Source organism: Paraburkholderia sp. FW306-02-B, assembly GCF_058782725.1.
In genome coordinates this window covers 1546363-2469108 of record NZ_JBYSXZ010000001.1, presented here as the reverse complement: position 1 = coordinate 2469108, position 922746 = coordinate 1546363, and the positions used below count along the sequence as shown (strand labels likewise).

800 protein-coding genes, 6 tRNA genes and 21 pseudogenes (1 of these 827 only partly in view) are annotated in these 922746 nt (G+C 62.2%); 337 read left to right on the top strand and 490 right to left on the bottom strand.

The window, feature by feature from the left end; all coding sequences use genetic code 11:
* Positions 1-99: 99 nt before the first annotated feature.
* From AC3WOG_RS10920 to AC3WOG_RS10910, 3 genes are all read right to left on the bottom strand, one after another.
* A complete protein-coding gene (locus tag AC3WOG_RS10920; RefSeq protein WP_492578004.1) occupies positions 100-474 on the bottom strand; it encodes a copper resistance CopC family protein in 375 nt (124 codons plus the stop codon).
* A gap of 2 nt (positions 475-476) precedes the next feature.
* On the bottom strand, positions 477-1382 hold the full coding sequence (locus AC3WOG_RS10915; protein ID WP_492578003.1) for a hypothetical protein: 906 nt from the start codon (positions 1380-1382) through the stop codon (positions 477-479).
* A gap of 134 nt (positions 1383-1516) precedes the next feature.
* Positions 1517-1885 (bottom strand): DUF2946 domain-containing protein, encoded by a 369-nt coding sequence (locus AC3WOG_RS10910; protein ID WP_492578002.1) that lies wholly within the window; start codon positions 1883-1885, stop codon positions 1517-1519.
* 241 nt (positions 1886-2126) lie between these two features.
* On the opposite strand from AC3WOG_RS10910, the gene AC3WOG_RS10905 reads away from it, so the two are divergent.
* Positions 2127-2672 (top strand): hypothetical protein, encoded by a 546-nt coding sequence (locus tag AC3WOG_RS10905; RefSeq protein ID WP_492578001.1) that lies wholly within the window; start codon positions 2127-2129, stop codon positions 2670-2672.
* Between the two features lie 194 nt (positions 2673-2866).
* Here the strand turns inward: AC3WOG_RS10905 and AC3WOG_RS10900 are convergent, their stop codons facing one another.
* Positions 2867-3757, bottom strand: a complete 891-nt coding sequence (locus AC3WOG_RS10900; protein WP_492578000.1) for a LysR family transcriptional regulator — start codon at positions 3755-3757, stop codon at positions 2867-2869.
* 121 nt (positions 3758-3878) lie between these two features.
* Here AC3WOG_RS10900 and styA point away from each other — a divergent pair, with 121 nt between their 5' ends.
* From styA to AC3WOG_RS10875, 5 genes are all read left to right on the top strand, one after another.
* A complete protein-coding gene (gene styA, locus AC3WOG_RS10895; protein ID WP_492577999.1) occupies positions 3879-5147 on the top strand; it encodes a styrene monooxygenase subunit StyA in 1269 nt (422 codons plus the stop codon).
* A gap of 95 nt (positions 5148-5242) precedes the next feature.
* Positions 5243-5752, top strand: coding sequence for a styrene monooxygenase NADH-dependent flavin reductase subunit StyB (gene styB / locus AC3WOG_RS10890; RefSeq protein ID WP_492577998.1), 510 nt, complete (start codon positions 5243-5245; stop codon positions 5750-5752).
* A 56-nt stretch (positions 5753-5808) separates the two neighbouring features.
* On the top strand, positions 5809-6315 hold the full coding sequence (gene styC / locus AC3WOG_RS10885; RefSeq protein ID WP_492577997.1) for a styrene-oxide isomerase StyC: 507 nt from the start codon (positions 5809-5811) through the stop codon (positions 6313-6315).
* Positions 6316-6503: 188 nt separating this feature from the next.
* On the top strand, positions 6504-8000 hold the full coding sequence (styD, locus tag AC3WOG_RS10880; protein WP_492577996.1) for a phenylacetaldehyde dehydrogenase StyD: 1497 nt from the start codon (positions 6504-6506) through the stop codon (positions 7998-8000).
* 114 nt (positions 8001-8114) lie between these two features.
* The gene (locus AC3WOG_RS10875; protein ID WP_492577995.1) at positions 8115-8804 is read left to right on the top strand and encodes an OmpW/AlkL family protein; all 690 of its coding nucleotides are present in this window, start codon (positions 8115-8117) and stop codon (positions 8802-8804) included.
* A 15-nt stretch (positions 8805-8819) separates the two neighbouring features.
* Here the strand turns inward: AC3WOG_RS10875 and AC3WOG_RS10870 are convergent, their stop codons facing one another.
* The gene (locus tag AC3WOG_RS10870; RefSeq protein ID WP_492577994.1) at positions 8820-9401 is read right to left on the bottom strand and encodes a TetR/AcrR family transcriptional regulator; all 582 of its coding nucleotides are present in this window, start codon (positions 9399-9401) and stop codon (positions 8820-8822) included.
* 203 nt (positions 9402-9604) lie between these two features.
* On the opposite strand from AC3WOG_RS10870, the gene AC3WOG_RS10865 reads away from it, so the two are divergent.
* The 14 genes from AC3WOG_RS10865 (at position 9605) to AC3WOG_RS10800 (ending at position 22902) form a co-directional block, all read left to right on the top strand.
* Complete coding sequence (locus AC3WOG_RS10865) at positions 9605-10426, top strand: alpha/beta fold hydrolase (protein ID WP_492577993.1); 822 nt, start codon at positions 9605-9607, stop codon at positions 10424-10426.
* A gap of 4 nt (positions 10427-10430) precedes the next feature.
* A complete protein-coding gene (locus AC3WOG_RS10860) occupies positions 10431-10727 on the top strand; it encodes a hypothetical protein (RefSeq protein WP_492577992.1) in 297 nt (98 codons plus the stop codon).
* 20 nt (positions 10728-10747) lie between these two features.
* Entirely contained in the window at positions 10748-11590 is an 843-nt protein-coding gene (locus AC3WOG_RS10855) for a DODA-type extradiol aromatic ring-opening family dioxygenase (protein WP_492577990.1), read from the top strand.
* Between the two features lie 7 nt (positions 11591-11597).
* Positions 11598-11942 (top strand): non-heme iron oxygenase ferredoxin subunit, encoded by a 345-nt coding sequence (locus AC3WOG_RS10850; RefSeq protein WP_492577989.1) that lies wholly within the window; start codon positions 11598-11600, stop codon positions 11940-11942.
* 9 nt (positions 11943-11951) lie between these two features.
* Positions 11952-13355 (top strand): aromatic ring-hydroxylating dioxygenase subunit alpha, encoded by a 1404-nt coding sequence (locus tag AC3WOG_RS10845; RefSeq protein ID WP_492577988.1) that lies wholly within the window; start codon positions 11952-11954, stop codon positions 13353-13355.
* A complete protein-coding gene (locus AC3WOG_RS10840; protein WP_492577986.1) occupies positions 13352-13906 on the top strand; it encodes a 3-phenylpropionate/cinnamic acid dioxygenase subunit beta in 555 nt (184 codons plus the stop codon). Before AC3WOG_RS10845 ends, AC3WOG_RS10840 begins: the two co-directional genes overlap by 4 nt.
* 2 nt (positions 13907-13908) lie before the next feature.
* Positions 13909-14715, top strand: a complete 807-nt coding sequence (gene hcaB, locus AC3WOG_RS10835; RefSeq protein WP_492577985.1) for a 3-(cis-5,6-dihydroxycyclohexa-1,3-dien-1-yl)propanoate dehydrogenase — start codon at positions 13909-13911, stop codon at positions 14713-14715.
* A gap of 26 nt (positions 14716-14741) precedes the next feature.
* Positions 14742-15758 carry an NAD(P)H-dependent flavin oxidoreductase gene (locus tag AC3WOG_RS10830; protein ID WP_492577984.1) on the top strand — a complete coding sequence of 339 codons (1017 nt, stop codon included), beginning with the start codon at positions 14742-14744 and terminating at the stop codon, positions 15756-15758.
* A gap of 39 nt (positions 15759-15797) precedes the next feature.
* Positions 15798-16580, top strand: a complete 783-nt coding sequence (locus AC3WOG_RS10825) for a 2-keto-4-pentenoate hydratase (RefSeq protein WP_492577983.1) — start codon at positions 15798-15800, stop codon at positions 16578-16580.
* A 107-nt stretch (positions 16581-16687) separates the two neighbouring features.
* Positions 16688-18538, top strand: a complete 1851-nt coding sequence (locus AC3WOG_RS10820) for a feruloyl-CoA synthase (protein WP_492577982.1) — start codon at positions 16688-16690, stop codon at positions 18536-18538.
* Between the two features lie 24 nt (positions 18539-18562).
* Positions 18563-19519 carry an acetaldehyde dehydrogenase (acetylating) gene (locus AC3WOG_RS10815; protein ID WP_492577981.1) on the top strand — a complete coding sequence of 319 codons (957 nt, stop codon included), beginning with the start codon at positions 18563-18565 and terminating at the stop codon, positions 19517-19519.
* Between the two features lie 31 nt (positions 19520-19550).
* The gene (gene dmpG, locus AC3WOG_RS10810; protein WP_492577980.1) at positions 19551-20567 is read left to right on the top strand and encodes a 4-hydroxy-2-oxovalerate aldolase; all 1017 of its coding nucleotides are present in this window, start codon (positions 19551-19553) and stop codon (positions 20565-20567) included.
* 55 nt (positions 20568-20622) lie between these two features.
* Positions 20623-21639 carry an FAD-binding oxidoreductase gene (locus AC3WOG_RS10805; RefSeq protein ID WP_492577979.1) on the top strand — a complete coding sequence of 339 codons (1017 nt, stop codon included), beginning with the start codon at positions 20623-20625 and terminating at the stop codon, positions 21637-21639.
* A gap of 117 nt (positions 21640-21756) precedes the next feature.
* Positions 21757-22902, top strand: a complete 1146-nt coding sequence (locus AC3WOG_RS10800; protein WP_492577978.1) for a porin — start codon at positions 21757-21759, stop codon at positions 22900-22902.
* Positions 22903-23022: 120 nt separating this feature from the next.
* Here the strand turns inward: AC3WOG_RS10800 and AC3WOG_RS10795 are convergent, their stop codons facing one another.
* The 3 genes from AC3WOG_RS10795 to AC3WOG_RS10785 form a co-directional block, all read right to left on the bottom strand.
* Entirely contained in the window at positions 23023-24270 is a 1248-nt protein-coding gene (locus AC3WOG_RS10795) for a multidrug effflux MFS transporter (RefSeq protein ID WP_492579774.1), read from the bottom strand.
* Positions 24271-24364: 94 nt separating this feature from the next.
* Entirely contained in the window at positions 24365-25369 is a 1005-nt protein-coding gene (locus tag AC3WOG_RS10790; RefSeq protein WP_492577976.1) for an aldo/keto reductase, read from the bottom strand.
* Between the two features lie 176 nt (positions 25370-25545).
* The gene (locus AC3WOG_RS10785; protein WP_492577975.1) at positions 25546-26439 is read right to left on the bottom strand and encodes a LysR family transcriptional regulator; all 894 of its coding nucleotides are present in this window, start codon (positions 26437-26439) and stop codon (positions 25546-25548) included.
* Positions 26440-26631: 192 nt separating this feature from the next.
* Here AC3WOG_RS10785 and AC3WOG_RS10780 point away from each other — a divergent pair, with 192 nt between their 5' ends.
* From AC3WOG_RS10780 to AC3WOG_RS10770, 3 genes are all read left to right on the top strand, one after another.
* Positions 26632-27351: a carboxymuconolactone decarboxylase family protein gene (locus AC3WOG_RS10780; protein WP_492577974.1), complete on the top strand. Its 720-nt coding sequence runs from the start codon at positions 26632-26634 to the stop codon at positions 27349-27351.
* A 289-nt stretch (positions 27352-27640) separates the two neighbouring features.
* Positions 27641-28567, top strand: coding sequence for a LysR family transcriptional regulator (locus AC3WOG_RS10775; protein WP_492577973.1), 927 nt, complete (start codon positions 27641-27643; stop codon positions 28565-28567).
* Between the two features lie 254 nt (positions 28568-28821).
* A complete protein-coding gene (locus AC3WOG_RS10770) occupies positions 28822-30075 on the top strand; it encodes an MFS transporter (protein WP_492577972.1) in 1254 nt (417 codons plus the stop codon).
* An 11-nt stretch (positions 30076-30086) separates the two neighbouring features.
* Here the strand turns inward: AC3WOG_RS10770 and AC3WOG_RS10765 are convergent, their stop codons facing one another.
* Positions 30087-30998 (bottom strand): LysR family transcriptional regulator, encoded by a 912-nt coding sequence (locus AC3WOG_RS10765; RefSeq protein WP_492577970.1) that lies wholly within the window; start codon positions 30996-30998, stop codon positions 30087-30089.
* A gap of 110 nt (positions 30999-31108) precedes the next feature.
* Between AC3WOG_RS10765 and AC3WOG_RS10760 the strand changes: the two genes are divergently transcribed.
* Complete coding sequence (locus AC3WOG_RS10760; protein WP_492577969.1) at positions 31109-32209, top strand: NAD(P)H-dependent flavin oxidoreductase; 1101 nt, start codon at positions 31109-31111, stop codon at positions 32207-32209.
* Between the two features lie 324 nt (positions 32210-32533).
* On the opposite strand, the gene AC3WOG_RS10755 is transcribed toward AC3WOG_RS10760, so the two are convergent.
* From AC3WOG_RS10755 to AC3WOG_RS10745, 3 genes are all read right to left on the bottom strand, one after another.
* Positions 32534-32698: a hypothetical protein gene (locus tag AC3WOG_RS10755; RefSeq protein WP_410832036.1), complete on the bottom strand. Its 165-nt coding sequence runs from the start codon at positions 32696-32698 to the stop codon at positions 32534-32536.
* Between the two features lie 171 nt (positions 32699-32869).
* Positions 32870-33106: a tautomerase family protein gene (locus AC3WOG_RS10750; protein ID WP_492577968.1), complete on the bottom strand. Its 237-nt coding sequence runs from the start codon at positions 33104-33106 to the stop codon at positions 32870-32872.
* Between the two features lie 60 nt (positions 33107-33166).
* Complete coding sequence (locus AC3WOG_RS10745) at positions 33167-33877, bottom strand: SDR family NAD(P)-dependent oxidoreductase (RefSeq protein WP_492577967.1); 711 nt, start codon at positions 33875-33877, stop codon at positions 33167-33169.
* Between the two features lie 426 nt (positions 33878-34303).
* Here AC3WOG_RS10745 and AC3WOG_RS10740 point away from each other — a divergent pair, with 426 nt between their 5' ends.
* A complete protein-coding gene (locus tag AC3WOG_RS10740; RefSeq protein WP_492577966.1) occupies positions 34304-34618 on the top strand; it encodes a DUF4148 domain-containing protein in 315 nt (104 codons plus the stop codon).
* A gap of 207 nt (positions 34619-34825) precedes the next feature.
* Entirely contained in the window at positions 34826-35287 is a 462-nt protein-coding gene (locus AC3WOG_RS10735) for a MarR family winged helix-turn-helix transcriptional regulator (RefSeq protein WP_492577965.1), read from the top strand.
* Positions 35288-35440: 153 nt separating this feature from the next.
* Here AC3WOG_RS10735 and AC3WOG_RS10730 read toward each other — a convergent pair whose 3' ends face one another.
* Together AC3WOG_RS10730 and AC3WOG_RS10725 are read right to left on the bottom strand one after the other, a co-directional pair.
* On the bottom strand, positions 35441-35974 hold the full coding sequence (locus AC3WOG_RS10730) for a thioredoxin family protein (RefSeq protein WP_492577964.1): 534 nt from the start codon (positions 35972-35974) through the stop codon (positions 35441-35443).
* A gap of 1 nt (position 35975) precedes the next feature.
* Complete coding sequence (locus tag AC3WOG_RS10725; RefSeq protein ID WP_492579773.1) at positions 35976-36689, bottom strand: cytochrome c biogenesis CcdA family protein; 714 nt, start codon at positions 36687-36689, stop codon at positions 35976-35978.
* A gap of 178 nt (positions 36690-36867) precedes the next feature.
* On the opposite strand from AC3WOG_RS10725, the gene AC3WOG_RS10720 reads away from it, so the two are divergent.
* The 4 genes from AC3WOG_RS10720 to AC3WOG_RS10705 are packed head-to-tail and all read left to right on the top strand — an operon-like array spanning position 36868 to position 39437.
* Positions 36868-37239, top strand: a complete 372-nt coding sequence (locus tag AC3WOG_RS10720) for a GFA family protein (protein ID WP_492577963.1) — start codon at positions 36868-36870, stop codon at positions 37237-37239.
* Positions 37236-37358: a hypothetical protein gene (locus AC3WOG_RS10715; RefSeq protein WP_492577962.1), complete on the top strand. Its 123-nt coding sequence runs from the start codon at positions 37236-37238 to the stop codon at positions 37356-37358. Before AC3WOG_RS10720 ends, AC3WOG_RS10715 begins: the two co-directional genes overlap by 4 nt.
* 4 nt (positions 37359-37362) lie before the next feature.
* Positions 37363-38106, top strand: coding sequence for a response regulator (locus AC3WOG_RS10710; RefSeq protein WP_492577961.1), 744 nt, complete (start codon positions 37363-37365; stop codon positions 38104-38106).
* Positions 38103-39437, top strand: coding sequence for a sensor histidine kinase (locus AC3WOG_RS10705; protein WP_492577960.1), 1335 nt, complete (start codon positions 38103-38105; stop codon positions 39435-39437). Before AC3WOG_RS10710 ends, AC3WOG_RS10705 begins: the two co-directional genes overlap by 4 nt.
* Here AC3WOG_RS10705 and AC3WOG_RS10700 read toward each other — a convergent pair.
* From AC3WOG_RS10700 to AC3WOG_RS10690, 3 genes are all read right to left on the bottom strand, one after another.
* Positions 39434-39631: a hypothetical protein gene (locus AC3WOG_RS10700; protein ID WP_492577958.1), complete on the bottom strand. Its 198-nt coding sequence runs from the start codon at positions 39629-39631 to the stop codon at positions 39434-39436. The genes AC3WOG_RS10705 and AC3WOG_RS10700 overlap by 4 nt on opposite strands.
* 287 nt (positions 39632-39918) lie before the next feature.
* Entirely contained in the window at positions 39919-41502 is a 1584-nt protein-coding gene (locus tag AC3WOG_RS10695; RefSeq protein WP_492577957.1) for a sensor domain-containing diguanylate cyclase, read from the bottom strand.
* A gap of 29 nt (positions 41503-41531) precedes the next feature.
* Positions 41532-42719 (bottom strand): chromate transporter, encoded by a 1188-nt coding sequence (locus AC3WOG_RS10690; protein WP_492579772.1) that lies wholly within the window; start codon positions 42717-42719, stop codon positions 41532-41534.
* 1546 nt (positions 42720-44265) lie between these two features.
* On the opposite strand from AC3WOG_RS10690, the gene AC3WOG_RS10685 reads away from it, so the two are divergent.
* The 4 genes from AC3WOG_RS10685 to AC3WOG_RS10670 all read left to right on the top strand — a co-directional run bounded on the left by AC3WOG_RS10685 (position 44266) and on the right by AC3WOG_RS10670 (position 50103).
* Entirely contained in the window at positions 44266-45993 is a 1728-nt protein-coding gene (locus AC3WOG_RS10685) for a methyl-accepting chemotaxis protein (protein WP_492577956.1), read from the top strand.
* 209 nt (positions 45994-46202) lie between these two features.
* Entirely contained in the window at positions 46203-47582 is a 1380-nt protein-coding gene (locus AC3WOG_RS10680) for a sigma-54 dependent transcriptional regulator (protein ID WP_492577955.1), read from the top strand.
* Between the two features lie 145 nt (positions 47583-47727).
* Positions 47728-48516, top strand: coding sequence for a 5-oxoprolinase subunit PxpA (pxpA, locus tag AC3WOG_RS10675; protein WP_492577954.1), 789 nt, complete (start codon positions 47728-47730; stop codon positions 48514-48516).
* 60 nt (positions 48517-48576) lie between these two features.
* Positions 48577-50103, top strand: coding sequence for a sensor domain-containing diguanylate cyclase (locus AC3WOG_RS10670; RefSeq protein WP_492577953.1), 1527 nt, complete (start codon positions 48577-48579; stop codon positions 50101-50103).
* A 247-nt stretch (positions 50104-50350) separates the two neighbouring features.
* On the opposite strand, the gene AC3WOG_RS10665 is transcribed toward AC3WOG_RS10670, so the two are convergent.
* Genes AC3WOG_RS10665 through AC3WOG_RS10655 form a run of 3 tightly spaced genes read right to left on the bottom strand, consistent with a single transcriptional unit; the run spans position 50351 to position 52935 of the window.
* Entirely contained in the window at positions 50351-51106 is a 756-nt protein-coding gene (locus AC3WOG_RS10665; RefSeq protein WP_492577952.1) for a PP2C family protein-serine/threonine phosphatase, read from the bottom strand.
* A 12-nt stretch (positions 51107-51118) separates the two neighbouring features.
* On the bottom strand, positions 51119-52489 hold the full coding sequence (gene tagH / locus AC3WOG_RS10660) for a type VI secretion system-associated FHA domain protein TagH (protein WP_492577951.1): 1371 nt from the start codon (positions 52487-52489) through the stop codon (positions 51119-51121).
* Between the two features lie 50 nt (positions 52490-52539).
* A complete protein-coding gene (locus tag AC3WOG_RS10655; protein ID WP_492577950.1) occupies positions 52540-52935 on the bottom strand; it encodes a TssQ family T6SS-associated lipoprotein in 396 nt (131 codons plus the stop codon).
* A 544-nt stretch (positions 52936-53479) separates the two neighbouring features.
* Here AC3WOG_RS10655 and tssJ point away from each other — a divergent pair.
* The 26 genes and pseudogenes from tssJ (at position 53480) to AC3WOG_RS10525 (ending at position 89363) form a co-directional block, all read left to right on the top strand.
* Complete coding sequence (gene tssJ, locus AC3WOG_RS10650; RefSeq protein WP_492579771.1) at positions 53480-53977, top strand: type VI secretion system lipoprotein TssJ; 498 nt, start codon at positions 53480-53482, stop codon at positions 53975-53977.
* Positions 53974-55344: a type VI secretion system baseplate subunit TssK gene (tssK, locus tag AC3WOG_RS10645; protein WP_492577949.1), complete on the top strand. Its 1371-nt coding sequence runs from the start codon at positions 53974-53976 to the stop codon at positions 55342-55344. Before tssJ ends, tssK (AC3WOG_RS10645) begins: the two co-directional genes overlap by 4 nt.
* A 34-nt stretch (positions 55345-55378) precedes the next feature.
* Positions 55379-56704, top strand: a complete 1326-nt coding sequence (locus tag AC3WOG_RS10640; protein WP_492577948.1) for a DotU family type VI secretion system protein — start codon at positions 55379-55381, stop codon at positions 56702-56704.
* The gene (tssM, locus tag AC3WOG_RS10635) at positions 56701-60339 is read left to right on the top strand and encodes a type VI secretion system membrane subunit TssM (RefSeq protein WP_492577947.1); all 3639 of its coding nucleotides are present in this window, start codon (positions 56701-56703) and stop codon (positions 60337-60339) included. The genes AC3WOG_RS10640 and tssM overlap by 4 nt, the downstream gene beginning before the upstream one ends.
* Positions 60336-61034: a type VI secretion system-associated protein TagF gene (tagF, locus tag AC3WOG_RS10630; RefSeq protein ID WP_492577946.1), complete on the top strand. Its 699-nt coding sequence runs from the start codon at positions 60336-60338 to the stop codon at positions 61032-61034. Before tssM ends, tagF begins: the two co-directional genes overlap by 4 nt.
* A 69-nt stretch (positions 61035-61103) precedes the next feature.
* Complete coding sequence (locus AC3WOG_RS10625) at positions 61104-63086, top strand: serine/threonine protein kinase (protein WP_492579770.1); 1983 nt, start codon at positions 61104-61106, stop codon at positions 63084-63086.
* A gap of 40 nt (positions 63087-63126) precedes the next feature.
* Positions 63127-64197 carry a type VI secretion system protein TssA gene (gene tssA, locus AC3WOG_RS10620; RefSeq protein WP_492579769.1) on the top strand — a complete coding sequence of 357 codons (1071 nt, stop codon included), beginning with the start codon at positions 63127-63129 and terminating at the stop codon, positions 64195-64197.
* A 90-nt stretch (positions 64198-64287) separates the two neighbouring features.
* Positions 64288-64848, top strand: coding sequence for a type VI secretion system contractile sheath small subunit (gene tssB, locus AC3WOG_RS10615; RefSeq protein WP_492577945.1), 561 nt, complete (start codon positions 64288-64290; stop codon positions 64846-64848).
* The gene (gene tssC / locus AC3WOG_RS10610) at positions 64841-66340 is read left to right on the top strand and encodes a type VI secretion system contractile sheath large subunit (protein WP_492577944.1); all 1500 of its coding nucleotides are present in this window, start codon (positions 64841-64843) and stop codon (positions 66338-66340) included. Before tssB (AC3WOG_RS10615) ends, tssC (AC3WOG_RS10610) begins: the two co-directional genes overlap by 8 nt.
* 31 nt (positions 66341-66371) lie before the next feature.
* Positions 66372-66863 (top strand): Hcp family type VI secretion system effector, encoded by a 492-nt coding sequence (locus tag AC3WOG_RS10605; RefSeq protein WP_492577943.1) that lies wholly within the window; start codon positions 66372-66374, stop codon positions 66861-66863.
* A 16-nt stretch (positions 66864-66879) separates the two neighbouring features.
* A complete protein-coding gene (gene tssE / locus AC3WOG_RS10600) occupies positions 66880-67431 on the top strand; it encodes a type VI secretion system baseplate subunit TssE (protein ID WP_492577942.1) in 552 nt (183 codons plus the stop codon).
* 3 nt (positions 67432-67434) lie between these two features.
* Positions 67435-69300: a type VI secretion system baseplate subunit TssF gene (gene tssF / locus AC3WOG_RS10595; RefSeq protein ID WP_492577941.1), complete on the top strand. Its 1866-nt coding sequence runs from the start codon at positions 67435-67437 to the stop codon at positions 69298-69300.
* Positions 69297-70367 (top strand): type VI secretion system baseplate subunit TssG, encoded by a 1071-nt coding sequence (gene tssG / locus AC3WOG_RS10590; RefSeq protein WP_492577940.1) that lies wholly within the window; start codon positions 69297-69299, stop codon positions 70365-70367. The genes tssF (AC3WOG_RS10595) and tssG (AC3WOG_RS10590) overlap by 4 nt, the downstream gene beginning before the upstream one ends.
* A 29-nt stretch (positions 70368-70396) precedes the next feature.
* Positions 70397-72667, top strand: a complete 2271-nt coding sequence (locus AC3WOG_RS10585) for a type VI secretion system Vgr family protein (protein ID WP_492577939.1) — start codon at positions 70397-70399, stop codon at positions 72665-72667.
* A 74-nt stretch (positions 72668-72741) separates the two neighbouring features.
* Positions 72742-73365, top strand: coding sequence for a hypothetical protein (locus AC3WOG_RS10580; protein ID WP_492577938.1), 624 nt, complete (start codon positions 72742-72744; stop codon positions 73363-73365).
* A 17-nt stretch (positions 73366-73382) separates the two neighbouring features.
* Positions 73383-74660, top strand: coding sequence for a hypothetical protein (locus AC3WOG_RS10575; protein ID WP_492577937.1), 1278 nt, complete (start codon positions 73383-73385; stop codon positions 74658-74660).
* A 12-nt stretch (positions 74661-74672) separates the two neighbouring features.
* Positions 74673-75146, top strand: a pseudogene (locus AC3WOG_RS10570) (PAAR domain-containing protein); the annotation flags it as partial.
* 300 nt (positions 75147-75446) lie between these two features.
* Positions 75447-79268, top strand: a complete 3822-nt coding sequence (locus tag AC3WOG_RS10565; RefSeq protein WP_492579768.1) for an RHS repeat-associated core domain-containing protein — start codon at positions 75447-75449, stop codon at positions 79266-79268.
* Positions 79262-79903 carry an Imm5 family immunity protein gene (locus tag AC3WOG_RS10560; protein ID WP_492577936.1) on the top strand — a complete coding sequence of 214 codons (642 nt, stop codon included), beginning with the start codon at positions 79262-79264 and terminating at the stop codon, positions 79901-79903. The genes AC3WOG_RS10565 and AC3WOG_RS10560 overlap by 7 nt, the downstream gene beginning before the upstream one ends.
* Before the next feature lie 684 nt (positions 79904-80587).
* The gene (locus AC3WOG_RS10555; protein ID WP_492577935.1) at positions 80588-81385 is read left to right on the top strand and encodes a hypothetical protein; all 798 of its coding nucleotides are present in this window, start codon (positions 80588-80590) and stop codon (positions 81383-81385) included.
* A gap of 97 nt (positions 81386-81482) precedes the next feature.
* On the top strand, positions 81483-81854 hold the full coding sequence (locus tag AC3WOG_RS10550) for a hypothetical protein (protein ID WP_492577934.1): 372 nt from the start codon (positions 81483-81485) through the stop codon (positions 81852-81854).
* Positions 81855-81997: 143 nt separating this feature from the next.
* Complete coding sequence (locus AC3WOG_RS10545) at positions 81998-82126, top strand: hypothetical protein (RefSeq protein WP_492577932.1); 129 nt, start codon at positions 81998-82000, stop codon at positions 82124-82126.
* Positions 82127-82305: 179 nt separating this feature from the next.
* Positions 82306-83424, top strand: coding sequence for a patatin-like phospholipase family protein (locus AC3WOG_RS10540; protein ID WP_492577931.1), 1119 nt, complete (start codon positions 82306-82308; stop codon positions 83422-83424).
* An 856-nt stretch (positions 83425-84280) separates the two neighbouring features.
* Positions 84281-87070 carry a cyanophycin synthetase gene (cphA, locus tag AC3WOG_RS10535; RefSeq protein WP_492577930.1) on the top strand — a complete coding sequence of 930 codons (2790 nt, stop codon included), beginning with the start codon at positions 84281-84283 and terminating at the stop codon, positions 87068-87070.
* Between the two features lie 126 nt (positions 87071-87196).
* Positions 87197-87505 (top strand): hypothetical protein, encoded by a 309-nt coding sequence (locus tag AC3WOG_RS10530; protein WP_492577929.1) that lies wholly within the window; start codon positions 87197-87199, stop codon positions 87503-87505.
* A gap of 148 nt (positions 87506-87653) precedes the next feature.
* A complete protein-coding gene (locus AC3WOG_RS10525; protein WP_492577928.1) occupies positions 87654-89363 on the top strand; it encodes a transglutaminase-like domain-containing protein in 1710 nt (569 codons plus the stop codon).
* Positions 89364-89490: 127 nt separating this feature from the next.
* Here AC3WOG_RS10525 and AC3WOG_RS10520 read toward each other — a convergent pair whose 3' ends face one another.
* The 8 genes and pseudogenes from AC3WOG_RS10520 to AC3WOG_RS10485 form a co-directional block, all read right to left on the bottom strand.
* Positions 89491-90315, bottom strand: coding sequence for a cyanophycinase (locus AC3WOG_RS10520; RefSeq protein ID WP_492577927.1), 825 nt, complete (start codon positions 90313-90315; stop codon positions 89491-89493).
* Between the two features lie 231 nt (positions 90316-90546).
* Entirely contained in the window at positions 90547-91425 is an 879-nt protein-coding gene (locus AC3WOG_RS10515) for a cyanophycinase (RefSeq protein WP_492577926.1), read from the bottom strand.
* A 1209-nt stretch (positions 91426-92634) separates the two neighbouring features.
* Positions 92635-93171, bottom strand: a pseudogene (locus AC3WOG_RS10510) (DUF2242 domain-containing protein); the annotation flags it as partial.
* Between the two features lie 187 nt (positions 93172-93358).
* Positions 93359-93625 (bottom strand): hypothetical protein, encoded by a 267-nt coding sequence (locus AC3WOG_RS10505; protein WP_492577924.1) that lies wholly within the window; start codon positions 93623-93625, stop codon positions 93359-93361.
* Between the two features lie 109 nt (positions 93626-93734).
* Positions 93735-94721 (bottom strand): cytochrome d ubiquinol oxidase subunit II, encoded by a 987-nt coding sequence (locus tag AC3WOG_RS10500; protein ID WP_492577923.1) that lies wholly within the window; start codon positions 94719-94721, stop codon positions 93735-93737.
* Positions 94722-94737: 16 nt separating this feature from the next.
* Positions 94738-96129 (bottom strand): cytochrome ubiquinol oxidase subunit I, encoded by a 1392-nt coding sequence (locus tag AC3WOG_RS10495; RefSeq protein WP_492577922.1) that lies wholly within the window; start codon positions 96127-96129, stop codon positions 94738-94740.
* Positions 96130-96328: 199 nt separating this feature from the next.
* Positions 96329-96535, bottom strand: coding sequence for a hypothetical protein (locus tag AC3WOG_RS10490; protein ID WP_492577920.1), 207 nt, complete (start codon positions 96533-96535; stop codon positions 96329-96331).
* 333 nt (positions 96536-96868) lie between these two features.
* A complete protein-coding gene (locus tag AC3WOG_RS10485; RefSeq protein WP_492577919.1) occupies positions 96869-97123 on the bottom strand; it encodes an H-NS family nucleoid-associated regulatory protein in 255 nt (84 codons plus the stop codon).
* Between the two features lie 586 nt (positions 97124-97709).
* On the opposite strand from AC3WOG_RS10485, the gene AC3WOG_RS10480 reads away from it, so the two are divergent.
* From AC3WOG_RS10480 to AC3WOG_RS10455, 6 genes are all read left to right on the top strand, one after another.
* On the top strand, positions 97710-98093 hold the full coding sequence (locus AC3WOG_RS10480; RefSeq protein WP_492577918.1) for a response regulator transcription factor: 384 nt from the start codon (positions 97710-97712) through the stop codon (positions 98091-98093).
* A gap of 223 nt (positions 98094-98316) precedes the next feature.
* Positions 98317-100518 (top strand): PAS domain-containing sensor histidine kinase, encoded by a 2202-nt coding sequence (locus AC3WOG_RS10475; RefSeq protein WP_492577917.1) that lies wholly within the window; start codon positions 98317-98319, stop codon positions 100516-100518.
* On the top strand, positions 100508-101182 hold the full coding sequence (locus AC3WOG_RS10470; protein ID WP_429342255.1) for a response regulator transcription factor: 675 nt from the start codon (positions 100508-100510) through the stop codon (positions 101180-101182). Before AC3WOG_RS10475 ends, AC3WOG_RS10470 begins: the two co-directional genes overlap by 11 nt.
* 288 nt (positions 101183-101470) lie before the next feature.
* On the top strand, positions 101471-102430 hold the full coding sequence (locus AC3WOG_RS10465; protein ID WP_492577916.1) for a helix-turn-helix domain-containing protein: 960 nt from the start codon (positions 101471-101473) through the stop codon (positions 102428-102430).
* Complete coding sequence (locus AC3WOG_RS10460; protein WP_492577915.1) at positions 102417-102584, top strand: hypothetical protein; 168 nt, start codon at positions 102417-102419, stop codon at positions 102582-102584. The genes AC3WOG_RS10465 and AC3WOG_RS10460 overlap by 14 nt, the downstream gene beginning before the upstream one ends.
* A 50-nt stretch (positions 102585-102634) precedes the next feature.
* Complete coding sequence (locus AC3WOG_RS10455) at positions 102635-103030, top strand: DUF3331 domain-containing protein (RefSeq protein WP_492577914.1); 396 nt, start codon at positions 102635-102637, stop codon at positions 103028-103030.
* 339 nt (positions 103031-103369) lie between these two features.
* Here the strand turns inward: AC3WOG_RS10455 and AC3WOG_RS10450 are convergent, their stop codons facing one another.
* Positions 103370-103720 carry a hypothetical protein gene (locus AC3WOG_RS10450; RefSeq protein ID WP_492577913.1) on the bottom strand — a complete coding sequence of 117 codons (351 nt, stop codon included), beginning with the start codon at positions 103718-103720 and terminating at the stop codon, positions 103370-103372.
* A gap of 439 nt (positions 103721-104159) precedes the next feature.
* Here AC3WOG_RS10450 and poxB (AC3WOG_RS10445) point away from each other — a divergent pair, with 439 nt between their 5' ends.
* From poxB (AC3WOG_RS10445) to AC3WOG_RS10425, 5 genes are all read left to right on the top strand, one after another.
* Positions 104160-105881, top strand: coding sequence for a ubiquinone-dependent pyruvate dehydrogenase (poxB, locus tag AC3WOG_RS10445; RefSeq protein ID WP_429342260.1), 1722 nt, complete (start codon positions 104160-104162; stop codon positions 105879-105881).
* Positions 105882-106001: 120 nt separating this feature from the next.
* Entirely contained in the window at positions 106002-106304 is a 303-nt protein-coding gene (locus AC3WOG_RS10440; protein WP_429342261.1) for a YtcA family lipoprotein, read from the top strand.
* A gap of 22 nt (positions 106305-106326) precedes the next feature.
* Entirely contained in the window at positions 106327-107382 is a 1056-nt protein-coding gene (gene mdtN, locus AC3WOG_RS10435) for a multidrug transporter subunit MdtN (RefSeq protein WP_492577911.1), read from the top strand.
* A gap of 3 nt (positions 107383-107385) precedes the next feature.
* Entirely contained in the window at positions 107386-109425 is a 2040-nt protein-coding gene (locus AC3WOG_RS10430; protein ID WP_492577910.1) for an FUSC family protein, read from the top strand.
* A complete protein-coding gene (locus tag AC3WOG_RS10425) occupies positions 109418-110911 on the top strand; it encodes an efflux transporter outer membrane subunit (protein ID WP_492577909.1) in 1494 nt (497 codons plus the stop codon). Before AC3WOG_RS10430 ends, AC3WOG_RS10425 begins: the two co-directional genes overlap by 8 nt.
* Before the next feature lie 661 nt (positions 110912-111572).
* Here the strand turns inward: AC3WOG_RS10425 and tolA are convergent.
* The 9 genes from tolA to AC3WOG_RS10380 all read right to left on the bottom strand — a co-directional run bounded on the left by tolA (position 111573) and on the right by AC3WOG_RS10380 (position 127517).
* Positions 111573-112514 carry a cell envelope integrity protein TolA gene (gene tolA / locus AC3WOG_RS10420; protein ID WP_492577908.1) on the bottom strand — a complete coding sequence of 314 codons (942 nt, stop codon included), beginning with the start codon at positions 112512-112514 and terminating at the stop codon, positions 111573-111575.
* Positions 112515-113501, bottom strand: a complete 987-nt coding sequence (locus tag AC3WOG_RS10415) for a serine hydrolase (RefSeq protein WP_492577906.1) — start codon at positions 113499-113501, stop codon at positions 112515-112517. It lies immediately after the preceding gene.
* Between the two features lie 185 nt (positions 113502-113686).
* Positions 113687-115255: an efflux transporter outer membrane subunit gene (locus tag AC3WOG_RS10410; RefSeq protein ID WP_492577905.1), complete on the bottom strand. Its 1569-nt coding sequence runs from the start codon at positions 115253-115255 to the stop codon at positions 113687-113689.
* Positions 115252-118410, bottom strand: coding sequence for an efflux RND transporter permease subunit (locus AC3WOG_RS10405; protein WP_492577903.1), 3159 nt, complete (start codon positions 118408-118410; stop codon positions 115252-115254). The genes AC3WOG_RS10410 and AC3WOG_RS10405 overlap by 4 nt, the downstream gene beginning before the upstream one ends.
* Positions 118411-118444: 34 nt before the next feature.
* Positions 118445-121522: an efflux RND transporter permease subunit gene (locus AC3WOG_RS10400; RefSeq protein ID WP_492577902.1), complete on the bottom strand. Its 3078-nt coding sequence runs from the start codon at positions 121520-121522 to the stop codon at positions 118445-118447.
* 18 nt (positions 121523-121540) lie between these two features.
* Positions 121541-122674, bottom strand: coding sequence for an efflux RND transporter periplasmic adaptor subunit (locus tag AC3WOG_RS10395; protein WP_492577901.1), 1134 nt, complete (start codon positions 122672-122674; stop codon positions 121541-121543).
* A 190-nt stretch (positions 122675-122864) separates the two neighbouring features.
* A complete protein-coding gene (locus AC3WOG_RS10390; RefSeq protein WP_492577900.1) occupies positions 122865-124406 on the bottom strand; it encodes a methyl-accepting chemotaxis protein in 1542 nt (513 codons plus the stop codon).
* A 190-nt stretch (positions 124407-124596) separates the two neighbouring features.
* On the bottom strand, positions 124597-126408 hold the full coding sequence (locus tag AC3WOG_RS10385) for a histidine kinase (RefSeq protein ID WP_492577899.1): 1812 nt from the start codon (positions 126406-126408) through the stop codon (positions 124597-124599).
* Positions 126408-127517 carry an ABC transporter substrate-binding protein gene (locus AC3WOG_RS10380; RefSeq protein WP_492577898.1) on the bottom strand — a complete coding sequence of 370 codons (1110 nt, stop codon included), beginning with the start codon at positions 127515-127517 and terminating at the stop codon, positions 126408-126410. The genes AC3WOG_RS10385 and AC3WOG_RS10380 overlap by 1 nt, the downstream gene beginning before the upstream one ends.
* Positions 127518-127791: 274 nt before the next feature.
* On the opposite strand from AC3WOG_RS10380, the gene AC3WOG_RS10375 reads away from it, so the two are divergent.
* From AC3WOG_RS10375 to AC3WOG_RS10340, 8 genes are all read left to right on the top strand, one after another.
* Positions 127792-129042 carry an ROK family transcriptional regulator gene (locus AC3WOG_RS10375; RefSeq protein WP_492577897.1) on the top strand — a complete coding sequence of 417 codons (1251 nt, stop codon included), beginning with the start codon at positions 127792-127794 and terminating at the stop codon, positions 129040-129042.
* The gene (locus AC3WOG_RS10370) at positions 129029-130582 is read left to right on the top strand and encodes a sugar ABC transporter ATP-binding protein (protein ID WP_492577896.1); all 1554 of its coding nucleotides are present in this window, start codon (positions 129029-129031) and stop codon (positions 130580-130582) included. Before AC3WOG_RS10375 ends, AC3WOG_RS10370 begins: the two co-directional genes overlap by 14 nt.
* Before the next feature lie 60 nt (positions 130583-130642).
* Entirely contained in the window at positions 130643-131677 is a 1035-nt protein-coding gene (locus AC3WOG_RS10365; protein WP_492577895.1) for an ABC transporter permease subunit, read from the top strand.
* 145 nt (positions 131678-131822) lie between these two features.
* Positions 131823-132767: an ABC transporter substrate-binding protein gene (locus AC3WOG_RS10360; protein ID WP_492577894.1), complete on the top strand. Its 945-nt coding sequence runs from the start codon at positions 131823-131825 to the stop codon at positions 132765-132767.
* A 30-nt stretch (positions 132768-132797) separates the two neighbouring features.
* Positions 132798-134408 carry a glucose-6-phosphate isomerase gene (gene pgi / locus AC3WOG_RS10355; protein ID WP_492577893.1) on the top strand — a complete coding sequence of 537 codons (1611 nt, stop codon included), beginning with the start codon at positions 132798-132800 and terminating at the stop codon, positions 134406-134408.
* Between the two features lie 16 nt (positions 134409-134424).
* A complete protein-coding gene (gene zwf, locus AC3WOG_RS10350; RefSeq protein ID WP_492579767.1) occupies positions 134425-135903 on the top strand; it encodes a glucose-6-phosphate dehydrogenase in 1479 nt (492 codons plus the stop codon).
* A gap of 17 nt (positions 135904-135920) precedes the next feature.
* On the top strand, positions 135921-136988 hold the full coding sequence (locus tag AC3WOG_RS10345) for a hypothetical protein (RefSeq protein ID WP_492577892.1): 1068 nt from the start codon (positions 135921-135923) through the stop codon (positions 136986-136988).
* Between the two features lie 356 nt (positions 136989-137344).
* The gene (locus AC3WOG_RS10340) at positions 137345-138418 is read left to right on the top strand and encodes a porin (protein WP_492577891.1); all 1074 of its coding nucleotides are present in this window, start codon (positions 137345-137347) and stop codon (positions 138416-138418) included.
* Between the two features lie 263 nt (positions 138419-138681).
* Here the strand turns inward: AC3WOG_RS10340 and AC3WOG_RS10335 are convergent, their stop codons facing one another.
* Entirely contained in the window at positions 138682-139065 is a 384-nt protein-coding gene (locus AC3WOG_RS10335; RefSeq protein ID WP_492577890.1) for a Fis family transcriptional regulator, read from the bottom strand.
* A 263-nt stretch (positions 139066-139328) separates the two neighbouring features.
* A pseudogene (locus tag AC3WOG_RS10330) lies at positions 139329-139598 on the bottom strand (SDR family oxidoreductase); the annotation flags it as partial.
* A gap of 285 nt (positions 139599-139883) precedes the next feature.
* Between AC3WOG_RS10330 and AC3WOG_RS10325 the strand changes: the two are divergent.
* The 3 genes from AC3WOG_RS10325 (at position 139884) to AC3WOG_RS10315 (ending at position 144293) form a co-directional block, all read left to right on the top strand.
* Positions 139884-141101, top strand: coding sequence for a polyhydroxyalkanoate depolymerase (locus AC3WOG_RS10325; RefSeq protein WP_492577889.1), 1218 nt, complete (start codon positions 139884-139886; stop codon positions 141099-141101).
* Positions 141102-141627: 526 nt separating this feature from the next.
* Entirely contained in the window at positions 141628-142965 is a 1338-nt protein-coding gene (locus tag AC3WOG_RS10320) for an MFS transporter (protein ID WP_492577888.1), read from the top strand.
* A 101-nt stretch (positions 142966-143066) separates the two neighbouring features.
* The gene (locus AC3WOG_RS10315; protein ID WP_492577887.1) at positions 143067-144293 is read left to right on the top strand and encodes a porin; all 1227 of its coding nucleotides are present in this window, start codon (positions 143067-143069) and stop codon (positions 144291-144293) included.
* Between the two features lie 202 nt (positions 144294-144495).
* Here the strand turns inward: AC3WOG_RS10315 and maiA (AC3WOG_RS10310) are convergent, their stop codons facing one another.
* From maiA (AC3WOG_RS10310) to AC3WOG_RS10280, 7 genes are all read right to left on the bottom strand, one after another.
* Positions 144496-145164, bottom strand: coding sequence for a maleylacetoacetate isomerase (gene maiA, locus AC3WOG_RS10310; RefSeq protein ID WP_492579766.1), 669 nt, complete (start codon positions 145162-145164; stop codon positions 144496-144498).
* 22 nt (positions 145165-145186) lie between these two features.
* A complete protein-coding gene (locus tag AC3WOG_RS10305) occupies positions 145187-145885 on the bottom strand; it encodes a fumarylacetoacetate hydrolase family protein (protein ID WP_492577886.1) in 699 nt (232 codons plus the stop codon).
* Between the two features lie 33 nt (positions 145886-145918).
* Positions 145919-146965, bottom strand: a complete 1047-nt coding sequence (gene gtdA / locus AC3WOG_RS10300; RefSeq protein ID WP_492577885.1) for a gentisate 1,2-dioxygenase — start codon at positions 146963-146965, stop codon at positions 145919-145921.
* Positions 146966-147080: 115 nt separating this feature from the next.
* Positions 147081-147392, bottom strand: a complete 312-nt coding sequence (locus AC3WOG_RS10295) for a non-heme iron oxygenase ferredoxin subunit (RefSeq protein WP_492577884.1) — start codon at positions 147390-147392, stop codon at positions 147081-147083.
* 8 nt (positions 147393-147400) lie between these two features.
* Complete coding sequence (locus tag AC3WOG_RS10290) at positions 147401-147874, bottom strand: aromatic-ring-hydroxylating dioxygenase subunit beta (protein ID WP_492577882.1); 474 nt, start codon at positions 147872-147874, stop codon at positions 147401-147403.
* Position 147875: 1 nt separating this feature from the next.
* The gene (locus tag AC3WOG_RS10285) at positions 147876-149132 is read right to left on the bottom strand and encodes an aromatic ring-hydroxylating dioxygenase subunit alpha (RefSeq protein ID WP_492577881.1); all 1257 of its coding nucleotides are present in this window, start codon (positions 149130-149132) and stop codon (positions 147876-147878) included.
* 42 nt (positions 149133-149174) lie between these two features.
* Positions 149175-150161: a 2Fe-2S iron-sulfur cluster-binding protein gene (locus AC3WOG_RS10280; protein ID WP_492579765.1), complete on the bottom strand. Its 987-nt coding sequence runs from the start codon at positions 150159-150161 to the stop codon at positions 149175-149177.
* Positions 150162-150291: 130 nt separating this feature from the next.
* On the opposite strand from AC3WOG_RS10280, the gene AC3WOG_RS10275 reads away from it, so the two are divergent.
* The gene (locus AC3WOG_RS10275) at positions 150292-151194 is read left to right on the top strand and encodes a LysR family transcriptional regulator (RefSeq protein WP_492577880.1); all 903 of its coding nucleotides are present in this window, start codon (positions 150292-150294) and stop codon (positions 151192-151194) included.
* Positions 151195-151329: 135 nt separating this feature from the next.
* Here AC3WOG_RS10275 and AC3WOG_RS10270 read toward each other — a convergent pair whose 3' ends face one another.
* The 5 genes from AC3WOG_RS10270 to AC3WOG_RS10250 all read right to left on the bottom strand — a co-directional run bounded on the left by AC3WOG_RS10270 (position 151330) and on the right by AC3WOG_RS10250 (position 154441).
* Positions 151330-151455 carry a hypothetical protein gene (locus tag AC3WOG_RS10270; RefSeq protein ID WP_492579863.1) on the bottom strand — a complete coding sequence of 42 codons (126 nt, stop codon included), beginning with the start codon at positions 151453-151455 and terminating at the stop codon, positions 151330-151332.
* A 230-nt stretch (positions 151456-151685) separates the two neighbouring features.
* Positions 151686-152105, bottom strand: coding sequence for a hypothetical protein (locus AC3WOG_RS10265; protein ID WP_492577879.1), 420 nt, complete (start codon positions 152103-152105; stop codon positions 151686-151688).
* Positions 152092-153306 (bottom strand): MFS transporter, encoded by a 1215-nt coding sequence (locus AC3WOG_RS10260; protein WP_492577878.1) that lies wholly within the window; start codon positions 153304-153306, stop codon positions 152092-152094. Before AC3WOG_RS10260 ends, AC3WOG_RS10265 begins: the two co-directional genes overlap by 14 nt.
* An 86-nt stretch (positions 153307-153392) precedes the next feature.
* Entirely contained in the window at positions 153393-154043 is a 651-nt protein-coding gene (gene maiA, locus AC3WOG_RS10255) for a maleylacetoacetate isomerase (RefSeq protein WP_492577877.1), read from the bottom strand.
* Positions 154040-154441, bottom strand: a complete 402-nt coding sequence (locus AC3WOG_RS10250; RefSeq protein ID WP_492577876.1) for a hypothetical protein — start codon at positions 154439-154441, stop codon at positions 154040-154042. Before AC3WOG_RS10250 ends, maiA (AC3WOG_RS10255) begins: the two co-directional genes overlap by 4 nt.
* Before the next feature lie 337 nt (positions 154442-154778).
* On the opposite strand from AC3WOG_RS10250, the gene AC3WOG_RS10245 reads away from it, so the two are divergent.
* Complete coding sequence (locus AC3WOG_RS10245) at positions 154779-155081, top strand: DUF4148 domain-containing protein (RefSeq protein WP_492577874.1); 303 nt, start codon at positions 154779-154781, stop codon at positions 155079-155081.
* A gap of 59 nt (positions 155082-155140) precedes the next feature.
* On the opposite strand, the gene AC3WOG_RS10240 is transcribed toward AC3WOG_RS10245, so the two are convergent.
* The 11 genes from AC3WOG_RS10240 to AC3WOG_RS10190 form a co-directional block, all read right to left on the bottom strand.
* Positions 155141-155506 carry a BON domain-containing protein gene (locus tag AC3WOG_RS10240; protein WP_492577873.1) on the bottom strand — a complete coding sequence of 122 codons (366 nt, stop codon included), beginning with the start codon at positions 155504-155506 and terminating at the stop codon, positions 155141-155143.
* Between the two features lie 162 nt (positions 155507-155668).
* Positions 155669-156751 carry a porin gene (locus AC3WOG_RS10235; protein ID WP_492577872.1) on the bottom strand — a complete coding sequence of 361 codons (1083 nt, stop codon included), beginning with the start codon at positions 156749-156751 and terminating at the stop codon, positions 155669-155671.
* Positions 156752-157396: 645 nt separating this feature from the next.
* Entirely contained in the window at positions 157397-158305 is a 909-nt protein-coding gene (locus AC3WOG_RS10230; RefSeq protein WP_492577871.1) for a LysR family transcriptional regulator, read from the bottom strand.
* A gap of 146 nt (positions 158306-158451) precedes the next feature.
* Entirely contained in the window at positions 158452-159378 is a 927-nt protein-coding gene (locus AC3WOG_RS10225) for an NADP-dependent oxidoreductase (protein ID WP_492577870.1), read from the bottom strand.
* 48 nt (positions 159379-159426) lie between these two features.
* Positions 159427-160197 carry an SDR family NAD(P)-dependent oxidoreductase gene (locus AC3WOG_RS10220; protein ID WP_492577869.1) on the bottom strand — a complete coding sequence of 257 codons (771 nt, stop codon included), beginning with the start codon at positions 160195-160197 and terminating at the stop codon, positions 159427-159429.
* 105 nt (positions 160198-160302) lie between these two features.
* Complete coding sequence (locus tag AC3WOG_RS10215; protein WP_492577868.1) at positions 160303-160746, bottom strand: ester cyclase; 444 nt, start codon at positions 160744-160746, stop codon at positions 160303-160305.
* A 57-nt stretch (positions 160747-160803) separates the two neighbouring features.
* A complete protein-coding gene (locus AC3WOG_RS10210; RefSeq protein ID WP_492577867.1) occupies positions 160804-161577 on the bottom strand; it encodes an SDR family NAD(P)-dependent oxidoreductase in 774 nt (257 codons plus the stop codon).
* A 112-nt stretch (positions 161578-161689) separates the two neighbouring features.
* On the bottom strand, positions 161690-162289 hold the full coding sequence (gene wrbA, locus AC3WOG_RS10205; protein ID WP_175053135.1) for an NAD(P)H:quinone oxidoreductase: 600 nt from the start codon (positions 162287-162289) through the stop codon (positions 161690-161692).
* A 96-nt stretch (positions 162290-162385) separates the two neighbouring features.
* Positions 162386-162811 carry a DoxX family protein gene (locus tag AC3WOG_RS10200; protein WP_492577866.1) on the bottom strand — a complete coding sequence of 142 codons (426 nt, stop codon included), beginning with the start codon at positions 162809-162811 and terminating at the stop codon, positions 162386-162388.
* Positions 162812-162868: 57 nt separating this feature from the next.
* Positions 162869-163741, bottom strand: a complete 873-nt coding sequence (locus AC3WOG_RS10195; RefSeq protein WP_492577865.1) for a pirin family protein — start codon at positions 163739-163741, stop codon at positions 162869-162871.
* A 256-nt stretch (positions 163742-163997) separates the two neighbouring features.
* Positions 163998-164900, bottom strand: a complete 903-nt coding sequence (locus AC3WOG_RS10190) for a LysR family transcriptional regulator (protein ID WP_492577864.1) — start codon at positions 164898-164900, stop codon at positions 163998-164000.
* 428 nt (positions 164901-165328) lie between these two features.
* Here AC3WOG_RS10190 and AC3WOG_RS10185 point away from each other — a divergent pair, with 428 nt between their 5' ends.
* Both AC3WOG_RS10185 and AC3WOG_RS10180 read left to right on the top strand, forming a co-directional pair.
* Entirely contained in the window at positions 165329-166024 is a 696-nt protein-coding gene (locus tag AC3WOG_RS10185; protein ID WP_492577863.1) for a fumarylacetoacetate hydrolase family protein, read from the top strand.
* 112 nt (positions 166025-166136) lie between these two features.
* Positions 166137-166796: a hypothetical protein gene (locus tag AC3WOG_RS10180; protein WP_492577862.1), complete on the top strand. Its 660-nt coding sequence runs from the start codon at positions 166137-166139 to the stop codon at positions 166794-166796.
* A 1647-nt stretch (positions 166797-168443) separates the two neighbouring features.
* On the opposite strand, the gene AC3WOG_RS10175 is transcribed toward AC3WOG_RS10180, so the two are convergent.
* Together AC3WOG_RS10175 and AC3WOG_RS10170 are read right to left on the bottom strand one after the other, a co-directional pair.
* Positions 168444-168743: a hypothetical protein gene (locus tag AC3WOG_RS10175; RefSeq protein WP_492577861.1), complete on the bottom strand. Its 300-nt coding sequence runs from the start codon at positions 168741-168743 to the stop codon at positions 168444-168446.
* A gap of 444 nt (positions 168744-169187) precedes the next feature.
* The gene (locus AC3WOG_RS10170; RefSeq protein WP_492577860.1) at positions 169188-169613 is read right to left on the bottom strand and encodes a VOC family protein; all 426 of its coding nucleotides are present in this window, start codon (positions 169611-169613) and stop codon (positions 169188-169190) included.
* A gap of 276 nt (positions 169614-169889) precedes the next feature.
* On the opposite strand from AC3WOG_RS10170, the pseudogene AC3WOG_RS10165 reads away from it, so the two are divergent.
* A pseudogene (locus tag AC3WOG_RS10165) lies at positions 169890-170021 on the top strand (TIGR00366 family protein); the annotation flags it as partial.
* Between the two features lie 28 nt (positions 170022-170049).
* The gene (locus tag AC3WOG_RS10160) at positions 170050-170742 is read left to right on the top strand and encodes a cytochrome b/b6 domain-containing protein (protein WP_492577859.1); all 693 of its coding nucleotides are present in this window, start codon (positions 170050-170052) and stop codon (positions 170740-170742) included.
* A 44-nt stretch (positions 170743-170786) separates the two neighbouring features.
* Here the strand turns inward: AC3WOG_RS10160 and AC3WOG_RS10155 are convergent.
* Together AC3WOG_RS10155 and AC3WOG_RS10150 are read right to left on the bottom strand one after the other, a co-directional pair.
* Positions 170787-170887, bottom strand: a pseudogene (locus AC3WOG_RS10155) (CHRD domain-containing protein); the annotation flags it as partial.
* Positions 170888-170950: 63 nt separating this feature from the next.
* Positions 170951-171532, bottom strand: coding sequence for a hypothetical protein (locus AC3WOG_RS10150; protein ID WP_492577858.1), 582 nt, complete (start codon positions 171530-171532; stop codon positions 170951-170953).
* A gap of 630 nt (positions 171533-172162) precedes the next feature.
* Between AC3WOG_RS10150 and AC3WOG_RS10145 the strand changes: the two genes are divergently transcribed.
* Complete coding sequence (locus tag AC3WOG_RS10145; RefSeq protein WP_492577857.1) at positions 172163-172309, top strand: DUF3096 domain-containing protein; 147 nt, start codon at positions 172163-172165, stop codon at positions 172307-172309.
* Positions 172310-172433: 124 nt separating this feature from the next.
* On the opposite strand, the pseudogene AC3WOG_RS10140 reads toward AC3WOG_RS10145, so the two are convergent.
* Positions 172434-172967 (bottom strand): annotated as a pseudogene (locus AC3WOG_RS10140) (alpha-amylase family glycosyl hydrolase); the annotation flags it as partial.
* A gap of 153 nt (positions 172968-173120) precedes the next feature.
* Here AC3WOG_RS10140 and AC3WOG_RS10135 point away from each other — a divergent pair.
* A complete protein-coding gene (locus AC3WOG_RS10135; protein WP_492577856.1) occupies positions 173121-174023 on the top strand; it encodes a YihY/virulence factor BrkB family protein in 903 nt (300 codons plus the stop codon).
* 161 nt (positions 174024-174184) lie between these two features.
* Here AC3WOG_RS10135 and AC3WOG_RS10130 read toward each other — a convergent pair whose 3' ends face one another.
* Together AC3WOG_RS10130 and AC3WOG_RS10125 are read right to left on the bottom strand one after the other, a co-directional pair.
* The gene (locus AC3WOG_RS10130) at positions 174185-174427 is read right to left on the bottom strand and encodes a hypothetical protein (protein WP_492577855.1); all 243 of its coding nucleotides are present in this window, start codon (positions 174425-174427) and stop codon (positions 174185-174187) included.
* Positions 174428-174553: 126 nt separating this feature from the next.
* Positions 174554-174751 (bottom strand): annotated as a pseudogene (locus tag AC3WOG_RS10125) (AsmA family protein); the annotation flags it as partial.
* Between the two features lie 457 nt (positions 174752-175208).
* Between AC3WOG_RS10125 and AC3WOG_RS10120 the strand changes: the two are divergent.
* Entirely contained in the window at positions 175209-175547 is a 339-nt protein-coding gene (locus AC3WOG_RS10120; protein WP_492577854.1) for a BON domain-containing protein, read from the top strand.
* 166 nt (positions 175548-175713) lie between these two features.
* Here AC3WOG_RS10120 and AC3WOG_RS10115 read toward each other — a convergent pair whose 3' ends face one another.
* The 6 genes from AC3WOG_RS10115 to AC3WOG_RS10090 form a co-directional block, all read right to left on the bottom strand.
* Positions 175714-176166, bottom strand: a complete 453-nt coding sequence (locus tag AC3WOG_RS10115) for a PA2169 family four-helix-bundle protein (protein ID WP_492577853.1) — start codon at positions 176164-176166, stop codon at positions 175714-175716.
* Positions 176167-176352: 186 nt separating this feature from the next.
* Positions 176353-176934: a hypothetical protein gene (locus tag AC3WOG_RS10110; RefSeq protein WP_492579764.1), complete on the bottom strand. Its 582-nt coding sequence runs from the start codon at positions 176932-176934 to the stop codon at positions 176353-176355.
* 89 nt (positions 176935-177023) lie between these two features.
* Entirely contained in the window at positions 177024-177326 is a 303-nt protein-coding gene (locus AC3WOG_RS10105; RefSeq protein ID WP_492577852.1) for a DUF1488 family protein, read from the bottom strand.
* 38 nt (positions 177327-177364) lie between these two features.
* Positions 177365-177913, bottom strand: a complete 549-nt coding sequence (locus AC3WOG_RS10100; protein ID WP_492577851.1) for a DUF4142 domain-containing protein — start codon at positions 177911-177913, stop codon at positions 177365-177367.
* 167 nt (positions 177914-178080) lie between these two features.
* A complete protein-coding gene (locus AC3WOG_RS10095) occupies positions 178081-178377 on the bottom strand; it encodes a hypothetical protein (RefSeq protein WP_492577849.1) in 297 nt (98 codons plus the stop codon).
* Between the two features lie 209 nt (positions 178378-178586).
* Positions 178587-178805, bottom strand: coding sequence for a hypothetical protein (locus AC3WOG_RS10090; protein WP_492577847.1), 219 nt, complete (start codon positions 178803-178805; stop codon positions 178587-178589).
* Positions 178806-179008: 203 nt separating this feature from the next.
* Here AC3WOG_RS10090 and AC3WOG_RS10085 point away from each other — a divergent pair, with 203 nt between their 5' ends.
* The 5 genes from AC3WOG_RS10085 (at position 179009) to AC3WOG_RS10065 (ending at position 182459) form a co-directional block, all read left to right on the top strand.
* Positions 179009-179146 carry a hypothetical protein gene (locus tag AC3WOG_RS10085; protein ID WP_492577846.1) on the top strand — a complete coding sequence of 46 codons (138 nt, stop codon included), beginning with the start codon at positions 179009-179011 and terminating at the stop codon, positions 179144-179146.
* Between the two features lie 233 nt (positions 179147-179379).
* Positions 179380-179925, top strand: a complete 546-nt coding sequence (locus AC3WOG_RS10080; RefSeq protein ID WP_492577845.1) for a PRC-barrel domain-containing protein — start codon at positions 179380-179382, stop codon at positions 179923-179925.
* Complete coding sequence (locus AC3WOG_RS10075; protein WP_492577844.1) at positions 179925-180173, top strand: DUF3175 domain-containing protein; 249 nt, start codon at positions 179925-179927, stop codon at positions 180171-180173. Before AC3WOG_RS10080 ends, AC3WOG_RS10075 begins: the two co-directional genes overlap by 1 nt.
* Positions 180174-180315: 142 nt before the next feature.
* Positions 180316-181638: a cation:proton antiporter gene (locus AC3WOG_RS10070; RefSeq protein ID WP_492577843.1), complete on the top strand. Its 1323-nt coding sequence runs from the start codon at positions 180316-180318 to the stop codon at positions 181636-181638.
* Between the two features lie 239 nt (positions 181639-181877).
* Positions 181878-182459, top strand: a complete 582-nt coding sequence (locus AC3WOG_RS10065) for a BPSL1445 family SYLF domain-containing lipoprotein (RefSeq protein ID WP_492577842.1) — start codon at positions 181878-181880, stop codon at positions 182457-182459.
* Between the two features lie 289 nt (positions 182460-182748).
* Here AC3WOG_RS10065 and ligD read toward each other — a convergent pair whose 3' ends face one another.
* The 6 genes from ligD to AC3WOG_RS10035 form a co-directional block, all read right to left on the bottom strand.
* Complete coding sequence (ligD, locus tag AC3WOG_RS10060) at positions 182749-185472, bottom strand: DNA ligase D (protein WP_492577841.1); 2724 nt, start codon at positions 185470-185472, stop codon at positions 182749-182751.
* A gap of 447 nt (positions 185473-185919) precedes the next feature.
* Positions 185920-186081 (bottom strand): DUF1328 family protein, encoded by a 162-nt coding sequence (locus tag AC3WOG_RS10055; RefSeq protein WP_492579763.1) that lies wholly within the window; start codon positions 186079-186081, stop codon positions 185920-185922.
* A gap of 225 nt (positions 186082-186306) precedes the next feature.
* Entirely contained in the window at positions 186307-186447 is a 141-nt protein-coding gene (locus AC3WOG_RS10050) for a hypothetical protein (protein WP_492577840.1), read from the bottom strand.
* A gap of 189 nt (positions 186448-186636) precedes the next feature.
* Positions 186637-187095 (bottom strand): class I SAM-dependent methyltransferase, encoded by a 459-nt coding sequence (locus tag AC3WOG_RS10045; RefSeq protein ID WP_492577839.1) that lies wholly within the window; start codon positions 187093-187095, stop codon positions 186637-186639.
* A 1038-nt stretch (positions 187096-188133) separates the two neighbouring features.
* Complete coding sequence (locus AC3WOG_RS10040; protein ID WP_492577838.1) at positions 188134-189336, bottom strand: response regulator receiver protein; 1203 nt, start codon at positions 189334-189336, stop codon at positions 188134-188136.
* 178 nt (positions 189337-189514) lie between these two features.
* The gene (locus tag AC3WOG_RS10035; RefSeq protein ID WP_492577837.1) at positions 189515-190294 is read right to left on the bottom strand and encodes an SH3 domain-containing protein; all 780 of its coding nucleotides are present in this window, start codon (positions 190292-190294) and stop codon (positions 189515-189517) included.
* Between the two features lie 619 nt (positions 190295-190913).
* Between AC3WOG_RS10035 and AC3WOG_RS10030 the strand changes: the two are divergent.
* Positions 190914-192715 (top strand): annotated as a pseudogene (locus tag AC3WOG_RS10030) (alkaline phosphatase D family protein).
* A 437-nt stretch (positions 192716-193152) separates the two neighbouring features.
* Here the strand turns inward: AC3WOG_RS10030 and tssA (AC3WOG_RS10025) are convergent.
* The 5 genes from tssA (AC3WOG_RS10025) to AC3WOG_RS10005 form a co-directional block, all read right to left on the bottom strand.
* Positions 193153-194241: a type VI secretion system protein TssA gene (tssA, locus tag AC3WOG_RS10025; RefSeq protein ID WP_492577836.1), complete on the bottom strand. Its 1089-nt coding sequence runs from the start codon at positions 194239-194241 to the stop codon at positions 193153-193155.
* Positions 194238-198125, bottom strand: a complete 3888-nt coding sequence (locus AC3WOG_RS10020) for a type VI secretion protein IcmF/TssM N-terminal domain-containing protein (protein WP_492577835.1) — start codon at positions 198123-198125, stop codon at positions 194238-194240. Before AC3WOG_RS10020 ends, tssA (AC3WOG_RS10025) begins: the two co-directional genes overlap by 4 nt.
* Positions 198122-199096, bottom strand: coding sequence for a DotU family type IV/VI secretion system protein (locus AC3WOG_RS10015; RefSeq protein WP_492577834.1), 975 nt, complete (start codon positions 199094-199096; stop codon positions 198122-198124). Before AC3WOG_RS10015 ends, AC3WOG_RS10020 begins: the two co-directional genes overlap by 4 nt.
* On the bottom strand, positions 199089-200459 hold the full coding sequence (tssK, locus tag AC3WOG_RS10010) for a type VI secretion system baseplate subunit TssK (RefSeq protein WP_492577833.1): 1371 nt from the start codon (positions 200457-200459) through the stop codon (positions 199089-199091). The genes AC3WOG_RS10015 and tssK (AC3WOG_RS10010) overlap by 8 nt, the downstream gene beginning before the upstream one ends.
* 131 nt (positions 200460-200590) lie before the next feature.
* Positions 200591-201220: a hypothetical protein gene (locus AC3WOG_RS10005; RefSeq protein WP_492577832.1), complete on the bottom strand. Its 630-nt coding sequence runs from the start codon at positions 201218-201220 to the stop codon at positions 200591-200593.
* A 485-nt stretch (positions 201221-201705) separates the two neighbouring features.
* Here AC3WOG_RS10005 and tssB (AC3WOG_RS10000) point away from each other — a divergent pair, with 485 nt between their 5' ends.
* The 9 genes from tssB (AC3WOG_RS10000) (at position 201706) to AC3WOG_RS09960 (ending at position 212997) form a co-directional block, all read left to right on the top strand.
* On the top strand, positions 201706-202272 hold the full coding sequence (gene tssB, locus AC3WOG_RS10000; protein ID WP_492577831.1) for a type VI secretion system contractile sheath small subunit: 567 nt from the start codon (positions 201706-201708) through the stop codon (positions 202270-202272).
* Positions 202273-202298: 26 nt separating this feature from the next.
* Complete coding sequence (tssC, locus tag AC3WOG_RS09995; RefSeq protein WP_492577830.1) at positions 202299-203777, top strand: type VI secretion system contractile sheath large subunit; 1479 nt, start codon at positions 202299-202301, stop codon at positions 203775-203777.
* A gap of 91 nt (positions 203778-203868) precedes the next feature.
* The gene (locus AC3WOG_RS09990; RefSeq protein WP_492577829.1) at positions 203869-204372 is read left to right on the top strand and encodes an Hcp family type VI secretion system effector; all 504 of its coding nucleotides are present in this window, start codon (positions 203869-203871) and stop codon (positions 204370-204372) included.
* Positions 204373-204425: 53 nt separating this feature from the next.
* Positions 204426-204899, top strand: coding sequence for a type VI secretion system baseplate subunit TssE (tssE, locus tag AC3WOG_RS09985; protein WP_492577828.1), 474 nt, complete (start codon positions 204426-204428; stop codon positions 204897-204899).
* On the top strand, positions 204883-206670 hold the full coding sequence (gene tssF, locus AC3WOG_RS09980) for a type VI secretion system baseplate subunit TssF (protein WP_492577827.1): 1788 nt from the start codon (positions 204883-204885) through the stop codon (positions 206668-206670). Before tssE (AC3WOG_RS09985) ends, tssF (AC3WOG_RS09980) begins: the two co-directional genes overlap by 17 nt.
* Positions 206634-207731 (top strand): type VI secretion system baseplate subunit TssG, encoded by a 1098-nt coding sequence (tssG, locus tag AC3WOG_RS09975; RefSeq protein ID WP_492577826.1) that lies wholly within the window; start codon positions 206634-206636, stop codon positions 207729-207731. The genes tssF (AC3WOG_RS09980) and tssG (AC3WOG_RS09975) overlap by 37 nt, the downstream gene beginning before the upstream one ends.
* Entirely contained in the window at positions 207728-210310 is a 2583-nt protein-coding gene (tssH, locus tag AC3WOG_RS09970; RefSeq protein ID WP_492577825.1) for a type VI secretion system ATPase TssH, read from the top strand. The genes tssG (AC3WOG_RS09975) and tssH overlap by 4 nt, the downstream gene beginning before the upstream one ends.
* Positions 210311-210452: 142 nt before the next feature.
* Entirely contained in the window at positions 210453-212441 is a 1989-nt protein-coding gene (locus tag AC3WOG_RS09965; protein WP_492577824.1) for a type VI secretion system Vgr family protein, read from the top strand.
* A 7-nt stretch (positions 212442-212448) separates the two neighbouring features.
* Entirely contained in the window at positions 212449-212997 is a 549-nt protein-coding gene (locus AC3WOG_RS09960) for a toxin-antitoxin system YwqK family antitoxin (protein WP_492577823.1), read from the top strand.
* A 4-nt stretch (positions 212998-213001) separates the two neighbouring features.
* Here the strand turns inward: AC3WOG_RS09960 and AC3WOG_RS09955 are convergent, their stop codons facing one another.
* Both AC3WOG_RS09955 and AC3WOG_RS09950 read right to left on the bottom strand, forming a co-directional pair.
* Entirely contained in the window at positions 213002-213397 is a 396-nt protein-coding gene (locus AC3WOG_RS09955; protein WP_492577822.1) for a DUF4280 domain-containing protein, read from the bottom strand.
* A gap of 58 nt (positions 213398-213455) precedes the next feature.
* Entirely contained in the window at positions 213456-214379 is a 924-nt protein-coding gene (locus AC3WOG_RS09950) for an SAM-dependent methyltransferase (protein ID WP_492577821.1), read from the bottom strand.
* A 336-nt stretch (positions 214380-214715) separates the two neighbouring features.
* On the opposite strand from AC3WOG_RS09950, the gene AC3WOG_RS09945 reads away from it, so the two are divergent.
* Positions 214716-215405 carry a response regulator transcription factor gene (locus tag AC3WOG_RS09945; protein ID WP_492577820.1) on the top strand — a complete coding sequence of 230 codons (690 nt, stop codon included), beginning with the start codon at positions 214716-214718 and terminating at the stop codon, positions 215403-215405.
* Positions 215389-216669, top strand: coding sequence for a sensor histidine kinase (locus tag AC3WOG_RS09940; RefSeq protein ID WP_492577819.1), 1281 nt, complete (start codon positions 215389-215391; stop codon positions 216667-216669). The genes AC3WOG_RS09945 and AC3WOG_RS09940 overlap by 17 nt, the downstream gene beginning before the upstream one ends.
* A gap of 92 nt (positions 216670-216761) precedes the next feature.
* Here the strand turns inward: AC3WOG_RS09940 and AC3WOG_RS09935 are convergent.
* The 5 genes and pseudogenes from AC3WOG_RS09935 to AC3WOG_RS09915 all read right to left on the bottom strand — a co-directional run.
* Positions 216762-216899: pseudogene (locus AC3WOG_RS09935) on the bottom strand (OmpA family protein); the annotation flags it as partial.
* Between the two features lie 78 nt (positions 216900-216977).
* Positions 216978-217253, bottom strand: a complete 276-nt coding sequence (gene merP / locus AC3WOG_RS09930) for a mercury resistance system periplasmic binding protein MerP (RefSeq protein WP_492577818.1) — start codon at positions 217251-217253, stop codon at positions 216978-216980.
* Between the two features lie 12 nt (positions 217254-217265).
* Complete coding sequence (locus AC3WOG_RS09925; RefSeq protein WP_492577817.1) at positions 217266-217613, bottom strand: mercuric transporter MerT family protein; 348 nt, start codon at positions 217611-217613, stop codon at positions 217266-217268.
* A 112-nt stretch (positions 217614-217725) separates the two neighbouring features.
* Positions 217726-218382 (bottom strand): NrsF family protein, encoded by a 657-nt coding sequence (locus AC3WOG_RS09920; RefSeq protein ID WP_492577816.1) that lies wholly within the window; start codon positions 218380-218382, stop codon positions 217726-217728.
* Positions 218379-219038, bottom strand: a complete 660-nt coding sequence (locus AC3WOG_RS09915; RefSeq protein WP_492577815.1) for a sigma-70 family RNA polymerase sigma factor — start codon at positions 219036-219038, stop codon at positions 218379-218381. The genes AC3WOG_RS09920 and AC3WOG_RS09915 overlap by 4 nt, the downstream gene beginning before the upstream one ends.
* A 132-nt stretch (positions 219039-219170) precedes the next feature.
* Here AC3WOG_RS09915 and bufA1 point away from each other — a divergent pair, with 132 nt between their 5' ends.
* The 12 genes from bufA1 to AC3WOG_RS09855 all read left to right on the top strand — a co-directional run bounded on the left by bufA1 (position 219171) and on the right by AC3WOG_RS09855 (position 234448).
* Positions 219171-219503: a BufA1 family periplasmic bufferin-type metallophore gene (bufA1, locus tag AC3WOG_RS09910; protein ID WP_492577814.1), complete on the top strand. Its 333-nt coding sequence runs from the start codon at positions 219171-219173 to the stop codon at positions 219501-219503.
* A 13-nt stretch (positions 219504-219516) separates the two neighbouring features.
* Complete coding sequence (gene bufB, locus AC3WOG_RS09905) at positions 219517-220407, top strand: MNIO family bufferin maturase (protein WP_492577813.1); 891 nt, start codon at positions 219517-219519, stop codon at positions 220405-220407.
* Positions 220379-221194 (top strand): HvfC/BufC N-terminal domain-containing protein, encoded by an 816-nt coding sequence (locus AC3WOG_RS09900; protein WP_492577812.1) that lies wholly within the window; start codon positions 220379-220381, stop codon positions 221192-221194. Before bufB ends, AC3WOG_RS09900 begins: the two co-directional genes overlap by 29 nt.
* Before the next feature lie 50 nt (positions 221195-221244).
* Positions 221245-221655, top strand: a complete 411-nt coding sequence (locus tag AC3WOG_RS09895; protein ID WP_492579762.1) for a DoxX family protein — start codon at positions 221245-221247, stop codon at positions 221653-221655.
* A 126-nt stretch (positions 221656-221781) separates the two neighbouring features.
* Positions 221782-223185, top strand: coding sequence for a TolC family protein (locus AC3WOG_RS09890; protein WP_492577811.1), 1404 nt, complete (start codon positions 221782-221784; stop codon positions 223183-223185).
* Positions 223182-224246: an efflux RND transporter periplasmic adaptor subunit gene (locus AC3WOG_RS09885; RefSeq protein WP_492577810.1), complete on the top strand. Its 1065-nt coding sequence runs from the start codon at positions 223182-223184 to the stop codon at positions 224244-224246. Before AC3WOG_RS09890 ends, AC3WOG_RS09885 begins: the two co-directional genes overlap by 4 nt.
* 66 nt (positions 224247-224312) lie before the next feature.
* The gene (locus AC3WOG_RS09880) at positions 224313-227411 is read left to right on the top strand and encodes an efflux RND transporter permease subunit (RefSeq protein ID WP_492577809.1); all 3099 of its coding nucleotides are present in this window, start codon (positions 224313-224315) and stop codon (positions 227409-227411) included.
* Positions 227412-227484: 73 nt separating this feature from the next.
* On the top strand, positions 227485-229518 hold the full coding sequence (locus AC3WOG_RS09875) for a bifunctional DedA family/phosphatase PAP2 family protein (RefSeq protein ID WP_492577808.1): 2034 nt from the start codon (positions 227485-227487) through the stop codon (positions 229516-229518).
* Positions 229519-229583: 65 nt separating this feature from the next.
* Entirely contained in the window at positions 229584-230789 is a 1206-nt protein-coding gene (locus AC3WOG_RS09870; protein ID WP_492577807.1) for an MFS transporter, read from the top strand.
* Between the two features lie 27 nt (positions 230790-230816).
* Positions 230817-231419, top strand: a complete 603-nt coding sequence (locus tag AC3WOG_RS09865; protein WP_492577806.1) for a phosphatase PAP2 family protein — start codon at positions 230817-230819, stop codon at positions 231417-231419.
* Complete coding sequence (locus AC3WOG_RS09860; protein WP_492577805.1) at positions 231419-232075, top strand: HAD-IB family hydrolase; 657 nt, start codon at positions 231419-231421, stop codon at positions 232073-232075. The genes AC3WOG_RS09865 and AC3WOG_RS09860 overlap by 1 nt, the downstream gene beginning before the upstream one ends.
* A gap of 459 nt (positions 232076-232534) precedes the next feature.
* Positions 232535-234448, top strand: a complete 1914-nt coding sequence (locus tag AC3WOG_RS09855) for an SMP-30/gluconolactonase/LRE family protein (RefSeq protein WP_492577804.1) — start codon at positions 232535-232537, stop codon at positions 234446-234448.
* A 132-nt stretch (positions 234449-234580) separates the two neighbouring features.
* Here AC3WOG_RS09855 and AC3WOG_RS09850 read toward each other — a convergent pair whose 3' ends face one another.
* Positions 234581-236020, bottom strand: a complete 1440-nt coding sequence (locus AC3WOG_RS09850; RefSeq protein WP_492579761.1) for a sialidase family protein — start codon at positions 236018-236020, stop codon at positions 234581-234583.
* Between the two features lie 468 nt (positions 236021-236488).
* Between AC3WOG_RS09850 and AC3WOG_RS09845 the strand changes: the two genes are divergently transcribed.
* Together AC3WOG_RS09845 and AC3WOG_RS09840 are read left to right on the top strand one after the other, a co-directional pair.
* A complete protein-coding gene (locus AC3WOG_RS09845; RefSeq protein WP_492577803.1) occupies positions 236489-237124 on the top strand; it encodes a DUF4382 domain-containing protein in 636 nt (211 codons plus the stop codon).
* A gap of 20 nt (positions 237125-237144) precedes the next feature.
* Positions 237145-237474: a transposase gene (locus AC3WOG_RS09840; RefSeq protein ID WP_492577802.1), complete on the top strand. Its 330-nt coding sequence runs from the start codon at positions 237145-237147 to the stop codon at positions 237472-237474.
* Positions 237475-237745: 271 nt separating this feature from the next.
* Here the strand turns inward: AC3WOG_RS09840 and AC3WOG_RS09835 are convergent.
* Positions 237746-237827 (bottom strand): annotated as a pseudogene (locus AC3WOG_RS09835) (ACT domain-containing protein); the annotation flags it as partial.
* A gap of 765 nt (positions 237828-238592) precedes the next feature.
* Here AC3WOG_RS09835 and acs point away from each other — a divergent pair.
* From acs to AC3WOG_RS09820, 3 genes are all read left to right on the top strand, one after another.
* A complete protein-coding gene (acs, locus tag AC3WOG_RS09830) occupies positions 238593-240650 on the top strand; it encodes an acetate--CoA ligase (RefSeq protein ID WP_492577801.1) in 2058 nt (685 codons plus the stop codon).
* Positions 240651-240914: 264 nt separating this feature from the next.
* The gene (locus AC3WOG_RS09825; protein ID WP_492577800.1) at positions 240915-242966 is read left to right on the top strand and encodes a carbon starvation CstA family protein; all 2052 of its coding nucleotides are present in this window, start codon (positions 240915-240917) and stop codon (positions 242964-242966) included.
* Between the two features lie 12 nt (positions 242967-242978).
* On the top strand, positions 242979-243248 hold the full coding sequence (locus tag AC3WOG_RS09820) for a YbdD/YjiX family protein (RefSeq protein ID WP_492577799.1): 270 nt from the start codon (positions 242979-242981) through the stop codon (positions 243246-243248).
* Between the two features lie 91 nt (positions 243249-243339).
* Here AC3WOG_RS09820 and fabZ (AC3WOG_RS09815) read toward each other — a convergent pair whose 3' ends face one another.
* The 7 genes from fabZ (AC3WOG_RS09815) to AC3WOG_RS09785 form a co-directional block, all read right to left on the bottom strand.
* The gene (gene fabZ, locus AC3WOG_RS09815; protein ID WP_492577798.1) at positions 243340-243825 is read right to left on the bottom strand and encodes a 3-hydroxyacyl-ACP dehydratase FabZ; all 486 of its coding nucleotides are present in this window, start codon (positions 243823-243825) and stop codon (positions 243340-243342) included.
* A gap of 939 nt (positions 243826-244764) precedes the next feature.
* Positions 244765-244962, bottom strand: coding sequence for a ribbon-helix-helix protein, CopG family (locus tag AC3WOG_RS09810; RefSeq protein ID WP_492577797.1), 198 nt, complete (start codon positions 244960-244962; stop codon positions 244765-244767).
* A 171-nt stretch (positions 244963-245133) separates the two neighbouring features.
* Positions 245134-245361 (bottom strand): hypothetical protein, encoded by a 228-nt coding sequence (locus AC3WOG_RS09805; protein ID WP_492577796.1) that lies wholly within the window; start codon positions 245359-245361, stop codon positions 245134-245136.
* Between the two features lie 81 nt (positions 245362-245442).
* The gene (locus tag AC3WOG_RS09800; protein ID WP_492577795.1) at positions 245443-246210 is read right to left on the bottom strand and encodes a fused MFS/spermidine synthase; all 768 of its coding nucleotides are present in this window, start codon (positions 246208-246210) and stop codon (positions 245443-245445) included.
* Between the two features lie 56 nt (positions 246211-246266).
* Positions 246267-246530: an HPr family phosphocarrier protein gene (locus AC3WOG_RS09795; RefSeq protein WP_492577794.1), complete on the bottom strand. Its 264-nt coding sequence runs from the start codon at positions 246528-246530 to the stop codon at positions 246267-246269.
* Between the two features lie 59 nt (positions 246531-246589).
* The gene (locus AC3WOG_RS09790; protein ID WP_492579760.1) at positions 246590-247036 is read right to left on the bottom strand and encodes a hypothetical protein; all 447 of its coding nucleotides are present in this window, start codon (positions 247034-247036) and stop codon (positions 246590-246592) included.
* A 193-nt stretch (positions 247037-247229) separates the two neighbouring features.
* Complete coding sequence (locus tag AC3WOG_RS09785; RefSeq protein ID WP_492579759.1) at positions 247230-247991, bottom strand: YoaK family protein; 762 nt, start codon at positions 247989-247991, stop codon at positions 247230-247232.
* Between the two features lie 489 nt (positions 247992-248480).
* Here AC3WOG_RS09785 and AC3WOG_RS09780 point away from each other — a divergent pair, with 489 nt between their 5' ends.
* From AC3WOG_RS09780 to AC3WOG_RS09750, 7 genes are read left to right on the top strand one after another with little or no spacing between them, the layout of a single operon-like run.
* Positions 248481-249176 carry a fused MFS/spermidine synthase gene (locus AC3WOG_RS09780; RefSeq protein ID WP_492577793.1) on the top strand — a complete coding sequence of 232 codons (696 nt, stop codon included), beginning with the start codon at positions 248481-248483 and terminating at the stop codon, positions 249174-249176.
* Positions 249177-249196: 20 nt separating this feature from the next.
* The gene (hyfB, locus tag AC3WOG_RS09775) at positions 249197-251206 is read left to right on the top strand and encodes a hydrogenase 4 subunit B (RefSeq protein WP_492577792.1); all 2010 of its coding nucleotides are present in this window, start codon (positions 249197-249199) and stop codon (positions 251204-251206) included.
* Complete coding sequence (locus tag AC3WOG_RS09770) at positions 251203-252153, top strand: respiratory chain complex I subunit 1 family protein (protein WP_492577791.1); 951 nt, start codon at positions 251203-251205, stop codon at positions 252151-252153. Before hyfB ends, AC3WOG_RS09770 begins: the two co-directional genes overlap by 4 nt.
* A complete protein-coding gene (locus AC3WOG_RS09765) occupies positions 252154-252813 on the top strand; it encodes a formate hydrogenlyase (protein WP_492577790.1) in 660 nt (219 codons plus the stop codon).
* On the top strand, positions 252806-254266 hold the full coding sequence (locus AC3WOG_RS09760; RefSeq protein WP_492577789.1) for a hydrogenase 4 subunit F: 1461 nt from the start codon (positions 252806-252808) through the stop codon (positions 254264-254266). Before AC3WOG_RS09765 ends, AC3WOG_RS09760 begins: the two co-directional genes overlap by 8 nt.
* 3 nt (positions 254267-254269) lie before the next feature.
* On the top strand, positions 254270-255826 hold the full coding sequence (locus AC3WOG_RS09755; protein ID WP_492577788.1) for a hydrogenase large subunit: 1557 nt from the start codon (positions 254270-254272) through the stop codon (positions 255824-255826).
* Positions 255826-256353 (top strand): NADH-quinone oxidoreductase subunit B family protein, encoded by a 528-nt coding sequence (locus AC3WOG_RS09750; protein WP_492577787.1) that lies wholly within the window; start codon positions 255826-255828, stop codon positions 256351-256353. Before AC3WOG_RS09755 ends, AC3WOG_RS09750 begins: the two co-directional genes overlap by 1 nt.
* 199 nt (positions 256354-256552) lie before the next feature.
* On the opposite strand, the gene AC3WOG_RS09745 is transcribed toward AC3WOG_RS09750, so the two are convergent.
* Positions 256553-257155 (bottom strand): universal stress protein, encoded by a 603-nt coding sequence (locus tag AC3WOG_RS09745; protein ID WP_492577786.1) that lies wholly within the window; start codon positions 257153-257155, stop codon positions 256553-256555.
* A 348-nt stretch (positions 257156-257503) separates the two neighbouring features.
* Here AC3WOG_RS09745 and AC3WOG_RS09740 point away from each other — a divergent pair, with 348 nt between their 5' ends.
* Positions 257504-257836 (top strand): hypothetical protein, encoded by a 333-nt coding sequence (locus tag AC3WOG_RS09740; protein ID WP_492577785.1) that lies wholly within the window; start codon positions 257504-257506, stop codon positions 257834-257836.
* Between the two features lie 356 nt (positions 257837-258192).
* Positions 258193-258270, top strand: a pseudogene (locus AC3WOG_RS09735) (IS6 family transposase); the annotation flags it as partial.
* A gap of 7 nt (positions 258271-258277) precedes the next feature.
* On the opposite strand, the gene AC3WOG_RS09730 reads toward AC3WOG_RS09735, so the two are convergent.
* The 3 genes and pseudogenes from AC3WOG_RS09730 to AC3WOG_RS09720 all read right to left on the bottom strand — a co-directional run.
* Complete coding sequence (locus tag AC3WOG_RS09730) at positions 258278-261388, bottom strand: bifunctional diguanylate cyclase/phosphodiesterase (RefSeq protein ID WP_492577784.1); 3111 nt, start codon at positions 261386-261388, stop codon at positions 258278-258280.
* Positions 261385-262179: a substrate-binding periplasmic protein gene (locus AC3WOG_RS09725; RefSeq protein WP_492579758.1), complete on the bottom strand. Its 795-nt coding sequence runs from the start codon at positions 262177-262179 to the stop codon at positions 261385-261387. Before AC3WOG_RS09725 ends, AC3WOG_RS09730 begins: the two co-directional genes overlap by 4 nt.
* 179 nt (positions 262180-262358) lie before the next feature.
* Positions 262359-262463, bottom strand: a pseudogene (locus AC3WOG_RS09720) (IS5/IS1182 family transposase); the annotation flags it as partial.
* A gap of 335 nt (positions 262464-262798) precedes the next feature.
* Here AC3WOG_RS09720 and AC3WOG_RS09715 point away from each other — a divergent pair.
* Both AC3WOG_RS09715 and AC3WOG_RS09710 read left to right on the top strand, forming a co-directional pair.
* Positions 262799-263239: pseudogene (locus AC3WOG_RS09715) on the top strand (hypothetical protein); the annotation flags it as partial.
* 216 nt (positions 263240-263455) lie between these two features.
* A complete protein-coding gene (locus tag AC3WOG_RS09710) occupies positions 263456-264340 on the top strand; it encodes an N-acetylmuramic acid 6-phosphate etherase (protein WP_492577783.1) in 885 nt (294 codons plus the stop codon).
* 58 nt (positions 264341-264398) lie between these two features.
* On the opposite strand, the gene AC3WOG_RS09705 is transcribed toward AC3WOG_RS09710, so the two are convergent.
* Positions 264399-264575: a hypothetical protein gene (locus AC3WOG_RS09705; RefSeq protein ID WP_492577782.1), complete on the bottom strand. Its 177-nt coding sequence runs from the start codon at positions 264573-264575 to the stop codon at positions 264399-264401.
* On the opposite strand from AC3WOG_RS09705, the gene AC3WOG_RS09700 reads away from it, so the two are divergent.
* Complete coding sequence (locus AC3WOG_RS09700; RefSeq protein WP_492577781.1) at positions 264575-264784, top strand: hypothetical protein; 210 nt, start codon at positions 264575-264577, stop codon at positions 264782-264784. The genes AC3WOG_RS09705 and AC3WOG_RS09700 overlap by 1 nt on opposite strands.
* 115 nt (positions 264785-264899) lie before the next feature.
* Here AC3WOG_RS09700 and AC3WOG_RS09695 read toward each other — a convergent pair whose 3' ends face one another.
* Positions 264900-265742 carry an AraC family transcriptional regulator gene (locus AC3WOG_RS09695; protein ID WP_492577780.1) on the bottom strand — a complete coding sequence of 281 codons (843 nt, stop codon included), beginning with the start codon at positions 265740-265742 and terminating at the stop codon, positions 264900-264902.
* Positions 265743-265757: 15 nt separating this feature from the next.
* Between AC3WOG_RS09695 and AC3WOG_RS09690 the strand changes: the two genes are divergently transcribed.
* Positions 265758-266294, top strand: coding sequence for a peroxiredoxin-like family protein (locus AC3WOG_RS09690; protein WP_492577779.1), 537 nt, complete (start codon positions 265758-265760; stop codon positions 266292-266294).
* Between the two features lie 183 nt (positions 266295-266477).
* On the opposite strand, the gene bfr is transcribed toward AC3WOG_RS09690, so the two are convergent.
* A complete protein-coding gene (bfr, locus tag AC3WOG_RS09685; RefSeq protein ID WP_492579757.1) occupies positions 266478-266957 on the bottom strand; it encodes a bacterioferritin in 480 nt (159 codons plus the stop codon).
* A 1023-nt stretch (positions 266958-267980) separates the two neighbouring features.
* On the opposite strand from bfr, the gene AC3WOG_RS09680 reads away from it, so the two are divergent.
* The 4 genes from AC3WOG_RS09680 to AC3WOG_RS09665 all read left to right on the top strand — a co-directional run bounded on the left by AC3WOG_RS09680 (position 267981) and on the right by AC3WOG_RS09665 (position 271371).
* Entirely contained in the window at positions 267981-269429 is a 1449-nt protein-coding gene (locus tag AC3WOG_RS09680) for a porin (protein WP_492577778.1), read from the top strand.
* Between the two features lie 2 nt (positions 269430-269431).
* Positions 269432-269986: an FMN-binding protein gene (locus AC3WOG_RS09675; protein ID WP_492577777.1), complete on the top strand. Its 555-nt coding sequence runs from the start codon at positions 269432-269434 to the stop codon at positions 269984-269986.
* 17 nt (positions 269987-270003) lie between these two features.
* Complete coding sequence (locus AC3WOG_RS09670) at positions 270004-270870, top strand: FAD:protein FMN transferase (protein ID WP_492577776.1); 867 nt, start codon at positions 270004-270006, stop codon at positions 270868-270870.
* A 90-nt stretch (positions 270871-270960) separates the two neighbouring features.
* Positions 270961-271371, top strand: a complete 411-nt coding sequence (locus tag AC3WOG_RS09665) for a DUF4405 domain-containing protein (protein WP_492577775.1) — start codon at positions 270961-270963, stop codon at positions 271369-271371.
* Between the two features lie 260 nt (positions 271372-271631).
* Here AC3WOG_RS09665 and AC3WOG_RS09660 read toward each other — a convergent pair whose 3' ends face one another.
* Positions 271632-272048 carry a cupredoxin domain-containing protein gene (locus AC3WOG_RS09660; RefSeq protein WP_492577774.1) on the bottom strand — a complete coding sequence of 139 codons (417 nt, stop codon included), beginning with the start codon at positions 272046-272048 and terminating at the stop codon, positions 271632-271634.
* A 381-nt stretch (positions 272049-272429) separates the two neighbouring features.
* Here AC3WOG_RS09660 and AC3WOG_RS09655 point away from each other — a divergent pair, with 381 nt between their 5' ends.
* Positions 272430-273641 carry an MFS transporter gene (locus AC3WOG_RS09655; protein ID WP_492577773.1) on the top strand — a complete coding sequence of 404 codons (1212 nt, stop codon included), beginning with the start codon at positions 272430-272432 and terminating at the stop codon, positions 273639-273641.
* Positions 273642-273735: 94 nt separating this feature from the next.
* Here AC3WOG_RS09655 and AC3WOG_RS09650 read toward each other — a convergent pair whose 3' ends face one another.
* Positions 273736-274014, bottom strand: coding sequence for a hypothetical protein (locus AC3WOG_RS09650; protein ID WP_492577772.1), 279 nt, complete (start codon positions 274012-274014; stop codon positions 273736-273738).
* 356 nt (positions 274015-274370) lie between these two features.
* On the opposite strand from AC3WOG_RS09650, the gene AC3WOG_RS09645 reads away from it, so the two are divergent.
* Positions 274371-274940, top strand: a complete 570-nt coding sequence (locus AC3WOG_RS09645) for a hypothetical protein (protein ID WP_492577771.1) — start codon at positions 274371-274373, stop codon at positions 274938-274940.
* Positions 274941-275333: 393 nt separating this feature from the next.
* Here AC3WOG_RS09645 and AC3WOG_RS09640 read toward each other — a convergent pair whose 3' ends face one another.
* From AC3WOG_RS09640 to AC3WOG_RS09625, 4 genes are all read right to left on the bottom strand, one after another.
* The gene (locus tag AC3WOG_RS09640) at positions 275334-276896 is read right to left on the bottom strand and encodes a UxaA family hydrolase (RefSeq protein ID WP_492579756.1); all 1563 of its coding nucleotides are present in this window, start codon (positions 276894-276896) and stop codon (positions 275334-275336) included.
* Positions 276896-278503: an aldehyde dehydrogenase (NADP(+)) gene (locus AC3WOG_RS09635; protein ID WP_492577770.1), complete on the bottom strand. Its 1608-nt coding sequence runs from the start codon at positions 278501-278503 to the stop codon at positions 276896-276898. Before AC3WOG_RS09635 ends, AC3WOG_RS09640 begins: the two co-directional genes overlap by 1 nt.
* A gap of 41 nt (positions 278504-278544) precedes the next feature.
* A complete protein-coding gene (locus tag AC3WOG_RS09630; protein WP_492577769.1) occupies positions 278545-279882 on the bottom strand; it encodes an MFS transporter in 1338 nt (445 codons plus the stop codon).
* A 70-nt stretch (positions 279883-279952) separates the two neighbouring features.
* Entirely contained in the window at positions 279953-281173 is a 1221-nt protein-coding gene (locus AC3WOG_RS09625) for a fumarylacetoacetate hydrolase family protein (protein ID WP_492577768.1), read from the bottom strand.
* A 159-nt stretch (positions 281174-281332) separates the two neighbouring features.
* Here AC3WOG_RS09625 and AC3WOG_RS09620 point away from each other — a divergent pair, with 159 nt between their 5' ends.
* Positions 281333-282307 (top strand): LysR family transcriptional regulator, encoded by a 975-nt coding sequence (locus AC3WOG_RS09620; RefSeq protein WP_492577767.1) that lies wholly within the window; start codon positions 281333-281335, stop codon positions 282305-282307.
* A 33-nt stretch (positions 282308-282340) separates the two neighbouring features.
* Here the strand turns inward: AC3WOG_RS09620 and AC3WOG_RS09615 are convergent, their stop codons facing one another.
* Positions 282341-282499, bottom strand: a complete 159-nt coding sequence (locus AC3WOG_RS09615; protein WP_492577766.1) for a hypothetical protein — start codon at positions 282497-282499, stop codon at positions 282341-282343.
* Positions 282500-282683: 184 nt separating this feature from the next.
* On the bottom strand, positions 282684-284585 hold the full coding sequence (locus AC3WOG_RS09610; protein ID WP_492577765.1) for a putative Ig domain-containing protein: 1902 nt from the start codon (positions 284583-284585) through the stop codon (positions 282684-282686).
* A gap of 226 nt (positions 284586-284811) precedes the next feature.
* Between AC3WOG_RS09610 and AC3WOG_RS09605 the strand changes: the two are divergent.
* Both AC3WOG_RS09605 and treA read left to right on the top strand, forming a co-directional pair.
* Positions 284812-285969 (top strand): annotated as a pseudogene (locus AC3WOG_RS09605) (MFS transporter); the annotation flags it as partial.
* Positions 285970-286218: 249 nt separating this feature from the next.
* Positions 286219-287892 (top strand): alpha,alpha-trehalase TreA, encoded by a 1674-nt coding sequence (treA, locus tag AC3WOG_RS09600; protein WP_492577764.1) that lies wholly within the window; start codon positions 286219-286221, stop codon positions 287890-287892.
* A gap of 103 nt (positions 287893-287995) precedes the next feature.
* Here the strand turns inward: treA and AC3WOG_RS09595 are convergent, their stop codons facing one another.
* Positions 287996-290482, bottom strand: a complete 2487-nt coding sequence (locus AC3WOG_RS09595; RefSeq protein ID WP_492577762.1) for a penicillin-binding protein 1A — start codon at positions 290480-290482, stop codon at positions 287996-287998.
* A gap of 1134 nt (positions 290483-291616) precedes the next feature.
* On the opposite strand from AC3WOG_RS09595, the gene fabV reads away from it, so the two are divergent.
* Complete coding sequence (gene fabV / locus AC3WOG_RS09590; RefSeq protein WP_492577761.1) at positions 291617-292813, top strand: enoyl-ACP reductase FabV; 1197 nt, start codon at positions 291617-291619, stop codon at positions 292811-292813.
* Positions 292814-292847: 34 nt separating this feature from the next.
* On the opposite strand, the gene AC3WOG_RS09585 is transcribed toward fabV, so the two are convergent.
* Both AC3WOG_RS09585 and AC3WOG_RS09580 read right to left on the bottom strand, forming a co-directional pair.
* Positions 292848-293192, bottom strand: coding sequence for a hypothetical protein (locus tag AC3WOG_RS09585; RefSeq protein WP_492577760.1), 345 nt, complete (start codon positions 293190-293192; stop codon positions 292848-292850).
* A 220-nt stretch (positions 293193-293412) separates the two neighbouring features.
* Positions 293413-294360 (bottom strand): AraC family transcriptional regulator, encoded by a 948-nt coding sequence (locus AC3WOG_RS09580; protein WP_492577759.1) that lies wholly within the window; start codon positions 294358-294360, stop codon positions 293413-293415.
* A 207-nt stretch (positions 294361-294567) separates the two neighbouring features.
* Between AC3WOG_RS09580 and AC3WOG_RS09575 the strand changes: the two genes are divergently transcribed.
* The gene (locus AC3WOG_RS09575) at positions 294568-295410 is read left to right on the top strand and encodes an oxidoreductase (RefSeq protein ID WP_492577758.1); all 843 of its coding nucleotides are present in this window, start codon (positions 294568-294570) and stop codon (positions 295408-295410) included.
* Positions 295411-295453: 43 nt separating this feature from the next.
* Here the strand turns inward: AC3WOG_RS09575 and AC3WOG_RS09570 are convergent, their stop codons facing one another.
* Complete coding sequence (locus AC3WOG_RS09570; RefSeq protein ID WP_492577757.1) at positions 295454-296371, bottom strand: LysR family transcriptional regulator; 918 nt, start codon at positions 296369-296371, stop codon at positions 295454-295456.
* A gap of 220 nt (positions 296372-296591) precedes the next feature.
* Between AC3WOG_RS09570 and catA the strand changes: the two genes are divergently transcribed.
* The 8 genes from catA (at position 296592) to AC3WOG_RS09530 (ending at position 304856) form a co-directional block, all read left to right on the top strand.
* On the top strand, positions 296592-297512 hold the full coding sequence (catA, locus tag AC3WOG_RS09565) for a catechol 1,2-dioxygenase (RefSeq protein WP_492577756.1): 921 nt from the start codon (positions 296592-296594) through the stop codon (positions 297510-297512).
* A gap of 83 nt (positions 297513-297595) precedes the next feature.
* Positions 297596-299005 (top strand): benzoate 1,2-dioxygenase large subunit, encoded by a 1410-nt coding sequence (gene benA / locus AC3WOG_RS09560; protein ID WP_492577755.1) that lies wholly within the window; start codon positions 297596-297598, stop codon positions 299003-299005.
* Positions 299002-299493 (top strand): benzoate 1,2-dioxygenase small subunit, encoded by a 492-nt coding sequence (benB, locus tag AC3WOG_RS09555; protein WP_492577754.1) that lies wholly within the window; start codon positions 299002-299004, stop codon positions 299491-299493. Before benA ends, benB begins: the two co-directional genes overlap by 4 nt.
* Before the next feature lie 36 nt (positions 299494-299529).
* Entirely contained in the window at positions 299530-300549 is a 1020-nt protein-coding gene (benC, locus tag AC3WOG_RS09550; RefSeq protein WP_492577753.1) for a benzoate 1,2-dioxygenase electron transfer component BenC, read from the top strand.
* A 5-nt stretch (positions 300550-300554) separates the two neighbouring features.
* Positions 300555-301343: a 1,6-dihydroxycyclohexa-2,4-diene-1-carboxylate dehydrogenase gene (locus AC3WOG_RS09545; protein ID WP_492579755.1), complete on the top strand. Its 789-nt coding sequence runs from the start codon at positions 300555-300557 to the stop codon at positions 301341-301343.
* Between the two features lie 147 nt (positions 301344-301490).
* Positions 301491-302645, top strand: a complete 1155-nt coding sequence (locus AC3WOG_RS09540; RefSeq protein ID WP_492577752.1) for an epoxide hydrolase family protein — start codon at positions 301491-301493, stop codon at positions 302643-302645.
* A 60-nt stretch (positions 302646-302705) separates the two neighbouring features.
* Positions 302706-304151 carry an AlkA N-terminal domain-containing protein gene (locus tag AC3WOG_RS09535; protein WP_492577751.1) on the top strand — a complete coding sequence of 482 codons (1446 nt, stop codon included), beginning with the start codon at positions 302706-302708 and terminating at the stop codon, positions 304149-304151.
* Between the two features lie 51 nt (positions 304152-304202).
* The gene (locus AC3WOG_RS09530; RefSeq protein ID WP_492577750.1) at positions 304203-304856 is read left to right on the top strand and encodes a DMT family transporter; all 654 of its coding nucleotides are present in this window, start codon (positions 304203-304205) and stop codon (positions 304854-304856) included.
* A 179-nt stretch (positions 304857-305035) separates the two neighbouring features.
* On the opposite strand, the gene AC3WOG_RS09525 is transcribed toward AC3WOG_RS09530, so the two are convergent.
* The 3 genes from AC3WOG_RS09525 to AC3WOG_RS09515 form a co-directional block, all read right to left on the bottom strand.
* Complete coding sequence (locus tag AC3WOG_RS09525; protein ID WP_492577749.1) at positions 305036-305401, bottom strand: nuclear transport factor 2 family protein; 366 nt, start codon at positions 305399-305401, stop codon at positions 305036-305038.
* 54 nt (positions 305402-305455) lie between these two features.
* Positions 305456-306085, bottom strand: a complete 630-nt coding sequence (locus AC3WOG_RS09520) for a glutathione S-transferase family protein (RefSeq protein WP_492577748.1) — start codon at positions 306083-306085, stop codon at positions 305456-305458.
* A gap of 134 nt (positions 306086-306219) precedes the next feature.
* Positions 306220-306975: an SDR family NAD(P)-dependent oxidoreductase gene (locus tag AC3WOG_RS09515; protein ID WP_492577747.1), complete on the bottom strand. Its 756-nt coding sequence runs from the start codon at positions 306973-306975 to the stop codon at positions 306220-306222.
* 90 nt (positions 306976-307065) lie between these two features.
* Here AC3WOG_RS09515 and AC3WOG_RS09510 point away from each other — a divergent pair, with 90 nt between their 5' ends.
* From AC3WOG_RS09510 to AC3WOG_RS09485, 6 genes are all read left to right on the top strand, one after another.
* Positions 307066-308019 carry a LysR family transcriptional regulator gene (locus AC3WOG_RS09510; protein WP_492579754.1) on the top strand — a complete coding sequence of 318 codons (954 nt, stop codon included), beginning with the start codon at positions 307066-307068 and terminating at the stop codon, positions 308017-308019.
* Positions 308020-308349: 330 nt separating this feature from the next.
* Positions 308350-309699, top strand: coding sequence for a glutamine synthetase family protein (locus AC3WOG_RS09505; RefSeq protein ID WP_492577746.1), 1350 nt, complete (start codon positions 308350-308352; stop codon positions 309697-309699).
* Between the two features lie 52 nt (positions 309700-309751).
* Positions 309752-311110 (top strand): aspartate aminotransferase family protein, encoded by a 1359-nt coding sequence (locus AC3WOG_RS09500; RefSeq protein ID WP_492577745.1) that lies wholly within the window; start codon positions 309752-309754, stop codon positions 311108-311110.
* Between the two features lie 62 nt (positions 311111-311172).
* On the top strand, positions 311173-311820 hold the full coding sequence (locus AC3WOG_RS09495; protein ID WP_492577744.1) for a GntR family transcriptional regulator: 648 nt from the start codon (positions 311173-311175) through the stop codon (positions 311818-311820).
* A 133-nt stretch (positions 311821-311953) separates the two neighbouring features.
* A complete protein-coding gene (locus tag AC3WOG_RS09490; RefSeq protein WP_341315595.1) occupies positions 311954-312319 on the top strand; it encodes a hypothetical protein in 366 nt (121 codons plus the stop codon).
* A 911-nt stretch (positions 312320-313230) separates the two neighbouring features.
* Positions 313231-314574, top strand: a complete 1344-nt coding sequence (locus AC3WOG_RS09485) for a TAXI family TRAP transporter solute-binding subunit (protein ID WP_492577743.1) — start codon at positions 313231-313233, stop codon at positions 314572-314574.
* Positions 314575-314589: 15 nt separating this feature from the next.
* On the opposite strand, the gene AC3WOG_RS09480 is transcribed toward AC3WOG_RS09485, so the two are convergent.
* The 3 genes from AC3WOG_RS09480 to AC3WOG_RS09470 all read right to left on the bottom strand — a co-directional run bounded on the left by AC3WOG_RS09480 (position 314590) and on the right by AC3WOG_RS09470 (position 318036).
* Positions 314590-315204: a ProQ/FinO family protein gene (locus AC3WOG_RS09480; protein WP_492579753.1), complete on the bottom strand. Its 615-nt coding sequence runs from the start codon at positions 315202-315204 to the stop codon at positions 314590-314592.
* Between the two features lie 808 nt (positions 315205-316012).
* Positions 316013-317377, bottom strand: a complete 1365-nt coding sequence (locus AC3WOG_RS09475) for an ATP-binding protein (RefSeq protein WP_492577742.1) — start codon at positions 317375-317377, stop codon at positions 316013-316015.
* On the bottom strand, positions 317374-318036 hold the full coding sequence (locus tag AC3WOG_RS09470; protein WP_341315591.1) for a response regulator: 663 nt from the start codon (positions 318034-318036) through the stop codon (positions 317374-317376). The genes AC3WOG_RS09475 and AC3WOG_RS09470 overlap by 4 nt, the downstream gene beginning before the upstream one ends.
* A gap of 241 nt (positions 318037-318277) precedes the next feature.
* Here AC3WOG_RS09470 and AC3WOG_RS09465 point away from each other — a divergent pair, with 241 nt between their 5' ends.
* Genes AC3WOG_RS09465 through AC3WOG_RS09455 form a run of 3 tightly spaced genes read left to right on the top strand, consistent with a single transcriptional unit; the run spans position 318278 to position 323881 of the window.
* Positions 318278-319705, top strand: coding sequence for a TolC family protein (locus AC3WOG_RS09465; RefSeq protein ID WP_492577741.1), 1428 nt, complete (start codon positions 318278-318280; stop codon positions 319703-319705).
* Complete coding sequence (locus AC3WOG_RS09460; RefSeq protein WP_492577740.1) at positions 319695-320834, top strand: efflux RND transporter periplasmic adaptor subunit; 1140 nt, start codon at positions 319695-319697, stop codon at positions 320832-320834. Before AC3WOG_RS09465 ends, AC3WOG_RS09460 begins: the two co-directional genes overlap by 11 nt.
* Complete coding sequence (locus tag AC3WOG_RS09455) at positions 320831-323881, top strand: efflux RND transporter permease subunit (protein ID WP_492577739.1); 3051 nt, start codon at positions 320831-320833, stop codon at positions 323879-323881. Before AC3WOG_RS09460 ends, AC3WOG_RS09455 begins: the two co-directional genes overlap by 4 nt.
* A 924-nt stretch (positions 323882-324805) precedes the next feature.
* Here AC3WOG_RS09455 and hpnI (AC3WOG_RS09450) read toward each other — a convergent pair.
* Together hpnI (AC3WOG_RS09450) and AC3WOG_RS09445 are read right to left on the bottom strand one after the other, a co-directional pair.
* Positions 324806-326044 (bottom strand): bacteriohopanetetrol glucosamine biosynthesis glycosyltransferase HpnI, encoded by a 1239-nt coding sequence (hpnI, locus tag AC3WOG_RS09450; RefSeq protein ID WP_492577738.1) that lies wholly within the window; start codon positions 326042-326044, stop codon positions 324806-324808.
* A gap of 12 nt (positions 326045-326056) precedes the next feature.
* Positions 326057-326407, bottom strand: a complete 351-nt coding sequence (locus AC3WOG_RS09445; RefSeq protein ID WP_492577737.1) for a hypothetical protein — start codon at positions 326405-326407, stop codon at positions 326057-326059.
* Between the two features lie 322 nt (positions 326408-326729).
* Here AC3WOG_RS09445 and AC3WOG_RS09440 point away from each other — a divergent pair, with 322 nt between their 5' ends.
* Together AC3WOG_RS09440 and AC3WOG_RS09435 are read left to right on the top strand one after the other, a co-directional pair.
* Positions 326730-327389, top strand: a complete 660-nt coding sequence (locus AC3WOG_RS09440) for a response regulator (RefSeq protein ID WP_341315584.1) — start codon at positions 326730-326732, stop codon at positions 327387-327389.
* Positions 327389-328783 (top strand): ATP-binding protein, encoded by a 1395-nt coding sequence (locus tag AC3WOG_RS09435; protein ID WP_492577736.1) that lies wholly within the window; start codon positions 327389-327391, stop codon positions 328781-328783. Before AC3WOG_RS09440 ends, AC3WOG_RS09435 begins: the two co-directional genes overlap by 1 nt.
* 25 nt (positions 328784-328808) lie before the next feature.
* Here AC3WOG_RS09435 and AC3WOG_RS09430 read toward each other — a convergent pair whose 3' ends face one another.
* From AC3WOG_RS09430 to AC3WOG_RS09415, 4 genes are all read right to left on the bottom strand, one after another.
* Positions 328809-329849, bottom strand: coding sequence for a flippase-like domain-containing protein (locus tag AC3WOG_RS09430; protein ID WP_492579752.1), 1041 nt, complete (start codon positions 329847-329849; stop codon positions 328809-328811).
* A gap of 108 nt (positions 329850-329957) precedes the next feature.
* Entirely contained in the window at positions 329958-331118 is a 1161-nt protein-coding gene (hpnI, locus tag AC3WOG_RS09425; RefSeq protein ID WP_492577735.1) for a bacteriohopanetetrol glucosamine biosynthesis glycosyltransferase HpnI, read from the bottom strand.
* Positions 331115-332536, bottom strand: a complete 1422-nt coding sequence (hpnJ, locus tag AC3WOG_RS09420; RefSeq protein ID WP_492577734.1) for a hopanoid biosynthesis associated radical SAM protein HpnJ — start codon at positions 332534-332536, stop codon at positions 331115-331117. The genes hpnI (AC3WOG_RS09425) and hpnJ overlap by 4 nt, the downstream gene beginning before the upstream one ends.
* 537 nt (positions 332537-333073) lie before the next feature.
* Positions 333074-333277, bottom strand: coding sequence for a cold-shock protein (locus AC3WOG_RS09415; RefSeq protein WP_492577733.1), 204 nt, complete (start codon positions 333275-333277; stop codon positions 333074-333076).
* A 323-nt stretch (positions 333278-333600) separates the two neighbouring features.
* Between AC3WOG_RS09415 and AC3WOG_RS09410 the strand changes: the two genes are divergently transcribed.
* Positions 333601-335046 carry an NAD-dependent succinate-semialdehyde dehydrogenase gene (locus AC3WOG_RS09410; protein ID WP_492577731.1) on the top strand — a complete coding sequence of 482 codons (1446 nt, stop codon included), beginning with the start codon at positions 333601-333603 and terminating at the stop codon, positions 335044-335046.
* A 73-nt stretch (positions 335047-335119) separates the two neighbouring features.
* Positions 335120-335719, top strand: a complete 600-nt coding sequence (locus AC3WOG_RS09405; RefSeq protein WP_492577730.1) for a GNAT family N-acetyltransferase — start codon at positions 335120-335122, stop codon at positions 335717-335719.
* Between the two features lie 447 nt (positions 335720-336166).
* Here AC3WOG_RS09405 and AC3WOG_RS09400 read toward each other — a convergent pair whose 3' ends face one another.
* A complete protein-coding gene (locus AC3WOG_RS09400) occupies positions 336167-336718 on the bottom strand; it encodes a cytochrome b (RefSeq protein ID WP_492577729.1) in 552 nt (183 codons plus the stop codon).
* Between the two features lie 187 nt (positions 336719-336905).
* Here AC3WOG_RS09400 and AC3WOG_RS09395 point away from each other — a divergent pair, with 187 nt between their 5' ends.
* The 4 genes from AC3WOG_RS09395 to AC3WOG_RS09380 all read left to right on the top strand — a co-directional run bounded on the left by AC3WOG_RS09395 (position 336906) and on the right by AC3WOG_RS09380 (position 338167).
* Positions 336906-337217, top strand: a complete 312-nt coding sequence (locus AC3WOG_RS09395; RefSeq protein WP_492577728.1) for a hypothetical protein — start codon at positions 336906-336908, stop codon at positions 337215-337217.
* A 33-nt stretch (positions 337218-337250) separates the two neighbouring features.
* Positions 337251-337388, top strand: a complete 138-nt coding sequence (locus AC3WOG_RS09390; protein WP_492577727.1) for a hypothetical protein — start codon at positions 337251-337253, stop codon at positions 337386-337388.
* A 53-nt stretch (positions 337389-337441) separates the two neighbouring features.
* Entirely contained in the window at positions 337442-337840 is a 399-nt protein-coding gene (locus AC3WOG_RS09385; protein ID WP_492577726.1) for a hypothetical protein, read from the top strand.
* Between the two features lie 78 nt (positions 337841-337918).
* Positions 337919-338167: a hypothetical protein gene (locus tag AC3WOG_RS09380; RefSeq protein WP_492577725.1), complete on the top strand. Its 249-nt coding sequence runs from the start codon at positions 337919-337921 to the stop codon at positions 338165-338167.
* Between the two features lie 198 nt (positions 338168-338365).
* Here AC3WOG_RS09380 and AC3WOG_RS09375 read toward each other — a convergent pair whose 3' ends face one another.
* The 7 genes from AC3WOG_RS09375 to mprF form a co-directional block, all read right to left on the bottom strand.
* A complete protein-coding gene (locus AC3WOG_RS09375) occupies positions 338366-338620 on the bottom strand; it encodes a hypothetical protein (RefSeq protein WP_492577724.1) in 255 nt (84 codons plus the stop codon).
* Between the two features lie 223 nt (positions 338621-338843).
* On the bottom strand, positions 338844-340016 hold the full coding sequence (locus AC3WOG_RS09370) for a 4-hydroxybenzoate 3-monooxygenase (RefSeq protein WP_492577723.1): 1173 nt from the start codon (positions 340014-340016) through the stop codon (positions 338844-338846).
* Positions 340017-340269: 253 nt separating this feature from the next.
* Positions 340270-341841, bottom strand: a complete 1572-nt coding sequence (ilvA, locus tag AC3WOG_RS09365) for a threonine ammonia-lyase, biosynthetic (RefSeq protein ID WP_492577722.1) — start codon at positions 341839-341841, stop codon at positions 340270-340272.
* A gap of 325 nt (positions 341842-342166) precedes the next feature.
* On the bottom strand, positions 342167-342421 hold the full coding sequence (locus tag AC3WOG_RS09360) for a hypothetical protein (protein ID WP_492577721.1): 255 nt from the start codon (positions 342419-342421) through the stop codon (positions 342167-342169).
* A complete protein-coding gene (locus AC3WOG_RS09355) occupies positions 342390-342608 on the bottom strand; it encodes a hypothetical protein (protein WP_492577720.1) in 219 nt (72 codons plus the stop codon). Before AC3WOG_RS09355 ends, AC3WOG_RS09360 begins: the two co-directional genes overlap by 32 nt.
* 457 nt (positions 342609-343065) lie before the next feature.
* Positions 343066-344328 (bottom strand): virulence factor family protein, encoded by a 1263-nt coding sequence (locus tag AC3WOG_RS09350; RefSeq protein ID WP_492577719.1) that lies wholly within the window; start codon positions 344326-344328, stop codon positions 343066-343068.
* Positions 344325-346877, bottom strand: a complete 2553-nt coding sequence (gene mprF, locus AC3WOG_RS09345) for a bifunctional lysylphosphatidylglycerol flippase/synthetase MprF (protein WP_492577718.1) — start codon at positions 346875-346877, stop codon at positions 344325-344327. Before mprF ends, AC3WOG_RS09350 begins: the two co-directional genes overlap by 4 nt.
* Positions 346878-347426: 549 nt before the next feature.
* Between mprF and AC3WOG_RS09340 the strand changes: the two genes are divergently transcribed.
* Positions 347427-348008, top strand: coding sequence for a PaaI family thioesterase (locus AC3WOG_RS09340; protein WP_492577717.1), 582 nt, complete (start codon positions 347427-347429; stop codon positions 348006-348008).
* Between the two features lie 115 nt (positions 348009-348123).
* Here the strand turns inward: AC3WOG_RS09340 and AC3WOG_RS09335 are convergent, their stop codons facing one another.
* Entirely contained in the window at positions 348124-348279 is a 156-nt protein-coding gene (locus tag AC3WOG_RS09335; RefSeq protein WP_492577716.1) for a hypothetical protein, read from the bottom strand.
* Between the two features lie 233 nt (positions 348280-348512).
* Between AC3WOG_RS09335 and AC3WOG_RS09330 the strand changes: the two genes are divergently transcribed.
* Positions 348513-349910, top strand: coding sequence for an MFS transporter (locus AC3WOG_RS09330; RefSeq protein ID WP_492577715.1), 1398 nt, complete (start codon positions 348513-348515; stop codon positions 349908-349910).
* 909 nt (positions 349911-350819) lie between these two features.
* Here the strand turns inward: AC3WOG_RS09330 and AC3WOG_RS09325 are convergent.
* Positions 350820-351257 carry a MarR family winged helix-turn-helix transcriptional regulator gene (locus AC3WOG_RS09325; RefSeq protein WP_341315562.1) on the bottom strand — a complete coding sequence of 146 codons (438 nt, stop codon included), beginning with the start codon at positions 351255-351257 and terminating at the stop codon, positions 350820-350822.
* Between the two features lie 204 nt (positions 351258-351461).
* Positions 351462-352511 (bottom strand): NAD(P)/FAD-dependent oxidoreductase, encoded by a 1050-nt coding sequence (locus AC3WOG_RS09320; RefSeq protein ID WP_492577714.1) that lies wholly within the window; start codon positions 352509-352511, stop codon positions 351462-351464.
* A 253-nt stretch (positions 352512-352764) separates the two neighbouring features.
* Here AC3WOG_RS09320 and AC3WOG_RS09315 point away from each other — a divergent pair, with 253 nt between their 5' ends.
* The 3 genes from AC3WOG_RS09315 (at position 352765) to AC3WOG_RS09305 (ending at position 355654) form a co-directional block, all read left to right on the top strand.
* Complete coding sequence (locus AC3WOG_RS09315; protein WP_341315560.1) at positions 352765-353202, top strand: carboxymuconolactone decarboxylase family protein; 438 nt, start codon at positions 352765-352767, stop codon at positions 353200-353202.
* A 206-nt stretch (positions 353203-353408) separates the two neighbouring features.
* Positions 353409-354518: a porin gene (locus AC3WOG_RS09310; RefSeq protein WP_492577713.1), complete on the top strand. Its 1110-nt coding sequence runs from the start codon at positions 353409-353411 to the stop codon at positions 354516-354518.
* Between the two features lie 2 nt (positions 354519-354520).
* On the top strand, positions 354521-355654 hold the full coding sequence (locus tag AC3WOG_RS09305; protein WP_492577712.1) for a nucleoside hydrolase: 1134 nt from the start codon (positions 354521-354523) through the stop codon (positions 355652-355654).
* A gap of 26 nt (positions 355655-355680) precedes the next feature.
* Here the strand turns inward: AC3WOG_RS09305 and AC3WOG_RS09300 are convergent, their stop codons facing one another.
* Positions 355681-356601: a LysR family transcriptional regulator gene (locus AC3WOG_RS09300; protein WP_492577711.1), complete on the bottom strand. Its 921-nt coding sequence runs from the start codon at positions 356599-356601 to the stop codon at positions 355681-355683.
* Between the two features lie 53 nt (positions 356602-356654).
* On the opposite strand from AC3WOG_RS09300, the gene AC3WOG_RS09295 reads away from it, so the two are divergent.
* Together AC3WOG_RS09295 and add are read left to right on the top strand one after the other, a co-directional pair.
* Entirely contained in the window at positions 356655-358031 is a 1377-nt protein-coding gene (locus AC3WOG_RS09295; protein WP_492577710.1) for an NCS2 family permease, read from the top strand.
* A 76-nt stretch (positions 358032-358107) separates the two neighbouring features.
* Positions 358108-359226, top strand: a complete 1119-nt coding sequence (gene add / locus AC3WOG_RS09290; RefSeq protein ID WP_492577709.1) for an adenosine deaminase — start codon at positions 358108-358110, stop codon at positions 359224-359226.
* Between the two features lie 33 nt (positions 359227-359259).
* Here add and AC3WOG_RS09285 read toward each other — a convergent pair whose 3' ends face one another.
* Positions 359260-360120: a LysR family transcriptional regulator gene (locus tag AC3WOG_RS09285; RefSeq protein ID WP_492577708.1), complete on the bottom strand. Its 861-nt coding sequence runs from the start codon at positions 360118-360120 to the stop codon at positions 359260-359262.
* A gap of 146 nt (positions 360121-360266) precedes the next feature.
* Here AC3WOG_RS09285 and AC3WOG_RS09280 point away from each other — a divergent pair, with 146 nt between their 5' ends.
* On the top strand, positions 360267-361670 hold the full coding sequence (locus AC3WOG_RS09280; protein ID WP_492577707.1) for a DHA2 family efflux MFS transporter permease subunit: 1404 nt from the start codon (positions 360267-360269) through the stop codon (positions 361668-361670).
* 20 nt (positions 361671-361690) lie between these two features.
* On the opposite strand, the gene AC3WOG_RS09275 is transcribed toward AC3WOG_RS09280, so the two are convergent.
* Positions 361691-362464, bottom strand: coding sequence for an SDR family NAD(P)-dependent oxidoreductase (locus AC3WOG_RS09275; protein ID WP_492577706.1), 774 nt, complete (start codon positions 362462-362464; stop codon positions 361691-361693).
* A 254-nt stretch (positions 362465-362718) separates the two neighbouring features.
* Here AC3WOG_RS09275 and AC3WOG_RS09270 point away from each other — a divergent pair, with 254 nt between their 5' ends.
* Positions 362719-363648 carry a LysR family transcriptional regulator gene (locus AC3WOG_RS09270; protein WP_492577705.1) on the top strand — a complete coding sequence of 310 codons (930 nt, stop codon included), beginning with the start codon at positions 362719-362721 and terminating at the stop codon, positions 363646-363648.
* Between the two features lie 106 nt (positions 363649-363754).
* Here AC3WOG_RS09270 and AC3WOG_RS09265 read toward each other — a convergent pair whose 3' ends face one another.
* The 3 genes from AC3WOG_RS09265 to AC3WOG_RS09255 all read right to left on the bottom strand — a co-directional run bounded on the left by AC3WOG_RS09265 (position 363755) and on the right by AC3WOG_RS09255 (position 366422).
* Positions 363755-364000 (bottom strand): hypothetical protein, encoded by a 246-nt coding sequence (locus AC3WOG_RS09265; protein WP_492577704.1) that lies wholly within the window; start codon positions 363998-364000, stop codon positions 363755-363757.
* Between the two features lie 112 nt (positions 364001-364112).
* Positions 364113-364364 carry a DUF1488 family protein gene (locus tag AC3WOG_RS09260; RefSeq protein WP_492579751.1) on the bottom strand — a complete coding sequence of 84 codons (252 nt, stop codon included), beginning with the start codon at positions 364362-364364 and terminating at the stop codon, positions 364113-364115.
* 1068 nt (positions 364365-365432) lie between these two features.
* Complete coding sequence (locus AC3WOG_RS09255) at positions 365433-366422, bottom strand: zinc-dependent alcohol dehydrogenase family protein (RefSeq protein WP_492577703.1); 990 nt, start codon at positions 366420-366422, stop codon at positions 365433-365435.
* Between the two features lie 102 nt (positions 366423-366524).
* Between AC3WOG_RS09255 and AC3WOG_RS09250 the strand changes: the two genes are divergently transcribed.
* The gene (locus tag AC3WOG_RS09250) at positions 366525-367412 is read left to right on the top strand and encodes a LysR family transcriptional regulator (protein ID WP_492577702.1); all 888 of its coding nucleotides are present in this window, start codon (positions 366525-366527) and stop codon (positions 367410-367412) included.
* Between the two features lie 28 nt (positions 367413-367440).
* On the opposite strand, the gene AC3WOG_RS09245 is transcribed toward AC3WOG_RS09250, so the two are convergent.
* The 5 genes from AC3WOG_RS09245 to AC3WOG_RS09225 all read right to left on the bottom strand — a co-directional run bounded on the left by AC3WOG_RS09245 (position 367441) and on the right by AC3WOG_RS09225 (position 372668).
* Positions 367441-368889, bottom strand: a complete 1449-nt coding sequence (locus AC3WOG_RS09245; RefSeq protein WP_492577700.1) for an isoxanthopterin deaminase — start codon at positions 368887-368889, stop codon at positions 367441-367443.
* 10 nt (positions 368890-368899) lie between these two features.
* Positions 368900-369661, bottom strand: coding sequence for an ABC transporter permease (locus AC3WOG_RS09240; RefSeq protein ID WP_492579750.1), 762 nt, complete (start codon positions 369659-369661; stop codon positions 368900-368902).
* Positions 369662-369753: 92 nt separating this feature from the next.
* Positions 369754-370587 (bottom strand): ABC transporter ATP-binding protein, encoded by an 834-nt coding sequence (locus AC3WOG_RS09235; protein ID WP_492577699.1) that lies wholly within the window; start codon positions 370585-370587, stop codon positions 369754-369756.
* 2 nt (positions 370588-370589) lie between these two features.
* Complete coding sequence (locus AC3WOG_RS09230; protein WP_492577698.1) at positions 370590-371636, bottom strand: Rieske 2Fe-2S domain-containing protein; 1047 nt, start codon at positions 371634-371636, stop codon at positions 370590-370592.
* A gap of 69 nt (positions 371637-371705) precedes the next feature.
* A complete protein-coding gene (locus AC3WOG_RS09225) occupies positions 371706-372668 on the bottom strand; it encodes an ABC transporter substrate-binding protein (protein ID WP_492579749.1) in 963 nt (320 codons plus the stop codon).
* Positions 372669-373645: 977 nt separating this feature from the next.
* Here AC3WOG_RS09225 and AC3WOG_RS09220 point away from each other — a divergent pair.
* Positions 373646-374692, top strand: coding sequence for a glycosyltransferase family 2 protein (locus tag AC3WOG_RS09220; RefSeq protein ID WP_492577697.1), 1047 nt, complete (start codon positions 373646-373648; stop codon positions 374690-374692).
* 20 nt (positions 374693-374712) lie between these two features.
* Here the strand turns inward: AC3WOG_RS09220 and AC3WOG_RS09215 are convergent, their stop codons facing one another.
* The 3 genes from AC3WOG_RS09215 to AC3WOG_RS09205 form a co-directional block, all read right to left on the bottom strand.
* Positions 374713-375438 (bottom strand): amino acid ABC transporter permease, encoded by a 726-nt coding sequence (locus AC3WOG_RS09215; RefSeq protein WP_492577696.1) that lies wholly within the window; start codon positions 375436-375438, stop codon positions 374713-374715.
* 2 nt (positions 375439-375440) lie between these two features.
* Positions 375441-376166 carry an amino acid ABC transporter permease gene (locus AC3WOG_RS09210; protein ID WP_492577695.1) on the bottom strand — a complete coding sequence of 242 codons (726 nt, stop codon included), beginning with the start codon at positions 376164-376166 and terminating at the stop codon, positions 375441-375443.
* A gap of 80 nt (positions 376167-376246) precedes the next feature.
* Positions 376247-377059 (bottom strand): ABC transporter substrate-binding protein, encoded by an 813-nt coding sequence (locus AC3WOG_RS09205; RefSeq protein ID WP_492577694.1) that lies wholly within the window; start codon positions 377057-377059, stop codon positions 376247-376249.
* A 327-nt stretch (positions 377060-377386) separates the two neighbouring features.
* Here AC3WOG_RS09205 and AC3WOG_RS09200 point away from each other — a divergent pair, with 327 nt between their 5' ends.
* A complete protein-coding gene (locus tag AC3WOG_RS09200) occupies positions 377387-377608 on the top strand; it encodes a hypothetical protein (RefSeq protein WP_492577693.1) in 222 nt (73 codons plus the stop codon).
* A gap of 117 nt (positions 377609-377725) precedes the next feature.
* On the opposite strand, the gene AC3WOG_RS09195 is transcribed toward AC3WOG_RS09200, so the two are convergent.
* The 13 genes from AC3WOG_RS09195 to AC3WOG_RS09135 form a co-directional block, all read right to left on the bottom strand.
* Positions 377726-379030 carry an MFS family transporter gene (locus AC3WOG_RS09195; RefSeq protein ID WP_492577692.1) on the bottom strand — a complete coding sequence of 435 codons (1305 nt, stop codon included), beginning with the start codon at positions 379028-379030 and terminating at the stop codon, positions 377726-377728.
* A gap of 1014 nt (positions 379031-380044) precedes the next feature.
* On the bottom strand, positions 380045-381760 hold the full coding sequence (locus AC3WOG_RS09190) for a SpoVR family protein (protein ID WP_492577691.1): 1716 nt from the start codon (positions 381758-381760) through the stop codon (positions 380045-380047).
* The gene (locus AC3WOG_RS09185; protein ID WP_492577690.1) at positions 381757-383028 is read right to left on the bottom strand and encodes a YeaH/YhbH family protein; all 1272 of its coding nucleotides are present in this window, start codon (positions 383026-383028) and stop codon (positions 381757-381759) included. Before AC3WOG_RS09185 ends, AC3WOG_RS09190 begins: the two co-directional genes overlap by 4 nt.
* A gap of 140 nt (positions 383029-383168) precedes the next feature.
* A complete protein-coding gene (locus tag AC3WOG_RS09180) occupies positions 383169-385091 on the bottom strand; it encodes a PrkA family serine protein kinase (protein ID WP_492577689.1) in 1923 nt (640 codons plus the stop codon).
* Positions 385092-385845: 754 nt separating this feature from the next.
* Complete coding sequence (locus AC3WOG_RS09175; RefSeq protein WP_492577688.1) at positions 385846-386607, bottom strand: 2-keto-4-pentenoate hydratase; 762 nt, start codon at positions 386605-386607, stop codon at positions 385846-385848.
* Between the two features lie 444 nt (positions 386608-387051).
* Positions 387052-388809 (bottom strand): methyl-accepting chemotaxis protein, encoded by a 1758-nt coding sequence (locus AC3WOG_RS09170; protein ID WP_492577687.1) that lies wholly within the window; start codon positions 388807-388809, stop codon positions 387052-387054.
* 419 nt (positions 388810-389228) lie between these two features.
* Positions 389229-390158, bottom strand: a complete 930-nt coding sequence (gene rbsK, locus AC3WOG_RS09165; protein WP_492577686.1) for a ribokinase — start codon at positions 390156-390158, stop codon at positions 389229-389231.
* Between the two features lie 20 nt (positions 390159-390178).
* A complete protein-coding gene (locus AC3WOG_RS09160; protein ID WP_492577685.1) occupies positions 390179-391219 on the bottom strand; it encodes a LacI family DNA-binding transcriptional regulator in 1041 nt (346 codons plus the stop codon).
* A gap of 149 nt (positions 391220-391368) precedes the next feature.
* Entirely contained in the window at positions 391369-392409 is a 1041-nt protein-coding gene (locus AC3WOG_RS09155) for an ABC transporter permease (protein ID WP_492577684.1), read from the bottom strand.
* Entirely contained in the window at positions 392406-394001 is a 1596-nt protein-coding gene (locus tag AC3WOG_RS09150) for a sugar ABC transporter ATP-binding protein (RefSeq protein ID WP_492577683.1), read from the bottom strand. The genes AC3WOG_RS09155 and AC3WOG_RS09150 overlap by 4 nt, the downstream gene beginning before the upstream one ends.
* A 300-nt stretch (positions 394002-394301) precedes the next feature.
* Entirely contained in the window at positions 394302-395264 is a 963-nt protein-coding gene (locus tag AC3WOG_RS09145) for a sugar ABC transporter substrate-binding protein (protein ID WP_492577682.1), read from the bottom strand.
* A 411-nt stretch (positions 395265-395675) separates the two neighbouring features.
* Positions 395676-396653 carry a magnesium/cobalt transporter CorA gene (corA, locus tag AC3WOG_RS09140; protein ID WP_492577681.1) on the bottom strand — a complete coding sequence of 326 codons (978 nt, stop codon included), beginning with the start codon at positions 396651-396653 and terminating at the stop codon, positions 395676-395678.
* A 184-nt stretch (positions 396654-396837) separates the two neighbouring features.
* Positions 396838-397278, bottom strand: a complete 441-nt coding sequence (locus tag AC3WOG_RS09135; protein ID WP_492577680.1) for a hypothetical protein — start codon at positions 397276-397278, stop codon at positions 396838-396840.
* A gap of 362 nt (positions 397279-397640) precedes the next feature.
* Here AC3WOG_RS09135 and cydX point away from each other — a divergent pair, with 362 nt between their 5' ends.
* Positions 397641-397799 carry a cytochrome bd-I oxidase subunit CydX gene (gene cydX, locus AC3WOG_RS09130; protein ID WP_492577679.1) on the top strand — a complete coding sequence of 53 codons (159 nt, stop codon included), beginning with the start codon at positions 397641-397643 and terminating at the stop codon, positions 397797-397799.
* Complete coding sequence (locus tag AC3WOG_RS09125; protein WP_492577678.1) at positions 397796-398416, top strand: P-loop nucleotide/nucleoside kinase family protein; 621 nt, start codon at positions 397796-397798, stop codon at positions 398414-398416. Before cydX ends, AC3WOG_RS09125 begins: the two co-directional genes overlap by 4 nt.
* A gap of 140 nt (positions 398417-398556) precedes the next feature.
* Here AC3WOG_RS09125 and AC3WOG_RS09120 read toward each other — a convergent pair whose 3' ends face one another.
* The 3 genes from AC3WOG_RS09120 to AC3WOG_RS09110 form a co-directional block, all read right to left on the bottom strand.
* A complete protein-coding gene (locus tag AC3WOG_RS09120) occupies positions 398557-399654 on the bottom strand; it encodes a saccharopine dehydrogenase family protein (RefSeq protein ID WP_492577677.1) in 1098 nt (365 codons plus the stop codon).
* 224 nt (positions 399655-399878) lie between these two features.
* Complete coding sequence (locus AC3WOG_RS09115) at positions 399879-400337, bottom strand: Lrp/AsnC family transcriptional regulator (RefSeq protein WP_410837778.1); 459 nt, start codon at positions 400335-400337, stop codon at positions 399879-399881.
* Positions 400338-400454: 117 nt separating this feature from the next.
* Positions 400455-401339: a LysR family transcriptional regulator gene (locus tag AC3WOG_RS09110; protein ID WP_492577676.1), complete on the bottom strand. Its 885-nt coding sequence runs from the start codon at positions 401337-401339 to the stop codon at positions 400455-400457.
* Positions 401340-401530: 191 nt separating this feature from the next.
* Between AC3WOG_RS09110 and AC3WOG_RS09105 the strand changes: the two genes are divergently transcribed.
* Positions 401531-402034: a Spy/CpxP family protein refolding chaperone gene (locus tag AC3WOG_RS09105; RefSeq protein WP_492579748.1), complete on the top strand. Its 504-nt coding sequence runs from the start codon at positions 401531-401533 to the stop codon at positions 402032-402034.
* 939 nt (positions 402035-402973) lie between these two features.
* Entirely contained in the window at positions 402974-403411 is a 438-nt protein-coding gene (locus AC3WOG_RS09100) for a PGDYG domain-containing protein (RefSeq protein ID WP_492577675.1), read from the top strand.
* A gap of 125 nt (positions 403412-403536) precedes the next feature.
* On the opposite strand, the gene AC3WOG_RS09095 is transcribed toward AC3WOG_RS09100, so the two are convergent.
* From AC3WOG_RS09095 to AC3WOG_RS09060, 8 genes are all read right to left on the bottom strand, one after another.
* The gene (locus AC3WOG_RS09095; RefSeq protein ID WP_492577674.1) at positions 403537-403902 is read right to left on the bottom strand and encodes a DUF3022 domain-containing protein; all 366 of its coding nucleotides are present in this window, start codon (positions 403900-403902) and stop codon (positions 403537-403539) included.
* A 60-nt stretch (positions 403903-403962) separates the two neighbouring features.
* Positions 403963-404775, bottom strand: coding sequence for a YhfC family intramembrane metalloprotease (locus AC3WOG_RS09090; protein WP_492577673.1), 813 nt, complete (start codon positions 404773-404775; stop codon positions 403963-403965).
* Positions 404776-404835: 60 nt separating this feature from the next.
* Entirely contained in the window at positions 404836-405915 is a 1080-nt protein-coding gene (locus tag AC3WOG_RS09085; protein ID WP_492577672.1) for a LacI family DNA-binding transcriptional regulator, read from the bottom strand.
* Entirely contained in the window at positions 405912-406877 is a 966-nt protein-coding gene (locus AC3WOG_RS09080; protein ID WP_492577671.1) for a 2-hydroxyacid dehydrogenase, read from the bottom strand. Before AC3WOG_RS09080 ends, AC3WOG_RS09085 begins: the two co-directional genes overlap by 4 nt.
* A 4-nt stretch (positions 406878-406881) precedes the next feature.
* Positions 406882-408171: an MFS transporter gene (locus tag AC3WOG_RS09075; RefSeq protein ID WP_492577670.1), complete on the bottom strand. Its 1290-nt coding sequence runs from the start codon at positions 408169-408171 to the stop codon at positions 406882-406884.
* Positions 408172-408287: 116 nt separating this feature from the next.
* Positions 408288-409280, bottom strand: a complete 993-nt coding sequence (locus AC3WOG_RS09070; RefSeq protein ID WP_492577669.1) for a sugar kinase — start codon at positions 409278-409280, stop codon at positions 408288-408290.
* A gap of 119 nt (positions 409281-409399) precedes the next feature.
* Positions 409400-410164 (bottom strand): sugar phosphate isomerase/epimerase family protein, encoded by a 765-nt coding sequence (locus tag AC3WOG_RS09065; protein ID WP_492577668.1) that lies wholly within the window; start codon positions 410162-410164, stop codon positions 409400-409402.
* A 162-nt stretch (positions 410165-410326) separates the two neighbouring features.
* Positions 410327-411235 (bottom strand): LysR family transcriptional regulator, encoded by a 909-nt coding sequence (locus AC3WOG_RS09060; protein WP_492577667.1) that lies wholly within the window; start codon positions 411233-411235, stop codon positions 410327-410329.
* Positions 411236-411354: 119 nt separating this feature from the next.
* On the opposite strand from AC3WOG_RS09060, the gene AC3WOG_RS09055 reads away from it, so the two are divergent.
* The 8 genes from AC3WOG_RS09055 (at position 411355) to AC3WOG_RS09020 (ending at position 419033) form a co-directional block, all read left to right on the top strand.
* Positions 411355-412446, top strand: coding sequence for a YeiH family protein (locus AC3WOG_RS09055; RefSeq protein ID WP_492577666.1), 1092 nt, complete (start codon positions 411355-411357; stop codon positions 412444-412446).
* A gap of 145 nt (positions 412447-412591) precedes the next feature.
* Positions 412592-413329 (top strand): glutathione S-transferase, encoded by a 738-nt coding sequence (locus AC3WOG_RS09050; RefSeq protein WP_492577665.1) that lies wholly within the window; start codon positions 412592-412594, stop codon positions 413327-413329.
* A gap of 112 nt (positions 413330-413441) precedes the next feature.
* On the top strand, positions 413442-415175 hold the full coding sequence (locus tag AC3WOG_RS09045) for a ClcB-like voltage-gated chloride channel protein (protein ID WP_492577664.1): 1734 nt from the start codon (positions 413442-413444) through the stop codon (positions 415173-415175).
* 188 nt (positions 415176-415363) lie between these two features.
* The gene (locus tag AC3WOG_RS09040; protein WP_492577663.1) at positions 415364-416701 is read left to right on the top strand and encodes a C45 family autoproteolytic acyltransferase/hydrolase; all 1338 of its coding nucleotides are present in this window, start codon (positions 415364-415366) and stop codon (positions 416699-416701) included.
* A gap of 295 nt (positions 416702-416996) precedes the next feature.
* Entirely contained in the window at positions 416997-417251 is a 255-nt protein-coding gene (locus AC3WOG_RS09035; RefSeq protein ID WP_492577662.1) for a hypothetical protein, read from the top strand.
* A 144-nt stretch (positions 417252-417395) separates the two neighbouring features.
* Positions 417396-417626 carry a DUF2795 domain-containing protein gene (locus tag AC3WOG_RS09030; RefSeq protein ID WP_492577660.1) on the top strand — a complete coding sequence of 77 codons (231 nt, stop codon included), beginning with the start codon at positions 417396-417398 and terminating at the stop codon, positions 417624-417626.
* Positions 417623-418492, top strand: a complete 870-nt coding sequence (locus AC3WOG_RS09025; protein ID WP_492577659.1) for an AraC family transcriptional regulator — start codon at positions 417623-417625, stop codon at positions 418490-418492. The genes AC3WOG_RS09030 and AC3WOG_RS09025 overlap by 4 nt, the downstream gene beginning before the upstream one ends.
* Before the next feature lie 151 nt (positions 418493-418643).
* Complete coding sequence (locus tag AC3WOG_RS09020; protein ID WP_492577658.1) at positions 418644-419033, top strand: cupin domain-containing protein; 390 nt, start codon at positions 418644-418646, stop codon at positions 419031-419033.
* Between the two features lie 9 nt (positions 419034-419042).
* Here AC3WOG_RS09020 and AC3WOG_RS09015 read toward each other — a convergent pair whose 3' ends face one another.
* Positions 419043-420095 (bottom strand): LysR family transcriptional regulator, encoded by a 1053-nt coding sequence (locus AC3WOG_RS09015; protein WP_492577657.1) that lies wholly within the window; start codon positions 420093-420095, stop codon positions 419043-419045.
* 255 nt (positions 420096-420350) lie between these two features.
* On the opposite strand from AC3WOG_RS09015, the gene AC3WOG_RS09010 reads away from it, so the two are divergent.
* A complete protein-coding gene (locus tag AC3WOG_RS09010; protein ID WP_492577656.1) occupies positions 420351-420563 on the top strand; it encodes a hypothetical protein in 213 nt (70 codons plus the stop codon).
* Positions 420564-420647: 84 nt separating this feature from the next.
* Here the strand turns inward: AC3WOG_RS09010 and AC3WOG_RS09005 are convergent, their stop codons facing one another.
* On the bottom strand, positions 420648-421265 hold the full coding sequence (locus tag AC3WOG_RS09005; protein WP_492577655.1) for a TetR/AcrR family transcriptional regulator: 618 nt from the start codon (positions 421263-421265) through the stop codon (positions 420648-420650).
* A gap of 220 nt (positions 421266-421485) precedes the next feature.
* Between AC3WOG_RS09005 and AC3WOG_RS09000 the strand changes: the two genes are divergently transcribed.
* From AC3WOG_RS09000 to AC3WOG_RS08990, 3 genes are read left to right on the top strand one after another with little or no spacing between them, the layout of a single operon-like run.
* Complete coding sequence (locus AC3WOG_RS09000; protein ID WP_492577654.1) at positions 421486-422631, top strand: efflux RND transporter periplasmic adaptor subunit; 1146 nt, start codon at positions 421486-421488, stop codon at positions 422629-422631.
* Positions 422628-425759, top strand: coding sequence for an efflux RND transporter permease subunit (locus AC3WOG_RS08995; protein WP_492577653.1), 3132 nt, complete (start codon positions 422628-422630; stop codon positions 425757-425759). Before AC3WOG_RS09000 ends, AC3WOG_RS08995 begins: the two co-directional genes overlap by 4 nt.
* A 2-nt stretch (positions 425760-425761) precedes the next feature.
* Positions 425762-427255, top strand: a complete 1494-nt coding sequence (locus AC3WOG_RS08990) for an efflux transporter outer membrane subunit (RefSeq protein ID WP_492577652.1) — start codon at positions 425762-425764, stop codon at positions 427253-427255.
* A 1453-nt stretch (positions 427256-428708) separates the two neighbouring features.
* Here AC3WOG_RS08990 and AC3WOG_RS08985 read toward each other — a convergent pair.
* Entirely contained in the window at positions 428709-429530 is an 822-nt protein-coding gene (locus tag AC3WOG_RS08985; protein ID WP_492579747.1) for a lipid A biosynthesis lauroyl acyltransferase, read from the bottom strand.
* On the opposite strand from AC3WOG_RS08985, the gene AC3WOG_RS08980 reads away from it, so the two are divergent.
* On the top strand, positions 429444-429650 hold the full coding sequence (locus AC3WOG_RS08980; RefSeq protein ID WP_492579862.1) for a hypothetical protein: 207 nt from the start codon (positions 429444-429446) through the stop codon (positions 429648-429650). The two genes, AC3WOG_RS08985 and AC3WOG_RS08980, sit on opposite strands and share 87 nt — an antisense overlap.
* 290 nt (positions 429651-429940) lie before the next feature.
* Here the strand turns inward: AC3WOG_RS08980 and AC3WOG_RS08975 are convergent, their stop codons facing one another.
* A complete protein-coding gene (locus AC3WOG_RS08975) occupies positions 429941-432442 on the bottom strand; it encodes a penicillin-binding protein 1A (protein ID WP_492579746.1) in 2502 nt (833 codons plus the stop codon).
* Between the two features lie 592 nt (positions 432443-433034).
* Here AC3WOG_RS08975 and AC3WOG_RS08970 point away from each other — a divergent pair.
* From AC3WOG_RS08970 to AC3WOG_RS08960, 3 genes are all read left to right on the top strand, one after another.
* A complete protein-coding gene (locus AC3WOG_RS08970) occupies positions 433035-433658 on the top strand; it encodes a hypothetical protein (RefSeq protein WP_492577651.1) in 624 nt (207 codons plus the stop codon).
* Between the two features lie 575 nt (positions 433659-434233).
* A complete protein-coding gene (locus tag AC3WOG_RS08965; RefSeq protein WP_492577650.1) occupies positions 434234-434914 on the top strand; it encodes a PspA/IM30 family protein in 681 nt (226 codons plus the stop codon).
* A gap of 231 nt (positions 434915-435145) precedes the next feature.
* A complete protein-coding gene (locus tag AC3WOG_RS08960) occupies positions 435146-436333 on the top strand; it encodes a tetratricopeptide repeat protein (RefSeq protein WP_492577649.1) in 1188 nt (395 codons plus the stop codon).
* 68 nt (positions 436334-436401) lie between these two features.
* Here the strand turns inward: AC3WOG_RS08960 and AC3WOG_RS08955 are convergent, their stop codons facing one another.
* Entirely contained in the window at positions 436402-437073 is a 672-nt protein-coding gene (locus AC3WOG_RS08955) for a TetR family transcriptional regulator (protein WP_492577648.1), read from the bottom strand.
* Positions 437074-437263: 190 nt separating this feature from the next.
* On the opposite strand from AC3WOG_RS08955, the gene AC3WOG_RS08950 reads away from it, so the two are divergent.
* Entirely contained in the window at positions 437264-438724 is a 1461-nt protein-coding gene (locus tag AC3WOG_RS08950) for a flavin-containing monooxygenase (protein ID WP_492579745.1), read from the top strand.
* Between the two features lie 86 nt (positions 438725-438810).
* Entirely contained in the window at positions 438811-439827 is a 1017-nt protein-coding gene (locus tag AC3WOG_RS08945; protein WP_492577647.1) for an alpha/beta fold hydrolase, read from the top strand.
* Positions 439828-439901: 74 nt separating this feature from the next.
* Here AC3WOG_RS08945 and AC3WOG_RS08940 read toward each other — a convergent pair whose 3' ends face one another.
* On the bottom strand, positions 439902-440672 hold the full coding sequence (locus AC3WOG_RS08940) for a class I SAM-dependent methyltransferase (RefSeq protein ID WP_492577646.1): 771 nt from the start codon (positions 440670-440672) through the stop codon (positions 439902-439904).
* A 469-nt stretch (positions 440673-441141) separates the two neighbouring features.
* Between AC3WOG_RS08940 and AC3WOG_RS08935 the strand changes: the two genes are divergently transcribed.
* Positions 441142-442545 carry a methyl-accepting chemotaxis protein gene (locus AC3WOG_RS08935; protein WP_492577645.1) on the top strand — a complete coding sequence of 468 codons (1404 nt, stop codon included), beginning with the start codon at positions 441142-441144 and terminating at the stop codon, positions 442543-442545.
* A gap of 1024 nt (positions 442546-443569) precedes the next feature.
* Here AC3WOG_RS08935 and AC3WOG_RS08930 read toward each other — a convergent pair.
* The 4 genes from AC3WOG_RS08930 to AC3WOG_RS08915 all read right to left on the bottom strand — a co-directional run bounded on the left by AC3WOG_RS08930 (position 443570) and on the right by AC3WOG_RS08915 (position 447677).
* A complete protein-coding gene (locus AC3WOG_RS08930) occupies positions 443570-444388 on the bottom strand; it encodes an ABC transporter permease subunit (RefSeq protein ID WP_492577644.1) in 819 nt (272 codons plus the stop codon).
* The gene (locus AC3WOG_RS08925; RefSeq protein WP_492577643.1) at positions 444388-445317 is read right to left on the bottom strand and encodes an ABC transporter permease subunit; all 930 of its coding nucleotides are present in this window, start codon (positions 445315-445317) and stop codon (positions 444388-444390) included. Before AC3WOG_RS08925 ends, AC3WOG_RS08930 begins: the two co-directional genes overlap by 1 nt.
* Positions 445314-446480, bottom strand: coding sequence for an ABC transporter ATP-binding protein (locus AC3WOG_RS08920; RefSeq protein WP_492579744.1), 1167 nt, complete (start codon positions 446478-446480; stop codon positions 445314-445316). Before AC3WOG_RS08920 ends, AC3WOG_RS08925 begins: the two co-directional genes overlap by 4 nt.
* 96 nt (positions 446481-446576) lie before the next feature.
* Complete coding sequence (locus tag AC3WOG_RS08915; protein WP_492577642.1) at positions 446577-447677, bottom strand: polyamine ABC transporter substrate-binding protein; 1101 nt, start codon at positions 447675-447677, stop codon at positions 446577-446579.
* A 385-nt stretch (positions 447678-448062) separates the two neighbouring features.
* On the opposite strand from AC3WOG_RS08915, the gene AC3WOG_RS08910 reads away from it, so the two are divergent.
* Both AC3WOG_RS08910 and AC3WOG_RS08905 read left to right on the top strand, forming a co-directional pair.
* A complete protein-coding gene (locus tag AC3WOG_RS08910) occupies positions 448063-448248 on the top strand; it encodes a hypothetical protein (RefSeq protein WP_492577641.1) in 186 nt (61 codons plus the stop codon).
* A 208-nt stretch (positions 448249-448456) separates the two neighbouring features.
* Complete coding sequence (locus tag AC3WOG_RS08905) at positions 448457-448660, top strand: DUF1289 domain-containing protein (RefSeq protein WP_341315486.1); 204 nt, start codon at positions 448457-448459, stop codon at positions 448658-448660.
* Between the two features lie 107 nt (positions 448661-448767).
* Here the strand turns inward: AC3WOG_RS08905 and AC3WOG_RS08900 are convergent, their stop codons facing one another.
* Both AC3WOG_RS08900 and AC3WOG_RS08895 read right to left on the bottom strand, forming a co-directional pair.
* On the bottom strand, positions 448768-449424 hold the full coding sequence (locus tag AC3WOG_RS08900; RefSeq protein WP_492577640.1) for an OmpW/AlkL family protein: 657 nt from the start codon (positions 449422-449424) through the stop codon (positions 448768-448770).
* A 70-nt stretch (positions 449425-449494) separates the two neighbouring features.
* Positions 449495-450685 carry an NAD(P)H-dependent flavin oxidoreductase gene (locus AC3WOG_RS08895; protein WP_492577639.1) on the bottom strand — a complete coding sequence of 397 codons (1191 nt, stop codon included), beginning with the start codon at positions 450683-450685 and terminating at the stop codon, positions 449495-449497.
* Between AC3WOG_RS08895 and AC3WOG_RS08890 the strand changes: the two genes are divergently transcribed.
* Positions 450684-450908: a hypothetical protein gene (locus AC3WOG_RS08890; protein WP_492577638.1), complete on the top strand. Its 225-nt coding sequence runs from the start codon at positions 450684-450686 to the stop codon at positions 450906-450908. The two genes, AC3WOG_RS08895 and AC3WOG_RS08890, sit on opposite strands and share 2 nt — an antisense overlap.
* Before the next feature lie 854 nt (positions 450909-451762).
* Here AC3WOG_RS08890 and AC3WOG_RS08885 read toward each other — a convergent pair.
* Together AC3WOG_RS08885 and AC3WOG_RS08880 are read right to left on the bottom strand one after the other, a co-directional pair.
* Complete coding sequence (locus AC3WOG_RS08885) at positions 451763-453355, bottom strand: ABC-F family ATPase (protein ID WP_492577637.1); 1593 nt, start codon at positions 453353-453355, stop codon at positions 451763-451765.
* 102 nt (positions 453356-453457) lie between these two features.
* Entirely contained in the window at positions 453458-454351 is an 894-nt protein-coding gene (locus AC3WOG_RS08880) for an NAD(P)-dependent oxidoreductase (RefSeq protein WP_492577636.1), read from the bottom strand.
* A gap of 182 nt (positions 454352-454533) precedes the next feature.
* Here AC3WOG_RS08880 and AC3WOG_RS08875 point away from each other — a divergent pair, with 182 nt between their 5' ends.
* On the top strand, positions 454534-454740 hold the full coding sequence (locus AC3WOG_RS08875; protein ID WP_492577635.1) for a dodecin: 207 nt from the start codon (positions 454534-454536) through the stop codon (positions 454738-454740).
* 180 nt (positions 454741-454920) lie between these two features.
* Here the strand turns inward: AC3WOG_RS08875 and AC3WOG_RS08870 are convergent, their stop codons facing one another.
* The 4 genes from AC3WOG_RS08870 to AC3WOG_RS08855 form a co-directional block, all read right to left on the bottom strand.
* Positions 454921-456015, bottom strand: a complete 1095-nt coding sequence (locus AC3WOG_RS08870) for a BMP family ABC transporter substrate-binding protein (protein WP_492577634.1) — start codon at positions 456013-456015, stop codon at positions 454921-454923.
* Between the two features lie 95 nt (positions 456016-456110).
* Positions 456111-457040 (bottom strand): ABC transporter permease, encoded by a 930-nt coding sequence (locus tag AC3WOG_RS08865; protein WP_492577633.1) that lies wholly within the window; start codon positions 457038-457040, stop codon positions 456111-456113.
* 19 nt (positions 457041-457059) lie between these two features.
* On the bottom strand, positions 457060-458166 hold the full coding sequence (locus tag AC3WOG_RS08860; protein WP_492577631.1) for an ABC transporter permease: 1107 nt from the start codon (positions 458164-458166) through the stop codon (positions 457060-457062).
* Between the two features lie 65 nt (positions 458167-458231).
* The gene (locus AC3WOG_RS08855; RefSeq protein ID WP_492577630.1) at positions 458232-459833 is read right to left on the bottom strand and encodes an ABC transporter ATP-binding protein; all 1602 of its coding nucleotides are present in this window, start codon (positions 459831-459833) and stop codon (positions 458232-458234) included.
* 251 nt (positions 459834-460084) lie between these two features.
* Between AC3WOG_RS08855 and AC3WOG_RS08850 the strand changes: the two genes are divergently transcribed.
* Positions 460085-461017, top strand: coding sequence for a LysR substrate-binding domain-containing protein (locus tag AC3WOG_RS08850; protein WP_007181594.1), 933 nt, complete (start codon positions 460085-460087; stop codon positions 461015-461017).
* A 75-nt stretch (positions 461018-461092) separates the two neighbouring features.
* Here AC3WOG_RS08850 and AC3WOG_RS08845 read toward each other — a convergent pair whose 3' ends face one another.
* A complete protein-coding gene (locus AC3WOG_RS08845) occupies positions 461093-462490 on the bottom strand; it encodes an 8-oxoguanine deaminase (RefSeq protein ID WP_492577629.1) in 1398 nt (465 codons plus the stop codon).
* 539 nt (positions 462491-463029) lie between these two features.
* Between AC3WOG_RS08845 and uraH the strand changes: the two genes are divergently transcribed.
* The 4 genes from uraH to AC3WOG_RS08825 all read left to right on the top strand — a co-directional run bounded on the left by uraH (position 463030) and on the right by AC3WOG_RS08825 (position 466760).
* Positions 463030-463383 (top strand): hydroxyisourate hydrolase, encoded by a 354-nt coding sequence (uraH, locus tag AC3WOG_RS08840; RefSeq protein ID WP_341315475.1) that lies wholly within the window; start codon positions 463030-463032, stop codon positions 463381-463383.
* Positions 463384-463689: 306 nt separating this feature from the next.
* Positions 463690-464883, top strand: a complete 1194-nt coding sequence (locus AC3WOG_RS08835; protein ID WP_492577628.1) for a urate hydroxylase PuuD — start codon at positions 463690-463692, stop codon at positions 464881-464883.
* 261 nt (positions 464884-465144) lie between these two features.
* On the top strand, positions 465145-465411 hold the full coding sequence (locus tag AC3WOG_RS08830; protein WP_492577627.1) for a helix-turn-helix domain-containing protein: 267 nt from the start codon (positions 465145-465147) through the stop codon (positions 465409-465411).
* Positions 465408-466760 (top strand): type II toxin-antitoxin system HipA family toxin, encoded by a 1353-nt coding sequence (locus AC3WOG_RS08825; RefSeq protein ID WP_492577626.1) that lies wholly within the window; start codon positions 465408-465410, stop codon positions 466758-466760. Before AC3WOG_RS08830 ends, AC3WOG_RS08825 begins: the two co-directional genes overlap by 4 nt.
* Before the next feature lie 108 nt (positions 466761-466868).
* On the opposite strand, the gene AC3WOG_RS08820 is transcribed toward AC3WOG_RS08825, so the two are convergent.
* The 19 genes from AC3WOG_RS08820 to AC3WOG_RS08730 all read right to left on the bottom strand — a co-directional run bounded on the left by AC3WOG_RS08820 (position 466869) and on the right by AC3WOG_RS08730 (position 491042).
* Complete coding sequence (locus tag AC3WOG_RS08820; RefSeq protein ID WP_492577625.1) at positions 466869-467381, bottom strand: ureidoglycolate lyase; 513 nt, start codon at positions 467379-467381, stop codon at positions 466869-466871.
* On the bottom strand, positions 467378-468391 hold the full coding sequence (gene alc, locus AC3WOG_RS08815) for an allantoicase (RefSeq protein ID WP_492577624.1): 1014 nt from the start codon (positions 468389-468391) through the stop codon (positions 467378-467380). Before alc ends, AC3WOG_RS08820 begins: the two co-directional genes overlap by 4 nt.
* Before the next feature lie 106 nt (positions 468392-468497).
* Positions 468498-469019, bottom strand: coding sequence for a 2-oxo-4-hydroxy-4-carboxy-5-ureidoimidazoline decarboxylase (uraD, locus tag AC3WOG_RS08810; protein ID WP_492577623.1), 522 nt, complete (start codon positions 469017-469019; stop codon positions 468498-468500).
* A complete protein-coding gene (gene puuE, locus AC3WOG_RS08805; RefSeq protein WP_492577622.1) occupies positions 469016-469966 on the bottom strand; it encodes an allantoinase PuuE in 951 nt (316 codons plus the stop codon). The genes uraD and puuE overlap by 4 nt, the downstream gene beginning before the upstream one ends.
* A gap of 231 nt (positions 469967-470197) precedes the next feature.
* Positions 470198-471052, bottom strand: coding sequence for an aspartate/glutamate racemase family protein (locus AC3WOG_RS08800; protein ID WP_492577621.1), 855 nt, complete (start codon positions 471050-471052; stop codon positions 470198-470200).
* Between the two features lie 24 nt (positions 471053-471076).
* The gene (locus AC3WOG_RS08795) at positions 471077-472558 is read right to left on the bottom strand and encodes an NCS1 family nucleobase:cation symporter-1 (RefSeq protein WP_492577620.1); all 1482 of its coding nucleotides are present in this window, start codon (positions 472556-472558) and stop codon (positions 471077-471079) included.
* 336 nt (positions 472559-472894) lie between these two features.
* The gene (locus tag AC3WOG_RS08790) at positions 472895-473623 is read right to left on the bottom strand and encodes a GntR family transcriptional regulator (RefSeq protein ID WP_492577619.1); all 729 of its coding nucleotides are present in this window, start codon (positions 473621-473623) and stop codon (positions 472895-472897) included.
* 314 nt (positions 473624-473937) lie between these two features.
* Entirely contained in the window at positions 473938-474864 is a 927-nt protein-coding gene (ldcA, locus tag AC3WOG_RS08785; RefSeq protein ID WP_492577618.1) for a muramoyltetrapeptide carboxypeptidase, read from the bottom strand.
* A 28-nt stretch (positions 474865-474892) separates the two neighbouring features.
* On the bottom strand, positions 474893-475591 hold the full coding sequence (tadA, locus tag AC3WOG_RS08780) for a tRNA adenosine(34) deaminase TadA (RefSeq protein ID WP_492577617.1): 699 nt from the start codon (positions 475589-475591) through the stop codon (positions 474893-474895).
* Entirely contained in the window at positions 475588-475989 is a 402-nt protein-coding gene (locus AC3WOG_RS08775) for a DnaJ family domain-containing protein (RefSeq protein ID WP_492577616.1), read from the bottom strand. Before AC3WOG_RS08775 ends, tadA begins: the two co-directional genes overlap by 4 nt.
* 543 nt (positions 475990-476532) lie before the next feature.
* Complete coding sequence (locus AC3WOG_RS08770; protein ID WP_492577615.1) at positions 476533-477135, bottom strand: 2'-5' RNA ligase family protein; 603 nt, start codon at positions 477133-477135, stop codon at positions 476533-476535.
* Positions 477136-477605: 470 nt separating this feature from the next.
* Positions 477606-477917, bottom strand: a complete 312-nt coding sequence (locus AC3WOG_RS08765) for a DUF4148 domain-containing protein (protein WP_492577614.1) — start codon at positions 477915-477917, stop codon at positions 477606-477608.
* A gap of 100 nt (positions 477918-478017) precedes the next feature.
* The gene (locus tag AC3WOG_RS08760) at positions 478018-478230 is read right to left on the bottom strand and encodes a hypothetical protein (protein WP_492577613.1); all 213 of its coding nucleotides are present in this window, start codon (positions 478228-478230) and stop codon (positions 478018-478020) included.
* A 1522-nt stretch (positions 478231-479752) separates the two neighbouring features.
* A complete protein-coding gene (locus AC3WOG_RS08755; RefSeq protein WP_492577612.1) occupies positions 479753-480475 on the bottom strand; it encodes a hypothetical protein in 723 nt (240 codons plus the stop codon).
* A 700-nt stretch (positions 480476-481175) separates the two neighbouring features.
* Positions 481176-483197, bottom strand: coding sequence for a sigma-54-dependent Fis family transcriptional regulator (locus AC3WOG_RS08750; RefSeq protein ID WP_492577611.1), 2022 nt, complete (start codon positions 483195-483197; stop codon positions 481176-481178).
* A gap of 368 nt (positions 483198-483565) precedes the next feature.
* Positions 483566-484072, bottom strand: coding sequence for an acetone carboxylase subunit gamma (locus AC3WOG_RS08745; protein WP_492577610.1), 507 nt, complete (start codon positions 484070-484072; stop codon positions 483566-483568).
* A 43-nt stretch (positions 484073-484115) separates the two neighbouring features.
* Positions 484116-486440: a hydantoinase B/oxoprolinase family protein gene (locus AC3WOG_RS08740; RefSeq protein ID WP_492577609.1), complete on the bottom strand. Its 2325-nt coding sequence runs from the start codon at positions 486438-486440 to the stop codon at positions 484116-484118.
* A gap of 10 nt (positions 486441-486450) precedes the next feature.
* Positions 486451-488598 (bottom strand): hydantoinase/oxoprolinase family protein, encoded by a 2148-nt coding sequence (locus AC3WOG_RS08735; RefSeq protein ID WP_492577608.1) that lies wholly within the window; start codon positions 488596-488598, stop codon positions 486451-486453.
* A 413-nt stretch (positions 488599-489011) separates the two neighbouring features.
* Positions 489012-491042: a sigma-54-dependent Fis family transcriptional regulator gene (locus AC3WOG_RS08730; protein ID WP_492577607.1), complete on the bottom strand. Its 2031-nt coding sequence runs from the start codon at positions 491040-491042 to the stop codon at positions 489012-489014.
* A gap of 552 nt (positions 491043-491594) precedes the next feature.
* On the opposite strand from AC3WOG_RS08730, the gene AC3WOG_RS08725 reads away from it, so the two are divergent.
* The 3 genes from AC3WOG_RS08725 to AC3WOG_RS08715 all read left to right on the top strand — a co-directional run bounded on the left by AC3WOG_RS08725 (position 491595) and on the right by AC3WOG_RS08715 (position 493197).
* On the top strand, positions 491595-491837 hold the full coding sequence (locus AC3WOG_RS08725) for a hypothetical protein (protein ID WP_492577606.1): 243 nt from the start codon (positions 491595-491597) through the stop codon (positions 491835-491837).
* A 298-nt stretch (positions 491838-492135) separates the two neighbouring features.
* On the top strand, positions 492136-492465 hold the full coding sequence (locus AC3WOG_RS08720) for a class II aldolase/adducin family protein (RefSeq protein WP_492577605.1): 330 nt from the start codon (positions 492136-492138) through the stop codon (positions 492463-492465).
* Positions 492466-492747: 282 nt separating this feature from the next.
* Entirely contained in the window at positions 492748-493197 is a 450-nt protein-coding gene (locus tag AC3WOG_RS08715; protein ID WP_492577604.1) for a hypothetical protein, read from the top strand.
* A 97-nt stretch (positions 493198-493294) separates the two neighbouring features.
* Here AC3WOG_RS08715 and AC3WOG_RS08710 read toward each other — a convergent pair whose 3' ends face one another.
* The 8 genes from AC3WOG_RS08710 to AC3WOG_RS08675 all read right to left on the bottom strand — a co-directional run bounded on the left by AC3WOG_RS08710 (position 493295) and on the right by AC3WOG_RS08675 (position 503098).
* Entirely contained in the window at positions 493295-493996 is a 702-nt protein-coding gene (locus AC3WOG_RS08710; RefSeq protein WP_492577603.1) for an OmpW/AlkL family protein, read from the bottom strand.
* Between the two features lie 127 nt (positions 493997-494123).
* Positions 494124-495914: an acyl-CoA dehydrogenase C-terminal domain-containing protein gene (locus AC3WOG_RS08705; protein WP_492579743.1), complete on the bottom strand. Its 1791-nt coding sequence runs from the start codon at positions 495912-495914 to the stop codon at positions 494124-494126.
* Positions 495915-495928: 14 nt separating this feature from the next.
* Positions 495929-496876 carry an electron transfer flavoprotein subunit alpha/FixB family protein gene (locus tag AC3WOG_RS08700; RefSeq protein ID WP_492577602.1) on the bottom strand — a complete coding sequence of 316 codons (948 nt, stop codon included), beginning with the start codon at positions 496874-496876 and terminating at the stop codon, positions 495929-495931.
* A gap of 17 nt (positions 496877-496893) precedes the next feature.
* Positions 496894-497643: an electron transfer flavoprotein subunit beta/FixA family protein gene (locus AC3WOG_RS08695; RefSeq protein WP_492577601.1), complete on the bottom strand. Its 750-nt coding sequence runs from the start codon at positions 497641-497643 to the stop codon at positions 496894-496896.
* A gap of 43 nt (positions 497644-497686) precedes the next feature.
* Entirely contained in the window at positions 497687-499291 is a 1605-nt protein-coding gene (locus tag AC3WOG_RS08690; RefSeq protein ID WP_492577600.1) for an AMP-binding protein, read from the bottom strand.
* A gap of 80 nt (positions 499292-499371) precedes the next feature.
* The gene (locus AC3WOG_RS08685; protein WP_492577599.1) at positions 499372-500613 is read right to left on the bottom strand and encodes a thiolase family protein; all 1242 of its coding nucleotides are present in this window, start codon (positions 500611-500613) and stop codon (positions 499372-499374) included.
* A gap of 64 nt (positions 500614-500677) precedes the next feature.
* On the bottom strand, positions 500678-501793 hold the full coding sequence (locus AC3WOG_RS08680) for a saccharopine dehydrogenase family protein (protein WP_492577598.1): 1116 nt from the start codon (positions 501791-501793) through the stop codon (positions 500678-500680).
* Between the two features lie 48 nt (positions 501794-501841).
* Positions 501842-503098, bottom strand: coding sequence for an acyl-CoA dehydrogenase family protein (locus tag AC3WOG_RS08675; RefSeq protein ID WP_492577597.1), 1257 nt, complete (start codon positions 503096-503098; stop codon positions 501842-501844).
* A gap of 248 nt (positions 503099-503346) precedes the next feature.
* Between AC3WOG_RS08675 and AC3WOG_RS08670 the strand changes: the two genes are divergently transcribed.
* Positions 503347-506085: a winged helix-turn-helix domain-containing protein gene (locus AC3WOG_RS08670; protein WP_492577596.1), complete on the top strand. Its 2739-nt coding sequence runs from the start codon at positions 503347-503349 to the stop codon at positions 506083-506085.
* Here the strand turns inward: AC3WOG_RS08670 and AC3WOG_RS08665 are convergent.
* The 9 genes from AC3WOG_RS08665 to AC3WOG_RS08625 form a co-directional block, all read right to left on the bottom strand.
* Positions 506082-507374: a DUF445 domain-containing protein gene (locus tag AC3WOG_RS08665; RefSeq protein ID WP_492577595.1), complete on the bottom strand. Its 1293-nt coding sequence runs from the start codon at positions 507372-507374 to the stop codon at positions 506082-506084. The two genes, AC3WOG_RS08670 and AC3WOG_RS08665, sit on opposite strands and share 4 nt — an antisense overlap.
* Complete coding sequence (phaZ, locus tag AC3WOG_RS08660; RefSeq protein WP_492577594.1) at positions 507371-508204, bottom strand: poly(3-hydroxyalkanoate) depolymerase; 834 nt, start codon at positions 508202-508204, stop codon at positions 507371-507373. Before phaZ ends, AC3WOG_RS08665 begins: the two co-directional genes overlap by 4 nt.
* A gap of 86 nt (positions 508205-508290) precedes the next feature.
* A complete protein-coding gene (locus tag AC3WOG_RS08655; protein WP_492577593.1) occupies positions 508291-508713 on the bottom strand; it encodes a phasin family protein in 423 nt (140 codons plus the stop codon).
* A 71-nt stretch (positions 508714-508784) separates the two neighbouring features.
* A complete protein-coding gene (locus AC3WOG_RS08650; protein ID WP_492577591.1) occupies positions 508785-510491 on the bottom strand; it encodes an alpha/beta fold hydrolase in 1707 nt (568 codons plus the stop codon).
* Positions 510492-510538: 47 nt separating this feature from the next.
* Positions 510539-511003 carry a MaoC family dehydratase gene (locus AC3WOG_RS08645; protein ID WP_492577590.1) on the bottom strand — a complete coding sequence of 155 codons (465 nt, stop codon included), beginning with the start codon at positions 511001-511003 and terminating at the stop codon, positions 510539-510541.
* 22 nt (positions 511004-511025) lie between these two features.
* Entirely contained in the window at positions 511026-512669 is a 1644-nt protein-coding gene (locus tag AC3WOG_RS08640) for a fatty acid--CoA ligase (protein ID WP_492577589.1), read from the bottom strand.
* A 315-nt stretch (positions 512670-512984) separates the two neighbouring features.
* Entirely contained in the window at positions 512985-513200 is a 216-nt protein-coding gene (locus AC3WOG_RS08635; protein ID WP_492579742.1) for a hypothetical protein, read from the bottom strand.
* Positions 513187-514077, bottom strand: a complete 891-nt coding sequence (locus AC3WOG_RS08630; RefSeq protein WP_492577588.1) for a pirin family protein — start codon at positions 514075-514077, stop codon at positions 513187-513189. Before AC3WOG_RS08630 ends, AC3WOG_RS08635 begins: the two co-directional genes overlap by 14 nt.
* A 120-nt stretch (positions 514078-514197) precedes the next feature.
* Positions 514198-514926, bottom strand: coding sequence for an isochorismatase family protein (locus tag AC3WOG_RS08625; protein WP_492577587.1), 729 nt, complete (start codon positions 514924-514926; stop codon positions 514198-514200).
* Between the two features lie 193 nt (positions 514927-515119).
* Between AC3WOG_RS08625 and AC3WOG_RS08620 the strand changes: the two genes are divergently transcribed.
* Positions 515120-516037 (top strand): LysR substrate-binding domain-containing protein, encoded by a 918-nt coding sequence (locus AC3WOG_RS08620; protein WP_492577586.1) that lies wholly within the window; start codon positions 515120-515122, stop codon positions 516035-516037.
* Between the two features lie 10 nt (positions 516038-516047).
* Here AC3WOG_RS08620 and AC3WOG_RS08615 read toward each other — a convergent pair whose 3' ends face one another.
* Positions 516048-517103 carry a LacI family DNA-binding transcriptional regulator gene (locus AC3WOG_RS08615; RefSeq protein ID WP_492577585.1) on the bottom strand — a complete coding sequence of 352 codons (1056 nt, stop codon included), beginning with the start codon at positions 517101-517103 and terminating at the stop codon, positions 516048-516050.
* A gap of 504 nt (positions 517104-517607) precedes the next feature.
* Here AC3WOG_RS08615 and AC3WOG_RS08610 point away from each other — a divergent pair.
* The 4 genes from AC3WOG_RS08610 (at position 517608) to AC3WOG_RS08595 (ending at position 521838) form a co-directional block, all read left to right on the top strand.
* Entirely contained in the window at positions 517608-519116 is a 1509-nt protein-coding gene (locus AC3WOG_RS08610; RefSeq protein ID WP_492577584.1) for an aldehyde dehydrogenase family protein, read from the top strand.
* Positions 519117-519221: 105 nt separating this feature from the next.
* Entirely contained in the window at positions 519222-520667 is a 1446-nt protein-coding gene (locus tag AC3WOG_RS08605) for an amidohydrolase family protein (protein ID WP_492577583.1), read from the top strand.
* A gap of 31 nt (positions 520668-520698) precedes the next feature.
* Positions 520699-521040 carry a DoxX family protein gene (locus AC3WOG_RS08600; RefSeq protein ID WP_492577582.1) on the top strand — a complete coding sequence of 114 codons (342 nt, stop codon included), beginning with the start codon at positions 520699-520701 and terminating at the stop codon, positions 521038-521040.
* Positions 521041-521562: 522 nt separating this feature from the next.
* Positions 521563-521838 carry a hypothetical protein gene (locus AC3WOG_RS08595; RefSeq protein WP_492577581.1) on the top strand — a complete coding sequence of 92 codons (276 nt, stop codon included), beginning with the start codon at positions 521563-521565 and terminating at the stop codon, positions 521836-521838.
* A gap of 151 nt (positions 521839-521989) precedes the next feature.
* On the opposite strand, the gene AC3WOG_RS08590 is transcribed toward AC3WOG_RS08595, so the two are convergent.
* The 3 genes from AC3WOG_RS08590 to AC3WOG_RS08580 form a co-directional block, all read right to left on the bottom strand.
* Complete coding sequence (locus tag AC3WOG_RS08590; RefSeq protein ID WP_492577580.1) at positions 521990-523339, bottom strand: MFS transporter; 1350 nt, start codon at positions 523337-523339, stop codon at positions 521990-521992.
* Positions 523340-523510: 171 nt separating this feature from the next.
* Positions 523511-524026 (bottom strand): porin, encoded by a 516-nt coding sequence (locus tag AC3WOG_RS08585; protein WP_492577579.1) that lies wholly within the window; start codon positions 524024-524026, stop codon positions 523511-523513.
* A 28-nt stretch (positions 524027-524054) separates the two neighbouring features.
* Positions 524055-524603, bottom strand: a complete 549-nt coding sequence (locus AC3WOG_RS08580) for a porin (protein WP_492577578.1) — start codon at positions 524601-524603, stop codon at positions 524055-524057.
* Between the two features lie 596 nt (positions 524604-525199).
* On the opposite strand from AC3WOG_RS08580, the gene AC3WOG_RS08575 reads away from it, so the two are divergent.
* Positions 525200-525484, top strand: coding sequence for a RidA family protein (locus AC3WOG_RS08575; protein WP_492577577.1), 285 nt, complete (start codon positions 525200-525202; stop codon positions 525482-525484).
* A gap of 64 nt (positions 525485-525548) precedes the next feature.
* Here AC3WOG_RS08575 and AC3WOG_RS08570 read toward each other — a convergent pair whose 3' ends face one another.
* On the bottom strand, positions 525549-526496 hold the full coding sequence (locus AC3WOG_RS08570) for an ABC transporter substrate-binding protein (protein ID WP_492577576.1): 948 nt from the start codon (positions 526494-526496) through the stop codon (positions 525549-525551).
* A 266-nt stretch (positions 526497-526762) separates the two neighbouring features.
* Here AC3WOG_RS08570 and AC3WOG_RS08565 point away from each other — a divergent pair, with 266 nt between their 5' ends.
* From AC3WOG_RS08565 to AC3WOG_RS08535, 7 genes are all read left to right on the top strand, one after another.
* Complete coding sequence (locus AC3WOG_RS08565; RefSeq protein WP_492577575.1) at positions 526763-527785, top strand: LacI family DNA-binding transcriptional regulator; 1023 nt, start codon at positions 526763-526765, stop codon at positions 527783-527785.
* Between the two features lie 249 nt (positions 527786-528034).
* Complete coding sequence (locus AC3WOG_RS08560) at positions 528035-528949, top strand: dioxygenase family protein (RefSeq protein ID WP_492577574.1); 915 nt, start codon at positions 528035-528037, stop codon at positions 528947-528949.
* A gap of 12 nt (positions 528950-528961) precedes the next feature.
* Positions 528962-529711 carry an SDR family NAD(P)-dependent oxidoreductase gene (locus AC3WOG_RS08555; RefSeq protein WP_492577573.1) on the top strand — a complete coding sequence of 250 codons (750 nt, stop codon included), beginning with the start codon at positions 528962-528964 and terminating at the stop codon, positions 529709-529711.
* 24 nt (positions 529712-529735) lie between these two features.
* Positions 529736-530617, top strand: a complete 882-nt coding sequence (locus tag AC3WOG_RS08550) for a beta-keto acid cleavage family enzyme (RefSeq protein WP_492577572.1) — start codon at positions 529736-529738, stop codon at positions 530615-530617.
* Between the two features lie 53 nt (positions 530618-530670).
* Positions 530671-531150, top strand: coding sequence for a gamma carbonic anhydrase family protein (locus tag AC3WOG_RS08545; protein WP_492577571.1), 480 nt, complete (start codon positions 530671-530673; stop codon positions 531148-531150).
* 11 nt (positions 531151-531161) lie between these two features.
* The gene (locus AC3WOG_RS08540) at positions 531162-532139 is read left to right on the top strand and encodes a quinone oxidoreductase family protein (protein WP_492577570.1); all 978 of its coding nucleotides are present in this window, start codon (positions 531162-531164) and stop codon (positions 532137-532139) included.
* Entirely contained in the window at positions 532136-532471 is a 336-nt protein-coding gene (locus tag AC3WOG_RS08535; protein ID WP_492577569.1) for a cupin domain-containing protein, read from the top strand. Before AC3WOG_RS08540 ends, AC3WOG_RS08535 begins: the two co-directional genes overlap by 4 nt.
* A 194-nt stretch (positions 532472-532665) precedes the next feature.
* Here AC3WOG_RS08535 and AC3WOG_RS08530 read toward each other — a convergent pair whose 3' ends face one another.
* The gene (locus tag AC3WOG_RS08530) at positions 532666-533589 is read right to left on the bottom strand and encodes a LysR family transcriptional regulator (protein ID WP_492577568.1); all 924 of its coding nucleotides are present in this window, start codon (positions 533587-533589) and stop codon (positions 532666-532668) included.
* A 109-nt stretch (positions 533590-533698) separates the two neighbouring features.
* Here AC3WOG_RS08530 and AC3WOG_RS08525 point away from each other — a divergent pair, with 109 nt between their 5' ends.
* The 8 genes and pseudogenes from AC3WOG_RS08525 (at position 533699) to AC3WOG_RS08490 (ending at position 539845) form a co-directional block, all read left to right on the top strand.
* Complete coding sequence (locus tag AC3WOG_RS08525; RefSeq protein ID WP_492579741.1) at positions 533699-534367, top strand: RraA family protein; 669 nt, start codon at positions 533699-533701, stop codon at positions 534365-534367.
* Entirely contained in the window at positions 534364-535029 is a 666-nt protein-coding gene (locus AC3WOG_RS08520) for an RraA family protein (RefSeq protein WP_492577567.1), read from the top strand. The genes AC3WOG_RS08525 and AC3WOG_RS08520 overlap by 4 nt, the downstream gene beginning before the upstream one ends.
* Positions 535026-535676: an RraA family protein gene (locus AC3WOG_RS08515; RefSeq protein ID WP_492577566.1), complete on the top strand. Its 651-nt coding sequence runs from the start codon at positions 535026-535028 to the stop codon at positions 535674-535676. The genes AC3WOG_RS08520 and AC3WOG_RS08515 overlap by 4 nt, the downstream gene beginning before the upstream one ends.
* On the top strand, positions 535673-536911 hold the full coding sequence (locus AC3WOG_RS08510) for a pyridoxal phosphate-dependent aminotransferase (protein ID WP_492577565.1): 1239 nt from the start codon (positions 535673-535675) through the stop codon (positions 536909-536911). The genes AC3WOG_RS08515 and AC3WOG_RS08510 overlap by 4 nt, the downstream gene beginning before the upstream one ends.
* Positions 536895-537713 (top strand): alpha/beta fold hydrolase, encoded by an 819-nt coding sequence (locus tag AC3WOG_RS08505; RefSeq protein ID WP_492577564.1) that lies wholly within the window; start codon positions 536895-536897, stop codon positions 537711-537713. Before AC3WOG_RS08510 ends, AC3WOG_RS08505 begins: the two co-directional genes overlap by 17 nt.
* Positions 537714-538122: 409 nt before the next feature.
* Positions 538123-538887 carry a ParA family protein gene (locus AC3WOG_RS08500; RefSeq protein WP_492577563.1) on the top strand — a complete coding sequence of 255 codons (765 nt, stop codon included), beginning with the start codon at positions 538123-538125 and terminating at the stop codon, positions 538885-538887.
* Between the two features lie 182 nt (positions 538888-539069).
* Positions 539070-539213: pseudogene (locus tag AC3WOG_RS08495) on the top strand (DDE-type integrase/transposase/recombinase); the annotation flags it as partial.
* Between the two features lie 365 nt (positions 539214-539578).
* The gene (locus AC3WOG_RS08490) at positions 539579-539845 is read left to right on the top strand and encodes a hypothetical protein (protein ID WP_492577562.1); all 267 of its coding nucleotides are present in this window, start codon (positions 539579-539581) and stop codon (positions 539843-539845) included.
* Between the two features lie 95 nt (positions 539846-539940).
* Here AC3WOG_RS08490 and AC3WOG_RS08485 read toward each other — a convergent pair whose 3' ends face one another.
* The 5 genes from AC3WOG_RS08485 to AC3WOG_RS08465 all read right to left on the bottom strand — a co-directional run bounded on the left by AC3WOG_RS08485 (position 539941) and on the right by AC3WOG_RS08465 (position 547574).
* Positions 539941-542184, bottom strand: coding sequence for a S8 family serine peptidase (locus AC3WOG_RS08485; RefSeq protein WP_492577561.1), 2244 nt, complete (start codon positions 542182-542184; stop codon positions 539941-539943).
* A 42-nt stretch (positions 542185-542226) separates the two neighbouring features.
* On the bottom strand, positions 542227-543465 hold the full coding sequence (locus tag AC3WOG_RS08480) for a phosphatase PAP2 family protein (RefSeq protein ID WP_492577560.1): 1239 nt from the start codon (positions 543463-543465) through the stop codon (positions 542227-542229).
* A 51-nt stretch (positions 543466-543516) separates the two neighbouring features.
* Positions 543517-545298 carry an adenylate/guanylate cyclase domain-containing protein gene (locus AC3WOG_RS08475; RefSeq protein WP_492577559.1) on the bottom strand — a complete coding sequence of 594 codons (1782 nt, stop codon included), beginning with the start codon at positions 545296-545298 and terminating at the stop codon, positions 543517-543519.
* Positions 545299-545644: 346 nt separating this feature from the next.
* Positions 545645-546676 carry a LuxR C-terminal-related transcriptional regulator gene (locus tag AC3WOG_RS08470; RefSeq protein ID WP_492577558.1) on the bottom strand — a complete coding sequence of 344 codons (1032 nt, stop codon included), beginning with the start codon at positions 546674-546676 and terminating at the stop codon, positions 545645-545647.
* A 409-nt stretch (positions 546677-547085) separates the two neighbouring features.
* Positions 547086-547574: a glycosyl hydrolase family 8 gene (locus AC3WOG_RS08465; RefSeq protein WP_492577557.1), complete on the bottom strand. Its 489-nt coding sequence runs from the start codon at positions 547572-547574 to the stop codon at positions 547086-547088.
* A gap of 162 nt (positions 547575-547736) precedes the next feature.
* Between AC3WOG_RS08465 and bcsA the strand changes: the two genes are divergently transcribed.
* The 3 genes from bcsA to AC3WOG_RS08450 are packed head-to-tail and all read left to right on the top strand — an operon-like array spanning position 547737 to position 553598.
* The gene (gene bcsA / locus AC3WOG_RS08460; RefSeq protein ID WP_492577556.1) at positions 547737-549848 is read left to right on the top strand and encodes a UDP-forming cellulose synthase catalytic subunit; all 2112 of its coding nucleotides are present in this window, start codon (positions 547737-547739) and stop codon (positions 549846-549848) included.
* The gene (locus AC3WOG_RS08455) at positions 549811-551379 is read left to right on the top strand and encodes a hypothetical protein (RefSeq protein ID WP_492577555.1); all 1569 of its coding nucleotides are present in this window, start codon (positions 549811-549813) and stop codon (positions 551377-551379) included. Before bcsA ends, AC3WOG_RS08455 begins: the two co-directional genes overlap by 38 nt.
* Positions 551380-551381: 2 nt before the next feature.
* On the top strand, positions 551382-553598 hold the full coding sequence (locus AC3WOG_RS08450) for a tetratricopeptide repeat protein (RefSeq protein ID WP_492577554.1): 2217 nt from the start codon (positions 551382-551384) through the stop codon (positions 553596-553598).
* A 388-nt stretch (positions 553599-553986) separates the two neighbouring features.
* Here the strand turns inward: AC3WOG_RS08450 and AC3WOG_RS08445 are convergent, their stop codons facing one another.
* The 3 genes from AC3WOG_RS08445 to AC3WOG_RS08435 all read right to left on the bottom strand — a co-directional run bounded on the left by AC3WOG_RS08445 (position 553987) and on the right by AC3WOG_RS08435 (position 559529).
* On the bottom strand, positions 553987-555069 hold the full coding sequence (locus tag AC3WOG_RS08445) for a porin (protein WP_492577553.1): 1083 nt from the start codon (positions 555067-555069) through the stop codon (positions 553987-553989).
* 481 nt (positions 555070-555550) lie between these two features.
* Positions 555551-557227, bottom strand: coding sequence for a long-chain-fatty-acid--CoA ligase (locus AC3WOG_RS08440; protein WP_492577552.1), 1677 nt, complete (start codon positions 557225-557227; stop codon positions 555551-555553).
* A gap of 172 nt (positions 557228-557399) precedes the next feature.
* Complete coding sequence (locus AC3WOG_RS08435; protein WP_492577551.1) at positions 557400-559529, bottom strand: alpha/beta hydrolase fold domain-containing protein; 2130 nt, start codon at positions 559527-559529, stop codon at positions 557400-557402.
* 63 nt (positions 559530-559592) lie between these two features.
* On the opposite strand from AC3WOG_RS08435, the gene AC3WOG_RS08430 reads away from it, so the two are divergent.
* Positions 559593-560270: a TetR/AcrR family transcriptional regulator gene (locus tag AC3WOG_RS08430; RefSeq protein ID WP_492577550.1), complete on the top strand. Its 678-nt coding sequence runs from the start codon at positions 559593-559595 to the stop codon at positions 560268-560270.
* 181 nt (positions 560271-560451) lie between these two features.
* Here AC3WOG_RS08430 and AC3WOG_RS08425 read toward each other — a convergent pair whose 3' ends face one another.
* From AC3WOG_RS08425 to AC3WOG_RS08395, 7 genes and pseudogenes are all read right to left on the bottom strand, one after another.
* Positions 560452-561696 (bottom strand): acyl-CoA dehydrogenase family protein, encoded by a 1245-nt coding sequence (locus AC3WOG_RS08425; RefSeq protein WP_492577549.1) that lies wholly within the window; start codon positions 561694-561696, stop codon positions 560452-560454.
* Positions 561697-561765: 69 nt separating this feature from the next.
* Positions 561766-562530, bottom strand: coding sequence for an SDR family oxidoreductase (locus AC3WOG_RS08420; RefSeq protein WP_492577548.1), 765 nt, complete (start codon positions 562528-562530; stop codon positions 561766-561768).
* 42 nt (positions 562531-562572) lie between these two features.
* Positions 562573-563592 (bottom strand): phosphotransferase, encoded by a 1020-nt coding sequence (locus AC3WOG_RS08415; RefSeq protein WP_492579740.1) that lies wholly within the window; start codon positions 563590-563592, stop codon positions 562573-562575.
* Between the two features lie 25 nt (positions 563593-563617).
* Positions 563618-564304: a histidine phosphatase family protein gene (locus AC3WOG_RS08410; protein ID WP_492577547.1), complete on the bottom strand. Its 687-nt coding sequence runs from the start codon at positions 564302-564304 to the stop codon at positions 563618-563620.
* Between the two features lie 123 nt (positions 564305-564427).
* Positions 564428-565327, bottom strand: coding sequence for a LysR family transcriptional regulator (locus AC3WOG_RS08405; protein WP_492577546.1), 900 nt, complete (start codon positions 565325-565327; stop codon positions 564428-564430).
* A gap of 79 nt (positions 565328-565406) precedes the next feature.
* A pseudogene (locus AC3WOG_RS08400) lies at positions 565407-565774 on the bottom strand (alpha-hydroxy acid oxidase); the annotation flags it as partial.
* Between the two features lie 26 nt (positions 565775-565800).
* A complete protein-coding gene (locus AC3WOG_RS08395; protein WP_492577545.1) occupies positions 565801-566715 on the bottom strand; it encodes a LysR family transcriptional regulator in 915 nt (304 codons plus the stop codon).
* 101 nt (positions 566716-566816) lie between these two features.
* On the opposite strand from AC3WOG_RS08395, the gene AC3WOG_RS08390 reads away from it, so the two are divergent.
* Positions 566817-567638 carry an SDR family oxidoreductase gene (locus AC3WOG_RS08390; RefSeq protein ID WP_492577544.1) on the top strand — a complete coding sequence of 274 codons (822 nt, stop codon included), beginning with the start codon at positions 566817-566819 and terminating at the stop codon, positions 567636-567638.
* Between the two features lie 192 nt (positions 567639-567830).
* Here AC3WOG_RS08390 and AC3WOG_RS08385 read toward each other — a convergent pair whose 3' ends face one another.
* The 6 genes from AC3WOG_RS08385 to AC3WOG_RS08360 all read right to left on the bottom strand — a co-directional run bounded on the left by AC3WOG_RS08385 (position 567831) and on the right by AC3WOG_RS08360 (position 574334).
* Positions 567831-569318 (bottom strand): MdtP family multidrug efflux transporter outer membrane subunit, encoded by a 1488-nt coding sequence (locus AC3WOG_RS08385; protein ID WP_492577543.1) that lies wholly within the window; start codon positions 569316-569318, stop codon positions 567831-567833.
* A gap of 79 nt (positions 569319-569397) precedes the next feature.
* Positions 569398-571509, bottom strand: coding sequence for an FUSC family protein (locus tag AC3WOG_RS08380; RefSeq protein WP_492577542.1), 2112 nt, complete (start codon positions 571507-571509; stop codon positions 569398-569400).
* 9 nt (positions 571510-571518) lie between these two features.
* Complete coding sequence (mdtN, locus tag AC3WOG_RS08375; protein WP_492577541.1) at positions 571519-572577, bottom strand: multidrug transporter subunit MdtN; 1059 nt, start codon at positions 572575-572577, stop codon at positions 571519-571521.
* Positions 572578-572596: 19 nt separating this feature from the next.
* On the bottom strand, positions 572597-572839 hold the full coding sequence (locus AC3WOG_RS08370; RefSeq protein ID WP_492577540.1) for a YtcA family lipoprotein: 243 nt from the start codon (positions 572837-572839) through the stop codon (positions 572597-572599).
* Positions 572840-573284: 445 nt separating this feature from the next.
* Complete coding sequence (locus AC3WOG_RS08365) at positions 573285-573650, bottom strand: response regulator (RefSeq protein WP_492577539.1); 366 nt, start codon at positions 573648-573650, stop codon at positions 573285-573287.
* Positions 573651-573695: 45 nt separating this feature from the next.
* Entirely contained in the window at positions 573696-574334 is a 639-nt protein-coding gene (locus AC3WOG_RS08360; protein ID WP_492577538.1) for a response regulator transcription factor, read from the bottom strand.
* Positions 574335-574949: 615 nt separating this feature from the next.
* On the opposite strand from AC3WOG_RS08360, the gene AC3WOG_RS08355 reads away from it, so the two are divergent.
* A complete protein-coding gene (locus tag AC3WOG_RS08355) occupies positions 574950-578312 on the top strand; it encodes a PAS domain-containing sensor histidine kinase (RefSeq protein WP_492577537.1) in 3363 nt (1120 codons plus the stop codon).
* Between the two features lie 199 nt (positions 578313-578511).
* On the opposite strand, the gene AC3WOG_RS08350 is transcribed toward AC3WOG_RS08355, so the two are convergent.
* The 7 genes from AC3WOG_RS08350 to AC3WOG_RS08320 all read right to left on the bottom strand — a co-directional run bounded on the left by AC3WOG_RS08350 (position 578512) and on the right by AC3WOG_RS08320 (position 584970).
* Entirely contained in the window at positions 578512-579957 is a 1446-nt protein-coding gene (locus tag AC3WOG_RS08350) for an alginate export family protein (protein WP_492577536.1), read from the bottom strand.
* 14 nt (positions 579958-579971) lie between these two features.
* Positions 579972-580907, bottom strand: coding sequence for a VOC family protein (locus AC3WOG_RS08345; RefSeq protein ID WP_492577535.1), 936 nt, complete (start codon positions 580905-580907; stop codon positions 579972-579974).
* A gap of 45 nt (positions 580908-580952) precedes the next feature.
* The gene (locus tag AC3WOG_RS08340) at positions 580953-581696 is read right to left on the bottom strand and encodes a YoaK family protein (protein WP_492577534.1); all 744 of its coding nucleotides are present in this window, start codon (positions 581694-581696) and stop codon (positions 580953-580955) included.
* The gene (locus AC3WOG_RS08335; RefSeq protein WP_492577533.1) at positions 581681-581914 is read right to left on the bottom strand and encodes a DUF1427 family protein; all 234 of its coding nucleotides are present in this window, start codon (positions 581912-581914) and stop codon (positions 581681-581683) included. Before AC3WOG_RS08335 ends, AC3WOG_RS08340 begins: the two co-directional genes overlap by 16 nt.
* A 21-nt stretch (positions 581915-581935) precedes the next feature.
* Positions 581936-582343, bottom strand: coding sequence for a DoxX family protein (locus AC3WOG_RS08330; protein ID WP_492577532.1), 408 nt, complete (start codon positions 582341-582343; stop codon positions 581936-581938).
* A gap of 13 nt (positions 582344-582356) precedes the next feature.
* The gene (locus AC3WOG_RS08325) at positions 582357-584234 is read right to left on the bottom strand and encodes an amidohydrolase (RefSeq protein ID WP_492577531.1); all 1878 of its coding nucleotides are present in this window, start codon (positions 584232-584234) and stop codon (positions 582357-582359) included.
* A 100-nt stretch (positions 584235-584334) separates the two neighbouring features.
* The gene (locus AC3WOG_RS08320) at positions 584335-584970 is read right to left on the bottom strand and encodes a hydrolase (protein ID WP_492577530.1); all 636 of its coding nucleotides are present in this window, start codon (positions 584968-584970) and stop codon (positions 584335-584337) included.
* A gap of 415 nt (positions 584971-585385) precedes the next feature.
* Between AC3WOG_RS08320 and AC3WOG_RS08315 the strand changes: the two are divergent.
* The 7 genes and pseudogenes from AC3WOG_RS08315 to AC3WOG_RS08285 form a co-directional block, all read left to right on the top strand.
* A pseudogene (locus AC3WOG_RS08315) lies at positions 585386-585541 on the top strand (class II fumarate hydratase); the annotation flags it as partial.
* Positions 585542-585571: 30 nt separating this feature from the next.
* A complete protein-coding gene (locus AC3WOG_RS08310) occupies positions 585572-585772 on the top strand; it encodes a hypothetical protein (protein WP_492577529.1) in 201 nt (66 codons plus the stop codon).
* Positions 585773-585846: 74 nt separating this feature from the next.
* Entirely contained in the window at positions 585847-588192 is a 2346-nt protein-coding gene (locus AC3WOG_RS08305) for an FdhF/YdeP family oxidoreductase (protein ID WP_492577528.1), read from the top strand.
* Positions 588185-589597, top strand: a complete 1413-nt coding sequence (locus AC3WOG_RS08300; protein WP_492577527.1) for a cytochrome ubiquinol oxidase subunit I — start codon at positions 588185-588187, stop codon at positions 589595-589597. The genes AC3WOG_RS08305 and AC3WOG_RS08300 overlap by 8 nt, the downstream gene beginning before the upstream one ends.
* Before the next feature lie 30 nt (positions 589598-589627).
* On the top strand, positions 589628-590617 hold the full coding sequence (locus tag AC3WOG_RS08295) for a cytochrome d ubiquinol oxidase subunit II (RefSeq protein ID WP_492577526.1): 990 nt from the start codon (positions 589628-589630) through the stop codon (positions 590615-590617).
* 311 nt (positions 590618-590928) lie between these two features.
* Positions 590929-592335, top strand: coding sequence for a class II fumarate hydratase (gene fumC / locus AC3WOG_RS08290; RefSeq protein ID WP_492577525.1), 1407 nt, complete (start codon positions 590929-590931; stop codon positions 592333-592335).
* A gap of 86 nt (positions 592336-592421) precedes the next feature.
* Entirely contained in the window at positions 592422-594119 is a 1698-nt protein-coding gene (locus AC3WOG_RS08285) for an NAD-dependent malic enzyme (protein WP_492577524.1), read from the top strand.
* Between the two features lie 127 nt (positions 594120-594246).
* Here AC3WOG_RS08285 and AC3WOG_RS08280 read toward each other — a convergent pair whose 3' ends face one another.
* Genes AC3WOG_RS08280 through sdhC form a run of 5 tightly spaced genes read right to left on the bottom strand, consistent with a single transcriptional unit; the run spans position 594247 to position 597816 of the window.
* Positions 594247-594519 carry a succinate dehydrogenase assembly factor 2 gene (locus AC3WOG_RS08280; RefSeq protein ID WP_492577523.1) on the bottom strand — a complete coding sequence of 91 codons (273 nt, stop codon included), beginning with the start codon at positions 594517-594519 and terminating at the stop codon, positions 594247-594249.
* A 1-nt stretch (position 594520) separates the two neighbouring features.
* The gene (locus AC3WOG_RS08275) at positions 594521-595225 is read right to left on the bottom strand and encodes a succinate dehydrogenase iron-sulfur subunit (RefSeq protein WP_492577522.1); all 705 of its coding nucleotides are present in this window, start codon (positions 595223-595225) and stop codon (positions 594521-594523) included.
* Between the two features lie 24 nt (positions 595226-595249).
* Positions 595250-597025, bottom strand: coding sequence for a succinate dehydrogenase flavoprotein subunit (gene sdhA / locus AC3WOG_RS08270; RefSeq protein ID WP_492577521.1), 1776 nt, complete (start codon positions 597023-597025; stop codon positions 595250-595252).
* Between the two features lie 3 nt (positions 597026-597028).
* Positions 597029-597397 (bottom strand): succinate dehydrogenase, hydrophobic membrane anchor protein, encoded by a 369-nt coding sequence (gene sdhD / locus AC3WOG_RS08265; RefSeq protein WP_492577520.1) that lies wholly within the window; start codon positions 597395-597397, stop codon positions 597029-597031.
* Positions 597398-597399: 2 nt separating this feature from the next.
* Positions 597400-597816 carry a succinate dehydrogenase, cytochrome b556 subunit gene (gene sdhC / locus AC3WOG_RS08260; RefSeq protein WP_492579739.1) on the bottom strand — a complete coding sequence of 139 codons (417 nt, stop codon included), beginning with the start codon at positions 597814-597816 and terminating at the stop codon, positions 597400-597402.
* Positions 597817-598254: 438 nt separating this feature from the next.
* On the opposite strand from sdhC, the gene poxB (AC3WOG_RS08255) reads away from it, so the two are divergent.
* A complete protein-coding gene (poxB, locus tag AC3WOG_RS08255) occupies positions 598255-599976 on the top strand; it encodes a ubiquinone-dependent pyruvate dehydrogenase (RefSeq protein WP_492577519.1) in 1722 nt (573 codons plus the stop codon).
* Complete coding sequence (locus AC3WOG_RS08250) at positions 599912-600235, top strand: cytochrome ubiquinol oxidase subunit I (protein ID WP_492577518.1); 324 nt, start codon at positions 599912-599914, stop codon at positions 600233-600235. Before poxB (AC3WOG_RS08255) ends, AC3WOG_RS08250 begins: the two co-directional genes overlap by 65 nt.
* 11 nt (positions 600236-600246) lie before the next feature.
* Here AC3WOG_RS08250 and AC3WOG_RS08245 read toward each other — a convergent pair whose 3' ends face one another.
* The 3 genes from AC3WOG_RS08245 to AC3WOG_RS08235 all read right to left on the bottom strand — a co-directional run bounded on the left by AC3WOG_RS08245 (position 600247) and on the right by AC3WOG_RS08235 (position 606063).
* Positions 600247-601956 carry a thiamine pyrophosphate-dependent enzyme gene (locus tag AC3WOG_RS08245; protein WP_492577517.1) on the bottom strand — a complete coding sequence of 570 codons (1710 nt, stop codon included), beginning with the start codon at positions 601954-601956 and terminating at the stop codon, positions 600247-600249.
* Positions 601957-602160: 204 nt separating this feature from the next.
* Entirely contained in the window at positions 602161-605253 is a 3093-nt protein-coding gene (locus tag AC3WOG_RS08240) for an ATP-binding protein (protein ID WP_492577516.1), read from the bottom strand.
* 519 nt (positions 605254-605772) lie between these two features.
* On the bottom strand, positions 605773-606063 hold the full coding sequence (locus AC3WOG_RS08235) for a hypothetical protein (RefSeq protein WP_492577515.1): 291 nt from the start codon (positions 606061-606063) through the stop codon (positions 605773-605775).
* Here AC3WOG_RS08235 and AC3WOG_RS08230 point away from each other — a divergent pair.
* Complete coding sequence (locus AC3WOG_RS08230; protein WP_492577514.1) at positions 606062-608902, top strand: ATP-binding protein; 2841 nt, start codon at positions 606062-606064, stop codon at positions 608900-608902. The genes AC3WOG_RS08235 and AC3WOG_RS08230 overlap by 2 nt on opposite strands.
* Positions 608903-608927: 25 nt before the next feature.
* On the opposite strand, the gene AC3WOG_RS08225 is transcribed toward AC3WOG_RS08230, so the two are convergent.
* The 12 genes and pseudogenes from AC3WOG_RS08225 to AC3WOG_RS08170 form a co-directional block, all read right to left on the bottom strand.
* Entirely contained in the window at positions 608928-610643 is a 1716-nt protein-coding gene (locus tag AC3WOG_RS08225) for a LuxR C-terminal-related transcriptional regulator (RefSeq protein WP_492577513.1), read from the bottom strand.
* Positions 610644-610835: 192 nt separating this feature from the next.
* Complete coding sequence (locus AC3WOG_RS08220) at positions 610836-611234, bottom strand: DUF3331 domain-containing protein (protein ID WP_492577512.1); 399 nt, start codon at positions 611232-611234, stop codon at positions 610836-610838.
* A 2-nt stretch (positions 611235-611236) separates the two neighbouring features.
* Positions 611237-611833, bottom strand: coding sequence for a helix-turn-helix domain-containing protein (locus tag AC3WOG_RS08215; protein ID WP_492577511.1), 597 nt, complete (start codon positions 611831-611833; stop codon positions 611237-611239).
* Positions 611834-612048: 215 nt separating this feature from the next.
* Complete coding sequence (locus AC3WOG_RS08210) at positions 612049-612453, bottom strand: Ros/MucR family transcriptional regulator (protein WP_492577510.1); 405 nt, start codon at positions 612451-612453, stop codon at positions 612049-612051.
* A 219-nt stretch (positions 612454-612672) separates the two neighbouring features.
* Positions 612673-614202 carry an MdtP family multidrug efflux transporter outer membrane subunit gene (locus tag AC3WOG_RS08205; protein ID WP_492577509.1) on the bottom strand — a complete coding sequence of 510 codons (1530 nt, stop codon included), beginning with the start codon at positions 614200-614202 and terminating at the stop codon, positions 612673-612675.
* Between the two features lie 6 nt (positions 614203-614208).
* A complete protein-coding gene (locus tag AC3WOG_RS08200; RefSeq protein WP_492577508.1) occupies positions 614209-616383 on the bottom strand; it encodes an FUSC family protein in 2175 nt (724 codons plus the stop codon).
* Entirely contained in the window at positions 616380-617471 is a 1092-nt protein-coding gene (gene mdtN / locus AC3WOG_RS08195; protein WP_492577507.1) for a multidrug transporter subunit MdtN, read from the bottom strand. The genes AC3WOG_RS08200 and mdtN (AC3WOG_RS08195) overlap by 4 nt, the downstream gene beginning before the upstream one ends.
* Before the next feature lie 42 nt (positions 617472-617513).
* A complete protein-coding gene (locus AC3WOG_RS08190) occupies positions 617514-617792 on the bottom strand; it encodes a YtcA family lipoprotein (RefSeq protein WP_492577506.1) in 279 nt (92 codons plus the stop codon).
* Between the two features lie 40 nt (positions 617793-617832).
* Positions 617833-618645: a thiamine pyrophosphate-dependent enzyme gene (locus AC3WOG_RS08185; RefSeq protein ID WP_492577505.1), complete on the bottom strand. Its 813-nt coding sequence runs from the start codon at positions 618643-618645 to the stop codon at positions 617833-617835.
* A gap of 40 nt (positions 618646-618685) precedes the next feature.
* Positions 618686-618787, bottom strand: a pseudogene (locus tag AC3WOG_RS08180) (hypothetical protein); the annotation flags it as partial.
* A 78-nt stretch (positions 618788-618865) separates the two neighbouring features.
* Positions 618866-619678, bottom strand: a complete 813-nt coding sequence (locus AC3WOG_RS08175) for an acetoacetate decarboxylase family protein (protein WP_492577504.1) — start codon at positions 619676-619678, stop codon at positions 618866-618868.
* 141 nt (positions 619679-619819) lie between these two features.
* Positions 619820-619972, bottom strand: a pseudogene (locus AC3WOG_RS08170) (tyrosine-type recombinase/integrase); the annotation flags it as partial.
* 526 nt (positions 619973-620498) lie between these two features.
* Here AC3WOG_RS08170 and AC3WOG_RS08165 point away from each other — a divergent pair.
* The gene (locus tag AC3WOG_RS08165) at positions 620499-620972 is read left to right on the top strand and encodes a ferritin-like domain-containing protein (RefSeq protein ID WP_492577503.1); all 474 of its coding nucleotides are present in this window, start codon (positions 620499-620501) and stop codon (positions 620970-620972) included.
* A gap of 60 nt (positions 620973-621032) precedes the next feature.
* On the opposite strand, the gene AC3WOG_RS08160 is transcribed toward AC3WOG_RS08165, so the two are convergent.
* The 10 genes from AC3WOG_RS08160 to AC3WOG_RS08115 form a co-directional block, all read right to left on the bottom strand.
* Positions 621033-621863: a 3-oxoadipate:acetyl-CoA acetyltransferase gene (locus tag AC3WOG_RS08160; RefSeq protein WP_492577502.1), complete on the bottom strand. Its 831-nt coding sequence runs from the start codon at positions 621861-621863 to the stop codon at positions 621033-621035.
* A 288-nt stretch (positions 621864-622151) separates the two neighbouring features.
* Positions 622152-622964, bottom strand: coding sequence for a sugar phosphate isomerase/epimerase family protein (locus AC3WOG_RS08155; RefSeq protein WP_492577501.1), 813 nt, complete (start codon positions 622962-622964; stop codon positions 622152-622154).
* Between the two features lie 15 nt (positions 622965-622979).
* Positions 622980-624044, bottom strand: a complete 1065-nt coding sequence (dmpG, locus tag AC3WOG_RS08150; RefSeq protein WP_492577500.1) for a 4-hydroxy-2-oxovalerate aldolase — start codon at positions 624042-624044, stop codon at positions 622980-622982.
* Positions 624044-625003 (bottom strand): acetaldehyde dehydrogenase (acetylating), encoded by a 960-nt coding sequence (locus AC3WOG_RS08145; protein WP_492577499.1) that lies wholly within the window; start codon positions 625001-625003, stop codon positions 624044-624046. The genes dmpG (AC3WOG_RS08150) and AC3WOG_RS08145 overlap by 1 nt, the downstream gene beginning before the upstream one ends.
* A 20-nt stretch (positions 625004-625023) precedes the next feature.
* The gene (locus AC3WOG_RS08140; protein WP_492577498.1) at positions 625024-625242 is read right to left on the bottom strand and encodes a 2-hydroxymuconate tautomerase family protein; all 219 of its coding nucleotides are present in this window, start codon (positions 625240-625242) and stop codon (positions 625024-625026) included.
* Positions 625243-625246: 4 nt separating this feature from the next.
* Positions 625247-626014, bottom strand: coding sequence for a 2-keto-4-pentenoate hydratase (locus AC3WOG_RS08135; protein ID WP_492577497.1), 768 nt, complete (start codon positions 626012-626014; stop codon positions 625247-625249).
* Positions 626014-626829 carry a 2-keto-4-pentenoate hydratase gene (gene mhpD, locus AC3WOG_RS08130; protein WP_492577496.1) on the bottom strand — a complete coding sequence of 272 codons (816 nt, stop codon included), beginning with the start codon at positions 626827-626829 and terminating at the stop codon, positions 626014-626016. The genes AC3WOG_RS08135 and mhpD overlap by 1 nt, the downstream gene beginning before the upstream one ends.
* A complete protein-coding gene (locus AC3WOG_RS08125; protein WP_492577495.1) occupies positions 626826-627038 on the bottom strand; it encodes a tautomerase family protein in 213 nt (70 codons plus the stop codon). The genes mhpD and AC3WOG_RS08125 overlap by 4 nt, the downstream gene beginning before the upstream one ends.
* A gap of 36 nt (positions 627039-627074) precedes the next feature.
* Positions 627075-627830 carry a transporter substrate-binding domain-containing protein gene (locus AC3WOG_RS08120; protein WP_492577494.1) on the bottom strand — a complete coding sequence of 252 codons (756 nt, stop codon included), beginning with the start codon at positions 627828-627830 and terminating at the stop codon, positions 627075-627077.
* Positions 627827-628771 (bottom strand): dioxygenase family protein, encoded by a 945-nt coding sequence (locus AC3WOG_RS08115; protein ID WP_492577493.1) that lies wholly within the window; start codon positions 628769-628771, stop codon positions 627827-627829. The genes AC3WOG_RS08120 and AC3WOG_RS08115 overlap by 4 nt, the downstream gene beginning before the upstream one ends.
* Positions 628772-628982: 211 nt before the next feature.
* On the opposite strand from AC3WOG_RS08115, the gene AC3WOG_RS08110 reads away from it, so the two are divergent.
* Both AC3WOG_RS08110 and AC3WOG_RS08105 read left to right on the top strand, forming a co-directional pair.
* A complete protein-coding gene (locus AC3WOG_RS08110; RefSeq protein WP_492577492.1) occupies positions 628983-629888 on the top strand; it encodes a LysR family transcriptional regulator in 906 nt (301 codons plus the stop codon).
* A 29-nt stretch (positions 629889-629917) separates the two neighbouring features.
* Complete coding sequence (locus AC3WOG_RS08105) at positions 629918-630526, top strand: hypothetical protein (RefSeq protein WP_492577491.1); 609 nt, start codon at positions 629918-629920, stop codon at positions 630524-630526.
* Here AC3WOG_RS08105 and iolG read toward each other — a convergent pair.
* The 15 genes from iolG to AC3WOG_RS08030 all read right to left on the bottom strand — a co-directional run bounded on the left by iolG (position 630498) and on the right by AC3WOG_RS08030 (position 648662).
* The gene (iolG, locus tag AC3WOG_RS08100; RefSeq protein ID WP_492577490.1) at positions 630498-631562 is read right to left on the bottom strand and encodes an inositol 2-dehydrogenase; all 1065 of its coding nucleotides are present in this window, start codon (positions 631560-631562) and stop codon (positions 630498-630500) included. The two genes, AC3WOG_RS08105 and iolG, sit on opposite strands and share 29 nt — an antisense overlap.
* Positions 631563-631651: 89 nt before the next feature.
* Entirely contained in the window at positions 631652-632773 is a 1122-nt protein-coding gene (locus tag AC3WOG_RS08095; protein ID WP_492577489.1) for a porin, read from the bottom strand.
* Positions 632774-632870: 97 nt separating this feature from the next.
* Positions 632871-634400 carry a CoA-acylating methylmalonate-semialdehyde dehydrogenase gene (locus AC3WOG_RS08090; RefSeq protein WP_492577488.1) on the bottom strand — a complete coding sequence of 510 codons (1530 nt, stop codon included), beginning with the start codon at positions 634398-634400 and terminating at the stop codon, positions 632871-632873.
* 55 nt (positions 634401-634455) lie between these two features.
* Positions 634456-635250 (bottom strand): 5-deoxy-glucuronate isomerase, encoded by a 795-nt coding sequence (gene iolB, locus AC3WOG_RS08085; RefSeq protein WP_492577487.1) that lies wholly within the window; start codon positions 635248-635250, stop codon positions 634456-634458.
* Positions 635247-636185, bottom strand: coding sequence for a myo-inosose-2 dehydratase (iolE, locus tag AC3WOG_RS08080; protein ID WP_492577486.1), 939 nt, complete (start codon positions 636183-636185; stop codon positions 635247-635249). The genes iolB and iolE overlap by 4 nt, the downstream gene beginning before the upstream one ends.
* On the bottom strand, positions 636182-638083 hold the full coding sequence (iolD, locus tag AC3WOG_RS08075; RefSeq protein WP_492577485.1) for a 3D-(3,5/4)-trihydroxycyclohexane-1,2-dione acylhydrolase (decyclizing): 1902 nt from the start codon (positions 638081-638083) through the stop codon (positions 636182-636184). The genes iolE and iolD overlap by 4 nt, the downstream gene beginning before the upstream one ends.
* Positions 638080-640044: a bifunctional 5-dehydro-2-deoxygluconokinase/5-dehydro-2-deoxyphosphogluconate aldolase gene (locus AC3WOG_RS08070; RefSeq protein ID WP_492577484.1), complete on the bottom strand. Its 1965-nt coding sequence runs from the start codon at positions 640042-640044 to the stop codon at positions 638080-638082. The genes iolD and AC3WOG_RS08070 overlap by 4 nt, the downstream gene beginning before the upstream one ends.
* A gap of 41 nt (positions 640045-640085) precedes the next feature.
* On the bottom strand, positions 640086-641105 hold the full coding sequence (locus AC3WOG_RS08065) for an ABC transporter permease (RefSeq protein WP_492577483.1): 1020 nt from the start codon (positions 641103-641105) through the stop codon (positions 640086-640088).
* A 179-nt stretch (positions 641106-641284) separates the two neighbouring features.
* The gene (locus AC3WOG_RS08060; RefSeq protein WP_492577482.1) at positions 641285-642937 is read right to left on the bottom strand and encodes a sugar ABC transporter ATP-binding protein; all 1653 of its coding nucleotides are present in this window, start codon (positions 642935-642937) and stop codon (positions 641285-641287) included.
* Positions 642938-642998: 61 nt separating this feature from the next.
* Positions 642999-643928 (bottom strand): sugar ABC transporter substrate-binding protein, encoded by a 930-nt coding sequence (locus AC3WOG_RS08055; RefSeq protein ID WP_492577481.1) that lies wholly within the window; start codon positions 643926-643928, stop codon positions 642999-643001.
* Positions 643929-644055: 127 nt separating this feature from the next.
* A complete protein-coding gene (locus tag AC3WOG_RS08050) occupies positions 644056-644913 on the bottom strand; it encodes a TIM barrel protein (RefSeq protein ID WP_492577480.1) in 858 nt (285 codons plus the stop codon).
* 43 nt (positions 644914-644956) lie between these two features.
* Complete coding sequence (locus AC3WOG_RS08045) at positions 644957-645967, bottom strand: xylose isomerase (RefSeq protein ID WP_492577479.1); 1011 nt, start codon at positions 645965-645967, stop codon at positions 644957-644959.
* A gap of 31 nt (positions 645968-645998) precedes the next feature.
* Complete coding sequence (locus tag AC3WOG_RS08040) at positions 645999-647237, bottom strand: NAD(P)/FAD-dependent oxidoreductase (protein ID WP_492577478.1); 1239 nt, start codon at positions 647235-647237, stop codon at positions 645999-646001.
* A 2-nt stretch (positions 647238-647239) separates the two neighbouring features.
* Positions 647240-647569: a non-heme iron oxygenase ferredoxin subunit gene (locus AC3WOG_RS08035; protein WP_154559627.1), complete on the bottom strand. Its 330-nt coding sequence runs from the start codon at positions 647567-647569 to the stop codon at positions 647240-647242.
* Between the two features lie 28 nt (positions 647570-647597).
* Positions 647598-648662: a fatty acid desaturase gene (locus AC3WOG_RS08030; RefSeq protein WP_492577477.1), complete on the bottom strand. Its 1065-nt coding sequence runs from the start codon at positions 648660-648662 to the stop codon at positions 647598-647600.
* Between the two features lie 233 nt (positions 648663-648895).
* Between AC3WOG_RS08030 and AC3WOG_RS08025 the strand changes: the two genes are divergently transcribed.
* The 5 genes and pseudogenes from AC3WOG_RS08025 to AC3WOG_RS08005 all read left to right on the top strand — a co-directional run.
* Positions 648896-649966: a LacI family DNA-binding transcriptional regulator gene (locus AC3WOG_RS08025; protein ID WP_492577476.1), complete on the top strand. Its 1071-nt coding sequence runs from the start codon at positions 648896-648898 to the stop codon at positions 649964-649966.
* A 4-nt stretch (positions 649967-649970) separates the two neighbouring features.
* A pseudogene (locus AC3WOG_RS08020) lies at positions 649971-650213 on the top strand (DDE-type integrase/transposase/recombinase); the annotation flags it as partial.
* A 291-nt stretch (positions 650214-650504) separates the two neighbouring features.
* A complete protein-coding gene (locus tag AC3WOG_RS08015) occupies positions 650505-650771 on the top strand; it encodes a BrnT family toxin (RefSeq protein ID WP_492577475.1) in 267 nt (88 codons plus the stop codon).
* Positions 650755-651054: a BrnA antitoxin family protein gene (locus AC3WOG_RS08010; protein ID WP_492577474.1), complete on the top strand. Its 300-nt coding sequence runs from the start codon at positions 650755-650757 to the stop codon at positions 651052-651054. The genes AC3WOG_RS08015 and AC3WOG_RS08010 overlap by 17 nt, the downstream gene beginning before the upstream one ends.
* A 147-nt stretch (positions 651055-651201) precedes the next feature.
* Positions 651202-651632, top strand: a pseudogene (locus AC3WOG_RS08005) (tyrosine-type recombinase/integrase); the annotation flags it as partial.
* 49 nt (positions 651633-651681) lie between these two features.
* On the opposite strand, the gene AC3WOG_RS08000 reads toward AC3WOG_RS08005, so the two are convergent.
* From AC3WOG_RS08000 to guaB, 8 genes are all read right to left on the bottom strand, one after another.
* A complete protein-coding gene (locus AC3WOG_RS08000; RefSeq protein WP_492577473.1) occupies positions 651682-652929 on the bottom strand; it encodes a Wadjet anti-phage system protein JetD domain-containing protein in 1248 nt (415 codons plus the stop codon).
* Complete coding sequence (locus AC3WOG_RS07995; RefSeq protein ID WP_492577472.1) at positions 652926-656309, bottom strand: ATP-binding protein; 3384 nt, start codon at positions 656307-656309, stop codon at positions 652926-652928. The genes AC3WOG_RS08000 and AC3WOG_RS07995 overlap by 4 nt, the downstream gene beginning before the upstream one ends.
* Entirely contained in the window at positions 656296-656937 is a 642-nt protein-coding gene (locus AC3WOG_RS07990; RefSeq protein WP_492577471.1) for a DUF4194 domain-containing protein, read from the bottom strand. The genes AC3WOG_RS07995 and AC3WOG_RS07990 overlap by 14 nt, the downstream gene beginning before the upstream one ends.
* Positions 656938-656939: 2 nt before the next feature.
* Positions 656940-658394 (bottom strand): DUF3375 domain-containing protein, encoded by a 1455-nt coding sequence (locus tag AC3WOG_RS07985; RefSeq protein WP_492577470.1) that lies wholly within the window; start codon positions 658392-658394, stop codon positions 656940-656942.
* 140 nt (positions 658395-658534) lie between these two features.
* Positions 658535-660367: a DEAD/DEAH box helicase gene (locus AC3WOG_RS07980; protein ID WP_492577469.1), complete on the bottom strand. Its 1833-nt coding sequence runs from the start codon at positions 660365-660367 to the stop codon at positions 658535-658537.
* Positions 660368-661806: 1439 nt separating this feature from the next.
* Positions 661807-663390: a glutamine-hydrolyzing GMP synthase gene (gene guaA, locus AC3WOG_RS07975; RefSeq protein WP_492577468.1), complete on the bottom strand. Its 1584-nt coding sequence runs from the start codon at positions 663388-663390 to the stop codon at positions 661807-661809.
* 204 nt (positions 663391-663594) lie between these two features.
* The gene (locus AC3WOG_RS07970; protein WP_492577467.1) at positions 663595-664314 is read right to left on the bottom strand and encodes a hypothetical protein; all 720 of its coding nucleotides are present in this window, start codon (positions 664312-664314) and stop codon (positions 663595-663597) included.
* Positions 664315-664320: 6 nt separating this feature from the next.
* Positions 664321-665781 (bottom strand): IMP dehydrogenase, encoded by a 1461-nt coding sequence (gene guaB, locus AC3WOG_RS07965; protein ID WP_492577466.1) that lies wholly within the window; start codon positions 665779-665781, stop codon positions 664321-664323.
* 366 nt (positions 665782-666147) lie between these two features.
* Between guaB and AC3WOG_RS07960 the strand changes: the two genes are divergently transcribed.
* The gene (locus AC3WOG_RS07960; RefSeq protein WP_492577465.1) at positions 666148-667125 is read left to right on the top strand and encodes a DMT family transporter; all 978 of its coding nucleotides are present in this window, start codon (positions 666148-666150) and stop codon (positions 667123-667125) included.
* A 106-nt stretch (positions 667126-667231) separates the two neighbouring features.
* On the opposite strand, the gene AC3WOG_RS07955 is transcribed toward AC3WOG_RS07960, so the two are convergent.
* Both AC3WOG_RS07955 and AC3WOG_RS07950 read right to left on the bottom strand, forming a co-directional pair.
* Positions 667232-667564: an RnfH family protein gene (locus tag AC3WOG_RS07955; RefSeq protein WP_492577464.1), complete on the bottom strand. Its 333-nt coding sequence runs from the start codon at positions 667562-667564 to the stop codon at positions 667232-667234.
* The gene (locus AC3WOG_RS07950) at positions 667561-667998 is read right to left on the bottom strand and encodes a type II toxin-antitoxin system RatA family toxin (protein ID WP_063496516.1); all 438 of its coding nucleotides are present in this window, start codon (positions 667996-667998) and stop codon (positions 667561-667563) included. The genes AC3WOG_RS07955 and AC3WOG_RS07950 overlap by 4 nt, the downstream gene beginning before the upstream one ends.
* Before the next feature lie 100 nt (positions 667999-668098).
* On the opposite strand from AC3WOG_RS07950, the gene smpB reads away from it, so the two are divergent.
* Positions 668099-668545, top strand: coding sequence for an SsrA-binding protein SmpB (smpB, locus tag AC3WOG_RS07945; protein WP_341315223.1), 447 nt, complete (start codon positions 668099-668101; stop codon positions 668543-668545).
* Positions 668546-668688: 143 nt separating this feature from the next.
* Here smpB and AC3WOG_RS07940 read toward each other — a convergent pair whose 3' ends face one another.
* The 3 genes from AC3WOG_RS07940 to ppsA form a co-directional block, all read right to left on the bottom strand.
* The gene (locus AC3WOG_RS07940; RefSeq protein WP_492577463.1) at positions 668689-669621 is read right to left on the bottom strand and encodes an SPFH domain-containing protein; all 933 of its coding nucleotides are present in this window, start codon (positions 669619-669621) and stop codon (positions 668689-668691) included.
* 70 nt (positions 669622-669691) lie between these two features.
* The gene (locus AC3WOG_RS07935; protein ID WP_492577462.1) at positions 669692-670135 is read right to left on the bottom strand and encodes an NfeD family protein; all 444 of its coding nucleotides are present in this window, start codon (positions 670133-670135) and stop codon (positions 669692-669694) included.
* A gap of 144 nt (positions 670136-670279) precedes the next feature.
* Entirely contained in the window at positions 670280-672685 is a 2406-nt protein-coding gene (gene ppsA, locus AC3WOG_RS07930) for a phosphoenolpyruvate synthase (RefSeq protein WP_492577461.1), read from the bottom strand.
* 510 nt (positions 672686-673195) lie between these two features.
* On the opposite strand from ppsA, the gene ppsR reads away from it, so the two are divergent.
* On the top strand, positions 673196-674011 hold the full coding sequence (gene ppsR / locus AC3WOG_RS07925) for a posphoenolpyruvate synthetase regulatory kinase/phosphorylase PpsR (RefSeq protein ID WP_492577460.1): 816 nt from the start codon (positions 673196-673198) through the stop codon (positions 674009-674011).
* 48 nt (positions 674012-674059) lie between these two features.
* Here the strand turns inward: ppsR and AC3WOG_RS07920 are convergent, their stop codons facing one another.
* The 16 genes from AC3WOG_RS07920 to rpsB all read right to left on the bottom strand — a co-directional run bounded on the left by AC3WOG_RS07920 (position 674060) and on the right by rpsB (position 690187).
* Positions 674060-674842 (bottom strand): TrmH family RNA methyltransferase, encoded by a 783-nt coding sequence (locus tag AC3WOG_RS07920; protein WP_492577459.1) that lies wholly within the window; start codon positions 674840-674842, stop codon positions 674060-674062.
* Between the two features lie 57 nt (positions 674843-674899).
* Complete coding sequence (gene rnhB, locus AC3WOG_RS07915) at positions 674900-675658, bottom strand: ribonuclease HII (protein WP_492577458.1); 759 nt, start codon at positions 675656-675658, stop codon at positions 674900-674902.
* The gene (lpxB, locus tag AC3WOG_RS07910) at positions 675655-676824 is read right to left on the bottom strand and encodes a lipid-A-disaccharide synthase (protein WP_492577457.1); all 1170 of its coding nucleotides are present in this window, start codon (positions 676822-676824) and stop codon (positions 675655-675657) included. Before lpxB ends, rnhB begins: the two co-directional genes overlap by 4 nt.
* Before the next feature lie 3 nt (positions 676825-676827).
* Complete coding sequence (gene lpxA / locus AC3WOG_RS07905; RefSeq protein ID WP_492577456.1) at positions 676828-677616, bottom strand: acyl-ACP--UDP-N-acetylglucosamine O-acyltransferase; 789 nt, start codon at positions 677614-677616, stop codon at positions 676828-676830.
* Positions 677617-677707: 91 nt separating this feature from the next.
* Entirely contained in the window at positions 677708-678172 is a 465-nt protein-coding gene (gene fabZ / locus AC3WOG_RS07900; protein ID WP_341315214.1) for a 3-hydroxyacyl-ACP dehydratase FabZ, read from the bottom strand.
* A gap of 206 nt (positions 678173-678378) precedes the next feature.
* Complete coding sequence (gene lpxD / locus AC3WOG_RS07895; protein ID WP_492577455.1) at positions 678379-679497, bottom strand: UDP-3-O-(3-hydroxymyristoyl)glucosamine N-acyltransferase; 1119 nt, start codon at positions 679495-679497, stop codon at positions 678379-678381.
* A gap of 73 nt (positions 679498-679570) precedes the next feature.
* Positions 679571-680098 (bottom strand): OmpH/Skp family outer membrane protein, encoded by a 528-nt coding sequence (locus AC3WOG_RS07890; protein WP_410831303.1) that lies wholly within the window; start codon positions 680096-680098, stop codon positions 679571-679573.
* A 40-nt stretch (positions 680099-680138) separates the two neighbouring features.
* Positions 680139-682442, bottom strand: a complete 2304-nt coding sequence (gene bamA, locus AC3WOG_RS07885) for an outer membrane protein assembly factor BamA (RefSeq protein WP_492577454.1) — start codon at positions 682440-682442, stop codon at positions 680139-680141.
* Positions 682443-682509: 67 nt separating this feature from the next.
* Positions 682510-683892, bottom strand: coding sequence for an RIP metalloprotease RseP (rseP, locus tag AC3WOG_RS07880; RefSeq protein ID WP_492577453.1), 1383 nt, complete (start codon positions 683890-683892; stop codon positions 682510-682512).
* 7 nt (positions 683893-683899) lie between these two features.
* On the bottom strand, positions 683900-685105 hold the full coding sequence (locus AC3WOG_RS07875) for a 1-deoxy-D-xylulose-5-phosphate reductoisomerase (protein ID WP_492577452.1): 1206 nt from the start codon (positions 685103-685105) through the stop codon (positions 683900-683902).
* 10 nt (positions 685106-685115) lie between these two features.
* Complete coding sequence (locus tag AC3WOG_RS07870) at positions 685116-685937, bottom strand: phosphatidate cytidylyltransferase (protein WP_492577451.1); 822 nt, start codon at positions 685935-685937, stop codon at positions 685116-685118.
* A complete protein-coding gene (gene uppS, locus AC3WOG_RS07865) occupies positions 685931-686713 on the bottom strand; it encodes a polyprenyl diphosphate synthase (protein WP_492577450.1) in 783 nt (260 codons plus the stop codon). The genes AC3WOG_RS07870 and uppS overlap by 7 nt, the downstream gene beginning before the upstream one ends.
* 64 nt (positions 686714-686777) lie before the next feature.
* Positions 686778-687338, bottom strand: coding sequence for a ribosome recycling factor (frr, locus tag AC3WOG_RS07860; RefSeq protein ID WP_012433445.1), 561 nt, complete (start codon positions 687336-687338; stop codon positions 686778-686780).
* Between the two features lie 101 nt (positions 687339-687439).
* The gene (gene pyrH / locus AC3WOG_RS07855; RefSeq protein ID WP_054926390.1) at positions 687440-688153 is read right to left on the bottom strand and encodes a UMP kinase; all 714 of its coding nucleotides are present in this window, start codon (positions 688151-688153) and stop codon (positions 687440-687442) included.
* Between the two features lie 206 nt (positions 688154-688359).
* Complete coding sequence (gene tsf / locus AC3WOG_RS07850; RefSeq protein ID WP_341315207.1) at positions 688360-689241, bottom strand: translation elongation factor Ts; 882 nt, start codon at positions 689239-689241, stop codon at positions 688360-688362.
* 193 nt (positions 689242-689434) lie between these two features.
* On the bottom strand, positions 689435-690187 hold the full coding sequence (rpsB, locus tag AC3WOG_RS07845; protein WP_341315206.1) for a 30S ribosomal protein S2: 753 nt from the start codon (positions 690185-690187) through the stop codon (positions 689435-689437).
* Between the two features lie 518 nt (positions 690188-690705).
* Here rpsB and map point away from each other — a divergent pair.
* From map to AC3WOG_RS07830, 3 genes are read left to right on the top strand one after another with little or no spacing between them, the layout of a single operon-like run.
* Positions 690706-691515: a type I methionyl aminopeptidase gene (map, locus tag AC3WOG_RS07840; protein ID WP_492577449.1), complete on the top strand. Its 810-nt coding sequence runs from the start codon at positions 690706-690708 to the stop codon at positions 691513-691515.
* 31 nt (positions 691516-691546) lie between these two features.
* Positions 691547-694126, top strand: coding sequence for a [protein-PII] uridylyltransferase (locus AC3WOG_RS07835; RefSeq protein WP_492577448.1), 2580 nt, complete (start codon positions 691547-691549; stop codon positions 694124-694126).
* Between the two features lie 6 nt (positions 694127-694132).
* The gene (locus AC3WOG_RS07830; RefSeq protein ID WP_492577447.1) at positions 694133-696064 is read left to right on the top strand and encodes a pseudouridine synthase; all 1932 of its coding nucleotides are present in this window, start codon (positions 694133-694135) and stop codon (positions 696062-696064) included.
* A gap of 105 nt (positions 696065-696169) precedes the next feature.
* Here AC3WOG_RS07830 and def read toward each other — a convergent pair whose 3' ends face one another.
* From def to AC3WOG_RS07805, 5 genes are all read right to left on the bottom strand, one after another.
* Positions 696170-696703 (bottom strand): peptide deformylase, encoded by a 534-nt coding sequence (gene def, locus AC3WOG_RS07825; protein ID WP_492577446.1) that lies wholly within the window; start codon positions 696701-696703, stop codon positions 696170-696172.
* Positions 696700-698766 (bottom strand): NAD-dependent DNA ligase LigA, encoded by a 2067-nt coding sequence (gene ligA / locus AC3WOG_RS07820; protein WP_492577445.1) that lies wholly within the window; start codon positions 698764-698766, stop codon positions 696700-696702. The genes def and ligA overlap by 4 nt, the downstream gene beginning before the upstream one ends.
* A 189-nt stretch (positions 698767-698955) precedes the next feature.
* The gene (locus tag AC3WOG_RS07815) at positions 698956-700227 is read right to left on the bottom strand and encodes a cell division protein ZipA C-terminal FtsZ-binding domain-containing protein (RefSeq protein WP_492577444.1); all 1272 of its coding nucleotides are present in this window, start codon (positions 700225-700227) and stop codon (positions 698956-698958) included.
* A gap of 117 nt (positions 700228-700344) precedes the next feature.
* On the bottom strand, positions 700345-703863 hold the full coding sequence (gene smc / locus AC3WOG_RS07810; protein ID WP_492577443.1) for a chromosome segregation protein SMC: 3519 nt from the start codon (positions 703861-703863) through the stop codon (positions 700345-700347).
* Positions 703864-704011: 148 nt separating this feature from the next.
* On the bottom strand, positions 704012-705010 hold the full coding sequence (locus tag AC3WOG_RS07805) for a DMT family transporter (protein ID WP_492577442.1): 999 nt from the start codon (positions 705008-705010) through the stop codon (positions 704012-704014).
* Positions 705011-705460: 450 nt separating this feature from the next.
* Between AC3WOG_RS07805 and dapC the strand changes: the two genes are divergently transcribed.
* From dapC to cls, 6 genes are all read left to right on the top strand, one after another.
* A complete protein-coding gene (gene dapC / locus AC3WOG_RS07800; RefSeq protein WP_492577441.1) occupies positions 705461-706678 on the top strand; it encodes a succinyldiaminopimelate transaminase in 1218 nt (405 codons plus the stop codon).
* A gap of 72 nt (positions 706679-706750) precedes the next feature.
* Positions 706751-707578, top strand: coding sequence for a 2,3,4,5-tetrahydropyridine-2,6-dicarboxylate N-succinyltransferase (gene dapD, locus AC3WOG_RS07795; protein WP_097389616.1), 828 nt, complete (start codon positions 706751-706753; stop codon positions 707576-707578).
* Positions 707578-707943, top strand: a complete 366-nt coding sequence (locus AC3WOG_RS07790) for an ArsC family reductase (RefSeq protein WP_492577440.1) — start codon at positions 707578-707580, stop codon at positions 707941-707943. The genes dapD and AC3WOG_RS07790 overlap by 1 nt, the downstream gene beginning before the upstream one ends.
* Positions 707944-708074: 131 nt before the next feature.
* The gene (gene dapE / locus AC3WOG_RS07785; protein ID WP_492577439.1) at positions 708075-709214 is read left to right on the top strand and encodes a succinyl-diaminopimelate desuccinylase; all 1140 of its coding nucleotides are present in this window, start codon (positions 708075-708077) and stop codon (positions 709212-709214) included.
* A gap of 16 nt (positions 709215-709230) precedes the next feature.
* Positions 709231-710115: a 50S ribosomal protein L3 N(5)-glutamine methyltransferase gene (gene prmB, locus AC3WOG_RS07780; protein WP_492577438.1), complete on the top strand. Its 885-nt coding sequence runs from the start codon at positions 709231-709233 to the stop codon at positions 710113-710115.
* Positions 710116-710331: 216 nt separating this feature from the next.
* Positions 710332-711771 (top strand): cardiolipin synthase, encoded by a 1440-nt coding sequence (cls, locus tag AC3WOG_RS07775; RefSeq protein ID WP_492577437.1) that lies wholly within the window; start codon positions 710332-710334, stop codon positions 711769-711771.
* Positions 711772-711799: 28 nt separating this feature from the next.
* On the opposite strand, the gene AC3WOG_RS07770 is transcribed toward cls, so the two are convergent.
* Positions 711800-712279, bottom strand: coding sequence for a glutathione peroxidase (locus AC3WOG_RS07770; RefSeq protein ID WP_492577436.1), 480 nt, complete (start codon positions 712277-712279; stop codon positions 711800-711802).
* A 135-nt stretch (positions 712280-712414) separates the two neighbouring features.
* Here AC3WOG_RS07770 and AC3WOG_RS07765 point away from each other — a divergent pair, with 135 nt between their 5' ends.
* A complete protein-coding gene (locus AC3WOG_RS07765) occupies positions 712415-714349 on the top strand; it encodes an ATP-binding cassette domain-containing protein (protein WP_492577435.1) in 1935 nt (644 codons plus the stop codon).
* A gap of 117 nt (positions 714350-714466) precedes the next feature.
* On the top strand, positions 714467-715534 hold the full coding sequence (locus tag AC3WOG_RS07760; protein ID WP_492579738.1) for a CaiB/BaiF CoA transferase family protein: 1068 nt from the start codon (positions 714467-714469) through the stop codon (positions 715532-715534).
* 24 nt (positions 715535-715558) lie between these two features.
* Here the strand turns inward: AC3WOG_RS07760 and AC3WOG_RS07755 are convergent, their stop codons facing one another.
* The 3 genes from AC3WOG_RS07755 to alr all read right to left on the bottom strand — a co-directional run bounded on the left by AC3WOG_RS07755 (position 715559) and on the right by alr (position 718490).
* Complete coding sequence (locus tag AC3WOG_RS07755) at positions 715559-715837, bottom strand: DUF2866 domain-containing protein (RefSeq protein WP_492577434.1); 279 nt, start codon at positions 715835-715837, stop codon at positions 715559-715561.
* Positions 715838-715981: 144 nt separating this feature from the next.
* Positions 715982-717358 (bottom strand): DNA repair protein RadA, encoded by a 1377-nt coding sequence (gene radA, locus AC3WOG_RS07750; protein WP_492577433.1) that lies wholly within the window; start codon positions 717356-717358, stop codon positions 715982-715984.
* Between the two features lie 61 nt (positions 717359-717419).
* Positions 717420-718490: an alanine racemase gene (gene alr, locus AC3WOG_RS07745; RefSeq protein ID WP_492577432.1), complete on the bottom strand. Its 1071-nt coding sequence runs from the start codon at positions 718488-718490 to the stop codon at positions 717420-717422.
* A 218-nt stretch (positions 718491-718708) separates the two neighbouring features.
* Here alr and lplT (AC3WOG_RS07740) point away from each other — a divergent pair, with 218 nt between their 5' ends.
* A complete protein-coding gene (lplT, locus tag AC3WOG_RS07740; RefSeq protein ID WP_492577431.1) occupies positions 718709-720016 on the top strand; it encodes a lysophospholipid transporter LplT in 1308 nt (435 codons plus the stop codon).
* A 58-nt stretch (positions 720017-720074) separates the two neighbouring features.
* Entirely contained in the window at positions 720075-720881 is an 807-nt protein-coding gene (thiD, locus tag AC3WOG_RS07735) for a bifunctional hydroxymethylpyrimidine kinase/phosphomethylpyrimidine kinase (protein WP_492577430.1), read from the top strand.
* A 67-nt stretch (positions 720882-720948) separates the two neighbouring features.
* Here thiD and AC3WOG_RS07730 read toward each other — a convergent pair whose 3' ends face one another.
* Genes AC3WOG_RS07730 through tsaB form a run of 4 tightly spaced genes read right to left on the bottom strand, consistent with a single transcriptional unit; the run spans position 720949 to position 724397 of the window.
* Positions 720949-721947 (bottom strand): DUF1853 family protein, encoded by a 999-nt coding sequence (locus AC3WOG_RS07730; RefSeq protein WP_492579737.1) that lies wholly within the window; start codon positions 721945-721947, stop codon positions 720949-720951.
* Complete coding sequence (locus AC3WOG_RS07725; RefSeq protein ID WP_492577428.1) at positions 721947-723119, bottom strand: uracil-DNA glycosylase; 1173 nt, start codon at positions 723117-723119, stop codon at positions 721947-721949. Before AC3WOG_RS07725 ends, AC3WOG_RS07730 begins: the two co-directional genes overlap by 1 nt.
* The gene (rimI, locus tag AC3WOG_RS07720; protein ID WP_492577427.1) at positions 723106-723600 is read right to left on the bottom strand and encodes a ribosomal protein S18-alanine N-acetyltransferase; all 495 of its coding nucleotides are present in this window, start codon (positions 723598-723600) and stop codon (positions 723106-723108) included. Before rimI ends, AC3WOG_RS07725 begins: the two co-directional genes overlap by 14 nt.
* Positions 723597-724397, bottom strand: coding sequence for a tRNA (adenosine(37)-N6)-threonylcarbamoyltransferase complex dimerization subunit type 1 TsaB (gene tsaB, locus AC3WOG_RS07715; protein ID WP_492577426.1), 801 nt, complete (start codon positions 724395-724397; stop codon positions 723597-723599). Before tsaB ends, rimI begins: the two co-directional genes overlap by 4 nt.
* 1088 nt (positions 724398-725485) lie before the next feature.
* On the opposite strand from tsaB, the gene AC3WOG_RS07710 reads away from it, so the two are divergent.
* From AC3WOG_RS07710 to aceA, 3 genes are all read left to right on the top strand, one after another.
* On the top strand, positions 725486-725755 hold the full coding sequence (locus tag AC3WOG_RS07710) for an acyl-CoA-binding protein (protein ID WP_492577424.1): 270 nt from the start codon (positions 725486-725488) through the stop codon (positions 725753-725755).
* 408 nt (positions 725756-726163) lie between these two features.
* Complete coding sequence (locus AC3WOG_RS07705; protein ID WP_492577423.1) at positions 726164-727777, top strand: DEAD/DEAH box helicase; 1614 nt, start codon at positions 726164-726166, stop codon at positions 727775-727777.
* Positions 727778-728216: 439 nt separating this feature from the next.
* A complete protein-coding gene (gene aceA / locus AC3WOG_RS07700; protein WP_492577422.1) occupies positions 728217-729521 on the top strand; it encodes an isocitrate lyase in 1305 nt (434 codons plus the stop codon).
* Positions 729522-729763: 242 nt separating this feature from the next.
* Here aceA and AC3WOG_RS07695 read toward each other — a convergent pair whose 3' ends face one another.
* Positions 729764-730198 (bottom strand): universal stress protein, encoded by a 435-nt coding sequence (locus tag AC3WOG_RS07695; RefSeq protein ID WP_115101262.1) that lies wholly within the window; start codon positions 730196-730198, stop codon positions 729764-729766.
* A gap of 169 nt (positions 730199-730367) precedes the next feature.
* Positions 730368-731270 (bottom strand): LysR family transcriptional regulator, encoded by a 903-nt coding sequence (locus AC3WOG_RS07690; RefSeq protein WP_492577420.1) that lies wholly within the window; start codon positions 731268-731270, stop codon positions 730368-730370.
* 151 nt (positions 731271-731421) lie between these two features.
* On the opposite strand from AC3WOG_RS07690, the gene AC3WOG_RS07685 reads away from it, so the two are divergent.
* On the top strand, positions 731422-732207 hold the full coding sequence (locus AC3WOG_RS07685) for a haloacid dehalogenase type II (RefSeq protein ID WP_492577419.1): 786 nt from the start codon (positions 731422-731424) through the stop codon (positions 732205-732207).
* A gap of 87 nt (positions 732208-732294) precedes the next feature.
* On the top strand, positions 732295-733896 hold the full coding sequence (gene aceB, locus AC3WOG_RS07680; RefSeq protein ID WP_492577418.1) for a malate synthase A: 1602 nt from the start codon (positions 732295-732297) through the stop codon (positions 733894-733896).
* Positions 733897-734051: 155 nt separating this feature from the next.
* On the opposite strand, the gene AC3WOG_RS07675 is transcribed toward aceB, so the two are convergent.
* Positions 734052-734453, bottom strand: coding sequence for a gamma-glutamylcyclotransferase family protein (locus AC3WOG_RS07675; protein WP_492577416.1), 402 nt, complete (start codon positions 734451-734453; stop codon positions 734052-734054).
* Positions 734454-734505: 52 nt separating this feature from the next.
* Complete coding sequence (gene rraA / locus AC3WOG_RS07670) at positions 734506-735000, bottom strand: ribonuclease E activity regulator RraA (protein ID WP_492577415.1); 495 nt, start codon at positions 734998-735000, stop codon at positions 734506-734508.
* Positions 735001-735132: 132 nt separating this feature from the next.
* Between rraA and AC3WOG_RS07665 the strand changes: the two genes are divergently transcribed.
* Complete coding sequence (locus AC3WOG_RS07665) at positions 735133-736014, top strand: AraC family transcriptional regulator (RefSeq protein ID WP_492577413.1); 882 nt, start codon at positions 735133-735135, stop codon at positions 736012-736014.
* Positions 736015-736036: 22 nt separating this feature from the next.
* On the opposite strand, the gene AC3WOG_RS07660 is transcribed toward AC3WOG_RS07665, so the two are convergent.
* From AC3WOG_RS07660 to AC3WOG_RS07620, 9 genes are all read right to left on the bottom strand, one after another.
* Positions 736037-736501 carry a GNAT family N-acetyltransferase gene (locus AC3WOG_RS07660; RefSeq protein WP_492577412.1) on the bottom strand — a complete coding sequence of 155 codons (465 nt, stop codon included), beginning with the start codon at positions 736499-736501 and terminating at the stop codon, positions 736037-736039.
* A gap of 153 nt (positions 736502-736654) precedes the next feature.
* Positions 736655-736731: transfer RNA gene (locus tag AC3WOG_RS07655), tRNA-Asp, on the bottom strand.
* Positions 736732-736813: 82 nt separating this feature from the next.
* Positions 736814-736889 (bottom strand) — tRNA-Glu (locus AC3WOG_RS07650).
* A gap of 60 nt (positions 736890-736949) precedes the next feature.
* Positions 736950-737026 (bottom strand) — tRNA-Asp (locus AC3WOG_RS07645).
* An 83-nt stretch (positions 737027-737109) separates the two neighbouring features.
* Positions 737110-737185 (bottom strand) — tRNA-Glu (locus AC3WOG_RS07640).
* Positions 737186-737416: 231 nt separating this feature from the next.
* Positions 737417-737599, bottom strand: coding sequence for a hypothetical protein (locus AC3WOG_RS07635; RefSeq protein ID WP_492577411.1), 183 nt, complete (start codon positions 737597-737599; stop codon positions 737417-737419).
* A 198-nt stretch (positions 737600-737797) separates the two neighbouring features.
* On the bottom strand, positions 737798-738007 hold the full coding sequence (locus AC3WOG_RS07630; RefSeq protein WP_492577410.1) for a hypothetical protein: 210 nt from the start codon (positions 738005-738007) through the stop codon (positions 737798-737800).
* Between the two features lie 2 nt (positions 738008-738009).
* Positions 738010-738282 carry a hypothetical protein gene (locus AC3WOG_RS07625; RefSeq protein WP_492579736.1) on the bottom strand — a complete coding sequence of 91 codons (273 nt, stop codon included), beginning with the start codon at positions 738280-738282 and terminating at the stop codon, positions 738010-738012.
* Between the two features lie 180 nt (positions 738283-738462).
* On the bottom strand, positions 738463-738672 hold the full coding sequence (locus AC3WOG_RS07620) for a hypothetical protein (RefSeq protein WP_492577409.1): 210 nt from the start codon (positions 738670-738672) through the stop codon (positions 738463-738465).
* Between the two features lie 680 nt (positions 738673-739352).
* Between AC3WOG_RS07620 and AC3WOG_RS07615 the strand changes: the two genes are divergently transcribed.
* On the top strand, positions 739353-739652 hold the full coding sequence (locus tag AC3WOG_RS07615; RefSeq protein ID WP_492577408.1) for a hypothetical protein: 300 nt from the start codon (positions 739353-739355) through the stop codon (positions 739650-739652).
* A 184-nt stretch (positions 739653-739836) separates the two neighbouring features.
* Here the strand turns inward: AC3WOG_RS07615 and AC3WOG_RS07610 are convergent.
* Positions 739837-739912 (bottom strand) — tRNA-Ala (locus tag AC3WOG_RS07610).
* Between the two features lie 114 nt (positions 739913-740026).
* Positions 740027-741436: a glutamate--tRNA ligase gene (gene gltX / locus AC3WOG_RS07605; protein WP_492577407.1), complete on the bottom strand. Its 1410-nt coding sequence runs from the start codon at positions 741434-741436 to the stop codon at positions 740027-740029.
* Between the two features lie 413 nt (positions 741437-741849).
* Here gltX and AC3WOG_RS07600 point away from each other — a divergent pair, with 413 nt between their 5' ends.
* Positions 741850-742797 carry a patatin-like phospholipase family protein gene (locus AC3WOG_RS07600; protein WP_492577406.1) on the top strand — a complete coding sequence of 316 codons (948 nt, stop codon included), beginning with the start codon at positions 741850-741852 and terminating at the stop codon, positions 742795-742797.
* 137 nt (positions 742798-742934) lie between these two features.
* On the opposite strand, the gene AC3WOG_RS07595 is transcribed toward AC3WOG_RS07600, so the two are convergent.
* The 5 genes from AC3WOG_RS07595 to AC3WOG_RS07575 all read right to left on the bottom strand — a co-directional run bounded on the left by AC3WOG_RS07595 (position 742935) and on the right by AC3WOG_RS07575 (position 749481).
* Positions 742935-743600, bottom strand: a complete 666-nt coding sequence (locus tag AC3WOG_RS07595) for a C40 family peptidase (protein ID WP_492577405.1) — start codon at positions 743598-743600, stop codon at positions 742935-742937.
* A gap of 138 nt (positions 743601-743738) precedes the next feature.
* A complete protein-coding gene (locus AC3WOG_RS07590; protein ID WP_492577404.1) occupies positions 743739-745373 on the bottom strand; it encodes an ABC transporter ATP-binding protein in 1635 nt (544 codons plus the stop codon).
* The gene (locus AC3WOG_RS07585) at positions 745370-746476 is read right to left on the bottom strand and encodes an ABC transporter permease (RefSeq protein WP_492577403.1); all 1107 of its coding nucleotides are present in this window, start codon (positions 746474-746476) and stop codon (positions 745370-745372) included. The genes AC3WOG_RS07590 and AC3WOG_RS07585 overlap by 4 nt, the downstream gene beginning before the upstream one ends.
* The gene (locus AC3WOG_RS07580) at positions 746476-747513 is read right to left on the bottom strand and encodes a microcin C ABC transporter permease YejB (protein ID WP_492577402.1); all 1038 of its coding nucleotides are present in this window, start codon (positions 747511-747513) and stop codon (positions 746476-746478) included. The genes AC3WOG_RS07585 and AC3WOG_RS07580 overlap by 1 nt, the downstream gene beginning before the upstream one ends.
* A gap of 42 nt (positions 747514-747555) precedes the next feature.
* Positions 747556-749481 (bottom strand): extracellular solute-binding protein, encoded by a 1926-nt coding sequence (locus tag AC3WOG_RS07575; RefSeq protein WP_492577401.1) that lies wholly within the window; start codon positions 749479-749481, stop codon positions 747556-747558.
* A gap of 120 nt (positions 749482-749601) precedes the next feature.
* Between AC3WOG_RS07575 and fabI the strand changes: the two genes are divergently transcribed.
* A complete protein-coding gene (gene fabI / locus AC3WOG_RS07570; protein ID WP_492577400.1) occupies positions 749602-750393 on the top strand; it encodes an enoyl-ACP reductase FabI in 792 nt (263 codons plus the stop codon).
* Between the two features lie 121 nt (positions 750394-750514).
* Here the strand turns inward: fabI and AC3WOG_RS07565 are convergent, their stop codons facing one another.
* Positions 750515-750862, bottom strand: coding sequence for a hypothetical protein (locus AC3WOG_RS07565; RefSeq protein ID WP_410831618.1), 348 nt, complete (start codon positions 750860-750862; stop codon positions 750515-750517).
* A gap of 768 nt (positions 750863-751630) precedes the next feature.
* Between AC3WOG_RS07565 and AC3WOG_RS07560 the strand changes: the two genes are divergently transcribed.
* The 3 genes from AC3WOG_RS07560 (at position 751631) to AC3WOG_RS07550 (ending at position 756611) form a co-directional block, all read left to right on the top strand.
* A complete protein-coding gene (locus tag AC3WOG_RS07560; RefSeq protein ID WP_492577399.1) occupies positions 751631-752917 on the top strand; it encodes an MFS transporter in 1287 nt (428 codons plus the stop codon).
* 19 nt (positions 752918-752936) lie between these two features.
* Positions 752937-755360 (top strand): glycoside hydrolase family 31 protein, encoded by a 2424-nt coding sequence (locus tag AC3WOG_RS07555; RefSeq protein WP_492577398.1) that lies wholly within the window; start codon positions 752937-752939, stop codon positions 755358-755360.
* Positions 755361-755423: 63 nt separating this feature from the next.
* Positions 755424-756611: a porin gene (locus tag AC3WOG_RS07550; protein ID WP_492577397.1), complete on the top strand. Its 1188-nt coding sequence runs from the start codon at positions 755424-755426 to the stop codon at positions 756609-756611.
* A 1099-nt stretch (positions 756612-757710) separates the two neighbouring features.
* Here AC3WOG_RS07550 and AC3WOG_RS07545 read toward each other — a convergent pair.
* The 4 genes from AC3WOG_RS07545 to AC3WOG_RS07530 form a co-directional block, all read right to left on the bottom strand.
* The gene (locus AC3WOG_RS07545) at positions 757711-763311 is read right to left on the bottom strand and encodes an ATP-binding sensor histidine kinase (protein WP_492577396.1); all 5601 of its coding nucleotides are present in this window, start codon (positions 763309-763311) and stop codon (positions 757711-757713) included.
* Complete coding sequence (locus AC3WOG_RS07540) at positions 763308-763682, bottom strand: response regulator transcription factor (protein WP_492577395.1); 375 nt, start codon at positions 763680-763682, stop codon at positions 763308-763310. Before AC3WOG_RS07540 ends, AC3WOG_RS07545 begins: the two co-directional genes overlap by 4 nt.
* Before the next feature lie 69 nt (positions 763683-763751).
* Positions 763752-764387 carry a response regulator transcription factor gene (locus tag AC3WOG_RS07535; protein WP_492577394.1) on the bottom strand — a complete coding sequence of 212 codons (636 nt, stop codon included), beginning with the start codon at positions 764385-764387 and terminating at the stop codon, positions 763752-763754.
* An 89-nt stretch (positions 764388-764476) separates the two neighbouring features.
* Positions 764477-765982: an ATP-binding protein gene (locus tag AC3WOG_RS07530; protein WP_492577393.1), complete on the bottom strand. Its 1506-nt coding sequence runs from the start codon at positions 765980-765982 to the stop codon at positions 764477-764479.
* Between the two features lie 352 nt (positions 765983-766334).
* Here AC3WOG_RS07530 and AC3WOG_RS07525 point away from each other — a divergent pair, with 352 nt between their 5' ends.
* Positions 766335-767255 carry a LysR family transcriptional regulator gene (locus AC3WOG_RS07525; RefSeq protein ID WP_492577392.1) on the top strand — a complete coding sequence of 307 codons (921 nt, stop codon included), beginning with the start codon at positions 766335-766337 and terminating at the stop codon, positions 767253-767255.
* Between the two features lie 7 nt (positions 767256-767262).
* Here AC3WOG_RS07525 and AC3WOG_RS07520 read toward each other — a convergent pair whose 3' ends face one another.
* Positions 767263-770253 (bottom strand): ATP-binding protein, encoded by a 2991-nt coding sequence (locus AC3WOG_RS07520; RefSeq protein WP_492577391.1) that lies wholly within the window; start codon positions 770251-770253, stop codon positions 767263-767265.
* 312 nt (positions 770254-770565) lie between these two features.
* On the opposite strand from AC3WOG_RS07520, the gene AC3WOG_RS07515 reads away from it, so the two are divergent.
* On the top strand, positions 770566-770757 hold the full coding sequence (locus AC3WOG_RS07515) for a hypothetical protein (RefSeq protein WP_492577390.1): 192 nt from the start codon (positions 770566-770568) through the stop codon (positions 770755-770757).
* A 13-nt stretch (positions 770758-770770) separates the two neighbouring features.
* On the opposite strand, the gene AC3WOG_RS07510 is transcribed toward AC3WOG_RS07515, so the two are convergent.
* The 13 genes from AC3WOG_RS07510 to AC3WOG_RS07450 all read right to left on the bottom strand — a co-directional run bounded on the left by AC3WOG_RS07510 (position 770771) and on the right by AC3WOG_RS07450 (position 784615).
* A complete protein-coding gene (locus tag AC3WOG_RS07510; protein ID WP_492577389.1) occupies positions 770771-771268 on the bottom strand; it encodes a DUF3331 domain-containing protein in 498 nt (165 codons plus the stop codon).
* A gap of 91 nt (positions 771269-771359) precedes the next feature.
* Positions 771360-772238 carry an alpha/beta fold hydrolase gene (locus AC3WOG_RS07505; RefSeq protein ID WP_492577388.1) on the bottom strand — a complete coding sequence of 293 codons (879 nt, stop codon included), beginning with the start codon at positions 772236-772238 and terminating at the stop codon, positions 771360-771362.
* 44 nt (positions 772239-772282) lie between these two features.
* The gene (locus AC3WOG_RS07500) at positions 772283-773275 is read right to left on the bottom strand and encodes an MBL fold metallo-hydrolase (protein ID WP_492577387.1); all 993 of its coding nucleotides are present in this window, start codon (positions 773273-773275) and stop codon (positions 772283-772285) included.
* A 74-nt stretch (positions 773276-773349) separates the two neighbouring features.
* Positions 773350-775080 carry an FAD-dependent oxidoreductase gene (locus tag AC3WOG_RS07495; RefSeq protein WP_492577386.1) on the bottom strand — a complete coding sequence of 577 codons (1731 nt, stop codon included), beginning with the start codon at positions 775078-775080 and terminating at the stop codon, positions 773350-773352.
* 53 nt (positions 775081-775133) lie between these two features.
* Entirely contained in the window at positions 775134-776645 is a 1512-nt protein-coding gene (locus tag AC3WOG_RS07490) for an alginate export family protein (protein WP_492577385.1), read from the bottom strand.
* A 10-nt stretch (positions 776646-776655) separates the two neighbouring features.
* On the bottom strand, positions 776656-777606 hold the full coding sequence (locus tag AC3WOG_RS07485) for a VOC family protein (protein WP_492577384.1): 951 nt from the start codon (positions 777604-777606) through the stop codon (positions 776656-776658).
* Positions 777607-777708: 102 nt separating this feature from the next.
* Positions 777709-778395, bottom strand: a complete 687-nt coding sequence (locus tag AC3WOG_RS07480) for a YoaK family protein (protein WP_492577383.1) — start codon at positions 778393-778395, stop codon at positions 777709-777711.
* A 40-nt stretch (positions 778396-778435) separates the two neighbouring features.
* Positions 778436-778687 carry a DUF1427 family protein gene (locus tag AC3WOG_RS07475; protein ID WP_492577382.1) on the bottom strand — a complete coding sequence of 84 codons (252 nt, stop codon included), beginning with the start codon at positions 778685-778687 and terminating at the stop codon, positions 778436-778438.
* 104 nt (positions 778688-778791) lie between these two features.
* Positions 778792-779433: an HD domain-containing protein gene (locus AC3WOG_RS07470; RefSeq protein ID WP_492577381.1), complete on the bottom strand. Its 642-nt coding sequence runs from the start codon at positions 779431-779433 to the stop codon at positions 778792-778794.
* A 75-nt stretch (positions 779434-779508) separates the two neighbouring features.
* Positions 779509-780330, bottom strand: a complete 822-nt coding sequence (locus AC3WOG_RS07465; protein WP_492577380.1) for an alpha/beta fold hydrolase — start codon at positions 780328-780330, stop codon at positions 779509-779511.
* 142 nt (positions 780331-780472) lie between these two features.
* Entirely contained in the window at positions 780473-781942 is a 1470-nt protein-coding gene (locus AC3WOG_RS07460; protein ID WP_492577379.1) for a mechanosensitive ion channel domain-containing protein, read from the bottom strand.
* Positions 781943-781981: 39 nt separating this feature from the next.
* Positions 781982-783850 carry an amidohydrolase gene (locus tag AC3WOG_RS07455; protein WP_492577378.1) on the bottom strand — a complete coding sequence of 623 codons (1869 nt, stop codon included), beginning with the start codon at positions 783848-783850 and terminating at the stop codon, positions 781982-781984.
* Positions 783851-783925: 75 nt separating this feature from the next.
* Positions 783926-784615 carry a hydrolase gene (locus AC3WOG_RS07450; RefSeq protein WP_429258632.1) on the bottom strand — a complete coding sequence of 230 codons (690 nt, stop codon included), beginning with the start codon at positions 784613-784615 and terminating at the stop codon, positions 783926-783928.
* Positions 784616-784920: 305 nt separating this feature from the next.
* On the opposite strand from AC3WOG_RS07450, the gene AC3WOG_RS07445 reads away from it, so the two are divergent.
* Complete coding sequence (locus tag AC3WOG_RS07445; RefSeq protein WP_492577377.1) at positions 784921-785439, top strand: Dps family protein; 519 nt, start codon at positions 784921-784923, stop codon at positions 785437-785439.
* Positions 785440-785485: 46 nt separating this feature from the next.
* On the opposite strand, the gene AC3WOG_RS07440 is transcribed toward AC3WOG_RS07445, so the two are convergent.
* Positions 785486-786418 carry a LysR family transcriptional regulator gene (locus AC3WOG_RS07440; protein WP_492577376.1) on the bottom strand — a complete coding sequence of 311 codons (933 nt, stop codon included), beginning with the start codon at positions 786416-786418 and terminating at the stop codon, positions 785486-785488.
* 118 nt (positions 786419-786536) lie between these two features.
* On the opposite strand from AC3WOG_RS07440, the gene AC3WOG_RS07435 reads away from it, so the two are divergent.
* From AC3WOG_RS07435 to AC3WOG_RS07400, 8 genes are all read left to right on the top strand, one after another.
* Complete coding sequence (locus tag AC3WOG_RS07435; protein ID WP_492577375.1) at positions 786537-787190, top strand: DsbA family oxidoreductase; 654 nt, start codon at positions 786537-786539, stop codon at positions 787188-787190.
* On the top strand, positions 787187-788335 hold the full coding sequence (locus AC3WOG_RS07430) for an FAD binding domain-containing protein (protein WP_492577374.1): 1149 nt from the start codon (positions 787187-787189) through the stop codon (positions 788333-788335). The genes AC3WOG_RS07435 and AC3WOG_RS07430 overlap by 4 nt, the downstream gene beginning before the upstream one ends.
* 62 nt (positions 788336-788397) lie before the next feature.
* Positions 788398-789612 (top strand): MFS transporter, encoded by a 1215-nt coding sequence (locus AC3WOG_RS07425; protein ID WP_492577373.1) that lies wholly within the window; start codon positions 788398-788400, stop codon positions 789610-789612.
* A 151-nt stretch (positions 789613-789763) separates the two neighbouring features.
* Entirely contained in the window at positions 789764-790873 is a 1110-nt protein-coding gene (locus AC3WOG_RS07420) for an alkene reductase (RefSeq protein ID WP_492577372.1), read from the top strand.
* Between the two features lie 74 nt (positions 790874-790947).
* Positions 790948-792237, top strand: coding sequence for a c-type cytochrome (locus AC3WOG_RS07415; RefSeq protein ID WP_492577371.1), 1290 nt, complete (start codon positions 790948-790950; stop codon positions 792235-792237).
* Positions 792234-792746, top strand: a complete 513-nt coding sequence (locus tag AC3WOG_RS07410; RefSeq protein ID WP_492577370.1) for a (2Fe-2S)-binding protein — start codon at positions 792234-792236, stop codon at positions 792744-792746. Before AC3WOG_RS07415 ends, AC3WOG_RS07410 begins: the two co-directional genes overlap by 4 nt.
* A complete protein-coding gene (locus AC3WOG_RS07405) occupies positions 792743-795007 on the top strand; it encodes a xanthine dehydrogenase family protein molybdopterin-binding subunit (RefSeq protein WP_492577369.1) in 2265 nt (754 codons plus the stop codon). The genes AC3WOG_RS07410 and AC3WOG_RS07405 overlap by 4 nt, the downstream gene beginning before the upstream one ends.
* A gap of 26 nt (positions 795008-795033) precedes the next feature.
* Positions 795034-796167: an FAD binding domain-containing protein gene (locus AC3WOG_RS07400; RefSeq protein ID WP_492577368.1), complete on the top strand. Its 1134-nt coding sequence runs from the start codon at positions 795034-795036 to the stop codon at positions 796165-796167.
* A 38-nt stretch (positions 796168-796205) separates the two neighbouring features.
* Here AC3WOG_RS07400 and AC3WOG_RS07395 read toward each other — a convergent pair whose 3' ends face one another.
* Positions 796206-796565, bottom strand: coding sequence for a BON domain-containing protein (locus AC3WOG_RS07395; RefSeq protein WP_492577367.1), 360 nt, complete (start codon positions 796563-796565; stop codon positions 796206-796208).
* Positions 796566-797047: 482 nt separating this feature from the next.
* Between AC3WOG_RS07395 and AC3WOG_RS07390 the strand changes: the two genes are divergently transcribed.
* The 4 genes from AC3WOG_RS07390 to AC3WOG_RS07375 all read left to right on the top strand — a co-directional run bounded on the left by AC3WOG_RS07390 (position 797048) and on the right by AC3WOG_RS07375 (position 803075).
* Complete coding sequence (locus AC3WOG_RS07390) at positions 797048-797869, top strand: alpha/beta fold hydrolase (protein WP_492579735.1); 822 nt, start codon at positions 797048-797050, stop codon at positions 797867-797869.
* Between the two features lie 430 nt (positions 797870-798299).
* Entirely contained in the window at positions 798300-799214 is a 915-nt protein-coding gene (locus tag AC3WOG_RS07385) for a helix-turn-helix domain-containing protein (RefSeq protein WP_492577366.1), read from the top strand.
* A 445-nt stretch (positions 799215-799659) separates the two neighbouring features.
* Positions 799660-801399, top strand: coding sequence for an ATP-binding protein (locus AC3WOG_RS07380; protein ID WP_492577365.1), 1740 nt, complete (start codon positions 799660-799662; stop codon positions 801397-801399).
* 389 nt (positions 801400-801788) lie between these two features.
* Positions 801789-803075, top strand: coding sequence for an MFS transporter (locus tag AC3WOG_RS07375; RefSeq protein WP_492579734.1), 1287 nt, complete (start codon positions 801789-801791; stop codon positions 803073-803075).
* A 25-nt stretch (positions 803076-803100) separates the two neighbouring features.
* Here AC3WOG_RS07375 and AC3WOG_RS07370 read toward each other — a convergent pair whose 3' ends face one another.
* Both AC3WOG_RS07370 and AC3WOG_RS07365 read right to left on the bottom strand, forming a co-directional pair.
* Positions 803101-805956, bottom strand: a complete 2856-nt coding sequence (locus tag AC3WOG_RS07370; RefSeq protein WP_492577364.1) for an ATP-binding protein — start codon at positions 805954-805956, stop codon at positions 803101-803103.
* Between the two features lie 286 nt (positions 805957-806242).
* Entirely contained in the window at positions 806243-806455 is a 213-nt protein-coding gene (locus tag AC3WOG_RS07365) for a hypothetical protein (RefSeq protein WP_492579861.1), read from the bottom strand.
* A gap of 131 nt (positions 806456-806586) precedes the next feature.
* Here AC3WOG_RS07365 and AC3WOG_RS07360 point away from each other — a divergent pair, with 131 nt between their 5' ends.
* Positions 806587-806718, top strand: coding sequence for a hypothetical protein (locus AC3WOG_RS07360; RefSeq protein WP_492577363.1), 132 nt, complete (start codon positions 806587-806589; stop codon positions 806716-806718).
* Positions 806719-806969: 251 nt separating this feature from the next.
* Entirely contained in the window at positions 806970-807293 is a 324-nt protein-coding gene (locus AC3WOG_RS07355) for a hypothetical protein (RefSeq protein ID WP_492577362.1), read from the top strand.
* A 747-nt stretch (positions 807294-808040) separates the two neighbouring features.
* Here AC3WOG_RS07355 and AC3WOG_RS07350 read toward each other — a convergent pair.
* The 8 genes from AC3WOG_RS07350 to cysS form a co-directional block, all read right to left on the bottom strand.
* The gene (locus AC3WOG_RS07350; RefSeq protein ID WP_492579733.1) at positions 808041-808610 is read right to left on the bottom strand and encodes a YdeI/OmpD-associated family protein; all 570 of its coding nucleotides are present in this window, start codon (positions 808608-808610) and stop codon (positions 808041-808043) included.
* 294 nt (positions 808611-808904) lie between these two features.
* Positions 808905-810320, bottom strand: a complete 1416-nt coding sequence (locus AC3WOG_RS07345; protein ID WP_492576091.1) for an IS1182 family transposase — start codon at positions 810318-810320, stop codon at positions 808905-808907.
* A 430-nt stretch (positions 810321-810750) separates the two neighbouring features.
* Positions 810751-810844: transfer RNA gene (locus AC3WOG_RS07340), tRNA-Ser, on the bottom strand.
* 181 nt (positions 810845-811025) lie between these two features.
* On the bottom strand, positions 811026-812276 hold the full coding sequence (locus tag AC3WOG_RS07335; protein ID WP_492577361.1) for an aspartate kinase: 1251 nt from the start codon (positions 812274-812276) through the stop codon (positions 811026-811028).
* 365 nt (positions 812277-812641) lie between these two features.
* Positions 812642-814078, bottom strand: coding sequence for a tRNA lysidine(34) synthetase TilS (gene tilS / locus AC3WOG_RS07330; RefSeq protein ID WP_492577360.1), 1437 nt, complete (start codon positions 814076-814078; stop codon positions 812642-812644).
* 48 nt (positions 814079-814126) lie between these two features.
* Entirely contained in the window at positions 814127-815098 is a 972-nt protein-coding gene (locus tag AC3WOG_RS07325) for an acetyl-CoA carboxylase carboxyltransferase subunit alpha (RefSeq protein ID WP_007181378.1), read from the bottom strand.
* 123 nt (positions 815099-815221) lie between these two features.
* A complete protein-coding gene (locus AC3WOG_RS07320; RefSeq protein ID WP_492577359.1) occupies positions 815222-816283 on the bottom strand; it encodes a DNA-3-methyladenine glycosylase family protein in 1062 nt (353 codons plus the stop codon).
* Between the two features lie 47 nt (positions 816284-816330).
* Positions 816331-817728 (bottom strand): cysteine--tRNA ligase, encoded by a 1398-nt coding sequence (gene cysS / locus AC3WOG_RS07315; RefSeq protein WP_492577358.1) that lies wholly within the window; start codon positions 817726-817728, stop codon positions 816331-816333.
* 232 nt (positions 817729-817960) lie between these two features.
* Between cysS and AC3WOG_RS07310 the strand changes: the two genes are divergently transcribed.
* The 4 genes from AC3WOG_RS07310 to AC3WOG_RS07295 all read left to right on the top strand — a co-directional run bounded on the left by AC3WOG_RS07310 (position 817961) and on the right by AC3WOG_RS07295 (position 820764).
* The gene (locus tag AC3WOG_RS07310) at positions 817961-818695 is read left to right on the top strand and encodes a tetratricopeptide repeat protein (protein ID WP_492577357.1); all 735 of its coding nucleotides are present in this window, start codon (positions 817961-817963) and stop codon (positions 818693-818695) included.
* Positions 818696-818744: 49 nt separating this feature from the next.
* Entirely contained in the window at positions 818745-819326 is a 582-nt protein-coding gene (locus AC3WOG_RS07305; protein ID WP_492577356.1) for a peptidylprolyl isomerase, read from the top strand.
* A 110-nt stretch (positions 819327-819436) separates the two neighbouring features.
* On the top strand, positions 819437-819931 hold the full coding sequence (locus AC3WOG_RS07300; protein ID WP_341315086.1) for a peptidylprolyl isomerase: 495 nt from the start codon (positions 819437-819439) through the stop codon (positions 819929-819931).
* A 35-nt stretch (positions 819932-819966) separates the two neighbouring features.
* Positions 819967-820764, top strand: a complete 798-nt coding sequence (locus tag AC3WOG_RS07295) for a UDP-2,3-diacylglucosamine diphosphatase (RefSeq protein WP_492577355.1) — start codon at positions 819967-819969, stop codon at positions 820762-820764.
* 21 nt (positions 820765-820785) lie between these two features.
* On the opposite strand, the gene cysE is transcribed toward AC3WOG_RS07295, so the two are convergent.
* Together cysE and AC3WOG_RS07285 are read right to left on the bottom strand one after the other, a co-directional pair.
* Positions 820786-821622 carry a serine O-acetyltransferase gene (cysE, locus tag AC3WOG_RS07290; RefSeq protein WP_492577354.1) on the bottom strand — a complete coding sequence of 279 codons (837 nt, stop codon included), beginning with the start codon at positions 821620-821622 and terminating at the stop codon, positions 820786-820788.
* Between the two features lie 246 nt (positions 821623-821868).
* On the bottom strand, positions 821869-822696 hold the full coding sequence (locus AC3WOG_RS07285) for an RNA methyltransferase (RefSeq protein WP_492577353.1): 828 nt from the start codon (positions 822694-822696) through the stop codon (positions 821869-821871).
* Positions 822697-823023: 327 nt separating this feature from the next.
* Here AC3WOG_RS07285 and AC3WOG_RS07280 point away from each other — a divergent pair, with 327 nt between their 5' ends.
* The 4 genes from AC3WOG_RS07280 (at position 823024) to AC3WOG_RS07265 (ending at position 829367) form a co-directional block, all read left to right on the top strand.
* Positions 823024-823827: an inositol monophosphatase family protein gene (locus AC3WOG_RS07280; protein ID WP_341315082.1), complete on the top strand. Its 804-nt coding sequence runs from the start codon at positions 823024-823026 to the stop codon at positions 823825-823827.
* A 122-nt stretch (positions 823828-823949) separates the two neighbouring features.
* A complete protein-coding gene (lplT, locus tag AC3WOG_RS07275; protein ID WP_492577352.1) occupies positions 823950-825248 on the top strand; it encodes a lysophospholipid transporter LplT in 1299 nt (432 codons plus the stop codon).
* 125 nt (positions 825249-825373) lie between these two features.
* Entirely contained in the window at positions 825374-828061 is a 2688-nt protein-coding gene (mutS, locus tag AC3WOG_RS07270; protein ID WP_492577351.1) for a DNA mismatch repair protein MutS, read from the top strand.
* A complete protein-coding gene (locus AC3WOG_RS07265; RefSeq protein WP_492577350.1) occupies positions 828048-829367 on the top strand; it encodes a hypothetical protein in 1320 nt (439 codons plus the stop codon). The genes mutS and AC3WOG_RS07265 overlap by 14 nt, the downstream gene beginning before the upstream one ends.
* Here the strand turns inward: AC3WOG_RS07265 and AC3WOG_RS07260 are convergent.
* Positions 829347-829889 carry an FKBP-type peptidyl-prolyl cis-trans isomerase gene (locus AC3WOG_RS07260; RefSeq protein ID WP_492577349.1) on the bottom strand — a complete coding sequence of 181 codons (543 nt, stop codon included), beginning with the start codon at positions 829887-829889 and terminating at the stop codon, positions 829347-829349. The two genes, AC3WOG_RS07265 and AC3WOG_RS07260, sit on opposite strands and share 21 nt — an antisense overlap.
* Positions 829890-829921: 32 nt before the next feature.
* On the opposite strand from AC3WOG_RS07260, the gene AC3WOG_RS07255 reads away from it, so the two are divergent.
* Together AC3WOG_RS07255 and AC3WOG_RS07250 are read left to right on the top strand one after the other, a co-directional pair.
* Complete coding sequence (locus AC3WOG_RS07255; RefSeq protein ID WP_492577348.1) at positions 829922-831163, top strand: JmjC domain-containing protein; 1242 nt, start codon at positions 829922-829924, stop codon at positions 831161-831163.
* A 233-nt stretch (positions 831164-831396) separates the two neighbouring features.
* On the top strand, positions 831397-831669 hold the full coding sequence (locus AC3WOG_RS07250) for a hypothetical protein (protein ID WP_492577347.1): 273 nt from the start codon (positions 831397-831399) through the stop codon (positions 831667-831669).
* A gap of 148 nt (positions 831670-831817) precedes the next feature.
* On the opposite strand, the gene yoaA is transcribed toward AC3WOG_RS07250, so the two are convergent.
* From yoaA to AC3WOG_RS07235, 3 genes are all read right to left on the bottom strand, one after another.
* Positions 831818-834094 (bottom strand): DNA repair helicase YoaA, encoded by a 2277-nt coding sequence (gene yoaA / locus AC3WOG_RS07245; protein WP_492577346.1) that lies wholly within the window; start codon positions 834092-834094, stop codon positions 831818-831820.
* Between the two features lie 63 nt (positions 834095-834157).
* Positions 834158-834376: a DUF465 domain-containing protein gene (locus AC3WOG_RS07240; RefSeq protein WP_492577345.1), complete on the bottom strand. Its 219-nt coding sequence runs from the start codon at positions 834374-834376 to the stop codon at positions 834158-834160.
* A gap of 126 nt (positions 834377-834502) precedes the next feature.
* Positions 834503-835447 carry a hypothetical protein gene (locus tag AC3WOG_RS07235; protein WP_492577344.1) on the bottom strand — a complete coding sequence of 315 codons (945 nt, stop codon included), beginning with the start codon at positions 835445-835447 and terminating at the stop codon, positions 834503-834505.
* 312 nt (positions 835448-835759) lie between these two features.
* On the opposite strand from AC3WOG_RS07235, the gene AC3WOG_RS07230 reads away from it, so the two are divergent.
* Positions 835760-838111, top strand: a complete 2352-nt coding sequence (locus AC3WOG_RS07230) for a Tex family protein (RefSeq protein ID WP_492577343.1) — start codon at positions 835760-835762, stop codon at positions 838109-838111.
* Positions 838112-838243: 132 nt separating this feature from the next.
* On the opposite strand, the gene AC3WOG_RS07225 is transcribed toward AC3WOG_RS07230, so the two are convergent.
* The 17 genes from AC3WOG_RS07225 to ndk all read right to left on the bottom strand — a co-directional run bounded on the left by AC3WOG_RS07225 (position 838244) and on the right by ndk (position 857639).
* The gene (locus AC3WOG_RS07225) at positions 838244-840130 is read right to left on the bottom strand and encodes a potassium transporter Kup (RefSeq protein ID WP_341315071.1); all 1887 of its coding nucleotides are present in this window, start codon (positions 840128-840130) and stop codon (positions 838244-838246) included.
* A gap of 275 nt (positions 840131-840405) precedes the next feature.
* Complete coding sequence (locus tag AC3WOG_RS07220) at positions 840406-840996, bottom strand: phosphoribosyltransferase (RefSeq protein ID WP_341315070.1); 591 nt, start codon at positions 840994-840996, stop codon at positions 840406-840408.
* A gap of 3 nt (positions 840997-840999) precedes the next feature.
* Positions 841000-842346, bottom strand: coding sequence for an adenylosuccinate synthase (locus AC3WOG_RS07215; RefSeq protein ID WP_492577342.1), 1347 nt, complete (start codon positions 842344-842346; stop codon positions 841000-841002).
* Between the two features lie 202 nt (positions 842347-842548).
* Positions 842549-843700 (bottom strand): ATP phosphoribosyltransferase regulatory subunit, encoded by a 1152-nt coding sequence (locus tag AC3WOG_RS07210; protein ID WP_492577341.1) that lies wholly within the window; start codon positions 843698-843700, stop codon positions 842549-842551.
* A gap of 206 nt (positions 843701-843906) precedes the next feature.
* Positions 843907-844098 carry a DUF2065 domain-containing protein gene (locus tag AC3WOG_RS07205; protein ID WP_341315067.1) on the bottom strand — a complete coding sequence of 64 codons (192 nt, stop codon included), beginning with the start codon at positions 844096-844098 and terminating at the stop codon, positions 843907-843909.
* Positions 844099-844142: 44 nt separating this feature from the next.
* Positions 844143-845048, bottom strand: coding sequence for a protease modulator HflC (hflC, locus tag AC3WOG_RS07200; RefSeq protein WP_492577340.1), 906 nt, complete (start codon positions 845046-845048; stop codon positions 844143-844145).
* Positions 845049-845060: 12 nt separating this feature from the next.
* On the bottom strand, positions 845061-846470 hold the full coding sequence (hflK, locus tag AC3WOG_RS07195) for an FtsH protease activity modulator HflK (protein WP_492577339.1): 1410 nt from the start codon (positions 846468-846470) through the stop codon (positions 845061-845063).
* Between the two features lie 47 nt (positions 846471-846517).
* Positions 846518-847705, bottom strand: a complete 1188-nt coding sequence (gene hflX, locus AC3WOG_RS07190; protein ID WP_492577338.1) for a GTPase HflX — start codon at positions 847703-847705, stop codon at positions 846518-846520.
* Between the two features lie 57 nt (positions 847706-847762).
* Positions 847763-847999 (bottom strand): RNA chaperone Hfq, encoded by a 237-nt coding sequence (gene hfq, locus AC3WOG_RS07185; protein ID WP_006051315.1) that lies wholly within the window; start codon positions 847997-847999, stop codon positions 847763-847765.
* A gap of 143 nt (positions 848000-848142) precedes the next feature.
* Positions 848143-849480 carry a ribosome biogenesis GTPase Der gene (gene der / locus AC3WOG_RS07180; RefSeq protein WP_341315063.1) on the bottom strand — a complete coding sequence of 446 codons (1338 nt, stop codon included), beginning with the start codon at positions 849478-849480 and terminating at the stop codon, positions 848143-848145.
* A gap of 411 nt (positions 849481-849891) precedes the next feature.
* The gene (gene bamB / locus AC3WOG_RS07175; RefSeq protein ID WP_492577337.1) at positions 849892-851037 is read right to left on the bottom strand and encodes an outer membrane protein assembly factor BamB; all 1146 of its coding nucleotides are present in this window, start codon (positions 851035-851037) and stop codon (positions 849892-849894) included.
* Positions 851038-851112: 75 nt separating this feature from the next.
* Positions 851113-851742, bottom strand: coding sequence for a YfgM family protein (locus tag AC3WOG_RS07170; RefSeq protein WP_492577336.1), 630 nt, complete (start codon positions 851740-851742; stop codon positions 851113-851115).
* A 66-nt stretch (positions 851743-851808) separates the two neighbouring features.
* Entirely contained in the window at positions 851809-853149 is a 1341-nt protein-coding gene (gene hisS / locus AC3WOG_RS07165; protein ID WP_492577335.1) for a histidine--tRNA ligase, read from the bottom strand.
* 20 nt (positions 853150-853169) lie between these two features.
* Positions 853170-854486: a flavodoxin-dependent (E)-4-hydroxy-3-methylbut-2-enyl-diphosphate synthase gene (ispG, locus tag AC3WOG_RS07160; protein WP_341315059.1), complete on the bottom strand. Its 1317-nt coding sequence runs from the start codon at positions 854484-854486 to the stop codon at positions 853170-853172.
* Between the two features lie 86 nt (positions 854487-854572).
* Positions 854573-855682 carry a helix-turn-helix domain-containing protein gene (locus tag AC3WOG_RS07155; RefSeq protein WP_492577334.1) on the bottom strand — a complete coding sequence of 370 codons (1110 nt, stop codon included), beginning with the start codon at positions 855680-855682 and terminating at the stop codon, positions 854573-854575.
* A gap of 218 nt (positions 855683-855900) precedes the next feature.
* Positions 855901-857052: a dual-specificity RNA methyltransferase RlmN gene (gene rlmN, locus AC3WOG_RS07150; protein ID WP_492577333.1), complete on the bottom strand. Its 1152-nt coding sequence runs from the start codon at positions 857050-857052 to the stop codon at positions 855901-855903.
* A gap of 161 nt (positions 857053-857213) precedes the next feature.
* Entirely contained in the window at positions 857214-857639 is a 426-nt protein-coding gene (gene ndk, locus AC3WOG_RS07145) for a nucleoside-diphosphate kinase (protein WP_492577332.1), read from the bottom strand.
* 279 nt (positions 857640-857918) lie between these two features.
* Between ndk and AC3WOG_RS07140 the strand changes: the two genes are divergently transcribed.
* On the top strand, positions 857919-858617 hold the full coding sequence (locus tag AC3WOG_RS07140) for a Bax inhibitor-1/YccA family protein (protein ID WP_492577331.1): 699 nt from the start codon (positions 857919-857921) through the stop codon (positions 858615-858617).
* A gap of 135 nt (positions 858618-858752) precedes the next feature.
* On the opposite strand, the gene AC3WOG_RS07135 is transcribed toward AC3WOG_RS07140, so the two are convergent.
* The 10 genes from AC3WOG_RS07135 to AC3WOG_RS07090 all read right to left on the bottom strand — a co-directional run bounded on the left by AC3WOG_RS07135 (position 858753) and on the right by AC3WOG_RS07090 (position 867817).
* Positions 858753-859526, bottom strand: a complete 774-nt coding sequence (locus tag AC3WOG_RS07135) for an MBL fold metallo-hydrolase (protein WP_492577330.1) — start codon at positions 859524-859526, stop codon at positions 858753-858755.
* Positions 859527-859533: 7 nt separating this feature from the next.
* On the bottom strand, positions 859534-860673 hold the full coding sequence (gene bamC / locus AC3WOG_RS07130; RefSeq protein WP_492577329.1) for an NlpB/DapX family lipoprotein: 1140 nt from the start codon (positions 860671-860673) through the stop codon (positions 859534-859536).
* Between the two features lie 130 nt (positions 860674-860803).
* Complete coding sequence (dapA, locus tag AC3WOG_RS07125) at positions 860804-861730, bottom strand: 4-hydroxy-tetrahydrodipicolinate synthase (protein ID WP_492577328.1); 927 nt, start codon at positions 861728-861730, stop codon at positions 860804-860806.
* A 43-nt stretch (positions 861731-861773) separates the two neighbouring features.
* Positions 861774-862373 (bottom strand): class I SAM-dependent methyltransferase, encoded by a 600-nt coding sequence (locus AC3WOG_RS07120; RefSeq protein WP_492577327.1) that lies wholly within the window; start codon positions 862371-862373, stop codon positions 861774-861776.
* A gap of 16 nt (positions 862374-862389) precedes the next feature.
* Positions 862390-863592: a tryptophan--tRNA ligase gene (locus AC3WOG_RS07115; RefSeq protein ID WP_492577326.1), complete on the bottom strand. Its 1203-nt coding sequence runs from the start codon at positions 863590-863592 to the stop codon at positions 862390-862392.
* 6 nt (positions 863593-863598) lie between these two features.
* Entirely contained in the window at positions 863599-864261 is a 663-nt protein-coding gene (locus tag AC3WOG_RS07110; protein WP_492577325.1) for a site-2 protease family protein, read from the bottom strand.
* Positions 864262-864308: 47 nt separating this feature from the next.
* The gene (locus AC3WOG_RS07105) at positions 864309-864944 is read right to left on the bottom strand and encodes an L-threonylcarbamoyladenylate synthase (protein ID WP_341315048.1); all 636 of its coding nucleotides are present in this window, start codon (positions 864942-864944) and stop codon (positions 864309-864311) included.
* A 97-nt stretch (positions 864945-865041) separates the two neighbouring features.
* Positions 865042-865872 (bottom strand): 3',5'-nucleoside bisphosphate phosphatase, encoded by an 831-nt coding sequence (locus tag AC3WOG_RS07100; RefSeq protein ID WP_492577324.1) that lies wholly within the window; start codon positions 865870-865872, stop codon positions 865042-865044.
* 103 nt (positions 865873-865975) lie between these two features.
* Positions 865976-866860 (bottom strand): alpha/beta fold hydrolase, encoded by an 885-nt coding sequence (locus tag AC3WOG_RS07095; protein ID WP_492577323.1) that lies wholly within the window; start codon positions 866858-866860, stop codon positions 865976-865978.
* Positions 866861-866944: 84 nt separating this feature from the next.
* On the bottom strand, positions 866945-867817 hold the full coding sequence (locus AC3WOG_RS07090; protein WP_492577322.1) for a ferritin-like domain-containing protein: 873 nt from the start codon (positions 867815-867817) through the stop codon (positions 866945-866947).
* A 263-nt stretch (positions 867818-868080) separates the two neighbouring features.
* Here AC3WOG_RS07090 and AC3WOG_RS07085 point away from each other — a divergent pair, with 263 nt between their 5' ends.
* From AC3WOG_RS07085 to AC3WOG_RS07075, 3 genes are all read left to right on the top strand, one after another.
* The gene (locus AC3WOG_RS07085) at positions 868081-868605 is read left to right on the top strand and encodes a gamma carbonic anhydrase family protein (RefSeq protein ID WP_492577321.1); all 525 of its coding nucleotides are present in this window, start codon (positions 868081-868083) and stop codon (positions 868603-868605) included.
* A gap of 64 nt (positions 868606-868669) precedes the next feature.
* Entirely contained in the window at positions 868670-869620 is a 951-nt protein-coding gene (gene hslO, locus AC3WOG_RS07080) for an Hsp33 family molecular chaperone HslO (protein WP_492577320.1), read from the top strand.
* A gap of 170 nt (positions 869621-869790) precedes the next feature.
* Positions 869791-870171, top strand: a complete 381-nt coding sequence (locus AC3WOG_RS07075) for a hypothetical protein (RefSeq protein ID WP_492577319.1) — start codon at positions 869791-869793, stop codon at positions 870169-870171.
* Between the two features lie 151 nt (positions 870172-870322).
* Here AC3WOG_RS07075 and ftsB read toward each other — a convergent pair whose 3' ends face one another.
* The 10 genes from ftsB to AC3WOG_RS07025 form a co-directional block, all read right to left on the bottom strand.
* Positions 870323-870754 (bottom strand): cell division protein FtsB, encoded by a 432-nt coding sequence (ftsB, locus tag AC3WOG_RS07070; RefSeq protein ID WP_492577318.1) that lies wholly within the window; start codon positions 870752-870754, stop codon positions 870323-870325.
* A gap of 108 nt (positions 870755-870862) precedes the next feature.
* Complete coding sequence (gene eno / locus AC3WOG_RS07065; protein WP_012433549.1) at positions 870863-872146, bottom strand: phosphopyruvate hydratase; 1284 nt, start codon at positions 872144-872146, stop codon at positions 870863-870865.
* Between the two features lie 198 nt (positions 872147-872344).
* Complete coding sequence (gene kdsA, locus AC3WOG_RS07060; RefSeq protein WP_492577317.1) at positions 872345-873199, bottom strand: 3-deoxy-8-phosphooctulonate synthase; 855 nt, start codon at positions 873197-873199, stop codon at positions 872345-872347.
* Positions 873196-874857 carry a CTP synthase gene (gene pyrG / locus AC3WOG_RS07055; protein WP_492577316.1) on the bottom strand — a complete coding sequence of 554 codons (1662 nt, stop codon included), beginning with the start codon at positions 874855-874857 and terminating at the stop codon, positions 873196-873198. Before pyrG ends, kdsA begins: the two co-directional genes overlap by 4 nt.
* Before the next feature lie 221 nt (positions 874858-875078).
* Complete coding sequence (locus AC3WOG_RS07050; RefSeq protein WP_492577315.1) at positions 875079-875882, bottom strand: alpha/beta fold hydrolase; 804 nt, start codon at positions 875880-875882, stop codon at positions 875079-875081.
* A gap of 121 nt (positions 875883-876003) precedes the next feature.
* Positions 876004-878622, bottom strand: coding sequence for a DNA internalization-related competence protein ComEC/Rec2 (locus AC3WOG_RS07045; protein ID WP_492577314.1), 2619 nt, complete (start codon positions 878620-878622; stop codon positions 876004-876006).
* Between the two features lie 112 nt (positions 878623-878734).
* Positions 878735-879523 carry a TatD family hydrolase gene (locus tag AC3WOG_RS07040; RefSeq protein WP_492577313.1) on the bottom strand — a complete coding sequence of 263 codons (789 nt, stop codon included), beginning with the start codon at positions 879521-879523 and terminating at the stop codon, positions 878735-878737.
* A gap of 59 nt (positions 879524-879582) precedes the next feature.
* The gene (gene lolD / locus AC3WOG_RS07035) at positions 879583-880323 is read right to left on the bottom strand and encodes a lipoprotein-releasing ABC transporter ATP-binding protein LolD (protein ID WP_492577312.1); all 741 of its coding nucleotides are present in this window, start codon (positions 880321-880323) and stop codon (positions 879583-879585) included.
* Entirely contained in the window at positions 880316-881569 is a 1254-nt protein-coding gene (locus AC3WOG_RS07030; RefSeq protein ID WP_492577311.1) for a lipoprotein-releasing ABC transporter permease subunit, read from the bottom strand. Before AC3WOG_RS07030 ends, lolD begins: the two co-directional genes overlap by 8 nt.
* A gap of 307 nt (positions 881570-881876) precedes the next feature.
* Positions 881877-882143 carry a hypothetical protein gene (locus tag AC3WOG_RS07025; protein ID WP_492577310.1) on the bottom strand — a complete coding sequence of 89 codons (267 nt, stop codon included), beginning with the start codon at positions 882141-882143 and terminating at the stop codon, positions 881877-881879.
* 104 nt (positions 882144-882247) lie between these two features.
* Between AC3WOG_RS07025 and AC3WOG_RS07020 the strand changes: the two genes are divergently transcribed.
* From AC3WOG_RS07020 to AC3WOG_RS07000, 5 genes are all read left to right on the top strand, one after another.
* On the top strand, positions 882248-883369 hold the full coding sequence (locus AC3WOG_RS07020) for a regulator (RefSeq protein ID WP_492577309.1): 1122 nt from the start codon (positions 882248-882250) through the stop codon (positions 883367-883369).
* 28 nt (positions 883370-883397) lie between these two features.
* Positions 883398-885104: a single-stranded-DNA-specific exonuclease RecJ gene (recJ, locus tag AC3WOG_RS07015; protein WP_492577308.1), complete on the top strand. Its 1707-nt coding sequence runs from the start codon at positions 883398-883400 to the stop codon at positions 885102-885104.
* Between the two features lie 139 nt (positions 885105-885243).
* A protein-coding gene (prfB, locus tag AC3WOG_RS07010) for a peptide chain release factor 2 (RefSeq protein ID WP_492577307.1) occupies positions 885244-886348 on the top strand; the annotation gives its coding sequence in 2 pieces (ribosomal slippage) (positions 885244-885324 and positions 885326-886348; 1104 coding nt in all).
* Between the two features lie 133 nt (positions 886349-886481).
* Positions 886482-888008 carry a lysine--tRNA ligase gene (gene lysS / locus AC3WOG_RS07005; protein ID WP_492577306.1) on the top strand — a complete coding sequence of 509 codons (1527 nt, stop codon included), beginning with the start codon at positions 886482-886484 and terminating at the stop codon, positions 888006-888008.
* Positions 888009-888335: 327 nt separating this feature from the next.
* Entirely contained in the window at positions 888336-889088 is a 753-nt protein-coding gene (locus AC3WOG_RS07000) for a glycine zipper 2TM domain-containing protein (protein ID WP_492577305.1), read from the top strand.
* A 106-nt stretch (positions 889089-889194) separates the two neighbouring features.
* Here AC3WOG_RS07000 and iscX read toward each other — a convergent pair whose 3' ends face one another.
* The 10 genes from iscX to AC3WOG_RS06950 form a co-directional block, all read right to left on the bottom strand.
* The gene (gene iscX, locus AC3WOG_RS06995; RefSeq protein WP_007181290.1) at positions 889195-889392 is read right to left on the bottom strand and encodes a Fe-S cluster assembly protein IscX; all 198 of its coding nucleotides are present in this window, start codon (positions 889390-889392) and stop codon (positions 889195-889197) included.
* Between the two features lie 15 nt (positions 889393-889407).
* Complete coding sequence (gene fdx / locus AC3WOG_RS06990; protein WP_492577304.1) at positions 889408-889749, bottom strand: ISC system 2Fe-2S type ferredoxin; 342 nt, start codon at positions 889747-889749, stop codon at positions 889408-889410.
* A gap of 146 nt (positions 889750-889895) precedes the next feature.
* Positions 889896-891767: a Fe-S protein assembly chaperone HscA gene (gene hscA, locus AC3WOG_RS06985; protein WP_492577303.1), complete on the bottom strand. Its 1872-nt coding sequence runs from the start codon at positions 891765-891767 to the stop codon at positions 889896-889898.
* Between the two features lie 110 nt (positions 891768-891877).
* Entirely contained in the window at positions 891878-892405 is a 528-nt protein-coding gene (gene hscB / locus AC3WOG_RS06980; RefSeq protein WP_492577302.1) for a Fe-S protein assembly co-chaperone HscB, read from the bottom strand.
* Positions 892406-892544: 139 nt separating this feature from the next.
* Positions 892545-892868, bottom strand: a complete 324-nt coding sequence (gene iscA, locus AC3WOG_RS06975) for an iron-sulfur cluster assembly protein IscA (RefSeq protein WP_492577301.1) — start codon at positions 892866-892868, stop codon at positions 892545-892547.
* A gap of 157 nt (positions 892869-893025) precedes the next feature.
* Positions 893026-893439, bottom strand: a complete 414-nt coding sequence (gene iscU / locus AC3WOG_RS06970; RefSeq protein ID WP_492577300.1) for a Fe-S cluster assembly scaffold IscU — start codon at positions 893437-893439, stop codon at positions 893026-893028.
* Between the two features lie 63 nt (positions 893440-893502).
* Positions 893503-894726 (bottom strand): IscS subfamily cysteine desulfurase, encoded by a 1224-nt coding sequence (locus AC3WOG_RS06965; RefSeq protein ID WP_492577299.1) that lies wholly within the window; start codon positions 894724-894726, stop codon positions 893503-893505.
* A gap of 86 nt (positions 894727-894812) precedes the next feature.
* On the bottom strand, positions 894813-895343 hold the full coding sequence (iscR, locus tag AC3WOG_RS06960) for a Fe-S cluster assembly transcriptional regulator IscR (RefSeq protein ID WP_492577298.1): 531 nt from the start codon (positions 895341-895343) through the stop codon (positions 894813-894815).
* Between the two features lie 133 nt (positions 895344-895476).
* Positions 895477-895974 carry a low molecular weight protein-tyrosine-phosphatase gene (locus tag AC3WOG_RS06955; RefSeq protein WP_492577297.1) on the bottom strand — a complete coding sequence of 166 codons (498 nt, stop codon included), beginning with the start codon at positions 895972-895974 and terminating at the stop codon, positions 895477-895479.
* A gap of 157 nt (positions 895975-896131) precedes the next feature.
* Positions 896132-896371, bottom strand: coding sequence for a hypothetical protein (locus tag AC3WOG_RS06950; RefSeq protein WP_492577296.1), 240 nt, complete (start codon positions 896369-896371; stop codon positions 896132-896134).
* Between the two features lie 269 nt (positions 896372-896640).
* Between AC3WOG_RS06950 and AC3WOG_RS06945 the strand changes: the two genes are divergently transcribed.
* Positions 896641-897189, top strand: a complete 549-nt coding sequence (locus AC3WOG_RS06945; RefSeq protein ID WP_492577295.1) for a hypothetical protein — start codon at positions 896641-896643, stop codon at positions 897187-897189.
* Between the two features lie 70 nt (positions 897190-897259).
* Here AC3WOG_RS06945 and AC3WOG_RS06940 read toward each other — a convergent pair whose 3' ends face one another.
* The gene (locus AC3WOG_RS06940; protein ID WP_492577294.1) at positions 897260-897550 is read right to left on the bottom strand and encodes a hypothetical protein; all 291 of its coding nucleotides are present in this window, start codon (positions 897548-897550) and stop codon (positions 897260-897262) included.
* A gap of 280 nt (positions 897551-897830) precedes the next feature.
* On the opposite strand from AC3WOG_RS06940, the gene AC3WOG_RS06935 reads away from it, so the two are divergent.
* A complete protein-coding gene (locus AC3WOG_RS06935; protein WP_492577293.1) occupies positions 897831-898304 on the top strand; it encodes a hypothetical protein in 474 nt (157 codons plus the stop codon).
* On the opposite strand, the gene AC3WOG_RS06930 is transcribed toward AC3WOG_RS06935, so the two are convergent.
* From AC3WOG_RS06930 to AC3WOG_RS06825, 22 genes are all read right to left on the bottom strand, one after another.
* Positions 898305-898478, bottom strand: a complete 174-nt coding sequence (locus AC3WOG_RS06930) for a hypothetical protein (RefSeq protein ID WP_492577292.1) — start codon at positions 898476-898478, stop codon at positions 898305-898307.
* 89 nt (positions 898479-898567) lie between these two features.
* Positions 898568-898792: a hypothetical protein gene (locus tag AC3WOG_RS06925; RefSeq protein ID WP_492577291.1), complete on the bottom strand. Its 225-nt coding sequence runs from the start codon at positions 898790-898792 to the stop codon at positions 898568-898570.
* Positions 898789-899106, bottom strand: a complete 318-nt coding sequence (locus tag AC3WOG_RS06920) for a hypothetical protein (RefSeq protein WP_492577290.1) — start codon at positions 899104-899106, stop codon at positions 898789-898791. The genes AC3WOG_RS06925 and AC3WOG_RS06920 overlap by 4 nt, the downstream gene beginning before the upstream one ends.
* Before the next feature lie 4 nt (positions 899107-899110).
* Positions 899111-899392 carry a hypothetical protein gene (locus AC3WOG_RS06915; RefSeq protein ID WP_492577289.1) on the bottom strand — a complete coding sequence of 94 codons (282 nt, stop codon included), beginning with the start codon at positions 899390-899392 and terminating at the stop codon, positions 899111-899113.
* A complete protein-coding gene (locus AC3WOG_RS06910; protein WP_492577288.1) occupies positions 899392-900120 on the bottom strand; it encodes a hypothetical protein in 729 nt (242 codons plus the stop codon). Before AC3WOG_RS06910 ends, AC3WOG_RS06915 begins: the two co-directional genes overlap by 1 nt.
* Positions 900120-900305, bottom strand: coding sequence for a hypothetical protein (locus tag AC3WOG_RS06905; RefSeq protein WP_492577287.1), 186 nt, complete (start codon positions 900303-900305; stop codon positions 900120-900122). Before AC3WOG_RS06905 ends, AC3WOG_RS06910 begins: the two co-directional genes overlap by 1 nt.
* Positions 900302-900961 (bottom strand): hypothetical protein, encoded by a 660-nt coding sequence (locus AC3WOG_RS06900; RefSeq protein ID WP_492577286.1) that lies wholly within the window; start codon positions 900959-900961, stop codon positions 900302-900304. The genes AC3WOG_RS06905 and AC3WOG_RS06900 overlap by 4 nt, the downstream gene beginning before the upstream one ends.
* Before the next feature lie 5 nt (positions 900962-900966).
* Positions 900967-901509, bottom strand: a complete 543-nt coding sequence (locus AC3WOG_RS06895) for a hypothetical protein (RefSeq protein WP_492577285.1) — start codon at positions 901507-901509, stop codon at positions 900967-900969.
* On the bottom strand, positions 901509-901784 hold the full coding sequence (locus tag AC3WOG_RS06890; RefSeq protein ID WP_492577284.1) for a hypothetical protein: 276 nt from the start codon (positions 901782-901784) through the stop codon (positions 901509-901511). The genes AC3WOG_RS06895 and AC3WOG_RS06890 overlap by 1 nt, the downstream gene beginning before the upstream one ends.
* The gene (locus AC3WOG_RS06885; protein WP_492577283.1) at positions 901781-902119 is read right to left on the bottom strand and encodes a hypothetical protein; all 339 of its coding nucleotides are present in this window, start codon (positions 902117-902119) and stop codon (positions 901781-901783) included. The genes AC3WOG_RS06890 and AC3WOG_RS06885 overlap by 4 nt, the downstream gene beginning before the upstream one ends.
* Positions 902116-902472 (bottom strand): hypothetical protein, encoded by a 357-nt coding sequence (locus tag AC3WOG_RS06880; protein WP_492577282.1) that lies wholly within the window; start codon positions 902470-902472, stop codon positions 902116-902118. Before AC3WOG_RS06880 ends, AC3WOG_RS06885 begins: the two co-directional genes overlap by 4 nt.
* Before the next feature lie 395 nt (positions 902473-902867).
* On the bottom strand, positions 902868-903047 hold the full coding sequence (locus tag AC3WOG_RS06875) for a hypothetical protein (RefSeq protein ID WP_492577281.1): 180 nt from the start codon (positions 903045-903047) through the stop codon (positions 902868-902870).
* A gap of 1 nt (position 903048) precedes the next feature.
* Entirely contained in the window at positions 903049-903276 is a 228-nt protein-coding gene (locus AC3WOG_RS06870) for a hypothetical protein (RefSeq protein WP_492577280.1), read from the bottom strand.
* Positions 903273-903482: a hypothetical protein gene (locus tag AC3WOG_RS06865; protein ID WP_492577279.1), complete on the bottom strand. Its 210-nt coding sequence runs from the start codon at positions 903480-903482 to the stop codon at positions 903273-903275. The genes AC3WOG_RS06870 and AC3WOG_RS06865 overlap by 4 nt, the downstream gene beginning before the upstream one ends.
* Before the next feature lie 236 nt (positions 903483-903718).
* Positions 903719-905173: a VapE domain-containing protein gene (locus AC3WOG_RS06860; protein WP_492577278.1), complete on the bottom strand. Its 1455-nt coding sequence runs from the start codon at positions 905171-905173 to the stop codon at positions 903719-903721.
* Positions 905170-905424, bottom strand: coding sequence for a hypothetical protein (locus AC3WOG_RS06855; protein WP_492577277.1), 255 nt, complete (start codon positions 905422-905424; stop codon positions 905170-905172). The genes AC3WOG_RS06860 and AC3WOG_RS06855 overlap by 4 nt, the downstream gene beginning before the upstream one ends.
* Positions 905421-905612 carry a hypothetical protein gene (locus AC3WOG_RS06850; protein WP_492577276.1) on the bottom strand — a complete coding sequence of 64 codons (192 nt, stop codon included), beginning with the start codon at positions 905610-905612 and terminating at the stop codon, positions 905421-905423. The genes AC3WOG_RS06855 and AC3WOG_RS06850 overlap by 4 nt, the downstream gene beginning before the upstream one ends.
* A 241-nt stretch (positions 905613-905853) precedes the next feature.
* Positions 905854-906066 carry a helix-turn-helix transcriptional regulator gene (locus AC3WOG_RS06845; protein WP_492577275.1) on the bottom strand — a complete coding sequence of 71 codons (213 nt, stop codon included), beginning with the start codon at positions 906064-906066 and terminating at the stop codon, positions 905854-905856.
* Complete coding sequence (locus tag AC3WOG_RS06840; RefSeq protein ID WP_492577274.1) at positions 906063-906191, bottom strand: hypothetical protein; 129 nt, start codon at positions 906189-906191, stop codon at positions 906063-906065. Before AC3WOG_RS06840 ends, AC3WOG_RS06845 begins: the two co-directional genes overlap by 4 nt.
* A 297-nt stretch (positions 906192-906488) precedes the next feature.
* Positions 906489-907766, bottom strand: coding sequence for a tyrosine-type recombinase/integrase (locus AC3WOG_RS06835; RefSeq protein WP_492577273.1), 1278 nt, complete (start codon positions 907764-907766; stop codon positions 906489-906491).
* 305 nt (positions 907767-908071) lie between these two features.
* Positions 908072-909487 carry a lactate utilization protein B gene (locus tag AC3WOG_RS06830; protein WP_492577272.1) on the bottom strand — a complete coding sequence of 472 codons (1416 nt, stop codon included), beginning with the start codon at positions 909485-909487 and terminating at the stop codon, positions 908072-908074.
* Between the two features lie 68 nt (positions 909488-909555).
* Positions 909556-910278 carry a (Fe-S)-binding protein gene (locus AC3WOG_RS06825; protein WP_492577271.1) on the bottom strand — a complete coding sequence of 241 codons (723 nt, stop codon included), beginning with the start codon at positions 910276-910278 and terminating at the stop codon, positions 909556-909558.
* 179 nt (positions 910279-910457) lie between these two features.
* Between AC3WOG_RS06825 and AC3WOG_RS06820 the strand changes: the two genes are divergently transcribed.
* Complete coding sequence (locus AC3WOG_RS06820; RefSeq protein ID WP_492577270.1) at positions 910458-911264, top strand: IclR family transcriptional regulator; 807 nt, start codon at positions 910458-910460, stop codon at positions 911262-911264.
* 103 nt (positions 911265-911367) lie between these two features.
* Here AC3WOG_RS06820 and pbpG read toward each other — a convergent pair whose 3' ends face one another.
* Positions 911368-912513 carry a D-alanyl-D-alanine endopeptidase gene (gene pbpG / locus AC3WOG_RS06815; protein ID WP_492577269.1) on the bottom strand — a complete coding sequence of 382 codons (1146 nt, stop codon included), beginning with the start codon at positions 912511-912513 and terminating at the stop codon, positions 911368-911370.
* Between the two features lie 795 nt (positions 912514-913308).
* On the opposite strand from pbpG, the gene AC3WOG_RS06810 reads away from it, so the two are divergent.
* Positions 913309-913881, top strand: a complete 573-nt coding sequence (locus AC3WOG_RS06810) for a phasin family protein (protein ID WP_492577268.1) — start codon at positions 913309-913311, stop codon at positions 913879-913881.
* 318 nt (positions 913882-914199) lie between these two features.
* Here AC3WOG_RS06810 and lpdA read toward each other — a convergent pair whose 3' ends face one another.
* The 3 genes from lpdA to aceE all read right to left on the bottom strand — a co-directional run bounded on the left by lpdA (position 914200) and on the right by aceE (position 920683).
* On the bottom strand, positions 914200-915972 hold the full coding sequence (lpdA, locus tag AC3WOG_RS06805) for a dihydrolipoyl dehydrogenase (protein WP_492577267.1): 1773 nt from the start codon (positions 915970-915972) through the stop codon (positions 914200-914202).
* A gap of 278 nt (positions 915973-916250) precedes the next feature.
* A complete protein-coding gene (gene aceF, locus AC3WOG_RS06800; protein WP_492577266.1) occupies positions 916251-917900 on the bottom strand; it encodes a dihydrolipoyllysine-residue acetyltransferase in 1650 nt (549 codons plus the stop codon).
* An 86-nt stretch (positions 917901-917986) separates the two neighbouring features.
* Positions 917987-920683, bottom strand: a complete 2697-nt coding sequence (gene aceE / locus AC3WOG_RS06795; protein ID WP_492577265.1) for a pyruvate dehydrogenase (acetyl-transferring), homodimeric type — start codon at positions 920681-920683, stop codon at positions 917987-917989.
* Between the two features lie 276 nt (positions 920684-920959).
* Between aceE and fixL the strand changes: the two genes are divergently transcribed.
* Positions 920960-922746, top strand: the 5' portion of a protein-coding gene (gene fixL / locus AC3WOG_RS06790) for an oxygen sensor histidine kinase FixL (RefSeq protein WP_492577264.1). It continues 730 nt past the right edge of the window; the window shows 1787 of its 2517 coding nt (coding positions 1-1787); it begins with the start codon at positions 920960-920962; its stop codon lies beyond the right edge, outside the window.

Sequence of the window (922746 nt, the reverse complement as noted above, 5' to 3'; positions counted from 1 at the left end):
TCAGTTTAGCGCCGTGACGCCGGGCTGGCGTCCGAATCCTCGCGGCGGCGCCGACAAGAGCGGCCACGATGACCGAACCGGATATCGCCGCGCGGTCCCTTACTTCACCCTGAACGAATAGTCGCCGTGCGTGCGGTGCCCGTCGGAAGCGACGGCCACCCAATGCACGGTGTACTTGTCGGGTGGCAACGGGGGCAGCGCGACATGGATCGACGTCTTGTCGTTCGGATCGATTTGCGCTTTCTCGGTATTGACCTGCTTACCCGTCGAATTGCTTACTGTAAGGGCGCTGAAGGCAGGTTCGAGCGGGCCATCGAACACGACCGTCACGTTCTCCGGCGCGGATACCTCGGCACCCGCCGACGGGGATTGCGTCTGCGGGAACACGTGCGCGAAGGCGGCGGACGGGATCAGGATGCCGGTCGCGATGGCCGCTATGCCGCAGCGTCGACGAAGATCATCGAACACAGTCATGGCTAATCTCCCTTGCCGAACAGCGGTTTGCCGACGGAGTTGGGCAGCACGTCATCCAGGTAAAGATGGGCTTGCAACAGGACACCCACACCTTTGCCGCTTGCATGATTGACCGGTATCACCGCCTCGGCGCCCAACTGGCCCCAACGGTTGAGCCAGATTATGCCTGGATTGATGCTCCCGGTCGTATGCCCCGAACAGGGGCCGCCGGTACAGGTATTCATCGGGAATTCGACGACCGGAATCAGGTTGCTGAAGGGCGCCTTGAGTCCCACGTCCTGTACGAAATTCTGCAGATACGGCAGGCTGTATTGCACCGTCACGCCCCAGTTCAGGGAGTCGGGGTCGGAAGCGTTCATCGTCAAACGCGGGCCGACAACGCCGGTGATCGCAAACGGTCGCAGATATTTCAGGCCGTCCGGCAGGTCGCCGAATCCCTTGCCGACATAAAGCGTCGGCGTGATCGCAGAATGAGGATTGGCGATCGCGGTCGAGCCTGTGCCGCCCAGCTCGGCAACAACACCGGCGGACGCCATGAACTCATGTGCTTCGTTGACGTAGAAGCGATATTTGGCGCCGACCGCGAAGTTGTCGAAACCGCGGGCCGAGCCGCCATTCGGCGCGTTCACGTTCACATAGGTCCCCGTCACAGACAGCGCGAAACTGGGCGTGATCAGCTTGTCCCATTCGAGCGTCGTCGTATTGGTGTTCTGGGTGTCTCCGTCGCCCGTGTCAGATTTGACGTGCCCGAATCCCAGATTGATTTCGTCTCCAACGCCGGGGTCGTCGACCGCCATCGTCGCCGGGAAAACGCGGTTGCCTGCAATAGCGTGCGCAGTTGCAGGTGGGGGAAAAAGAAGCGTTGCTGCTGCAGTTGCAGGAACAACTAAAGCCACGAGCGTCGGCATACCGGCGCGTGCTCGAGTAGGGCGCATGGTTCATCCTTCGTGAATGGTCGCGATTGTGCGATCGCGGGTCTGTCAGAAGACGCGCGACGGCGCGGCGATGCAATAACACGTGCATCGCCGCCTTGCTGACTCAGTCAGGATGAAAATGGGGGCGCTCGCGGCTGCGCAGCGGTGAAGGGGAAAACGCGGCGGATCGACTGAAACAGGGGAGCTGCCGTGGGCTGAACGGCCCAATCGGTCTGCGCAAACTCCACGGTCCCGCTCGGTAGCACGGGCAAGTGAGCAAGCAGCCCGCAATACGCGCACGCCTGCGAATGGGCCGCCTTTTCGGGGGACGACGACTCGTCGGAACCAGCATTTTGCGCGGAGCACAAAGCGCCCGGGAACGCCTCAAAACGTTCGTCGGCCGCGAGGGTATGCGAAACCGTTGGCGCGAGCGTTGCCATCAGGATTGCAAGCAATCCTAGAATGCTGCCGATCTTGCGGTGGAAAAGGCTACGCATGGCAGTGACGGAGTGACGGACGGGCTCGAGCTTGTGGCGAATTATGTCACGCGTCTTTGACGAATCCGATGGGGAGATGCCCTACGAAAGGGTAGGAGCAGCAGGGCATTTCTTTTCGTTGAGGCGAATAGCGAAGTCGAGGAAGAACTGGATACGCTGCCTGATTGCAGCGCTCGTACGCGAATCTTGTTCCGCGTCCGGTGTCGAAACTTTCATGCAGTCGTGATGCACGGAGCCCGATATGACATCCCGTCGATCGAAAACAATCAACCCCGCGTCGCGTCGGGCCGGTGGCACATGCACCGCGCTGGTATGCGCGGCACTCATGCTGGGTGCCTGCATGCAACCGTGGCAGGGTTTCCATGCGGGCGAACCGCAAGCCAGTGTCATCGCCAGGCTCGGGCCGCCGCGCGAGGTCTACAACTTGCCGGATGGTTCGAAGCGGCTGATGTGGCCGACGCAGCCCATGGGTGAAGTCACCACGGCTGCGGACATCGATGCGACGGGCAAGGTGATCAGCGTGCGGCAAGTCCTGCAGCCGAGCGAGTTCTACCGCGCGGAGCCTGGCAAGTGGACGAACCAGGACGTGCTCGTCAACTTTGGCCGGCCGGAGGAAACCGCTTACTTTCCGTTGATGAAGCGCGAAGTGTGGAGTTATCGTTACCTGGAAGACAACGTGTGGTACCTGCTGTTCCACTTCTATTTCGACGACGCCGGCGTGCTGCGCTCAACCCAGAAGAGTCCTGACCCGCTCCACGAACACAGTGACAACGACCGGCCGTTCTGACTGTTCTGATGAATGTGTCAGCAGTGACAGATCGGTGCGACACAACTGGGCCCGCGTCGGCGCGGACTACACAAAAGGATCTGCACAAAGCGCCTGAAACGTTTGAAGCGTTTGAAGCGTGAAAATACGTAAAGCTATCCTCGATATGTGCGACGCAAGCAAATTAAGAATCAGGTCGACCTATCGCTTGAGTCTCAAATGCGTTGAATGTTTTCCACGACAAAGTCGATGAACGTTCTCGCGCGCTGTGATAGGAAGCGTGTTTGCGGATAGACGACGTTCACTGGCAGAGGAATAGGAAAATACTCTGGTAGTAGCGATTCAAGCCTGCCGTCCTGTATATCTTCGCTTGCCTTCCACTCCGGGACGAGCGATACCCCCATATGTGCGAGCGTCGCATCGTAGATGGCATCCAGATCATTGACGCGGATCGCACCAGAGATATCGACCGCCTGACGACCGTGTTCAGATTCGAATTCCCAACGGCTCCAGCGCTGGGTACCTGCGTACGCGATGCAACTGTGGTCGACGAGATCGATTGGTAATTCCGGCCGACCGCGATTGGCGAGGTAGTCAGGCGTGGCAACCAGTCGCTGCTGGGCCATCCCGAGTGGCCGTGTGACCAGAGTACTCGACGGAAGCTCGCCGATGCGGATCGCCAACTCCATCCCTTCCTCTACGAGATCCAGCATGTTGTCGGCGAAGACCATTTCGAGCACCAGCCGTGGATGACGTTTAAGCAACTGCGGTAACAGCGGCATGATTACCTTGCGTCCAAATGAACCGGGCATCGTCAAGCGCAGCGTTCCGCCGATGCCATCGGCGGGCATTCCATGGACGTCGGATTTCACTACGTCCACAGCATCCAGAAGTTGCCGTACATGCGGGTACAACTGCAACGCCTCGCCTGTCGGGCTTAACTTGCGCGTCGTGCGCCGGAACAACTGGATGCCCAGCGTCGCCTCCAGCGCGGCTATCTGCTTGCTCACTGCGGACTGGGAGATACCCTGATCGCGACCCACGGCTGAGAAGCTGCCCATTTCGATAGTGCGCAGGAAAGCCTGCAGATTCTGGAGGTTATCCATCAAGCCACCTCAATTCAGTCCATTCCGGAATTTATCTTATACCACTTACCCTGGTTTTCGAGTGAATAGGGAGGGTCTATATTGAATTCCAATACAACCGTGACACAACAGGAGACAAACCGTGGCAGAGAAGAAAATCGGCATCATCGGCGCCGGCACCGCAGGCTTGCATTTGGGTCTTTATCTTCGGCAGCATGACGTGGACGTAACCATCTTCACGGACCGGAAGCCCGAAGAGTACGCCGGGATGCGACTTCTCAATACAGTTGCTCACCATGCAGTAACGGTCCAGCGCGAGACGGCCCTCGGAGTCAATCACTGGCCCGATGACGGTTACTTCGGGCACTACTACTACATTGGCGGTCCCCAGCCGTTGCGCTTCTATGGCGATCTCAAGGCGCCCAGCCGTGCGGTGGACTATCGCATCTATCAGCCGACGCTGATGGAAGACTTCCTCGAACGAGGAGGCAAGATCGAATACCGCACGCTTGACGCAGCGGATGTACCCAAGCTTGCCGCCGCCTTCGATCTGCTGGTCGTTTGCACAGGAAAAGGACCACTGGGACAGATGTACCAGCATCGACCGGAGCTGTCGCCGTTCGATCGGCCGCAGCGGATGCTCTGCGCTGGCATCTTCAAAGGCATTGCCGAATCGCCTGTCCGTGCGGTGACCATGTCCTTCTCGCCCGGTCACGGAGAAATGATCGAGATTCCGACGGTGTCGTTTGGCGGGATGGCAACAGCGTTGGTGATTGAGAACATTCCCGGTGGCGATATGGAGATCGTTGCCAAGCAGAAATACGACGAAGATCCACGTGCGTTCATCGGGATGCTTCTCCAGAAGCTCCGCATCCACCACCCGAGCGTCGCCGAGCGGATCGACGAAAAGGAATTCGATCTGGCGAGCAGCCCGCTCGATATCCTGCAGGGCGGCGTTACGCCGACTGTGAGAACCACGCACATGGCGCTAGGTGACGGCAAGATGGCTCTCGCGCTGGGTGACGTTCATGCCACTGTCGACCCAGTGCTTGGCCAAGGTGCCAACATGGCTTCGCACGCGGCATGGATCGTCGCTGAAGAGATCGTTCGCCAGGACGTGTTTGACGAGCGTTTCTGCGAGCACGTCAACATGCGACGCCAGGATCGCGTGTTGTGCGCGACCCGGTGGACCAACTTCATGCTCACAAACCTCCGTCTCCTCCCGGCGGAGTTGCAGCAATTCATCTTCAACCTGTACCAGCATCGCGAGCTCGCAGACGAATTCACCGACAATTTCAACTACCCAGAACGCCAGTGGGACTGTTTTTCCAGTCCGCAGCGGATGGCCGCGTGGTGCGAAAGGTTGAAATCCGCAGCTCGGGAAACGCACTCAGCCGCCGTCGCAGCATAGGGACGCCTTCTACGGCAGAGGCATAGGCACACCCGCCATCCGCCCAGTGGCGATTCTGTTCGTCAGAATGGGATCTATGACATGTAGGAATGCAAATGAATATAGTGGAAGATAAAGTTGCACCGGCGGACCTTGAGGCGAGAACGCGATTCCGCAAGGCGGTGTCCCTGTTCGCCACCGGCATCGCCGTGGTGACTGTTGAGGACAAGCAGGTGGGCAGCGTTCATGGGATGACGATCAACAGCTTTACGTCTATAAGCCTTGATCCGCCGACGGTGATGATCTCGCTAAAGCCGGGGCGCACTCACCGCCTTATATCCGAGCACGGACGTTTTGGCGTGAGCATTCTTCACGCCGACCAGGAAACCTGCTCGGCGCGGTTCAGCGGCCGTCCGGGCGCGGATCTTACGCCGGAATATGCGGTCCACGTTCAAGTGCCGGTTCTTCGTTCAAGTCTCGCCTGGTTCGACTGTGAAGTGATTGAGCGGGTCGAGGTGCATGACCATACGCTGTTTATCGCGAGCGTGGTTGCTTGCGAGGGAGTGGACGGCTCACCGCTCGTGTTCTTTGCGAGTCGATATCACAAGCAGAAGTTCTGGATATAGCGCTCAGCACGGTGCACCTTACCGATTCACTAAAAATTAAGTATACGGAGACAGGCATGGACAAGTCGCGGCAGCAGAAAATGGCAGGGCATGGTGTGCTGATGATCTTCTGCACGCTTCTATTTGGCTTGGGGCTTTGGATGCGGTTGCTGGGCGGCTTCGAGCTCTTTCCGGGGTACATCCTGCATTTCAACGTACCGGGCACCCCGGAAGGGTGGGCCCGCGCACACATCGGCCCCGCACTGAACGGGATGATGGTCATTGCGGTCGCATTCGTCTTGCCGGCTCTCGAGTTTTCCGAGAAGGCCAGTGCCCTGCTCGGATGGATCATCGTCGGCGATGGATGGTCTAACGTCGTCTTTTATTTCTTTGCAAATCTGGCGTCGAACCGTGGACTGTCGTTTGGAGGTAACCGCTTCGGGCCCGGTGACATCTTCGGCGTGATCGCTCTCGCTCCAGCGTATCTTTTCGGCGTACTAGCAATGGCGGCATTGTTCATCATTGGTTGGCGTGCCGTTCGCCCTTCGCGGACGATTAAACAGATTAAGGACGCTCACGCCTGATCGCGCGGCCGCCGATTCCTCGCCGGAGCGAGTTGCTTCTTCGTCGCGGAACAAAGCTCGTCCGCAAGGCACGCTGTCGTCCTGCCTCGATCAGGTCGCCTTTACAAGTTAAGTCTTCTCATGCGCGGCATCGCTCGCGGCGTGCCGGTGCGCTTATTTGTCGCCATCTTTACTCATAGGACATTTCGATGGATATCTCAGTCACCCTCGCGCCACAAGAACAAAATGCGAACCTGCGCACGCATATGCTGATCGCCGGTGAGTGGCAAGAAGCGCAGTCGGGGAAAACGATCGCAGTGTTCGATCCGGCGACGGGCCGTGAAATCGCGTCTGTTCCTGATGCCGACGCGGCTGACGTCGACCGCGCGGTCCTGTGCGCGGCCGCGACATTCCGATCGACCGCGTGGCGGACGATGTTGCCGGCCGCACGCGAGCGAATTCTGCTGCGACTTGCAGACCTTATCGAGGCTAACGGCGAGGAACTCGCGCATCTTGAAACGCGCAACAACGGGAAACTGCTCGCTTACTCGCGAATGTTCGAAGTGGGTGGAAGTGCGCAATGGCTTCGCTACATGGCGGGTTGGGCGACGAAGATTGCCGGTTCGACACTTGACCTCTCGTTACCTCTTCCGCCGGGTGTTCGCTCCTCCGCTTCGACCCGGCGAATTCCCGTGGGCGTCGTCGGGGCGATCATCCCATGGAATTTTCCGTTGCTGATGGCGATCTGGAAGATTGCGCCCGCTCTCGCTTGCGGCAATACCGTGGTGCTCAAACCTGCCGAAGAGACTCCGCTTACCGCCTTGCGGCTCGCAGAACTTGCCCTTGAAGCCGGGTTGCCGCCGGGCGCGCTCAATGTAGTGACGGGCCGCGGCGAGACGGCGGGTGCGGCTCTGGTTGCGCATCCGGCCGTGAACAAGATCGCCTTCACGGGTTCGACGGAGGTCGGCCGGCTGATTGGTTCAACGTGCGGGAAAAACCTCAAACCCGTTTCTCTCGAGCTCGGCGGCAAGAGTCCTGTCGTCGTCCTTGAAGATTGCGATCCGGCCGTAGCCGCGCGGGGTGCCGCAAGTGCGATCTTCTTCAACCACGGCCAGGTCTGCACCTCCGGGTCGCGTCTCTACGTTCATCAGCACATTTATGACGAGGTGTTGGGGCAACTCTCGGCGATCGCCGACAACATTGTGATCGGCGGCGGTCTGGACGAGTGCGCGCAGATGGGGCCCATGGTCTCCCGACACCATCAGCGGCGCGTGAAGTCCCTGATCGAGTCGGGGATCGCGGACGGCGCCGAGCTGCTTTGCGGCAACGGACCAACGCCTTCGGATGGCTACTTCGTTAGGCCGACTGTCTTCGCCAACCATGACAATCTCCCGATTCGACTCCTCAAGGAAGAGGTGTTCGGCCCTGTCCTGGTGGCGATGCCTTTCTCTGATCTTGCCGAAGTAGTAGCACACGCCAACGACTCGGCGTACGGGCTCGGCGCAAGTGTCTGGACAACTGATCTATCGGCAGCCCTTTCGATGACCGACTCGATCGAGGCCGGAACCGTCTGGGTCAACACGCACAACATGGTCGATCCGAATCTGCCGTTCGGCGGGTTCAAGAGTTCGGGCATTGGTCGCGAACATGGCGCTGCCGCCATCGACGCTTACACAAGCACAAAGTCAGTCTGCATTGCCTACTAAGGTAGGGAGGGGCGGACTGATGATAACTGGCCGACTGGGGCGGCTTCGCATGATTTTCCTGCACTGATTTCCCCGTAGCGGTACGAGAAATTTCAAAAAACCAGGAGACGGAAGGTGAGTACTACGAAATTGAAGTTGGCAGGACGAAAATCGGTCTGTAGTTTAGCGGCGTTCGGGTTGTTCTCGGCCGTTGCCCACGCGCAAAATATGCCGACGATGGAGGATGGCGGCCGCTGGTGGGTTCGAGCAGGTGCCGCATGGATCGCTTTTAATGCGAACGCGGATTTGACAGCCGGTGGACAGCCGGTACCAGGTGGAAACGCGGATGTAAAGAACAACGCGGCCTTTCTGGCGGAATTCGGTTATCGATTCACGCCAGGCCTTTCCTTAGGTCTTACCGTCGGCGTTCCGCCGACAACCACGTTGACGGGTACGGGATCCGTTGCAAGTGTCGGGACGATCGGGAAAGTGAAGTACGCGCCCGCCGCACTGACGCTTCAGTACCAGTTCCAGGCTCTGGCCCGTTACAACGTCTATCCGTACATTGGCGCTGGTGTAACGTTTATGAAAATCTTCGATACAACGGACGGTTCCGTTACCCACTTCCAGGCACGGAATGCCTGGGGCGGGTTGGCGCAGATCGGGTTGGAGTACCGCATAACGAAACACTTTGGCGTCTTTGTGGACGTCAAAAAATTCATCGTGCGTACGAGTGCGACCGGGAATCTGGGCCCTGCGCCTGTTCATGCCGCGGTACGTCTTGATCCGCTCGTTACGACAGCCGGCATAGCGTTTCGCTTCTAGAGGTCGAAGCGGCACCTAGCCAAGCAGCAGGCGCTCTACGAACGCCCGACGCTCAGCCTTCTGCGCCTGCGTGCCCTGATCCTCCAGGATGGATTCTGCCAGTTCGTAACTATAAAGCGCAAAGGCCCGCGAGCGGGCTTCCGCGATCCCGAATCCAAGTGCGCTGAAGCATTGTGCAATGTACGAGAGGCGCTTTGCGTCGACCTCGTTTACGATGCTGCGCGCCATTTCATCCCGTCGTCCCCACGCACGAATCGCGAGTTCGATCGACGCGGCTTCCTTCGCAGCGTCACCCCGGAATGGCAGTGTGAGCAGATCCCGGATCAGTTCGCGCGCCGACAGGTTCCGGCTCTCGAACCGGAGAATGATCTGCTCGGTCGCGGCATCACGCCACGACGTCAAGATGCGGCGCAGCAGATCTTCCCGATCCTTGAAGTGCCAATAGAAGCTGCCTTTCGTCACTCCCATTTCCTTCGCAAGCGATTCGACACCCACGGCGTCGATGCTGCGATTGACCAGCACTTTCGTGGCGGCGGCAATCCAGTCCTCAGGTCCAAATTGGGTTCGCCCGGTTTTCTCAACACGCGCTCGCGGCATCTCTGGCATCCCTGCCTATAGGTAGGCTTGCATTTTACCTCGTGATGACATACGAGTGCGTATCTATGACGCGAATCTATATTCACCCGATGATTTAAGTCAAAAATTTGCGTATTAATGCAGCGTAAACCCCAACAACTTTCGAATTGACGACCTGCATAAGTCTTCTTAACATACGCATACGTATGGAACAGGAGGTGGTGATGACGGATCAGGCAGGCGTTGGCAAACAGTTGGTCGCTGCGGACCACAAAACCAACTATTTCGATCAAGGGAAAGGCCAGCCGGTCTTTCTTCTTCACGGCTCAGGCCCGGGTGTGTCGGGCTGGTCAAACTGGAAGGGAGTGATGGGCGACCTCGCGGAGTCGTTCCGTGTCGTCGTGCCGGACATCGCCGGCTTCGGATTTACCGAGTTCAAGGACGGTAACCAGTACGACATCAAGCTGTGGGTCCGGCACTTGACCGGCATCATGGACGCGCTCGGCATCGAGAAAGCGTCGTTCGTCGGCAATTCGTTCGGTGGCGCGATCTCCTTGGGTCTCGCTGTTTTCGATCCGTCGCGGGTTGAGCGGCTCGTACTGCTCGGCACGCCCGCCGGTGAATTCGAGCAGACAGAAGGGCTGCGCTCAGCATGGGAGTACGAGCCGTCGCTCGAGAACATGGAAAAAACGATGCGTCTGTTTCCGTACGACCAGTCGATCATCACCGGGCAGATGATCCGGGACCGGTACGAGGCGAGCGCGCGTCCGGGCGCCCAGGATGCGCTGCGCAAGCTCATTCCGCGGCCAAATCCAGATGGGCCGACGATCGTGAAGGGCTTTCCGGAGCATGTCGTCACGAAGGTACAAGCTCCGACGCTCGTGCTGCATGGCCGCGAGGATCGGGTCGTGCCGCCCGCGTGTGGCCAGCTCCTCGCCCGCGCCATCCCGCGTGCAGATCTGCATCTGTTCGGTCGATGCGGTCACTGGGTCCAGACGGAACGTCGCGCGGACTTCCTTCATCTCGTCCGCCATTTCCTGGCTTGACACCATGAGTCGACATGTTCTTGAGCGTGTTCTGCATCAGCTCAGCGTCGATCGCTCAGCGAAGCAGCGCTTCAGCGACGACGCGGCGTCGTATCTGGCTCGGTTCGCCCTAACCGATGTCGAATGCGACATGGTTTTGACGTTCGATGTTGCGGGTTTGCAGAAGGCAGGAGTGAATCCGATGCTGACTATGGGCTTCTGGCAGGAACTGTCGCCTTCGCGGGATATGCGGGCCTACATGGAACAGCTTCGCCCAGTTGTAGACGGGGAAGCAGTGCACGTGGCAGCTCTCAAGCAATAGAAATCAGAGTGAAACCGAAAATGGGAAAAGTAGTTGGAGGGTTTCTCGTCCCTCACGATCCGGTCATGTTCGTCGCGCCGGACGCGCCGCCCCCTGCGGTCCGGCAACGCATGTGGGGTGCCTTCCACTCCTGCGCGGAGCGGCTCGCGGCGTTGCGGCCGACCAGTGTCGTCATCGTCGGTGCCGACCACTACATGCTGTTCGGCACGCACTGCCTGCCGAGCTTCCTGATCGGCACCGGCGATGTCGACGGCCCTCTCGATGCGCTGCCGGGTCTTAAGCGCGCTGTCATCCCGGATAGTGCGGACCTTGCTGCGCACATTGCCGCACATGGCCTCGAGAACGGTTTCGACTGGGCCGTGGCGCGCGCGCTGACTGTCGATCACTCCGTGGGTATCCCGAACCAGCTGATCGTGCAACCGCTTCGCGACTCTGGGGCTGAGGTCGGCACCATCCCCGTGTACCTGGCGGCCGGCGTCGATCCGTATATCCGGATTCCGCGGGCGGTCGCGCTCGGCCGCCAGATTCGCGATGCCGTCGAAGCGTACGAAGGCGATGCGCGGGTGGTCGTAATCGGCAGCGGTGGCATCAGCCACTGGGTCGGCACGGCGGAGATGGGCAAGGTAAACGAATCGTTCGATCGCGAAATCCTCGGCTATGCCGAACGGGGAGACATCGCCGCCATCAGCGGCTTATCAGATGCCTACATCCTCGACAACGGGGGGAACGGCGGCATGGAAATCCGCAACTGGGCCTGCGCGATGGGGACGCTCGAGGGCGCTCGCGGCGAGGTGATCGATTACGAGCCCGTGCCGGAGTGGGTGACGGGTCTCGGTTTTGTACAACTGCATATTGAGTCGTGAGGCGGGCGTGAACAACAAGGTATTTCTTCTCAAGCGCGAGAGCCTCGAGCCGGGTTCGGTAAGAAAGGTGGCGACGCCGACCTGCCCGCTCGCGGTCTACAACATTGAAGGCCGCTTCTATGCGACGAGCGACGTTTGCACACACGCGACCGCATCGTTGTCGGAAGGCGAAATCGTCGACGGCGACATGATCGTGTGCCCCGTGCACGACGGAATGTTCCATATCCCGACGGGACAGGCGGTGGCGTTCCCGTGCGAGGTCGATCTGCGCACCTATCGCGTAATTGAAGAGGGCGAGGACGTGTTCGCCGATCTGGATGCGGAGTCTGTGGACGCCGAGTCAGCTATCTGAGGAGTTGAAATGTCAAAGCACGAGTGTTCCGGGCAATGCGAGCGGACGCGGCGCGCGCCTGTCAGCGAACCGTTACCCTTTCTCGACCAACTGGTCGACCTCGAGAAAGGAAGCCTTTCGCGGCGCGTTTATTGGGACCAGCGCATCTACGAGCAGGAGTTGGAGAAGATTTTCGCCCGCAGCTGGCTGTTCCTTGCTCATGAATCCCAGCTTCCGAAGGCGGGCGATTATTTGACGACATACATGGCGGAAGACAATGTGATCGTCGTGCGTCAGAAGGATGGAACGATCAAGGCGTTCCTGAATACTTGTCCGCACCGAGGCAACAAGCTGAACTTCACGGATGCGGGTAACGCTCGCAGCTTCGTGTGCAATTATCACGGGTGGAGCTTCGGAATCGACGGCGCGCTCAAAGGTATGGCGGGACAGGAGCTCTTCGAGGCGAGCGGTATGGACAAATCCGAGCACGGCCTGCATCCGGTTGCGCAGGTGGCCAGCTACAAGGGGCTTGTGTTCGGCAATATGGACCCCGATGCACCATCGCTTGCCGAGTGGTTGGGCGACTTTCGTTATTACCTCGATGTCATGCTCGACATGGATGGAGAGGGCACCGAGTTCATTGGTGGGTGCGTCAAGTCTGTCATCAACTGCAACTGGAAGGTTCCCGTCGAGAATTTCATCGGGGACATCTACCACGCGCTGTGGACGCACGATTCGGCTGCGCGGGCGATGCTCGGAGGACCGGTCGCCCACGTCTACAGCGACCCCGACTCCTATCACGTGAACTTCAACGGCCATGGCTGGGAATTCAATTTAGACACCGTCGGCAATGCGGCGACCTTGGGCGACAAGGAGATCAGGAAATATCTTTACGGCATTCAGCCGAAGGTCGCTGAACGACTCGGCGTGTTCCGCTCGAAGATGATCGGCTCGATCTCGTCGGTCAGCGTGTTCCCGAATCTGTCGTTTCTGCCTGGGCAGAACACTTTCCGTGTCTGGCATCCACGCGGACCGGGAAAGATCGAGCTGCACACATGGACCATCGTCAACCGGAGCGCGCCGCAGGACATCAAGGACCGCTGGCTTAAGGGAGCAATGATGACCTTCTCGCCGTCAGGCGTGTTCGAGATGGACGACGGCGAGAACTTCGAGTTTTCGACGCGCACGAACGCGGGGTTCGTCACGCGCCAGCAGGAACTCTATATGGGACTCGGGCAGCGCTCGCGAATCGAGGACACCGAACTGCCGGGCAACGTGTACCGCAATCAGGTCAATGAAGCGAACCACAGAGCGTTCTATCAGCGCTGGCGCGACCTGTTAAGCGCCCGCAACTGGGACGAGATTGCTCAACGGGATACCCGAACCCTGCCGGAATCCAGTTTCGACTATTCAGTGTCGGAGGAGTCGGCATGAGCATGAAGATACTCGAAAAGGAAGCTGCTGAGCCAACGGGCAAGACCGTCGATCGCGACACAGCTTACAGGATCGAACAGTTTCTGTTCCAGGAAGCACGGCTGCTCGACAACGAGGCTTGGGAAGCGTGGCTCGCATTGATGGCAGACGATATTCACTACTGGATGCCGGCCATCGAAAACCGCCGTCGAGCCGATCGCCTCGGCGCCTACGCACCGGGCCGAGGTGCATATTTCGACGACAACCACCAGGACTTGTCGCGACGGGTCGCGAGATTCATGCAGCCGTCCGCCTGGGCTGAAGACCCGCCGACGCGGCATGTCCACGTGATCAGCAATGTGGAAGCGTACGTGGGCGAACAACCCGGCGAGTACCGCGTGCATTCGGCGTTCGTCAATTACCGCAGTCGCGGGGAGTCCGATAACGACCTTCTTCTCGGCCGACGCGAGGACGTGTTGCGCGAGCGTGCGGGCGGCTTCTGCATCGCACGGCGCAAGATCGTCATCACGCAGTCGCTCCTGATGTCGAAAAACCTGAATACCTTCTTCTGATCATGGGCTGGCTCAACGACGACGTAGCACTCATTACCGGCGCGAATTCGGGCATCGGTCTGGCTGTCCTTCGCCGCTTCCTCCAGGAAGGCATGCGCGGCGCCGGTGTCCTCATCCGCGACGGAAAACGCGCCGATGCGTTGCGCGAGGAGTTCGGCGAGAGGATTGTCATCACGGTAGGCGATGTCCGTTCGCCCGAAGCGAATCACCAGGCCGTCGAAGCAACGCTGAAAGCTTTCGGCAAACTCGACACGCTCGTCGGCAATGCGGGAGTGTGGGACCACTTTGCCTCCCTGCGCAAGCTGGACGGCGCCACGGCGAAATCGACCTTCGAAGAGGTTTTCGGCGTCAACGTGCTCGGCTATCTGCTGGCGGCGCAAGCCGCCGCACCGGCCTTGCGGGAGACGCGGGGCAGCATGATCTTCACGCTCTCCAATGCCAGCTTCTATGCCGGCGGTGGCGGCCCCGTCTATGTCGCCTCCAAGCACGCATGCGTCGGACTGATTCGGCAGCTTGCGTACGAACTTGCGCCCGACGTTCGTGTGAACGGGGTGGCGCCAGGCGGCACCGTGACGCCGCTCAAAGGCCCGGCGTCGCTTGGCAAACAGTCAGAGCGGCTTTCGGACATTCCCGGCTTCGCTGAAGCGGTGGCAGACGCCGTTCCTCTCGGGTTTATCGCGCAACCCGAGGACCACACGGGCCATTACGTGCTGCTCGCTTCGCGGACCAACTCGCCAGCCACCACCGCAGCTGTCCTGCAAAGCGACGGTGGTTGGGAGGTGCGCGGGCGCCCGCGGCGCAAAGCCTGACAACAACGTTCCACATGACTGAAACGATGAACTTACGAGATACACCGGACGCGTTGCGTTCGCTCTTTCAAAGCATCCGGCTACCGGTGATGGCCGCGCCGATGTTCCTTGTGTCCAGCCCCGCGCTGGTCAATGCCACGTCGCGGGCCGGCCTTCTCGGCACGTACGCCGCGCCGAACGCACGAAACATCGACGCACTCGACGATGCGCTCAGGGCGATCGCGCTGACCGCGGAGGCGGACGGCGGTGTGCCATGGGCACTCAACATGATCGTTCACAGCAGCTACGACCGTTTCGACGCAGAACTGACACTGGTGAGGAAATACCAGCCGACGGTGGTGTCGACCGCGTTGGGCAGCCCGCGGCGCGTGCTCGAGGCGGTGCATGGCTACGGTGGCTTCGTGTTGGCCGACGTCATCAACGTCGAGCTGGCGCGCAAGGCGGTAGAAGCGGGCGTGGACGGGCTCATCCTCGTGACGTCCGGCGCGGGCGGCCACACAGGGACCTACCATCCCTTCGCGTTCGTGAAGGAAGTGCGCAAATTCTGGCGTGGCCCGCTCGGTCTGGCAGGCGCGATCATGAGTGGTCCCGATATCCGTGCCGCGCAGCTCATCGGTGCCGACTTCGTGGTGATGGGCACGCGCTTCATCGCAACGCCCGAGAGCGCTGCGCAGCCTGAATATCGCGCGCTGCTGGTGGAAGGCTCCATGGAAGACCTCGTTCTTTCGAAAGCAGTGTCGGGCGTGCAGGCCAACTGGCTGCGTTCGACGCTGGACAGGGCTGGTCTATCCGAGGCGCAGTTGAAGGAGGACAAGAAGATTGATTTCTCCGGCGATATCAGCACGGCTCCCAAGGCATGGAAAGACGTCTGGTCAGCTGGGCACGGGATCGGCGCGATCGAGTCGATCGAACCGGTCGCCTGCGTGGTCGACGCGCTGGTCGAGGAATATCGCTCGTGCCTCGCAGAGGAGCGCGCGTCGCTGGATGTGCTCGAAGTGCAATACAGAGCACAGACGAGACCGACGGTCCTCACCGACATCTGAGTACGCAACGCAAAACAGACTAAGCAATTGGAGACTGCTATGACACGGGCAAACATATTGAAGGCGGCAGAGGCGCTGCGAAACGCGCGCGCCGAGCGTCGCACAATCGCGCGGGTTTCGCAAACCTACGGCATTGAAGGTTTGGAGGCCGCGTACGCCGTTGCGGAGGTCAACACGGAACAGGCCGTCGCCGCGGGACGGCGGATTTCCGGCAAGAAGATCGGCCTTACGTCGAAGGCGGTTCAGCAGCAACTGGGCGTCGACCAGCCCGACTTCGGTGTGCTGTTCAGCGATATGGAGTTTCTTACCGGCGACGTCGTGGCCGGCGAGAATCTCGTGCAACCCAAAGCGGAGGGCGAGGTTGCGTTTGTGATGGGACGGGACCTCGATTGCGAGGACATCACATGGGGGCGCTTTCTTAACGGAGTCGAATACGCATTGCCGGCCATTGAAATTGTCGATAGCGTCATCACCGACTGGAAGATTACGCTCGTCGACACCGTGGCCGACAACGCCTCCTGCGGGCTCTACGTACTTGGGAACACACCTCGCCGGATCACGGATGTCGATCTTGTTGCGTGCCAGATGGAATTCCAGCGCAACGAAAGCGCTGCATCCGAAGGAAGTGGTGCGGCCTGCCTGGGCAATCCTCTGTACGCCGCCTTGTGGCTCGCCAGAACACTGGCAAAAGTGGGGCAGCCTCTGCGTGCGGGGGACGTCGTGCTGTCCGGCGCGCTTGGACCCATGGTGCAGATCCGTGCCGGCGACAGTCTTGACCTGCAGATAGCGGGCCTGGGATGCGTCACCTGCCATATCGGATGACATTCCCGCGAAACAATAAAGGAGACAACGGATGAACGGTTTTTATGGTGGGTCTACGTCGCCAGCAGGCGTTAAGTTATGCGAACTGTCAGATGATTGAGCGGACCATGAACGAAATCTCATTCCGCTCGCCACTCACGTTGCCCGGCGCACTGGCAAGACCCTCGATTGTTCGTGAGCAACGCGAGGATGACAGCTTTGTGCTGCGCTCTGCTGTCGAACTTCGTCCTTACGATCGTTGCATCGGAGAATGGCTGCTCCACTGGGCGAGTCGCACGCCCGACGCCGTGCTATTCGCAGAATGTGTCGCGTCGCGAGATCCTTGCGAATGGCACACTGTTACCTATGCCGAGGCGCTCGAGCAGGTGAGGCGTATCGGGCAGGCCCTGATCAATCTGCAGTTGGATCGCAACCAGCCGGTCGTTGCCCTGTCGGATAACAGCGTGAATCTCGCGCTGCTCAGTCTCGGTGTGATGCACATCGGCGGCGCGATGACAGTCGTGTCGTCCGCCTACTCGCGCGCTGCGAACGATCGTAGCAAGCTCTACGCGATGCTCGACCAGATCGCTCCATCCTTGATCTATGCGGAGGATGCTGCGCTCTACGCCGGCGTCATCGACGGTTACGCACGGCGGGTGCCTGTCGTGTACAGCGCTAACGCGCCGCGCAACGGCATCCGCTTCGACGATCTGACCGCCGCACCAGCGACACCGGAGGTCGATGCCGCGTTTACTTCGATTACACGCGACACGCCTGCCCGGATGTTGCTGACGTCCGGCTCGACAGGCTCGCCGAAGCTGGTCGTGAATACACACGGCATGCTCTGCGCTAACCAGCAAATGATTGCCCAATGCTGGCCGTTCGTCGATCGCCACCGTCCCGTGATACTCGACTGGCTTCCCTGGAGCCACACGTTCGGCACGAGTCACAATTTCAACCTTGTACTTCGGAACGGCGGGGCGCTCTACATCGACGATGGGCGACCCATGCCCGGGAAAATCGAACGGACCGTGGAAAACATCAAAGCCGTTCGTCCCACGATGTATTTCAACGTGCCGAAAGGGTATGACGCGCTGCTTCCGGTTCTCGAAGCCGACGTGAGCGCGGCGCGTTCGCTCTTCGGCCGGCTCGAGATTCTGTTCTTTGCGGGCGCCGCACTTGCGCAGAAAACTTCGGACCGGTTGAAGGCCGCTGCCGCCGTGGTCCGGGACGAGCCGCTTTTCCTGACCACTGAATGGGGTTCAACGGAAACATCGCCGGTTGTCACAAGTGCTCACTTCGAGACGGAAGACGCAAAAAATATCGGCGTGCCAGCGCCCGGCATTGAGCTCAAGTTTGTACCGACACATGGAAAGTTCGAAATGCGCGTGCGCGGTCCGTCGGTGTTCCGTGAGTACCGAGGCGATCCGGAAAAGACCCACGCGGCGTTCGACGAAGAAGGGTTCTATCTGATCGGCGACGCTGGACGCCTTGTGAATCCGGACGATCCTGATCAGGGAATCATTTTCGATGGCCGGGTGGCGGAGGACTTCAAGCTGACGACTGGCACCTGGGTTTCGGTGGGGCCACTCCGACTACGGGTGTTGTCAGGCCTCGCACCGTACGCGCTCGATGTCGTCGTGGCCGGTCACGACCGCGATGAAGTCGGCATTCTGGTGTTCCCGTCGCCAGCGTTACGAGCACTGGCGAAAGACGTGGACAACGCATTCACGGGCGATGAACTGGTTCGTTGCGCAAGCGTTCGGGCGACGCTTCAGGCACTGCTGGTCGAACTGTGTGCCGGAGTCGGCTCGTCCCAGAGACCCAACCGTGCATTGATCCTGTCCTCGCCACCTTCGATCGAACTCGGTGAAATCACCGACAAGGGTTACATCAATCAGCGAACAGTGCTTGCGCTTCGGGCATCCGAAGTGCAGCGGCTTTTCAGTAACGACGACGCGGTCATTTACGCGCGCTGACACTCCGAACTCCAGAGGAAATCGATGAGCAAAAAACTCAAGGCGGCCATTGTCGGTTCCGGCAACATCGGGACCGACCTGATGATCAAGGTCCTGCGGCACGGCGTGCATATCGAAATGGGGGCGATGGTCGGAATCGACCCGGCGTCCGACGGACTCGCGCGCGCACAGCGTTTGGGCGTTCCAGTCTGCTCGTCGGGCGTGGCCGGACTTGTCGACCAGCCCGAGTTCGCTGATATCGACATCGTCTTCGACGCGACGTCGGCCAACGCGCATATCGCCAATGATCGTCTGCTTCGCGAACGAAAGCCCGACATCCTGACGGTCGATCTGACGCCGGCCGCCATCGGGCCGTACTGCGTCCCGGTGGTCAATCTCGAGCAGAACCTCGCCGCGCGCAACGTCAACATGGTGACGTGTGGGGGGCAGGCGACGATTCCTATCGTGGCCGCCATCGCATCGACTACCGAGGTGGCCTATGCGGAAATCGTCGCATCGATCTCCAGCCGCTCCGCGGGCCCGGGTACGCGGGCCAATATCGATGAGTTCACCGAGACGACGACAAGGGCGCTGGAAGTGGTTGGCGGCGCGCACAAGGGCAAGGCGATCATCATCCTGAACCCGGCCGAGCCGCCTCTGCTGATGCGCGACACCGTCTACACGTTTTCAGCCGAGGGCGACGAGGCGCAAATCGAAGGCGCGATCGAGGACATGGTTGAGCGGGTCAAGCGCTACGTCCCGGGATACCGCCTGAAGCAGCGAGTGCAGTTCGAACGCTTCCCTGCGGAACATGCCCTCAACGTTCCAGGGATCGGCGCAATGGCTGGGTTAAAGACCACGGTATTTCTCGAAGTGGAGGGCGCCGCGCACTATCTGCCTGCTTACGCAGGCAACCTGGACATCATGACTTCGGCTGCGCTGGCGACCGGGGAGCGGCTCGCTGAGCGCCGCCTTGCCGCCACGCATGCCGCTCTCGCCTGACCCCCGTGAAGCCCACCAGACAGTCAACACCATGAAAGACAAACTCTACATCTCCGATGTCACGCTGCGTGACGGCTCGCACGCGATTCGCCATCAATACAGCATCGCTGACGTCAAGCGAATCGCAGTCGCCCTTGACGCTGCGCGCGTCGACTCGATCGAAGTGGCACACGGCGACGGCCTGCAGGGATCGTCGTTCAACTATGGATTCGGCGCGCACACCGACGTGGAATGGATCTCCGCGGTGGCGGAGACGGTGACGCATGCGAAAGTTGCGACGCTGCTGATCCCCGGCATAGGCACGATTCATGACCTTCGGCAAGCCTACGATGCCGGCGCGCGCGTCGTGCGCGTTGCCACGCACTGCACGGAAGCCGACATTTCGCGGCAGCACATCGAAGCCGCCCGCGAGCTTGGCATGGATACGGTCGGCTTCCTGATGATGAGCCATATGACTACGCCATCAGAACTCGCCCGGCAGGCCAGGCTGATGGAGAGTTACGGCGCGACGTGTGTGTACGTTGTCGATTCGGGCGGCGCACTGACGATGAACGACGTGCGCGACCGGTTCCGGGCTTTCAAGGACACGCTCGACGCCTCGACCGAAACGGGTATGCATGCGCATCACAACCTCAGTCTGGGCGTGGCGAACTCAATCGTCGCCGTTGAAGAGGGTTGCGATCGCGTCGATGCAAGCCTTGCCGGCATGGGCGCCGGTGCGGGGAACGCGCCGCTCGAAGTCTTCATCGGTGCAGCCGAGCGCATGGGCTGGAAGCACGGATGCGACCTGTACACGCTGATGGATGCTGCAGACGATATCGTCCGCCCGCTTCAGGATCGGCCGGTCCGGGTCGATCGCGAGACGCTGGCGCTGGGTTACGCCGGTGTTTATTCGAGCTTCCTTCGTCACGCGGAGAAAGCCGCGGAGCAGTACGGCCTCAAGACTGTGGACATTCTGGTCGAGTTGGGCCGCCGCCGCATGGTCGGTGGCCAGGAAGACATGATCGTCGACGTGGCGCTCGACCTGAGGGAGCGTATGTCCGCATGACGGTCTATACCGCCTTCGCAACCTCACATCGTCCTCTTTTGCAAACAACGGATTCATGGTCACGCACACGATTACTTTCGCGCCCGCAGGTGTCAAGCTGGCGTGCAATGACGAAACGACACTCCTCGACGCTGCCATGGCGGCCGGTTTCTTTCCGAGGCACAGTTGCCGACGAGGCGAGTGCGGTGCGTGCGAGGCAAAGCTCGTTGCAGGTCGTGTGCGCTATCCGGAGCACATTGAGACGGCCAGAGTTGCGGAGCAGCGCTGTCTCACCTGCGTTGCATTGCCCTTGAGCGATGTCACGCTCGAAGCCGCTGAGATATCGGCTACGCCGGGACGGCCTGTCGTCAAGACCGGTGCCCGAGTCACGTCGGTGGAGCGAGCCAGCAAGGACGTTTCCGTCGTCCGGTTGCAGTTGCCTCCCGCCGCCGGCTTTCTCTTCGAGCCGGGTCAGTACCTCGATGTGGTATTGCGCGACGGCACACGGCGCAGCTATTCGATGGCCAACAAGCCGGACGCGGAAGGGAACGTAGAACTGCACATTCGCGCCATGCCTGGGGGACGGTTCTCGCAGCACGTCTACCAGAACCTGAAACCGCGAGATTTGCTGCGCGTCGAGGGGCCATTCGGAACTTTTACGTTGAGCGATTCAACCGCGCCTGTCGTACTACTGGCGTCAGGAACCGGCTATGCGCCGATCGCATCGATGATGAGATCCCATCAGTCGACGTTGGCATCACGCTGCGCCGTGCTCTATTGGGGAGGTCAGAGGCAAGAGGATCTTTATGCGTTTGCCGAAGCGCAGCGTTGGGCCGGACAATCTAGCCGCCTCAGGTTCGTGCCCGTGCTGTCCGATTCATCCGCGGACTGGGACGGACGCCGAGGTTTCGTCCATCAAGCGGTGCAGCAAGACTTCCCCGACCTGTCGGCGTGTGAAGTGTACGCCTGCGGTAAACCGCTAATGGTCGATGCCGCACGTCATTCGTTCATCGGCGAGAACGGACTCTCGCCCTCCTGTTTCTTTAGCGACGCATTTATCGCAGCACCTGCGGCGACATCGCCCGTGACGTGAAGCCGCGCGTGGCGACGCGCCAAGTGCGTCAGGTCGCCCGGGCATGTATTGCCCGCTGGCAGGTCGGCGTTCGGCCGGGCCACGACCCGCACCGGACTATGGCGAGCAAATACAACAATGGAGACAACAATGAAAGCGAGATATTTATTCTGTGGCGGACTTTGCGCGTTTGCCGTGGGAGCCCATGCGCAAAGCAGTGTGACCTTGTACGGGATTATCGATACAGGTGTCGAATACGTGTCGCATGCGAATACGGCAGGAGACAGCGTGGTGCGCATGCCAGCCATTACCGGGGAACTGCCGTCGAGGTGGGGACTGCGCGGCACGGAAGATCTCGGCGGCGGATACAAGGCGGTGTTCACGCTCGAGAGCGGATTCAACGTCGGCAAGGGCGATAGCGGTCAGGGCGGGCGCTTCTTCGGACGTCAGAGCTGGATTGGCATTGACGGGCCGTTCGGAACAATATCGTTTGGCCGGCAATACACGATGACTTACCTTGCCGTCATCGATGCCGATGTCATCGGACCGAACATCTACGGTATGGGCTCGCTGGACGCGTATATCCCGAACGCGCGCAGCGACAACACCATTGCTTATAAGGGGAAGTTTTCGGGTCTGACGATCGGCGGAAGCTACTCGTTTGGGCGGGATTCCACGGGGACAGGCAACTCACCGGGGCAGGGCACATGCGCGGGTCAGGTTGCAGGTCATCAGACGGAGTGCCGCTCATGGTCCGCGATGATCAAATACGACGCGCCGTGGTTCGGCGCCGCAAGCTCATATGAGGAGCAGCGCGGGGGGGGCGGAGCTGCCGCCAACTTCTTTGATGGCGTCAAGCCGCTGGCGCTGACGGCGGACGGCGACAAGGACGATCGCGCCCAGCTGAATGGATACGTGAAGTTCTACGGGGCGAAGGTGGCGGGAGGCTGGGTCGGTCGTTGGGTCAGCACCGACGCCTCCGGTGGCCCGAATGTCCACTCTAACCTTTTTTATGTGAGTGCGAGCTACCTCGTCACGCCGAGCGTGATTGTTGACGGCGGCGTTTATCGGGTTGTTATAAGTGGTCAGGACGCACGCGCAACGCTCGGTGTTCTAAGAGGCACATATCTGCTCTCGAAGCGAACCGCAGTCTATCTGCAAGGCGCATACCTCGGTAACAGCAGACACGCGAGTTATTCCGTGAGCGCAGGGGGAGGTGGAACGACGCCAGCGGCGGGGCAGGGCCAGTTCGGTGCCATGGCGGGCATTCGCCAACTCTTCTGAATACGGTGGGGGCGGGTGTTAGCCGTAGTAGGTAGGCCGACGCCCGCCCGACCTCGACGACGTTCCTTTTTTAATTCTGCCGGCGTCTGTCCGCGAATGAGGGAAATCCAATGCTGCCGATCAGCCAGCAGCTTTTGCCGCGCCCGGAGTGAACGCGGCCGTTGGCACGAGCAACATCGCGCAAAGTACGCTACCGACGCCCATTAGCGCGATGACGCAACCCATCGGCCACGGTGTGCCGTCCGCGAAGAGACCGACCAGCGCCGATCCCGCAATGCCTGTGCCGTACTGGATTGCGCCGATCAGCGCCGACACGGCTCCAGCGCGCTCGGGGAAGGTGGCGAGCGCACCCGCAATCGAATTGGCCACCACCAAACCGGTTGCCGAGGCGAACGCGAAGAGTGGAATCGCGAGGCCCAGCAGCCCGCCCCAGCCAGTCCATGAGTCGAGCGCGAGCAGCAGGCCGGCGACTGCGGCGCCGAGGGTGCCCGTGCGCATCAGGTGATCGCTGCCCAGCCGCGCCACCAGCCTGGCGTTGATCTGATTCATGAGCATGATGCCGACGATCCCCGCGCCCAACAGCACGCCGTAGAACTGCGGCGATACGCGGTAGTACGTGATGTACGCGAACGGCGAACCGGCGATATAAGCAAAGGTGCCGCCATAGAAGAAGCCGCCGGCGCCTGCGTAGCCGAGCACACGGCGATGCCGGAGGAGTTCGGCGTAGGCGGCCAGCGCACGCCGCAGCGGCTCACGATTGCGGCGCTCTAGTGGCAATGTCTCGGGCAGCGCGTAGAGCGCCGCGAGCGTCGCGAATCCGAGCGCCACCAGCGTCCAGAAAATGGCGCGCCACGACGCGACATGGAGGATCAGGCCGCCTACGCTCGGCCCGAGCAGGGGCGCGATCGCCATCACCGTCATCAACGTCGACATCATCTGCGCTGCGCGATGGCCGGTGTAGAGATCACGCACCATCGCGCGGGCCAGCACGACGCTGGCGCAGGCGCCCACGGCCTGGAGGGCGCGCCAGCCGACCAGCATCGGCGCATTCGTCGATAGCGCGCAGCCGGCCGAACCGGCGACGAACAACACCAATCCGATCGCGACGGGCAGGCGGCGGCCGTAGCGATCACCGATGGGGCCCCACAGAAGCTGGCCGAGACTGAAACCGATCAGGTAACCCGAAATCGTCAGCTCGACGGCGCCGGTATTGGCGTGAAGCGCCACGGCCATCGTGGGAAGCGCGGGCAGGTACAGGTCCGTCGAAATCGACGCGAACGCCATCAGCAGGCTCAGGGTCGCCAGAATCTGCAGATTGTGTGTTTTCGCGGCTTGACGAACGGCAGAGGATCGATCGTTCATCGACATGATTCGGGAAATTTTGTTTTGCGCGCACAGCAACACGCCGGTGCCACGAGAGCCGCGCACCGGCGTGTTGCTCGCACAAGTTCTGCACCTTGCTTCAGATGGTTCGACGACCTTCGATCGGATATCCGGGATCCGTATAGCCTGGCGTTGACGCGTGGCCCGGCGGAACCAGACTGTCGACGAATTTTTCGTCGTCGGGTCCGAGTTGCAGCTTCAGCGCTTCGACGTAGCTGTCCCAATGCGCTTCCGTACGCGGACCCGCAATCGTGGCGCTGACGAACGGGTTCTTGAGTACCCAGGCCAATGCAAAGGCGATCGAAGTCGTACCGCGTGCCGCAGCGTGGACAGCAACCTTTTGCGCGATCGCCAGCGATTCCGGCCGCCATTCGGTCTGCTGGATCCGCTTGTCGCCGCGGCCTGTACGCGAGTCGGCCGGCGGCGGGGCATCCACCGGATACTTGCCGCTGAGCACGCCCCGCGCGAGCGGGCTATACGGAACGACGCCGATGCCATAGTGTGCTGCGGCGGGCAATTGCTCGACCTCCGCGGTACGGTCAACCATGTTGTACAGCGGTTCGCTGGCGACCGGCCGATCGATGCCGAGTTGATCGGCAAGACGCACGATTTCAGCGATGCGCCATCCGCGGAAGTTCGACACGCCGAAATAGCGGATCTTGCCCTGGCGGATCAGATCGCCGATGGCGCGCACGCCTTCTTCCAGCGGAGCGTCGATCAAGGCGCGATGGAAGTAGAGGATATCGATGTAGTCGGTGCCGAGACGCTTCAGGCTCGCTTCGACCGACTGAACGATCCACTTGCGCGACTGCCCCTGTTCATTCGGGCCCTGCGACGTCGGAAAGCCGAACTTCGTCGCGACGACCCAGCTGTCACGCCGATCCGCAATGGCGCGACCCACGATCTCTTCCGAACGCCCTGCGTGATAGACGTCGGCCGTATCGATGAAATTAACGCCCTGATCGAACGCCTTGTCGATGATGCGTTTCGAGGTCGCCTCGTCGGTCTCTGCGCCGAACATCATTGCACCCAGACACAACGGCGAAACCTTGAGGGCGCTACGACCCAGATATCGATAATCCATTACTTTTCTCCGTGCAGGCTGTGCCTGCGGTTCATCATTCGCGAAGCTGCCGCGCTGAATGTTGAGTCAGGTGAGATGATAGGCAGGCACTGTCTATTGATAAAGCCCACGAAACCGCATGCTGCTATGAGCCATATTCATGAATGCGCACAGGCTGGTTGGTCGCTTCGCGCCGCTCACGCACGGTGACGCAGCGCGTCGATGACGAGGACCATCGCTCGTGAAGACTCGCGACGGCTGGCGTAATAAGCGTGCAAACCCGGAAAAGTAGGGCACCAGTCTTCAAGTACCAAGACGAGGCGGCCTGCCGCAACGTGCGTCTGCACCAGATCCGCGGGGACGTACGCAAGACCGTACCCCGATAACGCCGCATCCAGCATCTGATAGGTTCCGTTGAAAGCGAGCTGACCGTCTACCCGCGCCTGCACTTCACGATTGCCTTTTTTGAGCTCCCACGCGTAGAACGCACCCAGCGTCGGCAGACGCAGATTAATGCAATTGTGCGTCGTCAGGTCATGCGGAGTCTTTGGCCGTGCCCGCTTTTCCAGATAGGCAGGCGAGCCGACGATTGCCATACGCATATCCGGCGCGATGCGGACCGCGATCATGTCTTTTGCGACCTGATCGCCGTTGCGAACACCGATGTCATAGCGGTCCGCAACGATATCGGAGAGACCATAGTCCGTGATGATTTCAACCTTGATTTCCGGATACTTGCGAAGGACCTTGGACAATCTGGGCCAAAGGATTGTCCTGGTCGCGTAGTCGGTTGCGGTGATGCGAATGGTGCCGGCGGGTTTATCCCGCAGCTCGGTCACGGCTGTCAGCTCCGCTTCGATCTCCTCGAAGCGGGGCGCGACCGTCTGGAGAAGACGTTCGCCTGCCTCGGTGGGGGAGACGCTGCGTGTGGTGCGAGTCAGAAGCCGAAGGCCGAGTCGGGTTTCGAGCGCGCGGATCGTATGGCTCAACGCGGATTGGGACACGCCCAACTGCGCGGCCGCACGGGTGAAGCTGCGCTCGCGCGCAACGGCAATGAAGGCAAGCAGATCGTTAAAGTTTTCGCGCGGCATTGATGAACCCATCTCATAGGTGTTTGCTGATTTTAGCGTCTAGTCACACGTGATCGCGATGGTTAAATTCATCTCTTGCGCGCTCTTTGACCCGTTGCTGAAAGGATCCGGTAGATGAAAATTGTCGTTGTAGCAGCGGCAGCGCTTTGCCTGGTCCTTTCTGCCTGTTCGCAAATGGAAAGGACAACAAACATGGCAAATCCGGATTCTCTTCCCGTGGCATCCACGCTTGAGGATATGCGTACGGTCTCACCTGCACTTGAACGATACTCGACAGGTGTTCTCCTGGGCGACGTTTGGAAGCGTCCTCAACTGTCCGCGCGAGACCGCAGCATCGTGACGCTCTCGGTCCTGATTGCGCGCAATCAGACGGTCGAGATGCCGTATTACCTGAAGCTGGCACTCGACAGTGGCCTCAAGCCTAGTGAGATTTCGGAGATCATGACGCATCTTGCGTTTTACTCCGGCTGGGGTAATGCCGCATCGGCTGTCGTAGCCGCGAAAGCGGTGTTCGAGAAGCGCGGAATCAAGCCTGATCAGCTTCCGTCCGCCTCGGGCGCGCTTCTTCCTGTCGACGAGGTTGCGGAGGCTCAACGCGCGGCCGCTGTCGAGCAAAACTTCGGCGCCGTGGCGCCGGGCGTCGTGCACTACACCACGGAAGTGCTCTTCCACGATCTCTGGCTGCGCCCGGGTCTCGCGCCCCGGGATCGAAGCCTGGTCACGGTCGGCGCGCTCGTCGCCACGGGGCAGGTCGCGCAATTGACCTATCACCTGAACAGGGCGATGGACAACGGCCTGACGAAGACGCAAGCCTCTGAAGCGATGACGCAGTTGGCCTTCTACGCCGGTTGGCCAAACGTCTTTTCCGCGCTGCCGGTCGTTAAGGATGTGCTGGAGAAGCGTCCCAATTAGCGAGCGCATGACGCGGCCCGATCGCCGCTATGGTGGCAACCTAACCACGTCGAAGATCAACCCCGGCACGGTCCTTTCCTCGACCATTGCATTCGACGTGGTTTCCTGGGCATTGATTGATCGTGCCTGGAGTCGACGGGCACTCAAGGCGCTCTCAAGCGGTACGTGGCGTGCGCGGAGGCTCGCAGTCCAGACCGGCTGTTCACGTTCCGCTTCAACGGCGCCGTGCGCCGGTCCGTCGCGCGGTAGACTTCCGGGAACAATCTCGCTACCGGCTATTTGAGGCGATATGGACCGAATCGACGCAATGAAAGTGTTCGTTGCAACGCTGGACGAAGGCAGTCTGGCTGGCGCGGGGCGCCGGCTTGGCCGCTCACCCGCGGCCGTGAGCCGGGCGATCGCCTTCCTCGAAGAGCATACCGGTACGGCCTTGCTCCATCGCACGACAAGGACCATCAAGCTGAGCGAAGCGGGCGAACGCTACGCGTCTGCCTGCCGACGCATCCTGACCGACCTCGAAGAAGCCGATATGCTGGTCGCGCATGAGCGCTCGGCGCCGCGCGGTCTGCTGACGATAACGGCACCGGTTGCCGCCGGCGAGGATCTGCTGCGGCCGATACTCGATGAGTTTGTCGAGCGCTTTCCAGCCGTCTCGGTACGCCTGCAACTGCTCGACCGGCCAGTCAGCCTGATCGATGAGGGAATCGACGTGGCGCTGCGCATTGCCCACCTGGCGGATTCGACGCTGATCGCGATACCTGTGGGAGAAGTTCGACGTGTCGTTGCCGCTTCCCCCCAATACCTGGCCAAACATCCCCGCATCGACGAGCCGGCCGATCTCGCTCACCATCCAATCATTTCGATGACGCATTTCGGGCTGGACTCATGGACCTTCCCGACATCGAGCGGCTCACCGATTCCTCAGGTCGTGCAGTTCACGCCGCGTTTCATCGTCAACACGATCCGGGCGGCTGTCGCCTCGACGGTTGCCGGCCACGGCGTCACGCGAATGTTCTCCTATCACATCGCCGATGAGGTGAAGGAAGGATCGCTGAAGATCGTCCTGCGCGATAGCGAGCAGGCGCCGCTGCCGGTCCATCTGCTGACGCCGCATGGACGCCTTTCGGTTCCGAAGGTGCGCGCCTTTGTGGATTTCGCCGCGCCCCGTCTGCGCCGGCACTTCAAGCAACTAGCGCTCGTTACCGATGCCGATTGAATCGCACAGCGGAAGAATGTCTTCCAGGCGGCGGCGATTCTCCCTCAGATCGATTCAATCTAGACTGGGTCCATCAAAGACGAGGTACCGACAGGTACACAGTCCAGTGGAGGCAGTATGCGATCCGCAGTCTTGAGTGAATCAGAACGGTCGACGTTCAATGTCTGGCGCGGCCCCCTTGCCGGCGCCTGCGCAAGCCTCGTAGAAATCGGGCTCGCGCTGGCTGTCGATCTGTTTGCTGCGTCGAGGACGAAATGAATCAAACCGCTCACTCTCCATTCCCGTCGGCGCTCCAGCCGGCACTGCCCGGTTATGCAGAACGCAACGAGAACTACTGGCGACGCAATCTGGCTGTCTGCGTGTTCGGTTCGTTCACCACGCTGGTCAGCCTGAGCATGCTGTTGCCGTTCCTGCCGCTCTACGTCCGCCAACTCGGTGTCGAATCCCAGTCGGCGGTCATCGAATGGTCGGGGGTCGCGTTCGGCGCGACGTTTCTCGGGACGGCCGTCACCGCGCCGCTCTGGGGACGTCTTGCCGATCGCTACGGTCGCAAGCCCATGCTCGTTCGGGCAGCGGTGGGCATGGCCGTGGTGATGTCGTTGATCGGCGTCGCCCATACGGTTCATCAACTGGTTGCGCTGCGCTTGATCGCTGGGCTGGTGGGTGGCTACGCGTCTGCCTCCACCGTCATGGTCGGTACTCAGGTGCCCCGCGACCGGGCCGGCTGGGCGTTGGGGATCCTCTCGACCGGCGCTCTCGCGGGCAATCTGATTGGGCCGTTGGTCGGCGGCCTGTTGCCGGGGTGGGTCGGGATTCGCGGCACCTTCTTCGCCGGCGGAGCGATGATCGCAGTGGCGGCCCTGCTCACGATCTTCGTCGTGAAGGAGGATTTCCATCCGGCCGACGCCAGCGATCGTGCAGCCAACGGGACCGCAGCGGCGGCTCGTCGCACGAATTATGCAGTCGTTGCGGCGCTGCTCGCGACGGCGATGATGGTGCTGCTCGCGAATATGTCGATCGAGCCGATCATCACCGTCTATATCGGGAGCATGGGCGTTCGAGCCGATCACGTGACGCGCATTGCGGGCGTGGTGATGGCGTGTTCCGCGTTAGGCAGCATGTTGACGGCGGCCCGGCTTGGAGCGCTGGCCGACCGCATCGGTAGCTGGAACGTCATCATCGGCTGTCTGGTGCTGACGGGTCTCGCGATGATTCCGCAGGCCTTCGTCGCTCAATGGTGGCAGCTGGGCGGATTGCGGATGCTGATGGGCATGACGCTCGCGGGGCTTCTCCCTGCCATCTCCAAGCTGGCCAGACATTCTGTAGATGAAAGCAGGACTGGCCAAATGCTCGGCTATCTGCAATCCGCCCAGTTCAGCGGTCAGGTCATCGGTCCTGTGATTGGTGGCCAGATCGGTGTGTATCTTGGACTGCACTCGGTGTTTTTCGTCACGGGCACCTTGCTGATCGCCTGCGCGGGCCTCGCCCAATGGGCGCGGATGCGCTAACCGGCGACGCGCTACGCTCTCAGTCTTTCCACCAGGAAGTCGACAAAGCTGCGTACGCGCGACGACAGATGACGGCCATGCGGATAGAGCAGCACGAAGGGTCGTGAACAACCGCCATACGGCGTGAGCAGCTCCTTGAGCGTGCCTTGTGCAAGGTCTTTCTCGACGACGAACCGATAGGTCTGGAAAATGCCGGCGCCATGGCGCGCCAGCGTCACCCCGGCTAGCACGTCGCCCGATGAACCGTAAGCGCCACGCGTGACGATCTCGACCGGCTCGCCATCACGCTTGAACAGCCAGGGGATGTTGCGGCCGCTACTCGGCAACTCGTACTGGATGCAGTCGTGATGGACCAGATCCTCCGGCGTTTTGAGTTTTGCGGCTTTGCGCAGATACGAGGGCGACGCCACCACTACCAGCTCCGCATCTTCGAGCGTGCGCGCGATCAGACCGGAGTCCTGCGGCGCACGACCCCGAATCGCGAGGTCGAAGCCTTCGTCCGCAAAGTCGACGTTGCGGTTGCTCAGATGCGCGTCGACAGTGACAGCGGGGTAACGTTCGCGGAAGTCTGCAAGCAGCGGTAGAACGCGGTAGTGACCATACGGCGTAGGCATGCTGATCCGCAGCACGCCAGCCGGCGTCGTCTGCTGGCCGGTCGCTTCGCGCTCTGCATCGGCAAGCTGAGTCAGCGCCAGCCGGCATTGTTCGAAGTATCGCCTGCCTTCGTCCGTCAGCCTGATCTGTCGGGTTGTCCGAACAAACAGCCGGATACCGAGGCGTTTCTCGAGACGCGCGACCGCACGGCTGACGGCGGCAGGCGTGACGCTTGCGGCAGTTGCGGCGACAGTGAAGCTTTCCGAGTCGGCCGCGAGACAGAACAGCTCGATACTGCCTAGAACGAGATCTTCAAATTGACGCTGCATAGCGGTCAAATCCTTTCCATGGAGTAGCGACTGTTTTGCTTGTCCGTCGGTTGACCGGTCACGCTCTCGAGACGAACATTGCCACAAACCTTATTTGGAGGGGAATAGATATGACGAACGAGACAGACAATCAAACGTTGCTGCGTTTGCTGGGCATCGAAAAGCCGATCATTCAGGCGCCCATGGCCGGCGTCAGTACGCCCGCACTGGCTGCCGCCGTATCCAATGCGGGTGGTCTGGGTTCATTGGGCGTTGGAGCGATGAATGCTGAAGGCGCGTGTAAGGTCATCAAGGAAACACGCGCGCTGACCGGGAAGCCCTTCAACATCAACGTTTTCTGTCATCGACCGGCGGCGGCAGACGAAGCGCTCGAGCGGCAATGGCTGAACTGGCTTGGACCGCAGTTCGAAAAATACGGGGCTACGCCGCCTGCGTCGTTGTCGGAGATCTACACCAGCTTTGTGGCGGACCCGGCGATGCTCGAGGTTTTCCTCGACGAGAAGCCGGCGATCGTCAGCTTTCATTTCGGCTTGCCGCCTGCCGAAGTTATCGCTGATCTGAAGAAGGCTGGAATCAGGTTGCTGGCCTCTGCAACCAATCTGAACGAAGCTGCGCAGGTCGCGGCGGCGGGTGTCGACGCGATCGTTGCGCAAGGTATCGAGGCCGGCGGACATCGCGGTGTGTTCGACCCGGACGCTCCCGACGATCGCCTGGGCACGTTCGCCTTGACGCGCCTGCTCGTGAAGGAATTCGATCTGCCGGTGATCGCTTCCGGCGGCATCATGGACGGCGCCGGGATCGCTGCGGCACTGGCGCTCGGCGCCCAGGCTGCTCAGCTCGGCACGGCCTTTGTCGCCTGCCCGGAAACATCGATCGACGAAGGTTACCGCCGTGCGATTCTTGGGGATTCTGCTCGGCACACCACGTTTACTGCGGCAATCTCGGGACGGATTGCGAGAAGCATGGTGAACAGGTTCACGGAACTCGGCGGCGACGTGACGGCACCGAAGCCGCCCGCTTATCCGATTGCATACGATGCCGGAAAAGCGCTTCACGCCGCAGCCAAAGCCAAGGGGGAATTTGGCTACGGCGCGCAGTGGGCAGGGCAGGCTGCTGCTCTCGCGAGGTCGTTGCCTGCGGCTGACCTGTTAGTCGAGCTGGAGAACGAGATGAAGGAGCGCATCGGGCAACTGCAGCAGTTTGGCGGCTGAGGACTTGCTTGCGCGCGTGTGTTTGGGGCGGCGGCGGAGCGCCCGGGCCATGAATGCCGGCTTCAGCCCGACAAATCTGACGGAGGAAACGGACTGTGCGAGTCCATCCAGTCATACGAATCGGTGCTGTGCGCCCACGCCCAGTTAGGGGCTGGCGCTCGCTTGCTGTCGTGCGCCTGCGAGGTCCGGTTCGACGGCCAACGCGCGTCGCCTTCAATACTCACACGGCCTTTGTCACTGTTTCCGTGGAAGCTCAAGGATTCGTACTTCATTGCGTATTCCTTTGTGTGGTGAATTGCAACGAACTGGCTACCGGGTAGGGCATCAGTCCTGGTGCAGTGACTCGCATTCCAACGACGCCGCAACCAGCTCTGCAAAAGACTCCAACGCTTTAACCGAGCCGTACACCGTCTGGTATTCCTGACGTCCGATTTTTGCGTCGAGAACAATCGTCATACCTGCTTTTCGAGCCATATCGAGGATGTCCATCTGATGCTCCACGCCGAAGAACTGTGTGACTGACCGGGCGCGTTGAAGTCAGCGGCCCTTGATTCCCAGTCTAAGCATTCTGCGGTGGACATCAATGAGGCGCGCCGGAATTCACAGTTCGCGGTTCGGCAACAATCAATCCCGCGCTTCGCGCCGGCACCGCCTCAGTGATCAGCCCGGTTTGAGTCCGCGCTGCTTGCGATACTCGAGTGCCGGCAGTCCGCCCCAGCCCCAGTTTTCCGTTTCGACTTCCTGGATGACGACAAAGGTGGCTTCGAGGGGCTTGTTCAGCACGTCGAGCAGCAGGTGACTCACGCCCTTGATCAGTTGGGCCTTTTCCTCGGCTGTGACCGACGTTGCGCCGGGGCTGGTGCCCTCGCGGGTCACCTGAATCGTGACGATAGGCATGTCGCTCTCCTTGATCGTGATCGATGAAAAGGAGCGCCGGCCAGCGGCGCTCGAAGGTGCTTAGTGGCCAGCGCTCTGGCCGCCGTCGACGTGAAGGATCTCGCCTGTCACGAAGGGCGCCGAGTCCAGATACAGCACGGCGTTCACGATATCGCTCATCTCGCCCATGTGACCGACCGGATGGAGCGCGCCGAGCGCCTCGTGCGTTTCCGGCGCGTGCATCGGCGACTTGATGATGCCGGGCGCAACCGCGTTCGCGCGGATGCCGCGCCTGGCGTATTCGATCGCGAGGGATTTCGTGGCTGCGTTCAGACCGCCCTTGGTCAGCGAGGCCAGGACCGAAGGCACGCCGTCGATCGCGTGGTCGGCCAGGCTGGTCGTGATGCTGACCACGTGGCCGCTCGACTGCTTCTCCATTTCAGCAATTGCGAGCTGCGTGATGTGGAAGAAACCGGCGAGGTTCACGGCCGTCACTGCTGCATAGTCTTCAGCCGTGTAGCTCGTAAAAGGCCTGGCGACGAAAATGCCGGCGTTGTTGATCAGCGTGTCGATGCGGCCGAAGCGTGCCACGCCTTCGGAGATCACGCGGCGGGCGGTGGACGGGTCGGCGATATCGCCCGCCACCGCGAGAATGTGGGGGTCTTCTGACGGCTTGATGGTTCGTGCCGTTGCGACAACGCGGTGACCGCGTTCGCGGAAGGCCTTGACCAGCTCCGCGCCGATGCCTTGCGATGCGCCAGTAACGACAACGACTTTTTGCGACGTGCTCATGGTGAACCTCCAGATGAATTGATTCGGCTTCCTTGCCGTTTGGAGCGGTGCGCCGATGGAGGTCAATCTAAACGCATTGATGCCGGGTTCGAATACCCGGCATGGACAAACAGTAATGCGTGGTGAGAACAAATCAGGCGCGCGCTCGGTGCGATAGTGGGTGGGCGCTGCTGGACCGGCGCGAGAGCGTCAGCCTCGATACGTGACGATCCGATTCTTTGTGTCGCAATGTATCCGCGAGGCGTGTGGATACACAGCGGTGCACCTGCGGCTCTTTCCAGACACAAGCCAGATACGTCCAGTGGGTCTAATGCATCAACGCCAGACATTTTGTTAGCTGTGCGTTTATCAGCTTCATTTGCCGGCTTCAACCACTGGAACGCAAGCACGCGTTTGCGCCCAACTCACGCTCTGAAGGTAGAAACCATGAAACTCGTTCAATCGCTCATCCTTGCCGCTATCGTTGCTGCGCCCGCCGTCTCGTTCGCCCAGTCGAACGAGCCGCTTACCCGTGCCGACGTGCGCGCGCAGCTGGTTCAACTGGAACGGGCCGGCTACAACCCGGCCAGCGATAACGCGCAATATCCGAAGAACATCGAAGCGGCCCAGGCGCGGGTCAATGCTGAAAACAGCCAGGCGGCGACGTCGTACGGTGCGGCGACCAGCGGCACTTCGGCTTCGGGTTCACGCGCAACGGAGTCGGCAGTCGTCGGGCTCGGCCCGATTTACGCGCACCCCTGATCGGCGCGGGTGTGCGCCTCGACGTGCCGTGCCTCCGCGCGGGTTCGCGTCGACGCAGCTGTTGGGACCTTCTCCATCGAGGCTCGCGCCTCGATGGATTTTTCTCGTTGCGGAAACCGCGCGAATGTCTCGCACTTCCGATTAAATCGCGTCCGATGTATAATGCGTTATTCACGAGACATCCGTCTTGTGCGGACGAGGACGCCGATGAAAGCTACCATCAAGGAAGACCCCACGAACCCGAAACTGGCCGACTTTCTGTGCTTTGCCGTCTATTCGGCGAATCTGGCTTTCGGCAAGGCGTACAAGCCGATTCTCGAGGAGCTTGGGCTTACCTATACGCAATACATCACGATCATTGCGCTATGGGAGGAAGACGATCAGACCGTCAGCAGCCTGGGCGAGAAGCTGTTTCTCGAGTCGAACACGCTCACGCCGATCCTCAAGAAGCTCGAAGCGATGGGTTATCTGCAACGGCAACGCGACCCTGCCGACGAGCGTCAGGTGCGGGTCAGCTTGACGAAAAGCGGCCGGCGGCTGCGTGAGAAAGCGTTGGACATGAACCTGTTTGAAGCCTGCGGGCTGACATCCGATGAGTTCGCTAAAGTGCAGAAGGCGATCGTCACGCTTCGCAACAATCTCGTCAGGGCCGTGCACGAGCAGGAATGATTGTCTGTGCACGAGCCGCGCGGGCCGGCATTGTCTGAAGACAATGCCGGCCGCGTTGCTCCGAAATCGCACGAATAAACGTCGAGCGTCCACGCGTGCGGCGAACGTCGAACGGATAGCCGAACGGTTTGATACCCTGTCCGGCCGCAGATGTCATTCCTTCTGCGCGAGCAGCTTCTGGATTGCCGCTTCGGTCTGTGTGTAATCGCCTTCGCCGAAGTGGCTGTAGACCACCTGTCCTTTCTTGTCGATCAGATAGAACGCCGGCCAGTACTGGTTCGTGTAGGCGTTCCACGTCGCGTACTGATTGTCCTGCGCCACCGGAAAACGTATGTCGAAACGCTTGATGGCAGTCCTGACGTTGTCGGTGTTGCGTTCGAACGGGTACTCCGGCGTGTGCACGCCGACCACCGCTAGACCTTGGTCCTTGTATTTCTGATACCAGCTTTTGACGTAGGGCAGGGTATGAATGCAGTTGATACACGTGTAGGTCCAAAAATCGACCAGTACCACTTTGCCCCGCAATTGCTGCATGGTCAGCGGGTCGCTGTTGAGCCACTTCTCGATGCCGGTGAATTCCGGAGCGATATTGCTGCCGCCCGGCGTACCGGCGATTGCGGCACTGCTCGTGGCCGCGATGGCGAGAAACATTGCTGAGGCAGCGAGGGGCTTGATTCGCGAGAGCATGTCAAAGTCCTTTCAGGGAAGGGAAGAAAGTGGAAATCCAGGCGTAGGCGAGGACGTCGTACTGCAGGTAAATCGCAAGCGCGGTCAGCATCACCAGTACGCCGAACAGTTGCTGCAGACGTTGCGCGTGGCGCGCCACCAGCCGGATGTGACGAGTCATGTACTGTCCGCCGTAGATGATGGCGAGCATCGGAATGGCCGCGCCGACGGCATATAACGTCAACAGCAGGGCGGACCATTTGAGATCCTGCGCCTTGACCACAAGGACCAGGATCGATGCGAGCACCGGCCCCGCGCAGGGCGTCCATACCGCGCCCAGCGACATGCCGAGCACGAAGCCACCCGCATTACCGCCAGGGGGGTGAATGCCGGTTGCGTTGACCAGCTTTTCGTACACGGGCTGCATGATGCGCGACACCAGCCACTCGTAGGGACGAGACCACAGGCGCAGCAGGCCAAACAGTGCCAACAACGCGAGGGCGGTGTCGCGTAGCGCCTGCTGCGCCACGTGAACCGCGCCGGAGACGGCGCCCAGCATCATCGCGAAGGACGCGAACGTGAGGATGAAGCCGGCCATGATGAAAAGAGGCCGCGTACGGTCGGGACGGTCGACGGAGGTGCCGAGCAGAATCGGCATCACCGGCAGGATGCAGGGCGAAGCAATGGTGAGCAGCCCGGCCAGCAACGAGAGCAGCGTTTCGAGGAGGTTGTGCACGATAGGCGTTCCTGTGATTGGCATGGCTGCATTGGAACGTCCGGACGTATCCGGCTTGTGTCCGTCATGCCGGGTGTGTGCAATGTTTTGTATCTGCACAGCGTTCAGATACATTGCGACACAAACCGACGCAGGCGTTGCGCTATAAAGCGGACGTCACCTCAACGCGGAGAGCCATATGAGCGCCGATGCATTGCATGGGTCCTGTCACTGCGGGGCCGTCAAATTCGAAGTCCGCACCGCCGTTGTCCCCGCGACGCGTTGCAATTGCAGTCTTTGCCGCCGTAAGGGCGCATCGATGAGTCCCACGTTCGCCGCACACGAACTGAAGATTCTGAGTGGCGAAGGCGCGCTCACGCTGTATCAGTTCAATACCCGCGTGGCAAAACACTACTTCTGCAAACATTGCGGGATCTATCCGTTCCATCAGACACGCAAGGACCCGAAGCTGTGGCGTGTCAATATCGGTTGCCTGGAAGGTGTCGATCCTTATGCGCTCGAAGCGACCCTGGCCGACGGCGCGAGTCTCTCTGTCGTGGAAGACGCATGAAACGTCTGCTGGCAATTGTCGCGTTCCTCGCGGGCGGGCTTGCGGCGGAAATTGCGCATCCGGTGTACTGTTCGCTCATATCGGCGAGCCGCGTGCAGGCGAAGCGCCGCAAGGAATGAACCCATGTCCGAAAAGACCGACCACATCCTGATCGTGGACGACGACCGCGGCATCCGCGAGCTGGTTGCCGCCTACCTGGAGAAAAACGGGATGCGCGTCTCGCTGGCTGCCAACGGCCGCGAGATGCGCAACGCTCTCGAGTACGGGGTGCCCGATCTGATCGTGCTGGACCTGATGCTCCCGGGCGAGGACGGACTCGTGCTCTGCCGCGAGCTGCGCGCAGGCAAATTCCGCTCGGTGCCGGTGTTGATGCTGACCGCGCGCAGCGAGGAGGCGGACCGCATCGTCGGCCTGGAAATGGGCGCCGACGATTACCTCGCCAAGCCCTTTGCGGTGCGTGAACTGTTCGCGCGCATTCGGGCCGTGCTGCGCCGCGCGCGCATGCTGCCGCCCGGCATGCAGGTCGCGGAGGCGGCTCATATGCTGGCTTTCGGGGACTGGCGGCTCGATACCACGGCGCGCCATCTGCTCGATACGGACGGCACGATGGTCGCGCTAAGCGGGGCAGAGTACCGTCTGCTGCGCGTATTCCTCGACCATCCGCAGCGGGTATTGACGCGGGATCAACTGCTCAATCTGACCCAGGGCCGGCAAGCCGACGCGTTCGACCGCTCGATCGACTTGCTGGTCAGCCGGCTGCGTCAGCGGCTGCAGGACGTTGCACGAGAGCCGCGTTACATCAAGACGCTGCGCAACGAAGGCTATGTGTTCTCGGCGGCGGTGACCGCCATCGAGGCGCCGCAATGAAGCTGCTTCGGGGATGGCACTGGCCCCGCACGCTGTTCGCGCGCCTCGCGCTGATACTCTGCATCGGCCTGGCGCTCGCGCAGACGCTGTCGTTCTGGCTCACGATGACCGAACGCGATCAGGCCACCACGAACATGATGATGGGTTACATCGAACGCGAGGTGGGCAGCTCGGTGGCGCTGCTCGATCATCTGCCCGCCGGCGAGCGCGCCGAATGGCTGCCGCGGCTCGCACGGCGCAGCTGCCGGTTCATCCTTGGGCCCGGCATTGCCGGCACCCCGGTCGATGCGCAGCTCTCCGAGCGCGTCGCGCAATCGATCGCGGATGGCGTCGGCAAAGCGTATCCCGTGACGGCGAACACCATTCCCGGCGAACCGGAGCATCTGCAGGCGCATTTGAAACTAAGCGACGGCATGCCGTTGACCATCGACATTCACCCGATGTCCGGTGTGCCGTTGTCGGGTTGGCTACCGCTCGTGCTCGCGTTGCAGTTAGCGGTGCTCGCCACGTGCTGCTGGCTCGCGGTGCGGCTCGCAACGCGGCCGCTGCATCAGCTCGCGCAGGCGGCGGATACGCTCGGGCCCGACCTGAAGGCTGCGCGCCTGCCCGAAGACGGCCCGTCCGAAGTCGCGCGCGCGGCGAGGGCGTTCAACGCGATGCAGGACCGCATCGCCATGTACACGGCCGAACGCATGCAGATTCTCGCGGCCATTTCTCACGATCTGCAGACGCCGATCACGCGTATGCGGCTGCGCGTCGACGTGATGGACGACAGCGCGCAAAGCGCGAAGCTGCGCCAGGATCTGCTGGAAATGGAAGAGCTGGTGAAGGAGGGCGTCGCTTACGCGCGAACACTGCACGGCACCGCGGAGGCGCCGTGCCGTATCGATCTCGACGCGTTGCTCGATAGCCTCGTTTGCGACTATGTCGATGCCGGCAAGGACGTCGCCTTCCAGGCCCGCCTGCCGATCGCCGTGGTCACGCGGCCGCAGGCATTGCGCCGGGTCGTCGGCAACCTGATCGACAACGCGTTGAAGTTCGGCGGATCGGCAGCAATCGAAGTCGCAGGGTTGCCGGACGGCGGCGTCAGCATCGCCGTGCTCGACCATGGCCCCGGCATACCGGCGCAATCGCTCGAAGCGGTATTCGAACCGTTCTACCGGTTGGAAACGTCGCGCAATCGCCATACCGGTGGCACCGGGTTGGGGCTGGCGATCGCGCGCCAGCTGACCCAGGCGATGGACGCGACGCTATCGCTGCATAACCGCGCAGGAGGCGGCCTCGCGGCGACGCTGATACTGAAGGGTGCGCTGAAGGCGCCGGTTGCCTAACCGTCCAGGATGCCGGCGCCGTCAGCGAACATCGGCATGCCGCGCAGGATCCACTCAAGCAACTCGTGCGCGGCGGCCACCAGCGGGCGGCCCGATTTCACGAGCAATCTCGCCTTGGCGCCCGGAACAAATTGTTCAAACTGCTCACGGCTCAAATTCGTTGGAATCGCTTGCCTGTATCGCATTCCGGTCATCCGTGACACCCGCAAATCTGGACTTTAACCGATCTGCCTACGCAAACCTCCAAAGCCAATCCCCATGCGGCCGGCAGACAAATTTAGCCCCATCGGAAAACGCGCAACCAGTTGGGCGAGTGATGCGCACGACGGCCCGACGGCTGCGGACGCGTCATGCTGGTGGATGACTTGACGCAGGCGCGGACAGATGCGCAAGACACTACCGGAGAAAATCCCGTAATGGTCGCAGCTGCGGATCGTCAACTGAGTCTCAGTGCGGATCGGGCGCGAACTCGTCTCGGCAATCACGCCATACTTCCGTGGCAATCCATCAGCTCAGGCGACGGTATGGCCTTGTAACCCGCAGGCGCGAGGTCTTCAGCGGAAGGCCGGGGCGCGGGTCGATGCGTCACCTGGTTTCGCCCTCTACCCTTTGCTCCGTACAATGCGGCGTCTGCTGCGTCGACCATTGCCCTGAACTGGCGATAGTCTCCCTGTTCGGAGCTCGCGAGGCCGACGCTCACCGTCAGCACGCCGTCTGCGCTGCCGGCATGCTGTAGCGCCAGTTGCTGGACCGACGCGCGAATCCTTTCGGCGACGTGTGCGGCACCTTGCAGGTCGGTGTCGGGGAGCAGTACGGCGAATTCCTCTCCACCGTAGCGCATCGCCGCATCCCCTGGGCGTTGAAGGCTCGCGTGGATGCATCGGGCGACCGCGGACAGCGCAGCGTCACCGGCGCCATGGCCGTAGCGATCGTTAAACCCCTTGAAATGGTCGACATCGATGATGAGCACCGACAGCCGCTGCCCCTTGCGCCTTGCGCGATCCCACTCGGTTTGAGCCGTGTCGTCGAACGCGCGCCGGTTACCCAGGCCCGTCAGGCTATCGGTGCGCGCGAGCACCAGGAGGTCATCTTCGAGCGCGAGTCTGCGTTTCAGGTGCCGCGACAATGCCATCGCCATGAGTACGATGGCCGCGCCGAGGATGCTAGCCAGTGAGCCGAAAACCCGCGCGCGCTGGCGCCACTCCGCGTAGACCTCTTGCCGCGCGAGCACCACATCTACCACCAACGGCAGGCCGGTGGCGTGCCGGACCACATGCCAGGACCGGATGCCGTCGACGGACGCGGCGCCTGCGACCGTTCCCGCGGCAGACCGGCTACTCCGGGTAGTCTTCGCTTGCGGGTCCGTCCCGATGATCTTCTCGCCAAACGGGCGCTGTGCCAGCGTCGTGCCATCGGCCAGCATCAGTGCGATCGAGTTGCCCGCGCCAGGATTCACGCTGGCGAGTCGGTGCCGGAAAGCGTCAAGCCGCATGATGCCGACCACGACCCCGACAGGACTGCCATCCTGGCGCGGAATCGGGCGGCTCACTGCGATGGTGTCGATATCGCCCGACGGGTCAGACCGGTACGGGTGACTCAGGTAGAGTCCAGCATTCGCGGACTGCCGGGGCGAGCCGAAGTCGCCGCGCCCCGCGAGGTTCGCGATTTGCGCCAGACCGTTTCCAGCGTCTGCGGTGACTGCGCCCGTTGCGTCCAGAATGACAAGCCCGTCCATTCCCGTCGAGGCACCGACGCAATCGAACAACACGCGCTGACGCAGTTCGGGTGGCAACTTGCTCACAGCCGGGTCATTGAGTCTCACGATGACCGCCTGCAGGCACAGGTCGTCGGTTTCGACCAGTTGTGATGCGTCGTGCTCGGCGATAAGCGCGAGCTCGGCGGCCCGCGCAAGCGCATGTCTCGCCGCATCCTCGCGTGACTCGATGAGCATCGCCGCGCACAGCACGCAAATGGCGCACGCCAGGCCCACGCCGATCGCGAGAAGACCGCGAGGCCCGCATACCGACATGGTCGGCGCCCGCTTCATGAGAGTCCGTTGCATCATGCACCTCTTTTTATGCTGGAGAACCGGGGCTAGAGCAGGACGGATCCGCCGACGCATGCGACGAACACAATGCCGTACACCAGATAGACGGGCAGCTTCAGTTTGCCGAAGGCAAGCAGCGCAAAGCCTGCGCTCAGCAGATAGACCGGCTGAAGCGGGATGCGCATGGCGATGTGGAGCACCGCGATGGCGAGAAACGCCGTTGTCACCGCACGCAACACACGCATCCCATGTTCGAAGCGCGCGTGTGCCTTCAGGCGCCGCAGATGGCGCTGTGCCAGCACGACGAGGCAACCGGACGGCACAAACAGCGCGAGCGTTGCCACGATGGCGCCGGTCCACCCCTGAATCATGTAGCCGAGGAACGGGATGACGTTCAGGAGCGGACCGGGGGAGATGGGGGATAGCGCGAACGCGAGGTGGAAGTCGCTTTCGGTCACGCCGACAGCCGGCGTGACGAAGAGGCTCTTTAACACCGGCAGTGCGGAGAACCCACCGCCGAACAGTGTCATGCCGGCGCCGGCCAGGCGCGGCCAGAGCAGCGCTCTTTCCCACGGGCCCGGAATCTGGACCGCGAAGAGGGCGAGCATCGCCACGAGCGCCGCTACAAGCGGCCATTCTGCGCGCGACATCTTCAGTTTCAGAGGGTTGCCGCTGGCGGCGCTTTTCCACCAGCCGAGCAGGAACGCGCTGCCAAGCAGCGCGACGTAGGCCGCCGGATGGTGCGAGAGCGCAAGCACGGCGGTCGCGGCGATGGTCGCGCTGCGTTCAAGGCGGCCCTTCACGAGGGTTCGCGTCTGCTTCCACCACGTCACCCCGATCAATGCCGCAAGGACGACGCTGAAATGCGTGAGCAGCGTGGGCGACGCGACTGCGCGAATTGATGGCGACCGGTAGAAGATCGCGAAGAGTGTCATCACGATGAAGAATGGCAGCACGCTTGCCGCGCCGGCTACCCATGCGCCACACCGGCCCCGCAACGCGTTGCCGAGTTGCACGGCCACGTTGCAGCCGACTGGGCCCGGCGTCATCCACGCCAGCGCAATGAGGTCGGCATACTCCTGCCGCGAGAGCAGTCCGCGCCGCTCAACATACTGATTTTCAAGTTGCGCCATGAGCGCGAGACCGCCCCACGACACTGACGACAACCCGATTACGATCCAGAAAAGACTCCACAGAGACTCGCCGGCAGGACGAGCCGCTACCTCATCCCTCATCGCTGTCGTTGCTTCGAACGCCGGCGTCTGTTCAATGAGCCGGTTCGAGCGCAGAAGCCGAATGCTCTCGAGAATTCTTGTCATCTTGTTATCATCCTTTAAATTTGCATCACTAAATATATGCATAACGGAAGAGGCACACATGTGCGACTACGGTTGGTGCGGCATCCAACAGACCGGCCACAAAAAATGCGGTAGCCCCTGCCGGCCAGCGTGAACGACACCCCTCTGCCGCGGCGCGTCTGGACCAGCTGTGCATCCGGCTGCAGTGCTGCCGGTCGAAGCGTGCTGTTCATCGGACACTGCGGCACACCGGAAACGCCTTGACTACCGCGCGCTTCCTCTCCTATGCGACAACTGTGCCAGTACCACCTTCTGTGTGGCCGCCGGGGCGCCTGCAACGAAAGGATGAACAGCAACTGGGGAAATCCGTGCGCGGTGTATCAGACGTGAAACCTGAAAGCGGCCGCATAACACGGTTAGGCGCGTTGTGTATGTCGGAATGCTAACTAAATGTGATGTTTTAATATGCCGTCGACGTAACGGCACGGTCGGTCGTTTTAACACTGTCGAGTCATGCTCCGTCGTGTGCCACGAGCGAGGGTAAAGCCATCCGCCAGGACGATCACATGACGGAAGCGGTCGTTGTGGTTCGACGAGAAGGGCTTTGTCCGCGATGTTGCAAATTTGTATCTCGAACGCCGATGAAACGGCCTCTATCTGCGAGGCGGCTTCGCGCGCTTGCCCGATCCCCTGGCGTTTTTGCGACAAGGGCCTCGAGGGTGTGACGCGGCCCAGATCGCACACTGGAAGCCCAGGCACGCGCGAATCATGTGGTGTCGCGTTCCCCAATGGGCTCGCCTCAGTGACTTCAAGCAACGCGCGGGGGTGATGTCTCAGGCGTGAGACTCACCAGGGCGGGATGTTCCAGCGCCTTTCATTTCCCGACAGGGTAGCGTCCGCACGTGTGCATTCGGCGAGATGCGCGCAAAGCCAACCTCGCGGGTGCACGGCTGCTTCGATATGCGCGAGGCCGGTGATGCCGAATCGGAGATCGGGGAAGGAGGCGTATGTGCCGGTCATTCGACATCGGGTCTACCCGGATCTTGTGCGCGAACACTGCGTGTGGGCGTTTGTGCGGCGAATGAGAACACGTCCTGCTGCGGCACCTGATGTGGGTGGCAGTTACGTTTCCAATACCACCAACCCGTTGTCGATGTCGGCCCGAAGGTTTGACCGCTCGCCTTTTCGGGCCATCCGGAAAGCACCCGGAGAGGGTATACACGCGGTCAACGCGATTCAACGAAGGCCCGTTTTTCGCAGCCGGCGAGATTTTTCGGAATGACCCTGCTGCGTGTTTCGCCTCTTTGCGTCAACCGCCCGTCTATGGCGAATTCCACCGAAATTTCCTCATCGACGCTGCTGCCAGTAAAGGTCGTCTGCGTGCAGCCGTTATTACACACAGGCAAGTTCGCTTGGAACACGATTGCTAAAGAGTGCGTAGTTTTTTCCGGGACTGGATACAGGTCCGTCGACCTGGCCGGGTATGGCTGGCATCCGTCGTCGTGACGCCGACGGAGCAACGCCTGAAGCCAGCAGTGGCCTGATCGGCCTGCCGTCGGGGAATAAAGGTGATGCCGTGATGCTTCTTGCATACATGAAAATCGGAACCAGATTAACCGTGGGCTTCGGGCTCGTCCTGATGCTTCTGGCCGCGCTACTCGTCGTGGGGCTGACGCGCCTCGCCAGTATCGCCGACAACAACCAGCAGATCGACGAGCACTGGGTCAAGGCGGATGCGGCGCAGATCATCAATGCGCGCACGCGCTGGAACGCAAGGAACACCCTTGAACTTTTCATTGCCAGTGATCCGGCGCACACGGCCAGAATCCAGGCGTCGATCGACGCTAACAGGAAGGCGATCGATGAGGCGATGGAGACGTTGCGTCAACGCGTATCGTCGGCGCAAGGCATGGTGCTGCTGAACAAAGTGGAGGACACCCGCGCCCGCTATGTGATGTCCTTCACGCAGGTGGGAAAGCTGCTCGCGCAAGGGCGACGCGACGAGGCGACCGAGATGGTGCGCAAGGAGACGCTTCCGGCACTGGATGCCTTGCAGGACGAGGTCAGGGCGATGGTCGTGTTCCAGAGGCAGCAGATGGAGGTGGCCGGCGCTCAGGCGCGCCTTGACATTGCCTCCGCGCGCAGGCTCATCGTCGGGTTGGGGACCTTGGCAGTGATGCTCGGCCTTGGCCTCGCTTGGTGGATCACCCGCAGCATTACACGGCCATTGGGCGAAGCGGTGCAGGTCGCTCAGGCGGTGGCCTCGGGAGACCTGACCGGTGCGATTGATTTCAGGTCAAGGGACGAAACCGGCTTGCTGATGCAGGCACTCAACGACATGAAAGACAGCCTGGCCCGAACCGTGGGCAAGGTACGGGAGGCGGCTGACTCGGTGGTCACGTCAACCAGCCAGATTTCGGCCGGCAATATCGACCTGTCCCAGCGCACCGAGCAACAGGCCGCCTCGCTCGAAGAGACCGCCGCGATCATGGACGAGTTGACCGCTACCGCGAAGCAGAATGCCGGGCACGCGCGCGAGGCGGGTCAACTCGCCGGCAACACAGCGGCAATCGCGGTGTGTGGCGGCGACGTCATGAGCGAGGTCGTGCAGACCATGCGCGGTATCACCGACCGCTCGAAGCAGATCAAAGACGTCATTCGCGTGATCGATGAGATCGCCTTCCAGACCAATATCCTGGCACTAAACGCTGCAGTCGAAGCTGCGCGGGCAGGCGAACAGGGACGCGGCTTTGCCGTGGTGGCGGCCGAAGTGCGCCGGCTGGCGCAGCGCAGCGCGACCGCGGCGCGGGGCAGCAGGGAGTTGATCGAGGATTCCACACGCCAGGTGGAGCGCGGGTCCCAACTGGTGGAGCAGGCCGGCCGTACGATGGACGAGATTGTCCAGGCGGTTGGCGGCATGAGCGTCAGGATGGGTGAGATCGCGGCGGCTTCCGCCGAGCAGAGCAGCGGAGTCGAGCAGGTCAATCGCGCGGTTTCGCAGATGGACGAAGTCACACAACAGAATGCGGCACTGGTCGAGGAGGCCGCCGCTGCAGCCGGGTCGCTCGAAGATCAGACGCGGCACCTGAAGGCGGCGGTGTCGGTATTCCGACTGCCGGAAGCGATCGAGGTGAAGGACGGCATCGTGTCACACCCGCGCCGTGAGACGCTGTCGCCCGGGCAACGCACGCCGCTCGCGCTGCCCGGCTAAGCGAAGCCGGTCGCCGCGGCCGACCGGTAGGCGCGGGTTGTCGAGCGGGCCTGGGCGAGCGGTCGCGCTGAGGCGACGCACGGTGCGAGCGCCTTCCCGTCGCGTCATGGCTACCGTTATTCGAGTGAGCCAAAGAATAATCATGGGGCGCGCAGGGCGTCGCATGGCTGGACCGAACAAACAGGCAGGCAGGCAACATCGAGGGTCATATGGGCACACATGCCGATCGTTCGTTACTGTACATTTCGCGGCGTCACGACATGGCGCTCTGCGAGTTCCTGGCGGGAGAACATTGGCGCATCATCTTCGCCTCGACATCGCGGGATGTGGAGCGTCTGACGCTCCCGGGCGGGCCTCTCGCAGGTCTCTTTGACGTCCACAGTGGATATTCGGATCGGGATCTCGATCGCCTCGAGCCGTTCTTCACCTTGCCCACCGTCGGATGGGTTGCATCGACCCAGCCCGGTGAAACATTGGCGGAGAAGCGTCGTCAGTTGCTGGGACTGTATTTTCTCGACTACTTCACCCTGCCGCGCGAGCCGGCATTCATCGCGCAGTCGCTGGGCCATGCGGTCGGCATGGCGTCGCTGCGTCAGACGAGTGCGCCGGCGAGCTCGCAGGTCACGATGCTCAAAGGCATGGTGGGCAGTTGCGACGCCATGCAGGGACTCTTTCGAACGATCAGCAAGATCGCGAAATCCGATGCGCCGGTGCTGATCACGGGCGAATCCGGAACGGGCAAGGAACTGGCCGCGTTGGCGATCCACCAGGGGTCCGCGCGCGCGGCTCAACCGTTCGTGGCGGTCAATTGTGCCGCCATTCCGCCTACGCTGCTGTTGTCCGAGCTGTTCGGTTATGAGAAAGGCGCGTTTACCGGCGCGCTCCAACGCAGGACCGGCCGCGTCGAATCGGCTCACAGCGGCACGCTCTTTCTCGACGAGATCGGTGACATGCCGGTTGAGTGCCAGGCGGCGCTGCTGCGCTTCCTGCAGGAAGGCACCATAGAACGTCTGGGCGGCGCCGGGTCGATTCCGGTCGACGTGCGCATTCTGTCAGCCACGCATGTCGACCTGAACGAAGCGATTGCCGCAGGACGTTTTCGCAGTGACCTTTTTCATCGTCTCTGCGTGCTGCGCGTGGAGCAGCCCCCGTTACGCGCGCGCGGCGAGGATATCGACGTGCTGGCGAGGCACCTGCTGGGCCAGCTCAGGAAGACATCCGGTCACAGGATCAAAGGCTTCTCGCCTGCGGCGATGCGCGCGATAGCTTCGTACGACTGGCCCGGCAACGTGCGCGAACTCATCAACCGCATCCGGCGCGCAGTCGTGATGGCTGAGGGCAGCGTGATCACCCCGGATGACCTCGATCTGCTGCCATCGGGAGAAAACCCGGCATTGACGCTCGCCCAGGTGCGTGACTCGGCGATACGCCATGCGATCGAGCAGGCGCTGCAGCGCCATCACGAGCGCCTCGTCGACGTGGCAGACGAGTTGGGCGTCTCGCGGGCGACGCTATATCGATTGATGCGCGACTACAACCTGGAGATGCCGAAGGACCAGCTCCACGCGGTAGACGAGAGTGCGGCTTGACGGGAGAGGGTGGGCAGGGGACGCAATCGCGGTATCGCTCGCGCCGGGCTAAGGCTCGGAACGTCGCGCCGTTTCGCGCTTTCCTGGATTGAAGACCCGACGCGCCGGCGAATACGGTGCAGTCGACCATGTACGCAGGAGACAGATGATGCAGCAAACAATTGATTTGAACGTCGATATTGGCGAGGGATTCGAGCACGATACGGCACTGCTGGCTTTCGCCAGTTCGGTCAATATCGCGTGTGGGTGGCATGCCGGTGACGCAACGACGATGCGCCGCGTGACGGATGAAGCGCTGCAGCGCGGCGTCGCGATCGGCGCTCACCCGAGCTTTCCCGACCGCGAGCATTTCGGGCGGGTCGTCATGGATCTGCGTCCCGAAGAGATCTATGCCGGCGTGCAATATCAGGTCGGGGCGCTTGCGGCGATTGTCCATGGCCTTGGCGGCCGCCTGACTCATGTCAAACCTCATGGAGCCCTGTATAACCAGGCTGAGCGGGATCTCAACCTGGCACTGGCGGTCGTGCATGCCGTCCGGGACACCAACGCCCGCCTGGCGGTCTTTGGGCTCGCAGGTGGCCAACTGATCGACGTGGCGCGCGCCATGGGTCTGGCTGCCGTCGAAGAGGGGTTTGCCGACCGGGGATACACGGCGGATGGCAAACTCGTGCCGCGCACGGAGTCGGGGGCGCTGCTGGAAAGTGACGCCGAGGCCTGCGAGCAGGCGCTCGCCATGATCCGGGACCAGCGCGTGCGCACGCGCGACGGTACGTGGGTGCGAGTGCGTGCGCAGACCCTCTGTCTGCACGGAGACGGGGCGCACGCAGTGACGTTTGCCAGACAGATTCGTGCAGTACTGGCAGCAGCGGAAATATCGGTTCGCCCATCAACCTGCGCAACGCAAGTGATTCCGGAGGTTGAGCTGAGTGATTGAGTTGTTCTGGCGTATCGGCTTGCCTTTGAAGCGGGTTTAGTGAAGGTCATTGGGGGCAGGATGGAGACCGTGACGAAAAAGAAGAGGGCGCTTCCGTCCCTGGCTGGACGCCTGTGGCGCGGCCGCCTCGCGCCCCAGGCCATTATCTGGGGCGGGATTTTCATCGCGCTTGTCATGGTCTCCCTATGCGCGACGGTGCTGTACGAGGGGCGCCTCGACGCGATGGACCGCGCCCGCGAGACGTCACGCAACCTTGCCCTGATCGCCGAGCGCGACATCGAACGGAATTTCGAGCTGTACGCGCTATCCCTGCAGGAGGTCGTCGACGGCATGCGCGACCCCGACGTGCTGGCACTGCCGCCCAATCTGCGGCGACAGGTGCTGTTCGATCGTGCGGCGACTGCCAGATACCTTGGATCGATGCTGGTGCTGGATGCCTCGGGCAACATCGTCATTGATTCGGGGAGCGACGTTCCGCGCAAGGGCAATTTTGCCGACCGCCGATATTTCACGATCCAGCGCGACCATCCGGATGTCGGCCTCTACATCAGCGATCCCTTTCACTCGCGACTGCGTAACGGCTCGCCGAGCATCGCGCTGACCCGGCGGCTTTCGCATCCGGACGGCTCGTTTGCCGGCATCGTGCTGATCGCCGTCGATCTCGAGTATTTCCACACGTTGTTCGCCGGACTGTCCCTCGGGCCGCACGGATCCGTGGCCCTGATCGGCCGGGACGGCATCATGGTCATGCGCCAGCCGTATGACGTGCGCACCATCGGACGCGATATCAGCAAGGCCAGCACGTTCCGGCATTTCAGGTCGGCAGCAGAAGGCAGCTTCTCGGACACTGCGTCGATTGACGGTGTGCACCGGCTGTACCTCTTCAGGAATTTTCCGGATCTGCCGCTGATCATCATGGTGGCCGAGGCGGAGCAGGACATCTACGCAGCGTGGCGGCAGCGCGCGATGACGATCGGCTCGTTGATGGTGGCCTTCGGTCTGGGGTTCGTCGCGCTGTCGTTCCTGCTGGGCGCCCAGCTGCGGCGCCGGATGCGTGCCGAATCGGAGTTGCAGATGCTCGCGAGGACCGATGGCCTCACCGGTCTGAACAATCGCCGGACGCTGGGCGAGATTCTCGACCAGGAGTGGCGCCGGGCTCGCCGCACGCGCAGCATGTTTTCGCTGCTGTTCGTCGATATCGACCGGTTCAAGGCCTACAACGACACCTACGGACATCAGGCCGGCGACGACACGCTGGCCGCCGTCGCGCGGTGCATCGGCGAGAACATCCGGCGGCCCGCGGACAGTGCGGCGCGCTACGGCGGGGAGGAGTTCGTCGTGGTGCTGCCTGACACCCCACCTGCAGGCGCCGCGCGGATCGCCGAGCAGATCCGCGAGGCGATCAGCGAACTGGCGATCGAGCACGCGGGCAGCGAATACGGGCGCGTCACCGCCAGCATCGGCACGGCCAGCTGGGCGCCAGAGCAGGACGGTGATGTGACCGCGGTGATCAAGGCTGCCGACGAGGCGCTGTACACCGCCAAGGCTACTGGACGGAACAAGGTTTCGCCGTTCGTACCGGCATGAGCACCCGGTTCCGGACGCCCCGACAGGGTGTTGGCCGGTAACACCGGCACAAACGGTTCGGTGGCGATGAGAGCGTCCTGTCACCATCGCCGGGCGCAGCGGCTCATGCGGATCGCGCAGTTTTACCTGAGCCGCGACTGATCAGCAACGCCCCCTCGCGAACAAAGCCGCGCGAACTCCGATATAGACGTCCTTCGGTGCTGGCTCATCGAATCCGCGGACCCGCCGCACACTCTGCATGCTCAATCTATTCCTTGATCCGCTGTAAGGTGACGTCTTCAGGGCGGCCGGCCCACACTGCGAGCGCTGAATAGTTATCCGTTGGCGTACCGCGCGTATGCTGATGTGAAACAGCGTGCCGGAGCAGGGACAACCAGTCGTCTGCCTTGTTGACGATTCGCAGATGTTGCTCGATGCTTGTGTCGGACACTGCGTGCCACAGACCATCGGTGCACAGCAGAAAGGCATCGCCGTCGTGTAGCGGCTGAATCGGGCTGACGCAAGGTGTGATGTCGCCGCGTACGCCGAGTGCGCGATCGAGAAGATTCGGGCTGATTCCATCGAATGGCAAGCCCGCGTCGGCCATGCGTTGCAACAGACTGTGGTCGCGCGTGCGATGGGTCAGCAAGCCACGTCGGAAGTGATAGAGCCGGCTGTCGCCGAGGTGTGCCCATTGCGCGGTGCGCGCCATGCGATCGATGAACAGCGCGACGACAGTGGCCCCCATCTTCCGGTTGCGCGGATCGCGCGCCTGTTCGGCAAGAATCGCATCGTTCGCGTCCTTGATGCAAGCCTCGATTGCTGCATAAGTCATCGGGCGTGCGCTGCCGTGCGCGAGGATATGATTCACCGCGCATTGCGCGGCAACTTCGCCGCCCGCTTCTCCGGCGATGCCGTCGCTAACCACGAAGCATGCGTGTCCCTCTGCTACCACGTGACCGATGACGTCCTGGTTGCCCGAGCGGTCTCCCGTGCATGAGAAATAGGCATACGAAATTTCCATGCGCCCGCCGCTTCAGCCGCGGCAGCTATTGCGGTACTGTGTGACCTCCGCGTCGTAGGCCGCAAGAAACGCACTGCCGAACACAGCGCTGAAATCATCCTCGACGGCGAGCAGCGTGTCGCGGTGGAGCTTCATATACTCATCCCATAGTCGGGCCTTGCGTCGCATCGGCACATAACGATCCAGCCACTGCTGCATCGGAGTGCGCTGTTCCAGCCGCTCCGGAGCAAAACGCCGGAGCAGTTCGGTGAGCGCCGCGCGCATGCCGGCCACCATGCCGATCTGATGGGCGTGCAGATCGTTGAAGGCGTCGCTGACTGCACCTTGTGGCGACATGAACCCGGGAAAAGGCAGGCCGAACATTTGCCTGAGCACCGCGCCACCGTCCGGAAGCAGCTTGAGCGGATTGTTCTCACGGTCGAGCAGCATCGTCATATCGGCTTTCACTTCGCGCTTGAGAATGCTGCGCGACGAAAGCAGCTTCACGGTGCCGTTGGCGAACAGCGCAAGCAACTGCCCTGCGGTGTAGAGTTGGTCGGTTGTCCACTGGTCACTCGCGGGGTCGAGACCCGCGCCTCGCATAAATGCCATCAGCAGGGGCTGAGCCGATGCGTCAAGGTGAGTCGCGGCAGGTCCGTCGGCGCTCCTGCCGGGTTGCTCGACGGCTCGCACGGTGTCCGGCGTGTCCGGTACAAGCGGGCGGGCGCGTATCGTCTGCGTCCATTCGCCGGCATGATCCGATGCCGTGCTCCGCATGCCAGATGAGCGGTCAAGGCTGCCAGGCGCCGCCGGTTGCGCGAAGTTGCCCGGAGACGGCTCAAAGAAGTCGTCGCCTGTACTGTCGGCCGCACCAAACAATTCAAGCGGATCGGAAGGAACGTTGCGCAGTTCGTCGAATGCGACGGCGCGCTGAACCGCATCGCTGCCGCCGCGCGATGCAGAAGGGGAGGTTCGTTCGCGTGCACCGGGCCGAGCGCCTGGGTGCGTGCCGCCGCCGAAGCGCGATTCGAGCGTATGCCAGAAATCGTCGCGGCTCTGCGATACCGGCGCCTCGTCAGTACCCGCATCCACATTGTCACGCTCGGCGCGCAATAGATACGTTCCGATGCGAATCGCATCGCCGGCTTTCAGCGAGTGTTCGTCCGCGCACGACAACGGTGTGCTGTTGACCTCGACCACCAACACGCTGCTGAGATTCTTGAGCACGCAGCGATCGCCCTCGATCTGCAGCAGCGCCTGCAGCCGCGAAATCTGCCGCGTTTCGTCGGGCAACACGAGATGATTGTCTACGTTGCGGCCAATGGTGCCGCCGGGCGGCCTGAATATCGCAGAGGTTCCGCGTTGAATGGGTCGACCGGCATGTTCAATAACAGTCAATTGCATGATGGACGCTGACTCGATTGTACTGATATCCCGACACGCATCACGTTGCGCTATGACGATGCTGCCGCTGCATGTTGCCGCCGCGCTGCTTCGAATGCCGGGCCCCAGATCGGATGACCGCGTTCCGCTGCGGACAACTCGAAGCGCGGATCAATATCGAGGATCTTTCGGAACTCGGCTCGGCATGCCGATAACTTGCCGGTGACGCAATAGCTGAACGCCATGAGCTTGTGAGCCTCGATCTGCGTGGCGCTATCCGACCGGTCGATTTCACTGGCATGACTGAGTAATTGGATCGTGCGCGCGTAATCGCCGTTCGAATAAGCGCTGCGCGCATTCTGCACGGTTTCGGTGGCCGCACGCTGTTGCGGCGAAAAGCTCGAGCAACCGGCAAGGATGGAGACGGAGGACGCCAACACGATAGTGACAACGCCACTGAGCCTCATGACGTCATGCCACCCATGGAAAATAGGTTGTTATCCGAATCAGGAATTTTTTCACCATTTCGAAGTGCGACAGGTAGTTTTTTCATCAAATGAATGGAGCGTCATCTATTTGGCATAGTGCGTTGCTGATGCGTGCGGCAGGCCGCTGCTAACAATATATCTCGCAATTGTCAGATTGCAATTGTGAAAATTCGTAGTCTATGAGTGAATAAAACTTTAGCTAAATTCATGCCAGAGTAAGGAAATTAAAAAGTAATTAGAAGAACGATGCAAGTATCTATTTTTTAATAATGGTAAACCAGATATTGCTATTTAGTTCAGCTGTGAATTACGCTAAATAAGAGTATTTAGCTTTGCATACGTGACCGCAAAAAAGTCGCGCGCGGCGAAGCCATGCCCGCTATCAAGTGGACTTCTGTCGGTGGACCAGCCAGGTCAAAAACTCTTCAGGTATCGGCGCGAAAGCCTGCTGCACAGCTATGCCGTTCTGACGAACGCGAGAGAGATGATGCAAGTGTCGATTAAACAGGCGCATTGGCCGCTGATGAGAATCGCGCTGGCCGGCGTGCTGCTGAGCGGTTGCGCGGCAACAGAAAAATCGCTGCCGATACCGTACGCGATTTCCTTTGAGGTGGCACCCGACGTGAATCCGGATGGAAGCGCAAGGCCGTCGCCGATCGTTTTGCAGATATTCCGGCTCAAGTCGGCTGCGAGTTTCGACGGAGCCGATTTCTTTTCGCTTCAGAGCAAGACGCAAAGCACACTGGCCGGCGAACTGCTGGGCGTGGACCGGCTGATTCTACGTCCCGGCGAATCGCGCACGGTCCGTTATGCTGGCGATCTCGATGCCCGCAATGTCGGCGTGGTCGCGGGCTATCGCGCGCTTGAGCGCAATCGCTGGAAATTGATCGTGCCGTTACCCGCTGCCAAGGAAACGAATCTGCTGAAATTCTGGCAGACCTCCCCTGGAGAAATCCGGCTTTCGATTGCCGTGAGGAACGGCGGAATGCAAATTGTCGACCAGACGGGGGCAAACCGATGAGCACGATCGATTTGCCGCCGAGGGCAGGTGCAGCGCTGCGCCACCGCGTCGTCTGGTCCGAGGGCATGTTCCTGAGACCGCAGCATTTCCAGCAGCTCGAGCGCCATTTCGAACGCTATGTGCAACTGCGCTGCCTGCCCGTTCAGGGGCTGTTCTGGGGGTTCAGCACGCTCGACGTCGACACCGAGGCGCTTGCCCAGGGCAAGGTCGTGCTGCTCGCTGCATCGGGCGTGCTGCCGGACGGCACGCCGTTCGATTTTGCCGGCGGCAGCGACGCCCCGGCGCCGCTCGATATCCACACCGACGTGACAAACGAGACGATCGTGCTCGCGGTGCCGACGTGGCGTGGCGACAGTGCGCAGGTCTCGTTCGACGAGAACAGTGTGTCGCCGCTGTCGCGTTACGTTGCCACGGAGACCGAGGTCGCCGACGTGAATACGATCGGGCTCGGTCCGGCACTGATACAGATCGGCAAGTTGCACTTGCGGCTGATGGCGGAATCGGATCTTTCGTCCGACTGGCAGGCGATGGGAGTGATGCGCATTGTCGAGCGCCGCGCGGACCGTCGCGTGATTGCCGAGCCCGGCTACATTCCGCCGATGCTCGCGGCGCAAACGAGCCCGGTGCTGGCAAGTTACATGAGTGAATTGCACCGGCTGCTCACGCAGCGCGGCGAAACGCTGGCGAGCCGCCTGACGCAGCCGGGCCGCTCCGGGGTGGGCGAAGTGGCGGATTTTCTGCTGCTCGAGCTGATCAACCGCTACGTCGCCGTGACGTGGCATGCGCAGCAGCCGGTGGCGATTCATCCGGAGACGTTGTACCGCGACTGGCTCAAGCTCGCGTGCGATCTCAGCACGTTCACCTCGAGCACACACAGTCCGCTAGTGCTTCCCCGGTACGACCACGATGACCTGAGCACGACGTTCGGCGACCTGATGAACGAACTGCGCCGCTCGCTCGCGACCTTGCTCGAGCAGAACGCGATCCAGATCGAGTTGAAGGATGCGGGCAACGGCGTGCGCGTGGCAATCATGTCGGATACCGAATTGATGCGCGATGCCGGATTTGTGCTGGCGGTACACGCGGACGTGCCGGCAGATGTCTTGCACACGCGCTTTCCCGCTCAGGTGAAGCTCGGCCCCGTCGAGCGGATCCGCGATCTCGTGCAGCTTCAATTGCCGGGCATCGGCGTGCGCGCGTTGCCGGTCGCGCCGCGGCAGATTCCGTATCACGCGGGCTATGCGTACTTCGAGCTCGACAAGAGCGGCGATCTGTGGCGGCAACTGAACCGTTCAGGCGGGCTTGCGCTGCATCTTGCCGGCGAGTTTCCCGGATTGTCGATGGCTTTCTGGGCGATCCGCGGGTGATGCGGACAAGGCGGATGACGGACGGAAACGACTCATGAATCACTGGAATGATGCAGTTGCAGGCACGCCCGGCGGCTTCGTGCATCCGAACCCCGGCGGAGCGCCGCCAATCTCCGACGCTGCCGGTGCGGGCGCGGCTTATGGCGGGCCGCTGCCGGAGCGCGTGGCGCCGAGCGGCAGCAACCCGCTCGTCGCGGCGGCCAATCCGTTATTGAGCCTCGTGCCGCAGATTCGCTGGACCGTGCATCACCCGAATCCGCGATGGTTGCGCGAGCATCTTGCGTCGGAGGTCCGGCAGTTCGAAATGCGCGCGCAACGCGCGGGAATCGCGCTCGACGTGATCGTCGGGGCACGCTATTGCCTGTGTACCGCGCTCGACGAGGCGGCGTCGCTGACACCGTGGGGCGGCGGCGGGGCATGGTCGGCCGACAGCCTGCTGGTTGCCTTCCATAACGAGACCTGGGGTGGCGAGAAATTCTTCCAGGTGCTTGCACGTCTGTCGCAACAGCCGCAGCAACACCTCGATCTGATCGAACTGCTGTACTACTGTCTCGCGCTCGGCTTCGAGGGGCGCTACCGTGTGCTCGACAACGGCCGTGGCCAGCTCGACACGTTGATGCACCGCGTCGCGCAGCTGATTCGCCAGGCGCGCGGCGAATACGATGCGCCGCTCTCGCCGCACTGGCGCGATGAGATTCCGGCCGAACGTGCGCGTCGCCCGGCAGTGCCGGTGTGGGCGTGGGCCGCCGTCGCCGGGCTGATCGGATTCGGCGCGTTTGTCGCATTCGACCTGACGCTCGCGCGGCGATCCGATGAAGTGTTCACGGCGATCGACCGCGTACGCGTGCCTCATCTGCAGCAGCAGGCCGTGGCGGCGGCCGTTCATCCCGCCGCCGCGCCGCGTCTTGCAGGGTTTCTCGATCCCGAAGTGCGTGCGGGGCTCGTCTCGGTTCACGACGACGCTGAGCGCAGTGTCGTGACGCTGCACGGCGACGGACTGTTCGAGTCGGGTTCAGCGTCGGTGATCGACCGCTATACGCCAGTGCTGGCGCGAGTGGCCGATGCGCTCGAACGTGTGCCGGGCAATATCGTTGTCGCGGGCTACTCGGACAACGTGCCGGTGCGCAGCGCGCGTTTCGCGTCGAACTGGGATCTGTCGCAGGCGCGCGCGCAGGCGGTCGCCCAGATGCTCGCGTCGCGCATGACGCAAACAGGCCGTATCCGTGCGGAAGGGCGCGGCGAAATGGACCCGGTCGCCCCGAACGACACGCCGGCCAACCGCGCGCGCAACCGGCGCGTCGAAATAACGTTGCTGGCGTCCCCTGCGCGCACAGCGTCCTCCGCGCAGGGGACGCCATGAGCTCGTTCGCTTCATCGCTGCCGTCCCGGCCGTTCCTCGGACGATCTTTCTGGGTGTTCGTCGGGCTCGTCGCGCTTGCCGTGCTCATCTGGGTTGCCGGACCGCTGATCGCCTTCGGCACGTGGCGTCCGCTCGAATCGACCGGTGCGCGCGCGCTGCTGATCTGCGCGCTGTTCGCCGCCTGGGGCATGCGTGTCGCGTACCGCCGCTGGCGCGCGGCACATCTGAACGCCCAGTTGCTCAACCAGCTGCGCGCGAGTGGGCCGGCGCCGGCCGATCAAGACACTGATCCCGCCCATCTGACCGAACTGCACCAGCGCTTCAATGAAGCCGCAGCATTGTTGAAAAACATGCGCCTCACCGCCGGCGAGCGCGCACGAGCGGGGCTCGCCGGCTGGATCGAACGCTTTTCGCCGCGCTATCTGTATCAGTTGCCCTGGTACGTCTTTATCGGCGCGCCCGGTTCAGGCAAGACCACGGCACTGGTCAACTCGGGGTTGAGTTTTCCGCTGGCAGAGCAGTTCGGTCGTGCCGCGATTCGAGGCGTCGGCGGCACGCGGCATTGCGATTGGTGGTTCACCAACGAAGCGGTGCTGATCGACACGGCCGGACGCTACACCACGCACGAGAGCAATCGCGCGCTGGACGAGCAGGAATGGCGGGGCTTCGTCGGCCTGCTCAGGAAGTATCGGCCGCGCCAGCCGCTCAATGGCGCGCTGCTGACGATCAGCGTCGCGGACCTGCTCGGCGTCTCCGATACGCAGCGCACCGAGCACGCGATGTCGCTGCGCAAGCGGCTTCAGGAATTGCGCGAACAACTGGGCATCCAGTTTCCCGTCTACGTGCTGGTGACCAAGGCCGACCTGCTCGCCGGCTTCGCTGAGTATTTCGCCGCGCTCGGGCGCGCGCAACGGGCTCAGGTTTGGGGCTTCACGTTCCGGCTCGACGAGACCCAAAAACCGGGCTTCGATCTGCGCGCGGCGTTCGATCACGAGTACCAGCTGCTGCACCGGCGCCTGAACGACGCGCTGCCGGAGTTGCTGGCGGCTGAATCCGACGTGCGCCAGCGAGAGCTGATCTATTCGCTGCCGCAGCAGTTCGCGCTGCTGCAGGACGTACTCGGACAACTGATCGCAGAGGTGTTCTCGCAGTCGAAGTTCGACTCGCTTCCGCTGTTGCGCGGCGTCTATCTGACGAGCGGGACGCAGGAAGGCACGGTGTTCGACCGCGTGATGGGCGGCATCAAGCGCTTTCTGCAAATCGAGGGTGTGCCGCCCGCCACCCACAGCGGGGCGAACGGGCGCAGCTTTTTCCTGAAAGACCTGCTGCAGGCGCTGATCTTCAGCGAGACGTCGCTCGCCGGCATGAACCTGCGGTGGCACAGGCGGCAACGCGTGCTGACCGTCACGGGCTACGGCGCGGCGGCCGTGTTGTTGTGCGTTGCGCTTGCGCTGTGGATACGCAGTTACGCGAACAACAGCGACTATCTCCAGCAGATGAGTGAGCGCGTGAGCGTACTCGACAGGCAGTTGCAGCGCACGTCGATTACCGATGCCGCCGGCATGGGGCAGGTGCTGCCGGTGCTCGACGAACTGAGGGGATTGGCGCGAACCGATCGCGTCGATCCCGCGTCGCCGCCGCTTGCGTATCGCTGGGGGCTCTTTCAGGGCGACAAGACGCAGGCAGCGGCGAGCGGTGTCTATCACCGTGCGCTTGACGAGTTGTTGTTGCCGCTCGCGGCGCGGCGTCTCGAACAGACGCTGCGGGACGCGCGTCAGGACGATCCCGCGTTCGCCTATGCAGCGCTCAAGGCCTACCTGATGCTCTACGACAGCGCGCACTACGACCCCGCCTTCGTGCAGGCGGTGCTCGACCTCGAATTCGAGCGCACGTTGCCGCGGCCACTGGCCGCCGCGCAACGTGCGGCGTTGAGCGCACATCTGGCTAACCTGTTCGCGGACCGCGTCGTGCTGTCGCCGTTCGCGATGGATGAGCGGCTCGTCGCCGATACGCGCGACAGGTTGCAGCGGCTCACATTCGCGCAGCGGCTCTATGCGCAGCTCACGCACACGCTGCGGACCAGTACCGCGTCATATGGCTTCGATGTCGCGCACGCCGCGGGACCGTCGGCCGCGCTGGTGTTCCGGCGGACGAGCGGCCAGAGCCTGAACGACGGGCTGCCTGGGCTATACACGTATCGAGGCTACTGGGACGTCTTCGACAAGCGGCTGGACGATTCGATCGATGCGTTCGCGGCGGAAGAAAAGTGGGTGCTCAATCTGAAAGAATCCGAAGTGCCGAATCGCGCCGCGGGGGAGTCGTGGTCACGCGATATCCGCTCGCTCTACCTGAACGACTACGTGCGCGAGTGGGACGCGTATCTGGGCGACATCCGCCTGCAAACCGGCGATTCGCTGGCGCAGAGCATTCAGGCCGCGCGGGTGCTGTCGGCGTCGGATTCGCCGCTGACACGGCTCATCGATGCAGCCGCGCGCCAGACTGCGCTGACCCGCAGCGACGCGGGCACGGCCGGCGGCGGACTCGCGGACCGCGCGCAGGACAAGGTGGAGAGCGCACGCCACGCGCTGGCCGGAATCTTTGCGGACGCGCCGGCGAGCGACGGCGCGGCGGTGCCCACCGACAAGCCGGAGGCCGTGGTCGACAACCACTTTGCCGGCTTGCGACAGTTCGCGCACAGCAGCGAACGCCAGGATTCCGCGCCGATCGACGCCGCGCTGAAACTGATCGACGAGCTTTACACGTACTTGAGCGCGACCGACTCCGCGTTGCGCAGCGGTGGGATGCCGCCGCCGTCCGATGTGCCGGACAAGGTGCGCGCACAGGCTGGCCGCATGCCTGCGCCGTTCAGGCAGATGCTCGGCGACCTGGCCGATGCCGCGAACGGCAGCGTGGCGACGCTCGCGCAGCGCAATATCGCGCGCAGCGCGTCGGCCGACATCGGCGACTTTTGTCGTCAGGCGATCGCGGGGCGCTATCCGTTTTCGCACGGCTCCTCGCGCGATGTCGCGCTTGGCGACTTCGCGCAGCTATTCGCGCCGTCCGGATTGATGGACGATTTCTTTCGCAAGAACCTGCAGGGTCACGTCGACACGGCCACTCGCCCCTGGCGTTTCAATACGGCGCCGGGCAATGGCAATGCAGAGGGAAATGCGGCGCCGTTCCTCGCGTCGTTCGAGAAGGCAGCCGTGATCCGCGATGTGTTCTTTGCCGGCGGCGGTCACGATCCCGGCGTGAAGGTTCAGATCAAGCCACTGGACATGGACCCGGCGATATCCGAGTGGGCGCTCGATGTGGGCGGCCAGAGCGTGCGCTACGCGCACGGCCCGCAAGCGCCGGTCACCGTGCAATGGCCGGCGTCGGGAGGCAGCAACCAGGTTCGATTGCAGGTCGTCGAGCAGTCGGGGGCGACCGATGGATGGGTGGCGGACGGGCCTTGGGCACTGTATCGCCTGTTCGATCACGCGCGGCTCGAGCAGGGGCACGCACCTGAGGAACTGATCGCCAGTTTTGCGGTGGACGGCAAGCAGTTCAAGCTCGAGCTCACCGCGGATTCGGTGCACAACCCGTTCCGTTTGGGGCAAATGGAGTCGTTCACGTGTCCGGGCAAGTCATGAGGATCGCAGAGGCGAATGGCCACGTGTTGTGGCCCGGCTGGTACGGCAAAGTCCCCGGCGCGGGCGACTTCGTCAACCGTGGGCTGTCCGCGGGGCTCGCCGCATGGTGGGATCGCTGGATTCAGCAGGGGATGGCCGCGCTCCGCCAGCGCGCGCCGGACGGACTGAGCCGCTATTTCGCGATTGCGCCAGTGTGGAATTTCGTGATCCCGGCAGGCGCCGGCGCCGACTGTGTTCAGCTCGGCAGCCTCGCACCGAGTTGTGACCGCGTCGGCCGCTATTACCCCGTCATCGCGACGCTTGCACTGGACGCGGCCGGCTATTCGAGCCACACGACCGCGTCGGCCGGCGGGTTTTTCCGGCAGGTCGGGGCGGCGCTGCTCGATGCCGTCCGCGATGCACAGGTGCCCGAGCAACTCGATCTGGCGTTGAGCCGCGTACGGCTTCCGCGCGGCGACACAGGGGCCTTCGCAGAACAGGATGGCGTGGTGCAGACCCGTGGCGTGGCGCGCGCGACCGAACACGCGGCGGGCTGGCCCAATCTGGCCGAGTACTTCGACCCGCATGGGATGACGAGCTTCTGGTGGACTTATCAGGCAGACGACGTGTTGCCGAAAACGCACGCGCATACCGGCAGGTTCGATGCGCCGCTGTTTCAGACGCTTTTCGGCGTACCACCGCGCGATACGTATTGACGCGGCGGCGACGCGTAGCGGCATTCCCGCGCGTTTGCCCCAGGCAGTATTGACGAGAGGTCGTGGATGATGGACCCGTTGTTTAAAGAACGCATGACGGCTGCTTCCGATGAGGAGCAGGCGGGCGGATCGCGGCCGCTGCCGATCGGGCACCGGCTTGGCGAATTCGAACTGGACTCGGTGCTGGGGATCGGCGGTTTCGGCATTGTCTATCGGGCGTTCGATCGCACGTTGCAGCGTACGGTCGCCGTCAAGGAATACATGCCCTCGCTGCTCGCGCGGCGCGGCGGCGATTTCACCGTATGCCTGCGCGCGGACCGCTTCGCCCAGGCATTCGACTCGGGGCGCGCCGCATTCCTGAACGAGGCGAGGCTGCTCGCGCAATTCGATCATCCCGATCTCGTGAAGGTGCTGCAGTTCTGGCAAAACCATGGCACCGCGTACATGGTGATGCCGTTTTACGAGGGGCAGACGTTGAAGCAGCGCGCGGCGACGCACGCGCCGATGGGCGAAGCGGAGCTGATGAGCCTGCTTGCCGCATTGCTCGGCGCGCTTGGCACACTGCATCGCGCGCAATGCTTTCACCGCGACATTTCGCTCGACAATGTGCTGATCAGGTCCGACGGCAAACCCGTACTGCTGGACTTCGGCGCGGCGCGCAAAACGATCGGCGACGCAGTCGACGAAACCTCGGTGATGCTCAAGCCCGGCTATGCGCCGATCGAGCAGTACACGGACGACCCCGCATTCGTGCAAGGGCCGTGGACCGATATCTATTCGCTCGGCGCGCTGGTCCACGCGATGATCGTCGGCGAGCCGCCAACCGCGGCCGTCGTGCGCAGCATTCAGGATACCTGGCAGCCGCTGGCGTCGCGCAAATTTCCCGGTCGCGAACGATACAGCCGAACGTTTCTGGAGGCGATCGACCATGCATTGCAGTTGCGCATCGCCGACCGTCCGGACTCCGCGACGGCGTTCGCACAGTTGCTGGGACTGCGCGAAGCGGGTGCGGGGATCTATATCGTGGGCGATCGCTCGCAAGGACCGAGTGCGGCCGCAGTAATGCCGGAAGGCACGCAGCGGGACACGGCAGCCGGCGCCGCGACAGCGGCGGTGCAACCGGATGAAGCGCACCCCGGCGTCGATGATTTGCCGGGCGTCCCGCGGCCGCCTTCCGCAGGCGAATCGTCACGCCCGTCAAACGCGTCTCATGCGGGCGACAAAGGTCAAAGCGGAGCGGTGATTCGCGGCGCGACAGGGCTGCTCAACGATGCGTCGGACAGCGATGCCGAAGCGAGCCTCATCACCGAAACACCAGAGGTTCCGCCGGGCCGGCCGGCTGTCGATGGTCAGCAGGATGATCGTCGACGCGGCGTTCAAGGCACTCCCGCGGGCAACGGGCCGCTCGCGGGCGGGCGCCGTCCCTACGTGATCGCGGGTGCGCTAGTCCTGGTCGTCGCGGCATGCGCCGGCACGTTCAAATTGCTGCAGTTCGCCATACGAGCCCCGGAACAACACTCTGCCGCAACAACGACGCCCGAGTTTCACGCGCCTGTCGTGGTCGTTCCGCGCGAGCCGGCGCCGCCCCCCGCGCAGGCCGCGCCGGTCGAGCCGCCGCGGGCGGCGCAAGCGTCCGGCGCGAGTGGGTCCGCGCCTCGCGAGCGGGTTGAACCGGCGAATGCGGCTGCCGCTCCCGCCACGGCTGCGTCGACACCGGACTCGATCGCTGCGGTCACGCAGACGGCATCCGCTTCGATCACGGCCGACGCGCCGGCGGCATCCGCAGCCGCAGGCGCGTCGGGGCAGGGTACGGCCGCCGGCGACGATCGCAAGATGGCAAAGCCCGTGTCGGTCCGGTTCCAGGTCTATCCGTGGGGTGAAGTCTATGTCGGAGGTGTCAAGCGCGGCGTCAGCCCGCCGCTGAAGACGCTCGCGCTCGCGCCCGGTACGTACGACATCGAAATTCGCAATGGCCAGTTGCCGCCGATGCGGCGCACGGTCCGGCTCGATGCCGGCGGCGGACCGGTCAGCATCAGTTACACGTTCGAATGATCTGCGATACCACTTTTCGCATGGGCGCATGCGCCTTGCACTGGAAACCACCGACATGATTGAACGCTTCCTTGCCCCCGTCGATACGAACTCGCGATGCGGGCCCGATCTCGAGTACGACGCCGACTTTCTGCGGCTGCAACAGTGCGCGGCGGGCCGGCCCGAGCAGCAGTACGGCGCGACGGTCATCGCGGCCGAGACACCGGACTGGGCCGAAGTCGAACGCCTCGCGCAGTCGCTGCTCGCGCGCACGAGGGATCTACGCATTGTGCCGCCGCTGGTGCGCGGGTGGATCGACTCTCGCGGTCTCGAAGGTTATGCGCAAGGGCTGACGCTCGTCCGGACATGGCTCGACGATTACTGGGACGATCTGCATCCGGCGCTGTCCGTCGACGGCGAGGCCGACCCGGCGCCGCGGATGAACGCGCTCGCCGAACTCGTCGGTGCACATGCTTGCGCTGGGTCCGCGCGCGAGCAGTCGCTCGCCGGCGCGCTCAGTGTGCGCGAGGTTGCCGACCTGCTCGACGGCCGCGCGCCCGACGCGGCCCACTATCCAGGCGGTGCCGAGCGCCTGAAGCGCGAACTGGAACGATTGCGGGACGAAGGCGGGCGCGAGTGGCTTGTCGCGCATGCGGTGCTCGACGGTCTCGATGCGATTCGCGCCATCGTGACGGTCCGGCTGGGCGCGCAATGGATGCCCGAGCCGAGCCGTTGCGAACTGGCGCTGCGGCGCATCTGCCACGAAGTGGGCGAGCCGCCGGGGGCCGATGCGCACGACGCTGCTGTTGCACAACGTGACGCGTCCGCCCCCGGCAACGCCGACGTCGATGCCGGCCAGGGTTACAGCACCGATCGCAGCAATGGCGCATCCGCCGTGCCGCCGCCACACACATGGCGCGACGCCGAGTTCACGAACCTGGCCGACGTCGCGCTCGTGCTCGACAAGATGTGCCGCTATTTCGAGGACCACGAACGGAGCCACCCGGCGCCGCTGCTGCTGCGCCGCGCGCAGCGTCTACTGACGCTCGATTTCTACGAGATCGTCAAAGACATTGCGCCGGAAAGTCTGCGACAGGTCGAGCTGTTGAGCGGGCGGCGCACGGATGCGTAGAGCGGGGCGTGCGATACCGGCGAATGGTCGCATGCCCCTTACCGTTGAACCAGGAACAGCGCACATAGGGTGCGCGGGGAGCATGAGCGAATGTCACGTCAGAAACCTTCATCCAGCGGACAGAAACAGATTGCGCGCAATCGCGCGCCTCGGGTCCAGATCGAATACGACGTCGAACTCTACGGTGCGCAGCAGAAGGTGCAACTGCCGTTCGTGATGGGCGTGCTGGCCGATCTGGTCGGACATCGGGCCACGCCGCGGCCCGATCTCGCTGAGCGCAAGTTCGTGGAGATCGACATCGACAGCTTCGACGAGCGCATGAAAGCGCTTGCACCGGCGCTGTCGCTCGAGGTGGACAACACGTTGACCGGCGACGGCAAGCTGAAGGTCGATGTCGCGTTTCAAAGCATGGACGACTTCGCGCCAGCGGCGCTCGCGCGTCACGTCGAACCTCTGCGGCGGCTGCTCGAGGCACGCACCGAACTCGCCAACCTGCTGTCGTATATCGACGGCAAGCGCGGCGCGGAGCAGCTGATCGCGCGGGCGCTCGCGAATCCTGCCTTGCTTGCGGCGCTTGCCGGAACGGGGGCGAGCGGCGCGACGCCGCAGGCCGGCGATGCTCCGCGTCTCGAAGGAGAAGATCATGAATAGGACTCCACAGACACTGACGCAGGTGGTCGAAGCGACGCTGACGGACGAGCGGTTTGCCGCGCTGCTCGACGCGGAAGTCAAACCGAAGACCGAGCAGGCGCGCGACGCGGTGCAACGCGCGGTGCGCACGCTCGCACATCAGGCCCTCGAGAACACAGTCACGCTATCGTCCGATGCCTACGACGCGATCGCGCAGTTGATCGGCGAAATCGACGGGAAGCTGGGTGAGCAGATCAATCAGATCCTGCACCACCCGGAATTTCAGCAGCTCGAGGGCGCATGGCGTGGCCTGCATTTTCTTGTGAATCACACCGAGAGCGACGAGTTGCTGAAAATCCGCGTGTTGCCGGCAAGCAAACGGGAACTCGCACGCATGCTCAAGCGCCACAAGGGCATCGCGTGGGACCAGAGTCCGCTGTTCAAGAAGGTCTATGAAGACGAGTACGGACAGTTGGGCGGCGAGCCGTTCGGCTGCCTGATTGGCGACTACCATTTCGACCATTCCCCACCGGATGTCGAGATGCTCGGCGAGCTCGCGAAAATCTCCGCGGCGGCGCATGCGCCTTTCATCGGTGGGGTGTCTCCCGCGCTGATGCAGATGGAGTCGTGGCAGCAACTATCAAATCCGCGCGACCTGACGAAGATCTTCCAGAACACCGAGTACGCCGCGTGGCGCAGCTTGCGCGAATCGGACGATGCGCGCTATCTCGGCCTCGCGATGCCGCGTTTTCTTGCCCGCCTGCCCTATGGCGGGCGTACCGACCCCGTCGACGAATTCGACTTCGAGGAGCAAACCGACGGCGCGCGCCATGATCACTATACGTGGGCCAATGCCGCCTACGCGATGGCCGCGAATATCAACCGTTCGTTCAAACTGTACGGCTGGTGTTCGTCGATTCGCGGGGTCGAGTCGGGTGGCATCGTCGAGAATCTGCCATGCCACACGTTTCCGACCGACGACGGCGGCGTCGACATGAAATGTCCGACCGAGATCGCGATCAGCGACCGGCGCGAAGCGGAACTCGCGAAAAACGGACTGATGCCGCTCGTGCATCGCAAGAACTCCGATGTTGCCGCATTCATCGGCGCGCAGTCGCTCCTGAACAGCGCCGAGTATCACGATCCCGACGCGTCGGCCAACGCGCGCCTGTCCGGCCGGCTGCCGTACCTGTTCGCGTGCTGCCGCTTCGCGCATTACCTGAAATGCATCGTGCGCGACAAGATCGGCTCTTTTCATGAGCGCAGCGACATGGAGCGATGGATGAACGACTGGATCATGAACTACGTCGACGGTGACCCGGTGAATTCATCGCAGCAGACCAAGGCGAGCAAGCCGCTCGCGGCCGCCCAGGTCGTCGTCGAGGACGTCGAGGACAACCCTGGCTACTACGCGGCGAAGTTCTTCCTGCGTCCGCACTATCAGCTCGAAGGGCTGACGGTGTCGTTACGGCTCGTTGCAAAGCTGCCGTCGGTCAAGACGGTGGATCGCTGATGCGCGGCGCTTATTTCAATCGGAGGGTGTGATGGCGGTGGCAATGTTCATGAAGGTAGACGGCACGACAGGCGAGTCGGCCGACGAGCAACATCAGGGATGGACCGATATCCAGTCGTTCTCGTGGGGCGCGAGCCAGCCCGCGGCGATGGCAGTGGGCGGTGGTGGCGGCACCGGCAAGGCCAGCTTCAATGATCTGACCGTGGTCGCCTACATGGACAAGGCGGCGCCGGCGATCGTCAAATGCTGCGCGAGCGGCAAGCATCTCGACAAGGTCGAGATTTCGTCGTGCAAGACCGGCGGTTCGCAGATCGAGTTCTCACGCGTCACGCTCGAAGAGGTGCTCGTCACGTCCGCGCTGGTTGCCGGCACCGATCCAGCCGACGCGGCCGACCGGCTGCTGATGAACTATGCGTTTCAGGCCGCGCGCGTCAAGAAGCAGTACTGGGAACAGAATGCGAACGGCGGCAAGGGGGCCGAGGTGACGATGGGGTGGGACATCAAGAAGAACAAGGAAATGTAGCTGGGAGGCGGCGACGATGCTCGAAACCGATGCTCAACCGATGGACCGTCCGCCCGGCTCACGGCGGCGCGGCGCGCGTGACCGGCTGCAGCCCGCGCTGCTCGACCGGCTCACCGACGCGGCGCCCCGCGAACGCAAGGAAGCTTTGCCGGCGCACTGGATCGATGAGCGCAAGTTGCGCGCCGCGGTGCTGCGCGACCTGTCCTGGCTGTTCAATACAGCGAACATGCAGGACGGGATCGATCCGGCGGCACATCCGGAAGTGGTGCGTTCGGTTGTCAATTACGGCGTTCCTCCGCTTGCCGGCATGCAGATGTCCAGCATCGACCACGCAGCGCTCGAGCGCTGGATTCGCGATGCGCTTGTGCATTTCGAGCCGAGATTCTGCGCCGACAGCGTCGACGTGCGTTGCGTGACGGATCCGCGCGGGGCGAACCATCAGAACAGGCTGACGCTGGAGATTCACGCAAGGCTGTGGTCGGTGCCGTACCCGCTCGAGATTCTGCTGCTGTCCGATCTCGATCTTGAATCGGGCGTCGTGTCGGTCAGGGAATGCACGGGGGTGTAGCGCATGGACGAGCGATTTCTTGACTACTACAACCGGGAACTGACCTATCTGCGGCAGCTCGGCGCCGAATTTGCGCAGCAGTTTCCGAAGATCGCCGGCCGCCTCGGGATGCATGGTATCGACGTTGCCGATCCCTATGTCGAACGGCTGCTCGAAGGATTCTGCTTTCTGACTGCGCGCGTGCAGATGAAGATGGATGCGGAGTTTCCGCGCTTTTCGCAGCGCCTGCTCGATGTCGTCTATCCGAACGCGCTCGCGCCGATGCCGGCGATGGCGATCGTGCAGATGACACCGGATCAGAACGAAGGCAGTCTCGTGCGAGGCTTCGCGGTGCCGGCCGGCACCGCGCTGCAGGCGAAGGTCGCGAGCGGCGAGGTGACGCCGTGCGAATTCCGCACCGCGCATGATCTCGTGTTGTGGCCGCTCGCGATTTCCCAGGTGCAGATGACCGGAGTTCCGATTGATCTGCCGCCTGGCGCGCTCAGACGGCGCGCGCGCGCCGCGCTGCGCATCCGGATCGAGGTGATGGCCGGTGCGCTGGCGGACCAGCTGCCGCTGGATCAGTTGACTTTCTATCTGTCGGGCCCGGAGTCTCAGGCGGCGCGGCTTGTCGAGCTGCTGACCGCTCACGTGGCCGGCGCCATCGTGCATGCGCCGGGCGATGCCGCACGCAACGCCGTCGCCCTCGACGCAGATGCGATCGCGCACGAGGGATTCCATCCGTCGCAAGCGATGCTGCCGAACGACGGCCGGATGTTCGAAGGTTACCGGCTCCTCCAGGAATACTTCGCGTTCCCCGCACGCTATCTGTTTTTCAGCGTAAGTGGCCTGCGGCGCGCACTCGCACAATGCGGCGGCAGTGCATTCGAGTTGACGCTGCTGCTCGACCGGGATGACGCGGCGCTCGCATCCGAGGTCGATACGCGGCATCTGGCGTTGAACTGCACACCGGCGGTCAATCTGTTTGCGAAGCGCACCGACCGCATTCCGGTTACGCCGCGCACCCACGAATATCATCTGGTCGTCGACCGCGTGCGGCCGCTCGATCACGAGGTGTACGCGGTGACGCGCGTCACGGGGCATCGCATCGGCGACGCAGGCGATTGCGACTTCCGTCCGTTCTACGCATCGTACGGCGGCGACAGTGGCGAGTCGGGTGCGTACTACTCGATCCGGCGCGAGGGGCGTGTTGCATCCGCGCAGATGCGAGCCAACGGCGCGCGCACCAGCTACCCCGGAACGGAGGTGTTCGTCTCGCTCGTCGACCGGCAGCAGGCGCCGTTCGACGAACGTGTGCGGCACCTTTCCGCCGACACCCTTTGTACGAACCGGGATCTGCCACTCCTGCTGCCACTCGGCTCGGCGAGCGATTTCACGCCGAAGATATCCGCGCCGCTCAAACACATCAAGATATTGCGCGGACCATCGCGCCCGCGGCCACCGCTCGCGCAGGACGCGGCGGCGTGGCGGCTCATCAGCGGCCTCGGATTGAACTATCAGCCGTTGACCGATATCGACGATGACGCTGGCGCGCGCGCGCTGCGCGAACTGCTGGGGCTGTATGCGCAACAGGCAGACGCGGCGACGCGCAAGCAGACCGGGGCACTGCAACGGCTCGCTTGCGAACCGGTTTATCGCCGGCTGCCGGAGTGCGGTCCCATCGTGTTTGGCCGCGGTGTGCGCGTGACGCTGACCGTCGACGAGCAGGCGTTCGCCGGCGATAGCCCCTATCTGCTCGGCGCGGTGCTCGAACAGTTTTTTGCCCGGCATGCGTCGATCAACGCGTTCACCGAGTTCGCGTTGCATTCGGTTCAGCGTGGCGAACTCGCGCAATGGCCCGCACGTGTCGGGCGGAGGCCGGCAATATGACGCACCGCGATCCGCTGGCGAGCGCCGCGGCGCGATACGACGCGTATTGGGCGCGCTTGCGCGCCGCGCCCGAGGAGCACGATCTGTTCAATGCACTGCGCTGGCTCGACGCATTGTCCCGACACGCGGCGCCGCTCGGACGGGCCACGCACCCGCGCGACGAGCCGTTGCGGCTTGGCCAGGAGCCGTCGCTTGCGTTCGCTGCGTCGATGATCGCTGCCGTGCGCGACGCGGACGCCGTGCCGCGCGTGACGATTCACGGCTTCGGACTGTTCGGGCCGAACGGGCCCCTGCCGCATCATCTGACCGAATACGCCCACGAACGGGCGAATGCGTTCGACGATCGCACGATGTCCGGTTTTGCCGACTGGTTCCATCACCGGCTGATCCTGCTGTTCTATCGCGCGTGGGCCGATGCGCAGCCGGTGGCTGGGCATGACCGGCCGGGGCGGTCGCGCTTCGACCGGTATGTCGCGAGTCTGATCGGACGCGCGGTCGACCCCGTCGAGACCCGCGGCCCCGCGCACGCGCAGTATTTCCATGCAGGCCACTGGGTGCGGCAGACGCGCAATCCGGAAGGTCTCGTCCAGATTCTGCGGCGCGAGTTTGACGTGCCGGTGCGCATTGTCGAACACGTCGTGCGTTGGACGCTGATCGGCGCACCGCTGCGCACGACGCTATACGCGACGGCGCCCACGCAACGCCTCGGCGATGGCGCCGTGCTCGGCCGCGCGGTACGCGACGCGCAGTCGCGCTTTCGCATCGTGCTCGGACCTATGCCGCTCCATATGTATCGCACGTTCCTTCCCGCCGGCACGAATGCGGCGCGCGCGGCGCACTGGGTTCGCGAATACATTGGTGCCGAGTTCGCCTGGGAGCTGCAACTGGAGCTTGCGCCCGATCACGTGCCCGCGCTGACGCTGGGCCGCGAGGAAGGGCTCGGCCGTAGCACATGGCTCGGCACGCGGTGCAGCGGCGCGCCGGCAGGCGATGTCGTCATCGATCACACCGCAATCCGGCCGGCGCCGCGCGATACGAAGGATTGCGCTGCCGACGCGCAGCCTTGATTGAACCAGCTGAACCAGGAGGGGCATCGGTGTCACGCATCTTTACGTTGGACAGTCCGCTGGGAGACCAATTGAAGTTCCGCAGCTTGTGCGGCGACGAGGAGCTCGGCCGGATGTTCGAGTTTCGCATCGACGCGCTCGCCGACAGTCATAGTCTGTCGCTGCAAGCGCTACTGGGCCAGTCGGTCACCGTGCATATCGAGGAGCAGGGCGGCGCGACGCGCTACCTGAACGGTGTGATCGCGCGGGCGTCGCTTGCCGGACGCGATGCCGCACGCCACTACCGTTACGAACTCGTCGTGCGGCCGTGGTTGTGGCTCGCGACGCGCCGCGCGGATTGCCGGATCTACCAGATGCGCAGTGTGCCGGAGATCGTTCAGGAGACGCTCGCGCCATATGGCTTCCAGATCGAGAACAGGCTGACCGACAGCTATGCGCCGCGCGAGTATTGCGTCCAGTACAACGAGACCGACGCGGATTTCGTGTCGCGACTGATCGAGCATGAGGGCATCTACTATTACTTCGAGCACGCATCCGGCAAGCACACGCTGGTGCTGTGCGACGCGATGTCGTCGCACCATCCGTTGCCGGGATACGCAAGCATCCCGTACCTCGGTCACGACCGGGCGACGATCGCTGACGAAGAGCATATTGGTACCTGGGTGCCTGCGAAAGAAATCAACGCGGGGCGGCACGAGGCCGACGACTACGATTTCACGAAACCGCGAGCCGATTTGTCGGTGCGCCGGGCCGATCCTCGCGGGCACAGCCATGACAGTCTGCCGGTCTATGAATGGCCGGGCGGATATCGCGACGACGCGCACGGCGAGCGATACAACCGCGTGAGGCTCGAGGAACTGCAGTCCGAGCATGAGCGCGCGGCCGGACACACGAATGTCCGCGGCGTCGCGCCAGGGTATCTGTTCACGCTGAAGAACTGTCCGCGCGACGATCAGAACCGCGAGTATCTGGTGGTTCGATGCAGCTACCGCTTCCAGGAAAACGTGTACGCGAGCGGTAGTGACGACGAGGTGATGCACGACACGCAGCTCGTCGCGCAGCCGACCAGCCTGCCGTACCGTTCGCGGCGCGTGACGCCCCGACCCCGCACCAGCGGCCCGCAGACCGCGGTCGTGGTCGGCCCGCCGGGAGAAGAGGTCTGGACCGACCAGTATGGGCGCGTGAAGCTGCAGTTCCAGTGGGACCGGTACGGGCAGCGCGACCAGAACTCATCGTGCTGGATCCGGGTGTCGAACCCATGGGCGGGCAGCGGGTTCGGGGGCGTCCAGATTCCGCGCGTGGGAGACGAGGTCATCGTGGATTTCCTGAACGGCGATCCCGACTATCCGATCGTGACCGGGCGCGTGTATAACGGCGAGCGGACGCCGCCGTGGGGGCTGCCGGCGAGCGCGACGCAAAGCGGGATCCTGTCGCGCTCTACACCGGGTGGCACCACCGAACACGCGAATGCGATGCGCTTCGAGGACCGCAAGGGCGCGGAGCAGCTGTGGATGCATGCGGAACGCAACTTCGATGCGGAGACCGAACAGGATCACTCGCTGTCGGTCGGGCACGACCATTCGCATACGGTCGGTAACGACGAGACGTTGAGCGTGAAAAACAATCGTCAGCGCAGCGTCGGGCAGAACGAGACGGTGAACGTCGGGCAGCATCGCGTCGCGCAGATCGGGCGGAATGAGACGCATGGCGTCGGGGGGAATCGCAGCGTGTCCGTCGAAGGCGACAGCACGCATACCGTTGCGAAAGGCAATCACAGCCTGGCGGTGGTGAGCGGCACACATGACGTTTTCGTCCAGGGAGACAGCACGCATGTCGTCGGCGCGGGCTCGTATGCCGCGCAAGTCAAGAAAGGAAATTATGCGGTCGAAGTTGCGAAGGTCGCGTCGATGGTCGCATGCGATTGTGTCGTGATGGGCGTCGAAAAGAGCGTTGTATTGATCAACAAGGAAAAAGTCGGCGTATCCATTGACGGGACGGGTAGCGATCTCGGTGTCGGTATCGTAGGTCGCGTCGGCGGCGTGAGTATCGCCGGAGATGGCAAGGGCGTGGACATCTCCGGCCTTAATCAAGGAGTCAAGATCTACGGCGAGGACGATCTCAATCTTGCAGGCAAGGCGACGGCGAATCTGCAGGCGCCGAAGATCAACATCGATAACGGAAAGGACGGTTGCGAAGTCAACGTTACGGCGACGAAGATCGTCCTCTCGACGAAAGGCGGTTCTGTCACGCTCGACGGTTCGGGCGTGACGATCCAGGGGACGATCGCCCATATCAACTGATTTCGAAGGAGCGGCCGGCGGTCGACGGCCGTGTGCCGGTTTCATGGTTTCACTCGAAGCATCGGAGACATTCGATGGAGAACGAAGCGGATCAGATGACGATCGACGACGCGCTTGAAGCGGATACCGTCAACGCATTGCGCCGGCTGTTCGAAAACGATGTACCGTCAAATCCTTCCCCGCCGGCCGAACGTGCCGGATCGGCGACGCTGATCGGCGAGGTGACGGATACGCACCATCCCGATGCGATGGGGCGGGTTCGCGTGAAATGGTCGATGCAGGACGGCAACACGTGCGAGCGTTGGCTCGAATGTCTGGATGGCGTGAAACCGGGCATCGGCGATCGCGTGTTGTTGCAGTCGCCGGCGAACTGGCCCGAGTATCTGATCTCCGGCCTGCTGAGGCGGACAGGCAGCGGCGAGCCGGTCGAGCCAGTCGTCGAGCCTGCCGTCGCACTTGCGCTCGAACCGGACAAATGCGTGCAGGTGTCGGATGCGTCGGGTTGTCCGCTGTTGCAGGTGCGTGCGTCGCCGGACGGGCCGGTCGTGACGTTGCTGAACCGGAACATGAATATCGAAGTCGCCGGCAAGCTGCGGCTGAGCGCGCAGACGCTCGAACTCGAAGGCGGCCGCGGCGGCGTCGACATCCGGACGGAAGCGGACACCGTCGTGCGCAGCCGGTATGTCCGGTTGAACTGACAAGGAAGCGCGCCGTCATGCATCGCGAGTTCGCCGCCATCGAATCGTCGATCGAAGCATTCGTCGAGCAGCCCGACGATCCGACGCTGCTGCTCGAGATGACCGACAACGACGTCGTGCCCGTTCTGAAGATGCTGCAATCGCTCGATCAGCGTGTTGGCGATGCGATCTTTTTGACCTTTCCGTTCCCATGCGACGCGATCGACACGTACCTGCAACAGTGCATGGAAGCGCTCGGCCATCAGATCGACGAAGAGAACCGGGCGCGTGTCGAACGCGGCGAAACGCGCTGGCCGTTGTTGCCGCTGGCGTGCACCGACCCGAGGCGCGCGCCCGCGGAACGGCTGCGCGACGCCGTCATGCACGTTCGCACGCTGGTGCCGGAAGGCGCGAAAGTCGTTTGGGCATGGTTACCGTCGCCGTTGGGCGACACCGGCGGTTTCGCGAAGATGGTGCTGCACTTGCTGGCGCCGAACGGCTTCGACGACTGGATGGAAGGACATCGCTTCTGCATCCGCGACGATCGAAATCATTCTTGCCTGATTCCGCTCGCTCGAGAGAGAAACGCGGAGCATGTATTGATACTTCCCGTCGACTTCTCGTCCGGGAAAGCGACCCGTAACCTGGTCGACGTCGCAAACGATGCGGCGCAGCCGATCGCGCAGCGTATGGGGGTGTTGATGCAGATCGCGGCGATCGACCTCGCGCACGGCAGGCTGCCCGATGCACAGCGCAAATATCGCGCGCTCTATGCGTTTCATGCCGAGCGACAGGATGCGAGGGGCTGTGCAATGGCGTTGCACGGCCTGGGTGACGTGGCGTTGCGCCAGGGATCGCAGCGCGACGCGAAGGAGTGGTATGTGCGGTCACTGCCGGCGGCGCTCGATGGCCACAATCTGCTCGCCGTGCTCAATTCGCTGATGGCGGTCGGCAATTGCTGCAACGCACTCGGCGAACATGCGAAGGCGGCGGTCTATTTCGATCTGGCGAGTGGCGCCGCCGGCAGATTGATGCTCGTGCATACGAAGATCGAGGCGATGGAGAAGGCCGGCGTCGCGCTGCTCGCGTGCGGCAAGGCGGCGGAAGCCGCGAAGAGCTGGATCGATGCGAAGGGGTTGTGCGAGCAGTTCGGTTGCGAACGGCAACGCTGCACCATGCTCGATCGGCTCGTGTCGCTTTATGCGAAGGCCGGCCTGAAAACCGAGGCAAAAGCGTACGAGCTGGAAAAGGATCCGCTTTTCGCGGCTCGGGAACGGGGAGCTGCGGTGGCCGCTTCACACGATAGCCGGATATGAACGGGCACGGCGATGAGTGATTCGGGAAACCGGTTGATTCGTGCGTCCGATTCGTCACCGCGTGGCGAGACGCGATCAGAATCCAGGGTCGACACGTCATGCGACGCGCTTCTCAACACGGTCAAGTCGACTTGTGACCCGTTCAAGGAAACTTTCTCATCGAAGGGAAGCGCGCTGCATCACGTCAGCGAGGCCGTGAATGCGCTTGCCTCGCTGCAAGGCGCGCCGTCGCAGTTGCTCAATACCGGCATTGCGCAGATTCCGTTGCTCGACAAGATGCCGGGGATGCCAGCGGCCGTCATCGGCGCTACACATCTCGGCACGCCGCACGCGCATGATCATCCGCCGAGTGACGGGTTTCCGTTGCCGAGCATCGGCGTGACAATCGGCAGCGGCTGCCTGAGCGTGCTGATCGGAGGCATGCCGGCGGCCCGCGTGACGGATATCGGCATCGCGCCGACGTGCGGTGGCCTGACGCCTTTTTTCGACATTCAAACGGGTTCGAGCAATACGTTCATCGGTGGGATGCGTGCCGCGCGCATGGGGATCGACATGACGCGACATTGCAATCCGATGGGGCATGCGGGGAAGTCGGGGGAAGAAGCGGAGGGGGCCGCGGAGAAAGGCGAACAAGCGGCGAGCGAGGCCGCCGAGGTGTCGGGCCGGGCGCGCTGGATGGGACGGGCGGGCAAGGCGTGGAAAGTGGGCAATGCAGCCGTCGGCCCTGCGTCGGGCGCGGCGAACGCAATCGGTGACGCCAAGCACGGCGAGGCCTTGGCTGCCGCGATGATGGCCGCGCAGACTGCCGCGGACGCCGCGATGATGCTGCTCGGTAATCTGATGGGCAAGGATCCGGGCATCGAGCCGAGCATGGGCATGCTGATGGACGGCAACCCGACGGTGCTGATCGGCGGGTTCCCGATGCCCGATTCGCAGATGATGTGGCATGGGGCGAAGCACGGACTCGGGAAGAAGGTCCGAGCCCGAATAGCAGCCAGGCAGAAAGCGGCCGGCCCGTGCCGGAATGGCCATCCGGTCGATGTAGTCAGAGGCACGGCGGAGAACGAATTCGTCGACTATGAGACGAAAATCGCGCCTGCGTTCAAATGGGAACGCTACTACTGCAGCGGATGGAGTGAGCAGGGTGGTGCGCTTGGCTTTGGGTTCCGACATTGCTTTCAGCATGAGCTTCGTCTGCTGCGCACGCGGGCAATCTATGTGGATACTCTGGGCCGGGAGTATCCGTTTTGCAGAAATGCGGTGGGCCGCTATGAGGACATCTTTGCGGGCTACGAACTGCAGCAGCACGACGGGCATCGCTTCGTGCTCCGACATGGGGGGCTAGGCGACATGACTTTCGAGCGTGCGAACGAAGCTGACCGTGCGGCCAGGCTTGTGAACCATGTCCGGGACGGTATCGAGAGCACGCTGGAATATGCCCGCAACGGCGCACTTATGCGCATCGCCCAGGAGGAACGGCGTGGCCTTCGTCGGCAGTGGGTGGACTTTCGCTACGATGACCGCGGCCATGTCGTTGAGCTTTACCTCACGGATTCGCAGGGGGAGACGAAACGTATCGCCCACTACGATTACGATGCGGCTGGATGTCTGGTGGCGTTTGTCGATCCGCTCGGCGCGATGATGTCGCTCGCGTATGACGCTAGGCGCCGGATGGTCCGGGAAACGGATGCCAACGGCTACTCGTTTTTCTACAAGTACGACAGCGATGGCCGTTGCGTCGAAAGCGTAGGACAGGACGGCCTGTGGCGCGTCTTGCTCGATTATCAGCCAGGCCGCACGGTGGTCACGCAGGCCGATGGTGGCAAATGGACCTACCTGTACGACAAGGCGCGCACGGTGACGCGCATCGTGGACCCCTATGGCGGCGCGGCCGACCGCTTGACCGCCGCGGACGGCCGCATCGTCCAGGAAGTCGATGCGGGCGGACGCGTGATGCACTGGCTTTATGACGTGCGCGGGCGCAACACCGGACGAAAGGACGAGTGGGGCAACGGGTGGCCAGCGTGGGACGGAGCGCAGGCGCAGCCGAACCCCTTCACGCATCGTTTGCCAGAGACGCACCTCGGGCTGCAATGGGGTGAGTCGGGGCAACACAAGGCGTGCAGCAACGTGTTGCTGCCCGAGCCCATAGCACGGATCGCGGATGCAGTGCTCGAGCATGGCGGGACCGCGGGCGCGCCGGAGGAAGAAAGAGACGCCTGCGAACGGCTGGTGGCGCACATCGATGAGCGCGGAAAATCTGAGTACTTTCTGCGTGACGCGGCTGGCAATGTGATCGAGTACCGCGACAAGGACGGCAGGGACTACCGCTACGGCATCGCATCGTGGAACTTGTGCGTAAGCGACGAGGATCCGCTCGGAAGTATGGTGTCGTACCGTTATACGGCGCAGGAGAAGGTTTCGGCAGTTGTCGACGCAAACGGGAACGAAAGCCGGTACACCTACGATCTCAAGAACCGCATCGTCGGCGTGACGCGGCACGGGGTGGTCCGCGAGACCTACGCATATGACCATGGAGATCGCCTGCTTGAAAAGCGCGACGGCCACGGCCACTGGCTACTGCGCTTCGAGGTTGGCGACAACGGTCTTCATTGCAAGCGCGTGCTATCGAGCGGCGAAACGCACTTCTTCGAATACGACAAGCGGGGGAATTTCACAAGGGCGTCAACTGGCAGCGTTGACGTCAGGCTCGCGTACGATGCTCTGGGCCGCTGCATAGCGGACAAGCGCGACGGACGTGGTGTCGAGCACACCTACATGGGGGGGCGCCTCGCGCAGACCACGTACTTTGATCGCTTCGCGGTGCGATATGAAGCGCATGGCGACGGTGACATATCGATTCATATCCCGAACGGTGCTGTCCACCGGCTTCATCGAAGCGCCGATGGCAAGGTTCTGTTGTGTCTCGCCAACGGTACGAATCGACTTTACGGATACGACCCGCAAGGGCGATGCCGTGCACGTTTGACGTGGCCGGAAGGACGCGCGCAAGACGTCCATTGCGTGGAGTATTGCTACAGCGCAACGGGCGAGCTGCAATGTGTTGTCGATAGCCAGAACGGCAGCACTGAGTATCGATACGACGCCGCCCATCGGCTGGTGAAGGAAAGTCAGAATGGCTGGCCGGTACGGCGCTTCGAATATGACCGCGGAGGCAATCTTTTGTCGACGCCGTCGTACCCGTCTATCCAATGCGCAGAGGGAAACAGGCTGACTGCCGCGTCACGCAGTCTGTTTCGCTACGACGATCGCGACCGTCTCGCCGAGGAGGTCCGCGGGCACGATCAACGCACGGCTTACCGCTATAACAGCATGGACTTGCTGGTGGAGGTGCGGTGGAGCGACCGCAACGGGGCGTGGGCGGCAGAATACGACGGGCTCTGCCGCCGCACCACGAGGACATTCGGCGCGGATCGTATCGACTATTACTGGGACCGCGACCGGCTGGCGGCGGAATGGCGGGCGGACGGCGCGCTGCGCCTTTACGTCTACGTGGACGAGACGGCGTTGGTGCCCTTCATGTTCATCGACTACGATTCGCCAGATGCGCCGCTCGAAAGCGGCCGGGTCTATTACGTTTCTGTCAATCAAGTCGGGCTTGCCGAGCGAATCGAAGATGAAGCGCGAAAGACGGTATGGCGCGCGCACGACATCGACCCCTATGGGATGGTCGCCGTGGCTGGCGGCAACGAGATCGAATATAACCTGCGCTTTCCCGGTCATTATTATGACGCGCAAACAGGTTTGCACTATAACCGGTTCAGGACTTATAGTCCGGCGCTTGGCCGTTATTTGCAGTCGGATCCAGCAGGGCAGGCCGGCGGCGTGAATCTGTATGCGTATGCTTCCAATCCGTTGGTGGCCGTGGATATTCTGGGGCTCAGCGCATGCTGCGGCGCGCCGGGAAATAGCCATTTCGATGATTGCGAGCGTCCGGAAAGCGGCCGTGCCGTCGCCAGGCCCCCGAGTCGAAAGGCAGCGAAGAAGGCAGCCGCGGAGGCGACGAGAGACACCACGCTTCACGCTGTCGTTCTCAGCAACCTGGAGCGGGCGATCGAGTGGGCCGCCGAAATGCAGGTAAAGACCGGGGCGTGGGCGAGGCAGAGGTGCATTGCCTGTGGAGACCCTGAAGATGGAATAAGCGTACAGAACGGCCAGGCGAGCCAGCAACCCCCGGAATTGAGTCCGCGGGGCGAGCACATTTCAGGCAATGCCATGATCGCCGAGATGGAGAAGGCGGACGTAGAGCTGAAAGGGCACTACGCCGACAACGGCAAGGAAGGGCAAATCAATGCATCTCACGCGGAGTTGCTGATCGCCGTCGACAATCAATCCAGATCTGGCAACGGGAAGCCGAGTGTGATTGGCCTGTCGATGACCACATGTGGCAACTGCCGCGTAGCTTTGAGGAAGCTTGCGATACGCTCCGGCATGACCCATATCGTCGGTGACTCGGAATATGTGCGTGTTTACCACCCCGACGGATTCGTAGACATCTATGAATACGACGGCGAATATGTCGGTACCGCGCATCCAGGCCAACGTCCGTCGGCTAGTCGGCGCAAGTATGTGGGTGTCCCATGGTAGACAAGACCCACGAGCTTATTGCTCATTGCCGGGCCATGGTTGCAGCGTCTCCCACGCACCACTTGCCCCTGGAGGCGAGAAAGCGCTTGTGGGCCTCTTTTGGAGAGCCGCTGGATTGGACAGAGGTTCAGGCCGGTGCGGTTTCGGCGGGCCACTTGCGGCGTGGCAGGCTCGCGATATATGCAGTGCGCAGCGTTCTGGCGGGTTATGCGGAGGAGGAGGTGCGCAGCGGTGACGAACTCGTCAATCCTGAAGACCATCCTGCAAAGATTCTTGACGCCGCTGAACGGAGGCTGAATGGGGTTGACGATTGGACTGCAACCGGGAGAACGGCCTACCGTTACGGCAATATGCTCCAATATCTCTACGAGCTTTGGCCGGCGTATCGGGTCGCGTCGCTCATTTTGCTCGGCGCAGGTGGCGCGATTGGGGCGTGCCTCGACGATTACATAGGGTTCGAACAGAATGATGAAGGGCCAGACGCGCAGACATGTACGGCCGACATGTATGCCTGCCTCGCGTTCTGTAACGGAGTGGGCCCGTGGGATCGGGACGAAGGGCAACGTGAACTCGATACGCGCCGGGAAGCGTTCTGGCTGCAGTACCTCGCGAAGGCCTCCGAACTTGCCGCGTGATATGAACAGCCACCAGGGGTCGCGACCTCGCATCCTCAAAATAATCAATGACTTGCATCGATCTACGTTTTTGCCAGGCGCAAAGCAGAGTCCATGCCGAGTCTCACGCAGCAAGGCCGTCCAGGATGCTGGCGTACGATATTTTCCCAATTCTGAAGCGACCCCAGCTGGGTGACGCGCGGCATCAGGCCGGGCTGCTGCAGGGTCGACTCGACGCGGTCGAAACGACCAGCGCCGCTTATGTGCGGGAACTTGGAAACTTGCGGCGGCGGCTGTCAGCGGTGCCGGCACGGAATCCGGCGACCGCGGGGCATGGGCTCACGCGCGGGCGGGCTGGTGCCGCCAGGAAAGTCGTGACGCCAGCCCGCAAGGTGCGCCGATCAAAGGGGCCTGCTGAATGAAAAAGGTGCCCGCAAGACGCAAACGCCCGACCTGCCCACCGATTGGCTCGCTGATGCGGTACGGCGAGCGGACGGTGCGTGTGGTTGCAGAGGCGAGCGGTCAACGTGCAGTCATCGAGTCAATCGATGAGCAGGGCAGGAAATTGAGAAGCGGTCAAATGGATTAATCTCGTCAGCCTGACCAGCCAACTGTTCTGAACCCGACGCGTGCAGCTCGACATTTTTAACGACAGCCGCAACGTGATGCTGCGCAATGACGTCCTGTCCGCATTGCAGCAGTACGATGCGGCGCGCGCTGCAGGCCCTTGCGAACGAGTATCTGGACGACGTCGCCCTGGTGTATTTCGGGTCGATCGTCAATGCTCTCGAGGGTCGATCGACGGTACCGTTTGACCGTTACGAAGCCGCACTGCAGGCTCGCCAGGCACTATCTCACGAAGTCCAGCCGGCAGTCGCGCGTGTGTTCCCGGGGCAGACCGGGGCCACCTGGCTCGCACCGCTCTGGGCAGAACTGGCCGGGCGCGCCGCTGCGCGGCCTTTCCGCTCGGACCGTGCGGATGCGCACGCAGCGCCGCTCTTCCTGCTTGCTGCGAGGTGGGCCGAGGCGTGTGATGCGGTATTGCGCATTGCGTCCTGGCGACGGATTCCAGCGTCGCTCTGCTGGATGACGGAGGCGCGCCACCGGCTCGACGGGCTGGACGCGACTTGGCCGTTGCTGGTGGAACTTGCGTGGCTTTCGCCATCGCGGTTTGACCGGCTTTCAAGCCGGCTTGGCGATGCTTCGGTCGATGCGTTGCGGCGCACCTTCGATGCGTCGTTCGATGGCGCAGGCGACATTGGCGATCTGGCATGGTTTCCGGCGTGGGTACTCACGGAAAAGGCCGGCCTCGCACCCCTGTTCAAACAGGCAGAGCCTTCGCGACGGAATGCTCCCGAGCGGGCGGCGAAGTTGATGCTTGAACTGCTCAGCCTGGAGCGTCAGGGCCGGCATCACGAACTGCTGGAAACCCGGCGCGAACTGCAGGCGCTCAACGGGGCCGCTGTACGCCGCCTACATGAAGACGCGCTGAGAAGGTTTTGAAGACGAATCAGAGCGGCGACGCTGCGGCTTCGCAGGCGCGTTACTACGCGGCGGTGGAGCGATTGACCGCCGCTCGTTGGCGCAAAGGTGAGCACTGATGCCGATACCATCGAAGCTTCAGCCGTGGTTTGAAGCGAGGCAGCGTTTCAGGTTGAGCCATACTCATATCCAGATGGCTCGCGAACCAGGATTGAATCCCCGAAAATTCGGGTCGCTGGCTAACGAGCAGCAGGAACCGTGGAAGCGCCCCCTCGCGGAATTTATCGCGCATTGTTATCGCAAGCGCTTTGGTCGTACTACGCCAGAACACGTGCAATCTCTGGAAGAAGTCGTGAAGCGTGCGGAAGGGCGGCGCAGCGAGCGACGGGAAAGAAAAACGAACAAAGCGGTTCCACCGACAGGGCCTCAACGTAGCGATGACGGATCGAGCGAAAAGTTGCCGGACCTCTACGGACGTGGCGGCGAATAGGGTACGAAGGGAATGGGCACCGCGGCGGACGACCGTCTGAGTGGGCGACGTCGACTGGTTGCGCCCAGGCGGCTTCTACTTTTACTTCCAAAACGCTTCTACTTTCGCTTCATTGCACGGCAGCGTAATGGCTTGCGTGTGACATGCCGGTCGACGTGGTGCAGATGATTCTCGGCCACGCGTCGCTGCAGACGACGTCGATCTATGTGCGCGCCGAGCAGCAGCGCATGCTTGAGGCGCCCGCGCAGTATGACGCGGCGGATGACGACTGACGGCGACGGTGGGAGGCCCGCTGGATGATTTTCAATTATCTTGGCCGGCCATGCTGCTTAACGCTGTCTAAAACGAGGCCCAGGAAGTATTGGTGCGGCTGAACGCCTATTCTTCAAGGAATTTGCTGACGTCCCGAACAACGTCGGCGAAGCAGGACAGCCAATCGGGGGAACCGAAAATGTCGGATACCGGATCGAAACGAACGATCGGCCTGGCCCTTCAGGGGGGCGGGGCCCACGCAGCTTTCACGTGGGGCGTACTGGATCGCCTGCTGGATGAAGTGGCGAAAGGCGGGTTGTTTATCAGGGCGATCAGCGGCACCAGCGGGGGCGCGTTGAACGGCGCGGCATGCGCCTATGGTTTGCATGACAGTGCGGCGGAGGCCAAGCGATTGCTCGAGCGACTCTGGAACGCCGTCGGTGCCAGGTCGTCCTGGTACCCGTTCCTCTTCAACTCGCCGACCGCAGAGCTGGACCTGCCGCGGCGATGGAACGTTGACGCCAACCTGTTCGTGATCGGGCAGGGCATGCTTGAACAGGTCAGCTCGCCGTACCTGACGCCCTGGCTACAGGATCCGATCGGCTCGATCATGGAGCAGGTCATTCCTGATTTCGGCCGGCTCAACACGCATAACGACGACGCGCCCGACCTGTATGTCGCGGCGACCAATGTGAACCGGATGGCGCTGCGCATCTTTTGTCCCGGGGAAATCACGTCAAAGGCACTGGTGGCCTCCACGTGTTACCCGACGCTTTTCCAGGCGGTTGAAATCGGCGGCGAATTCTATTGGGATGGCGGCTACATGGCCAATCCCGCGCTCAACCCGCTCGTTGATTCCGTGAACGATCTTCTGACGGTCCTCATTGATCCACTGCAGGTGAAACACGGCCCCCCGAAGCTGCCGCGACAGATCGTCAACCGGATCAACGAGGTGAGCTTTGGCGCGTCCTGGGTGACGGAAGTCCGACAGATCGAGCTGATCAACCAGCTCATCCGGGACGGGGTGATTCCGCTTGAGGCGCCGAATGGCAAGACCTACGCTGAGAAGCGTTTTCATGTGATACGGGCTGACGACTTCATGGAAGAGATTGGCGCCGCGTCGAAGAGCACGCCGTCACCCGGATTCTTTCTCGCTTTGAGAGAGGCCGGATGGAAGGCGGGAAACGCATGGGTGCAAGATCACCTTGGCGATGTCGGCGTGAAGTCAAGTTTCGACGTGGACACGGAAGTGAAGCGCAGGCTCACTGGATCAGCAGGCACGATTCGGTCGCTGCAGCCTACAAACGGAAAGTCGTGACAACGCCTGGCCGGGGTGTCTGTTCAGCGCGTATGCACCTCGTGGCCCCTTCGCTAGCCGACTCAGCACCCAAAGCAACCGCTCAGCGGGATGATATCGTTGCGCCCACGTGACCGGATCACATAGGGTCGTCAAGCGATGCTTGCCACCGCTGTGAGCGCCACGCGAATGGGGGCTCCCTGAGGCTCGCCCAGATGGTGCAGCGCAGCGGGTCATGGCGAGCCACTGCCGTGCCGTGCAGAGACGTTGGCCGTGACGCTTCAGCGCGAAGGCTTCTCCTTCAGGCGCAATCGCTACTCGCTAAAAAAACGGGCGACAGAAAAGGCAACCGGACAATTACAGAAGAGATGTTGCTTTATCTGGAATTACCTCTATTTTTGTAGAGGAGTTCTGCACGCCTGACTCGACGCTTTGTGGCAGATTTGCGGCACAACTTCGGCCGCTGTCCGACCATGGCGGCTCAGTGCACGCGTGGCGCGACCTGTTTGCACTACACGATGGTGTACGCAGCCCTCAAGCGCGAGACGGTACGACGGACGTGATGCCGCCAACGCCGTCATCGGCAAAACCGTTGCTATCCCACTGATTCAATGCCCATAGCCGTTACCACCGGCGGAGCAGTCAAGCCCAAAGAATTTTTTGCGAAGCGGACGCGCCGTTCGTGACGTGTCTGCGGCCATCTCCGAGCGCCGCCTCCGCTTCGCTAAGAATCCTCTGCACGAGAGAACAAAAGATGAGGGGGCAGCCAGCGATTGTTATGACAATTCGTCGTATTTTGAATGCCGTTTAGTGCCTCTCTACGATGGCCCGAAGGGGTTGCGGCTTACCTGAGATCAGAACTTCAGGAGGTCATTCGATGGAAATCAAGTCAATCGTCGCTTATCAAGGACCTAATATTCATGCACATTTTCCGGTCATTCGGTACACCGTCGATCTGGGGAAGCTTGAGGAATGGCCAACCATGCGGCTTGGCCACGACTTCATTGATCGTCTGCTTGGCTATCTCCCCGGCCTTCAACAGCATGGCTGTTCCTACAATACCGCCGGCGGATTCGTGCGACGCATGTGGGAAGGCGAGGGAACCTGGCTGGGTCACGTGATGGAACACGTAGCCATCGAACTGCAGAAGGTCGCGGGTTCGGACGTGAGCTTTGGCAAGACGCGTGCAGCCGGGCCGCGGGGACACTACGACGTAGTCTATGAGTACCATGATGAAGATGTCGGTCGGCACGCCGGAAACCTGTCTCTTGCCTTGATCGAGCATCTTCTTCCTGACGAACTGAAGCCGGAGCAGAATCCTGAACAAGATTTCGACTTTGAGCATGAACTGGATGATTTCATCCGTTATGCGCGGAGTCGCGACGTGGGGCCAAGCACTGCCGCGTTGGTGAGCGCCGCTGGGAAGCGTGCAATCCCTTGTACGCGCCTGAACGGCGAGAGCCTGATTCTGCTCGGCTACGGGCGTTTCCAGAAACGGATCAAGGCGACGCTCACCAGCGAGACGCGTCAGATCGCCGTAGACCAGGCATCGGACAAGGAGGAGACCAATCGGACCCTGCATGACGCGGGCCTTCCGGTGCCGCGGCAACGAAAGGTCTATAACGCTGGCGACGCCGTCGATAGCGCCGAACGCGTCGGCTACCCGGTCGTGGTCAAGCCCTTGGACAGCAATCACGGGCAAGGCATATCAATCAGGCTTACAAGGCCAGAGCAGGTGGAACTCGCCTTTGAGAGGGCGCAAGAGTACAGCAGAGGGGTGCTCGTCGAAAGCTATATCCCGGGGTCCGATCACCGCATGCTGGTGGTCAATGGCGAATTGCTGGCGGTTGCCAGGCGCATCCCCGCTCATGTGTTGGGCGATGGGGTTCACACCGTAGAGGAGTTGGTGGAAGAGGTGAATAAGGATCCACGCCGGGGTGTGGGGCATGAAAACGTGCTCACCCGCGTGGAGCTCGACGGCGCAGCAAAACACCTCCTGGATGACGAGGGTTTTAGTCCCGGGACGGTACCCAAGCCAGGCGAGACCGTCTATTTGTGTGCCACCGCCAACCTCTCCACCGGTGGCACCGCCATCGACGTCACCGATAGCGTGCACCCGGACAACCGGGAAATGGCCGTCCGGGCGATCAGGGCCATTGGCCTGGACGTCGGTGGTGTTGATTTCATCACCACCGATATCTCCGCGTCGTATCGTGAGACCGGCGGCGCCATTTGCGAGGTGAATGCCTGCCCGGGTCTACGGATGCATCTGGCGCCGAGCGACGGCACGCCCAGGGACGTGGCCGGGCCCATCATCGACATGCTGTTTCCACCCGGTGCTCCAACGACCGTCCCCATTGCAAGCATTACCGGCACCAACGGCAAGACCACCACGTCGCGCATGCTGGCCCATATCATGAAGCTGGCGGGCTACACGGTTGGTCTGGGTACAACCGATGGCGTCTACATCGACGGACGGCTGACTGTGGAGGGCGACATGACCGGGGCGACATCCGCGCGCATAATTCTCGCGGATTCCGCTGTCGACGCCGCCGTACTGGAGACGGCCCGGGGTGGCCTGTTGCGGTGTGGTTTGGGCTATCCGGAGTGCAACGTGGCGGGCTGCCTCAACGTGACCGCCGATCACCTGGGCCTGCGTGGGGTCGAGACCGTGGAGCAGATGGCCGAGGTCAAGCGCATCGTCATCGAAGTGGCGAAGGACATGGCTGTCGTCAATGCTGACGATCCCTTATGTCTGAAGATGGCGGATCATAGCCACGCAAACCGCCTAGGCTACGTGACCATGAACCCTGCCCACCCCCTGGTCAATGAGCATATACGGGCGGGTGGGGTGGCGGTCATTCTGGAGGAAGAGATAGACGGCCACATGATCATCCTGTGGGACGGTGGTCACCGTTTTCCGTTGCTGTGGACGCACCTGATTCCGGCCACGGTGCAAGGGCTCGCTCTGCACAATGTGCAGAACGCGATGTTCGCCGCGGCGCTCGCTCGCGGTCTCGGGATCGATCTCGAGGGCATCCGCCTGGGCCTGCGCACGTTCGAAAACACCTTCCAGCAGACCCCCGGCCGCATGAACATCTATGATCAGCATCCGTTCAGGGTGATTCTGGACTATGCGCACAATCCGGCGGCCGTGAAGACCATGTGCGCTCTTGTAGACCGGCTGGGCGCCGCGCGCGCGAAGATCATTTCGCTGACGGTTCCGGGCGACCGCCGTGACGAGGACGTCCTGGAGATCGCGCGTATTGCGGCCGGACACTTCGAGCATTACATCTGCCACCGGGACTGCGACTCGCGTGGGCGGGCTCACCTCGAAGTCCCGGAGATGCTGTGCTACGCGCTGCGCGAGAACGGGGTCGGGGCAGAGCAGATCGAGGTCATCGCCGATGAGCAGGCAGCGAATCAATCGGCGCTCGAGATGGCCGGCCCTGGCGATCTGCTCCTCCTGCTGAGCGAAGACTACACGCGTGCCTGGGAGCAGATTGTGCACTTCAGGCCCAATGGGCAAGCAGGGCATGCGGCCGAGAGAAGACCAGGGCCCGTCAAGATCCGTCTGGACGATCTGGGCGGGTTCGAATGGGACAGTAGCATGGAGATCATCCGTGACGAGCGCGGCGTGCGGCTAGCGCGAGAGATCGAGGACTGAATGAGTTTTCGCCGTGGTAACGGCGACGTCCCAGGCGGTCGCAAGCCGACCTGGTAGCAGGACCCCAAGGCGGGTGAAGCATCCGATGCACACCCTTCATGAGCGTCAAGACTTAGGAGAGTCAAAATGGACGAGAGACAGAAATTTCTTCTCTACAACGATAACGAAGCCGCGCTCGATGCGTCCTCGAGACGGAGGATAGCCGTCGAAGTCGCGCTGGACCTGATACGTCACGAAGCGATGAGCGGGTCGTCGCGCAATTCTCTGGATTCCAATATGAGGCACCTCTCGGACTATGCCGATTTTATTCAGGAAGCCTTGAGAGGCAGTGAGCAGGAGGCCTTGGGAGGTAATGAGCAGGAGGCCTTGAGGGGCAGGGACCGGGACGCCTCGAGGGATCGGGACCGGGAAGCCTCGAGGGGCAGGGAGCATTAGCGGACTTGCTGCGCCTGCTTGGGGCGTAGCAGGCGCGGCGCGCAGGCTCAATGGAGCCCTGTTGCGGTCTCGGGCGCCGCATCCCGCCTGACTTGACGAGGCACCGGTCCCTCCCGTGCCTCGTCAAACAGAACGATACGGGGGTTTTGTGGTCACGCCGATCAAACCTCTCTTTGCGAGGCACATCGTCTCTGTCGATAGCAACGAGGAAGATGCGCTGTTCGTCGTCGATCCGGACCTTGGGGCGCTCGGCAAAATTGACGTTCGCACGGGATTCTTTTACGGGATTGTCAATTTCAGGAGCTTCAACGCGTTCAAAGGATCGGCTGCACTCTGTATGCGGCCGGATGGTATCGTCAATTATTCGCGTTCCAATCGGATATACGCGGTCGGGATAGAGAATGGAACGGTCCGTGACGCGATGGACATCATTACGATCGATCAGGCAGAGGATCTGGTTGGGCTGTGCTGGAAAAACGATCGGTATTATGCGGTCGACAGACGTGGCGCCCTGTTCATTCTGGATGAGGATGGCTTAATACAGGCGACCGAGGTAGGCCATGGTGTCAACGATATTACCTTGCATGGAGATCGCCTGTTTATGCTGAACGGCGCCAGCCAGGCCATTTATGTCTACAGCCTTGATGGGATTCATCTGGCGTCGCTGACCATACCGTATGAAGGGGCATCGGGAATCGCTTCCATTGAAACGTCAGATAAAGAAAATCCTGGCATCTATATATATTACAACCAGGATAGCTGGGACGTTTTCGACGACGCGAGTTCTGAATCGGGGAAACGTGGCAGTCCGAATATAACGCTCAATAAGCATGTCTCCGATGGCTTTATAGAGAGACTTGACTACAAAATAATAGAACTTGGTGAGATCGGGAGTGTCGGCCTTTCGGGAGGGTATGAAGTGAAATTGACTTATGCCGAAATGCTCAAGCCCGCCCGTGAAGTTTTGAACAGAATCGGTGGTGTCGAGATGTGCGTCAGGCTGTCGATTCCAGTCGAGACGCGAAGACAGAAGATCAAGTCAATCAGGATTATTGGCGACGTTCCGGGCGTTTTAAAAAAAGACGAAAATGGCAACGAAATCGTGGAATTCGATCTGACCGGCGTCGAGCTTGATAAAGAGCGCCGCTCCTTTGGCTATAGTGTTGTAATCGAGGTGTACGGCATACGATACAAGCTGAATGTCGCGGATGCGCCCTATCCCGACGATATCAAGACGCGCTTTCTTAAAGAAGAGTCCAGGTATGATATGGACCGGCTGGAATTAAGAGGCATTGCAGCCGAGCTGATTTCGGCTCTGCCCGACAACGAGCGCGGTAATGTGGTCAAAATTGCGAAAGCCGTGCGCGAATATATTTATAGCAGGTTGACGTACCGATACAACAACCAGTACACAAGTCCCGTCGAGACCTTGAGGGGCGGCGAAGGGACCTGTGGAAAGTACATGGAGCTGTTAATAGGATTAATGCGGCTTTGCGGGGTCGCATGCAGGCCAGTCGGAGATTTCAAGGTGCCCGAGTATAAGCTGAGATATGCGCGAGTCAACTCGGTCTGTACGCCGGATTACGATCATGCGTGGGTGGAGTTCTATGTACCCGGGCTAGGGTGGGTACCGATGGAAAGCTCATCGGACAATGCGCCAGAACGACATGAAAGGTTTTTTGGCGCGCTGTCGTGGATCTATATAGAAAACAGCAGAACAGAAAAGATGTGCGAAATATGCAAGCCCGGTTGCTGGGAAAAGGTCGATAACGATCTGATGTATTCGGACTTGTTTGTACCTGACATCCAGATCGAGGTCCTTCGGGAGGCCTCGCTGGATGAAGTGTTTCCTGACTGACGTCCGGCGGTCCGCGCCGCATGAGCACTCGGCGGTTGGGGGAAGCACGACGCTTGATCGCAAGAGGTCGCCAAGGCGGCTCACGTGATGACTTGAGAACACCCAGGCTTACCGGCGCGAATCCGAATTAGCGCTTGATGGTCGCCCTATGCGCCGCCAAATCATACAGGTCGCCCTCAACAAGGATGTCCAGGTGCAGGCCGATCACGCTGACCGGCGCATGGCGACGATCTGGATGGATCGCGGAGTGCTGGAGTTGGGACGGGTTCACAATGGTGATGCCGCCGCTGCCCACCACCTGCAGCCCGTGGTCCGGACCAATAAACGCAGCCGTGTCTTCATCCAGTCCGATACCAATGGCTAGCGGGTTGTAAGTCAAGGCCATCAGTAGACGCCCGAGCCGGTCCTGGTGACGATAGTGCTGATCGATGATCAACTGCCCGATCAGGCCCAGGCCCGGCGCCAATTCGACAATGTCCGCGCGGGGCGTCGTGCCGCTCTGTCCGGCCGCAATCATCTGCTCCGGCAGGAACGCGGCTCCCGTCGAGGTGCCGGCCACGTGGATACCCTGTGCATTCCGGTTGCGGATCTTCTGGGCCACCGAAGTGCTGCCCAGGGTCTCGGAAAGATGGACTGTCTCGCTCCCCATAAGGAATATCCCGTCGACGCTATCGAGCACTTCCAGGTCCCGCTCCGACTCGCAGTCGGCTCGGGTCCCAAATCGCAGGAGGCTGACCCGATCAACCCGCAGATCGCGGAACGCTCGTTCGTAACGATAGCCAGCGTCGGGCATCTTGGAGACCGTGGCGACGATGGCGATATGCGCACGGGAGCCGCCGCAAAGCTGCACGAAGCGGCGCAGGATGGCGGCCTTCCGTATGCGTCTTCCATCGCCGCCGATGGGGACGATAAAACCGCGTGTGCCGCCCGTGGACGCCTTTGCACGACTCAACTTTCACTCCGGGTAGAGTGCAAAATCGCGAAGTAGCCTAGGTCTCGTGCAGCCACCACGTGATCCGCGTGTTCCGCCGGCAGCACTGCTGCTGGCGGGCTCGCATCAGCTGGCGTCTATGGTTTCTGCCGTCCCAGTCGCTGGTGCCTCGTACGATTATATCGGCAAGCGGATCGCGGCAGACGCGCGCTGCCCGGTTCGTGAATGAAGCGGGTTCTGCTTTCTAACCGGTCAGCTCAAGGCAGCGGCGGTCAATTCGCAGGCGGCGTTGCTTTTCGCGGACAAGATACCGCCTGAGAGGGTGTGTGTTGCGAGATCGTACGTATTGCCTTCGACAAGGATATGCAGACGTACTCCTGTCAGTCCTACCGGGTCGTCGTGGCGAACCGGCTTTGCAGCCGAATTGCGCAGATTCGACCCGTCGATGATGGTGACGCTACCGGTGCCGACCACCTCCAGCGTGTCGTCCGGACCGATGAACGCGGCCGTATCCTCATCCAGCCCGATGCCCGCCCCGAATGGGATAGAGGCCACCGCCGCGAGCAGGCGCCCGAGTCGATCGCGCTGGCTGAAGTGCTGGTCGATCACAAAGCGGCTGATGAAACCTAGGCCCGGCGCCAGATCGACCATCCCGGCGCGAGGCGTGGCACCGCTCTTGCCGCCGGCGATCATCGCGGCGGACATGGCGGAGGCTCCAGCGGAGGTGCCCGCTACGTGCATACCGTGTGCGTTGCGGCGCCGCAGCTTGTCCGAGGCCGACGTGTCGATCAGCATCTCGGCGAGGCGTACCTGGTCGCCCCCGGTCATGAAGACACCGTCAGCGTGATCGAGCACCTTCAGATATTTGTCGGACTCGCAGTCGGCGCGGGACTTGAATGGCAGGATACTGACCCGGTCAGCCCCGAGATCGCGGAACACAGTCTCGTAGAGATCCCCCGTATCGTCCAGTGAAGAGGCCGTCGGGATGACTGCAATGTGCGCGCGTGACCCACCACAAAGCTTGACGAAACGACGCAGGATAACCGGGTTCTGGACCCGATTTTCCTTGCCGCCGATGGGGATAATGAATCCTCGCGTAGCACCGTTCAGCGATTTTCCGGGGCGCATCATTCACTCCTTCCAGATTGGTACTTCCCTTCCTGTGAGCATCGTAACAGCAAAAAACGCGCCAATGTTTCCTTGACGAGGGCTCGCGCGGGCGGTGCCGGCCGCAATGAGAAGAAACTCGCCGAGACTTCAGACTGGCAGGGCGCGGGAAGGGTGCGTGCACCTATTGCGCGCATATTCGAACCGATATGGTGCAACATTGACGTGCAACTCGACGCCGATCCACCGAGGATCGTGATCATCGAGACCCGGTTCCGAAAGTTGAGGATCCTGCCATTGCACCCGACGACAGCTGTCAAACGAACAAAAGTTGGTACGAAATTGCTATTAAGGTTGAGACTTTCGGGATTCAGAGGGCGCGTCGCAAGAGGAGGCCTTGAGTGCCAAGGCTTTGCGGCCAATTGACGTAAAGATGCAACCCCGTGCCAGGGACGCAGATGCATGCGCCGGCGCGAAGCGCCGGTCATTCGCCGGGTAGGTGACATGCAGATGCGGAAAAGTTGCGGGCGTCGCATGCATTCACTGCCGCATCACCTGACGTACATCGACTCGATTGCCGCACTCCGCCACGAGCCGTCTGCCCGGAAGCTGGTCTCCATCAACTCAAAGTCAGCCGCACCGTGAATCGATGGAGCGCGCGGGTATACAGGTCAGGGTCCCCGTGATAACCGGTGGGGAGCCTTGCGGCACGCAATCGTCGGGTCCATTCGCAGTCAGTCGTTGTCGGGCGTTTCACTTGAAAAAAGAGCGCGACCGGCACCGCGTCATTAAGGGGTGCCGTCAAGATTCGAACGACAATGTCCGTCAGTCGCGTTGCACAATGAATGAAATCAGTGGCTTGGCATTCGACAATGATGCACGGCCAAACTCGGAATGCAGAATTTGTTGCAATCCTTATGCAGCCGGGCTTTCCGGAACGCTAGCGTGCGTAAGCGTCCGAATCTCGACGGCACCTCATGTGGCGCGCCGCTGGCGCATCGGCCCGGTCGCCGGTCAGGCCATCGCGCAGACAGACTGCGGCGCGGCCGGATTGCAGGTATTGGCGTGACGAATCAACTGCGTCGCACAAGCGGGTGTATGGCAGGGCGATACCGGACGCCCTTACTTGGCGCTCGTCGACTTCTCTGAACCACTACCGGTCTGGGCTGTCCCGATCGGGGGCAGCGCATCGTTCATCGACGGCAGTGTCTCCTTTGGCGGCGTAACGGCCTCAGCGGGGGCCGACTTCAGGTAATGCTCGACTAGCGCAAAGAAACGGTCATAGAACACGCCGGCAGGAATCGTCTCGCTCGCAACCTTCACCATCGCGTCGTCGCTCGAACCGATCGGCAGTGACAGCGATCCGAACACGCTCAGGCCGACGCTCGCCGATGTGTTGCTTTTCTTCAGCGCGTAGCGATCCTGCACCGCATTCACATACGCGGTGCTGTTGCTACTGTTGGGGTCGTCGGATGTGCAGACCACATGGATTTCGATCACCGCGTGCGAATCGCTGGTGGGTTGGAAATTCTTCGTGCCGTCGACCGAATCGGGACTCGTCGAACTGGCGATATACCCTTGGCTAAGCAGCGCACGGCGCGCGGCTTCGCAAGCGGGAGCCGCCTTCGCTGCGAACTTGTGCGCGTAGGGGCTGTTGCCTGCGTCGAATTGTTCTTGCTGGTAAAGCGGCTTCGGCGTCGAGCAGGCGGACAGTGCGCTTGCAAGCGCAAGCACGAGAGCCGCGGAGGACAGGCTGAACTGGGTATGCATGGCTGAATGTGTTGGATCGGCTCGAGCGGAGAAGGGGTCCGATGGTGCGGGTCCACGACGCCCGTTGCTCTTGCGCGACATGAGAGGGACACATCATGCGGCCGATCCGAAAGTGAATTGGCGCGCCCATTATAGTTTCCTTTTGCTACAACAAGGTTTGACCAGTTCCAGCGGGTTGACAGTGACATTAAGAAGGGCCGGCCCCGGTTGGGACAACCGCTCCTTCACGGCTAGCGGGTATGACGAACTCGATGCCCTTGACTTTCTGCAGCAGCGATAGCGGCTTCGAGAAGAACGGCTCATTGATCTCCGACATCTTCGCAGTGCGCAGCCCTCGCTGCGTTCCGCAACTGTTGTGCAGGCCGACCTTATGTGGAAACTCGGCCCACGGAAGCGCGTCGACCTTCAGCACGTCGTGCAGGGACTCGACCAGCTCATACGTGTTGGCACGCACAGCCCGGCTTTCCGCACTCGGTTCGACTGCCGTTATGTGATCGCGCACGGGGTGCACGCAGCTGCCGTCGGCGCAACGATGTAGTCATACAAGGTAAGCACGACGTTCATCAGTAGTGACCCGAAGTCAGGTCGACCTTCCCTTTGAACACGTTATAGCTATAGACCGTGTAGATCAGCATCAACGGGTAGACGAACAATCCCGCGCCCCAGAACATGAAAGAGAGGCTGGCATGCGGCCCCGCCGCCTGGGTGATCGTGAGCGAGAACGGGACCATGTACGGCCAGAACGAAATCGCCAGCATCGCGTAGGCACAGATGAACAGCAGCACGATCATGAGAAACGGCTGGTTGTCCCGACGCTGTCTGACTCCAGTCAGGGTGCCCGCGATTGCGCATAGGGCGAACAGTGGCACAAGAAAAAGATAGGGACGGTCGAGCCAGCGGTGCATGATCGCAAGGCTTTCATGAAGTGCATGAAAGAACAGCACGATCAGCAGGACGAGCACTACCCAAAGCAACGGCACAATCGCACGATACGCAGCGTCGCGCGCGTTGGCTTCGCATCTCTTGACCACCCAGCTCGCGCCAAGCAGAGCGTAGCCGGCGCATAGCGCTACACCGCACAGTACCGAGAATCCGCTGCACCACGTCATGACGTCGCCCGCAAAGCGGCCATTGACGACCGGCAGCCCTTTGACCAGTGCGCCGACCATTGCGCCTTGCATGAACGCGGCGACGACCGAACCCACCACGAAGCCCACGTTCCAGATCACCCGCGTACGGCGCGCCGTACCACGAAACTCGAAGGCGACGCCGCGAAAGATCAGGCCGGTGAGCATCAGGATCACGGGCACGTAGAACGCGGAGACCAGCAACGAGTAGACCGGCGAGAATGCGCCCCACAACACCACGCCGGCCACGATCAGCCAGGTTTCATTGCCATCCCACAGTGGCGACACGGCGGCGAGCATATGAGCCCGGCGCGTTTCGTCCCGGGTCAGGCCGAACAGCATGCCGACACCGAGGTCGAAACCGTCGAGCAACACGTATAGCAACATGCTAAGGGCGAGTATCAGCGACCAGTAGAGGATCATTTGCACGTCTCCGGGATCATTTGACCGTCGACGGCAGATCCGTCGCCGCCGAAAGCGGACGGTTCGGCAAGGCGGCAGGCGGGCTATGCAGTGGGTCCTGGACGGGGCCGCCTTTGAGCAACTTATAGATGTAGTAGGTGCCGAAGGCAAAGATGAAGACGTAGGTAGAACAGAACACGAATAGCGAACCCGCGACCGCACGTGGCGTCAGAAACGGCGTGAGGGCGTCCGCGGTGCGCAGCAACCCGTAGACGGTCCAGGGTTGCCGCCCCACCTCGGCGGTGAACCAGCCGGTGAGGGTCGCGATGAACGGCAGCGGAAAACATAGAAATACCGTCCACAACAGCGCACGCCGCTGCAGCAAACGCTCCTTGAGCGACAGCAGGGTGCCGCCCCAGGCAACGAGCAGCATGAGGAGACCGCACCCCACCATGACCCTGAACGTGAAGAAAGGGATGGCGATCGGCGGACGCTCGCTGCGCGCGAAGTCAGTCAGCCCGACCTCCTTCGAATCGAGGCTCATCGATGCAATCATGCTGCCGAGCACCGGTATCGAGATTGCGTAGTCGTTTTTTTCGTGTGCTGCGTCGGGCCATGCAAGCAGAACTTCGGACGCAGGCTGTTCGTCATGCCACCGTGCCTCGATCGTTGCGAACTTGATCGGCTGGTAGCGATGTACGTAATCGCCCACCAGGTGACCGAACAGCAACTGGACCGGCACCAGGATCGCGGCAAGAAAAAGACCCATCCGCAGCATCACGCGACCTTCGGCATGACACATTCCGCGCAGCATGTACCACGCACCTGTCGCCGCGACACAGAACGCGCCGGTGACATAAGCCGCGAGCAACATATGAGGAAACCGCACCCATACCACCGGACTGAAGATGATCTTCGCCCAGTCGTCCGGCACATAGACGCCATTCTGGATCGTGTACCCCACCGGATATTGCATCCAGCTGTTGTTCACCATGATCCAGAACGCCGAGAGCGTTGTGCCGAGCGCGACCATCGCCGCCGAGAAGAGATAGAGTCCCGGCTTCACCCTGTTCCTGCCGAACAGCAGCACACCGAAGAAAGACGCCTCGAGCATGAAGGCCGTGAAGGTCTCATAGGACAGCAGCGGTCCCTGAATCGGCCCCGAAAGCCGTGACAGTTCGCTCCAGTTCGTGCCGAACTCGAAGGCCAGCACGATTCCGGAGACCACGCCCATACCGAAAGCGATCCCGAAGATCTTCAGCCAGAAGTCGAAGACGCGGCGGTACACGGGCCGTCTGGTAATCAGATGCAGCGTTTCCAGTACCGTCAGCCACGCAGTCAGACCAATGGTGAAAGACGGAAAGATGATGTGAAACGATACCGTAAAGGCGAACTGCAATCGCGACAGCATGAGCGCAGTAGTGTCCATATCGCTCCCTCGCGACAAAGGTTGGTTTGCGCAACCAGGACGAGTTGCTGAATCGGTTGCCGTGAATTGCCCGGCAGGACGTTCATCAGGCTCACGGTCACATCGAGGTCCGCAGTGCAATCACCAGGCCGTAGTGACTGAACTGAACGGTTCATGCTTCAAGGTGCTTGATGATAGTTGGCGGGGCGAAGGACTGCTATTACCTGAACCAGGAATCAGCCCAGCGAGGCCATTGGCGTTCGACGCTTGTTGAGCAACGAGGACAGCGAATCAAGACGACCTGTGCGCAATGACGATTGGCTGCCTCGGCAAACAGATTGAGTGTGTCGCCCACGATGTCATAGCAGCGCTTTACACCCGCTTGTTCGAGGACTTCGACAATGATTTCCGTAATTTTCTTGCCCATGTACGTCTCCGACACGTGAGGTGATGGGATGGATGCCCTGTGGGATACGCGCAGGATTCAGGTTCGCGCATCGGGCTGCTTCAGTACGTAGCGTGACAGTGGTGTGGTTTTGCTGTTTTCTGGTACGAACGGTAACTTTCCGTTTCGCACGATGATTCTTCGCCGCCAGGAGTTTGTTGAAATCGCTTCCCTGGTCCGCACCGCATGCCCTTTACGCGATGCGCGCATCAGCATGCAATTGCACAATTTCATGTAAACGCGAAAGCTCTCGTCAGGCGAGTGCACTGGTGATGCAGGTATCCGACACGGCGCATCGCGGCCCAGGCGGGACGTTCAGCCGCAGCGGAAGTGATCGATGCTCTGGCCCGCCGCCACTGCGCGGCATAGCCACTCGGGCATCTCGCCGAGACCTGTCCACGTGTTGCCGTTTGCATCGCGATAGCGAACCATCTGATCATCCTCGACATCGCGATTGAGCGCGTGTTCCAGCGCTTCGATCGTGATCTCGGATTCCATCATGCGACGCCTGAGCCAACAGATCAGGCGCTCGCGCGCTTCTCCTTCAAGACGCTCAATGAACGTCGACATAGGTCGCTCCCGGGCGTGAATTTTATTGTGCGGATCAAAGGGTGTGGGCGACGGCTTTTGACCTGACATGCCGTTCGCGCGCGCCCCTTTTATGGATATCGCGCATCAAGGATTTGATCCGCTCGATGAGGTCGCTGCGCGGAAAGAGGTTGGGTTGCGTCGTGCATGACGGTCTTGTCGGGTGAATGTGTTATCGATGTTGCAAATGTAGCGGCTTCGCCCTAAGCGTCGTTTAGCGAAGGCACGCTCGACTTCCAATACGCACGACGGGCAGCGGCAGGCAGGCGAACTCGACACAGCACCCGGGGCTGCGACATGTGCAACCTCGTCGCACGAAAGGAGTCCCGCTGCGCGGTCACTATCCGGGCCCGGGCCCGGGCGCGCAGCGACTGCGCCCAGCAAGGCCGCATATGGGTGGGCAGTCTGTCCCGCGGCTTTTCCGCCTGTTTTACGACTCTCCCGGCCTTACCCTATACACACATATGATTTTCGCGGCAGGGGTTTTTCCATAAGATGGGAATACCTGAACGACGGGCGAAACAACATCGTGCCGCCGTAACCGCATGTATGGCAGAGGATAAGTCGCTTGCATATCCATCGGATAGTTTCAATCATCGACGACGACGAATCCGTCCGCATCGCCACATCGAGCCTGGTTCGTTCACTCGGTTGGGACGTCCGGCTCTATGCGTCCGCCGAAGATTTCCTCGACTCCGGCCAGATCAGCGATGTCGCGTGTATCATCTCCGATGTGCAGATGCCCGGCATGACTGGGCTCGAGATGCAGCGGCGCCTGCTCGACGGCGGGATTACGCTGCCCATCATCTTTATCTCCGCTTTCGCATCGGAAAAGGTGCGTCGCCAGGCGCTGGGCGGCGGAGCGATATGCGTGCTGAGCAAACCTGTCGATGGCGTGGCCGTGTCGCGTTGCCTCGAAAGGCTCCAGGCCAAAGGTGACGAGCTTCACTGAAGCCCGCTCGCAGCGGGCCTTGATTGTTGGATATTGAAAGATTCGGATAAAATAAGTACCGGATTAAATGGGTCGGCGTCCTGCATGTCTGACTTTGATGTGCCGTTCTTGCGGCACGAGACAGGGTTCCGGTACTCGTCAACGAACGTTTGCCTTGAATGCCTATGCCAACATCGCGCCGTTTACTTTTCCTCCTTCCCGCGCGGCGCGCTCAATCGTCGTCATGATATTCCGCTCACGCGCCGACGAACCGATGCGGCATGACGCGCGCGTGCCGTGCGTTCTCGCGGCCGCCATCGCGCTGGTCGTATTCCTGATCGACGCGCTCATGCCACACGATAACGCGATTGCCGTGCTGTATGTGATCGTGGTGCTGCTCGTCGCATCGACAGGGTCGCGGCCTGCTGCGATCCTCACCGCATGGAGCTGCGTGGCGCTCACGTTGATCGCGTTTGTGATGTCGCATCACGGGCACTACCCGAGCGGCGCAATTGAGCGATGTGTCGTCAGCCTGCTCGCCATCGCCACGACGTCGGTGCTGGCGTTGCGCAATCAGAAGAACACCGCAACGCTGCAAGAGCAACTGCAGTTGCTCGATCTGACGCATGACGCAATCGTCGTGTACGACATGAACGATCTGATCACGTTCTGGAATCACGGCGCGGAAGAACTCTACGGATGGACCGCGCACCAGGCGATCGGCCAGCCGATTCATGAGTTGACGCAAACCCACTCGTCAGTCTCACTCGACGAGATTCGCAGTGAGCTGTTGCGTTCGGGGCGCTGGCAAGGCGAATTACAGCGCGTGTGCAATGACGGCGCCACCGTCATCATTTCGAGCCGCTTGGCGTTGTGGCGCGATGCGAAGGGCAAGCCGCGCGCCGTGCTCGCGACCAACAACGACATCACCGTTCGCAAGCAGATGGAAGTGGAATTGCAGCGGCAGCAGGACGAATTGCGCGCGACCATCGATGCAATTCCTGGCATGGTCTGGAGTTCGTCGAGCGACGGGCGCCTGATCTTCATCAACCGGCGCTGGAACGAACTGGGCGTAACGCTTGCCGAAAATGGTGGCGATATCTGGCGCTCGATCGTTCATCCCGACGACCACCCCGCGGCGCAGCACGCCTGGAACGAAGCCATTGCAACGGGCGCGCCCTTCGATAACGTCTTGCGCATCCGGCGCAGCGATGGGGTGTACCGATGGATGCATATCGGCGCGGAGCCGCTGCGCGATAACGCCGGTAACATTTTGCGCTGGTACGGCGTGAACACCGATATCGAAGAACTCAAGCAGGCGAAGCAGGCGCTCGAGCGCAGCGAAGCGTTCCTGTCCGACGCGCAGCGCCTGAGCCGCACGGGCAGTATCGCGACGCAACTGCCGGGCGGTGAAATGTCGTGGTCCGACGAGGCGTACCGGATCTTCGACTACTCGCAGGACGTCGCGCCCACTATCGATCTGATCCTCGCGCGTACGCATCCCGACGACATCGCGCTCGTCAGGCAAGCGTATGAACGCAGCGTCGCGGGGGAGCCGTTTATCGACGTCGAACATCGCCTTGCAATGCCGGATGGCAGTGTCAAATACGTGCACTATGTCGCGCGTCTGGCGGCGCCGCAGTCGGCGGATACCGAGTACGTCGGTGCGTTGATGGACGTGACAGAGAGACAGGTCGCGCAGGAAGCGCTCGACCGCTCGACGGCGGAACTCGCGCACGTGACGCGCGTGACGATGCTCGGCGAACTGGCCGCGTCGATCGCGCACGAAGTCACACAGCCGCTTGCCGCCATCGTCACCTGCGGCGACGCCGCGCTGCGCTGGCTGAATCGCCCGCAACCGGATCTACCGGAAGTCGGGCAGTCGATTAACCAGATGATTCGCGACGCCAAGCGCGCCAGCGACGTGATTCGCCAGATACGGTCGATGGCGCAAAAGCGCGATCCGAGTCAGGCGGTACTCAATCTGAACGCTATCGTGAGAGAATCGATCGAACTGATGCGGCGTGAACTGGACGGTCACCGTGTCGAAGTGGATGCCGCCTACGCGTCACCGCCGCCGCAAGTGTGCGCCGATCGCGTGCAGTTGCAGCAGGTCATCATAAACCTCGTGATGAACGGCGTGCAGGCGATGTCAGGCGTGACGGGGCGGCCGAGGCACATGCGGATCGGCACGCGCCGCTTCGATGCGCAGCATGCGCAGGTGATCGTCGAAGACTCGGGTACGGGCATCAGCGAAGAGAACGCAGGGCGGCTGTTCAACGCATTCTTTACGACGAAGGCCGAAGGCATGGGCATGGGACTGTCGATCTGCCGTTCGATTGTCGAAGCGCACGGCGGCCGGATCTGGGCGGAATCGCAAGAGGGGAAGGGTGCAGTGCTGCAGTTCATTCTGCCGCTCGATGAGGGAACATGTCATGAGCAGTGAAACGGGCAACGCCGCGAGTAACTCGATCGTCTACGTCGTTGACGACGATGAGTCGATGCGCGAAGCGGTCAGCATGTTGTTGCGCTCGGTGGGCTTGCGGGTTGAAGCGTTCGCGTCCGCACATGAATTTCTTGCGTTCCAGATGCCGGACGTGCCGAGTTGCCTGATCCTCGATGTGCGGCTCAAAGGGCAGAGCGGCCTCGCCGTGCAGGAACAGATTGCGGCAGGCGAATTGCGCGTGCCGATCATCTTCATGACCGCGCATGGCGACATTGCGATGTCGGTGAAGGCGATGAAGGCCGGCGCAATGGATTTTCTCGCGAAGCCGTTTCGCGACCAGGACATGCTGGACGCCGTGGCGACTGCCCTCGGCAAGGATGAAGAACGGCGCGAAGCGGACCGCTCGGTCGCGGATCTGCGCCGCCGCTACAAGTCGCTCACGCCGCGCGAGCGTGAAGTGATGGCCTTTGTCGCGAGCGGCTTGATGAACAAGCAGATCGCCGCCGAAATGAAGGTGAGTGAAATCACGGTAAAGATTCACCGCGGTCAGGCGATGAAGAAGATGGAGTCGCGCTCGCTTGCCGATTTCGTGCTGAAGGCGGAAGCACTCGGCGTCAAATCACCACAAGGCACCACTCCGCCGCCGCGCGTTCAGCGCGGTTGAATCGCGCGGGGCATTTTGCCTCCCGAACGGCGAAACCGCATCGCCGTTCGTTTCTCCCTCGAATCCCTCGCAATGTGGCTCCGGTGCGCAAATGGTCGCCGTCGCGCAGCTATTGCATCCACACATTTCGCCGCCCGCATTAAACCTTCATATAGGCCGACCCACCCATTCGACGCCGTAGGCAACCGTATGTACGGCTAGGCACGTGCGCTCCGTTTGATTAACTTTGAGTCATCGCGGTGTCGGTGTTTCGACCGCAGGCAGATCACTCTATCGGACGGAAATATCATGACCAGCTCGCTGCTCTCGTATCCTGAACCCGGTGCCGACATTGCGCCGAAACGCATCGCCAGCGCAATCGACACCGAGGATCAATGGCGCAGCCTGCGCGCGCATCATGCGCAGTCGAGCCGGCAGCGGGGCACTGTGGTGATGTCGCGCTGGACGCGCAACATCACCACGCCGCTCGAAGTCGTCAATCACGGCAACGAGTCCGATCACTGCATCGGCCTGGCTCTGAAATGCGTGTCGCTGACCTTTAATCATGGGGGCCGCAGGCTCATGCAAGGGCGGGTGACTGCGGGCGCGGTTCAGGTCACGGCGCCCGCCGTGCCCGTCAGCGCTGTTTTCGAATCGCCTGTCGACGTGCTGCATCTGTTCGCGTCGCAGCAAGTTCTCGCGGAGTGCTACGAAGATCTGTTCCAGCGTCCGCATGCGGGCGACATCGTGCTTGGCGACCCGAAGCTAATTCGCGATCCCGCACTCGACCGGCTTGGACAGGCGCTAGTCGTGTCACGGACCGGCGACGCCGCGTTGGACAAGGTCTTTACTGAAAGTGTCGGTCTCGCCATCGTGTCGCGCATCGTCGCGCGTCAATTCACTGCGTCGAACACGCAGAACCGCGAAGGGACTGCGTTGCCGCAATGGCGCATGAACCGCGTGATCGAGTACATCGATGCGCACCTGTCCGAAGCGATCGGCCTCGCCGACATTGCCGCGAGCGCCGGCTTCACCCGCATGCATTTTGCCGCGCAATTCCGGCGCGCGACGGGCTTGCGTCCGCATGAATACCTGCTGCGCCGCCGGATCGAACACGCGCAGCATCTGTTGCTGAACTCGAAGCACAACGTCTTCGATGTCGCGCTGAGTTGCGGCTTTCGCTCACAGCCACATTTTACGACTGTGTTTAAACGCTTTGTCGGCGAGACGCCTTACTGCTGGAGGATGAAAGCGAATGGCGCTCAATAGGCAGGTTCAGTCGTTTCTTGCCATCAGCGAGGCATTTCTGAAGCACACCGGCGATTCATCGTCCAACGACGACAGCCGCGAAGCCGACGAAACCTCTGTGACGGCCTACGCGTACGGCGAAGCGGTCTGTAAATGCCTCGACCCGCTGCGATAGCCGCCGTACAAAGCCATTCGATCAGGTAACGCTTCAACAGGAGTCGCGACATGCTGGCAAATGCAAATATCATCGATCCGTGGATGCAAACCATAGGCCTGTTGTCCGTGCCTGCGGGCGAGTCGAAAGGCTGCGGCAGTGGACTGAATGGAGGCAACAGGGCGGGTCAGGTGGACTGCACGGTGCTTCACGGCGTCAGGGTGAGCCTGTTGGAGCGGCCGACGTCTTCGACGGCGATGATCTCCTGGCGCGACTCGACCCGCTGCTGCTATGGCGACCAGGTTTGGCACTCGTCGCGGGCTCGCACCGAGGGCGTCTGCGCGATGAGCGGGCGCCCGATTCGTCCCGGCGACGCGGTGTACAAGCCGCGTCCCTGTCGACCAGTGCCGCGCAATGCCGGCGCAATGATCCTGACGTCCGCTCTTGACGATGCAACAGAAGCCTGACTTAGCTTCTTTTTCGCACGGTTTGCGCTGGCTGGCCGTTGAAGGCCGACGCGCGGGACACGCAGATGATGTTCCTTGCCGAACGCGGTTGTCGCCTGATAGCGCATAAGCGCTGCGGCCACGGGCGTTCGGGCCAACCGCTAACACCACACGATGTGTGCGTGATGCATGCAGACCGGCTGAAAGCAAACTTGCTGGAATTCCTGCAGTCGTAAAGCACAGACGAAGACTGGCGATTCTCTCTACGAGTATCGCCAGCTTTTGTCTAACTATCGTGTCCTTACCGTGTGGCGGCTGATGCGCTTCAATCCGCGCCATCAACACCAACTCGCCGCACCATTACGTCCAGTACTTGAAATCCGTAATCGTCCGCTGATAGGCGGGCGTATGACGTGGCGCGCGCGCATTGGCGTCCGCGCGGTGGCGGCTCTCCTGCCGCGAATAAACCGATGATTGCGTATGTGCGGATTCCGAAGCGGGAGTGTGCAGCGGTTCCGGCAGATCGGTGACTTGCGAAGGCTCCGGGTTATCTGCGGCTACGCGTTCGAGCGGCAGTTGAACGTCCGTTCCGACAGTCATGAACGCCCGCATCAACCCTGGTGCCGGTAGCACGCACGCTGCACCGATCGTCAGGCAAACGGCTGCCGCGACGTAGCCGGTTCGGAACCACGGAAATCTGATTGCGTTCATTGTGCGTTCTCCGCAGTGCGCTCCGGACCGCATGCAGGGCGCGCGAGGAAGTGATTGGACATAAGTCGAGTATCGTCGTGAGAACCGGCACTTTCTTTCGCGCTAGCACGTCGCTTTGTCTAATCGCACCCGCATGCGCCGACAGTTTAAAAACCAGCGCTTTGAATCGAGGCGGTCTGAATGACCGACGGATGCGCGACCGGATGTCTGTGGTCGCGCAGCGTTCGCTAACCACCGACCGGCGACATATGTGGACATCGACGAACCGGGTAGCCGTACAGGTTCTTTGATATGGATGTCCGCACGCGTGCATGCAGATAAAGACCGTGCGACTACGAAAGAGGCAATGACAGGCGATCGCTAGAATCCGAACATGCTTCAAGGCTGACTGCGAAGAGCCGCGCCAGCAGCGAAGACTTAATCTGAACGGAGAAGCGACATGGCAAAGATGGCTGCAGACTACATGGTGGGCGCGTTAGCAAAGGCGGGCGTGAAGCGTATTTATGGTGTCGTGGGAGATTCGCTGAACGGACTCTCGGATTCGCTGCGCCGGGACGGGTCGATTGAATGGGTTCATATGCGGCACGAGGAGAGCGCGGCATTTGCCGCGGGCGCCGAGGCACATCTCACAGGGGAGCTCGCGGTCTGCTGCGGAAGCTGTGGACCCGGCAATCTGCACCTGATCAACGGACTCTTCGACTGCCATCGGAGCGGCGTCCCCGTTCTTGCCATCGCGGCGCATATCCCGAGTTCGGAGATCGGTATCGACTATTTTCAGGCTACGCATCCTGAACTGTTGTTTAAGGAGTGCAGTCACTACGTCGAACTCGTGTCGAGCCCGGACCAGTTGCCTCAGATTCTCGCGCGAGCAATCCGGACGGCCGTTGCGCGAAAGGGCGTCGCGGTCGTCGTCGTGCCGGGGAATGTGGCGCTCGGGCCGCTGACCAAACCGGTGCCGAACTGGAGTATACCGTCGGCCCCAGTGATCCGACCGTCGAACGACGAGGCCGTGAAGCTCGCGGACCTGTTGAACCGGTCGTCGCGGGTGACGATGCTCTGCGGCGCCGGTTGCAAGGATTCGCATGCGGAAGTCGTGGAGCTCGCGCGCAAGCTGCAAGCGCCCATCGTGCACTCGCTGCGAGGCAAGGAATACATCGAATACGACAACCCGTTCGACGTCGGCATGACAGGACTGGTCGGATTCTCATCCGGCTATGCAGCGATGAAAGGCTGCGACATGCTGCTGATGCTGGGTACCGATTTTCCGTACCGCCAGTTCTATCCCGAGGGTGTGACCATCGCGCAAGTCGATGTGAGGGCGGAAGCACTTGGGAACCGGTGTCCAATCGATCTGGGGGTGTTGGGAACGGTTAAGGACACGCTCGGCGAGTTGTTGCCGATGATCCACGAGAAAACAGACAGCAGCTTCCTGAACCGTGCGCTCGACGACTATCGCAACGCCCGGGAGGGACTGGACGCGCTGGCGGAGCCCGAAGCAGGCAGCCATACCATCCATCCGCAGTACGTGACCCGGCTGGTGAGCGAGTTGGCGGACGACGACGCAATCTTCTCCTGCGACGTCGGCACGCCGATCGCGTGGACGGCCCGATATCTGAAGATGAATGGCAAACGGAGGCTGGTGGGTTCGTTCAATCACGGCTCGATGGCGAACTCGATGCTGCATTCGATCGGTGCACAGGCTGCCTTCAGAGACCGGCAAGTGATTTCGATGTCCGGCGACGGCGGCTTCACGATGATGATGGGCGAGTTCGTCACGCTCATTCAGACGGGCTTACCTGTCAAGGTCGTCGTGCTTAACAACGGCACGCTGGGTTTCGTGGAACTTGAGATGAAGGCCAGCGGGTTCGTCGATACGGGGTGTGACCTGAAGAATCCGAATTTCGCCGCGATGGCGAATGCGATGGGTATCAAAGGCGTGCGCGTTGAGCATCCAGAGCAACTGGAAGGCGCGCTGCGCGAGGCGTTCGCACATCCGGGTCCGGCGCTTGTCGACGTCGTGAGCGCACGTCAGGAACTTGTGATGCCGCCTGTGACGACTGTCGACGAGGCCTACCACTTTGGGTTGTTCATGTTGCGTGCAGTCATGGACGGGCGAGGCCAACAGCTCATCGACCTCGCGAAGGTCAACCTGTTGCGATAGTAATCTTGTTGGCACGTGTGCTGCGGTCACGTCGTCATGCGCTCGACCCAGCTCACGACCTGGTTCGTACCCGGTGGAGACGTGGTCGCGTAACTTTCCCTGAACACAACGGTGATGTCCATGACGGTAGGTAGCCAGATAGGTGGACGTCGTTGCATCGGCGTCGCTCACAAATCGTCTTTCGTGCGGGTGATCTGGATGGTGCTCCTTTTGCAAGGTTGCACCAGGTCTCCGTCGACGAATGTGCTGGGCGCGTATTACCCCGATTGGCTCTTTTGCATCGTCGGTGCAGTCGCGGTGACAGTCCTGATCCGCCTGCTGTTACTGCGCGCGTCGCTCGACGAGTGGCTCGACCCGCCAGCAGTTGCTTATCCGACACTTGTCGCGCTGCTGGCATTCGCGGGTTGGTTGCTGTTCTTCTGACGTCTATCGGGAGTGGGAACACATGGCAGAAAGCGCTCAAAAATCAAAGAAGAAGCTGTTGACGGGTCTTCTATTGCTGTTCGCGATCGTGCTGGGGATCGTGGTGGTCTGGCGCGCGGATACCGAACCCCGAACCGACGACGCCTATGTGTACGCAGATACGATCAATGTAGTCCCCGAAGTATCGGGACGGATCGTGACGCTCGCAGTGCGTGACAACCAGCGAGTGAAAAAAGGCGATCTTCTTTTCGAACTGGATCGGCGCCCCTTTCAGGATGCACTCGACAAGGCCCGTGCGTCGCTTGTGCAACTGGACGAACAGATCATGCTGACGCAAAGGTCGGTCAACGCACAGGTACTGAACGCATCGGCTGCACGCGCAAACGTCGAGCGGGCGCGGTCCGCCGCGAAGCAAGCTGCGGACACACTGCAGCGGATGGAGCCGCTGGTGGAAAAGGGTTATGTGTCGGCGGATGAGCTGGACCGGGCGCGGACTTCGGCGCAAAGCACCGCAGCGGAACTCGCGTCGGCCGAACTTCAGGCGCGCGAGGCGATGGCTGCCGTCAGCGGGGTGGATGCGCTGCAAGCCCAGCGCTCGGTCGTGCAGGCGGAAATCGCCTCTGCTGAGCTGAACCTGGAATACGCAACGGTCCGGGCACCGTTCGACGGTGTCGTTGTGTCGCTTCGCACCACGCGCGGACAGTTCGCCTCCGCCTCTGCGCCCGTGTTCACCTTGATCGACACGACTCATTGGTATGTCGTCGCGAATCTGCGCGAGACGGAGCTCGCGAAAGTTCACCCCGGCACGCGGGCTACCGTTTATCTGATGAGCAACACATCAAGGCATTTTCAGGGGAAAGTTGATTCAGTCGGATTCGGTGTGTCGCCTGAAGACGGCGGGAGTCTTGCTCAAGGTCTGCCGCAAGTGCAGCGCAGTATCAACTGGGTCCATGTATCACAACGTTTCCCCGTGAAGATTCTCGTCACGGACCCGGCCCCGGGCCTCTTTCGCATCGGTATTTCCGCGGTCGCGACGTTTCACCCGGACGGCCAGCATGACCAGCGCACTTCGGGCTGACAGATGAACCAATTGCTCCTGTTCCTGCGCGACGAGCTGTCGCCATTTCCCGGCCGGATGAACGTTGCTTTGCGTTGCATCGCCAGTGCAGCCGTCGTGATCGTAGCGTCGATGACGCTTCAGGTGCCGTACCTTGCCCTGTCGCTCATTGTGGTGTTCTACGTGACCCAGTCGAACGTCGTAGTCACGCGCATGATCGGCATCCTGTTTCTCGTGGGCATTACGCTCGCGAGTGGCTGCACAGTGTTATTGCTCAAATGGACGTTCGACTATCCGCTGCTGCGGATTGTATTCGCCAGCATCATATTTTTCTGTTGCGTGTATGCGATGCGCGTGTTCCAGTTCGGCATCGTTTTCTTTATCGCGGCCCTCGTCGTCATTTACGTGCAGACGTTTGTCGACGTGACGCAGAATGCGGAAGGGATCGTCCGCGCGACGCTATGGGTGTGGGTTGCCGTGTGCTACCCGATTGCCCTCACATTGGTCATCAATACGCTACTGCTGCCGATGGAGCCGCGCCAACAGCTGCGCCGGATGATGGTGTCGAAGCTCGCTGCGGTGCAGGCAAGACTGGACGCGTTGCTCGACGGCGCATCCGCGCTTCCTCCGATGACCGTGCTCGATGTAGAAGTCGCCACGGCTTCGCTGCAGAAACTGCTGAGGTTTACCGCGATGCGCGGCAAGCAAAGCGCGCTTGCCGAGGCGCGTGACCTCGCGACCGTGACGGCGGTGTCGAATCTCTACGTCGCTGCATCGAACCTGCGCCTGCTGCCGGGCAGCTCGGGGCCTCTTGCGATGGGCGTGGTGTCGCTGGGCGACGGGTGCGCGGCATTGGCCGATTCGATCAAAAGAGATGAACCGTTTTTACTTCCGCTTGCCGCACGCGAGGCATCTGCCGCCGGCATGCCCTGGGCGTTGCTGGCGATGCAACGTACGTTTCTCGAGCTTGATGCGTTCAAGGCCGCGCAGGCCGACGCGATGCACATGCCGCCAGGCCAGCCCGTTGTCGCGCCCGATGCTTTGAGCAACCCTGTCTACGTCCAGTTTTCGCTCAAGACCTTGCTGGCCGTGCTCGTGTGCTATGTCTTCTACAACGCGGCCGGATGGCAGGGGGTTCATACGGTAATGCTGACGTGCCTCGTCGTGGCCCAACCCAGTCTCGGCGCGTCGGGCCGGCGGTCCGTGCTGCGCTTCTGGGGAGCCGTGTTTGGAAGCCTGCTTGCGCTCTTCGAGATCGTTTTCATTCTTCCGCAGATTGACGGCATCGCAGCGCTGGTCGTGGTCGTTGTGCCCGTCCTGTTCACTGGCGCATGGATAGCAGCAGGCTCTGAACGCATCAGCTACGCGGGCGTGCAATTGATGTTCACGTTTTCGCTGGCATTCCTCGAACAGTTCGCCCCAACGTATGACCTGACCGAGGTTCGGGATCGCATGGTCGGCATCTTCCTCGGCATCGCTGTCGCGACCTTCGTGCAGGTGTGCATCTGGCCGGAAGGCGAGGCCACCTTGCTCAGACGCAGGCTCTCGGCCAGTCTTGCGTCGACGGCGAAACTCCTTGCGATGGGGCAGTCGACTGAAGATCAGACAACAATTGGCAAGCAACGAATGGCCGCGTGGGCCGCGCTTAGCGACTGCGAAGGTATGCTCTTGCGCGTCGCGCTTGAACCGACCTGGCGCGAAGGCGAAGAAGAGCGCGTCACGCTTCGAGCGAATTCGGTGCTTGCAGCGGCCCGCGAACTGTTGCTTGCCGCCGATGCCTTTCGAAGTGCGTTTGATGTTACCAGGCCCCAACTTTCCGATTCCGCGTCCAGTGCTGTCTCCGCAATCGAGCAGTATGCGGCCGGACTGACGGCGCCGGAACCTTCCGCCAGAACTCCCCGCGTGCCGGCACGACATGTTGACGTTGACGGTGTTGGTGGCCGCGAGGCGGAGCTGGTCGACGAAATCAACCGTGTTCTGCGAGCGGTATCGAGCTTGCCGGACTGGTTGGAGGAGAAGGCCTCCTTCCCATTAACGCTTCGAGCAGGCACACACCATGAATGATGCGATGTTCGCCGTGTGGCGTGGCCGTTGTGCCTTGCAATCAGGGTGCTGCGCCATAGCGGGTGCGGCACTGCTCAGCGGCTGTGCGTTGATTCATCACGACAGCGGTGCCGTTTCGCAGATCGAAGCGGCTCGTATGCAGGTTTCGCCAAAGCTCGATTTGCCCACCGGCGATTGGCCGTCCGACAAGTGGTGGCTTCAGTACGACGACCCGCAACTGACTGCCCTCATCGACCGTGCTCTGGTGGCGTCTCCGACAATCGCACTCGCGCGCCAACGAGTGGCGCAGGCTCATGCGCAGGCAGAACTGGCGGTGGCGGCAGCCGGGCCGCAGCTTGCAGCGAGCGGGGCCATCGACCGCGAACGTGTCTCATCTCATGGATTCCTGAGCGCATACGCGGGGTCCGATCCGGCGATCGGCGCGAATGGCCCCTGGTATACGACGGGGCTGGTCGGTTTCGACGGCGTGTGGGACCTGGACATCTGGGGGCGGCACCGCTCGGAGATTGCTGCGGCCGTGGGGGTCCAGAACGCGCAAAAGGCGGAGGAAGCGGAAGTGGCGCTCGAGCTTTCGACAGACATCGCGCGAATCTACTACGTCGTGCAAACCGCGCGCTCCGAGATCGAGCTGCTCAAACAGCAAAGAGACGCGATCTCGATCGAAGTCGATGCGCAACGTTCGCGATTCGCACGCGGACTCGAGCCCGACACGACGGCCAAACAGGCAGAAGCGAAGCTTCTTACGGTGGATCAGCAGATCGCGCAGACATCCGAGCAGGTGACGAACGGGCGGGAGTCGCTTCGCGCGCTGATAGGCGCGGATTCGGGCGGGCTCGGCAACATGGCGCCCCGGCCTCTGCCCATTGTTGCGACGGGCGTTCCGGACAGTCTCGGCTTTCAACTGCTTGCGCGCCGCCCTGATTTGCAAGCGTTGCATTGGTATGTCGTTTCATCGTTGAAACGCGTGGACGCAGCAAAGGCGGCGTTCTATCCGAGCTTCGATATCAAGGCGTTCTTCGGCTTCAACGCGTTGAACCTGTCTCAACTTTTTCTTCATGCAAGCCAGCAGATCAATATCGCACCAGGTCTCTATCTACCTGTGTTCGACAGCGGCCGTCTGAATGCGTCGCTTGGCGGCGAGCGCGCATTGAGCAATGCCACCATTCTGCAATACAACCAGGCCGTATTGAATGCCGTTCGGGACGTGGCGCAAAACGGAAGCGCACTGAAAAACCTGGGTGAGCGGACCGCGATGCAGCAAAAAAAGCTTCAGGACGTGCAGTTTGTTTTCGACAGCGCATCGGCCCGCTATGGGCGTGGACTGGTCGACAGGTTGCAGGTGGAAGAGGCGCGCGAGACGGCGATTCAGGAACAACTTGCGTTGCTTGAGCTGACGGGCCAGAGTATTCAGACGTCCATTGCGCTCACGAAGACGCTGGGCGGCGGTTATCAGGCGACAGTCGACGCGCAGTCACGATCGCAATGAGCCGCGCGGGGTCTGTCGCTCACCGTTTACAGGTTCGCTGCCAGTCCCGTGTCGGGTTCGAGTCGAATTTGTCATGGCGGACTTGGGCGTTGGAGCGGCCGCTTCGCCCTTGAAAACGGCCCTTGCGCTTACGCCGGCGCATCGGCCGGCTTTGCGTCGAAAAGGGACGCGCCTTGAATCTTGGCCGCCGTCGCCCGGCGTGCTCCCGGCGTGCCGCTATAGCGTTCTCACCTAATGTGGTCCCTGACGGATGTTATCGGGCTGTTATCAAATAACGTGGGCTCGTTCTCACGTAATGTGGTCCCACGCGCACCGATATTCTCAACTAATGTGGTCCCGCAACCACCGATGTAATCGGGCCCTGCGATTTATGTTGTCGGGCCGCTACAGCTATCACTACGCAAAAGCATCCGCACAAAGCGCTTGAAATTTCTGGAACGCGAAAGAGACGTAAAGCTGTCCGCGCAGTACAAAAAACGAGGATTGTCATTTTCCGGACGCGATTGGGTAGCCTTACATGACAACTTTACGTACGAGCACTATCTACTGAGTTGGAAACTGCATTATCACTTTTATTTGACATAATATAAATTATCAACATCGTGTCAGAGCTTTATAGAAATGTCGTGTTTCATCGTGCCAATGAAACGGACTGCCAGTCTCAGCCCGCGCGCGGGCGGAAGGTGATCGTGAAATGGGCCGGTGCCGTACCGTTGTCATCGAGCGGCATCGGGTCGGATTTCTGCACGGCGCGTGTCGCTGCATCATCCCAGTCGGGATTGCCGCTGGGGCGCACAATCCGGGCGTTCAGCACGTGACCGTCCGGCGCACAATCAACCGCCACCAGCGTCGAAATGTCCAGTGAAGTATCCCCCGCAAACACGATGTTCGGCTGAACGCGGCGGCGCACCCGGTCGGCGTACGAAGACGACGCGCTGCCGCCGGAGCCTGCGCCCGCCGTGGCGCGTTCGCTCCCGCCCGTACGATAGGCATTGCCGGCCATGGCCTGCAACGCTTTCAGACGCGCCTGACGCGCTTCATCGATCTGCTGCCGGAGCCTGTGCTGCGCCTCGGACATTTGCTGCTGTATCAGTTGTTCGCGTTTTTGCCGCTCCGCCAACCGCTCCTGCCGCTCCTGACGTTGTTTGCGCTGCAGAGCGATATCGGCTTCCTCAGTGGGCTCCTCGGGCGTAGGCGTAGGCTTCGCATGCGGCGTCGACATGTCGGGCACCGCGGTCCACAGCTCGGCTTCGGCGCCGGCCGGTGTGCTGCTCTGCCAGCGAATCCCGTAGAACAGGAACACCGCCAGCAATGCGTGCATCATCACGGCGAGTGTGAAAGCGCCCCACGTACCGCGCTCGGGCGGCGGCCGGACCGGAAGATGCGCGTCAACGTTCACTGGGTCTCGATGGCGAACGGCGGGCGTGCCGCGCCTTGATACCTTGAGGTGGTAAATCATGGCTATCGAGACGTCTCGTCCCCCTCCCCCGTTTTTCTGGCAACGGAGCCTCCAGGCATCCTTGGAGTGATGACTGCGTTCACCCTGCTCAGGACTGCCACACGAAATATCGACAGCAAACCGCATCGTTCGTTCCGGCAGCATTCAGACGCCCCGCACGTGGTGGTGGTGCGTCTTGCCGGTCCTGTGCCTGCTGCCCGGCGCATGCACCCCGGAGACCGATCTTGCCGCGTACGTGACGAGCCGCATCGTGGCGCCGTGTCGCAGGGCCAACTTTCCGGCGTGATACCGCGACCTGCCCGTGTCATGCACCTGCAATCGGGCGACGACCGACGTTTCGCTGCCTTCCAGCCAGTGCCTGATTGAAACCAGATCGGCAAGGCGCGCGCGGGAAGACGACGCACCCAGCAGCGCGATGATCACCGGACCGGCCGCCAGGTTGGCCTTGATCACGATGCACCGACCTGCCTCGTCGGTAAAGCCGGTCTTCGAGAGCTGGATGTCCCATCCCGGCTGGTCGACCAGCGGGTCGGTGTTGCGATAGAACACGGTTCTCCTGCTGACCGCCTCACTGGACCTTGGGAGGGTAGTGAACGCGTCAATCAGTGGATAGCGCGACGCGGCGTCAGCCATCTTCACGATATCGCGGGCCGTAGAGACGTTGCGCGGCGACAGCCCCGTCGGATCCTCGAAGTGCGTATCGGCCATGTCCAGTGCCCGGGACTTGTCGTTCATCGCCCGGATGAAGGCCGGCTGACCACCCGGGAAGGCACGGGACAACGCAGAGGCCGCGCGGTTTTCGGACGACATCAGCGCGAGGCGCAACAGCGCCGCGCGCGCAAGCGTTGCGCCAACCGGGAGGCGGGAGCCTGAATGCTTGAGCTGATCGATGTCGGCGGTGTCGATGGTCAGCGATTCTTCCGGCGCCGGGGCCTGGTCCAGCACGACCATGGCCGTCATCAGCTTGGTGAGCGACGCGACGGGCGCGAGCTCTTCCGGATTCTTTTCCAGCAGGACCTGGTGCTGCCCGACGTCATACACGACGGCGTTGCGGGAATACAGCAGAGGCGTCGCCGCGGATGCCACAAGCGGCGCGGCGACCAGAAGCAGCAGGCTGGCGAGCTTCGTCATTTCGGCCTCACCCGGAACGGCAGGCGGGCACTCAAACGGCTACCGGACCAACCTGTGGAATCGCCCGCAACAAGTAAACTGTAGCAAGGCTTTGCGCCCACCGAAAGGACGATCACCCCTACTGGAAAGGCCTTTTCACGCTAATAACAGGCCCTGATTAACCCGCCGACCGGTCGCTGCGCCGCTCAATCGCGCGGCGCGGCGACGGGCGCTTCAGTTCGGTCTGCCGTCGGCATGGTCGGCGAACCGGCTGGCGCCCCTGCCGAAGACGGGCTGGCTCGAAATGCCTTGCGACCCATATCTGCCTCCTGCCATCCGCCGCCGAGATTCTTGATCAGCGTGACGATGCTTTGCGCCGCCTGCGAGCGGGCATCGTGCGCGCTTTGCTCTGCCGTGAGCAGCGTCAGCTGCTGTGTGAGGACGCCCTGCTCGCTCGCCGTGCCGGCCGAGCGCTGCACTTGCACGCTCGCGTAGAGCTCGACGTTGCGCCGATAGACGCTTTCGAAGGCACGTGCCGAATCGAGCTGATGATTGACCGCAGACAGGCTGTCCTCGACGCTTTGGAACGCGGCCAGCACCGTGCCGCGGTACGTCGCCACTTGACTGTCGTAGGTCGCCTCGGCCTCGCGCACAGCGGCCCTGCGTGCGCCGGCGTCGAAGACCGTTGCCGCGAGACTCGGGCCGAGCGTCCAGATCCGGTTCGGCAACGAGAACAGATGAGCGAGCGTGTCCGAAGCGAAGCCGCCGGTGGCCGACAACGTGAGCGACGGAAAGAACGCTGCCTTCGCGACGCCGATCTTCGCGTTCGCCGCGGCTGCCTGGCGTTCGGCCGCGACGATGTCGGGGCGCCGCTCGAGCAGCGTCGACGGCAGCGAGAGCGGCACGCTCGGCAGCGTGGCCGCATAGCGCGGCTCTGGTGCGATGCCGAAGTCCGCCGGCGGCACGCCCGTCAGCACCGCCAGCGCATGCTCGAATTGCTCGCGCGAGATCTTCGCCGTCTGCAGATTCACAATGACCGTCTCGAGCGTATCTTCAGCGACGAGCAGGCTGTCGTTCGTCGCCGTGCCGTGCAGATAGCTCACGCGCGTCATCTCGAGCAACTTCTCGTCGATGTCCTTCTGCGATTCGAGCGACGCGATATCGAAGTCGAATTGCCGCAGCGCCAGATAGTCGGTCGCGACGCTCGCTGCAATCGACAAGCGCTCGCCGGCGAGCATCGCGTCGCTCGCCTCCTCGCTGGCCTGACTCGATTCGATCGCGCGCCGCACCTGGCCCCATAAGTCGGGCTCCCAGCTCGCCGTCGCCGTCGCGCTCACGGCGTTGTGGATGCCGCTTGCCGACGACGCCCTGCTCTGGCTCGCCACGCCGCCGCTCGAAGCGTTGAAGCCGCTGCGCGTGCCCGCCGCGCCCGCCGTCACGACAGGGAACAAACCCGCCTCGCTCGCGGCCACCTGGGCCTGCGCGAGCCGGTACGCCGCCTCCGCCGCGATGATCGACTGATTCGACTTGAGCGACGCATCGACGAGCTGCGTGAGCTGCGCGTCGCCGAACAGCTCCCACCAGCGGCTCGACAGCGCGGCTTGCGGATTCGCCGCGCCGCGCTGCCAGTCGGCGCCTTCCTTGAAATGCGTTGGAAGCTCGACGCCCGGCGTGCGATAGTCCGGCCCCACTGCGCAACCGGCCAGGCCCGCGAGCGCCATGCCGGCCAGGCCTGAGCGCAGCGCGCGTGGCCAGCGCGAACCTGGCGTCTTCATGACTGCCCTCCTTGCGGCGCCCGTTTCGAATCCCGTGGCGCGCGATCGAGCCACAGGTAGATAACGGGCGTCGTGTACAGCGTCAGCAACTGGCTGAACAGCAAGCCGCCGATGATCGAGATGCCGAGCGGCCTGCGAAGCTCGGACCCATACCCCGAGATGACGACGAGCGGCACGGCGCCGAGCATCGCGGCGATCGTCGTCATCATGATCGGACGAAAGCGCACGAGCGCGGCGCGCAGGATTGCCTCTTGCGCGCTCACGCCGGCGCGGCGCCGCTCCGTGATCGCTAAATCGATCATCAGGATCGCGTTCTTCTTCACGATGCCGATCAGCAGGATCACACCGATGAGCGCGATGATCGACAGCTCCGTATGCGTCACGATGAGCGCGACGAGCGCGCCGACGCCGGCCGACGGCAGCGTCGAGAGAATCGTCAGCGGATGGACCAGGTTCTCGTAGAGGATGCCGAGCACGATATACACAGACAGGAGCGCCGCGAGGATCAGGATCGGCTCGCTCGCGGCCGCTTCCTGGAACACCTGCGCCGTGCCGGCGAATCGCCCGACGACGGCGGCCGGCATCCGCAATTGCGCCACGGCCTTGTCGATCTCGCCCGTCGCGTCGCCGATCGACGCGCCCGACGGCAGGTTGAACGACGCCGTGACGGCAGGAAACGTGCCCTGATGGTTGATCGAAATCGCCGATCGCTCGATCGACCAGGTCGCGAGCGCCGACAACGGCACCAGCGTGGGTCCGTTCGGCGCGGCGGGGCTGGCCGGCACGCCCGATGCCGCCAGCCCCGCCGCCGGCACATAGATGCCCTGCAACGCAGCGGGGCTCATCCAGTAGTCCGGCGCCAGTTCCATCACGACGTGATACTGGTTCGCGGCCTTGTAGATCGTCGATACCTGGCGCTGGCCGAACGCGTCGTAGAGCGCGTTGTCGATCGAAGCGAAGTTCACGTGCAGACGCGCCGCCGTGTCGCGGTTCACGTCGACGCCGGCTTGCTGGCTGTTGTCCTGCTGGTCGGTGTTGACGTCGGCGACGAGGTTGATTCCGCGCAGCGCCTGAACCACCTTCGGCACCCAGTTGTCGAGCTCGCCCTGATCGTCGGCGGTCAGCGTGTACTGGTACTGCGCGGCGCTGATCCGCCCGCCCACGTTCACGTCCTGCGCCGATTGCAGATAGAGCTGCGCGCCGGGAACGTCCGCGAGATCGCGGCGAATTTGCGCGATGACTTCGTCGGGGCTCACCTGCCGCACGCCGAGCGGCTTCAATGACACGAACAGGAACGCCGTGTTGAGCCCTCGGCTGCCGCCGACGAACCCGCCGACTGCCTGAACGTTCGGATTCTTCAGCACCCGGTCGTTGATGTACTGGAATTTCTGCTGCATCGCGTGATACGAGATGCTCTGCGACGCCTGCACGAGTCCGATGAGCCGCGCCGTGTCCTGTTGCGGGAAGAAGCCCTTCGGCATCGCGACGTACAGCAGCACGTTCAGAACGAACACGGCCAGCGTGACGGTGCCCATCAGCACGGGGCGGTGAATGACCCAGCCGAGCGTGCGCTCGTAGAAGCGGTGATAAGGCGTGTCGGGATGCTGCACGTCGCCCGCCGCACCCGACGCCCCGCAGGAAGTCCCCTTGGGGGATGCGCCGCCGCGCACTGCTCGCGCGCCTCGCAACACGACGCTCGCCAGCATCGGCGTCACGGTCAGCGAAATCAGCATCGACACCGTGATCGCCGCCGCGAGCGACACCGAGAACTCGCGGAAAAGGCGCCCGACGAGCCCGCCCATCAGCAGGAGCGGAATGAAGACCGCGACGAGCGAGATGCTGATCGACATCACGGTGAAGCCGACTTCGCGCGCGCCCTGGAGCGCGGCCTGCAGGGGCCGCTCGCCGCGCTCGAGGTGGCGCATGATGTTTTCGACGACGACGATCGCGTCGTCGACGACGAAGCCCGTCGAGATCGTCAGCGCCATCAGCGACAGGTTGTTCAGGCTGTAGTGCAGGAAATACATCATGCCGAACGTCGCCAGCAGCGACAGCGGCACGACGATGGCCGGCACGAGCGTCGCGCGCCAGGTGCGGAAGAACACGAACGTAACGGCCGTGACCAGCAGGACCGAGATCATCAGCGTGATCTCGACCTCGAACAGCGAGGCGCGGATCGTCGTCGTCCGGTCCATCAGGATGTCGAGCTTGATGGTGGGCGAAATCGACGCCTTCACGAACGGCAGCGTCGCCTTCACGTTGTCGACCGTCTCGATGACGTTGGCGCCCGGCTGCTTGTAGACGATCAGGACCACGGCGACCTTGCCGTTCGAGAGGCCGTAGTTCTGCAGGTTCTCGACGGCCTCGCGCACGTAGCCGAGATCGGCGACGCGCACGAGCTTGCCGTGATCTGCCTTGACGACGAGCGAGGCGTAGTCGGCCGGCGTGTAGAGCATGTCGTTCGCGCCGATGTCGAACGTCTCGCCGCCGGCCGTGGTCCAGCCCTTCGCGAGATTGACGTTCGAACGGGCGATGGCCGCACGAACCTGCTCGAGCGCGATGCCGTAGCGGCTCATGCGATCGGGGTTCAGCTCGACGCGCACGGCCGGCAGCGCGCCGCCGCCGACCGTCACGTCGCCGACGCCCGGCGTTTGCAGCAGCTTCTGCTGGAGGACCGTCGAAGCCGCGTCGTACATCTGCCCGCGCGTGGCCGTGTCGGACGTGAGGCTGATGACGAGGATCGGCGCGTCGGCCGGGTTCACCTTGTGGTATGTCGGGTTGCCGTCGAGATCGGCGGGCAGCTTCGTGCGCGCGGCGTTGATGGCGGCCTGGACGTCGCGCGCCGCGCCGTTGATGTTGCGGTTCAGGTCGAACTGAAGCGTGACGAACGTGGTGCCGAGCGAGCTGACCGAGGTCATTTGCGTGACGCCGGCGATCTGCCCGAACTGGCGCTCGAGCGGCGTCGCGACCGACGTGGCGACCGTGTAAGGGTCGGCGCCCGGCAGCACGGCGGTGACGGCGATGGTCGGAAAGTCGATCTCGGGCAGCGGCGCGACGGGAAGCAGCCTGAACGCGAGCATGCCGAAGAGTGCAATCGCGATCGCGATCAGCGTCGTTGCAACGGGGCGCCGGATGAACGGTTCGGAGATGTTCACGATGCCCCCAGCGAACGAACTTGAGCGTGGGGGCTCATGATTCTTCCTCCCCGCGCGGCGCCTCGATACGACCCACGATGAACGCCTCGACGCGATGCATCGCCAGATAGATCACCGGCGTGGAGAACAGCGTGAGCAACTGGCTGACGACGAGGCCGCCGATGATCGCGATGCCGAGCGGATGCCGCAGCTCGGAGCCCATCCCCATGCCGAACGCGAGCGGCATCGCGCTGAACATCGAGGCCATCGTCGTCATCAGGATCGGCCGGAAGCGCAGCTCGGCCGCACGCCGGATCGCCTCGGCGGCAGCGAGCCGTTCGCTCCTCTCCAGCTCGAGCGCGAAGTCGATCATCATGATCGCGTTCTTCATCACGATGCCGATCAGGAGCACGATGCCGATCAGGCCGATGATGTCGAACTGCGTGCCGGCGATGAGGAGCGCGAGCAGCGCGCCGAACGCGGCCGACGGCAGCGTCGAGAGAATCGTCACGGGGTGGATGAAGCTCTCGTAGAGGATGCCGAGCATCAGGTAGACGACGACGATCGCGGCCGCCACGAGAAACGCCTCGTTGCCGAGCGACGCCTGGAACGTCGCCGCGGCGCCTTCGAGGCGCACCAGCACCGCGGCAGGCAAGTCGAGGCGCGCTTCGATGTCGCGCAAGCGGGCGACGGCCGCGCCGAGCGTGTAGCCGGGCGCGAGGTTGAACGAGATGTCGGCATACGGAAACTGCCCTTGCCGATTGATCGTGACGGGCGCCGGCACGATCTTCATCGTCGCCATCGCCGCGAGCGGCGCGACGCCCGCGGCCGGCGTGTTCACGTACAGGCCGGCGAGCAGATTCGACAAGTCGCTCGCATCCTTGTCGGCGGACAGGACGACGTGGTACTGGTTCAGCTGCGTGTAGATCGTCGAGACCTGGCGGCCGCCGAACGCGTCGTAGAGCACGTCGTCGATCTGTTGCGGTGTGATGCCGAGGCGGGAGGCCGTCGCGCGGTCGAACGTCAACAGGATCTGGTTGCCCTGCTGCAGCGCCTGGCTCTGGACGTCGGCGAACGCCGGGTCCGCCTTCAGCGCGGCGACGAGCCGGGCGGCCCAGACGCCTACGACGGCGGGGTCGACCGACACGAGGCCGAAGCGATAGGTCGTCGTGGAAATCCTGTCGTCGAGCGTCAGGTCCTGCACGGGATGCAGATAGAGACGCATGCCCGCCGTGTCGGCGTTGAGATCGGCAAGGCGCCGGATCACCGCAGCGCTGCTGTCGCGCTCGCCCTTGTCCTTCAGATTGATGAGGATCGTCCCCTGGTTGATCGTCGGGCTCGTCTGGTCGATCCCGACGAACGACGACAGGCTCGCCACGGCCGGGTCCTTCAGGATGCGCGCGACGAGTTGCTGCTGCTTGTCGACCATGCTTGAGAACGAGATCGTCGGCGCGGCCTGTGAAATCCCTTCGACAAGCCCCGTGTCCTGCTCCGGGAAAAAGCCTTTCGGCATCACGTAGAGACAGAGGAACGTGAGCGCCGCGGTGAGGAGGACCGAGAGCAGCGTGAGGCCGCGGTGCTCGAGCACCCAGTCGAGCGCGCGCAGATAGCGGCGGTTGACGCGGTCGAAGAAGTCGACGCGCTGCGCGCCTTTGTGCTCCGTGAGCATGCGCGAGCACATCATCGGCGTGAGCGAGAGCGAGATCAGCGCCGAGATGACGATCGCGACGGCGAGCGTCATCGCGAACTCGCGAAAGAGCCGCCCGACGACATCGCCCATGAAGAGCAGCGGAATCAGCACAGCGATCAGCGCGACCGACAGCGACACGATCGTGAAGCCGATCTGCTTCGCGCCCCGCAGCGCGGCGTCGAGGCGGCGCGCGCCGCCCTCGATGTGGCGCGCGATGTTCTCGATCATGACGATAGCATCGTCGACGATGAAGCCCGTCGCCACCGTCAGCGACATCAGCGTGAGGTTGTTCAGCGAGAAGCCGAACGCATAGGCAAGCGCGAGCGTGCCGATCAGCGAGAGCGGCACCGTCACGGCCGGAATCACGGTGGCCGGCACGTTGCGCAGGAAGATGAAGATGACGGTCACGACGAGCGCGACGGCCGTCGCCAGTTCGTACTGGACATCGCGCACGGAGGCGCGGATCGTCTGCGTGCGGTCGGTCAGGACCTCGACGCGCAGCGTGCCGGGCAGCGACGCCCGCAATTGCGGCAGCAGCGTCTGAATGCGCTCGACGACGTCGATCACGTTGGCGCCCGGCTGCCGCTGAATGTTCAGAAGGATCGAAGGCGCCGTGCCGGTCCATGCGGCCTGCTGCGGGTTTTCCGGACCTTCGATCGACTTCGCGATCTGCGCGAGGCGGACTGGCGCACCGTTCCTGTAGGCGATCACGAGGTCGCGGTACTCGCCGGCGGCGCGCAGCTGGTCGTTCGCGCCGATCGAATAGGCGAGATAGGTGCCGTCGAGGTTGCCTTTCGCCTGGTTGACGTTGGCGTTGCCGAGCGCCGTGCGGACGTCGTCGAGCGACATGCCGAGCGCGTTGAGGGCCGCGTCGTTCGTCTCGATCCGCACGGCCGGGCGCTGGCCGCCGGCGATCGTCACGAGGCCGACGCCCGACACCTGCGAGATCTTCTGCGCGACGCGCGTGTCGGCGAGATCCTCGATGCGCGTGAGCGGCAGCAGATCCGACGTGAGCGAGAGCGTCAGCACGGGTGCGTCGGCGGGATTGACCTTGCTGTAGACGGGCGGATACGGCAGGTTCGCCGGCAGGAAGCTGGCCGCCGCGTTGATCGCGGCCTGCACCTCCTGCTCGGCGATATCGAGCGAGAGCGCGAGATCGAACTCGAGCGTCACGACGGACGCGCCGTTCGAACTCGTCGACGACATCGTCTTCAAGCCCGGCATTTCGCCGAACTGGCGTTCGAGCGGCGACGTGATCGACGAACTGATGACGTCGGGACTCGCGCCGGGGTACTGCGTGTAGACCTGGATCGTCGGATAGTCGACTTGCGGCAGCGCCGACACCGGCAGCAGGTGATACGCGAGCAGCCCGACGAGGAGCACGGCCGCCATCAGGAGCGTCGTGGCGATCGGCCGTTCGATGAAGGGGCGCGAGATGTTCACCCGGTGCCTCGTTTTGAGCTAATGCACTACCACGAGAGAGCCGTTATCGAGCTTGTCGGCACCGTCGGTCACGACGCGCTCCCCCGCTTGCAGCCCGCCCGCGAGAATCGCCGTGTTGTCGCCGCTTTGCGGCCCGGCCTTCACGCTGCGCAGCGCCACCTTGTTGCCCGCGCCGACTACGAACACGAAGTCGCCCGTGCTGCCGTGCTGGATGGCGGTGGTCGGCACGACCGGAACCTGGGCCAGCGTGTCGGCCTGCATGCGCGCGTTGACGAACTGATTCGGGAACAGCGAGTCGCCCGCGTGCGCGAAGATCGCCTTCACCTTGACCGTGCCCGTGGCCGTATCGACCTGGTTGTCGAGGGCGAGGAGCCTGCCCTTCGCGAGCAGCAGCTTCTTGTTGCGGTCGTACGCGTACACCGGCACCGTGCCGCGCCCCATCGCCTGATGAATCTCGCCGAGATAATCCTCGGACACCGCATAGACGATCGTGGCGGGCTCGAGCTCGGTGATGACGGCGATGCCCGTCGTCATCGACGTCGTCACATAGTTGCCCGGATCGACGAGCCGCAGCCCCACTACGCCGTCCACAGACGAAGCGATCGTGCAGTAGCCCACCTGCACTTCGAGATTGGCAACGTTGCCGGCGTCCGACTGCACGGTGCCCTCGTCCTGCTTGACCGTCGCTTCCTGCGTGTCGAGCGTTTGCTGTGTGATCGAACCGGCCTTGATAAGCATGCGGTAGCGCGCCAGATCGAGCTTCGCATTCGCGAGCGCCGCGCGGTCGTGAACGAGTATGCCCCGCGCCTGCTCGAGCTGCGCCTGGAGCGCGCGAGAGTCGATCCGCGCGATCACCTGGCCTTTGCGCACGTGCTGCCCCTCGACGAAATCGACGGAGCTGAGAATGCCGTTGACCTGCGTGACCACCGTGATCGAGCGTGTCGGCACGACGGTCGCGAGCGCATCGATATAGACTGGCACGTCGGCCAGCTTGACGGCGACCACGGCGACGGGCGTCGCCTGGGGAGGCGGATTCGCTTTGTGCGATGCAGCGTAGAAATAGCGAGTCGCGGCGGCAGCGAGGACGAGCGCCGCAACGACGCCAAGCGCCGCCAAGGCCCGCGAATTCCTGTTGGCACGTGCGTGTTCCAAAGGAACTCCTTCGCAAACGAACGAGAAGGCAGCGGGCGCGCGCACCGGCCGCCTATTCGTCAATAGGATGCCCCTTTTTGATTTTTACTGTTGTTATGGATTTGTATGCAAGCATTACCGACGCATCGCTTTCAGCCGGAAAGTCGTCGCGAGCCCGTACACCAGCTGTCATGCATCTGATGACGGCAACTTATTGTCCGGCCACCCGAAATACCGCCACCACAGAACGCAGGCGCCCTGCCTGTTCGTCGAGCGACGCCGCAGCAGCGGCCGCCTGCTCCACCAGTGCAGCATTCTGCTGCGTCACTTCATCCATCTGCGACACCGCCCGGCTGACCTGCTCAATGCCCGTGCTCTGCTCTTCCGACGCGGAGGAAATCTCGCCCATGATGTCGGTTACCCGGCGAATCGACTGCTCGATCTCGGCCATCCGGCCACCTGCTACCTCGACCAGCCGGGTGCCGCCGCTGACATTGGCCACCGACGCCTGGATCAGGCTCTTGATGTCTTTCGCGGCTGCGGCGCTGCGTTGCGCAAGGGCGCGGACCTCGCCTGCCACGACAGCAAAACCGCGCCCGTCCTCGCCTGCCCGCGCTGCCTCGACAGCGGCATTGAGCGCAAGGATGTTGGTTTGAAAGGCAATGGCTTCGATAACCGAGGTGATCTCGGCGATTTTTTTCGACTCGCTCTCGATCTGCTTCATTGTCCCGACGACTTCCTGCACCGCGGAACCCCCACGCGCCGTGGCCTCGGTCGCGGCATTGGCGAGCCCGTTCGCCTGTCTTGCATTGTCCGCGTTCTGCTTAACGGTCGCCGTAATCTGCTCCATGCTGGCGGCCGTTTCCTGCAATGACGCTGCCTGCTCCTCAGTGCGTTGGGACAGATCGAGGTTGCCTTGCGCGATTTCGCCTGAACCCGTCGCGATCGAATGACTCGCCGACTGAATCTCGGACACGATGGCCGCGAGCTTCGACTTCATGTCGTTCAGCACGTATAGCAGGCTGCCCGGTAACGCCCGTCCCACTTCAACCTCGATGGCCAGATTGCCGCCCGCGATTTGCGTGGCGATATGGGTCGCATAGGCAGGCTCCCCGCCGAGCGCCCTCTTCACGCCGCGCGTCGCGGCCCATGCGATCGCGCCAACCGCGGTGAAGATGACGGCTGCAATGGAACCCAGAACGATGACGAGCTTCATGAACGCTGCGTTGATGTCGTCATAGAAAAAACCGGTGCCGATCCACCAGTCCCAATCGGGTATCGCAACCACGCCCTGCAACTTCGGCTCCGGGTCTGCATCCGGCGTGCGCTTCACGAGTACGTCGACGAGCGCAATATGCGAAGCCGCCATGCCCTCACGGTAAGCCTCGCTGTCGGTCAACCCTGTCGTGGTTTTGTTGCCCTTAGCCCTGGTCCCGATGAACAGGGCATTCGGGTGGACCAGATTCACGCCGTCGGCCGTGGTGACCCAGTAGTAGCTTTTCGTGTTCGCGTTGAGCTGGGAGACTACGTCTTTGGCTGCCTGTTGGGCCTGGTCGCGCGTCAGCACGCCGCGCGACTGCAGGTCGCGGTAGTGATTGACAAGATGCTCGGCCTTCGTCAGAAGAATAACGATCTGCTCCCGCCGACTGTCGACGAGCGAGCTGCGTACAGTCTGAACGGCGGTTGCTGCGACGAGTACAACGCCGAGCAAGGCCGCGACGACCAGAGCCAGCAACTTGGTGGACAATTTCATGCGAATGCCTCGATTCGTTAACCATCTGGTACATTTAACGGCATTCGAGACATGCTTCTTCAAGCCTCTTGACCCAGGATAAACCCTTTGTCATCTGCGTTTCTGTGACATGAGGGACAGAATGCGTCTCGACGACGATCGCATCCACAAGTTGGGGATCGATGAACCGGCCGCCGCCGGCGAGCGCCGGTTACTCAGAGGTGACGGAATCGTCCTGAACGCAAAGGCGCACGACCGACCCGGCATCCCGCTCGCTCTGGATATGCAGGCGGGCATCGATCAAGCGGGCGCGTTCGGCCATTCCCTGCAAGCCGTACGAGTAGCCGGCGCGCGCAGCAGCGATATCGAAACCTCGTCCGTCGTCGCAGATACTCAACTCGAAGCCCGCTTCGGTGCCGACCAGCATCACGTCGACGCGCGACGCGCCAGCATGGCGGGCCACATTGGTCAGCGACTCCTGCACGATACGGAATATCGCTGTTGCGCGTGGATCGGTGAAGCTGGGTTCCGCACCCTTCATATGGAAATGACAGGGGATCTGCGTATGTCTGGAGAAGTCCTCGGCGAGCCATTCCAGCGCCGACGCAAGACCGAAATTCAGCGCAGCGGGCCGCAAGTGGCTCGCCACGTGGCGCACGATCTGGATGGTCTTCTCGACCAGCTCGCGCATCTCATCCGCCTTTCGTATTGCAACTGAATTGCCGGCCAGGTGCATCTTCAGCAACGACACATCCATTTTCAGCGCGGTCAGCAACTGGCCGAGTTCATCATGGATTTCCATTGCAATGCGCTTTCTCTCCTCCTCGCGGACAGCCTCCAGATGCGCGGACAGTTGGCGCAGCTGCTCGCGCGAAGCCAGCAGTTCGAGCTCGGTGCGTTTGCGCTCCCCGACTTCCAGTTCGAGCTGGTCACGATGGCGGCGCAGGTCCTCCTCTGCGTGCTTACGGACGGTCATATCGGTCAGCAGACCTTCAAGGCACTGCGGGGCGCCATCGTCGGCCACGCCACGTGCGTTCAATTGAGCCCAGATCGGTTTGCCGTCCAACCGGTGTAACTGCAGCTCGAGGCCGGCGATTTCGCCGCGCGCGCTCAGGATGTCGAACAGGTGCTCCGTTTGCGCCGGCGAAAACGGCCGTCGGCCCGGATCGTTTGTCCATGCCTCGATCAGGTCGGCCGCCGTGCCGTACCCGAGCAGGTGCGCCATTGCCGCGTTGGCCTCGTTAAGCCGCCCGCCGCGATCCAGCAAAAAGATCCCTTCGAGCGAATTCTCTACGATACTGCGGTACTTTCTTTCGCTCTCGCGCAGGCACGCCGTCGATTCGCGGAGCCGGTCCGCCATGACATTCACGCGCGTCGCAAGCCGCCCAAGCTCATCGCCAGATTCCGGCGCGCAGCGTGCGTCAAGATCGCCGCCGGCGATCCGGTCGACCATTTCTTCCAGGCGATTGATCGGGCTGCGCACCATCCGCTTGAGCAGGATGAAAGTCGCGGCATAGAGTGCGGCAACAACCATCGCCATCGTCGCGAAAATGGCCCGGCGAGCGCTGCTGATCGCCCGCTCGGCGACCGACTTCGTCAGCACGACGCGGACCTCACCGATCTTTTCCCGCGGCGCCGCACCGGGCGGGTCATATTCAATCGCCCTGACGCGTACCACGCTGTCCGCGGGGTCCATATGAAGCGAGCCCTTTACGGAGGACACCGTGCCGTAGTTCGCCGCTGTAACCGTAAATTCCGCAACCTCTGGATTGGGCGCAAGCGCGGCAAGCTGGCTGTCGATTGCATCACGATCGACGTTCCACAGCGGTTGCGCCAGTGAGTGGCTGAACAGATCGGCAATCCGCGTGGCGCGGTCCTCCAATTCGACAAGCCGGCGCTCCCGCTCGTGTTCGACCAGACTGTACGCGGAGGTGCCGGCTACCAGCGCGACGAGCACGACGAGGGCGAGCATCAGCTTGGTGTGCAAACTGAGCGAGCGCGCAAGCCGCGGAGACAAACGCATCAGGAAACCTTCGACGTGGTGTTCAGGAGCTGTTCCATGCTGAAGTCGTATGGGCCGGGACGCGGATACAGGTATTTCGAGTACGGACCGAAGTCGAGCATATGGCCGCGCCCGAAAACCGCCTCATTGTATCGAGCGACGTTGTCATGATGGATGACGCTCAGGTAGTCGAGCTTCTGGCAAACACCGCCGGAAGCGGCAAAGTCTTTGCCGCAATGGTAGTCGTGCAGCATGACCATGGCCCAGGCGCCGATGAAATAGTCGCCCGCCACCATGGCCGCCAGACTGCCGTCGGCCACATTAGCCAGCGCCTCTTCCAGGGCTCCCACTCCCCCAACCAGGACATGAGCGTTGCGCGCCTTGACCGCATTCAGCGCCCCGAGTGTCATCGTGTCATTGGCGGCCCAGATCACATTCGCGTCCGGATACCGGGCAAGCAGCACACGCGCCTTTTGATTACTGTCGGCGTAGCTCCAGTCGCTAAACACCAGTTGACAGGTGCGCGCGTTCGGCGCCCGGGAGATGAATGCGTCGACGCCGGCCGCACGCTCCTGTGAGACGGGCGTTTTGGGGTCGCCCGTAATGCCGATCACCTTCGCCCCGCCCTGGCCAAGCCGTCGATACAGATATTCCATCAAACGGTATCCACCGCGCGCGGCGTTTGCCGTCACTGTTCCAATCCAGTTCTGGATCTGCTGCCGCTCGTTGCCGAGCTCGTGCCGCTGTCCGGGCGTGAGATCGTTATGGATGAGCAGGACCTTTGCGGGTGAACGCGCCAACGTCTTCAGCATCTGCTGCGCGGTCATCTTTTCGTTGACGATCACGACATAGTCTGGCGCATCCGGACGCAGCGCGACTTCCTCGGCCTGACGCAGCATCAACAGGTGGTCACGCTCCGCGTAAAGGACCTCCAGTCGCATATCGAAGGTCTTCGCCGCGACGGCCATGAATTGGGCGACCAGTTGCCAATGCTGCCCGGTGTCACGTTCGACGGCCTCGCCCGGGTTGAGGAATACCACACGAGGCGACGATCTCGATGCGAAAGTGGGACGCGTCATGCACAGCAGGCCGGCATTCGCGCAGGCGAGCAATGCTTTTCTGCGATTCATAAGACGATCCACTCAGATACCGCCAGGAGGGCGCTCGTCGTGCGGGGATCACGGTTACGCGGCGGACACGCCCGCCCTTATTCTACGTGCCACTCCGGGGTTAACAATATTCACCTGGAGAAATCGCCGAGCATGTGTGCCCTCGACGCGCTCCGTCCCATTCTGCCTTTCGCTTCGTGCAAACCCTTATTCCCGTCACACCCTGTCGGGTGATTAAATAAATCCACTTGATTTAATTAATCACCCGGGGTGACACCCGGTCTGGAGGAGATTCGTGAGGCATCCCCATGTCGGCCGCGGCAGCAATTCGGCTAACGTACGTCGTTACAACGAGCGCCTGCTGCTGCAGGCGCTGCGGCGCACGCAGCCGGCATCGAAGGCCGATCTGGCTCGCCAGGCGAACCTGACCGGCACAGCGGTGGGCACCATCGTCGCGACATTGGACAACGCCGGGCTGATCGAATTTACCGGCCGCCGCGTCGAAGGCAAGCGCGGCCAGCCCGCTTCCCTGATCCGCCTGGCGCCAGGCGGCGCCTTCGGCATCGGCGTGCGGCTCGACCGGACCAGCATCGAAACGGTGCTGGTGAATTTTGCAGGCGAGGTGCTGGCCCGCAGCGGCCACGATAGGGTCCTGCCCCACCCTCGCAAGGTGCTGGAGATTGTGACGAGCGACATCCAAGCCATACTGCAACGCCTCTCTTCACATGAACGCGCACGGCTGGCCGGCGTCGGCGTCGCGCAACCGTTCAATCTCGGGAGCTGGCTGCGCGAACTTGGGCTGCCGTTGCAGACGTTCTGCGCCTGGGATGAATTCGACTTCGCCAGCGAACTTGGTTGTGCCTTGGCCCTGCCTGTATTCAGCGAAAACGACGGCAATGCCGCTGCTATTGCCGAGCTGTTCTACGGCTGCGGGCGCCAATCGGACGATTTCATCTATCTGTTTCTCGGGCCTGCGATCGGCGGCGGTATCGCCGTCGACGGCGACTGCCTGCGCGGCGTGAGCGGTAATGCGGGCGATATCGGCGTCATGCCGGTTCCGCCCAGCCGTTTGCCATCGGCCCCTCAGCCGGCCGGACAATCGGACATCCTGCTTGCGCGCGCGTCCCTCAACGCGCTCGCACGACATCTGCGCTATTGCGGCGAGTCGGTCGAGACACGCGCCGATCTCGAAGCCTGCATTGCCCGCCGTCCGCCGGCCTTCGACGAATGGCTGGACGATTGCGTCGAGGCGCTCGCCCCCGCCCTGCGCGCGATGCTGTGTGTGCTCGACGTTCCGATGGTCGTCCTCGACGCCGACGTGGACGCCGGGCTGATCGACGCGCTGATGAAACGCCTGAGCACGGCTCTCGCGCTGGGCGCACCGGAAGCCCGCGGCACGCCGGAACTCATGCGCGGCACGTTCGGCTCGGATGCCGGCGCGATCGGCGCCGCGACGTTGCCTATGTTTTTTAATTTCTCGCCGCGCACAGGAATTCTCAAGGGTGCCGGCGCCGAATTGCAGGAGGTGAATCATGCCCCGTTCTGAAACCACTCCCGCCCTGCTGGAGATGCGCGGCATCAGCAAGACCTTTCCGGGTGTCCGCGCGCTCGACAACGTGCGTCTATCGGTTCAGGCCGGCGAAGTGCATGCGTTGATGGGCGAAAACGGCGCCGGAAAGTCCACGCTGATGAAGATCCTTTCCGGCGCCTACCAGGCCGATCCCGGCGGAGAAATCCTCGTCGACGGCAAAGCCGCGGTCATCGACGGACCGCTTGCAGCGAGAGAACTGGGGATCGCGGTGATCTACCAGGAGTTGAGTCTTGCGCCCAACCTGACAGTCGCCGAAAACATCCATGCCGGGCGCGAACTGCGCAAGGGCGGCCGCCGCTGGGGCCTCGTCGATCGTGCGGCGATGGAACGAGACTGCGAAGAGGTGCTCACCCGTCTGGGCGCGAGCTTCCGGCCGCAAACGCGCGTGGGCGAGCTGTCGATCGCCGAGCAGCAACTCGTGGAAATTGCACGGGCCGTCCACACGCGTGCACGTATTCTCGTGATGGACGAGCCCACCACGCCGTTGTCGTCGCGTGAGACGGAACGCCTCTTCCACCTGATTCGCCAGTTGCGCGCAGAAGGCCTTGCGATCATCTATATCAGCCATCGCATGGCCGAAATCTACGAACTCTCCGATCGCGTTTCGGTGCTGCGCGACGGTTCGTACGTCGGCACGCTCGGGCGCGACGAACTCTCCGCAGAGAGCCTCGTGAAGATGATGGTCGGCCGCGACATTTCCGGCTTCTACAGGAAGCAGCATGCGCCCTACGATCCAGGCAAGTCCGTGCTGTCGGTGCGCGATATCGCCGATGATCGCCGCGTGCGCGGCTGCAGCTTCGAGCTTCACGCAGGGGAGGTCCTCGGCATCGCAGGGCTCGTGGGTGCCGGGCGCACCGAGATGGCGAGATTGATCTTCGGCGCCGAGCCGCGCGTGCGCGGCGAAGTGGCCATCGACGGGCACACGCTTGCACTGCGCACGCCGCGCAATGCGATCGACGCAGGCCTCGTTTATCTGACGGAAGATCGCAAGCGGCAAGGCCTCTTTCTCGACATGAGTGTGCGGGACAACATCAATGTGTCCGTATGCGGACGCGATGCGCGGCTGGGTGTCCTGAACCTCGCGCGGGGCGCGGAGCGGGCGCGGGACGCCATTCGCTCACTGTCGATCCGGGTCGCGCACCCGAAGGTCAATGTCGGCGCTCTTTCGGGCGGCAACCAGCAGAAGGTGCTGCTGTCGCGTCTACTGGAGACCCGTCCGCGCGTTCTCATCCTCGACGAGCCGACCCGCGGCGTCGATATCGGCGCGAAATCGGAGATCTACCGCATCATCAACGAACTGGCCAAGTCCGGCGTCGGCATCATTGTCATATCGAGCGAATTGCCCGAGATCATCGGTGTGGCCGACCGCGTGCTGGTGATGCGCGAAGGCGAGATAGCAGGCGAGCTTGGCGGACATACCGACAAGCCGATCAGTCAGGAAGCCATCATCGAACTGGCCACGGGCTCGCGGCCCGCACTGGACGAGGCGGCGTAGTGAGTCAGCCGGAAGCACGGCGCGCCCAACAACAGCTTGACATGTATTTAGGAGAACGATATGCCAAATTCAACCACGCAACAAGGCGTTGCCGCGCCGGTCGATCCGACGCATAGGCCGGTGCCGCAATCACCCCTTGGCGGTCGCCGGGAACAGGTGCAGACGCTGATGCGTACCGCGGGCATGCTGCCCGTTCTGCTGCTACTCTGCATCGGCTTCGGCGTGATGACAGACAACTTTTTCAGCCTGCAGAACCTGTCGATCGTCACGCAGCAGGCGTCGATCAATATCGTGCTCGCCGCTGGCATGACCTTCGTCATTCTGACCGGCGGCATCGACCTGTCAGTGGGGTCGGTGCTGGCCGCTGCGGCGGTCGCGGCGATGCTCGCGTCGAACATCCCTCACTGGGGCTGGCTCGGCGTCCCGGTCGCGCTGCTCGTCGGGCTCGGGTTCGGCGCCATCAACGGCGGACTGATTGCTCTTTTCCGGCTGCCGCCGTTCATCGTCACGCTCGGCGCGTTGACTGCAGTGCGTGGCGTCGCCCGGCTTCTGGGCAGCGACACGACCGTCTTCAATCCTCAACTGCCGTTTGCATTCATCGGCAATGGCTCGGTTTTCGGCGTCCCGTGGCTGGTGATAATCGCCGTCGCCGTGGTCGCGATGTCCTGGTTCATCCTGCGCCGCACCGTCCTCGGGCTGCGCATCTATTCGGTCGGCGGCAATCCTGAGGCCGCGCGCCTGTCGGGCATCAAGGTCTGGGGTATCGAGATGTTCGTCTACGCGATGTCCGGTTTGCTGGCCGGACTGGGCGCGGTGATGTCGGCGGCCCGCCTGTATGCCGCCAATGGCCTGCAGATGGGGCAGTCCTACGAGCTGGATGCCATCGCTGCAGTGATTCTCGGTGGCACCAGCTTTGTCGGCGGCGTCGGATCGATCGTCGGCACCTTGATCGGCGCGCTGATCATTGCGGTACTGACCAACGGCCTCGTGCTGCTCGGCGTGTCGGATATCTGGCAATACATCATCAAGGGGTTGGTGATCATCGGTGCCGTGGCGCTCGACCGCTATCGCCAGCGCGGATCCGCCCGTACCTGAAGGCGCACCTGCCCGCACCTGCCCGCATCTGCCCGCATCTGCCATATCCCGGCAAGCACGTATTCCCCTCGCCTTGACGGCGTACAGGCGCAAGCTGGTCCGCTTGCGCCCGACAACACCACGGACCAACCTGGAGACAACGAAAATGTTCAAGCAGAAAGCCGTACTGGCCAGCATCGCCCTGGGGCTCGGTTTCGCCATGACGGCGGCACAGGCGGCCGACAAGCCACTCAAGTCGATCGGGGTTACCGTCGGCTCGCTCGGCAATCCGTACTTCGTCACGATCGTCAAGGGCGCAGAAGCGAAGGCGAAGCAGATCAACCCGAATGCCAAAGTCACAGCGGTGTCCGCCGACTATGACCTGAACAAGCAGTTCACGCAGATCGACAACTTCATCTCCGCTCACGTCGACATGATCCTGCTGAACGCAGCGGACCCGAAAGCGATCGAGCCCGCAGTGAAGAAGGCCGAGGCAGCCGGCATCGTCGTGGTCGCAGTCGATGTGGCCGCTGCTGGCGCGAACGCCACGGTGCAGACCAACAATGTCCAGGCCGGCGAACTTTCATGCGGCTATATCGCCAAAAAGCTCAACGGGCGCGGCAACGTCATCATCGAGAACGGGCCGCCCGTGTCGGCTGTCGTGGATCGCGTGAAGGGTTGCAAGTCCGTGCTCGCCAAGGAGCCCGGCATCAAGATTCTGTCGGACGACCAGGACGCGAAGGGCTCGCGTGAAGGCGGCATGAATGCGATGCAGGGCTACCTGACGCGATTCCCGAAAGTCGACGCAGTCTTCACGATCAACGACCCGCAGGCCGTGGGCAGCGATCTTGCAGCCAAACAGCTGCAACGCAAGAACATCGTGATCACCTCGGTCGATGGCGCGCCGGACATCGAGACGGCCCTCAAGAGCGATACCCTCGTGCAGGCTTCCGCCAGTCAGGATCCGTGGGCGATGGCGCAAACGGCAGTGGACATCGGCTACGGGATCATGAATGGCAAACAGCTTGCCAACCCGATGACCCTGTTGCCGTCGACGCTCGTCACGCGTGACAGCGTGGGCAGCTACAAGGGCTGGTCCGCACCCCGCTAAAGCACCATCGCCACCACTCGCCCAGCCAACATGTCAAATCTCACTCAGTCACCCGCCTGGCAGGCGCTCGCCGCGCATCGCGACAGCCTCGCAAGCACGTCGATACGCGAGTTGTTCGCGCAGGATCGCGAACGTGTCGAGCGGTTCTCACGGGAAGCCGCCGGCGTGTACGTCGACTACTCGAAGAACCTGATCAACGACGACACCATCGCCCTGCTCGCCGCGCTCGCGCGTCAGGCCGGCGTGGAGGAGCGGCGGCGCGCCATGTTTGCGGGCGAGCGGATCAATGTCACCGAGGATCGCCCCGTGCTGCACGTTGCATTGCGCGAGCGCAGCGGCACGGCGATTCTGGTCGACGGTGAGAACGTCATCCCCAACGTGTCCGGCGTCCTTGCAAAAATCCGGCGCTTTACCGATGCCGTGCGCGAGGGCGCCTGGCGTGGGCATACCGGGCGCGCGATCACCGACGTGGTCAACGTCGGCATCGGCGGCTCGGACCTGGGCCCGCACATGGTCTGCGAAGCCTTGAAGCCGTATGGCCGCAAGGCGCTGACGATGCACTTCGTGTCCAATGTCGATGGCGCGGACATGGCCGAGGTGCTGCAAGCCGTCGATCCTGAAACGACGCTCTTCGTCATCGCGTCGAAGACCTTCACCACGCGGGAAACGCTGCTCAACGCCCATACCGCGCGCGCCTGGTTCCTGCGCGGCGGCGCAGCCGAAGCGGCCATCGCGAAGCACTTCGTGGCCGTGTCGACCAACGGGGAGGCGGTCGCGGCATTCGGCATCGATCCAGCGAACATGTTCGAATTCTGGGACTGGGTCGGCGGTCGATACTCACTGTGGTCCGCCATTGGGCTCCCGATTGCGCTGTATGTCGGCATGGATAGGTTCGAAGCGCTATTGGCCGGCGCGCATGCGATGGACCGGCATTTTGCCGAGGCGCCGCTCGAACAGAACTTGCCTGTGCTGCTCGCGCTGATCGGAATCTGGCACACGAACTTCTTCGGAGCGGCAAGTCACCTGATCGCTCCGTATGACCGGTATCTGCACCGCCTGCCAGCGTATCTGCAGCAGCTCGACATGGAAAGCAACGGCAAGTCGGTCACGCTTTGCGGCGAACGCGTCGACTATGCGACCGGACCGGTGATCTGGGGCGAACCCGGAACCAACGGCCAGCACGCGTTCTTCCAGTTGCTGCATCAGGGCAGCGCACTGATTCCGGCTGACTTCATTGTATGCATGCAGCCGCATCATGTGCTGGACGCTCACCACGAAGCCCTGCTCGCCAACTGCTTTGCGCAGACCGAAGCGCTGATGAACGGCTCGCATGCCGAAGACGCGCCCCACCGGAGCTTCGACGGCAACCGTCCGACCAACACGATCTGCCTCGATAAGCTCGACCCCACGTCGCTGGGCGCCCTGCTCGCTCTCTACGAGCACAAGGTGTTCGTACAAGGCGTGATCTGGAACATCAACTCGTTCGACCAGTGGGGCGTGGAACTCGGCAAGCGGCTCGCGGTGGCCATCGAGGGTGAAATCACCCAGCCCGACATGACAGGTACGCATGACGGATCCACCAACGTCCTGATCGACCGTTTCAAGGCGCGGCGCAACGCGCGTGCAGAATCGACAAACTGAGCCAATCCATCTCATGATGAAAAACTCCACCGGCCCGGTGAACGCTGGCGGATTCGCCTTCGTGCTGTTTGGCGGAACCGGCGACCTCGCGATGCGCAAGATCCTGCCCGCACTCTATGCCGCGCACCGCGCCGGTATGCTCGCGCCGGACGGCAGGATCGTCTCGGTCGCGCAGACGGCGCTGGATGGCAGCGGCTATCTGCAATGGGTCGACGAGCACGTCAAGCCGCACATACCGGGAGCACCGACGGACGATGCAGCATGGCGAAGCTTTCTCGATCGCATTGGCTATGTCTCGCTCGATGCCAGCGAGCCCGAAGCGTTCTTATCGTTGCGCGATACGCTTGGCGTGCTGCGCGGCCAACGCATCTTCTATCTGGCGACCGGTCCGTCGCTTTTCGTACCGATCTGCCGTGCTCTCGCCTCCGTCGGACTTGCTGAGGGCGCACGCATCGTTCTGGAGAAGCCGCTTGGTTACGATCTGGCGTCGTCCAACGCGATCAACGACGCGGTGGGCGAAATCTTCACCGAGGACCAGATTTACCGGATCGACCACTATCTCGGCAAGGAAGCGGTACAGAACCTGTTCGCGTTGCGCTTCGGCAACTCGCTGTTCGAGCCGCTATGGCGCCGCGAATGGATCGACAGCATCCAGATTACGGTAGCCGAGGAACTCGGCGTCGAGGGCCGCGGCAACTTCTACGACCAGACAGGCGCGCTGCGGGATATGGTGCAGAACCACCTCTTGCAACTGCTGTCGATCGTTGCCATGGAGCCCCCGCAATCGATGGATGCCGATGCGGTGCGCGGCGAGAAGCTACGCGTGTTGCGCGCGCTCAAACCGCTGCAGGCGCACGAGATCAGGGAGAACGTGGTGCGTGGGCAATACCACGCCGGCGCGATCAAGGGTACGCCGGTGCCCGCCTATCATGCCGAGCCGGGTGTGAAGCCGGACAGCACGACCGAGACCTTCGTCGCGTTGAAAGCAGAGGTCGAGAACTGGCGATGGGCGGGCGTGCCGTTTTTTCTGCGCACCGGTAAGCGTCTCGCGGGCCGCGTGGCTGAAATCGTCATCAATTTCCGGACCGTGCCGCATTCGGCATTGGGCGCGGTGGCTTTGCGGCCGGGCTCCAACCGACTGACGATCCGCTTGCAGCCGGACGAATCGATCCGGCTCAGCGCCCTCGCGAAACAGCCTGGCATGGGGATGAATCTGCGTGGCGTCTATCTTGATCTTGCGTTCGACCGGTTCTTCAAGGAGGACCGGATGGAGGCGTATCAGCGTCTGCTCCTCGACGCGATCGCGGGACGGCTTGCTCTCTTCGTGCGGCGCGACGAACAGGAAGCGGCGTGGCGCTGGGTCGCACCGATCATCGACGCATGGGCCAAACCCGACTCCGCCGTGAAGCCCTACGCCTGCGGCACCTGGGGACCAGCCGCCGCCAGTGCGCTGCTTGCGCGACATAACACCTGCTGGCTGGAAGAACAGAACTGAGTGCGGATTGCGTGCCTTTGGGCACACCGCTCGAATATTCCCTGTCAAGACAAAATATGAATAAAAGCTGGCGCCTGGAATGGGCTCATGGTTCTCTTGCCGTCTATGCCAAGGGCGGGATGCTCGGGGATGTCATGCTAAAGCGTGATGACAGGCAAATCCGGCCGTTCTACGAAGCGCCATGGCTCGGCGACGACAACCCTGGGCAGGCGGGACTGATCGGCCACATGAGAAGTGAATTCCCATGTGTTCCGTTTGGCGTGCCCTATGCACCGGAAACTGTCGAGGAAAGTTGGCGGCAAAGCCTCGACACACCGGTGGCCGACTATGACCCGGCGCTGGACGCGAGCGATGATCTGCTTCACGGCTACGGCTGCGTGGGCGAATGGATGCTCGTGCGACAAACCGCGCATGAAATCGTGATCGCGCTCGACTATCCGGTCAGTTCCTCAATCGCCCGTGTGGTCAGAATGATCCGGGCCGACCCCAACGGTCCCGCGATCGACTTCACCTTGACGATCCACTCGCGCAGGCAGACGCGCCGTCCGATCGGCCTGCACCCGAACCTGGCGTTGCCGTCGATCGCCGGTGCGCTGAGGGTCGATCCGGGTTCGTTCGATTTCGGCATTGTCCACCCGGCGGGACCCGAACCAGGTGTCTCCCGTGCCGCCCCGGGCGCGATCTTCGTTGAACTGGACAAGGTGCCCCTGCGGGCCGGTGGCACGGCGACCTTTGATCGCCTGCCATTCGCGCACGACACCGAAGAAATCATCCAGCTTTGCGGCGTCGACGGATCTGTGGTTCTGGCCGACGACGAATCACGTGTCGCGTACCGGCTCAACTGGGACGCATCCGTACTCCCATCGCTTCTGCTGTGGATCAGCAATCGCGGCCGCACCTATAGTCCATGGAATGGGCGCAATCTCTGCGTCGGCATCGAGCCGATCGCAGGTGCTTTTGAGCTCGGCTGTCGCGCGGGGCTCGCCGCAAATCCGATCAACGAGCGGGGAATTTCCACCGCGGTTCCGATTGATCCGGAGCAGCCTCTCGAAATCGCATATCGATTCGAGGTTCTCGCCCATTGAAAACCGCAGATTCTCTGAACAATTGTGGCTGGATAGCCGATCGCCATATCTCATAGCCCGGTTCTGATTTCCAGGGGCGGTAACAAGGCATAAAACGATGTGGGTGGTCTATTAACAGGTATTTCCGCAATCTTTCAATAGACCTATAAATTCGCACTACTCATTTAGAGAAACTTGATCTGGCTCGATTGAGCTATTCCCTATTTGCCGGGGTGCGTGGTACCGGATTATCGGGGCACCCGGCATTTGGCGAGAGACCGGCCACGGAGATGGCCGGCTGGCTCGCCGCGTCCATGAAGCCGGCGAATACCGGTTAATTAAATGTAGTTAAAGATAAAATTGTTTGGAGAAAGTTAATGAAAAAGCTGGTAACGGCATTATCGCTTATTGCCACTGCGACAGCGGTTCACGCTCAGAGCAGCGTGACACTGTATGGACGACTCGACGCCGGAATCGAGTACATGTCCGGCATTCCATCCAGCAACGGTGGTAGTACATCCCGCGTGCGCGCCGAGAGCGGCGATTGGGGCACGAGCCTCTGGGGCCTGAAGGGTGCTGAAGATCTCGGCGGCGGCACCAAGGCCGTGTTCCAGCTGGAAGGGTCCTTCAACACGATGAACGGACAACTCGGCGCCACGAATTCGATCTGGAACCGCTGGGCGACCGTCGGTTTTGCGAACGACACGTATGGCACATTGCTGTTCGGCCGTGAACTCTTCATCTCGAACGGGTTGTGGGATTTCGATCCGTTCGGCCAGACGTCATGGTCGTCGGGGTCGCTGGTCCGGGGTCGCAACTGGCCGCAGTCGAGCAACAACATTTCGTACCAGTCGCCGAAAATTGGGGGATTCGACTTTTACGGCCAATACGCGTTGTCGAACGCGACCAACTGGAACGGCAACGGCACGACTGGGCAGGGACGCGAAGCCGGCGTCCAGTTGACCTATTCGGCGGCACTCTTCCAGTTGCGCGGAATTTATGACGAAATCCGTAATCCGGCCAACGGCGGCCTGAATGACGTTTTCCAGTATTCGCGCGAATACTTTGCCGGCGCCAACGTGTTCCTCGGTCCAGTCAAGTTGCAGGCCGCCTATCAGGCGTCGCACGCGTCCGGTGTGACAGCCGGCACACCTTCGACGACACAGCTGGAATGGGGTGGCGTGACGTGGCAGGCCACGCCGGCAGCCGCGCTGATCGGCGCGGTGTATCACGTGAACGCGAATCATGGCGGCGGCAACGCGACGATCTATACGGTCGGCGGCAGCTACAACCTGTCGAAGCGTACCTTGCTCGATGTCCAGGTGGCGCACGTGCATAACAGCAAGACCGGCACGTTCAGCCTCGAAGCGAATCTGCCCGGTAACGCTGACAACCCGTTGGCCGGTCACTCGCAGTCCGGCGTCTATGCCGGTATTCAACACTCGTTCTGATGCGTTTGGGTGACGCCTGAGCGGCATGGCTCCTCCCTCGATCGAGGTGTCTGTTCGAACACAGATCATCGTGAGAACGGAGGAGCCGATCGTCCTGACGCCTGGGCGTAACCGATGAACAGAGACCTCACGCTTCGCGCATGGGGTCCCGCAAACCGGCCAGTCGGACAAGCCTGGCAATCGCCTTGCCGGGCATAACTGTGTTTTTCTTCGCGATAACGCCAACAGGCGGATGTTACGTGTTGCGTCATCCCTCGCTCATTTCAGCCCCGGGTTTCTCTCGCGCTAAAAATCTTCTTTAACTTTTCGTTCGCCGTCGCCAGTTCATGGACGGAAACTACAGCGAGTTGTTGATCAAACAGCGCAAGAACTTTGCCGATGAGCACGTAGGCATCCTCGTTCAGTTTCCAGACACCTGTTTCGAGCCCGTTCGTGCGGCAATGCAGGATAGCCTGGTCAGCGTCGCGAAACAGTTCGGGACTTGCGCTTCCTTGTCCTGCACGGGCCAGCAGCAAAGCCATGTACGTGGCCTGCGCGATGCTGCCGAGATGGTATTGACTGGCGGCGCCGCTGCGCAAAACTTCCAGCGTCAGGTAGTAATTGAGCGCAATTTCGCCTGCTTTCGCGGGGGCAATCGGCAGCATCATCGTCTTTGAGCGAGATGTAGCTGACTTTGATGCCACATAGCGGCGCGTGGACGTTTTTCTATTCATAGCTCACGGTCGCGACCGGGTGGCGCCGGCCGCGATATCGATCACGAAGGCAAGCAGTTTCGCCGCTCGGCGCAATGGGAATCGCAACATGCGACGAATTGGGGGACGGTCGCGCGTTTCAGTGACCGCGAGGCTATGCCCAGGAATTGCGGCACCAGATCGGCGGTACTTCATGTCGCCGGCCCGCCCTCCTCCTGCTAACCCATGTGAAGTCCGCCATTCAGCGAGAAATCAGCCCCAGTGGCAAAACCCGCCTCGTCTGAAGCCAGCCATGCGACGATTGACGCGATTTCTTGCGGATTTCCCAAACGGCGTACTGGAATGCTATCCACGATTTTAGAAAGTATCTCTGGACGCACGGCACGCACCATGTCCGTGCCGATGTAGCCAGGCGATACGGTATTGACCGTCACATCCTTCATGGCGACCTCCTGGGCCAGCGCCATCGTGAAGCCATGAAGACCCGAAACGGAGGCCGTACCCGCCTCAAACAGGCCTTTCCGTCATCCCGGCCGTAGGGAATACCTTACGAAAAATTCAGGTGATATCGGCTCCACTATCCGCCTTTCCCGACCGATACACGCGATCGGCACACGTAAGATCATCGTCGACGCCACCGATTCAGAAAACTTGGCGGGCGTGTCCATGGCTGCTTGCGCAAACGTCCCGTGAAACCGCGAACAATGGCCAGCCGATTTACGCGAAAGACGCTTCTTCGGTCTTTCGATTTGCATCACTTTTCGAGGCCCCGAATGTTGTATGAGTTGCACGAATGGCAGAGAGCAGCGTGGGCTCCGTTCATTCCCTGGCTTCAAGTCACAGCAAACACCCTCACACGCGCCGGCAACCCGTTTCACTCGACACCGTCCCGACAGATTGCCGCCAGCTGTGACTTGTTGGCGAGACTGTACAAGCGCTATACAAAACCGCAGTTCGGGCTGACCGAGACCGTGATTGATGGCGAGCAGGTGCCGGTGATCGAGGCCGTGGCGATGGAAAAAGCGCTCTGCCGGCTTGTTCATTTCGAGCGCGCCTCTACCTGCAAGCATCCTGTCGTTCTACTCGTCGCTCCGCTGTCGGGTCATCACGCGTCGCTCCTGCGTGACACCGTACGGGCCATGTTGCCGGATTTCGATGTCTATATCACTGACTGGCTCGATGCGCGCCAGGTCCCCCTCTCCGAAGGAACGTTCCATCTTGATGACTACGTCGCCTATGTGCGTGAGTTCATCGACTTCCTCGGCCCGGATGTTCATGTAGTAGCAGTGTGTCAGTCCACGGTCCCCGTCCTCGCCGCCGTTGCCCTTGCAGCGGCGCGAGGCGAGCCTGCACCCGTGAGCGTGACCCTGATGGGCGGACCGGTCGACGCGCGCCGCAATCCTACCGTGGTCAACGAGCTGGCCACCAGCAAACCACTCGACTGGTTCGCGCGCACATTGATCAATACAGTACCGCGTCCTCACGCCGGCGCCGGTCGGCGTGTGTACCCGGGATTCCGCCAGCATATGGCCTTCATGGCGATGAATCCCGATCGCCACCTGAAAGCACACGTCGACTACTACTTCGATGTGTCGGCGGGCAACGCGGAGGCGAGCGTCAAACATCGCCGCTTTTATGACGAGTACAACGCCGTCCTCGACATGACAGCCGACTACTATCTGGAAACGGTCCGGGTGGTTTTTCAGGAATTTTGCCTGGCTCGCGGTACCTGGCGGGTGAATGACGAGCATGTGCGTCCGGACGCGATCCGCGGCTCAGCGCTGATCACGGTCGAGGGCGAACGGGACGATATCTGCGGAGCTGGTCAAACTCACGCCGCGCACGATCTCTGCACGGCAATCGACGCAGCGCGCAAACACTGCATCACGGTGGCGGAATGCGGCCACTACGGCATCTTTTCAGGGAGTAGCTGGCGCACGCAGATATATCCGCAGATACGCGACCTGATTTATCGGTACCACTTGGGGTAAGCAAGCTACCTCCTGCCGATGCTTCCGATCATCGGCTGCCGACCCAGTGCTTCATGCTGGGATTCACCCGGCCGTCCTCGCGCCTCACCAGGCGTAAAGAAGCCTGCCCGCGCCCTCAAAATCCGGCCGATGCCGGATCCGGCACGACGCGAGAACGGCGTTCAGGCTGGTCGCCAATTGACCTCCGACGCCGTCAATCCAGGGATAACGATGCTTCGGCGTCTATGCGGCGATTCTCTATGGGATCGCCGCACTGCCCCGTTTGTCCGGATGCAAGGCTGTCTTGAGCGCAGCAACCCGGTGCATCCTCCCAAGCGTTGTTGGGGCTGCGTTTCGACGACGCGTGCGCAATAACCAGGTAATCCGATCGGCTGCAAGTTAGAACCCGTCTTCGCTAGATGTCATATCGCCACGTGCGAAATAACTATCGTGAATAGGCAATATGCGCTGGCCTCCCGTAGACGGCGGGAAGACCGCCCGATTACTTTGGAGGCCAGAGATAAAAATCACATTCTGGAGACATTCAATGAAGATCTCTTCGCCAGTTATCGACGTTCGCGCCTGGCTGGATGCGCAACCTTTCTCGCCGTTTCAATGGCGGGTAGTGTTCCTTTGTTTCTGCATCGTCGCGGTCGACGGTTTCGACACTGCTTGCGTCGGCTTCATTGCACCCGCTTTGATGCACGATTGGCATATCGGCCCTTCCGTGCTGGGTTCGCTGTTCGGTGCCGGGCTGGCCGGCCTGATGATCGGTGCGTTGGCGTTCGGTCCACTTGCCGACCGAGTTGGGCGCAAGAAGACGCTGATCGCGACAGTGTCGTTCTTCGGCGTCGCAAGCCTCGCAGCAGCGTACTCGCCAAGCGTCGAATTCCTCATCGCGCTGCGTTTCGTCACCGGCCTCGGTCTCGGAGGCGCAATGCCGAACGCCATCGCGCTGACCTCGGAGTATTGCCCCGAACGCCGGAAGTCTTTCCTCACGACGGTCATGTTCTGCGGATTCACGATGGGCTCCGGCTTGGGTGGCGTCGTCGCGGCTCAACTGTTGCCGGACCACGGATGGCGAAGTGTCCTCATTTTTGGAGGCGTGCTCCCTTTGACGCTGGTGCCGCTCCTCGCAACGCTGCTCCCTGAATCAGTACGATTCATGGTATCGCGCGGATTTAAATCGACCCGGATTGGGCCGCTTCTCTCGCGCATCGCCCCCGTTCAGTACGACGAAAACACTCAGTTTTCCCTCCGGGAAACTAACGCCGAAGGCTCGCCGGTCCGGCAGCTTTTCGCCGTTGGCTTTCGGCGCGGCACCTTGCTGCTCTGGAGTGTTTTCTTCATGAGCCTGCTGATTGTTTATCTCATGACGAATTGGCTGCCGACGCTCATCCATAGCTCCGGCTTGTCCCTCGCCGCCGCGGCAAGAATCGCAATTCTTTATCAGGTAGGCGGCACCGTCGGCGCGCTCGTCATTGGTTTTCTGATGGACCGCTTCCCGCCGACCATCGTGCTCGGTTCCGCGTATTCGGCCGGCACGCTCTTCCTCATGGCAACAGGCTACGCACAGGGCCCACTGCTGGCTGTAACGGTGACAGGCGTCGGGTTCTGCATTAGCGGTTCGCAAGTGGGTGCCAATGCATTCGCGGCTCGCTACTATCCCACGGCGAGCCGGGTCACTGGTGTCAGCTGGGCACTCGGAGTCGGTCGCCTCGGATCGGTCTGCGGCGCACTCGTCGGCGGAGTATTTCTTACGGCGAACATTGGATTCTCCCTCCTCTTCCTCATCATTGCCGCTCCCGCAGCGATCGCCTCGGTTGCGATCTATGCATGCGGCCTCCAGCCAGGCAGCCGCAGCGCCCAATCCGCTGTCGTCTAAGGTCGTCTGACGTCGACTCATTCTGCATTGCGTTGACAACGCAGTAACCGGTGTGCCTCCTCGAGGCACACATTCCTTCCCTATAAAAATCGGAGACTTCCATGAAGAGGTATTCTGCTGCCTGCCTTATTGCCGTTACGGCGGGAACCGCTCATGCCCAAAGCAGCGTGACGCTGTACGGTTTGATCGATGTCGGTGCGACTTATACAAACAACGCGCAGACCGGCAAAGCAAACGGTCGCAATACCGGCGCCAGTCAGCTTGCGCTCACGGATGCACACACCACGGGTCTATCGGGGAGCCGCTGGGGCCTTCGCGGCACAGAAGACCTGGGGGACGGCCTAAAGGCAATCTTCGTACTGGAAAACGGGTTCATGGTGAACAGCGGTGCTTTGGCACAAGGCGGGGCGGAATTCGGGCGGCAAGCCTATGTGGGTCTATCGTCAGCAAGCTACGGCACCGTGACGGCCGGTCGTCAATACGACCCGCTAGTTGAGTCTGTCCAGCAGTTCTCGGCGTCGGGGTATTGGGGCGGTTACATGTCCTCGCACCTGAACGACATCGATAACCTTAGCAACACGAACCGTATCAATAACTCGATCAAATACACTACGCCGACTTTCCACGGTATCCGCGCGGGCGGCCTGTATAGCTTCGGTGGCGTCGCAGGCAGCGAGACGCAGAATCAGATATGGTCTCTGGGCATCAACTATAGCGGCGGCTCCTTCTCGTTGGGAGCGGGATACCTGAATGCCCGGGATCCAAATGTCTCCTTCTATGGCAATACGCCAAACAAGGGACTTGCCACTGCCGACAATCTCGGTTCTTTCGGTTCTACCACCGCACCGCAGGCGTCTCCGGGTTCAGCGGGATACGCTTCAGCGAAGACCCTCGAGATTATCGGCGGCGGTGCGGCTTACAAGATCAACCAAACCACCATCAGTGCGGTGGTGACGAACACGCGTTTCGGATCGCTCGGCTCGTCGTCCGGTCCGAACCCGCTTCACTACTCGGGCAATGCCATTTTTACCAGCGCGGAGCTTAGCGTTCGAACCATGATCACGCCAGCGCTGCTCACAGGCGTTGCTTTCGATTACACGCAGCGCAACTCAGTCAAAGGGGACGGAGGCGCGAAATATCTGCAGCTTGATCTGGGGGCCGACTATAACCTCTCAAAGAGGACCGATGTCTATGCCCTTGCAGTACTTCAAAAGGCAAACGGTCGAGACTCATTGGGCCAGTCTGCTGTCGCTAACATTAGCGGATTCACGTCGTCGGCAACCGATAAACAGATCGGCCTACGTCTGGGTCTTCGACATAAATTCTGAATAGTTCGCCCATCGCCCGCGCCTTCGTCAACCAGTCCGTACGTAGGCACCTCGCTTGCGGACGCGGGCGACTAGCGGGCGATTAATTTGTCCAGTAGGCGAAGTTGCCGGCGACGAGCTGGAAGGGTTTGTGGGAAGTCACCTTCCATCTGCGTTCATGTTTGCAAACGGAAGGTTGCCTCCCTCTTCTCGCCTGGCTTTGTCAGGCCAATACGTAATCCGGCTGGTTCTGCGGTTTCGCACGCTCAAATGCGGGATGCTCATTCGCGTGCTCATAGATCGCCAGGCTCCGCGTATAAGCGCTCATGTCGCACCCCATTCTCTGCGCGTTGGCGAATTGCGGCACGAGGCACACATCGGCTAGCGTAGGCTTCGCACCGAAGCACCACGGACCAGCGGTGCCACGCGCAGATGCTTCCGCGTCTGCGCGTGCGAGCAGACGCTCAACGCCCGTCATGCCCTCGGCGATCCAGTGCCAATACCACGCATCCTTCTGCTCGGGCGTCACCTTCAGTTCATCCTGCAGATAACGCAGCACGCGCAGATTGTTGACCGGATGAATATCGCACGCGATCAGGTTCGACAACTCAAGCACTCGCGCCCGCTGGTGCGCATCGTCGGGAATCAGGCGTGGCTCCGGATGGTGTTCATCGAGGTAGTCGATGATCGCGAGCGACTGGCCGAGGCGGAACTCGCCATCGACCAGTGCGGGCACCGCTGCTGAGGGATTGATTTCAGCAACATAGCGAGCGTCGCGATGCGCGCCGGTGCGGATGTTCACCGGCCCGTACGAAAAATCGAGCCCCTTCAGCGCAAGCGCGATGCGCACGCGGTACGACGTCGAACTATTGAAAAAGCTGTAGAGCTGCACGGCAACACCCTCCTGATCACGGTCAAGCAACACGCACGGTCAGCTCGCCGAGCCGCTCGACACCGACTTTTATCGTGTCGCCGGCTTTGACCGCACCGACGCCTTCCGGAGTACCCGTGAAGATCACATCGCCAGGTTCAAGGCGGAAGAACTGCGACAGGTAAGCGACCGTTTCCGCAACCGACCAGATAAGGTGCGACACGTCACTCTTCTGCTTCGTTTCGTCATTCACCGTGAGCCACAAGCCTGCGTTCTCGAAGTGACCAACGCTCGTAACCGGGTGAATCGGACCCAGCGGCGCAGAGCGGTCAAATGCTTTTCCCAGCTCCCACGGTCTTCCCATTTCTCGCATTTTCATCTGCAGGTCACGGCGCGTCATATCCAGACCGATCGCATAGCCCCACACGTAGTCAAGTGCCCGTTCGACTGGAATGTCTGATCCGCCCTTGCCGATCACCGCGACGAGTTCTGCCTCGTAGTGATAGTTCGAAGTTTGCGATGGGTATTCGAGATCGAGCGTTTCACCGTACGCAACCGGTACGACCGCATCGGCCGGCTTGCAGAAGAAGAACGGCGGTTCGCGGTCCGGATCGAATCCCATCTCGCGGGCATGTGCCGCGTAGTTACGGCCCACGCAATAGACGCGGCGCACAGCGAATTTGTCGTCCCCACCGACGACAGGAACAGCGACGGGCGCCTCTGGAGTGAAAACGAATGCCATAGTGTTCAACCTGAAAAATAGTTAAAAGTGACTTCAAACGCGCTCTTCGCGTAGCAAATTCAGTGCAGCCAGTACTGGACGATCCGAATAGCTGAACAGCACTGCATCGCTGTCCGCGTCGAGACTTACCTGTACCCACGAAGGCGCGACGAAAACGTCGTGCGGCTCGAACGTGAAAGTCTGTGTGCCGATATGTGCCGCGCCCCGCCCTTCCACAACGCAGTAAACGGTTGCATCGGTACTCCGATAGGTCCGCCCGCGGAATCCGGCCGGCAGGAACTGCATGAAGGTCGCGATGGTCGGCATTGGATAGCCGCCCGTTGCCGGATTGACGTACCGCAGCTTCACACCGTCCCACTCGTCGTGTTCGCCGTTGCGGTACAGATGATCGAGCGCTTCGCGGCTGCGTTCGTACGGGTATCTGAAAATCGGCGACGCGGGGTCCTCTACCTTGTAGCGAACCGGCAGCATGTTGTGGCCATAGCGCGCAAAGCTGTCACCCTCGGGCCGTATAACTGGCTGCGTCGCTTCGGGAAAATTCTCTGCGAAACCTGCGTCCAGATGCGCGACAAGCGGGATATCGAGCCCATCGAGCCAGACCACCGGTACGCCGCCCTCCTCAACCGTCAAATTGCCGTGGTCATGCCAGGTCCACGACGGCGTAATAATGAAGTCGCCCGGGCGCATCGCCGTGCGCTCGCCATTGACGGCGGTCCATGCACTCTCACCTTCTACAATGAAGCGCAAAGCTGACTGGGTATGACGATGGCTCGGTGCAATCTCGCCGGGGAGGATCAGCTGGAGACCGGCATAGAGATTTGGCGTCATGCTCGACTTGCCGGGCAAGGCCGGATTCTCGAGGATCAGCACGCGGCGGACCGCTTCTTCAGCGCTGATAAGCGCCCCGGACTCCAGGACAAGGTGACGTATCTGCGCGTATTTCCATATCGCGGCAACGGCCTGCGGCTTGGGCTGCTTCGGAACGAGGTTGTGCAGCGATTCCCACAACGGGACCAATTTCTGTTGGGCGATCTGTCCGTAATAAGCCGCGCGTTGTTCGAGTTGCGTATTTGCGGTCATACACGTCTCCTGTGATTGGATCGGTGACGTCCATTTTTGTGCAAATGGTTCCGACGTTGCAGCTAGCGGGACGTCAGGGATTTAACTTCGAGACTCTCCCTGGGCTCGGCGCAATCTAGATCTGCACGAAGACGTTGCCATCCTCGATCTTCACGGCATATGCGTTGATGTCCCCGGTCAGCGGTTCACACATCGCCTTCCCGTTGCGGATATCGAAACGTCCCTGATGCAGCGGACACTCTATTTCATGCCCTTCCAGAAAACCGTCGCACAATCGCGCGTGGCCATGTGTGCAGATGTTGTCCGTGGCGAATACTTCTCCGTCTACGCCGTAAAGCGCGAGCTCCTTTCCGCTCGCCTGCACCGCGACGACGTCGTCTTTCGGAACTGCAACCAGCTCGATGACCCTGGTCCATTGTTGTGTCATGGCAAACCTCAAATCGGATAAATCAGCGAGTTGGCGATCATTTCGCTATCGAAAACGCACACGCGCGATTCAAACTTCAGGCCGGCGTCCGTGCGGCGAATCGTGTCGATGTAGCGACCGACGTTGAAAACTGTGGAAATCTCGTCGGGCTTGGTACGAAAGACGGCATAGTTCGCCTCGGAACGGATACGCTCCTCGTCAACGTGCAGGATGCGTGGGGTACCGACAACATGCCTCTGGTAGTACGGATCGTGAAAGATCGTCTCCGTCATGCCGTAGACCCGGTCTTTCAACATGCCGCGGCTTTCGAATGCCAAGGTCGCGAGCGGATAGCCCCGGTCGAAGTTCTCGCGAGGCTGTACCTTGTACTCGCACTCTTCCGTAAAGAACGCTGGCCACTTATCCCATTCGTTGTTATCGATGGCAGATGCGTAGTCCGAGTAAAGCGCCAGCAATTGTTGATATGTATTGAAATCGAGCATCTCAGACCTCCATGACACGGCGCCAGTAGTCATACATCCCGCGAATCAGCGTTTCGGTCACCATGTGATCAGAATCGGCCACCTCGCGGCCGCCCAGTTCGGCAATCGTTCGATGGAACGGCTTCTGCTCAAAACCTTCCTGCGAGAATTCGATGACTTCGCCGTCATCTGCCGAAACAAAGCCAGCCGGGCCGAACAGGTTGGCCTGACGAAGTCGACGCCGCGTCATCTCCTCGCTGTCATCTTCGAAGCCGAAATGCGTCCACACGAAATCGAATGATCCGTGGCCGTTAGGCTGAATGTGTCGCGTCGACACGGAGTTGACCTGCTGCTGGATGATCACGCTTGGAAACAGCGTCATCATTACAGCCGTCGGTTCGCCCCACCAATCTTCCTTGACGATGTCGAGAATTCGGTCGTCATTCAGGTGCATCTGTTCCTTGAAACTCGAGACGCCAGACGTCACCTCGCTTTTGCCTGCGGCACCGCGTGTCGAGATCATGGCTGCGTGACGGAAGTGCGCATCCATCTTTAGTTCCGATTTATTGTCGGCTCGCCACAGCCCGAACGTGACGAACCACGTGTGCAGCAACCCGGGGTGATAGGGATCCTTGATGTTTTCCTGCATCAACTTCCAGTTGCCCGGAATACGCTGACGGTTGTAGCCGAGAATAGTCAGCTTGCGTCCGTCGAAGACACGATCGAAGTAGCGCAGGATCGTCGGCCCCAGATACTCCTCCAGTGGCAGAACGTCGTGATCGAAGGACGCGAACACGACGCCATTACGCGCTGCGACTTTCAGCCTGGTGAGGCCGTGCGCTTTCGGATCGAAATCGGCGGGCATACCGCCATTGACCTTGCCATCGAGCTTCACGCCGCGACGGAACGGAACGCCAACCAGATTTCCCTTCAGGTCATAGTTCCACTGGTGATAAGGGCAGGTGAAGTCTTTCCGGTTGCCCGACTTTTCACGGCAGAATTGAACGCCCCGATGTGCGCAAACATTCTCCACCGCGTAGATTTCGCCATCGGCCGCCCGGCTGACGATAACGGACCGCTCGCCGATAACCGTTCTCCTGAAATCGCCTGGGTTCGGGATCTCCGCTTCGAGCGCGACGTAGCACCAGTGACCCGAGTAAAAGAATCGCTCGAGTTCGCGGCGAAAGATGTCTTCGTCTGTGTATGCCCAGAATGGAATGCGGCTCGAGCCTTCCCCCTTCCACTCCGATTTCCTGAATACAACGGGAGCCTCATTCATACCTGTCTCCTATGATTGAATTTCTTTGACGCCGTGAGACCGTCAGACGCCACTCGGATAAAAAGCGTCGGCGTAGATGCGTTCGGGCTCGACACCCTTCTGCCTGAGTAGTATCGATGCCGCGTCGACCATGACTGGAGCGCCAGCGATGTATGCGCTCCAGCCACGCATGTCACTCCAGTCGTCGCCCACGGCTTGCGTGACAACACCGCTACGAAAACCGTTCACTTTCTCACCGGACGCGACGACGACGTGAAACTTCAAGCGGGGAAGCCTGCTCTGCAACTCCCTCAGCCAGGGTTCGCCGTATACGTCGATATTCGAGCGAACCCCGAAATACACGTGGACAGGGTTATTCATTCCTGTCTCGGCCATACCCCGGAGGATCGAGAGAATTGGCGCGAGTCCAGTACCACCCGCGATACAAACAATGGGGGCAGCGTTCTTACGGCGCAGGTAGGCGGTCCCAAGTGGACCACTGACCCGCACCGGGTCACCGACCTTCAGTTCGCGGGCGATGTATGAAGTAACGCGACCGTCCGGTACAAGCCGGATATGAAACTCGATCTCTTCAGGGTTCTGCGTCACCGCCATCGAATAGGGGCGAATATGCTGTGGCGTGAACTGGAGATTCGCGTACTGACCTGGTGAAAATTCGAGCGGCCTGGATAGTCCGAGGCGCAGACGCTTGATATCGTGCGTCAGGTCTTCGATGCCACGCACAGTCGACTTCAGGATCTTCGCTGGATGAACGACCACTTCGTCCACCTCTGGAATCTCGATCGAGCAGTTTTCAACGAGTGTCGTCTGACATGCGAGCACGGACTCGCCCCGACTCATCGGTGCATTCGACTCCCCGCTACCCGTCACCAGTACGCGGCCGGATGCGATCCGGCAGCGGCATGTGCCACAGCGGCCAGCCATGCAACTGTATGAAATGGGAATCTGGTTGGCACGCAGCACTTCGAGCAGGTTTTCGCCAGCGCGCACGTCTAGCATGCGCTGAAGCGGCAGAATAGATACTTCCATGGCGCCAGTGTCTCCGGGCTGGTCAGTTAGTGCATCCATGATGCCGCCGACGCTTCTATTGATAAATAGAAACTGCTTGATAGTTGATATCATCGGCAGTGATAATGCTGATCGAAGGAGGAGACCACGGATGGAACTTCAAGATATCGACCTCAACCTATTGGTCGTATTCAATGAGTTGCTTCAGCAGCGCCGCGTATCGGCAGTCGCGAACACGCTAGGGATTTCCCAGCCCGCCATTAGTAACGCGCTCAATCGGCTGCGAAAACTGCTGGGGGACGAACTATTCCTCAGAACATCGAAAGGGATGATCCCGACGCCACTTGCTGAGACACTTGCGGAGCCCATCGGCTTTGCGCTTGGTGCGATATACAACACGCTGAATGCAACATCGAACTTCGACCCGGCGTCCAGCACTCGTGCGTTCACATTGGCGATGACCGATATCGGAGAAATCTACTTTCTCCCCGCTCTCATGAAGAGGCTCGCTCAGGTTGCGCCGGGCGTTTCCATCAGCACTGTGCGCAATCATGCCGACGCTCTTAGCGAGGAAATGGAGGCCGGACGCGTCGACCTCGCGATCGGATTCCTACCTGACCTCAAGACAGGTTTCTTTCAGCGGCGTCTTTTCAGGCAGAGATACGTTTGCCTCTTTCGCAAAGGTCATCCACTGGCCAGGACCGGCATGACTCCGAAGGCGTTCTGGCAAGCGGAGCATGTCTCGATTGTTGCGGAGGGGACGGGTCATGGCATGGTCGACACGGCCATCCAGCGCGCCGGCGTAACGCGTCACATGCGTCTGCGCGTACCGCATTTCGTGGCTGTGGGACACATCCTTCAGACGACGGATCTGATCGCCGTCGTTCCAGAGGCTTATGCGACGAGGACACTCGCTCCGTTTGGTCTCGAGTCGGCGCCGTGCCCAATCAAGATTCCAGATATCTCGATTAACGTTCTCTGGCACGCGCGCAATCATCGCGAGCCCAGTAATCAGTGGCTGCGGCAACTCATATTTGATGAATTTTCGCTTTGAGCCGGGGTTTGCGCGCCCGCGTGCATAACGAGGCCGTACTCGTGAGCCGCCGCTGCAACGCCACCATGCGCGTGTAGGCCCCGGCCTGAGCCACTTACCTCGGCGTATTGGCACAAGCCGCGGCAAGCTGATGAATCATGCAGCCGGGGTGGCGTGTCCGCTATCGCTCATCGTGCGCGGATCGTCGTATTCCAGCGAGATGTCCTTGTTCGTGTAATCGCCCAGCCGCGAAGCGGCGATCACGAGCAAAACAGTAGCCATCGCTGCTCCCTGAAGGCTAACCGATTAATCGAACGGCTCCCGACGTTCCGAACACGGTGCCGTCGACAGCCGTCTGCCCTGCGAGCCAGGATAGAACTGACCCGACGCGAATATTTATTCGTCGGACCTCGTGAGACCAAGTTCGCCACGACGCGACGCTGTTGCCTGATGCGATTCAGGCCGCATCCCTGTCCTCCCTGAACAGATATAGCGCCTCTTGAACAGGCCGGTCAGAAAAAGAAAACAGGACGCTGTCCTCGTCTGCCTCGTGCCGCACGCGATGCCACGACGGGACCACGAAGATATCCCGCTTGTTCCACTCCACGATGGCGTCGTTTTCGATCCGGCTGCGGCCCCGCATACAGATCGGTTGTGATCTTCGATTCGCCACGCAGGCCGGGATTCTCCAGCACGAGCACACGCCGTTCGGCTTCCTTTGCCGAAATGATGCCGCCCGCCTCCATCATGGCCGCGCGTACATCTGCGAACGGCCAGTGTGCCGGCACGCATTTGCTACGCGGCTCGGGGGTAATCAAGTCATTAAGCGACGTCCAAAGTGGCGCGAGGTTCTTCTGGCCGATCCGTTCGTAAAAAGCCTCGCGCTCGGGCGTCTCCATCACGCGTACCTTGCCAGTGTTATCGGGCATCATTTCCCCCAATCTCTTCCGACTTAGTCCCGCGTTGATTGAAAATCCGCGCAGGAGCCGTTTCCTTCAACGCTGCGACTGCGATCGCTCCAGCGCAGACTGTCCAGAGCGGCATGGTTACCGCATGCTCGATGCCGAAATGCTTGGCCAGATAACCGGCATAAGCAGGTGCCACGCCTCCGCCAAAGACCTCGCCAATACCGATGATCATGCCCGATGCCGTGGACATCAGTTGAACCGGCACGGCTTCCGCCGCGACCGGACCGACGGTCAGTGTGATCAGGCTATACAGACAACCCATGGCGACCATCAGGCAGACGAACAAAGGAACCGGCGACGCCCCAGTTCGCAAAAAAATCCATAGCGACAGAAATACGCCCGCCGTTGAAAACAGCATGACGGGCTTGCGGCCGACGCGGTCTGAAAGCGCCGGCAGCACGAGAGCACCGATCGCCCCGCCAAAGCCTAGTGACGAAAGAATGAAACCCATCTGCTGCATATCGAGATGCAGATAGTCGACAAGATAGTTGGGAAACAGCGCAGCAATGACGATCTGGCACGCGAGCCAGCACAGCATGCAGATGATGCCAAGCGGCACATTGCGATAACGAAACACCTCATACCAGCGGTGTTGGGCAGTATCGTGTGTCATCGTGTGCTTCGCGATTTCCGTCGGCGACGGCCGGCGCAATACCCGTTGCGCGAGGAACGCTACGATGAGCCCCGGAAATGCTACCAGCAGAAAAATCCACGGCCAGTTCATCACCTTGAGAAGCTGCGTCACCACGATCGGTGTGAGACCAAGCCCGAGCAGAGCCGGCATCATTTGCTGGATTCCGACATTGCGTCCGTGCCGGCTCGGCGGTGACGCATCCATGGTCGCGATTATGCTCGCAGGCGTGAAGGCGCCCTCAGCTACCCCCATGAAGGCACGGATGGCAATCAGGCTGCCGACCCCGGTCGCGAGTCCGCCAAGACCTGCCAGCAACGAAAAACCGATCATCGCGGGGACAATGACTCTCTTGAAGCCGATCCTGTCTGAAAGATTGCCTGTCAGGAGCGCCGACAAGCCCCACGCGAGCGCCAACGCTCCGGTGATATGCCCGAGATCCTGATAATCGAGCTTCAGGTCGCGCATCAGTACCGGCATCAACGGCACGATGAGGAAGCGATCTATGCCGACCAGCCCCATGCCGAGGGCCATCAGCGTGACAGCCTTCCATTCATAACTCCTTGACGGCTCGACGTGTGATGGCGCAACCGTTGAGGGCGCCAGAGGAGGGTTGACGTTCATTCGAAGTCCTTTTGGTTGGACGGCATCGCTCGTTCGAATGCCGGCATTGCCAGCGCCGCATCCGAAATTCGCTGCAAGGTCGGAAAGGTGGTCATGTCCAGATTGAAATTGCGGGCGTTGATGACCTGAGGAACGAGGCAAATGTCCGCCATGGTGACGTTGTCGCCGTGGCAAAAGCGCCCTGTTTCCGGGCTGCCTGCAAGCATCGCCTCGATGGCGCCAAAACCATCCGCTATCCATCGGTTGTACCAATTCTTGATAGCGTCCTCTGGCTGATGAAGCGTCTTGCGCAGATAGTTCAGAACGCGCAGATTGTCGATGGGATGGATATCGCAAGCGACAATCTGTGCCAACGCGCGAACACGTGCGCGCGCGGCCGGATCAGCGGGTAGCAACGGCGGATCTGGCCGCGTCTCATCAAGGTAGTCAAGAATGGACAGCGACTGAATCAGCGCCTGTCCGTCTATTTCCAGCGTCGGCACGAGACCTTGACGATTCAGTTTCAAGTAGTCCGGAGCGCGCTGCTCGCCGCGCCGCAGATGATGAAACGCATCCTCGTAGGGTATCCCCTTGACATTGAGCGCTATCCGGACGCGAAATGACGCGGAAGACCGGTAGTAGCCGTGAAGTTTGACCAGCTCACTCATGAGATCAAATCCGTCAGGTGCAATCCGTCAGTCTGCGCATGAAGCAGGTTGTCGGCCACAACGGCGCCAAATCCTTCCGATGCGCCCGTATAGTCAAGATCGCCTGGCGCCGGATCGACATCACGCGACAACCAGTGAATCATCTCGGAGAAGATGAGTAGACCGTGATGCGCGGAGAAATCCGTACCGCCTTCGACGACGATCTGATTCATTGCGTCTTCGACAGACCAGGCTCGACAGAGCTTCTCCACAGTCGGGGTATATCGCGGCTTCGCCGTTCCTGTCCTGGACTGGCGGACCAGGTCACATAAGAGTTTCGCAAAGCGGATCGCGAAGTTGGACGCATCCGTGGTATTGGCATGAACGACTGCACCCGACGCCAGAGGTCCATCGATCATCTTCGTCTCCTGCCATATTCGTGTTGTTATTAACTATCGACGCTACCGTGATTACTGTCCAACGATAAAAATCGACTAAGTGATCTCGATAGGTGATTACCGGTTATCCGAGTTCAACGCGCATTCATGACGTGAACTCCGCAGAGCTAACGATCTTTAGAAGCCGTTGAAGACAGAGAATCCAAATTGCCTTAGCTGGTTTCCAATTTGCAGCGAAACCGCAACAGTCTATCCCGGCCTAAAACGATGCTCCGTGCTGGTAATCCCTATAAACTACGATCACTGACTGCAGACACGGATGTCAGGAGCGCTATACCTAAACTTGAAGGCTGTCGCCATGAAACCCCTGATCAACACACTAGTCGCCGCCTCCGTTCTGACCGTTCCGATTCTGTCCATTGCTCAGCAATCGACGCCGCCTGTCACACGTGCGCAGGTGCGTGCCGAACTCGGCCAACTCGAAGCCGCTGGTTTTAAGGGCGCCCCCACCGGTCCTTATTACCCCGCGAACCTTCGGGCCGCGGAGTCGCGGGTCGCCAGGCAAAACGTCGTCGAGCAAGCGACAACCAGCAACTATGGCCCGTCGACGGGCGGTTCGTCACAGTCGGGCCACTCGGGAGTTTCGGCGGACGCGCAATAGACGGACTTCGAGCATTGAGAGTCAAGGCCGTTGCACGCCAGTCAACGGCCGGTTCGCGCTTATCGCTCTATCGCATACACACTGAGCCGATTGTCGACTGACGAGACTCCAGGCACGCTCTTAGCGATCTCACCAGCGCGATCCACCTGATTACTCTTCGGCACAGACCCAGACAACGTTACAATGCCGCCCTTCGCGTAGACGAATAGATGTGTCATGTCGATCCCCTTTGCCTTCGCCATTGCGGTACGCACACTCTTGGCCAGCTTGCGGTTAGCCGCCCTGACCGATTTTGCGCTCGGTGCGCTGCCCGCATCCGCCGACACTACGACATCACTGCTATTGCCGTCCTGAGCGAACGCCGCAAACGGTGCGATATTGGCCGCCAATGCGACCACCAATCCAATCTGTAAGACTGCTTTCATTTTTCTTCTCTCTATGTTGGAGATGTTAGAGACCGGCTTGGATTTACCCGGCAGCTTGCGAGCGCTATGTCCGCATCTTCCGTCAGGGAGGCACCACCACTGCAGCGCCTCCCCCGATACAGATAGCCATTCGTCGAGCAGCCGGTCTGACGCCTTTCAGCCTTAGAACGAATGCCGCACGCCAATCTGCACGCCGGTCTGACTGCTATCAGCTGACGACATCCTATAAGCGGCAGACGTACCGTTGTACGAGTCGAAGTTAAGCGCCGAGTGGCGCGAATAGCCCACTACCAGATACAGATCGGTGCGCTTTGACAGCAGGTAGTCGCCGATAGCCATAACCTGCTGCGGGCTGGCCGGCCTCGTCACCTCGCCGTCGACTCCGGTTGCCGTGCGAATGCGGTCGTAGTAGTACGCAATGGTCAGTATCTTGTCGACCGCGAACAGGTAGCGCGCAGCCGCCCAGAAGTAATCGTCGCGAGCGGCGTAGCCGGCGAGCGGATCGTTCTTTCCATAGCGATACCCTCCCATGAGCTTGAGCGCAGCGGTCGAATAGGTGACGCCGACAGCCGCTTTTTCGAACCGCGCATAGCTGCTGCCGACACCGTCCGCCCGATGAAGGTTGTCGTAACCCACGCTTACGGAGACCGTGCCATTGTCGTACGAGGCAGCACCGCCGTAACCCGAACCATTCGAGAACTGCCCTGCAAGGTTGCTAAAGGAATAGTGCCCAATCAGCGTCACCGGCCCGAAAGAGTTCTTGTATTTGACGACGTTGCTCTCCCAGAGGTTGGCCCCGACTTCTGCGACGACGGGCTCGTATGTACCCGACAGGTCTGTAGGCGACGACGGGTAAAGCGCATCCACGAGGGACGTGTACTGCCGGCCAAAACGAAGCGTGCCGGCTTTCGGCGAGGTCAGGCCAATCCACGCGCTACGACCGAAAAACTCCTGCATCAGACGGCCGTTGGGAACCAGAAAGCCATCTTCCAACTGGAACTCCGCCTTTAGTCCACCTCCGAGATCCTCATTGCCTGTGAGGCCCCAACGCGAGCCGCCGGAGCGAGCCCCGTCCGCCATTGCCCAGCGGTTGCCCGTGGCTGCAGGCTGGGTGGGGCTGGTCGGCCAATGATTGGTGAATTCGATTGCGGTGTCGAGAATGCCGTAGAGCGTTACACTCGATTCAGCATGCCCACAAACCGCAAACGTCCCGGCCACCAGGCCGGCGAACATCCGCCTCTTCATCAAAAGTCCCCTCCATTTAGAATTGCCAGCTCGAAACTCTTCGCATTTCCACTTATTCGTGTTTTTTGTAGTGGGTACTCTTTCCGTCACCTGAACGTTGCAGGCAACCTTGCGTTTCAGACGAAGGCAAACCGCCAAGCGCGAATCCTGCTGCACATACACCGGTCGCGAAACGGTCTGTTTCATACTTCACTTAGTAGCAGTACTAACCTGATGATCGATCTTTCATATCCTACGGAATGCGTCACCGGGCGCTCCTGACATCTGACCTTCGGCGCATCTTCGTTACCTGCCCTCCCCGTCGTGCCGCACATTCGCTGACAATCCCGTGTTCAGGATCAGGATGAGCACTCCGACCTGTAATCCCGCCGTGCATCGCCCTTCGATTTTTGGCGCGCAGAGATCCTTCCGGGCATTGATAGATGCCGGCACGTAAGGAGTCTGGAATTTGGCGCGCTAAGGGTTCAAGCCAGAACCATTGCGTCAATCACGGGAAGGCTGCCGATCGTCGTCTCCGGACTTGCGTTTTGCATTGCTGCAAACTATCGGGGCAGCCGTGATCGCTGTCTAACGATTAAAAATAACTACGCGATCTCGATACGTCATCACCCACGTTCCGGTTTCCAGGAAAATGGCTGATGTGGGCTATTGGACCAGTGCTTGGAGAGGCATCGGGCCGGCGATCCCGGTTGCGACCTCACGAAAATTCGCGACCGCCGGATTGTCTGTGTTGGAATTCCATGCCACGATCAGCTCATAAGGCGTGAGCTGGTCGTCGAGAGGTATGTAGATGACGTCGAGTTGCTGGACGCGCGCAACCCAATGAGGCACCAACGTAACGCCAAGGCCAGCGCTAACGAGTGCAAGTAGTGTATGAAGCTGTTCGGCCTCCTGAACGACTCGCGGCGCAAACCCGGCCGAAGCGCAGCACGCGACGATGATTTCCAGAATCCGGCTGTTCATTCTTCGGGGAAACAGAACAAACGACTCGCTCGCGAGTTCGACGATTGAAAGGGTCGACCGTACGGCGAGCGGATGACCCTCTGGGATGGCCGCCATCAAAGGGCCCGCAGCAAGCTCTGCAGACTTGAGCGCATGACCAGGCGACGGCGACGGCATGATCCCTATATCGATGACCGAAGTCCGAATCGCCTCGATCTGTGCGCTTCGATCGAGCGGATGCAGCGTCAATTCGACCTGCGGCCACCTCTGGCGAAAGTCTCGGAGTATCGGCGGCAGTATGGACCAAAGTACATTATCGACGAAGCCGATCGCGAGCCGCCCAACCGTACCATCCGCCGACGCGCGGGCGCGGCGCATGGCCTCATCTGCCCGACGAAGCAGATCACGCGCTTCAGGTAAAAATATCTCGCCCGGAACAGTGAGCCGAACGTTGTGGCGTGAACGCTCCAGCAGCGAAAATCCCAGCTCTTCTTCAAGCAGTTTCACCTGATGGCTCACCGCGGACTGCACCACGTGCATACGCTGCGCGGCCCGTCCGAAATGCAACTCCTCGGCAACTGCCGTGAAATAACGAAGCCTACGCAGGTCCATGATGAGAGAGCGACATAAGGTTGCGAAAGTCCCGTCGAAGCTCCACACCATCAGGTGCTTGCTTTACGAGCTGAACCACGGCCCACCGGCGGCGGTACGCCAGGCAATCTACGAAAGCCGTGCTTCGGCAGACCGGCCAATTGGCATCATCGGGTCGCGTCGAGCACGACCTTGCCGCGAGCGTGACGGGTCAAGTTCTTTTTCAGGGCATCGGCCGCGCGCGACAGCGGAAAGACCGTTTCGACTTCGACCATGAGCTCGCCCGAATCGAAGTGTGCGGCCATCGCAGCCAACTGCTTGCCATCGGAGCGGGTCGCGAAATGTTTCCCCACACCCCCCGCTAGCCTCGCGCGCTCGGCATCCGGTGGACTGACCGGTGACACCAGGGTACCGCCCGCCTTCAACAACGACCAGGAACGATCCTGTGTTTCACCGCCAACGAGATCCAGGACGATGTCCACGGACGACACGATCTGTTCGAAGGACTCCGTCTGATAGTCGATGACCTGCGTCGCGCCAAGCCGTCTGACGTAGTCAAGATTGCTGGAGGACGCCGTTCCGATTACGTTTGCGCCGGCGGTTCTCGCCAACTGCACCGCCATACTGCCAACGCCGCCCGCCGCGCCGTGAATCAACACGAGCTGACCCGGCTTGACGCCAGCGTGCTCATGCAACGCCTGCCATGCAGTCAATGCTGTCGCAGGCACGCCTGCCGCTTCAAGCAGGGAAAGTTTATTCGGGACTAAAGCCAGGCGATCCGTTGAGGCGATCACCCTCGTGGCGTACCCGCCGACGATCCCGATGTAACCGAAGACTTCGTCGCCCACGGCGAAGCCCCTGACCCCGGCGCCCAGTGCCGAAATCTTTCCCGACACCTCAACGCCAGGCGTGTAAGGCAGTGACAGCGGCAGGAACGCTTTCATCCTGCCTTCCAGAATTTTCCAGTCGACCGGGTTGACGCCGCTCCCCGCAACATCGATTAATACTTCGCCCTCTCCCGGTACCGGGTCAGGGATATCTTCCAGCGTCAAAACTTCGGGGCCGCCGTAGACGTACGCACGTATTGCTTTCATGAGTTACTCCTGATTAAGCAACCGTACAGGTACGGTTGCCTTGATATGTCAGATCACCGAGAGCAGGCCGCCATCAACAAGCAAGGCGATACCGGTGACATAGCTCGACATGTCCGAACCGAGCCACGCAACAGCGTCGCCTATTTCGGACGGCTTCCCCAGGCGGCGCAACGGAGTGCGTTGTCGAAAGCCTTCCGAGGCCGCGGCAATGCCGGGATTCGTGCGCAGCAAGTGTGTGTCGATCGTGCCGGGGCAGACGGCATTGACGCGGATACCGTCGGGGCCGAGCGCGTCCGCGAGGGCCTTGGCCATCAGCACGACGCCACCCTTGCTGGTCGAGTAAGCGACGGTCATACCGGCGCCCGCGATACCCCCCATGCTCGCCATCAGTACGATGCTGCCAGGCTTGCCACGCGCCTTCATCTGGCGTGCCGCGGCTTGCGCACCGAAAAGCACGCCGTCGAGATTGACCGCCATCAACCGCCGGTAGTCGCTTTCGGCGACGTCGGGCCCGTCCTCGCGCAACGTGATGCCGGCGTTGCAAACGATTACGTCGACGCCGCCAAACTCGGCCGCCGCATCGACCAGCGCGTCGACTTCCGCGTGCTGCGTTACGTCGGTGCGTTGAAATCGCGTGAGCACACCCAGCGCTTCGATCTCGGCAGTCGTCTGCGTACCGCCCTCGTGCGGGGTTTCGGTGACGTCTGAGACGATCACTGCCTTCGCTCCGTGCCGCGCCGCACTAATCGCAATGGCCCGACCGATGCCGCTGGCCGCGCCGGTGACCAGCACGACCTTGTCTTTAAGAATATCGCTCATTTTGGTATCCTTATAAATAAGTCAACTTAACCACATGTACTGGACCAACAGTCTAGTGATGCGTAGCGGTTGTCAAAGCGCCACCGCGTGAGCGCAGTCGGTTCTTCACGCTTCCTTCGCACCGCCAGGAAAAGCACCGAGTTGCTGCATCAGCGAGAAGAGATTGGCGACACCCCAGTGCTCGGCAATCTTGCCGTTGCGTACGCGCATCGCGTCGACGGTTTCAAAATGGATCTTTCGACCGGTGGGTGGCACGCCAAGGAAGGTGCCTGCGTGTGTGCCGTGATACGTCTTGTAGGTCGTCACCAGATCGCCGTCGGCAACCTGCCAATGGATGTCGGCGTGGAAATCGGGGAACGCGGCACGCAGTGCGTGGTAGAGGCCGCGTGCGCCATCCTTGTCCGGAGTGCAGTTCGGCTGCGGCGTATGGTCGACGAAATCGTCCGCGAATAATTCTTCGAATACTTCAAAGTTGCCGCCGCCTTGAACCTCTTCGGTATTGCGACGAACTACAGCCTTTGCTTCTTCGCTTGCGTTGCTACGGGTCATGTCATGCTCCAGAACGGTTGAAATGCGAGTGTTTCAGTTCACAACGAGACGGGTCGGTCACGGCAACTCGAAGCCACCGACGGTCATCCCACCGTCGACCACGAGCATCTGCCCAATCACATAACTCGCCGCCGACGAGCAGAGCCAGACAGCCGCGGCGGCCACTTCGGCCGGTTGGGCGCCCCGCTTCGCCGGGATCGCGGTGCGGGCAAGTTCGGCGAAGGCCGGGTTCTGCGCGCTATTCGCGACCACCATCGGCGTCTCGGTCCATCCGGGGGCCAACGCGTTGACGCGGATGCCGTGCGCAGCGTTTTCCATCGCCGCGACGCGGGTCAGACCATGTACGCCGTGCTTCGATGCTGCGTAGGCGCTCATCCCGCCAGGGCCAGTCAGCGCGGCGACGGACGCTGTATTGCAGATGGCGCCGCCGTTTCGCTTCATCAGCGGTAGCTGGTACTTCATACCGAGGAACACGCTGCGAAGGTTGACCCTGAGGACCTTGTCGAAGTCGTCCGTGGGGTAATCCTCGATCCGGTAAGTTCCGCCCGTGATGCCGGCGTTGTTGAACGCCGCGTCGAGTCGCCCGGCGTCTCTTTCTATACGTGCGAGGAACGTGGAAACATCCTCCTCGCTCGCCACATCGACTCGTGCGGTGGCGGCCTTTCCACCGGCCCTGACAATCAGATCCTCGGTTTCCGCGAGACCGTGCTCGTTGACGTCGGCAGCGTAGACGTACGCGCCGCGGCTGGAGAAGGCTCGTGCGGCCTCCCGGCCGATGCCGGAGCCAGCGCCCGTCACGAGCACGACCTTTCCGTTGAAATCTTCAGTCATGGCATCCCTCACACGGCGCCCTTAAGCACATTTATAGTTAGCATAACGATCTATTGTGGCGTTACGCTGGGCGATGACGCCCAGCTCACTCGAAGACTTGCCAGAAAAAGTGTTAGCCGAACAGCTTTGCCGCCGTCTTTGCGACCAGTTCACCCTGATGGCGAGCGCCGGCCAGATCGATCTCGCTTGGCTGACGCGACCCATCGCCGGAAGCGACGGTGGTTGCGCCATAAGGCGCGCCGCCGACGATCTCGCTCATGTTCATCTGCCCCTGATGGCTATAAGGCAAGCCGACGATAACCATGCCGAGATGCATCAGGTTCGTGATGATCGAGAAAAGCGTGGTTTCCTGCCCGCCATGCTGGGTGGCAGTCGACGCGAACGCGCCGCCAACCTTGCCGTTCAGTGCGCCACGCATCCACAAACCCCCGGTCTGATCGAGGAACGCTGCCATCTGCGACGACATGCGGCCATAGCGGGTGCCGGTACCCACGACGATCGCGTCGTAGTTCTCGAGGTCGGCGACGGTTGCGACCGGAGCCGCCTGGTCGAGCTTGAAATGCGCGCCTTTGGCGACCTCCTCAGGCACCGTTTCCGGCACGCGTTTGACGTCGGCCTGCGCGCCTGCGCTGCGGGCGCCTTGCGCGACGGCCTCAGCCATCTGCTCGATATGTCCGTACGACGAATAGTAGAGAACCAGAACCTTAGCCATCGCAATCTCCTTAGGGTGATGAAGCGGGCCATCATGGCGCCGCAAGGGGTGCAGCAGGTGTCTTGCCAGGGCGACCCAGGGACGTCCCGAACGTCGTTATTGGGCGGTACCTGCGACCGGCACTTCGCGACGGTTATCGAAGCTGAATGCGCCTGCGCCATAAGCCACGACCTGGATCAAACCGCCGGCCATCGCGACGTTCTTGAGAAAGTGGAACATCTGGTTCTGGTCGCCGAGCGCGTGGTGAAAGATCAGCGCGGTAATGATCGAATACGCTGCCAGCAGCACGGCAACGAGTCGCGTGCGATAGCCGACGATCAGCAGAACGCTGCCAACCAGCTCAAGAGCCATCGAGCCGAGATAGCCGACCAGCGGTACGGGCAATCCTAGCGACCCGATGTAGCCGATGGTCGCTCCCGGCGCGGTGAGCTTGCTAAAGCCGCTCACCAGAAAAATGGCAGCGATGAGAATGCGGCCAATCAGCGGAAGGGCCTGGTTAGAATTTGCAGAGGTTGAGTTCATGACGAGTTCCTTAAGTTAAGTAAAAAGAGACGAAGATTAAGTGAACTGCTTGCGTGACTACCGGATGCGGCCACGAGAGCGAAGCTGCTTGCCAATTCGTGCAATCTGGGCTTCACCCGCTTGCAGCGCGGCCTCTGACGTGTGAACCGAGTAGTAGCCGAGCACCAGGTCATGCGGGTGTTTTACTGCGGACGCGAAAATGAATTCGGCGTCGGTGTCTGCGAAGAAGTCGAGAGCGTCTTCGGACTCGCTGAAGACCGCGAGTTCGCTGCGCAGACGCTCGCCCGCGACGCGAAGCGCGCCCCGATGCACGTGGGTCCAGCCCACGGCATGTCCAGCGGGCGGCACATAGCGCCAGCGCTCGCCCGTCTTGAGCCGTACGTGCAGATAGTTGATCCCTTCCGGAGCCAGTACCGGGCTGTGTGCGTCCCCGTAGCTGCCGAGAATGACGCGCGCAGGACCCGCATGCGGGATGGCCTGCGCGGGAAGATATTGGGTTTGCGGTTCCCCATTCTCGATTTCGGGCGGCAACGCCACCCACATCTGGTAACCGTGAAAGCGCTTCAGGTCCGCGGGACTGGCGTCGTGCCAGATACCGTTGCCCGCGTTCATCCACTCGACGCTGCCCGCGGACAACACGCCCGACGCGCCCGTCGTGTCTTCGTAACTCAGGTTGCCCGAGAGCAGGACCGTAATCGTCGCGATGCCCGAATGCGGGTGCATTGGAAACAGTGCGTCGCTCGACGGCGTGAAATCGAAGTAGTCCAGGAACACGAACGGCTTGATCAGCTCGCCCAGCTCAGCGGGGCTAACGATGCGCGTGACCGGCCCATGGCGGCGCCCCTGGGTACGCGCCACAATGGTGCGCGAAAGACTGGCTGGCCGGACAACGGGCGTGGCTGCTTCGAGTAGATCTGTGGCGGGAGCCATGACGATTTCCTTTTGGGGATGACATGGCTGAAGGTTAGAAGATGGCGAACCCCAGCGGAAGCCTATATATTTGGATAAAGTCCATCGTCTCAACCGATGAACTTTCGCGACGAGCATCTCCGCGTGGCAGTTCGCCGAGGCCTCTTCGGTTCCGGTGCTTGTGCAGAGGAAGCGTTTGAGACGGTGAATCCGCTGCTTATCGAGTTCCTGGATGGATTACAACCGCGGTCATGAAACGTCAGGTCGACCACGACCGTCACTCTTCATTTGAGGTTTGTTTTAGTCGACCGAGAAACCAACGACCCGCAGGGCCTGGTGGCGTATCTTTGCGATAGATTGCAAACATGGCAATCGGCGGCGTTTGGGGCTGAAAGTTTTCGATTCGCAGCGCTACCAGATCGCCCGAAACAAGATCGGCGTGTACCATCGCCGCAGGCATATGCCCCCACCCGAAGCCAGCTCGCAAAAACGCATGCTTCGCGCCCAGATCCGCTAATCGCCAGATCTGCGAAGAGAACACCCCGAATGTCTTACCATCGGTCAGCGGCGTGCGATCAGTCAATACAAGCTGAACATGTTCTTCCAGCTCGCGCGATCGAATCACTCTTTTAAGCGATGCCAAGGGATGTGTCGGAGCGGTAACGGTGACCATCGGCACATCGAGCAGCTTCTCGGCATCAACCGATTCGGGCACGGCCGGCATCGAACCGCTAATGCCGAGCCTGCACGCCCGCTCCACCACTCGCTGCACTACCGCACCCAAGGCTTCGACATACAACCGCACTGGAGTGTCGGGAAACGCATCACGGAATTCTCCAACCGCCCGCGTGAGTGAGACCATCGGATACATGACGTCCACCACGACGGAAAGCTCTGGCTCGAGTCCCTCCGCGATTGCTCGCGCCCTCGACTTGAAACCATCCATGCAGTTGACGGTGAGACGCGCCTGCGAAAGCAATGCAGCACCTTCATCTGTCAATCGTGGATAGTGACCACTGCGGTCGAACAATGGCACATTGATTTGAGCTTCAAGATTGGCGAGCGTCTGGCTCACGACGGACTGTGCCCTGCGAAGCTTACGTCCTGCCGCAGAGAAGCTTCCTTCATCTGCGGCAGCGATAAAGGTGCGCAGTTGGTCCATGGATACGCCGTCGAGCATATATCGATTTTCCGGATGGAATTTGTCGAGAAATATAGCCTTTCGAGTGTGGTGTCAAGTGCCGAAGCTTCAGTCATGTCGTCATCGAAGGATGATTTTCATGCTTCTTTCCCATGCTTCATACCCATGCTTCATACCTATTCCTGGCCGCCCTATGTCACTCCCGATCCTCAGCCTGGCCGCCGACGGCCACGGCGTTGCGCTGCAAACAGGTTGGCAGGCAACCCGAATAGAGGCGTTGTGATCTGTGTTCGAGATCACGATGTCAGTATTCGTCGTTGGACGCGGAAGCAGCGCACAACCATACTCCCTACCACTTGAGACGAGCGCAACTACACCGTTGGTCTCCGACAGGCCGAGGATGTCGTTGCGTTCGTGAGCGCGACTCATCAAGACCAGCGGTTTTGAAATAAACAGGAGTTGTTGTTATGCGCATCGAGTTCACATTACCCACGCCGACAGTGTTGATCCAAGGCAGCGACTCCGTCTTTCCGGTTCGGCGCATCTACTGCGTAGGCCGCAACTATGCCGCCCATGCTCGCGAGATGGGCTTCGACCCGAACCGCGAACCGCCCTTTTTTTTCTGCAAGCCGGCGGATGCCATCGTGAACGTTCCGGCTGGCACGACCGTCGAAGTTCCCTACCCGCCGCGGACCAGCGAGTACCACCATGAAATCGAACTGGTGGCAGCGATCGGACGCGCTGGCAGTGACATCGCAGTAGAGGATGCTTTGGACCACGTCTTTGGATACGCGGTCGGTCTCGATATGACCCGGCGCGACCTGCAGCTTGCGCTGCGTGACAAGGGACGACCGTGGGAGCTGGGCAAAGCATTCGACCAATCGGCGCCCATCGCTCCGCTCCGCAGGGTCAGCGAAGTCGGCCACATTGACCGTGGCGCTCTCTGGGTACAGGTCAACGGTGAGGATCGCCAACGTACGGACCTCAGCAAGCTCATCTGGTCGGTACCGGAAATCATCGCCAACCTGTCCATATATTTCGAACTGCAGCCTGGCGACCTTATCTACACCGGCACGCCCGAAGGCGTAGGGCCCGTCCACCGCGGGGACACCATGACCGGAGGCATCGCTGGCCTGGGTGAGTTGAGCGTGAAGGTGCGGTGAGCATGTCCGCAGAGGCAGAACGTCACATGCTTTCGCGACCCGCACGTCTGAAACAGGACGGCAGGCCCACACGTCATTTGAATTCCATCCTCACAACCGATAGGAGCTAGTCATGAATTACGCCACCCTGGCGGCGCCAGGCCGAGAAATGCCCACGTCGGACGCGCTGACATTGATGCACGTCCCCGCAAAGTTCGACGTAACGAAATGGCCCCGGGAAGTCGAAGCGTTTCTCCGCAAGACCACCGACCCTCATCATCAGGCCATGTTAAAGAACTACTTCCGCCATTTGCTCCTGGAAGTAGCAGGTTACTGGGATCAGATCATCGTTCCCGAACTCACCGTCGACGAGCCCATGTACCGCGTCGGTGACCGGCGCCAGATGCACGTTCTGACGGGCAAGGCAGCGGTCGAAGGCTTCTATCGCGAAGCCGCCGAAACGCGCCAGAACGTGATGGGCGCACGGACCATGAACATGGGCGTCGACGACTACGGCATCACCACTGAAGCCGTATGGACTCACGTCGTGCCCGGGGTGTGCCTGAAGGACCACGACATCAACGCCGACCCCGCAGCGCACTACCTGATGACGCACCATCTCTTCCAGATCTTCACGTACACGAACGAGCCAAAACCAAAGCTCATCGCGGAGCGTATCTACGACGACCCGGAGAGTTACACCTATGAAAAGCTTGCACCCGCCGACGTCGTGACGCCGGAGATTGCCCGGGAACTCCTCGCCCCCTTCCTGGCTCGAGCGACACTGGATTGATGCCCGTCACGTCGAGGTTAAAGGAGTGACGACGTCTTCAGAACGATGTCACTCGACGTGACCGCTACGACGCCGGAAGAAGTATTAGACCTTGTGCTCGTCGCAGGGGTTGAACCACGCTGAGCGCGAATTTCTATCATAAGTCTGACAGTTATAAAGCCCAGCGTTTTCATAAGAGAGGTGCGTAGTTCCTCGTGGGCGTTTAGTCACATCAAGGTACAAATAGCGCGACAGTTCCCTTCTCGCTGCTAGTCGTCACTGCGTCAGGGTCATTTGGTATCTGATCATTGACACCGACTGCGATGTTTCCGAATAGCTCTGTGCATCTATATCACCCTGGCGCTTATGATAGAAATTCGCGCTCAGTTTAGTCCACCGCCAACTTCGTTCGGGTTTTCCAGGATGTGGTTCGCCCCGATCCATTCCTGCTTCGACAGCAGCTCGTAGCGTTCCTTCAGTAACTGGCAAAGCGCGTCTCGGTCCATGGCGATTCAACGTCAATCCGGAATCCAAGATACACGACATGGGTCATTTTCAAAATTATGTGAATCAAATGAATCAAAGAAAAGCGCTTTGCCGCCAAGGCTTTGCGTGAAGGCGCGCGCCTCACAAGGCGCGGCCCGGTCAGGAATGAAACACTTGAAACAAAAGATATGCCGTCTGTTTCAAATCGTCTGAGGTCACGACTGCGGATGCGCGTCGTCGAACGCCGACACGCCGAGGTAGTTCCGTAAGCGGGTACGTTGGGCGACAAATTGCCGACGGCGTTGTGGCTGTCGAGCGATGCGCGAAGTGGCATCGGCATCCGTCATATAGGCCGGCCACGGCGGGCAACGCCGATCGAGTTTTCATCCGCCCAGGGACGGCCGGCGCGTCAGCAATCCCAGCATTGAACGACGGTTTAACGCTCGCGAACGGACAGTCGTCGACGGAGCATGGCGGGCCGCTCCTGGCCGAACCCCGTCCGATGCAGTCCCGATCGATCGCCGATCGCAGTAGATATGTAAATAGCATAACCAGAGCCGAAACCGCCATTCGGCACCGTAACCGATCGATGCGCGCTTCGGAAGTGCGATAGTCTCTCGCAGTGGACTGCCGACCGGTCTGCTCGACTATGACGCAAAAGAATCAGCTGAAACAGTCAGCCGAAGCAAAAACGCAAACCCGGCCGTCGGCCTGCAAAGTCGGTCGAAACAGACGTAAGCGCCCTGCCCGTTCAGGCGCCCTCCTTCGACACTGCGTGATCAGTAACCCATGAAAGACAAACCTTTTAACCCTTAAAAACACGACATTTGTATTTAGCTGCCACCACGACATCTTGAAATGGCTACGACATAATATGTAGCTTATGTAAAATATACAGGACTGCGATATTTTAGATTATGCGCCTGTCAAATCCCTGCCAGTCGTGGGCTGGCGCAAACAACGCTCGCTTTCATGTCCGTAAAGGCAGCCCGGCTTGTCCCCGGGTCTCGCTCGCCCTCCACATCCGAAAATCGGCGCGTCGTGTGCGCGTCGAGAACCCGATGAGGCCTTTGATCAAGTGCCGGTCGAAGTAAGTTCTGCACGCCACGTAGCCCCATACCCACATGCGGATACGCGTCGGTTTGACGTCGGGGAAGGCCGCGCTGCAGGTGCGCCGCAGATCTAGCCGTCGCCGCGTGGCGGGGATACCGGCGCGGTGTGCGGGGAAGCCGCGACAACCCACGGCTGGGCGCTCAGCCGCAGGGCGATGTCGGTCAGTGCCGCGGGTGACACCGACACGAACGTGACTGTCATTTCGTCGAAGTCGTGCTTCCTGCTGCAATGAACCCGGATGCGTTTCGCGTGCGCGGCGTGCTGACCTAGAGCCTGCCAGACCGGAATGATCCTCAGCTGACCGGCCGCCGCCCGCACCGTGATGCTCGGCGCGGCGCCATCAGCCGGATGCCCATCTCGATGTGCCATTGCAGTGTTTGTCACCTTAACGCTCGCCCGTTGCTCTGGCGGTGGCCCAGGCAGGCCCGGGCACCGCGCTGACAGCTAGTGGAACACAAAACACGATTGCTGCCGGTGTCAATGACAGCGCCGCATCACGTTCCAACAGTGATGAGAGTCCATCCGTTTGAGGAGTCGCACCCGCAGATGCTCGCGGCGGTAGTGACCAATGATCAGCGTCGCCGCAATTGCGAGTACGAACACCCCGACGAACATACCTACCCAGGACTCGATCCTGGCGAACTCCTTCTCACGCGTTCGACTGCCTCCTGAAGCTTTACCGTGGATGCTAACTGCCACTTGCGATGGTGGAAATAATGTCCGCGGGTAACTCGCCGGAGCGGCTCACCAACGCTCTCCAATCGTTCGGCGTATTCCCCGTTTCCCACATGGGCCGAAACACCTCGTCGGCACTTATGAGCGCCGCATCCACGGAGTGATTGTTAGTCCGACCAGCAATCCTTCCGGCGAAAGAAATCGTGTGACTGTCTGACCCCATGGCTCCTTCCTGTTCTTGACGAGCATTTGATAGCCTCGCGATTCGAGTTCCGCAGTTGCGTCCTGGACGTCCTCGACATCAAATTCGAGCCATGCTTGGGGAACGGGCGTGTTGTCTGGCCAGGAGTCTTTGCCAAAGCAGGATTGTGCCGCCTGCTCGAGCGGCCACAAGGCAAAACTCCCAACGCCTTTCAGGGCCTCCGTATGCAGATAGCCGCCCTGCTCCTCCGTGAATGAGATATTGAGGATCTCGCCGTACAAGTTTCGGCCCACGCTTCTGTCGCGGACGATTGGTCCAAACCCGGCAACGAACAGGATCTTGATACGCTCGAACTCTTGCACGTGAGCTCCTTTTGCGGCAGCAGACAACCCCGCGAACATCGTCAGCGGAGCGATTACTTGCCTTCGATTCATGCGCACCGAAAGTAGACATCGCGCTGACATGCGTCTTGAATGAATCGGACATCCTGCGCATTTTTCAAAGATTACACCTTGGCAGCCCACTGTGCTTGTGCTGCAGTTCGAACTCGCCAGGTTCTGCGTCATATTTAAGGACTTTAATATGACGCACGTTCGGCCGGGTCTTCCTGACGCCGACGAGGATAGGATGGAGACGGTAATATGGCGCAACGGTTCTGGGCGCTGCCGGCGCTCGCGATTGCGGGGCTTGGCGTACGGGGCATCATGGGTTACTGCGTCACCGGGTTGTCATTCTCCGGCGTGGTGTGCAGGCAGGGCCTGTATCTCTTCCAGCCGCTTGCGGACGGAGACACGGCACATGGATGCTCACGAACCTGTCACGCGGCCGACACAGCCCGTCCGCCGCCCGGCGCTGGTCTGGGACGCGCCGATGCGACTGTTTCACTGGCTGGTGGTGGTGCTGGTCAGGGCGGCCTATGTCACCTTGAAGCTGAACTGGATCGACTGGCACGTCCGGGTCGGCGAGACGCTGCTCGCGTTGGTTATTTCCAGACTGCTGTGGGGCTGCTTTGGCAATGAGACCGCGCGCTTTCGCAGTTTCGTGGCGTCGCCCGCGGCTTCACTTCGTCATTTGCGTCACCTGTTTCGCCGCGAGCCGGATGTGCAGGTGGGCCACAATGCGGCCGGCGGCTGGATGGTCCTGGTGCTGCTCGCGTTGCTGCTGGTCGAGACGCTGAGCGGGCTCTACGTCAACAACGACGTCGCCGACGAAGGGCCGTTGAGCGAAGTGGTGCCCGTGTGGCTCGCCAACGCTATTTCGACACTGCACGGGCTTGTTTGGGACGTGCTGCTCGCCGCGGTGACGCTGCACGTGCTCGTGATCGCTCTCTATGCGGTAGCGAAGGGACACAACCTGCTGCGTCCGATGCTAACCGGCTACAAGCTCTTGCCCTTGTCCATCGACGCGCCGCGGCAAACGCCAGCGCTGCTGGCGCTGCTGCCGCTCGGCGTAGGCGCTGCCGTGGTGACGCTGCTCGCGGCTTATCTCTGAGCTTGCCGCGAACCTGATCTCAGGGTGCCGCTTCAGTGGTCGCGTCAGTTGCTCTTCGGCGGCACCCCTGCCCGCGGATTTCGCCGTTCGAATTGTTCCTGGTGTGAACGTTGATGTACATGTCACCGGCTTCGAACATCCTGGCAAGGGAAGCCGGTCTCGCTTTGCCAGAATGGCGCAAAACGCGACACCTGAACTCTACCGGTGACTACTTGCCCGTTCCGGGCGTGACGGATATCGCAACCGCTTCGGTGTGCACAATCTCAACCTGATCACCCTCGCGAATGTTCTTCAACTGCTCGGGGTCCACCAACACATCCTCCGTGCCCTGCGGCCCCTTTATTGTGACGTGCTTCCCCTTTGCATCAACGGCAACGACATCGCCCACTACCGTCACCTCACGACTGATTGTGCCGCCCGGTTTGGTCCCGGACGCGGCCGGCTGTAAGATCTGCCGCTCCCTGGCAGACCGCGGGCCGCTTGTCTTTGTGAGACTCAGAGACCTCGCCTCCCGGTACTCGGTGGTGACCACATCGCCAACCTTGAGCTGATCAAAGTTGCGCACTTCCTCGCCCGCCTCAAGTTCTTCGACCCGGCCGTTCTTGTCCTTTAGCGTGACGGTCCGGGTAGCGGCATCAATGGCGACGACCGTGGCAATTACCGTTGCCGTTCCTGTTACGGTGGTCTTGTCTGTTCCCTTTTTGATCTCCACAGACGTCTGTGGCTGGGCAAATGCCGGGCAGGTCATCATGGCGACGGCGGCCGCCACAAGGAAGTACTGGATCTTCATTGCCGTGCTCCCTGGATCGGCTCCGGAAAGATGCAATTGGACTTTCTCTCGTATCCCGCTACGGCGCGTATAGGGACATGTCCCTAGCCTGATACCAATTACAGTTGTATGCCGTGATCATGTCCGTCCTTGAACGGGACTGTCGGATGACGCATGGGAGGTCCTTCCACCTCACGTCTGTCCACCGCAATGCAACCAGACTAATCACATAACTAACACCGGCATGTACGCACGTCCACGGCCACGTGTCGTCCGTCCCCGGCGCGGAAACAGCTTCGAGCGGCGTCACGGCACGCGTCCCATCAAACCAGATGAAGGTATCGAACTGGTCCGGCAGCGATGCCCGCGCATAGTGACTGGACGACACGTTGCTGAGATGGTCGAGTAAAATCACATGACGAAGAATGCAAAATCGCTGTACCACGGTCATCGCTTTCCGGTGGCGGTCATCACTTGCACAGTGTGCTGATATTTCGTCAGCGGCTCCTCGGGGCCGTTGGCCAAACAGCAGATTGATGGCCGGCGTGATGCTCGAAGGCACGAAGGTCACCAGGCTCAAGTCGCTGTAACGAGCAACGCACGCAGGGCAGGTTTGTGTCTACCTATCGTTTTCACTCTCACGGAGGGGACATGCACATTCTCCCGAGCGCGGGCCCGCTGGTGTCGCTGATCGCCGGTATTCTGATTCTCGTGGTGCCGCGCCTGTTGAATTACATCGTTGCGATCTACCTGATCGTCATCGGGCTGCTCGGGCTGTTCGCGGGGCACCTTCACTGACCCGAAGCCGTCCATGAAAAAACACGTTGCGAAACGTCGGTCTTTTTTCAACAGTGGTTTCAGGTCATCAAAGCGTCTACCAGAGTCTTCATGGATGCACTGTCGCGGCACCTGACGGCGACATCGAAATCGTCGGGCCGCGCTCGTTGCCTTGGGTAGTGTGGTTGTAGACTACATCGAGGATCACTTCGAGGTTGGCGTTATGAAGGCCGTCCGCCATCTCCTTGAATTCGGCCACCGAGTCAGTGGAGGACGCGAAGAAGCGCGGATCCGCGGCGAAAAAACCAATCGTGTTGTAACTCCAGTAGTTCGTGAGGCCTTTTTGCAGCAGATAGCTGTCGTTGACAAAGTTTTGCACCGGCGGCAACTCGACGGACGTCACGCCGAGGCTTTTGATGTAATCGAGCACAAGCTCCTGGCGGCGTCCTTCGAACGTACCGCGCAGATTGGCCGGTACTCCGGGCACGAATGAGGCGCTGTCGCGCTCGTCGAATGACAGGTCGCCTTCTTCTGAATCGAGCGTATAGCCGAAGATTTCCGGCGCCCATTTGATCTCACCAATATGGGTTTTGCGTAGGAGGTCGAACAACCGTTTGTTCGGATTGAAGCGATGACCTATTTCGGGCTCGTAGACGCCGTGGACCCGATGACCGTGGACAGTGGACCGCGTATGCAAACTGCGTTCCCGCTGCGACGGCCTGTGCCATCTCTTGCGCATCCCGGGATGGCTGCATTCTTGCTTAAAGTTCAGGGTAAGCGCTGAAACTGGCTGCCTTTCCGGCAGGTCCGGCGACGCGCGGCGTGGGGAGCCATGCAAACCATCATCGATGAGCACGCGCTGTATGTCGCAAGACATCCCGGCAGGTTTTTTCTGCAGACGCTGAAAGCATTCCGCGCGAACCAGGGTTTGCTGCTCGCGGGGGCGGTAGCGTATTACGCGCTATTGTCGATTGTGCCGCTGATGATCCTGATCGTGATTGTGTTGTCGCGCCTCGTGCCGCAACACGTTCTGCTGGCGGCATTGGGTCATCTGCTGCAATGGTTGGTGCCAGGGCAATCCAAAGCGCTGGTACAGGAGCTGGCCAATTTTCTTGCGCATCGCGCGGTAATCGGCTGGGTCCTGTTGCTGACGATGATATTTTTCAGCTCGCTTGCGTTCACAGTGCTCGAGAACGCGATGTCCTTGATCTTCGTACACCGGGTGATGGTGCGTCGGCGGCATTTCTTGCTCTCCGCACTGCTGCCCTATTGCTACATCCTCTTTCTCGGCGTTGGATTGTTGATCGTGACGTTCGTATCGAGCGGGCTGGAGGCCGTCGGGGCCGAGGGTGTCGAGCTATTCGGCCAGCATGTTTCATTGCAGGGATTGTCGCGCGTCGTGTTGTATTTGCTCGGCCTCGCGGGCGAGATTTTCGTGTTGACGTCAATATATATGGTCATGCCGGTTGGGCGACCGTCCCTCAAGCATGCACTGCTCGGCGGGATTGTCGCCGCCGTATTGTGGGAGATTACGCGACATGTGCTGGTCTGGTACTTTGCAACACTGTCTCAGGTCAGCGTGGTCTATGGTTCGCTGACCATGGCGATTGTGATCCTGTTCAGCCTCGAGTGGCTAGCTACCTTGCTTCTGTTTGGCGCGCAGGTGATTTCGCAATACGAACGCTTCGGACTCGAGCCGGCTGGGACGCCGCCGCAGGAAATCAAAACGGCCTGAGCCCTTCGCCCGAAAAACAAGGAACACCACCCGCTCTCCCACTCAAGAGATCTCTCACTCAAGACAAGTCCGGATGCCAACGCCAAGGCGCGAATTGACTGTTGCCTTCGCGTTTTTCAGGATCCGTTCGCCCACGTGAGCGCGTTTTTTGCTGCCCGCTGTCAGTCGCCGCTATAGCCGGCCTGATTGGCCGGCGGGAGCGCACCTGCGCTGCCGGCTTGCCCGCCCCAACGGTCGAAGCAGTTGAGGCTCCCGTGGCTGTATTCCTTTGCGGCAACAACGGCGCACGCGGCTTTTCCTTCTGTCCGGGCGGCGGCGCAGCCGGCTTCGCCCGCTTCCATCATCAGGCGGCTCACCGTGCCGTCCGTGACGAGCGCCTTCACCTCGCCGTCCGTCATCACCACGTGCGTACTCAGATCAGTGATCGGAAGGTTTGGATTCCTGACGATGCGACGGCCGGTGAATTTGACGTCGGCGTCGATCGCCTTCCGGCGGTCGGTGCAGAACTATTCCACTGGCAGCGTCTTGCAACGCGGCCAGAGCACCCAGGCGCGCTGGCCCGTCTCGCCGACCGGATGCCGCCAGCCCACCTTCAGATCATCGGTGATCGCAAACTGCCGGCCGATCGCCTGGCTGACCTTGTCATTGACTCACGGGCGTGCCCGATTCCAGTCGAAGGTCAGAATGAAGACAACCAGCGCAGCGGCCAGCACGACGGTGATCGCCACCAGTCACGCGATGATTTTTCCGATCCGCGGGACGATTGTGCTCGACGCTGCCATGGAAACTCCACCATTTATTTATCGGAGAGCAGTTATCGCGCCCGGGTTTGTATCGCGCCACAAAGACAACTGCAACGACAGTTCGTACAGAACGATGGAGCGAGGGACCATCTCATTCATCCGTGGACTGCGTCGTCGTGCGACTTCGCCCACGGCGGCAAGTTGACGATGCCGTTCAGGCACACCGCTTGCGGAAGTTTGCGGAAGTACGCTGCGTGGGCGAATGTCGGCCTCTGCACGCACGAAACAGAGAAACGCGTGCAACGGCCACCGTCCGGTGTCGATAACGGGCGCTGACGGAACCGTAGCGGCAACGATCCCACGCGCGTCATCGGCGGGTTTGACCGCGATCGACGGAAGGCAACAAGACCGCCATTTTCATCAACAACCCGATGGAGAAACCATGAAGACCATCCAGTTTCTGAAGGCTGCAGGCAGCATCGCCTGTATCGCATTCGCACTGAACGCGACTGCGCAAACCAGTGCGCCGGCCCCGTCGGCCAGCTCCGAAACCATCGGCCAGCACATCGACGACGGCACCATCACCACCATGGCAAAGGCCAATCTGCTGGCCGCCAGCAACGTCAAGTCGACCCATATCCACGTGAAGACCCGCAAGGGCGTAGTGTGGCTTACGGGCTCGGCCCCAACGGCAGACGACAAATCCGCAGCCGAAGAAGTGGTTCAGAACGTCAAGGGCGTGACGAGCGTAAAGAACCACCTGAAGATCGCTGCCGAATAAGCCTCACGTCAGGCCACAGTTGCCGGCTTCGGCCAGTGCTTGAGAGACCAGAAAGCCGTCCGGATGCCGGACGGCTTCTCCTTTGCAGCTGGCATGCGGCTGTTCCACAACCGGCGCCCGTCAGAGCATCAGCCGCTTACCGCCGATTAATATCGGCTAATGTCGGCTAATGCTTGAGCGCAGCGTACCGATCGCGCAGATCGCGCACGCAGCCATGGTTTTGCAGCACGCCTTGATACTGGCGCTCGACGATGCTGCGCACGTCCAACGGTAAATCCTTTTCGAGCGCGTCGTGATAGCGTTTCTTCGCCACGTCCTCGCCTTTTTCGCATTCAGCCAGGATTTCGAGGTCGCTGCGACTCGCTACCGCCGACTTCACGTCGACCCAGCCGCGATGCAGGGCGCCGCTCATACTGCCGTGCGATTCGGGCTTGCCGCCCATGCCTTGAACCGCATCCTGCAATTCACGTGCGCCGCGCGCGCAGTCTTCGGCCCGCGACTGAAACAACGTTTTCAGTTGCGCGTCATGCGCGTCTTCGGCGGCCTTGAGAAAACCCTTCTCGCCATCCTTCGACGTTTCGACCAGATCGTTCAACACGGAAACAACGTTCGTAGCCATTCAATACCTCCAGGGGTTTCGTCAATCGTGAAATCCGCCACCGCACCTTCCATGTAGCAGCAGAACTCATCTATCCGCATGCGGCGTGCCCGGAACACGTCGCCCCGAATGCAAAGCGGCCCGACAAATGCCGGGCCGTCCTGTCGTCCACCTCGTTGAAAACTTCAGCAAAAAAACACCCTTAAATCAAACGCGTTTCTCGTTGAATTCGCTGAGCGGCTCCGGCCGCTTGCGCGGATCGAAGTCGGCCCACCGCCCTTGCTGCCAACGGCCGGTCGCGCGTTCGATCGTCGCGCCTCCCGCGTCGCGCAGCACCCGTGCGGCATCCAGCTGATTGTCCGGCGACACGTGGACGGCGACCAGCACGCCGAAGTCACGGGTTTCTTCATAATAGGGCACCCGATGCCCGGGCTTGCCGGCTTCGAGAGTGCGCGACATCGCGCCGACCAATGACCCGATATACGCCCCGACCCCGGCCGCGATCAGCGACACGATAAGCGGCGCCGAAAACGCCGCGAAGATCCCGACGCCGACCACTGCGCCCACCACCGCACCAATCGTGGCGCCCATGCCAGCGCCCTTTGGTGCTTCCTTCGCGCTCGCGTCGGTGCTGGTGCCGCCGCCGAGGTGAAAACGCGCGTGCTGGCCGCGCGGATTGACGAAAGACAGGGTGACGTCCTCCTCGACGAAACCGGCATTGAAGAGCCGTTGCGCCGCGTCTTCAGCGGCGGGAAATGTTGTAAAGCGCGCTGCGACGATGAGTGATATATGGCCTCCTTTCATCCTTGAATGCCGATGCGGACTATGCCGCCGCACCGCGCACGGAGTTCAGGCGCATACAGCGGCACGCGTCGAAACTATGCCGCGGTGCCGCGATCGGGTTCCATGCCTTCCACTCTGAACAGTCCGCTATGTAACACCACGCTTTTGCCGCCGTTCTGGCCGAGCGCTTCCGCGCAAACCGAATGGATGCGATTGCGCCCGTTGTCGAAGGCGGCCATCAAGGCGGATTCCAGCGCGGAATCTGCACCAAAATGATCTTCCAGTGCCTCGGCGGTTATCGCGCACTCAACCGGCTCGCCATCGACGCGCGCCGCAAAGCGCACTGTCAGATTCGCGCCGTCGAAGACCGGCTGGTCGTCGGGAAACGTGACGTGCATAAGAGCATCCTCATAGGCCGACCGCGGCTAACATGCGTTCATGACGAACTCTTCATTGCGCCAGCGAGTTGCTGCGCCATCGCGAGGTGATGTTTGATCGTCGGCAGCGCGTGCGTGGCTGCGGCCTTAAGTTGCGCGTCGGTGCCACTCTCGCTCTCCTTCTGGAACAGATCAACCGCCTTCTGGTGACCTTCCAGAGCGACCTGTTCGACGTATGCCTGATCGAACTCCTTGCCCTTGAGCGTTTGCAGCTTGCCGACCAGCGCGGAATCGGCCGCCGGTGCCGCGCCCAGGCCCTTGCTGGCAGCCAGTGCGTCCATGCTGAGCGAGAGCTTCGTATGGTCGGCAATCATTTGTTGTGCGAATGTTTTGACATGCGGATCGCTCGAATTCCTGAGCGCTATTTTGCTTGCCGCGATTTCGGTGGCGTCGGCCCGCGAGGCATCCTGCGCGAACTGCTGGTCCGCCGGCGACAGCTTCACGGCGCCCGCCGCTGCATCGCTCGTCTGCGCATACCCCGCGCCGGCCGAAGCGGCGCCAACACCCAGCGAGGCAGCCATCACTTGAAGGAAATATCGGAATTTCATGCTCTTTCTCCCAGGTCGACGTATTCACCGAAACGCAGGTCCGGCTCGCTAACATCTCGCCGTGCGCTCAATGCAGGCCAGACGGCGTCCTGGCGCGCGGCGAGGCGGGCTCGTTGAACACGCCGATTACCGGCCGCAAGCACAGAAGATGCAGCGCGCGGGCCGCCTCAAGCTGCTTCTTCGAACGCTGCCATCACTAGCCACAGGTCGCGCTCGCCGTCGCGAATCTCGGCGGCAAGCGCATAGGGATCGCCCGGTCCGCACACGCGCTCGAGCGCCCGGTGCGCGACCTCGCCGTCGTTGAACACACGTCCGGAAAGAGGACGCACTTCCTGTTTTCCCTCGAACATCCGCTGGTTCCAGCGATACACAAGCGGCTGCGATTTCCAGTCGCGGAAGCATTCGCTGACGTGCTTGAAATCGCTACCGCAGATATTCATCTGGTAATGGATTCTTGAGTCCATGATCGCACCCCCTCCGATGCAAACGCATGCGTTCATTCTCACCCTCGCGAGAACCGGGCCGCTTGCATCGATTGCATCGATACAGCCGGAGCAGTATCTCCGCGCTTGTCCACCCTCCCCAACTTGCCTGTATTGCTGCTCCTGCGTCTGCCTGGTCATGAGGCATTTCAACCCAGACCGCCTTAGCGCAAATCGGCGCCGCACGAAAGTCATTGGCTTGCGCCCGACGCCGCGGCGGCGGCCGCGCCGCTGCTCGTGTCAGCGGTGCTGCCGGTAGCCGCTTGACCGTCCATCACGCCGCTGCTGCCCAGCGCGGCGTCGATGCTGTTGCTAGTGGAGCGCTTGCAGCCGCCGGCGGTCGTTAACAATACGAGCGCCGCCATCATCAGCAGTTGTTTGCCAGTGCTTTGATTAGTTAGCTGCTTCATCACCCCTCCTTCATTGAAGTCTCCGTAGGTGACTGTGGCATTCGCCGCGCGCAACGCAAATGTTGCCTGCTGTCATCAGTCACTCAGCAAGGCTTGTGCCTTCCGGGCGCACGCTCGCGGAAAAAGCGATGATGCCGGGCGTGTAGAACATTGGCACGCGACGTGCGTCGTCTTCGTGCATCAGGGTCTTTATGGAGAAAACGATGCAAGCCACGCCGATATCCAACGAGGTCGTCAGCACGCCAGGATCGGAAGACGATCAGGCACAACCGGCACCACCGGACGACAGCCGCAATCTGCCCGAGTTGCCCGATCCCACCGAAGTCGGCGAAGACGGCTAGGCACCCGAGGTGCCGACCACGCGCAAAGCGGCCATGTCCCTGGGCGTCGACGATTCATCAGTTCTCTTCGGATATTCATACGAAAGAATTGCAATCCGGCCTGCCTCCTTTGCGCGCGCCGCACCGCGGCGCATCGAATTCCGTCGCGGGTTGTCCCCTGCCAGCAGCTATGCAACCGATGGAACGCCCGTTGCTGCAACAGCCATACATTCAACCTGTAGAGGAGGAAGGTCATGCCGATCCGGACACAGACGCAAGGCAACCTGCGCCAGAGCCAAGGCTCACGCATCGTCGGCAAGGGCCGCGCAAGCGCGGACGGCCCCGGCCCGGACGTGATGGCGGCGGCAACCCTCGACGGCAACAAGGTGCTCAGCAGTGACGGCAAAGACATCGGCAAGATCAAGGACATCATGCTCGACGTCGGCTCCGGCCGCATCGCGTATGCCGTGCTGTCGAGCGGCGGCTTTCTCGGCATCGGCGACAAACTGCTGGCCATTCCATGGCGCGCGCTGACGCTCGATACCCAACAAAAATGCTTCGTACTGGCTCGCTTTGAGCAGATGAAACACGCACGAAGTACTTCGCCAAACGACTTCACACGAGGGAGGCAAAAACCATGGCTGCCAGAAAAGCCGCCAGCAAACCGAAACGTCCAGTCGCGCGCGGCAAGGCGGGGCGCCCGCCACGCCAGCGGCACGCGCAAGCGCATGCGGCGCATCGCGCGAAGACCGCCAACAGCGGCGCCGCGAAACGCGGACAGAAATGGTCGCATCACGTGATGGAAACCAGTGACGCGATGGATATCGAGCACGGTATTTTCAAAACCGGCAGCGCGCAGTCGATTGCGGAATCGCTCAAACGATCGTCGACACAGAGCCGCCGCCGCAAGGGCACGCCGTTCCAGTCCGCGATGTCGATGCTCAACTTCTATATCAACCGCGCGGGCAGGAATCTGCCAAAGGCGCGTCGCGACACGTTGCAACAGGCCAAGCGCAAATTACGCGAAGCGTTCGGACGCAAGCCTTGAAGCGCCGCCACGCGCACCATCGGCGCCGATAGCGTCCGATGCCATACGCGCCCGCCGGGCGCGGCCAGGCACCGCGCCTGAATGCGCGCCCTTCAACCGGCAACGCGTGCAATGTTCGCACGCGAGCCTCAACCGGATGCTCATGCACGAAGAAACACTCTGGTTTCTCATCGTCGGCGCGGTGCTCGTCTTTATGGGCATTGCGGCGACGACCTTGCGGCGGCTACCCTGTAGTGCCGCGATGTTCTACCTGGCCACCGGCTATGCGCTCGGGCCACCGGGCATCGGTCTGCTGCGCCTCGATATCGCCGCCGACGCGCGCCTTCTGCGCACCCTCACCGAAATCGCGCTGCTGGTGTCGCTGTTTGCGATCGGTTTGCGCTTGCGGCTGGGCGTTCTCGAGAAGCTCTGGACCGTACCGCTGCGGCTCGGCTTCCTCGCCGTGCTGGCAACGATTCCGCTACTGACGCTGTTCGGCGTCTTCGTGTTGCATCTCGGCTGGGGCCCGTCTTTGCTGCTCGCGGCGATCCTCGCACCCACCGATCCGGTGCTGGCTCACGACGTCCAGGTGCACGATCCCGGCGACCACGATCTGCTGCGCTTCGCGCTATCCGGCGAAGGCGGCCTGAACGACGGCATCGCACTGCCCTTCGCAATGCTCGGCCTCGCGTTATGCGCGTCGCCTGCTGCCGAGGGCGGCAACGTGCTGACCTTCACGCTCGCGGGCAGCATGGCATGGGGCGTGGCTGGCGCGATCGCGATCGGCGGGCTGCTCGGCTGGGTCACGACACACGCGGTTGCATGGCTGCGCACGCGCTATGCCCAGGCACTCGGCCTCGAAGGCTTTTTCGCGCTCGGCCTGATCGAACTCACGTACGGCGCCGCGCAACTCGCGCATACGTACGGCTTTTTAGCGGTGTTCGCTGCGGGTGTCGCGATGCGCCGCGTCGAGCATCGCGCGAGCGGCGGTATGTCGGCCCGCAAGGTGATCGGCACCGTAGATTCCGAAGACATCGACGCGACCGCGGCGAACCCGAGCAAAGCGCACGCGTATATGACGGAGTCGGTGCTCGGCTTCACGATCGAACTCGAACGCATCGCCGAAGTCGCGGTGATGGCGATGGTCGGCAATGTGCTCGCGAATCTGCAAATGCCGCTGTTCACATGGCAAACAGTCGCGCTAACCGTCGCGCTGTTCGTGCTGGTGCGGCCGGTGTCGGTGGAATTGTCGCTACTGGGATCGAGCGCGACGCCTACGCAGCGGCGCTTGATGAGCTGGTTCGGCATACGCGGTATTGGCTCGTTTTACTACCTGGCGTACGCGCTCGAACAAGGAGCCGCGGCGGACGTCGCGCCATTGGTGCCGCTTGCATTGGCCGTTGTCGCGGCGTCGGTGGTGATCCATGGCGTCTCGGCCACGCCCTTGATGAACGGGTATCACCGGCTGCGCCGCAGCGAAAATTAGCCGCGCAAACTCGTACCCGCGAGCCTCGACATGCGTCATCGTCAATCGACCAGGCTGGCTTCCTGACAGCTCCAGGTCATGCGGTTGGCCACCAGTCACATGCACACGGCATGATTGATGCTCATATAACATCAAAGTCCTGGGTAAGGCGTCCCTACTGTCGCTGGTTCGGATCTTCCCACACGCTGGGCTCTTACCTGGGCAGCATGAATCCCGTTTGATACTGCAGGAGAACAATCATGCGCAGAAGACAGTTCATCTTGACCACCAGTGCCACGCTCGCGGCAAGCAGCCTCGGGCTCACTGGCTGTACCACCACGTCGGCGTCGAAGGCTTCAGACAATGCCGATAAACGCCAGTCTATCAACGCCGGTGTCGACGCGACGCTCGCGCGTCTTTACACCACTGTCAACGGTTCGCACGAGCTCGTTTCGAAAGCCCGCGGCGTGCTGGTGTTTCCATCCGTCATCCAGGCCGGCTTCTGGATCGGTGGCCAGTACGGAGAAGGCGCGTTGCGCGTGGGCGGCCAGACGGCCGGGTACTACAGCACGGCCGGCGGCTCCTTCGGTCTGCAGATCGGCGGGCAGTCCAAGTCGATCGTCTACCTCTTCATGACTCAGGATGCGCTCGAACGGTTCCGCAACAGCGAGGGCTGGGCAGTCGGTGCCGACGCCACCGTTGCAGCGGTGAAGGTGGGGGCGAACGGCAATATCGATACGTCGACCGCAACCGCGCCGGTGCAGGCGTTCGTGCTGACCAATGCTGGCCTGATGGCCGGGGTGTCGCTCGAAGGCACCAAGATCACGCGGCTTCGGATCTGACGGCAGGCCCGATGCCACGACAGCGGCAGCCCTTTGCCAGTTGAGCCCTCGATATCTTGACGCGAGGCACCGAACGCGTGACCTGGCGGACCGGGATGGCTGCCACCTGTGAAGGACGCGTTCTGATGGTCCAGCGACGGATCGTCGCCCTGCCCGGCACCGCTGTCCAGGACTTGCCGGCAAGTCCTGGACAGCGGTGCGTTTATGACGACGCGTATCTGAATTCGGGCAACGCCTTCAGTCGCGACTTGCCTGCCCATCGGCGATGGCAGATTTCGAGCGAACACCTTCAATCGTCCTTTCCCGATCGATCGAGACGCGTTCGCATTGCCGCGGTGATCCGCTGCCGGCACTTCGAGTAGCCGGCCCACGGGTCGCTCTTGAGCGCGTCGAGGCGCTCGTGCAGATTGCCGATGGTCCATTGATCACCGCGGGTCGTGTGCTCGACTTCATTCCACGCAAGCGGCACCGAAACGCCCAGCCCTGCCCGCGCGCGTGCCGAAAACGCCGCGATCGTGCTCGAACCGCGGTTGTTGCGCAGATAGTCGACGAAGATCTTTTTCTTGCGGTTTTGCTTGCCCATCTTTGCGCTGAAGCGTTCGGGCCGCGATCCGGCCATATGTTGGGCGATCCCCTGCGAAAACGCCTTGACTTCCTCCCAGTTCAGCGCCTTCGCAAGCGGCACCACCACGTGCAGCCCTTTGCCCCCGCTCGTCTTGCACCACGATTCGAGGCCGAGCTCGGCAAGCAGTTCGCGCGCGAGATGTGCCGCTTCGATCATCGCGTGCCAGTCCAGGACGGGGTCCGGGTCGAGATCGAACACCATCCGGTCGGGCTTTTCCAAGGCCGTCGCCACCCCGTTCCAGGTATGAAATTCGATCGCGTCCATTTGCGCAGCACTGACGAGCGCCTCTATGCTATCAATCGTCAAGAGCGGCGCATGGCCGGCGTCGAGCCCCTTGTGCTGCGTGACATGCGGCAGTGCGAGCTTGTTGCCGTGTTTCTGGAAGAACTGCTCGCCGCCGATACCGTCCGGGGCGCGCACAAGCGCAACGGGCCGATCCGCGAGATGCGGCAGCATCCGCGGCGCGATCCACTCGTAGTAGCGCACGAGGTCGAGCTTGGTCGCTCTCGTGCTCTCATCGATCATGCGGTCCGGATGCGAGATCCGCACGCCGGAGACGACCGATGCATCAAGCGCGGAGGCTTTCTTTGCGTGCTTCGTTGGTTTTGCGGAGTTCTTGCGCGGCACCTCCTGCCCGATCTCGCGGGCGGGCTTGTCGCGACGCAGACTGATGAACGACGCCTGACGCACGATGCCGTCGCTTGTCCACTGTGCAAAGTTGCATTCGGCGACGAGCTCGGGCTTCACCCAATGAACGGAGGTACGGCTACGCTCGCGCGGTACGCTCGCGAACGGCATCTGCTCGATTTCGCGTGCCGCCAACTCCTGCTTTACCATTCGCAGCGTGGCCGAATCGAAGCCGGTGCCGACACGGCCTGCGTATTGCAGCCGATGGTTCGCGTCATACACGCCGAGCAGCAGCGCGCCGAAACCAGTGCGGCTTCCGGCCGGCTCGCTGTAGCCTCCGATCACGAACTCCTGACGCCGGCGGCAGCGCAGCTTGATCCACGCCGGACTTCGCCTGGAAACGTAGTGGCTGTCGCGCCGCTTGCCAACGATGCCTTCCAGTGCCATTTCGCAGGCGCTTTGCAACAGGTCGTCGGCGCCAATTGCGAAGTCTTCGGAGAAGCGCAGCATGCCGCCGCCGGCATTTTCCAGCAGCGCACGCAGCAGCGCGCGCCGCTGCACGAGCGGCACCTCACGCAGGTCATAGCCGTTCAGGTAAGGCAGATCGAACAGGAACAGCACGATGTCCTGCGGACGATCGGTATCGAACGCATTTTGCAGAGCCTGGAAGTCCGGCACGCCGCGCTCATCGAGCACGGCTGCCTCGCCGTCGAGCCATGCCGACTCGATATCGAGTCCAGCGAGCGCCTTGCACTGCCTGTCGAATTTCGCGCTCCAGTCGAGGCCTGATCGCGTGAAGATGCACACCCGTCGTTTGGAGGCCTGCCGGTCGATTCGAGCAAGAACCCGGTAACCGTCGAACTTGATTTCATACGACCAGTCGCCGCCCTGCGGAGCAGCATCAACAAGCGTCGCGAGCTGCGGCTTGAGCGTCGCGGGGAGCCTCGCCTTCACGGCCCCTTCAATTGACGGCGACGCCGCGCTGCGCGTGGCGACGATGTCGGGATGCTCAGCGTTCGCGTCGTTCGCATGAGATGGCGACACCGGTCTGACGAGCGATTTCGCGTGACGCCTGGCAGCCTTAGTGTGAGTCTTGCCGGCGCCGTGCTTGCGCTTTGGGGCGCCCTTCCCGGGTTTGGCGGTTTTGCCCGCCTTTTTATTATCTCCATGCGAAAGCACACTGCCGGGCCGCTCGGCAAGCACATCGAACTTGTCTTCGCTGCGGGCCTCGTCGTCACGCTCCTTGATCAGCAGCCACTGCTCTTTGTCGCCGCTGCCGCGCATATGACTCTTCACCAACATCCAGCCGCCGTGCAGCTTCTCTCCGTCGAGCCGAAATTTCAGCTTGCCGGCCTCGTAGGCGTCATGCGCCGTTCGCTCGCCGACCGCAGGCTCCCAGGTGCCGCGGTCCCACACGAGCACCGTACCCGCGCCATAGTTGCCTTCCGGAATCTCGCCTTCGAACGATCCGTATTCCAGCGGATGATCTTCGACGTGGACGGCCAGGCGCTTGACCGAGGGGTCCAGGCTCGGCCCTTTCGGCACCGCCCACGACTTCAGCGTACCGTCGAGTTCAAGGCGAAAGTCGTAATGCAGACGCCGCGCATCATGTTCCTGAATGACAAAGGAAAGTGCGCGCCCGTTCGGATTGCCATTGCCTTTCACGCGAGCCGTCCCTCCTCTGTGCCGCGGCATGCCGGACGGCTCAGGACTTTCGTCGAAGCGGCGTTTGCGCCGGTATGTTTCAAGTTTCTGCGCCATGATCGGTATCCCTTGTTGCGTGCGCGCACACCATCATGCGGCGTGGTTGGAGCGACGCTCGCCGCGCGCCGCCTTGCTCCTCCTTTGCGAAGTTGGCGGTTTGTCTTGCTGTGCGTCCTCGTCGGCGGCGAGCGCCTCGCTGGAATCAACGCGGCCAGATGCTGCTTACCCTGCAGCACGACGCTCGATACCGAACTTGCCAGTGCGCTGGTTGATCTGCTTGTAGCGTTGATCTGCTTGTAGCCGATCGGGTCGATCGAGTGCTTCTCGGGCAGGTTGAAATCCGTGAAGCACGCCACGGCGACACACGTCCCGCGCGCGAAAACAAAAAACGGCTGCCCGTTGCAAGCGCGGGCAGTCGGCTGATTTTGTAACCCTTTCAATGCTTGTCGTCATAGCTGCAATCCGAAAGATCGATGTTGCGATCTTTCCGGCCTCAGGTCACCCTCATCGTCGAACGACGCCGAGCAGCAGCGTGACCAGGAAAATCACGAGAAAGATGTAGAACAGCATTTTCGCGATGGCTGCCGCGCTGGCTGCGATCCCGCCGAAGCCGAGGACCGCCGCGATGATCGCGATGATAAAGAAAATGAGCGCATATTGAAGCATCGCACTTCCCTCCTTATGGCCCGCCCGACGGGCGGATAGACGTTGTTGCCAGGCGGCTTGGCATCGCCGCTTTTTGACCTTGCGGCAGCTTCGTTCAATGCCTGGATTTGTGTCTCGATTGGTCAATGCCGATCGGATAGCGCGCGTGCTGCAGGAATTCGTCAGCAATACTCTTTGGCTGGAATCCTCGCCAGGGAGCGCGTCGGCCCTTTTTGGACAGCCGCTTCAACCGGACAGAAGCATCGCCAGCGCAGCCAGCTCCATTACAGCTGTGGCGCAATGCTCACCCAGCAGGTCGAGCAGCGTGGTCCAGGATCCGATTTCGAACGCGCGCTTGGCACGGTTGATCTCGAAGGTCACCGCCATCCGCTGCGCGTCCGGTTAAGCGACGTCCAACGGGGCCGGGTTGTCTCGCTTGTTCATTTAGCGTTCCTTGATTCGTCGCGGGTTGACCGAATACCGAATTGCCGCGCATCGCGCGTGACTGCCGCGGACGCGTCCAGGTCAGCCACGACTACGCCCTGTTGTCGCGGCAGCTTTGCCTCCCCGATCGGGTCACGGCCTGACGGCGATAACGCAAAACGCGCCCTCTGTCCCTGCCAGCTTTGCAGCAGTAAAGCCGGCGGCGATGAGCTTTTCCTTCAGTCCGCCACAGGATTGCCGCGACCAGGCCGTGAAACCAAACGTGATCCGGGCGCCAGGTTTCATCACCCGGTGCATCTCCGCGACGCCCGCGGCCGCATCCGGCCACATTTGCAATGAGTTGATCGTCAACATCCTGTCGAACGTCTGTTCCTCGAACGGAAGACAGTCCGCTGAACCGAGCCGCAGATCGACCTGCCCGCGATCGATTGCCGCTGCATTCCGTGCGGTGGCCTGCCTTAGCATTTCCGGAGACGAATCGATGCCGGCAACGTATTTCGCGGACCGGGCCAGGAGCTGAATGCCAACGCCGGGACCGAATCCGACCTCGCAGACGCGATCGGTCTCTCGCAGTTCCAGCAGGTCGATCATCCACGCCGCGTATGGCCGATTCACTTTCGCCATTATCGTGCCACCGAGCCACCCGGGCACGCCGCGCGGATGGCCGAACATCCGCGTCAGGACATCTTCGAAATTACTCATCGCCTTTCCCTCCCGAGCCAGGACGCAGCCTGCCGCGCGGCTGTGCGGTGAACCTGGGCAGCGAGGGCTCGAGCTAGGGCATACACCTTCCAGAGGACTGGCACGATTTAGATTGTCGATCTGGTGCAGGAAATATCTACAGCCCTGCCGGCAGGCTTTGCAAAGCGGCGGCCCTCCAACGCATGCAAAATCACACGCGCCATGCGGCGATCACCCCGAAGACCGCGCGGGACGTTGCAGCGCCCCGTGCGAACCGACCTACTGCCAGTTCGCACGCTGCACAGGCCGTGCCCGCTGGAACCGGGTCTCGCGGAACGTCCCACAAGGGCGCTTTCAAGCAGGACAAAGTAAGCGAGCGCGTATTACGACTGCCGACTGGATAAAACATGCGCAATGGCTCTTGCTGGCAATAATCAGAATGTCCGCGGCCGGTGGAGAGCGGCAGAAAGTAAGCGAAAACATCAGTATATCTAATGACACTGGTGTGTTTAGTGGCGTTGGCCGCGCACGCGTACGAAGGCCTTGCCAGTATGACGCCCGGCTCGGCCTATGTAGCTTTTTCACGGGAATTGAATGTTTGACAGCAAGCACGTCAACGCCGAGGTGAACCGCTTTGGCACACAGACATTCTTCGCAGATCGATGATTCGTGTCTGACCGAAAATGGTCGAATTTTTCAGCCCTATGTTGCTGCCCTGCCGATCTCAACGGGAATAAGTCCTGCTACAACCCATATTGTGCGTCTAACTGATTCGGGTCTGACGAATCACGCGCAGCAACCGCCTGTGAGAGGTATCGCGAAAGGACGATCCGCTATGAACGAGATTGATCTGAAGCGGCGTATCGAAGAAATCGAACTTGCCTTATCGACATTGTTTGAATCACCGAAAACGCCTGCCGTCAGCAGGAACGATGAGGCAACGAGCTTCTAGGAGCCTTTGGGGCGCTGTCGAAGAGAAGCTGATCCACCTGCGCGGCCAGGACTGCAGACATCGCCACGTTGACGCCACACGCGCAATTTCATGCGAATCAGGCGCTTGACCGGAACCTTAGCGAGCCCAATCAGGTGCGCAACGACAAGTTGCCTCCAGATGCGGCCGGCATTGAAGGCCCGCGTGCGCGCCTGGCGTTCGAGCACTCTCTTTCGGTCCGGCAAATGCAGTAGAGAGCAGTGTTTAAACCAGCGAAGGTCCCGGTGAGTGTTTCCGGACCAATGGCGACCAACCACCCGATACGAGCCCACATCGATGATCTGGTGTCCATCATCGGAAAGAAGGTTAAGCGCCGCGGAGATGAATGCTTCGTCCCCGTTGTGATTGAGCATCTCCATCACGAGCTTGTAGCGATTAAAGCATTCACGCGCACGGGGCACCAATTCGGCGATGAAGCTCGCAGAAGCGAAGAGACACTCGCCCCCAAACCACCGGGGGTTGTCCAGCGGCTTACCCGCGACCACCTCCAGATCGGAAATGACGCGCGCCGCGCTATATGCGAAGAACTCCTGATCGGAAATGTCGAATGCGCCTGCACCGCAGCGATAACAGCGCTGCAACACGTCCTGATCGAACGAACGCAACGCGACCATATCCGTATCAAGAAGGAGGGCCAACGCCCCCTTTGGCAAAGTGTCGCCCACCTGTTGCAAAAGATCGAGCTTGAAGTGGGCCGCGTAAAAACGTGTGGTTCGGGGCAGCGTCAATGACGGTTTCAATTCGAGCAACTTCGGACGTGCGCCCTCGTCGATGTTAGTGAGGTGACTTTCTATCTGCTCCCGGGCATTCGTGGCGATAGTGAGCGCCGGAATTCCGGCGGCGAGCAGGCTCCTGTTTAGCGTTATCGCCTGGTCGACATAGCCTAAGGGGTCGACACTCGTGCAATTCGGGCTCCCATTTCCTTGCGGGTCGATATAAACAAGTGCGCAGGGCATGACACCCACATGGTCCGGGTCTCTTGCGCGCGCCGAACGACCTTCGACAAGGCCGATGCGTTTATCGAACAGTTTTGCCCATTCATAGCGTCTTGCGTCAGCCATCGAGCCCCCCGTTGTTCCGCCTTTTCGACCACGCATGCCGCGCGATTTCTCATAAGCGGCGGCACGGTCGATACACTCACAAGCTTCGTCCAGTTGCATCGGGAACTGCAACGCAAAAACGTAGCATCTTGCGGACGTAGTATCCGCTGACCGCCCCCGAAGTCAGCCTTACCGGCCACGTCCGCTGTCCGGTCATATTTATACGTAACCGGACTCGCATGCCAAAACCAGCTTCTGAACGTGGTCCGCACCATCAACAGATTCTGCGCAACCGACATTAATGATTGTCCGGACGGTTTTCGCGTTCAGTGCCGCCACGTGCTTCTCCACTGCGTGGTTCGCCGCCGCGCTGCGCGGGCAGAGGGCTGCCACCATGCATCTGCGGTACGTCCATCGCATGAGCAGGGCTTGTGCCCGGCCCTGGCTGAACACCGGGCTGCGACTGCGGCCGGGCTTGAGGCTGAACCTGCTGCTGAGGACCTCCGCGCGGCGGTGGCTGCTCCGGCGAATGAGCAAAGCCGGGATGAGGCGCGCCGCCGCGCTCCGGAGCAGTTTCCGGAGCATGACCATGCGCAGGCTCATGACCGGGCGGCGGTCCCGGCGGTCGTCCAACCTCACCGCGAGGCGCCGGAGGGCCTCCACGCGCGGGTGGAGGGTGACTGGCCCAGCGCGCCGCATCGTGGTACCACGGACGGTCACGGTAGTGATGGCCCCAATAGGAATCGATCGAAAACACGACGACAGGCAGCCCGATCTGTACGCCGTAAGTCATGACCGGAACATTCGCGCCCTGGTACGGATAGCTGAGACTCCCGCCGTAGACCCATCCGCGCAGGTCGGGCGCTGCGACGTCGCACCAGCTGTAACCCTCGACGCAGCCCATCACCGTGAGGGGCACGCCTTCTGGCACCTCGGCTATTACCGGGTAATCCGGTGCGGGACCGGCGTAGATGTCCACGGGCGCATTCGTGTACGCCTGGACCTGCGCGAAAGCCGCGCCGCAGAGCGCTACCAGACAGATACCTGGGATAGCTCGAATGACAAAGTGCTTTTGCATGATTTCTCCCAAACGGAACGCTGTTTATCGGACTTTGCCGTCCGGGCTCTGCAGAAATGACGTGAATGGGCGGCATGCCGGAAAGCCGGCGACGCCCGCGACATTATTGTGTTGGCATCCTGAATATGTTCGGGCGCGGCAACGTGCTTCCGGACAGGCGCATCAGGCGTATCTTTCTCAGGGAGATTCAGATGATGTAGGCGCCTGCGCTGACTCGCCCTCTTGCCCTGCGACGCTGTGCTTTCGATTTCGCAGGCATTTGATCCTCCACTGCGGGCTAAACGATCAGCTATCGACCCGCTGACAGGTCTGCCGCGGATAGCCGACTGGCGATGACCCGACGAAAAAATGACGGCATCGTGTGGTGCGCTTCCGGCTCCGATCACCACGAGTGCGCAACTTGTGTACCCGAGGCTTGATTATTTCTATCGGCTATTGGAATGACCTATGCTTGTTTTTTGGGGCAACAAGCTGGCACGACCGACACCGTTGAGCGATTCACATTGATGCTGGCGGCCACATGTCATCCCGGGTCCGGTACACCCGATAACGTTACCGATGCCGGCACGCTCGGGGCCTTCGCATCTGTTAGCCCAGTCGCAGCGCCCGCAGCGGTAGCATGTCGGATGCCGCCACAGGAGACGCGATGAAGCGCCGTCATTTGCTGAAGTCATCGGCTTTCTTCACGGTCGCCGCCGCAACCGGCACGCTCTTGACGTGCCGATCCGCGCTGCCTGCGAACGCGTCCTCGCCCAAGGGCAGGTATCTGTTCCCGCAGGGCGTCGCGAGCGGCGACCCCCGGGATACGTCGGTCGTCTTCTGGACACGCTGCATCGCCGCGAAGGGCAGCGCGAAAAGAATATCGGTGCGGCTCGAGATGGCCACGCAGCCGGATTTCTCAACCACCGTCGCAAGCGTGCAGCTGCGCGCGTTGGACAGCTTCGACTTCACGGTGCGGGCAAAAGTCACGGGCTTGCTGCCAAAGACACGGTACTACTACCGATTCGTCGCCGGCCGGGACGTCAGCAGCACCGGTGCGACCCTCACTGCGCCCAGCCCGACCGAAGCGAATACCCGGGTACGGTTCGCATGGTTCACCTGCCAGGACTGGAGCGTCAATCACTGGCAAGCCATGGTCCTGATGGCGGCCGAGACCGATCTCGATTTCGTCGTACACGTCGGTGACTATATCTATGAGACTGTCGGCGCCCCGACGCACGACGCGGCAGAAGCGTCGCATCCACCGCTGAAATTACCCGACGGTCAACCGCTGCCGGGCGGAGGCTTTTACGCGGACACGCTCGACGACTACCGCACGCTCTATCGAACCTACCATACCGACCCGCGGCTGCAGGCCGTGCATCGCCAGTTCCCGATGATCGCGATCTGGGATGATCACGAATTCTCGGACGATTGCTGGCAGGATCATCAGGCGTACACGAACGAAGCAAAACAGGAAACGCAACGTCGGCGCCACGCCAGCCAGGCCTGGGCCGAATACATGCCGGTCGACTGGAGCGATGTCGCGTTCACGCCCGGGAATGAATCGTACGAAAACATCCGTATCTATCGCACGTTCACGTTCGGCTCGCTGATGGAACTGGTGATGACCGACGAACGGCTCTATCGCGACGGGCCCGTCGTCAGCGCGCGGGCGATCGCCGAAGCGCGCGGACACGACCCGGTGCGGGGCGACGACGCGGCCGGTTCGCGATACTTCGTCAGGCAGGACGTGCTGGAGCGCTCCGAAGCGCTCGATGCCGGCCAACTCGGCCGCATGCCGTCGATGCTCGGCACGACGCAAACGCAATGGTGGAAAGACACACTGAGGGCGTCCCGTGCGATGTGGAAGGTGTGGGGCAACGAGGTCATGCTGAATCGTCTGTGGGCGACCTTTCCGGCACCGGACGCGAAACAGAAAGAGCGGTTCGTCATCAACTGCGATTCGTGGGACGGCTATCCGGCCCACAAACGTGACCTGCTCACGTGGCTGCGGCAGGAGTCGTCCACAACGTCGTCGCGATCACCGGCGATCTGCATGCATTTCAGTGCGGCGTGGTGCGCGATGTGCCGGACCCCGCAACCGGCACGCCGGTGATCGTCGATTTCGTGTGCGCGGGTATCAGCAGCACGTCTTTCTATACCTACGCGAAGGCTGCGTGGAGTGGGACGCCGTTTGCGCCGCTTGTCGCCACGCCTGCCGCCTTTAATGCTTTCCTGAAGACGAACAACCCGGATCTTCGTTATGCCGATCACGACGCGCAAGGCTACGCGTCGGCCACGGTCACTCGGGAGGGCTTCTCGGTGGTGTTCAGCAAGGTCAAACGCGTGAACAGCGACGGGACGGCGCCGGCCGATCCGCTCGCCGGGCGCATTCTGCTCACCGTGCCGTGGGATTCGACCGACGTGCGGGTCGGATAGCCGCGGGCGTGACAGGGGGAACCCCATCCGTGATCACGACGATTCCGGAAGAATCAGGATGTCGGCCCGGCCATTTCGTTGCGCCACGGGTCATGGGGCACCTGTCATCGGAGGCGCGCGACCGCAAGGTCGCGTTCCGGACTGGACAGCGGGCAATATGAACGCAACAAACAGCTAATGGCCGATTCTCAAGCGGAATACGCCACGACTTCTGTATCTGCCATTGATTCAAGCCCCGCACGACTGGTTGAACATAGCGCCCGTGGCTGTATGGATTTTGCGGAGTTCATGTTCGTATTTCATGCTCACCAGTTTCATTTCTTCCTCGAGCGCAGGCGCCGACTGATTCATCATCGATAGCGCCAGGGTCGTCCGACCGCAATTTGTGCCCATGTCGATTCCTGTGCGGGTGTCAATCACTTATCGCGCGCGCCCGGTCATTTCGATTTTTCCCCGTCGCCCGGCAGCAGTCCGAGAAAGGTCCACAACCTCTGCCCATCGGCATCCCCTGAAGTCAGTTCCCGTAACAACACCGGTAACGGCTTGCGCCCCCACTCCAGCGCTCGCTGGATCAGGTACGGCACGGGGCTATGCGGTTCGTAGCGCGCGAGGTATTCCGCGATCACCCCCAATTGCCGGTACGCATCCTCCCTGCTGTGTGGCGCCCCTGAGGCTGCCGGCACTGGTGCTTGCGCGGGCGCCCCGGCCACTGCGGCAGCATCGCCTGCCGGCAAGGCGGGCGGCGGATCGGAATTCGGATGCATAGCCAGACACTCCGTCAACACAAGTCCTGCATGGGTCATCGTTTCCATCAGCAACGCGAAGCTGGGCGCCTCGCTGCCCAGGCGCGGCGTACACCACGCGTCCAGTTGCTCGATCAGCGGACGCGCCGTAGCAAGCGCGTCACGCTCGAGCCGCAGGAATGCGGGCGAAGCCGCGCCGGCCGCTTCCTTTAGCCCAGCCGCCGTACGCGCCGCCGCTTCCCGCCTGGCAGCCGGCACGTCTTGCCGCGCCGTGGCCGCGAGCGTCGCACGCTGTGCGCTTTGCCATTGCGCGAGCGTTCCGCGCAAACCGTCGCGTCCTTCGAAGAGTTCGATCTGCGCCGACAGCAGATCCGCATACGCACCGGCGAGCCAGCCAAGCGGCGCCGCCCGAAAACCCAGATCGCCGTCTCGCGGCAACGGATGCAGGTCGTCCCAGTAACGCTCGCACAAGCCCACCATCAGTTGCATACATTGGGGCAATGCAGGCACCCCGTAACGGTTCAGCCACGCCTCGCCGAGCCACGCAGCGATCGTCAGATCCTTGCTGCGGTTCGACAGCGCACGGCGGCACCCCGCCTCCACCGCCGGCCAGTCGGCAACCTTCAGGGTGGTCTGCCAGATGCCGGCCGGCACACTCGGATCGTCCGCACGGCGCGCCGTACGAATTGCGTCGTACTCCGGATCGTGGATCAGCGACACGCCACATGGCTGGTCGCCAGGCAGCGGCTGCAGCAGCGTGTCTATTTCGAGTTCAGGCATCATCCGTGATCCGCCTGCGCATTGCCATCCGTTGGATAAATCACCGTCGTGGTCACGCCTCTGCCGTCAAAGCCGGGCGCCGCGAACGGCAGATCCGGAATCGCCTGCGGCGTCTTCGCCGCGCCCCCGAAGCCCACGCGCAGATACATCCTCGCGGTCTGGATCATGCCGTTACGATCGCGCACGGGCACCGTGAACAACAGCCGTGGCGGCAGGCCTGCGCTCGTGAGACCGGCGTCCTCCGGCATCAGATGCAAACGCACGAGCCGCAGCAAAGCCCACGTGTCGGAGGCGCTCCAGGTCGCTGACCCGTGCTCGCCCGACAGCGTCGGTTGCGCGGTGTCGAACATCGGTTGCCACCGCGCATCCTTCGCCCAGCGCAGGCTGAGCGAGACCGGCTGCCCCGGCCTCCAGCGCGCCGCCGGCTCGCCGGAGGCGGGATAAGTGAGCGTATCGCCGCCGCTCGCGAGCTTCCATTCGATGACCTGGTCGGCCCCCACCTCGTCGGCGCGATCGACACGCCATTCGACGTTCAGCTCCACGCCTTGCAACGTGCCGTCGGCGCCACGTGCGAGCAAGGTGTCGAGCCAGGGCTTGGCGCGCGCCAGTTGAGCGACGAAAGCCTCGGCGCCGTCCGCGCGCCCTCGCCCGGCCGCGGCCTCCGCCGCGAGTCCCGCCTGCGCCTGTGGCAACTGGTTGTCGAGCAGCGCGACGAACGCCGCGGTCTGCCGCAGGTCGGCGCCCGGCGCGCTGGCGTCGGACGCAAAGGGAAAACGCCCAGCCAGATAGCGCGCGAAAAAGCTGCGGATCTGCTCGTATGCCCGCATGCCGGTGTCCATCTGCAATCTGAAGCACTGCTCACGGGCTGACGATACGAGACGCGCGCCGGCGCTCGCGACAATATCGCCGGCCGGCGGCACGCTGACCTGCTCGAGCGACGCGCTGCAATTGCCGAGGTCCAGCTTGTCAAGTGGGTCGGCGATGATCGTCTGCACAGCGATCATTGCGCTCGCCGGGCTCTTCGCCCGGTACTGCGCGAGGTCGGCTGACAAGGCCTTCCAGCGGCTCACCAGCCGGGCATCGGCCGGTTCGAGCGGCGGTTTCTGCGCGTTCAGCCAGTCGAGCGCGCCGGCGGGGCCGTCCGCCAGCTCGGCAATCGCCGCTGCCTGGGCCGCGAGATAAGCTTGCAGCGCTTGCCGCGAGGGGGCGCCAAACGCACGCATCGAACCTCCCGGGTGACCGTCCCAACCCGAAAAATCCCCCCGCACCGGGCGAAACGGCGCCAGTTCCTGCAACTGCGCATCGGCCGCCCGCAGCACGACCAGCGCAGCGTCGCTCACGCGCAGTGCGACGCTCGTCGCGAGATCGTCGCGACCTAACGAATCGAAGGCGGCGATCAGATCCAGCGCGCTTTTATGCAGCGCGTCGAATTGGGTCGCCGCGGCCGCGACCGAGCTGCCGGCTTGCTGCGCCGCCAGTTGCGCGGGCGTCGACAGCGCGGCGAGCATGCTCCTCACCGCATCGTTGCCGGCGGCCGCCAGCAGTGCGGCGCGATACGCGTCAGGCGCTTGCGCGAGCGGCCCCGCAACGTATTGCCGGTAGGCAGGCAAGACCGCGAGCGCGCGTTGCACGGTGCCGACATCGACGCTGCGGATCACCGTGTCGGTGTTTCCATCTGTGGCTGCAAACGGCTGGGTCAGCAGCGTGCGCAAGGCCTCGAGCAATGGCCGCAGGTCGGCGGACAGTTGCAGCCCGCTGGCAGGCGTGGCGCTCAGCACGCCCGGCAGATTGCCGTTTGCCAGCCAGCGCGCGGCGAACGCGGCCTGGGCCTCCTGCTCGTGCGCGAGCACCGCCTGCACCGGCGCCGCGCCGATCAGTTGCAGACGCCGCGCGGTATCGAATGTAGCCGTCAAACCCGGCACCAGCTCCTTGCCGCGCGCGCTCGCCCAACCGTGATCCGCCAAGTCGACCTGCACCGCTAAAGCATCGATACCGTTGGCAAGCGCGGACAGTGCCGCGTCCGCGGGCGCGGCGCCCGGCGCGCGCAATTGCGTCAGCGACGTCTGGACCTGGGCCGCGTTTGCCGTCAGCGCGGAGTCCGCATAAACCTCGTCGAACCACGTATCGAACGACTGCTCAAAGCACACGCTCATGCGTTGCCGCGCACTCGCGGCCTGCGCGCCGTCGAGCGGCAGCGTGCCGCCATCGACGGCGGTTGCGCGCAGCGCTGCGTCGAGTTGTGTGCGATCCGCGACATGGTCCGGCGCGAGCTGCACGCCGGCGGCTTCGCGCATCAGTTGGGTAAGCATGGCGAGATTGCCGCTGCCGGCCTGCACCAGTTCGTTGTACTGTCCAATCCAGTGCTCGGTTTGCGCAGTGTCGTTGACGAGTTGCGTCCCGGCGGCGAACGCCGGCAAGTCTTGCGGTCGCGTGGCCGCCTGCTGCGCCGCATCCGTCTCGGCGGCCGGGCCCGACCCGCACGAGGATTGCGTGAGCCGCGTCACCAGCCGGTCATGCAGCGGTTCGAAGACGAGTCCGCGTAAAACGTGCCGCTGCGCGTCGGCGAGCTGACCTTCCAGGAACAGGTACGAAAGCGGCATGAATGGCGAGCTCAGTTGCCAGCGTGGCACCTTGAACAACGCGTCCCTGGCGCTGTGCAGCGCGCTCGCGGCGGCCGCCTCGCCGCGATCCGATTCGCGATAGGTGGTTCGCGCAAGCGTGAGCGAATCGTACACGGCGCTCAGGGCGCGCGCGTCGCTACGCAGATGCCACCACGAGAGCGCCATCCCCGCACACCAGCATACGGCCAGTGCCGCGGCGCACACGGTCGCCACGCGGTGCCAACGGGTACGCAGGGCCAGCACGCGCGGCATCGGCAGCGCGAGCCCCTGGCCGCTCAGCAGCACGTCGTGCCAGAGCCGCCCGGCGAAAATCGGCGCGCTGGCGCGCAAGGCCGGCGCGGCGGCCGTTTCTTGCGCAGGCAGCCGCTCGGGCACGTCTCCGATACAGTAGACGCCGCGCAACAGCGGCGCCGTGCCGTCCGCCGCGCCGCGCAGCACCAGATCCACGCGTTCGCGTAACGGCATGCGCAACCGGTCGAGGCGCTGGGGCAACAGAAACAGCGCGTCTCCAACGCCGCCGTTCAGCGTGCCGAGTTCGACGATGGCTTCCGTCAGCGCCGCACGCATCGAAGCGAACGCTTCGTCAAGCCACACTTCTTCATAAGCGCGCCGCGGCGCATAGGGCGACGCCCAACCCAGTGTGACGCCGCTCGCCGCGCCTTGCAGGCCGTCCGCGAGATCGTCGAAACCCGGTAGCGCATCGCAATCGCTGATGACGATATAAAGCGGCAGCATCAGGCCGAATTGCCGCTGCAACGCGATGACTTTGCGCGACGACTCTAGCGCCGCCGCGCTCATCTCGCGCGGCTCGCCATCCTCCGTGACCAGCGTGTCGGCCGCGATGACCCACACGATCGCATCGAGCGGACGCCCGGCCCGGTTGCGCAGCAAGGCGCGCAGCAGGCGGCGCCACGCGCCCAGCCGGCGATCCGCCGCGGGTACGGCGAGCACGTCGTGCGGCTCGGCGATCAGCAGCCCTTCTGCGTCGTTCCAGACGCGCCCAAACCACGCCGCCTCGCCCACGGGCGTCAAGCGCCAACCGCGGCAGAGCGCATCGATGGCGGCCGGCGCGCCGGTCGCGAGAATGCGCGGGACCGAATAGGGATCGCGAACGCTCATGCGCGCGTGAGCCGCGCGCACTGTTGCTGCGAAACTGCGCAACGGCCGCTCGTCCTGGCGCGCACGCCACAGGCGCAGCGCGACGGCAATCACGAGCCCTAGCAGCAGCAGCGCGATGAGGCCCAGCAGGATCGTGATCAACGTCACGGCCGGCTCCCCCCCGTATTCGCGGCGGTGCGCAAGATACCGGCAGTCGTATCCACCGCTGGCACCGCTGGCACCGCCGGCAGCGTATTGCCTTGCGGCAGCGCCGAGGCGCCTGTCACACCTGGCTGCGCGCGCGGTTTGACCGGCACCCGCACGACCGCACCGGAAACACTCCTGCTGTTCGCGGGGGCGGGCATCGCGTCAGCCAGCGCGATGGCCTGAAACTGCGCCACCGACGGTTGCACACCGACCGTCGCGACGGACCATAGCAGATGCGACAGGCCGAGCAGCACACACACACCGATGCCGAGCAGCACGGCGAAACGCGCATGGTCCGGAAACATTTTGGTTAGCGAAACAGTGCGGCGCGGTGCGAGCGCCACGCGTTCAAACGGCGCAGCCAGATGGGCCGGTTCCGCATCGCGTAGCATGGCGAACGCAAACAGCGCATGGCGCAGCTGGTCGTGCCGCAGCGCGCCCGCCTCGCCACGCAGCCGGCCCCTGAAGCCAAGGATCAAACACGCCAGGTAGACATTGGCCAGATCGCGTTGCGACGCGTCGCGCTGCGTAAGCAGCGCTTCGATCGCATCGGGCAATCGTTCGCCCGCCGCGCGCGTGCCGAACACCCGTACTTCGAGCGGTTTTGCCTCCCATGCAGCGTGGCCCGGCCAGTCGGAGAACAGCAGCAGTTCGTCGAGCAGCGCGACGAACGCATACTGCGCCGCTGCAATATCGGCCTCGCCGGCGGCGCCCGTCCACGCCATCGCTTCGCGCGCCAACCGGCGAGTCACCGAAGCCAGTTGCCCCGCCACCTTATCGGCCACGTTCTCGGCTTGCGCAAGCACCTCGAGCGGGGCTTCGGCAGCGCGGCTCAGCGCGTCGCGCGTTTGCATCGCGCGCCGGAACGCGTCAACGAACGCGCGCGTGAGCGGTGCGCGTTCGTCGCCGGAGAAGGTCGCGTAGTCACTCATTGGCGCCGCGCCCCGCTTTGCCGGATGGATCGTTCGCCTCGCCGGCCGGTGTGAAGAGCTGCACCGCCCACGGCGCGGCGCCGCGCACACCCGCACCGACGTCGATATGCAGCGGCTGCGCCGCATCGAACCAGGTATTGTCGAGCGCGATCACAAACATCGCGGTATCGTCGCCGGCGCTGTACGCGGCCCGCTCGTCGCGCGACAGCCGCCGCCGCGCAAGCCCGCGCATCCGTTGCCGCGACAGCGTCGGCAAATGCGCGCGTGAAGCAATCGCCGTTTGCTCCAGCCAGGCACTTGCGTCGTGCTCGGTGGCATCGCCCGGCATGCGCAGACCGATCACCAGTTCGCCGGGTGCGGCCGCGCCTGCATCCGCCGGCGGATCGATCCAGAACCCGCCCGCTTCGGCGGTGAACTGGCGCACCCGATAGCCCTGGCGCACCGTCGAAAGCCCCGCGTCGATCCACTCGAGCAGCGGGTCAAACGACGCCAGCAACTCCGCATAGTCGAATGGTGCGAAAGTGGGCACGCCACGGGTCGGCCGCAGGCTCGCGAGGCCTCCCGCCATGCCGGCGAGGATGCGGTAAAGATCGAGGGGATGAACCGCGCGCGAATGCAGCGCGGCCTCGATTTCCGGCAAGCGCATCCACAATGCCGCCAGTTGCCGCTCGATCTGCCCGGCGTCGTCGCGCTCGCCGGCGCGGCGCGCCGTATCGAGGCGGCCGGAGAGGAATACGCACTTCTCCCGGGCGCGCATCGCGATGCGCATGATACGCTGACCCAGCGGCGATTCCGGCCCGACGAACGGACAAGGCGGCACGTACTCGGTGAGCGCGACGCCACCGCCCTGCTGCCTCAGCTGCATCAACGGCAACCGTTCGTATTCCTGATTGCCAAGATCGGTCATCAGGTGCAGCCTCGGCCGCCATGTCGTGATCGCGGCCGGTTCGGTGCCGGTCGTGAGATCGGGCACACCCTGACTTTGATGTTGCTGGTAGCGGGCGCCGCGCTGATCGATCTGGCCGCCTCGGTAGAGCGGCGGCACAGCCAGATACACGGTGACGATCTGTTCCGGTGAGCTGAACGCCTGGCGCACGTCGATCTGCAGCACGGGATCGTCGGCCGCGTGGCGGATCGTCAGGCCGTCAGGCAGGATCGCATCGAGCCGGGTGATGCGCACAAGCCCTTCGGCGAGCCCCGCTTCTTCCTGCTCGAGCGTCAGCACGCCCCAGTAGTGCGGCCGCGCTGCGCCGGCCAGCAGCGCCGCGTGTCCGGCCGCGTGCAAGGCCTGGGTCTGAAAATGCTGCGGCAGCAACGGCATGCCTTCGAACCAGCAAATCGTATCGGGAAACAGATTGCGCATGATAGTAGGCCACTAGCCCTTTTGTTGCCGCATGCCGGAACGGCGCGGATCCGCGCGGACGCCGCCGCTTGCCCGCTGTCGGGGCGCCGTCGCATCGCGGCCATCAAGGTCGTCGAAGTTCATGGTTCGCTCTAGCGGGCGATCAACTGAAGATCCTGGTCGCCCAGTTCGAGCAGTGGCTTCGACGGACCGCCGTCGAGCCGCAAGCGGTGGGCGCCGGCCGTCTGGTAGGCGGCGAACACCAGTACGCCGGCCGCGCGCTGCCCCTCGAAGGCAAACGTGGAGTCGGAAATCTGCTGGCCAGGAACGAGCTCGTAGGAGACGACGCTCAGATCTTTCGGATAGTCGCGCCGCAACTGCTCGCGCTGCGCAAACCATTTGGCGGACGGCAAACCGAGCAGCATATCGAGCAATTGAGGATTGCGTACCAATACGGTGTCGACCGCAATCGGCGTATCGAGGTTCGCCTGCGCCGCCACCTCGATCGCCAGCGATTCGACCTTGACGCGCGGCAGCGACGCTGAGCAACCCGCGACGCACAGCATGGCCACGAGCGCCATTGACCACCGCCGAGGCGATCGGCTGCGCCGGTCAGCAGTGAGTCGCGAAGCATTGTTCACGTCGATATCCCCTTTCACTTCCTGCCGGTCTGCGCCGGCCGGCACCGCCGCCATGATTCGCATGGACTCCTGGTGCAGCCGTCCTCGTATGTTTTGTCGTGTGCCGGGCATCTCCCAGTTTCCCCGCACGCCCTCGCGCATCACGCCCTGCGGCGAGCGTAGTCTACAAGTATCGCTTTGTACACCGCAATTGCCGCTTCGTTGGGTCGTGACTCTGCCATGAAATTGTCACTACGGGTGAGTTCTGCTCCCGCGCGAGGCTTCGACGCAAAACGTTAAATTTTTGTTTGAATTTCGCTGCAGACTATCGTAGAGTATTTTTGTCTGAGCAAACTGTCGCGAGCGGAATTTCTTTCGGATTCCTGTCGGCGTAGCTTTCCGGGGTTGGGTGCGCCATGCGCTGTCGAAGGGTTGATGACCGTTCGATAGTGTCTTGCGCACTATCTTCTGTTGCAGTCACGCAGTGCGGCGCGATCACGATTTCGATTGCCCGAGTGCTTGCGCTCGTCTTCGCACAGGCCCTCACGCAGCTTGATATCGGAAGCGGGATTTGTCGCGCTAGAAAGAAAAAAGCGGAGCATGCTCCGCGCTATTAGCGTTACAAGAACCAAAACCGAGAGGTGACCATGGCCGACAGTACCCAGCACTGGTTCGAAAGGAACCGCCCACCGCGTGTCCAGATTACGTACGACGTCGAAACCGGCAACGCAATCGAGAAAAAAGAGCTGCCGCTGGTCGTCGGCATCCTCGCCGATCTTTCGGGTCAGCCCGAAGCGCCGCTAGCCAAGCTGTCGGAACGCCGCTTCGTCGACATCGATCGAGACAATTTCAACGACGTGATGAGCTCAATCGGGCCGCGCGTCGCCCTGCAGGTCGACAATACGCTGGCTGGCGACGGCAGCAAACTGAACCTCGCGCTCAAGTTCCAGCATATCGACGACTTCGATCCGGTGCAGATCGTTCAGCAGATCGCGCCGCTCAAGCAACTCTACGATGCGCGGCTGCGCCTGCGCGACCTGCTCACCAAGCTCGACGGCAACGACGAGCTCGACAAGCTGCTGCAGGACGTGGTGCACAACACGCAGGGGCTGACCGAAATCAAGTCCGCTCATCCGCACGACGGCGTCGTCGCGCAACTGCCCGCGCCGGCGGATGCGACTGATCCCACCGGCGACGCGCCCACAAGCGCCTGAGCCCAGCCCGCCCCAAGGAGACGCTGATGTCGGATACTCAAGCCGCGGCTGCGCCCGCGCAAACCGAAACGCTTACGCTGCTCGACCGGATCGTTCACGACGGCCGCATGGCCCACGACGACGAGCAGCAGCAGCACGCCCGCGAACTGCTCGCCGAGTTCGCGCTGCAGGTGCTCGACAAGAACATGACGGTCAGCCGAGATACCGTCGCGATGATCAACGATCACATCCGCAAGATCGACGAGCTGATCAGCGAGCAGCTCAATCAGGTTCTGCACGACGCGGATATGCAGGCGCTCGAAGCGTCGTGGCGCGGTATCCATTACCTCGTGAAGAACAGCGAGACCGGCACGCGCCTGAAGCTGCGCTTGCTGAACGTATCGAAGAAGGACCTGCAGAACGACCTTGAAAAGGCCATCGACGTCGACACCAGCGCGCTCTTCAAGAAGGTCTACGAAGAGGAATACGGCACCTTTGGCGGCCACCCCTTCAGCGTGCTGATCGGCGACTACTATTTCAGCCGCCAGACACCCGACATCAGCCTGCTCGAGAAGATCGCCTCGGTCGCGGCCGCGGCCCACGCACCCTTCATCTCGGCTGCGCATCCGCAGCTGTTCGACATGGGCAGCTTCACCGAACTCAGCGTGCCGCGCGATCTGTCGAAGGTGTTCGAGACGATCGACATGCACCGCTGGCGTGAATTCCGCAGGAGCGAAGACTCGCGCTACGTGGCGCTGGTCCTGCCGCACGTGCTGATGCGCCGTCCGTATCATCCGGACAGCAATCCGGTGGAAGGCATGAGTTTTGTCGAAGACGTCGACGGCACCCAGCATTCAAAGTACCTGTGGGGCAACGCGGCCTATGCATTGGGGCAGCGCATCGCCAACGCCTTCGCGCAATACAGCTGGTGCGCCGCGATCCGCGGCGTGGAAGGCGGCGGCGCGGTCGAGAAACTGCCGGACCATATCTTCCAGACGGCCTCCGGCGACAAGGCGATGAAATGCCCGACCGAGATCGCGATTACGGACCGGCGCGAAAAGGAGCTGGATTCGCTCGGCTTCATCGCGCTGTGCCACAAGAAGAGCGAGGGACTGGCGGTGTTCTTCGGCGGCCAGACCGCCAACAGGCCCGCGGCCTACAACACCAATGAAGCTACCGCTAACGCGCGCATTTCGGCCATGCTGCCCTATGTGCTCGCCGCGTCGCGTTTCGCGCATTACATCAAGGTGATCATGCGCGACAAGGTGGGCAGCTTCATGACGCGCGACAACGTGCGTTCCTACCTGAACACCTGGATCGCCGACTACGTGCTGCTCAACGACAATGCGCCGCAGGAAATCAAGGCGCAGTATCCGCTGCGCGAGGCGCGCGTCGACGTGACGGAGGTCGCCGGCAAGCCCGGCGCATACAAGGCGACGGTGTTCCTGCGGCCGCACTTCCAGCTCGAGGAGCTAACCGCTTCGATCAGACTGGTCGCATCGCTGCCGCCGCCTGCCGCGGCCTGATTCTCTCCGGCCCTGCGGCACCCCTCTGCCATCCGCGCGGCGCGGCCATCCCGGCACGCGCCGCTTCTACACGTTTCAGGAGCGCTCAGTCATGGATTCGATCATTCTCGATCTCGGCGACGACATCAAAGGCGAATGCACCATTGAAGGCTATACCGACAAGATCGAAGTGATGTCATACAGTCACAACGTGGCGATGCAGGTCACCAACGACGTCAGCAACTCGGAGCGCACCTCGGGCAAGCCGCATATCGGCGAGTTCACCGTCACGAAGTACGTCGACGTCGCTACGCCGACGCTGAACGAATACTGCTGCGGCGGCAAGGCGTTGGCGACCGCGACGGTGATCGTCGGCCGCAATGCCGCTGAAAGCGACGGCAAGATCATGCCGTTCATCACCTACACGCTCAACAACGTCGTGCTGAGCAACGTCAGCGTGTCGGGCGGCGCCGGCGGCAAACCGGTCGAAACGCTGTCGCTGAACTTCACGAAGATCAAGTGGGAACTGACAGCGCAGAAGGACGACGGCTCGAAGGAAGGCACCGCCGCCTCGACCTGGGATCTCGCCGCCAACAAGCTTGTCAAGGGAAGCTAGGCCTCTGACGCATCGACCCGCCTACCGCCCGCCCCTGCCGCCTGCGAGGCATCATGCCGCCCGCTGACGCCCCCGCCGCGCCGACGCCGCTCTTTGAGCGGCTCGAGGACGACGCCCCGTTCGCGCCCGCCGAAACGCCCGCGCGACGCACGCTCACGCCCGCCGGGCTGCGCGCTTCGGTGCGCGCCGAACTGATACGGCTGCTCAACACACGGCGCGGGCGCACGGATGCACGCCGGCCGCTCGATGTGCTCGATTACGGCCTGCCGGACTGGAGCGCAAGCGACGCCGCGCGCGCCGCGGACCGCAGCGGGCTCGAGCGCGCGGTCGTCGAGGCAATCGTGGCATTCGAACCGCGCCTCAAGCAACCACGCGCCCAGCTCGAACCGGAGCCGGACGCGCCCTGGCGGCTGCGGCTGCGCATCATGGGAACCCTTGACGCCGGCGCCGGCCCCTGGCCGGTCGCCTTCGTCGCACAACTCGCCGACGGCCAGCCGGTCGGAGTGGTCGATGAACGAATCGCTTGACGATCTGCTGCTCGATTACTATCAGCGCGAACTGACCTACTTGCGGCGCGCGAGTGAGAGCTTCGCGCAACGCTATCCGAAAATTGCCCGCCGCCTTGAACTAGGGCCAGGCGAAAGCGCCGATCCGCATGTCGAACGCCTGATCGAAAGTTTTGCTGTCCTGACTGCGCGCATCCAGCGCACCCTTGACGACGAATACTCGGAGCTGACCGACGGTCTGCTCGAGCAGTTCTACCCATATGCAGCACGGCCGTTGCCATCGATGACGATCGTGCAGCTCGAAGCGGACCCGACGCAAGGCAGCGTCGCCGCGGGTTACGCGGTGCCACGCAATACGCCGCTGGTTCACGTGACGCCCGACGGCACAGCGGTGCGCTGGCGCACCTCGGCTGACGTGACGCTCTGGCCGATCGCGCTCGAAGCGGCCCAGATGCTCAACGCCGAAGAAGCGCAGACAGCCACCGCCGACCCGAGCCTGCAAGCGGCGCTTCGCCTATCGCTGCGCTGCACCGGTCTGCATCGGTTCGGCGGGTTGCCGGTCAAGCGCTTGCGGGTGCGGCTCGCGGGCTCGCCCGTCAGCGCCGCGACCCTTTACGATCTGCTGTGCGCACATGGCGCGAGCGTCTACCTCCAGACGCCCGGCGCCCCTGCGCAAGCGCTCGCCGGCAAGCCCGAACCCGTTGGCTTCGGCGACGACGAAGCGCTGCTGCCGCTCGAGGATGGCATGCACCCGGCGTGTCGCTTGCTGGTCGAGTATTTCGCCTTCCCCGAGAAGTTTGCGTTCTTCGATCTGCCGTTCGAACCGCCCGCGGACGCCGGCGACCGCCTCGACCTGTTGATTGGACTCGGCGCGGCGCCGAGCGGGCGTCTCACGCTCCACGCGCATGATTTCGCGCTCGGTTGCACGCCGGCGTTGAATCTGTTCGCGCGCACCTCGGAACCCTTGCGCCCCGACGGCACCCAGCGCGAGCTGCGCGTGAGCCCCGACGCGCACCGCGAAGCCAGCACCGAAATCTATGCGGTGCGCAAGGTGCGCTCGGTGAGCGGCCGCGAGGTCGTCGAAGTGCCGCCCTACTACGGCGTGCAGCACGGCAGCGGCTCGACGCTCTACTGGCATGCCCGGCGCGTGACGGGCATGCATCCGTCGCGGCCCGGCAGCGACATGATGCTGACCTTCGTCGATGCCTGCTTCGATCCCGCGAGCCCGCCCGCGCGAACGCTCACCGCCGAACTGCTCTGCACCAACCGGCATCTGGCGCACACGCTCGAACCCGGCACGCTGCTGTCGTTCGAGCAGCCGGGCCCGGTGGCCGGCGTGCGGATCGCGCATCGTCCGACCCGGCAAAGTTTCGCCGCGCTCGACGGCAGTTCGCGCTGGCGCCTCGCTTCCCAGTTCGTGCTCAATCACACGTCACTGGTCGCGGGGCCGCAGGCCCTGCAGTCCTTGCGTGAGATGCTGGAACTGCACAACCTCGGGGCGAGCCCCGGCGCGCACCGGCAGATCGCCGGGCTCAAGAGCGTGAGCAGCGAGGCGATCGTCGGGCAGGTCGGCTCGGACTTGTGGCGCGGCTGGCAAAACGGCCTGAAAGTCCGTATCGAACTCGACCACACGCATTTCGTCGGCGCCAGTACGGTCATGTTCTCCGGGGTGCTGGCGAACTTCTTCTCGCTGTACGCGAGTGTCAATCGTTTCGTGCATACCGCACTGATGCGCGACGGCAGGGAGATTCACGCATGGCGGCCACTCCAGGGCAGCCCGCTCGTTCTGTAGCGCAGCGGCTGTTCGACGAACCGTATGCCTTCGAATTCGCGCAGGCGGCGCGGCTGCTCGAACTGCTGCGGCCCGGCTCGGTGCCGCTCGGCACGGGCCTCGACCCGCGCGCCGAAGCGCTCGCGCTGGCCGGCGCGCTCGCGCCGGTGTTCGCGCCGAGCGCGCTTGGCGCGTTGCGGCGCGCGCCGCCGCGCGCGCTCTCCGCCGAGGCGGACACTGCGGACGACACAGCGCCTCAGCCCGAACTGGAAGTCAACGCGTTCGGCCTGGGCGGCCCTGAAGGGCCGTTGCCGGGCGCATATCAGGAATGGCTGCAAGACCGCTTGCGACAGAAGGATACGTCCGCTGTCGCGTTCCTCAACCTGTTTCAGCACCGGCTGCTTGCGCTGCTCTACCGGGCGCAGCGCAAGTACCGCGTCGCCGATCCGTTTCTCGCTCCCGCACAGAGTCCCGCGCAGACCATCCTGCGCGGCTTGACCGGTCTGCCGCTGCCGAAGCGCGGCGGCGCGGTGCCGGCGGGCGGCCTCGACGCCTCGGCGATACTCGCGCGCGCGGGGCTGATGGCCAACCGGCGCCGCTCGCTGGCCGGTTTCGACGTGATCGCCCAGCACCATTTCGGCGTGCCGGTGCGCTCGACGCCGTTCGCAGGCGGCTGGCGCACGCTGGCCGAAGAGAGCCACACCCGCATCGGCCGGCGCGGTGTCAACCACCACCTCGGACAAGGCGCGGTGGTCGGCACGCGGATCTGGGACGAGCATCGCGGCATTCGCATCGCGATCGGCCCCCTGCCGCTCGAGACCTACGAATCGTTTCTTCCCGGCGGCCGCTGTCATGCGGATCTGCATGCGCTCGCGGCGGCTTACTTCGGCGCCGACCTCTACCATCACCTCGACCTGCATCTCGCCGCCGGCCAGCAGCCCAAGGCGCAGCTGTCGAGGCAAGCGCCGCCGCGGCTCGGCTGGACCGCATGGGTCGGCGCCAGCGACACGCCGCCCGCGCGCACCGCCCATATGCGCCTTGGCGAGCTGCGCCCCGGCAAGCGCAGCGGAGCCGCCGGATGAGCCTCGACCTGAAGACGCTGGTCGGCACACTCGAACGCTCCACGCGCGGCGCACTCGAACGGGCCGCGCAGCGCTGCCTGCAACTGACCCATTTCGAGGTGGAGATAGAGCACCTCCTGCTCGAACTGATCGACATCGAGGGCGGCGACCTCGCCTGCGTGCTGCCCCACTTCGCGCTGGAACGCGACGCGCTGATCGCCGAGATCAACCGCGCGCTCGAACAGTTCAAGCGCGGCAATACCCGCACGCCGTCGTTCTCGAGGAATCTCATGCTGCTGCTGCAAGATGCCCTCGTCCTGTCCACCGTGGTGCTGCAGGAGCCGCTGGTGAGTTCGGGAACCCTGCTGCTTGCGCTGCTCGAGAGCGATGCGATGTGCGCGCAGTTGTCCGCCAGCGTGCCGTCGATCCTGCGCGTGTCGCGCGCCGCGCTGCGGATGAACCTGAAAGCGTGGCTCGCGCCGTCGAGTGAGCGCGGCGCGGCGGCCACGGGCCCGCTCGCGGGCGGCCTGAGCGGCCTGGGCAGTTCAAGCCGCTCGAGCGGCGCTGGCCCTGCAGTATCGACTCTCGATCAATACACGCTGGATCTGACCGCCGAAGCGCGGGCTGGACGCATCGATCCGATCGTCGGGCGCAACGGGGAGATTCGCCAGACCGTCGATATTCTGTTGCGGCGCAGGCAAAACAATCCGATCCTGGTCGGCGCGCCAGGCGTGGGCAAAACCGCGGTCGTCGAAGGGCTTGCGCTGCGGATTGCCGCGGGCGAGGTGCCGCCGCCTCTCGCGGCCGTGGCGCTGCGCGTACTCGACCTCGCGTTGCTGCAGGCGGGCGCGAGCGTCAAGGGCGAGTTCGAGCAACGCCTGAAAAGTGTGATCGACGAGGTCAAGCGCTCGGCGCAGCCAGTCATTCTCTTCATCGACGAGGCCCATACGATGATCGGCGCCGGCGGCGCCGAGGGGCAAAGCGATGTCGCCAACCTGTTGAAGCCGGCGCTTGCGCGCGGCGAGCTGCGCACGATAGCGGCTACCACGTGGCTTGAATACAAGAAGTACTTCGAAAAGGATCCCGCGCTGGCGCGGCGCTTCCAGTTGGTGCAGGTCGAAGAGCCCGACGAGCAGACCGCGGTCGCGATGCTGCGCGGCGTCGCCGCCAAACTCGAGGAGCATCATGACGTCGCCGTGCTCGAGGCGGCGATCGTCGACGCCGTAAAGCTGTCGCATCGTTATATCTCCGGCCGCCAGTTGCCCGACAAGGCAATTGCCGTGCTCGATACCGCCTGTGCCCGGGTCGCGCTGGCGCAACACGACACGCCGCCGCAACTGGAAGCCGCACGGCATCGCGAACGCGCGCTGCATGACGAACTGGCGCGCCTCAAGCGCGAAATGGTGCTGGGCGCGAACCATGCGGCGCGGCTCGCCGCGCTCGACGCCGAGCATAAACGCAACGCTGCCCTCGCCCGCGAGCTGGAGGCGCGCTGGCACGACGAGTCCGCCGCGGTCCGCGAAATCCTCAGCACCCGGGCACGACTCGCCACGCTTGATCAGGCGCTGCGTGCAGCGCCGCAGAGTCCGCTCGGCGAAGAGCTCGACGACCTGAGCGCCGAACTGGCCCGGCTCGAAAGCGGGCTTGAAGCGATCCGCGACGACGACCCGATGGTGCCGGTCTGCGTCGACTCCAAGGCCGTTGCCGCAGTGATCGCCAGTTGGACCGGGATTCCGGTCGGCAAGATGCTGGCCGACGAAATGCACGCGGTGCGCACGCTCAAGGCGCGGCTCGCACAGCGCATCATCGGCCAGGACGCGGCGCTCGACCGCATCGCCAAACGCATCCAGGCCTATCGCGCCGGTCTCACCGATCCGTTGAAACCGGTCGGCGTGTTCCTGCTGGTGGGGCCGACCGGGGTCGGCAAGACCGAGACAGCCTACGCGCTCGCCGATGCGCTGTATGGCGGCGAGCGCAATCTGATCACGGTGAACCTGTCCGAGTACCAGGAAGCGCACACCGTGTCGCAACTGAAGGGCGCGCCGCCCGGTTACGTCGGCTACGGGATGGGCGGCATGCTGACGGAGGCCGTACGCCGCCGGCCGTACAGCGTGGTGCTCCTCGACGAGATCGAGAAGGCGCATCCCGATGTGCTGGAGGCGTTCTACAACGTCTTCGACAAGGGCACCATGGAAGACGGCACCGGCCTGAGCGTCGATTTTCGCAACACGGTCATTCTGGCGACCAGCAATGTCGGCGCCGAACTGCTGCTGCACACGCCGGCCGACCTGCTCGCCACCGACGCCTTCACGCGCAGGCTGCGCGACGTGCTGCTGGAGGCGTTCCGCCCGGCGTTCCTGGCGCGTATGACCGCAGTGCCTTACCGCCCGCTCGACGACACGGTGCTGCGCGGGATCATCGAAAGGAAACTGGAGGAACTGAGAACCCGATACCACGCGTTCACCGGCAAGCAGTTCGATTTCGACACGGGTATTGTCGACGCGGTGCTCGCGCGCTGCCGTTCGGCCGGCGCGCGCGAAATCGACAACGTGTTGATGAACGAACTGGTCGGCACGCTCGCGCAGTGGGCGCTCGAGTGACGACGCGGCCATGGCGCACCCGGCCTCAGCGGCGTGTGCACCCGCCGCGCGCGGCAGCCCGCCGTCCATCTGGATGTGAAGATGCCGGGCGGCGTGTACGCCCTTCTCGCTGAAACAACCCGCTTCACTCACCTGTAATTACATGCCCCGTCCCATCCCGACCGACGACACCACTCGCCTCGCGATCGCCGGCGCGCCGTTCGATGCGCTCTTCCCCGTCCAGCTCACCGGCCGCGAAGCCATTGGGGCTATCTCCGAATTGAGCGTTCGCGCCACCGGCGCCACGCCGCCCGTCGCGCTCTCCGGGCTGACCGGCCAGCACGCCACGCTCTCGCTCAAGTGGGGCGACACCCCACGCCTCATCGATGCCGTCTGTACGCGCGCGGCGCAATTGCCGTCGACCGTCGACGGCAGCCATTACGCGCTCGAATTGCGCTCGTGGCTATGGCTGCTGACGCTGGCATCGAACAACCGGATCTTCCAGGGCAAGACCACGCAGCAGATCGCCGAGGGCGTCTTCAACGGCCACGGCGCGACTGACTTCTCGTTTTCATTGACAGGCACTTACGAGGCACGCGAATACTGCGTGCAATATGCGGAGACCGACTTCGCCTTCGTCAGCCGGCTGTGCGAAGAGGAAGGCTGGTTCTACTTCTTCCAGCACGAGAGCGGCAAACACACACTCGTCGTGGCAGACCATGCCGATGCCTTCGTTACGCTTCCTGGTGCGGCGACGCTGGAGTACACAGCCGGTCGCGCCGGTGAGCGTGAAACCGGCCAGATCCTCTATTGCGAACTGGTTGAACAGAGCGTGACCGGTGTATTTGCCAGTTCCGACTACGCGTATCTGACGCCCGCGTCGCAACTTTTTTCGCAGGCCGAGGCCGCCTCCGATGCCCCCAAGGTCTACGAATACCCAGGCCGCTATCAGACGAGCGCGGCCGCAGCGTCGATCACCAAACGCCGCATCGACGAATTGCGCAGCGGCGCACGCCGGCTCATCGGCGAAAGCGATTGCCGCGCGCTGCTGCCGGGGTACAAGTTCACGCTGTCCGGCCACGAATCGAATGACGCGAACGTCGAGTGGGTGGTGGCGAGCGTGGTCCATGACGCGAGCCACGATACCTACCGCAACCGCTTCGAGGCCTTCCCCGCGGCCACCGAATACCGGCCGGCGCGCGCGACGCCTCGCCCCGTGATGCCGACCCAGACGGCAACCGTCGTCGGCAAGGCAGGCGAGGAGCTCTGGACCGATCAGTACGGACGCGTCAAGGTGCAGTTCCATTGGGATCGGGACGGCAAGAGCGACGAGAACAGTTCGTGCTGGGTCCGTGTCGCGCAACCGTGGGCCAGCAAACGCTTCGGCATGCAATTCATGCCGCGCATCGGCGACGAGGTCGTGATCACCTTCGTCGATGCCGATCCGGATCGCCCGCTCATCACGGGCAGCGTCTATAACGGCGCGAACCAGCCGCCCTATACGCTGCCCGACAACCAGACGCAGTCCGGCATCAAGACGAGCAGCTCGAAGGGCAACGCCGGCTTCAACGAACTGCGCTTCGAAGACAAGCAGGATAACGAAGAAGTGTTCATGCAGGCGCAAAAGGACCTGAACGTGAACGTGCTGAACGACGCGGCCTGGTCCGTCGGCCATGACGAAACGCGCACCATCCAGCACGCGCGCACGCATACGGTGAAAGAAGGCGACGACACGCTGGTGCTGGAAAGCGGCAATCGCAGCGCGACGGTGAAGACCGGCAACGAAACCGTCGACGTCGCCGGAACCCGCACGGTCAAGGCGGGCGGCGACGAAACGCGCAGCGTCGGCGGCAACCTTGCGCACACCGTGAGCGGGAACTTCACGCTGAGCGTCGACGGCAATCTGACGATCAAGGTCGGCGGCACCCTCACGCTGCAAAGCACCGGCGACCTCAGCACGAGGACCGACGGCTCGATGAGCCATCAGGCTGCCCTGTCTCTGACCAATCATGCAGGCTCGTCGTTGACGAACAAGTCAGACGGCACGCTATCGAACGAGGCACAAAGCGTCTCGAACAAGGGTTCGCTCGAACAGACCGTTGACGGCGGCGGCCTGCTGACCGTCAAAGGCGGCATCGTGAAGATCAACTGAGCCGCACATGAACAGCCCTCAAGACATGAGCGTGACGCGCGGCTCCGCTATCGAAGGCACGCTGGTGGACGGGGTGCTGCACGGCGTTGCGCGCATCTACGCGGACGGCGTGCTGATCGCAACGCTGCGCTACGTGCATGGCCGGCTCGGCGGCCCGGCGACCTTGCTCTATCCCGATGGCACGCCGTCCGCGCAACTCAACTACACAGACGACAAGCTCGATGGTAAAGCGGTGTATTACGCGCAGGACGGCTCGGTGCAGCGAGAAGCACACTATCTGCGCGGTGCGCTGAGCGGAGACAGTAACACCTACCTGCCGGACGGCACCTTGCTCGAACACGCGAGATACCGGCAGGGCAAGCCGCACGGCCTCGTCGAGCGCTTTCACAGTAACGGCCAACTCGCCGAGCGGCAGTTGTATGGCGCTGGCAAGCCGCTCGAGCCGGCCGAGCGTTATGCACGCGATGGCCGGCCGCTCGATGCCGACGGCCGGCCTCTGTCGCGCTGGCGCCGCTGGTGGCGCATGCTGCCCGGTACCTCGCCCGCGCCGCAATGAGCACTCAGGGCACCAGCGTGCTGGTTTGCCCGGGCTGCGCCACCGTGATGACGCCACCCCACGCGCAAATCAGCGTGCCTTGCGCGTCGAGCGCGGGTGCCGGGCCGATCAGTACCGTCGGCGCGCCGCCCGGAATCCACGGCGCGGGGGTGACCGGCACGCACGGCATCGGCGTAAACACGCCGAGCGCCGCCGCGGTCGCGGCAATCACCGTGGGGTTCGCCGTGCTCTGGCACATCGCGAATGGCGTGACATTGACGATCGGAATGGAATCGAGCAGCGTGGCTGCCGGCACGCCGCCGACCAGCGCGCGATTGGCCGGCAACACGTTCAGCACGCCGGGGCCACCCCCGAACGAGCATTGCAGCGTGGCGCCCGCGCATACCTGTAAATTTGCCATAAACCCTCGTTGACGCAGGATCGCCGTCATGCTTTGCTCGGTGGCTCCTTGACACCTTTCAGGACGGTTTGCGCGCCACGACAGTCGGAAACATGCGGGCGCGATCGTCAACGAACGTGATGTCCGTGAAGCCGGCGAGCGCGAGTTGTTCGCGAGTTTGCGTATGCGTGCGGAATGCACTCCACTTCGCTTCGATCACCCGCACGAACAGCACATGCTGAAGCGCGAGCGAGGCCGGCGACACCGCACTCATGTCCCATGGCGATTCGGCCGACAGCGCGGGTGGCGGTGTCAGGAAGCTCGTGACAAGCTGGCCGCCGGGTTTGAGCGCATCGAAGAACTTACGATATAGCGTGATCACGCGTTCGTCGTCGGGCTCGTAGATATTGAGGCCGTTGCTCGTCAGTACGTCCGCCTCGGCATTCAGATCCATCGCCCATGCGTCAGCATGGCGCAACGACAGCCGCTGCGCGAGATCACGATCGGTAGCCAGTGCAAGTGCGCCGTCCAGCGCGCTTTGATCGAGATCGACGCCAAGCAGTGTGATGTCGGAACAGCCGGTGTAATCGAGCAGCAGTAAGTCGCCCATCAACCCGCACGGCACCGACGCAAGCACGAAGCCCGGCTTGAGCATCGCCTGCACTTCGCGACGGAATATGCCGAAGCGCTCGCGCGTGGCAAGTACGGCCGGCAGCTTTTCGAAGATTAGATATTCGAGCTCGGGCACCGCGCCACGCGGCAGGGTGGCTGGCTCGTAGGTCACGAGACGGTGCGTCCAGTACGCATCGAGCCCCCGATTGGTGAGCAGGAATCGGCCGAGTTCGAACGTGGATAACTGATCGACGAGGGCGAGTTGCTGCTCGAGCGTCGCGCCAGGCATATCTCCCCCGGCGCGTAGCCGCGCTTTGCTTGCCTCAATAATGTGTTCGTGCGAGCGATCAGAACGGTTATCGTGAGAAATTAGTCGATCGGAGTCATTCATCAGGAATGTCGGTTAGTTGGTGAGATGAAGGCATGATCATAGCTCGCTTATCGAGGTCGGCAACACGTCCGGTCATCACCGGGTCGCGATTTTCCGTTCTCTGAAGCGACCCCAGGTGGGGCTATTCGGTCCAGAATTCAGCAGAGGCACTGTGCGAGTTGCAAGTCACCATGACATTCGATCATGAAGCTGTCCGGACTGTCACCCCTATGCCCAACGGCTGTCCCTTCATGCCAAAGACAACCACCGTTGCGAGGTTCGGCAGGACATTCCCGCCGCATCGGACCTAATGGCCTTGCTAAACTGCCCCATCCCATTCGCCCGGAACACCGCCCGATGAAAGTATTGATTATCGAAGATGACGCGGATATCGCGACCAATCTCTACGACTATCTGGAAAACGGCGGCTATGAGGTCGACGTTACGCCGGACGGCGCGATGGGCCTGCATCTCGCTGTGACGCAGCACTGGGATGCCATCCTGCTGGACCTGTCGCTGCCTGGCTTGGACGGGTTGGCCATCTGCCGCAAACTGCGGGAAGAAGCACGTCGGGACACGCCGGTGCTGATGCTAACCGCGAAAGATACGCTCGACGACAAACTCGAGGGATTCGTTCACGGCGCGGACGACTACCTGGTCAAGCCGTTCTCGCTTAAGGAAGTCGGCGCACGGCTCCATGCGCTGATCAAGCGCTACAAGGGTCAGGTGACGCAAGCGAGCCTGTGTTGCGTGGACGTGCGCTTTGATCTGGCGACGCTCACGGTGGAGCGCGCCGGACGGCCTGTCAAGCTACCGCCGAAGTGCCTGCAACTGCTGCGCATCCTGATGCAATCGCCGAATCGGGTGTTTGGCCGGGCCGAACTCGAGGCCGGGATCTGGGGCGAGCAATTGCCGGACAGCGATACGCTGCGCGCGCACGTCTACACGTTGCGGCGTGCGCTGACCGCCGATGGTGAGGCCGATCTCATTGAGACGGTACACGGTCTGGGCTACCGGTTCGTGGACAGCGATGCAGACGCGTCGTAGTCTGCGCCTGAAGGTCGCGCTGGTCTTTTCCGCGCTGACGATCCTGTTGCTCGTAGGCCAGGCGCTCGGCGTGAAGGCACTGACGGAAGCGCAGGAAGAGTCGCTCATCGCCGCGCTGATCGAGGACGACATGGCGAATCTGCTCCAGAGCTACCGGATGGACCCGACGCTCGTGCCGCCGCTCGATCCGCGACTCGGCGGCCATGTCTCCGCAGGCGGCCGCGCGAGCATCGCGCTGCCCGTGGCGGTCAAGGATCTGCGCGTTGGCACGCATGAAGTCATCGTGGACGACCGTGAAATCCACGTCGCGGTCGCGCTGTTCGGCGATTCGAGGCTATATCGGATCTACGACTTCAGCGCGTATGAGCGGCGTTTCCGGCAGGTGATCGATGCGCTGATGATCGGCACCGGGATGTTTGCGCTACTGGCCTTCTGGCTCGCGTTTGGACTGTCCGGCCTGCTGGTCCGACAGGTTGCCGGCCTCGCCCGCCAGGTCAAGGCACTCAGGCTCGGCGCATCGTCCGCACTCGATGCCGCCAGGTATGACGAAGCGGAGGTCGTGGAGCTGGTCGAAGCGTTCAACGACTATCACGGACGGATGGCACAGATGATTGAGCGTGAGAAGGAGTTCACCGGCAATGTCAGCCACGAATTGCGCACGCCGCTCACAGCGATCAAGACCAGTTGCGAACTCCTCGACCAGGATGAGGCGCTGGGCGCGAAGTCGAGGGCGCGGCTGCGGCAGATCGATCGCGCGGCGCACAGGATGATCGATCTCGTCAACGCCCTGCTGCTGCTCGCGCGCGAAGAATCGTCGGCCGATGTCGGCCCTGTGCGCATCGCAGGCGCCATCGAAGACGCGCTGGATCCGTTTGCCGTCACGCTGACAGGCAAGGGAATCGAGACGAGAATCGACGTCGACAGTCGCCTGCGCATCGAGGCGAATCGGCCCGCACTCGCGATCGTGCTGTCGAATCTGATCGGCAACGCAGTGCGCTACACCGACAGCGGCCACGTCCGTTTCACCTATGCGGACGGCTGGCTGCAGATCGAGGACACAGGCTGCGGCATCCCGCCGGATGCGCTGGCGCGGGTGTTCGAACGGTTGTACCAGGCTAACCCGCCCGAACCCGGCAGACATGGGTTTGGCATCGGTCTGTCGATAGTCAGGAAGATCTGCGATCGCTACCACTGGTCGATCAGACTCGATAGCGAGCCCGGGAAAGGAACGCGCGTGTCCCTGCACCTGCCGCCGCTCGACTGAGATCTGTCCGGCACGGCGGTACGGCCAGGCTGGAATTCCGTTATCCGCACTGGGCAGGCCGGAGACCACGGCGGACATGGCCGCGTTTCGGACTACTGGCGGTGAGCGAGATCGGCACGCCGATTGATTGCCCAGGAGGCCTCGTCATGCCCGGTGGCCGCCGGCTTTTCCTTACCGAAACTGATCGCCTCGATCTGCGAATCGGGAACACCGAACAGGAGCAGCACGCGGGGCGAGCTTCACACCCGAGCGACATGCGCCCAGTATTCCGACTGGCAGATTCCAGGACGATCGCATCCATCGCGGCCTCACTTCTGCACCGTCGAGGGGTAGCCCGCGTTCGTGGTCGCCCTGGTCAGAGCGTCGGGCTGGGCCTTGGCGGGGTCATAGGTGACCGTGGCCGTCTTCCTGTCGAAATCGACCTTGACGGTGCTCACGCCGGGTACTTTTTCAAGCGACTTCCGGACCGTGACCGGACAGAGTTCGCACGTCATGTTCTTCACGTCGAGCGTGACGGTTTTCGGCGCGACGGCCAGCGCCAGAAGCGGCAAGGCGGCAAGCGCGGTAATCAGCAGTTTGCGCATGGAAACCTCCTTTCAGGAGAGCAGTGGAGCCAGTGACGGCACGGCCAGCAGTCCGAGCAGCAGGACGGTAACGATCCAGAACGTCGTCCGTCGTCGCTTCAGCACGCGCGGATCGACACAGGGTGCGCCCGGCGCACAGACCTGCGGCACCAGGTAGAGCCCGCGGAAGGCCAGGCCGAGAAACAGCAGCGTGAGCCCGATGAAGATGGGCCGGTAAGGCGCCATCTCCGTCAGGCTGCCGACCCACGTGCCGCCGATGCCGAGCGCCAGCAGCACGAGCGGTGCGACACAGCACACCGACGCACCGATGGCGGCCAGTACGCCGGCGATCAGTGAACCCTTTCCGGTGAGCGGCGTCATGTCCCTCTCCTTGAAGCGGTTTGCCCGCGTGCGTCCCCAGTTTCCGTGGCGTCGCCAACCTTCCGGGCTTCGGCCCGGGCGCACCTTCACCAACCGTCGCTGTCCCGCGGTCTCATCCCCGCAGCGCCACCCAGCCGAACAGCCGACGCCCATACAGGCCGCTGAGGGCCGGCAGCAGCGCCGCCACGCCGGCATTCCACATCAGGATCATGACCGTCGCATCGAGCGGATGGAGCAGCGACAGAGCGGCCGCGGTCATCGCGGCAACCGCAAGGCTCGCCGTCATCACGACAGGCGTCGGAGCCAGACGCGCCACGTACCGCAGCATGATGAGCATCGCCAGCGACAGCGGGATACCGGTGATCGCGAGCGTCGCAAAGCAGCGCGCGGTTTCGCCCGGCGAAATCCCGTCCGCCCCGATGCTCACCCAGTTCGTCAGACAGCCATAACCGATCGTGGACATCCACACCATCACGGCGGGTGCAGGCAGCCATAGCCACCGTCGCGAGCGGCCCGGCACGCTCGCAATGAACGACGCCGTCGAGGCGAGCGCGGCGGTGAGCAGGGCTGCCACCACGCCAACGACAAAGGCGGGTTGGCGCAGCTTGAGTATGAGATCAGGCCGCACGCCGTGCACGAGCGCAACCAGTGCCAGCAACAGCGCCGCAAACAGCAGCCAGCACAGGGCCCGCGTCACAGGCGGTCGCAGGCGTCGCACCGGCTTCGCGTCTGCGACCAGCGAGTCGATCAGTTCAGAGGTTGAAGTCATGGCCGGCCACCCCGCTTTTCTATCAACCGGCGCAGATTCTTCACGGCCCGATGCGTGGCCACTTTCAGCGCCGCCACAGACATGCCGCTCGCGGCAGCGGCTTCCTTCAACGACATTTCTTCCAGTTTCAGCATGCGTATCGCGTCCCGTTGTCCGGCCGGCAGGTGCTCGACAGCGTCACGCAACATACTGGCATCCACCGCCTCTTCCTGTAGATTCGCTTCAGCAGCCTGAAAGGTTTCATGGTCCGGATCGAACGGTGCCTCGCGCACGCCCTGACGCCCCTGACGCCGCAGCCCGTCGACGATGCGCCGGTTGGCGATGGTGATCAGCCAGGGGCCGAACGGAAGGACCGGATTGTATGTCTGACGTACCGTGTGGACGGTCAGAAGAATGTCCTGAACCGTGTCTTCGACGTCGCTCCGGTTGGCGATATGGCGTGCCGCGAGCGCCCGTAGATACGGCGTGATCGCTTCGAGAAGACGCCGGTACGCGTCCCGGTCGCCCGACTGTGCGTGAGCCATCAGGATCGACCAGTCGAGCGTGCCGTCGGAGCGCGTCTCCGACGTTTCGGGAGGGTGATCGGCCTGGGCCGCATCGTGAGCATTCCGTACGACACTCAGCGTCGGGCCGGGGCGGTGCATTCTGGAGGACATGTACGAATTCTGCACGTTTGGCCGGGTGCCTGCGTGAATATAAATTTTGCGTGCGGCGTAACCTTTGCCCGTCGTCCGGCGAATCTTCCTGCAGGTTGCGATTCTGCGACCCCAACCTCAGGAGGATGCAAAATGAGCAAGCAACTGGGTAAGCCGCTACTGGCCGCTTCGACCCTGTCCGCCGCGATCGGTCTCGCGCTTGCGATGCAGGCGTTGCCGGGACAGGCGCAGGAGATGAAGGACATGAGCAAGATGCCGCAGGTTGTCCAGGACAACATGATGCGGATGCAGAAGAACAAGCTGGAAAAATGCTACGGCGTCAATTCGGTCGCGAAGAACGACTGTGCCGAGGGCGCCCATTCGTGCGCAGGCCAGGCCACTCAGGCGCGCGATACGAAGTCCTTCGTGCTGCTGCCGGCGGGTGACTGCTCGAAGATTCAGGGCGGCAAGTTGCAGGCAAGCTGAGCGGCCCACACTGATGAGCATTACCGTGCCCCCCGCGCTGGAAGCCTCCAGCCCGATTCCGGTGAAGGCCGGTATCGGGCTGCGCTTTCGCCATCACCAGCCGGTGCTCGACACGCGACCCGCGGTCGCCTGGTTCGAGGTGCATACCGAGAACTACATGGGCGGCGGTAGCGCACCTCAATCCCTGGACACGATTCGCCGCGACTATCCGGTGTCGCTGCACGGCGTGGGGTTGTCCCTCGGCAGCGCCGACGGGCTCGACGCGGCACATCTGGCCCGGGTGCGCGGTGTGGTCGAGCGGGTCGAACCCGGGCTCGTTTCCGAACATCTGGCGTGGAGCGTGGCCGGCGGCACGTATCTGGCCGACCTGTTGCCGCTGCCGATGACTGAAGAAGCGTTGAGCGTTGTCTGCCGGCATGTCGACGAGCTGCAAACGTGCCTCCGCCGACGCATCCTGGTGGAGAACCCATCGACCTATCTGCGCTTCACGCATTCGACGATTCCAGAATGGGAATTCCTCGCCCAGGTCGCACAGCGCACCGGTTGCGGCATCCTGTGCGACGTCAACAACATCTACGTAAGCGCCTGCAATCACGGCTGGGATGCGATGACCTACCTCGATGCGTTGCCGCCGGCCTCGATCGGCGAAATCCATCTCGCCGGGCACAGCGTCCGGCAGCTCGATAACGGACAGACGCTGCGCATCGACGACCACGGTTCACGCGTTGTACCGCAAGTCTGGGCGCTCTACCGCGAGGCGCTCGAGCGCTTCGGGCCGGTTCCGACGCTGATCGAATGGGATACCGACGTACCGCCGATCGAAACCCTGATCGAAGAGGCCGTCCTCGCCGAGACGGAACTGGAAAGGCAACGCCATGAACACGGACACGCCAGCGCTGCTTGAGTTGCAGCGCGCGATGCAGCGAAGCCTGCTCGACCGCGCTGACGGCGACGCGTCGGCCTGGGTGATCGCCGACGGCCTGGACGCCGGCGCACGGCTCGGCATTTACCGCAATACCTGCGCCAGCGTGCTCGCCACGGCCCTTCGCCTGGTCTTCCCGGCGGTGCAGCATCTGGTCGGTCCGGCGTTTTTTGAGGGCGCTGCGGGGTTATTCGTGGCAGAGGCTCCACCGCGCAGTGCGTGGCTGGATGAGTACGGTGCGGGATTTCCGGATTTTCTGGACCGGCTGCCGCAAGCGGCGTCGGTGCCTTATCTCGCCGACGTGGCACGCCTGGAATGGCACGTCAACCTCGTCCTCCACGCGCCAGATGCCCCGCCGCTCGATATCGCGCGCCTGACGGCACTGGGCGAGGCCGGGCCGGCGCAATTGCGCTTCCAGTCTCACCCGGCGGTGCGACTGCTGCGATGTGAATTCCCGGTTGACGTCATCTGGCATGCGGTACTGGAGCGCGACGACCGGGCCATGGCAGCGGTCGATCTCGCGGAAGGGCCCGTCTGGCTGCTCGTTCACCGAACGCGGAGCGGCATCGAGGTGGTGCGTCTGGGCGAGTGCGAATGGCGCTTTACCGCAGCGCTGTGTTCGGGAAAGTCGTTATCCGCAGCGCTGGAAGAGGCGCCATGCGACGACGCGTATACCGTGCTCGCCACGCACCTGGCGCGCGGATGCCTTGCGGACGTTAGCGCGGTTCCAAGGGCAGTTGCACGCGAAATACGGAGGACCCGCACATGACACGCTCTGATCAACCCGTCACCCTGCCGCCGGTCGACAGCAGTCAAATCATGCGTCTTGTCAGATGGCTCGAGCGCGTGCCCTACGCCCTGCTCGCCATCCCGTTGCGAATGGCGGTTGCGACCGTCTTCTGGAACTCCGCGATGACCAAACTGGCGAACTGGGAGAGCGCTCTTGCCCTGTTCCGCGACGAATACAGATTGCCGCTCCTGCCGCCGGAACTGGCCGCTTACATGGCCGTGTCGATCGAGTTGTCGACACCTGTCCTGTTGATACTCGGCCTGGCTACCAGGCCCGTTGCATTTCTACTTCTGGGGATGACCAGCGTCATCGAGATATTTGTCTATCCCCAGGCATGGCCCACCCATATCCAGTGGGCTGCCATGCTGCTGGTGCTCTTATGCCGCGGTGCCGGAAGCTGGTCCGTCGACCATTGGCTACGACGGCGCTGGATCGGCTAATTCGCCACAGACGTACCGACTTCACACCGAATTAACACCTACTTGACGAAAATTTCACAGGCCGTTGCGTAGCATCCACGTCTGTCGCCATCTCGACAGATGGCCAACAGACCCCTGGATATTGCTATGCGCCGCTCGTTGCTGCTCGCCTGCCTGATGCTGACGGCGATGCTGACGGGATGCGCGACTTACCACCCGCAGCCCATCGCGCCGACGCAACTCGCCCAACGCTTCGAGGAGCGGACGCTTGCGAGCGCCGGACTGCGCGCGTACCTCGCGCGACAGCTCGGGCACGATATCGATCCGTGGCCTCTGCCGCGCTGGAACCGCGGGATGCTCACGCTCGCGGCTGACTACTACAGCCCGGTCCTCGATATCGCGCGTGCGCAATGGGGCACCGCCCAAGCGGGCATCGATATCGCGGGCGCGATTCCGAACCCGGTGCTGCAACTGCCGTTCCAGTACGCGACGCCGAACCCGGGGCCCGGTGCGCCATGGGTCGTCGGCCCCGCGCTCGACATTCCGATCGAGACCGCGCACAAGCGCGGCTACCGGATCGACCAGGCGTCGCACCTGTCTGAAGCCGCGCGCCTCGCCATCGGCAACGAGGCGTGGAAGGTGCGCGCCCAGGTGCGCGACGCGCTGCTTTCGCTCTACGCCGCCCGGCAACACACCGCGTTCCTGTCGCGCAAGGCGGACGCCCAGCAGCAGATCGTCGCGATGGTGACGAAGCGCCGCTCGGTCGGCGAAAACGCCGGACCCGACGTCGATGCGGCGGTGCTCGCAGCCACCCAGGCACAGGCCGATCTTGCCGCTGCGCGCAGTGCCGCGCAGGACGCGCGCGCGCAACTGGCGACGGCGATCGGCGTGCCGCTCACCGCGCTCGAGGACATCCAGTTCGATGGCGAGGCGTTCGTCATCGCGCCACCTGCGCCCCCTGCCGCTGACGCGCAGCGCGAGGCGGTTTTCCATCGCCTCGATCTGCTGGCATCGCTCGCCGAGTATGCGGCTGCCGAATCGGCGTTGCAGCTCGAAGTCGCGAAGCAATATCCGGACATCCATTTCGGACCCGGCTACACCTACGACACCGGTACGCACAAGATCGCGTTTGGCCTCGCCGGCATCACGCTGCCGGTCTTCGACCAGAACCAAGGTGGCATCGCGCAGGCGGAGGCGAAACGCAAGGAGGCGGCCGCGCGCACCGCAGCGTTGCAGGACACGATTTTCAACGACCTCGACCATGCACTCGCCCATTACCAGGCAAGCCTCGATGCCGTGCAGCTCTCCGTCACACACCTGGCAACCGCGCGAAAGCAGCTGGACAGCCAGGCCGCCGGCTTCACGGCCGGCACCAGCGACCGCCTGACGTTCACGCAAGCCAGGGCGGACTACGAAGCGAGCGAGATCGCCCATCTGGACGCCGTGGTCGGCGCCCAGCAGGCGGCCGGCGCACTCGAAGACGCGCTGCAGCGGCCGCTCGCACCGGAGAGCGCCAACCCCACCGTGACCCAGCAAGAGATATCCCGATGAAACGCACATTAGTCATTCTTTCGGTTGTCTCCGTGCTGCTGGCGGCCGGCGCCAGCTGGTTCATCTACCAGACACTCGTTGCCAGTCAACCGAGGCCGGGCGCACCTGGGCAGGCCGCCGCCCAGCCGTCCGTGCAGACGGTGAACGGCGAAACGGTGGTCGTCGTCGCCCCCGACGTGCAGCGTGCCAGCCACATCGATGTCGCGCCGCTCGCGGTCGTCGCCATCCAGCCCGAGAACACCGCATACGCGACGGTGGTCGACCTGCAGCCGCTGTTCGATCTGCGCAACCGGCTCGCGGCCGCGCGGGCGGACGACGACACGTTGCGCGCACAGGCCGGCAATTCGCACGCGCAATACGAGCGTAGCCGCGTGCTGTTCGACGACGATCGCAACGTCTCGCAGAAGAGCCTGCAGGACGCGCGAGCGGCTATGCAGGGCGATCAGGCGAAGCTGCAGTCGGCCGAAGCGGCGCAAAGCGGGCTGGACGCGACGATGCGGCAGCAGTTCGGCGATGCGCTCACGAGCGCCGCGATGGCGCCGGCCTCGGATCTGTTCCAGCGCCTGCTCACCGGCCGCGCGGTCGTATTGCGCGTGACGCTGCCCGCCGGCTACAGCGGCGCCCCGCCCGAGCGCATCAAGGTCGACGCGCCGGACGGCCAGCCGGTCGCGGCACAGAAACTCTCTGCCTCGCCGCAGGGCGACCCGGCGGTCCAGGGCAACCCGTATTTCTACGCGGCCGGGCGCGCGTTGCCGGTGGGAACGCGCACCGCCGCGCATGTGCCGGCGTCGAACCGGAGCGTGTCCGCGCTTGTGATTCCCGAACCTGCCGTGATCTGGTACGGCGGACAGCTATGGGTCTATGTGCGCACCGCCCCCGATCGCTTCACGCGACGTTACGTGCCGGACGCCTCTTCCAGCGATCAGGGCTTCGTCGTGACCGATGGTTTTCACGCGGGCGATGAAGTGGTGATGCATGGCGCGCAACTGCTGCTCTCCCAGGAACTCCGGCCACAGGGCATCGCGACGGCGTGCAAGGATCCGCCGGAGTGTGACGACTGATCCGCAGATCGGCTGGCCTGCCTCGGGCTTGCCCACTTCACCCGCACCGCACACTTCTGGCCGCCGATGCTCAACGCCATCATCCGATTCTCGCTGCGCTTTCGCGGTGTCGTTTACGCGCTGGCAGTGCTGCTGGCCGGCTATGGCCTCTATACGCTCACGCGCGCGAAGCTCGACGTGTTTCCGGAGTTCGCTCCGCCGATGAGCATCGTGCAGACCGAGGCGCCGGGCCTCACGAGCGAGCAGGTCGAGACGCTGGTGACCCAGCCGGTCGAAAACGCGCTTGCCGGCATGGTCGGCCTGCAGTCGATGCGTTCGAAGTCGCTGCAAGGCCTGTCCGCGATCACGGTGGTGTTCGACGGTCATGCGAACCTGCTGCAGGTCCGGCAACTCGTGTCCGAGCGCGTCAACGCGCTGGCCGCGACGCTGCCTGCGGGCGTGCAGCCGCCGAGGCTGCTGCCGCTCACGACCACGACGAGCGTGGTGCGCACGATTGGCCTGACCTCGAAAACCCGCTCGCTGATGGATCTGTACGACATCGCGCAGTGGACGGTCAAGCCGCAACTGTTGAGCGTGCCGGGCGTCGCGGACGCCATCGTGTTCGGCGGCGACACGCGGCAGCTGCAGATTCAGGTCGATCCGGCCAGGCTGATGCGCTACGGGCTGTCGATCCAGGACGTGATCGCTGCGGCCCGGACGTCAACCGGCGTGCGCGGCGCGGGCTTCATCGAGAGCGCGAATCAGCGCATCGCCATCAATACTGATGGACAGATCCGGACACCCGACGCCATGGCCGGTGTGGTCCTGCGCGGGAGCAATGGCGCAGCCGTGCGGCTCGGCGACGTCGCGACCGTCACCTGGGGCAGCGCGCCTCCGGTCGGTGCCGCATCGATCATGGGCACGCCCGGCGTGATGCTGGTCCTCGAAAGTCAGTACGGCACCAACACGCTCGCCGTCACGAAGGACATCGAGAAGACGCTCGCCGCGCTCAAGCCGGCACTGACCCAGCAAGGCGTCGACCTGAACGCCGACGTGTTCAGGCCGGCCAACTTCATCGACGCGGCGGTCGGCCACCTGCGCACGGCGCTGCTGGTCGGCGCGGCGCTGGTGATCGCGGTGCTGTTCCTGTTCCTGCTCAATGTCCGGACCGCGGTCATTTCAGCCGTCGCGATTCCGCTCTCGCTGCTGGTCGCGATCATCGTGCTGACGTCGTTCGGCGTGAGCCTGAACACGATGACGCTCGGCGGCCTCGCGATCGCGCTCGGCGAAGTGGTCGACGATGCGATCATCGACGTCGAGAACATCTACCGGCGGCTGCGCGAGAACCGCACCCGGCGCGAGCCGATGGCGGCGTTCCGCGTGGTGCTGCGCGCCTCGCTCGAGGTGCGCAGTGCGGTCGTGTTCGCCACCTTCATCGTGATGCTGATCTTCCTGCCGGTGCTGACGCTCTCGGGGATAGCCGGCAAGCTGTTCGCACCGCTAGGCGTCGCCTACATCCTCGCGGTGCTGGCGTCGCTCGGCGTCGCGCTCACGCTCACGCCGGCGATGGCGCTCGCGTTGCTGACACGTGGGCCGCTGCCGGCTCACGAGCCGCGCCTGCTCACGAGGCTGAAGGCGCGCTACGCCGCCTTGCTGCTGAAGGTCGAGCAGCGCGTGAAGACAGTCATGGTGGTGGTCGCCATAATGTGCGTGGCGGCGCTGGCCGCGCTGCCGTTTCTGCGCGGCAACTTCATTCCCGAGTTGCGCGAGGGGCACTACATCGTGCACATGGGCCTGGCGCCTGGCACGTCGCTCGCCGAATCGATGCGCATCGGCACGCAGGTTTCGCAGGCGCTGATGCACCTGCCGGGGGTGCGGCTGGTCGCGCAGCGCGCCGGCCGGGCGAACGAGGTCGTCGATCCGGTCGGCGTTCAGTTGAGCGAGTTCGAGGTCGACCTCACGCCGATGAGCGCGGCCCGGCAGAGCGCGATCTTGCGCAGTATCCAGGTTGCGCTCGCCCGCTTTCCCGGCCTCACGACCTCGGTCAACACGTTTCTTGTCGAACGGATCGACGAGACCATTTCGGGTGTGACGGCGCCCGTCGCGGTCAACGTGTTCGGCGACAACCTCGATGTGATCGATCGCAAGGCGCAGGACATCGCCCGGCTGCTCGGCACGATCCGCGGCGCCGCGAGCGTGCGGGTGGAATCGCCGCCGGGCATCCCGGAGCTCGACGTCAGACTGAAGCCCGACCAGTTGAGCCGCTGGGGCTTCCGGCCCGTCGACGTGCTCGATGCAATCCAGGGCGCCTGGCAGGGGAGCACGGTTGCGCAAACCTACGAAGGCAGCCGGCCCTACGACGTCACCGTGATTCTCGCGCCCGATGCGCGCCGGAATCCGGGCGACGTCGGCGCGCTGATGCTGCGCAATCCGGATGGACTGGCGGTGCCGTTGCGCGCCCTGGCGAGCATCGGCCAGGTCTCCGGCCGGTATCAGATCACGCACGACGGCGGTCGCCGGATGCAGACGGTCTCGGTCAATCTCGGCAGCCGTGCGGTGAGCGATTTCGTGAGCGAAGCGCAGGCGCGCGTGAATCGCGACATCGTGATGCCTAAAGGCACGTACGCGGTGTTCTCCGGCGAAAGCGAAGCGCGCACACAGTCGCAGCGCGATCTGCTCGCGTATGGCGCGATGTCCATCGTAGGCATCGCACTGCTGCTGTTCCTCGCGATGAAGAGCCGGCGCGGTGTCGTGCTGGTGATGGTGAACCTGCCGTTCGCGCTGGTGGGTGGCGTGTTCAGCGTGCTACTGACCGGCGGCGACCTCTCGCTGGGCGGCATGGTGGGTTTTATCACCCTGTTCGGCATTTCGCTGCGCAACTCGATCATGCTGATCAGCCATTATGAGCATCTGGTGCATGTCGACGAATTGCCGTGGGGCATGGAGACGGCCGTGCGTGGCGCGTCCGAGCGGCTGATACCGATCCTGATGACGGCGCTCGTGACCGGGCTCGCCTTGCTGCCGCTTGCACTGACCAGCGGCGCGGCCGGCAACGAGATCGAGGGGCCGATGGCGATCGTCATTCTTGGCGGACTGACCACCTCCACGATCCTGAACCTGGTTGTCCTGCCGACGCTTGCGCTGCGCTATGGCCGCTTCGAGCGCGACACGCTGGCGGAACCGTAAGAAACCTTCAGCCGCCACATCGAGCCGGTGATCCATGCACTTTCGCAAACGCCGCACTTAACCGGAACCGCATATGCACGCGTTGCTTGCCAGCATTGGCGCCCATCCCTGGCTGGTCCTCGCCGTCGTCTTCGGCGTCGCGTGCGCGGAGTCGCTGGCCGTCGTCGGGACCTTCATCCCCGCGGGCATCGTGATGTTCGGCGCGGGCGCGCTGATCGGGGCCGGTGCGTTGAACGGGTGGATGACGCTCGCCATCGGCGCACTCGGCGCCGTGGCAGGCGACGGCATCAGCTACGAGCTCGGCCACCGGTATCACAGCGAGGTGCGCGCGTGGTGGGTGGCGAAGGGGCACGAGGCGGTCTGGGAGCGTGGCGAGCGTTTCGTTCAACGGCACGGCGGGAAAAGTATCGTGCTGGCCCGCTTCTTCGCGCCCGTGCGCGCGATCGTTCCGCTTGTCGTCGGCACGGCGCACATGCCGCGGCGCAGGTTTTATCCGATCAACATCGCATCCGCACTGGCCTGGTCGCCGGCGCATATCGGCCCGGGGATCGTGTTTGGCGCATCGGCACAACTCGCCGAAGCGGTCAGTGGGCGCCTCGCCGTGATGCTGCTCCTGCTGGCGGCACTGCTGTGGCTGGTGGTCCGGCTGACGCGTCTGGGCATCCAGCGCGGCACGCCGCTCGCGAGGACCGCTTCGCAACTGGCTGTACAGCGTTTGAGCCGCAGGTATCCTCGTCTGGCGAGCCGGCTATCGGCCATCGGCGATCCGGACAGGCCGGAGTCGCAGACACTCCTGGTGCTGGCGCTGCTCTTCATTGGCAGCGTGTGGCTGTTTCTGGGTATCCTGCAGGACGTGTTCGCGAACGATCCGCTGGTTCGTGCCGACACGCTTATCTACAGCTTCCTGCAGACCTTGCGCACGGTACCGACCGATTACGTGATGGCCGGCGTAATGGAACTGGGTGCCCAGTGGGTGGGGCTGGTGGTGGCCGCCGCCGTTCTCGTCTGGCTCATCGTGCGGCGATGCTGGCGCACGGCGGGCTACTGGATTCTCACCGTCGGGATAGCAGCTGTCCTGGGTCCCGTCATCGAACCCGGGAAGGATTACGCGCGACCGTTCGCCTGGCAGGCAGGCGCAGCGCACACTCCGTTGCCGAGCGGCAATGCCACGTTCAACGTGCTCGTGTACGGTTTCCTGGCCTGGCTGCTGGTGCGCCGGCAACCGCCACTCTGGCGCAGCGTGGTCATCACGGTTGTCGCCATCTGGGTTGCGCTCACCGGGTTTGCCCGCCTGTATCTCGGGGAAAACTGGCTGGCGGACGTACTGGGTGGCTGGAGCCTCGGGCTCGCGTGGTTTGCGGTACTGGCCGGCACCTACACGTATCAGCGGGTGCGCGACAACGTGCGTCCGAAGCCATTGGCCTTCATTGTGGCTGCGGTGCTCGCCATCTTCGGTCCCTGGACGAACCCTGAACATCTGCGGACCGACCTCGCCAGGTATAGCCCCGCACTGCACGAAACGGTGCTCACCCTCAGCCAGTGGACTGAGGGAGGATGGCGTGCGCTGCCGGGCCACCGGATCGAGTTGAGCGGCGAGGAGGAAGAATACCTGCCGTTGCAGTGGGGCACAGATTCCAGTGCGATCGCGCATCGCCTCGAGTCGGCGGGCTGGCAACCCGCGACTCCGTGGTCCGCCAGGTCTGCCTTGCTGTGGCTGTCGCCCCAGACATCAGTGGCCGCGTTACCCGTGCTGCAGAAACTCTCGGAAGGAAACAGCGCTGAACTGGTCTTTGTGAAATTCGATCCGCGACAACCGATGAACCGGTTAGTGCTGCGACTGTGGCGGTCCCGTTACCGGTTGGCGAACGGCACCAGGGCCGATGGTGTGACCGATGGGCCGATCTGGTACGGCGCGCTGTATCAGGAGGCCTTTCAGCAACCGTGGCACTTCGTCACGCTGGGTGCTGCCACGACCTGGCCGGATGCCTCCGTCATTCCTCAACTGCTCCCTATGGGAATGCAGGTGTCGAGCCGCACGGCGTTCGAAGACGGGTCGGTCCGGCGCGCTGTGCTGGTCTTGCCGGGCGCTTCCGAAGCTCCCCGTTGAAACACTGAGCCGCGAACGATCATGATGCAATATGCTGCCCGGACTCCCTTAACCCATCACACGCTATGACCCCTGACACGCCTTCACCCACCAGGATCGCCATTCCGCGCACGGTCTGGGCGCTTGGTTTCGTGAGCCTCTTCATGGACCTGTCGTCAGAACTGGTCCATGCATTGCTGCCGGTGTTCCTCGTGACCACCATGGGCATGAGCGTGACCGCGCTCGGTGCGCTCGAAGGCGCGGCAGAGGCAACCGCGCTCATCGTGAAGGTATTCTCCGGGCCGCTCAGCGACTGGCTTGGACGGCGCAAGGGCCTGCTGTTGCTCGGCTACGGACTGGCGGCGCTGACAAAGCCGCTGTTCCCGCTCGCGAGCTCGCCTGCATGGGTCATCACGGCCCGGCTGCTCGATCGCGTCGGCAAGGGCATTCGCGGCGCGCCGCGCGATGCGCTGGTCGCGGACGTGGCGCCGCCGGAGATCCGCGGCGCGTGTTTCGGTCTGCGTCAGTCGATGGATACGATCGGCGCGTTCCTCGGACCCGCGCTCGCCATCGCGCTGATGTTCTGGTTTGCCGACCACATTCGTACCGTGTTGTGGTTCGCCGTCGTGCCGGCCTTCATCGCGATCGGCCTGATCGCGTTCGGCATCGACGAATCGGGCCATGCGCCGGCACGGCGTACCTTCCGCTCGCCGTTGCACTGGCGTGCGCTGCGTGAGTTCCCGGCGCGCTACTGGTTCATCGTCACCATCGGCGCAACGTTCACGCTCGCGCGCTTCAGCGAAGCATTCCTGGTGTTGCGCGCGCAGCAGACGGGGCTGGATCTTGCGTGGATTCCCGGCGTGATGGTCGTCATGAGTCTCGCGTATTCGCTGTCGGCGTATCCGGTCGGCATCCTCTCGGACCGGCTGGATCGACGCCATCTGCTGGCGCTCGGCATGGCGCTGCTGATCGCGGCCGATCTGCTGCTCGGCATGGGCCAGTCGGTCATCTCAGTGTTCGTCGGTGCTGCCGTGTGGGGGCTGCACATGGGTTTCACGCAGGGCATCCTCGCCGCGATGGTGTCCGAAACCGCCCCCTCGACGCTGCGCGGCACCGCGTTCGGCGTGTTCAACCTGGCCTGCGGCCTGTGCATGCTGCTCGCGAGCACGCTGGCCGGCTGGCTGTGGGATCGCTTTGGCGCCTCGACGACTTTTCTCGCTGGCGCGGCGCTCGTCGTGGTGCCGCTGCTGTTGTGCTGGTACGCGCCGCGCCAGGCGGCCTCGCGAGCCTGATGGATCTTTATCAATGACTTCATTGCGATGAATACACTCGAAGCATTCAACCAGGCGCTGTTTCTCCTGATCAACGGCACGACCGCAACACCCGCGTGGCTGGTCGGCATTGCAATACTGATCGCCGACTACGTGATCTGGCTGATTCCGTTGCTGCTGGCAGCTATGTGGCTGTGGGGTAACGAAGCGCAACGGAGTCTGGCCATCCGGGCGTGCCTCGTCGCGATGCTCGGGGTCGGCGCGAACCAGCTGATCGGCCTGGTGTGGCAGCATCCGCGTCCGTTCATGATCGGTCTCGGCCATACCTTCCTGCCGCATGCGCCGGACTCGTCCTTTCCGAGTGACCACGCGACCGTGTTCGCCGGCATCGCCCTGACGTTGCTGCTGGGAAGCGCGCGCCGGTTGGGCGGGCTCACGCTGCTGGCCGGCGTCTCGGTCGCCTGGGCGCGGGTCTTTCTCGGTGTTCACTTCCCGCTGGACATGTTGGGTGCTGTCGTGGTGGCCTGTGCGGCTTATGCGCTAATCGCGCCGCTCTGGCATCTCGCTGGCAGTGCCGTGACGCGATGGGCGATCGTGGTGTACCGCAAACTTCTCGCGCGGCCGATCGCTCTCGGCTGGCTGCGGCGCTGATGATCACCAACCAACCGATGCAGCGCAATCAAGCCGTTGCCGCGTTCGATTTCGACGGCACCATCACCACCTCGGACAGCCTGCGTGACTTCGTGCATTACACGGTCGGTCACGGCCGGTTTGCCGTTGGGGTCGTGCGTGCGTCACCGTGGCTCGTGGGCCTGCTAGCGGACGTGTGCGATCGGGGATCCGCCAAGGCGCGTTTTCTGGCTGCAACGCTCGGCGGCATGACCCAACTCGAACTGGAAGGCGCGGCGCAGCGGTACGCGACAGAAAGGTTGAATGCCCTGATCCGACCGGAAATGGCGGCCAGAATCCAGGAGCATAAGCGATGCGGCCACCGGCTCGTCCTGGTCAGCGCGTCGCCTGCGCTTTACCTGAGGCATTGGGCTGCGGGCGCGGGTTTTGATGCGGTTCTCGCGACAGAATTCGAATTTCGCGGTGGCCGGTTCTCTGGCCGCTTCGCCTCGCCGAACTGTTGGGGGCCTGAGAAAGAGCGGCGGCTGCAACAATGGTTCGGCAGCGAGCCACCGCGCGTGCTGTATGCGTACGGCGACAGCCCAGGCGACCGCGAAATGCTCGCGCTGGCCCATCATGCATGGCTGAGGGGACTCGGCGCAATGCCGCCAATGGATGCATGGGAACACAAACGATGACGCCGTAGACACGGCCTTGCGAGCCGCCAGCCGACACGTGAACGCTCACCCACCTCGCGGACCGGCTGGAAGCGCTGCTCGGGCTGAAGTCTAGCACCGCTTACCTGTACTGGAAACGCGAACAACTCAACTTTTTCCACACCTCGCCGATATACCGCTCGAACGCAGGATTGGGTTGGACAGACTCGACACTTGTTGGAGCGGCGAGTGGACAAGAACAATTTCCTGCGAAACGCCGCTTACCGAATGGGCGAACGGCGCCGGGCACGCTTCGACGAAGACCTTTCCAGATCGAAGAATCTTCCAGCCCCATAACGCGCATACCAGCACGACAAAGAAGGCAGCCCCAGGAACCATCGGTCGGTCTCCACGTTGAGCCCATCAGGTCGTCAACGCTGAAACCACAATCCCCCCACTCAGGTGCCTCCGAAGGGCGCTCTTCACGATCATGAAACGAATATGAAACGAATCTATGCCACGTTCTTCGCCGTATTGCTGATCGCTACGATTGCGCCAGCGTGCCAGGGGCAGTACGCCACCGACTGGGTGGCGAACACATTTGGGACCAACGCCACCCGCGTGGGTAACGCCGCGCGCTCCATGTGGGTCGCGCCTGAAGGCGTTATCTATACGGCATCCATGTGGGACGAAAACGAGGGTGGTATTGCGGTATACCAGAACGGCCAAAGCATGGGGTCCCTGGGAGGTCACGGCGAATTTCAGGGCAGCGCCATTACTGGCAATGCAACTTCAATCTTCGCCGCTTTGAAATTTAATACCGCTTACGGCAGCGGCACGGTGGGGCGGTACGGCCGAACCACCCAAACCCGCGATTTTCTCATCTCGGTCAGCGCGACAACGGCTGAGCCGCGGGCTGATGTCATCACCGGACTCGCGACGTCGGGCTCGCTCCTTTATGCGAGCGACTTTCCTGGAAATCGCGTCCGGGTCTACACCACCGACGGCGTCTGGCGGCAGGATATCGCCGTCTCAGGCCCCGGCGGGCTCGTCGTGGACAGCGCAGGAAACATCTGGGTCGCGCAGAAGAGCGCGGGCGCAATCCTCGAAATCAATCCGGCCGGCGTGCTACTGAACACCATCCAGATGTCCGTCGCCTCTCGACCGTCCGCGCTGTATTTCGATTCGGCGACTGGGTGTCTCATGATCGGCGACGAGGGCCCCGACATGAACATCAAGATCTACAACGTCGCGAGCATTCCGTTGCTGGTCGGCACGTTTGGCATTCAGAGCGGATATCTCGACGCTACGGCCGGAATTAAAGGCCAGGTTGGTGATAAGCGCTTTACCCGCGTCACCGGCATCGGCAAGGACACCGCCGGCAACCTGTATGTGCTCAACAACCCATGGGGCGGAACCTGGGACCTCGGCCGCGACGGCGGCACGGACATTCACGCCTACGACAACGCCGGCCACCTGCGATGGAAGCTTCAGTCTCTCAACTTCGAGGGGATCGCCGCTCCGGACCCGGGTACCGATGGCGCCTACTTCTATGGAGGCACCAACATCTACACCGGCTCCGCTGGAGGAACCTTCGTCGCGAACACTGTCGATCCAATCGACTATCCATCTGATCCACGCATCAACCTCAACGATCGCGCGCGCGATGAGCACTTCGGTCAACTCGCCACCGTCGGCGCCAACCGGATCCTGGTGGCAGCCGGCCAGAATCCCGATACCTTCTACTTTTTCCACTTCAATGCTGCGAATGGCTACATCGCCATACCGGACGCCGCGATTCCAGGTGCAGCGTTTAATACGACCGCACCGGTCAGGCACGGCTTCGCCCTTGACAGCAAAGGGGACGTCTGGGCCGGTCTGGACAAGACGAATACCATCTCGCACTATCCGCTGACCGGCTTTGACGCCAGCGGTAAGCCGAATTGGGGAGCGGGAATTGCGACGCCCATTCCGAGCACGATCGCGCCGTTGACGCGGATTATCTATCTGCCGGAAAGCGACACCATGATCCTGGCGCAGGGAATTGTTGGGAGCACAGATTGGACGTCGATCGGAACGCGGATCGAGGTGTATCACGGCTGGCTCGCAGGCAACACAACCGCGCCCAATCCGGTGATCAATATCACCAGCGCCAATCCCAAGTCGATCACGGCAGCCGGCAACTATCTGTTCGTCGGATACGTCCATACCGTGCCCAACATCGACGCCTTCAATCTGACCACAGGCAGCCTGGACACCACGTTTATCAACAGCAGCCCCAACACCGTGTACGTCGGCAATGACGTGGATTCGATGTACGGCCTTGGATCGTACCGCCGGTCGACCGGAGAGTACGTGATCACGAAGGACAACTACAACGGCACCAGCATTATTATTTATCGTTGGACACCCTGATCAACCGTGCTCGTTGCGCCTACGCCCCCGGCAACGGGTATGCGATGGCTTGCGCCGGCGTACTTCCGTGCACTGCCGCACGACCGCCCAGCAGTATCTGGGCGGTCTGGGCCTCAGCCAGGCTGCCCGAAGCTACGGCGCAACAAAGAATACATCCGTGCGATTGGAGGTGTTGCCTGAGTTCGTTTGAACGAAGAATGACAGGAAAGCATTCCCTCGCGCTTCCAGACCTGAATAGTCCCCGAGGAAGAATCCCTCCGCTACCGGCGCCGTCTTCAGATCGAACGGACCGGATAGCCGCAGTTCGCTGCCGAAGCTCGCCCCGCCGTTGGTCGACGTCGTTTGCCAGTAGTTTGTTGGCAGCGTCGACTTGTTATCCGCCGCCAGGTCGCGGAAGTCGTAGTACGTGACAGCGACCGTGCCGGCGGCATTCACGCGAACCGACGGATTGAACGCCGGCCGCCCCGAGGGTGTGTTCACCCGGATGGGCGCGCTCCACGACGCACCGCCGTTCGTGGACGTCGAGAAGGCGATCTCGTCATACTGGCCGCCGTTGAAACGCGAGTCCTGCCAGACAACGTAGAGTTGACCCGTCGCTGGATCGATCGCCGGCTCGGGGATGATGTCGCCGGTGCGCACCGCTTCGCCGGTGTTGGGATCCGTGACCGGGACGGTCTCCAGACCGGCGATGATCTGCGGTTTCGTCCACGTTGCGCCATCGTCGGTCGACTTGATGAACGCAACCTTGCCGGCCGACTTTTCGAACGGTGGACTGATCAGGTCGAAAAAGTCATACAGTGTCCCGTCCTGCGAGTTGACCACGATCTGGTTGCCGATCGTCTGCTGCCGTGACGGCACTGTCACGATGACCGATGGTGAACTCCATGTGAGACCTCCGTCGACGGTCTTCGAGAACATCGACGGCCCCCGGAACGCGGCAGTGTGCAGGTTGGCGTATGGGTTGCCGTTCGGCAGTTCGAGCCGGTCCCAAACCGTATAGGCGACACCTGCCTTGATGGGATTGGCGGTCACCGACTCTTTGTCGTTGAAGAACTGCAGCGTGGGCTCGTTGTCAGCGATGAGGACGCTCAGATTCCCCCAGCTTTGGCCGCCGTCCCGTGAAACGGCCGCGGCGACTGCATTGTTGTTGTTGGACTGGTTAAACGAGATCGATACGGAGTAGGCGGTCCCATCCGGCCCGATGGATACCCAGGGGTCTGAGGCGCGCTCGTATCCGAGTCCGCCTGCGCACGCGCTGAAAGGCAGATTCGTCTGTTTCCACGTCTGACCGCCATCGAACGAGAAGCCGGCAACCAGGCCGTGCGCGCCGCCGTTCGACCAGCGATCCTGTTGCCACGCCCCGATGAGGTTCGACGGATTGGCGGGATTCACAGCCACCCAGGGTTCGACCTCCGCATTCACGTAGACTGTGCCGGGTCCGCCGACGGTACAGCTTGCAAATGGGCTGGGACCCGAGACCAGGGTGGGGGCACTCCAGCTTGTTGTGCTGGCCGCCAACATGGCGGCAAAGGGAATTCCGATCAGAAATGCACCAGACTTGTTGCGTCGCATGGAAGACTCCTCATCTATATGCGACCCGTAACAGGATAAGCGGCAGCGGCACGGCAGCCGCTGCTGGCTCGATTGGCATTGCGCCTTTTTGCCGGAGACTTTCACGATGGCATTGCCGAAGCGCCTCTCCCGCCATTGTCGTTCGCCGGTACCCACTGCCGCTTCCATGTCACAGGCCGCCGGCGCTGGACACCGCCAGCACGTCGGCTACGACTCCGTCTACGAACAGTCAGCCTTCCCTGGTGGTCGGCATTTCGCCGGTCTCGGCGCCCCCTGTCCCGCCAATAACGATCCCCAGAAGGAATGAAAAGGAATTTAGATCGTACGAAAGGAGGCGGCATGAAATTTTTTGTAACATGTGGCACGCGACGATGCGCGCCGCCCGCCCGCAACCATATGCACACAACGAAAATTGACGCGCGTCGCGACTGTGCGAAACCTGTCTGCAGAACCCAGCGAAGTAAGCGGATGGAACATGTTGCAACGACAACGACAAACCGCCCAAACCAATCGGCGCGATCGTCTGGCGGCGATACTGACGGCGGCTGGACCGGCATTGCGCTGCCGGCTCCGCAGAAGATCGATCTGCTGTCGCTGACCAACGGCGTCCTGACCGATCTCGGCCGCGCGCCGCTGGCGGCAGGCCAGTACCAGCAACTGAGGCTGGCGCTGGCGCAGAATCAGCGCAATACACTCGCGAACTCAGTGGTCGTCGGCAGCACCACGACCGAACCGCCACTCACAACGGCCAGCGTGCAGCTATCGGCGTGGCGCAGCCAAAAACGTCAATTTGCGTTAATTCGCGTCTCAAACGGTTTTCGGGAACATAGAATCGCCCGGTTCGCCTTGGTAGTGCTGGAGGAAACCGATGAAGGCCGCGTCCCACGTCCTGTTTTGCGCCGCGCTTGTCAGCCTCGCCGTATCCGCGTCGGCTCAAGAAATTTCGCCCGCTCCGAGGATGCCTCACGGTGTAGGGCCGGCCGTCGGCAGCGCCCTCTGGCCCGTACTGGAAAGCCAGTTGACTCATCCGCAGACGCAGCGCATCACGGCGTTGCGCGTGGTCTGCGAGGACTTCGCCACGATCGACGCACGGCTAACGTGTAGTGAAGACAAGGAGAAAATCAATGAATCGGCTATCCGATGAGGAATGGAAAACAGTCAGACGTCTTTTTCCTGAGCCTGGTGCAAGGAAACCCTTCGGGCGGCCTGCGTCCGATGTGCGCGCCGTGCTGGATGCGATCCTCTGGGTCACATGCACGGGCGAGCGATGGATCCATCTGCCATCGGATTTTCCGCCGCAGCAGACCTGCTACATCAAGTATCTTCAGTGGAGACGCAGCGGCATCCTCGAACAGGTTCATACCCTGCTTGCAGCCACCCGTAATGAGCTCGCGCATAGCGAACCGGATGACCGGTCATCCGACCTGGCCCGTGCAACGGGTCACTTTGCCTGAGGGCTGGCCCGCGCTGCCGGAATGGCATTTCCGGCGCTTCGCAGGCAGCGCGGCGATCGCGTCGGGAACAGCGGCAAACCTGACTTGAGGCGCTTGTGTCGCGATAAGGACGGCAAGGCGAGTAAATCCGATGTAATGAGGAATGCTTATATCACCAGCGAGTAAAACTGCCCGGCGACAGGCCGATGGAGGTCTTCTGGAGGTACCGGTCGGCCTCGCGGCGCCTGCGTTGTCAAAGCTGTCCTTCCGCTCAATGCGGAACTCGGGCGGGTGTCCAGTACCTGCGCAAGGCCACCCGGTCTGTGCTGGATTGTCGCCGCCCACACATCCACACGTTCCACGAGAAGATTCATGACAGTTTCCCCTTCCTCTCTTCTATTGCGGCCCGGTGAAAATCTAGCTCATGAGCGGCCCGCAGGCAAATCTCCGCGCGGTAGTATCAGGAATCCTATTTGTCATCGAGAACCAATTGTTTCGGTTGGACATGCAGCCCGAAATCACTTCACCTCGCACTTCACCTCGTATTGATGATCGCAACCCCTTTGCCCGTGAAGCGGATACGGCTCCGGTCATGGGCGAGCCAGATGTTGCTGCGCGGTAGCGACGGATTGAGGGCGCGACGGACCTGCGGATTGCGCGCCGCCGAAGACGGCATCGAAGTCACGCCGGGTCTGGAGCAGATTGTCAGTGTGCTTGACACACGGGAATGCGAAACTGGGACGCCGCGGCAGACGGCGCGTCATACCAGTGCACGCCAGCCCCAGCGCCGTGGCGAGAGCGGCGGCAATTTGTGCGCATGATGACGACCAACGCGAGCGCCGACTCGCGTGTGCGAAAGCCAGGGACGCGCGGCCGAAAGCGCTTCTGCTACGACATTTCCGGCACCGGCGTAAACAATGCAAACCCAATGCAAACCGCCCGTCGGCTAGCGCGGGCCCGTCCGCGTCTGGTACGTGCACGTGCTGGTAGACGTCTTCGATATTCGAATGGCCGCGCCCAGGGTCAACCCTTTTGTGCACTGTCCTGGTAAGTTACCCGCCCCGCACTTAATATTGACCTACGCAGTCCAGCACGCTTTGTGCGGGCCGTTGCTGCGGGTGAAAATCAAGGGGGCCGTCATGTCAGAAGACAAATCGCCACGCCATGCCGCGGAGCAGCAAACTGCGGATGTCTCCGAAGCACAGATCGCGGTGCACTGGCCGGAGGAGGACTATTTCTCGCCGCCGAACCAGTTCATCGCGCAGGCCAATCTGGCAGACCCGGGGGTGTTCGCGCGCTTTTCCCTCGACAACTTCCCCGAGTACTTCAAGGAGTTCGCGGACCTGCTGGACTGGTACAAGTACTGGGAGACGACGTTCGACGCCAGCCATCCCCCGTTCTGGCGCTGGTTCGTCGGCGGCAGGATCAACGCGTGCTACAACTGCGTGGATCGCCACCTCGCCAGCTACCGGAACAAGACAGCGATCCATTTCGTGCCGGAGCCGGAGAACGAGGCGGTACAGCACCTCACCTATCAGGAGCTGTTCGTACGCGTCAACGAGTTCGCGGCCCTGTTGCGCGATTTCGGCGGCCTGAAGGCGGGCGACCGGGTGACCCTGCATATGCCGATGGTGGCGGAACTGCCCATCACCATGCTCGCATGCGCGCGGCTCGGCGTGATTCACTCGCAGGTCTTCAGCGGATTCAGCGGAAAGGCGTGCGGCGATCGCGTCTCGGATTCCGGAAGCCGTCTGTTGATTACCATGGACGCCTATAACCGCGCCGGGGAGTTCCTTGATCACAAGCAAAAGGCTGACACTGCGGTCATGGAGGCCGCCAGCACCGGTCATCAAGTCGACAAGGTGCTGATATGGCAGCGCTACCCGGGCAAGTACTCGAGTCCCACGAAACTCGTGGAGGGGCGCGACGTCATCATCAACGACGTCCTCGGGAAGTTCCGCGGCGAACGTGTCGAGCCCGTTCAGATGCCGGCAGAGGCGCCGCTCTTCCTCATGTACACGAGCGGCACCACGGGGCGGCCCAAAGGCTGCCAGCATTCCACCGGAGGCTACCTTGCCTACGTCACGTGGACGTCGAAGTACATCCAGGACATCCAACCCGAGGACGTTTACTGGTGCATGGCCGACATCGGCTGGATTACCGGCCATTCCTACATTGTCTACGGCCCGCTCGCGCTCGCCGCTTCCTCGGTCGTGTACGAAGGTGTGCCGACGTATCCGGACGCGGGACGGCCGTGGCGTATCGCTGAAAACCTCGACGTCAACATCTTCCACACGTCGCCCACGGCGATCCGCGCGCTACGACGCTACGGACCCGACGAGCCTGCGAAATACAACTTCCATTTCAAGCACATGACGACCGTGGGCGAGCCGATCGAGCCCGAAGTCTGGAAGTGGTACCACCATGTGGTCGGCAAGGGCGAGGCAGTCATCGTGGACACCTGGTGGCAGACCGAAAACGGCGGATTCCTTTGCAGTACGGTGCCGGCGATCCACAAGATGAAGCCCGGCAGCACGGGACCCGCGATTCCAGGCATCCATCCGGTGATCTATGACGACGAGGGCAAGGAGCTGCCGGGCGGTTCGGGCAAGGCCGGCAACATCTGCATCCGCAACCCCTGGCCCGGGTCCTTCCAAACCATCTGGAAGGACCCGGATCGCTACGTCAGCCAGTACTACTCGCGCTATTGTCATGACCCCGAGAGCAAAGACTGGCGCGACTGGCCTTATATGGCTGGTGATGGCGCGGTGCAGGCAGCGGACGGTTACTACCGGATCCTCGGCCGCATTGACGACGTGATCAACGTCGCCGGCCATCGCCTCGGCACAAAGGAAATCGAGTCGGCCGCTCTCCTCGTCTCCGATGTCGTTGAGGCGGCAGTGGTACCGGTCGTTGACCCGATCAAGGGCAAGGTGCCGGACCTCTATGTTTCATTGAAGCCGGGACTCGCACCCTCTACGAAGATCGCGAACAAGGTCACGGCATCGGTGGTTTCCCAGATCGGCGCGATCGCTCGGCCACGCCGCGTCGTCATCGTGCCCGATATGCCCAAGACCCGCTCGGGAAAGATCATGCGCCGCGTGCTCGCGGCGATTTCCAATCGTCAGGACCCGGGTGACGTGTCCACGCTTGCCAATCCGGAAATTGTTGAACAGATCAAGGAGCTCGCGAGGTAGCGCAACGGCGCGCGTCGAACGATTGCCCAAATCTATCTTCCTCGAATGCGGCGGTTGAGGATTCGCGTCGAATGCGGCCCATTTGTCTGAGCGAAGCGTGCTGGACCGCATCTTGCAGCGGCCCTGGTGCGGGTGTAGCCTTTTTCATGTCGGCCCCAGAGTCGGCTCAATCGCCTGCCGTGATCCAGATGCCGCGCAACAGCCGGTATCCACGTGGCGTGGCATAGCTGGTGCCGACGCGCAACGCGTCTGCACGGAGGTGCCATGAACAAGCTCGCGTCCATTCTTCTGTGGGGTGCGCTTAGCGCAGTCGGTGCGTTCTCATTCGCGACACTCGCGCTCGGGCGCGGTGAAAACGTGAACGCGGTGTGGCTCGTGACCGCGGCCCTGATCGTCTATTTCATCGCTTACCGCTTCTACAGCAAATTCATCGCCGGGCGCGTTCTGCGACTCGACGATGCCCGGCAAACGCCCGCCGAACGCCACAACGACGGCATGGATTACGTGCCGACCAACCGGTGGGTGCTGTTTGGCCATCACTTCGCCGCGATCGCCGGCGCGGGTCCGCTGGTCGGCCCCGTGCTGGCGGCGCAAATGGGCTACCTGCCCGGCACGCTCTGGATACTCGCGGGCGTGGTGGTCGCCGGTGCCGTGCAGGACTTCATTGTGCTGTTCGCGTCGGTGCGCCGCGACGGCAAGTCACTCGGCGAGATGATCAAGGTCGAACTGGGCCCGGTGCCCGGCTCGCTCGCGCTGGTCGGCGTACTTGCGATCATGATCATCATTCTGGCCGTCCTGAGCCTCGTGGTCGTCAAGGCACTGACGGCGAGCCCGTGGGGCCTCTTCACGATCGCAGCAACGATTCCGATCGCGCTGCTCATGGGCGTCTACATGCGGATCGTTCGCCCTGGGCGCGTGGGCGAGGCGTCTGCGCTCGGCGTCGTGCTGCTGCTCGCGGCACTCATGATCGGCAAGACGGTCGCAGGCGACCCGACGTGGGGGCCAGCGTTCACGTTGAGCGGCCCGCAACTCGCGTGGGCTCTCATTCTGTACGGCGCCGTTGCGTCCAGTCTGCCAGTGTGGCTGATGCTCGCACCGCGCGATTATCTGAGCACCTTCCTGAAAATCGGCACGGTCGTCGCGCTGGCGATCGGCATCTACGTCGTCGCGCCGACGCTCTCGATGCCGCAGACCACGCGTTTCATCGACGGCACCGGGCCGGTCTTCTCCGGCAAGCTCTTCCCGTTCCTGTTCATCACGATTGCATGCGGCGCCGTATCGGGCTTCCATGCGCTGATTTCCTCGGGCACCACACCGAAGATGATCGAGCGCGAGTCGCATATGCGTCTGATCGGCTTCGGCGGCATGCTTGCCGAATCGTTCGTTGCCGTCATGGCGATGACGGCGGCCTGTGTGCTGCAACCGGGGATTTATTTCGCGATGAACGCACCGGCCGCGGTCATCGGGACCACGGCGGCGCACGCCGCGCAAGTGATTTCCAGCTGGGGATTCACCGTTACGCCAGAGATGATTAGCCAGGCGTCCGCCAATATCGGCGAGACCACCATCCTGTCGCGCGCCGGCGGCGCCCCGACGCTGGCGGTAGGCATGGCGCAGATCCTCGCCCAGGCGGTCGGAGGCACAGCTATGCAGGCCTTCTGGTATCACTTCGCGATCCTGTTCGAAGCGCTCTTCATCCTCACCGCGGTAGATGCCGGCACGCGCGTCGGCCGCTTCATGATCCAGGACATGCTGGGCCACGTCTACCCGCCGCTCGGCAACACCCAGCTGCTGCCCGCGAACCTGCTGGGCACCGGACTATGTGTGGCAGCCTGGGGCTACTTCCTCTATCAAGGCGTGGTCGACCCGCTGGGCGGCATCAACACGCTCTGGCAGCTCTTCGGCGTCGGCAACCAGATGCTTGCCGGCATTGCGCTGCTGCTGTGCACCAGTGTGCTGATGAAGATGAAGCGCGAGCGCTATGTCTGGGTGACGCTAGTGCCGACAGCCTGGCTTCTGGTCACCACACTGACGGCCGGTATCCAGAAAGTCTTCAGCAGCGATCCGCGCATCGGCTTCCTTTCGCTGGCGAACAAGTTCAGCGACGCAGCCAAGCACGGGACAGTGCTGGCGCCTGCCAGGTCGATTGCGGAAATGCAGCGGGTGGCCTTCAACAACTATCTGGATGCGGTCGTCTGCGGCCTCTTTGTCGTGCTGGTGCTCGCGATGTGCGTCTTCGCCGTCAGGATGAGCTGGCAGGCGCTGCGCCACACACAGCCCACCACCCACGAGACGCCAGTTGTCGCGCGCGCTTAAGGAGGGCTCGCCGTGAAAACGATTCTCAGTCGCAAACCTGTGGGATCCCCGCTTCAGGCAACGGGGATCCAGCCGTGTGTGGATGCGCCACCCAAGCGCCTGTCCGACATTGCGAGGACGCTGCACCGTGCCTACCTGCAGGTGTTTGGCATCCCGGACTATGAACGCTACCTGTCGCATATGGCGTCGCATCACCCGGGCGATCCGCTGCTGTCGCGACGAGAGTTCTGCGCCCGGGCGATCGATCGCAAATACACCCGTAGCGGGTCGAGGTGCTGCTAGCGTTCCATCCAACGAACGCCTTTCGCAGGATCGATGTCGCGATCCTGACGTCCTCACACTTCCGGAACCGTTGGACTATCTGGATGCCGCTTCAGTGCGTGCCGGCGCCTTGCTTGCCGTTCGCGTCGGTGTGCCTGACCGTACAAATCAGGCCGGCCTCCGCCGCAACCGCACCATCGACCTCAGCGCGCGCCTTGAACTTCCAGATGCCGCGCATATGCCGCTCGAACGTCGCGTTCAGGATCAGTTGGTCGCCCGGTTCGACCACCCGCTTGAAGCGCGCATTGTCGATGCCGACGAAAAGATACAGCGTATTGGCCGGATCGTGCGGCACTTCCGAGAACGTTAGCAGCGCCGCCGTCTGCGCGAGCGCTTCCAGAATCAGCACGCCGGGCATCACCGGACGCGTCGGGAAGTGACCCGCGAAGTACGGCTCGTTGATCGACACGTTCTTCAGCGCCTTGATGCTTTTGTGCGGTTCGAGTTCGAGCACCCGATCGACCAGCAGGATCGGGTAGCGGTGCGGCAGCAGCGTGAGAATCTTATGAATGTCGAGATTGATTTTTTCGGTGCTCATGGTGTTTCTGCTCACGCATTGGCTGCGATGACGACCGCGGATACCGATGCAGGGGTTGGTAGTGCATGCCGCCGCCGATTTCCCGTCGACTCCATTAGCCGGCGGAGGCTGACGACGCCACCAGGTCACAGCAACGGGCGCCCTTTCCCGGCAGCCACCGCTTCGGGCACCTTCACGCATTCCCACAGGTTGTCTGGATTACGAATCACCGCGGCGCTCCGGCTCTCATCCCGCGTACCCGGTCCCGTCGGACCGGGTATCGCCTCCGGTTTCTACTTCTCCCTCAGGAACGACTTCAAGCGCGCAGACCGGGCCGGGTGCCGCAGCTTGCGCAGTGCCTTGGCTTCAAGCGCGCGGCCACGCGTCGCCTGAAGGAAGGCACAGGGCTCGCTTCTGACTGGACATCCGGGCAAAAACTGACGGCGGACGAAACAGCTGACGTACGCCTGATCTGTGCGGCCTGACTGGAAGCGCCGCGTCACGCGGCCGCCAACATACGGACACGGGCGGAGGTCGACACAAGCGACTCGTGCGCGGACCTCCCGCGGAACCTGACATTTCAGGCAGCTGGGCGCAGACTCCTTAACCGGGCCGGTGCTTGGACAAACGCACGCTTTGCACCGTACCGGCACCGATAGCAGCGTGAGGCAGGCAAGATCGGGCGCATGTCGAATGCCCGAGTCGCGCCGCACAGGCACTAATATCGCTGCGCAAGAGCATCCACGCATTGAGCGTAGATGACGATGACTCGCGGTGACGCGAAGTTGATCTGCCTCTCGCTGGTGAAGAACCAGCACGCATCCTGTCGGCCATGCACCATGCCACCGGCCTCCACAAGTTGCCGCGCAAGATCGGCGGCCATCCGGTTCAATTCGCCACGACAATCATGCAGACCGACGTCTCCGGAGGATCACTTCATTGACCTGAAGCAGGTATAGTTCACGCAGTTTTTCGACGTGCCCGGGCACCAATGGCGCTCTTTGTCCTGTAGGTGACGCCATGCTGCTCAAGGTATTCGCGAATCAGTTGCCGCACCACCTGTGAGGGTGTCAAATCCTGTGCCGCGCACAGCTTTTCGAACGCCTCCTTCTTCACAGGATCAATCAGGATTGTGAGTCGAGCGCTTTTCGTTTCCATGACGGGGGCAATAATCCAAGTATGTTAATTAAATTATAATACATCGCGTGGTCCGGGTCATCCTCGTGACGTCACGGGCGCACCACGCGTCGTCGATTACTGAATCGCTCGCCCCTATGCGGCCGATGAACGGTTGAGAAGCACTTCAAGGGGCGGGCGGCGCCCCTGGGTTTAACGTACCGCCCTGGCACGCAGGTAGTTCTGGCCGGCCTGGGTAATCGAAACGGTGCCCCGCCCGTTCGCTGGGACCGATACAAACCCTGCGTTGCGCAGTTCCTGCGCGACCGACCAGTTCAGGGCGGGCGCGTCGCGGCCGTATCGCTGCTGAGCCAGACGCTCGAGCGCCCAGACGGCCGCATGGGTCAAGGTGCCGCTTTCGTTGTCGCCTCGTACTGTCATCTTCCCTCCTCGAGAATGCGCCTGCTTGAAAAGGCCGGGAACGTGTGCGTGTCACCGTCTGCACAAGGCGGACAAATCCGCCTAACACGCCTGCTCATATCGATTCCAGTTAAATTTTTTCCCGTACTCGATGCGCGTGGCCGTTGCATGAAGATTCACCGCGTGTCCGGGCGCGAGCACGCGCGCCCGGTCGAGCATCGCCGCATAGGACGGAGCCTCTTCGGCTCCTTTCCACGCAAAGACGGTGACGTTGTGCTCACTACCTTCGGATGGCGCCAGAGTCACCGCGCTCGCGAAGACTTCCCTGAGCGAGCGCAGGTGGCGATGAAAGTCCGGTTCGTCCGTCACCAGATTGGCCACCAGGACACCGTCATCGCTCAACCGGCGACGACAGGCTTCATAGAACGTCCTGCTGCCCAGTTCGGCCGGCAGGCCATCGGCATTGAAGCCATCTACCAGTAATACGTCGGGCCGGTGATCCTGAGCGGTGATGAACTGCGCGCCATCCGCACAAACCACGCGGAAGCGCTCGTTGTCGCGCGGCATGTGAAACCGCTCGCGCAACGCGATCACCTCCGGATTGATTTCGACCGCGGTAATTGCCGTATCCGGCAAATAGCGGTAGCAGTATTTCGCCAGCGACCCGCCACCCAGCCCGATCATCGAAATCCGGCGTGGGGACGGCTGGAACAGCAGAAACCCCATCATGGTCCGCGTGTAACCCAGCGCAAGGGCGCAGGGATCGTGCCGCAACATCGTGCTCTGGACGCCGCGTGCATCAAAATACAGTGAAACCACCTGGTCATTCTGTATGACCAGCGGCTTGTTTGCCTTCCTCTTTCTTTTCATGTGCCTGGTCGAAAACGTGCCGATGCGTGCCCAATCGTGTGCTGGGCACCGGGCGGTCAGCAGAATTCCTGCGTACGCAGGATGGCCGAAAGCGCCTCGAGCGCCGCGATTTCGTCAGGACCGGCCACCAGGATGCGCACCGGCGTACCTGACCGGGCACGAAGGGACATGACCGACATGACATCCTCGGCGTTGACGGACCGCCCGTTCGCCATGCAGACGATATCGCTGGCAAACCGGGCTGCACCAACTGCAAGCCTTGCAGACTCGTGCCCGTTCAAGCCCCATCGCCCGCCAACCTGAATCAATACCTCGACCAACCCGCTCCCCTTTGGGCGTAATTCGTCACTCGGGGCTACGTCGCCCCGTCCGGTTGCGCTCAGTGCATCGAACTTGCGATGGCCTGCGCAAAGAAAGCGCGCAGCAGTGAATCCCACGTTTCATCCCGCAAAGCGATTTCGACCGCACCGAGCCGCGTCATTTCCCGATCCAGATATACCGCGCGAAGCGATTTTGGACGCGGTGGGCCGACAAAGAACTGACCGTCATCGTCCAGAAACAGACACGGCCTTTGCCTGTATCGCGCGCCAGATAACGAGGTCGCGTCCTGGACGTGGCGCGCCGATTCCTTCTGATAGACGAAGATGACATTGACCCCGCATTCTTCCAGGCGGTCGCAGATATCGGAAAACCGGTACAGCATCTGGAATCCGCGTTCGCCCGCCCTGCCCACGCCGACGACGATCAGTCCGCGACGGCCCATCACGTCCCGCAAAAACAGGTGCGTGTAGTCATGGGACAGCAGCGGAACACTCGCGTCAATCATGTCGACCTCCCTGCCGAGCGCCGGCATACCCCCTGCCTTCGCTCAGATTCAGCGCGATGCGACCAGCAGGCTTCTTGCCCAAGGATGCAATATTATTACCATTTCAACATAAGTCAATGGTAATTTCATTATCATGTTCGGCGACTTTCAACCAGGAGCAATCCCTCCCCAATTCGTTTGCTGTGCTTCCAGCCTAACGATCGAGGCGATAGATCTGCGCGCGCAGATCGTCGACGAGGGGCACGATGGCCAGCACTATCAGCACGGCCGCAAGCGGCACCGTCGAAGCGTATCCAATGTGCTTGAATCCCATCGCTCCCGTGACACCACCGACAAAGAACATGGTCAACATCGTCCCGTGTACTTTCAGCTTTGCCCGATTGGCCTGCACAAACGGCGCGCTGAGTTCGCTCCTCAAGGAGTTCCAGTAAAGAAGCTTGCCAAGCTCGATACCTATGTCCGTCACAATGCCCGTCATGTGGGTGGTACGGATTTCCGCACCCGACAGTTTGGTGATCATCGCGTTCTGCAAACCCATGATGAAACACAGGAGCACGACGGTCGCCGGCACGAACAGTGTCTCCCACAAGGCGAGATGGCTGCCGAGCAGCCCAAAACAGAGGAGCAGGACGGCCTCAACCAGCAACGGCGAAGCGTACTGACTATGCAGCCGCCGGCGCCGCCCCCAGTTGACGAGCACGGCGGAACTGGCGGCGCCCAGCAGGAATGAAATCAGCGATCCGATACCCGCCAGGACCAGCGATAGGTCACCCAGCGCGGCCTGGTCGGCAATCGCGGAGACCACGCCGCTCATATGAGACGTGTACTGCCTAACGGCCAGAAAACCGCCGGCATTGGTCGCGCCGGCCACGAACGCCAGCGAAAAGCCAAGCTGCCTGTCGGCCCCGGCACTCCGGTTCTTTCCCGTCAGGCTCCGGAAATAATCTGCTGGCATCAGGTACCGACTCATGTGTTCGTATGTCCGAACCGCGCTTCGGCGTAAGCTGGACCGGCGCAGCAAGCTGGCTTCCGAGATTCCATGCGCAGGATGAAACCCCGTATTCCCGATGCCTTGAACGAACACGGCGCGCCCTGCGCGCCTGTCGACGGATCATCACGTATGGAACCGGATCAATAAAACTGCTAGGATGATAACCTCATTATCATCAATTGGTAACCAGATGTTCCTTGTCAAATAACTCCGTTCTGGAACAGAACGATGCTCAGGAACGCCTCCGTTGCGTACGCAGCAGCAACGCATTGTTCGAAGGCGCGGCCTGCATGCCTGCGGCTTCAGGAGAACATGGGATTGTCAGCCGATCACAACAATCAGCTCAGGCATGCTCTCGCGGAGCATTGGAGAAAGACCTTTGGCAAACCCGTAGTCCGCGAGGGATTGTGCACGCGGTCACTGTGCTTCGACGCTTTCGGCATACAAAGCTCGATGCGCAGGAACGATCCACTCGCGCTTGATCTTTCGTACACGCGGGCCATGATGTCGTTCCAGCTCTTTCACCCCGATCCCAAAGACATTCTGATCGTGGGCCTGGGAGGCGGATCGCTGTCGAAATACTGCTTCCACAAGTTTCCGTCGGCACGGGTGACCACGGTGGAAATCGACGAAAGAGTGATCGCGTTACGCGAGTGTTTTTTCATTCCGCCTGAATCAGAACGATTCCGGATCGTACACGCCGACGCAGCGGAATACCTCTCGGACAAGGCTGGTGTCGCGGATGTAATCCTGCTCGATGGATTCGACGCGTCCGGGCTGCCCGCCAGCCTGTCGAGCCAGTACTTTTACGACTGCTGCCATGCTGCGCTGCGTGACGAAGGCGTGCTGGTGGCCAACCTGCTGAACAGCGACTCGCGGCTCACCACTCACCTCGACCGGATCGGCCGTGCGTGCGACGGAAAACTGTTCCGCACCATGGCGCGGCGCGAAGGCAACGCCATTGCCATCGGCATCAAGCAGGACACCGTACCGGGATGGCTCGATCTCTATGCGCGCGCGGAAGCCCTCACGCAATCGATGGGGCTCGACCTGCGTCAATATGTCAAAAAAATGGAGCGTCACCACCGGGCAAAGCCGGTTTCGGGATACCCTTCATCCAACGTACTAGCCGTTGAACAAGACATCTGACGGCACCGGAGACAACACCGATGGAACATTTGCTGGTCGTCCATTACGTGCTGCTGGTGGTCGCCGGCTGGTTGGCCGTCGGGGTTCTCGGACTCGCGAACCTGCACCGCACACGCGTGGTGGCGCATGGCCTGTTTCCACTCGGCACCGTATTCGGCCTGCTTCTGTGCGGATTGGGCCTCGCGGGCGTTTTTTCAGATCCCCAGCAAGCCGTCCTGCCGCTCGGCTTGCCGGACCTGCCGTTTCATCTGCGGCTCGACGGCCTGTCGGCGTATTTCCTCACGGTACTCGGCATGGTGAGCACGGGCGTGAGTGCGTTCTCCTCCGGCTATTTCCGCAAGGGCGAGGGCACGCCGCCCGGATTGCTCTGCTTCGAATATCACGTGTGCCTCGCGAGCATGGCGGTGCTGTTGCTGGCGGACGATGCGTATTGCTTCATGGTTGCGTGGGAAACGATGACGATATCGGCCACCTTCCTCGTGATGACCAATCACCGCTTCGCCGAGATCCGCCGGGCAGCCTGGCTCTACTTCCTGATCTCCCACGTCGGCGCGCTGGCGCTCCTGCTGTGCTTCGGCCTGTTGCAGGCCAATACCGGCAACTACACGTTTGCCAACATGCGTCAGCAGCATCTGGACGTGTTCTGGGCGTCCGTCGCGTTTGTGCTGGCGCTATTCGGTTTCGGCACCAAGGCGGGTATTTTTCCGCTGCATGTCTGGCTGCCCGAGGCCCATCCGGCCGCGCCGTCGCCGGTGTCGGCCCTCATGAGCGGGTTCGTCCTGAAGGCCGGCCTCTACGGCGTGCTGCGCACGGTGTTCGATCTGCTGCACGTGCAGATTGCGTGGTGGGGCGTGCTCATGCTGATACTCGGACTCTTCACCGCCCTGTTCGGCGTCGTGTTCAGCGCCATCCAGACGGACATGAAGCGGCTGCTCGCGTACTCGTCGATCGACAACATCGGCCTGATGTTCGTCAGCATGGGGCTGGCCGTCCTGTTTCGCGCGTACGGGATGAGCGCGCTGGCTGCCCTTTCGTTGACGGCACTGCTCTACCAGATCGCCAGCCACGCGACGTTCAAGAGCCTGCTGTTTCTCGGGACAGGTTCCGTGTTGCACGCGACGGGCGAGCGCAATCTCGGGCGCCTGGGCGGCCTGATCCGTTTCATGCCGTGGACCGCGTGGGCCGCACTCGTGGGCGCGTTTGCCAGTGCGGGCCTGCCGCCGTTGAGCGGTTTTGTTTCCGAATGGCTGCTGCTGCAAAGCTTCCTGTTCACGCCGGGCTTGCCGGACCCGTTCCTGAACATGGTGATTCCGCTCGTTGCCGCGCTGATCGCTCTCGTGGCCGCGCTCGCGGGCTACACGATGGTCAAGTTCTTCGGCATCATCTTTCTCGGTCAGCCGCGCGAGGCGAAGCTTCGCGACGCGCGGGATGCAAGTCCGTGGGAGCGCGTCGGCTTCGTGTGGCTGGCAGCGATCTGCGTGCTGCTCGGGTTGCTGCCTGTGCAGTTCGTAATCGTTCTGGATCGCGTCACGCAGGTGCTGGTTGGCACGGGCATCGGACCCACCGTCGCGCGGAACGGCTGGCTGCTGCTCGCACCCACCAGTGTGGACCGGGCCAGCTACATGCCGGCGGTTTTCCTGCTGTTCTTCGTTGCCTGTTGTGGGCTCGCGTGGCTACTGGTACGCCGTCTTTATCATGGGCGCCTGCGGCGGGCGGCCCCCTGGGCCTGCGGCTTTCCGTTCGTGAACGCGCGCATGCAGGACACGGCGGAAGGGTTCGGGCAGCCGATCCGCGAAATCTTCGCGCCTCTGTTCAGGATCGAACGGCGGCTGCCCTCTGCGTTCGACGAACACCCCGCGTACAGCGTCACCGTGACGGATCGGGCGTGGACCCTGATTTACGAGCCGCTCGAGCGGCTGGCCAAACGCCTCGCGGCACTGGCCGGGCTGCTCCAGACAGGCCGCATCGCGGTCTATCTGATGCACAGCTTTCTCGTGCTGATCGTGCTGCTGATGCTGGTGAGACGATGATCACACTCTCCGGATTGCTCTCCCAGGGGCTTGAGATCCTGCTCGCACTGGCGGCAGCGCCCTTGTTGACGGGCTGGGTCAACATGTGCCGCGCCAGATTACAGAACCGCCGGGCGCCGAGCATCTGGCAGCCCTACCGGATGCTGCACAAGCTGTTCAACAAGGAGTCGGTCGTCGCCGACCACGCCAGTCCGATATTCCGCGGCGCGCCGTATGTCGTCTGGGCATGCATGACGCTCGCTTGCGCGATCGTACCCACGCTCTCAACCGACCTTCCCCTGTCGCCGGCCGCGGACGCGATCGCCCTGGTGGGTCTGTTCGCGCTGGCTCGTGTGGCCATCTCGCTGGCCGCGATGGACGTCGGCACCGCGTTCGGCACGCTCGGCGCGCGCCGCGAGATGCTGGTGGGCTTCCTCGCGGAGCCTGCCTTGCTGATGGTCCTGTTTTCGGCGTCGCTGATCACGAAGTCGACCTTGCTGACCACCATCGTCGCCACGCTCAGCCATCGCGAACTGGCGATCTATCCGAGCCTCGCGTTCGCAGGGATCGCATTCACGATGGTGTCGCTCGCCGAAAACGCGCGCCTGCCGGTCGACAACCCGACCACGCACCTCGAACTGACGATGATCCACGAGGCGCTGATCCTCGAGTATTCCGGCCGGCATCTCGCGCTGATGGAATGGGCCGCGAGCCTCAAACTGTTCGCGTACTCCTGCATCGGCCTCGCCTTGTTCATTCCGTGGGGCATCGCGGAGGCCGGCAATCCTGTGGCGCTGCTGCTCGCCGTACCGGCGCTCATCGTCAAGTTGCTGGTGGGAGGCGTGGCGCTCGCGATCGTCGAGACGACCAACGCGAAGATGCGCATTTTCCGCGTGCCGGAGTTTCTCGCGACAGCGTTCCTGCTGGCCGTCATCGGGATGCTCGTTCACTTTCTGCTGGGGGCGTGAATGCACGGCTTCGCGACGCAGATCATCAACTTCCTGGCCGCCATCCTGTTGCTGCTGTCGTTTGCGATGCTCAGCCAGCGCCGGATCCTGTCTTTGATTCACCTCTATACGCTGCAGGGCCTGACACTCGTGTCAGCCAATCTGGTTCTGGGCTTCGTCACAGCCGACACGCACATCTATATCTCCGCGTTGCTGACGCTGGTGCTCAAGGTCGGCCTGATTCCCTGGATACTTCACAGACTCGTGCAGCGGCTCAACGTCAAAACGGATGTGGAATCCCTCCTCAATATTCCCGCCACCCTTCTGATCGGCATCGTGCTCGTGATCGTCGCGTTCAATGTCGCGTCGCCGATCAGCCTGCTCGCCTCGTCGGTCGCGCGCGGCACGCTCGGCATCGCACTCGCCTGCGTGCTGCTGTCGTTCATGATGATGATTACGCGCGCGAAGGCAATCCCTCAGGTAATCGGCTTTCTGTCGATGGAAAACGGCCTGTTTTTTGCCGCTGCAGCGGCAACCAACGGCATGCCGATGATCGTCGAACTCGGCATCGGACTCGATGTGCTGGTGGGCATCCTGATCCTCGGCGTGTTCATGTTCCAGATTCGCGAACAGTTCGACAGTCTGGACATTCATCACCTTGAAAAACTCAAAGATGACTGAAGCCTGGGTACTGCTGCTGGTTTTCGGAATCCCGCTCTTCGCGGGCATGTGTCTGGCGCTGGTGGGACAGCACCATGTCGCGGCCGAGCTCAACGTCGGCTTCAGTTTCCTGACCTTTGCCGCCGCCATGCTGCTCGCCGTGAAAACCGTGGCGCATGGGCCCGCGTTCGCGCTGGGCAAGCTGTTCTTCGTCGATCCGCTCAACGTGTTCCTGGTGGCGCTGACGGCCTTCGTCGGCTGGACAACGTCGATCTTTTCAAGGCCGTACATGCGCATCGAGCGTGACCGCGGCAAGATGACCGGCCCGCGCATGCGCCTCTACCACAGCATGTACCAGCTGTTCATCTTCGCGATGCTGCTCGCGCTGCTCACCAACAACATGGGCATCCTCTGGGTCGCCATGGAAGCCGCCACGCTCGCGACGGTGCTGCTGGTCAGCGTCTATCGCACGGCGGCAAGTCTGGAAGCCGCATGGAAGTATTTCATCCTGTGCGGCGTCGGCATCGCGCAGGCGCTGTTCGGCACGATCCTTCTCTATCTCGCCGCGAGCCGGCAGCTCGGCGGCGGCGATGCGCTGCTCTGGACCAGTCTGAACGCGGTCAAGGGCAGCCTCGACCCGACCATCATTTCGCTCGCGTTCGTGTTTCTGCTGATCGGCTATGGCACCAAGGTCGGCCTCGTGCCCATGCACAACTGGCTGCCCGATGCACATGCCGAAGGTCCTACGCCGATTTCGGCTGTGCTGTCCGGTCTGCTGCTCAACGTCGCGCTCTACGCGGTGCTGCGCTGCAAGGTGCTGGCCGATGGCGCACTCCAGAACGGCCTGCCGGGACACCTGCTGGTCGGCTTCGGATTGGTCTCGGTGCTGATCGCCACCTTTTCGCTGTTCCGGCAGAAAGACGTCAAGCGGCTCTTTTCGTATTCGTCGATCGAACACATGGGCCTGATGACGTTCGCCTTCGGGCTCGGCGGCCCCATCGCCACCTTCGCAGGCCTGCTTCACATGACGGTGCATTCGCTGGTGAAGTCGGCGATCTTCTTCACCGTCGGGCATGCGGCCCAGAAGGCCGGCACCCAGGCGATCGACGACATCCGCGGCTTGTTGCGCGTGAGCCCAACCGTTGGGTGGGGCATGATGCTCGGCGCGCTCGCAATCCTGGGGATGCCGCCATTCGGCGTCTTTGCGAGCGAGTTCCTGATCCTGACCACCGCGATGAGCAAGCTCCCATGGACCACGCCCTTCCTGTTGCTCGCGCTTGCCGTGGCGTTCGCGGCCATCTTCGTGCGCGTGCAGGGCATGGTGTTCGGGGACACGACGGCCAAAGTTCTCGAACACCCGCCGGCGTTGCTGCCCGTGTTCGTCCATCTCGGCGTCGGGTTGATGCTGGGACTCTACATTCCGCCCTATCTTGCGACGTGGTATCGGCAGGCGGCGGCCATGATCGCGGGGTGACACATGCGCATCGAGGCATTCGGGTTTCCCAACCTGGTTCGCCTGTCCGTGTTTGCGGGCAGGTCCTCGGCTTTTCTCGCACGGATCGATCACGACACGTGGACCCGCACCGCCGGCACGGTGCGCGAGGCGGGTGGCCGTCTGATCTCCCTGTGGGGTACCGAAGAGACGGCGGGCACATTCGCGATCTCCGCCGCGTATGCACTGGAAGACGGCATCCTGTGGCTTCAGTCGCCTGCAGGCGATGTGCATGAGAACGGATACCCGGACCTGTCGACCGTCTTTCCAGCCGCGACGCGTATGCAACGCGCCGTCTACGATCTGCTGGGACTGGGTGCGATCGGGGCCGAAGATACGAGGCCGTGGCTGAACCATGGTAACTGGCCTGCCGACTACTATCCGCTGCAGAAGCTGTCTTCCGGGGCCGAACGGTTCGAATCGCAGGAAGCGGACTATCCGTTCGTGCCGGTCGCCGGGGACGGCGTCCACGAGATCGCCGTAGGCCCGATCCACGCAGGCGTGATCGAGCCGGGACACTTCCGCTTCTCGGTCGTCGGTGAGAAAGTGCTGCGGCTCGAGGAGCGGCTCGGTTACGCGCATCGCGGCATCGAAAAGCTGTTTCAGCAAACGCCTCTGTTGCTCGGGCACCGTCTGGCGGGACGAATCGCTGGGGATTCTACTGTCGCGTTCTCGTGGGCGTACTGCATGGCGGTCGAACGGGCACTCGATGTCCAGATTCCGCCACGCGCGCAGTGGCTGCGCGCACTGTTGCTCGAGCGTGAGCGCATTGCCAACCACCTCGGCGATCTGGGTGCGCTCGGCAACGATGCCGGGTTCGCGTACGGGCTGGCCACGTTTTCCCGCCTGAAGGAAGACTGGCTGCGCCTGAACGATCGGGTCTTCGGACACCGCTATCTGATGGATCGGATCGTTCCTGGTGGCGTGACAACGGAGATCGATCCGCGTTTCATCGCTGCAATGGAGACGCAGTGCGAGCAGATCGATACGCAGGTCCGCGTGATGCAGCGTATCTATGACGATCAATCGGGACTGCAGGATCGCTTCGCGGGCTCAGGGATACTGTCCGCCAAAGTGGCAGAGCACTTCGATGTATGCGGGCTGGTCGCGCGTGCCAGCGGGCGGAAAATCGACGTGCGGGTCGATCATCCTTACGCGCCCTACCATGAGGTTCAGGTGCAGATGGTCAGCGACGAACGGGGTGACGTGGCGGCCCGCGTCGCGGTCCGTTTCGGCGAGGTCTACGAGTCCATCCGGCTGATCCGCGCCCTGCTCACCGATCTGCCGGACGGAGCGATTGCCTCCGGGATTGAACACGGAAGCTCGCCGTCCTATGGCGTGGGCTGGATTGAAGGCTGGCGAGGCGATGTGTTGGTCGCCATCGAGACTGGAGCCGACGGCGCCATTGCGCGCTGCCATTGCCATGACCCGTCGTGGCAGAACTGGCCAGCCCTGGAACACGCGATCATCGGCAATATCGTTCCCGATTTCCCGCTGATCAATAAGTCGTTCAATCTGAACTATGCGGGACACGACCTGTAATGTGGCAACTTCTCAAACAGATCGCGACAACCGGCACGCCGACTCTGCGCGTGCCCGAGGGCGATGACGCATGGCGGGCCGAAGGCCACCGGATCCAGCAGGAAATACTCGACGTGCTCGGCCGGGCGCTATGCATTCGCGAGGTCGATGCGGGCTCCTGCAACGGCTGCGAACTGGAAATCCATGCGCTCAACAATCCGTACTACAACATCGAGGGTCTGGGTATCCGGTTCGTCGCGAGTCCCCGCCATGCCGACATGCTGCTGGTCACCGGCCCGCTCACGCTGAACATGCAGGAAGCGGTCTTGCAGGCCTATGAGGCAACGCCGCATCCGAAGCTGGTGGTCGCCGCCGGCGAGTGCGCCTGCACGGGCGGTATTTTCAAGGACAGTTACGCCGTGCGCGGGCCGCTGTCGAATCTGCTGCCGGTCGACGTTACGATCCCGGGCTGCCCGCCGCCTCCCATCGATATCCTGAGGGGTATTCTCGCCGCGCTTCGAGCAAAACGCACAACTCTCCCGCCCTGATCTCCGACGACGACACGCGCTGTCGACGGCAGTCGTAAACATGAGCATGGGCCGGACCAACGCATGATGACCACCCCATGTTACGCGGTGATGCTTGCGCGTGGCATGAACACCGAGCGCGCCGTGCACAGTCAGCATGTGTGTTCCGCGCGGAGGCGAAGGCGTTTTGCGCCTGCACGCGGAAGACGAAGGTGAAGGGTCAACGTCGCCAGCCTCCTGGGCGTGCCGGCGACGCGGACGTGACGCGCACCGGACTGACAGCCGGCGACGCGCGGGCGATGATGAACGGCTGGGGCGGAGGAGGTTTTGGGGCGGTCGATGACGTGCCGGATTCGACTCCCTGGCCCACGCCGGTTTGCGTCGACTGCCGGACGACGAGGACCGGGATCTGGCTGTGCGTCAGCACCTTCTGGGTCTCACTGCCGAGCAGCAAAGCGCGCATCCCGCCCCTGCCGTGGGATGCCATGACGATGAGATCGCAGTTTCGTTGCGCTGCAACGCTGACAATCGCCTCGTACGGGTGATCGTGGTTCCTGGCAATCGTATCGCACTCGACACCGGCCTGCGTGGCCGCTTTCGTGACCGCCGCGAGATAGTCATCCGCATGCTGCCGGGTGACCTGAATGAATTGCTCCTCGGTGTCCGCGAGCATTTCGGGCCCATATGCGAGAACATGGAATTCCGGAATGACATGGAGCCCCGTGACCCTGGCTCCGCTTTCGCTGGCGAGCGTCACCGCCATCTGGATGGCGGCGACGGAGAGTGCCGAACCGTCGGTCGGCACCAGCAGATGCTTGAACATATGTTTCTCCCCGCGGACAGGCCTGTTCGCCTTGACGTCCTGTTCGGGGCCTGCCGCTTGAGTCAGGTAGACATGAACCAGGGCGACTTCTTTCAGTATAGTCAGCGTGACGAAGATTTGTCCGGCTGGCACTATCCGTGACAAAGTGCCGCGCGTTGCCGCGACCGAAGCCTGGTATATTCGGCAGGCGTTGCGCGCAGCTTTTGGTTCGCCCGGGGTGCACGCGACGCACGGCCTGCGGCTTGTCGCAGGCCACCTCCCTGTTCGGTCACTGCCTGCCGATATCACACACAATCACACGCTGGGTAAGACACGTTCGTGCATCGAGCGTCTTCACGAAAACCTGCAATGACGCCCGTCAAGTTCATACTCCGCTACACCGCAGTGCCGTTGATGGCTATCGTCGCGGTCGTATTCTGGGCCTCGCTTCACTCATCCGTGGAAATCGACGCGCGACAGTACGCTGCACTGTCGGCCGCCTATGCGAACTTCCCGCTGGATCTCCGGCGCCATGTCGCGGATGCGATGAAATCGGGCAGACTGAGCAAGTGGGACTATTCGTCGCTGGTCCGGGAATCGCTCGACGATGGAATCACGCTTGACTGGCCGGCGGACGATAACGAAGACGTTGTCAGCGAACGGGCAAAACTGGCCGCTCTCGTCAAAACAAACAGAGATTGAGCCAGGCGACTCACGGAATGCCCGGACCTGTTACGAGACCTGCGGCAATCGTGTTGCTCGGGACGACCAAGTTGCTGATGTTGATCAGGGGCGGCGGAACATCGGCCACGGGTCGACTGGGAAAGACCCGTAGCGGCAGGCTGAGTGTTCGGCACGAGGCGGCAATGGTGGAGCGGATGTGCTTATGTTTTCGCTTCCTTGCGAGTCGTCGATCTGTTCACCGTACGGACCATACAGTTTGTGACCTGGCTACGCACCAACCGTTGGGCCGAGAATTGAACATTGGCCTGAGCGGTTCTGTCGCAATAAGGCGGTCCGCTATGATGTGCGGAACAAGATGAACGACTGAAAGCTTGATGAAGACGCTGAATCCGGCCGTGGCCCGGGTGCTCAAACGCCTGCATTACCCACTTGATGTAATCCTGACGTGCGTGTTTGTGATCATTCGGATACGCACAAGCGCGACTCGAGCCTGTTCAAAAACGCTTCAAGGCCCTCCACCGGAAGCGGGCGGCAGAAATAGTAACCCTGATAGGCATGACATCCCGCAGCAGCGAGGAAGTCCCGCTGAGCCTCGGTTTCCACACCCTCAGCGATGACCCCCAAGCCGAGGCTCTGCGCAAGCGCCACGATGGCCCTGGCAATCACGGCGTCGTTGGGGTCGACCAGGACATCGCGCACGAATGACCGGTCGATTTTTAACTGGTCCAAAGGCAGACGCTTCAAATAGGAAAGCGACGAATATCCAATACCGAAATCGTCCAGTGAAAAGACGACGCCTCTCGCCTTGAGCGCACCCATCTTCTGAATGATGTCCTGCACATTGTCCACCAGCACACTTTCCGTCAGTTCCAGCTTTAACCTGTCTGCCCTCGCGCCTGTTCGACTAATGATGGTCAACACCTTGTCCACGAAATCAGGTTCGCGGAATTGCTGGATGCTGACATTGACCGCAATTGTGAGATGTGCCATGTCTGGCCGCGTCGCCCATAGCGTCAGTTGCGTGCAGGCAGCTTCCAGGACCCAGCTTCCTAGCGCAAGAATCAGTCCGGTTTCTTCAGCCAGCGGAATGAAATCGGCGGGAGGCACGATACCGCGCTGGGGATGTTGCCAACGCACCAGCGCTTCGACGCCCGTGACGCGGGCGCCGTCGACCTGCGCCTGGTAATGAAGCAGGAACTGATTTTCCTCGATTGCGTTGCGCAGACCCGCCTCCAGCGCAGCTCGCTGCACCACGACGGTCTGCATGTCCGGATCGAAGAAGCACACGGCATTGCGCCCTTTCTCTTTGGACTTGTACATCGCGAGGTCGGCCTGCTTCAGAAGTTCATCCATGGAAGCCTGATGTCCGCTGAAAACCGTGGCGCCGATGCTCGCAGTGCTGCGGTATTCAATGTCGCCAAGTTGATACGGAGTGCCAAGAACGGCGAGGATTTTTTCGCCCAAGACCTCGGTCTGACTGGCCGCCTCCTCGCGGTTTTCGTGCAAGCTCCCCAGCACCACCACGAACTCGTCGCCACCCACTCGCGCCACGGTGTCGCTCTCGAGCACGCTGGCAGCCAGACGTTGCGCCACTTGCTGCAGCAGCAGATCACCTTGGTCGTGGCCCAGGGTATCGTTCAACGTCTTGAAGTGGTCCAGGTCGATGAACAGCAAGGCGCCGCACGCTTCACTTCGGGCGCTGGCCGTGATCGCGTGCTTCAGGCGATCCAGCAGCAGGGTGCGGTTGGGCAAACGGGTCAGCGCATCGAAGAAGGCCAACTCCTTGATTCTTTCTTCCGCGATCTTGCGTTCGGTAATGTCGTGATGCGTGCCGACATAGTGACTGACGATCCCATCTTCTCCCGTCACCGCGGAGATCGTGAGCCATTTTGGATACACCTCGCCGTTCTTGCGGCGATCCCAGATTTCCCCCTGCCATCTCCCAGCACGGTGGATCGCTTTCCACATCTCGCGGAAAAAAGCCGTGTCGTGACGGCCTGATTGAAGCACTCGCGGCGTCCGGCCCACAATTTCCTCGGCCGTATAGCCGGTGCATTCGGTGAAAGCCGAGTTCACGCGCAGGATATTTGCGCTGGCATCGGTGATCATCATCGGTTCCAGCGCGTCGAAGGCGACAGCGGCGATTCGAAGCTCGGCCTCGACCTGTTTGCGCTCGGTAATGTCGCGCCCGCTCGTGCGAAAGCCGATGAAATCGCCTTTGGCATCGCTGATTGGAACCCACGACACGGAAAGCCAGACCAGCGAGCCATCCTTGCGAACACAACGAAACTCGAGCTCATCGCCGCGAAAGCCCTGAAGCCCTTTCAGAAACTCAGGGGCGACGCGAGGGAGATCTTCCGGATAGATCAGTGTGCCTGCGAAGTCGGGCATGGCCATGAATTCGTCGACCGTATATCCCGTATATTCCTGCACGGATGGATTGATCCAGCGGGGCTTGCCGTCTGGCCCCCACCAGACCTCCCAGTTGACCGTGCAGTCGGCAATCGCGCGGAATTTCTCCTCGTTTTCGCGCAATTCCTGCGTCATCGCTGAAGCGAGCCGCATCGCGCGGCCGCGACCGGTCATCATCAGCCAGGTGAGCAGCGCAAGCAGCAGGCTAAGGCCCGTGCCGGCGCTGGCGATCAGCATTGTCGCGTTACGGCCGAAACGGGATTTGAAGTCGTCCTGGGCAATCATCGAAAGGGTCCAGTCGTGTCCGCCGACGACCAGATATTCATTGGCCGAAATGACGGAAGGCAGATGCTGCCCGCCTGCTTCAGGAGTCCTGTGCAGAAGTGCTGCGATCGACGGTTCGACGCCGTCGTAGATAGCGATTGTGAGGCCGGGCGGCTGCTCGCCGTACAGACTCGCGATGACGTCATGCATGCGGAAAGAGGCATAGACCCAGCCGACCAGGTGCGCCCGGCGCTGGGCGACGCTGTCCTGTGACTGCCCTCGTGCATAGATCGGCAGATACATGATGAAACCGGGGCGAGCACTGGCCTCGGAATCTACGGTCAGGCGGACCTTCCCGGAAATGGTTGCCATTCCGGAATCGCGCGCCTGCTCCATGGCGCGCCGCCGCACAGGGTCAGCCCACGCATCGAAGCCAGGCGACGCGCGATTGAGGCCGGTATACGGTTCGCGCTGGATGATGGGCGCATAGTTTTCGCGCGAACCCTTGGGCTCAATGGCGTAGCCGGTCAAGCCCTGCCGACGCATAGCGGCTATATGAATGTCCTTCTGCGTCGCCGGTACCCATTCGACAATGCCTATGGCCTGGATGCCGGAGAAGTTGGCGTCGGGATTGAGCGCGCCGACGTAGTTGCGGAATTGGTCACGGCCAATCTCGCCGGTGGCGGCGAACAGACTCTGCACGCCGCGCAGCAAGAGTTCATAGGTTCCCATACGCTGTTCGATCCGGCTGACAGCGTCGCCCAATGAGAAGTCGAACTGCGTGAGCAATTCATGGCGGGCGGCTTGCCGTTCGTGGTCCCAAAGTATCCATGTAACACCTAACGCAGCGGACAGGACCAGTAACGGGAGCAGGACAAGGCGCGCCCAGCTCACGGTGGCGTCTGGAAATCGACCATCGAATTGGCGAGGTCGGGTTTGAAGTACTTCTCGAAGATCCGCCGGACGGTGCCGTCTGCGCGCAATTCATTCACCAGGGCGCGCCACCTTTCCCGCTCGGCCGGCGACAGTGCCCTCTTCGACATGATGAGGCCGTGCGGTATGGCGGGGTCGTTGAACTCGACGATGGTGGTCACGTCGCGAATTTTCTTTTCGTCGAGCGCAGGGTAGTCGAAGGGTTCGATGATCATGCCCTGGATGCTCCGGAGGATCAGCGCCTGATACAGCGGATCCAGACCGCCAGCCTGACTGACGCGGTTTTCAGCCGACAGCTTGTCCACCAGCCGGTTGGCCGAGTTGCTATAACGGAAGCTGCGGATGACGCCGAGCTGAAATTGGTCGTTGTGCTCGAAATCGGCCAGCTGATGGATGCCGGCATCCTTGCGCACCAGCAAATAATATTTGTTGCTGAAATACCAGGCGAAATCCGCATACTGATTGCGCTCATCGTTGGCAATGCCGGACAGGCTGAAATCGAGTGCGCCGGACTCGATCAGTTTCCAGATCCGGGCGCGCGACATGACGCTGACCCTGATCTGGCAGCCGCTGCGGCGGATCAGTTCGTTGGCGAAATCCTTGTCGATTCCGGTGTCGGTGTCGACCGAATAAAGCAGGCCGTGATCGTGCAACGCGAGCGTAAATGAACGCGAACAGTCGGGGCCGGCCGCCAACGCGTTGCCGAGACAGCTTAGCGCAAGCAGCAAACCGCCAAGGCCATGTCGAATCACAAGGTCTCCATCGCGAGAAAGTGATTTAAATATAACGGTCCATTTAACTGACAGCTGTCTGGATGCAAGGTTTAGTCGTTCTGTCGCCTTGACGGCGGCTGGGGCGGAGCGGATTTTTGCGAATTGCATAGCTTACACCTGAGCGTATGAATCATTGAAAACATTCAATTTATCTTGCACGGCGGGATCGACACTTGAGCGCCGCGCGCCGCAATCGCCGCATGACACTGCTTCGTGTCGTAAGCGCCCTCGCCGCCGATGATATCGATCTGCTCGTCCGCGGGATCTGATCTGTCGACCATGCGCGCCTGAGCCTTTCACCGGCACCCTTGACAACACCCGCGCGCTTTCATAATGTGGAATGTGTTGAAGACGACTTACTTTTGCCAATCGCGACAACCCCATGCACTACCGTCTCATTGCAAGCACTGCGGCGATTGTCGGCACATCCACCGTCTCCCGCGCAGCTTCGCTCAGTAGCGTCGCGCTCGCCACGATCGAAAGCGACGTTCATGTTTTCGTCGTGGAGGAGAACGGCTCTGTGACGAAAGACGACGAAACGACATGGCGGGCGAACACGGCGGCCGGCATCGACGACATCGCACAGCGCCATGTCTGGTATGAAGACTGCAAGGACCCTATGGCGCTCTATGGCGCGTTGCTCGCGGCAGTCGGCATCCGCAGCGAAGCGGCGCTGATCGGCCCCGGCCTGGTTCACACGCTGCCCGCCGTGCCCGGCTACGGCGCGAGCGCCATCAATCATGCGATCACCTGGCTACCCGATCTGAACACGCACGAGACTGCGCAAATCGCCCTGCCGAATGACGTCCGCATGACCGATGTACCAGACGATGTGGAAATCAGGGATCGGTTTTTCGATTTCCGATCGCGGTACATGTTTGACCCTGCAACGAACATGATCCAGGTGATGCGTCATCTGAGCGCGACATTCGGGGCGCAGGCCTGTTCCGCCAACGATTTCGCGGCCGTGCGGCCCACGCTGCAAAAAATCGAGTGGGACGTGCAGTCGCAAGTTATCGTGAAGGCGAATCGAGGCTGACGGCACCAGGGTCGCCAGCGCCCGGATCACGGATCTCAGGGGCGACGGAATTGCGCAGGATCGACTCACCGTCGTGGCCAATCGTGTCGTGTTCGCGTTTGCCCGGAAATTCGTCATCCAGCTCGCGCGCCGTTTCGCTCAGCCACGCTCGCAGCTGGACGACGAAGTTATGTCCATTCTCGAGCGGTCCGACCTTCGCACAATAGTCACGCCATCATGCTGAACAATACCGAAACTCCGAATCCACTTCATACAAATCTCGATCTTTATCCCGTCGACCGTCTGATCGATACCCTTGTTAAAGACCAGATCAATGCGGTGAAGGCCGTTTGGGCCAGCCGTACCCAACTGACCGACGCGGTACGTGCGGCGGCACCCCGGATAACTGCCGGTGGCCGACTGATCTACGTCGGCGCCGGCACCTCAGGGCGCCTCGGGCTGCTCGACTCGGTCGAGCTATACCCAACCTTCTCCTGGCCAAGAGAGCGCGCGATTGTTTTGCTGGCGGGAGGTGCCACTGCCATCACCGAGGCGATTGAGGGCGCCGAAGACGACGACGAGCAAGGCGCGGCCGACCTGCTGGCAACGCGACCTTCGCCAGACGATGTGGTGCTCGCCATTGCGGCATCGGGGCGTACCCCATACGTGCTCGGGGCGCTGCGCGCCGCGCGGCGAGTCGGCGCGCTCACGATCGGCTTTGCAAATAACCCGCAATCCGCGATCGTGGTTGAGGCGGAGATCGGCGTTACATTGGACACGGGGCCGGAGATCATCTCCGGTAGTACGCGGCTCAAGGCCGGGACCGCCCAGAAGATCGCGCTAAACAGTTTCTCCAGCGCGTTGATGGTAGGCCTGCACAAGGTATACAGCAACCTCATGGTCGACCTGCGGCCTACCAACGCCAAGCTGGTCCGTCGTTCACTCGCGTTGACCGTGCGCGTGACGGGCGCGTCGAGTGACCTGGCGCGCCAGACGCTGGAGTCTTGCGGGTTCCAGGTCAAAGTGGCCATCGTCGCGTTAAAGCTCGGCATCTCGGTCGAAGATGCCGAGTCGCACCTGACGGCTGTCGGCGGTAACGTGCGCCGCGCCATCGAAGATTGAACCAGCCTCACCCCATTACGCGGCGTTCCTGCCAGCCTTCAGGCCCCGGTCGCGGGGGCTAGGAGCGATCGAGGCCGAGGTCCTGCGCACAGCGCTTGCCGACGTCGCGATACCCGACATTTCCATCGATATCACCGAGCAGATGCGCGCGCTGTGGCAGGCGGCCGCAACACGCATGGACGCCGAACTGTGCGTCGAGTTGCTGCGACAGGAAGTGAGTGACCTGTGCCCCCAATGGCGCGCGACAAGGTGAACGTGCTCATCCGATGGAAGGTGGATCCGGACTCGGCGGCAGACGAAGTGGCGCAGGTGTGGACAGCACCGAGCACAGATGCCTTGGACCGGAGCGACCCACAAACCCTGCAAGATTTCAAAGATTCGCCGGATGCGAAGCTGGCGGAACGCGTGATGCAACGAAAGACGTCCTCTTCCGGCATGACCTGACCGTCCCGCTTGCTCGCTCAGCGGCATCGTATCGTCGACAGATTGCGTCTCCTTTGCATGCCTGCTTTCGGTAGTCACGAGCCAAAGAGTCGACGCGTTCGTACGCTGCGAGCGGCTAACGCTGGCGTGTCACTATCGGCGGGTATCCGAACGCTCGCAAATACGCGCGCGAAAACGCAGACGCACTACCGAAACCGACACGCTGCGCAACCGCCTTGATTCTTCCGCCGTCAGCCAGCGCGCGACGGGCGAGCATAAGACGCCACGCAGTGAGATAAGCACTCGGCGTTGTTCCTACGGTCTGGCGAAACGAGGCCATAAATTGGCTGCGCGACATGCCTGAGACAAACGCGAGGTCTTCCACGCGCCAGGGCCGGGCCGGCGCGTCGTGTATCGCAACCAATGCGCGATGAAGCGCCGGATGGGAGAGCCCGGCGAGCAGTCCCGGCGTCGTCGCACCGCCATCGATCATCTGTCGCAAGATCATTAACAACATAACCTCGCACAGACGGCCTAACGCTGCGTTTTGCCCGCAACGCTTATTCAATGCCTCTTCCACGAACGCGTCGGTGATTGCGTGCAGAGTTGGCAAGTCGCTCAGATAGAGGGTGACCTGCTCCGGCAATGCCGCGATGAGCGGATTTGACGGCCCGCCGAAGCTCACCGAGGCCACGACGAGCGCGTTGCCCTCCGCCGCCGGGCTTTTCGGCGAGCCGTTGCAGAGGACCAGTCGCTCTGCCAGCCGCTGCGACTCGCCGAGGACAAGGATACTTGCGTCGGTACCCGGCGCGGGGCGATCCGACACGCAAACCGACAAATCAAAGGCCCGAAAAAAGGCTGACAAGCGATCCACCTTGGCCGATGGAATTGGACTTTTGATCATGCCTTTTAGATTTTTCATGTCATAAAGTATGCAAAAGTCAAACCGCAGCGTCAACCGGCGCGAGTCATCTGTCACGAAAGGAGTTGTGCCATGCTTATTCCCCGCCAAAAGGCCCCCGCGCTTGTCGTTGAGACCCTGGACCACGGTTCGTTCGATCTCGCCTCGGACACGCCTGGGCGAATGACTCTCATCTGTTTTTACCGAGGGCTTCATTGCCCCATCTGTGCAATGTATTTGAAGGAGTTGGAACGGCTGACACCGGAGTTCGCAAAACGAGGGGTCACGACCATTGCCATCAGCTCCGATGGCGACGCGCGCGCGAGAGAGATGCAGAAGAAGCTTGCAGCCAGCAATTTGCGCATTGGCTACGGATTTTCGCTATCCGAAGCCCGGAAATGGGGGCTCTACATCTCAACGTCCCGAGGCAAGACATCCATCGGGATCGACGAACCTGAACTGTTCTCCGAGCCCGGCCTGTTTCTGCTTCGTCCAGACCAGACAATCTACTATCTTTCGGTCCAGTCGATGCCGTTCGTGCGACCCAACTTCAAGGAACTGCTGCAGGCTCTCGATTTCACGATCGAGCATGATTACCCGGCGCGAGGCGAGTACATCGGCGCGCTATGACCTTTGAGGCCGGATACATGGCAACGAGACCGGCGCCGATGATACCGCCCGCGAGCCCGCACGAGATCCGGATGAAGTATTTATGATGGCGGCACCCCGCTGCTCGTCGCACCCGACGAGCGGGCGGTATCAATCGCGGTACTCAACGTCAGAACACCGCGCATGACATTCGCCAATTGGCGATCACGATTCGATCGCACCCATGCCTGATTGCAGATAGTTCTGGATCCCGAGCTTTGCGATGAGCCCGAGTTGTGTTTCAAGCCAGTCGATGTGTTCTTCAGTGTCATCGAGGATTTCGCGGAAGATTTCGCGCGAGACGTAATCGGCAACTGTTTCGCAGTACGCGATCGCCTCCTTGCACGTGACCTGGGAACCTTGCTCGAGCTTCAGATCGCACTCGAGTATCTCCTGCGTGTTTTCACCGATGAGCAGCTTAGCCAGGTCTTGCAGGTTCGGCAGCCCGTCGAGCAGAAGAATGCGTTCGATCAGACGGTCAGCGTGCTTCATCTCACCAATCGACTCTTCGTATTCATGTTTGCCAAAGGCATCAAGGTGCCAATGACGGTACATGCGCGCATGGAGGAAATACTGGTTGATCGCCGTCAGCTCATTCTTCAACTGGGCGTTCAGGTATTCGATGACCTTCTTGTCCCCTTGCATGATGGCTCCTTCTCGTTCGCGTCCGGCGCGGTGTGTGAAGCAGACACACCCAGGTTCCAACATAGTCTGCTGTCCTCAAAAAGGGAAGGATGCAGACGCGACGAGGAGAAGGTGCCGACGCCCAAATGCGTTGCGCGGCCAGCCGCGACGGGCACGAGACGCAAAGACCCGTCGCGAGGATGCGCACATACACCGTAGCGCCCCGAATGTCGCCTGCCGCCGGCAGCGGGAGTCGTGTCACAAGAACGAAATATTACAATTTGCCTTCATAACTATTTAATTGCAAACGAGAATAATTTTTCGTAACATTCGCATTCGATAATAATTCGCATTCAATATTTGGGGATGGCGGTGCAAACAAGAAGGAGACAGTGGGCCGCATGCCGCGTGTCGGGCGGGCTGAACGGTAAGCCGCCAGTTTTTGCCGGTTTCACGTACTACAGCGTTGGCCTGCCGCCCACCGGGCACGTTCCGACAAACCAGACGGCCGACACACCTGTTGCTTTGCCACGCGACCGAGGCCAGTTCTGCACCGACAACCACGCCAGCTACAACCACGGCCTGTCGCGGCCCACGGCACTTGCGACGTGTGATGCGCCTGTCGCAGTGTTGTCTGTTCGAGGCGTAATCGACGCACCACCTCGTGCCCGGGCAGCACGACTTTCACAACGGCGTGTTCGCCGACCTAAGCGATGCGGTGACCTGGTCTGTCAGCTTCGACGCCGATCCGAAGGGCTGGGTGTGAAACAGGAAGACATACCGGACAACGCGCGCGACAACACACCCACACCCGATTGCGGCCATGTCGACGTTGGCGAAATCCGCATGCGCGTGCGTCAACCCTGACCTCCTGCGAAACCGGCAACGTCATCGCGTTCCTCTGCACGCATACGAACAATGGCGATCCATCCAGACCGGAGCGCACCGCCTGCGGGTGCAACGTGATCGCACGGACACCGTCGTGGCCGCGAAAGCTGCAGGCGACACGAATTGAACTTCTTCTTTACTCACGTTGGAAATTACATGAATCGTCCGCGTTACCTTCCTGCGCTCACGGCCGTCGCGGCCGTCACAGCGAACCTGCTTTCTGTCTCGCCTGCGCGCGCTGCCGAACCTGCTACGCCGTCGGCCGCCACTGTGCGCAAGCTCGAAGGCAAGCTTGACGACATGGCGAAACAGCTCGCCGATATGCGCCAGCAGTTGCTGGACATGAAGCAGCAAAACGCTCAATTGCAAGCACAACAGCAGCAACAGGCGCAGACGACGCAGCAGACCGTCGCCCAGCAACAGGAACTGAAAACCGAAGTCGCAGCGGCCACGCAGTCCGCGCAGGCAGCAGTGTCCAGGCCGTCGCCGCTCGATAACCTGAGCCTGTGGGGTTACGGGGAAGCGTACTACGCGCGTCCGACGCGCCGTTCGGAGGACACCAAAGCCGATCTCGCACGCGCGGTGTTTGGGATAGGCTATCAGTTCGACGAGAAGACCCGGTTTAACTCGGAGTTCGAAATCGAACATGGAGTGACGTCATCGAGCGACCCGGGCGAATTCGAGGTCGAGCAGTTTTACGTCGATCACAAGTTCAACGACAAGCTCTCGGCGAAGGCAGGTCTGTTCCTGATTCCGGCCGGTCTGATCAACGAGAATCACGAGCCAACCAATTTCTACGGTGTAACGCGCAACTTTGTCGAGACGCTGATCATCCCGAGCACGTGGCGCGAAGGCGGCCTGGCGCTGTATGGCGACACGCCGATCGGGCTTGGCTGGAACATCGGCCTGACGACCGGTCTGGATCTGTCGAAGTGGAACTTCACGCCGCAGACGCCGCTGTACAACTCGGCGCTCGAGATGCAGAACAACGCGATTGCGCCAATGCAGGCGACACATCAGGAACTGGCGATCGCGAACGCACAGAAGGCGTCCGGCTATATCGCGTTGAACTATCGCGGTGTGCCGGGGCTGACCGTTGGCGGCACGTTCTTCAATGGTGGTGTCGTGCGCGCGACGCCAAACATCGACGACAATCAGCGCGTCACGTTGTATGAGGGTCATGTGCGCTATCAGCCGGGCAAATGGGATTTGTCGGCGCTGTATGCGCGCGGCCTGTTTTCCCACACCGCAGAAGCTAACGCACAGTTCCCGGGCGCAACGAACCCGTTGCCGGCGAGCTTTTATGGCTGGTATCTGCAAGCGGCCTACAACGCCACACTGGGCGGCTATCGCATCGCGCCGTTCGCACGCTTTGAAAAATACAACATGGGCGCGAGCTACGAAGGGATCGCGCCGGGCTTCGGGCCGGTGTCGTCGGGCCCCGCGGCTGACGGATCGACGTTCGCGACGCCGCACGACACGGTGTACACCGTCGGCGCGAACTTCTACCTGAATCCGAACGTCGTGTTCAAGGTGGACTATCAGCGCTTCAAGATCAACCGCGACTTCTCGCGCATCGATCTCGGCCTTGGCCTGCAGTTCTGACGATGCGTTACCAGCCCTTTACCACGCTGATCGCGGCGCTCATGGTGAGCGTCGCGTTCACGCCCGTCACGGTGTTCGGGGCCGACTATCAGTCGGTCGCCGAGGCGCAGAAAACGATGTTTCCCGACGCGACGGCGTTCGAGCCGCAAGCCATCGTATTGTCGCCCGAGCAGATCAAGGCGCTTGCGACTGCGGCAGGCTCGCCGGTCAATACGTCGCAGTGGCATGTGTTTGCGGCGAAATCAGGCGACACGCTGCTCGGCTACGTGCTGACCGATGCGGTAATCGGGAAGTTTCAGTCGATCAACTACGCGGTCTCCTTTGGCACGGACGGGACGATCCGCGACGTCGAGATTCTGTCGTATCGCGAAGAACACGGTGGCGAAGTACGCACAGCGGCGTGGCGCAGGCAGTTCCGCGGCAAGAGCGCTGCTGCGCCGCTGCGCATCAACGACGACATCCAGAACATCAGCGGGGCGACGATGTCATGCACGCATCTGACGGACGGCATCCGGCGTCTCGCGGTTTACACGCAGACGTCGCTTGTCAGACGTTGATGCGGAGTCCGGCACGCATGACCTCAATCAACGCTCCTACGCTACGTCGTGCAAAGCCGCTGCTCGGCACGCTTGTCGAAGTCAGCATCCGGGCGACCGACTCAGACACCGCGCGCGCTGCAAGCGAGGCCGCATTCGCGGCAATCGCCGACGTGCACCGTTTGATGAGTTTCCATGATCCGCAGAGCGACATCGGCCGTATCAACCGCGCCGCGCCGGGCGAATCGGTCTGCATCGATCCGCGCACGGTCGAAGTGCTCGCGCTCGCGACAACGCTAGCGCAGGCGTCAGGCGGAGCGTTCGATTGCACGGTCGGCACAACGCTGGTTCGACCCGGCATGTTGCCGACGCCCCTTGGGTCGGCGTCCGCATGGGCTGAAGACACTGGCGACGCGCAGGCGTTCGCCATCGACGGCAACCGCGTGATCAAGCACCGTGCGTGTTTGATTGATCTTGGCGGCGTTGCGAAAGGCTATGCGGTTGACCGGGCAATCGAAGCGGTCGCAACCCACGCCGACGCCGCGTGCATCGAAGACATCCTGGTCAATGCCGGCGGTGATCTGCGCCACTGCGGGGAACACCCGGTGACCATCCATCTTCGTGATCCACAAGAACCTTCGCGCATTGTCGGGACGCTTGATCTGCGCAACACCGCGCTCGCAAGCTCGGCGACAGCCGGACTCGATTTTTTCGAGCCTCGTCGCGTTTCCGCGCTGCTTGATGGTCGTTCGCACGAACCGCTCCCGCTCGGGCGTGGCGTGAGCATCAGTGCGCCGACTTGCGTGATCGCCGATGCGTTGACCAAGATCGTGCTCGCGACGGGCAGCCCCGAACATCCGTTATTGGCTCTCCATGACGCGCGCGTGGTATTTTCCTGCCTCTAGTGGCTGCCCGGCCTCACCGTGAATCGTCAACGACCAACGAAAATGTATCTCCCTCAACACCGCCCTCCGCCGGCTCTGCGGCTGGTACGCATGTCGCGCCTCACGCTTTACGGCCTCGTCGCGATTCTGCTGCTCAGCGGCTTGGTGTGGCTGCTTGCACACTACGGCCGCCCCGACGATTCGCTGCCCAGTCCCCTTGAGCCCTGGGCAATGAAAGTACACGGCGCTGCTGCAATGGGCAGCCTGTATCTGCTCGGCACGATGCTACACGGACACATGCTCCACGGCTGGCGGATACGCAGGAACCGTGCTGCGGGTATGGTGATCTCCGTCGCGCTCGGTATGCTGGTGTTGAGCGGCTACGGCCTCTACTATTTCGGTGGCGATGCGCTGCGCAGTGGCACCGAATGCCTTCACTGGATTGTCGGTTTCGGGCTGCCGGGTGCGCTCGCATGGCATATCGTGAAAGGCCACGCGCTGCGTCAGGGCGGTCGAAGTTAGTGGCTGACCGCGGAAGGTGATCACACTTCGATCGCAGCAGGCGAGCGATGTCATTGCGTTCGGTGCGAAGCGCTAGCGCGAGGGCTTACCGATAGTCCGCAGACCGCCCCGTTTCCGGAGAGCACCGCCGTGGCGCGCTGCCGGCGACGCGGCTGCGATTCCGTACAGGCTCTGGCGGAAGGATGCGATCGACAGGCATGGACGGACGCCATCTGATCAACCGCGAAATAGCCTGCACGGAAGCGCTCGCCACCCAACGGTCATGACCCGACGACCAACGAGGTATGCATGCCCATCCGATAATGACCTGGGTTGTTGCAGATCAACACGTAATGACCCGGCGCAAGGCGCAGCGTCAAGCGCTTGCTCTTTCCCGGCGCAATGTTCTCCACCTCTCCCAGTTTCTGGTACATCTTCTCGAGCACCTGGCCATTTTTTACTCGCAGCTTGTCGTCGGCCACGTCGGTCTTCAGAACCACCAGTTCGTGCGTCAGGTTCGCGTCGGACGCGTTGCTGACCTCGATCGTGACTGTGCCTGTCGTGATGCTCGTTGCGCTGAGCTGGATGGCGTTCGAGAGCAGCGTCGCTTTTATCGTCTGGTTCGCGAAAGCGCTGCTGCAAACAATGCCAAGAGCAATCACACCGAGGCGCAGCGCGTGGCGGGGGAAGGAAGTCATGGCCGTTACTCCTGGAAAAGGCGCGCGAACCACCCTGCGACGAACGATCGACGTCGCAGAACGGTACTCGCCAAGATACGTAAACGCGTGAAACCATCGCGCTATTCCCGGTCCGACCACACTTGCAGGTTGGCGTAAGGGCGCGGCGCCTGAACAGGGGCTGGCCATTGTGACGCTGGGTGGGTTAGTCTGGAGTGGCTTGCTCAGTACAGATCTTCTGCCAACGCTGTATGTGTCCCGACGTGAGAAGCAGCTTCAGAAGGCAACCTGGCTTCGCCTCAGCCCTCGAATATCGCCCCGCTGTTGGCACTGCTTCATACTGGTTTTACATCGGCGTGCGACGATACCGCTGTTGAACTGACATCCCGGAGTCGAGAAAAAATGCAGACCAGTTCCACGCCGCGCACCGGCACGCTCAGCCAGATTCCCCGGGGTATCTGGATGCTCGGCTTCGTGAGCATGTTCATGGACATCTCATCGGAAATCATTCATAGCCTCCTTCCGATGTTTCTCGTCACGACCCTGGGTGCGAGCGCCATGATGGTGGGCCTGATTGAAGGCATAGCGGAAGCGGCTACGCCCATCGTGAAGATATTTTCCGGTGCGCTCAGCGACTATCTCGGCAACCGGAAATGGCTCGCGGTCATCGGATACGGGATGGGGGCGTTGAGCAAGCCGCTGTTTGCTCTCGCGCCAACGGCGGGAATCGTGCTGACCGCGCGCGTCGCGGACCGAATCGGGAAAGGTGTGAGGGGCGCGCCGCGCGACGCCCTTGTCGCTGATATTACGCCCCCGCATCTGCGCGGCGCGGCGTACGGTTTGCGCCAGTCGCTCGATACGGTAGGCGCATTTCTCGGCCCGCTGCTTGCCGTGTTGCTGATGCTCCTGTGGGCGGACAACTTTCGCCGGGTGTTCTGGGTGGCCGTGATTCCGGGCCTTGTCGCGGTGGCGATTCTGGTATTCGGTATCAAGGAGCCGGCGCACCAGGCTGGCGCGAAACGAGTCAACCCGCTGAAGCTCGAAAATCTGAAGAAGCTGAGTCGCCGCTACTGGTGGGTGGTGTTCATCGGTGCCGTATTCACGCTTGCGCGATTCAGCGAGGCATTCCTCGTCCTGCGCGCGATGCAGGGTGGCGTACCGGTCGCGCTCGTGCCACTGGTAATGGTAGCAATGAACCTTGTGTATTCCGTGTCGGCCTATCCCTTTGGCAAACTGGCTGACTCGATGAGCCATACCAGACTACTGACCATCGGCCTCGTGGTACTCATTGCGTCCGATGTCGTGCTTGCGCACGGAAGTCACTGGCCGGTCGTGCTGCTCGGCGTCGCACTATGGGGATTGCATATGGGGCTCACCCAGGGCCTGCTCGCGACGATGGTCGCACACGCCGCGCCGCCAGACCTGAAGGGCACAGCATTCGGCTTCTTCAATCTGATGAGCGGACTGGCGATGCTGATTGCAAGCATCGTCGCGGGTAAACTTTGGGACAGCATCGGCGCTGCGGCAACCTTTTACGCGGGTGCAGGGTTTTGTCTGCTGACTCTGGCTGCCCTTGCCATAGGCGGAGGATTGCGGCGAAACAACGCCTTCTAGCGAAACGTAGGGTCTGACGCACGCCTGACCACGGAGGGCGGATGCCCTCGCGGCACAATGCGAACGCTAGGACTGAGCCCGGCACAACGATGCATCAGTCATCGTCATCCTCGTGGTGGTGCTTGTGCCAGCCACGATGCCGGCCATTGTCATGCCAACGCCGTTCCTCCCAGTATTCGTCCTGATATCCGTAGCCATAGGCTGGTACCGGCGCGTAGACGACCGGCGGCGGTTGGTAGACGACTGGAGGCGGCGCCACGTACACCGGGCCGGGAACGCCGAAAAAGACGCCGATGTCCGCGTGGGCCAGAGCCGCGCCGGATGCGCATCCTATGGAAACTCCCAGCGCAGTTAAAACCAATGCGCGTTTCATGGTGCTCTTCCATTCAGGTTATGCGGACCGCCTGCAGCGGTCCGATACACCATCGTAGGCGCCGGGAAAAGTGCCCGGTGAAACTGAGGCGTCTCTCCTGTAACCGTTTGTAATACGTGATGCGGTTTAGCTATTGGGCTGGACCGAACATCGCGCCGGTCCAGCGCTAGCTTCGGCGGCGATCGACTGACTCCTTCATACCCTGGAATAGTCCGGCATATTCCATCGTTTACCCATCAGGCAACCACGTCCCGAGTGACAAATCTCTACCGCCGCGGCGTGAATTTGCGCAAGCAAACCGATGTGCTGGATGACGCCGCGCGTCGCAACGTCGGGGACCCATTCAGGACCCCATCATGGACAAATTACTTCGTTTCGGGACATTGCTCGTCTGTCTCGGCTCTTCTGCGTCCGCCCTTGCGCAAATGTATGACGATTTGCCCGTACCGGCCTACAGCATCAATTGCCGTGCGGTCGTTGGGCAGGCAGAGATCGACGGCACGATACAGCAAATCGTCGGACGTGCATGCCTGCAAAGTGACGGAACATGGCAGATCGTACAAAGCGCCGATGGCAGCGTGCTGTGGTATCCGCTCGCCGCCTACCCGTATCCCGATCCCTGGTATTGGGGGCCACCGCTTTTCATCGGCTCGGGGGTGAGCTTCATCTTTGTCGACCGTTTCAATCACTTCCATCGTTTCAATCGCTTCCATCGTTTCGATCACTTTAATCGTTTCGATCACTTTAATCGTTTCGGTCACTTCAATCAGATGGATCACGGTCGCTTCAGTGCGCCAATGGGAGCGGGCTTTCACCGTGGACCATTCCCCGGCGTCGGCATGCGCGGGTTCGGTGGGACGCGGGGCGGCAGCGCAATGCACCAGTTCGGCGCAATGAGCGGGGTCGGCGGAATACGACGGCACTAGTCCGACGTTTCCTGTTCGCACCTTTCATCCGGGATAGCCCAAAGGCGCCACGGAAGAACGAACAGCGCAAGCCGGTCACGGGGTTCAGCGGTACTGCCGGTCGCTGCTGGCGGGAGGCGATGTCGGCGTCAAGCGGATGGCAAAAAACGTCCAGTGAGGCGTTCGTCGTGATGCGCCTGAAAATTTGCATCACGCCGATGGTGCTGGCCGCAGCGCGCGCATGCGGGTCAGCAGATGCCGCGCGCGTCCGCGTCTTTGTCGGAGTGGGCGTCCCTTTCTACGACCGGATAGTAGAAAGGGACGTCCGGTCCAGCACATCTATTCCAGTTTTCATGGCTATTTTTTATGTCGGTCGCTATCCAATGCGCAGCCAATGGGCACCCTAATACCGCCTTATGTGATGGCGCCAATCTGCCACGGCACGAATTCGTTCTGGCCGTATCCATGCAACTCGCTCTTCGATGCCTGGCCTGACGCGGTCGCAAGCATGAGCTGGAAGATCTCTTCGCCGAGTTCGTCGACCGTTCGCTCGCCGTCGAGAATCGACCCGCAATTCAGGTCGATATCCTCTTCCTGGCGTTGCCACAAAGCGGTATTGGTTCCCAGTTTCAACGATGGCGACGGCGCGCAGCCATAGGCCGAGCCGCGCCCCGTCGTAAAGCAGATCAGGTTGGCCCCGCCCGCGACCTGCCCGGTCGCCGAAACCGGATCGTAGCCCGGCGTATCCATGAAAACGAGGCCGCGTGCACGGACCAGTTCGGCGTACCGGTACACATCGACGAGATTCGTCGTGCCGCCTTTCGCCACGGCGCCGAGCGACTTTTCGAGAATCGTCGTCAGTCCGCCAGCCTTGTTCCCAGCCGATGGATTGTTGTTCAGATCCGCATTCATGCGCGCACAGTAAGCTTCCCACCAGTGAATCCGTTCGATCAGCTTCTCGCCGACCTCACGTGACACGGCCCGGCGCGTCAACAGATGTTCTGCGCCATAGACCTCGGGGGTTTCGGACAGGATCGCCGTCCCGCCATGCGCGACCAGACGATCGACCGCCGCGCCGAGTGCCGGATTCGCCGTGATGCCGGAGTAGCCGTCTGAGCCGCCGCATTGCAAGCCGATCACCAGATGCTTCGCATCGACGGGCTCGCGCCGCACGTTGTTCGCTTCCGTGAGCATCGCCTTGACCTGTTCGATGCCGGCCGCGACCGTGCGCGCCGTGCCGCCGGTCGCCTGAATGGTCATCGTCTTCAGCGCCGCGCCGGGCGTAAGACCCTGGCTTTGCACAAGCCGGTCGATCTGATTGGTTTCGCAACCCAGCCCGACGATCAGTACGCCGGCGAAATTGGGGTGCCGTGCGTAACCGCCGAGGGTGCGCCGGATCATTTCCAGCGCTTCGCCTTCGGAATCGATCGCGCAGCCTTGACCGTGCGTCAGGGCGATCACGCCATCGACGTTTGGATAGTCCGCCAGCGCCTGCGGATGAATATCGCGGCGAAAATAATCGGCGATGGCGCGAGCCGCCGTCGCGGAGCAATTGACCGATGTCAGAACGCCGATGTAGTTGCGCGTCGCGACACGTCCGTCGGCGCGCACGATGCCCATGAACCGCGCCGTTGCCGCGACCGTCGGCGCGGGCTTCGCATCCGCGCCGAAAGCGTAGTCCCGATCGAAGCTGCCCATCGAGAGATTGTGCGTGTGGACGTGCTCGCCGGCTTCGATCGCACGCGTCGCAAAGCCGATGATCTGCCCATAGCGCCGTACTGGCGCGCCCGCTTCGATACTGTGGACGGCAAGCTTGTGACCCGCCGGGATCAATCCGCGTACGGCAAGACGGCTGCCAATGCGCATGCCCGCGACAAGCTGGTGCCGCGCGATGACGACATCGTCATCCGGATGCAGCTGCACGATCGGCTCTACGGTTGCCGAAGTACCGGCCACTGCGTTTTCGGTCTCAAACATCATGATGCGGCCTCCGCGGTCTGCGCCGCGCGCACTGCCTCGCGCGTCGGAACACCGTCGATCAGGCGAATCAGGTTCAACGGGTTTGCGTCCTGCAAGGCGAGCGGCAGATTTGCGTCGGGATAGCCTTGATAGCACACGGGCCGCAGGAAGCGCTCGATCGCAACGCTGCCGACGGACGTGCCGCGCGCATCGGTAGTCGCCGGGTACGGACCGCCGTGCACGATGGCGTCGCTGACTTCCACTCCCGTCGGATAGCCATTGAACAGGAGACGCCCGACCTTTTCTTCCAGCAACGCGATGAGGCTGGCGTTTCGCTCGATGTCCGTTTCGCTCGCCAGCACGGTTGCTGTCAGTTGCCCGCGCATGGTTCTGGCAAACGCATGAAAGTCCGCTTCGGAATCCAGTTCGACGACAATCGTCGACGGGCCGAACACTTCCTCCTCCAGTGCAGAGCCCTCGAATAAAGCGCGCCGGTCGGCTTTCAGAAGATGGCCGCCGATACGTCCGTCGAGTTCCGCTGCCACCAGCACGTCGACTCCCCTAACCGCCCGCAGTCTGGCGATGCCATGACGGAAGTTATCGCGAATTCCAGCTCCGAGCATCGCCTGTGGCACAGCCTGTTCAAGTGCCGCGCGCAAGTCCGATACGAACGCGTCGAATTCCGGCGAGCGGACGCCGAGTACGAGGCCCGGATTGGTGCAGAGCTGACCACATCCGGTCGTGACCGAAGCGGCCAATTCCCGAGCGATCTGCGCGCCACGCCCGATCAACGCGGACGGCAGGACGAACACCGGGTTCACGCTGGACATTTCAGCGAAAACCGGAATGGGTTCCGGCCGGGCCTGCGCCAGATCGAACAGTGCGCGGCCGCCAGCCAGCGAGCCCGTGAAGCCGACCGCCCTGATCTCCGGCGCCTGAACGAGCGCGGCACCAGTGGCAGCGGTGCCGTGGATCATGTTGAAAGTGCCGGCTGGCATGCCGGTCTTCACAATGGCGCGTTCAATCGCATCGGCGACGTATTCGGCAGTCACCATATGGCCCGGATGCGCTTTCACGACGACGGAACACCCCGCCGCCAGGGCCGAGGCCGTGTCGCCGCCGGCCACGGAGAATGCGATAGGAAAATTGCTTGCGCCGAATACCGCGACCGGGCCAACACCGATCCGGTACTGCCGCAAGTCGGGACGCGGCAGCGGCTTGCGGTCAGGCTGTGCGCGATCGATCCGCGCACCGTGAAAATCGCCCCGGCGCACCGTCGCGGCAAAGAGGCGCAACTGGCCGCTTGTGCGCTTGCGCTCACCTTCCAGGCGCGCCGCGGGCAGCGCGGTCTCGCGGCTCGCTTCGGCGATGAACGACGCGTCGAGTTCGTCGATCTCATCGGCGATCGCCTCAAGGAAAGCAGCGCGCTGCGCAGGGCTCAGGCTGCGATAAACCGGAAACGCGTCGTACGCCGCGCTTGCCGCCGCCGCGACTTCAGCGTCCGACGCTTCGAAAAAGCTGACAGCATGGCGCTCGCCCGTTATCGCATCAAGGCTGAAAAGCGGGTGATTCGATGCGCAGGCGCTGCGTCGTCCGCCAATGTAATGATGTCCAGGAATGGTCATGTGAATTTCCGGTTGAATCGTGTGCATATGCGTGCAAGTGCCTACCGAAGCGTCGCTTTGGCCGGGCCGATTGCCACTTCGGGCGCGCGGCGTGGCTGCAAGCCGATGCTCAGGAGCAGAAGCACGCCGATGACGCCTGCGAATGCCAGCGTGAACATGCCCGCGCGTTGGCTATGAAAGAGCGTCTCGACAGCCGTCTTCAGCGTCGGCGCCATGAAGCCGCCAAGGTTGCCGAGCGCGCCGATCATCGCAATCCCGCTCGCTGCCGCGGTACCGCTCAGGTAGGCCGTCGGCAGGGTCCAGAAGAGCGGCTGAACGACAACGAAACCGATCGTCGCGATGCAGAACGCGACGAGCACCGGTCCGATGTGATGACCGAGGGTCGACAGTGCGATCCCTGCTGCGGCCATCGCCAGCATGGCGATGGCAAGCTGCCGATGCTTGCCCTTCGCGTCCGCGTAGCCGGTGACAAAGCGCAGTGAAATAAGCGCGCACAGCCACGGAATGGCGGTCAGAAAACCGACCTTCGAACCGATGGCGGTACCGGTCAGTTCCGAAATCCGGGTCGGCAGATAGAAGATCACGCCGTACACGCTGATCTGGATGGCAAAATAAATCGACACGAAGCGAAGCACATTCCAGTTGCGCAGCGCGGTCAGCGCCGTAGCCGGCCCGTGCGCGATCTTGTGCCGGTCCTCCGCTTCGATGGCGTCTTCCAGGGCGTCTTTTTCTGCCGACGTCAGCCACTTCGCGTGGCGCGGTTTGCTAACCAGATAGAAGAACGCGACGATGCCGACGATTGAAGCAGCGAGACCTTCGATGAGGAACATCCATTGCCAGTTGTGCAGCCCGAGGCGGCCGCCCATGACTTCCATCAAATAACCTGACAACGGGCTGCCCAGCACGAGCGCCACCGGCAATCCGAAGTAGTAAATGCCTAACGCCTTGCCGCGTTCGCGCGCGGGGAACCAGTACGTCGAATAGAGAATGACGCCGGGCGAAAAACCCGCTTCGGCCACACCCAGAATGAAGCGCAGCACATAGAACGAGGTCTCGTTGTGCGCAAACATCATGGCCGCCGACGCAAGCCCCCACGTAACCATGATCCGGCTCAGCCAGACCTTTGCACCCACCCGATGCAGCATCAGGTTGCTCGGAATTTCGAACACGGCATAGCCGATGAAGAAGATCCCGGCCCCGAGCGCAAACGCTGCGTTGCCGATGTTCGAGTCGACTTGAAGGGCCTGTTTGACGAACCCGACGTTCGAACGGTCAAGCATCGATAGCGCGAACATCAGCGCGAGGAAGGGTGCGAGGCGCAGGCGCGCCTTGCGCACCGCGCTTTCCAACGGCTCTTGCGTAACGTGCTGAGTCTGCATCTCGTCTGTCTCCTTGAGGAAGCCGGGTACACCGGTCTGTTATCGCGGGTTAGCGCGGATTCGTACGTGATCAGAGAGGTGCTGTGCCGAGCAGTCCCCGCGCCGCGAGGTTTGCCATCAGCGCGCGCACCCCGAAGGTCCACGGCTCGATGCGGTCGCTGCGGTTGACCCGGTTGACCAGCGTGCCGAGCTGCCTGCTCGAAATTTTCACGATGTCGCCCTGCTTGTGTGTGAATCCAGCGCCAGCGGCGTCGCGGTCTTCAATCGGTGCAAACAGCGTCCCGAGGAACAGCATGGCGCCATCGGGGTATTGGTGGGTCGGACTGATCGTCTGCGAAACGAGATCGAGCGGGTCGCGCGTGATCTGGTCCATCGAACTCGTACCGCGCAAGACAAAACCGTCGCTGCCCTCGACGCGCAAATCGACCGTCGCGCGGCGCACGTCATCGATCGAGAAAGTCTCGTCGAAGAGCCGCAGGAAAGGGCCAATCGCACACGAACCGTTGTTGTCCTTTGCCTTGCCAAGCAGGAGCGCACTGCGTCCTTCGAAGTCGCGCAGATTGACGTCGTTGCCCAGGGTCGCACCGAGCGCGCGGCCGCGACTGTCGATCGATAGCACGATTTCCGGCTCCGGGTTGTTCCAGGCCGAATTCGGATGCAGCCCGATCTCCGTGCCCGTACCCAACGCTGCCAGTACCGGCGCTTTGGTGAAAATTTCCGCGTCAGGGCCGATTCCGACTTCCAGGTATTGGGACCATAGTCCCTGCTCGATCAGCAGCGCCTTCAATTCGCGCGCCTCGGCGGAGTCCGGCCGGATGCTGGTGAGACTATCGCCGACGAGCGACCTGATCTGGTCCCGCACGCGCACCGCGCCTTGCGGGTCGCCCTTTGCCTGCTCCTCGATCACTCGCTCAATCAGGCTCGCCGCAAAGGTCACCCCTGCTGCCTTGATGACCTGCAGGTCGCACGGCGCGAGCAGATGGGCGCGCTCCGGGTTGCGCGCCATGCCGCCCGTTGCGGCGGCCGTATCGGCGAGAATCGTGTCCAGACTGCCGATCCGGCGGCCACTCGCGGCCCGCACTGTCGCGACCGGATCGTCCCGCTCCAGCAAGCTGCTGATGGTCGCTGCCGCGTCGGAAATATCGAATACGCCGTCGGCGCGCAAGACGACGACGGCGGGACCGGCGGGCATCGAATGCGTGGCAGGAACCCAGGCGCGGCCGACAAGTGTGCCGGACAACCCGTCCGACGGAAGCGTGTCCGTTGCGCTGAGTGAAAGCGGGGATGTCATATCTGTCTCCACTGATGTTTGTCTGGGCGCGCGTGACTGGGTGCCAGTTCGCGCGTTAAATCGCTCAGCTGCAACTTTAGGCAGCTAGCCGATAAACATCCAATCGCTTATTCAGTAGAATCGATTCCATCCGGTTATGAGTTTTTGCGTGTTTACCCCATGTCCAGACAATTAGCGGTGCCTACGTCGAGCGTCCTGGCAAGGCTGCGCTTCAGGCATCTTCAACTGCTCGATGCGCTCGGACGCACGCACAACTTGCGCATCGCAGCCGAACAGATGCACATCACCCAGCCGGCGGCGACCAAGATCCTGAGCGACATCGAAACGATGTTCGGCGCCCAGTTGTTCGAACGGCTACCACGGGAGATGCGCCCAACCGATCTCGGCATCTTGTCCGTGCGCTATGCAACCACGGCGGTGGCCGATCTGGGCAAGTTCGTGAGCGAGTTCGGCACCTTGAGAAATGGCGGCTACGGTCATCTCACCGTGGGCGCCATCTCGGCTTCGGCCGCTCAGGTGGTCACTGCGGGCATCAGGGAAATCCGCCAGCAGCGGCCGCAACTGGTCATCAAACTGGTCGAACAGAGCAGCGACCAGCTGGCGACCTGGCTCGAAGAAAAGAAGCTGGACGTGATGGTCGGCCGCCTGACGGAGCCGCGTCATCAAGTGCTGTTCGACTTCGAGGTGCTGTCCGGGGAACCGGTCTGGGTGGTCGCCGGGCACCATCATCCGTTGCTGCAGCAGCGGCGGCTGGAGCTGGCCGATCTTGGCGCATGGCCATGGATTCTCTATCCGCAAGCGACGGCTATCAGGCAACTGTTCGACGAAACATTCGCCGGCGCGGGCATTCCCGCGCCGGTCGGAATGGTGGAAACACCTTCAATCTTTTCGACACTTGAACTGTTGCAGGCCACCGACATGATCTCGCTGCAGCCGCGCGCGGTCGTCGAAAAGTATGTGAGCAAGGGTCTCCTCGGGCACCTTCCGGTTCTCATCAACCGGACCATGACGAGCTACGGTATCGTCACGCGCAAGTACGAGTTGCCGTCGCAGCCCATGCAGGAATTCATCACCATTCTGCGTTCGGTTGCCGGGTGTGTGGGCGATCAGGCGCTTCCAGAACGCGAAGACTGACAGGCAAAATCCGCCGACGCCTCGCCATGACCATCACGCACCAGGTCGCTGTCCGACGCAATCCAGGATCTCGTAGCCCGGCTGGCCGCGCGTCTGCACGAAGAAGCGCAGGCAGTGGCAGACCGGCAGCTGGCCGCCGCTGCCGCACAGCGCGAACCACGCGCTGCCCACCGGATAGCCGACCAGGCCCATCGAGGTAATGCTGGCCGCGAGGGCGGTGAGGAAGCGCGCGCGCTTCCTCGTCGTATGGCCGCAGCTTGCGCCGATCGGAAACTGTGTAGCCGATATCCTTGAGCGTCTGCAAGAGGTCCTCGGCGCGGGCCACGTTCGGGTCGTAAGAAGCGCCAACTTGGCATAAGTAACCGACGGGCCGTCGTTAGCGGCCGGTAATGTCGAATAGCTCTGCGGAATTTAACGCGGGCGCACCGCCGGCAACGAATACCCGTCCATCAGTTAGCAGCGTTGCAGTATGCAGATAGCGCGCGGTTCCCATGGTACTCGCTGGCATCCATCCGGCGCGGGCAGGATCATAGAGCTCTGCAGTTGATGCGTCCGCGCCAAGGCCTCCGGTCACCAGGACCTCGCCGTTCGGAAGAAGTGTCGCCCGGTGATTCGTACGGGTTTGAGACATGGAAGGCAGACTTGCCCATGAGTCGTTAGCTGGATTGTATAGTTCCGCCGTCGCCCCGCCACCCGCCCCGCCGGTGACAAGCACCGAGTTGTCACCGAGTAGAGTGGCCGTGTGATTTTCCCTGGCAGTATTCATGTTTGCCGAGGGCGACCAGATTCGGCTGACCGGGTCGTAGAGTTCTGAGGAGGCGAGTAGACCGGCAGCGTTTTCTCCTCCAGCGACAATGACCTTGCCATTGTTGAGAAGTGTTGCTGTCGGTGCGAAACGAGACGTCTGCATGCTTGCTGTGGTCGCCCATGTGCCAGTGGCGGGGTTGTATATCTCCGTGGTGGCGGATCGTCTGCCGTTGCCCGCATCGCCTACGACCAATACCGTACCATCAGGCATTGCGACGGCAGTATGGTTGTATCGCTGGACAGACATGCTGCCTGAAGCGCTCCACGTACCGCTGGCCGGATCGTACACTTCTGTAGTATTGACGGGACCAAATCGGTCGGCCCCACCAGCGACCAGAACTTTACCATTCGCCAACAGGGTTGCGGAGTGTAAGCCACGCGCATCAATCATGTCACCTGTCGCCGACCAGGTGCCCGTCCGCGGGTCATAAAGTTCAGCCATTGCGACCGGAATGTTGTTCGATCCAACGCCCCCTGCGATCAGCACTCGCCCATCCAGCAGGCGCGTAGCCGCGTGGAAGGCGCGGCCGATCGACATCGAATCGCTGGGGATCCAGGCACCCGCTGGCACAATCGTAATGAGTACACTTGCCTCGGCTGAGCCCGCGCTATTTTTTGCGGTGACGGTGTAGGCTGTCTGCTCCTGCACGGTCATCGGTGTACCGCAAATCACACCTGTAATCGCATTCAGGCTCAGGCCCATTGGCAAAGTCGGGGAAACGCTAAAGCTGGTTGCAGGGCCGCCAGAACTTTGCGGCAGATTCGGCACAATCGGCTGTCCGACTGGATAGACAGGTGTGGGATTCGTGTATTGCAGATTTGATGGGCCTGTCTGTTGGGCGCGCACCTCAATGCTGATTTGTGCCTCGGTACTTCCCGCGCCGTTGCTCCCTGTCACGATGTAGGAAGCTTGCGGGGTAGCCTGAACGGGCGTCCCGCTGATGACGCCGGTCTGGCGATCCAGTGTGAGTCCTGCCGGCAGTGCGGGAGCGACAGCGTACTGAGTGATCTCGCCGCCTTGAGTCGCCGGATCGTTTGGAATTATCGGCTGATTAACCGTGTAGATGACGGGGTTGTCGAGATATACGAGCAGCTCGGGGGGGGCCTCTCCGGCGCGGACTTCGATCTGTAGCCGCGTCGTCGCGCTACCTGCGGAATTCGAGCCGGTGACTGTGTACAGTGCTGCAGGAGAGAGTTCAGTTGGCGTACCGGTGATCACGCCGGTGTGCGGATCCATGACCAGGCCCGCAGGCAGGGACGGAGCGACACCGTAATGAGTAATTTTATCGCCGCTGCTGGCCGGCATGTTCGGCGTAATCGTTACTCCCTGCGCGTAAATCACCGAGGACTCGCTATATTCCAGTCCGGCAGGCGCAACGACTGCGGGTTGCACACTCGATCCACACCCCGCCAGGAGCAGAACGAAAACGATCAGGGCGAGGATGTTTGCCGAGCAAATCTTGATTCGCATAACTTGATATATTGATTACGGATCGCTCAAGTATAAGTGATGACGCAAGGTCCATGGAGGACTGTTTTTTTGAGTTAGGAGTGCCGTAGGTGCCGTACCCGGTAACGATCTCCTAACGGTAGAGATGAAGACTGCGATGACGACGCGCTCAACCGGGTACGACTCGAAGTTCGGTCGGACCTGCGCCAGGGAAGGCACCGGACAGCGCATCAGCAGATCGGAGTAGCTGCAACTGCGCGAAGACCTGCAATTGAACAGCACCGAGTTCGGCCTGCTGAGCGCGACGCCCGTGCTCACCGGGGCGCTAATGCGTTTGCCGCTGGGCGCCTGGACCGACCGCTTTGGCGACCGTATCGTGATGACCGTGCTGCTGGTCGTCTGCGCGGTATCGGTGTATATCGTCAGCTACGCGACAGCGCTCTGGCAGTTCCTGTTGATCGGGCTCTTTCTCGGGTGTGTCGGCGCCTCGTTCACGGTTGGCACGCCGTATGTCGCGCGTTTCTTTCCGCCGGCGCGACGCGGCTTCGCGATGGGCTTCTTCGGTGCGGGTACCGTGGGCGCTGCCGTCAACCTGTTCGTCACGCCGGCGCTGCAGGCTGCCTACGGCTGGCGTTTCGTGCCACGCGTCTACGCGCTTGCATTGCTCGTGACAGCGGTGATCTTCTGGTTCGCCTCGGCGCGCGACCCGCGTGCCGGCAACAAGCAAGGGACGTTTCGCGATTCACTCAAGGTCCTAAGCGATCCGCGCGTGTGGAAACTGTGTCAGTACTATTCGATCACCTTCGGTGGTTTCACAGCACTATCGCTGTGGATTCCGCAATTTCTGAAGGCCGAATACGGCATGACGCTGGTGGTGGCGTCTGCTTTTGCCGCGGGATTCTCGCTGCCGGGGGCAATCCTGCGGGCGGTTGGCGGCAGCCTCGCGGATCGCTTCGGCGCGCATGGTGTGACCTGGTGGGGTCTATGGGTGGCATGGGTCTGCCTCTTTCTGCTGTCGTATCCGCCGACCGATTTCGTCATTCACACCATCGACGGTACGCTTACCCTGCATCTGCATACACCGATAATCGCCTTTGTTGTTCTGACTTTCCTGCTCGGCGCGGTGTTTGCATTCGGCATGGCGTCGACCTTCAAATATGTCGCCGACGATTTTTCGGCGAACATGGGTGTCGTGACGGGGATCGTCGGTCTTGCTGGCGGTCTCGGCGGCTTCCTGCTGCCGATCATCTTCGGCGTGCTGCTGGATTTCTTCAAGGTGCGCTCCACGTGCTTCATGTTTCTTTACGGCATCGTGTGGGTATCGCTTGTTCTGCTGTACTTCTCGGACGTGCGCCGGATGCCGCTAATCGGCGCGGCCAGGCACGAGCAGGCGCAGAGCGCCTGACCGGCGAAAAGAGGTTTGTCGGTCAGACGGCCGTGCTGGGAACAATGCGTTCCACACTGCAGGCGCAGGCTGTGTTCCGCAATGGTGCTGTGCGGCAGACGTGTGCCGCGGCAGGCATGTCCATCGCGCCGCGCACAAAAGTTTGAAGCGCGCGCGCTTTTATGCGATGCTTCCTTCGACTCAGTATCGTCAGAAGAAAAAGAGGCCGCGCCGGAGACCAATCCTGTTGTCCATTCCTCAGGAGGAGACATGATTGAGCCGTCGCAAGTTCGCCGCAACATTGCTATCGCCCTGACCTCGCCACGCCTCGCAGCCGGCGCGCTTCGACATCGAAGCGTTCATCGGGCGGCCGTTTCAGGTTTGCTATTCCTCACCAGCGTCTCTAGCGTTTGCTTCGCCGACACGCAGGTCGGCGCAGCGCTTCCGCCTGCCCCGAGCGTGCTGTACGGCGACCTGTTCGTCGCCGTGCAAACCGCGCAGATCTATCCCGATCAGAAGACCTTCGTCGATGCGACGCCGAATGCGGACCCCGCCGCGATCGTGCAGTTGTACGAACAGCAGAAGAACAATCCAGGCTTTTCGCTGGCGAGCTTCGTCAACCAGTACTTCACTGCGCCGAGCGAGCCGGTCATCACGCCGCCCCCGAATCAGACGCTGCGCGAGCACATCGACTGGCTGTGGCCCGCGCTCACGCGCACCACCACGAGCGCGCCGGCGAACAGTTCGCTGATTCCCTTGCCGAAACCGTATGTCGTGCCGGGCGGACGCTTCCGCGAGGGCTATTACTGGGACACCTGGTTCACGATGCTGGGACTCCAGGAAGCCGGCCGCGAAGATCTCGTCGACAACATGCTCGACAACTTTGCGTATGAGATCAACACATTCGGCCACATCCCGAACGGCAATCGCACGTATTACCTGGACCGTTCGCAGCCGCCGTTCTTCTCGTACATGGTGACGCTCGCGGCGAAAGTCGAAGGCGGCAAGGTCTATCAGAAATATCTCCCCGCTTTGCGCAAGGAGTACGCGTACTGGATGCAAGGCGCCGACTCGACCCAGCCGGGCAACGCGACCCGCAACGTCGTGGTGATGCCGGACCGTACGGTGCTCAACCGCTATTGGGACGAACTCGACACGCCGCGTGACGAGTCGTATCTGGAAGACGTGAAGACCGCGCAGCAAGCCACGGGCCGCTCGCCAAACGAGGTCTACCGTGAACTGCGCGCGACCGCGGAGAGCGGTTGGGATTTCAGCTCACGCTGGTTCGGCGACAACATGACGCTCGCGACGGTCCGCACCACGTCGATCATTCCGGTCGATCTGAACAGCCTGATGTTCCACCTCGAAACGACCATCGCGAGAGGCTGTGGCGAGACCCGCGATTTCCGCTGTGTGGGCGAGTTCGCCGAACGCGCGGCAAAACGGGCGGTGGGCATCAACCGGTACCTGTGGAATGCCAATGGCTACTACGGGGACTACGACTGGCAGCTCGCGAAGCCGCGCGACAACAAGACGGCGGCGATGCTGTATCCGCTGTTCGCGGGCGTGGCATGGCCGGAACGTGCGCAAAAGACGGCCAGGCAGGTGCAATCGACGCTGCTGCAGCCAGGCGGCCTCGTGACGACCACCTACAACACGACCCAGCAATGGGATGCGCCGAACGGCTGGGCGCCGCTGCACTGGATTGCGGTCGAAGGTCTGAAGCGTTATGGACAGGACGCGCTCGCGCAACAGATCGGCACGCGGTTTCTGGCCGACGTCAAGGGCGTCTATGCGTCCGACAAGAAGCTGGTCGAGAAGTACGTGGTCGAAGGCGCGGGAACCGGTGGCGGAGGCGGCGGCGAGTATCCGTTGCAGGACGGCTTCGGCTGGACCAACGGCGTGACGCTCAAGCTGCTCGATCTGTATAGCCCGGGCGAGTAGCGTCCCGGCGCGGCAAGGGGCGCACACGGCCGTGGCTGACGTGCGCGCCTCGCCAACGCCGTGGCTGGTCTGGCCATTACAGCGTATCCAGGATGATCGAACCTCACGGCGATGTGCCGGTACTTGCGGGCGCGTTCGAAGGATCGTTTGCCGTGCTGCCCGCGTCTGCCGGCGTCACGTCATCCGGCGTGGGCGTCGGCGCGGACGCAGGCTCGCCGCCCGCGGGCGCCTGTCCATCGATGTGCTCGCCGGCCGGCAGAGGCGCGGACGCCGGCGCCTGTGGAATGAGCGGCGGCTGCGGCATCGGCCGCGATTCAACAGACGCAGCGGACGCAGCAGAAGCAGCGGCGACAGCCGCCGCGCGGCGCGTCGGATTGCGGCTTGCAGCCGGCGCCTCAGGCTTGGCCGGCGCAAACAGCTGCTGGAACCACGCGCGGATCTTGCCCGACAGTTCGGCAAACCTGCCCGGCTCCTGCTCGGTCGCGAACCTGGCGCGGACGTCGACCAACCTCGACCTCTGCACGCGCTGGAAGAAATCGCCGACGATCGGCAATGCGCTGTGCGCCCCTTGGCCCCAATAGTCGCTGCGCAGCGTCACGCGGCTGTCGTTGAAGCCGACCCAGGCGCCGGCCACGAGTTGCGGATGAATCAGGATGAACCAGCCGTCGGCATTGCCCTGCGTCGTGCCGGTCTTGCCGGCGACATCGCCGCGCACGCCGAAGCGGCTGCGGATACTCGAACCCGTCCCCCGGCTGATCACGTCGCGCATCACGTCCACCAGCGTTCGGGCGGCGTCGGCCGGCAATTCCTGTCTGGGTGACACGGGCGCGAACTCGGCCAGCACTTCGCCGTTGCGATCTTCAATGCGTGTGACCATTACCGGTTCCACATAGCCGCCGAGGTTGGCAATCGTGCCGTAGGCCGACACCATTTCCTTCAGCGTCACGGGGCTCGTGCCCAATGCCAGCGACGGCACCGGATCGAGCTCGCTGTCGCGCACGCCCATCGCGCGAGCAAGCCGCGCGACCTTGGCCGGGCCGACTGTCTCCATCAGCTGAGCGGTAATCCGGTTGCGCGAATAAGCGAGACCGTCGCGCAGACTGATGGCGCGCCCGCTCGGTTCGTCTTCGTCGCTCGGCCGCCAGATCTCGCCGCCCGCCAGCGGGATTTCGACGGGCTTGTCCACAAACGTATCGGCAGGTTTGGCGCCGTCTTCGAATGCCGCGGCATAGACGAACGGCTTGAAGGTCGAACCCGGCTGGCGCCGCGCCTGCTGCACATGGTCGAACGGATCCTGGCTGAAGTCGCGGCTGCCGACCCATGCCTTGATCTGCCCGTTGCGCGGATCCAGCGCGAGAAAATCCGCCTGCACCCGGGTCTTGCTCTCGCAAACCGACTGCACCAGACGGCGATCGGATGAGAGCCGTTTCAACGCTTCGTCGTCCGTCAGCCCCGAGTCTTTCGCCGCGCGATAGTCAGGCGTCTCGCGCAGGAAAACCTGCAACAGGTCCCGGCCGCCCGCACAACCCGAGCGCGCTCCCCATGCGGAGTTGGCGATGCCCTGCAACTGGTTGCCCTGCCACACCACGGCCTGGGTGGCCATGGTCTGCAAGCGCGAATCGATGGTGGTGCGCACCACCAGTCCGTCGGAGTACATGTTGTAGTCGTTGCGATCAGCCCATGCGGCGAGCCATTTGCGCAGTTGCTGCGCGAAATGCGGCGCGGGTCCAGGCGGCTCGGTTTGCCGCTCGAAATCGATTCGCAGCGGACGACGCTTCAGCGTGTCGTAGGCCGATTGCGTGAGCTTGCCGTACTTGAGCATCTGCCCAAGCACGGTGTTGCGGCGCTGCAGGGCGCGCTCGGGGTTCAGCACCGGGTTGTAGTAGCTGTTGCCCTTGAGCATGCCGGCGAGCGTCGCGCTTTCCAGCACGTTCAGGTCGGCGGCCGATTTGTCGAAATAGGTACGCGCCGCCATCTCGATGCCATAGGCGTTGTAGAGGAACGGCACCGTGTTCAGATACGTCTCGAGGATCTCGTTCTTGGTGTAGAGCGCCTCGATCTTGAAGGCCGTGATCGCCTCCTTCAGCTTGCGGGTCAGCGTGGGAGCGCGGCCGATTTCGTCGGGATAGAGGTTACGGGCGAGCTGCTGCGTGATGGTCGAGCCGCCCTGGCGGCCGCCGGAAAACGTGTGCAGCGCGGCCGATGCGGTGCGCCGCCAGTCGAGGCCGAAATGCTGGTAGAAGCGGTGGTCTTCCGTGGCAATCAAGGCGTCCACCACGTGCGGGGAGATATCCGCGAGCTTCACCCACTCGCGGTTGGACGGCTTGAATTCGGCCAGCAGTTTGCCGTCGGCCGAAAGCACCTGGGCGGGCTGTTCTACCTTGGCTTTGCGGATGTCGCCGATGCTCGGGGTGAACGGAATCAGGATCAGTACATAGAGGAACAGCAGCGCCGGCACGGCGGCACAGGTCAGCGCCACGCCGCGCCACGTGGGGTGGCGGACGCGCCGGAGCGCGTCGGCGGCGATTGGCCGGATCTCGGCCAGCCTTCTTGCACAGAACTCGAAAAACTGCGTGATGAGGCGATTCACTCTTGCTTACCGTCAGGCGGAAAGCCTGCATCGTACCAATTCTGGTTGCCTGTCCGGCGGTTTTGGTTGTGCGCCCAGCGGTGGTGGTGTTTTCTTGATCTTGTTTGCCTGCGCGGCGCTATGGTTGTTGTGCCTACGGCGGTGCCTTTCCTTGCTTTGTTATTGGTTTATTAGCGTTCCCCCTGTGCGGGGGGGCACCTACTTTTCTTTGCCTGCCGCAAAGAAAAGTAGGCAAAAGAAAGCGGCTTTACACCGCTAGCGCTTAAGCGGGTCTCCTGGCTTGGAGGAGGTAGTGGAGCATCTGGAATCGGTGTTCCCGCGCACTCCGCGCTGGTGACAAGGCAGTCATTCTTCCGGCGGCGCTGCGCGCGCCGTGGCGGTGCTTCTCAAAACCGATGGGGCGTACGCGCTTCCCGCATCATTTTTCCCGCCTCGCACTGCGTGCTCGCCGGAACGGTCCGCCACGAAAACCAGTGGCTTCGTTTATGCGTGGTTGGAGCCATCGGCTTCGCCTCGGCGAGGCGCTGAATTGTGGAAGTGCGAGCCACTTCGCCGAACGAAACGCAGTCGCGAATTACAACCGACCTCGCCGAACGAAACGCAGCCGCGAGTTACGCGAGCGCAGCAAAGGCAATCCATAACGCTTGAACAACCGCAGGCATGGAAGCGCCGCTAGCGCAGCGAAGACAAGCCGTTATGCCTGGATAACCACAGGCACGAAAAACGCCCGACGGTTTTGCGAAGTACCGCCACGGCGCGCGCAGCGCCGCCGGAAGCATGACGGCCTTGTCACCAGCGCGGAGTGTGCGAGAGCACCGATTCCAGATGCTCCACTGCCTCCTCCAAGCCAGGGGACCCGCTTAAGAGCTGGCGGTGTAAAGCCGCTTTCTTTTGCCTACTTTTCTTTGCGGCAGGCAAAGAAAAGTAGGTGCCCCCCGCACAGGGGGAACGCTAATAAACCAATAACAAAGCAAGGAAAGGCACCGCCGTAGGCACACAGACATAAAGCGTCGCGCAAGGCAAACAGACCAAGAAAAGCCCACCGCCGCAGGCGTACAACCAATAGCGCGCTCCGCAAGAAAACCTCCCGCCTCCAAATATAATGGAGGCAATCCACACTACAGGGGGAGTTTCATGATCATCAAACCGCGCGTGCGCGGCTTCATCTGCGTGACTACGCATCCCACCGGCTGCGAAGCCAACGTCAAGGAACAGATCGACTACGTCACCGCACGCGGTCCCATTGCCAACGGCCCGAAGAAAGTGCTGGTGATCGGTGCATCGACCGGCTACGGCCTGGCAGCCCGCATCAGCGCCGCGTTCGGTTCCGACGCCGCCACGCTTGGGGTGTTTTTCGAGCGCGCCGGCAACGAAACCAAACCCGGCACCGCGGGCTGGTACAACACCGCCGCCTTCGAGAAATTTGCCACCGCCAAGGGCCTGTACGCGACGAGCATCAATGGCGACGCTTTCTCGGACGAAATCAGGCAACGCACCATCGAGATCATCAAACGCGATCTCGGTCAGGTCGACCTGGTGGTCTACAGTCTTGCCGCACCGAAACGCATTCACCCCAAGACCGGCGAAGTTTTCAGCTCGACGTTGAAACCGGTCGGCAAGGCCGTCAACCTGCGTGGCATCGACACCGACAAGGAAGTCGTCAAGGAGACCGTTCTGGAACCCGCGACGCAGAGCGAAATCGACAACACAGTCGCGGTGATGGGCGGCGAAGACTGGCAGATGTGGATCGACGCCCTCCTCGACGCCGGCGCGCTGGCCGACGGCGCGAAGACGACCGCCTTCACCTATCTCGGCGAAAAGATCACGCACGATATTTACTGGAACGGCTCCATCGGCGCGGCCAAGAAGGACCTGGACCGGAAGGTTCTCGGCATCCGCGAGAAACTGGCGGCGAGGGGCGGCGATGCGCGTGTCGCGGTGCTGAAGGCGGTCGTCACCCAGGCGAGCTCCGCCATCCCGATGATGCCGCTGTATCTGTCGCTGCTCTTCAAAGTCATGAAGGAGAAAGGCACGCACGAAGGCTGCATCGAGCAGGTCTACGGGCTCTATAAGGACAGCCTGTACGGCACGTCGCCGCACGTGGACGACGAAGGCCGCCTGCGTGCGGACTACAAGGAACTCGATCCGGACGTGCAAACGCGCGTCCAGCAGCTCTGGAATCAGGTCACCAGCGACACTATCTACGAACTCACCGACTTTAGCGGCTACAAGGCGGATTTCTTGCGCCTCTTCGGCTTCGAGATCGCAGGGGTGGACTATGAAGCCGACGTGAATCCCGACGTGCAGATTCCTGACATCGTTCAGGGTTGAGGCTCTGCGCCACAAGGCGTGAGGCGTTCCCGTATCAGCAAGGGAACGCCGCCTGAAGCGACCGAAGTATCGCGAGGCCAACCGGAAAGTCGTCCGAAATGCCGGGGTGGTTGGTGAAAAACTGGTCGAGCAGCGGGTACACATTCTGGTTGCCGATTGCCAGATTTTCCGGTGCACAGAAAAGCGGCGGTCGTTTCTTCGACACCAGATCCCCGTTTGCCCACCCCAACGCATTGATCGTGCCGGTGATGTACGCAGCGTAGACGGAGTTGTTGTCCGCGTGCGCCCATTGCTTGTACTGCGCCGCCGTCATCTCGGCGCTCGCGTTCAAAGTGAAACACGCCGTCAGCAAAGCCAGCGCGATTTTCGATACTCGCATTGTTGGGCCTTCAATCTACGTCGAAAAAACGGCCATTTTAGGTGAGTCGGGCGGTGACGCGCAGAAGGCTTCTGCGGAGATGAATCCGTAAGCATCGCGCAGGGATTTTTGTAAGCGGAATCGCGACAACAACTACCGGTTAAATTGCTTTCGCGTACCTCGTGAACAAAATGGGGTGCAACATGCATTCCCGTCTTCGAACGAAGGGCCGCCGCGCGATTCAATGCGACGCAACGTAGATCGAATCAGGAGCGGGCGGCGGAATCGCGAACGTTTTCCTCATCCGGTCCGCTTCGTCGATCGGACTGCGCCCGAACAGCCGCTTGAATTCCCGGCTGAACTGCGACGAACTCTCATAACCCACCTGAACGCACGCGACGGCCGCTGTCACCTCATTCCTAACCATCAGGAGACGCGCCTGATGCAGCCGGGTCGACTTCAGATATTGCATGGGCGAAGTCCTCGTCACCGCCTTGAAGTGCGAGTGGAACGAAGGCACGCTCATATTCGCTTCCAACGCGAGTTGCTCGACGTCCAGCGGTTCGCTGTAGCACGCATGAATCTTTCGTATCACCTTGGCGATCCTCGCGAACTGCCCCTGCGCCGTGAGAGCGGCGCGCATCGATCCGCCCTGCTCCCCGGTCAGCACATGAAAGTAGATTTCGCGCACCAATCCGGGCGCAAGTATTTCAGCTTCCAGAGGCACACTCATCGCTTCGAGAAAGCGCAGCACCGACGCACTCAGTTTTGCGCCGAGCGGCGTCGACATCATGCCTCTCGGCGTGGCCGGGACACCGCCTTCACGTCCATCGAGTTGCAGCATCAATTCGGCTGCGACCTTGAAATCGAGCCGAAAATAGATGGCGAGCAAAGGCTCAGCCTCGCTTGCTTCGGTTTCCATCGAAAACGGTACCGGCACCGATACGGCCAAGTAGTGCTGCGCGTCATAAACATAAACCGTGTCGCCGAGAAATCCCCGCTTGCGCCCCTGGCACACGATCACGATGCCTGGGTCATACAGCACCGGCGTCCGGCTCAAGGGGCGGTTCGAACGCAGAAAGCGCACATCGGGTAGCGCGGTGAGGTTGTATCCCTCGACCGGAGCCAGCTCCTCGAGGAACACCACCATGCGTTGCTGCACCGTCAAATCATTGTGTTTGAGCGTCACTTCGGGTCTCGCCAACTTTGCCGGCCAGCTTGCAATGTGCCATTGGCGCGCTGGAAAATCCACACGCTCATAGGATTAGGCAATCACCATAGACGAACCGGCATTCGCGTGCGGACCCGCTACGCCTACCATGCAATCCTGCCGGCACCGGGCGCTCCCGAACGAGAACGCTGCCGGATTATCGACACGATTCAGGAGTGCAAGACCATGAGCGACACGCAACGCAAAACGTTTCTGATCACCGGCGTCAGTTCCGGCTTTGGCCGCGCCTTCGCGCAAGCCGCGTTGAATGCCGGGCACACCGTCACCGGCACGGTACGTCACGATGCCGCGCGGCAAGCATTCGAAGCGTTGGCGGCAGACCGGGCGCACGCGATCGTCCTCGACGTAACGGACTTCGAAGCGATTGCACCCGCTATTGCAACGATTACCGAAAAAACCGGCCCGATCGACGTGCTTGTCAATAACGCAGGATACGGGCATGAGGGCACGCTCGAGGAGTCACCGCTGCACGATTTGCGCCGTCAATTCGATGTCAACGTCTTCGGCGCCGTAGCGATGATCAAGGCCGTCCTCCCGGTGATGCGCGAACGCCGCTCGGGTCACATCATTAACATTACGTCGATGGGCGGCTTCATTACGATGCCGGGCATCGCCTACTACTGCGGCAGCAAATTCGCCCTCGAAGGCATTTCCGAAACGTTGTCGAAAGAGGTCGCGGGCTTCGGCATCAAGGTGACCGCGGTAGCGCCGGGCTCTTTCCGCACTGATTGGGCGGGCCGCTCGATGGTCCGCACAGACCGCAGCATTGCCGACTATGACGAATTGTTCGCCCCAGTCCGGCAGGCTCGCGAAGCAAAAAGCGGCAAACAGGCCGGCGATCCGGACAAAGCGGCTCAGGCGCTGTTGAAAGTCATCGCGGCCGAGCATCCGCCCGTGCATCTACTGCTCGGCAACGATGCGCTCGAACTGGTACGGGCCAGGCTATCGGCCCTCGGCAAAGAGATTGAATCCTGGGAAGAGGTTTCGCGTTCGACCGACTTCTCGTAACCGCGATCCGGGAATGAAAGTGATGACCGGCCATGGCTGCCAATCACCGTTCGTGCGGCGGCAAATACTCCATCTGCTCCTCGACGTAGAGCGCATAGATCAACCTGAGCATCGCGGCGATGTCTTCGGACTCGTCAAGCATGCGTATGCTCATGATGATCGGCGACACCAGGTTCGCATCGTCCAGACCGACATAGCTGACGTCATCGCGTTTCAATCCGTAGACGCTGCCAGGCACGATCGAAATGCCCTCGCCCGCGGCGACGAGTCCGAGCGCGATCTGAAGCTCGCGCGTTTCGTAAATGCGATGCGGCTTCAACGACCGGTCGTGAAAAGCGGCCAGCACCTGGTCCGCGTAGCTCGGACGCGGCGCCTTGGGGAAAATGATCAAGGTCTCGCCAAGCAGATCATGCAGCGACAGCGCGGTCTTCGACACCGAAAGCGGGTGACCCACCGGCAGCGCGACGATCATCCGCTCTTCGCGCAACACCACCCGGCGGATGCTCGGATCTTCATGCCGGATACGGCCGAAACCGACATCGATGCGGCCTTCCTTCAGGGCCTTGATCTGGTCCATCGTCGACAGCTCGTGCAGGCTCAACGCCACCGCACTGTTTTCGTCGCGAAAGCGCCGGATGATTTTCGGCAGCATGCCGTACAGCGTCGATCCGACAAAACCGACTGACAGGCTGCGCTCGATCTTCCCCACCCGCTTCGTCATCGACTCCAACTCGGCCGACTGGGCGAGCAGCTGCACCGCATGCGAATAGAAGAAGCGCCCCGTATCGGTCAGTTTGAGCGGCCGCGCACTGCGCTCGAACAACTGCACGCCGAGCGAATCCTCGAGTTGCTGAATCTGCCGGCTAAGCGGCGGCTGCGCGATATGCAGCCGCTCGGCGGCACGCGTGAAATTGCGCTCCTCCGCGACCGCAACGAAATAGCGCAAATGGCGCAATTCCATGTTCATACCTTTTGGATATAGAACCGATACTAAAACGGTGTTGGACGCGCCAAATCGGTCGCCACTATCCTGCACCTACGCCTGAAACCCTTTCAAATTATACCTTTCAGGCATCGCACCCCAAATACATCCGATGGCAGCGGCAGCGTACCGCAGCCGCACGGCGATGCGCCCGGCAAACAACCGTGCGCACCCAGAAATCAGAGAACAGGAGCAGACAATGCAACATTCCGACATCGAAACCCTGGTGAAAGGGTTCATCGTAGACACCGCGACGGGTAGCGTCGATACACGCGCCCAGCAGGTGGTCGTGCGCCTGACGACCGACCTCTTCAAGGCGATCGAGGACCTCGATCTGAGCCCGAGCGAGGTCTGGAAAGGCATCGAATATTTCTCCGAAGCGGGCGCCACTCAGGAACTCGGCCTGCTGGCCGCCGGCCTCGGGCTCGAACGTTTCCTCGATATCCGCATGGACGAAGCGGACGCCGAAGCCGGTCTGACGGGCGCCACGCCGCGCACGATCGAGGGCCCGCTGTACGTGGCAGGCGCGCCGGCAAGCGAAGGCTTCGCGCGGCTCGACGACGGCACCGAAGCCGACGCAGGCGACGTGCTCTTCATGCAGGGCAGCGTATTCGACGCGAACGGCAAGCCGCTGCCCGGCGCGCAAGTCGAAGTCTGGCATGCGAATCTGCTCGGCAACTACTCGTTCTTCGACAAGACCCAGACGGCGTTCAATTTGCGGCGCACGATCATTGCCGACCGCGACGGCCACTACCAATTCCGCAGCATCGTGCCGGTGGGCTACGGCTGCCCGCCAGAAGGCACCACGCAACGCCTGCTCGACAAGCTCGGCCGCCATGGCCGCCGGCCAGCGCACATCCACTTTTTCGTTTCGGCGCCCGGCCATCGAAAGCTCACGACGCAAATCAACATCGACGGCGACGCGTACCTGTGGGACGACTTCGCCTTCGCGAGCCGCGAGGGCCTGGTTCCCCCAGTCGAACGCATCTCGTCGCCCGAGCAGATCAGACAGCACGGCGTCGACAAGCCGTTCGTTTCAATCGACTTCGACTTCCGGCTGAATGCCGATAGCGTGGCCGCCCCCGTCGCAGAAGTCGAGCGCATTCGCGCTGCTGCATAACACGCACAAGCACACGCCGGCACGCACCGCACGGCGAACCCGCGCCAGGCGATGCGACCGCGACAACGATTCAGGAGACAAGCATGATTCCAATTTATCCCGACCGCACACCGCGTCTTACCAGCATCGACGACTTCCTGGTGGAAGACAAACAGCGCGGCGATTACCGCTTGCACCGCAGCGCGTTCACCGACCAGGCACTGTTCGAACTCGAGATGCGGCATATCTTCGAGGGCAACTGGATTTACCTCGCGCACGAAAGCCAGATCCCGAACAACAACGACTACTACACCACTCACGTGGGCCGTCAGCCGGTCGTGATCGCGCGCAACCGGCAAGGCGAGCTCAACGCTTTCATCAACGCGTGCACGCATCGTGGCGCGATGCTGTGCCGCCACAAGCGCGGCAACAAGGCCACGTATACCTGCCCATTCCATGGCTGGACCTTTAACAACAGCGGCAAGCTGCTGAAGGTCAAGGATCCCGAAGACGCCGGCTATCCCGACTGTTTCAACAAGGAAGGCTCGCACGACCTCAAGAAGATCACGCGCTTCGAAAGCTATCGCGGCTTCCTGTTCGGCAGCCTGAATGGCGATGTCTTGCCTCTAACGACGTTTCTCGGCGAGGCCGCGCGGATCATCGACATGATCGTCGACCAGTCGGAAGACGGACTCGAGGTGTTGCGCGGCGCCTCCACCTATACGTACGAAGGCAACTGGAAACTGCAGACCGAAAACGGCGCCGACGGCTATCACGTGTCGGCGGTTCACTGGAACTATGCCGCGACGACCAACCATCGCAAACAGGAGAACGCCCGCGAGGACAAGGTTCGGGCGATGGATGCGGGCAACTGGGGACGGCAAGGCGGCGGATTCTATGCGTTCGAACACGGCCATATGCTGCTGTGGTCGCGCTGGGCCAATCCGGAGGACAGGCCGAACTTCACTGAGCGCGACGCCTTTGCCGCGCGCTGCGGCAGCGAGACGGCCGACTGGATGATCCAGAACTCGCGCAACCTGTGCCTCTATCCAAACGTGTATCTGATGGACCAGTTCGGCTCGCAGATTCGCGTGCTGCGCCCGCTCGCCGTCGACAAGACCGAGGTCACGATCTACTGCATCGCCCCCAAGGGCGAATCGGCGGAAGCCCGTGCGCGCCGTATCCGTCAATACGAGGATTTCTTCAACGTCAGCGGCATGGCGACGCCCGATGACCTCGAAGAGTTTCGCGCCTGCCAGCAAGGCTATGCGGGCCGCTCGCTCGAATGGAACGACATGTGCCGCGGCTCGCAACACTGGATCGACGGGCCGGACGAGGCAGCGCAAAAGATCGGCCTCAAGCCGGTGATGAGCGGCGTGAAGACCGAAGACGAAGGGCTCTACACCGTACAGCACCGCTATTGGGTGGAAACGATGAAAGAAGCGGTGAAAGAAGCGGTGAAAGAAGCGGCTACTGGAGCATTAGCACTGCCCACGCAAGGAGACAACGCATGAAGACGATCACGATCGCCGATCTCCAGGCTTTCCTCTATCGCGAAGCGCGACTGCTCGACGACGAGCAATGGGATGAATGGCTTACCTGTTATCACACTGATGCGGTGTTCTGGATGCCGTCATGGGATGACGAAGACAAGCTCGTCACCGACCCGCAAACCGAGATTTCGCTGATCTACTACCCGAACCGCCAGGGGCTCGAAGACCGCGTGTTCCGCATCAAGACCGAGCGCTCGAGCGCGACGATGCCTGACACGCGTACCAGCCACAACATCGGCAACGTGGAGCTGGAGAGCGAACAGAACGGCATCCATACCGTGCGCTTCAACTGGCACACGCTGAGCCATCGCTACAAGACGAACTACAGCTACTTCGGTATGTCGCGCTACGTCATCGACTTTTCGGGCGGGCAGCCGCAAATCCTGAACAAGTATGTCGTGCTGAAAAACGACTACATCAATCAGGTTATCGATATCTACCACATCTGAGCGGACGTGGTTCAGGAGCAGCTTCAGGAGCAGCACATGGAACATAGCATTGCACTTCAATTCGAAGATGGCGTGACCCGCTTCATCACCTGCCGCGACAACGAAACGCTGTCCGACGCCGCGTACCGGCAGCAGGTCAATATTCCGCTGGACTGCCGCGACGGCGCCTGCGGAACCTGCCGCAACTTCTGCGAATCGGGTGAATACGATCTGCCCGCCTCGAGCTATATCGACGACGCACTCACCGCGGACGAAGCGGCCCAGGGCTATGTCCTCGCATGCCAGACGCGTCCGCGCTCGGCTTGCGTGATCCGCGTGCCGGCATCGTCGGCGGCGTGCAAGACGGGGGTGTCCCGGCACGAGGGCAAGCTGGCATCAGTCGACAAGCTGACCGATTCGACCATCCATTTCGCGATCGACGTCGATCAGCCGGGCCAGCTCGGCTTTCTTCCCGGCCAGTACGTCAACGTGGAAATCCCCGGCAGCGACGCCTTCCGTTCCTATTCGTTCAGCTCGGCGCCGGGCGCCTCGCGTGCCGCATTCGTGGTGCGCAACGTGCCGGATGGGCGCATGAGCCGTTACCTGAACGAAGCAGCGCAGCCGGGACAGCGCATTAGTTTCTCCGGCCCCTATGGCAGCTTCTATTTGCGGGAGCCGGTTCGGCCGGTTCTGTTTCTCGCGGGCGGCACCGGCATCGCGCCGTTCCTGTCGATGCTTCAGGTGCTGACTGCCATCGGCAGCACGCAACCGGTGCGAATGATCTATGGCGTGACACACGACATCGACCTCGTCGCCACCGCTCAACTCGACGAAGCGCAACGCACGCTCGCGCAATTCGAATACCGCACGTGCGTGGCGGACGCCGCAAGCAGCCATGCCCGCAAAGGCTATGTGACGGAACATGTGGACCCTGCATGGCTCAACGACGGCAATGTCGACGTCTACCTGTGCGGACCGGTCGCGATGGTCGATGCCGTACAGAACTGGCTGCGCGACAGCGGCATCACGCCTGCGCACTTCTACTACGAAAAATTCTCCGCGAGCAGTGTCGCGTAATGGCCATGGATACTCGCAAGCGCTTTGAAGAAAAAGTCGTCGTCGTGACCGGCGCGGCGCAAGGGATCGGCCGCGGCGTCGCGTTGCGCGCGGCGGCTGAAGGCGGCATCGTGGTGCTGACTGACCGGTCGGCGCTCGTGCACGAGGTGGAGGCGGAGCTTGCCGGGCTCGGCTGTGGACCATCGCTCGCGGTCGTCGCCGACCTGGAAACCTACGCCGGAGCCTGCGCGATGACGCGGGCCGCGCTCGATGCCTTCGGCAGGATCGATGTGCTCATCAACAATGTCGGCGGGACGATCTGGGCGAAGCCGTATCAGGAATACGAGGAAGCCCAGATCGAAGCCGAAGTGCGCCGGTCGCTATTCCCTACCCTTTGGTGCTGCCGTGCCGTGCTGCCCACGATGATCGAACGGCAGCGCGGTGCAATCGTCAACGTCTCGTCGATTGCGACGCGCAGCATTTATCGCGTGCCGTACGCGGCGTCCAAAGGTGGCGTGAATGCGTTGACCGCGAGCCTCGCGTTCGAGCATGCGGAGGACGGCATCCGGGTGAACGCTGTCGCCACCGGCGGGACCGAGGCGCCGCCGCGCAAGGTGCCGCGCAACACCGCGCCGCAGAGCGAGCAGGAGGCGCGCTGGTATCAGGGCATCGTCGATCAGACGATCTCGTCCAGTTTGATGCGCCGCTATGGAACGATCGACGAACAGGTCGGTGCGATTCTTTTTCTCGCGTCGGACGAGGCTTCGTATATCACCGGTACGGTATTGCCGGTCGGCGGCGGCGATCCCGGCTGAGTCTTTGGTGTCGCACCGAGGCGCCACCGCACATTGGCGGACTGGCCGCGGTGAGCCGCCCTTCAGCGGAAATTTTGCTCAGAAGCTATTCTCTGATCCTATCGGGTCAATACGCCAGCGGCCGTTTACGGCTTTCGGAGAGATAGCATGCGCATCGAGCCATTTCGCATTTCCGTTCCAGACGAAGAGATCGACGGCCTTCGTCAACGCCTGCACCAGACGCGCTGGGCATCTGCGGGGCCGTATGATCCGTGGCAACAGGGCGTCGATTCCGTCTGGCTGCGCGAGTTCGTGCAGTACTGGGCCGACGGTTTCGACTGGCGCGCCGCCGAGCGCCGCCTGAACCTTCAGCCGCAATTCGTCGCACAGGTCGACGCTCAACGCGTGCATTTCGCGCATCGCCGGGGCGTCGGCCCGAAGCCTTATCCGCTCGTGATCACGCACGGCTGGCCGGGATCGTTCTTCGAGTTTTACGCCCTGCTCGACCTGTTGTGCGACCCGGCCGCATCTGGCGCGCAACCGGAAGACGCATTCGATGTCGTCGTGCCGTCGCTGCCGGGCTTCGCCTTCTCGCAGGCGCCCACAAAACCCGGCACTTCCGCGTTTCAGGTGGCCGATCTATGGGCGTCGCTGATGCGTGGTCTGGGATACGAGCGCTTCGGCGCACAAGGCGGCGACCTCGGCGCCGGAGTATCGATCGCGCTCGCGCTTCGACATCCGCAGAACGTCGACGGCATCCACCTGAATTTTCTGCCGAGCTCATACGAACCTTCACTCAATGCGGGACAAGCCCCGCTTACACAGGACGAACAGGATTTCCTGCGGACCAAGGAGCAATGGGCGGCGCTTGAAGGCGGCTATGCGCATATGCACAGCACCAAACCAGAGACGCTCGCCTACTCGCTCAACGATTCGCCGGTGGGACTGGCCGCATGGATTGCGGAGAAGTTTCGCGCGTGGAGCGATTGCGACGGTCAGATCGAGCGGGCCTTTTCGCGGGATGAGCTCCTCACTAACATCTCGCTTTATTGGCACACGCAGAGCATGGGCTCCGCGATCCGCATGTATTGGGAGAACCGGCTGCAACCGATGCGCTTCGCGGCCGGCCAACGTGTGTCACCGCCGGTTGGCTTCGCGTGCTTCCCGAAGGAGATCAGTCAGCCGCCGCGCTCCTGGCTCGAACGGACATTCGATGTCGCGCAATGGACCGACATGCCGCGTGGCGGCCACTTCGCGGCGATGGAGGCGCCTGGGTTGCTCGCGGCTGAAATCCGCAATTTCTTCAGGCCGCTGCGGCGGTGACGGCAATACATATGTCCGAAAGTGGCCAAAACGGCGGCGTGTTTTAGTTAAAGTCGCTACATGAGCCTCGACCCCGACACCTGTTACGAAACCCTCCTTTCAAGAGATCGCCGCTTCGACGGCTGGTTTTTTGTCGGTGTTACGTCGACGGGCATCTATTGCCGCCCGGTTTGTCCGGTGCGGCCTCCGAAACGACGAAACTGCCATTTCTTTCCCAGCGCCGCAACGGCCGAGAAGGCCGGGTTCCGGCCTTGCATGCGATGCCGGCCGGAGCTTGCACCCGGTAATGGCCTGCTGGATCTTTCGAGCGGCCTCGCAAAGGCAGCCGCCGCACTGATCGAAGAGGGATTTCTGAACGCCGGCACCATTGAAGGGCTGGCCAAACGAGTGGGCGTGACCGAGCGACACCTGCGCCGCATCTTCAACGTCGAGTTCGGCGTGTCGATCATTGAATACGCGCAGACTCATCGCCTACTCATGGCAAAACGCCTGCTGACGGACACTACCTTACCTGTCCCAGCAGTCGCATCCGCGGCTGGATTCGGTAGCGTCAGGCGTTTGAACGATCTGTTCCTGAAGCGTTATGGCTTCAGCCCGCTAAGGCTGCGAAACGGTACAGCCACAGGCGAAAGCGAAACGATGAGCTTCGAGCTAACGTACCGTCCGCCTTATTCGTGGTCAGGGGTTCTCGATTTTCTCGCGCACAGACAAATCGACACACTTGAACACGTAGACGATGAGACCTATGCACGAATCGTCGGGTTGCCGCACGCGGGGAGCAGTGTGATTGGCTGGATCAGCGTCAAGCATGACCCGCAACGCTATGCGGTGAAGGTCTGCGTGACGGCCACGCTTACACCGGTTATTACGCAGGTTCTTGCGCGAGTCAGGCGTCTCTTCGATCTGGCTTGCCGTCCCGACCTGGTCGATGCTCACCTCGGCGATCTTGCAAGCGGATCACCCGGAATGCGGGTCCCGGGAGCATTCGACGGTTTCGAGATCGCCGTGCGCGCGATTGTCGGTCAGCAGGTATCCGTAAGCCGCGCCCGAATCATCCTGGCGCGTATTGCGGCGCGCTTCGGAACGACCGTCAAAGATTCACCGTTCTTCGGTCTATCCACGACGTTTCCATCGGCCTTCGTGCTTGCCCGTGTGCACCCCGCGGTGCTCGAACAAACTGGCCTCACCCGGATCCGCGCTGAAGCGATTATTGCCGTAGCCGCCCTGATCGCTGACGGGAAAATCGCCCTGGAACCGATGGCGCCACTCGAGGACACCCTTGACGTTCTGCGCGGTGTCCGCGGTATTGGCGAGTGGACTGTGCAATACATCGCCATGCGCGCAATGGCCTGGCCCAACGCTTTTCCCGAAGGCGACGCAGTCTTGATGAAGCATCTCGGTCACGCGTGCGCATCGGCTTTGCGCAGCCACGCGACCCAATGGGAACCATGGCGCGCTTACGCCACGCTTCACGTGTGGCGACAACATCAACAGCAGCTGCGCTAAGCGGACGACTCGTCCCGCTTCCTTTTCCACAAGCTAACAGTCTGATCGACCATGAATCTATTCGAGCTATTGCTGCTGGCGGCAATCTGGGGGACATCATTCCTTTTCATGCGCGTCGCGACACCTGAACTTGGCCCGCTCCCGCTAATTGCGTTGCGTGTCGGCATTGCCACGTTGATCCTCGTCCCGGTCCTCCGCCTGCCCATAGCGCGCAGCCAACTGCGAGCGAAACTATGGCCGCTATTCGTCGTTGGCTTGACCAACTCCGCTGTGCCGTTTTGCCTGCTGGCGTACTCAACGCTCTATGTCAATGCAGGCCTGGATTCCGTTCTGAACGCGACCACCCCACTTTGGGCGGCATTGATCGGCGCGGCCGGATTCCATATCTCGATGCAGCGTCATCAGATTGCCGGCTTGCTAATCGGCCTGTCTGGTGTGGTCGTACTTGTATCGGATACGCTCAGTGGCGGGTCCGTCGGCGCACTCCCGGCAGTGGCGGCGGCATTGCTCGCGACACTTTCATACGGCTTCGCCGTCAACTACTCGAAGCGGCGGCTCGCCGGTGTGCAACCGTTTGTCGTCGCGTTCGGAAGTCAGTTTTGCGCGGCCATGGTGCTGCTGCCATTCGCTTTTATCTACTGGCCGGGTCGCTCGATTTCACCATCGACGTGGGGTTGCGTCGCCGCCCTCGGCATCGCGGCGTGATGCCCAGGCGGCCGGCACAACGATCGTGAACCCAGTGCACCGGGTCGATTAAGTTTGAACTATCCGGAGTTCGGTTCGTTTAACTTTGAGCCTTCCGGCGCGCATCCACCACTATAACGGCCGGCAGCTGATGAGCCCAACCAACGGCTTTACGGAAAGCCCACCAGTCTGCTACTCGGCTATGAGGGCATGGAATCGAGGAAGACGTAGAGCGCAGCAATCCTCCCATCGCGAACGATGATCACATCCAAGCCCGTATAGTCGGGTGCCTCGCCCCGCGGGCCGGAGCTCCAGGCAAGGCGACCGGCATTGTGGAGCGCCTGCGGTTCGCCATGCGGGGTATAGACGAAATGCGGATGCGTCGCGCGAAGATCTCCGGCGAACTTGTCGAGCGCGTCGCGCCCGACGAAGGTGCCCGGCGGCACGTAGAGCACGCAGTCTTCGGTATAGAGCGCTTCGATGGCTGCGCGACGACGCGTTGCATCGCCTTCGCCGAAGACTTCCTGAAGGTTGCGGTCAAGCAGTTCATGGATACGGTCATTCATCATCTTTCTCCTGGGTGAATTGCGTGGATAGCTAAAGAGAGAGGTCGCATCGCATCATTGAGCGAGCGCCAGGGTCTTTGCAATGGCGGTGACGACCGCGGGGCGTGCAGAAATTTCGTCATACCAACGCGCGACGAACAGAAACCTGTCGAGGGCCGCGCCGATCGCCTGATGGCGCCACACCCATCCGAAGTGCGCGATGTCCGCAATGCTGTACGCATCGCCCGCGACGTATGGATAACGCTCAAGACTGTGATTGAGCACGCCCAGCGTCCGGTCCACCTCCGCCAGCGCGCGCGCTTTCGCCTCGGGCTGTGGCGACGACTGGATCGCAACCAGGAAGGCCTGCAGGAACGCCGGGCCCAGGCCGGAGGCGTGGAAGAAGAGCTGCTCGAAGACCTTGCCGCGCTGCGAACCGTCCTTCGGCAGCAGTTGTCCGGTCTTCTCCGCAAGGTGGATCAGGATTGCGGCGGACTCGCTCAGCACCACCTCGCCATCTGCGGGGACGGAGCGGTCGACGAGCACCGGGACTTTTGCGTTGGGGTTCATCGCCTTGAAGGCGTCGGTCTTCTGCTCGCCCTGGCGCAGGTTGACGGGTACGAGCCGATAGTCGAGGCCCATCTCCTCCAGCGCGATGGGGACCTTGACGCTGTTGGGCGTGGCGAATGCGAAAACTTCAAGCATGGGTGTGTCCTTTTTTCTTGAGTCAGGCGCGGCGGCCGTCAAGGCTGATGCGGCCGCCACCGAAAGCGACCACGTGCAGCAGGCCGCCCGCCATCGCGACGTTCTTGAAGGCCAGGCGGCTCAAGGACGTCTCGTTAGATCTGGGCTTGTCCGCCGTCGACGAAGAGTTCGGTGCCGGCGATGAAGCTCGCATCGGGGGAGGCGAGGAACACGGCGGCGCCCGCGACGTCGTCGGGATCGCCGACGCGCCCGAGCGGGACGGTCGAGGCCATGTAGTCGAGCAGGTCTTGCTGCTGCGCGGCGTCGGGGCCGGCCAGATCGACCAGGCCGGGCGTCTTGATCGGGCCCGGGCTGATGACGTTCACGCGGATGCCGCGAGGCTTCAGGTCGAGCGTCCAGCTCCGGGCAAAGTTGCGTACCGCAGCCTTCGAGGCGCTATAGACGCTGAACGCTGGTGTGCCTTTGATGCTGACGTTGGAAGCAGTAAGGATCACTGAGCCACCGTCGACCAGCAGCGGCAGTGCCTTTTGCACCGTGAAGAGCACGCCCTTTACGTTGCGACCGAACGTGTCGTCATATTGCTCTTCAGTGATTGATCCCAAAGGCTGCATGGAGCCACCGCCGGCATTGACGAACAGCACATCGATACGACCTGCCTCTCTCTTCACGCGCTCGTAGAGGCGGTCGAGATCGCTGAGGTTGGCGGAATCCGCCTGGATGCCCGTGGCCTTGGGTCCGATTGCCGCAACGGCGGCGTCGAGCTCGGCCTGACGGCGGCCGGTCACAAAGACCCGCGCGCCCTCGGCTGCAAAGCGCCTGGCGGTGGCGAGGCCGATGCCGGTGGTGCCGCCGGTGACGACGGTAATCTTTCCTTCGAGTTTGCGTTCCATGATGAATCTCCTGTGAGGTGAGACAAATCTATGGCGCCGTGCTATTTTTCGAAATAGAAATGAATGCAAACCATCATTGCAGGATTGTCGATGTCGAGACTGCCGGATTTTGAAGGGCTCGCGATGTTCGCGAAGGTCGCCGAGGAGGGCTCATTCGCTGCTGCGGCGACGGCGATGGGCGTTTCGGTCGCCACGGTTTCGCGGGCTGTTACCCGCCTTGAAGAGCGGCTCGGGGGACGTCTGTTCAACCGCACCTCCCGACGGCTTGCGCTCACGGATTACGGCCATACGCTCGCCGAGCGCGCGGCGAAGCTCTACGCCGATGCTGAAGAAGCCGAGGACTTCGCGCGCGAGACCTCAAGCCGGCCGCGTGGCCTCGTCAAGCTTGCCGCGCCGCTCTCATTCGGCGCTCGCTGGGTTGCCCCGCTGCTGCCCGAGTTCTTCCAGACCTATCCGGAGATCTCCGTCGATCTGCATCTCACGGATGCCCAGGCCGACCTGATTGGCGACGGCTTCGATGCTGCCCTGCGCATCGCCATCCTGGAGGACTCGTCGCTCGTCGCACGTCTTATTGCGCCCGTGCGCCGGTTTGTCGTGGCATCGCCCGCCTATCTGTCCCGCTATGGCCGTCCGCAGCATCCGCAAGAGCTCGGCGCTCACCAATGCCTGACCTACGCCAACAGAAGCCAGCGCGACGTCTGGCGCTTTTCTCACAAGAGCGGCGAAGAATGCGCGGTCACGCCAACCGGGGCGTTACGAGGAACGAGTGTGGAAGCGTTGCTGCCCACGGTTCTCGCGGGGCTTGCGATCACCGAGCTTCCTGAATTCGTAGCGACGCAGTACTTCCCGGGCAAGCAGCTTGAACCGATTTTGACTGACTGGCGCTTGCCCGAAGGTGGCCTTTATTTCGTCACACCCTCTGCCCGCGCACGACCAGCAAAGGTCAGCGCTCTGGCCGACTTCTTCATCGCCAGGCTGACCACGGCAGAATGGAGCGCAGAGACCCTTATGGGGCGGAAGCCGACCGTCCGCTTCCAATCCTGAGTGGCGGTCCGAAATAGCTCAGAGGTCAGTATGCATCTGCATTGACGCGCTGCAGCAGGATATCCGTAGCGGGTCATGCCAGGAGAGTTCCAAGTTGAGTGAGCACAGTTCAACGTTGGGTGAATTTCGACAGCGAAGACGGTGCATCGGCCATGAGCGGCGCTCAGAACACTCGACGAAACGATCATATTTGATCAAATTTCCCAAAAGGAGATTTCCGTGCGATGATTTGATCAAATCTCATGATGCAAAACGTCCAGCTTTCCCCGACAGACGGCTTATCGCGCGGCAGCGCTGCGCGCCGTCTTCATCAACCGACTGGAGTCAACCTTGCAAAGCGATCTACGCGACGACCTACGTGAATTCCTGGAGCATCACCGGATCCACGAAGTGGAATGCGTGATACCGGACATGACTGGCGTCGCGCGCGGCAAGATCGTGCCGAAGAATCTGTTTCTGTCGGAAGGCAAGATGCACATGTCGAACGCGCTGCTGATGATTACCGTCAACGGCGAGTTCGCGGATTTCGACCGTTTCGTCGGGCCGAGCGATCCCGACATGGTCTGCATTCCCGACCCGAACACCGTTCGGCTCGTGCCGTGGGCCATCGAACAGGTTGCGGTGGTCATCCACGATTGCGTCGGTCTCGACGGCAAGCCGATCGGGATCTCGCCGCGCGCGGTGTTGCGGCGCGTGTTGGCGCTGTATGAAGAAAAGGACTGGCGCCCGGTGGTCGCGCCGGAGATGGAGTTCTACCTGATCGCGCAGAACAAGAATCCGCATGAACCGCTGCGCCCGCCGCTCGGCCGCGCGGGTCGTCACGAAGCCGGCCGCCAGTCGTTTTCGATCGACGCCGTCAACGAATTCGATCCGTTCTTCCAGGACCTGTCGCGCTTCTGCGAGCTGACGCATCTCGGTGTCGAGACCTTGGTGCACGAAGTCGGCGCCGGGCAGATGGAGATCAACTTTTCTCACGGCGACGCGCTCGATCTCGCCGACCGCGTGTTCCTGTTCAAACGCGCGGTGCGCGAAACCGCCTTCCGTCACGGTATTTTCGCGACCTTCATGGCGAAACCGATGGAGCACGAACCGGGCAGCGCGATGCACATTCACCAGAGCATCGTCGACAGCCGGACCGGCAAGAACATCTTTTCGCTGCCTGACGGAACGGCCAGCCCGCTGTTTTTCAATTACATCGGCGGCTTGCAGAAGTACATGCCGAAGGCGATGCCGATGTTCGCGCCCTACGTGAACTCATACCGCCGCCTGTCGCGCTTCACGGCCGCGCCGATCAACGTGCGCTGGGGCTACGACAACCGCACCTGCGGCATTCGCGTGCCGAACTCGGGACCGGACGGCCGGCGGCTGGAAAACCGCGTCCCCGGCGTCGACGTGAATCCGTACCTCGCGATGGCGGCCACCCTCGCCTGCGGCTACCTCGGCATGGTCGAACGGCAGGAGGCGTCGGCACCGATGGTCGAAAGCGCTTACGACCTCGAATACGAATTGCCGCGCGGTCTCGAGGATGCGCTCAAGGCGTTGTCCACCTGCACCGAACTCGCGGATGTGCTGGGCGAAAACTTCGTGCAGGCCTATTGCTCGGTGAAGGAAAAGGAGTTCGAGACCTTCTCGCAGGGCATTACCGCGTGGGAACGCGAGCATCTGCAACTGCTCGTCTGAGCGCGGGCGCGAGCGTGAGCGTTTTATGAAACCATCATCGGAAGAGACTCGATTGAATACCCGTCAAGGCGTCAACTGGGAGCGAGCGCAAGCAATGCTCGAACGCGAACGCAGCGCGTTTGCCAAGGCCATGCCGAAGTCGCGCGCGCTGTCGGAACGCGCGGCGCGGCACCTGCTGTTCGGCGTGCCGCTGCACTGGATGAACGACTGGTCGACCCCTTTCTCGCTGTATGTCGACCAGGCGCGCGGCGCAACGTTTACGGACGTGGACGGCCATCGCTACGCGGACTTCTGCCTCGGCGACACCGGCGCGATGTTCGGCCACTCACCCGTGCCGGTGGCGCGCGCGCTGGCCGCGCAGGCTGAACGCGGTTTAACCACCATGCTGCCGGGCGAAGACGCCGCGTGGGTCGGCGAAGAACTCGCGCGCCGCTTCGGCCTGCCCTACTGGCAGTTCGCGATGACCGCCAGCGACGCCAATCGCTTCGCGCTGCGCTGGGCGCGGGCGGCGACCGGCCGCAAACAGATTGTGGTGTTCAACGGCTGCTATCACGGCACGGTGGACGACGTATTCGTCGACCTGGTCGACGGAAAACCGATGCAGCGCGACAGCCTGATCGGCCAGGTGCACGATCTGCTCGACTACACGCGCGTGATCGAATTCAACGACCTCGCCGCTTTGGAAAGTGCGCTGAAGGACGGCGACGTCGCCTGCGTGCTGGCCGAACCCGCGATGACCAACATCGGCATGGTGTTGCCGGAAGCGGACTACTGGCGCGAGGCGCAGGCGCTGATGCGCCGCTACGGCACGCTACTCGCGATCGACGAAACCCACACCATCAGCTGCGGCCCGGGCGGCTATTCGATCGCGCACGGCATCGAGCCCGACCTGTTCATTCTCGGCAAGCCGGTCGGCGGCGGCGTGCCTTGCGCGGTGTACGGCTTTAGCGCCGGGTTGGCGAACCGCGCGCAGCAGGCCAAGCGCGGCGCGCCGCCGGGCCACTCCGGCATCGGCACGACGCTGACCGCGAACGCGCTGGCGATGAGCGCGATTCGCGCAACGCTTGCCGAGGTGATGACCGACGCCGCCTACGAGCACATGTTCGCGCTCGCCGAGCGCATCGAGACCGGCCTCAAAAGCGTGATCGCGCGTCACGGCGTGGCGTGGTGCGTGACGCGCGCCGGCGCCCGCACCGAATTCCAGTTCTCCGCGACACCGCCGCGCAACGGCACTGAAGCCGGCCGGCAACTCGACCCTGAACTCGAGCATATCGTGCACCTGTACCTGCTCAATCGCGGCGTGCTGATCACACCGTTTCACAACATGATCCTGGTGTGCCCCGACACATCGGCGGCCGACGTCGAGCGGCTGATCGCCGCGTTCGACGCTTGCCTCACCGAGCTGACCTGAACCTGTGATCGCGCGCGAGCGGCGCTAAACTGACGGCCTTTTGCGGCCATGCATCGAGTTTTATGAAAACATCGCGCCATCACACGTTGCAGGACGAGACGTACGAAACGCTGCGGCAATGGCTGACGATCGGCCGCTTCGTGCCGGGCGAGCGCATCAAGATCCGTCACGTCGCGGCGGAACTCGGCGTGGGCGAGATGCCGGTGCGCTCCGCTTTGCAGCGCCTCGCGGCCGAATCGGCGCTGGTGAACGTGCCCAATTGCGGCGTGACGGTGCCGCGTCTGTCCAGGGAGCAATTCGACGACGTGTTGCGCGTGCGGCTGATTCTCGAAGGCCAGGCCGCCGAACTGGGCGTCCCGCACCTCACTGAGCACGATCTGGATACGCTGGAAAAACTCAACGCGGAGATGGCGCGAGCGTTGCGGGCGGCCGACGCCAAGGGTTACCTCGACGCCAACGAAGCGTTCCACCTGATTCTGTACCGCGCGAGCGGCTCACCGCTCTTGCTGGAATTGATCGAAACGGTATGGCTCCAGGTGGGGCCGATTTCCAACCTGCTATTTGGCGACGCGCGGTTTGCCGGCACGCTCAACGACGCGCACGACGAGTTGCTGGATGCAGCGAAGGCACGTAACGCGGCGGGGGTACGACGCGCGATCGAGCGCGATCTGAGTCATGCGGCGACATGTTTGCGCGCGCAGTGTCTCTGATCCGAAATCGTATGAACGATGGCTGCATTTTGTATATTTCCGCTGTGCAACAGTGCGTGATATTGTTGATGTAAGCAGGGGCCGGCGGTGCGCCGGCCTGACCTGAACGCAATTTACAGCCGCGAGCGTCGCCATGAGTGATGTACGCCACCATTTAAGTCCACGGGACCGTTTGGAGCTGTTGTGCTGGCTCACATGCGGGAGCTTGGGTGCTTACTACCTGAATGAGGACTGGCCTGACGCGGCGTTTCATGTGCAGGCCGCGCATAAATGGCTGGACCGCCGGATGCGGGAGGCGGACTGGCTGAGCGTGGCCAAGTTGTCGGCGCTGGCGCTGGAGATAGCGCGCCGGCATGCGCGGTTTGTCGATACCGAATGGGCGCGGGATGCTGTTGAGGAAATCCTTGATACGGATGAGTTGGATCCGCAAGCGCGGTTAGTGAGGCAGGTTTTTGCCGATTGCCAGAATGCGCTTGCTGATAAGCGTACCGCGGATTGATTTTTTGTTTTTTTGCCTGCGCGGCGCTTATGTCTGTGTTCCTACGGCGTTGGCCTTTCCTTGTTTTCTTATTGGTTTATTAGCGTTCCCCCTGTGCGGGGGGCACCTACTTTTCTTTGCCTGCCGCAAAGAAAAGTAGGCAAAAGAAAGCGGCTCAAACCGCTAATTTTTAAGCGGGTCCCCTGGCTCGGAGGAGGCAGTGGAGCATCTGGAATCGGTGTTCTCGCACATTCAGCCCTGGTGACAAGGCAGTCATATTTCCGGCGGCGCTGCGCGCGCCGTCGCGGTACTTCATAAAACCATCCTCGCCTTTTTGCGTCCACACTCCACCCAGCACGGTGGCCCACACTACTCGCCGTGCAGGCGCCTCCCCGACGCGATGCCAATGGCCCCGTAGAGCAAAAACCCCTACTTTGGTTTCCCTGACAGCGCCGTCCGCGACGCACGCAGTGCGGAAGCGGAGTGCGGAAGCGGAGTGCGGAGTGCGGAGTGCGGAGTGCGGAGTGCGGAGTGCGGAGTGCGGGCAATGATGCCGAAAGCGCACATCTACCATCGGTGTTGAGAAGCGCCGCCGGAAGGATGACGGCCTTGTCACCAGCGCGGAGTGTGCGGGAACACCGATTCCAGATGCTCCACTGCCTCCTCCAAGCCAGGGGACCCGCTTAAGAACTAGCGGTTTGAGCCGCTTTCTTTTGCCTACTTTTCTTTGCGGCAGGCAAAGAAAAGTAGGTGCTCCCCCGCACAGGGGGAACGCTAATAAACCAATATCAAATCAAGGAAAAGCCAACGCCGTAGGCAAACAAAAAAACCATCGCAATACACGACATTCAAACGTCAATAGAGCAAACTGCCAACGCCCCCCCACCGGACGGTGAAAAATGCAACCTCCCAGCTACAGGCACGGAGTGCCCATGAAACCGCGTCCCCCGAATTTTCCAGGCGATCAATCGCATGCCGAATGGCGGGATCACACCTTGCCGTATGCGATCGTCGCCGCGCTCGTTGTGCTGATGGTCACGCTGGTCGTCTGGCTGATCGATCCGGCGCCGCCAAAAACGATCACGATGAGCGCGGGCCCGCACGACAGTTCATTCCTGGTCGCCGCCGAACAATACAAAAAAATTCTTGCCCGCAACGGCATCACGCTGAAGGTGCTGGAATCCGACGGCTCGGTGCAAAACCTGCATCGACTGCTAGACCCCAAACAGCATGTCGATCTCGCTCTCGTACAAGGCGGGGTGGCGGATGGCATGGATACTTCATCGCTGATGTCGCTCGGCAGCGTTTTCTATATACCGGTAGTGGTGTTCTATCGCGGCACGGGCGTGACCCAGCTTTCAAAACTGGAAGGCAAAAGGATTGCGATCGGCCGCGAAGGCAGCGGCACTCGCCTATTGGCGCTCAAGCTGCTGGAGGCAAACGGTATCGAGCCTGGCGGCGCCACCGTGCTGGTGCCGAGCGACGGATTGCAGGCCGCCACGCAACTGGTTGCAGGCGATGTCGACGCCGCGATCCTGAACGGCGACTCGGCGACCCGTGGCCTGATGCTCAGACTCCTGAAGGTGCCCGGCGTCTCCGTGATGAACTTCGACGAAGCGAGCGCGTATGCGCGTCTCTTCCCGTATCTCGATCAGATCGACCTGCCGCCCGGCGTGCTGGATCTCAAGCACAGGATCCCACCCGAAACCGTCCACCTGGTCAGCCCGACCGTTGAGATCGTCGCCCGCACCAATCTGCACCCGGCCATCTCCGACCTCGTGATTGAAGCCGCGCAGGAGGTTCACGGCATGCCCGGCCTCTTGCAGCATGCGGGCGAATTCCCCAATCCGGTCGCCCGTGAATATCAGATCAGCGAAGACGCGCAGCGCTACTACAAGACCGGCAAAAGTTTTCTGTATCGCAACCTGCCGTTCTGGCTGGCCAGCATCGGCGACCGCACACTCGTTCTGCTGCTGCCGATGGCCGTGCTGTTATTCCCGGCGATGCGGTTGATACCGGCGCTTTACCGATGGCGCGTGCGCTCGCGCATCTATCGATATTACGGTTCGCTGATCGCGATCGAACGCGGCGCGCTCGCCGACTCGAGCGATGAAGAACGCAAAGCGCTCTTCCACGAACTCGATCATATCGAGGACTCGCTGAACCAGTTGCGCATGCCGCTTGCATATGCCGATGCTTTTTACGTCCTGCGCGAGCATGTCGGCTTCGTGCGCGCCCGGCTCGGGGCGGCGTCGAGGCAAGGCAGCCACCCCTAGGCGGGGTTCCGGCTGTCAGGCCTCTGTGTCGATTGGTGAGCTTGTCGGCGAGTCTACCTGCGGCGTGACCGTCGGGTTGGCCTGCGAGTTGGCCGTCGGGTTGGCGGCTTTAGGCGCGGCTTTGGCTGCCCGATGCGCCTGCAGCCGTTGCGCGCCGGCGGCTTCCTGCGCCGTCACCTGTCCTGCTTCGCTGCCGGTCAGATCGACGCGTGCGGCGCCTTCGACGAGGCATTTCCAGTAGCGGCTGCCGCGACACCACGTCTTGATCGCGTCGCGCAACTCGGCTTCGCTTAACGACAATTCGTTCGCGTGAACGACGAGATCCTCGAAGATGCCGACCTTCAGCGGGAGCTTGGGCGCAGGATTCTTCGGAAACACATTGGGGAAGCGCTTCTGCAGTTTCCCGATCGTCTTCACCACCGGGTCCACAGGCTTCGCGTCCGGCGCGGCTGCGGGCGCGGCCCGGCGCGGCTGCGATGGCTTGCGAGCGGGCCTCGCGTCCGGCTTGGCAGCGGGCTTGACACCACCGGCCTTGGCCGCAGGCCTGGCACCTGGTTTGGCGGCAGGCGCGGCTTCTGCTCGTGCTGCAGCAAGTTGCTTTTTCAGTTCAGCGAGTTGTTCGAAACCCATGGCACACAGTCGATCGAGAAAGAAGAGATTGTAGCAGTGTGGTGGGGTTGCTTTTTGTCGTGTTGTTGGTTGTACGGCTGCGGTGTTGGTCTTTGCCTGGTTTTTTGCCTGCGCGGCGCTTGCGGTCTGTGTGCCTACGGCGGTGGCCTTTCCTTGATTTGATATTGGTTTATTAGCGTTCCCCCTGTGCGGGGGAGCACCTACTTTTCTTTGCCTGCCGCAAAGAAAAGTAGGCAAAAGAAAGCGGCTCAAACCGCTAGCTTTGAAGCGGGTCCCCTGGCTTGGAGGAGGCAGTGGAGCATCTGGAATCGGTGCTCTCGCGCATTCAGCGCTGGTGACAAGGCAGTCATCCTTTCGGCGGCGCTTCGCGCGCCGTAGCGGTACTTCACAAAACCGCCCGCCAGTTTCAGCGCTGGCGTTTCGCCCGGCATAGTGGCTCGCGCTCCCAAACTTCAGTGCTTCGCCGAGCCGAAGCCGATGGTCCCGACCGCGTGCAAACGAAGCCGCGGGTTTCCCTTGCAGACCCTTCCGGCGAGCACGCAGTGCGAGGCGGGAAGAATGACTGCTTTGTCACAAGCGTGGAGTGCGCGAGAGCACCGATTCCAGATGCTCCACTACCTCCTCCAAGCCAGGGGACCCGCTTCAAAGCTAGCGGTTTGAGCCGCTTTCTTTTGCCTACTTTTCTTTGCGGCAGGCAAAGAAAAGTAGGTGCTCCCCCGCACAGGGGGAACGCTAATAAACCAATATCAATTCAAGGAAAGGCAACGCCATAAGCACACACCCATAGCGCCGCGCAGGCAAAAAAACATCAACTTTTCACTGCCACCGCAGCGTCAACCCCACACGCCGTAAGGCCAAAAACAGAAACACACAACCCACTCCCCCCAACATTATTCCGCAATGCCAGCGAAAGCTGATGCCTCTTCGCGATCCGCGCCACAATAGCCAATCCCAACCCGCTCCCCTCGCCCTGCGCCTCCTCCCCACGATAAAACCGATCGAAAACACGTTCGAGCTCAAGCTCAGGGATACCAGAGCCACTATCCACCACCTCAAGCCCCACGCGGTCTCCAGACCGCGTCAAAACCACATCGACCTTGCCGCCCCGCGGCGTATGCCGAATCGCGTTGTTGATCAGATTGCCCAACAACACACTCATCCCGTGCGGCTCGGCCAGCACCGTATACGCGTCGCCTCGCGTGCGCGCCTGCTCGCATTCGAGCCCGAGATCGATCTCCTTGGTTTCGGCAAGCAGGGAAAAATCCCCAACCGCCTGCTCGCCGATCCGGCGCAAACTCACCGGCACCATCGACGTCACCGGATGCGCATCCTCGCGCGCCAGCGTCAACAACTGCTGCACCAGATGGATGATCCGGTTGACCCGCCCCTCGACACGCTCCAGCGCCTGCCCCTCGCCCTTTAACGTGCCATCGCGCGAGGCGGCCTGCAGCTGCAGCTTCAGCGCGGCCAGCGGTGAACGCAACTCGTGCGCGGCATCGGCGATAAAGGTGCGCTGCGCCTGCGATGCCGTACTCAAACGCTGCAGCAAATCATTGAGCGCCTCGACCAGCGGCCGGATTTCGACCGGCACGGTGCCGTCCAGATGCAACGGTTCCAGCGAATCGATCGAGCGGGTCGACAGCGCGCGAGACAGCCCGCCAATCGGTGCGAGCCCGCGCGCGACCACCAGCAGCACCAGCACGATCGTCACCGGCACCAGCAAGGCAAGCGGCCACAGCGTATGCAGTGCAAGCGTGAGTGCGAGATCTTCGCGTACGGACACCGGTTGCGCGACCTGGATATAGCGGTCCGGTTGCTGCAGCCCGAACGCGCGCCAGTGATACTCGCCGCGCTCGACGGTACTGAAGCCTTCCTGCAGGCGCGAAAATACCGGCGCCTGCATCGAGTGATAGATGAGGTTGCCGGCACGGTCCCAGATTTCGATCACGACGCGGTCATCGGCGAGATCGCCGAAATCGGGGCTGCGATGCTCGCCATCCGCGGTGCTCCGAAGGTTCGACGGCAACGACAACGCCACCGTGCGCAGTTCGTAGTCGAACAGTTCGCTCGCTTCTTCCCGCGCAGTGTGAAAGATGCCGTAGCCGGCCACGCCCGAGGCTGCTGCCATGCCGAAAATCAGCCAGCCCAGCAGCCAGCGGCGAATCGACGTCATCCGCACCTCTTCAGGCGATAGCCGACGCCGCGCACGGTCACGACCTGGTCCGCGCCGATCTTGCGCCGCAAGCTGTGCACATGCACCTCGATCGTGTTGCTGCCCACTTCCTCACCCCAGCCGTACAGTTTCTCTTCCAGTTCGGCCTTGGTGAAAACGCGCGTCGGCTCCTCGATCAGCGCCTGCAGCAACGCGAACTCGCGCGGCACGAGCGGCAACGGCTCGCCGTCCTTGGTCACCTCGTGCGCGGCGGGGTCGAGTGTGAGCTCGCCATGCGCATACACAGGCTGCTTCTGGCCGGTGCGCCGCCGCAACAACGCGCGCACGCGCGCGGCGAGTTCGTCCAGATCGAATGGCTTGATCAGGTAATCATCGGCACCCGCGTCGAGGCCGCGAATCCGTTCGTCCACCGCGTCGCGCGCGGTCAGGATAATCACCGGCGCGGCGCCGCCGGCCTTGCGATATGCATTCAACACCTCGATGCCGTCTTTCTTCGGCAAGCCGAGATCGAGCAGCACGAGGTCGTACACGCCGTTGCCGAGCGACAATTCCGCGGCGCGGCCGTCTTCGGCCCAGTCGATCGCATAGCCCGCGCGGCGCATGGCGCCCAATACGGTCTCCGCAATCATGTCGTCGTCTTCGACTAATAACAGACGCATGGCCTCTCCTCTCTCCTGTTTGCCCGAATTGTCGCGGCATTGTCCCGTTTGTCAGCTTAACGCTTCCTTATGCCACGCTTATGTTTTCCTTATGGGACGCTTATGCAATGCTTAGGGGACGCTTATGGGAGGCTTAAGCGCTGGTTAAGCGTCACTTAAGCTCATTCTCAGCAGAATCGGCACCTGTTTAGCTGCGTCTGCTCGCGGATGCACTCACTTCGTTTCGTTCAGGAGCCGGACCTTGCCCGTTTTCTACGCCGCTGCAGCGGCCACCTCAGCGACACGGCTGCGCGCGTTTGTGCCGCTCTGCGCGATGCTGCTGGCCGGTTGCACGTGGTACCACCGCGAGCCGCTCGCGCCACAGGATACGTCGACTTCCGCCCATTCGCTCGAACGCATCCGCATCGATCCGTCGACGATGCCGCTGCCCGAACTGGCCGCACATCGTTTCGATCCGTCCGACGGACTCGATATCGAGGAAGTCGCGATGCTCGCCGTCGCCAACAATCCCGATCTCAAGCTCGCCCGCGACGATCTCGGCATTGCCCGCGCACAGGCTTATTCAGCCGGCCTGCTGCCCGACCCGCAACTGAGCGTGTCGAGCGATTATCCGGGCGCGCAAGGCACCACGCGCGCCTTCAATTATGGCTTGAGCATCGACGTGATGGCGGTCGTCCTGCGCAGCGCCAACAAACAATCCGCCGACGCGACCGTGGCGAAGACCGATCTGGGCCTGCTCTGGCAGGAATGGCAGATCGTCGCCCAGGCGCGGCAATTGTTCATCAAAACGCGCTTCCAGCGGGACACGCTGCCGCTGCTGCAACAGCAGCGCGACCTCGCGCGCACGCGCTACGAGCGGATGGCCGAAGCCCGCCGCGACGGCAATCTGACCGACGACACGCTGAGCGCCGCGCTCACTTCGTATAGCGACGCGCGCAAGCAATACACCGACGCCGAGCGTGCCGCCGAACAGACGCACCACGATCTGAACGCGCTGCTCGGTCTCTCGCCCGAGGTTCAATTGCAGCTCACCGGCGGCGAGGACACAGCGCCGCTACCCGACACCACGCTCGACTCGGCCTTGGCCAATCTGGCGCAACGCCGCCCGGACCTGATCGCGCTGCAAGCCGGCTATGAAGCGCAGGAGCAGAAATACCGCGCGGCGATTCTCAGCCAGTTTCCGAGCCTGTCGGTGGGTTTCGTGCGTGCGCGTGACACGTCGAATATCTACACCAGTGGCTTCACGATCAATCTGAGCCTGCCGATCTTCAACCGCAATCAAGGCAACGTGGCGATCGAAAAAGCGACCCGCCAGCGCCTGCGCGACGAATATCAATCGCGCCTGAACACGGCCTATGCGGATGTCGCCCATCTGCGCGCGGACAACGTCATTCTCACGCGGCAGTTGCAGCAGACCGAAGCGGCGCTGCCGGACGTCGACCTCGCCGCGCAACACGCGGCCCAGGCCTTCGCCGAACACAATCTCGCGCTCGGCGCTTACACCGACGCGCAGAGCGCATCGCTCACCAAACGTATCGACGTCGCCACGCTGCGCGAATCGCTCGCCGAACAACGTGTCGGTTTGCAGGCACTGTTAGGCAGTGCGATTCCCGACGCCTATTCCTTCGCCCCCTCCGCTCGAACAATCACCGAAACTCATGCGAAATAGCCTATTTTCGGCGCGGCGGCCGCGCATCGCTGCCTATGCGATCGCCGTCACCTGCGCCGCCCTGATGAGCGCCGCCCTCGGCAGCTGGAGCCTCGCCACGTATGCGGCCGATGCGGCCGCAGCCGACGATGCCGCTGACAAAGGCGTCGTGGCCGTACAGACGGTACGCGTGCAGCGCGCCACCATCGCGCAGCCGGTGCGTGCGTATGGCATCGTCGCGGCGTCCGCGTCGAATCTGACCACCGTCAATTTGCCGTACGTCGCGCGCATCGTGCAAATGCGCGTGCAGGCCGGGCAAAGCGTGACGCGCGGCACGCCGCTGTTCGTCGTGCAAGCCGATCCCGCCGCGGTGCTCACGGCCACCCAGGCGAAGAGCGCCGTGACGCTGGCACAAGGCGAATTGGCCCGAACGCAATCGCTGTACGACAAGAGGCTCGCCACGCAATCGCAACTCGCCGCCGCCAGAAAGGCTGCCGAGGATGCGCAGCAGGCGCTCGTGGCACAAAACCAGACCGGCGTCGCGAGCGGCAGCAAAGTCATCGTCGCACCGCTCGATGGCGTGGTGTTGCAGGTGTCGGCGGCTCAGGGCGACCAGGTGCAGCCCGGCGCCGCGATCCTGCAACTGGCCGGCGGCAGCGGCAAGGATGCTCGCGCGAACGTGGTGCTCGGCGTCGAGCCGTCGGATGCGAGCGCGATCCACGCCGGCGACACTGTCACGCTGCACGGTCTGTCCACCTCGCTCGCGAAAACCGCCGCGGACGGCCACGTAGTGCTGGTCGGCGCGTCGGTCGATCAGCAGAGCCAGCTCGTCAACGTCGGCGCGAACGTGCCGCTCGGGCAGACCGCGTTCATTCCGGGCACGCGCGTCGCCGCCGATATCGCGACCCGCAGCGGCACCCATTGGGTCGTGCCGCGCTCCGCCGTGCTGAAAGACGGCAAAGGCGCCTACGTGTTCCAGATCACGCCGCAGAACAAGGCGCGCCGCGTGGCGGTGCTCACGCAGGTCGAAAACGGCGACAGCTACGGTGTGGACGGTGCGATCGACGGCGCGCAGGCGCTCGTCGTCAGCGGCAACTATGAGTTGAAGGATGGCATGGCGGTGCAAACCGGCGGAGGCGCGCCGCGATGAATTTCGGTCAATGGATGCAGAAGCACCGGCGCTCGCTGCTGTTCGTGATCGCCTTGCTGGCGATCGCGGGCGCGCTGACCGCGTTCCGTCTGCCGATCTCGCTGTTCCCGAACGTCGCGTTTCCGCGCGCGGTGGTCTCGCTCGACGCGGGCGACCGCCCTGCCGAACAGATGGCCACGCTCGTCACCATGCCGGTCGAGGAAGCGCTGCGCCGCGTGCCGAATGTACGCGACGTCGAATCGAAAACGAGCCGCGGCTCGGCGGAAATCTCGCTCAATTTCGACTGGGGCACCGACATGGCGCAGGCCACGTTGCAGGCGCAGTCGGCCATTAGCGAGATTCTCGCGACGCTGCCGCAAGGCACCTCGATGCAGGTGCGGCGCATGGACCCGACGGTGTTCCCGGTACTCGCGTACAGCCTGACGTCGAAGCAGCAATCGCTGTCGGCGCTGCACGATCTGGCGCAGTTCCAGATGCGGCCGTTGTTGTCGTCGGTGGAAGGCGTGGCGCGCGTCGACGTGATGGGCGGTGCGCAGGACGAGTTCGAAGTCGCGATCGATCCGGCGCGGCTCGCCGCGTACAAGATCTCGCTTTCGGATGTCTCGAAGGCGATCGGCGCGAGCAACGTGCTGATGGCGACCGGCCGCATCGAGGATCACTACAAGCTGTACCTCGTGATCGCCAACACCACCATCACGCAACTGGATGAACTCAGGAACGTGGTGGTGTCGGCCAACGGCGCGACACAAATTCGCCTCGGCGACATCGCGACGGTTCGTCAGGGCGTGGTGCCGCAATGGATGCGCGTCACCGCCGACGGCCAGGACGCCGTGCTGATCAACGTCTTTCAGCAGCCCGGCGCGAATAGCGTGGCGATGGCCAGGGCGATTACCGCGAAGCTCGCCGCCTTCCAGCATCAGATGCCGGCCGGCGTGCATCTTTCGAACTGGTACGACCAGAGCGAACTCGTCATCGCCTCGGCCACCAGCGTGCGCGACGCCATCATGATCGGCGTGGTGCTGGCCGCGTTCACGCTGTTCGCCTTCCTGCGCAACTGGAAAATCACCGCGATCGCCGTCGCGCTGGTGCCGGTGGTGATGGCCGCGACGATCCTGTTGCTCGACGTGTTCGGCATGGGCTTTAACATCATGACGCTCGGCGGGATGGCCGCCGCGGTCGGCCTCGTGATCGACGATGCGATCGTGATGATCGAGCATATCGTGCGGCGCATGCGCGAAGGCGGCGCGCACAAGTTCCACGGCCGTGTGATGGCCGCGGCGCTCGAATTCACCCGGCCGCTCGCCGGTTCGTCGGCAGCGACGCTGATCATCTTTGTGCCGCTCGCGTTCCTGTCCGGCGTGACGGGCGCGTTCTTCAAGGCGCTCTCCGTGACGATGGCGAGCGCGCTGTTCATTTCGTTTCTCGTCACCTGGCTCGCGGTGCCGATTCTGTGCGACCGCTGGCTGAAGGCGAAGGACGCCGAGGAGCACAAGGAAACCCGCTTTGCTTCCTGGATGAACAGGCGCTACGCGTTTTTGATCGAGCACGTCACCGCGCGGCCAATCCTCGTGCTGCTTGGCCTCCTGCCGCTGATCGTGGTCGCGGCGTTCGCCTTCACGCGGGTGGGCAGCGGCTTCATGCCGAGCATGGACGAAGGCGGTTTCGTGCTCGACTATCACACCGAACCCGGCACGTCGATCACCGAAACCGACCGGCTGATGAAACAGGTCGAGAGCATCATTCGCGCGAATCCGAATGTCTTGACCTACTCGCGCCGCACCGGTGCGGGTCTCGGCGGCGACCTGAACGAACCCAACAGAGGCGACTTCTTCGTGCGGCTCAAGTCGAGCAATCGCGAGCCGATCGAAACGGTGATGGAGGAGATCCGTTCGAAGGTCGAGACGCAGGTGCCCGGCGTGAATCTGGAACTCGCGCAACTGATGGAGGACCTGATCGGCGATCTGACCGCGGTGCCGCAACCGGTGCAGATCAAGATCTATTCCGACGAGCAGACCACGCTCGACACCACCGCGCGCAAGGTGGCCGCGCAGATCGGCAAGATTCAGGGCGTGGTGGACGTGAACGACGGCATCAACCCGGCGGGCGATGCGCTCGAACTGCATATCCGGCCAGAAGCAGCTGCCGCTGAGGGGATGGATACGCAGTCGATTGCGCAAGCGGTGTCGGACATGGTGGAAGGCAACGTCGCGACGCAGTTCCAGACCGGGCCGAAGACGGTGGGTGTGCGCGTGCGCGTGGCCGGCGCCTTGAAGCTGACCGATACGCAACTGGGCCAGTTGCAGATTCGCGCGCCGGACGGTCATCTGTTCGCGCTCAACCGCGTGGCCGCTCAGGTGACCGTGACCGGACAGCCGGAAATCAGCCGCGACAATCTCAAGCGCATGGTGGCTGTTACCGCGCGGATCGACGGCCGGGATCTCGGCTCGACGATCGCCGACGTGCAGAAAACGCTTAGCGACAAGAATCTGTTGCCGGACGGCGTTTACTACGAGTTGGGCGGTTTGTATCAGCAACAGCAGATTGCGTTCAAGGGTTTATTGATCGTGTTCGGCGCGGCCATTGCGTTGGTGTTCGGTTTGCTGCTGTTTCTCTACGAGCGATTTCGCGTCTCGATGGCGGTGATGGCGATGCCTTTGCTGGCTGCGGGGGCTGTGTTCATTGGCCTGTGGCTCACCGGTATTGAGTTGAACATCTCCGCGATGATGGGGATGACGATGATTATCGGTATTGTGACGGAGGTGGCGATTTTTTATGTTTCGGAGTTGCAGGGACTCGTGCGGGATGACGGCATGGCGTTTGAGGCGGCTTTGATCGCCGCGGGGCGTAATCGTCTGCGGCCAATCACGATGACGACCATTGCTGCCATTCTGGCACTGCTGCCGCTTGCGTTTGCTCTTGGGCAAGGGTCGGCTATGCAGCAGCCGCTCGCTATTGCGATTATTTCTGGGTTGATTGTGCAGTTGCCATTGGTGTTGTTGTTGTTGCCAGTGCTGTTGAAACTGTTGATGAAGAAACAGGCTATTTGATTTTGGGGGTCTTTTTTGCCGTCCCGGCCGGTTTTTTTGCCTTTCGTGGCGGCATTCTTCTGTGTGCCTGCGGTGTTGGCCTTTCCTTGCTTTCTTATTGGTTTATTAGCGTTCCCCCTGTGCGGGGGAGCACCTACTTTTCTTTGCCGCCGCAAAGAAAAGTAGGCAAAAGAAAGCGGCTTTACACCGCCAGCGCTTAAGCGGGTCCCCTGGCTTGGAGGAGATAGTGGAGCATCTGGAATCGGTGTTCTCGCACACTCCGCGCTGGTGACAAGGCAGTCATTCTTCCCGCCTCGCACTGCGTGCTCGCCGGAAGGGTCTGCAAGGGAAACCAGTGACTTCGCTTTGGTTTTATGGGGGCCATCGGCTACGCCTCGGCGAGGCGCCGAAATGGCTCGCAATTTTGGACTACCGCATGGCGCTGAAAATGGCTACGGTCATATGAAACACCGGCGTAGCCAGAACCAGCTAGCGGTTTTGGAAGTACCCGAGCTCCCACGCCGAACGAAACACAGGTGCGAAAACCAGCAGGTGGTTTGATAAAGTACCGCTACGGCGCGCGCAGCGCCGCCGGAAATATGACTGCCTTGTCACAAGCGCTGAATGTGCGAGGGCACCGATTCCAGATGCTCCACTACCTCCTCCAAGCCAGGGGACCCGCTTAAGAACTAGCGGTTTGAGCCGCTTTCTTTTGCCTACTTTTCTTTGCGGCGGCAAAGAAAAGTAGGTGCTCCCCCGCACAGGGGGAACGCTAATAAACCAATATCAATTCAAGGAAAGGCAACGCCGTAGGCACACAGCCAAAAAGCGCCGAGCAGGCAAACAGCACGGGGGGAACCCATAAACCAATATCAAATCAAGGAAAGGCCAACGCCGCAGGCACACAGAAAAATGCCGCCGCCAAAGGCAAAAAAAACCCAACCCTTACCCCCCATCAGACGTCTCCATCACCCGCAACGCGCTACTCCGCGCCGCAGGCACAGCCCCCCCTCCTACAGGCACACGCGCCCCGCGCCAAATCACATGTGACCCAAACGCCCCAGCCAGCCATTGCGCAGCAAGCAACGAATCCCGCAATGGCACAATCAGCAAATCGCGCCAAAACGTGCGCTCATGCCGCGCGCTCCGCAGATGCAACAACATGCGCGCAGCAAAACCAGCCGCGGTGAAGACGGCGCTCGCAAGCGCCGTCCACACATGCACGCCGTCGTACGGACCTGCCGCCAGGCTGCCGGTAAGCCAGGCGCCGGCAACAATCCACGGCGACGGAAAAGTAATAAACAGAAACGCGAAACCCAGCGGGTTCACAGAGCGTATCGTGCGCAGCCAACGCGTTTCGCGCTGCCACAATGAGCCAAAGGTCGGCTCGATCACATCGGTCGCCACCATCACGCGCGACAGAACCGTACTCAGCCCCAGCGCGCGCACATGTTCGGCGAGCCAGTAGTCGTCGGCGAGACAATTTTTCAGCGCGTCAAATCCGCCGATCTGCTCGAGCGTCTCGCGACGCAATGCCAGCGTCGCCCCAAAACCGAAACGGCGCGACCCGGCCGCGTGCGCAACCCGCACCGACGGCGCGAACCACTCGTTGATGAAAAGCGCGCCGACGCGCGGCCAGAATCCGCCGACGCCTTGCGCCACGTAAAGGCAAGTGACCACGCCCACGCGAGGATCGGCCAGCGGCGCGGCCACGGTGTCGAGGTAATCGGCTTCGACGGCGATGTCGCTATCGGCAATGACAATCACGTCATGGCGCGCCCGCTCAGCCATGTTGATCAGATTGCTGACCTTGAGATTGCTGCCGTGCACGCGTGAATCCACCGCGAGCTCGATGTCGTGCATCGGATAGGCAGCCTGCAAACGCCGCACCACCGCGATCGCAGGATCGTCGGGCGATGACACGCCGAGCACCAGTTGAAAGTGCCCGTGACGCTGGTCGCAGAAAGTCCTGAGGTTCTCGTAGAGACGCGGCTCCGCGCCACAGAGCGGCTTGAGCACGCTGACGCCGACATTCGTGAAGGGATCGGCCGGGTATCTGCCCGCACCGCCCCGGCGCGCCGCGAAGAACGGCATGGCCACCGCCGCCAGCATCGCATACAGCGAAGCCGCGCCACATCCGACGAGCAACAACCATTGGCATGCTGTCAATGTGTGAGCCGTCATTGCCTGGTTCCGTCAGTGCCCGGCGAGCACGAACGGTCTGCCCGTAAAGCGCAGATGGAGAATGACGAGCCAGCGTCGCGGGCAACTCGCCGCCACCGAAACAGGCCGCAAGGTCCAGCCGTGAGAAGTCGCGTGCCGACTCTGAATCGCGAGATTGAACGAGACATGCGCGACATGCCGCATCGCGACTACGCCGCCAATGATCGAGCCGAGCGCGAACAACCGGAACGGTGTGGAACTGAAGGTTTGCTGGGAGACTGGCAAGACCAGCAACGCGAGCGATGCGAGGGCTTCAGTGCCCATGGCCGTGAGCGAAGCCGCCATCAGATGGGCTCGCAGCATGTCGACGGTGACTGGCTTCATGGCTTGGTCTCGTGACCTGACGATATGCACCGCATTATGGCGACAGGCGCCGGCCGTGCATTCCATCGATGTGCTTACGATTTCATTTCCAAAACCTAACAACGCGATATCGCTTTAGTGCGCTCATGTCGAGCCTCGCGACAGTGACCTGCTGAGGGGCGATAGTATCGATTCAAACTGAAGGAAACCTTAAGGAAGACGGCGGTATAAAGCGGGTGTCGGGCATCATGGTTACACTTCACCGTGCGGCTCGGCGGTTGCTTAAAAGCCGGCGCGGCAAGGCCGCGCCAAGGCCAAATCCCTGAACGGAATGAACTGACTCATGCGCTTACTCCTCGTAGAAGACGACGACCTGATCGGCTGCGGTATCGAAGCGGGACTGCGCCAAGCCGGTTTTACGGTCGACTGGGCGCGCGACGGCCACAAGGCCGATCTCGCGCTGACCACTACCGCCTATGCGCTCGTGATACTGGATCTCGGCTTGCCCAGGGTGTCGGGCGAGGAAATTCTGAGGCGCCTGCGCGACGCGGGCAAGGACGTGCCGGTGCTGGTGTTGACCGCGAAGGGCACGGTGGTCGATCGCGTCGGCGGCCTCGAAGCCGGTGCCGATGACTACCTCGGCAAGCCATTCGATCTGACCGAGCTGATCGCGCGTTGCCGGGCTTTGCTGCGCCGCGCGCAAGGGCGCAGCATCGAGGTGATCCGCTATCAGGAGCTGACCGTCAACCCGGCCGCGCAAACGGTCGAGATCGGCGACACGCGCGTGCCCCTCACCTCGCGTGAATGGGCGATCCTGATGCAGTTGCTGACCAATCAGGGTATTCCCCAGTCGCGTTCGCGCCTCGAAGAAAGCCTATATGGATGGCAGGAAGAAATTGAAAGCAATGCCATCGAAGTGCATGTGTCGAATCTACGCAAGAAGCTCGGCGCGAAATTGATCAGAACAGTCCGCAATATCGGCTACGTGGTGGAGAAAGCGTGATGTCGTCGATACGCCGTCGGCTGATGCTGCTGATTCTGGTCAGCATCGCGCTGATATGGGGCGTCGCGCTGGTATCGGCCTATCGTCAGGCCACGCGCGAAGTCGGCGAATGGGAAGACGCGCGCCTCGCCGAACTGGCGCAAATCCTCGCCCTGCTCGATCAGCGCAATCTGGTCACGCTCGCCAATGCGCGCATCGATGTGCGGGAGGAAGAAAAAGGCGGCAGCCCCGGCGCCAACAACGAAGACGACGACAGCTTGCCACGCGACGCGCTGTTTCAGGTGCGCGGCGCAAACGGCGATGTGCTGGCGGGCAGCCCGCAATTGCGTTCGTTGCAGGCGTGGGACCTGCCGGTGCCGGCGGTAAGCAGCGCGCAAAACATCACGCTGGGCGGCAAGGCGTGGCACTCATTCACCTTGCGCGACACCGCGCTCGGTCACACCGTGCGCGTGTTCGAACCGGCCAACACGCGCAGCGATCTGGTAAGCGGCGTCGCGAGCCGGATTGCCCGGCCCACGCTGCTTGCGCTGCCGGCGCTGGCGTTGCTGGTGTGGTTCGGCATCGGCTGGAGTCTGGCGCCGCTCAGGATTCTGTCGGGCGCGATCCGCGTGCGCGACATCAACCGGCTGGAGCCGGTCGACATCGGCCATGCGCCCACCGAGGTGCGGCCGCTTGTCGATGCGATCAATCTGGTGCTGTCGCGCTTGCGGCACTCGCTGGAACGCGAACGCGCGTTTACCGCGGACGCCGCCCACGAACTGAAATCGCCGCTCGCCGCGATCAAGGTGCAGGCGCAAGTCGCGCTGGCCGAGCCGGACGCCGCATTGCAGCGGCTGGCGATGGAGCGCGTGGTGCAAGGAGTCGACCGCAGCGCGCGGCTCGCCGAGCAATTACTGCTGCTTGCGCGGCTGGATGCACACGAGAAAATGTCGACCGCGCCGCTCAAGCCTGCCGCAATCGCCAAAGACGCGCTGCTCGCCAACGAGCGCAATGCGCAGCAAAAAAATATTCGCGTGACGCTGACCGGCGACCTGCACGCCGAGATCAATGCGGAGCCTGTGCTGATCGGCATCCTGCTCGACAATCTGCTCGATAACGCGATCAAATACGGGCGCGCCGGCGGCAGCGTGGAGGTCGCGGTGCAGCACGCGCTCGACCGCGTGCGGCTCACGGTGCGAGACGACGGCCCGGGAGTCGCGTCCGGCGAGCTCGCTCATCTGACGAATCGCTTCTTTCGCGCGACCGGCAATCAGGCGACGGGCAGCGGCCTCGGCCTGTCGATCGTCGCGCGGATCGCGGAGCATTTCGACGCGAGCCTGCACCTCGGCGCGGGTATCGGCGAGCGTGGGCTCGCCGTCGAGGTCTCATTTCCTGCTTACGCGGGAGCACGCTGAGGCGGCGTTGGGAGACTGTTCCGGCTCAGCGCTGACTCGCCTCGCGGATTCCCCCTCGCTCCGCGAGTTCGGGAAGCGCCTGACGCTCCGCATGCCCGGGCGCGCGAGTCGACGACTCGGCGAACTGCCACGCAATGAGTCCCGGCACGAAGATCAGCAGGTCACGAATACGCCGCGCGCCAGCCAGCGCGAGACAGATAGATGGATCGAGGCCCAGCGCGCCGCCGATCAGAATGAAACCGCCCTCCTGCACACCCAGCCCGCCCGGCACGAAGAAAGCCGCGCTGCTGACCGCCTGGATCAGCGATTCGATCACCACTGCTTCGGTCAGCGTCACGTGCACACCGAGGAAGTACAGCGCCAGCCAGATTTCCAGCGCCGTCAGGAAGCACTGCAGCGGTTGCCAGAAGAACAGATAGCGCAGCACCACGGCGCGGCGGCGCCAGATCAGCTTGATGGCCTGATCGATCTGCGCCGACTGCCCGACCAGCGCGGCCAGCTTGCCGCTGGTCATATGATTGAGCGCGCGTGTGATGCGCTCGAACGGACTGGCGTGTTGCACGAGCGCAAACAGCACCAGCAGCGGGGTCAGTACGACGACGCCCCACGCCAGCTGCCCGGCGAGCCGCAGCGTATCCGAATGCGCGTGCGCGAACAGAAAGCCGATGCCGACCATCGTGAACAGCAGCTGGCTGATCACCGTGAGCTGCATATCGACGATCAGACTGCCGACCGCCGTCGACGGGCGCACGCCCCAGCGCTTGAGCATCCGGAACGACACGACCTCGCCGCCGACGCGCGCGACCGGCAGCATGCTATTGACCGATTCGCGCACCCATACCAGATGCAGCATCGCGGCGAGGCTCGGCCGGTTCGCGCCGCGAATCAGCGAACGCCAATCGGCGGCATTGGCCAGCATCGGCAGCACGTGCGCGATGGCGGCCAGCAGCAGGCCGGCGCCCGCGGCGCGCAGCGCGCCGAGCACGGCGCCGGGGTTGCCTTGCCAGACCAGCCACAGCGAAACCAGCAAGCCGGCTAGCGCGGCCACGCGGCCGAGATGCTTCATCACGCGAGCACCTTTCGCCTGTGCTTCGAGCCGCCGCCGACACCGTCTTCGAAATACCTGCCCATCATCGCTTGCCCAACCTGCTGTCGATCCGTCATTCGTTCTGCGTCATTCGTCCTGAGCCGCCGACAGCAAGCCGTCGCCGTCCACCTTGAAGCTGAAGCCGCGCCAGATTACGCGTGACGACCGGAAGCTCGCCACGAAAATCGCAAACGACACGATATCCCATAACGGCAGCAGCCACAGGTCGCGATGCGCTTGCCGCAACGCCCGGTCGGACAGCAACTTCAGCATCAGCCGCGCGCATACGGCGACCAGCGCGAGCAGCCAGGCCCATATGGCGCCACCCGAGAAGGCAATGGCGAGCAGCGCAAAGGCGAGCGGATGAATCAGCGCCGAGCCGAGATGACCGAGCGGATCGATGCTGCGGATCGTGCGGCTCCAGCGCAATTCGTGCGCGACCAATTGCGCCGCACTCGTTTCGACGCAGGCATGCGAGATCGTGAACGGCGGAATCACCACCTTCTCGCCGATCATCCGCACCGCTTCGCCGATCGCGTGATCTTCGGCCAGATGCCGCACGAACGGCGTGAAGCCGCCGATCTTGTCGAGCGTGTCGCGCCGCATCGCGATGGTCTGCCCGAAACACGGGCGCGCGAGACCGAGCGCCAGCCCCATCACCACGCCGGGCAGAAACTGGTAGTTGGTGGCCTTGGCCGACAAGCGCGGCCAGAAGCCCGGATCGGGCTGCCCGCGATAAACGCATGTGACGAGACCGACGCCCGGCTTTTGCAATTCGCCGATCACGTTGCGCAGATAGTCCGGCCCGACGCTCACGTCGCTGTCCGCGAAGACCAGCACGTCGTGCTGCGCGTGCGGCAGCATATTGAGGATGTTGCTGATTTTGCGGTTCGGGCCGTACAGGCGCGCATCGGCGACCACGGTGATGTCCGCTTCGGGATGCAGACGCCGCAGATCGTCGACGGTTTGCAAGGCGGGGTCGGTCGATTCGTGCACGCCGAACAGGAATTGCACGGGGCCCGGGTAATTCTGCTGACAAAAGCTCGACAGGTTGCCGAGCAACGCCCACTCAGTGCCGTGCAGGGGTTTGACGATCGTGACCGGCGGAAAGCTGGTCGGCTCGGACACCGCTCGCGCGAAGAACCGGCCAATCAGCGCGCCGGCCAGCACCGTGTAGCCGATGCCGAAGACCGCGCCCGCCGCGCACGCATAGGCCAGCGTGACGGCGAGCAGATGCGCGGCGATCACGCTTGGTGGGCGCGCAGGAACCGGAAGAATTCGACGCCTTCACGCAGGCGCCGTTTCATCATGTCCCAGCTCGTCAGCATCTCGCGCAATATTTCCCAGATCTTCGAGGGCCGGAAATAGAAGCGCTTGTAGAAGTTCTCGAGCTGGTGGTAGATCTCGTCGCGCGACAGATGCGGATAGCCGATCGCCGCGAGTTGCACACCTTCCTTGCTGACGAGATTGATGACCTTGTTCTCTTCGAGCCAGCCGTTCTCGACCGCCTGGTTATACAACGTGGTGCCCGGATACGGCGCGGCAAGCGACACCTGGATCGTATGCGGATTGATCTCTTTCGCGTACTCGATGGTCTTCTGGATCGTGTCCTGCGTCTCGCCCGGCAGCCCCAGAATGAAGGTGCCGTGAATCTTGATGCCGAGCTTGCGGCAGTCTTCGCTGAAACGGCGCGCGATGTCAGTGCGCAGCCCCTTCTTGATGTTCAGCAGGATCTGGTCGTCACCCGATTCGTAGCCCACCAGCAGCAGGCGCAGGCCGTTTTCCTTCATGATCTTCAGCGTCGAGTAAGGCACGTTCGCCTTCGCGTTGCACGACCACGTCACGCCCAGCTTGCCCAGACCGCGGGCGATCTCCTCGACGCGCGGCTTGAAGTCGGTGAAGGTGTCGTCGTCGAACATGATCTCCTTGACCTCAGGCATGTTGTCGCGAATCCACCTGACCTCTTCGAGCACGTTCTCGACCGAGCGCGTGCGGTAGCGGTGGCCGCCGACCGTCTGCGGCCACAGGCAGAAGGTGCACTTCGAGCGGCAGCCACGGCCCGTGTAGATCGACACGTACGGGTGCTTCAGATAACCGATGAAGTAGTTGTCGATCGTCAGATCGCGCTGGTAGACCGGCGCCACGAACGGCAGCTCGTCCATGTTCTCGAGGATCGGACGCGCCGCGTTGTGCTCGATCGAGCCGTCGGGCGCGCGATAGCTCATGCCCAGGATCTGCGCGAACGGCTTGCCCTCGGCCACTTCCTGGCAGGTGAAATCGAACTCTTCGCGGCAGACGAAATCGATCGCCTCGCTCGCGGTCAGCGAATTGTGCGGATCGACCGCGACCTTCGCGCCGACCATGCCGATCAGCACGGCAGGCTTGCGCTTTTTCAGGTCTTCGGCGAACAGGGCGTCGGTGGGGAAGGACGGCGTGCTGGTGTGGATGATCACCAGATCGTATTGCTGCGCGATGTCGAGCGAGGCGTCGACGGACAGGCCGTCGGCGGGGGCGTCGAGTACGCGGCTATCGGGGATGAGTGCGGCGGGCTGCGCCAGCCACGTCGGATACCAGAACGAGCGGATTTCACGTTTGGCCTGATAGCGCGAACCCGCGCCACCATCAAAACCGTCGTACGACGGCGCCTGCAAGAACAGGGTTTTCATGAATGCTCCAGCAAGCCTTGATCGGTGCTTTCAGTTTTCTGTCAGAAAACTATCGGGATCATTGCCTCGCGGATGGGCGCGGGGATGCGCGGGTTTGCGAGTAATCGCGCAAATAGTACGGAGCAAAGCTGAAGGAAACCTTAAGGGTTGGCACGCTTGGCGCGTGGGGTTTTTGCCGCCGGCGGTTGTTTGTCTGTATGCCTGCCGCATGGGTCTTTGCTTATTCTGTTTGCCCTCCCGGCGGGTTGGTCTCTGTGTGCGCCTGCGGCGGTGGCCTTTTCTCTTCTTATTGGTTTTTGTGCGCCTGCGGCGGTGGCCTTTTCTTGATTTGATATTGGCTTATGCGTTCCCCCTGTGCTGTTTGCCTGCTCGGCGCTTTTTAGCCGTGTGCCCACGGTGTTGGTCTTTTCTTTTCTTATTGGTTTATTAGCGTTCCCCCTGTGCGGGGGAACGCTAATAAACCAATATCAAATCAAAGAAAGGCCAACGCCATAGGCACACAGAAAAATGCCGCCGCCAAAGGCAAAAAACACCTCCTCACATTGGCTTAATATCAGCCGCCTGCTTCCCCTTCGGCCCCTGCTTGATTTCGAAACTAACCTTCTGATTTTCCTGCAGCGACTTGAACCCCTCGCTGCGAATCTCTGAAAAATGTGCAAACAGATCTTCGCCACCGTCATCCGGCGTGATAAAGCCAAATCCCTTTGCGTCGTTGAACCACTTCACTGTACCGGTCGGCATGTCAATTCCTCGCTTGCACCTTGGTTGATCGGGACTGCAGTCGCCGTCTAGCGCCTGCTACTACTGGCTCCAGCCAGTTCCTGCAGCCGCTGTTTGACTTTACGCCTGTTTGCGCGCCGACGCTTTGGCTGGATTTTTCAGCCGCGGCAACCGCCGCCCCGAGCCGCGTGCAACGCGCCAGGCATGAGCACGCGCAAGCACGCCACCGCCCGCAATCAGATAAGATCGTCCCTATCGACAGTCCATTCCGGGCCGCGCAGGTCCCGCCACCGTCCCACAACCGACCGCGCGACCTATCGTTCTCCAACTCACAGGAACCCAGCATGGCCATCTCAAGCTATACCGATACCCGGCTTCTGATCAACGGCGAGTGGTGCGACGCCGCCAGCGGTAAAACCCTCGACGTCGTCAATCCCGCCACCGGCAAGGCCATCGGCAAGGTCGCCCACGCCGGCATCGCCGACCTGGACCGGGCGCTGGCCGCCGCGCAAAGCGGCTTCGAAGCCTGGCGCAAGATTCCCGCCAACGAACGCGCAACCACGATGCGCAAAGCCGCGGCGCTGGTGCGTGAGCGCGCTTCGGACATCGCCCGCCTGATGACCCAGGAACAGGGCAAGCCGTTCGCCGAAGCACGCGTCGAAGTGCTGTCCGCCGCGGACATCATCGAATGGTTCGCCGACGAAGGCCGCCGCGTCTACGGCCGGGTCGTGCCGGCGCGCAATCTGGCAGCGCAGCAACTGGTTCTCAAGGAGCCGATCGGCCCGGTGGCGGCGTTCACACCGTGGAATTTCCCGATCAACCAGGTCGTACGCAAGCTGAGCGCGGCACTCGCGAGCGGCTGCTCGTTCCTCGTCAAGGCGCCGGAAGAAACCCCGGCGTCGCCGGCCGCTCTGCTGCAGGCCTTCGTCGAAGCAGGCGTGCCAGCGGGCACGGTCGGCCTCGTGTTCGGCGACCCAGCCGAGATTTCGAGCTATCTGATTCCGCATCCGGTGATCCGTAAGGTCACGTTCACGGGCTCGACGCCGGTCGGCAAGCAATTGGCCGCGTTGGCCGGCGCCCACATGAAGCGCGCGACGATGGAACTGGGCGGTCATGCGCCCGTCATCGTGGCCGAAGATGCGGACGTCGCGCTGGCAGTCAAGGCGGCGGGCGGCGCGAAGTTCCGCAACGCGGGCCAGGTGTGCATCTCGCCCACGCGCTTTCTCGTGCATAACAGCATCCGCGAAGAGTTCGCGGCGGCGCTCGTCAAGCACGCGGAAAGCCTCAAGCTCGGCGACGGTCTCGCCGAAGGCACGACCCTGGGGCCGCTCGCCAACGCGCGCCGTCTCAGCGCGATGGCCAAGGTGCTCGACGACGCGCGCAAAACCGGCGCCAAGGTCGAAACAGGCGGCGAACGTGTGGGCTCGGAAGGCAACTTCTTCGCGCCGACCGTGCTGACCAACGTGTCGCTCGAAGCAGACGTGTTCAACAACGAGCCGTTCGGTCCGATCGCCGCGATCCGTGGTTTCGACACGCTCGAAGAGGCAATCGCCGAAGCAAACCGTCTGCCGTACGGGCTCGCCGGTTATGCTTTCACGAAGTCGTTCAGCAACGTGCATCTGCTGTCGCAACAGATGGAAGTCGGCATGCTGTGGATCAATCAGCCTGCCACCCCCACGCCGGAAATGCATTTTGGCGGCGTGAAGGATTCCGGCTACGGCTCGGAAGGCGGACCGGAAGCCATGGAAGCTTATCTGGTCACCAAGGCGGTTACGGTAATGGCTGTGTAAGCTGGTTTTTCGACTTTTTAACTGCTAACCGTGTCAGGTCCGCGAGGGGTTCTTCGCGGACCTTTTTATTGTTATGAACGACAACGCTCCTCGTTTTATTCAACCTACGCTGACCGGACAGACTGTCGAGCTTCGGCCGCTTCAGCAGGAACACGCCCAGGGTCTGCTCGACGCCGCCGCGGACGGTCAACTGTGGAACATGAAGCTGACCGTAGTGCCTGGGCCCGAAACCGTCGGCAGTTACATCGCTACGGCATTGGAAGGGAAACATGCCGGCACGGTGATGCCCTTTGTGATCGTCAGGCGCGATACCGGCGCGATCGTCGGCAGCACGCGGTTCTGGAAGATCGACCGGGTGAACCGAAAGCTGGAAATCGGCCACACGTGGCTAAGCGGGTCGGTACAACGCTCGAGGGTCAATACCGAAGCGAAATACCTTTTGCTGACTCACGCGTTCGAAGTTATGCAGTGCGTGCGCGTGCAGTTCACCACGGACGAACTGAACGAGAAATCCAGAGCGGCAATTCTGCGGATCGGCGCCAAACAGGAAGGCATTGTCCGGCACGAACGCATCATGCCGGATGGCCGCAAGCGCAATTCGGTGCGCTTTAGCATTATCGATTCCGAGTGGGCGGAGGTGAAGGCGATGCTCGAGCGGAAGTTGGGACAGTGAGTAAAAACGCCGCGAGTCGACGCCTTGGATACGCTCGACAACAGTGACGAGCAGCAACGGCTCCGCCCACCTGATCGAAAGGTTCATGAGTTCTCCTGAGAGTGCGTGACGAAGGGTGTCGGGGAGCACCCGGCTCAGGTGGCCCGGGTGGCTCAGGCAGCCTCGCAGCCTGAGCCGGTTCGACGCGGCGCGCGACGAGCGCCGGAGAGTGCGGGTCGAATGCTTCGGTGATTGTGCTCACGGCTGACCGGCGAGAGAGGCGGTTGGACTCGAATGGGCTGACAGACAGTCAACCCTTCGATCTAACCAGTGTTCCCGGTTGGCGTAAAAGACTTGTTTTTTTACGTGCTTATCACGCGGCGAGTTTTGATGACCCGCGTGACCATTCGCGCACGGATGTCATCGTCGATGCAATCGCGTCAAAAGCGTTGCGATTGAACATCGCGGTCAAGGCAGCATCCGCTGCAAGACCTGATCCTTGAGAATGAAGCGGTGAAACAGCGCGGCCGCGATGTGCAGTCCGATCAGTGCGAACAGCACCCAGGCCAGAACCCCGTGGACGTCACCCATCGTGTGGCCGACTTGCGAACCGGTCGGCAACAGGCTCGGATAAGGTAGCAGGCCGGCCAGTTTGACGGACCATCCGCGCGACGATGCGTTGGCCCAACCCAGCAACGGCACACCGACCAGCGCGACGTACAGAAGAGCGTGCGTAATGCGCGACACAACGCCAAGCAGCGGCGAAAGCGTGGTGGGCGCAGGCGTATGCGTCAGACGCCAGACTATTCTCACCGCCACTGCTGCTATCAGTGCCGCGCCAACGCCGAGATGCCACGCGATCAAACCCGTGGGCAGCGTGCCCTTATGAATGTCGGGCATGGTCCAGCCGATCACGAACTGCGCGGCGATCAATACCACCACCAGCCAGTGAAGAAACTTCGCTACGCCGTCATAGCTTGCGGCATATCGCGGGAAATTGGCTTCGTCGGATCGCATCATCGTGAGAGTTTGTTAGCCATCGTTAAGCGGCAGCGTCTTGGCATCGACGCCCAGGAATGTTGGCCGCAGGCGTTGTGCATGCTACGGCCCGAACCTTAAGACAAGCTGATGTCGCTCGACCGGGGCTCACCCCGGCGAATCGGCCGGTTGTACATAGGTATCGCACAAAACATACGATTTTTGGCCCATGACGCTGCCTCCCACCTCGAGTCTGAAACTGAATGTTTCCGCCGGACACGCGCGAAACGATATGCCGCGCCGCGCGTTCCGCGCCCTTTTACTGGCCCGCGAATCAGCCGGCGCGAAGGCGCCCGATGCGACGATGCGGGACGCTTTTCATAACGTGGTCAACGGGTTGACCGGAATCCTGGCGTCTGCAACCCGCCCAATCGCGGTGCCGAAAAATCCCGCCGATTCGCCCCACTCACGCCGCCAGCGCACAAAGGAAACGACACGTCCTGTTACACACGAACACACCGGTAATCTGGCCGCTCAGTAGAGTTCGATCACACGTAGAGGGGAATACAACGTCATGAAAAGAATTCTCGCGCTGATACTTTTGGCCGTCATTCTCGGGAGTGCATTGGGCGGTTGCATCGTGGTCCCTGAGGGCGGTTACTACTACGGTCATGACCATTATCACGGCCACGATCACGACGACCACGACTAAGCACAACCTGCCTGCGCAATCCCGCGCTCAATCGTAAAACCCGAGAATAAATCATGAGCATTTCACGAAACCGTCGGCTATTCATGGCCATCGTTGCCAGTCTGGGCATAGGCGCATCTTCGGTCGCGCTGGCTCACGTCGACGTCGGCGTGAACATCGGCATTCCGGGCGCCGTGTACGCACCCGAACCGGTGTACGCACCGCCTCCGCCGGTCTACGTCCAACCGCCTCCGGTGGTGGTCGTGAGTCCGGGCTGGTACGGCGACCGGTATTACGACGGTCGCCGCTACTGGGAACGACGGGAGTGGGAAGAGCGTCACCATGACAACCGTGAATGGCACGACGCGCGTGATTATCGCGGCGGCCCGCACGGCGACTGGCACGGCCGCGGTGGCGGGGACCATGGCGACTGGCACGGTCATGGAGACGACCACGGCCGGGGTGATCACTAAGGCGCGGTCGACGGCGTCGTCCGTGACGACGCCGGGTCAGGCAAGCCTGCGCGTCACACCATTTGCAGGAGCGACGATTTGCTACGCAACGATCCACGGCGTGTAACAGCGCAATTCGATGGCACGCTCATCACCGCCGAATACAGCGAACAGACCGGCCAATTGTGCTTGCGTCAGGACGGCGCCGTGCTGCGCGAATGGTTTCCGCCTCACTCGTGGATCGCGATTGCGTCGGTGGCGGGAGCGCGGCACTGGGGCACAAAGCCCACTGACGACGACCTTCTCGCGCTGCTGCAAAATGAGGTGATGTTGTTGCGCGCGCTATAGCGGATATCGGCGCATGCCGGGCCGGCGTGTCGCGCGATGGAATTCGCGGTCACGCCCCCCGTTTTGTTGCAAGACGGATTGAATGCAGGGAAGCTGAAAAAACGAAAAAATGCAAAAGGCCGGCCACCGGATATCGTCCGGCGCCGGCCTTTTTCAACACGACTCGTGAATTGCCAGGCGAGCCGCTTAGTGATGCACTTAACGCGCGTTGTAGATCGGCGGCGAGTAGGAACTCAGCGTCGTGTCCGAGTGACCGGCTTGCCACGTGCCGTTGCTGCCCGAACCATAACCGCTGGTATCGGCTTGCGCGGCGTCCTTCTGTTCCGAGACGCGTTGCCCCGCGGCCTGGGTGTTTTGCTGCGCGGGGACGACCGGTTGATTCGACTGGGCAAACGAAGCAATCGGCGCGCTGAGAACAACAGCAATAGCAACAGCTTTGATGAGCGAATTCATGAAGCCACCTCCAGAGATTGTCTTATACGCGCTGCAGATGTGACTTTTTTTTGCAGCCGATTATTGCAGTCTAGGAGCGGATCGATCGGGGATAAATCCTCGATTCCTGAATTCACTGTTGCGTCAGGCACTACAATGGCAAACGCCCGCGCATCAAGGGATTGCCGCAGTGAGTCCGCGAGCAGGTCAGCAGCCGCGCCAGCGCGGCGCCCCGCCCGCTTTCTCACACCACCGCGACGCCCACGTAGTTTTCCGCCATTGCCGTGGCCGCCGCGCGCGAAGTCGTCACGTAGTCGAGTTCGGCGACCTGAAGCTGTCGCTCGAACGGCGACGCGCCTTCGATGCGGTGCATCATGTTCGTCATCCAGTACGAGAAATGCTCGGCGCGCCAGACGCGCTTAAGCGCGGTTTCGCTATAGCTGTCGAGCAGATCGCTGCGATTGTCGACGTAGAACGCGCTCAATGCCTTCGTCAGCACCCGTACGTCGGCGACGGCGAGATTCATCCCCTTGGCGCCGGTCGGCGGCACGATATGCGCGGCGTCGCCGGCGAGAAAGAGCCGCCCATGCTGCATCGTGGCCGACACGAAACTGCGCATGCCGACGATGTTCTTCTGGAAGATCTTGCCGTCCACGACGTGCTGGCCGTCATGCGAATCGACGCGCGCGTGCAGTTCGGCCCAGATTCTGTCGTCGGACCAGTTATCGACCGAGTCCTTCGGATCGCACTGAAAATACATGCGTTGCACGTTCGCCGAGCGCGTGCTGACCAGCGCAAAGCCGCGTTCGTGACGCGCGTAAATCAATTCATCCGATGACGGCGGCCCTTCACAAAGAATGCCGAACCAGCCGAACGGATAGACGCGTTCATAGTCCTGGCGCAAAGCCTGCGGAATCGACGCGCGCGACACGCCTTGCGAGCCGTCGCAGCCGATCACGAAGTCGCATTGCAGTTCACGGTCTTCGCCTGCGTGGCGATAACGGATCGACGGTGCGCCGGCATCGATGCCGTGCAGCGAGGTATCCGACACGTTGAAACGCAACGCCCCGCCGGCGGCGACGCGCGCGGCCACCAGGTCCTTGATGACTTCGTGCTGCGCGTAGACCGTGATCGAATGGCCGGTGAGTCCGGTCAGGTCGATGCGGCGCCGCTTGCCTTCGAAAGCGAGTTCGAAGCCATGATGCAGTGCGCCTTCGGCCTTCATCCGCGCGCCGACTCCGGCTTCGGTGAGCAGGTCCATCGTGCCCTGTTCGAGCACGCCGGCGCGGATAGTGGATTCGATCTGTTCACGGCTGCGCGTTTCGAGCACAACGGATTCAATGCCGCGCAAATGAAGAAGATGGGAAAGAAGCAGGCCTGCCGGCCCGGCACCGATGATGCCGACTTGGGTGCGCATGGGTTGTCTCCTGAATGCGGTGTTTGATTTGCGCTCAGTTTGACAATCATGGGCGGTATCGCGCAACGCGATATGATGGATAAGCAGTATCCAGTTTTGAGATAATGCCTACGCAGCTGGCGAGGCGAGGCGCCGCGACACGCCCCGCCCCGCCCCGCCCCGCCCATTCTGTTGCGCTACCGCTCGTTACGCCCAACGTCATAACCGCCACTTCCTCGCTCTCGAGGCCGTGCGGATTCTGCACCGGGCTCGTCTACGCGAGGAACAAGCGATACACCGGGTTGCCGGTCTCTTCCCAGTACGGATAACCGAGCGTCGCAAGAAAGCGCTCGAACTCGCCGTTCCCGCTTTCCGGCACCTGAATGCCGACCAGAATCGAGCTGTAGTCCGCGCCCTGGTTGCGGTAGTGGAACAGGCTGATATTCCAGTTCGGCGCCATCGACGACAGGAACTTCATCAGCGCGCCCGGCCGCTCCGGAAACTCGAAGCGGAACAGCCGCTCATCGTGCGCGAGCGGCGAACGGCCGCCGACCATATAGCGGATGTGCTGCTTCGAGAGCTCATCGAAAGTCAGATCGACGGTGGCAAAGCCGTGCGCTTCGAACGCGCCCGCGATCTGCGCGGATTCGCTGCGATTCCGGATCTGCACGCCAACGAAGATATGCGCGGAATTCGCGTCCGCGATCCGGTAGTTGAACTCGGTCACGCTGCGCGTGCCGACCAGCTCGCAGAAGCGCCGGAAGCTGCCGCGCTCTTCGGGGATCGTCACGGCGAACACCGCTTCGCGCGCTTCACCGACCTCGGCCCGCTCGGCGACGAAACGCATCCGGTCGAAGTTCATATTGGCGCCGGACGTGATCGCGATCAGCGTCTGGTTCTCGATGCCCTCGCGCTCGGCATACTGCTTCGCGCCGGCTACGGCGAGCGAGCCGGCGGGCTCCAGCACGCTGCGGGTGTCCTGGAACACGTCCTTGATCGCCGCGCACAGTGCATCGGTATTCACGAGCAGCACGTCGTCGAGATATTCGCGGCACAGGCGGAAGGTTTCCTCGCCGACCAGCTTCACCGCCGTGCCGTCCGAAAACAGACCGACTTCATTCAGCGTGACACGCTCGCCGGCTTTCAGCGACGCCGCCATCGCGCACGAATCGTCCGTCTGCACGCCGATCACCTTGATCTCCGGGCGCACCGATTTCACATACGCGGCCACGCCTGCCGCCAGTCCGCCGCCGCCGATCGGCACGAAGATCGCGTGGATCGGTCCCTGATGCTGGCTGAGGATCTCCATCGCGACCGTGCCCTGGCCGGCGATCACGTAAGGATCGTCGAACGGATGCACGAAGGTCAGCCCGCGCGCCTCCTGCAGCGTGACGGCGTGCGCATACGCATCGCTATACGACTCACCGAACTGCACCACTTCGACAGTCGGCCCGCCATGCGCGCGCACCGCATCGACCTTCACCTGCGGAGTGGTCACCGGCACGACGATGATCGCCTTCACGCCCAGGCGCGCCGCCGACAGCGCCACGCCCTGCGCATGATTGCCCGCCGACGCGGTAATCACCCCGCGCTCCAGCGCCCCGGCCGGAATATGCGCCATCTTGTTGTACGCGCCGCGCACCTTGAAGGAGAACACCGGCTGGTTGTCCTCGCGCTTCAGGTAGACGGGATTACGCAACCGTGCCGACAGATTCGGCGCACGTTCGAGTTCGGTCTCGCGGGCCACGTCGTAGACGCGCGCGGTCAGGGTTTTCTTCAGGTAGTCGTGCCGGAGAGCCGCGCTGTCAGCGGCTTCGGCAACCTGTTTGAGTTCGTGTAGCGGCAAGGCAAGCTCCTACGCGGCAAGGAAAAATCACCAGAGACACCCAGGAGACGGCCATAAAAAAACCCGCCTCGTGGGGCGGGTTGATGTCACTGCTATCAGACGCGCGCTAACCCACCATTCGATGAATGGTGCTAATAATCAGCGCAATACGGATGTCGAGGCAGTTCATGCAGCCGATCTTCGTTGACTTGGCCGGCTTTGTCAATCCCCGCTTTATCGATCTGGCTTTGGCACCTGAGCACATCGAGCGTCGTTCCCTGTGGCCGGCGCCTCGACTACAACGCATCGCGGCATCGCCACCGGCACCGCAAACCTCAGCGCAAGGTCAGTGCTGCTGCGCCTCCGCGACGCGCAAAACGGCAGGTTGCGCGACGGCTTCACGCCGCGCACTCAGTACTCTCTCGCGCAGAAACAAGTCGAACTGCGCCATCACCGCGTCACGCGCGCTGTGTGAAAAGAGCGCGTGATCGACCTTGGCTAGCACCTTCGCGGTGATGTTCCTGAACTTGCCGAGCTGCTTGCCGTTCGGTCCGAAATGAATCGCCAGTTCATCCAGGCCCTCGTCGAGCGGGCCATACATCAACGCTGCGATGCGCGAACAGCAGGCAGCGGCCAGAGCTGCCGGCCGGCACGACGGCCTTCAGTCCGGCCGCGATCCGGCGCGCCCGCAACGCGATTTCGCCATAGCGATAGAGACGATCATCGACCCATAGCGCGGGACCATCCGGCTGGCTCGCGGCGGTATCGAAGAAAAAAGAACCCAGCATCTCACGGCCTCGATCGATAGGGGCATTGCGCTTGAGCGTCACACCGGAGCATTAGAGCGGGCGTTACGGCCAGGCGGCACTCGTGCCAAAAGCGCGCTACCGGACTGGCGATCTGCCCGGTACCGCGCCGCGGTTATCGCAGAAGAATTCACAAGGAAGATTCGCTGACGACAGCCCAACGCGGCAGTCCGCTCACGCGCTATCGCAGGAGCGGACTGCCGTTTAAGGCTTTTTACGGATCATAGAATCCAGCAGGATCGATATATGTGCGATACCGCTCTCAACATCCGATCGAGAGAACGCCGGGCCCTCGCCGCGCGCGAAATGATGTGGCCCTCGGCATTTATTGCGGCAAATACCGTTTCAAACACGGTATTAAAACCGCATTAAATACGGCATAGAACATGAGTTAAGCGCGCCGCTCGCTAAAAATCGGCGGCGCATTCATGCAGTGTACTTATTCGTGCATGCCGCTTTGCTTTCTGAAGGCGCTGAGAATGCGCCGTTCCAGCGCGTTGTAATCGCGACCGAAGTGATGGTCGCCCGACGTGCGAACGACCTCGATGCCGGTGTTGGCCAGCGCCGGACACAAGGTGTCTTTTTCGTTCTCGCCGTAGAAGCATTGCACGATCGCGGGCGGCACACGCGTTAATTCCGGCTGCGCCTTCAGGGCCGTATCGCTCGCCGGCATGCCGAGCCAGCCGCCGACACGGATCTGAAAATCGGCGTCGGGCGCGAAGCCGAGCAGCGAGATCAGCGACACCTTTGCGCGTAGCGCGTCAGGCAAGCGGTTATAGGCGAACGGCATCACGTCGGCGCCGAACGAATAGCCGACCAGCGCGACGTGGTTCGCATGCCAGCGCGCGCCATAGGTTTGCATCACGCGCGCGAGGTCGCGGCTCGTCTGTGCGGGCGTCTTCTCGCTCCAGAAATAGCGCAGGCTATCCAGGCCGATCACCGAGACGCCGTCTTTCTGCAAGGCCTGGGCGATGGTCTTGTCGAGATCGCGCCAGCCGCCGTCGCCCGAGATCACGATCGCCATCAGCCCGCTCGGATGCGCCGCGGGCAATTCGATCAGCGGCAGATCGGAGACGTCGTCCTCGTTCGCCGACACCGCGCGCAGATGCGGCGCGATCAATGCGACGAGGCGCGCGCGGTCGGCCGTGCCGGTTGCGGCTGTCTCGACGAAACCCGGCACCTTGTCGCGAATCACCGTTGGGTCCGGCGGGCACGGTTGAAAGCGCGGGTCCAGATCGCGCTCTCCATCCACCGCGACCGCGCCGGCGATCGTGTTCGACGGCGCCTGCTCGAGCACATGCATCGCGAGCGTCGCGCCCTGGCCGGTGCCGGCGACGATCGGCGCGAAATACTGAGTCGATTGCGATTGCCGTTCAAGCTGGTGGCTCAATGCTTCGGCGTCGCCCACCAGTTGATGGCACGCCTCTTTTTTAGCGCTCAGGTTCGCTGCATAGCGCGCCGTATCCACACCGACCGTCAGCGCGCCGGCCTTGGCCAGCGCATCGGCGCTCTGCTGATCAGCGGCGCTCCAGCCGCCCGCTTGCGAGTACAGCACCACGAAGCCGCGCAACGGGCCGACCGGCTGTGTGACCGACACATCGCCGTAGCGGCCGCCGGACACAGTGGCGGCCGCTTGCGCGTCCGCGCCGCAAAGAACGAGGCTTGCCGCAACGGCGAGCTTGAAAACCGGATGCAATGTCATGAACGCCGGCCTCCCGCCAGCAATGACAGGTCCGCCAGCGTGAAGAACACGCCCACCGAACCCGACGCCGCGAGATAGCGCGGCTCCCAATGCGGCTGGAACTTGCTCTTGAAAGCGCGCAGTCCGCGGAAGTTGTAGAAGCGGCCGCCGAAGCGCCACACGATTCCCGCCAGCCGGTGCCAGCGCGACGCGAGCGGCGTGGGTTGCATGCCGGAGAGCGGCGCGATGCCGAGACTGAGCGAGCGGAAACCCGCCTGCTTCAGATGCAGCGCCAGTTGCGTGAACAGATATTCCATCGCATACGACGACGCGGCTTCGATGTGACGCATCACGCCGACCGTCGCTTCGGTGTTCAGATCGGTCGTCATAAAGGTCACGAACGCGGCCGGCTCGCCGTTCTGGCGCACCAGCATGACCGACTGCGCGGCGAGATACTCATCGGTAAACGCCGCCACCGAGAAGCTCTTTTCGCGCGCGTCGCGGCTGTCGAGCCAGCCGTCCGAGATCTGCCGCAACGTATCGAGCGAAGCGGGCACGTCCGCCTGATCGATCACTTCGACGGTAAAGCCATCACGTTCGCCACGTTTGAGCGCATAGCGAAGATGCGCGCGATGCGAACCCTTCAGGTCGAAATCGTCGAGCACCACGTGGGCTTCTTCGCCGAGCTTCATTAATGTGAGGCCGGCGTCGAGATACAACGGCAACGCATTCGCCCGCACCTGATAGAACGCGGCGCGGCCACCGTGCGTATGCGCGAGCGCGACGAACTTGCTGATGAGGCCTGCCCACTCTGCGCGCGGACCGACCGGATCGTGCAGCGCCGCCCACGTACGGCCGTATTTCGCGTACATCAGGAAGGCCTCGCGCGACTCGGAGAACAGGAAACTCTTGTCGCCCATCAGCGCGAGACCGGCGTCACTGCGCTCCTGCGCGCGCACGATGCGCGCCGCGTCCAGCAGATCTTCTTGCGCCGGCTTGACGAAGCGGCCCGGCGCCGGGCGCAGCAACTGCCAGAACGCGAAGGTGGCCGCGAAGACGCTCGCGGCCAGCGTCGCGCGCAATGCCCGCGGCGCGCGTTCGTCGAAGGCGAATTGCCACCACAGATCCTGGGTGTACGGCACGTCGCGGAACGCAAACAGCATCACCCACACGGCCAGCATCAGCACCATCGCCACCGATACCAGCCAGCCGGACGTAAAGCGCTCGGCAAACAGCGACGAATGACGGTTGAATCGACCGCGCGTCGAAAGCAGCAGCGCGATCAGCATGCCGAGCACGCCCGCTTCGACGAATGCGAGACCTTTCGTCAGCGACAGCGCGAGGCTCAGCACCGCCAGCAGCAAGGTCATCCACCACGCGGCATCCAGACGCCGCAGCAAACCGCGCGCGACGAACAGCAGCAGCACGCCGAGCACGCTGCACAGCATCTGCGAGCTTTCGAGCACCCACAGCGGCAGCACGTCGCGCAGAATCTGAATGCGTTGCCAGAACGCGGGCGTCGCACTGGAGATCACCAGCATGCCGCCGACCACGAAGGTCACGAGGCTCAGGAACAGCGGCGCGAGTTTCGACGCTTGCGCCGCGTGATACAGCGGCAAACGGCTTTTCAGCGCGCGGCCCTCGAAGCCGGCGAGCAGTCCCGCCGACACGATCAGCGGCACGCCGAAGTAGATCGCGCGATACGCGAGCAGCGCCGCGACCATCTGATGCGTTTGCACGCTGCCGTTCAGCGTGAACACCATCGCCGCTTCGAACACGCCGACGCCACCAGGCGTGTGGCCGATCATGCCGAGCAGCATCGCCGCGGCATAGACCGTGACGAAGGTCACGAAGCTCACGTCCGCATGCGGCAGCAGCGCCCACAACGCGAGGCCCGCGGCCACCACGTCGAGCACGGCGAGGCCCAGCTGGGCGAGCAGATCGCGGCGCGCCGGAATATCGAACGACAGCCACTGCCAGCGCGTGCGGATCGGGCGCGTTTCGCTGCGGCACGCGGCGGCCGCGAGGCCGAGCACGGCCAATAGCGCCGCGCCGCTCCAGCCGAGCGCGAGCGGCGCGAGATGCAGCATCGACGCAAGCGGACCGGCCGCGCACACCATGCCGAGCGCTGTCATCAGCACCAGCGCGAGCGCCAGCGAGACGCTCGTGAACACCGTCATGCGGCCGATCTGCGCGGGCGTGACGCTCGCGACGCCATAGACGCGCGCGCGCACCGCCCCGCCGGTCAACGCACCGAAGCCGGTCGCATTGCCAAGCGCGGAACCGGCGGTCGCGCCGATCCACAACGCCGCGCGCGGCACCACGGCGCCGAGGTAACGCAGGCCGATCGCATCGCGGCCGACCAGCGCGACGTAACTGAGCGCGGTCGCGCCGAGCGACGCAGCCCACTCGGCCGCGCTCAGGTGGCGCAACTGGCGCATCACCGAGCGGTAGTCGACAGTTTGCGACAGATGCTGCAAGACGATCAGCAGCAGCCCGCAGATGACGAGCGCGAGCACAGGCGAGAGGATGCCCCGGTTGCCAAGCGTCTTCGATACACGGTCGAACATCGCGCCTAGCCGGTCGAATTTATTGTTATATCGGTGGAACATAGGTCAGTGCGGCCTTGCTTAGTGCTGGCTTGCTGTCGCGGCGACGGGTCGTCTGCCACGGCGTCGCCCTGCTACGGCGATTACAAATGGATAACGGCACAATCTCGAAAAGGTTGACAACGTAAGGCAGTTCGCAGGGATTTATCGCGGCCGGGGAAGGCCAAGTGAAATATGGCCAGGCGGCCTGGCGGCGTGCCTAGCGACGTAATACGCCTTGATAAACGGTCGAAATTGCCGACTGGGTTGCCGGTGTCGACCACAAAATCGCACAGGGGGCTGGATTCTAAACGCTAATTGCGACCGGGGAGATGAAGATTCGAGATCAGGTCGATAACGCGCGGTCGGCAACTGCGCAATTGTGCTGGGTCTGTCCGTTTAAGCCGCACGGTGATCTTGAAGCGCCGGAGCGTCGAAAGGGCTCGAACGAATACTTCGCAGATGGCTTCCAGAGGCGACCCTCCAGCGGCCCGACGCGTTTTGATGCTCTAATCGATGGCAATGCATCGAATGACGACGCATGCTTTCCACCGGGACAGGAGACACGGATTGACGAACGAACAGCAACTCGAACGCTGGCTCGCGCAGGAGCAGGAAGTATTGGCGAAGATGAACACGGGTCCCGGCCCCGGCGTTGCAACGCCTGAACAGGTCGCGGGCAAGAGCGGCCTCGACATCATGCAGGCCATGATGAATGCCGAGCTGCCGTACGCCGCGATTGCGCGCACGCTCGACTTCACGATCATCGAAGTCAACGCGGGACACACGGTATTTCAGGGCACGCCGCTCGCGCAGCATCTGAATCCATTGGGAACCGTGCATGGTGGCTGGATCGCGACGCTGCTCGATTCCGCGCTAGGCTGCTCGGTGCATACGATGATGCCGCCAGGCCGCGGCTACACCACGGCCGAGCTGAGCGTGAACTACGTGAAAGCGGTGACGCCGCGCGTGCAGCGCGTGCGTGCGGAAGGCAAGGTGATTCATTGCGGACGGCAACTGGCGACGGCGGAAGCGCGCCTCGTCGGACCCGATGGCACGCTGTACGCGCATGCCACGACGACCTGCCTCGTGTTCGAGATTCCCAGCCGTTGATTCCCAACCTTCCCAACCGCCAAGGCGCGCGCGGGCGCTGATCCCGTGCGCCTGTTTCAGCCGCCGGCCGGCGCGGCCATTACCGCGAGCGCGGCAATTACTGCGATTGCTATGTTTACTGCGGGCGGCGATGCGCTTCAGCGAGCACGGCGCAGGTCTGCAGATGCAGGTTCAGCGCGCGCAATGCGAGGGCGCGCAGCTTGCCGAGCCAAGTGTTGTTAGCGGCGACGGTGGTCGCGCGGACGGTTGTGGTGTTGGAAGCGGTGTTCATCGTGGACTCCTGTATAGGGTTTATACCTAGGCAATAACCCGATTATAGTCTTCTGATGTCGCACCGCAACAAAAATTAAACATGCGCTCGGGCTGTTGCGCGCCGGTCACATCCGCAAGTCCATGCAGTCAAAAAAAGGACCGCATCAGACCGCCAGCTTATTAAAACAACCCGCACCGTACGGGTGCAATAATCACACCTTTGCCCGCGCGTGCCCGCCGCAGCCCGCCTCCATGACGCTCGCCCAGAAAGCTCTGATTGCGCCTCTCATCGTCGCATGCGCGATGTTCATGGAAAGTGTCGATGCAAACGTGATCGTTACCGCGTTGCCGGCGATGGCGCGTGACTTCGGCCGCGATCCGGTCACGCTGAAGATCGCGGTAACGAGTTACGTGCTCGGCCTCGGCGTTTTCATTCCGGTGTGCGGCTGGCTCGCCGACCGTTTCGGCGCGCGCACGATCTTCCGCACGGCAATCGGCATCTTCGTGACCGGCTCGTTGCTGTGCGCGGCGTCGAACTCGCTGGCCACCTTCACGCTCGCGCGTTTCGTCCAGGGCGTGGGCGGCGCGATGATGGTGCCGGTTGGCCGGATCATCATCTTCCGCGTCGTGCACAAATCCGACTTCATCCGCGCGATGAATTATCTGAGTGTCCCCGCGATGCTCGGACCCGCCGCGGGGCCGTTGCTCGGCGGCTTCATCACCACCTATCTGCACTGGCGTCTGATCTTTTTCATCAACGTGCCGATCGGCATTCTCGGCATCTATCTGACCAACCGGCATATCGCCAACACGCGCGAACCGGACCCGGGTCCGCTCGACTGGATCGGCTTCTTTCTGTCGGCGGCCGGCGCGGTGCTGCTTCTGCTCGGCTTGTCGCTGGTCGGCGGCGAGCTGATTTCGAATCGGGACGCGTTCGGCATGTGCGCGTGCGGCGCCGTCCTGCTCGCGGCTTACGTCGCGTACGCTCAGCGCGTCGAACTTCCGTTGCTCAATTTGCGTTTTTTCAAAGTGCCGACCTTCCAGGCGAGCGTGCTCGGCGGATCGCTGTTTCGCATCGGCCTCGGCGCGCTGCCGTTTCTGCTGCCGCTGATGTTGCAGGAGGGGCACGGGATGAGCGCGTTCGAATCCGGCCTCATCACCTGCGCGTCCGCGTTCGGCGGCATGTTCATGCGGGCGATCGCTTCGAGCGTGCTGCATCGCTTTGGCTTCCGCTCGGTTCTCGTGGTCAATGCCGCGCTGTCCGGGCTGTCGATTGCGGCGTGCGGTCTGTTTTTCCCCGGCACGCCGGTCTGGATCATCTGGGTAGTCGTGCTGCTCGGCGGCTTTTTCCCTGCACTGCAATTCACCAGCCTGAACTCGCTGACTTACGCGGAAATCGCCAGCCGCGATGTGGGGCGCGCGACTAGCCTTGGCAGCGTGGTGCAGCAGATGTCGCTCGGGCTCGGGGTGACGATCGGCGGGATCGTGCTGCAGATTTCGCGCGTGCTGCATGGGCATCCGGCGATCGCATGGTCGGATTTCTGGCCGGCGTTTCTGGTAGTGGGGTTGTGCTCGTTCGCGTCGATTCCGGTTACTTTGCGGATGCCACGAGGGGCCGGCGAGGAGATCGCGCGGGGTGGACGGGGGTGAGAGTTGCGCGCTGGCGCTTTGTGGTTTTTGCTTGTTCTTTGTGCCTACGGCGTTTGTCTGTATGCCTGCGGTGTTGGCCTTTTCTTGGTTTGATATTGGTTTATTAGCGTTCCCCCTGTGCGGGGGGGCACCTACTTTTCTTTGCCTGCCGCAAAGAAAAGTAGGCAAAAGAAAGCGGCTTTACACCGCCAGCTTTGAAGCGGGTCCCCTGGCTTGGAGGAGGTAGTGGAGCATCTGGAATCGGTGTTCCCGCACACTCCGCGCTGGTGACAAGGCCGTCATCCTTCCGGCGGCGCTGCGCGCGCCGTGGCGGTACTTCATCAAACCGCGCGCGGGTTTGGGCGCTCTGCGGTACTTGGCAAAGCCGCCCGCCGGTTTGGGTGCTCGACAGTACTTTGTAAAGCCGCCCGCCAGTTTCAACGTCGACGTTTCGCCCGCATGTTGGCTCGCACTCCCAAACTTCGGCACTTCGCCGAGGCGAAGCCGATGGCTCCCCACAGAAAAAGAATCACCCACTGGTTTCCCTGGCAGACCCGTCCGCGGCGCACATAGTGCAGAGTGGGATGAATGATGCCGGAAGCACGTACGCTCAATTGGTTTTGTGAAGTACCGCTACGGCGCGCGCAGCGCCGCCGGAAGCATGACGGCCTTGTCACCGGCGCGGAGTGTGCGAGAACACCGATTCCAGATGCTCCACTACCTCCTCCAAGCCAGGGGACCCGCTTCAAAGCTAGCGGTTTGAGCCGCTTTCTTTTGCCTACTTTTCTTTGCGGCAGGCAAAGAAAAGTAGGTGCTCCCCCGCACAGGGGGAACGCCAATAAACCAATAACAAATCAAGGAAAGGCCAACGCCGTAGGCAGTCAGATATATGGATAAACAAATGGCTGCGATCGTCCGCAGCTGCTTCCCCTAGTCCGCGAGGAACTTATACAGCAGACGTCGCAATTCCTCGAACTCGGTTTTCGTGAATTTCTTCAGCCGGCCATTCAGCACGACCGGGACAATCTCCGGCAGACGCGCGGCCACTTTTTCGCCCTCTTTCGTCAGCTTCAGATTGACGACCCGACGATCTTCAATGCTGCGCGAACGTTCCAGCAAACCCTTGGCTTCCAGCTTGTCGAGCATGCGCGTCATCAGGCCCGTGTCGATACTGAGCAACTTGGACAACTCGAACGGCGTGGCAGCAGCGCCGCGGCGCAGGGACAGCAGGATGCCCATTTGCTGGCTCGTGATATCCAGTTCCTTCAGTGCAGCGTCCATTTCAGTGACCAACACATTGCGCGCCTTGTTGATCGCAAACCCCACGCTTTGCGTCAAATTGAAACTCTCCGGCGTGTAGTGGTCCATGTGCGGCTCCTCGTTGGTTGAAACAAATATAACTGCATAGTCAGATACTATCAAGGAGAAATTTTCGAAAGTCAGAATCTCGGATATGCAGCGGGTTGCGGGGCGCGGTTGCGTGGGATAGGCAGACGAATCCGAGCCACCCGGCTCATGCTCGCCAACCGGTACGGTGAAAGCGGTACCTCGTCTGGTTCGACCGCCGCTCCGTCAGTGCGCCGCCGCGATCTTTTCCGCCAGCTTCGCGTCGTAGCTCGAGTGGACGTGCACCCGTTTCTTCTCGGGAAACGCATACGCATAAGCCTTGCGCAGCGCCAGCGACGCCTCGTGAAAGCCGGACAGAATCAGCTTCTGCTTGTTCGGATAGTTGGCGATATCGCCGACCGCAAAGATACCGGGCCGCGAGCTTTCGTAGTTGGAGGTATCCACGTCGACGCGGCCACCGTGGATCGACAGGTTCCACTGCGCGATCGGCCCCAGGTCCGCAACCAACCCGTACAGCACGACGAGCTGCTCGGCTTCGAGCTGAGTTTCCCCGTCGATATGACGCAGTCCGATCGATTTCAACGCGTTGTCCTGCACCGTCAGCCCGGAGATCGCGCCGACGATAAAGTCCATCTCGCCCGCCTCGACCGCGCGCCGCATCGCCGCGACGCTCGAATCCGCCGCGCTGAAGCCATTGCGCCGATGCACCAGCGTCACGCGCCGCGCGACCTGGCGCAAGGCGAGCGCCCAGTCGAGCGCGGAATCGCCGCCGCCCGCCACCACTACGGTCTTGTCGGCGAAATCGGCGAGACGCGGCACGCTGTAGTGCACATGACGGGTTTCCAGCGGTACGGCTTCGGCGAGCGCCAGCTTTTGCGGTACGAATGCGCCGTTGCCGGCGGCGAGCAGAATCGCCGCGACGTCGAACCCGAGACCGCGATCGGTGCGCACGGTCCAGCGCCCGTCGCCGCGCTGTTCGACCGACTGGACGCGCTGCTCCAGATGGATGGGCACGTCGAACGGCTTGCACTGCGTCATCAAACGCTCCACCAGTTCGCGCGCGGTACATGACGGAATCGCGGGGATGTCGTAGATCGGTTTGTCGGGATAGAGCTCCATACACTGCCCACCGATCTTGCCGAGCGCGTCGACAATCTGGCACGACAGCCCGATCACGCCCGCCTCGAAAGCGGCGAAGAGGCCCACGGGCCCGGCGCCGACGATCAGGACGTCGGTGCGAATCGGCTGCGGGAGTTGGTCTGCGTCGGGCGTCATTCGATATCTCTTGGGTAGGTCGATGACCCACCATACAGAATCGCTCAAAGCCCGGCAATGATGCCATTACGAGCCGTATGGTCGCTGGGACCGCGCACCGGTGGCGCCGGTGGGCGAAGAAAGCGGCTAAAAAGTTGCCATGAAGTGGCTACCTGAAAATATCAAAAACCGGTCATTTTCTGAAGCCAGTCTTGCGACTAATCTCCACTTACCGCATCGCTGAATGCGTCCAACCCAAACCCCGGAGCGAATCATGGAACAACGTCTCGACTTCTACAAAGCCAACCCCGCCGCTATCAAGGCACTAATCGGCGTCGAGGAACGCATCGGCAAATCGGCCCTCGAAAAATCGCTGACCGAACTGGTCCGCCTGCGTGCTTCGCAGATCAACGGCTGCGCGTATTGCGTCGATATGCACACGGCCGACGCCCGCAAAGGCGGCGAAACGGATCGCCGTCTGGCAACCGTGGTGGTGTGGCGCGAGACGCCGTTTTTCACCGACCGCGAACGCGCGGCCCTCGAATGGACCGAAGCAGTGACGCTGGTGTCGCACGAGCATGTGCCCGACGCGGTCTGGACTGCCGTGCGCCCGCACTTCAGCGACGAAGAACTGGTCGATCTGACGCTTCTGATCGCCGCGATCAACGCCTGGAACCGCTTCGCGATTTCGTTCCGCAAGCTGCCGGCTTGAGTGGCGCCCTGGCGTCCTCGCCGCGCATGGCCGCGCGTGGCAGTGTGATGCGACGCGCGGCCGAGGTTGCGGTTGATATTGAATAGATTGAATTTATGGACTTATAAAAAAACAACATTATTTTTATAGATAGCGACTTCGTATAGTCGAGTCCAGTTCGAATGCGCCCCATGCGCGGCGCCCTCCCTTCTCGCTACTGGACTACGATGAAACTACTCAAGTTCGCCCCTATCGCGATCGCCGGCGCGCTCTCCAGCGTCGCGCATGCGCAGAGCAGCCTGACGCTGTACGGCCTGATTTCGGCGGGCGTCGGCTATGCGACGAATCAGGGCGGCAAGAACGCGTGGCAGGCGCTGTCCGGCACCGATCAGAATCCGCGCTGGGGACTCAAAGGCGTCGAAGACCTGGGTGGCGGCACGACCGCGATCTTCCAGTTGGAAAACGGCTTCAACGTGATGACCGGCAATGCGTCGCAAAACGGCCGCGAATTCGGCCGCCAGGCATTCGTCGGCCTCGCCAGCAAGAAACTCGGCACGCTGACCTTCGGCCGCCAGTACGACACGGTGCACGACTACGTCGGCCCGGTGATCATCGCGAGCAACGGCGTGAACATCGGCGATAACGACAACGGCTACAACGACATTCGCGTGCAGAACGCGGTGAAATACGTGACGCCCGAATATCGCGGCCTGAAAGCCACGGCCGAATACGGCTTCAGCAACGCCACCGGTTTCGCCAACAACAGCGCGTACAGCTTCGGCGTGGGTTACGAGCACGGGCCGCTGAAGTGGAGCGCGGTATACGCGCAGTACAACAATCCGTTTAGCGCCACCAATCCTGACGGCGCGATTTCGAACGACTACGCGTCGTCGCTCCTGATCTTCGCGAAGAGCGCGCTGCATCCGGCCGCCTACGCGAGCAAGCAGCGCATCTTCGGCACGGGCGGCTTCTATACGATCGGCGCGGCGCAATTTGCAGCGCTCTTCACCGATGTCCGCTACGATTACCTCGACAATTCGCATCTGCATCTGCAGAACTACAACCTGAATCTGAACTACCATGTGAGCCCCGCGTTCATTCTCGGCGCAGCCTATGCGTTCACGGACGGCAAATACGATGTGATCAATACGAGGCCAAAATGGCATCAGGTCAATCTGCAAGCCGACTACTTCCTGTCGAAGCGCACCGACGTCGCGCTGACCGTGATCGCGCAGCAAGCGGCTGGCGACGCGCAGCACGCGCAGATCTTTGCCTATGCTCAATCCGCCAGCACGCGTCAGATGATCGCGACTGTCGGCATGCGCCACGTGTTCTGACGATGATGAACACCTTCACTCGAACGGAGGACCGGCGCGCGTTCTTGCGCACGGCGATGGGATTGGCGGTGGGCGCGTCGGTGTGGCCGATGACGGCGAGCACCGCCGGTGCTGCTAGTGCCGCCGGCACCACCAGTGCCGCTTCGGCATCGAGCGGTGCGTCTTCCAGCACCGCGGCTTTGCAAACTGGCGCGCGCCGCAGCGTGATCATCGATTGCGATCCGGGTCAGGACGACGCGATTGCAATCATGTTCGCGCTCGGCGCCGGTGACCGGCTCGACGTGCGCGCGATCACAGCCGTCGCGGGCAACGTGCCGCTCGATCTCACCGAACGCAACGCGCGAATCGTGCGCGACTGGGCTGAACGCACGCAGACGCTGCCGGTGTACGCAGGCTGTCCGCGGCCGCTCACGCGCGAACTCGTGACCGCTGCCAACGTGCACGGCAAGACCGGTCTCGAAGGCGTGCCGCTGCACGAACCGCTCGCGCCGCTTGCTCCACAGCACGCCGTCGCCTTTCTGATCGACACGCTGCGCGCGGCGCCGCCGCATAGCGTGACGCTGTGCGCGACCGGCCCCTTGACCAACCTCGCCACCGCGCTGATCGAAGCGCCCGAGGTTCGCAACGGCATCCGCGAAATCGTGCTGATGGGTGGTGCGTTCTTCGAACGCGGCAACATTACGCCGGCAGCCGAATTCAATATCTACGTCGATCCGCAAGCCGCGCAAGTCGTCTTTGCGAGCGGCCTGCCGATCGTCGTGCTGCCGCGCGACGTTGCCGTGAAAGCCGCGATCACGCCGGCACGAATCGCGCCGATTCGCGCGCTCGGCAATCGCTGCGGCACGATGGCCGCCGACATCATGACCGCGGAAGTCGCCTATCAGAAGGGTCGTCGCGGCATCGAAGAAGCGCCGATGTACGACCCATGTGCGACCGGCTATCTAATCGAGCCGTCGCTGTTCAAGGGACGCGAGGTCAACGTGACGATCGAGACGGCCGGCGAATGGACGCTCGGCGAAACGGTGGTGGATTGGAGCGGCCACAGCGGCCGCAAACCGAACGCGCTGTGGATCACCGAAGTCGACGCGGATGGTTTCTACACCGCGCTGCGCGAGCGTCTCGCGACGTTGCCGTGAGTCTGATGCGCAGGATTCGCGCGGCGTCAGATATGCGCGGCGATCCACTCGCGGCACGCACGCACGTGCGGTCCGCGATCGTCGCCGGCGAGCGAGATCAGCGCGATCGAACGCGTCACGCGCGGCTTGTCGAGGCGCAGCGCGAGCAGTTGCGTGTCGTGCAGATGCATCGTGTAGAGACTCGGCAGCACCGCGATCGCGAGGCCGTTGCGCACCAGTTCGTACAGCGGCTCGGTGTACTCGACGCGATACGCAACCGTCAGTTGCAAACCTTCGGCGCCGCCGGTGCGCTGCAACGCATCGCTGACGCTGCCGCGCACGAACACCGCGAGATCGCGGCCGACCAGCTTCGCCCAGGCAATGCTCCTGCGTTGCGCGAGCGGATCGTCGCGCCGCACCACCACCACGATCTGGTCTTCGAACAGGTCCTGATAGCGCAACGCGGCGGCGTTGTCCGCCGTCGCGGCATCGGGCTCATGCACGCCGACGCCGAAGTCGGCGGCGCCCTCGCGCACGGCGTCGATCAACGCGGTGTTCGGCATGTCGTTCAGCGTGAAGCGCAGCGACGGTTGTTGCTTGCGCAACGACGCAAGCGCGGGCAGCAAACGTGCCGCCGCCGACGGAATCAGTCCGATGCGCACCGTTTGCACCCGCTCGGCGAAAGTGCTCGCCATATCGTCGAAGGTGCCACGCGCCTGATTGAGCAAACGCTCCGCGAGCGGCAACACGCTGGCGCCGGCATGCGTGAGCGTCAACCGATGCGCGGAACGCGCGAACAGCGGACCGCCGAGCAGGAATTCGATCTGGCGGATCGCCGCGGTCAGGGCCGGTTGCGTCAAGGCGAGCGATTGCGCGGCCTGCGTAAAGCTGCGCGCGTGCGCGAGCGTGACGAAGTACTGGATTTGCCGCAGCGTGAGCGCGGGCAGCAGGGACGAACGGTCGGTCATGGAAAGCAATGCATCGACGCAATGCGCAGCAGTATAAATGGCGTGGCTACAGGATGAATCAATTGATCAATAACGAATCTTCATTGCCGAATGCCAGCAAACCGGCGCACGTCGCGCGCGCCGGCTGGCTCGAACAGTGGTTCGCGCTGGCTGAACGCAAGACCAGCGTGCGTACCGAAACGATTGCCGGCATCACGTCGTTTCTTGCGGCTGCCTATTTGCTGGTGGTGATTCCGTCGCTGCTCGCGAGCGGCGGCATGGATCGCGGCGCGGCCACCACCGCGACGGTCCTCGTGTTCGTGCTGAGCACCGTGCTGATGGCGTTGTATGCGAACCTGCCGTTTCTGGTCGGCCCCGGCATCGGCGGCTCGGTGATTCTCGGCGTCACGCTCGCGGGCGAACACGTTGCGTGGCAAACGGGCCTGGGTATCGCGTTCGTATCCGGCGTGCTGTTCCTGATCCTGACGCTAGTGGGCGCGCGCAGTCTGGTGGTGCGGCTGATTCCGGCTCAGATCAAGCTCGGGCTCGGCGCGTCGATCGGTTTGTTCATCGCGGTGCTCGGTTTTCGCAACGCGGGGATGGTGATCGCCAACGCGAAAACCAATGCGCTCGCGCTCGGCGATTTCTCGCGGCCCGGCACGCTGGTCGCGTTGATCGGCCTCGGCGCGGCCGTCGTTCTGCAAGGACGCCGCGTGCCCGGCGCCATCCTGTGGGCGATCCTGATTGCGGCCGGCGCCGGCGTGCCGCTCGGCGTCACGCATTGGTCTGCGTCGATGCTGTCGTGGCCGCACGGCATCGCGCCGATCGCCTTCAAGCTCGACATCGCCGGCGCGTTGAGCGTCGCGGCGATTCCGTATCTGTTCGTGTTCTTCGCGGCCGAGTTTTTCTCGACGCTCGGCACCACCCTCGCGGTCGGCGCAAAAGCCGATCTACTCGACGAAAATGCGAATCTGCCGAACATCAACCGGCCGTTCCTCGTCGATTCGATCGCCGCGACACTCGGCCCCGTGTTCGGCATTCCGGCGCTCACCGCGCTGGTCGAATCCGCGGCGGGCGTCGAAGCAGGCGGGCGCAGCGGTTTGTCGTCGCTCGCCGCCGCCGCGATGTTCGCGCTGATGCTGCTGTTCGTACCGGTGGCGCTCGCGATTCCGAAAGAAGCGACCGCGCCGGCGCTGATCCTGATCGGCCTGTCGATGTTCAGCACGATCCGCCACACGCATTTCGACGATTTCAGCGACTCGCTGCCGGTTCTCTCGATGGTGCTGCTCACGCTGATGTCGAACAGCTTCGGCACCGGCATCGCGGGCGGCCTGCTGTGCTATGTGCTCGTCAAGCTGCTCGCCGGGCGTTTGCGCGAAGTGCCCTGGGGTTTGTATGTGCTTACCGCGCCGCTCGGCTACTACTTCTATACCGTGGTCAAACCTCACTGAGCATCGCGCCTTCGCGCCACGTTTCATATTGCATTCGCACTAAACGCTTTTGAGCTTTACCGACAACCATACCGACATGAAAGAGACATCTGGCAACGTGCCGGCATCGCGCACCGGCATCACGCTGACCGACACGCATCGCGCGTTTTTCACGGCCCTCCCGAAGGCGGAACTGCATTGCCATCTGCTGGGCGCCGTGCGTCACGACACCTTCATTGCGCTTGCGGAAAAAAGCAAAGCGCCGATCACGCGCGAAGAGATCGACGCGTTCTATACGCGCGGTGAAAAACCGGTCGGTGTGCTGCGCGTGCTGCGCGCGCTCGACGAACATTTGCTGACGCAAGCCGATGACCTGCGTCGCATCGCCTACGAATACCTCGCCGATGCATCGGCGCATCAAGTTCGCCATAGCGAATTCTTCTGGAATCCTACTGGTACGGTGCGCGTGTCGAAGATTCCGTACGCCGATGCGCAAGCGGCGATCGTTGCCGCGATTCGCGACGCCGCGCTCGACTTCGGTATCAGCGCGCAGCTGATTCCGAGCATCGACCGCGAAGCCGATCCCGACGAAGCGGTCGCGCTGGTCGACTGGATGAGCGCGCATCGTGCGGATGAAGTGGTGGGGCTCGGCATCGACTACCGCGAAAACAACCGGCCGCCGGAGTTGTTCTGGAAGGCGTATCGCAATGCCCGCAACGCGGGCTTCAAAACCACCGCGCATGCAGGCGAATTCGGCATGCCGTGGCGCAATGTCGAGACCGCAGTCGATCTGCTGCAATGCGACCGGATCGACCACGGCTATACGATCGTCGACAACCCGCAGTTGGCCGCGCAATACGCCGGGCGCGGCATCGTGTTCACCGTGGTGCCGACCAATTCGTACTACCTGCGCACGCTCGCGCCGCAAGACTGGGCCGAACAGCATCCGTTGCGGCGCATGCCGGGGCTCGGCCTGAAAATCCATCCGAACACCGACGACCCGACGCTGCACAAAGTGACGCCGAGCGAAGCCTGGCAGTTGATGTATAGCCACTTCGGCTTCAGCATCGCCGAATTGCGGCAGTTCATGATGAACGGTATCGACGGTGCGTGGATCGATGAAGCCACGCGCAACACATGGCGCGCGGCGTGGGGCGCGGAATTCGATGCACTGGCAGCGGGGTTGGCGGACCAAGTTGCCGAAAGCCTGCGGTAACGGCCCGCGGCAACGCCATTGGTGCGCGCCCTGCTACTCGCCGATCCACGAACCGCGCAAATCGCTGTCGTGCAGCAGTTGCAGCAACGTGCCCGCCGGACGGCTGAGCCGCCTGGCCGCCAGCGCGATGAATTCCACCGATGGCAGCGTCGGCAGACTGGCGGCGTTCAGCGGCGGCGCGAGGCCGCGCGCGGCGAGATACTGCGGACGCACCGTGATCCCCAGCCCACCGCGGGCGGCCGCGATGCAGCCCGCGTGACTGCTGCTGGTGCACACCACCTGCCAGCTAAAGCCGGCTTCGGCGAGAGCATCGAGCACGACCGCCCGCGTCACGCTCGGCTCGGCGACCAGGATCAGCGGCAGCGGCTGCGTCAGGTCGACACGCGTGCCGATACGCGCCAGCCACTCCAGCCGCCCGGTGAACAGCGGCACGCCGCGGCGGTCGCCCAGACGGCGCTTGCCGACCAGCAGATCGATCGCCCCCGCGTCCAGCAATTCGTACAGCCTGCCGGTCATGCCGATGGTGATTTCCAGCTCGACATCGGGATGCGCGTCGCGAAACGCCGCCAGCACGGTCGGCAACGGCCCTAGCGCGACATCGTCCGACGAGCCGAGCCGCACGCGCCCCTTCAGGCGCGGCGCGCGAAACTGTGATTCGGCCCGCGCCAGCGCCTGCAGGATCACGCTGGCGTGCGCGAGCATGGCCTCGCCATCCGGTGTCATGGCGAGTGAGTGGGTATCGCGCACGAACAACCGCCGGCCGACGCTCTGTTCGAGCCGGCGAATGTGTTCGCTGACGCTCGACTGCGTCAGTTCGAGCTGCCGCCCCGCCTCGGTAAAGCTATGGCAGCCGGCCACCGTCGCGAAGGTCTTGAGCCAGATGGGATTGAGCATGCGCCATTGTCGCCCTGGTTATCGGCAAAGTCGATAACAGTCAGCGTCCCTAGCGGGGTTCCCGATTGACCATGATGTCAATAAGATGACGGAATCCCCAAACGATCGCCTGGAGCCCGGCTTCACGCCGTACCCTCGCCCTCCCAATGACCAAGGATTCCTCCCACACCGCGTTGCTCTGGATCGTCGCCGCCGGCTTCTTCATGCAGGCGCTCGACACGACGATCGTCAACACCGCGTTGCCGTCGATTGCGAACAGCCTGCACGTCCCGCCGCTCGCGATGCAGCCGATCGTAGTCGCCGACACGCTGACCATGGCGATGCTCACACCCGCCTCCGGCTGGCTCGCCGACCGCTTCGGCACGCGGCGGGTCTATTTCACCGCGATCCTCGTGTTCGTGCTCGGCTCGATCTGCTGCGCGAGCGCGCATACGCTCGGTCAACTGGTCATGGCGCGCGTGCTGCAAGGCCTGGGCGGTTCGATGCTGCTGCCGATCGGACGGCTCGCGGTGCTGCGCAGCGTCTCCGCCGAGCACTATGTGTCGGCGCTCGCGCTCATATCGGTTGCCGGCCAGTTGGGGCCGATCGTCGGACCGACGCTCGGCGGCTGGTTCGTTCAAGCGATCAGCTGGCATTGGATCTTTTTGATCAATGTGCCGATCGGCGCGGTGGGCTTGTACGCGGTACAGCGGTTTTTGCCGCAGCATGGGACCACTCAGGCGCCGCCGTTCGACTTCGCCGGTTGTGGGCTGCTGTCGCTGTGCATGATCGCGTTTTCGCTGGCGGTGGATGCGCCGGTAGAGACCCATCGGGCGGCATGGTCGGCGGGCCTCTTCGTGCTCTCAGTAATCAGCGCCCTCGCTTACATTCCGTATGCACGGCGCCGCCGCAACCCGCTCTTCAAACTCGCGCTCTTCAGCGAGCCGAATTTCAGCGTGGGGCTGATCGGCAATCTGCTGTGCCGTATCGGCGCGAGCGCCGTGCCGTTCCTGCTGCCGCTGCTGATGCAGTTACAACTGGGCTATACGCCGCTCCATTCCGGCTTGATGATGCTGCCCGCCGCGCTGGCCGGCGCCGTCGCGAAACGCTGGATTGCGCCGCTCGTACGCCGCTACGGCTACGACACGTTTTTGCTCGTCAACACGGTGATCGTGGGCGCGTCGATCGTCGCGTTCGCGCTGATTTCGCGCGGCACGCCAGTCGTGGTCGAAATCGCGATTCTGATGATGTTCGGCGCGGCCGCCTCGATGCAGTTCGCGGCGATGAACAGCGTCACGCTCAAAGGCCTTTCGCATGAAGACGCCGGCAGCGGCAACAGTCTGTTTTCCATGGTCCAGATGCTGGCGATGGGACTGGGCGTATCGATCGGCGGCGCACTGGTGAATCTGTTTTCCGCGCAATGGGGTTCGGCGGCGCTCGGCTTCCGCTTGAGCTTCGTTTGCGTCGGCTTGATTACGCTGGTGTCGGCGTGGGTGTTTCGTCATCTCGACGAAGAAGCGCCGGCCACCAGCACGGCGCGCTCGCCCGCGGCACAGGGCGCGGGCCGCTGACTACCTGCGAGGCGGCTTTCTCAGTCCGGCAAGCGGATGCCGGAAAATCGCTCGCAGGCTTCGATCAAACGGTCTTGCACAGCAACGTCATACACGGCCGGATGCGGCTCGCGCGGTTGCATGTGATAGAAATATCCGCCGCTGACGGTGGCCGCCGGTTCATCGCTGACGGCGAGCCACACCTGGGTTTTCGGCGCGGCTTGCAGATCGTCCGGCGCGCCCGCACCGCCCATTTTCGTCGCCACCCAGCCCGGCTCCAACGCGTTCGACAGCACCTGCGGCCAACGGCGCGCAAGCGCGAAAGCCAGCAATGCGTCATGCAGTTTCGAGTCCGAATACGCCGCGGTGCCCTGCCATGGACGACGCTCCCAGGCGAGATCGTCGAGGCTCGCATCGCCGCTTCGATGCAATCCAGAGCTCAGATATACCAGCCGCTTCGGCCTTTCGATCAGCGCCGTCAGCACGTACGGCGCCAGCGTATTGACGGCGAACACATGCGGCAAGCCGTCGACGGTCGCGATCCGGCGCGGCTCGCGATAGCCGAGCGCCGCGTTATGGATCACGGCGTCGAAGCGGCCGAGCCGGTTCACCTGTTCCGCCAGCGCGACCGTTGCCGCAATGCTGGACAGATCGCCTGCTACGGCAGTTTCCGCGTCCGGTACGGCTTTCATTGCGTCGTGGGCGCGCGTGGCGCTGCGCCCATGCAATACCACTTGATGTCCGGCGTCGACCAGGAGGCGCGCGGCCATCTGGCCGAGTCCATCGGCGGAACCGGTAATAAAGATGCGGGACATGACAAGGTTCTCCGGTGATCAGTAGAAATATGCCTGACGCATGGCGAGAACCGCATTGAATCGTGCATCCGGCGAATTCGCTCAGATTAGCGCCAACTGGGCGCCTGACGCGATAGCGTGGCTGTCATCCTGCTCATGACGGCGTGTCATCTATCAAGCCTTCTGGATGGCTTTTGGCGACGCTATGCTCTACGTTAAAACACGCTTTCGCGTTAGCATGTGACGCATGGAATCCAACATAAGGGCATACCACCATGCCATTTGACGAGCGAATGCTGAACGGCATGGGCGTGTTGACGGCGATCGTCGACAGCGGCAGTTTCGCGGCGGCGGGCGAAGCACTTGATATGTCGCAGTCCGGCGTAAGCCGCTCGGTCGCGCGACTCGAAGCGCGCCTGGGCATCCGGCTATTCGACCGCACCACGCGCTCGGTTACGCTGACCGACGAGGGCCGGCGCTTCTACGAACAAATCGTGCCGCTGCTCGGCGGCCTGGAGGAAGCGGCGGCATCGGCGGCGCAAGGCGCGACTGCGGTTCGCGGACGTTTGCGCGTGAACATGGACCCGTTCTTTTCGCGCCTCGTGCTGGGCCCGCGGCTGGGAGGCTTTATCGACAAGCATCCTGATCTGCAACTCGAGTTGATCACGCGCGATCAATTGGGCGATATGGTTGCTGACGGTTTCGACCTCGCTGTTCGTTTCGGCGACCCGCCGGTTTCGACGCTGATCGCGCGCAAGCTTCTCGACACGCGGATTTTGACCGTTGCCGCGCCGTCATATCTGAAGAAGCATGGACATCCGTCGAGCCCAGCCGAACTCGAAAACAGCAAGCATGTGTGTATCAAGTTTCGCGATCCGCTGACCGGTTATCCGTTTAGCTGGGAGTTTCATCGCGGCCGCAAGAAGATTGTGATTACCCCGCAAGGGCGGCTTACCGTGAATGATGTCGGTACGTTGCATAGCGTGTGTGTTGCTGGGCAAGGAGTCGCGCAGATTCTTGCGCTGGGGGCGGAGTCGTTGCTTGCCAATGGGAAGATGGTTGAGTTGTTTCCCGACTGGGGAGATGAGGTTTATCCGCTGTATGCGCTATATCCTTCGCGGCATCATCCGCCGGCCAAAGTCCGCGCATTCTTCGACTTCATCGTTTCTCTGACAGGCGGCGCCGCACGCGAGCCGGCGGCTTGAATCGAAGCCCGGCGAGAAGCTTCCGGCTTACCGGCATGCAAAGACTCCATGCGCACGGCTCAAAAAGAAAAACCGGCTCTACGCCGGTTATTTTCGTATTGCTGGCCTAAAGTGCGGCAGGTTTCTTTTTGAGCGTCGGCACGCGACGCGTTTGCATCAGATTGCTTTTCGCGCCCAGCCACTTCGTGACGTGTTTGACCCATTGCTTCGGCGTCGCTTCATTGCCCGGCTGGCTGTGCTGCGGCTCGTCAGCCGCAGGCGTGGCCGGCTTATCCAGCGCGGCGACGCGTGCTGCTTCGCGCCGTCTTTTGCTGTCGGCTATTTCCTCTACATTGACCTGATCATCATCCATGCTGGACTCCCGCGACGAAGCGAAGCCAGGCACCGATAGGCGCCGTGCTGCTTCGGCTGTGGAACAAAACGGCGCACGGCGAATCCGGTTGGACGTGCCGCGCCGCGCTGTATCAAGAAATCGTGTAGCGATTTTGCGGACCGCCGACGTAGAGGTCTCTGGCCAGCGTAAGAATCTGCTCGCGATGACGGTCAAAGGCCGCCAGCACGGCTGGTTCGTCGGAACCCACATTGGGGCTCAGATTCGAAATCACCGAATCGTTGACGGCGAAGGCTATCTCACGTGCGTTGTCGTAGCCCCAGAAATTGACGCAATGATGGAAGGCGTCGTAGCTTCGGCTCGGGTTTGGGAAGTTAAGGGTCATTTCCGCGCTCCGCGGCGGTTTGTTCTTCTTCACGGTGCGCTGAATGCCTTCGGCGGTCAAGAGATCGATTGTAAGTGTATTGATATATGGGGGTTTTTGCCTTTGGCGGCGGCATTGGCTGTTTGCCTGCTCGGCGCTTTTTAGCTGTGTGCTTACGGGGTTGGCCTTTCCTTGATCTTGTTTGCCTGCTCGGCGCTTATCTCTGTGCGCCTGCAGCGGTGGTTTTTTCTTTTGTTTTTGGTTTATTAGCGTTCCCCCTGTGCGGGGGAGCACCTACTTTTCTTTGCCGGCCGCAAAGAAAAGTAGGCAAAAGAAAGCGGCTTTACACCGCCAGCTCTTAAGCGGGTCCCCTGGCTTGGAGGAGGTAGTGGCGCATCTGGAATCGGTGTTCTCGCACATTCCGCGCTGGTGACAAGGCCGTCATCCTTCCGGCGGCGCTGCGCGCGCCGCCGCGGTGCTTCTCAAAACCGATGGGGCGTACGCGCTTTCCGCATCATCCTTCCCGCCTCGCACTGCGTGCTCGCCGGAACGGTCTGCCGGGAAAACCCGCGGCTCTTCGTTTGCACGCGGTCGGGGCCAAAGGCTTCGCCTCGGCGAAGTGCCGAAGTTTGAGAGTGCGAGCCACTATGCGGGCGAAACGTCGACGTTGAAACTGGCAGACGGTTTTGCGAAGTACCGCCGAACGTCCAAACCGACAGGCCGTTTTGTGAAGTTACGCCGAGCGCCCAAACCGGCGGGCGGTTTTGTGAAGTAACGCCGAACGCCCAAACCACCCGGCGGTTCAATGAAGTACCGCTACGGCGCGCGCAGCGCCGCCGGAAGTATGACGGCCTTGTCACCAGCGCGGAGTGTGCGGGAACACCGATTCCAGATGCTCCACTACCTCCTCCAAGCCAGGGGACCCGCTTAAGAATTGGCGGTTTGAGCCGCTTTCTTTTGCCTACTTTTCTTTGCGGCGGCAAAGAAAAGTAGGTGCCCCCCGCACAGGGGGAACGCTAATAAACCAAAAACAAAAGAAAAAACCACCGCCGCAGGCGCACAGAGATAAGCGCCGCGTAGACAAAAAAATCAAACCGTCACCACGATCTTGCCAAACTGCTGATTAGACTCAAGATACCGATGAGCCTCAACAATCTGATCAAGCGAAAAAACCTTATCAACCACGGGCGCCAGCCCCCCAGTAGCGAGTCCATCGAGCACAAACTTCCTGGCCATGGCAAGTCGCTCAGGATCCCGTACGATCTGTTTGTACTGGTAACCGTGAACGGTCAACCCCTTCGAAAGAATTGGAAAAAGCGGAAACGCCGCCGGCTCGGCACTCAGCGCGCCATACTCAAACAGAATCCCACCTTCGCCCATCGCCTCGGCAAGCTGCGCAAACGTAGCCCCAACAACCGGATCAAACGCAACCCGGGCGCCCTTGCCGCCCGTAATCTCACGCACTCGCGCAACTAAATCCTCTTCAGCAGTAGCAATCACATAATCCGCACCGACGGCCAACAAAGCATCCCGTTTGGCCCGCGTCCGCGTCGTCGCAATGGAAGTCGCCCCGACCATCTTCGCGATCTGGATCGCCGCCAACCCAACACTGCTCGAGGCCGCGGTGATGATCACCGCATCGCCCGCTCGAAGTTTCGCTATGTCGATCAGCGCGCCCCATGCCGTTACATACTGCATCCAGATCGCCGCGGCTTCAGTCCAACTCAGCGACGCCGGATGCTTCACCGCCATCTCGGCCGGCACGGTCGCGACCTCGCCGTACATGCCCCACCGCGTGATCGACAAAGGCGGAATGACACTCACGTGGTCGCCGAGCGCCACGTTCGTCACCCCAGCACCAAGCGCGCTCACTATCCCCGCCGCTTCGTAGCCAAGGCGCGCCGGAAACACCGGGCTCTCGACGTAATGCCCCGAACGGAACATGGATTCAGCACGGTTCAGGCCGAGCGCCTTGACCTGCAACGCAATCTCACCCGGACCCGGCGGCGGGACCTCCACGTCTTCGATCCTCAGCACCTCAGGGCCACCGTTTTCATGAATTCGTACGATGCGCGGCATGCTCACTCTCCAACAGGTTAGGTATGAACTCACTATAATTCGAACCATTACGGCGATAAATCGCGCTTTTGATCCATCTATCAAAACATCTGGTTTCCAATCATGGATCGACTTACCAGCATGGCGGTGTTCGTCAAGGCGGCCGAAACTGGCTCGTTCGCTGCTGCGGCGGCCGCATTAGGGCTTTCGTCGCAGATGGTCGGCAAGCACATCCGCTTTCTCGAAGCGCGCTACGGCATGCGGCTCATCGACCGCACCACGCGCCGTCAAAGCCTGACCGAAGCAGGCAGTGCCTTCTACGAGCGCAGCAAGGCGGTGCTGGTGGAAGCTGACGCGGCGGAAGCACTGGCGGCCAATTTGCAGGCAGCGCCGCGCGGCACGCTGAAAGTCAACGCGCCGGTAAGCTTCGGCGCGCACAGTCTCACGCCGGCCCTCGCGCGGTATATGAAGCAGTATCCGGAAGTCGATATCGATCTGACGCTGAGCGACCGCATCGTCGATCTGGTCGATGAAGGGTTCGACGCGGTGGTGCGAATTGCGCCGCTGCCGGACTCGCGGCTGATCGCACGTTCGCTCGCGCCGTACCGGTTGGTGGCGTGCGCGTCGCCCGCTTATCTGGAAGAGCGTGGTGCGCCTGTGCGGCCCGCGGATCTTGTCGAACACGAATGCCTGGGTTTTGCATACTGGGCGCGCCCGCCGATGCGCGAATGGGAATTCACGGACGCGCAGGGACCGCACACCGTGCGAGTGACGAGCCGCCTTTCGATCAACAACGGCCAGGCGCTGCGCAGCGCGGCGCTGGCAGGCCTCGGCATCATTCAACAGCCGCGCGAGATGCTCGATGAAGACCTCGCCAGCGGTCGGCTCGTCCAAGTGCTGCCGGGCTATGAATCGCCGTCGCGGCCGATGCATATCCTGTTCTCGCCCGATCGGAAATCGACACCCAAGTTGCGCAGTTTCATCGATTTCGTCGTAGCGACGTTCGGTTGAATGTGCCTGCCGCCCACCGCGCGTGCGTTCAGCCAGCCACCTCGGCGAGCAGTTCACGCACCGCCACCCTCGCCTCATGGCCTAACTCCTTCAGATCGACGCCGTCGACCTGGTCGTCGGTGACAACACGTTTGCCCGCGGAAAACAGCGCCGCCAGTGACGGCCTGCCGCCCGACGCCACTGGCCCGATCGCCGGATCGTGCAAACCGAAGTAACGCGGATCGTCGAGCCGGTAGATCGCCAGGTCCGCCGCATAGCCCGGCGCGATCTTGCCGACTTCGTCCAGCCCCATGATCCGCGCACCGCCCGTAGTGCCCCAGTGAATCACATCGGCGATGCTCGCCGCATTCGCCCCGCCTTCGAAGCTGCCGCCGCGGAACTTAGGCTGTGCCATCATCCCGCGCCGCGCACGTTGCGCAAGCCACGTCATGTGGACTTCGGAGATCATGTCGGCCGCTTCGTTCGACGCCGCGCCATCGACGCCGATCGACACCGGCACACCCGCGTCCGCCATCTCGCGCACCGGACAGATACCGCTGCCCAGCCGCCCGTTGCTCTGCGGACAATGCGCGACGCCGGTGCCCGTTTGCGCGAGCATCGCGATTTCGTCGGCGTCGACTTTGACCAGATGCGCGTACCAGACGTCGTTGCCGAGCCAGTCGTGCTCGCCGCAGAAGGCGACCGGCGATTGCCGGTACATCGAATGCGCGCTGTCCTGGTAGCCGACCGTCTCCGACAAATGGCTGTGCAGACGCAGACCGAGCCGGCGCGCCACCGCTGCCGTCTCTCGCATCTCCGCGGGCGAGATCGAATACAGCACGGTGGTCGGCGCCATCACGACGCGCTGCATCGCGCGCGGAGAAGTGTCGTGGTATTCGCCCGCAAGCCGTTCGATATCGGCGACATATGCATCCAGTGTTTCGGGCCGCAACGCCGTCGGCAATTCGGCTTCGAGTTGCCGCGTTTGCGTGGCGCCGCCGCGCAGCAGCACGAAACGCAAGCCGAGCTTTTCCGCTTCTTCGAACAGGATCGCCGAGCTGTCGAACGGCATGTCCGGGTAGTAGACGTAGTTGTGATCAGCCACCGTCGCACAACCCGAGCGCGCCAACTCGATCAGGCCGATGCGCGCCGCGAGCCTGAAGCGCCGTTCGTCGAACAGCGCGCGAAAGCGATACGGCGTCGCGGCGAGCCACGGCGTGAGCGTTGCATCGAGACCGGCCGTGTCACCCTTGAGCAGCGACTGGAACAGATGGTGATGGGTGTTGACCCACGCCGGGTAGATCACGCAATCGGTGGCGTCAACGATCGCTTCGCCCGGCCGCGGACTCAACGCGCCGATCGCGTCGATCGTATCGCCGACAATCCGAATGTCGGGACCATTCACGCGCGCTGGATCGTCAGTCGAACCACGGCCACCGGTCATGATGGCGGCGGCGTTGCGGATCAGCGTGGAGTGCTTCGTGTCGGAGGTAGTCATGAGAGGAAGCTCAAAGTTGGCTATCGTGCCAGCCGCGCAAACCGATGCGCGACACCCACGCCGTGATGGCGAACAGCACCACGCCTGTCACGGTAATAAGCAGCAGGGCCGCGAACAGCCGCGGAATATTCAACTGGAATCCGGCTTGCAGAATCTGATACGCGAGCCCGGCACCACTGCCGCCCGTCCCCGCGACGAACTCCGCCACCACCGCGCCGATCAGCGACAGGCCGCTGGAAATCCGCAAACCGCCGAAGAAATACGGCAACGCGCTCGGAATCCGCAAACGCAGCAAAGTCTGCCAGCGGGTCGCACGGTTGATCTTGAACAGGTTGATAAGGCCGGGATTCACGCTGCGCAAACCGAGCGCCGTGTTCGAGATGATCGGGAACAACGCGACGAGCGTGGCGCACAACACCAGCGCGACGTTCATGTCCTTGACCCAGATGATGATCAGCGGCGCAATCGCAACAACCGGCGTGACCTGCAACAGGATCGCATACGGAAACAGACTCGCCTCGATCAGCGGACTCTGCACGAACAGCAAGGCGATCACGACGCCGAGCGCAGTGGCAAGTGCGAACGCCAGCAACGTGATCTTCAACGTCGCGAGCAAACTGCCGAACAGCAAAGGCGCGTCCTGCACCAGTTCACTGACGATCGCCGACGGCGACGGCACCAGGTACACCGGCACCTTGAACAGTACGCACCAGCCCTGCCATAGCGCCAGCACGATCACGCCGACAACCCACGGCGCGATCGCCTTCGTCATGCCCGGATGTTGCAACCACGGTCGGCGCGCGGGCTTCGCTGCCGACGCGTTCCGCTGGGTGTTGGCCGAATGACGCGCAAGCACTTCGCCTGTCATGATTGCACTCCTGTTTCTTCGTTCTCAAACGACGCGCGGTGCGCATCGGTAATCAACTCGGAGAGCGTCTTGCAATGCTGCATGAAGGGCTCGCTGACGCGGTACGCATCGTCGCGTTCGAGCGGAGCGTCGATCGGTACTTCGGCGATGACGCGGCCCGGCCGCGCCTGCATCACGACCACCCGGCTCGACAGATAGACCGCTTCGTAAATGCTGTGCGTGACGAACACCACCGTCATGCCGCGCCGCTGCCATAGTGCGCGCAAATCGCTGTCGAGGCGGTTGCGGGTGAATTCGTCGAGCGCGCCGAACGGCTCGTCGAGCAGCAGCAGATCGGGCTCGGTGACAAGCGCGCGCGCCAGCGACGCGCGCATCTGCATACCGCCCGACAACTCGCGTGGCAACACCTTGCCGAACTTCGCGAGACCCACGCCTTCCAGCGCCTCGACCACGCGCGCATCCGCTTCGCGGCGTGCTACATGGGCGAGGTCGAGCGGCAAGCGGACGTTCTCGGCGACCGTCGCCCACGGCATCAGCGTGGCCTCCTGGAACACCATCGACATGCGCCGCCCTTTTGAGCCGACCGTGTCGAACGATTGCCCCCACCAGCGCAGATGACCGTGCGTCGGCGTTTCGATGCCGGCGAACATCTTCAGCAGCGTGCTCTTGCCGCAACCGGACGGCCCGAGCAGCGAGATGAACTCGCCCGGCTCGATCGCGAGGCGCACGTCTTCGAGCGCGACCGTGCCGTTCGGATAGCGCTTGTCGACGCGCTGCACCGACAGCAACGGTACCGGAGCTTTAGGGGAATAGGTTTCAGTCGGCACCATGACTACTCCTCCGTTTGAATGGGGAACACTTCGCGAAATACCTCGGCTTCGCCGTTGTCGTTCAACAGCTTCAGCAACATGCGGCGCATCAGCAAACCCGGCTGATCCGATTCCATATGGCACTCATGCTGGCGGCGCACGTCGATGCATGCGTCGTAGTCGGTGGCTTCGAGAATGTCGCGGTCTTCGTCGGTGATCGGTCGATCCCAGTCGATCAGCTCCTGCATCGAACACGCGTCTTCGGTATCGTTGCGATAGAGCCATTGCGACAGCATCATCGTGCGATCGTCGATCGGTGTCGCGCAGTTGTAGATGATGTGATGGATGCCGCTCGCCGGATACATGCAACCGAAGCGGCGCGCGAACGGCATGAACCAGCGGTTGATCAGATGACGTTCGGTGACTTCCTCGGTCGTGCCGGTGATGCGATAGCTGGCCGGCGGATTGCGCACCGGCACATGCGTCTCGGCCTCGAAGCCCCATTCGTGCAGACGGAATTCATATTTCGACGGTTTCGGATTGTCGAACAGACCGAAGTTGGCTTTGTGCACGAAGCTGAAGTGCGAGTTGTCGAACGAGTTTTCCATCATCCGCAGCGGGCTCGTTTGCCAGCGCTCGTAGAACTGCAGGATGCGGCGATAACCGGGTGCGCCGTCTTCGGGAAACGCAGGGATCGGTTGCAACGGATCTTCGAGCGCGACCCACGCGTAGCCGTAGCGTTCCTCGCAGTGATACGACTGCACGATCGCGCGCGACGGAATCGCGCCGCCGCCGTTCTGCGGAATCTTCACGCATTGACCGGAGCAGTCGTAGGTCCAGCCGTGATAACCGCAGGCGATGTTGCCGTCGCTATCGACAAAACCCTTCGACAGTTTCGCCGTCCGGTGGCAGCAGCGATCGCGCAACGCGTACGGCTTGCCGCCTGCGCCCTTCCACAGCACGATCGGCTCACCGAGCAAGGTGAACGGCTGCGGGCCGGCATCGAGTTGCGTCATCGGCATGATTGCGTACCAGAAGCGGCGCAAGACTTTTTGACGGGTGACCAGCATGGAGAAACTCCTTCTTCAAGCGTCCAGGCATTCGTGTGGTGCATGCGGTGCATGCGTTAAGGGCAACCCTTAGGGCATGACCTTCGCGTTCTGGATGATTTGCAACGTGTAGGCGCTGTGATAATCGGTAGCGGGCTTGAGCAGCTTCGCGTCGACCATGTAGTCGAAGGTCTTCTTCCAGCGCGCGTCAGTCATCGTTCCGATGCCTTGCGTGGCCGCATCGCCGCCGGTGACGAGCTTGAGTTTCTTCAGTTGCGCGACGCCGTAAGCGAGTTGCGCGTCGCTCATCTGCGGGTTGTCTTTCTTGATCAGCGCATTAGCCGGCGCAGGATCGTTCAGATAGCTTTTCCAGCCTTCCATCGATGCCTTCACGAAACGCGCCACCACGTCCGGCTTGTTCTTGAGCGTGTCGCGCATCGTCACGATCGTCGAGTTGTACGGCGGATAACCGTCGTCGGCGAACAGGAAGAAGTGCGCGTTCACGTGGGCCTGCCCGGCCTGAAAAGTTTCCGACGACGGATACGCCTGCATCGCCACGTTCTGATCGGCAAAGAACGGTTGCAGGTTGAACGTGTACGGACGCGCTTGCGCTTCGGTGTAGCCGTATTTCGCTTTGAGCCAAGGCCACCAGGTCGTGCGGCCCGAGCCGGCGACGAGGATCGTCTTGTTCTTCAGGCCCGCGAGACTCGTCACGTCGGCGTGCGTCATCATGCCTTGCGGGTCGAACTGGAACGCGGCAGCAACCGTGGTGACGGGAATGCCAGCTTCGACACTGGAGAGCACCTGAAAGTCGTAGCCCATCAGGAAGTCAGCCTGGCCACCCGCCAGCAATTGCATGCCGTTCACTTGCGGGCCGCCCATCTTGATCGTGACATCCAGCCCGTACTTCTTGTAGATGCCGGTCGCCACGGCCTGATAGAAACCACCGTGTTCGGCCTGCGCGTACCAACTTGTCAGCAGCGTCACGTGATCGTCGGCGTGAGCCAACGGTGCAGCGAGCGCGACGCCGGCGAGCGTGGCGGCGCTCGCGATGCGAGCAACAACTAGTGACCCAACTAAGGACCCAAATGAGGCTCCGAATGGGGACCCGAATGAGGACCCGAATGAGGAACAAAGCGAACGGCCGCCAATGGCAACGCGGGAAATGCGAGCAACGCGAGAAAGAAGACGCAAAACGCGCATGACTGAACTCCGTGTGAGCGTGGGGATAGTGGGAAGGCAAAGCGATAAGGAGCGGTCGACGTGACCCGTGCAACGTGCGCGCAGCACTTGACCTGCGGACGAACGCAGATCGCCTCGCGCAATGGCAAGGACGCACAACAGTCGGGTGAAAAATTGGGGCAACTGCATCGCACGCTCCTTGTTGGCGGAACCGGACGGTTCCGTTCAAACGCCGAATCGCTTCGACGTGGGCGCACGATGCGCCCCAAGAGCAATGCCCCACGATGACCGGCACTTTCATGCCGGCTCGCTAGCCGCTTCTACTCTGATTCTCCTTTAAGCGAATGTTGTGCCAGTTGCTGCGAAGCACCATAGGACGCGGCAATGCGAGCGTTTTGGGATGTCACGCGACGGCCGATGCACCGGAATTTTGCACTCACGCGAAGCGGGTCGGCACTGCGTGAGTGCATCCAGTGCACCTTCCACGGCGGCAATAGGAAGAGCAAGCTGCCGGAACGCAGCGACGAGGGCGCAATCAGTCGCCCGCCACTCGTCCAGGTAAAAAAGCGGCCAGGATGAACCGTTAGCAAGTTGAAAAAAAACAAATAAGGCGAAACCCCGTCAGCCAGTCGAAAATAGCTCCAGAATCAATAAGCAAGCGGCTTTGCTGCCGGTTACGCGGCAAAGCCGCAGCATTTCACCCTTCGGCGCCCTTTCAGAGGGAAGACATTTTTTCCGAATTATTACTGATTATTTTTTTAAAGCGATGCACTATTTTGCTGCATGCAGCAATGTGCGCGCAAAGCGAACCGGCTGCCGCCCCTCAACAGATAAGAATGGAGACGGTCATGTTCACCCTCTCAACCTCGTCCAGCTCGCATCCCTCCCCAAAAGTCTCAATCTGCCTGCCGACCTACAATCGGCCAGAACTGATCGCGGAGTGCATCGATTCGTGTCTCGCGCAGACGTACGGCAATCTGGAGATTGTGATCGGAGACGATTCAAACGACGACCGCACCCAGCAGTTGATCGCGCAGCGCTATCCGAACGAGCCGCGCATCTGCTATGAGCGGAACCAGCCGTCTCTCGGCCAGGCGCGCAATGTCGCGAGCCTTTTCAAGCGGGCGAGCGGCGACAAGATCCTGCTGATCCACGACGACGACTTCCTCGCGACCGACGGCATCGAAAAGCTGGTGTCGCTATGGAAGCTTCATCCACAGCTCGAAGTGGCGTTCGCCGATCAGTACGAGGCGGATCACACCGGCGCCATCGACTTCGACGCCAGCACGCGCCTGAACACCGCGTTTCGACGCACCAGGGACGCGGAAGGCCTGCAGCCGCTGCCCGGCAGAACCGGGCTGATCCAGATGTTCCCGAACAACGGCTGGATGGCCAACGCGGAACTCGTGAAGCGGATCAGCTATAAGGAAGAGTACGGCATGTGCTGCGATTTCGTGTTCGGCACCGAACTCTGTCTCGCCGCGCGCGAGGTGTTCTATCTGCACGAATACGTGTCGGTCTATCGCAAGACGGCGACCTCGATTTCGCACAGCACGCGTGGCACGACGATCGCGGCAACCGTCACCGCCTATGCGTTCGTGAAAGCGCTGAAACTCCCGCCGCAACTGGAGCCGTCGCGCAAACTGGCATTGCGCCGGCTCGTGCCGATCGTCGTTTCGGTCTATGCAAAGAATCGCGAGCCGCTGCTCGGCTTGAAGATCGCGCTCACCCATCTGTTCGCGTACAACTATGGTTTCAACATGCGGCTTTACTATCACTTGCTGATGCTCTCGCGTGCGGCGGCGGCTGGGCGGCAGCGGGCGGTGGCGGTGGCAGCGGCGCCCGCTGCTGTCGTCGATCCAACCGCTGTCACAGATCGCTCCGAACTCATCTAGGCGTGCGGCAACGCCTGCTGTCAGTCTCCAGGCAATGCCTGCGCGGCAGCAGGCGCAAATGGTCGAACGGTGCGCTTTCGCCGCGTCAGCGCATAGGTGGCGACGCGATCGAGCGCCGTGCACAACACCAGGTAGATGCAGCCGACGAGCAGGAAAATCTGCGCCGGATACACCATCAGCCGGTTGCTTACCTGCGTCGCGACGAACGACAATTCGCCCACGCCGACGATATACGCGAGCGACGTGTCCTTCACCAGCGACACCCATTGATTCACGAACGAAGGCGCCATGATGCGCATCGCCTGCGGCAGCAACACGTAGCGCAATGCCTGCATTCGCGTGAGTCCGAGCGACAGCCCCGCCTGCCATTGGCCGTCGCCGACCGCGCGAATGCCCGTGTGCACCGAGTGCGCCAGATAGGCGCCGCCGATCAGCGACAACGCGCAGACCACCGTCGCGAGGCCGGGCACGTCGACATGGAACACGATCGGCAATAGAAAGTACGTCCAGAAGATCAGCATCAGCACCGGAATCGCGCGAAAGAAGCCGATCACGAGCAGCAACGGCACGCGCACGATACGCCCGGCCAGCGCCAACGCAATGCCCCCGGCCACGCCGAGCACGGCCGATAGAAGCGCGGAACTCAAGGCGAGCACGAGCGTGAGCGCCGCACCGCCGAGCGGTCCTTGCGGAAATGCGCCGACCAGCAGATAGGGAAGGTTATTGGCGAGCAGCGACCATTGCATGTTTAGCGCCTCGCCAATGAACGGTCACGCGGATGCGCCACCGTGTGCGAGACCGCTTCGATCAACGCGATGGCGGCGATATACAACACGGTCGCCATGCCGAACGCCTCGAAAGTCTTGAAGGTTTCGGTCTCGACCTGGCGCGACGCATAGGACAATTCGGCGAGACCGATCGCCATTGTCAGCGAGGAATTTTTCACGAGGTTCATGTATTGACCGAACAGCGGCGATAGAGAGATGCGCACTGCTTGCGGCAACACGATATAGCGGAATGCCTGCAACGGCGTGAGGCCGAGTGCGGCTGCCGCGTCATGTTGACCAACCGGCACACCGCGCAAACCGGCCTGAAATTCCTCGGCGATAAAGGCCGCCGTGTAGCACGTCAGCCCTATCCAGCCCGCGACGAATTCGAACGACGGCCAGCGCAACGCATACGCGCCGATACGCACGCTATGCGGCGTGTTCAGCCATTGCATCAGCGCGTCGGGCATCAGCGTGGCCGCGCCGAAGTACCAGAAGAACAGTTGCACCAGCAACGGCGTGTTGCGAAACGCAATTACGTAAGCAGCCGTCGTGTGACGCAACCAGCGGTAGCGCGCGTGGCGCGCAATCGCCAGCACGAAGCCGAACGCAGTGGCCGCGAGCGCCGCCGTCAATGCGAGCCCGACGGTCACGCCGAAGCCTTGCCACAACCACGTTAGATACTTTGGAGCGAGCCACGCTTGCATCGTTAAACCTGCTTCGTTTGAAAACGCCGACGGGCACGCTCTGAGCGTGCCCGTTTATTACCCATGCTGCGCAGTTGCGCTCAGGTTTTGTCGCCGATCTTGAAGATGCGCGTGAGCGGTGTCTTCGTTTGCGGGCCGAACCAGCGGTTGTAGATCTTCGCCGCCGAGCCGTCGGCTTCGAGTCCCTTCAGCGTGTCATTCACGAAACTGACGAGCCGTGTCTCGCCCTTCGGAATACCGACGCCCATGTAGTCGTTCGAAATCGTGAACGCCGGAATCTCGTAGTTCTGCTTGTCCGGCACGTTGGCGAGCAAACCGACCAGCTTCGGACCATCTTGCGTGATCGCCTGCACGTTGCCCGCGCGCAAAGCCGCGAACGCGAATGGCGTGTCGTCGTACGCGACGATGGTGGCTTGCGGGAATTTCTCGCGCAGCGTGATTTCGTTGGTGGTGCCCTTGTCGGCGCCAACGCGCAAGCTATTGACCTGGTCCGCCGACTTCAGCACGCCCTTCTTCGCCAGAAACTGCTGGCCCGACGAGAAATACGGAATGCTGAAATCGACCTGGCTGGCGCGCTCGTCGGTGATCGTGAAGTTGGCGAGCACGAGATCTACTTTCTTCGACGTCAGGAACGGAATGCGGTTGGCCGGGTTGGTCGGTTGCAGTTCGAGCTTCACGCCGAGCTTGTCGGCGAGCGCCTTCGCGTAATCGACATCGAGCCCGACGATGTGGTTGCTCGTCGCGTCGACGTAACCGAACGGCGGATTGCTGTCGAAGGTCGCGACGCGCAGCACGCCGGCCTTCCTGATGTCGTCGAGACGGTCGGCGTGCGCGACGCTCGACACCGCCATCGTCAGCCCCATGACCCATGCAGCGAGCGTTTTCGATTTCATTTTTATGGGCCTCTTGAGGTGTGGTGCCTATGCAATGTTTCAGAAACGGATGCGTCCTCGTGATATCCGGGTAACAGCTGGGTAACAGCCGGGTTGAAACCCGCAGTGCGAACCGCACAGTGCAACATTCGCAATGCAACCCGCTATCGACGCATGGCCGCCACATTAGCAGTGGCGGCGCCACCACTGAACCAAGAAATGCTCCTGTAATAAGCGCGTTTTCTGCTAAGCATCCGCTGATTAGCAAACGCGTATTTGTCGCTTGGTCCGGCGCGTGCGGTTGATTAGGATGAACTTCAAACTCATCAGCCTCGGAGATTGTTCGCCATGTCCGACAGTGCCTGTTTCAAGCCGCGCGTGATCGAGCCGGTTGTCGTCAATCAGCCGGAAGGATTGGGGCTCGCGGTGGAGTTGTGGCTCGCGCATCCTGTCGATGGGATCGCGGGGCGAGCGTTGCAGATTCATTTGCGCAGCGACGCGAAGATGGCGCAGGCCGAGGCGCTGCGCGATCTGCTGCATGCGTTGGGGACGGAGATCGTGGTGGCGTGAGTGGGCGCCCTCGCCTCTGGTTCGGCATAACCCGGTTTGGCGACGCCGTAACAAAACGGCGGCCGGGTTACTCCGGACCGCCGTTCTCAATCATGGCTCAAGCGTGCAGTTCGAGCTTCAAGGCTCGTTACGCAGATACCCTTCTTTCGACGGATCGCGCATCCGCAGCGACACAAGACCGGCGATCGCACACAGCGCGGTCACGTACCAGTAGAACATCGACTCGTTGCCCACCGACTTCAGCCACAGCGCGACGTACTCCGCCGAGCCGCCGAAGATCGCATTGGCCACCGCATACGAGAGCCCGACGCCGAGCGCGCGCACTTGCGGCGGGAACATTTCGGCCTTGATCAGCCCGCTGATCGACGTATAGAAACTGACGATCGCCAGCGCCACCACCACCAGACCGAAGGCCGCATACGGGCTCGTTACGTCTTTCAGCGCGTGCAGCAGCGGCACCGTGCCGATCGTCGCGAAGAAGCCGAAGAACAGCATCGAACGACGCCGGCCGATGCGATCCGACAACGCGCCGAACGCGGGCTGCATCACCATGTAGACGAAGAGCGCCGCGGTCATCACGTTGCTGGCCGTCTTCGCGTGCATGCCGGCCGTGTTGACCAGGTACTTCTGCATGTAGGTCGTGAAGGTGTAGAAAATCAGCGAACCGCCGGCCGTGAAGCCGAGCACCGTCATGAACGCGCCCTTGTGCAGCCAGAGACCGCGCAGCGTGCCGGCTTCCTTGCGTTGACGCGATTCGGCGGTGGTGGTTTCGTCGAGCGATTTACGCAGATACAGCGCGACCAGCGCCGCCACCGCACCGATCACGAACGGCACGCGCCAGCCCCACGCCTTGAGTTCCTCCGTGGAGAGCGTCTGTTGCAGGACCACCAGCACCAGCAGCGCGCACAACTGGCCGCCGATCAGCGTGACGTACTGGAACGATGCGAAGAACCCGCGGCGCCCCTTGAGCGCGACTTCACTCATATAGGTGGCGCTGGTGCCATACTCGCCGCCCACCGAGAGGCCCTGGAATAGACGCGCGACCAGCAGCAGCGCCGGCGCCAATGCGCCGATCTGCGCATAGGTAGGCAGCACGGCGATCACGAGCGAGCCGCCGCACATCATGAACACCGATATCATCATCGCGGTACGGCGGCCGTGCTTGTCGGCGAGACGCCCGAAGAACCAGCCGCCGATCGGACGCATCAGGAAGCCGGCCGCGAACACGCCGGCGGTGTTGAGCAACTGCGTGGTGGTGTTGCCGTTTGGGAAGAACGCTGGCGCGAAGTACAGCGCGCAGAACGAGTACACGTAGAAGTCGAACCACTCGACTAGATTGCCCGATGAAGCGCCAACGATCGCGAAGATGCGGCGGCGAGTGTCGTGCGCCGAGGCCACGGTTTGGTCGGTTAGGTCGGTCATGCTGTTGTCTTTCCTTGTCTTTTAAACGGAGGAAGCGGTCGTAGCGCCGCTTTCAATACACGCAATGCGGTGGACATGGCGCGCGTGCGCGGATTTTACAGAATTGCAAGGGGAAGATGGGGTTTGTTGTCGTCGCTGGTGCGGGAATGAAGGTAGTGGTTTTTTTGCCTTTGGCGGCGGCATTGGTTGTTGTGCCTACGGCGGTGGCCTTTCCTTGCTTTCTTTTTGGTTTATTAGCGTTCCCCCTGTGCGGGGGGGCACCTACTTTTCTTTGCCTGCCGCAAAGAAAAGTAGGCAAAAGAAAGCGGCTCACACCGCTAGCGCTTAAGCGGGTCCCCTGGCTTGGAGGAGATAGTGGAGCATCTGGAATCTGGGCCCTCGCACATTCGACGTGAGTGACAAGGCAGTCATCCTTCCCGCCTCGCACTACGCGCTCGCCGGAACGGTCTGCAAGGGACACCAGTGGCTTCGCTTTGGTGGGGGCCATCGGCTTCGCCTCGGCGAGGCGCCGATATACACAGATGAGCGGCGATCGTGCTGCGGCAGCGCACGCCTATGCTCGTACTGGTCACAGCGCTACGGCAAGCACTAGCCTATGCATGTACCGGCCACAGCGCTACGGCGAGCGCAAGCCTATCCATGTGCGGACCAGCGGCACGGCAAGCACAAGCGCCGACACTAGCGAGTGATTTTCGAAGTACCGCTACGGCGCGCGTAGCGCCGCCGGAAGAATGACTGCCTTGTCACCAGCGCGGAGTGTGCGGGAGCACCGATTCCAGATGCTCCACTACCTCCTCCAAGCCAGGGGACCCACTTAAGAACTAGCGGGTTGAGCCGCTTTCTTTTGCCTACTTTTCTTTGCGGCAGGCAAAGAAAAGTAGGTGCTCCCCCGCACAGGGGGAACGCTAATAAACCAAAAAGAAAGCAAGGAAAGGCCAACGCCGCAGGCACACAGAGATAAGCGCCGCGAAGGCAAAGAGATCAACAAAACCCCTCCGCTACGCGGCAAAAACATCAAACTCTAACCGCCGGAGGCACATACCGACATTCATACCGTTTCCGGACGGTGCCATTCTCATCGACGCTCTCAAGATACACATCGAACTGCCACAACCGGGCCATGTGCTTAAGCACCTCATCGCTATCGGAAGACAGATGCCGGTTATCGCTCATAAAATGCCGCAGCGTCAAACTCCGGTCGCCACGCGTGTTGACTGCCCACACCTGGATGTTCGGCTCCCGATGATGCATATCGTACTGCCGCGACAAAGCCTGCCGGACGTACTGATACCCACTGTCATCATGAATCGCGGACACCTCGAGCGCATCGCGCATATCATCGTCGAGCACAGAGAACAGGCGCATTTCACGAATCAAATGCGGCGACAGATACTGCGCGACAAAACTCTCGTCCTTGAAATTGCGCATCGCGTAGTGCATCGCGGGCAACCACGGACTGCCGGCCAGCTCCGGAAACCACTTGCGGTCCTCGTCCGTCGGCGCTTCGCAGATCCGGCGAATATCGCTCATCATCGAAAAACCGAGCGCATACGGATTGATACCGCTGTAGTACGGCTTGGTCACCGGCGGCTGGTAGACCACATTGCTGTGCGAATGGAGAAACTCCATCATGAAACCGTCTTCCAGCTTGCCCTGGTTGTACATCGTGTTGAGCAACGTGTAGTGCCAGAACGTCGCCCAGCCTTCGTTCATCACCTGGGTTTGCCGTTGCGGATAGAAATACTGGCCCACCTTGCGCACGATGCGGATCACTTCCCGCTCCCAAGGCTCCAGCAGCGGCGAATTTTTCTCGGCGAAATACAGCAGATTCTCCTGCGGCTCCGGCGGATAGCGCCCCTCGATTTCCTCCGGCAGCGGCGTGTGCCGGGTCGGCAAGGTACGCCACAGTTCGTTGACCTGCGACTGCAGGTACGCCTCGCGCTCGCGGCGCGCCGCGAACTCCTTCTCCAGTGAGAGTTTCTGCGGCCGCTTATAACGGTCCACGCCGTAATTCATCAGCGCATGGCACGAGTCGAGCAGTTCCTCCACCCTGTCGAGCCCAAAACGTTCCTCACACTCCGCAATGTAGTTCTTCGCATAGACAAGGTAATCGATGATCGCGTGCGCATCCGTCCACAGCTTGAACAGATAGTTGCCCTTGAAGAACGAGTTGTGCCCGTACGCCGCGTGCGCGATGACCAGCGCCTGCATCGTCATCGTGTTCTCTTCCATCAGGTACGCAATGCAAGGATTCGAATTGATGACGATCTCATACGCCAGTCCCATCTGCCCGCGACGGTAGCTTTTTTCGGTGGAGAGAAAGTGCTTGCCAAACGACCAGTGACGGTAATTCACCGGCATGCCGACCGACGCGTAAGCGTCCATCATCTGTTCGGCGCTGATAAGTTCCAGCTGGATCGGATACACGTCGAGTTCATATTGCTCTGCAACAAGAGCAATATGCGAGTCGTACTCTTCGATCAATTCGAAGGTCCAGTCGGACGGGCACGGCAGAGGCCGTCTATCGGCTACGTTCATACGGACTTCCCTTTGCCCCTCAGTGGGCGTTCCGGTGTGTCCCCGTGCTGCAGCGGCATCCACTGCTCCGGCTGCGGCGGTTCCAGTATCGTCCGCCCCGGCCTCGGCATGCCCCGACTGACGCTGCGGCACGCCTTTCCCACGCTCCGGCTGATAGCCGCGCGCTCCGTTGTGCAAGTGCTTTGTCGTCATGAAGACGCCACCTGCTTTTCAAACAACTCGCGAAACACCGGATAAATATCGGCCGCGGTCTCGACCTTTTTCATCGCCATGTGCGGCTGGCTCAGGGCCAGTTGCGCATATTCGAGCCACAAATTCTGCTCTTCGGGCGTTACCTGAATATACGCAAAATAGCGCACCTTCTCCAGGATGTCATCCGAGAGTATCTTGCGGCACTTTGGCGAATCGTCCGTCCAGTTGTCGCCGTCCGAGGCCTGAGCGCCGTAAATGTTCCATTCAGTCGGCGAATAGCGCGCCTCCATCACCTTCTGCATCAGCTCCAGCGCGCTTGACACCACCGTGCCGCCGCTTTCGGTCGAATGAAAGAAGGTGTCTTCGTCGACCTCCTCAGCACGCGTGTGGTGACGGATGAACACCACCTCGATGCGCTCGTAATTCCGTTTCAGGAACAGATACAGCAGGATGAAAAAGCGCTTGGCGAGGTCCTTGCGCTGCTCGTCCATCGAACCGGACACATCCATCAGACAGAACATCACGGCCTGACTGGACGGCGTAGGCTGCTTCACGCGGTTCACATAGCGCAGATCGAACGGATCGATGAAGGGAATACGCCAGATGCGCCCGCGCAAATGGTGGATTTCCTCTTCGAGCACTTTGATGTCTTCGCGACGATCGTCCGGATCGGCCTTCATCACTTCGAGCTGCCGTTCCATCTCGTGCAACTGATTGACGAGCGGCGCACCGAGTGCGATGCGGCGGCCGAGCGCGCTGCGCAGCGAACGGACCACGTCGATATTGTTCGGTGTACCTTCGGCCGCCCAGCCGGCGCGGATGCTTTTCCACGTGGGCACGGCCATCAGATGGGTTTTGACGAGACGCGGCAGTTCGAGATCGTCGAAGAAATACTGCATGAATTCTTCGCGGCTCAGTTCGAACACGAAGTCGTCCTGACCCTCGCCCTCGTTGCTGGCCTGATTGCCCCCGCCTCCGCCACCGCCGCCTTGCGGTCGCTGGATCTTGTCGCCGCGGATGTAGTCGGAATTGCCCGGATGCACCATTTCCCGCTTGCCGCCTGGACCGTGACGGAACGACGGCTCCGCAATGTCCTTGCGCGGAATGGTGATGCTCTGGGTGTTCTGAATATCCTTGATGCTCCGGTCGCGCACTGCCTCCGAAACGGCGCGACGAATATAGTTCTTAACGCGGCGCAGAAAGCGCTCGCGATTTGCAATGCTCTTGTTCTTGCCTGCTAACCTGCGGTCGATGATTTGATGAAGCACGCCCGGTCTCCCGCTTTAATTTCGAGTGCGCGAGACGCACGTTGCATATGCATGTCTACAAACACAACGCTATGTCCATGCAGCTTGCGCCTCGCAAGGTGCTCGCGCGGTCGGACCGCGCGAGCGGCACGCAGTGCGTATCATGACGACTTGCGCACGCGCAGATACCAGTCACACAGCAAGCGTACCTGCTTCGGCGTATACCCCTTTGTGACCATCCGGTTAACGAAGTCTTCGTGCTTGCGTTGCTCTTCCGCCGAGCCTTTAGCGTTGAACGAAATCACCGGCAACAATTCCTCCGTGTTCGAGAACATCTTCTTTTCGATCACGACGCGCAGCTTCTCGTAGCTGATCCACGCGGGATTCTTCCCCGCATTCGCAGCACGCGCGCGCAGCACGAAGTTGACGATCTCGTTGCGGAAGTCCTTCGGGTTGCTGATGCCGGCAGGTTTCTCGATCTTCTCCAGTTCGGCGTTCAGCGCCGCGCGGTCGAAGCTCTCGCCGGTGTCGTGATCGCGGAACTCCTGATCCTGAATCCAGAAGTCGGCATACGTCACGTAGCGATCGAAGATGTTCTGGCCATACTCGGAATACGACTCCAGATACGCGGTTTGAATCTCCTTGCCGATGAACTCGGCATAGCGCGAGGCGAGCACGTCTTTAATGAACGACAGATACTTCTGCTCGGTTTCTGGTGGGAACTGTTCGCGCTCGATCTGCTGTTCGAGCACGTACATCAGGTGCACCGGATTGGCCGCGACTTCGGTCGAATCGAAGTTGAACACCCGCGAGAGAATCTTGAACGAGAAGCGGGTCGACACGCCGGTCATCCCTTCATCCACGCCCGCGAAGTCGCGGTACTCCTGATACGACTTCGCCTTCGGATCGGTGTCCTTGAGATTCTCGCCGTCGTACACCTGCATCTTCGAAAAGAGGCTGGAATTCTCCGGCTCCTGCAAGCGCGTGAGCACCGACATCTGCGCCATCATCTTCAGCGTACCCGGTGCGCATACCGCGCTGGCCAGCGACGAATTACGCAGCAGCTTCTCGTAGATCTTGACCTCTTCGCTGTAGCGCAGGCAGTACGGCACCTTCACGACGAAAATCCGGTCGAGCAGCGCTTCGTTGTTGCGGTTGTTGCGGAACGCCTTCCATTCGGACTCGTTCGAGTGAGCCAGAATCACGCCGTCGAACGGAATCGCGCCGAAGCCTTCCGTGCCCTTGAAGTTGCCTTCCTGAGTCGCGGTGAGCAGCGGGTGCAGGACTTTGATCGGCGCCTTGAACATTTCGACGAATTCGAGCAAGCCCTGATTCGCAAGACACAGGCCGCCGGAGTAGCTATACGCGTCGGCGTCGTCTTGTGCGTACTGTTCGAGCTTGCGGATGTCGACCTTGCCGACGAGCGACGAAATGTCCTGATTGTTTTCGTCGCCCGGTTCGGTCTTGGCGATGCCGATCTGCCGCAGGATGGATGGATAGCGGCGCACCACGCGGAACTTGCGGATGTCGCCGTTGTATTCGTGCAGGCGCTTCACGGCCCACGGACTCAGAATGTTTTTCAGGTAGCGGCGTGGAATACCGTACTGCTCTTCGAGGATCGGACCGTCCTCGTCGTAATCGAACAAGCCGAGCGGCGACTCGTTCACGGGCGAACCCTTGATCGCGTAGAAAGGCACGCGTTCCATCAACTGCTTCAAGCGTTCCGCGATCGACGATTTACCGCCGCCGACCGGGCCTAACAGATACAGAATCTGTTTTCTTTCTTCGAGCCCCTGGGCCGAATGCCGGAAGTACGCGACCACCTGCTCGATCACATCTTCCATTCCGTAGAACTCACGGAATGCGGGGTATACCTTGATGACCTTGTTCGCGAAGATGCGCGACAGGCGCGGATCGTTGCGGGTGTCGATCTGTTCTGGTTCCCCGATTGCCATCAACATGCGTTCGCCAGCCGTGGCGTACGCGGCGGGATTGTCTTTGCAGAGCGCGAGATACTCCTCGAGCGAGAGTTCATCTTCTCGTGTTTTCTCGAAGCGGGTCGCGAAACTGCTGTAGATATCCATGCTACCTCCTCGCCGAAGTCCAGATCGATGTCGTGCGCGGCGCGCTATTCGGAAACGACATCGCTCGAATTCATCCTAAACCCTTTTAAATTTTTTTTCACGAACTACGTTGCGAAAATCGCGCCGTACCCGCCTCCCGACATTCCTCACTTGGAAACACAGATTCGCTCACCTACAATCTTGCACTCACATCACAGCGATTGCGGACCTGGCTCCCTTGCCCCTGCGCCGCCTGCTCCTCCCTCTGCTTCTACTGCTGCGTTGCACGGACCGTCTCGTTCGTCGGACGATCTCATTGCTGCGTCAGACAGCCTGTCTGCACGCGCACACTTTGTTGCATTACACGTAGACGTCATGCGTTTTTTGCTTGCCCGGCTACTTTTCTCAATCAACGCGCGGCGTGAGCGTTTGGTCTACAGCCACGAGCGTGTGTTACATGTTCGTGCATCGGCGCCCGACGCATCGGCGCCCGACGCATCTTCAAACTGTTCGTCAACGTGCCGGCGGATTTGTTCCACGCCGTTTCGCATTGGCTTCAACGCAGCGTCGGCGTTCGCCGCGCCTGGCCCTTGGCCCGCTCGCATTACCCGCATCGGCGACATGGTTAGCCGCATGCAATAACTGTATGACGGTCGCTCGCGCCTCTGCTTCCATAGGTGTATACGGCTAAGCGGCCAGCGTAGACGCGGCAAATGTAAAACGGCTGCCCTGAGGCAGCCGTTTGCAGCGAGCTTCGTAACGCGCCGTTACACACTCAGGTCAGTTCAATCTCGACTTCGCCGAGACCGTCGATATGTCCACGGACAATGCCGGGCCTGTCCACATTGTGAGCGCCGACGTACGAACCCGTGGTAAGGGTCCAATCGGGTTCGATGGTGATCCCGCTGGCCGCGCAGTGGTTGACGAACCAGACCAGCAGTTCGCGCGGATCGCCTGCGGGGTTGCCGGTGGCTTCCGGCACCAGCGAGTCGCCGTCGAAGCTCAATTCCAGTTCGGGCGACACGAAATCGAAGCCACGCGCGAGGCCCGCATAGGCAACCGGATGGCCGGTGATCAACGCGCCGTTGTTCTGCGCATCGGCCAGTTGCGCGAGTGGCGCGACGTTCGGCCATTCGGTAAAGCGGCTGTCGACGATTTCGATGGCCGGCAACACCACGCCCACCTTCGAAAGCACCTCGTCGCGCGCATACGCTCTGCCGCGCGGTTCGATCGCCTCGGTAAAGCGGAAGGCGACCTCCAGCTCCACCAGCATCCGGAAGAAACCCGCGCGGGCGACCCGCGCCGGTGAGGGCAGCACCAGCGAGGCCGGAATCGGCGCGCCCGAGGCCGCGCCGCCCGGCGCTTTGGCGCCGATCTTCCACGCGCCGGTCGATTCACCGAGGCCCGCGATGACGGCCTGCTGGATCGCGTACGCGGTTGCCGCATCGGGCGGCAGGCTGTCGGGTGCGGGCGCATCGATCGGGCGATGCTGCCTGCGTGCTTCGACGAGGCGGTGCGCGAGGTCGTGTGGCGTCATGTCGGTCCTTTGTGGCTGGCGCGTTGAAAGATGGGTTGCTGCGGACTCGCGGCGCCGGGATTGCGTTTGCGCCGTCTGAGGTCCGCACGCCGACTGCCGGCGCCGGCCGATGTCGCCGATGCAAGACGCAGTCGCGCCCGTCAATGTACCGGATCACGGCGCTCGCCAGGGCACGGACTGTCATCGTAGAGGTTCGTTAGTCCGCAGTGCACGGCAAAAGGCCGCGGTTGCATGCGCAATCGCGGCCTTTTTGCTGTCGTGCGGGTTGTCGTGCGGTTATCCGCGCCAGCACGAGTCGACATGCGGCGCAATCGGGAACGAATGTTGCAACACGAACGCCGATGTTATTGCTCGCCGGAGCCACGTCGTCGCGTTCAAAGCGCGGCGATGACACCGCACGCACGCGCTTTTCGCTTTATTGAGCGATCTGCATCGGTATGTCGATCAGAAGGTTTCCCAATCCTGATCGCCGCCGGCGCTGGCCAATGCCTTGGCAGGCGCCTTGGCGGACGCCTTGGCCGACTCGGCGGCGGACAGTGCTGCCGCCGGTGCGGCGGACGCCTTCGCTGCCACAGGCGCCTTACGCGCCGCCATCGGCCGGGTCGGCGCTGCTGCGCGCTTCGGTTTCGGCGCCGCGCTAACCGGCGCTGTATGACCGCCGTCTTCGAGCTGGAACACCGCGACCGCAGTGCGCAGCTTGCCGGCCTGATCTTCGAGCGATTGCGCTGCCGCCGCCGCTTCTTCGACCAGCGCCGCATTCTGCTGCGTGACCTCGTCCATCTGCGTGACGGCGCGCGCCACCTGGTCGATGCCGCTGCTCTGCTCTTCCGAGGCCGCTGCGATTTCGCCCATGATGTCGGTTACGCGTTGCACCGCGCCGATGATTTCGGTCATCGTGCGGCCAGCCTCGTCGACGAGCGCCGAGCCGGACTGCACGCGCTCGACCGAGGTGTCGATCAGTTCCTTGATTTCCTTGGCCGCCGCCGACGAACGCTGCGCGAGACTGCGCACTTCGCCTGCCACGACCGCGAAGCCGCGCCCTTCTTCGCCGGCCCGCGCCGCTTCCACAGCCGCATTCAGGGCCAGGATGTTGGTCTGGAACGCAATCCCTTCGATGATCGAAATGATGTCGGCGATCTTCGCCGAACTCTGGTTGATGTCGCCCATCGTGCCGACCACCTGGCCGACCACCGCGCTGCCCTTGTTCGCGATCTCCGACGCGTTGGCCGCCAGCGAGCTCGCCTGGCGGGCGTTGTCGGCGTTCTGCTTGACCGTGCCGGTCAGCTCATCCATGCTCGACGCGGTTTCCTGCAGCGCCGACGCCTGCTCTTCGGTACGCGAAGACAGGTCGATATTGCCGGCGGCGATCTGACGGGTCGCGGTCGCGATCGATTCGCTGCCGCTACGCACCGTACGCACCGTTTCGGTGAGGCTGTGCTTCATCTTGGCGATACCTTCGAGCAACTGCCCCATTTCGTCGCGCGAAGCGATCACGACCGGGCGGCGCAAATCGCCCGCAGCGATCGCATCGAAATGACCGAGCGCTTCGCCGAGCGGCCGCGCAATCGCGCGGCTGAGCGTCAGATAGGACAGCACGGCAGCGATCACCCCGACCAGCAGCGCGCCGATGCTGACCATGCGGAACACCTCGAAGCTGCTTTGCGCGGAGTCGAAACCGCTATTGGCCCGCGTGAACTGGTATTTGCTCAGCGCTGCGTCAGCTTCCGCCAGATCGTTGTACGCAACCTGCAAACGCTTGGCGCTATCGGCGATTTTCGTCTGGTCGTTCGCCGCAATGACGGCGGCGAACGCATCCAGTTGCTGGTGCAGGGCGTCGCGCTTACCAATCACCACCTGTGCGAGGCGATCCTCTTCCGCTTCGCGCGGCAGGTCCATGTACCCTTTCCACCACTTGTCGGACAGGGTGCGCATGGCGTGCGCACGCTCGATCGTCGCTGCGGCGTCCGGCGTGCCCAGCTGGAACGCGGCACGATCGAGTGCCAGGCGCTCGCGCGCCGCGTAGAGTTCGGCGTTGGCGATGTCGACCGCGCTCGGCATTTCGTTAGTGAAGGTGCTCCGATATGCGTCGTTCGAGCGGCTCATGCCGAACAAACCGAAAACGCCGATGGCAACCAGCAACGCGGCGAGAAAAGCCATCGTGACGCCAATTCGCGCCTTGATCGTGATCCCTTTGTTCAACATGCTCTTCCTGTACTTAACCAAATGAGAGGCTGCAAGCGCAGCGCGGGGTAGCGTGTAGCGTCTCGGTACGCGGCGCTTTTTTTGATACAGCGGTCTAATTCGTTTACGGCACTCGATTGCCGTACTTGAAGCTTTTATATGGTATGAAGAAAGCTCTTGTAAGCAGATGGAAGAAATTACAAAAGGCTGTCGAGCGCAGCTGCATGGAGATCGCGCTCGCTGGAAGGGTGCGGAATGCAGTTGAGAATGCGGGACGGGAGCTTAGCGTTGTGGTGACGCGCGCGTCCTCTGCTTCACCAACTCAAGCGGCAACGCGGCGGCTTTGCAGCAGAGGATTCTTTTAACTATCGCGCCGCCGGCCGTCGAAACCGGATCGAACGCAGCGCTTTTCGGCGCTCGCGGAGAGCGCCACGCCTTCGTCAGGCCGACGCGTCCAGTTCGGCGCGGGTGGGAATCGAAGGCTGCGCGCCGGCGCGCGTCACCGAAAGCGCCGCGGCGCGCTGCGCGAAACGGATCGCCGCATCGACGCTCGCGCCCCGCGCGAGTTGCGCCGCGAATCCGCCGATGAAGGTGTCGCCCGCCGCGGTAGTGTCGACGGCATCGACGCGCGGCGCCTCGTAAAGCGTGGCCTCCATGCCGTCGAGCGTCGCGTGCACGCCGCGCGGACCGAGCGTCACCAGCACATTGCGCGCGCCGGCCTGGCGCAGCACGGCGCCTGCCTGAGCCGCGTCGGCGGGCGTGGCGACCGGCATACCGGTCAGCGTCGCGGCTTCGAGTTCGTTCGGAATCAGATAATCGATCAGCGGCAGCCAGTCGGCCGGTAAGGGGCCGGTCGCGGGCGCCGGATTCAGGATCACCGTTTTGCCCAGGCGCCGCGCCGCGGCAAGCGCTGCGCGCACTGCATCGGGCGGCGTTTCGAGCTGGCAGATCACGACGTCGGCAGCGGCCAGCACCGCTTCATAACGCGCGATCGTCGCGGGTGTGACTTCGCCGTTGCTGCCCGCGACGATCACGATCGCGTTCTGGCTGGCGTCATCGACGACGATCAGCGCGACGCCGGTGGCCTGCGCCCCGGTTTCGACGGCCGCACAGTCGATGCCCTCCGTTTCGAGTCCGGCGCGCAATTGCGCGCCGTTCGCGTCGGCGCCGACACAACCGAGCATCGACACCTGCGCGCCGAGGCGCGCGGCCGCCACCGCCTGGTTGCCGCCCTTGCCGCCCGCCACCTGCGCAAAGGTGCGGCCGGCAAGCGTCTCGCCGGGATGCGGCAGACGCGGTGCGCGCGCGACGAGGTCCATGTTCAGACTGCCGACCACCGCCACGCGTCCGCGCGTTTTATTATTTGCCACTACCTTCTCCTCAAGTTTGCTCAAGCTGCCAGATTGCGCTTGGCCGCCCCGGCCCACGTCGCGGTCGATTCACGCACGATCAGCCGCGGCGACACGACCCGCCGGCGGCCTGGCGCGCGCGGATTGCCTGCCGAGGTTCCGGCAATGCGTTCGATCAGCGTCTGCGCGGCCATATCGCCGAGCGCGCGCACCGACTGCCCGACCGTCGACAGTGCCGGATAGGTGAAGCGCCCCAGTTCGATATCGTCGAAGCCGATGATCGAGCAATCGCGCGGCACGCTGATATTGCGCTCCGCCGCGGCGCGCAACGCGCCGATGCCCATCATGTCGTTGCAGGCAAAAATCGCCGACGGTTTCACGGTGTCGAACAGTTGACCGGCCGCGCGATGACCGCCCGTGCCCGAGAAATCGCTTTCGACAATCGCATCGGGCGGAATCTCGATGCCGCGCTCGGTCATCGCGCGGATGAAACCGTGCACCCGCATGGCGCTCACCGCCGTCTTGACCGGCCCGGTAATGCAGCCGATCCGCACATGCCCCAGTTCGAGCAGATGGCGGGTGGCGAGATACGCGCCCTTCTCGTGGTCGATCTGCACCAGATCCGCGTTCAGTCCTTCGATGTTGCGGTCCACCACCACCAGCGGCTCGCGCGCGTCGGCGAGCGTTTGCGCGAGCACCGCGTCGTCGCCGGCGGAAGCGACGATGAGCCCGTCGATACGCTTTTCCTGCAGCACACGCAGGTAGTTACGCTGCTTGGCCGGATCGTCGTCGGAATTGCAGAAGAACAGGCAGTAGCCATTGCGCGAGCAACCGTCTTCAATGCCGCGCGCCAGTTCCGCGAAATACGGATTCGTGCTGTTCGGCACCACCAGACCGATCGTGGCCGTCGCCCGCGCCTTGAGCGAGCGGGCCACCGCCGACGGTACATAGTGAAGCTGACGAATCGCGTGTTCGACCTTCGCCCGCACGTCGGCCGACACCGGCCGCGAGTTGTTCACCACGTGCGAAACCGTCGTGAACGACACACCCGCCACAGCCGCCACATCCTTGATCGTCGCCATAACCTGTTGCTCTCCTGCCTGTTGTTCCCGCCGGCCGCGCCACCTGACGACCCACCGGACGTTTTCATCGATGACAGACCAAAACCCTTGAACCTGATGCCTGCTGCTACGGCTAACCGTTACTGTCGTGCCGCTTTGCCGTGCGCCGATCAGGCGCGCTTGCGACGGCTGCGGTACGTATCCAGCACCACCGCCACGACAATGACCGCACCGGTGATCATCCGCTTGGTCGGCTCGTTCGCGCCGATCTGCGCGAGGCCGGCTGCCAGCACCGAAATGATCAACACGCCGAAAAAAGTGCTAATGACCGAGCCGCGCCCGCCCATCAGGCTGGTGCCGCCGATCACGACCGCCGCGATCACCTGCAGCTCCATGCCGACGCCCGCGTTCGGGTCGGCCGCTTCCAGACGCGAAATCTGGAATAGCGCGGCCAATCCCGCGAGTGCGCCCATCAACGCGAACACGATGATCTTGTACGGCCGCGGGTTGACGCCCGCGAGCCGCACCGCTTCCTCGTTGGTGCCGATGCCGACCAGATAGCGGCCGAAAACCGTGCGCGTGAGCACCAGTTGCGCCACGACCATGACCGCCACCGCGATCAGGAACGCCGGCGAGATGCCGAGTGCGATCGGGTTCGACAGAAAATCGAAGGCGTCGCCGATATAGGCGGTGCGCGAATTCGTCATCTGATACGCGAGGCCCCGCGCCGCTTCGAGCACGCCGAGCGAGACGATGAACGACGGAATCCGCCAGCCCACCGTCACCGAACCGGTCAGGGTGCCGGTCAGCGCCGCCGCGGCGACCCCGAGCAACGCGGACGGCAACGGCCCCCAGCCCCACTTCAAGGCCGCCACGCTGACTACCGACGCCCCCAGCGCCAGCACCGAACCCACCGACAGATCGATGCCGGCGATGATCAGCACGAAGGTCATGCCGACCGACATCACCACCAGGTCAGGAATCTGATTGGCGATCGTGCTGAACGTGTCGTACGTCAAAAAGTGCGAACTCAGCAGCGAGAACAGCACAATCATCGCCAGCAACGCGCCGGCGAGACCCAGGTAGTTCGAAAAGCCGAGCCGCGTGCCGGCCGGCTTGCCACTGGCGAGCGGCGCGGACGGGTCGGCCGGCGGCGTCACCTGCGCGCCCGGCTTGCCGCCCGATGCTTCCCGCATCGATTGATTGGTCATGACAGACTCCCTGCTTCGTTGGTATCGGGGGCATGCAGCAACGCTTCGCGGCTGCGGTAGCCGGCGAAAGCCGCGGCCAGCAACGCATCCTGCGACCAGTCGTCGCGTTCGAACACACCCGTCATGCTTCCCGCGGACATCACGCCGATCCGGTCGCAGATCAGCATCAGTTCACGCAGGTCGCTCGACACCACGACGAGCGCGCGGCCTTCGCGAGCCAGCGCACCCATCAAGCCATAGATATCGAACTTCGCGCCGACGTCGATGCCGCGCGTAGGTTCGTCGAATAGCAGCACGCGGCAGTCGCGCGCCAGCCAGCGGCCGATCACGACCTTCTGCTGGTTGCCGCCCGACAGCTCGCCGACAATCTGCCCGGGCCCCGAGCTGCGGATCCGCATCGCGTCGATCTGCTTTTGCGCCAGCGCGTTCTCGCGCTTCGCATCGACGATGCCGTGCCGCGCCACGCTGCCGATATTGCCGAGCGACACATTGGCGGTAATCGGTTGCGGCAGCAACAGGCCCTCGCCTTTGCGGTCTTCAGTGATCAGCGCGATGCCGGCACGCACCGCGTCCGACGGCGAGCCGATCTGTACCGGCATAGGCGTTTCGCCCGGCTTCCGCGCCAGCGACACCGTGCCGCCGTCCTTCTGATCGGCGCCGTAAATCAGCCGCATCAGCTCGGTGCGGCCCGCGCCAATCAGTCCGCTGACGCCGAAAATCTCGCCCGCGCGCACGTCGAACGACACGTCGCGCACCACCTTGCCGCGCGTCAGCCGGTCCACCTTCAGCAAGGGCGCGCCGATCTTGCGCACGCCCAGATCGATCCGCTCGCCCAGTTCGCGGCCCACCATCCACGTGACGATCTGGTCGCTGCTCAGGTTGGCCATCGCGTCGACATGCACCAGCTTGCCGTCGCGCAGCACCGCGATCTGCTCAGCCACGCGCGCCAGTTCTTCGAGACGATGCGAGATATAGACCAGCGCGACGCCACGGGATTTCAGCCGTTCGATCTGCTCGAACAGCAGGTCGACCTCGCGCGCGGTCAGCATCGCGGTCGGCTCGTCGAGGATCAGCACGCGGCAGTCGTCGATCAGATTGCGCGCGATCTCGACCATCTGCTGATGCCCGATGCCGAGTTCGCCCACCAGCGTATCCGGATCGATCGCGTCGAGTCCGACCTGCGCCATCGCATGGCGGGCGTCCTCGCGCAGCTTGCGGCGGTCGATCCAGCCGAAGCGGAACGCGCCGGCCTGCGGCAAGCGGTTCAGAAACAGGTTTTCCGCGACCGACAGCGTCGGCAGCAGATTCAGCTCCTGCATGACCATCCGCACGCCGAGCGCTTCGGCTTCGGTGCGGCTGGCCGGAGCATACGGCGCACCGCCAAGGCGCATCGTGCCGGTGGTCGGGTCGACGAGCCCACCGATAATTTTGGACAGCGTACTCTTGCCGGCGCCGTTCTCGCCGGTCAGCGCCAATACCTCACCGGCGCGCAGCGACAACGAAACGTCGGCGAGCACCGGTTCGGCATAGGTCTTACCGATGCCGCTGACGGACAGTACGGCGGACAAGGCGTCGTGGTCGGTTGAATCCATTGCAATCCTGGTTCCGGGGCGCTCGAAGAGGCTTCACGCGATTCGCTCGAATGAAGCAACCTGCCGACCGCCACGTGTCATGCCGGCCCAATGCGCTGAATGCGCAGGCGCTTCCGGCCACGCACCCTCCCGCCGCGCAGCCGCCGTCATGACGCTTACCTCTGGCTTTAACGGCGGCGCAGCAGGTTTCTTGAGCGCTTATTGAATTGACATGGATTCGCATGATTCACCGCGCATATAACGTACAGCGGCGTATGCGCGAATCCGCGAATCCATGTACCCGGGCTTACCGCCCGAGGCTTACTTCGTCACCAGATCAACCGGTGTTTCCACCACGCCGGACAATTGCGACTGCTTCTTGTGCTCATTGAGCGCCTTCAGCGCGGTATCGATACCGAACACGGCCTGCTTGGCGGCGTACTGGTCGGCGGTGGCGAGCACGCGGCCGTCCTTCAGCATCGGCTTGATCGCGCCGATGTTGTCGTAGCCGACCACCATCACCTTGCCCTGCTTGCCCGCCGCGCGCACGGCCGAAACCGCGCCGATCGCCATGTTGTCGTTGCCGGCGAGCAGCGCCTTCAGGTTCGGATATTCATTGAGCATGGCCGACGCCACCGCGTTGCCCTTGTCGATTTCCCACTCGCCCGATTGCACCGAGTCGACTTTCGCGCCGACGGTCTGCATCGCGTCCTTGAAGCCCGCGGTGCGCTGCTGCGCGTTGGTGGTGGTCGACACGCCTTCGAGAATCCCGACCTCTTCGCCCGACTTCAGCTTCCTGGCCAGATAATCGCCGACCTTCTGCGCGCCCTTGCGGTTATCCGGGCCGACGAACGGCACGTTCAGGTCTTTCGACTTGAGCACGTCCGGGTCGAGCCGGTTGTCGATGTTCACGACGATGATGCCCGCATCGACCGCTTTCTTGACGACCGGCACCAGCGCCTTCGAATCAGCCGGGGCCAGCACGATCGCATCGACCTTCGAGACGATCATCTGTTCGACGATGCGGATCTGGTTCGCGGTATCGGTCTCGTCCTTGATGCCGTTGGTGATCAGATCGAACTGCCCAGGATTGTGTTTCTGGTAGTCCTTCGCGCCGGTCTCCATGGTCAGGAAAAACTCGTTCGCGAGCGACTTCATCACCAGCGCGACCTTCGGCTTGTGAGCGGGCGCGGTTTGCGCGTACGCAGTGGAAAACGGCAAGGCGGCGGTGGCGGTGACGAGGACAGCGGCCGCCAGCAAGCGGCGGCGAATGCGATGGCTCATGCATATCTCCAAAGTTGTCAGGGCTCGCGAACGAGCCGTATTTTTAGTTGCGCGCAAACGTTTGCGAGGCCTATTCTCAGCGCAGTCTGTTCGGAATGTCAACGATTCGCAGTGTTGCAGTGCACCGGCGCGCAGACTGTGCGTCCGTGCGGTGAGGTCGATCGATTCGTGCCGGCGTGCTGGGTAAGCGCACCGATAGGCAGCGTTTTGGCAAGGGTCCCTCGCTCGGTCCGTGCGTAGCAGATGGTTGCCGCCGGTTGCTAGGCTTGCGCCCGGCGGGCCGCTTATGCTGGACTTTTATTGCGCACGATGCAAGCCCGGACAACGCGGGGCGATCGAAGCGGGGGCGCGACGCTCAGGGCGAATGGGGGTGAATCAAGGTGGCTCATGGTGGTTCAGCGGCGACCGGCCTTATAGCCAGCCTGCTTTGCGGAAGCGCCAGTACAGCACCAGGTCGACCGTCAGCATGACGGCCAGACAGACCGGATAGCCGTACTGGTAGTGCAACTCGGGGATGCTCTGAAAGTTCATCCCGTAGATGCCCGCGATCATGGTGGGCACCGCGAACAGCGCGGCGAACGAGCCGAGACGCTTGGTCACCTCGCTCTCGGCGAGCGAGATCATCCCCAGATTGACCTGTACCGCGGTGACGACCATTTCACGCCTGCCCTCGATGGTTCTGACGATCCGCTCGAGGTGATCGTAGACGTCGCGAAAGTAAGCCTGCATGCCGTCGCAGATGCTCGGAATGCGGCCGCCCGTCAGCTTGCTGATCGCTTCCTGCAAGGGCGTGATGTGATGCTGGAGGATCACGAGGCGCCGCTTGAGCGAGTACAGATCCTCGATGATCGCGCGCGAAGCCGCCGAATTGTTGCGCTCGAAGATGCGGTCTTCGAGCGCCTCGATCTCGGTGTTCATTGCCTCGATGACCGGGAAATAGCGATCGACGACGTCATCGGCCAGCGCGTACAGCACGAACGCCGACCCTTGTTTGAGCAAATTCGGCTCACGTTCGCAGCGGGCACGCACATTCTGAAAGCCGACGCGGGTGCCGCGCCGCACCGACAGCACATAGTTGCGCCCGACGAACACGTCGACTTCGCCGATCAGCAGTTCGCCTTCTTCGTCCATCTCGACGGTGTGCAGCACGGCGAATAGCGATTCGCCGTATTCCTCGATTTTCGGGCGCTGATGGCCGTTTTGCGCGTCCTCGATCGCGAGCTCGTGCAGGCCGAACTCGTGTTTCATCACGGCCAGCTCGCCAGGGCCCGGGTCTTTCAGCGCGACCCAGACGAAGCACTCGGGTCGCGCTACGTAGTCGCTGATGTTGTCGATCTCGATGTCAGCCAGCTTCCGGCCGTCCTGATAGGCGGCGCAATTGATCAGCATGTTGGATTACCTTGAAAACGGAAACAGACCGGTCGCCGTCGCGGTGTGCGTCAGCGCGGCGTCAGGTCTGCACGAGCGAATACGCGCTAGCCGCCATGTTAAGTGCTCTGAGTGAACGCTGTGTATCGAATTGTTAAACCTGGAAGCGGCGCGGCGTGGTGCGTGCCTGGTGTGGCGTGGCGTGTTACAGGGCGACGCGGCGCAAGGCGATGCGGTGATCCTGGCCGAACGTAACCGAAGCGCGGTTCGTGTAGCGTGTATCCGCCGTCACCGTGAATTGCAACTCGACAACCGGATCGAACTGCGTGGACACGCCGATGCGATGTACGCCCGGGTTCAGGTAGAAGACCACATGCTCGCCGTTCATCAGATCGGTGACCTGCTCGCCGTCGATATACACCAATGCATCGCGAAACCGGACGATGACGTCGCGCGAACGCTCACGGCGCACGTCTACGGCAACCAGTCCGGCCGCGGGCTGCGTATAGCCTGGCTTGACGATGCGCGCTGACGGCACTTCCTTGAACGGGACAGGCTCGGCGGGCGTCGAGGCGCAACCGGCCAGCGACGCGATGACGTATGTGAGCAGCATGGCTTTCCAGCGGAAGTGCGGGCGCGTCGGCATGCTGGGTCTCCCTGTTGTTGGTTGTCGTGTTACGTCTCGCTCCTGACGCATTGCGCGATGCCTGATGCAGGTTGTGCCGCCACACGTGAATCGACCAGATCGTTCACTGCAAAGGATGATAGCAATGCGCGACCGCTCTACCATCCGGGCCGAACGGCGAAACTCGACGCGCGCGCTTGCGCGGCGCGGCGTCTTTCTTCATGATCGCTGCAAAGGACTGCTGTGTGGGCGCTGCCGACTGCGGATTTACCCTCGGGCCCACCGCGTGCTACCTTTGTTTGCCAGCATGTTTGCTTCGCTGTACCGGCTCCGCGTAACGCCTCGCTGTGCGCCACGCCGGACATACGATCAAGGAGACCGCAATGTGGTATTTCAGCTGGATTCTCGGCATCGGCGTGGCCTTGGGCTTCGGCATCATCAATGTGATGTGGCTCGAAGCCAACGACACATTCGCGCGTGAGCCGTTGCGCACCGACCCGCACGGCAGCCCGCCAGACACCCCCGCGGACACGCCTTCGTGACCCATCTGGTTTTCTTCTGCGGTCACGCAGGCACCGGCAAGACCACGTTGGCAAAGAAACTGATCGGCCCGCTGATGAGCGCGAGCGCCTCGCCCTTCTGCCTGCTCGATAAGGATACGCTGTACGGCAGCTACAGCGCGACCGCCATGGCCATGCTGACCGGCGATCCGAACGACCGCGACAGTCCGCTTTTTCTGCAGCACCTGCGCGACGCGGAGTATCGCGGCCTGCTCGATACCGCTCGCGACAATCTCGAACTCGGTGTGAGCGTGCTGGTGGTCGGGCCGCTCTCGCGTGAAGTTCGCGAGCGGCGCCTGTTCGATCGCGCGTGGCTGGGTGTCGGCGCGGATGTGGCGCTACGGGTCGTGTGGGTCTATACGTCGGAAGAGCTGGCGCATCAGCGTATCGTCGACCGCGGCAATCCGAACGACGCATACAAACTCGCGCATTGGAACGAGTATCGGCAACGCCGCTTCGTGCCGAGCGGCGACATCTGCGAAGACCTGTTGATGTTCGACAATACCGCGCCAACTAACGCGGACTACGAAGCGTTGCTCAAGCGGATCGTAGGCGAACCGCAGGCGTGGGGGACGATGCTGCCACCCGTGCCGGCGTAGCATCGCCATCCGAAACAAAGACGCCCCGCCTGGCGGGGCGTTCGGTTGGTCCTCTGCGGGGCCTTCTTCCTTGCTCGCGGCAGACATGACCGCGTTGCCGCACGGCCCCCGGTTGTGAGCCTGACGGCGATAGTGACGGCTTATACCGTCGCCATCGCATCCAGCGACTGCCCTTCGTACAACTGGCCGAAGCGGTTCGCGAGAAAGTCGCGCAGCGACACCTGCTCCTGGCGCACGAAACCGCTTTGCGGCAGCTTCTTCTCGCGGAACAGATCGAGCACCGCGCACATCGCGCCGGCCGTGGTGATCTGGATCGCGCTCATCGCCACGCCGCACACCGTCTTTGCGAAGATCTTGCGGGTGAACACCTCCTGCACCAGTTGACCGTCGCGCATGCCGCTCACCGTGATGAACACCAGCACGACGTCCTGGGCGGTCGAAGGCACCGAACGGCGCATGATGGTCTTGAGCGTGTCGCGGTCGCTGGACAGGCGCAGATCTTCGAGCAGGAACTGCATCAGGTTGCGGTGGCCCGGGTAGCGCACCGACTTGTAGTCGAGCGATTCGACCCGGCCCGACAGCGTTTCGCACAGCGTGCCAAGGCCGCCTGACGTGTTGAAGGCTTCGTATTCGGTGCCGTCGAGCGAGAAATGTTCGAGGCCTTCGAGCGGCTGCACCCACTGCGTGCGGCTGTCGCGAATCGCTTCGCATGGCTGGCAATACTCGTTGATCAGACCGTCGACGCTCCACGTCAGGTTGTACTTCAGCGCATTGGTCGGAAACTCCGGCAACGCGCCGACGCGCATCTTGACGTCGCGGATTTCCGTGAAGCGGTTCGCCAGTTCGTACGCGGCGATGCCGATGAAGCCCGGCGCCAGACCGCACTGCGGCATGAAGGCGTGATCGGCGTCGTCGGCGATCGCGCGGATCGCGTGGGTGGCGCGCACGTCTTCGGTCAGATCGAAGTAATGGACGCCCGCGCCCTTGGCCGCCGACGCGACATTCACCGCGAGGTAATACGGCAGCGCGTTGACGAGCGCATCGAAACCCTGCACGGCGGCGCGCAGCGCGGCGGCATCGGCGGAATCGACGCGGCGGGTCGGGATGCCCTGGGCGGCGAGCTTGTCGAGCGCGTGCTGATCGCGGTCGAACGCGACGACGTCGTAGTCGCCGGTCTCACGCAACATGTGGGCGATGGTGTGACCGATCAAGCCTGCGCCAACGATGGCTACTTTCATGCGCTTCTCCTTGTTTTCTGTGTGCTGTCTCGAGCTTGGGAAGTGCGCGGAGCTTAGGCGCCGCGCGCTGCGGGCTGAACCCTTGAGACACAGTTTAGGGAGAAGCAAAAACAGTTCATACACGCAAAATGCTGCGCTATGACCATAAGTTTCGACGTTATGACGAAATAGTCAGTCGATATGTCGAAAACGTATTAAAACGGCGTAAAAAGCGGGTCCCACGGTCACACCATTCCCCGATCGATCTTGCGCGCCAGGATGATCGAGGTCGTGGTCCGTTCCACCCCTTCCAGTTCGCCGATCTGGTCGAGCAGATCGTTGAGCCGGTCGGGCGAATCGGCGCGCAGCCACGCGACGTAGTCGAACTCGCCGCTCACCGCGCACAGCAGTTGCACCTCGGGCATCTTGCCGAGGCGCTTCTGCACCGCCGGCCCGTACTTCGGCGCGATGATGATGCCGACGTACGCATAGATGCTCGAGTCGAGCACGTCCTGGCCGAGCCGCACGCTATAGCCCGCGATCACGTTGCTGCGTTCGAGCCGCGCGATGCGCGCAATCACGGTGGTGCGCGCCACGTCCAGCTGGCGCGCGAGATTGGCGACGCTCTCGCGGGCGTTGGCTTGCAGCAGCGCAACGAGGTTGCGGTCGAGGTCGTCGAGTTGGTCGAGGCGCGGAGGTCTCATCGAGGGCGGAAGAAGTTGGTCAGCGATGGAGCGGATTATCGCGCGTCTTCAGCATCGAGCGGCGAGCAAGGGAACAACGAACCGCGCGCTCATGCACCGAACCTCATACATCGAACCTCAGACGCCGAACCGCTCGATCACGAAATCGATGAAGGTGGTGAGCTTGGGCGTCGCGCGGCGATCACGCGGGTAGATCAGATGAACGGGCGCGCCATCGGGCAGATAGTCCTCGAGCACGGACACCAGTTCGCCGCTGGCAATCTCCTTGGCGAGTAGCGCTTCGGGCTGCAACACCAGCCCGAAGCCGCGCAACGCGGCGACTTTCAGTGCCTGGCCATTATTGGCCCGAAACCGACCGGCGCGCAGCTGGTTTTCGTCGGCGCTCTCGCCGCCGAGGCGCCACAAGCCTTCGCGGCCCCAATGCAGAAAGCCCAGGCATTCGTGCTGCGCCAGATCGGCCGGTGTGCGCGGCGTGCCGGCGCGCTGCAAATACGCCGGCGACGCGCACGCACGCATCCGGTACGGCTTCAACGGCCGCGCGACAAAACTCGAATCCGGCAAATGACCGATTCGCACTGACGCGTCGAAACCCTCTTCCACCAGATCGATCACGCGATTCGACAGATCCAGTTCGAGGGTGACGTCCGGCCACGCGGTCAGATAATCGGTCATTGCCGGCGCGAACACTTCGACGCCGTAGGTCAGCGGCACCGTCACCTTGAGGACACCGCGCGGCGCGGCCGCCATCGCCTCGGCAAGCGACTCAGCCTCCTTCACGTCGGCCAGAATCCGCTTGCACTGCTCGTAATACTGGCGGCCGATCTCCGTCAAACTTTGACGACGCGTGGTGCGCGTGAGCAGCCGCGTCGCGAGCCGGGTTTCGAGCGAGCGGATGTGTTTACCCACCATTGCCGACGAAATATCGAAACGCTCGGCTGCTGCCGTCAGACTGCCCGCCTCTACCACGGCGACGAAGATTTCCATGCTGACGAATTTATCCACCGGCTATTTCCTGTTCGTTTCGGTTGTAAGCGTTTGTCGCACTGCAGCCGCATTGTAGGGATATCGTGATACTAATAGCGTCGACGGCGAAGCGGGCAGCCGGCCGCCTTGCGTCGCCCCGAGGGCAGACGCGTGGTGTGCCGCTCGCCATGCGCGCCTTGTCCCAATTCGAACAGACATCAGGAGTTTCGATGAAAAAAGCACTGGTTATGCTGGCCTCCGCACTCGCCATGAGCGGTGCATTCGCACAAACGTCCGCGCCGGCATCGGCACCGGTGAGCGCGGCCGCTTCGGCACCCGCCGCCAAAGCTGGTCACGAGCGCAATGTCGAAGACCGCATCACCTACCTGCACACGCAGTTGAAGATCACCCCGGCACAGGAATCGCAATGGAACGCGTTTGCCGATGTCATGCGCAACAACGGCCAGGCGATGGGACAGTTGTTTCAACAGCGCAAGGCTGCGACGAATCTGTCGGCGCTGGACGATATGAAGCAGTACGCGACTATCGCGCAAGCTCATGCGGATGGCATGAAGAAACTGGTCGACGCGTTTGATCCGCTGTATAGCAGTTTTTCTCCGGAACAGAAGAAGCTTGCTGATGCGACTTTTCATCAGCCTGGCGGCGAGCATCGGCGCCATGGTAAGGGGGCCGGGAAGCAGGCTCCGGCTGATGATGCGGCTGTGAAGCCATAAGGTTGGGGTTTTGCGCGTAGCGCGGTAGTCGGTTTTTTTGCCTATGCGGCGCTATGGTGGTGTGCCTGGGGCGGTGGGCTTTTGCTTGCTCTTTTTTGCCTTGAGCGGCGGCATTCTTCTGTGTGCCTACGGTGTTGGGTTTTTCTTTTGTTTTTGGTTTATTAGCGTTCCCCCTGTGCGGGGGAGCACCTACTTTTCTTGCAGCCGCAAAGAAAAGTAGGCAAAAGAAAGCGGCTCAAACCGCTAGCTTTGAAGCGGGTCCCCTGGCTTGGAGGAGGCAGTGGAGCATCTGGAATCTGTGCCCTCGCACATTTAGCCCTGGTGACAAGGCAGTCATACTTCCGGCGGCGCTGCGCGCGCCGACGCGGTACTTCATCAAACCGCCCGCCATTTTTGGCACGCTACGCTACTTCATCGAACCGTCAGCCTCTTTAGCGTGCTGGCCGCACTCCCAAAACCGTAATCCATTCGGCGCCTCGCCGAGGTGAAACCGATGACCCCACCAAACCAAAAACGAAGCCACTGGTTTGCCCGGCGGACCGTTCAGGTAAGCACGCAGTGCGAGGCGGGAAGGATGACTGCCTTGTCACCAGCGCGGAGTGCGCGGGAACACCGATTCCAGATGCTCCACTACCTCCTCCAAGCCAGGGGACCCGCTTAAGCGCTAGCGGTGTGAGCCGCTTTCTTTTGCCTACTTTTCTTTGCGGCAGGCAAAGAAAAGTAGGTGCCCCCCGCACAGGGGGAACGCTAATAAACCAATATCAAAGCAAGGAAAGGCCAACGCCGCAGGCATAACAACCATAGCGCCGCGTAGGCAAAAAAACATCAATCTCCGAATCCATCTGGCATGATGCACATACCCAAACCACCTGCCCTTAAGCACGTGACCCTGGCGCCGCCTTCCCGTCACCAGAACCAGAACCCACACCAACCCGCTTCATGACCGAACTCAAAAACCTCGACCTGCGCTCCGACGCAACCGCCCACCGCGTTGTCAAAAACGAAACTGTCGGCGTCGAATTCGCCGCCGCCGAAGGCGAACTGATGAGCCTGGAAGGCCCGAACCGTTATGCCCGCGGCGATGCGCTGATCACCGGTTCGACCGGCGATCGCTGGGTAGTATCGCGGGAGCGCTTCGATGCCAAATACCTGCCGGCGGATGCCGCCCTCACGCACGGCGAACCGGGCGCCTATCGCAACCGTCCGGCAATCGTGCTGGCCAAGCAAATGAATGAAGCGTTCTCGCTCGCCCGCTCGGCAGATGGCGGCGACGTGCTGCACGGCGCAGCCGGCGACTGGATCATGCAATACGCCCCCGGCGACTACGGCGTCGTGCAGGCCGCGCGCTTCGCGAAAGTCTATCGCCGCGCGGACTGACACCCGCGCTGCCCCCGCGCTGCCCCTTGTGGGCGTCGATCGATACCCCCCGCCGCCGGGAACCCCGAAAACTCTTCGACCCGCACACACATTCACGCTCGAACCAGCGGCGTTACGCCACCCCGTCAAGCAAACTCATCACCCAGATCCACGGTGACATCGCGCGGCACCGTCTCGCCGTTCGCGTACTGCTCCTCGAGCGAGCCAATGCTCGCTTCGACATATGCCCGCAGCACCGCGAAACTCCGGCCGCGCAGCCGCGCCGGCAACGCGCAATAGCGCGCCCACGCGGCCGGCGCGATTACCACGTTCATCACGATCCGGCGCGCAGCCGCACCGAATCGCATGGCCACCCAGTGAATCGCCAGCGTCGGCGTGCCTTCGTCGGCAGGCCGTTGCACGAACTGGGTTTGTTCGGGGAACAGATCGCTGATGACACGCGCCAGTTCCTCGAACTCGGGATTCGCGCAGTCGTATTGGTAAGCTTCCATGAGGGGCCGAAAGTGAGAAATTCGTCGATGATGTGTGCATTAATCCGCGCTGCGACGCGATCAGGCGGCCAGCGCCGGTCGCCGGAACACCCTGACCAGCACGCCCGCGACAACCAGCGCCCCTAGCGCATACGCTCCGTCCACCGCGGCGAGCGGCACGAGGTTCGCCTGGAACAGCGCGGCCGGCACGTCGACCAGCGCGTGCAGAACGATCGCCAGCGGCAGAATACCTCGCCAGCCCGCCCGCAGGCCACGCCACATCAAGACCGAAAGACCGATCTGGAACACCAGCGCGGCCACCCGTTCAAGCGCGAAAATGCCGGCCGTCTGCGACGTCAGGCTGGCGAGAATCAGATGGATGCGCATCAGCGATTCGGCCGGCAGGTTGCTCAGGTAGCCGTCGAGCTGGCCGCGGTTTTCGAAGACCGCGAACAGAATCCACTGCACCTGCACCAGCACGCCGACCAGCCACACTTCGGCGCCGCCGTGGCCGAGGCCGTAGGTGAGCGCGGCGCCGTCGCCCGCAAGCGCAGTAGCGGACGCAGGTTTCGCCGCCGCGCGCCTGAGCATCAGGCGCATACCGATGAAACGCCCCACTTCCTCGCAGATACCCGCGGCCAGCGCGCCGTACACGACGAACGCCAGCGGATTCGACAGCAAGGTGGCGCTCGCCTCGTTCCGATGCAGCAGGTAGTCGTTCAGCGCGCGCTCGATCACCATTGCGAACAGCGCGAACACAGCAATGCCGACAATGGCGTCACGCGGGTTGAGCGCGAGCGGCCGGCGCAGACGGCGATACACAATGAACGGTAAGGCGGCGACGAACAGCGTCGCGAGAGCGACGCTCGACAGGGTAAGCGGTGCAACAACCATGAGTTTCCTTGCGGTGACCGGCGCGCACCCGCTGCGCGCCGCAGCCCGCATGATCGCAGATCAGCGCGAAGTTGACGCGCGGACGATCAATTCGCCTGGCAGCAGGCAATCGCGAGCCGTTGTCTGGACACCCTCGATGCGCTCGTGCAGAAACTCGACCGCGCGGTAGCCGATCTCGTAGGTCGGCTGGCGGATCGTCGTGATGCCGGTCAATTCGGCCCACTCCGGGTCGTCGATCGACATCAGCGCGACGCGCGCTTGCCAATCCGCGCCGTAACGCGCTTTCAGGTGCAGCGCAAGGCACAGCGCGACCGGCGCGTTGGCCGCGAACAAGGCGACGCGGCCGGGCTTGCGCGCACGGCCGCCACTGCTCGCCGCGGCCTCGAGTGCGCGATCCAGCTCGGCGAGGCCGCGCTCGACCGCTGCGGTGTCCGCGAGGTTCAGCACCAGCGTATGCCCACACGCGCCACCCTTGCCGCCCGTTCCACCCTCGCCGCTCATCACGTCGCGAAACGCCGCCTCGCGCAGTTGCCGCGAGCTGACCTGCTCGAACGGCTGCACGACAAACCAGATATCGTCGAAGCCGTTCTCAAGCAGATGCCGCGTACCGAGCTCAGCCGCCGCCCGGTTGTCCAGCCCGACCATGTCGGTCACGAGGCCATCCACCGTGCGGTCGACCAGCACCGCCGGAATCCCGCCGCCGCCCACCGGCCGCAGCGTTTCTTCACGCACGCCGAGCGCGTTGACGATCACGCCTTCCACGCGATAGGTGGTCAGCAGTTGCAGATAGCGCCGCTCCATTTCGACTTCATTGGCCGCGTGGCAGATCAGTGTCATCAGCCCGAGCGCGTGGCACGCCGCTTCGACGCCTTGCAGCACTTCGACCGTGTACGGGTTGGTCAAGTCGGCGAGCAGCATGCCGATCAGCCGGTTGCGGCCACGCTTCAGGCCGCGTGCCATCTGGTTCGGCTGATAGTCGAGCCGTTCGATCGCGGCTTCGATGCGCGCGCGCAATTCCGGCGACAGCACGCTCATTTCGCCGTTCAGATAGCGCGAGATGCTGGTCTTGCCGGTACCGGCTTCGCGCGCGACATCAGTAATCGTCGCGCGGCGCGGGGTAGCAAGGGGCGTGGTGCTCATTTGCCCAGCACTTCGCGGTTGACGATATTGGTCGTCAGTGTGCGCTCGAGCGCGGCGACGAGATTTTCCGCCGCGTTGCGCGCCATCGCATGCCGGGTTTCGTGGGTGGCCGAGCCGATATGCGGCAGCGCGACCACGTTCGGCATTTTCAGAAGCGGCGAATCGGCCGGCAGCGGTTCGGTCTCGAACACGTCGAGACCCGCGCCGTGAATCGTGCCGTTTTGCAGCGCTTCAATCAGCGCCTTTTCATCGACCGTGGCGCCGCGCGATGCATTGATCAGGATCGCGCTTTGCTTCATCGACTTGAGCTCTGCCGCGCCGATCATGTGCTTCGTCTCCGGCGTCAACGGCACTTGCAGACAGACGAAGTCCGCGCTGGCGAGCAGCGCCGGCAACTCGACGCGCCGTGCGCCGTACGCCTGTTCCGCGTGCGGGTTCGCGCTCTGGTTCGCGTACAGCACCTTCATGTTGAAGCCGAGCGCCGCGCGGCGCGCGACCGCGCTACCGATCCGCCCCAGACCGATGATGCCGAGCGTCTTGCCCTGCACATCCACGCCGAACAGCGCCGGCCCGATGCTGCGCTGCCAGTTGCCGGCTTTCACCCATTGCGCGAGTTCGACCACCCGGCGCGCCGAGGCAAGAATCAACGAGAACACCGTGTCCGCAGTGGATTCGGTCAGCACGTCCGGCGTATGCGCGAGCAGGATGCCGCGGCGCGTCAGGTCGGCGACGTCGAACTGGTCGAAGCCCACCGAGATGGTCGACAACGCCTTCAGCCGGGTCGCGCCTTCGAGCATCGCCGGCGTGATCCTGACGCTCGAACCGATGCCGCCGTCCGCGTCCTTCAACGCGGCGACGAACGTGTCGTACCGGGTGGGGTCGACCTGCACGACTTGCGCATGCTGTTGCAGATACGCGAGCACGTCTTCGGGCAGCGCCTTCCAGGCGACGATCTTCTTCATCAGCTTATTTTCCTTGCAACGGTGTGGCGAGCGCAGGCGCCGTGGCGATCGACTGCGGCTGCGGTTTGACGATCAGCGTCAGGATCACCGCGGCGACCAACGCCACGCTCATAAACGCATAGGATGCCGCAGGCGAGCCGGTCGCGCCATTCAGATAGCCGACCACATACGAGCCGACGAACGAACCGAGCGCGCCCATGCTGTTGATCAGCGCCATCGCACCGCCCGCGACGTTCTTCGGCAGCAGCTCCGGCACGATCGCGAAGAACGGTCCGTACGGCGCGTACATCGCGGCGCCGGCGATCACCAGCAGCGCATACGAGACCCAGAAGTGCGTCGAGCCGAGCGCGTACGATGCCGCGAACGCGACCGCGCCGGCCAGCAGGAACGGCCACACGAACACCTTGCGGCGGTTGAGTTTATCCGATGCCCACGACGCTGCCAGCATCGCGATCGTTGCAGCCAGATACGGCAGCGCCGAGAGCCAGCCGGTTTCGACCATGCCGAGCGTCGAACCGTTCTTCAGGATCGACGGCAGCCACAGCACGAAGCCGTACACGCCGATGCTCCAGCAAAAATATTGCGCGCACAGCTTGATCACCGCGGGCGTGCGGAACGCTTCGCTGTAATTGCGCACCGGCTTGATCGCCGCCTGTTCGGCGCGCAGCGTTTCGGCGAGATCGTCCTTTTGCTGCTGGGTGAGCCACGACACCTGCTGCGGCTTGTCCTGCACGATGAACCACCAGCAGATCGCCCAGAGAATCGCGGGCGCGCCTTCGGCGATGAACATGTGACGCCAGCCGAACGAATGCACCAGATAACCCGACACCACCGACATCCACAGCACCGTCACCGGATTGCCGAGAATCAGGAAGGTGTTGGCGCGCGATCGCTCGCGCCTGGTGAACCAGTTGCTGATGAAGATCAGCATCGCGGGCATCACGGCAGCTTCGACGACGCCGAGCACGAAGCGGATCACCATCAGCGACGGGATATTGCTGACCATGCCGGTCAGCGCCGCGCAGCCGCCCCACAGGACCAGGCTCCAGAACACGAGCTTTTTCACGCTGCGCCGTTCCGCATAGATCGCGCCAGGAATCTGGAAGAAAAAATAGCCGAGAAAGAACAGCGCGCCGATCAGCGACGACAGCCCTTTGCTGATGCCGAGATCCTGATTGATGCCAGCGGCCGACGCGAAACCGTAGTTCGCGCGATCCAGATAAGCGAGGCTATAGGTGATGAATACGATCGGCATGATCGTCCACCAGCGGCGAATCGCAAGCGATGAAGTCATGGGTGTCTCCTTACTACTTCCCGAAACGGTGATGGGGGGGGGGTCCAGTGGCGCTGTTCGAGCGCTCTTGTCGTTATCGATTTCGTTGCGTGCGGCGGCTGTGCGATGGCTGAACGTCAGGCCGCTGTCGCAATGTCCGGCACATCGGCGAGCTCCAGTGCGTCGAGTTCCACGCGGCTCGGCAGACCTTCGGAATCGCCGATCACCTGAATCGCCAGTCCGCCGATCCGGTTGCCGCGCGCCACCGCCTGCGGCAGCGGCTTGCCTTCGAGCAACGCGCTGACCACGCCGACGGCGAATCCGTCGCCCGCGCCGACCGTATCGACCACCTTCGCGACCGGCTTGCACACGACCACGCCGGCATCGTCGGCGGTGCGGAAGTACGCGCCTTGCGCGCCGAGCTTGATAATCACGCCGCGCGCGCCTTGATCGAGATAGAAACGCGCGATGTCGTCCGGTTTGGTGTAGCCGGTCAGAATCCCGCCTTCGCCGATACCCGGCAGCACCCAGTCGGCCAACGCCGCCAGCGCGTTCAGACCTTCGACCATCGCGGCGCGCGAGGGCCACAGCGTCGGGCGCAGATTCGGATCGAACGAAATCGTCTTGCCGGCGGCGCGCATTTCACGCGCCAGATGGAACGCCAGTTCGCGCGAGCTTGCCGAGATCGCCGGGGCCACACCCGTCAGATGCAGGTGACGCGCGGACAGCACGTAATCCGCCGCGTAGTCGGCCAGCGACAGGTGGCTCGCCGCCGAGCCCTTGCGAAAGTATTCGACCGACGGATCGCTGCCGTCGTCGCATTTCGACTTCAGCTGGAAGCCGGTTGGATAGCGCTCGTCGGTCGTGACGCAACGCTGGTCGATGCCCTCTTTGCGCAAGGTGTCGCGCACGTACTGGCCGAACGAATCGCTGCCGATGCGGCTCATCCAGCCGACTCTGAAACCGAGTCGCGAGAGGCCGATCGCCACGTTCAGATCGGCGCCCGCGACGCGCTTCGTGAAGTGCCCGACGCTGGCGAGCGGGCCGGTTTCGGCGGCCACGAACATGGCCATCGCTTCACCGTAGGTGATGACGTCGAGTGCTGCGGGTATCCGGGTTGTCTCGTTCATGCTTGCTCCTGCGTGTTCTTTGGCTATGTGTGTCTTGCTGCTTGCGTGGCGTGCGTGGCGTGTATCGCTTGTATCTATCGATGCGTTTTCTTGCCGTTCTCTCAGGTCCCGCGCACCGCTCAGGCAGCGGCCAGCCACGCGACGTAATGGGCCGCGTCGGCCTCGATGCGCGTGGCATCGAAGGGAAACTCGATGGCGCGCGGCACATCGCGCGGCAAGCTGGCGAGCACCGCCGCGAACTGCGCGTCGTCAGCGGCCGGCGCGCTCGCGAAGCGGCGCGCGCCCTCGCCGGTCATCGTCTTGCAATGAACGTATTCGACATGCGCCGCGAGTTGCTGCGCGGCCTCGAGCGGCGCGACACCGCGCCACAGCCAGTTGCCGATGTCGAACGTCATGCCGAGCACATCGGTGTGGCCTTCGCGCGCCAGGGCGTCGAACAGGCCGACGAATTGCGCGAGCGAGCCACCCTGCTCCAACTGGCCGTTTTCGACGACGAGCCGCGGACTCATCCCGCGCAAGCAGGCAGCAATCGCCGCGCCGTTCGCTTGCGCGGCAAAGCCGCCGAGCTGCAATTTCACAAAACGCGCGCCGAGTGCCGTGGCCTCGGTCACTGCGAGACGCAACGCGTAGATATCGAGCACGCCTTCGGCCGTGTACAGCAAATCCGGCGTCGAGTAGACCGACCACAAGCCGAGTTTCGCCATGGCGTTGCCCAGCGTGCGCAGCGCTTCAATCGAGGCGTCAGCATCGCTCGCGAACAACTCGCGGCGCACCTCGAAACCACCAGCACCAGCCGCCGCGCTCACGCTCGTCCACTTCGCGTGGCCGCCGGCGCGGACCGCGTCCATCCCGAATGCGCTTGCGACAATCACCACATCAGCCATGTCGAATTTACCCAGCCCTAGTTCGGTACCGGCAAATGGAACCGGTTCCAAACTGCGATCTAAAAAAAGCGCTGTTGCGCTTGGATGGGCGAATAGTGCGCCGAGGCGATGGGAGTTCACCATAGTGGAATTCCCCAGGCCTCAAATTGGCACGCTCGTCGCTCAGCGATCAGGGACGTCCGCAAGACATATCACAAGAAACCGCTCAACCACCCGCGAGGGCGCGCTTGCATGCGGCACCAGAATCGACAGCCGCCGCGTCAACGGCTCAGGGCTGAGCGAGAACAGGCACAGCGCGCCGTCTTCGTGCCGCATCGACATCGCCGAGACAAAACCGATGCCCATGCCGGCCCGCACTGCTTCCTTGACGCCTTCGACCCCGGCAATTTCCAACGCGACGCGCATCGGCACGCCCGCCCGCGCGAAAGCCCGCTCGACGATCTGCCGCACCCCCGAACCGGCTTCGCGCAGCACCAGCGAATGTGCGCCGAACGCCGCCAGTTCCACCCGCCCGCCCTCGCCAGCCGCGCCGCCGGGCTGCGCCAATGGATGCGCGCGCGGCATGATCGCGACGATCTCGTCCTCGCGCCACGCGTGCACCGCGGTGTCCGGCGGCAGATCCGAACCGACCGGCCCCTCGATCATCGCGATGTCGACGGAATCGAGCGCGCCGACGATTTCCGTGGTGTTGCCGTCGGCGGTATGCAGCGACACGTCCGGATAGCGGCGATGAAAATCGGCGATCAGGTAGGGCAGCAGATAACTGGCTGGCGTGGTGCTCGCGCCGATGCGCAAGGTGCCCTGCTCCATGCCACGCAACGCGTCGCGGTACGCGTGCGCCTGACGCCACGTGTCGCGCAGCCGGGTGGCGTAGCTGGCGAGTTGCTCGCCGGCGGGCGTGAGCCGCACGCCGCGACCGTCGCGTTGATACAGCGGCTCGCCGAATTCGTCCTGCAACTGCCGCAATTGCCCGGATACCGCCGGCTGCGACAGATGCAGGGCCACAGCCGCCCGGCTGATATTGCGATGCTCGGCAACGGCGGCGAACGTTATAAGTTGATCCGGGGTCATGATCGCAAATATATCAGTGCAGCCGATACTTTACATCCTAAATCACGATTTTTCATATCGATATATCTAATTTAGGATTAGCCCATCGAATCAAGACAGTCACAGGAAGGCATCACGCCATGTCCACTGCACATCTCACTGCTACCGCCCCATCAGCCGGGTCTTCAACCCGTGGCCAACTCAACGGCATTCTGTTCGTCGCACTGTTCGCCGCCGCCGTGACTCGCATCGCGTCGATTCCCGCCATCGCCGGTCTGGGTTTGAGCCCGCTGATCGTCGGTATCGTGGCGGGCGCCATTTACGGCAACGCGCTGCGCGACGGCATGCCCGAAAGCTGGGCGGCCGGCGTCAACTTTTCGGCGCGCAAGCTGCTGCGCATCGCCGTCGCGTTCTTCGGATTGCGTGTCAGCTTGCAGGAAATCGCCCAAGTGGGTCTGCCGGGGCTCGCGGAATCGGTGCTGATCGTGGTGAGCACCCTCGTGATCGGCACGTGGGCCGGCATGAAGATCATGAAGCTCGATCGCGACACGGCGCTCCTGACCGCCGCCGGCAGCGCGATCTGCGGCGCGGCCGCGGTGCTCGCCTTCGAATCGGCGCTGCAATCGAAGCCGCACAAGAGCGCGATGGCAGTCGGCAGCGTGGTGCTGTTCGGCACGCTGTCGATGTTCCTCTACCCGGTGCTGTTCAAGGCAGGCTGGTTGCATCTCGACACCGTGGGCGCAGGCCTCTTCTTCGGCGGCACGATTCATGAAGTGGCGCAGGTAGTCGGCGCGGCCAGCAATGTGAGCCCGGAAGCGACCCACGTCGCCACCATCGTCAAGATGACTCGCGTGATGCTGCTGGTGCCGGTGCTGCTGGTAATCGGCATGTGGGTGAACCGCTCGGCGCGCCGTGCATCGGCTTCGGCTTCAGCGCAAGACGGCACGCACCACGCACCGCGCAAGCTGGCGATTCCCTGGTTCGCGCTCGGCTTCCTCGCCTTCGTCGTGATCAATTCGCTGCACGTGTTGCCCGAAACCGCGACGAACACGCTGAACACGCTCGACACCTTCGCGCTCACGATGGCCATGACCGCGCTCGGCATCGAAACCCGCATCTCGCAGATCCGTCAGGCCGGGCCCCGCGCGCTGACCACCGGCCTGATCCTGTATGTGTGGCTGATTGCCGGCGGGCTGGGAATCACGTGGCTGGTCCAGTACCTGCTCGGTTAAGCCGCCCTCGCCTTCAAACCAACCCCGCCGCGTGCGGGGTTTTGCTCGTTCAGGAGAACCATCCGGCGCGCTCACACGGCATACTGGTTGCTGACGTAACCAGTTCACGCAAACCCGTTCATGCAACCGGAATGAGGATCGATCGATGAGCCTGGAACTTTACTATTGGGACGGCTTGCAGGGCCGCGGCGAATTCGTGCGGCTGGCCCTGGAAGAAGCCCGCGTCGACTACGTGGAAGTGGCACGCGGCAAGAAGTCCGACGGCTTGGGCACGAGCGCGATGATGTCGCTAATGAAGAGCAATGACGAGCCGTATCCGCCGTATGCGCCGCCGTTTCTGAGAGACGGCGATCTCGTGATCTCGCAGACCGCCAACATCCTGTTCTACCTCGGCCCGCGTCTGAACCTGGCGCCTGCAGCCGAGAGCCTGCGCTACGTCGCCAACGGCCTGCAACTGACAATCGCCGACGTCGTCACCGAAGCGCACGACACGCATCATCCGCTCGCTACCGGCCTCTATTACGAAGACCAGAAAGACGCCGCCCGGCTGCGCGCGCACGACTTCATCGACAATCGGATTCCGAGGTTCATGAAGTACTTCGAGCGCGTGCTGAGACAGAATCCGGCCGGCGATCAGTTCATGGTGGGCGACGCGCTGACTTACGTCGACCTGTCGATGTTCCAGTTGATCGACGGTCTGCTGTATGCGTTTCCGCGCGCGCTCAAGCGTTTCGGCGAGCACTATCCGCGCCTCGCCGCGCTGCACGATGCGGTGATGGCGCGGCCGAACATCGCCGCCTATCTCGAGTCCGACCGGCGCATCGAGCATAACGAGGCTTGCATCTTCCGGCACTACCCTGAACTCGACAAGGCGGCGGCTTGATCCACGCCGCCATTCTTCGACCGCCGACGTCATCGCGCCCGCTTAAGATAGCGGGCGCGGTGCTGTTCCGACGCGCGCTTTTCATCCACCCATCACGCCCTCCACTGCCGACGTGCTTTCATTCCTGCTGAAGCTGCGCACCCGCGCCCAACGCCTGTTCCGCCTTTCCGATGCCCATACGATGCTGGTCTGGTCGGTGGTGGTCGGCGTCGCGGGCGCGTTCGCGACGATCCTCTTTCGCGAAGGCATCGCGCTGCTGCAACTGGCGGTATCGGGCAAGTCCGGCAGCTTCGTCGAAATGGCGCGCAGCTTGCCGTGGACCGTGCGCGTCTGGCTGCCGGCCGCGGGCGGTCTGATCGCCGGCTTGATTCTGCTGATCGCGCAGCGTCACGCCGACAAGTGCAATCACATCGACTACATGGAAGCGGTCGCGATCGGCGACGGCGTCGTGCCCGTGAAGCTGAGCTTGTGGCGCAGCGTGTCGTCACTGTTCACGATTTCGAGCGGCGGCTCGATCGGCCGCGAAGGTCCGATGGTGCAACTGGCAGCGCTGGCCGCGTCGCTGATCGGACGCTGGGTGCACTTCGACCCGCCGCGCCTGCGCCTCCTGGTCGCGTGCGGCGCCGCAGCCGGGATTACGTCCGCTTATAGCGCGCCGATTGCCGGCGCGTTTTTCGTCACCGAGATCGTGCTCGGCTCGATCGCGATGGAAAGCTTCGGCCCCGTGGTGGTCGCGGCGGTGGTGGCCAACATCACCATGCGTGAATTCGCGGGCTACAAGCCGCCGTACGAGATGCCGGTGTTCCCGCCGGTGGCAGGCGTCGAGGTGCTGCTGTTCGTCGCGCTCGGCGTGCTGTGCGGCGCGGCCGCGCCGCAATTCCTGCGGCTGCTCGATGTCTCGAAGACCGGCTTTCGCAAGCTGCCATTGCCGCTGCCGGTGAGACTTGCGCTCGGCGGTCTGGTGGTCGGCATTCTGTCGGTGTGGTCGCCCGAGGTATGGGGCAACGGCTATAGCGTCGTCAACTCGATTCTGCACTCGCCGTGGACCTGGACCGCGCTCCTCCTCGTGCTGGTGTTCAAGCTCGTCGCGACGGCAGCCACCGCCGGTTCCGGCGCGATCGGCGGTGTGTTCACGCCGACGCTCTTCGTCGGCGCGGTGGTCGGCTCGCTGTTCGGCCAGGGCATGCATGCGCTGTGGCCGCACGGCACCTCGGCGCCGTTCGCGTATGCGATGGTCGGCATGGGCGCGTTTCTGGCGGGTGCCACCCAGGCGCCGCTGATGGCGATCCTGATGATCTTCGAAATGACGCTCAGCTATCAGGTGGTGTTGCCGCTGATGCTGTCGTGCGTGGTCGCCTATTTCGTGTCGCGCGCGATTGCGAAGACTTCGATGTACGAAATCACGCTGCGCCGCAATCGCGAGGAACAGGAGCGCTCGCGGCTGCGCGCGACGCAGATGCGCGAGCTGATCCGTCCGGCCGAAACCGTTGTGCCGCCCAACGCGACCGTGCACGATATGACGCGCGTGTTCCTCGAATATCCGGTGAAGTACCTGTACGTGGCCAACGAGTCCGGCGCGTTTCTCGGCGTGGTCGCGCTGAAAGACATCACGTCCGATCTGCTCGACAGGCGCGACACGTCCGCGAAAACTGCAGCCGACTATCTGCAGTCGCATTTCGATGTGCTCACACCGGATATGCCGCTCGGCGTTGCATTGCAGCACTTCATGGCGTTTCAGGGCGAGCGGCTGCCGGTGATCGAAAGCACCGCGCATCCGACGCTCGCGGGCGTGGTCTACAAGACCTCGCTGCTCGACGCGTATTTCCGCATGAATCCGAACCGTTAAGGCCGCCGTACATAAAGCCGCCGTTCAGTCCCGCCGCGCGCTTCGAGCGGCGCCGCACCAACGCACGCAGCGAGCCGTGCAAAGCGCGTCAGATTCTCTACAATGGGAAAACGCTGCAGCGTTTACACGCAGCGCACGTTACGCCGAGACGGGCGCACCGAGACGCCCGCCCTTCGATCGGAGCGAAGATGAGCGAACCGTCCCTCGATGCCGTGCGCCGCGATCAGGCGGGCTGGATTTTTCTGCATATCGAAGGCGAGCCGTACGATCGCGGCGAGCAGCACGGCCAGTTGCTCGCCACTGAAATCCAGAACGCGATCCGCACCGCCCGCTACCTCGCAAAGTGGGATACCGGCGAAGACTTCGACACCTTCGTCAACGCCGCCGTCGCCCAGTTCGCGCCCAAACTCGACAGCGAATTCGCCGACGAAATCCAGGGCATCGCCGACGGCGCGAAGCTGCCGTTCGCCGAAGTATTGGCCTGGAACGGCTACATGGACCTGTTGCAAAGCTGGTGGCCAACGCACGCGCAGCAGCAACAGCCACGGCTCGGGTTAAAACCGTGGCGCGGGCGGCGCGGCCACCATTGCAGCGCGTTCATCGCCACCGGCAACGCCACGCGCGACGGCCGCATCGTGATGGCGCACAACTCCTGGGACCGCTACGCCGCGGGCGACGCGTTCAACGTGATATTCGACATCGTGCCGGATCGCGGCAACCGGATTCTGATGCAGGGCCTGCCCGGCTGCATTTCCAGTCTCACCGATTTCTGGGTGACGGCCGCCGGCCTGATGGTGACCGAAACCACCATCTCCAACTTTGTCGGCTACAACCCGTCGGGTGCGCCGGAATTCTATCGCTCGCGGCGCGCCTCGCAGTACGCAAACAGCATCGGCGAATGGTGCGAGATGTTCGCGATCGCCAATAACGGCGGCTATGCGAACAGCTGGCTGCTCGGCGACACCAAAACCGGCGAGATCGCCCGCTATGAACTCGGGCTGCACTATTCCGGCTTCGAAAGCACGAAGGATGGTTTCTACAGCGGCTACAACACCGCGACCGACCTGAAAATCCGCAACCAGGAATGCATCGGCGAAGGCGAAGACTATACGGACGTGCGCAAGAACGGCGCGCGGCGGCTGCGCTTCATGCAGCTCGAGGAGATACATCACGGCAAGATCGACGTCGAACTCGCCAGGCAGATGATCGCGGATCATCACGACGTCTATCTCGATCGCAACGACAACCCGTGCTCGCGCACCATCTGCGGTCATCTGGAACTGGATGACGCGCGCTTCGGCGGCACCGATCATGGGCCGTTCAATCCGTGGGGCGCCAACGACGGCAAAGTGGTCGATAGCGAAATGGCGCGCCATATGGCGTTCAGTGCGCGCTGGGGCCACCCTTGCGGGCGGCCGTTCGATGCCCAGGCGTTCATGAAACGCCATCCACAGTGGAACTGGCTCAACGGGTATATGCGCGACCGGCCGTCGTGGCCGTGGACGCGCTTCGAGGTTTTGCGCTAGACGCTATTCGTTGCGACCAGCCCGCAGTACTCCATTCGCCGCGTCATACTGCGAAGCAGCATAAACCCAGCACGACCGTTCGCGACGGACCGGCCTTTTTCCTGCCATCATCTGAAATCTACAACAGCGTTTTGTCGCATTTGGCCGCGCGCCGCCGAAATTTGCCATCTAAGATGGTAAATGTGCGCCGGCTGCGAACAGCGACGCCGTGCAGAGATTGAGCCGTCTTTTCGACGCGGGGACGGCACAGCGCCTGCTCCAGTGATAGCGCCGCATGAGTTTAGGAGGTCGGGCGATGAAAACCTCGACACTGATGACGATGGTGACGCTGTCGGCCTCGTGCTTTGCCGCGCCGGTTCATACTGCGACCGAGAGCACCACCGCCAATAGCCTTGCCGAACGCGCCAACGCTGCCCCCGTCGCCCCCGCGGCGCCGGACGTCGCTGCCACGGACGACAATCGTCCGCAACAATGGCAACATATCGCGCTGCCTAAGTCGCGACATCTGGATCGAAGCCTCACCGGGCAGGACGAGCGCCTCCAGACCTGACGGCGAGTTTTCGCGCCGTCCCGGTGCGGGCGTCAGCCCCGGGGTCGAACCTTCAGGCTTCAGGCGGTGTCCAGCGGGTGCTCGCCAGGTCTTACGCGTTTGACAGGCGACAAAATTCACATCGAAAAGAACAGGAGCGCCCGCATGACCACATCGGCTATTCCCGGCGAATCGATCGATTTGCAGATCACCGACATCCTGCGCGAAGTCCATTTCCCGACCAACAAGGACGCGCTCGTCGAGCTCGCTCGCGAAGCGGGCGCCAGCAACGAGGTGTTGTCGATGCTCGACGGTTTGCCGGAGCAGGACTATACGGACGTGGCATCCGTCACCCGTCTGATCGGCGGCAATTACGGGCCGGGTCTGGGCGCATGAGCGGGGAGCCGGCGTCGCCGCTGTTTTCGTGTTCATCAACCCGCTCATCTACCCGGAAGCCGGCCGCTGACTGGATCCATCGCGCGCCGCACTCGAGCGGCATCGAGCGTATCGAAGCCTTCTTTCATCACGCCGCTTACAACATGCACCGGCACGATACCTATGCGATCGGCCGCACGCTGGCGGGCGTGCAAAGTTTCCACTATCGCGGCAGCACCCGCAACAGCCTGCCAGGCGGCACCATGGTGCTGCATCCCGATGAGCCGCACGACGGCCAGGCCGGCACCGGCGAAGGCTTTCGCTACCGGATGATCTACGTCGACCCGGCGTTGTTCCAGCAGGCGCTCGGCGGCAAGCCGCTGCCGTTCCTCGAGGGCGGTTTGTCGAACGATCCGCGACTCTTCGCCGCCACCGAGAGCTTGCTGCGGACGATGGATTGCGCAATCGACTCGCTCGAACAGGACGACGCGCTCTACGATCTGGCCATCGCGCTCGACGCCGTGGCAGGCGCGCCGGCGACGCGCCGTCCGGTGGATTACCGCGCCGCCGAACAGGCGCGCGAATACCTGCTGGCGTCGCTCGATAGCGCGGTCACCCTGGATGAACTGGCGGCGGCCAGCGGACGCGACCGCTGGAGTTTGTCGCGGGATTTTCGCGCGCTGTTCGGCACCAGCCCGCACCGCTATCTGACCATGCGGCGTCTCGGTCTCGTGCGGCAGCTCGCGGTTCAAGGCGTATCGCTCGCCGATGCATCGGCGGCGGCCGGCTTCGCCGATCAGAGTCATATGACGCGGCACTTCAAGCGCGCATGGGGCGTGGCGCCCGCGCGCTGGCTGAAGATGCTGGGGCCTTTGACGGCCCGCTAACGGCGGGCGCCGGGCCGCTTCGCTCGATCTATTGCCGTCGCTATTACTACCGCTATTGCCGCTACCGAGGCGCGCGCACAAACGTACAAGACCGGCAGCGCCTCGCGCCCTACGCTGTCACCTGACAGTTCTCGCTCAGGAGGAGCCCGCAATGCCGAACGATCAAGCCATTCAACGGCCTTACCGCGCCATCAATTTCGCCGACAAGCTGAAGCTCTTCGACGACCAATGGCAACCGCGCGTGATCGCGGAAATGAACGACTATCAGTTCAAAGTGGTGCGGATCGAAGGCGACTTCACGTGGCATGAGCATGCCGACACCGACGAAACCTTCATCGTGCTCGACGGCCAGTTGCGCATCGACATGCGCGACGGAGCCGTGCTGCTGTCGACAGGGGAAATGTTCGTCGTACCGAAGGGCACGGAGCACAAGCCGTATGCCGAACATGAGGTCAAGCTGCTGCTGATCGAGCCGCGCGGCGTGAAAAACACGGGCGAGGAAATCAACGAACGAACCGCCGCGAACGACGTGTGGATTTAAGCCGGCGGATCAAGCCGGCGAAGCCGCCGCGATCCGTCCGCGCGATGGCTTGCGCAACGGCCGCGCCGCTTCATCGGACAAAGCCGGCACGGGTAGATCGTCTTCGGCATAAGCCGGCAGTCCGGCAAGCGCACGGGGCGGCGCAACGGTTCGCGGATCGCGCGCCTGTTCGTCGGCGTGCTGGAAATGTTCGACGAGATGGTCGATAAACGTGCGCACCTTCGCCGGCAAATGACGGCGGCTCGGATACGCAATCGTGATTTCGACCTGCGGCAGACGGTAGTCGCCAAGCAACGGCACCAGCCGCCCGGCCTCGAGATCACGGCCGATCAGATAGCTCGGCAAAATCGCCACGCCCATGCCCAGCAACGCGAACTGCCGCAACATCTCCGTATTGTTCGCCGCGATCGCATTGGTCGGCCGCACGCGCACCTCGCCGTCCGGTCCGGTGAATACGCGCTCGTCGCCGCCCTGCTCAGCCGGCCGGCTCAGACACGGATGCGCGCGCAGATGCTCAGGGTGGGTCGGCGTGCCATGCTGCGCCAGATATGCCGGGCTCGCGCAGACCGTCATGTAGCCGGTAGTCAAACGCCGCGTGACGATACTTGCGCTGCGCATCTGCCGCGCGACCAGAATGCCGACGTCGAAACCCTCTTCCACCAGATCGACATGACGATCGGCTAGCGTGACGTCAGGCATCACATCCGGATAGCGCTCGGCATATGACTGCACGACCGGCGCGAGACTGTGCAGGCCGAACACGACCGGCGCGACGATCCGCAACGTGCCGACAGGTTCGTGATTGCGCGCCACCACCATCTGCTCGACGCCTTCCAGGTCGTCGAGAATGTGGCGCACGCGTTCCAGATAGGTCGTGCCGGACTCGGTCAGTGAAAGACGGCGCGTGGTGCGATTGAGCAAACGGGTGCCGAGCCGCCCTTCCAGATCGGCGACGTGGCGTGTGACGACCGCAGTGGAAAGATCCAGCACGCCGGCCGCACGAACGAAACTGCCGAGATCGGCCACTTTGACGAACACGCGCATCGACTGCAATTGATTCATGGGACGACTCCTGCCACGGTAAAGCGGGCCGGCGGCATCGTGCCGCGCGTGTCGAGCCCAGGCGGCAAAGCGCGCTCAGGCTTGCCCAACGATCCGATTGTATCGACCCGACCATGTCCCAACCCTGACCTGGACATGACAAAACGGTCAGGTTCGCGATGCGCTCGCGACACGGTTGCAGCGTTTATCGCGGATTTTTACTAGGTATAAACCCTTAGATACTGGTAACATAGCGCCCGAAAGGAAATCATCGCTATGCCACATCGTTTTCAGCTTTTCGAAAAAATCGCGTTTTCGCTAGTGTGCTGGTCCGCTGCCGCCTGCTCGGCGTTCATCGCTTACGAGCGGTGCCCGGACATCAAGGTCGTTCTGCACGTCGGCGAAGAAATCCTGCGCTATAGCGGGCAATATTCGTTCGTCTGCGCGTCGCCGGCCGCGGATACCTGCGCGCAGTTGCCGACCAGCTAAGCCACACTCGTCAAGCCACACCAAGCCACTCGCACCGGACGGTAACCCCGGCGTGTCCGAGTCACGCCCTGCCGCTCACCATCACTACGCGTCGCGCCCAAACACCACGCGCGCGAAAAATCCCGCCAGCACCTTTTCCGCCATCTCAGCCGGCACGTTCTGCGGATCGACCGTGTGGAAGAACTGCACGCCGTCGCACAAACCCATCAAGCCCATCGCCAGTTCCTCGGCCGGCAACCGCAGCGGCGTGCCCACCCGCACCGAAAACTCGCGGATATACGCACTCAACTGCTCCAGCTTCTCGTGCATGAACGCGTTGAAGCGGATCCGGAAACGGCCGTCGCGCACCGCCAGCAGCTTCGCCTCGACCCACAGCAAAAAGCATTTGTTCTCGCGATGCAGGTTGCTGTAGTAGCTCAGCACGCGGCTTTCCATTTCCTCGCGCGATGCCGCGTTCTCGAAGATCGCCTGCAGACCCGCCTGCATCGCTTCGTGATCGCGCCGCAGTAATTCGAGGAACAGTTCGCTCTTGCTGCGGAAGTTCGAATAGAACGCCCCGCGCGTATAGCCTGCCGCCCCGGCAATGTCTTCGACACTCGCCGCAACGAAACCTTTCTTCATAAAAATTGCTTGCGCAGCGTCGAGCAGCCGCTGGCGCGTCTGGTCTTTGCTCTGTTCGCGTGTGAGTCGTTGGCGTTTCATGGCCGCAAGTCTAGCATCGAAAAGAATTCCAATTCATCTCGACATTCAAATACATGTGTGTATTAGAATACATTCCAGAATTCGAAGTCAAACGCGTATACCGGTTGCATAATCCGGCCTGCGCGTCGTAGCTGGCGGGCCGCTGCGGCTTGCCCTGTTAGTTCGCTGTCTCCAAGTTGGGGTAATCGTGAAGCGTCCCGGTCCTCCTGCATCGTCTGCGATGCGCCAGCAGTCCCATCGGTATGCCCGTGTGGCATGCGCGCTCGCGTTGGCCAGCGTCGTCACGCTCACCGCGTGCTCGAAGAAAGAGCCTGCCGCGCCGGCGCCGCGTCCGGTGGTCGCCGTCGCCGTGCATGCGGACGGCAGCGCCACGCCGGCGTCGTCGTTGCCCGGTGAAGTGCAATCGCGTTATGCGACGCCGCTGTCGTTTCGCGTCGGCGGCAAGATCGTCGAGCGGCGCGTACGGCTCGGCGATGTCGTGAAGAACGGGCAGATCGTGGCCCGGCTCGACCCGGCCGATGCACAGAAGAGCGCCGCCAGCGCGCAAGCGCAGCTCGCGGCCGCCGAGCACACGCTGGTTTATGCGAAGCAGCAGTTCGATCGCGACCAGGCACAGGCGAAAGAAAACCTGATCGCGCCGGCGCAACTCGAACAGACGACCAATGCCTACGCATCCGCCGTCGCACAGCGCGATCAGGCCGCGCAGCAGGCGGCTTTGTCGAAAGATCAGCTGCAGTACACCACGCTCGTTGCCGATCACGCCGGCGTGATCACTGCCGAACCGGCGGACACCGGCCAGAATGTGTCCGCGGGCCAGGCCGTCTACAACCTCGCGTGGAGCGGCGATATCGACGTGGTCTGCGATGTGCCGGAAAGCGCGCTAGCGGCGCTGTCGGTCGGGCAAACCGCCACGGTCACGCTGGCCGCACTGCCGGGGCGCAGCTTCAACGCGCGCGTGCGCGAACTGTCGCCCGCCGCCGATCCGCAAAGCCGCACCTATCGCGCCAAACTCACGCTCGACAATCCCGGTCCTGACGTGCGCCTCGGCATGACAGCCGATATCGCGCTGTCGCCCGCGAACGCGTCGGCGAATCAGAACAGCGTGTTCATCGTGCCCGCCACCGCGTTGTTCCACGACGGCATGCAGCCGGCTGTGTGGGTCGTGCGCGCAGGTAATAACGCTACTGCCGCCGATACGCTGGAACTGCGCCGGGTAACCGTGACGCGCTATAACGAACGCACGATCGCCATCGCCCGAGGCCTGAAGGACGGCGATCGTGTCGTGCTGCAAGGCGTGCACACGGTGACCGTCGGCGAGAAAGTCCGCGTGATCCCGCCGCTGCATCCCGAGGACTTCGCTTCATGAGCACGACGCCTGAAGAAGGACGCTTCAACCTGTCCGCATGGGCGCTGCGCCATCAGGCGCTGGTCGTCTTCCTGATCGCGCTCTCGACCGCATTCGGCATCCTCGCCTACACGCGCCTCGCGCAATCCGAAGACCCGCCCTTCACGTTCCGCGTCATGGTGATCCGCACCTTCTGGCCCGGCGCGACCGCGCGCCAGATGCAGGAACAGGTCACCGACCGCATCGGCCGGAAATTGCAGGAAACACCCGCGATCGATTTCGTGCGCAGTTACTCGCGCCCCGGCGAATCGCTGATGTTTTTCACGATGAAAGACTCCGCGCCGGTGAAGGATGTGCCGCAAACCTGGTATCAGGTGCGCAAGAAAGTCGGCGATATCGCGGCGACGTTGCCGCCGGGCATTCAAGGCCCGTTCTTCAACGACGAATTCGGCGACGTCTACACCAACATCTACACGCTCGAAGGCGACGGTTTTTCCGCCGCGCAACTGCACGACTACGCGGATCAGTTGCGCACGGTGCTGCTGCGCGTGCCGGGCGTCGGCAAGGTCGATTACGTCGGCGACCCGGACCAGCACATCTACATCGAGATCGCCAACACGCAGCTCACGCGCCTCGGCATCTCGCCGCAGCAGCTCGCCCAGGCGATCAATTCACAGAACAGCGTCTCGCCGGCCGGCACGCTGACCACCACCGACGATCGCGTGTTCGTGCGCCCCACCGGCCAGTTCAAGGACGTCGCCGCGCTCGCCGACACGCTGATCCGCATCAACAACCGCTCGTTCCGTCTCGGCGACATCGCGACGATCAAACGCGGCTACGACGACCCGGTCGCCACGCAAATGCGCTTCGGCGGCAAGGCTGTGCTCGGCATCGGCGTGACGATGCAACCGGGCGGCGATGTGATTCGTCTGGGCAAGGCACTCGATCAGGAAACGCTCCGGTTGCGCAAATACCTGCCCGCCGGCTTGAATCTCGTCGAAGTGTCGAGCATGCCGCACGCGGTCGCGCGCTCGGTCGACGACTTTCTCGAAGCGGTCGCCGAGGCCATCGCGATCGTGCTGGTGGTGAGCCTCGTGTCGTTGGGCATGCGCACCGGCATGGTGGTCGTGATCTCGATTCCGGTGGTGCTCGCGGTCACGGCGCTGTGCATGTATCTGTTCGATATCGGCTTGCACAAAGTGTCGCTCGGCACGCTGGTGCTGGCGCTGGGGCTCCTGGTCGACGACGCGATCATCGCGGTCGAAATGATGTCAGTGAAGCTCGAGCAAGGCTGGAACCGCACGCGCGCCGCGGCCTACGCGTACACCAGCACCGCGTTCCCGATGCTGACCGGCACGCTGGTGACCGTGTCGGGTTTCCTGCCGATCGCGCTCGCGAAATCGAGCACCGGCGAGTACACGCGTTCGATCTTCGAAGTGTCGGCGATCGCGCTGATCGCTTCATGGCTCGCGGCGGTGGTGCTGATTCCGCTGCTCGGCTATCACATGCTGCCGGAGCGCAAACGCGAGGCACATGAGACGCATCTTCCAGACGATCACGAACACGACATTTACGACACGCGCTTCTACACGCGCCTGCGCGGCTGGATCAGCTGGTGTATCGAGCGGCGCTTTGTCGTGCTGGCAATCACCGTCGCACTGTTCATTGTGGCGATGGCGGGCTTTACGCTGGTGCCGCAGCAGTTCTTCCCGAGCTCGGATCGTCCTGAGTTGCTGGTGGATGTGCGCCTGCCTGAAGGCGCGTCGTTCGAAGCGACCTTGCGTCAGGCGCAGCGCCTGGAAAAGGCCCTGGTGGGCCGCGCCGAAATCGATCACACGGTGGACTTCGTCGGCACCGGCGCGCCGCGTTTTTATCTGCCGCTCGATCAGCAATTGCCGCAGCCGAACTTCGCGCAGTTCGTGATCACGGCGAAGTCCGTCAAGGATCGCGAGAAACTCGCGCAGTGGCTCGAAACGGAGCTGCGCAACCAGTTTCCGACGATCCGCACACGCCTGTCGCGTCTGGAGAATGGGCCTCCGGTCGGCTATCCGGTGCAGTTCCGCGTGAGCGGCGACGATATCGCCACCGTGCGCTCGATCGCCGAGCGCGTCGCCGCGACGATGCGCGCCGACCGCCGCACCAACAACGTCCAGTTCGACTGGGACGAGCCGGCCGAACGCTCGGTACGCTTCGAAGTCGATCAGAAGAAAGCGCGCGAACTCGGCGTGAGCTCCGAAGACGTGTCGAGCTTCCTCGCGATGACGCTGTCCGGCTACACGGTCACGCAGTACCGCGAACGCGACAAGCTGATCAGCGTGGATCTGCGCGCGCCGAAATCGGAACGTGTCGACCCCGCACAACTCCTGACGCTGGCGATGCCGACACCGAACGGCCCGGTGCCGCTCGGCACACTCGGTCATCTGCGCAACGATCTGGAATACGGCGTGATCTGGGAGCGCGACCGGCAACCGACGATTACCGTCCAATCCGACGTCATGGCCGGTGCGCAAGGGATCGACGTCACGCATGCCGTCGATAAAGCGTTGAGCCAGATTCGCGACTCACTGCCGGTCGGCTACCGGATCGAAGTGGGCGGCTCGGTGGAGGAAAGCGGCAAGGGTCAGACGTCGATCAACGCGCAGATGCCGATCATGGTCATCGCGGTGCTGACGCTGTTGATGATCCAGTTGCAGAGCTTCGCACGCGTGTTGATGGTGGTGCTGACCGCTCCGCTCGGCCTGATTGGCGTGGTGTTGACGCTGCTGCTGTTCGGCAAGCCGTTCGGTTTCGTCGCGATGCTCGGCGTGATCGCGATGTTCGGCATCATCATGCGCAACTCGGTGATTCTGGTCGACCAGATCGAGCAGGACATCGCGGCCGGGTATAAACGCTTCGACGCGATCGTCGGCGCGACCGTGCGGCGTTTCCGGCCGATCACGCTGACTGCCGCGGCCGCCGTGCTCGCGCTGATTCCGCTGTTGCGCTCGAATTTCTTCGGCCCGATGGCTACCGCGCTGATGGGCGGCATCACGAGCGCGACCATCCTCACGCTGTTCTATCTGCCCGCGCTGTACGCCGTGTCGTTCAGCGTGCGTGGCGATGAGCGCGAACCGCCGGCGCCGTCCGGCGCGACGCATACGGGGAATTGATCATGGTTACTTTCGCATTCCCTCGACACTTGCGCATCACGACCCTCGGCTGCGCCACACTGGCGCTGGCCGCCTGCTCGTTCGGACCGAACGGCGAGCCGCCCGCGATGCCGCAACCGGCGCACTACGGCGCCGAAGCGCAACCGGCGCAAACCGCGTCCGCGCAAGGCGTCGCGCAGCAGTTCGCGGTCGGCGCGAAGCCCGTGCCCGAATGGTGGAAGCTTTATCAATCGGATGCGCTTAACGCGCTGGTCGATGAAGGTTTGCGCAACAGCCCGACGCTGGCCGCCACCGACAAGAGCCTCGCCGCCGCACGCGAGCAACTGCGCGCGCAGATCGGCAGTTCGATGCTGCCGACCATCGATGCGGGCGGCCAGGCGACCCGCAATCGCGCGCTCGCGATTCCCGAGGCCGGCCCGAATACATTCCTGTACAACGTGTTCGTTGGCCAGTTGCAGGCGCACTACACGTTCGATCTGTTTGGCGCGGCACGGCTCGCGGATGCCGCGCTTGCGGCACGCGTGAACGTGCAGGCGTATCAATTCGATGCCGCGCGCCGCGCGCTGGCTGCCAACATCGTCACGGCGGCGATCACCAGTGCGGCGTTGCACGCGCAAATCGACACGACCGAACGGCTGGTGGCGCTCGCCAACGATCAGGCACGCGATACGCAGCGGCGCTACGCGCTCGGCGCGGTCCCGCACGCCGACCAGTTAAACGCGCAACAGAGCGCGGCGAGTTTGTCCGCCAGCTTGCCGGGCCTGAAGCAGCAATGGCTGACGACACGTCACGCGCTCGCCGTGCTGCTCGGCCGCACGCCGGACGCCGCGCCAGACGACCTCGATCTGGCGCAACTGCATGTGCCCGAACAGGTGCCGGTGGTGGTGCCGTCCGAGTTGCTGCGCACGCGCCCCGACATCCAGGCCGCGGACGCCGCGTTGAAGGCGGCGGCGGCCGATGTCGGCGTTGCGACGGCGCAGATGTTCCCGAGTTTGTCGCTGAGCGCGTCGATGGGACAAGGCGGGTTTAGCTGGCCGGTGGCGCTTTCCGGCGCGGGCGCGATATGGAGTATCGGCGCGTCGCTTTCACAGCCGCTGTTTCATGGCGGCGCGCTGTTCGCGCAGCGCCGCGCGGCGGTGGACACGTATGACGCCACGGTTTCGCAATACAAGCAAACCGTGCTGAGCGCGTTTCAGAACGTCGCCGATACCCTGGCCGCACTCCAGCACGACGCGCAAGCACTCGATGCGGCGAACCTCGGGGCGCGTTCGGCGCAAGGGATTTTCGAGGAGACGTCGGGGCGCTATCGGCTGGGCGCCGTGCCGGTATCCTCGACCCGTTCGAGCGAGCAGCAGTTTCGTAACGCTCAGCTCGATGAGATCCGCTATACCAGCGCGCGGCTGACGGATACGGCGGCGTTGTTTCAGGCGATGGGGAATCCGCCAGTAGAATCCGCGCCGTCTGCTTCGACGGCGAATACGAGCGTTTCTAACTAAACCTGGGATTCCATACTTAAGTCCGTGTAGTTATCCCCAGTTTTTGTTGATGAGGCTGTTGAAAACTATCTGACAAGCGGGCTAACACGTTGAACGCACTCAGATTTCGGATCGCGGTGCGGAATGAGCAAGAGGGCACTGCACGTGCCTCTTGTCGCCAGTTGAAGCCGTTGGCATGCCTCAACGTTATCCCCAGTTTGTGTTGACAGGGTTGTTGATAACTATGGGGTTGTGCGCTTAAGTGCTTGATGCGAATCGGTTTGTTGTTCGCGGTGCCCGCGAATGCAATGGCGGGACGCCGATGGGCGCCGCGGGTCGGCCCTTTGTGGGGTGGTTTGCTTATCCACAGATTTTGTTGAAAGGCCTGTTGATAAGATTTGGACATGGTGGGTAAGTGCTTGAAGGGGCGCTGGATTCGGGTCCAGGTGTTTTTTGCGCGTAGCGCCTGATTGGGGTGTTTGCCTTCGGCGTTGGTGTTTGCCTGGGTTTTTTTGCCTGCGCGGCGCTTTGGTTGTTGTGCCTGCGGCGGTGGCCTTTCCTTGCTTTCTTATTGGTTTATTAGCGTTCCCCCTGTGCGGGGGGCACCTACTTTTCTTTGCCTGCCGCAAAGAAAAGTAGGCAAAAGAAAGCGGCTTTACACCGCCAGCTCTTAAGCGGGTCCCCTGGCTTGGAGGAGATAGTGGAGCATCTGGAATCTGTGTTCCCGCACACTCCGCGCTGGTGACAAGGCAGTCATCCTTCCGGCGGCGCTGCGCGCGCCGTAGCGGTACTTCTCAAAACCGATGGGGTGTATGCGCTTCCGGCGTCATTCTTCCCGCCTCGCACTGCGTGCTCGCCGGAACCGTCCGCCACGAAAACCAGCGGCTTCGCTTGTGCGCGGTGGGGGCCATCGGCTTCGCCTCGGCGAAGCGTGCAAGTGTGCGAGTGCGGACCACTACTCCAAGTGAGACGCTAGCGCCTCGGCGAGGCATTAGGAACGCAAGGGCGAGCCGCCGCGCCGAGGAAAACACAAGCGCCAGACCGACGGCCGGTTTGATGAAGTACCGCAGGGTGCCAAACACGGCGGGCGGTTTGATGAAGTACCGCCACGGCGCGCGCAGCGCCGCCGGAAGTATGACTGCCTTGTCACCAGCGCAGAGTGTGCGAGAACACCGATTCCAGATGCTCCACTGCCCCCTCCAAGCCAGGAGACCCGCTTAAGAACTAGCGGTTTGAGCCGCTTTCTTTTGCCTACTTTTCTTTGCGGCAGGCAAAGAAAAGTAGGTGCTCCCCCGCACAGGGGGAACGCTAATAGACCAATAACAAAACAAGGAAAGGCCACCGCCGTAGGCACACAGCTAAAAAGCGCCGAGCAGTCAAACAGCACAGGGGAAACGCTAATAAACCAATAACAAAGCAAGGAAAGGCCACCGCCGCAGGCACAACAACCCTAGCGCCGCGCAGGCAAAAAAGCTCAATAAACCCCTGCTTCCCCCACAGGCCGATTCTTAAACCTTTTGTGAACCCAATAATATTGATCAGGAATCCGTCGCACTTGCGTCTCGAGAAACGCGGTAATGCGCCGCGCGTCCACAGCGGCATCATCGGAAGGAAAATCGCTTAGCGCATCAAAAATAGTCAGCTTATAGCCCCGATAGTCCGGCAGCACTTCGGTAACAAACGGCACCACACGCGCATTACCCGCGCGTGCCAACCGTGAAACGGACGTCAAGGTACATGCCGGCACACCAAAAAACGGCACAAACACCGAATCCCGCAGCCCAAAATCCATATCAGCAGCCAGCATCACTGGCTTACCCTCCCGCAGCACCCGCAACGCGCGCCGCACACTATCGCTGCGCGGAATCATCTCGGTACCGAAGCGCCCGCGCTGCCGCTTGGCCATTGCGTCCAACAACAGGTTCGACATCGGCGTGTACAACGAAGCGACCGGGTGCCGCGTCGAATACATCATGCAGCCCGCCTCGATGCCGACAAAATGGAAGCCGACAAAAATCGTCGGCTGAGCCTGCATGTCGTCGAGATCGATCGCGCTCTCCACTTCGACGAGGCGCTCGATCGCCTGGGCATTGCCGAACCATTGCGGCCCGCGCTCGACATAGCTGCGGATCACATGACAGAAATGCGCACGCGCAAGGCGTTCGCGTGCCTCGTCGCTCATGTCCGGGAAACACAGTTTGAGATTGGTATGAACAACACGCCGGCGTGCGCTCGGAATGCGATACAGCAGCGCGCCGATTCCGGTGCCGATCCGCGCGACGACGCTGTACGGCAGGAAAGCAAACGCCCGCAGCAGCCCCGTCATCAGCCAGATGAGTATTCGACTTTTCATGAGTTAGACCCGGTGGATGCAGGATGGCAAACACGCCAGCCGCAGCAGCACGACAACTGCTGACGGACGAAGTGGCTCGCGCTCGCGTCATACCGGGTCTCGCGCGGCGCGTGATTCAAAGATGGACGTCTCGCTCACGGCGAGACGTAACGGTGCTGGAAGCCGAGACCGGTTAGGAATCGAGCGTCTCTGTGGGACCCATAAAAGCACTGCAGGCGTGATTAAAACACACCGCGCAGGGCCACGACAAAAATCTGCAGGTCTCGCCGCCCGCAAACGCCCGCCAGGCAATGGCGCGCACGCTTACTTATTATTACGGCGTCCGAGCCATCGTGACCCGAACGCGCGCTCTATCAAGGTTTGTTCGATTCGAACAGGTCCAGGATCTGTTTCTTTTCGTTCGACGAAACGCTCGGCGGCGGCACCGCCGGCGGAGTCATACCCGCCGGACCCACGCCGCCGACCGCATCGCTCACACCAGCAGTCGGATTCGCCGAGTCCAGACCGATGCTCGCGACAAAGCCATTGCCAGGCGTCATGTCGGTGTAGAACAGTTCGCCGTCGACCACCGACACGCCGTCCGGCTGCGCCGGTTCGCCCTCCGGCACGCCGCGCAACGCGCGCTGCATGTACTCGACCCAGATCGGCAACGCAAGCTGCGCGCCGAATTCGCGGCTGCCAAGGCTCTTCGGCTGGTCGTAACCCATCCACGCGACCGCCACCAGCGATTGCTGATAGCCGGCAAACCAGCCGTCCTTCGCGTCGTTGGTGGTACCGGTTTTGCCCTGCAGGTCCGAACGATGCAGCGCGTTGGTGCCCGCACCCGTGCCTGCCGTCGCGACCGAATGCAGCAGGCTGTTCACGATGTACGCGTTACGCGGTTCGAGCGTGCGCGGCGCATCGCGCCCGGCGGTCAGCGGCTGAGCTTTGGACAGCGGTTCGCCGCGCGCGTCGGTGACCTCGTTGATCAGATACGGATTGATCCGGTAGCCGCCGTTCGCGAACACCGAATACGCACCGGCGGATTGCAGCGGCGTGACGAGCCCCGCGCCGAGCGCCATCGGCAGATACGGCGGGGTCTTGTCGGCGTCGAAACCGAAACGCTGCGTAACGAAGTCTTGCGCGTACCTGGTGCCGATGAACGACAGGATGCGGATCGACACCAGGTTCTTCGACTTCTGCAGCGCGAGGCGCATCGGCATCGGCCCGTCCGGCTGGTCGTCGTCCTTAGGCTCCCACGCGTCGCCTCCCGGCGTGCTTGGCGGGAACGACAGCGGCGCGTCGTTGATGATCGTCGCCGGTCCGAGGCCCTTGTCCAGCGCCGCCGAATAGATAAACGGCTTGAAGCTCGAACCCGGCTGACGCCAGGCTTGCGTCACGTGATTGAACTTGTTCTTGTTGAAGTCGAAGCCGCCCACCAGCGCGCGGATCGCGCCGTCCTGCGGCGTCAGCGAGATCAGTGCGCCTTCCACTTGCGGCAATTGCGTGATCTGCCAGTTGCCTTTGTCGTCGGCAACGACGCGCACGATCGAGCCCGGCTTGATCTTCGTGGCCGCCGCCGCGCGCGCGCTCAGCGCGCCGGCCGCGAAGCGCAAGCCGTCGCCGCTGATCGTCGCTTCTGTACCGTCGACCAGTTGCGCCTTCACCTGTTTCGGACTCGCGTCCGTCACCACGGCGGCGATGATCTCGCCGTTATCGGGGTGGTCGGTCAGCGCGTCGTCAATCGTCTGATCGCGGTCGTCGCCCGGTGCGGGCAATGGCACGAAGCCTTCCGGCCCGCGATAGCCATGGCGCCGCTCGTAATCCATCACGCCCTTGCGCACCGCGCGATAAGCGGCGTCCTGGTCGGCGGAATCGATCGTGGTGGTGACGTTCAGTCCGCGCGTATAGGTTTCGTCCTTGTACTGCGCGTACATCATCTGCCGGACCATTTCGGCGATGTACTCGGCGTGCACGCTGTATTCGTTGCCCGGGTTCCGGGTGTGAATCTCTTCCTTGACGGCCTGGTCGTACTGGTCCTGGCTGATGTATTTCAGTTCGAGCATGCGCTTCAGGATGTATTCCTGACGGATCTTCGCGCGCTTCGGGTTGACCACCGGGTTGTACGCGGACGGCGCCTTCGGCAAGCCGGCCAGCATCGCCGATTCCGCGAGCGTGATGTCCTTCAGGTCCTTGCCGAAATACACCCGTGCGGCCGCGGCGAAACCATACGCGCGCTCGCCCAGGTAGATCTGGTTCATGTACAACTCGAGGATCTGATCCTTGGTCAGCGCGCGCTCGATCTTGTACGCCAGCAACATCTCGTAGATCTTGCGCGTGTAGGTCTTCTCGCTCGACAGGAAGAAATTGCGCGCCACCTGCATCGTGATCGTGCTCGCGCCTTGCGAGGCGCCGCCGTGCATCAGGTCGGCGGTGCCCGCGCGCAGAATGCCCAGGAAGTCGACGCCGCCATGCTCGTAGAAACGATAGTCTTCGATCGCCAGTACGGCCTTCTTCATCTGGTCGGGAATGTCCTGGAAGCGCACGATGCTGCGCCGCTCCTCGCCGAACTCGCCGATCAGCACGTGATCCGCGGTGTAGACCCGCAGCGGCACTTTCGGGCGATAGTCGGTCAGTGCGTCGAGCGACGGCAGTTGCGGCCCCATCACCACCAGCGCATAACCGACGATCAACGCGCCGACCACGGCGATCGTCGCCAGCAAGCCGACGAACCAGAGCACGATGGACGCGCCGAACGAGCGGCGGCCGTCCTCGGCGTCGCGCGAAGCAGCGTTGCGTCCTGGAGTGCGGTGGTAGGAAGCCCGGTCTTCACCAGCCGGAGAATTTGAAGGATGCGGTCGTTTGATGATTGGCATGACTGGAATAGTGGGCGCGTAACTGAACGCCTTCTGCGCACGCTCCTCGCGCGCGCATGGATCGGTCGTAGCGTCGTAGCGTGAGGACGCCGTTGCCGCATGCTTGCCGCAGCGCGAACCCATGGCCCACGGCACCGGCAGAATACGCGGCAAAAAACGACAAAAACAAATGGATTGCATGAGACGCAAAACACCATGCGGCCCTACGCCCCCGAGCGGCCGTACAGCGCGCGTCGGACGGTGTCCGGCGCAACGTAACAGCGCATTTTAAAGAAATCAAGCGCCGTCCAAGACAGTTTTTTTGTAAGAATTCCCTTCGCGCTGCTTGCTTTACACATATCGCGGGGGCCGCGCCGGTGTTCGGCGCCGCCGGCCCGGGTTATCAACAGAAAATGTTGAAAGGCCTGGGGACAAGCCCGCCGGAAACACTACAACTCATTGATGTGGCGGCATTTTCATGCCGCGCCCGTTTCGCATCGGCGCGACTCGTCATATGATGGACCCGGCGCATGAGTCGCCACCGACGCGCGCGAACGGCATACGCCAAACGCACGCGATAAACCGCCAATGCCAACAAGTACGCGAGCCGACCATGAACAAGCCCAGCGAACGCATCGTCGTATTCGTCACGACCGCGCAGAAACGCGCGATCACCGCCACCGCCGAGAACCTGGGCATTAGCGTCAGCGAACTGATGCGGCGCGCTGTGCTGAGCTTCGGGGCGACCAGCGAACAGGTGAAAGCGGCCAGTATCGTCGACCGGCTGCGCGCGCCGCGCGAGCCGGACGCGCTGAACGCCGCGCTGCAACGGGTCGCGCGCGGCACGCGGCACGCCCGGGCGGCGCAGCCCGCAGCCTTGCAAACGCGCCGCGGCAGTCAGTTAGCCGCGCCAGCCGATGGCACGGCCGCGCCGGGACTCGATGGATTGGGGCGCGCAACTGCAGCGGCAGACCCTGCGCCGTTGTTGCCGGCCGGGGTATCGGCGGCCCTCGCCGCCGCTGCCGACGAAGAAGCCACTGCAGCAGCCGAGGCCGTGGCCCGCGTCACAGCCGCCAAGGCGGCGGTTGCGGAATCTGCGCCGGGGCAAGCGGCCGCGGAGGACGCGCCAACGCAAGCGCAGCCGCTCAGCGTGCTCAAGCGCCCGCGCATCGACGCCGCTCGCGACGAAAACAATCCGCACGGCGATCCAAGCACCGAAGGTAGCCGCTTCGCCTGAAAGGCGTTATGCGGAAACGACGCGGCGAGAATCAGCGGTTGCGCATCATGACATTGCCAAGCTTTCGGCATTGCAAGGTGACGCACTCACAAACCGCATAGGCCGGCAGTTGCGAAACCCTGGCGGTGCACGCGCCAGGGTGCCTCCATGCGCGGCACACATCCCGCATGAGTGCACGCTTCCCCTCCGCACGCGACGACTGCCCAAGCGCGCCTCGCGCTCCATCCACATTTCACATTTCGCATTTCACATTCGCGACACCCTTTGCGAGCAGAGTTCGCGATTACGTCATCATGCCCTTTAAGCCGTTTTTAAGAGATTGCGTGGTGTAATATCCGCGAGCGACTGAATTCCCGTCGCGCGTTTTAACTGTTGGGGGCTGTTTGCAAAGCCGATTTGCAAACCTGGTTTGCAAATTCGAACAATTTACGGCGCCGCTATTGCAATCAGCGTATGCGCCCCGAACTCCGGGGCGACTGCATGCGCAGCTTCGCACGCAGCGGCGTAAAGTAGCAGTTGAAAGCAGTTAAGCGCGCCGGATTATTCAGCGCCGATTACATTCTTTGGAGGTTTTCATGTCGCTTTTTGACAGCATTTCGCGCACGCTTAAAGGTCTCCTGAACGACGCAGCCGATTCGGTGCAAGACCCGTCGCGCGACTCGCGCCAGATCGTGCGCGAACTCGACGAGAGCATCGCTAAAGCTGAGAACTCGCTGATCGAGATTCAGGCGCAGGTCGCCACCCAGCAAAGCAAGCGCGATGTTGCCGCGGACAAGGCGAGGAAGTACGAAGACGGCGCGAGGCGCGCGCTGCAATCCGGCGACGAAGCGCTGGCGCGTGAAGCCCTCGGCGCGCAAGCCACAGCCGAAACCGAACGCGATGCGCTCGCTAAGGAACTGACCACGCTGGAACCGTCGGTCGAACAGTTGAAGAGCCAGATCGAAGACATGCGCGGCCGTCGTAACGACCTGAACGCACGCTCGAACATTCTGCAAGCCAAGCAGCAGATCGCCCAGGCCAAGGATGTCGCGGCAACCGCGTTGGGCGGTATCGGCGGCAAGAATCTGTCCGAAGATTTCCAGAAGCTGGAAGATAAAGTCGCGCTGTCGAATGCCCGTTCCGACGCGCGCCTGACTTCGGCTGACGTGAAGAGCGGCAAGGCGCTCGACGACAAGCTCGCGGATCTGAACCGCGGCCCGTCGGTCGAAGACCGGCTCGAAGCGTTGAAGAAACAGATCAATACGCCGGCCCAGTAACGGCGTCGGCAGTATCGCGTTGAAGTAGTTCGCAGTATGCGCGTCAAGCAGCGTCGGCATGGTGCGCGGCGCTGCAGGTTTCACCGGCGTTCCGGGTGTATACCGGCATACCCGCCGGCATACCCGCCGACACACCCGCCACATGCGCTGTTACCGGTGCGCCGGCGGTCCGGCCGCCGGGCCGCTGGAATCGATTGCCAAGGAGACGGGCGCGCAGCGCCCGGCCCGTATATGAAAAAATTTCTCGCAACCGCGTTCGCCTCACTGCTGCTGGTGTCAGCCGCGGCGTTCGCTGTACCGACGGTTCAGCAGATCGAATCCGCGATGGCGCAAGGCAACTGGCAACAAGCCGACGCAGGCTTGAGCGAAGTGCTGCAAGCGCATCCGAACAATGCTCGCGCGCACTATCTGTACAGCCAGGTGCTCGATCGCGAAGGCCGTTCCGCCGACGCGCTCGCCCAGGTGCAACAGGCCAAGACACTCGACCCGCAAATCCGCTTCACCGACCCGACCCGTTTCGCGCAAACCGAAGCGCGGATCCGCAAGAACGCGGAACGCGCCGGCGGCGGTGGCGGCAACGTCGCGAGCCGCGCGGCCAACCCGTTCGTGCAACAGAATGCACCGGCCGTGCAGCAACAGTCGGCGATGGTGCCGCAGGCGCCGCAACGGCATGGTCCGGGGATCGGCATGTGGATCGGCATCCTCCTCGTCATCGGAGTGATTGCGCTGGTGCTGCGCTGGACCCTGCGCCGCGCCCGCTCGCAAGACGATTCGCGCGCCGACGACGATCGTCGCGTGCAACTCAAACGCGCGACCGAGATGCTGAACGCGGTGCGTTCCTTGAAGCTCGACGTGAAGCTCTCCACCGTGCAAGGGCATGAAGCGCTGGAGAAGGAAGTCGAAGCGACCGAAGATCAGTTGCGTGGCCTCGTGGAAACGCTGTCGAACAGCAAGAATCCGGTGCCGCCGTATCAGCTGGACGAACTGGAGCAGCGTATCGCGAGCATGCGCGCACGCGCTGAGGGACGGCCCGATCCGAATGCGGCACCTGCCGCGAGCGCGCAGCAGTCGCCGTATGCGCAGGAAGCCGAGCGTTTCGGCAATCCGCCGCAAGCGCCCTATCCGCAACAAGGCCCTTATCAGCAACAACCGCAGGTGATCGTGCAGCAAGGCGGCGGTGGTTTCGGCGGCGGCATGGGCGGTTTGCTGACCGGTGTGCTGCTCGGCGAAGCACTGAATTCCGGACGTGAGCGCGTGGTGGAGCGCGATGTGATCGTCGACGACGAAACACGTCGCCGCGGCAAAGACGATGGTAATGGCGGCGTCGATTTCGGCCAGGGTTCGAACGACTGGAGCGATAACAGCGGCGGCGTCGATATGGGCAGCAACGACGACTCCGGCGGCTGGAGCGATACCTGACCTGCCCCTTCGCTACACCACAATGAAAACGGGCTCCTTCACGGAGCCTGTTTTTTTACGCCTTCTTGCTACGCCCTCGCCGCTTCATGTTGCGCGAGCAGCACTGACCCCGCGAACAACCTGACGATAAAACGCTCCGCATATGCGATCAGCGCTTCCCGGCGCGCGGCATTCGCGGCGATGTATTCATCCGACAGATGAAACAGTTGCAGCACGATCTGCGTGCAGACTTCATCGACGGTTTCGCGGGCAAGCGCCGGCATCAGATTCAATTGCACGACGTCGTCCGCCATTTCCGCCGACACCTCGTGGAGATTCGCGCGCACCGCTTCGCGCAGCGCCGGCGACGTGCCGTGATACTCGGCTAGCGCACTGCGGAACGCTTCGCGGCTTTCCAGGGCGAACTCGAAGAACGCGACGCACGCACGGCGCGGCACGCTATGCGGCTCGTCGTGCGCGGCCAGCCAGCGCTCGCGCCGCAGCATCGGCCGCAAGCGGCGGCTCACCGATTCGACCGCTTCGCGCGCGAGGTCGTCGAGCGTGTCGAAATGACGATAGAACGTGTTGGGATTCAACCCCGCCTCGCGCGCCAGCTCGCGCAAACCCAGGCTCGCAAAACTGCGGCCTCCCGCGGTCAGGCGCAACGCGGCTTCGATCAGCTTGCGCTTGCCGGGCGCCAATTCCTGTCCGGCTGTGGCGCCGTGCTCGGCGAGAAGCGCCGCTTCGGGTACGGATGTCATGAGGTTTCAATCAGGGCGCGGCACGCGCGTTTAATAGCGGTACTCTAAACGATCTTGACGCGAAGTGTACAGTTGTCTACCCTGCGCGTTATGCAGCAGTAGACACCTGTAGACATTCGAATTCTGCAGACCCCTTTTGCACACCTTTGCCCAACGCCGGAGACCCGCTGTGACGCCTGCCTCATCTGCCATGCCACGCATTGCCATTGTCGGAAGCGGTTTCGCGGGCATCGGCATGGCGATCCGTCTTCACCAGATGGGGATCACGTCGTTTACTGTTTACGAGGCGGCCGGCGACATCGGCGGCACGTGGCGCGACAACACGTATCCCGGCGCGGCCTGCGATGTGCCGTCGCATCTGTATTCGTTTTCTTTCGAGCCTAACCCGGCGTGGTCGCGCGCATTCGGTAGCCAGGCCGAGATTTTCGCGTACCTGAAGCATTGCGCGCGCAAGTATGGCGTCGATCGTTTCGTGCGTTGCAACGCGCGCGTGGCCGCCGCGCGTTTCGATGAAGCGCGGCAAGTATGGCAAGTCGAGATCGATTCGAACGGCGTGCGCGAAAGCATCGAAGCCGACGTGGTGATCGCCGCGAGCGGTCCGTTGTCGCGGCCGGCCATGCCGCAAATTGCCGGGTTCGAGCGCTTCGAAGGCAAGCTGTTTCACTCGGCGCGCTGGGACCATGCGTATCCGCTCGAAGGCAAGCGCGTCGCGGTTATCGGCACCGGCGCGAGCGCGATCCAGTTCGTGCCGCGGATCCAGCCGCGCGTCGCGCGGCTCGAACTGTTCCAGCGTACCGCGCCCTGGATCATGCCGAAACCCGACAAGCCAATTGGCCCGCGCGCGCGTTGGCTGTTCCACCATCTGCCGTTCACGCAGCTTTTCGTGCGCAATGCCATCTACTGGCAACTCGAATCGCGCGCGATCGCGTTCGTCGTCAATCCGAAGCTGACGAAGTTTCCGATGAAGTTCGGCCTGAGCTATCTGGAGCGGCGCGTCAAGGATCCGGCGCTGCGCGCGAAGCTGACGCCGAACCACCGGTTCGGCTGCAAGCGCGTGCTGCTGTCAAGCGACTACTATCCGGCGCTCGGTCAGCCGAACGTCGATGTGGTGACGGCCGGCATCCGCGAGATCGTCGCTGACGGCATCGTGACCAGCGACGGCGTGCATCACCCTGCCGACGCGATCATCTGCGGCACGGGCTTCCAGGTCAACGACGTCGGCGCGCCGTTTGACGTGACCGGCATCGACGGCGCCGATCTCGGCGCAATGTGGCTGCGCGACGGCCCGCAAGCGTATCTCGGCACCAGCATCGCCGACTTCCCGAACTTCTTCATGATGGCCGGCCCGAACACCGGCCTCGGTCACAACTCGATGATCTACATGATCGAGTCGCAGGTGCAATACATCGCCGATTGCCTGCGCGTGCTGCGCCGGCGTAACGCACGCACGATGAATCTGCGGCCCGACGTGCAGCGCGACTTCAACGCGCGTTTGCAGAAGGAGATGCAGCACTCCGTCTGGACGAGCGGCTGCCATAGCTGGTATCAGACCAGGAGCGGCAAGGTGACCGCGATCTGGCCGGGCTTCACGTTCAGTTTCCGCAAGCGCACGCGCCGCGTGCGGCCGCGCGATTACCGCTTTGCACGTTGATGCGCCGGGATGTCGCTCGCGGCTGAGGGGCCGCTCGTCGACGCTGCAGCCGCGATCCAACTCGAACTAAAAAGGGAGACAAAACCATGGCAAGCCTGGAACCCGCTACACCTGCTACACCTGCGGCGGCCGCCGCATCCGCGCCGCTGCCGCCGCGCTCGCTCGCCGCGCGTCTCGGCATCACCAGCGTGCCGCGCGCCGAATTACAGCGGCGCTATACGCAAAGCGGTTCGAAGTTCGTCAAGATCATGGGCGCCGACGTGCACTACGTCGATGAAGGCAGCGGCGACACGATCGTGATGATTCACGGTTTCGCGTCTTCGCTGCATACGTGGAATCGGGTCGCCGACGAACTCAAGGGCGCGCATCGCGTGATCCGCCTCGATCTGCCGCCGTTCGGCGTGACAGGCCCGCTGCGCTCGACCTCGGGCGAGATCGAAACGATGAATCTGCCGACCTACCGGCGCTTCATCGACACGTTCATGCAGGCGCTCGGCATCTCGCGCGCGACGCTGATCGGCAACTCGCTGGGCGGCCTGATTTCGTGGGACTACGCGGTGCGCCATCGCGAGGCCGTCGAACGGCTGGTGCTGATCGACTCGGCCGGGTTTCCGATGAAGCTGCCGATTTACATCGGTCTTTTCAACAGCGCGCTGGTACGAATCAGTTCGCCGTGGTGGCTGCCCGAAGCCATTATCAGGAGCGCGGTGCGCAACGTGTATGGCGATCCGCGCCGGCTCGACACGGTGACGCTGCGGCGTTACATCGAATTTTTCCACGGCGAAGGCACACGCGCGGCGATCGGCAAGATGGTGCCGACGCTCGATTTCAAGGATGTCGATACCGACGTGCTGAAGACGCTCGACGTGCCGTCGCTGGTGCTGTGGGGTGCGAAGGACCGCTGGTTTCCGCCCGCGCACGCGGCGGAGTTCGCGAGCCGTATTCCGGGCGCCAGGTCGGTGATGTATCCAGAACTCGGCCACATCCCGATGGAAGAAGCGTCCGAGCGTGTGATGGTCGATCTGCGCGCGTTTCTCGGCGCCAGTGCCACGAGGGCCGCGGCTACTGCGGCTACGGCAAGCGCGAGCCGCTCGCCGGTTTGATGCGGCTTTCCGGGTCTGCCTGAAACAACGGACGCATGACCGCGTGCGTCTGTCGCACGCGGCGCATTGAACCATCACCCGTTGGCGTTGGGGTAGCCGACATAAACACGCGTCGCGTACGCGAAGTCGACTGTGCCGTTTTGCGCGGTGCTGTCGAACAGTTCGCGCAGCGCGGCCATCATCGGCTCATAGTTCGTATGCCCCGCTTTCGGCGCATACGACGACGACATCAAGCGCCCCTTCAGGCCTTCAAAGTCCAGTTGCTGCCCGTTCGGGAAGCTCGCCTTGTATGCGAAGCCGTCGCCGAACCATGCGGCCATCGATTCGTCGTCGCCATAGCGCTCCGCCACCGCCGTGTAGTCGACGCCGTACTTTTTCAGCAGCGCCTCGAAGCCGACCAGAAACGGCGTGCCCTCCACCAGGCGGCTGTTCCAGAACAGCGCGACCAGACCCTCCGGCTTCAGGATGCGTGCAAACTCGCGGCTCACCACTGCGTGATCGAACCAGTGGAAGGCCTGGGCGGCGATCACGAGCTCGACGCTGGCGTCGTCGAGCGTAGTAGCTTCCGCAGTGCCCGCTACGCTGCGGAAATCGCCCCGCCCCGCGAGCCACGCGTCCGATGCTTCGCGCATCGCCTGATTCGGTTCGACCGCGATCACCGGATGGCCTGCGTCGAGAAACAGCTTCGCTGAGATGCCCGTGCCGGCGCCGATATCGGCCACCAGCGCGTGAGGCGCAACCCCGCAGGTGTCGTGCAGGAACCTCACGACTTCGCGCGGATAGCTCGGCCGGTACTTGACGTAGTCCGCGACACGGTCGGTGAAACGCTGGGTTGAATCGCTCATGGGCGCGTCCTGTGCGAGCTTTGGGGAGGGTTTTACGTTACCCGAGTTGAACAGCCGGTGCATGACGATGCGCTTTCAACCGCCGCCGAGCAAGCGCAACAGGCCCCAGAAAAATTTGCAGAGCGTCACGATCAGCTCCCACAGGTGGTAGAGCTGCTGCCAGCCCGAGACGCGCGCGAAGGAGTCGATCATGGGTCGCCGGTGAGAGGAAGATGGCTGAGGGGAATGGCTGGGGCCGGGGCAGCAATGTGCGGGGCCGCGCGGGCTGTGCCGGTGTCGGTCGTCTAGCACAGGTACCGCGCGTCGGGCCACGCCGGCGCCCCGCCGAATCCCACATCATAACGACCGCGGGATACCCCGTATCAAGTCGACTGCGAGTTTGCCGTAAATGCCTTGAGAAGACGCGGCATCCGTGGGGGATGACCGTGCTGATCGACTGCTCCAACCGCGCCATCAAGGAGACACGACCATGACGCGCTTCAGCTTTCGCCGGGCCGGCCGTTCGCAGACGGTGGTCGGCGACATAGCCGCGCAAGCGGGCAAACTGGGCATTGAAATCTGCGACGTATCGGGCCACGTCGAAGAAGTCGCCGCGCGCGTGCAGCGTCAGGCACAGGTATGCCGCACGCTGCGCGAGTCCGCCGCTCAGACGCTCGCGGGCAACCACCGCATTGCCGCCGCTGCGCGCGAAATGCGCAGCGTATCGGCCGAAGCCGCGACCGGCGTGCAGGAATCGCAGCAGACGCTGGAAGCGTCGCTGGCCGACATCCACGGGCTCGTTGAAGGCGTAACGGTGATCGAGAGCCAGATCGGCGCGCTGCGCAGCGCGCTTGCGCATGTGAGCCGCGTCTCCGAGGAGATTTCGCTGATTGCGCGCCAAACGCATCTGCTGGCGCTGAACGCTGCGATCGAAGCCGCGCGCGCCGGCGACTCCGGCAAGAGTTTCGCGGTGGTGGCGGCCGAGGTGAAGAACCTGTCGGCGAAGACCGCGCAGGCGACCGGCCAGATCGAAACGACGCTGGCACAGTTGACCCGGCAGACCGAGCAGTTGATCAGCGAAGGCTCGGTGAACACAGCGCGGGCGCACCGGGTACGCGAGGGCACGCGCAAGATCGGCGACGTCGTGCATGCGACGGGCGATGCGATTGCGCAGCTCAACAACGAGGCTGGGCAGATTGCCCTGTTGACCGGCGAGATCGAGACGCAATGCGACGGACTCGAGGCGCAGGTGCTGGAGATGGCGACGGGCGTCGAGAATTCGAGCGAGAACTTCGTGCAGGCGAAGGATCGGCTGGGGAATTTGCTGAGTGTTTCCGAGACGTTGATCGAACTGACTGCTGCGACCGGTGTGGAGACGGCGGACACGCGGTTTATCGAAGCGGTGCAGCAGGCCGCGGCTGCGGTGGGCAAGTTATTCGAAACGGCTGTGGCCCGGGGCGAAGTGTCGATTGAAGATCTGTTCGATCAGAATTATATGCCTGTGGCTGGGAGCAATCCTGCTCAGTTCGTTACACGGTTTACTGCTTTTACTGACCGGGTTTTGCCGGCTATTCAGGAGCCTTTGCTCGAGCTCGATCCACGGGTCGCGTTTTGTGCCGCTGTCGATGTGCGCGGCTATCTGCCTACCCATAATCTGAAGTTTTCTTTGCCGCAGCGCGAGGATGTGGTCTGGAATATGGCTAACTGCCGGAATCGACGGATGTTCGATGATCGTACCGGGCTTGCTGCTGCTTCTCATACCAAGAGGTTTTTGTTGCAGACCTATCGGCGCGATATGGGCGGTGGCCAGTTTGTTTTGATGAAGGATGCGTCGGCACCTGTGTTTGTTGCCGGACGGCATTGGGGTGGGGTTCGGATTGGTTATAAGGTTTAAGGTTTTTTTGCGCGTAGCGCGTGGTTGGGGTGTTTGCCTGCGGCGGTGGCTTTTTCTTTTTCTATTGGTTTATTAGCGTTCCCCCTGTGCTGTTTGCCTGCTCGGCGCTTCTGGTTGTACGCCTGCGGCGTTGGCTTTTTCTTTTTCTATTGGTTTATTAGCGTCGCCCCTGTGCGGGGCGGCACCTACTTTTCTTTGCCTGCCGCAAAGAAAAGTAGGCAAAAGAAAGCGGCTCAAACCGCCAGCGCTTAAGCGGGTCCCCTGGCTTGGAGGGGGTAGTGGAGCATCTGGAATCGGTGTTCTCGCGCACTCCGTGCTGGTGACAAGGCCGTCATCCTTCCGGCGGCGCTGCGCGCGCCGTAGCGGTACTTCACAAAACCAATAGCGGATACGCGCTTCCGGCGTCATTCTTGCGACTCCGTACTACGTGCACGCCGGAACGGTCTGTCAGGGAAATCAGTGGGTGATTCTTTGTTCAGTAGGAACCATCGGCTTCGCCTCGGCGTTGTGCTAGCGGGAAATAAGGTGAGGGCTGGCTTGGTGAGCTTGCGAATGTGGCGCTGCACGCAATGTAGAAACGCATAAACGCACAGACCGCAGGTCACGGCACAGACAAAACCCCGCACGCCAGAATCGACCGGTGGTTTGGTGAAGTACCGCTACGGCGCGCGCAGCGCCGCCGGAAGTATGACTGTCTTGTCACCAAGGCTGAATGTGCGAGAGCACAGATTCCAGATGTTCCACTACCTCCTCCAAGCCAGGGGACCCGCTTAAGAGCTGGCGGTGTAAAGCCGCTTTCTTTTGCCTACTTTTCTTTGCGGCAGGCAAAGAAAAGTAGGTGCCGCCCCGCACAGGGGCGACGCTAATAAACCAATAGAAAAAGAAAAAGCCAACGCCGCAGGCGTACAACCAGAAGCGCCGAGCAGGCAAACAGCACGAGGCGAACGCTAATAAACCAAAAAGAAAGCAAGGAAAGGCAACGCCGTAGGCAAACACCCCAACCAGGCGCTACGCGCAAAAAAAACTAAATCGCCATAACAGCCCGCCTCCTCTCCGCCCTCTGCATAAAATAATTCCCCACCACCACCCCAACCGTGACAACGGCAATAAACAGAGTAGCGAGAGCATTCATCTCAGGATTCAACCCGAGCCGAACGCGAGAAAACACGACCAGCGGCAAAGTAGTCGACCCAGGACCGGACAGGAAGGCCGACAAAACCAGATCGTCGATAGACAAAGTAAAAGACAACAACCACCCAGACACGAGAGCCTGCGAAATCAACGGCAACGTAATAGAGAAAAACACCCTAACCGGCGTAGCCCCAAGATCAAGCGCAGCTTCTTCAAGAGAAGGGTGCAACTCCCTCACGCGGGACTGAACAATGATGGCCACATAAGAAATACACAACATTACGTGTCCGATCCAGATCGTGAAAATGCCACGCCCGGCAGGCCATCCCAGCCACTTGGCCATTTCGATGAACAACAGCAACAGCGAAATCCCCTGAATCACCTCGGGAATCACCAGCGGCGCATTGATCATCCCGGTATAGAGCGTGAACCCACGAAACCGCCCCATCCGCGCGAGCACAAAGCCAGCCCATGTGCCAATCACAACCGACGCAAACGCCGTCAACAACGCAACGCGCAACGACAACCACGCCGCAGCAATCAACTCATCATCCTGCAACAACGCGGCATACCACCGCGTAGAAAACCGCGTCCACACCGTGACCAGCTGCGATTCGTTGAACGAATACACAACCAGACTCACGATCGGCACATACAGAAACAAAAATCCAATCCCCAATGCAATGACCTGCAAAATCCGGTTCGGCTTCATCAGCGCCTTTCCTCCATCGCCTTAGCCTGCGCGTACTGGAAAAACGCCATCGGTACCAATAACAACAACACCATCGCGCACGTCACGGCAGACGCCATCGGCCAATCGGCGTTGTCGAAAAATTCATTCCACATCACACGGCCAATCATCAGCGTGTTCGCGCCGCCCAGCAATTCAGGAATCACGTACTCGCCCACCGCCGGAATGAACACCAGCAGGCACCCGGCGATGACGCCGTTCTTCGACAACGGCAACGTGATCTGCCAGAACGCCTTCCACGGCTTCGCGCCGAGGTCGTAGGCGGCTTCCAGCAAGGTCATGTCCATCTTCACCAGGTGCGCGTACAGCGGCATCACGAGGAACGGCAGGTACGAATACACCATGCCGATATAAACCGCGGCATTCGTGTGATACAGCTCGATGGGCGTATGAATCAGCCCGGTCGACATCAGGAAGTTGTTCAGCAAACCGTTGTTCTTCAGAATCCCGATCCACGCATACACGCGAATCAGAAACGACGTCCAGAACGGCAGCATCACCGCCATCATCAACAGATTGCGGCTCGCCGGATTCGATCGCGCGATGTAGTACGCCATCGGATAGCCGATCAACAAACACAGTAAGGTCGATACCGCCGCCACCACCACCGAATTCACGTAAGTCGCGAAATACAGGCTGTCGGTCAGCAGAAACGCGTAATGCGAAAGATCGAGCGCGACGTGAACCACGCCGTCCGTATAGGTCGTCAGTTCCGTATAAGGCGGAATGCCGAGCTGCAGATCGGCGAAGCTGATCTTCACGACCAGCAGGAACGGTACGAGGAAAAACAGCAGCAGCCAGACGAACGGCCCGGCCACCACCGCCGTGCGGCCGGTCAGGTTGAAGCGCCGTACCGGCCACGATGCCAGAGAACTCATCGAGCGCTTCATGCTGTCAGCACCACGCCGGCCGCTGCGCTCCAGCGCACGTACACTTCGTCGCCCCAGGTGGGCGGATCGATTTCGCTCAATGCGAGACTCGTGACATTCGCGATCACCGTTTTGCCGGCCTCGAGCTTCACGTGATACAGCGAATAGCCACCCATGTAAGCGATATTCGTCACGACGCCCTTGCCCCAGTTGTACGCGCCTTCAGGCGGCTTGCGCGTAAGCGAGATGCGCTCAGGCCGCACTGAGATCGTCACCGGCATGCCGAGCGGACCGGTAATGCCGTGGCTCACATAGAGGCGGCTCGGCAGATCGGGCGTTTCGATGAACACGTGATCGGGTTCGTCTTCGACGACGTTGCCTTCGAACAGATTGGTCGAGCCAATGAACTCGGCCGAAAAGCGGCTGTTAGGATATTCGTAGACCTCGTGCGGCGTGCCGAGCTGCACGATCTCGCCTTCGCTCATCACGGCGAGGCGCCCGGCCATCGTCATGGCCTCTTCCTGATCGTGCGTCACCATGATGCAGGTCACGCCGACCTTGTTGAGAATGTTGACCAGTTCGATCTGCGTACGCTGACGAATCTGTTTATCGAGTGCGGACATCGGCTCGTCGAGCAACAGCAGCTTCGGCCGCTTGACCAGCGAGCGCGCGAGCGCGGCGCGCTGCTGCTGCCCACCGGAGAGCTGATGCGGCTTGCGCTTGGCGAAGCGGCCCATCTGCACGAGTTCGAGCGCGTTCTGCACGCGCTCTTTCATTTCGGCTTTCGGCACGCCTTCCTGCTTGAGACCGAAGGCGACGTTGGCCTCGACCGTCATGTGCGGGAACAGCGCATACGACTGGAACATCATGTTGATCGGCCGTCGGTATGGCGGCAACTGCGCGAGATCTTCACCGTCGATCAGGATCTTGCCCGAGGTCACGCTCTCGAGACCGGCCAGCATCCGCAGCAAGGTCGATTTACCACAGCCGGAGCTGCCGAGCAGCGCGAACAACTCGCCCTTTTTCACCGACAGATTGACCTGCTTGACCGCCACGGTCTCGCCGAATTTCTTCACGACATCGACGATCTGGACGAAGTTTTCCGCTGCGCCTTCGGCAACGGCGCTGAGGCTCGGGGACCGCAAGCCGGCCCCTGCCAGCGCGCCCAACTGGTCGCTACTCATCATAATGCTGCTTCACTCCGGCGTTTGACGAACAAAGCCCCCGGTGGGCACCGGGGGCTTCATGACGATACTTACCCGTTCACAGTGGCCGCGGGTTCAGCGGCCGGACTTGAATTCAGTCCACAGCCGCGTCTGCAGCCGCTGGATTGCCGGCGGCAGCGGCTTCAGCAGGAACAGCGTCTTGATGACGTCAGGCGGCGGATACACGGCCGGGTCGTTCGCCACGTCCTTGTCCACGTACTTGCGCGCCTCGAGGTTGGTGCTCGGATAGTAGACGGCGTTGGTGATCGCTGCGTGCACCTGCGGCGTTTCGATGTAGTTGATCCACGCGAGCGCGGCTTCCTTGTTCTTCGCGTCCTTCGGAATCGCCATCACGTCGAACCAGACCGGCGCACCGCCCTTCGGAATGTAGTACTCGATCCTGTAGGCCTTCTTCGCTTCGACCGCGCGATGCTTGGCGATCACGACGTCGCCCGACCAGCCGTACGCGAAGCACACATCGCCGCCGACCAGGTCGTTGATATAGCCCGACGAGTTGAACTGCGTGATGTACGGGCGGATCTTCTTCATCATGTCGAGCGCGGCGCGGTAGTCGGCCGGGTTCGTACTCATCGGATCCTTGCCGATGTAGTGCAGCGCGGCGGCGAACATCTGGTCCGGTGCGTCGAGCACGGACACGCCGCAGGCTTTCAGCTTCGAAATGTTTTCCGGCTTGAAGAGGACGTCCCAGTTGTCGAGCGGCACGTTCTTGCCGAGGATCTGCTGCGCCTTGGTGACGTTGTAGCCGAGGCCGGTCGTACCGTACGCCCAGGGCACCGTGTACTTGTTGCCCGGATCGGCGCCGGCCACCAGCGCCATTAGCGACGGGTCGAGGTATTTCAGGTTCGGCAGCTTCGATTTGTCGAGCGGCGCGAAGATGCCCGCGGCGATCTGTTTGCCGGCGTAATTGCTGGTCGGCACAACGATGTCGTAGCCGGAATTGCCGGTGAGGAGCTTGGCTTGCAGCGTATCGTCGCTGTCGTAGTTGTCGTATTTGACCTGGACGCCGGTCTGCTTGGTGAAGTTCGGGATGGTGTCCTTGGCGATGTAATCGGACCAGTTATACACGTTCAGCTGCGTGTCTTTCGCAGCGGCCGTCAACCAAGGCGTCGCACACAAGACCAGCGCCGCCACTTGCCCCACTACCCGTCTTTTCATTTCGTTCTCCGATTCTGACCGGCCGAGCCGACCTCGTCCTCATTCACGCCGCGCTACAGCACGCGCGGCTCCCCTGAAAAACCCGAAAACTACCATTAATTATTGCGCGCTTCAAAAAAAATGCCAGGCTGTCCCGCAAACAACACAGCGTAAGCCGCGCCGCTACAAAATGGGCGCAATTTTAGCGGGTTATCGGCCCGTGTCTACCCGAAAAAAACGCCAGTGTCCGTCGCGGTGTTGTGTCGCTGTCACGTTACACCCGCTGTTTGGACTTTGGTTGGACAGCACAGCGCCCATCAGCTGCTGGCGGCAAGCCAGGTGGTGCGGAGCCTGCAATTGCCTTGCGGTCGTGCCGTCGATTCGCTAGACGCCGGACGCTCGCCTGATGCGCGGCCTGCCGCGCGTGCTGGCCGGGCTGTCCGGGCTGTCCGGGCTGTCCGCCGCGTTCATTGTCGTGTTGAACGGCGCGCAGTTGTGGCCACTCTTGCGGCAATTGGCATTTGGCATTTGGCGGATGAGGCAGTTTTTGTTTGATCCGCTCCATCTATTTGCGAATGAAGCCGTTTTGTAAGCATTCTCTTAGTATCTCCCGATGACATGCGACGCCGCTCGATGCGGCGCCATACCGGTTGTACTTCCACGTTCGCGGCGGCTGCCGCTGTCCGAGGCGAATGCCGGCGCCCAGGGTGGCGCTTGCCGGGCCCTTCATTGCGTCCGCGAGACGCATGCGCCGCATCGGTTAACATAGCGGAACTCCGCTTCCCGCCCCAAGGTTTCCGATGGCTTCGAATCTCCACGATCTTCCCGACAGCCCGTGCATCGGCGTCTGCTCCACGCTCTTCGACGAAGTCTGCAAAGGCTGCGGCCGCACCGCGGCTGAAGTGTCCAATTGGGTATTCCTCAGCGACGAGGAAAAGCACGCTGTGTGGGTCCGCATCGAGCAGGACGGCACGGCGATGCGCTTCAAGTACGACAAGCTGTAACCGCTGCTCGGCCCGGTTCGCGCTTGCAATAAGCGCTTGCAATAAAAAACGCCGGGAGGCCCCGGCGTTTTTTCTTTTTTTGAGCGCTGAGCCCGAACAGGCTGCAATCAGAACCGCATACCGACACCCAGACCGACCACCACCGGATCGATACTCAGTCGGCCGAGCGACTGACCGCCGAGCGATGCATCCGTGTGCATCCAGATCTTCTTGATGTCCGCGTTGACGAACAGCGACTTGGTCACCTGCACGTCGACGCCGGCTTGCAACGCCGGGCCGAAGCTGTGATTCGTGATCGAGATCGGCTGTCCGCCTGCGTTCAGACCGTTGTTGTAGAAATACGTGTAATTGATACCCGCACCGACATACGGACGGATACGCCCGGCGTGATTGAAGTGATATTGCAGCAGCAGCGTGGGTGGCAGAACGTTCACGCCACCGAGATTGCCGAGGCTCGACGTGAGCTGATGGCGCGACGTGCCCAGAATCAGCTCGACGCCGAGGTAATCGCGGATCATGTACGTCAGATCCAGTTCCGGCACGATGGCGTTGTTGACGCCAACGTTCAGCGCCGACAGCGATTGGTTGGTCGTCACGTTCGGCATGATGCTGATCGCCCGCAGACGCACCAGTACGTCGCCGGCGTGAATGCCGCTCATCTGGTCGTCGCCGGCGGCGTGCGCTTGCTGAGCCAGAGCGCCCGCGCATAGCAGGCTCGATGCGACAGCGGCGGCCTTGATTCTGTTCCTGAGCGAGTGCTTCATGTTTTTCCCCGAGTGTTTGTTTGCTTGCGGGGATTGTCGAAGGTCTCGCCAGCGTGCGCGTTGACGCGTATCAACCAAGCGAAAATGCCCGCCGCCCTGCGACTGCCGGTCGCGTCACGCCGGTCAACAGCAATTCGATCAGATCGTGCACGCTGCGAATCGCGCTGCCGAACGGCAATGCTTCGCGGCCGCGGAAGAACAGACCATTGGCCACATCGCCGCGCAACGCCGCGGCCAGTCGCGTATCGATGCAGAAGTGGCCGAACTTCTCGATACCGTCGCGCATGCCACAGACGCTCAGGCATTCGAGTGCGGTCGGACAGGCCTGTTTGAGCGCGCCGATCTTCTCGCGAATTTTTGTTTCGTTGCGCAGATAGCGCATCAACCAGGGCGTTTTCACGGCGCGCGCGGGCAATCCCGTGACGCTGACAAACTCGACGATGTCATCGGGCGTCGCGTCTGCCAGCACGCGCTTGAAGTCAGGATGCGCATCGCCTTCTTCGGTGACGGCGAACGGCGTGCCGAGCTGCACGCCGCTTGCGCCCGCGTTCAACAGATCACGCACGGCTTCGTGGCTATTGATGCCGCCCGCGACGATCAACGACACGTCTTTGCGATCCAGGCCGAGCGACGTGAATACCGCATCGAGTTCTTCGAAGATGCGGAAAAAGTCGAAGCGCTGGTCGTGCAGGTCTGCGAGGTTGGTCACGCCAAGGTGGCCGCCTGCGCGGGCCGGATGTTCGATCACGACGGCGTCTGGCAGACGGCCTTTTTTCATCCACTTTTTCAGCACCAGCGCGATGCCGCGGCTGTCCGACAGGATGGGGATCAATGCAATGTCGTGGCCTTCGGTCATGTCGGGCAAATCGAGCGGCAGACCCGCCCCCATCACGATCGCGTCGGCGCCGTTTTCGCAGGCGACGCGCACGTAGTCTGCTTGCGCGTTGACTGCTTTCATCACGTTGACGGCGATCATCCCGCGACCTTCGCTGATTGCTTTGGCGGCGTGGATTTCGCGGGCTAGCGCGGTGAGGTTGGCTTGTTCCAGGGTGGCCCGGTCTGGGGTTTGACGGCAGAGTTCGATCAGATCGTGGTGATGATGGCGCAGGTCGATGCTGGCGATGGTGCCGAGTGCGCCCTCACGGGCGACGCTGCCGGCGAGCCGGTGAGCTGAGATGCCCACGCCCATGCCGCCTTGCACGATCGGCAGTAGAGCGCGGCCGCGGATGGTTAGAGGTGGGAAGGAGTGAGAGGTAAGCATGGTGACCCGCTGGGTGGATTATCGAAATGGTGATAATCGGTCGTTAGGCGCGGCTTGCGTTGCTTTGGGTCAAGGGGTTGGTTTGCAGGTTTGGTTTTCGGTTTGGTTAGTTGATGTCGGTCACTTCGTAGTGAGGTTTTTTTTGGGTTTTTTTGCCTTCGCGGCGCTGTTGGTTGTTTGCCTGCGGTGGTGGCCTTTCCTTGCTTTCTTATTGGTTTATTAGCGTTCCCCCTGTGCGGGGGAGCACCTACTTTTCTTTGCCTGCCGCAAAGAAAAGTAGGCAAAAGAAAGCGGCTTCACACCGCCAATTCTTAAGCGGGTCCCCTGGCTTGGAGGGGGCAGTGGCGCATCTGGAATCTGCGCTCTCGCACACTCCGCGCTGGTGACAAGGCCGTCATCCTTCCGGCGGCGCTGCGCGCGCCGTAGCGGTACTTCTCAAAACCGATGGGGCGTACGCGCCCCCGGCATCATCCTTCCCGCCTCGCACTACGTGCTCGCCGGAACGGTCTGCAAGGGAAACCCGTGGTTGGTTTTTTGCTCGGTGGGGGCCATCGGCTTCGCCTCGGCGAGGCGCTGAATTGTGCAAGTGCGACCCACCGCGCCGGGCGAAACGAAGATGCGGAAAACGGCTGGCGGTTTGATGAAGTACCGCCGCGAGTTACGCTAGCGCAGCAAAGGCAAGCCGCTACGCGTGAACAACTGCAGGCGCCGAAAGCGCCCGACGGACCCGGCGGTTTTATGAAGCACCGCTGCGGCGCGCGTAGCGCCGCCGGAAGTATGACGGCCTTGTCACCCGCGCGGAGTGTGCGAGAGCGCAGATTCCAGATGCTCCACTGCCCCCTCCAAGCCAGGAGACCCGCTTCAAAGCTAGCGGTGTGAGCCGCTTTCTTTTGCCTACTTTTCTTTGCGGCGGCAAAGAAAAGTAGGTGCTCCCCCGCACAGGGGGAACGCTAATAAACCCATATCAATTCAAGGAAAGGCCACCACCGCAGGCAAACAACCAACATCGCCACACCATAAAAAAAAGCCCACTTCAAAGAAGCAGGCTTTGCAGCAAAAAGTGAGGCAACGAACAGCTTACTGTACGCCTTGGCTCAACAGGAAGTCTTCATAGTTACCACCGAAGTCATTCAACGTCCCATCCGTACGCACTTCAATAATCCGGTTCGCCAACCCGCTCACAAACTCACGATCGTGGGACACGAAAATCAACGTTCCTTCGTACTTATCAAGCGCGATCTGCAGCGACTCGATCGACTCCATGTCCATGTGGTTGGTCGGCTCGTCCATCAGCAGCACGTTGTGGCGGCCCAGCATCAGCTTGCCCCAGATCATGCGGCCCTTCTCGCCGCCCGACAGCACCTTTACAGACTTGCGGATGTCGTCGGCATTGAACAGCAGCCGGCCGAGCGTGCCGCGCACCATCTGCTCGTCGTCGCCTTCCTTGCGATAGCCGTCGATCCAGTCCATCAGCGTGACGTCGTCCGGAAACTCTTCGTACGTGTCCTGCGGCATGTAACCGACATTCGCGTTTTCGGCCCACTTCACCGTGCCGTGATCGAGCGTGAGCTTGCCGAGCAGCGAGCGCAGCAGCGTGGTCTTACCCGCACCGTTCTCGCCGATGATCGCGACACGCTCGCCCGGCTGCACGCTGATGCTGAAATCGTTGAAAATCTGGCGCTCGTACTTCTTCGAAATCCTGTCGGCGACCACCGCGATGTTGTGCAGCTTCTTCTCGTACTCGAAGCGAATGAACGGGTTCTGCCGCGACGACGGCTTGAATTCCTCGATCTTGATCTTGTCGATCATCTTCAGACGGCTGGTGGCCTGACGCGCCTTCGACTTGTTGGCCGAGAAGCGGCGCACGAAGTCCTGCAGGTCGGCGACGCGCTCCTTCGCCTTCGCGTTGGCGTTCTGCTGACGCTCGCGCGCCTGCGTGCTGGCCAGCATGTAGTCGTCGTAATTGCCCGGATAGACCTTCAGCGTGCCGAAGTCCATGTCGGCCATGTGCGTGCAGACCTGGTTCAGGAAATGTCGATCGTGCGAGATGATGATCATCGTCGAGTTGTACTGGTTGAGCACGTCTTCCAGCCAACGGATCGAGTTGATGTCCAGGTTGTTGGTCGGCTCGTCCAGCAGCAGCACGTCCGGCTTCGAGAACAGCGCCTGCGCAAGCAGCACGCGCAGTTTCCAGCCCGGAGCGACGTTGCTCATCGGACCGTTGTGGTCTTCGATCGCGATGCCGATGCCGAGCAGCAGTTCGCCCGCGCGCGCTTCGGCGGTATAACCGTCGTACTCGGCAAACTTCGCTTCGAGTTCGGCGGCGTGCATGTAGTCGTCGTCGGTGGCGTCCGGGTTCGCGTAGATCGCGTCGCGCTCGGTCATCGCGGCCCACATTTCGGTGTGGCCCATCATCACGACGTCGAGCACGCGCACGTCTTCGTACGCGAACTGATCCTGGCGCAACTTGCCGAGACGCACGTTCGGCTCGAGCATCACGTTGCCCGAACTCGGCTCCAGATCGCTACCGAGAATCTTCATGAAGGTGGATTTACCGCAGCCGTTCGCACCGATCAGGCCATAGCGGTTCCCTTCCCCGAATTTGACCGAGATGTTCTCGAAGAGGGGCTTTGGCCCGAATTGCATGGTGATATTGGCGGTAGACAGCACGGCGCGTCCCTTTGAATGTGATATCGGCGAAAAACCGAATATTTTAGCAGGTTATCGCGAAACCAACCCGCACGCGCGCCTACCATCCGGCTTTAACGTGCATCAAGCGCCGCGCGGCGTCTGCAAAACGTCGATGAAGGCCGACAGATCGGCCTCGGCGAGGCCCATTGCCGCGCCCAGCCGCAACAGTTGCTGGACCGTCGAAGCCACCGGCATCGGCGTACCGGTTTCGTAAGCGGTGGCCGCAACCGTGTCGATGTCCTTCTGGAACGTGCGAAACGCGCCGATCGGCGCGAGCCCGTTTTGCGTCATGCGCGGCACGAAAATCTGCAACAGCACCGAATCGGCCCAGCCGCCCGCGAGACCCTCGGCCAGTTTGGCGGCGTCGATGCCGCTGCGCTGCGCAAGACTCACCGCTTCGGCGATCGCCGCCAGCGTCGCGGTGACGATGGTCTGATTGCAGAGTTTGGTGGTCTGACCCGCTCCGACCTCCCCCATATGCGTGACGCGGGCCGCGTACGCGCCGAGCACCGGCCTGAGCGCCTCGACATCCGCCGCGGCGCCGCCGGCCATGACCGCCAGCGTGCCAGCCGCAGCGCCCGCCACCCCGCCCGACACCGGCGCATCGATCCAGCCGACGCCAGCGCCCTCGCCCGCAACCGCTGCCGCTCGTTGCGCGAGCACGCGCGTCGCCGCCGGCGGGATGCTGGAGTGATCGACAATCCAGCGCATCCGGCCCGGTGCGCCGACGCTGAGCAGCCCGGCGTCACCGAACACCACCGCTTCGACCGCTGCCGCGTCCGCGACGCACAACAGCACTGCTTCACAGCGTGCGGCCAGCTCAAGCGGCGTATCGACGACCTGAGCGCCGTCTTCCAGCAGCGCTTGCGCTTTGGCACGCGTGCGGTTCCAGACATGCACGGTATGCCCTGCACGCAGCAAATGCCGGATCATCGGCGCGCCCATCAAACCGGGACCGCAAAAACCAAGTTCCACTTTCAAGCCTCGTCAGGTTTCAGGTTGAGTTTGCGTGGACATGATAGCGGCCGCGCCTGCCGCCGGCATATCGGGCACGCGATCTGCGGCATGACGCACTCAGCTCGCTTACGCGCCGGACGCCAGCCGCGTTCCATTGCCTATACTTTTTGCACACCAACGAAGATCAAAGGAGGAAGTTCATGTCAGACCACGTCTACAAACAAATCGAACTGACCGGTTCATCGACCCAGTCGATCGACGACGCCATCAGCACCGCGATTACAAAAGCATCGAAGACGCTGCGCAATTTGCACTGGTTCGAGGTGACGGAAACGCGGGGCCAGATCGAAAACGACAAGGTCGCGTACTGGCAGGTCACGATCAAGGTCGGCTTGCGCATCGACTAGGGCGTTGCGCGCTCAACCCGGGCGGAATTCAAAGCAAAACCTGAAGCCCCAAAAAAAGCTGCGTCCGTACTGGACGCAGCTCCTTAAAGCAGCGGTTGCTGAAACCGCCGCCCGGTCATTCGCGACCCCGTCGATGGCGACCCCGTCGATGGCGACCCCGTCGATCATCGCGAACCTACATTACTTCGGCAGCGAACCGTCCACGCCTTCCACATACCAGTTCAGGCGCTGCAATTCCGGATCGGTCAGCGTCTTGCCGGCCGGCACCTTGACCGCGCCGGCCTGGTCCTTGATCGGGCCGGTAAACACGTCCCACTTGCCGCCCGCCAGTTCATCGCGCTTCGCCGCCACCTGCTTCTGCGCGTCGGCCGGAATCGCCGACGTGTTCAGGTCTTCAAGATTGACGGCCTTTTGCGGCATGCCCCACCACACTGGATCGTTCTTCCACTTGCCGTCCAGCACCTGCTGGATCGCCGCGTTGTAATACACGCCCCAGTGCGCGACCACCGAGCCGAGGTGCGCGTCAGGACCGAACTTCTTCATGTCCGAATCCCAGCCGAACGCGTGCACGTGCTTTTCCGATGCGGTCGCGAGTGTCGCGCTCGAATCGGTGTTTTGCAGCAGCACGTCGGCGCCCTGCCCGATCAGCGTTTCAGCGGCCTGCTTTTCCTTGCCCGGATCGAACCAGCTGTTGATCCAGATGACCTTGGTGTGCACCTTCGGATTCACCGAACGCGCGCCCAGCGTGTACGCGTTGATGTTGCGGATCACTTCAGGAATCGGCACCGAAGCGACGAAGCCGAGCGTGTTGGTCTTCGTCACATAGCCCGCGGCGACGCCGGCCAGATACGCGCCCTGATACATGCGCACGTCATAGGTGCCGAAGTTCGGCGCCTTCTTGTAGCCGGTCGCGTGCAGGAACACCGTGTCCGGAAAGTCCTTCGCGACCTTCAGTTCGAAGTCCTGGTAGCCGAAGCTCGAACCGATGATGATCTTGTTGCCCTTGTTCGCCAGATCGCGGAACACGCGCTCGGAGTCGGCCGATTCCGGCACGTTCTCGATGCGGGTGATCTTGATCTTGCTGCCGAACTTCGCTTCGGCTTCCTTCGAACCCTGGTCGTGCGCGAAGGTCCAGCCGGCATCGCCCGGGTTGCCGAGGTAGACGAACGCGACGCCCGGTGCGTCGGCGGCCTGTGCGGTTTGCGCGAGCGGCGCGGCGAGCGCCAGCGAGGCCGCGCCCCATGCAAAGGCGGTCAGCAGATTTCTTCTCTTCATGTTTTCTCCTGTCGTGTCTATCGAATGCGTGTTTATCAAATGCGCGTTTATCAAACGATGTAAAACGTGTGGTCGGTCGATGGGGATCAACCGCGTCAGCCTGCCGAGAAAAACGGCTTGCCGAGCGATGCCGGCGCATTCAGACGGATCGTGTTCGGATTGCGCGAAATCAGCACCAGCACGACGACGGTCGCGACATACGGCAGCATCGCGAGGAATTGCGTCGGCACCGGCACGCCGATCGCCTGCGCGTAGAACTGCAAGCCGGTCACCGCGCCGAACAGCAGCGCGCCGATCAGCAGACGCCCCGGGCGCCACGTCGCGAACACCACCAGTGCGAGCGCGATCCAGCCGCGGCCCGAGGTGAGTTGCTCCTGCCACAGGTGCAGGTTGACGATCGAGTAATAACCGCCCGCGAGCCCTGCCATGCCGCCGCCGAACGCCACGGCGCCATAGCGCACGCCGACCACTGGAAAGCCGACCGAGTGCGCGACTTGCGGCGATTCGCCGACCGAGCGCAGCACGAGGCCCGCACGCGTGCGGTACAGGAACCAGCCGATCACGGCGAACATCAGGAACGCGAGGTAGTCGAGCGGAGTGAGGCTGAAAAGCGCGGGGCCGAGCACCGGAATCTTCGACAGACCCGGAATAGTCCACGTGTCGATCGTCGCGCGCACGGCTGCCGACGTGTACGGCTTGCCGACATACGCGGAGAGGCCGATGCCGAAGATCGTCAGCGACAGGCCGGTGGCGACCTGGTTGGCGAGCATCGTGAGCGTGAGAAACGCGAACAGCAGCGACATCGCGAGACCCGCGCCGATCGCGGCGACCACGCCGAGCCACGGGCTGCCGCTAATCGCGGTGACCGCGTAGCCGGTGACCGCGCCCATCAGCATCATCCCTTCGACGCCGAGATTGAGAACGCCCGACTTTTCGGTGACGAGTTCGCCTGCGCCCGCGAACATCAGCGGAATCGCGGCGGTAACGGCGCTCGAAGTGAGCGCGCTGGCTTGTTGAATATCCATGGAGATCCGGCGGGGAAAATCAGTGAGCCTGCGCGGCCAACGAACGGCGGCGCACGCGGTAGTTCACGAACAGGTCGGCGCCCAGCAGGCAGAACAGCAACAGCCCCTGGAACACACCGGAGAGCGCCTGCGGCAATTGCATCGAGGTCTGCACCGCTTCGCCGCCGAGGTACAGCAGCGCCATCAGCAGGCTTGCGAGCACGATGCCGATCGGATGCAGCCGCCCAACGAACACGACGATGATCGCGGTGAAGCCGTAGCCCGGCGACCACGTTGCCTGCAACTGCCCGATCGGGCCGGCGATCTCACCCATGCCGGCGAGGCCCGCCAGAGCGCCGCTGATCAGCAGCGACGTCCAGATGGTTTTCTTGTCGGAGAAACCGGCGTAGCGCGCGGCGAGCGGCGCGAGACCGCCGACATTCATCCGGTAGCCGGCAAAGCTCTTGCGCATGAACAGCCACACGAGCGGAATCGCGATCAGCGTGACGAACACCGACGCGTTCAGACGCGTGCCGCGCAGCCATTTCCAATGCCAGTCGCCGGCGAACGTCGGGTACAGCGCGTCGCCGCCGAACATCTCCGAGAGCGGGAAGTTCATGCCCTGCGGATCGCGCCACGGGCCGCTCACCAGATAGATCAGCAACTGCGTCGCCACGTACGTGAGCATCAGGCTGACGAGAATCTCATTGGTGTTGAAGCGGCTCTTCAGGAGCGCCGGAATCGCCGCCCACGCCATCCCGCCGAGCACACCGGCGATCATCATGGTCGGCAGGATCCACCAGCCGGTGGCCTGATCGAAATAGATCGCGACGCCGCTCGCGGCGATGCCGCCGAGCAGCATCTGCCCTTCAGCACCGATGTTCCAGACGTTCGCGCGATAACCGATCGCGAGGCCGAGGCCGATCAGGCACAAAGGCGACGCCTTCAGCAGCAGTTCGGACCAGCCGTTCACGCTCGCGAGCGGCTCGATGAAAAATGCATGCATCGCCTGCAACGGATCGCGGCCGACGAGGCTGAAGATCAGGAAGCCGATCGCGAGCGTGAGCAACGCGGCAATCAGCGGCACGGCGAGCTGCATCGTGCGCGAGGGCGTCGTGCGTGCTTCGAGTCGATACGGAAGAATCATGGTTAGCGTGTGGTTTGTCTGGTTCTGGTTTTTAACGTGGGACCAAGCGCCGGATCGGCGACTGATCAGGCATGCGCCGGCTGTTCCGCCGAAGGCGCCTCACCCTCGCGGCCGCCGAACAGGCCGGCCATCCAGCGGCCGATTTCCTCGGCGTTGGTCGCGCCGGTCGCACGCACCGGCGAGAGTCTGCCGCGCGCGAGCACCGCGATGCGATCGCAGATGTCGAACAATTCTTCGAGCTCCTCGGAAATCACCAGAATCGCCACACCGCGCGCGGACAGATCGAGCAACTGTTGCCGGATGAAGGCCGCCGCGCCGACGTCGACGCCCCAGGTCGGCTGCGCGACCACCAGCACCTTGGGCGCCTGCAGAATCTCGCGGCCCATGATGTACTTCTGCAAATTGCCGCCGGAGAGACTTTGCGCCAGCGCTTCCGAACCGCCGCAACGCACGTCGAAGGCTTCGATGCAGCGCCTGGCGAAGGCGCGCATCGCACCCGCCTTGATCCAGCCGGCGTTCACCATTTGCTGACGATGCGCGGTCAGCAGCGCGTTTTCCGACAGCGTCATCGCCGGCACTGCGCCGCGGCCGAGCCGCTCTTCCGGCACGAAACCGAAACCGAGTGCGCGCCGCCCGCCCGCGCCCATACGCCCCGCAACCTTGCCGCAGATCGTGATCGCATCGGCGCGCACGCCGCGCTTTTCGCCCGAGAGGGCCGACAGCAGTTCGGCCTGGCCGTTGCCCGACACGCCCGCGATGCCGAAGATCTCGCCGGCATGCACGCCGAACGAGACGTTATCGAGCGAGGTGCCGAACGGATCGTCGCTCGCCACCGAGAGTTGCCTCACGTCGAGCAGCACGTCGCCCGGCTTGTGTTCACGCCTCGTGTAATCGGGCAGCGAATGACCGACCATCAATTGCGCGAGCGACGCGTGGGTTTCTTCTTTCGGCTTCACGTGACCGGTCACGCGGCCGCCGCGCATCACCGTCGCGGTGTCGCACAGCGCCTGGATTTCGTCGAGCTTGTGGCTGATGTAAAGGATGCTGCAGCCTTCGGCTGCGAGTCGCCGCAGGGTCTCGAACAGCTTGCGCACTGCCTGCGGCGTGAGCACCGAAGTCGGCTCGTCCATGATCAACAGACGCGGGTTCTGCAACAGGCAACGCACGATCTCGACGCGTTGCCGCTCACCCACCGTCAGGCTATGCACGTGCCGCTGCGGGTCGATGTCGAGGCCGTAGTCGGCGGAGACTTCGCGGATGCGTTTGGCGAGCGTCTTCAGGTCGAACGGTTCGTCGAGCGCGAGCGCGATGTTTTCGCCGACGGTCAGCGTCTCGAACAGCGAGAAGTGCTGGAACACCATGCCGATGCCGAGCTTGCGCGCGGCCGCCGGGTTGGCGATCTCGACCGCCTGGCCTTCCCAGCGAATCTCGCCGGCGTCGGGCCGCACCGCGCCGTAGATGATCTTCATCAGCGTGCTTTTGCCGGCGCCGTTTTCGCCGAGCACGGCATGGATTTCACCGGGCGCGACGATCAGCGTGACGTCATCGTTGGCGCGCACAGCCGGATATTGTTTGGTGATGCCCTCGAGCACCAACCGGGGCGCCGCCTGTTCCGGCCTGTCTGCCGGCTGCGCGGCGGCGCCGTCGCTATAAGAAGAGTCGCTCATGTGATTCCGTAGTACGTCGGAGACTGCCCGTTACGGTACGTCCGCACGCCCTGTCAGCCTGCGATCCGTCACCACAACCGGATGACAATACCTAATTCGACCCAGTCAGTCGAGCCGTCAAAATTCCCCGCAAACCCGCGCCGCAGCGTGCTCTGCGGGTATCCCACTCTTGACGTGGTTTTGTGTTCATATTAAAAGTCATATACCCCCATGCCCGTTCGATCAGCCAGAACATATATTTCGGAGAAGTCATGAGTCAGCAACGCGAGGCGATCGATACGTATTTATTACGCGTCTTGCACACCCTGTTGATGGAGCGCAGCGTGACGCGCGCCGCCGTCAAACTCAATCAATCGCAACCCGCCATCAGCGCGGCGCTGCGCCGTCTGCGCGATATCACCGGCGACCCGCTGCTGGTGCGCGGCAAGTCCGGCATGGTGCCGACCGAGTACGGCCTGCGCCTGCTCGAACCGGTGCAGAACGCGCTGCGCGAGATCGAACGCATCAAGTTCCAGCAGCACAACTTCGATCCGGCCACCTCGATCCGCTGCTACCGGATCGGCTGCCCGGACTACCTGAACGTGCTGTTCGTGCCGACGGTGGTCGAACGCTTTCGTCAGGCCGCGCCGAACGCGACGCTCGAGTTTCACTCGCTCGGGCCGGCGTTCGACTACGAACTGGCGCTCGAAGACGGCAAGCTCGATATCGTGGTCGGCAACTGGCCGGAGCCGCCGGAGCAATTGCACCTGTCGAATCTGTTCGTCGATCAGATCGTCTGCCTGATGAGCAACGCGCATCCGTTCGCCAAACGCGGCGGGCTGACGCTCGACCAGTACCTGAATGCGCCGCATCTTGCGCCTACTCCTTACTCGGTGGGCCAACGCGGCGCGATCGATGTGCACCTCGCGCGCGAGCGGTTAAAGCGTCATGTGGTCGTCACGTTGCCGTACTTCAATCTGGCGCCTTACGTGCTGATCAAGTCCGACCTGATCTTCACGACAACGCGCCTGTTTGCCGATTACTACGCCAAATTCCTGCCGCTGACCGTGGTGCCCGCACCGCTCGATTTCCCGCCGATGCAGTACTACCAGCTGTGGCACGAACGCGTCCATTACTCCGACGAAGTGCGCTGGCTGCGCAGTCTGGTTGCCGAAGCGACCAGGACGCTGATCGACAAGCCTTAAGCTTCTTTGGTGATCGATCGGCATCCCTCATGCGTCATGCGTGCCGATCGATTTCACGCCTCGCACTTTGCGTGACTACGCCGCCGCTTCGTAAAGCGTTTTCGCCAACCGGTTGTGCTGCTCGATGACCGGTTCGAGTTCCAGCGTCGTCAGTTGTCCGTCTTTCACCACCACCCTGCCGCCGATCACGCTATGACTCACCTGCGACGGCGCACAGAACACCAGCGCCGCAACCGGATCGTGCAAGGCGCCCGCAAACAGCGGCTGACGCAGATCGAACGACACGAAGTCCGCCGCCATGCCCGGCGCCAATGCGCCGATATCGTCGCGATTCAGCACCTTCGCGCCGCCTAGCGTCGCGATTTCCAATGCTTCCCGCGCGGTCATCGCATCCGGACCGAAGCCGACCCGCTGCAACAGCAGCGCCTGGCGGACTTCCGCGACCATTTGCGCACCGTCGTTCGACGCCGAACCGTCGACGCCGAGACCCACCGGCACGCCCGCGAGGCGCATCCGCCTGACCGGCGCAATGCCTGAAGCCAGCCGCATGTTCGAGCACGGACAATGCGCGACGCCGGTGCCGGTGCGGGCAAACAGCGCGATGCCCGCTTCGTCGAGTTGCACGCAGTGCGCATGCCATACATCGTGACCGACCCAGCCGAGGTCTTCCGCATACTCGGCCGGCGTCATGCCGAACTTCTCGCGGCTGTACGCAATGTCATTGACGTTCTCCGCGAGGTGCGTGTGCAGCGATACGCCGTAATGCCGCGCCATCTTCGCCGATTCGCGCATCAGATCGCGGCTCACCGAGAACGGCGAGCACGGCGCGACCACCACGCGCTGCATCGCGTAACGCCCTTCGTCGTGGTACGTCTCGATCAGACGCTGCGTGTCCTTCAGGATGTCCGCTTCACGCTCGACCACCGAATCCGGCGGCAAACCGCCGTCCTTCTGCCCCACGCTCATGCTGCCGCGGGCCGCGTGAAAACGCATGCCGATCCGGCGCGCCGCGGCGATGCTGTCGTCGAGGCGGCTGCCGTTCGGGTAGATATACAAATGGTCGCTCGAGGTCGTGCAACCGGACAGCAGCAGCTCGGCCATCGCCGTCAACGTCGAGACCTCGATCATCTCCGGCGTGAGGTTCGCCCACACCTTGTAGAGGCTGGTCAGCCAGCCGAACAGCTCGGCGTCCTGGGCGGCGGGAATCGCCCGCGTCAGGCTCTGGTACATGTGGTGGTGCGTATTGACCAGCCCCGGAATCACCAGATGCCCACGCATGTCCAGCACTTCGTCGGCCGTTTGCGGCAGTTCCGCCGTCGGTCCGACCGCGACGATGCGGTTGTCCTCGATATACAGACCGCCGTCGCGCAGTTCGCGCCGGGCGCCGTCCATCGTGACCAGCACGTCCGCGTGCTTGACCAGCATCGTTCTCTTAGGCTTGTTGGGTTCCAGACCCGCCCGCTCCATCGTCATTCGTTTCTCCGCTTCATTGCTTGCGTGCAAAGCCATTCGAACGCGATGTGACGGCACGCCACCGTGCCGCCGCGTCCCGTCGAACGCCGTTGGCCCGGTTACCCAGCGTACTTCCGCCGTCTTCGGGGTTCCCCGAGAGGATTCCTTCGGGGCGTGCGCGGCACTGCCGCAGCACAGGTGTAACCTTCGACGGCCAAAATAATGCTGACAACTCGCGCCAGTGCGATACCCGACTTCACGCTGCCGATATAGTGGGCCATTTTTGGCGCCAGTACGATCCGCCGGTAAGGTTAAATGCACTGCAATAGTCGAACGAATCGACTCGATGCGGCTTTCAACAGGCTGTCCGTCATGCGCCAGGTATTATCTTTCCTATCTCGCGCGCGCTGATGGGAACAACCTTTTTACAATGGCTGCCACGGCGCTCGCTTCAATTCGCCGACGGGTATGTAGCCACTGACGTGGAGCCTCGATCCGCCGCAAACGTATCTGGATCGGGCTGCCGCCGAAACCTCGCATTCACATAAGGAAAATCGCGAATGGGAAAGCTCACTACCCACGTGCTCGACACCGCGAACGGCCGTCCCGGCGCGGGCATCAAGGTCGAACTCTTCGCGCTCTCCGGCGACACCCGCCGCGCGCTCAAAACCACCGTCACCAATGACGACGGCCGCTGCGACCAGCCGCTGCTCGAAGGCGATGCCTTAGTCGCGGGCGAATACGAACTCGTGTTCGGCGCCGGCGACTACTTCGCATCGATCGGCACGAAGGTGCCGGAGCCGCGCTTCGTCGACCGCGTCGTGTTGCGCTTCGGCGTGGCCGATGCCGGCGCACACTATCACGTGCCGCTGCTGGTGTCGCCGTGGTCGTACAGCACCTATCGGGGCAGCTAAGGGAAGACCGTCGAGCGTCTCCCTGCAGGCGTTGGACGAGGGCAATGAAGTCGCGCTGCATTTTTGATCGCGCTCGATTGCATTGCGCAGATGTGCGCAGATGTCTGAACACACCCGCGAAACGCAATCGAACGCTGGCGACGCAACCCGCAGTTCCATAAAAAACGGCGTCGTGCGAACTGAGCGCACCGCGTCTTTCACCCCGCAGTCTGTGCAGTGACGTCAAGCATGCCGACGACCCGTCGCCGGGTCCCAGAAGGCGCAAACGTCGTTGCGCGCACAATGAATCAGAAGTGGAGGAGTGTCATGGAAGGCTTTATCACCGACTGGCTGAATCTGGCGATTCGCTGGTTTCACGTCATCGCCGCGATTGCATGGATCGGCGAGTCGTTCTATTTCGTTGCGCTGGACAACAGCCTGAAACCGCCACAGGACCCGAACCAGCGCAAGCGTGGCGTGTTCGGCGAACTGTGGCACGTGCACGGCGGCGGCTTCTACAACATGCAGAAGTACACCGTCGCGCCGCCGGAAATGCCGGAGGATCTGCACTGGTCGAAGTGGCCGTCGTACACGACGTGGCTGTCGGGCTTTGGTCTGTTCACCGTGCTGTATCTGTTCTCGCCGACCACGTATCTGATCGACAAGAACGTACTCGATATGGGTCCGGTGGTCGCCGTTGCTTCGGCACTCGGCTTCCTCGCCGCGGGCTGGATCGTCTACGACTCGCTGTGCCGGATCCTCGGCAATAAGGACAAGGTGCTCGGCATCTGCGTCGGCGCTTATGTGCTGATCGCGGCATGGCTCGCGTGCCACATCTTCGCGGGCCGCGCGGCTTACCTGATCATGGGCGCGATGCTGGCCACGATCATGTCGGCGAACGTGTTCTTCGTGATCATTCCCGGCCAGCGCAAAATGGTCGACGCGATGCTCAAGGGCGACACCCCGAACCCGATCTACGGCAAGCGCGGCAAGCAACGTTCGGTGCACAACACGTATTTCACGCTGCCGGTGGTGTTCGCGATGCTGTCGAACCACTACGCAATGACGTACACGCACCCTTACAACTGGGCCGTGCTGGTGATCATCATGCTGGCCGGCGCGCTGATTCGCCAGTTCTTCGTGATGCGTCACCGCGGTCAGGTGCTGTGGTATCTGCCGCTGGCCGGTATTGTGCTGATGTTCGCCGCCCTCTTCTGGACGATGCCGAAACCGGTCGTGCCGCAAGCGCAAGCCGCGAATGCACCGGTCGTCAAGGTGGCCGATATCGCGCCGGTGCTGCAACAGCGTTGCGTGGCGTGCCACTCCGCACATCCGACGATGATGGGCAGCGCGCCGGCCGGTGTGTTGCTCGATACGCCGGACGAGATCTCGCAGAACGCACAGCGGATCTATCAGCAGGCGGTGACCTTGAAGGCAATGCCGCTGGGCAATGTGACGCATATGACCGACGACGAGCGGATGAAGATCGCCGCCTGGTTTCAAGGCGGTGCTGTGAAGTGATGACCAAGCCGGGCCTCGTGCCCGGCTTGGCGAAACATCAAGCGGGTTTTTCGCACGAGCGGGAAGCCCGCTTTTTCTTTGCTGCTGTTTTGATGGTGGTGTTGCACGGGGCGTGACGTCTTAACTTGTAGCCCAAAGGACACAGAAATACGAAAATCAAGTTATTTGTAGCCCAAGAGACACAAATTTATCAATCAACAATGTAGCTCTTAGGCTACAATATTGACTTGATATCGCCAAACGGATGCCCTGGGGCTACAGATGACCACCCTTGCTGACGTCTCTGACATGCTGAAGGCCGTACGGCGCGAAAGCAGCCTGTCGCAAGATGAATTGGCGCGGCGTGCCGGCGTTGCTCGCACCACGGTCGCGCGCATGGAAACGCTTGCCAAAAACGACATGAGCGTGTCGGTTCTCGTACGCCTGCTCGAAGCGGCAGGCTACGACCTCAAGGTCGTCGCGCATGGACATGGGCGCACGCTCGAGGACATCCTGGCTGAGCAACGCATGCCGGATTCGCGTTCATGAGGCTCGACGTTCAGGTTCTGGGCAAGAACGTCGCTACGCTGTTCCGCGAGCGCGACGACTATGTCCTCAAATACAACCGCGACGCGACGGCGACCGACTTCGTCAGCCTCACGATGCCGGTGCGGGAAGAAGCCTGGCGCTGGCCGCGCGACCTGCACCCGTTTTTCCGGCAGAACCTGCCGGAGGGTTACCTGCTGAATCTGATCCGCGAGCAATTCGGTCCTTTGCTCGACGGCACTGACCTGTCGCTGCTTGCCGTGGTCGGCGCAATCGGGATTGGGCGCGTCACCGTGACACCCGAAGGCGTCGCGCCGGGCACCAAACTGCAAGCGCTGGACGTGAAGGACATCCTGCACGGCGACAACACGGCCGAACATTTCGCGGCGCTGGTGCGCGAATATGCGCGCGCCGCTATCTCAGGCGCCGTGCCGAAGTTCATCGCTCCGCAGGCGGAAGCAGCCGCCGGCGCGTCGGCGCCGATGCCGCTCGGCAAACCGACGATCAGAACTAGCCGCCACATCGTCAAAGGCTCCGACGACAACACGCCGTTTCTCGGCTTCAACGAGTTCTATTCGATGCGCGTGCTCGAGCGGCTCGGCGTGGCGCCGGTCGCGCGCACGCAGATGTCGGATGACGGCCGGGCGCTGATCGTCGAGCGCTTCGACGTCGATGCGGACGGACTGCCGGCCCACGGCGTCGAAGACATGTGCGGGCTGCTGGGTTTGCCGCCACATGAAAAATACAACTCGACCAGCGAAAAAATGCTCAATGCCGCGAAAGCGTATTTGCTCGATCGTGACAGCATGCGGCGGCAACTCGAGCACCTGGGCTGGCACCTGCTGACGAACTACGTTGTGCGCAACGCGGACTGCCATACAAAGAACGTCGCGCTGTTCTACACGTCCGTCGACGATGTAGCGTTCACGCCCATCTACGACATCGTCACGACGCAGGCTTATCCGCGTTTCGCGGCCAATCCGCCGGGCCTGCCGATCGACGGCCGCAAGACGTGGGCGGCCGGCAAAACGCTCGAGCGCTTTTTCAACACGCGCATGGGGATCGCGCCGCGGCAATACGCACAGATGGTCGAAGCGTTGTGCGATTCGGCGGTCGCCGTCGGTCATGAGTTGATCGATGCGGCGCGCAACGAACCGCAATGGCGCAACGTCGCCAAGCAGATGCTGCATGCATGGGACGACGGGATGGCGTCTTTGCGATCGCCAAAGAAGAGCCTGCAATTCAAGGGACTTAAACCCGCAATCGAAGCGGCGGGTTTTTCGGCGCCCGAGCCAGCAGAACGTGCACGTGAAGTCATCGGGCACTCGCCGCTTCTGGGCAAGCGCGGCTGAACGACGAGCTTGCGCCCATCACGGCCCGCAAATACAAAAAGCCCACAGCGTGCACTGTGGGCTTTTTGCATAAACAACCTGTTCAATAATACGCTGAAGCTACAAGCCTCAAACCGTCACCGCGCTCAATGCATCTTCGGTGAGCCAGAGCGACTCGGACAGATCCTGCTCATTGAGATTAAGCCCATCCCCGCCACGGTCGACGACGATGAAGTCGCTCACGTCAGCCAACGCGATCAGCGGATGGTGCCACACGCCCTTCGCATAGTTGACGCCCTGCCAGCCGCTCGTCACGAACGCGCGAATCTGCGACGCATCCAGTTCGCCCGCCGACGCCACGACCACCAGATAGGACTTGTCGTTCAACGGCACGAACGCCTGACTGCCGAGCGGATGACGCTCGAGCATCTTCACTTCGAACGGAAGCGTGCGCGGCTGCCCGCGAAACAGGTTCACCAGGGTGCGACCGTTCTCGTCGGTCACGTCCACCTTCGCGAGGTCGTGATAACGGATCGTGGTGCCGAGATTGATCGGAATCTGCTTCGCGCCTTCGAGTTCGATCACGTCGCCGAACGGGGCGAACGCTTCCTTCGTCAACGGTTCGATAGCCAGCGTTTTCATGATGCGAGCGTGCCCCACAGACGCAGACGCGACACACCGCCGTCCGGAATGATGTTAAAGCGCACGTGCGTCACGGGACCCAGCGCGGTGATTTCGCTCTCGAAGTAATGCTGTTTGTCCATCTGCAGTTTCTGTTCGCCGAGCAGCACCGGCCAGAACATCGCCTGCGTGATCAGCGAGCTATCCGTGCCGCCCGTCACATACGCGGCCTGAATCGAGCAACGGTCCGGATAGTTGCCCTTGAAGTGAGCCGTATCCACTTCGATCTTCCCGATCACGCCCGGCTGCGCCAGCGCGACAATCGCCCAGTCGTTGCCCGGCTCGCGGCGGCGGCGCGTTTCCCAGCCGTCGCCCATGTTCACGCCACGACCCGGCATCAGGATCGTCGACGCAGCGCCGAAGTGCTGGTTGTTCGCGGCGACCAGATACGCGCCGTTTTCCATCGACGCCAGATCGAACTGCTCAGTGCGGCTCGCGCCTGCCCAATCGACTTGCGGCTGACCATACACGCGCAGACGCGCGATACCGCCGTCCGGGTAGATGTTCACGCGCAGATGCGTGTAGGCGTTGGTGTCGCTGACTTCGTGATAGTGATGGCTGTTGCCTTGCAGCGTGGTCGACGGGACGATTTCGGTCCATTGCGTCGACTGGTTCGGCACGCCGTCCACCACGCGCGCGGCTTCCACCGAAGCCGCCGGCGGGAAGTTACCCGTGAAGTGGCTGGTGTCGAGATCGAGCCCCTTGATCACGCCCGGACGCCCGAGCCTGACGACGCACCAGTCGTAGCCGGTGGCCCGTTTGCGGCGCGTTTCCCAGCCGTCCATCCACTTGCCGTTGTCGTCGTACTTGCCGGGAATGAAGACAGCCGGCTCCGGATTCAGCATGCGTTCCTTCGGCGCGAAGAAATCGTCGCTGGCCTCGAGCGCCTGCGCGCCCAGACGCGGGTCCGCGAGGTTCACATAGCGGCGCGTGAAGTCCGGTGCGTTGGGGTCGAGAATCGGGAGTGCCATCTTTGTCTTCCTTAATGTTTGCTGGTGCTGAAAAAACGTTTCGGTTCGAGGTCCGCGACGCGCGCGCGGTTCAAGCGCGGTCCAAGCGCGGTTCAAGTGACGAGCCTTACGCGTCGATCAGGTCGTCGAGCCGGAAACGTGCGATGCGGTAGATCTGGTCGAGGCTGGCGCGCAATTCATCGGCGCGGCTGTTGTTCACACGCGCTTCGAAGTTCGCGATGATGCCGTGGCGATCGAAGCCCCGCACCGCGAGGATGAACGGGAAACCGAACTTCTCGCGATAGGCGCTGTTCAACGCGACCAGTTTGTCGAATTCTTCCTGCGTGCATTGGGCGAGGCCCGCGCCGCTCTGCTCACGCGTCGATTCGGCCGTCAGTTCGCCGCGCACCGCAGCTTTGCCGGCAAGCTCCGGGTGAGCGTTGATCAATGCAAGTTGCTTCTCTTCACCTGCCGTCTCGACGATATTCGACATCTTGCGATGCAACTCGTCGATGCTGGCGAACGGCCTTTGATTCGCGGCGATTTCCGCGACCCACGGCGAGTGCTCGAAAATGCCCGACAGCGCCGCGACGAACGCGTCGGTCGAGGTGCTGTTGAGTTGGTCCAGAGTGTATTGCATCGCCTTCATGCCGCTGCCCCGCGGTTGTTTTGCCGGTAAGGGTGATGTTCGCGCCAGTGCCGCGCGATATCGACGCGCCGCGTCACCCACACGCGATCGTGCTGTTCGATATGGTCGAGAAAACGTTGCAACGCACGGAAGCGCCCTGGGCGGCCGAGCAGGCGGCAGTGCATGCCGATCGACAGCATCTTGGGCGCTTCTTCGCCCTCTTCGTAGAGCACGTCGAACGCGTCGCGCAGATAGGTGAAGAAGTGATCCGCGGTGTTGAAGCCTTGCGGGCTCGCAAAACGCATATCGTTGGTATCGAGCGTGTACGGCACGATCAGTTGCGGCACTGTCGAGCCGCCCGTCACTTCGACGTCCATCCAGAACGGCAGGTCGTCGCCGTAGTAATCCGAGTCGTACAGGAAGCCGCCATATTCGGCGACCAGCCGATGCGTATTGGGACTGTCGCGGCCGGTGTACCAGCCGAGCGGACGCTCGCCCGTGACGCGCTCGATCGCTTCCATGCCGAGCCGCATGTGCTCCGCCTCTTTCTCCGGCGACACGTCCTGATAGTGAATCCAGCGATAGCCGTGGCAAGCGATTTCGTGACCGAGTTCGACGAATGCGCGCGCCAGCTCCGGATGCCGTTCGATCGCCATGCCGATACCGAACACGGTCAGTGGCAAACCGCGCTTTTCGAATTCGCGCAGGATGCGCCACACGCCAGCCCGCGAGCCGTATTCGTAGATCGACTCCATGCTCATATGGCGAGCCGGATAAGCGGCCGCGCCGACGATCTCCGAGAGGAACTGCTCCGAGCCCGGATCGCCGTGCAGCACGCAGTTTTCCCCGCCCTCTTCGTAGTTCAGGACGAATTGCACGGCCACTCGCGCTCGACCAGGCCAGTTCGCTTGCACTGGGTGGCGGCCGTAGCCGATCAGATTGCGTGGATAGTTCGAGTCGAGTGGCATGGTTTGACGAGATGCGTGGTGACGGTACGTAAAATTCGCGTGGAACTCACGTGAAATGCACGTGGGGCTCGCGTGGAGTTTGCTTGTGATCCGCGCCGGCGCGGGCGGCGAAGCAACAAAAAAGCAGCACCTGAAAGCTGTAGCAAAAAGCATTTCGGGCACCAGCGCCGAGTGGAACCAGTGTAGCGAAAACGCCCGGATGCGCCCATACACCCGGGCAGATAGTGCGTGTCAGACGGAATGTATGTGCGGCGCCGGTTCTGTAGTGTTTACCCGCAGCAAATCGGCGTTTTTCGCGGTTTCCTGCGTATTTGCCGCAAAACCGCGCGGTGGCGCCGGGTTCAGATCGGCATCGGTCGGACTGAAAGCTTCCAGCGCGCCGTCGTAGCGCTTCGCCAGCGGCCTCGCATAGTCGCCGCGCTTGGCGGTCGACAACCGCAGCGCGACCAGCGCCTCGGTCCATTTGACGGCCGCCGTCACGCCCTCGATAACCGGCGCGCCCAATGCGTCTTCGATCTCCGCGCACAACTCCGCCATGCCGGCGCAACCGAGCACGATCGCGTCCGAACCGTCTTCGTCCAGCGCGCGGCGGCATTCGTCGAGGATGATGCGGCGCGCCGCCGAGCCCGGTTTGTCGAGATCGAGCACGGCGACGTCAGTGGCGCGCACATTGCGGCAGAAGCGCTTCATCCCGTAGCGCTCCGCGAGATGCCACGCCATGCCGCAAGTGCGTGCCAGTGTCGTCACCACCGAAAAACCCGGCGCCAGCACGCTTGCCGCGTGCATCGCCGCCTCGGCGATGCCGATCACCGGACCGCGCGCCAGCTCGCGCGCAGCATATAGACCGGGATCGCCGAAACAGGCGATCACGTAGCCGTCGCAACCGTCGCGCTCGCCGGCGATGACCTCGGCCAGCAAGCCAGGCGTCGCGAGTGCTTCGTCGTAATAGCCTTCGATCGACGGTGGTCCCATCGTCGGATTCACCGCGATCACTTCGGTGCCGGGCGCGGCGACTTCGCGCGCGCAGCGGCCCATTGCCTCCGTCATACGTTGCGTCGTATTCGGATTGATCAGTTTGATGCGCATATCGACTCCTGTTGAGACGCCGGCTCAGCGAGCGAGCACGCGGTAGAACACTGCAGCCAATCCGGCGCCGATGAACCACGAGAAATTTGCCAGCCCGTCGAGCGTCGGCACCATCACGCAGATCACGGCGATGAGCGCGGCCGGCAGCAACGCACCCACGGCCCGGTAATTGACGCCGCCTCTATACCAGTACGAGCCGGTTTGGGAAACCGTGTAAAGGTCATCGAGCACGATCTTCTGGCGTTTCACGAGGTAGTAATCGACGATCAGGACACCATACAAAGGCCCGATGAAGCTGCCGAGCACATCGAGCGTGTAGTGAATCACCGCCGGATTGTTGAACAGATTCCACGGCGTGATGAAGATCGACGCCACCGCCGCGAGCATGCCGCCCGCACGCCAGCTGATCAGGCGCGGCGCGACGTTCGAGAAATCGAAGGCCGGCGACACGAAATTAGCGACGATGTTGATACCGATGGTCGCGATCGTGAAGGTCAACGCGCCGAGAATTACCGCGCTCGGGTAGTCGATACGGCCCACCGTTTCGACCGGATCCGTGATCAGTTGGCCGAACACCGGCAGCGTGGCGGCCGTTGTGACCACGGTCACCAGCGAGAAGGCGAGAAAGTTGACCGGCAAGCCCCAGAAGTTGCCGCGCTGCACGCTGCGAAAGCTCTTGCCGTAGCGCGAAAAGTCGCCGAAATTCAGCATCGGTCCGGAGAAGTACGACACCACCAGCGAGGTCGCCGTAATCATCACCGGCACCACTTCCATGCCGTGATATTTGACGCCGCCCAGGTTGATGCCGATGTTGCGCCATCCTGCGCGATACACCATGTAGCCCGCGAGAATGAACATCACCACATAGACTGCCGGGCCGGCGAAGTCGATGAACTTCTTGATGGTCTCCATGCCGTGCCAGAACACCAGCGCCTGCAATACCCACAGCAACATGAAACCGGTCCAGCCAAGGGCCGAGAGACCCATGAAGCCATGGTGATGAACGTCCGCATACGGCAACAGTTGCGGGACGAACTTGAGCACCACGATCACCAGCGCGCTCGATGCCAGATAGGTCTGAATCCCATACCACGCCACCGCGATCAAACCGCGAATCACTGCGGGAATATTCGCGCCGAGCACACCGAACGTCGCGCGGCAGGCAACCGGATAAGGCACGCCGTTCTGCTGACTCGGCCTGGCGATCAGATTGCACAGCACATTGACAATCGTAATGCCGACCAGCAGCGCAATCAGCACCTGCCAGCTCGTCAGCCCGAGCGCGAACAGACTGCCCGCGAATACATAACCACCGACGCTGTGCACGTCGGACATCCAGAACGCGAAGATGTTGTACGCGCCCCAGGTTTGATGGCGCAGCGGCGCCAGGTCCTCGTTGAACAGCCTCTCGCTGTAACCTGCCGGCATAGACGGATCGCTGGGCGCGTCAGCGTCTCCATAAGTGGGAATTGCGGGACTGCTGGGCGCTGCACTGAACTGAGCCATGACTCCTCCTTGGGATAGGGACCATCGATAGCGAATCGAAGGACGTTGCATCGGCCATGCCAGGCGTCCCCCCTCACCCGAGTGGAACCGGAGGGAATGTCAAGCGCCTGAAGGGCCGCGCCGCGGGTGTCTCCGTACTGACGTACTTGTGGTTATCGCACCGCCAGCAGCCGCGGACTCCTGACGATGCGTTGCTACTCCAAGGCTGTCGTTCAGCGACGGCCACGCGCACGCAAGCCGGCGACGCTCACGTCGAGCCGCCTTGCCACGCTTGATTCAGTTCAGTTCAATTCAGTGCGGCGCGCACCAGCAACGAGCGCGCGCCGGCCGCTCGCCTCAGCCTGGCGCGGACTTACCTTTGGGTGCATCGTTACGCGCACCGAACACTTCATGCAGATCGGCGGCACCGCGTGCCGGGCGATCCAGCATCTTCAACTCGACGCTTTGCAGATGGCGCGACATCAATGCCGCCGCCTCTTTCGCATCGCCGGCGTCGAGCGCGGCGAGAATCGCTTCGTGGTCTTCGAACGAGCACGGGCTGCGTCCGAGCGACTCGTACAGTGCGGAAATCAGCGTGGAGCGCGCCACCAGGCCGTTCAGGCAGTCGCACAGCACGGCGTTGCCGGTGAGCCCGGCCAACTCGGTGTGGAACTCACCCGACAGGCGAATCCATGCCGGAAAATCACGTGTCTCGAACGCTTTACGCTCGCGGCCGATCATGCTGCCAATACTCTTCAACCGCCGGATGCCGTGCCCGCTGCAAATGCGCTCCACCACAGCCAACTCGATAATCCGGCGCATCTCGAACACCTCGTGCACTTCCTGCAACGATGGACTCGCGACGAACGCACCGCGGTTCGGTTCCAGGTCGACGAGGTGATCCGTGGCCAGTTGCGCAAGCGCCTGGCGGATCGGACCGCGCTTCACGCCAAATACTTCGCACAACTGTGCTTCGGTGAGCTTGGCGCCCGGCGCCAGCCGATGCTCGAGGATCGCCGCGCGGATGCGCTCGGCGATCGCTTCGGGTTTCGAACTATTCGAGCTGGCGGAATCTGTGTCGGACATGATGTGCGTCTCGGTATGTTGGTCATCTTAGGATGGACATAAATATTGTCAACAATTTTTGTTATTAATTTCGACAATTTTCATGGCGGTATTGGGCTGCAGCCTATCTGGCACAGTATAGAAACTCAGTCTGGCTTCAATATCAGTTTAATTAAGGTGTAGCGAGCTCGTCCGTTGATGGCGGTTTTTGTCAACAAAATAGAGGGACCTTCACAGGCAGTTCTGTCGGCAGTGGCGCTAGATGATTGACCGTTAGTTGCATTTGTGACTCAAAAAGAAAGCGGGCAAACGTCCGCTTTCTTTTCTTTGCCGTTTCAGTCCAGGCAGGGATAGCCCGACAACGTCAGCCTGAAACCATGCGCGCCGGCTACAAGGTGCGCGTCAGCGCCGACCGGCAGCGTCAGCATGTCCGGAACATGGCCGAATTGCAGGCCGGTGATGACCGGAATCCCGATCACCGAGCGCACCTGCTCGATCATCGCCTGCTGGTCATACCCGTTGTCGTAATCGTACGATCTGCCGCCGGAGAAATCGCCGAGCACCAGCGCCTGCTGCTGCGCGAGGATGCCGGAAAGATGCAACTGGTAAAGCATCCGCTCGAGCCGGAACGGCTGCTCGTTGACGTCCTCGAGAAACAGAATGCCACCCTGCACCGGCGGCATGTACGGCGTACCGACCAGCGACGCCAGCACCGCCAGATTGCCGCCCCACAACATGCCCGACACATCGACAGCTTGCGCTTGCGGCACATGGCTCGTCACCGTCATGGTCGACTTGGTCAGCGCCGACCAGAAGTGCCGCATGGTGAATTCGCTCAGATCTTCCGCGCCGAAGTCGCTCATCAACATCGGGCCGCCAAAAGTCTTCACGCCGGCACGTGCGAGCAACGCGAGCTGGATCGCGGTGAAATCGCTGTGCCCTACCAACGCGACCGGCTGATCGGTCAGCCGCCGTTGCAGCCCTGCGTAATCGAGTCCGTGCAGAATGCGCATCGCGCCATAGCCGCCGCGGACAGTCAGCACAATGTCGGGCAACGCCCGCGAAGGGTCGGCCAGCCGGTTCAACTCGGCAGCGCGCTCGCCGTCGGTGCCGGCGAAGCGCTGGTAGCGGCGCCTCGTCGCATCCACGCCGTCGACGCGATGCCCCTGCGCATGCAAGCGATGCAATGCGCGATGCAGCACCTCCTGGTCATGCGGATAGCCGGACGGCGCGATCAGTTCGATGGTGCGATGGACGGTCATGAGCAAGACCTGTTCGACGTTGTAGTTTTTAGAGCGGCTCGGCCGGTCCCGGTTCGATGCGCGCTGCCGCGCGTGCTTCGCGGCTTGCGCGCCGCCGCTCGGCAAAGAACGTTCTGAGCGCGGCGCCGCATTCGTCTTCGAGCACGCCGCCGGTCACCGTGGTGTGATGATTCAACTGTGGATTCGCGAATGCATCGACGACGCTGCCGCACGCGCCCGTTTTCGGATCGCGCGCCCCGAAAACGACGCGGGCAATGCGTGCGTGCATGATCGCGCCGGCGCACATCAGACAGGGCTCGAGCGTCACATACAGCTCGCAGCCGGGCAGACGGTAGTTCTCAACGGCTTGCGCGGCTGCGCGTAACGCGACCATTTCCGCATGCGCCGATGGGTCGTGCGCACCGATCGGATGGTTGAAACCTTTGGCAATGACTTCGTCGCCGCGCACGAGCACCGCGCCGACCGGCACTTCGCCCGCTGCACGCGCTTCTTCTGCCGCGGCCTGGGCCAGTGCCATGAAGCGGCGATCGCGCTCGGCGATCAGCGCTGCGGGCGGTTCGTCCGGCGAGGAGGCGTTAATTGATTCACCGGCTGGTGCGTCGCACGGCATCGATTCGACAGAACTGGCGCCGACGGGTTCGGCTTGAGAGACCGGCGATGTCACAGCTTCGACCGGTTCGACGGACTCCGGGCCAAGCGTGGCGGAGCGGACTAGCGGCTCGCTCACCGCGATCCCGCTTCGGCCGTATTGAGGTTGCCGACCCGCTCCGAGAGCCGCTCGGCAATCCGCCGGCAGTATTCACGCGGCAGGACCAGCGGGCCGCCGCGCAGCGATTCAAGCGCCATATCGAGCGCCAGCATGCGGGCCTGGAGGCGGCAACGGGTGACCCGGTCGCCGACCGCGTTCAACTGCGCCTGCAGGTCGCGCAAAGCGCGCAGCTGCTCGACGGCGGGCGGCACGAAGCCCGCATTCTTCAAAATCCGGTTGGCGACGCGCACTTCTTCCGGGACCAGTACATCTTCGTCCAGGGGCAGCGGCGCGCCGGCGCCCGGTAAATCGTCGAACTCACCGCGCGCTGCGGCGGCGGCAATACGCTGTTCGACTAACGCATCAAGCAATTTCATCTGCAGTCCACTACGTTGCGGCCCAAGCATTCTATCAGGGAGCGCATGCCCGTTCTGCTTGTCTGACCGATGAACCCCTCTGGTTTTCAGATTTTGCGTATTTGTGGGGCGCATGGCGTGGGCTACGGTGGAGGGTTGGCGGCTTCGTCGCTTCGCGCCGGAAAAACTTGCGAAAGTCTTTCGTCGCGCGATGCCGGAAATGTCCTCACCCGCCCCTACTCATCGAGGCCACCTACGTTATGCAATCCGGAATCACCGACCGCCGCTTCGACACCGCACCTTACGCTTGCGCCGCGCGCTTCTATCCGCGCCTGGCTGCATGTGCCGGGCTGTTGCGGAAGCGCACTTTCAAATCATGCTTACGCACGACCGTGGCGGCCGTTATGATGTCGGCCGCGCTATCAGGCTGCGGCGTGTTCTGCGGTGGTGCAGGCGGAAGCGGCGGCGGTTTTGCAGGCGGTTGCGCAACCGGCGTGCGGTTCTAGTCCGAAGCGCTTCGGCGCATTTGCTTCACGACGGCCGACGCAAGCCAGAACGTTTCACTCAGCCGCCAGCCGCCAATCGCCAACGTGCCAGAGCGATATGCCGGGTACGCCCGAGCAAGCTGTGCACCAGAACAAACTCACGCACGTTCCAACCGACGGCTTCGACAGAACGTGTCGCGACCCAAGGCATGCCGTAAGCCAAGGTCACGTGCGGGGTGTACGGCACGCTCGGCGCGACTGCGCGATCTCCGGATCTAGCGGCGCGCAATGCCAGTCCAAGCGCATCGTGGAGCGCGTGGAGTCCAACCACGCCTTCGCCTCCACCCAACACCAATGGCCCCGGCCGCGGCTTCAGCGCAAAACTGACCGCACTGTCAAACTCGACGCTAAAAGGCGCCATCCTGATCGACGCGGCCGCGTTCATCGCCGCCTCCACCCGGGCTGGCGGCAAACCGCCTGCGAAGTTCCCGAGGTGAAGCAACGTGACGTGCAAACGGTTGGCCGCTAGAGGCTTGCTCTTCGAGCGCGCCTCCCCGCAGAGCTGTTGCGCCAGCTTCGAGATGCCGGTCGCCGTATTCGCATCTGGAAAGACGGCGAAGAACAGGCCGTCTGTCGGGACAGGCGGCGCCTCGAGTCCGGGCAACCAGAGTTGTTCAGGCATGGTGCGCTTGAGTGGGTGAAGCCGGCATAGGATTGAATCTCCGTTCAGTCGTGCGCGTTTGCCCGCGCGTCTGGAAAAATTAGTCGGCGGTGGCCTGATTCACGGCGCGCCTTCACCGCTACAGGGCATCAAGATTTGATTGGTAAGGTATAGCCCGGTCTGCCGTCCAGCACTAGCCACGGAATTGTTGCGCCGTGTCCCCGCATCAGAGTGCGCTTGCACTCGCGAGCCGAACACGCCCAACACTGTACATTCATACAGTATTGGCGGCAACGTGGAAATGCTCAAAAAACTGGAAATACTGCAGGGAAACGAACTTAGCTGGACTACCGCACGGTTTGGCTGGACTCGAAAGCACGGTTGACTGGATTACCACGCCGACCGGCGCGCGCTTGACGCTGGTTTCGTTGCCACAGGTGCGGCGAGACCGAAGGGAAACAAATCGAGCTGTTCGTGTTCACCTTGGCTTCTCAGCCGGGTTGAAGGTGCTGGCACTCCGTTTGGAACCAATAGTCGACCAGGCGCTGTGCCGCTTGTAGATCATCCGGGTAGTACGGATCGTCATACCATGGTGACGGGTCGTAGCCCGCTTTCCTCAGGGCAGCGAGTTCGCTATGGTGTTGCGCCATCGTAGGGGGCGCGTTAGTCCTGAGCGCCGCCAGGTCGCGGCACTCTGTTGGAGTGAGGTGCGACCCCGTATACGGCATGCCGCCGGCGGCACAGCCGGCGAGCAACAGCACCAGAGCGGGAAGTACTGACCGTGTTCCAGGCGGCTTTCTCATAATACGTGTCCTTTGCTGCGATCACTCCAGCACGGCGAGTGGCATGTCGCCGCGGCCGGCGTCTCATCGGTGAAGACGCCGTCTTCCTGCCGGTTGATACCTACTTTTCGCCGCTGCCGAGTTCGCTGTGCTTGTGCGAGTGCGTCGCGCCGTGAACCAACTCGTGGTGCACGCCCTTGCCGCTGCGCGTGGGCGGAAAATGCTCGCCTTCGACACACGTCACTTCGAAGCCGGAATCGCCGTCGCCTTCTTTCACCACCTTGTAGGTGCCAGACGTCTGAACCTTCTCGCCGGCTTTGTGCTGTTCGGCCACGCCACGCTCCTTCGGTTGATCTGCCTGGCGTACAGCAAACCTTGTTCCGGCCGGGCTAGCTGTAGATCAGCGAAGCGCGCCGCGAATGGATCACGCGAGGTGTGCACCAGCGTGTCTCGTCTGCGGAAGTCTCTTTTCGGACCCGTTGCCGACATTCGGCAGGTAGGCAGCGTGAGTCTGCTTCCGAATTTGTAACCGGATAACAACAACCTTTGCGTGATGTAGCAAACGCTCGAATGTGCTGCTACGTCACCCCGGCTTCCTCACATGAATGGTATTTGTTTGGTAGCAGACTTTTTCCCCGGCGCTTCGATTGCCTTGCGACGTCCGTCGTTTAGCGCTTCCGCGATCTTTTGTCGACGTGCCTCTAAATCAGCCAGTTGGTCCTTAGCCGATATTAGAAGGAAGTTATTCGCTATCGCCCTGTTAGTCGCAAGCCATCCCCGGATTTGCCTTATTTCCGCGTCAAGGTTTTGGGCAGGTACAAATAGATCATTCTCTTCCATCTTTTACCAGTTCGACCCCTGCCTCGCTTGGCGCAGATCCTGTTGGATCGTGTACGCCCATGCTACGTGCACGATCCCACAATTCAACTGGGGTTCGGCCTAACAGGCACAGCGAATGCTGGTTATCCATCGGTTCTGGCAGTGTCTGTCACGAGCGTTTTCATAGCTCAAAGGCTCACGATAGAAAACCTGGTACACCGCTCGCATTGCCGTGGCGGAACCAGGGGGCGAACACGCAGAACGGTCAAACGAAACCGCACGCCGGCCGGTGCGTCACTTGCCAGGTGGTTCCGGCGGCTTCACACACTTGGTTCGGGATCCCGCGGCTCATTTCGATGAGCACTCCGCAAGGGGACGGCACATGAAAGTAGTGAATGGAAGGATCAGACGAAACGATCCGAAGCGTGTTGAAATGTTCAGACAGGCCGAGCTTGCGCATTCGGGTGCAGGTAGCCCTGATGCAGACATCAAGGCCACACCGCCTGCGCGGGGCAAACGCCTTGCGCTTTGGGTTGCGTCGGCAAGCACATTGGCTGTCGGGGTCATGGGTATCGTCGCGTATGGCGATCGGTTCGACTATGATCAGGCGCTCGGGATCATCGGACCCACGTCGCCAGCGCGACTCACGTCTTGGTCCGGTCATGTCGCACTACCATCGTCGCCTCCCGCTCGCGGAATCGCGGTTGCCAGTGCTGAGCTCGCCCCGCCTGTGTCTTCCGCTCCGTCCGATCACCGCGCTGGACCTACTCCGGATTCTGTTGCGCCGCAGTCGGTGACACGAGGGCCTGGTCAAGCAAGCTATGCCGCCACACAGAATCGCCGCCATTCGGCGCCGCACGTGAGAGCAATCGCGCGGCATGCGCCCGGGATCACCCGACCCACATCGCCAACGCAACAAGCGTCTTCGTCCGGTCATGTCGCGGGATCATCGTCACCTCCTGCCCGGGGAGCTGCAATTGGCAGTGCTGAGCTCGCCCCGCCCGTGTCTTCCGCTTCGTTCGATCACCGCGCTGGACCTACTCCGGATTCTGCTTCACTGCAGCTGGCTGAAGGACAGCCTGCAGGCGGTCACGGCGGAGGCGGTTCGGGCGCAGGCGGTTCGGGTGCAGGCGGTTCGGGTGCAGGCGGTTCGGGTGCAGGCGCGGGCGGTTCGGGCGCAGGCGGTTCGGGCGCAGGCGGTTCGGGTGCAGGCGGTTCGGGTGCAGGCGGTTCGGGTGCAGGCGCGGGCGGTTCGGGCGCAGGCGGTTCGGGCGCAGGCGGTTCGGGCGCAGGCGGTTCGGGCGCAGGCGGTTCGGGCGCAGGCGGTTCGGGTGCAGGCGCGGGCGGTTCGGGCGCGGGCGGTTCGGGTGCAGCTGCAGGCGGTCACGGCGCAGGCGGTTCGGGCGCGGGCGGTTCAGGCGCAGGCGGTTCAGGCGCAGGCGGTTCAGGCGCAGGCGGTTCGGGCGCAGGCGGTTCAGGCGCGGGCGGTTCGGGCGCAGGCGCGGGCGGTTCGGGCGCAGGCGCAGGCGGTCACGGCGGGAGCGGTTCGGGCGCAGGCGGTCACGGCGGGAGCGGCGGGGGCGCAGGCGGTCACGGCGGGAGCGGCGGGGGCGGGAACGGCGCAGGCGGGAACGGCGGGAACGGCGGGGGCGGGAACGGCGGGGGCGGGAGCGGCGGGAGCGGCGGGAGCGGCGGGAGCGGGTCAAGGTAATCGGCCGCCTTGTTTTCAGCCGCCCTTTCGTGCAGGAGACGAAGGTCATGGCGGCTACCGGACGGGTAATCACAATTTGTATGGAACATGAAGCGTGAGATCCCTTGCGTATGTCCATCTCTCTAGCGGAAGCTCCGATGGCTGTATGCAGCCGGCCGCCCCGTTCGGGGCAACACTGACAGGCGAATGTCAGCTGCCGAAGCGCATCGGCCATATGAGCGTCCATTTGCTCAGGTAGAGGAATGACGGGAACTGGCCGCACCCAGCCCTTCGCAACGGGCGCAGCGTGTGCAATTTTACCTTCCTGCGAATCCAACAAATTCGCGTCGCAAATCCGGCAAGTCCAATTTATTCGGTTCGGTGTCGTAAAACGCGTGACCGAATTCGTTGGGAGTTCTTTGATTGTTAATGACGCCCCGTCCAACTAATTCCGTTCTCCCGCAATACTGGCTGACGCCGCGAAGTACGACGCGTCGTACGCAAACAGCAACAAGGTGTTGGATGAGATCGGTGCGCGGTTGCCCCGGACGCGAAAGCTGGCGGCATCCGTCGCCGCAGCGCCTGCCATCCCAAAACCGCGGCAATAACACAGCAATGAAAAAGGGCGCCGCAGCGCCCTCTTCCATGCCGTCAGATCAGCAAACTCTCCACCCGATTATCTTGTGCCCCGGTAACAAACCTGTAGCCGGCTCATGTACATTACGCACGTCATGCACGCCTTTGTGCCATACCGTGTACCGTCACGCCACCTAACCGCCCTCCCCCCGGGCATCGATCAGCGTGCGATCCAGACCATATTTCCTGAGCTTCTGATACAGCGTGCTCTTCGCTATACCCAGGTGCCGGGCCGCGGATGTCAGGTTCCCACGAGAGATGATGATCGCGTTGCGAATCGCACCATGCTCCGTCGTTTCCAACGTCACGCTACCGTCGCGCGAAACCGGTTCGTCACCTCTGGCGCTCACCTGCCCGTTGCCCGAGCGCAGCTCCGGCGGCAGATCGTCGAGCGTCAGCCGCTCCGAGCTTGCTGTGAGAAGCATGCTCTCGACCACGTTGTGAAGCTCCCTGACGTTGCCAGGCCATGGATACGCGTCGAGCGCCGCAATCACGCCGGCGTCAATCTCAGGGCTTGCCCTGCCTTGCCCGGTCGCGAACTGACGGACAAGATGTTCGGCCAGGCGGCGAATGTCCCCCGGCCGGTCGCGCAATGGCGGAATACGGATACTCGTGACGGCGACGCGATAAAAGAAATCCATCCGGAAGCGCCCTTCCGCGACCTCCTTTCTCAAGTCGCGATTGGTCGCCGCAACGAGCCGAAAAGTCACCTTCCTCGGAACGTTTTCACCGAGCCGATAGATTTCCCCCTGCTCGAGTACACGCAGGAAATGCGGTTGCAGATCCACCGGCATTTCGCCGATTTCGTCGAGAAACAAGGTCCCGCCATTGGCCGCTTCGATCTTGCCAAGTGCGCCGCCTCGGCGCGCGCCAGTGAACGCGCCGTCGCCGTAGCCGAACAATTCGCTCGCCAGGAGTTCGCGCGACAGGCCGCCACAGTTGAGCGCAATGAAGGGGCCATCGTTCGCCCCGCTTGCCAGGTGAATGCCTCTCGCAAACAGTTCCTTGCCTACGCCAGTCTCGCCCAGCAGCACGACCGGTGCGCGTGAACGGGCGATCTGGCGAGCCCTGTCGACGGCATCGAGCAGTGCCGGGGCTTCGCCCAGAATGCTCTCGAAACCGGCCGCCTTGTCGTCGGCACAGCCACGTAGTGTGCTGACCGCTCTACGCACGGAGGCCGTGCGACGCACGAACGGAATGATCAGCAAGCTGCCGATGCGCCTGCCGTCGTCGATCACCGGCTCGATCCAGTCGGGCTGGATCCAGTGAGGCAGATCGGCGGGCGAAATGTATGCAGCTGAGGAGTCGGTGGCGAGTGCGAGGATGCGCCTCGGCCGGGTAAGCGAAAGATCGCCGCCGGCGGCGGCAATAGCAGCTTCGGCGTGTTCGTTGACCTTGATCGGATAGCCGCCATGATCGAACACAACCGCACCATCGGTCGCGAGCTTCGCCATTCGGCTCACGCAGCGATCGAGCAACCGATAGCGAAGTTCCATCGTCCGCGCGGCCAGACGGCTTTCAATACGGCTCGCGGCCGTGACGACCAGTGCGAGGCTATGACGATTGTAGGATTCAGACAACCCGGACACATCGATGACGCCAATGATCGTGCCGTCGCGCGGATCGCGGATCGCGTTGGCCGAGCAGGTCCAGCGTTTGATGCCGACGCAGAAGTGCTCGGCAGAATGGATCTGCACAGGCTGGCCAACCTCGATCGCGGTGCCGATCGCGTTGGTGCCGCAAATCATCTCGTTCCACGACGCGCCGGGCAGGAGCTGGATCCCGTGGGCCGACGCGATGGCGGCCGGGTCGCCTTCCAGGTTGAGGATGGTGCCGGCCGGTTCGGCGAGGGCCATGACCGTTTCGGTTTGCGCCAGAAAATCGCGGGCGTGCGCCATGACCGGCGCGCTTGCCTCAACCAGATCGCGGTGATTGCGTTGCAACGAGTAAAGCAGGTGCTCGTCCAGCGGCGGCGGCGCATGACCCAACCTGGGATCGACCTGTCGCTCGACGCAGCGTTGCCACGATGTGTCGACGAGGTGCCGCACGACACTGTGCGGTACTTCCCCACCGTTCAGGAATCGCTCCCATGCAGCCATGATGACCGCTTCGTCGCCGGGGTTCGAGAACATCTGTGTGGCATCCGACATGCCCATACCTGTCTCCTTTTTATATCGCCTTGTACTAACGGTTAGGCGTGTCATGCAGCTTGCGCGGTTATCACTGCCGCGCCGCAACATGGCAAACCCATTCGGCTCATGCAAAGAGAAGGGCAAGATCGATGCCATCGACTGAATGCCACAGGAGACTGTTCAGTGTGCCACCCGGCGTTCGATTTCCGGACGACGGACGCACAGACGCCGTTCGATTTTCGAACGGCGTCTGTGCACCGGCGTGCTCGTTCGGATAATCCTTTTTGCGCCGCATCAAACTGCGCTCATGGAGCGGCTGATGAACGTAGCGACGTCCCGCAGTCGGCTGCGGGACAACCGGGCGCGGTAAAAGCCGCGCCCTGCCCTTTACGCTAGTCGGCGCGCTCGGGAACCGGCAACTGCAACCACTCCTTGTAGAACGCCTCGATATCCGGCTCGAAATCGTGAATCACCGGATACCACGGCGTCGGCGCTTCGACGTCGTGCATGGTTGCGCAACTCGGGCAGTAGTACTCGCGGTAGACCTGCCACTGGGTGTCGGGGGCCATGAGCTTCGGATAGACCTCGAGCATGGCCTCTTCGGTGTCGCGCACATAGACGTTGGCGTACAGTTTCCAGTTCTCGCGGTAGTCGCAGAACTCATGGCCGCAGTCGCACTTGACCAGCCAGTGTTTGCTCTTCACGGCCTGCACGATATGCAGGTGCGGCCCAAGCGGCAAGACGATCTTGTCGGGCCATGGAACCTTGCCCTGCAATACTTCGAGGTACTGGCTAAAGCGCTCCTGATCTTTCGGCATGGACAACATGCGCGCGGTCGTGTCCCAGTCGAGTCGCCCGTCGACCAGATTGCTGACCTGTTCTTTCGTGTAAGCAGACATTTCGATACTCCTTGATTCGCTTCGATATCGATACCGGTATGGATTACTCTTCGACCTGAACCACCGTGGTCACGTCGGGCAGCAACGAGAGATCCATCCGGTATTTCGAGCCGTAGGACGGCACGTCCAGTTCTGCCTCGGTCATATTCCAGTCGGCAGGCAGATCCCAGAACTTGCGGAAGTCGTTGAGGAATTTCTCCGACAACCCGAAGCTGGTCGCGAACATGTGACGCACTGGGCGCGACGCATGTTTGGTGAGGACGCGCTCGCGCTCTTCCTTCATCCATTCCCGCGTCGGCAACGAACGCGCAAGCCGCTCGTTGCGGATTTCGCCGCGGCGCTTCACGGTCTTCTCCGCGTCGACCGCCCAGATTCCCGTGGCGTCCTGCGACAACACCGCGCCGTACACCTTCTCGGCAAATTCGGGGAGCAGGAAGCCGTTGTTGAGATCCTTCGCAATCGCTTCCGTTTCCCGATCGAGCGGATCACCAAAGCCCGGACCGCCGCGCAGGTAATTGAGGTACAGGTCGTGGTTTTCGTAGCAATCCTCGGTCGTCATGCATTGCTTGTCGCGCTTGACCCTGGAAGTCGCATCGATGTGCCGCTCGTAGTCCGGTGCGTCGGGATTCGTGTCGCCGCCGAGCGGCAGCGAGAGTCCCTGCGCGATGCGCTCTTTCAGGCCCGTCTTGTGCGCCTCGAACCGGTAGCCGGTGGCAGACGGATAGCCGCCCATGAACCCCCAATCGCTATTCATGTAGCCATTGCCCATGAAGAACATGGTCCAGTCCTGGGCTTTCCAGACCATGCGCAGGGTTTCGAAACCACACCCACCGCGATACTTGCCGTAGCCGCCGGAATTGGCTTTGACGTTGCGCCCGAGATAGAGCAACGGTTCGGCCATCTCCCAGATCTCGATGTCGCCCATGTCGCCTTCCGGGTTCCAGATCGCAGCCGCGTGATTGAGACCGTCCTTGATGGCGCCGGCGCCCGTGCCACATGACGAGGCCTCGAAGCTGTTGACCGCGTGCACCTCACCGTCCTGGTTGATGCCGCCGCCTTGCAGCCAGTTCGACGTATTGGCATTGCCCGCGTTGACTTCTTCCAGATAGCCACGGCTGAAGTACGCCTGGCCGAGCCCCCGCCACATGGCACTCCACCCCGACACCAGGAAGTGCCATGCATAGGCGTGCCCGGTGCGGCGATCGTCCGGATTCATCCATGTGCCCTTGGGCAGGCGGAACTCCGTGCCGAAGTAGGCGCCGTCGTTGATGCGCTGGGTCGGCACCAGGGTCTGGGTCATCATGACCCAGATGCCGCTCGTGAACGCCACGTGGTGAGCGTTATAGGTGTGCCATCCCCAGCGGCTCGCGCCTTCGAAATCCAGCCGCCACGTAGCGTCGGGGCGGATCGTCATTTCCACCGGCGAGTGCATGATGGTGTCGATCTTGGCGAAGGCCGAAGGCGTCTGGATATCTTCGTGGGCGTAGGGCACATCCACAAAGGCGACCTTGCGGTATTTGCCGGGCAGCGTCATTGCCTTGATGCGGCTTTGCAGCCCACGACGGCCCTCTTCGATGACCTCATAGCTGAACTTCTCGTAGGCTTCCAGCCCCTCGGTGGCGATAACCTCTTCGACCATGTCGCGGATCATGTGGCAACCGGCGATCCGGGTGCGCTCGTCCAGGATCCAGTATTTCGGCGTGCGTACCGAGCGCTGGCTTTCATGCAGCCAGTCGCGCAACGGCTGGTCGTTCACGCCGGTCTTGCGGCAGGTGATCTGGTAGCCGTCGCCGAAGCGCTGAACCTGGCCCGTCGACATCGAACCCGGCGTCACCGCACCGGTGTCGATCACGTGCGTCACGCCACCCACCCAGCCGATGAGTTTGCCGGCCCAGAAAATCGGCACGATCGTCGCAATGTCGCAAGGGTGAACGTTGCCGATCGAGCAATCGTTATTGGTGAACATGTCCCCCGGATTGATGCCCGGGTTGTCCTCCCAATTGTTCTCGATCATGTACTTGATCGCGGCGCCCATCGTGCCGACGTGGATGATGATGCCGGTCGAGGTCAGCACGCAGTCGCCGACCGCGTTGTACAGCGTGAAACACAATTCGCCTTCCTGCTCCACGATCGGCGACGCAGCAATCTTCTTCGCGGTTTCGCGAGCGTGCACCAGTCCGCCGCGAATCTTGGAGAACAGCTTCTCGTAGCCGATCGGATCCTTCTCGCGCAACTCGAGCCGGGCGAGCCCGTTGTAATGGCCCGTCTTGCTGGTGCGCGCCATGATCTCGGCGCGGAACGCTTTCAGGGTCTTGCCGTTGGCGAGCAATTCGGGCTGGCCGACTTCCTTGGATGACATGAGGTTCATTTGCGTCTCCTTACTTCACTTCTTGCAGATGGAACAGACGGTGCTTGTCGAGCGTGGTTTCGAAACCATCAGGCACGACGAAGGTAGTGGAGGCGGACTCGATGATGGCCGGCCCCACGATGTGGTTACCCGCCATGAGCGACTCCATCTGCCAGATGTCGGCTTCGACCCATGTCTTGTGGCGGTAGAACGGGCGCTTGCCGAGATACGCAGATTTGGGCGGTGTTTCGCCTGCTTCCGGGTCCTCCGGCAGCACCGGCTTCTGCGTGGCGACAAGACCGCGCATGATCGCGCCGGTGGCGCTGAAGCCCAGTTCCGGTGAGCGGGCGGAACTCGCGTACACCCTCGAATAGGTTTCCTCGAACGCGTCGGTGATCTTCTTCCAGTCCGCCGCGGTGGTGGCGGCGCTGATCGGCGCAGTGATCTCCAGATCGTTCAGTTGTCCCATGTACTGCATCCGGTAGCCGGGCAACAACGTGATGTCTTCCAGCTTGAAACCGTTGATGACGAACTCCTCGACGACCTTGTCGGCGAGTTCCTTCCACGCGTCCTGAATCACCGCACAGGCCGCCGCTTTCTGTTCATCGGGGGCGTCCGGCGCGACCGCGATATCCACACTCTTGTCGTAGCGGTACTCGAAGTCCGCGCATGCGCAACCGAACGCGGAGAATCCGGCTGCCCATGCAGGGACGATCACGTCCTTGAAGCCCAGGCCTTCCGTATAGCCGTAGGTATGCACCGGCCCCGCCCCGCCGTACGAGAAGCACACGAAGTCGGTGGGGTTGTAACCCTTTGCGCTGATGTTGGCGCGCAGGTACTCGTGCAGGCTGAGATCGAGCAGTTCGATGACGCCCGCAGCGGCATCCTCCACAGAAAGGCCAAGCGGATCGGCGATCTGGGCCTTGATGTGTTGCCGTGCGCGTTCGACGTCGAGCTTGATCGCGCCGCCGAGGAAGTTGAGGGGGTTGAGATAGCCCAGCACCACATGACAGTCGGACACCGACACCGTATCGAGTCCGCTTTCCGGCCAGCATGTACCCACGCGATAACCCGCGCTATCTGGCCCGAGCTTGATGGAACCGCTATAGGGGTCGAGCCGCACAAAGCTGCCCGCTCCCGCGCCCACCGAATCCATCGCCACCAGCGGCAGCGACAGCACGAGACGAGCCATGTCCGGATCGGAGGCGATCGCAAAGTTGCCCTTGGTGATCAGCGCCATGTCGAAACTGGTGCCGCCGATATCGCTGCATGCGATGTTCTCGTAGCCCAGTCTTTCGCCAAGCAGCCGCGAGCCGATCACGCCCCCGATCGGACCGGAGACGATCGTGCGGGCGAGCTCCTTGGCCTTCCAGCTGATCGTCCCGCCGTGCGTGGCCATCACCCGCAGATCGAACTTCGCGCCGTGCTTCCTGAAACGGTCACTGACCTTCTTCAGCGTCTGCCGGGACGGTTCGGCCGCGTAGGCTTCGAGAATGGTGGTGTTGGTGCGGTGGCTTTCCTTGCGCGACGGATAGTAGTCGACTGACGCAAAGACCGGAATGTCCACACCGATTTTTTTCAGTTCGTCGCGGCAGACATCGCGAGCGCGTTTTTCGCTCGACTCGTTCTTGTGGGATTGCAGCAGACAAATGGCAATCGCCTTCGAGCCGGCATTCACGAGTTCCCGCGTCGCCTTGCGCACTTCGTCTTCGCGCAGGGGGATGACGATTTCACCCTGAACATCGGTGCGTTCCGTCACACCGCGGGTGCGCGAAAGCGGGACCAGCGGTTCGTCGTAGCGGTGGGTGTTGAGGTGGATGCGCTCTTCGAGCGCGTAGCCGAGATAGCTCTGGATGGCCCGCCCCATCGAGTGAATCTGCTCGAAGCCTCGATTGCAGATGAGCCCCACTTCCAGGCCTTTGCGCTGAACCACGCGATTGAGCATCGCCGTACCGGAATAGACGCACGTCACCAGTTCGGGGTAGACCTCGTCCACTTCGCGAGCCCACTGCGCCAGCGCGTCTTTTGACGATTCCAGAATGGCCAATGACTCGTCCGCGGGATTGCTTTGGGCTTTGCCGACCACGAAGCGGCCATCTGAACGCACGAAGAAGGTATCGGTCATCGTGCCGCCGGCATCGATGCCCAATACCTGGACGTGTGAAAGTTGCTGTTCCATTAGTGTCTCCAGCTCTCCTTGATTGAACATCGCCTCAACGACAAGGCGCGATGCGAAGCGAGCATTGCGATTCGCTTCGGAGGAGATAATTGCAAGGGGTATGCCACTGGACTGCGACGTCAGCGCGTGATCGGCAAGCCCTTGACCGGCTTGGCTATTCAGGGCATCTGCCGACGGACTGGAAATGGCCGGCGCGTTCGCGCACCGTCCGGTTCCCGGACGGTCGGCCGTTTGGAGCGCGGATTTCGAACGCAGGTCTGAAGGGGTGAGCGACGCGCAGGAGGACCTGCGTAGACGCGGGTTACTGCGGCCGCGGCAGGGTGGACCGCGAGGTTCGTTGGCGCATCGTCACAGCCAACGCGAGCGGCGACTTAGCGAGCAGCGTCATGATCCCCTGTCGCGGTCGACGCTGCTCAATGTCGCCGGGTAATCTGCCGGGTGATTCCAAGGTCCTGCATCAGCGCGTACTTCCTGATCTTCTGATACAACGTGCTTTTTGCGATGCCGAGCTGCGCAGCCACCTGGGTCAGATTGCCCCGGCTTTGCTGGATCGCAACGCGGATCGACTCGGCTTCTGCCATTTCCAGCGAGCGGACCTTCTGGCGTGCAAGCGCGGACTGCACCGAGGGCGCTGTATCCTGAGCGCCTGCCAGAACGGCTGAAGCGCCGATTTCGGGCGGCAGGTGGTCCACCGTTATTGGACCATCCCGGGCCATCAGCAACGCGCCCTCGATCGCGTTGCGCAACTCGCGAACGTTGCCGGGCCATGCATAGTTCAGCAGACATTCGTACGCGACATCGTCGAAGCCGGCATGGGCCACGTTGTAGCGCTCACGCGAGACACGCAACCAATGCGCGATCATGTCAGGCAAGTCCGTCTTGCGTTCGCGCAGCGGTGGTATCGAGATGTTCGTGACAGCCAGCCGGTAATACAGATCCATGCGGAATTTGCCATCGCCCACGTCGGCACGCAGGTCGCGATGCGTGGCGGCGATCAGGCGGAAGTCGACCTTGCGAGGCGTGTTCTCACCCAATCGATAGATCTCCCCTTCCTCCAGCACGCGCAGCAAATGCGGCTGGATGTCGAGCGGCATTTCGCCGATTTCGTCGAGGAACAGCGTGCCGTGATTGGCCGCTTCGATTTTCCCCGTCATGCCGGATTTGCGCGCGCCCGTGAATGCCCCTTCCGCGTAACCGAACAGCTCACTGGTCAACAGGTCGCGGGACAAGCCGCCACAATTCAGGGCGACAAAGGGGCCGTCAGCCCTCGCGCTGGCCTGATGGATGCCTTGCGCAAACAACTCCTTGCCGACGCCCGTTTCACCGAGCAGCAGCACCGGCACCGTGGCTTTGGCAAGCTGCTGCGCTTTCTGGACCGCCGCACGAAGTGCTGGACTCGTGCCGACGATACGGGAGAACGCCGGCGCAGGCGCGGCGTCAGCGGCCGGCATCGTGTCAGGCAGCACAGCGGCGCGCCGGCTGGCGGCCGGGGCGATCAGCATGAAGCCGAGCGTATCGGCGTCTTCCTTGACCCGTTCGATTCGCGCGAGGCGCAGCCACGCGGGTGATTGTGGCGACGTGGCGCCATCGGCAATCCTCGCGAGGTCCGGGATGGGAAAAGCGCCTTCCAGCGCGCCTGACAGACCGAGACGAGCAAATGCGGCTGGCGCCTGCGGGTTGGCTTTGACAAGCCGTCCGCACTCGTCCACCACCACGACACCATCCACACGCCCGGAACAATACGCCATGCACCGCTCCATCAGGCGCAGGCGCCGCTCCATCGCGAATCTGGCGAGCCGACTCTCGATACGCCCTGCCATTGAGACGATGAACGCCAGACTATGCTGGCTGTAGGTTTGCGCAAGCCCTGAGACGTCCAGCACGCCGAGTACCCGGCCATCCAGCGGATCGCGGACCACCGTGGCGGAGCAGGTCCACTGCTTGATGCCTGCGCAGAAATGCTCGGAACCATGGATCTGCACCGGTTGCTGCAAGGCGAGGGCCGTGCCGATCGCATTGGTGCCACAGCTGAGTTCCGTCCAGTTGCAACCGGGTATCAAGCGAACCTCGCCTGCCGGCTCAACGATGCGCGTATCGCCAGCCAGTTCGAGGATCATGCCGTCGGGGTCGGCGAGCAGCAGGATGGTTCCCGTCTGCGAAAGGAACTCGCGTGTCTGCTGGATAAGCGGCACGCTGGCATGCATCAGGCGGTCGTTGCTGGCGCGCAGGTCGAACAGACGCCCTTCTTCCAGAGGCGGGGGCGCAGAGGTCGTGCCGGGGTCCACGCTTGCGTCCAGGCAGCGGCGCCAGGAATCGTCTACCACCTCACGCAGGACACCATTGGCCGACTTGTCACCTTGAATCAAACGTTCCCACGCCGCCATGACACTGGCGTCGCGATCCGGACTGGAGAACCAGTCCATTGGCGTACCTGTCTCTTTCATGCCGTCTCCGTATGAGCATGACTTTCTCGCCCGACCAGCGGGCTCACCCTGGCCTGATGGTGTTTTTCCTTTTTGGGCCGTGAAGCGCGATGGGCCCGGTTGATAACCCGAAGCCCCCTGTCCACGGCGATGAGCGCTGGGACGGCATCGATGTTTCGAACGTAGTGTTTTCGAACGCTTCGCTGTCCGATGCAGGCCGAGGCGCTATCAGGGCCGTCGGTCGGACTGTTCCTGATGCCGTGGCTGCTCTCATCGGCGCTCTGTCACGACGCAGGCGCCATGCGGACACGGGCCTCCGTTCAAATTCTATCCCTGAAAACCAGGACCGTCCGGAAATCGAACGCTTTGTACATCCGGCGCCCCGCCCCGGCGACGGTTATCCAGAAAAATCCAAATTAAATCAATCGCTTATAAACATACCGGGAATATTGGCATAGCTCATGCGGTTAACTGTGTACAGGCGAGCCGCAATGGTCGCCTCCAGGTTCGGTCCGATAGCCAAAGCAGCGGTTGACGGAGCACTTGACGGGAATGAGCTCGAAGGAGAAGGCGATGAACACCGGTCAGATGTCCTTGCGTTTGCTGGTCGACAAATGGTTGGCGCCGACCCCGGCGATGCCGGTTCGCATCACACGCTTCGGTCGCACGAGTGCGAATCACAAACGCTATGTGCGTGTCGAGACATTGCGTTCGACCGGCCTGCTGGCGATTCTTTTCTTCAGGCACGATGACGGCTCGTGGTGTGTATTCCCGCCGAGCATCGAAAGTGGAAGGCCAGCGATGAGGATGGATTAGTCTGACTTGATGCAGGTTGGGCGTGTGCAGGTAGCACGGCTTGCGCGCCCTCACACTATGACGACCCGCTTCGAATTCTGGTCGCGATCAACCGCATCGATGTCGAGGAGGAAGAATAGCGCTGCCCCGCCCTCCACGAAATGAAACGTTGCTGCGAGTTTGCTCGATACCGTCACCGCTCAGATCTGGCTGACGGTATCGCACCATGTCCCGCCTTGGCCGCAAAATACTGGCAAGAATACGGTCACAAATTACGGTTGCCCCGCACCTTGTATCAAAAGTGACGGGAACCTAGCTCATGGCGAATACCCGCCGATACCAGGTTCGGATATTCTCGCCGAAAGTAGCCGATAGTCCAGGGCATTCCCACCCGATTGTCAATCGGCACCCTCCTGCTCCAGTGCCGGCAAGACTTAAAGTGGTCTCGCCACGGCCGATAGCGTCAGCAATACCGTCTCAGCCGGAAGCATCCCGCCGCCCGTGCCCGTCCGCGCGTCAAAGCCAGCAGCAAGCGGAAAGCGAGTTGCCGGCAGTCGTAAGGACCTGGATTTACCGGGCACGCCCCGACATCAATTGCATCATCCATACGCATCCATTGCACGTTACTTTGAGTGCGCTCAGCGCATGAAGTGACGCCAGCTTTCAAATTGACGAGCCGGCATAGCGGCGATGCCAAACCAGTGACTGCGCTTCGTCACCGGCGTCCTCGTACGGATTATCCTGGCAGGAACAACTTCGCAATGGCCGATCACCTTCCGTGGCTAGCGGAGATGCTTCGCGGTCTGCGTCGTGGCAACACTGCAACCTCTGACGAATGCAAGCCGGCGTGGTGTTATGACACCATAGCCAAAATGACGCATTTCAAGATAACAACTCGCGCGCCTGGCGCAGACACATTCGAGGTCATGGGATGAATGCAACGTACATTTCCGCGCTAGCCGCACTGGTCGGCGCTGCCATTGGCGGACTGACTTCCGTTCTCGCGTCGTGGCTCACACAGCACACGCAGGTCAAAGCAGAGTGGCTTGCGCACGACCGCGCGCGCCGTCAGGAACTCTATAAGGAATTCCTCGAGGAGGCGTCGAAATGCTATGTGCACGCCCTACAGCACAACGAACCGGACCTGGCGAGCCTGGGCAGCCTGTTCGCCAAAATAGGCCGGATGCGCGTCCAATCCTCATCCGAGGTGGCGAAGGAGGCCGATCGGATCGGACGGACAATCGTCGATACGTACCTTGCCCCGGACAAGAGCTTCGCGGAACTGCGCGAAATGTTGGCCCTGGGTTCGATCGACATCCTCGGTCCGTTCAGCGACGCCTGCCGCGCAGAATTCGAGTCGCTCAAGGCTCAGCAATTCTGAACGATCGGCAGGTCACCTCGGCCCTTGTGCCGTAAAGACAGTCCGGATTTTTCCGCGCGCATTGTCCATAGCCGCCCATCCCCTGCAATTTTTTTGACTAGAAGCGGTAGCCAATTCCGACGAAAGCAATCCACGGATTGGCCGTGATGTGCGTTCTGTTGGTCAGCACGGGCCGCCCATTGGCAGCCACGGCGGCGATCGTCGCATTCGTCTTGAGAGGCAGATAGGTCATGGACGCTGTGGCGTACCAGTTTTTGCTGATGTTGTAAGAGGCGCCCGCATTGAACGCGGGATTCCATGACGGGCTCAGCGAAGCCTTGACCTGGCCGCCCGGTCCCGCGAACTGCTGCAACGCGCCGTTGAAGGTCGAATTGAGCTCGATATGCGAGTACCACGTGTAATTGACGCCGACACCGACAAAGGGACGCAGCTTCGTCTGCGCCTCGCCGAAGTAGTACTTCACGAAGAGAATCGGCGGCCACGCTCGTGTGGTGGCGAGCGGTTGCAGATTGCCGAGACCGAGCGTCGGCCCGGCTGGCCCGAGCGGGGCCGCCGTACCCTGTGCATAGAGCTTGAGTTTTGGCGGCACGCCGCTCGCCAGATCGAGAGCGATGTTGTCCGTGATGAACCAGGTCAGCGCAAGCTCGGGAGTAAACGTATTGTGAATCTGGCCACCCGTTCCCGCTGAGGTGAACGTGCCTGCTGCCGAAGTACTCCGCAATGCCGTTGCGGACGACGGGCCAAAGTCGAGCCACGCCCCGCCCACACTGGAGATGACGCTGCCCGCACTCTGGGCCATTGCCCCGCCACATGTCAACCCGGGTATCAAGGCAAGATAGGCGATGCTTTTCACTATCGTCTCCACTTTAATTCGCACTGCGAATGTAGATTCATGCGTCTTTTGCAAGCCGTCTTCAGTACATCGATCAGAGTTGCTCGATCGCAATATCGAATGCGCCGGCAGCGCCGCTCCGGATCGCCTCCAGAAGGGCCGTGGCTTTGGGCAAGATCCTGTCTGCGTAGAATCGCGCGGTGGCCAGCTTGGTCAGATGGAAATCCGGATCCTCGCCCGCCGCACGTTTTCTCGACGCCGCCAGCGCGGCACGCGCCATTTGCCATCCGCCGCATACATAACCGGCAAGCATCAGATAGTCGAACGAACTGGCGAGCGCCTCGTCGGCTTGAGTCGCCAACGCGCGCAGCATCCATCCGGTGGCATCCTCGAGCGCCTGAGCGCCCGCGGCCACGCCCGTGCCGATCGAGGCAAGCTGCGCATCCGCACTGTGCTCGAGCGCCAATGCGGCCTCGCGCATCTCCACGATAAGATCGCTCATTGCCGCGCCCCGATCCGACGCCAGCTTGCGGCCCACCAGGTCCGCGGCCTGAATGCCAGTCGTGCCTTCGTAGATCGTCGCGATCCGCGCGTCGCGCAGGAACTGACATGCGCCCGTTTCTTCGATGTAGCCCATCCCGCCATGTACCTGAACGCCAAGCGAAGCGATCTCCACGCCCAGTTCGGTACACCATCCCTTCAGAACCGGAATCAGAAGATCGACCCGAGCCTGGCGGCGTGCGCGTTCACCGGCTTCCGGATGCCTGTGCGCGCGATCCATGTCGGCTGCGATCACGTAAGCGAAGGCGCGCATCGCTTCGGTCTGCGCCTTCATCGTCATCAACATGCGCCGCACGTCCGGGTGATGAACGATGGCGACGGCATCACCGGATTTGCCTGTCGCGAGACGTCCCTGAACGCGCTCCTTTGCATATTCACGGGCCTGCTGATAAGCGCGTTCCGCCATCGCCAGCCCCTGTATCCCCACCTTCTGGCGCGCTTCGTTCATCATCGTGAACATGTGCGCGAGCCCCTTGTTCTCCTGTCCGACGAGATAGCCGATCGCGCCGCCCTGATCGCCGAAGCTCATCACACAGGTCGGACTCGCATGAATACCGAGCTTGTGTTCGAGGGACACGCAGTGCACGTCGTTGCGCGAGCCCGGGGAGCCGTCAGCGTTCAGGACGAACTTGGGCACGAGGAACAAGGAGATGCCGCGCACGCCTTCCGGCGCGCCAGGCGTGCGAGCCAGGACCAGGTGAATCACGTTGTCCGTCATGTCGTGGTCGCCCCACGTGATGAAGATTTTCTGACCGGACAGGCGATAGTGATCTCCGTCGGCCACAGCCTTCGTGCGCACGGCGGCGAGGTCCGACCCGGCTTGCGGCTCGGTCAGATTCATCGTGCCGGTCCAATCGCCGCTGACGAGCCTCGGCAGATAGATTGCTTTCAACGCTTCCGAACCATGTTGCCGCAATGCCTCGGTGGCGCCGGCGGTCAACAGCGGACATAGCGCGAACGCCATGTTGGACGAATTCCACATTTCCACGGTCGCGGCATGCAGCAGTTCGGGCAAACCCTGCCCGCCAAACCCGGGGTCGCCGCTCAGGCCGCTCCAGCCTCCCGCGGCAAATTGCCGGTAGGCAGCCGCGAAACCATCGGCAGCGGCCACGCCGTCCTGGGTCAGACGCGCGCCCTGTTCGTCGCCCGGTTTGTTGAGCGGCGCAAGGACTTCGGTGGCAAGCCTGGCTGCCTCCTCGAGTACCGCCTCGGCGAGTTCCGGCGTCGCCTCTTCGAAGCCCGGTAGCGCGCTCAACGCGCCGAGGTCCGCCAGTTCCGTCATCACGAAGTGCATGTCGCGCAACGGTGCAATATAGATGCTCATCATGTGCTCCCGAATCAACCCTGTTGCAGCTTGTCCAGTTCACGCGACAAGTCCGGCAACACCTTGAAGAGGTCGCCGACGATCCAGTAGTCAGCGACCTGGAAAATCGGCGCCTCCTCGTCCTTGTTGATGGCGACGATTACTTTCGAGTCCTTCATCCCGGCCAGATGCTGGATCGCGCCGGAAATGCCCACTGCGATGTAAAGCTGCGGGGCAATGACCTTGCCGGTCTGGCCCACCTGGTAGTCGTTGGGCACGAAGCCGGCATCCACCGCCGCCCGCGACGCGCCGACCGCCGCGCCGAGCTTGCTGGCGATGTCTTCGAGCAACGCGAAGTTTTCGCCCGAACCCATACCCCGGCCACCCGAGATCACGCGTCGCGCCGACGTCAGCTCCGGGCGCTCGGAGCGCGTGAGCTGCTGGCTCACGAAGCGGGAACCCGGCACTTCAGGCGCAGGCTCCAACGCTTCGATCGCGGCCGCTCCACCTTCCGCGGGCGCCGCCGCGAAAGCGGTAGTTCGAACGGTGATGACCTTGATGCGATCGACGCTGCGCACCGTCGCCAGCACGTTGCCCGCGTAGATGGGACGCACGAACGTATCGGCGGATTCGACGGCGACGATTTCGGAGACCTGCGCGACGTCGAGCAGCGCGGCGACGCGCGGCATCGCGTTCTTCGCGGTCGTGGTAGCCGGCGCGATCACGTGGCTGTAATCCGCGGCAACCTTCACGACGAGCGCCGCGAGGTTCTCGGCCAACGTGTGGCCGAAGTGCGCGGCGTCGGCCACGCGCACGCGGGTGACGCCGGCAACGCGGGCCGCCTGTTCGGCGACGGCCGTGCATTGCGCGCCGGCTACCAGAACGTGAATGTCGTCGCCCAGGCGGGCGGCGGCAGTGACGGCATTCAGGGTCGCGGTCTTAAGCGCCTGATTGTCGTGTTCAGCAATAACGAGTACGGGCATTTTGCTCCCCTTGCGTATTAGATGACGTGCGCGACGTGCTTTAGCTTGTCGACCAGTTCGGCGGCATCGGCCACGCGAACGCCTGCCTCGCGTTTCGCGGGCTCCGCGAGCTTGAGCGTCGTGAGTCTGGGTGTGACATCGACACCCAGCGCGTCCGGTGTCACGACATCGAGCGGCTTCTTCTTCGCCTTCATGATGTTGGGCAGCGTCGCATAGCGCGGCGTGTTCAGCCGGAGATCGGCAGTAATGACGGCCGGCAAATCGACTTCGATCGTCTCGAGACCGCCGTCGATCTCGCGCGTGACCGTGGCCTTGCCTGCTTCGACGACGACCTTCGAGGCGAACGTCGCCTGCGGCCAGCCGAGCAGCGCCGCGAGCATCTGGCCGACCTGGTTGGAGTCGTCGTCGATGGCCTGCTTGCCGAGGAGCACCAGTTGCGGTTGCTCCTTATCCACTAGCGCCTTCAACAGCTTCGCCACCGCGAGCGGTTGCAAATCCGCGTCGGCGTCGACGAGGATGCCGCGGTCGGCACCCGTCGCCATCGCGGTGCGCAGCGTTTCCTGGCACGCCTGTACGCCACACGAAACCGCGATCACCTCGGTCACCGTGCCGGCTTCCTTCAGGCGCACGGCCTCTTCAACACTGATTTCGTCGAATGGGTTCATCGACAGCTTCACGTTGGCGATGTCGACAGCGCTGCCGTCGGCCTTCACGCGGACTCTGACGTTCGCGTCGACGACGCGTTTGACAGGAACAAGTACTTTCATTGCCTACTCCGTTTTGATAAAGGGCATTCCACGCGGCGACCCGTCATGGCCCCTCCGCGAACACGCTGTCGCGCTGCCCGTCGAACATGTCGAGCAGGTAACGCTCAAGCGGCTTTTCCGATGCGGTCTTCGGTATTTCCGGCACCACCTGCAACCAGGAGATGACGGAACTCGCTTCCAGCTTTGCGCGGCACGCACGGAATACCTGCTGCGGGTCGAAACCGGCTCGATCCTTGGGCACCACCGCCGCGACCACGTCTTTCTCGCCCGGCGCGCCTGAGGCGGCCTTCACGCCGTAGACGTAGACGTCCTCGACGAGACCCGACTCGGCGATCGCCTTCTCGATCGGCGCTGGATTGATGAACTCGCCGTTGTGACGTATGCCGCCACCCTTGCGATATTCGAAGAACAGCCAGCCGTTCTGGTCCTCCCGCACGACGTCGCCCATGTGCAGCCAGCCGTCCCTGCACTTCTTCTCCGATGCTTCCGGATTGCCGAAGTAGTCGACCTTGAACGGCGAGCCGTCGACCGGCCGGAACAGCAGTTCGCCGGGCACGCCGGGCGCACAGTCGTTGCCGTCGTCGTCGACGACGCGGTGCCTGAGAATCGGCGCCGGCTTGCCGATGCTGCCGATCGGACCGGCCCCTAGCGGCTTGACTGTGATGCCGCCTTCCGCGGCGCCGTAGAACTCGACGATCTGCACGCCGAAGCGCTTCTCGAACGCGCACCAGATCGCCGCCGGCATCCCCGCGGAAATCACGAAGCGCACCGGGTTGTCCGCGTCATCGGGCCGGTTCGGCTCGCTGTAGATCGCCGTGGTCATGCCGCCGAGCAGCGTGAACGTCGTACAGCGGTACTTGCGGGTGATGTCCCACAGGCGCGACTTCGTAAAGCGGCGCGACAGCACGGCGCGCATGCCGGCGCTAAGCGATGCGCCCAGCGTCAAGACCTGCGCGTTGGCATGCGTGAGCGACAGCCCTGAATACGGCCGGTCGCTGGGCGCGTAGCCAAAGAGCGCGGACACAGCCGCCGACGTCGCGCAATAGCGCTGGTGCGTCATCACGATGCCCTTCGGATCGCCGGTGGTGCCGGACGTGAAGATCAACTGCATCGCGCTGTCGGGATCGCGGGCCGCGATGGGCAACTCGGGCACGCATTCCGGCAGCAACGCGCGGTACGGCAACACGCCGGGGAAATCGGCAAGCGGCTTGGTGCCCTCGTCCGTTTCGAGCCCGATCACCCAGGACAACTGGGGAAGCACACCCCGTACGGCAAGCAGGTAACCGAGCGCATAGTCGGCAGCGATGACGCCGCGGCAGCGCGCGGTGTCGAGCATGAAGGCGAGCTTGTCGCCCCTCGTGCGCGGATCGATCGGCACGAACACCGTGCCTGAGATCGACGCCGCAACCATTGCGTCGACGAACTCCGCGTGATTGGCCATCAGCAACGCGAAGTGCTCGCCGGGCCGCAGGCCCTGATCGATCAGCACCTGCGCGAGCCGTTGGCCGTTTTCCCACAACTGCGCGTAGGTACGTACCTCGTCGGGGCGCACGCCAGCGCCTTCGACGGTCAGCACATCGAGATCCGGCGCGGTCTCGACGCGGTTGGCGATCAACGCTGCCAGCGTGGTTTCGGGTCTCGTGCTCATGGCACCCTGTCTCCTTGCAGATGCAGTTCGGTTTTGCTCGAAATCGAGTGCAGGATCGCTCGTAGCGTCACGGTTCGACCTCAACGTCCGAGAATCGTGATGCTGGCGACGGCCTCTTCCACGCCGCACAGTCCACCGCCGTTCTCGGCAATCGCAATGCGCGCGTCCTCGACCTGGCGAGCGCCCGCCTCGCCGCGCAACTGGGTCACCAGTTCGTAGAGCTGACCGAGACCTGTCGCGCCGATCGGATGCCCCTTCGATTCGAGGCCGCCGGAAGGATTGATCGGAATCCGCCCGCCGATCGCCGTATCGCCTCGTTCCGCGGCGACGCCGCCCATGCCCGCTTCGCACAACCCGAGCACTTCGGACTGGATGATTTCGCCGATCGCTGTCGCGTCGTGCACCTCGGCGACCGAGACATCCTGCGGCGCGATGCCGGCTTGCTCATAAGCGCGCGAGGAGCCCAGCCTGACAAGATGCCGGTCGAGCGCCGTAGCCGGCCGGTCGCTTCCCGTCTGCAGCACGGACGCCAGCACGCGGATGGCCCGCGAGCGCCGCCCGTTCAACAGCGCGAGACCGGCCTCGCTGCAGACGATGGCCGCCGCCGCGCCGTCGCTGACGGGCGAGCACATCGGCAGCGTGAGCGGATAAGTGATCGGCGGCGCGCCGAGAATCTCTTCGATCGAGTAAGCCTGCCGATACTGCGCGAGCGGATTGTGGACCGAGTGCCCGTGGTTCTTGGCGGATACAGCGGCGAACTGCCGCTGGGTCGTGCCGAACTCGCGCATGTGCATGCGACCCATCGATGCGTAGATGTCCATGAACACGCTGTACGGCTTCGTCGAGATGCTGCCGTCGGGCGGCTCGATGCCGGTACCCATCTCGAGCAGCCGGCGCTTGCCGTTCCCGGTGTCATGGACGTCCCAGGCGCCGTCGAATGCGCTGAAGGTGCGCGCCTTGTCTGTCGAGAACATCTTCTCCGCGCCCACGGCGAGCACGATGTCGGCGGCCCCGGCCCTGACGTAGTTCACCGCGAGGTGAAACGCGGTGCTCGCGCTCGCGCAAGCGTTCTCTACGTTGATCACCGCCACCTTCTCGATCCCCATCGCGCGCAGCGCCAGCTGGCCGCGGATCATGTGCTGGCCCTCCATGTGTCCCTGCGTGGAGTTGCCGAAGAACGCGCCCTGCACTTGCCCTTTGTCACAGCCTGCGTCGGCGAGCGCATCTTCCACGGCTGCGCGCGTGAGCTGCTTCACGCTCGTGTCCAGATGCTTGCCGAACGGCGTCATGCCGACGCCCGCGATATACACGTCATTGCCCATTTCTACTCTCCACCGCTGAAATGCTCGCGCCACGAACCGGTGACGCGCGCTGTCCGATTCGTTGTCAAACGCTCTTCACCTCGTAGGCGAGATAGCCTTCCTCCGCCTGGGCGGCGACGAGATTGCGTGCGCCGAAGGCCTGCGCCGGCGAGACGAAGCCGGTAGCGTGCAACTGCCCTCGCAGAACGCGGCGCACCGCTTCCGCGCCGAGCACGCCGGTTTGCGCATAGGGCGAATTGCCACGCAGAATCACGCTGACGGAATTCGTATTGCCCCGCCCCTGGCACGACAGCGTGCAACGGTTGACGTCGGGGTTTTCGCGCGCAGGCTCCACCTGCGTGACGGCCTTGCCCCACTCGTTGGTAACTTCTTCCTGGCTGGCGGGGTCGAGATGCCGGCACTCCTCCTCGAACTTCTTCAACAGACCGAGCACCGCGTTGAAGCGCTCCTGATTCCGGAACGAAACGAGCGTCTGGCAATTGCGCACGCGCGGATCGTCTTCGTACCAGACCGGCTCGCCGCCGCCGCTCCAGGGCAACGCGTTGAGCAGCATGTGCTCGCCCGGCACATGCACCTGATACGGTGTCGCCCACGGCCACTGCACCAGTTCGTTGTTGCGCAGGTGGAACTGCGGCTTCGTGCACATACGCAGAAACGACATCGTCGACGCGACGCTGACCTCCGAATCCCCGAGATAGAGCACGTCGAGCGTGTCGATGCCCGGCGTCTCCAGCGCGATCTCCGCCGCGAGATTGCCTTCGGTCCACATGTACGAGTTGCCTGGACACAGCGCCAGATCGCGGCCGGCAAAAGCCTTTCCGTACGTGTGCTTCAGCAGGGACATCCAGTCGGTCTCGCCGGTGGTGTCGAAGTAATGGCAACCGGCCGTGAGGCACGCCTCGACGACAGGGCGGCCGAGCTGCATGAACGGCCCGACGATGTTGACGACAGCCTTCCTGCCCTTGAACAGTTCGGTGAGCGCGCCTGTTTCATGCTCGACCGCCACGCACTGATAGTCGTGTCCGGCAAGTTCAGGCACCTTCGCCATTTCCTCTTCCAGCCGCGCCTTGCTGCGCCCCGCGGCGATGAACGGGATGCCGCGCTCGGCGAGCTTCCACGCTGTGAGCTTGCCCGTGTAGCCACTCGCTCCATAGAGGACCACTTCGTATGCCGTTGCCATTTCGTCTCCTTCAGGTTGTCGTCGGATTGCGCGAGCGCCTGGTGCCGTTCACAGCAGTTCAGGGTCGATCAGGTAATAGCCGCCTTTGATCGCCAGGACTTCGTTGCAACCGTCCTCGATCAGCGACGCGCGTGCGTCGCGCCAGATCTTCTCGATCGGATACTCGCGCGTGAGGCCATTGCCGCAGAAGATCTGCAGCGCGTCGTTGGCGACTTCGAACGCGGTCTGGGTCGCGGTGATCTTCGCCGTCATCGCCGCGTGCAGCGACGGCTGCGGTGCGGTGAAGTTGTAGTGCACGATCCGCTGCGCGATTGCGCGGGCCGCTTCGACTTTGCGGAACATGTGAAAGAGCCGCGACGCGACCGACTGATGCCGGATGATCGGCAGGCCACCCTGCTTGCGCTCGTGCGCGTAAGCGAGCGCAAGCTCGAAAGCCGCTCGTGCGGTGCCGGTAAACACGGTGGCCATGATCGCGTTGGCGAACGTATGGATTGCGTAGACCGCGTCGAGGTACTGGTCGGGCCCGGCGAGGATATGCTCCTTCGACAGCGTGACGTTCTCGAAGAAGAGTTCGCCCTGGTTGAGGGCGCGCTGGCCGACCTTGTCGAGCGGCTTGCCGCGCGACACCCCTTTGGCGTCGAGCGGCACGATCACCACCGCGCCGCGCTTCGTGTCAGCGCCGCTGCCGCTGTCCGCCGCGCAATAGAGAATGCACACGTCGGCGACGATACCGTTCGACACCCAGGCCGACTTCTGCCCGTTGATGATCACCGCGTCGCCGCGCAGCGTCGCGACGCAGTTGGGCCGGCCGTACCCGCCCTGCGGATGAAAGATCATGCCGTTCGCGTCCAGCATGTCGGAGCCGTGATCGGGTTCTGTGATCGCCCAGCAGCCGAGCTTCGCATCCGGTGCGAGCGCGCGGCAAAACGGGTTGCCGAACGCCGCGCTCATCAGCGCGGGCAACAGGCCGGCGCCGTACGAGACCGCAAGTCCGGAATCGCCCCAGCCGAGCTCTTCGAACAGGATGCTCATGGTCATCGCCCGTTCGGCCGGTTCGAGCTCGAGCAGTTCATCGACGCCGAAACCCAGTTCGACGAACTTCTCGCGCGCGTCCCAGTAGGGCGAGCCTTGTGCGATCGCCGCTTCGGGCGTCAGCCGATCGAGCTTGACGCCGATCGGGCGCATCACTTCTTCCGCGTAACGATGGACGGTCTGCTGGACCATCTGGCTCATTTCCGACAATGCCGGCTGCGCACCGAGCGGTCCCAGTTTGTGCGCTGCAATGTGATTCGATGCGGTTGACATGTCTCCTCCATGGAGGTGGTTGGGCGTATCATCTCGTGAGCAACGCGCCGGTACTGGTCGCGCCCAGCGAGGTGTCCAGACATCACCGGCCGGCGCGCTGCACTGTTGCCCGGCTGACTGAACTTCGATCTCCTCGATGGAATTCATGGTGTCTCAGCGCGACGCCGCGCAATATCCCCCGTACAGGGGAGCGCGACTACATGGACGGGGGTGGCAGCCAGGGTCAACCCGAACACCTGGAGCAGCCGATGCATGCGACTGAAGTGATGCCCCCGAAGCGGCCCCCTCTGCTTCTCGCTACCAAGGTGTTTCCGCCGCGGCTGCCCACCGGGCTGATCGACCGCCCGCGGCTGATCAGTCTTGCCGAGCAGGCCGAAAGCAAACGGCTCACGGTGATCAAGGCGCCCGCCGGCTTCGGCAAGACCTCGCTCGCGCTCACCTGGCTCAACCGGCTGCGAGCGGACCGCGCGCAAGTCGCGTGGCTGTCTCTCGATACCGAGGACGACGAACCTGCGCGTTTCCTTCATCATCTGGCGCAGGCGTTGCAGCATGCCTGCGACGAGGTCGGCGCTGCCGCGATCGGTCTGATGGCCGAGGCCTCGCTGGTTCCGGCGCACGCCGTCGTGTCGACGCTGATCAACGAGCTCGTCGACGTCGACGACGAGGTCTATCTCTTCCTCGACGACTATCACCTGCTCAGCCTTGCGGCGATTCACGACGCGATGTCGTTCTTCATCGAGAACGCACCGTCACATGTGCATGTGGTGATCTGTACCCGCACCGATCCCGCGCTGCCGCTTGCCCGGCTGCGAGCCCGCAACGATCTGCTGGAAATCGACGCGTCGACGCTGCGCTTCAACTTCGACGAAACACGCAGCTTTGTCGAACACGAATGCCCGGGCAAAGTGCGCGCTTCCAGCGTCAAATCGCTGTTTGCCAGCACCGAAGGCTGGGCCGCGGCGCTGCGCATTTCCACGTCGGTGCTGTCGCGCGAGGAAAGCAGGCCGGGTTGGGAGTTGACCGCGCCATCCGGCGCGTCCCGGCCGTTCGCCGCTTATCTGGAGGACATGCTCAAGCGCTTGCCCGTCGAGATGGTCGAGTTCATGTTGCGCACGTCGATACTCGATCGGCTGACGGCGTCGCTGTGCGAGGCGGTAACAGGCATCGAGGCGAGCCAGAGCATGCTGGAAGCCATCGCCGCACGCCAGTTGCTGCTCGAACCGATGGATGTGGAAGGACACTGGTTCCGCTATCACCATTTGATGGGCGAGTACCTGCGTCTGCGGCTGGAAACGCAGTCGCGCGATGAAGTGCCGGACCTGCATCGCCGCGCGTGCCAGTGGTACGCCGGGCAGGCGCGTTGGACAGACGCTGTCAAACACGCGATCGCCGCAGGCGCCACGGAAGACGCCATCGCGTTGATGGGCCATTGCGCGATGGCGCTCGTCACGAAAGGCGACCTGCTCACGCTGCTCGGCTGGCAACGCCAGTTCCCCGCGCACCTGATGCGGGCCCAGGTGAAGGTCACGCTGGCGATCGCCTGGGGAATGGCGCTCGCGATGCGTTTCAACGATGCGCTCACGATGCTGGACGCGATCGAGCATGACGCCGCCAATGGCACGGGCCCGGAACCCGACGACATCCGCTGGGAATGTCAGGCAATCCGTTCGGTCGTGGCAGCGCTGCAGGACGATCCGCAACGGGCGCTCGTGATTGCACAGGCCTGTCTCGACCGGCCGTCGACCGATATCTGGACCACCAACGTGGTATCCAATGTCGTGCGCTTCGGACACTGGAAAGCAGGCAACCTCGACGCGCTTTACGCAACGCCCTGGATCCCCTATTCGATCGAGGAAGACCGGCGCAACGTGTTCTCTTCGGTCTACCGGCTGTGCCTGCTTGGCCACGCGGAAATGCAGCAGATGCACTTCGTGCTGGCCGAGCGGTATTTCACGGAGTCGATGCGGCTCGCCGAACATTACGCCGGCCCTCAGTCCATCTCCGTCGCGCTCTGCGCGCCGATGCTCGGACATATCCGCTATGAACAAGGCCAGCTGGACGAGGCCGAAGCGCTGGTCGCCGACCTGATGCCAGTCGTCGACGTCGCGGTCATGCTGGATAGCGTGTTGATCGCCTATCGGCTGCTCGTGCGGATCGCCGCCGCGCGTTCAAACGCCGCCCAGGCCTATACGTTGCTCGACCAGGCCCAGGCGCTGGGCTATGCGCGCCGCTGGGACAGACTGACCGCTGCCGCCCTCGTCGAGCGCACACGGCTCTATCTCGCGGAAGGGCGGATCGCAGAAGCCTCCGCGTGCGTCGCGCAGCTCGATCAGCTCGCGGCTCCCAAGCGCGCCCCGGCGCAGTCTGTCTCACCGGAGATCGAAACCTACCGCGCGCTTGGGACGGCCTTTCTGGCGCTCGCGCAGAACCGGACCCAGGACGCCGCCGAGTCGCTGGGCGCCGCGCTGCACAGCGTCGAACGCCGGCATGGCGACTACCTCGCATTACGTTTGCGAACCGTGCTCGCGCTCGTCTGGCTGTCCGCGAACGAACGCAGCCGGGCCGTCGAGATCTTTCGTGAAGTCCTGAGCGTCGCCGCGCGCGCGGGCATCTACCGGTCGATTCTCGACCAGGGGCCGGAAATCGGCGCGCTGCTGCAAGCCGTTCGCGAAGAGACACGGTGCACGGCGCAGACGAAGGAGACGGTGGCTTACATCGATCGCCTGCTCGACGGCTGGCGGGCGCTGTACCAGCCCGGCAGCAAGCCTGAGCGCGACGCCGAGCGGGAATCGCTAAGCGCAAGGGAGCGCAACATCGTCGAGTTGATCGCGCAGGGGCAGTCGAACAAGGAAATCGCGCGTACCCTCGGGATTGCGCCTGAAACCGTCAAGTCCCACGTGAAGAGCATCTTCGTGAAGCTGGCCGTCGATAAGCGCGCTCAAGCGGTGGCGCGTGCGCAGGCGCTGGGGCTGGTTGGGCAGGCCTAGCCCCGCGCGACGGCGAGCGTGGCCGCATGAAGCAACACGCCCGCGAGGCCGCCCACGAGCGTGCCATTGATGCGGATGTATTGCAGGTCGCGGCCGATCTCCGCTTCGATCTTCCGGCTGACTTCTTCGGCGTTCCAGCTCGTCACGACCTCGGTGATCAGCGCCGACAACTGGCGCCGAAAGCGCACCACCAGCAACTGGGCGAGTTCCAGCCACCACGCATTCAGCTTGCGTTGCATCGCGGGCTCGCTTCTTATGCCTTTGCCGAGCGACACCAGCACGCTCGCGGCCACGCCGCGCAAGACCGAATGCTCGCGATCAAGGTCGGCCGCCACGCGCGCGCGCACGTAATCCAGCAACACGCGATAGTAGTCGCCGTCCCGCAGATGCCGGATGCAATCGCGCATTAACGATTTGCCAAAGCGGCGATGCACAGCGGATGTCTGCAATTGAACGATCACATCCTGCACAGCCTCGTCGAACTGGCGGCGCAGTTCATGATCCGGGCTCGCGACGACCTCACGCAGCAGCGCAATAATTCCTTCGACGAATTTGTTGACGATATAGGCGTCAAGCGGCGCGGGCGTGTACCTCGACGCCGCGCTGAATTTGGCCTTGATCAGGTCCACGTTGGCCGTAAGCCACTTCTCCAGCGCCGCGAATCCGCGATCCAGCAGTGGCTGATGCCGGTCACGCTCCGTCAGGACTTTCAGGAGGCCGCCGGCTGCGCGCGACACGTCGAGCGTGCGCAGTTGCGGTATCACCAGGCGGTCGAAGCATCGCCCGACGTCCGCGTCGTCGATCCCGTTCAGCCATCCCGGCAACGTGCCGGCAACCGCCTCGGCGATGGCTTCGCTGTTTGCCGGTTCGGCGAGCCACCCGGCCAGCGCTTGCGCAGCGTTATGCCCGCTCAGCCGGCCGACGATGAGTTCCGGAGTGAGGAAATTTTCTTCGACGAAGCTGCCAAGACTCTCGGCGATACGCTGCTGGTTTTGCGCAATGATGGCCGTATGCGGGATCCGCAGACCGAACGGATGCCGGAACAATGCGACCACCGCGTACCAGTCCGCGATCGCGCCGACCGCGCCGGCTTCCGCAAACGCCCGCACCCAGGCGAGCCACGGATAGCTGGCCTGCCATGCGACGCACGTGAGCAGCAGCGCGATCGTGACCGCGAGCAGACACGTCGCCGTCCGCCTCATGCGTTTCAGGCGAATTGCCTTGTGCGCCTGCGGCACCTCGGCTGCCGCGCGCGCGAGGCTATCGTCGCCGCCGGTCAAAAAGCTCAAACCGCCTCCTGGCGAAGAAATCTGCGCACGACGGGCGCGACGTCTTTCGCGCGCGTGATCAGAAACAGATGTCCGTCATCGACCACATAGAGCGTCGCGTTGCGAATCCGGGCCGCGAGAATCTTCGCGTTGGTCAGGGGCACGATGGGATCGTCGTTGCCGTGCATGACGAGCGTTCTCTGGCGCAAGGCGCCGAGCCAGGGCAGGCTGCTCCAGCCCGACGCAGCCAGCAGTTGATAGAGGTAGCCACGGCCGCGCGGCGCCTGAATGTGGCGGCTATGCTCCACGAGCAGCGCCGGATCGCTCCGGTAGGCGCCTCCGTATATTTCCGCCCCTACCTGTTGAAGGTAGGCCGGATCGGTATAACGGCGCGGCCCGATCAACTTCGACAGCACCGAGAGTTTTGCCGGCATCATGATGACGCCGGGCGATGTTGCCGCGAGAATCAGTCTGCGGCAGCGCACCGGATAGAGGTGTGCGAATTGCTGCGCAAGCGCGCCGCCCCACGACACACCGAGCACATCGACCGGTCCGTCATGACCCAGTCGCGACAGCAGCTTGTCGCTCAGCACGCACAGCGTCGAGAAGCGATATGGCACGACCGGCGCGGGCGAGCCGCCGACACCCGGGATGTCGAAGATGATGACGCTCACATCTTCCAGCGCCGCGACGAATGGCTCCACGAGCTCGAGATTGGCCCCAATGCCGTTGAAAATGAGCAATGGCGGAGAAGCGTCGCTGCCCTGCCGGACAGCGACTCGCAGCAACTGGCCGTCCAGATCGACCGTCTGGATCTGCATGCCGGTGACAGACTCGGGGCTAATAGTCATTTCTCCCATCCGGAAAACGTCGCGACATGACACTTCGGGCAAGACGCTGCATCGGCAGCGTCGGGGTTTCGCATCGCAGTGCCGCACTACTTTTTGGGTTGCAGCAGCACCTTCAACTCTTCGACGTGCTCCGCGACACGTTTGGTGACCACCGCGACACTGTCGGACTGGGCCCGGTAAGCCGTATCCGCGAGTTCCTGCATATCCACCAGCGCCTTATGCAACGCCTGTTGAACCACTTCGCCCGTGTTCGCAGCAGGCTGGCCGCCCGACGCGGCGAGCCGCCCGACGAGCGACTGCAACTCGGTCATCGTCGTGCGCAGGATCTCCGACTGCTTGTGAACGAGCGACTGCATGCCTGCGAGCGCGGTCGTGTTGGCCTGCGCCAAAGCGTCGATGTCCTTGCGGCGCGCCTCGAGGATGGCGGCAACGTCGATGCCCGGCAGTTTGAACTGGCCGATCACCTTCGCGTATTCAGCAAAAAGACTGTTGGGACTGGTTGATTCCATGATCGATTCTCCAGAGAAACTGCGTTGAAATAATGTTGGCCATTGCACGATTGCACGGCCAATGGGGTCCGTCATGCTTGCGTGACGTAGGTGCCAGGCGCCGTTGTGCCCGACGGATACCGTTCATTGCCGAGCGACGCCGGCGCGGCTTGCCGTTCGCCCGAACGGGCGGCCAGCCAGTCTCGCCAGTTGCTCCACCACGTGTCCTTTTCGGTCTGCGCAGCGGCGAGCCACGCGTCGGCATTCGCCGGCAGTTCCGGATTGACGAAGAACTTCGCCTTCGGATTGCCCGGCGGATTGATCAGGCTCTGAATATGGCCGCTCGAACTCAGCACGAACCGCGTGTTGCCGCCGAAGCTTCGCGCCGTGTTGTAGACGCCCTTCCACGGCGTGATGTGATCCGTCATGCCGGCCACCACGTACTTGTCGCACGTCACCTCCGACAGGTCGATCGGTGTACCCAGCACCGTCAGCGCGCGAGGCTTGCTGAACAGGTTGCCCGTGAAGATATCGAGCAGTTGCCCGTGCAGCTTCGCCGGCAAGCGGGTCGTATCGTTGTTCCAGTAGAGGATGTCGAAGGCCGGCGGCGTCTTGCCCAACAGGTAGTTGTTGACCCAGTAGCTCCACACCAGATCGTTGGGGCGCAGCCAGGCGAACACGCGGCCCATCTCCTCGCCGGCGAGCACGCCTCTCGCGGTGCTGTTCTGCTTGGCCGCCGCAATCGCTTCCGGCGTGGCGAAGAGGCCGAGTTGCGACTGGGCCGTGTTGTCCAGCACCGCGACCATCAGCGTGGCAGCGTTGACGGTCTTTTCGCCGCGGCTCGCGAGGTGGCCGAGCAGCGCCGAGATGGTCATCGCGCCGGAGCAGGCGCCGTGCAGGTTCACATCGTCGCTGCCGGTGATGTTCTGTATCGCCGCGATCGCTTCGATGAGCGCGGAGACGTAGGTGTCCATGTCCCAGTCGCGCTGCGCCGCGGTGGGATTGCGCCAGCTCACGACGAACACCTGGAACTCGTTCTTCACCAGATAATTGACGATGCTCTTCCCTTCGGACAGGTCGAACACGTAGAACTTGTTGATCTGCGGCGGCACGATCAGCTGCGGGCGGCCATACACCTGCTCCGTCGCCGGGGCGTACTGGATCAGCTCAAGTACCTCGTTGCGAAACACCACCGCGCCCGGCGAGGTGCCGAGGTTCTTCCCGACCTCGAACGCCGTCCTGTCGACCTGCTCGGGCATGCCCTGGTTCTTCAGCACGTCCATCAAGTAGTTCCTGAATCCGCCAAGCAGGCTCGCGCCGCCCGATTCGACGATCTTTTTGAGCGCCGCCGGATTGCCGAGCAGCGTGTTCGTCGGCGACAGGGCATCCGTGAAGAGCGACATCACGAACTGCGCGCGTTCCTTGCTCTTCGGGTCCAGCGACGAACGATCGACGAACCCCGTGAGCGCGTTGCGCCACGCGAAATAGCCTTGCAGCGTCATGCGATACCACGTGTTGTCCTGCCATGCAGGATCGGCGAAGCGCTTGTCGCCCTGCGGCGGCGCGCACGCCGCGCTGCCGGACAGCACGGCAAGCAGCTCGCGAGTCAGCGCCGCTTCCTGCTCGGCGACCAGCACGGGTTGCCGCAATGCCTGTGCACCGATCTGCTGTGCGGTGGCAAGGATGTCGCATGGACGCAGCCCGACGAACGGGTTGGGGCCAAGCATGCCTTCCGCGGCGGATGCCGCGAGATCGTCGGTCTGGTTGCCTGGCAGCGAATTTTCAGTGGTTACTGCCATTTTGCTGCTCCTCAAACGACTTCTTCATCTTCGGCAAACGGCCCGGGTCATGCCACCAGCATCGCCAACGTCTCCGCGATCAGGGCCGGCTTGTCCTCGCCTTCGATCTGCAGCTCGTTCATCGTCTTGACGATGGTGCGGCCACCGCCTTTTCTCTCCACCGACACCAGGGTCACACGGTTACGCACCCGGGCCCCGGCTTTGACCGGCGTCATGAAGCGCACCTTGTCCAGCCCATAATTCAGGCCGGCCGATGCGTCTTCGGGAATGAGGCCGATCTCGATCGCGAGCGCCGCCAGCAAAGACAGCGTCAGATAGCCATGCGCGATCGTGCCGCCGAAGGGGCTCTCGCGTCTGGCGCGCTCCGCGTCCACGTGAATCCACTGCTTGTCGCCCGTGCATTGCGCGAAGGCGTCGATGCGTTGCTGGTCGACGACGACCCAATCCGACAGACCCAGCTCGCGGCCCACGAAGTCGTCGATCGTGGCGATGCTGTATTCCTTGATGCTCATCGTGCCTTCTCCTCGTGACCGGTCAGGCGAACTGTTCGCGCAACCACTTCTTGTTCATCTTGCCGACGCTCGTCTTCTCCAGCGCATCGACGAACTTGACGATCTGCGGCACCGCGTACTTCGAAATCCGTCCAGTCGCGCTGAACGTCATCACATGCTGTTTGATGTCGTCCGCGGTGGCTGCCGCGCCGGCCTGGAGCACCACCAATGCGACGGGCCGCTCGCCCCACTTGTCGTCCTTGATGCCGATCACCGCGACTTCGGCGACGCCCGGATACAACGAAATCAGGCTTTCGATTTCAAGCGACGAGATCCACTCGCCGCCCGACTTGATCACGTCCTTGATGCGGTCCGTGATCTGCAGATTGCCGGTCGTGTCGATATTGGCGATGTCCTGCGTATGCAGATAGCCGCCGTCCCAAAGCTGCGCGGACGCCTCGGCGTTGTTCAGATAGCCTTGGGTCAGCCACGGCGCGCGCACGACGACCTCGCCGTATGCCTTGCCGTCGTGCGCAACGTCTTCCATGTTCTCGTTGACGATGCGCAGATCGACGAGCGGAATCGGCAGACCGGTTTTGCAGCGCAAGCGCACCTGTTCGTCGAGCTCGAGCGCCTCGTTGCCGGGCTTGAGCTGCGCGAGGCTCAGCACGGGGCACGTCTCGGACATGCCATAGCCGGCGAAAATATCGACGCCGCGTTCGAGCGCGGCGCGCGCGAGGCCGTGCGGCAAGGCGCCGCCGCCAATCACGATCTTCCATTTGCTGAAGTCGGCCGACTTCGCCTCGGCACAGCCAAGCAGCATGTGCAGGATCGTGCTCACGCAATGCGAGAACGTGACGCCTTCGTCGCGTATCAGTTGCACCAGCCGTTCCGGCATATAGCGGCCCGGATAGACCTGCTTCACACCCAGCACCGTGGCGATGTAGGGCATGCCCCAGGCGTGCACATGGAACATCGGCGTGAGCGGCATGTACACGTCGCCGCGGTGAAAACGCTGGCCCTCCACCGGGCTCGACAGCGCCGCCATCACGGTGATCGTGTGCAGCACGAGTTGCCGGTGGGAAAAATAGACGCCCTTCGGCAAGCCGGTGGTGCCCGTCGTGTAGAACGTCGTGGCCCGCGTGTTCTCGTCGAAATCCGGAAACGCGTAGCTCGCGGCGCTCCCGGCGAGCATGGTTTCGTATTCAGTCGCGAACGGGATGGTGTGTGCGCATGCGTCGCTACCCGCCTCGTCGATCCAGACAAATGTGCGTACCGTTTCCAGTTGGTCCTTGATCGCCTCGATCACCGGCAGAAAATCGGTGTGCACGAGCAGTATTTCCGCGCCGGCATGGTTGATCGTATAAGCGATCTCCGCCTGCGAGAGCCGCACGTTGACCGTCTGCAGCACGGCGCCCATCATCGGGACCGCGAAGTAGCACTCGAGATAGCGGTGACTGTCCCAGTCCATCACGGCAACTGTACTGCCGTGGCGCGCGCCGAGCCGGCTCAGGCCATTGGCGAGCCGCGCAATGCGTTCGTGCAGCGTGGCATAGGTCATGCGCAACTGACCGCGGTAGACGATTTCCTGGTCCGGTGCCTGAACGAATGGCGTATGCAGCAGTTGCTTGATCAGCAGCGGATACGCATAGGCCGTGGGCGTCGGGTCTTGCACGTCGTCCTGCATGTACATCTCCTTGAGTCCAAAAATGGATCGCGGGCTGACACAGGTTCGTCGTCGCGTAGCGCGGACGGTGGCATCCCGAGTGATGCCATCATCGGTGCGATCAAGGGGCGGGACCATCCCCTGAACGGGGGAGCGGCGCGGGTGACGCCAAAGAGGGGGATTCGGGAAACCGGCGTGGCGGGACGGGGGCCGCCGCGAGACCGGCTGGTGCTTGGGCTGGTGCTTGGGCCGGTGCTTGGGCTGGTGCCTGGGCTGGTGCTTGGGCTGGTGCCTGGGCCTGGGCCTGGGCTTGGGTTCGGGCTTCGGCTGGATCGCTCAGCGCGGTTTGAGTTCGACCGGCGCATCGGCGCGATAGGTACGCGGCAGAGGCGGTCCAACTTCGCGCCACCCGATAGGAAAGGCGCCTTCCGCTTTCCCCGCGTTCAGAGCCGTATAGATCGCTTCGAGCTTAGGCGCCACCGCTTCCCAGTCGTCGAGCGCCGCCTGCAACGTACGTGCAACCGGAGTTTGTGAAGGATCACTGCCCGGCAGGTTGCGGCATCACGAGTTGTCCGAATTCGCCGTTCTGGAAAGCTCTGATCCGATCTTCAAGTTGCTCGCGGGTGTTCATGACAAGCGGCCCGTGTTTGGCAATCGGTTCGTTCAACGCCGGACCGGAAAGAACGACAAAGTGGCAGCCTTCGTCAGAGACGAACCGAATCGCTACCGCGCTCTCCACAGCGCCGTTGTCCAAAGCCACACCCACTGCCTCTCCGGCCATCAGCTGTCGCACCCCGCTCCCGACCTCGATCCGTAACGCTCCCGACACGGCGTAAATCATTCCGTTCCAGCCGCGCAACAGCTCATGGCTGGATGCAGATGAACGTGAAAGGAAGGCGTCCAGCAACGTGAATGGTTCAGGTAGTTGTACAGAGTGGGCGGCGCTCACGCCATTGCTGCTGCCCGAAACCACTCGCACACGAACACCGGGAGCCTTGAACTCCGGGATGTCATGCGGCTCCACATGAACGACATAGGGAGCGTCAAATTTCCTGCTGGCCGGCAGATTCACGAAGATCTGCAGCGCGTGAACGTGCTGCGCCTCGCCCTCAGGCTGCTCGGTATGCACTGCCCCGCGGCCGGCGGCAAACCAATGCAACGCACCCGGACTGATGGGGCCCTGGTTGCCCAGCGAATCGTAATTGACATGCGCCCCTATCGCGTCCTCGAACACGTAGGTCACTGCCGAAATTCCCGCATGCGGATGCGCCGCAAAGGTTGGACCGGTCATGTGAAAATGATCGAGCATGACAACGGGATCGATCAATCCGTCGAACGATCGCTCGTCGAAGCGCTTTGCCCAAAACGCTTCGCCAATGGTCAGATCGTGACCGGCGACGACATGCGACACGCGCATGAACTTGTCCATGGTGATACTCCGTCTTACCGTAGCTTTCAGCCCCGAAGCCATCCAGGCACGTAGGCCCGGACGGCTTCGGGGTTGTTCGGACGAGGACGCTGTCCGCCCTCGCCGACTCGAGTTGTTGCGTCACTTGCTTGCAGCGTTCTTGAACTGCCACACCAGGTTGGCAAACGGCATATCGAGATCGGCATACACTTGCTGAGCCTTCGGATCGTCGTTGCCATGCAGCATTTCCACACCTGCCGTGGCGTAGTCGGTAACCGGGATGCCGGCACCCGCCAGGCGCTGCAGCCCCACAGTGCGCTTGGCATCGCTAAACGTACCCGACGCGTCGAGCACCACACGGGAGTCGTAGCCTGCGGCCTTGAGCGTCAGCGCCGGGAACGTGGCACAGACCTCCAGCGAAACGCCGGCGATCAGAATCTGTTTGCGGCCAGTCTTCTCGATGGCGGCCCGGACATTCGGATCATCCCAGGCGTTGATCGAGGTCCGGCTGATCACCGGGACGCCCGGAAGCGCGGCAGTCAGTTCAGGGATGGTGGGACCCCACATGCCGTCGGGCATCGTGGCGGTGACAATGACCGGGATACCGAGCGTCTTCGCGGCTTTGGCCAAGGCCACCACGTTATGCTTGAGCTGACCGACATCGATGTCGCGCACGCCGGTGAACAAGCCAACCTGATGGTCAACCAACACCAGCACCGTGTTGTCTCGCGACAGCAACGAGTACGGAGCACCCGAAGGAGCGACCGCATTCGTCGCAGGCGCAGCGCCGGCCGCTTGGGCCGTAGCAGCGGAGGTGGTGACGATAGCCAAAGGAAGCACCGCAGCTTTCAGGAGAGAATGGATTTTCATGATCTTTATCGACGTTGACATTTGGATACGGCATCGGCGTATGGACGCCTCCGCCGGACTGTCCGGTGCACATCTGCCCCGGTTGAGATGAATCATATTTACGCAACGACAAACGATAAATATGGTATTTCTCAACCTATCGTTGCTCACTGGAAACGATAGGTAAGCCAACCCAAGGACACCTGGACGTCGGATGAAACCTGCATCTCTTGACCTGAACGATCTCTATCTTTTTGCTCAGGTGATCGAGCATCACGGTTTTACCGCCGCAGGAGAGGTGCTCGGCGTGAGCAAATCCCATCTCTCCCGACGGATCACCGATCTGGAAGCCAACCTCGGCGTTCGACTGCTTCAACGAACCTCACGCCGACTGAGCTTGACCGACGCCGGCCAGGAGCTTTACGCGCATTGCCGAGCCATGATTTCCGAAGCGCAAGCCGGTGAAGAAGCGGTTCGGCGTCGGACGGCCGAGCCCACGGGGCTGGTGCGGGCTAGCATGCCCGTCGCGATTACAGACATCGTGCTGGCCAAATTGCTGCCCCGCTTCATGTTGCGCTACCCCAAGGTCCGACTGGCGATCGAGGCAAGTAACCGGCAAGTTGACCTTGTCGAAGAACATGTCGATGTGGTGGTACGTGGTCTGGGTTTTGAAGTGGAGTCTTCCAGCCTGGTCCAGGCCCCGCTGTGCAGTGTGCGTTGGGGGTTGGTGGCCAGCCCCGTGTATCTGGCGGAAACCGGGATGATTGGCGAACCGGACGCGCTACCCCACGGCGATCTGTTGATCAACGCGTCCATCCATGAGCCGGCGACCGTACTGCGCCTGATCGGCGCAAATGGCGAGGTTGCCGTACGGACTATTCAACCCCGCCTGCAGAGCGACAATATCGCGGCGCTGAAGGAAGCCGCGTTGGCTGGAATGGGCATCGCGGGCCTGCCTCTCTATGCATGCGCGCGTGAGATCGAAATGGGGACTTTGTGCGTCGTACTGCCGGAGTGGCGCCCCAGGGAGGGGCGATTGGCGGTGCTGTTCCCGACGCGCCGCGGAATGATGCCTGCGGTACGCGCCCTGGTCGACTTCCTGAAGGACGAATTGCCGCCCCTGCTGGGTTAATACCGGCGCGTCACTTTCCCTTGCGAGGCGCAGCGGTCGACCCTCTGACGATCAGTTTGGGTGGCAGCACGACGTTACGCACCGGCTGCTCGCGTACGTCAATTGCCTGTTGGAGAAGATCGGCCGCCTGGCGCCCCATCTCCTGATGGCTGATGCGGATGGTCGTTAGAGGCGGTTCGACCATGTCCACAAGCGGCATATCGTTGTGCCCGACCACGGACATGTAGCGAGGGCATTGCAGTCCCCTTTCGCGCAATGCGTCGTATACACCAAGCGCCAGCAAATCGTTGGCAGCGACGATCGCGGTCACTTCCGGGTGTGCACTCAGCAACCGCCGCATTGCTTCCGCCCCGTGTTCCCGGGTATAGGCCGCGGCTACCTCGCATGGCGCACCATTGCCGTCCAGACCGTGTGATGCGAGTGCCTGCACGAAACCTTTACGCCTCAGAAAGCCCGTCGAGTTGTCCGGGGGACCGGCAATATGGCCGATCTTCACATGCCTCAATTCCACCAGGTGGTCAACGGCCAATTGGGCGCCAAGCAGTTCATCCGAAACGACAGCCGACAATCTCGCGTCGTCCTCCGCCCGGTTCACCAGCACCGTAGGCACCCCTCTTTCGATGCAGAACGACGCCAGCGGATCGTGGCGTGTCACCGTGGCGAGGATAAGCCCGTCGACTCGCCGCGCGATGAGGCCGTGTGCAAATTCCAGTTGGGCCTCGCTGTCGGAATCGACGTACGCGACGATCGCGAAGTACCCGTGTGCGGCAAGGCGCTCCGTCGCGCCCGCCAGGATCGGGGTAAATACGCTCGTGGCGATCTGTGGAACCAGAATGCCGACAAGTTTGGAGCGCCCGGTTCGCAGACTTGCCGCCACGGGATCCAACCGGTACCCGAGCTTGCTAGCGGCCTTCATGACTCGCGCCACGGCCTCGGGCACGACAACAGAACGCGTTGCAGGATTCAATGCACGCGATACCGTTGAAACGTGGACGCCGGCGAGTTCGGCGACCTGTTTCATGGTTACCGGCCGCCGGTTGGCAGGTTGAGTTGTTTTCTCTTTCACGACAAGCCTGCTTTGGTTCAGTCTGGAATATGGCCGGATCGGTCCCGTGCGTGGACAAGCCACAAAAACGGGCTGTGCTGGCGGGAATGGTCAACACGTGCACGGGCGTGGGCGCGCACTTCGTTACAATCGATTGTATCAATCACGCCCGGAAAGGCAAACAACCTGAGGGTCGGTCACCCCGCAATCTGCAGAAATACGGGGGTGCCTCCCATCCTGACGAAGTCGGCAAAGGCAAATCAGCCGCGACCGCCACACCGGTCGCCAGGGAATCCATACTCTCGGCTTGCATTCTGCAATCGATTGCAGTACATTCAACCCAGAAGCCGACAGCGCCACATGCGCCGCGCGCCATTCGCCCGGATTCCCGATGAACACCACGCCTGTCCAACCTCAGGCGCAAAAAAGGCTGTTCGCACCAACGGCTCTGCTGCACCTACCTGACGCAGTCCATATATCACTGCCGGTTTCGTTTTTTGCAATCGATTGTAATGAGAAGGCCAAATGGCTGTAGCTTCGCTGGATAGATCAAACCTCAATCGCCCATACTGGGGCGCCATCCTTGGCGGCAAGGTCGTCGAGGCTGACAGTGACCAGGCGTTTTTTATTGTCGAGGAAGCCGCGACCGCGAACCCGCTGGGACAAGTGGTGTCCGCAGACGAAACGCTCGTAGACCGAGCGGTCGCCGATTCGCGGCAAGCGTACGAAAATGACTGGCGCCAACGTTCGCCTCGCGAGCGTGCCCAGTTGTTGCATCAGGTGGCGGCGAAGATTCGCGAGCACGCCGATGAACTGGCCGAACTCGAGGCACGCGAAGTCGGGAAACCGAAACGCGATGCGCTTCGCTTTGACGTCTCCTACTGTCACGCGTGCTTCGATTATTTCGCAGGTCTGGCCGATACGCTCCACGGTGAAATCCTTGACCAAGGTGCAATTGAGGCGCGCGTGCTGTTCGAGCCGTATGGCGTGGTCGCAGCCATCCTTCCGTTCAACTGGCCACCGATTCACTTTGCGAAAAAGTCCGCGCCGGCACTGGCCGCCGGAAATACCGTCGTCGTGAAACCGGGTGAGCAGGCTCCACTGACCGTCATGCGGCTGGTCGAGCTGGCCAATCAGATTCTCCCCCCCGGCGTCCTGAACGTCGTTCCGGGCATCAAGGCCGGCCCCGCCCTGGCGTCGCACCCCAAGGTCGAACGCATCAGCTTTACCGGCGCAACAGCGACAGGTCGTCGCGTTCTGCAGAGTGCCGCGGAGAACATCACCTACGCGACCATGGAGCTTGGCGGCAAGAACGCCCTCCTCATTCTGGAAGACGCAGACATGGAAGTGGCCCTGAACGTCGCCCTTGAGGGGATGTTCTATAACCAAGGGGAAGCATGCACGTCGACGGCGCGTATTCTCGTCCATGAATCCCGGTACGCCGAGTTCGAAGACAAATTTGCGCGCGCAACGGAGAAGCTCGTTGTCGGCAACGGTCTCGATCCGAAAACGGACATCGGTCCGATGGTAGACGGCAAGCAACGCGATCGCGTGATGGGGTACATCGACATCGCCATGCGTGAAGGCGCACGGCTCGTGACGCAAGGCAAGCTGCCGACCGACACGCAATACGAACGTGGATACTGGGTACCGCCTACCGTACTTGGCGATGTCGTGCCGACGATGACGGTCGCCCAGGAAGAGATCTTTGGGCCGGTTGCTTGCTTGATGCGCTTCAAAACCGAGGACGAAGCGGTCGAGATCGCAAATGGCACGGCCTATGGACTGACCGCGGCAATTGTCACGACAGACGAGAATCGCGCGTGGAAACTCGCGCCGCGTCTCGAAGCCGGGATGATCTTCGTCAATAACTACATGCGCAGGGCATTCCTCGGTTCGCCGTTCGGTGGAGTGAAAGGCAGCGGATTCGGCCGTGAAAACGCGACAGAAACCCTCAAGGAGTTTGTACGCTCGAAGAACGTCCGCTTCCCGTCCGGAAAGGCACCGATTCCAACGTGGCCGCCGAAAGACTAAGCATTGCGCCAGCGGGTTGCTGCTAGCAAGGCATGCCGGTGTCGTCCCGGGAGACAAACACGGACGACACCGGTGTCCACTTCAAGGCAATAAGGAACAGACACAATGAAGAAGATTCTCATCAAGAACGGCTATGTCGTCACCGTCAACGGAGAGCGCGAGGTATTCGAGCGCGGCGCGGTCGCAGTCGAAGGCAAACGCATCACCGGAGTCTACGCGTATGAAGATACGCCGGTCGATGATTTCGACGAAACCATCGATGCCACCGGATGCCTGGTCATTCCTGGCCTCATCAATCTGCATCAACATCCGTGGTACTCGATGTTCAAGGGTATCGCGGACGGGATGCTACTCGAAGACTGGATCAACGATCTGGTCTTTCCTCTGGTTCGCAATCTGTCGAACGACGCGATGCGTCTGAGCGGATATCAATGCGGGCTCGAGATGCTTGCAACCGGCACGACGACGTCATTCAACCACTCCGTGTCGGTAAGCGACGAAGCGATCGTGAAATCGAGCGTCGAGTCCCAGGCAGAAATAGGCATCCGCCAATTCTTCGGCAAAGAGCTGCGCTGCCGCAACAGCCGATTCCTCGACCACCCGCTTTCTTTGGACGAGTCACTTGCGGCTGCTGAAGAAGATATCCGCCGCTGGGACGGGAAACAGGACGGCCTGATTCGCATGGGTATGGTCATCGAAGCCAACGCCCATTGGACTTCATCCGGCATGAGCACGGAAGAGCTCATCATCCGGGGTACGGAGCTGGCGAGAAAGCTGAATGTTCGCATCAGCAGTCACATCGCAGCGGGTACGTTCTCCACCGAAAAAGGCTTCCTGAAGCATCTGCGGGAGACCGGCCGCACGGATGTGCGGTATCTCATGCAACTCGGCGTGCTGGATGAACAGTGGATGCTGATTCACGGCATCCACTGCACCGAGCTGGATCTTGAGCAAATGGCGCACGTGGGTGCCGGTCTGGTGTACACACCAACCAGCGAAGCCATGCGCGGCGGCGGCATCGCCCCCGCGGCAAATGCATTGCGCGCGGGCGTTCCGACGGCACTCGGCACCGACGGCGCCATGGTCGACTACACAAACGACATGCTCGAGCAGGTCAAGGCATGTGTGCTCTTCCAACACCAACGCCATCTCGATCCGACACGCATGCCGTTCGAGCGAGCACTGGAAATGGCGACCATCAATGGTGCTCGCGTTCTCGGTGTCGCCGACGAACTCGGCTCGCTCGAGGCGGGAAAGCTCGCCGATATCGCGGTCTTCGATATGCGAGGTCCCCACGTCGGTTCACTTCAGCGCCCATTGTCTGCATTCCTCGGCGCCGGCAAGGGAACGGATGCGAAATATGTCATGGTCAACGGCGAAATCGTGTTCCGCGAAGGGAGCTTCACGAAGTTCAAGGACCGTCAGGAAGTCCTCAGCAGCGTCGAGCAGCTTGCCGCTGAAATCATCACGAAGTCGGGCCTTGCATCCAGGCTCCACATGACGTGGAAAGAGAAGTGTCCTCCGATCGCCATTGCGCGCGCCCCGGTCTAGCCTGGCGCCCTCACCTCACCGAGTTAGAGCCATGGAATACGTGAGTCTCATCCTCGCCCTCGCGTTCCTCGCAGCAGCCATTGTCAACTTGTCAGGTCCTCCCGCCATCCGCGCCGAGTTCGCAAAATGGGGCTACCCGGCCTGGCTCCGAGTGGCAGTAGCAACCTTTGAACTCGTTGGGTCGATCTTGCTGGTTACGCCTGGAACACAATGGCTCGGGGCTTCGATTCTTCTTGCGGTTACGCTGGGGATCCTTGTGTCATTCACCAGATCGAAAGAATGGATGCGGATGCAATATCCGTTCGTATTGTTCTTTCTTCTGGTGGCCCTTGTACAGCAAGCCCATGTATCAGGCCGCGTACTTGCGGGGTAACCGCTTGATTATCGCGACCGCGCGACGTACTAACTGACAAGTCAATTCGTGTCTACCGGTGCGCAAAGCTGCCGCGACCGCACGCGCGCTTCTCATCGCCCGGGTATCGAACGTTCTCGGCCTTCCCGCAGACCAGTTGTCGACTCGCGCCGGCCGCGTCTACGTGACCACCGACCGAAAACGATCCGCAGCCTATCGCGATCTGGTTCTCGCCGAATGGGCCACCGTGGCCGTAGACGAAGCGGTACCGCTCAAGCAGGCATCTAAGTTCTCAGTGATCGGCAAGCCGGTGCCGCGCGTGGATTTGCCCGGGAAGGTTACCGGGGGTCATCCCTACCTGCAGAATCTTCGCTTGCCCGGGATGGTCCATGCGCGTGTCATTCACCCGCCGATCACCGGATCAACGCTAGTTAAGCGTGGACCGCAAAAGTCTGGCGGAATTGCCGGGTTTCATCGATATCGTTGTCAAGCGCGACTCCGCTGTCGTAAGGTCTGCCACGCAGGGTTCATTTCCGCTGCGTGATGCCACGTACTCCGAATGAGGCGGTGCGCTTTAGTTCAAAAGAAGTGCTGACCCTCGACTGGGCTAGCTACCCGATCCTGCGATTCAGCGAATGCCCTTCCGAAGTGACCATTTGGTTGATCGACCGCCCGGACAACGCACCGGTCGGCGCAGGCGAGCCGACGGCGCTGACGATTGCCCCGGCTGTGGGAAATTCCATCTTTCACGCCACGGGCGTTCGCATTCGGAAAACGCCGTTCACCGCAGAGCAATTCAAAGCGTCTCAGAATGTCTGACCCTGTAACCGACAAAGCGGACCGGGAGCCCGGACTTCGAGATGTTTCGACGCTGCGGCGCACATAGCGAACACACGTGTGCTCGCTATGTGCGCCGCAATATCCAGGGATATCGATGCCCTGCCCCCGACTTTCCCCGCCGCAGACTGTCTTATTGCGTTGAAAGAACCGTTGCTACCGGCACCGGATGTCGACGGCGATAGAATGCGAGTCCGTAGACGCTGACTGCGGCTACAGCGATCGGCACAGACACCACGGCGAACATCACCGCGGGCGCCCATTGCGCGGCGAGCATAACGCCACCGATCATCGAGCCGACAATCGAGCCCACTCGCCCCATCCCCAACGTCCACGCCACGCCGGTGGCGCGTGTCGCTGTCGGATAGAAACTCGTGGACAGGATACTTGTCCCTGTCATGGCGCCGCCGGTGCCGACACCAGTCAGAAAGAGCGCGACCAGCGCAAGCGCAGGAGCCTCCGTCAGATGACCGAACGACGCGAGGCAGATTGCTGCGCAAAGGAACGCGCCGGCCACCACGTACTGCGGATTCATCCGGTCCATCAAGAACCCCAGGAAGATCGCACCGAGACCGTTACCAGTCAAATAGAGTGCCGTCATCAGCGATGCACGGCCGAACGGCACGCCGCTCTCCTGGATCAATATGGTCAACCAGTTGCCGAGAAAATAGACGGCCAGCAACGCCATGAATCCCGTGACCCAGAGGAGCAAGGTGCCACCGCGGAGCCCGGGACGCAGCAGATGGTTCACCGGGAATCCCCGAGCGGGTTCTTCATCGAGCGTAAGGCGCATATTGCCCAGCGGCGTTTGCGGTTCGATTCGCTGAATGATGGCATGCGCATCGGACTGGCGGCCACGTGCCACCAGATAACACGCCGACTCCGGCAACCAGACGATCAGAAATACGGACAACAGCAAAGGTAATACGCCGCCCAGAAGCAGCATCGATTGCCAACCATAGTGGCTGACCATATGCGATGCGAGCAGACCACCCAACACACCGCCTACGGAGATGCCGCATCCAAGGGGCGCGATGAGCGTCGAACGCATGCGGTCCGGACTATATTCAGCGGCCAGCGTATAGGCGTTCGGCATCGCTCCACCCAATCCGAGGCCGGTCACGAAACGCAGCGCGATCAATGTTTCGATCGACGTGGCCGTCGACGAAAGAATGCTGAACAGACCGAACAGGAGTACCGCGCAAATCAGTGTAGTCTTTCGTCCAAAGCGATCCGCAACCGGCCCGAAGACGAACGAACCAATGGCGAGGCCGAAGAATCCGGCGCCGAACACCGGCGCGAATTGCACCGGGCTTGCCCCAAAATGTGATTTGAGTGCGGGGGCAATGAAGCCAACGACGACCGTGTCGTAGCCATCCAGGACCAGAATCAGAAAACAGAGAACGAGTGTTCTAATCTGAAATCCCGACATCTTCCGCCCGTTAATGAACGCTCGAACCGAGATGGATTGTGTTGCTAGCATCCTAATGCTCCTATTGCGTGTGAAACGCTTGTTCGGCCTGAAAGAATGGCCGCTCAGATTTGCGGTAGCGCCCGTTCGCCGACTCGCGGGGTGGCGCCGCAGGGGCCGCATTCGCCAGTCGTGGCGGGAGCAACCCGAGGACATACACCAAGGTCGCAGCCGGGTAATCGATCAAAACGAGTGCGTGATGCCCACACCGAATCCGGTGAGGGTCATACCGATCACGGAACCCGGCAATGGGTTCGTCGAGTAGTTGTATGAAGTACCGGCTCGATTCATCAGTCGGCTAAACACTGCGTACAGGGTGGTGCGTTTGGAAAGCGCGTAGTCGTAACCCACCGATATCTGGCGAGCACCGGAATCCACACCGGGCCGCCCGATACCACCAATGGCAACAGTCGCATTCCCTGTTGCCGCCTGCGCCTGGATGTATGAAACCTTGATCGATTGCACAGTCCATTGGTACACGGCAGCCAACTGCCATGCCCAACGGTTCGTGTAGGTTGACGGTGTCGGCTCGTAATGCAGACGTTCGGCAGCGCCGCGGACACTCAGACTTCCATACGTGTAGGCGATGCCGAAACGGTGCCCGTTATCCATAGTGCCCGGCCCAAAATAGCTGTTGTGCCGTTCGTACGCGTATGACAGATAGATAGCGCTGTTCTGGTATGCCAAAGAGGTCGACAACAGCGACGGTGTTTGCGTAGCGGTTTTCTCATTGGGCAGCGAACATCACTTGTCCCGTCAGGCCATGCCAGTTCGGCGACGTATACAGCACGCCATTGGCCTGTCGGCGGTCGAATGACGAATCCCCCTGCGCGTTACCTCCGGGGAAAAAGCCATTGCCCATGATGCTGTTCGCGCCGGCAATCGTGTTCATGAAAAATGGGTCAATCGGAACCCATGTCGACGCACGGTAAGGTGTCAATTGAAATCCCATCGATACCTGACCATAGGGACCGCCAAGACCGACATAGGTATCGCGGTCATTCACGCCACCGGCCCCTCGATTGAGGAAGACATTCCCCTGAATCTGGAAGAACGCACGCCAACCACCACCGAGATCCTCCGCTCCCTTCATGCCGAGGAACGACAGGTTGTTCGACTCCCGCCAGGTGGACGGAATGCCCTTTCCGCCACTCCCTCGAACGTTCTCGATATCGGTGTTCAGATAACCGAACAGCGTCACGCTGTCAGCAGCCATACATGAAGCAGAAGCGAAAAGTATGGCTGCGGCAAGGGCCGTTCTACTGGCCGTATTCATCGCATCGTCTCCGGTGAAAAGAAGGACTGGTCTCGCTCGTTCTGTTCGGTGTACTTCATACGCAACGCCCCTGCGGTCAACGATTTTGTTCGCCGGTTTTTGCTATAGACGCAATGCCGGCCCACTTGCCAGCTCCGGCAACTGCCAGTGCCAAAAGTCTGCAAAAGCGAATTTATTGCAATCGATTGCAGAAAGCAAACTGTGGTTTACCAGTGATAGCGGCCTAGAAATACGAAGAATAGCACGGCACAAAGGGGCTTTTGTCACACGAAATGAGGGTAAACACCAGTCAACGGCCTTTTGACAATCGGGTCTTCGATCATTATTCTGCAATCGTTTGTATTCTCTAGTGATAATGAGAATGGAGTTCGGGATCGCAACCGCGGCTCAGTGGCCATGAGCGGTGCTCACGATCCACATGCAACACGTTCCGGTTCACTTCAAATCAATGAAAGCGAGGTACGCATGGCAAATGATGCGCAGAAGAAACACGTTCGAAGCTATATCAAACGCGAGGCCGCGCAAGAGCGCGCGTACTCCCCGGCAGTCGTCACGCAGGGGGGGGGGGCAAGATCGTGTGGTTGGCGGGGCAAACCGTGGTCGAAGACGAACATGGCAACTCCCTTGCCGGGAATTTTTCAGGACAAGCACGGGAGATCTTCTCCCGGATTGCCAAGACGCTCGATCAAGCCGGTGGAACGCTCGCCGATATCGTCACGATGACGGTTTCGATTACGGATTCGCGCTTTGGAGATCAATTCACCAGGATTCGCAAGGAGATTTTTGGAAACAACTTTCCCGCGAGCGCGTTGATTACGGTGGTGGGCCTGGCCAAACCGGACATGCTGATCGAGGTACAAGCGATTGCAGTAGTCGACTAAGTGCCTGAACGGGCGGAGATGCGGGAGCATCTCCGCCCAATTGCTTTAGTCCGACACAGTCGGCCTAACGCTCCCAGCGAGTCGAATTTTGGGCCATTTGAAGATACTGCCGATCCACACAGCCGTGGCGCGATTGGCTTGTCGACGCAAACGCGTGGGCATCGCGAATGCGCGAGACCTGTTCCAGACCCGCGTCTGAAATGCTCATATCGCGAATGAGTCCGTGAGCCGGATCCACCAGATCCTCGAGTACTGCTCGGGCATCATCGTCCGTCAGGTTAACGAACTCTTCTCGCAGTATTTCGACTGAAGCGTCGTTGTTGCTAACTTCGAAGATCCAGTTCAATGCTTCACGGTAGGCCAGAATGAATGAGATAAGTTGATCCTGATTTTTGGAGGCCCACGACTGCATGACCGCACCAACCGTACCCAGGTAGTCAGAAAACAGCGAACTGCCATGCACCAGCACATTAAGCCCTTGGCGCTCTCCCAAGCGCTCAAAGGGAGTGCGCACCAGCGTCCCGTCGTGCCTTCCAGCGACCAATGCGCGATAACGATTACCCGTGCCTCCAGCTGCATCAAATGTCACGTCGGTCACCGCGATCTGGTTCGCCACAAGGATTTCCCTCAGCACGAACGCAAAACCGGTTGTCAGTGCATCGACCGAAAGAGTCTTGCCTCGCAGCTGCGACACGGACGTGACTTCCGATTTCGCCATCAAAGACAGGAAACCATGATCGCCTCCCATGAATGCAACCAGGTCAGGAGCACTTCCGTCCGCAGTCTCTCCCTGCCCGCCCCTGTATGCGAGTACGTTGTCCACACTTGTCAAGGCTACGTGTGCGGAGCCGGACGTCATGCGGTTGATCATGTCGACGGAACCCTTTACATACTCAAGACCGACGTCCAGTCCGTACTTTTCAAAGTACTGCCGTTTTTGACCAACCCATATCGGCAGGTTAAATGCGCCCTCGAAGCCGAGGACAGTAAAAGCATTCAGATTCTCTTCCACGTGCCACCCTGTTTGGATTTTGCAATCGATTGCATGCTACTTGGAGGAACCGCGCGTCGTCAAGGCGTCACAGCGGAAACGTCGCCCCGTTCTGCTGATTGTTTGGAACGCCTTGAGGCCAACCTCGAGGTCGCGGTGCAGACGAACTCGCGGCAAGAGTCGATCTGGCTCATGTTGCAATTTCGCCTTTTCGTACAGGCGCACGCAGATACATCAGCGCCCTTAACTAGCTGGAGCGCGGCGATTGATACCGCGTTATCGTAACCATGACGAGAAAAAAGCGGACAACCCTCAAGGAATTGGCGGAATCCGTTGGCGTTCATATGTCCACGGTTTCGCGCGTGTTGAACCCAGAGACTCGCCATCTGATCAGCGAAGCTGCGGTCGAGCAGGTCCTCAGGACTGCAAGACAACTGAATTTCTCCCCAAACCGGAACACTGCCACGCTTCACACCGGGCGCTCTTGCATCATTGGCATCGTGCTGCCGGATATTGCCAACCAGGTATTTCCACCAATTCTGCGCGGCATCGAGGACGAACTCGCCAAAAAGGGGTTCGTTCCGTTGATCGCAAACGCCGAAGGTGGAAAGGAACGGCAACTATTCGTTATCGATCAGATGGCCGGGCGTCAGGTTGATGGCTTGATGCTGGCGACTTCCGGCCGCAACGACCCCATCCTCGAGCATTGTCTTGAGATGGGAATACCGGTAGTAGTCGTCAATCGAAGTGAAAACAGTGGCCGTGCTTCCTGTGTCATCAGAGACAACCAGCTGGCGATGCTGCAGGCGGTAACGCATTTGGTGAAGCTTGGTCATACCTGCATTGCCCACGTCGCCGGCCCGAGTGACCTGTCGACTGGTTACGAGCGCCGCCGGGGTTTCCTTGAAGCAATCCGGGAGAAAGGCCGAACGATAGCCGAATGTCCGGTGTTCGAATCCAAAGCGTTCTCCCGTGACGAAGGTCGTACCGCATGCGACATGCTACTTGAGCTCCATCCCGGAATCACTTCGATCATCGCCGCCAACGACCTGCTTGCGCTCGGCTGCTATGACTCCATTCACGCACGCGGTCTCCGGTGCCCTCAGGACATTTCGGTCGTCGGCCACAACGATATCCTACTGATGGATTCCGTTGCACCTCCTATGACTACAGTACGCATCCCTCTGTACGAGATGGGGGTTCGTGCTGCAATCTTGATGCTGGAAAATCTCGATGGCTGTACAACGGCACGTGTCAACGTTGTGCTGAGGCCTGAACTCGTCGTCCGCGAATCCACGATCGCCAGATAGCCACCATCTGCGCGGCGTAGTGCCGCGCGTTCTTCCCGCCCCTTCTTCCCGCGCGTTCTTCCCGACGGCACATCTACTTCGAGCCTAAGCATGCCGCTGATTCGTGGTTGATGCTGCAAACGATTGCTAATTTTTCACCAAATCACATCCAGTTCTCCACGAATACATCCTATACCCACGTAAAAAAAGAGTTTTTGACAGCCTTAATCTGTTGAACTATCATGCAATCGATTGCAATGGAGACGTAAGATGACGAAATCTGAACAACGCAGCAGCATCGTTAGCGATGCCGCGTCGGTGACGGGCATCGTACTTGCCGCTATGAGCAAGACCGAAAGCCCGCGCCTGAAGGAAATCCTGAACGCGTTCGTAGAACATAGCCACGCGTTCCTGAACCAGGTCAAGCTGAGCGACGAGGAGTTCGAGCAGGGCCTGGATTTCCTGAGGAACGTGGGCTTGACCTGCACGGACAGCCACAACGAAGTCGTGCTGTTGGCGGACGTGCTTGGCCTGTCCACTCTGGTCAAAGTGCTGAACAACTCGGCACATGAGGAACGGACGGGCGGCGCCTTGCTCGGGCCGTTCTTTCGTGGCGGCTCGCCGCACTATGAGCTCGGTGCGTCGATCGTTCAGGACAATGCACCTGGAGCACGCATCTTTGTCAGCGGGCAAGTTTTGAATACGCGGCGAGCGCCGATCCGCAACGCGAAGATCGATGTGTGGCAGGCATCGCCGGTCGGCCTTTACGAGAATCAGGATCCGAACCAACCGGACATGAACCTGAGAGGCCATTTCTTTACCGACACGAACGGCCGGTTCCATTTCCAGAGCTTGAGGCCGGCCGGCTACCCGATACCCACCCATGGACCAGTCGGCGCGCTGCTCCGCATACAGCATCGACACCCGTTCCGGCCGGCTCACCTGCACTTCGTTGTTATCGCAGACGGCTATTCGACACTCATCTCGCAAATTTTTGCCGATGACGCCGAGCACCTGGACTCCGACGTCGTCTTCGGCGTCACGCGCGATCTGGTTGGCAAGTTCGAGCGGCATGAGGCAAACATCGGACCTCATCCCGAGCAGAAGGCGCCGTACTACACGCTCCGCTGCAAATTCGTGCTCGCGGAAGGTGTTCCGACGTACCCCACGCCGCCGATCAAATAGGAGGAACTTCTCATGTCCCACACGTTAGACCAGAAGGTAGCGGTCATCCTGGGCGGCACCGGCGGCATTGGCGCCGCGACGGCACACCGGCTAGCACTTTCGGGCGCTTGTGTTGTCGTAGTCGGCCGAGACGATGTCTTGCACGCGCGAGCGGTGGCCGAAGGCTTGCCGGGGGAAGGACATTGCGCTGCACTTGCATCGATCACCGATAGCGCTACGCTCAACGAGCTGGCCGGCACTGTGCGCGACCGCTATGGTCGTGCCGACATCCTGGTTAACGCCGCCGGCTTCACGCAGCCGGTCAGACACGACAACCTCGACGCGTTGACCGATGAACTGATCGACGACATGTTCAAGGTGAACTGGCGAGGTCAGTTTGCCGCCATCCGTACATTCCACACGCTGCTCGCCGAGTCGGGCGACGGGTTGGTCGTCAATGTGTCTTCGATCTCGGCCACGACCGGCGTTGGCAGCAACATCGCGTACTGCGCAGCGAAAGCCGGCCTCGACATCATGGCGGCATCGCTTGGCCGTGCGCTGGCGCCACGGATCCGGGTTGTGAATGTATCTCCGGGCGTTGTCGATACGACATTCGTGCCGGGCCGCGGGGCAGATTTCAATGAAAAGGTGGCGGCGACCACCCCGCTCGGTCGAATCGGAACCCCCGATGACATCGCGGCCGCGATCGAAGCGTGCGCCACTCATCTGAAATTCACGACTGGTGTGACGCTCGTCGTCGATGGCGGTCGCCGGCTGAGCTAGTTCAAACCCGTTCCGAGGAAACACATGCATTCACGCAAGACCATCATCACCTGCGCGGTAACCGGGAATCTGACCAAGCCCGAGCAACACCCTGGACTGCCTGTTACCCCAGAGCAAATTGCCAACGCATCGCTCGATGCAGCACGCGCCGGCGCGGCAGCGGTACACATCCACGTGCGAGACCCCGAAACCGGTCGCCCCTCGATGGACATCGAGCTCTACCGCGAAGTCATTCAACGCGTTCGCGCAAAAGACACTGACGTCATCATCAACCTGACGACAGGCCCTGGCGGACGCTTTATCCCGAGCGATGACGATCCCAAAGTTGCGGCCGCTGGAACGACGCTGATGCGCCCCGAAGATCGTGTCGAACACATCCTGGCGCTGCGCCCCGACATTTGCAGCCTTGACCTGAACACTATGAACTCCGGTGCAGATGTCGTCATCAATACGCCGAAGAACGTCACGCGCATGGCGGCGGTGATCCGGGAAGCTGGCGTCAAACCTGAACTCGAGATTTTTGATTCGGGCGATATGCATCTCGCACTGGACCTGATCAAATCAGGGGTTCTGGACGGCCCCGGGCTGTGGACTTTCGTGATGGGCGTGAAGTATGGATTCTCCGCTTCGCCCGAGTCCGTGATGTACGCCCGTAGCCTGCTGCCCGCGGGCGCACAATGGGCCGCGTTTGGCGTCGGCCGCTTCGAGTTTCCCATGGTTGCTCAGGCATGGCTGGCAGGCGGTCATGTCCGCGTGGGTCTCGAAGACAACATCTACATGTCCCGGGGCGTGCTGGCGGAAAGCAATGCCGCGCTCGTCGAACGGGCAAGCGACATTGTGCACTCGCTTGGCGGCGAGCTGGCAACCGCCCGGGAAGCACGCGAACAGTTGGGGTTGCGCCGGTGAATACAGCCCTGAGCGCCTTGCCACTCGTTCCGTCAGTCGACCCGAGCGCTTTCGTGGCTCGAGGCACGCAACTCATCGGGGACGTGACGATTGGCGAACAGTCGTCCATCTGGTTCAACTGTGTCTTGCGCGGCGACGTCCAGAGGATCTCGATTGGACGACGGACCAACATCCAGGATGGATCGATCGTTCACGGCACGACCAACGGGCTGCCGACCATTGTCCGCGATGACGTCACCGTCGGTCACGGCGCGATCCTGCACGCCTGCACACTCGAAGATGGCGCCTTTGTCGGCTTCGGGGCACGCGTCCTGGACGGCGCCGTCGTCCAATCCGGAGGCATGCTTGCCGCCGGCGCGGTGCTGTCGCCGCGCAAGATCGTCCGTACTGGAGAACTTTGGGCGGGAAGCCCTGCGCGTTTGCTGCGAACCCTCACCGACGACGAACACGCGAGTTTGAGCTTGGCCGCTTCACGCTATGTCGCACTTATTGATCGCTATAAGACCAATCAATTCGTCACTTTGACATTTTAGGAATACCAGAAATGAAAGCAGTGCGTGTTACGGCGCCCAGCGCCAACGTCGATTCATTGGACCTGAATATCGCTCCCCAGTCCGCACCGACCGCCGACGCCGGAGAATGCCTGGTACAAGTGGTGAGCGCGGGTGTCAACCCGAGCGACGTGAAGGCTGTACTTGGCGGCATGCCGCATGCGGTGTGGCCCCGTACACCTGGCCGCGATTATGCGGGGATTGTTCTCGATGGCCCTTCTGAGCTGATCGGCCAGGCGGTTTGGGGAAGCGGAGGAGAGCTCGGTATTCGGCGTAACGGTTCACATGGCCACTATCTGACCGTTCCCACTGCTGGTGTGCGCGAGAAGCCCGCCAATCTGTCGATGGAAGAAGCCGGTTCCATCGGCGTTCCGTTCATTACGGCATATGAAGGACTGCGACGTGCCGGGGGTGCAAAAAAGGGCGATGTCGTACTCGTGTTCGGCGCAAACGGCAAAGTGGGTCAAGCAGCCATTCAGCTCGCGACGAACGCCGGCGCAAAGGTATTTGGCGTCGAACGCACCGCTCAAAACTATCTCGGGCATGCGAATGGCGCAGTGATCATGATCGATGCATCATCGCAAAAAATTGCAGAGATCGTGCGTGAGAATACGGGCGACCATGGCGCCGACATCGTCTATAACACGGTTGGCAGCCCGTATTTCGACCAGGCCAACGCGGCGCTAGCGAAGCGCGGCACGCAAATTTTCATCTCCACGCTCGATCGCACCGTCCCGTTCGACATCTTTGCTTTCTACCGTGGTCAGCATACGTACGTTGGAATCGACACGCTTGCACTGGATAGCATTGATGGTGCCCAAATCCTGGACCAGTTGCTCCCCCTGTTTGTCAACGGAAAGCTGAAGCCGTTTCCGATCAACCAGGAGTCTGTATTCCCGATCGATGATGCCGTTCGTGCCTATCAGGCAGTGTTGCGCGGTAGCACCGACCGTGTCCTGCTCAAGCCATGAACGTCACCCGATTCGACTCGGCGCCCGAGTACTTCCCGGAGAACCATTTTTCGATGCGCTGCGTAAGGCTGCAAGGGCATGAGGCGGGAGAATCGGACGCGCTATGGCTTGGCGTTTCCACAATTGAGCCGGGTGGTTACACGTCGTTTTCCGCATCTGCAGTCGAGAAGCACTACGTCGTGTTGTCAGGGGAGCTGACCGTGGAAACACATGCCGGTACGGCGGTACTACGCGCCAACGATTCGTGCCGTCTCGCGCCAGGTGAAGCCCGGGCACTCAGGAATTTATCTTCTACCCCGGTCGCCGTGCTCCTGGCCATGCCGCTCTCCTGATTACTTGCCCCGCTCCATCGTTTGCCTGGACGCGTTTGCACTGAAGTTCACTAACGACGGAGCGGGTGCCTTCCGGACGGTATGACTAGTGCGAGAACATCTCGCCCCCGTGTGCAGTCGTCAAAGCTATGACGGGCGCGGTGGTTATGCCGAAATCACGAGACCTGGCAGGCGGGCGACTCGACCCACTGGTGTTAGCGCAATGGCTTGCGCATCCTGGGCCCGGCCACTGTGCTACTTAATACGGCGACAACCGCATTTATCAGCGGATTATCACGAGCGGTACTCCACGCCAGGGCGGTGGTCACTACGCTCACGTTTTCCTTGAGCGGACGAAACACAACATTCTCAGGCGCCAGTTTCTTCAACGAAGCCGGCACCAAGGCAATACCTTGACCGCAGCCCACGAAAGCAACCTGTGAAGCCACCGAGCGGACCTGATGCAGTATTCGAGGCGAAAACCCGTTGGAACGGCAAGACGCCACCAGACTGTCGAAGTGCACGGGACTCACCTGGCGCGAAAACATCACGAAATCCTCTTCCGCGAGCGACGCCAGCCGGATGCGCGAGACACCCGCCATTGCATGCTCTCGAGGCATGGCCACCACCAGGCGATCCTCCGCCAGCGGAAGTGACTCAATGTTCCCGCCGAGTTCGCCCTCCAGTCTCGCAAAAGCCAGGTCAATGTCACCCGACTCGAGTGCGGGAATAGCTTCGACACTGTCGATCTCTCTTACCGATACCGTGAGTTGCGGATACTCGGACTTTAGCCGCCCGATGAGCGGCGGCAGCACATCCAGCATCGCTGACGAAATCGCGCCGATGGTCAGGACGCCGCTTCGGCCGGCAACGGCCTCGCGCACCGCAAACTCAAGCCGCTCAAGCTGGTCCGCGAACTTGCGCACCGCCGGCAGGATCGCAGCCCCAATCGGGGTAAGTTGCGTTCCGCGCCGGGACCGCTCGAACAGCTTCACCTTCAACGCCTGTTCGAGTGCCTGGATCTGCTCGGTCAGTGGCGGCTGGGACATATCCAGGCGCCGTGCAGCGCGTCCGAAATGCTGCTCCTCGGCCACGGCCAGGAAGAGCCACAGATGACGGATAAGCCTGAAATTGATCATGACTGTTTGATAGGTTGGACGTATTGCAAGCTTCCATTATTCGGAATTTACATATCGAACTGTAGGCGTGAAAGTACGGCATCGCAACCACTTCGCGGCGCTTCTCCCCATGCCCCCAGTCTCCCCGCTTGATCGTTTTGCCGCGCTCGACACCAATACGGTGTCGGATGCACTGGACTTCCTCGGCCTTACTGGCGCTACGTTCGGACTGCGTCCCCTATGGGATTGCCCGAAGATCGTCGGCCGCGCCAGTACCATCCAACTGGGACCGAAGACGGACGCCAACCCGACAGTCCACCTCATTTCCCCCGTCATCGCGCAGATCCAGTCAGACGATCGCATTCTGGTTATCGCCGGCGGCATCGACGGAATTTCGTGCTGGGGCGACATTCTTGCGAATGCGGCGCAATTCAAGCGCATTCGTGGTTCCGTGATCGACGGCATGAGCCGCGATATTGAGGGTAGCGAATCGATCGGCTATCCGGTTTTTGGGCGCGGCGTAACCATGATCAGCGCGCGCAATCGGGTCATTCAGGTTTGTTCGGGCGAGTCCGTCAGCGTTGCCGGCGTGCTCGTCCATGAAGACGACTATGTCATCGCCGACCGTTGCGGCACCGTATTTGTCCCGGCCGCGCGCATCGAAGAGGTCGTCGAACTGGGCGAACGCATCGCCCGGCGGCAGGACGGCATGGTACAGGCTGTGCGCACCGGCCGATCAGTCGCCGAGGTCATGCACGACAAGGAATTTGAGGCTATCAAGGAAGGGAGCAAGTCATGAATCACGAGGACCAGGACCTGGTTGCCCTGTTCGCCGGGCTTGATACGCCTGGCGTATCGGACGCGTTAGACAAGCTGGGACTGCCCGGCCAATGTCTCAGCGTCGCACCGCTGGATAACTATGCGGGCGTGATCGTCGGTCCGGCATTCACGGTGAAGTATGTGCCGGCGACCACGCCCGCCGGCACAGTCGGCGACTTTATCGACGATGTCGCGCAAGGCGATGTGGTGGTGATCGATAACGACGGCCGGACCGACTGCACGGTGTGGGGCGACATCATGACCCAGTACGCGGGGGCTCGCAAGATCGCCGGTACGGTCATCGACGGCGTGTGTCGCGACGTGACGAAAGCACTGGACGACGGTTATCCGCTGTTCACCAAAGGGCGCTACATGCGAACGGGTAAGGACCGCGTTCAGGTTGAGGCCGTCAATGTCCCCGTGTCCATCGGCACGGCACGGGTTAGCGCGCGCGACATCGTCGTCGCCGACGCCAACGGTGTCGTCGTCGTCCCGCGCGAGCGGGCACGCGAGGTGGCCGCCACGGCCCGACAGATCGAAGCCGTCGAAACGGATATCCGCGCGCAGATTGCTCAGGGCAAAACGCTTCGGGAAGCACGTGAAGCGCGCGGTTACCACACACTGCAACGGAAGGCGTCGTGAGCACCCACACTTCAGCACTGGTTTTGCCCGCAGACTTCGCCCAGCGCGCGCGAGCGTTGGGCAGCGCCACGCTCTACGAGGCATCGGGCCTGCCGTGCGCCGTCGATCCCCTGGTGCGGACGATCTGGAGCGGCGCATTCGTCGCGGCCCCAGCGTATCCGCTGGTTTGCTCGCCCGGAGACAACCTGGCGATTCACATCGCCATGGAACGCGTGCCCCGCGGTAGCGTGCTGGTCGTCGGCACCAGTCATTTCGTGGCGGGCTACTGGGGCGAAGTGCTCACGGTCGCGGCTGAGGCCGCAGGTGTCGTGGGCCTGGTCATCGACGGCGGTGTGAGAGACGTCGCGGCCATGACCGCGCGGCGTTTTCCTGTGTTCGCACGGGGGATCTCGGTGCGCGGGACGGTCAAGGCCAGCGCGCCGTCGGTCGGTCAGCACACGATGTTCACCGGCGTACCCGTCGCTCAGGGCGATCTGGTGGTCGCCGATGACGACGGCGTCATCATTATTCCCGCCGCCGAAGCGGAGCGCACCCTCACTGCCGGAGAAGCACGCGCGGCTAAGGAAGCGACGATGATGCAACAGCTCACCGAAGGCGCGAGCACGCTCGAACTGATGGGTCTGACGCAATGGAGAAAAGCAGTATGACGATGGATCTGCAACGCCTGAACGTGCACCTCGCTAAAGCGCAACCTTCGGCAACCTATCGCATGATGGATCGCGTCGCAGCGAAACGCGCTTCGGGTGCCCGGATCGTCTCGCTGAGTGCAGGCGAGCCGGACTTCGACACGCCCGCACACATCTGCGACGCGGCCATCGAAGCGATGCGCGCCGGACATACGCGCTACACGCAGGTGGCCGGCATGCGACCGCTACGCGAGGCCGTGGCCGCGAAATTCCAGCGCGAAAACGGACTCGACGTCAGCTGGCAGGACACGATCATCTGCAGCGGCGGCAAGCAGGTCATCTACAACGCGCTGGCTGCGACGCTTAACGAAGGGGATGAAGTCATCGTTCCCGCACCGTACTGGGTCAGCTACCCGGAGATGGTTCAGTTGTGCGGTGCACGCCCGATCGTCGTCACGTGCGGCAGCGAGACCGGTTTCAAACTGACAGCACAGGCATTGGCAAGGGCGATCGGACCGCGCACGCGTTGGCTGATCCTGAACTCGCCGTCGAATCCTACTGGCGCGGTCTACAGCCGTGAGGAACTGGCCGTGCTTGCCGAGGTGCTGCTGGCCTATCCGCATGTGCTCATCCTGTCGGATGACATCTACGAACACCTGATTTTCGATGGTGCGGCTTTCCATACGATCGCGCAGGTCGAGCCTCGGCTGATGTCACGCACGCTGACGATGAATGGCGTCTCCAAGGCCTATGCGATGACGGGCTGGCGCATCGGCTTCGGTACCGGGCCTCGCTGGTTGCTCGACGCAATGGAAAAGCTTCAGGGGCAGCAGACTTCCGGAGCGAGTGCGATCTCGCAGCATGCCGCGCTGGCTGCGCTCACCGGTCCGCAACAGTTCATCTCCGAATCGCGTTCAGTCTTCGAGCAGCGGCGCGACCTGATGGTGAAGCTGCTCAATCAGGCTCCCGGTCTCACGTGCGCCCTACCCGGTGGCGCCTTTTATGCGTTTGCCTCGTGCAAGGGATTGATTGGCCGCGTCACGCCCGCTGGAACACGCCTCGATACCGATGAAGACGTAGCAGGCGCAATACTGGACGAAGCCGGTGTCGCCGTCGTGCAAGGCAGTGCCTTTGGGCTCGGCCCGTACATCCGGATCGCCTACGCGCTCGATGACGACGCATTGATCGAAGCGTGCCGCGCGATCACGCGCTTCTGCCAATCGCTCAGTGAGGAAAAACATGCCGTCGCCGAATGAGCTTGCAAAAGAAACCCTGCCCCTGACTGTGCAAGGCATTGGCGTCGAGATTGCCACGATGCGCAAATCCGGTACGCTCGCTCCAATCGTGTTCCTGCACGGGTTCGGTTCGACCAAGGAGGATTACACCGATGTCGTTCACTATCCGGCGTTCGCTGGGCATCCGGTCATTGCGTACGATGCTCCGGGCTGCGGAGCATCGCAGTGCGGCGATCTGTCGATGGTCTCCATTCCTTTCCTCGTGGCGACTGCGAAAGCCGTCCTCGACCGCCTCGGTATCAGCGAGTTTCATCTCGTCGGGCATTCGATGGGTGGACTCGCCGCGCTGATGCTCGCTCATGAAGAACCTCACCGCGTGCTGAGCTTCACCGACATCGAGGGAAACGTGGCCCCCGAGGACTGTTTCCTGAGCCGGCAGGTCATCGACTATCCCTCGGAGAGCGCGCAGGCTTTCTTCGACGACTTTATAGAACGAACGTGGCATTCGCCGTTCCATTCGTGTCCGCTCTATGCGGCGAGCCTGCGTCACAAGGTCCGCGCCGAAGCGATTCGTGGCATCTTCGGATCCATGGTCGAGTTGTCCGACCATGGGAGTCTGATGACGAAGTTCCTGTCGCTGCCATTCCCGAGGATGTTCATGTACGGCGAGCAGAACGCTTCGCTATCGTATCTGCCCCATCTTCGGCATCATGGCGTAGAACTGGCGGAAATCTCACACAGCGGGCATTTCCCTATGTATTCAAATCCCGTGGGAATGTGGAATCGCCTGGCGCAGTTCCTCGCCGTAGCTTCGCCCGCTTAAGTCACGGAGCATCGGGCCGCAAGCGAAGCGGACGGCGTGTCATGCGGGGGCAAACGGCGGCTGCATGAAGCGCATAAACCGGTCTGCTTCCTGGTATGCCAGCCGCGCGACAAATATGATCGCGTTTGATGCTCGACTCTCCAGACGGCATTGTTTGAGGTTGCGAAGCGCGAATCCGGTGAGCATCCTGGTTGTTCTCGTGGTGCCGCGGCTTGGCTGCAGACCGCAAGGTGTCCGGCCAGCAGTGACAACCAATCCGCCTAAACGGTCAGACCAGCGACTGCGGTGACGGGCTTTGCCCTTCAACGACACAATTACCCATGGCGGAAAATAGCCGCTCGCATCCATCCCGGTCCGCTGACTCAGGTATGCTGGGGCTTTGGGACGGCTTCCGTTCAAGGGGAAAAACATGCGGCGCGTCGTATTCAATCAGAAAGGTGGTGTAGGCAAATCGACCATCGTCTGCAACCTTGCGGCCATCAGCGCCAGCGAAGGTCTACGCACTCTGGTTATTGACCTGGATGCACAGGCAAATTCAAGTCAATACCTGCTCGGCCCGCAGGCCAGCGAGGCCCATCCCACCGTCGCTGGCTTCTTTGAAACCGCGCTAACGTTCAGCTTCAGGCCCGTAGAAGTCACGTCTTTCATTCATCCGACGCCGTTTGAGAATCTGGACGTTATGCCTGCTCATCCTGACCTGGACGCGTTGCACGGCAAACTGGAATCCCGCTACAAGATCTACAAGTTGCGTGACGCGCTAAACGAACTCGACATGTATGACGCGATTTATATCGACACACCGCCGGCGTTGAACTTCTACACCCGCTCCGCGCTGATCGCCGTCGAGCGTTGTCTGATCCCATTCGACTGTGATGACTTTTCCCGGCGCGCGCTTTACACGTTGCTGGAAAACGTGAAAGAGATCCGGCAGGATCACAACGTCGTGCTGGAGGTGGAAGGGATTATCATCAATCAGTTTCAGCCTCGTGCGAGCCTGCCCCAAAAGCTGGTCGACGAACTCGTCAGTGAGGGCTTGCCGGTGCTGGCTTCGCGGCTGTCTTCGTCCGTGAAGATCCGCGAATCGCATCAGCGGGCGACCCCCGTCATTCACCTCGATCCGGGACACAAACTTTCGCATGAATATCGGGCCTTGCATCGTGAACTGACCGAATAGCGAGGACTCGACAGACGGCCCGGTTCGGCCGAGATGGCACGAACATCCAAACGTTGGTTTCGCTGGCTGTGGCGCAAATAGCAATCGGCGAATCGGTTAGAGTGTCGGCCTGGCCGATTTGAGAGCCCGCGATGACCAAGCTGCAGAGTCTGGATGGGCTGTTCGCCGGCCGTCACTTTGACCGTGACGTGAAGGCAGCCAAAGCGTTTTTCCACAAGGCCATCAAGCATCGGAGCCAGTCACCGAAGACAATCACGCTCGATGGCTATGCCGTGTCGCACCGCGCGGTGCGCGAGATGAAGGCCGATGGTTTGCTGCCTGAGGATGGTTGATCGCGATGCAGGCGGAAACTGACGCCACGGAAAAACGACTCTGCGTGGGAGAACGTGCCGGGCGGCGGCAATCGCACGCTGAATGCGCCGGCGCCGGGCAGCGCCACCTTGAGCGACACGGTCGGTTGGTGATCCGGGTGCGCCCCGCGCGCGTCCTTCGTCGTCTATCACCAATGGCATATAGCCGGGCCCGCGCCCGACACACATACTGCAATCAACCTAAGCGTCTCTGCAACCTCGCCCGATCGCACTCACTCCGTTCCACGGAGCGACCCGCTTTCTCCCTGGACACGGCGCACATCGGCGCTTCGGTTCGGCGCAGCGGGTACATGCGCCACCATCTCGAAAGGAGAGTCAAAATGAAGACAGCACTTTTACTGGTCAGCGGCATGCTCTGCGCGTGCTCATTGCAGGCAAACGCGCAGGAAACCACCACGCATCAGCCGCCGACGGCAACCGAAATCATGAACAGTTCGCAAGGGTCAGACATGTCGACCAACTCGATGTCGGGCGGCGCCGCGATTCAACATGGCAAAACCCGCGCCGAGGTCTATCAGGACCTCGTGCGCTCGCAGCAGAACGGAGAAGCGGCGGGGCTCCAGCAGCTTTTCAAGGGAGGTCAATGATCTTTCTGTCCGCTCCGGGTCCCGGCAGCGGACGCACGCGACACACGACGAGGGCCGGGTGAAGAAGACCCGGTCATCGACGCGTTATGGCTTCGCTACAGCTTGATACCTCTTTTCTTCCAGCGCGGCGAAGGCAACCTGCCGGAGCCTGCCCGAATCTCAGGCAGGCGCGGCACATAGGCATGTTGACCGAGCGGTACCGGCGGTGGATTCAAAGTGCCGAGGCATGGCGCTAGCAGGTGAGGGGCCAGCGTGGCCGGCTCCGGATCGACGGAATCCGCCTCGTCTGCGACCCATGCACGAGCGGAAAGCTGAGGCGTGAAAACATTGGGCTGCAATCCATTCGCGTACTCGATGATTCTTTGCCTCGCCAGCAAGCGGGCCACCTGCGGCGCCGCTGCACTGGTTCCGCTCAGCGCAACGAGGCAGCCGCTGCGCGTACTCGCGCCCAGCACGCCTGCGCATGCGACGGAGTCTTCGCCGACAGCCGCCGCATCCGGACCGGATCGCTTCGTCTCCCGAAGAGAAGGTCCGGTCGATGAGTAGGTCGCAGCGCGTCCGTCAGTCCTGCGATAGGCACCGACCACGACGGTGTGCTCGCCGGTCGCAATGGAACTCAACGTGCCACTACGCTTGATCCAGGTCGACGCATTGCCTTCGTCGAAGTCCCGGACGTGGGCCCCAAAAACAAACCTCTTGTACTCCAGATCCTCGAAGCGCGACTGGCGTCCCCGCAGCGGATATCCGTAGGCCGTTTCATTACGCTGCACCCACGCATGAATCTCCAGATCGTCACCCGACCCGTTCATCAGCGTCACGGTCCAGTTGCCCGCCGGCGCCGGATCGCGCTGCGGCTGATTCATCGTCGTGGGGGCGAGTGCGATCAGGATCATATTGCGGTCCCCCGTCGCGACGCGATCCAGATAGACCACCGTGCACAGCACATTGCGCCCCGGTTGCCATGTGTAGAGATTCTTGACGGGAAACGCGGGGCTCCTGTCTCCCCACGGTGGAGTAATCTGAACGGTCACGCTGGATGCATCGACATCCTTCGGCAACCATATCTCAAGAAAACCAGGCGTGGCGCAATCGGGCAAGACGCGCCACATGATCGGGCTCGACGTTCCGCTCTCAACCGGGAGTGTCGCGTGACAGCGGAGCATGTTGCTGTTTCCTGCGGGTACGACGATGGATAGATCGCGATGCAGGCCGATCAGTTCGTCCATCGCGCGTTCAATGATCGAACTGCCGTCGTGCGGACCCGCCATATAGCCGTAGCTCAGGTTGAGTACAACCGAGTACCCCGCGCCGTTGGCAAGATCGTCGGCGCGACGCAGGAGGTAGCGGATCGCGTCGAGTGCGTGAACGGCGAACCACAGCCCGGACGTGTCGCGAATCGTTCGCCCTGCCGTCTTGAACTGGACGCACAGGATACGCGGCGGTTGACCCGTTACCGTCCGCTCGCCTTCCTGGATCAACGCGGCGGCCTCGATCTTGTTGGGCCTCACGCCGCACGCGAGATCCATGACCTCCGTGCCGTGCGCCCAGCGTTTGCGCGGACTGACGTAACCGTTGAGCCGATACACGGCGTCTTCATCGACGAGTCCGTTGGTCACACACTGCTTAAGCAAGTCGTTTATCTCGTCGCGGGCTAGCTCACGCCCGTAGTGCACGCCGAGCGGCGCCGCCGCCGCGTCATCCTGATTCCAGAAGTATTCGATGCGGGTCGACGGAATATCGGCGACGGAACGAAAGCGTTCGTGAGCGAACGCCAGTCCGTCGTCCATGACACCCATGAACACGGCGTGCGGCTGGTCCGGCGCGTCAGTGGACGCTGCGCCTGGTTGAGCGATGGGACCGAAGACGGGCGCCGTTCCCGGCACGGGCGCTTCGGGACCGGGAGCCAAAGACTGCGCCGCGTCACCAGGAGCGATCGGCATCCCGAGTTCGAAGCGCTTCACGACACCCTTCATGGCGCCATCGATTTCGGTGAAGAACTGCTTGGTCACGACGGCCGTCAGGAAGCGCGACGCTTCCAGACCATGCGGCGGAAAGCGATAGACGGTCGATACCTGAATCCACGTCTTCCACGCGGCGTTCGCGTTTTCCAGACTCTCCGCGAACGCCTGCGCGCTAAGTGGCGGAGCGCCATCTACTGGCCAGTGCGCTTCCAGTTCGAGGATGACGCGCACCCAACCCGTGGGTTGCCCTCCGAGGTGAGCAAATGCCGTTGTGTCCGCCCACGCCAGATAGGGGTCGGCGCGGGCGCTGTCAACGGCGCGTCCGGTCCAGTCGAGACCACTCCACGCGCCGCCGCCCGCCAAAGATTGCCAGCTCATATGCCACCTCGTATGCCGCCCTTTCTGCACGCATCGACACGCTTACGGCAAACGCGTGGTCTGGAGACTCTTGCCCGTCCACTCGCTCTCCGCCTGGTTCCATAGCCACGACAGAATGTCGGATCCATCCACGGCCGTTTGCACAGAGTCCCAGCCGATGAACGAGAAGTAGGCTTGCACCTGCGCCGCGGTCGTGCCCGGATTGTTCGCGATATAGCCGGCGACATCGGCATCGCTCAGCGGCTCGTGATAGTCGAAATCCGGGTTGCCGTGCGGATCATTGGCGTTGATATCCTTGCCCTTGAAATAGCGGGAAGTGATCATGCCGTTACCGCCAAGCTTGCGCTTACACCGCGCGACAAAGTATTCCCCGAGCGACGTGCCGAGCACGTGCCCCGCAATGCTGTCGATCGGAAAATGCACACCCGCCACCGTTCGATTCACCGCGACGCGGTACGCCTGTCTCATTGCCTGCTGACGGAATACGGAGCCGGGCAACTCATTGAACAATGCGCACAGCACCACCGCGATAATGAACGCCTGGGTCGAATGGCCGCTCGGTAGCGAGCCATGACCCGGCGTCTGGATCATCGGCTGGACCTGGGTCGAGTACTCGATGGCCCTTTGCGCCGCTATCGCATGCTTGAAGCGAATTTCCACGAAGATCGCGAATCGCACGACGGTATCGAGCAGTTCGAGCGTCTTCGGCGTGCGGCTCGGGTGCAGATAGATGAGGGTGCTCCAGAACGCCACTTGCGGACCCATCTGACACAGTATCTCCGCGGTGCGGTCCTCGCGCAGGTCCGAATAGAAGTCCAACCAGTCGAGTTGTTTCGTGAAGACGTCAACGCCCGGCCTGCTCAAGGAGACGATTTCCACGTCCGAGCCGCTTGCCGCGCTTGCCCGGTGAGACAGCATGGCGGTGTAAGGGTCGGGAAACGAAAAACGCAGACTGGTCAGCAGTTCGAAATCGAACACCGTCGCGCGCACCCAGGGTTCCCATCGCCACAGCTGAGCCGGATCGTCGAGCACCGGCGGTGTGGCGAGATTCTGCAGTTTCTGATTATCGAAGTTGAGCGTGACCAGTTCCGGAGGCCGCCAACTGCCTACTATCCCGTCCCGGTGTCCAATCAGCGCTTCCGCGAGAAGCCGCGCGTCGCCCGAATTGCCACCGCCGCCCGCATCATAGACGCCACCCGCGCCGCCACCGCCGGGTGGAACTCCCGCACCACCCGCACCGCCTGCACCACCCGCACCACCCGCTCCGCCAAGTCCGCCCACGATATGTCTCCTCTCTCAGGGATCCAGCACCGCATTCATTGCTTCTTTTATCTAGCCAGGCAATCCCGCCTGACGGAGTGCCTCCGACCAGATCTTGCCGGTCTTGTACGCGCCGCTAGGCGAGCGTTCGAGATAACGTTGCACCGTCAGCGTCGGCTCGATGGCCAGCACTTCGCCGACCGTCAAACGCGCCGCCTCGACGTTGCCGAGCAGCGACTGCGCGATCGCCAGCGCGCGTAACGTGGACGTGTTGGTACGATTCACCCGCAGCGACCGTTGCGCCAGTTCCACCGCGCGTTCGTAACGGCCTGCGGATAGCGCGGCCGTTGCGCCTAGCGACTCGTAGAAATAGCGCAAGGGATCGAGCGGCGAAAGCCTGAGGGCTCGCTCGGTTGCGTCGACAGCCTCCTCGCCCTCGCCTTCGAATGCGTGCAGCGTGCCTTTGAGCAGCCATGCAAGCGAATCGTTGGGATTGACCGAGAGCGCGAGCGCGTAGCGCTGCTGCGCGACGTCGAGCTGCTTGAGCAGATTTGTGTGCACGAATCCGTCGATGGTCAACGCGAGCGAACACTCAGGATCGGCGTCAAGCGCGCGTCGCGTGCATTCGAGCGCCACATTTGCTTCGCCGCTGCGGTCATCGGTCCAACCGCGATTGAAGCGCAAGACATGCCACTTGGCGAGCCATGCATGCGGCAATGCCTGTCTGCGCGCGCGTTCGATCACCGCTTCCAGCATGTCCCGCGCGCGGTTGAAGTCGTCCGCCACGCCGCGGTGCATCAGCACGATGGCGCTCATCAGCAGTGTCGAGATTTCGAGCGTGGGCAACGCCTGCGATCGTGCCCGATGCAATTCGCGATTGATAATCGCATTGCTGACCTCGCCGACCACCTGGCCGATCAGTTCGTCTTCGCCGAGCATGATCTCGGAAGTGCGGCCTCTGATGCGCTCAGTCCACAAAATGTGACGCGATTTGGCCTCGGCGAGCTCGGCGACGAGCACGAACTGATCGCCCGACATTCGATATGCGCCCGACAGTACGTAACGCGCGCCGAGAAACCCACTGATTTCGTCGAGTGACGCGCCGCGCTCGCGAAACGCGGTCGTGGACAAACGCGAGATCACCAGAAGCTCGGCCGTGCGAGACAAGGAGGAGATGATCTCGTCGGCGAGCACTTCGCCGAGCATCTGCTGTTCGACGTCACCGCCACGCAAGATGAACGGAATCACCGCAATTGTGGGCCGCAGCTCCGGCAAAAAAGCGGCGCCACGCTCGATCAGCGGACGTGGACCGGGCGGACCGATCCGATAGGCGCGCACCGGATGCTCGAAATGCTTCAGATGGCATTCGCCGAGGTCGTCGATTTCCGCGTCCAGTTCGGAAGTAAGCTGATCCCGTACCTGCGCGGACACCACGATCTCTCCCGGTCCCGCCAGCGTGTACAGGCGCGCAGCCAGGTTGACGCCGCGGCCGTACACGTCACGCTCGTCTTCGTACAACTCCGTGATGTGCAAGCCCATCCGCAAGAGCATGTGCCTGGTCGCCGGCTCGCCTGCGTTGACCTCGCGCGACGCGCGCTGGATAGCAAAGGTTGCGGCGAGTCCATCCTGCAGGCGGACGAACGTGACCATGAGTCCGTCGCCCTCAGTTCTGATCAGGCGGCCGCAATGCGCAGGCACCAACTCATTCTCGATCTGCGCCTTGAACGCGCGCCAGCGCCGCGCTGCTTCGACCTCGTTATCCTGCATCAGCCTGCAGGACTCAACGAGGTCCATAAACAGCACGGCGCGAACGACACAAACCAGTCCATCCGGTGAAAGGGGGAAATCTGCCATCACTTTTATTCAAGCCATTTTTTGGCGCGCACGGGTCTTATACACAATGAACTTCACCGCCCCTGCGCATTCTTTCGGATGTCACGTCGGAAGAGCCGCGGCCACGCATGCGCAACCTTTCAGCGCTGAGCCGAAATGCTCGAAATAGTGAATCTCGCCGCCTGACGGGACCCTGCGAACGCGCGCCCGACGTCTTCAGCAGACTGGCGATTTGTATGTGTTATAGGCCAAAAAAGCCTTGGAAAAACGGCTTTTTTTGCCCGCCATCCACTTTATGTCAGTCGATATCGGACAAATCGAAGCCCGTTGGAATGCCGAGTCTGCAATAAACGTTCGACAGTCGCAATTAACGCTTCGCGCGCAGCTTATCGGCCTCCAATCGGCGGGTAATCAAGTGGATCAGATAGCTGGCGAATTCCGGGTCCTGGTAATAAAGTCGCATCGCGTCGGTCGCCGAGACCACCAGCAACTCGCATTCGCTCTTGCAACGCGCCGTGCACGTGCGCCGATGGTCCGGAGAGAAGAGCCCGATTTCGCCCAGTATCGTGCCCTGCCCCACCTCGATGCCAATCTCCTCGAGCATGACCGTTCCGCGCACCACGTAGTAAAGAGCATCGCTTCGGTCATCTTTGTGAAAGAGGACGTGGCCGGATTGAAAACGGGTGGGCGTCGTATAAGCCAGCAGCCGACTGATTGAAAGCTGGCCGTCCAGCGCGTGGTGAAGTTGCACATCGCCGACCTGCTGCAACCGCGCTGCGGCAACGCTCGCCTGCCCCCGACTTCCGACCTTTAGTGCTTTGTACACCGTATATAAGTGCACTTTTACGGTTCCTTCCGTAATGTTCAACTGTCGCGCGATCGACTTGTTCGAATCGCCACGCGCCGCGAGCGCCAACACTTGCAGTTGGCGAGGCGTCAGGAAGTGGGGATTGGGATCGGCCGCGACGGCGGACCTTTGCAGCGCGTCGGTGGAAGCGGTAGCCTCGGTGGCCGCCGACCAGCGAACGGCCGATGGCAGATACCGCCCGCCGGCAACGAGGAGGCGCAGTGCACCGACCAGTGCATTGCTGGACTCCGATTTACCCAGGTGAGCTGCTACGCCAGCCGAGATGAATTGCTCGACGGTCTGAGGATCGACCGAGGTCAGCAGTGCAAGCACGGGCAGGTTCGGTGCACCGTGACGAGAAGCGCTTGCGGTAGTGAGCGCCTCCTGTAGGTAGTCACCGTCGAGCACGAGTACGTCGACCGCTTGCCCGCTATCGATAGGGCTCAACGCGTAGTCGGCGCATTTCACTTCGGCGCCGTCGGCCACGTCGCCGAGCAGACGCGCGACGCCATCGCGAAACAAACCTGCGGGAGCAATGAAAAGGATCAGCATGAGCCGTGCGCGCTTTTCAAGTGGCTAACGGCCCGTCAACGCCTGCCTCGCAACGTGCAGCGGACCATTAGTATGATGGAATGAAGGTAGTGGCTCACAAACATGGGCACCGCTAACCGTTATAGGCGACACCCAAAGAGAGCGTCACGCTCCTTACGCGGATCGACGGGTTGATGCGACGGCTGGCCGAGACCCGGCGTTATTGTTCGAACGAGCCCGTTGGCGTCGGCGGCAAAAATGACACTTTTTTTCGACCTCACCAGAAATGATATAAAACTCGCTCAGCAATTGGATACGAACACGATGATCAAGATGGCCGAGCTTTATCGGGCCCGCAGTGTCGAGGTTGCAAGACTGCAAGCGAATGACGACGCATCTTTCCCCCGCCACTCCCATGCCGGGTATGTCGTTAGCGCAAACATGTCCGGTTGTGAAAACATATGGGTGGACGGGCCAATGTCCAGGAATGCATGCCACCGTGTGCGGGCAACTGCGTATCGAGATGACCGGCGGCGAGGTTCGCGTCGGTCCAGCCGAGCACCCTGTCGAACGTGGCGCGATCGTTCGCGACGAGTGCAAGGAACAGCGCGTACGACTGCCCTTCTGATGTGCTCTGCTGCGTGGGCGTCGTGAAATCGAGCACGCGTCCGTCGGCCTGCATCTGCGAGTCGACGAATGCGTTCCAGGCCGGCCACTCGTCGTCAGCGGATCCAGCCCCGAACGCAGTGGACGGCAACGTGCCGCTCAGGCAGAGCAGCGCGCCAGCGCCAGGAAAGAAGCGCCGCCGCGTTCGCACGGGCACCGGGGCGGCCCGCGCACCAATGCCTGCGATCACGTCAACGAAACGGGCAAGTGTCGGCATCCTGGTGATGGTTATCGTCGAGCTGCAGGTAGACATTGCGCGGCACGTCGCGACGAGAGTTTTACCACAGCCCACCAACTGTGCGTGCTGTCACCCGTTTGCGATGTCACCGGTGAAGACTATTTGCATGGCGCAATCCGCGGTTAGGCGCTAATCTCATACAAAATACCGCAGTGCCAACCGTACGGATATCCGCGTATGCAGCAGAAAATCCATGGGATTATCGCTCTCGCACTGCTGGTGGGGCTCGCCGTACTGGCTGTTCTATCAGTCGGCTTGCCTCACTCCGTAACCAACGCATTACTCTTCATTGCGCTGTTCGGGTTTCTCGCCCTTGTGCAGACGCCTGCCACACGACCGTTACTGCTTGCCGTTAGCGGCTTCGTCATCATCCGCTACATCGCGTGGCGCTTCGAATCGTTCCCAGTCCATGGCGGCCTGTCTGCGAGGATCGCCGCCGCAGCCCTGCTGGCGGCCGAACTCTATTGCATGGGCGTGGTACTGCTCGGCTATTTCGTCAGCGTCCGGCCGCTTGAGCGTCAGCCGCTGCCGCTGCCCACCCATCCCGACGTGCTGCCATTGGTCGACGTCTACATTCCGACCTACTCGGAGCCGCTTTCGGTCGTTGCCCCAACGGTGTGCGGCGCAGTCGAAATCGACTATCCGAAAGACCGCTTCCGCGTCCACGTGCTCGACGATGGCTTCCCTCGATCCAAAACCGCGAAAAGCCTCGCGCAGCGGCAGGCACTGGCCGAACGTGCCGCGCAGTTGAAGGCATTATGCGCAAGGCATGGCGCTATCTATCTGACTCGCGAATCGAACGAGCACGCAAAGAGCGGCAATCTGAACGCGGCATTGCAAAGCACGGCGGGCGAGCTGATTGCCATTCTCGATGCGGATCACGTGCCGACGCGCGATTTTTTGCGCTCCACCGTCGGCTTTTTCATGCAGGATCCGAAAGCCGCATTGGTACAGACGCCACATTTCTTTACCAACCCGGACCCGCTCGAGAAAAACCTCGGTCTGTTCAACCAGATGCCGGCGGAGAACGACCTGTTCTACCGTGTCGTTCAGCCGGGCCTGGATACCTGGAATACGTCGTTTTTCTGCGGCTCCGGCGCTCTCGTCCGGCGTGCCGCCATCATGGAAGTCGGCGGATTCTCGACGGACTCCATTACCGAAGACGCTTCGACTTCCGTCAAGTTGCATCAGCGAGGCTGGCGTTCGGTGTATTTCGGCCGGCCGATGGTCGCAGGTCTGCAGCCTGAAACGATTTCGGGCTTCCTCGTTCAGCGCATCCGCTGGGGCGTCGGCATGATGCAGATTCTCATGAAACAGAATCCCTGGCTCATTGCGGGGCTGACGCCGGCTCAGCGGTTCTGCTATTTTTCGGTCGGTCTCTTCTGGTTCTTTCCGTTCGCCCGCCTCGCCACTTTCCTCGTGCCGATTATCGGCATCGTGTTCAAGCTGCAGATGTATCCAGGTGGGACGGACAACCTCCTCAGCTACACGCTGCCGTTTCTCGTCGTCGCGCTTTTAACGGCCGAGCGGCTGAACGGACGCTTCCGGCGTATCTTTTCCTCCGAGCTCTACGAAACGCTTCAGGCGTTTTACATGCTACCGGCCCTCCTATCGGCTCTCGCGCGCCCCAACGCCCCGACGTTCAGCGTCACGCCAAAGGGAGAGCAGAGCGAAGCAGACTTCATCAGCGAATTCCGTCTGCCGTTCTACGGCATGTTTGTCTGCTGTGCGATCGGCCTCCTTTGGGGCATTGTCCGGATGGTCCACGAACCGGAGTCGCGCCCGATCCTCGCGGCGGCCGTGCTCTGGATCGGCTTCAATCTTTTTCTGAGCTTCGGCGCGCTCGGCGCGCTGTTCGAGAAAGCACAGCGCCGCGCACGTCCCCGCATCGTCATCGACGAACCGATCACCGTCTCCGGTGAATTCGGCGAACAGGAAGTGCTGCTACTCGATGCCAATGAACTGGGCTTGCGGATACGCGTTCCCGACGGTCTGGTACTGGATCGATTCGAAGTCAGGTTCCAGCATCACCTGCTGGCCGCGTATGTCATCCCCCCCTTCAATGCGGCAAGTAACGATTATGTCGCGCTTTACGCGCCCCGGTCGCCGGAAGAAGAACGGGCCGCTGTCATCCTCGCTTACGGCGACAGCGACCGTTGGGTGCGACAGTGGAAGCGGCGAGAGGCATCGGCAAACTTCATCAAGTCCCTGTTGGGCATGCTCGCCATCTCGCTCAGAGGCGCCCATGCCCATGCGCGCCACGTCGTCCGCAAAGGCTTTCATGGCTAAGTGGCTCGTTCGCGCCCTTGCCGCGTGCCTGCTCAGCCTGGCCACACTGTCCGCAACGGCGCAGACGGTGACACGGCCGTTTTCCTCGCTCCGCCCAACAGGCGGCGCAGCCACTGCCGCGCACGCGCTCATCGTCGAACTCTCTCCACGCGAGGCACTGAGCGGGGTGCATCTCCGTGTTGCGTCAGTTGCCGCGCCACCGGCCGGGGCCCACTATGTGGTCTGGGTAAACGGCGCACAGGCGGCCGAGGTCGATGCGAACGAAGTCGAGCAGACCCTCGCGCTTTCGCCGGGCGCCTTTATGCCCGGCACCAACAGCATCCAGCTGGCGCTCGTACCGCGCTCGGCAGCAATCAGCGCCGCGACCGCGCTCGCCAACGTTGCGCTCGTCGACGACGCGCGCTCCTCGGTGTCGCTGGACTTCGCCGGGCTACGCCCCAATACGGCCCCGACATTGGCGCAGCTTCCCGTGGCATTTGACGGGAGGGCATGGATGCCGCGCACCGTGACGATTGAGTTGGGACGGGATCCCGCATCCCCGGAGCAACTGCGGGCGGCCGCGCTCGCAGTGCAAGGTATCGCTGCGCGTATGCAGCAGGTGGATGTGAAGGCCGCCTATCAGAATGAAAGCCCGATCGTCGCGGAGGACCATGATCTGGCTTCCTGGGCTATCGCGCCGGGAGCCGCGCGCGCCGGCGACGTCCTGCTGGTCGGCACACGTGCAGCGCTCGCGGATGCATTGCCCGCTGCGGTGGCGAGCGCGATTACCGGCCCGTTTCTCGGCGTCTATTCCGCCAACGAGGGCAAGTCCGTCATTGTCGTGCTCTCGGGTGTCACCGATGCCGATTGCGTGCATGCTGCGCACGCGTTTGCAGACACGGCCATGGTGTTCCCGGCTCGCAGCGCGATCACGCTCGGCGACGCGACGGCCGTTCACGCGCCGCAAACGCATCTCGCCGTCGCGCTGGGACAGGAGCACTCCGCGCTCGTGCGCGCCGCGCTGAATTTCGCTGCGATCCGCGTTCGGGCGACGGGCGCGCTTGCCGACTTTACGTTCACGTTCTCCGGCGACAGCGCACACACCGATCTCTTTTTTGGTCGAGATGCCGAGCTTGCCACGCAGTCGCGTCGCCAACTGCCGGTCTATCCGCCCTTGCAACCGGGACAAGCAGTGTCCCTGCCGGGCAGTGTCGGCGCGCAACGGATCGTCGCCGTGCTCGGCAGCGGCGATGCGTCGGTGGCCCGTGCCATCGACATGTTGCGCCAGCCGGCCACATGGTCGCTCTTTACCCGGGGGGCGACGCTTTTCGACACAGCGGCGGAGTCGGCCGTACCGCTTGCGGTCGCGAGACGCTCGCCCGCCGCCGCGCTCCGGCTGCTGCTCATCGACCCCAAGGTGTTCTGGTCCGTTCTTGTCGCATTGCTGATCCTTTTATTCATCTTCCTGAACGTCACGTTGAAGGCGCAGGTGGCGAAACGGCTTGACGCCGGTAACCATGCGTCCTCGTCGCGTACGCCTCTAAAACGATAAACATGAATCGCACGCTCATTGCAGCAGCCGTCGGCATTCTCTTCTCGTGGCACGGCCTCGCATTTGCAGCAGAGCCTGCCGGTTTGCCGGGCGCCAGCCCGGTTTCCGCCACGCCGGCCTCGGGACCGGGCGGATGGGGCGATTCACCCGCCGCGCAAGACTCCGTCAAGCTGGCCGAGCCGCCCGCTCCGCAAGGCCCACCCAGGCTCGGGCAGCCGGCCGTACCCAAGGCCGTCGCCCGCCGACGCACGCAGCAAGTGCCGAAGGCGTTCGACACTGCGCATCCGGCAAGCGCACCGCGACTTGAGGCGTCCGCCTGCACGAGCCTTCCGGCGAAATGGGACCACGCGCAAGCGCTCGCCGACGCGGGCCGCACGACGCAAGCCTATACCCTCTACCTCGAACTGCTTCGCGCGTGTTCGGATTCCGGCGAACTCGCAGGTACGGCCTGGAAGGCCGCGAAAGCGCTGCCCCCGGCAGAGATCGACCGCCTCCTCGCGGATCCTGTGTTCGACAAGCCGTCGTTACGCAAGGTCCGCGCCGACCTGCGGCTGCAGCGTATGTACGCGGAGAATACGGCGGGCAATTACACCGGTGCGCTTGCCTACTCGCGCGAACTGCGCGCGGATTCGTCCGTCCAGCTCGATGCATCGGCGCTGGAAGTATCGGGCTGGCTCGAAGATCGCGCCCATGACGACAAGGCCGCGGAGCGTCTGTTTCGCGAAGCCTTGAAGAGCGCGCAGGATCCGGCGTCGGCGCGGCTCGGGCTGACGCTGTCGCTCATGCATCAGCAACGCCTCGCGGAAGCGGAAGTCGAATCGCGCGACCTGGCGACACCAGACGGCAAGCGTCTGCACGCCGCCATCGTGCTTGCTCTTGCCAAAGAGTCGGGCGACCCGGCGCAGGTCGACGCCGCGCTCAAGCTCATCGATGAGACGGGCGACGCGACCGATCCGGCGACGCGAGCGCTCGCGGGATGGGCGTTGCTCAACAGCCGGCGCACGCAGCGAGCCGAACAGATCTTTGCGAAGCTCCATCAGGAAGTGCCCGACAACGAAGAATATCTGCAGGGCCTGGCGTTTTCTTCCGCCGCCAACCACGACTACCAGACGCTCAGTACGCTCGTGGGCAACAATGTCCCGGGCACTCCGCCACTCGCCCGCCAGATGCTGGCGGAGCACGATGAAAGTCTTGGCCGGTACGATCATGCGCGAGCCCTGACGGGACATCCGTCCGAGGGACAGGAACCGGCGTTGCAAGCGCTGTTTACCGTAGACCGGAAATCCGGTACATCCGGGCAAGACAAGCTGACGGTCTGGACCATCCCGCAGCTATCGGTCACATTGCTGCCGACTCCGTCGTTGTCTTTACGTATCGACGGGACGGTGCTGCGCCTCGATAATGGCCAGCAACACGCCTGGGGCAAGCAACTGGGCGGCACAGTCAGGACCGATCTCGGACAAGGGGTGCTGGTCGCGGGCGCGGCAGTTGAAGCGCCGGGCGAAAGTTCGACGCAGGTGTTCGGCAAAATCCAGTACCAGCAAATCGCCGAAAGCGAGGACGAGTTCGTGCGGATCGCCGCCAGCCGCGACGGCATCTACGATTCGCTTCGTTCCTACAAGGGCGTGCCTTCGGAAACGGGGCCGGCCGTATCGTCCTCGCTCGAGATCGCCGCGCGTCAGGCAATCGGGCGTAGCGCATTCCATGTTGGTGAAACGCTATCCGGCGGCGCCGTCACAGCGAGCGGAACGGCCGTCAACCCGTTCTATGCCGCGAGCCTCTCGCTCACGCGAGACTTCCACGTCAAGGGCTGGAGCTGGCTCAATGCCGGACCGGAGGTACGCATCAGTTCATACCGCTACGACGCGAATCGGTATACCGGCCCCTACGCGGGCTACTGGAGTCCCAAATCGAACCGTGAGGCGGGACTCGTCTTCTACGCCCAGTCGGACGAGGGCGGCCGGTTCCTCTTCAAGACTGGCGGACGCGTAGGGTATGCGACGCGCGAACTCTTCACCGGCCGCGCATCGGGGGCGTTCGGAGAGGACACCGCGACCATGGCTGGACTCGTTTCGCGAAATGTGATCGTCGGCGCGGGCATTGGCTATCGCGCCTCGCCCGGCTATCAGGACATGAGCATCTTTGCCTGGGTGAAAATTCCGTTCGAACCACGCGGCCACCTTCGCGCCGCCGATCTTGTAACCCCGCGCGGCTTCTAGCGTGCCGGGCGGGCGGCAAGCGAGATACCAGGTTGCGAACAAGGGCCCTGGCGTCGTACAACGCCTCGCGGGCCTCATCTACCCGAGTGGCCGGAGCCGGCCGGGACCGTCTGCCCACGGCGGTCGGAACCGGTCATTGTGGGATGACTGCAGACGGAAAGGTACGAACGCCGGGCACGGCCGATAACGAGGCGCATGTAAGAGGCGGACGAGCGACTGCTATTTGGGCGCAACGGTCGTTGAAATGGCTGGTGGAGCGAGAAGGCGAACGACCGTAGATGGCCGCCTTGTACCGGACCCGGTCCGATGCGGAGCCTCCCCGATCGATTCCAGGAGGCCGCTGATTCATATGGCAGAGACTGCCAGGTCGTCCGGTCCCGCAGGCAGCCTAGAACATATGCCGCAAGCCAGCCATGATGCCTAGCTGGGTCGTGCCGTACGCCGAGCTCAGGGCATTGATGCCCTGGAACTGGGCGCCAACCATTCCGCCGCGGTACAGCGAGTAGTCCGCTTCCAGATAGGTATCCGTGCGTTTCGACCAGTTATAGTCCGCAAGCAGCTGGAATTGCGTCGCGTTCCCGTTGGCTGCCTGCATCTTCCCGGTCTGAACCGTGCGCCACACATTCGCGGAAAGGTGAATCGCGTCCGCTACCTGCTGCGTCACCCCACCAAAAAACATTTGCCGGGAGCTGAACGTATTGAATTTAAGCGCGGACAATTCCGGCGCGCTGAATGGCCCGTTAGGGAAATTGCCGACAAACCCGGCATCCTGCCGGTTCACGGCCCAGCCTGCCGTGAGCGTCGTATTTCCGAACGAATATGACCCGCCGGCAGTCCAGGATTTGAGGTGCGCGGAAGCGTTCACGGCATCGCGCGAGTCCAGGTATGCGGCAGCCAGGCGCAATGGTTCGCCGGGCAAATAGAGAAGCGATGCCCCAATCTGACTTCCCGCACCCAATGCGCCTGCATTGCCACCAAACGCATACGACACCTCAGCCGTCAGGTATTGCCATCTCGCCACGTATTTGACCATGTTGCTTGTCCACACGCCCTGAGCCATCATGACTTCCGGCCGAAACTGGTAGAAGGTCGGGAGCCATGGATTGGTCACGAAGGCGCTCAGAACGGCGTCAGCAAGTGGGTTGATCTGACGCCCCATTGTCAACTTTCCGTAACTGCTCGACTGCACGCCAACAAAAGCCGTATTGAAGAACGGATAGGCGGGGTCGGTCGCCCCGGAGTTCAGGAAGAAGCGATCCTCGAGATCGAATAGGACTTTCGTTCCGCCACCAATGTCTGCCACTCCCTTGAATCCGAAATGGCTCTCGCTTTCGCCGCTGGCGAGCTGGACGCGAGAATCGCCTTGCGGATCCGCATGAGTGGTGTAGCGAATTCCCGTATCGACGAGGCCGTAAAGTGTTACCGACGACTGCGCAGCTGCTGCGACGGAGTACAGCGTCGCAGTAGACATGATGGCAGCCAACAGGCCGGCCTTGCGTCGACGCCGTTCTTTTCCGAACAATCTCCTTACCTTCCTCATATATATAGACTCCAGTATTATGATTATGTCGCACTACGAACTATACGAATCACATCTGCGACTTGCTTATTGCCCGCTGAGTACGAGCGCTTGATTTCTTCTTATTGCGTGACCAGATGGGCCGAGATGACTTAATCAACCTGCCGACTCGACGGAAACTTTGTCCTCTGACGGCTCTGGCTCCGATCAAGGCGTTGTGCCCACAACCACACGTTGCCCGGAAATTTTGACCACAACTGCCAGAAAATTTACATTCCGCGGTGCAAACGCATCAGCCACGGCGGCACGTCTTATTCCGTCGCGTTGAAGAGGCCGCGCGGGATGACCCGATAAGCCCGCCCTACTGCGACTACTCATCGACTCATCGCGCGCTTCGGCAGGCAATAGATCAATCCTGCCGGCGGCCTTCAGATCAGGCGTTTCGACTCCGCGTTTCATCTTCCTGCAGCAGTCTCCACTGGATCTTTCCGCTCGCCGTGCGGGGCAAGCTGGCGGCAAACTGAATGACACGCGGGACCTTATAGGACGCCATGCGCTCGCGGGCCCACGACACAATTTCGTCTTCCGTCGCGTGCTCGCCGTTCCGAAGCACGATGACCGCCTTGACCGACTCGCCTCGACGCGGATCGTGAGTCGCAATGACACACGCTTCCTGTATGGCGGGATGCTCGAACAGCATGGCCTCGACCTCGGCCGGCCAGACTTTGTAGCCGGAGGCATTGATCATGCGCTTCAGCCGGTCGACGATGAAGAAATATCCGTCCCGATCTACGTAGCCGAGGTCTCCGGTGCGCAAGTATCGCTTTCCTTCGATCAGAACGAATGCCTCTTGCGTGGCTTCCGGCGACTTCCAATATCCGTCGAATACTTGAGGTCCGCTTACAAGAATCTCGCCGGTTTCTCCTTCACCGAGAGGCTCGAGCGTCTCGGGATCGACGACGAGTGACGCCGTGTTGAACACCGGCACCCCCATGCACTGTTGCTTGCTGTGCTGCGGCGGATTGATGTGGGTCGCCGCCATCGTCTCGGTAAGGCCGTACCCTTCCACGTACGGGACGCCCCAACGCGCCTCTATCTGCTGCGCGACAGCCTGCGGCATCGCGGCACCGCCGCCGCTCAGGTACGCAATGGAACTCAGGTCGAAGGTGTCGACGTCCGCCAGGTTCAGCAGGTCGATGAGCATCGTGGGAACGGTGACCCATGTGCTTACGCGGTGGCGTTCGATCACGTGCGCGGCACATTTCGCGTCCCAGCGGGTCAAGATCGCCATCGTGGCGCCGATGAATATCGGCATGGTCATGCAGTTCTGCATGCCGGTGACGTGAAACAACGGCACGGAGCACAGCATCACGCTCTCGTTCGCGAGGTTCGGCCATTCAGCGCACGAGACCGTTGAATGCATCACGCTACGATGTGTATGGATGCACCCTTTGGGGCGACCGGTCGTGCCGGACGTGTACGGAATAACCGCCAGATCTTCGGGCCTGGATTCGTGGTCGCGCGGAACGCACGCACGAGCAAGCGCGTCGTTCCAGCCGATGACGACAGCATGGCCGTCGGCAGATTCTGCATGAGGCTGCGCTCCGGCCGATGTCAGGACGTCGGGCAGCGGCAGATCGGTCCGGTCGCGAAGATAGTCGGCATAGCGTGCAGGGATCACATAGTCCACGTGACGGCCCGACAGCGACCGTATGTGCTCCATGAGTTCTTCGCCGACGAAGGCGACTCTAGCCCCGCTATCTTCGAGTATGTGCTGCAGCTCCGAAGTCCGGTTCATCGGATTGACGGGCACGACTACCGCATCCGCGCGCAGCACCGCATGGAAGGCGATGACGAACTGCGGACTGTTCTGCATGTACAGGACGACGCGCTCACCCCGGGCGATGCCGCAGTGCTGCTGCAGAAATCCCGCCAGCGCATCGACTTCGTGTCGCAACTGCCGGTAGCTTACGGTACTGCCGTAGTAAAGGATTGCGGCCTTTTCCGGATGGCGGTTCGCGGAGACTTCGAGATTCGTGTACAGCGATGTCTGCGGCGCGGATAGTTGCCGCGGCACGTCGACCCGCTGACGCGTTGATGTTGCCGTCATGTCTACTCCGAGCATGAAACGAAATGCAGTGATAGGGGGTAGCGCCTTGAAACTGATTGCTTGCGTCGCGGGTAAATCGCCCGTGACGCAAGCAGGATCTGCCCACGTCGGCTATGCGTGAGCAGGTTGTCGCATCCGAACCTGGCGCTAGGCACCTGGCGGATGCGTCTCGCTACTTCTGAAGGAACTGACGGCTCCACTGGCCGGCTTCTTCGAGCGTCTCGGCGGTTTCCGGCAGGAACGGGAAGAGCGTGAAGACGTGAACCGAATCGGCCACCATCTTCAGCTTCACGTTCGCGCCGACTGCCTTTGCCCGCTCAGCAAAACGAGTCGTGTCGCTTTCCAGTACCTCTCCCTCCACGGCCGAAAGGAATACCGGCGGAAGGTCCGCGAGGTCCGCGAACAGCGGCGAGACCATCGGATCGGTCGGTTCGTGGCCCTGGAAGTAGGACGCGACGAGATTGGAAAGCGTCTCGCGATTCGCGGCCGGGTCGTCTCCCGAATTCGCCATGACGGAGGGGCCGCCAAGCGTGAGGTCCGTGAGCGGGCAGATTGCAATGACGCCGGCCGGCAACGGCAGGCCCGCGCGACGTAACGCAGCCGCCAGCGCGAGGGCCAGGCCGCCCCCGGACGATTCGCCGCTCAGCAACACCGTCGATGGATCGACACCCGAAGCGAGCAAGCCGCGATAGGCGCTGAATGCGTCATCGAATGCCGCCGGATACGGATGCTCGGGCGCGAGGCGATAGTCGACCGTGTAGCACGGACCGTTCAGGGCGCGCGCGAGACGGCTCGCGTATTCAACCGAGCTCTTCGCCGAGCCCAGCACGTAGCCGCCGCCGTGGAAGTGCAACACCGTCGCCTTGTGCCCTGCTCCCGCTGCAACCACGCGCAACGCGCTCACCCCGAGAAGATCGACATCCGTCACTTCTGTGCTTGCGGGCGCCGGGAACTGCTCCAGAAGGAACCGTTCGTAGGCCGCACGCTGCCCCCGGTCGCCACGCGCAATGTCATCCGGCTTGAACACGCCTTTCCAGAGATCGAAAGCGCGCTGGCTCTCGGGGCGCGCCATCCGCTTTCCTTCGCGTGCCGCGCTCAAACCCACGACCTCGCCGGGCGGCAGCTTGACGGCCTCAAGGATGTTGTGCCCCCAGGCGAACGACCACGAAGCCTCGGCCAGCGGATCGATCCGCGAGAGTCCCTTCAGGCGTCCGTTACGCTGACGTACACGCGCCGCGTCGGGCTCGTGTGCCCAATCGACGACAAAGCGCGCGCCCGCCTGAATCCGCGTAGTACGCGGCTGGCGGCGCCGTTCGTATTCCAGCAGTGCATCCTGAACGCCGGGGCGGCCATGGTTCTTGAGACAGGTGGCGAGAGCCCATGCGTCTTCGATCGCCTGGCAGGCGCCTTGCGCCAGGTAGGGCACCATCGCATGCGCGGCGTCGCCGAGCAGGGCGATCCGTCCGGTACTCCAGTGTTCGATCGGATCCCGGTGGTACATCCCGGTAATGAACGTCGAGTCCACGGCTTCCAGCATCTTCTGGACGGTCGGCTCGGAACCCTCGAACGAGCGCCGCAGTTGCGCGACGTCCCCCGACTGCGTCCACGATTCGCGGCTCACTTCGGTTGCCGGCACCGACGCAAGAATGCTGTAGAGGTCCTTGCGAACCCAGTACGAGACAATATTCCTGCCCACGCCGAACCAGTTGTTCCCCGCCACCGGCAACTTCAGGCCGGTAAGCCGCTCGGCAGGGATGAGCGAGCGCCACATCAGTATGTTGGCGAACTGCTTCTCCTCGGGTCCCCGGAGCGCCGTCCGAACGGCAGAGTGAATGCCATCCGCGCCGATCACGGCATCGCCACGGATCACTTCGCCATTTTGCAGCGTGACGTAGGCGCCCTCGTTGTCCTGAGAAACCGACGCGCATTGCGCCCCTAGCCGGATCACACCAGGCGGCACGGCCTTCGCGAGCAAGTCGATCAGGTCGGCGCGGTGGACGTTATAGAGCAGCGCGCCGTAACGTGTCTCCGCCTCCTTGCCCAGTGGAGCCACGTACAGGAGACGCCCGGTCGACAGATCGAGGTAGTCAAAGCGCTCCGGCACGGTCGCAACGCTCGCCAGCGCCGGCTCAAGCCCCAATTCCCGCAGCACGATCGTGCCGTTCGCAGCGATCTGAACGCCCGCCCCGACCTCGGTCAATTGTGGGGCGCGCTCCAGTACAATCGGCTCGATACCGTGGCGCAGCAGCGCCAGAGCGGTCGTGAGCCCACCAATGCCTCCGCCAACAACGATGACTTTCATGCAAAGTTTCTCCAACTGGGTTAGTTATGCCAGTGTAGTTAATTAACTCGACACGGTAAAGTAATGACGACGTCAGGGAAAACCCTTCGCTCGGATGGAGCGGAGACACGAATTCGCTTAAAAGAAGAAGCCCAACGCCTGTTCGCGCTGCGCGGATTGGACGGGGTGTCCGTGCAGGACATCATCTCCGCCGCAGGGCAGCGCAACAGCGCCTCGCTGCGCTACTACTTCGGGAACAAACTGGAACTGGCACGTGAGCTGGTCGTCGACGGTGCGCGTCTGATAGACGAAGACCGTCAGGCGCGGCTCGACAGACTGGAGGCGGAGGAAGGGATAAACGTGCGAGCGGTAATAGGCGCGCTGCTCTTTCCGATGCTTGAGCTGGCGGATCGTACGGGTCAGGCGACGTACATCCGCATGATCGCCAACTTGCAGTTGAACAACCGCGCGTTCTTACGGGAGGCGCTGGAAAACAAGTGGAATCTGGGTTATCAGCGTTGCAACGCCCTGCTCCGGGACCTGCTTTCCGATATTCCGCCGGCAATCGTCGATCACAGACTGTCGCTCGTCGGCATCTACGGCAATGCCGCACTGGCAGCGTGGGAAGCGAGTCGGGACAATGGCGAGTCTGGAGGGATATGGTCGCCGCAATACGCTGTGTCCAGCTTGATGGACACCTTTGACAGCATACTCACCGCAGAGCCGTCGGAGGAAACGCGGTCCCTGCTGGGGGCGATCTGACGGCGAGCGCCCTCAACTCGACCTCGTCATGCTTTGGCCCAATCGGACTCGCACCGATCAGATACAGATCCTGCGTCGCGATAGGGTCGATGACCTGACGCTTGCCGACGTCCCGTTCTACCGGAACGTCGGCGGCGCCATCCGGAGCCACACGCGACGGTCGCGTCACGGATTGCCCGCCTTACACCGACGCCGTCAGGTAGGGATTATCCTTACCCGGCTCATAGTGCTGCGCCTTGATTTCCATTCGCGCAATGCTCTGCAAGTGAACCTCGTCCGGGCCATCCGCGAACCGCAACGCACGGCCCCACGTCCAGCTATCGGCCAATGGCGTGTCGGGGCTCAGCCCCATCGCGCCAAACACCTGCATCGCCCGCTCGCAAACGGCGGTATGAACACTCGGTACGAGCGCCTTGATCATCGAGATCTCCTTGCGTGCCTCCTTCGCGCCCACGTTGTCGATCATCCACGCGGCTTTGAGAACAAACAGCCGCGCTTGATCGATTTCGATTCTGGACTTCGCGATCCATTCCGCAACAGACCCCTGCTCATGCAGCCTCTTTCCGAATGCAGTGCGTGCCTGGGCCCGCTCCACCATCAACTCGAGCGCCAGTTCCGCGGCGCCGATCGAACGCATGCAGTGGTGAATCCGTCCTGGCCCAAGGCGCGCCTGGGCGAGCGCAAATCCGCTGCCCTCTTCACCGAGGAGATTCGACCGGGGTACGCGCACGCCTTTGAACTCGATCTCGCAGTGCCCTTCCGGCGCCAGGTGATTGACCACCGTGATATTGCGGATCACCTTGACGCCGGGTGTATCGCGGGGCACGAGAATCATGCTCTGCTGACGGCGGCTCGGTGCGTCCGGATCCGTTTTGCCCATCACGATGAAGAGCGTGCAATTCGGGTGTGCTGCGTTCGTGATGAACCACTTCCTGCCGTCGATGACATAGTCATCCCCGTCACGACGAATCGAGGTGGTGATGTTGGTCGCGTCCGAGGAAGCTACAGCCGGCTCCGTCATCGCAAACGCCGAGCGGATCTCGCCGTTGAGAAGGGGCTTAAGCCACTGCTCGCGCTGAGCGGGCGTGGCAAACATATGAAGCAACTCCATATTGCCTGTGTCCGGTGCATTGCAGTTGAACACCTCCGAAGCCCACGACACCCGCCCCATGATTTCGGCCAGGGGTGCGTACTCAAGATTGGTCAGGCGGGTACCGGGTTCGTCATCGCGCAGATGCGGAAGGAACAGGTTCCAGAGACCCTCTTCACGCGCCTGCTCCTTCAAGCTCTCCATAAAGGAAACCGGATATTGACCCGCACTCACTTCCTCGTGCCATTGCCGGATGCGCGCAACGATGTGAGCGTCCATGAACGTACGCACCTGTGTGCGCAGCGCTTCGACTTTCGGGCTATATGCAAAATCCATTTTTTACTCTTCCAGAATCGTGATTAATGTCGTCGACGCATCGACCAACAGCGCGCTTCGACCCCTTGACTAGATCGTCAGTCCACCGTCGACGACGACACACTCTCCATTGGTATAGCTTGCCGCGTCGGACACCAGGTAAAGTACGGTACCCGCCATTTCACGAGGCTCCGCGTGACGCCGCAACGGGATCTGCGACACCCAGCTTTCGTACGTGGCCTGATCTTCGAACAGTGCCCCCGCAAATCGCGTTTTGGTCAATCCGGGCAGCAGCGCATTCACTCGAATCCCCAACGGCCCACACTCCTTCGCGAACGCCCGCGTCATGTTGACAACGGCGGCTTTAGTGATCGAGTAGATGCCCTGCCTGTCGCCAGGCTGCAATGCATTGACCGAAGCCGTGTTGACGATCGCGCCGCCGCCGTTCTCCCGCATCAACTTGCCAGCCTCCACAGACATGAAGAAGTAACCACGCAGGTTGACTTCCACCGTTTTTTCGAAGGACGACAGATCAGTATCAAGAATGTGGCCAAAATACGGATTTGTCGCCGCGTTGTTGACGAGGATGTCCAGACGGCCATGCCGTGCACGAATCTGCTGGAAGATCGCGAGAATGTCCTCGACACGCCCGACATGGCACGGTTGCGCTTCAGCGCTCCCGCCCGCGTCCTTGATCTCGCGTGCCACAGATTCGCAATCTTCCAGCTTGCGGCTCGACACAATCACGTGGGCTCCCTGCCCGGCGAGTAGTTTGGCGATCTCCTCACCGATACCGCGGCTCGCGCCCGTAACCAGAGCAATTTTTCCTTTCATGTCAAACAAATTAGTAGTCACAATCAGTCTCCCTATGTCTACATTCCGGTTTCCCGCCTGTCTTCAGATCAGCTCAATGCCCATCTTCGCAAGCACCCCAGCCATCTCCCCCACCTGGCGCGCTTTTTCATTCGATGCGTTACCGCTCAAGGCCCGCTTCTTCACGCCCTGTGCGATCGCTGCGAGCCGGAAGAAACTGAACGCCAGGTAAAAGTTCCAGTTCTCCATCGACGAAATTCCCCGGAGCTCGCAATACCGCTCGACAATCGACTCCTCGTCAGGCACCCCCAACGCCCCTCGATTCAGGCCCTCGAGTCCGGCGATATGACCGTCGGGCGGGAGCCGCAAACACATGCAGAAGTACGCGATGTCGGCCAGAGGATCGCCGAGCGTGGATAGCTCCCAGTCGAGAACAGCGCGAACTTGCGGTGCACCGCGCATGAAAATGAGGTTGTCGATACGGAAGTCTCCATGCACCAGCGAAGGCTTGCCTGCTTGCGCCGGACAATGTACAGGCAGCCACTCGATCAGCGACTCCATCGCCTCCAATATTTCGGTCTGCGCGGCGCGATATTGCTTGGTCCAGACGTCGATTTGACGCGCGAAATAGTTGCCCGGGCGGCCGTAGTCCGACAATCCGGCTTTGTCGACGTCCACGTCGTGGAGAGCCGCCATCGTGCCGAGCAGTGCGTCGTAGATGGCGCCGCGCTCCTCGACTGGTACTTCGGGCAGCGCCGGATTCCAGAAGATTCGCCCGTCTTCGTAGCTCATGACGTAAAACAGGCTACCGATGACGTCACGGTCCCCGCAAAGGTGATAGGCACGGGCAACAGGGACCGGTGTCCTGCCGAGCGCCGACAGCACGCGAAACTCACGATCAACGGCATGGGCGGCCTTGAGCAGTGTGCCGGGAGGTTGACGCCTCAGCACGTAGCGACCGCTTTGCACCTTCAAAAGAAACGTCGGATTGGATTGTCCGCCGGAGAATTTCTCGACGGACAACGGCCCTTGAAACCCAGGCACGTGCGCCGTCAGATAACGTGTGAGATTTTCGATGTCGAATTGAAGGCTGGGGTGATTCATGATGTAGCGGGGATCCCGATTGAGGTCAGCCGTAGGTGACAAATTCATGCCGCTCGGCATGTTCGAGATGAGGCACTGAATTGAAGCTGACTAGCGACATCGCACCGTCGTTAAAGACATATTGACAAACGCTGCTGTTTCGAACCTGCATGTTCAGTGCAATCGCGGTCGCGGCAGGCGCCTGCAGAACCTGTTGGGCAGTTACCGCGATCGGACCGCCCGAACTCACCACCAGAACTCGCCTGCCGCCAGCCCGCTGGATGTCGATGCGGGCACGCTGGACACGCGTCTGGAATTGACGCCATGTCTCCGGAACACGGCCGGCCAAGCGGTCATCGGCCCAAAGCTGCAGCACGTGTCGGAGCCCTTTGTAAAAGTCCTTCTTTGAACTTGTGGCCGACGGACCTGCAGACAAACCTGGCGGCAAGCCCGCTTCGCCGAGGGCTGCGAACAATGCCTGGAAATCGTATTCGTTCAAACCCGCGTCTTGCGCGATCTCGACTTGCGGGCCACCCATTGCGGCGAGAATGGCATCGGCAGTCTGCCGATGCCGCTGCATCGTGCCGATGACAACGCGATCGAACCGCAAGTTCGCCTGTGCGAAGTACTCGCCGAGCCAGGTTGATTGGGTACGACCGGAAGGTGATAGCTCGTCATAGTTTTCGGCGCCGAAAGACGCCTGAGCATGCCGTACAAGATAGAGTTCTGCCATGCCATCCTCGTTTCAACATGGCTAGCAGAATACTCAGTGCCGAGTCATTCAGGAAATTGATTGTTGTGATAGCCGGCTATAAATTTTCGTGACACCGGGCGCGCGTGCCACCTTAGGCCCCCGCTACTGGTTCATTTCCCGCATGAGACGGCCAATCTGCTCACGCAGCCAACGATGAGCCGGATCCCCGGTCACGCTTCGATGCCAGTAGCCATGAGACTCGAGATCCGGAAGATCGAACGGCAGCGCCAGGATTCGCGCGTCATACCGCTGAAGGAGCACAAGGGGGGCCGTGAGGACAAGATCGGTTCGCATCGCAATCAACGGGGCGACCAGATAGTGTTGAACCCGCGTCTGAATCGATCGCCTGAGGCCCAGCTTGTTCAGTTCTGCATCGACGAGACCCGATCCCTGGGGGCGACTGGAAACGTGGATATGACCGAACCCGAGGTAGTCATCGATCGTCAGCTTCTTCTTCGAATACGGATGGTCGTGACGCAGCATGCATCCATACCGGTCGCGGCCCAGCGGCTCCTGCTCGAGGTATGGGTCGTCAATCAGCGGCGCGTCGATCGCAAGATTAACCGCACCGCTGGCTAGCGCTTCCGGAACCTCTCTACGCGTCGTGAAGTAGCTTTCGATGCGGATGCCAGGCGCCAGTCGCTGCAGCACCTCCTCCAGTGCGGGCAAAAGGAGCGCCTCCGTGAGGTCGGTCATGCTGAGCCGGAACGTTCGCTCAGACAAGGCGGGGTCGAAGCGTCCTCCGATGTGAGTACTCGAGTCAAGCAGCTGCAGCGCCTCACGAACCTGGCCGATGATGTTTTCCGAAACGGGCGTCGGCATCATGCCGGCCGACGTACTGACAAAAAGCTGATCGTCGAATGCCTTGCGCATCCGCGCCAACGCATTGCTGACAGCAGGCTGGGTGATGAACAGGATCTCCGCTGCGCGCGTCAGGTTTCGCGTTCTGTAGACGGCTTCGAAGACCACGAAGAGATTCAGATCAACCTTGGACAGACGCATTCTCAAATTCCCCGACGCCACTTGAACTGCATTTCCTACTCCTCATGTTCACGCGCATGCATCAGCGCCGCAAAGATTGCTAAAGCCGCGGCGAATGATGAGCCGCGAGAATCTCCGGCCCAACCGAAGTGATATCCGTGCATCCGCACAATGCCATTGTCGTATCGAGTTCTGCCGCGATGATTTCCAGGCTTCGTCGCACGCCCATCCTCCCGGCTGCCGCCAATCCATAGAGAAAGGTCCGACCGATCATCGTGTCGCGCGCCCCCAGTGCCACAGCCTTCAGTACATCCTGGCCCGTCGTGATTCCGCCGTCGAGCCACACCTCGATACGCTTCCCACCGCATCCACGATAGCCAGCAATGCCTGTATCGTTGAAAGCGCGCCGTCCAGCTGACGTCCGCCGTGATTCGAAACGACAATGACGTCCGCGCCGACGTCGACCGACGTCGTAAGAGAGCCGCCAGGGGGCGTCAATCAGGAGTACCACGATCCCACGGCGACAACTCTCGAATGACATCGATAAACGCGCGCAAGCCCGCCGGTACGTGCCTATGCCCGGGGTAATACAGGTACAGCCCCGGTGCTCTTCCGGACCAGTCATCTAACACTGATACGAGTCGGCCCGCGGCGACGTCATCGGCCACCGCCCACTCACTCATCCAGGCAAGGCCAACAGCGTGCAGCACGGCGTCGTGCATTAAATGCGGGTTATCGAGAGTCAGCGCGCCGGCGACCTCGATATTTATCCGTTCGTCGTTCCGTTCAAATTCCCACTTGTAGGGAGCGCCGCCCGGTAGCCGCGCCCGGATGCATTCGTGCGCGCGCAAGTCGTCGGGCACCACCGGCATGGGCCGCTGGAAAAAATATTCCGGAGATCCCACCACGATGAACCTCACCGGCGGACTGCATGGCACAGCAATCATATCCTGTGGAACGTGGCCGAGTTGGCGGATGCCGGCGTCAAAACCTTCCGCGACGATGTCCACCATCCGGGCGTCAGTAACGATATCGAGCTTCATGTCGGTAAATCGCCGCAAAAACTCGTAGCCGACGGAACTCATCAGCCGCATCGCAGCGCCCTCCGACGCGTTGATGCGCAAGGTGCCAGTAGGGGTAACGCGATGCGCGTTGACTTCATCCATCGCCGCTGAAATTTCGCGCAGCGCGGGATTAACACGCGAGAGAAACTGCTCCCCGGCCTCGGTCAGCGATACGCTGCGCGTCGTACGATGAAAGAGCCGGACACCCATGCGCTGTTCGAGTGCCGCGACAGCATGGCTCAGAGCCGACGGCGACATACCGAGCTCCCTCGCCGCGCCGCGAAAATTGCGATGTACCGCGACCGCAGCAACAGCCATCAGTTCAGACAGCGCTGTCTTCTTCATTGTGCGGTTTCCTGCATCAACCCATACGATGTTGTGCACATTGTCGCATCAATCCTCCACTGTTATCTTGTCTGCACATCATCCAGGTTAAGGAAAGCACCATGAGCAGGACTATTTTGATCACCGGCGCGTCGTCGGGAATCGGCCGGGCGAGCACCGCGCTCTTCGAGCAACACGGCTGGAACGTCATAGCGACGATGTGTCATCCCGACGAGTCGCTTGCCAGCGGCAAGGTGCTAGTCGAAAAGCTTGACGTGCAAGACACGGATACTATCCAGCGCGCAGTCGATGCCGGCATCCATCGCTTTGGCTCGATCGATGTGCTGCTCAACAACGCCGGCTATGGCCAGTACGGGCTGTTCGAAGCACTGTCGCGCGAGCAGATCCAGACGCAATTCGACGTGAACGTATTCGGCGTAATGGACGTAACGCGCGCCGTACTGCCGCATTTCCGAACGCGCAAATCGGGCATGGTAATCAATGTGGGATCTGGCGCCGGCATTTTCACGCTACCGATGATCTCGTTGTATTGCGCGAGTAAATTCGCGCTCGAAGGGTTTACCGAGGCTTTGTCATATGAACTGGCATCGCAGGGAATCGGTGTGAAACTCGTCGACCCCCATGGCGGCGTGACGAACACTCGTTTCAACGAGCGCTCGGCCCAAAGTGCAGCAGCAAGCGCCACCCTGAAGGATTACGACGCTTTCATTGCGCGTACCAACGAAGCGTTCGCGAATCTGTCAGCAGCACGTACCCTTAGCGCGGAAGAAGTCGCGCAGGTTATCTATGGCGCGGCGACCGATGGTAGCGATCGCCTTCGCTACCTCGTGGGCGACGACGCCAGGGGATTCATCAAGGCGCGCCGCAGCCTGGAAGACCAGGCGTATATCGACTTCATGCGGACACGCTTCCCCTCCCTGTAGGGCGTAAAGCATATTGACTATCCGCCGCACGCTCCCGCGCGGAGTCGATCAGGTGCCGGACTTCGGCTCTTGCCACATGGTTGACTGCTCGCGGATAGCTGGATCGACATCCTCAGCCAGTATGGCGACGTGTGTCGCGCGGAATTCGAGTCGCTTCGCGCACAACAGTTCTGAACGCTGTCCGCGCGCCGTTCAACGCGGCTTTAGTTCGACGGGCGGATCGGCGCGATAGCCGCCGCCGAGCGCCTTCGTCAATGCAATCTCCTGGCTGAGCATCTGAGCGTTGAGCGTGAGCAGCGCAACCTGTTCGGCGACCACCGGCTGGCGCGCTTCGAGCGCCGCGAGCCGGTTCGTCAGTCCGCGTTGATAATGTGCTTCGACGCTGTCCCTCGCGAACGCAACCGATTCGATCCGTTGCTTCTGCAATTCGGTCTCCGCATCGAGGGCCTGTAGACGGCTACCCGTCTGCGCGACATCGCGTACCGCGTTGAGGACGGCCTGGTTGTATTGCTCGATCAACAGGTTGCTCCCCTCGCGCGCGCCGCTCAGGTTCGCGTTGAGCCTGCCGCCGTCGAAGATCGGCAGAGTCAGACCCGGAATCAGGTTGATCTGCTGGCTTGCATGCGTGAAGAGGTCCGCGAGGTGCAATGCGTTGAAGCCGAAGAACGCCTTGATGTCGAAGCTTGGATAGAACGCCGCTTTCGCCGCGTCGATCCGGTCGAACGCCGCCTCTACATACCATCGCATCGCCTGCAGATCGGGACGCCGTGCGAGCAGTTCGTATGAAAGCGTCGCTGGCAAGGCCGCCTGCGAGCGCGGCAGCGCGACGGGCTCGATGGCGGGCAGGTCATCGGGGCCCGCACCGATCAGCGCCCGCATCGATTCGCGAAACTGCTTTATCTGCCCTTGCGCCGACACGATCTGCCGTTCGATGCCCAGTTGTTGCGCCCGTGCTTCTTCGAGCAGGGTGCGGGCTTCGAGGCCGCGCGCCGCACGCGCTTCGTGTGCTTGCACCGCGAACATCGCTATCTCATGCGATTCGTTCAGCAGATCGATGAGCTGATAAGTCGTTTGAATGCCGTAGTAAAGCTGCGCGACATCCGCAGAGATTTCGAGTTCGACAGCGGACGTCTCGGCGAGCCGCGCATTGCTCACGCCGAGCGACGCGGCGATCTGCGCGCGCTGCTTGCCCCAGATGTCGACGTCCAGACTTGCGCCCAGCCCGACGATGCCCTCGGTGTACCACGGGCCCGTCAGCCCCAAAGCCGGTTCGTTTTTCGCGAACGGGCCGAGAAAGCCGTTCGCGGAAACATGCTCGCGATCCAGCGACGCCAGCGCGACCACCTGAAGATTCGATCCCGCTCTGACAAGCTCGACATCGGACTTCGCCTGCGCGACGCGGGTGCGCGCAATCACCATCGTCGGCGCATCGGCGAGCGCCTGATCGATCAGCGCGTCGAGCTGCGCATCGCGATAGCGCGTCCACCAGCGCGCGGCGGGCCAACCGTCGCGCGCGAGATGGATGTCGTCCGCGAGATTGATCTGCCCGGGCGCGATCTCGGTATAGGGCGTGCCGTTATGATGGATCAGCGCGCAACCCGGCAGCACGGACGACATCCACGCGACGCATAAAAAGCGTCGACGCCATCGCCAATCGCGTACACCCGATCGCGCATTCATGATGCCTCCCGCCGGGCCGCCCCAAGGGAGGCACCCGCCCCCTCGGGGGGCAGCGAACAATAGTGAGCGTGGGGGTCGTTCATGTTCGTATGGCCTGTGATGACGGCGCCGGGACGAGTGCCTCGACGCGCCAGTCCGGCAACCCCGCGACCTGCCGCGACAGTTCGTCTGCTGCGGCGATGAGCGATCCGTCGGCCGGTTGGGCCGGTTCGACAGCTTGTGCAGCGATCCCGATGCGTCGCGGCGCGCGGGCGTCGGGCGGACTGGCCGCAAGTTCATCCGCGTACCGGTCAAGTTCGACGGACGCCTGTTCCTGTGTCGACCGCACTGCATCGACCGCTGGTAGGCTCGACGATCCCGCTTGTGCCGCCAGCGTGTTGCGCAGCGCATCGCCAGCGAGCATGATCTCGCGTCCCTGCGCGAGGACGGTTTGCGCGCGCAGTGTCAGCTGCGCCTGCTCCACTTCCTGCCAGTCGGGCTCGAGCGCGACGCGCGACAGCGTCGCTTCGCACTCGGCCAACACGGCCCACGCCTGCAACTGCCGCTGCGCATAGGGCAACTCGTCCCGTTGCTCGACGCCCGCCGGTGGAGCACGCAACTGTGCGGCAATGGCGCGCAGCATCGTGGCGAGTTTCTGCCGCAGCACGTCGCCCTCGCCTTCGCGCCAGAACGACATCTGCACGAAGGTCGCCACGCCGACGCCCAGCAGAATGCCCACCATCCGGTCGCGGATTTCAGTCAGATTCGTGGTTGGGCCGAACTGGTCGAGCAACGCGAGCGAGAAGGTGAACATCAGCTGGAGGCCGGCATAGCCGATCCGCTCCGAACCCGCCGCTATCCACGCCCCGAACGCGACGACAGGCAATGCCATCAGCAGCAAGCCGACGATGCCGTCGAGATGCGGAACGACGAACACGACCATGAACAGCGCCAGCGCGCTGCCGACGGCGGCCCCGGCCAGCCGCAGCAATGCACGTTGCATCGAGGCGCCGAGGCTCGGCAGCGCGACGATCAGGCAGGTCAGCATGATCGTGTGGACGCCCTGCCAGTCCACCGCGTTGTAGAACACATAGCAGAGCAGAACGGCAAGCAGCGTCTTCAGCGAAAAGCGCGTGTACGCAGGATTGGTCCACGCGTCCGGCGCAACCATTGGCTCGCTCGCGGGCGGCTTGCCGGACGCGGCGACACCGCTTGCGACAAGATCGGCGTAGGCATGCAGCGCGCGCTGCAATTCGGCGGCCATAGGCATCGTATCGGCGACAGCGCGGTCTTCAGGCGTCGCGGTGCCGACGTAGCGATAGGGCTCGCCCGACATCACCGATTCGTCGAGCGCCCGGACGTTCGCGCGCAGCTCGCGCAACATCGCAAGTCGCGCCGCCGATGCCTCAGGCCACGTATCGGGCAACTCGCCCGCGCCGCGATAAAGACGCGACACTGTCGCGATGCATGCAAGCTGCAAAGCCTGATGCTCGCGATAGTGGGCATCGCGCATCGTCGTGAACCGTAGCAGCTTCTGCAGCGAGAGCGCGCCTTGCTGGACGGCCGCCAGCGTGATTGGCGCGGCGCTCGTCGTGCCGTCGATCCGTTGCGTCAGGCGCGTTTCCAGCGTCGCGAGTTGCCGATGGATTTCCGCCTTGAGTTGCAATTGCGGTTCGGCAGGCAACAGCAACGTGTTAACCACGAGCGTCAGTGCGATCGGATAGTTGACGGCGACCCAGACCCACAACACGGCTCGGATCAGAATATCGGCCTGATCGGTCCGGTCGACGAAGCTCTGCACGTAGATCACGACGATCGCGACGACGAAGAACACGACGCCGATCTTGAGAACGCGAAGCAGATACACGCTGCCGAAGAACAGCAGACTCGCGATCACGATGCGCAGCAACGGGTAGTCGAATGTGAACTTCAGCAGCAGGATCGATAGACCGATTGCAAGCGTCGATCCGACGATAAACATCACGCCGACCAGCCGCGTGACCACCACGTTCGACTGCGTGACGTAAAACACCACCAGCAGCGACAGCGCGAGCTCAGGCACTTCGAGCGCCATCGACGCGACGATCACGATGGCGCTCGTCAGCATGCCACGCAACATCACGTTGACGCGACCGGGGAAAGGCGCAAGCTCGCGCTTCAGGAAATCGCCTGCATCGCGCAGCGTGACGGGCAGATAGTCGGCGGCGGCCATGGGCGCTCCTCAATGACGCACGCCGTCGTTGTCGCGCCCGGGTTCCAGCACGGCCACCGCTGACGTACCGACGCGAAACAGCTCCGGGTTCGGATTGTCGACCCGGATCTTCACCGGGAAGCGTTGCGATACATGGACCCAGTTAAGCGTACGTTGAATGCGCGGCAACCCGCCGGGCAATGCAAGGCCGGCTTCATCGGGCGCGACGCCATAGCTGATCGAATCGACGCTGCCCCGGAAGCGCTGGCCCGTATCGCTCATCAGGTAGACCGTGGCGGGCGTGCCCGTCCTGATGCCCTTGATTTCCGTCTCGCGAAAGTTCGCGACCACGTACCAGTGGCGCGTGTCGATCAAGGTGAAGACAGGCTTGAGTACCGACGCGAACTGGCCCGTCGATGTTTTCAACGACACGATGCGTCCGTCGAACGGTGCTCGCACCGTCGCATACTCGAGGTTCAGTTCGGCAATCGCGATCTCCGCCATAACGACGGCACGTTGCGCAACCAGCGCATCGACGCCGCTCACCGCCGCTGCCGCCTGCTGCGCCTGCAGTTGCGAGGCGCTGAGTTCGGCCTGGGTCGCGCGTTGCGCGGTGCGCGCACGGTCGACATCCTCCGCCGACACATAGCCGTGTGACAAAAGTGGCTCCATGCGGTGCAGCGTATCGGACGCCTGGCTGGCGGCGGCTCGCGCGCGCTCGACAGCCGCGCGCACTGACTCCGCGTTGTACTGCTGCGCGTTGACCGTGCGCTGGGTCAACTCGATCTGACGGTCGAGCGCGACGAGCGACGCCTTGCCGCGCGTCAGCGCATCCTGATACGGGCGCGGATCGATGCGGAACAGCAGATCGCCCTGCTTCACCGCCTGATTGTCGTGCACGGCCAGTTCGACGATGCGCCCGTTGACCTCGGGCACGACGTCGATCGTATCCGCGTAGACGTAGGCGTCGTCGGTGCGAGGCGCACGGTCCAGCAGCCGGATGACGAAAAGCAGCAGCAACAGCGTCGCCACGACCAGGATGATGGCCGGCCATTTGCTCTTCGATGTTTTTCTGGCAGTCGTCGCCATTGCATTCACCTGAGGCGCTTCAGTGTTGAAATAGCATCAACCAGACAGCGAGTGCGAGGAAAGCGACAAGCGTGGGATACACCACGGCAGAAGGTTCCATCAGATGGCCGGCCTGCAAACGCTTGACAATCAGATAGATGACGACCGTGAGTACGACGCCCGCGACGATGCAGAACAGCCAGTCGGGAAAGTACGCGCCGAGCACGCCAATGGATGGCGAACTTGCGCACCCTGACACGAGAACCGCGGCAATTGCGGCCATCCCGATTGCACGCCTTGGACAGCTGCCTCTGGCGAGCGGAATAGGTCGTTTCAAAGTCGTCCCTGTGGTTGGAATCAATGTCACACGAGAAGCTCCAACAAAGCATCGCCATCCCAGGTTTTCTGAACAAACCGATAGCGTCTTTTTCACGTAGTAGCCCGCGCTCCGCTCGCCGAAAGAGTGTAGACGTAGCAATTCGTCACGATAGCGCCGAACGAGGCATTCCGCATTACATGAATATGCAATGTCGCCGCAAGAAACAACGATGCAAAATCTGGCGCTGAGCTCGTCGCCGCTCGGCGCATGCCTCGACAGATTCCCGGGCTTTCGGCCCGGCACTGCACGCCCGCTGGCGTCACCTTGCCGCTATCATCGATCATTCGAGTTATAGCGATATCCGGGCACACCACTAGCCCGTTTCAACCCAGAATCTGATACCGACCGTTCAAGCGATACTATCCAGAAGGTCCAGCAACGCATCTCCGTCGACGGGCTTTCTGAAGAAACCTAATGCGCCTCTCTGCAGATAGTAGTCTTCCGTATGCTCGCCCGGTTTGCCTGTGATAATGATGACCGGCGTGGCTGCGTCCGAATGAACCGTTCTATCGAGCACTTGAATGCCGTCAATGGGCCGCATTCCCAGGTCGGTAATAACGCATACCAGACCCGAGTAGCCGTCGGAGAAAAAATCCAGTGCAGATTCGTAGGCCCGCGTTCCGTACCCGCCAGAGGCCAGCAGGTTCGCCAGAGACGTCAGAACGCGCCGGTCATCATCAATCACGGCAACGGTTCGAACCCGAGGCGTGGGCATTTTTTTCTCCGGGTCATCGAGTCCAACAAAGCATTGGCGTTGGCGTCAGGCGTCGAACGTGGTCGTCGACGACGTTTCGAGCTGCAGTTTGCTCGCCTGCCTGACCAGCGTGGCAAACGAATCCGCTTGCATTTTTCTCATGATGTGACCGCGATGTACCTGCACGGTGTATTCGGTGATGCCAAGTACTGCCGCCGCCTGCTTGTTGAGCAGGCCGCTTGCGAGTAACGGCAAAAGCTCCTGCTCACGAGGCGTCAGCGATCGGTAGAGAGCCTGGAGCGCCGCTGTACTTTCCGCCTCCTTGCGAAGAACGTGCGCCCTGGCGAGTGCCGCATCGACCGCGCGCATCAACGCATCTTCATCGAGGGGCTTTGTGAGGAAGTCAACAGCCCCGCCCTTCATGGCCAGGACCGTGGACGGCACATCTCCCCTTCCGGTAATGAAAATGACGGGAATCTGTGAGTCCCTGCTAACAAGCTTCTGGACTTCCAGGCCATTCATGCCTGGCATTCTCAAATCCAGGATCAGACATGCGACGACATTCTGACGCGGTGTGTCCAGAAACTCTCTGCCGGAGTTGAATGCGTGGACGTCTCTTCCGTTTGCGCGCAGCAGCGCAGAGAGTGCTTCTCGCACTCGTCTGTCGTCGTCGACCACATACACCAGTTCGCTTGCGGATTCCATGGACTCCCTCTGTTGCCAAGTGAAAGCCTCTGCTGACGTCGGCACAGGCGGTCCACGATAATCTCGCTGAATGTCCCGCTCACGCGGTCATGCCGACGAAAAATTATAGCCGTCGGAATCGTCGCCCGGAAGCACGGGCAGCCGTGTTGTGCACTACATGATTATGTAATGGCACGACCAGATATGAAGTTGTAGGCTTATCGTTTAGCCTCATCGACTTGACCTGAAATCCCCTGATGCGGCCCGCTCGGACAGGCGTCACTGCTGTCGGCCCGACCATGCTACGCTCGACGCGCACGGCAAACAGGCAGTCAGTCTGGCGGCAGTTGGACCCTTGACAGTTCGACTATGTTCTTCAAAACTGCGTCTTCGAAAAGGCTTTGATCGCCCAGATGCAGGCAGCCACTCGCAATGGTATGACATATCGCCATTGCCCTCGTATTCGATTCGTGCCACAACGGTGTGCGCGACCAGACTTCGCAAGTACTACGCAAAATAACCAGCGACACGCCCCGCTCAATTTGCAAGCAAGGGGCCCTTGCGCTGGAAAAACCGCTTTTTGCGGGGACATGTAGAGTATCACTATCCAATGCGCCGACGAATTCCGAGGTTGACATGCTTACCGTGTTGATACCGCACCCGTCTCGGGTTGTCGTCCTCAGCGTCGCCATAGCCGGTTCGTCAGGGGTGGCAGGGTTACTCGAACCGATTACGGGCTGCCTCAGCCTCGTTCTGGTTGTCCTGTTCACGCACTGTTTCGGCCGCAGCTTCGGGCGTCTGGCCGCTGGGTTCGCCTCGCTTGGGATCGCCGGCGTGGCGTTGGCTTCCAATCACCCTCCTCTTGCCTCCGGCTCTATCGCCCATTCCGCCGTCGCAATCGCGGCGGCATGGCTTTGTGCCGGGCTGGTCTCCCCGCGCCCCCGGCAGCCAGGCTCGACTGCCAGATTGAAGGATGAGCCGTTTGACGAGCAAATCCGCCAACGAGACCAGACACTTCAAAGCATCGGCAGTCTCTTTCCCGGCCATGTGTGGACCGCGCTGCCCGATGGCTCCACCGAATACCTCAGTCCCAGCCTGTTCGAATACACAGGCATAAAAGAAGCACATCACTGCGACTCTTTCCGAGCCGCAATCCACCCGGACGACCTGCACGCAAACGACCGATATTGGGACGCACTCCGTGCCGGAAACGACCCGGGAGAGCTCGAGTTTCGACTCAGGCGGTCCGACGGCGAGTACCGGTGGTTCCTCTGCCGGGTCAAAGCCATAAGAAGCGACAGTGGACGGCTACTGCGATGGGTCGGTGTGAGCTGGGACATACACGACCGGAAGACTGCCGAATCTCTTCTTCGAACCGAAGAGGAAACCTATCGGCGCATTGTGGATAGTGTGCCGGCATGCGTATGTGTCGGTGGACCCAACGGCGAGCTTCTCTACGTGAATAGAGTCGGCGTCGCCGCGCTGGGAAGACCGATGGAAGAATTAGTCGGCGACCGATGGATGGCTTACATTCACCCCGATGACGTGCAGGCCGCACGGCAGCAATGGACAGCGCACATTGCCGCGCGTGAACCGGTCGATATTGCCGTCAGGATGCTGCAGCATGACGGCGTATACCGCTGGCAGCGCCTTCTCGCCGAGCCATCACGCTGCTCGAACGAGGACGTTGTCAACTGGTACCTCATCGGAATAGAAATCGAAGAGACCATCAAGGCTCAACAGGCGCTAACGGCAAGTGAGAGAGAAGCCAGAGAGCTCCTCGACCGATTACCGGGTCGCTTCACCACCCGGACAGAGCACGATTTCGACTTCGTCAGTCAGCAGATTCTTGAGGAAACAGGAACTACGCTTGAAGGCATACAGAATCTCGGCTTTCTGAGTTTCATTCATCCCGATGATCGCGACAGGGTAAAAGAAGGCAATCTTCGCTCCGTTCAGGAAAAGAGCGCGCACGATACGACCTACCGATGGGCAGATCACGACGGTAATTATCGATGGCGTCACTCGCGCTCCGTTCCTTATTTCAATGAAGACGGAAGCGTCTACAAGTGGTACTCCACGACCATCGACATTGATGATCTTTACAGGTCCAAAGAGCTCATCCGTGAACGGGAAGCGCAACTGAACTGGCTGACAGAGAATGTCCCTAGCCTGCTCTGGCGTACGGAGTCCCATGGCCGCCTGGAATATGTGAACAAGCGCACTGAAGACTACACTGGACTACCGCTCAATGATCTGATAGCGAACGGCTGGCTTCACCTGGTGCACCCGGATGACTCTGCGTCAACCACTGAAGCCTGGCGAGATTCCCTCGATAGCGGGAGACCTTACGACCGGGTCCATCGGCTCCGCGCGGCCGACAACACGTATCGCTGGTTTCAATGCAAAGGCACCCCCATGCGGGATGCCAACGGTGATATTGTGAATTGGTATGGCCTTGCAACGGATATCCACGAGCGTGAGTTAGCCCAGGAGGCCGTTCGCACGGAAGAGCTTAATTTGCGAAGGCTCGTAGACGCATTGCCCGCGATGATCTGGAGGGCCACACCGCAAGGAGAAATCGACAGATGGAATCGGCAAATGCTAACGTTCATGGGAAAGAGCGGGGAAGAAATTGACAAAGAAATGTTACTTAACCTCATCCCGGAAGCTGACCGTCCTCGTGTCCGCTCGCGCCGGAAGCAAGCTGTCGACGAAGGTGCGTCGTACCAGGACACGTATCAGGTGACTGGCGCCGATGGGAAACTGCACTGGTACCTCGTTCGCGGCGAACCGTTTCGCGACGAAAGCGGGCAGGTTCTACACTGGTACGGCGTATGTACGGACATCAGCGATCTCAAACAAACGGAAGCAGTGCTCGAACAGCGGGAGCACCAGCTACACGCGCTTATCGACACCATCCCGGCCATGCTCTGGTGCAATGACCCACAAGGCAGGCTCACTTACATCAATCGGAAAACCTCTGAATTCCTTGGCCTGGATGTTTCGCAGCTCGCGGGCGTCCGCTATCAGAAGACCTTTCATCCTGACGACCTGGACAGCCTGGTTCAAGCGTGGACACACTCGATCGAGACTGGCGAACCGCACTGCCACGTTGCCCGGATTCGCCGACAAGACGGCGTTTATCGATGGTACCAGCACACCGCTGAAGCAATGAGAGACGCCGACGGCAACATTGTTCAATGGTATGGACTCAGTCTTGATATTGACGAACGAACACGTGCAGAGGACCGCCTCAGACAGACTCAGGCTGAACTCGCGCGGGCAACCCGGATTGCCACGGTCGCAGAACTCTCTGCGTCCATCGCACACGAACTCAATCAGCCTCTCACGTCCGTTATCGCCAATGCGCAGGCTTGCAAACGGTGGCTCGCAGCGTCTCCGCCAAATTTGAGCGAAGCCAGGGTTTCCGTGGAAAGCGTCGTTCGAGATGCCCGTTCCGCTGACGAGACGATGCAAAGCATCCGCGCGCTGTTCAAGCAGCAAACATTCCAGAAGCGGGAACGGAATGTGAAAGACATGGTCCTCGAAGCCGTACGACTGCTACGGGAAGACGAAACAAGGCGTACCACCGACATCGAGTTCGACTTGCCTGATAGCCTGCCTCCAGTGTTCGTCGACCAGATACAGATTCAGCAGGTCCTTCTTAACCTTATCTCGAATGGGATAGATGCCACGGAAAACTCGGGACGCACACCTAAGATTCTCATTACCGCAAGCCCCCTTGACGACCGGTCCGTGCTGCTCGAGGTCATCGATAACGGTTCGGGCATCGCCGGTGGCGACAGCATATTCGACGCATTCGTCACGACCAAGAGCAAGGGAATGGGCATCGGGCTTGCGGTGTCCCGCTCGATTATCGAAGCTCATGAGGGTCGTCTTACCGCTGCCAATAACGAGAGCTACGGAGCAACCTTCCGCGTCGTCCTGCCAGTCTTGCCAGTCCAGATTTCCCAGCACGAGGTGAGCGCCAGATAATGCATCCGGGGCGACTTTTGCCGGTCGCCCGCCCGCCACCCGTCCCCTTCATTTCGCTATCGGCAGGGCTAGCCGGCAACGGCTAGTACTCGTCGGTGAGTCTGACCTTCAAGTCGGCATCCAGATGTGCAAGCGCCTTGATGCGAGACAACGGTCGATGCAACGAGTGCTCCGTGTCCAGCAAGTAGCGGCTACCCGGTCACCATCCGAACTTCGCTTCGATGCCCACATAATCCGCATTGCGCGCCCCTAGCGCGCGGATCGAGTCGCCGACTTCGAAGTGCACCGCTTCCAGCGCGAGCGCAACGTTCGAGCTGACGAGCCAGTCGGCGCGAACCTGCGCATACATCCCGGTCCAGCGTGTTCCCTTCCCCGCCGTGCCGGGCACCACAGCCATCCCCTGACCGTAGATCGCATCGGCTGCCGTCGCGCGCCACTGGAGACCGAGCGCCGTCAGTAACGTGACCTTCGGCGACACCTTGAACGTGACCGACGGCTTCACGTGAATCAGGTTGCTGTAGCCGGTGTATCCCGCCAGCGTGAAGTAGTAGCCGTTGGGAAACAGCGGATTGAACGTTTCGACACGTCCATCGCCGGGATGCCGGTCGCCCGATGCGCCATCCACCTGCAAGCCAACGCGCGGTGAGCCCGCCACCGATGCGAACGTATAGCCGCCCAGCAGCCCGAACGCCCACGCGCCAATCGTGCTCTTGCCGACGTGCCCCGTCTGCCACATCGTTTCCGCGTCCCAGTCGAACGGCGCGGCCTTGCCCGCGTAACGCACGTCGAATACATCGCGATGCTCGGCGCCCGACGCATCGAGAAAGCGCGCGTTGTCGCGGTTGTAGCGCGACCAGTACGCGGACAGATCGCCCGGCCCCGTGTTCGCGCGTTCGACGCGCACGCCGCTGAACGTAAGATGCCGGTTCGACACATCGTCGAAGGCCGTGACGTCGCGGTTCTGCACGGGTTGCGTCATATAGCCGATGAAGCGCCACTTGTCGATTTCATAGTCGGCCCACAGCGCGTCGAACGCCTGACGCACGTTCGGCCCGTCGCGCACCGAGACGAACCGCTGCAAGTCGAACGCCATCTCCTGGCGGCCGACGCGCGCCTTGAGCGTGCCGCCGCCCACCCCATAGACGAACGCGACGAACGCCTGCTCGATATCGAGGGGATTCTTGTCGACGGGCGAAACGGAATCCTTGCCGAAGGCCCGCGCATCCTCGAGTTGAAAGAACGCCTGCACATGCTGACCGATGCGCGCATCGGCATGCACTTCGACGCGCTGGATCACATAGCTGTCGGGTCGCGCGCCGCCGAGCCCGAAGAGCGGCGTGTTGTTCAGTTCGAAGCGCTCGCGCAGGTTCGCGCCGAGCGACAGATACGCCGACGGATCGCTGCCGAGGGGGATGTACTTGAGCGCATCGAACGGCTTGCGCGGCACGCACGGATTCGCCAGAACCGACCAGTCTTCCTGCCAGCGGTTGAACGACAGCGCCGACGGCCGCTTCGCGGTGCATTGAGGCGCAGCGGCCGCGCCCGCATCCGCCGTGTTATCGGCGGCGAACGCGTTCGCGCCCTCTGTCAATCCGCACACGGCGAGCGCGGCGCAGGCAGCCGCCTTCGATATCGCGAGTCTCATCGGTCGACGCACCGTCACTTCGTCAGCTCGTGAATCTCGGCGACATAGCCGCCGGGAAACTCGACCATCGCCGTGCGCCCTTCGACCGTGCGGTTCGCGGGCGACAACACCTTCACGCCGACGCCCTGCGCCTTCGCAAGCGTCGCGTCGAGATCGGCAACCTGATAACCCGTCATCTCGCGACCGAACGGATAAGGCAACTTGCCGTCCGTCACGAACACGAGCATGTTGCCGAAGCCGGACGTGATGCGCACGCGCCGGATCGTCTCGCCGGGCCGGCCGATTTCGCTGCCGTCCGCATGGCGGTTGTCGGACACGATCTTGCCGTGCGAGAAGCGCATAAAGCGCTTGATGAAGTTGTCTGCGGATTGTGCGGACACATAGACGCGATTGTCGGGCACCGTCTCGAGCGGACCATACGAAGGCGCCTTCGTATGCCAGTACAGCTGCATGTTCAGGCCGCCGGGCCACTGGATGATTGCATCCTTGCCGATCGGATCGTCGAACGTATCGACGATCACGTCCGCACCCGCGGCGCGTGCCGCGCGCACGGCCTTGTCCATGTCGGTGACGAGATAGCCTGTGCGCTCGCTGCCGAACGGATACGGTATCGGCGTCTGGAACGCGAACACCGACAACATGCCGACAGGCGTCCGCACGTATTGCGAAGCCGTCTTGCTCGACGTCGGCGTGACCGTGAAGACCGCGAGCTGCGAAGCCTTGCCGCCGAACGTCGCAACAAAGCTGTCGACGAACCCGTCGATGTCCTGGCTCGCGACATATACATGCGTCGTGTCGTACTGCGGACCGACCGACACGACGGGCATGCTCTTGCCCGCATTCTGATGATCGGCCTCGGCGAAAGCCGGCGAGCCGGCCAGCGCCACGCCGAGCGCCGCGATCGACACGACGGCGGCCCGCAACAATCGACACATCTTGACGGTACTCATGAAAACACTCCTTGCTGGTGATGGATGCCGCCTCGCGCGGCGCAATCAGATTCCCGTTTGCGGCGCGCCCGTCTTTCTCGACAGCACCGCGAGCATGCATAACGTGGCGAGCGGCAACAGCAGCGCCCAGAACGACGCGAGCAGATAGCCCGCCGCGCCCGCGCTCGCGCCTATCGCGAAACCGGCGACGGCCGGCAGCGTGCGCAACAACCGGCTGCGCGCCGCGTGCCTCGCCTCCTGGTCGCCGGATGAAAGCAGCAGATCGAATGCGTCGATTGCGGCCTGCGTGACGTTGCCCGTCATCACCGTGTTCGCGACGACCGAGCGCGCCGTCAGACGCCCATGCGCGTTCTGAACGCCCATCGCCGCTGCGCCGAGCATGCCGCAGGCGATGGTCATCGGCGCGTCGGCATTGGTGACGGGCGTAGCCAATACACCGGCAGCCATGAACGCGGCCAGCAACGCCGCCTGCAGCACATACAGCGCGAACGCTCGCACGCCATGGCCGCGACGAAGCAGGCTGTTGTCGAGCACGCGGGCGAACACGATTCCCGCGACAAACGCGGGAAACGCGAGCCACTTGATCAGCAGACCGTGCCCCGCGCCCGCGAACACCGAGCCGATCAGAATGAAGTTACCCGTCACGTGTGCAGTGAAGAGACCGAACAGCGCGACGAAGCCGAGCGTATCGACATAGCTCGCTATCAAAGCCAGCCACGTATCCTCGCCGGGCACGTGATCGAGCTGCGCCGCGAGCTGCACATCCGCGCCGACTAATCCTCGCTGCATGACGGCGTCGGCTTGCTGCTGGCGACGGGCGGCGCGTTCTGCGTTTGCGCATCAGGCGTACGTATCTGCGCCTGCACGAACGGAATCGCATGCTCGCCGATGACAATGCCGAGCAGCCCCGCGAGCGCGATCAGCGGCGGCGCGGGCGATTGCACGCGCACGAGGTAATACAACAGGCCGACCACGAGACCCGCACCCAATGAAATCAGATATGACATGGCTCACTCCTCATGCGCCGCTCAGGCTTGCCGTTGCCCGGACGCATGCGGCCGCAGCGCAATCCGGTAGCGTCCCGCGCCGCCAATCGCGATCGTTCCGAACATGATCAGCAGCATCCACGCGAATTGCCCCTGGCCCAGCGTCCATTCGCGATGCACGAGACCAAGCGCGATCGCGCTGACCAGCATGATCGGCAGCGCGGCAAACCGCGTCGCGATGCCCGCGATCATCAGTAGCGGACACACGACCTCCGCGAAGATCGCAAAGCCCAGCGTCAGCGTCTTGCCGAAATGCAGCGGGTCTTCGATCGCGTCGAGCTGGCTCACGTAGTGGATCGTCTTCGGGAGTCCATGCACGAGCAGCACGAGCACGCTCGCTGTGACGCGCAGGAACAGCAGCGCGACGTCGGTGGTGGAAAATCGGTTCATTGCCTGCTTGCGCCTAGAACGCGAAGCAGCTGCAACCGAGCGCGCCCCAGAACGTGTTCGCGTCGCTGGCGGGCACGTTGCTGCGCCATGCCCACGCATGCGCATGACGATGCACGCCACACAGGTTCACGCACGCGTCGTTGCACGACTGCTGCAGCGACGCCGTGGGACGATAGCGCGCATAGCCGCCGTACTCCGCGACGGGCGACCACGTCGGGCTGACGGGCAGCGCGGGCGGGTCGAACGTTTCGAACTCGTCGGCAGCGTAGACGACACGGCCGTTGACCACCGTCAGCACCGAGGTCAGATGCTTGATGTCGTCTTCGTCGATCGCGAAATAGTCGTCCGAGAGCACCGCGAAATCGGCGAGCTGGCCGGGCACGAGCGCGCCCTTCTTCGTCTCGTCGTTCGAGAACCATGCACTGCCGACCGTATAGCGGCGCAACGCCTCCATGCGATCCAGCCGGTCCTGCGCGGCGTACATCGGCGTGCCGCCCACTGTGCGTCCCGAAACGAGCCAATACAATGAAACGAACGGATTGAAGCTCGCGACGCGCGTCGCGTCCGTCCCCGCGCCGACGGGCAGCCCCGCCGCGAGCATCTGTCGCACAGGCGGCGTGTGCGCGACGGCTTCGGCGCCATAGCGGGCGATAAAGTATTCGCCCTGATACGCCATCCGGTGCTGGACGGCGATGCCGCCGCCCAGCGCGGCAATGCGCTCGATATTGCGCGCGGAGATGGTTTCGCAGTGGTCGAAGAACCAGCGCAGGCCGTCGAACGGCGTGTCCTGATTGACGCGCTCGAACACGTTGAGAAAGCGCTCAATCGACTCGTCATAAGTTGCATGCAGCCTGAACGGCCAGCGGTTTTGCACGAGCAGTCGCACGACAGCTTCGAGCTCGCTTTCCATTGCGCCCGGCAGGTCGGGACGCGGCTCCAGAAAATCTTCGAAGTCCGCGGCGGAGAACACGAGCATTTCGCCTGCGCCGTTCATTTTCAGAAAGTCGTCGCCGTCGCCGGGCTTTGTGAGCTTGACCCACTTTGCGAAGTCCTCGATTTCCTTCTTCGCGTTCTGCGTGAACAGGTTGTAGGCGATACGCACCGTCAGTTCGTTGCGCTTCGCGAGTTCCATGATGACCGCGTAGTCGTCGGGATACGACTGATAGCCGCCGCCCGCATCGATAGCGCTCGTCACGCCCAGGCGGTTCAGTTCGCGCATGAACTGGCGCGACGAATTCAGCTGGTCGTCGAACGGAAGCTTCGGTCCTTTAGCAAGCGTCGCGTACAGCAGGCCCGCATTCGGACGCGCGATCAGCATGCCCGTCGGATTGCCGCGCCGATCGCGCTGGATTTCGCCGCCCGGCGGATTTGGCGTATCGCGGCCATAGCCGACAGCGCGCAGCGCCGCAGCGTTGAGCAGTGCGCTGTCGTAGAGATGCAGGATAAAGACAGGCGTATCCGGTGCGATCGCGTTGATCTCTTCAAGCGTCGGCCCTCGCTTCTCCGCGAACTGGAATTCGTTCCAACCGCCGACGACGCGCACCCATTGCGGCGCAGGCGTGCGCGCAACCTGCGCGCGCAACATCTCGAGTGCATCGCGCAGCGACGGCACACCATCCCAGCGCAGTTCGAGATTGAAATTCAAACCGCCGCGAATGACGTGAAGATGCGAATCGTTGAGACCGGGAACGACCGTGCGTCCCTTCAAATCGATGCGTTGCGTGGACTCGTTCGCCCATTGCATCATGTCGTGATCGTTGCCGCTCGCGACGATCTCACCTTTCGCGATGGCGAGCGCCGTCACGAACGAACGCTTGTCGTCCTGAGTCGCAATCTTGCCGTTATAGATCACCAGGTCCGCAATGGGGGCGGGCTGAATGGGTGCGGTCATCGTTGCTCTCCGTGGTGTTTGGTCAGGCGCGTGTCACACGCGACGACAGCAGCGTCGCGCGTGACGCATGGCAGGCAATGGGTGGGGTGATCAGCCCCGATCAGCCCGCCTCGCTCGCGTGCTCGCCGAGAATCTGCTTCGCATAGCGCACGCCGATGCCATACGCGGTGTGCGCCTTGAGGATCTCCATGGCGCCGTCGTACGTTTCGCCACGTGCCCAGTCGCGTTGCAGTTCGCACATGAACTGCACCGACGTCATCGGCACGGCGCCCGCCTGGACGACGCGCTGCACGGCACGCTCATGGGCTTCTTCGGTGATATCGCCGCAGGCGTCCGTCGGCACGTAGATCTCGAAGCCTTCGGCCAGCATCTGCACGGTCGGGAATGCGACGCACACTTCCGTCCACAGGCCCGCGATCACGATCTTCTTGCGACCCGTCGCCTTGATCGCGTCGCGAAAGCCCTTGTCTTCCCATGAGTTCATCGACGTGCGATCGATCGGCTTCGTCTCCGGAAACACCGACTGCACTTCCGGCAGCAGACGGCCGCTAAAAGAGTCGGCGGCGACCGTCGTCAGAACGGTCGGCACCTTGAAGAGCTTCGCGCTCTTCGCGAGGATCTGGACGTTGTGCAGGATGGTCGTGCGCTCATGCGAGTGCGTGCCGAAGAACATCTGCGGCTGATGGTCGATAAGCGCGAGCGCGCATGTATCGGGTGTCAACAGTTCATAGGCCATGAGTAGCTCCATTTTGCGAAAATGCGAGGGACCCGCACGGTTGCACGAAGGCAACCGTGTCAGCGTCCGGTTAGTGGATGAGTTCAGTCGACGTTGCATCGGTGAGGCAAGCGTCCACGGAAACAACATATAACGTTGTGCTCGGCCGAGACATTGCATATTTATGTAATCCGGGGCACGTCCAGGTGCCTGGCTTCGTTGCTCAACAAGTGTCGAGCGCCAATAGCCTCGCCGGGCTGATTCCAGATTCATGTAATAGCCGTCGCTGCTCCCCACCAACTAAGATCGAAGCGTCTCTTTGGCATGCTGCGGCCGGCCATTCGCCTGACCGTCGATGGCGAGCTGTGATCTGTAGACCGATTGCCATCGGACCCGAGCGACCATCGTCTGATGAGGTGACGACATGGAGGGCACGATGATTGAAAGCACGAGAATGGAGCGTGACACGTTCGGGAAGATCGCCGTACCGAACGAGCGCTTGTGGAGAACCCAGGCACAGCGCTCCCTGCAGAATTTTCGAATCTCTGGCGAAACGCAACCGCCCGAATTCATCCATGCACAGGCTTTGATCTGCACGGACTGATCACAGGAGTATGCCGAGATGAAACTCGACGCGACTACTTTCCGGCAACTGCGTCGTCTTGCTCCAGTACTGGACGACGTACTCAACGCCGGCGAGGTTGAGTATCCACATCAGGCCGTGAATCTGGCTGCACTGGCAGCCTTGTGTTCGCAGCTATTCCAGACATACGAGCTCCGCAAGCCCGTCGGGATGGAGCGGACACGCGTCGACGTGAATTAGATTGGCCGTCGAATGCAGTCCGCCGAGAGAGTAAAGACCCCCGGCTCTTTTTGAACTGGCACAGGAAAACAGACATGGGCAAAAAGAAATTAATCCGCGTCTACAGCGACCCTGCAGGCGGTTGGGGCGCGCTCAAGGCAACCGGTGAAGCGCTCGCGCTTCAAGGCATCGCCGTCTCCGGCGCGAAAACGCTATTGCATATGAATCAGCCGGAAGGCTTCGACTGTCCTGGCTGCGCGTGGCCCGACCCGAAGCACACGTCGTCGTTCGAGTTCTGCGAGAACGGCGCAAAGGCAGTCGCGTGGGAAGCGACGGCGAACCGCTGCCCGCCGGCGTTCTTCGCCGCGCACAGCGTGTCCGAACTCACCGCATGGGACGACTACGACCTCGAAATGGTCGGACGCCTCACGCATCCGATGGCCTATGACCGCGCCTCAGATCGCTATCTACCCATCAGCTGGGAAGATGCGTTCACGCTCGTGGGCCGCCACCTGAATGCGCTCGATCATCCCGATCAGGCCGATTTCTACACGTCGGGCCGCGCGTCGAACGAAGCCGCGTTCCTCTATCAACTCTTTGTCCGCGAATTCGGCAGCAACAATTTTCCCGACTGCTCGAACATGTGCCACGAAGCAACGAGCGTCGGCCTGCCGCAATCGATCGGCGTCGGCAAAGGCACGGTCCTGCTCGAAGACTTCGAGCACGCCGACGCGATCTTCATCTTCGGACAAAACCCCGGCACCAATAGTCCGCGGATGATGAGCGACCTTCATTCGGCGTCGCGGCGCGGCGCGAAGATCGTGTCGTTCAATCCGTTTCGCGAACGCGCGCTGGAACGGTTCGCTTCGCCGCAGAATCCGCTCGAAATGGCGACGCTCGGCTATACCCCCATCAGCACCTTCCTTTACCAGGTACGTGTCGGCGGCGACGTCGCAGTGCTCAAGGGGATGATGAAGGCCATCGTCGAAGCCGACGACGCCGCGCTTGCCGCCGACTTGCCACGCATCCTCGACATTGAATTCATTCAGGGCCACACGCACGGCATCGAAGCGCTGCTGGACGACCTGCGCGCGGCATCGTGGGACGCCATCGAGCGGCACTCGGGTCTCTCGCGCGCCGACATCGAGAGCGCGGCACAGATCTACATGCAGGCGAAGAACGCGATCCTCGTCTACGGGATGGGCATCACGCAGCATCATCGCGGCACGGAGAACGTGCAGCAGATCGCGAACCTCGCGCTGCTGCGCGGCAACGTCGGACGACCGGGCGCCGGCATTTGTCCCGTGCGCGGACATTCGAACGTGCAGGGCAACCGCACGGTCGGCATCACGGAAAAGCCGTCGGCGCAGCTGATTGAAGGTATCGAGCGCGCCTTCGGGTTCCGTGCGCCGGAAGACCACGGCCACGATGTGATTGCGACGATCGACGCGATGATGCGTGGCGACGCAAAGATTTTCATCGCGCTCGGTGGCAATTTCGCGGCGGCGATTCCCGACTGGGTCCGTGTGCAGGAGGCCATCCGCAAGCTCGACCTGACAGTGCACATTGCGACGAAACTCAACCGCAGCCATCTCGTGCACGGCAAGGATGCGCTGATCCTGCCATGCCTCGGCCGCACGGAGATCGACCTTCAAGCGGATGGTCCGCAATCGATCACCGTCGAAGATTCGATGTCGATGGTGCACGCGTCCGCAGGCCGCAACGAACCCGCTTCGCCGCATCTGCTGAGCGAACCGGCCATCGTCGCGGGCATCGCGCACGCGACGCTCGGCAAAAACTCCCGCGTGCACTGGGAACACATGGTCGCGAACTACGACCGTATCCGCGATGCGATCGAAATCGTGTTCCCCATCTTCCAGGCGTACAACGAGCGCATCCGCGTGCCGGGTGGCTTTCATCTCGCATCGACGGCGCGCGAACGCGTGTGGGCCACGCCAACGGGCCGCGCCAATTTCCTCGTCTTCAAAGGGCTCGACGAAAACCCCTGGCACAACGACCCCGAAGCGCTCTGGCTCACGACGATGCGCAGCCACGATCAGTACAACACCACGCTCTATTCGCACTCGGACCGCTATCGCGGCGTGTTCGGACAACGCGATGTCGTGTTCATGAACCGGCGCGAACTGGAACAGCGCGGACTGCATCCGGGCGAGCGCGTCGATATCGTCGCGCTTTCGACGGATGGCATCGAGCGCATCATCCGCAGCTTCAAGGTGGTCGAGTATTCGCTGCCCGACGGCTGTTGCGGCGCGTATTACCCTGAAGTGAATCCTCTCGTGCCGCTCTACGCGTTCGACCCGCAAAGCCGCACGCCGTCATACAAATCCGTGCCCGTGAAAGTAGTGCGTGCCCCCGTCGTGGGCCCGGATTCCGCGACGCGTGCAGTCGCCCTGCTACGCGAGGAGCCCCACCATGCCTGATCATGTTCTCGACCTGTCGCGCGCGCAGTTCGCGATGACGGCTGTCTTTCACATCCTCTGGCCGATCCTGACGATCAGCCTCTCCGCGTTCCTCGTGCTGATCGAGGCGCTGTGGATCAAGACAGGCGACGTGATGTACTACCGGCACGCGCGTTTCTGGAGCAAGCTGCTGGCGCTGAACTTCGCAGTCGGCGTGGTCAGCGGCATTCCGATGGAGTTTCAGTTCGGCACCAACTGGGCGGGCTTCTCGCAGTACAGCGGCCAGTTCATCGGCAATATTCTCGGCTTCGAAGGCGCGATGGCCTTCATGCTCGAAGCGGGGTTCGTCGGTGTCATGCTGCTCGGCTGGGGACGCGTGCCGCGCGGCGTCCATCTGTTTGCGACAGCGATGGTCGCGCTCGGTTCGAGCATCTCGGCGTTCTGGATCATGGTCGCCAATTCGTGGATGCAGACGCCGGCGGGCTATGCCGTCGTCAACGGCAAGATCGAGGTGACCGACTATGTCGCCGCGATCTTCAATCCCGACATGGTGTGGGGCGTGTCGCACATGTGGGTCGCGGCAATCGAAACAGGCATGTTCGTGATCGCGGGCATCTCGGCATGGAACCTCTTTCGCAAGCGCCAGCCCGAGTTCTTCGCGCGTTCGTTCAAGATCGCGCTCACCGTGCTCGTCTTTGTTGCGCCGCTGCAGATCTGGCTCGGCGATTCGAGCGGCGTGAGCGTGTTCGCAACGCAGCCCGCCAAGGGCGCGGCAATCGAAGGCCACTGGCACACCAACCCGCCGGGTACGGGCGCATCGTGGTCGCTGCTCGCATGGCCAGATCAGAAGGCGCAGCGCAACGACTGGTCGCTGGAAATTCCCGGCATGCTGAGCGTCCTCGGCACGCACTCGCTGCACGGCCACGTAAAGGGTCTCACCGACTTCAGGCCCGAAGACCAGCCGCCGATGATTCCGCTGCTCTACTATGCCTTTCGCGTGATGGCGGGGATCGGCTTCGCTTTCATGTTGCTCGCGTTCTGGACGGCGTACGCGCTGCGCAAGACGCGCGGCAGCCTCGATGCGTTGCTTGCGCAACGCAAGCTGTTGCTTGCCTGGGTGCTGTGCATACCCCTGCCTTATGTCGCCGTCGAGGCGGGCTGGATCGTCCGCGAAGTCGGACGTCAGCCGTGGGTGATCTATGGACTGCTGCGCACGAATCAGGCGGTATCGAGCGTGGCCGCGACGTCGGTCTCGCTCAGCATGGCGATGTTCTTCGCGTTCTATGTCGTGCTGCTCGTCACGTTCTTCGTCCTCGCGCGCCGCTGGCTGCGCAAAGGCCCCGATCTGACCAGCGTGCTCACCGCCAACGTCACCGCGCGCGGCGCTTCCGCCACGACGGCCACGCCCCCCATTTCCGGCTACTGATGCCGCGTACCCAGCTCACGAGGTTGCCTCATGGATAGCTCTACCCATGCGCTGCTGGCCCATATCTGGTTCGGCCTGCTCGGCCTGATGCTGGTGTTCTACGTTGTCACCGACGGCTTCGATCTCGGCGTCGGCATTCTCAGTCTGCTGCGCCCGCAGCGCACGGATCGCGACGTCATGGTCCAGTCGATCGGGCATGTATGGGACGCCAACGAAACATGGCTGGTCGTGCTCGGCGGCGGACTGTTCGGTGCGTTTCCCATCGCGTACGCACAGCTGATGCAGGACCTCTATCTGCCCGTCATGGCGCTGATCGCCGGGCTCATCATGCGCGGTGCCACGATCGAATTCCGTCATAGCGTCGAGCACGGTCCGCTGTGGGACAAGGTGTTCGGCATCGGCAGCCTGATCGCGGCGCTCGCGCAAGGCGTCGTGCTCGGAAAGATCATCACGGGTCTCGTGCCGGGCGAGTTGAACAAGGCGTTCATCGTCGTGGCAGCGATCGGCGTCGTCGCGGGCTATGCGTTGCTGGGCGCGACGTATCTGGTGAAAAAGACTGTCGGCATGATCGAGCAATGGGCGCGGCGCATGGCGTTGCTGAGCGCGATGCTGACGGTTGCCGCCGCAGTGCTGCTGACGGCTGCGACCTGGTTCTTCAGTGGCGTCGGCCTCGACCGCTGGACGCAACCGGGCGTCATGCATGTGCTGATCGCGCTCGGCCTCGCAGCAGCGCTTACGTTCGCCTTCATCATGACGTCGCTCTATCTTGGCGCGGCGCACGGTCCGTTCCGCGGCGCGGTGGCCCTCTTCATCGTGTCGTTCGTCGGTCTCGCGGTGAGCCTGTTCCCGGACTTCGTGCCCGGCAAGCTGGGCATCGTCGAAGCCGCTTCCGATTCGCGGACGCTCGCGTTCATGCTCGCCGGTATCGGTCTGATCTTTCCAGTGATGATCGGCTACAACCTATACCAGTACTACATCTTTCGCGGCAAGGTGGTCGGCGAAGTACATGCGGGCGATTGATCCGCGCCGCCATTGCACATCACATCATTGATGGAGCCGTCATGTCGGCTCTGAGTAGAAAACGGCGGTCGCTGCTTACATGAGTATGCAATGTCTCGGCTGAGCACAACGTTATATGTTGTTTGTGTGGACGCTTGATCTGTCTTTCAACGCGCGGCGACCTCTAATAGAGGCGCCTTCATGTTCCGCGGCGAAAGTCTGTTCATATTCCCGGCGATGCTCGCTCACGCGGGCGATCAGCTACCGTGTGTTCGGCGGCAAGGTCCGGCGCGCCGCCGGCTACCGACCGCGCCAAATTCAAGAGGGTCGACATGACCGAAGTCCGCATCGAAACCGACAGCCTCGGCGAAATGCGTGTCCCCGCAGACAAGCTCTGGGGCGCCCAGACCCAGCGGTCCCTCGCGCATTTCAGCATCGGCCGGGACCTCATGCCGCGCGAGATGATCGCGGCCTACGCTACGCTGAAGAAAGCCGCGGCCAGCGCGAACCACGCGGGCGGGCGGCTCGACGCCAGGATCCACGGGCTCATCGTTCAGGTGTGCGACGAGATCCTGGCCGGGCTGCATCACGACATGTTCCCGCTCCACGTCTGGATGACCGGCAGCGGCACACAGTTCAACATGAACATGAACGAGGTGATCTCGAATCGCTGCTGCCAGCTCGCCGGCACCGCCGTCGGCAGCAAGGCACCGGTCCATCCGAACGATCACGTCAACATGTCGCAATCGTCGAATGACAGCTTTCCATCGGCGATGTATATCGCGGCGGCGGTCGGCGTGAAGCAGCGGCTGATCCCGGCCGTCATGGCGCTTCACGACGCGATCGCGGCCAAGGCCGCCGAATGGCAGGACATCGTCAAGATCGGCCGCACCCACATGCAGGATGCGACACCGCTGACCTTGGGCCAAGAATGGTCGGGCTATGCCGGCATGCTCGCAGAGGGTCTGGAGCATTTCGACGACGCGCTGAAGAGCGTCTATCGCCTGGCGCTCGGCGGCACGGCAGTCGGCACCGGCATCAACGCCGCCCCAGGGTTTGCAGAGGCGGCCACGGTCGAGATCGCGAAGCTTACCGGCTTGCCGTTCGTGAGCGCGCCCAACAAGTTCACGGTGCAGGGTGCGCACGACGCGCTCATCCAGCTCTCGGGCACGCTCCGGACGCTTGCCGCCTCGCTCTACAAGATCGGCAACGACGTCCGGCTGCTGGCCTGCGGCCCGCGCGCCGGCTTCGCCGAGCTCCTGATCCCGGAGAACGAGCCAGGCTCATCGATCATGCCCGGCAAGGTGAACCCGACCCAGGCCGAGGCGTTGACGATGCTGGCGGTCCAGGTCATGGCGAACGACGTGGCCGTTGGCTTCGGCGGCGCCGGCGGCTATCTGGAGATGAATGTCTATAAGCCGCTGATGATCGCGAATATCACCCAGTCGGTGACCCTGCTGACCGACGGCTGCACCAACTTCCGCAAGTTCCTCGTAGAAGGCACGCAGCCGAACCGCAAGAAGATCGCCGAATACGTCGAGCGCTCACTGATGCTGGTCACGGCGCTCGCGCCGGTCATCGGCTACGACAACGCGTCGACGATCGCCCACCACGCGATGGAGCAGGATCTGACGCTGAAGGAGGCGGCCCTCTCTCTTGGCTTTGTCAGTGAGGCGGAATTCGACCGCGTGGTCGACCCGGCGAAGATGGTCAAGCCCTACGTAGCAACCGTGGTCTGATCCTTTGAATCCATCGCAGATTCGATGGCGACGGCCGGCCGCGGTCGCCATCGGCTGGCCTGGAAGCGGCTATCAAGGAGTAACCGATGAGCGAATCACGTGATCTCGTTGCACCGATCGAAACCGACCTGACAGGATTCGACCTGATCAACAACCCGATGCTCAACAAGGGCACGGCTTTCACCGATGAGGAACGCTGTGCGTTTGGCCTGCACGGATTGCTGCCGCCGCATGTCGGCACGCTCGAAGAGCAAGTCGAGCGCCGGCTGAAGGTGCTGCGCGCCTTCGAGACCGACTTCGAGCGCTACGCATTCCTGCGCGAGCTGCAGGACAGCGACGAGACGCTGTTCTACGCGCTTGTCGTCAGCAATCTCGAAGAGACGCTGCCACTGGTCTATACGCCGACCGTTGGCGAAGGCTGCCAGCGCTTCAGCGAAATCTGGCACAAGCCGCGCGGCGTCTTCATTAGCTACCCGAACATGCACCGGATTCGCGAGATTCTCTCGGACGCGCGCTTCGATCGGGTGCGCATCGTCGTTGTCAGCGATGGGGAGCGAATCCTGGGGCTCGGTGATCAGGGCGCCGGCGGCATGGGCATCTCGATCGGCAAACTGTCGCTCTATACGGCCTGCGCCGGGATCCATCCGGACGAGACGCTGCCGGTCCTGCTCGATGTCGGGACGAACAACCGGGAACGCCTTGACGACCCGCTCTATGTCGGCTGGCGGCACGAGCGCATACGCGGCGACGACTACGATGCCTTCATCGAAGAGTTCGTCGCGGCCGTGTCGGAGCGCTGGCCCGACGTGCTGCTTCATTGGGAGGATTTCGCCGGTTCGAACGCCGCCCGTCTCCTCGAGCGCTATCGCGACAGGCTGTGCACCTTCAACGACGATATCCAGGGCACCGCCGCCATCGCGGCCAGCTCGCTTCTCGCCGCCGTCAATGTCACCGGCGTGCCGCTAACGGCACAGCGCATCGCCGTGCTCGGCGCCGGATCGGCAGGATGCGGCATCGCCTCCCTGCTGCTCCAGGCGATGATCGATGCCGGCGCCGACGAGGCCGAGGCACGCCGCCACTTCTTCCTTGTCGACCGCAACGGGCTGCTCGTCGAGGGCATGCCGGACATCACGCCGGCGCAGCAGCCATTGCTCCAAAAACCGGCGGCGGTCGCCGGCTGGAAACGGGAGGCACCGAACGCGATCGGCCTGCTCGATGTGGTCTCCAATGCCCATCCGACGGTACTGATCGGGGTTTCGGGGCAGGCCGGCGCATTCACCGAGTCTGTCGTTCGCACCATGGCGCGTGAAGTCGAGCGGCCGGTCATCTTCCCGCTGTCCAATCCGACCTCGCGCAGCGAAGCGACACCGGAGCAGCTCATGGCCTGGAGCGAGGGGCGCGCGCTCATCGGCACGGGAAGTCCCTTCCCGCCGCTTCACTGGAACGGCCGCACACGGAAGGTCAATCAGACCAACAATTCCTATGTCTTTCCAGGCATTGGGCTAGGCGTCCTCGCCGCCGGCGCGTGCCGGATCACCGATGCGATGTTCATGGTCGCCGGAAAGACCGTGGCCGCCATGTCGCCCACGGTCACGGACAAGGAAGGGCTGCTCCTCCCGCCTGTTACCGACCTGCGCAAGGTCGCGATGGCCGTCGCGAAGGCCGTCGCCCGTCAGGCGCAGGCCGACGGCGTCGCGCAGCCCTGCGATGAGGCCACCCTCGACGCTCGCATCGCGGCGCGCGTCTGGGAGCCGCACTATCGGCCTTATAGGAAGCGCGGCTGAAAACCGGGCCCGCGCGGCACATCGGATGTCGCGCGGGTCCAAGTACTGCGAACGAACACGAACGTCCGCCACTCAGTCCAAACCTGGAAAGAGCCACGATCACGCGTTGGAAAGCCGCGTATGCCGTTCAAACACTACGTAACACGCCCACCAGGCGAACAACTTCCCGCCGGGCCAAATCGCCCCCCGGTTCCTTGCGCGCGAGAAGCAAGTCCAGCAGGTCGTTATCGCTCAAATCGAGCAAGCACGTCAGTGCTGCTACGTCGTCATCGCTGAGGCTGTCCTCGTAACGGTTGAAAAAGCGCTCAAAAATGAGGTCGTTTTCCAGTAAGCCGCGCCGCACCCGCCAGCGCAGGCGAGCGCGGCGCAGTGGATCGGACTGATGTGAGATCTCGTTCATGTCAAACCCTCCGGCGGACCATGAGTTCCTTGATCTTGCCGATCGCCTTCGTCGGATTGAGCCCTTTCGGGCACACATCGACGCAGTTCATGATCGTATGGCAACGGAAGAGACGGTACGGGTCTTCCAGGTTGTCGAGCCGCTCGCCCGTCGCCTGATCGCGGCTGTCCGCGATGAAACGATAGGCCTGCAAGAGCCCAGCCGGCCCGACGAACTTGTCCGGATTCCACCAGAAGCTCGGACACGACGTCGAGCAACTCGCACACAGAATGCACTCGTACACCCCGTCGAGCTCGTCACGCTCTTCGGGCGACTGCAGCCGTTCCTTCTCAGGTGGCGGCGTATCGTTGATGAGATACGGCTTGATCGAGTGGTACTGGTTGAAAAAGTGCGTCATGTCGACGATCAGGTCGCGGATCACAGGCAGGCCCGGCAAAGGACGAAGCACGATCTTCTGCGGCAGATCGTTCAGGTTCGTCAGACAAGCCAGACCGTTCTTGCCGTTGATGTTCATCGCGTCCGAGCCGCACACGCCTTCGCGGCACGAGCGGCGGAACGCAAAGGTTTCGTCGACCGACTTCAGCTTGACGATCGCGTCGAGCAGCATGCGCTCGTGCGAGTCGATGTCGATCTCATACGTTTGCATGCGCGGCGCTGCATCCTTATCCGGGTCGTAGCGGTAGATTTCAAATGTACGCTTTGCCATTTCTGAACTCCTTTGACTTGTGCCTTAGAACGTCCGCGCTTTCGGCGGAACCGGGTCGACGGTCAGCGGCTTCATATGCACCGGCTTGTAGTCGAGGCGGTCGCCAACGCTAAACCACAGCGTGTGGCGCAGCCAGTTTTTATCGTCCCGTTCCTTGTAGTCGCCCGGTGCATGAGCGCCGCGGCTTTCCTTTCGCGCTGAGGCCGAAACCATCGTGGCGCGCGCTACTTCGATCATGTTCGCCAGTTCCAACGCTTCGACGCGCGCGGTGTTGAACACCTTCGACTTGTCCTTCAGGTGAACGTGTCCTGCGCGCTCCTTCAGTTGCGCCAGCATCCTGACGCCTTCGTCCATCAATTTTTGAGTACGGAATACGCCCGCATGCTTTTGCATCGTCGAACGGATGTCGCCCGCCATCGCTTGCGTGTATTCGCCCGACGAGGACTTGTCCAGCTTGTCCAGACGCGACAGCGCGAAATCGGCAGCGTCGGCCGGCAGTGGCTTGTGCTCCTTGATATCCTTCACGTGCCTGATGATGTGGTTGCCGGCCGCGCGGCCGAACACCACCAGGTCGAGCAGCGAGTTCGTGCCGAGACGGTTTGCGCCGTGCACCGACACGCACGAGCATTCGCCTACTGCGTAGAAGCCGTTGACCGGCTCTTCGTGGCCCCTCGCCGTACCGACAACCTGGCCGTGCATGTTCGTGGGGATGCCGCCCATCTGATAGTGGATGGTCGGCACGACCGGGATCGGTTCCTTGATGGGATCGACATTCGCAAACCTTATCGCGATCTCGCGGATCGACGGCAGACGCTTCATGATCGTCTCGGCGCCGATGTGCGACAGGTCCAGCAGAATGTGGTCCTTGTTTGGGCCCACGCCGCGGCCTTCATTGATCTCCTGGCCCATCGAACGCGAGACGAAGTCGCGCGGCGCGAGGTCCTTCAGCGTCGGCGCATAGCGCTCCATGAAGCGATCGCCGTCCGCGTTGCGCAAGACGCCGCCTTCGCCGCGCACGCCTTCGGTAATCAGCACGCCCGCGCCGGCCACACCCGTCGGGTGGAATTGCCAGAATTCCATGTCTTGCAACGCGAATCCGGCACGCGCTGCCATGCCGAGGCCGTCGCCCGTGTTGATGAACGCGTTAGTCGTAGCGGCGAAAATACGTCCTGCCCCACCCGTTGCAAACAATGTGCACTTGCCTTCGAGAAGGTAGACGTCACCCGTCTCCATTTCGAGCGCGGTCACGCCGAGCACGTCGCCGTCGGCGTCGCGGATCAGGTCCAGCGCCATCCATTCCACGAAGAACTGCGTCTTTGCTGCAACGTTCTGCTGATACAGCGTATGCAGCAGCGCGTGGCCGGTACGGTCAGCTGCCGCGCATGCGCGTTGCACCGGTTTTTCACCGTAGTTCGCGGTATGGCCGCCGAACGGACGCTGATAGATCGTGCCGTCCGCATTGCGGTCGAACGGCATGCCCATGTGTTCCAGTTCATAGACGGCGTTCGGTGCTTCACGGCACATGAACTCGATCGCGTCCTGATCGCCGAGCCAGTCCGAGCCCTTGATGGTGTCGTAAAAGTGATAGTGCCAGTTGTCCTCGCTCATGTTGCCGAGCGACGCGCCGATACCGCCCTGGGCAGCCACCGTATGCGAGCGCGTGGGGAACACCTTCGAGAGCACGCACACCGAAAGACCAGCGCGTGCAAGTTGGAGCGAAGCACGCAGCCCCGATCCGCCGGCGCCGACGATGACCACGTCAAAGCGGCGACGCGGCAGAGAATTCTTGATTGCAACCATGCTTTACACTCTCCAGAGAATCTGCGCAGCGTAGCCCGCACACGCGAGCAGCCAGACGATCGTCAGCGCTTCGAGAAAAAGACGCACGCCAACGGGCTTCACATAGTCCATCCAGATGTCGCGTACGCCAACCCACGCGTGATAGAAGAGCGAAACTAACGCGACGAATGTCACGAGCTTCATCCACGGCGTGGAGAAGATCGACGCCCAGCCTTGATAGGAGAAATCGCGCGCGCCGAAGAACCAGACAAGCAGAATGATCGTGTAAACCGCCATGATGGTGGCGCTCACCCGTTGCGCAAGCCAGTCGCGCGAACCGTAATGTGCGCCGACGACGAGACGCTTCGGGCCGATATGATTACTTTCTGCCATTTTTAGAACGCTCCGAATAGTTTGAGCGCGAAAGCGATCGTGAGGATGAGCGACACGACAAGAACGACCATCGCTGTACTTCTGCCGCTTTGCTTCGTCACCGCCTTGTGATTCGTATCCATCACGAGGAAGCGGATGCCCGCGCAGAAGTGGTGGAGGAAAGCCCATGCGAGCACGAGCGCGATGATCTTGACGATGAGGTTGGAAAGGAACGCCTTGAAACCCCCGAAGCTCGTTTCAGAGGTAAGGCTCTGCTCGAAGAGGTACAGCAGGAACGGCAAAAAGACAAACAGCAACACACCGCTGACACGATGCAAGATCGATGTGCGCCCCGCAAGAGGCAGGCGATACACGAACAAAATCTGCCCCAATCCGATATTTTTGAATTCCCGCCTGGGCTTCGTTAAGATTTCAGCCATGCCTGACTCCTTCTCTAATGCATCGGTGGTTAAGGTTCGCTGAAACATCAACTGATCCTCAACATCACGTTAAGCGTTGCTAATCGCGAAGCAACGAGCACGACAACGCGCCTCGTTCGTCCCAATGCGCAGTTCGCGATGCGCGGCGTCAAATCGCAGTTGTGCATCGAGACGTCGCGGAGATGCGCGCTTTTCGCGCCAGCCATTCCGGCGCTTTGATCAAGCGTCCACACAAACAACATATAACGTTGTGCTCGGTCGAGACATTGCATGTTTATGTAATCCGGGGCACGTCCAGGTGCCTGTCCTCGTTGCTCGACTAGCGTCGAGCGGCACTAGCCTCGCTGCGCTGATTCCAGATTCATGTAATAGCCGTCCTTCGCCCTGCCAACTAGCATCAAGAACTTGGGACTATGAACCGTTCAAAGGAGATATGAAATGGCAACGACAGCTGCCGACTACATGGTTGCCGCACTAGTAAATGCCGGAGTGAAGCGTGTGTACGGTGTGGTGGGGGATTCGCTTAATGGATTCACCGATTCCCTGCGCCAGGATGGTTCGATTGAATGGGTTCACATGCGGCATGAGGAAAGCGCGGCTTTCGCCGCTGGCGCCGAGGCTCATCTCACAGGGCAACTCGCAGTCTGCTGTGGGAGCTGCGGTCCGGGGAATCTGCACCTTATCAACGGCTTGTTCGACTGCCATCGGAACGGTGTTCCCGTTCTCGCTATCGCCGCGCACATCCCAAGTACGGAAATCGGCATCGACTATTTTCAGGCTACCCGCCCCGAAGTGCTGTTCAAGGAATGTAGTCACTACGTCGAACTCGTCCACAGTCCCGACCAACTACCGCAAATCCTGGGCCGTGCCATCCGGACGGCAGTTGCGCGTAAAGGCGTCGCTGTTGTCGTCGTACCTGGAAATGTGGCACTCGGGCCTCTCGCAAAACCTGCGCTGAACTGGAGCGCGCCTTCCGCTCCGGTGATTCACCCATCGAACGACGACGTCGCGAAACTCGCACGTCTGTTGAACCGGTCGTCGCGAGTGACGTTGCTTTGCGGGGCGGGTTGCAAGGATTCCCACACGGAAGTCGTAGAACTCGCCCGCAAACTGCAAGCGCCAATCGTGCACTCGCTGCGAGGAAAGGAATACATCGAATACGATAACCCGTTCGATGTGGGAATGACGGGCCTCATCGGGTTCGCCTCAGGTTATTCCGCGATGAAGAGTTGCGACATGCTCCTGATGTTGGGTACCGACTTCCCTTATCGACAGTTCTATCCGGAGGGGGTGACCATCGCGCAAGTCGATACGAGGGCCGAAGCGCTTGGCAATCGATGCCCGATAGAGCTCGGCGTATTGGGAACAGTCAAGGATACGCTCAATGAACTTCTTCCAATGATTCAGGAGAAAGCGGACAGCAGCTTCCTGAATCGCGCGCTCGACGACTATCGCAAGGCTCGCAAGAGTCTGGATGCGCTGGCGGAGCCTGAAGCGGGCAGCAGCACCATCCATCCGCAGTATGTAACCCGGCTCGTCAGCGAACTCGCGGACGAGGACGCTATCTTCTCCTGCGATGTCGGCACCCCCGTCGCATGGACAGCCAGATATCTGAAGATGAACGGCAAACGACGCCTGGTTGGTTCGTTCAATCACGGCTCGATGGCCAACTCGCTGCTGCACTCGATTGGCGCGCAGGCCGCTTTCAGGGACCGCCAGGTGGTTTCGATGTCAGGTGACGGCGGCTTCACCATGATGATGGGTGAATTCCTCACGCTGATTCAGACAGGTTTGCCGGTCAAAGTCGTCGTGCTCAACAATGGAACGCTGGGCTTCGTGGAAATGGAGATGAAGGCCAGTGGGTTCCTTGATACGGGATGTGATCTGAAAAATCCGAACTTCGCCGCGATGGCCAATGCGATCGGCATCAAAGGCGTGCGCGTCGAGCACCCTACGGAGCTGGAAGGAGCCCTACGCAAAGCATTCGCCCATCCGGGTCCGGCTCTCGTCGACGTAGTGAGCGCACGCCAGGAGCTCGTGATGCCTCCTGCGACCACCGCTGACCACGCTTACCATTTTGGGCTGTTTATGCTTCGTGCTGTCATGGACGGTCGAGGCCAGCAACTCATTGACCTCGCAAAGGTCAATCTGTTCCGGTAGTGCAGTCCGCAAGTTCGCCTCTATCCCGATACCCGTCCAGTTCCTCCTTGGACATTTGAATGCTGACTACATCCATGAGCGGCAACCAGTCAAATTCGCTGCGATCGAAGGGCGTTGGCGGGATGAACAACCCGCGGCAGAGGTGCTCGTCGCGATACCTGGAGTGTCTTGTGCGAAGTGCTGCGTCGACACATTGGCCGCGAGCGGCCGTTGGGCTCGCGTTGCCGAATACGGCGCGCTCGCTGCCCGCCCCGCTTAACCCAGCAAGTCCTATAAATTTTCACGGATCATCGCGAACACGTCGGCGGACTGCCCCTGCAGCATGGCTTTCGCTGAGTACAGGACCATTCCGTACGCAGCCCCCCACTCGATCTTCGGCGGCATTACGAGCGTCATCGTATCGACCTTGACGTTCAGCAGCGCAGGGCCGGGCTCGTTCAACCATGCAACGACGGCGTCTTCGAGTTCGTCGGCTTTCGCCACCGTGCGCCCCCATAATCCGATCGCCTCGGCGACCTTGCCGAAGTCCGGGTTTTGCAGGCCCGTATAGAGCGGCAGCATGCCTTCGGACTTCTGCTCGATGTCGATAAAGCCAAGCTTGCCGTTGTCGAACACGACCACCTTGATGGGCAGCTTCTCCTGCACGGCCGTCATGAGCTCACCAAACATCATGGCTAGACCACCATCGCCGGACATGGAAATCACCTGCCGTCCAGGCTGGCACTTCTGCAGCCCCAATGACATTGGCAGGGCCGCCGCCATCGTGCCGTGAAGCAGACTCGAAAACACCCGGCGTTTTCCGTTCGTGTCGATATGCCGATAAAGCCAGACAGTGGGCGTCCCATCGTCGGCGCAGAAGAGTGCATCGCACGCTGCGTGCCGGTTGATCAACTCGGTCAGATAGATGGGCGGAATCGATCCGCGGCTCGACGCGACGGCCTTGGACCGGTGGGTTTCCACCGCGCGGGCATGCCGTTCGACGAGCTTGTCGCGAAACTCGGTTGACGTGCGCGGCTTAAGGCGCGGCAACAACGCCTCCATCGTGGACTTGATATCTCCAACCAGCCCTAGCGTGACCGGATGCCGGCGGCCGAGATGATCGGGTGCCATGTCGATCTGAACGATTTTGGCCTTCTCCGGGTAGAACTGCCGCCACGCGAAGTCGGCGCCAAGCATCAACAAGGTCTCGCATTCGGATACCGCCAGATAGCCCGCTTCGCCGCCAATAATGCCGGTCATGCCGACGTTGTAGGGGTTGTCGTGCTCAAGCACGTCCTTTGCGCGGGACGTGTGTGCAATAGGCGCCTTGAGCCGCTCGGCTACCGCAAGGATTTCAGCGTGGGCGCCACGGCAACCCGAACCCCCATAGATCACGATCTTCTCGCCTGAATTGAGGATTTCAGCGACACGGTCGAGGTCTGCGTCACTCGGCCGGACAACGGGCACATTCGTGTGGACCGAATACGGGACGTCATCGCTCGCATTAGCATGAGCGATGTCGACCGGAACGATCAACACCGCAACGCCACCCTTTGCAATGGCGGTCTGACAGGCAATCACGGTTTTGCGTCGCGCCTGCTCCGGCGTAATGATCATGTCGCAGAACACGGTGCACGATCCGTAGATCGCCTTGAAGTCGACTTCCTGCGGAAAGTTAAAACCAAGTTCCTCGCTCGCTACCTGGGTTGCGATCAGGATAACCGGAGCCCGATTGCGGTTGGCGTCCACCAGGCCGTTAATGAAGTGAAGGCTGCCAGGGCCGCAGCTTCCGGCAACGGCCGTCAGGTTACCGGTCAACATGGCTTCGGCTTCGGCGGCGAACGCCCCCGCCTCCTCATGGCGCACATGGACCCATTCGATGTCGCTCTCGTTGATATGGTGAGCGATGAGATTCAGCGTGTCGCCCACGATGCCGTAGCAGTGCTTTACGCTCGCCGAGGCGAGCGTATCCACAATAATTTCGGCAACTTTTTTGCTCATGTCGGCTCTCCTGAAGGTGCTCCATGCATGAAATGATCAGCCACCGTTGTGAACCGCAGGCCCGGAGTTCGGCACTGCCGGTCGCGCTGATTCCATCGATGGGACGATTCACTTATCTTGCATGGACTCCTGATTACCTGAAATCACCCTGAGGGGGGATCGGCGCCATGATGGCTCCCCCATGTCCCACACTTGAAGCATGCATCAGATAGTTGACAGAGCGAACAGACGTCGGCCGATCTGAGCGCCACCCGGCAAGGAATTCGACAGCCGCTCGAGCGTCGAAGTGAAACGGCGCAGTTGCGCATCCGCCTGTTTGGCGTCACCGCGGGCCGCGTGAATCGCTGCCGCCGTGCGGTGAAGCCGCCAGTCCGCCAGCGGGGTTTCGAATCCTGCCGCGGCCGCGAACGCGGAGTTGATACGGTCGAGTGCAATGACCGGATCGCCGCTCGCGAGCGCCTCGCGCGCAACGACTTCCCAGGCGAGAGCCTGCCACGTCCGGTCTTCGGTGGCGAGGGCGAGCTTCAGGAACGCCTCGCCGCGCGATCGTGCGGTGCGATGGTCGCCCGCCATCATCGCGGCCTCGGCGGTACCCCATTCGGTTGCCAGTCGCCAGTACCAGTCGAACATGATGGGCGTGGCGTCCATCTGCCTGCGCGCTTCGGCAAACAGCGACGCGGCGCGTACGCCGTCCCCCAATCCTATGTACGCGAGGCCCGCGAGCACAAAACACGCACGGTGTTGCACGGGCAGCAACGCGCCGGGGTCGGCTTCGACCGCCCGAGCGGTCGAAGCCGGGACGAACCGTTCGTACATTTCAATGACTGACTCGTAGTCCATCGTGTGCACGAGCAGCCAACCCCTATAGACCTCGAGTGTGCGGGCCGCAAAGTAGTCACCGTTCTCGCGGAACGAAGTCATACCCTGGTCGAACGATTCCATCGACCGGCCTAGCTCGCCAAGGAAAAGCTGAGCCCACGGTGTACCCAGCCGGAGCATCCACGTCGCCCTCGCGAGGTCGAAGCCCGGATGTTCCACCGCATGCTCAAAGAGGATCTGGTAATTCGCCCGCACAGTCCCGAGCGCTTCACGATACCGGCTGGAAATGATGCACAGCATGCTGTATTCCATATTCGCCCGGGCAATCAGCAATGGATCGCCCGTTTCGCGCAACGTACAAATCGCAGCCTCGCACTCACTCAGATCCGCATGCGACCAGCCGTTGGTCCAGATACGCCGTACGTAGGCACTGACGCGGACCAGCGCACTGACGCGCATGTCGGGATGCGATGCACTGAGCGTAAGCGCTTCGTTTAGCACCTCGACGCAACGTTGCCTGTCGCTCCAGCTAAAGACGTAGGCGAGGCCGAGCATGGCGCGCAATTGCGCATCGAGCCGGCCAATCGTGCGTGCCTGCTCCTCGAGTTCGACCCAGGCGGCCTCGGCGCGCGGATCATGCGCCGCAGCGTAAAGCGACGCGCGTGCCTCGGCAAACTCGAAGCTTTTAAGCGGACGCAAATCAACCGGCAACTTTGCGGTGAGCGAAGCGGCAAAATCGAGAATCGACTGCGCCTCGCGATACGCAAAGCGAACCTTTGCGGTTTGCAGCGCAATGCGTAGATAGTCGATCGCTTTGAGCCAGTCTCTCGCGTCAGCGAAATGTTGACCGAGCTCGTATGCCACCTCCGCTCTCTGGTCACGAGCATAGATCGCCTCGAGCCGTTCCGCGATTTGCCGATGCAAACGGGAGCGACGAGTCAACCCCTGACGCCCATAGAACGCGTGGCGAATGAGGGCATGGTCGAAACAGAACATAGCCGCCGCTCCCCCGTCGGGTAAGCGTTTCACTCCCCAACGTTGAATGAAGCGTTGATTGCGTGCCAGCGCCTCGCACAGATCGTCGAACTGCTCCGCTGACAGACCCGCGGCCTCGGCCACGGTCGCGGATGAAAAGCAGAGCCCTGCAACGCTAGCGGCTTCAAGCAGATTCCGTTCGTCGGTGCCCAAGCGCCGGATTCTACTCTCGAGCGTCTGGGTTATCGTGTGTGGCGCTGCCGCGCCGATCATCCCCAATGGCACCAGGGGCCGCCAGCCCGTCGCCGTCTTGCGGAGCATGTTGCGCTCCACTAGATCTGCGAGGGTCGCCCGCATAAACAGCGGATTGCCGCCGCAACGTTGCGCGATGAGATAAGACAGTTCCTCCTCGGCAGGGTCGACGTGATCGCGGTCTGTCAGCCACGAAACCACCGCGTCGCCGGGCAGCGAGCCAAGCGCCAGATCCCGGCATAGGCCCCTCAGCGAAAGCTCGTGGTGCAGTTGCTCGATGGGGTGTTCAGCCAGCGCCGCCTCGTCCGGCCGGTAAGTGACGACGACCATCAGGCGCAGCGCCCCCGGCTGGCGCGCAATCGCCGCCAGCAAATCTATGGTTGAGTAGTCGGCCCAATGAAGATCTTCGAATATCAGAAGTAGCGGTTGCGTCTGCGTCAGAGAGCTCAGCAAGCCGCAGATTTCCCGGAGCATGCGTTCGCGCGACGCGCCAGGAAGCTGCCGCTGCAGGGACTCGCGCACATGACTCGCCACCTGGCCCGGGAGCTGCAATGCCCACGTGGGCGCCAGCGTCACCAGCGCTTTCACGACTTCGCTGCCGCCGGTTCCCTGGCAAAGTTGCCCGAGAGCCTGCAGAACCGGATAAAACGGCTCCGTGCCGCCATAGCCCTCGACACAACGCCCTTCAGCGACCCACGTATCGTCATGTTCGAGCCGTTGGGCGGCAACGAACTGCTTGAGCAACGCTGTCTTGCCGATGCCTGGCTCACCGGCAACCACCACGACCTGACTGCTTCCGGATCTGGCCCGGTCCATTGCGGTACTCAGTTGCTGCAGTTCAATCGTGCGCCCGACAAAGCGGCCGAAGCTCTCCTCGCTTACGACCGGCAACGGCGTAGTTGTTGGGACCTCTACGGGCGCGACGAAACGATAGCCGCGTCCGCGCAGCGTTTCGATGTAGCGAGGGCGCTGCGCGCTATCGCCTAGCCGTGCCCGGATCGTCGTTATGTGGGCCTTCACGACTTCGGGCTGCACGTGCACATCGGGCCACACCGCTTCGAGCAGCGCGTCATGGGTAATCAGCGCACCGCGATTCTCGATCAAAAACCGCAAAACGCCGAAGGTCTTGCGCGTCAGATCGATCCGCTCGGGTGTTGCGTCGGGATCCAGCCGCCAAAGGCATTCGTTCACCGTATCCAGACGAAAGCCTTCGAAACTGACCGAAGAGAGCGTGCTCGACTGAGCCTTCATACCAACCTTGCTCCTCACGCCTGGATCAGGCCCAAATTGCAACTGTCTGAACGCCGACGCGTCGTCGATGATCGCGCCGCATGCTCCGCCCAGGACGAGACACACACTTTTGCCATCAGGGTAAGGCGGTCGACATCCAGAAGGGTGAATTTTTGGTCTTAATTTGGTAACGGATTGGTCCAGTCCGCATTACCGCGACGCGTGACGCGTTTGCAATCCCGCCTGATCGGTATTGATCTGTACAGTTGTCGTGATAATTACAATTTCATAACTGGGGACGAATACAACCAGCATTGAGCGGCCTTGCCCGGGCACAGCCGGTGACTACCCAAGTCGCTTTATTTTCAGGCTCTACGAGTACCTCGTACCGGTCATGAAGGGCTGGAGCACCGAGGTGACCAACGAGGTCGCAAACCTCGTATTGCCGCCGGTTATCCGCAGTATAAAACCGCCACAACCAATGAAGCCAACGAAGCGAAACGCATCGTCGCGACACGGCACCGCTGCAATGGCTATTCGTCAGCCGATTCCGAACGCGCGTCGGTGCCAACCCAACCCGCGACCAGGCGCCGACAACGCCGCGTCTGGAAACTCGTGTTGCAGTGCGGTCGGAGAACCTACGTGATCGATTTCCCACCCTTTCGACTGGATCGAGTGAATCGATGCGTCTGGCAATGCACGCCCGACGGCACGAGCCGCAGGCTCACGTTGGCGCCGCGCGCCTACGACATGCTGCAATACCTGATCGACCACGCAGGCCGGCTCATCACGCACGACGAATTCCTCGATGAACTGTGGCAGAACGTGCATGTCCAGCACCGAAGTGCTGAAGGCCCACATGCTGACAATCCGCACGGCGCTCGGCGACGATCCGGGACATCCAAGCTTTATCGAAACCCATCGCGGCCGCGGCTATCGCTTCATCGCGCCGCTCTCCGCCAGTTCCAGCACGGGTGCGCGCGAGGCGGACAAGCGCGGCCACGGCGGGTTCGTCGGCCGCACGCCGCAACTGAACCGGTTGAAGACGCTGTTCGACGAGGCACACAATGGCGCATCGCGCATCGTGTTCGTGGCGGGCGAACCGGGCATCGGCAAAACGACGCTCGTTAATCGGTTCCTGGACTCGCTCGATGGCGATGCCACTGTGTGGACGTCGCTCGGGCGCTGCGTCGAAGGCTACGGCGGCATCGAGCCCTACTACCCGGTGCTCGACGCGCTGACACAGCTGACCCGCGGCGAAGCGGGCCCGATGATCACCCGCACCCTCGTGTCGATCGCGCCGACCTGGGCCCTCCAGATGTTGGGATCGGTACCGCAGCAATACCGCGCCGAGCTACAGCATCAGGTGATCGGTGCCGCGAGCGGGCGCATGTTGCGCGAGATTTGCGAATTCCTCGAAGCGCTGTCGCTGCAGCATCCGCCCGCGCTGGTGTTCGAAGACCTGCACTGGTCCGACTATTCGACGGTCGACATGCTGTCCGCGCTTGCCCGCCATCGCAGCGGCGCACGTCTGATGGTGATCGCGACGTATCGTCCGGAAGACGCCGAACTCGCGCAACACCCGTTGTGCCGATTGAACCGCGATCTGGGGCTGCAGAAGCTCTGTCATGACATCGTGCTGGAACCGTTGAGCGAAGGCGCAGTCGCCGAATATCTGACGGGCGGCCCGCACGACGATCGGCTCGACAGCTCAAACGGCTTCGCTCAACTGGTGCGCGAGCGCTCCGGCGGCAACCCTCTGTTCATGGTCGCGACGCTCGATCACCTGGTCGAACAAGGCATCGCGCAATCGACGCCCGAAGGCTGGAAGCTGCATCTGTCACCATCGGAGGTACGGCTGGAAGTGCCGCTCACGTTGAACCAGGTGATCGAGCATCGCATCCAGCGGCTGAGCGACGCCCAGCAACGCGCGCTCGAAGGCGCGAGCGTCGCCGGCCTCGCGTTTAGCGCGGCCACCGCAGCGCCGGCCGCCGGCTTGGGCCAGGAGCATTTCGAGGATATCTGCGAGGCGCTCTGCCGTCAGGAAAGCTTCATCCGGCGCGAGCCGTCGTCTACGTTTGATGACAGTCTCGCCACATGCACCTACGCGTTCCGCCACACGATGTACCGGCAGACCTTCTACGAGCGGCAGGGTCTGCTGCGCACCACCCGCTCGCATCTGCGTGTCGCCTATGCGCTCGAGGCGCTGTTCGCACCGGACGAGCGCGGCGGGGTCGCCGCCGAACTCGCGCAGCACTTCGCCGCCGCGAAACATTGGGAACGTGCGCTCGGCTATCTGCGCATTGCGATCCAGACGGCGAAGAAGCGTCTCGCGTACAACGACGCGCTCGCGGCAAACCTGCCCAGTGAAGCGCGCGCAGCGGCGGAAACGGAATTCCTCGAAGGCCGTGCTTCGATCTTCGCGGCGGCCCACGATCCGCGCGCGCGGGAAACCTGCGAACAGCTCGCGGAGCGTGCCGCGCAGCACGGCCTGATCGATATCCAGAGCCGCGCGCTGATGAGCCTCGCGTATGCGTATAGCTGGCGCGACCAGGCGCGCTGCAGCCAGATCATCGACGAAGCGCTCGCGCTGAGCGTTCGGCAGACCAACCCGCAGCAGCAGGCCCGCACCCGCATCAGCTGCTACGTATGGCGGATGTGGGTACGCGGCTGGTGCGCGGAAGACATCGCGTGGTACGAGGCCGCGCTCGTCGCCCTGCGCGCCGGTGACGATCCTTACACGACCGCCTGGTCGCTGTGCGAATACTCGATGGTCTTGCTCGTGTCGTCGCGCTACCAGGAAGCCCAGGACACCATCCTCAAGAACTACCGTTTCCTCGTCGAGAACGATGAAAACCGCCCCGAATTCAACATGGCGCGCGCGACCTGGATGGTGCATCTGGGTGTGCCGTGGACGCTGCTCTATCTTGGCGAATTCGGCCGCGCGCAGCGCGAGTTCGACAAGGCGATCGCGATGTTCGCGCACAACGGCAACCCGTACGGCGCGGACACGCTCACGCTCTATCGCTGCTGGGTGCAGTTCCACGCAATGGATTTCGACGCGATGCTGCAATCCTGTACGCAGGTGCTGGCCGGTAAGTCGCCCGAAGCGGGCAGCGGCAAATCGATCCTGCCGGCCGAATACCGGCTCTGCCTGCTGCTGACCGGGCTCGCACAGCTCGGCCTCGGCGCTACGCACGCCGCGCGCGACGCGCTCACGCAGGTGTCGCAGCGGATGGGCACGCAGCCGGTGATCTTCGACTGGTACTGGCGTCTGCCGCTCGAATGGGGGCTCGCGGGGGTCGCACTCGCGGAGCGCGATCTCGATGCTGCGATCGTCCATGCCGACCGTCTCGTCGAACTGGCGACCCGTATCGACGAACGCACATGGCAGGGCTTCGCGTGGGAGATGCGCGCGCGGGTCGCGTGCGAACAACATGACGCAAACCATGCGCTGGGCTGCGTGCAGCATGCGCTCGACGCAACGCGCGATTACCAGACGCCGCTTGCGGACTGGCACATCCATCGCACGGCTGCCCGTGCCCGCGAGTTGGCCGGTGACACGCAATCGGCCAACCACCACGCAACCCTCAGCAAAACGATGAAGGACGCGCTCGCCGCGACGCTGCCGTCGGGCCATCGTCTGCGCCAGATGTTCGAAACGGGCTAGGGCCTGTTCACGCTAATAACAGGCCCTAGCCAGCGTGCCCGCGTCCATCCAGATAGCTGATCAGACCCAGACGGCTCGCCAGCGTCACCGCTTCGATCCGGTTCCCCACCGACAGCTTCGTATACAGATGCTTTGCGTGCGACTTCACAGTCTCGGGCGCGATGTGCAGCCGGATCGCGATCTGCTTGTTGGTCAGCCCGCGCCCCATCAGTCCGATGATCGCGCGTTCACGTTCGCTGAGGCCCATGGCGGCCACGGATCGCGCTGTGTCCCGCGCCATATCACGCGCCGGTTGCGCGTCGGCGGTGCCACGCCGCCGTCGCGACATCAATGCGCCTGCGTAGGGAAGCAGTTCGCGGACGTCGCCGGCGGGCACGATCGCACCCTGCACGATGCCGTCGATCAGCTTCGCCACGCGCTCGCTACAGTCGACGAGCGTCTGATGCAGTCCCACACAAATCGCCTGCTGCAGCAGCGCGACGACCGCCTCGACCGCTTCATCGCGCAGACCGGCGACCAGCAACGCTTCGACCAGCAACAGCGCGATCGTCACCGCGCCGTATCGATCGCGTCTCAGAACGGTATCGCAATGGAGCTGCCGCAGCGCCGCGAGATCGACCGCGGCGGGTACCTGGGCGAGCGCCAGCCGCGCCTGCGCGAGCACGTGGTAGCGCGCGATCTCGAAGCGCGCGCTGCTGCTCGCCGCGCCGCATTGCCCGTTCAGCACGGCGAGCCGTTGTGCGCAGAGCGCCGCCTGGTCGATGCGATCCGCGGCCACGTGCATCTCGACCTGCTGCGCGAGGCTGGCGGCGCGCAGCCGCGGCCAGTTGCGCGTCATCCCAAGCGCATCCGCCTCGGCCAGCAGCAAGAGCCCTTGTCCCGGTTGCCGCCGGTTCGCAGCGATGCGGGCGAGCAGTCCGTAACCGCGCAACGCGCCTTCGATCGTGCCGCCCTGCCGGATTCCCGGCAGCCTTGCCGCGACCAGCGCCTCACTCTCGTCGACGCGGCCCTCCTCGTACAGCACCTGAGCCATCACGCAAGCGGGCAGCGCGTCGATCACCGCCGGGCCGGCGCGAAAGCGCCGCGCGAGGTCAAGCGCGTCGTCGGCTAGCAAGCGCGCGGCATGGAAATGCATCTGACCGAATTCGATCGCGGCATCGAGCGAAAGGTCGAACATCGCGGTGATCGCGCGCAGCCGGCCCTGCTGCTTGCTCGGCTCGCCCGGCTCGCGGCGCTCCACCGCGTAGGAACTCTCGGGATCGCCGAGGCGCCAATAAGCGCAGCGGCACACGGTCAGCGCGACGTGCGCGGTGGGCGTTGCAGAGCCGAGCCGCAGCGCGCAAAGCGCAGCGGCCAAGGCCGCCCCCGCGTCGTCCTGCAGCAGGAGCGCCGCGGCCCGCACGGCTGCGATCTCGCAGCGCAGCGCAACCGCGACCGGGCCCGGCAACCGGCCGACCTGCCCTTCAATCCGCTGCGCGATCAGCAGCGCTTCGGCGGCCTGGAGCCGGATCAGCATTTGCCAGGCGCGCGCAAGATCCAGATGGATGCGCGCTACACTCACCGCCGGCCGTTCCCGGCCGAGGCGCGCCGATGACTGACCTTCGTCGACGTACACCGACGCGGGCGGCACGACGTGAAGCGCCCGCGTCGCGAGGGCTTCGGACTGCGCCCGCGGCGGCGCCGCGCGGGGATGAGGATGCGCCGCTTCCTGATGAGTTTCGCAGACAAATGCCTCGTTCATTCCACGCTCCGTCGGACACCAGATCGTCGCAACCGCTTGACGAACGCGGTACCGTCCAGACTAGAGATGACCGTCCGGAAAAGCGTGATGATTCGGTTCTTTTTTGGTAAAGGATGGGTTGTCGCGCGGTATTGCCCGGACTGCAACCGAAACGAAAGCGCTGGATACCGAGGTTTGTAATGCGGCCAGCGATCAGCCGGGCGACACGCGCTCGACCTCGGACGCCAGCATCATCGCAGCCGCGTTGACGGGACGCGGCCGCCCCTGTCGCGGACGATAAACCGCATCGCCGGCAACGATTGCCACACCCGACAGCGCACAGCGACCGCGCCGCTTCGCGACGCCCACCTTCCACGCCTGGTCGCCGTAGCGGCAAGACGTTGCGTCGCACCAGTACACGACCACGATCTCCGCCGAAACGCGATCGACCACGCGCACCACGCATTCGCGGCGCGCGTCGGTTTGCGCAACCGGCACCGTTGCTGCTTCACGGCGCGGCGCCAACCGGCTCGCGGCGCACTCGCACGAGCCGCCGTCGAGCAGGCGCAGCGCAGCGCGCCAGCATTCGTCGTCCGCCAGGTCGGCCTGCATGATCACGTTCCGGCGTCGCCCGGGCGCGCGGCGGTAGCCACGGCCGGCTCCACGACCGGGCCCTCGCCGCGTATGCGGGTCCGCCAGCTGTTGGGCGGCTCGCCGACCATCCGCCCGAAGACGGTCGTAAAGTGCGCATGCGACCCGAAACCACAACTGAGCGCGACGTCGAGCACGCTGAGCGCCGACGAGCGCAGCAGCATCTGGGCATGCTCGATCCTGCGCCGCAGCAGGTACGCGTACGGCGAATAGCCCGTCGTCGAGCGGAACTGTGCGGCGAAATGCATGCGGGTGAGGCCGGTGCTGGCGGCGACATCGGCAAGTCCGATCGGCTGCGCGAGATTCGCTTCGATGAAGTCGAGCGCGCGCCGCAGACGCCACTTCGGCAGCGACGCCGCGCGCTGCGCGGTCGGCGGCGTGCGTTCGGCAGCCCGAGCGAGCAGGCGCGCGATCATCGCGTCGCAGATCCTGTCCGCGTACAACTGGCCGAACGCGTCCTTCTCGATCGGCACGACCGGCCGGTCGGCGGCGGTCCCATTGTCGGCGGCGCAACCTGCCGCCTCGTTGCCGGGTGCCGCATTCGATGTCCGCGTGATCATGTGCGCCTCCCCTGTCGATCGGAGTAAGCGCTTCAGCGCTTACTCCGGTCTCATGCAAGATGGTTGCTGTCGATGCCGGCGATGCGCCCGTGACGAAAGCCCGACGGCTTCCCAGGGCGGATGTCGACAGGCCCCATCTTGCGCAGCCTCGCGGCGGCGCGACATCCCCTCGTCGGGTGAGCGCAACGGCAGCGGTGTCCCTCGTTCGTGCGTTCTCAGATGCCGCGACGCGGCTTGATTGCGCCCGCCGGATGGCGCTTCGCGATCGACGAGCGCAGCGCGGAATAGGCCGGCGCGACCATCGGGTAGTCAGCGGGCAGGCCCCACTTCGCGCGGTATTCGTCGGGGGTCATCGAGAAGTGGCGTTGCAGGTAGCGCTTGAGCGACTTCAGCTTGCGTCCGTCTTCGAGACAGACGAGGTAATCGCCGTGCACCGATTCCTCGATCGGCACCGCAGCGCTCTGCTGCGCGGCCGGTGCCGTCGCGGTGCGCAAGGTGGCCAGCGCGGCGTAGGTGCTCCAGATGAACGCCGGCAGATCGGCTGCCGGCAACGGATTGCACGACACGAAGCTCGCCACGATTGCGGCGGTGAGCTCGATCAGATCGATGTCTTCCGTCACGACGCGCCTCGACGGATCGACGGTTCCGGGTGGAACGGCGGCGTTGCCCGAAGTGGCGTGTGGCTTCCCGAAGCATCATGATTCTTCACGACTCGGCTCCCTCGCAGGCGGGTCACCGGTCACGTTAGGGTCGGCAGACATGGCGATCAATCCCCCGAACGGGGGTCGTCACGCTCGCACGGACGACCGGCAGCAGCAATGAACCCGGCAGCTCGCCGTCTAGCGCACCTTTGTGCCGGCCTGGTCTCCCGGCAGGTCGTCGCTGCGATAGCCGCCACCGAGCGCCCTGGTCAGCACGATGCCCGCCTCGATCTCGTCGCCGGTAAGCTGCACGAGCCCGAGGCGCCCTTCGATGACTGGCGCCTTCGCCTGCATCGCGCTCATCCTGTCGCCGAGGCCGGTCTGGTAGCCCGCCTCGGCACTGTCGCTCGCGAAGCGCAACGCGTCGATCCGCTCACGCTGCAGATGCACGCGATGATCGAGGTCGTCGATCTCGCTGCCGCTTTGCGCGACGTCGCGCACCGCGTCGAGCACCGCCTGGTCATACTGCTCGATCAGCGTGTTGCTGGTCGTGCGCGCGCCGTGCAGGTTCGCGTTCAGGCGGCCGCCGTCGAAGATCGGCAGTGTGAGGCCGGGAATGAGGTTGATCTGCTGGCTCGAATGCATGAACAGGTCGCGCATTCGCAGCGCGTTGAAACCGAAGAACGCGGTGATATCGAAACTCGGGTAGAACGCCGCTTTCGCCGCATCGATCCGGTCGAACGACGCCTGTACCAGCCAGCGCATCGCCTGCAGATCCGGGCGCCGCGCGAGCAGCTCATACGACAGCGTCGACGGCAGCGAAACCGCCGGCGCCGGCAACGGCACCGGCGCGATCGCCGGCAGATCGTCGGGACCGGCGCCCGCCAGCGCGCGGAGAGCCTCGCGCGCGTGGACGACCTGCTCCTCGCTCGACGCGATCTGCTGGTCGATCGCGAGCAACTGCGAGCGCGCCTCGGCGGTTTGGGTCAGCGCTTCGAGGCCGCGTTCGTGCCGCGCCGATCGCGTGTCGAGCTCGAATGCACGCACTTCGCGAAGTTGCCGCAACAGCTCGAGGCTCGCGTAGGTGATCTGGATGCTGTAGTAGAGCTGCGCAACGCCTGCCGAGAGCTCGAGCTCGGCCTGCGCCACCTCCGCGCGCCGCGCGTTCTGCTCGCCGATCGCAGCGCGCACCAGGTCGCGCTGCTTGCCCCAGATGTCGATGTCGTAGTGAGCGTCGACACCCACCAGCCCGGTCCAATACCACGGCCCAAACGCGCCGATCGCCGGATCGTGCGACGCATACGCGCTGAGGAAACCGTGCCCCGAGACCCGCTCGCGATCGGCATCCGCCAGCGCCGACATCTGCAGACCGGACCCCGCGCGAATCAGCTCAACCTGAGCGTGGGCCTGCGAGACGTGCTCTCGCGCAATGGCGAGCGTCGGCGCATGGGCGAGCGCCAGCTCGACCAGCGTATCGAGCTGCGGATCGCGATACTGCTCCCACCAGCGCGCCGACGGCCAGCCTTCGTTCGCGAGATGGATGTCGTCGGCGAGGCGGATCTGCTGCGGCGCGATCATCGCGGCGGGCGGACTATCGTGGTGAATGAGCGCGCACGAGGCGAGCAACGGCAGCGCGAGAGACGCGAGCCAGTGGCCGGTCAGTCGTGCGGCCGGTCGTGCGGCAAGTAAGCGCGGCAGGCGGCACAGGATGCAGGCGAAGCGCGTCATCGCAGATCACCCCGCACTCGCGAATTCGCCGGACGCAGGCTCGCCGGCTGACCAGCGCGGCAACCCGGCGAGCACCGCATCGATCCGTTGCGCGTGCTGTTCCAGCGCTTCTCCGGCCGCCGCGCCCGCTGCCCCTGCCGGTGCGGCGCGCAGTCCACCCGGGTCGAGCGGCGCGGGAGTCGTCGCGGCCGGTGGCTCGGCCGCGAGCTGTGACGCGTATCGCTCCAGCGCATCCGCGACATCCGACTGAAACTTCGCTGCGCGCTCCATCGGCGCGCCTGCCGACGCACCGGTCATCGCCTCGTGGTGAAACGCTTCGATCGCGACGAGCATCGCCCGGCTCTGCGCGAGCACCGTCTGCAACAGCAGCGTGATCCGCGCCGGCTCGCCCTCGCGCCAGTCGGGTTCGAGCGCGACGCGCGCCAGCACCGTCTGGCAGTCCGCGAGCATGGCCCATGTTTCGACCACGGCCGCCGAATCCGTCGCGCGAGGGCCGGTGAGCACCGCCCTCGCCTCGACGCGCGCCAGCGCCGCGATCTTGCGCAGTACCGACGCCAGTTGCGCGCGCAGCGCATCCGCTTCGCCTTCCGGCCACATCGACATCTGGATGAAGGTTGCCACGCCGACACCTAGCAGAATGCCGACGATCCGGTCGCGGATCTCGGTGAGATCGGACGGCGGCGAAAACGATTCGAGCAACGCCAGCGCAAACGTAAACATGATCTGGACGCCGGCGTAGCTGATCCGCTCGGAACCCGCCGACACCCAGGCGCCGAGCGCGATCACGGGCAGGCTCATCAGCAGCAGCCCCGTCACGCTCTCCAGTTGCGGAATCACGAACGCAACCATGAACAGCGCCGCCGCGCTGCCGACCAGTGCGCCGCTGATCCGCAGCAGGCCATGGCGGCTCGATGCGCCAAGGCTCGGCAGCGCGACCACGAGACACGTCAGCATGATCGTGTGGATGCCCGGCCAGTTCACCGCGTTGTAGAACACATAGCAGATCAGTACCGACAGCAGCGTACGCAGCGAGAAGCGCGCGTAGCGCGGATTCGCGAAGACGTCTGGTTCGAGCAGTGCAGAGCGCGCCGCTGGTTTTGACGCTTTCTCCGATTTCTCCGCTGCACCGCCGGCGGCCGCATCGTCCGGCGGCGTCGGCGCGGCGCCGCGCGGCGCATCGGCGAGCGCGTTGAGCGCGCGCTGCATCGCATCGGCCGCCGGTATCGACGTCGATACCGGCGCGTGCGCGGCTGCGCTCCAGTACGGCCATTGCGCGTCGTCGCCGATCGCGAGGTCGAGCGACACGAGTTCGTCCTGCGCCGCGCGGATGGCATCGATCTGCCCGGCACCGTGCGCGACGGCATGACCGGGAAGCAGCGCCGCGGCCTCGAAGATGCGCGATACCGCGGTCACGCAGGCCAGCCTCGCCGACGCGTCCTCGTTGCTGTAGCGGTGACGCATCGTCGAGAAGCGCAATAGCTTCTGCAATGACAGTGCGCCGCGCTCGAGATCGAGCGCGCCGATCCGCACGGCCGGCGCATGCGCGTCGATCGAGGCGGCGAGCCGCGCATGGGCCGTCGCGAGCTGCCGTTGCATCGCGGCGCGCAACTGCCGCTCCGGCTCGGCCGGCAGAAACAGCGTGTTGATGATCAGCGACAATGCCACGGCGTAGTTGACCGCCGACCACACCCACAGACAGTTACGCACCAGCGCTTCCGCGTTGTCGGTCAGATCGCCAAAGCTCTGCGCGTAAATCACGATCAGCGAGACGAGAAAGAACACGAGCCCGAATTTCGTCACGGCCCGCATCAGATAGGTGCTGCAAAAAAAGATTGCGCTCGCGACGATGATGCGCAGCAGCGGATAGTTGAACGTCAGCGTGTAGAGACCGATCGTGGCGGCGATCGCACCCGTCGTGCCAATCACGAGATTCAATGCAATCACGCGGGTCAGCACGATGTTCGCCTGCGTCACGAAGAACACCACGATCAGCGACACCGCCAGCTCGGGTACCTGCAAGGTCATCGACGCGACGATCACGATCGCGCTGCCGAGCACGCAGCGCAACGTCACGTTGCCGCGCCCCGGAAACGCGGCGAGCTCGTAGTGCAGGAAGGTCGCGAGCGCCGCGAACGGCCGCGGCCATGCGAGACGGCGCCCGACGCCGTTGAGCCCGCTCATGACGGCGCTCCATCGGACGTCGCGCGATTGTCACGATCGTCGCGAGGTTCGGGCTGCAGCACGGCAACGGCGGACGTGCCGATCCGGAACAGCTGCGGGTCGGGATGATCGACCCGTATCTTCACCGGAAAGCGCTGCGCGACGTGCACCCAGTTGATGCTGCGCGCGATGTTCGGCAGACCGTTCGCGCTGCCGCCGCCGTCCTGCGGATCTACGCCGAAGCCGATCGAGTCGACCGAGCCGCTGAAACGGATGTGGGTATTGCTCATCAGGTACAGGGTCGCGCGGGTGCCGGGCCGGATGTTGCCGAGCTCGTTCTCGCGGAAATTGGCGATCACGTACCAGTGCCGCGTATCGATCAGCGTGAAGACGGGCTTTTGCGCGGACACGAATTGCCCGACGGACGTGCGCAGCTCGACGACGCGGCCATCGAACGGCGCACGCACGGCCGCATATTCCAGGTTGAGTTGCGCCGTCGCAATTTCGGCGAGCAGCACCGCGCGCTGCGCGACGAGCGCGGCGACGCTGCTGACCGCCGCCTGCGCCTCGCGCGCCTGCGCTTGCGCGGCCGCGAGCTCGGCCAGCGCGGCGCGTTGTGCGGTGTGCGCGCGGTCCAGGTCTTCGGCGGAGATGTAGCCCTTCGCGATCAGCGGCGCCATTCTCGCCAGCGTGTCCCCCGCCTGCTTCGCGGCGGTCTGCGCGCGCACCACCGCCGACTTTGCAGCGTCGGCGCTGAATCCTTGCGCATTGACGGTGCGCTGGGTCAGCGGAATCTGCGCATCGAGTTGCGCGAGCGCCGCCTGCGCGCGCTGCAACGCGAACTGATACGGCCGCGGGTCGATCTCGAACAGCAGATCGCCCTGCTTCACCGCCTGGTTGTTGCGCACCGCGAGCGTCACGATCTTGCCGCTGACTTCGGGCGAAACGCCGATCGTGTCGGCGTACGCATACGCGTCGTCGGTGCGCGGCGCGGTATCCACGCGCCAGATCACGGCGATGACCGCGATCACGGCCAGCACGATCAGCAGCATGGCGGGCCAGGTTCGCGGACGCTGCTTTCCTGCGTCCGTGCTGTGGGCAGCAGTCATGGTCAGACGGTCGGTTGAAGGTGAAGGTTAAAGTTAAAGGGGTTAAAGGTTGAAGCCTGCAACCCAAAGCGCGATCGAAAACAGCACGGTCAGCCCCGGGTAGACGATCGCGGGCGGCGCGAGCCAGGCGCCGCGGCCGCTGCGCGACAGCAGCACATGAACGCATGCGACCAGCAGCACGCCACCCGCGATACAGAACAGCCAGTCCGGAAAATACGCGCCCAGCACGCCGACCGACGGCGCGTCGCTACAGGCAGTCAGCGTCGCGCACGACATCAGGCTCGTCCACGCATGGCGCCCAAGGCGCAAACCACTCGACATCGCCGTCTCCCCTTGATGGCAGGCAATGAAGCAATACGGTTCAGCGCGTCAGGTTCACTTTCGCGAGATCGATCAGCTCGCTGCCGCGGCCGTCCATCACCGCCTTCATCATGAAGAGGCCGAAATGCCAGGCTTCATCGATGGTGGTCTTCGGCGGCATGATCAGTTCCTGGCGCGCGCTGACGACGTCGACCAGCGCGGGCCCGTCGTGTGCGAGCGCTGCCGCGAGCGCGCCTTCGAGTTCCTGCGGTTTCTCGACGCGGATGCCCTTCACGCCCACCGCTTCAGCCATGCGCGCGAAGTTCGGATTGACGAGGTCGCAGCCGGAATCGACGAAGCCTGACGCGCGCATTTCTATCTCCACGAAGCCGAGCGTGCCGTTGTTCAGCACGATCACTTTCACCGGCAGCTGCGCCTGAACCAGCGTGAGGAAGTCGCCCATCATCATCGTGAACCCGCCGTCACCAGACATCGAAACCACCTGGCGGCCGGGATACGCGGCCTGTGCGCCGATCGCATGCAGCATCGCGTTCGCCATCGAGCCGTGATTGAACGAACCGACCAGCCGGCGCCGGCCGTTCAACTTCAGATAGCGCGCCGTCCATGCTATCGGCGTGCCGACGTCGCAGGTGAAGATCGCGTCGTCGGCCGCGAGCTGGCTCACGAGCCGAGTCACGTACTGCGGATGGATCGTCGTGCTCGACGGATTGCTCTCGGCGAGCGAGTCGAGATCCTTGTGTGCCTGCCGGTAATGCGCGAGCGCGCTGTCGAGATGCGACGAATCGGTCTTTTCGTTGAGGACCGGCAGCAACGCGGCGAGCGTGTCCTTGACCGTGCCGAGCAGCAGCAACATGTCGCACGTGGATCCAGTCGATCTCGCCGGAACGCCTGAGCGAATCGGAAACGCCGTTCAGCGAGTCGCCGACGACGCCGTAAATGCGCTTCACGCCGGCGTGCGTCAGGGCATCGACCAGATAGTCCGCTGCGGTAGTCATGATGCCTTCCGCGAACGAATGTGAACGTGGGGTCGGTTCATGATGCCTCCTGTGGATGAGCGGATTCGCGCCGCGCTCTCAGGCCGTGCGGCGTTGCGTCAGGTCATCGAGCAGTTGCAGGTCCGTGACGGTGTACGAGATGCCCATGCGGAAGCCCGCGCCATTGCGCACCGGCGCGAGCGCCGACAGTTCCTCGCCCGCCGCGTCGGGAAACGTCACCGTGCCTTCGCCCGCCCAGGCGTCGACCACCGTGAGGTCGTCGGTGATCGAGAGCACCAGTTCGTTGATCGCCGGCTCGTCGTGCTGGCCGGCCGACAGGCGTGGGAAATACCGCAGGTTCACGGTCGGTCGCGACAGCAGCGTCGACGGATCGGCGACCGACTCACGCAGCGTCACGCGCGCCTCGACGAGCCGCTGACCGCTCGCCGACATGCTCGCGCCGAAGCGGCCGCCGGCCGCAACGGGCGCGGCGGCCTTGCTCGGCGCGACATAGCTACGCGTCTGGTATACGCTCGCGAGGCGCTTCGGGAAACCCTGAATCCAGCCGCGCGCGAGCGCCGCATCGTTGTCGACGAAGATGTACGGGCACCATGCAACGCGCCGGTCGCCGTATCTGGCGTCCACCAGCAGCAGGAACTCGCGGTACTGGTAGCGCGCGGGATCGAGATACTCGTCTTGCTCCCCGGTGAACTGCCAGTCGATGAAGAGCACGACCGCATGACCGTTGGTGTCCGGATCCGGCGTGAGGCCCTGCGGCAGCGTCGCTGCGGTCGCGTCCGGCGAGGCCCAGAACTCTACGCCGATCACGTCGCCCGAGTAATGCCACGGCGGGGGCGGATTCAGCGACGACTTGCCGAGCGGCGTCCGCGGTACTGTGTATCCCTTCAGCATCTCGTTCTCCCGGTGACAAGGCTTGCAGGCACGTGTGCCGGCGGCCTCGGGTTGACTGCGACCATGGTGTCGCGGCTGGTCCGGGCGTGCTTTAGGATTCGCACGGTGACGTATCGAAATCGTACGAACCGGCGAACCGGGTAGGCGCGATGCGAGCCGGGTCGCTGGGTACGTCGCCACCTGATCCAACTGTCGATGCATGAGCCGGATTTCCAGCGACGAGAGTGCCCGGTCCTTCGGTATAAACGAGGCAATGGACGCAGCGCCAACGTCCGCTGCGGGGTTGCCACGCTTGAGTTGGCCCCGAGCGAATTGGACCTGAATCAGTTGCCTTCGTGGCTGGTCGAGCCGATCGCGCCACAGCAGTTGGGCGTGTCGACGGTTTATACGCTGAAGATCGTCGGCGGCCCGGGTTGCGCAACAGGCAACTGAGCACCAGCCGGGACAGCGAGCGGTTCAATCCCAGCGCCCATCACAGCCGCCGCCTGTCGCGGCCTGGTGCGAAACCGGGCACCGTCCTCCGATGAGTGACTGGCAGTGATGAGACAGCGACGCTTGTCAAAGCCAGATTGTCAAAGCCATTCTGAAATGTTCGCTTCAATTATGTCAAATTACCGCCGAAAGAAACCGCGTTCCAGCGCTGCAATAGATGTCCTTCCCTCTCGCCGCAGGCCGTCGCAAACGCGTACGCCCGAACTAACACCTTGCGCGATCGCCTTGCGGGACTACATTTAATCAATATCCGTCAAGACCATATGGCGTGATACGAGCGGCGAATCGCGGAATGCGTCTGTCGCGGTGACATAAAAGGAGATACCAAATGGCAGAGATAGACAAGGAAGACGTCGTTGCGGTGCTGAACCGGATTCTCGAATCCGAGTTGGCCGGCGTCGTCCGATATACGCACTATTCGTTTCTTGTTTTCGGATTCGGACGCATTCCGATCAGATCCTGGCTGCGCGAGCAGGCCGACGAATCGCTGTTGCACGCACAGCAGGTCGGAGAGTGGATCACCACTCTGGGCGCCTATCCGTCGCTTGCGATCGGTCCCCTCCTCGACTCGCACACATTCGATATCGCGTCGATCCTCCGCGAGTCGCTGCAAGCCGAGAACCTCGCGCTGGAACTTTATCGCGAACTGCTCGCGCTGGTCGAGGACCGCTCCGTTGCACTCGAGGAGTTCGCCCGTCAGATGATCCATGTCGAAGAGATGCACGCGGGCGAAGTCGACAAGATGCTGCGCCGCCCTGGAGAAATGACGACGTCAGCCGAACGGCAGGCGGGCCAACCCTGATCAAACTGACTATGGCGGCACGTGCGTGGCGCGCCACGCACGGTGGCGCGTCCCGTCGGGCTATCGGGCCGGAAGACCCAGCATTTCGCGCGCCTTGGCAGCGCTCGCCACCGGCCGGCCATATTCGCCGCACAATGAGGCCACCCGCGCAACCAGTTGCGCATTGCTCTTCGCCAGCGTGTCCTTGTCCCAGCGCACATTGTCTTCCAGACCCGTGCGGCAATGCCCGCCCATTTCGAGCGTCCAGTGATTGACCTCCAACTGATGCCGTCCGATACCAGCGGCGGTCCACGTTGCATCCGGCAATAGCGCCTTGAGTTGTTGCACCTCGAACTCAAGAATCTCGCGACGCGCGGGCAGCGCGTTTTTTACACCCATCACGAACTGGACGTGCACAGGAGATTTCAGCAGCCCTTGTTGCACGAGGTCCACTGTGCTGTACAACATCGCCAGATCAAAGATCTCGATTTCCGGTTTGACATCGTAGTCGAGCATCATTTGCGCAAGCGCACGCACAAAGTCCGGCGGATTTTCATAGACGGTAGTCGGAAAATTGACAGAACCCGTCGCGAGCGATGCCATATCCGGCCGCAGATCGAGCATCGCGCCGCGTTGCTCGAACGAACGGCCACGACCACCTGTCGAAAACTGAATGATGATGTCAGGGCAGTGCTTCCGGATGCCCTCCTGGAGAGCGGCGAAACTCGACCGGTCGGAACTGGAGTTCTCCTGTTCGTCACGCACGTGCAGATGAACGAGCGATGCTCCGGCTTCGTACGCTTCGTGCGTGCTTTCAATCTGCTCGGAGATCGTGATCGGCACAGCCGGGTTGTCCTTCTTGCGCGGAACTGAGCCAGTGATGGCAACGGAGATAATGCACGATTCACTCATGGCTAACACTCCCGTTCAACGTTTCCATCTCGCCCATAAAGCGAGCTGTCATGACCGCGTGCCTGGCGAAATGCCCGCACACCACGTGTTCCAAGTCTAGTTCAAATGCGCGCGATGAGGATCGCGCCCCTCGGGGCAGACGGAACGCGTAAACGTTCGCCGGCCCGTCCGCGTTGCCACAACTCATCAGCATGCGTCCCGTTGAGACGGCATTTGAACAGCAAGAGGTAGCGCATGACGTCGCTTCGTCAGACCTATCGCCGGCAGGCCCGGCTGTAGCGAATCTGCTTAAGTCAAACCGCCGGCGACACGCTTCGCCGCCGCGAGTGTTCTCCTCAACCTCTCATCCAGTTCGAGTGTCTCGGCCAGTTTGCGATTAGGTACCTCGAGACCGAATGGAATGCCCGGAGGCAACGCCTCGATAAACTCGCGCAGCGGCAAGCCGCCCTCGCCCGGCAACAGGCGGTCATAGCGTGCTTCTTCGGAAATAGCCGCCGTGGCCGCTGGCGCCGTCGCGCTGGCGTCACAGAACTGCGCGTACCTGATTCGTGCGGGATCGAGAGTCGCAATGTCGCTAATCTTGCCGCCGCTGCGCATCAAGTGAAAGGGATCGAGCAAAATCGCGCCGTTAGCTTGCCCAGCTTCGCTCACGATCGCATTGGCTGCCTGAATGCTGCCGACGCCGAGCCACGCCGCAAATTCGAGCGCGCACGAAATGCCGAACGGTGCAGCCAGTTCGCAAAGCTGGGCGAATTTCTCAACGGCCAGCGAACGGTCGGCAATATCGATCAGCGTCAAAGCATTGCGTGCGCCGAGACGCTGAGCCGTCTCGAACACACGCTTGAAGTCCTTCACGTCGCGTTCAGGCGTCAGCAGCATGACTTCGATATCCAGCACTTCGAGAGCGGTGTCGCGTAAGCGAGCTTCCGTCTCGAGCAACATCGGTGAGTTGTCGAACATCGGATGCTGTGCCTCGCCCGCCCGAAACGGGCTGAGGCGCAGACTGACCGCGTCGTAGCCCGTGCGGGCCGCTGACGCCACCAGTTCAGGTGGCGTCAGTTCGATCGCTGTGAGCGGCACCAGGGAGTAGAGCCGTGTCATCGCATCGTCCTTGTATCAGCCTGCTTCGCTCATGGTCGGCTCGGCACGCGTCCGCTCGTGCGCAATTCGTTTCAGCAGATCGAGGGCGACGTCGACGATCATGTCTTCCTGGCCACCCACCATCTTGCGCCGGCCCAGCTCAACAAGAATGTCCACGGTTTTGAGGCCGTACTTGCTTGCCGCCACTTCCGCATGACGCAGGAAGCTCGAATACACGCCCGCGTAGCCGAGCGCGAGTGTTTCGCGGTCCACGCGCACCGGACGGTCCTGCAACGGCCGCACCAGATCGTCGGCCGCATCCATCAGGCGGTACAGATCGCAGCCGTGATTCCAGCCCTGACGCTCCGCAGCCGCAATGAACACTTCCAACGGTGCATTACCCGCACCTGCCCCCATGCCCGCAAGACTCGCATCGATGCGATCGCAACCTTCTTCGACCGCCACCAGCGAATTCGCGACGCCAAGACTCAGGTTGTGATGCGCGTGCATGCCGGTCTGCGTTTCCGGTTTCAGCGCGTCCTTGAATGCGCGGAACCGGTCACGGATATCATTCATGCCGAGCGCGCCGCCCGAATCGACCACGTACACGCAGGTCGCGCCGTAGCTCTCCATCAGCTTCGCCTGTTCGGCGAGCTTCTGCGGCGTGGTCATGTGGCTCATCATCAGGAAGCCGACGGGGTCCATGCCGAGTTCGCGCGCGAATTCCAGATGCTGACGCGAGACGTCTGCTTCGGTGCAGTGCGTGGCGACCCGTACGATGCGCGCGCCGGCGTCGTATGCGTTGCGCAGATCGTGGGTCGTACCGATACCGGGAATCAGCAGCGTTGCAATCTTCGTGGTCTTGACGCTCTCTGCCGCTGCGGCAATCCACTCGACATCGCTATGCGCACCGAAGCCGTAGTTGAAGCTCGATCCTTCGATACCGTCGCCATGCGCGACTTCAATGCTGTCGACGCCTGCCTGGTCCAGTGCCGCAGCAATCGCCTTCACGTTCGCAATGCTGTACTGATGGCGGATCGCGTGGCTGCCGTCGCGTAACGTGACGTCCGAGATGTAGAGCTTTTTATCGTGCGACGTCATTACACGGCCTCCTTATGACCACGCGCGATACCGGCAGCAACCCGGCGACGCGCCATCATGTCGCCGCACGCGAGCGCGGCCGACGTCATGATGTCGAGATTGCCCGCATACGAGGGCAGATAGTGAGCGGCGCCTTCCACTTCGAGAAACACCGACGTTTTCAGGCCATGCTTTGGACCGATGCCAGGCACGTTCAGCGGCTGCTCCGGCGAGATCACATCGAACTGCACCTTCTGCTTCAGACGATAGCCGGGCACGTAGGCCTGCACGCTCGCCACCATCTGCGCGATGCTGTCTTCAATCAGCTGCTTATCCACCAGATCGGACAACACGAACACTGTGTCGCGCATGATCAGTGGCGGCTCCGCCGGATTGAGCACGATGATCGCCTTGCCGCGCGTTGCGCCGCCGAGTATTTCGATCGCGCTGCGCGTGGTCTCGGTGAACTCGTCGATGTTGGCGCGCGTTCCCGGCCCCGCCGACTTGCTCGAGATCGACGCGACGATTTCCGCGTAGTGCACCTTCGTTACGCGTGACACTGCGGCGACGATCGGAATCGTTGCCTGGCCGCCGCAGGTCACCATGTTCATGTTGCTCGCGTTTTCGGCTTCGAGGTTGATTGCGGGAATCACATACGGGCCAATCGCCGCGGGCGTGAGGTCGATCACCTGCACGCCGTGCTGTTGAAGCACGTCGTTGTGACGCTTGTGCGCGCCTGCCGAGGTGGCATCGAACACAATGTCGATGTCTTTGAACACGTCAAGCTTGAGCAAGCCGTCGATCCCCTCAGCGGTGGTCGCCACGCCCATACGCTCGGCCCGCGCGAGGCCGTCCGATTTCGGATCGACACCGACCATCGCACCCATTTCGAGGTGTTTGCTGTTGCGCATCACCTTGATCATCAGATCCGTGCCGATGTTGCCCGGCCCGATGATCGCCACCTTTACCTTGTCAGTCATATCTTCTCCGGAACCCTGCTTCATGCTTTGGGAAGCACCGCGCTACCATCCACGACGCGGTCCGCAACGGTCTTGCCGCCACGGCCCCAGCAATCGGGCGGCACTTCTTCAATCAGTACGCGCACGCCGTCGATCGGCATCTCGAGGCTTTCCGCCATTGCCCGCGAGACACTTTCGATCAGGCAGCGTTTCTTCTCAGGGCTGCGGCCCTCGAGGATCTTGATCAGCGCAATCGGCATCGCCTTACCCCTTGACGTGAAAACCCGCACTGCCGAGCTGTTCCATGTCGACCGACACGTATTGCCCGGGCTTGATCCACTCGGCCGGCGTTGCGCCGCCCGCCATCACGACCCAGCCGGCTTGCAACGGCTCGCCCGCCTGCGCCGACAATCGCGCCGCTGCAACCAGCGAACGCAGCGGATGACCGAGCAGCGCCGCCGTCGAGCCGACCTGCACGGCGCGGCCGTCGATATTCAGCGTGAGGCCCAAATTGGCGAAGTCGATCTTCGGATCACGCCACGCGCCGATCACGAAACCGCTCGACGATGCGTTGTCCGCGATCACCTCGGGCAGCGTGAACTTGAAATCCTTGTAGCGCGAATCGATGATTTCGAGTGCCGGTGCAATCGCTTCAACAGCGGCGAGCGCTTGCGGTCCGGTCACGTCGCCTTCGAGCGAATGCTTCAGTACGAATGCGATTTCCGGTTCGACGCGCGGATGCACGAAGCGGGAGAAATCAATCGCGGTGCCTTCTTCGATCTGCATGCCTCCGGTGAGGCGGCCCCAGATCACGTCAGAGAGACCCATCTGAACCATCTTCGCGCGGCTCGTGAAACCCATCTTCACGCCGACCCGGCGCTCGCCTCGCTCTACCCGCCGCTTGATCGACGCGGATTGAATCTCGTAGGCCTGATCCAGCGACAGGCGGCCTTCGGGATCGAACTGGGCGACTTCGGTTGCATGGCGCGCCGCGTCGTCGAGCAGCGTCGCATATTCGGTAGTAGAGCTCATTAGCGCGCCTCGCTCGCGTTTTGCCTGGAATCGGCTTCGAACACGGCCCGCACCGAGCCCAACCCGTTGATGCGCGTTTCGAAGATGTCGCCGGGCGTCACCGCCACCATCGGGCCGAGCGCGCCGGACAGCACCAGGTCACCCGCCAGCAGCGGCGTACCGAGCGCGGCCATCTTGCGGGCCAGCCACACCACCGCATTGATCGGGTTGCCGAGGCAAGCCGCGCCCGCGCCGACCGACACCGGCTCGCCGCGCCGCTCCATCACCATGCCGCACAGCCGCAGGTCGAATTCGGACAGTTTGCGAGGACTGTTACCGAGCACATACGCAGACGACGACGCGTTGTCGGCGATCGTGTCGGTAATGCGGATATTCCAGTTGGCAATCCGGCTGCCGACAATTTCGAGCGCCGGCAGCGCGTAATCGATGGCGTTCAACACATCGATCTGGCCCGGATTCGGCATCCGCAGATCGCGGCCGATCACGAAGGCGACTTCGGCTTCGATCTTCGGCTGAGTCAGAATGGACGCGGGAATGGGTTCACCGTCGCCGTAACCCATGTCGTCGAACAACATGCCGAAGTCCGGTTGATCGACACCCAGTTGTTTCTGCACGGCCACCGAGGTCAGGCCGATCTTGCAACCGACAATACGCCGGCCTTCGGCCACGCGCCGGTCGGTGTTCGCGCGCTGAATCGCGTAGGCGTCTTCAATCGTCAACTGCTCGTAGGTCTCGCGCAACGGCGCGATGAACTGACCGCTACGCTCGGCCTCGACCAATGCGTCGGCCGCCTGTTCAATCAATTGAGGTGTCATTTTCCGTTCTCCTGTGCGGTTGCGGCGAGCTCGTCCTTGGTTTGATCGCCGACGGCCCAATACATGGCCGGCGTGAGCGTCGCGTACACGCGGATGGTGTTGAGCGGCGCGCCTAGCGTTTCGTGCACCGAGCGGGCCACTGCCTTGACGCACGCCTTGACGGCGGCATCGTCGCGGCCTTCGACGAGTGAAATATGGATGATGGGCATGGCTTTCCTGTGTGCGTGACGCGATGCGATGTCGGGTTAAAGTGCAGCGGGCGGCGCAACCACCGCCGCCGTCTGGCCGCTACGCGCAAGCGAAGCGGCAACATTCCCCTGAGCTTTCATGTCTTCGATGAAAACAGTGAGCGCTGACGCTGCTTCGGAACGATTCTTCGGCACGCCCATCGCCTGGCGAATCGTCATAAAGCTGTCGTCGAGTACGCGCAAGCCCTTATGCGTCGATGCATAACGGCTGACTACCTGGCGCACGCCGGCAGCAGCGTCGCAGCCTTGTGTGACGAACGCCTCAAACGCTTCGGCGGCGGTGGCGTGACGTTCGATCAGCGCATGTTTGAGCGTGCGTGTCAGGTAGAGGTCGTATGCGCTGCCCTCGCCCACCGTGATGCGTACGCCGCCGCGGTCGACCTGCGCGCTACGCTGCAGCGGCGATGCTTCGTGCACCATGTATGCGCCTTCGATCAGCACATACGGCGGCGTGAAGGCGATCTGCTCGCCACGTGTGGGATCGATCGCGAGAAACGCGACGTCCCACGCGTTGTTGGCGAGTGCTTCGAACACTTTTCCCGCGGCGTCAAACGTGACGAATTGCACCTCCACACCGAGCCGCTTGGCGAGTTCACCTGCAAGGTCGACGGAAACGCCGCTGAGTTCGCCGTTATCAGCCGAACGCTGCGCGAGCACCGTATTGCCGAGATTGATCGCCGCGCGTAGCACGCCGCCCGGAGCAAGCTGCTCACGTGCCTGCTGAAGTACCTGCTGAAGCTGTGCGTCGCTCATGACGTGCGCTCCAGCACGGACCATACCGGGCGCGGACCTTCCGCCTTGCCGGTGATCGGTGGCTTCGGCAGTTTGGCCTCGCCTGCTTCGATCCTGAAGTGATGTGCGAGCGAATACCACGGTCCCTGAATATCGCCGGAGGGTGCGGGCTCGTTGTCGTGCGACACGTATTGACCCACGAGCGCCTGCGTCACGCCGAATTGCACGTCGGTATAGAGATTGGGATCGTCGCTCGAATAGACCTGCGAGAACTGGGTCTTGAAACCGGGCTTGTAGATCATGAAGTGGATGTGCGCCGGACGCATGTTGTGGCGCCCTTGCGCGCGCAACAATTCGCCTACCGGTCCTGACAGCGGAATCGGATAACCCGCCGGCTTTACGCTGCGAAATGCGATATGCCCCTGGCTATCCGTCGTGAGCTTGCCGCGCAGATTCATGTCGGCCTGCTCGGGGTCCTGATTTTCATAGAAACCTTCGGCGGACGTGTGCCACACGTCGACTTCGGCACCTTCGACCGGTTTGCCGTCGGCATCGTGCACCCATGCATCAACGAAGATCGGCACGCCCGCAGTTTCCGAGCGGACGATCGAACCGCCGTTTGGCGTTGCGGGCGAATCCATCCGCCAGAACGGCCCCATCAGGTTGGCGGTCGTTTCGGTCTGGCCGTTTTCGCCGTTATTCAGCAGACAAACCAGCGACGAGAGTCCGACCGAACCGGCTGCCAGCACGACCTCGTTGTGCGACGCGGTCGACAGTTGTCCGAGCTTTGCGATGAAGCCGCAGGCCTGATGAAATTCAGCTTCAGTAAGTTTGGCGTCGCGTGCGAAGTCATGCAGATGCTGCACTGCGGCCGACATGATTTCGCGGAAGCGCGCATTGGGCGCGCGGCTAACTTCTGCGAGAACCGCCTGGGTGACGTCTTTCTGATTACCGATGATCATGCCTGTCTCCAATCGTTTGCACGCTACGCCGGCTTTTCAGTCGCTACGGACTTTGTGGACGATGCGCTGCTGTACGTGCTGCAACCATGATGCACGCCAACTGAACATACCGTCCAATACCGTTTTTTAAATTCCTGATACCGTATCGGTATGGCTCTAAGCCACCACGAATGTCTCGCCGATATCGGCGTACGAACTGGGAAGAGAGACGATGGAACTGAAGCAGATGCGCTATTTTCTTGCCCTCGCCGAGGAACTGAACTTCGGGCGGGCCGCCGAACGCCTGCACATGGCGCAACCACCGCTCACACGGAATATCCGTGCGCTGGAAGAAGAGCTCGGCACGCAGTTATTCATCCGTACGGCCAAAGGGGCGGAACTGACGGAAGCGGGTCGTGCACTGCTCGACGAAGTACCGAACATTCTGGCGCTGTCCCGTCGCGCCGAAGAACAGACCCAACTCGCCGGCAAGGGCTATATGGGGCGGCTCGACGTCGGCATCTTCAGTTCCGGGATCCTGAATGTGATTCCGCGACTGCTTGCCGATTTTCATACCGAAAGGCCCGAGGTAAAAATCGGCTTGCACAATATGTCGAAGGCAGAACAGATCGCGGCACTTCGCGAGCGGCGCATCACGATCGGCTTTAACCGGCTGGTGCCGAACGAAACGGATATCGCCGTCGACTGGGTACAGCGCGAGCCTTTTCTCGTAGCGCTGTACGAAGGGCATCCATTGTGCGAGAGGAAAGCTGTGACGCTGCGCGACCTCGATAACGAGCGCATGATTCTGTACCCCAATGCGCCGGTACACGGGCTCGCGCAGGAGGTCACGGCAGCATTTCGTGCGGAAGGCGTCCGTTTGCGCGTTGAACAGGAAGTGGAGGACGTCGTCACGTGCATCGCGCTGGTTGCGAGCCGGTTCGGCGTGTGTGTGACGACGGAGTCAGCGGTCAACCTGCGCTTGCCCGGCGTGGTGTATCGACCGCTTAAATCAGCTCAGTTGCGGGAAATCGAATTGAGTTGCCTTTATCGGCGCGAAGACACCTCGCCGATCCTGCAAGCCTTTCTCAAGTTGATACGATCGTCCCGCTCGAAACATGTCCGCGTGAAGCACTGAACGAATGAACCGGCGCGCAGGCCGCCCCCATGGGCGGCGGTGAACTGCTCGGCCCGGAACTCGCCGACGCCGCACGGCGCGTCGGTTCGCAATTGACCGTGAACAGGTATCAGTCCGCCGTGGAAGAAGTCGAACCGGTCAGCGACGGTTGGGCGTTTCACGGTGCGTTTCCCGTGTGGTCTGGCATGAGCTGTTGCCTTTACTGGGCCGACGCGCTCGCGCCGGCCGTGCATTGCTTCGACGGCAAACAGGATCGCATCATCGCGGGTCTTAACGCGCCGATCACCGCCATGCTGTTAGGCGGCGACACGCTGATCGTCGTCCATGACGGACACTACGTGCGGCTCGAAGCAGACGGGCATGTCAGTCTGCCAGTGGCGGCGCCGACCGGCCTCGCCTTTGTGCCTGAAGCGGACGGTCCAGCGTTGTACGTGACGAGCGACCTTGCGCGACGTGCACACTGCAAAAGATCCAGGCCATTCCCCACATTCATGCCTGGCACGCCGCATGTTGCGAGGGCCAGGCACGATCCTCAAGCAGGCGTAATCCACCTTCGCAATAACTGGCCGAGCATGCATTGCCCCCTCGAGGACTGGGTTGCGCCAGTAATCATGCAGCAACGTGCGACTGAGCGTTGAGCGAATCCGCTACAGGCTCCCCCGCATAACCATGCGACTCGCCATCAGACGCTACCTCAAACACCGATCCTTTCTGCCACGAAAGCGTCGCGAGTTCCGCAAGCTCGAGCGCCTTGACACCATCCTGTATCGTCGTTCGCACAGGAAGCCCCTGCGTCAGCGCCTCGACGAAATGCGCCATCTCCGCAGCATAGGCCTGCCGATAGCGCTCAAGGAAGAAAGGCTCCGGAACGTCGATCGACACTGCACCGGCCGACCAGGCGGTCACCTCGGTCGGCCGAACATTGCCGGCCTGCAGCATGCCCTTGCTGCCGAGCACTTCGAAGCGCTGATCGTAGCCATAGGCAGCTCGCCGCGACGTGTTGATCTGGCACAGGAGCCCGCGCCGGGTGCGAATCGTCACCGCGGTCGAATCGATATCGCCCGCGTCCTGAACAGCCGGATCGGTCAGGCAACTGCCGGTGGCGTGAAGCGTTTGCGCCTCGTCGCCCAGAATCCAGCGAAACACGTCCAGATCGTGGATCAGCATGTCCTTGAAGATGCCACCTGAGCTCTTGATGTATTCGACAGGCGGCGCACCCGGGTCCCGGCTCGTGATGATCAGCATCTCCGGATCGCCGATCTCGCCACGCTCGATGCGCGCCTTGAGCGCCGCGAAGGTGGGATCGAAGCGGCGCTGAAAACCGATCATGCAGGCCACGCCATTGCGCGCAACCGCCGCTGCGCTCTCGCGCGAACGCTCGACCGCCAGGTCCACCGGCTTTTCGCAGAACACGGCTTTCCCGGCATTCGCCGCCTTGATAATCAGATCCGCGTGCGTATTCGTGCTCGACGCGATGACGACGGCACCTATCGAAGGGTCACCCAACGCGCCGTCGACGTCCGTCACTTTCGCGCCGTGCATCTGCGCGAGCGCCTGTGCCGAAGGCGCGTGCGTGTCGGCCACATACTTGAGCCGCACGCCCGCCTGACGTACAAGGTTCGCTGCATGAATCTTGCCGATGCGGCCGGCCCCAAACAAAGCGATATCAATCATCGTATTCTCCCGTTTCCTCAGTTTCGTCAAAATGAAGCTCCAGCCTGTCGGCAAGAGCGGTAAATAGCGCCTGGCATCAACACATCGTGTTAGAACGAGTGGTTAATGCCGATATAACCGCCAGTCTGCGAATGTCCCGGCAACGGGTTGTCGAGATTGTCGTTATTCAGACCGGGGGTGTTGTTCACCACAGAAAAATTCGATCCACTTCCGTTACGCACGTGCGCAACCGTTGCATACAGGAGCGTGCGCTTCGACAAGCTGTACGTTGCACCCGTCGCAAACAGCGTTGCATGGCCGGACGGATCGTGTGTCGCATCTCCCGCACCAGACCCGACATTGATGTGATACACAGCGCCGTTAAGCGCCAGCGCAGGCGTCAGCCGATATTGCGCGCCGAACCAGTAGTAATCAGCACTGCGCGCGAGACCGGCAGGTGTGTCAGGCGCGCTGAGATGCGTGTAGGCAGTCTGCAGCGTGAGCGCATTCACATACAGGTTGGCGCCGACAAAGAATTCTCGTGAGCTGACGAAAACGTTGCTCATGCGCCCATTCGGGTCCCGCAACTCGTCGTACATGCCCCGAAGCATGAATAGCGCGTTCCTGTAGGTCAGTTGCACGCCATCGCTACGGCCAGCTTCGTCGGCAGCTCCGCGGTTGAATGCACCTGCCTGATTGCCGAGCGCGTACTGCACATGTGCGCTGAAGCCGTTAATGGAAGGCGACTGATACTCGATGTTATTGCTCGTGATCGGTACATTGCGGCTTCGAACGAGTGCTGTAGATGAATAGGCTTGTTGCACCATTGGATCCATATCCCACTGGTCATTCGCAATGAACAGATTGCGTCCCATCTGGAACCGGCCATACTGGTCGCTGTTGATCCCGACGAGCGCCTTGCGGCTAAAGAGGCGTCCACCGCTGCTGCCGGCAGTGCCCGACATCAGATCTGTGCCCGATTCGAGATTGAAAATGACTGCCAGCCCCCCACCCAGGTCCTCTTTGCCGAGCAACCCAAACCGGCTCGCCCCGAAGTCACTACTTTCAGCACGCAAGCGCGAAGCTGTCGTGCCGGTGCCGGTCTGCACCTGACTGAGAAAATCGAACCCCGCATCCGCTACGCCGTAAAGCGTCACTGTGCTTTGTGCTTGCGCAGTAGCACAGGCGAACGAACATGCGCCGACCAGCGCGCCAAAAGCTGCCTTCTTCATTGCGTCTCCATAACCACGGTTGTTTTTTTCTAAAAGCCGCCCCCACACCGTCGTATGCTGCGGTGCTTCTTTTGTTCAATCTGGGGGACGCCTGGATCTACATCGTCGGCATTGCGAACTCGGCGCCCTGTCCGCGACCGCCTAGCCAGCGTTGCGTGACGGCCTTTTGCCGCGTGTAAAAACGCACCGCCTCCGGACCGTGCGCATGGTGATCGCCGAGAAGACTCTTCTTCCAGCCGCCAAAGCTGTGGAACGCCATCGGCACAGGAATGGGCACATTGACGCCAACCATGCCGGCCTGCACCAGATGGCTGAACTCGCGTGCTGCCTCTCCATCGCGGGTAAAAATCGCGGCGCCGTTGCCGTATTCGTGTTCATCGACGAGCGCCAATGCCGTAGCGAAATCCGGCGCACGCACGATGCAGACTACCGGTCCGAATATTTCTTCGCGGTAGATCTTCATGTCGGGTGTGACATGGTCGAACAGCGTGCCGCCGAGGAAGAATCCCCGCTCATGACCGGGCACCACCCGCTCGCGTCCATCGACGACAAGCTGCGCGCCCTCGGCTACGCCCGATTCGATATAGCCGACGATCTTTTCGCGATGCTGCGCGGTAACGACCGGCCCCATTTCGCTCGCGGCCGCCGTCCCAGGTCCAACGCGCAATTCGCGCACCCGCGCCGCAAGCTTGTCGACCAGCGCGTCACCGATCGAACCCACCGCGACGGCCACCGAAATCGCCATGCAACGCTCGCCGGCCGCGCCGTAACCGGCGCCCATCAACGCATCCACGGTGCGGTCCAGATCGGCGTCCGGCATCACGACCATGTGATTCTTCGCGCCGCCCAACGCCTGCACCCGTTTGCCGTTCGAGCAACCGCGCGAATAGATGTATTCGGCGATCGGCGTCGAACCGACGAAGCTCACCGCCTTGACCTTTGGATGGTCCAGCAGCGCATCGACGGCTGACTTGTCGCCCTGCACGACGTTGAACACACCGTCCGGCAACCCCGCTTTCTGCAGAAGTTCGGCAAGCAGCACGCTGGTCGTCGGGTCGCGCTCGGACGGCTTCAGGACGAACGTATTGCCACACGCGATAGCCATCGGAAACATCCACATCGGGACCATCGCCGGGAAGTTGAATGGCGTGATACCCACGCAGACGCCGAGAGGCTGCCGCATCGTCCATCCGTCGATGCCTTTGGCGATCTGCTCGGTATAGTCGCCCTTCAGCAGTTCGGTGATGCCGCATGCGTACTCCACCACTTCGAGGCCGCGAATCACCTCGCCTTTCGCATCGGACAGAACCTTGCCGTGCTCTGCTGTAATCGTCGCAGCGAGCCGGTCGAGGTTGCGTTCGATCAGTTCCTTGAAGCGGAACATGATGCGGGCCCGCTTGAGAGGGGGCGTCGCCGCCCATGCCGGGAATGCCGCCGCGGCCGCAGTTACCGCGGCGTCGACGTCGCTTTGTGAAGCAAGTGCGACGTGCGAAGCAACGTCACCGGTCGCGGGGTTATAAACGGGAGCCTGGCGTTCACTCGAGCCGGACCTATGCTTGCCGCCGAAAAAATGCGCGATGACGGTCACATCATCTTGAAAAGACGTACTGATTCCTGCCGCTTCCATAAGGCATCCTTAGAACATATGAGGAAAAATCAACTACGAAAATCGCGATTCCCGGCTATCGCGACAACATCCACTCGTGAGCAGGATCGTTCTTGAAGTGCCACGCGCGCTTCGGCCCGGCCATCACGTTCAGGTAATAGCCGTCGTAGCCATGCGGCATCACCACCGGGTGATAGCCGCGCGGCACCATAACCACGTCGTGATCCTCGACTGCCAGCGCTTCGTCGATGTCTCGCGCGTCGGTATAGACACGCTGGAAGGCGAAGCCTTGCGGCGGATTGAGGCGGTGGTAATAGGTTTCTTCCAGATAGCTTTCCACCGGTATGTCGTCGACATCGTGCTTGTGCGGCGGATAGCTCGATGCGTGCCCTGCGGGCGTCAGTACTTCGACTACCAGCAGTGACTCCGCAGGCTCGGTTTGAGGAAGGATGTCGCAGACATACCGCGTATTCGATCCGCTGCCGCGCACCGAACGGGCAATCGTATCCGGCTCGATCAGGCGAGCTTCGTACCGCCCTTCGGCCGGCGCGCTAGCCAGTGCGATTTCGGCATCGTCGTGCGCGTCGATCGACACTGCGGTACGGGGTGGCACGTAGACCGCATAGGGCGAGCGCGCCTCGAAGACGCTGCGGCGCGCGCCGATTTCGCGCCATGCCTGATCTGGCGTAAGGACGCTGACCACGCCCGTGAGCACAACCACACACACCTCGGTCGCGCCGGTATTGAACGTCATGTGCTCGCCACGCGTGAGGCGTTGAGCGGCAAATCCAACATGACGCCAGCCGGCGCTATCAGGCGTAACCGTGACAATCTCGCACCCCGCGGGCTTTCCTTTGACGAGCAGGCTCATGCGGCCCCCAGCTGCGGGGCTATGCGATCGACCAACGCACGCAGATGCCGATAGCCACTTTGCGCGTATGCATAGCTCGGCGCCACTGCCGGGTCCTGTTCGGCTTCGACGACAAGCCAACCACGATAACTGTGATCACGCAGTTTCCTGATCAGAGGCGCGAAGTCGATTGCTCCGTCGCCTGGCACCGTGAAGGCACCGTTGATCACAGCATCGAGGAAACTCCATTGACGGTTGCGCGCGATCTCGACAATGTCCGGCCGAACGTCCTTGAAATGAACATGGCAAACGCGCGCAATATGCCGGGTGAGCATATCCATGGGCGTAGCGCTGCTGTATGTCGTCTTGCTGCCACCGAATGCTGCATGACCGCTATCAAACAGCAAGCCGACTTCGTCGCAGGTGAGCGCCATCAGACGGTCGACATCTTCCGGCGTTTCCACATAGGCGCCCATGTGGTGGTGATACGCGAGGCGCACACCGTGCGAGAGCGTGTACCGCGCCACTGTGTTCAACCGGTCGGCGTAGCGACGCCATTGCTCGTCGGTATAAAAACGCGGTCGTTTGAAGAGCGGGACATTGCGTTCGCCCTGGACCGAGCCGGCGACCTCCCCATAGACCATCACCTTCGCGCCGCCTTGCGCCAGCAGCGCGAGATGCGGACCGAGCGCCGTAATTTCCTCATCGGCAGAACGCTCGGCAAGGCGTCCCGAATACCAGCCCGACACCAGTTCGAGATGATGACGCGACAGCACCTCGCGCAACGCGCGCGGTTCGCGTGGAAACTTGTTGCCGAGTTCGAAACCCTGATACCCGATTTCCCGGCCCTCGGTAAGCGCAGTCTCAAGCGGCGTCTCGCGACCGAGCGAAGGCAGATCGTCGTTGAACCACGAGATCGGGTTGATGCCAATTTTTACGTCGAAGGAGTTCGTCATAGTGGGCTCTTTTGCTGTTGCTTGTTCTGTTCATAATCCGCGCGCGCCGCCCGCACCTCTTCGCGAGCCGACACTTCGGGTACCGCAACTTCCCACCAGCAGCCGCCTTCAGCCGTCGTGCGAGCGGGGTCCGTGTCGATACAGATCACATAGGTACGATCAGAATCGCGTGCACGCTCGAGCGCGGTTTCGAGTTCGGCAAGGTTCGCCACGTGTTCGGCGCGCGCGCCGAGGGAAGCGGCATGGCCAGCAAAGTCGATCCGTGGCGCGCCGAGCGGCCCCTGAACGCAGTCGTCCAGAAGATTGTTGAACGGTGCGCTGCCGCACGCCTGTTGCAGACGATTGATACAACCATAGCCGCGGTTATCGAGTACGACGATGATGAGCTTCGCGCCGAGCATCACCGACGTGGCGATTTCGCTATTCATCATCAGATAGCTGCCGTCGCCGACCATTACGATCACTTCTCGATCCGGCTGCGCCAGCTTGACACCCAGACCGCCCGCGATCTCGTAGCCCATGCACGAGTAGCCGTACTCCATGTGATACCCGCCCGGCCGCGCGGTGCGCCAGAGCTTGTGCAACTCCGCGGGCAAGGTGCCTGCCGCGCAAACGACGATATCGTGCGACGGCGAATCCGCATGTGAACGCTGTACCGCGCCGATCACATTGCCGTCGTACGGCAATTGGTCCGGCACGAGTTCACGCCGGCCGGTGATCTCGCTGACCGTTGCGCGCCAGCTATCGGCGGCTGCGCGCGCCCTGTCCTGCCACGCCACGCTGCTTCGCCACGCGTCTTTCACTTCAGGCGTTGCGGCGGACAATCCGCGTGACAGCGCATCGAGCGCGAGCCGCGCATCCGCAAGCAGTTCTACACCGCGCGCCTTGCCCGCATCGAACGCATTGACGTTGATCGTCACGACGCGCGCTTGCCCGAACAGCGAATGCGACCCCGTGGTGAAGTCCTGCAAGCGCGTACCGATGGCGATCACGACGTCCGCTTCCCGAGCGAGGGCATTGGCGGCCGGTGAGCCAGTGACGCCGACGGAGCCCAGTTGCAACGGGTGATCCCAGCCCAACGCGCCTTTTCCGGCGTGCGTTTCACACACGGGCACGCCGTGCCGCTCACAAAACGCGCGCAGCGCGGCACTGGCCCGGCCGTACAGCACGCCGCCGCCGGCCACGATCAACGGACGCTGCGCGGTGCGTATCGCCGCGGCTGCCGTGGCCAGTTGATCCTGCTCTGGCGATGGCGCACGAAAACTCACCATGGCAGGCTCGAAGAATTCGACCGGATAGTCGTACGCATGCGTCTGCACGTCCTGCGGCAGCGCCAGCGTGACCGGACCACACAAGGCCGGATCCGTCAGCACGCGCACCGCCCGCGGCAGCGCGCCCAGCAATTGCTCCGGCGCGACGATCCGGTCGAAATAGCGCGACACGGGTTTCAGGCAATCGTTGGCGGAGACCGTCCCGTCGTGAAAGTCTTCGATCTGCTGCAGCACCGGATCAGGCGCGCGTGACACGAAAGTATCGCCAGGCAACAGCAATACCGGCAACCGGTTCACGTGGGCAAGCGCTGCAGCGGTGACCAGATTGGTGGCGCCAGGACCAATCGACGACGTACAAGCCATCATCCGGCGTCGCATGTGCGCCTTCGCGTAAGCGATCGCAGCGTGAGCCATGGCCTGCTCGTTATGCGCGCGCAGGGTGGGCAACGCGTTACGCTGCTGATACAGCGCTTCGCCGAGTCCCGCGACGTTGCCATGTCCGAAGATCGCAAATACCCCGCCAAACAGCGGCACCGGCGCGGCGCGCTCATCATCGGCCGGGGCACGCAACGCGGCCAGATACCTGACGAGCGCCTGAGCGGTAGTAAGCCGAACGGTGCGCGTCATGCCGCTTGCTCCTGGCGCGTGGCGTGCGCGACAGGGTTGCGGGATGACCGCCACAGGTAGATCAACGTCTCGAAGTTGCTGCGCACCTGGTCGATCAGCATTCGATCGTCGATCTCGCCAGCGAGCCATGCCCGGCCCGGTTCATGAAAAATCGTGCGGCCCACGGTAAACCCGCGGCACGTCGTGCTCGAGCATGCCGCCTCGAAGCCTTCAGCCAGCTTCACAATCGGCGCATTCAAGCCTAGTAGCACGACGCCACGGCAATATGGATCACGTTCCTCGATCAGCGCATCGATGTCGCGCCACGCGTCTGCGCTCATCGGCTCGAGCTTCCACCAGTCCGGATAAATGCCAAGGTTATAGAGGCGCTTGAGTGCCCGATGCACGGTGTCCTGCGCCTGTGGACGATCCTTCGGCGGAATGACTTCGAGCAGCAGTTCGTGACCGCTTGCCTGCGTCGCGTCATAGAGCGCACGGAGCTGGCTTTCCTGCTCCAGCCGATGCAGCGGCTCATCGTCCGGATGATATTGAACCAGGCATTTGACGATATGTTCGCTGGGCCAGCTGGCGAGCGCCGTACCGATCGAGCGCCCATGTTCGAATTCCAGCGGAGTCGATCCCGGCAACTCGACGGGGCGGCCGACCCACCACCCGCGACCCGTTGCCGCGTTCAGGGCATCCTGTCCATAGCGATCGTCGATCAGCACCGCGATCTTGCCTGCGTAGTCTCCGGCTGTTTCTGTTTCTGCGACCGCCTGCACGAAAAGCTGCTTGAGCGTCGCGATGCGCGCCTCATCGACACCTGCCCGCTGCGCCATCTCGAAGAACTGGTTGCGATGATCGAACGCGAAACCGAGCACTTCATCCCAGCGCTTGCGCGGCACGCTCACCCGATGTAAACGCGCAAGTGCCGCGTCCTGGTCGGGACGGCGCAAATGGGCTGCGTTGGCAAGGAAATAATCCAGTTCGGCGGGCGTCGGCATGGCCGGTGCGCACGCATGGCGCGATACGACGAGCGCGCCACAGGCGTTCGCATAGGCGCAGCACGTTGCGTAATCAGCGCCGGTCAACCATCCTTTGAGAAAGCCGGAGATAAACGCATCACCCGCGCCGAGTACATTGAGGACTTCGACTTCAACGCCCCGAAAATGCCGGTCTCCATCGAGGTCCGCCGGAATCTCGCCGTCGATCACCGTGCAGCCCAAGGGTCCGCGCTTGACAACCAGGGTTGCCGTGCTCACGGCGCGCACCGACCGCAGTGCCTGTAGCAGATCTTCGGCACCGCCGGCAATGCAGAACTCCTCCTCCGTACCGACGATCAGATCAAACTTCGGCAAGATGCCACGCAGATGCGCGCTTACGCTGCCGTCGGCGATAAAACGCGTCTCGCCGTCCGCCTTGCCCGTCAGCCCCCACAACACCGGCCGATAGTCGATGTCGAGCACAGTGCGCACACCGTTGCGTCGGGCGTAGCCGAGCGCCGTCATGCTCGCGCGATGCACCCCTTCGGTCGAAAAATGCGTGCCGGTAATCAGCAGCGCCTTGCTGGAAGCAATGAACGCTTCGTCGAAATCCATCTCATCAAGCGCCATGTCCGCGCAGTTTTCGCGGTGAAACACGAGCGGGAATGTACTGCGATCTTTCAAACCGAGCAGCACGAGCGCGGTCAGCCGCTCCATGTCGGTCTTCACGTGGCTGACGTCGCAGCCTTCCTGAGCCAACGCGTCGACGAGGAAGCGGCCCATGTGGTCGTTGCCGACGCGCGAGAGCATGGCCGACTTCAATCCGAGGCGAGCGCAGCCGAACGCGATGTTGGCCGACGAGCCGCCCAGATACCGCGAGAAGCTGGTGACGTCTTCAAGCCGCGCGCCGATTTGCTGCGCATAGAGATCAACGGCGAGACGGCCCAGACAGATGATGTCCAATGGCCGGTCTGCAGCGAAAGAGATAGATTGGGTCATAAACGATTGAACCGAGATAGATGGCGGATGGATAGCGTTGCTTAGCGGGCGCGCCGCTTGCGGTATTGGTCGGCGATCACCGCGGCGACGATGATCATTCCCTTGACGATTTCCTGGATGTACGAATCGATCCCGAGAAAGGTGAAACCGCTCGAAATCACGCCAAGGATCAACGCGCCGATCACCGCGCCCGTGATCCGGCCCACGCCGCCGGCGAGACTGGTGCCGCCGATCACGGCCGCGGCAATTGCGTCGAGTTCATACGACATGCCCATGCCGGACTGGCTTGTCTGTGCACGCGCCGAGACGACCACGCCGGCCAGCCCCGTCAGCAGCCCGGCAATCGTGTAGACGGCCACCAGATTGCGCCCGACGCTAATGCCCGACACGCGCGCCGCCTGCACATTGCCGCCGATCGCATACAGGCATTTACCGAAACGCGTATAGCGCAGCACGATGTGGAAGACGAGCGCAGCCAGCAGAAAGATCGCCACCGGCTTCGCGCCGCTGCCGATTGCCGAGTAAGCATCAGTGAACATGCTGATGGGCTGGCCGTGCGTGTAGTAGCGCGCGAGTCCACGCGCCGACACCATCATGCCGAGCGTGACGATGAAAGGCGGCACACCGGTGCGCACGATCAACGTACCGTTGATCAGGCCGCAAATGCCGCCCGTCAGCACACCCACCGCAACCGGCACGAGCACAGGCAGATCGACGAGTCCGGGAAACACCGTGCGCCCGAAACCCGAGGTCTGCGCGAGGCTGCCTGCAATCATTGCGGACAGCGCAACCACCGATCCGGAAGACAGATCGATGCCACCTGCAATGATGATCATCGTGACGCCGACAGCGATCAGCCCAATTTCGGATACGCGCAGCACCATGATCAGCAGGCCCTGCGGGTTATAGAGGAACGACTGGCCGCGCTCGATCCAACCGAGCGCTTCGAAGACCAGCGCGATACCGAGCAGCACGAGCAGAATGCTGGTCTCCTGCGGTAAGCGCCAGTTACGTGGAGCAGGACGCTGAATTTCCGGGGTGAGGATGGCTGAGTTACGCATAGTTGTCTCCTGTGTCGATCGGAGTTAGCGCTTCAGCGCTTACTCCGATCCCATGCAAAGCTGTCGATCGGAGTTAGCGCTTCAGCGCTTACTCCGATCCCATGCAAAGCTGTCGATCGGAGTTAGCGCTTCAGCGCTTACTCCGGTCCCATGCAAAGCTGTCGATCGGAGTTAGCGCTTCAGCGCTTACTCCGGTCCCATGCAAAGCTGTCGATCGGAGTTGGCGCTTCAGCGCTTACTCCGGTCCCATGCAAGATAGTTGTTGCCGTTACCGCAAATTCAGGCTGCTCGCCGGAAGCGAGCGCCATGATGCTTTCCTGCGTGGCGCTAGCACGGGGCAGAACACCGCTGACGGTGCGCTCGTGCATCACCACGATCCGGTCGCTCATCCCCATCACTTCGGGCAGTTCAGACGAGATCATGATGATCGCGACCCCCTCCCTTGCGAGCTGCGTGATCAGCGTATGGATCTCCGCCTTCGCGCCGACGTCGACGCCGCGCGTCGGTTCATCGAGGATCAGGATCCTGGGTTTGTTCAGCAGCCAACGCGCGAGCAACACTTTCTGCTGGTTGCCGCCGCTCAGGTTCTCGATGATTTCGTGCAGTCCGGGGGTCTTGACCTTGAGTCGACGGCACATATCGGCGCATGCGACGTTGACGCGCTTCTGTCGAACGAAACCCAGCGCGCAATTGCGGCGCAACGCCGAAATCTCCATGTTTTCGCCGACGGAAAGCTGCAGGAAAAGCCCGGTGCTTTTACGATCCTCAGTGAGAAACGCGACGCCCGCAGCGATCGCCTGTTGCGGAGAGCGAATCGTCCGGCGTTTGCCATCGAACAGCAATTCGCCTTCGTCCGCCGGATAGATGCCGAAGACCGACTCCATCACCTCCGTGCGCCCTGAACCCATCAGACCAGCCACGCCGAGAATCTCGCCGTAGCGAAGGTCGAAGCTGACATTCGAGAACGTGCCGCGGCGGCCGAGGTTGCGTACGGCCAGCGCCACTTCACCGATCTCAACCTCCATCTTGGGAAAAACCTGCGTGAGTTCACGGCCTACCATCGCCGCAATCAGCGATTGCTTGTCGAACTCTTTCGCCGTGCGCGTCACGATATGGTGGCCGTCGCGGAAGATCGAGATATCGTCGGCGATCTGAAACACCTCATCCATTTTGTGCGTGATGTAGATGATCGCCTTGCCTTGCGCTTTCAACTCGCTGATGATCCGGAACAGATGCTCGACTTCCTTGTCGGTGATCGCCGAGGTCGGTTCGTCCATGATCAGCAGATCGGAGTCGAAGGACACCGCCTTGGCGATTTCCACCATCTGGCGGTTCGCAATGCTCAGGTCGCCGAGTAACACCTGCGGGTCGATCTCGATGCCGAGTTGCGCGAACAGTTCGCCGGTGCGCCGGTTCAGCGCGCGATGGTCGATCAGGCCCAGCAGATTGCGCGGTTCGCGGCCGATCCAGATGTTCTCCGCCACCGTCATGTAGGGCAGCAGATTCAGCTCCTGGTGAATCATCGCGATACCGCGGTCGAGCGCGTCGCGCGGCGACTTCAACGCAATCGGTTTGCCTTTGAAATGCAGCGAGCCGTCGTCGGGAAAATAGACGCCCGCGATGATTTTCATCATCGTCGACTTGCCCGCGCCGTTTTCGCCCATCAGCGCATGCACCCGGCCGGCGTGGATGTCGATCGACACGTCGTCGAGCGCGATCACACCGGGAAAGGCTTTGCGAATCTTGCGCGCGGCGAAGATCGGCTCGTGAGCCGCCGACGCAGCGACGTGTTGCGACCGAGCGGCCTGCGCGCTCATGAAGAGATCTGACATAGTGGCACTCCCTCTGTGGATGAAACGGGGCGCGCACGGCGCCGCCCCGAGGTCATGCGGGCTATTTGTTCAGAAAGCTCTTGTAGTTGTCCGGTGTGACGAGTTGATAAGGAATCCAGTCTTCTTTTGGCACGCTCTTGTCGCCGCCTGCCACCTTGATCGCGGTATCGACCGCGGCCTTGCCCTGCCCTCGCGCGTCCTGGAACACGGTGACGGCAAGATCGCCCTTGGCCATCGCGTTCAACGCTTCCTTGGTCGCATCGACCCCGCCGACCAGCACGCTCTTCGGCGAGACGCCAGCCTGCTTCATCGCAATCAATGCGCCGAGCGCCATCTCGTCGTTATTCGCGGCGATCGCATCGAACTTCTTGCCGGAGCTCAGCCACTGGCTCATCAGGTTGATGCCTTGGCTACGGTCGAAGTTCGCTGTCTGCTCCTCAGCGATCTTGATGCCAGGATTCTTTGCGACGATATCCTTCACGCCGCGTGTACGGTCCCGCGTTGCATCGGTCGACAGCTCACCGAGCATGATAGCGATATTGCCCTTGCCCTTGAGTTGCTTCGCGAGGTAATCCATTTGCAGGTGCCCGGCTACGAGACTGTCCGAGCCGACAAAATAGGCGCCGTTCCCCATTGGTTCATCCGGCTTGCGATTGACGTAGACGATCGGGATACCGGCCTTGCGCGCCGTATCGGTCATTCGCTTGGTTGCCGCCGCGTCGGCGGGATTGACGATAATCGCCGCGACCCGCTGCGACACGAAGCTCTCGACCTGGCTGACCTGCCGACCTACGTCGCCTTGCGCATCCTCGAAGTCAAGGTTGATGTCTTTGTGGGCTTTACCTTCGGTCGCCATTGCGTCGCGCACCGAGGTCAGGAAGTTATCGTCGAAGTGCGCCATCGAAACGCCAATCGTCGTACTTGCCATTGCGGAAATCGGCAGCACTGCCGCGAACGACAACGCGAGCAGGGATCGGGTAAAAAATTTCATTGACATGTCTCCTATCAGTTGATGGAACCCGCGCGGCCTATCGGTCTGATGCCAAGGTCCACGCGGCAAACTTTCATGCGGCGTTCACGTTCTCTATCTATTTCTATGCGTGACCTGAAAGCGGTTGCTACGCGGCCTTGCGCACCTGAGCCGACTCGACGCTCGCGCGGATGTAAGCGATGCTGTCGCGCAAGCGGCTTTCGATGTCGTCAGCGCCGGCAATTTCCTCGGCGAACGGCTCGAACGACACATGACCGCGATAACCCCGCGCAAACAAAGTGTTCAGCTGACGGATGTTGCCGAGCCGATCGGCCGCACCGACCAGCACACGGTGCCCGTCGCGCATCTGGTCAACGGGCAGGCCGCCATCTTCGACGCCAGAAATGTGGACCAGACCCGTGAGGTCCGGAAAAAAAATGTCTTCGCCCGACAGGTGATGATGAAACGTGTCGTGCACCAACCGGAAATGGTGCTCGCCTGCCGCATCGTAAATGGCCTTGACCGCATCGGATTTACGGCGCACGGCGCATTCCTCGAAGCCGAGTGGTTCGATCAGACCGAGCAGTCCGTGATCGTCGAGGATCGGCTTAAGTTGCCTGAGCGCATTAACCAGATCGGCGTGACGCTCGCTTGCCGTGCGTTGATCCTGCCGGCTGTTAGTCGGGCACAGGACAATCGCGCGAGCGCCGCAGTCAGCGGCATAGCGCGACAATGCCAGTGCTTCCTTCGAGCGAGTCGCATCGAAGCGATCAAAGCGCTGCAGCGCGTTGATCGACAGGATCGTCAGACCCGCTGCCACGCTAAGCGCCTTGATATCACCGGCAGGCGTGCCGTCGTTGATCTCGACGCCTTCGAGGTCGTTGCGGATCTCGATCGCATCAACCGCGAGGCGCTGGCAAAGTGCAGCATATTCGGCAAACGCCAGCCGCGGTGCACTCATGCGATTCAGGGAAAATTGCAGCGCGTCGTCACTCGTCAATGTCATCTGTGTCTCCAGTTATAGCGAACGAATGGGTTGTCTTTCAGGTTCATGCCGTTATGGCGGTCTGTCCGGCGGTCTGCTCCAGCCATGTGTTGCGCAGCCATGCTGCGCATGCAACGTTATTCTCGAAGATCGAATACCTCGTACCGCCGCCGTAGTCGGCAAACGGGATGAACTCGCAGCTGATGTGCTGCGGTGTGGAAACTCCACCTTGTGCGCGTGCGTTGAGCAGATGCCGTACGGCGTTCTTCCACGGCAGGAGCGCGGCCTCATCCCAGCTACCGTCCCATTGATCCGCAGCGGGACGCACGAACGGATATTGAATGCCGCGGCCAGGTCTGCCGTCCGGACGACGCATGCGGGAATTGCGCGGATTGTTCGGTATGACACTGCGCGCGTGGGCGTGATGAACCCAGCCGCGCGCGATCCACTGTTTGAAGATCGCGTCAGGTGAATCGGGATCGAGCACGATCTCGCCGGCCTCGACCAACGCACGGATCTTCGATGCATCGAGCTCTTCGTCATTGCCGATCTTGAAGATCAGATGCGAATGATCGAGCGTTAGGTGCAGTGCGATGCCGTCGCGCGCCAACAGTTCGCCAACCCGGCTAACCCGGCCGAAATCTTCGTTCCACATATCAACGTGCACTTCGACGCTCGGCAGACAGCCAACCGGGACGGCCCACTCGCATGCCTGCACGTAGAACCTCGCGACCTCGGCATCGGTGAGACGATGCCCGTCGGCATGATTCGCGTAGAGCTGGCAATTCAGCACCTTCGAGCCGAAGCGCGGCGCCCACTCGATCACGTGCCGCAGATGCCCTTCGTCGCGGCCCGCACAAAAGATCCCGCCGATCACGCGAACCGGTAACGCGTAGCGCTCACTCAACTCCACGTACCGCGCAAGTGCTACGCCTTCGGGCGGATTCATCTCGACATAGTCGAACACGCCCGCGTCGGCGATCATCCGGAATTGCGTCTCGGCATCGACGGGCGGCATGTCATCGCGGTGCAGTACACCGTCGATATTGACGCCGATGTGAAGAGTGGGGTTCATGGTTTCTTTGTAATGGAGCGATGAGTCCTGCTCAGACCGCTTCGGCGACCAGCAGCGACTTGAGCTTCACTGACGGATCCGCGAGCTCTTCGGCGGAGAGTCGCGCATTGCGGCCGATCAGCATTTGCGCAATCCGGATATCGCGGCCGACTGCCCGGCCCACGCCGCTTGCTGCGATCAACAATCCGTCCGCAGACAGATGGAACAGCAACAGCGCATCGACCGTTTCGCGCACGACGGTCCCATGACCGAATGCAGGAAGCCCCGCAATCTGAATCGACAACTCATACTGATCGGACCAGAACCACGGCACTTCGCGGTAACGAAGGGTTTCGCCGAGCATGTTGCGCGCGGCAATGCGGCCTTGATCTTCAGCGTTCTTCCAGCATTCGAGGCGCACACGGCAGCCATATAAAGGATGCGGAAACGAGCAGGCATCGCCCGCGGCAAAGATGTCGGGATCGCTGGTGCACAGATGGTCGTCGACCACAATACCGTCCGCGACGTCGAGTCCCGCTGCCTGCGCTAACGCCGTACGGGGCGTGGCGCCGATGCCGACTACAACCGTGTCGCAACGGATGACTTCTCCGTCGGCGAGACGGATCTCTTCAGCGACACTAGCCCCCGCGATGGCAGTCAACTGCGCATCAAAGCGGAACTGCACACCGGCGTCGCGGTGCCGCGCTTCGATACGTGCAGCGATTTCCTGCGGCACAGCGCGCATCAGCAGACGCTCGCCGGCTTCGATGACCGTGACACTGCATCCAGCAGCGACAGCACTTGCCGCCACTTCGAGCCCGATAAAGCCTCCGCCGATGATCGCAACACGTTGTCCGTGATGGAGCCGTGTGGCGAGATCGCGGGCATCGTCGACAGTGCGCAGTGTGACCACGCCAGGCAGTTCCGACCCATGCACGCTCAACGTTCTGGGCGACGCGCCAGTCGCGATCAGCAGCCGGCTATAGCCAATGCGCTCGCCGTTATCGAGGAGAACTGTGCGGGCCGCACGATCGATTTCGAGCGCACTAGCTGCACGCTTCAGGTCGATTGCATGATCGGCAAAGAAGGTCTCGCCGAAGAGCGCGCAATCATCGGGTGATTTTTCCTTGAGCAGCACCGCCTTGGAGAGCGGCGGCCGGTCGTAGGGTGCATGCGGTTCGTTGGCGATGAGCGTAATCGGCCCATCAAAACCCGCCTCGCGCAATTCGGCGCTGGCGCGGGCGCCAGCCAGGCCGGCTCCGACGATGAGCATGTGTGCGTCGCTTGCCATGATCACTCCGCCGTCGGTACGCCGATCAGGACCGCATCGCCTTCGATGCGCACCGGATGCGTTTTCAGCTGTTGACAGACCGGCGCGCAAAGCGGCTTGCCGCTTGCAATATCAAAGCGCCCCTGATGCCGCGGACATTCAATCGCGTTACCCAGTACGAAGCCGTCCGCAAGATGGGCTTTCTCATGCGTACACCAGCCGTCCGATGCGTAGAACTTGCCGTCGACACGATAGACGGCGAAGGTCGCATCGCCATGATCGAAACGCACGACGTCTTCTTCATCGATGTCGCCGGTCTGGCAAGCGACGACCCATTCGCGTTGATCTACCATTTCAGATACTCCCTGTTCCGGACGTTTGTCAGGTTGCCGAGCGCATCGGCTCACGATGCGGCACGTGGCGACGAATAAAGTGAGCGCGATCGCGTCTCTGACGGATCAAGGTCGGAATCATCTCCTTGTAGACCGACCAGAGGCCCGGATACGCGGGTGGCGTCTCCGCCTTGATCGCTTCGTGCAGTTTCGGCAGCGCGTGATACGGCACCATCGGCAGCAGGTGATGTTCAATGTGGTACTGCATGTTCATGTAGAGGAACGCGAACACCGGGTTGATGTAGACCGTGCGCGTATTGAGCCGATGGTCGGCAACGTTCATGGCCATGCCGGCGTGTTGCGTGAGGCCGAGCGTCTGGTGGAACCAGCCACAGTAAAAGCGCGGCGTCCACACGAACATCAGCGGCAAAACGCTTTGGATCACAACGCACCAGCCGATTACCGCCGCTATGACGGCGACGTAGAGGCGGCTGATCCAGATCATTTTGCGGCGCTCCATCGCCGGCACAAAGTCCGCGACTTCCGGACTGATCGACCCGCATGCATGGCGCACGGTCTTGACGATCTCGGTGGTGCCGCCAATCAGATAGAAGAAATCCAGCAGGATCGTGACGAGTTGCGGCGGGCGGCAAACCTGAATCTCGGGGTCGCGGCCGACCATGATCGTATGCGTGTGATGCCGCGCGTGACTCCAGCGCCAGAGCGTCGCTTCGCGGATCGTCATGAACGAGCAAAGCTGGTAGAAGGCCTGGTTCATCCACGGCGTCTTGAACGGCGTGCCGTGCGCAAGTTCATGCCAACGTGCGTCGCTCGAACAATAGATCGTGCCGTAGACGAAAAACGCCGGAATCGCCCACCACGTCCCCCACGCATAGAATGCCGCCGCCCCCGATGCGAGCAACAACGCGATCCATAGGCTGAAGTTCTTCAGGCCCTCGGCGTCGCTGCGCTTCATCAGTTGCTTGAGGGTCTGGCGTGGGATGTCGGGGCGATACCAGTTCTCTTCGGACTGTGCGGCGGATGCATCACGCCCGGTGACACCGGTGTTTGCGAGGCTGCCGGTGCATGGCATGTTCAGAGGTGAGTTCGACACCTGCGTCTCCTTTCTTTTCAGATCGGCTTCTCCCGGCTGCCCCGAAGGTCACGAGCGCGGCGAAGCGATGACTGCAAGATAAGAGACCGCCGTCCTCCTCTCAACGAAAAGATTGACGTTTTTTCGTCAATCCCCTAGCGTTAAAAAAGGCACGGAATAATGCTGCACCGCGTCATTACCGCGAGCGCCAGACAGAACAGAACAAAACAGACAAGCGAACCGGAGACAACGACATGACCGACGCCCCCCCGCCGTCACGGCGCAAGCGCACGGCGCGCTTTATCGAAATCGCGGCGGCGGCGGGCGTGAGTCCGGCCACAGTCGACCGGGTCCTCAATGAACGCGGCAGCGTGTCGGCTGCGACCCGCGCGCGCGTGGTGGCAGCGGCCCGGCAGCTCGCCGTGCCGCGCGTCCTGCCGGATACGCGGCACGGACTGATGCATGTGGACGTGCTCCTGCCGCAAAACAGCACGCCTTTCTTTGGCCGTCTGAATCTCGCCCTGCAACGCTCGATGCAGATGCTGGACAAGCGGGTCGTCATGCACCGGTCGATCCTTCCTGAAGCCGATGACGACGTGATTACCGACGCCATCCTTCATCCGCGCTACAAGCGATCGGGTTTGATCGTGACGACTCACGACACGCCGCGCGTGCGCGATGCATTACGCACCGTGATCGAACGCGGCGAACCGGTCGTCACGATGGTTACCGACGTCCGCGATGTGGGGCGCCTGCATTACGCGGGCATCGACAACCTGTGTGCCGGGCGCACTGCGGGCTACTTCGTCGGCCGGCTTGCAAGACGTTCCGGACGGGTGCTGCTGCTGTGCAGCCGCAAGGACTATCGCGCACATATCGACCGGATCGGCGGTTGCCGGGCGCAGCTTGCTGAATCCTTTCCTGAACTCGTCTGCGATAGCGCGGAGGTGGAAACCGAAGATGACCCGGACAGATGTTATCGCGCCGTTGTCAGCGCACTGAAACGGGGCGATCTGGTCGGCATCTACAGCAGCGGGTATGGCTCGCCCGGTATCGAAGCCGCGTTGCGCAAGTTCGGCGCGACCGGGCAAGTGGTATGGGTCAGCCATGAAATGCTGGACTTGCATCGCCAATATATCGAGGAAAAGACGATGGATATCGCCATCGACCAGGACCCGGATGGGCAGGTTATATCCGCGCTGCAGCACATGCTGCATGCGTGCGGAGTGGTCGAGGACGCTCCCCCGCCTGGACCGGTGGAATTCCGGATATTCTGTCCGGCGAATGTGAGGCAGATGCCATACCTGCCCTCACAGTCCGATTAAAAGCGATATCCTGCAACAGAAGCGCCGCGACAAGGCTGCAGCGAAGCGGTTTTTCAAGCACGCGCTTGCCTCGTTTGCTGAGGCACCGCGCAGGATCGTGACCGGCCAGCTGCGCAGCTATCCGGCGGCGAAAGCAGAGATTCCCGCACTGGCTCACGTCAAGCACGTCTTCGTCAAAGCCAGCGCACGGATCAATAACCGGGCTGAAAACAGTCATCCGCCGACGCGCGAACGCGAGCGACGCATCCCACTCTATTATGTTTTGCGTCTCTAACCCCCTGTATAGATTGACGTTTTAAAACTCTACGCAACCGTATACCGTCACTTATACCGTCATGGCGGGGGCACTAGATTTGATGCACAAACCGTCGGTGTAGAACGCGGCAGTGCGGGTTCCTCAGGACGCCCCTGACGCGATACTTTTAAGCGATCTACGAAAATTCGCCCAAACAATTTTGTCAAATTATACTACCTCAACACATTTTGTAGATGCGGAAAGTACTTGCAAGCGGGAGTTTTCGCATCTACAATAAATCGAATGGAAATTACATTCGATCCCGCCAAAGACGCCAGCAATATCCGCAAGCACGGCGTGTCTCTCGTCCTCGCAAGCGAGATCGACTGGTCCGAGGTGATGGCACGACCCGACAACCGCCGAGACTATTTCGAGCTGCGCGAGATCGGCTACACCGTAATTCATGATCGCCTGTACTGCGTGGTATTTACGCAGCGCGGCGAGACCATGCACATTATCAGCCTGCGCAAGGCAAACCGCAGAGAGGTCCGTGATGTTCAAGAATCGTAAGCTCATCCCGCCGACGCCGGAAGAAGACACGGCAATCAATCGCGGCATCGCCGCCGACCCTGACACGTATGAACTGAGCGCGCGTGAAATCGCCGAATTGAAGCCACTCGGCGCGACCCGGCGCATGGGTCGGCCCCCGAAGGAAAACCCTAAAGAACAGGTCAGCGTCCGCTATGACGCTGACGTGCTTGAGGCGTTCCGCGCGACTGGCGAAGGCTGGCAGACCCGCATGAACGACGCCTTGCGCACCTACCTGAAGGAGCATCCGCTCAAAGCCGCGTGAACTGGACTAACGAGGATTTTGATAATCATATAGCCGGTCTGCTTCCTGTCGAGCAGAAACCACCGAAGTAGTGTCAATGACTCTGGTGCAAATCTGAGGAGAGGGAGGGTTACGCTCGAGTTTTGACGAGCGCGAGCACGCAATGAGCGCTGGCGGCCGTTCTACCGACCGCTCGCCGCGACCATCCAGCGCCAGGCGATGGTGATCCTCAACGTGATGTCCGCGTGGCTTGTCAAGGCCGGCTATCTGGCCGGCAATCCGCTGTCGCTGTCACGGCAGCACGCGCGGCGCGCGAAACTTCGGATCACCCGCTACCTCCAGCCGGACCTATGGCGGGAGGTCAACCTCAGTTCATCGACACGATGCCCCGCGAGACCGACCGGCAACGGGCACACTACTTCCGCGCGCGCTGGCTGTTCACCCTGGTGTATCCGGGTGGGTTGCGGATCCCCGAGGTCAGCGCCAACACGATGGGGCGGTTTTTTGCGCGCCGCGACGCGGACGGTCACGAGCGCTGGTGGCTGGAAGTGCTCGGCAAGGGCGACAAGGAAAGGCTGGTCTCTGCCACGAACGCGATGGCGGCGGCACATTCTTGATATATTCGTCCGGTGCAGCAAAGATGCTATTTCACTGCCTTGCAAAAGTGGCGAGCGCAGTTTCAACCCACTGGAAGCCAATATGCTCTTGCTCAAGCCGCAAATTTTTACGAAGCCGGTTATCACGCAGGTCGTTGAACAGCGCTTGCTCCGCATCGTCGAGCCGCGGCAAGTCGCGGAGCACCTGGTCATGCTCCTCGCCCCATTGAGCTTCGTGGGCTATCAACGTCGCCCGGTCCATCAGGAAAGACTCAACGTGGTCGAAGCGGCTGCGCAACTGGTCGAGGATTGCGAAGCCATGAGTGTCGATATCTCCCCAGTAGTGGATGCTGCAGCGGGAAAGCCATACCGCTTTTGACAACGCGTCCCATCCATAGCCTGCACCGAAGACGACAATCGTATCGGCTAGAGGCGGGAATGCGAGGAAGTTTGTCTCGTTCTCAGTGATGAAAACCTGGCGGATCGGCACGGCCAGCGCAGCAAAGCTGTCTGCATCGACTGCGATATCGGGGAGCGCAGGGCCGGGAAGCATGGGCAACTGCGCGTCGAGCACGCGAAACCGGATACGGGCAGGCTTGTCGAGGAAGCCGTAGCGGGCCGCGAATTGCGCGCCCCCGTTTCTTTCTACCGCGACGGCCTCCGGCGGAAGTGCGAGATCGAGCCATTCTGCCAGCACACCGCGCCAGTTTTCGATGAACTTGCTGTGCACGCCGGCAATGTCCACTTGTCTCAGGTAAATGCCGGGACGCGGATGCCGTACGATCCAGCCGACCACCGCCAGTAAACGCTCACATTCGTCAGCTAACTCAAGCGCCTGCAGCGGACGCCGGCGAAACCATACCAGCAGCGCCGGCTGCCGCGAGCCCACGAGGGCGAGCAACCGGCCGAAATGCGCCGCGTCGCCACGTTTGCCGATCATCGCCAGCGCACTGTCCAGCTCGTCGATCCAGACCGCCTGCGGCACGCGCTGAACACCCAGGACACGATGATTGAACTCGCGCCATTCGATCCGGATCTGCGCGACAGCGACAAGCTCAGCAATCCATTCACGCACGGCCTGGAAACATTCGGTGAGTTCGGCCGAAGCCGGTCCCTTCAGGACAAGTCGCAGCGGGAACGCACAGCCGGACCGCAGGCCAACCTTCGCTTCTTCGCGAGCGATAAGCGCGGCATTCGGCGCCGCATCGGCGCTGGCACTAACCATGCTGCGCAACAGCTCACCCCGCTCCCACAAGCGGCGCACCTGCGCTTTCAGGTCGCCGGCGGTCGTCCAGCTCACGTCGAGCCCTCCGCCTTGCGCGCAAGATGCTCCTCGATCGACAGATTGCGCAGCTTCGAAGCACGCCCCTCATCGTTGTGCACGAAGCCGACGCTGGAAACGAACGGCTCGATGATATGGATCTTCTGCAGCGGCGTGACGATCAGCAGTTGCAGATTGAGCTGCCTGAACAACTTGAGCCCGTATTGCGCGGACTCGTCCGAGCCGCGTCCGAACGCTTCGTCGATGACCACGAACCGGAACGAGCGAGACCGTACCGCGCCCCATTCCAGACCGAACTGATACGCGAGGCTGGCCGCGAGAATCGTGTAGGCCAGCTTTTCCTTCTGCCCACCCGACTTACCGCCCGAATCCGAATAGTGCTCGTATTCCGTGTCATCTTCGCGCCAGCGCTCGCTTGCGGCAAACAGGAACCAGTTGCGCACGTCGGTGACCTTCGTAGTCCACCGGCGGTCCTGATCCGACAGCCCTTCGCGGCCGCGAAACCGGTCGATAATCGCCTTGACCTGCAGAAACTTGGCTTCCGAATACTGCGCATCGTCCGAACCGGTCAGCGTACCCTCCGTGCAGGCTCGCAGCTCCGCCTGGAAATCGCGGATGTCTGCGTCGGGGCTCGCCTGAGATTCCAGCACGATATAACGACCTGGGTCGTAGTCGATTTGAGCCAGCGATTCATTGATGCGGGCAATGCGCTCCTTGATCGTTTCGCGTTCCCGCGCCAGTTGCCCGTTGAAGTTGGCAATCTCGTTGATCGTGTTGATGTTCAATAGCTCCTTGAAGCGAGCCTCGAAGCGCGGAAGATCGTCGGTATTCAGGCGAGCCAGCAGCTCGCGATACTCGAACGCGGCTTCGAGGCTGGCGTCGAAGTCGGCCGTGTCGAGCTTGTATGCGTCCTTGAACGTCGACATGCTCTTGATGATGCGCTCGGTGAGGCGATCCAGGCGCTTGGCCTCAGCGTCCATATGTGCCTGCAACGCGTCACGCAGTTCGCGTTCACGGTTCTCGCATGACTCGACAGAGAGCTGATGCTCGCCCAGAATCTGCGCGCGCAGCACGTCTAGCCGCTCGCGGATATCGTGGGCAATCTCGGTCAGCCATGCCGCGGTTTGCTCCCGCAATGCATCGGCCGCTTCGCGTCTGGCGTCGATACCGCCCAACTCCCTGTTGACGTCCGATAATGCCTTCTCGCTGTCCTTCAGCGCCGCCTGCACCGACTCGAGTTGCGCGGCCAGTTCCAGCAGCGCATTGCTGGCAGCCTCCAGACGCGCTTTCTCATCCTGCAGGCGAGCGATCGTGGCTGAGCAGCTCTGCCAATCCAGCTCACGAAAATCGTTGAACTCATTGAGCGCCGCCAACACCTCCAGCTGCCGCCGCAGCCTGGTCTGATCGCCCTGCGCTTTGGCGATCTGGCTAGCAATGCCGCTAAGGCGCATCTCGAGCGCACGCAGTTGCCCTTCCAGCGCAGCGATCTTGGCGGCGTTGCTCCAGCCGAGGACGTAGCGGCTGCGGTCGTCGAGGCGGTGGCGGTCGTCTTTTTCATGGCGTTCGCCGGGCGCCTTCACCTGCCCTGTGCGAGTCAGCGCACGGGACTCGCGACGAAACTGCTCCTGCGTCGCGCAGCACGCGTAATCGAAGCGCTGTGCCAGCGCCCGCTCCAGCCAGCCGTAAAACGGCGAATCCGGTTTGATTGCGACGTTACGCACCAGCGAATCGCGATGCAGCTCGGCGATGTCCTGGTCGCGCGTGGGTCGCACGCGGAAATAGACGAGCCGTCCCGCGAGATGCGTGCGATCCACCCACGCGGCGACATCGGAATAGTGCACATCGGGCACGAGAAGCGAGAGGCCAAAGTTATGCAGCACCCGCTCGATCGCGCCTTCCCATTCGCGCGACTCTTCGCGCACCTGGATCAGTTCACCGGCGAACGGCATGCTGTCTTCGTCGAGACCGAGTGCCGCGCACAACGCTGCACGCATTGCGACCTGCTCCTTGGGAATATTGCTGCGTCGCGCCTTCAGGCTCGCGACTTCCCCGTCAAGCACGTCATGTTCGCGCTTGCCCTCGCGCAGTGACACGCCCCACTCGGTGATCTGGTTCTGCAGATCGGCTTCCCGCTGACTCACGCCCTCGCGCAGATCGGCCACCCGCTGCCGCTGCGCGACGAAGGCAGGCTCGTCGGCTGCAGCGGTTTCACCAATCGCAGCAAGCAATTGCGCATGACGTTCGGCGCGCTGCTGGCGTCGATTGCGCTCGCGTTCCTCGTCGCGGATAGCGGCAGCAAGCTGCTCCAGCCGGTCACCGCCTTGCTCGGCAATCGCACGCTTGAGGCGATCGGCTTGCGTTCGCTCCTGGTCGCACTGCTCGATGCGCCGCTCCTTCTGCGCGGCAAGGCGCGCATGATCTTCGGCGAGCAACTGCAAGCGCCGATCCAGCAGGCCCAGCTTCAATTCGGCGAAGTACGGCTTCAGCGCATCGCGGCACACGCGCGAAGCCTCCTGTTCCGCCGCCAGCGCGCCGTGCTGGTCGCAGTCCACCACCAGGGGCTTCAGCAGTTCCACCTGACGCTTTGCCTTGAGCACCGCCTCGTGCGCGCGATTCAGATCGTCGAAGTGTGAGATCAGCGCGGCAATGCGAGGCGCGACGTCGAACGGCTCGAGCATGTGGCTACGCACGAAATCGGTCAGGTTACCGACCGACTTCATCGACACCGTCTGATGAAACAGCTCGAGCGCCTGCTCATTGTCGATGCCGAAGCGCCGGCGAAACCACGCGCCATATTTCAGAAAGGTGTCTTCGATTTGCGCGCCCAGGCCGCGCAGCTTTTTGCGCAATTGCGCGATATCGGAGCCGAAGTGGACGAAATCCGTCGCTATCGACAAATTCCGCTCAGCGCCCACGTAAAAGCGCTCGGGTTGACTCTGCGCCTCTTTCATCCAGAAGACCTGCGCGAGCGAGATCGTCTGGTCATACCCGGCGTTGTGGAACACGCCGAGGATCACCGAGTAGCTGTTGCGGTCCCGCAAGGAAACGGGCCTGGCTGTACCGGTCACCTCGTTGCGCTCGGACTTGTAATGCCCGAGTACGTACGAGCGCAGCGTCCGTTCCTTACTGTCCGCACCTGCCGCCTTGTTGTAGGCGATGCGCTGGGAGGGGACCAGCAGCGTCGTAATGGCATCGACCAGCGTCGACTTGCCCGAGCCGATGTCGCCCGTGAGCAGACCGTTCTTGCCGTCCAACTGAAGCGCCCATACGCGCCCGTCGAATGTGCCCCAGTTAAAAACTTCCAGGCGGGTCAGGCGAAAGCCAGAGAGCGTGTCGTCGGCGAGAAAATCCAGCTCCAGCAATTGTGGAATCACCTCGTTCGGCTCATTCATCGACATCACCTCCCGGCCCTGCCGTCGTGCCCGCCAGTTGCGCCTGGTACGCGGCGAGACGGGTGTCGAAGTCCGATAGCCATTGCGCGTCGACGAACGCCTTCAGGATGCGCCGCACCTCGAAACTGGACGGGCCGCCGGTGACCTTCAACCGGCGCAGGAAGCCCAGCTCGACGATCTTGTTGATGTGCGTCTCGATCTGATCGATCAGCTTCGCTTCATTGCTGCTGTCCGGAAGGAAGACCCTTACCAGCTCGACGATGTCGTCGCGCGACAGGACCAAGCGCGTATCGCCGCCGCCGGCATCGAATTCGGCAAGCTTCTTGCGCAGCAATGCCAGCAGCAAGCTGACCGGAAAAGAGATCGGCCGACGCGCGATCAAACGCGGCGGCCTTGGCGCTGCGTCCTCTTCGGCTTGCTCTGGACGACTGCGCAGGAACGCGTAGCCTTCGGCCTCGTCCAGCACCAGTTCCAGGCCCAATACTGACACATAGTCCCGTACGCGCGCCTGCAGGTCGAGCAACGCGCCCCACAGGCGTTCGTCACCCTCGCGATAGATCACGCCTTTGAGCAGCGTGATCGCCAGTGTCGACAGATCGGCGTTCGCGGCCGCCGCTTGCAGTTCGTCTTCCATCTTCACCTCACAAAGATCACCCGTGGCAGCCGGGCGCGTCGTGCCTTCGGCGTCTCGTCGCGACGGGTTGTTTGCCACGCGATGACTTCGTCCGTGTCTTCGTCCACGACCGTCTTGAACGCGTCGCTGCCCAGTTGCAGATACGCGACCAGTTCCGCAAGACCCTGCTGCAGCGGGTACGATTCGATCAGCTCGCGCAGCGTCACTTGCGACCGATCCTGCAACGCCTGGCGGATATGACCCGCAAGCTGCGCGCGGTCAACCACCACTTGCGAATACAGCGCCGCAGCGTCCAGATCGACGTCGCCCGCTTCCAGCACGATATCCGCGATAACCGGCTTCTGCACCGGCGTGTGCAGCGGACGTTCCATAGGAAGCTCGACGTCGGATGACGACTCGGCAAGATTCATTATCTCGCCGACCGGCGGCGTGTCGCGTACGACCAGTGCCTTGGCCTCGATGCCGCGCAGGATGTCCATGATGCGGCGGTTCTCCAGCCATGCCTGGTCGTCGAGGAACCGGCGCAGCTGCTGCGACAGTTGCGCGACCGTGCGCTGCGTGTGTTCGCCCGCTTCCAGCCAGTCGTAGTGCACGCGACCGGTACGAGCGTCGGGCTTCAAGTCGGCCATCACGGGCAATGCGAGCACTCGCGCGAGCAGTTCGGTGAGCTCCTCCTGGCGAGTGCTGGACATCAGGAAATCCCAGAATGCGCGGAAGCTTTTGCCCTGGTCCGAGTCACCGATCGCGTCGCGCTCGCCCATGATCTCCTCCAATAGCGCGCCCTTCGAACCCTCCCATAGCGCGATGCGCTCGCGCACGCGACGGTCGAGCATGCGGAAGTTCTGCTCCACCTCGCGAAAGTCGGTTAGCAGGTCGCGCGCTAGCTGCATGAATTGCTGGAAGCGATCTTTGAGGGCCGTGTCGTTCAACAGGGGAAGGTCCCCGGATATCACCCGCGCGATCTCGGCATCGATCTCGTCACGACGCTTGTGTAATTCGGCAATGCGCTTTTGCGGATCGGATTCGCTGCCTTCGCTCATTTGCCGCAGCAACTCGAACAACGTCAGCAAGCGTGATTCCGTGCCGACGAAGCTGCGTTCCGTTAGCGCGTCCAGCCAGACAATCGCTTTTTCCGTCGCGGGCGTAAGGTCGAAGTGGGGTTCGTCCGAGCCCTGGCGATAAAACTTGCGCAGCCAGCCTTTTTCCGGGCTTGTCCAGTCGTTGAGATAGTCGAGCGCGCGTCTCGGATAGGCGTCCGCGCCCAGGCGATCGCGCAGTGCATAAAGTTCGTCTTCCAGCGCTTCGGACAGGTCAGCGGCGGACATCACGCGCACGTTCGGAACCACGAAAACGCGATGCAGGAAGCTCGCCACCAGCGGGGCGTGGTCGGAGCGCAATAGCCGCCATGCGGGATGGTGCGTGCGAAGGGTGTCGAGGGTTGAGTAGTCGAGGGTCATGGCTTGGGTCTCGGGCCGGATCGTATCATTGGGTACGATCCGGCCACGCGCTCAGGTTAACTCGACGATTGTAACGATACGCCATTTGGGCACCCACTTCTGCATGCCTGGCGCAAGACGAAACCTGTCATCGCACACCCTCAGCGGCTTCCGTCTTCGATACCCTTGCGCAGCAAAGCGTGTGAAATTTCCGACAGGGCATCTGCAAGCCGCCTTGCCGTGTCCGGCGGTGGCAGGGACAACTTAAGGCTGCGTACGCCTGTGGCAGGGTCGCGTTCGACCCATGGGTGGGCAGCAGCCCCATCGTTCGACGCGCTCAGTGCGGATACCAGTTCCACGCCGAACTGCAACAACCCCGACCAGGGATCAGGGCGCGCGTCTTGTGGCGCTGTTTCGGCGGCGATGGCTTTGGGTCGGGTTCCGGCATCGTCGATGCTTGTTTCTCCAGTTTGCGCGTTTTCCTTCAGTTCACCGGACGCGGCGGCGACATTGATGGCCTCTTCCACCACGGCCATTGCCTCGCCTTCGCCCATGCGGCCCGTGACGTTTTCCACATCCTTCATGAAGCGGTTCACACGTGAGCCGCTGAGCGAAATTTCGCCTGCGCCGCCATCGAGAATACCCGCCGACAGGGAGCGCTTGAAAGCCAGCACCGACAGCATGCCCTCCTCGATCGTTCCCTTGGCAACGTAGTTGATGATTTGTGCAGGCTTGCGCTGCCCCATGCGGTGTATACGCGCAATGCGCTGTTCAAGCACCGCCGGGTTCCACGGCAGATCCATATTGACGAGCGTCGAAGCGTGTTGCAGGTTGAGCCCCGTGCTGCCCGCGTCCGTCGACAGGAAAACGCGGCAGTCTGGATCGTCCCGGAAACGCTCCACCAAGGCAGGCCGCCTCTCCGACGGCACGCCGCCGTGGCAGCTGACATAACCGATGCCGAGTTTCTTCAGTCGGCGAATGACGATCTCATGAGTGCGCGTCCATTGGCTGAACACCACCGCTTTCGCTTCCGGCTGGGCGAAGAGAGATTCAAACAGCGTCGCCAACTCGTCTGCCTTTACGCCGTGGTCGGTTTCCTGATCCAGAAGATAGGTGCTGTTGCACGACATGCGCATGTTTTGCAAGGCGCAGGTGAGTCGTCGCTGGTCCTGGTCCGACAGAAACTTCGTTTTGCGCCAGCGCTGGACAATTTTGGCCACGACGTCCGCGTTCTCCGCGTGATAGGCCATCTGCATCTCGGTCATCGGCACCAGCAGATTCTGGTCGGTACGGTTCGGCAACTGACGCAGCACCTCAGACTTGCGCCGGCGGATCATGACCGGCGCCAGGGTCTGGCTGATCTTCTCAAGTCGGGTGTAGCCGGTCACACGTCCGGCTTCGTCCTTGACCTGATGCTCATGCAGCAGCTTCCAGGTGGGTCCGAGGCGATGCTGATCGACGAACTGGACGATGGAAATGAGTTCTTCCACCTTGTTTTCCAGTGGTGTGCCCGTGAGCACCACGGCATAGGGACTGTCGATGCGCTTGAGTGCTTTCGCCGCGATGGTGTTCCAGTTCTTGATGCGTTGTGCTTCGTCCACGATCACAAGCTCCGGTGCCCACGCAGAGATCATGTCAAGGTCGGATTTCAGCTTCTCGTAGTTGGTGATCTTGCAGAAGTCTTCCTCGGCGTATTCGTTCTGCCTCTCGACGAGACTTCCTGCGACCACACGCGACGCCCGGCCGGAGAAGCGAAGAATCTCGCTCTGCCACTGATACTTGAGCGAAGTCGGGCAGACCACGAGTACCCTCGACACACCGAAATGTCGCGCCAGAATCTCCGCTGCCGCAATCGCCTGAACAGTCTTGCCCAAGCCCATTTCGTCGCAGATCAAGGCACGCCCGGCGCGCACGGCAAACAACGCGCCTTCGGCCTGATAGGGGTAAAGCGGCACCTTGAGCAGCCTCTTCAGCAGCGGGTCGGCCGCCCCCACGCGGGAACACGGCGGTCAGCGCCGTGGCGCGACGCGACGCGTCGCTGCGGCCTGCGACGAAATCGAGTGCGTCGTCGTAGCCGCGCAATTCGTGACCTGTCTTCGCCGCGTCGGCGAGAAAACGACCCAGATCGTCGAAACGAGCCTCCGGTAACCGCCACCCGTCAGACACGTCGAACAACATCGCGGCGGACTTCGCCACCTTCGGCGGACAATCTGTACCGGCGCGAAAATGGATCGTTCGCCCACCGTCGTTCCGCAGATACAGTTCCGAGAATGCAGGCTGGTAGCCGCGGGCAAAGGCCGCCCTGGCACCGCGTTTTCTTTCCAGTCTGGACAGTGTGAATTCGATATGCTTGCAGGTACCCAATTCGTTGGTCGCATAGTCAGGACAGGCACAGAAGTTGTCGCCGGGCCGTGTCCTGCGGATTGCCACACGATAACTGGATTTCGACTCTGGATTACCGACACGAAACTCCGAGAAAAACGGCTCCGTTCCGAGATTCTCCAAGCTGAAAACCTGCTCGCGCCCGAACTGGCGGCGCAAGGCGCGCTGCCAATCAGCGGGGGTCATGTGATCCGGGGCGTGAGTACGAGAAAGCTTCGGGGCTTTAGCCGGCTTGGCAACATTGCGCTTGCTTTTCATAACTTCCGGGTAGTCATAGGTTGATAGACACTTGCCTTGTCGATTCATCAGCCTTGGAACTATCTTCGTGTGCAGTTCTTCGAGGACCTTGTCCCTCAGTTTCCACGCATCGACTTTGACGCGGACAATCAGTTCCATCCAGCGTGCCGGGCCGCAAGTTCACTCTGCCGTCACCACACTGCGTCGGTGCAAATGCGCAAGTTTGGCCGCTGCCGCGCAGCGGAGTGGTCCTGGAGATGCTATGCGCGAACGCCGTACCGTCAAAGCATCCCGTCCATAGATGACCTTGGGGCAGCGCTTCGCCTCGCTGGACTGAGAAGGGTTTGATTTACTCAATTTTACCGGCCCCGGACCAGGTCTATAAGAATCGCCCGAAGTGCCAGGTAGTCTGAAGCTCAGGTACGAGAATCCGCCAGGTGACACCGGCGTTTCACTATGCCGTTTGTCCTGTCGTTGCATCCTCAGCACAACTACACTTACTCCACAAGCAGGCGCGTGGGCGCAGTCTTACCTTAGCCGAACCGTGCAACGCCCGCCCCGTAAGGATCTCAGTGAAATAATGCTGTCAGGACATGCTCGCGCATCTGACGGCATCAGAGTTTCTTGACGATTGAGCTATTGGCAATTTCGTCAAAAATTGGCGTCTCCAGCCGATAGATCGCGAATCTAAACGTGAGAAAACGCCGCGCGAAGCGCGGCGTTCTTTTGGTTTTCCGATAGTTACCGAGAGAACGCGACTAAGATCGGGCCATCCATACGATAGTCTCCGATAGCCCGCGATAGATTACGCCCCCTACTCCCACTCGATGGTCGCCGGCGGCTTACCCGAGATGTCGTACACCACCCGGTTGATCCCGCGCACTTCGTTAATAATCCGGTTCGACACATGCCCCAGCAATTCATGCGGCAGATGCGCCCAATGCGCGGTCATGAAGTCCAGCGTCTGTACGGCGCGCAGCGCGACGACGTACTCATAAGTCCGGCCGTCGCCCATCACGCCGACGCTCTTCACCGGCAGAAACACGGCGAACGCCTGGCTCGTCAAATCGTACCAGGACTTGCCGGTTTCCTTGTCGATGAAGGTGCGTAGCGTCTCGATGAAAATCGCATCCGCGCGACGCAGCAGATCGGCGAAATCACGGCGCACTTCGCCGAGAATCCGCACGCCCAGCCCCGGGCCCGGGAACGGATGGCGATACACCATCGCCGGCGGCAAACCGAGCTTGACGCCGAGTTCGCGCACTTCGTCCTTGAACAGTTCGCGCAGCGGTTCGAGCAGCTTCAGATTCAACGTCTCAGGCAGGCCGCCGACATTGTGGTGGCTCTTGATCGTCTGCGTCGCCTTCTTGCCCTTGCCGGCCGATTCGATCACGTCCGGATAGATCGTGCCTTGCGCCAGCCACTTGGCGTCGGTGAGCTTGCCGGCTTCGGTCTGGAACACTTCGACGAATTCCGCGCCGATGATCTTGCGCTTCGCTTCCGGGTCGGTCACGCCGGCCAGCTTCGACAGGAACACTTCGCTTGCGTCGACGTGAATCACCTTCACGCCGAGGTGATCGGCGAAGGTCGCCATTACCTGCTCGGCTTCGTTCAGGCGCAAGAGGCCATGATCGACGAACACGCAGGTCAGCTGATCGCCGATCGCGCGATGCAACAGCGCCGCCGCCACCGACGAATCCACGCCGCCCGACAAACCGAGAATCACGTGCTCATTGCCGACCTGCTCGCGAATCTTCGCGACCGCTTCGTCGATGTAATGGCCCATTTCCCAATCAGGCTGGGCGCTGCAAATCTGCAGCACGAAGCGCTCGAGCATCGCTCGGCCCTGCACGGTGTGCGTGACTTCCGGGTGCCATTGCAGACCGTAGAAATGGCGCTTTTCGTCGGCCATCGCCGCGATCGGGCACGATTCCGTCGACGCCATCAGCGCGAAGCCCGGCGGCATTTCCAGCACCTTGTCGCCGTGGCTCATCCACACTTTCAGCATGCCGTGACCTTCCGGCGTGGTGAAATCGCTGATGCCTTCGAGCAGGCTCGTATGGTTGCGCGCGCGCACTTCGGCATAACCGAATTCGCGCAGGTGGCCCATATCGACCTTGCCGCCGAGCTGCTCGGCCATCGCCTGCATGCCGTAGCAGATGCCGAGCACCGGCACGCCGAGCTCGAACACCGCTTGCGGCACGCGCGGCGTATCCGTTTCGGTGACCGAGCTCGGACCGCCGGACAGGATCACACCCTTGGGCGCGAAGTCGCGAATGAACGACGCGTCGACGTCGTACGGATGAATTTCCGAATACACGTTGGCTTCGCGAACGCGACGTGCAATCAGTTGGGTGACTTGCGAACCGAAGTCGAGGATCAGGATCTTGTCGTGCATGGCAGCGGACGGAGTCAAAAGTGAACGGATACGGGATACCGCGCACGAAGCGCGGCGTTGAATTCAAAGCGGTCCACGTGAAGGACCATCGAGCGTGAAGCGCAACGTTGAAGCACGCTGGGACGTCCGGCGCCGCGGGCACTCACTTACGGTGCGCACGAATTAATTCCGGTAGCTTCGGCAGACGGTGTGGCGCTCAGCGCGTCAGCCATGAAACGGCGGCCGGGGCGCGCCGGGTGTATCGGCGGCTGCGTTGCGGGCATCGTCACGGGCTTCGTCGCGCGCAATTCGTTCGGACGCCGTCAGACCGGGTTCGTCGACTACCTGATGAACCGGCGCAGCCGAAACTGGATTGACGGGGCGCGTCACCGGCAAGACTGGCTCGACCACCGGCTCGGCGCGATAGACCGGAACGCCAGCCGTCACGCGGCCGGGTTCGCGTTTGTTGCCGGCATCTCCGGCCGCATCTTTCGCGGCTTGCCGTTCAGCGCGCCCGGCAGCAGCGGCCTCAGCCAGCTGCCCCTTCTCACGACGCCGCACCGCGCCTGACAAACGCACACCGCCAAGGCCAATCACCAGCAGCACCACACCGGTCAGCACCGCGACGATCTGCCCGAAGCCGGTCAGCGCAGGCGCATGCAAGCCAAGCAGCCAGACCAGCATCAGCACGCCGGTCAGCCAGTTCACATGCCCGACGATCTTGGCGACCGTCGACGTCAGCGCACCGTCGATCGACGCGTGCAACGCCAGCCACGCCAGCCCGACCAGCGCAACGCCGAACCCCTGGCCGGCCAGAGCCGGCTGGGTTTGCACCAGTTGCAGCGCGTTGTACAGCGAAGTCCACGGCGTCAGCAGAAACAGCAGGCCGAACGCGAGCAACAGCAAGGCATCGATGATGAGTACAGCGCGCAGCAATGGCTTCATTGGCGTTTAGTCCACGTGGTAGTTGGGCGCTTCCTTGGTGATCTGCACGTCATGCACATGCGACTCGCGCAAGCCCGCGCCCGTGATCTGCACGAACTCGGCCTTGTCGTTCATCTCCGAGATCGTGCGGCAACCGCAGTAGCCCATGCTGGCGCGCACGCCGCCGATCAGCTGGAACAGGATCGCGTTGACCGAGCCCTTGTAGGCGACACGGCCTTCGATGCCTTCCGGCACCAGCTTGTCGATGTTCGCGGAGTTATCTTGGAAGTAGCGGTCCGCCGCGCCGTCCTTCATCGCGCCGACCGAACCCATGCCACGGTACGACTTGTACTGGCGGCCTTGGTACAGGAACACGTCGCCCGGCGCTTCTTCAGTACCGGCGAACATGCTGCCCATCATCACAGCATTTGCGCCCGCTGCCAGCGCCTTGCTCACGTCGCCCGAAAAGCGCACGCCACCGTCGGCGATGACCGGCACGCCGCTGCCCTTCAGCGCTTCAGAGACGTTGGCGATCGCGGTAACCTGCGGCACGCCCACACCGGCGACGATCCGCGTCGTGCAGATCGAGCCCGGGCCGATACCGACCTTCACGCCGTCCGCGCCGTACTCGACCAGCGCCTTCGCCGCCGCGGCGGTAGCGATGTTGCCGCCGATCACTTCGACGTGCGGGAAGTTCTGCTTGACCCACTTGACGCGCTCGAGCACGCCCTTGCTGTGGCCGTGCGCGGTATCGACGACGATCACGTCGACGCCCGCCTGCACCAGCAGTGCCACGCGCTCTTCGTTGTCTTCGCCCACGCCGACCGCCGCGCCCGCGCGCAGCTTGCCGTGCTCGTCTTTACAGGCGTCCGGGTGTTCGGTTTGCTTGGTGATGTCCTTGACGGTCATCAGGCCGCGCAGTTCGAAGGCGTCGTTGATCACCAGCACGCGCTCGAGGCGGTGGCTGTGCATCAGCGCCTTGGCTTCGGCGAGCGGCGTGCCTTCCTTGACGGTGACAAGGCGCTCGCGCGGCGTCATGATGTTGCGTACCGGCTCGTCCAGACGCTCCTCGAAACGCAGGTCGCGGTTCGTGACGATACCGATCAACTGCGCGCCTTCGACGACCGGGAAGCCGGAAATGCCATGCTGTTGCGACAGCGCGATGACGTCGCGCACCTTCATTTGCGGCGGCACGGTGATCGGATCGCGCACGACGCCCGATTCGAAACGCTTGACCTTGGCAACTTCACGCGCCTGTTCGGCCGGCGTGAGATTCTTGTGGATGATGCCCACGCCACCCATTTGCGCCATCGCGATCGCGAGACGGGCTTCGGTGACGGTGTCCATGGCGGCGGACACGAGCGGCATATTCAGGGAGATGTTGCGGGTCAGCCGGGTCTTGAGGCTGGTATCGCGCGGCAGAACATCAGAGTAGGCCGGGACGAGGAGCACGTCATCGAACGTGAGTGCTGTTTGGATCAGACGCATGGCAAATCCTATAGGCGCAAAAGCGAATTATACGCGATACCTCCCCGGTTTTCACTGCACTAACAGCAGCTTAGCGAATTTCCGGCGATTTTTTTCGTGACTTCGGGCATGTCGATTTCGCTTCCACGTTCGGCCCGGGTTCGATCGGGTTTCGTTTGCGCGTTCGCAGGCAGCGGGCCGCCGGACGGGGGACGAGCGCCGGGATTTACCGGCGCTCGAGCCACAGCGAACCGGCGAAATGCGCCACCGCGCGCCACCAAACGCCACTAAAGCCACTGAATGCAGCCGAATGCAGAATCAAACAAGACGCGCCGCCCGCCGACCGGCTATTCTCCGCACCATTCCAGTTTTTTGCAGGGGCAGTCGATGCAGCGCGGTGTGGCATACGGGGTGATGGCCGGAGCCTTATGGGGCATGGTGTTTCTGGTGCCGCGGGTGTTGCCCGATTTTTCTCCGCTGCTACTGAGCGCGGGCCGCTACACGATGTACGGCATCGTGTCGCTGGCCGCCGCGCTGCCGATGGCGCGTTCGCTCGTCAAACGCCTGACCCGCGAGGATCTCGGCGCGCTCGTCAAGCTGGCGCTGGCCGGCAACCTGCTCTACTACCTGCTGCTGACGGCTGCCGTCCACATGATCGGTATCGCGCCGGCATCGCTGATCGTCGGCGTGTTGCCGGTCACGGTGACGCTGCTCGGCCGGCGCGACCATGGCGCCGTGCCGCTCGCACGCCTCGCGTGGCCGCTCATGATGGTGATGGCGGGCATCGTCTGCATCAACGTCGACGTGTTTACCGTGGCGCACAGCACGCCTGTGAGCATCGTCACGAAGCTGGCCGGCCTCGCCTGCGCGGTCGGCGCGCTGGCTTGCTGGACGTGGTTCGCGGTCGAAAACTCACGCTACCTGCAACGTCAGACGCACTTCAGCGGTAACGAGTGGTCGGTTCTATGGGGTGTGGTGACCGGCGCGCTCGGTGCGGCACTGTGGCTGGTGGTCGCCGTGCTGCCGTCCGGCAGCCTGCAAAGCACGCTCGCGGACAACCGCTGGCACACCTTCTGGGTGCTGAATCTGGTTCTCGCGATCGGCGCTTCGTGGCTCGGCAATGGCCTGTGGAATGCCGCGTCAAAGCGCTTGCCACTGACGCTGTCCGGTCAGCTGATCGTGTTCGAAACGCTGTTTGCACTGCTCTACGCGTTCATCTACGACCAGCGGCTGCCACGTCCGCTGGAAACAGCGGCGATTCTGCTGCTGGTGGCGGGTGTGAGCTGGTCGGTGCGCCAGCATGCCGGCGACGATTCGTCCGGCGAGCCATCGATCGAGGAAAAAGCGCAGGTTTCGGCGCATTGAGCCGTGGCACGGCCAGCGCCGCGCAACGGCAACGGCAACGGCGCACGCAAGTGAGTACGCGCGTGCGCGAGTCAGCGCCTGAAAGCCGCGCCGCCTCAAGGTGCGCTCAACGCGAATCCTTGTTCTGCCAGCGGCGGCCTTCGATCGAGCCCGCCTTGCGGGTCTTCTCGACACGCCGTTGACGTGACACCTTCGGATCCACCAGAAGCGGCCGGTATATCTCAACCCGATCGTGATCGGCGAGCACCGTATCCAGCGTCTTGAGCTTGCCGAACACGCCGACCTTCTGCGTCGTCAGATCGATCTGCGGGTGGCGCTGCAGGATGCCGCTCGCGTCGAGCGCCTGCTGCACCGTGGCGCCTTCGGGCAACTCCACGGCAATCAGCGTTTGCGCGTCGGCAAGCGCGTAGCAGACTTCAATCGACAAGCGCGCGCTCATGCCTTACCGTAGCGCTGATCGGCGCGCTTCACAAACGATTCGACGAAGGTGTTGGCGATATGGCTGAACACCGGTCCGATAATCTTCTCAAGAATGATGTTGGTAAATTCGTAGTGCAACGCGAATTCGATCTTGCAGGCGTCGGCCCGCAGCGGCGTGAAACGCCAGAAGCCGGTGAACTTGCGAAACGGGCCGTCCGCGAATTCCATATCGATGCGCGTGGGCCGCTCCATACTATTGTGCGTGGCGAAATGCTGCTTGATGCCCTTGAAGTTGATATCGATCTTCGCCTCCATGCCGGTTTCGTCCTGGCGGCGGATTTCGACTCCCCCGCACCAGGGCAGGAAGTTGGGGTAATCGGCGACGTCGGTAACGAGGTCGAACATCTGTTCCGCCGAATGGCGGATCAACACGGTTTTCTGGACATCTGCCATAAATTGAACAGCGCGTGGCAAGGGTGGGCAAGCGCCGCGGGCTTTCCTTGCCCCGCTTTGCTAAAATCGTGATTTTAAACGAGTTGGGCACTTTCCATTCATGAGCATCATCGACAACAGAAAAGCCTTCTACGACTACTCGGTCGAAGAACGCTATGAAGCAGGGCTCGTGCTCGAAGGATGGGAGGTCAAGGCGCTGCGCGCCGGGCGCGGCCAGATCAAGGAAGGTTACGTGGTCATCCGCGATAACGAACTGTTCCTGATCGGCACGCACATCAGCCCGCTGCCCGAGGCCTCGACCCACATCCACCCGGACCCGGTGCGCACGCGCAAGCTGCTTCTGCACAGCGAGGAAATCAGCAAACTGATCGGCAAAGTCGAGCAGCGCGGCTATACGCTTGTGCCGCTGAACTTCCACTACAAGGGTGGCCGCGTCAAATGTGAAATCGGGCTGGCGAAGGGCAAGAAGATGCACGACAAACGTGAAACCGAAAAGAAGCGCGATTGGGAACGCGAAAAGGCGCGCTTGATGCGCTCGCCTACATGATCTTGACCGGCGCCGCGCGGTGCGCGGATTTGCCGCGCCTTATCTGGCTACGTTAGCTGGCTGCCGGCGGTTCCAACGCAAAGACTCAACGAAAAATGGCCCGCTAACTCAGCGGGCCATTTTTTCGGCAAGGACACAGGCGCTCAGCGCACGTCCGATACGCCCTTGCCTTTGTTCACGATCGTCAGCGCCGACGCGATCATCGAACTCATATCCGCCAGGTTGCCCGGCACGATCAGCGTGGTGCCCTGCTTTGCCAGGTTTGCGAACGCGTTCACATACTGTTCGGCCACCTTCAGGTTCACCGCTTCCATCCCGCCGTGCGACTGGATCGCCGCAGCGATCTTCTGAATCGCCTGTGAATTGGCTTCAGCCACCGCCAGAATCGCCGACGCCTGCCCTTGCGCCTGGTTGATCGCCGCCTGCCGTTCGCCCTCCGACTTCTGGATCGCCGCCTCACGCCCACCCGAGGCGATATTAATCTGCTCCTGCTTGCGCCCTTCCGACGCCGCGATCAACGCGCGCTTCTCACGCTCGGCGGTGATCTGCGCCTGCATCGCGTGAAGAATCTCCTTCGGCGGCGTCAGGTCCTTGATCTCATAGCGCAATACCTTCACACCCCAGTTCGACGCCGCCTCATCGAGCGAGGACACGATGCTGTGGTTGATGAAGTCGCGCTCCTCGAAAGTCTTGTCGAGTTCGAGCTTGCCGATCACCGAACGCAGCGTGGTCTGCGACAACTGCGTGATCGCGAACACGAAGTTGCTCGACCCGTACGACGCCTTCATCGGATCGGTGACCTGAAAATACAGCACGCCGTCCACCTGCAGCTGCGTGTTGTCGCGCGTGATACAGACCTGGCTCGGCACTTCGAGCGGGATTTCCTTGAGGATGTGTTTGTACGCGATCCGGTCGATGAACGGAAACGCGAAGCTCAAGCCCGGTGTCAGCGTGCGGTGATAGCGGCCGAGCCGCTCCAGCACCCATGCGTGCTGTTGCGGCACGATCTTGAGCGTTTGCGCCGCCAGCACGATCACGATGATCAGAAGCACCGCCCCGACGATGGTCGAATCCATTGCTGCCCTCCCGTCTGTAGTTCGAATAGTTGCGAGTGTATGGTGTGCGTGGTGTGTGTCTTGTGACCGATCAGGCCGCCGTCGCGCGCCTGCTTGCTACGACGACGAGGCAACTGCCGCGCAACTGGGTAATTTCGTAAACCTGCGCGTCTTCGGGCTCGCCGGCAGCCAGTTCGACGTCCCATTCCGCGCCGCGATAATTGGCGCGCGCGCGGCGCTCATGCCAGGCGGACACGGTCAGCGTCTGACCGATATCCAGATTGACGTCCGGGTTGCGCGACGCCTCTTTGCGCGGTCTGCGGCCAAAGCCCGAGCGCCGCAAGATCAGCACGGCCGCTAGCGCCACCACGGCGGCGACCGCGAATTGAAGGTCGGCGGCGGCGCCCGCAATGTGCGCAATAGCCGCCGCCACAAAACCCAACGCGATCATCAACAGATAGAACGTGCCGCTCATCAACTCCAGCGCGATAAGCACGCCCGCCCCGATCCACCAGAACAATCCACCTGGCGCCACGTCGACCTCCACAAAACAAAACACCCCGGATCTACCGGGGTGTTTATAGCACGAAGCGGGCACATTTTACCGGGCGATGCAGCAAGCGGTTGACATACCGCACCGCCCGTTATGCAAACCGCTTATCGGCGGCTGTTCGACCACTTACTTCGCCGACGCCTTCGCCAACTGCTGCCACGTTTCGATGATCGTGTCCGGGTTCAGCGAGATCGACTTGATGCCTTCATCGGTCAGCCATTGCGCAAAGTCCGGATGATCCGACGGGCCCTGGCCGCAGATACCGACGTACTTGTTCAGTCGCAGACACGTGTCGATCGCGCGCTTCAACAGGAACTTGACGGCCGGATCGCGCTCGTCGAAATCGACTGCCAGCAATTCCATACCGGAGTCGCGGTCGAGGCCGAGCGTGAGCTGCGTCAAGTCGTTCGAACCGATCGAGAAACCGTCGAAGAATTGCAGGAATTCCTCGGCAAGAATCGCGTTCGACGGCACTTCGCACATCATGATCAGGCGCAGGTTCTTCTCGCCGCGCTTGAGGCCGAATTTCTCCAGCAGGCCGATCACGCGTTCCGCCTGCTTCAGCGTACGCACGAACGGCACCATGATCTCGACGTTGTCGAGGCCCATCTCTTCACGCACCTTCTTCAGCGCGATGCATTCCATCTGGAACGCTTCAGCGAAGTCTTCGGCGATGTAGCGCGACGCGCCACGGAAGCCCAGCATCGGGTTTTCTTCGTCCGGCTCGTAACGCGAACCGCCGATCAGCTTCTTGTACTCGTTCGACTTGAAGTCCGACAGACGCACGATCACGGGCTTCGGATAGAAGGCCGCCGCGATCGTCGCGATACCTTCGGTCAGCTTGTCGACATAGAACGCGCGCGGCGATGCATGACCGCGTGCGACGCTTTCCACGGCCTTCTTCAGGTCCTGATCGATGTTCGGGTACTCGAGAATCGCCTTTGGGTGAACGCCGATGTTGTTGTTGATGATGAATTCCAGCCGCGCCAGGCCCACGCCGCCGTTCGGCAGTTGCGAGAAGTCGAACGCGAGTTGCGGGTTGCCGACGTTCATCATGATCTTCACCGGAATCGGCGGCAGTTCGCCGCGCTGCACTTCGGTGATTTCGGTTTCGAGCAGACCATCGTAGATCTTGCCTTCGTCGCCTTCCGCGCACGATACGGTGACGAGCGCGCCTTCCTTCAGCACGTCGGTCGCGTCGCCGCAGCCGACCACGGCCGGCACGCCCAGTTCACGCGCGATGATCGCCGCGTGGCAGGTACGGCCGCCACGGTTCGTGACGATCGCCGAAGCGCGCTTCATCACCGGCTCCCAGTTCGGGTCGGTCATATCGGCCACCAGCACGTCGCCCGGTTGCACGCGGTCCATTTCCGACGGATCGTGAATCACGCGCACCGGACCCGCGCCGATCTTCTGACCGATTGCGCGGCCGGTTGCCAGCACGTTCGATTGGCCCTTCAGCTTGAAGCGCTGCTCGGCCTTGCCCCCGGCCTGGCTCTTCACCGTTTCCGGACGCGCCTGCAGAATGAAGATCTTGCCGTCGCGGCCGTCCTTGCCCCACTCGATGTCCATCGGACGCTCGTAGTGCTTTTCGATGATGACGGCATACTTCGCGAGTTCGATCACGTCTTCGTCGGTGATCGAGAAGCGGTTGCGCTGCTCGTGCGCGACGTCGACGGTCTTCACGCGGCCTTCTTCGCCGGCCTTGGTGAATTCCATCTTGATCAGCTTCGAGCCGATCGAACGACGGATGATCGGATACTTGCCTTGAGCGAGCGTGGTCTTGAAGACGTAGAACTCGTCCGGATTCACCGCGCCCTGCACCACCGTTTCGCCCAGACCGTAGCTCGACGTGATGAAGACCGCATCCTTGAAGCCCGATTCCGTATCCAGCGTGAACATCACACCCGCTGCGCCGACGTCCGAACGCACCATGCGCTGTACGCCCGCCGACAACGCGACTTCCGCGTGGGTGAAACCCTTGTGGACACGATAGGAAATAGCGCGGTCGTTATACAGCGACGCGAACACGTGCTTCATGCGATCGAGCACGTCTTCGATGCCGACCACGTTGAGGTAGCTTTCCTGCTGACCCGCGAACGATGCGTCCGGCAAGTCTTCTGCCGTTGCCGAAGAACGCACGGCAAACGACAGCTCTTCAGGCGAGCTGTTTTGCAGGGTGTCGAAGCCTGCCCGGATATCCGCTTCGAGACGCGGCTGCAGCGGCGCATCGACGATCCATTGACGGATCTCTTTGCCCGCTTCGGCGAGCGCCTTCACGTCGTCGACGTCGAGCGTATCGAGACGTTTGGCGATGCGTTCAGTGAGATTGTTGTGATGCAGGAAGTCACGGAAAGCCAGCGCCGTAGTGGCGAAGCCAGTCGGCACGCGCACCCCGGCTTGGGCGAGCTGACTGATCATCTCGCCAAGCGACGCGTTCTTGCCGCCGACAATTTCCACATCGGTCATCCGCAACTGCTCGAACGGAACTACATACGCCTCATCCTTTGCGACGGTAACTGCGTTAGTCATACAAGCCCCTAAGTGTGAAAGAAATTCACGGCTGCGCAAGTGGGCTCGAACGCAAGCGCTCATAGGAAGCGTGACCTCGCGTCTTGCACAACCTGTTGGAGAAACAATCGCTGAAAATCGCCAGAAGCACGACGAAGCATGCGGTTGAACGAATTTACCGGTCAATTCACCGAGTTCATCGCAAGTTACCGACCGAAGGCGACGCGTTGAGCGACCGTTCAAGGCAAGTTAGACGCCAATCGCCTGCAATTGCTTATCCAACAGGTTGCCGCTATTCTACCGTGCCGACTCTCAAAATGTGACAGTCGGACGAGAATTGCGCCTCGAATCGCGCCCGGACCGGCCGACGGGCTTTTGCGAGGCCCGAGCCGCATCCGGACGCTATTGCGGTGCCCACGGCGCGCTCTGTCGACGCCGCTGCAGTCTCCGGTTAGCCACCGTGCAGCGACGTCAACGCAGCGATGTTTCATTCGAGCGCTTTTTTGCCGCTCACGTTCCCCAGCCCCACTGATGCCGCCCACCGTATTCATCGTCTCTGACGGGACCGGGATCACTGCCGAAACCTTCGCGCATTCGATCCTCTCCCAGTTCGACCAGAAATTCCGCCTGGTTCGCGTGCCCTTCGTCGACTCGATCGACAAAGCCTACGCCACGCTCGAAAAGATCAACGAAGCGATCCAGCAGGACGGCCGCCGTCCGATCGTATTCACGACGCTGGTGGATAGCGCGTCGAATCAGATCGTCAAGGGTTCGAACGCGCTCGTGCTCGACATGTTCCAGACTTTCGTCGAACCGCTCGAACAGGAACTGGAATTGAAGTCGAGCCATGCGATGGGCCGCGGTCACCAGAACGCTGACACCGAGGAGTACAAAAACCGCATCGAGGCGATCAATTTTTCGCTCGCGCACGACGACGGTCAATCGAACCGCAATCTCGCCGACGCCGATGTCATTCTGGTGGGCGTGTCACGCAGCGGCAAGACACCGACGAGCCTGTATCTGGCGATGCAGTACGGTGTGAAAGCAGCAAACTATCCGCTGATTCCGGAGGATTTCGAGCGCGGCAAGCTGCCTACGCCGCTTTTGGCGCATCGGCAGAAGATGTTCGGTTTGTCGATCGATCCGCAGCGGCTGTCGGAGATTCGTAACGAGCGCCGGCCGGGCAGCAAGTACGCCGCGCCGGAAAATTGCCGTTACGAGATCAATGAAGCGGAAGCGATGATGCGGCGCGAAGGCGTCAAGTGGTTGTCGTCGACGCATAAATCGATCGAAGAGATCGCGACGACGATCTTGCAGGAGATCAAGCTGGACCGGCCGGTTTATTGAAGCACGGCCTGAAGTAGCGGAAGCACGCGTGACGCTCAGGTTCTTACGTCACGCGCGGCGCCGCTGGCGGCACTGCTCGAACACGCAGACAGCCGCCGCCGCTGCCACATTCAGCGATTCCATGCCGCCCGGCTGCGGAATCGTCACCCGCAACGTGACCGCATCGCGCCACGCCTGCGACACGCCCGCCCCTTCGTTACCGAACACCCATGCCAACGGTCCGCTCAGATCGCAATCGTAGAGCGCCTCGGCGCCATGCGAATCCGTGATGACGACCGGCACCGCAAGGCGCTCGATCAGCGCCTGCGCTTCGACGTCCTCATGAATCCGCAGCAGGAAGTGCGCGCCCATGCCCGAGCGCAACACCTTCGATGACCACGCGTACGCCGTGCCCGGCGCGCAGAACACCTGTTGAATACCCGCGGCCGCCGCGCTGCGCAGAATCGAGCCGACGTTGCCGGCGTCCTGCACGCCATCGAGTACGAGGCAGGTTTGCGTCACCCGCTCCGGCAACGGCGTATCGAGCTTTTCGACCAGCAGCAAGATCCCGACGCCGTGCACCACGTTCGACAACTGACCGAACAATGCATCCGGCAGCGTGACGATCCGATTCTCGTCGATGCGCGACACGATTGCCTGCGCTTCGTCGTGACGCAACGCGCCGTCCGTGACGATGCACATTTCCGGCTGCCCGGCGACCTCGAGGTACGCGCTCGCGAGATGGAAGCCTTCGAGCAACGCATGACCGCTGCGCCGCTGCTGATGCGTCGAGCCGGCCAATGCCTTGAGGCGCTTATAGAGCGGATTGTCCCGCGAGGTGATGGCTTTCACAGGCAGCGAAGACAGTGAGAATGAGGAAGGAGTTGGCGACGCGCGAGGCAACGGCGCTCAGGCGCCGGCGCGTTCGCCGAATGCGTCGTCGTCGAGCGTTGGGCTAGTGCTCCTGCCCGGCACGACGATGACGTCGCCCGAGCGCTGCGGGACGCCCGCGCCGAATCGCAAATACGCTTCACGCACCGGCGCAAACGATCGCCGATGATGCTCGCACGGCCCATGCTCGCGCAGCGCCGCGAGATGCTGCGGTGTGCCGTAGCCGGAGTGTGCGTTAAAGCCGTAGACGGGATAGGTCTGATGCAGTTCGAGCAGCATCCGGTCGCGCGTGACTTTCGCGAGGATCGACGCCGCCGAAATGGATTTGACCAACGCATCCCCGCCGATGATCGCCTCACTGCGAATGCTCAGCGTCGGGCAACGATTGCCGTCGATTTTCACGAGCGTCGGCACCACCGACAAACCTTCGACCGCGCGCTTCATCGCCAGCATCGTGGCATGCAGGATGTTCAGCCTATCGATTTCTTCGACGCTTGCGGACGCGATGCAGTACGCGAGCGCCCGGTCGACAATCTTGTCGTACAGTTCGTCGCGCTTTTTGGCGGTAAGCGCTTTCGAATCGTCGAGCCCGCGAATCATCGGCCTGGACGGATCGAAAATCACCGCCGCCGCGACAACCGGGCCGGCCAGTGGGCCGCGCCCTGCTTCGTCGACGCCGCAGACGATCTCATCCGGCGTCTCGAAGTTCAGGCCGGCCTGCTCCGCCGCACCGGCGACGGTCGCGGCTTTGCGGCGTGGCGCGCGTGCCGTGGTCACGGCCGCGCCTTGCGCGTTTCAATGACGCTTGCCACGACTTCCGCCGCACGCTGCGCGGTGTTCTGCTTCAGCACGTGATGCATCTCCGTGAAGATTTCCGTCAGCGTGCGCCGGTTGGTCTCGTCGCGCAACTGTTTCAGCGTGGCCTCGGCGAGCGCCTGGGGCGTAGCGAAATGCTGGAGAATTTCCGGCACCACGAAACGCCCGGCCAGAATGTTAGGCAAGCCAACGTACGGCAGATAGCCCTGCCGGCGCATGATCTGACCGGTCAGCCAGGGCACCTTGTACGAAATCACCATCGGCTTTTTCAACAGCGCGGCTTCCAGCGTCACGGTGCCGCTCTTGACGAGGATTGCGTCCGCCGCGGTCATCGCGAGTTGCGACTGGCCGTTGGTAATCGTCAGTGCGAGACCGGGGTGCGCATCGACCAGCGGCCGGAGCATCTCGCGCAGTGCGGGCGTCGCCGCCGGCATCACGAAACGCAAACCCGGCTCCTGGTGCTGCATCATCTCCATCGCGGCGAAGAAAGTCGGACCGATCAGATCGATCTCCGAGCGCCGGCTACCCGGCAACACCGCGATGATCGGACCGCTTTCCGGCAGGCCGAGCGTGCGGCGTGCGCCGAGCGTATCCGGTTCGAACGGAATTTCATCCGCCAGCGGGTGGCCCACGTACGATGCCGCGACGCCCGCCTTTTCCAGCAGCGCCGTCTCGAACGGGAACACGCACAGCATGTGATCGACCGCTTTGGCGATCTTCTTGATCCGGCCGCCGCGCCAGGCCCAGATCGACGGGCAGACGAAGTGAACGGTCGGAATGCCCGCTTCGCGCAGCGGGTGTTCGAGGCCAAAGTTGAAATCGGGCGCATCCACGCCGACGAACACTGACGGCGGCTCAGCCAGCAGCTGGCGCTTCAGTTCGTTGCGGATGCCGAGAATTTCGGGGATGTGCCGCAGTGCTTCGACATAGCCGCGCACCGTCAGCTTTTCCATTGGCCAGTGCGCGTCGAAACCCGCGGCGATCATGCGCGGACCGCCGATCCCATAGTACTGCGTGGCGGCAGGCAGACGGCTCGCGAGGCCGTCGAGGAGCGACGCCGCCAGCAGGTCGCCGGACGGCTCGCCGGCCACCATCGCGACGCGCAGCGGATTCGGTTGCAATGCCATCGGTTAGCGGATGATGCCGCGCTGCGACGCTTCGACGAACGCGAGCAGCGTTTGCACCGGCGCATCGCCATCGCCACCCGCGGCTGCGAGTTCGCGCAACTGCAGCTTCGCTTCTTCCAGCGACAGGCCGTTCTTGTAGAGCAGCCGGTACGCCGAGCGCAACGCCGAGATCGCGTCCGGCGAGAAGCCGCGGCGGCGCAAACCTTCGACGTTGATGCCGTGCGGTTCGGCCTTGTTGCCTGCCGCGATAACGAACGGCGGAATGTCCTGCACCAGCGCCGACGCACCGCCGAGCATGGAGTGCGCACCGATCCGCACGAACTGATGCACGCCCGACATGCCGCCGATAATCGCGTGGTCGCCGATCGTCACGTGGCCGGCCATCTGCGCATTGCTCGACAGAATGACGTTGCTGCCGACGTGGCAGTCGTGACCGATGTGCACGTACGCCATGATCCAGTTGTCGTCGCCCAGCGTGGTGACGCCCGCGTCCTGCACCGTGCCGGTGTGGATCGTGGTGAATTCACGAATCGTATTGCGGTTGCCGATCACGAGCCGGGTCGGCTCGTCCTTGTACTTCATGTCCTGCGGACGGCCGCCGACCGATGCGTAGTGGCCGATCCGGTTGTCTTCGCCGAGAGTCGTGTGACCTTCGACCACGCTGTGCGAACCGACCGTGGTCCGTGCGCCGATCGTCACATGTGCGCCGATCACGGCATACGGTCCGATTTCGACGGATTCGTCGAGTTGCGCGCCCGGTTCGACGATCGCAGTGGGATGAATCCTGCTCATGCGTCCTCGCTTCTGATTCTGTTGCGTTGTCTGGATGGGCTTGGGCGGGCTTGCCGGGCTCACGAAAAGCCGCTGACTGCCCGACGCTAAATTAAGCGTCGCTGTCCGTGTGCCGCACCGCGCACATCAGGTCGGCTTCCGCCGCCACGGCGCCATCCACCTCGGCGCGCGCCTTGAACTTCCAGATGCCACGCATATGACGCTCGAACGTGCAGTTCAGGATCAGCTGATCGCCCGGTTCGACCACGCGCTTGAAGCGCGCGTTGTCAATGCCCACGAACAGATACAGCGTGTTCGACGGATCGCTCGGCTCTTCCGAAAACGTCAGCAACGCTGCCGTTTGCGCGAGCGCTTCGAGAATCAGCACGCCGGGCATCACCGGGCGGGTCGGAAAGTGACCCTGGAAATACGGCTCATTGATCGACACGTTCTTCAACGCTTTGATGCTCTTGTGCGGTTCAAGTTCGAGCACCCGATCAACCAGCAGGATCGGGTAGCGATGAGGCAGCAGCGTGAGAATCTTATGAATGTCGAGATTGATTTTTTCGGTGCTCATGGTGTTTCTGCTCACGCATTGACTGCGCGATGATGACTGCGGATGCTGGTGCAGGTGGGTTGGTAACGCGTGCTGCCGCCGCTTGCCGTGACCCGGCGACCATGCCACCTGGTCACGGCAACCGACTTGCTTCCTGATGCTTGCCCGCCATTTTACGCGGTGCCGGCAGGTTGCCCGGCGGGTTGTTCTGCGAGTTGCCTGATATCTCAGGCTTTATCGCCCGCGGAATTGCTTGCTGCCTTGACCGATCCATCGGTCGCGGCGGCTGCTTCGAGCGCCTTGATACGGTCACGCAGTTTGTCGATGTTACGCAGCAAAGCGGCGCTCCTGTTCCAGTCCGCATGGTTCACGGCCGGGAAAGCGCTGGTATACAGGCCAGGTTTCAACAGCGACTTCGAGACGCCCGACTTCGCCGTGACGATCACGTAGTCGGCCAGCGTGACGTGCCCGGCGATGCCGACCGCGCCGCCGATCATGCAATGGCGGCCGATGGTCGTGCTGCCGGCGATGCCCGCGCAACCGGCGATCACCGTGTAGGCACCGACTTTGCAGTTGTGGCCGATCTGTACGAGGTTGTCGATCTTCACGCACTCTTCGATGATCGTGTCAGCCATCGCGCCGCGATCGATCGTTGTGTTCGCGCCGATTTCGACATCCGCCGCGATCGACACGCAACCGACCTGCGGAATCTTCACCCAGCTGCCGGTACGCGCATCGCCGTCGCCGACGAAGTCCGGCGCGAAGCCGAAACCGTCCGAACCGATCACCGCGCCCGCGTGCACGATCACGCGCTCGCCGAGCTTGCAGCCGTGGTACACCGCAACATTCGGATACAGATGCGAACCCGCGCCGATCTGTGTGCCACGGCCGATAAACACGTTGGCATCCAGTCGCACGTTCTCGCCGATCACGGCGCCCGCCTCGACCGTGACGTGCGGGCCGATCACCGCGCTCGCGGCAACCTGCGCCGACGGATCGACCGTCGCGCTAGCATGCACGCCGGGCACGGCCTTCGGCGCGGCCAGCTCGATGAAGGTTTGCGCGACGCGCGCGAAGTAAGCGTACGGATTCGGTGTGACGATGAAGTTACGCGCGGCATGCAAATGCCCGTTGCCGGAGGCGAGCTTGGCGAGGTCGTCGGCATTGATCAATACCGCGCCCGCACGGGTCGTCTCGACCTGCGACAGGTACTTCGGATTGGCGAGGAACGCCAGCTGGTTCGGACCCGCCTGGTCGAGCGGCGCCAGACTGCCGACGCGCTGCGAACCGTCTCCGACTACTTCACCGCCGAACCGCTGGACGATGTCCTCGAGCGTAAATGCCATGCGTATCCTGTCTCTTGCTGTTCAGTCCAACTTGTCAGTTCCGCGGCCCGGTTCCACGGCCCGCTCTGTGCCTTCAGTTGCCCGACGCCGCCAGCGCCTTGAGGACCTGATCGGTAATATCGATGCGCGGGCTCACGTACACCGCTTCCTGAACGATCAGGTCGTAGTGCTGCGCCTCGGCGATCTGCTTGATCACCTTGTTGGCACGGTCGAGCACCGCCGCCAGCTCCTCATTGCGGCGCTGGTTCAGGTCTTCGCGGAACTCGCGCTGCTTGCGCTGGAAGTCGGTATCCAGCTGCGACAGATCGCGCTGCTTCTGTGCGCGATCGGCGGCCGACATTGACGCGCCGTTCTTGTCGAGCGAATCGGACATTGACTTCAGCTTCTGCGCCATGTCGGCCAGATCCTTGTCACGCTTGGCGAACTCGGCCTCGAGCTTGACCTGCGCGGCCTTCGCGGCAGCCGATTCGCGCAGGATACGGTCCGAATTCACCGCAGCGATCCTGGCTTCCTGCGCATGCGCTACGCCGACACCCAGGGTCATTGCCAGCGCCAGCGCGCACGCCACACGTTTCGAAAACATACCGGTTCGCAAAGTCATCCTCTCGATACTGTAGTTTGGCCAGCCGCCCGCCGCCGGATCAGAATGCCGTCCCGATCTGGAACTGGAATTTCTGATACTGGTCGCCGGTGTGCTTCGTGAGCGGGAAGCCCAGGCTGAGCTTGAGCGGGCCGATCGGCGAAATCCACGCCAAACCGACACCGTAGCCGTAACGCAGGCCGTTCGCGCCGATGCTGTTACCTTCCGTACCCCACACGTTACCGCCGTCGAGGAACGTAAAGACGCGCAGCGTGCGGTCATAGCCCGTGCCCGGCAGCGGGAACGTCAATTCGATGTTACCCACCAGCAGCTTCGAGCCGCCGATCGGGTCGTTCGTCTTCGCGTCGCGCGGGCCCAGCGAGCTCGGCTCGTAGCCCCGCACCGAACCGATACCGCCCGCGTAGTAGTTCTTGAAAATCGGGTATGGCTTGCCGCCGAGGCCATTACCGTAACCGCCCTGGAAGTTGAAGCCCAGCACGAAACCGCGCGAAAACGAATAATAGTACTGCGCGTTGATGTCGGCCTTGTAATACTGGGTACCGCCGACCGGCGTGCCGTATTCGGCGTTCGCCTGGGTGAAGTAACCGCGGCTCGGCACCAGCGCGCTGTCACGCGCGTCGCGCGACCAGCCCACCGTGATCGGCACGTTGGTCGACCGGCGGCCGAACTGGTTCACGTAATCGATGTAGCTCTGCGGCGTGTTCGCGTCGATATCCAGCTGGTTCTGCTCGAGGCCCGCTCCGAAGTAGACCGTGTCGACTTCGGAGAACGGAATGCCGAACTTCAGGTCGCCGCCGATCGTGACGATCTTGAAGCTCGAATCCGTCGAGTAGTACAGCGGCTGGTACGTACGGTAGTAGACGTCGGTAATCCGCTTGATGCCGTCGACCGTGAAGTACGGATCGACCTGCGTGACCGTCAAGGTACGGTAGGTCTTGGCGGTATTCACGTTCACGGCGAGACTCGTGCCCGAACCGAACACGTTGTCTTGCGACACACCCGCGGACAGCACCACCTTGTCGGTCGACGAGAAGCCCGCACCCAGCGTGATCGCGCCGGTCGGCTTTTCGGCCACCTTGACGTCCACATCGACCTGGTCAGGCGTGCCTTCGACAGGCGTCGTAGTCACGTCGACATCCGTGAAGTAACCCAGGCGGTTGATCCGGTCTTTCGACAGCGCGAGGCGGTTCGAGTCGAACCACGAGCTTTCGAGCTGGCGCATTTCGCGGCGCACCACTTCGTCGCGTGTGCGCGTGTTGCCGACCACATTGATGCGGCGCACGTACACGCGGCGGCTCGGGTCCACTTGCAGCGTCAGGTCGACCTTATGATGCTCCTGATCGATCTGCGGCTGCGCGTTCACGGTGGCGAATGCATAGCCATACTCGCCGAGCTTGTCGACGATCGCCTTGGTGGTGGCTTGCAGCTTTTCAGCCGAGAAGCGGTCACCCGGTTTGATCTTGATGAGCTTGGTCAACTCCGGCTCGCGGTCGAGCAGATTACCCGCCAGCTTGATGCTCGAAATCGTGTACGGCTCGCCTTCATGCAACGTGACCGTCAGATACATGTCCTTCTTGTCCGGCGTAATCGACACCTGGGTCGATTCGATGTTGAACTCGAGGTAGCCGCGATTCAGGTAATACGAGCGGACATTTTCAAGGTCCCCGGTCAGCTTGTCTTTCGCGTACAGGTCGTTCTTCGTGTACCACGAGAACCAGTTCGGCGTGGATAGCTGCATTTCGTCGCGCAGCGTGCCGGTGCTGAACGCCTTGTTGCCGATGAAGTTGATCTGACGGATCTTCGCGCTCGGGCCTTCAGCGACCGAGAACAGCACCGACACGCGGTTGCGGTCGATCGGCGTGATCGTGGTGGTGACTTCAGCGGCGTAGTAGCCACGCGTCAGATACTGGCGCTTCAATTCCTGCTCGGCCTTGTCGACCAGCGCTTTATCGTAGTAACGGCCTTGCGACAAACCGACGGCGCGCAGCGCCTTGGTCAGGTTTTCCTTGTCGAATTCATGGATGCCGGAGAAGTCGATCGTGCCGATGGCCGGACGTTCCAGCACCTGCACGATGACCACGTTGCCTTCGGTCGCGATCTTGACGTCGTTGAAGAAGCCGGTGGCATACAGCGCGCGAATGGCTTCGGAAGCCTTGTCGTCGCTAAAGGTATCGCCTTGCTTGATGGGCAGGTACGCGAACACGGTACCAGGTTCGACGCGTTGCAATCCCTCGATCCGGATGTCTTGCACCACGAAGGGCGTCGTTGCGTGAGCAACCAGCCCATGCGCGGCGAATGCCGCGGCTATAACCGTCTTTGGAACAAAGCGATGAGGTTTAAACAACGTGCTTCCCCAGTGTGTATAGCTGCATCAGGTCAGACGGTCGCCATCGTGAGCGCCGCCAGACACTTTAAAAATGGATTAAACGAGCCAGATCGTTGAACAGCGCGATCGCCGACAACGCGACGATGCAGGCGAGACCCGCCCTCTGAAAAACGAGTTGCCAGCGATCGGAGACAACTTTGCCGGTTACAGCTTCAACCAAATAATATAACAGATGCCCCCCGTCCAATACCGGAATTGGTAACAGGTTCAGTACACCGAGGCTAATACTGACAAGGGCCAGGAACGACAGGAATGCAGAAGGACCTAGACGTGCGCTCTTTCCTGCATAGTCGGCGATCGTCACAGGGCCGGAAAGATTCTTCAGCGAAGCCTCGCCGACGATCATCCGGCCGAACATGCGCACCGAATAAACAGCGAGATCCCATGTACGGCGCGCGCCCAATTGCAGACTTTCGATCGGCCCATAACGCACGTCGATCGACGGCACCTGGGTCGCCAGTTCCGCGCCAATGCGGCCGATCTGCTGGCCCGTCGCGTCGTCACGCTGTGTCTGCGGGACGATGCGAACGTCTTCGAGCCTACCCACGGCTTGCGCGCCACGCTCCACTTGCAGCGTGAGAGGCTTGCCGGCGTGCGATTTTATGTACGCGATGAATGCCGTGGCGTTGTCGGTAGGTATGCCGTCGACTGCGCGCAAGCGGTCACCGGCTACAAGGCCTGCCTTTTGTGCCGCGCTGCCCGGCTGCACACCCGCCACCGTCAGCTTGCCGCCCCCCGGCTCGAAGCCGAGATGCGACATAAAGTCGTCGTCGACATCTTTCTCGGTGATGCCGCGCAGATCGAGCTGGAAATCCGAGGTGCCGTGCGCATCCTTCGCGCTCAGTACGACGCGCCTGTGATCGAATGCCGCGCCCAACAGCTTCCAGCGCAAGTCGGACCATGAACGCACCGGGTCCGATTCGCTAGCGTTCCCGGCACGCACCGCGACGATAGTCTCGCCGCCGTCGAAGCCGGCCAATGCCGCCGGCGTATTCGGCGTGGGCGCCGCGACCACGGCCGCCGGTTCCGTCACGCCGGAGGCGAACACCAGGGCGAACAGCACGATCGCGAGCAGGAAGTTGGCTACGGGCCCGGCCACGACAATCGCGAAACGGCGCCACACCGACTGCCGGTTAAACGCATACGGCAACGCTTCAGCGGATATCGGCGTACCGGTCTCGCGCTCGTCGAGCATCTTCACATAGCCGCCGAGCGGCAACGCGGCGATGATCCATTCGGTGCCCGTTTTCGGACTCACCCATTGGAACAGCGGCTTGCCGAAGCCGATCGAAAAGCGCAGCACCCGCACGCCGCACAGGCGCGCAACGCTGTAGTGCCCGTACTCGTGGACGACCACGAGGACGCCAATCGCGACCGCGAAGGCAAGCAGTTCGATCAGCAGATTCATAAGCGCCTCACTGGACGGCGCGTTCCGTGCGACGAATGCCGTCCGGCAGACGCGCGATGAATTCGGCTGCGGCGCGACGCGCGGCGGCGTCGGCCTCGATCACGTCTTCGAGCGCGTGCGCGCTACGGTTCGGCAACGCGTTGAGCACCGCGTCGACCACCTGGGCAATCGCCATGAAACCGATCTGGCGCGACAGGAACGCTTCAACAGCGATTTCGTTCGCGGCATTCAGGGCCGCGCTCGCGACCCCGCCCTCGGCCAGCGCCTTCATGGCGAGCGCGAGACACGGGAAGCGCGTGTAGTCAGGCTTTTCGAACGACAGCGACGCGATCTCCGCCAGATCGAGTTGCGCGACGCCCGAATCGACGCGCTCCGGAAACGCCAGCGCATGCGCGATCGGCGTGCGCATGTCGGGGTTGCCGAGTTGCGCGAGCACCGAGCCGTCAGCGTAGGAGACCAGCGAGTGAATCACGCTCTGCGGATGGATCAGCACCTCGATGCGCTCGCCCGGCAAGCCGAACAGCCAGTGCGCTTCGATGACCTCGAGCCCCTTGTTCATCATCGTGGCCGAGTCGACCGAAATCTTGCGGCCCATCACCCAGTTCGGATGCTTGCAGGCTTCTTCCGGCGTCACGCCGGCGAGCGAGGCCGGTTCGCGGGCGCGGAACGGACCGCCCGAAGCGGTCAGGATGATCTTCGACACACCGCCATGCAGCGCGGCTTCGCGCGGCAGGCATTGGAAAATCGCGTTGTGTTCGCTGTCCACCGGCAGCAGCACCGCGCCGTTATCGCGCACCGCGTCCATGAAGATCGCGCCGGACATCACCAGCGCTTCCTTGTTGGCGAGCAGAATGCGCTTGCCGGTGCGCGCGGCGGCAAGGCTCGGCGCGAGGCCGGCCGCGCCGACGATCGCCGCCACCACCGTATCGCAGCCGTCGTTCTTCGACACGTCGACGAGTGCTTGCGGCCCATAGGTGACTTCGGTCTTGCAACCCGCGTCAAGCAGCTTCGCCGCGACGCGCGCAGCCGTATCGGCATCGCCGACTACCGCGACTTCGGGCTGAAAGCGCAGGCATTGTTCGACGAGCTTGTCGCCGTTACGATGCGCGGAGAGCGCGTAAACCGAAAAGCGCTCGGGATGACGCGCGACGACGTCGAGCGTACTGTCTCCAATCGAACCCGTGGAACCGAGCAATGTCAGACGTTTTTGCATATCTCTTTCTCTAGCCGAGCAGCAGCATGGCAAGCGGCAGCACCGGCAATAATGCGTCGATGCGGTCGAGCACGCCACCGTGTCCCGGCAGCAGGCCGCTTGAATCCTTGACTCCGGCCTGGCGTTTCAACATCGATTCGAACAGGTCGCCCACCACGCTGAATGCCACCAGCACGGTCAGTGCGAGCAGCGTGCGCACGGCGCCCAATTGCGCCAGCAGCGCAGAATACAGGGTCGGCTCGAACGCATGCAAAAAGACCGCCGCCGCCGCGACGATCATCACCACCAGCCAGCCGCCGATCGCGCCCTCCCAAGTCTTACCCGGGCTGATGGCAGGCGCCAGCTTGTGTTTTCCGAAGGCTTTTCCTGAGAAGTATGCGCCGATATCGGCCAGCCATACCAATAGCAGCAACGACAGCACGAACGGCACACCCTTCATGCGCGCGGCGACGAGAGCATGCCAGCATGCGACGAATATCACAATGCCGGCAAGGAATAGAAATGCGCGCCACGCGCCCTGCGCGAGCGTCGGCTTGCGCAACAGCACGAACGGCCCTGTGATCACCCAGAAGATGGCAGCCGCCTGAAACAGCGGCCGCTGCTCTTCGACGCCGGTGCCGGGGCGCGTGCTCGCGACCAGCGCCACAGCGGCGATCAGCGCATAAATGACGGGCCCCGCGCCGCCGAGCTTCAGCAGACGGGCCCATTCCCACGCGGCAAACACGACGACGAAAGCGATCAGCGCGCCGAACGCGCCCACCGGCGCGAACAACGTGACCGGCAAGAACACCGCCAGCAGGATGATCGCCGTGATGACACGGGTTTTTAGCATGGAAGCGAATCGACGTTTTGCGATTGCGGCTCGAGTTGAGCGCTGGTGCGGCCGAAGCGGCGTTCACGCTCCGCGTACGAAGCGATCGCGTGGCCGAGGGCGTCGGCGTCGAAATCCGGCCAGAAGGTGTCGGTGAAGTAGAACTCGGTGTATGCGAGCTGCCACAGCAGAAAATTGCTGACGCGGCGCTCGCCGCCGGTGCGGATGAAGAGGTCCGGCTCCGGCGCATAGGCCATCGACAGGTGTTCGGCGAACGATTCCTCGCTGACCTCGACTGCCTGGCCCGCCAGCGCCGATTGCTCGGCCAGCTTGCGGGTGGCCTGCATGATGTCCCAGCGGCCGCCGTAGTTGGCGGCGATGGTCAGCGTGAGACGGGTATTGCGTGCGGTTTTGGTTTCCGCGCGCCTGATCAGATCGCGGATGCGCGTGTCGAACTTCGACAGATCGCCGACTACCCGCAAACGGATGCCGTTCGCGTGCAGTTTGCCGATTTCGCGCTCGAGCGCCGTGACGAACAGGCGCATCAGGAACGATACTTCGTCGGTCGGACGGCGCCAGTTTTCCGAACTGAAGGCAAATAGCGTCAGATATTCGACGCCCTGCCGTGCGCACGCCTCGACGGCCGCGCGCACCGCGTCGACGCCGCGCGTATGGCCGGCCACGCGCGGCAGGCGCCGCTGGGTTGCCCAACGGCCGTTGCCGTCCATGATGATCGCGATATGTCGCGGCACCGCGGCGACATCAGGCACGCGCACGGTTGAGCTGGTATAGGTCATGGCCGTTGGGACAGTGACTGCAAATAAAGAAGTGGAAACCCTGAAAGTGCTGAGCCGACCGGCCTCAGACCGTCATGATCTCGGCTTCTTTGGTCACCACGAGTTTGTCGATTTCAGCGACGAACTTGTCCGTCAGCTTCTGAACATCGTCACCAGCACGACGCTCGTCGTCTTCTGAAATTTCTTTGTCTTTCACGAGTTTTTTCAGTTGCTCGTTTGCGTCACGGCGCAGATTGCGCACTGCCACCTTGGCCGTTTCCGCTTCGCTCTTGACCACTTTGGTCAGTTCGCGGCGGCGTTCTTCGGTCAGCGCGGGCATCGGCACGCGGATCACGTCGCCCTGGGTGGCCGGATTCAGACCGAGGTCCGACTCGCGGATCGCCTTTTCGACGACCTGGACCATCTTCTTTTCCCACGGCTGCACACCGATCGTGCGTGCGTCGATCAGCGTCAGGTTCGCAACCTGCGAAATCGGCACCGGCGAACCATAGTAATCGCACTGGATGTGATCGAGCAGACCGGTGTGCGCACGGCCCGTACGGATCTTCGACAAGTCGTTCTTGAACGCGTCGATCGAGCGCTGCATCTTTTGTTCAGCGCCCTTCCTGATATCAGCCACAGACATTTTTAAACCTCCGAACCTTCAAAACGGAGCGAGCCGGCCAGCGCGCGCAAAAAGGCGGCGGCCTGGGCTCGCGTCAAAGCCCACGTTATGTGAACGAGAGTTTACACGTGGACGAGGGTGCCCTCGTCCTCGCCTAGTACGATGCGCTTGAGCGCGCCCGGCTTGACGATCGAAAACACCCGGATCGGCAGCTTCTGGTCACGGCACAGCGCGAATGCCGTGGCGTCCATCACCTGCAGATTGCGGCCGATCGCTTCGTCGAAGCTGATCGTGGTGTAACGGGTCGCGCTCGGGTCCTTCTTGGGGTCGGCCGAATAGACGCCGTCCACCTTGGTGGCTTTCAGCACGACTTCCGCGCCGACTTCCGAGCCGCGCAACGCGGCAGCAGTGTCGGTGGTGAAGAACGGGTTGCCGGTGCCGGCCGCGAAAATCACGACTTTGCCTTCTTCGAGCTGGCGAATCGCGCGCGGGCGGATGTACGGTTCAACCACCTGGTCCATGCGCAGCGCGGATTGCACGCGCGCTTCGATGCCAGCGTGGCGCATTGCGTCCTGCAGTGCCAGCGCGTTCATCATCGTGGCCAGCATACCCATGTAGTCGGCCGTGGCGCGATCCATACCTGCTGCGCCGCCCGCGACGCCGCGGAAAATATTGCCGCCGCCGATCACCACGGCCAACTGCGTGCCGAGCCGAACTACTTCGGCCACGTCCGCTACCATTCGTTCGATGGTCGCGCGATTGATGCCGAAGGCATCGTCGCCCATCAGGGCTTCGCCGGAGAGTTTGAGCAGGACGCGTTTATAGGCAGTGGGCATAGGGATATCCGATCGCGCAGAATAGGACAACAACGTGGAACTGTAGGGGTGAAATGCTGATTCGGGCAAGCGTCGCCAAATTGACGAACCCTGAGGTTCGCCAGCGGCGGCTGCGCGGCGAGGGTCAACCCGCGCGCAGCCTTGCGGCGCTGCCGACCGCGACAAAGTCTTGCTCCGCCGCGGGTCCAACGGTATTGCGGTGATGCTTATTGTTGCTTTGCAGCAGCGACTTGAGCGGCCACTTCAGCGGCGAAGTCGTCCTGCTTCTTCTCAATGCCTTCGCCGACCACGAACAATGCGAACTTCTGAACGCTCGAGTTGCCGGCCTTCAGCATCTGTTCGATCGTCTGCTTGTCGTTCTTAACGAACGTCTGGTTCAGCAGCGACACTTCCTTCAGGTACTTCTGCACGCTGCCGTCGACCATCTTGGCGACGATTTCGGCCGGCTTGCCCGATTCGGCGGCCTTCTGCTCAGCGATGCTGCGTTCCTTGGCGATCAGATCCGCCGGGACGTCGTCCGACGACAGCGAGACCGGCTTCATTGCGGCGATGTGCATTGCCACGTCCTTGCCGATCTGCTCGTCCGCGCCGGTGTACTCGACCAGCACGCCGATACGCGTGCCGTGCAGGTACGCTGCCAGCTTGTTCGAGGTTTCGAAACGCACGAAACGGCGGATCGACAGGTTTTCACCGATCTTGCCGACCAGCGCCAGACGCACTGCGTCGACCGTCGAGCCGTCCAGCGGCAGCGCCGACAGAGCAGCGACGTCAGCCGGGTTTTGCGTAGCGACCAGTTCGGCGATCGTCTTCGAGAAAGCCAGGAAGTCGTCGTTCTTCGAAACGAAGTCGGTTTCGCAGTTCAGTTCGACCAGCGAACCAGCGTTGCCGCCGATAAACGAAGCGACCACGCCTTCAGCCGTCACGCGCGAAGCCGCCTTGCTGGCCTTGTTGCCCAGCTTCACGCGCAGCAGCTCTTCAGCACGCGCCATGTCGCCGTCGGCTTCCGTCAGCGCTTTCTTGCATTCCATCATCGGCGCGTCGGTCTTCGCGCGCAGTTCTGCAACCATGCTTGCGGTAATTGCCGCCATCATTTGCTCCTTGAGTTCCGTCTGTCACACGCCGCCCGGACTTCGATACCGGCGGCAAGAATTCGTTTCAGCGTTGCGCATATTTTTTACGAGCAACGCTGCGGGCACCGTTCGCGACGCCCCACTACAGTGTCACGGCTTAAAAAAAGGGGGCCTGTAGAAAGCCCCCTTTTTTGCCGGACACGGGCCAGCTTTACGCTTCCCCGTTGACCTCGACGAACTCGTCGCCGTCGCCGCCACGGGCAGCTTGCACCACTTCGTTGACCGCGTTCGCACGGCCTTCGAGGATCGCGTCAGCCACGCCTGCCGTGTACAGAGCGACAGCCTTGCTGGCGTCGTCGTTACCCGGGATCACGTAGTCGATGCCTTCCGGCGAGTGGTTCGTGTCGACCACGGCGATGACCGGCACGCCGAGCTTGTTAGCTTCGGTAACGGCAATCTTGTGGTAGCCGACGTCGACCACGAAGATCGCATCCGGAATACCGCCCATGTCCTTCACGCCGCCGATCGATTTTTGCAGCTTGAGCATTTCGCGTTCGAACAGCAGCGCTTCTTTCTTGCTCATGCGCTCGGTTTCGCCTGCTTCCAGCGCCGCTTCCATGTCCTTCAGGCGCTTGATCGATACTTTCAGCGTCTTGAAGTTGGTCAGCATGCCGCCGAGCCAGCGTGCGTTGACGTACGGCATGCCAGCGCGTTGCGCCTCTTCAGCGATCGTGTCGCGCGATTGACGCTTGGTGCCGACGAACAGGATCGTGCCGCGATTCGCTGCCAGTTGACGCGCGTACTTCAGCGCGTCGTTGTACATCGGCAGCGTCTTTTCGAGGTTGATAATGTGAATCTTGTTGCGATGACCGAAAATGAAGGGAGCCATCTTCGGGTTCCAGAAGCGCGTTTGGTGACCGAAGTGGACACCGGCTTCCAGCATTTGACGCATGGTAACTGCCATGAAATTCTCCGCGAGGGTTGGGTCTTAAGCCGGCTGCCGTATCGGCCGCATCCGCCTACCTGGCTAAATGCGACGGACACCCTGGGTGCGCCGGCTTGCGAGTCTGCTGCCTTGGTACTGCTTTCGCTCGTGGTGCAGGCAACTATCACCATGAGCGGCCTTTCCTTTGGCCTTTCCTTTCTCTCACACTGCACACGCCGCACAACTTACATACTGCAAGCGAGAACAAAGATCGATTTAGCCAGAGATTATAGCACGTGACTATCGGCCGACTCAAGCCACGCGGTAGCTCCCGTTTGCCGCAGCCGGGTTGCACCTGTCCTCTTGCCGTCGGCGCCGACACGATTGAAGATCCGCTTCGGCCAGCGCCCACACAAGCCGGCCTCGCCGCCGCGCCCGAGGCACCCGAAACAGGCCGGGAACACAGCCGCAAAGCGCGCCGACGTTATCGCAAAAGCCTGCGGCGGCCGGAATATGGTGCGATAATCCCGCAATAAATCGTATTTCAGGCCCGACTCATGGCTATTACCATCAAAAACGAACACGATATCGCGCAAATGCGCGTCGCCTGCAAGCTCGCAAGCGAAGTGCTCGACTACATCACGCCGTTCGTCACGGCCGGCATCACGACCGGGGAACTCGACCGGCTGTGCCACGAATACATGCTTAAGGAACAGGGCACGATTCCGGCGCCGCTGAATTACCAGCCGCCCGGCTACCCGCCCTATCCGAAAGCAACCTGCATCTCGGTCAACGACGTGATCTGCCACGGCATTCCGGGCGACAAGACGCTGAAGAACGGCGATGCGCTGAACATCGACGTCACCGTGATCAAGGAAGGCTATTTCGGCGACACCAGCCGGATGTTCATCGTCGGCGAAGGGTCGATCATGGCGAAACGCCTCGTGCAGACCACCTTCGAATGCATGTGGCTCGGCATCGACCAGGTGCGCCCGGGCGCCCATCTGGGCGACATCGGCTACGCGATCCAGAAGCATGCCGAAGCGCAGGGCTACAGCGTGGTGCGAGAATACTGCGGCCACGGCATCGGCACAGTGTTCCACGAAGATCCGCAGATTCTGCACTACGGCCGTCCGGGCACGGGGCTCGAACTGCAGACGGGCATGATCTTCACGATCGAGCCGATGATCAACGCCGGCCGTCGCGATATTCGCACCATGCCGGACCAATGGACCGTCAAGACCAAGGACCGCAGCCTGTCGGCGCAGTGGGAACACACGATTCTCGTCACGGAAAACGGCTATGACGTGCTGACCGTCTCCGCCGGCACGCCCGCGCGTCCGCCGGTCGCGGCCGCCACGGCCTGACTGCTTTGCGCCCCCACTCGCCCGCCTGCCAATGAGTAGTGTTCCAGCCGTCGCCCAATTCCATGCCACGTCGCTCAAGGCGGACTACAAAGTGGCCAAAGCCCAGTTGCTGGAGCGTTTCAAGACGGCCACCAACGTCGATGCGCTGATGGCGGCCCTCGCGCGCGCCACCGACGAGTCGCTGCGCGCCGCCTGGAACACCTGCGAACTGCCGTCCGAGCTGGCGCTGCTGGCGGTCGGCGGCTATGGGCGGGGCGAGCTCGCGCCGCATTCGGACATCGACATCCTGGTGCTGCTGCCGGACGCGCCGATCGCGCATCTCGAAGCGCGCATCGAACGCTTCATCAGCCTCGCGTGGGATCTGGGGCTGGAACTCGGCAGCAGCGTGCGCAGCGTATCGCAGTGCCTCGAAGAAGCCGCCAACGACGTCACCGTACGCACGTCGCTGCTCGAAGCGCGGCGCATCACCGGTAGCGCCCCGCTGTTCGACGACTTCGCGCGGCGTTACCGCGAAGCGCTCGACCCGCGCGCATTTTTCCAGGCGAAAGTGCTGGAAATGCGCCAGCGGCACGCGAAGTTTCAGGACACGCCGTACGCGCTCGAACCGAACATCAAGGAAAGCCCGGGCGGCCTGCGCGACCTGCAGCTGATTCTGTGGATCACCCAGGCGGCCGGTTTCGGCAGCAGTTGGCGCGAACTCGAAGCGCGCGGCCTGATTACCGAGCGCGAAGCGCGCGAACTGCGCCGCAACGAGGGCTTCCTGAAAGCGCTGCGCGCCCGGCTGCATGTGACCGCGGGCCGCCGCCAGGACATTCTGGTGTTCGATCTGCAAACGCCGGTGGCCGAGAGCTTCGGCTACAAGCCGACCGCCACCAAGCGCGCCAGCGAACAGCTGATGCGCCGCTACTACTGGTCGGCCAAGGCCGTCACGCAACTCGCGACGATCCTGATCCAGAACATCGAAGCGCAACTCTTCCCCAGCACGAGCGGCATTACACGCGTACTGTCGGATCGCTTTGTCGAGAAGCAAGGCATGCTGGAGATCGCCAGCGACGACGCGTTCGAACGCGAACCGAATGCGATTCTCGAAGCCTTCCTGCTGTACGAACAGACGCCGGGCGTGAAAGGTTTGTCGGCGCGCACGCTGCGCGCGATCTACAACGCCCGCGAAGTGATGGATCAGCACTGGCGGCGCGACCCGGAAAACCGGCGCCTGTTCATGGATATCCTCAAGCAGCCGGCCGGTATCACGCACGCGCTACGGCTGATGAACCAGACTAGCGTGCTCGGGCGCTATCTGCTGAATTTCCGGCGCATCGTCGGACAGATGCAGCACGACCTGTATCACGTCTACACGGTCGACCAGCACATCCTGATGGTGCTGCGCAACCTGCGCCGTTTCGCGGTGGCCGAGCATGCGCACGAATATCCGTTCTGCAGCCAGTTGATCGCCAACTTCGACCGGCCGTGGGTGTTGTACGTGGCGGCGCTGTTTCACGATATCGCCAAGGGCCGCGGCGGCGACCACTCGGTGCTCGGCATGGCCGACGCGCGGCGCTTTTGCCGCAACCATGGCATTGAGGGCGACGACGGCGAACTGGTCGTCTGGCTGGTCCAGCAGCATCTGACCATGAGCCAGGTCGCGCAGAAGCAGGACACGAGCGACCCCGAGGTAATCAAGCGGTTTGCCGAACTGGTCGGCACCGAGCGGCGCCTGACGGCGCTTTACCTGCTGACCGTCGCCGACATTCGCGGCACCAGCCCGAAAGTCTGGAATACCTGGAAAGCCAAGCTGCTCGAAGATCTCTATCGAGCGACGCTGGCGGTGCTCGGCGGCGCACGGCCCGACGCGCATTCGGAACTCAAGTCGCGTCAGGAAGAGGCGCTTGCGCTGCTGCGCCTCGAAACCGTGCCGGAAGGCGCGCAAAAGGCGCTGTGGGACAAGCTGGACATCGGCTATTTCCTGCGCCACGACGCGGCGGATATCGCGTGGCAAACCCGCGTGCTGTACCGCCATGTCGAAACCACGGCGCCGATCGTGCGCGCCCGGCCGGCGCCGATCGGCGAGGCGCTCCAGGTGCTGGTTTATGTGAAAGACCAGCCCGACCTGTTCGCTGGCATTTGTGCGTATTTCGACCGCAACGGCCTGTCGGTGCTCGATGCGCGGGTCAGTACGACCCGTCACGGGTACGCGCTCGATAATTTCCTCGTCGCGCATACCGAAGAAGACGTGCATTATCGCGATATTGCCAATCTGGTCGAACAGGAACTGACCGCACGCCTGACGGGCGACGGCACCCTGCTGCCTGGGCCGTCGAAAGGCCGTCTGTCGCGACTGTCGCGGACCTTCCCTGTTACGCCGCGCGTCGATCTTCGGGCCGACGAGCGCGGCCAATATTACATCCTGTCCGTGTCTGCGAACGACCGGCCAGGCCTTCTTTATTCGATCGCGCGCGTGCTGGCCGAGCACCGGGTCGGCGTCTCTTCGGCGCGGATCAATACGCTCGGCGAACGCGTCGAAGACGTGTTCCTGCTGGATGGACACGGTCTGTCGGACAACCGCCTGCAAATTCAGGTTGAGACCGAGCTGCTGCGCGCGATTGCAGTGTGAGATTTCATGCGAGTCAAATTAACAGCCAAGCACCCGCGGCCGGCTTCGTCCGAACGCGCCCCTGTCCGTACCGGAAGCACATCGGCGCGTAAGCCGACGCGCCCGGCCGGACCTAAGCCGTCGACGCCGGGTTTTAGTGGAGCGCGGGGCGAAGGCGCTGGCGCAGCGGCGAGTGGCGGCAAGCGGCCGGCTGGCAAGCCAGCGGGCGCCGGCGCGCGTCCGGCACGGGCTGAAGGGTCGTTTTCGCGTGAGCGGGGTGCGGGTGGTCCTGGCGCTGCGCGCCGGGCGACGTCGGATCGACCGCCGCGGCGTGAGGGTGCAGGTGGTGCGCCGCGGCGGGCCGAAGGTGAGCATGGTGAACGGGCGCCGCGGCGGTTTGAAGGCGGCGCTGAGCGTAGCGAACGCGCGCCGCGTCGTGCGGAAGGCGAGCGCGCGCCACGCCGGTTCGAAGGCAGCAGCGATCGTAGTGAACGGGCCCCGCGGCGTTTCGAAGGCGGCACCGACCGCAGTGAGCGCGCCCCTCGTCGCAACGACAGCGAGCGTTCTGAGCGCGCCCCCCGCCGCTTCGAAGGCAGTGCGGAGCGCAGCGAACGTGCCCCGCGCAGTTTCGAAGGCAACCGCCCGCCGCGTCGTGACGAGGGCGAACGCCGCTCGTTCGGTGGTGCCCGCCCGGGCGCAGGCCGTCCGTCGGAAGGTGGACCACGCCGTGAGCGCGAAGCGTCCGATCGGCCGCGCTTTGGCAGCGACCGCGGCGCCCCGCAAGAGCGCCGCACCGGCGAGCGCCCGCCGCGCAGCGACAGCGCGCCGCGCCGTTTCGACGGCGCGCGTGGCTCGTCGGACCGTGGCGAGCGCACCTTCTCGAAACCCGTCAAAAGCGGCTATGGCGACCGCGCGGACCGTCCGGCCCGCGCGCCACATAACGACCGTGGCGACCGGGCACCCGCAAAACGCGAATTCGGCGACCGGCCGCAGCGTGCCGATCGCGGCGAACACACGGAACGTAGCAACCGCCCGGCACGCAGCTTCGACAAACCGCTGCCGGCTGCTGCGCGCCGCTTCGGTGACAACGATCGCCCGGCACGCGCCGCCGACAAGCCGCGCGGACCGTCGCACTCAGCCAAAGCCGAACGCGACGCCGATGCCGCCCCGCGCACGCCGCGTCGCGATTACGAAGACGCGCCAGGCACCCTCCGTCTGTCGAAGCTGATGTCCGAACTCGGCCTGTGCTCGCGCCGCGAAGCCGACGAATGGATCGAAAAAGGCTGGGTGCTGGTCGACGGCGAACGGATCGACACGCTCGGCACCAAGGTGCGTCCGGATCAGCGTATCGAGATCGACCCCGCCGCCGAGGCCGCGCAAGCGAGCCAGGTGACGGTCCTGATCCATAAGACCATTGGCTTCGTATCAGGCCAGGCGGAAGACGGTTATCAGCCGGCCATCACGCTGGTCACCCCGGAAAACCGCTGGGAAGGCGACCGCTCGGACATTCGTTTTTCCGTTGCGCATCTGCGCCAACTCGCGCCGGCCGGACGTCTGGACATCGATTCGACGGGCTTGCTGGTGCTGACGCAAGACGGCCGCATCGCCAAGCAGCTGATCGGCGGCCATTCAGAGATCGACAAGGAGTATCTGGTGCGCGTGTCGTACGGCGAGCACACCACCGACGTCGAAAGTCACTTCCCGCCCGAAAGCCTCGCGCTGCTGCGCCACGGCCTGTCGCTCGACGACGTGCCGCTGAAGCCGGCAATGGTCAGCTGGCAGAACGGCGAGCAGTTGCGTTTCGTGCTGCGCGAAGGCAAGAAGCGCCAGATTCGCCGGATGTGCGAGCTGGTCGGCCTCGAAGTGGTCGGTTTGAAGCGCGTGCGGATGGGTCGTGTGCTGCTGGGCGCGTTGCCGCCGGGGCAATGGCGCTACCTGTCGCCGGACGAGTCGTTTTGACGCCCGGCGCTTGAGGCTTACCGACTAAAAAACCCACGCAAACGCGTGGGTTTTTTATGCTCCAGCGGCAGCGATGAACGAACTGCCACCGGGCAAAAGGCGGTATCAATCGTCGCTACCCGGGTCCAAATCCGGAAACAGAACTTCCGTGAAGCCGAACTGCGAGAAATCGGTAATCCGCATCGGATACAGCTTGCCGATCAGGTGGTCGCACTCGTGTTGCACGACACGCGCATGGAAGCCTTCGGCGACGCGATCGATCGGCTTACCGTACTGATCGAAGCCGTGATATCGGATCATCGAAAACCGGCTGACCGCGCCCCGTAGTCCCGGCACCGACAGACAGCCTTCCCAGCCCTCTTCCATATCCAGCGACACGGGCGTGACGGTCGGATTGATCAGCACCGTCTCCGGCACCGGCGGCGCGTCCGGATAGCGCTCGCTGTGCCCGAAGCCGAAGATCACCACCTGTAGATCGACGCCGACCTGCGGCGCGGCGAGACCTGCGCCGTTGGCGTCGTGCATCGTCTCGAACATATCCTTCACGAGTTCATGCAGTTCGGGGGTGTCGAAGTGATCGACCGGATTGGCAATGCGCAAAAGGCGCGGATCGCCCATCTTGAGAATATCGCGGATCATAACTGCCCCTCCAGGAGCTTACGCATACCATCTTCGTCGAGTACGGGGATGCCGAGTTCCTCCGCCTTCGCCAACTTGCTGCCGGCTTCGGCGCCGGCCACCACGTAATCGGTTTTCTTCGACACCGAGCCGGCCACTTTCGCGCCGGCCGCTTCGAGCATTTCCTTCGCCTCTTCGCGGGCGAGCGTCGGCAAGGTGCCGGTCAGCACGACCGTCTTACCGGCCAGTATGCCTTGCGGCGCCTTCGGCGCGGGCGGTCCTTCCGTCCATGTGACCTTGCCGGGCGCGCGCAGTTGCTCGATCACCGTACGGTTGTGCTCTTCGGCGAAGAACTGATAAATCGACTCGGCGACCACCGGTCCGACATCGTTCACCTCCAGCAATGCTTCGACCGATGCATCCATGATCGGATCCAGCGAACCGAAATGCCTGGCCAGATCTTTCGCCGTCGATTCGCCGACGTGGCGGATGCCGAGCGCATAGATAAAGCGCGCCAGCGTGGTGTGTTTGGCTTTTTCGAGCGAGTCGAGCAGATTCTGCGCGGACTTCTCAGCGAAACGGTCGAGTTCGGCGAGCGTCGCAAAGCCGAGGTTGAACAGATCAGCCGGCGTGCGCACCAGGTTCTCATCGACCAGTTGATCGATGATCTTCTCGCCGAGCCCGTCGATATCCAGCGCGCGACGCTGCGCGAAGTGCCACAGCGCCTGCTTGCGCTGCGCGGGACAGAACAGGCCGCCCGTGCAGCGTGCAATCGCCTCGTCCGGCAGCCGTTCGATGCTCGAGCCGCACACCGGACATTGCGTCGGCATGACGAACTCGCGTGCATCGTCCGGGCGGCGGTCGAGCAGCGCGCTCACCACCTCCGGAATCACGTCGCCGGCGCGCCGTACGATCACCGTATCGCCGATGCGGATGTCTTTGCGGCGCACTTCGTCTTCGTTGTGCAAGGTCGCGTTCGTCACCGTCGCGCCGCCGACGAATACCGGCTCGAGCCGCGCGACCGGCGTAATCGCGCCGGTGCGGCCCACCTGCACGTCGATCGCGACGAGTCTGGTGAGCGCTTCCTGCGCGGGGAATTTGTGCGCCAAAGCGAAACGCGGTGCGCGCGACACGAAGCCGAGCGCGTCCTGCTCATCGCGCCGGTTGACCTTGTAGACCACGCCGTCGATGTCGTACGGCAAGCTATCGCGCTTCTCGCCCACCGCATGGAAAAACCCCAGTAGGCCATCGGCGCCTTGTAGCACCGCTCGCTCGCCATTGACCGGCAAGCCGAGTTCCTTGTACCAGTCGAGCAGTTCGCTGTGCGTGGCCGGCATTTCGATGCCTTCGAGCACGCCGATTCCATACGCAAAAAACGACAGCGGCCGCTGTGCGGTGATCTTCGAATCGAGTTGCCGCAGACTGCCTGCCGCGGCATTGCGCGGGTTGGCGAATTCCTTTTGCCCGGTGGCCCGCTGACGTTCGTTCAGGCGCTCGAAATCGCGCTTGAACATCAGCACCTCGCCGCGCACGTCGAGCACCTGCGGCACGCGTTTGCCTTTGAGGTTCAACGGAATGGAACGGATCGTGCGGACGTTTCCGGTGACGTTCTCGCCGGTGGTGCCGTCGCCACGCGTGGACGCCTGCACGAAAGTGCCGTCGACATAACGCAGCGAAATGGCGAGGCCATCGAACTTCAACTCTGCCGCGTAATCGACCGGCACCGGCGGCTCGCTCGCGTTCTTGCCGAGCGCATCGCCCACGCGTTTGTCAAACGCAACGATGTCTTCATCCGCAAAGCCGTTGTTCAGCGACAGCATCGGCTGGTCGTGCACGACCGGCTCGAATCCGCTCGCCGCCTCGCCGCCCACACGCTGGGTGGGCGAGTCCGGCACGATCAGGTCCGGATGGTCCGTCTCGATCTGCTGCAGCTCCTTGAAGAGCTTGTCGTATTCCGCGTCCGGCAAGTCCGGCTGGTCGAGCACGTAGTACGCGTAGTTGGCGCGTTCGAGTTCCGCGCGCAGCCACGCGGCCCGCTCTGCCGGAGCGCTGGTTGCTGGATTTGAGACGGAGGTTCGGGCCATGCTGTCGGAAGATTCTTCGATGAAATTCAGACATTGGATTATCGCAGGAAAGCGTGCCCCTTTACATCGGCCGAATGGCCAGTTTCGTGCGTTCGCCAATCCTGCAAGGCGCCACGTGAAAGCACCGCCCAAAAACGCCGACGGCCGCACATCGTGCGGCCGTCGAGTACAACATGAAAGTCGGAAACGTTACTGGCTGAAGAGGCGCCGCGTGGCGGGCGAACCGGCCGGGATGCCAGCCTGCTCAAGCTTCGCGTACAGCGTCATTAACTGCTTTTCGATCGCCAGCAGCGCGGTTTCCGGCAACGGACGCCGTCCGTCGTCGACCACCCGCCCGCCGATGCGCTCGGCCAACGATTTCGCGTAATCGCACATCAGACGGAACGGCAGGATGTCTTCATCGGCCACCGGCACGTCGAGCACCAGCGTGATCATCTGGCCACCCTTGTACGTGAGGTCGTCGCGCAGGAAGTTGGTGTCGCCGAATTGCAGCATGAACACCGGGCTCTGCTTCGCGTCGAGCTTGACGAAGCGCGTGCCGTCGCGCGACAGCAGCAAGCCGTCCTGCGAAGCCACCGCCTGCACGTAGTTGGCGGACCACGGCGCGCCGTCGGAGAGCACGTTGATCGACAGTTGCGCGTCGCACTGCGCGGCAAAGCCGTCGAGTTCGCGCGCCATCGCGACCGTTTCGAGCATGTCGGGAAATTCCGGCGACGCGTCGAGTGCATCGGCAAACTGCTGGACGCCGGTCACGAACTCCGAAAACTCCAGTTCATTGAGCGCGCCGCTGCGATTGGCCAACTGCGCGGCCGCGCGCAGCTCTTCGTAGCGCGCGCCGTTTTGCAGCAGCTCCCACGCGCCGCCTTCGAGCTTGCCCTCGATATGCACCGGCTTGCTGCCGGCGCGGCGCAGACGCTGCGCGAGCGGGATCACCTTGTCGGCGGCCACCGGGCCATTCAGGCGAATCGGCACGATGCAGTCGATGCGGCGATCGACGATAGCCGGCGGCGCCGACGAAATCGTCGTGGCGGCGGGCAGGATCGGTTCGTTCCGCTCGCCCGCTTTGGCGGCCTTGCCAGCCTCAGCCGCCTCGCCACCTTCGGCAGCAGCTACACCTTCGGCTTCGGGATAGCCGTTCGGCGTAATCGTCTCGGCCTGAATATCGGCCGGCGTGTCGAGCGGCGCAGCTGTTGCACCGAAAGTCGGCTCGACGCGCGCCGCCGCCGTTTCCGCGGCCGCATCGGAACCCACCATCGGCTCGCGGCGTGTGGTCGGACGGGCCGGCTCGATGAACGGACTCTGTTCCTGCTGATCGTCCCGCGCGATGCTTTCAGCCGCGTCGGCCGGCATCGGCCGCGGCATCTTGCGGCGCACTTTCGCACCCTGCCACGCGTTGTACACGACCACGCCCCCGACCACCACGGCGCCCGCGCCGATCAAACCGAGTGTCAACTCGTCCATGCATGCTCCATCAGCAATTCTTCTGTCTGCGCGGCTCTGCGCCCGCCCCACGTATCGCGCGGCCGACGGCCGCTGCGGTGAACGCGGACGCCCGCGATGATCAACTTAAACGACAACTTAAACGATATTCTGGGCAAAACCGGCGGCCGTTTCCATGTCGACGGCAACGATCCGCGACACGCCCTGCTCCTGCATGGTCACGCCGATCAGCTGCTGCGCCATTTCCATCGCGATCTTGTTGTGCGAAATGAACAGGAACTGGGTCTTGTCCGACATCGCGCGCACGAGGTTCGCGAAGCGTTCCGTGTTGGCGTCGTCGAGCGGCGCGTCCACTTCGTCGAGCAGACAGAACGGCGCGGGATTTAGCTGGAACATCGCGAACACCAGTGCGGTGGCGGTCAACGCCTTCTCGCCGCCCGACAGCAGGTGAATCGTCGAATTCTTCTTGCCTGGCGGCTGCGCCATCACCTGCACGCCGGCGTCGAGAATTTCGTCGCCGGTCATGATCAGCCTGGCCTGGCCACCGCCAAAGAGACGCGGGAACAGTTCGCCGAAATGACGGTTCACTTCGTCGAAGGTGCCTTGCAGCAGCGTACGCGTTTCGCCGTCGATCTTGCGGATCGCGTCTTCTAGCGTTTCGATCGCGTTGGTCAGGTCGGCCGATTGCGAGTCGAGGAACGTCTTGCGCTCGCTTGCCGCCTTCAGTTCGTCCAGCGCGGCCATGTTCACCGGACCGAGCGCGGCGATCGCGTTGTTGATCCGCGTGACTTCGCCTTGCAGGTACGACGGCTTCATGTCCGGCGTGAGCTTGGCCTGCAATTCGGCTTCGTCCACGCCGGCCGCGACCAGTTGCTCGATGAACTGCTCGCCGTTCAGGCGTGCGGCCTGTTCCTTCAGTTGCAATTCGTTGATGCGGTCACGCAGCGGCTGCAACGCACGCTCGGCGGTCAGACGGGTTTCGTCGGCAGCGCGCAGCTTGGCAGTCAGATCGTCGAGTTCGAGGCGTGCGGCATGCAGCGCTTCTTCCTTGACCGCGCGGATATCGAGCGCGTCCTGCAAACCGGTGTGCGCGGTCTGTTCGTTGATCGTTTCCAGCTCGGCACGCGCATCGTCCAGCGACGCGGCCACGCGTTCGCTCTGCTCATGCGCGACCTGGATGCTGCGCTTCAATTCGTCGATGCGGTTCGCCATGTTGCGCGCGGCAAAGCGCGCGTCGGTGGCGGCACGGTCGAGATCGCGCGATTGTGCGCGCGCGGCGGTGAGTTCTTCATCGAGCGCTTCGAAGGCCATCTGGTGATCTTCAAAACGTGCCTGCAATTCGGCGAGTTCCGCGTCGTGGCGCTCGAAGTTCGCTTCCGACTCGGTACGCATCGCGCGCTGCGCTTCGATCTGCGCGGTGATTTCTTCGAGTTCTTCGCGGATCTGCGTGCTGCGCTGCATGTAGCGCTCGTGCGCTTGCGTGAGCTTGAGCACGTCCATCTGCAATGCGTGGACACGTTGCGTCGCGCGCTCCGACTGCTGGCGCACGTCGGTCAGTGCTTGCGCAGCTTGCGTGTGGGCAGCTTCGGCGCGGATCGCGGCAGCCTTCGCCTCGTCGGCAAGCAACGCCTGCGCGCGCACCTGGCGCGTCAGGTTTTCGATTTCCTGCTGACGGGCCAGCATGCCGGCCTGTTCGGAATCGGCGGCATACAGTTGCACGCCGACGCGCGTCACCACGTGGCCAGCCTTGACGACGAACGAACCGCCTTCCGGCAACTGCGAGCGCATCGCGAGCGCTTGCGCCAGATCGTCGGCGACGAACGCGAGGCCGAGCCAGTCGTTCAGCACCGCGCGCAGGCCTGCGTCGTCGATGCGAACCAGCGACAGCAGCGGGCGCAATGCGGGCGGCGTAGCGGCCGGCTGGCCGGCCACCGGGGGCGAATAGAACGCGAGCTTGGCGGGCGGCGCATCGGTGGCGAACGCCTTGACCCAGTCGAGGTTCGACACTTCCAGAGCGGCGAGCCGCTCGCGCAGCACCGCTTCGAGCGCGGTTTCCCAACCGGCTTCGACATGCAGCTTCTTCCACAGACGCGGCAAGCCGCTCAACTCGTGCTTTTCAAGCCACGGCTGGATCTTGCCTTCGGTCTGGACGTTTTCCTGCAATTGCCTGAGCGCGGCAAGCCGAGCGTCGAGCTGATGAATCTGCGCGCTCTCCGACTGCACGCGTTCTTGCGCGCTGCGGCGCTCGCCATCGAGGCGCGGCAGCGTTTCCTGCGCATCGGCCAGGCGGGCCTGGGCGTCGTGGAGGATTTCTTCATGCTCGGCGAGCTGCATGCGCAGGTCTTCGAGCTGCGCTTCGTCGGGGGCATCCAGTCCGCCGGCTTCCGACTTCAGCCGCTCGTGACGCTGCTGCAACTGCTGCAATTGCTGATCGGCATTGCGCTGATGCGCGGCTTCGAGCTTCAGCGCCTGTTCGGTCTGCGCAATGCCGCCGCGCTCGGCGTTCAATTCCGTCTGCGCATCGCGCCAGCGCGCTTCGAGCGCCGGCATCGCGTCGTGCTTGGCGGCGGCTTCGTCTTCGGCCAGCGCGGCTTTTTCTTCGGCAACGGCGAGTTGTTCTTCGGCGTCTTCGAGATCGCCTTGCGCCTTTTCGGCCTGCGACTGCCACTGCTCGCGCTGCGCGGTCAGCGCAGCGATCTGCGCCTGCACGCGGTTGCGCGACTCGACGATGAACTTGATCTCGGCTTCAAGACGGCTGACTTCGGCATTCGCCTCGTACAGCGCGCCTTGCGCGCCCTGCATCGCGTCGCTGGCGGAGTAATGCGCGACGCGCAGCGTTTCGAGTTGCGCCTCGACTTCGCGCAGCTTCGCAGTCTGCGCCTCGAGGTCGATCTGCGCCTGTTCGATGGCGCGCTGCTGGCGTTCCTGCTCGCTGCCGGCTTCGTTCTTGCGCAACAGCCACAACAGGCGCTGCTTCTCTTCGCCGTCCGCCTGCAAATCCTTGTACTTGGTCGCGACGATCGCCTGCGCCTCGAGCTTCTCGAGATTCGAACCGAGTTCGCGCACGATGTCCTCGACCCGCGTCAGATTCTCGCGTGTGTCGTGCAGACGGTTCTCGGTTTCGCGGCGGCGTTCCTTGTACTTCGACACGCCGGCGGCTTCTTCGAGGAACACGCGCAGCTCTTCCGGCTTCGCCTCGATCAGGCGCGCGATCATGCCCTGCCCGATGATGGCGTAGGCGCGCGGCCCGAGGCCGGTGCCGAGGAAGATGTCCTGAATGTCGCGGCGGCGCGCCGGCAAGTTGTTGATGTAGTAGCTCGAAGTGCCGTCGCGCGTCAGCACGCGCTTGACGGCGATTTCGGCATACTGGCCCCACTGGCCGGCGGCGCGGCCGTCGGCGTTGTCGAACACGAGTTCGACGCTGGCGCGGCTACCCGGCTTGCGCGCGGTCGAGCCATTGAAGATCACGTCCTGCATCGATTCGCCGCGCAGCTCGGAAGCGCGCGATTCGCCGAGCACCCAGCGCACGGCATCGATGATGTTGGACTTGCCGCACCCATTGGGACCGACCACGCCGACTAATTGGCCCGGAACCTGGAAATGCGTGGGATCGACGAATGACTTGAAGCCAGCGAGTTTGATCGAGGTCAGACGCACGGCGATATCGCTGATTGAAAAGGGAAAATAAAGGTGACTCGTGAAGGCCGCGCAAGCCGTTTGCCGATGCAGCGAAACGGCCCGTGAAGCCTCGCGAAACGGGCGCTAATCGCGCGCGGTCAAGCGCGCGTTAGCTAATGAGAGGCAATCATACCATCGCGCGCGGACGGTTCTGACGGTCCTTACGGTCTGCGTCATGGCCGGCGCCGTGGTCCACGCCGGGGCCGGCATCCTCTTTGGTCTGATCAACCGGGCTGGCCTTGGTCCGATGCACCCAACTGGACAACGCGGAGGCCAGTACGATGCACGCGCCACCCGCCCATTCGCGCGGGCCGGGCGTCTCGCCGGCAAAGAGCCACGCGGACAAAGCCGTGATCACGATCTCGAACAGCATGATGATCGATGCCCGATTGGCCGGCACACGCGAGAGACCGTACTGCACCAGCATATTGTTCGACGCCAGCAGAAAACCGAGGCCGAGCACCAGCAACGCGGCCGTGCCGAGATGCCCGCCGGTGGGCGGCGCGGGCATTGCTTCGAACAGCGAGGCGCAGGCGCTGAACAGCGCCGCGCCGCCGAAAATCGTCGCGGTGCGCATTTCGGGCTTCATCTCAGGCAGCACGCGGCTCGTCTTGAGGATCAGCACGTTACTCATCGCGAAGCCCATGCCGCCGGCAAGGCCCGCCCATTCGGCGAGATTGCCCGGCGCCGGGATGCCCAGTTGCGGCGACCATAGCATCGTCATTGCGCCCGCCAGCGACAGCGCGGCCAGCCCGGCTCCGGCCCACGTCAGCCGTTCATGCAGGATGAAGTGCGCGAACAGCGCGGTCCATGCGGGAGTGAGATAGAACAACAGCAGCACGCGCATCACCTGGCCGTGGATCGAACCCCACACGAAGCCGAGATTGGTGATGCCCGCTGCCAGGGCCAGGGCGGGTAGCAGCCAATGCCAGCGTACGGTTTTGAGTGCGCGATAGCGCACCAGCAGGACGAACAGGCAACCGGCGCCGCTCGTCAGCGCGCTTGCCGCCGTGCCGGTTACCCCGAGCGCCGCCAGCGTGCGCAGCGGATACCAGATCATCCCCCACACCGACGCGCCCAGCATGATCGCGAGCGTCGGCCAACCGTTGCGAAGCCAGTTGGTCATGACGCGCTCCTTGCGCAGGCGCTGGCGGTGTTGCTGCCACGGACGACGGCGTCGTTGCGCCCGCTTCGTCCGGCATGTGTCTCGATGATTGTTGTGACGTACATCACTGCTCCTGCTTCCTTTCACGCGAACCGTCCGCGGTTCGCGTCATTCCCGCTGCGGCGCACTGACTGCGCCGCCTGGCGGGTTGCGCCGTATTCGGCGCGGCGCGGGCCGGCATGTCATGCCAGCTGCGCGCACGGGGCATAGGGCATGGGGCCCATGCTCGGCGCGCCCGGCTATGCGTTCCACGCCGGCCACGCCGCGCGGCGCGCCCCACGCTGGGCGCGCCCCGCTATAATCATCCACTCGCCGCCGCTGCCGTCCGTTTCGCGTGTTTCATGCGTTTGCCGTCAGCGCGCGTGCCCAGCATCCCTCTGCGCCCCTCTTCGATCAGGCTCGATCCGCCCAGTGAACCCGCTACTCGACTCCCTCCAGCCCTATCCGTTCGAAAAGCTGCGCGCGCTTTTCAAGGACGTCACGCCGCCGGCCGGTCTCGCGCACATCAGCTTCGGCATCGGCGAGCCGAAACATCCCACGCCGGCACTGATTCGCGACGCCGTGGTCGCGTCGCTCGGCGGCTTGTCGGCCTATCCGGCGACCATCGGCTCGCTGCCGCTGCGTGAGTCGATCGCCCAGTGGGTCACGCGGCGCTACAACCTGCCGCCGGTCGACCCGGCCACCCAGGTGTTGCCGGTGTCGGGCTCGCGCGAGGCGCTGTTCGCGCTCGCGCAGACGGTCATTAACCCGAAACGGAATGCGTCGGGCGAGCCTGCGATCGTACTCTGTCCGAATCCGTTCTACCAAATCTATGAAGGCGCGGCGATCCTGGCGGGCGCCCAGCCGTACTTTGTCAATAGCGATCCGGCACGCAATTTCGCCTGCGACTATTCAGCGGTGCCCGCCGACATCTGGGCCCGCACGCAACTGCTGTACGTGTGCTCGCCGGGCAATCCGACCGGCGCCGTGCTCACGCTCGACGACTGGCGCGAGCTGTTCGCGCTGTCGGACCGCTACGGCTTTGTGATCGCGTCGGACGAGTGTTATTCGGAAATTTACTTCGACGAAGCCAACCCGCCGCTCGGCGGTCTGGAAGCCGCGCACAAGCTCGGCCGCGGCTTCGAGCGCCTCGTGATGCTGTCGAGCCTGTCCAAACGCTCGAACGTGCCGGGCATGCGCTCGGGTTTTGCCGCGGGCGACGCCGACATCCTCAAAGCCTTCCTGCTATACCGGACATACCACGGCGCAGCCTTGTCGACGGTGTTCCAGAATGCCAGCATCGCGGCCTGGAACGACGAAACGCACGTGCGCGAGAACCGCGCGAAGTATGTGCGGAAGTTTTCCACCGTGACACCAATGCTCGCCGGGGTACTCGACGTGCGGCTGCCGGACGCCGCGTTCTACCTGTGGGCCGACGTGTCGCGCACCGGCCTCTCGGACACCGGGTTCGCCCAGCGCCTCTACGCCGACTATAATGTGACGGTTCTGCCGGGCTCGTTCCTCGCGCGCACCGCGCACGGCGTGAATCCCGGCCGCAATTTCGTACGCATGGCGCTCGTCGCCGATGTCGACGAATGCACGCAAGGCGCACAACGAATCGTCGATTTTTGCCGCGCGCTGGCGGGTTGAGGCTTTATCGCCAATAACGCTCGCGCATCGCATCCTCTTCTTCAGACTTCAACTCTTCGATAAAACACGCATATGTCGCAACAACTTCAGCAGATCATTGACACCGCCTGGGAAAACCGCGCAGACCTGTCGCCGAAAGCCGCGCCGGCCGACGTGCGCGAGGCCGTCGCGCATGCGATCGAACAACTGGACAAAGGCGCGCTGCGCGTCGCTGAAAAGAAAGACGGCGACTGGGTTGTCAACCAATGGCTGAAGAAAGCCGTGCTGCTGTCGTTCCGCCTGGAAGACAACGTGGTGCAACCGGCTGGCGGCTACTCGCAGTTTTACGACAAGGTGCCCTCGAAGTTCGCCAACTACACCGCTGAAGACTTCGCCGCCGGCGGCTTCCGCGTGGTGCCGCCCGCGATCGCGCGCCGCGGCTCGTTCATCGCGAAGAACGTCGTGCTGATGCCGTCATACACCAACATCGGCGCGTATGTCGACGAAGGCACGATGGTCGACACGTGGGCAACCGTCGGTTCGTGCGCGCAGATCGGCAAGAACGTCCACCTGTCGGGCGGTGTGGGCATCGGCGGCGTGCTGGAGCCGCTGCAGGCCAATCCGGTCATCATCGAAGACAACTGCTTCATCGGCGCGCGTTCGGAAGTGGTGGAAGGCGTGATCGTTGAAGAAAACTCGGTGATCTCGATGGGCGTGTACCTCGGCCAGAGCACCAAGATTTACGACCGCGAAACGGGCGAAGTCACGTACGGCCGCATTCCGGCGGGCTCGGTGGTGGTGGCGGGCAATCTGCCGTCGAAGGACGGCTCGCATAGCCTCTACTGCGCCGTGATCGTCAAGAAGGTCGACGCAAAGACGCGCGCGAAGGTCGGCTTGAACGAGCTGCTGCGAGGCGATTGATGGCACGCGGCACCAAAACCGTCGTCTACGGCATCCCGAACTGCGACACCGTGAAGAAAGCCCGCGTGTGGCTGGAAGAGCACGGCGTCGAGTTCGAATTCCACGACTTCAAGAAGCATGGCGTGACCGAGCCGCTCGTACAGGATTGGCTGAAAGACGTGAAGCTCGACACATTGCTGAACCGTCGCGGCACCACCTGGCGTGCCCTGTCGGACGACATGAAGTCGGCGGCGGATACGCAATCGGGCGCGATCGCGTTGATGATCCACAAGCCGTCGGTGATCAAGCGGCCGGTGCTCGTTGTCAACGGGCGTGTGAAGTCGCTCGGTTTTGCGGCGGACGAATACGAAGCGCTGTTTGCGTGATCTGACGCGCAAGATCGAACGCATCAAGAAGTCAAGCGTGGCCCCGCCGCGTTGCTCAAAAGCTGTTGCCGGCTGCGGTGCTGCACCGCCAGCCGGCATTTTTTCATTTCAAAGTGGCTTGTACTGAATCCATGTCCGGCACCCTCGCCCTTACCGAACAACTGATCGCGCGCGCCTCCGTGACGCCCGACGACCAGCATTGCCAGCGCCTGCTGATCGAGCGCCTGTCCGCGCTCGGCTTCGAACACGAGACGATCGAATCGAACGGCGTGACCAACCTGTGGGCCGTCAAACGCGGCGTCGACGGCACGCGCGGCAAGCTGCTCGCGTTCGCCGGCCACACGGATGTCGTGCCGACCGGCCCGCTCGAACAATGGAATTCGGCACCGTTCGCGCCGACCCATCGCGACGGCAAGCTATACGGACGCGGCGCGGCCGACATGAAGACGTCGATCGCCGGCTTCGTGGTGGCAAGCGAAGAGTTCGTCGCCGCGCACCCCGCGCATCGCGGCTCGATCGCGTTCCTGATCACGAGCGATGAAGAAGGCCCCGCCACCGACGGCACCGTCAAGGTCGTCGAAGCACTGCAAGCGCGCGGCGAGCGCATGGACTACTGCATTGTCGGCGAGCCGACGTCGAGCGCGCAGTTCGGCGACACGGTAAAGAACGGCCGGCGCGGCTCGATGTCGGGCAAGCTGATCGTCAAGGGCGTGCAGGGCCACATCGCCTATCCGCATCTGGCGAAGAATCCGGTGCATCTGCTGGCGCCCGCGCTGGCCGAACTGGTCGCCGAACGCTGGGACGACGGCAACGAATACTTCCCGCCCACCACCTGGCAAGTGTCGAACATTCACAGCGGCACCGGCGCGAGCAACGTGATCCCGGGCCACGCCGACGTGCTGTTCAACTTCCGCTTCTCGACGGCGAGCACGGTCGAAGGTTTGCAAGCGCGCGTACACGCGATCCTCGACAGGCACAACCTTGAATACGACCTGCAGTGGACCGTGAGCGGCCTGCCGTTCCTCACGCCGCGCGGCGATCTGTCGAACGCGCTAGCGAAAGCGATCAAGGACGAAACCGGCGTCACGACCGAACTGTCCACCACCGGCGGCACCTCGGACGGCCGCTTCATCGCGCGCATCTGCGAACAGGTGGTCGAATTCGGCCCGCTGAATGCCAGCATCCACAAGATCGACGAGCATATCGAACTTGCTCACATCGACCCGCTGAAGAACGTGTATCGTCGCGTGCTCGAACAACTGATCGCCTGACCAGGGAATATTTGCGATGACGCTCCCGTTTTCCACCGTCCGCGACCTGCTGCGTTTCGCAGTGTCGCGCTTCAATCAGGCCGAGTTGTCGTTCGGCCACGGCTCGGCCAACGCTTACGACGAAGCCGCCTATCTGATACTGCACACGCTGCATCTGCCGCTCGATCTGCTGGAGCCGTTTCTCGACGCGCGTTTGAGCGCCGCCGAAATCGACGCCGTGCTGAATGTGATCGAACGCCGTGCCGGCGAGCGCGTGCCGGCGGCATACATCACGCAGGAAGCGTGGATGCACGGCTTCCGCTTTCACGTAGATGAGCGCGTGATCGTGCCGCGCTCGTTCATCGGCGAACTGCTGCAGGACGGCCTGCAACCGTACGTGGAAGATCCCGAGCAGGTCGGCGCGGTGCTCGAACTGTGTACCGGCTCCGGCTGCCTCGCGATTCTCGCGGCGCACGCGTTCCCGAATGCGGATGTCGATGCGGTCGATCTGTCGGCGCCCGCGCTCGAAGTCGCGACGCGCAACGTCACGGACTACCACCTCGACGACCGCATTGCGCTCTTCGAAGGCGATCTGTACGCGCCGCTCGCCGAGCGCCGCTACGACGTGATCATCAGCAATCCGCCGTATGTGAACGCGGCGTCGATGCGGGAACTGCCCGCCGAGTACAAGCACGAGCCTGACATGGCTCTGGCAGGCGGCGCGGACGGCATGGATATCGTGCGCCGGATCATCGGCGAAGCGCGCAACTGGCTGACCGACGACGGCGTGCTGGTGGTCGAAATCGGCAACGAGCGCGCGAACGTCGAGGCAGCGTTCGGCGGCCTCGACCTCGTATGGCTGTCGACCAGCGCCGGCGACGACAACGTGTTCCTGATTCAGGCCGCGGATCTGCCGGTCTGACGCTGTATCGCTTCTTATCGCTTCACCTGCCGATGCGCGCGGCGGCCTATCACTGTCCGCCGTGCGCAACGCGCCTCGCCTCCTTGCGCTTCACCACAAAGCCGTAAATCGCCGTAACGCCCCCCAACGCGCGCGCGTTCGGTAAGATGGGCGCGGTCGACTGCCCACGGCGACTTCAAGCCACCTGGCAGCGCCCCGGAAACCCTTCAGCCGCCTATGCAATTCGACTTGCTTCACATCGGCCCGCTGGTCGCCCTCGCCCATATCCTCGGCGCGATCGCCGCATGCCATGCGATTCTGAACACCCGCACGTCGCAAGGCGCGATCGCGTGGGCGGTGTCGCTAGTCGCGATGCCGTATCTGACGCTGGTGCCGTACCTGTTCCTCGGCCGCAGCAAGTTTGCCGGCTACGCGGACGCCCGCCGCACCGAGAACGAATTGCTGCGCACGCGCGCGCATCCGCTGGAATGGGATACGCGGGACTCGTCGGCAGGCCTGCCCACGGAAGAACTCGGCGCGAGCCTCGTGCATTCGTTGACGCGTCTGGGGGGCATGCCGTTCCTGCCGGGCAATTCGGTGCGCACGCTAGTGAACGGCGAAGCGACCTTCGAGGCGATCTTCGAAGCGATCGAAGGTGCGCGCCACTATGTGATCGTGCAGTTCTTCATCGTGCGCGACGATGCGCTCGGCGCGATGCTCAAAGACACGCTGATCGCGAAAGCGCAGCAAGGCGTACGCGTCTACTTTCTGTACGACAGCATCGGCAGTTTCGATCTGCCCCACCGCTATGTGGCGGCGCTGCGCGCGGCCGGTGTCGAGACGCACCCGTTCGCCACCAATCGCCGTTTCGTCAACCGTTTGCAACTGAACTTCCGCAATCACCGCAAGATCGTCTCGGTCGACGGCGAGCGCGCGTTTGTCGGCGGACACAACGTCGGCGTCGAGTATCTCGGCGGCAAGCCGCCGCTCTCGCCATGGCGCGACACGCATGTCGAAGTGCGCGGCCCGGCGGTTGCCAGCATCCAGTTCGTGTTCACCGAAGACTGGCATTCGGCAACCCAACAGTTGCCGAAATTCGACATCCCGCCATTCGAGCCGGCCGGTCAAGGTATGCACTGTCTCGTGATGCCGAGCGGCCCGGCCGACAAGCAGGAAACCTGTTCGCTCTTCTTCGTCCAGGCGATCACCGCGGCACGTGAGCGGATCTGGATCACCACGCCTTACCTCGTGCCCGACGAGGCGGTGTTCGCGGCGCTGCGGCTTGCGGTGCTGCGCGGCGTGGATGTGCGCATCCTGATTCCGTGCCGGCGCGACCATCTCGTCGTGTTCGAAGCCTCGAAACTCTATGCGTACGACTCGCTGCGCGCGGGCATCCGGATTTTTCGCTACCAGCCGGGCTTCCTGCACCAGAAGGTCGTGCTGATCGACAGCGTGGCCGCGGCGATCGGCAGTGCCAATCTCGACAATCGCTCGTTTCGCCTGAACTTCGAGATCATGGTACTGACCGTGGACCGCGGTTTTGCCGAAGAAGTCGAAGCGATGCTGCTGAAGGATTTCGCCGAGTCGCTCGAAATCGACTGCAACGATTACCGGCAAGCGAGCGCGTTGCGGCGCGTGCTGATGCACGTCGCACGGTTGTTCTCGCCGATCCTGTAGCTGCCGCTCCGCTCCACCGCCCGAAGGGTTACAGCAGCTTCTCGACGTCTTCGGTAATCGCCTCCGGCTTGGTCAGCGGCGCATAGCGTTTGACCACATTGCCGTCGCGGCCAATCAGGAACTTGGTGAAATTCCACTTGATCGCCTCGAGCCCCAGCAGGCCCGGCGCCTCGCCCGTCAAGTAACGAAACAGCGGATGTGCGTTCGCGCCGTTCACGTCGATCTTGTCGAACATCGGGAAGGTCACGCCGTAGTTCTTCTCGCAGAAACCGCCGATCTGCGCGGCGTCGCCCGGCTCCTGCTTGCCGAACTGGTTGCACGGAAAACCGAGCACCGCGAGGCCGCGCGCCGCGTAGGTGTCATAGAGCTTTTGCAGGCCCGCGTACTGCGGCGTGAAGCCACATTCACTCGCCGTATTGACGATCAACAGCACCTTGCCCTGATAGCGCTCGAGACTGACTTCCTCGCCGCCGAGCGTGCGTGCCGAATACGAATAGATCGATGTCATGTTTTCTCCCCGTGAAAGCCTTCAGTCTATGCTAAATGCCTCGCCGGTACAGTCGGCCGAATGGCCGATCCTGGCTGAGCGCCCGGTGTCAGCCCCGGCAGTCTAAAATAGCGGTTTTCTTCAGCCGGCCTCTTCGTGATCCGCTTTAACCAGTTCAGCCTCGCGCGCGGCACCAAGCCGCTCTTCGAAAACACCACGTTCACCCTCAACCCCGGCGAAAAGGCCGGCCTGGTGGGGGCGAACGGCGCGGGCAAGTCGACGCTGTTTGCCGTGCTGCTCGGCGACCTGCACGCGGACGGCGGCGATTTCTCGATCCCGCCGACCTGGCAGATCGCCCACGTCGCGCAGGAAACGCCCGCCGCCGACAAAACCGCCCTCGCCTACACGCTCGACGGCGACGCCGCGTTGCGCGCGATCGAAGCGTGTATCGCCGAAGCGTCGGCCGCGCATGACGGGGCCGCCGAAGGCGAAGCGCACGCCGCGTTCGCCGACGCCGACGGCTACACCGCGCCCGCCCGCGCCGAAGCGCTGCTGCTCGGTCTCGGCTTCACGCTCGATCAGACGCGCGAGCCGGTCGGCAGCTTCTCGGGCGGTTGGCGCATGCGGCTGAATCTCGCGCAGGCGCTGATGTGCCGCTCCGATTTGCTGCTGCTCGACGAACCGACCAACCACCTGGACCTCGACGCGATCGTCTGGCTCGAAGACTGGCTGAACCGTTATCCGGGCACGCTGGTCGTGATCTCGCACGACCGCGAGTTTCTCGATTCGGTCTGCAATGTGACACTGCATCTGGAGTATCAGCAGATCAAGCGTTACGGCGGCAACTACTCGCAGTTCGAAATCCTGCGCGCGCAGCAGATCGCGTTGCAGCAGAGCGCGTATGAGAAACAGCAGCGCACCGTCGAGCATTTGCAGAGCTACATCAACCGCTTCAAGGCTCAGGCCACCAAGGCGCGCCAGGCACAAAGCCGGGTGAAGGCGCTCGAAAAGATGGAACTGATCGCGCCGGCGCATGCGTCGTCGCCGTTCACGTTCGAGTTCCGCACGCCCGATTCCGCGCCGAATCCGATGATGGTGATGGAAGGCGTGCGCTGCGGCTATCGCAATGACGGCGTCGAGATTCCGATCGTCGAGCATGTGATGCTGTCGATTCAGAACGGCCAGCGCATCGGCCTGCTCGGTGCGAACGGCCAGGGCAAATCGACGCTGATCAAGACGCTGGCCGGCACGCTCGAAGCACTCGGCGGTCATGTGCGCGAAGGCAAGGGTCTGCGCATCGGCTACTTCGCGCAGCACCAACTGGAAACGCTGCGCCCGGACGACACGCCGTTGCAGCATCTGGCGCGGCTCGCGCCGGATACGCGTGAGCAGGAACTGCGCGACTTCCTCGGCAGCTTCAACTTCTCCGGCGAGATGGCGACCTCAAAAATCGCGCCCTTCTCAGGGGGAGAAAAGGCCCGCCTCGCGTTGGCGCTGATCATCTGGCAAAAGCCTAATCTGCTGCTGCTCGACGAGCCGACTAACCACCTGGATCTCGAAACGCGTCATGCACTGACCATGGCGCTCGCACAGTTCGAGGGCACGCTGATTCTGGTATCGCACGACCGGCATCTGCTGCGCGCCACGACCGATCAATTCATGCTGGTTGCCAGGCATCGTCTGCAGGAATTCGACGGCGATCTGGACGATTACCGCGACTGGCTGCTGCAACACGCGGCTGAACAACGCGCGGCGCTGAAAGCCGGCGCGGCATCGAATGGCGCGGATAGTGCGGACAATGGCGTCAATCGCAAGGAACAGCGCCGTCTCGAAGCCGAAACGCGGCAAAAGCTCGCGCACCTGAAAAAACCGCTGCAAAGCCGTATCACGAAGATCGAAAAGGAAATGGACTCGCTCAACGCGGAAAAAGCGACGCTCGATGCGTTCGTCGTCGATCCGGCGAGTTACGATCCCGAGCAGAAAAGCAAACTGACGGAGGCGATCCGCCGTCAGGCAGATGTGAACGCGCGCCTCGAAGCGCTCGAAGCCGAATGGCTCGACGCTCACGAGGAACTCGAACAAATCGGCTAGCGGGCACGCAGTTCTCAAGTCCGCGCCGGCATCGATCAGGGGTTGGCCTTGTCATCCGTGACTTCATCTGCGTCATCATCTGCGTCATCAACGGCGTCGTTATCAGTGCCGCCCGCGCTGAAAGGCCTGCGCGTGCTCGATCTGACGCGTCTGTTGCCGGGCCCGGTCGCGGCGTTGCGGCTCGCCGAACTCGGCGCCGACGTGCTGAAGATCGAAGCACCCGGCGCGGGAGACCCCACCCGCACGATGATGCAGTCGTCGAGCGACCGCGTTGCGGGCCGGCCCGGCGCGTTTTACCGGCTCGTCAATCGCGGCAAGCGCGAAACGCGCCTCGACCTGAAATCGGAAGCGGGACGCAACGTGTTGCGCGCCCTCGCGGCCGAAGCCGATGTGCTGATCGAGAGTTTCCGGCCCGGCGTGATGGAGCGCCTCGGCATCGGTTACGAAACACTGCGCGCGGCCAATCCCAAACTGGTTTATTGCGCGATCAGCGGCTACGGCGCGAGCGGTCCGTTTGCCCACCACGCCGGCCACGATCTGAACTACATCGGCTACGCGGGCGTGCTCGATCAACTGGTCAGCCGCGACGGCACGCCGATCCTGCCGAACTTCCAGATTGCCGACCTGCTCGGTGGCGCATTGAGCGCGGTGACGCAGATCCTCGCCGCGTTATGGCATGTCTCGCGCGGTGGCGATGGCCGCTTCGTCGACGTGTCGATGACCCATGTCACGCACGCGCACAACGTCGTCGCGCAAGTCTCACTCGCCAATGACGGCGTCGCACCGGCCGCCGGCGCCGGTCTGCTGAATGGCGGCGTGCCCTGCTATAACCTGTACCGCACGCTCGACCATCGTTGGCTCGCGGTCGGCGCGCTCGAACTGAAGTTCTGGGAAACCTTGTGCATGGCGCTGGACCGGCCCGAATGGGCGACGCGCCACTGGAGTCTCGGCCAGGCGATCGGCGGCCCGGACGCCGCCGCGCTGACGCAGGAACTGGCCGACCTGATCGGCAAGCGTCCGCTGGAAGAATGGGTATTGCTGCTGGAGCCGCTCGACTGTTGCGTGTCGCCGGTGCTGACTCCGGCGGAAGCTGCGCGGCATCCGCTGTTCAATCCGCAGACCTACGTGGCCACAAGCGAGAGCGAAATTGAAGCCGAAGATGACGAGGACCGCTACGCCGGTTGAGGCAAGCGGCCAGCGCCGGGGGCGTCAGCGTTTGGCCGCCGTTTGCCGCGGCAAGGTCTGGCGCGGCGTTTTCTCGTCGTCGAACAACAAATGCTTGCGGCCTTCAACGTGACGGTTGATGGTGGCCCGCACTTCCGCTGCGGTTACATGTTCGGCCACCACCCGCCGGGAAATCTGCCCCGTCGTGTCGATCCACTCGACAATCCGGCAAGCACCGCCCCAAGGCTGGCGAATGGGTGCGGAGACGCGGCAACCGCGCACCTGCATCGGCCGCTCGGCTACGGTTTCATATGACTGTTTCAAGGCGCAATCCTTTTTTCGGCATCAGAAGGGGGATGCAATAGCCCCCAGCTTAGGAAAAAGGAATGTCGGTTGGGTTACAGCCAATATGGAGATATTTACACATCATTACGCCGCGGAAGGCGCCTGCAGCCGCCACAGCCCCGTCTATTCGAGCGTGCGGACCCGGTCGATCGCCTGTTCGATCCTTTCAACGGCAACAACCTGTAAGCCGTCAATCGGCTGCTTCGGTGCATTGGCCTTCGGAATCACCGCGACCGAAAAGCCCAGTTTCGCGGCTTCCTTCAGACGTTCCTGACCGCGCGGCGACGGCCGGATCTCGCCGGCCAGCCCAACTTCGCCGAATACGACCAGCCCCTTCGGCAACGGCTTGTTACGCATCGACGAATGAATTGCGAGCAGCACGGACAGATCGGCAGCGGGCTCGGTGATCTTCACGCCGCCCACCGCGTTCAGGAACACGTCCTGATCGAAGCAGGCGATGCCGGCGTGCCGATGCAGCACCGCCAACAGCATCGCCAGCCGGTTTTGTTCGAGGCCGACCGCGAGCCGGCGCGGATTCGGTGCGTTCGCCGCGTCCACCAGCGCTTGCACTTCGACCAGCAGCGGCCGCGTGCCCTCCTGCGTGACCAGCACGCACGAACCCGGCACGGATTGTTCATGCTGTGACAGAAACAGCGCGGAAGGATTGGCGACGCCGCGCAAACCGCGCTCGGTCATCGCGAACACACCCAGTTCGTTGACCGCGCCGAAGCGGTTCTTGATCGCGCGCACCAGCCGGAACGACGAATGCGTGTCGCCTTCGAAGTACAACACCGTATCGACGATGTGCTCCAGCACGCGCGGCCCCGCCAGCGCGCCTTCCTTGGTCACGTGGCCGACCATGATGATGGTGGTGCCCGACTGCTTGGCGATCCGCGTCAACTGCGCCGCGCACTCGCGCACCTGCGCGACCGAACCGGGCGCGGAAGTCAACGCGTCGGAATAAACCGTCTGGATCGAGTCGATCACCGCGACGTCGGGTCGCCGCTCGGCGATCGTCGCCTGGATCTTTTCGAGCTGGATTTCCGCGAGCAACTGCAGTTCGCTGGCCTTCGAGCCGGGCTCGAGCAGCGACAGCCGTTGCGCGCGCAGCGCGATCTGCGCAGCCGATTCTTCGCCGCTGATATAGAGCGCGCGTTTGTCCGCGGCGATTTCCGCGAGCGATTGCAGCAGCAGCGTCGATTTGCCGATGCCCGGATCGCCGCCGATCAGCACCACGCCGCCCGGCACCAGACCGCCGCCCAGCACACGGTCGAACTCACTGACGCCGGTCGAAAAGCGCGGCACGTCGGACGCGTCGATATCGGCGAGACGCCGCACCGGCGCGCTTTTCGCGAGCGACTGGAAGCGATGCGTGGACGGCGCTTCCGCCACCGATTCGACCAGCGTGTTCCATGCGTCGCACGAAGGGCACTGCCCGGCCCACTTCGGCGATTGCCCGCCGCATTCACTGCAGATGTACAACGTCTTCTGTTTAGCCACGCGCCCTTGCCTGTTGCTGTTCTATTGATCGATGCGGTGATTCAGTCAGCCAGTGCCGCGCTTATTCGGCGCGCACCGGCACGCGCGGCGCCACGGCGCACATCAGCTCGTAGCCGATCGTACCGCACGCTTGCGCGACGTCGTCGATCGGCAATGAATTGCCCCACAATTCGACGCGCGAGCCGACGTTGGCGGTCGGGACCGGCGTCAGGTCGACAGTCAGCATGTCCATCGAAACGCGTCCGACGAGCCGCGTCAGCACCCCGTCGACGATCACCGGCGTGCCTTCCGGCGCGATCCGCGGATAACCGTCCGCATAACCGCAGGCCACCACGCCGATGCGCATCGGCCCGCGCGCCTTGAACGACGAACCGTAGCCGACGGTCTGGCCCTCGGCGATGGTTTGCACCGCGATCAGCTCGGAAGCAAACGTCATTGCCGGTTGCAGGCCGGTGCCTGCGATCGCGGCGTTCACGCCGGACGGCGACGCGCCGTACAGAATGATCCCCGGGCGCACCCAGTCGAAGTGCGCGGCGGGATGCCACAGCGTCGCCGCCGAGTTCGCGAGGCTGCGCGCGCCCGCAATGCCCTGCGCGCCGCGCTCGAACGCTTCCATCTGATAGGCGACGCCGCGTTCGCTGTCGGCATCCGAGAAATGGGTCATCAACGTAATCTGACCGACGCCCTGACAGGCGCGTGCGCGCTCCCACGCAGCGCGGAATTTTTCCGGCGTGTAGCCGAGGCGGTTCATGCCGCTGTTCATCTTCAACTGAATGTTGACGGGCTTCGACAGGCGCGCCATTTCCAGCATGCGCAACTGTTCATCCGAGTGCAGCGCCGTGGTCAGGCTGTAGCGGTCGATCACGTCGATATCGGTCGGACGGAAGAAGCCTTCGAGCAACAAAATCGGGCCAGCCCAGCCCAATTCACGCAACTTCACGGCTTCTTCGAGGTCCAGCAAACCGAAGCCGTCGGTTGCGCGCAGGCCGGGAAAAGCGCGAGCGAGGCCGTGTCCATAGGCGTTTGCCTTGACGACGGCCCAAATCTTGGATTTTGGTGCGTAGCGCCGGGCGACGGCGAGATTATTGGCGAGTGCTGCGGTGTGAATCGTGGCTGAAAGGGGGCGCGGCATGGGATATTTTCGTAAAGACGCTTGCGAATCAGCAGCTTACAGGGCGTTTTCAGCGCTCGGCAGCCCGCTGGGCGGTGCGGTCAAGGATTTTGCTAGTCCGAATCCAGCTATTTTCGTGATATAAAGCCGTGCGCACAACCCATTTCGAACGGCATAAGCCCGGACGCCTTGCACGCGGCCGGGGCGGACAGACCGCAGCGAGGACAGCATCGCATCAGATGAAAAAAGGTTTTTACACCATCATGGCCGCGCAGTTTTTTTCGTCGCTGGCCGACAATGCGCTTCTGATCGCCGCTATCGCACTGTTGAAAGATCTTCACGCCCCAAACTGGATGACGCCGCTGCTCAAGTTGTTCTTTGTGCTGTCGTACGTCGTTCTGGCTGCTTTTGTGGGCGCCTTTGCGGACTCCCGCCCGAAAGGGCACGTGATGTTCATCACCAATACCATCAAAGTGGTCGGTTGCATCACGATGCTGGTAGGCGCGCATCCATTGCTCGCCTATGGCATCGTCGGCTTTGGCGCGGCGGCCTACTCGCCGGCCAAATACGGCATTCTCACCGAACTGCTGCCGCCTGACCGGCTGGTAGCCGCGAACGGCTGGATCGAAGGCACCACGGTCGGCTCGATCATTCTCGGCACGGTGCTCGGCGGCGCCTTGATCAGTCCGCACATCGCCGCACCGATCCTGCGGCACCACATTCCCACCGTCAACACGCCCGCCGAAGCGGCGATGCTGGTGATCATGGCGATCTACGTGATCGCCGCGCTGTTCAATCTGCGCATTCCCGACACCGGCGCGCGTTATCCGAAACAGGAGCGCGGCCCGATCAAGCTCATCACCGATTTTGCCGATTGTTTCCTCGTGCTGTGGCGCGACAAGCTCGGCCAGATTTCACTTGCCGTCACCACGCTGTTCTGGGGCGCCGGCGCGACGCTGCAATTCATCGTGCTGAAGTGGGCCGAGGTATCGCTCAATATGTCGCTGTCGGAAGCCGCGATCCTGCAGGCCGTGGTGGCCGTGGGCGTGGCGGCCGGCGCGATCTTCGCGGCGTCGCGCATACCGCTGAAGAAATCGCTGTCGGTGCTGCCGGTCGGCATCATGATGGGCATCGCCGTCATGATGATGGCCTTCTACACGCGCGACCTGTTCCCGGCGCATTGGGGGCTGTATTTCGGCCGCACGCACGTGCCGGGCTATCTGATCGTCGCGTATATCTTCCTGATGGTCGTCGGCGGCCTGTCGGGCTTTTTTGTCGTCCCGATGAATGCGCTGCTCCAGCATCGCGGCCACGTGCTGCTGTCGGCGGGCCATTCGATCGCCGTGCAGAACTTCAACGAGAATCTCTCCGTGCTCGTGATGCTGTGCCTGTACGCCGTGCTGGTGTGGCTCGACGTGCCGGTCACGACGGTGATCGTGCTGTTCGGCACTTTCGTCTGTCTGATGATGTGGCTCGTGATGCGGCGCCACCAGGCGAATCAGCGCGCCTTCGATTCGGTCGCGCTGATCGGCGAAGTCAAGCACTGACCCGCGGCGGGTTCGCAGTCGTCAAACGGCCCGCGCCTTCTCTCATTCCCGCTTTGCGATGACTCAATCGATTCCCAATGTGCTGACGATCGCCGGTTCCGATTCCGGCGGCGGTGCCGGCATTCAGGCGGACCTGAAGGCCTTCTCGGCGCTCGGCGCTTATGGCGCGAGCGTGATTACCGCGCTGACCGCGCAGAACACGCGCGGCGTCACGGCGATCCACACGCCGGAACCGGCCTTCATCACCGCGCAACTCGATGCGGTGTTCGACGATATCCGTATCGACGCCGTGAAGATCGGCATGCTCGCGAACGCGCCGATCGCGCGCGCGGTGGCCGATGCGTTGCGCCGGCACAAGCCGAAGCACATCGTGCTCGACACGGTGATGATCTCGAAGAGCAATCACGCGTTGCTGCTGCCGGATGCAATCGCGGCAATGCGCGACGAATTGCTGCCGCTTGCCGATCTGCTGACGCCGAATCTGCCGGAAGCCGCGGCTTTGCTAGGCGTAGAAGCCGCAACGGATGAAGCCGGCATGGTCGCGCAAGGCGAAGCGCTACGTGCGCTCGGCGCGCGTGCGGTGCTGATGAAGGGCGGTCATCTGAGCGCGGCGGATAGTCCCGACTGGCTCATGCAGAACAGCGGCACGCTGCGCCTGGGCGGCCCGCGCGTGCCGGTGAAAAACACGCATGGGACGGGCTGCACGCTGTCGTCGGCGATTGCTGCGCTGATTCCGCAACGCGACGATCTGGCGAGCGCGGTCGCCGATGCGAAGCTGTATCTGACCGGCGCGTTGCAAGCGAGCGATCGGCTCGACGTCGGCCACGGCGTCGGACCGGTGCATCATTTTTATCGGTGGTGGTGAGGGGCTGAGCCGGCGCTGCCGCTGCATTGCGCAGCCACGCGCTGATGCCATAAACCTCTGGCTACAGCTACTGCCGCGCGTAGGCTTGCGCCAGTTGCGGCCAGTCATCGGGCACGATGAAACCACGCGAGCGTTCAAGCCAGCCACCCGCGCTGCCATTGACGAACGCCGCAACCATCGTCGGTCCATGTTGATGCGAGATTTGCGCCGCGAGCGTTTGCGCCTCGACGAAAGCAATCCCTGCCTCTTCCGCCGCACCGGACTCATGCCGCCTCGGCGCGAGCCATTCCAGTCGCGGCAGCGCGCGCCACGTCTGTGCATGCGCCGCGGCGAAAGCCGGCCAATCGCTACGCGTCACCCACCAGCCGCGCCCATGTGAAGGATCAAGCGCGGCCGGATCTGCCGGCGACTCGCCATGCCGGTAAAACAGCCAGCCTTTGACGAACATCTGCGGCGTCCACGGCCCACCATAGCCGAGCGACGCGAATTCTTCGCGCGCGCTCAACGGCAACTGGTGATTCAGCAGATGCGCAAGCTTCAGATCGAAGCGATCCTTCAGATTCGGGCCGACGTAATCCGCCAGCTGCCCCCGGCCATCGCCGGCATGCAGGTAGCACTTCACAGCCAATTCCCAATGCAACCGCGCGCCCTGCTGCGTCCGAACCAGAAAATCGCATTCGCCGAGCGTGACGCCCGAGCGCCGCAGCGGGACGCCGGCCGCGACCAGGCGCGCCGCGGGTCCGTGCCGCAGAAACCACGCGAGCAGACCTTCGGCGTATCGGCCAAGGCGCGAGATGCAGGTCGCCGCGAGCTCGTGCTGCAATTCGGCCGGATCGGCGTCGAGCGCGCGCAACCAGTCGATGGTCGCGTTTGCTTCATGCGGCGTGTCGAACGGCATAGCTAGCGCGCCCACCGGTGGTTGCGCTCGCAACAAATCGGCGCTCAGCAACAGCCACGCCAGATCGCGCACCGCCGGGACGCGCAATGTGTCGAGAAGCGTCTCAAGGAACGCGGCGGATGCGCCTGGCGAAGCGGTGAGGTCCACCGTCGGCCCTGTGGCGACCATCACTTCGCTTCGTTCGAAGCCGCGCCGCCCGCCTTGCGCCACGTATCGAGCGCGAGGCACAGATCGGCCCAGGCCTTCGCCTTATCGCGCAGGCTGCGCAGCAGATACGCCGGGTGATACGTGACGATGACCGGCACCCCTTCGTATTCATGCACACGGCCGCGCAGCGACGAAATGCTCGCATCGGTTTTCAGCAGACTCTGCGCGGCGAAGCGGCCGAGCGCGACGATCAGCTTCGGCTTGACCAGTTCGACCTGGCGTTGCAGATAAGGCTCGCAACGCGCGACTTCGTCCGGCTCGGGATTGCGGTTGCCAGGCGGCCGGCACTTGATCACGTTGGCGATATAGACGTTGGTGTCGCGCGCGAGCATCAGCGAACCCAGCATGTTGTCGAGCAACTTGCCGGCCTGACCGACGAACGGCTCGCCCTGGCGGTCTTCGTTCTCGCCGGGCGCTTCGCCGATCAGCATCCAGTCGGCGTTGCGATCGCCAACGCCGAACACCGTATTCGTGCGTTTCTCGCACAGACGACAGCGTTCGCAGCCGGCGACGCGGTCGCTCAACGCGTCCCAATCGAGCATCCGGATCGGCAATGCGTCCGGCGTCTCACGGCGCGCTTCGGCACTCGCGTGGGCCGGTTCATGGGCTGGGGCCGGCAGATCGTCGAACCACGCGAAATCGTCGTCGGGCGGGGTTTCGCTGAACGAGGACGGCGAAGTTTGCCGGCCCGGCTCGCTATGTTGCCCAGGCGAACGGCGCTCATTCGGCTCGCGCGCGGGTGCTTGCTGCCGCGACTCGCTCGCGCGCATCGACGGTGAATGACCACCGCCAGGCTGTGTTTCCCCTGGCTGCGGCGCAGCGCTTTCTCGCATCGCCGCGCGCTGCTCGTCCTGCTGTCGCGCAGTGGCTTGCTGTGCGGTTGGCTGCTGATCGTCGCGCTGCTCGCGAGCGGCGGGCGACGCTTGAGGAGCCGCTGCCCGCGAGTCCGCTGCAAGCGGCTCTTCGCGGCGCGCGCTTGTGGGCGCGGCGTTCTCGAGAACTGGCTGCGCGTTGCCGGCCTGCACGTCGGAGGCACGCTCAACAGCCTCGGCCGACGTGACCACCACGATCCCGCGACGCACCCACAGCGGCGCGAGTCCGAACTCTTCCAGTACCGATTCATGCAGCGCCATCTGCGCCCTCCCTGGCAAACGAATAACGCATCACGATGGCGTCCTCCCGGCTGCGATGCCGTGCTGGATAATAGTTTTTGCGCCGGCCGATCGACGCAAAGCCGAAGCGTTCGTAAAGCCGGATCGCCCGATGATTCGACGGCCGTACTTCGAGCAGCAGGCCGTCGAGTTTTTCGGCGCGCGTGATGCGCACCGCTTCGCGCAACAACGCGAGCCCGGCACCGGCGCCCTGCGCAGCGGGTGTCACGCACAAATTGAGCAGATGCATTTCATCGACGACCGGCATCAGCACGCAATAGCCGATCAACGTACCCGTCACGTGACGCAGACAGATGCCGAAATAGCCGTTGCGCAGCGAATCGCCGAAATTGCCGCGACTCCAGGGGAATTCGTAGGCGATCTTTTCGATTGCGGCGACTTCGTCCAGATCGCCTTCGGTCATCGGCGACATGTAGCGGTCCGCGAGCAACACACCGCTCATTGCCGGCCCTCGCCCTGATGCGCGTCGTGCGCCACCTTTGCGGCCAGTTCGGCCTTGGCGGCTTTTTCGGCGACGCGTTCCGCCGTGGTCTGGGCGACTTTATCGCGCACGTATTCCGGCGCGGCCTGGTCGGCGGGCACGGTGCGGCCGGCGCGAAACGCGCGGAGCGCTGCATACGCGATGGGTAGCGCGTGCGGCAGCGCTTCGCCGTCGACCGTTCGCGCAGCCGCGACGGCGGGCAATCGCGCGCCGAAGGCCGCGGCTGCATTGCCGGCCAGCGTGAACGGCGCATCGGGCAAGACGAGGCGCTCGGGGACATCGAGCGAAGCCGGCTGGAGCGTGCGCCATTCGCCTTGAGCGTCGTCCCATGCGTAGTCGGCCCAATAGATTTCGTCCATGCGGGCGTCGAGCGCGGCGAGCACGCGGGCCGCCGATGGATCGCGCAGCCGGGCGCTTTCCGCGCAAGCGAGCAAGGTGCTGATCGGCACGACGGGCAGGTTCAGGCCGAACGCCAGGCCTTGGGCGACACCGGTTGCCGTGCGAAGACCCGTGAACGAGCCGGGGCCGGAGCCGAAGGCGATGGCGTTGCAGTCGGCCAGTTTCAGACCCGCTTCGTCGAAGAGTTCGCGGATCGCGGGCAGGAGGCGCGTGCTGGAGACTGCGCCGGTTTGCTCGTGGCGAACCCAGATACGGGGTTCAGGGACGGCGTGAGCCGATGATTCGCCGGCGACGGATAGAAGCGCTACCGAGCAGAATTCGGTCGATGTATCGAGGGCGAGAAGCACAGTTTGAGTCATGAGGCGTATTGTAATCGGCACTGCTCGTGGGAATGTGGTTTTGGGTTGTGCTCCGGGTTTTGCTTTTGTCTGCCTACGGCGTTGGGGTTAGCTTGATGGTTTTTTTGCCTTGCGCGGCGCTTGTTGTCGGTACGCCTGCGGCGTTGGCCTTTCCTTGCTTTCTTTTTGGTTTATTAGCGTTCCCCCTGTGCGGGGGGCACCTACTTTTCTTTGCCTGCCGCAAAGAAAAGTAGGCAAAAGAAAGCGGCTCACACCGCTAGCTTTGAAGCGGGTCCCCTGGCTTGGAGGAGGTAGTGGAGCATCTGGAATCGGTGTTCTCGCACACTCCGCGTGAGTGACAAGGCAGTCATTCTTCCGGCGGCGCTGCGCGCGCCGACGCGTACTTCTCAAAACCGATGGGGCGTACGCGCCTCCGGCATCATTCTTCCCGCTTCGCAATGCGTGCTCGCCGGAACGGTCTGCCAGGGAAACCAGGGGCTTCGCTTATGCGCAGTGGGGGCCATCGGCTTCGCCTCGGCGAAGCGCTGAATTGCGCCGATGGTTTGGAAATACCACTGCGGCGTGCGCGACCAGCCTACGGCGAATCGCGCTGACGAGCGCTACGGCAAACCACCAAGTCGAGCGAACTACACGCGCCAGACTCGGCGGGCGGTTTTGTGAAGTACCGCCACGGCGCGCGCAGCGCCGCCGGAAGTATGACTGCCTTGTCACCCGCGCGGAATGCGCGAGGGCACCGATTCCAGATGCTCCACTACCTCCTCCAAGCCAGGGGACCCGCTTCAAAGCTAGCGGTTTGAGCCGCTTTCTTTTGCCTACTTTTCTTTGCGGCAGGCAAAGAAAAGTAGGTGCCGCCCCGCACAGGGGCAACGCTAATAAACCAATAGAAAAAGAAAAAGCCACCACCGTAGGCACACAACCATAGCGCCGCGAACGCAAAAAACATCAAGGAAAGCCAAACGCCGTAGGCAGAACAAAAAACCCAAAACCGTTTGGAATAACCCCTCAGCCCCGCGGCAGCAACCAATTGCTATGATCACCGGCCAAGCCCTGAACAAAACCAGACCCTGCCCGGAGGGCAAAACCAAACCATGACAGACATCAACACCCAATTCACCCAAGCCCACGAAGACGCAAAGCAATTGCCAGAGCGCCCAGGCAATCTCACTCTCCTGCGTCTCTACGCGCTCTTCAAACAGGCCACCGACGGCGACGTCCACGGCGACAAACCCGGCTTCACCGACATCGTCGGCAAATACAAATACGATGCATGGGCCGCCCTGAAAGGCACGCCCCAGGACGCCGCGAAGCAGCAATATATCGACCTGGTCGAATCCCTCAAAAGCGGCGCGTCAGCCTGAGCGAGCCCCGCAGGGCCATCAGCAGACAAATCAAACATTTTCGCCAGAAAATATCTTAATGGTGGCGCAGTGCAACAAATATCTATACAATGCTGCCTGCGCTTCACTGCTTTGCCCGGCTCTCCTCTAGCGGCCTTTGCGGCGCAGCGCCTCGTAGCGTTTAGCTCCAATCCAGTTTAGAACCTGTCCCCTCCTGCCTAGCCCCCTACGGGCGATCATGTACCAGGCTGGCGGCACGCCGTGTTGGCATGTCGCAACCGATACAGCTTCTAACGAAAAGCTCGCCTTGATTGTCGCGAGCTGCCCCCGTTTTTCGATTTGCTCGCTGCTTCTTTGCTCGCTGAATCCGACGACTTGGGTATGCCGATTGGCGCCGACGTATTAATTCCCTGTGTACCAAGGATTCTCATGACTTCGAGCAATACCCCCAGTAGCCCGTTGAACGCCATCGCCGATCAAGCCCTCGGTCTCGCCGACGCACCCGCGCAAGCCGCAGCAGTCGCTGCCGCTCCGGAAGCCGTTGCCGCTGAAGCCGCAGCGCCGACCGGCCCGACGTTCGCGTCGCTCGGTCTCTCCGCGGATGTCGTCTCCGCGCTGACCGCCGCTGGTTACCAAAATCCGACTCCGGTTCAGCAACGCGCGATCCCCGCCGGCATCGCCGGCCGCGATCTGCTGGTCTCGAGCCCGACCGGCTCGGGCAAGACCGCCGCGTTCATGCTGCCCGCCATCGAGCGTTTCTCGCAACTGCAAAAGGCGCAAGCCAGCCAGCCGCGTGAACCGCGCCCGGCGGACGGCGGCCGCACGCGCCGTCCGCAACCGGTTGCCCGTCCGACCATGCTGGTTCTGACGCCGACCCGCGAACTCGCGATGCAGGTCACCACCGCCGCTGCTACGTATGGCAAGCACCTGAAGCGCCTGCGCACCGTCAGCATTCTGGGCGGCGTCGCTTACGGTCAACAATTGATGCTGCTGGCAAAGAACCCGGAAATCCTGGTTGCAACGCCGGGCCGTCTGATCGACCACCTGGAACGCGGCCGTATCGATCTGTCGCAACTGCAGATCCTCGTGCTCGACGAAGCCGACCGTATGCTCGACATGGGCTTCATCGAAGACATCGAAACGATCGTTGCCGCTACGCCGGCTTCGCGTCAAACGATGCTGTTCTCGGCCACGCTCGACGGCAAGATCGGTTCGCTGACCGGCCGTCTGTTGAAGGATCCGGAACGTATCGAGATCGTCCAGCGTCTGGAACAGCGCACGAACATCGCGCAAACCGTTCACTACGTTGACGACCGCGATCACAAGGATCGTCTGCTCGACCATCTGCTGCGCGACGCCGGCCTCGACCAGGCTATCGTCTTCACGGCAACCAAGATGGACGCCGACCAACTGGCTGGCCGTCTGGCCGACGCCGGTTTCGAATCAGCAGCGCTGCACGGTGATCTGCCGCAAGGCGCACGTAACCGCACGATCCGCGCACTGCGCGAGCGCCGTGTGCGCGTGCTGGTCGCCACGGACGTCGCCGCTCGCGGCATCGACATCCCAGGCATTACGCACGTGTTTAACTACGATCTGCCGAAGTTCGCTGAAGACTACGTGCACCGTATCGGCCGTACCGGGCGTGCTGGCCGCTCGGGCATCGCAGTGAGCCTCGTGCATCACGCCGAGCAAGGCGCGTTGAAGCGCATCGAGCGTTTCGTGCGCACCCCGCTGCCGGTCAACGTTGTCGAAGGCTTCGAGCCGCGTAAGTCGGCTCCGTCAGGCAATGGCCGTCCTGGCTTTGGCGGCCGTGGCCGTCCGGGCGGTGGCAACGGTGGTGGCGGCCGTCGTTTCGGCAGCGGTAGCGGCGCAGGCAAGCCGGCTGGTAACGGCGGCGGCGCTCGCAGCGGTAGCGGCAATGGCGGCGGCTGGGCCGGCAAGTCGGCTGGCGGCGGTTCGCGTGACGGCTACGGCGGTTCGCGTGACGGCGGCTACGGCGCACGCCGCAGCGACGGCCCGCGTACGGCGCGCCGCGGCAGCTGAGTTGCAGCTAAGCCACGGCTGTGCAGCAGCTATTCGCGTAGCTCGATCTGTGCAGAAGTCAGCTTGAAAAGACCCGGACGGCCCCGCGCCGTTCGTCAGTCGGAAGAAACCGGTGCTCGTGCACCGGTTTTTTTTCGCCCGCCGCCAAAATTTCACGATGTGGAAAATTTTTTTGCGTCGTAAAAAATCGTGCTGCACGGCACAACACGCATCATTGCAAGATGGAAAAATGCGTTTCTTAATGCGGAATTATCTTCATAAGAAGTTGATTTAAAACAAATATAAATATTCAAAAAACACTCCCAAGTGGCTATTGCCCGACCAGTGATTTGCCTAGACTCTTATATAAGACTTCACGAAACGAAACGCCTAACCGGGCCGGCCGCTTCGACGAAGACAGAGTTCACCAATTCATCTACAGGCAACCAAGGAGCACACCATGTCCCGCGAACAACAAGCCAGGCAACTCCAACAGCAATGGGAAACCGATCCGCGCTGGAAAGGCGTGAAGCGCACGTACACCGCCGACGACGTGGTGCGCCTGCGCGGTTCGGTGCCGGTCGAGCACACGCTGGCCAAGCGCGGCGCGGAAAAGCTGTGGGAATCGATCCATAACGAGCCGTTCGTCAACGCCCTCGGCGCGCTGACCGGCAACCAGGCCATGCAGCAAGTGAAGGCCGGCCTGAAGGCGATCTATCTGTCGGGCTGGCAAGTGGCGGGCGATGCGAACGTTGCCGGCGAAATGTACCCGGACCAGTCGCTGTATCCGGCGAACTCGGTGCCGCTCGTCGTGAAACGCATCAACAACACGCTGACGCGCGCCGACCAGATCCAGTGGTCGGAAGGTAAGAATCCGGGCGACGAAGGCTATATCGACTACTTCGCACCGATCGTGGCCGACGCGGAAGCGGGTTTCGGCGGCGTGCTGAACGCGTTCGAACTGATGAAGGCAATGATCGAGGCCGGCGCTGCGGGCGTCCACTTCGAAGATCAGCTCGCTTCAGTGAAAAAGTGCGGCCACATGGGCGGCAAGGTGCTCGTGCCAACCCGCGAAAATATCGCCAAGCTGACCGCCGCGCGTCTGGCCGCCGACGTCTCCGGCACACCGACCGTGCTGCTGGCTCGCACCGACGCGGAAGCCGCCGACCTGATCACGTCGGACGTCGACGACAACGACAAGCCGTTCCTGACGGGCGAGCGCACGGTGGAGGGTTTCTATCGTACGAAGCCGGGTCTGGAGCAAGCGATCTCGCGTGGTCTCGCCTACGCGCCGTACGCCGACATGATCTGGTGCGAAACCGGCAAGCCGGACCTCGAGTTCGCGAAGAAATTCGCCGACGCGATCCACAAGGAATTCCCGGACCAACTGCTGTCGTACAACTGCTCGCCGTCGTTCAACTGGAAGAAGAACCTCGACGACGCAACGATCGCCAAGTTCCAGCGTGAACTCGGTGCGATGGGCTACAAATTCCAGTTCATCACGCTGGCCGGCTTCCACGCGCTGAACTACTCGATGTTCAATCTGGCGCACGGCTATGCCCGCAACCAGATGACCGCCTTCGTCGAAATGCAGCAGGCTGAGTTCGCGGCGGCAGAAAAGGGCTTCACCGCCGTGAAGCACCAGCGCGAAGTCGGCACCGGCTACTTCGACGCCGTCACGCAAACGGTCGAACGCGAAGCATCGACGACCGCGCTGCACGGCTCGACGGAAGACGAACAGTTCTTCGACAAGAAGGTCGCGTAAGTCATCGCGCGGTCTGATCGCAGGAACGGCAACGCAGACAGACGAAAAGCGGCCCCGCCAGAGGGCCGCCGTCAGGGAGGAGAACAACAGGCCGCACAGCCAGAGCCCTTAGGGCCGGAATCTGGGAGACAGTGCTCGCACAATTGATCGTGCGGCAACGCATACCGCGCGCCGGCCTCATCGCCGGCGCTTTTTTTGCGATGCGCACACGCCGATCAGGACCGTCATCAGGACAGTAAGGCTCAGCGATACACGATCACAGGAATTTTCGTATGCGTGAGCACCCGCTGCGTTTCGCTGCCAATCAGCAGGCTGCCAAGACCACGCCGTCCGTGCGAGGCCATGAAAATCACGTCGCAGCCGCCCTGCTCGGCCGCTTCGATGATGCCGAGATACGGCGCCGGGTGCACGCTGGTGCGGCTGTCGAACGCGACGCCCACACGGCGCGCGGCCAGTTCCACTTCCCGCAGATGCACGCGCGCTTCACGCTCGCTGCGCTGCAGGAACTCGGCCGGCGGTTCGATCACGACTTCGGAGAACGGCGAGTACGGATATTGCGGCAGACACGCGTAAGCGGTCACGCGTGCGCCGACGGCCTGTGCGAGATCGATGGCGCCGTCGATCGCTTTACGTGACAGGTCTGAACCATCGGTCGGAACCAGGATGTGCCTGAACATGATGCCCTCCGTCGCCTTGCGGCTCGCCGCGCGGTGTCAGCGTCCAACGAGCCCGGCAGAAAGCCGTTGCAATGGATTGTAGTGCGCCGAATTGATGCGCAAGGCGCGCCTGCGGGTCTCTCCGCATATCGGAAACCCGTTGCGCTGCATTGTCTGACCTTGGCCGGCTTCAGCCCCAGTAACCGGGATCGCCATACGTATGCTTGAGAAAGTCGAGAAAGAGCCGCACCCGCAACGGCAAGTGACGACGCTGCGGAAATACCGCATGGATACCGATCGGCGGTGCGGCGAATTCGTCGAGCACGCTCACCAGCCGCCCGGCTGCGATATCGGCGCCGACTTCCCACCACGAGCGCCACGCGAGGCCATAACCTTCCAGGCACCACTCATGCAGCACCGCGCCGTCCGAGCATTCCATCGTGCCGGACACCTTGATCGACACCACCTTGTCGCCTTGCTGGAACATCCAGCCGCGCTGCTGGTTGGCGCTCGCACCGAGCGCGAGGCAGTTGTGATGGGCGAGATCGGCCAGGGTATGCGGCGCACCGCGCCGGCTCAGATACGACGGCGAGGCGACGCACACGCGGCGGTTTTCGCCGAGCTTGAGCGACACCAGCGACGAATCCGGCAGCTCGCCGAGCCGCACCGCGCAATCGAAACCTTCGTTGACCAGATCGACCAGCCGGTCGGACAGATCGAGCGTGATCGACACATCCGGATGCGCGACGGTAAATGCCGGCACGAGCGGCGCGACGTGCCGGCGTCCGAAACCCGCCGGCGCGGACAGCCGCAAATGGCCGCTCGCCTTCACACCGCCCGCCGACACGCTGGCCTCGGCGTTCTGCATGTCGTGAATGACGCGCTGGCAGTCTTCGAGAAACGCCGATCCTTCGAAGGTCAGCGTGATCTTGCGGGTGGTGCGCACCAGCAGCTTGACGCCGAGCCGCTCTTCGAGCGCGTCGATGCGGCGGCCGATGATCGCGGGCGCGACGCCCTCGGCCAGCGCCGCGGCGGACAGGCTGCCCTTGGCCGCGACGGCTACGAAGGTCTCGATCTGCTTGAAACGGTCCATGAGTGGGCGGAGCCGCAACGGCGCGGGAAAGTGGTCGGTGCGCGTCAGATTAGGTGCATGAAAGTAAAAGATCAAGTGATCTTTAGCCTCTTTTTTAGCATAGACCATCACTAATACAATCTGTCTCGACCTCTGATAGGAGCGCACGGCAATGTCGGCCACAACGACACTCTTCCCTCAAGCAGTAATTTTCGATGCATACGGCACGCTTTTCGACGTGCATTCGGTGATCGCTGCCGCCGAGCAGATGTTCCCCGGCCACGGCGACGCGCTTTCGCAACTGTGGCGTCTCAAACAGATCGAATACACGCAATTGCGCACGCTTGCCGACCCGGCCGGCGCACGTTACCGGCCGTTCTGGGACATCACGATCGACGCGTTGCGCTTCGCCGCGAAGAAGCTTCAGCTCACGCTCAATCGCGCCGCCGAAAAGCGTCTGATGGATGAATACGCGTGCCTGTCCGCGTTCCCCGATGCCGTGCCCGCGCTGCGCCAGTTGCGCGACGCGCCCTGCGCGCTTGCGGGCAGCAAACATGACTCGCGGCCCGGTCTCGCGATCCTCTCGAACGGCAATCCGCAAATGCTCGATATCGCCGTGAAGAGCGCCGGCATGACGGGTCTGTTCGACCATGTTCTTTCCGTCGACGCAGTGCGCGCCTACAAACCCTCGCCAGCCGCCTATGCGCTCGGCACGCAAGCCTTCGATGCGCAACCGCGCGAGATCGTCTTCGTGTCGTCGAACGGCTGGGACGTGGCGGGCGCGACCTGGTTCGGCTTCACCACTTTCTGGCTTAACCGGCAAAACGCACCAGCCGAAGAACTGGGCGTCATGTCGCACGGCACGGGCGGGAGCATGAGCGACCTGCTCGCTTTTCTGAAGACCCTCGCGTCGCCCGAACGCGGTAGCAGCCGCACGCGCCACAGCCCTGGCGCCTGACGGCAATTCGCAACTGATTCATACGACGCATTTCAACCGCATTTTCTACATTCGCATCATTGCAATCTGACCGACCAAGGAGAAATCATGGCGAACACGCTTTCATCGTCGCAGCTGCCGCAGGGCATGGAAATCACGGCTGAGATCAAGCCGGGCTTTGAAACCATCCTCACGCGCGAAGCGCTCGAACTCGTCGCCGCGCTGCATCGCACCTTCGAACCGCGCCGTCAGCAGTTGCTGCAAGCACGTGTCGTGCGCACCAAGCGCCTCGATGCAGGCGAGCGTCCCGACTTCCTCGCCGAAACAAAGAGCGTGCGCGACGACAACTGGACGATCGCGCCGTTGCCGCAGGACCTGCAATGCCGCCGCGTGGAAATCACCGGTCCGGTGGAGCGCAAGATGATCATCAACGCGCTGAATTCCGGCGCGGATTCGTACATGACCGACTTCGAAGATTCGAATGCGCCGAGCTGGGATAACCAGATCACCGGCCATATCAATCTGAAGGACGCGGTACGCCGCACGATTTCGCTCGAACAGAACGGCAAGTTGTACAAACTGAACGACAAGATCGCCACGCTGATCGTGCGCCCGCGCGGCTGGCACCTCGACGAAAAGCACGTGACGGTGGATGGCCAGCGCGTGTCGGGCGGCATTTTCGACTTTGCGCTGTTCATGGTTCACAACGCGAAGGAACAGGTGGCACGCGGCACGGCTCCTTACTTCTATCTGCCGAAGATGGAAAGCCATCTCGAAGCGCGGTTGTGGAACGATATTTTCGTCGCCGCGCAGGAAGCGGTTGGCATTCCGCGCGGCACGATTCGCGCGACGGTGCTGATCGAAACGATCGTCGCTGCGTTCGAGATGGACGAGATTCTGTACGAACTGCGCGAGCATAGCTCGGGCCTGAATGCCGGCCGCTGGGACTACATCTTCTCGGCAATCAAGAAGTTCAGGAGCGACAAGGATTTCTGTCTCGCCGATCGCGCGCAGATCACCATGACCTCGCCGTTCATGCGCGCCTATGCGCTGCTGTTGCTGAAGACCTGCCACCGCCGCAACGCGCCGGCGATCGGCGGCATGAGCGCGCTGATTCCGATCAAGAACGATCCGGCGGCCAACGACCGTGCGATGGGTGGTGTGCGTTCGGACAAGGCGCGCGATGCCGGCGACGGTTACGACGGCGGCTGGGTCGCGCATCCGGGCCTCGTGCCGATCGCGATTGAGGAGTTCGTCAAGGTGCTCGGCGACAAGCCGAACCAGATCGGCAAGCAGCGCGGCGACGTGCTCGTTACGGCCGCCGATCTGATGGACTTCCGTCCCGAAGCGCCGATCACCGAAGCGGGTCTGCGCAACAACATCAACGTCGGGATTCACTACCTGGGTTCGTGGCTAGCGGGCAATGGCTGCGTGCCGATTCACAACCTGATGGAAGATGCTGCAACCGCTGAGATCTCGCGCTCGCAGGTGTGGCAATGGATTCGCTCGCCGAAGGGCAAACTCAACGACGGCCGCAAGGTCACGGCGGAACTCGTGCGCGAGCTATCGGCGCAGGAACTCGCCAACGTGAAGCAGGCGGTCGGCGGCGATACGAAGCCGTACGAGCGCGCCGCACAGATCTTCGAAGAGATGTCGACCTCGGAACAGTTCACCGACTTCCTGACACTGCCGCTGTACGAGGAAATCTGAGGCGTTTGAAAAGCCTCATGCATCAGCAACCAACGACGTCGTATCAGGCCCGCTTTCGCCAGCCACGCAAGATGTGAAAGCGGCCTGAGTCGCAAGGCTGACCGACCGGACGGCCCGACAGGCTTATGCTTGCCGGGCCGTTTTTTTGCTCCCGGCTAGCGCGTGCTGCGATGCTCGAGCCAATCGCCCGAGCGGATTTCCTGCTGGCCTTTCACGGCTTTAGGCGTCACCGGATAGAAACGGCAATTCACCGCGTTGCCGTCCACTTTCACCATGACTTCGCGCGCGAGGAAGAGACCTTCGTCACCCGGATACGCCCGTTCGATTTCATCGAGTACCGCGACCAGTTCATCGTCGATCTCATACACGTCACCTTTGACGTCGACGCCCGCTTCGTCGACGACGAGGCCGGGATACGAGCCGAAATCGAACAGATGCCCGCGGACGGTGGCCGTGCCGAGCAGGTTCGGCGCGGCAATGTCGTGCCGCGCCGCGGCCTTGCTGATGTCGTTCACTTCACCGGCCCTCAACGTGCCGTATACAAAAACGGTCTGCATCGTCGTTTGCTCTCCTTGATTGTGTGTTTCGCTTGCCTGCAATTCAGTTCGTTCAGTTCAGCGCCGTGCGCGCTACCAGCACGCCGTCGATATCCGCATAGATCCATTCGCCGGGGTGTATCGTCGCGCCCGGCAATTGCACCGGCACGTCGCGCTCGCCGGTGCCGAGCTTCTGGCCGCGTCGCGGACACGTTGCCAACGCGGCCACGCCGACATTGGCTTCATTGAGCTCCAGCGTATCGCGCACACAGCCGTTCAGCACAATGCCCGCCCAGCCATTTTGCTCCGCGATCTGCGCGAGATTGCCGCCAACCAGCGCGCAGCGCAGACTCCCGCCACCATCGATCACCAGTACGCGGCCCGCGCCCTTCTCTTCGAGCGTGGCACGCACGAGCGCATTGTCTTCGAACACCTTCAACGTGACCGCCTCACCGCTGAAGCACTCGGTGCGGCTGAACAGATGAAAGACCGGCTCGAGCACGCGCAACGTACCAAGCGACAGTTGGTCCTCGTGCGCATCGCACAAGTCCGCGGTTGCAAAGCTCATGGGGATTCTCCTTGGGATCAGCGCAATCGGGACATTATGCAACGTCGAATCTCCCGCAACCTACAATGAGAAACCCGCGCCGTTTTTGAGTTCTGCGTTTTTGAGTTCTGCCCAACTGGATCGATCTTCACCATGAATTTGTCCGCCGACTCCGACCAGTCGAGCTTCGTCCACTTTGCCGACATTCCACCGGAATTCCAGCCGACGCTGACGCACCCGATCCGCGTGCGCTCGCGGCCGATGCCTTCCGGCTGGCGTATCGCTCGTCACACGCACGCATGGGCGCAGGTCGCGTATGCGTCGCGCGGCGTGCTGCGGGTCGCGACGACGGGCACGACGTGGATGGTGCCGCCGTCGCGGGCGATCTGGATGCCGCCGCATGTGACACATGAAGTGGTCGCCGTCGAAGACGCGTTCCTGCGCACGCTATACATCACTGAAAGCACCGCGCCGCCAGGGCTCGATACACCACGCGTAGTCGAAGTATCGGATCTGCTGCGCGAGGTAATCGCCGCGCTCGATACGCCCGGCATCTCGGCGACGCGCGAACAACTGCTTGGCGCGCTCGCGCTCGACGAGCTGACGCGTTCGGAGCCACTGCCGTTATCGGTGCCGATGCCCAACGAGAAGCGCCTGCGCGCGCTGTGCGAGGCGGTGATCGCGGACCCGACTCACGGCGAATCGCTCGAGCAATGGGCGTCGAGCGTGGGCGCGAGTACACGCACGATCGCGCGGCTGTTTCGTCAGGAGTTAGGCGTGAGCTTTTCGCAATGGCGTCAGCAGGCGATTCTGGCACACGCGATTCCGCTCCTGAGCCAGGGGCGGCCGCTATCGCATGTCGCGCTGGAGTTGGGCTATCAAAGCCAGAGCGCGTTCTCGGCGATGTTCCGCCGGGCGTTTGGCGAAAGTCCACGGGCGTTCATCGAGCGGGGCTCGGAACATCGTGCGGAAAATGGTGAACGTGGCGATGAAGAGACGGACGACGAGGCGGCGCAAAACCGAACGGATGTGTGAGCGATGCCGACCTCGTCAAGCTTCAAACGCGTCGCGCCAGATGCCGGATCGCGCCGAGTTGCGCAAGACGTGGCCCGGTCAGCTTATAGCCCTTGCGCTGATAAAGCCGCGCGGCGGGATTGTCGACGAAGACGCGCAATTGCAGCTCGCGCAGCCCGCGCTCACGCGCCCATTGATGCGACATATCCAGTAGATACGTACCGGCGCCCAGCCGCCGATGTCCCTCGGCAATCTGCACGTCACGGATATGCAGCGAATCGCCTTCTTGCGTGATACGCAGCACGCCGATCGGCTCACCATCCATTTCGAGGATGAAGTTCTCCGACTCGCGCCAGCTGCCAAGAAACAGATCGCCACGCCAGACCAGATGATGCCGGCGATAGTAGCCGCCCATATTGTTGCGAGTCAGCGCCTCGGCGAACTCGAAATCGTCCATGCTGGCCGTGCGCAGATGAAACGGTGACGGAGCTTCGGTTGGATCGAACATGACGGAACGACGAAGAAGAGTCGGCTCAACGGTAAAACAGGCCACGCGTGCTGGCAATGGCTGTTTGTCCCGAGCATACCCAGACGATACCCAGGCCGGCCCGAATGCGGAAATAAAAAAGCCCACTTCTTGCGAAGTGGGCTTTCTAAAATCTGGCGGAGCGGACGGGACTCGAACCCGCGACCCCCGGCGTGACAGGCCGGTATTCTAACCAACTGAACTACCGCTCCAGATTTTTGCACCGTGGCTTGTGAGCTTGGCTCTCTCACCAATTGCACCGCTCATACTGCTAGCCGAACGACGCCAATGTCCTGGCGTCCCCTAGGGGATTCGAACCCCTGTACTCACCGTGAAAGGGTGATGTCCTAGGCCTCTAGACGAAGGGGACAACGTACGCTTACATCTTTAATGAAAAAGCCCGTTCAAGTTTTTATGAACGGGCTTTGTCTGGCGGAGTGGACGGGACTCGAACCCGCGACCCCCGGCGTGACAGGCCGGTATTCTAACCGACTGAACTACCACTCCAGTCTTTACACCCTAGCTTGCGAGCGTCGGTTATTTCTCTGCAAGCTGCACCGCTTTTACTGCTTCCAAGCGACGCTGATGTTTGGCGTCCCCTAGGGGATTCGAACCCCTGTACTCACCGTGAAAGGGTGATGTCCTAGGCCTCTAGACGAAGGGGACACAATCTTTTCAGATCTGTCTTTAACTCGCTGTTAACTCACGCTAACTTGTCAGTTACTTCGTTTCGTCAACTGCGAAGACCGCTATTTTAACTACGTTACAACTGTTTGTGAAGTCTTTTTTGCTACAAGCTCCAGACTTCAGAATCACTTCAGACACTTTTTTGCAACATCCCCCTACAGAATCCACTTGCGGGACACGTTGCTGAATCGTCAGCAGCGAAGAACGAAATTATACGCACCACTTTTGCTGTTCATCAAGTATTTTCTGCTGGTCCTCACTTATCTGCGCCTTCAGCGTTTCGACTTTCTTCTCGAACCAAGCCGCGCTCGCCTGGGCAAACAGATCCGGCTGGCGGCACAACAGCACAAGCGGTCGGCGCACGTTGCGGATGGCCTGCCCACTATTTCGCATGAATTCGGAAATCGTCTTGAAGTTCGGTTGAAACGGACGAGGAGCGGCCCTTGGGCGACGAAGGACGGAATTGGCTGCGCTATGGCATCGGCTGGAAGGTGTCGGGCGAGCTGAAGAACGTCTCCCTCTACCTGTCATGCGAAGTGGTGAAACACCAGACCGGCCAATTTTCAGCGGCCGGCCGGCGACAACTGGAAGTTAGGCCTGCGGTGCGGCGTTATCCGCATCCTGCTGCGTGTTGCCTTCGTCCCCTTTCTTTTCTACGAATGATTCGAGTGCGCCAGCGCCTTTAAATCCGGCCACCGCCGCAATTCCTTTCGTCAGCAGCGAAGCATCCGGATCGAGCTTGTCAGTTGTCACCGCTCCGGCGGCGAACCTGCATTCATGAACACGCACGCCGCCGGACAAAACTATTGCGCCGAGGTCAGCCGCAGTCCGGGTCGCAACATCTGGGTGTTCTCCTGTTGCCCTTTGCGTTGATCGGATACCTCCTCAATGCCCTTTCTTGTTACCTCTTCGAGAAAGGTCAAACGGGCCCGATAGTAATCCGCACGCAGTTGGGCATCCAGCACCTGTTGCTCAGACCGAAACAGCTCCATACGCAACTCGTTTAGCGCGCGTTCAGCCTGTTTCTCCGGAGTTGGAGCGTACTGTGAAGCCCAATTTGCAATCCATCGCAACATGATAAAGCCCTCCGCCTTCAGGTGCTTTTCGATACTCGCCAAAGCATACTTTCGCGCTCTCACCGCATGCAACGAGTGCCACCGCTCACTCATGTCGTGAGTCAGGAATTCTTCGAATTGTTCAGGCCGCTTTCTACCTTTCGTACAGGCACGGCTAGCGGATGAAGGCGCGGTAATACGTTAGTGCTTGCGGCCGAAGCACGCCTGGGCAGCTTCGGCGGGCGACAGGCCAGCGTCGAAATAGTCCCGAAGACACTTTAGGGTCGCTGTGTCGGGATGATAGGGCGGATGGATAAATTCCGCCTGGACGGCTTCGTCGTACCAGGCATGCGTCCACTGGTCCAGCCCCGGTTCGTGTGTTAGCGATATGTATTTCGATTCGTCGAACATAACGATTCTTGATAGCTCCGTAAACGCGTGCGCCGTTCATGATCGCGCTGATACTGCAGCCGATCCGGCGGCCCAACGTTGCCTGATTCCGCGCAACTTTGTCTGCGAATTTCCGGCTCTTCACACTAGCCGAGCATAGGCTATCAAAATGCGTCGCGTACGATTGTTAACTAGTGTCAGCACTCAGCCTTGCCGAAAAAATAACGCATAACATTCATTCGCGGCGCTAGCCTCCCGGCGCTCCGAGAGGACTTCCGCGAGCAGATAGCCGGCCAAAAAGCACGCGCACACGGCGAACTCGATATCTGGTCGGCTACGCCGTCCCTGCCGTGCGAGCGACCGCCTGAGATCTGCGGCGACGGCGCCGAGTTGCAACGACCGACGCAAAACGGCAGACGCCGCGGCGCTCGCGGTTCGTCCGTGTCTCACCCGTGCGTCGCGCGAAAGACGTCGTTCAGCGCAGACGCCCGACACCCTGCGGCTGGCACCGGCAACCGTTCGACACCACCGGCGCTGAAGTCGGCCGATGCAGCTCACGCCCAAGGGAAGACACGATAATGCTGCGACGCAGCATCCGGTCTTTTTTTGGGCTATATTGATTACTTGAAACGCGATCGGAATCGCAGCGCCCTCCCTGCGATGAGATCGGTTCGCGATACAGATCGCAAGTGGAGATCCGGATGCTCGACGCTGAAATTGCCGCAACGCTGCTCAACCGGTGGTGGCGCGAGGTACCAGGACGTGCAGCACTCACGAGCCTCGAACTTCTTCGTGAGGGCGGGCTCACTTTTGTACACCAGCGCGGCCACATGCTGACGGAAGGGCCAGACGGTGACGCATGTGACGTCGAGTCGCTTCTATTCCCTGATGGGTCGCGCGCAATGCGGATCGGCACTCAAAATCCCCCTCCAAACTGGACGAAGTGGGCCGCGTTCGATCCGGTGCGCGAACTCTCTTCGACGCTTTCAAATTCCAGCTAGTGCGTTGACCACATCCGTCCGCGTGGGGGCAGTCAGTTCGCCGGTACGTATTTGAAAAAGCGCCATACCGTTGCATGGGTGGAGCTTGGAATTCAGGAGTACGCTACGGAGCGTAGAAAAAAATAAAGCCCTGAAAAATCAGGGCTTCATTTCGAACTGCTTTGACTGTCTGCGGCCCACTAAGTGGTGGAGGTAAGCGGGATCGAACCGCTGACCTCTTGCATGCCATGCAAGCGCTCTCCCAGCTGAGCTATACCCCCCTTGCAGAACAGAAGCGAAATTCTAGAGGCCAAATCGCGCTTTGTAAATACCCTTTGCGCAATTGCATGCGACTTTTTTCGCAAGCCGCATGCAAACCCTCTCATTGCACGCGCTCAGCCCAGCGCTTTTTCAATACGGCTCACGACGACATCGCGGCCGAACAGCATCAACACACTATCGATCGACGGCGTGTGCGTCGTGCCCGCCACCAGCAGACGCACCGGCATCGCCAGTTGCGGCATCTTCAGCTTGTGCGCGCCGAGCGTGGCCTTCAACGCAGCGGCGATCGCTTCCTTGGTCCACTCCGCGATCTTCAGCGCAGCGGCCAGATCGGCCAGCGCCGGACGCACCGCATCGGTGACGTGTTGTGCCAGCGCATCTGCTTCAGGTGCCGGCGTGCGATAGAACATCGCGGCGTTCCCGGCGATTTCCTTCACTGTGGATGCGCGATCCTTCAGCAAGCCCACCACCGCCGTCAGATCGGCACCTTGCGCGATTGCGGCCTCGTCGATACCCAACTCGGCGAAGAACGGCCGTGCGAGGTCCGCGAGGCGCGCGTTGTCGGCTTCCTTGATGTAGTGCGCGTTGAGCCAGTTCAGTTTGTCGTGGTCGTACTGAGCCGGCGATTTGCCGAGATGCTCCAGGTCGAACCATTCGACGAACTGCTCACGCGTGAAGATTTCCGCATCGCCATGCGACCAGCCCAGACGCGCCAGATAGTTAACCACGGCTTCCGGCAAATAACCGGCGTCGCGATAACCCATCACGCTCATCGCGCCATGACGCTTGCTCATCTTTTCGCCCTGCTCGTTCAGCACGGTCGGCAAATGCGCGTACACCGGCGGCTCGGCACCGAGCGCGCGCAAGATGTTGATCTGACGCGGCGTGTTGTTCACGTGATCGTCGCCGCGAATGACGTGCGTGATGCGCATGTCGAGATCGTCCACCACCACGCAGAAGTTGTAGGTCGGCGTACCGTCCGGGCGTGCGATCACGAGGTCGTCGAGTTCTTCGTTCGATATCTCGATGCGGCCCTTCACAGCGTCGTCCCATGCGACCACGCCGGTAAGCGGGTTACGGAAGCGCAGCACGGGCTCGACGCCCGCCGGCGGCTGCGGCAACGTCTTGCCGGGCTCCGGGCGCCAGGTGCCGTCATAACGCGGCTTTTCGCCGGCTTCACGTTGACGCTCGCGCAGCGCATCCAGTTCTTCTGTCGACATGTAGCACGGGTACACGAGCCCGGCGTCCTGCATCTGCTTGAGCACTTCACGATAACGATCCATGCGCTGCATCTGGTAGAACGGGCCTTCATCGAAGTCGAGGCCCAGCCATGCCATGCCTTCGAGAATGGCGTCGACAGATTCAGAAGTGGAGCGCTCGACGTCGGTGTCCTCGATCCGCAGCACGAAGGTCCCTTTCATCTTGCGCGCGAACGCCCACGGATAGAGCGCGGAGCGAATGTTGCCGAGGTGGATGAAGCCGGTGGGACTCGGTGCGAAGCGGGTACGAACGGAGGTGGTCATAAGCGGTTACTCGGAAGACGGGCGCCGGCGCCTGGCAAAACCTCGTCAGAAAAGCGCGGCAGCGGACCGCGTTCATGCGGCAGGCAGCGCCGTGCACGAACACGAAGGAAAAAATACAAGAGTCGAATTATACCTTCCGAAGCCGTGTTAGCCGCCCTCGTCCAGACGGCCAGTTGCAGCGCACGACGCGCGCCCGGCGGCGCCCAAGAGCTTCCACGGCAACGTTTCATTACGGGCCCGCCGCGCGCCTGAAGCTTTGATTTATGATGTGCGCGCGCTGCGAGTTGGAATAGAACCGCCGCGCACCATACGAACCGCGATCGCCGCCGGCGACCCCGTCCGTTTGACTATCCGCCTGATCGCGGTACACGGTTACGCTGATTGCGTCGCCTGCGCCGTTGCTGGAGAACTCGTTGAAACCGTCATCCCCCCGCCTCGCCCGCCGCCATTTCTCGCTTGCCGCCGCTTCGGCGGTGCTCGCCGCCTGCACCACGACGGGCGGCAAAACCGATAGCGCGCCGGTCGCCGCCACACCCACGGCAAGCGCGCCGCCGCTCGACAAACCACAGCGGCCGATCCGCGTCGGCCTCGCGCTAGGCGGCGGCGCCGCGCGCGGCTTCGCGCACATCGGCGTCATCAAGGCGCTCGAGGCGCGCAACATTCAGGTCGATCTGGTGGCCGGCACCAGCGCCGGCTCGGTGGTCGGTGCGCTGTACGCGTCGGGGATGAACGGTTTTGCCCTGAACAAGCTCGCGCTGAGCATGGACGAAGCGTCGATCAGCGACTGGGCGATGCCGTTTCGCACGCGCGGTTTTCTGCAAGGCGTCGCGCTGCAAAACTACCTGAACACCACGCTCAACAACCGTCCGATCGAGAAGATGGCCAAGCCGCTTGGCATTGTCGCGACCGATTTGAAAACCGGCCAGCCGATCCTGTTCCAGCGCGGCAACACCGGCGTCGCTGTGCGCGCATCGTGCAGCGTGCCGTCGATTTTCGAGCCGGTGAAGATCGGCGGTCATGAATACGTCGACGGCGGCCTGGTGAGCCCGGTGCCCGCCTCGTTCGCGCGCAAAATGGGCGCGGACTTCGTGATCGCCGTCGATATCTCGCAGCGCCCTGAAAGCGGCCTGACGGCCAGCTCGTTCGACGTGCTGATGCAGACCTTCACGATCATGGGCCAGACCATCAAGTCCTATGAGCTCGACAAGTACGCCGACATCGTGATCCGGCCGAATCTTGCCGCCATGAGCGGCAGCGATTTTTCGCAACGTAACGCGGCGATTCTGGCGGGCGAGGAAGCAGTGGCGAAGATGATGCCGGAGTTGCAACGCAAGCTGGCGGCGAGCCGCGCAGCGGTGTAACCCTCTCTGGCCGCCGCCCCATCGGCCGGCGCGGCGGCGGCCGATGGCGGGATGCGCGCAACCAGGAGGCCAAACGCAAAAAGCCTGCTTCATTCGAAGCAGGCTTTTTTTCGCGCCAGCATTGCCGGCGCGTCAGATCAGTTATTGCCGCCGATCGTAGCGTTCACGCGCTTCTTGAGATCCTCGCCGTCCTGATAGGACGTCTCGATCCGGCGTGCACCGGTAAAGCGCTTTTCCCAGTAGCCGCTATCCAGATCGTCGACGCGGATCGTGCTGCCCGTGGAAGGCGAATGCACGAACTTGTTGTCGCCGATGTAGATGCCGACGTGCGAGAACGTGCGACGCATCGTGTTGAAGAACACCAGATCGCCCGGCTTGAGGTCGCTGACGCGAACCTTCTCGCCGACGCGGCTCATTTCCTCGGCGCGGCGCGGCAGCGCCATACCGAGCGTATCCTGGAACACGTAGCGGACGAAGCCGCTGCAATCGAGACCCGAATCGGGCGTATTGCCACCCCAACGGTAGCGAACGCCGATCATATTCAGCGCGCCGACCACCACGTCGCCCGCTTTTCCGGCCATGCCGGACAGGAACGATTTGGCGCCGCCGTTGCTGTCAGGAGCGGGCGATTGCGGATTCTGGGAGGACAGGGAATTCGACCCGCTAGAGATCGAATATGAGGCATTCTGATTAAAACTGCTTACTTCGTCGGCGAACGCGCCGGGAGCTGCTGCCATCAAGACGCCAATGAACATCCCGGCGACGACGCGCGTGCAAGCCTGGGTGAGATTTCTGTGCTGCATTGGTCGGTATTTTTTGCCTAAAAATCAGTGGGCTACGGAAAAAAGTTTGGTCGATACTAGCCAGTAAGTATTCGTGTGTCAAAACAAATAGAAAAATACAATCGAGACACGCACCCAATTGGTGAAAGGGGTGAAAAATCAATGGTCGAGCGCCGCTTTCAGCAGCTTTCGAGTGTAAGGGTGGGAAGGTGTCGCAAAAATCTGCTCAACCTCCCCGCTTTCAACGATTGAACCGTTTTGCATGACCGCCACACGGTGCGCCATCGCCCCGATCACGGCCAGATCGTGGCTGATAAACACGAAGCCAAGGTTGTACTTGTGTTGCAACCCGGCGAGCAGCTTCAGCACTTGCTGCTGGATCGAAACGTCGAGCGCGCTGGTAGGTTCATCGAGGATCAGGATGCGTGGCTCCAGCACCAGCGCGCGCGCAATCGCGATCCGCTGCCGCTGGCCGCCGGAGAACTCATGCGGATAGCGGTACAGCACCGTGCGGTCGAGGCCGACCTCGCGCAGCACGGAAATTACCTTGTCGCGCCGCGCTTCCTGGGTCATCTGCGGCCGATGCAGTGCGAGCCCTTCGCCGACGATCCGCTCGATGGTCTGGCGCGGCGAAAGCGAACTGAATGGATCCTGAAAGACCACCTGCATGTTCGAGCGCAAAGCGGTCTGTTCGGCGCCGCGATAGCTGCCGAGCGCCCTGCCCTGAAACTCGATCTCGCCGTGAGCGGTGCGTTGCAGACCGAGCAGCGCCATCGCGAGCGTAGATTTGCCTGAACCCGACTCGCCGACAATCCCGAGCGTCTCACCCTGGCGCACCGATACATTCGCATCCGCGACCGCGCGAAAGCGCGCAGCGCGAAACCAGCCGCTGAAACCCGGCCGTTTCGTTTTGAAATCGACCGAAACACCGCGCGCTTCGAGCAGCACCGGTGAAATCGGCAACACCGGCACCACCGTGCGTTCAGGCCGGCTCGCCAGCAGCCGCTGCGTGTACGGATGCTGCGGCGACTCGAACACCTGCTCGACCGGCCCGCTCTCGACCAGCACGCCCCGCTCCATCACCGCGATGCGCTGTGCGAAGTGCCGCACCAGATTCAGGTCGTGCGTGATCAGCAGCACGGCCATGCCGCGCTTTTCCGCTTCGTCGCTTTGCAGCTCCAGCAGGAGGTCGACAATCTGTGCGCGGATCGTCACATCGAGCGCGGTGGTCGGCTCGTCGGCGAGCAACAGGCGTGGGCGGCACGCAAGCGCCATTGCGATCATCGCGCGCTGCCGCTGGCCGCCCGAGAGTTGATGCGGATAGCTGTTCACGCGCTTGCCCGGCTCGGTGATGCCGGTGCGTCCCAGCAGCGCCACCGCGCGCTTGCGCGCCTCGCCGGCGGCCACGCCGTCGTGCACGACAATGGTCTCCGCAATCTGGTCGCCGATCGTGTAGAGCGGATTGAGCGCCGTCATCGGTTCCTGGAAGATCATCGCGATGTCCGAGCCGCGCATGCCGCGCATTTCGCGCTCGCTTTTGGCGAGCAGATCTTCGCCGTCGAAACGGATCGATCCACTCACCTGCGCGTCGCTCAACAGACGCAAGATCGACAACGCGGTCACGCTCTTTCCCGAACCCGATTCGCCGACCAGCGCGACCCGCTCGCCGCGTTCGATCGCGAGCGTGACGTCGCTCACCGCGACGGTGTCGCCGAACGTCACATGCAGACGATCGAGTTCCAGCAGCGGCGAGCTCACGCCTTGTTGCGTTTTCTGCTCCACAGCGGCGCTCACTGATTGCCTCCGGCACGCATGGCATCGGAGATGCGGGTGTCGAGCGCGTTGCGCAGCGCGTCGCCCATGAAAGTCAGCAGCAATAGCATCGCGACCAGCACGCCGAAGGTCGACAACGAGATCCACCACGCGTCGAGGTTCGCTTTGCCCTGCGCGAGCAGTTCACCGAGGCTCGGCGTCGGCGATGGGACGCCCAAGCCGAGAAAATCGAGGCTCGTCAGCGCGAGAATCGCGCCGCTCATGCGGAACGGCAAGAACGTGATGACCGGCGTCAGGCTGTTGGGCAACACGTGCCGCCACATGATCTGCCAGTTCGACAGCCCCATCGCCCGCGCGGCACGCACATAGTCCTGGTGACGATTGCGCAGAAACTCCGCGCGCACGTAGTCGGACAAACCGATCCAGCCGAACAGCGACAGCAGTACGATCAGCAGAATGAAACCCGGCTCGAAGATCGACGTGAAAATGATCAGCAGGTAGAGCTCCGGCAACGCGCTCCAGATTTCGATCAGCCGCTGCCCGACGATATCGATACGGCCTCCGAAGTAACCCTGCACGGCGCCCGCCGCGATCCCGAGCACGGTGCCGATCAGCGTCAGCACCAGCGCGAATTCGACCGACACGCGAAAGCCATACAGCAGGCGCGCGAACAGATCGCGGCCGCGGTCGTCGGTGCCGAGCCAGTTATCGCGCGACGGCGGCGCCGGGTTCGACGCCTTCGAAAAGTAGTTCAGCGTGTCGTAGTAGTAGCGGTTCGGCGGATACAGCGCGAAGTTGCCGGGCGCGTCGAAACGATGCTTGATATACGGGTCGAGGTAATCTGCCGGCGTCGGAAAGTCACCGCCGAAAGTAGTTTCCGCGTAAGTCTTGAACATCGGGAAATACAACTGCCCCTCGTAGCGCACCACCAGCGGCTTGTCGTTCGACCACAGCGGTCCGGCAAGGCTCGCCGCGAACGCGACAACGAACACGATCAGACTCCAGTAGCCCAGACGCTGCTGGCGAAAGCGCTGCCACACACGGCGCGCGGGAGAAGGCGACACGAATGCGCGAACCGGGTCGGTACGCGGCGCCGCATCGGCTGGAAGGCGGGCTCGATTCATCAGCGCTCCAGTTGTTCGAATTGGATGCGGGGATCGACCCACACATAGCAAAGGTCGGAAATCAGCTTGGTGGCGAGGCCAATCAGCGTGAACAGATACAGCGTGCCGAGCACGACCGGATAGTCGCGCCGCACCACCGATTCGTACGACAGCAGGCCGAGGCCGTCGAGCGAAAAGAGCGTCTCGATCAGCAGGCTGCCGGTGAAAAACGCGCCGATAAACGCCGCCGGAAAGCCGACGATCAGCGGCAGCAACGCATTGCGGAACACGTGCTTCCACAGCACGCGTTTCTCGGACAAGCCTTTCGCGCGCGCGGTCAGCACATACTGTTTGCGGATCTCGTCGAGGAAGGCGTTTTTCGTGAGCATCGTCACAACCGCGAAGCTGCCCACCACGGATGCCGTGATCGGCAACGTGATATGCCACAGGTAATCGACGATCTTGCCGCCGAGGCTCAACTGCGCCCAATTGTCCGAGGTGAGATTGCGCAGCGGAAACAGTTGCAGGAAGGTGCCGCCGCCGAACAGCACGAGCAACAGCACGCCCAGCACGAAGCCCGGAATCGCGTAGCCGATCAGCACCACCAGACTCGTCGCGACATCGAAGCGCGAACCGTTGCGCACCGCTTTCGCGATGCCCAACGGCACCGATATCAGGTACGTGAGAAAGAAGGTCCATAAGCCGATACTGATCGACACCGGCAGCTTCGAGACGATCAACGACCACACGCTTTGATGGCGAAAATAGCTCTGGCCGAGGTCGAACGTAGCGAAACGCTTGAGCATCAAGCCGTAGCGTTCGAGCGGCGGTTTGTCGAAACCGTACAGCGCCTTCAGTTGCGCGATCTGCTGCGCGTCGACGCCGTTATGCGCGCGCAGGCCGAACGGCGAGCCGCCCTCCGCGCCTTTGCGCAGCTCGTGCTGCATCTGCTCGACCGGGCCACCCGGCACGAACTGGATCACGACGAAAGTCAGCGTCAGCACGCCGAGCAAGGTCGGGATCATCAACAGCAGGCGTTTAAGGATGTAGCTCCACATGGGCGGCGTTTCCGGTGCGAAGGCAGTGAGTGAATGGACGTTTTAGCGCGGCTGCGCATACCACCACGTCGACGTGATCCAGCCTTCCGCTGAATAGTACAAGGGTAGCGTCTGCGGCCATGCGAGACCGCGCTTGAACGCGACCCGGTGCGTCGCGCTGTACCAGTGCGGAATCACATAGTAGCCATGCATCAGCACACGGTCGAGCGCGTGCGTCGCGTCGACCAGTTGCTCGCGCGTCTGCGCATGCACGAGCGTATTCAGGATCGCATCGACGGCCGGCGATTTCAGGCCGACCATGTTGTCCGAGCCGGTCGTGTCCGCGGACTTGCTGCCGAAGCGGTCGATCTGCTCCGAACCCGGCACCTGCACGTCCGGCATGCGGATTGTGGTCGTGTCGAAATCGTAAGCGTCGAGACGCTTCTGATAAACCGCGAAATCGGATACGCGAAAGGTCGCGGCGATGCCGAGCTTCTGCAGATTACGGATGAAGGTCGCGACGATCGGCTCCATCGACGAGGACGAACCGGAATCGTCGAGGATCTCGAACTGGAACGGCTCGCCTTTGGCGTTACGCAACGCGCCGTCGCGATAGGTCCAGCCGGCCTGCTGCAGCAACGCACGCGCTTGCAGCAGATTGGCGCGTAGCGAGCCGGGCGGATCGGTGTCCGGCTGTTTCGGCGGCGGACCGAACACAGCCGGATCGAGTTTCGAACGCCACGGCTCGAGCAAGGCCAGTTCACCCGGAGAAGGCAGCCCCTTCGCCTGCAAATCGGTGTTGGCAAAGAAGCTGTCGATTCGCGTGTACTGATTGAAGAACAGTTGGCGGTTCAGCCACTGGAAGTCGAGCGCGAGATCGAGCGCCTTGCGCACGCGCACATCCTGAAACAACGGCCGCCGTGTGTTCAGCATGAAACCCTGCATGCCGGTGCCGTTATGTTGCGCAAACTCGCGTTTGATCAGCTCGCCGCTATCGAACTTCTTGCCGACGTCGCGCCGCACCCAATTGCGCGCGACATACTCGACAAGCGCATCGTACTCGCCTGCCTTGAACGCCTCGAGCCGCGCCGTGCTATCCGAATACAGCTTGTAGACAATGCGCTCGAAGTTGTTCGTGCCCACGCGCACCGGCAATGCCGCGCCCCAATAATTCGGATCGCGCCGGTACGTGATCGTACGGCCGTTGTCGTACTGCTCGATCAGATAGGGCCCGCTGCCGATCGGTTTTTCGAATGCCAGTTGATCGAACGCAATCCGGCTGCCGTCCGGCTTCATCCCCCACTTGCGCGAGAACACCGGCATGCCGCCCGCCAGCAGCGGCAGCTCGCGATTGCGCTGATGAAACTCGAAGCGGATCGTCTGCGGATCGACCACCACCGCACGCGTAATTTCGCCGAAGATCGCCGCGAATTGCGGTGCGGCTTGCGGACTTTTCAGCGTGTCGAGGGAAAACTTGACGTCGTCGGCTGTGACCGGATCGCCGTTCGAAAAGCGTGCGCGCGGGTTGAGATGGAAGGTCGTCGACAGGGCGTCGGGCGCGATCTGGATATCGTCGGCGAGCAGGCCGTAGGCGGAGGCCACTTCGTCGCTGCTGCCGGTCGTCAGGCTTTCGAACAGCAGACTGACGCCCGGCGCGGCATTGCCGCGCAGCGTGAACGGATTGAATTTATCGAAGCTGGTGAGCCGGCTCGGATTGGCCAGCACCAACGTACCGCCCTTCGGCGCATCCGGATTGACGTAGTCGAAGTGTTTGAAATCGGCCGGATATTTCGGCTCGCCGTACTGGGCGATCGCGTAGACCGCGTGGGCCTGCGGCGCTGCGAGCAATGCCCACGCGCTGCACAGTGCGATGGCGAGCCTCGCCCCGGATGAACGCGGCACAACCGGTAAACCGACACGCGAGAGCCTGTGAATCATGCTGCACCGAAATGCACGAGGCGTTTGAACCCATCGCGAGCCAGTTGTCATAGGGGCCTTGTTGGTCAGTGGGCGGTTGCAATGTGAGAGAATTCTACCTAATTAAATTCGCATAATCCGCATATGCGCGTCTGCGACGTGCGCGGCGTACAGACCTTATTAGGAGAATTCATGGGCTTCCTCGCGGGTAAACGAATCTTGCTGACCGGCCTGCTGTCGAACCGTTCGATCGCATACGGCATTGCGCAAGCCTGCAAGCGCGAAGGCGCCGAGCTGGCGTTCACGTATGTCGGCGAGCGTTTCAAGGACCGCATCACCGAGTTCGCAACCGAATTCGGCAGCGAACTGGTGTTCCCGTGCGACGTCGCCGACGACGCGCAGATCGACGCCCTCTTCGCGTCGCTGAAAGAACACTGGGACGGCCTCGACGGCCTCGTCCATTCGATCGGCTTTGCGCCGCGCGAAGCAATTGCCGGCGACTTCCTCGACGGCATGACACGCGAAAATTTCCGCATCGCGCATGACATCTCCGCGTACAGCTTTCCGGCCCTCGCCAAATCCGCGCAATCGATGCTGACGCCGAATGCGTCGCTGCTCACGCTGAGCTACCTCGGTGCCGAACGCGCGATCCCGAACTACAACACGATGGGGCTCGCCAAGGCATCGCTCGAAGCGAGCGTGCGTTATCTGGCCGTGTCGCTCGGCTCGAAAGGCGTGCGCGTGAACGGCATTTCGGCGGGCCCGATCAAGACGCTGGCCGCAAGCGGCATCAAGGGCTTCGGCAAGATTCTCGAATTCGTCGAAGGCAACGCACCGCTCAAGCGCAACGTGACGATCGAACAGGTCGGCAACACGGCGGCGTTCCTGCTGTCGGATCTGGCGGGCGGCGTGACGGCGGAAATCGTGCACGTCGACAGCGGCTTTAACGCCGTGGTCGGCGGCATGGCTGCCGTGGCCGAATAAATATGCCTGCGTTGATACGAGTCAACGGCCCGGGGATTTTGCTTGAGCAATAAAAAAAACCGCCCTTTTCCGGGCGGTTTTTTTTCGACTCGATTACCGCTACAGCGGCACCGGACTCGGCTTAGTGCCAGCCGCGGCGATTGTCGTAGTGGTCGCGACCGTAGTCATAGCGGCCCGGCGGATGATGGCGATACCAGTCGTCACGCGCCCAGTAGCGGCGGCCGTCCCAATAGCGGTCACCGTGCCAGCCGATCACGATTGCCGGGCCGCCGTAGTACACCGGCGCCGGTTGATAGACGACGGGCGGCGGCGGGGGCGGCGGCGGTGCATAGACCGGAGCCGGAGCGACGTAGACCGGCGCGGGAATGCCGATGTTGACACCGATGTTGAGCCCACCGGCCATCGCAGCGCCTGACGCACCCAACGCGAAAACCCCGATCAGAAGTGGAACAAGACGAGCGGACTTCATTGATCACCCATTTGGAGAATGTGTTGTTGGGCGAAATATAGCGCAACGCCACGTTCCGCGTATTTCAAGGTTGTAATAACCGATGCATAAGATCGCACAGGTCACTGCACGGTTACGTCTCGTTACAAGAGACAAGCGATAGTGAAAAAAGCGTGACGCTCCAGCAGCGTCCGTTCGTCAGCAGGTGCCCCGCAGCGTCAGCATGTGTTGTGAGGCAATTCAGTTCGCGCCCCTCTCGTGCGACAAGGAACCCAGGTGACAGCCTCTCGACCTGCGGCACGTCGCCAATGGCATTGCCAGTGCTTCACAACCGGTAGGACATCGAAGGATTCTTGAAGCAGCCAACGTACGCTCGATGGTCGCCGGAGTGTGCCTGTCTCATGCCCCTCCCCTCAATAACGCGCCGGTCACTCTCCGATCGGCGCGGCGTGTCCCATAAGGGCCACGTGTAGCCGCATAGCGCCTCCCGAGCCCAGTCGATCATCTGAATTTTATTCACGCAAAACGAACATTTGATGTTCGAAAGAACATTTACACAAGCTCCTGACGTGAGCAGTCATCAGACTTCTTTGTCTTTCCATATGACACAAACAGCCTGTTTTCACGGTTATTTCAAGAAAATCATCGTGTTATTCTATGGTTTTCCCTAGTAGCCCAGCATCATCTAAGTGATACGATGACTGACACAAAAACAGGTAAATGTTCGAATTCGCGCATACCTGCCTTTCCCACCGGACAGACGGCAGGCACATTGGGTAGGAGACAACGTTGAAAACAATCATTGGTTTGCGCTGGTGGATCATCGCGCTCGTGTGTGCTGGGACGATCGTCAACTATTTGTCGCGCAACGCACTCGGCGTGATGGCGCCCGAGTTGACGAAGCTCATGCATATGAGCACGCAACAGTATTCATATGTGGTCGGCGCGTTTCAGGTCGGCTATACGCTGATGCAGCCCGTATGCGGACTGATCATCGATCTGATCGGTTTGCGGCTCGGCTTTGCCCTGTTCGCCTGCCTATGGTCGATGACAGGCGTGCTACACGGTTTCGCGAGCGGTTGGCTGTCGCTGGCGGCATTGCGCGGGCTCATGGGTTTGAGCGAGGCCGTCGCTATTCCGGCAGGCATGAAGGTTGTCGCCGAATGGTTCCCCAATCGCGAGAAGTCCGTGGCGGTGGGCTACTTCAATGCGGGCACGTCGCTCGGTTCGTTGCTCGCTCCGCCGCTCGTCGTCTTCCTGTCGTTGAGGTACGGCTGGCAGAGCGCGTTCGCCGTAACGGGAGCGCTCGGCTTCGTCTGGGCCGCAGCCTGGTATCTGCTGTACCGCTCGCCGACAGAACACGCGCGCATCAGCACAGTGGAACGCGAGACGATCATCGGTGGCCAAACCCCGCCCACACCGCAACGGCGCAGCATCCGCGAAGTACTCCGCACGCGGCGGTTCTGGGCTATCGCACAGGCGCGCTTCTTCGCGGAACCGGCGTGGCAAACGTTCAGCTTCTGGATTCCTCTCTACCTCGCGACCCAACGCCATATGGATCTGAAGCAGATCGCGCTGTTCGCGTGGCTGCCGTTTCTCGCCGCCGACCTCGGCGGACTGTTCGGCGGCTATCTGTCGCCGTTCCTGATGAAGCACTTGCGCGTGCCGCTGATCTGGTCGCGTATTGCGGGCGTCGTGCTCGGCGCCTTCATGATGATCGGGCCGGCATGCATCGGACTGGTCGCCTCACCGTATCAGGCGATCGCGCTCTTCTGCGTGGGCGGCTTCGCGCATCAGATGATCTCGGCGCTCGTGAATACGCTCGCAGCCGACGTGTTCGACCCCAGTGAAGTCGGCACCGTGGCCGGCTTTGCAGGAATGTCCGCGTGGATCGGCGGCCTCGGTTTTTCGCTGCTCGTCGGCGCGCTGGCCGATTCGATCGGCTACACGCCGCTATTCGGCGCCCTCGGCGCTTTCGACCTGATCGGCGCCACGTTGCTGGTGATTCTGATGCGCGGCGTGTCACGCGACGCGCTGCCGCGTCAAGTCGATAAGCGCACCAGCACTGCAGCTTGACCTCACTTCAAGACATATCATGAGTTCATTGAAGAATCTGAAAGATCGACCGCGCTTTTCGTTATCCGCGCGCAACGGCAACCACATCGTTCTGAGCGCGCAAGCCAACTGCAGGATCGAACTGTTCGTTCTCGCCGACGACATCATTCGCGTGCTCGTCCTGCCGGATGGCGAGCCGCACGGACCGCGGAGCTGGGCCATCGCACCGGGCGCGGACGACGTTCCGCTCGAAGGCCGCGAGCGCCGCGACATGAGCGGTTTCACCCCACCTTCGTTCGACCTGTCGAACGACGCCGGGCACGTCATCGTCGAGACGGCGCGCATCCGCTTGAGCGTCGCGCTCGATGGCGGGTTCTGCTCATGGGACATCCTGCACGGCTCGACATGGCATCGCGTAATGAGCGATCGAAACACGCAGGCGTATAACTTCGGCTGGTGGGATGCGCGCGCGTATCACTACATCGAGCGCCGTCCCGGCGAAATGTATGTCGGCCTCGGCGAGCGTGCTGGTTCGCTGGATCGCGCGGATCAGCGCTACGAAATGCGCAACATCGATGCAATGGGCTATAGCGCGCGCACGACAGATCCGCTCTACAAGCACATTCCGTTCTACGTGACATGGCAACCGCACACGTTGACGGGCTTTGGTCTGTTCTACGACACGCTCGCCGACTGCCGCTTTGACATGGGCCGCGAGCTCGATAACTATCACGGGCACTACCGGCACTTTGTCGCCGAGCATGGCGATCTCGACTATTACTTCATCGCGTCGGCGGGCACGCCCTTGCATGCGGTGCGCCGTTTTACGTGGCTGACCGGGCGTCCGGCCTGGATGCCGAAGTGGGGGCTGGGCTACTCCGGCTCGACCATGAGCTACACCGACGCACCCGATGCGCAGCAACGGATGGGCGAATTCATCGAGCGATGCGACGAGCACGACGTGCTGTGCGATTCGTTCCATCTGTCGTCGGGCTACACGTCGATCGGCGCGAAGCGCTATGTGTTCAACTGGAACCACGAGAAGTTTCCGGATATCGACGGCTTCGTGCAGAGCTATCTCGAGCATGGCGTGCGTCTGTGCGCGAACATCAAGCCTTGCCTGCTGCAGGATCATCCGGCGTTCGACGAAGTGGCGCGAGCCCGCCTGCTGATCGAGTCGCGTGACGGCAATCCGGCGTGGGTGCAGTTCTGGGACGAAGTCGGTGCGTATCTGGACTTCACGAATCCCCACACCATCGAATGGTGGAAAGCGCGCGTAAAAGAAAGCCTGTTGAAACACGGTGTCGCGGCAACCTGGAACGACAACAACGAATTCGAGATCTGGTCGCCCGACGCCATGGCCCAAGGCTTCGGCCAACCGTATCCGGCGCATCAGGCAAAGGTGCTGCAAACGCAACTGATGATGCGCGCGTCGCGCGACGCGCAGCGCGAACACGCGCCCGGGCGGCGGCCGTTCCTTGTGTCCCGTTCGGGCGGCGTAGGCATGCACCGCTATGTACAAACGTGGTCCGGCGACAACTATACGTCGTGGGAAACGCTGCGTTTTAACCTGAAGATGGGCCTCGGGCTTGCGATGTCCGGTGTGTCGAACAGCGGGCACGATATCGGCGGATTCTCCGGACCCGCGCCGGGTCCGGAACTGTTCGCGCGCTGGGTCGCCTTCGGCATCTTCCTGCCGCGCTTCAGCATTCACTCATGGAACGACGACGGCACCGTCAACGAACCCTGGATGCATCCCGAAGTCACGCAGCAGGTGGCCAGTCTGATCAAGCTGCGCTACCGGCTCATTCCCTACCTGTACGAATTGCTCTGGCAATCGCACTGCGCGTACGAGCCGGTGTCGCGTCCGATGTTCGCGGAGTTTCCGCACGACCCGCGCTGTCTCGTCGACGGCGACGACATGATGCTCGGTTCGTCGATGCTGGTCGCACCGGTCGTCGAGGCGGGCCGGTCGGCGCGCGAGGTTTATCTGCCGACAGGCGCGCGTTGGGTGTCGTACTGGAGCGGTGAAGCGTTTGACGGTGGTCAGACGGTGAGCCTGCCCGCCCCCTTCGACCAGCCAGTGATATTGCTGCGGGAAGGCAGCGCGATTGCGTTGAACATCGCTGAACAACACTTCGGCCGTCCAGCCGATGAGCGCGCGTTCATCGCCGTGCCATTCGCGAGTACCGGTACCGCTAGCGGCGGCTGCGTCGAAGACGATGGCGAAAGCGAAGCCTGGCGCACAGGCGCGCAAGGCCGCTGGAATGTAACGATCACGAGCGATGCGAGCACCTTGCGCATTTCGGTCGAACGCGAAGGCTGGATGCAGCAGACGCAGCCGGCAATCCGGATCCTCGTGCCGGCAGACGAAGTGCGCTCAGCCGTCTGCGTTGGCCGTGCGCTGCTGGCCGACCACACTGCCGACGGCTGGCGATGCCTGACGATTTCCATGGCCCACTGAGAAACCATGCATAACTGACCTGAAGGGCAAAGGTCACATTTCTAATCCGGAGACCCGCAGACTATGACCCCATTGAAGCGCTCGCGTACGCGCACACTCGTCCTCTCATGCCTGCCGTTTGCGGGCGCGGTGCTATCAACAGGCGCGTCGGCGCAAAGCAGCGTCACGCTATACGGCGTTGTCGATAACGCCTTCGCCTATGTCAGCAACCAGAAGGGACACTCCAACTTCTACATGAGCCAGGGCAACCTGCAGGCAAGCAAGTTCGGGCTGCTCGGCGCGGAAGACATCGGCGGCGGCACGAAGGCGATTTTCCGGCTTGAAAGCGGCTTCAACTCGCTGACCGGCGCGCAAAGTAGCGCAGGCTTCATTTTCAATCGACAGGCGTATGTCGGGCTGAGCAATGACAAATACGGGACGGTGACACTCGGCCGCCAGTACACGCCCTACTTCCAGGTGGTCGGCGCACTCGGACCAACGGGCGTGCTAACGGGCGCGACAGGCGCGCACCCCGGAGACATCGACGCACTCGACACGACGCTGCGCCTCAACAATTCGGTGACCTACCTGTCGCCGAACATCGCGGGCCTGCAATTCAGTGCGCAGTACGGTCTGGGCGGCGTGCCCGGCAGCGTGGCCAACGGCAGCCAGTTCAGCGCGGCGCTACGCTACGACTACCAGCCGTTTGCGATCGCGGTGGGCTACGTGAAACTGAAAGACATCGCGACGAGCCAGGCGCTCGGCACCTACGCGGTCAACTCGCCGGTGAACAGCGGCTATGCGACGGCACGCAGCGCGCAACTGTTCGCCGCGGCGGCCCGCTACACCCACCAGGACCTGATGGTCGGCGTGAACTATTCGAACGTGCAGTACACGCCGGGCTCCGGTTCGCTGTTCGCCAACGAAGGTGTGTTCAATACGTACGGCGTGATTTCCACGTACCGGATCACGCCAGCCGTGACTGTCGGCGCCGGCTACAGCTACACGCAGGCAAGCAAAGCGAATGGCATCAGCGATGCTGCGCGCTATCAGCAGATTTCGCTCGAGCAGACGTACAGCCTCTCCACCCGCACCACGTTGTATGCACTGGAGGCGTATCAGCATGCGCGGGGCAAGACGTTGGTTGCGGCTGGCAGCACTGGGACGAGTATTACTGACGCAGTGGCTGTCGTCGGCGACTCGCAGAATACGACGCCGTCGTCAGGGCCGTCGCAATTCGTCGGCATGGTGGGGCTGCGTCACGCGTTCTGATGCCGATAGCGAGTTGAATGACCACTCCAGAATGGCCGGAAATGTGGACGCGCGCTGCGGCTAAAGTCAGATGCATCCACGGCGATCACGCAGGAGACCTGCCGAATCAATCAACCCGGTCAGGCCGCTTTTCCGTCGCATAAATTGCGAGCCGAAAAAACAAAACCCCGCAGAGCCTGGACTCTGCGGGGTTTACCGCCATTGCTGGCGGAGACGGAGTCTGCCAATTCGCTTCTTTCAGGCCAACTCAAGTTGGCTCAAGAAATCGCTATACCTCCCGCCGAACATGACTTTCAGGCGATCACATCGAAACCCAGTTGTCTCAATTTGCACCAGCTTGTATCATCCAATCGCAAACTTTATGGTGGGTAGGTTGGCGGGTACAGAATTTTTGCGGTTTTGCGCGAGCGCTTCAACGAAACTGCGGCTTTTCTTCCGCCAAACTTATCCGAGCCCCGCCTGGCGGGCCTCACGGCGCACAGTTCGACGGAGGATGATAAATGCCCAAAATTGCGAAGGAGTTGGGCGCGCTCGCCGTGTCGCGATTGTCCGCACCGGGGCGCTACGCAGTTGGAAAAGTCGCGGGCCTAGCCTTGCAGATTACCCCGACCGCTGCGCGCTCATGGGCCCTCTACAGACTCGCTTTTGACGTTTAGGGTCCAGCACAAGACGGTTAGTTGCATTTTGAAATTGGAAAAGGCGTAGAACGGCGAGCCATTACGAGAGGCCCTCACTGGCTGATGTCGGTTTGCATGACTCAATGAAAGTGGCGAGGGAGGACGGAAAGATACCTTCGCGGCGTGGCAGAAGTCTGGCTGGTTCGATCAGCTGGCACACTTTCTCACGGGCATGCGCCTCAATACCATAGCTGCTCTTGCAAGATCGTCTGATGAGGCGCTCTATCATTCCGCCACGGACCCGCAGTTCCCACTGACGGGACCAGATGATCTCTTGCCTTTCGACGACCTCGCGTGATCAACCGGGCATAGTCGGCATCAACTGAGGCCTGATCTCGAACGAGGTGACGTCGGCGTCACATTGGCCATCCGTACGTGCCCACCATAACTTTGCTGCTCCGAAGGATTTGAACCTGCTCCACTTATCCAGGAATCGGTCCTCGCCGGTCAATCGGCAAAGTGAAAACAAATATCGTCCCGCCGGGATGCCCAGGTGCAGCCGTCAACGTGCCGCCGTGGGCCTCCATGATGGATTTACAGATCGCCAGCCCCATTCCCATTCCGCTGTCCTTGGTCGTAAAGAACGCATCGAAAATACGAGGCGCAATCTCGGCGCTGATGCCGCAGCCATTGTCCTGTACGGAAACCACCATCGAGCCGCCCTGGTCGTCGATGCCGGACGTGATGCTCAGCAAGCGCCGCCGCGCATCGAGATGGCTCATCGCGTCCGCGGCGTTCATGATCAGGTTGAGTACAACCTGCTGCAATTGCACGCGGTCGGCCTGCACGGCGCGACCGGCTGCCAGATCGAGACGGATGACCAAGCCCTTCTGCTCGATTTCGGCAGCCGCAAGCGCCAACACTTCGCGAACCACGCCGTCGACAGATATCCGCACAAAGCTCGGCTTCGCCTCCTTGGCAAGCGACTGCAATGCACGGATGATGCTACCGGCTCGCTTCCCATCCTTGACGATATCGCGCAATCCCGCCAGCGCCTCCGGAATATCGGGTTCTGGGCGGTTCAGCCAACGTACCCCCGCGCTCGCGTTCGAGATGATCGAGGCGAGCGGCTGATTGATTTCATGCGCGATCGAAGCGGCAAGCTCGCCCATCGTGGTCGCCCGCGACGCTCTCGCCAACTCGATCTTTGCGTTCTGCAACGCCAGCTCTGTGGTGTGCCGCTCGGTAAAATCCGTGACAATCCCGACAAAGTTGCTGACGCCCGACGGTTCGCCGCGCACTTCGAGATGCTTGATCGTTCCATCAGGCTCGAGCACCCGGAATTTCATCTGGAACGTAGTGCGGTTGCGCGCGGCACGCTCGACCGTTTCCCGGTATCGCCCGACGTCCTCGGGATGGATCCGCGCTTGGATCATCCCCGTGCTTGGGTTTTTCACGGACGCCGGGATGCCGAACACGTTGTAAAGCTCGTCGGACCAGTAACGCTCGCCGGTCAGACTGTTCCAGATGTAGCTGCCCGAGCGGCCGATTTTCTGCCCCAGCGCGAGCGCTTCTTCACTCATCCGTAGCGCCGTTTCGGTTTGCTTTCTTCGCTTGTTTTCCTCTACGAGTTCCGCATAAAGACGCGCTGTCTCGAGCGAAATCGCCGCTTGCGAAGCCAGCAATTCGAGAACCGAAGTGCGGCTCGCCGTGAAAACACCCGCGGTCAAACTGTTTTCCAGATACAACGCACCGATGGCGTTGCCCTGTTTGACCAGCGGCAAACACAATACCGAACGAACCGCCCGGTCCGAAAGAGACGAATCGAACGAGAATCGCGCATCGCGTTGCGCGTCCTCCACGACGACGGCTTTACGCGTGCGCAGCGCCGTATAGAGCACCGAGAGCGGAATATCGGCGCCCACGGCCTGTGCGCCGGAAAGGGTGACCTGAACGCCTGACTGCTCCTCCTGTCCGCGAGCCTCAATCACCGGAACCTCGTCCTTCAGCAGAATCAGCATGCCGCGCTGGGCGCCCGCGTGCAAGATCGCCAATGTGACGAGGGTCCTGATGAGGCTGTCGAGCACGATCTCTTCGGACAGCGCCTGCGACGATTTCAGCGCGGACACGAGGTCGAACTGCTCCTGCGCATCGGCAATCTCAATCGAGGGCTGCGATACCGCGGGCCGTTCGAGCGAATGGCGCCCAAGCCGTTCGGCGCTTTCGAGCTGCTCGACCTTCGCGAACGCTCCCCAACGGGTATAGGAATCGATCGCGCAACGGCGATGGTGGCGCGCTGCCGTCAACAGAGCGTTCGACTGACAGCACAGCGAAGCCAGTTCGTGAGCGAGCGCATTGCTGTGGGTGAAGCCGTTTTCCGACGCCGCGGCAGCAGCTTGCTCGTACAACGACAAGGCCGCGAGGGGTGAGCCGTTGAGCCGGGCAACCTCGGCCTCGACCAACAAAAGCTTGTCCTTGAAGGTCGCTGGATTGATTTGCGCCCAGTTCCTCAGTTTCGCCAGATGCGGCTGGATCCTCAACACCGCGTCAGCCGCTTCCTGCTCGTTCGTGCACAACTTCGCGAGGGTCAGCGGCGTATAGAAGTGATAGTCCAACAAGTGAATGTGCGCAGGCGTAGCCCACTTCGACTCGCCGGATTCGGCCAGGCAATAGATGGCGTTCTGATAGTCACCATGAAAATAGCAGGCGACGCCCTTCAGCAGCCAGATCCAGAAGCGCAGCGTCGTCATCTGCGTATCGAGCAAATCGGCGTCGAACGTCATTCTTCCGTCGACGACGACACCGAAGCTGCCCGGCAGAGCGGTCCCGCCGGTCAGGCTTTGGACGAAGCGCTTCTGCGTTTCGAGGATGTCCTCGACGTCCTTGAAACGCACGCGTCTGGCGAATGACAGGCCCACGTCGATTTCCTGATCGACCTGGTCCAACGGCACCCCTTGGATCAGCAGGTCCGACACGATGTGATTGCACGAATAGCAACTCATGGTCAGATCGTCGCTCGGACGCGCCGACTCGAACGCATCGCGCGCGCACTGGAGCACGTACGAAAGCGGTTGCGTCCAAACGCTGACCTGATCGAGCGCGACCAGTGTGCTCGTGATCACCGAATGGTAGCCGCGCCGTTCGGACAGCATGCGTCCGAGCCGCGAATATTCAAATCCGTCTTCATAGCGGCCAAAAACTTCGGCGACGTACACGCCGAACCAGGCCAGACAGTGCGCCGATGCCGCCGTTATCCCGTGGTCGATCGTCAACTGCACCATCCGGCACAGATGCAAAAAGCCAAGCCGTTCGTTCACGAACGACGCGGGTGCAAACATGCTCGCCAGCAGCCCCATTTCCGACTCGATCGTGTCGTCGCGCAACGTCGGCAAATCAGCCAATGAGGCAATGCTTCGAGTCCGCAGCGATTCGCTGAGCCGGCTGTATGCGACCTCGACATCCAAAGCCTCCGGATAGCGAGGCAAGTGCGTATTGAACAGCTTGAGACCTTCGAGCGCGGTCTCGACTGCAGCCTCATAGTCGGACAGGTGCTGCTGCATGTCGGCTTTCAGCTTATACACCGCCGCACGCGCGATCACCGACAGATCCTGATGCAGCAGCAGCTTTTCGATTTGCATGCCAGCCGCGTCGAAGTCCGCATTCAGAATATGGCACTGCACCCGCACAATCCCGATCTCATAGCCAAGCGAGCGGGGATAATCTTCGCTGCTCATATCGAGCAGGCTTTGTGCGACATCGAGGTAGTTCAGCGCGGACTGGATCGCAATCGCTTCTTTGGCGTCGCGGGCCGCTTGCAGACAGATCTTGCCGAACGCCGCCGTCTCGGCCGCGTCCAGCCCCTGGAGTGCTCCCGCCGCCTGCGCGCTCTCGATGTGATGCGCGATTTCGAAAGCCGACTTCCGCATCTCGCGCACGTTGAACTCGTCGAACAGGATACGGGCGATCCGCGCGTGTTCGACAGCACGATCCTTCACGGCCGTCAGCGCATACGCGGCCTCCTGGACACGATCGTGCGCGAACGCGAACCCGGTGCGATCCGGGATGATCAGCCCCGCCTCCACGGCGGGACGCAGACGTCGCTCCAACTCGACATCGCCGCCCCGATCGATCCGCACGAGGGTCGTCTTATCGACGCGTCGCCCCATGAATGCAAGCAGTCTAAGGACCGCCTGAGCGTCTTCGGGCAGTCTCGATACGCGCCCGACCATCAGATCGACGACGTTGTCGGAATACTGATGCTCGCCGATTCGATCGAGGTCCCACGTCCACCGGCCCGCAATGCCGTCGTAACGGATCAGTTGATTGTCGGCCAACGTAAGCAGCAGTTGCTTGACGAAAAAAGGGTTTCCGCTGGTCTTTTCGTGAACGACCTCCGCCAGCGCGGATACGTGCCCGGGTGCGCAATGCAGCGCGTCAGCCAGCAACGCACTGACATTGGCGGGATCGAGTGGCCCCACCGCGAGGCTCGTGACCCGCGCGTTGCTGCGCGGCAGCGACTGAAGAAATGCTTTGAGCTTTGGCGACCGTTCGATTTCGTTGTCGCGATACGCGCAGATCAGCAGGACGTGCCTGATCTCGGCGGTAGCCACGAAACCGGCAATGAAGTTCAACGTTGCGTCGTCGAACCAATGAACATCGTCGAAGAAGAGAACCAAGGGATGCTGTTCCGTGGCGAAGACGGATAGCAGCCGCGTGATGAGGGCCTGGAAGCGAAGCTGCGCTTCTACCGGCGGCAAATCCGGCACGTCCGGTTGCGTCCCGAGAACCAGTTCCAGCTCCGGAATGAAACTGACGAGGAGTTTTCCCTGCGACCCGAGCGCATCGCGCAGAACGCATCGCCACGCTTCCAGATCGGCCTCCGGTTCCGCCAGAATGCGCTCGAACAGCGAGCGTACAGCCTGCATCAACGGTGCGTAGGGGGCGTTCTGACCGTACTGCTCGAGCTTCCCTGATGCGAATAATGTAGGCGTTTGAGCGGTGGCGCGATACACGCTTCGCACGAGCTCGGATTTCCCAGCGCCCGAATATCCGGACACGAGGATCAATTCGGACATGCCCTGCCGCGCGTTGCGCCGGAAAGCGTCGAGCAGCGCGTTATATTCACTCGCTCGTCCAAAGAGACGATGCGTGACCGCGAGGTTCCTGACGTTGTCCTCCGCGGCCGGCTCGAATGGAACGATATGCTGCATTTCATTCCAGTCCGCCAGACAGCGCCGCAGATCCGCCTCGAGACTCGACGCGCTTTGATACCGCTCCGCAGAGTTCTTGGAAAGAAGCTTCAGAATGATCGAGCCGAGCACCGGCGGAAGCGCTTTGCGAACGTGCCTCGGGTCCACAGGCTGTCGGGCAACGTGGCTATAAACCCATTCAGCCGCGTCCGCCGCCTCGAAAGGCAGCGCTCCGGTGAGCAGCTCGTATAACGTGACGCCGAGCGAATAGAGATCGCTGCGCTCGTCGGCCTGGCGCTCCACGCGCCGCGCTTGCTCCGGCGACATGTAGGCCAGCGTGCCGTATAACGTGTCCGGGGTTTCCACTGCCGCCTCGCCGAACGCGTCGCGCAAACCCAGCAGCCGGATCGTGCCGTCACCGCCTTCCAACAGATTCGACGGCTTGATGTCGCGGTGCAGGACACCGTGCGCGTGCGCGAGCCGCAAAGCGCGGGCGGCGCCTACGGCAATCCTCAGGAAGCGGCCAACCGCAATCGTTCCGTCCGCCGACAGGTGAACCAGCGCGCCGCCGCGATCTTCGTATACGAGAACAGGTCCTCGCGACAGACGCACAAGCGCAATCGGCCGCACGGCCCATGTCGAATCGAGCTTGTGAGCCGCCGCGAATTCCTGCTGCAAGCGCCGAACCACCGCTTCCGACGGCAGATCCGTGGGCGCCGCGATGAGCCACGACTGCGATCCGTCGCGCGATTTCGCGCGATAACGAACGATGTTGCCGTCGACCAGCAGCGCCTCGAGCGAAAGCTGGTCGAACCATATCTGATCAAAATGCACAGTCGCGCCGGAGTCGCCGGACGATCCGACCGTCCGCTCGATATAGGCGCCTGTGCTCAATTCGCCGCCCCTTTGCGTCCAATGGCGAGCTCGATCGAATCGAGCAGGACTTCTTCAGCAAAGGGCTTGCGCAAAAAACCGACGGCGCCGTGCAGCATCGCGCGGCGAACCGTTTCGTCGTCTCCGTGCGCCGACATGAAAACGATGGGAATACTCCGGTGCGCCGCGTTCAGTTGGCGTTGCACTTCGAGACCTTGCATGCCTTGCATTTTCAGATCGAGCAACACACACAACGCATCGTCTACGACTGGAGAGGCGAGAAACTCCTCTCCAGATGAAAATGACACAGTCGTATAACCCACTGACTTCAGGAGGTTTCCGAGACCGCTTCGTACCGAGGCGTCGTCGTCAACGATGCAAACAAAGCTCATAGCTGCCAATACTCCAATTGCGCCGAGATGATGTTGGAAAGAAATATCGGGCGCGATATATATGCAGTGTCAGGAGGCGCACCGGGTCCGGCGTATCACATCCCACATCTTCGCGAGTTCGATGACCGTCTTCGCCTGCATCTTGCTCATCACGCGTCGCTTGTGCACCTTCACAGTCACTTCCTGCGTGCCCAGTTCGTGCGCGATCTGCTTGATCATCCTGCCTTGCACGGCAAGTTCGAACACGTCCATTTCGCGCGGCGTCAGCGTCGCGGCACGGTTGTGCACATCCGCGTTGAACGCACGTTCCGCGAGGTTGGCCTTATCCTGGATGAGCGCCTGCCTGACTGCGGCGAGCAATTCTTCTTCGTCGACCGGCTTGGTGAGAAATTCATGCGCACCCGCCTTGATCGCACGCACCGACATGGGAATGGATCCGTATCCGGTCAGAAAAATGATCGGAACCAGCACACCCTTCTGGGTGAGCTGGCTTTGCACGTCAAAACCAGTCGTGGATTGCAAATTCATGTCCAGCAAAATGCACATCGGCATATTGGGCAGTTCTTTCCAAAGAACCTCCGCCGGCGACGCGAAACCTTGTGCCGCAAAACCGGCCGAGCGCAGCAAGCGCGCCAGCGAGTCGCGCACCGTCTCTTCGTCGTCAATCACATATACCGTCGACTCGAGCTCCGAAGGACCCAGCATTTCAGATTCCAGAGAGAGATTGCAAATGCCGTCATGGTACATGAGGTCGCCTCCTCGAAAGACTGCCCCCGCCACCCCATTCGCGCATCTCACCTCGACGCAACGGATGCCAGGACAGGTTCGTTCCCAAGCGTACCGGCACCGAAACCGTGCACATGACTTTGTTCGCACAATGGCCCGAGGAAATTCGCCTTTCGGGCCAGAACATCGTCCGCTTCGTTCGACTCGCACAGCTTTCGCAACGCATATTCGCGCGTCGTTTCCAGCAAAAAGTACTCTCTGATCTTGCTGTCGAAGGTCGTCATGATGAGGCACTTCGAGGCAAGACCCACAATGGCTTCCGTCACTTCGCTGCTCGACAGCTGTCCACAAGTGGCAAAGGCACAGGCAGCATCCAATGAAAACCGTGCCGGGAAAACGGCGAGCCGATGCAACACGACTCTCTCCGGCGCGCTGAGAAGCCGGTAGCTCCAGTCGAGCGCGGCTTCCAGCGTTTGCTGCCGCGGCGGTGCGGTACGGCGGCCGCCCGTCAGGGAGCGGAACCGGTCGTCCAGTTCGGACACGAGCTTGCGAATGCCGAAGACGCTCGCGCGTGCTGCCGCCAGCTCCAGTGCAAGCGGCACGCCGTCGAGCCGGCGACAGACGGTCGCGATCATGTCAATGCAGCCGGGATCGCTCGTAAAGTCGGCATTGAGCGCATTCACTTGAGCCAGAAACATCCTGACCGAGCCACAGGCGCGGATGCTCTGCGGGCTCGCTCCCACATCCGGCGTACCGAGCGGCGCGACCCAGTAGGACTTTTCGTCGCGCGTTCGCAGCAGTTCGCGGCTGGTCGCCAGAATGCGGACATCCGCGCTGGCCTGCACGAGCAGTTCACAAACGGTTGCCGCCGACTCGATCACGTGCTCGCAGTTGTCCAGCAGGATCAGCAGCTTGCGGCCCACGATCGCAGCGACGAGCGCCTCGGGCGAGATGCCCTCGCCGGAACGTCCCACGCCGAGCGCTTCGGCAACCGTGCTCACGACACTCTGCGCGTTATCCACCGAGGCCAGCGCGATGAAGCACACTTCCATCCCCGAAGCGGCTGCGATCGACCGCGCCACCGCGATGCCGAGTTGCGTCTTGCCGATGCCGCCCGGGCCGAGCAAGGTGACGATCGCCGTCTCCCGCAGGGCGCGGGCGATGTCGGCAATCGCACCATCGCGGCCGATCAATGGCGCGTGGCGAATCGGCAGGCCGTTCAGCCGCGCGGTTTTAGTGCGCGCGGTCTGGTCGGGTTCGGGGTGCCCGACCGGACCACTTGCTTCGGCCGGAATCGCCAGCCGGTAGCCGCGGCCCGAGATCGTGTGAATCACCTGCTTGTCAGCGCCAAAGATTTTTCTGAGCGCCGACAACTGAACATGAATATTGTTTTCCTCGACCACGCAATGCGGCCACACTTCTCGCAGGATCTCGTCTTTGGTGACGACCTTTCCCTTGGCCCGGATCAGAAGCTCGAGGATATCGAATGCGCGCGAGCCGAGCTGAAGCAGTTGATCATCCAGGTACACCTCGCGCATTTCAAGTGACACCGTGACTCGACCAATCTTAATCATGCTGCACTCACGCCTGGTTCGTTAGCGGGACAGGGCACGTTTGAAGACGCCGCTCGTTGAACCACACCCCAATGCGAGGCGAGCGTCGTAAGAAGCATGTTAGTCGGGCAGGTCATCCGATACTATTATCGATATGGATATGGTGCCCCCTTTCACATGCCAGCCGCGTGCGCCGGTTCGCGAGCGCGGCTTGCACCGAACCGTCGGCGACCGGACGGACTGGATGAGCTCGCAAGCGGTGTATTGCGCTGAAGCGCGGTTGTGCGCCATCCTACGCAGGTGTTCCGTCGGCCAGAGGCGTGCCCGAAGCGCTCCCGAGGTCGCATCCCCGCATCCGATCCGCCTATTCGCCATGAACCTATCCTTTGAAGTCCTGCAGGCCCTCGATGCCATCGATCGAACCGGCACCTTTGCCAGCGCGGCGGAAACGCTGCACAAGGTCCCGTCGTCGTTGACGTATCTCGTTCAGAAACTGGAGCTCGATCTCGGCGTTAAGCTGTTCGACCGCACCGGCCGCCGAGCGACGCTCACGCATGCGGGGCGTGTGGTCGTCGAGGAAGGACGCCGCTTGCTGGAGGCCGCGGAGGACCTCGAATGCAAAGCGAAGCGAATCCAGCACGGCTGGGAATCCGAACTACGCATCGCCATCGACGAGATCATCCCGTTCGATTTGCTGTGGGAGCATGTCGACACGTTTTATCAGTTGAAACTCGACACACGGCTGCATCTGGCGAAGGAAGTGCTGGGCGGTTCGTGGGATGCGCTGCTGACGCGCCGCGCCGACCTGATCGTCGGCGCCGCGGGCGATCCGCCGCCGATTCCCAACCTGGTGGCCAAACCGATCGGCTCGCTACGGCACGTCTTCGTGGTGGCACCGCATCACCCGCTCGCTTCGATGCCGGAGCCGCTCACGCCGGATATCGTCGCGCGCCATCGCGCCGTCGCGATCGGCGATACGTCCCGCAAGCTTGCGCCGCGCACCATCGCACTTGCGGCCAGTCAGGAGGTCCTGACGGTGCCGACGCTCGAAGCCAAGCTCGCCGCTCAGATCAGGGGCCTGGCAGCGGGCACGATTCCGGAATGTCTTGCAGTCGAGCCGCTCGCCCGCGGTGAGCTGGTGAAAAAGGACGTGATCGGCATGCGGGATATCACGCATTTCTATCTCGCATGGCGCGACGATGAGACCGGTAGAGCCCTGCGTTGGTGGGTCGATCAACTGGACCGGCCGGATTTGATCGACGAGGTTGTGCAACAGAGGATATTGCACGGGTGAACGTTGGCTAGGCGCGTTCGTCCATCTCGGCGACCGGCGGTTCGTCGTATGAATCGGGTGCCGCATCCGCGTCGGCGGAATCGTTGGCCGGCGCGCTTGCAGTGGCCGCGATGCGCAGCAACTGGCTGGCAGCCTTGAAGTCGTCCCAATCGAGGCCTTCCGTGAGCTGCGCGCATGCGGATTGCAACAGCTGCACCGCTTCCGCACTCCGGCCTTGCGCGTGCCAGAGCCGGCCGAGACTCGTCGCGGCGCGCAATTGCAGCGAGCGGCAGCCTTGCATCAGGGATTCTTCGAGCGCCGCGTTCAGGCACGCCTCCCCGTCCCTCGCATCGCCAGCGGATGGTGCATAGCCTGCATGCTCCATCAACAGCAGTTCGCCGTGTATGCGCCTGAGTTCGCCGGCATACCAATGGTCGCCGGCTTCGTCACACCGCGCCAGCACACGCACAATGGCGGCGATGCCCTCTTCCCGCTGTCCCGATCGGCCAAGCGCGATGCTGTATTGTCCGGCGAGCATGGCGCGCGGAGCACCGAACTCGAGCGAATCCAGATCGTTCAACGCCGCGCGGAAAGCATGCAAACGTTCCGGCACCGCCTCGTCCAGCGAGCGCAGATATTCATCGAAACAGCGACAGCACGCCTGCGACACACTCAGACCGGCGCGCGCGGACACTTCCTGCAACACCGCGATCGCCTGGGCCGCCTGTTCCCGCTTACCGGAGAGTAGCGTGAGCGGAACCAGCGCCTCGACCAGCACGTAACACGTGACGATGGTCTGCTCCTGATTGCACGCATCGACCACGCAATCCTCCGCGAGTTTCAGCGCCTGATCACGGAAACCTTGCAGCCACAGCACGCGCGCGAGCGTGGCGCGGCCGACGATCCGCTGATCGACGGACTGTCCCAGGGGCAACCAGTGCTGCAGGCTATCGCTGTGCTGCAGCAGTTTTTCGAGGGACAAACGTGCCTGCTTCTGATCGCCCGCGTAGTGCGACGCGATCCCCAGCAACCGGTATCCGAGGGTCGCGCCGCTCGCGTCGCCCGTCTCCGAGGCGAGCGATGCAAAGCGCCTCGCGAACGCCAACGCGTTACGCGCCGCGCCGGACGATTGACAGACGTTCCACATGCCCCACAACGCACGGGCTTCAAACGCGGGGGCGCCAAGCGCGATCGCCGACGCGAGAATTTCGGCCCAGATGCCGAGGGTTTCCCGGTTCGGTCCATTGACAAACATCCGTGCGGCCCCGAGTGCCGCCAGCAGTTGCATACGCACGCGCAAATGCCGGGTCGAATGCGAATCCCGATGGGTCGCGGCCACGGTATCGAGCGCTCGCTGTGCCCACGCACAACACTCGTCGACCAGCGATAATTCATAGAGAAGAAACACGACTTTCACGGCGAGCGTTTCGCCGAGCGCCTCGTCACCCTTCGGCGATAAAGCCCAGCCCAGTGCCGCGCGCAAGTCGTCGAGCAACTCGCGCATGCGGTGATGCCAACGATCTGCGAGCGCGCCGGCAGCGCCCGCACCACTCGACGAGTCGTGGTCGAGCAGACTGGAGAAATAGTGCGCGTGATTGAGCGTGACGAGACGCCGCTCGCCGTTATCCTCCAGCTTCTGCATCGCGTACGCACGCGTGGTTTCCAGCAGGCGGTAGCTGACTACGCCACGCTCCACGCGCGTCACCACCAGCGATTTTTCGACCAGCCCGGATACCGCCGCGATCACATCGAGCTCGCGCAATGCGCCGTCACCGGCAACAGCGATAGCCGCCTCCATCGTGAAGCTGTTGAAGAAGATGCCAAGCCTGCGCAACGTCGCCCGCTCAGCGTCGTCAAGGAGTGCGTGGCTCCAGTCGAGCGTCGCCTTCAAAGTCTGATGGCGCGGCAATGCAGTGCGATTGCCGCCGCTCAGCATGTTGAAGCGGTCGTCCAGATGGGCCGCCAGCGTCTCGATGCCGAGTATCGCCGCACGCGCCGCCGCCAGTTCGATTGCCAGCGGTATGCCGTCGAGCCGGCGGCATACCATACCGGTCAGATAGACGCTTCTTGCATCCGACGAAAAACGTGAATCGATCGCGCGCGCGCGTGACAGGAACAACTGCACGGCGCTGCATTGCAGTACGTGCTGGCACTGATCCTCTTGCACGGGCACCTGCAACGGGGCGACCCAATAGAGGCGCTCATCCACGACGCGTAGCGGCTCCCGGCTGGTCGCGAGAACGCGTATGGTCCCACTCACGCTCAATAGCGTTTCAGCAAGCTCAGCGGCAGGGCCAAGAACATGCTCGCAATTGTCGAATATGAACAACGCGCACCGCTCGCTGAGTTCCTTGCTGACACGCGCGAGCGTAAGCGGTCCGGATGCTGGATTCCCGCCGAAGCTGGCCGCGAACATCGCGAGGACGCTGCTCGCATCACTGGCCGAAGCGAGCGATATCAGATAGACACCGTCCGGGAAGCGCGCCTGCAAGCCGCGCGCGACCTCGATCGCGAGTCGGGTCTTGCCGATACCACCGGAGCCGATAAGCGTCACGTGGCGGACCGAAGCCAGCGCCAGCGCGACGTCTTCCATCGCTTTGTCCCGTCCGATCAGCGCCGATGAATTGGAAGGCAGGTTGTTGCGGACGATCCTGTCTTGCAGGCTGCCCTTGACGTTGTCGAGTTCATCGCCACGATCGGCCGTGTTCTCACTGGAAGGGGCCGTTGATTGACTCGACAGTACGAGCCGGTAGCCTCGTCCAGACACGGTCTGGATCAGTCCGCGACTTTCCCCCAGCACCTTGCGCAGTGCGGACATATGCACCTGAAGGTTGTTCTCTTCAACGATCGTGTCCGGCCAGACTTGTTTGAGTAATTCGTTTTTCGACACCAGCGCGCCTTTTGAAGCAATCAGCACTGCGAGCATGTCGAATGCACGGCTTCCAAGCCGCACAGGCTGGCCGTCGAGAAACAACTCCCGACGGGCGAGGTCCACCTGAAGCGGGCCAATGCAAATCATTTTCCTGAGTATCCAAGACGCAGCGGGTATAGGAAAAACTGAGGACTGACCGCTCAGTGTTGCGTTCCCGAAGTCTAGAACAACGGCGAATTGGCATGCGCGGAAAAAACTGAACGTATAGTTCAAAAAACTTGTACTAAGCATGCGCTCGAGTCGATCTCACACGTCCAGCAACGTTAAGAACGTTTCATGTTTTTCTAAAGACTTAATGCGCGCCGCGCAATAGACTTCGTCGTCTCGACAGAGGTTGCCTCGGCCGATTGCGACATTCAACGGCGCCCGACGGGGACGCCATCACGCGAGCAACGACAGATGATTCACGAGATTGCTTACGCGCTAGTGCCGTTCTTCTTTTCGATGGCGATGGGCTATCTGGCGGGCAAGCTCACTCGGGGCGCCATGCCGTTGTCGTCGCTCAATACCATGCTGGTCGTCTATGCGCTGCCGTCGGATCAAAAAAATCCGATTCTCGGCGGCGATGCGGCAAAACTCCTGAAGATCTAGCGCGAACCGCCCTTCATGCCATGGAGGGCATTCGCGCGATCACGGAAGCCAGAATCATCGCGTTGGCGTTAGCTGGAATCGCGCTGCGCACCCTCGGCTTATAGATGAAATCGTCGCGATGGATCACCGCCCCGCTCAGCGCACAGCGCCCTTTTTTCCGGGCGCGGCAACTGATCCACACCTGGTCGGCGTAGCGGCAGCGTGTTGCATCCTGCCAGAGAACCGCGACCGACGTGACAGACAAACGCTCGAGCACTTCGACCTGTACGTGCGGCGACGGCGCATACGCAGCGATGCCACGCGCCGACCGCGTGAGGTACGCTTCACCCGCGCCTTGATCGTGAAAGCCGGCCAGAAGCGCATCGATCACATGATCCCACACGGGAGCACGGCTGCCGTTCATCACCGCAGCCACTTGCTCGCGCGGAGCGCAACACGTTTCACGTCGGACTCGCGCGTCTTCCCAAACAACTTCAGCGCGTTGCTCCAGTTGGGTTTGGCTGTGCATCATGCTTCTCCCGATCAACCGGCCGCGGATCATGCACCGCGGCCGAAAATATCACCCATCATGCAGCCGTGGCCTTCGAGCGTCTGGCGGACAATCAACGCCCGGTCCAGCCCCGCAAGAAATCCACCAGCAGTTCATTGACCCGTTCCGGCTGCTCCTCTTGGGGCAAATGTCCGCAATGCGAGACCGGTTCGGCACGGAGATTGTTTGCCATGCCTTCCCAGACGGCCTTCATATCGAACATGCCGCCCACCGCATAGAAGTCTTCCCCCCACAGCGCCATAGTCGGGCACGCAATCTTCACATCCGCGTCGACCAGATCCTGCGCAACGTCCTCGGAATTCGCGCGATAGTCCGACATTGCGCCTCGCACCGCGCCCGGCCGCTTGTACGCTTTCACGTACGTATCGAAGTCCGCGCCTTCGATCGTGTGTGGGTTGTAGCACCAGTCGGCGAAGAAGTGATGCAGCCACGCGTCTTCCTTTCCCGCGATCAGCGTTTCCGGCAGGTCTGCGACCAGATGAAACAGAAAAAACCAGTACGCACGCGCTGTTTGCGGATTCATATTTTGCGCGACCACCCGCGTCGGCACGTTATCCATCACGACAAGCCGATCGACCCGTTCAGGATGATCCTTGGTCAGCCGTGTCGCCACGCGCGCGCCGCGGTCGTGCCCGACGAGCGCGACCTTGCCGATCCCCAGTTCGTCGAGCAGCCCGATGATATCCATCGCCATGTTCCGCTTGTCGTAGCCGGAACCGGGCTTGTCGGTTTCGCCATAGCCCCGCAGGTCCGGAGCGATGACTCGATAGTGCTGGGCCAGCACGGGAATCTGATAACGCCAGGCAAAGCTCGTCTCCGGGAAGCCGTGCAGGAGCACGACGACTGGGCCGCTTCCGGCATCGAGGAAATGCTGCCGGATGCCGTTTGCACGCAGCGTGTGGTGCGTGACCATCATCGCCTCAGTTGCCATTTCTCGTTCCATGGAAGTGGTGAAAGGTGAGGTTCACGCCGTGGCTATTGACTGGGCGCGGCTTCGTAATTGACCGGCACCCAGTCATAGGTGCTGCCGTTTGTCCTGATGTGTCCCAGTCCCGGAAAAGCGATATGCGCTGCGCCGACGAGATAATGTTTTCTCACCGCGAGCTCGAACGCGTAGCGGCGCGAGCGCTGCGCCGCGGCCGCGTCGGTGTCGTATTCAACCGATGCCTTCGGGTTCCGCAACTGGATCGACGCCACGTGAACTATGTCGCCCCACACGAGCAGATCTTTCGACTCGCTCTCTACGAGATACCCGGTATGACCCGGCGTATGACCGGGCAACGCGATCGCGCGAATGCCCGGATCGAGTTCGACATCTCCGCTGAACGGCTTGAACCGGCCGGCCGCGACGTAGGGCGCGACGGATGCGATTGCAGCGTCGAAGAATGTGCTGAGGAAGGCGGGCGCCTTTGACTTGTTGGCCGGGTTCAACCAGTAGTCGGCTTCAATCTGGCTTGTCCGTACGACAGCATTTGGGAACGTCATGGCGCCGTTCGAAATGACGCCACCGACATGGTCCTTGTGCAGATGCGTCAGCAACACCTCATCGACCTGCTCCGGTTGATAGCCCGCCGAGCGCAAGTTCGCGAGCAGCTTGCCGCAACAATCTCCATAGAGCACGCCTGCGCCGGTGTCGATAAGAATCAGCTTCGAACCGGTGTTGATCAGAAACGCGTTGATCGAGCCTTGAACGGGCGTTTGCAGAAAATCGCGCTGCAGGTCACGCGCGATTTCAGCCTTCGGCACATCTTCCACCACGGTATCGATCGGAAACGGGTGCGTGCCGTCGAGCAACGCTGTCACTTCAAAACCGCCCAGCATGATCCGATAAAAACCCGCCCCCTGCGTTTTGACCTGAGGGGCAGCGGCAAGCGCCGTGTCAGACCACACGCACGCAAAGATGCTCAAGATAACTACACACCACGCATTGACATGGACCGCCCATTTGCACTGAATCTGTTTCATCATTCGTTCCCTGGCACTTGCCGTTTGTATGCGAAAAAGCATAGCGCCCACGCTTTCGAAGCAGTTGCTAATTTTTATTAAACATCGTGAGCCGACGTTGTTGTCAGTTGCCTCAGATAGGAATGGATCTGGCTCACGACCGCCGCACCGTCGCCCACCGCCGAGGCAACCCGTTTCGCGGATTCCGAGCGCACGTCGCCGACGGCAAACATGCCGGGCACACTGGTTTCGAGCGGGTATCGCTCGTTTGCATCAGACAGACCATGCACGCTGCGTGCGAACCCAGTGATGACAAACCCCCTGTTGTCGAGCTCCACGCCACTCGAAGCGAGCCAATCCGTCTTCGGGTCCGCGCCGATGAAGAGAAACAGATGACGCGACGCCACCACTTCGTCCCAATCATCGTCTTCACGACGAATATGAACATGCGTGAGTCCCGCTTCGTCGCCGTCGAGGGATCGCAATGTGCAACGGGTGCAAAGCGTGACGTTGGGTAACGAGCCGATCCGGTCGATCAGATATTTCGACATGCTTGCGCACAGATCCTTGCCGCGAATCAGCACGCGGATACTGCGCGCGAAATTGGCGAGAAACACGACCGCCTGTCCGGCGGAGTTGCCCCCGCCGATCAGCACGATGTCCTGCCCTTTCACGAGCCTGGCTTCGATCGTCGACGCCCAGTAGTACGTGCCCCGTCCTTCAAAGCGCTCGAAACCCAGCACCGACGGTCGCCGATAAGCGGCGCCGCTGGCGACCACGACCGTCCGGGCGCTGATCCGTTGTCCATCAAGAAGCGTCAGCAGAAAGATGCCGTCCTGACGGCTCACGTCCTTGACCATACCGGGAATGGCCAGATGGGCACCGAACTTCAACGCCTGCTGAAATGCCCGGGCGGCGAGTGCCTGGCCCGAAATGCCAGTGGGAAAACCCAGATAGTTTTCGATCCGCGAGCTGGCACCGGCCTGACCGCCGGGGGCGCGCTGGTCGAAAACGGCGACCGACAAACCTTCCGTGGCCGCATAGACGGACGCAGCGAGCCCGGCCGGTCCGGCGCCGACGATAGCGACGTCATAAATATGCGATTGCTCGAATGTCGGCACGAGCCCGAGGCACGACGCGAGCTGCGCTTCGTCCGGCGCGCGCAGCACATATCCGTTCGGGCAGAAGACAAGCGGAAAATCGTCGGGGCCGGTTGTCATCCCGCCCAGCAGCGTGATCGCTTCAGGATCGCTACGCGCGTCGATCACCATTGCGGGGTACGCGTTGCGGCGCAGGAACCCCTGAAGCCTGACAAGCCGCGCGTCGTCGCCATTGCCGACAATGATCGGCCCCAGTCCTTGCTCGATCAATCCAAGCCGCCGCAGGATCAGCGCGCGCATGATGTGCTCGCCCAGCTGAGCATCGGCGACGATCAGTGCCCGCAACCGTTCCGGCTCGAGCACGAGCGTCTCTGCATCCGTCAACGCCACGCCGTCGATTAACGCGGGCTTGCCGGACAGTTGCGCCATCTCGGCCATGAAATGGCCGTCTTCATGCTCGGTGACGAGCGTCGATCTCCCGAAACTGTCACGCGAAAAGATCCGCACGCGCCCATGCAACAAAACGAACAGACCCAGCGCCACCTGACCTGTTTCGAAGATCAGTTCGCCGGCCTTGAACGACATCGGCTTCGCGAAGCGTTGCAGGCTTCGAATCTCAGCAGCCGACAGACGGGGGAACATCTGGTGCTGCCGATATTCCAGCGAAGAAAACGGAATCTCGAGTTCCGACGGAGTCAAGGCGTCGGCAGAAAAATCCGCGGTGCTCATATTTTCGACCTCATCTAACACGTCAAGCTGATGACGGCACGCGAATACCGTGTCTACCAGCTGAATTTCATTTCAGCGCCGACGTAGTCGGCATTGCGCGCGCCCAGGTCGCGCAGCGACTGCCCGACCTGGAAATGCACGGCTTCGAGTGCTGCGGCGAGGTTCGTGCTGACCGCCCAGTCGGCGCGAAGCTGAGTATAAAAACCTGTCCAGCTGCTACCGTGTCCCGCCGTGCCCGGCACGACAGCAGCGCCTTGCTGGTACACCGCATCCGCGGTGGTCTCGCGCCATTGGAGACCCACGCCGGCCAGCAGTGTCAGTTTGCTGTTCGGTTTGACGATCAGTGACGGCTTGATATGAATCAGGTTCGTGTAGCCGGTATAGCCGGCCAGTGCGAAGTAGTAGCCATTCGGAAATAACGCATTGAATGTGCCGATGCGGCCATCTCCTGGATGGCTGTCGCCCGAAGCTGCATCCACCTGGATGCCGACTCGCGGCGTCCATGGCACTGTCGCCAGCGTGTAGCCGGCGAGCGAGCCGACCGCCCACGCACCAATCGTATTGCTGCCGACATGTCCGGACTGATACATCGCTTCGACGTCCCAGTCGAGATGGTTGACGTTGCCGGAATAGCGCGCATCGAATACGTCGCGATGTTCGTCGCCGGTCGCGTCCAGAAAGTGCGCGTTGCTGCGGTTGTAGCGGGAGTAGTACGCGGACAGATCGCCTGGCCCGACATTTTTGCGCTCCACGCGTACGCCGCTGAAGGTCAAATCGCGATTGGAAACGTCATCGAAAGCGGTATTGTCGCGATACTGCACCGGCTGCGTCGCATAGGCGATCCAGCGCCACGGACCGGTTTCATAGTCGGCCCAGATCGCGTCGAACGCCTGACGCACGTTCGGGCCGTCACGAACCGAGATGAATCGTTGCAGGTCGAACGCCATTTCCTGCCGCCCCACCCGGAACTTGACGGTGCCAGGTCCAAGCGGCTCGGTGATGGCGACGAACGCCTGCCGCAGATCCAGCGGGTTCTTGTCGACGGGCGTGACCATGTCCTTGCCGTACGGGCGCGCGTCCTCGAATTGCGTGAAGATCTGCACATGAGGGCCGAGGCGGACATCCGCGTGGACTTCCAGCCGTTGCAACAGATACGTGTCGTCGTGCCCTGACCCGAGGCCGAACAGCGGCGCGTCGTTCACTTCCAGCCGCTCGCGCAACACCATGCCCAGCGAGATATACGCGTCGGGGTTGCCGAACAGCGGAATGTACTTGAGCGAATCGAAAGGCCGTTTCGGCACACAGGGATTGGCCAAGACCGACCAGTTTTCCTGCCAGCGGTTGAACATCACCGCGGGGCGCACGCACGAGGTACTCGCGGCAGAGGCGGCCGTCGCCGTTGTCCCGCCCGTGGTGGTATCGTCAGCGCCGCCTGTCGCGGTATCGGCCGCCGAGACCGGCAGCGCGGCCGCGAGGCCTGTGCTGATCAGCAAAGCACGGGCGGCACGCAGCGCTGCACACCGCCGCGAGCGCTTATGTGCATTCAGCATCTTCGGCGTATTCATCGCAGTTTCCTTACTGGCCATCGTGTACTTCGGCGATGTACCCGCCTGGGAATTCAACCATGGCCGTCTTTCCTGATCTGCTGCTGTACGGCGCATACAGCACTTTCGCGCCGGCTGCTTGCGCGCGCTCGAGCGTCTGGGCGACATCATCAACGCCGTAGCCGGTCGTTTCACGCCCGAACGGGAACGGCAGCTTGCCGTCCGTGACAAACACCACCATCCGGCCGAACCCCGAGTCGATGCGGATCTCCCGGATCGTCTCGCCCGGCCGGCCAATCACGCCCGCATCCGCGCGCGGATCGTCCGAGACCACCTTGCCATGCGAGAAGTGCAGCCACCGGCGCACGAAGTTGTTCGTTTCATAGCGCGACACGTACACACGGTTGTCCGGCACGCTATGCAACGGCGCATAGTTAGGTGCCTTCGTGTGCCAATACAATTGCATCGTCAGGCCACCCGGCCATTGAATAACTGCGTCCTTGCCGATCGGATCATCGAACGAATCGACGAGAACGTCCGCGCCCGAGGCTCGCGCCGCCTTCACCGCCTGATCGATATCGGTGACCAGATAGCCGGTTCGCTCATTGCCGAACGGGTACGGAATCGGCGTTTCGAAGCCAAACACCGAAAGCATGCCGACCGGCGTCTGCACGTACTGCGACGCGGTCCTGCTCGGCGTAGGCGTGACCGTGAAAACCGCGCGCGGGGACGCTTTGCCACCGAACGTGGCAAGGAAGCTGGTGACGAACGCATCGAGATCGGCCGAGGCGACATACACGTGCGTGGTGTCATACTGCGGGCCAACCGATACGTTGGGCCGTTTCGCGGAGAGCTCGGTTTTTCCGGTCGGCACTTCCGGCGGTCCCGCATCGGCGAAGGCGGACGAAACAGACGTCAATCCAATCAGTAGCGCGGCGGAGAGAATTGCGACTGGACGGAACCGATGAAGCGACTTGAACATTTGATTACCCATGAGTGTTAGCAATGTTTGAACGACCAGCCTCTGTTCGAGGCCATGTCTGGTGTCAGGCGGGTGCCTTCGAAGCGATGTATTCGCGGCAAGCTATCCGCTTTCCTCCGCCATCGCCCTTCTCTTCCAGGCAAGAAACAGCAAAACGGCTACCGGCAATGCAATCGCGAGAAACGAAAAATTGACGTATGCCAGTGCGCCGCCGATCGCGCCGACGGCAAAGCCGCACATCGCCGCCAACGTCGATTTGAGGCGTCCTCTAACCTGTTGCCCATGCCCGCCAGCGGCGCCTCTATGTATCAGTTCAATCACGTCGAGCACGATCTGCGTCACGTTTCCGGTCATCACTGTGTTCGGCAATCCCGTTACTTGCAGCAACCTGCCACGCGCGTTCTGTACGCCCATCGCCATGGTTCCCAGTACGCCGCACACCAACACCATTGATGCATTCGGCGCCTCGATTGGTGTCGCGATCAAGCCTGTTACAAGGAAGGAAACAAGCAACATTGCCTGCAGCAGATACAAAGCGCTCGCAGCATTCGCCGAATGATTCCGCTCCAGAAACTTGAAAATCACGCTGCTCAGCGCAATGCCGACTACAAAAGACGGAAACGCGAGCAGTTTTAGCAGCACACCCTGCCCCACGCCGGCAACTCCCGCGCCGATCAGTACAAAGTTGCCCGTCACATGCGCGGTGAAGAGTCCGAACAACGCAACGAACCCGACGGTGTCAACGTAGCCCGCTATCAGCGCAAGAATCGTGTCTTCGTGTTTATTCACGAACGATTCCCCGGAAAACAGAAGGCACGCGCCAGCGACATCAGCCGCCCTCTTTCGTCGCGCCCGGCGTCATCGGCTTTTGCGCCGCGGCACTCTTCATAGGCTCGGCGACCTCGACCGTCCGCGTCTGCGCGAAAAGCTGTGCCTTGACGACCGGTATGGCGTGCTCACCCAACACCATGCCGAGCAGCCCGGCCAGCGCGATCAGCGGCGGCGCCGGCGACTGCACCTTGAGTAGCCAATAGAGGAGCCCGACTGCGAAGCCGACGCCCAATGAAATGATGTAGCCCATTCTGATTGTCCTTTTGATAACTGCCACTTCGTCGCGCATGCCGTTAGCATCCGCTATTCGTACCCACCGCAAAGGCAGGCGCCAGTACTTCACGTCACCCCAGGTCAATTCGGCCAGTCCGATCCAAGCACCAGGCCGCAGAAATTCAACCTGCGATAGTTCGGGTCCCACCGATCCAGCACATCAGCGTTCACCGTGCCGAACGTCGTCTCCGGACGATGCGCCATGCCGCGCGCATAGGCTTCGATGATCTTCTTCTTGAAACCGGATTCGCGGGGATAGGCTTGTACGATTTCGTCGCGCTGTTGCGCAGTGAATTCGTCGAAGCGGGCGCCGCGTACATCCATCTGCACCCCGGCGCTGATCAGCGCGACGAGCGGCGACATATGCTCAGGAATACCCGGCGTCGTATGTAGCGCGATCCCCTCCCATACCTGACCGATCGCGGACTCAGTGACACCGTGTTGGCGCAGGAATTCACGCGCCGCATTCGCGCCATCCACCTCAAACCGGTACGGAGAGCGCCGGTGCTGTACATTCAAACCGACGTTGTGAAACATCGTGCCGACGTAAAGCAGCTCGGCGTCGAAAGTCAGCTTGCCGCGATACCCAGTCAGCGCGCCGAACAAAAAAGCCCTTAGCGCATGATGGAACATCAACTCACACTCCGTGCCCCGGATCTGATCGGTTGCTGCCCGGGTCATCACACTGTCGGGAATCGCGATTCCCGCAATGATTTTCTTCATGTCACTCCTCCGTGTCAGACATCCCCTCGGTATGGATCACCCGGCATGCGGACGGGCATCGCGACCCGGCGACGTCTAGGACCGGACGAAGTCCAGGAGGTCCTGGTTGAGCCGGTCTTTGTGCGAGAAGTAAAGCGCATGCGGTGCGCCCTTATAGACCAGCAGCTTCGCGTCCTTGATCAGCGCGGCAGCTGCCTTTCCGGTTACGTCGAAGTTCACGACCGCGTCCCCATCGCCGTGCACCACCAGTGTGGGCACATCGAATTTCGCGAGGTCCGACCTGAAGTCAGTCTCGGAGAAAGCTGCAACGCAGTCGTAGGTTCCTTTCAGACCGCCCTGAAGCCCCAGCGACAAAGTCCAGTCGAGCATCTGCTTCGTCACGTTCGAGCCCTCCTGATCGCTGCCCATGAAAAGCGGGCCGAAGTCGTCGAGGAATTTGGGCCGGTCGTTCAACAGTCCCGCACGGATGCCGTCGAAGATGGCTGGGTCCATTCCTTGCGGATGATCCTCACGGCGAATCATTAAAGGCGTCACGGCGCTGAGCAGAATTGCCTTCGCGATGCGCCGCGTGCCGAAACGGCCGATATAACGCGCCACTTCGCCACCGCCCATCGAAAACCCGCCGAGAATCACGTCCCTGAGATCGAGCGCCTCGATCAACTCATTGACGTCGCCGGCAAACGTGTCGTAGTCGTATCCCGACCACGGCTGCGCGGAACGTCCAAAGCCGCGGCGATCATGAGCGATGACACGAAAACCGTTGTCGGCGAGAAACTTCATCTGGTATTCCCACATGTCGGCGTTCAACGGCCAACCATGGCTCAAAACAATCGGCTGGCCCGTGCCCCAGTCCTTGTAGTAAAGCTGGGTGCCGTCGGATGTGGTGAAAGTACTCACGTGAGACTCCATGGTCAATGGTGTTGGATCGATTCGGCGGAACGCTTACCGACTGTTCGATACAGCGTAGCGAATAAATCAATTAAAGACTTTGTCGGATTCTTAAAAACCCTTAAGAGACGAGACAGTTCTGTGAGCCCGCTCAATTCGTGAGTTCATGGAATCGCCTTACGCCGTCGCGAATCCATTGCAGCAAGCCGCCTGACGTCTCGTCCACATTCGCTGGCGATTCAAGCAACATCTTTTCGGTTGCGTGATGTTCCGAAAGCAAACGGCACATCTCCTTGGCCACTTCGGGGCGTCGCGCGAGAATCGGCGTCAATGCGGCCTTATCCAGCCGGAAAACGGTGGCGCGAGTCAGCGCTCGAACGATCACTTCCGTCCTGACGCCGGCCAGAATGCCTGACTGTCCGATCGAATCGCCAGGCGCCAGCCTCCGCAGTTCGATCTCACCGCCATCCTTCGGCACGCTCACTTTGGCGACGCCTTGCGCGAGAATGTGAAGCTCGTGGCCGTTCTCATCGGCCGCGGCATAAATGGTCTCGGCTACATCGAATTCGTGCTTCGTCAGCTTCGCGTTAAGCTCCAGTACTTCGTCGTCCTCGAGTGTCTGAAAGATCATGACGTTGCGCAGCAATCGGTGCCTCTGATCCGCCACGTCGGTAGCAGGCTCGGGTACTGACAAGGGATGCAACACGACGCCGCGCGAGACCAGATGCCGGTACGCGAGATCGAAGAGTTCGTTGCGCACATCGGTCTTTTTGCTCAGTGCGTCGACGTAGCAGACGATCTCGTACTCGATCGAGTCGCTCGTGGCACGGCGCACACTCACCAGTGGCTTAGGCTCGCTCAAGACATTTTCTGAGCTGGCGGCGGCGTTGGCGAGCGCCTCCAGCACGATTGCCGGCCGGATCGATGGTTTGACCGGTAGCACCACACTAATGCCGTGCGTATGCACCGGTTCATTCGCGTTGACGATATTGGCGCGCGCCGCCACGCTATTGGGAATCACGACGATATTGCCCTGGCCGTTCAGCAGACTGGTCGCGCGCCAGTTACTCTCGACCACCTTCCCTTCGACATCGCCGATCGTGACCCAATCGCCAATGTGAAAGGGCTGCGTGGCGTTCAGTACCACACCGGAAAACACGTCGTTGAGCGTGCTCTGAATCGCAAGGCCCAGCACGACCGCGACCGCCCCGGACGTTGCGAGCAGGCCGCGCACAGGCAGTTGCAACACAAAAGCGATCGCTCCGACCGCTGCAGCCAGAAACACGAGCGCGCCGAGCACATCCTGAAACAGACGTTCCTTGTGCCACGTCTCGGGTAACACCGCACGATCCAGCATGACGGTCACGAGGCGCGCGCCCTGCAGCCACCACACCACCTCCAGCACTTGCGCGAGAAGATGGCGCAGCGGCTCGGATTCCCAGGGCGCCGCGCGCAGCGGATTCATGCCAGAACTGAACAGCACGTAGGTCGACAAACCAAACAGGAGCGCCCGGAACGCCAGACGCACCTGCTCGTTCGTGCGGTCCATGAAACGCCAGGCGAGGAAGTCGAGAACCAGTATGCCTATGCCAAACAACACTCCGTCAGTCAGGGTCGGCATGATGGTCCTCGCTGGCCTGGTGGCACCAAGCTATGGATGTCAGAACGCGAAACAGCTACAACCCAACGCGCCCCAGAAACCGTTGGAGTCACTGACAGGCACGTTTTTACGCCATGCCCAACCATGCGCATGCGCATGCACGCCGCACAGATTCACACAGCCATCCACGCACGCCACCGCCGTCGGTTTGTAACGGCTATAGCCACCGAATTCCGCGACCGGCGACCACGACGGGCTGACCGGCAGGTCAGGCGGCGCGAGCGGCGCGAATTCGTCATCGGCATACACGACCTTGCCGCCTACCACCGTCATCGCCGAGGTCAGGAACTTGATGCGGCTCTCGTCGACGGTAAAGTAGTCTTCGCTGAGCACCGCGAAATCCGCGAACTGGCCCGGAACCAGCGCGCCTTTACGGTCATCCTCGTTCGAGAACCATGCGCTGCCCACCGTGTAGCGGCGCAGCGCTTCCATCCGGTCCAGACGGTTCTCGCTGGCATACATCGCGGTGCCGCCGACCGTCTTGCCCGATACCATCCAGTACAGCGAAACGAACGGGTTGAAGCTCGCGACGCGCGTCGCGTCCGTCCCCGCGCCAACGGGCAGTCCGGCATCGAGCATGTGGCGAATGGGCGGGGTGCGCTTCACGGCCTCTTCACCATATTGCTGGATGAAGTACTCGCCCTGAAAGGCCATCCGGTGCTGGATCGCAATGCCGCCGCCGAGCGCGCGCACCCGCTCGATATTCTGTTGCGTGATGGTCTCGCAGTGATCGAAGAACCAGCGCAATCCATTGAACGGAATGTCGGCGTTCACGCGTTCGAATACATTCAGGAAGCGCTCGATCGATTCGTTGTAGGTCGCATGCAGACGGAACGGCCAGCGGTTTGCCACCAGCAGCCGAACGACGGCTTCCAGTTCGTCTTCGAGCGTGTCCGGCAGATCCGGTCGCGGTTCGAGAAAATCTTCGAAGTCCGCGGCCGAAAACACCAGCATTTCACCGGCGCCGTTCACGCGCAGGAAATCGTCACCTTCGCCGGGCTTCGTCACCTTCACCCACTTCGCGAAATCCTCGATTTCTTTTTTCGCATTCTGCGTGAACAGGTTGTACGCAATACGCACGGTCAGTTCACTATGCTTCGCCAGATCCATGATGACGGCGTAGTCGTCCGGGTAGGCCTGGTAACCGCCGCCTGCGTCAATCGCACTCGTCACACCAAGCCGGTTCAGCTCACGCATGAAGTGGCGCGTGGAATTGCGCTGATCCTCCAGCGCGAGCTTCGGACCTTTCGCCAGCGTGGCGTACAGGAGCCCGGCGTTCGGACGTGCAATGAGCATGCCGGTCGGATTGCCACGCTTGTCGCGCTGAATCTCGCCGCCGGGTGGATTGGGCGTATCTTTCGTATAGCCGACCGCGCGCAGCGCCGCTGCATTCAGGAGCGCGCTGTCGTACAGGTGCAGGATGAACACCGGCGTATCCGGCGCGATCGCGTTGATTTCTTCGAGCGTCGGGCCACGCCGCTCGGCGAACTGGAATTCGTTCCAGCCGCCCACTACGCGGACCCATTGCGGCGCCGGCGTGCGGGCCACCTGCTTGCGCAGCATGTCGAGTGCGTCCGCCAGCGAGGGCACGCCGTCCCAGCGCAACTCCATGTTGAAGTTCAACCCGCCGCGAATGATGTGCAGGTGGGAGTCGTTCAGACCGGGAATGACGGTGCGGCCTTTGAGGTCGACGTGGCGCGTGTTGTCGTTCGCGTGATGCATCACGGCATCGCGAGATCCCGAAGCGATAATGCGGCCGTTCGCGATGGCGAGCGCATCGGCAAAAGAGCGCTTGTCGTCCTGGGTGGCGATCTTGCCATTGAAGAAGACAACTTCAGCCGGCGTCGGCACGGAAGAATTGGAAGTCATGGCGATCCTCATAGGGAGCGCTCCGCTTTTCACGCGCGGAGCTATTCATGGGAAGCGGGCGCTCGTCGCGACTGTTTACTTCTTTGCAGGCACCGGTGCCAGAACTTCGTGTGTCCCCGCCGCGCGCTGGGGAGCCTTGTGCACCATGGTGTAGGCATAGTCCACGCCCATTCCGTACGCCCCGGAATGCTCTTTGGCAATCGCCATGACTTCGTTGTAAGTCTCTTTGTGTGCCCAATCGCGCTGCCATTCGAGCAGCACCTGTTGCCAGGTCATCGGAACCACGCCGGCCTGAATCATTCGCTGCATTGCATAGTCATGCGCGTCCTTCGAGGTGCCACCCGACGCGTCGGCGACCATATAGATTTCGTAGTCACCTTCGGCCATGGCGCATAGCGCGAACGTGTTGTTGCAAACCTCGGTCCACAGACCTGACACCACCACCTTTTTTCGGCCGTTTGCAGCAAGCGAGTCACGAACCTTCTGGTCGTCCCACGAATTCATGGACGAGCGTTCGAGCACCTTGTGCTCCGGAAATACGTCCAGCAATTCGGGGTACGTATAGCCCGAAAAACTTTCGGATTCCACTGTCGTAATAGTGGTGGGAATGTTAAACACTCGCGCTGCCTTCGCGAGGCCTACCACGTTGTTCTTGAGCACCTGACGGTCGATTGACTGGACCCCAAAAGCCATTTGCGGCTGTTGGTCGATGAAGATGATCTGCGAGTTTGCAGGCGTAAGGACTTCAAGTTTCGGATTTGCCATGGCTTTGTACTTCCTAAAGGTTTGGTGAACATGGGAGGACAGGCCGCACTCGCTTGAAGTGCGAGAAAAACTGAAGCCCAGTCTAGCCACGGCCCCTCGCCGAGTCCTTGGCAAAGTCCTTAATAGTTCTTAAATAAAACTTGCGGGAAGAGATCCGCGACTGATCGCGAGGCGGGCATCTCTATTCCCGGTTCAGAACATTTCATGTTTTCCGCAGGACTTTACGTATCACGCATTCCTACAATGCAAGCTGCCGGATTCATGAACTCGCACGTTGTATCTATCGACACGTCAAAGGACTCGCCATGAATGAAGCATTTACCGCCGCAGCCCATCGCGCGGCTCCACTTAAAACACCGACACGCCTGACCGAGGAGGCAACCCGCGACATTGCCGCCGCTTTGACGACCTTGCTTGCCGACGTGTTCGCGGTGTATCTGAAGACGAAGAACTTCCACTGGCATATGTCGGGGCCGTACTTCCGCGACTACCACCTGCTGCTCGACGAGCAGTCCAACCAGATCTTCGCGACGACGGACCCGATGGCGGAACGCGCACGCAAGGTCGGCGGCAAAACGCTGCACTCCACCGGGCAGATCACGAAGCTGCAGCGGATTCTCGACAACGACGCCGATTTCGTGACGCCCAGCGACATGCTGGCCGAATTGCGCGAGGACAATCTGGCGCTCGCCGGCTACATGCGCGAGACGCATTCGCTGTGCGGCGAGTACAACGATGTCGCAACGGCAAGTCTGCTCGAAAACTGGATTGACGAAGCAGAACAGCGCGTGTGGTTCCTGTTCGAATCGGGACGTCACGCATAACGCTGCGTGATGCGAAGACGCTTGCAAGACGTAAGCACGCCGTGGCTCAAGCTTCCAGCGAAGTGTGGACCCGCGATTCGAGAAACTGAACGAGCGCGCGCACTTTGCTGGAGTGGCGGCGATTGGGCAGATACGCTGCATAGACGATTGCGTCGCCGTTATGGGGACTCGCCTCGAAGTTCTGAAACAGGCGCATCAGGCGTCCCGCGCGAATTTCGGCGGCAACCAGCCATTCAGGCAGCAACGCAATGCCACGCCCCGCCAGCACGGCGTCAAGCAGGATGTCGAGACTGTTCGACAGCAGATGGCCGCGCACTTCAACGCGAACCTCGGCTCGCTCCTCAACGGTTTCGCGGCGGAAGGTCCAGACCTGGCGTGTTCGATAGGCGCCGCCGTATGCCACGCGAAAGCACTCGTGTGCATCGAGTGCCTGCGGCGTTTCCGGCATGCCGCTGCGTTCAAGGTAGTCGTGGCTGGCAACGACATAGCGCCGATTGTCCGCCAGCTTTCTGACGATCAGGTTGGCGTCGCGGTCAGGCAGGCCGATCCGTATCGCAACGTCGATTCTGTCGAGCGCGAGATCGGCGTAATGATCGGCCACGACGACATCGAGAAACACGCGCGGATAGTCGGCAAGGAATGCTGCAAGGTGCGGAGCGAGCCGCAATCGGCTGTAGGTGGAGGGGACCGTGATGCGAAGCGCGCCGACGGGCGAAGCGCCGCTGTCGAATACGCTCTCGTCCGCTTCGGCCAGATCGTCCAGCACCTTGCCGACCTGCTCGACGTACGCAATGCCGGCGTCCGTGAGACTGACCTTTCTCGGTGTGCGGGTCAGAAGCGCGGTACCCAGCGTGGCCTCCAGCGAATCCATCAGGCGCGTGACCGACGAGGTGGCCACGCCCAGACGTCGGGCAGCCTTTGAAAAGCCACCGGCGTCGGCCACTTCCAGCAACGTATTCAGGGCGAGGAGCTTGTCCATGAACGGCCTTAACGATGGTTTGGTTGCGCCATACGCAACGTTGGGTTGCATTTTAGACCCATTCAGCAAACTTCTCGCAACGATTAAGCTGCTTGCGTTACCTAGTGAGAGGTGCGACATGCAAGCCATTCAGGTCGAGGTCAATTACGACTTCATTTGTCCGTGGTGCTGGATCGGCCAACGGAATCTCGCCGCGGCGCTCATCGATTCCGGCGTCGGCGCGGCCGTTTCGATCCGCTATGTGCCGTTCGAGTTGAATCCGTCGATGCCGGTCGAAGGCATGGACCGGCGCAGCTATCGAACCCGCAAATTCGGCAGCTGGGCGCGTTCGCAAAGCATGGACGCGCAGGTCGCGGCCGCGGGTCTGACGGCGGGCGCACAGTTCAACTACAACCAGGTACTGCGCACGCCGAACACGCGTCTCGCACACCGCTTGATGCAGTTCGCTCAGGACAGTCACGAAGCGCAGAAAACCACCGCGCTTTATCACGGCATCTACGCTGCTTATTTCTCAGAAGGTCGCGACATCGGTTCGTTCGACACGCTGGTCGCCATCGCCACCGAACAGGCTTTCGACGCGGACCAGGCTCGCGCGTACCTGCAGTCCGCTTCCGGCAATCGGGAAATCGACGCGGCGCGCAATCAGGCAGACAAACTCGGCGTTCAGGCAGTGCCCACCATCGTGATTGCGGGCGAACTCATCAGCGGTGCACAACCGCCTGCCGTCTTTGCCAACGCACTGCGTTCGGCGGTGCAGCGGAGCGCAGCATGAAATCGCTCCAGAAACCTCGCGCCATTGTGATCGGCGGTTCGCTCGGCGGACTGTTCTCGTCCACCACATTGCGGGCGGCTGGTTGGGATGTAGACGTGTTCGAGACGTCGGCAAACCAACTCGACAGCCGCGGCGGCGGCATCGTGCTCCAGCCGGATGTCCTGGATGCGCTCCACTTCGCCGGTGTGGTATTGCCCGATCCTCCGGGCGTGGCGTCGGGCGAGCGTATCTATCTGGACCGCGAAGACAATCGCGTGGAGCAACTGTTCATGCCGCAAATGCAGACCTCATGGAGCCTGCTGTACCGGGCCATGAGAGATGCGTTGCCTGGGCAATCCCTCCATACGGGCGAGACGTTTGCCGACTTCCGGATGGAGGGCGAGCAGATCGTTGCCCAGTTCGAAAGCGGGCGCAGTGAACAGGCCGATCTGCTGATCGGTGCCGACGGCATACGCTCAACACTTAGACGGCGCCTGCTGCCCGAGATCGTTCCGACTTACGCAGGCTATGTGGCATGGCGCGGACTCGTTGCAGAGCCCGATCTGCCGCTGCGCGCAGCGGATACGCTGCGCGACCGCTTTACGTTTCAGCAGGGCCGCGACCACTCGGCCCTCGCCTATCTGATTCCAGGTGAGGACGACTCGACCGTGGTCGGCGAGCGTCGTTGGAACTGGGTGTGGTACCGCAAATACAGCCGCGAAGAACTCGACAGACTTCTGGTCGACCGTCGCGGCGCTGCGCGCCCATTCTCGTTGCCGCCGGGCACGACCAAGAACGCCGACATCGAGCAGCTTCGCGATGACGCGAAGGCGCTGCTTGCGCCGACGTTTCGCGCGCTCGTCGATGCGACGGAAGAACCGTTTATGCAACCGATCGTCGATCTGCGCGCGCCGCAGATGGTGTTCGGCCGGGTCGTGCTAATCGGCGACGCCGCCTCGGTCCCGCGGCCGCACACGGCCGGCAGCACCGCGAAGGCCGCAGCCAATGCACATGCGCTCGCGCTTGCCTTGGCGGCAACGTGGCAGGCCGGGGCGACCATCGATTCGGTACTCAAGCGTTGGGAAAACCAGCAGTTGCAACGCGGCAGGCTGATGACGGATCTAGGCATATCGCTCGGCGACCGGGCAATGAACATCGCTCGCTGAGCTCGCATCTGAGCTTACGTACAAGTCCACGTTTATCTATTTCCTGATTTCACGGAGTTTCCATGTCAACCCAAGCATCCCCCACTGCGGGCAGCGCAAGCCCGGTCAAGCTGACACGCGGCCTGATCGCGCTGTTCGCGTTCTGCTGCGGCGCGATCGTCGCGAATCTCTACTATGCGCAACCGATCACCGAACTGATCGCACCCGACATCCACATGTCAAGCAGCATGGCCAGCCTGATCGTTTCGTTGACGCAGATCGGCTACGCATTCGGGCTGTTCTTTCTCGTGCCGCTGGGCGATCTACTGGAGAACCGCAAGCTGATGATCACCACCGCGCTGGTGTCGATCGCAAGTCTTGGCGCCGCAGCCTTCACTCATCAGCCGGGCTGGTTCCTCGCGATCTCGCTGCTGGTCGGCTTCAGCTCCGTCGCCGTGCAGATTCTGATTCCGCTCGCGGCTCACCTCGCGCCGGACGAGACGCGCGGCAAGGTCGTCGGCACCATCATGAGCGGGCTGTTGCTCGGCATTCTGTTGGCCCGGCCAATTTCCAGTATGATCGCCGGGCACTTCGGCTGGCGCGCGGTGTTCGGTTCCGCGACCGTCGTGATGGCGATCGTCACCAGCGTGCTCGCGCTGACCATTCCGCGCCGCCAGCCGGACCACAAGGCCACCTACTTCCAGTTGATCGGCTCGCTCGGCCATCTGGTCCGCACCATGCCGGTTCTGCGTCACCGGTCGTTGTATCAGGCGCTGATGTTCGCTTCGTTCAGCCTGTTCTGGACCGCAATCCCCGTCGAGTTAACCCGGCAGTTCGGGCTCTCGCAAACCGCCATCGGCATCTTCGCGCTGGTCGGCGCGATCGGCGCGACCTCCGCACCGGTTGCGGGGCGTCTGGCCGACGCAGGGCACACCGTGCGCGCGACGTTGATCGCGCTCGTCGTTGGCGCGCTTGCCTACACACCGGCCTTGATCCATCCGGCGTGGGGCGTAGTGGGACTCGTCGCGACCGGAATCGTCCTCGATTTCGCCGTGCAGATGAACATGGTACTGGGACAACGCGAAATCTATGCGTTGCATGCCGCGAGCCGAAACCGTCTGAACGCGCTGTATATGACCAGCATCTTTGTAGGCGGCGCATTCGGCTCGGCGCTGGCCAGCCCGCTCTATGAGCACGGTGGCTGGCCGCTGGTCGCCGGCGTCGCCACCGCCTTCCCGCTCGTGGCGCTCGTTCACTATCTGGCGATCGGCCGTCCGCACGCCGCTCGCCAGGCCTAACGCAATAGGTTTATTCAGGAAGCCGGACAAACACTCTCCGGTTTCACAAAAATTCAGCGTGGCTTCAGGAATTCTTGTGCCGTCATCGATACGCTGCTCTGTACTGTCACGCATCTGAACGACGCTCGATCGTTCGCAAAAAGGAACAACCATGTCACCTCTTCTCAGCGCTCACGACCTGCATGAGCTGCGCTTACCGAATCGCGTCGTGATGGCCCCGATGACACGCTCGCGTGCACCGCTGCGCGGCCGCCCGACGGACATGATGGCGCAGTACTATGCGCAGCGCGCGTCCGCGGGGCTGATCATCACCGAGGCGACCAATGTCAGTTCGGCGTCGGCAGCCTTCGAGCTCACGCCGGGCATCATCACGGCCGAGCAGATCGCCGGCTGGCGCGACATCACGGGCCGGGTGCACGACGCCGGCGGCCGTATCTTCATGCAACTGTGGCACGGCGGACGAGTTGCCTCGTTCGCGTTGCTCGGCGGCGAGGCGCCGTTGTCGCCCTCGGGCCTGAACGACGATCTCGAGCAATTGCAGGTGTGGGCGCAGTTGCAAAACGGCCAGTACACCAAGATCCACGCCACGCCTTCGCGCGCTATGTCGACCGACGAAGTGAAGCTCGCCATAACGGAGTTCAAGCAAGGCGCGGCCAACGCGATCGAAGCCGGCTTCGACGGTGTCGAAGTGCATGCGGCAAACGGCTATCTGCCGCATCAATTCCTCTCTTCGACCACCAACAGGCGGGATGACCGATACGGCGGCTCGTTGGCGAACCGTGCCAACTTCCTTCGCGACACGCTCACAGAGATCGGCTCAGTGGTCCCCCTCGATCGCGTCGGCGTCCGCATTTCGCCGTATGCGCACTACAACAACGTGCGCGACGCGGATCCGGACGGCACCTATGACTACGTCGGCAAGATGCTCAGCGAATTCGGCGTCGCCTACCTTCACGCGGCTGACACGAATGGCTGGAGCGGCGCACCGGATTTGCCGCGCATCATTGAGCGCTTGCGCAAGGTTTTCTCGGGGACCTTGATTCTCAACGGCGGCATTTCCATCGATCAGGCAGACGCATTGATCCGTGACGGCGAAGCCGATCTGGTCGCGTTTGCGCGCGCGTATATCGCCAATCCCGATCTGGTCGAGCGCATTGCTACCCATGCACCGCTCGCAACACCGAAGCCGGTCGGCTGGTACGGCGGCGACCACTCCGGTTATATCGACTACCCGTTCCATAGCAGCAGCGCTCAGGCATGACGGAGGCATCCCGTTGGCCGCGCACACAGCGCGGTGTGCAGACTCGATTCAAGACTTCTGTGACAGGTGGGTGAATGACTCGAAAGGCCAAATTGCTGGCGGTAGGAGGCGTAGTCATCCTGGCCGCGCTGATCGTCGCCACGCTGCTGATGTGGAAACCCGCCATTGCCCCCACACAACCTCCGCCGGCTTCGTCGTTCGATGCGCAGACGAAGCTCGCCGGCGCGAGAGTCGTGGCGCTGGGCGACTGCATCGTCTGTCATACCGCCAAGGGTGGCAAGCCGTTCGCCGGCGGCTTGCCGCTTGCAACGCCGTTTGGGACGATCTACGCGACCAACATCACGCCCGACGTCGAGACGGGCATCGGTGGCTGGTCGCTGGAAGCGTTCACGCGAGCGGTGCGTCACGGCGTCTCCCGCGATGGTCACCTGCTCTATCCTGCGTTTCCTTATATTCACTTCACGCGCATGTCCGATGGCGACATCTCGGCGGCCTACGCGTATCTGATGACACGTGAGCCGGTCAACGCGAGCGCGCCCGCGAACGAACTGATCTTCCCGCTGAACTTCCGTCCCTTGCTAGTCTTCTGGAACGTGTTGTTCCTTCACCCCGGCGAGCAGGCCGCGGATGCCTCGAAAGATGCCGAGTGGAATCGCGGAAAGCTGCTGGTCGACGGCCTCGGACACTGCGCTTCATGCCATTCGCCGCTCAATGCGATTGGTGGTGAAAAAACGGGACATGCATTCGACGGCGGCATCGTCGACGGCTGGGAAGCCCCCCCACTGAACGCACTTGGCTCGGCGCCAAAACCGTGGACTAAGGAACAGCTCGTCATGTATTTACGCAGCGGTCGTGCAAGCGAACACGGTGCCGCGGCCGCTCCCATGCTGCCCGTCACTCGCGACCTCGCCACCGTGCCTGAGGAGGACGTGAACGCGATTGCTGCGTACATCCTGTCGATACAGAAAGCGCAGCCGGCCGTCGCGAATGCGTCTGCCGAAGTTGCAGCACATGGCGAACCATCGCCTGCGGCGCAACGCGGCGCATTCCTGTTCGCCGCGTCGTGCGCGCAATGCCACGGCCCCGCCGCACCGATGCAATCGATTGGCGAGCGCCCCACGCTCGCGTTCAGCACCGCCGTCAATGCCCCGACGCCACGTAACACCGCTCAGATGATCCTTAGCGGTAACGGCTGGCATGGCGAGGACAGCATGAACTACATGCCGGCCTTCAGCGAGGTCTATAACGATCAGCAAATCGCCGATCTGGCGTCCTACATCCGCACAACCTATTCGCAGCGCGACCCGTGGAACGATGTCGAAGCCACCGTGGCAAAAGTCAGAGAGGAGAACAAGGCGCGATGATCAACCTTACCGTCAATGGCGTGCAGCACGCGCTGGATATCGATCCGTCGACGCCACTGCTCTATGCGCTGCGCAATGATTTGCACCTGCACGGCGCGAAGTTCGGCTGCGGGCTCGGACAATGTGGCGCATGCACGGTGATCGTGGGCGATCAGGCGGTCTTTTCCTGCCTGATTCCCGTGTCGTCGATCGGCAGCCGCTCCGTTCGCACGATCGAAAGTCTCGGCACGGCCGACCGTCCCGGTCCGCTGCAAAAGTCGTTCATCGAGCATCAAGCCGCGCAGTGCGGTTATTGCATCGCCGGCATGATCATGCGCGCGCAGGCGCTGCTCGACCGCAATCCGCAGCCGACCGAGCGCGAACTGCGCGAGCATATGGAGCCGAACCTGTGCCGTTGCGGAACCCATATGCGTATCCTCGCCGCGATCCGCGAAGTCGCGCACCCGCCCGCGCCAGGCGCTGCGCCCTCCCCGCCTCACGGCGCGGCGAGCCACGGAGGCACGCAATGAGCGTCAAAGAAGACGATATCAACGAAGGACGCCGCCGCTTCATGATGTCCGGCGCGCTCATGGTGAGCTTCAGTCTGTTCCCCGGCGTCAAGGCCATGGCGCAAGAAGTGATCGCGGACGAAGGCGCCGCCGTGCACGTGGCCAACGCGACCGAGACGCTCGCGGGCAGCCTGAAGACCAACCCCTTTCTCGACGCGTGGATCAAGATCGACGCAGCGGGCAAAGTCACCGTCTACACCGGCAAGGTCGAACTCGGCACCGGCGTGCGCACCGCGCTGCTGCAGATCGCGGCAGAAGAGCTCGACATGGCGCCGTCACTGATTACGTTTCTGACCGCCGACACGGGCACCTCACCGGACGAAGGACTCACGGCGGGAAGTCACACCATCGCCGACAGCGGCAGCGCGTTGTTGAACGCCGCAGCCCAGGTGCGGGGGCTGCTGGTCGACGCAGCGGCCAAACGCTTCGGCGTCAGCAGCAGCGTGCTGAAAGTCCACAACGCGATCATCACGGCGCCAGATGGCCGGACGATGACGTATGGCGAAGCGGTCGGCGCCGCCGATCTGCATCGCATGGCTTCGCCTGAGTCGCCGTTGAAGGACCCGGCAACGTTCGCGATGATCGGCACGTCATTGCCGCGGCTGGACATCCCCGGCAAGGTGACCGGCGGCCCGAGCTACGTTCAGGACATGTCGATGCCGGACATGCTGCATGCGCGTGTGGTACTGCCGCCGGTTTACGGCGCAGAACTGACGCATACCAACACACCCGATATTCTGAAGATGCCGGGTGTGGTCAACGTCATCAGAAACGGCAGCATGCTCGCGGTGGTCGCCAAAGGTGAATGGCAGGCCGTGCTGGCACAACGTGCACTGGCAGCGGGAAGCCAGTGGAGCGCCGGGCGCGCCCTGCCCGACCCAGCCACTGTGCACCGCGATCTGAAACAGATCGCCACCGAACACATCGAGATCGCGAACACCCACGGCGCGGCCGGAACGGCTGCGAAAACGCTGAGCGCAAAGTACACCAAGCGCTATATGTTGCACGGTTCGATCGGCCCTTCCTGCTCGGTCGCACAATTCAAGGACGGCAACATGACCGTCTGGACTCACTCTCAAGGCATCTATCCGCTGCGCGATGGCCTTGCGGAAATGCTGTCGCTGCCCAAGGAGAACGTACGCTGCATTCACGTAGAAGGATCGGGATGCTACGGCCACAACGGCGCGGACGACGTAGCCGCACACGCCGCGTTGATCGCCCGCGAAATGGCCGGCCGGCCGGTTCGTGTGCAATGGATGCGCGAACAGGAGCACACGTGGGACCACTTCACGCCCGCCATGGTCACCGAAGTGAGTGCTTCGCTCGACGCGAGCGGAAGCATCGTAGGCTGGAACTATGCGCTGTGGAGCAGTTCGCATAACGAGCGGATCGTGAATGCGGGCCGGCTCGTTCCGGCGACCATGCTGGAGAAACCGTTCGTATCGGCGCCGTCGGTGCCGATGGTGCAGCCCGAGGGCGGCGGCGACCGCAACGCGATTCCGCTGTACACGTTCCCGAACCTGCATGTGATGAACAACTTCTCGCCGACCATGCCGTTGCATACGTCGGCGATGCGCTCACTCGGCGCGCACATGAACGTCTTCACGATCGAGACGTTCATGGATGAGTTGAGCGCCGCGGCCGGCGCCGATCCGGTCGCGTTCCGGCTCAAGCATATGCAGGACCCGCGCGCACGCGAGGTCATTCAGCTCGCCGCTGCAAAATTCGGCTGGCGGCGCGCGCCGCGGAAACCGAACCACGGCGTCGGCTTCGCCTTCGGTAAATACAAGAACCTGATGGCTTATGTGGCCATGGCCGTCGAGATTTCCGTCGTGCCTGAGACGGGTCAGGTAATTCTCGAACGCGCCGAGGTCGCGGTAGACGCCGGGCAGATCGTCAACCCCGACGGTATCCGGAATCAGATCGAGGGTGGCGTGATTCAATCGGCCAGTTGGACGCTTTACGAAGAGTTGAAGTTCGATACCGAGAGAATCAGAAGCTTCGACTGGAGCAGTTACCCGATCCTGCGCTTCTCCGCCGTTCCGCGCAGTTTGAACGTCCATCTCATCAATCGTCCTGGTGCGGCGTTTCTCGGGGCTGCCGAAGCGTCGATGGGACCGACCGCCGGCGCGCTCGGCAACGCACTCTTCGATGCAACCGGAAAGCGTCTGCGCGACATGCCTTTGGGCGGTGACAGCTTGCGCCGGCAAATAGACGTATAGAGGATCGACATGGCGTCGCTAACTGCATGAAAATTGCAATCGCGGGCGGTTCAATCGCAGGGCTCGCATGCGCTTTGACGCTGACATGCACGGGTCACGACGTGCATGTCTACGAGCGCTCCACAGGGCCGCTGCGGGGCCGCGGGGGCGGAGTCGTGGTGCTGCGGCAGATGCTGCGGTTTCTCGAACAGCACGGCCATCGAACCCGCGTGATGCTTGCGGTGCCGACGCACCGACGGCGTTGGATCGATATCGACGGCAATGTGACACGCGACGATCCCGAGCTGCTGCCGTTTTCATCGTGGGACGCCGTCTACCGGTCGCTGTGCAGCATGCTGCCACTCGGCGCGCTTCACTACGGGCGCAACGTAACGAGTGTTGCCGAAGACGCGGACGGCGTCGAAATCCGCTTCGACGACGGCGCGGCGCCGGTTCGCGCAGACATGCTGATCGCCGCCGACGGCACCGGCTCGCGGCTTCGTTCCATGCTGTTTCCCGGTAACGCTTCGTCGTACGCAGGTTACATTGCGTGGCGCGGGGTGGTGAGCGAAAACGCTTTCAACCGCGGCGATGTCGTGGATCTGATCGAGAACATGACGCTCTACCGTTCAGATGCCGAACTGTTCATGACGTTTCTGATACCCGCGCTGAACGGCTCGCTCGAGTCCGGCATGCGCCGGTTCAATTGGCTCTGGTACAGAAACGAACCGGACGAGTCATCGATCGGCGCGTTCCTGACCGGACGCGACGGTCACCGGCACCACGCATCAGTCTCGCCAGGCGAGCTGTCAGAGCAGTCGCTTGCGTATCTGCATCGGGCGGCGCTCGATGGGCTGCCGCGCACGTGGTCGCAACTGGTGGCCGCGACGGACGCGCCATTCCTGCAAGCCATCTCCGACGCCCTGAGCCCCTCGTTCGCCAAAGGGCGCATCGCGCTGGTGGGCGACGCCGCGTGCACGCTGCGGCCTCACACGGGCTCGGGCACCTCGAAATCCGCCGACGACGCCGTGAGCATCGCCGAAGCGCTCGCTATGCCTCAAACGGACCTCGTGCAGCTCCTCCACGATTGGGCCACCGCGCGGCGGAGCGCTGTCGAGCCCCTGCTTCAGCAGGGTCCGCGGCTTGCCCAATCGTTCGGGCTCGGCTATCCGTCACAGTGATCGCTTTAGGGCCGCCCACGCATCCGGCAGCCCACCACTTACCGGCCGCCGCCTTCTTCCTCAACGATCACACGATTGTCGACGGCTGCCACTTGCGGAACGCGTTTGGCAACATCGCCCGCTACCGGAATCTGTGCCGCATCAGGTACCGTACCTACCAGAGAAACCGTTCCGTTTTTGACGAGCACCGCAATGTTGCTGGCGTTCAACCCTTTGGTCGAATACAGCGCGCGACGAACAGCCTTCGACAATTGCCGGTTCTGCAAACGGATCGACGCCTTCGTCATTCCTGCGGCGGGTTGCGATGCCACGGCTTCGTTACTCGTTTGGGCAATGGCTGCGTTTGAGACGAGCGCGACGACGGCAGCGCAAGTCGCGACGAGTGTGGAAATTCGCATGATAGTTTCCTGTTGATTGGATTGAATTGAGATGGGCCGCAAAGGCCATGTCAGCGCGGGGGAGCTCGCTCCCGTTGCAACCGTTTCATCTTAATCAGCTCCGCTGCCCCGGGGTCAGTGAAACGTTATTAAAACTCGTTAACCGAAGTGACGTGACCCGCGCATGCGCTTCAAGTTAATAAGATTTAAGGATTCTGAAGTTCAAAAAAACTACCAAATCCGTACGATTGAAACCCGTGATGTCCCGTCACGCATCGTCACGACGACACATCCACCAACATCACAAGACTGGAGAGAAAATGACTAATCAATCGGGAATTCCATCGGCGAATCGTCGGCAGATGCTTGTGGCGGGCGCAGGCGCAGCCGGCGCGGCAATCGCTGCAATGGCCGTACCGACCGTCGCGATGGCCGCTGCGTCCGCCAGCAGCAGTGCACACGCGGGCAATTCATCCAACCCACAGCATGGAGAGCGTCATACGATGAACACGGTAACGACTAAAGACGGTACGCGCATTTTCTTCAAGGATTGGGGCAGCGGCAAGCCGGTCGTCTTCTCACATGGCTGGCCGCTCGATGCCGACGCGTGGGATCCACAGATGCTATTCCTGGTGCAGAAAGGCTATCGGGTCATCGCCCACGACCGCCGCGGCCATGGCCGTTCCGACCAGCCGTCTCACGGCAACGACATGGACACCTACGCTGACGATCTGGCTGCGGTGATCAACGCGCTCGACCTGAAGGGCGCCATGCTCGTCGGCCATTCGACGGGCGGCGGCGAGATCGCACACTACATCGGCCGCCACGGTACCTCGCGTGTTGCCAAGGTCGTGCTGATCGGCGCAGTGCCGCCGATCATGGTCAAGACCGAAAGCAACCCGAACGGTCTGCCGATGTCCGTGTTCGACGGCATTCGTGCAAGTGTCGTGAGCAACCGTTCGCAGTTCTATAAGGACCTCGCAGTGCCCTTCTTCGGCTTCAATCGGCCCAACGCGAAAATCTCGCAAGGCACGATCGACGAGTTCTGGCGCGAAGGCATGCTCGGCTCGGTCCAAGGCCAGTACGAATGTATCAAGCAGTTCTCGGAGGTCGACTACACTGCTGATCTGAAGAAGATCGATGTGCCGACGCTGGTCCTTCACGGCGACGACGACCAGATCGTTCCGATCGACCAGGCGGGTCGCCTGTCGGCGAAAATCGTGAAGAATGCCACGCTGAAGGTCTATCCGGGTGCGCCCCATGGCATGTGCACGACCGAGGCGGATAAGATCAATGCCGATCTGCTCGAGTTCCTGCAGAGCTAAGGCGCATTCGAGTGCTGCGCTTGCATCATTGAGCGCGGCACTCCCGCAGATGCGCGGGGCCTTGGCTGCTTAGCGCAGCCGAGACCCGCAAACGCGCGATCCTGCTTCCCGATACACATGTCCACGCAAGGTGGACTGCAAGTCACCTTCCTCGTACCGACGCACTCGTGCCCTCGCACGATCTCCTGCGTCAGTCACGTGTACACCGGACCCCGATACTGCTTTGCACAGCGATCGGCTATTCCCGGCATTTCTGCTTCAAAGCACCTACGCCTTTGTCGTTTCGCAGTCACGTCATATGTCGAGGCGGAAATAGAAACGGTGGCATACGAGGCAAATACGCCACAATGATAGGACTCTTACACCCTTAATTTTCGGTTAACTTTACCCTAGAGTAAGACTGCAACGCGACGAGCCGAGGTTACGAATCATGTTTAAACATACACAAACTTCCACCGCCACAGCAGTACGACCGAAGGACTCGCTAGGATGCTTGTCGAGCCAATTGCAAAAAGACCTCGAATTCGACACGGGTGAGTTCAAGTTTTTTCGCAAGTGCACGCGCGACGACAGGACGAGTGCGGTGGACATGCACGCCTCGGATCGTGGTTTTCTTATCGGCGTGTCACTGAAGGCCGGACATCGCCGGCGCATTTTTTCTGGGCGCGGGTGGACGACGCACGGCTTCGACACGGGTTCGGTCTATATTCGCGACTTCGCAGAAGACTATCGAGCCGAGTTGCAGGGCGGGTTCGATTTCCTTCTGGTGGAACTCTCACGCGCTTTCATCACGAACACTTGCTACGAGCGATTCGGATCGAGCACACCACGTCTTTCATCGGTGGCCGGCCGCAAAGATCCCATCCTCGGCCACCTAGCGCAGGTATTGGCGCTCACGCTCGATAGCCAGAGCGAGGCAAGCCCACTCTTTGTCGAGCAACTGGGCGTCACAATCGGGACGCATTTGCTCGATCGATACGGCAACGCGCCCTCTCAATCGAACCAGAAAAACCGGCGACTTTCCGGCTTACATGAAGCTCGAGCCAAAGACATGCTGCTCGCAAAGACGCAGGGAAATGTTTCGATCGAAGAGATCGCAAACGCATGCAATCTGTCACGAAGCTACTTCATCCGCGCGTTTCGTGAAACCACAGATCGCACACCGCATCAATGGCTGCTCGAGCATCGTATCGATCGCGCGCGCGACCTGCTCAAACACTCGGACTCATCTCTGTCGGAAATCGCCATCGCGTGTGGCTTCGCCGATCAAAGCCACTTCACGCGAACCTTTTCGCAAATGGTTGGCACTCCGCCGGGATCGTGGCGTCGGCAGGTAGGCCGCTGAGCAATGGGCACTTCGCTTCGATCAAACGTTGGCACGATAGATCGACCAGTGGCCCCGGTGTATGCCGATAGACTTTTATACAAAGCATCGCACTAACAGACAAGACGCGCCCTTTTAGCCAAGGTACCTTTCGATCAGATCGATGATGACCGTTCGGGCGTGTGGCGGCGTGTCCCGTCGTCTTCTGTCTGACGAACTGCTGGTGGGACACACGTTTTGCACTGATTAGTTCATGCAACACGGCGGGACGGCAGTAACTTCAGTCTCGACGGGTGGTAAGCGACTGCGATCTGTATCGGCGAATAGTTCAACATATCCGCAGTAGCGCAGTAAGGCAAAGACTCGCAGCAAGGTGCACGCCCATGCGAATGCTCATACCTGCGCTCCGTCAGCACCCCACCTTCATTTCCCTATCACGCTCATTGTTCCTGCACCTGAAACTGACATGATCGAACTCGGCCGCTTTCAAATCGATCTGGAGACGCGCACTTTGTGGCAAGGCGGCGAAGTCGTGCGCCTCGGGTCCCGCGCTTTCGACATTCTCGCCGTGGTCACATCAGCCGCTGGGCGTCTCGTCACGAAAGACGAGTTGATGAATGCAGTCTGGCCGGAGACCATAGTCGAAGAGAACAACATACATGTCCATCTTTCTGCGCTGCGAAAGATACTCGGCCCGGACCGGGATCTGATCCTCACCGTCCCCGGCCGCGGGTATCAGCTTCTACGAGCGCAAAAAAAATCCCCGCCAGAAGAAGCCGACTCACATGCGTCCTGCGGGCGCCGTCTGCCGAAGCCCAAGACCGACTTCGTGGGGCGTGATGCAGCGGTCAGCGAGATCCGCGCGATCATGGACCAAACCCATGTGTTGACGCTGGTCGGCGCCGGCGGCGTAGGCAAAACCAGTCTCGCGATCGAAGCGGCACGTCACGCCGCGCCGGATTTTCCCGAACCTGTGTGTTTAGTCGAATTGGCCACGTTAAACACACATGAGGCAGTGCTCGCGGCAATTGTCGAAGGGTGCGGGCTGTCCATGTCTGGCCAGCAGCCTGATATTGAGCAAGTCGCGACAGCGCTGGGAAAAAACCGCAGGCTCCTTCTGCTAGATAATGCGGAGCATGTTATCCGCTATGTGGCGGAGACCGTGGAGTCACTGATTGCAGCGAACGCTTTACTGCGCGTGCTCGTCACGAGCAGAGAACCGCTTCGTATCGTGCCCGAGACGGTGTTTCGGGTCGATCCGCTGGATGTTCCACCGCCCCATTCCTCCGACGCCGAGATTTTGCAGCGTTCGGCGGTGAATCTGTTTCTGATGCGGGCCAATTCGTTGCAGGGACAAGGCGGCGCGGAAAGCCTGGATATCCAGCTCGTCGGCGAGATCTGCCGCCGCCTGGACGGCATCCCACTGGCCATCGAGTTGGCCGCTGCCCGCATCGTCTCGCTCGGCGTAGAAGGCGTGTATCGGCGGCTGGATGACCGGATGGCGATTCTGGCGGGCGGTTATCGGACCGCGCTACCGCGCCATCAAACCTTACGCGAAACTTTCGACTGGAGCTTCGCGCTACTCGACGCAAGCACCCAGTCGCTATTCCGCCGTCTCGCGGTATTCGGCGGCAATTTCACTTTCGAGGCGATGTGCGCGGTCGTGTGCGACGCGGAATTGACGAGAGGAAGCGTGATCTGCGGCATCAGTGAACTCGTGGCCAAATCGCTCGTCAATGTCGAGTTCGATGGTCCCGTGGCGAAATATCGCTTGTCCGAATCGACCCGTGCGTATGCATTGGAGAAGCTACAGGCTGAAGGCGAAAAGCAGGAAATCACTTCGCGTAGTGCCCGCTATCTCTCCAGTTGCTTCCAGGCCCGCTCGAGCGAGACGATTCGGCGTGGCGCAGACAATTCACCGGATCTTCGACAGACGCTCGACGACGCGCGGAGTGCTTTCGATTGGGCGTTTTCACCCGACGGCGATCCGCCGCTCGGCGTCGAACTCGCGTCGAATCTGGTCGGCGCTTTGCTCGATTGCGGCATGATCGAAGAGTGCTGCACGCGCGCCGCGCAAGCAGTCGATGCCCTAGAAACCCATCCCGCCAGATCGATCGATGTCGCAAGTGAAATGCGCGTGCGCGCCGCCTTGGTGTCGGCACTATCTTCTGCTCATGGACCCGTCTCGAAGTCGGCCGAACTTTGACGGCATGTATTCACGCTTGCGCTCGAATGCGGCGACCAGGAGTTTCATGCCCGTGCACTGTGGGGCTTGTGGAACTCGATTTGCGAATGCAAAAAGTCCCCCTCGGTCCAGCGGGTGTGTTCGGCTCAAGCAATTTCCCAATCCTCTATTCGGTCGCAGGTGGCAACACGGCTTCGGCTCTCGCGGCAGGCAGCAGCGTGGTCGTCAAGGCCCAGCGACAAGGTCGATCGGAGCAACCTGACGCAGTTTGGCCGGGCGCTCGCCCAGTTTCGCGTCAAGCACATCGCCGCCAATTCACCCGAGGCGCCCGGGGCGCGGCGGCGCTCAGAGCGCGCTATTTGTCCGTGACAGATCAAAGAAAACATACCGCTTTTGGCCCGAGAGCAATAATGCGCAAGAGACGTTGGGTCGTGATTCCTCTCTGCTTTCTGGCGAATCTGGTGAACTACGTCGACCGCGCGAACCTTGCGGTTGCCGCGCCGCAGATCGAAAGTGCGCTAGGCATAGGCCCGACTGAAATGGGTTTTGTTTTGAGCGGATTCTTCTGGACCTACGCGCTCATGCAGATGCCATTCGGATGGCTCGTCGACCGCGTCGGCGCGCGCATTGCACTTCCTCTCGCCGTAGGCTGGTGGTCGTTATTCACCGTGCTTACCGCCGTACCGACCAGCATCGCAGGCATATTCGGCTGCCGACTGATGCTGGGCGTCGGCGAAGCGGGTGCGTATCCGTCTTGTGTGAAGCTCGTATCCCAATGGTTCAACCCTCAGCAACGAGCGCTCGCGACCGGCATTTACGACAGCGGCACCCGCGTCGGCTCCGCGCTTTCGATCCCAGTCGTCGCGTTGATCATCAGTTCTTTCGGCTGGAAGGCCGCCTTTATTTTCACCGGAGCCTTGGGCTTCGTCTGGATTGTCGGATGGCTTCTGATTTACCGCGATCCTTCACACGGACATCTCACCGGTGAAGTCGATCCATACCCGCAATCGGAAGCCGCTAATTGGAGGAAAATCACCTGGAGTTCGCTCTTCACATATCGCACGCTATGGGGAATGATGCTCGGCTTCTTCTGCCTGAACTTCGTAATTTACTTTTTCATCACGTGGTTTCCGAGCTATCTGATCCAGACGCACCGGTTCTCGTTGAAGTCTCTCGGCACGCTTGGCATGGTTCCCGCGCTCATCGCGATCCCCGCCGGTTGGCTGGGCGGCTTCGTGTCCGATTCTCTCGTACGACTCGGCTGGAGTCTGACGGCCGCACGCAAATCCTGCATGGTCGGCGGAATGCTGCTCTCGTCGGTCATTACGCTTTCCGCATTTACGACGAACATCTATCTGGTGCTCGCGTTCTTTAGCGTCGCATATGGCAGCCTCGCGTTTGCTGCCGCCAGCATCTTGTCACTGCCTAACGATGTCGCGCCAACGCCAGATCACGTCGCATCGATCGGTGGAATCCAGAATTTCGCGTCAAATCTCGCGGGCATCGTCATAACGACCTTCACCGGTTGCATGGTCGCCCTGACGAATGGCTCCTTCAAAGTTCCACTTTGTGTCGCCGGCGGCTCCTGCCTGCTAGGTGCACTCAGCTATCTCGTGATCGTCGGCAGGATCGAACCCCTTACTGTTGCTGATGCCTCTGATGTCGCCGTAGAACTTGGCGTCGGCTCAAGAATATGAAAGTCGCCTTCACCGCCGCAAGTGATCAAGGAACGTCTTCGTTTCCCAGTCGAAGTCTATCGAGAAGATTGCTGGCAACTCGAGCGTCCTCACTCTCCTCAGCTGGAAACGCCGACAAAATAGGTGCCAGGAGGAGCGCATCCTGAACGCGACCCTGCGTTTGCAATAGATTTGCAAGACTGAATGCGGCCCGGAGTTCGAACAGTTTTGCTCCCTGGTTGCGGGCCAGGACCATCGCAGCAATCAGAGTCGACTCTGCCTCAACCGCCCAATCCTGTCCGTTTTGCCACTGACGCAGAATGTCGCCTTTTATCCGTAACAGCTCGGGGTAATACCAGCGCTCGCCAGTTCGCTCACAGTGACTCAACGCGGGTTTCAACCAGGCCAGCGCCTCCTGGTTCCTGCCCGCCTTCTGGAGGACAGTTGCTGTCAGACCGTGGAGCAAGGTGTAGTGCGCCAGATAGTCAAGAGCGCACATCGCGGCGATTGACTCGGTGAAGCGGGTATACAGTCGTTCGTCATATTCGTAGGCCCACGCCACTAAAGCAGAGAAGCATTCGCTGCATGTTCGCCAAATTTCGAATCCGAATCTTGTCGACAACTCGTGAAGGTTCTCAAGCGCGGGGCGGGCCGCCTCCATATCACCTGTCAGGAGCGAAATCGGTACGACTGCCTCGACCAGTACGTAGCTGGTCACCATGGCTTGGCCGTAACTATGGGCCTCCTCCAATGTGGCGCGGGCCAAATGACGCGCCTCATTGGTTTGCCCCTGTACAAGTCGGAGCCGCGCCAAGGTAGCCTTCGCAACGATACAGTGATTGACACCAAGGCCGATGGCATCGCGTCGATGTATGTTGTGCACATAACGATCAAGCATTTTCTCAAGCAACTCGTCAGCTCGGGCGTGATTGCCGCAGTAGTGTTCCGCAATGGCGATAATGCGCAGCGAAAGGATCTGATGCGGCTCGCTTGCGGCGCGGTCCGCAACTTCTGCGAACCGCCTGGCATGGCAGAGTGCATCGCGGGATCTGCCGCCATATTGACAGGCGTTCCACAATCCCCACATTGCGCGCGCCTCAAACCATGATTCCCCGGCTGTTACTGCCAACTCGAGCACCTTCGTCCATTCTTGCATTACCTGCGGACCCGGGCCGCCGGTATAGACCATGCCTGACGCGTGAGCGCAAAGCAGGCGCAGCTGACTTCCGTCCTCTGCGAGAGGGTCGCCATTCTCTGGGATGGAGCTGATGGCTTGTCGCGCGCGGTCACTACATTCCTGTACTAGTGAAAGGTCAAATAGCCGCGGAACAAGAAGGACCGCGAGCTCGCGCGCAAGCCTTGTATTGGCTGGCTTCGAGAACGCCCAATCCAGAGCTGCGCGGGTGTTCTCAAGCCGTCGATGAATCTCGACGAGCGATTGATCGACCGGGGTTATAGCCCAGTTGTCGCGGATGTGCCGAAACTCCGCGCACAGGTGACTTACGCGCCTGAGTTCGGTTGCATCCTGTTCACCGCTCTCTTTGAGTTTCTGGAATGCGTACCCTCTCGTTGTCTCAAGCAGCCTATATATGCCAGGTCGTCGCGCGATATCAGCCACTATGAGTGATTTAGTCGTCAGTGCCCATATCGCATCCGTTATCTGGTGCGCCAGCAGATCTTCGCGTGACGCAACAGCGCTAGCATCTTCGAGGGTGAAATGACCGCGAAGTACGCTGAGTCTGTTGAGTACTTTCTGCTCGATTGATGGCAGAAGTTTATAGCTCCAATCGAAAGTTGCTTTCAATGTCTGGTGGCGCGGCAGTGCATTTCGATGGCCGCCTCCCAGCGTTTGAATCCTGTCGTCGATATCTTTAGCAAGTACCTCTACACCAAGGTATGCGGCACGGGCCGCGGCGAGTTCAATAGCGAGCGGAATTCCATCTAGCCGTTTGCACACAAAGCCCGTGAGTGCGAGGCTCCGCACGTCCGAAGGGAATCGCGCGTCCATGGCTCTCGCGCGAGCAAGGAATAACTGGACGGCGCTATGTTGTAGTACCGATGTACCAGACTCTTCCGTGCTGGGTACGTCGAGAGGTTCGACATGGAAAAGGAATTCATCCTGGATGCGCAGCGACTCCCGACTCGTCGCCAGCACCTTGCAATTCGGACTTGCGAGCGCTAGGAGGCATACAAATTCGGCTACAGCGCTAACCAGATGCTCACAGTTGTCAAGGATGAGAAGTGTTTGCTTGCCGCCAATCAGATTGATCACGGCTTGGGCGGCCCGCGCGTCACTCGACATAGTAAAGCCCATGGCGCTGGCAATTGCTGCCGGAACGCTTTCCGCGTCGCTCTGCTTTGTCAGTTCGACCAGCCAGACTCCTCCAGAGTAATCTTCGACGCTTCGTCTGCCTACCTCGAGGCCAAGGGTCGTCTTTCCGATTCCGCCGGCCCCTATCAAGGTAACAATATTGCGCGCCGTGAGCATCCCTAGAATCTCTTCGACGGATGTTTCGCGTCCAAAAAGCCTGGGCGAATAGCTGGGCAGGTTGGTAGCGGGCGCAAGCTGGTTCCCATGAACCTGGACGGGCAGCGCGACTTCTGTGGATTCTCTGGTCGTCAGCAGCCGATAGCCGCGCCCAGGGATGCTAAGCAGGAGATTGCGATGTTTGCCCAGCAGTTTTCGGAGAGTTGAGATGTGAACGTGGAGATTGTTCTCTTCCACGATGGTTTCTGGCCATACTTTCGCCATCAACTCGGACTTCGACACCAAGGCGCCGTCTGCCTCAATTAGCAGTAGCAGAACGTCCCAGGCCCGCGTCCCTATAGGCACAATTTCGCCTTCGACGCAGACTTGCCTTCTGTCCCGGAATATCTCCAGGTTGCCAATGCGAATTGTCACGCGATGTTCCCTGTGCTGAGCCCACTCCCAGATGCGCGACACGCACGCCGTCGTCACGATAGCGTGACAATCGTACGGTAGCACCTAGCACGCGGTGTCTACGAGGTTCAGGCTTTGAACAGAGGCGGTAGGTTGCGAGTAAGTAACTGGTACTATGAATGACGATGTGCCGAGGCGGAATGCAGTTAGTTGAAAGCCATATTCATCGAGGTGTGTGCCCATGCAGGAGGATAGCCTGTCCAGCTTCTCCCTTTCCGTCAGTAAATCCTGATTCCGCTGTAGGGAATCATCGTCCGTAAAGCGTCACTTTCGATTTCATCCCGACCAGCGCGACGTGCTCGCCCCCCTTTGCCGGCATCAAGGTGCTCGCCCGCACGCGGGTTGTGTCGCTCGATACGGCGCGCAGTTTCACCGAGGACGAGTGGCTGCTCGCGCACGCGATCAGCCAGCGAAACAGTGCACTGGGCACCGACAGAGCATAGGCGGCCGAGCGCGCCAACAAGGCGCCTGTGGACGGACGCCAGTCCGGCGCGATGCGCGACCTCGGGGGCCCGGCCCAGCGCTTGCGGGGCAATGCAGACGGTCGAGCCACGGAGCGTGGCGCAATAACAAATGCGTTGAACGGCTAAGGTGACCGAGAACCGCAACGAGCAGCTTGTCACCGTCAGGACGGCGCACGGCGTTGACGTATTCACTGTCGGTCGCGAAGTCGCGCTCGAAGTCGGTCTGCTGGAACGCCCGCCCGCGACACCGAAGCAGTGACAACGCCAATCCCGAAAAAGCGCGCGGATAACCCGCAAGTTCGGCAGTCGGCGCTATCGTCCAATGCGTAACAGCGCACAGAAAATCGTTGGCAAATGCGTATTGTCGATCCACGGCATGGGGGAGTCTTTGCCGTGGCCTGAACCGGTCGCGCTACTGCTCACGTAGATTGCAGCGCGCAATTGGACAGGCGACCAATAATCACACGCCCGCTTTGACCGGCACGACAAAAATGAAACGGGGTCCAAATCATGAAACATGAAACCCTGAAGGGCATCGCGCAGTTGCAGTCACGGCAGCGTCAGCGGCTGGCTGAAGACGCCACGCGCACCCTGCGTGACAGGAACCTGACGCTCTCACAGCGCGAGCTGCTGGGTCGCATGCGCCTCGCGCTGATCGACATCGACGTAGGGACGGTGTTCGGGCAGGATCAGGAGAACTACGTGTCGCGTTACGTGTACGACGCGGTTCAACAGGTGCTTAACGATATCCGGTTCGTGCTACTCGAATACGGCTTTCCGCCGGAAGCTACAGTGACCGACTGGCTGCGCGAGCGGCTTGAGGCAACCAAATGAAAACTCATCAATGAGCGGCTCGTCGCAGTGGAGAACCGTGCGCTGGATACACTCACGCCAGTCTTCACCGAAGCGAGCCACGGCGAGAGCATTGCGTGACGAATCGTTGCGCCAGAAGTGCGCCGCATCCAGGCGCGCGCGATCCGGCGCTGTGGCGAACTGCTGAAGACGTTTCAGAGTGCCGGTGGACGGCCATCAAACGATAAAAAACCAGTGACGGCACCGTCACCAGTTTCTGAGAAAGCCGCCGCCGAACAAGCCGGTATGTCAGAGCGCCAGCGCGTGACTGCCGTGCCCGTCGCGCTGCCCCCGAAAAAGCTCACCTTAAGGCCCGTAGAAACCGCTGGCGGGTCCGGGACATGCGTCGTATCACCCGAGCCCCGCGAGCGGTTTACAGGGTCTACCGAATGGCGGGAAGCGGCATTCGCGGCTCGGACCTTTCCGCGCATTACCAGCGACGACAACATCGTCGGACGGCTCCGCGCGCGGCGTGCCCACTTCTGAGTTTTTTCATCGGATTTGCGCCGCCATCAGCCGGTCACTACAGGCAACCAGCGGCCAGGAGCCGACGCTCAGCCGGATTTTCGTAACGACCGGTCACGCGCGAATAGCGGCCAAAGAGATAAATAAACCGTAAGCCAGCATTGATCGACGCTCGCCAGCGCTGAGGCGTGGAGAGCGCTGCGGGTTGCCCGCCTTGAGCGCGGCATCGTCCGGTGATTTTCGTCGGCTGTCGAGCTTCCCAGTCTAGGGATAAATGGTTTCGCCGCGATTCAGCATGCCGATGAACTCTTCGATCTTGCGCACCCGTGTTGCGGGCTTTTTGGCATTCTGTATCCGAAACAGGATGGCGTAGCGGTTTCGGCCGTTTAGCGTCGCAAAGAACGCGCTGGCCTTGGGATTGGCATCCAGTGCGGCCTGCAGGTCGCCCGGCACGGCCGAGTTGCTGGCGGACGTATAGGCAGCCTCCCAGCGGCCATCCTCTTTGGCTTTCTCGATTTCCCGCATGCCCGAAGGAAGCATTCTGCCTGCGGCGATCAGCGCTTCGGCCCGGTCTTTGTTGAGCCTGGACCAGATACTTTTTGCGGAGCGTCGAGTGAAGCGTTGCAACCAGTATTCTTCACTTTCAGTCTGTTTTTGACCGTCTATCCAGCCATGACAAAGCGCACTTTCCAGCGCCTGTTCGTAAGTCAAGGTTGGCTGCCCGGCGCCCTTTTTGGCAAGGCGCAGCCATATCCCGGTCGAGGTACCGCCGTTTTGCGTCAACCAGTTTTCCCATTCATTCTGGTCAAGGAATGTCAGACGAGGCTCTGTCATGGAGCGATCCGAATGGTTGCATTCAGGCAGCGAGGCTTTTTCGTTCACTGAAACCTCGTAGATTACCGATTTACGCGGATTTGGAAATACCCGATTTATCGACAATTCAGCGTGTATCCCATCGGAGGGAAGATGGAGGTCTTTCCTGGCGGAGCATCCAGTTGACCGGTTTCCCACCGATTGTGTTGAAAAAGTCTTGTTTTGGATCAGGGCGCTGGAGTTGGCACGACGTTATCGAGTTGTGACGATCGGCGAAGCGGTGAACTTGGGCGAGGCAACGATCCTCATTTCTCGTCATGCAACTGCCTGGTTCATCTGCTTGCTTCCTGACATGAACCGCTTGGCCATTCTTCGCAGGTTTTGCGCAGTCGCTGCCATCAGGAACTCATCATGAGCACCGCTTGGACCTCGCAGTCGCAAACGGTCCAGTTTCAGGATGCGTTTGAGATGGGCAAAGAGCATTTCCACCTTCTTTCGCTCACGGCAAGATCGCTTGTATTCAGGCGTCTTCGCAATACGCCTCGTTTCGTCACGCGCAGCTTCATGGATGCTGCGGGCGATCTTGCGGAATGGTGTATTCGGACAGCAGCGATCCTTCATCGAACAGCTCTCGCAGTCGAGCTGACTTGCCCGATAGATGATCGTGTCAGCCTTCGTGACGCGCGAGCGCGGATTCGTGAATTTGCGCCGATCACTGCGTAGTGCGTGCCCGGTGGGACAGCGATATTCATTGGCCAGTTCATCCCATAGGAACTCGCTGCTGGACAATGTATTGTCCTTGCGCGTCGTTTTATCCCAGACCGGAACATGTGGTGCAATCTCCTTCTCTTCGATCATCCAGGCAAGCATCGCTGCCGAGCCATACGCGGTGTCGCCTGCAAGACGTCGAGGTTTGAGATCATGCCGCCGCTCAACGCGGTCAATCATCGTCCTGGTTGATTCCACTTCGTGCGAACGGTTCGCGGGCGTCGCCTCGACGTCAACGATGATCCCTGCCTGCAGGTCAATCAGATAATTGGTCGAGTAGGCGAAGAACGGCAAGCCACCCTTGGCCGCTGTCCAGCTCGCGGCGGGATCCGTCAGAGATATCCTCTTTGGAGGGGGCAATGTCTCTGCCATCTCCGCCGCTTCGGTGCCCGCTGGATTCGCTTCTTCCAATGCTTCCAGATACTCGCGCACTGCACGGCTTTGTCCCTTGACGCAACCCCAGTCGATGGGCCCGGAACCCGGAACACCGCGTGCAGAGCTCACGTCGGCTCTGATGATGCTTGCGTCAATCGCGAATCCTTCACCCTTTACGAGCCCTTCGGACATGCACCGACCCAGCACCGACTCGAACACATGGCGTAGTACATCGCTATCGCGGAAGCGACCGTGGCGGTTCTTGGAGAATGTCGAGTGTTCGGGTACGGCGTCCTCCAGGCCCAGGCGACAGAACCATCGATACGCCAGGTTCAGATGTACCTCTTCGCATAGCCTGCGCTCGGACCGGATGCCGAAACAGTAGCCGACGATCAACATGCGGATCATGAGCTCCGGATCAATCGATGGCCGCCCCATCGGACTGTAGAACGGCGCGAGATGCTGGCGTAGATCGCGCAGATCAAGGAAGTGATCGATGCCTCTCAACAGGTGTTCGCGAGGGACGTGATTATCGAGGTTAAACGAGTAGAAGAGTTTGTCCTGTCCGCGGCCCAGTTGACCCATCATGACGAATCACTCCCGTCGATCGATGTCTTCCAGGATACCGAACATTCCGAACCACGGACGACTTTTTCAACACAATCCCACCAACATCTGCCATTGCCATCGGTTCCGGCGACGACCGTTTGGGGTCGGCATGAGACCTTCGCGACTGGTATCGCGTACATCAACGACAACTTCAAGCTATGGGAAAGGTCAGTGACATGCCGCCCCACGTATCGACGGCGTTGAACCAGACAAGGCGGGTCGCCGGGGGCGATGCCTCAGAGACGGGCCAGAACGGCCCAAGGCAGGACGGCGCGTGGGTTCCGTTCGGCCCCCCAGGCAGGGTCTGCGGTACCCCTGCGGAAGTGTTGTAGCGCGCTCAGGCTTTGGCGGGTTGTTTGGTGGGTAGAAATGAACACGGGCCCCGAAGGGCCCGTGTGTACTACCTCTGTGGCGGAGACGGAGGGATTCGAACCCTCGATCCAGGTTTTGGCCCAGATGCTCCCTTAGCAGGGGAGTGCCTTCGACCTCTCGGCCACGTCTCCCAAACTTTCGGTCGCGCAGGGAGTCAGCGCGACGAAGCCAAGATAATAGCGGGCCGAACCGCAGAGGTCAATGTCTACCGCACACTTTTTGTGCCAGGTTTGTCATCAACGACGCAATTTGTTCACACTGGCCGCGCATAACGGACAAGGCGCGCTTGTACGCGCCGTCGTTTAACGCAAATTACGCTTGATCCAGTTCGAACGCCTTATGCAGCGCGCGCACGGCGAGCTCCATGTATTTCTCGTCGATCAGAACCGAAATCTTGATTTCGGAGGTCGAGATCATCTGGATGTTGATGCCCTCTTCCGACAGCGTGCGGAACATCGTGCTCGCGATCCCGACGTGCGAACGCATGCCAACGCCGACCACCGACACCTTCGACACCTTCGGATCGCCCAGCACCTGTTCGGCCTGCACGTGACCCTTCACCTGGTTGGTGAGGATCTCCATGGCGCGTTGATAATCGCCGCGGCCGACCGTGAACGTGAAAGCGGTTTTGCCCTCGACGCTCTGGTTCTGGATGATCATGTCGACGTCGATATTCGCGTCCGCCACCGGGCCGAGAATCTGGTACGCGATGCCCGGTTTGTCGGGCACACCCATCACGGCGATGCGAGCTTCGTCGCGCTGAAACGCGATGCCCGAGATGACTGCTTTTTCCATGGTCTCGTCTTCTTCAAAAGTAATCAGGGTGCCCGACTTCATTTCAGTGTCGAGCGGTATCAGCGGATCGGTCAGACTCGACAGCACGCGCGTCTTCACCTGATATTTGCCGGCGAATTCCACCGAGCGGATCTGCAGCACCTTCGAACCCAGGCTTGCCATTTCCAGCATTTCTTCGAACGTCACGCGATCGAGCCGGCGCGCTTCTTCCACCACGCGCGGGTCGGTCGTGTAGACGCCGTCGACGTCCGTATAGATCAGGCACTCGTCGGCTTTCAGCGCAGCGGCGACCGCGACCGCCGATGTATCCGAACCGCCGCGGCCGAGCGTGGTGATGTGGCCGTCAGGATCGATGCCCTGGAAGCCCGTGATCACCACCACTTTGCCCGCGTCGAGATCGCGCAGCACGCGCTCGCCGTCGATTTCGTTAATGCGCGCTTTCGTGAACGCGCTATCGGTCTTGACCGGTACTTGCCAGCCGGCATAGCTGACGGCCTCGAGGCCCGCTTCCTGCAGCGCGATCGCCAGCAGTCCCGAACTGACCTGCTCGCCGGTGGCGGCGATCATATCGAGTTCGCGCGGGCTCGGCTGAGTCGTGATTTCTTTCGCGAGACCGAGCAAGCGGTTGGTTTCGCCGGACATCGCCGACGGCACGACGACCATCTTGTGGCCGGCCTTGTGCCATTTCGCGACGCGCTTGGCGACGTTCTTGATGCGCTCGACCGAGCCCATCGAGGTGCCGCCGTATTTATGTACGATGAGTGCCATTGTGGTTCTGAACTGGAGGAGAAACCGCGCTGGCGCGCTGGAGACGACCGCACAAAAGCACAAGAGCGCAACGTTTCTGGAACGACGGCAAAGTGTGTAGCGGCGTAGATGCAGCGCGCGTGCAGCACGCGCGGATTTGCCCGTGAATGATCGCTAATGGCTTACCGGAAACTACAGAACACGATCGGCAGCACGTCAAAAGCGACGGTAAAAGCGGGTCGGGCAAACAAGGTAACGTACCCGATCGAGCGCAAAAAGACAAGCCGAAATGACCAGAATAAGGGCTGAAAAGGCTTATCCGGTGCGGTTTTACGCCCTATTTCGGGCATTCACCGGATAGATAACCCGAGTGTCTGACCGGCCGGTCAGGCGATCAACAGATCCTCACGCCAGATGATCTTGACGCGCTGTCCGGCCGGGTCCACATGCCCGGACAGCGCAGCGCGGTTCACGCCGAGCAAGGGCACGAACAGCAGTTCGTCGCCGACGTAAAGCAGCGGCACATCGCGCTTCCATGCGGGGATGCCGCGCTCCTGGAAGAGGTTCTTCAGCGTACGGCTTGGGCTCTTTTGCGCAGCGCCGGTGCGCATGCGTTCGCCGCCGCTGCGCGAACGCGCGCTCAGCAATGCGCGGCGTAGAACGCTGACGGGAATGGCATCAAGATCGTCAGAAGCGGCATCGACATTAGCGAACACAAAGGTGCCGCGCCATTGCGGCAGACGCCAGATCGATTCACCCTGCCATGCAAGTTCGCTAACAACACGCGTGGCGAGCGCAGTTTCATCGGCGGGTTCGCTGCTATCGCCCGCTTCCCAGTAGATCAGGCCGCGATAGCTGCGCAGCGCCTGCCCCGCATGATCGACGCGCAGACTATGGCCCTCGCCTGCTTCGCCGACTTCGCGCAATTGGCGCAACGCATCGGTCAGACGCGCGGTCGATGCGGCGACAAGGTCCAGCGAGCGCACCCAGTAGCGCATCAGATTGAGCGCACGGGCGTCGTCGAGGGCGAGCAGCGCGTCATGCGATAGCGCTCGCCCTTCCTCGCGCGCTGCGGTGCTCATGTCGATGCGCGCCAGCTCATCAAGAAGATGCTGCGCCGACGCCGCATGCGCCGCCGCGCGCGCGAGCGCGTCGCGAAAACCAGGAAAGTGGACGGCCAGCGCCGGCGTTACGTCGTGGCGCAACGCATTGCGCGCGTAACGTGTATCCGCGTTCGATTCATCTTCGATCCAGTACAGATCCCGGGCGACCGCATATTGCTCGAGTTGTGCACGCAGCAGGTTAAGTAACGGCCGCACACGCACGGCAGACGCGCCCGGCGGCAAATACTCGGGCGCCATCGCTGCCAGTCCGGCGAGCCCGGCGCCGCGCAGCAGTTGTAGCAGCACCGTCTCCGCCTGATCGTCCGCGTGTTGCGCGAGCCACAGCGCGTGCACGTCACGCGCCGCGCACAATGCGTCCAGCGCACGATAACGCGCGTCGCGCGCCGCAGCCTCGACGCTCACGCCCGCGTCGCGCGACACTTCGACACGCTGCGCCGCGAATTCCACACCACGTTCTCGCGCGAACGCTTCGCAGTGCGCGAGCCACTGATCGGCGAAGGCGCTCAGCCCGTGATGCACGTGCAGCGCCACGCAGCGCGACGCTCCGGCAACGCGCACCGCCGCGTCGAGCAACACGCTCGAATCCACGCCGCCGCTGAACGCGATCGCAATGCGCGCCGTCGCCGGCAGCGCGGACAACGCCAAGCCGACCGCCTCGAGTACGAGGCGGTCGGCGGGCGAATCTGCGGGGGTGGTCACGTCGTTAGCGCGTTGAGCGCTGGATGACGAAAGGAAACGCGCGCGGGCTTACGCACCCGGCGTGGTTTCCTTGAACTTGCCGTACGACATCAGCCGCTCGAAGCGACGTTGACGCAGGTCGTTGATGCTCATGCCCTGGAACTGGCGCAGCGAATCGGCAAGCGCACGGCGCAGCATCGCGGCCATGCCCTTCGGATCGCGATGCGCGCCGCCGAGCGGCTCGTTGACGATCTTGTCGATCAGGCCGAGCGCCTTCAGACGATGCGCGGTCAAGCCCAGCGCTTCCGCTGCTTCCGGCGCTTTAGCGGCGCTCTTCCACAGAATCGACGCGCAACCTTCGGGCGAAATCACCGAATAGGTCGAGAATTGCAACATCAGCACGCTATCGCCGACAGCGATCGCCAGCGCGCCGCCCGAGCCGCCTTCACCGATGATCGTGGCGATCAGCGGCGTCTTCAATTCGGCCATCACATACAGGTTGCGGCCGATCGCTTCCGACTGGCCGCGCTCTTCCGCGCCGATGCCCGGATAAGCGCCCGGCGTATCGATGAACGTGAAAATCGGCAAGCCGAATTTCTCGGCGAGGCGCATCAGGCGTTCGGCCTTGCGATAGCCTTCCGGGCGCGGCATGCCGAAGTTGCGCAGCGCGCGTTCCTTGGTATCGCGGCCTTTCTGATGACCGATCACCATGCAGGCCTGGCCGTTAAAACGCGCAAGGCCGCCGACGATCGACAGGTCGTCCGCATAATTGCGGTCGCCATGCAGCTCGTGGAAATCGGTGAACAGCTCGTTCACGTAATCGAACGTGTACGGGCGTTGCGGGTGACGGGCGATTTGCGAAACCTGCCACGGAGTGAGGTTCGCGTATAGATCTTTGGTGAGCTGTTGACTCTTCTTGGACAGCCGCTCGATCTCTTCCGAAATATCGACGGCCGAATCGTCCTGCACGAAGCGCAATTCTTCGATCTTCGCTTCGAGTTCAGCGATCGGCTGTTCGAAATCCAGAAAGGTGGTCTTCATTGGTTGTAATCCTTGGACTTACCGGCAGCGCGTATTCTAACCGCGCGCGCCGATGTCAAAACCATCTCACAACTATCAATTTTTAACAGTTGATAGTTTTTTAAACAGCATTGCTTCTTTTCTTCAGTAGTCGACCGGCAACGGATCGAGACTACGCCACATATACCAGGTGGCGACGGTGCGCCACGGCTCCCAGTTCGCCGCGACTTCACGCGCTTCGCTGCGCGTGACCGGTTCGCCGCTAAAGTAATTGACGCTGATGGCCCGGATCAGACCCAGGTCGTCGAGCGGCAGAACGTCCGGGCGCGACAGATTGAAGATCAGGAACATTTCCGCGGTCCAGCGGCCGATGCCGCGAATCTGCGTCAGCTCGGCGATCACCGCCTCGTCTTCCATCGAGGTCCACTTGCCGACGTGCAGCGCACCCGAGACGAAATGCTGCGCCAGATCGAGCACGTATTCGGCCTTGCGCTTCGATAGCCCGCACGCGGTCAGCTTTTCCTGGCCGAGTTTGATGAACTGCTGCGGCACGAGCTTCGGACACGCAGTCTCGACTTTCGCCCAGACCGCTTGCGCGGACGCCACCGAAATCTGCTGCCCGACCACCGAACGCGCGAGTGTGACGAACGGATCGCCGCGGCTCAGCAAATGCACCGGACCGAACTTCGGGATCAGCTTCTTCAGAATCCGGTCGCGCTTGACGAGGTCGGCACACGCCTTATCCCAATACGCCGGACGCGTGACTTCGGGCGCGAGCCCGCCGATCTGCACCGGCACCGCGACTTCGGTATCGCTCGCCGCTTCGCCGCCCGCGTTGCTCGACGCGCGTGTCTTGCGCACGACTTCGCCCTCGTGCGCGTCGCGCGCGAGTGCCTGCACGTCGCCGGCCAGTTCAGCGGGCAATGCGCCGTTGCCTTTTGCACGCGACGGGCGCTGTGTTTTGGCCCGCTTCGAAGCCGGCGCGTGCGCCGACGCACCGTTGAGCGCGCGTTTGACGGCGGGCTTCTTCGTTGCACCCGTCGCTGCACTCGCGCCGGACTTTGCCGCCACCAAGGTGGCTTTCGACGATGCTTTCTTTACCGCGACGCTGCCCGCGCGAGTCGACGTTCTGGTCGATTTTACTGCGGCTGCCGCGTTTGTTTGAGACGCGGCTCGTTTAGCCGGCGTCTTCGTGGCCGTTGCCATCCTGCCTCCTGCCTGGCGAGTCGATCAAAGGGAAGTACGAGGTGCGCTCACACGCGCCGCCACTCGGTCAACCCGCCGGGTTTGTCTTCAAGTGCAACGCCGGCCTCGAGCAATTCAGCTCGAATCCGGTCCGCTGCCGCATAATCTTTCGCCTGCTTGGCGGCCACGCGCGCGGCGATCTTCGCTTCGATCGCGGCGGGCTCGAGCGCGCCTTCGACGGCGCTGCCCGCAGCCTGCTGCAGATACGCACGCGGCTCACGGCCGAGCAGTCCGATCACCTGCGCGAGCGAGCGCAATTGACGGGCCAGCGCGGGGTCGCGCGTGCGGTTAACTTCAGTTGCCAACTCGAACAACACCGACACCGCAACCGGCGTGTTGAAGTCGTCGTTCATCGCCGCCTGAAAACGCTGCGCGTGCGCTTCGTTCCAGTCGGGTTCCGCACTGTCCGGTGTGACGTCCTTGAGCGCGGTGTACAAGCGCGCAAGGGCGTTGCGGGCGTCGTCGATATGCACGTCGCTGTAATTTAACGGCGAACGGTAATGAGCGCGCGCGATAAAAAAGCGCACGACCTCGGCATCGTACTGCGCCAATACTTCGCGGATCGTAAAGAAGTTGTTCAACGACTTCGACATCTTCTCATTGTCGATCTGCACGTAGCCGTTGTGCATCCAGTAATTGACGAATGTTTGTCCGGTCGCAGCTTCACTCTGCGCGATCTCGTTCTCGTGGTGCGGAAACTGCAGGTCCTGACCGCCGCCATGAATGTCGAAATGATCGCCGAGCAACGTGCAGCCCATTGCCGAGCATTCGATATGCCAGCCAGGCCGGCCGCGCCCGTACTTCGACTCCCAGCCGGTGTCCGCGGGTTCGTCAGGCTTCGCCTGTTTCCACAGGACGAAGTCGAGCGGGTCCTGCTTCGCGTCGTTCGCCGCGACGCGTTCGCCCGCGCGCAGATCCTCGAGCGACTTGCCCGACAGCTTGCCGTAGCCCGCGAACTTGCGGACGGCGTAGTTCACGTCGCCGTCGCTCGCCTGATACGCGTAGCCATTCGTTTCGAGCTTCTCGATCATGCCGAGCATCTGCGGAATGAAATCGGTAGCGCGCGGCTCGATATCGGGCCGCTCGATGCCGAGCGCGTCCGCGTCTTCATGCAACGCCGCGATGAAGCGATCGGTCAGCGATTTGATCGTCTCGCCGTTCTCCACCGCGCGCCGGATGATCTTGTCGTCGATGTCGGTGATGTTGCGCACATAGGTCACGTCGTAACCGAGCGTGCGCAACCACCGCTGCACGATATCGAACACGACCATCACCCGCGCGTGACCGACGTGACAATAGTCGTACACGGTCATCCCACAGACGTACATCCGCACAACGCCTTCTTGCAGCGGCACGAAAGTTTGCTTGTCACGCGCGAGCGTGTTGTAGATGCGCAGTGATTCCATAGAGAACGGTGCGTGGGCCGAAAGAAATCCGCAATGTGTCAGTGCGTGCCGCGCCCGCCAGCAAACTGGCGGGTGCGTCACTTACAGCAGCAAACCGGCGCAGCTGGTGCGGCGATCAGGCTGCGTTCAAGGCGGAGACGACCACGAGTGGCGAAAAGACAGTCGGCGGTTCGACGGAACGCGCAGACCTTTTGTTAGAATGGCTCGGAGTATAACATCCAGACCTGAGCCTATGAAACCTTCCAGCGGCCGCGCGCGCAGCGCTGCGACCCTCGCCGCGACGGCCTTGTGCGCCGTTGCCCTCACGGTCTTGCCGGTCACTGCGGCGTACGCGCAGAAGGCCGCCGCGTTGCCGACAGGCCCCGCCGTGCGCGACAACACGCCGGAAATCGACGCGTCGATTGCGCAGAAGAACTGGGAAGCCTCGCTGAAGCAGCTCGACGCGCGAATCGCGTCGAATCCGCGCGACGCGCAGGCCAAATTCAAGCGCGGCACGGTGCTTGCCCATCTGAACCGCGACGACGATGCGATCGCCGCGTTCACCGAGCTGACGCAACTGTATCCGGAGCTGCCCGAGCCGTATAACAACCTTGCGGCACTTTATGCAAAACACGGCCGTTATGCCGAAGCACGCGCCGCGCTCGAAACGGCGACCAAGGTGAATCCGGGCTACGGTCTCGCGTACGAGAATCTCGGCGACCTGTACCTGCGCATGGCCGACGCAGCGTACCGCCGTGCGCAAGGCCTCGGCAAAGCGAGCGCCACGACCAACCAGCGCCTCGCGGACATCCAGAAGATCGTCTCGCCGCCCAGGACCAAAACGCCGCCCGTGAAGAAAGCCGCCGTCACGCCCGACGACGAATACACCAAACGCGCCACGTCGAACATGACGGAGACACCGAGCTTCCAGTTCGGCGGCGCGAACGGCTCGCTTGCCATGCCACCCTACATGGCACCGTCGAACTAAGCCCGTCACAGTTTTCGCCGATACATTTTTTCCAACCCTGAGGATCTTCATGAAATGGTTGATGTTGGCGCTCGGCAGCGCCGCCCTGATCGCAAACGCACCCGCATTTGCCCAGTCCGGCTCGCAGGCCGCGCATCCGTCCGTCCTGTTCAAAACATCGGAAGGCGACATCCGCGTCGAGTTGTATCCTGAGAAAGCGCCGAAGACGGTCGCCAACTTTCTCGACTACGTGAAATCCGGCCAGTACAGCGGCACGATTTTCCATCGCGTGATTCGCGGCTTCATGATTCAGGGCGGCGGTTATACGCAGAGCTTTGCCGAGAAACCGACGCGCGCGCCGATTCCGCTCGAAAGCCGTAACGGTCTGAAGAACACCGCCGGCACGCTCGCGATGGCGCGCACCAGCGATCCGAATTCGGCCACCGCGCAATTCTTCATCAACACGGTGGACAATGCCGGCCTCGACTATCCGAATCCGGACGGCAACGGCTACGCGGTGTTCGGCAAGGTCACGGGCGGCATGGACGTCGTCAAGAAGATCGAAGGCACGCCCACCACCACGCGCGGCCCGATGAGCGACGTGCCGCAAAAGCCGATCGTGATCGAGTCGGCTACGGTGTTCGGCAAGTAACCGCACAAAAACAGGCAAGCGCTACATCTACGCCCCGGCGCGGCCCGCCGTCATCTCATGTGACGACTCGCCGCGCCTTTTACCCACCCTGTTCATCAAAGGATTCCATCATGGTTGAACTGCATACGAACCACGGCGTCATCAAACTCGAACTGGACGCTGAAAAGGCGCCGAAGTCGGTTGAGAACTTCCTCAACTACGTAAAGGCCGGTCACTACGACAACACGGTGTTCCACCGCGTGATCGACGGCTTCATGATCCAGGGCGGCGGTTTCGAACCCGGCATGAAGCAGAAGCCGACGGCTGAGCCGATCACCAATGAAGCGAACAACGGCCTGAAGAACGTCAACGGCTCGGTCGCGATGGCGCGCACGAACGATCCGCATTCGGCCACTGCGCAATTCTTCATCAACGTGAACGACAACGACTTCCTGAACCACTCGTCGCCGACGCCGCAGGGCTGGGGCTACGCCGTGTTCGGCAAGGTGGTCGAAGGTCTCGACATCGTCGAGAAGATCAAGAAGGTGAAGACGGGTTCGAAGGGCTTCCATCAGGACGTGCCGGTCGACGACGTCGTGATCGAAAAAGCGGTGATCGTCGACTAAGGTCGGCTCGTTTGAACTGATATCAGGCACCTTCAATGCTGCAAGAAACGCCGCTGCGAAGCGTCGCCGCGGGCGTGCCTGGCGAGGGCAAACGCCCGCACGCCGCACGCCCGTTTTTTTTCCTCTCCGATATTCATCTGAGCGAGGCGATTCCGCGCACGGTCGCCGCGTTCGAACACTTTGTCCGCGTGACCGCCGAGCAGGCGGATTCGGTTTTTATTCTCGGCGATCTGTTCGAGTACTGGATCGGCGACGACATGCTCGCCGAGCCTTTCGTCGCGCGGATGGCGGCATTGCTGCACACGCTGTCCGAGCGTGGCATTGCGCTTTATATCATGCACGGCAATCGCGATTTTCTGCTGGGCAAGCGCTTCATGAAAGCGGCCGGCGCAATCTGGCTGCCCGATCCGTTTGTGATCACCGCATTCGGCACGCGCATTGCGCTCGCGCATGGCGACGGGCTGTGCACGGCCGATCGCGGCTATCAGTGGTTCCGGCGCTTTGCGCGCAGCGGTGTCGCGCAGATGCTGTTTCTCGCGTGGCCGTTTCGCTGGCGCCAGGCGCTCGCGGAGCGTATGCGCTCGAAAAGCGAGGAAGGCCGCGCGCGCCCGGTATCGCCGAAGTACGACGTAACGCCTAAAGGCGTAGCCGCGCTATTCAAATCGACGAAAACGGCAACGATCATCCACGGGCACACGCATCGTCCGGCGCGGCATCACGAGCCGGACGGCACGCGCTGGGTCCTGCCCGATTGGGATCTCGACCACGGCGAGCGCCGTGGCGGTTATCTGCGGATCGACGCGGACGGGATTCGGGCGCTGCGGTTGGATTGAAGCGAGCCCGATGCAATTGTATTAGCGCTCCGCCGCAGCCGCTTCCACTTTTCCCGCAATCGCGGCCGACAGACGCCGCAGATCGAGCAACGCCGCATCGGCGCCTTGCAGCCCTTCCAGACTCGTCCCCAATCGCTCGAGCGCAACGACGATTTCATCGATACGCTGTGCTTGAGCAGACGCGTGATCGATCAGCCCGTGAATCGCCAGCGACACCGGATCGTCCGCGTTCGGCGTGATGCCGTACGCACAAAATGCCGAACGTTCCGGCGCGGTTTTCGAGTCACGCGCGGCGCCGCTCGCGGATGCGCTCGCCGCCGCGGCCGAAGCCGTGGCAGTGCCCGCCGGAACGATGATCCGCGCCGGATTGCCCACCGCCGTACCGCGTGCCGGTACTGGCTTGGTGACCACCGCGTTCGAGCCGATCTTCGCGTCCGCACCGATCGTAAAGCCGCCGAGCACCTTCGCCCCCGCCCCGACGATCACACCGCGCTCAAGCGTCGGATGCCGCTTCGCGCCACGCGTAAGCGAGGTGCCGCCGAGCGTCACGCCCTGATAGATCGTGCAGTCGTCGCCGATTTGCGCGGTTTCGCCGACCACAACGCCCATGCCGTGATCGATGAACACGCGACGGCCCACTGTCGCACCCGGATGAATCTCGATGCCGGTCATGAAGCGCGCCATCTGCGAGACGAACCGCGCCAGCCAGCGGCGCCTCGCGCGCCAGCATGCATGCGCGAGCCGGTGCAGTATAAGCGCGTGCAGACCCGGATAACACGTGAGGACTTCCCAGGCGCTGCGGGCGGCGGGATCGCGCTCGCGGATCGTGGCGATGTCTTCGCGAAGTCTCGTGAACATGGCAGGGGACGTGGTTGTGGGGGGGGGGAAACCGTCGGCGCGAAAAAACACGCACGGCGGCTAGCTGTCGCATAGCAGATCGACAGCTTTGCTTAGAACGTTTCGAGCGATTGTAGGGCGATTGCGGAAAACCTGCCGGAAGCCCACGCTGCCGGCAAGGTCGTCGCGGGCGGTCGCGAGGTGGGCTGTTAGGCGCTTTTATGGTGCGCTTGCGGCCTGGCCTGCGGCTTGCCTTGTGGCCCGCGGTTAAGGCGCGTCGCCGTCCGGGCGTTTGGTCTTCAGCAGGATGTGCTTGGCGATGCCGCGCAAGATATTCACTTCCTCGCGCTCCAGCCCGGAACGCGCGAACAGGCGGCGCAGACGCGACATCAGCTTCTTCGGATTGGCGGGATCGAGAAAATCGAGCGCGACCAGCGCACTTTCCAGATGCGCGTACATGCTTTCGATTTCGTCGCTCGCCGCCCGCGCGCCAACCGGCTCGCCCGGCCCTCCGGGCGCTCGAGGCGCCGCAGGCATGGCGTCGTCCGCTGACAGGTAGATCGTGCGCAACTCATATGACAGCACCTGCACGGCCTGCGCCAGATTGAGCGAACTGTAGGCCGGGTTGGCCGGAATATGCGCAAGCGCGCTGCAGCGCTCGACGTCCTCGTTCGACAAACCGGTGCGCTCGTTACCGAACACCAGCGCGATTTCGCCATGCACCGCCTGCTCGCGCGCGACGCCGGCCGCGGCACGCGGCGTCAGTTGCGGCGGTCCGTATTCGCGCAGCCGCGCGGTCAGCGCCATCGACCAATGCACGCCGTTCAACGCATCGGCAAGTGTCGGCACGATGTGCGCGGACGCCAGCACGTCGTCGGCGCCGCTTGCCATTGCGATGGCCTCCGGATCGCTCTGCACGTGCGGCACGCGCGGCGACACCAGCACCAGGCGCGAAAAACCCATGGTTTTCAGCGCGCGTGCCGCAGCCCCGACGTTACCGGGATGGCTCGGCTCGACGAGTACGAAGCGTGTCGATGTAAAACCGCCGCGCAGCTCAGCTACGGTGGGATCGGAAGAATGGTGGGTGTGGTCCACGATGGAATTCGGCAAGCTAAAGAACGCGTATGGTAGCGCCAACCGGAACCGGCGCCGAATTGCACATACAGTATGCGCGAACCTGGCCAGGAACGCGGCTATGCGGCGGCCGACGCAGCACACGCTGCCGGAGCGCCCCGGACTCAGGTAAAATACCGCGATTCGCGCCGTCTTCGCACGAGCGCCTCGTTCTTATTCAATTTGTCTCCGTCGGCGGAATGCGCACCTGGTCCTGTATCGGACGTGCGTTCCGTGTTGTTTCCGCGCTTCGTTTGCGCACAATTACCGGTACGCAGCCGCGCTGCCCCGGCACAAGGATCCAGGCTCATGCATCCCATGCTCAATATCGCTGTGAAGGCCGCACGCCGCGCAGCACAGATCATCAACCGCGCGTCGCTCGACCTCGATCTGCTCCAGGTCAGCAAGAAACAGCACAACGATTTCGTCACGGAGGTGGACAAAGCGTCTGAAGCGGCGATCATCGATACGCTGAAGACCGCCTACCCCGATCACGCGATTCTCGCCGAAGAATCCGGCAAGTCGGATAACGAATCCGAATTTCAGTGGATCATCGATCCGCTCGACGGCACGACCAACTTCATCCACGGCTTCCCGTACTACTGCGTGTCGATCGCGCTCGCGCACAAGGGCATCGTGACGCAGGCCGTGGTCTACGACCCGACCCGCAACGATCTGTTCACCGCCTCGCGCGGCCGTGGTGCGTTCCTGAACGACCGCCGCATCCGGGTGGCCAAGCGCGACCGTCTGGCCGACGGCCTGATCGGCACGGGCTTCCCGTTCCGCGAAAAGGACGGCATCGAAGCATACGGCCGCCAGTTCGCCGAAATGACCGAGGCCTGCGCCGGCCTGCGCCGTCCGGGTGCCGCCGCGCTGGATCTGGCGAACGTCGCCGCGGGCCGCATGGACGGCTTCTTCGAGCAGGGTCTGAGTCCGTGGGACGTCGCCGCGGGCAGCCTGCTGATCACGGAAGCCGGCGGCCTGGTGGGCAACTACACGGGCGACTCGGACTTCCTGCACGTGGGTGAAGTCGTCGCCGGCAATCCGAAGGTGTATGCGCAGATGATCCCTATCCTGTCGCGCTTCAGCCGTACCCGCCAGCAGTCGGCTTAAGGTCGTTGTCCGGCGGATTGTGCGCCGGCGCCAGATAGTACGAAAACGCCGGGTGTGTTTCGCGCGTTTTTTTGTCGCGCCCTGCTTCGCGCGAGATGTCCGCGCAGTTTCCGATCCGCTTCATGAAAAAAGGCTTCTACACGATCATCGCGGCACAGTTCATTTCGTCGCTCGCGGACAATGCACTGCTGATCGCCGCCATCGCGTTGCTGTCGGTGATCCGCTCGGCCGCCTGGGTCACGCCCCTCCTGCAGATTTTCTTCACCGTCTCGTACGTATTGCTCGCGCCGTTCGTCGGCGCTTTCGCCGATGCGATGCAAAAGCGGCACGTGATGTTCGTCTCGAACGCGCTGAAGGCAAGCGGCTGCCTGATGATGATCGCCGGCGTTCACCCGATGATCGCGTACGGCGTGGTCGGCTTCGGCGCGGCTGCGTATTCGCCGGCCAAGTACGGCATTCTCACGGAATTGCTGCCCGCGGAAACACTCGTCAAGGCGAACGCCTGGCTCGAATCGGCCACCGTGCTGTCGACCATCGTCGGCACCATGGTCGGCGGCGCGCTGATCAGCACCTTCGCGGACAAATTCGTCGCGCATGCGCATCTGCCGTTGATCCGCTCCGCCGCCGATCTGGCGATGTTCGCGGTGATGGTGACCTACGCGATCGCCGCCGCGATCAACATCTTCATCCCCGACACCGGCGCACGTTATCCGAACCGTCTGACGGAGCCGAAGAAGCTGGTCGGCGACTTTGTGAACTCTTTCAACGTGCTGTGGGCCGACAAGCTCGCGCAAATCGCGCTGTGGGTCACGACGCTGATGTGGGGCGGCGCGGTCACGCTGCAACTGCTGGTGCTCAAATGGGCCAATGTGAACCTCGGCCTGTCGCTGTCCAAAGCGGCGGTAATGCAAGGCGTCACGGGCTTGGGTATTGCAGTCGGCGCGGCCGCCGCGGCCGCGTGGATACCGCTGCGCCACTCGCTGCGTGTGCTGCCGGTCGGCATCCTCACCGGCGCGGTCGCGATCGCGATCGCGTTCTACAATAAGGACCTGTTTCCCGCGGGCGCCGGCATCCGCATCGGCTCGTACGTCGCGCCCTTCTATATTTTGCTCGCCTACCCGCTGATGATCCTGCTCGGCGCGCTGTCCGGCTTTTTTATCGTGCCGATGAACGCGATTCTCCAGCACCGCGGCGCGACGCTGCTCTCCGCCGGGCATTCGATCGCGGTGCAGAATTTCAACCAGAATCTGGCCGTGCTGCTGATGCTCGGCGCCTATGCGCTGCTGTTGACAGCGAAGATGCCGGCGCAGTGGATCATCGTCGTGTTCGGCAGCTTCGTCACCTTGATGATGTGGCTCGCGAAACGGCGCAGCGCGGCGAATGAACGCACGGTGGACATGCGGGCGCTGGTCGAAGAATGACGGCGCGAGATTTCGCGCAGCGGCATGAGCTTTGCCGTGCGGATTAGCCGTTCGGTCAGGGTCCGCTAGCCGCGCCGGCAGGTTAAACTCACGCCCTGAACAGCTAACGCAAGAAGACACCGAGGATGGGCATTCAAACCGCAGCGGCCAACGACGTCGCACAACACACGCCGATGATGCAGCAGTATTTACGCATTAAAGCGGATCATCCGGGCACGCTCGTGTTCTACCGGATGGGCGACTTCTACGAACTCTTTTTCGAAGACGCGGAGAAAGCCGCGCGCCTGCTCGACTTAACACTTACGCAGCGCGGCGCGTCGGCGGGCAATCCGATCAAGATGGCAGGCGTGCCGCATCATGCGGTCGAACAGTACCTGGCGAAACTGGTCAAGCTCGGCGAATCCGTCGCGATTTGCGAACAGATCGGCGATCCGGCCACGTCGAAAGGTCCAGTGGAGCGCAAGGTGGTGCGCGTCGTCACGCCGGGCACGCTGACGGACGCCGCGCTGCTGTCCGACAAAAGCGATGTCTACCTGCTGGCAATGTGCGTCGCGCACAACCGCCGCGGCGTCGCGACCAGCGTGGGGCTCGCGTGGCTGAATCTCGCGAGCGGCGCGTTGCGTCTCGCGGAAGTGGCACCGGATCAGGTGGCCGCCGCGCTCGAACGGATTCGTCCGGCGGAAATTCTGGCGGCCGATACGCCCGCGGATTCGGCGAGCTGGACGCCGCCCGTGAATGCCGGCGCCCTCACCCGCGTGCCGGTCTGGCACTTCGATATCGCGTCAGGCACGCAACGCCTGTGCGACCAGCTGGAAGTAGCGGGACTCGACGGCTTCGGCGCGCATTCGCTGACAAGCGCGTGCGGCGCGGCCGGCGCGTTGCTGCTTTATGCGGCGGCCACGCAAGGCCAGCAACTGCGCCATGTGCGCAGCCTGAAAGTCGAGTACGAATCCGAATATATCGGCCTCGACCCCGCCACGCGCCGCAACCTCGAACTCACGGAAACGCTGCGCGGCACTGAATCGCCGACGCTGTGTTCGCTGCTCGACACCTGCTGCACGACCATGGGCAGCCGCCTGTTGCGTCACTGGCTGCATCATCCGCCGCGCGAAGCTGCGATTGCGCAAGCGCGCCAGCAGGCGATCGGCGCGTTGCTCGATGCGCCGCCCGGCGCGAGTGTCGATTCGCTGCGCGGCGCGTTGCGGCAGATCTCCGACATCGAGCGGATTACCGGGCGTCTGGCGCTGCTGTCGGCGCGGCCTCGCGATCTGTCCAGCCTGCGCGATACGTTCATTGCGTTGCCCGAATTGCGCACGCAACTGGCGGCCGTTTCATCCAATGCGGATTCCCTGGCACGCATCGACGCGTCGCTGGAACCGCCTCAAGCGTGTGTCGAACTGCTCAAGCGCGCGGTCGCCGAGGAACCTGCGGCGATGGTGCGCGACGGCGGCGTGATCGCGCGTGGCTACGACGCGGAACTCGATGAGTTACGAGATATTTCGGAGAACTGCGGGCAATTCCTGATCGACCTCGAAACGCGCGAACGGGCGCGTACCGGTATCGGCAATCTGCGCGTCGAATACAACAAGGTGCACGGCTTCTATATCGAAGTCACGCGCGGCCAGACCGACAAGGTGCCGGACGATTACCGCCGCCGTCAGACGCTGAAGAATGCCGAGCGTTACATCACGCCGGAGCTGAAAACCTTCGAAGACAAAGCGCTGTCCGCACAGGAACGCGCGCTGGCCCGCGAACGCTCACTGTACGACGCATTGCTGCAAGCACTGCTGCCGTTTATCGCGGACTGTCAGCGCGTTGCCGCGGCGCTCGCCGAACTGGATCTGCTGGCTGCATTCGCCGAACGCGCTCGCGCGCTCGATTGGGTCGCGCCGACGTTTTCGCCGACCGCCGGCATCGAAATCGAACAAGGCCGGCACCCGGTGGTCGAGGCGCAGGTCGAGCAGTTCATCGCCAACGACTGCACGCTCACGCCGGAGCGCAAACTGCTGCTGATCACCGGCCCGAACATGGGCGGTAAGTCGACCTTCATGCGGCAGACCGCGCTGATCGCGTTGCTCGCCTATGTCGGCAGTTATGTGCCGGCACGGCGCGCCGCATTCGGGCCGATCGATCGCATTTTCACGCGTATCGGCGCGGCCGACGATCTGGCGGGTGGCCGCTCGACCTTCATGGTCGAGATGACTGAAGCCGCAGCGATCCTCAACGATGCGACGCCGCAGAGTCTCGTGCTGATGGATGAGATCGGCCGCGGCACCTCGACCTTCGACGGCCTCGCGCTGGCGTGGGCGATCGCGCGGCATCTGCTCACGCACAACGGCTGCCATACGCTGTTTGCAACGCACTACTTCGAGTTGACGCAGTTGCCCGCCGAGTTTCCCCACGCGGCCAATGTGCACTTGTCGGCGGTCGAGCATGGGCACGGCATCGTGTTCCTGCACGCGGTCAGCGAAGGGCCGGCGAATCAGAGTTACGGCCTGCAGGTCGCGCAACTGGCCGGCGTACCGGGCGCGGTGATTCGCGCGGCGCGCAAGCATCTCGCGCATCTCGAGCAGCAATCGGCGGCGCAGCCCGCGCCGCAACTCGATCTGTTCGCGGCGCCCATGCCGATGCTGGTCGAAGACGCCGATGACGAACGCGACGCCAGGCCGGAAACGGCAGCCGCTTCACCCGCCATGCAAGCACTTGTCGAGCGTCTGCGCGCAATCGATCCGAACGAATTGCGGCCGCGCGAAGCACTCGATCTGCTGTACGAATTGCACGACCTGGCCGCCGCGCCGGATGCGGACCATTGACGCACACAGGCCCTCGCAGCGCCCGCGCAAACTTTGCGCGGCGCTGACCTTTGTCCTCACGCTGACGCTCACTGGCGGCGGTATGCAGTTCGCGCACGCGGAAACGCCGCGTTACGCATTCGCGATCGTCGCCGGCACAATGCAAAGTCCAGCCGACGAAGCGCCGACACAACGCCTGATCGATGCGATCGGCCGTGATCGCGAGATATCGTTCATCGTCTACGACGGCAACCTGAAAGGCGCGAAAGAAGCCTGCCGCGATGCGTTATACGAACGGCGTCACGCGCTGCTCGAAACGGCGCGGCCCGCTCTGTTCTTCATTCCGGGCCAACACGACTGGACCAACTGCGGCACCGCTGAGGCCGGCGGCTTCGATCCGGTCGAACGGCTCGATCAGTTGCGCCAGACAATGTTCGCCGACGCGACGTCGATGGGTCAGAACCCGATCGCGTTGACGCGCGAAAGCGAAGTGCCGCGGTTTCGTCCGTTTCGCGAGAACGTGCGCTGGCAAGTCGGCGATACCGTGTTTGTCGGCCTGAACGCGCCGAGTCCGAACAATCACTATCTGACTGCGGGCGGCCGTAATGGCGAATTCGAAGATCGCGTGATCGCCAATGCGTTCTGGCTCGAACATGCCGCCGAATATGCGAAACGGCGCGACGCGCGCGCGATCGTCGTGTTCATTCAGGGCGACCCCGAACCGGAGCGTTACGAACGGCCCGACCGTTTCGCATGGCTGCGCTTTACACGCAACGCGCGCCGTGACGGCTTTCTGGAATTCAAACGCAGCCTTGTCAAACTCGCGCAGATTTTTCGCGGACCGGTGTTGGTGATTCATTGCGACGACGAGCGCGCGAGCGCCGGTTTCGTGATCGACCAGCCGCTACGCAATGACAAGGGGATGCTGGTGACGAATCTCACGCGCGTCGCGCTTGCGCCGCATGATCGTCTTAACCAGTGGATTCGGATTGAAGCGGATCTCGGCAGGAAACCGCCGTTCCGCGTGAGTGTGCGCGACGTGCCCAAGCAGATGCCGATGCCCACGGTACAACCTGTGCCGCCGCACGAGGAGCCGGCAGCGTCGATGCCGGCCGTGCCGGCGCTCGGCCCCGCTTCCGAATTGCCGCCGTTGTTGCAGATACCGGGGCAGCCGGATCAACAGCAACTGAATCAGCAACAACACGCACCGGTGGACGAGAACGAGAATGCTCCCGCCTCGACCGCCCTGCCTCATGTACCAGGCGCTCCAGGCGGCGCCTCAGGCATTCCCGGCGCGCCGGCAAGCTCAGTGCAGCGTGGGCCCTGACTTGTCGTCTTCAGCTTCGTCGTCATCCTCGTCGAGGACTTCCAGGCCGTCAGCGCCATGCGCATGTTCGTGCTGGATTTCGTCTTCGGTTGCCGGACGCACGTCCTTGACCGTCAGCGCGAAACGCAGCGCCATGCCGGCGAGCGGATGGTTACCGTCGAGCACGACTTTGTCTTCAGCGACGTCGGTCACCACGTAGACGAGCGAATCGAGATCCTCGTCGCCTTCTTCCGGCGTGCCTTCGAATTGCATGCCGACTTCGAGCGGTTCCGGGAAGCGATTGCGCGGCTCGATCTTCACGAGGTCGGGATCGTACTCACCGAACGCGTCTTGCGGCTCGAGCTGGATCTGGGTCTCGAAGCCGGCCTCGTGGCCGTCGAGCTCTTCCTCGATCTTGGGGAACGTGCCATCATAGCCGCCGTGCAGATAGACCATCGGCTCGTCGCTTTCTTCAATCAGATTGCCCTGCGCATCCGACAGCTTGTAAGCGACCGACACGACGGTGTTCTTTGCGATTTTCATTCGATTCTCCAGAATACAATTCACATTATACGATGCCCAAGCGGCCCACTGACCACCTGGCCGACGCAGCTTCGGCACGGAATTCTTCACCGGCGCCGACGCCGGTTTTCCCGCCCTCGTCTGACGCGCCAACGCCGCTGCTCGGCAATCTGACGCCGTCGCAATTCATGCGCCGCTACTGGCAGAAGAAGCCTCTACTGATTCGCCAGGCCATTCCGAACGTGAGCGCGCCGCTGTCGCGCGACGAGTTTTTCGAATTGGCGGATAAAGACGAAGTGGAAGCGCGCCTGATCACGCACTTTCGCAACAAATGGCAACTGGAACACGGCCCGTTCGCGGCCGACGAACTGCCGTCACTGAAGCAGCACGCGTGGACGCTGCTCGTGCAAGGCGTGGATCTTTACGACGACCGCGCGCGCGCGTTGCTCGACCGGTTCCGTTTCGTGCCGGATGCGCGGCTGGACGACCTGATGATTTCGTACGCGACCGATGGCGGTGGCGTAGGTCCTCACTTCGATTCCTACGATGTGTTTTTGTTGCAGGTTCAAGGCAAGCGCCGCTGGCGCATCGGCGCGCAGAAAGATCTGACACTGCGACCGGGACTGCCTTTGAAAGTTTTACAGCATTTCGAACCGGAAGAGGAATGGCTGCTCGAGCCCGGCGACATGCTATATCTGCCGCCGCACATCGCGCATGACGGTGTCGCGGAAGGCGAATGCATGACCTGCTCGATCGGTTTTCGCGCGCAGTCGACGGGCGAGCTGACCGCGCAATTTCTCTACCATCTGGCCGAGCGCGGCGAAACCGCCGGGCAACCCGGCGCCCTTTATCGCGATCCGCAGCAACCCGCCGTCGACCGTCCGGCAGAGTTGCCCGCGGCGCTGGTCGAGCGGGTTGGCGCGATCCTTGCGCGGGTCGACTGGAATGAGCAGGACATTGCGTCGTTCCTTGGTTCGTATCTCAGCGAACCGAAGCCGAGTGTCGTCTTCGATCCGCCGCAGCGGCCCCTCAATGAGGCCCGTTTCATCGCCCAGGCGTCGAAGTCCGGCGTGCGGCTGGATCGCAAGACTAATTTGTTGTACAACCGCCGTTTTTTCTTCCTAAATGGAGAGGAAACAGCGTTTGTTGGCGGAAAAAAATGGTTGTTTGACCTCGCCGACCGGCGGTCTATGAGTGCGAAACGCTTTGTAACACTCTCATACGATTCATCGGTGACAGCACTGCTGCACGAGTGGTATTGTGCGGGCTGGATACAAGTCGGCGAGCTTGCGTAACTCTGCCTGCTTGTACTACCGTACTGTGAAATTTTGTATGAGAAAGACAACGTATTGACCCCGGATTTATCGACTGTCAGTACGAAAGTGCATATAATTTCCGCCCAAGCCGTAGGGAAGATTCACGCTCGCCAAAAGAGCGTCTCCACCAGCGGCCCAGGTCGGTGTTGGAGCACACATTACCGGTATTATTTTGCGCTGTTGCTTACCTTTAACCATAAAAGGACGTGATCATGAAGAAATCCCTCCTCGTAGCATCCCTGTTGGCAGCTGTGGCACTGGCTGCATGCAACAAGAGCAGCGACCAGGCAGCTACGACCGCAGCTAGCGACGCAACGACTGCTGCCTCGGCAGCAACGGCTGCTGCTTCGGACGTGACTGCAGCTGCTTCGGGCGCTGCTGCTGCTGCGAGCGACGCTGCTGCTTCGGTTACGGCCGCTGCTTCGGACGCTACTGCTGCTGCCTCGGCTGCTGTTGCGACTCCGGCTTCGGGCGCAAGCCAGTAAGCTGTCGCATAGGGCTCGCCTCTGGGCGAAAACTGCATCGGGGAAATTTCTTTGATTTCCCTGACAGTAAAGCAAAACGCCACGGATTCACATCCGTGGCGTTTTGTCATTTAAGGGCCGCTTTTTAAAACGGCGCCCATTACATTGTTTACTGAGCCGGCGTCGCGTTCTCTTCAAAGAACTCGCGCACGACGTCGATCTCTCGCGTGCGTTTGAATGGCGGCAGGCTCTGCCATATACGGCGCCCATACGGTTTGTCGACGAGACGGGTATCGCAGATCATCAGCACGCCGCGATCCGTCTCAGCGCGAATCAGGCGCCCTGCGCCCTGCTTCAGCGTAATCACAGCCTGCGGCAACTGATGAACGGCGAACGGGCTCAGCCCCTTCTTCGTCAGCGCATCGAGACGCGCCGACAACACCGGGTCGTCAGGCGGCGCGAACGGCAGCTTGTCGATCACGACCAGCGACAACGCATCGCCGCGCACATCCACGCCTTCCCAGAAGCTCTGACTGCCCACCAGAATCGCATTGCCATACGAGCGAAAACGGTCGAGCAACTCCGTGCGACTCGCGTCGCCCTGCACGAGCAGCGGATAATTCCAGCCGCGTGCTTCGATCGTGTCGCGCAGCTTGGCCGAGATGCGGTCGACCGCGCGCAGCGTCGTGCACAACATGAACACGCCGCCGCCGGACGCTTCGATCGCGGGCAACGCGGCGTCGAACACGGCGTCGGTAAACATCGGCGATGAAGGTTGCGGCAAGTTGCGCGGTACGTACAGAAGCCCTTGGGTCGGATAGTCGAAAGGACTCGGCAGTGTCATCGAGCGTTTCGCATTCAGCCCCATTTGCGCCGCGTAGTGCGTGAAGTCGCCGCGCACCGATAACGTGGCCGACGTGAAGATCCATGCACGCGGCACGCCGGCGCGCTGCTTCGCAAAGATCGGCGCGACCGACAGCGGCGTCTCGTGCAACTGCACGGTATGCGAGAAGACTTCGATCCAGCGGACCTTTTCATTCGGATCGGCGCGTTCGGCCCTGGCATCCGACGCGCCGGCGTCAGCAGCTTCGCGTTCGGTTTCGGTGGGCGGCGTAGTCCAGCCCGCGAGCACGCCTTGCAGTTCGCGCGCGCGGCGCAAACACGCGCCGATGGATTCGGCGCGCTCGGCCTGACCGGCCAATGCGGAAGCCAATGCATCGAGCTCGGTTTCGAGCGTTTCGAGCGCGGGGAACAGCGGATGGTCGTCGGCCAACTGGCCGATCGACAAACGCACCGAGTCCTCCTTGAAGGCGAGCCGCACGTCGCGCGCCGCGCGTTCGAGCGTCGCGCCGAGCTTCACCCAATCGACCGTTTCGCGGGCATGGCCGAGGCCTTCAGCCACCGAGTCGCGCGCGAGTTCGAGAAATTGCGCGGTCGACAGCGTCTCGCCGAAAAACAGCGTCGCGGTCTCCGGCAATTGATGTGCTTCGTCGAAAATGATGGTGTTGGCCGTGGGCAGCAATTCAGCCATGCCGGTATCGCGCAACATGATGTCGGCGAAAAACAGATGGTGATTGACCACCACAATATCGGCCTGCTGCGCCTCGCGCCGCGCCTGCATCACGAAGCAGTCCTTGTAATGCGGACACTCCTGACCGAGACAATTCTCACGCGTCGACGTCACCATCGACCACACCGCCGCCGTTTCGGGCACGCTCGCAAGCTCGGCCTTGTCGCCGGTGCGCGTGATCTTTGCGAAGCGGACGATGTCCTGCAGATACGAGGTTTCCTGACGCGACGGCAGGCGGCCGTTGTCCGCGGTGCGCTGCAGGTAGTAATGGCACAGGTAGTTCGCGCGCCCCTTGAGCATCGCGACCGACACCGGCACGGCCAGCGCATCGCGCACGGTTGGAATGTCGCGCTGAAAGAGCTGGTCCTGCAAGTGCTTGGTGCCGGTGGAGACGATTACCTTGCCGCCCCACAGCATGGCCGGCACCAGATACGCATAGGTCTTGCCGGTGCCCGTACCCGCCTCGACGATCAGCGTGTTTTCGCTGCCGTCGAGACCGTTCGCTTCGTTGGTTGCCTGAGCTTCAGCGGCCGGCGATGCATCGGCGGCACCCTGCGACGGCAACCGCCGCGCGGGACGCTTCTGCGCTTCGAACATCGCGGGCTCGGGCATGGCGCGGCCCGACGCTTCCATAGCCGCGGCCACGGCGCGCGCCATCTCGATCTGCGACGCGCGCGAGCGGTAGCCGTCGATCTGACGCGCAAGCAGGCCGTCGGCGGCGAAGATATCGTCGAGCTCGGCGACACGGCGCGGGTTCAGTGCGGCGGCCAGCGAGGACGCGCCAGCGCGAGCCGGCGCAGTGCCGGCCGCCGCGGCGTCATCGTCCGGGCCCTTGCCTGATCGAGTTACAGGCGGAGTGACAAGCGGTGAATTCAAGGCAAGCGTTTCCTGCAAAGTCCGGCGCGCGCGGCGCGACCCGGCGCCTGCCAGGCCGCGAACTCAGGCGCTCACGTCCGGTTCGAGCTGCAATTGCAGCAAGATGATGGTGTCCTTGACTTTGAGTTTGCGCTTTTTCAGGCGCTGCAACTCGAAGTCGTCGATGCCGGGCTCATCCGACATTCGGTCGATCAGACGATCGAGCCCACTATGCTCCGATTCCAGTTGCAGAATACGGTCGCGAAGTGTGTTCGCGTCGATGACGTGATTGTTACCGCGCATGCTCGCCTCCTCTCGTAAGCGGCACGGGCTGCGTGGCGCAGCCCGATGCCTGAGGTTGCTGTCCGGCTTAAAACGCGTTACGGCGACTACTGCCCTGCTACAAAACTGTAGCCAGCTACAGCACGATTACTGTCCTTGTTGCTGTCGCTGCTTTTGCTGCTGTTCAAGTTCCTGCTGCTGTTTCAACTGGTCCTGGCGTTTCTGTTCGGCCTTCTCGGCCGCCTGCTTCTGACGCGCTTCGACGTCGGCCTTGTGCTGCGCCGCATCGGCCTGCTTCTTCTCGAAGCTCTGCTGCTTCTGCACGCGCTCCTGGGCCTTTTGCGCCGCCTGCCGATGCGCCTCGTCGAGCTTGCGCTGGAAGTCGGCCTGCTTCTGATCGTACGCCTGGCTGTTAGCCGCGGCCTGCGGCGTGCTGACACCGCGCTGCGCCTGATCGATCGCGTGCTGGCGCTGTTTGTCCTGATAGGCTTGAGCGTTGGCGTTGCGCTGCGGCGCTTCGGCGCTACGCTGGGCCTGATCGAGCTCGTGCTGACGCTGCTTGTCCTGGTAAGCCTGCGCGTTACGCGCGTCTTCCGCGGCGCGCTGCGGCGCGCTCGCTTCGTCCTGCGCGCGCTTGAGCGCTGCCTGTTCGTCACGCTGACGGGCCCGCTCCGCGCGCTGCTCGCCGTCGAGCGCAAGCTGTTCCTTGCGAATGTCGGCCTGCACCACGCGCATCTTGTCGCGCGCCTTGCCGAGACAGTAATTGACGAGGAACTTGCTATAACAGTCGTGCTCGGCGACGGCATAGCGGTAGTTGTTCTCCTCGGTGCGCTGATCCAGGACTTTTTGCCGCGCGTCGAAGCTGTTGCCGGCGGGTTCCGCGTTATCAGTCCCCATCTTGTCCGTCGTGCCCGTGGCCCGCGCGCCAGAAGCGGCCGCCGGCGCCAAACCACGCGCAGCGCCCGTAGCACCAGTGGGCAACACCGCGCTGCTGCCGCCCGGCGCTACGCTCTGCTGCTGCGCCGAGGCGGGCGCACACACGGCAATCGAGGCGGCGATGGCGCACGACACAAAAGACGTCCCATTGGACATGAGCGCGAACTTGAACACGGACCGTGACGCCGACATAAGCGAAGTGAGTGGCGAAAGCGGCAAAAGTGACGGCAATTGTGACAAGCGAGAGACCAAGCGGGAGCCCAGGCGGTTGAGGGACAAGGAGATCGGCAACGTCGTAGATAGTCAACGGAACATGCCCGAAATTCTATCACCCTGCGGTTGAGCCCTTTGGCATTTATGGCAAAATGCCCCGCTTCAGCAACCTGGCCGCAGTGCGCACGCCCGGCGTGCCCCGACGTGTCGTAGCGCGCGGCCTTTGATTGAGTCCGGCAGGAACACCAAGACCTTATGACGGAAACCGTAGCACTCAAGATCGTACAGCGCATCGCCGCCGAACTGTCCGTCCAGCCGCGCCAGGTCGCGGCCGCGGTGCAACTTCTCGACGAAGGGGCGACTGTTCCGTTCATCGCCCGCTACCGGAAGGAAGTGACCGACAATCTCGACGACACGCAACTGCGTAACCTCGAGGAACGCCTGCTATATCTGCGCGAGCTGGAAGACCGGCGCGCCGCGATCGTCGCCAGCATCGACGAACAGGGCAAGCTCACCGACGAGCTGCGCGCCGCGATCGAAGGCGCCGACAGCAAGCAGGTCCTGGAAGACCTGTATCTCCCGTATAAGCCGAAACGCCGCACGCGCGCGCAGATCGCCCGGGAAGCCGGCCTGCAGCCGCTTGCCGACGCGCTGCTGGCCAATCCCCTGCTCGACCCGCAAACCGAAGCCGCCGCCTACGTGGACGCCGAAAAAGGCGTCGCGGACATCAAGGCCGCGCTCGACGGCGCGCGCGACATTCTTTCCGAACAATTCGGCGAAACCGCCGAACTGCTCGGCAAACTGCGCGAATACCTGTTCAACCAGGGCGTGGTCTCGTCGAAAGTGGTCGAGGGCAAGGAAAACGCGGAAGAAGAAAAATTCCGCGACTACTACGACTACGCGGAAACCATCAAAACCGTGCCGTCGCATCGCGCGCTGGCACTGTTCCGCGGCCGCAACGCGGGCGTGCTGATGGTCAAGCTGGGGCTCGGCGAAGAGCTCGACGCGCAAGTGCCGCATCCGGGCGAAGCGCTGATCGCGCGGCACTTCGGCATCGCCAATCAGAACCGTCCGGCCGACAAGTGGCTCTCCGACGTGTGCCGCTGGTGCTGGCGCGTGAAGGTGCAGCCGCATATCGAAAACGAACTGCTGACCAAGCTGCGCGACGAAGCCGAGCACGAAGCGATTCGCGTGTTCGCACGCAATCTGAAGGATCTGCTGCTGGCCGCGCCGGCGGGCCCGAAGGCCGTGATCGGCCTCGATCCGGGTCTGCGCACCGGCGTGAAGGTGGCGGTGGTCGATCGGACCGGCAAGGTGCTCGCCACCGACACGATCTATCCGCACGAGCCGCGCCGCGATTGGGACGGCTCGATCGCGAAGCTCGCGCGCATCTGCGCGCAGACCCAAGCTGAACTGATCAGCATCGGCAACGGCACGGCGTCGCGTGAAACGGACAAGCTCGCGAGCGAACTGATCGCGCGTCATCCGGAGTTCAAGCTGCAGAAGATCGTCGTGTCCGAAGCTGGCGCGTCGGTGTACTCGGCATCTGAACTCGCGGCGAAGGAATTCCCCGATATGGACGTGTCGCTGCGTGGCGCGGTGTCGATTGCGCGCCGTCTGCAGGATCCGCTCGCGGAGCTCGTCAAGATCGAGCCGAAAGCGATCGGCGTCGGCCAGTATCAGCACGACGTGAATCAGCGCGAACTGGCGCGTTCGCTGGATGCAGTGGTCGAGGATTGCGTGAACGCGGTCGGCGTGGATGCGAATACGGCGTCGGTCGCCCTCCTCGCGCGCGTGTCGGGTCTGAACGCGACGCTCGCGCGCAACATCGTCGATTACCGCGATGCGAATGGCCCATTCCCGTCGCGCGAACATCTGCGCAAAGTGCCGCGTCTGGGCGACAAAACGTTCGAGCAGGCCGCCGGCTTCCTGCGCATCAACAACGGCGAAAATCCGCTCGACCGCTCGTCGGTTCACCCGGAAGCGTATCCGGTCGTCGAACGGATGCTCGCGAAAATCAGCAAGCACGTCGGTGAAGTGCTCGGCAATCGCGACGCGCTGCGTGGCCTGTCGCCGGCGGAATTCGTCGACGAACGTTTCGGCCTGCCGACCGTGCGCGACATTCTGCTGGAACTCGAAAAACCGGGCCGCGATCCGCGCCCCGAGTTCAAGACCGCGACTTTCCGCGAAGGCGTCGAGAAGGTCAGCGATCTGACGCCGGGCATGGTGCTCGAAGGTGTCGTGACGAACGTAGCGGCCTTCGGTGCGTTCATCGATATCGGCGTGCATCAGGACGGTCTGGTGCACGTGTCGGCGATGTCGACGAAGTTCATCAAGGACCCGCACGAAGTCGTCAAAGCCGGTCAGATCGTCAAGGTGAAAGTGCTTGAAGTAGACGTCAAGCGCCAGCGTATTGCGCTGACGATGCGTCTCGCCGACGAGTTCGGCGCAGCAGCAGCACCGCGCAGCGGTGGCGGCGCCCAGCAGGATCGCGGCGGCGTCGGCCGTTCGGGCGGCGGCGGACGCGGCGCGCCGCAACAGCGCTCGCGTGAACCGGATTCGGGCGGCGCAATGGCCGCTGCGTTCGCCAAGCTCAAGCAGAAATAAGCTCGTGCGTTCAGTGCGTGAGTCACTCACGCGCTGACGTTCACGATACGAAGCACCAAACAAAAAGCCCACGCATTTGCGTGGGCTTTTTTATCGCGCCTCAACATGCAAGGCACGTTGAATCAAGGTCCGTCAGATCTCGATCTTCGTGCCCAACTCTACTACCCGATTCGCTGGAATGCTGAAGAAGTCGGTCGGCTTCGCGGCGTTCTGATGCATCCACGCGAACACGCGCTCGCGCCACACCGACATGCCCGGCAATTGCGTCGGCACCACCGTTTCACGCGCGAGGAAGAACGACGTGTCCATCATCTCGAACGTCATATCGTGCGTCCGGCCTACATCGAGCAGCACGGCCTTCACGTCGGGCGTTTCATTGAAACCATACACCGCCTTGACGAGGTACAAGCCGCCCTGCAAATCCTTCACCGTCACGCGCTCCGCATCGTTCACGTACGGAATATCGCGCGTCACAAAGGTCAGGAAAATGGTGCGCTCATGCAGCACCTTGTTGTGCTTCAGATTGTGCAGCAGGCTCACCGGCACGAGCGAATCGCTGCCGGTCAGATAGATCGCCGTACCCGACACACGATGCGGCGGATGCGCGAGCAAGCCCTGCAGGAACGGCATCAGCGGAATACCGTCGGCGGCCGTGCGTTCCTTGACGATCATCCTGCCCTTGAACCATGTCATCAGCAGGAAGAACAGTAGCGCGCCGATGCAGAGCGGCAGCCAGCCACCTTCCGCGACCTTGAGCAGGTTGGCGCCGAAAAAGCCTAAGTCGACCGCCATGAACACACCGATGATCAGCGCCACGAGGAACTTGTTCCACTTCCACACGTTCACCATCACGACGCAGGCGAGGATCGTGGTGATCACCATCGTTGCGGTCACCGCGATACCGTACGCGGCGGCGAGGTTATCCGAGCTCTTGAACGCGATCACGATGCACAGGATGATGAACAGCAGCATCCAGTTCACCACCGGCACATAGATCTGGCCGATCGCCAGTTCCGAGGTGTGCAAGATCTTCATACGCGGCACATAGCCGAGCTGGATCGCCTGGCTCGTCAGCGAATACGCGCCGGAAATCACCGCTTGCGACGCAATCACGGTCGCCACCGTAGACAGTACGACGAGCGGCAGCAACGCCCAATCGGGCGCGAGCAGGAAGAACGGATTTTCGATGGCCTTCGGGTCGTGCATCAGCAGCGCGCCCTGGCCGAAATAGTTCAGCACCAGCGAAGGCATCACCAGCACGTACCAAGCCATACGGATCGGCTTCGCGCCGAAGTGGCCCATGTCGGCGTACAGCGCTTCGGCGCCGGTCAGCACCAGCACGACCGAGCCGAGCACCACGTAGGCCTGCAGCACGTGCGCGGCCATAAAGGTGTAGGCGTAATACGGGTTCAGCGCGCGGATCACATTCGGCGACTGCAGGATGTGCCACAGACCCAGTGCGGCGAGCACCACGAACCACAGCACCATGATCGGCCCAAACAGGCGGCCGACGGTGGCGGTGCCGTGCCGCTGAATCCAGAACAGCAACACGAGGATCACCATCGTCAGCGGCAACACCAGATGCGACAGATTGGGTGCGGCGATCTCCAGACCTTCGACCGCCGAGATCACCGAGATGGCGGGCGTAATCACCGCGTCGCCATAGAACATGCAGGAGCCGAAGATACCGAGCATCATCAGCATGCCGGCCATCTTCGATTTTTGATCGACAGAGCGCAGCGCCAGCGCCATCAGCGCGAGGACACCGCCTTCGCCGTTGTTGTCGGCACGCATCACGAACAACACGTACTTGATGCCGACCACGATCACGATTGCCCAGAACAGCAGCGAAATCACGCCAAGAATAGATTGATCGGTCAGCGGAATACCGTGTGCCGGGCTAAATGCCTCTTTCAGCGAGTACAACGGGCTCGTGCCGATATCGCCGAACACCACTCCGATCGCGGCAATCGCGAGGGAAGGCAGAGGCTGTTTGTGCACGTGATTGGTATCTGTCATAAACGCGAGGAAATCCGTTCCTTGAGCGGAAAAAAACGAGCGCTATTCTAAACTGCCCGCTTAGCGCCGCCCGGCTTGTTGTGGATACGCCACGTGGATGGTCCGCGCAGTGTAGCACTGCGCTCCAGGCGCGTCTGCTGCATTTGGGCTTTCGCCAGCACGGGTATCGCGACGCTTGCGAAGCGCCATTCGCACGCTGCGCACACAAAAAAACGGAGCCCAACTGGGCTCCGTCTTCTGGATACGAATCGATATGCACGACATCGCGGCGCGCATCACGCCCCCGACGACTCCTGCGCCTGCGCAGTGCCGCGCTTAATCCACGCGCCGAGGTTGTGCGGACGTACCGTATCCCACTCCTCGAACGGCTGATGAATCCACGGGTTCGTGGGCAAATACTGCACGTGATAGTCGGGCTTGACCTTCGAGCAGCCCTTGTACCACAACACTGCCGAGCGCACCGACGTGATCGCCGGATAGCGTTCCTTCAGATGCTGCTGCACGCGCGCCAGCGTCACGCCCGAATCGACCAGGTCGTCGACCAGCAGCACGTTGCCCGACAGCTCGCCGCGCGTCATCGTGATGTATTGCGCGATGTCGAGATCACCCTGCTCCGTGCCGGCCGCTTCACGGTACGAACTGGTGGCCAAAATGGCCAGCGGCAGATCGTAGATGCGCGACAGCTGATCGCCGACGCGCAAGCCGCCGCGCGCGAGACACAGGATCTTGTCGAACTTCCAGCCCGATTCATGTACCGCCAGCGCCAGCAGTTCGATCAGCCGGTGATACTCGTCCCAGCCGACCCACAGGTTCTTGTCGTCGTTGCGCGGATCTTTCATCGCAATCATGGGTACACCTTGCACCATGGCTTAAACCTTGAACGGATGACGAAGCAGAATGGTCTCGTCGCGATCCGGACCGGTCGACACCATGTCGATCGGAATACCCGCAACTTCCTGCACGCGCGACAGGTAAGCACGCGCATTGGTGGGCAGCTTGTCCCATTCCTTGATGCCGACGGTGCTTTCCTTCCAGCCCGCGAAGATCTCGTACACCGGCACGCAACGCGCGACTTCCGACGCGCCACGCGGCAGCAGGTCGACATTCTTGCCATCGACCGTATAGCCGACGCACAGCTTCACTTCGTCAAGGCCGTCGAGCACGTCGAGCTTGGTCATGCACAGACCCGACACACCGTTGATCTGGATCGAGCGGCGCAGCGCGGCGACATCGAGCCAGCCGGTGCGGCGCGGACGGCCGGTGACCGAGCCGAATTCCTTGCCGACGGTGGCGAGTTCGAGGCCGATCGCTTCCTGACGGGCAGCGTTATCCGCGTCGTACAGTTCGCTCGGGAACGGGCCCGAACCGACGCGCGTGCAATACGCCTTGGTAATGCCGAGAATGTAGTTCAGCTTTTGCGGACCGACGCCCGCGCCCGCGGTGGCCGCACCGGCCACGCAGTTGCTCGACGTGACGAACGGATAGGTGCCATGGTCGATGTCGAGCAGCGTGCCTTGCGCGCCTTCGAACAGCAGGTTGTTGCCAGCGGCGTTTTCGTCGTAGAGACGGCGCGACACGTCGGTCACCATCGGCTTCAGACGGTCGGCATAGCTCAGCATCGTGTCGAGCGTTTGCTGGAAGTCGACTGCGGCGACGCCCAGATATTGCGTGAGCACGAAGTTGTGATAGTCGAGGTTTTCACGCAGACGTTCGGCGAAGCTTTCCGGCTCGAACAGGTCTTGCACGCGCAAACCGCGGCGCGCCACCTTGTCTTCGTAGGCCGGGCCGATACCGCGGCCGGTCGTGCCGATCTTGCTCGCGCCACGGCGCGCTTCGCGGCCCTGGTCGATGGCAATGTGGTACGGCAGGATCAGAGTGGTGGCTTCGGAAATGAAGAGGCGATTTTGAACATCGACCCCGGCGGCTTCGAGCTCGCCAATTTCCTTGAACAGCGCTTCCGGCGACAACACGACGCCATTGCCGATGTAGCACGCGACGCCGGGATGCATGATGCCCGACGGAATCAGACGCAAGATGGTTTTCTTGCCGCCGATGATAAGCGTGTGACCCGCATTGTGACCGCCCTGGAAGCGAACGACGCCTTGAGCGTGGTCCGTCAGCCAGTCGACGATCTTGCCCTTGCCTTCATCACCCCACTGAGTCCCGACGACGACGACGTTACGCCCGGGGTTCACATTCACTGCGCTGGCAGACATGTTGTTTCGTAAGCTGGTTAAAAACGTATTCTACCTATGTTCGCGGAACCTTCCGAGTTTTTCCGTTTCCGCTCAACGGTATGCACGTTATGGTGGGTATTTCGAAATAGCGCGACCGATGGCCGCGCCGGTGCCGTGCGCCGCTTTGGACGCCTTTTGAAATGCCTTTGGGATGGCCCTCGGGTAGTCAGGCGATTCGCGCTCAGGGACGGGGTTCGACGACCCACGCGCCGTTGCGCTCGACTAACACGCGGTCGCAAGCGAACTCGTCCAGATCGTGTTCGTGGCCAGGCAGCGCCTGGATCACGACTTCGCCGGCATCGCGCAGCGCGGCGACGCTCGTGCGCAGCGCTTCGTCGTGCTGCCACGGCGCGAGAATCGCACTGCTGCGCGCTTCGACCGGCGAGATGCGTGCGACTTCGCGCAGATCGAGCGAGAAGCCGGTTGCCGCGCGCGCCCGGCCGTAAGCCTGGCCGACGTGGTCGTAACGGCCGCCGCGTGCAACCGCATTCGGCACGCCGTCGACATACGCCGAGAACATCACGCCACTGTGGTACGCGTAGCCGCGCAGATCGGCAAGGTCGATCATCACTTCGGCGCCGTCCACCTGGCTCGCGAGGAACGCGAGATCGTCGAGCGCGCGGGCGATGGCCGGCGCGTTCGGCAAACGCGCACGGGCTTCGCCAAGCACCGAAGCGTCGCCGTATAGCGTGGGCAGCGCGCGCAGTGCGTCGCGCGTGACCGGCGTGAGATCGGCGGTCAATTCAGCCAGACGCGGCACGTCCTTGCCCGCCAGTGCATCGTAGAGCGACTGGCCCAGTTCGGCCGCGGCAGGCTCGCCGTCGATCAGCGCGGCGAGCACGCCCGCGTGGCATAAATCGAGCCGCACTTTCGCGAGGCCGGCCAGACGCAGCGCGTCGAGCATCAGTTGCTGGATTTCGAGGTCCGCTTCGAGGCCCGCGTGACCGTAGATTTCCGCGCCGATCTGGATCTGCTCGCGCGTCGCGTGCAAGCCGCGCGGACGCGTATGCGCGACGTTGCCCGCATAGCAAAGGCGCGTCACGCCCTGACGGTTCAGCAAGTGCGCATCGATACGCGCGACCTGCGGCGTGATGTCGGCGCGCAGACCGAGCGTGCGGCCGGACAGTTGATCGACGAGCTTGAAGGTGCGCAGATCCAGATCGTGCCCGCCGCCCGTGAGCAGCGACTCGATGTACTCGATCAGCGGCGGCATCACCATCTCGTAGCCGTACGAGCGGAAACGGTCCAGCAAATGGCGCCGCAACTCTTCGATCTTGCGTGCTTCCGACGGCAGCACGTCGGCAATATTCTCGGGAAGTAACCAGGTCGACATCGATACAGTCCTACGACGTTGCACACGGCGGCTAGGTGCGCCGGTAAGTGAAAGTGAATGGCGGACGGCGCCTCGATTCTGGCGGTTATCGCGGGGTATCTGGACCGCCCTCTGTCCTTCGCCGCCGGCCTCGGCCCGCGTCCTCAACGCTCCCGCTGCTGTTACGCAATGGAGCGCGCTGTCAGGTCGCAACGGGGCGCGCCCCGTCAGGTCACGATAAACAGCAGGATCAGTCCGAGCACCATCACGATCAGCCCGCCGATACGAATCTGATGCGATGGCCGTTCCGCTATTTTACGAAACGTGTCGCTCCATGCGCTCGGAAAAACGAACGGGAACATCCCCTCGATAATCAGCATCAATGCGATCGCGAGCAGTAACGAGCCGGCTATGTCCATGCGAGTGAAGGTGCCGCGATGCGGATGCCGCGGCGCTCCGGTTATCAGTGTTTGCGCGATGCCGCGGCGGCGTCCGGGGCGGCATCGCCACCGGTCGGGCTACGCATGAAGCGGAAGAACTCACTGCTCGGGTCGACCACGATGACGTCGCCCGGCTTGAAGGTGTTCTTGTACGCCTGCATGCTTTGATAGAACTGGTAGAACTGCGGATCGCGGCCGAACGCGTCGGCGGCGATTTCCGCGGCCTTGGCATCGCCCTCGCCCTTGATGGTCTGCGCCTGACGGTAGCCGTCCGCGAGTATCGCCTGTTGCTGGCCGACTGCATCAACCTTGATCTGGTCGGCCTCGGCGGCGCCCTTTGCGCGCGCTTCGCTCGCGACCTGCTGGCGCGCCGCGATCATGCGCTTGTAGACCGAATCGGCCATTGCCGCCGGAAAATCGACGCGCGTCAATTGCACGTCGAGCACCGAGACGCCCAGCGAGGCGGCGGCCTTTTCCATCGTGCCGCGCGCTTCGTCAGCGATGTTCTGCTGCCTGGCAAGCGCGTCGGACAGCGTGTACTTGCCGAACGCGTCGCCGAGCGCGCTGCGCGACAGCAAGGCCAACCGGTCGGGCAGGCTTTGCACGTCGCCCTTGGTTTCGGCGAGCAGTTTCAGCGGATCGGTGACGCGATATTTGACAACCGGGTTGGCCAGCAGATCGGTTTTGTCGGACGTGACGTAGCGGTCTTCGTCCGGCGCGTCGAGCGTCTGGATGCGGTTATCGACCAGCGTGACCGTTTGCAGCGGCGGCGGCAGCTTCACGTGCAGACCGGGGCCGAGCAAGGTGGGCGCCGTGTCGCCATGCGACGACAGCACCGCCATATGCCGCTGATCGACGACGAACACCATCGACGCCGCGGCAAACAGCACGATGACGATAGCAACGACGAGCGCAATGATCTTGTTCATGTTCTGCGCCCCTTATTGAACGTCGTCTTCGCGCATACGGCTGCGGAACGAGTCGCGTGAACGCAGTGCGTCGCTGCTGGCGGCAGGCTGACTGGCAGGCGTCGCGACCGCGGCGGACGCGGAGGCAGCGGCGCCCGGCGTTGCGGCGGACGATGCGGCAGCGCCGCTCGCGGCCTGCGGTGCGGCAGCGGCCGCAGCACCAATAGCTCCCGCGGCACCCGCAGCACCCGACGCGGCGACAGCGGCGTCGGCGACACGCTGGCGAGTCTGATCGACCAGCTTGTCGAGCGGCAGATACAGCACGTTGTTGCCGCTCTTGCTGTCCACAAACACCTTGGTCGTATTCGAATAGATCTGCTGCATGGTTTCCAGGTACATGCGCTCGCGAATCACCGCGGGCGCCTTCGAGTACTGCGCGTAGACCTGCTTGAAACGCTCGGCATCGCCTTGCGCCTGAGCGACCGTTTTGTCGCTATACGTTTTCGCTTCGTCGATCTGGCGCGCCACGTCGGCTTGTGCGCGTGGCAGCAGCTCCGCCGCATAGGCTTGCGCCTCGCGTTTGGCGCGCTCGTTATCCTGACGTGCTTTGGCGGCCTCGTCGAAAGCGGCCTGCACCTGGTCGGGCGTCTGCACGCCCTGGATCGTCACACCCGTCACGGCGAGGCCGGACTGGTATTCATCCAGGGATTTCTGGATCGCGGCCATCAGTTGCTGACGAATTGCTTCGCGATCCTGAGAGAGGATGTCACTGGTGTTGCGCGCACCGACGATGCTACGCACCGCCGCTTGCGCGGCCTGCATCACGCTCTGATCGGGATCGACGCTGCGGAACAGGTAGTCGGTCGGCTTCTTCACCTGGTATTGCACGGCAAAGCGCACGTCGACGATATCGGCGTCGTGCGTGAGCATCGACGCGTCCTTCACATTCGCGAGACGCACCACGTTGTTGCGGCCGATCTCCACCTGACGGATCTGGCCGACATTGACGAGCTCGTGCGCTTCGAACGGATACGGCAGACGCCAATGCACACCCTGCCCGGCGGTGTAGCGATACTGACCGAATTGCATGACGACGCCGGCCTGGCCATCCTGCACGACGAACACGCCGCTGCCCAGATAGATCGCGATCAGCACGCCGATCACGATCCCGACGCCGATGCGCGCACCGCGGCCGTTGTCCGGGCGCCCGCCACCGACGCCTCCGCCTTTGCGGCCGAACACGCGACTCAGGCGGCGATTGAAATCGCGCCACATTTCGTCGAGATCGGGCGGGCCTTCGCCGTCCTTACCGTTCTGCGGACGCTTGGGTTCGTTGGGCCGTTGGCGATCACCATTGCCGTCACCCCGGCCCCAGCGCGGATCGTTCAGTGAAAGCATGGCGCGCATGCGCAGCCAGATACTCCGCTCGTTGTAATCGTTCACCTGTGTTCGTTCACCAGTAGACAGCGGGTCAGTGCAATTGGAACGGGTCAGTGCCCGAGTTCTGAGACCTTGCGGTTCTCGCGTGGTGCTGCCGACCGGTCTTCTTCCGACAGATCGACCAGCGAGTCGGGAAGAGGTTCGGCAGTAGCGATTTCAGCGATGGCAGCGCGCAATGTATCCAGCCCTTGCCCCGTGCGCGCGCTCAAAAAGACGCGCGAAATATTACCATACTCATCCCGCTCGACCGCGTCGCCACGGGCCGCCAGCTCCGGCACCGCATCGATCTTGTTGAACACCAGCACCTGGCGGATGGTGTCCGCACCGATTGCGTGCAGCACCTCGTTCACCTGATCGATCTGATCGAGCCGCACCGCGCTCGACGCATCGACCACATGCAACAGCAGGTCAGCGTGGATGGTTTCCTCGAGCGTCGCGCGGAATGCCGCGACCAGTTGGTGGGGCAATTCGCGAATGAAACCGACCGTATCGGACACCACCACCTGCCCGGCTTCGTCGCCGAGATAGACGCGCCGCGACGTGGTATCCAGCGTAGCGAACAGCTGGTCGGCGGCGTACGCCTGGGCTTTGGTGAGCGCGTTGAAGAGCGTGGATTTGCCCGCGTTCGTGTAGCCGACCAGCGAGACGGACATCGTCTGGTTGCGACTGCGCGCGCGGCGCTGCGTGCCGTGCTGACGGCGCAGTTTTTCGAGCCGGGTTTTGAGCGCCTTGATGCGCTCGCCAATCAAACGGCGGTCGGTTTCGAGCTGCGTTTCGCCGGGGCCGCGCAAACCGATACCGCCTTTTTGCCGCTCCAGGTGTGTCCATGCGCGGATTAGCCGCGTCGACAGATACTGCAGCTGTGCGAGCTCCACCTGCAGCTTGCCTTCGTGGCTGCGGGCGCGTTGCGCAAAAATATCGAGGATAAGACTGGTGCGATCGATCACGCGGCGATTAAGCGCCTGCTCCAGATTGCGCTGCTGCGCAGGGGCTAGAGCGTGATTGAAAATGACGAGTTCGATGTCGTTCGCCTCACACGCAAGACGCAGTTCTTCGGCCTTACCGCTGCCGACGAACATCTTGGCATCGGGACTGGACCGGCGTCCGGTGAGGGTGACTAAGGGATTTGCACCCGCGCTTTGCGCGAGCAGGGAGAGTTCTTCGAGACTGGCTTCGAAATCGATCTTACCGAAGTCGATGCCGACAAGCGCTGCATTGATCAAATTGGAGGGTATCAAAATGAGGCGGCCGGGAGTAATCGCCAACGGGCGACGCTACGCCGGCCGCGACGGGGGTTAGGACTGTTCGGAATCCGGGTGGAAATTCACCGGACGGGCAGGCACGACAGTCGAAATTGCGTGCTTATAGACCATCTGGGTGACCGTATTCCGGAGCAACACGACGTACTGGTCGAACGATTCGATGTTCCCTTGAAGCTTGATGCCGTTGACCAAGTAGATCGACACCGGCACATGCTCTTTACGCAGTGCGTTCAAAAACGGGTCTTGTAACAATTGCCCTTTGTTGCTCATAGCAAACTCCGTATTTTTTTGCAGGTTGACTGAATTGACGACGAAGGAAAAAGAGATCCGCCGTCAACCGCTACACTATAGCCGATTTTCATTTTTGCGCGAGGGCCCCGGCCACCGGGCCAAACCCAACACACACGCGGGTTTCAGCCTTTGTCCGCGTAAGGGTTCGTCGATGATCTGAACTCTATGCGCAATGGAGTCCCAGTCAGCTTGAAAGTTTCCCGGAAGCGGTTTTCGAGGTAGCGTTTATAGGTTTCGGTGATCGCGTCGAGCGCGTTGCCGTGAATCACGATGATCGGCGGATTCTGTCCGCCCTGGTGCGCGTAACGCAGTTTCGGCCGCACCGGACCACGTCGGCGCGGCTGCTGGAATTCGACCGCATCGATCAGCGCGCGCGTGAGCTTCGGCGTCGGCAGCTTGGCCATGGCCGCGGCGTAGGCGTCGTCCACCGAGCGCATCAGCGGGCCAATGCCGGTTTTTTCCGCAGCGGAAATGAAATGGAATTTGGCGAAGTCGAGAAATTTTAGTTTGCGCTCGAGGTCCGCCTTGGTGCGGTCGCGCACATGCGGATCGAGGCCGTCCCATTTGTTCACGCCCACTACCAGCGCACGGCCTTGCTCCACGACGAAACCGGCAATGTGCGCGTCCTGTTCCGAGATGTCCTGGCGCGCGTCGAGCAGCAGGATCACGACGTTCGCGTCCGAGATCGATTGCAGCGTCTTCACCACCGAGAATTTCTCGATCGCTTCGAACACTTTGCCGCGGCGGCGCAAGCCGGCCGTGTCGATCAGCGTGTAGGGCTTGCCTTGCCGCTCGAAATCGACATAGATCGAATCGCGCGTAGTGCCCGGCATGTCGAATGCAATCACGCGCTCTTCGCCGACCAGCGCATTGATCAGCGTCGACTTGCCGACGTTCGGCCGGCCGACGATCGCGATCTTCACGCCGCGCGCTTCCTTCTCCTCGTCGCCCTCTTCCGGCTGACCCGCGTACGCGACGCCGAGCGCCTCGTTGATCATTTCCGTCACGCCGTCGCCGTGCGCCGCCGAAATGGCGCGCGGGTCGCCGAGACCGAGTTCGTAGAAATCGGCCGCGACCGTGCTGTACTTCATCCCCTCGGCTTTGTTGACGACGAGGAAGATCGGCCGGCCGGTCTTGCGCAGATAGTCGGCAATCGACTTATCTTGCGGCGCGAGACCGTTGCGGCCATCGACGATGAACACGACGATGTCCGATTCTTCGACCGCCTGGCGGGTTTGACGCGCCATCTCGTGCAGGATGCCGTCTTTTGCGACCGGCTCGAAGCCGCCGGTATCGACGACCAGATACGGCCGCTCGCCGGCGCGCCCTTCGCCGTAATGGCGATCGCGGGTGAGACCGGGCAAGTCGGCAACCAGCGCGTCACGCGTACGCGTGAGACGGTTGAACAGCGTGGATTTCCCCACATTGGGGCGCCCAACCAGGGCAATAACGGGTTTCATCAGATGTTGTTCACGGTGAAACGCGGGATCGAAATCGACCGCCCGCGTAGCGACGCCATGCGGCCGCTACACGGCAGCGTTTGACGAAAATTATCACGAATTCGGCCAGCCCCGGATGCGCTGTCAATATGCGCACCCGGGCGGACGGGGGTTTGGCTGTATGGGCAGCGCCAATGGGCTGCCAGATTCAGTCTTTCTTGCTCGACGGCCCGCATGCCAGTTCGATGCGATTTTCTGCAATTGCCGTCGAAGATGGCGCCGCAAGCAGCCACCGATGGCCACGTGGGCCGTTTCTGATCCGACTTGCCGGACCAGCCAGTCCGGCGGAATATTTTTCTCTATAAAACGCACGCGGCCGGCAAAGCCGGCCTGCGCGCTTGACGGCGCCTGGCTACCGATGAGACCGCGAGCTTATCGCGGACGGTAGCCGTACAGATCGCCGTCGTGCGTCAGTACCACCAGCGTTTCGCCGGCCAGCACCGGTGCCGCGGTGATCGCGCTGCCGTCGGTCTTCACGCGAGCCACGAGCGTGCCGTCGTCGCGCGACAGGAAGTGCACGTAGCCCTGGTAGTCGCCCAGCACTGCGGCGTGGCCCAGCAGGAACGGCACGCTGACCTCGCGGTTCTTCAGCTTGTCGTTTTGCCACAGCGGCGCACCGGTGTTGACGTCGAACGCCGACACCACCGACCAGTCGTCGCCCGCCACCACGGCGCGATCATCCTGCGCCAGACCGCTCGTGCTCGAGAATGTCTTCTCCCACACCGCACGCCCGGAATTCGCGTCGAAGCAGCCAATCTGGCCCTGGAAAGTCACGGCGCAAGTTTGCGAACCGACCAGCGTGGGCGGCCCCGTCACGTCGTTGATCCGCTCGACTTCGGTCACGCCCTTTGGATACGACACCGGCGTCTGCCAGTAGTTGTCGCCGGTTTGCAGGTTGATCGCAGCGAACGCGCCGCCCGGGAAGCCGGCCAGCACCGCCGCGTCGCCCGCGAACGTCATGCCCGACGACACACGCAGATTCAGCGGCACCGCACGGTTGCGGTAATTCCACTTCTGCTCGCCGGTTTGCGCATTGAACGCCACGATCTGACCGTCGACCGTGCGCACGACCACGAAGCCGTTGCCGACCAGCGGCGGCGATATGATTTCGCCAGGCGCCTTCGCGGTCCACAGTTGCTTGCCGTCGGCGCCCAGCACGTAGACATCGCCCTTCAGACCGCCGACCGCCGTCAACGTGCCGTCGCTGCCGACGCCTGCCGAGAGGTCATCGTGCAGCTTGACGCGCCAGATGTCCTTGCCGGTTTGCGCGTCGATCTTCGCGACCGAGCCGTTCGCGCCGGCCGCGTACACCGCATTGCCGACCGCGACCGGCGAGAACAGGTAACGACCGGCCTTGCCCACGCTCGTCTTCCACGCCTGCTGCACGTCGAGCACGGGTTTGAACTCGGTGAGCGGCGTCGGCACGCGGCGCTCGTCTTTCGTGGATGAGCAAGCCGCCATGGTGAGGACAGTCATCGCACAGGCAACGGGCACAGCGTAACGTTTCAGCAGATTCATCGGTGGACGAAGCATTCAGGAAATTAATTAAAGGAGACCGGTTGATCGTTGCACGCGGCGCGCCGCCTGCAACGATTAGCCGCCCAACGCGTCCAGCTTGAACTGAATCAACTGGCGTGCCGAGCTATCGTTTTTCGACAGCGAATCGAGCGCGAGCTTGTACGCCGTGCGCGCATCGTCGCGCTTGCCTTGAGCGGCGAGCAAGTCACCGCGGCCGTTCGCCACAATGCCTTTGAACGCATCGGACTGCGGCTCGGCGAGCAGCGCGAGGCCCTGGTCGTAAGCCTTGTCGTCGAGCAGCAGCGAAGCGAGACGCAGCTTGGCGATCTGCTTGAACTCGTCGTCTTTCGCGTGATCGATGGTCCATTGCAGCTGGACCTTCGCCGCAGCTTCGTCGCCCGCGGCATACAGCGCCTTCGCGGCGCCCAGCGCGGTCATCTGCGCATACGCGGTGCGGCTGAACTTGTCTTCCATGTCGGTGGCGACGCGCGTGATCTTCGCCTTGTCGCCCGATGCAACGGCTTGCTGCACCTGGTCATACAGCACTGCGGCTTCCGCCGCCTGACGCCGTTGCCAGAAATTCCAGCCGTTCCATCCGGCTGCGGCAACCAGTGCCACCAGCACGATCCACGTGGTTGCATTACCCCACTGCGTCCACCATGCTTTCAGACTTTCAATCGATTCTTGTTCGTCGTGGTAACTCATTGCCCGGCGATTTCCTCTTTCTTGATACGTGTGCGTGTCGAGCCGATGGGCTCGACGACATCGCGATCAGTCGTCGCCGTCTTCGGCGGTTGCAACCATCGCATTGATTAGAAATTCGGTCAAGTCTTCGGCGGGCACGTTATGTTGCGCGTTTTTACCGCCGCTAGAACTTGTATCCCGCAGGGGCTTGACGCCGACCGTGTCGTTGGCGATCTCGTCTTCGCCGAGCACGACCGCGAATGCCGCACCGCTTGCATCGGCACGTTTCATCTGCGATTTGAAGCTGGCGGTTTGACCGTCGGCGCTGCAATGCAGGATCACGTCGAGACCCGTATCGCGTAAACGCTCGGCGATGATGAAGGCCTGCTCGCGCGCCGCGTCGCCCTGATGGACCACGTACACGTCGCAGCCTTCGTCTTCCGGCACGAGCTTGTCTTCTTTCAGCAATTCGAGGATACGTTCGACGCCCATCGCCCAGCCGCATGCGGCCGTCGGTTTACCGCCGAGTTGCTCGATCAGCGGGTCGTAACGGCCGCCGGCCGCGACGGTGCCTTGTGCGCCGAGCTTGTCGGTGACCCATTCGAACACGGTCAGATTGTAATAATCGAGACCGCGCACGAGACGCGGATTGATCGTGAACGGAATGTTGTTCGTTTTCAGAATGCGCTGCAAACCTTCGAAGTGCGCGAGCGATTCTTCGCCGAGAAAATCGATCAGCTTCGGCGCGTTCTGCGCGATTTCCTGCAATGCCGGATTCTTCGTATCCAGCACGCGCAGCGGGTTCGTGTAGAGACGGCGCTTCGCGTCTTCGTCGAGCACGTCCATGTGCTTTTCGAGGTACGCGATCAACTCGACGCGATGTGCCGCGCGCTCTTCAGCGAGACCCAGCGAATTGATTTCGAGCTTGATGCCCATCAAGCCGAGGTCGTCCCACAGACGCTGGCACATCATGATGATTTCAGCATCCGCGTCCGGGCCCGCAAAGCCCAATGCTTCGACGCCGACCTGATGGAACTGCCGGTAACGACCGCGTTGCGGACGCTCGTGGCGGAACATCGGGCCGATGTACCACAGGCGCTTCGGGCCGTCGTACAGCATGTTGTGTTCGATCGCCGCGCGCACGACAGCCGCGGTATTTTCCGGGCGCATCGTCAGATTTTCGCCATTCAGCGCGTCGGTAAAGCTGTACATCTCTTTCTCGACGATGTCGGTCACTTCGCCGATACCACGCTTAAACAACTGCGTATGCTCGATGATCGGCGTACGAATATTCTGGTATCCATACGAACGCAGCATCGACTTGACGGTCGTTTCGAAAAATTCCCACAGCCCGGCTTCCTGCGGAAGGACGTCGTTCATGCCCTTCACGCCGGACAACTTTTCGAGCTTTTTCTTCTGTTCAGTCATCTGTCTTCGATTGACGGTGTTTAGTTGAGTGCTTCGGCGCGACCATAGCGGCGCTCGACGTAGTCACTCACGATTTGCTGGAATTCTTGCGCGATATTATCGCCGCGCAACGTTTTGACCTTCTCGCCGTCGATGAACACCGGCGCGGCCGGATTTTCGCCCGAACCCGGCAAGCTGATACCGATGTTCGCCTGCTTCGATTCACCCGGACCGTTGACGATGCAGCCCATCACCGCGACGTGCATCTTCTCGACGCCCGGATATTGATCGCGCCACACCGGCATTTGCGTACGCAGATAGGTCTGGATTTGCGAGGCCAGTTCCTGGAACAGCGTGCTGGTGGTACGGCCGCAACCCGGGCACGCGATCACCATCGGCGTGAACGAGCGCAGACCCATGGTCTGCAGGATTTCCTGGCCGACGATCACTTCGCCGGTGCGCGACGCGCCCGGTTCCGGCGTCAGCGAGATACGGATCGTGTCGCCGATGCCTTGCTGCAGCAACACGGACAACGCAGCCGTCGACGCGACGATGCCCTTCGACCCCATGCCCGCTTCGGTCAGGCCCAGATGCAGCGCGAATTCGCAACGGCGCGCCAGTTCGCGATACACCGCGATCAGATCCTGCACACCGCTGACCTTGCACGACAGGATGATTTTGTTGCGAGCCAAACCGAGTTCGACCGCGCGCTCCGCCGAACCGATCGCCGACTGGATCAGCGCTTCGTACATCACGCTCTGCGCTTCCCACGGCGTGGAACGCGCGGCGTTTTCGTCCATCATTTTCGCGAGCAGGTCCTGATCGAGACTGCCCCAGTTCACGCCGATACGGACAGGCTTGTCGTACTTCACCGCCGCTTCGATCATCTGCGCGAACTGCGTGTCGCGCTTCGCGCCGTGGCCGACGTTGCCCGGATTGATCCGGTACTTCGACAGCGACTCCGCGCACGCGGGGTAATCGCGCAGCAGCAAGTGACCGTTGTAGTGAAAATCGCCGACCAGCGGCACCGACACACCCATACGGTCGAGCTGCTCGCGCACGGCCGGCACCGCAGCGGCCGCCTCCGGCGTGTTGACCGTGATACGCACCAGTTCCGAACCGGCTTGCGCCAATTCCTTGATCTGGATCGCGGTGCCGATCGCGTCCGCGGTATCGGTGTTGGTCATCGACTGGATGCGCACGGGCGCATCGCCGCCGATCGTGACGAGCTGGCCGCCCCAACGGACGTCGACCGCGTGCGACACGCGCCGCGCAGCCTGGCCGCCGAACACCGGCTCGTTTGAAACAATCTTGCTACTGGATTGGGATTGAGCCTCGGATTGCATCGAAAAACCCATTTACGCCGCAGGCGCCACACAAAAACCGTCGCGCCTGAATTGAGAAAGCGCCGCGACCCGCTTGGCCGCGACGCATGCCATATCTATTAAGGCAGCGCGAAGCGTGCCACATTACCCTTCGCTGCCGAATATTTCGACGGATCGACCGGCTGGCCATCGAGCGTAATCGACTCGAGACCGGCCTTGTTGCCAATCGTGACCTTGAAAGGGGCCGCGCCTGTTACTTCCTTCGTATCGCCTGCGTGCACGAGGCCGGAGAACACCTCCTTGCCGTCCTTCCCGCGCACGCTGAACCAGCTGTCTTGTGTCACGCGCAGCGCGACGATCGCCTCGCCTGCGGTTGCCACCTGTTCGGCAGCTGCACCGGCCGCGGCGCTCGCGCCTTGCGCGGCGACCTGGACCTGCGAACCAGCCTTCGGCGCCGCAGCGACCGCGGGTGCTGCCGTCACCGGCGGCGCAGACGGCGCCGTGCCGGTCGCCAGCGGCGCGGGCATCGGCGTAGCCGACGCTGCGTTGCCCACTGCGGCCTGCGTTTCCGGCGCGGAAGCAGCTTCGGACGCAACTTCGACCGCCGCCTCGGAGGCTGCCGCCGGCCCCTGCGCTACCGCGCCCGATGCGCCGGTCGCGCCGCCAGCCGCGCCGTTTGCGCTCGCCTTCAAACGTGCGAGCCACGCCGACGAATCACCGCCATTGGTATGCCACATACCCAGCGCGATCACCGCGACGATGACCGCTGCAATGCCCCACAGCCACGAGCGGCTTTTTTGTCCGCCGCTGCCGAGCGACAGCGACACCCGGCCGCGCGGCAAATCCCTGCCAGACGACGCAGGCATCGACAGATCCGGTGCTGGCACACCCTTCTCGCGGCGCAGCGCCTGCGTGAATGGCGTGGGATCCGCGCCGAGCATCTTCGCGTAGCTGCGCATCACGCCGAGCGCGAACGTCGTATCCGGCAGATGGCTGATATCGCCCGACTCGAGCGCGCGCAATTTGATCGCGGACACTTTCAGACGCGCCGACACGTCGTCGATCGTCCAGCCTTTCGATTCGCGCAATTGAGTCAAGCGCGCGCCCACTGCCGCCAACGAATCCAAGCCGGTCTGAGCAACAGGCTGCACCACCGCCCGAGCGACCGGCGCCGGCTGGTCTGCGTTCGTGTCTGCCTCGTGCGGCTGCGGGTGCTGCGGCTCACTCATCCCAAATCCTTTCGCGTCGATTCTTTTTCACTTGTGCGACTCGGCCAGGCGAACTGCCTCACGTCCGAATCGCAGACCGTTTATAACAAAATGTGCGGCCTTATGCGCCGCTTCCGATCGCTTCTGCAAACTTTCTTTTCAATCGCCCGTGGCGCGGAGGGTTTTTGCACCTGCGCGGCGCTATCCGCCGAACACCTGCGTCCTGCCGCCTCGTGCGATTACACGGCGCGAACCTCGATTATCTTCGCTGCCTTCCCGGTGCGCTCAGCGAGGCGCGTGCGGTCTTTCACCGCACCGGCCAGCTGACCGCAGGCAGCATCGATATCATCGCCGCGTGTTTTGCGCACCGTGGTGACGACGCCCGCGTCCATCAGCACTTGCGCAAACCGTTTGATCTGTTCCGGCTTCGAACGGATGAGGCCCGACTCGGGGAACGGATTGAACGGAATGAGGTTGAATTTGCACGGCACGTCGCGCGTGACGGCGAGCAATTCGCGCGCTTGCGCTTCGCTGTCGTTCACACCGTCGAGCATGCAATATTCAAACGTAATGAAATCGCGCGGCGCGACTTTTAGATAGCGCTGGCATGCCGCCATCAGTTCGCGCAGCGGGTACTTCTTGTTCAGCGGCACCAGCATGTCGCGCAGCGGGTCGCTGGGCGCATGCAACGAGACCGCGAGCGCCACCGGCAGATCCGCGCCGAGCCGGTCCATCATCGGCACCACGCCCGAGGTGGACAGCGTAACGCGCCGGCGCGACAGGCCGTACGCGTTGTCGTCGAGCATCAGACGCATGGCGGGCACCACTGCGTCGTAGTTCAGCAGCGGCTCGCCCATGCCCATCATCACGACGTTCGTGACGACGCGCTCGCCCTTGCCTTCGCCACCCGTGGCACGGCCGCCGGCCGCACCGAGCGACGCGCGCAGCGCAAACTCAGCCATACGCAGTTGGCCGATGATTTCGCCAGTGGTGAGATTGCGTGAGAAACCCTGTTTGCCGGTCGAACAGAAACGGCAGTTGACCGCGCACCCGGCCTGCGACGACACGCACAGCGTGCCGCGAGTTTCTTCGGGGATAAAAACGGTCTCGACCGCGTTGCTGTTACCGACGTCGATCAGCCACTTGCGTGTGCCGTCGGTCGAAATATGATCGCTGACGATGCCGGGCATCTTGATGGTTGCGCGCCCTTTGAGCTTTTCGCGCAAGGACTTCGCCAGATCGGTCATGCCGTCGAAGTCGGCGGCGTTGTACTGGTGAATCCAACGCTGCAATTGCTTGGCGCGAAACGGCTTCTCGCCCAGGCTGTCGCAGTAAGCGACAAGCCCTTGGGCGTCGAGGTCGAGAAGGTTGACGGTGGGACTGCTCGTCATATCGAATCCTGCCATTTCAGTGCGAGACTGCGTTCATGCAACAAGCTGCATGAACGCAATGCCGTTCGCGCCCATTCCTGCTGCTTTACCTTACTACTTTGCCGGGCAATTCGTGCGATTAATCAAATCGGCTGCACGAATCGCACGAGGCTATTCAGGCATTAACGCGAGTAGACGTTCACTTGCGGGAAGAAGAACGCGATTTCGACAGCTGCCGTTTCAGCTGCGTCCGAACCGTGCACCGCGTTAGCGTCGATGCTGTCGGCGAAGTCGGCGCGGATCGTGCCCTTTTCTGCCTTCTTCGGGTCCGTGGCGCCCATCAGATCGCGGTGCTTCAGGATCGCGTTTTCGCCTTCCAGCGCTTGCACGACCACCGGGCCCGAGATCATGAAATCGACCAGGTCCTTGAAGAACGGACGTGCGGCGTGCACGGCGTAGAACTTCTCTGCATCGGCGCGCGACAGATGAACCATGCGCGACGCAATGATCTTCAGACCAGCGTTTTCGAAGCGGCTGTAGATCTGACCGATCACGTTCTTGGCCACTGCGTCCGGCTTGATAATCGACAGGGTGCGTTCGATCGCCATAAAAACTCCAAAAAATTAAGAGGTTACAGATTTAAATGAATCCGCTATTGTAGCATGTTCCCGTGTATGATTGCGATTGAACCCTTACAGCACTGAAAGACTTCAAGCAGGACTTTCTGATTGCTGGTAGCGTAGGCCGTGTGGACATTTTCGGGGCATTGAAACTCCCCGCCTCTGCGCCAATCTTAGGAATGGACGCACCACGCGACTGGCGGCAAAAAATCCCGGCCGGCGCTGCATAAACCACGACGCAACATGCTTCTGACGTAAGGAGAGACCATGAACGAACATCCGTATAGCTTTGGCCGCACTGGCGCGGTCAGCACGGTCGAAACACGCAACCGCGTGCTACGGAACACCTACTGGCTGCTCGCGCTGTCAATGATTCCGACAGTGCTCGGCGCGTGGGTGGGCGTAGCCACCGGTTTCTCGCTGTTCGCCGCTACCAGCCCCGGCATGAGCATGCTGGCGTTCTTCGCGATCGCCTTCGGCTTCATGTTCGCGATCCAGAAAACCAAAGACAGCGCCATCGGCGTCTTCGTACTGCTCGGCTTCACGTTCTTCATGGGCCTGATGCTGTCGCGCATCCTGAGCTTCGTGCTCGGTTTTTCGAACGGCCCGTCGCTGATCATGCTCGCCTTCGGTGGCACTGGTGTGATCTTCGCGTCGATGGCGACGATCGCCACGGTCAGCAAGCGCGATTTCTCCGGCCTCGGCAAGTGGCTGTTCATGGGCGTGATCGTCCTGCTGCTGGCGTCGGTCGCGAACGTATTCCTGCATCTGCCGGCGTTGATGCTGACGGTCTCGGTGATGGCGATCGTGATCTTCTCGGCCTACATGCTGTTCGACGTGCAGCGCGTGGTGAACGGCGGCGAGACGAATTACGTCACCGCCACGCTCGCGATCTATCTGGATCTGTATAACGTGTTCGTCAACCTGCTCGCGCTGCTCGGCATCTTCGGCGGCAACCGCAACTAAGGTTTGACCTTGGGGTGCGGCGCTAAAAGGCACCTGCCTCGAAAAAAACGCCCATGACGATTGCTCGTCATGGGCGTTTTTCTTTGCACGGCGTCGCGTCAGGCGCGGCTCACAGCGCCAGCAGCCGAAACCGGGCTAAAGACTCAGCCAGGCAAAGCCATCATCCTGTGAAGCCACCACCACCTCGGTCGGCGCTGAACCCAGCACAGCCGCCATCGCGGCTTGCGCCAGTTCCGGTAAGTTATTCTGCTGGCTCAGATGCGCGGCGACCAGATGGCGCAAGCGCGAACGGTCGAGCGAAGCCAGAATTTCAGCCGCCGCGTCGTTGTTCAGATGCCCGTGATCGCCGCCGATGCGCGCCTTCAGCGACTGCGGGTAGCGACTGCCCGCCAGCATCCGCACGTCGTGATTGCATTCGAGCACCAGCGCGTCGCAACCGCTCAGCACGGCGCTGATGTGCGGCGTGGAGGTGCCGACATCGGTCAGCACGCCGAGGCGGCTCGCGCCGTTGGAGAGCACGTATTGCAGCGGCTCGCGGGCGTCATGGGGAACGGTATAAGGCAGAATGCTGAGGTCGCCGATCGCCACTGCTTCGTCGCCCCACAGCACCTGCAGGTCGACATCGGATTCGTCGGCGCCCACCGCGCGCGCGGTGCCCCAGCTCATGTACAGCGGAATCGACCACTTGCGCGCCAGCGTCAACGCGCCGCCAATGTGGTCGCTGTGTTCATGCGTGATCAGAATGGCGTCGAGACCTTCGACTCCCGCGCCGAGCCGCGTCAGACGCCGCTCGACTTCCCTGGCCGAAAAGCCGCAGTCGAGCAGCACGCGGGTGGTAGTCGTACCGCTTTGCGCCTCCACCAGCAAGGCATTGCCTTCACTGCCGCTGCCGAGACTGGCGAACCGCACGGTCCGCTTAGTTCAGTTGCGCGTGCAGCAGCGACACGATGCGCTGCGCGTCGGACGAGTTATCCACCTGCCCGTTCGCGTCCAGCACCGCCACCTGCGTCACCGTGTCGCCCTTCGAGCGCACGTTGACGAGGAATTCCTGACCCGGCTTCTTCGACGAATTGCCGCTATAGAACAGTTTGCCGAAGAGCCCTTCCTTCTTCAGTTCCGCCATCGAATCCGCGTAACGCACGTAGTAGATGCCCTTCGCGCGATCGCGGTTGTCCACCGTGAAGTTGGTGCGATCGAGCGCCAGGCCCACACGCAGCCACGCGCGGTCGAACGATTCCTGCAAGTCGAGCGTCGATGCACCCGCGCTCTGGTCGATCGTGGCCGGCGCGGTAGCCGGGCGTGCCTCGGTCAACAACTGCTTCGATTGGGCTTCGGTCAGGCCGAACTTCTGCATCAGTTTGGTAAGGAACAGTGCTTCGAGTGCCGGATCGCGCGGACGCTCTTCCCAGCGCGACGACGTCTTGTCCTGGCCTGTCAGCATTTCTTCCATCGCGCTATGCGTGATCGAAATGTCGGTGGCGCCGGCCGGACCGCGCGACACGAGCGTGCGGAAGCTGTCGCGGGTACCCGACGAGTACGCGAAGTCGATCACTTTGCCGACCGTGCGGCGGAACCAGTCGTCCGGAATGTTCGCGCGGTTTTCGGCCCAGTCGGTTGTCATGATGCCGGTGGCCGGGGCGTCGGTTTTCAGCACAAAGCCGTTTTCCTGCCAGAACTCCTGCAACTGCGACCACAGTTGTTCCGGCGAGCGGCCGTCGACCACCAGCCAGCGGCGGTTGCCGTCGCGCTCGATGTGCATGCCGTACGGGTCTTGCGCATTCGGCTGGCCTTCGGTGGAATTGCCGGCAGCCGTCACCGCGCGTTGCTGCGCGCCGCCCAGTGCCAAGTTGGCCGGAGGCGCGACGTAGCGCTGGTCGGTCGGGGTGGTCGTCAGATCGCCCGGAACGGCGAGCGGCGGTGCGCTGCCCGCGCCCTTGTAGTTGACGCGGTCTGAAGCGAACCAGTCGTTCAGCGTGTCACAGCCGGCGAGCGTCGTGAGGGCAAGCGCCAGCGCCGCCATGCGGGTTGCGTGGAGGGAAAGTGCGGAACGTTTCATGTGGTCCTTCGTGATGCTGGAACGCGGTGCCTGGTTCTGTGTGCCGGGAACGTGGGCTGGATCGACGTCGGTTAAGGGAGTGCCGTGGCGGGCTTGGGTTAGCGCTGGTGAGGGCTGCGGCTTGATCCGCTTAGCCCAACAGGCCCGCTTCGCGCAGCGCGGCGCGCACCACTTCGTGGTATTGCGCGTCGAGCGGCGTGAGCGGCAGGCGGATCCCGCCCTGCACACGGCCGAGTTGCTGCAACACCCATTTCGCCGGAATCGGGTTCGATTCGATGAACAGGTTCTTGTGCAACGACAGAAGCTTCAGGTGAATCTCACGGGCGGTCCTGGCGTCCGCGGCGAGCGCGGCCTTGCATAGCTCACTCATTGCGCGCGGCGCGACGTTCGCGGTGACCGAAATGTTGCCGTGGCCGCCGAGCAGCATCAGCGCGATCGCGGTGGGATCGTCGCCGCTGTAGATGCCGAAATGCGCGGGCGCCGACTTGATCAGATGCGCGGCGCGATCGATGTTGCCGGTGGCTTCCTTCACACCGATGATGCCCGGCACCTGCGCGCAACGCAGGATCGTTTCGTTGCTCATGTCCGCGACGGTGCGGCCCGGCACGTTGTACAGGATCACCGGCAGATCGACGGTTTCGGCGATCTTCGCGAAGTGGCGATAGATGCCTTCCTGAGTCGGCTTGTTGTAATACGGCACGACCTGCAGCGTGGCGTCCGCGCCGACCTCTTTGGCCTGCTGCGTGAGCTCGATTGCTTCGGTGGTGGAGTTGCCGCCCGAGCCCGCGATCACCGGAATCCGGCCCGCCGTGTGCTCGACCGCCGTCTTGACCATCAACACGTGTTCTTCGACCGACAACGTGGCCGACTCGCCGCTCGTGCCGACCACGACCAGTGCGTTCGTGCCCTCTGCGATGTGCCAGTCGATCAGTTTGCGAAACGCCGGCAGATCGAGGCTGCCGTCTTCAAGCATCGGAGTGATGATGGCAGGAATGCTGCCGCGAATCTGGACGCCGTCGTTGCTGTTGCGAATGCCGCTTTGGTTGCCGTTAGTCATGAAACGCCATGAATTTGATCAGGTAAACCGCGATTGTAGCGGATTAGCCAGCCAACTCGTAACAAGGCGGGGGTGCCGCCTCTGCAAGGTCGGCTGAGCGCTCCGCCTCCAGAATTGCGCAGATCCGCTGGACGTAAGCCGGGCGCGGCTGCGCGAGAAAACCGTCCTGAAACGCGACCACGCGAAGGTGGCCGCGCACGACGTCGAGCAACTCGCCGGGCGCGAGCAAAAACGCCGGATTCGACGGCTTGCCGACCCTTTCATTGCCTTGCGCGAAAGTCTCGTAAATCAGCACGCCGCCCGGCGCAAGCGAGCGCAAAAGCTGCGGGAAAAGCGGCCGATGCAGGTAGTTCGTGACCACGACGGCGGCGAATTTCGCGTCGTCAGGCAAAGGCCACGCGGCGCCTTCGATATCAGCCGCGAGTGTCGTGACGAGCGGCTCGTCGCGCATCGCGGCAAGCGCTGCCGCATCGCGGTCGAGAGCGGTCACCGGATGACCCAGCGACGCAAAAAAACGCGCGTGCCGCCCTGCTCCCGACGCGACGTCGAGCACCGCGCCGCCCGCCGCGACCAGATGCGCCCAATGGCTCACCCAGCGCGACAGTTCGCCGTTTCCGTGCAATGCAATGCCGGGAGTGCTCATCACGCAAGCGTGCGCGTCAGTTATACGACAGGCCCATCGCCTCACGCACGTCGCGCATCGTTTCCGTGGCGAACTTGCGGGCCTTGTCGCAGCCGTCGGCGACGATCGCGCGCAACAGCGACGGATCGTCCATATACTTCTGCGCGCGCTCGAGCATCGGCTGCTGTTCACGCAGGATGCCTTCGATCACCGGCTGCTTGCACTCGAGGCAACCGATACCCGCCGAACGGCAGCCCTTCTGCACCCACTCGTGCGTGGCTTCGTCGGTGTAGACCTGGTGCAGCTGCCACACCGGGCACTTGTCCGGATCGCCCGGATCGGTGCGGCGCACGCGCGCCGGGTCGGTCGGCATGGTGCGGACTTTCTTCGTGATCGTGTCCGCGTCTTCGCGCAGGCCGATCGTGTTGCCGTACGACTTCGACATTTTCTGGCCATCCAGACCCGGCATGCGCGACGCTTCCGTCAGCATGGCCTGCGGCTCGACCAGAATGATCTTGCGCGAACCTTCGAGGTAGCCGAACAGCCGCTCGCGATCGTTCATCGACAGACTTTGCGACTCCTGCAACATCGCGCGCGCCTGTTCGAGCGCCTCGTCGTCGCCTTCCTGCTGATAGGCGTTGCGCAGCTCGTGATAGAGCTTGGCGCGCTTTCCGCCGAGCTTCTTCGCCGCTTCATTGGCCTTCTCTTCGAAGCCCGGCTCGCGGCCGTACAGATAGTTGAAACGGCGCGCGATCTCACGCGTCATCTCGACGTGCGGCACCTGATCTTCGCCGACCGGCACGAGCGAGCCGCGATACAGCAGAATGTCCGCCGCCATCAGCACCGGATAGCCGAGGAAGCCGTAAGTGGACAGGTCCTTGTCTTTCAGCTTCTCCTGCTGCTCCTTGTAGGTCGGCACGCGTTCGAGCCAGCCGAGCGGCGTGCTCATGCCGAGCAGCAGCGCGAGTTCGGCATGCTCCGGCACCTTGCTCTGGATGAACAGTGTCGCCTGCGCCGGATCGATACCGGAAGCGAGCCAGTCGATCAGCACGTCCCACACGTTCTGTTCGATCACTTCGGGCGTTTCGTAGTGCGTCGTCAGCGCGTGCCAATCGACCACACAGAAGAAGCACGGGTATTCGGACTGCAGCCGTACCCAGTTTTTCAGCACGCCGTGGTAGTGGCCGAGGTGCAGCGACCCGGTGGGCCGCATGCCGGAGAAGATACGGTCTGGGAACATGGTTATTTAGAAAAGCGAAACAAGTGGAGTCAGAATTGCGGTGATCGCACCGTAGCCGAGCATGACGAGTGGACTCAACCAATAACGCGTCAGCGTGCCCGTCATCACCAGCGCCATGACGATGAAAAAGCCGTACGGTTCGAGGCGCGACAGCGCGATCGACTGCCGCGGCGGCAACAGCGCCATCAGCACGCGGCCGCCGTCGAGCGGCGGCAACGGGAACAGGTTGAGCACGCCGAGCACGAGGTTCACGCCGACACCGGCTGCGGCCATCCGCGTGAAGAACGGCTCATCGACGCTCAGCACCGCGAGCGCGACGCCGATCAAGCCCCACACCAGCGCCTGCACGAAATTGCACAGCGGGCCCGCCGCCGCGACCCACAGGCTGCCCCAGCGCGGATTGCGCAGATTGCCGAAGGCGACCGGCACCGGCTTCGCGTAACCGAACATGAACGCGCCGCTGGTCGCGAAGTACAGCAGCAAGGGAATCGCGATCGTGCCAAGCGGATCGATGTGCCGCATCGGATTAATGGAGACGCGGCCGAGCACGTACGCGGTATTGTCGCCGAGCCAGCGCGCGACGTAGCCATGTGCGGCTTCGTGCAGCGTGATCGCGAAAATCACCGGCAACGCGTACACCGCAATGGTTTGTATCAGGGAAGAATCCATATTTCTCTATTGTAACAACGTGATTGCGTGCGTCTGTCCGCTTTCGCTCATGCCGTCTCTTCGAGACCGAATGGCGCGAGCGAACCGCGCCCTGCCCGCACCAGCACCGGCTCGGCACCGGTCAGATCGATCACGGTCGACGGCTCGCACACGCAGGGGCCGCCGTCGATCACCAGATCGAGCTGCTTTTCGAGGCGCACACGGATTTCTTCCGGATCGTTCAGCGGCTGGGTTTCGCCCGGCATGATCAGTGTCGAGCCGAGTAGCGGCTGACCGAGCTCTTCGAGAATCGCCAGCGTGATCGCGTGATCGGGCACCCGCAAGCCGATCGTTTTGCGCGACGGATGCGACAGGCGCCGCGGCACTTCTCTCGTCGCCTGCAACACGAACACGTAGGGTCCAGGCGTCACCGATTTGATCAGCCGGTACTGGCGGTTATCGACCATCGCGAAGTTCGCCAGCTCGGACAGATCGCGCACCAGCAGCGACAGCAATTGCTTCTCGTCGAGCCCGCGAATCCGCCGCAAACGCTCGACCGCGTCCTTGTCGTCGAGATGACAGGCGATCGCGTAGCTCGAATCGGTCGGCAACGCGACGACGCCACCATCGTTGATGATCTGTACGGCCTGTTTGACGAGGCGCGGCTGCGGATTATCCGGGTGAAGCCGAAAGTATTGGGACATGATGACTAACGGTCACTACAGGGGAGGAATCGGGCGGGCGCACGCGCCCGGGATGACGGCCGCTTCACGTGTCGTGCCGCCGTGGCACGGCGCGCGATCACAGCCAACGTTCCCAGACGGGCTTGAGATCGGAGGGCAGCGGCGGCAGCGTGCCGAGTTCGATACGGCCCTCGCCGGGCGCGTGAAAATCGGAACCGCGCGACGCCTCGAAGCCGAAACGGCGTGCGACATCAGCGTATTCGCGATACTGATCCGGCGTGTGGCTACCCGTCACCACTTCGATCGCCTTGCCGCCCAGATCGATGAATTCGGCGAAAAACGCGTCGAATTCGACTGGCGTGTACGCATACCGGCCCGGGTGCGCGACGATCGCCTCGCCGCCGGCTGCCTTGATCCAGCCGACCGCGTCGGCCAGCCTGGCCCAGCGATGCGGCACGTAGCCGGCCTTGCCATCGCCGAGAAAGCGGGTGAAAACGTCTTGCGTCGAACTGGCGTAGCCGCTTTCGACCATGAAGCGTGCGAAGTGCGTGCGCGAAATCATGTCCGGGTTGGAAACGTACTTCAGCGCGCCTTGATAGGCATCCGGAATGCCGAGCGTGGCCAGTTGTTCGCCAATCGCTTCGGCCCGCGCGGCGCGGCCGTTGCGCGTGCGCGCGAGGCCGTCGATCAGGATCGCGCTGGTCGGATCGATGCCGAGTCCGACGATGTGCACCGTGCGCGAGGCCCACGTCACCGAAATCTCTACGCCGCTCAGATAATCCATGCCCAGCGCTTGCGCGGCGCTACGCGCCTCCTGCTGGCCGCCGATTTCATCGTGGTCGGTCAATGCCCACAGCGTCACGCCGCCCGCGTGCGCGCGGCGCGCGACATCGGCCGGCGCGAACTGGCCGTCGGAAACGGTGGAGTGGCAGTGGAGGTCGGCGTTCATCTGTGTCTTGAAAAGGTTCTGCGGCCATTTTACTGCAACGCAGTAAGTGGCCGCAGCGCTATCTCTCGGCGCCGACCTTATTCCTTAAACTTTTTGTAAAAATTCAGGCACAAAACCCTTCGATCAAGGCGGCGACCTGCTCCGGCTGGTCGTGGTGCACCATGTGCCCCGCTTCGTCGATGATTTTTTCGCGCCAGTTCGGAAACGCCTGAAAGCGTGCCTTGAATTCGTCGAGTGGGATTTCACCGGCAATCTGTGCGAGCGTCGGCGAATTGGCCGCCTCGACGTGCAGCACTTTCGCGCTCACTTTGCGCCATACGGCCATCACTTCGTCGATCCGGTATAGCGTCGGTCCGCGCAGCTTGTGCGCCGGATCGGCGAGCAACATGAAGCGCCCTTCTCCGTCCGGCTTCGACCAATGCTGGGCGAGGAACTGCGCGCGCTGCGGCGCAAGGCGCGGATTGGTCTTGATCAGACGGCCGGCGACCTCGTCGAGCGACGCATAGCGCTTCAGTTGCGGCGGGTCGCGCAATTCGTCGAGCCAGTTGCGCAGGCGCTTGGGCGCTTGCGCCGAGTGCGACGGCGCGAGACCGAAGCCTTCCAGGTCGACCACGCGCCGCACCCGCTCCGGCCGCACGCCCGCATACAGGCAGACGATGTTCGCGCCCATGCTGTGGCCCACCAGATTGACTTCGCCGGTCGGCGCGTAGTGGTCGAGCAGCGCGTCGAGATCGCCGAGATAGTCCGGAATCCAGTAGTTGCCTCCGCCACGCTCGGCCACCGGCCAGTCGGACAAACCGAAGCCGCGCATGTCAGGCGCGATCACCTGCCAATCGCCGCCCAACGCATCGACGACGAACTGAAACGACGCCGCCACATCCATCCAGCCGTGCAGCATGAACAGCTTCGGCGCGTCCGGATTGCCCCAGCGTCGCACGTGAAGATGGACGCCGCGCACGGCGATGAACTCAGACTGAGAGGTATTCATGAACGACGCGCCCGAAAAAGAATGGTCGTTCGATTATAACGAGATAGCCGGACGATGCGCTTGGATGATGCCTGGAAGAACGCCTCAGTCCACGGCGGACCGAGCTTGCTCCAACCCCGCCAGAGCGACCAGCGCGGCTAACTCGGCTTCGTCGAAACCGGCGTCGCGGCGCGCTTCGAAATTGAACGGACCGCGTAATTTCGGTGCGTGATACTGCTCGGCAAGACGCGTGTAGGTGACGTGCGGATCGAGACCGCCCTGCTCGCACAAATAGCGAAACCAGCGATTGCCGATCAGCACGTGGCCGATCTCGTCGCGCAGGATCACGTTGAGAATCGCCGCGGACGCATGGTCGCCGGCCTGTTGCAAGCGTGCGCGGATCGGCGGCGAGGCGTCGAGACCGCGCGCTTCGAGCGTGCGCGGCACCAGCGCCATGCGCGCGAGCACGTCGTCGCGAGTGCGCTCACACATGTCCCAAAGGCCGTCGTGTGCGGGGAAATCGCCGTAGGTATGGCCGAATTCCGCGAGCCGCGCGACCAGCAGCGAGAAATGATGCGCCTCTTCGGCCGCGACTTTGAGCCAGTCGACGTAGAACGCAGCGGGCATGCCGGCAAAGCGCCAGACAGCGTCGAGCGCAAGGTTGATCGCGTTGAATTCGATGTGCGCGAGCGCGTGCAGCAAGATGGCGCGCCCTTCTGGCGATTGCATGCTGCGCCGCCCCAGCTTGCGCGGCTCGACCAGTTCGGGCCGCTCGGGACGGCCGGGCAAACCGGAGGGCTCTTCGAGTTCGAGGTTTTCAGCGCATCCCTGGCTGCCGCCGAGCACTGCAACATATAGAGCGCGAGCCGCGGCAGCCTTGCTTGCCGGGTCGACTTCGCGCAACGCGGCAAGAGCGCCAGTACGCGCGCAGTTCGACAGGGACGGGACAAAGGGAACGGACGGAGCAGCGGAAATCATGGCAAACGGGTCGGCAATTGGAACGGCAAAGTGTGCGGCTAAGGACACGGCGAGGACACGGCGGGACACAGCGGGCACGGCAGCGCGTCGGACAGCCGGCGGCAACGCCGAGCGGCCCAACCACACAAACGTTTACAATACTCGATTCGACTTTCGCGTGCGCCTGCAGTGCCGGCTCGGCAGGCCAACCGGCCCCGATTGGACGTTTCCGGCGGGCTCCAGCCCCAGCCAGCGCTCGCGGCGACCGACCAACAGGAGACACTGTGACAATCTACAAGCTTGGCGAAGCCGCCCCGACCATCCATGAAAGCGTGTTCGTCGCGGATTCGGCGAACATCATCGGCAATGTGACGCTCGAGGAAAATTCGAGCGTCTGGTTCGGCGCGACCATTCGTGGCGACAACGAGCCGATTACTATCGGCGCCGGCAGCAACGTCCAGGAAAACTCGGTGCTCCACACCGACCCCGGCTTTCCGCTGACGGTCGAGCCGAACGTGACGATCGGCCACCAGGTCATGCTGCACGGCTGCACGATCAAGGAAGGCTCGCTGATCGGAATTCAGGCAGTGGTCTTGAATGGTGCGGTAATTGGCCGCAACTGTCTGGTCGGAGCGGGCGCCATCGTCACGGAAGGCAAAGTGTTTCCCGACAATTCGCTGATTCTCGGCGCGCCCGCCAAAGTGGTGCGCGAACTGACCGGGATGGACATCGCCAATATGCAGCGCGGCACGGCGAGCTACGCCGAGCGCCGCGAATATTTCAAGGCGCAGCTTGTGCGCATCGGCTAACCAGCCGTAGCGCACGGCGCGCAAGACGCAGCATCAGGCTGCGTCATTCGACCGAGGAAAAGTTGTGAGCGACCAGTTGCAAAAATTCATGTTCAGCGCGGCGCCGGTGCGCGGAGAAATCGTTTCACTGCGTAATACGTGGCAAGAAGTGCTGACGCGCCGCGATTACCCCGCGCCCGTGCGGACGATTCTCGGCGAGATGATGGCGGCGTGCGCGCTGCTGTCGGCGAATCTCAAGTTCAACGGCACGCTCATCATGCAGATCTTCGGCGACGGCCCGGCCAAGATGCTGGTGGTGCAATGTAGTTCCGACCTGTCGATGCGTGCGACCGCCAAATTTTCCGGCGAAGCGGACAACACGATCGGCGACGACGCCACCATGATCGAACTGGTCAACGCGGGCGGTCACGGTCGTTGCGTAATCACGCTCGATCCGCAGGACAAGCAGCCCGGTCAGCAGCCGTATCAAAGTATCGTGCCGCTGTCGGGCGTGGATGGCCCGCTCAAATCGATGGCGGAAGTGCTCGAGCACTATATGCATCACTCGGAGCAGCTCGACACGCGCTTGTGGCTTGCGGCGAATACCGAGCGCGCGGTCGGCATGCTGTTGCAAAAGCTGCCCGGCGACGGCGGCATCGTCCCGCATCCGGGCGACCTGGACGCGGATACGTGGGAGCGAGTCTGCACGCTCGGCGGCACGCTATCGCAAGACGAACTGCTGAAGGAAGAGCCCGAAACGGTGTTCCGGCGCCTCTTCTGGCAGGAAAACGTCCAGCACTTCGAACCGGCCACGGCGCGCTTCGAATGCACCTGTTCGCGTGAAAAAGTCGGCGCCATGCTGAAGATGCTGGGCCGCGACGAAGTGGCCGGCGTGATCGAAGAACGCGGTCACGTCGAGATCCATTGCGAATACTGTAACCAACGGTACGAATTCGATCCGGTCGACGTGGCGCAACTTTTTGTCGCCAGCGCGCTCTCACAAGGCGTGACGCCCGCTGCCGCCCAGCGGCACTGACCGGCTCAGCGACGCCGGTTCGCGAGGCCCGTGTTACGGCAGTAAAATACCGCGCCGCCTACTGCCTTTTCATCGGCCGGGCGGCGCGGTATCTTTGATCATTGCGTTGGATCATTGGCGGTGCGCGCCGCGCATGGTTTGCTTAGGCGTCCGACCGATGGAGATCGAAAATGAACATCCCTACTTCGTTGATGCATTACGCACGCGCGTTAGCCGTACTGTCCGCTATCGCAGGCAGCGCCGCGCTGACCGGTTGTGTAATGGACCCACCGGGCCCGTCGCCGATTTATAGCCGCCTGCCGGCTGACCAGTCGGGTATCGCCAGCACGGGCCGTCGGCTGACGCCTGAAGAGCGCCAGCGCTATGACGCAATCGATCAGCAAGTATTGTCCGAACAGAATCAGGCAATTGCCGCTGAGAGCGCCGCGCAAGCGTGGTCGCGTTATTACGCGCCGCCCGTCAGCGTGTACGGCAGTTATTACGGCGGCGGTTGGGGACACGGCTGGGGCACCGGGGTCGGCGTCGGTTACGGACCGTACTGGGGCTGGTAACTCGAAGCGGACATATGCTGAGAAGATATATGCCGATACGGCAAGGGGCTGACATACTGGCATGACGGCATGACGACCCAAACAAAAAGGCGCGGTTTTCACCGCGCTTTTTTTGCGTTCTGCGTCCTGAACCCGGCTTACGTAGCAAGGCTTAGTGTGTCGCCTTCCTGTCTTTCGCCACTTTACCGCCGTGCTTGCGATCCGCCTTCGCACGCGACTCCGGATTCGGCACCACGTGAAGCGGCGCGGCCGACATCTCACCGCGCGTCGAAGTGGTGACTGACGGCGTATTCGCAGTCGGCAACGGCGCGTTCGGCGACACGAACTGCACGAACACTTCGCTGTCCTTCACCATGCCCATTTCGTAGCGCGCCCGTTCTTCGACAGCGGCCGTACCGTTCTGCAAATCCTGCACTTCGCCTTGGATACGCTCGTTGCGCAGCTTCGCATCGACGTTCTTCTGTTGTTGCTGCGCCAGTTGCTGCTGCAACTCGTGCACGCGCAACCATCCGCCGTGCCCCCACCAGAGCGGGTACTGGATCAGCGCCAGCAGAACGATCAGGACAGCAGTGACAAGCCGCATGAAGTAAGCACAATAAATACACGCCGCCCTGCGCTATACGCAGGGCGGCGAGGTCAATCAGAAACGAAGGTGAACCGGGTCATCGGTCAGCGCTAGCAAACCGGCCATTTAGCGCAGATTGTAGAACGCCGACTTGCCCGGGTAGCTGGCGATATCGCCGAGGTCTTCTTCGATACGCAGCAACTGGTTGTACTTCGAGATGCGGTCCGAACGCGACAGCGAACCCGTCTTGATCTGACCGGCGTTCAGGCCGACTGCGATATCGGCAATCGTCGAATCTTCGGTTTCGCCCGAGCGGTGCGAGATCACGGCCGTGTAGCCGGCGCGCTTGGCCATTTCGATCGCGGCGAAGGTTTCCGTCAGCGTACCGATCTGGTTGATCTTGATCAGGATCGAGTTGGCGATGCCCTTCTCGATGCCTTCCTTCAGGATGCGCGTGTTGGTGACGAACAGGTCGTCGCCCACCAGCTGGACCTTCTTGCCGAGCTTGTCGGTCAGCGTCTTCCAGCCCGCCCAGTCGCTTTCGTGCATACCGTCTTCGATCGAGACGATCGGGAACTTGTCTGCCAGGTTCGCCAGGTAGTCTGCGAATTCCGTCGACGACAGTTGCAGGCCTTCGCCCGCCAACTGGTACTTGCCGTCGTGGTAGAACTCGCTCGCTGCGCAGTCGAGCGCGAGCAGCACGTCTTCACCGGCGCGGTAGCCGGCTTTTTCGATGGCTTGCAGGATGGTCGACAGGCATTCGTCGTTGCTGCCGAAGTTCGGTGCGAAGCCGCCTTCGTCGCCGACTGCCGTGCTCATGCCGCGGTCGGAGAGGATCTTCTTCAGCGCGTGGAACACTTCCGCGCCGCAGCGCAGTGCTTCGCGGAAGGTCGGCTGGCTGACCGGCACGATCATGAATTCCTGGATGTCCAGGCTGTTGTTCGCGTGCGCACCGCCATTGACGATGTTCATCATCGGCACCGGCAGTTGCATCGCGCCCGAGCCGCCGAAGTAGCGGTACAGCGGCAGGCCGGCTTCTTCAGCAGCAGCCTTCGCGACGGCCATCGAAACAGCCAGCATCGCGTTTGCGCCGAGGCGCGACTTGTTGTCCGTGCCGTCGAGTTCCAGCAGGGTCTTGTCGAGGAACGCCTGCTCGGAAGCGTCGAGGCCCATGATCGCTTCGGAGATTTCAGTGTTGATGTGCTCGACGGCCTTCAGCACGCCCTTGCCGCCGTAACGGCCGGTTTCGCCGTCGCGCAGTTCGATCGCTTCGCGCGAACCCGTCGATGCGCCCGACGGCACCGCAGCGCGGCCCATCGTGCCCGACTCGAGCAGCACGTCGCATTCGACGGTGGGGTTGCCTCGCGAATCGAGAATCTCTCGACCGATGATATCTACGATAGCACTCATGGTTTCCTCAAGAAATGACGTTGAATTCTTTACTGTGAAACGGCATCCGGCGCATGCTGGTCTCCCCAGCAGACTACTCGCGCCTTGATGCTTTCGACGACCATTGCGTGCATTCGCCGCGTGCCAATGATACCGATCGTGCCGATCATGCAAGCCAATCGTGGCCCGGCCAATCGTGACACGCCGCGAACGCCTGAATCAGTTGAAATCGCTTTCGAGGAACGGCGCGCGCTTGACGGCCCGATCGAGCGTGACAAGCGTTTCGAGCAGATCGGCCATACGATGCAGCGGCACCGCGTTCGGGCCGTCCGACCTGGCTTCCGCGGGCTTCGGATGGGTTTCCATGAAGAGACCCGCCACGCCCGTTGCCACGGCCGCGCGTGCCAGCACCGGCACGAATTCGCGCTGACCGCCCGAGCTCGTGCCCTGCCCGCCCGGCAACTGTACCGAGTGGGTGGCGTCGAACACGACCGGCGCGTTGGTTTCGCGCATGATCGCGAGCGAACGCATGTCCGACACGAGGTTGTTATAGCCGAACGACACACCGCGTTCGCACGCCATGAAGCGGTCTTCCGACAGACCGGCTTCACGCGCAGCGTCGCGCGCCTTGTCGATCACGTTCTTCATGTCGTGCGGCGCGAGAAACTGGCCTTTCTTGATGTTGACCGGTTTGCCCGAACGCGCACAAGCGTGGATGAAATCCGTTTGACGGCACAGGAAAGCAGGCGTTTGCAGGACGTCGACCACTGACGCAACCTGCTCGATTTCGTGCTCCGCGTGCACGTCGGTCAGCACCGGTAAGCCGAGCTGGCGCTTCACTTCCGACAGGATGCGCAAACCTTCGTCCATGCCCAGACCGCGAAACGACTTGCCGCTACTGCGATTGGCCTTGTCGTACGACGATTTGTAGATGAACGGAATGTTCAGCTTCGCGCAGATTTCCTTGAGCCGGCCGGCTGTGTCGATCGTCATCTGTTCGGATTCGACGACACAGGTGCCCGCGATCAGGAAAAACGGCTTGTCGAGCCCGATTTCGAAATCGCCCAGTTTCATGCTTTCTCCTCGACGCGCGACTGCTGATGCGCGAGCGCCGCTTCGACGAACGACTTGAACAGCGGATGGCCGTCACGCGGCGTGGACGTGAATTCCGGGTGGAACTGCACGCCGACGAACCACGGGTGCATGCTGCGCGGCAATTCCATCATTTCCGGCAGATCTTCACTCGGGGTACGGGCGCTGATGATAAGGCCGCCGGCTTCGAGCTGGGGCACGAAGCGGTTATTGACTTCATAACGGTGACGGTGGCGTTCGTTCACGTCCTTGCCATAGATCTCTTCGGCCATCGTGCCGGGCTTGATCGGGCAGCGTTGCGAACCGAGGCGCATCGTGCCGCCCAGATCCGATTCTTCAGTACGCTTCTCGACACGGCCTTCGCGGTCGTGCCATTCGGTGATCAGCGCGACCACGCGGTTTTCGGTTTCCTGATCGAACTCGGTGCTGTTCGCACCCTTCAGGCCGACCACGTCGCGCGCGAATTCGATCACGGCCAGTTGCATGCCGAGACAGATGCCGAGATACGGCACGTTCGCTTCGCGCGCATAGCGGATCGCGGCGATCTTGCCTTCGGTGCCGCGACGGCCAAAGCCACCCGGCACGAGTACCGCATCCAGATGCTTGAGGCTCTCGACGCCTTGCGTCTCGACCTCTTCCGAATCGATGTATTCGATGTTGACACGGGTCGCCGTGTGCATCGAGGCGTGGCGCAACGCTTCGATCAGCGACTTGTACGACTCGGTCAGATCGACATACTTGCCGACCATGCCGATCGTGACTTCGTGTTGCGGATGCTCGAGCTTTTCGACGAGGTTCGACCACATCGACAGATCGGCCGCCTTCGGCGTGAGCTTGAGTTCTTCGCAGATGATCGCGTCGAGCCCCTGGTCGTGCAGCATCTGCGGAATCTTGTAGATGCTGTCCGCGTCCCACACGGAAATCACCGCGTCTTCCGGGACGTTCGAGAACATCGAGATCTTCGCGCGTTCGTCGTCCGGAATGCGGCGGTCGGCACGGCACAGCAGCACGTGCGGCGAGATGCCGATTTCACGCAGCTTCTGCACGCTATGCTGGGTAGGCTTGGTTTTCAGTTCGCCGGCGGTGGCGACCCACGGCACCAGCGTGAGGTGCACGAAGCACGCGCTGTTACGGCCCATGCGCAGGCTCATCTGACGCGCGGCTTCGAGGAACGGCAGCGATTCGATGTCGCCCACCGTGCCGCCCACTTCGACGATCGCGACGTCCGGCTCGCCGCATGTCGCCGACGCAGCGCCGCGCTCGATGAATGCCTGGATTTCGTTCGTGATGTGCGGGATGACCTGCACCGTCTTGCCGAGATAGTCGCCGCGGCGTTCCTTGCGGATCACCGATTCGTAAATCTGGCCCGTGGTGAAGTTGTTGGCCTTGCGCATCTTCGTGCTGATGAAGCGCTCATAGTGGCCGAGGTCGAGGTCAGTCTCCGCCCCGTCTTCCGTCACGAACACTTCGCCGTGTTGAAACGGGCTCATCGTGCCGGGGTCGACGTTGATGTAGGGATCGAGCTTGAGGAGGGTGACTTTAAGACCGCGCGATTCGAGGATCGCGGCGAGGGAAGCGGCGGCAATACCCTTGCCGAGGGAAGATACTACGCCGCCGGTGACGAAAACATATTTGGTCATCGCTGGATGCTCGCGGGAAAAACGGATTATACCGTAAAGCAGGGCCTCAACCCAGCAAAATGCGAGCGACATGCGCACGAATGCACGCCGCGGCGGCAGCGCTCGCCGCGAGCGGATCATGCACCGTTTTTGCGGCGGGACCTGGCGGGTCGCGCCGCCAGCGCCATCGCAGCGGCGCCCCTTATGTGCCAGCGACCGCGCCGGCGAACTGACGCGTGGCGTTAGGCGCGGCGCTCCAACTCGCGCAACATCCGCTGCACAGCGCGCGCGGTTTCGAGCGGCTTTTCCATCGGATACAGATGGCTGCCCTCGATCCATTCCACATGACCGCTGGTCGCGCGGCGGGTTGCGTCGAGTCCGGCCTGGCGGATTTCCTTCGAATGCGTGCCGGCAATAAAACCGACCGGCACCGGCGCGCCACGCGCAAGGCGCGAGCCGAGCGTATGCGGCAAGGTCTTATAGATCTGGTATTCGGTGCGCCGGTCGAAGGCCAAAGAACGAGAGCCGTCGGGCGAAGTTTGCGGAATGCCGAAGTCGATGTAATCGGACAGCATCCGCTCATCCCAGCGAGCAAACGCCGGCTTCGAATGAAAATGCCGCCACGCCTCGTCGCGGCTTGCCCAGTGGGTACGGCGCGCACGCGTGGCCGCCGCTGGCGAGAGCCGCTCGTCGAGCCCGGTCCATTGCGACACGCGCAGCATGCTGCTGCGCCAGCCGGCGATCACCGGCGAATCCAGCATTACTACGCCCCTCACCCACTGCGGCTTTTTCAGCGCGGCCATCAACGACAGGTACCCACCGAGCGAATGGCCGACCAGCCACACTGGCTGCTCGTACGAACGGCCGACGTCGTCGAGCAGCTGCTCGACCAGATGCGGCCAATCCTGGGTGACCGGATACCGCGCATCGTGACCGATGCGCTCGATGGAACGCAATTCGTAGTCGTCCGCGAGTTCGGCGAAGATAGTCCGGTACGTCGACGCGGGAAAACCGTTCGCGTGCGAGAAGTGGATGATGTTTTTCAACTGCGGCTATCTCCGTTCTAATTTGCGTGCAGGCTGCCGGCCCGGCGGCGCGCTTCTTATCTGCTTCTTATTTGCCTTTTATCCATCCGCTCAACAATCCCGGACAACCCTCGGCAGTCCGTCAGCGATCCATCCAGTAGCGGCGCTGCGTGTCGCGATAGCGCTCGAGCGTGAGCGCAGCCCCATTCAGGTCCGAGGCGGCGTCCGGGTTGACGTCAACGCGCACCGCGCCGTCCGTATCGCTACGCGCGAGTTCGATATGCCGCGCCGTGTAACGCTCGAACACCCCCGCGTTCGGATGATGAAAACGGTTGCGATAGCCTACCTGAAATAGCGCGACCAGCGGGTCGATAGAGTCGAGGAACGGTTCGGTCGACGAGGTCTTGCTGCCGTGATGCGGCACCACGAGCACCTGCGCGCGCAACGCGCCGCGATCGCGCGCGAGCAGCGTGCGTTCGGCCGGCGCTTCGAGGTCCGCCGCCAGCAAGGCGCTCACGCGGGGTGCATCTGTTCGAACATCCGCGGCTGACGCAAGCGCGGCGGAAGACACGGTGCTCACCCGCAACACGCAGCAATGCGCGTTCGGTTTGCCTTGCAGCGGTCCGGCATCCGGCCAGAGCATCGCGAACTCGACACCGTCCCACTGCCAGCGCTGCCCCGCCGCGCAGGGCAGCGTGTGGGCACCGCGTTGCCTTGCGCTACGCCATAACGCGTTCGCCGGCGCCAATGCCGCCACCATTTGACGTACCTCGATAGCGTCAAGCACCGCGGGCGCGCCGCCCGAATGGTCCGAATCGGCGTGGCTAATAATGAGCGTATCGAGCACCGTGACGCCGTGCGCCTGTAAAAACGGCACGACGACGCGCTCGCCCGCATGCGTCGATTCCGGGCCCGGTCCTGCATCGAACAGCAGCGCGTGATGCGCCGTCTCAACCAGCACCGAAGTGCCCTGACCGACATCCAGCGCGGTCAGCCGGAAACTGCCGTGCGGCGGCCCGGGCGGCGCCGGGATCAGCAACGGCAGCCACGTCAGCGGCGCGGCCCAGCGCAGCGGCCCGCCGCGCGGCGCGAGACACCAGAGCACACCGACGGCCGCCGCGGCGAGCGCCCACCCTTGCGGCTGCGGCAAACGCCAGAGCGTCCATGCGGGACCCGACAGCATCCGCAAGCCCGCGGCCAGCAGTTCGAGCAACGCATGCGCCGTCTGGAACGCGTAGGCATCGAACGGCGCGGGCAGCGCGACGCCGGCCAACACGGCCGGCGTGACCAGCAGGCTCACCCATGGAATCGCGAAGGCGTTGGCGAGCGGACCGATCAGCGGAATCTGCGCGAACCAGTAGACGGTGAGCGGCGCGAGCGCGATCGTCACCGCGAACTGCACGTACGCGGCACTGCGCAAGCGTTCGACAAAGGCGCGCACACGACGGCGCAAGGCCGACTGCAGGCGCATGAAGTGGGACGACTCGCCGTCCTCGCCACCTTCCTCGCGATGCTGTGCATGGTCCTGCACGCGGGGCCGCCCCGACATCGCGAACAGAATCGCCGCTACCGCGCTGAACGACAGCCAGAATCCCGCCGACACGACCGCCCAGGGATCGATCAACAACACGAGCCCCAACGCCCACGCAAGCACGGCGGATCGCGCGATATTGCGCCCGCTGATAAACGCAAGCGCGACCACGCCCGCCATCCACAGCGCCCTCTGCGCCGGCACGTTGAAACCGGCCAGCGCAGCGTGCACGCCGGCAAACAACGCGCCGCCCATCACCGCAACGACCTGCGCGGGCAACCGCAACGGCCAATTGCGGCCGAAGAACCCGGAGCGCCGCCACACTGCCCCGGCGAGCCAACCCGCAAGTCCCGCGACAAAGCCGATATGCAGCCCCGAAATTGCCACCAGATGACTCGTACCCGTGCCGCGCATCAGCAGCCAGTCCGCTGCGCTGACTTCATTCTGCGCGCCGATCGCCAGCGCCACCACGATCCCGCGATGCGGCGCGTCGGCGAGCACCGTATCGATGCGCGTGCGCAGCGCGGCGCGCCAGCGATCGAAGCTGACGCCCACGCCGCGCGCGTTGCCCGGCAAGCGCACTGCCGTAGCGGGCGCGCTGACATAACCGGTGGCGCGCACATTGCGCGCGAGCAGGCTTGCTTCGGCATCGCGGACGCCGAAGTTCGCATTGCCGTGCGGCCGCTTGAGCCGCACCGTCAATTGCCAGCGCGCGCCAGGCTCCAACAACGGCGCCGGTGCATCCCGGGCAATCCACGACAGTTGAATCACACGCGGAAAGGCGGCTATCGGCGCGTCGGCCGACTCGACCTCGAACAGAAAACGCGCGCCCTTATCGTCGCGCGCCGGCAGGCCCTTGATGCTGCCGACGACGTCGATATCGCGCCCCTCCCACGCGCTCGGCAAGCTCACGGCGAGCCGCGCTTCCGCGCGCCAGGCCGCGTAGCCGAAGCCCACGCAAATAGCCGCAATCCACACCGCGCTCCAACCGATCCGTGAGCGCGCATGCGCGCTGAAAGTTGTGCTGAACCAGACGCAACGATCGAGCGAAGCCGGAATCGAGCCGCCGCCCGCCGTCACGGAACGAGCACCGCGCAACGCCCACACCGCTACACCGCTCGCCATGCATGCGACCAGAACCAACGCGCTCCAGCCGCCCCAACCCGGCAATGCCGCCTGCCGCTGCAAACCGACCACACCCAACGCAAACCCGCACCACCATGCCCGCATTCGCCCTCCGCCCGACCGGCGCCGGACGACGCAACGCTCACCGCGCAGGCAGCCGCAGGCCCACCGGGCGCGTGTTCCGCCCGACGCGAACCACTTGAACCATCAAGCCTGATTATGCAGAGGAAAGAGCGAGCCGCGGCAGCGCGGCGAGCGCGTTAGCCGTTGTGCCTAGGGCGGCTTCGTCCGTGGCGATGCCGCGCAGTTGTGCGAGGCCCGCGCCGATGGCCGGAATCTGATCCGGCGTGTTGCGCTGCTTGTACATCCAGGAAGGCGCGATATCCGGAGCGTCGGTTTCGACGACTAGCGCATCGAACGGCAACTGCTCTGCCAGACGCCGGATTTGCCGCGCCCGTTCGAAGGTCAGATTGCCGCCGAAGCCCAGATGCATGCCCTGATCGATATACGCCTGAGCTTGCTGAAAGCTGCCGTTGAACGCGTGCGCGATGCCACGATGAATCTGGTGCCGGCGCAGCCCCTTGATCACCTGATCCTGCGATTTGCGCACGTGGCAAATCACCGGCAGATCGAATTCGCGAGCGAGTTGCAGCTGACCGTTATAGAAGAACTGCTGACGCGCATCGTCGAGACCTTGCACGAAGTAATCCAGCCCGATCTCGCCGATGCCGACGAACAGCGGATCATCGAGGCTCGCCTCGATTTCCATGCGCAGCAGTTCAAGATCGCTCTCCTGCGCGCCCGGCGTGTAGAGCGGATGGATGCCGAGCGCATACGCGCCGCCGTCGGTCCGGTGCGCCAGTTCGCGCACCGTCGTAAAGTTCTCACGACCGATCGCGGGAATCACCATGCGCCCCACTCCCGCACGACGCGCCGCCGCCGCGACCGCGTCGCGGTCGGCGTCGAATTCCGCAGCGTCGAGATGGCAGTGCGTGTCGATCCACATGGCGCGCCTCGTTTGCGGCAGGGTTTCGCGTGGGGTGTCGTTTGAGTTTCGCGCGGCGATTACACCGGCACCGTCGGCTCTTCGTGAAGCACGCCTTCGCGCAACCGCATGATGCGGTCGCAGCGGCCAGCCAGTTCCGGATCGTGCGTGACGATCACGAAGCTGGTTTCAAGCGTCTGCGACAGTTCGAGCATCAGGTTGAACACGGTGTCGGCGGTGCCGCCGTCGAGGTTGCCGGTCGGTTCGTCGGCCAGCACGCAAGCCGGCTTGGTGACGAGTGCCCGGGCGATCGCCACACGCTGACGTTCGCCGCCCGACAACTCACCGGGACGGTGCTTCGCCCGATGCCCCATACCGACGCGCTCCAGCACCTCGAGCGCCTGGCGCCGCGCGGCTTCGGTCGTCATGCGGCGAATCCGCAACGGCATCGCGACGTTGTCGAGCGCGGAAAACTCCGGCAGCAGATGGTGGAACTGATAGACGAAACCGAGCGCGCGATTGCGCAAATCGTTGCGCTCGCGCTCGGAGAGCTTCGTAAAGGGCTTGCCCATCACGGATACCTGGCCCGCGCTCGGATCGTCGAGGCCGCCGAGCACGTGCAGCAGCGTGCTCTTGCCGGAACCCGACGCGCCGACGATCGCCAGCTTTTCGCCGCGCCGCACGCTCAGTTGCGTGTTGTTGAGCACCTGCACATTGAGGCCGCCCTGCACGAACGACTTCGAAATGCCGGTCGCTTCCAGCACGTAGGGATGCAGCGTCGTCTCGTTGGACATATTCAAGGTGGCGGAACGGTCATTCATAGCGCAGCGCCTCCGCAGGACGGACCTTCGCACCGCGCCAGCTCGGATACAGCGTCGCGAGAGCCGACAGCGCGAACGCGATGACGCCGATTCGCACGACGTCCGAGGGGACCAGTTCGGACGGCAGTTCGCTGATGAAATACACCGACGGCGGCAGGAACTGCACACCGAGCAGATGCTCGATCATCGGCACGAGCCACGGAATGCTCCACGCGATCAGGCAGCCGAGCGCAACGCCGGTCGCCGTACCGATAAAGCCGATCGTCACGCCCTGCACGACGAAAATCTTCATGATCGAGCCAGGCTGCGCGCCGAGCGTGCGCAGAATCGCGATATCGGCCTGCTTGTTGGTCACCGTCATCACCAGCGACGACACCAGATTGAACGCCGCCACCGCAATGATCAGCGTCAGGATGATGAACATCATGCGTTTTTCGATCTGCACCGCCGAGAACCAGGTCTTGTTCTGCTGGGTCCAGTCGCGGATGTACAAATCGCCGGACAAGCTACGCGCCAGTTGATGCGCGACATCCGGCGCCCGCTGCATGTCCGTCAGACGCAAGCGCACGCCGGTCGGCGCGGGCAGCCGGAACAGCGCCTGCGCGTCCTTGATGTTGATCAGCGCGAGCGTGCTGTCGTACTCGTAATGTCCCGACTCGAAGATGCCCACCACGGTGAACTGCTTTAGCCGCGGCAGCATGCCGGCCGGCGTGATGGTGCCTTCGGGCGCGACCAGCGTGATCTTGTCGCTGACCGTCACGCCGAGGTTGGTGGCGAGGTCCGCGCCGAGCACGATGCCGAACTCGCCCGGCACGAGGTCGGTCAGCTTGCCGCCCTTCATTTCGCGACCGATGTCGGACACCTGCGGCTCGAGCGTCGGCTCGACGCCGCGCAGCGCCACGCCGCTCACGGCGTCCTGGCGCGTGAGCAACGCCTGCGCTTCGACATACGGCGCCGCGCCGATCACTTCCTTGTTCTGGCGAGCTTCCTGGGCCGTCAACTGCCAGTTGGGCATCGAACCGGTCGGCGAAAACACTTCGACGTGCGCCAGCACCGACAGCATCCGGTCACGCACCTCTTTCTGGAAGCCGTTCATCACCGACAACACGACGATCAGCGCCGCGACGCCGAGCGCGATGCCCGACATCGACACCAGCGCGATGAACGAAATGAAGCCGTTGCCGGTCGTGCGTTTGCCGGCGCGGGTGTAGCGCCAGCCTATCTGCCATTCGTAGGGAAATTTCAAGCGAATCCTTTTCTGCGTTCTTCGGCTTCGTGCGGCACATGGAGACGGCTGGCCACATAGGCGGCACCGGTCATGCGGCCCGAGCGTCGTGATCGTTGGTGTCGCGACAGCGCCGATGGTTCCGGCACGACGTTCCGGCGCCCTCAGCAAAACCCGCGCCACCGATGCAGCCGCTTCACTGGCGCTGCCGCCGTCAATCAAGCGCGAAGTTTGCCATACAATGCCGCGGACTCGCGCAAAGGCCTTCCGTGCGGGGCCCGCAGCGGAACCGGAGACGCCCGGCGGACGGACCGGCGGACGATCCCGTTTAACCCAGGTTATAGCGGCTGCGCAGATCGTTGATGATGCGCGCCGCCGCGCTGGTGGCGACTTCGCGCACGTCCGCGTCTTTGCGGTCGCGATGCAGGTGGGTGATATCCCAATTGCAGCCTTCCTCGTCTTCGACGGTCTCGTGGAACCCGGTCGGAATCCAGCCGGCCGTCTCCGGGTTGGCGTCGAGCGCTTTCACGACAAGCGCAAGCAGTTCCTGCTCGGTTTTCAGTTCACGCGGCATGTCGGACGTCTCCTTCGTCATGGGCGCGGTGCCGCCGCGCGCGGCTCTTGCTGCCACCGGCGGGGCTGGGTGCGGTGCCCGGAATCCGTCGATATGGTCGGAATACTCGCACTCTTTGCCCTACAATGCGCAGCATCATGCACGCCAACCGTCTTCATCTTCTTCTACCCTTCGCGCTGCCCGCCGCAGCCGACGCCTCCACCGCACTGCACGACATCCAGAGTCCGGCCCTCGACCGGCTGATCGCCCGCGCGACGCTGGTCGAACGGGTGGTCGGCGAGGATTTTCAGCGCACGCTGCCGCACGAACGCTGGGTGGCGCGCCAGTTCGGCACGCTGCCCAACGGCGCCGCGGCCGCCGACGAAGCCCCGCTCGCTCCGTACATGCTGCGCGCGGACGGAGGAGAACCCGGCAACGCGACGTGGGCCTGCGTGCAGCCGGTGCATGTGCGCATCGCGCATGACCATCTGGTGCTGATCGATCCGGCCTCGCTCGAATTATCGGACGACGAGGCCACCGCGCTGCTGGCGGTCGCCCGGCCGTTGATCGAGGAACTCGGCGTGCGCATCGAAGCGCCCAAGCCCGCGCGCTGGTACTTGTCGGGCGAAGGCTTCGGCACACTGGCGGGCGCCTCGCCGCTGCGCGCGAGTGGTCGCAACATCGAAATCTGGCTGCCGCACGAGGCGCATTCCGGCGAGCGTTCGCGCGCATGGATGAAGCTGCAAAACGAAGTGCAAATGGCGTGGTTCGAGCATCCGGTCAACGAAGCGCGCGAGGCGCGCGGCTTGCCGGCCGTCAACTCGATCTGGTTTCACGCCCAGGGCGCGGCGCAACCGGTGACGAGCCCGTTCGCCCGGGTGTTCTCCGACGCGGCGGCCACGCGCGGCCTCGCGCTGACCGCCGGCGTCGAGACCGGCGCGCCGCCGGCGTCGTTCGGGGCACTGCCTGCCGCTTCTGCCGGCGCAAACGCACACGCAAATGGAAGCGCCAGCGGCGCCACGCTGGTCGAACTCGATCCGTTCTCCGCGCCCTACATCGAGCAGGACTGGGCGCGCTGGAACGACGCCTTCGCCGCGTTGCAAACGGACTGGTTCGAACCGGCACTGGAAGCGTTGCAAGCGGGCCGGCTCGGCGAACTCGGCCTGACGCTGTGCGGCGACACCGGCTCGGTAACGCTGTCGGTCACGCGCGGCGACCTGCGTAAATTCTGGCGGCGGCGCGTGCTCGCCTCGCTTTTCATCGAATGATTTACCGCCTGTTCAACGGCCTTTCCGAATGACTCGAATCGTTACGCGCGCCTGTTCTCCGGTCGACGCCGAAGTCCTCACCCGCCACGGCCTGCATCCGGTACTCGCGCGTCTGTACGCATCACGCGGCGTGTGTATGCCCGATGAAATCGAAACCGGCCTCGCCCGGCTCGTGCCGCCCGCCGGGCTCAAAGGCTGCGAAGACGCCGCCGCGCTGCTCGCCGACGCGATTCAGGGCAAGCGCCGCATGCTGGTCGTGGCCGACTACGACTGCGACGGCGCCACCGCCTGCGCGGTCGCGGTGCGCGGCCTGCGGATGTTCGGCGCACAGATCGAGTACCTCGTGCCGAACCGCTTCGAGTACGGCTATGGTTTGACGCCCGAGATCGTCGCGCTGGCCGCGCGCGGTGCGTCCGGCAAGCCGGAACTGCTGATCACGGTGGACAACGGCATCGCCAGCGTCGACGGTGTGGAAGCGGCCAACGCGCTCGGCATCGACGTGCTGGTGACCGATCACCACTTGCCCGGCGACGAGCTTCCCGCCGCCCGCGCGATCGTCAACCCGAATCAGCCGGGCTGCACGTTTCCGAGCAAATGCATCGCGGGCGTCGGCGTGATGTTTTATGTGCTGCTGGCGTTGCGCGCGGAATTGCGCCGCCGTGGCGCCTTCAACGACGCATTTCCCGAACCGCGCCTCGACGGCCTGCTCGATCTGGTCGCGCTCGGCACGGTCGCCGACGTGGTCAAGCTCGACGGCAACAATCGCGTGCTGGTTGCGCAAGGCTTGCAGCGGATTCGCAAAGGCAAGATGCAGCCGGGCATCGCCGCCCTCTTTCGCGCCGCTGCGCGCGACGCACGCAGCGCGTCGGGTTTCGACCTCGGCTTTGCGCTCGGCCCGCGGCTGAACGCGGCTGGGCGCCTGTCGGACATGTCGCTCGGCATCGAATGTCTGACCACCGACGACATCGGCCGCGCGTGGGAACTCGCGCAACAACTCGACACGATGAACCGTGAGCGCCGCGAGATCGAAGCCGGCATGCAGCAGCAGGCGCTCGAGGGCCTCTCGGCGATCAATCCCGAGGGCGCGACCACCATCACGCTGTTCAATCCGGGCTGGCACCAGGGCGTGATCGGCATCGTCGCCGGACGGTTGAAGGAAAAATTCCACCGGCCGTCGTTCACCTTCGCGCTCGCCGACGACAGTGGCCAGTTGGCCAAAGGCTCGGGCCGCTCGATCGCGGGCTTCCATCTGCGCGACGCGCTCGACCTGATTTCCAAACGTGAGCCGGGGCTGATCGTCAAATTCGGCGGCCACGCGATGGCGGCGGGCCTCACCATCGCCGCCGCCGACGTGCCGCGCTTTACCGCCGCGTTCGAAGCGGTCGGCAGCGAATGGCTCTCCGACGACGCGCTCGCGCGCACGGTCGAAACCGACGGCGAACTCGAAGACGCCTACTTCACGCCGCAATTCGTCGAAATGCTCGACGCCGCCGTGTGGGGCCAAGGCTTTCCGGCGCCGGTATTTTCCGGCGAATTCGATATCGCCTCGCAGGCGCTGGTCAAGGACAAGCATCTGAAGCTGCAACTGGTGCGCGGCCGACAGCGCTTCAACGCGATCTGGTTCAACCATACCGACACGCTGCCCGCACGCACCACTGTCGCTTACCGGCTTGCGAGCGACACGTGGAACGGCGTGTCGCGGGTGCAATTGATCGTCGAACACGCGGTCAGTTAAACGCTGGTCAGGACGTCGAAAAACGTCGAAAATCCCAGCAAAATCGCTCCAAACCACGCGCCGGATCGCTCACAAGACTCCGGCGCGGCACGCCGATCGGCTATAATTTCCCCTTTTTACGAAGCTATAAAAGATCGACATGGAAGCGGAACGTCTCAACGCGATCGAAGCCTCTCTGGCGGACCTGCGCACGCGCGCGGCCGACCTACGGGGGTATCTTTGACTACGACGACAAAGCACTGCGTCTAATCGAAGTCAACCGGGAACTCGAAGACCCGGACGTCTGGAACGACTCGAAGCACGCCCAGGCCCTCGGCCGGGAAAAAAAGCTGCTCGACGACGTCGTCGGCAAACTCACGGCGCTCGACAACGACCTGCGTGACGCGCAGGATCTGTTCGAAATGGCCCGCGAAGAAGACGACGAGGAAACGCTCCTCGCCTGCGAAGCGGACGCACAAGGCCTCGAACAGCGCGTCGCCGACATGGAATTCCGCCGGATGTTCGCGAACCCGGCCGACCCGAACAACGCCTTCCTCGACATTCAAGCCGGCGCCGGCGGCACCGAAGCGTGCGACTGGGCCTCGATGCTGCTGCGCCAGTACCTGCGCTACTGCGAGCGCAAAGGCTTCAAGACCGAAGTGCTGGAACAGACCGAAGGCGACGTCGCCGGCATCAAGAACGCGACGATCAAGATCGAGGGCGAGTACGCCTACGGATTCCTGCGCACCGAAACCGGCGTGCACCGCCTCGTGCGCAAGTCGCCGTTCGATTCGTCGGGCGGCCGTCATACGTCGTTCTCGTCGGTGTTCGTGTACCCGGAAATCGACGATTCGATCGAAGTCGACATCAACCCGGCCGATCTGCGCATCGACACGTATCGCGCGTCCGGCGCGGGCGGTCAGCACATCAACAAGACCGACTCCGCGGTGCGGATCACGCACATGCCGTCGGGCATCGTCGTGCAGTGCCAGAACGACCGTTCGCAGCACCGTAACCGTGCCGAAGCCATGGCCATGCTGAAGTCGCGCCTGTACGAAGCGGAAATCCGCAAACGTCAGGCCGAGCAGGACAAGCTCGAAGCCGGCAAGACCGATGTGGGCTGGGGTCATCAGATCCGCTCGTACGTGCTGGACAACAGCCGTATCAAGGATCTGCGCACTAACGTCGAAATCAGCAATACCAAGAGCGTGCTCGACGGCGACCTCGATCCGTTCATCAGCGCCAGCCTGAAACAGGGCGTCTAGGCGCGACCGGCGCGGCATGCAGTGCATCGCCGCGCCGCATCTTTGCATCTTTGTTATAGCGCCTGTGGTTGACCTACTCGCAGGCCACCCGAATGCAAGCCACCGCATGCGGACCACCGAATACCAAACCATCATGAACGAACAGATCCAGCCGAATGTCGTGCCCGAGGTGGACGACAACAAGATCATCGCCGAGCGCCGCGAAAAGCTGCGCGAGCTGCGTGAGCAAGGCATCGCCTATCCGAACGATTTCCGCCCCACGCACCACGCCGAAGATCTGCAAGCGCAATACGAGCATACCGACAAGGAAGCGCTCGAAGCCACTCCGCTCGAAGTCGCGATCGCCGGCCGCATGATGCTCAAGCGCGTGATGGGCAAAGCAAGCTTCGCGACCGTGCGCGACGGTTCGGGTCAGATCCAGTTCTTCATCACGCCGGCCGACGTCGGCCAGGCCACGTACGACGCTTTCAAGAAGTGGGACATGGGCGACATCGTCGCGGCGCGCGGCGTGCTGTTCCGCACCAACAAGGGCGAGCTGTCGGTGCGTTGTACCGAACTGCGTTTGCTGTCGAAGTCGCTGCGTCCGCTGCCGGACAAGTTCCACGGCCTGTCTGACCAGGAAATGAAGTATCGCCAGCGCTATGTCGATCTGATCGTCACGCCGGAAACGCGCAAGACTTTCGTCGCGCGCACCAAGGCGATCTCGTCGATCCGCAAGTTCATGGCGGACGCGGACTTCATGGAAGTCGAAACGCCGATGCTGCACCCGATCCCGGGCGGGGCGACGGCCAAGCCGTTCACCACGCACCACAACGCGCTCGATATGCAAATGTTCCTGCGGATCGCGCCGGAACTGTATCTGAAGCGGCTGGTGGTCGGCGGCTTCGAGCGCGTGTTCGAGATCAACCGGAATTTCCGCAATGAGGGCGTGTCGGTGCGCCACAATCCGGAATTCACGATGATCGAGTTCTACGCGGCGTACACCGATTACAAGTGGATCATGGACTTCACCGAGCAGCTGATCCGCCAGGCGGCGGTCGATGCGCTCGGCAGCGCGACGATCAGCTACCAGGGCCGTGAACTGGATCTGGCCAAGCCCTTCCATCGCTTGACGATCAGCCAGGCGATCCAGAAGTACGCGCCGCAGTACACGGACGGACAACTCGGCGACGATGCGTTCCTCCGCGCGGAACTGAAGAAGTTCGGCGTCGATGCGTCGCAGCCGCAGTTCCTGAACGCGGGCGTCGGCGCCTTGCAACTGGCGCTTTTCGAAGAAACCGCCGAGTCGCAGTTGTGGGAGCCGACTTTCATCATCGACTACCCGATCGAAGTGTCGCCGCTGGCTCGCGCGTCGGATAAGTTCGACGGGATCACCGAGCGTTTCGAACTGTTCATTACAGGCCGCGAAATCGCCAACGGCTTCTCGGAACTGAACGATCCGGAAGACCAGGCCGCGCGCTTCAAGAAGCAGGTCGACCAGAAAGACGCCGGCGACGAAGAAGCGATGTTCTACGACGCCGACTACATCCGCGCTTTGGAATACGGCATGCCGCCGGCGGGCGGTTGCGGGATCGGCATCGACCGTCTGGTGATGATGCTGACCGACAGCCCGAGCATTCGCGATGTGATTCTGTTCCCGCATCTGCGCCGCGAAGACTGATTGGTTCGCTGCGTTTGCCCGCGGAAAACACCCGAAAGCGCCCGGCTCGATGCCGGGCGTTTTTCATTTTCAGGCGGGAAAACTGGACGATCCGAAGCTGACAGTTTGTAACCATCGGTAAAAGGTGCGCGCCACTGTCGTCGGCGGCCCTTTTCGCTCCCCGTTGAGCGCTACACGAATCAAGGACTTCCACGGTGCACCGTGCCTTCGACGCCGCTCAAGTAAGATGATTGCCCAGAAATGGTTACAAATTGAAACCCTCCCGGGATTAATTTGCCCGAAACTTAGTCTCAATAACAGTCGACTCTGCTTCAGACGGAGGCCAATATGGACAACCCGGATACCAAACCCACGCAACAACGCCGTCTCCACCCGCTCGTAGCGACCGCTGCTGGCGCCCTCATCATCGCCAGCCTTGCCGCGACGGCAGCCATCACCGGCCTGTTCCCGAAGGCGTCGAGCAACGGCGCGCAAACCGACCAGACCCAGGCCGCGCAAGTGACCACGCAACCAGCGGTGGTCGATTCGGCTGCGCCGGCGAATCTGGCGGCGCAGCAGGCGGCCCAACAAGCAGCGCAGCAACAGGCTCAACAGCAAGCGCAGCAGGCTGCGGCCCAACAACAGGCTCAGCAACCGGTCCAACGTCAGCCTGCCCCGGTGCCTGCGCAACAACCCCAGTACGCCCAGCAGCAGCAAGCGCAGCCGGCGCCGCAATACGCGCAGCAGCAACCTTCGCAACCGGCTTACTGCTCGACTTGCGGCACGGTAGTCAGCATCTCGGCAGTGAAGCAGGAAGGTCATGGCACCGGTATCGGCGCGGTCGGCGGTGCAGTGGCCGGCGGCGTGGTCGGCAACCAGTTCGGCAGCGGCAACGGCCGTACCGCAATGACAATTCTCGGCGCACTCGGCGGTGGTCTCGCCGGCAACTCGGTCGAAAAACATCTGCGCAGCAGCACGTCGTATTCGGTGCGCGTGCGCATGGAAAACGGCAAGATGCGCTACTTCACATACCATGAAGCGCCGCCGTTCCAGCAAGGTCAGCGCGTGCGGGTCGAAAACGGCACGCTGGTGGCAAGCTGACCGATGCCAGCCTGAAGATTCTCCAGGCGTTAAAAAAGGCGATTCCATTGGAATCGCCTTTTTCTTTGTCGCAACAGAAACGAATCGCGCGCCGCGGGCGCAAAACTCAATAATCCGCGTCTTCGATCCATGCAGCCTGAATCGCCTCGAGGATCTTCTCGTTCGACCGATTAGGGTCATCGTCGAAACCTTCCAGCTCGGTAACCCAGCGGTGCAAATCAGTGAAGCGCACCTGCTGCGGATCGATGTCCTGGTGCTTGTCAGTCAGGGCCATCGCGATGTCTTGCGTATCGGTCCACTTCATGGCTGCATCCTCCTGTTAGTGGTTTTCCTTCGCGTGATTGATCGAGTAACGCGGGATTTCGACGACCAGATCCTGCTCCGCCGGCACCATCGCCTGGCACGACAAACGCGAGGCCGGTTCGAGCCCCCACGCTTTGTCCAGCAGATCGTCCTCGTCTTCCTCGGACGGCGTCAAGGCGGCGAAACCCTCACGCACGATCACGTGGCAGGTCGTGCACGCGCAGGACTTCTCGCACGCGTGCTCGATTTCGATGCCGTGATCGAGCAGACTGTCGCAGATGCTCTTGCCGGGCACGGCATCGATCACCGCGCCTTCCGGGCACAGTTCGACGTGAGGCAGCACAACGATTTGAGGCATACATTTTCCGTTTGGGTCTGAGGCACGACTGCCGCAGTCCGGCTCCGTACCATTTTACTAACGCCGCGTGCCGTTTTTAAGACGCACGGCGCGTTTTCGTTTGTTGCGGGCGTACCGGCTCGCATGCCGTTACCGCAAGGCTCTTCTCAAATCTCGTCGAGCTTGCGGCCGGCCAGCGCGCGGCGAATGCCCTTGTTCATGCGGCGGGCGGCGAATTCGTCGGTGCCTTCGGCGAGCGTTCTGGTCGCGGCTTCGATCGCGTCGACGTCCTCGCTTTGCGCGATATTGCGCAACACGGCGAGCAGCGCGTCGAGTTCGGCGCGTTCGCTGTCGTCGAGCAATTCGGCGTCAGCGGCGAGCGCGGCGTCGGTCGCTTCGACGAGACGGCGCGCTTCCACTTGCGCTTCACGCAGGGCGCGCGCGCGCATGTCGACCTCGGCGGTCGAGAAACTGTCTTCGAGCATCCTGGCAATGTCGTCGTCAGCGAGACCGTACGACGGCTTGACCACCACCGACGCCTCGACGCCCGAACCCTGCTCACGCGCGAACACGGACAGCAAACCGTCCGCGTCGACCTGATAGGTGACGCGAATCCGCGCGGCGCCGGCGGCCATCGGCGGAATGCCGCGCAGCTCGAAACGCGCGAGCGAGCGGCAGTCGGTGACGAGCTCGCGCTCGCCTTGCACGACGTGGATCGCCATCGCCGTCTGGCCGTCCTTGAAGGTCGTGAAATCCTGCGCGCGCGCGACCGGAATCGTCGAATTGCGCGGGATGATTTTCTCGGTCAGGCCGCCCATCGTTTCGACGCCGAGCGACAGCGGAATCACGTCGAGCAGCAGCCAGTCGTCGCCGTCGGCGCCGCGATTGCCCGCGAGCAGATCGGCCTGGATCGCCGCGCCGAGCGCGACAACCTGATCCGGATCCAGATTGGTGAGCGGCGGCTGGCCGAAGAACGACTCGACCGCGCGGCGGATCACCGGCATGCGCGTCGCGCCGCCGACCAGCACCACGCCTTTGATGTCCTTCGTGGCGACCTTGGCGTCGCGCAGTGCTTTCTTCGTCGGACCGAGCGTGCGTTGAACGAGCGCCTGGGTGATCGTTTCGAAAGTGGCTTCGTCGATCGTCAGATCGATCGCGGTGCCGTTCGAGAGCGTTGCTTGCAACTTCGCACGTGGCACGTCCGACAAAGCCTCCTTGGCCACGCGCACGCCGTCCAGCAGCAGGCGCACATCTTCCGGAGCAAGCGTCTGCGGCGCGATGCCCGCCTGCTCCAGCACATGACGATACAGCGCGTGGTCGAAATCGTCGCCGCCGAGCGCGGAATCGCCACCCGCCGCGAGCACTTCGAACACGCCCTTGGTGAGCTTGAGAATCGACAGATCGAAGGTGCCGCCGCCGAGGTCGTACACCGCGTACAGACCCTCGGAACCGTTATCGAGACCGTAGGCGATCGCCGCCGCGGTCGGCTCGTTCAACAGGCGCAGCACGTTCAGACCGGCCAGACGCGCGGCGTCTTTGGTCGCCTGGCGCTGTGCTTCGTCGAAATACGCGGGCACCGTGATAACCGCGCCGACCAGTTCGTCACCGAGCGTGTCTTCGGCTCGCTGGCGCAGCGTGGCGAGAATTTCCGCCGACACTTCGACCGGGCTCTTCACGCCGTCGACGGTACGGATTTGCACCATGCCGGGCGCGTCGACGAAATCGTACGGCGCGTTTGCGGCGCCTTCGACTTCCGCCTTGCCGCGGCCCATGAAGCGCTTGACCGACACGATCGTGTTACGCGGATCGGTCGCGGCTTCTGCCTTGGCGGTGCGGCCGATACGGCGGCCGCCCTTTTCGAGGTAACGCACCACCGACGGCAGCAGCGCATGGCCGTCCTCATCGGGCAGCACATCGGGCACGCCGCTGCGCACGGCGGCGACGAGGGAATTGGTGGTGCCGAGATCGATACCGACCGCGAGACGCCGCTGATGAGGCGCCGGCGCCATGCCGGGTTCGGAGATTTGCAGTAAGGCCATCTGGATCTTCTCGGGGCCGCATGGCCCCGTCCTGAAATTTCGCGTTGCTGGATGGTAATGCTACGGCTGCGTTTGTGTATCGTCGTGCGCCGATAGCGCTGCGCGCGGTGCTAGTTTTCGAGCCGCTCGATCTGCGTGCCGATTTCCGACGCCACCCGCTCGATGAACATCAACTGCCGCACCGCCTCGCCCGCCGCCTGATTCGCGCCGCTGTCGAGCAACGCGCCGAGCCTGGTCAAACGCATGCGCTCTTCGTCGCGCAGTTCGGTGAGCAAGGCGTCGAGCGCATCGACGTTCTTCGCCGCGGCAGCGTCTTCAATACCTTCGCGCCATTCCATCTGCTGCATCAGGAACGCCGGCTCCATCGCCGTATTGTTCTCCGCGCCGACGTCGATGCCGCGCAGGTGCAGCAGATAGGTTGCGCGCTTCAGCGGATCGCGCAGCGTCTGATACGCCTCGTTGGTGCGCGTCGCCCATTGCATCGCAATGCGTTTTTGCGCGTCGCCGGCCGCCGCGAAGCGGTCCGGGTGCACTTGCGCCTGCACCGTGCGGTATGCGTGGTCGAGCGCGGACGCGTCGAGCGCGAATTGCACGGGCAGATCGAACAGGTCGAAGTGGCTGTCGTTCAGCGAGGCCATCGGATAGAAGGAGTCCGTTCAGGAAGCGCACCGGAGTGCAGTCAAAAAGCGCAGATCAATGCAGATCAAATAAGCGCGGATGAAACTAAAAAGGCGGCCCGCGCCGCCTTTTTTCCGCTGCACGCGGAAGTGAACCGATTTACACGCGGAACGACTCGCCGCAACCGCACTCGTCCTTCACGTTCGGGTTGTTGAACTTGAAGCCTTCGTTCAACCCTTCACGCGCGAAGTCGAGTTCGGTGCCGTCGATATAGGCGAGGCTCTTCGGGTCGACAATAATCTTCACGCCGTTGCACTCGAACACTTCGTCTTCGGGCGCGAGTTCATCCACGTACTCGAGTTTGTAGGCCAAACCCGAGCAACCGGTCGTGCGCACGCCAAGCCGCAGCCCGACACCCTTGCCGCGACGAATCAGATACTTCCGGACGTGCTGTGCTGCCTTTTCGGTCAACGTAATTGCCATAGCGTTTCTCATTGCGCAGTGCGTGTTCGTCACTCGCGTGCTTATCACCGGTGTGATTACTTGCGCGCTGCTACCCTGCCTGCTTCAAATATCGCTCATGCCGGACGATGCGTTGCTGCGCTGCGCCGTCCGCTTCGATTCACACTCAACCGCGCGCTTAAGCGTGCTGCTTGTTACCTTCGACGACAGCTTCGCCGTGGCGTTGCTTGTAGTCGGCGACCGCTGCCTTGATCGCGTCTTCCGCGAGGATCGAGCAGTGGATCTTCACCGGCGGCAGCGCCAGTTCTTCGGCGATCTGCGTGTTCTTGATCGACATGGCCTGGTCGAGCGTCTTGCCCTTCACCCATTCGGTGACGAGCGAGCTCGACGCGATGGCCGAACCGCAGCCGTACGTCTTGAACTTCGCGTCTTCAATGATACCGTCCGCGCCCACGCGGATCTGCAGCTTCATCACGTCGCCGCAGGCCGGCGCGCCGACCATGCCGGTACCGACCGCGTCGTCGTCCTTCGCGAAGGAACCGACGTTGCGCGGGTTTTCGTAGTGGTCCAGAACCTTGTCGCTATAAGCCATGATTACACTCCTTGATTCGTTTCAATCTGCATTCGATGAATTCGACGTCCACAACCTGGCGCGTCAGTGCGCTGCCCACTGGATGGTCGAAATATCGATCCCGTCCTTGTGCATTTCCCACAGCGGCGACAAGTCGCGCAGCTTCGAAATCTTGGTCCTCAGCAGGTTGATCACGTAATCGACATCCTGCTCGGTCGTGAAGCGGCCCACCGTGAAGCGGATCGAACTGTGCGCCAGTTCGTCGTTACGACCCAATGCGCGCAGCACATACGACGGCTCCAGCGAAGCCGACGTGCAAGCCGAACCCGACGACACCGCCACGTCCTTCACCGCCATGATCAGCGATTCGCCTTCGACGAAATTGAAGCTGATGTTCAGGTTGTGCGGCACACGCTTTTCCATGTCGCCGTTCACATACACTTCTTCCATTTCCGACAGGCCGCGCAGCAGGCGGTCGCGCAGCATGCGGACGCGCTCGTTTTCCGTCGCCATTTCTTCGCGTGCGATACGGAACGCTTCGCCCATGCCGACGATCTGGTGCGTGGCCAGCGTGCCCGAACGCATGCCGCGCTCGTGACCGCCGCCGTGCATCTGCGCCTCGATGCGGATACGCGGCTTGCGGCGCACGTACAGCGCGCCAATACCCTTCGGACCGTACGTCTTGTGCGCCGAGAACGACATCAGGTCGACCTTCAACTTTTGCAGATCGATCTCGATCTTGCCGGTGGCTTGCGCCGCGTCGACGTGGAAAATAATGCCCTTTTCACGGGTGATTTCGCCAATCGCCTCGATGTCCTGGATCACGCCGATCTCGTTGTTCACCGACATCACCGAGACCAGGATCGTGTCCGGACGCAGCGCGGCCTTGAACACGTCGAGGTCGATCAGGCCGTCGTCCTTCACATCCAGATAGGTGACTTCGAAGCCTTCGCGCTCGAGTTCGCGGCAGGTATCGAGCACAGCCTTGTGCTCGGTCTTCACCGTGACGATGTGCTTGCCACGGCTCTTGTAGAAGTGCGCGGCACCCTTGATCGCGAGGTTGTCCGATTCAGTTGCACCCGAGGTCCAGATGATTTCGCGCGGATCGGCATTCACCAGCGCAGCGACATTCTCGCGCGCTTCTTCGACCGCACGCTCCGCGTCCCAGCCATACGAGTGGCTACGCGATGCGGGGTTGCCGAACTGCTCGCGCAAGTACGGAATCATTTTGTCCACCACGCGCGGATCGACCGGGGTCGTGGCGCTGTAGTCCATGTAAATGGGCAGGTGGGGAATGTCGTTGTTCATCTATCGCTCCGGGGACGTCATGTGCTCTGGCTTCTGGGTTCCTGATCAGGCTGCGGCGAGGTCGCAAGTAGTCGACTCGCCGCGCCCTAGGAACTGGCCATGTTGAAAACGGAATTGGGCCCTTTCGGCACCACGCGCGCGGGTTCGACCGCCGGCGCCTCGTTGCGCCGGTCGCGCAACACCGCCGGGGAGCCTTCGCGCGAACGCTGCTGATCGACCAGATCCTTCAGGGAGACCGAATCCAGGTACTCGACCATTTTCTGGTTCAGCGTCGACCACAATTCGTGCGTCATGCAGTGGCCGTCATGCTGTTTGGTGCCCTCGCACGAGCCCTTGCCACCGCATTGGGTGGCATCGAGCGGCTCGTCGACAGCGATGATGATGTCGGCGACCGTCACGTCTTCAGCGCGGCGGGCCAGATTGTAGCCACCGCCCGGTCCGCGCACGGACTCGACGATTTCGTGACGACGCAGCTTGCCAAACAGCTGCTCAAGGTACGACAGGGAGATATGTTGGCGCTGGCTGATACCCGCAAGCGTCACCGGGCCCTGCTCCTGGCGCAGTGCCAGGTCAATCATCGCCGTGACGGCGAAACGGCCTTTCGTGGTGAGTCTCATATGGTGTGGGAACCGCTATTCTCGACAAGTTTGGTCAAGTATAAATACATGAGCGATTTAGTCAAGTATCCCTATCGCGATTTGGGTCATTTGCTTAATTACCAGATACGCCCAATGAAGCCTTGGTGCACTTTCAGGGCATCAATTGGGGACGGAGCGCTGCGATCAAACCACGGCAGGCTGCCTCGCATTGATCGAGCACCTGCTCGAAGCCTTCCGCGCCGCCGAAATACGGATCGACGACTTCGCGGGCACCACCCCAGCGGCTGTCCGTTTCCGGCACAAATTCCATCAGCAGACGGATTTTGTCCCGCTGCGCCGGCGGGCAGATCTGGCTTAGCGCGGCGACATTTTTGTCGTCCATCGCGATCAGCAGATCGAAGCGCTCGAAATCAGCCGCGGCGATCTGGCGCCCGCGTAAGGCGGCCAGTTCGTAGCCGCGCTGGCCGGCGGCATGCTGCGCGCGGTCGTCCGGTGGTTGCCCGATGTGCCAGTCGCCCGTACCGGCGGAATCGATCAAAATGCGCTCCGCGAGATTCGCCTCGGCCACCAGATGCCGCATCACGCCTTCCGCGGTCGGCGAACGGCAGATGTTCCCGAGGCAGACGAAGCAAATGGACACGGTTTTCATCAGGGGTTTTCTGGCGCGACGCTCGCGCGGAGCAACAGGTTAGGAAACGGTGCCGCGATTATACAAAGCTGGGCCGGATCGCGCCGGGCGCTGCGTAGCGCCTGACTCAGTCCGCTGCGATGCGTGCGCGGCACCCGATAATGCAACGCCTGCGCGCTTACGACGCTTGCGCGAGGGGGAGCGACGTGACTGCACGCACGGGCTTGGCCGGCAGCGTCGTGGCGTCGCCGACCATCCCATACGAGACGGCGCGTGCGAGTTCAGCGGTCAATTGATCCGCGGCGAGCGGCGCTTGCGGCGCGCGCGAAGTGGCGTGGCCGCAAATGTGCAGGTAGGCTGCCGCGGCAAGCGGCACAACAATGGCGAATGGCCAGTACACCGATATTGTCTTTTTCATGATGTCGTTTCTTCCGATTAGGGGCTCATGAGCTCGTGACTCACTATGCCCATTCGAAATTCTATAGAAAGAAACAATCGGGAAAAACCCACTGACGCGAGATACAGCGTTGCGCTGGAAGGAACAGTCCAATGACTGTTTCGCCGCACATCTCGTTGATATGCGTCGTGGCACAAAAAATAAATCCTTACAAACACATACAAAGCTGATGCGACGGTTGGCGATAATAACGGTCTTATAGTCACGCACTGTCGCAAGTGATCCACAAAATGAAACGCATTGCTTCCCTCGTCGGTCTCGCCGTCGCTGCCTTGCTGGGCGGCTGTGCCGTCTATCCGGACGGCACGCCGATGTATGGCAACGGCTATGGCGGCGGTTACAACGGCTATGACGGTTACGACGGCTATGCCAACGGGGTGCCCGTCGTGCCGCAAACCAATGTCTACATGGATTATGGCAACTACTGGGGTCCGGGCTACTATGACGGCCCGGGCCGCTACTATGGGCCGGGGCCGGGCTATCGAGGCTATCCGGGATATGGGGACCGGGATCGGCCGGATAACGGCAACCACGGGAATCATGGCGATAACGGCGGCTGGCATGGTCAGCCGAATGGCGGCGGCCAGCGCGGTGGTCCTCCGCCGCAAGGTGCTGCCGGCGGCCCCGGGGGACCTGGCGGGTCGAATGCGGGACGCCCGGGCTCGAGCGGCCCGCCGCCGCAACAAGCAGGTAACGGCGGTGGACGCGGTAACGGCGGCAGCACGGATGCAAGGAGAGGCATTCCCGGCCGTCAGTCAGGGGGGATGACGGACCATTGATCCGTCATGAAACCAATTACTACCGGCCTTAGCGCCCGTTTTTAATTTCTACCCACACCATTACCCACACTCAGGCGCCGGGCAGATCGGGTTCGCCGAACTCATTGAAGATGCGCCTACGTGCGGCCGCGCTACCCGCATCGAGGGCTTCCTGTTCCGTTTGGTATTCGGCGCCTTCGCCAGAGAAGATCTCGCCCCACGCTTCAGGACTCGCTGGGTCCGCGCCAGGCGGTAGGACCCTCACGTGGTAGCCGTACGCGTCGCTCACGGGAGCGCCGTTCCTGATGGCGGCGCGCGGCATGACGTGAATCTCGTATCCGCCTTCCATCTCCATGTACCATCCCCCACCGACGTCTTGCATAGCGGACTCCCTTTCATCGAGGGCGAGGGCACTGCCGCCCCGCCACGCGGTGCGCGTAAGCAGGGCCTCGCACACGGATCGTAGGACAGGTACGAAGAAAGGCCGCGATGGGTAAACCCGGAGGAGGCACGCGCGCCGGACCACCTACAATTGTCTGAGAAAATCCATTGACAGCGCGAGCGTCTATGGCGCGACTAACGAAAACGAAGATTGCGCAGGAATGGTCTGGGGACGGCTCGCGGGAAGGCGGACACCAACCAATCTATGCCGGGGCAGAGCCATGGGCGCCGTACAAAAGATCAAAAGTGTTGGCATGGGGTTCGGCGTGCTGCTCGTGCTCGCGGCAGGAATCGTGATCCCTGTCGTCCTGATTTTCGGAGTGACATGGGTCAGCGCCTATCTGTTGCCATGGTTAAAGCCAGCGTTCTCGTTGACACTGCTCGTCTGCATTTTCATTCTTGGACCGCTGGCGATATTCCGCAGAACGCGGGGCTTCTCCGCGGCTGGGCTACTGATGGCCTCTTTCGTCTTCGGCGCTATCCTTTGGATCGCATCCCTCATGGTAACGATGCAACTATGGGGAATGCTCGCCGTATTGATCGGCCTGTTCATGATGGGCGTCGGCATTGTCCCTGTGGCGATTGTGGCGGTTATCTTCCATGGTCAATGGTCAATTCTCGGCAGCATCGCGATCATGCTTGTTGCTACGTTCGGCGTGAGAGGCTTGGCGCTATGGGTCGGATCGCGAGCATGATCAAGCCGTCGCGCGCATCTTTTCTCGCCTGGCCGCCATCGTCCTGACGCGGCCCTCGCTGATCCGCAGAGCCCGATCCTTGATCTTCTGCTGCGCGGCATCGCGTACCGCCTGCTCACGCTTGCCGGCTTCGATCTGTAACGCCATCTGCGTAACGAACAACGCCCAGTCCACGGCGGCTCCTATGCTGGGGCGCCACTCGCGTTTGAAACGCGGGTGATTAAGTCGCACTTGAAGTGTGATTTTCCCGAATTTCCGTTACGTTACCCGGTAACGCTCAGTTGGAACTCCAGTTCGACCATTCGCCACGTCGGCGCAACTTCGCTTTCCAGTAGCGCGGCATCCCTCTGCCTGAGCCGGTGTGCGCGCTCCCGGTCTGCCGCCGGCAGTTCTTCGGCAATGCCAACGCGAGCCCGCCAGATCGTCTCCAGCAGGGTCCGCGTATCCGCCAGTTCAGCCAGTAGCAGCCGGCGCTTACCGTCTGTCATTTTGCCGACGGGTACAGCTTTTTCGCCGCGCGGCCCATCGGCGACTCTGTGCGGGTCGTGCCCCCTGCCGGTGTCGGCTTGGCCTTCAGCGATCCGTTCGCCTTGATGCCGGCATTCTGCTGCTTGCCTGCGTCGTTCGACTTGCTGTTCGCGTGCGGGCCCTGCTTGACCGCCGTGTTACCGACGATAGGCGCGGCCGGCTTCTTCGGCAGCAGCTTTTTGTACGTGCCCGAATCCTCGGCGCGCTCGCCCGATCCGTGACTGCCTGCCGTAGCGCCTGCTTTGCCGATGTTGCTCAAAGTGATGGTTGCCATGGTTCTATTCCTTGCGGTCCTGCTGTTGTGACGCGCGGAACCGCTCGTCAATCTTCACAAGCTCCTTGTGCACCCGCGAGCAGGCGGCCTGATCAAACAGGTGTTGTGCCTCGCCACCCAGCAACTTGCGTTGCCGACGGTGCAGATCCAACAGCCGCTTCTTCGCCTGCATCGCAGCGTCAAAATCGCGTATGCCGAGCCCGCGGAACTGCTTGGTCAATTCGTCCAACTCGGGCTCGAACGCACCAATAAATAGCTGCTCAGCCTGCTCAGCGGGCGAGAGCATTAGCCTCTCCCCTTCGCGCGGTTGACGAGCTGTTTAATGAATTCGGGGGAGTTGCCGAGCCCGGTCTTGTCGAGCATCTGGCGCACACCCGGCCACGTCTTCGCGATGGCGTCGATCTGCTGCTTGGCGATGGTCAGATTTGCGTCGGTCTTATCGCCCCATTGCGCCTGCAACGATGCACGGGCCGCATCTGGCGTCGTGGCAATCGGATTCCTGATTGCATCAACGGCCGTTTGAAACACGGCGCGCGCGGTCGTCTGACCCAATCCGGCCTGCTGCATCGCCTTGAGCGAAAGATCGAACTCGGCGCGGTCGTGAACCTCGATCCCGGTCGGCGGGCGGTCTGCGTTGGCAAACGTGGCGTAGTCGGTAATCGAGCTTGCAGCCGGTTCATTCTCGCGTGCGTCAGCAAACCAGCCATCGATTTTCGGGCGAGGGTCCAGTACGGGCTCGGCCACCTTTGCCGGCTGCGGCTCTGCATCCTCGTGCCCAGCATCCTGATCAGCAAAGGGCAAGTAGCGGCTCGGGTCGTCAGGGTCCGGCGTGTCGCTCAGTTCACGAAACCGGCGCTCCGGGGCTTGCGTGGCGGCCGCTGGTGCCGCTGCTGGTGTCTGCGCAACCGGCGCGACTGCCGGCGCTGCTACGGGAGCAGCAGGCGTCGCGAGCGGGCTGCTGGTGATGCCGGAACCCGTGCTCGATGACGGATAGAGTGCGTTGAGCGCGTCCATTACGCTTCCTCCTGCGCTAGAGCGCGGACGCTTTCGAGATCATGTTCGGCTGCAAGAAGCGCCGTCTGAATAGCAGAGCGACGCATCCGGGCGGCGAAGTCGCCCAGCACCGCCGGCACGCGCAGCGCGTCGGCCTCGACGTGCAATGCCCGAATCTTCGCGACGAGTTTGGCGCTGGCGATCATGCTTCGGCCTCCTGCTGCTGGCTGGCTTCGAGGTCAGCTAGCAGATCGACGTAGCGCGCATCAGCATTCTCGCGGATCGTCATCAGCAGGTCGTTCTGATTTTTGACTGTGTCCATCACGCACTCAGGCTTGTAGATGAGGCCAAAATTCAACGTCTCCAAGCTGCGCAAAGCATCAGCCGTATCCACCCCAGCAGTAGCGAGCAGCGTGGACAGCACGGCGCGAATGCAGCCGTGGTCGTCTGTGTCAAGCCCAATCGCGTGATCGACCGGCATCGAGCGGCGAACTTCAGACCCGGCAGTGTGATGCAGCACGGCCAGGTATTTGAGTTGTTCGCCGAGTTCGGTCGCCAAACGGTGCGCTTCACCAGCCAGCACGGACCGGCCAGCCAAAAAGGTCCGCACCTTGTCGGTCAAGGCCTGCGATGCCGCTGCGCCGTTCTTCACCTGGTCAACCTCATAGTCGGCCCGCGTTGCCTTCTCAGCGACTTCCAGATCAGCGATCTGCACTTGCGTGAACTGGATCGCGGTCATCAATTCGGAGCGGCGGGCAGCAGCCGACTTGTCGCCGGTTGCGGCACGCGAATGCGCGGCGATAGCCTCGTTCTGAAGGCGCTTCAATTCGGCGCGGAGTTCGTAAATGGTTTGGGTGGTCATGGTGTTTATTCCTGTTCGAGGTTCGTGACAGCATCGGTTGAGGTCCGTGACACCCAGACCCAGACACGCGCGCCATCAATGCGGCGCTGCGCTTTCTCGTAGCCTAGGCGGGCCATGGCCTCGGCCAGTTCCATTTCGTCACCGCGGCTGATGTGTTCCTCGACGTAATGCAGCGCGTCAGTGAGAAGCGTTGCGGTCGTCAGCACGGCGCCGGGATTCGATTCGATGTAAGCGCGAATGTCCGCATCGATTGCGGGCACGGCTTCGACTTCGACTTCGGGGAGTTCATCAGCGGTCACGTCGGCATAGTCCGATTCGAGGGGCATCAGACCGGCTGCACCGGGCCGAATACCCATCGATTCATCGATCTGCGCACCGAAGACAGAACGCGATGGCGCGAACCAGCCGCTGCTCGCTTCTTGCAATTGGTTTCTGCGCGCCGGATCGGCAGCGCTTCGTGTGGATTCCTCGCCGGGAGCAGTTGATTGGTCGGCGCGGCCGTAATTCGGCCCGTACAGTGACTTCATGAAAAGGTCATCGGCGTTCATCAGTAACCTCGTTTGGTGTTTGTTGCGATATCGGCGGCGTCCCAGACAGCGCCATCCGCGGCCCACTCACGTGAGCGTCGTTCCTCGGCTTGGCGCATCGTCAGTTGATCGAGCATCTTCTGACGCGCCAGATCGCGGTGCAGCTTGGCGCACAGGTTGCGCTCGGCCTGCTCTGCGCGTTTCTGCTCGGCGCGAGCTAAGTCGGATTTCAAATCTGATTTAGCCGGCGTTGTCCGCGCGGCAAGTTCGGCTTCGAGTCGTTCGATCTCGGTCATTGCTGGCCCCTTCGAAGAGCCGCTATACGGGCTTTCAATTCATCGTCCGTCATTGCATCAAGCGATGGCTCGGGACGCGTGGCGGGCGTCTGCGGCTGTGCGTCGTAGGCAATGATTCGGCACTTGGCCGATTGCAGGCGGTCCCACAAGCCGCGCTCTTTCGGATCGCGCGGCCGCGTCGCTTCGTCCATCAATGTTGAGTGGTGAAACTCGCCGTTCGTGCAGCGTTCGCGTGCTGCTCGAAGTGCGGCACCAAGGCTGAATACCGGCGCGTTGGCGGTCTCAAGCGCGCGGCGGGCCTTCGCCAGATCAAGGGGCGTCAGAAAATCGCTCATGCCGCGTCCCGCATCGCGTCCACGCGCTCAGGGATAGCCTGCCCGCTGGTTTCATAGGCGTGAATCAGTGCGTCGATGGTCTTCGATCGCTTCACGAAGGCTTGCGTCTCGCGCAGCAGCGCGATCATCTTGCGGGCGGTCTCGACCGAAACACCGCCGACCGCGGCCCACTTGGCAATGTCTGTCGCGATATTCGCAGGATCGCCGTCAGCGCTGATCGTGGGCAATCGAGTGGGCTGATCTTCGAGATGGTTCAGAAGGCGCACCAGGAACGCGCTATCCCCCGCCTTAGCCTGCTTTAGCGCGACATCAATCAGATCGGGAAAGCTGTCTCGGACGGTCTGCCGCGCCATAAGGTAAGGGTCCTCGGTGTCGCGGATCTTGTTGCCGGCTGGGTCACGCGGCAGTCTTGGGCGAGCCATGCTGACTCCATTTATCCTAGTATCGATAACGTATTATCCTGGTATTAAAGGCAGTTTACAAGGATTGGTGCGAGATAAATGGCGGATTGTTTTGGGTTATTTCGAGCCCGTGCGAGCGCGCGGACGGTGGGTAGGATAGTGGGTAGGAACTGGCGACCAGCCGGAAACCCGCTCCAGATAAAGCTGTGCGGCGGAAATAGCCTCCGCCACAGTGGATTACTCGCCCATGAGTTTCCGAGTCGCCGCCTCAAATTCGGCCTGCAATTCGTGCACTTCCTGTTCGAGCCTGGCGACCTCTGCCCGGATTTCCTCCCTGATTTGAAGGTTTAATGCCCCGCGTCTCGTCGTTGTCCCTCAAGGCTCCGAGCATCTAATCCCGCGAACAGGTCGCAACCGACATCGGCCGGATCAGCGTCGGCACGCTCAAGAACGTCACGCGCGCAACTCAGCCGGCGTTCGGCATTGGTGAGACGGGTGCGCAGCATCTGGACTTTGGTGATAGTCATGTCAACCCCCCCAGGTGCCATTTTGCAATTGCCCGATTACGAGTTGGAGCGCCTTCGCGCGGGTTATCGCATAGCGCGCGGCTTCAAGCTCCTGCCACGTTATGTCCCAACGTAAAAGCATCGTCTGATAATTGGCTGCGAGCGGCAGCGCTTCCGTGAGTTCGGCTTGAAGTTCAGCCAGTGTCGCCGCGAGTTGCTGCTGTTGTGCTTGTTGCTGGGGTGTTGTCATTTCAATCTCCCTGGGTTAAAGCGCGGGCTAGCCCGCCGGATCGTGTTCCAAAGCTCTCGCCGCTGCATCTGCGCTGCCTGCTCGCCAAACCTGTCACGAACCCTCTGCACAAGCGCATCACACAGGGTGAAGTCACCGCGGGCGCCGGCGTGAACCGCTTCAAAGAAACGTTTCGACGCAGCGGCTCTTTCTTCTGCTGTTGCCATTTCGTACTCCTTACACTTATCTTTCGAGTGATCTATTTGCTGTCCTTGTGTCACCCTCGGCTGATTTAGGGTGACACGGCTGCATCCCAATACAGGCAAGGGTTTCAGGCTGCTTGTGTCACCCGTGTCACCCTATTTCCCATTAGTTGCCCAAACGCTCAAACGCACAGCCTGTATATTCCGTTGCGTTTTATAAGGAAAAGGTTGGTTAGGGTGACACAGAATCCAGCTTAGCCTTATGCGACAAGGGTTTCGGCTGTGTCACCCTCTGTGTCACCCTCCACTTTTTGGGTGACACGGGTGACACGCTTATGCCAGCGCCACACAGCATTACTGCCTGCCTCCACGCGCACCCTGCCTGACTCGTACCCCATCGATTCAAGAAGGCTCGAAAGTGTCTTGTCATCGTATTTCCGATGGCCGGCCGCCTTGAGCGCCCCCTGAACGTCCGCCGTCGCGAAAGGTCGATCGCCATTACTGAACTTGTGGCTGATGGAAGTCTGCTCGAGCCAGCGCTGCACCGTAACAAGACGCGCGTCTTCCTCCCGGAACTGTTCGCGCACAGATTTTGCGAGTTCATTCGCGTCCTGCCAGAGAACCCCGAAGTGCCGGAACGTATGTATCGCCTCGGCCCATAACTGGTCGCGATCACGCACGACAGCATCGGCGTCGATCTGCTGGCTCAGCGCGAGGGGAAACCATCGTCGGCCATCCCCGTAACTCGGCAGAAGGCGCATGTCATTGGACGTGCCAATGAGCATATTTCGGCGCGGGTAACGGGTTGTGTGCGTCTCATATTTCTCCACCCATTCCTCGACACGCTGGGTAACGAAATCTTTGATCGCCTCTTCGTCGCGAGTTTTAAGCCCCTGCATTTCGGCCCACTCAAGCACCAGCTTGCCGCGCATCTTCCGGGACAGATCGTCTGGCGCCATGTCCATGCGAATAGAGCCGGCGAACTCAGGAGATGGGGCCAGCAAACTGACCATCGTTGTCTTCTTGAGCCCTTCTGCCTTACTGACGAACACCGGGACGTAATCGCATTGGCATCCAGGCACCAGCAAACGTCCCGCCAGACCCGTCCACAAATAATGGGAGACGGCTTGCGTGTATGCATTGAGCGGCGCTTTCAGGTAGACGTGTGCGAACGTAGCAATCCGACCAACACCATCCCATTTGAGTGAGTTTGCCCACTCAATGGCAGAGTCGAAGCTATTGCCGTGAGCCACCAGCCGCACCACGTCGCGCATCAAATCTTTCGGCGGCGTAGCAAACCCGCGTCGGTCAAACTCGACCCTCATCGCCGTGAGATGGTTGTCCGTCCAACGCTCCCATTCCAGCTCGGCACCGCGGCGGCGGCGCATCAGCTGGCCGGCGAATTCATCGTACGCAACCTCATACTCCATGAAGTTCGCGACCGACTCGAACAGCTTTTCGGCGGTAGGCTTGGTCAGCTTCGTCTCGTCGGCTCGTGCCTTTTCCGGCTTGGACACAAAGCCATCGCCTTCCTTGAGCGCCATCGCGACCAATGCTGGGTTGTTCTTGATCGGCGTCACGGTGGCCGGCGTCATGTTGGTCTCTTCCGGCCATACATCGCCATAGTCAGACGGGAACACGGGTACGCCCTCCGAAGCCTCTGCGGCCAGCCGGTTGATCTCATCGTTTTGGTCGAAGTCGGCTGGCAAGTTCATGCTGCCTCCTGGAAGAAGGCAGTCAGGAACAGGCTACGAAAGGCCCGCGCAGACACGCACGAATACAAAAACCACGTGCGGGATAACGCCTCCTTGTCAACCTTATGGCCGTGAGAATCCAGCCACTGAAACCAGTCGAGACTGTCGAGCCCAGCCTTCTGTGCCGCCAGCCCTGCGCGCATACGAGATTCATAATCGGCGGCTGGAGTATTGCGCAGTGCCTTGAGCGCTTGATCGCGGGTCGTGGTCATGCTGCACACCGCGATTCAATAGCCTTCTGCACGCGGCGCCAGAATCCGCCCTGCGCCGCAGCGCTATCAAGCAGATTGAACGCCGCGCCCAGGTCGAACGGCAACGCTGAGCCGTCGAGGATGCGGCCGATCACTTCATCGGCAGCGCGCTCACCAGTAATCCATTGAAAATGGGAAAGGTCGCTCACGACGCACCTCCCGCGATCACGGCGGCCAACACCTTGACTAAGGTGTGAGACGCTATCCCGGCCCAGCCGCCAAGCAAAGTGCAAGATAATGCGCGGCTAAATTTCGTTGTGCTAATCTCAACGTAACTGCTAAAATTTGCAGGTCGGTTGATGTTCCGGGTGGTGTAGGAAAGGCGCTTGTCAGGGGCGCCTTTTTTATTGGTCGGAGCCGATTCCGACAAGTCCACAGGCAGGCGTGCGCTCATTGTGCGGCCCTCGCTTTCGCAGCAAGCCACGCGTCAATCTCGGCTTTCCTGAAAATGGTTGTTTTCGGGCCGATCTTGATTTTCTTCGGGAACGTCGGATCGTTGACCGTTAGCCACCAGACGGTGGAGACGCCAATCGAGCAGTATGCTGCGACTTCTCTAGGACGGAGAGTCGGCTTTACGTCGTGTACAAGAGTGGTGTTAGTCATTTTGCAGCCCCAAGCAGTTTTAATACATCCGCCACCTCTTTTGTGTTCAGTTTCGGGGGCCGCTTAGTGGCGGCATGAAGCCGTTGCGCTTTTCTCAACGCATGGACAGCAGTATCGATTTTCATTGAAGCAATTTCCTCATTAATTCAGGTTATTGCTTCAGGGAGGGCGGTATTCAGTTGTTTTGTCGTGCTTTGGATGCAAGTATGCAGCAAATCTCGCTCGGTACAAACTGCTGAAAGTAGACGCTGGAAAAATCCGTGCCAAGTGTTGTGCTTACCTCAACGCTCAGGTTCCACCAAGGCTTCACCAAAGCCCCGACCAGCGCCTCTGTCGGCGGGGCCGCTGCGGATGGTGTTGTTGAGGCGTCAACAATGTGACATAAAAGTAATAGATTTTTATAAATTCATTCCATACGGTTATTAGGCAGCCCGGATCGGCGTGACGCCTGCCGCTTTCGCCGGGTTCGCGCAGTATTGCGCCCACGCGTCCATCAGGCGGCGCCGCTTCTCGAACAGATCGCCGCGTCGATAGGCGGCCTCGACCTTGTCGCCCACCGCGTGCGCGAGGGCCATTTCGGCTACCTCATTGGGGAAGGACGTGCATTCAGCCGCCCAATCACGGAACGTCGAGCGGAACCCATGCGGCACGATCGCCGCGTCCTGCTTCGGGTCGCGCCAGATCGGCGGCGCGCTGTCGCCGTTCAGTCTCTTGACGACGCCACCTAGCGCATTGATCGACAGGAGCATGTCGCCGCTGCCAGGGAACACAAGCGGGCCGCTCGCCGTCATGCGCAGCCGCTCGATGATCTCGACCGCGCGCGGCGACAGCGGCACGGCGTGCTCAATCTTCATTTTCATGCGCGCGGCGGGTACTGTCCAAACCTTTGCCGGCAGGTCGAACTCAGTCCAGCGCGCACCGCGCACTTCAACCGAGCGCACGGCGGTCAGGATGGCAAGCTCGAGCGCGAGCGCGGCGACGCCTTCGCGCTGGCGTAGTGCAGCGACGAACGCTCCGATCTGGTCATACGGCAGGGCCGGGTGATGCTTGACGGTCTTCACGCGCGAACGCTTCGGCAACAGCTTGTCAAGATGCCCCTTCCAGCGCGCCGGGTTCTCACCGCGCCGCAATCCGCGCACGGTCGCCCAGTCGAGAATCGCTTCGATGCGCCCGCGCAGACGGCTGGCCGTTTCCGGCTTCTCGTTCCACATCGGTTCGAGCACACGCATCACCAGTCCGGTATCGACGCTCTGGACAGGCAGCGCGCCAAACGCAGGCATGGTGTACGTGGCAATCGTGTTTTCCCACTGGCTGACGTGCTTGGCGTTCTTCCAGCTCGCGCGGTGCGCGTTGATGTAGGCAGTCGCACACGCCGCAAACGTCATGGATTTCGCTGCATCCAGCCGGCTTTGCGCCTTGGCGACTTCGCGGGCCTCGATTGGGTCGATGCCGTCGAGCACTTGGCGCCGGCATTCCCCGGCCTTTTCACGTGCGTCCGATAGGCCCAGCGCGGTGAGCGCACCCAAGCCCATCTCGCGCGATCGCCCATGCATCTTGAACCTGAAAATCCACGACTTCGAAAGGCTCGGCGAGACTTGCAGATACAAGCCCCCGCCGTCTCCGTAGTAGCCCGGCGCCTTGATCTTCGTGATGCCGACTGCCGACAGCTTGTGAATGCTCTTTCCAGCCCTGGATGCCATGATCTACCCTCACCTTTACCCACACTTTATCGTTGGATTCTATTAGGCGAACGTGGGTAAATCAAGACATAGACTTGGCTGTTATCCCCTTCTGGCAAAGGGTCTCAAAGATGAGGTTAGATTAACTGGGGTTAAATAATGACGGACCATTGATCCGTCACATTGCATGGCGCCGTGGCGCGCAAGCCCGCGGCGCAATTGCTGAACGGGCGTTGCGATAGAAGCATCACCAATACAGCGCAATGCTTCGCACTGCAGTGACGCAGCGCGCCACTCGCCTCGCACACCGCAGCGAAGTCGCTGACTCAGCCGATATGGCTGCGCTGCGCCGCGTAAAGCTCACGGAACGTGCGCCCTACCGGTGCAGGCATATCGCGCGTATTGGTCCAGCCCGCGCCACCCAGCGGCAACTTCGAAATCGAACGATTGCGCCCGCCCATCTGCTCCAGGACGCGCACGGCGAGCTTTGTGAAGAGCGCATACGCATCCGGATGCAACGCGAGGAAGCCCCAGACAGCCAACCCCACCCGCTCTCGCCAAGGCCGCAGCCGCCGCGCCACCTGCTTCTCGCGCAACTTACGCAACAGATCGGATAACGGAATCCCCACCGGGCAGACGCTATTGCATTCGCCGCACAAGGTCGCGGCCTGCGGCAGATCCAGCGCCTTGTCGAGTCCGACATAACTCGGCGTCAACACCGATCCCATTGGCCCCGGATAGACCCAGCCGTACGTGTGGCCGCCCACCTTCTGATACACCGGACAGTGGTTCATACACGCACCGCAACGGATACAGCGGAGCATCTCCTGGAAGTCACCGCCGATCAGCCCAGTACGCCCTCCGTCGACCAGCACCACGTACATGTGCTCGGGGCCGTCCTGATCGACCGGACCACGCGGCCCGGTCAGCACGGAAAAGTAATTCGACGTCGCCTGACCGGTTGCCGAGCGCGGCAACAGACGCATTGCGGTGGCCAGATCCTCCAGCGTGGGCAGCACTTTCTCAATACCGGTGACCGCGACATGCACGCGCGGCATTACCGTACACATGCCCTCGTTACCCTCGTTTGTGACCAGCACCACTGAGCCGGTTTCAGCCACAATGAAGTTGCCGCCCGTCACACCCATGTCCGCGTTCATGAAGTGCGGACGCAGCATCTCGCGCGCTTCGCGAGTCAAGTCGGTGATCTCGGTCAGACGCGGCCGATCGTGCGTCTTCGCGAACAGGTCGGCGATCTCGTCCTTATCTTTATGGACGACCGGCGCGATGATGTGGCTCGGCGGCTCGTTACCGTTGATCTGCAGAATGTATTCGCCCAGGTCGGTTTCGATCGACTGCACGCCCATCTGCCCGAGCACTTCGTTCAGGCGCATTTCCTCGGTGACCATCGACTTGGTCTTGATCACCTTCTTTACATCGTGCCGGCGCGCAATGTCGCCGACCAGACGCGCCGCTTCCTGGCTCGTTTCGGCAAACAGCACTGTGACGCCACGCCGGGCAGCTTCGCGTTCGAAGGTTTCGAGCCAAACATCGAGATTGTCCAGCGCGCGATCGCGGCGCTCCTTCAAAGCCGCGCGGGTGGCGGGAAAATCGATCGCGGTAATGGCCGCGGCGCGGGCCGATACGAATTTGGTCGACAGCTTGGTGAGGTTCTGCTGCAAACGCTGGTCAGCGAGTTTCTGACCCGCGCGGGCCTTGAATTGCATCGATTGGACTTGCATGGCGGCCTTGTGCGTATTCGGGAAGTACACGAAAAGGAAGTGCGCGAAACGGAATGCGGCGAGCGCCTTCAGGCATCGCCGGCCAGCACCTGGGCGATGTGCAGCACGCGCGTAGCGGTGTCGCCGGTGCGCCGCAAGCGGCCTTCGATGTTGAGCATGCAGCCGAGGTCGCCGAGCACGACCGTGCCGGCGCCGCTCGCACTGATATTCGCGCATTTTTCGTCGACGATCGCCGTCGAGATGTCGCCGTACTTGACCGCGAACGTGCCGCCAAAGCCGCAGCAGTGCTCGCAATCCTTCATTTCAGTCACCGCCACGCCAACCTGCGCAAGCAGCGCGCGCGGTTGGGTTTTGACGCCGAGTTCGCGCAGCCCCGAGCAGGAATCGTGGTACGTCACCTGCCCCGCGAACTCTCCCGGCTGCAATTGCACCTTGGCGACATTGACGAGGAAGTCGGTCAACTCGAACACCTTGGGCCGCAGCCGGCCGAAGCGGCTCATCAACTCCGGATCGTCGGCGAACAGGTCGCCGTAGTGCGCGCGAATCATGCCGCCGCACGAGCCGGACGGCACGACCACATAGTCGAACTGTTCGAATTCGCGCAGGGTCTTTTCGGCCAGATCGCGCGCGATGCGCCGTTCGCCCGAGTTGTACGCGGGCTGTCCGCAACAGGTTTGCGCGGGCGGCACCACCACCTCGAATCCGGCGCCCTCGATCAACTTGATGACCGAAAAACCGATCTCCGGACGCATCAGGTCGATCAGGCAGGTGACGAACAATCCGACTCGCATGAGCCCTCCTTCGGGAAAACGTCCCTGATTATCCGCTGTTTGCCGCACAATACCAACGGCCGGGGGGCATAAGACGACCGCCACGTTAAATTGGAATGGGTCTTCCAACGGCGTTCGCTTTTTTCACGATACGAGATACAATCAATTTCCGCTGTTTGACGCGTCAACCGATTCCTCCCATGAGCGATACGAACCCGGATCCCAAAACTTCGATCCAGGTGATCGAACGCATGATGCGCTTGCTCGACGCACTCGCTGCGCATAGCGACCCGGTCAGCCTGAAAGAACTCGCCATCCGCACGGAGCTGCATCCGTCCACCGCGCACCGCATCCTGAACGACATGGTGATGTGCCGGCTGGTCGACCGGTCGGACCCCGGCACTTACCGCCTCGGCATGCGCCTGCTCGAACTGGGCAACCTGGTGAAGGCGCGGCTTTCTGTGCGCGACGCGGCGCTCACGCCGATGCGCGAACTGCATCGTCAAACTGGCCAGACGGTCAATCTGTCGGTGCGCCAGGGCGACGAGATCGTCTATATAGAACGCGCTTATTCCGAACGCTCCGGCATGCAGGTGGTGCGGGCTATCGGTGGCCGGGCGCCGCTGCATCTGACCTCGGTGGGCAAGCTGTTTCTCGCCGCCGACGAGTCGACCCGCGTGCGGGCCTACGCCACCCGCACCGGGCTGTCGGGTCACACGCAAAACAGCATCACCGATCTGACCAAGCTGGAGCGCGAACTGTCGCATGTGCGCCAGCAAGCCTGCGCGCGCGATAACGAAGAACTGGAACTCGGCGTGCGCTGCATCGCGGCCGGCATTTATGACGACACCGGCAAGCTGGTTGCGGGTCTGTCGCTATCCGCCCCGGCAGATCGTTTGCAGGATTCGTGGCTCGGGCAGCTCAGCCAGACGGCGCTGATGATTTCCGAGTCGCTTGGTTATCGGCCGCAAGCACCGCAAGAGCAGCCGCACTCGCAGCACGCGTAAGCCAGCCGTTCTGATCAATAAAAAAGCCTCGCAGATGCGAGGCTTTTTTATTTTCCTGATTGTGGTGCCGAGCGCCGGTCCGAAAACCGGCTGCCGAGGTGCTTCAGGTGCCCGCGCCGCCGGCATCCGCGCTGGTAATGCGCGGCTGGTCGCCGCCGTTATCGAGCCACGTCCGCAGACGCGTGGCGTCCGCAAAGCGCGAGTACTTACCGAACGAGTCGAGCAGAACAATGATCATCGGACGGCCATGAATAGTCGTCTGCATGACGAGGCACTCGCCCGCTTCGTTGATGAAACCGGTCTTTTGCAGGCCGATGTCCCACGTCGGATTACGCACCAGTGCATTGGTGCTGTTATACGCCAGCGAACGCTTGCCGGTGTACACCTCGTAGCTATGGTCGGTCGAGAACTTGCGGATCATCGGATACTGATACGCCGCGTTGACCATCTTCACGAGGTCGCGAGCGCTCGACACGTTCTGACTCGTCAGGCCCGTCGGGTTTTCGAAGTGCGTGTCGGTCATGCCAAGTTGTTTGGCCTTGGCGTTCATCGCCGCGAGGAACGCCGGGCGGCCGCCCGGGAAATAACGCGACAAAGACGCCGCCGCGCGGTTTTCCGACGCCATCAGCGCGATGTGGAGCATGTCTTCGCGCGAGAGCACCGAGCCCACCGACAGACGCGAGCCGGTGTTCTTCTCATAGTCGCGGTCTTCGTCCGTGACTTCGATCTGGTCGGTCATCGGCTCTTTCGAGTCGAGCACCACCATCGCCGTCATCAGCTTGGTGATCGACGCGATCGGCACCACGGCGCGCGAGTTCTTGTCGAAGAGCGACTCGCCGGTGTTCTGATCGATCACGTAAGCCACGCTCGAGCGCAACATCAGCGCGTCGGGCGTGTCGTGCAGACCGAAAGCCTGGCCGACGGTCGGTTGACGCGGTTCGTACGCGACGCGGCGCATCACCGAGTGATGGCGTCCGTTCGACGAGTAAGTCACGCGTTTGCGCTTGACGCTTGCGCGCGGCGCGTCGTCATCAGCGGTGACCTTCGACACCTTGGCGGTGGCCGCTGCCGGCTTCTTGGCCGCTTTTGCGTGTTTAGGAGATTTTGCAGTTGCGGCGGGCGTTGCGGCAAAAGCGGTGACAGGCGTGGCGAACGCCGCTGCGATGACCATGGAGGTGGCCACCGACAGAGCGGTGCTGCGGGCCGCGCCGTGGATCACTTTAAGCGACGAAAACATGTCGGTTTTCATTGGTGTTCGTTAGGGAGCGGCGAGAGGTTTCCGCAAGTGTAGTAAAACAACGAAAAATTAGCAATATTAAGCACTTATACGCGCTCCTTAAACCGGCTTGTAAGCTCCGATCGCAAAAACACGAATAAGTGCCGCGCATCGATCGAAAAAAACGATCGCCGCGCATCTGGTCTCGCCGCTGCCGCCATACGCCGGAATCGACATGATCCTTTCAGCATAACGGCAATTTCGAGACAATCTTGATCAGGGGAAATACGGTTGGCGCGCTGGCATGCAAAGCGTTGCCGGCGCAATGCGCCGACGCAACGCGCCGACGCCGGGGACTCGCCGCAGGCTGTTAAATACCTGCTGGGGACCAACCGACGACGCGCATTCGACCGGCATAGAGCATTAACGTTCCGTGACACTTTCCGGTTTACATCGAATGTGCACAGCGTGAATTTTTGTCAGCCTAACAAGGCGCTGCGCCCAGCTCTCCTTCCCATGAGCACCGACCAGAATCTGCCCCTTATTCGGAAAAAAATGCAGTTTCCTTGCGCACCAGTGCGGTGCGGCAGTTAAATTGACTTGCGTCATACAGATGTCATCCATGTCGCATAACACTCTGTTTTATAAGCAATTTTTTAATATTGTGCAACGCACAAAAAGCGCTTGACATTCCCCGCCAGCATCCTAAAATGGGAACCATTGTTGCGATGCACAAACATCGCGGCCCGGAGGAGACGATCTGAAGCGTCTCGCCATCAACCCAATGCGGTCCGCACAGACAGACCGCGTAATCCAGGAGCGTAAACCATGACTCTGCTGACCCCTGAGCAATTCGCTGCAGCCCAGAAAGCCAACTTTGAAACGTTGTTCGGCCTGACAACCAAAGCATTTGAAGGCGTCGAAAAGCTGGTTGAGCTGAACCTGCAAGTCGTGAAGTCAACGCTCGCGGAAAGCCAGGAAAATGCACAACGTGCACTGTCGGTGAAGGACGCGCAGGAACTGCTGGCGCTGCAAGCCAGCCTCGCACAGCCGGTGGCTGAAAAGGCGCTGTCGTACGGCCGTCACGTGTATGAGATCGTTTCGGCTACGCAAGGTGAATTCACCCGCGTCGCCGAAGCGCAATTCGAAGAGCAGAACCGCAAGATTCAATCGCTCGTCGAAAACGTTGCGAAGAATGCACCGGCCGGCTCGGAAACCGCTGTCGCCGTGATGAAGTCGGCTATCACCGCCGCCAACACCACGTACGAAACGGTTCACAAGGCGACCAAGCAAGCTGTCGAAATCGCTGAAAGCAACTTCAATGCAGCTGCTACGGCCGCATCGAAGGCAGCTTCGCAAGCCGCTGCGCAAGCATCGCGCTCGGCCAAGAAGACGGCTTAAGTTTCGACAACGAGCCGGCCTGGCGCGAGCGAGACCGGCTGTATCGTAAGCAGCAGCGTCGTGCGGTGCCGCGTGGCCTTACGCGGCACCGCACGGCCGAACGCTCCGATACGTTGAACAGCGTATCGTTTGCCCGGCGCAAGGCCGGGATTTTTTTTCCCGCAGCTTGTTGATTGATGTGTGTTTTACGTCCTGGCCGGCAAACACGCTGCTCTGCTGCAATAGAAAAACGGCGCATCCCTTTACAGGATGCGCCGTTTTTTATTGCGTTCGCTTCAGCGTTGCCCGTCCAGATTCGAACGAGTTCTTTCTTTAGCGTTACTTCTTTTTCTGCGGCGGCAAGTCGGTGCAGACGCCTTCGTACAACTCGGCGGCCATACCGATCGATTCGCCGAGCGTCGGATGCGGGTGAATTGTCTTACCGATATCCGTTGCGTCCGCACCCATTTCGATCGCGAGACAGATTTCGCTGATCAGGTCGCCCGCATTCAGACCGACGATCCCGCCGCCGATCACGCGATGCGTTTCTTCGTCGAAGATCAGTTTGGTGAAGCCTTCGTCGCGGCCGTTGGCGATCGCGCGGCCTGACGCGGCCCACGGGAACACGGCCTTGCCGTACTTGATGCCTTCCGCCTTCAACTGGTCTTCCGTCTTGCCGGCCCACGCCACTTCCGGATCGGTGTAGGCGACCGACGGAATCTGCAGCGCGTCGAAGTACGCCTTCTCGCCGTGTGCGACTTCAGCGGCGACGTGAGCTTCATGCACGGCTTTGTGCGCGAGCATCGGCTGACCGACGATATCGCCGATTGCGAAGATGTGCGGCACGTTGGTGCGCATCTGCTTGTCGACGTCGATGAAGCCGCGATCCGTTACCGCGACGCCGGCCTTGTCCGCGCCGATCCTCTTGCCGTTCGGCGTACGGCCGACGGAGACCAGCACGAGATCATAGCGTTGCGCTTCGGGCGGGGCCTTTTCGCCTTCGAACGACACGTAGATGCCGTCGTCTTTCGCTTGCGCTGCGGTGGTCCGGGTCTTCAGCATGACGTTGGCAAAACGCTTGCTGTTGTACTTCTCCCAGACCTTGACCAGATCGCGATCCGCACCGTTCATCAGGCCGTCGAGCATTTCGACCACGTCGATCTGCGCGCCGAGCGTCGCATACACCGTCGCCATTTCGAGACCGATGATGCCGCCGCCGATCACCAGCATGCGTTGCGGGATCTGACGCAATTCGAGCGCGCCGGTCGAGTCGACCACACGCGGATCTTCCGGAATGAACGGCAGCTTCACCGATTCCGAGCCCGCGGCGATGATCGCCTGCTTGAACTTGACAACTTTCTTGCCGCCGTCGGTCTGAACTTCCATGTGATGCGGATCGACGAACGTGCCGGTGCCCGTCACGACGTCGACCTTGCGCATCTTCGCCATGCCGGCGAGACCGCCGGTGAGCTTCTTGACGACGCTCGACTTGAAGTCGCGCAGCTTGTCGAGATCGATTTGCGGCTTGGCGAACGTGATGCCGTGCGCGCCGAGCGCTTCGGCTTCGTCGATGACCAGAGCAGTGTGCAGCAGCGCCTTCGACGGGATACAACCGACGTTCAGACAGACGCCGCCGAGCGTTGCATAACGTTCGACGAGCACCGTCTTCATGCCGAGGTCGGCCGAGCGGAACGCGGCCGAGTAACCGCCGGGGCCTGAACCGAGCACGAGCATGTCGCACTCGATGTCCGCGCTGCCGGAGAAACTACCGGCTTGCGGAGCGGGAGCTGCCGCCTTGGGTGCAGGTGCGGCCTGCGGTTTTGCTTCCGCTTGAGCAGGCGCTTTCTCAGGCTCTTTAGCCGGAGCTGCGCTCGCTGACGTTTCGACCAGCGCGATGACCGTGCCTTGCGAGACTTTGTCGCCGGCTTTGACGCGGACTTCCTTGACGGTGCCGGCGGTATCGCTCGGCACTTCGATGGAAGCCTTATCGGACTCGAGCGTCATCAGCGCCTGTTCGTTCTCGATGACGTCGCCCGCTTTGATATTGACTTCGATGACATCGACGTCTTTGAAGTCACCGATATCCGGCACTTTTACTTCGACGAGACTCATAGTGTCCCCTTCTCTTATTGATCGTTGATGAAGCGAAGAACCGGAAAAAATACAGCCTAAAAGCTGGCAGCGCCCTAGACAGAATCAGCCTTTGCTGTCCGCCCAAGGACGCGCCTTTCTTTTGCCTACTTTTCTTTGGCAAGGCAAAGAAAAGTAGATGCCGCCCCGCACAGGGGCAACACTAATAGACCGATAAGAAAGCAGGTTCAACAGAGAGACGCGGATAACCAACTAACAAAGAAAGAAAGCAACCCGCGCCGCAGGCAATCATCAAAAGATCAAAGAATCACACGCCGAAAATCGGCAAGAATCGAACTCAGATAAGCATTGAACCGCGCGGCCGCAGCGCCATCGATCACCCGATGGTCATACGACAACGACAGCGGCAGGATCAGACGCGGAACAAACTGCTTGCCATCCCAAACCGGCTTCATCGCGCCACGCGACAACCCGAGAATGGCGACTTCAGGCGCATTGATGATCGGCGTAAAGTTCGTGCCGCCAATCCCACCCAATGACGAAATCGAGAAGCACCCACCTTGCATCTGATCCGGCTTCAGCTTGCCATCCCGCGCAGCCTTGGAAAGCTCGGTCATTTCCTTCGCGATATCGATCAATCCCTTCTTGTCCGCATCGCGAATCACCGGAACGACCAGACCATTCGGCGTATCGGCGGCAAACCCAATGTGGAAGTACTGCTTGAACACGAGGTTATCGCCGTCGAGGCTGGCATTGAACGTCGGGAACTGTTTCAAGGCGGATACGACAGCCTTGATCACGAACGCCAGCATCGTGATCTTCACGCCGGCCTTTTCGTGTTCCTTGTTCAACTGCACGCGCAGCGCTTCGAGTTCGGTGATGTCCGCTTCGTCGTTGTTCGTGACGTGCGGAATCATGACCCAGTTGCGATGCAGGTTCGCGCCCGAAATCTTCTTGATGCGCGACAACGGCTTCGGATCGACCGGACCGAACTTGGTGAAATCGACCTTCGGCCACGGCAGCAGGTTCAACTCGCCGCCACCAGCCGCAGCCGGCGCAGCGCCCGCGGGTGCCGCGCGTTGGCCCGTCATCACACCCTTGATGAAGGCCGTCACGTCTTCTTGCGTAATACGGCCCTTCGGACCCGTGCCCTGCACTTGCGTCACATCGACGCCGAGTTCGCGCGCAAACTTGCGCACGGACGGCGACGCATGGCTTGCATGCCGTGTCCCCCCCTCGCCGGCCGGAATCAGCGGCGCTTGCGCGAGCGCTGACGGCGACGCTGGAGCGGGCGACGGTGCAGCCGGCGCATCCGACGGCTTCTCAAGCGCTTCCTGCTTCGGCGCGGCGGCCGGAGCCGGTGCAGCAGCACCACCCTCAGCTTCCACCATGACGATCACCGAGCCTTCCGATACGGTATCGCCCACCTTGACCTTCAGTTCCTTGACGACGCCGGCGGCCGAGCTCGGCACGTCCATGGTCGCCTTGTCGGATTCGAGCGTCACCAGCGACTGCTCTTTCTCGACGCGATCGCCGACCTTCACCGAGACTTCGATCACGGGAATGTCTTTGTAATCGCCGATATCCGGCACTTTGACTTCTTGCAGACCGCCACCGCTTGCAGCCGGTGCAGGCGCTGCAGCCGGGGCCGGTGCGGGAGCTGGTGCGGCGGCAGGCGCCGGCGCGGGCGAAGCAGCGGCACCGCCTGCTGCCCCATCCAGCACGACGATCAACGAGCCTTCCGACACGTTGTCGCCAACCTTTACCTTCACTTCCTTGACGACGCCGGCCGCCGAACTCGGTACATCCATGGTCGCCTTGTCGGACTCCAGCGTAACGAGCGACTGCTCTTTCTCGACGGTATCACCCGCCTTCACCAGCACCTCGATCACAGGGATGTCCTTGTAATCGCCGATGTCCGGCACCTTGACTTCGATCGCTTGACTCATTGTTAGTGTCTCCTGGGCCGCGCACGCAACCTGCCCCTGTCAATCAGGGGCAGGCGCGCACGCCGTGGCACACGGGGAATGATGCCTTAGACGGTCATCGGGTTGGGTTTGGCGGGATCAAGGTTGTACTTCTTGAGCGCCTCGGCGACGACCTTGCGTTCGATCGTGCCTTCATCTGCCAGTGCATTCAACGCGGCAACCGTGACCCAGTAGCGGTCGACTTCGAAGAAGTGGCGCAGCTTTTCACGCGTGTCCGAACGGCCGTAGCCGTCCGTGCCCAGCACGACGAACTTCTGCGGCACGAACGCGCGGATCTGCTCGGTCAGCGCGCGGACGTAGTCGGTCGACGCGATAACCGGACCTTGCGCGTCCTTCAGCAGCTTCTCGACGTGCGAGAGCTTCTTCTCTTCGGTCGGGTGCAGCAGGTTCCAGCGCTGCACTTCGTGCCCCTCGCGCGCGAGTTCGGTGAAACTCGGCACGCTCCACAGATCGGCGGCAACGCCCCAGTCGTTCTTCAGCAGGTCGGCAGCGGCGATCACTTCGTTGAAGATCGTGCCCGCGCCCATCAGTTGCACACGCGGCGCCTTCGTGTCGGCTTCGGCCTTCCTGAAGGAGTACATACCCTTGATGATGTCGGCCGCTACAGCATCGCCCTGCGGAATCGCCGGGTGCTCGTAGTTTTCGTTCATCACCGTGATGTAGTAGTACACGTCTTCCTGGTCCTGCACCATGCGGCGCAGACCGTCCTGCATGATGACCGCGAGTTCGTAGCCGAAGGTCGGGTCGTAGCTGATGCAGTTCGGCACCGAAGCCGCCCACAGCAGCGAGTGGCCGTCTTCGTGTTGCAGACCTTCGCCGTTCAGCGTCGTGCGGCCTGCGGTGCCGCCCAGCAGGAAGCCGCGCGAACGCATGTCGCCCGCCGCCCATGCCAGATCGCCGATACGCTGGAAGCCGAACATCGAGTAGAAGATGTAGAACGGGATCATGATCTCGCCGTGCGTCGAGTACGACGTCGCGGCTGCGATCCAGTCCGACATACCGCCGGCTTCGTTGATGCCTTCCTGAAGGATCTGACCGGTTTCCGATTCGCGGTAGAACATCAGTTGATCGGAATCTTCCGGCACGTACTTTTGGCCTTCCTGATTCCAGATACCGATCTGACGGAACAGACCTTCCATACCGAAGGTACGCGATTCGTCCGGCACGATCGGCACGACGCGCTTACCGAGCGCCTTGTCTTTCAACAGAATGTTCAGGATCCGCACGAACGCCATCGTCGTGGAGATCTCACGGCCTTCGCCCGTGCCCTTGAGCAGCGGTTCGAATGCAGCCAGATCCGGCACCGGCAGCGACTCGGCCTTCTGACGGCGCGCCGGCAGATAGCCGCCGAGGTCCTGACGGCGAGCGCGCATGTACTCGAGTTCCTTCGATCCTTCTTCGAACTTGAGGTACGGCACGTTGACGAGGTCTTCGTCGGCGATCGGCAGACGGAACTGGTCGCGGAATTTCTTCAGCTGCTCCACCTGCATCTTCTTCTGCTGGTGGGTGATGTTCATGGCCTGGCCGGCTTCGCCCATACCGTAGCCCTTGATCGTCTTCGCGAGAATGACGGTCGGCTGGCCCTTGGCTTGCGTAGCTTCAGTGAATGCAGCGTAGATCTTGTGCGGATCGTGGCCGCCGCGATTCAGATTCCAGATGTCTTCGTCAGACCATTCGGCGACCAGCGCCTTCAGTTCCGGCGTATTGAAGAAGTGTTCGCGCACATACGCGCCCGACTCCGACTTGTACGTCTGATATTCGCCGTCGACGACTTCCATCATCCGGCGCATCAGCGCGCCCGACTTGTCCTGTTGGAACAGCGCATCCCAGCGGCTGCCCCAGACGACCTTGATGACGTTCCAGCCGGCGCCGCGGAATTCGCTTTCGAGTTCCTGGATGATCTTGCCGTTACCGCGCACCGGACCGTCGAGGCGCTGCAGGTTGCAGTTGATCACGAACACCAGGTTGTCGAGGCGTTCGCGGCCGGCCATGCCGATCGCGCCGAGCGATTCCGGTTCATCCGTTTCGCCGTCGCCGAGGAAAGCCCAGACCTTGCGGCCTTCGGTCTTCGCGATGCCGCGCGCCTGCATGTACTTCATGAAGCGCGCCTGATAGATCGCCATGATCGGGCCGAGGCCCATCGAGACGGTCGGGAATTGCCAGAAGTCCGGCATCAGCCACGGATGCGGATACGACGAGATGCCCTCGCCGCCCACTTCCTGGCGGAAGTTGTCGAGCTGGTTCTCGGTCAGACGGCCGAGCAGGAACGCGCGCGAGTACACACCCGGCGACGAATGGCCCTGCACGAACACGAGATCGCCGCCATGTTCGGCCGACGGAGCATGCCAGAAATGGTTGTAGCCGACGTCGTACAGCGTGGCCGCGGACGCGAACGACGCGATGTGGCCGCCGACGTTGGTGTCCTTACCGGCGCGTAGCACCATCGCGATGGCATTCCAGCGCGTGTACGAGCGGATGCGGTGTTCGAGTTCCTGGTCGCCGGGAATCTTCGCCTGACGCGAAACCGGAATCGTGTTGATGTAGGGAGTGTTTGCAGAGAACGGCAGGTGTTCGCCGTGCACGCGGGCGAATTCGATCTGTTTCTCGATGAGGTAGTGGGCGCGGTCAGGGCCCACAGCAGAAATCACGCCATCCAGCGCTTCCAGCCATTCGCCGGTTTCCTGGGGATCGTCGTCTTTCTCAGCGGCGACATATTTCATGACTTCGTCGGGTACAGCGGACATGCTCGTCTCCTGAATGTAGAGGAACGCTCTTTGGACAGACGACGCGGACGAAGCACGGCCGCGGCAGCTTTCGGCCGATTGTAATAAGGGTCCCGACGTCCGTGCAACAAAATTTTCAAATTACGAGATCACTTCTCATAATGCGGAAAATTGTTGCGGCGCACCCTGATCTGACTGCCGATCAATGGATACGTCGGCTAGTTTGCGCCGATTAACGCCACTTTCAGCGCTTTTTTGCGCCATTTGCTAGTGACACGCTGCGCTACAATGCCACGCATGTTGACCGAACGGCTTTTCGCACGCTCGGCGCGCACCGCCGGTTCACCGGCGGATTCGACGCCGTCCTCCCGCTGGCACCATGGACCATGGTGGTCGAACTCGTATTTGCTGACGCCGCTTCTGTCGATCCTGGTTTTTCTGGTCGTCATGAGCCTGATTCTGTGGAGCTTGAACCGGCGCGAACAACAGCAGCAGGAAGACACGCTCTACCGCAACGTCGCGTGGGCGCAGCAGCAGATCCGCCTGTCCATGACGGGCGCGCAGGAACAGATCCAGGCGCTCGCCCGCGACCTCGCCGCCGGCCACGCCGATCCGCATTCGTTTCAGGTGTCCACTACGGACATCATGCAGGGGCATCCCGAGATCCTCTACATGAACTGGTACACGAGCCAGCAGCTGCCGCGCTGGCCCAATACCGCGCTGCCGGTGTTCGGCCAGCGGCTCGCCAAACCGAACGACTCGCAAATGGACGAGGCCGTCAAAGCCGCGTTCGCCGAGGCGCGCAACACGCGCCGCCAGGTGTACTCGCCGCTCATTTACGACGACCTCCACAACGGCTATATCACGCTGCAGACGCCGGTATACCGCGACCGCGACTTCCTCGGCACGATTGCCGCCGTGTTCTCGGTAGAAGGGATCCTGAAGCACGACATTCCGCCCGAGTTGTCGGCCAAATACAAAATCTCGATCATCGACGTGAACAACCGCGAGTTGACCACCACGTCGACCCGCCCGCGCCTGCCGCGCGACATGTTCTACGACCTGCCGCTGGACCCGCCGGGACAGGGCGTCTCGGTGCGCGTGTACGCGTTCCCGCAGATGACCAACTTCACGAATAACACGCTGGTCTGGCTGGTGGCCGGCTTGTCGTGCTTCGTGTTGTGGAGTCTGTGGAGCTTGTGGAAACACACGCGGCAACGTTTCGAAGCGCAGCAGGCGCTGTACGCCGAAGCGTTCTTCCGGCGCGCCATGGAAAACTCGGTGCTGATCGGTATGCGCGTGCTCGACATGCACGGCCGCATTACCCACGTCAATCCGGCGTTCTGTCGCATGACCGGCTGGGACGAAAGCGATCTGGTCGGCAAGAACGCGCCGTTCGCCTACTGGCCGCGCGACGCTTACCCTGAGATGCAACGCCAGCTCGACATGACGCTGCGCGGCAAGGCGCCCTCCTCGGGTTTCGAACTGCGGGTGCGCCGCAAAGACGGTTCGTTATTCCACGCGCGACTGTACGTGTCGCCGCTGATCGACAGTTCGGGCCGCCAGACCGGCTGGATGTCGTCGATGACCGACATCACCGAGCCGAAACGCGCGCGCGAGGAACTCGCGGCCGCGCACGAACGCTTCACCACCGTGCTCGAAAGCCTCGACGCCGCCGTCTCGGTGCTGGCCGCCGACGAGGCCGAACTGCTGTTCGCCAACCGCTATTACCGCCACCTGTTCGGGATCCGCCCCGACGGTCACCTGGAGTTGGCGGGCGGCGGGTTCGATAGCGCACAGGCGTCGTCCGATTCGATCGATATGGTGGATGCATACGCAGGCCTGCCCGCCGCCGCGTTGACCGAAAGCACCGCCGACGCGCAGGAAGTCTACGTGCAAAGCATCCAGAAATGGTTCGAAGTGCGCCGCCAGTACATTCAGTGGGTGGACGGCCACCTCGCGCAGATGCAGATCGCGACCGACATCACCACGCGCAAGCAGGCTCAGGAACTCTCGCGTCAGCAGGACGAGAAGCTGCAGTTCACCAGCCGTCTGATGACGATGGGCGAAATGGCCTCCTCGCT

What these genes read in the sequence shown, in the direction of transcription:
- lpxB (WP_492577457.1), bottom strand. Translation starts at nt 676,824, where the DNA reads ATGGCATTGCAACCGAATCCGCTGCGCGTCGCGATGGTGGCCGGCGAG.
- AC3WOG_RS07500 (WP_492577387.1), bottom strand. Translation starts at nt 773,275, where the DNA reads ATGATGAAACAGATTCAGTGCAAATGGGCGGTCCATGTCAATGCGTGG.
- AC3WOG_RS08055 (WP_492577481.1), bottom strand. Translation starts at nt 643,928, where the DNA reads ATGAAATTTTTTACCCGATCCCTGCTCGCGTTGTCGTTCGCGGCAGTG.
- AC3WOG_RS10045 (WP_492577839.1), bottom strand. Translation starts at nt 187,095, where the DNA reads ATGATCGACCTGCTGGAACTGCGAGAGACCGATCGCGTCTGCGAGGTC.
- hscA (WP_492577303.1), bottom strand. Translation starts at nt 891,767, where the DNA reads ATGGCCTTACTGCAAATCTCCGAACCCGGCATGGCGCCGGCGCCTCAT.
- AC3WOG_RS07420 (WP_492577372.1), top strand. Translation starts at nt 789,764, where the DNA reads ATGTCACCTCTTCTCAGCGCTCACGACCTGCATGAGCTGCGCTTACCG.
- AC3WOG_RS10265 (WP_492577879.1), bottom strand. Translation starts at nt 152,105, where the DNA reads ATGATGCCCGATAACACTGGCAAGGTACGCGTGATGGAGACGCCCGAG.
- AC3WOG_RS10735 (WP_492577965.1), top strand. Translation starts at nt 34,826, where the DNA reads ATGAAAGCTACCATCAAGGAAGACCCCACGAACCCGAAACTGGCCGAC.
- AC3WOG_RS09840 (WP_492577802.1), top strand. Translation starts at nt 237,145, where the DNA reads ATGAATCGGCTATCCGATGAGGAATGGAAAACAGTCAGACGTCTTTTT.
- AC3WOG_RS09240 (WP_492579750.1), bottom strand. Translation starts at nt 369,661, where the DNA reads ATGACGAAGGCGATCGCGCCGTGGGTTGTCGGCGTGATCGTGCTGGCG.
- AC3WOG_RS09480 (WP_492579753.1), bottom strand. Translation starts at nt 315,204, where the DNA reads ATGGGTTTCGAACAACTCGCTGAACTGAAAAAGCAACTTGCTGCAGCA.
- gtdA (WP_492577885.1), bottom strand. Translation starts at nt 146,965, where the DNA reads ATGACCGCAAATACGCAACTCGAACAACGCGCGGCTTATTACGGACAG.
- AC3WOG_RS08525 (WP_492579741.1), top strand. Translation starts at nt 533,699, where the DNA reads ATGCCCCCAGTCTCCCCGCTTGATCGTTTTGCCGCGCTCGACACCAAT.
- ftsB (WP_492577318.1), bottom strand. Translation starts at nt 870,754, where the DNA reads ATGCGGCTTGTCACTGCTGTCCTGATCGTTCTGCTGGCGCTGATCCAG.
- AC3WOG_RS09635 (WP_492577770.1), bottom strand. Translation starts at nt 278,503, where the DNA reads ATGACCATTCCTGGACATCATTACATTGGCGGACGACGCAGCGCCTGC.
- AC3WOG_RS10085 (WP_492577846.1), top strand. Translation starts at nt 179,009, where the DNA reads ATGCAAGCCACGCCGATATCCAACGAGGTCGTCAGCACGCCAGGATCG.
- benC (WP_492577753.1), top strand. Translation starts at nt 299,530, where the DNA reads ATGGAACATAGCATTGCACTTCAATTCGAAGATGGCGTGACCCGCTTC.
- AC3WOG_RS09640 (WP_492579756.1), bottom strand. Translation starts at nt 276,896, where the DNA reads ATGTTTGAGACCGAAAACGCAGTGGCCGGTACTTCGGCAACCGTAGAG.
- AC3WOG_RS08710 (WP_492577603.1), bottom strand. Translation starts at nt 493,996, where the DNA reads ATGGCCCAGAGTGCGGGCAGCGTCATCTCCAGTGTGGGCGGGGCGTGG.
- AC3WOG_RS09880 (WP_492577809.1), top strand. Translation starts at nt 224,313, where the DNA reads ATGCTCAACGCCATCATCCGATTCTCGCTGCGCTTTCGCGGTGTCGTT.
- AC3WOG_RS10090 (WP_492577847.1), bottom strand. Translation starts at nt 178,805, where the DNA reads ATGAAGCAGCTAACTAATCAAAGCACTGGCAAACAACTGCTGATGATG.
- AC3WOG_RS07695 (WP_115101262.1), bottom strand. Translation starts at nt 730,198, where the DNA reads ATGTTCAGGCACATCCTGGTTCCGACCGATGGTTCAGACCTGTCACGT.
- AC3WOG_RS08870 (WP_492577634.1), bottom strand. Translation starts at nt 456,015, where the DNA reads ATGAAGAGAAGAAATCTGCTGACCGCCTTTGCATGGGGCGCGGCCTCG.
- tsf (WP_341315207.1), bottom strand. Translation starts at nt 689,241, where the DNA reads ATGGCGGCAATTACCGCAAGCATGGTTGCAGAACTGCGCGCGAAGACC.
- AC3WOG_RS10900 (WP_492578000.1), bottom strand. Translation starts at nt 3,757, where the DNA reads ATGGATAACCTCCAGAATCTGCAGGCTTTCCTGCGCACTATCGAAATG.
- AC3WOG_RS08470 (WP_492577558.1), bottom strand. Translation starts at nt 546,676, where the DNA reads ATGCTGATCCTTTTCATTGCTCCCGCAGGTTTGTTTCGCGATGGCGTC.
- AC3WOG_RS09035 (WP_492577662.1), top strand. Translation starts at nt 416,997, where the DNA reads ATGAAAACCTCGACACTGATGACGATGGTGACGCTGTCGGCCTCGTGC.
- AC3WOG_RS08685 (WP_492577599.1), bottom strand. Translation starts at nt 500,613, where the DNA reads ATGGGCAATGACGTGTATATCGCGGGCGTCGGCATGACGCCGTTCGGC.
- AC3WOG_RS10475 (WP_492577917.1), top strand. Translation starts at nt 98,317, where the DNA reads ATGATATTCCGCTCACGCGCCGACGAACCGATGCGGCATGACGCGCGC.
- AC3WOG_RS08395 (WP_492577545.1), bottom strand. Translation starts at nt 566,715, where the DNA reads ATGAAGAAGACAGCGCTGTCTGAACTGATGGCTGTTGCTGCGGTCGCG.
- rseP (WP_492577453.1), bottom strand. Translation starts at nt 683,892, where the DNA reads ATGAATCTGCTGATCGAACTGCTTGCCTTCGCGGTCGCGATTGGCGTC.
- AC3WOG_RS10235 (WP_492577872.1), bottom strand. Translation starts at nt 156,751, where the DNA reads ATGAAGAGGCGGATGTTCGCCGGCCTGGTGGCCGGGACGTTTGCGGTT.
- AC3WOG_RS08975 (WP_492579746.1), bottom strand. Translation starts at nt 432,442, where the DNA reads ATGCCAATCATCAAACGACCGCATCCTTCAAATTCTCCGGCTGGTGAA.
- AC3WOG_RS08825 (WP_492577626.1), top strand. Translation starts at nt 465,408, where the DNA reads ATGAGGCTCGACGTTCAGGTTCTGGGCAAGAACGTCGCTACGCTGTTC.
- AC3WOG_RS09755 (WP_492577788.1), top strand. Translation starts at nt 254,270, where the DNA reads ATGCGCATCGAGGCATTCGGGTTTCCCAACCTGGTTCGCCTGTCCGTG.
- AC3WOG_RS09205 (WP_492577694.1), bottom strand. Translation starts at nt 377,059, where the DNA reads ATGAAATCGAAAACGCTCGCTGCATGGGTCATGGGGCTGACGATGGCG.
- AC3WOG_RS10315 (WP_492577887.1), top strand. Translation starts at nt 143,067, where the DNA reads ATGAAGAGGTATTCTGCTGCCTGCCTTATTGCCGTTACGGCGGGAACC.
- AC3WOG_RS09055 (WP_492577666.1), top strand. Translation starts at nt 411,355, where the DNA reads ATGTCCACTGCACATCTCACTGCTACCGCCCCATCAGCCGGGTCTTCA.
- AC3WOG_RS09845 (WP_492577803.1), top strand. Translation starts at nt 236,489, where the DNA reads ATGGAACATGTTGCAACGACAACGACAAACCGCCCAAACCAATCGGCG.
- AC3WOG_RS09645 (WP_492577771.1), top strand. Translation starts at nt 274,371, where the DNA reads ATGGACAAATTACTTCGTTTCGGGACATTGCTCGTCTGTCTCGGCTCT.
- AC3WOG_RS09545 (WP_492579755.1), top strand. Translation starts at nt 300,555, where the DNA reads ATGGATACTCGCAAGCGCTTTGAAGAAAAAGTCGTCGTCGTGACCGGC.
- cydX (WP_492577679.1), top strand. Translation starts at nt 397,641, where the DNA reads ATGTGGTATTTCAGCTGGATTCTCGGCATCGGCGTGGCCTTGGGCTTC.
- puuE (WP_492577622.1), bottom strand. Translation starts at nt 469,966, where the DNA reads ATGCCACTCGACTCGAACTATCCACGCAATCTGATCGGCTACGGCCGC.
- uraD (WP_492577623.1), bottom strand. Translation starts at nt 469,019, where the DNA reads ATGAAGGCGATGCAATACACTCTGGACCAACTCAACAGCACCTCGACC.
- AC3WOG_RS08275 (WP_492577522.1), bottom strand. Translation starts at nt 595,225, where the DNA reads ATGGCAAAGCGTACATTTGAAATCTACCGCTACGACCCGGATAAGGAT.
- AC3WOG_RS06950 (WP_492577296.1), bottom strand. Translation starts at nt 896,371, where the DNA reads ATGAAAAAGACAATATCGGTGTACTGGCCATTCGCCATTGTTGTGCCG.
- AC3WOG_RS07265 (WP_492577350.1), top strand. Translation starts at nt 828,048, where the DNA reads ATGCGGACCATTGACGCACACAGGCCCTCGCAGCGCCCGCGCAAACTT.
- AC3WOG_RS09915 (WP_492577815.1), bottom strand. Translation starts at nt 219,038, where the DNA reads ATGTCCTCCAGAATGCACCGCCCCGGCCCGACGCTGAGTGTCGTACGG.
- AC3WOG_RS08730 (WP_492577607.1), bottom strand. Translation starts at nt 491,042, where the DNA reads ATGAAAGAGACAGGTACGCCAATGGACTGGTTCTCCAGTCCGGATCGC.
- AC3WOG_RS07485 (WP_492577384.1), bottom strand. Translation starts at nt 777,606, where the DNA reads ATGTTCAAGTCGCTTCATCGGTTCCGTCCAGTCGCAATTCTCTCCGCC.
- AC3WOG_RS09885 (WP_492577810.1), top strand. Translation starts at nt 223,182, where the DNA reads ATGAAACGCACATTAGTCATTCTTTCGGTTGTCTCCGTGCTGCTGGCG.
- AC3WOG_RS09015 (WP_492577657.1), bottom strand. Translation starts at nt 420,095, where the DNA reads ATGAATCAATTGCAGTCGATGCGCGTGTTCGTCAAAGTGGCCGATCTC.
- AC3WOG_RS10105 (WP_492577852.1), bottom strand. Translation starts at nt 177,326, where the DNA reads ATGCACGTCACGTTTCCCGACGACCAGCCGGTCTTCGACGGCGCGAAT.
- AC3WOG_RS08190 (WP_492577506.1), bottom strand. Translation starts at nt 617,792, where the DNA reads ATGTCGAGTGGTTTGCGCCTTGGGCGCCATGCGTGGACGAGCCTGATG.
- AC3WOG_RS10845 (WP_492577988.1), top strand. Translation starts at nt 11,952, where the DNA reads ATGTCAAAGCACGAGTGTTCCGGGCAATGCGAGCGGACGCGGCGCGCG.
- AC3WOG_RS09920 (WP_492577816.1), bottom strand. Translation starts at nt 218,382, where the DNA reads ATGACTTCAACCTCTGAACTGATCGACTCGCTGGTCGCAGACGCGAAG.
- AC3WOG_RS09510 (WP_492579754.1), top strand. Translation starts at nt 307,066, where the DNA reads ATGTCGAGACTGCCGGATTTTGAAGGGCTCGCGATGTTCGCGAAGGTC.
- AC3WOG_RS07665 (WP_492577413.1), top strand. Translation starts at nt 735,133, where the DNA reads ATGAATTTGTCCGCCGACTCCGACCAGTCGAGCTTCGTCCACTTTGCC.
- mdtN (WP_492577911.1), top strand. Translation starts at nt 106,327, where the DNA reads ATGGCAGAAAGCGCTCAAAAATCAAAGAAGAAGCTGTTGACGGGTCTT.
- AC3WOG_RS08630 (WP_492577588.1), bottom strand. Translation starts at nt 514,077, where the DNA reads ATGGACAAGTTCATGCGCGTGTCGCATGTCGTCGCCGGTCACGATCTG.
- AC3WOG_RS08910 (WP_492577641.1), top strand. Translation starts at nt 448,063, where the DNA reads ATGCGCGGCCTGCCGCGCGTGCTGGCCGGGCTGTCCGGGCTGTCCGGG.
- AC3WOG_RS10470 (WP_429342255.1), top strand. Translation starts at nt 100,508, where the DNA reads ATGAGCAGTGAAACGGGCAACGCCGCGAGTAACTCGATCGTCTACGTC.
- AC3WOG_RS07555 (WP_492577398.1), top strand. Translation starts at nt 752,937, where the DNA reads ATGAGTTCATTGAAGAATCTGAAAGATCGACCGCGCTTTTCGTTATCC.
- AC3WOG_RS07215 (WP_492577342.1), bottom strand. Translation starts at nt 842,346, where the DNA reads ATGTCTGCCAGCGCAGTGAATGTGAACCCCGGGCGTAACGTCGTCGTC.
- AC3WOG_RS07295 (WP_492577355.1), top strand. Translation starts at nt 819,967, where the DNA reads ATGCTGCAAGAAACGCCGCTGCGAAGCGTCGCCGCGGGCGTGCCTGGC.
- AC3WOG_RS08970 (WP_492577651.1), top strand. Translation starts at nt 433,035, where the DNA reads ATGAACAAGCCCAGCGAACGCATCGTCGTATTCGTCACGACCGCGCAG.
- AC3WOG_RS08045 (WP_492577479.1), bottom strand. Translation starts at nt 645,967, where the DNA reads ATGAACCCCACTCTTCACATCGGCGTCAATATCGACGGTGTACTGCAC.
- AC3WOG_RS09090 (WP_492577673.1), bottom strand. Translation starts at nt 404,775, where the DNA reads ATGGTTGTTGCACCGCTTACCCTGTCGAGCGTCGCTCTCGCGACGCTG.
- styD (WP_492577996.1), top strand. Translation starts at nt 6,504, where the DNA reads ATGGATATCTCAGTCACCCTCGCGCCACAAGAACAAAATGCGAACCTG.
- AC3WOG_RS10740 (WP_492577966.1), top strand. Translation starts at nt 34,304, where the DNA reads ATGAAACTCGTTCAATCGCTCATCCTTGCCGCTATCGTTGCTGCGCCC.
- AC3WOG_RS06835 (WP_492577273.1), bottom strand. Translation starts at nt 907,766, where the DNA reads ATGGCATCCAGGGCTGGAAAGAGCATTCACAAGCTGTCGGCAGTCGGC.
- AC3WOG_RS08590 (WP_492577580.1), bottom strand. Translation starts at nt 523,339, where the DNA reads ATGCTAGCAACACAATCCATCTCGGTTCGAGCGTTCATTAACGGGCGG.
- AC3WOG_RS07970 (WP_492577467.1), bottom strand. Translation starts at nt 664,314, where the DNA reads ATGAAGCCATTGCTGCGCGCTGTACTCATCATCGATGCCTTGCTGTTG.
- AC3WOG_RS09005 (WP_492577655.1), bottom strand. Translation starts at nt 421,265, where the DNA reads ATGAAACGCCAACGACTCACACGCGAACAGAGCAAAGACCAGACGCGC.
- AC3WOG_RS06855 (WP_492577277.1), bottom strand. Translation starts at nt 905,424, where the DNA reads ATGACCACGACCCGCGATCAAGCGCTCAAGGCACTGCGCAATACTCCA.
- AC3WOG_RS09495 (WP_492577744.1), top strand. Translation starts at nt 311,173, where the DNA reads ATGAAAACATCGCGCCATCACACGTTGCAGGACGAGACGTACGAAACG.
- AC3WOG_RS09340 (WP_492577717.1), top strand. Translation starts at nt 347,427, where the DNA reads ATGACGACGCATGCTTTCCACCGGGACAGGAGACACGGATTGACGAAC.
- AC3WOG_RS10825 (WP_492577983.1), top strand. Translation starts at nt 15,798, where the DNA reads ATGACACGGGCAAACATATTGAAGGCGGCAGAGGCGCTGCGAAACGCG.
- AC3WOG_RS08625 (WP_492577587.1), bottom strand. Translation starts at nt 514,926, where the DNA reads ATGAAAATCCATTCTCTCCTGAAAGCTGCGGTGCTTCCTTTGGCTATC.
- AC3WOG_RS10050 (WP_492577840.1), bottom strand. Translation starts at nt 186,447, where the DNA reads ATGGCGGTGACCTTCGAGATCAACCGTGCCAAGCGCGCGTTCGAAATC.
- AC3WOG_RS07690 (WP_492577420.1), bottom strand. Translation starts at nt 731,270, where the DNA reads ATGGACCGTTTCAAGCAGATCGAGACCTTCGTAGCCGTCGCGGCCAAG.
- AC3WOG_RS07045 (WP_492577314.1), bottom strand. Translation starts at nt 878,622, where the DNA reads ATGCGGGCATGGTGGTGCGGGTTTGCGTTGGGTGTGGTCGGTTTGCAG.
- AC3WOG_RS08770 (WP_492577615.1), bottom strand. Translation starts at nt 477,135, where the DNA reads ATGCCTGAACAACTCTGGTTGCCCGGACTCGAGGCGCCGCCTGTCCCG.
- AC3WOG_RS08850 (WP_007181594.1), top strand. Translation starts at nt 460,085, where the DNA reads ATGAGTCAGCAACGCGAGGCGATCGATACGTATTTATTACGCGTCTTG.
- AC3WOG_RS10385 (WP_492577899.1), bottom strand. Translation starts at nt 126,408, where the DNA reads ATGCGTTTGTCTCCGCGGCTTGCGCGCTCGCTCAGTTTGCACACCAAG.
- AC3WOG_RS09800 (WP_492577795.1), bottom strand. Translation starts at nt 246,210, where the DNA reads ATGAAAAGAAAGAGGAAGGCAAACAAGCCGCTGGTCATACAGAATGAC.
- tolA (WP_492577908.1), bottom strand. Translation starts at nt 112,514, where the DNA reads ATGCTGCCGGAACGAACGATGCGGTTTGCTGTCGATATTTCGTGTGGC.
- cysS (WP_492577358.1), bottom strand. Translation starts at nt 817,728, where the DNA reads ATGGAATCACTGCGCATCTACAACACGCTCGCGCGTGACAAGCAAACT.
- AC3WOG_RS07705 (WP_492577423.1), top strand. Translation starts at nt 726,164, where the DNA reads ATGACTTCGAGCAATACCCCCAGTAGCCCGTTGAACGCCATCGCCGAT.
- guaA (WP_492577468.1), bottom strand. Translation starts at nt 663,390, where the DNA reads ATGCACGACAAGATCCTGATCCTCGACTTCGGTTCGCAAGTCACCCAA.
- AC3WOG_RS10080 (WP_492577845.1), top strand. Translation starts at nt 179,380, where the DNA reads ATGCCGATCCGGACACAGACGCAAGGCAACCTGCGCCAGAGCCAAGGC.
- AC3WOG_RS09435 (WP_492577736.1), top strand. Translation starts at nt 327,389, where the DNA reads ATGTCGTCGATACGCCGTCGGCTGATGCTGCTGATTCTGGTCAGCATC.
- AC3WOG_RS08790 (WP_492577619.1), bottom strand. Translation starts at nt 473,623, where the DNA reads ATGTCCGACACAGATTCCGCCAGCTCGAATAGTTCGAAACCCGAAGCG.
- AC3WOG_RS08670 (WP_492577596.1), top strand. Translation starts at nt 503,347, where the DNA reads ATGCATGCGACTGAAGTGATGCCCCCGAAGCGGCCCCCTCTGCTTCTC.
- AC3WOG_RS07025 (WP_492577310.1), bottom strand. Translation starts at nt 882,143, where the DNA reads ATGACGAAGGAGACGTCCGACATGCCGCGTGAACTGAAAACCGAGCAG.
- uppS (WP_492577450.1), bottom strand. Translation starts at nt 686,713, where the DNA reads ATGACCTATACCAGCTCAACCGTGCGCGTGCCTGATGTCGCCGCGGTG.
- ppsA (WP_492577461.1), bottom strand. Translation starts at nt 672,685, where the DNA reads ATGACTAACGCAGTTACCGTCGCAAAGGATGAGGCGTATGTAGTTCCG.
- AC3WOG_RS09065 (WP_492577668.1), bottom strand. Translation starts at nt 410,164, where the DNA reads ATGGCTGATGTGGTGATTGTCGCAAGCGCATTCGGGATGGACGCGGTC.
- AC3WOG_RS08475 (WP_492577559.1), bottom strand. Translation starts at nt 545,298, where the DNA reads ATGGCAGATTTCCCCCTTTCACCGGATGGACTGGTTTGTGTCGTTCGC.
- AC3WOG_RS07685 (WP_492577419.1), top strand. Translation starts at nt 731,422, where the DNA reads ATGTCGGCCACAACGACACTCTTCCCTCAAGCAGTAATTTTCGATGCA.
- AC3WOG_RS10195 (WP_492577865.1), bottom strand. Translation starts at nt 163,741, where the DNA reads ATGGCTCCCGCCACAGATCTACTCGAAGCAGCCACGCCCGTTGTCCGG.
- ndk (WP_492577332.1), bottom strand. Translation starts at nt 857,639, where the DNA reads ATGGCGATCGAACGCACCCTGTCGATTATCAAGCCGGACGCAGTGGCC.
- AC3WOG_RS08800 (WP_492577621.1), bottom strand. Translation starts at nt 471,052, where the DNA reads ATGCGCATCAAACTGATCAATCCGAATACGACGCAACGTATGACGGAG.
- AC3WOG_RS07310 (WP_492577357.1), top strand. Translation starts at nt 817,961, where the DNA reads ATGAAACCTTCCAGCGGCCGCGCGCGCAGCGCTGCGACCCTCGCCGCG.
- AC3WOG_RS07300 (WP_341315086.1), top strand. Translation starts at nt 819,437, where the DNA reads ATGGTTGAACTGCATACGAACCACGGCGTCATCAAACTCGAACTGGAC.
- AC3WOG_RS10575 (WP_492577937.1), top strand. Translation starts at nt 73,383, where the DNA reads ATGCATCGCGAGTTCGCCGCCATCGAATCGTCGATCGAAGCATTCGTC.
- ligA (WP_492577445.1), bottom strand. Translation starts at nt 698,766, where the DNA reads ATGGCCCGAACCTCCGTCTCAAATCCAGCAACCAGCGCTCCGGCAGAG.
- AC3WOG_RS08445 (WP_492577553.1), bottom strand. Translation starts at nt 555,069, where the DNA reads ATGTCTACTGCGACGCTGTACTCCGTCGCAGCAGCTGCGCAGTCGTCG.
- hcaB (WP_492577985.1), top strand. Translation starts at nt 13,909, where the DNA reads ATGGGCTGGCTCAACGACGACGTAGCACTCATTACCGGCGCGAATTCG.
- AC3WOG_RS10720 (WP_492577963.1), top strand. Translation starts at nt 36,868, where the DNA reads ATGAGCGCCGATGCATTGCATGGGTCCTGTCACTGCGGGGCCGTCAAA.
- AC3WOG_RS10285 (WP_492577881.1), bottom strand. Translation starts at nt 149,132, where the DNA reads ATGAATGAGGCTCCCGTTGTATTCAGGAAATCGGAGTGGAAGGGGGAA.
- AC3WOG_RS07000 (WP_492577305.1), top strand. Translation starts at nt 888,336, where the DNA reads ATGGACAACCCGGATACCAAACCCACGCAACAACGCCGTCTCCACCCG.
- catA (WP_492577756.1), top strand. Translation starts at nt 296,592, where the DNA reads ATGCAACATTCCGACATCGAAACCCTGGTGAAAGGGTTCATCGTAGAC.
- uraH (WP_341315475.1), top strand. Translation starts at nt 463,030, where the DNA reads ATGGGAAAGCTCACTACCCACGTGCTCGACACCGCGAACGGCCGTCCC.
- AC3WOG_RS09385 (WP_492577726.1), top strand. Translation starts at nt 337,442, where the DNA reads ATGAGCATTTCACGAAACCGTCGGCTATTCATGGCCATCGTTGCCAGT.
- AC3WOG_RS10015 (WP_492577834.1), bottom strand. Translation starts at nt 199,096, where the DNA reads ATGAGTGACTACGCGACCTTCTCCGGCGACGAACGCGCACCGCTCACG.
- AC3WOG_RS07445 (WP_492577377.1), top strand. Translation starts at nt 784,921, where the DNA reads ATGAATGAAGCATTTACCGCCGCAGCCCATCGCGCGGCTCCACTTAAA.
- AC3WOG_RS07550 (WP_492577397.1), top strand. Translation starts at nt 755,424, where the DNA reads ATGACCCCATTGAAGCGCTCGCGTACGCGCACACTCGTCCTCTCATGC.
- AC3WOG_RS07375 (WP_492579734.1), top strand. Translation starts at nt 801,789, where the DNA reads ATGCGCAAGAGACGTTGGGTCGTGATTCCTCTCTGCTTTCTGGCGAAT.
- ldcA (WP_492577618.1), bottom strand. Translation starts at nt 474,864, where the DNA reads ATGACCGTCCATCGCACCATCGAACTGATCGCGCCGTCCGGCTATCCG.
- AC3WOG_RS08205 (WP_492577509.1), bottom strand. Translation starts at nt 614,202, where the DNA reads ATGACGCGCTTCGCCTGCATCCTGTGCCGCCTGCCGCGCTTACTTGCC.
- AC3WOG_RS10655 (WP_492577950.1), bottom strand. Translation starts at nt 52,935, where the DNA reads ATGAGGCTCAGTGGCGTTGTCACTATCGTGTTGGCGTCCTCCGTCTCC.
- AC3WOG_RS09370 (WP_492577723.1), bottom strand. Translation starts at nt 340,016, where the DNA reads ATGCGCACCCAAGTCGGCATCATCGGTGCCGGGCCGGCAGGCCTGCTT.
- AC3WOG_RS10565 (WP_492579768.1), top strand. Translation starts at nt 75,447, where the DNA reads ATGATGGCCGCGCAGACTGCCGCGGACGCCGCGATGATGCTGCTCGGT.
- AC3WOG_RS08320 (WP_492577530.1), bottom strand. Translation starts at nt 584,970, where the DNA reads ATGGCCTATGAACTGTTGACACCCGATACATGCGCGCTCGCGCTTATC.
- frr (WP_012433445.1), bottom strand. Translation starts at nt 687,338, where the DNA reads ATGTCTGTGGCTGATATCAGGAAGGGCGCTGAACAAAAGATGCAGCGC.
- AC3WOG_RS10680 (WP_492577955.1), top strand. Translation starts at nt 46,203, where the DNA reads ATGGGCACACATGCCGATCGTTCGTTACTGTACATTTCGCGGCGTCAC.
- AC3WOG_RS07230 (WP_492577343.1), top strand. Translation starts at nt 835,760, where the DNA reads ATGACGGAAACCGTAGCACTCAAGATCGTACAGCGCATCGCCGCCGAA.
- tssB (WP_492577945.1), top strand. Translation starts at nt 64,288, where the DNA reads ATGTCACGTCAGAAACCTTCATCCAGCGGACAGAAACAGATTGCGCGC.
- AC3WOG_RS09200 (WP_492577693.1), top strand. Translation starts at nt 377,387, where the DNA reads ATGTCCGACAGTGCCTGTTTCAAGCCGCGCGTGATCGAGCCGGTTGTC.
- dapA (WP_492577328.1), bottom strand. Translation starts at nt 861,730, where the DNA reads ATGACTAACGGCAACCAAAGCGGCATTCGCAACAGCAACGACGGCGTC.
- dapE (WP_492577439.1), top strand. Translation starts at nt 708,075, where the DNA reads ATGTCCGGCACCCTCGCCCTTACCGAACAACTGATCGCGCGCGCCTCC.
- AC3WOG_RS07995 (WP_492577472.1), bottom strand. Translation starts at nt 656,309, where the DNA reads ATGTCGATGAATGAGCCGAACGAGGTGATTCCACAATTGCTGGAGCTG.
- AC3WOG_RS09945 (WP_492577820.1), top strand. Translation starts at nt 214,716, where the DNA reads ATGAAAGTATTGATTATCGAAGATGACGCGGATATCGCGACCAATCTC.
- AC3WOG_RS07410 (WP_492577370.1), top strand. Translation starts at nt 792,234, where the DNA reads ATGATCAACCTTACCGTCAATGGCGTGCAGCACGCGCTGGATATCGAT.
- AC3WOG_RS09320 (WP_492577714.1), bottom strand. Translation starts at nt 352,511, where the DNA reads ATGACGCCCGACGCAGACCAACTCCCGCAGCCGATTCGCACCGACGTC.
- AC3WOG_RS09155 (WP_492577684.1), bottom strand. Translation starts at nt 392,409, where the DNA reads ATGACCAATCAATCGATGCGGGAAGCATCGGGCGGCAAGCCGGGCGCG.
- AC3WOG_RS10705 (WP_492577960.1), top strand. Translation starts at nt 38,103, where the DNA reads ATGAAGCTGCTTCGGGGATGGCACTGGCCCCGCACGCTGTTCGCGCGC.
- AC3WOG_RS07475 (WP_492577382.1), bottom strand. Translation starts at nt 778,687, where the DNA reads ATGGGCTACATCATTTCATTGGGCGTCGGCTTCGCAGTCGGGCTCCTC.
- AC3WOG_RS09965 (WP_492577824.1), top strand. Translation starts at nt 210,453, where the DNA reads ATGCCCCGTCCCATCCCGACCGACGACACCACTCGCCTCGCGATCGCC.
- AC3WOG_RS09925 (WP_492577817.1), bottom strand. Translation starts at nt 217,613, where the DNA reads ATGACGCCGCTCACCGGAAAGGGTTCACTGATCGCCGGCGTACTGGCC.
- AC3WOG_RS10325 (WP_492577889.1), top strand. Translation starts at nt 139,884, where the DNA reads ATGTTGTATGAGTTGCACGAATGGCAGAGAGCAGCGTGGGCTCCGTTC.
- AC3WOG_RS08995 (WP_492577653.1), top strand. Translation starts at nt 422,628, where the DNA reads ATGAGCACGACGCCTGAAGAAGGACGCTTCAACCTGTCCGCATGGGCG.
- AC3WOG_RS09825 (WP_492577800.1), top strand. Translation starts at nt 240,915, where the DNA reads ATGAACAAGCTCGCGTCCATTCTTCTGTGGGGTGCGCTTAGCGCAGTC.
- AC3WOG_RS08380 (WP_492577542.1), bottom strand. Translation starts at nt 571,509, where the DNA reads ATGGCCGCCGCCGACTATCTGCCCGTCACGCTGCGCGATGCAGGCGAT.
- AC3WOG_RS08580 (WP_492577578.1), bottom strand. Translation starts at nt 524,603, where the DNA reads ATGAATACGGCCAGTAGAACGGCCCTTGCCGCAGCCATACTTTTCGCT.
- AC3WOG_RS07320 (WP_492577359.1), bottom strand. Translation starts at nt 816,283, where the DNA reads ATGGCAACGGCCACGAAGACGCCGGCTAAACGAGCCGCGTCTCAAACA.
- AC3WOG_RS07405 (WP_492577369.1), top strand. Translation starts at nt 792,743, where the DNA reads ATGAGCGTCAAAGAAGACGATATCAACGAAGGACGCCGCCGCTTCATG.
- AC3WOG_RS10485 (WP_492577919.1), bottom strand. Translation starts at nt 97,123, where the DNA reads ATGTCGACGTTCATTGAGCGTCTTGAAGGAGAAGCGCGCGAGCGCCTG.
- AC3WOG_RS08225 (WP_492577513.1), bottom strand. Translation starts at nt 610,643, where the DNA reads ATGAACGAGGCATTTGTCTGCGAAACTCATCAGGAAGCGGCGCATCCT.
- AC3WOG_RS09680 (WP_492577778.1), top strand. Translation starts at nt 267,981, where the DNA reads ATGAATCGTCCGCGTTACCTTCCTGCGCTCACGGCCGTCGCGGCCGTC.
- maiA (WP_492577877.1), bottom strand. Translation starts at nt 154,043, where the DNA reads ATGAGTGAGCTGGTCAAACTTCACGGCTACTACCGGTCTTCCGCGTCA.
- AC3WOG_RS07770 (WP_492577436.1), bottom strand. Translation starts at nt 712,279, where the DNA reads ATGACATCGATCTATTCGTATTCGGCACGCACGCTCGGCGGCGAGGAA.
- AC3WOG_RS09950 (WP_492577821.1), bottom strand. Translation starts at nt 214,379, where the DNA reads ATGAATGACTCCGATCGACTAATTTCTCACGATAACCGTTCTGATCGC.
- AC3WOG_RS07385 (WP_492577366.1), top strand. Translation starts at nt 798,300, where the DNA reads ATGTTTAAACATACACAAACTTCCACCGCCACAGCAGTACGACCGAAG.
- AC3WOG_RS10005 (WP_492577832.1), bottom strand. Translation starts at nt 201,220, where the DNA reads ATGCGCGAGGGCGTGCGGGGAAACTGGGAGATGCCCGGCACACGACAA.
- AC3WOG_RS10180 (WP_492577862.1), top strand. Translation starts at nt 166,137, where the DNA reads ATGAATTACGCCACCCTGGCGGCGCCAGGCCGAGAAATGCCCACGTCG.
- AC3WOG_RS07350 (WP_492579733.1), bottom strand. Translation starts at nt 808,610, where the DNA reads ATGACAGAGCCTCGTCTGACATTCCTTGACCAGAATGAATGGGAAAAC.
- aceF (WP_492577266.1), bottom strand. Translation starts at nt 917,900, where the DNA reads ATGAGTCAAGCGATCGAAGTCAAGGTGCCGGACATCGGCGATTACAAG.
- AC3WOG_RS08175 (WP_492577504.1), bottom strand. Translation starts at nt 619,678, where the DNA reads ATGCTGAAGGGATACACAGTACCGCGGACGCCGCTCGGCAAGTCGTCG.
- AC3WOG_RS10305 (WP_492577886.1), bottom strand. Translation starts at nt 145,885, where the DNA reads ATGGCATTCGTTTTCACTCCAGAGGCGCCCGTCGCTGTTCCTGTCGTC.
- AC3WOG_RS10240 (WP_492577873.1), bottom strand. Translation starts at nt 155,506, where the DNA reads ATGAAAGCAGTCTTACAGATTGGATTGGTGGTCGCATTGGCGGCCAAT.
- AC3WOG_RS10745 (WP_492577967.1), bottom strand. Translation starts at nt 33,877, where the DNA reads ATGAGCACGTCGCAAAAAGTCGTTGTCGTTACTGGCGCATCGCAAGGC.
- lplT (WP_492577431.1), top strand. Translation starts at nt 718,709, where the DNA reads ATGAAAAAAGGTTTTTACACCATCATGGCCGCGCAGTTTTTTTCGTCG.
- lpxD (WP_492577455.1), bottom strand. Translation starts at nt 679,497, where the DNA reads ATGGCATTTACGCTCGAGGACATCGTCCAGCGGTTCGGCGGTGAAGTA.
- AC3WOG_RS08385 (WP_492577543.1), bottom strand. Translation starts at nt 569,318, where the DNA reads ATGAATGCGCGATCGGGTGTACGCGATTGGCGATGGCGTCGACGCTTT.
- AC3WOG_RS10545 (WP_492577932.1), top strand. Translation starts at nt 81,998, where the DNA reads ATGCCGGTCGACGTGGTGCAGATGATTCTCGGCCACGCGTCGCTGCAG.
- AC3WOG_RS08415 (WP_492579740.1), bottom strand. Translation starts at nt 563,592, where the DNA reads ATGAATCACCCCAGCCTTCAATTCGACATCGAAAATCTCACACGTTAT.
- AC3WOG_RS09335 (WP_492577716.1), bottom strand. Translation starts at nt 348,279, where the DNA reads ATGAACACCGCTTCCAACACCACAACCGTCCGCGCGACCACCGTCGCC.
- AC3WOG_RS07955 (WP_492577464.1), bottom strand. Translation starts at nt 667,564, where the DNA reads ATGAGCGCGCGCTTGTCGATTGAAGTCTGCTACGCGCTTGCCGACGCG.
- AC3WOG_RS09390 (WP_492577727.1), top strand. Translation starts at nt 337,251, where the DNA reads ATGAAAAGAATTCTCGCGCTGATACTTTTGGCCGTCATTCTCGGGAGT.
- AC3WOG_RS08360 (WP_492577538.1), bottom strand. Translation starts at nt 574,334, where the DNA reads ATGGAATCCGCAAGCGAACTGGTGTATGTGGTCGACGACGACAGACGA.
- AC3WOG_RS07380 (WP_492577365.1), top strand. Translation starts at nt 799,660, where the DNA reads ATGATCGAACTCGGCCGCTTTCAAATCGATCTGGAGACGCGCACTTTG.
- AC3WOG_RS08335 (WP_492577533.1), bottom strand. Translation starts at nt 581,914, where the DNA reads ATGTCATATCTGATTTCATTGGGTGCGGGTCTCGTGGTCGGCCTGTTG.
- lpxA (WP_492577456.1), bottom strand. Translation starts at nt 677,616, where the DNA reads ATGAGCAGGATTCATCCCACTGCGATCGTCGAACCGGGCGCGCAACTC.
- AC3WOG_RS09765 (WP_492577790.1), top strand. Translation starts at nt 252,154, where the DNA reads ATGCACGGCTTCGCGACGCAGATCATCAACTTCCTGGCCGCCATCCTG.
- AC3WOG_RS10185 (WP_492577863.1), top strand. Translation starts at nt 165,329, where the DNA reads ATGCGCATCGAGTTCACATTACCCACGCCGACAGTGTTGATCCAAGGC.
- AC3WOG_RS09170 (WP_492577687.1), bottom strand. Translation starts at nt 388,809, where the DNA reads ATGTTGAACAAAGGGATCACGATCAAGGCGCGAATTGGCGTCACGATG.
- AC3WOG_RS08365 (WP_492577539.1), bottom strand. Translation starts at nt 573,650, where the DNA reads ATGCCCACGCCTCGGGTTCGAACCGTTGCCGTGATTGATGATGACCGG.
- AC3WOG_RS09900 (WP_492577812.1), top strand. Translation starts at nt 220,379, where the DNA reads ATGAACACGGACACGCCAGCGCTGCTTGAGTTGCAGCGCGCGATGCAG.
- iscR (WP_492577298.1), bottom strand. Translation starts at nt 895,343, where the DNA reads ATGAGACTCACCACGAAAGGCCGTTTCGCCGTCACGGCGATGATTGAC.
- AC3WOG_RS10370 (WP_492577896.1), top strand. Translation starts at nt 129,029, where the DNA reads ATGCCCCGTTCTGAAACCACTCCCGCCCTGCTGGAGATGCGCGGCATC.
- AC3WOG_RS09655 (WP_492577773.1), top strand. Translation starts at nt 272,430, where the DNA reads ATGCAGACCAGTTCCACGCCGCGCACCGGCACGCTCAGCCAGATTCCC.
- AC3WOG_RS06925 (WP_492577291.1), bottom strand. Translation starts at nt 898,792, where the DNA reads ATGACAGACGGTAAGCGCCGGCTGCTACTGGCTGAACTGGCGGATACG.
- AC3WOG_RS09410 (WP_492577731.1), top strand. Translation starts at nt 333,601, where the DNA reads ATGGCCATCTCAAGCTATACCGATACCCGGCTTCTGATCAACGGCGAG.
- AC3WOG_RS10425 (WP_492577909.1), top strand. Translation starts at nt 109,418, where the DNA reads ATGAATGATGCGATGTTCGCCGTGTGGCGTGGCCGTTGTGCCTTGCAA.
- AC3WOG_RS07660 (WP_492577412.1), bottom strand. Translation starts at nt 736,501, where the DNA reads ATGTTCGATCCAACCGAAGCTCCGTCACCGTTTCATCTGCGCACGGCC.
- AC3WOG_RS08775 (WP_492577616.1), bottom strand. Translation starts at nt 475,989, where the DNA reads ATGAAATTGCTTGATGCGTTAGTCGAACAGCGTATTGCCGCCGCCGCA.
- AC3WOG_RS07675 (WP_492577416.1), bottom strand. Translation starts at nt 734,453, where the DNA reads ATGCAGACCGTTTTTGTATACGGCACGTTGAGGGCCGGTGAAGTGAAC.
- AC3WOG_RS10690 (WP_492579772.1), bottom strand. Translation starts at nt 42,719, where the DNA reads ATGAGGGATGAGGTAGCGGCTCGTCCTGCCGGCGAGTCTCTGTGGAGT.
- AC3WOG_RS07890 (WP_410831303.1), bottom strand. Translation starts at nt 680,098, where the DNA reads ATGACTTTGCGAACCGGTATGTTTTCGAAACGTGTGGCGTGCGCGCTG.
- fumC (WP_492577525.1), top strand. Translation starts at nt 590,929, where the DNA reads ATGACCGAAGTCCGCATCGAAACCGACAGCCTCGGCGAAATGCGTGTC.
- AC3WOG_RS08095 (WP_492577489.1), bottom strand. Translation starts at nt 632,773, where the DNA reads ATGAAGAAGGCAGCTTTTGGCGCGCTGGTCGGCGCATGTTCGTTCGCC.
- hyfB (WP_492577792.1), top strand. Translation starts at nt 249,197, where the DNA reads ATGGAACATTTGCTGGTCGTCCATTACGTGCTGCTGGTGGTCGCCGGC.
- poxB (WP_429342260.1), top strand. Translation starts at nt 104,160, where the DNA reads ATGGCAAAGATGGCTGCAGACTACATGGTGGGCGCGTTAGCAAAGGCG.
- aceE (WP_492577265.1), bottom strand. Translation starts at nt 920,683, where the DNA reads ATGTCCGCTGTACCCGACGAAGTCATGAAATATGTCGCCGCTGAGAAA.
- AC3WOG_RS06965 (WP_492577299.1), bottom strand. Translation starts at nt 894,726, where the DNA reads ATGAACAACGACATTCCCCACCTGCCCATTTACATGGACTACAGCGCC.
- dmpG (WP_492577500.1), bottom strand. Translation starts at nt 624,044, where the DNA reads ATGACGTCGCACGATAAAAAGCTCTACATCTCGGACGTCACGTTACGC.
- hscB (WP_492577302.1), bottom strand. Translation starts at nt 892,405, where the DNA reads ATGGCCTCGCTGAACGACAGCCACTTCGACCTGTTCGATCTGCCCGTG.
- AC3WOG_RS10120 (WP_492577854.1), top strand. Translation starts at nt 175,209, where the DNA reads ATGAAGACCATCCAGTTTCTGAAGGCTGCAGGCAGCATCGCCTGTATC.
- tagF (WP_492577946.1), top strand. Translation starts at nt 60,336, where the DNA reads ATGAGGATCGCAGAGGCGAATGGCCACGTGTTGTGGCCCGGCTGGTAC.
- tssK (WP_492577949.1), top strand. Translation starts at nt 53,974, where the DNA reads ATGAGCACGATCGATTTGCCGCCGAGGGCAGGTGCAGCGCTGCGCCAC.
- AC3WOG_RS08755 (WP_492577612.1), bottom strand. Translation starts at nt 480,475, where the DNA reads ATGACCTTCGTCTCCTGCACGAAAGGGCGGCTGAAAACAAGGCGGCCG.
- AC3WOG_RS09405 (WP_492577730.1), top strand. Translation starts at nt 335,120, where the DNA reads ATGAACGACAACGCTCCTCGTTTTATTCAACCTACGCTGACCGGACAG.
- AC3WOG_RS10665 (WP_492577952.1), bottom strand. Translation starts at nt 51,106, where the DNA reads ATGGAAATTTCGTATGCCTATTTCTCATGCACGGGAGACCGCTCGGGC.
- AC3WOG_RS08935 (WP_492577645.1), top strand. Translation starts at nt 441,142, where the DNA reads ATGACGCGCTTCAGCTTTCGCCGGGCCGGCCGTTCGCAGACGGTGGTC.
- AC3WOG_RS08310 (WP_492577529.1), top strand. Translation starts at nt 585,572, where the DNA reads ATGAAACTCGACGCGACTACTTTCCGGCAACTGCGTCGTCTTGCTCCA.
- iolG (WP_492577490.1), bottom strand. Translation starts at nt 631,562, where the DNA reads ATGATTGATATCGCTTTGTTTGGGGCCGGCCGCATCGGCAAGATTCAT.
- zwf (WP_492579767.1), top strand. Translation starts at nt 134,425, where the DNA reads ATGAAAAACTCCACCGGCCCGGTGAACGCTGGCGGATTCGCCTTCGTG.
- guaB (WP_492577466.1), bottom strand. Translation starts at nt 665,781, where the DNA reads ATGCGTCTGATCCAAACAGCACTCACGTTCGATGACGTGCTCCTCGTC.
- AC3WOG_RS08465 (WP_492577557.1), bottom strand. Translation starts at nt 547,574, where the DNA reads ATGTCTACCTGCAGCTCGACGATAACCATCACCAGGATGCCGACACTT.
- AC3WOG_RS07395 (WP_492577367.1), bottom strand. Translation starts at nt 796,565, where the DNA reads ATGCGAATTTCCACACTCGTCGCGACTTGCGCTGCCGTCGTCGCGCTC.
- AC3WOG_RS09220 (WP_492577697.1), top strand. Translation starts at nt 373,646, where the DNA reads ATGTTCACCCTCTCAACCTCGTCCAGCTCGCATCCCTCCCCAAAAGTC.
- AC3WOG_RS07100 (WP_492577324.1), bottom strand. Translation starts at nt 865,872, where the DNA reads ATGAACGCCGACCTCCACTGCCACTCCACCGTTTCCGACGGCCAGTTC.
- AC3WOG_RS10460 (WP_492577915.1), top strand. Translation starts at nt 102,417, where the DNA reads ATGGCGCTCAATAGGCAGGTTCAGTCGTTTCTTGCCATCAGCGAGGCA.
- AC3WOG_RS10820 (WP_492577982.1), top strand. Translation starts at nt 16,688, where the DNA reads ATGAACGAAATCTCATTCCGCTCGCCACTCACGTTGCCCGGCGCACTG.
- mdtN (WP_492577541.1), bottom strand. Translation starts at nt 572,577, where the DNA reads ATGGCGACGACTGCCAGAAAAACATCGAAGAGCAAATGGCCGGCCATC.
- AC3WOG_RS08535 (WP_492577569.1), top strand. Translation starts at nt 532,136, where the DNA reads ATGAACGTCACCCGATTCGACTCGGCGCCCGAGTACTTCCCGGAGAAC.
- AC3WOG_RS09160 (WP_492577685.1), bottom strand. Translation starts at nt 391,219, where the DNA reads ATGGCGACGATCAAGGATGTGGCGGCTGTGGCGGGTGTGTCGTTCACG.
- lysS (WP_492577306.1), top strand. Translation starts at nt 886,482, where the DNA reads ATGAACGAACAGATCCAGCCGAATGTCGTGCCCGAGGTGGACGACAAC.
- AC3WOG_RS10775 (WP_492577973.1), top strand. Translation starts at nt 27,641, where the DNA reads ATGGACCGAATCGACGCAATGAAAGTGTTCGTTGCAACGCTGGACGAA.
- cysE (WP_492577354.1), bottom strand. Translation starts at nt 821,622, where the DNA reads ATGTTCACGAGACTTCGCGAAGACATCGCCACGATCCGCGAGCGCGAT.
- AC3WOG_RS09050 (WP_492577665.1), top strand. Translation starts at nt 412,592, where the DNA reads ATGAGCCTGGAACTTTACTATTGGGACGGCTTGCAGGGCCGCGGCGAA.
- AC3WOG_RS09785 (WP_492579759.1), bottom strand. Translation starts at nt 247,991, where the DNA reads ATGCCAGCAGATTATTTCCGGAGCCTGACGGGAAAGAACCGGAGTGCC.
- AC3WOG_RS08090 (WP_492577488.1), bottom strand. Translation starts at nt 634,400, where the DNA reads ATGGAAGCGGCAGGAATCAGTACGTCTTTTCAAGATGATGTGACCGTC.
- AC3WOG_RS09040 (WP_492577663.1), top strand. Translation starts at nt 415,364, where the DNA reads ATGAGCGAACCGTCCCTCGATGCCGTGCGCCGCGATCAGGCGGGCTGG.
- AC3WOG_RS08655 (WP_492577593.1), bottom strand. Translation starts at nt 508,713, where the DNA reads ATGGAATCAACCAGTCCCAACAGTCTTTTTGCTGAATACGCGAAGGTG.
- AC3WOG_RS07040 (WP_492577313.1), bottom strand. Translation starts at nt 879,523, where the DNA reads ATGTGGATCGACACGCACTGCCATCTCGACGCTGCGGAATTCGACGCC.
- AC3WOG_RS07790 (WP_492577440.1), top strand. Translation starts at nt 707,578, where the DNA reads ATGGCACGCGGCACCAAAACCGTCGTCTACGGCATCCCGAACTGCGAC.
- AC3WOG_RS10700 (WP_492577958.1), bottom strand. Translation starts at nt 39,631, where the DNA reads ATGACCGGAATGCGATACAGGCAAGCGATTCCAACGAATTTGAGCCGT.
- AC3WOG_RS08940 (WP_492577646.1), bottom strand. Translation starts at nt 440,672, where the DNA reads ATGAGCGATTCAACCCAGCGTTTCACCGACCGTGTCGCGGACTACGTC.
- iolE (WP_492577486.1), bottom strand. Translation starts at nt 636,185, where the DNA reads ATGACGAACTCCTTCGACGTAAAAATTGGCATCAACCCGATCTCGTGG.
- AC3WOG_RS07575 (WP_492577401.1), bottom strand. Translation starts at nt 749,481, where the DNA reads ATGACAACTGGCTCGCGATGGGTTCAAACGCCTCGTGCATTTCGGTGC.
- AC3WOG_RS09990 (WP_492577829.1), top strand. Translation starts at nt 203,869, where the DNA reads ATGGATTCGATCATTCTCGATCTCGGCGACGACATCAAAGGCGAATGC.
- AC3WOG_RS10910 (WP_492578002.1), bottom strand. Translation starts at nt 1,885, where the DNA reads ATGCGTAGCCTTTTCCACCGCAAGATCGGCAGCATTCTAGGATTGCTT.
- fabZ (WP_341315214.1), bottom strand. Translation starts at nt 678,172, where the DNA reads ATGAGCACCGAAAAAATCAATCTCGACATTCATAAGATTCTCACGCTG.
- AC3WOG_RS08865 (WP_492577633.1), bottom strand. Translation starts at nt 457,040, where the DNA reads ATGGATATTCAACAAGCCAGCGCGCTCACTTCGAGCGCCGTTACCGCC.
- bamC (WP_492577329.1), bottom strand. Translation starts at nt 860,673, where the DNA reads ATGAAACGTTCCGCACTTTCCCTCCACGCAACCCGCATGGCGGCGCTG.
- tssJ (WP_492579771.1), top strand. Translation starts at nt 53,480, where the DNA reads ATGAGAATCGCGCTGGCCGGCGTGCTGCTGAGCGGTTGCGCGGCAACA.
- dapD (WP_097389616.1), top strand. Translation starts at nt 706,751, where the DNA reads ATGTCGCAACAACTTCAGCAGATCATTGACACCGCCTGGGAAAACCGC.
- AC3WOG_RS08990 (WP_492577652.1), top strand. Translation starts at nt 425,762, where the DNA reads ATGGTTACTTTCGCATTCCCTCGACACTTGCGCATCACGACCCTCGGC.
- bufB (WP_492577813.1), top strand. Translation starts at nt 219,517, where the DNA reads ATGAGCATTACCGTGCCCCCCGCGCTGGAAGCCTCCAGCCCGATTCCG.
- AC3WOG_RS09625 (WP_492577768.1), bottom strand. Translation starts at nt 281,173, where the DNA reads ATGACATCCCCGCTTTCACTCAGCGCAACGGACACGCTTCCGTCGGAC.
- pyrG (WP_492577316.1), bottom strand. Translation starts at nt 874,857, where the DNA reads ATGACCAAATATGTTTTCGTCACCGGCGGCGTAGTATCTTCCCTCGGC.
- AC3WOG_RS09650 (WP_492577772.1), bottom strand. Translation starts at nt 274,014, where the DNA reads ATGAAACGCGCATTGGTTTTAACTGCGCTGGGAGTTTCCATAGGATGC.
- AC3WOG_RS08035 (WP_154559627.1), bottom strand. Translation starts at nt 647,569, where the DNA reads ATGGTAGATCAACGCGAATGGGTCGTCGCTTGCCAGACCGGCGACATC.
- AC3WOG_RS07140 (WP_492577331.1), top strand. Translation starts at nt 857,919, where the DNA reads ATGAACGAACATCCGTATAGCTTTGGCCGCACTGGCGCGGTCAGCACG.
- AC3WOG_RS08350 (WP_492577536.1), bottom strand. Translation starts at nt 579,957, where the DNA reads ATGAGACTCGCGATATCGAAGGCGGCTGCCTGCGCCGCGCTCGCCGTG.
- AC3WOG_RS09665 (WP_492577775.1), top strand. Translation starts at nt 270,961, where the DNA reads ATGTCGCGCCTCACGCTTTACGGCCTCGTCGCGATTCTGCTGCTCAGC.
- AC3WOG_RS10275 (WP_492577880.1), top strand. Translation starts at nt 150,292, where the DNA reads ATGGAACTTCAAGATATCGACCTCAACCTATTGGTCGTATTCAATGAG.
- lplT (WP_492577352.1), top strand. Translation starts at nt 823,950, where the DNA reads ATGAAAAAAGGCTTCTACACGATCATCGCGGCACAGTTCATTTCGTCG.
- AC3WOG_RS06900 (WP_492577286.1), bottom strand. Translation starts at nt 900,961, where the DNA reads ATGACCACCCAAACCATTTACGAACTCCGCGCCGAATTGAAGCGCCTT.
- AC3WOG_RS09870 (WP_492577807.1), top strand. Translation starts at nt 229,584, where the DNA reads ATGACCCCTGACACGCCTTCACCCACCAGGATCGCCATTCCGCGCACG.
- AC3WOG_RS08895 (WP_492577639.1), bottom strand. Translation starts at nt 450,685, where the DNA reads ATGCTTACCTCTCACTCCTTCCCACCTCTAACCATCCGCGGCCGCGCT.
- iscA (WP_492577301.1), bottom strand. Translation starts at nt 892,868, where the DNA reads ATGGCAATTACGTTGACCGAAAAGGCAGCACAGCACGTCCGGAAGTAT.
- AC3WOG_RS07580 (WP_492577402.1), bottom strand. Translation starts at nt 747,513, where the DNA reads ATGTGGAGCTACATCCTTAAACGCCTGCTGTTGATGATCCCGACCTTG.
- AC3WOG_RS09105 (WP_492579748.1), top strand. Translation starts at nt 401,531, where the DNA reads ATGAAAAAAGCACTGGTTATGCTGGCCTCCGCACTCGCCATGAGCGGT.
- AC3WOG_RS09540 (WP_492577752.1), top strand. Translation starts at nt 301,491, where the DNA reads ATGCGCATCGAGCCATTTCGCATTTCCGTTCCAGACGAAGAGATCGAC.
- AC3WOG_RS09610 (WP_492577765.1), bottom strand. Translation starts at nt 284,585, where the DNA reads ATGCGAATCAAGATTTGCTCGGCAAACATCCTCGCCCTGATCGTTTTC.
- AC3WOG_RS10250 (WP_492577876.1), bottom strand. Translation starts at nt 154,441, where the DNA reads ATGATCGATGGACCTCTGGCGTCGGGTGCAGTCGTTCATGCCAATACC.
- AC3WOG_RS07205 (WP_341315067.1), bottom strand. Translation starts at nt 844,098, where the DNA reads ATGGACATAGCCGGCTCGTTACTGCTCGCGATCGCATTGATGCTGATT.
- AC3WOG_RS09030 (WP_492577660.1), top strand. Translation starts at nt 417,396, where the DNA reads ATGACCACATCGGCTATTCCCGGCGAATCGATCGATTTGCAGATCACC.
- AC3WOG_RS09215 (WP_492577696.1), bottom strand. Translation starts at nt 375,438, where the DNA reads ATGCAATGGTCGCTGCTCGCCAATAACCTTCCCTATCTGCTGGTCGGC.
- AC3WOG_RS06860 (WP_492577278.1), bottom strand. Translation starts at nt 905,173, where the DNA reads ATGAACTTGCCAGCCGACTTCGACCAAAACGATGAGATCAACCGGCTG.
- AC3WOG_RS08835 (WP_492577628.1), top strand. Translation starts at nt 463,690, where the DNA reads ATGGAAGGCTTTATCACCGACTGGCTGAATCTGGCGATTCGCTGGTTT.
- AC3WOG_RS08560 (WP_492577574.1), top strand. Translation starts at nt 528,035, where the DNA reads ATGACGAAATCTGAACAACGCAGCAGCATCGTTAGCGATGCCGCGTCG.
- AC3WOG_RS07260 (WP_492577349.1), bottom strand. Translation starts at nt 829,889, where the DNA reads ATGAAAATCGCAAAGAACACCGTCGTGTCGGTCGCTTACAAGCTGTCG.
- AC3WOG_RS09535 (WP_492577751.1), top strand. Translation starts at nt 302,706, where the DNA reads ATGAGCCTCGACCCCGACACCTGTTACGAAACCCTCCTTTCAAGAGAT.
- AC3WOG_RS10860 (WP_492577992.1), top strand. Translation starts at nt 10,431, where the DNA reads ATGAGTCGACATGTTCTTGAGCGTGTTCTGCATCAGCTCAGCGTCGAT.
- AC3WOG_RS10055 (WP_492579763.1), bottom strand. Translation starts at nt 186,081, where the DNA reads ATGCTTCAATATGCGCTCATTTTCTTTATCATCGCGATCATCGCGGCG.
- AC3WOG_RS08300 (WP_492577527.1), top strand. Translation starts at nt 588,185, where the DNA reads ATGCCTGATCATGTTCTCGACCTGTCGCGCGCGCAGTTCGCGATGACG.
- AC3WOG_RS10320 (WP_492577888.1), top strand. Translation starts at nt 141,628, where the DNA reads ATGAAGATCTCTTCGCCAGTTATCGACGTTCGCGCCTGGCTGGATGCG.
- AC3WOG_RS09415 (WP_492577733.1), bottom strand. Translation starts at nt 333,277, where the DNA reads ATGCCGACCGGTACAGTGAAGTGGTTCAACGACGCAAAGGGATTTGGC.
- rlmN (WP_492577333.1), bottom strand. Translation starts at nt 857,052, where the DNA reads ATGACGAGCAGTCCCACCGTCAACCTTCTCGACCTCGACGCCCAAGGG.
- AC3WOG_RS07390 (WP_492579735.1), top strand. Translation starts at nt 797,048, where the DNA reads ATGAACACGGTAACGACTAAAGACGGTACGCGCATTTTCTTCAAGGAT.
- hfq (WP_006051315.1), bottom strand. Translation starts at nt 847,999, where the DNA reads ATGAGCAACAAAGGGCAATTGTTACAAGACCCGTTTTTGAACGCACTG.
- AC3WOG_RS09280 (WP_492577707.1), top strand. Translation starts at nt 360,267, where the DNA reads ATGACCAAGGATTCCTCCCACACCGCGTTGCTCTGGATCGTCGCCGCC.
- AC3WOG_RS08215 (WP_492577511.1), bottom strand. Translation starts at nt 611,833, where the DNA reads ATGATCACGCGGACATCGAATGCGGCACCCGGCAACGAGGCGGCAGGT.
- AC3WOG_RS09145 (WP_492577682.1), bottom strand. Translation starts at nt 395,264, where the DNA reads ATGAGCCATCGCATTCGCCGCCGCTTGCTGGCGGCCGCTGTCCTCGTC.
- AC3WOG_RS10815 (WP_492577981.1), top strand. Translation starts at nt 18,563, where the DNA reads ATGAGCAAAAAACTCAAGGCGGCCATTGTCGGTTCCGGCAACATCGGG.
- AC3WOG_RS09585 (WP_492577760.1), bottom strand. Translation starts at nt 293,192, where the DNA reads ATGCGAGTATCGAAAATCGCGCTGGCTTTGCTGACGGCGTGTTTCACT.
- AC3WOG_RS08025 (WP_492577476.1), top strand. Translation starts at nt 648,896, where the DNA reads ATGACCGACGCCCCCCCGCCGTCACGGCGCAAGCGCACGGCGCGCTTT.
- AC3WOG_RS07510 (WP_492577389.1), bottom strand. Translation starts at nt 771,268, where the DNA reads ATGATGCACAGCCAAACCCAACTGGAGCAACGCGCTGAAGTTGTTTGG.
- AC3WOG_RS07075 (WP_492577319.1), top strand. Translation starts at nt 869,791, where the DNA reads ATGAACATCCCTACTTCGTTGATGCATTACGCACGCGCGTTAGCCGTA.
- AC3WOG_RS08135 (WP_492577497.1), bottom strand. Translation starts at nt 626,014, where the DNA reads ATGAGCTCTACTACCGAATATGCGACGCTGCTCGACGACGCGGCGCGC.
- AC3WOG_RS07535 (WP_492577394.1), bottom strand. Translation starts at nt 764,387, where the DNA reads ATGCTGGGTCCTTCGGAGCTCGAGTCGACGGTATATGTGATTGACGAC.
- lpdA (WP_492577267.1), bottom strand. Translation starts at nt 915,972, where the DNA reads ATGAGTCTCGTCGAAGTAAAAGTGCCGGATATCGGTGACTTCAAAGAC.
- AC3WOG_RS07585 (WP_492577403.1), bottom strand. Translation starts at nt 746,476, where the DNA reads ATGAATCGAGCCCGCCTTCCAGCCGATGCGGCGCCGCGTACCGACCCG.
- AC3WOG_RS08440 (WP_492577552.1), bottom strand. Translation starts at nt 557,227, where the DNA reads ATGACGGCAACATCAACGCGTCAGCGGGTCGACGTGCCGCGGCAACTA.
- prmB (WP_492577438.1), top strand. Translation starts at nt 709,231, where the DNA reads ATGACGCTCCCGTTTTCCACCGTCCGCGACCTGCTGCGTTTCGCAGTG.
- ppsR (WP_492577460.1), top strand. Translation starts at nt 673,196, where the DNA reads ATGCCGCCCACCGTATTCATCGTCTCTGACGGGACCGGGATCACTGCC.
- AC3WOG_RS07425 (WP_492577373.1), top strand. Translation starts at nt 788,398, where the DNA reads ATGTCAACCCAAGCATCCCCCACTGCGGGCAGCGCAAGCCCGGTCAAG.
- AC3WOG_RS08830 (WP_492577627.1), top strand. Translation starts at nt 465,145, where the DNA reads ATGACCACCCTTGCTGACGTCTCTGACATGCTGAAGGCCGTACGGCGC.
- AC3WOG_RS07725 (WP_492577428.1), bottom strand. Translation starts at nt 723,119, where the DNA reads ATGGCGCTGCATGAATCGGTACTGGAAGAGTTCGGACTCGCGCCGCTG.
- AC3WOG_RS06915 (WP_492577289.1), bottom strand. Translation starts at nt 899,392, where the DNA reads ATGCTCTCGCCCGCTGAGCAGGCTGAGCAGCTATTTATTGGTGCGTTC.
- AC3WOG_RS08040 (WP_492577478.1), bottom strand. Translation starts at nt 647,237, where the DNA reads ATGGCAAGCGACGCACACATGCTCATCGTCGGAGCCGGCCTGGCTGGC.
- AC3WOG_RS08950 (WP_492579745.1), top strand. Translation starts at nt 437,264, where the DNA reads ATGCCACGCATTGCCATTGTCGGAAGCGGTTTCGCGGGCATCGGCATG.
- AC3WOG_RS08345 (WP_492577535.1), bottom strand. Translation starts at nt 580,907, where the DNA reads ATGAGTACCGTCAAGATGTGTCGATTGTTGCGGGCCGCCGTCGTGTCG.
- AC3WOG_RS09330 (WP_492577715.1), top strand. Translation starts at nt 348,513, where the DNA reads ATGACGCTCGCCCAGAAAGCTCTGATTGCGCCTCTCATCGTCGCATGC.
- AC3WOG_RS08305 (WP_492577528.1), top strand. Translation starts at nt 585,847, where the DNA reads ATGGGCAAAAAGAAATTAATCCGCGTCTACAGCGACCCTGCAGGCGGT.
- AC3WOG_RS10785 (WP_492577975.1), bottom strand. Translation starts at nt 26,439, where the DNA reads ATGCCGCGCGAAAACTTTAACGATCTGCTTGCCTTCATTGCCGTTGCG.
- AC3WOG_RS10750 (WP_492577968.1), bottom strand. Translation starts at nt 33,106, where the DNA reads ATGCCTATCGTCACGATTCAGGTGACCCGCGAGGGCACCAGCCCCGGC.
- iscX (WP_007181290.1), bottom strand. Translation starts at nt 889,392, where the DNA reads ATGAAGTGGACCGATACGCAAGACATCGCGATGGCCCTGACTGACAAG.
- AC3WOG_RS09855 (WP_492577804.1), top strand. Translation starts at nt 232,535, where the DNA reads ATGAAACGAATCTATGCCACGTTCTTCGCCGTATTGCTGATCGCTACG.
- AC3WOG_RS10515 (WP_492577926.1), bottom strand. Translation starts at nt 91,425, where the DNA reads ATGATGCGCCCCGGAAAATCGCTGAACGGTGCTACGCGAGGATTCATT.
- AC3WOG_RS08125 (WP_492577495.1), bottom strand. Translation starts at nt 627,038, where the DNA reads ATGCCCATCATCCATATTTCACTCGTCGAAGGCCGCGACGATGCCGCC.
- hpnJ (WP_492577734.1), bottom strand. Translation starts at nt 332,536, where the DNA reads ATGAAAACCCTGTTCTTGCAGGCGCCGTCGTACGACGGTTTTGATGGT.
- tssC (WP_492577830.1), top strand. Translation starts at nt 202,299, where the DNA reads ATGTCGGATACTCAAGCCGCGGCTGCGCCCGCGCAAACCGAAACGCTT.
- kdsA (WP_492577317.1), bottom strand. Translation starts at nt 873,199, where the DNA reads ATGAAACTGGGCGATTTCGAAATCGGGCTCGACAAGCCGTTTTTCCTG.
- AC3WOG_RS08120 (WP_492577494.1), bottom strand. Translation starts at nt 627,830, where the DNA reads ATGAGCGACGCACAGCTTCAGCAGGTACTTCAGCAGGCACGTGAGCAG.
- AC3WOG_RS10100 (WP_492577851.1), bottom strand. Translation starts at nt 177,913, where the DNA reads ATGAAATTCCGATATTTCCTTCAAGTGATGGCTGCCTCGCTGGGTGTT.
- AC3WOG_RS10760 (WP_492577969.1), top strand. Translation starts at nt 31,109, where the DNA reads ATGACGAACGAGACAGACAATCAAACGTTGCTGCGTTTGCTGGGCATC.
- tagH (WP_492577951.1), bottom strand. Translation starts at nt 52,489, where the DNA reads ATGCAATTGACTGTTATTGAACATGCCGGTCGACCCATTCAACGCGGA.
- AC3WOG_RS10640 (WP_492577948.1), top strand. Translation starts at nt 55,379, where the DNA reads ATGAATCACTGGAATGATGCAGTTGCAGGCACGCCCGGCGGCTTCGTG.
- AC3WOG_RS06865 (WP_492577279.1), bottom strand. Translation starts at nt 903,482, where the DNA reads ATGGCAACAGCAGAAGAAAGAGCCGCTGCGTCGAAACGTTTCTTTGAA.
- AC3WOG_RS09875 (WP_492577808.1), top strand. Translation starts at nt 227,485, where the DNA reads ATGCACGCGTTGCTTGCCAGCATTGGCGCCCATCCCTGGCTGGTCCTC.
- AC3WOG_RS07170 (WP_492577336.1), bottom strand. Translation starts at nt 851,742, where the DNA reads ATGAGTTACCACGACGAACAAGAATCGATTGAAAGTCTGAAAGCATGG.
- aceB (WP_492577418.1), top strand. Translation starts at nt 732,295, where the DNA reads ATGGCGAACACGCTTTCATCGTCGCAGCTGCCGCAGGGCATGGAAATC.
- def (WP_492577446.1), bottom strand. Translation starts at nt 696,703, where the DNA reads ATGATCCGCGATATTCTCAAGATGGGCGATCCGCGCCTTTTGCGCATT.
- AC3WOG_RS10225 (WP_492577870.1), bottom strand. Translation starts at nt 159,378, where the DNA reads ATGAAAGCAATACGTGCGTACGTCTACGGCGGCCCCGAAGTTTTGACG.
- AC3WOG_RS10500 (WP_492577923.1), bottom strand. Translation starts at nt 94,721, where the DNA reads ATGATCCTCTACTGGTCGCTGATACTCGCCCTTAGCATGTTGCTATAC.
- AC3WOG_RS08845 (WP_492577629.1), bottom strand. Translation starts at nt 462,490, where the DNA reads ATGACGATGGAGCGGGCGGGTCTGGAACCCAACAAGCCTAAGAGAACG.
- AC3WOG_RS08600 (WP_492577582.1), top strand. Translation starts at nt 520,699, where the DNA reads ATGGAATACGTGAGTCTCATCCTCGCCCTCGCGTTCCTCGCAGCAGCC.
- AC3WOG_RS07835 (WP_492577448.1), top strand. Translation starts at nt 691,547, where the DNA reads ATGAGTAGTGTTCCAGCCGTCGCCCAATTCCATGCCACGTCGCTCAAG.
- recJ (WP_492577308.1), top strand. Translation starts at nt 883,398, where the DNA reads ATGACTCGAATCGTTACGCGCGCCTGTTCTCCGGTCGACGCCGAAGTC.
- AC3WOG_RS08520 (WP_492577567.1), top strand. Translation starts at nt 534,364, where the DNA reads ATGAATCACGAGGACCAGGACCTGGTTGCCCTGTTCGCCGGGCTTGAT.
- AC3WOG_RS08900 (WP_492577640.1), bottom strand. Translation starts at nt 449,424, where the DNA reads ATGAAGCACTCGCTCAGGAACAGAATCAAGGCCGCCGCTGTCGCATCG.
- AC3WOG_RS07505 (WP_492577388.1), bottom strand. Translation starts at nt 772,238, where the DNA reads ATGGCAACTGAGGCGATGATGGTCACGCACCACACGCTGCGTGCAAAC.
- AC3WOG_RS06870 (WP_492577280.1), bottom strand. Translation starts at nt 903,276, where the DNA reads ATGACAACACCCCAGCAACAAGCACAACAGCAGCAACTCGCGGCGACA.
- AC3WOG_RS08860 (WP_492577631.1), bottom strand. Translation starts at nt 458,166, where the DNA reads ATGATTCTTCCGTATCGACTCGAAGCACGCACGACGCCCTCGCGCACG.
- AC3WOG_RS06935 (WP_492577293.1), top strand. Translation starts at nt 897,831, where the DNA reads ATGGGCGCCGTACAAAAGATCAAAAGTGTTGGCATGGGGTTCGGCGTG.
- AC3WOG_RS10830 (WP_492577984.1), top strand. Translation starts at nt 14,742, where the DNA reads ATGAACTTACGAGATACACCGGACGCGTTGCGTTCGCTCTTTCAAAGC.
- AC3WOG_RS08610 (WP_492577584.1), top strand. Translation starts at nt 517,608, where the DNA reads ATGGCTGTAGCTTCGCTGGATAGATCAAACCTCAATCGCCCATACTGG.
- sdhD (WP_492577520.1), bottom strand. Translation starts at nt 597,397, where the DNA reads ATGGCAGAAAGTAATCATATCGGCCCGAAGCGTCTCGTCGTCGGCGCA.
- fabZ (WP_492577798.1), bottom strand. Translation starts at nt 243,825, where the DNA reads ATGAGCACCGAAAAAATCAATCTCGACATTCATAAGATTCTCACGCTG.
- AC3WOG_RS08700 (WP_492577602.1), bottom strand. Translation starts at nt 496,876, where the DNA reads ATGCCCGTACTCGTTATTGCTGAACACGACAATCAGGCGCTTAAGACC.
- AC3WOG_RS09115 (WP_410837778.1), bottom strand. Translation starts at nt 400,337, where the DNA reads ATGAGACCTCCGCGCCTCGACCAACTCGACGACCTCGACCGCAACCTC.
- AC3WOG_RS07305 (WP_492577356.1), top strand. Translation starts at nt 818,745, where the DNA reads ATGAAATGGTTGATGTTGGCGCTCGGCAGCGCCGCCCTGATCGCAAAC.
- AC3WOG_RS08455 (WP_492577555.1), top strand. Translation starts at nt 549,811, where the DNA reads ATGCGCGCCACGTCGTCCGCAAAGGCTTTCATGGCTAAGTGGCTCGTT.
- AC3WOG_RS09000 (WP_492577654.1), top strand. Translation starts at nt 421,486, where the DNA reads ATGCGCCAGCAGTCCCATCGGTATGCCCGTGTGGCATGCGCGCTCGCG.
- AC3WOG_RS10905 (WP_492578001.1), top strand. Translation starts at nt 2,127, where the DNA reads ATGACATCCCGTCGATCGAAAACAATCAACCCCGCGTCGCGTCGGGCC.
- AC3WOG_RS07400 (WP_492577368.1), top strand. Translation starts at nt 795,034, where the DNA reads ATGAAAATTGCAATCGCGGGCGGTTCAATCGCAGGGCTCGCATGCGCT.
- AC3WOG_RS09570 (WP_492577757.1), bottom strand. Translation starts at nt 296,371, where the DNA reads ATGGAATTGCGCCATTTGCGCTATTTCGTTGCGGTCGCGGAGGAGCGC.
- AC3WOG_RS09710 (WP_492577783.1), top strand. Translation starts at nt 263,456, where the DNA reads ATGCTGAACAATACCGAAACTCCGAATCCACTTCATACAAATCTCGAT.
- hflC (WP_492577340.1), bottom strand. Translation starts at nt 845,048, where the DNA reads ATGAACAAGATCATTGCGCTCGTCGTTGCTATCGTCATCGTGCTGTTT.
- AC3WOG_RS07435 (WP_492577375.1), top strand. Translation starts at nt 786,537, where the DNA reads ATGCAAGCCATTCAGGTCGAGGTCAATTACGACTTCATTTGTCCGTGG.
- AC3WOG_RS10145 (WP_492577857.1), top strand. Translation starts at nt 172,163, where the DNA reads ATGCACATTCTCCCGAGCGCGGGCCCGCTGGTGTCGCTGATCGCCGGT.
- AC3WOG_RS10715 (WP_492577962.1), top strand. Translation starts at nt 37,236, where the DNA reads ATGAAACGTCTGCTGGCAATTGTCGCGTTCCTCGCGGGCGGGCTTGCG.
- dmpG (WP_492577980.1), top strand. Translation starts at nt 19,551, where the DNA reads ATGAAAGACAAACTCTACATCTCCGATGTCACGCTGCGTGACGGCTCG.
- AC3WOG_RS07830 (WP_492577447.1), top strand. Translation starts at nt 694,133, where the DNA reads ATGCGAGTCAAATTAACAGCCAAGCACCCGCGGCCGGCTTCGTCCGAA.
- AC3WOG_RS08960 (WP_492577649.1), top strand. Translation starts at nt 435,146, where the DNA reads ATGAAAAAATTTCTCGCAACCGCGTTCGCCTCACTGCTGCTGGTGTCA.
- AC3WOG_RS09315 (WP_341315560.1), top strand. Translation starts at nt 352,765, where the DNA reads ATGGAACAACGTCTCGACTTCTACAAAGCCAACCCCGCCGCTATCAAG.
- AC3WOG_RS09250 (WP_492577702.1), top strand. Translation starts at nt 366,525, where the DNA reads ATGGATCGACTTACCAGCATGGCGGTGTTCGTCAAGGCGGCCGAAACT.
- AC3WOG_RS08340 (WP_492577534.1), bottom strand. Translation starts at nt 581,696, where the DNA reads ATGCAGCGAGGATTAGTCGGCGCGGATGTGCAGCTCGCGGCGCAGCTC.
- AC3WOG_RS08695 (WP_492577601.1), bottom strand. Translation starts at nt 497,643, where the DNA reads ATGAAAGTACTTGTTCCTGTCAAACGCGTCGTCGACGCGAACGTCAGA.
- AC3WOG_RS07985 (WP_492577470.1), bottom strand. Translation starts at nt 658,394, where the DNA reads ATGACCCTCGACTACTCAACCCTCGACACCCTTCGCACGCACCATCCC.
- AC3WOG_RS08060 (WP_492577482.1), bottom strand. Translation starts at nt 642,937, where the DNA reads ATGTCAGATCTCTTCATGAGCGCGCAGGCCGCTCGGTCGCAACACGTC.
- AC3WOG_RS08690 (WP_492577600.1), bottom strand. Translation starts at nt 499,291, where the DNA reads ATGAGCACGAGACCCGAAACCACGCTGGCAGCGTTGATCGCCAACCGC.
- AC3WOG_RS10190 (WP_492577864.1), bottom strand. Translation starts at nt 164,900, where the DNA reads ATGCTCGACGGCGTATCCATGGACCAACTGCGCACCTTTATCGCTGCC.
- AC3WOG_RS07495 (WP_492577386.1), bottom strand. Translation starts at nt 775,080, where the DNA reads ATGAGCACCGCGGATTTTTCTGCCGACGCCTTGACTCCGTCGGAACTC.
- aceA (WP_492577422.1), top strand. Translation starts at nt 728,217, where the DNA reads ATGTCCCGCGAACAACAAGCCAGGCAACTCCAACAGCAATGGGAAACC.
- poxB (WP_492577519.1), top strand. Translation starts at nt 598,255, where the DNA reads ATGGCAACGACAGCTGCCGACTACATGGTTGCCGCACTAGTAAATGCC.
- AC3WOG_RS10040 (WP_492577838.1), bottom strand. Translation starts at nt 189,336, where the DNA reads ATGCAACTGGACGAAGCTTGTGAGTGTATCGACCGTGCCGCCGCTTAT.
- AC3WOG_RS10065 (WP_492577842.1), top strand. Translation starts at nt 181,878, where the DNA reads ATGCGCAGAAGACAGTTCATCTTGACCACCAGTGCCACGCTCGCGGCA.
- AC3WOG_RS09070 (WP_492577669.1), bottom strand. Translation starts at nt 409,280, where the DNA reads ATGAACGAGACAACCCGGATACCCGCAGCACTCGACGTCATCACCTAC.
- AC3WOG_RS08015 (WP_492577475.1), top strand. Translation starts at nt 650,505, where the DNA reads ATGGAAATTACATTCGATCCCGCCAAAGACGCCAGCAATATCCGCAAG.
- map (WP_492577449.1), top strand. Translation starts at nt 690,706, where the DNA reads ATGGCTATTACCATCAAAAACGAACACGATATCGCGCAAATGCGCGTC.
- AC3WOG_RS10605 (WP_492577943.1), top strand. Translation starts at nt 66,372, where the DNA reads ATGGCGGTGGCAATGTTCATGAAGGTAGACGGCACGACAGGCGAGTCG.
- AC3WOG_RS08745 (WP_492577610.1), bottom strand. Translation starts at nt 484,072, where the DNA reads ATGTCTGCTTACACGAAAGAACAGGTCAGCAATCTGGTCGACGGGCGA.
- AC3WOG_RS10160 (WP_492577859.1), top strand. Translation starts at nt 170,050, where the DNA reads ATGGATGCTCACGAACCTGTCACGCGGCCGACACAGCCCGTCCGCCGC.
- AC3WOG_RS07250 (WP_492577347.1), top strand. Translation starts at nt 831,397, where the DNA reads ATGAAGAAATCCCTCCTCGTAGCATCCCTGTTGGCAGCTGTGGCACTG.
- AC3WOG_RS07450 (WP_429258632.1), bottom strand. Translation starts at nt 784,615, where the DNA reads ATGGCAAATCCGAAACTTGAAGTCCTTACGCCTGCAAACTCGCAGATC.
- AC3WOG_RS08105 (WP_492577491.1), top strand. Translation starts at nt 629,918, where the DNA reads ATGGGCGGCGGTGAACTGCTCGGCCCGGAACTCGCCGACGCCGCACGG.
- AC3WOG_RS07335 (WP_492577361.1), bottom strand. Translation starts at nt 812,276, where the DNA reads ATGGCACTCATCGTACATAAATACGGCGGCACCTCGATGGGCTCGGTC.
- AC3WOG_RS08645 (WP_492577590.1), bottom strand. Translation starts at nt 511,003, where the DNA reads ATGAGCATCAAGGAATACAGCATCGCCACGATCGACGACTTCGTGGGC.
- bufA1 (WP_492577814.1), top strand. Translation starts at nt 219,171, where the DNA reads ATGAGCAAGCAACTGGGTAAGCCGCTACTGGCCGCTTCGACCCTGTCC.
- AC3WOG_RS10855 (WP_492577990.1), top strand. Translation starts at nt 10,748, where the DNA reads ATGGGAAAAGTAGTTGGAGGGTTTCTCGTCCCTCACGATCCGGTCATG.
- AC3WOG_RS06875 (WP_492577281.1), bottom strand. Translation starts at nt 903,047, where the DNA reads ATGACTATCACCAAAGTCCAGATGCTGCGCACCCGTCTCACCAATGCC.
- AC3WOG_RS06890 (WP_492577284.1), bottom strand. Translation starts at nt 901,784, where the DNA reads ATGACCGAGATCGAACGACTCGAAGCCGAACTTGCCGCGCGGACAACG.
- AC3WOG_RS08140 (WP_492577498.1), bottom strand. Translation starts at nt 625,242, where the DNA reads ATGCCGATTGCGCTGATCAAGATCCTCGAGGGCCGCAGCCCTGAGAAG.
- AC3WOG_RS09515 (WP_492577747.1), bottom strand. Translation starts at nt 306,975, where the DNA reads ATGGAACGCAAACTCGAAGGAAAGATTACCGTCGTCACCGGCGGCACC.
- AC3WOG_RS08065 (WP_492577483.1), bottom strand. Translation starts at nt 641,105, where the DNA reads ATGCGTAACTCAGCCATCCTCACCCCGGAAATTCAGCGTCCTGCTCCA.
- AC3WOG_RS07990 (WP_492577471.1), bottom strand. Translation starts at nt 656,937, where the DNA reads ATGGAAGACGAACTGCAAGCGGCGGCCGCGAACGCCGATCTGTCGACA.
- AC3WOG_RS09325 (WP_341315562.1), bottom strand. Translation starts at nt 351,257, where the DNA reads ATGGACCACTACACGCCGGAGAGTTTCAATTTGACGCAAAGCGTGGGG.
- AC3WOG_RS09210 (WP_492577695.1), bottom strand. Translation starts at nt 376,166, where the DNA reads ATGCAAGCGTGGCTCGCTCCAAAGTATCTAACGTGGTTGTGGCAAGGC.
- AC3WOG_RS08750 (WP_492577611.1), bottom strand. Translation starts at nt 483,197, where the DNA reads ATGGGCATGTCGGATGCCACACAGATGTTCTCGAACCCCGGCGACGAA.
- AC3WOG_RS06940 (WP_492577294.1), bottom strand. Translation starts at nt 897,550, where the DNA reads ATGCAAGACGTCGGTGGGGGATGGTACATGGAGATGGAAGGCGGATAC.
- AC3WOG_RS10200 (WP_492577866.1), bottom strand. Translation starts at nt 162,811, where the DNA reads ATGAACTCAACCTCTGCAAATTCTAACCAGGCCCTTCCGCTGATTGGC.
- AC3WOG_RS09445 (WP_492577737.1), bottom strand. Translation starts at nt 326,407, where the DNA reads ATGAAGCCAGTCACCGTCGACATGCTGCGAGCCCATCTGATGGCGGCT.
- AC3WOG_RS07235 (WP_492577344.1), bottom strand. Translation starts at nt 835,447, where the DNA reads ATGTCCAATGGGACGTCTTTTGTGTCGTGCGCCATCGCCGCCTCGATT.
- AC3WOG_RS09960 (WP_492577823.1), top strand. Translation starts at nt 212,449, where the DNA reads ATGAACAGCCCTCAAGACATGAGCGTGACGCGCGGCTCCGCTATCGAA.
- bamB (WP_492577337.1), bottom strand. Translation starts at nt 851,037, where the DNA reads ATGAATCTGCTGAAACGTTACGCTGTGCCCGTTGCCTGTGCGATGACT.
- AC3WOG_RS07455 (WP_492577378.1), bottom strand. Translation starts at nt 783,850, where the DNA reads ATGACTTCCAATTCTTCCGTGCCGACGCCGGCTGAAGTTGTCTTCTTC.
- AC3WOG_RS10215 (WP_492577868.1), bottom strand. Translation starts at nt 160,746, where the DNA reads ATGACCCGTAGCAACGCAAGCGAAGAAGCAAAGGCTGTAGTTCGTCGC.
- AC3WOG_RS09310 (WP_492577713.1), top strand. Translation starts at nt 353,409, where the DNA reads ATGAAACTACTCAAGTTCGCCCCTATCGCGATCGCCGGCGCGCTCTCC.
- AC3WOG_RS09740 (WP_492577785.1), top strand. Translation starts at nt 257,504, where the DNA reads ATGACGCCCGTCAAGTTCATACTCCGCTACACCGCAGTGCCGTTGATG.
- AC3WOG_RS09150 (WP_492577683.1), bottom strand. Translation starts at nt 394,001, where the DNA reads ATGGATTCAACCGACCACGACGCCTTGTCCGCCGTACTGTCCGTCAGC.
- AC3WOG_RS10865 (WP_492577993.1), top strand. Translation starts at nt 9,605, where the DNA reads ATGACGGATCAGGCAGGCGTTGGCAAACAGTTGGTCGCTGCGGACCAC.
- AC3WOG_RS10035 (WP_492577837.1), bottom strand. Translation starts at nt 190,294, where the DNA reads ATGCAAAAGCACTTTGTCATTCGAGCTATCCCAGGTATCTGTCTGGTA.
- AC3WOG_RS10840 (WP_492577986.1), top strand. Translation starts at nt 13,352, where the DNA reads ATGAGCATGAAGATACTCGAAAAGGAAGCTGCTGAGCCAACGGGCAAG.
- AC3WOG_RS10490 (WP_492577920.1), bottom strand. Translation starts at nt 96,535, where the DNA reads ATGGGCAAGAAAATTACGGAAATCATTGTCGAAGTCCTCGAACAAGCG.
- AC3WOG_RS09265 (WP_492577704.1), bottom strand. Translation starts at nt 364,000, where the DNA reads ATGGATGATGATCAGGTCAATGTAGAGGAAATAGCCGACAGCAAAAGA.
- tsaB (WP_492577426.1), bottom strand. Translation starts at nt 724,397, where the DNA reads ATGACTCAAACTGTGCTTCTCGCCCTCGATACATCGACCGAATTCTGC.
- AC3WOG_RS08915 (WP_492577642.1), bottom strand. Translation starts at nt 447,677, where the DNA reads ATGAAAAGACGGGTAGTGGGGCAAGTGGCGGCGCTGGTCTTGTGTGCG.
- AC3WOG_RS10380 (WP_492577898.1), bottom strand. Translation starts at nt 127,517, where the DNA reads ATGAATCGCAGAAAAGCATTGCTCGCCTGCGCGAATGCCGGCCTGCTG.
- AC3WOG_RS08450 (WP_492577554.1), top strand. Translation starts at nt 551,382, where the DNA reads ATGAATCGCACGCTCATTGCAGCAGCCGTCGGCATTCTCTTCTCGTGG.
- AC3WOG_RS09400 (WP_492577729.1), bottom strand. Translation starts at nt 336,718, where the DNA reads ATGATGCGATCCGACGAAGCCAATTTCCCGCGATATGCCGCAAGCTAT.
- benB (WP_492577754.1), top strand. Translation starts at nt 299,002, where the DNA reads ATGAAGACGATCACGATCGCCGATCTCCAGGCTTTCCTCTATCGCGAA.
- AC3WOG_RS09470 (WP_341315591.1), bottom strand. Translation starts at nt 318,036, where the DNA reads ATGCGTCTGTTATTAGTCGAAGACGACGACATGATTGCGGAGACCGTA.
- AC3WOG_RS10465 (WP_492577916.1), top strand. Translation starts at nt 101,471, where the DNA reads ATGACCAGCTCGCTGCTCTCGTATCCTGAACCCGGTGCCGACATTGCG.
- AC3WOG_RS07950 (WP_063496516.1), bottom strand. Translation starts at nt 667,998, where the DNA reads ATGGCAGATGTCCAGAAAACCGTGTTGATCCGCCATTCGGCGGAACAG.
- AC3WOG_RS06905 (WP_492577287.1), bottom strand. Translation starts at nt 900,305, where the DNA reads ATGATCGCCAGCGCCAAACTCGTCGCGAAGATTCGGGCATTGCACGTC.
- AC3WOG_RS10550 (WP_492577934.1), top strand. Translation starts at nt 81,483, where the DNA reads ATGCCGATACCATCGAAGCTTCAGCCGTGGTTTGAAGCGAGGCAGCGT.
- AC3WOG_RS10495 (WP_492577922.1), bottom strand. Translation starts at nt 96,129, where the DNA reads ATGGACACTACTGCGCTCATGCTGTCGCGATTGCAGTTCGCCTTTACG.
- AC3WOG_RS10280 (WP_492579765.1), bottom strand. Translation starts at nt 150,161, where the DNA reads ATGGAAGTATCTATTCTGCCGCTTCAGCGCATGCTAGACGTGCGCGCT.
- AC3WOG_RS09805 (WP_492577796.1), bottom strand. Translation starts at nt 245,361, where the DNA reads ATGACAGTACGAGGCGACAACGAAAGCGGCACCTTGACCCATGCGGCC.
- AC3WOG_RS09670 (WP_492577776.1), top strand. Translation starts at nt 270,004, where the DNA reads ATGACCTCAATCAACGCTCCTACGCTACGTCGTGCAAAGCCGCTGCTC.
- AC3WOG_RS09675 (WP_492577777.1), top strand. Translation starts at nt 269,432, where the DNA reads ATGCGTTACCAGCCCTTTACCACGCTGATCGCGGCGCTCATGGTGAGC.
- AC3WOG_RS07515 (WP_492577390.1), top strand. Translation starts at nt 770,566, where the DNA reads ATGATTCACGAGATTGCTTACGCGCTAGTGCCGTTCTTCTTTTCGATG.
- AC3WOG_RS09940 (WP_492577819.1), top strand. Translation starts at nt 215,389, where the DNA reads ATGCAGACGCGTCGTAGTCTGCGCCTGAAGGTCGCGCTGGTCTTTTCC.
- AC3WOG_RS08325 (WP_492577531.1), bottom strand. Translation starts at nt 584,234, where the DNA reads ATGACCGCACCCATTCAGCCCGCCCCCATTGCGGACCTGGTGATCTAT.
- AC3WOG_RS06945 (WP_492577295.1), top strand. Translation starts at nt 896,641, where the DNA reads ATGAAACGCATTGCTTCCCTCGTCGGTCTCGCCGTCGCTGCCTTGCTG.
- AC3WOG_RS08945 (WP_492577647.1), top strand. Translation starts at nt 438,811, where the DNA reads ATGGCAAGCCTGGAACCCGCTACACCTGCTACACCTGCGGCGGCCGCC.
- AC3WOG_RS10530 (WP_492577929.1), top strand. Translation starts at nt 87,197, where the DNA reads ATGGACGAGAGACAGAAATTTCTTCTCTACAACGATAACGAAGCCGCG.
- AC3WOG_RS08795 (WP_492577620.1), bottom strand. Translation starts at nt 472,558, where the DNA reads ATGGCTCAGTTCAGTGCAGCGCCCAGCAGTCCCGCAATTCCCACTTAT.
- AC3WOG_RS08230 (WP_492577514.1), top strand. Translation starts at nt 606,062, where the DNA reads ATGTCCAGCACCGAAGTGCTGAAGGCCCACATGCTGACAATCCGCACG.
- AC3WOG_RS09025 (WP_492577659.1), top strand. Translation starts at nt 417,623, where the DNA reads ATGAGCGGGGAGCCGGCGTCGCCGCTGTTTTCGTGTTCATCAACCCGC.
- AC3WOG_RS07565 (WP_410831618.1), bottom strand. Translation starts at nt 750,862, where the DNA reads ATGAAGTCCGCTCGTCTTGTTCCACTTCTGATCGGGGTTTTCGCGTTG.
- AC3WOG_RS07020 (WP_492577309.1), top strand. Translation starts at nt 882,248, where the DNA reads ATGCGCAGCATCATGCACGCCAACCGTCTTCATCTTCTTCTACCCTTC.
- AC3WOG_RS09760 (WP_492577789.1), top strand. Translation starts at nt 252,806, where the DNA reads ATGACTGAAGCCTGGGTACTGCTGCTGGTTTTCGGAATCCCGCTCTTC.
- tssM (WP_492577947.1), top strand. Translation starts at nt 56,701, where the DNA reads ATGAGCTCGTTCGCTTCATCGCTGCCGTCCCGGCCGTTCCTCGGACGA.
- tssG (WP_492577940.1), top strand. Translation starts at nt 69,297, where the DNA reads ATGACGCACCGCGATCCGCTGGCGAGCGCCGCGGCGCGATACGACGCG.
- AC3WOG_RS08925 (WP_492577643.1), bottom strand. Translation starts at nt 445,317, where the DNA reads ATGAAGCGCTCGATGAGTTCTCTGGCATCGTGGCCGGTACGGCGCTTC.
- alc (WP_492577624.1), bottom strand. Translation starts at nt 468,391, where the DNA reads ATGGCACTCCCGATTCTCGACCCCAACGCACCGGACTTCACGCGCCGC.
- bcsA (WP_492577556.1), top strand. Translation starts at nt 547,737, where the DNA reads ATGCAGCAGAAAATCCATGGGATTATCGCTCTCGCACTGCTGGTGGGG.
- AC3WOG_RS09620 (WP_492577767.1), top strand. Translation starts at nt 281,333, where the DNA reads ATGTCCAGACAATTAGCGGTGCCTACGTCGAGCGTCCTGGCAAGGCTG.
- AC3WOG_RS07530 (WP_492577393.1), bottom strand. Translation starts at nt 765,982, where the DNA reads ATGATTAAGATTGGTCGAGTCACGGTGTCACTTGAAATGCGCGAGGTG.
- AC3WOG_RS09060 (WP_492577667.1), bottom strand. Translation starts at nt 411,235, where the DNA reads ATGACCCCGGATCAACTTATAACGTTCGCCGCCGTTGCCGAGCATCGC.
- AC3WOG_RS09010 (WP_492577656.1), top strand. Translation starts at nt 420,351, where the DNA reads ATGCCACATCGTTTTCAGCTTTTCGAAAAAATCGCGTTTTCGCTAGTG.
- AC3WOG_RS07875 (WP_492577452.1), bottom strand. Translation starts at nt 685,105, where the DNA reads ATGCAAAAACGTCTGACATTGCTCGGTTCCACGGGTTCGATTGGAGAC.
- AC3WOG_RS08955 (WP_492577648.1), bottom strand. Translation starts at nt 437,073, where the DNA reads ATGACATCCGTACCCGAAGCGGCGCTTCTCGCCGAGCACGGCGCCACA.
- corA (WP_492577681.1), bottom strand. Translation starts at nt 396,653, where the DNA reads ATGCTGATCAATTGCGCCGCCTATCAGGACGGCCGGAAGCTGGCTGAC.
- AC3WOG_RS07415 (WP_492577371.1), top strand. Translation starts at nt 790,948, where the DNA reads ATGACTCGAAAGGCCAAATTGCTGGCGGTAGGAGGCGTAGTCATCCTG.
- AC3WOG_RS08905 (WP_341315486.1), top strand. Translation starts at nt 448,457, where the DNA reads ATGGCTTCGAATCTCCACGATCTTCCCGACAGCCCGTGCATCGGCGTC.
- AC3WOG_RS08680 (WP_492577598.1), bottom strand. Translation starts at nt 501,793, where the DNA reads ATGGCAACGGCATACGAAGTGGTCCTCTATGGAGCGAGTGGCTACACG.
- AC3WOG_RS08855 (WP_492577630.1), bottom strand. Translation starts at nt 459,833, where the DNA reads ATGAGCGACTCTTCTTATAGCGACGGCGCCGCCGCGCAGCCGGCAGAC.
- AC3WOG_RS07520 (WP_492577391.1), bottom strand. Translation starts at nt 770,253, where the DNA reads ATGATTTGCATTGGCCCGCTTCAGGTGGACCTCGCCCGTCGGGAGTTG.
- tssF (WP_492577941.1), top strand. Translation starts at nt 67,435, where the DNA reads ATGGACGAGCGATTTCTTGACTACTACAACCGGGAACTGACCTATCTG.
- AC3WOG_RS10335 (WP_492577890.1), bottom strand. Translation starts at nt 139,065, where the DNA reads ATGATGCTGCCGATTGCCCCCGCGAAAGCAGGCGAAATTGCGCTCAAT.
- AC3WOG_RS08155 (WP_492577501.1), bottom strand. Translation starts at nt 622,964, where the DNA reads ATGACACGGCTCTACTCCCTGGTGCCGCTCACAGCGATCGAACTGACG.
- AC3WOG_RS08405 (WP_492577546.1), bottom strand. Translation starts at nt 565,327, where the DNA reads ATGCGTCTGTCCAAGGTTGATCTGAATCTCTTCGTGGTCTTCGAAGCC.
- AC3WOG_RS10135 (WP_492577856.1), top strand. Translation starts at nt 173,121, where the DNA reads ATGCAAACCATCATCGATGAGCACGCGCTGTATGTCGCAAGACATCCC.
- AC3WOG_RS10870 (WP_492577994.1), bottom strand. Translation starts at nt 9,401, where the DNA reads ATGCCGCGAGCGCGTGTTGAGAAAACCGGGCGAACCCAATTTGGACCT.
- AC3WOG_RS09440 (WP_341315584.1), top strand. Translation starts at nt 326,730, where the DNA reads ATGCGCTTACTCCTCGTAGAAGACGACGACCTGATCGGCTGCGGTATC.
- AC3WOG_RS07525 (WP_492577392.1), top strand. Translation starts at nt 766,335, where the DNA reads ATGAACCTATCCTTTGAAGTCCTGCAGGCCCTCGATGCCATCGATCGA.
- AC3WOG_RS07345 (WP_492576091.1), bottom strand. Translation starts at nt 810,320, where the DNA reads ATGATGGGTCAACTGGGCCGCGGACAGGACAAACTCTTCTACTCGTTT.
- AC3WOG_RS09095 (WP_492577674.1), bottom strand. Translation starts at nt 403,902, where the DNA reads ATGGAAGCTTACCAATACGACTGCGCGAATCCCGAGTTCGAGGAACTG.
- AC3WOG_RS08355 (WP_492577537.1), top strand. Translation starts at nt 574,950, where the DNA reads ATGCTTACCGTGTTGATACCGCACCCGTCTCGGGTTGTCGTCCTCAGC.
- AC3WOG_RS08540 (WP_492577570.1), top strand. Translation starts at nt 531,162, where the DNA reads ATGAAAGCAGTGCGTGTTACGGCGCCCAGCGCCAACGTCGATTCATTG.
- phaZ (WP_492577594.1), bottom strand. Translation starts at nt 508,204, where the DNA reads ATGACTATTAGCCCCGAGTCTGTCACCGGCATGCAGATCCAGACGGTC.
- AC3WOG_RS06910 (WP_492577288.1), bottom strand. Translation starts at nt 900,120, where the DNA reads ATGGACGCGCTCAACGCACTCTATCCGTCATCGAGCACGGGTTCCGGC.
- AC3WOG_RS07115 (WP_492577326.1), bottom strand. Translation starts at nt 863,592, where the DNA reads ATGTTCCCAGACCGTATCTTCTCCGGCATGCGGCCCACCGGGTCGCTG.
- AC3WOG_RS06810 (WP_492577268.1), top strand. Translation starts at nt 913,309, where the DNA reads ATGACTCTGCTGACCCCTGAGCAATTCGCTGCAGCCCAGAAAGCCAAC.
- mprF (WP_492577718.1), bottom strand. Translation starts at nt 346,877, where the DNA reads ATGTTCGACCGTGTATCGAAGACGCTTGGCAACCGGGGCATCCTCTCG.
- AC3WOG_RS06955 (WP_492577297.1), bottom strand. Translation starts at nt 895,974, where the DNA reads ATGAAAACCGTGTCCATTTGCTTCGTCTGCCTCGGGAACATCTGCCGT.
- tssH (WP_492577825.1), top strand. Translation starts at nt 207,728, where the DNA reads ATGAGCCTCGACCTGAAGACGCTGGTCGGCACACTCGAACGCTCCACG.
- AC3WOG_RS08165 (WP_492577503.1), top strand. Translation starts at nt 620,499, where the DNA reads ATGGCAGAGATAGACAAGGAAGACGTCGTTGCGGTGCTGAACCGGATT.
- AC3WOG_RS08050 (WP_492577480.1), bottom strand. Translation starts at nt 644,913, where the DNA reads ATGACATTGACGAGTGACGACGCGCTGCAATTTTCCCTGAATCGCATG.
- AC3WOG_RS10410 (WP_492577905.1), bottom strand. Translation starts at nt 115,255, where the DNA reads ATGAAGACGCCAGGTTCGCGCTGGCCACGCGCGCTGCGCTCAGGCCTG.
- AC3WOG_RS10755 (WP_410832036.1), bottom strand. Translation starts at nt 32,698, where the DNA reads ATGGACATCCTCGATATGGCTCGAAAAGCAGGTATGACGATTGTTCTC.
- AC3WOG_RS07805 (WP_492577442.1), bottom strand. Translation starts at nt 705,010, where the DNA reads ATGACCAACTGGCTTCGCAACGGTTGGCCGACGCTCGCGATCATGCTG.
- AC3WOG_RS08930 (WP_492577644.1), bottom strand. Translation starts at nt 444,388, where the DNA reads ATGAAGCCGAACCGGATTTTGCAGGTCATTGCATTGGGGATTGGATTT.
- alr (WP_492577432.1), bottom strand. Translation starts at nt 718,490, where the DNA reads ATGCCGCGCCCCCTTTCAGCCACGATTCACACCGCAGCACTCGCCAAT.
- AC3WOG_RS10270 (WP_492579863.1), bottom strand. Translation starts at nt 151,455, where the DNA reads ATGGCTACTGTTTTGCTCGTGATCGCCGCTTCGCGGCTGGGCGATTAC.
- AC3WOG_RS10695 (WP_492577957.1), bottom strand. Translation starts at nt 41,502, where the DNA reads ATGATGCAACGGACTCTCATGAAGCGGGCGCCGACCATGTCGGTATGC.
- AC3WOG_RS06895 (WP_492577285.1), bottom strand. Translation starts at nt 901,509, where the DNA reads ATGAACGCCGATGACCTTTTCATGAAGTCACTGTACGGGCCGAATTAC.
- AC3WOG_RS10430 (WP_492577910.1), top strand. Translation starts at nt 107,386, where the DNA reads ATGAACCAATTGCTCCTGTTCCTGCGCGACGAGCTGTCGCCATTTCCC.
- AC3WOG_RS08820 (WP_492577625.1), bottom strand. Translation starts at nt 467,381, where the DNA reads ATGAAAACGCTGGCTATCGAACCGTTGACGAAGGAAGCGTTCGCCCCG.
- AC3WOG_RS07220 (WP_341315070.1), bottom strand. Translation starts at nt 840,996, where the DNA reads ATGGTGCAAGGTGTACCCATGATTGCGATGAAAGATCCGCGCAACGAC.
- AC3WOG_RS06920 (WP_492577290.1), bottom strand. Translation starts at nt 899,106, where the DNA reads ATGGCAACCATCACTTTGAGCAACATCGGCAAAGCAGGCGCTACGGCA.
- AC3WOG_RS09475 (WP_492577742.1), bottom strand. Translation starts at nt 317,377, where the DNA reads ATGACGTCGATTCGCCGCTGGCTGCTGGGCTGGCTGATTTTCGGCATG.
- AC3WOG_RS08640 (WP_492577589.1), bottom strand. Translation starts at nt 512,669, where the DNA reads ATGCAGGACGACGTGCAAGACCCGACGCCCACGGCCTATGCGTATCCG.
- AC3WOG_RS09890 (WP_492577811.1), top strand. Translation starts at nt 221,782, where the DNA reads ATGCGCCGCTCGTTGCTGCTCGCCTGCCTGATGCTGACGGCGATGCTG.
- wrbA (WP_175053135.1), bottom strand. Translation starts at nt 162,289, where the DNA reads ATGGCTAAGGTTCTGGTTCTCTACTATTCGTCGTACGGACATATCGAG.
- AC3WOG_RS09780 (WP_492577793.1), top strand. Translation starts at nt 248,481, where the DNA reads ATGCGCAGGAACGATCCACTCGCGCTTGATCTTTCGTACACGCGGGCC.
- AC3WOG_RS09285 (WP_492577708.1), bottom strand. Translation starts at nt 360,120, where the DNA reads ATGCTCAATCCCATCTGGCTCAAGACCTTCGCGACGGTGGCCGGCTGC.
- bfr (WP_492579757.1), bottom strand. Translation starts at nt 266,957, where the DNA reads ATGCAAGGGGACAAGAAGGTCATCGAATACCTGAACGCCCAGTTGAAG.
- AC3WOG_RS09810 (WP_492577797.1), bottom strand. Translation starts at nt 244,962, where the DNA reads ATGGAAACGAAAAGCGCTCGACTCACAATCCTGATTGATCCTGTGAAG.
- AC3WOG_RS09750 (WP_492577787.1), top strand. Translation starts at nt 255,826, where the DNA reads ATGTGGCAACTTCTCAAACAGATCGCGACAACCGGCACGCCGACTCTG.
- AC3WOG_RS07280 (WP_341315082.1), top strand. Translation starts at nt 823,024, where the DNA reads ATGCATCCCATGCTCAATATCGCTGTGAAGGCCGCACGCCGCGCAGCA.
- AC3WOG_RS06820 (WP_492577270.1), top strand. Translation starts at nt 910,458, where the DNA reads ATGAGCGATACGAACCCGGATCCCAAAACTTCGATCCAGGTGATCGAA.
- AC3WOG_RS08920 (WP_492579744.1), bottom strand. Translation starts at nt 446,480, where the DNA reads ATGAGTAGCGACCAGTTGGGCGCGCTGGCAGGGGCCGGCTTGCGGTCC.
- AC3WOG_RS07440 (WP_492577376.1), bottom strand. Translation starts at nt 786,418, where the DNA reads ATGGACAAGCTCCTCGCCCTGAATACGTTGCTGGAAGTGGCCGACGCC.
- AC3WOG_RS09575 (WP_492577758.1), top strand. Translation starts at nt 294,568, where the DNA reads ATGAGCGACACGCAACGCAAAACGTTTCTGATCACCGGCGTCAGTTCC.
- AC3WOG_RS10440 (WP_429342261.1), top strand. Translation starts at nt 106,002, where the DNA reads ATGACGGTAGGTAGCCAGATAGGTGGACGTCGTTGCATCGGCGTCGCT.
- AC3WOG_RS09395 (WP_492577728.1), top strand. Translation starts at nt 336,906, where the DNA reads ATGACGCTGCCTCCCACCTCGAGTCTGAAACTGAATGTTTCCGCCGGA.
- AC3WOG_RS09630 (WP_492577769.1), bottom strand. Translation starts at nt 279,882, where the DNA reads ATGCAGACTCAGCACGTTACGCAAGAGCCGTTGGAAAGCGCGGTGCGC.
- AC3WOG_RS09245 (WP_492577700.1), bottom strand. Translation starts at nt 368,889, where the DNA reads ATGACTACCTCCGACACGAAGCACTCCACGCTGATCCGCAACGCCGCC.
- mhpD (WP_492577496.1), bottom strand. Translation starts at nt 626,829, where the DNA reads ATGACACCTCAATTGATTGAACAGGCGGCCGACGCATTGGTCGAGGCC.
- AC3WOG_RS09355 (WP_492577720.1), bottom strand. Translation starts at nt 342,608, where the DNA reads ATGCTGGGTTCTTTTTTCTTCGATACCGCCGCGAGCCAGCCGGATGGT.
- AC3WOG_RS07730 (WP_492579737.1), bottom strand. Translation starts at nt 721,947, where the DNA reads ATGGTCGCCACAGGGCCGACGGTGGACCTCACCGCTTCGCCAGGCGCA.
- AC3WOG_RS07225 (WP_341315071.1), bottom strand. Translation starts at nt 840,130, where the DNA reads ATGACAGATACCAATCACGTGCACAAACAGCCTCTGCCTTCCCTCGCG.
- cls (WP_492577437.1), top strand. Translation starts at nt 710,332, where the DNA reads ATGCAATTCGACTTGCTTCACATCGGCCCGCTGGTCGCCCTCGCCCAT.
- AC3WOG_RS10670 (WP_492577953.1), top strand. Translation starts at nt 48,577, where the DNA reads ATGGAGACCGTGACGAAAAAGAAGAGGGCGCTTCCGTCCCTGGCTGGA.
- ligD (WP_492577841.1), bottom strand. Translation starts at nt 185,472, where the DNA reads ATGGCGCAGAAACTTGAAACATACCGGCGCAAACGCCGCTTCGACGAA.
- sdhC (WP_492579739.1), bottom strand. Translation starts at nt 597,816, where the DNA reads ATGGCTGAAATCTTAACGAAGCCCAGGCGGGAATTCAAAAATATCGGA.
- AC3WOG_RS10115 (WP_492577853.1), bottom strand. Translation starts at nt 176,166, where the DNA reads ATGGCTACGAACGTTGTTTCCGTGTTGAACGATCTGGTCGAAACGTCG.
- AC3WOG_RS10765 (WP_492577970.1), bottom strand. Translation starts at nt 30,998, where the DNA reads ATGCAGCGTCAATTTGAAGATCTCGTTCTAGGCAGTATCGAGCTGTTC.
- AC3WOG_RS08675 (WP_492577597.1), bottom strand. Translation starts at nt 503,098, where the DNA reads ATGTCAACCGCATCGAATCACATTGCAGCGCACAAACTGGGACCGCTC.
- AC3WOG_RS10560 (WP_492577936.1), top strand. Translation starts at nt 79,262, where the DNA reads ATGGTAGACAAGACCCACGAGCTTATTGCTCATTGCCGGGCCATGGTT.
- AC3WOG_RS09460 (WP_492577740.1), top strand. Translation starts at nt 319,695, where the DNA reads ATGCGAAATAGCCTATTTTCGGCGCGGCGGCCGCGCATCGCTGCCTAT.
- benA (WP_492577755.1), top strand. Translation starts at nt 297,596, where the DNA reads ATGATTCCAATTTATCCCGACCGCACACCGCGTCTTACCAGCATCGAC.
- AC3WOG_RS08295 (WP_492577526.1), top strand. Translation starts at nt 589,628, where the DNA reads ATGGATAGCTCTACCCATGCGCTGCTGGCCCATATCTGGTTCGGCCTG.
- AC3WOG_RS09865 (WP_492577806.1), top strand. Translation starts at nt 230,817, where the DNA reads ATGAATACACTCGAAGCATTCAACCAGGCGCTGTTTCTCCTGATCAAC.
- AC3WOG_RS08500 (WP_492577563.1), top strand. Translation starts at nt 538,123, where the DNA reads ATGCGGCGCGTCGTATTCAATCAGAAAGGTGGTGTAGGCAAATCGACC.
- tssG (WP_492577826.1), top strand. Translation starts at nt 206,634, where the DNA reads ATGGCGGCCACTCCAGGGCAGCCCGCTCGTTCTGTAGCGCAGCGGCTG.
- AC3WOG_RS10455 (WP_492577914.1), top strand. Translation starts at nt 102,635, where the DNA reads ATGCTGGCAAATGCAAATATCATCGATCCGTGGATGCAAACCATAGGC.
- iolB (WP_492577487.1), bottom strand. Translation starts at nt 635,250, where the DNA reads ATGAGCCTGCTCGTCAAAGGAAAGCCCGCGGGGTGCGAGATTGTCACG.
- tssA (WP_492577836.1), bottom strand. Translation starts at nt 194,241, where the DNA reads ATGATGCCTGAACTCGAAATAGACACGCTGCTGCAGCCGCTGCCTGGC.
- AC3WOG_RS10795 (WP_492579774.1), bottom strand. Translation starts at nt 24,270, where the DNA reads ATGTCGATGAACGATCGATCCTCTGCCGTTCGTCAAGCCGCGAAAACA.
- pgi (WP_492577893.1), top strand. Translation starts at nt 132,798, where the DNA reads ATGTCAAATCTCACTCAGTCACCCGCCTGGCAGGCGCTCGCCGCGCAT.
- AC3WOG_RS10805 (WP_492577979.1), top strand. Translation starts at nt 20,623, where the DNA reads ATGGTCACGCACACGATTACTTTCGCGCCCGCAGGTGTCAAGCTGGCG.
- AC3WOG_RS07120 (WP_492577327.1), bottom strand. Translation starts at nt 862,373, where the DNA reads ATGAGCACTCCCGGCATTGCATTGCACGGAAACGGCGAACTGTCGCGC.
- AC3WOG_RS08620 (WP_492577586.1), top strand. Translation starts at nt 515,120, where the DNA reads ATGAAACCTGCATCTCTTGACCTGAACGATCTCTATCTTTTTGCTCAG.
- AC3WOG_RS08705 (WP_492579743.1), bottom strand. Translation starts at nt 495,914, where the DNA reads ATGAGCATCTATATTGCACCGTTGCGCGACATGCACTTCGTGATGACG.
- AC3WOG_RS09660 (WP_492577774.1), bottom strand. Translation starts at nt 272,048, where the DNA reads ATGACTTCCTTCCCCCGCCACGCGCTGCGCCTCGGTGTGATTGCTCTT.
- AC3WOG_RS07240 (WP_492577345.1), bottom strand. Translation starts at nt 834,376, where the DNA reads ATGCGCGGTAACAATCACGTCATCGACGCGAACACACTTCGCGACCGT.
- AC3WOG_RS09525 (WP_492577749.1), bottom strand. Translation starts at nt 305,401, where the DNA reads ATGAATGACCGTATCCATGAACTGCTTGACCGCAACCTTCAGGAAGTC.
- AC3WOG_RS08875 (WP_492577635.1), top strand. Translation starts at nt 454,534, where the DNA reads ATGTCAGACCACGTCTACAAACAAATCGAACTGACCGGTTCATCGACC.
- AC3WOG_RS08240 (WP_492577516.1), bottom strand. Translation starts at nt 605,253, where the DNA reads ATGAAGGCTCAGTCGAGCACGCTCTCTTCGGTCAGTTTCGAAGGCTTT.
- AC3WOG_RS07325 (WP_007181378.1), bottom strand. Translation starts at nt 815,098, where the DNA reads ATGAAGACCACCTTTCTGGATTTCGAACAGCCGATCGCTGAACTCGAA.
- AC3WOG_RS10245 (WP_492577874.1), top strand. Translation starts at nt 154,779, where the DNA reads ATGAAACCCCTGATCAACACACTAGTCGCCGCCTCCGTTCTGACCGTT.
- AC3WOG_RS08510 (WP_492577565.1), top strand. Translation starts at nt 535,673, where the DNA reads ATGACGATGGATCTGCAACGCCTGAACGTGCACCTCGCTAAAGCGCAA.
- AC3WOG_RS09120 (WP_492577677.1), bottom strand. Translation starts at nt 399,654, where the DNA reads ATGAAAGTAGCCATCGTTGGCGCAGGCTTGATCGGTCACACCATCGCC.
- AC3WOG_RS10295 (WP_492577884.1), bottom strand. Translation starts at nt 147,392, where the DNA reads ATGACACAACAATGGACCAGGGTCATCGAGCTGGTTGCAGTTCCGAAA.
- AC3WOG_RS07490 (WP_492577385.1), bottom strand. Translation starts at nt 776,645, where the DNA reads ATGAATACGCCGAAGATGCTGAATGCACATAAGCGCTCGCGGCGGTGT.
- AC3WOG_RS07095 (WP_492577323.1), bottom strand. Translation starts at nt 866,860, where the DNA reads ATGAATACCTCTCAGTCTGAGTTCATCGCCGTGCGCGGCGTCCATCTT.
- AC3WOG_RS08435 (WP_492577551.1), bottom strand. Translation starts at nt 559,529, where the DNA reads ATGAAAGTCATCGTTGTTGGCGGAGGCATTGGTGGGCTCACGACCGCT.
- AC3WOG_RS09230 (WP_492577698.1), bottom strand. Translation starts at nt 371,636, where the DNA reads ATGCTGGTCACCCGTCAAAAAGTCTTGCGCCGCTTCTGGTACGCAATC.
- AC3WOG_RS10625 (WP_492579770.1), top strand. Translation starts at nt 61,104, where the DNA reads ATGGACCCGTTGTTTAAAGAACGCATGACGGCTGCTTCCGATGAGGAG.
- AC3WOG_RS08430 (WP_492577550.1), top strand. Translation starts at nt 559,593, where the DNA reads ATGACGACGTCAGGGAAAACCCTTCGCTCGGATGGAGCGGAGACACGA.
- AC3WOG_RS10365 (WP_492577895.1), top strand. Translation starts at nt 130,643, where the DNA reads ATGCCAAATTCAACCACGCAACAAGGCGTTGCCGCGCCGGTCGATCCG.
- AC3WOG_RS07595 (WP_492577405.1), bottom strand. Translation starts at nt 743,600, where the DNA reads ATGCAGCACAGAAATCTCACCCAGGCTTGCACGCGCGTCGTCGCCGGG.
- AC3WOG_RS09085 (WP_492577672.1), bottom strand. Translation starts at nt 405,915, where the DNA reads ATGAGCACCACGCCCCTTGCTACCCCGCGCCGCGCGACGATTACTGAT.
- AC3WOG_RS09195 (WP_492577692.1), bottom strand. Translation starts at nt 379,030, where the DNA reads ATGACCGACCTAACCGACCAAACCGTGGCCTCGGCGCACGACACTCGC.
- AC3WOG_RS09305 (WP_492577712.1), top strand. Translation starts at nt 354,521, where the DNA reads ATGATGAACACCTTCACTCGAACGGAGGACCGGCGCGCGTTCTTGCGC.
- AC3WOG_RS09180 (WP_492577689.1), bottom strand. Translation starts at nt 385,091, where the DNA reads ATGGATATCTACAGCAGTTTCGCGACCCGCTTCGAGAAAACACGAGAA.
- AC3WOG_RS08200 (WP_492577508.1), bottom strand. Translation starts at nt 616,383, where the DNA reads ATGAGCGGGCTCAACGGCGTCGGGCGCCGTCTCGCATGGCCGCGGCCG.
- hpnI (WP_492577738.1), bottom strand. Translation starts at nt 326,044, where the DNA reads ATGACGGCTCACACATTGACAGCATGCCAATGGTTGTTGCTCGTCGGA.
- AC3WOG_RS08550 (WP_492577572.1), top strand. Translation starts at nt 529,736, where the DNA reads ATGCATTCACGCAAGACCATCATCACCTGCGCGGTAACCGGGAATCTG.
- AC3WOG_RS08280 (WP_492577523.1), bottom strand. Translation starts at nt 594,519, where the DNA reads ATGAACGAGATCTCACATCAGTCCGATCCACTGCGCCGCGCTCGCCTG.
- AC3WOG_RS09075 (WP_492577670.1), bottom strand. Translation starts at nt 408,171, where the DNA reads ATGACTTCATCGCTTGCGATTCGCCGCTGGTGGACGATCATGCCGATC.
- AC3WOG_RS08245 (WP_492577517.1), bottom strand. Translation starts at nt 601,956, where the DNA reads ATGAGCAAAAAAGTTGCCGAAATTATTGTGGATACGCTCGCCTCGGCG.
- AC3WOG_RS09790 (WP_492579760.1), bottom strand. Translation starts at nt 247,036, where the DNA reads ATGATTGACGCGAGTGTTCCGCTGCTGTCCCATGACTACACGCACCTG.
- AC3WOG_RS08505 (WP_492577564.1), top strand. Translation starts at nt 536,895, where the DNA reads ATGCCGTCGCCGAATGAGCTTGCAAAAGAAACCCTGCCCCTGACTGTG.
- AC3WOG_RS09700 (WP_492577781.1), top strand. Translation starts at nt 264,575, where the DNA reads ATGGCGCGCGACAAGGTGAACGTGCTCATCCGATGGAAGGTGGATCCG.
- pbpG (WP_492577269.1), bottom strand. Translation starts at nt 912,513, where the DNA reads ATGAAAACCGACATGTTTTCGTCGCTTAAAGTGATCCACGGCGCGGCC.
- AC3WOG_RS08410 (WP_492577547.1), bottom strand. Translation starts at nt 564,304, where the DNA reads ATGGCAGAACTCTATCTTGTACGGCATGCTCAGGCGTCTTTCGGCGCC.
- AC3WOG_RS09020 (WP_492577658.1), top strand. Translation starts at nt 418,644, where the DNA reads ATGCCGAACGATCAAGCCATTCAACGGCCTTACCGCGCCATCAATTTC.
- AC3WOG_RS08490 (WP_492577562.1), top strand. Translation starts at nt 539,579, where the DNA reads ATGAAGACAGCACTTTTACTGGTCAGCGGCATGCTCTGCGCGTGCTCA.
- acs (WP_492577801.1), top strand. Translation starts at nt 238,593, where the DNA reads ATGTCAGAAGACAAATCGCCACGCCATGCCGCGGAGCAGCAAACTGCG.
- tssC (WP_492577944.1), top strand. Translation starts at nt 64,841, where the DNA reads ATGAATAGGACTCCACAGACACTGACGCAGGTGGTCGAAGCGACGCTG.
- AC3WOG_RS08330 (WP_492577532.1), bottom strand. Translation starts at nt 582,343, where the DNA reads ATGAACCGATTTTCCACCACCGACGTCGCGCTGCTGTTCCTGCGCGTC.
- AC3WOG_RS09745 (WP_492577786.1), bottom strand. Translation starts at nt 257,155, where the DNA reads ATGTTCAAGCATCTGCTGGTGCCGACCGACGGTTCGGCACTCTCCGTC.
- AC3WOG_RS08740 (WP_492577609.1), bottom strand. Translation starts at nt 486,440, where the DNA reads ATGAACCTCATGTCATCCAAGGAAGTCGGCCAGCCCGAATTGCTCGCC.
- AC3WOG_RS10540 (WP_492577931.1), top strand. Translation starts at nt 82,306, where the DNA reads ATGTCGGATACCGGATCGAAACGAACGATCGGCCTGGCCCTTCAGGGG.
- AC3WOG_RS08735 (WP_492577608.1), bottom strand. Translation starts at nt 488,598, where the DNA reads ATGGAACAGCAACTTTCACACGTCCAGGTATTGGGCATCGATGCCGGC.
- AC3WOG_RS10800 (WP_492577978.1), top strand. Translation starts at nt 21,757, where the DNA reads ATGGAGACAACAATGAAAGCGAGATATTTATTCTGTGGCGGACTTTGC.
- AC3WOG_RS09300 (WP_492577711.1), bottom strand. Translation starts at nt 356,601, where the DNA reads ATGACCGACCGTTCGTCCCTGCTGCCCGCGCTCACGCTGCGGCAAATC.
- AC3WOG_RS06885 (WP_492577283.1), bottom strand. Translation starts at nt 902,119, where the DNA reads ATGAGCGATTTTCTGACGCCCCTTGATCTGGCGAAGGCCCGCCGCGCG.
- AC3WOG_RS10555 (WP_492577935.1), top strand. Translation starts at nt 80,588, where the DNA reads ATGCGGCGCGCGCTGCAGGCCCTTGCGAACGAGTATCTGGACGACGTC.
- AC3WOG_RS09530 (WP_492577750.1), top strand. Translation starts at nt 304,203, where the DNA reads ATGAATCTATTCGAGCTATTGCTGCTGGCGGCAATCTGGGGGACATCA.
- AC3WOG_RS08110 (WP_492577492.1), top strand. Translation starts at nt 628,983, where the DNA reads ATGGAACTGAAGCAGATGCGCTATTTTCTTGCCCTCGCCGAGGAACTG.
- AC3WOG_RS07460 (WP_492577379.1), bottom strand. Translation starts at nt 781,942, where the DNA reads ATGCCGACCCTGACTGACGGAGTGTTGTTTGGCATAGGCATACTGGTT.
- AC3WOG_RS09270 (WP_492577705.1), top strand. Translation starts at nt 362,719, where the DNA reads ATGCCATTTGACGAGCGAATGCTGAACGGCATGGGCGTGTTGACGGCG.
- styC (WP_492577997.1), top strand. Translation starts at nt 5,809, where the DNA reads ATGGACAAGTCGCGGCAGCAGAAAATGGCAGGGCATGGTGTGCTGATG.
- AC3WOG_RS08530 (WP_492577568.1), bottom strand. Translation starts at nt 533,589, where the DNA reads ATGATCAATTTCAGGCTTATCCGTCATCTGTGGCTCTTCCTGGCCGTG.
- smpB (WP_341315223.1), top strand. Translation starts at nt 668,099, where the DNA reads ATGAGCATCATCGACAACAGAAAAGCCTTCTACGACTACTCGGTCGAA.
- AC3WOG_RS08485 (WP_492577561.1), bottom strand. Translation starts at nt 542,184, where the DNA reads ATGAGCTGGCAATCTTTGGCGGGCGGCGGCGCGTGGAGTGGTCTCGAC.
- merP (WP_492577818.1), bottom strand. Translation starts at nt 217,253, where the DNA reads ATGCGCAAACTGCTGATTACCGCGCTTGCCGCCTTGCCGCTTCTGGCG.
- AC3WOG_RS09520 (WP_492577748.1), bottom strand. Translation starts at nt 306,085, where the DNA reads ATGCTTGAAGTTTTCGCATTCGCCACGCCCAACAGCGTCAAGGTCCCC.
- AC3WOG_RS08565 (WP_492577575.1), top strand. Translation starts at nt 526,763, where the DNA reads ATGACGAGAAAAAAGCGGACAACCCTCAAGGAATTGGCGGAATCCGTT.
- AC3WOG_RS10920 (WP_492578004.1), bottom strand. Translation starts at nt 474, where the DNA reads ATGACTGTGTTCGATGATCTTCGTCGACGCTGCGGCATAGCGGCCATC.
- eno (WP_012433549.1), bottom strand. Translation starts at nt 872,146, where the DNA reads ATGAGTGCTATCGTAGATATCATCGGTCGAGAGATTCTCGATTCGCGA.
- AC3WOG_RS08725 (WP_492577606.1), top strand. Translation starts at nt 491,595, where the DNA reads ATGAACACCGGTCAGATGTCCTTGCGTTTGCTGGTCGACAAATGGTTG.
- AC3WOG_RS08965 (WP_492577650.1), top strand. Translation starts at nt 434,234, where the DNA reads ATGTCGCTTTTTGACAGCATTTCGCGCACGCTTAAAGGTCTCCTGAAC.
- AC3WOG_RS10730 (WP_492577964.1), bottom strand. Translation starts at nt 35,974, where the DNA reads ATGCTCTCGCGAATCAAGCCCCTCGCTGCCTCAGCAATGTTTCTCGCC.
- AC3WOG_RS07620 (WP_492577409.1), bottom strand. Translation starts at nt 738,672, where the DNA reads ATGTTCGACGAATCGAAATACATATCGCTAACACACGAACCGGGGCTG.
- AC3WOG_RS09135 (WP_492577680.1), bottom strand. Translation starts at nt 397,278, where the DNA reads ATGCCGACGCGCCCGCACTTCCGCTGGAAAGCCATGCTGCTCACATAC.
- AC3WOG_RS06845 (WP_492577275.1), bottom strand. Translation starts at nt 906,066, where the DNA reads ATGACTAACACCACTCTTGTACACGACGTAAAGCCGACTCTCCGTCCT.
- AC3WOG_RS09690 (WP_492577779.1), top strand. Translation starts at nt 265,758, where the DNA reads ATGCTTATTCCCCGCCAAAAGGCCCCCGCGCTTGTCGTTGAGACCCTG.
- iscU (WP_492577300.1), bottom strand. Translation starts at nt 893,439, where the DNA reads ATGGCTTATAGCGACAAGGTTCTGGACCACTACGAAAACCCGCGCAAC.
- AC3WOG_RS06825 (WP_492577271.1), bottom strand. Translation starts at nt 910,278, where the DNA reads ATGCGAGTCGGATTGTTCGTCACCTGCCTGATCGACCTGATGCGTCCG.
- AC3WOG_RS07355 (WP_492577362.1), top strand. Translation starts at nt 806,970, where the DNA reads ATGAAACATGAAACCCTGAAGGGCATCGCGCAGTTGCAGTCACGGCAG.
- AC3WOG_RS07540 (WP_492577395.1), bottom strand. Translation starts at nt 763,682, where the DNA reads ATGAGCTTTGTTTGCATCGTTGACGACGACGCCTCGGTACGAAGCGGT.
- AC3WOG_RS10070 (WP_492577843.1), top strand. Translation starts at nt 180,316, where the DNA reads ATGCACGAAGAAACACTCTGGTTTCTCATCGTCGGCGCGGTGCTCGTC.
- AC3WOG_RS10095 (WP_492577849.1), bottom strand. Translation starts at nt 178,377, where the DNA reads ATGGACTCAAGAATCCATTACCAGATGAATATCTGCGGTAGCGATTTC.
- AC3WOG_RS08980 (WP_492579862.1), top strand. Translation starts at nt 429,444, where the DNA reads ATGAACAACACGCCGGCGTGCGCTCGGAATGCGATACAGCAGCGCGCC.
- AC3WOG_RS10075 (WP_492577844.1), top strand. Translation starts at nt 179,925, where the DNA reads ATGGAAACCAGTGACGCGATGGATATCGAGCACGGTATTTTCAAAACC.
- AC3WOG_RS08145 (WP_492577499.1), bottom strand. Translation starts at nt 625,003, where the DNA reads ATGACTGACAAGGTAAAGGTGGCGATCATCGGGCCGGGCAACATCGGC.
- treA (WP_492577764.1), top strand. Translation starts at nt 286,219, where the DNA reads ATGATTGAGCCGTCGCAAGTTCGCCGCAACATTGCTATCGCCCTGACC.
- AC3WOG_RS10790 (WP_492577976.1), bottom strand. Translation starts at nt 25,369, where the DNA reads ATGGATTATCGATATCTGGGTCGTAGCGCCCTCAAGGTTTCGCCGTTG.
- thiD (WP_492577430.1), top strand. Translation starts at nt 720,075, where the DNA reads ATGACTCAATCGATTCCCAATGTGCTGACGATCGCCGGTTCCGATTCC.
- AC3WOG_RS07710 (WP_492577424.1), top strand. Translation starts at nt 725,486, where the DNA reads ATGACAGACATCAACACCCAATTCACCCAAGCCCACGAAGACGCAAAG.
- AC3WOG_RS09850 (WP_492579761.1), bottom strand. Translation starts at nt 236,020, where the DNA reads ATGCGACGCAACAAGTCTGGTGCATTTCTGATCGGAATTCCCTTTGCC.
- AC3WOG_RS06840 (WP_492577274.1), bottom strand. Translation starts at nt 906,191, where the DNA reads ATGAAAATCGATACTGCTGTCCATGCGTTGAGAAAAGCGCAACGGCTT.
- der (WP_341315063.1), bottom strand. Translation starts at nt 849,480, where the DNA reads ATGAAACCCGTTATTGCCCTGGTTGGGCGCCCCAATGTGGGGAAATCC.
- tssE (WP_492577828.1), top strand. Translation starts at nt 204,426, where the DNA reads ATGCCGCCCGCTGACGCCCCCGCCGCGCCGACGCCGCTCTTTGAGCGG.
- mutS (WP_492577351.1), top strand. Translation starts at nt 825,374, where the DNA reads ATGGGCATTCAAACCGCAGCGGCCAACGACGTCGCACAACACACGCCG.
- AC3WOG_RS08605 (WP_492577583.1), top strand. Translation starts at nt 519,222, where the DNA reads ATGAAGAAGATTCTCATCAAGAACGGCTATGTCGTCACCGTCAACGGA.
- add (WP_492577709.1), top strand. Translation starts at nt 358,108, where the DNA reads ATGAAAGAGACATCTGGCAACGTGCCGGCATCGCGCACCGGCATCACG.
- AC3WOG_RS07870 (WP_492577451.1), bottom strand. Translation starts at nt 685,937, where the DNA reads ATGCTAAAAACCCGTGTCATCACGGCGATCATCCTGCTGGCGGTGTTC.
- AC3WOG_RS09350 (WP_492577719.1), bottom strand. Translation starts at nt 344,328, where the DNA reads ATGACATTGCATCCGGTTTTCAAGCTCGCCGTTGCGGCAAGCCTCGTT.
- AC3WOG_RS09955 (WP_492577822.1), bottom strand. Translation starts at nt 213,397, where the DNA reads ATGGCAAATTTACAGGTATGCGCGGGCGCCACGCTGCAATGCTCGTTC.
- AC3WOG_RS08070 (WP_492577484.1), bottom strand. Translation starts at nt 640,044, where the DNA reads ATGACCCAATCTATCTCTTTCGCTGCAGACCGGCCATTGGACATCATC.
- AC3WOG_RS09430 (WP_492579752.1), bottom strand. Translation starts at nt 329,849, where the DNA reads ATGAAGCATCTCGGCCGCGTGGCCGCGCTAGCCGGCTTGCTGGTTTCG.
- AC3WOG_RS07110 (WP_492577325.1), bottom strand. Translation starts at nt 864,261, where the DNA reads ATGGATTCTTCCCTGATACAAACCATTGCGGTGTACGCGTTGCCGGTG.
- AC3WOG_RS08650 (WP_492577591.1), bottom strand. Translation starts at nt 510,491, where the DNA reads ATGGCAGTAACCACTGAAAATTCGCTGCCAGGCAACCAGACCGACGAT.
- AC3WOG_RS09375 (WP_492577724.1), bottom strand. Translation starts at nt 338,620, where the DNA reads ATGAATTCGCTCATCAAAGCTGTTGCTATTGCTGTTGTTCTCAGCGCG.
- AC3WOG_RS10290 (WP_492577882.1), bottom strand. Translation starts at nt 147,874, where the DNA reads ATGCTCGATTTCAATACATATCAACAATTGCTGGCGCTTTACTCGGAC.
- AC3WOG_RS10580 (WP_492577938.1), top strand. Translation starts at nt 72,742, where the DNA reads ATGGAGAACGAAGCGGATCAGATGACGATCGACGACGCGCTTGAAGCG.
- AC3WOG_RS10210 (WP_492577867.1), bottom strand. Translation starts at nt 161,577, where the DNA reads ATGACTGAAGATTTCAACGGAAAGGTCGTGCTCGTGACGGGCGCTGGC.
- AC3WOG_RS07105 (WP_341315048.1), bottom strand. Translation starts at nt 864,944, where the DNA reads ATGTCCCAATACTTTCGGCTTCACCCGGATAATCCGCAGCCGCGCCTC.
- mdtN (WP_492577507.1), bottom strand. Translation starts at nt 617,471, where the DNA reads ATGACTGCTGCCCACAGCACGGACGCAGGAAAGCAGCGTCCGCGAACC.
- AC3WOG_RS10340 (WP_492577891.1), top strand. Translation starts at nt 137,345, where the DNA reads ATGAAAAAGCTGGTAACGGCATTATCGCTTATTGCCACTGCGACAGCG.
- AC3WOG_RS09360 (WP_492577721.1), bottom strand. Translation starts at nt 342,421, where the DNA reads ATGTATGGCCCGCTCGACGAGGGCCTGGATGAACTGGCGATTCATTTC.
- pxpA (WP_492577954.1), top strand. Translation starts at nt 47,728, where the DNA reads ATGATGCAGCAAACAATTGATTTGAACGTCGATATTGGCGAGGGATTC.
- AC3WOG_RS10915 (WP_492578003.1), bottom strand. Translation starts at nt 1,382, where the DNA reads ATGCCGACGCTCGTGGCTTTAGTTGTTCCTGCAACTGCAGCAGCAACG.
- AC3WOG_RS10770 (WP_492577972.1), top strand. Translation starts at nt 28,822, where the DNA reads ATGAATCAAACCGCTCACTCTCCATTCCCGTCGGCGCTCCAGCCGGCA.
- rpsB (WP_341315206.1), bottom strand. Translation starts at nt 690,187, where the DNA reads ATGGCAGTTACCATGCGTCAAATGCTGGAAGCCGGTGTCCACTTCGGT.
- AC3WOG_RS09100 (WP_492577675.1), top strand. Translation starts at nt 402,974, where the DNA reads ATGACCGAACTCAAAAACCTCGACCTGCGCTCCGACGCAACCGCCCAC.
- lolD (WP_492577312.1), bottom strand. Translation starts at nt 880,323, where the DNA reads ATGAATGACCGTTCCGCCACCTTGAATATGTCCAACGAGACGACGCTG.
- fdx (WP_492577304.1), bottom strand. Translation starts at nt 889,749, where the DNA reads ATGCCTCAAATCGTTGTGCTGCCTCACGTCGAACTGTGCCCGGAAGGC.
- AC3WOG_RS07615 (WP_492577408.1), top strand. Translation starts at nt 739,353, where the DNA reads ATGCTCGACGCTGAAATTGCCGCAACGCTGCTCAACCGGTGGTGGCGC.
- AC3WOG_RS07090 (WP_492577322.1), bottom strand. Translation starts at nt 867,817, where the DNA reads ATGATTTCCGCTGCTCCGTCCGTTCCCTTTGTCCCGTCCCTGTCGAAC.
- AC3WOG_RS08555 (WP_492577573.1), top strand. Translation starts at nt 528,962, where the DNA reads ATGTCCCACACGTTAGACCAGAAGGTAGCGGTCATCCTGGGCGGCACC.
- AC3WOG_RS10685 (WP_492577956.1), top strand. Translation starts at nt 44,266, where the DNA reads ATGGCTGGCATCCGTCGTCGTGACGCCGACGGAGCAACGCCTGAAGCC.
- AC3WOG_RS07210 (WP_492577341.1), bottom strand. Translation starts at nt 843,700, where the DNA reads ATGTCGACCTGGTTACTTCCCGAGAATATTGCCGACGTGCTGCCGTCG.
- AC3WOG_RS09190 (WP_492577691.1), bottom strand. Translation starts at nt 381,760, where the DNA reads ATGACGACAAAGCACTTGCACAACGGAGCGCGCGGCTATCAGCCGGAG.
- AC3WOG_RS09275 (WP_492577706.1), bottom strand. Translation starts at nt 362,464, where the DNA reads ATGTCCCGCATCTTTATTACCGGTTCCGCCGATGGACTCGGCCAGATG.
- AC3WOG_RS08220 (WP_492577512.1), bottom strand. Translation starts at nt 611,234, where the DNA reads ATGCAGGCCGACCTGGCGGACGACGAATGCTGGCGCGCTGCGCTGCGC.
- AC3WOG_RS08010 (WP_492577474.1), top strand. Translation starts at nt 650,755, where the DNA reads ATGTTCAAGAATCGTAAGCTCATCCCGCCGACGCCGGAAGAAGACACG.
- AC3WOG_RS10780 (WP_492577974.1), top strand. Translation starts at nt 26,632, where the DNA reads ATGGCAAATCCGGATTCTCTTCCCGTGGCATCCACGCTTGAGGATATG.
- tssF (WP_492577827.1), top strand. Translation starts at nt 204,883, where the DNA reads ATGAACGAATCGCTTGACGATCTGCTGCTCGATTACTATCAGCGCGAA.
- AC3WOG_RS07155 (WP_492577334.1), bottom strand. Translation starts at nt 855,682, where the DNA reads ATGAGTGAGCCGCAGCACCCGCAGCCGCACGAGGCAGACACGAACGCA.
- AC3WOG_RS09260 (WP_492579751.1), bottom strand. Translation starts at nt 364,364, where the DNA reads ATGACCCTTAACTTCCCAAACCCGAGCCGAAGCTACGACGCCTTCCAT.
- AC3WOG_RS08425 (WP_492577549.1), bottom strand. Translation starts at nt 561,696, where the DNA reads ATGGATTTTGCATATAGCCCGAAAGTCGAAGCGCTGCGCACACAGGTG.
- AC3WOG_RS06830 (WP_492577272.1), bottom strand. Translation starts at nt 909,487, where the DNA reads ATGCAAGTCCAATCGATGCAATTCAAGGCCCGCGCGGGTCAGAAACTC.
- AC3WOG_RS08115 (WP_492577493.1), bottom strand. Translation starts at nt 628,771, where the DNA reads ATGATCATCGGTAATCAGAAAGACGTCACCCAGGCGGTTCTCGCAGAA.
- AC3WOG_RS09485 (WP_492577743.1), top strand. Translation starts at nt 313,231, where the DNA reads ATGAAACCGCGTCCCCCGAATTTTCCAGGCGATCAATCGCATGCCGAA.
- pyrH (WP_054926390.1), bottom strand. Translation starts at nt 688,153, where the DNA reads ATGCCCACTGCCTATAAACGCGTCCTGCTCAAACTCTCCGGCGAAGCC.
- AC3WOG_RS07625 (WP_492579736.1), bottom strand. Translation starts at nt 738,282, where the DNA reads ATGTTGCGATGGATTGCAAATTGGGCTTCACAGTACGCTCCAACTCCG.
- AC3WOG_RS10415 (WP_492577906.1), bottom strand. Translation starts at nt 113,501, where the DNA reads ATGACGAAGCTCGCCAGCCTGCTGCTTCTGGTCGCCGCGCCGCTTGTG.
- gltX (WP_492577407.1), bottom strand. Translation starts at nt 741,436, where the DNA reads ATGACCACCTCCGTTCGTACCCGCTTCGCACCGAGTCCCACCGGCTTC.
- cphA (WP_492577930.1), top strand. Translation starts at nt 84,281, where the DNA reads ATGGAAATCAAGTCAATCGTCGCTTATCAAGGACCTAATATTCATGCA.
- tssB (WP_492577831.1), top strand. Translation starts at nt 201,706, where the DNA reads ATGGCCGACAGTACCCAGCACTGGTTCGAAAGGAACCGCCCACCGCGT.
- AC3WOG_RS10260 (WP_492577878.1), bottom strand. Translation starts at nt 153,306, where the DNA reads ATGGCCCTCGGCATGGGGCTGGTCGGCATAGATCGCTTCCTCATCGTG.
- AC3WOG_RS09295 (WP_492577710.1), top strand. Translation starts at nt 356,655, where the DNA reads ATGAATCAATTGATCAATAACGAATCTTCATTGCCGAATGCCAGCAAA.
- AC3WOG_RS07430 (WP_492577374.1), top strand. Translation starts at nt 787,187, where the DNA reads ATGAAATCGCTCCAGAAACCTCGCGCCATTGTGATCGGCGGTTCGCTC.
- fabI (WP_492577400.1), top strand. Translation starts at nt 749,602, where the DNA reads ATGGGCTTCCTCGCGGGTAAACGAATCTTGCTGACCGGCCTGCTGTCG.
- tssK (WP_492577833.1), bottom strand. Translation starts at nt 200,459, where the DNA reads ATGCGCAATCTGTTTCCCGATACGATTTGCTGGTTCGAAGGCATGCCG.
- AC3WOG_RS08715 (WP_492577604.1), top strand. Translation starts at nt 492,748, where the DNA reads ATGAATGCAACGTACATTTCCGCGCTAGCCGCACTGGTCGGCGCTGCC.
- AC3WOG_RS06880 (WP_492577282.1), bottom strand. Translation starts at nt 902,472, where the DNA reads ATGGCGCGGCAGACCGTCCGAGACAGCTTTCCCGATCTGATTGATGTC.
- iolD (WP_492577485.1), bottom strand. Translation starts at nt 638,083, where the DNA reads ATGACGCGCACCGTTCGGCTTACTACCGCTCAGGCGCTCGTCAGGTAT.
- ispG (WP_341315059.1), bottom strand. Translation starts at nt 854,486, where the DNA reads ATGGGTTTTTCGATGCAATCCGAGGCTCAATCCCAATCCAGTAGCAAG.
- AC3WOG_RS09490 (WP_341315595.1), top strand. Translation starts at nt 311,954, where the DNA reads ATGAGTGATGTACGCCACCATTTAAGTCCACGGGACCGTTTGGAGCTG.
- hisS (WP_492577335.1), bottom strand. Translation starts at nt 853,149, where the DNA reads ATGACTGAACAGAAGAAAAAGCTCGAAAAGTTGTCCGGCGTGAAGGGC.
- AC3WOG_RS09770 (WP_492577791.1), top strand. Translation starts at nt 251,203, where the DNA reads ATGATCACACTCTCCGGATTGCTCTCCCAGGGGCTTGAGATCCTGCTC.
- AC3WOG_RS08720 (WP_492577605.1), top strand. Translation starts at nt 492,136, where the DNA reads ATGGCGAATACCCGCCGATACCAGGTTCGGATATTCTCGCCGAAAGTA.
- AC3WOG_RS10220 (WP_492577869.1), bottom strand. Translation starts at nt 160,197, where the DNA reads ATGAGCGATATTCTTAAAGACAAGGTCGTGCTGGTCACCGGCGCGGCC.
- AC3WOG_RS07255 (WP_492577348.1), top strand. Translation starts at nt 829,922, where the DNA reads ATGCCCAAGCGGCCCACTGACCACCTGGCCGACGCAGCTTCGGCACGG.
- AC3WOG_RS07815 (WP_492577444.1), bottom strand. Translation starts at nt 700,227, where the DNA reads ATGGACGAGTTGACACTCGGTTTGATCGGCGCGGGCGCCGTGGTGGTC.
- AC3WOG_RS07470 (WP_492577381.1), bottom strand. Translation starts at nt 779,433, where the DNA reads ATGAAGAAAATCATTGCGGGAATCGCGATTCCCGACAGTGTGATGACC.
- AC3WOG_RS10150 (WP_492577858.1), bottom strand. Translation starts at nt 171,532, where the DNA reads ATGAAGATCCAGTACTTCCTTGTGGCGGCCGCCGTCGCCATGATGACC.
- AC3WOG_RS10175 (WP_492577861.1), bottom strand. Translation starts at nt 168,743, where the DNA reads ATGGCACATCGAGATGGGCATCCGGCTGATGGCGCCGCGCCGAGCATC.
- AC3WOG_RS07940 (WP_492577463.1), bottom strand. Translation starts at nt 669,621, where the DNA reads ATGGATTCGACCATCGTCGGGGCGGTGCTTCTGATCATCGTGATCGTG.
- AC3WOG_RS08370 (WP_492577540.1), bottom strand. Translation starts at nt 572,839, where the DNA reads ATGGCCGCAATTGCCGCGGTTCTCGTGTCAGGGTGCGCAAGTTCGCCA.
- AC3WOG_RS07960 (WP_492577465.1), top strand. Translation starts at nt 666,148, where the DNA reads ATGCAGCGCGGTGTGGCATACGGGGTGATGGCCGGAGCCTTATGGGGC.
- rimI (WP_492577427.1), bottom strand. Translation starts at nt 723,600, where the DNA reads ATGAGCGGTGTGTTGCTCGCGGACCGCTACATGTCGCCGATGACCGAA.
- AC3WOG_RS08185 (WP_492577505.1), bottom strand. Translation starts at nt 618,645, where the DNA reads ATGTTGCTGCTGCTCGGCACGGTCAAGGACACGCTCGCCGCGTTGCTG.
- AC3WOG_RS09235 (WP_492577699.1), bottom strand. Translation starts at nt 370,587, where the DNA reads ATGGTGCCGACTGAAACCTATTCCCCTAAAGCTCCGGTACCGTTGCTG.
- AC3WOG_RS10230 (WP_492577871.1), bottom strand. Translation starts at nt 158,305, where the DNA reads ATGGACCTGCGTAGGCTTCGTTATTTCACGGCAGTTGCCGAGGAGTTG.
- rraA (WP_492577415.1), bottom strand. Translation starts at nt 735,000, where the DNA reads ATGAGCTTTGCAACCGCGGACTTGTGCGATGCGCACGAGGACCAACTG.
- AC3WOG_RS08285 (WP_492577524.1), top strand. Translation starts at nt 592,422, where the DNA reads ATGAGCGAATCACGTGATCTCGTTGCACCGATCGAAACCGACCTGACA.
- AC3WOG_RS09080 (WP_492577671.1), bottom strand. Translation starts at nt 406,877, where the DNA reads ATGAAGAAGATCGTCGCCTGGAAGGCGCTGCCCGAAGACGTGCTCGCG.
- AC3WOG_RS08765 (WP_492577614.1), bottom strand. Translation starts at nt 477,917, where the DNA reads ATGAGAAAGCCGCCTGGAACACGGTCAGTACTTCCCGCTCTGGTGCTG.
- AC3WOG_RS09175 (WP_492577688.1), bottom strand. Translation starts at nt 386,607, where the DNA reads ATGACGCCACACGACCTCGCGCACCGCCTCGTCGAAGCACGCAGGCAG.
- AC3WOG_RS09895 (WP_492579762.1), top strand. Translation starts at nt 221,245, where the DNA reads ATGCGTCTTGTCAGATGGCTCGAGCGCGTGCCCTACGCCCTGCTCGCC.
- AC3WOG_RS10710 (WP_492577961.1), top strand. Translation starts at nt 37,363, where the DNA reads ATGTCCGAAAAGACCGACCACATCCTGATCGTGGACGACGACCGCGGC.
- AC3WOG_RS09255 (WP_492577703.1), bottom strand. Translation starts at nt 366,422, where the DNA reads ATGCCGCGCATCGTACGAATTCATGAAAACGGTGGCCCTGAGGTGCTG.
- AC3WOG_RS10450 (WP_492577913.1), bottom strand. Translation starts at nt 103,720, where the DNA reads ATGAACGCAATCAGATTTCCGTGGTTCCGAACCGGCTACGTCGCGGCA.
- AC3WOG_RS08235 (WP_492577515.1), bottom strand. Translation starts at nt 606,063, where the DNA reads ATGCACGTTCTGCCACAGTTCATCGAGGAATTCGTCGTGCGTGATGAG.
- AC3WOG_RS07635 (WP_492577411.1), bottom strand. Translation starts at nt 737,599, where the DNA reads ATGCGAAATAGTGGGCAGGCCATCCGCAACGTGCGCCGACCGCTTGTG.
- AC3WOG_RS09860 (WP_492577805.1), top strand. Translation starts at nt 231,419, where the DNA reads ATGATCACCAACCAACCGATGCAGCGCAATCAAGCCGTTGCCGCGTTC.
- AC3WOG_RS08160 (WP_492577502.1), bottom strand. Translation starts at nt 621,863, where the DNA reads ATGAGTGAATCGTGCATTATCTCCGTTGCCATCACTGGCTCAGTTCCG.
- styB (WP_492577998.1), top strand. Translation starts at nt 5,243, where the DNA reads ATGAATATAGTGGAAGATAAAGTTGCACCGGCGGACCTTGAGGCGAGA.
- AC3WOG_RS09455 (WP_492577739.1), top strand. Translation starts at nt 320,831, where the DNA reads ATGAATTTCGGTCAATGGATGCAGAAGCACCGGCGCTCGCTGCTGTTC.
- AC3WOG_RS10360 (WP_492577894.1), top strand. Translation starts at nt 131,823, where the DNA reads ATGTTCAAGCAGAAAGCCGTACTGGCCAGCATCGCCCTGGGGCTCGGT.
- AC3WOG_RS08595 (WP_492577581.1), top strand. Translation starts at nt 521,563, where the DNA reads ATGCCACGTACTCCGAATGAGGCGGTGCGCTTTAGTTCAAAAGAAGTG.
- fabV (WP_492577761.1), top strand. Translation starts at nt 291,617, where the DNA reads ATGATCATCAAACCGCGCGTGCGCGGCTTCATCTGCGTGACTACGCAT.
- AC3WOG_RS10390 (WP_492577900.1), bottom strand. Translation starts at nt 124,406, where the DNA reads ATGAAATTGTCCACCAAGTTGCTGGCTCTGGTCGTCGCGGCCTTGCTC.
- sdhA (WP_492577521.1), bottom strand. Translation starts at nt 597,025, where the DNA reads ATGGTTGCAATCAAGAATTCTCTGCCGCGTCGCCGCTTTGACGTGGTC.
- AC3WOG_RS08890 (WP_492577638.1), top strand. Translation starts at nt 450,684, where the DNA reads ATGGTGACCCGCTGGGTGGATTATCGAAATGGTGATAATCGGTCGTTA.
- tssE (WP_492577942.1), top strand. Translation starts at nt 66,880, where the DNA reads ATGCTCGAAACCGATGCTCAACCGATGGACCGTCCGCCCGGCTCACGG.
- AC3WOG_RS09615 (WP_492577766.1), bottom strand. Translation starts at nt 282,499, where the DNA reads ATGGGCCTGGTCGGCTATCCGGTGGGCAGCGCGTGGTTCGCGCTGTGC.
- AC3WOG_RS08390 (WP_492577544.1), top strand. Translation starts at nt 566,817, where the DNA reads ATGAGCAGGACTATTTTGATCACCGGCGCGTCGTCGGGAATCGGCCGG.